The organism is Enterobacter sp. JBIWA005 (genome assembly GCF_019968805.1).
Taxonomy (GTDB): domain Bacteria; phylum Pseudomonadota; class Gammaproteobacteria; order Enterobacterales; family Enterobacteriaceae; genus Enterobacter; species Enterobacter vonholyi.
The window spans coordinates 3511359-4434104 of sequence record NZ_CP074159.1 but is presented as its reverse complement, the minus strand read 5'-3'; the positions used below and the strand labels follow the sequence as shown (position 1 = coordinate 4434104).

The following is a 922746-nucleotide window of genomic DNA, read 5'->3' as shown; positions in this document are numbered from 1 at the left end:
CCTGAGCTGGGCGCGCAAATGAAACCGCTTGGCGACGCGTTCGTTAAGCTCATCAAAATGGTCATCGCTCCGGTGATCTTCTGTACCGTAGTAACGGGCATCGCTGGCATGGAAAGCATGAAGGCGGTCGGTCGTACCGGTGCAGTGGCGCTTCTCTATTTTGAAGTGGTCAGTACACTTGCGCTGATTATCGGTCTGATCATCGTCAACGTGGTGCAGCCAGGCGCGGGGATGAACGTAGACCCGTCAACGCTTGATGCCAAAGCGGTCGCGGTATATGCCGAGCAGGCGAAGGATCAGGGCGTGGTAGCCTTCCTGCTGGACGTGATACCGGGCAGCGTCATTGGCGCGTTCGCCAGCGGAAACATCCTCCAGGTGCTGCTGTTCGCCGTGATGTTTGGCTTTGCCCTGCACCGTCTGGGCAGCAAAGGCCAGCTTATCTTTAACGTAATCGAAAGCTTCTCGCAGGTGATCTTCGGCATCATCAATATGATCATGCGCCTGGCGCCGATCGGTGCTTTTGGTGCGATGGCCTTCACCATCGGTAAGTATGGCGTCGGTACGCTGGTGCAGCTGGGTCAGCTGATTATCTGCTTCTATATTACCTGTATCCTTTTCGTAGTTGTGGTGCTGGGCTCCATCGCCCGCGCGACGGGTTTCAACATCTTCAAATTTATTCGTTACATCCGTGAAGAGCTGCTGATTGTTCTGGGGACTTCCTCTTCAGAATCGGCGCTGCCGCGTATGCTCGACAAGATGGAAAAGCTGGGGTGCCGTAAATCGGTGGTCGGGCTGGTGATCCCGACGGGCTACTCCTTCAACCTGGACGGCACCTCGATATACCTGACGATGGCGGCCGTATTTATCGCTCAGGCGACCAACAGCCATATGGATATTTTCCATCAGATTACCCTGCTGGTGGTGCTCCTGCTCTCCTCTAAAGGCGCGGCAGGCGTGACGGGCAGCGGCTTTATCGTGCTGGCTGCCACCATTTCAGCTGTAGGTCACCTGCCGGTGGCGGGTCTGGCGTTGATTCTGGGTATCGACCGCTTCATGTCAGAAGCCCGTGCGTTAACCAACCTGGTGGGTAACGGCGTGGCAACGGTGGTGGTGGCGAAATGGGTGAAAGAGCTGGATCACAAAAAGCTCGACGATACTCTGAATAATCGTTCAACTGACAGCAAAAATCCTGGCTTAACCTCTTAATCTTGTCACAAATGCCCGTATTCCCTTGTCGGGATGCGGGCTCCTGCGCATAATAACTGTTCGTACCTGTCATAATTCGACAAGATTTTTTTGGGTATATTTCACTTCGGACCGTGACGTTTTGCCGAACGCGCGGTCTAATCGACGTGTTTTCATCGTCATCTTTAAGAGTGAAGCGCGTCGCGAGGCACTCTTTTTTAACCAGGAATGTTGATCAGGGGTTCACATGCAGGGCACAAAAATTCGACTCTTAACCGGCGGTTTGCTGATGATGGCAGCAGCCAGTTATGTGCAGGCAGATGCGCTCCAGCCAGACCCGGCCTGGCAACAAGGGACATTAGCGAACGGTTTTCAGTGGCAGGTGTTAGCCACTCCGCAACGTCCCAGTGACCGTATAGAAATCCGTCTGTCCATTAATACCGGTTCCCTCACGGAAAGCACCCAGCAAACCGGTTTTAGCCATTTTATTCCCCGGCTGGCGCTCACGCAGAGCGGCAGCCTGCAAGCGGTTCAGGTGCGTTCACTTTGGCAGCAGGCCATCGATCCGAAGCGCCCGCTTCCTCCGGCTGTTGTCTCGTATGACTACACCATGTTTAACCTGAGCCTGCCTAATAACCGTAACGACCTGCTGAAAGAAGCGCTTACGTATCTCTCCGATGCCTCTGGCAATCTGGCGATTACGCCGGACACCGTTAACTATGCGTTGAGCAACAGTGACATGGTGGCGACCTGGCCCGGAGATACCAAAGAGGGCTGGTGGCGCTACCGCCTGAAGGGCTCAACGTTACTGGGACATGACCCGGCCGAACCGCTGAAACAGCCGGTCGATGCCGAACAGGTAAAATCGTTCTACCAGAAGTGGTACACCCCGGACGCCATGACGCTGATCGTGGTAGGTAACGTGGACAGCCGCGCGGTGGTGGAGCAGATCAACAAAGCGTTTGGTGATTTGAAAGGTAAGCGTGAAACGCCAGCCCCTGTCCCGACGCTCTCTCCGCTGCGTGCAGAGCCTGTCAGCATTATGACGGACGCCGTGCGTCAGGATCGCCTCTCCGTCATGTGGGATAACGCCTGGCAGCCTATCCGTGAGTCCGCGGCAATGCTGCGCTACTGGCGTGCCGATCTGGCGCGTGAGGCGCTGTTCTGGCACGTTCAGCAGACGCTGAGCAAGAACAACGTCAAGAATATTGGTCTTGGCTTTGACTGCCGCGTGCTGTTCCAGCGCGCGCAGTGTGCCATTAACGTTGAATCGCCGGGCGATAAGCTGAATGCCAATCTGGGCGTGGTCGCGAAAGAGCTGGCAAAAGTGCGTAAAGAGGGGCTTTCCGAAGAGGAATTCAATGCTCTCGTGGCTCAGAAAAAACTCGAGCTGCAGAAGCTGTTTGCGACCTATGCACGTGCCGATACCGACATTCTGATCAGCCAGCGTATTCGCTCCCTGCAGAATCAGGTGGTGGACATTGCGCCGGAACAGTACCAGAAGCTGCGTCAGGACTTCCTGAACGGTCTGACCGTCGAGATGCTCAATCAGGACCTCCGTCAGCAGCTGTCACAGGAGATGGCGTTGATCCTCCTGCAGCCGAAGGGCGAACCGGAATATGACATGAAGGAACTTCAGACGACCTGGGATTCCATTATGGCTACCGCGCCGCAGCCAGCGCAGGCCGCCACGGCGGATGATTTACATCCGGACGCGACGGATATTCCGCAGGGGCAGTAATGCTTAAACATTCCCTCTCCCTGTGGGAGAGGGTTAGGGTGAGGGCATCAGCCCGCACCTTACTTAAACTGGCATCGCCTCGCGCGGAATAATCGCCCCGCGATACTGAATCACCGTGCTGGCCGTCAGGTGCCCACGCCGTGCCGCCGCTTCCGGCGTTCCCCCTGTCAGGCGTACCGCCAGGTAGCCCGCGCTGAAGGAATCCCCCGCCGCGGTGGTATCAATCACTTTCTCTTTGGCAAGCTTCACCGCCGGAACGTCAACCAGCGTTTCACCCGCCACCGCGACCAGGCAAGACTCCGCACCGCGCTTAATCACCACTTCGCTCACGCCAGCCGCTTGCGTGCGTGCAATCACGTCCTCTACCGGTTTCTCACCCCACAGGGCGTCTTCATCGTCGAGCGTGAGGAAGGCGATGTCGGTGCACTGCAGCATCTGTTGATAGACCTGCTGCGTCTCTTCGCGGCTGCCCCACAGGCGCGGGCGGTAGTTGTTATCGAAAATAACCTTGCCGCCGTTTGCACGGCATTCGCGCAGCAGCGAGAGCAGCTTTTCACGGCTGGTGGGGCTTAAAATCGCAAGGCTAATCCCGCTCAGATAGAGATAGTCAAAGGTCGCCAGCTCTTCGCAGATGGCCGCAGCCGCGTCGCTCTCCAGCCAGAATTTGGCCGCGGCTTCGTTACGCCAGTAATAAAACGTGCGTTCGCCGGTGCTGTCGGTCTCGATGTAATAAAGTCCCGGGAGGCGGTTTTCCATACGCTGAATCAGCGACGTTTCAACATGTTCACTCTGCCACGCCTCCAGCATCTGCTGGCTGAAGCTGTCCGTTCCCAGGGCGGTAACGTAATTCACGGTGAGCGCCTCAGGCGCGACCTGGCGGGCAATATAAACGGACGTGTTTAACGTATCGCCACCAAATCCGCGGCTGACTTCAGCGCCTTTTTGTGACAGTTCAATCATGCATTCGCCAATCACGGCAATTTTTTTGGACATAGTCGTGAACCTGAACAGAAGAATTATCAGCAGTGTGCGCTGAGTGAATTAACCGGTCAACTATATTAAAACAACGTTCCATTATTTTATTTGAGCCAGCGCGTGTTCCCGCGCATTTCTGTCATCTTAATTTCATTTTCCCGGTGAATTGAACATAAAGTTCTCAATTGTCGCGCCGATAATCCTGTGACGAGTCCAGAAAGGCTATCCCAACAACAGGACATCTGAAATGAAGTCAGAGCAGGTTATCCAGCGGCTGAGCACTACGCCTGAGGCAAGTATTGAGAACTTGCAGGAGCATCGCTACTGGCTGCAATGTGAGCGTGCATACACCTTTCAGCCGATCTACCGAACAGATGGTCGACTGATGGCAATTGAAATTTTGACCGTCGTTACGCACCCCTCAAGCCCCACTCAGCGCATCGCGCCGGATCGCTATTTTGCCGAAGTTGCCGTTCGCCAGCGTCTGGATGTGCTGGAAGAACAGCTTCGCATGCTGGCGACGAAGCAGTCCTTTTTCGAACAGCACGATATCCTCGCCTCGGTGAACGTCGACGGCCCAACCCTGCTGGCGCTGCGGCAGAACGCAAAATTGCAGGAGCTGATCGCCACCCTGCCGTGGATGCGCTTTGAGCTGGTGGAGCATGTCCGTCTGCCGCAGGATTCCTCGTTTGCTTCGATATGCGAATACGGCCCGCTGTGGCTGGATGACTTTGGCACCGGCATGGCGAATTTCTCCGCCCTGAGTGAGGTGCGCTACGACTATATTAAAGTGGCCCGCGATCTGTTCATTATGCTGCGTCAGACCCCGGAAGGTCGGAATCTGTTTACGCTGTTATTACAGCTGATGAACCGCTATTGCCAGGGCGTGATTGTTGAAGGTGTGGAAACGCTGGAAGAGTGGCGTGATGTGCAAAGCTCGCCTGCCGCGGCGGCGCAAGGCTATTTCCTCTCCCGACCGGTACCCATGGATCGCCTCGATAGCGTGATAACAACCCTCTGATAAGCCCGCTTCCCTTTGTCTGGACTATAGTTTTACAGGACAGGTCATCAGGAAAGGGGATAAAAATGACAAGAACAACCAGGGTGATCTCCTGGACAGCAGGGATTTTCTTGTTGTTGATCGTGGTCGTCGCCATCATTATTGCGACGTTTGACTGGAACCGTCTCAAGCCGACCATCAACCAGAAAGTCTCAACCGAACTGAACCGCCCCTTCGCCATACGCGGTGATTTAGGTGTGGTATGGGAGCGTCAGAAAGAGGAGCCAGGCTGGCGAAGCTGGATCCCCTGGCCCCACGTCCATGCCGACGACATCATTCTCGGCAACCCGCCGGACATCCCGGACGTCACTATGGTCCACCTGCCGCGCGTGGAGGCCACGCTAGCGCCGTTAGCGCTTCTGACCAAAACCGTTTATCTGCCGTGGATCAAACTTCAGCAGCCTGATGCGCGTCTGATCCGACTCTCAGAAAAAACCAACAACTGGACATTTAACCTTGCCAGCGATGGCGACAAGGATCCTAATGCCCAGCCTTCTTCCTGGTCATTCCGTCTCGACAATATTCTTTTCGATCGCGGACGGATCGCCATCGACGATAAGGTCAGCAAGGCGGATATGGAGATCCTGGTCGATCCGTTGGGCAAACCGCTGCCGTTTAGCGAGGTCACGGGCACGAAAGCAAAAGGCGATGCGGCAAGCGTAGGTGACTATGTCTTCGGCCTGACGGCAAAAGGACGCTACAACGATCAGCCTCTCAGCGGTAAAGGGAAAATCGGCGGCATGCTGGCGCTACGGAGCGAGGGCACGCCGTTCCCGGTGCAGGCGGACTTCCGTTCCGGTAACACCCGCGTGGCGTTCGTGGGAACGGTTAACGACCCGATGAACATGGGCGGCGTCGACCTTCAGCTTAAATTTGCCGGTGATTCGCTGGGCGAGCTGTATGAACTGACTGGCGTGCTGCTGCCGGATACCCCGCCATTCGAAACGGACGGGCATCTGGTCGCCAAAATCGATACCGAAAAAGCGTCTGTTTTTGACTACCGTGATTTTAACGGCCGCATCGGCGACAGTGATATCCACGGCTCGCTGACCTACACCACCGGAAAACCGAGGCCGAAGCTGGAAGGGGACGTTGAGTCCCGTCAGCTGCGTCTGGCCGATCTTGGTCCGTTGATTGGCGTGGATTCGGGCAAAGGCACAAAGTCCAAAGAGGTCAAAAAGGACGTTCAGCCTGCGGGTAAAGTATTGCCTTACGATCGTTTCGAAACCGACAAATGGAACGTAATGGATGCGGATGTACGCTTCAAAGGCGGGAAAATTGAACATGGCAGTACGCTGCCGATCAGCAATCTTTCGACCCATATCCTCCTCAAAAACGCCGACCTGCGCCTTCAGCCACTGAAGTTCGGCATGGCGGGTGGGACGATTTCCTCGAACATTCACCTGGAAGGCGATAAGAAGCCGATGCAGGGACGGGCGGAGATCCAGGCGCGTCGATTGAAGCTGAAAGAGCTGATGCCGAACGTAGAGCTGATGCAGAAAACCCTCGGTGAAATGAACGGTGATGCCGACATTCGCGGCGTGGGGAACTCGGTGGCGGCGCTGCTGGGTAGCGGCAACGGAAACCTGAAGCTGCTGATGAACGACGGACTGGTGAGCCGAAACCTGATGGAGATCCTGGGGCTGAACGTCGGTAACTACGTCGTCGGGCAAATCTTCGGCGATGACGAGGTGCGGGTGAACTGCGCGGCGGCCAATCTGGATCTGGTGAACGGCGTGGCGCGCCCGCAGATTTTTGCCTTCGACACGGAAAACGCGGTGATTAACGTGACCGGTACCGCGAGCATGGCTTCGGAGCAGCTTGATCTGACGATTGACCCGGAGAGTAAGGGGATCCGTATTATCACGCTGCGCTCGCCGCTGTACGTGCGCGGGACCTTCAAAAATCCGCAGGCGGGCGTGAAGCCAGGGCCGCTGATTGCGCGCGGTGCCGTGGCTGCGGCTCTTGCGACGCTGGTTACCCCAGCTGCAGCGCTGCTGGCACTGATTTCGCCGTCAGAGGGCGAGGCGAATCAGTGCCGGACCATTTTGTCGCAGATGAAGAAATAGCTCCCTTTCTCCCTCTCCCTGTGGGAGAGGGCCGGGGTGAGGGCATCAGGCCGCAGTGAATTACAGAGCCTGGTGCTTCGTCTCGTGCGTCAGCAGCAGCGCAATCAGCGTCAGCGCCGCCATGGCCGCAAGATAGACGCCCACATAGAACAGACCATAGTTTGCCTGCAGCCAGGTGGCGATATATGGCGCAACGGACGCACCCAGAATAGACGAGACGTTATAGGAGAACGACGCGCCGGTATAACGTACTTCAGTCGGGAACAGCTCGGGCAGCAGCGCGCCCATCGGGCCGAAGGTCAGCCCCATCAGGCTCAGGCCAATCAGCAGATAGGCCATCACCAGCGCCGGGCTACCTGAACCCAGCAGCGGCGGGAAGACGAACAGGGCAAACAAAATGATCAGCGTGGTGATGGTAATCATGCTTGCACGACGACCGAATTTATCCGCCAGCAGGCCGGCAATCGGAACCATCACGCCAAAGCCGATCACCGCCATCATCAGCATCCACAGCACTTCGTTACGCGGCAGCCCCAGCCCAACCGGCGCAGCGGCGGTACTGAACGTCATGGAGTAGACGGTCATGATGTAGAACAGCGTATAGGTGGCGAGCATGATAAACGTGCCCAGCACGGTCACGCGAACGTGTTTGGTCAGAAGCGTACCCAGCGGTACTTTTACCTGCTTGTTCGCCGCGGCCACTTTCGCGAAGACAGGCGTTTCATGCAGAGAAACACGCACATACAGGCCAATCAGCACCAGCACGGCTGAGAAGATAAACGGAATACGCCAGCCCCAACTCATGAACTGTTCATCCGTCAGCAGCCAGGAGAGCAGCAGGAACGTCCCGTTGGCAAAGAAGAAGCCAATCGGAGCGCCAAGCTGCGGGAATGAGCCATACAGCGCGCGCTTGCGCGCCGGGGCGTTCTCGGTGGCCAGCAGCGCCGCGCCGCCCCATTCACCACCCAGCCCCAGACCTTGCCCAAAACGCGCCAGCGCCAGCAGGACCGGCGCCAGAATACCGATGGTTTCGTAGGTCGGCAGCAGGCCGATGGCTACGGTGGAGATCCCCATCGTCAGCAGCGAGGCCACCAGCGTGACTTTGCGGCCAATGCGATCGCCAAAGTGTCCAAACAGCGCAGAGCCAATCGGACGCGCAACAAACGCAATCGCAAAGGTCGCCAGAGACTGCAGCGTGGCCGCCGTCGGATCGCCCTGCGGGAAGAAAATGTGCGGGAATACGATGACCGCGGCGGTGGCATAAATATAGAAGTCGAAGAACTCAATGGCGGTGCCAATCAGCGATGCGACGACGACTTTATTGCGCGAATTTACCGGAACGTTTTCCGTTTCTGAGTCGAGTGTGGTGGCGGTTGCTTGCATAATATTTTCTTATTTTTGTCGAACGAAAGGCCATATTACGCACAGCAAAAGCGACATTTCAATCTGTAACAAAGCCGCGACCCGGTGATAAAAACAGCAAAAAGCGGATAATTTTCAGACCAGCCAAAACACGTCTATGAAATGCTTCACAGATTTTAAATATCAGTCAATTAAACTGGTTTTCGGTTAAATAAAAGTTACGGGCTGGATTTATATGCTGAAATGATGAATCGGGCTGAAATTTCAGCCCGATGGCGGGGCTAGCGGTGCGTTTTGCCGGGCATTCGCGTGTCGCCTTTGTACTCGGCGGTGGCAATCCATGCCGCGCAGAACAGTGTCAGGCGGGCGAAGAAGTAGAAGAAGGCCATCAGTCCCAGCACCGAGCCAAACGCCGCGCCGGAAGGGGATTTAACCAGTGACGGCAGGGTGTAAGTCATCACGATTTTGATCACCTCAAAGCCGATCGCCGCAATCAATGTGCCGCGGAGCAGCGCCTTCTTGCGCGGCCGATGCCGGGGCAAGCGCCAGAAGATCCAGAAGAACAGCAGGTAGTTGGCGAAGATGGAAATAGCCAGCCCAATGCCGCGCCAGGCGGGCTTCAGCCACTCGATGTAATCCAGATAGAGCGCGGAGATGATCATCTGCTGCGCCGAGCCCGCCACGGAGGTAATGGAAAGCGTCACGATGAGCGCGACCAGCAGGCCAATCAGCGAAACAAAGTCGCGGAGATACTTGACCCAGATTTTCTCCTGGTCCTGCGGCTTACGCTCCCAGACGTCGCGCGACTGGGCGCGAATGGCCTCGCGCAGGTTGCCCATCCAGTTAACGCCGGAGTAAAGGGCAATTAGCAAACCGACGATGCCGACGGTAGTACGCTGCTGAACGGCGGTATTGATGGTGCTTTTGAGCGTGCTGGCAAGGGTCGGGTCACTGACGTTATTCAGGATCTTATTGAAGATATCCTGCAGCAGCGTCGGGTGCGAGGCGAGCACAAAACCGGCTGCCGCGAACGACACCATCAGGATCGGTATCATAGACAGGAAGGAAAAATAGGTGATGGCGGCACCAAACTGGTTTCCCATGCGGTCATTAAAGCGTTCGGTCGCGCGTATCAGATGCGCAATCATGGGAAACTGCTGAATTCTCGCGGCGATGCCGGTTACGGTTCCCAGCGCTTTGCTGGCGGTACCTGGCGTTTTGGCCTCTTCGGGCCCGGTTTCCATCTTTTTGACGGGCTCATACTCTAAATGTTGGGTGGGTCGTTGCGGGTTGTTTTCCGGCGTCACGCGTCTTTTCCTTTTCGTTTGGCTGGATGTTATTGAATTATAGCTTGCGACTAGTCCACGTAAGCTTTTGTGAGTTCGGTTAGCCACTCCATGAACAGATGGACCCGGCGGGAGAGGTTGCGCCGGTGGGGATAAATCAGGGAAACAGGCATCGGTTCGGCCCGGTATTGCGGGAGGATCTCAATCAGCTTCTTCGCGCGCAGTAAATCGCGCACCCCAACCCGCGGCACCTGAATAATGCCCAGTCCGGCGAGACAGGCAGCCTGGTATGTTTCCGTGCTGTTGACGGTCAAGACCCCGCCCGTTTTTATCCACTGCGTTGCACTGCCGTTATAAAACTCAAAGCCCTGTGGGCGTGTTCCCAGCGTAGCGGTGTAGTGAATAACGGCGTGCGAGCCTAAATCGTCCAGGGTTTCCGGGTAGCCAAAACGCGCCAGATAGTCCGGGCTGGCGCAGTTAATCACCGACAGCTTGCCCAGTGGACGGGCAATCAGCCCTGAATCCTTCAGCGTGCCGACGCGTACCACGCAATCAAACCCTTCGCGGATCACATCCACCAGACGATCGCTGCTGCTGAGCTCCAGCTCGATGCCCGGATAATGCTGCAGAAAAGCAGGGAGTTTGGGGATGACTAAATTTCGAGCTACGGCGACGGGCATATCCACGCGGAGCCGTCCGCTGATGCTGGAGGGATCGTGCAGAAACATACCGTCGAGTTCATCAAGGTTTGCCAGCAGATCTTTTGCCCGCTCGTAATAGACCATGCCGTCCTGCGTCAGGCTGACGCGGCGCGTGGTGCGGTGCAATAGCTGGGTGCCAAGCCGGTTTTCGAGGGCCTGAATCTGTCGTGACACGCTGCCTTTCGGCAACGTTAATGTTTCTGCCGCGCGGGAAAAACTCTCCAGTTCCGCGACGCGAACAAACAGCTGCATTGCGTGAATTTTATCCATAGATGTAGCTCATTGTTGTTTGTGCTGAAACAGTGAAGCGTTTTAACTCATCTTTATTGATTTTCTATCACCTAATAAGCTCTTACTCAATCTCCATAACAGCCAAAACGAGGTTTATGATGACTGAACGTATCGCATTAGTGACGGGTGGTAGCCGTGGTTTGGGTAAAAACGCTGCCTTAAAGCTGGCGGCAGACGGCACGGGAATTGTGCTGACCTACAACCGCAGCCAGCAGGAAGCGCTGGACGTCGTGCATGAAATTCAGGAAAGAGGCGTCAACGCGGCGGCATTGCAGCTCAACGTCGGGGATATCACGAGTTTTGAGCATTTTGCCCAACAGCTTCAGGAGACCCTTAAGAGCGTCTGGCAGCGTGAAACGTTTGACTATTTATTGAACAATGCCGGGACGGGTTTATATGCGCCTTATACCGACACGACGGAAGCCCAGTTTGACGAGGCGCTGAACATTCATTTCAAAGGACCTTTCTTCCTGACCCAGCGCCTGCTGCCGCTGCTTAGCGACGGGGGACGTATCCTCAACGTCTCCAGCGGGCTGGCCCGTTTTACCCAGCCGGGCTCAGGGACCTACGCGGCCATGAAGGGGGCGATGGAAGTGCTGACGCGCTATCAGGCGAAAGAGCTGGGCGCGCGCGGCATTTCCGTCAATATCATTGCGCCTGGCGCGATAGAAACAGACTTTGGCGGCGGACGGGTGCGCGACAACGCGGAGCTGAATCAGTTGCTGGCCTCGCAGACGGCGCTGGGACGGGTGGGTCTACCGGACGATATCGGTGATGCCATTGCGGCACTGCTCAGCGATAAGCTGGGCTGGATGAATGCGCAACGTATTGAAGTGTCAGGCGGTATGTTCCTGTGATGCCCGGACTTAAGGGGAAGGAACCTCTTAAGGAACCCTTAATATGGATGTGTCTGCCACTGACAGCGATAAAGAACGCAGGCAGCCATAGACGATAACCCATTTTCATCACGATATTTCTCCAGAGAAAGACCCTGATGTTTTTTATTAACGCAATGGCCGCAGAAAATATTTTCAGCGCATGACGTTTGATATTCGTTTCCTCTTAATAGCGACCCTGAAGAGGAAACGACATCCGGAAATATCGGCTAAATTACTATTGGTCAGGAATTATTATTCAGGTATTCCTGCTGTAATAAACCAAATAGCCAGTCATTTTGCCAGCGCCCCGCAAGATAATAGCTCTCACGTAATTCACCTTCCAGGTGAAAGCGGGCTTTTTCCAGCAGGCGTCTTGAAGCAGCGTTTCCCGCTGTTACGGTGGCGGTGAGTCGCCGTATACCGCCCTGAAGAAAAGCGTAATCGCAAAGCGCCTTCAGGGATTCAAAGCCGTAACCTTTCCCCTGCGCCTCGGGGGCGAAAAGGAAGCCCACTTCGGCGCAGTCCTCCTCCCGATGAATATACCCGGTAACGCCCAGCGGGGCCTGGGAGGCGGTGTCACGTACGACGAGACAAAGCCAGTGCGCGCTGCCCGGAGCCCATGGCGTCAGGCGCGAATCAAACGCCTCTCGTATCGCCGCGACGGGGCGGTCTTCCGCCACAAAGCGCATAACGTCCGGGTGCTGCTGTAACGCCAGAAAAAAGGGCCAGTCTTCTTCCTGCAAAGGTGAGCAGTTCAGGCGAGGGGTAATTAAAACGGGCATTCAGATTCTCCTGACACTTTTTAAATGATTTTAGGGTTGTCACTTTATTTCAACAGAAAGTCAGGTATGGTTAACCGCGTATAAATAAAAAGAATAAAGGGTGTCTCGCGCCCATTCCTGATGTCTTCGTTGTCGCTTAAGGAAAACAATGACTCTCAGCACATCACACCATATTCGCGAACAGTTTGAACACTGTCTGGCGGTCATTCGCCATGCGTCGGTGGAAATTTTACTCCTTCTGAATGTACATGCTTCTGAGGGCAAAGACCCACGCTGGTTTCTGGAACAACTCGACAGCGCGCGATTAACTTTGGGCGGCTGGGGAGCCGTTGCGAAAAAACTCAACCTGAATGATGCCGAGATGTCGGAATTTACGCTCCAACTGCGCCTGCTGCAGCAGCGCGTACCGCAGTATGAAAGCGGACAGGATGTGAGTGAAAACCAGCTTATTGCGGCGATGCGGTTTGTGACCGCGCTGGAACATCTTCGTCTTCAGCAGCCGCTGTTGACCTATAGCACGGAGCTGGCACCGGGCAGCGAACTCCAGCAGCAGCAGGCGCACAAGCAGGTACGCGCAATTGAGCTGATGCTTAAAGGGCTTATCCAGCAGGCCTGGCCCGATCAGGTAAAGCTGAACAACCATCTTAAGACCCTGTTTAACGCTGACCGCGTAAGGCGCTGGCTGAAGCTTGGCGAGATCAACGATGTCCTGAGCGGCATGATGTTCAGCGAGCTGGCGCAGATGCTGGTGGATAAAAAAGAATTCAGCCGCTATTACGCTTCGCTTTTCAGCGACCCGTCCATGCTGACTCTGCTGGTTGAACCACGCAAAACGCTGCAAACCTTTCTCGACGATATTCGGCAAATCCGCAACAGCATCACCGTTCAGAAGACGTTAAGCTCGGCGCAAATTCAGCTGCTGGACAACTACTACGCGCAGATCGCGCGGCCCGTTCAACGCGCGTTTGAAGAGGGGAGAACGCGCGTTAATCCGGCAGGATTCATGGCGGTAGATGCCAGTGAATTGCATACCTTCTGGGAAAAGGCGCAGAAAATGGATCGGGTTACCGGTGGGGATCTGTTTGAAGTCCGTGACACCATTGAAAAGCCGACCCAGCGCGCGCCGCGCACCCCCGAACAACGCGAGCAGCTCATTTCCGGTGCGCTATGGGGGGCGGTTGGCGTTATGGTGATTGCCATTGTGGCAGGGGGCTTCTGGCTGGTGACCAGCAGCAAGCCGCAGCCAGCGGCCGTCAGCGCGGCTGAAGCGGCTCCACCGCAGGAAATGCGTGAGACGCCTTCCTCGCGCGAAACGCTCACGCGCATGGGAGTCACCTGGGACGAGAATAATTTCCGCTCGGCCATTAACCGCAACGATACTCGCGTGACCCAGCTCTTTTTGCAGGGCGGTATGGACTGGAAGCTGTCCTGGACCGAAGAGGCGATGTCGGCAGGCCATGACGACGTGCTGGAGCTGATGTTACGCTACCGGCAAAACATGGTGGAAGAGAAGCCGTGTCGCCGCTTCATCAACACGCTCAGCCACGCGATGTCGAACGGCGAGTCTCTGACCTCGGTACGTAAAGAGTATCTCAAAGCGTTCTGCACCGTGCCTGCCGTAGTGAAACGCCAGCAGCACGATCTCGACATGGCCACACGCCGCGCGCAGTCACAGCCGGATGCCACCACCAAAAAATGGCAGTCTATTCAGAGCGCCATTTATGAGGTGATACGCTAACATTATCCCCTCACCCCAGCCCTCTCCCCGGAGGGGCGAGGGGGAAAAGGCCGCAACCTGCTTAAGGCTCCCCATACAACCCAATCAGCCGCCGCACCACGCCGTTTGTCCAGCCGAAACCGTCCTGCAGCGGATACTCACCCCCGCCACCTTCGCGCGGCGTGCTGCTGGCGATGTGGTACTTCTCAATCAGCTTGTGGTGCGTCTTGTAGAAATGGTTCACCGTATGCAGCCAGCTCCAGGCGATCTCATCCCCCAGCGAGTCGTTGCCGTACTGCTTGAATCCCTGAATCGCCATCCACTGCAGCGGCGCCCAGCCGTTGGGTTTATCCCACTGCTCGCTGGTTTCGTACTCGGTCGCCAGAATTCCGCCCGGGGTCAGCAGACGCGCCTTGACCGCATCCGACAGGCGTTCCGTCTGCTCGTGAGTTGCCATGCCAACGTACAGCGGCACGATGCTGGCGGCAGAAAACAGCGCCAGCTCTTCGCGTCGCCAGTCGTAATCTCGGTAACAGCCGCTCTCCTCGTCCCACAGATAGCGGTTCACCGCCGCGCGGCGATCGTTGGCTTTCTGGCGGAATTCCTCTGCCGTCTCTTTATCCCCTTTCGACGCCGAGATGTTGGCGATAGCGCTTTCCAGTTTGAACAGGAAGGCGTTCAGATCGATGGGGATGAACTGCGTCGTGCGGATGCTGGCGAGACGCGACGGATCGCGCAGCCAGCGGGACGAGTAATCCCAGCCGGAAGCCGCACCCGCGCGCAGGTCGCGATACACCTCATTTGGCGGACGGCCCGAGTGGCGCGCGGTTTCCACGTCCTCGATCCACGATTCGTCGCGCGGGGTATCGCGGTCATCCCAGTAGCGGTTGAGCAGTGAACCGTCCGGCATGCGCACAGCGCTGCGGTATGCCTGATTAAGCAGCAGCGACTCCGCACCGTCCATCCAGAAGGCGTACTCCATTTTGAGGTGATCAAGATAGCGTTTCGCACCGCGCACGCCGTCCTCCTCAAACAGCTCCACCATCAGCGCAAAGACCGGCGGCTGTGAGCGGCTGAGATAATAGGTGCGGTTGCCGTTGGGGATATGTCCGTAGCGTTCTATCAGCCAGGCGAAGTTGTCCGCCATACATTTGAGCAGATCGTTACGGCCGCTCTCCGCCAGCCCCAGCATGGAGAAATAAGAATCCCAGTAGTAGGTCTCGCTGAAGCGCCCGCCGGGGACGATATAGGCCTGCGGCAGCGCCAGCAGGGAAGACCAGGGAATATGATCCTGCGGCTCGCGCGTCAGCACCGGCCACAGGTTATCAATGTGCTCTTTCAGGGAGAGTCCTGGATCGGAGACATATTCTGTGCCGTACGTTTCCGGCATCCAGAAGTGGTTCTCCACAAACTGGCGCAGGTCGAAATCCCGGTGGCGTCTGACCTTGCGGTAGCGGATCAAGATATCCAGCGGATCCATCTTCGGCGCGCAGTCGGGGAAGGTTTTACTGTCCGCAAACAGCCGCGTCGACTGCACGTGTTCGAACAGTTCAAGGTAGCGGTCTGCGGGCGTCAACGCATCGGAGGCGGGTAGCCCCTCGATCATTTCGGGTTCCGGCTCCGCCTCAATCATTTCATCCAGTTTCAACTCGCAGGGATCGGTCTCGTAGCGCAGCTCTTCTGCAATCTCGAACTCGATGTTCTCGGTAGCCTGTAGTTTCTGGTTGAACATGGTGATAGGGACCTCCGGTTGTGTGTTCAAAAGACAGGTTTATCCGGGCGTCTTATAAGCGTAGACATTCGCTTCGGTAGATGGGGAGGGAAATGTGCGGTAGATCACTATTTTCGGAGCATTCGTTTTGCAACGATTTATGAATGTTAAAAAAATGCCCCTCCGGGGAGGGGCATCATGATTAACGCATGGTCACAAACTCTTCCGCGGCCGTCGGGTGGATTGCCACAGTATTATCGAAGTCTTTCTTGGTTGCGCCCATCTTCAGCGCCACGGCGAAGCCCTGCAGGATCTCATCCATGCCGAAGCCAATGCCGTGGATACCGACAATCTTCTCTTCCGGGCCGACGCAGACCAGCTTCATGCGGCACGGCTGACGGTGCGAGGTGACGGCGGTATACATTGCGGTGAACGCCGATTTATACACTTTCACCTGGTCGTCGCCGTACTGCTCGCGCGCCTGCGGCTCGGTTAAACCGACGGTGCCGATTGGCGGATGGCTGAAGACCACGGTCGGGATGTTGCTGTAGTCCAGATGCTCGTCCGGCTTGTTGTTAAACAGGCGCTCGGAGAGACGACGACCCGCCGCAACGGCGACCGGCGTCAGCTCAACCGCACCGGTATTGTCGCCGACCGCGTAAATGCCCGGTACGCTGGTGTTCTGGAATTTATCGACGACGATATAGCCTTTATCGTCGGTTTTCACGCCAGTCACGCCCAGGTTGAAGTTATCGTTCGCCGGTTCACGGCCAATCGCCCAGATCAGGCAATCAACGGTCTGGCTGCGACCATCTTCCAGCTCAAGCGTCAGGCTTCCGTCCGCGTTTTTCACCACCGCTTTTGGTACGGCGTTGGTGTGCAGGGTTGGGCCTTCGGTGTTCATTACTTCAACCAGCGTATCGACAATCAGCGGGTCGAAGCTGCGCAGCGGCGCGTGTTTACGTACGAACAGGTGCGCTTCTGCGCCCAGGCCGTTAATCACTCCGGCCAGTTCAACCGCGATGTATCCCGCGCCTACCACGGCAACGCGCTCAGGCAGGGCTGGCAGCTCGAAGAAACCGTCGGAGTCGATGCCGTATTCCACGCCCGGGATGTTCGGGTGGCTCGGACGACCGCCGGTGGCGATCAGGATGTGATCGGCGGTGATCGTCTCGCCGTTCACTTCGATCGTTTTCGCATCAACGAAGCGGGCGAAACCGTGGATAACGTCGACGTTATTTTTACCCAGCACGTTGTCGTACGAGGTGTGAATGCGATCGATGTACGCGGTACGGCTGGCGATCAGCTTGTCCCAGTCGAAGCGGTTGATGGTGGTGTCAAAGCCGTAGTCCGGGCCATACATATGGATAGCTTCACGGATCTGCGCCGCATGCCACATCACCTTCTTCGGTACACAACCCACGTTCACGCAGGTGCCGCCCAGCGCTTTGGCTTCAATCAGCGCGCACTTCTGGCCGTACATGGCCGCGCGGTTGATGGAGGCGATGCCGCCGCTGCCGCCGCCGATTGCGATGTAGTCATAATGCTTAGTCATAGCTTTTGTCCTTAATCGTGAATTGCCGCGATTGTATACCTGAAATCAATAGTTTCCACCGATGGCTGCGATTACTCCGGCACGATCCAGTTGACGGTAGCGTGGCCTGTACCCGCCGGCACCAGCGTTTTATGCAGCCACGGCAGCACGTTGTTCATCTGCGCTTCGAGCTTCCACGGCGGGTTGATTACAATCATGCCGGAGGCGGTCATACCGCGCTGATCGCTGTCCGGACGTACCGCCAGCTCGATCTGCAGGATCTTGCGGATGCCGGTCGCTTCCAGGTCTTTGATCATGCGTTTGATCTGCGCGCGCAGCACCACCGGATACCACAGGGCGTATGTCCCGGTGGCGAAGCGCTTGTAGCCTTCGTGGATACCGGTTACCACCGCCTGATAGTCGGTTTTGATTTCGTACGGCGGGTCGATGAGCACCAGGCCGCGACGGGAAACCGGCGGCAGCTTGGCCTTCAGCTGCTGGTAGCCGTCGGCTTTTTCGACGCGGGCGCGGCTGTCTTTCTGGAATTCTGAACGCAGCAGCGGGAAGTCGCTCGGGTGCAGCTCGGTCAACTGGAGGCTGTCCTGCTCGCGCAGCAGCTGGCGGGCAATCAGCGGCGAGCCCGGGTAATAACGCAGCTGGCCGTTGCGGTTGAAGTGGTTCACCACGCCGATGTACGGCTCCAGCTCGGCAGGCAGGTCGTCCTGCTGCCAGATGCGGGCAATCCCTTCCAGATATTCACCGGTACGCTCGGCATGCTCGCCGCTCAGCTGATAACGGCCCGCGCCCGCGTGCGTGTCCAGATAGAGAAATGGCTTCTCTTTCTCTTTGAGCGATTCGATGATCAGGCTCTGAACGGTGTGTTTAAGGACGTCGGCGTGGTTGCCTGCGTGGAAGCTGTGGCGATAACTGAGCATGGGTAATGATATTCCGCTGAATTGACGATTTGCCACAGTTTACAGCAGAACGGCAAAGATTACCCGTAGGCCCGGTAAGCGCAGCACCACCGGGCTCTTTTCGACAACGTCCGGCATTGAAATCCTCTACACTTAACCCCATTCTAGATCCCATATGCACAGCGCCGGATGCGCGCTTCATTCACCTATTTCAACAGGACAGCGTTTATGACCAATCCATTACTGACGCCTTTTTCGTTGCCACCGTTTTCTAAAATCCTCCCCGAGCATGTGGTTCCAGCGGTTACGCAATCGCTGGACAACTGCCGCGCGGCGGTAGAAAGCGTGGTCGCGCAGGGCGGGCCGTACACCTGGGAAAATCTGTGTCAGCCGCTGGCCGAAGTGGACGACGTGCTGGGGCGTATCTTCTCCCCGGTAAGCCACCTGAACTCGGTAAAAAACAGCCCGGAACTGCGCGAAGCCTACGAACAGACCCTGCCGCTGCTCTCTGAATACAGCACCTGGGTCGGCCAGCACGAAGGGCTCTACAAAGCCTACCGCGACCTGCGCGACGGCGACCATTATGCCGAACTGAACACGGCGCAGAAAAAATCGGTCGATAACGCCCTGCGTGATTTCGAGCTGTCCGGGATTGGCCTGCCAAAAGAGAAACAAACCCGCTACGGTGAAATCGCCGCGCGCCTGTCCGAACTGGGCAACCAGTACAGCAACAACGTGCTCGACGCCACCATGGGCTGGACGAAGCTGATTACCGACGAAGCGGAGCTGGCGGGCATGCCGGAAAGCGCGCTGGCGGCGGCAAAAGCCCAGGCCGAGGCGAAAGAGCAGGACGGTTTCCTGCTAACCCTGGATATCCCGAGCTATCTGCCGGTAATGACCTACTGCGACAACCAGGCCCTGCGCGAAGAGATGTACCGCGCCTACAGCACCCGCGCCTCCGATCAGGGGCCGAATGCCGGTAAGTGGGACAACAGCCCGGTCATGGCGGAAATCCTCGCCCTGCGCCACGAGCTGGCCCAGCTGCTGGGCTTCGAAAACTACGCCGATAAATCCCTCGCCACCAAAATGGCGGAGAACCCGCAGCAGGTGCTCGACTTCCTGACCGATCTGGCGAAACGCGCCCGTCCGCAGGGTGAAAAAGAGCTGGCCCAGCTGCGCGCCTTCGCGAAAGCGGAGTTCGGCGTGGACGAGCTGCAGCCATGGGATATCGCGTACTACAGCGAAAAACAGAAGCAGCACCTCTACAGCATCAGCGACGAGCAGCTGCGCCCGTACTTCCCGGAAAACAAAGCCGTTAACGGCCTGTTCGAGGTGGTGAAGCGCATCTATGGCATCACCGCCAAAGAGCGTACCGATATCGACGTCTGGCATCCGGACGTGCGCTTCTTTGAGCTTTATGACGAGAAAAACGAACTGCGCGGCAGCTTCTACCTCGATCTCTACGCGCGTGAAAACAAGCGCGGCGGGGCGTGGATGGACGACTGCGTGGGCCAGATGCGTAAAGCAGACGGTTCTCTGCAGAAGCCGGTCGCCTACCTGACCTGTAACTTCAACCGTCCGGTGAACGGCAAACCTGCGCTCTTTACCCACGATGAAGTGATCACCCTGTTCCACGAGTTCGGTCACGGCCTGCACCATATGCTGACCCGCATCGAAACCGCAGGCGTGGCAGGCATCAGCGGTGTACCGTGGGATGCGGTCGAGCTGCCGAGCCAGTTTATGGAAAACTGGTGCTGGGAGCCGGACGCGCTGGCGTTTATCTCCGGTCACTATGAGACCGGCGAACCGCTGCCGAAAGAATTGCTGGATAAAATGCTGGCGGCGAAGAACTACCAGGCGGCGATGTTTATCCTGCGCCAGCTGGAGTTCGGCCTGTTCGATTTCCGCCTGCACGCCGAGTTCAGCCCGGAGCAGGGCGCGAAAATTCTTGAAACCCTGGCCGAGATTAAAAAGCAGGTTGCCGTGATCCCTGGGCCAACCTGGGGCCGCTTCCCGCACGCGTTCAGCCACATCTTCGCTGGCGGCTACGCGGCGGGTTACTACAGCTACCTGTGGGCCGACGTGCTGGCGGCGGATGCCTTCTCTCGTTTCGAAGAAGAGGGAATTTTCAACCGCGAAACCGGCCAGTCGTTCCTCGACAATATCCTGACCCGCGGCGGTTCCGAAGAGCCAATGGTGCTGTTCAAACGCTTCCGCGGCCGCGAGCCGCAGCTGGATGCGATGCTTGAGCATTACGGGATCAAAGGCTGATTGTTACGTGAAGATCTGCTTAGTGGATGAAACGGGTGCCGGAGACGGCGCCTTATCTGTTCTGGCCGCCCGCTGGGGGCTGGAGCACGATGAAGATAACCTGATGGCGCTGGTGATGACACCAGAACATCTCGAATTACGTAAGCGCGATGAACCGAAGCTCGGCGGGATTTTTGTCGATTTTGTCGGCGGGGCCATGGCGCACCGGCGCAAGTTCGGCGGCGGTCGCGGCGAAGCGGTGGCGAAAGCGGTTGGGATTAAAGGAAGCTATCTCCCGGACGTGGTGGATGCCACGGCGGGGCTGGGGCGCGATGCGTTTGTGCTGGCGTCTGTCGGCTGTCATGTGCGGATGCTGGAGCGTAATCCGGTGGTGGCCGCGTTGCTGGACGATGGTCTGACGCGTGGCTACGCGGACCCGGAAATCGGGCCGTGGTTGCAGGAACGATTGCAGCTGATCCATGCCTCGAGCCTGACGGCGCTGACCGATATCACCCCGCGCCCGCAGGTCGTCTATCTCGACCCGATGTTCCCGCACAAGCAGAAAAGCGCGCTGGTGAAGAAAGAGATGCGGGTGTTTCAGTCTCTGGTGGGGCCTGATTTGGACGCGGATGGCCTGCTGGAGCCGGCTCGCCAGCTTGCGACGAAGCGGGTGGTGGTGAAGCGCCCTGACTATGCGCCGCCGCTGGCGGACGTTGCCACGACCAATGCGGTGACCACCAAAGGGCACCGGTTTGATATTTATCCGGGGACGCCGGAATAGTGCGGGCTGATGCCCTCACCCTAACCCTCTCCCACAGGGAGAGGGAACAAACACTAAAAACGGCAACTATGTTGCCGTTTTGCTTTTACCTTGTAGGCCCGTTAAGCGTAGCGCCACCGGGCTTTTTTGCACTTACTCGTCTTCTTCGTCACGCAGTGGAACAATCAGCATATCCACGTGAACGGTGTTAATCAGCTGGCGCGCGGAAGACATCAGCTTGCTCCAGAAGTCCTGATGGTGACCGCACACCACCAGGTCCATGTCGTATTTCTTGATCGCATCAACCAATACCTGGCCCAGGTCGCCGCTGCCGCTCAGGGTTTCGGTAATCGGATAGCCCGCGTTGGTGGAGAGTTCGCTCAGGGCGTGGTGCGTCTCTTCGGAGATACGCTTCTGCATATCGCCCAGATTGACGTCGATCAGACCGGTGTAGAGGTCGGAGTAATTCACATCAACGTGAATCAGCGAAACTTTCGCGTTGTAGGGACGTGCCATGGATACCGCTTTATCAACCAGCACTTTGCTCTCCGGAGAGAGGTCTACCGCGATGAGAATGTGTTTGTAAGCCATAGTGTTACTCCTTCCTTAAGTTATCGATGACTAAATAGGAAAGCCGTCGTCTGATGCTTTCATTACGGCCCAGTTAAACATATTTTTCAAGCTTTGGTGTTGATAACGATTAACCTTGTGGCAAAAAAATTAACGGATCTCCTACACTATTAAATGAGCCGTTCGGATATTAAAACGCGAACCGAATCGACTTTTGGTCATTCTTTCACTGAACTGTCTGTCAGGGCATTGGGGTGCGGTAGCTCAGAAGCCTTGCTTCGTGGGCGGACGCCGGGGAGGATGTATGATTAGCACCGTCGCATTGTTTTGGGCGTTATGCGTGGTTTGCATAGTGAATATGGCGCGCTACTTCTCATCGTTACGTGCGCTGTTAGTGGTACTTCGTGGTTGCGATCCGTTGCTTTATCAGTATGTGGACGGTGGAGGGTTCTTCACCTCGCATGGACAGCCCAGCAAACAGATGCGTCTGGTGGGATACATCTACTACCAGCGCTACCGCGATCATCACGATGAAGAATTTATTCGTCGCTGCGAGCGCCTGCGTCGTCAGTTCATTTTGACCAGCGCCCTGTGTGGCCTGGTCGTGGTCAGCATGATTGCATTGATGATTTGGCACTGAGCATAAAAAAAGCGGGTCAGGAAACTGACCCGCTTTTTTGTCGCCTTCAACCGATTAAATCAGCTTCAGCGAAATCCAGTACAGCCCGCCAGAGAGCAGGATGGATGCCGGAAGGGTGAACACCCAGGCCATCAGAATGTTGGTCACGGTTTTGCGCTGCAGGCCGCCACCGTCAACAATCATGGTACCTGCTACGGACGAGGAGAGTACGTGGGTGGTGGATACCGGCATACCGGTGTAGCTCGCCAGACCGATAGACACTGCCGCCGTCATCTGCGCGGACATACCCTGCGCATAGGTCATGCCTTTCTTACCGATCTTCTCGCCGATGGTGGTCGCCACACGACGCCAGCCAATCATCGTACCGATACCGAGCGCCAGCGCGACGGCCATGATGATCCAGATTGGCGCGTACTCAATGGTGTTGAGCATATCGCCTTTCAGTTTCTTCAGCAGACGCTGGTCGTCAACATTCACGTCAGGCAGCTTCGCCACTTTATCCGTCACATCAGAGATGCACAGCATAATGCGACGCAGCTGACCACGCTGCTCAACGGTCAGTTTGTCATAACTTTCGATATTGCCCAGCATCCCTTTGGCACGTTCCAGCGCGTTAATCGCGTTTGCCGGATGGCAGTGGAACTCGCCAGGTGCAGTCGTGGCACCGGCTTCCGGAGAAGGGATCAGCTGGTCAACGCCGGTCGCTTTTTTCAGCAGCTCAGGGTGCTGCTGGAAATAGGTTTCAACGTTGTTTACCGCATCACGGGTACGGGTGATTTCGTAGCCGGAGGCATTCATGTTGACCACGAATCCTGCCGGTGCAACGCCAATCAGTACCAGCATCACCAGACCAATGCCTTTCTGACCATCGTTCGCGCCGTGTGAGAAGGCCACGCCGATAGCGGAAATGATCAGGGCAATACGCGTCCAGAATGGCGGCTTTTTCTTGCCGTCTTTCTTTTCACGCTCTGCTGGCGTCAGGTGAATACGGGAGCGTTTTTTGGTATTGCTCCAGTAACGACGCAGGATGAAGATCAGCCCGCCCGCCACCACCAGACCCACGATAGGGGAGACGATGAGAGAGGCAAAGATCCCCAGTACTTTCGGGATATTTAACGCATCAACAACCGAGGTACCGGTCATGAGGGCGTTGGTTAACCCGATACCGATAATCGCGCCGATGAGGGTGTGAGAACTGGATGCAGGCAGGCCGAAATACCAGGTACCGAGGTTCCAGATAATTGCAGCAAGCAGCATTGAGAACACCATAGCGAGGCCATGGCCAGAACTAACGTTAAGCAGCAGATCCGTTGGCAGCATATGCACAATCGCATACGCAACGCTCAGCCCGCCCAGGAGGACACCAAAAAAGTTAAATACTGCCGCCATAACAACCGCAAGCTGCGATCGCATTGCGCGAGTGTAGATAACCGTCGCTACTGCGTTTGCAGTGTCGTGGAAGCCGTTGATCGCTTCGTAAAACAGTACAAAAACCAGAGCAAGCAATAATAAAAGCCCGGTATGTAAATCCAGGCCGGCAAACAAATGTAGCATAGGACGTTACGCCATTTTGAGGACATGAACGCGGCGCATTATCCAGGACAAATGCGCGGCGGGCAAAGTGAAATATAGACTTTTTTTGACATACCACCTGATTTGAGAAAAGGGCCAGAAAGGATATTCTTTAAATTTCAATGAAATGCCTTTGTAATATCTTTTTACGCTGGTGTGACCACATAGGAAACTTTACAATCCGCGGCAGTTAACAAAGAGGGTTTTGACGTGGAAAGGTTTGATGCCGTGGTAATTGGCGCCGGTGCGGCGGGTATGTTTTGTGCGGCAATGGCCGGACAGGCGGGTCGTCGCGTGCTGCTGCTGGATAACGGTAAAAAGCCAGGCCGTAAGATCCTGATGTCCGGCGGCGGGCGCTGCAACTTTACTAATCTATATGTTGAACCCGCGGCCTATTTGAGCCAAAACCGTCATTTTTGTAAATCTGCGCTGGCGCGTTATACCCAGTGGGACTTTATCGACCTGGTCGGTAAGCACGGTATCGCATGGCATGAAAAAACGCTGGGACAGCTGTTCTGCGACGACTCCGCGCAGCAGATTGTCGATATGCTGGTGGCCGAGTGCGAGAAGGGCGGCGTGGTCATGCGCCTGCGCACCGAGGTGCTGGAGGTTTCCCGCGACGACCAGGGCTACATGCTGCAGCTCAACGGCGAAACCGTCAGCGCCGATAATCTGGTGATTGCCAGCGGCGGCCTGTCCATGCCGGGGCTGGGCGCTTCCCCGTTCGGCTATAAGATTGCCGAACAGTTTGGCCTGAAGGTCTTGCCCACGCGCGCCGGGCTGGTGCCGTTCACGCTGCATAAACCGCTTCTCGAGCAGCTTCAGACGCTGTCCGGCGTGTCTGTTCCCTCCGTCATTACCGCCGAAGACGGGACGGTGTTCCGCGAAAACCTGCTCTTTACCCATCGCGGCCTCTCCGGCCCGGCGGTACTGCAAATTTCCAGCTACTGGCAGCCGGGGGAGTTTGTCACGGTTAACCTGCTCCCCGATTGCGATCTAGACGCGTTCCTTAATGAGCAGCGTACCGCACACCCGAACCAGAACCTGAAAAACACGCTGGCAATGCAGCTGCCAAAACGTCTGGTGGAATCTTTGCAGGTGCTGGGGCAGATCCCCGACGTGTCGCTCAAGCAGCTTAACAGCCGCGAGCAGGAGATTCTGGTGGAGACCCTGACAAACTGGCGGGTGCAGCCAAACGGGACTGAGGGCTACCGCACCGCGGAAGTTACGCTGGGCGGGGTCGACACGAATGAGCTCTCTTCCCGCACCATGGAAGCGCGCAACGTGCCGGGGCTCTATTTTATTGGCGAAGTGATGGACGTGACCGGCTGGCTCGGCGGGTACAACTTCCAGTGGGCATGGGCAAGTGCCTGGGCGTGTGCTCAGGCGCTGGCAGAAGACAAGTGACATAAGCGCGCTGCCACTCGTCGCGGTTGGCTTTACGGGCTGACGGTGGTGACGTCCATCACGGCCAGAATATTGCTCGCGGCCACGGTCCCCATCTTGATGTATGACGCTGCGGTAACGCCGCCAATATGCGGTGAAATAACCACGTTTTCTACGGACTGCCAGAGATGTGGCGCGGTCAGCGGCTCGTGGGGAAAGCTGTCCAGCGCTGCGCTGTGCAGCGTGCCATCCCGGAGCGCCGCCAGTAACGATTCACTGTGGATCAGTCCGCCGCGTGCCGTATTGACCAGAATGGCGTTCCGCTTGCAGTGTGCGAGCGTCTCGCTATTGATCATCTCCCGATTCTCATCGGTCAGCGGACAGTGCAAAGAGATGACATCGGAACGGGAAAGAAGTCCGGTCAGCGTCTCTGCGCGTTCGCACAGGGCAGGCATGGACTTAGCATAGGGATCGTAAGCCAGCACCTTCATGCCGAAGGCGTGACCAATAGTCGCCACGCGCGAGCCGATAGCGCCCAACCCGATTAGCCCCAGCGTTAAGCCCTCCAGCTCAATGGATTTATGCGTCGCCTTATCCCAGTGCCCGTCCCGTAACCGCTTGTCCAGAGGCACCACGGACTTTGCGCAGGCGAGGATCAGCGCCCAGGTATGTTCAGCCACTGCCGCCGCGTTTGCGCCTAGGGCCGCGCGGACGGCGATATTGCGTTCGGCCGCTGCCGTCTGGTCTATCACATCGATCCCGCTTCCGTGCTTGGAAATAACCTGCAAAGCCGGGGCGGCATCCATAACCTTCGCGGTGATCCTGCCGTAACGTACCAGGATCGCCACAGGATTGTGTCGTTCACATAGCGCGATCAGGTCATCCTCAGTGGGCTGGCGGCCTGCAAACACCACCTCAAAGCCCTGCAACATCACCATAGCCTGCTCCGCCAGGTCACTTCCGGTAACCAGAACTACGTCTTTGCCTCCCATCACAGCGTCTCCCCGTCGGTCAACATACCAGCCTTACGAAGCGCGTCATCAAGCCAGTGTGGACGTAAATCGCCTTCACGGATGGCAGCAAGACGCCGGGTCTCCATCTCCAGCTTTTCTTTTGCCAGCGCGATTACCTGCTGAACCTCATCGCGCGGGATGACGACCACGCCGTCGATATCCGCCACAACCAGATCCCCGGCCTGAACCGTCGCCCCGGCGACTGAAATGGGATGATTAACCCGGCCAGAAATTAACTTTGTCGGGCCGCAGGGGTTCAGACCGGCAGAAAAGACAGGGTAGTGGCCTTTGCTCAGGGAATCGGCGTCACGCACAGCGCCGTCAATAATGATGCCCGCAATGCCGCTTGCCTGAGCCTGAGTAGCCATGATTTCGCCCAGCAGCGCGCAGCTCAGGTCGCCTTTGCCATCGACGACCAGGACGTCGCCGGGCTGCGCAACCGCCATCGCGGCATGAATCGCCAGATTATCACCCGGACGGACTTCCACGGTGATGGCTGGACCCGCAACGGACATGTGTGGGGCCAGCGGTTTGATGCGGCCGTGAAGCGTACCGCGGCGACCGGCCACGTCGGCCAGAATGGCTGCCTGATACTCGGCAGCCCGACGAACATCCTCGGCAGAAACGCGTTCGAACTGGCGATTAATCGGTTTTTTTTCAGAAACGGACATGAATGCCTCCATATTGTTTTACTGAGTACAATGCAGGTGTACAGAACAAAACAACTATAGCGGTGTTGCTTTCCTTTTAGCCAGACCCGAGGTGGCGTTTGTGATGTAAACACGAAGTGACTCACAAAATTTGAGGTACACTCACTGCCGGGCTAACAAGGAGATAATGATGGGGAATGAAGGCGTTGTAGCGGTTGAAAAAGCGCTGGCTTTACTGGATTGCTTCCGTCCTGGAGATGAGAGCCTGACGCTGACCGCGCTGGCACAGCTGTCGGGTTATCACAAAACCACGGTTTACCGCCTGATGAATTCTCTTGAACGGATGAATTACGTCGTCAGGCATGAAGACGGCAATTATGCGCTTGGCCCACGTCTGCTTTACCTCGGCAAGCTGTATGAACAATCTTTCCATCTTTCTCGGGTGGTTCAGCCAGAGCTTCAGGCGCTCTCCCTGGCGTCTCAGGAGAGTGCCAGCTGGTATGTGCTGGAGGGTGGGCAGCGCCTTTGCCTGTTTCGCGCGGAAGCGTCGCACGGCCTGCGACACAGCAATCTTCCCGGCAGCCAGTTCCCGCTCGATAATTCGGCCATTAGTAAGGTCTTGCGCCATTGGGGGCTCAATGAAAGCCTGCCGGAGGGAGAAGCAGAACTCCCTTTCTATACGTCAGGCGCACGCGATCCCCACACTGCGGCGTTTGCGATGCCCGTCTTCGGCGTTCACGACAAGCTGGTTGCGGCGTTAGCCCTGACCGGCCCCATCTCACGGCTGACGGAAGATCGTCGTGAGAAGGAGATAGGGCCATTGATGAAGGCGGCGGCCAGCCGTCTGTCGCAGAAAATGGGAGCCAGTAAGCCCTTCTGTCAGCAGTTCTTTGGTGAAACGAGCGACGCGGCGGAAGAAAATCTTTAAACGCAGAAGCGGGACATTTGTCCCGCTTCTGTCATCACTAATGTGTGACCTGTTTTTCGTGTAGCTGAGCGTTGCGGGCCTGCCGTCCCATAATGAGCACCGCGATACCCCCGGCCAGGCAAAGCGCGGCTAGCGGAAGCATAGCCAGCGTGTAGCTGCCCGTTCTCTCGCTGATCATGCCGTATGCATTTACCATTACCGCCCCGCCAATCAGGTTCGCGATGGCGCCAATCGCGGCCAGCCCCGCCGCTGCCGAGGAGCTGCTCATCCATCCGGATGCCAGCGCCCAGAAAGGTCCTTTCATAGAATACGCACCCGTCAGGATAATGCTCAGGATCACGATAGTGGCAAAGAGCGAGACGCTTACAAAGGCAGCGAACACGCCCGCAGCAATCATGAACAGCGTCAGCGCGGTATGCCAGCGGCGTTCGTTGGTGCGATCGGAATGTCGTCCCCAGACAATCATCAGAACCGATGCCAGGCCGTAAGGAATGGCGTTAAGCAGACCTGTCTCAAGATTATCGAGATGGAAGGATTTCAGCAGTTGAGGAGACCAGACGCTGATGGTGGTGCCCGCGGACGATGCGCCCGCGTAAATCAGCGCCATCAGCCAGATTTGGCGATGCTTCAGCAACTGCCACGTCGTCTGATGCCCAATGTTCTTTTGCTGGCTCCGCTCGGTTTCCAGCGTGGTTTCCAGCCACTTTTTCTGTTCATTGCTCAGCCATTTCGCCTGATGAGGGCGATCCCGGAGAATAAACCAGGCCGCAATACCCAGCAGCACCGCAGGTAAGCCTTCAATGATGAACAGCAGATGCCAGCCGCGAAGACCCAGCCAGCCATCCAGCGACAGTATCAACCCTGAAAGCGGGGAACCGATGAAGTTAGCGAGCGGGATGGCGACCATAAAGGACGCAATAATGCGCGCGCGGTAGCGGGAAGGGATCCACCAGGTCAGATAAAGCACGACGCCTGGGAAGAAGCCTGCTTCCGCTGCCCCGAGAAGAAAACGGACGATATAGAGCGACGTGGTGTTTTGAACCAGCGCCATGCCCATGGAGACGATGCCCCAGCTGATCATAATGCGCGGGATCCACAGCCGGGCGCCGACTTTCTGCATGGCCAGATTACTGGGTACCTCAAACAAAAAATAGGCCACGAAGTAAAGGCTGCTGGCGAAGCCAAACGCCGCTTTGCTGAGGCCAAGGTCCTCATTCATCTGCAGCGAAGCCATGCCGATATTCCCGCGATCGATAATGGAGACCAGGTAACTGACAATCAGAAACGGGAGAATACGCCAGATCACCTTCCGCATCGTCTCTCTTTCTATGTCCTCGGTGGCGGTCGCGCCGTTACGTAAATGTTCTGTCATTGTATCCTCGCAGGGTGTGTTCTTTGTTTTATTAGGTACAACTTAGTTTTATTAAACAAAACCACTATAGCGACGGCGCGTTATTTTTATCCAGTTAATGGAAGGTTTAAATGATGTAAATAAGAGGTGACTCACAGATAGTGCGCTGCGGATATAGCGTTTTCAGCTGCTAACCAGCCGCAAGCTGGTCGTGTCGCTAGAGAAATAATCACGCAACGCAATTATTGCACCAACTTTTCCTCTCCATTCAACTAAGCTTCGACCAGATGCCTCGCCGCGCTCGCGGGGCCATACTCCCTTTGGTCAGAGCACGCATCATGCAGCTACTCAGTATTATTATTTTGCTTACCCTAACCGTGGTGATTCATTCGCTGTGGATGTTTGGCGTTTTAAAATTCATTAAATTAGACGTCGATTCTGCGGTACGCATTGTTTTACGCAATGTCGGTATCGTGATCTCTATGATCTTCGCCCATCTCCTTGAGGCCGGACTGTTTGCGGCGTTTTATTTTGTCATCGACGCGTTTAATGACTGGAACACCAGCTTCTACTTTTCACTGGTGAGCTATGCGACGGTAGGGTACGGCGACGTCACGTTACCCCAGCACTGGCGGCTCATCGGCGGGGTGGAGGGGCTGGTGGGCGCGTTGATGGTGGGCTGGTCTGTAGCGGTTCTGGTGGCGGTGCTGCAGCGCTTGCGCGGAATGAGCGCCTAAACGGCAGATGCGCGATCCCCGCCTGGTAAGGTAAAGTACACCCCTCTTTACGTAGCCGACAGGGCTGCGGCTTTGAGGGTGAAAAGGCTGATTAACAGCCCACCCTTTTCTGTTCCTGGTTTACGCCAGTTTGCATGGTGTTGTGTTTTGTCTGCCAAAAGGGTTTTGTATGTCTGCTGCTCATCTCGGTTTCCCGACTGAAACCGTTGTTGTCTTTGTGGTGATGGCCGTTGGGGCGATGTTTATCGACCTCTTTATGCACCGTCACGATAAACCGATCTCGCTGAAAAGCGCGGCGATGTGGTCCGTTTTCTGGGTCATGATGGCGATGGCCTTCGCCGGGTTCCTGTACGTTCACCACGGCGCCGAGATGGCGAGCCTGTTCCTCACCGGCTACGCGCTGGAAGAGGTGCTTTCCGTCGATAACCTGTTCGTGATGATGGCGATCTTCGCCTGGTTCGGCGTGCCGGATAAGTACCGTCACCGCGTGCTCTACTGGGGCGTGCTGGGGGCAATTGTCTTCCGCGGCATCTTTGTGGCTATCGGGACCAGCCTGCTAAGCCTTGGGCCGTACGTTGAGGTTATTTTCGCGCTGATCGTCGGCTGGACGGCGGTGATGATGCTCCGACGCAATGAAGAGAGTGACGAAGTGGAAGATTACTCGGGTCATCTCGCCTATCGTCTGGTGAAGCGCTTCTATCCGGTCTGGCCAAAAATCAGCAGCAATGCCTTTATTCTGACGCAGAAAGAGGTGGATGCGGAGCTTGAAAAGCCGGAAAACCAGGACGTGATGGTCGGACGCGTGAAGAAGGCGAAGCGCTATGCGACGCCGCTATTACTTTGCGTGGCCGTCGTCGAACTCTCTGACGTGATGTTCGCGTTTGACTCCGTGCCGGCCATTATTGCCGTGAGCCGCGAACCGCTGATTATCTACAGCGCCATGATGTTCGCCATTCTTGGCCTGCGTACGCTTTACTTCGTGCTGGAAGCGCTGAAGCAGTATCTGGTGCATCTCGAGAAAGCGGTGGTGCTTCTGCTGTTCTTCGTGGCGTTCAAGCTGGGGTTAAATGCCACCGATCACTTCTGGCATCACGGTTACAGCATTGGCGCAACGGCCAGCCTGTTTGTGGTATTGGGCGTGCTGGCGCTGGGAATTATTGCGAGCGTGATGTTCCCGGGAAAACGTGAGGCCTGATGCATCGTTTTTCTCCCTCTCCCTGTGGGAGAGGGCCGGGGTGAGGGCACCAGACCGCACCTAACCCTTAATCGGTGAATTCCGACGCTTGCGCGGGTGATGGAAGTGCCGCCAGTGAGGATCCTGCGCCGCCGCCAGCAGCTCGTGGTCGCCGCGGGTGTCTCCCCAGGCGCGCAGGTGATAGGCGTTGAGATCGCCATACACTTTTTCCAGCCTGGCCACCTTCTGGGCGCAGCGGCAGTTATTGCCCGTGATGCGCCCCGTCAGCTTGCCGTCTTTCACTTCCAGCTGCGTGCCAATCAGCTTAATGCCCAGTTTGTCAGCCCACGGCTGGAGCACCAGCGCCGGGGATGCGGAACAGATGGTCACTTCCGCACCGGAATTCACCTCAGCCGCCACCGCCAGAACCCCTTCGGGACGCATCAGCTTGTTCCAGTATTTTTCGCAAAACGCTTCCGCCTGCTGGCGCAACCAGTGTTCATCCACGCCCGTCAGGAACGTTTTAATCAGCACTTCCTTCAGCTCATCGCGCGTCAGCTTGCGACGCACGCAGTGGAGCGTGGGCAGCGCCATGCGCACCAGGCGGCCCGCGAAGTAACGTTTACCGAAGGCAAAACGCAGGAAAGGAATAAAGCTGTCGTGGTGCGTTAACGTCCCGTCAAAGTCAAAGACAGAGAGCACGTTAGATTTTGCCACCGTCTCGTCGGCAATCATATTGGTCATAAATACGTCTTAGCTGAAATACACATTCTGCGGATCAGTTTACCTGCTTTAGCTGGACAGTCCTTATATCCCCACCATTTTTTTCTCGATCTTGCGATCTCAAAGTCAGTCTATTTTTGGCCTCGATAAGGATTGGCGAAAAAACGACCTGTCTATATTATCGCCACATCGCAAGATATTTAGGGGAACCCATTGAACCCCACAGGTAAGGAAAAATTCACTCACTACTTCTTTCTTGATATGACTCTTAGATCGCTTATTTCAATCCTCACGTTTAGTTTTGCTTCGTTTTCTGCGTTTAGCTTTCAACTTCCCGCGTCGATGGTATCGATGAACAGTGAGCTGGCAGTATCACCGGCGAAATCTGCGCTGGTGCATCAGGAAACAGGCCCGCTGCGCTCGCGTATTCTCGATCAATACCAGAAATGGAAAGGCACCCAGTACCGGTGGGGCGGAACCACGCATCGCGGGGTGGATTGTTCCGCGCTGATGCAGCATCTGTTCAGCGATGCGGCACACCTGAATTTACCCCGCACGACGCACGAGCAAATCCATCGCGGCGTGCAGGTGGCGCAATACCGCCTGAGGCCCGGAGACCTGGTATTCTTCCAGACGGGTCCGAACCGCAAGCACGTTGGTGTTTATATTGGCGACAGCCAGTTTATTCACGCCTCAAGCAGCCAGGGCGTAACGGTTTCAACCCTGACGGATGATTACTGGCAAGCACACTATATTACCGCTCGTCGGGTCGCAGGCAGCGCGGCCTGACAGCATCAGATGATGTCATCCACGACGCCACCGTCGACGCGCAGCGCCGCGCCCGAGGTGGCGGAGGCCTGGGTCGAACAGACATAAATCACCATATTGGCCACCTCTTCAACCGTGGCAGCGCGCTGGATAACCGAGCTGGGGCGGTTGGCCATCACAAACTCTTTCGCCAGCTGCTCCAGCGATTTGCCGGTTTTTTCGATTTCATCTTTCATCATCTCTGCGAAACCGTCCGACATCGTTGGCCCCGGCAAGACGCTGTTGACCGTCACGCCGCTTCCCGCCACGAACTTCGCCAGCCCGCGCGCCAGCGAGAGCTGCGCCGTTTTGGTCACGCCGTAGTGGATCATATCTGCCGGAATATTGCAGGCCGACTCGGACGAGATAAACACCACGCGTCCCCAGCCTTTCTGCACCATGCCCGGCAGCAGGGCGCGGGACAGGCGTACGCCGGACATCACGTTGGTCTGCCAGTAACGCTCCCAGGTCTCATCGTCGGTGGCATAAAAATCCTGAGGGCCGTAAATCCCGGCGTTGTTGACCAGAATATCGACGTTATTCGCCACCTTCAGAAGTGATTCCACCCCTTCCGCCGTGCTGAGATCGGCAATCGCGGCGCGCACCTGTACGCCAGGCACTACCTGCTGCAGCTGCTGAATGCCTCTATTCACCGATTCCGTGCTCCGGCCATTGACGATCACTTCCGCACCGCTTTCTGCCAGACCTCTGGCAATGGCGAATCCGATCCCGCCGGTTGAGGCGGTTACCAGCGCCACTTTCCCCGCAAAGTCGATTTTCATCATCTGCTCCTTATCGTTTTAACGTTCGGACCTTAAAGCGTAGCAGGTGAGGATGGTGGCTCCTGGCTAAAAAGGCGCAATAGCGTCTCAACCTGTTCATCAAGCGGGGCGAGAGAGCGCTTTACAATCAGGTGTAGCGGCGTTGCTCTGCGTGCGCCGTGGCTCAGCGGCAGGCGTTTCAGCACGCCCTGATCCAGCTGGGTCTGGATGCGTTCCTCTGGCAGCCAGCCGTAGCCGACCTGAGAGACCACGGCCTCTATGGCGGCATCGATGGTGGAAAAGGTCCACGACTCGCCGGCCGCGCGCGCGGCGGGCTGGCTGTCCGCAATCTGGATAAGCGGCCACGGGCGTAGCATGTCGTCGTTAAGCGGCGCGTCGAGGTGAAAGAGGGGATGCTGATGATGGGCCACGGCAACAAAGTCGATATTCATCAGCCATTCGCCGAGCCCGGTAATATCCTGGCGGCGGGTTAAGACCAACACATCGGCTTCGTCGTTAATGGCATCGGCGCGGGTATTTTCCAGCACCTCGGTCAGACGGACCTGGGTCTGCGGATACTGCTGCTGGAACTCACGAAGAATAGCGAACAGGCGGCGGCGCGGGAAAATGGAGTCCACCACCAGATCCAGCCGCGTGCGCATTCCGTTGCGAAGGGTCGCTGCGCGCGTCTCAACGTACGAAAAGGCTTTCAGCAGCGGTTTAACCTGGTTGAGCAGCAGTTCTCCTGCCGGCGTTAACACCGCCCGTCGTCCTTCCGGCACCAGGAGCGCCACGCCCAGCCGCTCCTGCAGCAGCGACAGGTTATAGCTCACCGAAGACTGGCTGCGGTGCGTTTCTTCCGCGGCTTTGGCAAAGCTGCCCGCTTCGACCACTTTCGCCAGTAAAGACCATTGTTCAAGCGTCGTCTTATGCATGATTTATCTAAAATTTGGATTAATTTGATTAAAACATAGCGTTATTCATTCATTTTTTGAAGGGGTACGATCGTCTCATCAAAACAAAGGAGACATCTTATGAACACCTTCGACAAACACGACTTAAGCGGCTTTGTTGGTAAACATCTTGTATATACCTACGATAACGGCTGGAACTACGAGATTTACGTCAAAAATGAGACCACGCTTGATTACCGTATTCACAGCGGTCTGGTAGCCAACCGTTGGGTGAAAGATCAGCAGGCTTACATCGTGCGGGTAGGGGAGAGCATCTATAAAATTTCCTGGACCGAGCCAACCGGCACCGACGTCAGCCTGATTGTGAACCTGGGCGACAAACTGTTCCACGGCACCATCTTCTTCCCACGCTGGGTCATGAACAACCCGGAAAAAACCGTCTGCTTCCAGAACGACCATATTCCGCTGATGAATAGCTATCGCGATGCGGGCCCGGCGTATCCAACGGAAGTGATTGATGAGTTTGCCACGATCACCTTTGTGCGCGACTGCGGTGCAAATAATGAAAGCGTTATCGCCTGCGCGGCCAGTGAATTACCGAAAAACTTTCCAGATAACCTGTAATAAGCGCGACAATTAACTAAAAAGAAAAGTTCCCGGCTATTTCATATTATTTTGAAATGGCCGGGATTTTTTTTGTTTGTTGATGTATGGTTTAAATCATCCCATTTCAAAATGTTGCGGAAGATCACATCAAAAATATTTAATATTAAATTAACTTGTTGTTTTTCAATTGGCTGCTAGTTGTCTTATAGCGTTGTAAACGCTGTCTTAATTTTTCCCTAAGGAAAGAGAGATACTTTGATATAAGTTTATGGTTCGTTGAAATAAACGGGCCAGCATTTGGTTAATATCAAAAACGTGCCATTTTGATTGCAAGGAAATTAATAATGAGTGATTTTCTGCCTTTTTCGCGACCGTCGATGGGCGCTGAGGAAATTGCGGCGCTTCAGGACGTTTTGATGTCGGGCTGGATCACCACTGGGCCTAAGAATCAGGAACTCGAAGAGGCATTCTGTCAGCTTACCGGGAATCAACACGCAATTGCCGTCTGTTCCGCCACCGCGGGAATGCACGTCACGCTGATGGCGCTGGATATTGGCCCGGGCGATGAAGTCATTACCCCCTCCCAGACCTGGGTCTCCACGCTGAATATGATCGTATTGCTGGGCGCCACGCCGGTCATGATTGATGTGGATAAAGACACATTAATGGTGACGCCAGAAGCCGTGGAAGCCGCTATTACTTCGCGTACCAAAGCCATTATTCCCGTTCACTATGCCGGCGCGCCGTGTGAAATCGACGCCATTCACGCCATTGGTGAACGTCACGGTATTCCGGTGATTGAAGATGCGGCCCATGCCGCCGGAACGTACTACAAAAACCGTCACGTTGGCTGGAAGGGAACGGCAATTTTCTCCTTCCACGCCATTAAAAACATGACCTGCGCGGAAGGCGGCCTGGTGGTCACCGATAATGCCCAGCTGGCACAGCGGATCCGCAGTCTGAAATTCCATGGCCTCGGCGTAGACGCCTATGATCGTCAGACGCACGGCCGCGCGCCGCAGGCGGAAGTGATCGCACCGGGCTATAAATACAACCTGGCGGACATCAACGCCGCGCTGGCGCTGGTGCAGTTAGGCAAACTGAAAGAGGCCAACAGGCGCCGCCAGGAAATCGCTGAACGCTACCTGCGGGAGCTTGCCGATACGCCGTTCCAGCCGCTCACCATCCCGTCATGGCCGCACGTGCACGCCTGGCACCTGTTTATTATTCGCGTTGATGAAGCGCGCTGCGGGATCTCACGCGACAACCTGATGTCGGCGCTGAAAGAGAAAGGGATCGGTACCGGTCTCCACTTCCGCGCGGCGCACACCCAAAAATACTACCGCGAGCGTTTTCCTGATGTATCGCTCCCGAATTCTGAATGGAATAGCGCGCGTATTTGTTCTCTCCCTCTTTTCCCGGACATGACTCATGACGACACAACCCGCGTCATTACCGCACTCCATCAGCTTGCAGGACATTGATATGTTCAGTGCACCGCCTGTACAAAAAGTTTCCGTGGTAATCCCGGTTTACAACGAGCAGGAGAGCCTGCCCGAACTGATCCGCCGTACAACGGCCGCCTGCGACACGATGGGCAAAGCCTACGAAATTCTGCTCGTGGATGATGGCAGTAGCGACAATTCCGCGCTGATGCTGACCGAAGCCGCACAGGCTGAAGGCAGCCACATTGTGGCCGTGCTGCTCAACCGCAACTACGGCCAGCACTCGGCGATTATGGCGGGGTTTAGCCACGTCACGGGCGATCTAATCATCACCCTGGACGCGGACCTGCAGAACCCGCCGGAAGAGATCCCGCGCCTGGTTGCCAAAGCCGACGAAGGCTATGACGTGGTCGGCACGGTACGTCAGAACCGCCAGGACAGCCTGTTCCGTAAGCTCGCCTCGCGTACCATCAACCGTCTGATCCAGCGCACGACCGGTAAAGCGATGGGCGATTACGGCTGCATGCTGCGCGCCTACCGCCGCCATATTGTCGACGCCATGCTGCATTGCCATGAGCGCAGCACCTTCATTCCGATTCTGGCGAATACCTTTGCCCGTAAGGCAACTGAAATCCCGGTCCTGCACGCCGAGCGCGAGCACGGGGAATCGAAGTACAGCTTTATGCGTCTCATCAACCTGATGTACGACCTCATCACCTGCCTGACCACCACGCCGCTGCGTCTGCTGAGCGTTTTCGGCAGCATCATCGCCGTTGCCGGTTTTGGGCTGTCCGTTCTGCTGGTGGTACTGCGACTGGTCTTTGGTCCGCAGTGGGCGGCGGAAGGGGTCTTCATGCTCTTTGCCGTGCTGTTTATGTTCATCGGCGCCCAGTTTGTCGGGATGGGTCTCCTCGGTGAATACATTGGCCGTATCTATAACGACGTTCGCGCGCGTCCGCGCTACTTTATTCAACGTGTTGTCCGTCAGGAAAACAAAGCATCTCAAGAGGAAATTCACCCATGAAAGCTGTTGTATTTGCCTATCACGATATGGGGTGCACGGGCACGCTGGCCCTGCTGGAAGCGGGCTATGACATTGCGGCAATCTTTACCCATCCGGACACGGCTGGAGAGAACAACTTTTTCGGCTCCGTGGCGCGTATCGCCGCCGAGCGTGGAATTCCGGTTTATGCGCCGGACGACGTCAACCACCCGCTGTGGGTGGAGCGCATTCGCGCCCTCGCGCCTGACGTCATCTTCTCGTTCTACTATCGCAACCTGATCTGCGACGAGATCTTAGGCCTGGCCGCAAAAGGCGCCTTTAATCTTCATGGTTCTCTGCTGCCCGCCTACCGTGGCCGCGCCCCGCTGAACTGGGTGCTGGTGAACGGTGAAACGGAAACGGGCGTGACGCTGCACCGCATGGTACGCCGTGCGGATGCGGGCGCTATCGTGGCACAGCAGAAGGTCGCTATTGATGCGAACGATACCGCGCTGCAGCTGCATCAAAAGCTGAACGCGACGGCACAGACGCTGCTGCGTGATGCGCTGCCGGGCATCCTTAACGGTAACTTCAGCGAAACCGCACAGGACGAGAGCAAGGCAAGCTGCTTTGGCCGCCGCGCGCCGGAAGATGGTCGTCTGGACTGGAATAAACCGGCCCGCCAGCTGCACAACCTGGTACGCGCCGTAACCGATCCGTGGCCGGGCGCCTACAGCTTTGCGGGCGTAAGCAAATTCATCGTCTGGAAATCCCGCGTGCGTGACGACATCCCGGCCGCTAAACCGGGCACCGTCGTCTCCGTCTCCCCGCTGATTGTGAGCTGCGGCGAGCAGGCGCTGGAGATCGTCACAGGACAAACCGACAACGGCCTGTACGTTCAGGGCACCCAGCTGGCGCAGTCTCTGGGCCTGGTGGCCGGGGCGCTGATCACCAGCGCCCCGGTTGTTGCCATCAAACGCCGCACCCGCGTGCTGATCCTCGGCGTGAACGGCTTTATCGGTAACCACCTGACCGAACGTCTGCTCAAGGACGATAACTACGAAATCTACGGCCTGGATATTGGCGCGGATGCAATCAGCCGTTTCCTCGACAACCCGCGCTTCCACTTCGTGGAAGGGGACATCAGCATCCATTCCGAGTGGATTGAATACCATATTAAAAAATGCGACGTGGTGCTGCCGCTGGTCGCCATTGCCACCCCGATTGAGTACACCCGTAACCCGCTGCGCGTGTTCGAACTGGACTTCGAAGAGAACCTGAAGATCATCCGCGACTGCGTGAAATACGACAAGCGCATCATCTTCCCGTCCACCTCTGAAGTGTACGGCATGTGTACCGATAAGAACTTCGATGAAGACACCTCTAACCTGGTGGTCGGGCCGATCAACAAACAGCGCTGGATTTACTCCGTCTCCAAACAGCTGCTGGACCGCGTGATTTGGGCCTACGGTGAGAAAGAGGGCCTGCGCTTTACCCTGTTCCGTCCGTTCAACTGGATGGGGCCACGTCTGGATAACCTGAACGCGGCGCGTATCGGCAGCTCCCGTGCAATCACCCAGCTGATCCTGAACCTGGTGGAAGGCTCGCCAATCAAGCTTATCGAAGGCGGGAAACAGAAACGCTGCTTTACGGATATCAGCGACGGTATCGAAGCGCTGTTCCGCATCATCGAAAACAAAGATAACCGCTGCAACGGTGAAATCATTAACATCGGTAACCCGGACAACGAAGCGAGCATTCGCGAGCTGGCCGAGATGCTGCTGGCCAGCTTTGAGCGCCATCCGCTGCGCGATAAATTCCCGCCGTTTGCCGGTTTCCGCGAAGTGGAAAGCAGCAGCTACTATGGTAAGGGCTACCAGGACGTTGAGCACCGTAAGCCAAGCATTCGCAACGCGAAGCGCTGCCTGAACTGGACGCCGACGGTGAAGATGGAGCAGACCATTGATGAAACGCTCGATTTCTTCCTGCGCACCGTGGAGCTGTCGGAACAGGTCTCATGAAAAAAGTCGGTTTACGCATTGATGTCGACACCTTCAGGGGAACGCGTGACGGCGTACCCAAACTGCTGGAACTGCTGAGCAAGCACGGCGTGCGCTCCAGCATTTTCTTCAGCGTGGGGCCTGACAACATGGGGCGCCATTTATGGCGTCTGATTAAACCGGCATTTCTGTTCAAAATGCTGCGCTCGCGCGCAGCATCCCTCTACGGCTGGGATATTTTGCTGGCAGGCACCGCCTGGCCCGGCAGACGCATCGGCGCGGGTAATGAAGCGGTTATCCGTGAGGCGGCGCAGCATCATGAGGTGGGGCTGCACGCCTGGGATCACCATGCCTGGCAAGCCTGGGCGGGCGTTTGGGATATCCCGCGCCTGTCCCGTGAGGTCGAGCGTGGAATGCTGGAGCTGGAGGCCATTATCGGTCAGCCCGTGCGCTGCTCCGCCGTGGCGGGATGGCGTGCGGATCAGCGCGTGGTGAAAGCTAAAGAGGCCTTCGCGTTTCGCTACAACAGCGATTGCCGCGGAACCGGGCCCTTTTTACCGCTGTTAGGCGAAAATCGCTACGGAACGGTGCAAATTCCGGTCACGCTTCCTACCTGGGATGAAGTGGTCGGGCGCGAGGTGAAAGCGAATGAGTTCAATCGCTACATTCTGGACCGCATTCATCGTGACGCCGGCACGCCGGTGTATACCATCCATGCCGAAGTGGAAGGGATTGCGTATCAGCATGATTTCGACGAACTGCTGACCATGGCCGCTCAGGAGGGCATCGAATTCTGCCCGTTGAGCGAGCTGCTGCCAGACGACCTCAGCACCCTGCCAGTAGGCAAAGTTGTCCGTAATGAAATGGCTGGCCGGGAAGGCTGGCTTGGCTATCAACAAATCGTGAGTCCGGCCCCATGAAAACAGCCCGTTATGGCTTAGCGCTTCTCGCACTGTTTATCGTTTACTACCTCATTCCGGTCGATATCCGCCTGCTCTGGCAGCCTGATGAAACGCGCTATGCGGAAATCAGCCGCGAAATGCTGGCCTCCGGAGACTGGGTAGTCCCGCATTTTCTGGGGCTGCGTTACTTTGAAAAGCCGATTGCCGGCTACTGGATCAACAGCATCGGACAGATGCTGTTCGGGCACACGAACCTCGCCGTGCGCGCCGGGTCTATCTTCTCTACCGGCTTAGCCGCGCTGCTGGTCATCTGGATGGCCTGGCGTCTCTGGCGGGATAAGCGGACCGCCATTTTCTCCGGGCTGATCTTCCTGACCCTGTTCCTGGTGTATGGCATCGGCACGTATGCGGTACTGGATCCTATCATCACCCTGTGGCTGGTGGCGGCGATGTGCAGCTTCTGGCTCGCATCACAGGCCCAAACCGTTGCCGGAAAAGCGGGCGGCTATGTGCTGCTTGGGCTGGCCTGCGGGATGGGGGTGATGACCAAAGGCTTCCTGGCGCTGGCGGTACCGGTGATTGGCGTGCTGCCGTGGGCGATCGCCCAGAAGCGCTGGAAAGAGGTGCTGATTTTTGGCTGGCTCGCGATCCTGAGCTGCGTGCTGATTGTTCTGCCATGGGGGCTGGCCATTGCGCAGCGCGAGCCTGACTTCTGGCGTTACTTCTTCTGGGTGGAACATATTCAGCGTTTTGCCCAGAGCGACGCGCAGCATAAAGCCCCGTTCTGGTACTACATACCGTTCCTGATTGCGGGCAGCCTGCCGTGGCTGGCGCTGCTGCCCGGCGCGTTTCGTCTCGGCTGGAATGACAGACAAAACGCGGGCGGTGGGTTCTATCTGCTGGGTTGGGTGGTGATGCCGCTGCTGTTCTTCAGCATCGCCAAAGGCAAGCTGCCGACCTATATCCTGCCCTGCTTTGCCCCTCTTGCTATCCTGATGGCGCGCTATGCCTGCCTCGCGGCGGAGAAAGGCGCCAGAGCGTTACGCATTAACGGCGGAATTAACCTGGCGTTTGGCGTTATCGGCGTGGTGGCCGCGCTGGTGGTCTCGCCGTGGGGGCTTTCTAAGCATCCGGTCTGGACCTCGGTCGAACTGTATAAAGTGTTCTGCGCGGTGGTCGCGTTCCTCATCTGGGCCGCGGTAGGCTGGTTTACGTTCCGGCAGAGCCAGCAGCGATGGTGGCTGGCGGCTCTGTGTCCAGCAGGCCTGGCGCTGCTGATTGGTTTTGCTATTCCTAACCTGGTGGTGGATTCCAAACAGCCGCAGTCGCTGGTCGATACCGTGCGCGAGCCGCTGCAGGAGAGCCGATTCGTACTCGCCAATAACGTAGGCGTGGCCGCGGGCCTGGCGTGGGAGCTGAAGCGCAATGACATCACGCTGTTTGGTCAGAGCGGCGAACTGCGCTACGGGCTGGATTATCCCGATGTGAAAGATCGTTTTGTCAGTGAGGACGACTTCGCGCAGTGGCTGGCAGCGCATCGTCAGCAGGGGCGCGTGTCGCTGGTCATGCTGCTCTCAAAACGCGACGATATTTCACGGGCGAATTTACCGCAGCCGGACAATCTCTATATCCAGGGGCGTCTGGCCTTGCTGGAGTACCTGCCGAAGTGATGACCTGGATCTGGCTGATACTGGCAAGCCTGCTCAGCTGCGCTGGGCAGCTGTGCCAGAAACAGGCCACCCGTCCGGCGAAAGCCGGGCGGCGCGGGACGCACATCGCGCTGTGGCTTGGTCTGGCACTGCTGGCGCTGGGCAGCGGGATGCTGGTCTGGCTGGTGGTGCTGCAACGCCTGCCTGTCGGCATCGCGTACCCTATGCTGAGCCTCAATTTTGTCTGGGTGACGCTCGCGGCCAGGATATTCTGGCGTGAAAACGTCGCGTCGCATCACTGGCTGGGGGTGGGGTTCATCATCATGGGGATTGTTATCCTGGGAGGGAGCCTGTGAAAGGGACTTTCTGGGCCTTATGCAGCGTGCTGTTAGTCAGCGCGGCGCAGCTGTTGCTGCGCGAGGCCATGCAGGCACTGCCGCCGGTCAGCGATGTTCTGGCGCTTATTTCCGCGCTGTGGCACTTCTCATCCGGCACGGGGGCGCTGCTGCTGGGGTTGATGGGGTATGTGGCCTCCATGGGCTGCTGGTATCTGGCGCTGCATCGTATGGCGCTCAGCAAAGCGTATGCCTTGCTGAGTCTTAGCTACATCCTGGTGTGGGCCGCGGCGATCCTGCTGCCCGGCTGGGGAGAACGCTTCTCCTGGCACGGGTTGGTGGGGGTCGGGTTTATTATTCTGGGTGTGTTAGTGATTTTTCTGCCCCGAACGTCCCGACGTGAATAATCGATTCGTGGGTCAGGGTGTAAGGGGTCGATGTACAGACGGCAAGGCTCAGCGAACCGACCTGTAGCTGGCTGACCGCGTGCGTCTGCGCCGTGCTGTCGATGCTGACAATCTGCCAGGCGCTGCCGCCGCGCTGCTTTATGATCGCCTCTTTTCGCGTCCAGATGCGCCAGAAGGCGGCAAGCCGTTCCTCTGGCGCTTCGCGCTCAAGCTCATCATGCTCCGTCATGCTGAAGACCGCATTCGCCAGCGCCTGCCAGTTTTTCCTGGGGCGAATCACTTCGATATCACAGCCGACTTCGCCTTCATCGCTCATCAGCAGGGCGATATCGTCACCGCTGTGGCTCAGGTTAAACCACAGCGGATGACCCTCCGCAAAGGCCGGTTTCCCCTGCTCGCCGTAAATAATGTCGGGGAGTGGGTGAGGGGATAACGTTCTCGCGAGCAGCGTCCTCCCGGCCAGCCAGGAGGCTTGTTGGGCACCCTGAGGCGCCCTGTCTGCGAGCGTTGACGCCAGCGGGTCCGCGCAAAGGGTGGAGATTTTTCCCAGTACAAACTGGTACATAGTTACGCCCAGCGTTTAATGATAATCGAGGTATTGATGCCGCCAAACGCGAAGTTATTGCTCTGCAAATACTCGCAGTCAATCTGACGGGCTTCTCCCATAATATAATCTAAAGCACCGCATTGCTCATCCGGCTGCGTTAAATTGAGCGTCGGGGCAAACCAGCCTTCACGCATCATCTGCAGGCTCATCCACGCTTCCAGCGCGCCACAGGCCCCAAGCGTATGGCCAAAATAGCTCTTCAGCGAGGAAACCGGCACGTTATCACCGTAGATAGCGGCAGTGGCCTGGCTTTCGGCGATATCGCCGCGATCGGTGGCGGTACCGTGCGCGGAAATATACCCTATATCCCGGGCGCTTAATCCCGCCATGGCCAGCGACTGCTCCATGCAAATCTGCATGGTGTCACGCTGAGGCTGGGTGATATGGGCCGCGTCACAGTTGGTGGCAAAGCCCACGATCTCGCCATAGATTGTGGCCCCGCGCGCTCTGGCGTGCTCCAGCTCTTCCAGAATCAGGGTGCCAGCGCCTTCCCCAATGACCAGACCATCGCGCTGCGTATCGAACGGTGAAGGGGTGGTTTTGGGTTCGTCGTTACGCTGGCTGGTGGCAAACAGCGTGTCAAACACCGCTGCTTCAGACGGACACAGCTCCTCAGCGCCACCCGCGACCATCACGGTTTGATACCCGTGGCGAATCGCCTCCCAGGCATAGCCAATCGCCTGGCTGCCGGAGGTACACGCGCTCGACGTCGGGATCACGCGGCCGCGCAATCCAAAGAACAGGCCGGTATTCACCGCGGTCGTGTGCGGCATCATCTGGACGTAGGTTGTCCCGGTGATGTTATTGGTGTGCTTTTCGGTAAGCATGGTGGCGAATTCGCTGACCGGGCCGGTGCTGCCTGTCGAAGAACCGTAGGCGATACCCGTTTGACCATTGGTGAGCACCGCTTCGCCAATCAGCCCCGCCTGCTCCAGCGCCAGCTCGGTGGCGCGTGTCGACATCAGCGACACCCGGCCCATGGCGCGAATACGCTTGCGGGTATAGTGTTCCGGCAGCGTGAAATCATCGATCGGCGCGCCGAGCAGGGTATGCAGGCCATCATAGACCTGCCATTCCGGCATTTTACGCACCGCGTTTTCATACGCCAGCAGCCTGCTGGACACGGATTGCCAGTTTTCGCCAAAGGCGGTCACGCCGCCCATGCCCGTAATCACCACGCGACGCGTCATAGCATTCCTCCGTTAATGGAAATGACCTGGCGGGTAACGTAGCCCGCAATATCCGACATCAGATAGCTTGCCAGCCCGGCGACTTCTTCAGCCTGGCCCATACGTTTCATTGGAATGATGGACATCGCTTCCTTCAGCGCGGCTTCTTCCATCTCAATCATGCCGGTATCAATCAGCCCCGGTGCAATGCAGTTCACGGTGATTTTGCGTTTTGCCAGCTCAATCGCCAGCGCTTTGGTGGCGCCGATAATGCCCGCTTTTGCCGCGCTGTAGTTCACCTGCCCGCGGTTACCCATCACGCCGGACACGGACGATAAGGTGATAATGCGTCCTCCTTTACGGGTGCCAATCATCGGCATAATGCAGGGGTGAATGACGTTATAAAAACTGTCGAGATTGGTGTGGATCACGCTGTCCCAGTCGTCTTCGCTCAGCGCCGGAAAGGCGCCGTCGCGGGTAATTCCGGCGTTGCTGACAACGCCATACCATGCGCCATGGGTTTCAATCTCCTGCTCCAGCACCTCGCGGCACTGTTCGCGGTTGCCCACATCAAAGGCGAGTAGACGACCGTTACCACCCGCCTGCGTGATGGCGTCCAGCGTCTCCTGCGCGCCTGCGGCATCACGATGGTAATGCACGCCTACGGTAAACCCGTCGGCGGCAAGCTGGCGGGCAATGGCGCGCCCTATGCCTTTGCTGGCCCCTGTGACCAGTACGGAACGACTCATGCGTTAGATCCCTGATTAAATAGCGATGTTAATTCTTCTGCGCTCGGCTGGAAGGTATTGACCCGGCCCGTGGCCAGCGTCTCTTCATTAGCGGAAATTGCGCATTCAAAACTGCCGAAGCGTTCGTCCTGCATCAGCAGCTTAACGGTAATGTCCAGCGTCAGGCCTGCGGCGAAATGCCCGCTGGCGCAGACCAGCTCGCGCGCGCCGAGCACCATGCCCAGCGCGATATGTTCCTGCCCCTGCTGCTGACGATGCCAGCCTGACCAGACGCCAACGGTCTGCGCCATTAGCTCAAGCGCGTACCAGCCCGGCAGGTCGCCATCGGCATTGAGAAACGGCGCCAGCACGCTTTGCCCGTTGACTGCCACGCGGCAGACCGCCATCTCGTCCGTAACTTTCTCTACGGACCCCAGCAGCATCATCGGCGCCTCGTGCGGCAGATAGGCTTCGGGTGATAAGTAGCTCATGAGGCTCTCCCCAGCAGAATGCTGGCGTTGTTGCCGCCAAACGCGAACGAGTTAGACAGAATAACCGGCTTTTTCAGCGCGATGTGCCGGTGCAGCAGGCCGCACGGCGCCAGCGTGTCGTCGGGCGCGTAGCGGGCGAAGTCCTGCGGCGGCAACGGTAGATCGCGCGAAAGAATCAGCCAGCTCAGGGCCGCTTCGGTAATACCGGCAGCGCCCAGCGTATGGCCGGTAAGGTGTTTGGTTGAGCTGCACGGCACGCTTTCCCCGAAGAGATCGTGTACCACCTGCGATTCAATCTGATCGTTAAGCGGCGTGGCCGTGCCGTGCAGGTTGATGTAGCCGATATCCTCCGGCTGCATGCCCGCTTCGTTAAGCGCCTGAGTAATCGCCCTTATCGCCCCTTCGCCCTGCGGATGCGGGGCGGAAATATGGTACGCATCGCTGGATTCACCCGTCCCGAGCAGCGCCACGTCGGCGGGCTCGCGGCTCAATACCATCAGCGCGGCGGCTTCTCCGATGGTGATCCCCTTGCGGTCGCGACCAAACGGTTCGCAGAGCGTAGGGGAGAAGGATTCAAGGCTGTTAAAGCCGTTGACGGGCATCCGGCTCAGGGTATCTGCTCCGCCGACGATGGCGATGTCAACCAGCCCGGCTTCGATCAGACGTTTGCCGCCGATCATCGCCCGCGCGCTGGAAGAGCAGGCTGTTGAAATCGTATAGGCTGGGCCTTCGAGCTGAAGCCAGTTGGCGAAGAAGCGGGACGGATCGCCAAGCTCCTGCTGCGGGTACTGCCAGCGCGTGCTCGCTTCGCCATGGGTCATGCGCTGTACGTGCTCATCGCCTTCATCCAGCCCGGAGGTGCTGGTCCCCAGCACCACGGCCACGCGATCGCGACCGACGCGGGCGATAGCCTCGTCGACGGCTGGCTGAATCTGCGCCAGCGCGGCCAGCAGCAGCTGGTTATTGCGGGTGCGGTGTGCGGAGAAGGTGTCCGGGATGGGCGGCAATTCGCCTTCAACGCCGCCCAGAACGGCTCCGGGTGAGTCCTGCAACCAGCCGGTCCGGGCGTGCATACCCGGCGCCACGCCTGCCACCAGGTTCGCGGCAATCATATCAGGCGAGTTGCCCAGCGCGTTGACCATGCCAACAGCGGAAATATAAATCATCTCAGTCACCCAGATATTGAATGGTGATGTGGTATTTGAATACGTGTTGCTCAATGCTGATCGGCTCGCGCTTGCCTTTACGCTGCAGGTAGACAATCTCCGTCACCAGCTTGCCGCTGGCGTTACGCAGCTCGCGTCGATCGCCATTGTCCGTTAGCGTCCAACCCTTCGGCAACTGCGGCTGCCAGGCGCTAATCGGCCAGTGGCTTAGCATCACGTCCGCCAGCACCTGGCTTGCGGGCGGCAGCTGCGGCACAACGATCGACTGTTCGGTATGAATACCGGTCTCATCGTACGTCGCCAGGAACAGACGGATCCCCACGGAAGAGAGCCCGGCCAGCGTCACCTTATGCGCATCCGCGTTGAGCATCACCAGCAGGGACTGCGTTTGTCCGTTAAAGCTGCCGGTCAGCAGCTGCTGGGAGCTTACCGCCGGGCTAATGCCGGGCGGCGGGAGCGTCACTCTGGTTCCCGGCTGGAGCCAGGCCTGAGGCCGTGTCTCTTTGGTATCGGTCGAATGGCTGCAGCCCGCCAGCAGCAGCGCTGCGGTTAGCGCGACGGCGCGGTAAAAAGCGTTCATTTACGTTTTCTCTCTTTCTTATCCGGCATCGCCAGCGGCGCCAGCAGGAAGGCGGTAAAAATACCGCTCACCAGCACGATACCAAAGCTGCTGATGGCCTGGGTGGCGCTGAAGACGAGCATGCCCAGCGTCAGCAGCGTGGTCATCATGGCCAGCGTAATCGCCAGCATTGAGGTGAGCGGCGTACCGCGCGGATTGCTGAAAAACAGCGTGTAGTTAATGCCAATGCCGAGCACCAGTACCAGCGCCAGAAGTGAAAACAGATTCACCGGGTGGCCCGTTGCGGCCAGGACCGACAGCCCGCAGGTCAGCGACAGCAGGGACGGCACCAGGCTTATCAGCCCTTTACGCCAGCCGAGGCGCAGCATCGCCCCGCAGGCAATCACCGCCAGCGCCGCAAACAGTAGCCCCGTCAGCAGCGTGCGATAGAGGGCAAACAGGCTGTCAAAGCTGGCTTTGCGATCGACCCAGACGACGCCGTCATGGCGCGCGGCTAGCTCACCGAGGTAAGCGCTGTTTTTCGCACCGTCCACCGGCACGAGCACGCCGCTTTCCCCATCGGGCAGGGTCAGCCAGAGCAGACGCCAGCCTTCGCTCGCCGGGCTTTTAAGCCACGCGTCCACGCTGACCGGCATGGCGTCGAGATTCGGGGAGACGGCGTTGAGCCCGGCGCTTTTCAGCACGTTCGTTACCGCAGGTGCGGCGTTCTGTAGAAGCGTAAGATCGCTTTTCTGGCGGGCCAGCGAGTTCAGCGGCAGGGTGCGCCAGCGGACAATCTCTCCCGCTTTTTGCGCCTCCGCCAGCGCCGGGGTAAAGGCTTCCAGCCGCTCCAGCGTTTGCTGAGGCGAGGCGCCGTGAACCACAAACCATTTCTGATCGACGCTCTGTCCGGTCAGGGCGGTAATGGCCTTCTCCTGCGCCAGAATATTTTTCGGCAGCGCCTGCAGCTGGGCGATGTCGTCGTCCACCCTCAGCGCACTCATCCCCACGGCGGAGAGCAGCGCCAGCGCGACGGGCAAACCAACGGACAATTTTTTACTGCGCCGCCAGGCGGCCAGCCAGCGCAGCATCAGGACCATAAATGGAACCGGGCGCACCGGTAACCCACGGCACAGCCACGGATGCCAGAAAATCACCGTCAGGCAGGAGGCGCTCAGCCCCACGGCGGCGAACACCGCCATCTGGCGGATCCCGGGGAAGGGGGCCAGCATCATAATCAGGTAGGCGGCGACCGTCGTCAGCAGCGCCATCAGCAGCGCATTGCGAACTTTGTCCAGGCTTTGCCAGGGGGAAAGCTCCGCGCCGTGCACCATCCGTTCGGTCAGGTAGTAGAGCGTGTAGTCGGCTGAAATACCGATGATGCTCATGCTCATTACCAGCGTCATCAGATGCAGCTCGCCAAAGAGCAGCAGCGTCACCACCGTGCCCGCCAGCGCGCCGATGGCAATCGAGAGCACGCTCAGCAGCAGCGGACGCAAAGAGCGGAACACCGCCACGATGAGCAGGAACACGCCAAGCAGGGTGGCGATGCCCAGCGTTGAGACGTCGCGTTTGGCCTGCTGGCTGGCGTAATCGCTGTAAAACACGGTTCCGCGGGAAAGCAGCTGTGCCTGCGGGTAACGGGCTTTGAGCGTCTCCTGCAGCGCGTTAAGCGTCGTCACGAGCCGGTGGGTCTGCTGCATATCAAACGACGAGCCCGCCAGTTCACCGTGAAGCAGATACCAGTAGTTTCCCGCCTCATCTTTTGTGACCAGCCAGCCGTCCATCAGCCGCAGCTTCTGGCCGTTTTGCGCCAGAGCGAGCTGGGAGCCGCGCATCAGCATCAGGGGATCGTTTTGCAGCTCTTTGCCGCTGACGCCGGAAAAGGCCGAATAGAGCTGAGATAAAATCCACCGCGCCTGTGCTTCTCCGCCGTTTTGCAGGCGGGCGCGGGTGGCGGGATCGATAAGGCCATTTCGGTGCTGCCAGAAGAACTCTCCCCAGGCCTTTTGCCCGGCGGCGTCCATCTGGCCTTTGACCTCGCTGAGCGCGTCGCTGCTTTGAAGCAGCGCCAGCCACTGCTGCGCCACGCGCGGATCGGGCTCTTTGCCGGGGCTGACCAGCCATACCAGCTGGCGGTCGAGACGCTGCATAAACCCGTCGTTGAGCGCCGGCGGGATCGCCCCCAGCGTCTGCTTCGGCAGCATGGCCAGCACGCTGCTGTTCAGACGCGCGCCGGGCAGCAGCGACAGCAGCACGCCCAGCAGAATCAGGCATAGCGTGGCCCACAGCAGCGCCGGGCGCAGGGATTTACGGTGCGGCAAAGCGTTGGCGTTCGTCATCGGTCAGGCTGGCGGGCGTCAGTTGGTGGCGTGAAAGGGCGATATCGGTACGGTCGCCCTGTTTGTCGTTGAGGCGAATCGTCTCCAGATAGGTCGCTCCGCCCAGATCGAGGGTGGCGAAAATCTTGTCCAGCGGCGTCGTTTTTGGCGTAAGCACCAGCGACCAGCGGCCCGCTCCCAGGTCTTTAAAATCAATACGGAAGTTCTCTTCCAGCACCTTGCGGTCGGCCTGGAACAGGGCGCGCAGAAGATGATTGAACTGGAACATCTGCGGATTATTGTCGGCAGTGATGGTCTGCGGCGGCTGGCCGTTGATTGCCTGAACCATCCGCTTGTCGTCCAGCAGCAGCGTCATCGGAAACGGCGCTTTTTGATCCCACAGCAGGCCGCTGTCGCGGGCGATCAGCATTTCGCCCTGCGAGCGCAGCGGCTGCGGCATATCTTTTATCGTGCGAACCTGTTCGAAGTGCGCGCGCACCACGGGCTGCTCGGTGAAGCGCTGCTGCAGCTCATCCAGCGTCACGGCGCTGACCAGCGGGCTGAGGATTAGCGCCAGTAAAGGCAACCATTTCATGGCGTTACTCCCATACGTTCAAACAGTATTGCCGGGCTCACAAAGCACATTTCGCGGGTGGCTTCTTCCACCGCCACCTGGATGGTGTACCCGGTGGTCGTGCGTTTGCCGGTCTGCGCATCGAAAATTTGATAGGCAATGCGCAGGCGGTTTTCATACTCTTCAACGTGCGCGCGGACGCGAATACGCTGCTCAAAGGTCACCGCATCGCGGTATTTCACCCGCGTGTCGACGACGGGCCAGACGTAGCCGGAGGCCTTCATCTGGCGATAGCCATAGTCAAACTGATTGAGCAGCGCCTCGCGGGCGATCTCAAAGTAGCGGAAATAGTTACCGTGCCAGACCACGCCCATCATATCGACGTCGTGGAACGGAACGGTGATCTCGACTTCAGTCGTAAAGCGGGGATCGGTCAGCACCCTTTACTCCTTTTCACTGGACTCTGGCAGATGCCAGAAATCGAAAAAATTAAACCAGTCGAGCGGCGACATGAGGGCGTAATGCTCCAGCCGCTGCGCGTAGCGATCGACGGTATTCTGCAGCGCCTGCTGGCGTTCACCGCGCGGCAGGCGCAGCGGATCTGCAAACGGTTCACAGTGCAGGACGAGCTTACCCTGCTGGCGCAGGGCAAAAATCAGCACCACCGGGCAGCGCAGGATGGAGGCCAGGATAAATGGCCCCTGTGGGAACGGCGCTGGCTGGCCCATAAACGTACTCCAGATCACCCGCCACTCGCCGCCACGCTGCGGATTCACCGCGATGCGATCGCCCACAATCGCGACCCACTCTCCCCGCTCAAGCTTCTCTTTGATGGCAATCGCGGTGTCCGGGCCGATGTCGGTGACCGACATCAAATTCACGCTGGCCTCGGGCGCCATTTCGCTCATGATCTGCTTAAAGCGCTGGGCGTTCTCGCTGAAGACCAGGGCGGTGATAATTTTGCTGCCGTCCAGCTGGGCCAGAGCCCGGCAGGCTTCTACGTCGCCAAGATGCGAGGCCAGCAGCAGCTTGCCCTGCGGCGCCGCGATATTAAGCGTTTCGCTCGCGCCGGCGGCAAAGACCACGTCGCGATCAAACTTCAGCTCGCCGCGCCAGCTGGCGACCTTATCCAGCATCGCGTTGCCGAAGCGCATAAAATGGAAAAAGCTGTTGAGCCGTGAGGGAACGGGCATGTTCCGCTTATGCAGTTCTTGCTTGACCCTTCCAATCCACTGCCGCGAGGCCTGCCGTGCGGGACGTGCGATAAGCCAGTACACGCCGATCACCGGCCACAGCAGCACGGTAAAGGCCCGCCGACCCAGCAGTTTCCAGACGCGCAGCATCAGGCGCATCCCCCACAGACCCTTGACCTCGTCCTGCTGCGCCCAGTGCTGGCGGCGTCGACGGAAAAGCAGGCCGGGCATGCGGGGCAGCATGCCGAAGAAGAGTCGGGTATGCATCAGGGAGATCCGCACGTTATCTTTTAACGCATCGAAGTGGGACAAGCCGTCCTGTGGGTAAGTGACGCGGGTGGGCAAAAAGACGCTGGTGTTGCCCTGCCAGTAAAGACGGACCATCACTTCGGTGTCAAAGTCCATCCGTTTACCGAGCGTTTCACGCGCTGCCAGCCGCAGCGTGGGCGAGACCGGGTAGACCCGAAAGCCGCACATGCTGTCTTTAAGCTGCAGGGATAAGGTCTCAATCCAGACCCAGACGTGTGTTATCCAGCGCCCGTAGAGTCGCGAGCGCGGAATGGAATCATCGTAAATGGGCTGGCCGGAAATCAGCGCGTCCGGCTGGCGCTCCGCCAGCGCCAGCAGTTTGGGGATATCTTCGATGGCGTGTTGGCCGTCCGCGTCCACCTGCACGGCGTGGGTATAGCCCGCGCGCGCGCACTCTTCCAGCCCCCTGATGACCGCGGAGCCTTTTCCGGCGTTTTGCGCCAGACGGACCAGCATCATCTGCGGCTGCTCAGCCGCCAGGCGCTCAAGCTCCTGACGGGTGACTGCGTCGCTGCCGTCATCCACCACCAGGCACGGCAGGCCGAACGGCGCGAGACGTGACAGCACGCTGGCGATCATGGCGCCGTGGTTGTAGCACGGGATCAGCACGCAGGGGCGGAAGGTTACTGACATAGCCGAATTTTCCCGCTGCTGGCGGTATGGCGCTCAGCCCCTGCGTGACGCTGGTAGCTGAAGGTCAGCATCTGACGTTCAGCATGCCACTCAAGCATCAGCGTCACCGTGGTTTCCGGCAGCAGAGGTGCCTGGAACTTCACGTTTTGAATGCTGTGAAAGCGGTAGCCCGGTGCCAGTAACGTCGTGGCGTAGTGCATTACCCAGTCAAGCTGCGCAACGCCGGGCAGCAGCGGCTGTACGGCAAAATGGCCCTGAAACCAGAACAGCGCCGCGTCGAGATGCAAAACGATCTCCAGCTTCTCCGGCTGTGTCTGGTGGCGCTCAATTTCATGAATTTTCATGAAATAACTCCTCTAACTGCGCATAGACACGCTTGTTCATACTGTTTACCGGCATTTCATCGACAATACGCCAGTAGCGTGGAACGGCGACCGGCTCAAGCCACGGCAGCAGGGCGCGACGCCAGGCGAACTCCTGCGCTTTTTTATCCTGCATATACCCGCGCTGGCGAACCGCTTCGTCCAGAACCAGCAGGGCGCCAATCCCCTGACGGCCCCCGCGCGTGACCGGCAGCGCCGCCGCTTCGCAAATGCCGTCGAGCTCCAGCAGGCGACGTTCGATCTCGTTAAGCGAGATGCGCTTTTCTTCAATTTTGACCACCCGCCCGCGACGCCCGGCGATGCTGAAAAGCCCCTCGCTGTCGAAGTGGAGGATATCGTCCAGCTGGAGTCCTTCAGCCTCGTGGATCAGTGGCGACGTGACGCGACAGGCTTCATCTTCCTGATGGAAGATAACGCCGGGGAACGCGAGCCACGGCACGTTATCCTGCTGGCGATGGCGCCAGGCGAGGATCCCGGTTTCGGTACTGCCATAAATTTCATACGGCCAGATGTTAAGCCAGCCAGCGGTGGTGGATACGTCGCACCAGGGCAGCATTCCGCCTGCTGAAATCAGCATTCTGACGGGCGGCGCGGGCAGCTCCGTATCCAGGCGCTTCAGGAACGCCGGGCTGCTGATGAACAGGTAATGCCTGTCATGAGGAAGGGCGGCCAGCTGCTCTGCATAGTAGAGCATCGCAGCATGCAGCGGCAGGCCCAGCGCCATCGGCAAGACGATACGGAAGGTCAGGCCGTACAGATGTTGCGGTACGACCGAGGCGACAACGCTACAGCCAGTCAGACGCTCGCCGAAGCGGTCAGCCAGCAGACGGGCTTCGCGATCCAGACTGACGATGTGCTTAATCACCCGACGCGGCGTCCCCGTGGAGCCGGAGGTGAACAGTTCAACAAAGCGGCTTTCGTCAATGTCCGGCAGGGGCGTCCAGTGGCGAGCAGTCTGATGGCTGGAGGCCACCACAATCAGCTTGCCATGGAAATCGAGAGTCCTGTCGCTCAGGACGCCGCTAAACAACGACTGCTGTTCTTCAAGCTGCGAGACGCGGCTATGGCCGGGAATGACTGGCGTTTTACCGGCATGCAGCGAGGCCAGCAGCGCAACGATAAACAGATAGCTGTTTTCAAAGCACAGCGCCCAGCGCTCGCCTTCCTGCTGACGCAGGATGTCAACCAGCAAGGTCACGTCGTGGCGCAGCTGGCCCAGCGTCCAGGTACGATCGTCAAGCCAGGCAACGGGCATGTCGTCAGGGCGCGGGGCGTTTAACCACTGGCCCAGCGGAAGGGGGTTAGTCATTGTGCATCTCTTTTTTTATCACCCGCTGGCGGACCAGCCACTCGGTCACCATCAGCGTTCCCATCAGGATATAAGCCACCATACCGTTCCACAGCGTCCACAGATGCAGGTCGCCGTGGAGAACGGTGAACAGCGCCATTGCGCCGTTTCCGATGAAAAAGCCGCACCAGACGAGGGTCACCCTGCGGGTATAGCGCACGCCCTCCGGGGGCAAATCTGGCTCGCGCAAGCGCGCCAGCCGTTCGACCAGCGGCATCGCGGTCCACAGCGAACCGCCAAACACGGCCAGCATCACAAGGTTGACGACCACCGGGTAGAACAGCAGCCACTGGTGGGTTTTCAGCAGGTAGCTTGCCGCGCAGAGCGCAATGCCCGCGAGCGCCACGCACTGCACCACATACCGCATCGGGCCACGGTTCCGCTGTGCCTGACGCAGCCGCAGCAGCAACATCAGCGCCATCACCGGCAACAGCCACTGCAGGCTGTTGTGCGTCAGCCCAAATCCAATCAGGAAGGGCCACGCCAGCAGCATCAGACCCGTCAGCAGTGGGATGAGCGGGAACGTCCGTCCACCACGCACGACGTCTTACTCTTCGCGCAGAAGCTGTTCGACGGCGTCTACCACATCCTGAACGGTACGAACCGATTTGAAGGTTTCCGGCTTGATTTTCTTACCGGTTTTTTTCTGCAGGTGAACGATCATGTCCACCGCGTCAATGCTGTCCAGCTCCAGGTCTTCATAAAGACGGGCTTCGGGCGTAATGTCCTGCGGGTCGATTTCAAAGAGCTTGGTCAGAAGGCCGCAGACTTCCTGATAAATGGTTTCTTGTTCAGTCATCGTTCACATCTCAGGCGCGTTGAGCGTTGATAAAGGACGCCAGCGTGGCGACGGAAAAGAAGTGCTGGCGCATCTCTTCGCTTTCGGCAGAAAGCACCACGCCATACTGGTTTTTCACGGCCAGACCCAGTTCCAGCGCGTCAATGGAGTCCAGACCCAGCCCATCGCCAAACAGCGCGGCATCGGTATCAATATCCTCTGCGGTAAGCTCGTCCAGATTCAGCGTGGTGATAATGAGATTCTTAATTTCAAGATAAAGCGCTTGCATCATTAATTCCTGACAAAGATTGAAGGCCTGATGTTAATCGATGCTCCAGATGCCGGTTTAACTGCCTTGCCGCCAGCGCCGGTTCTTGTTCATTTGCATCGTAAAATTCGTCGATGTTCACGCGGTCGCGGACATCCACGGTGAAAACAGGTTTTTCTGGCGGTACATCATACCAGTGACTTTTTTTATCCAGCAGATGTTCGCTACAGTGGATCAGCACCACCCGCAGATCGCTGTTACAGCGCACGGCGATATTAGCCGCGCCGCGCTGGAGGGAGATAGCCTCGCCAAACCGGGTTCGCGTGCCTTCCGGGAAGATCAAAAGCGTGTCGCCCTGAGCCAGACGCTGCTGGCTGGCCGCGAGCAGGGGCTCGGCTTCGCTGTTAATCAGGTAATCCGCCGCGCGGATGACGCCGCTGACAAAGGGATTACGCAGCAGCGCGCTCTTCACCAGACAGTCGGTTTCTGGCATCACCGACGCCAGGATCACGTAGTCAATTAACGTGGGGTGGTTAGCTACCACCAGACAACCCCGATCGCTGCGCAGCGCGTCAAGATTGTGAATGCGATAGTCCAGTACCCCGAGGCCGCGCGCAACGGTCAGGAAGAAACGGAAGCTGGCCGCAATGCTGCGACGCGCTAGACGGCGACGGTTGGCGCGGTCGCGCTGGACGATCAGCAGCAGGTTGAACCAGACCAGCGACAGCAGCAGTCCGCCCACGCCAAACAGCGCGAAGCAGAATCCGGTCATCACCAGACGCCATAACCAGTTGATACGGGCAGCCAGGTGGTTCATGCGCGCGTCCATTGCCACAGCAAACGTTCGCCGGGCACTACAAACTGACGTTCCTCGCTGAGATAGCGCTGCAGGAACATCAGGCTTTGCGGCAGGGCGGGTTCTTCACCCGTGCTGCCGCTGTGGGTTTCACACTGCAATTCCTGGCCGGATTCAATGACCAGCGCCAGCGCGTAGGGCCAGGTGGGCATCTGCTGCGGTAACGCCGGATGGTAAAATTCCGGCAGCGCGCCGTCAAAATCGACCAGCAAGACGCGGGAGTAGCCGGCATGCAGCAGGCTTAGCACTTCACATAAAGCCTGCTGGAAGGTGTCCAGCCCGGCAGAAATGGATGACGAGACGATGGGCTGGCGTGCGGTAATCGTGAGATTGCCCACCGCCGAGTTGTGCACGGACATGGCGAAGTCGGTGGGCGATACGGACTGGCCGGTTGCCAGAGCATGCAGAATACGGTAGTTGCGCTCCAGCTCGCCGTGGCGGCTGGAATAGACGACGGCATCAATGGCGTGGTTTTGCAGCATGGCAAGACCAATATCCACCGCCAGCTTACTGCCTGAATTGAGGCGGCGCGCGGTCATCATAGGTAAAGCGGTCAACCGGGGAAGCGGGGCAGCTGGATCGACGGCCAGCTGCAGGCGAGACCACGCCTGCCACTCTGTGGCATCGCTGAGTCCTGGGGCTCTGGCCTGCCAGTCGATAATGTTCAGTGAAAATTTCATCTACGCGCGTCCGCGAAAAAAACCGTATTCAAAAGGCAGACTGGGCCACCCGGGCAGCTAAGCTGCTCTATTGTTCACGTTTGGTGCATATCAGCAGGGTATGACCGACCCCAAGGTTGTCCAGCCGCTGTTCAACGCTGAAACCTGCGCTCTCCAGGTAGTGATAAAACTTTTCTACGCTGTAAAACCGGCTATTGCCATTCGCCATACAGGTGAAATAGAGCGAGGTGGCATTCAGGCTGAAAGAGGCTGCTTCAAATTTCTGAGCATCCCAGAAAAGCTCCATGATGCACAAACGTGCGCCTGGCTTCATGGCCTGTGCGACGCGCGTCAGCATGGCGACAATCTGATCCGGAGAGAAACAATCCAGGAACTGGCTCATCCACCAGACGTCGGCGTCACCCGGCAATGTTGCTGGGCTAAGCATATCGACAGCATGGAATGCAATACGATGAGAAAAACCTGCTTTTGCGATGTTTTCCTGCGCCAGCGCTATCTGCTGCGGCAGATCGAGGATCGTCACGGCAACATTTTCGTCATAGCGGCAGCAGCGTAACGACCATTTACCCGTATTTCCGCCCACATCGTACAATTTTGTCGGCGAGCTTGCGAATATATATGGCAAAGCCGCGTCAAAAGCGGCGTCAGAATAGTAATGATCAAAGGCGAACCAGCTATCCTTCGCCGGAGCAGGTAATTGGGATAAAGCCGGGTAGATGGTTGGCCAGTTGCCAAACACGGCTAATCCGGCAGGTTTTTCTTCCTGCAGGGCGTCCGCCAGGTGAAATAGCCCCTGGTAACAAACGTCCTGGGTGAAATCCATATTTACGCGGGTCATTTCGTCGTGCAGTAAAAAATGGCCCACTTTCGCCAGGAAATAACGTCCATGCTGTTGGGTTACGATTCGACCGCTTAATCCCATATCCAGCAGTACGCTGACACCATAGCTACCTAGCGTGCTGTGTTCTGTTATTTCCTCAAGGCTGGCACCTTCTTTCCCTTGTTTATCGAGCCAGGCGAGAACGCCTGAGTTACGCAGACAAAGCGCAGTCTGGAATAACATCGGGGCAAAAGCGATGCGTTGCGCTTCGGTAATGGCATCCAGTGCGCTGAGTGGGTCCTTTTCGTACATTACTACGTAACCTTTGAGGATAATAAAGAGAGGTTATCGGGCCATACGCGGCCCGACTTTAGAAAAATATTACAGCGTGGCGCCTGCGGAGAGGTTCAGCTGAATATCGTGGTCGAGGTTATTCACCCAGCGGTTATAATTTTTGTGAATTTTACCGTCTGCCGCTTTCAGATTAAGGCTGTTTTCATAGTTGATTGAATAGCTTGTTGCCGTATACGGAATACTCACCTGGACCGAGTGATCGCGCGACTGCAGACGCCCCTTAATCATTCCCGGGCCCGCTTCCGTCATGATCCAGTCACGTTTTTGGCCTGCTTTCAAAATTGCCGTTTTTACCTGATCGGCAGTATGACCCGCGCTTACAATAGAGTGAACCTGAGCGATTGGGGCGGTACGCGCACAGCCAGCCAGTGCGCCAACGAATACGGCAGCAGCACACCATTTAACGATCTTTTTCATCAACAACTCCATATCAATATTAACAATTAAAGGTAGTGGTTTTTACAAATAATATTCATCCGGCTATCCGTTGGCGCCAGGCGTATTTTTAATCAATATTAATGTTTGCATTACGATGAAGCGAAGACGGAAATAATAACATGGAAAATAAGTAACTATTTCATTTTTTATAATTTGCGTTAAATCATAAATTGCGTTTGAGCGTAATGCGCACGACGTAAATAAAACAGGGTGAATATCGCCTTAACGCAAATAAAATACCGCGACGGATTAAGGACGCGGTAATTTACGGTGTATTACTGATGGTTTAAACCTACCTGTACAGGTAGGTCGGTTATCCGGGTAATCGGCTTTTCGGCCTCCCCGGACCGAGCAGGATCGCCAGCTTGCTGCCGCCTTTGGTGGTTTCCATCCAGATTTTACATACACTGGTCAGGGGGACCGACAGCAGCATACCGACCGGGCCCAGCAGCCATCCCCAAATCAGTAAGGATAAAAATACCACCAGCGTCGACATGCCCAGACGGTGTCCCATCATGCGCGGTTCAAGAATATTGCCCAGCACCATATGCACGACGAGGAACAGCGCGCCGACCAGCATGCATTCGTAGAAACCGTTGAACAGAAACGCCTGAATCATCGGCGGCACGGCGGAAAGCACCGCGCCAATATTCGGCACGTAGTTCAGCAGAAATGCCAGCACGCCCCACATCAGCGCGAACTGCACGTCCATCAGCATCAGCCCCAGCCAGACAATGACCCCGGTCCAGACGCTCAGAAGCGTTTTCAGCGCCAGATATTTTGAGACGCCCTTCAGTGCCCGGTGTAATCCGGCAATGTGAATTTGTGGGTTGTTCAGTGCAAAGCGCAGCTTATAGGGAACGTGGCGGACTTCGAACAGCATAAACACTACCGTCATGACCAGCAGCAGAATGCTGGCCATCGCGCCGGAAAGCCCCGTCATCAACGTGGTGGCGTAGGTCATGACCTTCTCGGAGTCCATTCTGCGCAGCATCCGTTCGGGTGAAATATGCAGATTAAGAAAGGGTACCATCTCCTGCAGCGCGACAATCTTACGCGTCAGCTCTTTGTTGTACTGTGGCAGCATGGTGGAGAATTCGCTCAGCGATGCCGCCAGTACGCCGAAGAGCGCCGTCAGGCCAATCAGCATAACAATAACCACAATGGTGATGGCTACCGGGCGGCTGACGCCCCGACGTAAAAACCAGGTGACCAGAGGATTAAGCACAATGGCAAAAAAGAGCGCCAGCAGGAGCTGAACAATAATGTCGGCGGCAGCATGAATACCCGCAAGGATAACCACCAGACAGGCGAGTTTTAATAAGATGTGAAGTCCTGCTTTGTCGGACGGGTTAGCGATCATGCGTGTTCCTTAATATGATGACCCGGTAAGTGTAGTGCCCGGGCTTCGCTTCGTCTGGAGCCGTTAATCTGAAAGTCGGTGCTGATTTTCTTATTGCGCCGTGGTAATAGTGAAACACGGTTGTAAAAAATCCAGGTAAAACCCCATGCCCGAACCTGCCGCTGAACCGGCACTGAGCGGATTGCGCCTCAATCTGCGCATCGTTTCCGTTGTGATTTTCAACTTTGCCAGCTATCTGACCATTGGCCTGCCGCTGGCGGTCCTGCCGGGCTATGTCCATGACGTGATGGGCTTCAGCGCCTTCTGGGCGGGGCTGGTCATCAGCCTGCAGTATTTCGCCACGCTTCTGAGTCGCCCCCATGCCGGGCGCTACGCGGACCTGTTCGGTCCAAAAAGCATTGTGGTGGTGGGTTTATGCGGCTGTTTCCTCAGTGGTCTGAGCTACCTGCTGGCTGCCGCAACCAGCCACTGGCCGCTGGTCAGCCTGGCGCTGCTCTGCCTGGGCCGCGTCATTCTTGGCATCGGGCAAAGCCTGGCGGGAACCGGCTCGACGCTCTGGGGCGTGGGGGTGGTAGGTGCGCCGCACATTGGCCGGGTGATCTCCTGGAACGGGATTGTCACCTACGGGGCAATGGCGCTCGGGGCGCCGCTCGGCGTGGCCTGCTATGCGCTTGGCGGGCTGTATGGGCTGTCTATCACCATTATGGCGGTCGCGCTGCTGGCAATTCTCTTTGCGCTGCCGCGTCCGAAAGTAAAGGCCAGCAAAGGCAAGCCGCTGCCGTTTCGGGCGGTGCTGGGGCGCGTCTGGCCGTACGGCATGGCCCTGGCGCTGGCAACCACCGGCTTTGGCGTAATTGCGACCTTCATCACCCTGTTTTACGACGCCAAAGGCTGGGACGGCGCGGCCTTTGCGTTAACCCTGTTTAGCTGTGCGTTTGTAGGTGCCCGCCTGCTTTTCCCTAACGGCATCAACCGTCTCGGCGGGCTGAATGTGGCGATGATCTGCTTTGCGATAGAGATTGTCGGGCTGCTGCTGACCGGAATTGCGATGGTGCCGTGGGTCGCCAAAGTGGGCGTGTTCCTCGCGGGGGCTGGCTTTTCCCTGGTCTTCCCGGCGCTGGGCGTGGTGGCGGTAAAAGCCGTGCCGCAGCAGAATCAGGGGGCGGCGCTGGCGACCTATACGGTATTCATGGATATGTCTTTAGGCATTACCGGCCCGCTGGCGGGGCTGGTGATGGCCTGGGCAGGCGTGCCGGTGATCTATCTTGCCGCGGCGGGTCTGGTTGTTATTGCGCTTCTGCTGACGTGGCGACTAAAAAAATGGCCCCCGGTGCAGGCACCGGAGGCCACGTCATCGTCGTGAGGCGTTACTGGATCACGATGGTGTTAATGATGTTTTCAGCGGCTGTCTGCGCTTTCTGCTGATCTTCCGCTGGCAGGGTGATCTGCAGGGTCAGCAGTTTGTTATCGACCTTGCCCAGCACGACAGAGGAGTAAGCGGTCTGGCCTTTTGCGGAGATGATGCTATCGAGCTGCTGCAGCTTATGGCCTTTCAGCTCGATGGATTTATTGGTCACGACCTGAAGCTGTGGGTCGCGTCCGCGCTGCTGATCTTCAAGACGTTTGGACAGGACGGCCAGGTCTTCGCTGGTGTCGTCGCCCACAATCACAATGACCGCTTTCTGCCCGGTTGCGTCGGAGTAAACGTGCATGTTGTTCGCCTGGGTGCCCAGCTTGCCGCTCTGGTCAGTCATATCGGCTGGCAGAGAGAAACTGAGTTTGCCATCCATCAGATTCACCGGCTGGCCGGTCGCATTGCTTTCTGCGGATGTGCCCTGAGCAGGCGTTTTCGTGTCGCTGTTATCACAGGCTGCAAGACCCACAACCAGCAGGCCAATCCCGACATATTTAACCAGATTGCGCATTGACTTCTTCCTTTCGATAAACGGCCATAACGGCTCATTCGCTCATCTTATCACAACTGATAAAGCGAACCCTTAACCAGCCTGCAATGCTGTGATTTCAGATTTATCTGCCAGCCTTTTCAGCAGCATATTGAGCAGCACGCCGTACATCGGCAGGAAGAAAACAATGCTGATGAGGACCTTGAAGCAGTAGTCCACCAGCGCGATTTCCATCCAGTGCTCGGCCATGAACGCATCCGGGCTGCGCCAGAAGGCGATGAAGAAGAAGGCCAGCGTATCGCTCACGTTACCGAACAGCGTGGAGGCGGTTGGCGCCATCCACCAGCGATGATTCTGACGCAGGCGGTTAAACACATGCACGTCGAGGATCTGCCCCAGCGCGTAGGCCATAAAGCTTGCCGCGGCGATACGGGCAACGAACAGGTTGAAGTGGGTTAACGCCTCAAAGCCCTGCCAGCTTCCCATATAAAACAGAGACGAAATCACGTACGAGATGAACAGCGCCGGGAGCATGACCGAAAAAATAATACGGCGAGCCAGCGGTGCGCCAAAAATACGCACGGTCAAATCCGTCGCGAGGAAAATAAACGGGAAACTAAACGCGCCCCAGGTGGTATGGAAACCAAAGATGGAGATCGGGAGCTGCACCAGATAGTTGCTGGAGGTGATCACCAGCAAATGGAAAAGCGAAAGCCAGAACAACGCTTTTACGCGCTGAGATTCAGAAAACTGCGTCATAATGTGACCTTTTTATACGTTGGGGTGAGGGAACCCAATAAAAACCGCAGCATGATACTGCTTTGTCAGGACATTGCAATGGTTAGTTTTTACGCAATCGTTAACCTGGTTTGCATTGATCGCAACCGGGCGTAAACTACAGCCGTTTTTATCAGACCGAGAAGATCATGACCGACCTGTTTTCCAGCCCAGACCACACTCTTGATGCCCAGGGCCTTCGCTGCCCGGAACCGGTAATGATGGTACGTAAAACCGTGCGCAACATGCAGACCGGTGAAACGCTGCTGATCGTTGCCGACGACCCGGCCACCACGCGCGATATTCCCGGTTTTTGTACCTTTATGGAGCATGAGCTGGTGGCACAGCAGACGGAAACGCTGCCGTACCGGTATTTGATTCGTAAGGGTTGAGTGGGCGCCTCTGCGGCCTGATACCCTCACCCCGGCCCTCTCCCACAGGGAGAGGGAGAAAGTCATCCCTTCATCCACGCCCGAATGCCGTCCAGGAACATCTGCGTTGCCATCATTACCAGAATCAGCCCCATCAGGCGCTCCAGCGCGTTTACCCCTTTTTCGCCCAGCAGGCGCAGGAACAGGGATGACTGCAGTAGGATAATAAACGTTCCGCCCCAGGCAATCAGCAGGGCAATGACCAGATGGCTCATCTGGTTCGGATACTGGTGCGACAGCAGCATCAGCGTGGCCAGAATGGTCGGCCCGGCAACGAGGGGAATCGCCAGCGGCACAATAAACGGCTCTTCACCCGCAGGCAGGCCGCTGCTGCTGCCTTCCGCGCTTGGGAAAATCATCTTAATCGCAATCAGGAAAAGAATAATCCCGCCGGAAATTGACACGGTTTCGGCGCGCAGGTTCAGGAATGCGAGGATTTTTTCACCCGCAAACAGGAAGATAAACATCACCAGCAGGGCGATGAGCAGCTCGCGGATCATGATCGCACGGCGGCGCTTCGGTTCGGTGTGCTTCAGCACCGACATGAAGATCGGCAGGTTACCCAGTGGATCCATAATCAGGATCAATAAAACCGCCGCGGAAATGATTTCACTCATCTTTAAATTATCCCTGATACTTAGTAGTGTTATTTCGATGATTAGCGCTTTTTCTGATTGCCGGGCAATCATCGATTAATTTCGCTTGCGACTTTGGTAGCATTTTGTAATGTGAAGCATATCCCAGTTCAATACTGGCTTGCACAATCAGCACACACCCTCAGCAGGAAAAAAATGCTATGAAAAACGTTGGTTTTATCGGCTGGCGCGGTATGGTCGGCTCTGTACTCATGCAACGCATGGTTGAAGAGCGCGATTTCGACGCTATCCGCCCGGTCTTCTTCTCCACTTCCCAGCTCGGCCAGGCTGCTCCGTCCTTTGGTGGTACCACAGGCACGTTGCAGGATGCTTACGATCTGGAAGCGCTGAAGGCACTCGACATTATTGTGACGTGCCAGGGCGGCGATTATACCAACGAAATCTATCCAAAGCTGCGTGAAAGCGGTTGGCAGGGCTACTGGATTGACGCGGCTTCTTCGCTGCGCATGAAAGATGATGCCATCATTATTCTCGACCCGGTGAACCAGGGCGTGATCACCGATGGCCTGAACAACGGCGTAAAAACTTTTGTTGGCGGCAACTGCACCGTCAGCCTGATGCTGATGTCCCTCGGCGGCCTGTTCGCTCAGGATCTGGTGGAGTGGGTCTCCGTGGCGACCTACCAGGCCGCGTCCGGCGGCGGCGCGCGCCATATGCGCGAGCTGCTGACCCAGATGGGCCAGCTGCACCAGAGCGTTGCGACCGAGCTGGCAAACCCGGCATCCGCTATTCTGGATATCGAGCGTAAGGTCACCCAGCTGACCCGCAGCGGCGAGCTGCCGGTGGATAACTTTGGCGTACCGCTGGCCGGCGGTCTGATCCCGTGGATCGACAAACAGCTGGATAACGGCCAGACCCGCGAAGAGTGGAAGGGCCAGGCTGAGACCAACAAAATCCTCGCGACCGCGAACACCATTCCGGTTGACGGTCTGTGCGTGCGTATCGGCGCGCTGCGCTGCCACAGCCAGGCCTTCACCATTAAACTGAAAAAAGATGTGTCTATTCCGACCGTGGAAGAGCTGCTGGCCGCGCATAACCCGTGGGCGAAAGTGGTGCCAAACGATCGTGATATCACCATGCGCGAGCTGACCCCGGCTGCCGTTACCGGCACGCTGACCACGCCGGTTGGCCGTCTGCGCAAGCTGAACATGGGGCCGGAGTATCTCTCTGCGTTCACCGTCGGCGACCAGCTCCTGTGGGGCGCCGCCGAGCCGCTGCGCCGCATGCTGCGCCAGCTGGCGTAATAATTTGTTAACTACCGGGGGTGATTTTCACCCCTTTTTTTTGCGTACTACATGGAGTAACACGCGTATGTCTTATTTTTTATCAGGAGTCATCTAGAGCGTTGGCTATGCTTTAAGGAAGAGTCATTTCTTACCTGAGGTTCGAACGGAGCAGAATGGATGCACATTTTTGTGCTGTCCCGTTCAGGTCACATTAAAAGTCGTCCCGGAGCGCTTAAAAAGGACGACATAAAAAACAGGATGAATACCATGTCCGATCGTGTGGATAGAGACGTGATTAATGCGCTTATTGCGGGTCATTTCGCTGACCCCTTTTCTGTGCTTGGGATGCATCGTACTGAGGCGGGTCTGGAAGTTCGGGCGCTATTACCGGATGCCACAGAAGTCTGGGTGATTGAACCCAAAACTGGCCGCAAGGTCGGTAATCTTGAATGCCTCGATTCGCGTGGCTTCTTCTCGGGCGTAATGCCCCGTCGTAAAAACCCTTTTCGCTATCAGCTCGCCGTTCTCTGGCACGGTCAGCAAAACCTGATTGACGATCCTTACAGCTTTGGCCCTCTGCTTAAAGAGATGGACGCCTGGCTGCTCTCCGAAGGAACGCATCTTCGCCCTTATGAAACGCTGGGTGCCCATGCCGATACCATGGATGGCATTACCGGCACGCGGTTCGCCGTGTGGGCGCCTAACGCCCAGCGCGTCTCCGTTGTCGGCCAGTTCAACTACTGGGACGGTCGCCGACACCCGATGCGCCTGCGCCGGGAAACCGGCATCTGGGAGCTGTTTATCCCCGGGGCGCACCCCGGGCAGCTTTATAAATTCGAGATGATCGACGCCAACGGCAAGCTACGCATTAAAGCCGACCCGTATGCCTTCGAAGCGCAGATGCGCCCGGATACCGCGTCGCTGATTTGCGGCCTGCCGGAAAAGGTTATCCAGACGGAGGAGCGTAAACAGGCCAACCGCTTTGATGCGCCGATCTCCGTCTATGAAGTTCATCTCGGCTCCTGGCGCCGCCACACCGATAACAACTTCTGGCTGAGCTACCGGGAGCTTGCCGACCAGCTGGTGCCGTACGCCAAATGGATGGGCTTTACTCACCTTGAGCTGCTGCCGGTCAATGAACACCCGTTCGACGGCAGCTGGGGCTATCAGCCCACCGGGCTGTATGCGCCAACGCGCCGCTTTGGCACGCGCGACGACTTCCGCTATTTCATTGATGCCGCGCACGCCGCCGGGCTGAACGTCATCCTCGACTGGGTGCCGGGCCATTTCCCTGCGGATGATTTCGCGCTGGCAGAGTTTGACGGTACGAAGCTTTACGAGCACAGCGATCCGCGCGAAGGCTATCACCAGGACTGGAACACGCTGATCTACAACTACGGTCGTCGTGAGGTCGCCAACTATCTGGTCGGGAATGCCCTGTACTGGATCGAGCGGTTTGGTATTGATGCCCTGCGCGTCGATGCGGTGGCGTCGATGATCTACCGAGACTACAGCCGCAAAGAGGGGGAGTGGATCCCGAACGAGTTTGGCGGTCGTGAAAACCTGGAAGCCATTGAGTTCCTGCGCAATACCAACCGCATTATCGGCGAGCAGGTGGACGGTGCCGTGACCATGGCGGAAGAATCCACCGACTTTGCGGGCGTCTCCCGTCCGCCGTCATTGGGCGGCCTGGGGTTCTGGTATAAGTGGAACCTGGGCTGGATGCACGACACGCTCGACTACATGAAGCTGGACCCGGTTCACCGTAAGTATCATCACGATAAGCTGACGTTCGGGATGCTCTACAACTACACCGAAAACTTCATGCTGCCGCTGTCGCACGATGAGGTGGTACACGGTAAAAAATCGATTCTCGACCGCATGCCTGGCGACGCGTGGCAGAAGTTTGCCAACCTGCGCGCCTATTACGGCTGGATGTTTGCCTTCCCGGGTAAGAAACTGCTGTTCATGGGCAATGAGTTCGCCCAGGGACGCGAGTGGAACCACGACGCCAGCCTCGACTGGCATCTGCTGGAAGGCGGCGACAACTGGCACCACGGGGTGCAGCGTCTGGTGCGCGATCTGAACCTGACCTATCGCCACCACAAAGCGCTGCACGAGCTCGACTTCGATCCGTACGGCTTTGAATGGCTGGTGGTGGACGACCATGAGCGCTCGGTGTTTGTCTTTGTGCGTCGTGACAAGGCCGGTAACGAGATCATCGTCGCCAGCAACTTCACCCCGGTGCCGCGCGAACACTACCGCTTCGGCATTAACCAGCCGGGCAAATGGCGTGAAATTCTGAATACCGATTCGATGCACTACCACGGCAGCAACGCCGGTAACGGCGGGCTGGTACAGAGTGACGCCATAGAAAGCCACGGGCGACCCAACTCCCTGAGCCTGACGCTGCCGCCGCTTGGCACCATCTGGCTGATGCGGGAGGGCGAATGACGCAGCTTACGGCAGGTAAACCCGAACCGCTCGGGGCGCGTTTTGACGGAAAGGGTGTCAATTTCACCCTCTTTTCCGCTCACGCCGAGCGGGTAGAACTGTGCGTGTTTGACGGGGAAGGTAACGAGCACCGTTACGATTTACCCGCGCGCACGGGGGATACCTGGCACGGCTACCTGGCCGGAGGACGGCCAGGCATGCACTATGGCTTTCGCGTACACGGTCCGTGGGATCCGGCGCAGGGTCACTGGTTTAACCCGGCGAAGCTGCTGATTGATCCGTGCGCGCACCGCGTGGACGGCGAATTTAAAGATGACCCGCTCTTCCACGTGGGCTACCGCGAGCCCGACCACCGCGACAGCGCGCCCGTCGCGCCAAAAAGCGTGGTGGTGAACGATCTTTATGACTGGGAAGACGATGCCCCGCCGCACACGCCGTGGGGCAATACCGTCATTTATGAAGCCCACGTTAAAGGGCTGACGTACCTGCACCCGTCGATCCCCAAAGAGATGCGCGGCACCTATAAGGCACTCGGGCATCCCACCATGATCGCCTACCTGAAACATCTCGGTATCACCGCCCTGGAACTGCTTCCCGTTGCCCATTTTGCCAGCGAGCCGCGTCTGCAGCGGCTGGGGCTCAGCAACTACTGGGGCTACAACCCGCTGGCGATGTTCGCGCTCGAACCGCGCTATGCCGTCCTTCCGGAAAAAGCGCGGGACGAGTTCCGCGATGCGGTGAAGGCTCTCCACGCGGCGGGCATTGAGGTCATTCTGGACGTGGTGCTCAACCACAGTGCAGAAAGCGATCTCGACGGTCCAACGCTCTCCATGCGCGGAATTGATAACCGTAGCTATTATTGGATCAGGCAGGATTGCGATTATGAGAACTGGACCGGCTGCGGTAACACGCTCAACCTCAGCCATCCGGCGGTCACGCATTTTGCGTATGAATGCCTGAAATTCTGGGTGGAGACGTTCCACGTCGACGGTTTTCGTTTCGACCTGGCGCCCGTGATGGGGCGCACGCCGGCGTTCAGCCGGCAGGCGCCGCTGTTCGAGGCGATAAAAAACTGTCCGGTGCTCTCGCAGGTGAAGCTCATTGCCGAGCCGTGGGACATTGGCGAAGGCGGTTATCAGGTCGGGAATTTCCCGCCGCTGTTTGCCGAGTGGAACGATCACTACCGCGACGCCGTGCGCCGCTTCTGGCTGGAACGCAATCTGTCGCTGGGGGAATTTGCCGGGCGCTTTGCCGCGTCGAGCGATCTTTTTAAGCGCGACGGCAAACGCCCGTCGGCCACCGTCAACCTGTTGACGGCGCACGACGGTTTTACGCTCAGGGACTGCGTTTGTTTCAATCAGAAACACAATGAGGCGAACGGCGAAGAGAATCGCGATGGCACTAACAATAACCATAGCTTTAATCATGGTATAGAAGGGTTAGGCGGAAGTCTGGATGTGATAGAGCGGCGACGCGCCAGCGTTCATGCGCTGCTGACAACGCTTTTACTGTCGCAGGGCACGCCGATGCTGCTGGCAGGCGATGAGCATGGTCACAGCCAGCACGGTAATAACAATGCGTATTGCCAGGACAACACCTTAACCTGGCTCGACTGGGGGGAAGCCAACAGCGGGCTGATTCATTTCACCGCTGCGCTGATCCATCTTCGCCAGCAGATCCCCGCGCTGACCGCCAACAGCTGGTGGGAAGAGGGTGACGGCAACGTTCGCTGGCTGAATAAAGACGCGCAACCTTTAAGCGCGCAAGAGTGGCAACACGGCGTACCACGCCTGCAAATCCTGCTGTCGGATAAATGGCTGGTCACGCTGAACGCGACGGATGACGTCGCAGAGATTGTTTTACCTGACGGGGAGTGGCGCGCCGTTCCCCCCTTTGCCGGAGCGGATAATCCGGTAGTAATGGCTGTCTGGCACGGGCCTGCGCACGGAGTGTGCGTATTCCAAAGATGATAAAAAAGGAGTTAGTCATGGTTAGATTAGAGAAGAACGATCCCTTAATGTTGGCACGCCAGCTACCATTAAAAACGGTTGCCCTGATCCTTGCGGGTGGGCGTGGTACCCGTCTGAAAGATTTGACCATCAAGCGCGCCAAACCGGCTGTTCACTTTGGTGGTAAGTTCCGCATCATCGACTTTGCGCTCTCCAACTGTCTGAACTCGGGCATTCGCCGCATCGGCGTCATTACGCAGTATCAGTCGCACACGCTGGTTCAGCATATCCAGCGCGGCTGGTCATTCTTCAGCGAAGAGATGAACGAGTTTGTCGATCTCCTTCCTGCTCAGCAGCGCGTTCACGGCGAGAACTGGTACCGCGGTACGGCGGATGCGGTGACCCAGAACCTCGACATCATTCGTCGCTATAACGCGGAATACATCGTGATCCTCGCCGGGGACCACATCTACAAGCAAGATTACTCCCACATGCTGATCGACCACGTCGAAAAAGGGGCGCGCTGCACCGTGGCGTGTCTGCCTGTGCCCGTTGCCGAAGCGACGGCGTTTGGCGTCATGCACGTGGATGCCGACGACAAAATTATCGACTTCGTTGAAAAACCGGCGAATCCGCCAACCATGCCGGGCGATGACACCAAATCGCTCGCCAGCATGGGGATCTATGTCTTTGACGCAGATTATCTTTATGAGCTGCTGGAAGAAGACGACAAAGACGAAAACTCCAGCCACGACTTCGGTAAAGACATCATTCCGAAAATCACGAAAGCTGGCATGGCGTATGCACATCCATTCCCGCTGTCCTGCGTACAGTCCGATCCGAATGCGGAACCCTACTGGCGCGATGTGGGTACGCTGGAAGCCTACTGGAAAGCGAACCTCGATCTGGCATCGGTCACGCCTGAACTGGATATGTATGACCAGAACTGGCCGATTCGTACCCATATGGAGTCGCTACCGCCGGCCAAATTCGTGCAGGACCGCTCCGGCAGCCACGGTATGACGCTGAACTCGCTGGTGTCCGGCGGGTGCATTATCTCCGGTTCGGTCGTGGTGCAGTCGGTGTTGTTCCCGCGCGTGCGGATAAATTCATTCTGTAATATCGATTCGGCAGTCTTGTTGCCGGATGTCTGGGTAGGGCGCTCGTGTCGTCTGCGTCGTTGCGTGATCGACCGTGCCTGCGTCATCCCTGAAGGGATGGTTATTGGGGAGAATGCGGAAGAAGACGCGCGTCGTTTCTACCGTTCGGAAGAGGGGATCGTGTTAGTCACACGGGAAATGTTGCGGAAGCTGCAGATCAAACAGGAGCGATGATGCAGGTTTTACACGTATGTTCTGAGATGTTCCCGTTATTAAAAACGGGCGGACTGGCAGATGTGCTTGGCGCATTACCGGCGGCGCAAATCGCCGGAGGCGTGGATACCCGAGTCCTGCTGCCCGCCTTTCCGGATATCCGGCGCGGTATACCCGATGCAAAAGTGGTGACCCGCCGTGAAACGTTTGCCGGACGCATTACCCTGCTGTTTGGACATTACAATGGCGTAGGGATTTACCTGATCGACGCGCCGCACTTATACGATCGCCCGGGCAGCCCGTATCACGATACGAACCTGTTCGCCTACACCGACAACGTGCTGCGCTTTGCGCTGCTCGGCTGGGTCGGCGCCGAAATGGCGACGGGGCTGGATCCGTTCTGGCGTCCGGATGTGGTGCACGCGCACGACTGGCACGCCGGGCTTGCCCCGGCGTATCTCGCCGCGCGCGGCCACCCGGCGAAATCGGTCTTAACCGTGCATAACCTGGCGTATCAGGGGATGTACTACGCCCATCACATGAATGACATCGATCTGCCATGGTCGTTCTTTAACATGCACGGTCTGGAGTTTAACGGGCAGATCTCGTTCCTGAAGGCGGGTCTGTATTACGCCGATCACATCACGGCGGTGAGCCCAACCTACGCGCGTGAGATCACCCAGCCGGCGTTTGGCTATGGCATGGAAGGGTTGCTGCAGCAGCGCCATCGCGAAGGCCGCCTGTCGGGCATTCTGAACGGCGTGGATGAACAGATCTGGAGCCCGGAAACCGATCTCCTGCTGGCGGCGCGCTATGGCCGTGATTCCGTGGAAGACAAAGCGGAAAACAAACGCCAGCTGCAGATTGCGATGGGCCTGAAGGTGAACGACAAAGTGCCGCTGTTCGCCGTCGTGAGCCGCCTGACCAGCCAGAAAGGGCTGGATCTGGTGCTTGAGGCGCTGCCCGGTTTACTGGAGCAGGGCGGACAGCTGGCGCTGCTCGGCGCGGGCGACCCGGTGCTGCAGGAAGGTTTCCTTGCCGCCGCTGCGGAACACCCGGGGCAGGTGGGCGTGCAGATTGGCTACCACGAGGCGTTCTCTCACCGAATTATGGGCGGCGCGGACGTCATTCTGGTGCCAAGCCGTTTCGAACCCTGCGGCCTGACGCAGCTTTATGGTCTGAAATACGGCACGCTGCCGCTGGTGCGCCGCACGGGCGGACTGGCGGATACCGTATCCGACAGCTCTCTGGAAAATCTGGCGGACGGTATCGCCAGCGGATTTGTCTTTGAGGACAGTAATGCCTGGTCGCTGCTTCGGGCGATTCGGCGTGCTTTCGTCTTGTGGTCCCGTCCATCACTCTGGCGTTACGTTCAGCGTCAGGCGATGTCCATGGACTTTAGCTGGCACGTCGCGGCGCAGTCATACCGCGATCTCTATCAACGCTTGATGTAACGAGGCGAAGTTACTGATATGAACGCTCCATTTAGCTACTCTTCACCCACGCTCAGCGTTGAGGCGTTAAAGCACTCCATCGCCTACAAGCTGATGTTCACCATCGGGAAAGATCCGGTTATTGCCAACAAGCACGAGTGGCTGAACGCCACCCTGTTTGCCGTGCGTGACCGCTTAGTTGAACGCTGGCTGCGCTCAAACCGCGCCCAGCTCTCGCAGGAGACGCGTCAGGTTTACTACCTGTCGATGGAATTTTTGATTGGCCGCACGCTGTCCAACGCGCTGCTGTCGCTCGGTATTTATGACGATGTCAAAACCGCACTCGAAGAGATGGGGTTAGATTTAGAAGAGCTGATCGACGAAGAGAACGACCCGGGCCTCGGCAACGGCGGTCTGGGGCGTCTCGCCGCCTGCTTCCTCGACTCGCTGGCGACGCTGGCGCTGCCGGGCCGCGGCTACGGTATTCGCTACGACTACGGTATGTTCAAACAGAACATCGTCGACGGGCGTCAGAAAGAGTCGCCGGACTACTGGCTGGAGTACGGCAACCCGTGGGAATTCAAGCGCCACAACACGCGCTACAAGGTGCGCTTTGGCGGGCGTATCCAGCAGGAAGGGAAAAAATCCCGCTGGGTAGAAACGGAAGAGATCCTGGCCGTGGCCTACGACCAGATTATCCCCGGCTACGATACCGACGCCACCAACACGCTGCGCCTGTGGAGTGCCCAGGCCAGTAGCGAAATTAACCTCGGTAAATTTAACCAGGGTGACTACTTCGCGGCGGTGGAGGATAAAAACCACTCCGAGAACGTGTCCCGCGTGCTGTACCCGGATGACTCGACCTACTCGGGTCGCGAGCTGCGCCTGCGTCAGGAGTATTTCCTCGTTTCGGCGACCATTCAGGACATCCTCAGCCGCCACCATCAGCTGCACAAAACCTACGCCAACCTGGCGGAGAAAACCGCGATCCACCTTAACGACACCCACCCGGTGCTCTCTATTCCGGAGCTGATGCGCCTGCTGATCGACGAGCATAAGTTCAGCTGGGATGACGCCTTTGAGGTGACCTGCCAGGTGTTCTCCTACACCAACCACACGCTGATGAGCGAAGCGCTGGAGACGTGGCCGGTGGACATGCTCGGCAAAATCCTGCCGCGCCATCTGCAGATTATCTTTGAGATTAACGACTACTTCCTTAAGACGCTGCAGGAGCAGTATCCGAACGATACCGGCCTGCTGAGCCGCGCGTCCATCATTGATGAGTCGAACGGTCGTCGCGTGCGCATGGCCTGGCTGGCGGTTGTCATCAGCCACAAGGTCAACGGCGTGTCCGAGCTCCACTCGAACCTGATGGTGCAGTCGCTGTTTGCGGACTTCGCGAAGATCTTCCCGACGCGGTTCTGCAACGTGACCAACGGCGTCACGCCGCGCCGCTGGCTGGCGCTGGCCAACCAGCCGCTCTCTGAGGTGCTGGACGAGAATATCGGCCGCACCTGGCGTACCGATTTGAGCCAGCTGAGCGAGCTGGAACAGCATATTGATTTCCCGACGGTGAACAAAGCCGTACGGGAAGCAAAGCTGCTGAACAAAAAGCGTCTGGCGGTCTGGCTGGCGATGCACCTCAACGTGGTCGCTAACCCGAAAGCGCTGTTCGACGTGCAGATCAAACGCATCCACGAATACAAGCGTCAGCTGATGAACGTGCTGCACGTGATCACCCATTACAACCGCATCAAGGCCGATCCGACGGCTGAATGGGTGCCGCGCGTGAAGATCTTCGCCGGTAAGGCGGCTTCCGCCTACTACATGGCGAAGCACATTATTCATCTCATCAACGACGTGGCGAAGGTGGTTAACCAGGATCCGGACATTGGCGACAAGCTGAAGGTGGTGTTCATTCCGAACTACAGCGTCAGCCTGGCGCAGCTGATCATCCCGGCGGCGGATCTCTCTGAACAGATTTCCACGGCGGGAACGGAGGCATCCGGTACCAGTAACATGAAGTTTGCCCTCAACGGCGCGCTGACCATCGGCACGCTGGACGGGGCGAACGTCGAGATGCTGGAGCACGTGGGCGATGAGAATATCTTTATCTTCGGTAATACGACGGAAGAGGTGGAGGCGCTGCGCAGGAAAGGCTACTCGCCGCGTCAGTATTACGAAGAGGATGAAGAGTTGCGTCAGGTGCTAACGCAGATCGCGACCGGCGTGTTTAGCCCTGATGAACCGAGCCGCTACCGCGATCTGGTGGATTCGCTGATTAACTTTGGCGATCACTACCAGGTGCTGGCGGATTATCGCAGCTACGTGGACTGTCAGGATAAGGTGGATGAACTTTATCGCCAGCCGGAGAAATGGACCAGCGCCGCGATGTACAACATCGCCAATATGGGCTATTTCTCGTCAGACCGGACCATCAAGGAGTATGCCGAGACGATCTGGCATATTGATCCGGTGAGGCTATAAAAGCAAAACGGCAACCTCGGTTGCCGTTTTTAGTGTTTGTTCCCTCTCCCTGTGGGAGAGGGGCAGGGTGAGGGCATCAGTCCGCACCAGTCGTATTACGATGCCAGCGACAGCTCACGCTTCCCCACATTTTGCAGTAACCACTGCGCCACGCGAGACTGCTGCTCGGCGTTGAGCCACATCCCTTCTTTGGTACGACGCCAGATAGCATCGTCCAGACGACGCACCCACTCGTGCTCAACCAGGTAACGCAGTTCGGCTTCGTACAGCTCGTGGCCGAAATGCTCGCCCAGATCCGCAATGTCCTTCGCATCGCCCAGAATCAGCTCGGTATTACTGCCGTAGGTGCGGGCATAGTGGCGCGCCATTCCTTCGGTGATGAACGGGAACCGACGGCGCAGCTTCGCGGCGTAATCATCGCGGTTATCGCCGATATCACCGCCGGGCAATACCGCGCCCTTGGTCCATGCCGGGCCAATGCCTTTATAGTACGGCGCCAGTTTTTCCAGCGCGTGCTCGGCCAGCTTGCGGTAGGTGGTGAGCTTACCGCCAAACACGGAAAGCAGCGGCGCCTGACCGTCAACGTCGTGAATATCGAGCGTATAGTCGCGGGTAATGGCCTGCGGTGAGTCAGACTCGTCATCGCACAGCGGACGCACGCCGGAGTAGGTCCATACAACGTCGTCGCGCGACAGCTGTTTCTTAAAGTGCGCGTTATACACTTTGAGCAGGTAGTTCACTTCGCTCTCGTCGATCTCGACGTTCTTCGGATCGCCTTTGTACTCCACGTCGGTGGTACCGATGATCGAAAACTCGTCCATCCACGGGATCACAAACACGATGCGCTTGTCTTCGTTCTGCAGGATGTAAGCCTGCTTCTGGGTATGCACGCGCGGCACCACAATGTGGCTGCCCTTGATCAGGCGAATGCCGTATGGAGAAGGCAGATGCATGCCGTCGTCGAAGAACTGCTTCACCCACGGGCCGGTAGCGTTCACCAGGCCGCGCGCTTTCCAGCTGAATTTCTCGCCGGTATCAATGTCTTCCGCTTCCACAATCCACAGGCCATTTTCACGACGGGCAGCGGTTGCGCGGGTGCGGGTTTTCACCTCGCCACCTTTCTTCTCAACCATCTGCGCATTCGCCAGTACCAGGCGGGCATCATCCACCCAGCAGTCGGAATATTCGAATCCGCGCACGATTTCCGGCTTAAGGACCGATTCTGAGCCAAAACGCAACCCTTTCGAACCCGGGAGGCTGGTGCGTTTACCCAGATGATCGTACATAAACAGACCGATTCGGATCATCCACGCCGGACGCAGATGCGGGCGATGGGGCAGCCGGAAGCGCATCGGAATCGCCAGATGCGGGGCCATTTTCAGCAGCACTTCACGTTCGGCCAGTGCTTCACTGACCAGGCGGAATTCGTAGTGTTCCAGGTAGCGCAGGCCACCGTGAATCAGTTTGGAGCTGGCGGACGACGTCGCGCAGGCGAGATCGTTAGCTTCCAGCATCAGTACGGACAAACCGCGTCCTGCGGCATCGACCGCAATACCGGCACCGTTGATGCCACCGCCTATCACAATCAGATCTTTGGTTTCCATAACACCCTCATGCACTTTCGTTAAAGCTCAGAAATGTTCGATATCGCTCATAATAGCAAAGGAACGCGCTTTTGGTAACATCAAAAAAACAATTTAGAGTGATATGGATAACATAATGGCGTTTACCCGCCGCCAGGACGTACACTACGGGGTAAAATCTTGTCGTTGACCACTGTAAAGAGAACACCATGGATCAGTTTGAATGTATTAACGTAGAAGAAGCCCACCAGAAGATGCACCAAGGAAAAGCAGTGCTGGTGGACATCCGCGATCCGCAGAGTTTTGCGATGGGCCATACGCCGGGCGCGTTCCATCTCACCAACGACACGCTGGGCGCGTTTATGCGCGATAACGACTTCGACACGCCGGTGATAGTCATGTGCTACCACGGCAACAGCAGCAAAGGCGCGGCGCAGTATCTGCTTCAGCAGGGTTACGACGCGGTTTACAGCGTCGACGGTGGTTTCGATGCCTGGCATCGCCATTTCCCGGCGGAAGTGGAATACGCTTTTGAGCGCTGATCCCGCTATACTGTCCTCTTTTGTGTGGAAATAAGCGACCGCTGCCCATGTTGATGATCACCTCTTTTACTAACCCGCGTGTCGCCCAGGCGTTTGTCGACTATATGGCGACGCAGGGCGTTATTCTGACTATTCAACAACATACGCAGACCGACGTCTGGCTGGCCGATGAGAGCCAGGCCGGACGGGTAAACGAGGAGCTGGCGCGTTTTCTTGAGAACCCTGGCGACCCGCGCTATCTTGCGGCCAGCTGGCAGTCCGGCCAGACCGGCAGCGGATTGCACTACAGCCGCTTTCCTTTCCTCGCCACTATTCGCGAGCGCGCGGGCCCGTTTACGCTGCTGCTGATGGCGGCCTGTATCATCGTCTTCATTATCATGAACGTGGTCGGCGACCAGAGCGTAATGATTGCCCTGGCGTGGCCCTATGACTCGTCTCTTGAGTTTGACGTCTGGCGCTACTTTAGCCACGTGCTGATGCACTTCTCGGTGATGCATATCCTCTTTAACCTGCTCTGGTGGTGGTATCTCGGCGGTGCCGTTGAAAAGCGTCTGGGCAGCGGCAAGCTGATCGTTATCACTATTATCAGCGCCCTGTTAAGCGGCTACGTGCAGCACAAGTTCAGCGGGCCGTGGTTCGGTGGGCTGTCGGGTGTCGTATATGCCCTGATGGGCTACGTCTGGCTTCGCGGGGAGCGCGATCCGGAAAGCGGCATCTATCTGCAACGCGGATTAATAACCTTTGCGTTAATATGGCTAATTGCCGGGTGGTTTGATCTGTTTGGTATGTCTATCGCCAACGGAGCGCACGTCGCCGGGCTGGCCGTGGGGCTGGCGATGGCCTTTGTCGACACGCTCCATGCGCGAAAACGAACATAATTCTCAGGGATAATTGATGAAACAAACACAACGTCATGACGCCATTATCGAACTGGTAAAAAAACAGGGATACGTCAGCACCGAAGAGCTGGTGGAGCAGTTTGCCGTCAGCCCACAAACCATCCGTCGTGACCTGAACGACCTGGCCGATCAGAACCGTATTCTTCGCCACCACGGCGGCGCGGCGCTGCCGTCCAGCTCGGTCAACACCTCCTGGCACGACCGTAAGGCGACGCAGACGGCAGAGAAAGAGCGCATTGCCCGCAAGGTCGCCAGCCAGATCCCGAACGGCGCGACGCTGTTCATTGATATCGGCACCACGCCGGAAGCGGTTGCCCATGCGCTGCTGGATCACGAGAACCTGCGCGTGGTCACCAACAACCTGAACGTGGCCAATACCCTGATGCAGAAAGAAGACTTCCGCATCATCCTCGCGGGCGGCGAACTGCGCAGCCGCGACGGCGGAATTATTGGCGAAGCCACCCTCGATTTTATCTCTCAGTTCCGCCTCGACTTCGGCATTCTGGGGATCAGCGGTATCGACAGCGACGGCTCGCTGCTGGAGTTTGATTACCACGAGGTGCGCACCAAGCGCGCGATTATTGAAAATTCACGCCACGTGATGCTGGTGGTGGATCATTCCAAGTTTGGCCGTAACGCGATGGTGAACATGGGCAGCATCAGCATGGTGGATGCGGTCTATACCGACGTGATGCCGCCGGCGGGCGTGATGCAGGTAATTAAAGATAATAATTTGCAGTTAGAGTTGTGTTGAAAAGCCGTGCGCCCTCTCCCTGTGGGTGAGGGCATCAGGCCGCACAAACCTAAACGCCGTATCCCATCATCTTCAACAGCTGCTGCGCATGCTGCACCGCATCCTGACGATGCGCCACGCCCAGCTTCTGATACAGATTGCGGATATGCGTTTTGATGGTGGTCGCCGCCACCGCAAGCTCACCGGCAATCTGCTCGTTGCTGTAGCCTGAATAAATCAGCCCCAGAACCTGCCATTCGCGCTGGGTGAGCGGGCTGGTGCGGATAAGTTCCGGCACTTCCGGGTGGTTCAGCAGACGTTCAACAAAGTTCTCATCGAAATGCGCGAACTTGTGCCGATGATGCTGGTTAATCTCGCGCAGAATGCGCTGGGCGCGATGCTGATCCAGTTCCGGCAGCGTGTTGAGCTGAATCAGCTGGCGCAGCTGCTGCGCCATCACTTCCCCTTCAATTACAAAGTGGCTGATAAACCCGGTGCGGTTAGCCAGCTGCAGCGCTTCCAGAAGCACACGCTGGGCATCATTTTTACGACCCGCCTGCCAGTAAAGCTGGTTTTGCAGCAGCAGGTTGCGGTTCAGGTCGCTCATCAGGCGCAGGCTGCGCGCGTTCTCGTTCAGCTCCTCCAGCACAATCTCAGCGGGCTCTAATTCACCGAGCAGGATCTGCGCGCGGGCAATATTGCGCCACTGGCTCTGCAGGAAGTGGTTGTTGGCAAATTCCGGTTTTGGCGTCTGGCGCAGCCAGTTGGCGGCGGATTTTTTATCGCCGGTCATCTGCCAGTAAATCACCCGGACCTTGTCGGCGTTTGACACCCAGTCGCTATGATACTGGCCGTTGCCGAGCAGGTTTTCCAGGCGGTTAAGATGGTTGCGGGCGTTGTCGAGATCGCCGCGCGCCAGCGAGCACTGCACCAGCAGCGCCAGGCACTGCAGCTGCTGTTGAGGCTGGAAGCTGGAAAGAACATCCACACCCTGACGGGCGCAGCTTTCCGCTTCATCCAGACGCGACCATGCCCACAGCAGCTGAGCGCGAATACGCAACAGGAACTCGTGCATCGGCAGCTGTTCCAGATGTTGTTCACGAATCAGCTGGAACGCTTTTTCCTGGTTTTCCCAGGCGGCCTGCAGGAACCCCTGCGCGAATAAAATCTCGCTCTGTTGGATCAGGCTCCACAGGGCGTAATGCCAGACATCATGACGACGCGCCATCTGTTCGGTTTGCTGCATCAGTGAAAGCGATCGCGTGAGATCGCCTTTGCAGTGCAGCACTTCGCCGTGCACGGAGGTCGCCACGATACGGCTGTAGAAGTTGGCAAGCGGCAGTTCATCCAGCGCGACCATCGCCAGCCGTTCAGCTTCGTCCGGGTCGCCATCGTTAATCGCCACCTGAGCGCGCAGCGCGTTGAACTCTCCGTGCAGGGTGGTATCCATTTCGCTTTCCATCTCCTGCTCGGCGCGCGCCAGCAGGGTGTTCACTTCGCTGTAGCGATGCTGGCTCTGCATCAGCCAGGCCTGCAGCAGCACCAGACGCGGGTTCTCCAGCAGGCTTTCCCACGGCAGGGCTTTGAGGGATTCTTCCAGCAGCGTCAGCTCGCTGTGGTTAAACAGGCCCCACGCATGATTGAGGAGAATATCGCGCAGCATGCTGGCATCACCGGCGGCCAGCGCGTGGTGGATGGCTTCGCTCGGGAAGCCTTGCGCCATCCAGCTTTCGGCAGCGGCGCGGTGGATCTCCGGCAGTTCAACCGCCAGCTCCCACTGACAGCGCTGGCGCAGGAAGCTGCCGAACAGCGGATGATAGCTAAACCACTCGCCCGGATCGTCCATGCGCGTCAGGAAAAGGCCTTGACGTTCAATCTCTTCGAGCTGCAGCTGGCCGTTTTCACAGCCCGTCACCCGCACGATGAGCGCATCGTTCATGGAGCGCAGCAGAGAGCTTTTCAGCAGGAAATTACGCGTTGAGGGATCGACGCTGTCCAGCACCTCATCCACGAGATAGTCAGAAAGGTGGCTGGCGTTGATGCCCGCCAGGCGCCGCGCAGACTGATGTGCCGGACTGTTGTTTTGCCGGGCAGAGAGCGCTATGAGCTGCAGCGCCGTGGCCCAGCCGGCAACGTCATCACACAGGCGGCTGCTTTCGGCGGCCTCAATCGGTGAGTTCAGGCGGCAGTCAAAGAACTGTTTCGCTTCCTGGTGGGTAAAGGCCAGCTGCTGGCTGCCCACTTCCAGGAGCTGATCGCGCACGCGCAGGTTGGCAATACCCAGCTGCGGCAGGTTGCGTGACAACACGACTAAGGTCAGGTTTTCCGGCTGATGGCGCAGGAAGAAACGCATCGATTCATGAATTACCGGGTTAGTGATGAGATGGTAATCATCTATCACCACGTAAAGCGGGCGATGCCATTCGGCCAGTTCGATAAACAGCTGAGAGAAAAGGGAGGACAGGCTTGCGTACTGGCGCTTTTGCACCATCACCTCACTGGCGACGCAGTGTCCATGGGTTGCTTGCTGTATGGCGGCAATCAGATAGCTGGCAAAACGCTCTTGCTGGTTATCGCCCTCGTCGAGGGAATACCAGCCAAGATCGCTCTTACCCGCGGCCCATTGCGAAATGAGCGTTGTTTTTCCATAACCTGCAGGGCTCGTAACCAGCGCCAGTCGGAAATTATGCGCGCCGGAAAGTTTAGCCAACAGACGCTCGCGGACCACTGTATGGTCAAGGCGAACCGGGCGACTTAATTTAGACGGAATCAACATAGGTTTCACTTCACTGTGGGGAACGAGAGATTTTATTTTTTTTGCGCTTCGTAATTAATAGGATATAAGGTCGAACAGAAAGAGAACTATTGCAAGTTATGTCTGGGTTTTGTGGCTCTGAATTTGCACTCTGTCACAAAACATTCAGGCAAATGTTGGAACTTTCTCAGAAGGGGTTTAACGCCGCGTCACAGCTGGTTTGTCTGGATACATTGCCGCTGCGCTGAAACTGGTTTCAGAAAGGTATAGTGACGTCAAATTTAATAAAGTGCGGGTAAAGTTGAGTGAGAGTAATAGTCTCCTGAGGTGCACCCCGATGGCTAAATTATTATTCTACGTAAGTAATCATTTCAGAACGTTTTAATTTCACCCAAAACTGCATTTCATTTCTTTGACATTCTCCCGGGTTACTTTTTTATCTTACGGGCACACTCGAACTATGCTCTGAGAGTGGCCTCGATCACACTTTTATGCTCATCCCCGCTACTCCTCCCTGTCTAATCCCCCTCGGGAGGAGGAAGAGGGGAAATGAGCCAGGCACACTAGCGCCAACTTGTGTTTTCTTTCTAAAGGATGCCGATCCCCTATGTCACAGCCTACCTTCAACAAAGCTCAATTCCAGGCTGCCCTGACGCGTCAGTGGCAGCGTTTTGGCCTTCATGCTGCAAACGAAATGACGCCTCACCAGTGGTGGCAGGCAGTGAGCGGTGCGCTCGCAGAGCAGCTGGATGCTCAGCCCCTGGCAAAACCGGTAAAAGGCCAGCGCCATGTAAACTACATTTCAATGGAATTCCTGATTGGCCGTCTGACGGGCAACAACCTGTTGAACCTCGGCTGGTATCAGGAGGTCGGTGACGTTCTTAAAGAACACGACATTAACCTGACCGACCTGCTGGAAGAAGAGATTGACCCGGCGCTGGGCAACGGCGGCCTGGGACGCCTGGCGGCCTGCTTCCTGGACTCCATGGCGACCGTCGGCCAGTCGGCGATTGGCTATGGTCTGAACTATCAGTACGGCCTGTTCCGTCAGTCGTTTGCCGACGGGCATCAGATGGAAGCGCCGGACGACTGGCATCGCAATACCTATCCGTGGTTCCGCCACAACGCGCAGCTGGACGTACAGGTTGGCATTGGCGGGAAAGTGACAAAGCAGGGCCTCTGGGAACCGGCGTTCACCATCACCGGCGAAGCCTGGGATCTGCCGGTGCTTGGCTACCGTAACGGCGTGGCGCAGCCGCTGCGTCTGTGGCAGGCGAAGCACGCGCATCCGTTTAACCTGACCAAATTCAACGACGGCGATTTCCTGCGCGCCGAGCAGCAGGGCATCGACGCCGAGAAGCTGACCAAAGTCCTCTATCCGAACGACAACCACCTGGCCGGTAAAAAGCTTCGCCTGATGCAGCAGTACTTCCAGTGCGCCTGCTCCGTGGCGGACATTCTGCGTCGCCATCACCTGGCGGGCCGCAAGCTGGCGCAGCTGCCGGACTTTGAAGTGATTCAGCTCAACGACACGCACCCGACCATTGCCATCCCGGAGCTGCTGCGCGTGCTGATCGACGAGCACCAGCTGAGCTGGGATGACGCCTGGGCCATCACCAGCCGTACCTTTGCCTACACCAACCACACCCTGATGCCAGAAGCGCTTGAATGCTGGGATGAGAAGCTGGTGAAAACGCTGCTGCCGCGCCACATGCAGATCATCAACAAGATTAACGACCAGTTTAAACAGCTCGTGGATAAAACCTGGCCGGGCAACAAGGCGGTCTGGGCGAAGCTGGCGGTGGTTCATGATAAGCAGGTGCGCATGGCGAATATGTGCGTGGTCAGCGGCTTTGCGGTGAACGGCGTGGCGGCGCTGCACTCGGATCTGGTGGTCAAAGATCTCTTCCCGGAATACCACCAGCTGTGGCCAACCAAATTCCACAACGTGACCAACGGCATCACGCCGCGTCGCTGGATCAAGCAGTGCAACCCGCTGCTGGCCGACCTGCTGGATAAGACCCTGAAGAAAGAGTGGGCCAACGATCTGGACCAGCTCATCAACCTGGAAAAATACGCTGACGACGCGAAATTCCGCGAGCAGTACCGGGCGATCAAGCTGGAGAACAAGGTTCGCCTGGCGGAGTTTGTGAAAGTGCGTACCGGGATTGAGATCAACCCGAACGCCATATTCGATATCCAGATCAAACGTCTGCACGAGTACAAACGCCAGCATCTGAACCTGCTGCACATTCTGGCGCTGTACAAAGAGATCCGCGAGAACCCGCAGGCCGACCGCGTGCCGCGCGTGTTCCTGTTCGGTGCGAAAGCGGCGCCGGGCTACTACCTGGCGAAAAACATTATCCTCGCCATCAATAAAGTGGCGGCGGCGATCAACAGCGATCCGAAAGTGGGCGACAAGCTGAAGGTAGTGTTCCTGCCGGACTACTGCGTCTCGGCGGCGGAAATGCTGATCCCGGCGGCGGATATCTCGGAGCAGATCTCAACCGCAGGGAAAGAAGCCTCCGGTACCGGCAACATGAAGCTGGCGCTGAACGGCGCGCTGACCGTCGGCACGCTCGACGGGGCGAACGTCGAAATCGCCGAGAAGGTGGGCGAAGAGAACATCTTTATCTTCGGCCATACCGTGGAAGAGGTGAAAGCCATCAAGGCCAAAGGCTATGACCCGGTGAAATGGCGTAAGAAAGACAAAGTCCTCGATGCGGTGCTGAAGGAGCTGGAGAGCGGTAAATACAGCGACGGCGATAAGCACGCGTTTGACCAGATGCTGCACAGCATGGACAAACACGGCGGTGACCCGTATCTGGTAATGGCGGACTTCACGGCCTACGTTGAAGCGCAAAAGCAGGTCGACGTGCTGTATCGCGACCAGGAAGCGTGGACCCGCGCGTGCATCCTGAATACCGCCCGCTGCGGTATGTTCAGCTCTGACCGCTCAATCCGTGATTATCAGGCCCGTATCTGGCAGGCAAAACGCTAAGGAAGCGCGATGGAGAGTAAACGTCTGGACAGTGCCGCGCAGGCGGCGGGAATTAGCCTCAGTTACATCAATGCGCACGGCAAACCGCAGTCTATTGGTGCGGACACCAAAAGACGTTTGCTGGATGCCATGCACAAAACCGACGCGAAAGCGTCGGCTGCTCCGGTGCCGAACGTGAAGGTATTCACCGCAGGCAAAAAGATGCCGCTGGCGGTGGAGGGGCGCGGCGAGTTTAGCTGGCTTCTTACCACCGAAGAGGGGCATCAGCATAAAGGCCACGCCACCGGCGGCAAAACGTTAAACCTTCCGGCAAAGCTGCCGGAGGGGTATCACACCTTAACGCTCACCCAGGACGATCTGCGTTTCCACTGCCGGGTGATCGTCGCGCCAAAACGCTGCTACGAGCCGCAGGCGCTGCTTGAAGGCAAAAAGCTGTGGGGCGCCTGCGTGCAGCTCTACACTCTGCGTTCCGACAGCAACTGGGGCATCGGTGATTTTGGCGATCTGAAAAAGATGCTGGCATCCGTGGGCGAGCGCGGCGGCGCGTTTATCGGTCTCAACCCGATCCACGCGCTCTATCCGGCCAACCCGGAGAGCGCCAGCCCGTATAGTCCGTCGTCCCGTCGCTGGCTGAACGTTATTTATATCGACGTTAACGCCTTAGATGATTTCAAAAACAGCAAAGAGGCGCAGGCGTGGTGGAAACTCAGCACCACACAGCAGGCGCTGAAGCAGGCGCGCGAAGCCGACTGGGTGGACTATTCCACCGTCACGGCGCTGAAAATGGCCGCGCTGCGTCTGGCGTGGAAAGGCTTTTCGCAGCGCGATGACGAGCAGATGGCGGCGTTCCGCCAGTTCGTGACGCAGGAGGGCGAGAGCCTGTACTGGCAGGCGGCGTTCGATGCGCTGCACGCATATCAGGTAAAAGAGGACGAAATGCGCTGGGGCTGGCCGGTCTGGCCCGAAGCGTATCAGAGCGTCGACACGCCTGAAGTGAAAGCGTTCTGTAAAAAAAATGCCGATGAAGTGGACTTCTACCTGTGGCTGCAGTGGCTGGCTTACAGCCAGTTTGCCGCCTGCTGGCAGGTGAGCCAGGGCTATAAAATGCCGATTGGCCTGTACCGCGATCTGGCCGTGGGCGTGGCGGAAGGCGGCGCGGAGACCTGGTGTGACCGTGAGCTTTACTGTCTGAAAGCCTCTGTCGGCGCGCCGCCGGATATCCTTGGCCCGCTGGGCCAGAACTGGGGATTGCCGCCGATGGATCCGCACGTCATGGCGGAGCGCGCTTACGAGCCGTTTATCGACCTGCTGCGCGCTAACATGCAGAACTGCGGCGCGCTGCGTATTGACCACGTAATGTCCGTGCTGCGTCTGTGGTGGATCCCGTACGGTGAAACAGCCGATCACGGGGCGTACGTGCAGTATCCGGTTGACGATCTGCTGTCGATCCTGGCCCTGGAAAGCAAGCGCCATCAGTGCATGGTGATCGGTGAAGATCTCGGTACCGTGCCGGTGGAAATTGTCAGCAAGCTCCGCGACAGCGGCGTCTACTCCTATAAAGTGCTCTATTTTGAAAACGACCATGAGAAAACCTTCCGCGCGCCGCAAGCGTACCCTGAACAGTCAATGGCAGTCGCGACGACGCATGACCTTCCTACGCTTCGTGGCTATTGGGAAAGCGGCGATCTGACGCTCGGCAAAACGCTGGGCCTGTATCCTGATGAGGAGGTGTTACGCGGCCTGTATCAGGATCGCGAGCTTTCCAAACAGGGGCTACTGGATGCTCTGCACAAGCAGGGCTGTCTGCCGAAACGTGCGGGACATAAAGCGTCATTGATGTCGATGACCGCGACCCTCAATCGTGGTTTGCAGCGCTATATTGCCGACAGCAACAGCGCGCTGCTGGGGCTGCAGCCGGAAGACTGGATTGATATGGCGGAGCCGGTGAACATCCCAGGCACCAGCTATCAGTACAAGAACTGGCGTCGAAAGCTGTCCACCACGCTTGAGGCGATGTTTGCCGATGATGGGGTGAACAGGCTGATCAAGGATTTGGATAAGCGGCGAAAAGCTGCTGGTAAGAAGTAATAAAAAACCCGCCAGTGGCGGGTTTTTTATTATCAGGCAGTGCTCATGTAGGTCGGGTAAGGCGTAGCCGCCACCCGACTTAGGGCATCAGACCACCATGTTGAGCAGCAGCACCCCGACCAGACCGCACACCGAAATAATGGTTTCCAGCGCGGACCAGGACTTGATGGTTTCACCGATCGTCAGGTTGAAGTACTCCTTGAACAGCCAGAAGCCAGGGTCGTTAACGTGAGAGAAAATCACGCTACCGGAACCGACGGCGATAACCATCAGCTCAGGGCTTACGCCCGTGGTCGCAATCAGCGGGGCAACGATACCGCCTGCGGTGATCGCCGCAACGGTCGCTGAACCCAGCGCAATACGCAGAACCGCGGCAATAGACCAGGCCATCAGGAGCGGCGATACGTTGGTTTCATGCATCATGGCGGCGATGTATTTGTCCACGCCGCTGTCGACCAGAACCTGCTTGAATGCACCGCCACCGCCGATGATCAGGAGCATCATGGCAATGATTTTGATTGAAGAGGTCAGCGTGTCGTTGATCTGATCCATGGAGCGGCCACGGTTCAAACCGAAGGTGAACATCGCGATCAGCACGGCAATCAGCGTTGCCATCACCGGGTCACCCAGGAATTCCGCCACGGACAGGAACGCATGACCTTTAGGCAGGATCATCTCCGCCACGGCGCGCATCGCCATCAGGATCACCGGTACCAGGGAGGTCCAGACGCTGACGCCAAAGCCCGGCATCTCTTCTTCGGTGAAGGTTTTGGCGCTGTACAGACCTTCCGGAATCGGCTTATCAATGCCTTTCAGGAAGCGGGCATAAACCGGGCCGGCCAGAATCACCGTCGGGATCGCCAGAATCGTACCGAACAGCAGAGTTTTACCCATATCCGCGTGGAAGATGGTCGCGATAGCGGTTGGACCCGGGTGCGGCGGCAGGAAGCCGTGGGTCACGGACAGCGCCGCAGCCATTGGCACGCCGACATACAGCAGCGGGATGCTCGCGGCAGCCGCAATGGTGAACACCAGCGGCAGCATCAATACGAAGCCCACTTCATAGAACAGCGCGAAACCAACGGTAAAGCCGGTTAACACTACTGCCCACTGAATGTTCTTCTTACCGAATTTGTCGATAAGCGTGGTGGCAATACGCTGTGCGCCCCCGCAGTCCGCCAGCATTTTACCGAGCATGGCGCCGAAGCCCATGATCAATGCCAGGCTGCCGAGCGTGCCGCCGACACCGGCTTTAATCGAGCTGATAACTTTCACCAGCGGCATCCCTTGCATCAGACCGACTGCAAGTGCCACCAGAACCAGAGCGATAAATCCGTTCATTTTGAAACGGATCATCAAGAGCAGTAATAACACAACACCGATAGCAACGATGACTAATGGCATGATTTACCTGGCCTTTGAATTGTTATGGGTAACGTCATTGTTTCAACGACAAATTCCGATTGTCCCAACTGGGAACAGAGAAGTAACGGCACTAATACTGATGCCTTTTAAACGATTAAGTTTAGTCGGCTGTTATGGGTGTGCTTAGTGCCCATGAGAATGATACGGGTAACATGACGTGATTGAGAATCACCCTGGCAGGCAAAATGTGAATTATGAGACGCAGGTCAACATATAGAGGGAGAGGTAAACGCAAAACGGTAACCACGAGGTTACCGTTTTTAATGTTTCACCCTCGCACGAGGAAGAGGGCGTCAGACCGCACTGTTTCTGTAGGCCCAGTAAGCGCAGCGCCACCGGGCAATACAAATCGGCACTGAATTAGTAGTAGGAGTGCTCGCCGCGCTGGTGTTCGGTCAGGTCACGCACGCCTTTCAGTTCCGGGAACTCGTTCAGCAGCTGCTTCTCGATCCCTTCTTTCAGGGTGACATCGACCATTGAACAACCGTTACAACCGCCGCCAAACTGCAGGATGGCAAAACCTTCGTCGGTGATTTCCATCAGGGAAACACGGCCGCCGTGGCCCGCCAGCTGTGGGTTGATCTGGGATTGCAGCAGATACTCAACGCGCTCCATCAGAGGGGCATCGTCAGACACTTTACGCATTTTCGCGTTCGGCGCTTTCAGGGTCAGCTGAGAACCCAGCTGATCGGTGACGAAGTCGATCTCCGCATCTTCAAGATACGGTGCGCTCAGCTCATCAACATAGGCGGTGAGCTGTTCAAACTTAAGGGCAGTGTCAGTAGCTTCCACAGCGTCCGGAGGACAATAAGAAACACCACATTCTGCATTCGGCGTGCCTGGATTGATCACAAACACACGGATCTGCGTCCCTTCTTCCTGATTTGCCAGCAGTTTGGCAAAGTGCGCTTGTGCAGAATCGGAAATACGGATCATAGCTTTGGCCTAATAGTTGACTAAATTACCTGGGTATAATCATACGCCCATTGAAGAAGGGCTACAAGGTACGGCACAGACACCATACCTGAACCGACGCGGCGCCGCTTTGCAAAAGCAGTCGGGAAAGTTCAGCAACGGTACTGCCTGTGGTGACAACATCATCCACAATCGCGATATGGAGCCCGTCGACCGGCAATTCAAGGCGAAAGGCATTTTTGAGGTTTCTTTTGCGAAGCCGGGCGCTGAGCTGATGCTGGATGGCGGTGGCATGAACACGTGTCAGCGCGCGGGCATCATACCGACAGCCGAGCCACCGTGCGAGGGGACGGCAGAGCAGGTCACTCTGGTTATAGCCGCGCCGCCAGTGACGACGCCGGTATAGGGGGACACTCACCACCATGTCGATTTTTGGCAGAGCCCGCTGACGTCGCGCCTGCAAAACCGCCAGCAACAGCAGGCGAGCAAGGGGCTGTGCCAGCGAGCTCTGCCCGGAAAACTTCAGCGCGTGGATCAGCCTGTTCAGCGGCGGAACATAATCATCCACCGCCACCATCGCGCTCCACGGCGGGGACTTTTTCAGGCAACGGCCACAGGGCAAAGCGGGATTCGTGGCCGGTAAACCACATTGTGGGCAGATCCCGATACGCCATTGCAGCGATCGCGTACAGACGGAGCAGATGCCCCACCCGCCTAGTGCCAGCGGCATTCGGCATAGCCAGCACAACCCAGGTACTGTTAGCATGTGCAACCTCCATGTGAAAAAAGAGAACAGTAACTGATGAAGACGCTGTGGTGGCAGACCGTCGGGACAGGAAATTGCCATCTTGTGCTGCTGCACGGATGGGGACTGAATGCTGAAGTATGGCGTTGCGTAAGCGAGGAACTCGCCTCGCATTTCACGCTGCATCTGGTGGATTTGCCGGGGTATGGCCGCAGCCGCGGTTTTGGGGCCATGTCGCTTGATGAGATGGCGGAGCAGGTTCTGAACGCTGCTCCGCAAAATGCCATCTGGCTGGGCTGGAGCCTGGGCGGGCTGGTGGCGAGCCAGATTGCGCTGTCGAGACCTGACCGCGTAAAAGCGCTGGTGACGGTGGCGTCGTCGCCCTGTTTTAGCGCGCGGGACGCGTGGCCCGGTATCAAGCCAGAGGTGCTGGCGGGGTTCCAGCAGCAGCTGAGCGACGATTTCCAGCGGACAGTAGAGCGGTTCCTCGCGCTGCAGACGATGGGTACTGAAACCGCGCGTCAGGATGCCCGTACGCTGAAGCAGACCGTGCTGTCGCTGCCGATGCCGGAGGTTGAGGTGCTAAACGGCGGACTGGAACTCCTGAAAACGGTTGACCTGCGCGAGCCGCTGGCCGCCCTGACGATGCCGCACCTGCGTATCTATGGCTACCTCGACGGAATTGTGCCGCGCAAAGTGGTTCCGCTGCTGGATTCGCTTTGGCCGGACAGCGAATCGCAGATCGTTGCCAAAGCTGCACATGCCCCGTTTATCTCTCATCCGACGGAATTTTGTTCAGCGCTGATTGCGTTAAGTCAACGTTTCGACTGATTATTTTCTATCCTGCCTGGAAAAAGTAACACACCGCAACCATACTCCAGATGTCGTTGCGGTTGTTCTGCCTACGATAATCAAAACAACAATCCTATGGAGAGTCAGGCTATGAAACTTGTTACAGGTATTGTCACTTCTCTGGTTATTGGGTCACTGTCATTTGGCGTCTTTGCGGCAAAAGAGCTGGAAAAAGATAAAGTTGCCAGCATGAATCTGACGAAAATTGGTGAAATTTCTACGTCTGACACCACCGCGCCGATGGATGCTCGCAGAGAGCTCTCGAAGAAAGCGGATGAGCTGGGCGGAACGTACTACGTCGTCACCAGCGCAGAAAAACAGACCAAAAACGTACGCGCAACGGCGGACGTCTACAAGTAATACGACAAAGCCAGGCAGCAATGCCTGGCTTTATTAACGCAGTGCCCACCACTCCCTGAGGCAGGCCTTTCCTTCCGGACAGCTTTTACAACTGCCGGAGAGACAGCCTTCCGCGTCTTCCTGAATCCGCACGGCTTTCCCCATGGCTTCCAGTCTTTCCAGCATGGCATCGATCATCGGCTGCGGCGTATGCAGGCTGAGGCTCAGCTGTTTCGCCTCCATTCGCCCCTGCAGAGCAAGCAGGTCACGAACCTGAATCAACGATGCCATGCGGTGTACTCCTTAGTGACAGTCGCCCGCCGGGCTGCTGCAGCAGGTCGCGGCGGTTTTACGGTTTGCCAGCAGGTCGATGTCGACGCGGCTGCGCGCCCGCCGCAGCAGACCGAGCACGACCACGTTAAACAGCACAACCGCAAGAATGCAGACCAGGCTGTAGCGCGGATGCTGGTTGAAGTTAACGGTTTGATAAAACAGCGTCGCCAGCGAGTAAGCGATATTCAGCCCCCACAGGATGGAGAAGCCCATCCAGCCGCGGCTGGACTCGCGAGCAATCGCCCCCATCACGGAGATGCACGGAATGTAGAGCAGAACAAAAATGAGGTAGCTGTAGGCCGCAGACGCGCTGCCAAATTTCTCGCTCATCACCCCCATGGCACCCGTCGCCATTTCGCCGTCGCCTTTACTCGCTTCAATCGGGTTCGCCAGCACGCTCAGGCTGAAGGTGTCCTTCAGGCTCTGCCAGGTTTCCTCTACGGCACCCAGCAGTTCATCACCGAGATGAAACTCAGCCGGATTAAATTCCTGCTCCTGAATGTTCTCGGCGGTGTAGAGCGTGTTCAGGGTACCGACAACCACCTCTTTTGCCATTGCGCCGGTAAACAGGCCGACGGTTGCCTGCCAGTTATCCTCATGCACGCCAATCGGTTTGAAGACCGGCGTGATGACGCGGCTGACGGAGGCGAGGGCAGAGTCATTAATGTTATCCGCCGCCTGTCCGCTGAGGGTGAAGCTGTTCAGCGCGCTCAGGAAAATACTGACGATGACAATCACCTTACCGGCGCGCAGGACGAAGCCTTTCAGGCGCTGCCAGGTCTGGATCGCCAGGCTTTTCAGATGGGGGACGTGGTACACCGGCAGCTCCATCACGAACGGTGACGCTTCACCGCGCATGATGGTGTGCTTCAGCATTAAACCGGTCAGGATCGCCATCACGATGCCCAGCACGTAGAGCGAGAAGACCGCCAGCGCGCCCTGCTGGCCAAAGAAGGCTGCCGCAAAGACCGCAAAGATCGCCAGTCGGGCACCGCAGGACATAAACGGCGCCATCATAATGGTCATCAGACGTTCACGCGGCGCATCCAGGGTGCGTGCGCCCATCACCGACGGCACGTTACAGCCGAAGCCGACGATCAGCGGGACGAAGGATTTACCCGGCAGGCCCAGCGCCTGCATCAGACGGTCCATCACGAACGCCGCGCGCGCCATGTAGCCGGAATCTTCCAGAAACGAGAGGAACAGGTACATCATACCGATCTGCGGCACCAGCGGCAGAACGGTATTGATACCGCCGCCGATCCCCTGCGCGAGGAAGATGGTGAGCCATTCCGGGAAGTGCAGGGTGTAACCTACCCACTGGATCCCGTGGACGAAGACCGCGACGGAACCGGCGTCAAAAATCGGCTGCAGTGCGCCACCGATGTTAATGGCAAGCAGGAACATCACGTACATCACCAGCAGAAAGATCGGCAAACCCAGGAAGCGGTTAAGCACGACCTTATCCACCGCCGCCGTAAAGCGGCTGGGTTCCGCCGTCAGCGCGTTACTCACCACGTCGCAAATCGAGGCGATGGCCTGGTAACGGGCATCGGCTATGTGCAGCGCCGGGTCGTCCAGCTCGTCGCTAAGACGAGCCATCGTCGCGTCCAGCTTCTCTGCTGCATGCCCGGCGTAAGCGCGGCTGTAGATATCCCCTTCCAGCATCTGCAGGCCAAGCCACAGGCGCTGTTTTGCTGGCATACCGGTGTCCATCTCCTGCGCCAGCACGTTGGCTTCACGCAGGAGGGGCTTCGCGTAATGCACCAGCTCAACGTCGCGATTTCCCGCGTGACGGTCAATGGCCAGCTTCAGCGCATCAATACCGCGAGCCCGCGTCGAAACCAGCGGAACTACCGGGCATCCCAGGCGCGCGGAGAGGGCATCGACGTCGATGCGCAGCTTTTGTTTCTCTGCGATGTCGAGCATGTTGAGCGCCACGATGCAGGGGATACCCAGCTCCAGCAGCTGCAGCGTCAGATAGAGGTTACGCTCGAGGTTTGAGGCATCGACCACGTTGATCAGCAGATCCGCGTCGCCGCCAAGAATATAGTGACAGGCGATTTGCTCATCGAGCGAGGTTTGTGACGAAATGGTGGTTAAGGAATAGGTGCCGGGAAGGTCAACCAGCGTCACCTGGTTGTCTGTCGTCGTGAACTGGCCCTCTTTACGCTCAACCGTCACGCCCGCCCAGTTGCCTACGCGCTGGCGTGCCCCGGTCAGCTGGTTAAAAAGCGTGGTCTTGCCGGAATTAGGATTGCCAATTAAGCCAATAGTTAACTTTTTCATTTTTTTAGACTCACTGAAACCGCTGGCTTGTTATCGGGATAAGGCTTCGACTTCTATTAATGCGAGGTCTTTCTTACGCAGGACCAGATTCACGCGGCGGGTTTCGATATGAACCGGGTCCCCTAGCGGCGCCACGCGCACGACCTGAAATGACGAGCCGGGCAGCATGCCAAGCGACAGCAGCTTTTGCCGATAGGCTGGGCTAATTTCGCGTGTAAAACCGGTAATCTTCCATGCACTGTCTGGAGTGAATTGCATAACGCCTGATTCCACGAAAGGTTAAATTATCTACTATGGGATGATAATGAGAATAGTTTTTATCAGCAATATTAAAACTGTGACGGAATGTTGTTTGCGGTATTAATTTACGGCCTGTTTGACCTTGCTCAATATTTGCTGAATTGCCTGGAAAACGAAAAGGGGAGTATTTGTTAACGGGGTGATAATTAGTGGTTTAAATATGGCTATGCAATCGGTTTCATATATTTCGATATGAATTTATTCCCCCACCCATGAGGACGAGGGGAAAAGACCGCACCGTGCGATCCCCTCTCCCCTTTGGGGAGAGGGTTAGGGTGAGGGGCATTTACAACCTTAGCGTTTTTTACCCATCGCTGCCGCCAGCGCATCCATCATCGCGCTGTTGCCTGCAGGCTGAGCATCACGTCCGCGCGGTTTTGCCGCTTTCGCGGCGGGACGCTGCGGTTCGCGGCCCCCGCCGTTGCCGCCGCGGCGCGCGTTGGTGTCGCCCGGCTGCTCGTCCAGACGCATGGTCAGCGCGATACGCTTGCGCTGCAGATCCACTTCCAGCACTTTGACCTTCACGATGTCGCCCGCTTTAACCACGGTGTGCGGGTCTTCAACAAACTTGTCGGCAAGGGATGAGATATGCACCAGACCATCCTGATGCACGCCGATATCCACAAATGCGCCAAAGTTGGTCACGTTGGTCACCGCGCCTTCCAGCACCATGCCCGGCAGCAGGTCGTTCATGGTCTCGATACCGTCAGCAAAGGTCGCCGTTTTGAACTCAGGACGCGGATCGCGGCCCGGCTTTTCCAGCTCTTTGATAATATCGGTGACGGTTGGCACACCAAATTTGTCGTCAGTGAAATCAACGGCTTTCAGGTTGCGCAGGGCGCTGCTGTCGCCCATGAGATCTTTCAGCGCCTGCTGGGTGGCGGCCAGGATGCGTTCCACCACAGGGTACGCTTCCGGGTGAACGGTGGAGGCATCCAGCGGGTTATCGCCGTGGTTGATGCGCAGGAAGCCCGCACACTGCTCAAATGCTTTTGGACCCAGACGGCTCACCTTCAGCAGCTGCTGACGGTTCTGGAACTGACCGTTCTCATCACGCCAGGCGACGATGTTCTGCGCCATCATGCGGGTTAAGCCCGCCACGCGGGTCAGCAGGGGAACGGAGGCGGTATTCAGATCAACACCGACGGCGTTTACGCAGTCTTCCACCACCGCATCCAGCTTGCGCGCCAGCTGAGTCTGGCTCACGTCATGCTGATACTGGCCCACGCCGATGGATTTCGGATCGATCTTCACCAGCTCCGCCAGCGGATCCTGCAGGCGGCGAGCGATAGAAACTGCCCCGCGCAGGGAAACGTCCAGGTCCGGGAATTCCTGGGCCGCCAGCTCGGACGCGGAATAGACGGATGCCCCGGCCTCGCTGACGATCACTTTCTGTGCCGTCACTTTCGGGAACTGCTTCTGCACGTCGAGGTAGAAACGCTCGGTTTCACGAGAGGCCGTACCGTTGCCGATGGCAACCAGCTCGACGTTGTATTTTTCGCACAGCGCCGCCACCACGACGGCCGCTTTCGCTGCCTGGCCGGTGTGCGGATAAATGGTATCGGTCGCCACCAGCTTGCCGGTGCCGTCAACCACAGCGACCTTCACGCCGGTACGCAGACCCGGGTCGAGACCCATGGTCGCGCGCAGGCCGGCAGGGGCGGCCATCAGCAGGTCGTGCAGGTTACGGGCGAAGACGTTAATCGCTTCATCTTCGGCGCGTTCGCGCACGGTGCCCATCAGCTCGGTTTCGAGGTGCATCAGCACCTTGATGCGCCAGGTCCAGCTTACTACGCCTTTACGCCAGCTGTCCGCCGGGGCGTTGTTCAGACGCAGGCCGAGATGGTCGATAATGATCTGCTCGCAGTGGCTCTCTTTCGGCGGCTCGTCAAACTGCGGGTCGGCGTTCAGGGAGAGCTGGAGCACGCCTTCGTTGCGGCCGCGGAACATTGCCAGCGCGCGGTGGGAAGGGGTAGTAGAAATCGGTTCGTGGTGATCGAAATAGTCGCGGAATTTCGCGCCTTCTTCCTCTTTACCCGCGACGACGGTAGAGACGATGTGGGCATTCTTCCACAGGTAATCACGCACTTTAGCGAGCAGCGCGGCGTCTTCGGCGAAGCGCTCCATCAGAATGTAGCGTGCGCCGTCGAGGGCGGCCTTGGTGTCCGCCACGCCTTTGTCAGCGTCGATAAATTTCGCCGCTTCGGTTTCCGGATCGTGCGACGGCTCGTTCCACAGCAGGTCGGCCAGCGGCTCAAGGCCCGCTTCAATCGCAATCTGCCCGCGCGTGCGGCGCTTCGGTTTGTACGGCAGATAGAGATCTTCTAATTCGGTTTTGCTCAGGGTGCCGTTAATGGCGCTTTCCAGATCGCTGGTCAGTTTGCCCTGTTCGCCGATGGATTTGAGGATCGCCTGACGACGTTCTTCCAGTTCGCGCAGATAACCGAGACGGGTCTCCAGGTTACGCAGCTGCGTGTCATCCAGACCGCCGGTGACTTCCTTACGATAGCGTGCAATAAACGGCACGGTGTTCCCTTCATCAAGCAGGCGAACGGCAGCTTCTACCTGTTCGGCTCTGGCCTGAATATCACCCGCAATAATGCGGCAGAGCGAATCATTCATCATGGCTTTATCATCTGTTGAGTCGAAAAAATCAGGGGATAGTTATACGGGCTGACACGGCAAAATGCCAGCCGGGGAGGGCGCTCTCGGACTATTTTACGTAGACGATCTCATTGACGTACCAGCTGGCTTCACCAACTGGAGTCTGAACGATGGCCAGATCGCCCACTTCCTTTTTCAGCAGCGCGCGGGCCATCGGGGAGTCGATGGAGATGTAATCCTTACGACCAAAAATTTCATCGTAGCCGACAATGCGAAAACGCAGGGTGTCACCATCGTCGTTTTCAATTTCCACCCACGCGCCGAAGAACACTTTGCCCTCCTGCTGCGGAGAGTAATCGACAATTTTAAGATTCTCGAGGCACTTCGTCAGATAGCGAACCCGGCGGTCAATTTCGCGTAGCCGCTTTTTGTTGTACTGGTAGTCAGCGTTTTCGCTGCGATCGCCCAGGCTTGCCGCCCAGGTCACCTTTTTGGTTACTTCAGGACGCTCTTCGCGCCAGAGGTAATCCATCTCTTTTTTGAGCTTTTCGTACCCTTCGCGGGTGATCAGGGGCGTTTTCATGGTAAAGCCTTTGCTGCCTGCCGGTTAACTGTCTTGCGCACAATACGTACCACACAGTGTAACAGACAGGATTAATAATGATTTATGTGATGAAATGAGCAGATAAGCTGCTGTTAAATATGCTTTGTAACAATTTCGACTAGAATTTATACCAGAATTAACTGGTCGAATACGTGCACTTTTTTAGAATACGCTGTTACAAAGACTATCCGAACCTTTGGGAGTACACACAATGCAAGAGAACTACAAAATTCTGGTCGTGGATGACGACATGCGCCTGCGTGCGCTGCTGGAACGTTATCTGACCGAGCAGGGCTTCCAGGTTCGTAGCGTCGCGAACGCTGAGCAGATGGACCGTCTGCTGACCCGTGAATCTTTCCACCTGATGGTTCTCGACCTGATGCTGCCTGGCGAAGACGGGCTTTCTATTTGCCGCCGTCTGCGCAGCCAGAGCAACCCGATGCCGATTATCATGGTGACGGCGAAGGGCGAGGAAGTTGACCGTATCGTGGGCCTCGAAATCGGCGCGGACGACTACATTCCAAAACCGTTTAACCCGCGTGAACTGCTGGCACGTATTCGCGCCGTGCTGCGCCGTCAGGCGAACGAGCTGCCGGGCGCGCCGTCGCAGGAAGAAGCCGTTATTGCCTTCGGCAAGTTCAAGCTGAACCTCGGCACGCGCGAAATGTTCCGTGAAGACGAGCCGATGCCGCTCACCAGCGGCGAGTTTGCGGTCCTGAAAGCGCTGGTCAGCCACCCGCGTGAACCGCTTTCCCGTGACAAGCTGATGAACCTGGCGCGCGGTCGCGAATACTCCGCAATGGAACGCTCTATCGACGTGCAGATCTCCCGTCTGCGCCGCATGGTGGAAGAAGATCCGGCGCATCCTCGTTATATTCAGACCGTATGGGGTCTGGGCTACGTGTTTGTCCCGGACGGCTCTAAAGCATGAGGCGAATGCGCTTCTCGCCGCGAAGCTCGTTTGCCCGCACCCTGTTACTGATCGTCACCCTGCTGTTCGTCAGCCTGGTGACGACCTACCTGGTGGTGTTGAACTTTGCGATCCTGCCGAGCCTCCAGCAGTTTAATAAGGTCCTTGCCTACGAAGTCCGTATGCTGATGACCGATAAACTGCAGCTGGAGGACGGCACGCAGCTCGTCGTTCCCCCGGCGTTTCGCCGTGAAATCTATCGTGAACTGGGCATTTCGCTCTATTCCAACGAAGCGGCGGAAGACGCTGGCCTGCGCTGGGCGCAGCACTACGAATTCCTCAGCCAGCAGATGGCGCAGCAGCTGGGCGGTCCAACGGAAGTGCGCGTTGAGGTCAACAAAAGCTCGCCCGTCGTCTGGCTGAAAACCTGGCTGTCACCCAATATTTGGGTTCGCGTTCCGCTGACCGAAATCCATCAGGGCGATTTCTCGCCGCTGTTCCGCTATACCCTGGCGATTATGCTGCTGGCGATAGGCGGCGCGTGGCTATTTATCCGTATACAGAACCGACCGCTGGTCGACCTGGAGCACGCTGCGCTGCAGGTCGGTAAAGGGATTATTCCTCCTCCGCTGCGCGAGTATGGCGCCTCGGAAGTCCGTTCAGTGACGCGTGCCTTTAACCATATGGCGGCAGGCGTGAAGCAGCTGGCGGATGACCGTACGCTGCTGATGGCGGGCGTCAGCCACGACCTGCGCACGCCGCTAACGCGTATTCGTCTGGCGACGGAGATGATGGGAGAAGAGGACGGTTACCTTGCCGAGTCCATCAATAAGGACATTGAAGAGTGTAACGCCATCATTGAGCAGTTCATCGACTACCTGCGCACCGGGCAGGAGATGCCAATGGAGATGGCGGATCTGAACGCGGTGCTGGGAGAAGTGGTGGCGGCGGAAAGCGGCTATGAGCGCGAGATTGATACCGACCTTCAGGCCGGTGAAATTCAGGTTCGTATGCACCCGCTCTCCATTAAACGTGCGGTCGCCAACATGGTGGTCAACGCGGCGCGCTACGGCAACGGCTGGATTAAGGTCAGCAGCGGGTCTGAGCTCAACCGCGCCTGGTTCCAGGTGGAAGACGACGGTCCGGGCATCAAGCCCGAGCAGCGTAAGCATCTGTTCCAGCCGTTTGTGCGCGGCGACAGCGCGCGCAGCACCAGCGGTACGGGCTTAGGCCTGGCGATAGTGCAGCGTATTATTGATAACCACAACGGACTGCTGGAGATTGGCACCAGCGAGCGGGGTGGGTTGAGCATTCGCGCCTGGCTGCCGGTACCGGTGACGCGGGGACAGGTGAAAGAGAGTTGAAAAAAGGGTGGCACGAGCCACCCTTTTTTACAGGTCGGGTAAGGCGAAGCCGCCACCCGACATGGACTACAGTTTTGGACCCGCGCTCACCAGCGCAGCACCCGCCGGGGTATCGGTATACTTCTCGAAGTTCTCGATAAACAGCTTCGCCAGCGATTCCGCCTTCTCACGCCACTGCTCCGGAGAACCGTACGTATTGCGCGGGTCGAGGATATGCGTATCTACACCCGGCAGCGACGTTGGGATCGCCAGGTCAAACATCGGCAGCGTGAAGGTTTCGGCGTCGTCCAGAGAACCATCCAGAATGGCGTCGATAATCGCGCGGGTATCTTTGATAGAGATACGTTTGCCGGTACCGTTCCAGCCGGTGTTCACCAGGTATGCCTGCGCGCCGGATGCCTGCATGCGTTTCACCAGCACTTCAGCGTACTGCGTCGGGTGCAGCGACAGGAAGGCCGCGCCGAAGCAAGCGGAGAAGGTTGGGGTTGGCTCCGTCACGCCGCGCTCGGTACCCGCCAGCTTGGCGGTAAAACCGGAGAGGAAGTGGTACTGCGTCTGGCTGGCGGTCAGGCGAGACACCGGAGGCAGCACGCCGAACGCATCCGCCGTCAGGAAAATGACCTTCGTGGCATGACCCGCTTTTGACACCGGCTTCACGATATTGTCGATGTGGTAGATCGGGTAAGAGACGCGGGTGTTTTCCGTTTTCGACGCATCGTCGAAGTCGATGGAGCCGTCGGCACGCACGGTGACGTTTTCCAGCAGCGCATCGCGACGGATAGCGTGGAAGATATCCGGCTCGGCCTCTTCAGACAGGCGAATAGTCTTCGCGTAGCAGCCGCCTTCAAAGTTGAATACGCCGTCGTCATCCCAGCCGTGTTCGTCATCGCCAATCAGGCGACGTTTAGGATCGGTGGACAGGGTGGTTTTCCCGGTGCCGGACAGGCCGAAGAAGACCGCCACGTCGCCTTTTTCACCGACGTTAGCCGAGCAGTGCATGGAGGCGATGCCCCGCAGCGGCAGCAGGTAGTTCATGACCGAGAACATCCCTTTCTTCATTTCGCCGCCGTACCAGGTACCGCCGATCAGCTGGATACGCTCGGTCAGGTTGAAGGCCACAAAGTTTTCGGAGTTCAGACCCTGCTCTTTCCACTGTGGGTTGGTGCATTTCGCACCGTTCATCACGATGAAATCAGGGGTGAAGTCCTGCAGCTCTTCGTCGGTTGGACGAATAAACATGTTTTTCACGAAATGCGCCTGCCAGGCCACTTCGGTGATGAAACGCACGGAGAGACGGGTATCGGCGTTAGCGCCGCAGAAAGCGTCGACAATGAACAGACGCTTGCCGGAAAGTTGATGGGTGACGAGCCCTTTCAGGTGCTGCCAGGTTTCCGGGGAGAGCGGTTTGTTGTCGTTCTTCCCTTTGCCCTTGTCAGCCCACCACAGCGTATCGCGGGTGGTTTCGTCTCGGACGATATACTTATCTTTCGGCGAACGACCGGTAAAAATACCGGTATCGACGGCGATAGCACCAAGATTCGTCAACACACCACGCTCGTATCCTTCCAGTGCTGGATTGAGCTCTTCCTGATACAGCGTATCGTAGTCGGGGTTGTAGACGATTTCCTGGACGTCGTGAATACCATAAGCCTTGAGATCTTGCGGGGTTAAACCAGTAACACGCATATCACTGCTCCTTAGCCAATATGTACTGCCTGAAATTGTAGGGTTTTTCTGAGGTTGTTTACCGCGACGGGGCTCATAGATTCACGCATCTGGACAAAACCCTTACTAACGGAAAACGCTGCGACTCCAGTCACGGCGCAGGCGGATTATCGCAGGAATCGCTTTTTGGGTGGGGAAAATGTTCCGAAAAGGTTAAAGGCTGGTGATTTTATCGGAAAGAATGTGAATGTAATCGCATACACGTAAGAAAATTACGTAAGAGTTACATTAGGAAAACGATTCAGCTTGGGTGGAGTTTTTTACCCCTCAACCCAGCCCTCACCCCAAAGGGGTGAGGGTTAGGGTGAGGGGAAAAGAGGTTTAGTGAACCTGCGGATCCGCCGGGGAGGCGTTATTGCGGATCTCAGCGATATCCATCGAATTGAATACATAGTGCGTACCGCAGTAGTCACAGTGCATATCAATTTCGCCGTCTTCCGCCATGATGCTGTCGATCTCTTCATCCGGCAGGGTTTTCAGTGCGCCAGCGCAACGCTCGCGGGAGCACGTGCACTTGAACTCCACGGACTGCGGGTCGTAGACGGTCACTTCTTCTTCGTGGTACAGACGCCACAGCACGTCGGTCGCCGACAGGTTGAACAGCTCTTCCGCTTTGATGGTTTCGGTCAGCGTCGCCAGGTGCTCAAAATCATTGGTCTGAGCGTCCTGGGCAGGCAGAACCTGCAACAGCATACCGCCCGCAGCAGGCTGGCCGTCCACTTCACCGGTGCGGATGAACAGACGCGTCGGCAGCTGCTCAGAACGCATGAAGTAATCTTCCAGGCAGGCTGCCAGGGTATCGCCTTCCAGACCGACCACGCCCTGATAGCGCTCACCTTCCTCTGGGGAGATGGTGATCACCAGGTAGCCATTACCTACCAGCGTTTTGAGGTCAGCATTTTCAGGCACATCGCCCTGAACGCGCGCCACGCCGCGCATCTGCTGCTGGTTATTGCCGTTGATGACCGCCAGCGTCATCGGGCCGTCGCCCTGCAGCTGCACGGTGATATCCCCGGCAAACTTCAGCGTTGCGGTAAGCAGGCTGGTGGCAACCAGCAGTTCGCCCAACAGGGTCTTCACCGGCAGCGGGTAATTGTGGTTTTCCAGAATCTGTTTCCAGGTTTCGGATACGGTGACCAGCTCGCCGCGCACGGCGAATTGTTCAAACAGATAGCGGTGTAATTGGTCGTGTTGGGCCATTTTCATCTCTCGTGCGGGTGAGGTTAATCAGTCTCACCGTGTTTAAATTTCATCAGGTCGCGGCGCTCTTTTTTGTCCGGCCGCCGGTCCGGGTGAGGCATCGTCAGCGCGTTCATTTTGCGCGCCAGCGCGGTCTTCTCGCGCTTTTCAATGCTTTCCGCCGTCTCTTCATAAAGCATTACGGCTTCCGCTGCGGGTCGACGTTGTTCGGTAACGGCTTTAACCACCACCGTACGTTCATCGTTGCCCTGACGCAGCGTTAAGGTGGCATTCAGCTCAACCGTCTTGCTCGGTTTGCTGCGCTGGCCGTTGTAATGCACTTTTCCGCCGTCAACCATCTCGCGGGCAAGGGCGCGCGTTTTATAAAAACGCGCTGCCCACAGCCATTTATCCAGTCTTACCCCGTCTGAGGGTTTTTCTTTCATGGCGTCTCCTTCACGGTCAGTGAGGGGATCATCTGGCGATAGTCGTTCAGTCCCGGGTGGCGCAGATAGCTTTTTTCAGCCAGGCCAGAGTCAGGATTGGTGACGCCCAGACAGTAGCGAATGCCAAACCTTGCGGCAGAATCCAGAATGGGCTCGCTGTCATCAATGAACAACGTACGTTCCGGCTGCAAACCCGTCTCTTCCTTAACCGCATGCCACAACCGCTGATCCTCTTTCGGATAACCAAATGTGTGGGTGGAAAGTAATAAATCAAGGTGCGACGCCAGACCCGTATGTTCCAGCTTCACCGCCAGATTATGTGGATGAGCGTTGGTCAGCAAGATACGGCGCTTGCCGCTTGCTTTCAGCGCATCCAGAAAGGGCACAGTATCTTCGCGCAGAACGGCGCGCGGGCCCTGGGCGGTAGTCATGGCACAAATATCCAGACCGAGGCGCTCGCTCCAGTAGTCAAGACAGTACCAGTTTAGCGTATGTTGCACGGCGCTATATTGCGAACGAATGAATGCCTGCGCTTCTGCCGGGGAGATCCCCTGCTGCTCGCCATAGGTTTCTGGAACCAGCGTTTGCCAGAAATAGTTATCAAAGGCGAGATCGAGCAGCGTGCCGTCCATATCCAGCAGAACGGTATCAACCTCCTGCCAGGCGATATCAAGATGCATTAGGGGAACTCCAGCCAGAAGAAACGTGCGCGACAGGGTAGCACATCTTGTCGCGCAACGACGTTATCAGATCAGGCTCTCAGACGAGGGGATCAGCTTAGGATTGAGGCAGTTTTCGTAATACTGCTGGATGTCGGCAAGCCGCGTGCGCGAGCGCTGGTAGCGGCGCAGGGCCATAAAACCGTTCCAGAAAATGGCGATCAGCATCGCGGTCATCAGCAGCGAGGTGCCGATGTAGCGCCATAGCCCAGCGCTATCCGGCATCCGGTGCAGGCCGATATGGCGAGTGCCGTTGGCGTCGGTATAAATACTCGTGACAATCCCTTCTGCGCTGAACGGCGTTTGCATCAGCATCTGCGCCAGGCGCTGGAATTGGCTCCACTGCTCCTGCGCCGGATAATCATAAAGCGCCACCTGCGGATAAGGCTGATCGACCAGGTCGCTGCCCTCATCGCTTGCAATTACAAAGCCGCCCGGTGCCGGGCTGTTCAGCGCCTGAGCCGCACGGGTGGTCTCGCGCATCATGAACGGTGACGTCGAGGTAGCGACTAGGTTATCCAGAGATTCAGCGCTAACCGGCCGCAGCAGCACGTTGACGCCATCCAGTCGTCCCGCTTCGGCGCGTTTCACCAGCGAGTCCCAGTCTTTACTGTTCCCGAGGTTTACCAGGGCATTTTTAAGACGTATGCACTCATCCTGAGAGGAACAAAGATCCTGCGTTTTCAGGACGATGTCACCAAAATCATCCAGCAGAACCATGCCCGATTTTTGAATGGCCGAACGCAGTGCGGGACTAACGCGTGAATCATCGTCCGGTTTCGGGTGCAGCTGGCGGTTAACCGTCTGGGTAAGAGCCGTGGCTTTATTCACGACTTCGGATTCCGGCAGCGGCAGCGGCGGTGCGTCGTTCCAGATAATTTGTGAGCAATCGAACGGCATAAACGGTGAGTTCTGGCGCGTGTTCCACGCCCCCGGGGTGTGAATATTACACATCCCGGTTCCCTTCAGGCGCAGCGTGTCCCCCACGCGCACACCGGCTTCATCCAGTTTGTTGACGCTGGTCGCTTCAATGGTTTGCGCCCCTTTGATCCACGACAGGGTGAATTTGATGGGCATATCCAGCGGCACGAAAAGCAGCAGCATGACTAAGACCAGCGCCGCGCCGCCGGCAATGACCGTGCTGCGAAGCCAGTGCTGAAGCGGGAAATTTTTCACTTCATCATGCAGGGATAAGAAGCGCCCCTGACGCACAACGTGGCGGTCAAGGTAGATATCAATATCGGTTTTCTGCCCCAGGTCCTGCGCGATCCACGGTTGCCAGTGGCGCGGGTAGATCAGGTCGATAATACCGAGCGAGATATTGTTGAGATGTTCCTGATCGTTTTCACCGAAGAGGCCCCAGCGCTTTGGCGTTCCGCGCAGGCAGTGGATTTCGCGCAACGAGGTTCTGGCCGGTGGGGCAAAGAGCCCCCAAAGCCCGCCCGCCAGCAGCAGAACCGCACCGCCAGCCAGCCAGGGGACAAACACATCCGGCGTGAGGAGGCAGATAAAAAAGAGCAGGAAGGCAGCAACGATCAGAATGGCTTCGCGGATGCCGTCCGGGCGGCTCAAAGCGTACTCTTCATGGGTTTCCTGGCGAATATTCAGCAGTTCAATCTGCTCAGTCTCTTCGCCACGAATGGAGGCCTGCGTTGAACTGGCGCGTTCCAGCGCAAAACGAGGGGCTTCCTGAAGGTATTCATTCAGCGTATGGCCGTTAAGCGAGATAACCAGGGGCAACGAGTCGGTGTGAATCAGCTCAACGCTGTTTTCGTCGTTAATGTATTGCTCCCAGGACGGGGGCAGATGCACTTCGACGGAATCAAGGTAATAGCGCCATTTGTTAGGGTCATCAGTAGTGATGCCATAGCGCGTGATGGAGCGCGTCACGCAGAGCACGGTATCACTTTGTGCATTAAGATTTAGCGCGACGGGCGCAGCGGTGGCTCCCGTTGGCCCAGGCGTTAACTGAGTACGGTTCAGGATTTCGAGATAGTTTTCAACCGCATCGCGCTCGTCTTGCGTAAGTTTACGCGTGCTCGCACCCGCAAATGCATTTAAAAAGGGCAGGCGATAACGGCGCTGTACGCGGCGCCTGTACAACCACCCTGCAACCAACGCACCGGCCAGCATAGCAGCGAGAACAATCAAAATGGTGCTCATGCTTTCCCCATCTTACTTATCTTCTTACAGGTGTAGTCAGTAGCACCTTTACATTGAATGAGAGTCTGTGGTTGGCTATCGGCAAGTATGGAGTCGAACTTGAGCATTCTGAAGCGCATCCCAGTGACCGGTGATGATAGCAAAGCCTGTTATGGCGCGATATCAGCAAATTCCTGGAAACATTTCAACCTCTTGACATTTGTTTTGAATTGAGGATTGATCCCAAATACGTTGCATAAATGTAAATAAAGAACAATTGACATTGCCGAAACCGTGCAGCGTATCGCACAATAACGCCAGTTCTCACTGCTAAGACCCATCAAGATGAGCAAACCACTACAAAAACCCACCATTCTGAATGTTGAAACTGTCGCCAAATCGCGCCTGTTTAATGTCGAAAGTGTGGATCTGGAGTTCAGCAACGGTGTGCGTCGCGTTTATGAACGTATGCGCCCTTCTTCGCGCGAAGCGGTGATGATTGTTCCCATTGTCGACGATCATCTGATTTTGATCCGCGAATACGCTGTGGGAACGGAATCTTACGAGCTCGGGTTCTCGAAAGGGCTTATCGACCCGGGTGAAACCGTCTTTGAAGCGGCGAACCGCGAGCTGAAAGAAGAGGTGGGGTTCGGGGCTAATGAGCTTTCATTCCTGAAAAAGCTGAGCATGGCACCGTCCTATTTTTCCAGCAAAATGAATATCGTGGTAGCTGAAGATCTCTATCCTGAATCGCTGGAAGGGGATGAGCCGGAGCCGTTGCCGCAGGTTCGCTGGCCGCTAGCGCACCTGATGGATCTGCTGGAAGACCCTGACTTTAATGAGGCCCGCAACGTGAGCGCGCTGTTCCTGGTCCGGGAATGGTTAAAGGGGCAGGGGCGACTGTAATGGCCTGATGCCCTCGCCCCAACCCTCTCCCACGGGAGAGGGAGCAAACACAAAAACGGCAACCAGAGGTTGCCGTTTTGCTTTGTGGTTAGAACAGCTCGTGCGTTTCGCCGTTATCGATGATCTCTGTACCCACCTCGTGCACCGCCTGTGTGGTTGGCTGGGTGCCTTCAATGAAATACTCTTCGCGACTATTACCGCCATTGGCAAGCTGACCGGTGCTGCGGTCGATATTGACCGTCACCACGCCTGGCGGCGGCGTTAACGGCTGCTCCGGCACACCTTCAAGAACGGACTTCATATAGGCATCCCAGGCCGGCTGCGCGCTCTTCGCTCCGCCTTCGTAGCCGGAAATCTGATCCTTAATCGCGCCGGATGCCGTGGTACGACCTAAATCACGGCGGTGATCGTCGAAGCCGATCCAGACTGATGTCACCACGCCCGGGCCGTAGCCGGAGAACCACGCATCTTTCGAGCTGTTGGTTGTCCCCGTTTTACCGCCGATATCATGGCGCTGCAAATCACGACCTGCGCGCCAGCCGGTACCCTGCCAGCCCGGTTCACCGAAGATGTTGGTGTTCAGCGCGCTCTTAATCAGGAACGACAGCGGCGTGTTGATCACATGCGGTGCGTACTCCTGCGCGCCGGTCTGCGCCACCAGCGCCTGGTTCGCCTGCTCGAGCTGCGGCTGTGGCACAACGCCGTTCTGCTGCTCCTGCGACACGGCAGGGTCTTCCATGTCCTTATTCTCAAGCACCTCGGATTTCGGCGTATTGCCATAAATGACCGGAATATCGCAGTCAGGGCAGGCAATTTTCGGCTTCGCTTCGAACAGCACGCCGCCCTGATCGTTTTCGATCTTGCTGATGAAGTACGGGTCAATCAGGAAGCCGCCATTAGCCATCACCGAGTACCCGCGGGCGACCTGAAGCGGCGTAAAGGAGGCTGAGCCTAACGCCAGCGACTCGGTGCGAACGATGTTCTGTGCCGGGAAACCGAAGCGCTGCAGATACTCTGCGGCATAGTCGACGCCCATCGCGCGCATGGCGCGCACCATCACCACGTTTTTCGACTGCCCCAGACCCTGACGGAGACGAATAGGACCGGCATACTCCGCAGGGGAGTTCTTCGGCTGCCAGTCGGAACCCGCACCGGCATCCCAGCGGGAGATTGGCACGTCGTTGAGGATGCTGGCGAGGGTCAGTCCCTTATCCATCGCGGCCGTGTAGAGGAACGGTTTGATATTGGAACCGACCTGACGCAGCGCCTGCGTGGCGCGGTTAAATTTGCTCTGGTTGAAATCAAACCCGCCGACCAGGGCCAGGATCGCACCGTTCTGTGGATTGATAGAGACCAGGGCCGAGTTGACGTCCGGCACCTGTGCCAGCCACCAGGCTTCGCCTACTTTGCGCACCCAGATTTGCTGCCCGGTCTGAACTGCATCGGTCACTTTACGCGGCGTTGCGCCCTGTAGGGTATCCGAGCGGTACGGACGCGCCCAGCGGACACCGTCCATGCGCAGAGAGACGGAGGTGCCGTCCGCGAGCGTCGCAACGGCTTCCTGAGGATCGGCCTGCGTCACCACGGCAGGCAGGAGCGGACCATAGGTTGGCAGCGCCTTCAGCGTACTGGTGATTTTTTTGCTGTCCCACGCGCTTTCGCCCACTTTCCAGAGCACGTTTGACGGGCCGCGATAGCCGTGACGCATATCGTAGTCCATCACGTTGTTCCGTACCGCTTCCTGAGCCGCCTGTTGGACTTTGCGGGTGACGGTGGTGTACACGCGATAGCCATCTTCATAGGCCTTGTCACCATAGCGATTCACCATCTCCTGGCGAACCATTTCGGTCAGATAAGGAGATGCAAAGGCGATCTCAGGGGCGTGGTAGTTAGCGTCAATGACATCGTTACGCGCCTGGTCGTATTCGCTCTGGCTGATGTAGCCTTCGCTCAGCATACGTGACAGGACGACGTTGCGACGCGCGGTGGCGCGATCGAGCGAGTAGAGCGGGTTAAACGTGGATGGCGCTTTTGGCAGACCTGCTATGGTGGCCATTTCGCTTAAGGTGAGTTGCTCAACAGGCTTGCCGAAGTACACCTGTGCGGCAGCCCCCACGCCATAGGCGCGGTAGCCTAGGTAGATTTTGTTGAGGTACAGCTCAAGGATTTCGTCTTTGCTCAGCAGCTGCTCAATACGGATCGCAAGGAATACCTCTTTGATCTTACGTATCAGCGTCTTTTCAGGGCTGAGGAAGAAGTTACGCGCCAGCTGCTGCGTAATGGTGCTCGCTCCCTGAGAGGCGTGACCAGAGAACAACGCAATGCTCGCGGCACGGAAAATTCCCACCGGATCGACACCGTGGTGCTCGTAAAAACGGCTGTCCTCCGTGGCGATAAAGGCTTTCACCATCACGGGTGGAATTTGGTTTAAGGTCAGCGGAATACGGCGCTTCTCGCCATACTGCGCCATCAGCTCGCCATCGGCGCTATAGACTTGCATCGGGATCTGGAGGCGCACATCGCGAAGCGTGGCGACATCAGGCAGCTGTGGCTCAATATATTTGTACAAACCGTAAATCGAGCCTGCTCCCAGCAGAATGCAACAGACTGCAAGGATGAATAAATACTTTACGAACTTCACCGGAGATTTCCCATTTGGTTTCACTTGGGCAGTTTCTAAACAATCGCGCGGTAGTATAAAGGCAAGCCTGATTCATTGATATAGCCGTCAAGACGACGGGCGATAAGGAGATCGTGAAGCATGGCTTTCAAAATATGGCAAACGGGCGTTCATATTCAACAGGATAGGGTGCGAATCGTCTCGTTGGCCCGGGAGAGGTCTGGCTGGTGCTTACGCCGCTGGTGGGCGATACCTCTGGCCGAAGGTATCATTCGTGACGGCAAAATTTGTCAGCCAGAACAGATGGTTGATGCGTTACGCGACTGGCGAAAAACGCTGCCCCACTACCACCGCGTGTTCCTCTCTTTCCCGGCAGCACGCACCCTGCAGCGGTCGCTTCCCCTTCCGGCCGCTGCGCTGCGCGACAGCGAGCAGCTAACATGGCTCGGTGCGGCGCTCGCGCGAGAACTGGAGATGTCTGCCGAAACGCTCTGTTTCGATTACGCGCAGGATACCTTCAGCAATACCTTTCACGTGACTGCCGCGCAAAATAACGAGGTCGACACCCTACTGGCGCTGGCGAAAACGCTGCGTTTGCGGCTGGTAACCATTACTCCGGATGCCAGCGCGCTGGCGAATCTTCTTCCTGCGGTGGCACCAGCGAAATGCATCGCCTGGCGGGACGATCGGCAGTGGCTCTGGGCTATGCGCCACCAGTGGGGACGCCGCTTAACTACCGAAGCAGAAAGCGTGGCTGAGCTGGCGGCGCTGCTGGCTTTTGGGCCGGATGACATCGCGCTGTTTGATAGCCGACGTGACCCGTGGGAAATCCTGGAACGTTACCATGCTCCATTACCGGACTGCGGCGCTGATTATACCGTTGCGCTGGCTTTGGCCATGAGTGAGGTACCCGCATGAGCATCATGAACTTTCTGCCGTGGCGACAGCAGCGGCGCTCGCGATGCCTGCGCTTCTGGGGCGCAATGTGTGTCGGCACAGTGCTGTTGCTGTTCGTGACCATTTTCTGTCTGCGGATGAACCATCTCGTGAGGCTGCGCGCGCTGCAAACGGATCTGACGGGAATGCAGTCCGTGCAGCACGCGCTTGTCGCCCGGCAAAGACTGACCGCACAGGCGCAGATGCCCGTGCAGACCGTGCAACAACGGGCATGGCAACCGGTGCTGGAATCCCTTTCCCGCGCCGTTCCGGCACAGGTCTGGCTGACGGAGTTGCGCTATCAGCCCCCTGCTCTGATGCTGAGCGGGTATGCCATAACCCTGCCGGCCCTGTCTGCTCTGCGCGATGCGCTTGGCCTAATAGCGGATTTTACGCCCGGGACGACGGGTGAGCTTCGGCAGGACAGCCAGGGGCGATGGATGTTCACCCTTCATCTTAAAAGCGAGGGGTAACGCGTGGATACCCTGTTAGAACGCTGGTGCGAAAGCCGTCCCTGGAATCGGGTGCTCTTCTGGTTTCTGGCGAGCCTCCTGGCTGGACTGGCAGCGTGGGGCACCATGCTCAGACCGGTAGACGGGCAGAGTGCCGAACGACAACGCCAGCGGATTCAGGACGTGAGGACGAATGCAGCGTTATGGTCTGCCGTCAGAAAGACGCCGTTTCGTCCGAAAATAACGGAAGCACTGGAGAAGACGCCGTTCTCCCCGCTCGATTTTCAGGGCGATGACGAGAAGCTCGTTCACTGGAAGCCGCTACAGAACGGAGGAGAACTGATGCTGGAGGTAGAGTGGCAGGCTATCCCGGCGCTTTTTTCCCGGCTGGCGCAGCGGGATGTGCAGATCGCCGCTTTCGCGATTACACCACATGGCACAGCGTTGCGCCTGCGGCTGGAGCTAGAACATGCGAAATAGCACGCGATGTTTGCTGGTTTGCTCTGCGCTGCTACTGACCGGTATGCGCGATCCCTTTCACCCGCCGGACGATCCCTGCGCCATTGCCGAGCTGGCGCAGTGGCACTATCGCGGCATGGTGGGTGGACAGCAGGCTATCGGCATTTTACAGGATGGGCAAAAGCGCTGGTATCGGCTGAAAACGCATGAGCACTTTCCGGCAGGCTGGACGATAACAACCATCAATGAAACGGATCTGGTTGTTGATGTGGGTGATACATGTCAACCGGGAAAATGGACGTGGCAACGAGAAGGAAAGGATAAGAATGAATTTACGGATAATGCTGTGGCTGCTGGCGTTCAGCCATCCGCTGTGGGCCGCCGCTCCAAAACCGGTCACGCTGGTGGTGGATGACGTTCCTGTAGCCCAGGTACTACAGAGTCTGGTTGCCCAGGAGAATAGAAATCTGGTGATATCGCCTGATGTCGGCGGCACGCTTTCGCTCAATCTGAAGCGCGTCCCCTGGCGACAGGCATTACAGACGGTTGTCGCCAGCGCTGGCCTCGTTTTGCGAGAGGAGGGCGGCATTTTTTATGTGTATACCGCGGCCTGGCAGCGTGAACAGCAGGAACGCTCGGAACAGGAGCGGGCCCGAAGACAGCTTGATGCGCCGCTGGTGTCTCACAGCATCGCTTTTTCCTATGCCGATGCCGGAGAGCTGCAGAAAGCCGCGGAAAAACTCCTGAGTCCAAAGGGGAGTTTATCCGTCGACACGCGTACCAACCGGCTGCTGATTCGGGATAACCAGACGGTGGTGGAGACTCTACAGCGCTGGGCCGCCCAGATGGATATTCCCGTCGAACAGGTCGAGCTGGCGGCGCACATTGTGACCATTAATGAAAAAAGCCTGCGCGAGCTAGGGGTGAAGTGGAATCTCGCCGACGCCACCGATGCGGGCAAAGTTGGACAGCTCACCACGCTTGGCAGCGATCTTTCCGTTGCCAGCGCCACCAGCCACGTGGGTTTTAACATCGGACGGATCAATGGTCGGCTGCTTGATCTGGAACTCTCTGCGCTGGAGCAAAAACAGCAGGTCGATATTATCGCCAGCCCGAGGCTTCTGGCCTCGCATATGCAACCAGCCAGCATCAAGCAGGGGAGTGAGATCCCGTATCAGGTCTCAAGCGGTGAAAGCGGGGCGACCTCAGTTGAGTTTAAGGAGGCGGTATTAGGCATGGAGGTCACGCCGGTGGTATTGCCGGGGGGGCGCGTGCGCCTGAAATTGCATATTAGTGAAAATATGCCGGGACAGGTTCTGCAGCAGGCTGACGGCGAAACGCTGGCGATCGACAAACAGGAGATTGAAACCCAGGTGGAGGTAAAAAGTGGAGAAACGCTGGCGTTGGGCGGAATTTTTTCGCAGAAAAACAAAACCGGCAGTGACAGCGTGCCCGGGCTCGGGAAAATCCCCTGGCTTGGGCAGCTTTTTCGTCACGATGGTAAGGATAATGAACGGCGCGAGTTAGTGGTGTTTATTACGCCACGTCTGGTCGGTATTCACTGACGGGTAACGATCCCCGCAATGATTTTGCATTCAGTTTGTTGCAGATGTTTGACGTGGGGCATGAATTAGCATACAAGGAGTACCGATTTGAGTTGGACTTACGTCTTATTACCTTATGCGCCCGACGCGGTGATTTAATCAGTTGCCAAACAAGCCGGAGTATTGAGATAATTTTTAGTCTGACTCTCGCTCTATTGCATATGAGGTTTCAGTTCATGTCCTGCTACGCTGGGTGTCTGCGAAGCGGGGATTACCATTAACGAATAGTCTTAGTAGTACCGATAAAATGGCAGAGAAACGCAATATCTTTCTGGTTGGGCCTATGGGTGCCGGCAAAAGCACTATTGGGCGTCAGTTAGCTCAACAACTCAATATGGAATTTTACGATTCTGATCAAGAGATTGAGAAACGAACCGGAGCTGATGTGGGCTGGGTTTTCGATGTAGAAGGCGAAGAAGGTTTCCGTGACCGAGAAGAAAAAGTGATCAACGAACTCACGGAAAAACAGGGCATCGTTCTGGCAACAGGCGGCGGTTCTGTGAAATCTCGCGAAACCCGTAACCGTCTCTCCGCCCGTGGCGTAGTGGTCTATCTTGAGACGACTATCGAGAAACAGCTGGCACGTACGCAGCGCGATAAAAAGCGCCCGCTGCTGCAGGTTGAAACGCCACCACGCGAAGTTCTGGAAGCATTGGCCGATGAACGCAATCCGCTGTATGAAGAGATTGCCGATGTGACCATTCGTACTGACGACCAGAGCGCTAAAGTGGTTGCAAACCAGATTATTCATATGCTGGAAAGCAACTGATTCTGGCTTTATATACACTCGCCTGCGGGTAAAAGCATTAAAGGTGGATGTCGCGTCATGGAGAGGATTACAGTTACTCTCGGGGAACGTAGTTACCCTATCACCATCGCGGCTGGTTTGTTTAACGACCCAGCTTCCTTTTTACCACTGAAAGCGGGTGATCAGGCGATGCTGGTCACCAATGAGACGCTGGCTCCGCTTTATCTCGACCGCGTACGCCATCTGCTTGAGCAGGCGGGCGTAAAAGTCGACAGTGTGATTCTCCCCGATGGCGAGCAGTATAAAAGCCTGACGGTACTGGATACCGTCTTTACCGCATTGCTGCAAAAACCGCACGGTCGCGATACAACACTGCTTGCCCTGGGCGGCGGTGTTGTGGGCGATCTGACCGGCTTTGCGGCCGCAAGCTATCAGCGCGGCGTCCGTTTTATTCAAATCCCAACCACGTTGCTGTCCCAGGTCGACTCCTCTGTGGGTGGCAAAACGGCAGTCAACCATCCGCTCGGCAAAAACATGATTGGCGCGTTCTACCAGCCTGCATCGGTGGTGGTGGATCTCGACTGTCTGAAAACCCTGCCGAAGCGCGAACTGGCTTCGGGTCTGGCGGAAGTGATCAAATACGGCATTATTCTGGATGGCGAGTTCTTTGTCTGGCTTGAAGAGAATATGGATGCGTTGCTGGGCCTGGATGAGGCTAAACTGGCATACTGCATTCGTCGTTGCTGTGAGCTGAAAGCAGAAGTTGTCGCAGCCGACGAGCGTGAAACGGGCTTACGTGCTTTACTGAATCTTGGGCATACGTTTGGTCACGCGATAGAAGCCGAAATGGGTTACGGCAACTGGCTGCACGGTGAAGCCGTCGCGGCCGGAATGGTCATGGCAGCCCGCACCTCTGAACGCCTCGGACAGTTCAAACCGGAAGAGACGGCACGTATCATTGCGCTGCTTGAACGTGCAGGTTTGCCGGTGACCGGGCCGCAGGAGATGTCGGCGCAAGCGTATTTACCCCACATGATGCGCGATAAAAAAGTATTGGCAGGTGAGATGCGTCTTGTACTCCCGCTTGCAATAGGGAAGAGTGAAGTGCGCGGCGGAGTGCCGCACGATGTCGTTCTTGGCGCTATCGCTGATTGTCAGCAGGCGTAACAACTAGAAAGGTCAGGCCACTGTCGCAGGTGGTCGTTTAGCTTCAGGTGAAATGCAAAGTCGTTGGCATAAGCCTTTGAGTGGGGTGTTAAATGGATGAATTCAAACCAGAAGACGAGCTGAAACCCGATCCCAGCGATCGTCGTACTGGTCGTTCTCGTCAATCTTCAGAACGTGATAACGAGCCGCAGATCAACTTTGACGATGTTGATCTGGATGCAGACGATCGTCGCCCTTCGCGCAGCCGCAACGCGCACGAAGAGCGAGCAGAAGAGGATTATGAGTCCGAAGAAGATTCAATGGACGAACAGCCTGTAGAGCGTCGCCCGCGTAAACGTAAAAAAGCCGCTGCGCCGAAACCGGCTTCCCGCCAGTACATCATGATGGGCCTTGGCGTTCTGGTGCTTGTGCTGCTGATTGTCGGCATTGGCTCCGCGCTTAAAGCGCCGTCAACGAACTCAACCGAGCAAACGGCTTCCGCTGAGAAGAGCATCAACCTGTCCGGTAACGATGCGACCAATCAGGCGAATGGTGCTCAGCCTGCACCGGGTGCGACTTCTGCAGAGCAGACCGCAGGCAACACCACAGCGCCGCAGGATGTTTCTCTGCCGCCCGTTTCTTCAACCCCTGCTCAGGGCCAGGCACCTGCTACGCCTGAAGGTCAGCAGCGCGTAGAAGTTCAGGGAGACCTGAACAATGCGCTGACGCAGCCGCAGAACCAGCAGCAGGTTGATAACGTCGTGGTTAACTCCACGCTGCCAACCGAGCCGGCAACCGTTGCCCCGATTCGCGGTGGTAACGCCCAGCCACAAACGGCTGCGACGGAAAACAAACCGCGCCAGACGCAAACTGCGACACGTCCTGAACGTAAGCAGGCGGTGATTGAGCCTAAGCGTGAAACCAAACCTCAGTCAGTAGTCAAAGCGCCTGAAGTGAAAGCCGTACCGGCACAGCCGAAACATACTGAAACGGCGGCGGTGAGCGAGCCTGCGAAAGCGCCAGTCACGCAGACGGCGCCGAAAGCAACGGCGACCACAACAGCACCGGCTGCCACAGCTGCGCCTGCAGCAACGACTCCAGCAGCCACGGCAACAGCCTCCAGCAGCGCCGCAGGCAAAACTGCAGGTAACGTTGGTTCGCTGAAGTCTGCGCCATCCAGCAACTACACGCTGCAGCTGAGCAGTTCGTCTAACTATGACAACCTCAACAGCTGGGCGAAGAAATCAAATCTGAAAAACTATGTTGTTTATCAGACGACCCGTAACGGTCAGCCCTGGTACGTGCTGGTCAGCGGCGTGTATTCGTCCAAAGATGAAGCGAAACGTGCCGTTGCGGCACTGCCAGCGGATGTTCAGGCGAAAAACCCCTGGGCGAAGCCGATTCATCAGGTTCAGGCCGATCTGAAGTAATGTTTAAAGCGCAGGATGCTGTCGGAGCTTTCTCCACAGCCGGAGAAGGTGTAATCAGTTAGTCAGCATGAAAAAAAATCGCGCTTTTCTGAAATGGGCAGGGGGGAAATACCCCCTGCTCGATGATATTAAAAAGCACCTGCCTGAAGGCGAGTGTCTAATCGAGCCTTTCGTGGGTGCAGGATCGGTGTTCCTCAACACCGATTTTTCTCGTTATATCCTGGCGGATATCAACAACGATCTTATCAGCCTCTATAACATCGTTAAGCTGCGCACCGAAGAGTATGTCGCAGAGGCGCGCAAACTGTTTACGCCAGAGAACAACACCCCTGACGTCTACTATCAGTTCCGCGCGGAGTTTAATCAGAGCCAGGATCCATTCCGTAGAGCGCTGCTATTCCTCTATCTCAACCGTCATGGTTACAACGGCCTGTGCCGGTATAATCTTCGTGGGGAATTTAACGTGCCGTTTGGTCGCTATAAGCGCCCGTATTTCCCGCAGGACGAGCTGTATCACTTTGCCGAAAAAGCGCAGAACGCTGAGTTTCATTGCCTCTCCTATGAAGAGTGTATGGAGCTGGCAGGCGTAAACTCGGTGGTTTACTGTGATCCGCCTTACGCACCATTGTCTGCAACGGCGAATTTCACCGCTTATCACACCAACAGCTTCAGCCCGGCCGAACAGGCTCGTCTGGCTGAGATGGCGGAAAAGCTGGTCAGCAAAAGAATTCCGGTGTTAATTTCAAATCACGACACGCCTGATACGCGCGAATGGTACAAAGCCGCGAAGCATTTTCAGGTTAAGGTGCGGCGTAGCATTAGCAGCAACGGCGGCACGCGTAAAAAGGTGGACGAACTTCTGGCTCTTTATCGCCCCTGAGCCGTTTTGCCCGCCGGTAAACACATTTCAAGGAGAAGCGGATGAAACAGTTTTTGATTGCTCCCTCAATTCTGTCGGCCGATTTTGCCCGCCTGGGTGAAGACACTGCCAAAGCTCTCGCGGCTGGTGCAGATGTTGTCCATTTCGACGTTATGGACAACCACTACGTCCCTAATCTGACCATTGGCCCAATGGTGCTCAAAGCATTACGTAACTACGGCATTACCGCCCCGATCGACGTTCATCTTATGGTGAAGCCTGTTGATCGCATCGTGCCTGACTTCGCCGCAGCGGGTGCCAGCATCATCACTTTCCATCCGGAAGCCTCTGAACACGTAGATCGCACGCTGCAGCTGATCAAAGAGAACGGTTGTAAAGCGGGCCTGGTGTTTAACCCGGCCACGCCGCTGAGCTATCTCGATTATGTCATGGATAAACTGGACGTGATTTTGCTGATGTCCGTTAACCCGGGCTTTGGCGGTCAGTCGTTTATCCCCCACACGCTGGATAAGCTGCGTGAAGTACGCCGTCGCATTGATGAGTCAGGTTACGATATTCGTCTGGAAGTGGACGGCGGTGTGAAAGTGAATAACATTGGTGAAATTGCGGCGGCAGGTGCGGATATGTTCGTTGCCGGTTCAGCCATTTTCGACCAACCGGATTACAAAAAAGTCATTGATGAAATGCGCCGCGAGCTGGCGAAGGTAAGTCATGGATAAATTGCAGGCAATTCGGGGTATCGCATTTGACCTCGACGGCACGCTGGTCGACAGCGCGCCGGGCTTAACGAGCGCCGTAGACCAGGCGCTGTACGCGCTTGAACTCCCCGTTGCGGGTGAAGAGCGTGTCGTCACGTGGATTGGCAACGGGGCCGATGTTCTGATGGAGCGCGCGTTGACGTGGGCGCGTCAGGAGCGTGCGTCACAGCGTTCCGCCCAGGGTAAACCGAGCGTCGATCACGCGGATATCCCGCAGGAAGAGCAGCTGCGTATTCTGCGCAAACTGTTCGATCGTTTCTATGAAGAGACGGTCGAAGAGGGCAGCTTCCTGTTCCCGGACGTTCAGGAAACGCTGAGCGCGCTGTCCGCGAAGGGCATTCCGCTGGGACTGGTGACCAACAAACCGACACCTTTTGTCGCACCTCTGCTGGAAGCGCTCGATATCGCGAAGTATTTCTCCGTGATTGTGGGCGGCGACGACGTGCAAAATAAAAAGCCCCATCCGGAACCGCTGCTGCTGGTGGCAGGAAAATTATCCTTAACGCCTGCGGAGCTGCTCTTTGTCGGCGATTCACGCAATGATATTCTGGCTGCCCGCGCGGCTGGATGTCCTTCCGTGGGGTTAACCTATGGCTACAACTACGGTGAAGCCATCACGCTGAGTGAGCCGGACGTTGTTTTCGACCACTTCAAAGATTTGTTGCCCGCTCTCGGGCTTTCGCACAGTGAAAATCAGGAATTGAACAATGACTAAGCCCATCGTTTTTAGTGGCGCACAGCCTTCAGGTGAATTGACCATTGGTAACTACATGGGTGCGCTACGTCAGTGGGTCAGCATGCAGGATGAGTACCATTGCATTTACTGCATCGTCGATCTCCATGCGATTACCGCGCGTCAGGATCCTGAGAAGCTGCGCAAAGCCACGCTGGACACCCTGGCGCTGTACCTGGCCTGCGGTATTGATCCAGAGAAGAGCACCATCTTCGTTCAGTCTCACGTGCCGGAGCACGCGCAGCTGGGCTGGGCGCTGAACTGCTACACCTATTTCGGCGAGCTGAGCCGCATGACCCAGTTCAAGGATAAATCTGCCCGCTACTCTGAAAACATCAACGCCGGACTGTTCGACTATCCGGTGCTGATGGCGGCAGACATCCTGCTGTATCAAACCAACCAGGTGCCGGTGGGTGAAGACCAGAAGCAGCACCTGGAGCTGAGCCGCGATATCGCCCAGCGCTTTAACGCGATCTATGGCGATGTGTTTAAAGTACCTGAGCCATTCATTCCGAAGTCCGGCGCGCGCGTCATGTCGCTGCTTGAGCCGACCAAGAAGATGTCCAAGTCTGACGATAACCGCAATAACGTTATCGGCCTGCTGGAAGATCCAAAATCGGTGGTGAAAAAACTCAAGCGCGCGGTCACGGACTCCGACGAACCGCCTGTTGTGCGCTACGACGTGCAGAACAAAGCGGGCGTCTCCAACCTGCTCGATATCCTCTCCGGTGTGACCGGTCAGAGCATCCCTGAGCTGGAAAAACACTTCGAAGGCAAGATGTACGGCCACCTGAAAGGCGAAGTGGCAGATGCCGTTTCCGGCATGCTTACTGAGCTGCAGGAGCGTTATCACCGCTACCGTAACGACGAAGCTTTCCTGCAGAAAGTGATGAAAGAGGGCGCGGAAAAAGCCAGCGCGCGCGCGTCCGAAACCCTGAAAGCGGTGTACAACGCGATTGGGTTTGTTGCGAAGCCTTGAGTCTGCTTGCCGGGTGTCGCTAACGCTTACCCGGCCTACAGGATCGTGTAGGTCGGGTAAGGCAAAGCCGCCACCCGACAAAAAACACACTCTCCAAAACTAAAAAACCGGGACATCCCGGTTTTTTTACGCCTGTAAAACGCTTACTGCTGTGCCGCCGGACCGCAACCACCGATGATCTTCGAAATGGAGATCGCCGGGTGCAGCAGGTAATCGTAGCTGCAGTTATTTTTGGTGTTCTGTACATGACCGGTACAGGCAGTCAGAGTCGATAACAGGCCAACCAAAACGGCGGCCTCTGCCAGTTTGAACATACGCATTCCTTGTCTTAAAAACGAAAGTTAGATGTAAATCAAGGGAATAAAGGGGAAAGTTCCACTTCGGGGCAGTATGTTATCGACAGCGGTAAGAGGGGAGTAGTCCGTATAGGGACTACTCCGGAAAGGAAGAATATGCGTTAGTGATTCGAGAACCAGTTCAGCTTATCGCGCAGCTCAACCACGCGGCCCACCACGATCAGCGCCGGGCTTTCGACCTGCTGCGCCAGCTCGCCCAGCTGCGTCAGCACGCCATCCACTACGCGCTGCGTAATGGCGGTGCCGTTTTCGACCAGCGCGACGGGCATATCCGCATTCATACCGTGTTCCAGCAGCTTCGCCTGAATCGTGGCGGCCTGGTTTAGCCCCATGTAGAACACCAGCGTCTGCTTTTCAGCGGCCAGGTTATGCCAGTCCAGCTCGCTGCCGGTTTTAAGATGCCCCGTCACCAGACGCACGCTTTGGGCGTAGTCGCGGTGGGTCAGCGGAATGCCAGAGTACGCTGAACAGCCGGATGCCGCCGTAATGCCCGGCACGACGGAGAAGGGAATACCCGCGTCACAGAGAGTTTCCAGCTCCTCGCCGCCGCGACCAAAGATAAACGGATCGCCACCCTTAAGGCGCACCACGCGTTTACCTTTCTGCGCCTCGCGCAGAAGGATCTGGTTAATCTCCTCCTGCGGCACGCAGTGGTAGCCCGCCCGTTTGCCCACGAAGACGCGGTCGGCATCGCGGCGCACCAGGTTCATAATGTCATCGGAGACCAGGCGATCGTAAACCACGGTATCGGCCTGCTGGATCTGCTGTAGCCCTTTTAGCGTCAGCAAGCCCGCATCGCCGGGGCCTGCGCCCACCAGCACCACTTCACCGCGGTGCTCCAACGGCTCGCTCAGCAGCTGTTCGGTGGTCTCTTCAACGGCTTTGGTGTCCTGATTCGCCAGCGACTGCGCCAGCCTGTCGTTCACAAAGAATTTTTCCCAGAAGCGACGACGCTCGCCCACGGTCAAAAAGGTTTGCTTCACGCGGGAGCGGAGCTGCCCGGCGTAATGCGCAATCTGACCAAGATGCTGCGGCAGCAGGGCTTCCAGCTTTTCCCGCAGCAGGCGGGCGAGAACCGGGGAGCGTCCGCCGGACGATACGGCTATCATCAGCGGCGAGCGGTCGATAATCGACGGCATGATGAAGCTGGCCTCTTTCGGCGCATCCACCACGTTGCAGAAAATTCTGCGCGCTTCGCAGGCATCGCTCACGCGCTGGTTCACTTCATCGTCATCCGTCGCTGCAATGGTCAGCCAGCAGGTATCCAGCAGGGACTCATCAAACTCTCCCTGTTCCAGCGTGAGCATCCCTTCCTGAGCCCAGACCTCAAACTGTGGGGCGAAGGCAATGGCGTTAACGGTCAGTCGGGCGCCAGCCTCTAACAGCAGGCGCGCTTTGCGTTCAGCTACGTCGCCGCCGCCCACGAGCAGGCAGTCGCGGTTGCGTAATTGACAAAAAATCGGCAGGTGATCCACGACGTTACCTCGCAGCATTCATGGAGGGGGTAAGAATTGACGTCAGGATAACAGCAGGAATCGTACAAAACATACGGTTTTTCCTGCCGTTACCCATAAGGGGTCATAAGCCTTTCCTATTGAAAAGGCGAGGGGTTACGCTTTCAGCTGCACCTCGCCGTCCTTCACGCGGACGTCGTAGTGTTTGACCGAGAAGCTTTCATCTTCCATGCAGAGTCCGTCGGTTAAGCGGAAACGTTGCTTTTTCAGCGGGCTGGCGACCCACAGTTCACCCTGATGCTCGGCAATCAGTCCGCGGGAGAGCACGCTGGCCTCGAAGAACGGGTCGATATTGCTGATGGCGAAAACCTGTTCATCGTGGCGAGGGCGAAAAATCGCCACCTGCTCGTTGCCCAGCAGCGCACAGACGCCGGTGGCGGGGAGAATGTCGTTAATATCGCAAATGTTTATCCACTGGCTCATGCGTTTTCCTCCACCAGCGTAACCGGAATGCGTTCATACGGTGTCGCCGGACGATGCTGTTCACGCTCCGGCACTACCTGCACGTTCGGGTCGCGCTGGGTGCTATTTATGAAGTGTTTGAAGCGCATCTGCGCCGCCGGGGTGTTGACGGTTTCCGTCCATTCGCAGATCACCGCCTCGCGCAGGCGGGCCATCTCGGCTTCCAGATGCTCGTTCAGGCCCAGCTTGTCGTCGATAATGACTGATTTAAGGTAGTCGATGCCGCCTTCCAGGTTATCGAGCCAGGAAGCGGTACGGGTCAGCTTATCGGCGGTGCGGATATAGAACATCATGAATCGGTCGAGATACTGAATCAGCGTGTCGCGATCGAGATCCGCCGCCAGCAGGTCCGCATGGCGCGGTTTCATCCCGCCGTTGCCGCACACATAGAGGTTCCAGCCTTTCTCGGTGGCAATAATACCCACGTCTTTACCCTGCGCTTCCGCACATTCGCGGGTGCAGCCGGAGACGCCAAACTTCATTTTGTGCGGGGTACGGATGCCTTTGTAGCGGTTTTCCAGCTCAACGCCGAAGCCCACGCTATCCCCGACGCCGTAGCGACACCAGGTGCTGCCCACGCAGGTTTTCGCCATGCGCAGCGCTTTGGCGTACGCGTGGCCGGTTTCGAAGCCTGCTTCAATCAGCTGACGCCAGATTTCCGGCAGGTCGTCCTTCTGCGCGCCAAACAGGCCGATACGCTGGGAGCCGGTGATTTTGGTGTACAGGTTAAATTCCCGTGCGATACGGCCCACCGCGACCAGCCCTTCCGGCGTGATTTCGCCGCCGGCGGAACGTGGAATCACGGAGTAGGTGCCGTCTTTCTGGATGTTGGCCAGGAAATTGTCGTTGGTGTCCTGCAGCGGCGTATGCTCGGGCTTGAGCACGTACTCGTTCCAGCAGGAGGCCAGCAGGGAGCCGACGGTCGGTTTACAGACTTCGCAGCCGTAGCCCTGGCCGTGCTTCGCCAGCAGTTCGTCGAAGGATTTGATGCCCTCCACGCGGATCAGGTGATACAGCTCTTGGCGAGAATACGCGAAGTGCTCGCACAGGTTGTTGTTCACCTCGATGCCCTGTTTCGCCAGTTCGGCGTTCAGCACCTGAGTGACCAGCGGAATACAGCCGCCGCAGCCGGTACCGGCTTTGGTTTCGGCTTTCAGGGCCGCAACGGTGTGGCAGCCTTTGTTGATGGCGGAGATCAGCATGCCTTTGGTAACGTCGAAGCAGGAGCAAATCTGCGCGCTGTCCGGCAGTTTATCCACGCCGATTGACGGCTTGCCGCTGGAGGCATGAGCCGGAAGGATCAGCGCGTCCGGGTTTTCCGGCAGTTCGATGGCGTTGAGCACCAGCTGGAGCAGATTGCCGAAGTCGCTGGTGTCGCCCACCAGCACCGCGCCGAGCAGGGTTTTGTTGTCCTGGCTGACGATGAGTCGTTTGTAGACCTCTTTGCTTTCGTCGAGATAGACATAGCTGCGGGAATTCGGGGTGCGGCCATGCGCATCGCCAATACCGCCGACATCAACGCCCAGCAGCTTCAGCTTGGCGCTCAAGTCTGCGCCGGTAAAGGCGTTTGCGCTGCCGAGGATATGGTCCACTGCGACCTGTGCCATTTTGTAGCCGGGCGCCACCAGACCGTATACGCGGTTGTTCCAGCTGGCGCATTCGCCAATCGCGTAGATATCCGGATCGGAGGTCTGGCAGGTGTCGTTAATTATGATCCCGCCGCGCTGCGCCACGGCAAGACCGCACTGGGTCGCCAGCTTGTCGCGCGGACGAATACCGGTGGAGAAGACGATGAAGTCCACTTCCAGCTCGCTGCCGTCGGCAAAGCGCATGGTTTTTCGCGCTTCAGTCCCTTCCTGAACGATCTCTTTGGTGTTCTTGCTGGTGTGAACCTTCACGCCCATGCTTTCGATTTTACGACGCAGCTGGTCACCGCCCATGTGGTCGAGCTGTTCTGCCATCAGCATCGGGGCAAATTCGATGACGTGGGTTTCAACGCCGAGGTTTTTCAGCGCGCCTGCCGCTTCCAGGCCCAGCAGGCCGCCGCCCACCACCGCGCCGCGTTTGCTTCGACGCGCGCAGGATTCGATGGCGTTAAGGTCTTCAATGGTACGGTAGACGAAGCAATCCTGAGTTTCCGAGCCTTTAATTGGCGGGATCCACGGATAGGAGCCCGTCGCCATGATCAGCTTATCGTAAAAAACCGTACGCCCGGCGCTGGAGTGGATCACTTTTTCCTGACGGTTGATGGTGATAGCGCGTTCGCCCACCAGCACTTTTACGCCATGCTTCTCGTAGAAACCTTCACGCACCAGAGAGAGCTCTTCGGCGGTATGATGGGAGAAGTAGGAAGACAGGTGCACACGGTCGTACGCCTTACGGGGTTCTTCACAGAACACGGTAATATCGAACTGCTCAGCATCGGCCTTATCGAGAAGATCCTCAATAAAGCGGTGGCCGACCATGCCGTTACCGATGATAGCGAGTCTGAGTTTGCTCATTATTGCCTCGATTTCTTTTCTATTATTGCCTACCTTAACGATTCAGCAGGGGCGCTTATTGATGCAAATCAAATACGTCTTAGCCTACTCCTTAGGTGGTATGCGACTGATTTGTCAGGATTTTTATAAGTGGCGGAAATCGCAGGCTTTTCGTGCTCGTTGAATTTGTGTACAAATCAGGAGATGGTTTTGCCAAAATCGATACGCCTGAAAATCAGCGGCGTTTTTTAGGGGAAGGGTATGTCTACAACACCGTTATGGCTTGTTCAGAATGTTCGTTTACCGGGTCGGGAAGGGCTGTGGCAGCTCGCCATTGAGAACGGGCGATTTGGTGACATCACCCCGATGGACGACACCCACGCCGAAAGTTATGAAGTATTGAATGCGCGCGGTGGGCTGGCTATCCCGCCGTTCATTGAGCCGCATATCCATCTTGATACGACCCAGACGGCGGGCGAGCCGAACTGGAACCAGTCCGGCACGCTGTTTGAGGGCATTGAGCGCTGGGCGGAGCGCAAGGCGTTGCTCAGCCATGACGACGTGAAAGCGCGCGCCTGGAAAACGCTGAAGTGGCAAATCGCTAACGGCATCCAGTTTGTCCGCACCCATGTGGATGTCTCCGACCCGACGCTTACCGCCCTGAAGGCGATGCTGGAGGTGAAGCAGGAGGTGGCCCCGTGGGTAACGCTGCAAATCGTTGCGTTTCCGCAGGAAGGGATTCTCTCTTACCCGAACGGCGCGGCGCTGCTGGAAGAGGCGTTAAAGCTGGGCGCCGACGTGGTGGGGGCGATCCCACACTTCGAGTTCACCCGCGAGTATGGCGTGCAGTCGCTGCATATCGCTTTTGAACTGGCGAAGAAGTATGACCGTCCGCTGGATATCCACTGCGATGAAATCGACGACGAGCAGTCGCGGTTTGTCGAGACGGTGGCAGCGCTGGCGTATGAGGCCGGCATCGGCCCGCGCGTGACGGCCAGCCATACCACCGCCATGCACTCCTACAACGGCGCTTACACCTCGCGGCTCTTCCGTCTGCTGAAGATGTCGGGGATTAACTTCGTCGCTAACCCGCTGGTCAATATCCACCTGCAGGGGCGCTTTGATGACTATCCGAAGCGTCGCGGCATCACCCGCGTGAAAGAACTGCAGGAAGCAGGTATTAACGTCTGCTTTGGTCATGACGATGTCTTCGACCCGTGGTACCCGCTCGGCACCGGCAACATGCTGCAGGTGCTGCATATGGGGCTGCACGTCTGCCAGATGATGGGCTATCCGCAAATCGACAGCGGCCTGAACCTGATTACCCATAACAGCGCCCGCACCTTTGGCCTGAGCGATTACGGTATTGCTACGGGAAACCCGGCAAACCTGATTATTTTGCCTGCGGAGAGTGGGTTTGAAGCGGTGCGCTGTCAGGTGCCGGTGCGCTGGTCGATTCGTCAGGGGCGAATTATTGCCACCACGCAGCTGGCGCAGACCTGGATCCAGATGGATAACGGAGGAGAAGAGGTGAGCTTCGCCAGAAATAGCCCCTCTGCGTAATGCAAAGGGGCGCAGGGTTTAGTGCGATGCCGCTGCCGCGTTGTGCTGGCGGTGGCGGGTCACGAAGCCCAGAACGAAGCACATGATGAACACCACGGCGTACAGACCGTTCGCGGTGTGCAGCGCGGCCAGCGGGCCGCTGTGGGCAACGATCGGGCCCGTCACCACGAAGGTCAGCATGGTGCCGATGGTGCCGCAGGTCAGAACGAAGTTAACCAGCTTCGGCGAAGCCACTTTGGTCTGCAGGGAGCCCAGGGTGATGATCGAGGTGTAAATCGCGCTGGAGAAGAAGCCCAGGGTCAGAATGAACCACGGCATATGTTCCGGGGAGCCGTTAATGAACAGATACATCAGCACGGTCGCCAGGCCCGCCAGCACGGTCAGAATGCGCTGCAGGTCGAAGAAGCGCAGGATGAAGCTAAACGCCCACATGCCGAACATGTAAGACATCCAGAAATCGCTCACCAGTTTACCCGCATCGTTCAGGCTCATACCCAGACCTTTGGCGTATTCCGGTACCCAGGAGATAAAGCCCAGCTGGCCCAGGATGTAGCACAGGGCGGCGATGGAGAGGAACAGTACGCCGATACCCCATTTCTCTTTCGCGACGGGTTCTGCAGTGGTTTGCGCTTTTTTGCCCAGCACCGGGAACTCGCAGCCGAAGGTCAGAATAAAGATCGCCACGTAGACCAGACCAATGCAGGCATAGACCCAGTACCACTCAATGCTGCGGGCCAGCAGAACGGCCGCGACCATTGGGAAAATCATCCCGGCCATGCTGAAGAAGGAGTCGGTAAACAGCAGACGCGCGCCGCGCTGGCGGCCTTCATACATATGGGTAATCAGGAACGTACCAATCGACATAGTGATCCCGCTGACCAGACCGAGAACGAACATGGCGGCGGAGAACAGGGCGATGCTGTGGCTTAGCATCAGACCCGCCACGGCGGCGACCATCAGTACAAAGCCAAAGCGTAACTGGGTTTTCAGCGGGACGATTTCCATCAGCCAGGCATTCAGGAAGATAGAGATCAGGATCCCCGCGTTGAGGAAAGTGAAGGTGTTACTCATGCTGGAAACGGGCAGATGGAAGTAGTCTGCGATATTCCCCATCACCATCCCGGTGACGATCACCAACGCGCCGGTCAGGGCGTAGGAGAAGAAGCTGATCCATGTGAGCTTGATGCGATTGCTGTTAGTCATGTCTGGCCTGTTCAGAAAAAGAAAAGCGCCCAGGGGGCGCTGAGAGCGGGCAGATTTTAGTCGTTAAAGTGATCTATTCCTATCTTTTAAGGGCAATGAATGTGTCATTGCAGGTTTTGGTGTGATCTAAATCACATTAATTGGCGGCATAACCAATCGTTTGCGTAGTAATAATTGTTTCAACTTCGTAAAATTAGGTAAAAGGCTGGTCTCCGTTCATACTGCTCTTTAGAATCAAGCCATTCGCTTTTTATACTGCGCTTTGTTAAGGAATTCTCATGCTCAAATCAACACTGGCGGCTGTCGCAGCTGTGTTTGCTCTTTCTGCCGTTTCCCCTGCTGCGCTGGCAGCAAAAGGGGACCCTCACGTTCTGCTGACCACCTCCGCCGGGAATATTGAGCTGGAACTGAATAGCCAGAAAGCCCCTGTTTCCGTGAAAAACTTCCTCGACTATGTGAACAGCGGTTTCTACAACAACACCACATTCCACCGCGTGATCCCAGGCTTCATGATTCAGGGTGGCGGCTTCAACGAGCAAATGCAGCAGAAACAGCCAAACCCGCCTATTAAAAACGAAGCGGACAACGGCCTGCTGAACAAGCGCGGCACCATCTCAATGGCGCGTACCGCGGACAAAGACAGCGCGACCAGCCAGTTCTTCCTCAACGTAGCGGATAACGCCTTCCTCGACCACGGTCAGCGCGACTTTGGCTATGCGGTCTTTGGTAAAATCGTGAAAGGGATGGACGTGGCTGACAAGATTTCTCAGGTGCCTACTCACGACGTCGGTCCGTATCAGAATGTCCCGTCAAAACCAGTGGTTATCCTCTCCGCCAAAGTTCTGCCGTAACTCTTCTGAGCGCGGGCTTCTCCGGCCCGCGTTATGTAGCCCTCCCTGCGAAAGCGCGTTTTGCTGCTTATACTTGTGGCAAACGGACTATTCAGGGAGGCGTTAAGTGAAAAAACTCACCGACAAGCAAAAATCCCGTCTCTGGGAACAGCAGCGTAACGTCAATTTACAGGCCAGTTGTCTCCTTGAAAAAGGTAATGGTCCCTCAGAACCCCATATTGAGACGCTGGAGCTTGGGCCTTCCGCGCCCGGGCTACCCCATCTGTGCCTTATTCATCGTCATCTGTACCGCAGTGAGATGAAGCGGGCAGGTGAGCTCCGTACCGAGGATATTTTTAAAGGTGACATTCCCTTCTGCCATTTTGAGTACATCGAAAAGATGGGGAACGAGCTGATGGCGGCGCTGGAAAGCGAAAAGTATCTTGTGGGTCTTGAGAAAGCTGCGTTTGTTGACAGAGTTAGCCACTACTACTGCGAAATCAACATGGTGCATCCGTTTATGCGTGGCAACGGTATTGCCCAACGCGTTTTCTTTGAGCAGCTGTCGCTCCACGCGGGCTACTCGCTGGACTGGCGTGATATCGACCCCGAGCAGTGGGTTGCGGCTAACCGAAGTGGCGCAACGGGAGATTTAACCGCGTTAAACGCTATCTTTGCCAAAGTAGTGAGCGAAGCGCGGGAATCTGAGTAGAATAGGGCGGCATTTTTTTCGGGAGCCGCCATGATTCTGCTGATTGATAACTACGATTCCTTCACCTGGAACCTTTACCAGTATTTTTGTGAACTGGGTGCAGAGGTGGTTGTCCGCCGTAACGACGAGATTGGCCTGGCCGATATCGAGACGCTGGCGCCGCAGAAAATCGTGATTTCACCCGGCCCCTGCACGCCGTCGGAATCAGGTATTTCGCTGGAGGTTATCCAGCACTATGCCGGCAAGCTGCCGATCCTCGGCGTTTGTCTGGGCCATCAGGCGATTGCCCAGGCCTTTGGTGCCACCATCGTGCGCGCCGGCAAAGTCATGCACGGTAAAACCTCGCCGGTCACCCACACGGGCACCGGAGTGTTCACGGGGCTCAGTAATCCGTTAACCGTGACGCGCTACCATTCGCTGGTGATTGACCCGTCAACGCTGCCCGACTGCTTTGAGGTGACCGCCCGGAGCGATACGCAGGAGATCATGGGGATTCGCCACCGCGAATGGGATCTCGAAGGCGTGCAGTTCCACCCGGAAAGTATCCTCAGCGAGCAGGGGCACGCGCTGCTGGCAAATTTCCTCAATCGCTGAAAATCTGTTGCCTTGTTGTGATTTTTTATGCATATTTTGTGATTATATTTTCACATTCACTGTGACATAAAATGGATGGTCATGACATGGCAACTGAACAACCAGCAATTACCCGCGCGACATTTGATGAAGTGATCCTGCCGATTTATGCACCGGCTGAATTTATCCCGGTTAAGGGAAAAGGCAGCCGCGTCTGGGATCAGCAGGGTAAAGAGTATGTAGATTTCGCGGGTGGTATTGCGGTCACGGCGCTGGGTCATTGCCATCCCGCGCTGGTGGAGGCGCTGAAAACCCAGGGCGAAACCCTGTGGCACACCAGCAACGTGTTCACCAACGAACCGGCGCTGCGCCTGGGCCGCAAGATCATTGATGCGACCTTTGCCGAGCGCGTGCTGTTTATGAACTCCGGCACAGAAGCCAACGAAACTGCCTTTAAGCTGGCGCGCTACTATGCGACAACGCGCCACAGCCCGTACAAAACCAAAATCATCGCCTTCCACAACGCCTTCCACGGACGCTCCTTCTTTACCGTCTCTGTTGGCGGCCAGCCGAAGTATTCCGACGGGTTTGGCCCAAAACCGGCCGACATCGTCCACGTGCCGTTTAACGATCTGCACGCGGTGAAAGCGGTAATGGACGACCACACTTGCGCAGTTGTTGTCGAGCCGATCCAGGGTGAAGGCGGCGTGACTGCGGCAACCCCGGAATTCCTGAAAGGGCTGCGCGCGCTGTGCGACGAGCATCAGGCGCTGCTGGTCTTTGATGAAGTGCAGTGCGGGATGGGGCGTACCGGCGATCTGTTCGCTTATATGCACTACGGCGTGACGCCGGATATTCTGACCAGTGCCAAAGCGCTTGGCGGTGGTTTCCCGGTGAGTGCGGTACTGACGACACAGGAGATCGCCTCTGCGTTCCACGTCGGTTCTCACGGCTCCACCTACGGCGGTAACCCGCTGGCCAGCGCCGTGGCGGGTGCCGCATTCGACATCATCTACACGCCAGAGGTGTTGAACGGCGTTAGCGCGAAGCGCGAGCTGTTTGTGAAACACCTGAAAAAGATTGATGAGCAGTACGACGTGTTCAGCGAGATCCGCGGGATGGGGCTGCTGATTGGCGCCGAGCTTAAGCCGCAGTACAAGGGCCGCGCGCGCGACTTTCTGCACGCCGCCGCTCGCGAAGGGGTGATGGTGCTCAACGCCGGGCCGGACGTGATGCGCTTTGCGCCGTCGCTGGTGGTGGAGGATAAGGATATTGTAGACGGGTTAACCCGCTTTGCCGCGGCGGTTGCGAAGATCGTTAAAGGCTAATATTCGGTTCGTTTCAACCGGCGCGTTAACCAAATGCCGTGATGCGGACGCTGACGCCATGCCACCGACGAAATGGTGTGCATGGTGTTCAGATGCCCCAGAACGCGCTGCAAGTGCTGCTCCAGCGTGCTCATTGGCCCGTGAGTCAACGTCTCCGGCGCTTCCAGAATGTTTGAGTCTCCCGACTCGCCCGGCGCGTCATACTCCAGACGCTGCTGACACCTCTGCAACGCAATTTCACATGACTGCAGATAGCGCTGCGCCAGGTCCGGCGTCAGCATCGTGTGCTCGCGCGCCAGCGTGGTCATGGCGTTAATGTGCTCGACGATAAACTGGCTATGCGTCACCCAGAGCTTCATATCGGCCAGATAGTGCGAATTAAAGCCCGGCTCCTGCATCGCCTGGTTAAGCGAGTTGAACAGGGCGTTGTGCGCCTGGTTGACCTTCATGCGCTGATACGCCAGCGGGGACGGCTGCGGGTCGTCGCTCAGGATCAGGCGAATGGCCTGCTGGTCGGCCTCCAGCGCGTCGTGGGCGTTCTGTCTCAGCAGCCCGCTCTGCCATTGCGGCCAGAGCCAGACCATGCCCCCAAAGGCAATCAGGCAGCCGATCAGAGTATCAATCAGCCTGGCGACAATAAACTGTTCGCCATTGAGCGTAAGCAGCTGCAGGGTATATACCGCCGTCACCGTAAAGCCCACCATCGCCCAGCCGTAGTTTTTGCGGATAATTAGATAGCTCACCAGCGTGATCGCCAGCATCCCTGCAAGGGTATAGCCTTCCGGCACGTGGAAGTGCAGCGTTACTCCCGCAATGATCAGCCCGGCCATCGTTCCGCCCGCCCGGTGCAGAATACGCACCCGCGTGGCACCGTAGCCGTTCTGGGTGACAAACAGCACGGTCATTAAGATCCAGTAGGGCTTCGGCAGATGCAGCGCCATGCCCATCAGGCTGGCGGTACTGAGCATCACGCTAATCCTTGCGGCGTTGCGCAGGGCGGAAGATTTAAAAGAAAGATAGCTTTTGAGCGCGGGCAATAACGGCAGCCGTTTTTGCTTATCCGCCATCAGGTCTCGTGGATAAAGCGGACGCTGGGTGCGCAACACCCGGGCGATGCGGCTGAAGTGCCAGGCGGCAAACTGTCCGACCGGGTTATCCGGATGCTGGCGGGCGATTTTCTCCAGCGCGCCGAGCTGTTTATCCATGTTAAAGCGCGTCGGGTAGCGGTGGTAGAGAATATCATCGGCCAGCACCCGCAGGCGTGCGGAGACGGTCTGCGCGTTCCAGCGGATCACCGCTTCGGCGTGGCTGCGCTCGACCAGCTTTTGCACCTCCTGCGGGTGGTGCAGGCTAACGGAAATATGTTCCTGCAGATCGAGCCCGACCTGGAAGGTGCGCAGCAGCCGTTTGTACTCGTGGTTCTTGTTGGCGGCGAGCATATGCAGCTGCTGATAGCACTGGCTTATGAGATCCACCACCTTCTGCTGGCGCGTAAGCAGCGGCGGTAAGGATTTTTCCGGGTCGGTGTGCTGGGTGAGCAGGGTATATTTGGCCTCGCAGTAATCCGCAAGCTGTACATAGAGCAGGCTCAGGGATTCGCGCAGCGGCTGTTCCCGCCACAGCCAGAACCAAAACCAGTTAAACAGCCCGTACCACAGCGTCCCCAGGGCGTAGATCAGCAGCGGCTCCCACACCGGCATATTCCCGGCGAGACTCAGCGTGAAGATGGCCGCAATCAGCGACGCGGGAAGCAGGCGGGCGTGCAGCGAACTTATTTCTGCCGTGACGCCGAGGGTCATCGCCAGCACGGTCAGGATCAGCGGCAGCGGGATATCACGAGCCAGTAAAAGCTGTACGGCGAGGCTACAGCCCGCAAACAGGCAGCCGCCAACGATCAGGCGTTTGAAAAAGCGCTTATGCGGCGTGTCCAGACCGGCGATGTTGCAGCAGGCGGGCACGAGGGAAAACAGCAGGCCTTGTTGAAGATGTCCGAGGATCAGGCCTATGGCCACAGGAAGACACAACACCAGCGTTTGTCGCAGTGCGTAGTTAACTTCCGGGTGATAGATCAGCCTGCGCCACATGGGGAATAGAGACAAAAACGGCGTGACACCTTGCGATGGCACGCCGTTTAAGCGGAATTAACGCGTTCCGTAGACCACGATGGTTTTACCGTGGGCGGAGATCAGGTTTTGATCTTCCAGCATTTTCAGGATACGGCCTACTGTTTCACGGGAGCAACCGACGATCTGACCAATTTCCTGACGGGTAATTTTAATTTGCATGCCGTCCGGGTGGGTCATGGCGTCTGGCTGTTTCGCCAGGTTCAACAGGGTCTGCGCGATACGACCGGTAACGTCCAGGAAGGCGAGGTTACCCACTTTCTCTGAGGTGACCTGCAGACGGCGCGCCATCTGGGAAGAAAGACGCATCAGGATGTCAGGGTTAACCTGAATCAGCTGACGGAACTTCTTGTAAGAAATTTCAGCCACTTCACATGCTGTCTTTGCACGAACCCAGGCGCTACGTTCCTGGCCCTCTTCAAACAGGCCCAGTTCACCGATGAAATCGCCCTGGTTCAGATAAGAAAGGATCATCTCTTTCCCTTCTTCATCTTTGATCAGCACTGCCACCGAGCCTTTAACGATGTAATACAACGTTTCCGCTTTTTCACCCTGGTGAATCAGCGTGCTCTTAGATGGGTACTTATGAATGTGGCAATGAGACAAGAACCATTCGAGAGTAGGGTCTGTTTGCGGTTTGCCAAGCACCATGCGCTGTTATCCTCTGTTATAAGCTGTCACCAGAGTCATCAGATGCATCCGGACTCTGGGGTTGCAATCGAATTCTTACCCATACCCTGGGAAGTCGGCTACCGTAACGTTTCGCAGCCAGTAAAGTTTGATGTCCTCTGCATACATGTGTAACGTCAATGTATTACTGTAGCATCCAGAGTGTTTTAGCATAGCTTTCGCCGCGTGTCTCCTGGTGTCTCGCTTCAGCATGATGCAGGTCGCCTTCCATTGCGAGAAATGTAACGCACGCGTAATCTGTCACCAAAAATGCAACGTTGGAGTTTAAGAATATGCAAGCGCGCGTGAAATGGGTTGAAGGTTTAACGTTCCTGGGCGAGTCCGCGTCAGGGTACCAGATTTTAATGGACGGTAACTCCGGCGATAAAGCGCCAAGCCCAATGGAAATGGTGCTGATGGCGGCAGGCGGATGCAGCGCCATTGACGTGGTGTCGATTCTGCAAAAAGGTCGTCATGACGTGACGGATTGTGAGGTTAAACTCACCTCAGAACGTCGTGAAGAGGCACCACGTCTGTTCACCCATATTAACCTGCACTTTGTGGTCACCGGTAAAGAACTGAAAGACGCGGCGGTTTCACGTGCGGTGGACCTGTCTGCGGAGAAGTACTGCTCTGTGGCGTTAATGCTGGAGAAAGCGGTAAAAATCACGCATTCGTATGAAGTGATCGAGGCGTGATTCATGGGGCATCGTGCGTGTTGATGCCCTCACCCTAACCCTCTCCCACAGGGAGAGGGAACATGCTCATGCGATCTGTTTCCCTTCCATCAACCGCTCCACCAGCGGCGTCATGATGAGCTCCATCGCCAGCCCCATTTTTCCGCCCGGTACGACCAATGTATTCATGTGAGAAATAAACGAGCCCTGCAGCATCGCCAGCAGCCATGGGTAATCTATGCCTTCGAGATTGCGGAAATGGATCACCACAAAGCTCTCATCCAGGGATGGGATACTTTTGGCGGCAAACGGGTTGGAGGTATCTACCGTCGGCACGCGCTGGAAGTTGATATGGGTGCGGGAGAACTGCGGCGTCAGAAAGTTGATGTAATCTTCCATGGAGCGCACCACCGAGTCCATTACCGCCTCTCGCGAATGGCCACGTTCGCTCATGTCGCGCGTCAGCTTCTGGATCCACTCCAGGTTCACGATAGGGACCACACCGACCAGCAGGTCCACGTGGCGCGCCACGTCGTGTTGCGGGGTGACCACGCCGCCGTGCAATCCTTCGTAAAACAGGACGTCAGTGGGTTCCGGCAGCGGTTGCCATGGGGTAAAGGTTCCCGGCACCTGATTCCAGGGAACGGCTTCATCATAGGTATGCAGATACTTGCGGGACTGCCCTTTGCCGCTCTGACCATACTCGATAAAGGTTTGTTCCAGCAGGCCGAAGTCGTTAGCCTCCGGGCCGAAGTAGCTAATGTGTTTACCCAGATCGCGCGCCTTACGGATGGCCATGTCCATCTCCGGACGCGTGTAGCGGTGAAAGCTGTCGCCCTCGACCTCCGCCGCACGGAGATTTAGCTGGGCGAAAATCTTGCGAAATGCGAGGCTGGTGGTGGTGGTTCCCGCACCACTCGACCCCGTAACGGCTATAACCGGATGTCTGGCAGACATAGCAACTCCCTGACTGAAAAGGGTGGAAGATCAGCCGTGAAACGCGTTGCGGGGCATGATATTGACCGTCTCATGCAGTTCTGACCACACCAGCACCACGTCGCCGCTTTTCAGCTGGCGCTTTACATCGTTGACCTTTTGCTCAAGCGAGCGTTCCTGTTCACCATAATCGGTGCCTTCGCGTAATACAAAGCTTTCAATCAGATTATCGAGCGTTTCGGGAGCCAGATCCTGCCAGGGAATAATCATTTTGCACCGTCCAGATAAGGGGTTAGCCAGTCAGGAATACGCGCCTCAAGCCACATTTTCGGGCGGCGCAGCGTGCCGCCGATAAACCCGACGTGGCCGCCGTGCTCGGTCAACTGATAGTGAACGTTGTCGGGCAGGAATTCCTGCGCGGGGATCGAGTGATGATCCATAAACGGGTCATCTTTGGCATGAATAATCAGCGTTGGCTGCGTGATCTTGCTGAGCAGCGGCATGGCGCTGCACTGACGATAATAGTCAATCGCATCGGCGAAGCCGTGAATTTTCGCGGTGATCAGGTCGTCGAACTCGCGAATGCGGCGTACCTTTTTCAGCTGGCGCAGGCTGACCGGCAGTGTATCCGGGTAGGCCTTCAGTTTACGTGCCGCGTTGGCCTTCAGGAGGTTGAGCAGGTAGCGCTGGTAGACGCGGGAGAAGCCTTTATCCATATGGTAGCTGCACTGCTCGAGCATAAACGGCGCGGAGACAATGACGGCGGCCTCCAGCGGCACGCTTTCGCCCTCTTTGGCCAGCAGACAGGCCAGCATATTGCCGCCCAGCGAGTAGCCCACGGCGGCCGTTGGCGCGGTGCCATAATTTTCCCGCAGCCAGTGTAAAAACCACGTCCCGTCTTCTGTTTCACCCGAGTGATAAATGCGTTTCTGACGATTCGGTTCGCCGCTACAGCCGCGAAAATGCATCACCACGCCGAGCCAGCCGCGCGCTTTTGCCGCTTCAATTAGCCCATGGGCATACGGGCTGTGCAGGCTGCCTTCCAGGCCGTGAAAGACCACCAGACGCGGCTTATGGCGAGCCTGTTCCGGCGCTTCGCTCCAGGCGAGATCCAGAAAATCACCGTCTGGCAGGTCAAGCCGTTGCCAGTGCGGGGTGAACTGAACCTTGCGGCGGATCAGTCGCGGCAGCATGGTCTGCAAATGGGGATTGGCCACGCCGCGCATAGGCACGAACTCAGTGCTGTCTTCGGCCGCAATGTCGAAGTCTGATGGAATGATTTGGGTCATAAGCGCGATGCTGATTCTTGTCGGAAATTTACGATACTTTCCGAATTGTACCCCGTTTAAGCTGGATTTCCGAACCCGGTACGGATTCTGTTCTTAAAACGGGGTAAACAGGTCAGTCAGCCTGCAGCATCGCTTCCAGCTGTTCCTGCGCGTCGAGCCACGCCATCTCACACTCTTCAAGGCTGGATTTGGTCTTCGCCTGGGTTTGCAGGCAGTCCGTCAGTTCAGCTTTACGGCTCTGGTCATACAGGCCGCTGTCGCCGAGCTTCTCTTCAACATCGGCAAGCGTGGCGTTGAGCTTTTCCATCTCTTTTTCGAGACGGGCAATCTCTTTACGCAGCGGCTGCGTCTGGGTGCGCAGCTCCGCTTCACGGCGCTTCTGGTCTTTACGTGCCTGCGCGCTGTTGGCGTTGTCTTTCGCTGACTCTTCCGGCTGGTTCTCCTGCTTCTGCACGTCCGTCAGCCACTGCTGGTAGTCTTCCAGATCGCCATCGAACGGTTCCACTTTGCCATCGTGCACTAAGTAGAGATCGTCCGTGGTGGAGCGGATCAGGTGACGGTCGTGCGAAACCACAACCAGCGCGCCTTCGAACTCAATCAGCGCTTCGGTCAGCGCCTGACGCATATCGAGATCCAGGTGGTTGGTCGGTTCATCGAGTAGCAGCAGGTTCGGACGCTGCCAGACGATCAGCGCCAGCACCAGACGGGCTTTTTCGCCCCCGGAGAAGCGCTCGGTGTTTTCAGTGACCTTATCGCCCTGGAAGCCGAAGCCGCCGAGGTAGTCGCGCAGCTTCTGCTCCATCTCCTGCGGCGCCAGACGCGCGAGGTGCTGAATCGGGGATTCATCCGCGCGTAAAAATTCCAGCTGATGCTGGGCGAAGTAACCCAGCTTGATGCCCTTCGCCAGGCCAATTTCACCCTTGACCGGGTTAAGCTCGCCCGCCAGCAGTTTGATCAGCGTCGATTTACCGGCACCGTTGCGTCCCAGCAGACCAATACGTGAACCCGGCACCAGGTTGAGCTTGATGGAGTCGAGAATAATGCGGTCGGCATAGCCCGCGCTGACTTTTTCCATCTTCAGCAGCGGGTTCGGCAGGCTTTCCGGGGCGCGGAAGCTGAAATGGAACGGGTTGTCGACGTGCGCCGGGGCGATCATCTCCATGCGTTCCAGCATCTTGATGCGGCTCTGGGCCTGCTTCGCTTTTGAGGCTTTGGCCTTGAAGCGATCCACGAAGCTCTGCAGGTGCGCCATGCGCTGCTGCTGGCTTTCGTACATGGACTGCTGCTGGGCAAGGCGCGTCGCGCGCTGGCGCTCGAAGGAGCTGTAGTTGCCGGTGTACTCGAACATCGTTTGCTGTTCGATATGAATGATTTTATCCACCACCGGGTCGAGGAAGTCTCGGTCGTGGGAGATCAGAATCAGAGTGCCCTGATAGCTCTTGAGCCACTTCTCCAGCCAAATAACCGCATCGAGATCGAGGTGGTTAGTCGGTTCATCAAGCAGCAGTAGGTCAGAGCGGCAGATCAGCGCCTGCGCCAGGTTGAGGCGCATACGCCAGCCGCCGGAGAAGTCGCTGACCGGGCGTTCGAGCTGTTCGTTGCTGAAGCCCAGGCCGTGCAGCAGGCTGGAGGCGCGGGAGCGAATGGTCCACGCGTCAATGGCGTCCAGCTTACCGTGAACCGTGGCAATGGCGTGGCCGTCGTTGCGCTCGTTAGCGGCGTTAAGTTCCGCCTCGAGCTTACGGTACTCACGGTCACCGTCGATAACATAGTCGAGTGCCGGTTCGCTCAGCGCCGGGGTCTCCTGGTTTACCCAGGCGAGCTGCCAGTTTCCCGGGAAGGTAAAGTTACCGCCATCCGCGCTAATCTCGTTTTTCAGCAGCGCCAGCAGGGTGGATTTACCACAGCCGTTTTTGCCGACCAGACCCACTTTTTGGCCTGGGTTGATGGTAGCAGTGGCGTTATCCAGCAGGACGCGCACGCCGCGACGAATTTGTAACGAGGAGAAAACAATCATAGAAGCGCCGTATGTTCCGACTATGTTAATTTGTCATTATGATAATGTAAGGTGTGGGCCATTTTCCGCACCGGGCCGCCATGGTAGCCCAAAACAACAACGATACACAAAAACAGAAACAAGACCGGGAGGGGAATGATGTCTCAGACAGCAAAAGTGCTGCTGCTGTATGCCCATCCGGAATCTCAGGACTCGGTGGCAAACCGGGTGCTGCTTAAGCCGGCCACACAGCTCAGTAACGTGACGGTGCACGATCTCTACGCGCACTATCCTGATTTCTTTATTGATATCCCTTACGAGCAGGAACTGCTGCGTCAGCATGACGTGATTGTGTTCCAGCATCCGCTTTATACCTACAGCTGTCCGGCGCTGCTCAAAGAGTGGCTGGACCGCGTGCTGAGCCGGGGCTTCTCCAGCGGGGTGGGGGGCAACCAGCTGGCGGGAAAGTACTGGCGTAGCGTGATTACGACCGGTGAACCCGAAAGCGCTTACCGCCACGACGGGTTGAACCGTTATCCGATGAGCGACATTCTGCGGCCTTTTGAGCTGACGGCGGCCATGTGCCGTATGCACTGGATGAGCCCGATTATTGTCTACTGGGCCCGTCGTCAGGATCCGAAAGAACTGGCCAGCCACGCCAGAGCCTACGGCGAATGGCTGGCGTCACCGATTCCGGCAGGAGGTCGTTAATGGAAGGATCGAATTTGCTCCTCGCCGGGGTGCTGTTTTTGTTTGCGGCCGTCGTCGCGGTGCCGCTTGCTGCACGTATTGGGATAGGTGCGGTGCTGGGGTATCTGCTGGCGGGGATCGCGATTGGCCCCTGGGGACTGGGATTCATCAGCGATGTAGATGAAATTCTCCATTTCTCCGAGCTGGGCGTGGTGTTCCTGATGTTCATCATCGGCCTTGAGCTGAACCCTTCTAAATTGTGGCAGCTCCGACGCTCCATCTTTGGCGTGGGTGCCGCGCAGGTGGTGTTCAGCGCCGCGATTCTGGGGGGCCTGTTAATGCTGACGAATTTCTCCTGGCAGGCGGCGGTGATAGGCGGGATAGGCCTTGCGATGTCGTCAACGGCGATGGCCCTGCAGCTGATGCGCGACAAAGGGATGAATCGCAACGAAGCCGGTCAGCTGGGTTTTTCGGTACTGCTGTTTCAGGATTTAGCGGTGATCCCGGCGCTGGCGCTGGTGCCGCTGCTGGCGGGCTCCGGCGACGATCACTTTGACTGGGCGAAAATTGCCATGAAGGTGCTGGCCTTCGCGGGGATGCTGATTGGCGGACGTTTTCTTTTACGTCCTGTGTTCCGCTTTATTGCCGCGTCGGGCGTGCGCGAGGTCTTTACGGCCGCGACGCTGCTGCTGGTGCTGGGGTCGGCATTGTTTATGGATGCGCTGGGGCTGTCGATGGCGCTCGGGACCTTTATCGCCGGGGTGCTGCTGGCGGAGAGCGAGTATCGGCACGAGCTGGAAATTGCCATCGATCCCTTTAAAGGGCTGCTGTTAGGCCTGTTCTTTATTTCGGTGGGGATGGCGCTCAACCTTGGTGTACTCTATACCCATCTGCTGTGGGTGATAGTGAGCGTAGCCATCCTGGTAGCGGTGAAAACGCTGGTACTGTACGTCTTGGCACGCATTTACGGCTTGCGCAGTTCGGAACGCATGCAGTTTGCCAGCGTGTTAAGCCAGGGCGGTGAGTTTGCGTTTGTGCTGTTCTCCACCGCATCTTCCCAGAAGCTGTTTAAAGACGATCAGATGGCGCTTTTGCTGGTGACGGTCACGCTGTCAATGATGAACACGCCGCTGCTGATGAAGCTGGTGGATAAACTCCTGTCGCGCCGCCTGAACCCGTCAGACGATGAAGACGAAGCGCCGTGGGTAGAAGATGATAAGCCCCAGGTTATCGTGGTGGGCTTTGGCCGCTTTGGACAGGTGATCGGACGTTTGCTGATGGCGAACAAAATGCGCATTACGGTGCTGGAGCGTGATATCAGCGCGGTCAACCTGATGCGCAAATACGGATATAAGGTTTACTACGGCGATGCGACCCAGCTCGAGCTACTGCGCTCGGCGGGGGCAGAAGCGGCAGAGTCCATCGTGATTACCTGTAACGACCCGGAAGACACGATGAAGCTGGTGGATCTGTGCCAACAGCATTTCCCGCATCTGCATATTCTGGCGCGTGCGCGGGGACGTGTTGAAGCTCACGAATTATTGCAGGCGGGGGTGAAACACTTCTCCCGTGAGACGTTCTCCAGTGCGCTGGAGCTGGGGCGCAAGGCGCTGATCTCGCTTGGCATGCATCCGCATCAGGCGCAGCGAGCCCAGATGCACTTCCGCCGGCTGGATATGCGGATGCTGCGCGAGCTGATGCCGGTACATACCGATACGGCGCAGATCTCCCGCGTGCGGGAAGCGCGTCGCGAGCTGGAGGAGATCTTCCAGCGCGAGATGCAGCAGGAAAGACGCCAGCTCGATGGCTGGGATGAATTTGAATAAAGGGTAACGAAAGATGGCTGTACGTAAACGCTTTATCGCGGGTGCAAAATGCCCGACCTGCCAGGCGCAAGATACCCTGGCGATGTGGCGGGAAAATAATATTGATGTTGTTGAGTGTGTTAAGTGCGGTCACCAGATGCGTGAGGCCGACAAAGAGGCCCGCGATCACGTTCGCAAAGAAGAGCAAGTGATCGGCATTTTTCATCCAGACTAGCGATATGCTCTGAGTTTTTTTAAGCTTAAGGGTACACGGGTGCAGATTTCCGCTACAATCTGCGCCAGCAATTTTCCCACGCTCAGGAGATATCATGAAAGTAGCAAAAGACCTGGTGGTCAGCCTGGCCTATCAGGTACGTACAGAAGACGGTGTGTTGGTTGATGAGTCTCCGGTGAGTGCGCCGCTTGACTACCTGCATGGTCACGGTTCCCTGATTTCCGGCCTGGAAAACGCGCTGGAAGGTCATGAAGTTGGCGACAAATTTGACGTTGCTGTAGGCGCGAATGACGCTTACGGCCAGTATGACGACAACCTTGTTCAGCGCGTTCCTAAAGACGTGTTCATGGGCGTTGACGAACTGCAGGTTGGCATGCGCTTCCTGGCTGAAACTGACCAGGGTCCAGTTCCTGTTGAAATCACCGAAGTGGAAGATGACCACGTCGTGGTTGACGGTAACCACATGCTGGCTGGCCAGAACCTGAAGTTTAATGTCGAAGTTGTTGCGATCCGTGAAGCAACCGAAGAAGAGCTGGCTCATGGCCACGTTCACGGTGCGCACGGTCACGACCATGACCACGATCACGGCCACGACGGCTGCTGCGGTGGTCACGGCCACGACCATGGTCATGATCACGGCCACGGTAAAGGTGGTTGCGGTAACGGCGGCTGCGGCTGTCACTAATTCCGCCATGCGGAAAATAAAAAAGCGGGATAATCCCGCTTTTTTTACGCCTCAATAATGAGGAGGTGGCGTCTCTTCTGACTGAGAGGCAATGTTCGACGGCTGCGTAGCCTTCAGCTTTTCCGTCAGCAGGCGCATATGATCCCGCAGTTTTGCCATTTCGAGTTCATGTGCGGTCACGGTCTGGTTTAGCTCTTCGATGGTGATGTCCTGAAAAGCCAGGCGGCTTTCCAGCTCAGCCATTCTCGCTTCTATCGTTGTATCCTTCATCATTCACCTCGTTTGTTTCAGATTCACCATAATGGCACTGCGGCGGCGCAGTTTAACTGAGTTTATCCTTAAGTACAGTCTGCATCCCCTTGGCAGGAAACTTATTTAAACAAAAATAGTCTGAAAAGTGGCGAGAATTGGAAGTGTCTGTCTGTAGATTTCTTCCGCAACGTTTTATAGTACGTAACTCATTTACGTTTAACGCTGGGGTGAGAGTCCCCAGGCCCTGGAGATATGGATGAAATCACTGTTTAAAGTAACGCTGCTGGCGACGACGATGGCTGTTGCGCTGAACGCGCCGCTGTCATTCGCTGCTGATACTGCTGCGAAGCCTGCTGCCACTGCAGACAGCAAAGCGGCGTTCAAAAATGACGACCAGAAATCCGCCTACGCACTTGGCGCATCTCTGGGTCGTTACATGGAAAACTCTCTGAAAGAACAAGAGAAGCTGGGCATCAAACTGGATAAAGCTCAGCTGATAGCGGGCGTTCAGGACGCATTTGCAGATAAGAGCAAGCTGTCTGATCAGGAAATTGAGCAGACTCTGCAGGCGTTCGAAGCGCGTGTGAAGGGCGCCGCGCAGACTAAGATGGACGCGGACGCTAAAGACAACGAAGCGAAAGGCAAAGCCTACCGCGATACCTTCGCTAAAGAGAAGGGTGTGAAAACCTCTTCTACTGGCCTGGTGTACAAAGTTGAGAAAGAAGGCACCGGCGATGCGCCTAAAGACAGCGACACCGTTGTTGTGAACTACAAAGGTACGCTGATCGACGGTAAAGAGTTCGATAACTCTTACACCCGTGGTGAGCCGCTCTCCTTCCGTCTGGATGGTGTGATCCCTGGCTGGACTGAAGGCCTGAAAAACATCAAGAAAGGCGGCAAGATCAAGATGGTCATCCCACCGGATCTGGCCTATGGCAAAACCGGCGTTCCGGGAATCCCAGCTAACTCGACGCTGGTCTTTGACGTAGAGCTGCTGGACATCAAACCGGCACCGAAAGCGGATGCTAAAGCGGACGCACCTGCTGAAGAAAAAGCAGCGACAGACGCTAAGAAGTAATGTGATAAAAACCGCCGCCTTTCAGGCGGCGGTTTTTTTATTGTGGGGCAGATATAATTAACACTGGAAAGCGCTATACACGCTGTATTAATTTAGTTGTCCGTGTAGATAATGAGCCTGCCCTGAAAACCTAACGACAGGCTCCTGAAAAGGAGTGTTTTTTTCATGTCCAGGTCGCTTTTAACCAACGAAACCAGTGAACTTGATTTGCTGGATCAACGTCCTTTCGATCAGACCGACTTCGATATTCTGAAATCCTATGAAGCGGTAGTGGACGGGTTAGCGATGCTCATTGGCTCCCACTGCGAAATCGTATTGCACTCCCTGCAAGATCTGAAGTGTTCCGCCATCCGCATTGCGAATGGTGAGCATACTGGCCGTAAAATTGGTTCGCCAATCACCGACCTTGCATTGCGTATGTTGCATGACATGACCGGCGCGGACAGCAGCGTCTCCAAATGCTATTTCACCCGTGCCAAAAGCGGCGTGCTGATGAAATCAGAAACTATCGCGATTCGAAACCGCGAGCATCGTGTGATTGGGCTGCTGTGCATCAACATGAACCTTGATGTGCCTTTCTCGCAGATCATGAGCACCTTTATTCCACCAGAAACGCCGGATGTTGGCTCTTCTGTTAACTTTGCCTCTTCCGTCGAAGATCTCGTCACACAGACGCTTGAGTTCACCATTGAAGAAGTGAATGCCGATCGCAACGTCTCGAACAACGCCAAGAATCGCCAGATCGTGCTCAATCTCTATGAGAAAGGGATTTTTGATATTAAAGACGCCATCAACCAGGTGGCCGATCGTCTGAACATCTCCAAGCACACGGTCTACCTCTATATTCGCCAGTTCAAAAGCGGTGATTTCCTGGGACAAGACAAGTAATGCGTTTTGCGTTAATGGTGACAGGACCTGCGTACGGGACTCAGCAGGCCAGCAGCGCGCTGCAGTTTGCGCATGCGCTGCTGGCGGCCGGACATGAGCTGGCGAGCGTCTTCTTCTATCGGGAAGGGGTGTACAATGCGAACCAGTTTACGTCGCCGGCGAGCGATGAGTTCGATCTGGTGCGCGGCTGGCAGGCATTAAACGAAAAGCAGGGCGTAGAACTGCACATCTGCGTGGCGGCGGCACTGCGCCGCGGCGTAACCGATACAACCGAAGCTGCGCGTCTTGGTTTATCGGGTTCTAACCTGCAGCCCGGTTTTTCGTTAAGTGGTCTGGGCGCGCTGGCACAGGCGGCGTTAACCTGCGACAGAGTGGTGCAATTCTGATGAAGCGCGTGGCATTTGTTTTTAAGTCTGCGCCGCACGGCAGCGCTTCTGGCCGAGAAGGGCTGGATGCGTTACTTGCAACGTCCGCGCTGACCGAAGATATCGGCGTCTTCTTTTTGGGGGACGGGGTGTTTCAGCTTCTGGCTGGGCAACAGCCTCAGGCCATTCTGGCGCGGGATTACATCGCTACCTTTAAAGTGCTGCCGCTGTACGACATCAAAACCCTTTATGTCTGCGCCGATTCGCTGGCCGCTCGCGGTTTGGATGATAAGACGCCTTTCGTGCTGGATGTGACAGTCCTGTCTTCTGCTGCATTGCGCGAACACCTTTCCCACTACGACACCGTTCTGACTTTCTGAGGCTAACATGCTCCATACTCTGAGCCATTCACCGTGGCAATGTGATATCGACGCGTTACTGAGTATGCTGCGCGACGGTGATGACCTGCTGCTGATTCAGGATGGCGTACTTGCTGCACTGGAAGGCAGTCGTTTCGTTGAAATTCTCACGAATGCCCCCATAACAGTCTCTGCGCTGAAGGAGGATCTGGATGCGCGGGGTCTTTCTGGTCAAATTTCAGCCAAAATTGACGTGGTTGGCTATACTGATTTCGTCAATCTTACTGTGACGCACGCCAGTCAAATGAACTGGTGATTTGAGATCGCTGTATATTTCTTGACACCTTTTCGACGTAGCCCTAAAATTTCGCGTCCTCATATTGTATGAGGTCGTTTTATTACGTGTTTACGAAGCAAAAGCTAAAACCAGGAGCTATTTAATGGCAACAGTTAACCAGCTGGTACGCAAACCACGTGCACGCAAAGTTGCGAAAAGCAACGTGCCTGCGCTGGAAGCCTGCCCGCAGAAACGTGGCGTATGTACTCGTGTATATACCACCACTCCTAAAAAACCAAACTCCGCACTGCGTAAAGTATGCCGTGTGCGTTTGACTAACGGTTTCGAAGTGACTTCCTACATCGGTGGTGAAGGTCACAACCTGCAGGAGCACTCCGTGATCCTGATCCGTGGCGGTCGTGTTAAAGACCTTCCGGGTGTTCGTTACCACACCGTTCGTGGTGCGCTGGACTGCTCAGGTGTTAAAGACCGTAAGCAGGCTCGCTCCAAGTACGGCGTGAAGCGTCCTAAGGCTTAATGGTTCTCCGTTAAGTAAGGCCAAACTGATTTATCTTAATGTCACACTAAACTCTTTGAGTTTTGGACAATCCTGAATTAACAACGGAGTATTCCCATGCCACGTCGTCGCGTCATTGGTCAGCGTAAAATTCTTCCAGATCCGAAATTCGGATCAGAACTGCTGGCAAAATTTGTAAATATCCTGATGGTAGATGGTAAAAAATCTACTGCAGAAGCAATCGTATACAGCGCGCTTGAGACCCTGGCTCAGCGTTCTGGTAAAAATGAACTGGAAGCTTTCGAAGTCGCTCTCGACAACGTTCGCCCAACTGTAGAAGTTAAGTCCCGCCGCGTTGGTGGTTCTACTTATCAGGTTCCAGTTGAAGTTCGTCCGGTTCGTCGTAATGCCCTGGCAATGCGTTGGATCGTTGAAGCTGCTCGTAAACGCGGTGATAAATCCATGGCTCTGCGTCTGGCGAACGAACTTTCTGATGCTGCAGACAACAAAGGTACTGCAGTTAAGAAACGTGAAGACGTTCACCGTATGGCAGAAGCCAACAAGGCGTTCGCACACTACCGTTGGTAATCCCTTCGGAGTCTTAGTCACCAGGCGGGCGCTTCAGAGAAGCCGCCCGCTCTGGGTAACTTAACTGAACGCCTAAAGATATAAACGAGGAATCAAATGGCTCGTACAACACCCATCGCACGCTACCGTAACATCGGTATCAGTGCGCACATCGACGCCGGTAAAACCACTACTACCGAACGTATTCTGTTCTACACCGGTGTAAACCACAAAATCGGTGAAGTTCATGACGGCGCAGCCACCATGGACTGGATGGAACAGGAGCAGGAGCGTGGTATCACTATCACCTCCGCAGCGACTACTGCATTCTGGTCAGGTATGGCTAAGCAGTACGAACCGCATCGCGTAAACATCATCGACACCCCAGGGCACGTTGACTTCACCATCGAAGTAGAACGTTCCATGCGTGTTCTTGACGGCGCGGTAATGGTTTATTGCGCAGTTGGTGGTGTTCAGCCACAGTCTGAAACCGTATGGCGTCAGGCGAACAAATATAAAGTTCCACGCATCGCGTTCGTTAACAAAATGGACCGTATGGGTGCTAACTTCCTGAAAGTTGTTGGCCAGATCAAAACCCGTCTGGGCGCGAACCCTGTTCCGCTGCAGCTGGCAATTGGTGCTGAAGAAGGCTTCACCGGTGTTATCGACCTGGTGAAAATGAAAGCCATCAACTGGAACGATGCAGACCAGGGCGTTACCTTCGAATACGAAGATATCCCAGCTGCAATGCAGGACCTGGCTAACGAATGGCACCAGAACCTGATCGAATCCGCTGCTGAAGCTTCTGAAGAGCTGATGGAGAAATACCTGGGTGGTGAAGAACTGACTGAAGAAGAGATCAAAAAAGCTCTGCGTCAGCGCGTTCTGAACAACGAAATCATCCTGGTAACCTGTGGTTCTGCGTTCAAGAACAAAGGTGTTCAGGCGATGCTGGATGCGGTAGTTGACTACCTGCCATCCCCGGTTGACGTTCCTGCGATCAACGGCATCCTGGACGACGGTAAAGATACTCCGGCTGAGCGTCACGCAAGCGACGAAGAGCCATTCTCTGCACTGGCGTTCAAAATTGCTACCGACCCATTCGTGGGTAACCTGACCTTCTTCCGCGTTTACTCTGGTGTGGTTAACTCCGGTGACACCATCCTGAACTCCGTGAAAGCGGCGCGTGAGCGTTTTGGCCGTATCGTACAGATGCACGCTAACAAACGTGAAGAGATCAAAGAAGTTCGTGCGGGCGACATCGCTGCAGCTATCGGTCTGAAAGACGTGACCACTGGTGACACTCTGTGTGACCCTGATCACCCGATCATTCTGGAGCGTATGGAATTCCCAGAGCCGGTAATCTCCATCGCAGTTGAACCAAAAACCAAAGCTGACCAGGAAAAAATGGGTCTGGCTCTGGGCCGTCTGGCGAAAGAAGACCCATCATTCCGCGTATGGACTGATGAAGAATCTAACCAGACCATCATCGCTGGTATGGGTGAACTGCACCTGGACATCATCGTTGACCGTATGAAGCGTGAATTCAACGTTGAAGCGAACGTGGGTAAACCTCAGGTTGCTTACCGCGAAGCGATTCGCGCGAAAGTTACCGACATTGAAGGTAAACACGCTAAGCAGTCTGGTGGTCGCGGTCAGTACGGTCACGTTGTGATCGACATGTACCCACTGGAGCCGGGCTCTAACCCGAAAGGTTACGAGTTCATCAACGACATCAAAGGTGGTGTAATTCCTGGCGAATACATCCCTGCCGTTGATAAAGGCATCCAGGAACAGCTGAAAGCGGGCCCTCTGGCTGGCTATCCGGTTGTTGACATGGGTGTTCGTCTGCACTTCGGTTCTTACCACGACGTTGACTCCTCTGAACTGGCGTTTAAACTGGCTGCGTCTATTGCCTTTAAAGAAGGCTTTAAGAAAGCAAAACCAGTTCTGCTTGAGCCAATCATGAAGGTTGAAGTAGAAACTCCTGAAGAGAACACCGGTGACGTTATCGGTGACTTGAGCCGTCGTCGCGGTATGCTGCGTGGTCAGGAATCCGAAGTAACTGGCGTTAAGATCCACGCTGAAGTTCCGCTGTCTGAAATGTTCGGATATGCGACTCAGCTGCGTTCTCTGACCAAAGGTCGTGCATCATACACCATGGAATTCCTGAAGTATGATGATGCGCCTAACAACGTTGCTCAGGCCGTTATTGAAGCCCGTGGTAAGTAATCCACAGGATTAAAACCTAAGTCCCGTGCTCTCTCCAGAGGGGAGAGCACTATAGTAAGGAATATAGCCGTGTCTAAAGAAAAATTTGAACGTACAAAACCGCACGTCAACGTTGGTACTATCGGCCACGTTGACCATGGTAAAACTACCCTGACTGCTGCAATCACTACCGTTCTGGCTAAAACCTACGGTGGTTCTGCTCGTGCATTCGACCAGATCGATAACGCACCAGAAGAAAAAGCTCGTGGTATCACCATCAACACCTCTCACGTTGAGTACGACACCCCGACTCGCCACTACGCACACGTAGACTGCCCAGGCCACGCCGACTATGTTAAAAACATGATCACCGGTGCTGCGCAGATGGACGGCGCGATCCTGGTTGTTGCTGCGACTGACGGCCCAATGCCTCAGACTCGTGAGCACATCCTGCTGGGTCGTCAGGTAGGCGTTCCTTTCATCATCGTGTTCCTGAACAAGTGCGACATGGTTGATGACGAAGAGCTGCTGGAACTGGTAGAGATGGAAGTTCGTGAACTGCTGTCTCAGTACGATTTCCCAGGCGACGATACTCCAATCGTTCGTGGTTCTGCTCTGAAAGCGCTGGAAGGCGAAGCTGAGTGGGAAGCGAAAATCATCGAACTGGCTGGCTTCCTGGATTCTTACATCCCAGAACCAGAGCGTGCGATTGACAAGCCATTCCTGCTGCCAATCGAAGACGTATTCTCCATCTCCGGTCGTGGTACCGTTGTTACCGGTCGTGTAGAGCGCGGTATCATCAAAGTTGGTGAAGAAGTTGAAATCGTTGGTATCAAAGAGACTGCGAAGTCTACCTGTACTGGCGTTGAAATGTTCCGCAAACTGCTGGACGAAGGCCGTGCTGGTGAGAACGTTGGTGTTCTGCTGCGTGGTATCAAACGTGAAGAAATCGAACGTGGTCAGGTTCTGGCGAAGCCAGGCTCAATCAAGCCACACACCAAGTTCGAATCTGAAGTGTACATTCTGTCCAAAGACGAAGGCGGCCGTCATACTCCGTTCTTCAAAGGCTACCGTCCACAGTTCTACTTCCGTACAACTGACGTGACCGGTACCATCGAACTGCCAGAAGGCGTTGAGATGGTAATGCCAGGCGACAACATCAAGATGGTTGTGACTCTGATCCACCCAATCGCGATGGACGACGGTCTGCGTTTCGCAATCCGTGAAGGCGGCCGTACCGTTGGCGCGGGCGTTGTTGCTAAAGTTCTGGGCTAATTAATTATCCCCGAATAAAAAAGGACGCTTCGGCGTCCTTTTTTGTTTTCTGCCGCTCAGGTATTGTCACAAAATTTCGCATTTTTTGCCTGCTCCCGCCCCGCATTCTGGCGTTTGTGCTATTGTAATCATAACCATTCTCACTTACACTTTGCGCATAATTTGAACGGGAGTTTATATGTACGTTTGTTTATGTAATGGTGTAAGCGACAAAAAAATACGTCAGGCCGTTCGCCAGTTCCAGCCCCAGTCATTCCAGCAGCTTCGCAAATTTGTTCCGGTGGGAAATCAATGCGGTAAATGTGTACGTGCTGCGCGAGAGATCATGCAGGACGAACTGATGCAGATCCCGGAATACAAAGAGATCGCGTAAGCGCCCATCTTTTTTTTGACATCCCTGTAGCCCGATCTACGCTTCAATGAGTGGAAGCGGAGGGACTATATAATGAAAGGTGATGTTAAAATCATAAGTTATCTCAATAAATTATTGGGAAATGAGCTTGTCGCAATCAACCAGTACTTTCTTCACGCGAGAATGTTCAAAAACTGGGGACTCAAACGTTTAAACGACGTTGAGTACCATGAATCTATAGATGAGATGAAACACGCTGATAAATATATCGAGCGTATTTTATTCCTTGAAGGCATTCCAAATCTGCAGGATCTCGGCAAGCTGGGCATCGGAGAAGATGTCGAAGAGATGCTGCGTTCCGACCTCAGGCTGGAGCTTGAAGGCGCCAAAGATCTCCGTGAAGCCATTGCCTATGCTGACAGCGTACATGACTACGTCAGTCGCGATATGATGATCCAGATCCTGGCCGATGAAGAAGGCCATATTGACTGGCTGGAAACGGAGCTGGATCTAATTGCTAAAATTGGCCTGCAAAACTATCTTCAGTCACAGATTAAAGTGGAAGAATAAGCAACGTCTTCCAGCCAACGCATAAACCCGCTGCTGCCAGAAATGGCCCAAAAGGCAGCGGGTTTTTTATTGCCTTCTTATCAGGGCGGATTAACGAAAAAACAAGAATGCAAAGAAGCGCCATCAGCGCCGCGAGTAGCGCCAGCGTAGGCAGTACGCACCAGCCGTGCCATGCGCCAAGCGCCGCCAGGTATTTCACATCGCCATATCCCATACCTTCACGTCGGCGGATAAACCAGTAGCCCCAGTAAATAACGGCAAAACCGATATATCCAGCCATCGCACCCACCACCGCGCTCTGCAGAAAATCAGGATGGATACAGAGCTGAAAGAGCAATCCAGACCATAACAGCGGGCAGAGAAATTTATCGGGAAGCAGACCGTAGCGAATATCGGCATGTACCAGTAAGGCAGTCAGCGAAAGATAGATCAGCAGAAAGGGGAGGGTGGTTAGCATGAAAAAGGCCTCAAGCGGGTTTGAGGGCATACTCGTTATAATCGGCCTTGCCGGCAATGCACAAAAAACGGAGATGCGTAGCGGCTCGAAACAAAGCATCGACGCAGATTACATTGCATAAAATGTTGCGCGCTCTTACGAATACTGCGCCTCTGGCGCTTAATTTCTAAACGGCACTTGCGTCTTGCCCAGATTTACGTATAATGCGCGGGCTTGTCGTAATTGACGGCGGGTTCAATCAGAACCAGAGTAGCTCATTTTGTTACTCAACAATGCTCCCAATTGGGGAGCTACGTAAGAACGGTTACACTCTCCCATCAATCGTAATGGGTTTGAGGAGTAATCATTTTCGTTTATAAAATAATTGGAGCTCTGGTCTCATGCAGAACCAAAGAATCCGTATCCGCCTTAAAGCGTTTGATCATCGTCTGATCGATCAATCAACCGCGGAAATCGTCGAGACTGCTAAGCGCACTGGTGCGCAAGTCCGTGGTCCGATCCCGCTGCCGACCCGCAAAGAGCGCTTCACCGTTCTGATCTCCCCGCACGTCAACAAAGACGCGCGCGATCAGTACGAAATCCGCACTCACAAGCGTCTGGTTGACATCGTTGAGCCAACTGAGAAAACCGTTGATGCTCTGATGCGTCTGGATCTGGCTGCCGGTGTAGACGTGCAGATCAGCCTGGGTTAATCAGGTCATCGAGCGATTGAGAGGTTGAAACAATGATTGGTTTAGTCGGTAAAAAAGTGGGTATGACCCGCATCTTCACTGAAGATGGCGTTTCTATCCCAGTAACCGTAATCGAAGTTGAAGCAAACCGCGTTACTCAGGTTAAAGATCTGGCTAACGATGGCTACCGCGCTATTCAGGTTACCACTGGTGCTAAAAAAGCTAACCGTGTAACCAAACCAGAAGCGGGTCACTTCGCTAAAGCTGGCGTAGAAGCTGGCCGTGGTCTGTGGGAATTCCGTCTTGCTGAAGGCGAAGAGTTCACCGTAGGTCAGGACATTAGCGTTGAGCTGTTTGCTGACGTTAAAAAAGTTGACGTAACCGGTACCTCTAAAGGTAAAGGTTTTGCTGGTACCGTTAAGCGCTGGAACTTCCGTACCCAGGACGCTACTCACGGTAACTCCTTGTCTCACCGCGTTCCGGGTTCTATCGGTCAGAACCAGACTCCGGGCAAAGTGTTCAAAGGCAAGAAAATGGCAGGTCAGCTGGGTAACGAACGTGTAACCGTTCAGAGCCTGGACGTAGTACGTGTTGACGCTGAGCGCAACCTGCTGCTGGTTAAAGGTGCAGTTCCGGGTGCAACCGGTAGCGACCTGATCGTTAAACCAGCTGTGAAGGCGTAAGGGGATAGCAATGGAATTAGTATTGAAAGACGCGCAGAGCGCGCTGACTGTTTCCGAAACTACCTTCGGTCGTGATTTCAACGAAGCGCTGGTTCACCAGGTTGTTGTTGCTTATGCAGCTGGTGCTCGTCAGGGTACTCGTGCTCAGAAGACTCGTGCTGAAGTAACTGGTTCTGGCAAAAAGCCATGGCGCCAGAAAGGTACCGGCCGTGCGCGTTCAGGTTCTATCAAGAGCCCGATCTGGCGTTCAGGTGGCGTGACCTTCGCTGCGCGTCCACAGGACCACAGTCAAAAAGTTAACAAAAAGATGTACCGCGGCGCGCTGAAAAGCATCCTGTCCGAACTGGTACGTCAGGATCGTCTGATCGTTGTCGAGAAGTTCTCTGTTGAAGCGCCTAAAACTAAGCTGCTGGCACAGAAACTGAAAGACATGGCTCTGGAAGATGTGCTGATCATCACCGGTGAGCTGGACGAGAACCTGTTCCTGGCCGCACGTAACCTGCACAAGGTTGACGTACGCGATGCGACTGGTATCGACCCGGTTAGCCTGATCGCCTTCGACAAAGTCGTAATGACTGCTGATGCTGTTAAGCAAGTTGAGGAGATGCTGGCATGATTCGTGAAGAACGTCTGCTGAAGGTGCTTCGCGCACCGCACGTTTCTGAAAAAGCGTCTACTGCGATGGAAAAAACAAACACCATCGTTCTCAAAGTTGCTAAAGACGCGACCAAAGCAGAGATCAAAGCTGCTGTGCAGAAACTGTTTGAAGTCGAAGTCGAAGTCGTTAACACCCTGGTAGTTAAAGGGAAAGTTAAACGTCACGGACAGCGTATCGGTCGTCGTAGCGACTGGAAAAAAGCTTACGTCACCCTGAAAGAAGGCCAGAATCTGGACTTCGTTGGCGGCGCTGAGTAAGTCGGAGGAGTAATACAATGGCAGTTGTTAAATGTAAACCGACATCTCCGGGTCGTCGCCACGTAGTTAAAGTGGTTAACCCTGAGCTGCACAAGGGCAAACCTTTTGCTCCGTTGCTGGAAAAAAACAGCAAATCCGGTGGTCGTAACAACAATGGCCGTATCACCACTCGTCACATCGGTGGTGGCCACAAGCAGGCTTATCGTATTGTTGACTTCAAACGCAACAAAGACGGTATCCCAGCAGTTGTTGAACGTCTTGAGTACGATCCGAACCGTTCCGCGAACATCGCGCTGGTTCTGTACAAAGACGGCGAACGCCGTTACATCCTGGCCCCTAAAGGCCTGAAAGCTGGCGACCAGATTCAGTCTGGCGTTGATGCTGCAATCAAAGCAGGCAACACCCTGCCGATGCGCAATATCCCGGTTGGTTCTACCGTTCATAACGTAGAAATGAAACCAGGTAAAGGCGGTCAGCTGGCACGTTCCGCTGGTACTTACGTTCAGATCGTTGCTCGTGATGGTGCTTATGTCACCCTGCGTCTGCGTTCTGGTGAAATGCGTAAAGTCGAAGCAGACTGCCGCGCTACTCTGGGCGAAGTTGGCAATGCTGAGCATATGCTGCGCGTTCTGGGTAAAGCAGGTGCTGCACGCTGGCGTGGTGTTCGTCCTACCGTTCGCGGTACTGCGATGAACCCAGTCGATCACCCACATGGTGGTGGTGAAGGTCGTAACTTTGGTAAGCACCCGGTATCTCCGTGGGGCGTTCAGACCAAAGGTAAGAAGACCCGCAGCAACAAGCGTACTGATAAATTTATCGTACGTCGCCGTAGCAAATAATTTTAGAGGATAAGCCATGCCACGTTCTCTCAAGAAAGGTCCTTTTATTGACCTGCACTTGCTGAAGAAGGTAGAGAAAGCGGTGGAAAGCGGAGACAAGAAGCCCCTGCGCACTTGGTCCCGTCGTTCAACGATCTTTCCTAACATGATCGGTTTGACCATCGCTGTCCATAATGGTCGTCAGCACGTTCCAGTCTTTGTTACCGACGAAATGGTTGGTCACAAACTGGGTGAATTCGCACCGACTCGTACTTATCGCGGCCACGCTGCTGATAAAAAAGCGAAGAAGAAATAAGGTAGGAGGAAGAGATGGAAACTTTAGCTCAACATCGCCATGCTCGTTCTTCTGCTCAGAAGGTTCGCCTTGTTGCTGACCTGATTCGCGGTAAGAAAGTGTCGCAGGCCCTGGACATCCTGACCTATACCAACAAGAAAGCTGCGGTATTGGTCAAGAAAGTACTGGAATCTGCCATTGCTAACGCTGAACACAACGATGGCGCTGACATCGACGATCTGAAAGTTGCGAAAATTTTCGTAGATGAAGGCCCAAGCATGAAGCGCATTATGCCGCGTGCGAAAGGTCGTGCAGATCGCATCCTGAAGCGCACCAGCCACATTACTGTGGTTGTGTCCGATCGCTGAGACTCTGGAGACTAGCAATGGGTCAGAAAGTACATCCTAATGGTATTCGCCTGGGTATTGTAAAACCATGGAACTCTACCTGGTTTGCGAACACCAAAGAATTCGCTGACAACCTGGACAGCGATTTTAAAGTACGTCAGTACCTGACTAAGGAACTGGCTAAAGCGTCTGTATCTCGTATCGTTATCGAGCGTCCAGCGAAGAGCATCCGTGTGACTATTCACACTGCTCGTCCTGGCATCGTTATCGGTAAGAAAGGCGAAGACGTAGAAAAACTGCGCAAGGTCGTAGCGGATATCGCTGGCGTTCCTGCACAGATCAATATCGCTGAAGTTCGTAAGCCTGAACTGGACGCTAAATTGGTTGCTGACAGCATCACTTCACAGCTGGAACGTCGTGTTATGTTCCGTCGTGCTATGAAGCGTGCTGTACAGAACGCAATGCGTCTGGGCGCTAAAGGTATCAAAGTTGAAGTTAGCGGCCGTCTGGGCGGCGCGGAAATCGCACGTACCGAATGGTACCGTGAAGGTCGCGTACCGCTGCACACTCTGCGTGCTGACATCGACTACAACACCTCTGAAGCGCACACCACTTACGGTGTAATCGGCGTTAAGGTATGGATCTTCAAAGGTGAGATCCTGGGTGGTATGGCTGCTGTTGAACAACCGGAAAAACCGGCTGCTCAACCTAAAAAGCAGCAGCGTAAAGGCCGTAAATAAGGAGCGTCGCTGATGTTACAACCAAAGCGTACAAAATTCCGTAAAGTGCACAAAGGCCGCAACCGTGGTCTGGCGCAGGGTACGGATGTTAGCTTCGGCACTTTCGGTCTGAAAGCTGTTGGCCGTGGTCGTCTGACTGCACGTCAGATCGAAGCAGCACGTCGTGCAATGACCCGTGCAGTTAAGCGTCAAGGTAAGATCTGGATCCGTGTATTCCCGGACAAACCGATCACCGAGAAGCCGCTGGAAGTTCGTATGGGTAAAGGTAAAGGTAACGTGGAGTACTGGGTTGCCTTGATCCAACCGGGCAAAGTCCTTTATGAAATGGACGGTGTTCCGGAAGAGCTGGCCCGTGAAGCCTTCGGCCTGGCAGCAGCGAAACTGCCTATCAAAACCACCTTTGTAACTAAGACGGTGATGTAATGAAAGCAAAAGAGCTGCGTGAAAAAAGCGTTGAAGAGCTGAACGCTGAGCTGCTGAACCTGCTGCGTGAGCAGTTCAACCTGCGTATGCAGGCTGCAAGTGGCCAGCTGCAACAGACTCACCTGCTGAAGCAAGTGCGTCGCAATGTTGCACGCGTTAAGACTTTACTGACTCAGAAGGCGGGTGCGTAATGACCGATAAAATCCGTACTCTGCAAGGTCGTGTTGTTAGCGACAAAATGGAGAAATCCATTGTTGTAGCTATCGAACGTATTGTGAAACACCCGATCTACGGTAAATTCATCAAGCGTACGACCAAACTGCACGTACATGACGAGAACAACGAATGTGGTATCGGCGACAAGGTTGAAATCCGTGAATGCCGTCCACTGTCCAAGACTAAGTCCTGGACGCTGGTTCGCGTTGTAGAGAAAGCGGTTCTGTAATACAGTACGCCTTCTCAATACGAATAAACGGCTCAGCGATGAGCCGTTTATTTTTTCTACCCATATTGCAGAAGCGGTGTTATAATGCCGCGCCCTCGATATGGGGCTTTTTAACGGCTCTGATTTTAGAGTCTCAGGTAGTAGTTGACATTAGCGGAGCACTAAAATGATCCAAGAACAGACTATGCTGAACGTCGCCGACAACTCCGGTGCACGTCGCGTAATGTGTATCAAGGTTCTGGGTGGCTCGCACCGTCGCTACGCAGGCGTAGGCGACATCATCAAGATCACCATCAAGGAAGCAATTCCACGTGGTAAGGTCAAAAAAGGTGATGTGCTGAAGGCGGTAGTGGTGCGCACCAAGAAGGGTGTTCGTCGCCCTGACGGTTCTGTCATTCGCTTCGATGGTAATGCATGCGTTATTTTAAACAATAACAGCGAGCAGCCTATCGGCACGCGTATCTTTGGGCCGGTAACTCGTGAACTTCGTACTGAGAAGTTCATGAAAATTATCTCTCTGGCACCAGAAGTACTCTAAGGAGCGAATCATGGCAGCGAAAATCCGTCGTGATGACGAAGTTATCGTGTTAACCGGTAAAGATAAAGGTAAACGCGGTAAAGTAAAAAATGTTCTGTCTTCCGGCAAACTTGTCGTTGAAGGTATCAACCTGGTCAAGAAACATCAGAAGCCGGTTCCGGCCCTGAACCAACCAGGTGGCATCGTTGAAAAAGAAGCTGCTATTCAGGTTTCTAACGTTGCAATCTTCAATGCGGCTACCGGCAAGGCTGACCGTGTAGGCTTTAGATTCGAAGACGGCAAAAAAGTCCGTTTCTTCAAGTCTAACAGCGAAACTATCAAGTAATTTGGAGTAGTACGATGGCGAAACTGCATGATTACTACAAAGACGAAGTAGTTAAAAAACTCATGACCGAGTTTAACTACAATTCTGTCATGCAAGTCCCTCGGGTCGAGAAGATCACCCTGAACATGGGTGTTGGTGAAGCGATCGCTGACAAGAAACTGCTGGATAACGCAGCAGCTGACCTGACAGCAATCTCCGGTCAAAAACCGCTGATCACCAAAGCACGCAAATCTGTTGCAGGCTTCAAAATCCGTCAGGGCTATCCGATCGGCTGTAAAGTAACTCTGCGTGGCGAACGCATGTGGGAGTTCTTTGAGCGCCTGATCACTATTGCTGTTCCACGTATCCGTGACTTCCGTGGCTTGTCCGCTAAGTCTTTCGACGGTCGTGGTAACTACAGCATGGGTGTCCGTGAGCAGATCATCTTCCCAGAAATCGACTACGATAAAGTCGACCGCGTGCGTGGTTTGGATATTACCATTACCACTACTGCGAAATCTGACGAAGAAGGCCGTGCTCTGCTGGCTGCCTTTGACTTCCCGTTCCGCAAGTAAGGTAGGGTTACTGAATGGCTAAGCAATCAATGAAAGCACGCGAAGTAAAGCGCGTAGCTTTAGCTGATAAATTCTTCGCTAAACGCGCTGAACTGAAAGCGATCATTTCTGATGTGAACGCTTCCGACGAAGATCGTTGGAATGCGGTTCTCAAGCTGCAGTCTCTGCCGCGTGATTCCAGCCCGTCTCGTCAGCGTAACCGCTGTCGTCAAACAGGTCGTCCACATGGTTATGTGGGCAAGTTTGGGTTGAGCCGTATCAAACTGCGTGAAGCCGCCATGCGCGGTGAAGTGCCAGGCTTGAAAAAGGCTAGCTGGTAATTACCAATTGAATCACGGGAGTAAAGACAGATGAGCATGCAAGATCCGATCGCGGATATGCTGACCCGTATCCGTAACGGTCAGGCCGCGAACAAAGTTGCGGTCACCATGCCTTCCGCCAAGCTGAAAGTGGCAATTGCCAACGTGCTGAAGGAAGAAGGTTTTATCGAAGATTTTAAAGTTGAAGGCGACACCAAGCCGGAACTGGAACTTACTCTCAAGTATTTCCAGGGTAAAGCTGTTGTAGAAAGCATTCAGCGTGTCAGCCGCCCAGGCCTGCGCATCTATAAGAAAAAAGATGAGCTGCCAAAAGTTATGGCTGGTCTTGGTATCGCAGTTGTTTCTACCTCTAAAGGTGTTATGACTGATCGTGCAGCGCGCCAGGCTGGTCTTGGTGGCGAAATTATCTGCTACGTAGCCTAATCGGAGGAAAGAATGTCTCGTGTTGCTAAAGCACCGGTCGTTATTCCTGCCGGCGTTGATGTAAAAATCGACGGTCAGGTTATTACGATCAAAGGTAAAAACGGCGAGCTGACTCGTACCCTCAACAAAGCTGTTGAAGTTAAACATGCAGATAACGCTCTGACCTTCGGTCCACGTGATGGTTTCGTGGATGGATGGGCTCAGGCTGGTACCGCGCGTGCCCTGCTGAACTCAATGGTTGTTGGTGTTACCGAAGGCTTCACTAAAAAGCTTCAGCTGGTTGGTGTAGGTTATCGTGCAGCTATCAAAGGGAATGCAGTAGGCCTGTCTCTGGGCTTCTCACACCCTGTTGAGCATCCGCTGCCGGCCGGTATCACTGCAGAATGCCCGACTCAGACTGAAATCGTGCTGAAAGGCGCTGATAAACAGCTGATCGGTCAGGTTGCAGCAGATCTGCGCGCCTACCGTCGTCCTGAGCCTTACAAAGGCAAGGGTGTTCGTTACGCCGACGAAGTCGTGCGTACCAAAGAGGCTAAGAAGAAGTAAGGTAACACTATGGATAAGAAATCTGCTCGTATCCGTCGTGCGACCCGCGCACGCCGCAAGCTCAAAGAGCTGGGTGCAACTCGCCTGGTGGTACATCGTACCCCGCGTCATATTTACGCACAGGTAATTGCACCGAACGGTTCTGAAGTTCTGGTAGCTGCTTCTACTGTAGAAAAAGCTATCTCAGAACAATTGAAGTACACCGGTAACAAAGACGCCGCTGCAGCTGTAGGTAAAGCTGTTGCTGAACGCGCTCTGGAAAAAGGCATCAGCAATGTTTCCTTTGACCGTTCCGGGTTCCAATATCATGGTCGTGTCCAGGCACTGGCAGATGCTGCCCGTGAAGCTGGCCTTCAGTTCTAAGGTAGAGGTGTAAGATGGCTCACATCGAAAAACAGGCTGGCGAACTGCAGGAAAAGCTGATCGCGGTAAACCGCGTATCTAAAACCGTTAAAGGTGGTCGTATTTTCTCCTTCACAGCTCTGACTGTAGTAGGCGATGGTAACGGTCGCGTTGGTTTTGGTTACGGTAAAGCGCGTGAAGTTCCAGCAGCGATCCAGAAAGCGATGGAAAAAGCCCGTCGCAACATGATTAACGTCGCGCTGAACAACGGCACCCTGCAGCACCCAGTTAAAGGTGTTCACACGGGTTCTCGTGTATTCATGCAGCCAGCTTCAGAAGGTACCGGTATCATCGCCGGTGGTGCAATGCGCGCCGTTCTGGAAGTTGCTGGGGTTCATAACGTTCTGGCTAAAGCATATGGTTCCACCAACCCGATCAACGTGGTTCGTGCAACTATTGATGGCCTGGAAAATATGAATTCTCCAGAAATGGTCGCTGCCAAGCGTGGTAAATCCGTTGAAGAAATTCTGGGGTAATTGACCATGGCAAAGACTATTAAAATCACTCAAACCCGCAGTGCAATCGGTCGTCTGCCGAAACACAAGGCAACGCTGCTTGGCCTGGGTCTGCGTCGTATTGGTCATACCGTTGAGCGCGAGGATACTCCTGCTGTTCGTGGTATGGTCAACGCGGTTTACTTCATGGTTAAAGTTGAGGAGTAAGAGATGCGTTTAAATACTCTGTCTCCGGCCGAAGGCTCTAAAAAGGCGGGTAAACGCCTGGGTCGTGGTATCGGTTCTGGCCTCGGTAAAACCGGTGGTCGTGGTCACAAAGGTCAGAACTCTCGTTCTGGCGGTGGCGTACGTCGCGGTTTCGAGGGTGGCCAGATGCCACTGTACCGTCGTCTGCCGAAGTTCGGCTTCACCTCTCGCAAAGCAGCGATCACAGCGGAAATCCGTCTGTCTGACCTGGCGAAAGTTGAAGGCGGCGTTGTAGACCTGAACACGCTGAAAGCAGCAAACATTATCGGTATCCAGATCGAGTTCGCGAAAGTGATCCTGGCTGGTGAAGTTTCTACTCCGGTAACTGTTCGTGGCCTGCGTGTTACTAAAGGTGCTCGTGCTGCTATCGAAGCTGCTGGCGGTAAAATTGAGGAATAAGTAGCAGATGGCTAAGCAACCGGGATTAGATTTTCAAAGTGCCAAAGGTGGATTTGGCGAGCTGAAACGCAGACTGCTGTTTGTTATCGGCGCGCTGATTGTGTTCCGTATTGGCTCTTTTATTCCGATCCCTGGTATCGATGCCGCTGTACTTGCCAAACTGCTTGAGCAACAGCGAGGCACCATCATTGAAATGTTCAACATGTTCTCTGGTGGTGCTCTCAGCCGTGCTTCTATCTTTGCATTGGGTATTATGCCGTACATTTCGGCATCTATTATTATCCAGCTGCTGACGGTCGTTCATCCGGCCCTGGCAGAGTTGAAGAAAGAAGGGGAGTCTGGACGTCGTAAGATTAGTCAGTACACCCGTTACGGTACTCTGGTGCTGGCAATATTCCAGTCGATCGGTATTGCTACCGGTCTGCCGAATATGCCTGGTATGCAGGGCTTGGTGTTAAACCCGGGCTTTGCATTCTACTTCACCGCTGTTGTAAGTCTGGTCACAGGGACAATGTTCCTGATGTGGCTCGGCGAACAGATTACTGAGCGTGGTATCGGTAACGGTATCTCAATCATCATCTTCGCCGGTATTGTTGCGGGCCTCCCGCCAGCCATCGCCCATACTATCGAGCAAGCGCGTCAAGGCGACCTGCACTTCCTCCTGTTGCTGTTGGTTGCAGTATTAGTATTTGCAGTGACGTTCTTTGTTGTCTTCGTTGAACGTGGTCAACGCCGCATTGTGGTGAACTACGCTAAACGTCAGCAAGGTCGTCGTGTCTATGCTGCACAGAGCACACATTTACCGCTGAAAGTGAACATGGCGGGGGTTATCCCGGCTATCTTCGCTTCCAGTATTATTCTGTTCCCGGCTACCATCGCGTCATGGTTCGGGGGCGGTACTGGTTGGAACTGGCTGACAACAATTTCGCTGTATTTGCAGCCTGGGCAACCACTTTATGTGTTACTCTATGCGTCTGCGATCATCTTCTTCTGTTTCTTCTACACGGCGTTGGTCTTCAACCCGCGTGAAACAGCAGATAACCTGAAGAAGTCCGGTGCATTTGTACCAGGAATTCGTCCGGGAGAGCAAACGGCGAAGTATATCGATAAAGTAATGACCCGCCTGACTTTGGTTGGTGCGCTCTATATTACTTTTATCTGCCTGATCCCGGAGTTCATGCGTGATGCAATGAAAGTACCGTTCTACTTCGGTGGGACCTCACTGCTTATCGTTGTTGTCGTGATTATGGACTTTATGGCTCAAGTGCAAACTCTGATGATGTCCAGTCAGTATGAGTCTGCATTGAAGAAGGCGAACCTGAAAGGCTACGGCCGCTAATTGGTCGCCTGAGAAGTTACGGAGAGTAAAAATGAAAGTTCGTGCTTCCGTCAAGAAATTATGCCGTAACTGCAAAATCGTTAAGCGTGATGGTGTCATCCGTGTGATTTGCAGTGCCGAGCCGAAGCATAAACAGCGCCAAGGCTGATTATTTCGCATATTTTTCTTGCAAAGTTGGGTTGAGCTGGCTAGATTAGCCAGCCAATCTTTTGTATGTCTGTACGTTTCCATTTGAGTATCCTGAAAACGGGCTTTTCAGCATGGTGCGTACATATTAAATAGTAGGAGTGCATAGTGGCCCGTATAGCAGGCATTAACATTCCTGATCAGAAACATGCTGTGATCGCATTAACTTCGATCTACGGCGTCGGCAAGACCCGTTCTAAAGCCATTCTGGCTGCAGCGGGTATCGCTGAAGATGTTAAGATCAGTGAGCTGTCTGAAGAACAAATCGACACGCTGCGTGACGAAGTTGCCAAATTTGTCGTTGAAGGTGATCTGCGCCGTGAAATCAGCATGAGCATCAAGCGCCTGATGGATCTTGGTTGCTATCGCGGTTTGCGTCATCGTCGTGGTCTGCCAGTGCGCGGTCAGCGTACTAAGACCAACGCACGTACCCGTAAGGGTCCGCGCAAACCGATCAAGAAATAATCGGGGTGATTGAATAATGGCAAAGGCACCAGTTCGTGCACGTAAACGTGTAAGAAAACAAGTCTCTGACGGCGTGGCTCATATCCATGCTTCTTTCAACAACACCATCGTTACTATTACTGATCGTCAGGGTAACGCATTGGGTTGGGCAACAGCCGGTGGTTCCGGTTTCCGTGGTTCTCGCAAATCCACTCCGTTCGCAGCTCAGGTTGCAGCAGAGCGTTGCGCTGAAGCCGTAAAAGAATACGGCATCAAGAATCTGGAAGTTATGGTTAAAGGTCCGGGTCCGGGTCGTGAATCTACTGTTCGCGCTCTGAACGCCGCTGGTTTCCGCATCACGAATATTACTGATGTGACTCCGATCCCTCATAACGGTTGTCGTCCGCCGAAAAAACGTCGCGTATAACGCTCCGTTTTTTAGGTTAGTTGGAGATAGAAAATGGCAAGATATTTGGGTCCTAAGCTCAAGCTGAGCCGTCGTGAGGGCACCGACTTATTCCTTAAGTCTGGCGTTCGCGCGATCGATACCAAGTGTAAAATTGAACAAGCTCCTGGCCAGCACGGTGCGCGTAAACCGCGTCTGTCTGACTATGGTGTGCAGTTGCGTGAAAAGCAAAAAGTTCGCCGTATGTACGGTGTGCTGGAGCGTCAGTTCCGTAACTACTATAAAGAAGCAGCACGTCTGAAAGGCAACACAGGTGAAAACCTGCTGGCTCTGCTGGAAGGTCGTCTGGACAACGTTGTATACCGTATGGGCTTCGGCGCTACTCGTGCTGAATCACGTCAGCTGGTTAGCCACAAAGCAATCATGGTAAACGGTCGTGTTGTTAACATCGCTTCTTATCAGGTTAAAGCGAATGACGTTGTTAGCATTCGTGAGAAAGCGAAAAAGCAATCTCGCGTGAAGGCCGCTCTGGAGCTGGCTGAGCAGCGTGAAAAGCCAACCTGGCTGGAAGTTGATGCTGGCAAGATGGAAGGTACGTTCAAGCGTCAGCCAGAACGTTCTGATCTGTCTGCGGACATTAACGAACACCTGATCGTCGAGCTTTACTCCAAGTAAAGCTTAGTACCAAAGAGAGGACACAATGCAGGGTTCTGTGACAGAGTTTCTAAAACCGCGCCTGGTAGATATCGAGCAAGTGAGTTCGACGCACGCCAAGGTGACCCTTGAGCCTTTAGAGCGTGGCTTTGGCCATACTCTGGGTAACGCACTGCGCCGTATTCTGCTCTCATCGATGCCGGGTTGCGCGGTGACCGAGGTTGAGATTGATGGTGTACTTCATGAGTACAGCACCAAAGAAGGCGTTCAGGAAGATATCCTTGAAATCCTGCTCAACCTGAAAGGGCTGGCGGTGAGAGTTCAGGGTAAAGATGAAGTTATTCTTACTCTGAATAAATCTGGCATTGGCCCTGTGACTGCAGCCGACATCACCCACGACGGTGATGTTGAAATCGTCAAGCCGCAGCACGTGATCTGCCACCTGACCGATGAGAACGCAGCGATTAGCATGCGTATCAAAGTTCAGCGCGGTCGTGGTTATGTGCCGGCTTCTGCCCGAATTCATTCGGAAGAAGATGAGCGCCCAATCGGCCGTCTGCTGGTCGACGCATGCTACAGCCCTGTAGAGCGTATTGCCTACAATGTTGAAGCAGCGCGTGTAGAACAGCGTACCGACCTGGACAAGCTGGTCATCGAAATGGAAACCAACGGCACAATCGATCCTGAAGAGGCGATTCGTCGTGCGGCAACCATCCTGGCAGAACAACTGGAAGCTTTCGTTGACTTACGTGATGTACGTCAGCCGGAAGTGAAAGAAGAGAAACCAGAATTCGATCCGATCCTGCTGCGCCCTGTTGACGATCTCGAGTTGACTGTCCGCTCTGCTAACTGCCTCAAGGCAGAAGCTATCCACTATATCGGTGATCTGGTACAGCGTACCGAGGTTGAGTTGCTGAAAACGCCGAACCTGGGTAAAAAATCTCTTACTGAGATTAAAGACGTGCTGGCTTCTCGTGGTCTGTCTCTGGGCATGCGCCTGGAAAACTGGCCACCGGCAAGCATTGCTGACGAGTAACCGGATCACAGGTTAAGGTTTTACTGAGAAGGATAAGGTCATGCGCCATCGTAAGAGTGGTCGTCAACTGAACCGCAACAGCAGCCATCGCCAGGCTATGTTCCGCAACATGGCAGGTTCACTGGTTCGTCATGAGATCATCAAGACGACCCTGCCTAAAGCGAAAGAGCTGCGTCGCGTAGTTGAGCCGCTGATTACTCTTGCCAAGACTGACAGCGTTGCTAATCGTCGTCTGGCATTCGCCCGTACTCGTGATAACGAGATCGTGGCAAAACTGTTTAACGAACTGGGCCCGCGTTTCGCGAGCCGTGCCGGTGGTTACACTCGCATTCTGAAGTGTGGTTTCCGTGCAGGCGACAACGCGCCGATGGCTTACATCGAGCTGGTTGATCGTTCAGAGAAAGCAGAAGCTGCTGCAGAGTAATCTGCAGTAACGTAAAAAAACCCGCTCCGGCGGGTTTTTTTATATCCGTGAAATCCCCACTTCTCTACAATGTCTGTATCAATTCTGTTCATCCCTGGAGCTGGTAATGTGGTTGCTCGACCAGTGGGCAGAACGCCATATTTGTGATGCCCAAAAAAAAGGCGAATTCGACGATCTTCCAGGAAGCGGCGAACCTCTTGTGCTTGAAGACGATTCCCACATCTCGCCTGAATTACGGGCTGGATACCGTTTACTGAAAAATGCAGGCTGTCTCCCTTTGGAGCTTGAACAGCGCAGAGAGGCTGTTGAACTGGCCGATCTGCTTAAAGGCATCCGTCAGGACGATCCGCGACATTCTGAACTTAGCAGTCGTCTCGCCCTGCTTGAACTCAAGCTTCGCCAGGCAGGAATGAACACTGACTTTCTGCACGGTGAATACGGTGAAAGATTGATGCAGAAATTAAATGAGGAGTAGCTATGTACCGTATCGGTGAACTTGCGAAGCTCGCTAACGTCACGCCGGATACCATCCGATATTACGAAAAGCAGCAGATGATTGATCATGAAGTTCGTACTGAAGGTGGCTTTCGACTTTATACCGATAACGATCTGCAGCGCCTGCGGTTTATTCGTTATGCGCGCCAGCTCGGTTTCACATTAGACTCGATCCGCGAACTTTTATCGATCCGCATCGATCCGGCACATCACACCTGCCAGGAGTCTAAAAGCATTGTGCAGGCCCGTCTGGATGAAGTGGAAGCACGCATTCAGGAGCTGCAGACCATGCAGCGCTCCCTGCAAAGGCTGAATGATGCCTGCTGCGGTACGGCCCACAGCAGTATTTATTGTTCCATTCTGGAAGCCCTTGAACAGGGAGCCAGTGGAGAAACGCAGGGCTGTTGATTTTTAGTTCATCCGGGTCTAGACTCCCGTCGTCATAAACCAAGCTCAGGAGAATTTATGAGCCGCTATCAGCATACGAAAGGTCAGATCAAAGACAATGCCATTGAGGCACTACTTCACGACCCGCTATTCAGACAGCGCGTTGAGAAGAATAAAAAAGGGAAAGGAAGTTATCTGCGTAAAGACAAGCATGAAAAACGGGGTAACTGGGAGGCCAGTGGCAAGCAAGCGAATCGCTTATTTACCACTGGCCTTCCTGCTTTAAGCTTTTGATTAAACGCGGTTGTTCTGCTCTTTTAACAGATCGCGGATCTCACTCAGCAGCACTTCTTCTTTCGTTGGTGCAGGTGCTGCAGCTGGCTCTTCTTTCTTACGATTGAGCCTGTTGATCAGCTTGATAGCCATAAAAATGGCAAACGCGACAATCACAAAATCAAATACGTTCTGAATGAATACGCCGTAGTGCATCACGACCGCCGGCACATCACCCTGTGCTTCACGCAGCGTGAAAGCGAACTGTTTGAAATCTATGCCCCCGATTAACAACCCTAAAGGTGGCATGATAATGTCGGCCACTAATGATGAAACAATCTTGCCGAATGCCGCACCAATAATGACACCCACAGCTAAATCCACCACGTTCCCGCGCATCGCAAATTCGCGAAATTCTTTAATAAAACTCATTGTTCTCTCCTTGTGCCAGCTGACGAGTTTAAGTTTAACAAATGATTAGCCAATTGCCATTCGGGATAATTAAACATTATAAAAAATAAAAGGCACAAAAATGAAAAGGATAAAGTAAGGGTGCTCTTTCTGGAGCACCCAATTCTTTAAAGGAAGAATGGACTTGGCTGGAATAAACGTTCGACGTCGGTAATAAACTTTTTATCGGTAAGGAACATAATAACGTGATCGCCTTGCTCAATTCGTAAATTATCATTGGCAATCATGACATCATCCCCGCGCACAACGGCGCCGATGATCGTGCCTGGTGGAAGCTTAATTTCATCGATTGACCGGCCCACGACGCGTGACGTGGTTTCATCTCCGTGAGCAACAGCTTCAATGGCTTCCGCCACGCCACGGCGGAGCGATGACACACCGACAATATCCGCTTTACGAACATGGCTCAGAAGCGCTGAAATTGTTGCCTGCTGAGGCGAAATGGCAATATCAATAACGCTGCCCTGAACCAGATCGACATACGCCTTGCGCTGGATAAGCACCATGACTTTTTTTGCCCCCATGCGCTTCGCGAGCATGGCGGACATTATATTTGCCTCGTCATCGTTGGTGACGGCAATAAAGAGATCGACTTGATCAATATGCTCTTCAGCCAGTAGCTCCTGATCGGACGCATCACCATAAAATACGATCGTATTTTGAAGTTTTTCCGCCAGTTCAGCAGCACGCTGTTGATCGCGCTCGATCAACTTCACGCTGTAATCTTTTTCTAACCGATGTGCCAGACCTGCACCGATATTGCCGCCGCCGACCAGCATAATGCGTTTATAGGGTTTTTCGAGACGCTGTAATTCACTCATCACCGCACGAATATGCTGTGAGGCCGCAATAAAGAAGACCTCATCACCGGCTTCGACAATCGTGGAGCCCTGCGGGCGAATGGGTCTGTCGTGACGGAAAATGGCTGCGACGCGCGTATCGATATGCGGCATGTGCTCGCGCATGGTGGAAAGCGCATTGCCGATCAATGGCCCGCCGTAATAGGCCTTAACCACTGCCAGACTCACTTTGCCCTCGGCAAAGTTTACCACCTGCAGGGCACCCGGATATTCGATCAGGCGGTAGATATTGTCGATAACCAGCTGTTCTGGCGCGATAAGGTGGTCGATGGGGACCGCTTCGGAATTAAACAGTTTTTCAGCATCGCGAACATAGTCCGGAGAGCGAATACGCGCAATTCGGTTTGGCGTGTTGAAAAGCGAGTAGGCCACCTGACAGGCCACCATATTAGTTTCATCAGAACTGGTTACCGCAACCAGCATGTCGGCATCGTCGGCGCCTGCCTCACGAAGAACACGTGGGTGCGAACCATGACCCTGCACCACCCGCAGGTCAAATTTGTCCTGTAAAACACGCAGGCGATCGCCGTTGGTATCAACTATGGTGATGTCGTTGTTTTCCCCAACCAGGTTTTCCGCCAGCGTTCCGCCAACCTGTCCTGCGCCCAGAATGATAATCTTCATATCTCGTGACCTGTTCTCAACATCACTCTTTGATTAGCTTAGCGTAAAAGAAGCCATCACCCTCTTCTGCACCCGGCAGATTCTGCTGACCCGGGCATTCAGGCGTTCCCGTATCGCGCAGCGCTGCATCCGGGGTACGTTTAAGGAAGGCCGCGATTTGCTGACTGTTTTCTTCCGGCAGCACTGAGCAGGTCGCATAGACCAGCGTGCCGCCGGGTTTAAGATGTGGCCAGATGGCGTCGAGAATGTCGGATTGCAGTTGGGCAAGCTCGTTAATATCACGATCGCGACGCAGCCACTTGATATCAGGATGACGACGAATCACGCCGGTGGCAGAGCAGGGGGCATCCAGCAAAATGCGATCGAATTGTGTTTCGCCACACCATTCTGCTGGTTTGCGTCCATCGCCTTGCTTAACCTGTGCCTTCATGCCCAGGCGCTTGAGGTTGTCGTAGACGCGTGAAAGACGCTGCTCATCAACGTCCACTGCCATCACGCTGGCCTGCGGAGCCACTTCAAGAATATGCGTCGTTTTGCCCCCTGGTGCGGCGCAGAGATCGAGGATCTGCTCACCGTTTTGGGGTTCAAGCCAGGTCATGCAACCCTGAGCCGAGGCATCCTGTACAGTTACCCAACCGTCTTCAAAGCCGGGCAGTGCATGTACCAGTGCAGGCGATGCTAAGCGCACGGCATCAGGGTATGCGTCATGGGTGAAGCCGCTCATTCCAGCTTCTTCAAGTAATGCCAGCCATGCGTCACGGGTGTGGTGATTACGATTCACGCGTAACCACATTGGTGGACGCTGGTTGTTAGCATCGGCAATGTCCTGCCATTGCTGCGGATAAGCTTTTTTCAGGCGCTTCAACAGCCAGTCCGGATGCAGGAAGCGCGCTTCGCTTTGGGCAAATTCAGCCAGAAGCTCTTCCTGCTGTCTCTGGAACTGACGCAGTACGCCGTTGATCAGCCCTTTCAGCTGAGGACGTTTAATCGCAACGGCACCTTCCACCGTCTCTGCCAGCGCGGCATGGGGTGGGATGCGGGTATGAAGAAGCTGATAAAAACCCACCATAATCAAATAGTGTACGGTGCGCTGTTTGCCTGTCATTGGGCGTGACATCAGCTTATTAATCAACCACTCAAGTTGAGAAAGCGTGCGCAGGACGCCAAAGCAAAGCTCCTGAAGCAGGGCTTTATCCTTATCAGAGACTTTTTGCTGCAGGGGAGGCAGGACATTGCTCAATGACTGGCCCTGCTCAATAACCTGCTCGACGGCCTGAGCCGCCATACTGCGTAGATTTTGTTTTTTCATAACCGTAAAAATAAAAATGCCCGGAAACACCGGGCCTTAAGAATAAATTTGCTCAGGCAAGACGGTTGCCCGGGATAAACCATTCGCGACGGGAATTTAACAGATCCTGAGCGCTCATGGCTTTCTTACCGGCCGGTTGGAGCGATTCAAGATTCAATATCCCTTGCCCAGTCGCCACCTGGATGCCGTTCTTGTTGGCGTCAACAATCGTACCGGGTTCAGCCGTAGTAGTACCGCTAATGACGGAGGCTTTCCACACTTTCACCGGCTGCTCATCAATCTCTATCCAGCTCATCGGCCACGGATTGAAAGCGCGAATGCAGCGTTCAAGCTGAGCGGCCGACAGGGACCAGTCGATCCGCGCTTCTTCTTTGCTCAGCTTTTCGGCATAAGTCACCAGCGCGTCATCCTGAACTTCCGGTTTCGCCGTATTGTCAGCAAGCTGCTGGAGCGTCTCGATAAGCCCTTGTGGACCGAGGTCTGCCAGTTTGTCATACAGCGTGGCGCTGGTATCGTCTGACGTAATGGGGCAGGCCAGTTTATACAGCATATCGCCGGTGTCTAAACCTACGTCCATCTTCATAATGGTAACGCCCGTTTCGGCATCACCTGCCCACAGCGAGCGCTGAATAGGTGCAGCACCACGCCAGCGCGGGAGCAAAGACCCATGCACGTTGATGCAACCCAGGCGAGGCATATCGAGCACAGCTTTTGGCAGGATTAAACCGTAAGCCACCACCACCATTACGTCGGCTTTCAGGTCAGCGACCAGCTGCTGATTTTCCTGGGGGCGTAACGATACGGGCTGGAAAACGGGTAGCCCATGCTCTTCTGCCAGCACTTTTACCGGGCTGGGCATCATTTTTTTGCCGCGACCAGCAGGACGGTCCGGCTGGGTAAAGACGCCAACAACCTTGTGACCGGAAGATAACAGCGCGTCAAGATGACGCGCTGCAAAATCAGGGGTTCCCGCGAAGATAATTCGTAGTGTTTTAGACACGATGATCCTTGTATCCGGGGGGCGTTATGCGCGAGAACGCAAACGATCCAGTTTTTCTACTTTCTGACGAATACGCTGCTGTTTCAGCGGTGAGAGGTAATCGATAAACAGTTTACCGACAAGGTGATCCATCTCATGCTGAATACAAATCGCCAGCAGGTCATCTGCTTCCAGTTCGAACGGATTACCGTCACGATCCAGGGCGCGAATTTTCACCTTTTCAGCTCGCGGCACTAACGCACGCTGTTCAGGAATAGACAGACAGCCTTCCTCAATACCGGTTTCGCCACTCTTTTCGAGCAGCTCAGGGTTGATCAGCACCAGGCGGCCATCGCGATTTTCAGAAACATCAATCACGATAATACGCTTATGAATGTCTACCTGCGTCGCCGCCAGACCAATGCCTTCTTCGGCGTACATGGTATCGAACATATCATCAACGATACGCTGGATTTCTGCATTCACTTCTTTGACCGGTTCAGCGACGATGCGAAGGCGCTCGTCCGGAATATGTAACACTTGCAAAACTGCCATAAATTTCCAGAGTCGTGTTCAGGAGTTGATAAGAATACTACCTCTATTCTAGACAAATCCCCCATCGATTGACAGCATCAGTGACCAATCGCAATGATTGCGGAGGCCGCTTATGGCAGGGGAAAGGATGACGTTGACCGAGATATGGCTACGGCTAATACACACAGGGTCTCTGTGTGGTGATGTAATGCTGGAAGCGGCTGCACGACTGCAGAAGCAGGAAGGCATCGACACGCTTGTCTTAAGAAATGCTGGACTGACAGCAAAGCAGGCTGAACGATTCTTTGCGTTCAATGAGAGTGAGCTGGAACGTAGCCTGCTATGGCTTGAGCAGCCGGGGCATCATTTATTAACGGCCAACCATCCCCTTTATCCCCCTTTGCTTCGCACGATCCCTGATTATCCCGGTGCATTATTCATAAAAGGTAACCCAGAGACGCTTAATACCGTTCAGCTGGCGGTGGTAGGCAGTCGTGCGCCGTCATGGTACGGCGAGCGATGGGGGAAAATCCTGTGCGAACAGCTTACACAAAGTGGTTTCACGATTACCAGCGGGCTGGCCTGTGGTATTGACGGCGTTGCCCACAGCGCGGCGCTGTCAGCTAAAGGACAAAGTGTCGCGGTGCTGGGGAACGGTCTTTTTAGCATTTATCCACGCCGACATCAGGCATTGGCGATGCGGCTTATTGAATCTGACGGCGCGATAGTCTCTGAGTTTCCGCTTTCCGCGCAGCCCAGGCCGGCAAACTTTCCGCGTCGTAATCGAATTATCAGCGGGCTTAGCAAAGGCGTGCTGGTAGTTGAAGCTGCGCGGCGAAGCGGTTCGCTGGTCACGGCACGATGCGCGCTTGAACAGGGGAGAGAGGTCTTTGCCTTGCCCGGCCCGATAGGTAACCCCGGATGCGAGGGGCCCCACTGGCTGATTAAGCAAGGGGCCACACCGGTAACGGAAGTAGGGGATATTCTTGAAAATTTGCAATATGGATTGCAATGGCTACAGGAAGATCCCGAAAAGCGACAATATTCATCAGATCAGGGAAAGGTGGCATTGCCATTTCCCAAGCTCCTGGCTAACGTAGGAGATGAGGTAACACCTGTTGACGTTGTCGCTGAACGTGCCGGCCAACCTGTGCCAGTAACGGTAGCACAGCTACTCGAACTGGAGTTAGCAGGGTGGATCGCAGCTGTACCCGGCGGCTATGTCCGATTAAGGAGGGCATGCCATGTTCGACGTACTGATGTATTTGTTTGAGACTTACATCCATAACGAAGCAGAAATGCGAGTGGATCAGGACAAATTGACACAGGATCTTACCGATGCGGGGTTTGAGCGGGAAGACATCTATAATGCGTTGATGTGGCTGGAAAAACTGGCTGATTATCAGGAAGGCCTGGCCGAACCGATGCAGCTTGCTTCTGATCCATTGTCAGTACGCATTTATACCGCAGAAGAGTGTGAAAGGCTGGACGCCAGCTGCCGGGGATTCATCTTATTCCTTGAGCAGATTCAGGTGCTGAACCTCGAAACGAGAGAAATGGTGATAGAGCGCGTCATGGCGCTGGATACAGCAGAATTCGAACTGGAAGATCTCAAATGGGTGATCCTGATGGTTCTGTTTAATATCCCGGGCTGTGAAAATGCCTATCAGCAAATGGAAGAATTACTCTTTGAAGTGAATGAAGGTATGCTGCACTAATTCAATGTGCAGCACCAAGAGTTGTTATGGCCAAATCAGCACTATTCACGGTGCATAAAAACGAGCCCTGCCCGCAGTGCGGGGCTGAACTTGTTATTCGGTCCGGGAAACACGGCCCGTTTCTCGGTTGTTCACACTATCCGGAATGTGATTATGTTCGTCCTCTGAAAAGCCAGGCGGATGGACATATCGTTAAAATTCTGGAGGGTCAGTATTGTCCCGTGTGCGGTGGTGAATTAGCCCTGCGGCAGGGGCGTTTCGGCATGTTTATTGGATGTAGCCGCTATCCAGAATGTGAGCATACGGAACAAATTGATAAGCCTGATGAAACGGCAATTGCGTGTCCTCAGTGTCAGCGCGGTCAGCTGGTACAGCGCCGTTCCCGTTATGGTAAGACCTTCCATTCGTGCGATCGCTACCCTGAATGCCAGTTCGTCATCAATTTTAAACCAGTAGCGGGAACCTGCCCTCATTGCAATTATCCGCTACTGATAGAGAAGAAAACCGCGCAAGGCATGAAACGCTTCTGCGCCAGTAAACAATGTGGAAAGCCGGTTACGGCGGATCAAAATAGTGAATAATAACCTGCCATCAGGCTCCATTGCGCATGCTGTGGACGTACTGAAAAATGAAGAAGTCATCGCCTATCCAACTGAAGCTGTTTTTGGGGTCGGTTGCGATCCTGACAGCGAGACGGCTGTGAGCCGTCTGCTTGCCCTGAAACAAAGACCCGTCGAGAAAGGACTGATTTTGATCGCTGCGAATTACGAGCAGCTTAAACCTTATATCGACGACTCCATGCTTACGCCGGCGCAGCGCGAGACTATCTTCTCCGCGTGGCCGGGACCGGTGACCTTCGTCTTCCCGGCGCAGCCGACAACCCCGCGTTGGTTAACCGGACGCTTTGATTCCCTCGCCGTTCGCGTAACTGACCATCCGCTGGTGGTTGAGCTTTGTCTGGCATTTGGTAAACCGCTAGTCTCAACAAGTGCTAACCTTACCGGATTGCCGCCTTGTCGGACAACCGAAGAAGTGCTGGCGCAGTTCGGGAATGACTTCCCTGTTGCTGTCGGTGAAACGGGAGGGCGCCTGAATCCGTCTGAAATTCGCGACGCTTTGACCGGCGAACGTTTTCGCCAGGGGTAATCTCATGGAAACCTATGCTGTTTTTGGCAATCCCATTGCACACAGCAAATCACCGTTGATCCATCAGCAATTCGCGGAGCAGCTGGAGATTGATCATCCCTACGGCCGCATACTGGCGCCAGTGGATGCTTTTATCCCAACGCTGGAGGCCTTTTTCGCCGCGGGGGGCAAAGGCGCGAATGTGACGGTGCCTTTTAAAGAGGAAGCCTTCGAACGTGCGGATGAGCTAACCGAACGAGCTTTTCTGGCTGGTGCAGTCAATACTCTAAAACGGCTTGAGGATGGACGCCTTTTGGGTGACAACACCGACGGAATTGGTTTACTCAGCGATCTGGAAAGACTCTCCTTTATCAAGCCCGGATTCCGGATCCTGCTGATTGGCGCGGGTGGCGCATCGCGGGGCGTTCTGTTGCCTCTGCTTTCACTGGACTGTTCGGTGACCGTTACTAACAGAACCTTTTCCCGGGCAGAAGCGCTGGCGGCGTTGTTTGCGCATACCGGCAGCGTGAGCGCGGCAGCTCTTGACGATCTTGCCGATCGTGAGTTCGATCTTGTCATTAATGCCACATCCAGCGGCATTAGTGGTGAGATCCCGGCGATCCCCGCTTCGCTGGTCAGTGCGCATATGTATTTCTATGACATGTTTTATCAGAAAGGGAAGACGCCTTTCCTTTATTGGTGTGAACAACACGGTGCGAAAAAGTTAGCCGATGGACTCGGCATGCTGGTGGGGCAGGCTGCGCATGCGGTGCTTCTCTGGCACGGGGTGTTGCCTGCAGTCGAGCCGGTCATTGAAAAGTTAAAGCAGGAGCTTTCGGCGTGAATCAGGCTATTCATTTTCCGGACAGAGAGAGCTGGGATGAAAGTAAGCAAGCGGTCTGTTTCCCGGTTCTGGTACACGGCATGCAACTGACCTGTGCCATTCATGGGGAAACGCTGTTGCGTCGTTTTGGCGGTTCAGATCCGATAGCGGTATTTTGCGAAAATCGCTGGGATCTGGAAGAGGAAGCCAGCGATTTAATCCGCGAAGAGCAGGAAGACGATCAGGGTTGGATTTGGCTATCCTGATCCAAATAATCATTTTTCCATTTTACGTAGTTGTTCGCCGAGTATTTTAATCCTTCGATCTCTGCCTCCTTAAGGGGGCGGATCTGTTTTACCGGACTTCCCAGATAGAGATAGCCGCTCTCCAGCCGTTTGTTCGGCGGGACCAGGCTACCGGCTCCAATCATCACGTCATCTTCTACTATGACACCATCCAGCAAAATCGACCCCATGCCAACAAGTACGCGATTTCCGATAGTGCAGCCGTGAAGCATCACTTTATGGCCGACGGTAACCTCTTCTCCAATGATGAGGGGATTACCTTCCGGGTTATAGGAGGATTTGTGCGTGACGTGCAGGACGCTACCGTCCTGAATATTGGTACGTGCACCAATCGACACATAGTTAACATCACCCCTGATGGCGACGAGTGGCCAGATACTGACATCGTCGGCCATTCGGACATCACCAATCACCACGCTGCTGGCATCGATCATCACGCGATCGCCTTTTTGGGGGAACAGATCTTTATAAGGACGTAATACTGCGGGCATATCTACCTCTAACAATGAGCGCTATACAGAAGACTTTGATCGTATTAATGGATCGAGGCAAGGCAAAATACGTCAATATTTAAGCAGATCGGGCGGGATTTCAGCGAAAAGCGCGGAAAATCAGCAGTCGGAAAAAAAGATCTAAAAAATACTTGTGCTAAAAAATGGGATCCCTATAATGCGCCTCCATCGACACGGCGGATGTGAATCACTTCACAAACAACCCGGTCGGTTGAAGAGAAAAAATCCTGAAATAACGGGTTGACTCTGAAAGAGGAAAGCGTAATATACGCCACCTCGCAACGGTGAGCGAAAGCCGCGTTGCACTGCTCTTTAACAATTTATCAGACAATCTGTGTGGGCACTCAAAGTGACATGGATTCTTAATGTCTTCGGACAATAAATGAATACCAAGTCTCTGAGTGAACATACGTAATTCATTACGAAGTTTAATTCACGAGCATCAAACTTAAATTGAAGAGTTTGATCATGGCTCAGATTGAACGCTGGCGGCAGGCCTAACACATGCAAGTCGAGCGGCAGCGGAAAGTAGCTTGCTACTTTGCCGGCGAGCGGCGGACGGGTGAGTAATGTCTGGGAAACTGCCTGATGGAGGGGGATAACTACTGGAAACGGTAGCTAATACCGCATAACGTCGCAAGACCAAAGAGGGGGACCTTCGGGCCTCTTGCCATCAGATGTGCCCAGATGGGATTAGCTAGTAGGTGGGGTAACGGCTCACCTAGGCGACGATCCCTAGCTGGTCTGAGAGGATGACCAGCCACACTGGAACTGAGACACGGTCCAGACTCCTACGGGAGGCAGCAGTGGGGAATATTGCACAATGGGCGCAAGCCTGATGCAGCCATGCCGCGTGTATGAAGAAGGCCTTCGGGTTGTAAAGTACTTTCAGCGGGGAGGAAGGCGTTGTGGTTAATAACCACAGCGATTGACGTTACCCGCAGAAGAAGCACCGGCTAACTCCGTGCCAGCAGCCGCGGTAATACGGAGGGTGCAAGCGTTAATCGGAATTACTGGGCGTAAAGCGCACGCAGGCGGTCTGTCAAGTCGGATGTGAAATCCCCGGGCTCAACCTGGGAACTGCATTCGAAACTGGCAGGCTAGAGTCTTGTAGAGGGGGGTAGAATTCCAGGTGTAGCGGTGAAATGCGTAGAGATCTGGAGGAATACCGGTGGCGAAGGCGGCCCCCTGGACAAAGACTGACGCTCAGGTGCGAAAGCGTGGGGAGCAAACAGGATTAGATACCCTGGTAGTCCACGCCGTAAACGATGTCGACTTGGAGGTTGTGCCCTTGAGGCGTGGCTTCCGGAGCTAACGCGTTAAGTCGACCGCCTGGGGAGTACGGCCGCAAGGTTAAAACTCAAATGAATTGACGGGGGCCCGCACAAGCGGTGGAGCATGTGGTTTAATTCGATGCAACGCGAAGAACCTTACCTACTCTTGACATCCAGAGAACTTTCCAGAGATGGATTGGTGCCTTCGGGAACTCTGAGACAGGTGCTGCATGGCTGTCGTCAGCTCGTGTTGTGAAATGTTGGGTTAAGTCCCGCAACGAGCGCAACCCTTATCCTTTGTTGCCAGCGGTTAGGCCGGGAACTCAAAGGAGACTGCCAGTGATAAACTGGAGGAAGGTGGGGATGACGTCAAGTCATCATGGCCCTTACGAGTAGGGCTACACACGTGCTACAATGGCGCATACAAAGAGAAGCGACCTCGCGAGAGCAAGCGGACCTCATAAAGTGCGTCGTAGTCCGGATTGGAGTCTGCAACTCGACTCCATGAAGTCGGAATCGCTAGTAATCGTAGATCAGAATGCTACGGTGAATACGTTCCCGGGCCTTGTACACACCGCCCGTCACACCATGGGAGTGGGTTGCAAAAGAAGTAGGTAGCTTAACCTTCGGGAGGGCGCTTACCACTTTGTGATTCATGACTGGGGTGAAGTCGTAACAAGGTAACCGTAGGGGAACCTGCGGTTGGATCACCTCCTTACCTTAAAGAACCTGCCTTTGCAGTGCTCACACAGATTGTCTGATGAAAAGTAAATAGCAAGGCGTCTTGCGATTGAGACTTCAGTGTCCCCTTCGTCTAGAGGCCCAGGACACCGCCCTTTCACGGCGGTAACAGGGGTTCGAATCCCCTAGGGGACGCCACTTGCTGGTTCGTGAGTGAAAGTCACCTGCCGTCATATCTCAAAACTGACTTGCGAGTCACGTTTGAGATATTTGCTCTTTAAAAATCTGGATCAAGCTGAAAATTGAAACGACACATCTTAATGGTGTGTTCGAGTCTCTCAAATTTTCGCAATCAGAAGTGAAACATCTTCGGGTTGTGAGGTTAAGCGACTAAGCGTACACGGTGGATGCCCTGGCAGTCAGAGGCGATGAAGGACGTGCTAATCTGCGAAAAGCGCCGGCGAGGTGATATGAACCTTTGACCCGGCGATGTCCGAATGGGGAAACCCAGTGCAATTCGTTGCACTATCGTTAACTGAATACATAGGTTAACGAGGCGAACCGGGGGAACTGAAACATCTAAGTACCCCGAGGAAAAGAAATCAACCGAGATTCCCCCAGTAGCGGCGAGCGAACGGGGAGCAGCCCAGAGTCTGAATCAGCTTGTGTGTTAGTGGAAGCGTCTGGAAAGTCGCACGGTACAGGGTGACAGTCCCGTACACGAAAGCACACAGGCTGTGAACTCGAAGAGTAGGGCGGGACACGTGGTATCCTGTCTGAATATGGGGGGACCATCCTCCAAGGCTAAATACTCCTGACTGACCGATAGTGAACCAGTACCGTGAGGGAAAGGCGAAAAGAACCCCGGCGAGGGGAGTGAAAAAGAACCTGAAACCGTGTACGTACAAGCAGTGGGAGCACCTTCGTGGTGTGACTGCGTACCTTTTGTATAATGGGTCAGCGACTTATATTCTGTAGCAAGGTTAACCGTATAGGGGAGCCGAAGGGAAACCGAGTCTTAACTGGGCGTTAAGTTGCAGGGTATAGACCCGAAACCCGGTGATCTAGCCATGGGCAGGTTGAAGGTTGGGTAACACTAACTGGAGGACCGAACCGACTAATGTTGAAAAATTAGCGGATGACTTGTGGCTGGGGGTGAAAGGCCAATCAAACCGGGAGATAGCTGGTTCTCCCCGAAAGCTATTTAGGTAGCGCCTCGTGAACTCATCTTCGGGGGTAGAGCACTGTTTCGGCTAGGGGGCCATCCCGGCTTACCAACCCGATGCAAACTACGAATACCGAAGAATGTTATCACGGGAGACACACGGCGGGTGCTAACGTCCGTCGTGAAGAGGGAAACAACCCAGACCGCCAGCTAAGGTCCCAAAGTCATGGTTAAGTGGGAAACGATGTGGGAAGGCACAGACAGCCAGGATGTTGGCTTAGAAGCAGCCATCATTTAAAGAAAGCGTAATAGCTCACTGGTCGAGTCGGCCTGCGCGGAAGATGTAACGGGGCTAAACCATGCACCGAAGCTGCGGCAGCGACGCTTATGCGTTGTTGGGTAGGGGAGCGTTCTGTAAGCCGTTGAAGGTGTGCTGTGAGGCATGCTGGAGGTATCAGAAGTGCGAATGCTGACATAAGTAACGATAAAGCGGGTGAAAAGCCCGCTCGCCGGAAGACCAAGGGTTCCTGTCCAACGTTAATCGGGGCAGGGTGAGTCGACCCCTAAGGCGAGGCCGAAAGGCGTAGTCGATGGGAAACAGGTTAATATTCCTGTACTTGGTGTTACTGCGAAGGGGGGACGGAGAAGGCTATGTTAGCCGGGCGACGGTTGTCCCGGTTTAAGCATGTAGGCGGAACGATTAGGTAAATCCGGTCGTTTTTTAACGCTGAGGTGTGATGACGAGGCACTACGGTGCTGAAGTAACAAATGCCCTGCTTCCAGGAAAAGCCTCTAAGCATCAGGTAACATCAAATCGTACCCCAAACCGACACAGGTGGTCAGGTAGAGAATACCAAGGCGCTTGAGAGAACTCGGGTGAAGGAACTAGGCAAAATGGTGCCGTAACTTCGGGAGAAGGCACGCTGATATGTAGGTGAAGCCCCTGCGGGTGGAGCTGAAATCAGTCGAAGATACCAGCTGGCTGCAACTGTTTATTAAAAACACAGCACTGTGCAAACACGAAAGTGGACGTATACGGTGTGACGCCTGCCCGGTGCCGGAAGGTTAATTGATGGGGTTAGCGGTAACGCGAAGCTCTTGATCGAAGCCCCGGTAAACGGCGGCCGTAACTATAACGGTCCTAAGGTAGCGAAATTCCTTGTCGGGTAAGTTCCGACCTGCACGAATGGCGTAATGATGGCCAGGCTGTCTCCACCCGAGACTCAGTGAAATTGAACTCGCTGTGAAGATGCAGTGTACCCGCGGCAAGACGGAAAGACCCCGTGAACCTTTACTATAGCTTGACACTGAACACTGGTCCTTGATGTGTAGGATAGGTGGGAGGCTTTGAAGCGTGGACGCCAGTCTGCGTGGAGCCGTCCTTGAAATACCACCCTTTAATGGCTGGTGTTCTAACGTAGACCCGTGATCCGGGTTGCGGACAGTGTCTGGTGGGTAGTTTGACTGGGGCGGTCTCCTCCCAAAGAGTAACGGAGGAGCACGAAGGTTAGCTAATCCTGGTCGGACATCAGGAGGTTAGTGCAATGGCATAAGCTAGCTTGACTGCGAGAGTGACGGCTCGAGCAGGTGCGAAAGCAGGTCATAGTGATCCGGTGGTTCTGAATGGAAGGGCCATCGCTCAACGGATAAAAGGTACTCCGGGGATAACAGGCTGATACCGCCCAAGAGTTCATATCGACGGCGGTGTTTGGCACCTCGATGTCGGCTCATCACATCCTGGGGCTGAAGTAGGTCCCAAGGGTATGGCTGTTCGCCATTTAAAGTGGTACGCGAGCTGGGTTTAGAACGTCGTGAGACAGTTCGGTCCCTATCTGCCGTGGGCGCTGGAGAATTGAGGGGGGCTGCTCCTAGTACGAGAGGACCGGAGTGGACGCATCACTGGTGTTCGGGTTGTCATGCCAATGGCACTGCCCGGTAGCTAAATGCGGAAAAGATAAGTGCTGAAAGCATCTAAGCACGAAACTTGCCCCGAGATGAGTTCTCCCTGACCCTTTAAGGGTCCTGAAGGAACGTTGAAGACGACGACGTTGATAGGTCGGGTGTGTAAGCGCAGCGATGCGTTGAGCTAACCGATACTAATGAACCGTGAGGCTTAACCTTACAACGCCGAAGGTGTTTTGGCGAAGAGACAGAACAATCAATTTCAGCCTGATACAGATTAACAGAATTTGCCTGGCGGCTTTAGCGCGGTGGTCCCACCTGACCCCATGCCGAACTCAGAAGTGAAACGCCGTAGCGCCGATGGTAGTGTGGGGTCTCCCCATGTGAGAGTAGGGAACTGCCAGGCATCAAATTTAGCGTGCTGATATGGCTCAGTTGGTAGAGCGCACCCTTGGTAAGGGTGAGGTCCCCAGTTCGACTCTGGGTATCAGCACCACTTTATACTTAGGTTAAAGTTCGGCAAGAAGTAAAAGAATTTGTCTGGCGGCTTTAGCGCGGTGGTCCCACCTGACCCCATGCCGAACTCAGAAGTGAAACGCCGTAGCGCCGATGGTAGTGTGGGGTCTCCCCATGTGAGAGTAGGGAACTGCCAGACATCAAATAAGTGAGAAGGCCATCCGAAAGGATGGCCTTTTTGCGTTATGATTCTCGTGAAAACCGTAAGCCCGGTAAGCGCAGCGCTACCGGGCAGAAACTGCTGATTAGTGAATCACCTGCGACAGGAATGCTCGCGTACGCTCTGACTTCGGATGCGCAAAGAACTCATCCGGTGGCGCCTGCTCAACAATCTCCCCGCGGTCCATAAAGATCACCCGATCGGCTACGGTTCGCGCAAATCCCATCTCGTGAGTCACGCACAGCATGGTCATGCCGGATTGTGCCAGCCCAATCATGGTGTCCAGAACCTCTTTCACCATTTCCGGATCGAGGGCAGATGTCGGTTCATCAAACAGCATAATTTTCGGTTTCATACACAGTGAACGGGCGATAGCCACACGCTGCTGCTGGCCACCCGATATCTGGCCAGGGAACTTATTGGCATGCTCTGCGATGCGCACTCGCTCCAGATAGTGCATTGCCAACGCCTCGGCTTCCTTTTTCGGCATCTTCCGTACCCAAATCGGTGCAAGCGTACAGTTCTGCAGAACGGTCAGGTGCGGAAACAGATTAAAGTGCTGAAAGACCATACCCACTTCCTGACGCACGCGTTCGATATTGCGGATATCTTCATTCAGCTCGATACCATCAACCACAATGCGTCCTTGCTGATGTTCTTCAAGATGATTAATACAGCGAATGGTTGTGGATTTCCCGGAGCCAGAAGGGCCGCAAAGGACGATGCGTTCTCCCTGCTTTACCTTAAGATTAATGTCCTTCAGGACATGAAACTGTCCGTACCATTTATTCACACTTTCCAGCGTAATCATCGCGTCGGCGGGTGTCATAGTTATTTGGCTCATAATTTCCTCAGTGCGGTGTACGCCCGGTGTTAAAGCGCTTTTCCAGATGCTGGCTGTAGCGCGACATGCTAAAACAAAAGATCCAGTAGATCAGGGCAGCAAAGACATATCCTTCGGTGGACATACCCAGCCAGACTGGGTCAACGGTCGCCTGTTGCACGCTGCTAAAGAGATCGAACAATCCAATGATGATCACCAGGCTGGTATCCTTGAAGAGGGCAATGATCGTGTTGACCAGACCCGGGATGACCAGCTTGAGTGCCTGGGGAAGAATGACCAGCCCCTGAGTTTTCCAGTAGCCGAGCGCCAGTGATTCCGCCGCTTCGTACTGGCCTTTAGGCAACGCCTGCAGACCACCGCGCACAACTTCTGCAACATAGGCGGACTGGAAGAGAATTACCCCGACCAGGGCACGGATCAGTTTGTCGATCGTTGTACCTTCTGCCATAAATAGCGGCAGCATGACCGACGACATGAACAGGACGGTGATAAGCGGGACGCCACGCCAGAACTCAATGAAGATAACGGAGAGCACGCGTACAATCGGCATTTTTGAACGCCGTCCCAGGGCCAGTAAAATCCCCCACGGTAGCGCACCGGCTATCCCCACAGAAGCGATAATCAGCGTCAGCGTCAGCCCGCCCCACTGGCGTGTTTCAACGCGTTCCAGCCCAAGGAAACCGCCATACAACAGCACCCAGACAATAATCGGATAAACCACCGCCCAGACGGCAATATAGCGTCCACGGTGAGGCAGCTTGTTCCAGAACATGACTGCGACAGAGAGCAGGCCGATAACCAGCGCCAGATTAATCCGCCAGCGCTGTTCATGCGGATACAACCCATACATGAACTGACCGAAGCGTTCATGGATAAACACCCAGCAGGCACCGGCTTTTGTACAGTCTGCCCGAGTTGAACCGACCCAGTTGGCCTGTAAAAACGCCCAGTTCAGCAGAGGAGGAATCAATTCCCACATGAGCCACAGGCAGACAATCGTCAGCAGGCTGTTACTCCAGCTGGAGAACAGGTTCTTGCGCGCCCAGAGAATGAAACGTCCACCTGTCGAGTTGGCAGGGCGCGAGGAGTGCGACAGTATCGCTTTTGTCATCATAAATCCTTAGCGCTCGACCAGTGCTATACGACGGTTATAGAGGTTCATCAGCAATGAAATCACCAGGCTGATGATGAGATAGACAGACATCGTGATGGCGATGGTTTCAATGGCTTGTCCGGTCTGGTTAAGCACGGTTCCGGCGAAGAGTGACACCATATCCGGATAACCAATAGCGGCGGCCAGCGACGAGTTTTTAACGATGTTGAGATACTGGCTGGTCAGAGGCGGAATGATGACCCGTAAAGCCTGCGGGATAATGACCTGGCGAAGCGTCACGGTATGGGGTAATCCCAGCGAGCGTGCCGCCTCGTGCTGTCCGTAAGGTACGGCCTGGATCCCGGCACGAATAATCTCGGCAATAAACGCGGACGTATAAATCGACAGCGCCAATGTTAGAGCTGCCAGCTCGGGAATTAACACCATTCCACCCTGGAAGTTAAAGCCTCGTAGGTGTGGAACATCCCAGTGCAACGCGGCCCCAAACAGCCAGTGTGCCACCAGCGGCAGGCTAACGAGCAGGATAACTGCCGTGGGCCAGGTTCTGCGAAGCTGACCGGTTTTGATCTGATGCTTGCGGTTAAAACGGAATACCCCGGCAGACAGAGCAAACGCTATCACAATCGCGCCGATAAAAGCGTACAGACCTTCACCCGGCAGAGGAGAAGGGATAGACAACCCACGGTTGCTCAGGAAAAAAAGCTCAAACGCGTCGACGGCCTGACGGGGGCCGGGTAGGTTACGCAATACGGCAAAATACCAAAAGAAGATCTGCAGGAGCGGGGGGATATTGCGGAACGTTTCAATATAAACAGTCGACAGCTTCCGCAGGAGCCAGTTTTCAGAAAGACGCGCCAGGCCAATAAAGAAGCCCAGTATCGAGGCGAAGACGATACAAAGCGCCGATACCAGCAGCGTATTCAGTAAACCGACCACGAACACGCGTCCATACGTGTCACCTTCCTGGTAATCAATAAGATGCTGAACAATACCAAACCCCGCGCTGCGGTCTAAAAACGCGAAACCGGAGGTAATGCCGCGATTATTCAGGTTGGTGATGGTGTTATGGATGAGATACACGGCGATGAGAACAACCGCAACAATAGCAATAATCTGGAATAGCCAGGCGCGGACCGCGGGATGAGAAAAGGATAGCGATCCTTTTACGGCTGAGCGGCGATGGGACATAAGAAACCTCAGTAACCATGACTCTGGAGTGGGCACTGCCGCAGCAGTGCCCGTTACAGCTATGACTTAACGTACTGGTGGTGCGTACTGAATACCGCCGTTGTTCCAGAGATTGTTCTGGCCGCGTTTGATCTTCAGCGGGCTTTCCGATCCCACGTTGCGTTCAAAGATCTCAGAGTAGTTGCCCACCTGTTTGATGATGTTGTAAGCCCACTTGTTATCCAGCTTCAGATCCTTGCCGAAATCACCTTCTTTACCGAGCAGGTGCGCCATATCCGGGTTGGATGGTTTAGCAGCTTTCTCGTCCACGTTTTTCGAGTTGATGCCCATCTCTTCTGCGTTCAGCATGGCGAACAGCGTCCAGCGAACAATGGAGAACCAGTCTTCATCGCCACGACGAACGACAGGGCCGAGAGGTTCTTTGGAGATCACTTCAGGCAGAACAATCCATTCTGCCGGGTTGCTCAGCTTAATGCGTAAGGCATACAGCTGTGACTGGTCAGAGGCCAGCGTGTCGCAACGGCCGGATTCCAGCGCTTTAGCCGATTCATCCGAGCGGTCGAATGTCACTGGCGTATATTTCATGTTATTTGCTTTGAAATAATCGGCGACGTTCAGCTCGGTATCGGTGCCCGCCTGGATACAAACGGTGGCCCCATCCAGCTCCTTAGCGCTTTTCAGGCCGGCTTTGTTGTGGGTCAGGAAGCCGATGCCGTCATAATAGGTCACGCCCGTAAATGACATCCCCATGCCTGCATCACGGGATGACGTCCAGGTGGTATTACGGGAGAGCATGTCGACCTCGCCGGACTGCAGTGCCGTAAAGCGTTCTTTCGCCGTCAGCGGGGTGTATTTTACTTTGCTGTCATCACCAAAAACGGCGGCTGCAACGCCACGGCAGACATCCACATCAATACCGGTAAATTTGCCGTTCGCATCGGCATAAGAGAAGCCAGGCAAACCGTCACTGATACCGCATTGAACAAAACCTTTCTTTTTAACGGCATCCAGTGTCGTTCCCGCATGGGCTTGACCAGCTACGGCAAACAACATGCCTGCAGCGGCCAGGCTGGCTATCATCGTCTTTTTCATAATGCATCCTGTGTGGCGAAATTTATCGTTATAGAGGCGTTTTTAAACGCTTTACCTGTCTGTGGCTTTGGCCAACGTTTATAAAGCAAACGTAATGCCAGTTTTGCGTCCGACAAAATTAGAGATGAGTGAACGCTTAATGCTGAGTGTAGACAGGCTTAAATAAAACGAGCGCCCTGAAACGGTGCGAAATTACAACCTGTGCCACAAATTGGAGCAAAAGTTTTGAGTCGAGTCAGGAAAAAGAAGAGATAGTTTTCAGCGTGAATATTGGCAGGGTATTCAATAATATTAATGTGTGAAAATCATCACGATAGGCCAGGTAATTTGAGTGACTATACGAAAAAGTTGTGACTGGCGTCAGGCTTAAATTAATTACGCGAATAAATGCGGGGCTATTTTTTTACTTATTTGAAAATGCTGCACTCATTAAAAGCAAAAGCGCGGACAGAGCCGCGCTTTCTCAACAGATGTTACTTCGTCAGGGCAACAATACCCAGCGTCAAACCCGCCACTGCGGCAGCACCGCCGGCGATAGCACCTGCAGTTTCCCAGTTATCCTGGGTGGTGCCTTTCATACAGGTATTGGTATGAACCAGTCGGCCCTGGTCGTCGTAAACCGGTACACATGGAGAGTCGTGCGCGCAACCAGCAAGCAGCGCAGCGAGGAGTGCAACGGAAATGAATCTTTTCATGATGTTACCTCAGTATTATTTCTCGTCCGCTATAAAGCCAGGAGGGCAATTAACGAACTGGAGGTTATTTTACCACCGGGGTAAGTCCACGTTACACGAGGAATAATCTCAAATTATGTAGTTTGTAAAAATCGTGGAGAAAAGCCGGTTTCAGGACGAATTAATGGAGACATTATGAAGGGGTAATAGAGTGTTTTTACTTAATACAAACCATCGTATTTTTAACATGACTTTTGCTTAATGCCTAATTCATTGTTTATCTTAAAAATAAAAAAGGCACCTGAGGTGCCTTTTTAGGGAAATGTTAATCTTTATGACGGGTAAAGCGTCGACGGACAACCACAAAGAAGACGGGCACGAAGAAAATCGCCAGAAGCGTTGCAGAAAGCATTCCCCCCATCACACCCGTACCGACGGCGTTTTGTGCGCCGCTCCCGGCCCCGGCGCTGATTACCAGCGGCATGACACCAAGGATAAAGGCCAGGGAAGTCATCAGGATCGGTCGAAGGCGCATCCTTGACGCTTCCAGTGTGGCTTCAATGATGCCTGAACCTTCTTTCTCCATCAGGTCCTTAGCAAATTCGACGATCAAAATGGCGTTTTTCGCCGATAAACCAATCGTCGTCAGCAGGCCGACCTGGAAATAGACGTCATTGTTTAATCCACGCAGTGACGCTGCGAGAAGCGCCCCAATGACCCCCAGCGGCACAACCAGCATAACGGAGAACGGAATGGACCAGCTTTCATACAGCGCTGCCAGACACAGGAACACCACGATCAGTGAAATGGCGTACAGGGCAGGTGCCTGGTTACCCGAAAGCCGCTCCTGATAAGACATCCCCGTCCAGTCATATCCGATACCGGAAGGCAGTTTTGCCGCGAGACTTTCCATCATAACCATAGCCTCACCGGTACTTTTACCCGGGGCTGACTCACCGAGGATCTCCATAGAGGGCATCCCGTTATAGCGCTCCAGTCGGGGTGAACCATAGACCCAGCGAGCGTTGCTAAAAGCTGAGAAAGGGACCATTTCTCCATTCGCGCTGCGCACGTAAAGGTTGTTAATATCTCCTGGCAACATACGGAATTTTGCGTCGGCCTGTACGTAGACTTTTTTCACGCGCCCATGATCGATAAAGTCGTTCACATAGGTGCCACCTAAGGCCGTCGAAATCGTCTGGTTGACGTCAGAAAGACTGACGCCCAGCGCCTGCGCTTTCTCCTGGTCGACATCAAGCTTGAATTGAGGCGTATCTTCAAGACCGTTAGGACGCACGCTAACCAGCAGGTCAGGGTGCTCTTTTACCATGCTAAGCAGTTGGTCACGCGCCTGCGTTAGCTGGGTATGCCCCAGGTTAGCCTGATCGATTAATTCAAAATCGAAGCCCGTGGCGGTACCCAGTTCGATAATTGCAGGCAGGTTAAACGGGAACACGAGTCCATCTTTAATCTGACTGAAGGCTTTGGTCGCGCGACCGACAATCGCCTCAACGCCGTTTTTCTGTCCCGGGCGTTCCTCCCAGGGCTTCAGGCTGACGAAGGCAATGCCGGCGTTCTGACCCTGGCCGCTAAAGCTAAAGCCATTTACGGTAAAGACGGATTCGACGTTCGCCTTCTCTTTGTTCAGGTAATAGTCCTGTACCTGGTCGAGCACCTGTTGAGTACGCGTCTGAGTTGCACCTGCCGGGAGTTGAACCATCGTCATGAACACCCCCTGATCCTCTTCGGGCAGAAAGGAGGTAGGTAAGCGCAGGAAGAGCACCGCCATCCCACCGACGATGATGACGTACACCACCAGATAGCGCCCTGTCTTGCGCAAAATACCGCTCACGCTGTTGCTGTAGTGCTCCACGCTTTTATCAAAGAGCGCATTAAACCAGCTGAAAAAGCCACCTTTTTTCTGACGATGGTCGTCGGATACGGGCTTAAGCAACGTTGCGCAGAGTGCGGGCGTCAGGATTAGCGCAACCAGTACCGACAGCGCCATAGCGGACACGATAGTCAGTGAGAACTGGCGATATATTGCTCCAGTCGAGCCGCCAAAAAAGGCCATTGGAATAAAGACCGCCGAGAGCACCATGGCGATCCCTACCAGCGCACCCTGGATCTGCTCCATCGACTTCTGCGTGGCCTCTTTGGGCGGCAGGTTATCCTCGACCATGACGCGTTCAACGTTCTCAACGACCACGATAGCGTCATCGACCAGCAGACCTATCGCCAGCACCATGCCGAACATCGTCAGGGTATTGATGGAGAAACCAAATGCCGCCAGAACCGCGAAGGTACCCAGCAGAACGACCGGCACCGCGATAGTCGGGATGAGCGTTGCCCGCAGGTTTTGCAGGAAGAGGTACATGACCAGGAAGACGAGAATGATTGCTTCAAACAGGGTCTTCACCACTTCGTGGATAGAGATTTTTACAAAAGGCGTGGTGTCATAGGGATAGACAACTTTCAGACCCTGTGGGAAGAACTGCTGCAGTTGCGTCAGCTTGCTCTTAATGGCAGCCGCAGTGTCCAGCGCATTTGCTCCGGTTGCCAGCTTGATCCCGAGACCGGTTGCCGCCTGCCCGTTGATTTTAGTGACCATGTTGTAGTTTTCGCCACCGAGCTCAATGCGAGCCACATCCTTCAGATGAACCATCGAGCCGTCCTGATTCACCTTGAGCGTCACGCGGCCAAATTCCCCCGGTGATTTCAGGCGAGTTTGCGCGATGATCGAGGCATTCAGCTGCTGACCGGGAATGGACGGCGTTCCGCCCAGCTGGCCTGCCGCTATCTGGTCGTTCTGCGTTTTCAGCTGGCTGATAATATCCAGCGGCGTCAACTGGTATTTGTTCATCGCGTTGCTGTCGAGCCAGATGCGCATCGCATACTGAGCACCAAACAGCTGCACGTCGCCAACGCCAGACGTTCGGCTGATGGCATCTTTGACGTTTGAGGCGACGTAATCAGAGATGTCGTTCTGCGTGAGATTTTTGTTGTCAGAAACAAAACCGGCGACCAGCAGGAAGCTGCTGCTGGATTTCTCCACGCCGATCCCTTGCTGCTGCACCTCTTGCGGCAGCAGCGGCATGGCGAGCTGCAGCTTGTTTTGCACTTGTACCTGAGCGATATCCGGATCGGTTCCTGACTCGAAGGTCAGAGTGATGGTGACGTTGCCCGCTGAATCGCTGGTGGATGACATATACATCAGGTTATCGATACCGTTCATGTTCTGTTCGATAACCTGAGTCACGGTATCCTGTACCGTTTGAGCGTCAGCTCCAGGGTAAGTCGCGGATATCGCCACGGCGGGAGGTGCAATGGTTGGGTACTGTGCGACGGGGAGTTTAAGAATGGCCAGCCCGCCTGCAATCATCAAAATGATGGCAAGTACCCAGGCGAAAACCGGTCTCTGAATAAAGAAATTAGCCATGTCGTCGTCCCTTAACCGGCTGGAGTCGTTGTGGTATCCGGCGTGGCGACGACGGTTACCCCCGGTCTGACTTTCTGTAGCCCGCTGACGATCACGCGGTCACCGTTTTTCAGCCCTTCTGTTACCAGCCAGCGGTCCCCAATCGCCTGAGGCGCAACGACGGTACGCGACTCAACCTGGTTTTTATCGTTCACCACCATCACGGTGGCTTCGCCTCGCGGTGTGCGGGTCACGCCTTGCTGGGGAACCAGAATCGCATCCGGCTGCGTACCTTCATCAATGCGGGCGCGAACGAACATGCCGGGTAACAGCAGATGTTGAGGATTCGGGAAAATGGCGCGCAGTGTAATCGAGCCGGTACTTTCGTCCACCGTGACGTCAGAGAACTGCAATCTGCCTTTCAGCGGATAGGGCTGTCCGTTCTCCATCAGTAGCTCAACGCTGCTGACGTTATCGCCTTTTTGCAGGCTCGTTTGTTTAAGGCGCATAAAATCATTGCTAGACTGGGTGACATCGACATAAATAGGATCGAGCTGCTGGACCGTTGCCAGCGCAGCGGTTTGTCCGTTCGTCACCAGCGCCCCTTCCGTCACGCTGGATTTGCCGATGCGACCATCGACGGGAGACGTCACCTTGGTATAAGCAAGATTGATTCGTGCACTTTCAACGCCCGCTTTGGCGGCGACGACGCTGGCATCTGCCTGCTGGGCCGTGGCGACGGCCTGGTCATACTCTTGCTTGCTGACATACTGTGTGCCGACCAGCGGGAGATAACGTTTCACCGTCAGGTGCGCAATATTGGCCGCCGCCTGGGCCTTCGCCAGCTCGCCTTTCGCGTTATCGTATGCCGCCTGATAGGTTGCAGGATCAATCTGATAAAGCGAATCCCCGGCTTTTACATCGCTACCTTCCGTGAAGTTGCGGCGCAGGATGATACCGCTAACCTGCGGACGAACCTCTGCAACGCGGAACGCATCTGTTCTTCCCGGGAGTTCAGTGGTGACAGCCAGAGGCGCGCTTTGCACAATATGCACGCTGACCTGAGGTGCCTGCAGGTGTTGTTGATTTTCCTGACCATCGCATCCAGTGAGCAGTACCGCGCAGACAATGAAACCGGAAAAGGGCAAGCGTCTGAAATGATTCGTCATTACTGTTCCTTTAAATACCCATAAACCGATATATGCCGCGAATCGGTAGCGGGGCAGAGGGATAAAAAATAAAATGTAGCTGCGTATAATAATGAGGGTATTTAATCTTTTTTAATTTATAAGTGCGAATGACCATGCTTGCAGAAAAAATCAGAATCAGACCATGTCCATTCAGGGGTATACTTCATGTATATTAATCAGGTAAGTGAGTTTAATGCTTCTTGTTATTCATGCCGCCAATTTAATTGATTTAATGTATTTGTATTAATTATAAATTAATAGAGGTGACTTTTTTTGTGCAAAATTAAAACGGATTTTAGTGAATACTTACATTTGCATGAACGCAATATTACCTTTAAACCTTCTGAGTCACGAGTAGTTGCCTATGGCGCGTAAAAAGAAAGAAGAAGCTCAACAAACCCGGCAGAAACTGATTGAGGCGGCTATCGGACAGTTTGCGATGCGTGGCGTAGCCAGCACGACGCTGACGGATATCGCTGATGCTGCTAAGGTGACGCGCGGCGCTATCTACTGGCACTTCACCAGTAAATCTGAAATATTTAATGCCATCTGGGAACAGCAATTACCCCTTCGCGACATTATCCGCGACAGGCTTTCCCTTTCCGATAGTGACGATCCCTTGTTAAAACTTCGTGAGCAATTTATTACTGCGCTGCAGTATATTGCCCATGAACCCCGGCAATGTGCGCTTTTACAAATTCTGTATCATAAGTGTGAATTTAGCGGTGATATGATTTCAGAGCATGAAATCAGAAAACGTATTGGATTTAATGATGACACGCTCCGTGCCACGCTAGAGACCTGTATTTCGCGGAATATCATTTCTCCAAAGGTGAATGTTGATCTCACCTTGATTGTATTCCACGGGTTTTTTAGCGGAATAATTAAAAACTGGCTAATGAATACCGACAGTTTTAATCTTTATCAGCAGGCCCCCGCCCTGGTTGATAGCATTCTGGCGACACTTCCTGTCATTCGCGTGTCGCCTGATGATGCTTACTACTCAGCGGCAGGTAACATTTCCCCTCGGGCACAAAGTGCTTCGATGGTTTCCGCGCTGACGGGTTTACCTAACAGATAACCCTGAAGGGTGTTACAGCCTAGCTCGGTCAAAAAGGCCTGCTGCGCTTCGGTTTCTACACCTTCAGCCACGACTTTCAGGTTAAGTGTTTTTGCAAGGGCTACAATCGCTGAGACAATAGTCGCATCCTCACTCTCCCCGCTAAGCTCTTGTACAAACGCCCTGTCGATTTTTAGTTCGCAGGCCGGTAAGCGTTTGAGGTACAGCAGGCTTGAATATCCGGTGCCAAAATCATCAATGGAGGCTTTCACCCCCGCATCCGTCAGCTCTGTCAGCACTCGTACGCTCTCATCCGGGTTGCTCATCGCCGTGGTTTCCGTCACTTCGAGGATCAACAATTCCGGTGGCACCTGGTGAAGTGCCAGGCAGTCGAGAACCGTTTTAACCAGCGAAGGTTGTTCAAACTGCAGTGTCGACAGGTTTACCGCCATTGACCAGCTTTGATGCCCCTGCAGATGCCATTCCCGCAGCTGGCGACAGGCTTCATTAATCACCCAGTTGCCTATGGGGATGATCAGCCCCGTTTTTTCCGCCAGCGGCAGGAAAAGGTCAGGGGTCAGTAACCCCTGCTTAGGATGCTGCCAGCGTAATAACGCCTCGAATCCGAGGACAGGACCCGCGGGGGCGTTGAATTTTGGCTGATAGAGCAGGCGCAGCTCATTGCGCTCGATTGCCATCCACAAATCGTTCATTAACTGGAGATGGGTCTGCGCCAGGGTGTTCATGGAGGGCTGGAAAAAATGGTAACCGTTACGGCCCATATGCTTCGTGTGATACATCGCCGCGTCGGCGTTAAACATCAGCTCACGCTCGGTTTTGCCGTCGTGAGGGTACAGCGCAATACCAATGCTGAGGGTAACCACCAGTTCATAGGGACTGAGATTGAATGGACTATCGATCGCGCGTACCAGCGAATTCGCCAGCGACGCCGCGTCGTCCGGACCTTCTCCCTCTGCCAGCAGAACAAACTCATCACCGCCAATACGTGCAAGGGTGAACTGGCCTTTCAGGAGAAGCAGCAGACGCTGTGTAACGGCGACCAGCAGCCTGTCACCGACATCATGGCCGTAGGCATCATTGATGGCTTTAAAACCGTCAAGATCCATGAACATCAGGGCAAAATGGGTTCTTTCACGATCGGCTTTGCTGATGGCCTGATCGAGTCTGTCTTCCAGCAGGATACGGTTGGGCAGACGCGTGAGGGTATCGTGTAGAGCCAGTTGAGCGAGTTCCCGGTTAGCTTCTGCAAGCGACGAGGCCAAAAGGGCGGTACGAGCCTGAAGGCGGGCATCCAGCATCGAGACCAGCAGGGTGATCCCAAGAATAGAGAGCGCGACGACGCTGACCAGCACCGCCAGCCAGCTCCCGTTGATACCCTCATGATGAACCATTGTGGACATCGGAAACTGCGCCGCTTTCATCCCGGCATAGTGCATACCGGCAATGGCAATTCCCATCGTGATGGCGGCACCCATGCGCATCAGCACGACCTGCGCGGCTTCGTGGCGCAGGCGGAAGGTCAGCCATAACGCCGCGAGTGAAGCGGCAAGCGCAATCGCGACCGAAATGGCCACCCAGACCTTGTCCCAGATAATCCCGGGCATCACTTCCAGCGCCGCCATACCGGTGTAATGCATTGCAACTATACCGCTTCCCATCACCAACGCTCCGGGCAGCAGTCGGCGCAGGCGTAATTGCTCGCAGCTAACGAGCCATAGCGCAAATAGCGACGACCCCACGGCGATGATCATAGATAACACCGTCAGGGTGGCGTTGTAGCTCATGCTCATGGAGAGGTCCATCGCCAGCATGCCGATAAAATGCATGGCCCACACGCCAATACCCATAGCAATACCGCCGCCAGCCAGCCAGACGCGGGCAGCGACGCCCTCGCTTCCGGCAACGCGTGCAGCCATATTCAATGCGGTATACGCAGCAAGGATGGCAACAACAAAGGAGAGGACGACAAGGATATGGTTGTATTGGCTGACCAGCATGGACGGTTCTACTCGAGTGTGGGGTTACGCTAGAGCGGTTGAGAAGGGCGAGACATTATCACCGTCAGGTAATGGCTCAAAGGGATTTAAATCCCCGTTTTTAGTGGGTAATAACAGGTGATTTGCGCAATCGAGCGCTTAGTCGAGCTCTGAGCAGTTCACGAGTTTAAGGGGATTCACGGAGTTCATATTGCGACACTTATCGGTTTCGGTGCTCATCAGTTCAATCCACTGCATCAGGAGTGCATCGAAAATGAGAACGGAGATTGCAAAGACAACCAGCCACCAGTATTTACGAATCATTGTGTCATTCCGCGAGAAGAGCGCCAGTAAGGTGGGGGAAATATACACCAAAATCTTCGGTTTTAAAGCGGGATAAGTGAAGGTTTACAAAGCGTTGACGGACTGAAGCAGGGGAATAAAAAAGGCGCTTCCCCATGCCGAAGAGCGCCTTTTTACACAAGCATTTAACTGATTAGTATCAGTTCATGCCGTATTTTTTCAGTTTCTTACGCAGAGTACCACGGTTGATACCCATCATCAGTGCAGCGCGGGTTTGGTTACCGCGGGTGTATTGCATCACCATGTCCAACAGTGGCTGTTCAACTTCAGCCAGTACCAGCTCATACAGGTCATTAACATCCTGACCATTCAGTTGAGCAAAATAGTTCTTCAGTGCCTGTTTAACCGAGTCACGCAGGGGTTTTTGAGTTACCTGGTCCTGAGAGTTAACGGTAGAAACGGTCAGTACGTCAGAATTTACGCGTTGTTCGAACATAGTTCTGTCAGCTCTTTATTTCATTACGCAAGATTTTCGAAGTATGCCTCCAACGCCTCCAGCTGTACGCTGGCATCCTCTATGGCGTTGAATGTGCGCCGAAACTGGTCATCTGGAGCGTGCTCCTGGAGATACCAGGAGACGTGTTTACGCGCAATTCGGTACCCTTTTGCCTGACCGTAGTGGTCATGCAGTTCCCGAACATGCGAACAAAGCAAGCGCTTAACCTCTGCCAGAGGCAGCGGGGCAAGCAGCTCCCCAGTGTCCAGATAATGCTGGATTTCCCGGAAGATCCAGGGTCTTCCCTGAGCTGCACGTCCTATCATCAGAGCATCAGCTCCCGTATAGTCGAGTACAGCCCTGGCTTTAAGCGGGTCAGTTATGTCGCCATTCGCGATAATCGGAATGGAAACTTTCTGCTTAACTGCCCGAATGCTGTCGTATTCAGCTTCGCCGTTGAACAAACAGGCGCGAGTGCGTCCATGAATGGTCAGGGCCTGAATGCCACAGTCTTCGGCCAGTTGGGCAATCTCTACACAGTTACGGTGTTCCGGCGACCAACCCGTGCGAATCTTCAACGTAACAGGAACGTCCACCGCGCTGACAACCGCCGTCAGGATAGCTTTCACCTGGTCGGGGTATTGCAGAAGGGCTGAACCTGCAAGCTTGCGATTCACCTTTTTGGCCGGGCACCCCATATTGATATCAATAATCTGGGCACCACTTTCCACGTTAATTCGCGCGGCATCTGCCATCTCTTCAGGCACGCTTCCGGCAATTTGCACGGTGCGAATACCTGGTTCATCAACGTGCACCATCCGAAGGCGGGATTTATCGCTTTCCCAAACCTGCGGGTTAGACGACATCATCTCGGATACGGTTAAACCGGCTCCCATCTCATAGCACAGCGTCCTGAACGGCCGGTCTGTAATACCTGCCATAGGGGCTGCGATCAGGCGATTTCTAAGCTGGTGGTGTCCGATGCGCATGAGTTAAGAAATGACCATACTGTGACTGCAAGGCGGCGTATATTACGCATTTTTTGCACGAGATGAAAGGCCAAACTTTGAACAATCCACTGTTGTAGATCAAGGAATCGCCGCTCAATCTTTCCGTTAAGAATTATTCACTATTTAAATCATTGTGTTATGCGAGAATGGCTATTTTATGGGCGCTTACAATTTCCCGTAACTTCTCATCATTTCTGAATAAAGGGCTTACCTGAGCGGGATAATCTGCTGTTTTTAGCAGCAGATTTCCCGTCTTCTTTGCGATCTGCGTCGCATTTTAGAACATGATCTTTAGCCTCTGGATGGGCGTTATTCGACCACAACACGCCCATGCAGAGACTGTACCGGACGGTTATTATCGTGATGCATTGTCCCAGTGAATCTGGCAAGTTGTTCAGCAGAAACCGTCAAGGGTTGCTTAAGCACAATCCAGGTGACGCCTTCTGAACACGGCGGGGTGGTCAGTGAACCGCTAAAGCGCCAGTACGTTTTATTTTTCGGCAGCAGTTTGTTCAGGTTGAGATCCTGTTTGATGGAGACGTTCTGCTCGGCCTGCTGAGGCATAACGCGCCACAGTTTTTCAAGCTCCGGGTTTGCGGCCCCTTTATCAAACATGACCGCCACCACAGTCAGTTCCCCGCCGGCATTTTTATGAACCAGATGCATTTCCATCGCGTACCTTTTTCCATGCACGGTATTTTCGCTCGGCGCGTGAAAATGGAACTGTTGTAACGTCCAGGTTTGCTTATCAAGAGTAAGGGTATCGCGGGTGTCAGCCTGTTCACCAGCCTGAATGGTATGGCCATTGTTTGTCAGTGTAACAGGGCCATCAATGTAGTGGGTTTGCAGCGGGGAAAGATGGGCGTTAGCGGTCGAATCAATATTAATCGGAGACTGGTTCATTCCGCTTTGACAGGTCTTGTAGGCCTCGTCCAGCTCGCCCCAGTGTTCCGGTGAACCTTCCCCTTCGTAGTTCCAGTGTGATGCAAATGCTGAAGCCGAGATCATGCTCAGCGCCAGCAGCGCTGCCTTGCCTGTAATGTGTTTCATCATATTCTTCCGGTGAACTTTTGTAATACAAACCAACGTGATTTGTGTGGTTATTTTACCGAAGAATGACCGGGGGAGAGAGGATTATCAAAGGGAGAAAGGCGTGGTCAGATGACCACGCCAGATTCTTATTTTTTACGGCCGGTGATGCGGCACCACTCTTCTTTTTCCACGACCGGATCGAGGGCAAAGAGATCGGCGTAGGCTTCACATACGCTGTCGGCCTGGCTTGCCAGGATACCGGAAAGCCCCAGCAGACCGCCCTCAACGGGCAGCACGCTGATTAGCGGGGCCAGCTCGCGCAGTGGGCCCGCCAGAATGTTTGCGACCACCACGTCGGCTTTCATCGCTTCTGGCTGCGCATCCGGCAAATACAGTTCCAGTCGATCGGAAACGCCATTACGCTCGGCGTTATCGCGGCTGGCCTGAATGGCCTGCGGATCGATATCGATCCCGATGGCTTTTGCCGCGCCCAGCTTCAGGGCGGCAATCGCGAGGATCCCGGAGCCACAGCCGAAGTCGATCACTGTCTTACCGTCCAGATCCAGACCATCCAGCCACTGCAGGCAAAGGGACGTGGTTGGGTGAGTGCCGGTACCAAACGCCAGACCCGGATCGAGCATGACGTTAACCGCGTTTTCATCAGGAACCTCGCGCCAGCTCGGGCAGATCCACAGGCGTTTGCCGAACTGCATCGGGTGGAAGTTATCCATCCACTCGCGTTCCCAGTCTTTATCTTCCAGCTGTTCGATTTTGTGGGCAAAACCCGCACCCAGCAGAGGATGATTCTCCAGAATCGCGACAACCTCTTTCATGTCGGTTTCGGCATCAAACAGGCCAATAACGTCGGTATCACCCCACAGGCGGGTTTCGCCCGGCAACGGCTCAAAGACCGGCGTGTCATGCGTGTCCTGGAAGGTGATAGAGACCGAACCGGCCTCCATCAGCGCATCGCTCAGTTCCTCGGCGTTAGCGCCGGTTGTGTTCAGTTTTAGTTGGATCCACGGCATGGCAAAACTCTTTATTTATCAGTAGAAATCACAGCGGGCTGTGGGACGGGCTGACCGAAACGGTTTCCCACCACAAACGCCAGTAAACTCAGCAGTAACGAAGGCACAATCGGATGGAAGCCCAGGTACTGAATCTTAAACGTTGCAAGGACGGCGTACAGCACACCGCCGACAATCATGCCGCTCAGCGCGCCCGCAGCGTTTGCACGCTCCCAGTAGAGCCCTAACACCAGCGGCCACAGGAATACCGCTTCAAGCCCACCAAACGCCAGCAGGTTCAGCCAGATGATCATCTCAGGCGGGCGCCATGCGGCTAACAGCAGCAATGCCCCTAACGCCAGAGTAATAACGGCCGACATGCGCTTCAGGCGCCGTTCATTCTCTGCCTGCTCAGGACGCAGGTTCAGATAGAGATCTTTAATGATCGTAGCGGAACTTTGCAGCAGCTGAGCGTTGATTGTCGACATAATGGCGGCCATAGGGGCGGCGAGGAAGATCCCGGCGGCAAATGGCGGCAGCACTTTAACCATCAGGGTTGGGATAACCAGATCGGGTACGGTAAGGTCAGGAATAACTGCCCGACCTAACGCGCCCGCCAGGTGCATACCAAACATCAGGATCGCAACCACGATAGTGCCGATAATGATACCTCTGTGCACGGCTTTGCTGTCTTTGTAAGAGATACAGCGCACGGCGGTATGCGGCAGGCCAATCACTCCAAAGCACACCAACACCCAGAACGAGGTCATAAAGGTTGGCGAAAGGATGTCATCTGCGCCCTGCGGAGAGACCAGTTTCGGGTCGATGGTTTCCAGCGTTTCGACTGCGTGGCTCAGGCCACCAGCAGCATGCACAATGCCCACCAGCAGAACAATGGTGCCAACAAGCATCACCAATCCCTGCATCGTATCGTTCAGCACGCTGGCGCGGAATCCGCCAAACGCGGTATACAGCGCAATGCTGACTCCGAAGATGATCAAGCCTGTCTCGTAGGGGATCCCGGTCGCCGTTTCCAGCAGACGTGCCCCGCCGATAAACTGCACCGTCATTGCGCCAATAAAGGCCACCAGCAGGCTTATGCTGGCCAGCCATACCAGTAAACGGCTCTGATAGCGGGCAAAAAGCATATCGTTGAGCGTCACGGCATTATAACGGCGCGCCAGAATGGCAAATTTTTTGCCCAGTATGCCCAGTGAGAGCCAGACGGCTGGAAGCTGGATCATCGCCAGAAGCACCCAGCCTAACCCGTATTTATAGGCTGCTCCGGGTCCGCCGATAAACGAACTGGCACTGATGTAGGTCGCGGTCAGCGTCATGGCCAGCACGACGCCGCCCATCGAGCGGCTACCAAGAAAATACTCGTTCAGGAAGGTGCCCGTCGTTCTTTTACGCATGGCGTAAACGGATAAACCAAACACCACTAACAAGTAAGCGATAAGCGGCAGAATGACTTCAAGCTGCATCATCGTCCTCCAGCGGGATATCGCGATAGATGAATTTCACCATTGCCCAGCACAGCAGGATGAAGACCAGCGGTACCAGCAGGCACGCCATTTCGAACCAGTGCGGCAGGCCGGTGAAGCCAATAGCGGAGTCAGGTAAGTAAGCAGTTACCAACCATGCTGCGAGATAGAGAAGGGTCAGCCACAGCGCCCAGCGCGCTTCTTTATGGGCCTGAACAAAACGTTTGTCCATTTATTGTCCCTTGTGGATGAAGAAAGCGGGGATTGTACATGATGAGCCTTTCCTGGCCCCAGAAATAAAAAAGGCCGGATAATCCGGCCTTTTAGCAACACAGGTCTCTTACTTCTCGTTCAGACCGAGTTTTTTCTCCAGATAGTGGATGTTAGTTCCACCATTCTGGAAGTGCTCGTCGCTCATGATGCGCATCTGCAGATCAACGTTGGTTTTGATACCGTCGATGATCAGCTCCTGCAGGGCATTCTTCATGCGGGCAATCGCCACGTCACGATTTTCGCCGTAGCAGATGAGCTTGCCGATCATTGAGTCATAGTACGGCGGTACGGTGTAACCGGCGTAGATATGAGACTCCCAGCGCACGCCAAAGCCACCCGGCGCGTGGAAACGCGTGATTTTGCCCGGGCTTGGCAGGAAGGTGTTCGGGTCTTCGGCGTTGATACGGCATTCTACCGCATGGCCTTTCACCACAACTTCTTCCTGCTTGATGGAAAGCGGCTGGCCTGCAGCGATACGCAGCTGCTCTTTGATCAGGTCAACGCCGGTGATCATTTCGGTAACCGGATGCTCAACCTGAATACGGGTGTTCATTTCGATGAAATAGAACTCGCCGTTCTCGAACAGGAACTCAAAGGTACCCGCTCCACGATAGCCGATATCGACACACGCTTTAGCGCAACGCTCGCCGATGTAGCGACGCAGTTCCGGGGTAATGCCCGGCGCTGGTGCTTCTTCGACCACTTTCTGGTGACGACGCTGCATGGAGCAGTCACGTTCTGCCAGATAGATTGCGTTGCCCTGACCGTCAGCCAGCACCTGAATTTCGATGTGGCGTGGGTTTTCCAGGTATTTTTCCATGTACACCATGTCATTGCTGAAAGCGGCTTTCGCTTCTGCTTTGGTCATGGAGATGGACTGCGCCAGTTCAGCATCGCTACGCACAACGCGCATACCGCGACCACCGCCGCCGCCGGACGCCTTGATGATAACCGGGTAGCCAATGCGTTTAGCATGAGCACGGTTAGCATCCATGTCGTCGGTCAGAGGGCCGTCAGAGCCTGGTACGGTTGGAACACCGGCTTTTTTCATGGCGGTGATTGCAGACACTTTGTCGCCCATCAGGCGGATGGTGTCGGCTTTCGGGCCGATGAAGATGAAGCCAGAGCGTTCAACCTGCTCAGCAAAGTTGGCGTTCTCAGAGAGGAAGCCATAACCCGGATGAATTGCCACCGCGCCGGTGATTTCAGCGGCGCTGATGATAGCCGGGATGTTCAGATAGCTTTTTACGGACGGAGCCGGGCCAATACAGACCGTCTCATCCGCCAGCAATACGTGTTTTAAATCGCGATCCGCGCTTGAGTGCACAGCGACGGTCTTGATGCCCAGTTCTTTACAGGCACGAAGAATACGCAGTGCGATCTCGCCGCGGTTGGCGATAACAATTTTATCCAGCATGTACGCCTCGTTACTCGATGACGACCAGCGGCTCGTCAAATTCAACCGGCTGACCACTTTCGACCAGAATCGCTTTCACAGTACCTGATTTGTCTGCTTCGATCTGGTTCATCATTTTCATCGCTTCAACGATGCACAGGGTATCGCCGACGTTGACTTTCTGACCCACTTCGATGAACGCCTTCGCGTCAGGGCTCGGGGTGCGGTAGAAAGTACCAACCATTGGGGAACGTACGATGTGACCACTGATTTCTGCTGCAGCGGCAGGTGCGGCTTCAGCTGCTGGTGCAACGGCTGCGGAGAGCGCAGGCTGCTGCACTGGCGCAGCATAAGCCTGCTGCATTACCGGGAAGCTAGCGGCTGGGGCTGCACGGCTGATGCGTACAGACTCTTCGCCTTCAGAAATTTCCAGTTCGGAGATGCCTGATTCTTCAACCAGCTCGATCAGTTTTTTAATCTTACGAATATCCATGAGTGGGTTCCGTACTCTTGTTTAGTGTGATTGTGACAAGCGTTTTACCGCTGTCTGTAAAGCGTATGAATAGCCGTCAGCGCCCAGTCCACAGATAACGCCAGCAGCGATATCTGACAGATACGAATGGTGGCGGAACGGCTCTCGGGCGTGCACGTTACTCAGGTGGATCTCGATAAACGGGATACTCACCGCGAGCAGTGCGTCGCGGATAGCAACACTGGTGTGCGTAAACGCGGCCGGATTGATCAGGATATAGTCCACATTGTCTTTAGCCTGATGAATACGGTCGATGATTGCGTACTCCGCATTCGACTGAAAATGATCCAAATCCACATTCAGCGACGCTGCTTCCGTTCCAAGACGGTTAACAATTTCACTCAATGTCAGCGTGCCGTACTTCTCTGGCTCACGGGTGCCGAGCATGTTCAGGTTCGGTCCGTTCAAAACTAAGATATGGAACTTATCAGTCATTATGCCGCTATCTCCTGCGATTTTCGGGTAAAAAACAAAATATACCTTCGAAACGCAAATGTCACCTTTTCAGAGGCTTAAAACCGCTGTCGGGCGAACCAAGGTCGCACATTATAACGATTTCGTAGCATTTAGCAGCTAAATACTGGTCTTATCAGGGAAGATTATCAACCGCTATCCGAAAAAGATTTGCGGTTGACCGGTAATCTGCGGGAAAACGCACAGTTTCGCGAACTATCGCAACCACTGACGGAACTTCTTGTAACGCCATGCTAAAAGCGCCACGGCGGCCAGTGCGTACAGGACCGGCTGCGGGGAGAGGATCTTCACTGACCACAGGTAATGAATGGGAGCGAGGATCGCGACAAGATAGACGAAGTTGTGCAGCAGCTGCCAGCGCCTGCCCAGTTTTCGCTGTGCATATTGCGTGGAGGTTAGCGCTAACGCCAGTAAAACCACCCAGCTCACGATGCCCAGCGTCAGATAAGGGCGTGTCACCAGTTCGCGGCCAAGCAGCGCCAGATTGTTAATTCCCAGTTCCAGCAGGGCATAGCTGGTAAGGTGCAGCGTTGCCCAGGCAAAACACCATAGCCCTAACAGCCGACGGGTGCGTATCAATAAGGGCTGTTTAGCGTAGCGCGCCAGCGGCGAGACGAGCAAGGTGGCCAGCAAAAATTTCAGAGCCATCCGACCGGTAAAATGCTGGATATCCTTGGCCGGGTCTGCGCTAAAGAGCCCCTGACTGGCGGCCCAGAACAGCCAAATAAAAGGAAGTACCCCGGCCAGGTGCAGAAGCACTTTCAGCCAGGTAATCTGTTTTGCCGTTAGACGCACTCAGAAGTTCTCCCGTAAGTTGAGACCACGATAAAGCGAGGCCACTTCATCCGCATAACCGTTAAACAGCAGCGTCGGCTGGCGCTTCACGTCCAGCGCACCGCCGGAACCAATAAACCGCTCGGTCGCTTGCGACCAGCGCGGATGATCCACATGCGGGTTCACGTTGGCGAAGAAACCGTATTCGTCCGGGGCCGCCAGATTCCAGGTGGTTGGCGGCCGCTCACGGGTAAGCTTAATGCTGACGATAGATTTAATCCCTTTGAAGCCATATTTCCACGGTACGGTTAAACGGATGGGGGCACCGTTCTGCGGCGGAAGCGCCTTGCCGTAAACGCCGACGGTCAGCAGGGTGAGGGGGTGCATAGCTTCGTCGAGACGTAACCCTTCTACATACGGATAATCAAGCCCGCCGCCGATAAACCGATCTTTCTGCCCGGGCATTTCGTCCGGCGCATAGCGCGTCTGGAAGGCGACATATTTTGCATTGCTGGTGGGCTCAACCATCGCCAGCAATTTATGCAGCGGGAAGCCGACCCAGGGCACAACCATCGACCAGGCTTCCACGCAGCGCATGCGATATATACGCTCTTCTAGCGGGAAACGGGTGGTGAGATCGTGGTGGTCCAGCGTCAGGGGTTTCGCCACTTCGCCATCAATCTTCAGCGTCCACGGATCGGTTTTGAGGCTTCCCGCGTTGGCGGCAGGATCGGCCTTGTCGAGACCAAATTCGTAGAAGTTGTTGTAGCCGGTGACTTTATCTTCCGGCGTAAGCGTCAGTTTGTTTTGCCATTCAGCCGGTTTCGTAAAGGTGAGCGGGGCGCCGGAAGGAGCCTTTGGCCGATCGTTGCCTTTAAACCAGTCGAGCAGGTCGGCGTGAGCCGAAGGCGAGAGCGAGAGCGCGGTGGCGCTGATGCCAAGCATTTTCAGGATCTGGCGGCGCTGTAGCATAAAGACAGACTCAGACGTTACGTCGGCTTCCGTCAGTTTTCGGTTTTTCATGGCATCCTCCGTCATGCGTTTTCCTAAGCATGACGGAGGAGAGGGATTCGCGCGAATATGTCACGAAAATTTGAAGATTAGGCGATTTTCACCAGCGCGCGGCCGTGGAACTGGTTGTCCATGATCTTAGAGGCGTATTCCGGCGCCTGGCTCAGGTTTATCTCCGTCGCGCTCTGGGTATAGAAAGATTCCGGCAGATCGCGCACCAGCCGTTCCCAGGCTTCATGGCGACGAGCCGCAGGGGTCATCACGGAATCCACGCCCTGCAGGCGGACGTTACGCAGAATAAACGGCATCACGGTGGTTGGCAGGGCAAATCCGCCCGCCAGACCGCAGGCTGCCACGCAGCCGCCGTAGTTCATCTGCGCCAGGACTTTTGCCAGCACCTTATCACCTACGGTATCCACAGCCCCTGCCCAGACCTGTTTTTCCAGCGGACGGGTTTCAGCGAATTCGTCACGGCTGAGAATGCGGTTTGCACCGAGCTGGCGCAGATAGTCATGGGTGCTTTCACGGCCGGAAACCGCAGCGACCTGATAGCCCAGCTTGTGGAGCAGCGTGACAGCCGTGCTGCCCACGCCGCCGCTGGCGCCGGTGACGACAATGTCACCCGACTCAGGGCGGATACCCGCATCTTCCAGCGCCATCACGCACAGCATGGCGGTAAAGCCTGCTGTACCGACGATCATCGCCTTGCGGCCATCCATGCCTTTCGGCATCGGCACCAGCCAGTCGCCCTTCACGCGCGCCTGCGTGGCCAGCCCACCCCAGTGATTTTCACCCACACCCCAGCCGGTGAGCAGCACCTGCTGGCCCGGATGGAAGCGCGGATCCTCGCTGGTATGAACCCGGCCCGCGAAATCAATACCAGGCACCATAGGGAAATTTCGGATGATTTTACCCTTACCTGTAATAGCCAGCGCATCTTTATAATTTAAACTGGACCAGTCGATGTCGACGGTTACTTCGCCTTCCGGCAGGCGGCTCTCTTCTACCGGCTGCACTGAGGCGAGCGTTTTGCCGTCCTGCTGTTCTAAGATCAAAGCCTGCATACGGGGTCCTCTCGACTCATATGATTGGAAAATAATTTCTGAAGACTATACTCGCTCAGGGAAACGCAGTGCCGATTTAACGCAATAAATTGCCAGATACACCCGATTTGGTAGTATGCCGCATTTGAAATGCAAGTTAGCGCTTACTCGCTACCCCCATCAACCCACGGAGTAATCTCAAGGATGCGATTAACGACGAAGTTCTCAGCTTTTATCACGTTGCTGACGGGTCTTACCATTTTTGTCACCCTTCTGGGCTGCTCTCTCAGCTTTTACAACGCCATTCAGGACAAACTGGTCAATCGGGTACAGTCTGTCGCGTCGGTGATTGATACGCGTCTGCTAACGACGCCGCTACCAACGCTTACCAGTGAGCTTGATGAGTTGATGGTACCTGTTGATATTGTTCAGATCGACATTCAGCAGGGAAAGCATCGTGTTTTAAGCCATGAACGGCCGGGGAGCTATCGACCTGCGGGCGTGGTGAGCCAGTATCGGGAAGTAACGGTGCATTCCCTCAAAAATCCAGGGATGACCATACGCATGGTCTATCTCGATCCGATGGCCAGCTATTTCCGATCCATGATGACCACCGCGCCGCTCACCGCCGCGGTGGCGTTTATCGTCCTGCTGATCTTTCTCGCGGTCCGCTGGCTGCGCCGCCAGCTCTCCGGCCAGGAGCTGCTGGAGATGCGCTCCGTACGTATCCTGAACGGTGAACGCGGCCCGCAGGTTCGTGGCTCGGTTCATGAATGGCCTTCACGCGCCAGCAGCGCGCTGGATACCTTGCTCTCCGAAGTCCAGTTTGCCAGCGACCAGCGCAGCCGTATGGATACGCTGATCCGTTCTTATGCAGCGCAGGATAATAAAACTGGCCTTAACAACCGTCTTTTCTTTGATAATCAGCTGGCCACGCTGCTCGACGATTCAGAAAAAGTGGGGACACATGGGGTAGTGATGATGATTCGCCTGCCCGATTTCGATCTCCTGCGCGACACCTGGGGACAGCGGGCCGCGGAAGAAAATCTCTTTACGCTAATCAACCTGCTCTCCACCTTTATTATGCGCTACCCGGGGGCATTACTGGCCCGCTATCACCGCAGTGACTTTGCCGTGTTACTGCCGCACCGTACGCTGAAGGAGTCGGAAAGCATAGCCAGCCAACTGCTGAAGGCGGTCGATGCGCTGCCGCAGAGCAAAATGCTCGACAGGGACGATATGGTCCATATGGGGATCTGCGCCTGGCGTGGCGGACAATCGACAGAACAGGTAATGGAACATGCGGAAGCCGCTACCCGCAACGCCGTCTTACAGGGGGCGAACGGATGGGCAGTGTATGATGACTCGCTGCCGGAAAAAGGACGCGGCAACGTGCGCTGGCGAACGCTGATTGAGCAAATGCTTAGCCGCGGCGGACCGCGTATTTATCAAAAACCCGCGGTGATGAAAAACGGCAATGTTCATCACCGTGAACTGATGTGTCGTATTTTTGACGGTACCGAAGAGGTCATCTCTGCGGAATATCTGCCGATGGTGCTGCAATTTGGGCTGTCCGAAGAGTATGACCGCCAGCAAATTACCCGGCTGATTCCGTTTTTATCCTTCTGGCCTGAAGAAAACCTGGCGTTACAGGTCACCGTTGAGTCGTTAATACGCCCACGTTTTCAGCGCTGGCTACGTGATACATTAATGCAATGCGAAAAATCACAGCGCAAACACATTATTTTTGAACTTGCTGAGGCCGATGTAGGTCAACACATCAGCCGGTTACGTCCGGTGGTACGTTTGATCAATGCGCTCGGTGCGCGTGTAGCGGTGACGCAGGCTGGTTTAACGCTGGTCAGTACCAACTGGATCAAGGAACTGGATGTGGAGTTATTAAAGCTACATCCGGGGCTGGTAAGAAATATTGAGAAGCGTACGGAAAACCAGCTTCTGGTACAGAGTCTGGTAGAAGCATGCAAGGGAACGCGAACACAAGTGTTTGCCACGGGCGTGCGCTCCAGAAGCGAATGGCAGATGTTAACAGCGCGCGGCGTGATGGGTGGTCAGGGGGATTTTTTTGCTGCCTCTCAACCGCTTGACACCAACGTGAAAAAATATTTGCAAAGATACTCTGTTTGACCTGCCGTTTACGCTGTTTTCACGTAGAATATCGCGCCTGTAGCTTTGAGTATGTCGAGCAAAAAGCCAGTGAACGACCTTTAATGGGTTACAAACGTCAGTGGGGAACGCAACTGTTTACTCAGCCCTGAAGGAGTCAGGGGATGATTTTGTAACATCAGGAAACGTACTGCATAAATTTTCACCGTTGCAGATGATTTTTGCGCCTTGTCGCTGCTGCGTGTGGTTGGTAAAGTAAGCGGATTTTGTTTTCCGCCCCAGCTTTCAGGATTATCCCTTAGTATGTTGAAAAAATTTCGTGGCATGTTTTCCAATGACCTGTCCATTGACCTGGGTACCGCGAATACCCTTATTTATGTAAAAGGACAAGGCATCGTATTGAATGAGCCTTCCGTTGTGGCCATTCGTCAGGATCGTGCTGGCTCGCCAAAAAGCGTGGCCGCAGTGGGTCATGACGCGAAGCAGATGCTGGGTCGTACCCCTGGCAACATCGCCGCTATCCGCCCAATGAAAGACGGCGTTATCGCCGACTTCTTCGTGACTGAAAAAATGCTTCAGCACTTCATCAAACAGGTTCACAGCAACAGCTTCATGCGTCCAAGCCCGCGTGTTCTGGTGTGTGTACCGGTTGGCGCAACCCAGGTAGAACGTCGCGCAATCCGTGAATCTGCCCAGGGTGCAGGTGCGCGTGAAGTGTTCCTGATTGAAGAGCCAATGGCGGCGGCAATCGGTGCAGGTCTGCCTGTGTCTGAAGCGACCGGTTCCATGGTGGTGGATATCGGTGGTGGTACCACTGAAGTGGCCGTTATCTCTCTGAACGGCGTGGTGTACTCCTCTTCCGTACGTATCGGTGGTGACCGCTTCGACGAAGCCATCATTAATTATGTGCGCCGTAACTACGGCTCTCTGATCGGTGAAGCCACCGCAGAGCGTATCAAACATGAAATCGGCTCTGCGTATCCGGGCGATGAAGTGCGTGAGATCGAAGTACGTGGCCGTAACCTGGCTGAGGGTGTTCCACGCGGTTTCACCCTGAACTCCAACGAAATTCTGGAAGCACTGCAGGAACCACTGACGGGCATCGTGAGCGCGGTAATGGTCGCGCTGGAACAGTGTCCACCAGAGCTGGCGTCCGATATCTCCGAGCGCGGTATGGTTCTGACCGGTGGTGGTGCGCTGCTGCGTAACCTCGACCGCCTGTTAATGGAAGAGACAGGTATTCCTGTCGTAGTTGCAGAAGATCCACTGACTTGCGTCGCCCGTGGTGGTGGCAAGGCGCTGGAAATGATCGACATGCACGGCGGCGATTTGTTCAGCGAAGAGTAGTCGAGTTTGAGAGGGTAGCAATTTGCTACCCTTTCTCTCTGACGCGAGAATACGCATAGCCTATGAAGCCAATTTTTAGCCGTGGCCCATCGCTACAGTTTCGCCTTATTCTGGCGGTTCTGGTTGCGCTTGGGGTCATTATTGCCGATAGCCGCCTCGGTACGTTCAGCCAGATCAGAACGTACATGGATACCGCCGTCAGTCCTTTCTACTTTGTTTCAAATGGTCCCCGTGAACTGCTCGACTCCGTTTCTCAAACGCTGTCTTCACGCGACCAACTCGAACTCGAAAACCGGGCATTACGTCAGGAACTGTTGCTGAAAAACAGCGAACTGCTGATGCTGGGGCAATACAAGCAGGAAAACGCGCGACTGCGTGAACTGCTCGGCTCGCCGCTGCGTCAGGATGAGCAGAAGATGGTTACCCAGGTGATCTCCACCGTGAACGACCCTTACAGCGATCAGGTTGTGATCGACAAAGGGAGCGTCAACGGGGTGTATGAAGGCCAGCCAGTTATCAGTGATAAAGGCGTAGTTGGCCAGGTTGTTGCCGTCGCCAAACTGACCAGCCGCGTGCTGCTGATTTGCGACGCCACGCATGCGCTGCCGATCCAGGTCCTGCGCAACGACATCCGCGTGATCGCGGCCGGTAACGGCTGTACGGACGACCTGCAGCTGGAACACCTGCCGGCTAACACGGATATCCGCGTAGGCGACGTGCTGGTGACGTCTGGTCTGGGTGGACGCTTCCCTGAAGGTTATCCGGTTGCGGTGGTCTCTTCGGTCAAGCTGGATACCCAGCGTGCCTATACCGTGATTCAGGCGCGTCCAACTGCTGGTCTGCAGCGTCTGCGCTATCTGCTGCTGCTGTGGGGTGCCGATCGTAACGGGGCTAACCCGATGACGCCTGAAGAGGTCCATCGAGTGGCAAATGAGCGCCTGATGCAGATGATGCCGCAGGTTCTTCCGCCTGCGGATTCCATGGGGCCGCCTGCGCCAGTACCGGCACCGGCAACCGGATTAACGCAGCCGCTGCCGGATGCGCCGCCACCGCCTAAACTCTCTTCGGGAGGGCAGTAGTGGCAAGCTATCGTAGCCAGGGACGCTGGGTCATCTGGCTCTCGTTTCTCATTGCACTGTTACTGCAAGTGATGCCCTGGCCGGACGACATTCTCGTTTTCCGGCCAAACTGGGTATTGCTCATTTTACTCTACTGGATCCTTGCCCTGCCGCATCGCGTAAATGTCGGCACAGGTTTCGTGATGGGTGCCATACTGGATCTCATTAGCGGCTCTACGCTTGGCGTGCGCGCCTTGTCCATGAGCATTATTGCGTACCTCGTCGCACTCAAATTCCAGCTCTTTCGTAACCTTGCGCTCTGGCAACAGGCCCTGGTAGTGATGCTATTGTCGCTCGCTGCGGATATCGTTGTTTTCTGGGCAGAGTTTTTAGTGATCAACGTCTCTTTCCGACCGGAAGTGTTCTGGAGTAGTGTAGTAAACGGTGTGCTCTGGCCATGGTTATTCCTGCTGATGCGTAAGGTTCGCCAGCAGTTTGCTGTGCAATAAAAGGTTTCTATGACGTCTTTGTATCTCGCTTCTGGCTCCCCGCGCCGTCAGGAACTCCTGACGCAGCTAGGGGTCTCTTTTGAACGCATCGTGACCGGCATTGAAGAAAAACGTGCTGAGGGCGAAAGTGCTCAACAGTACGTGTCTCGCCTGGCGCGCGAGAAAGCGCAGGCGGGCGTGGCCAGTGTGCCACGCGATCTTCCCGTGCTGGGGGCAGATACCATCGTTATCCTGAACGGTGAAGTGCTGGAGAAACCGCACGACGCCGATCATGCAGCGCGCATGCTGCGCAAGCTGTCCGGACAAACGCATCAGGTGATGACGGCCGTCGCGCTGGCTGACAGCCAGCATGTGCTGGACTGCCTGGTGGTGACGGAAGTGACCTTCAGAGTACTTACCGACGACGACATCGCCGCTTATATTGCCAGCGGTGAACCGATGGATAAAGCAGGTGCATACGGTATTCAGGGGCTGGGTGGCTGTTTTGTCAGGAAGATTCATGGCAGCTATCACGCCGTAGTCGGCTTACCGCTGGTGGAAACGTATGAGTTGCTGAGCAATTTTAACTCACTGCGTGAGGGAAGGGATAATTATGACGGCTGAATTGTTGGTAAACGTAACGCCCTCGGAAACCCGTGTGGCCTATATTGATGGTGGCATTCTTCAGGAAATTCATATTGAGCGTGAAGCGCGGCGCGGAATAGTAGGCAATATCTACAAAGGTCGTGTCAGTCGTGTACTACCGGGTATGCAGGCGGCTTTTGTAGATATTGGACTCGATAAGGCGGCATTTTTACATGCCTCCGATATCATGCCGCACACCGAGTGCGTCGCGGGCGAAGAGCAAAAGCAGTTTGCCGTACGCGACATTTCTGAACTGGTGCGTCAGGGACAGGATCTGATGGTGCAGGTGGTGAAAGATCCCCTCGGTACCAAAGGCGCTCGTCTGACCACCGACATCACCTTACCTTCCCGCTATCTGGTCTTTATGCCCGGCGCGTCGCACGTGGGCGTTTCGCAGCGTATTGAGAGTGAAACCGAGCGCGAGCGTCTGAAGAAAGTGGTCAGCGCCTACTGCGATGAACAGGGCGGATTTATCATCCGTACCGCCGCGGAAGGGATCAGCGAGGAAGACCTGGCGTCGGATGCGGCTTACCTGAAGCGCGTCTGGACAAAAGTGATGGAGCGTAAAAAACGTAACCAGACCCGCTATCAGCTCTATGGTGAGCTGGCGCTGGCGCAGCGCGTTCTGCGTGACTTTGCCGACGCGCAGCTCGACCGCATTCGCGTGGACTCTCGTCTGACGTACGAGGCCCTGCTCGAGTTTACCGCCGAATATATCCCCGAGATGCCTGGCCTGCTGGAGCACTACACCGGGCGTCAGCCGATCTTCGATCTCTATGATGTCGAAAACGAGATCCAGCGTGCCCTGGAGCGTAAGGTCGAGCTGAAGTCAGGCGGCTATCTGATCATCGATCAGACCGAAGCGATGACTACCGTCGATATCAACACCGGCGCTTTTGTCGGTCATCGCAACCTGGATGACACCATCTTCAACACCAACATCGAAGCCACTCAGGCAATTGCGCGCCAGCTTCGTCTGCGCAATCTGGGCGGCATTATCATTATCGACTTCATCGATATGAGTAATGAAGACCACCGTCGCCGCGTGCTGCACTCGCTTGAGCAGGCGCTGAGCAAAGACCGCGTGAAAACCAGCATTAACGGCTTCTCACAGCTGGGGCTGGTGGAAATGACGCGTAAGCGTACCCGCGAGAGCGTGGAGCATGTGCTGTGCAATGAATGCCCAACCTGCCATGGACGCGGAACGGTAAAGACGGTTGAGACCGTCTGCTACGAAATTATGCGTGAAATTGTCCGTGTTCATCATGCCTACGACTCCGATCGTTTTCTGGTCTATGCTTCCCCTGCGGTGGCTGAAGCGCTGAAAGGCGAAGAGTCACACGCGCTGGCGGAAGTGGAAATCTTTGTCGGCAAACAGGTAAAAGTACAAATTGAACCGCTCTATAACCAGGAGCAGTTTGACGTCGTGATGATGTAAGCGCAGTACGCTGCGTGACGAAGCTGACAAGGAGAGATGCGTGAGGCGATTGCCGGGGATTTTATTGCTTACAGGGGCAACGCTGGTCGTGATTGTCGCGTTGCTCGTGAGCGGGCTACGCCTCGTTTTACCGCATCTGGACAGCTGGCGTCCGCAGCTGCTGGCGAAAATCGAATCCACCACCGGCGTGCCGGTGAACGTAAGCCAGGTCAGCGCTAACTGGCAGAATTTTGGCCCGACGCTCGATGTCCGGGATATCAACGCCAGCCTGAAAGATGGCGGCTACCTGAAAATCAAACGCGTGACCCTGGCGCTGGACGTCTGGCAAAGCCTGCTGCATCTGCGCTGGCAGTTTCGCGATCTCACCTTTTATCAGCTCCAGTTTCTGACCAATACGCCGCTGTCTGGCGGCGATAGCGGTCAGGGCCTTGAAGCTAACCGCTTCAGCGATCTTTTCCTCCGCCAGTTCGATCATTTCGATCTGCGCGACAGCGAAGTGAGCTTTATTACCCTTTCCGGGCAGCGCGCCGAGCTGGCGATCCCGCAGCTTACCTGGCTTAACGGTAAGGATCGGCACCGCGCCGAGGGGCAGGTCAATCTCTCAAGCCTGAACGGCCAGCACGGCGTGATGCAGGTGCGCATGGATCTGCGCGACGATGACGGCCTGTTAAATAACGGCAAAGTCTGGCTGCAGGCCGACGATGTGGACGTCAAGCCGTGGCTTGGCGACTGGCTCCAGCAAAACATGCAGCTGGAAACGGCCCGCTTCAGCCTTGAGGGCTGGTTGACCCTGACGAAAGGCGAATTTGCCAGCGGTGATATCTGGCTCAAGCAGGGGGGCGCGAGCTGGGAAGGCGAAAAACAACAGCATCAGCTTTCCGTCGATAACCTCACCGCGCACGTGACGCAGGAGAAAGAGGGCTGGCAGTTTGCCATTCCCGATACGCGCATCACGATGGATGGCAAGCCGTGGCCGCGCGGTGCGCTGACGCTGGCCTGGATGCCGGAGCAGGACGTTGGCGGCACGGCCAGTAAACGCAGCGACGAGCTGCGCATCCGTGCCAGTAACCTGGATTTGGCCGCCATTGAAGGGCTACGCTCGATGGCGGCAAAGCTCTCTCCTGACCTGGGCGAGATCTGGCTGGCTACGCAGCCGAGCGGAAAGATAGATTCTCTGGCGCTGGATATCCCACTTCAGGCGACCGAAAAAAACCGTTTCCAGGCGACATGGAAAGATCTTGCCTGGAAGCAGTGGAAGCTGCTGCCGGGGGCGGAGCACTTTAGCGGCAAGCTGGAAGGCAGCGTGGAGAACGGCAGGCTGACGGTTGATATGCACGACGCCAAAATGCCTTACGAGACGGTCTTCCGTGCGCCGCTGGAAATCGAACAGGGCAACGCAGTGCTTAACTGGCTCCGTAACGATAAGGGTTTCCAGCTCGATGGCCGGCATATCGACGTCAAAGCGAAAGCGGTGCACGCGCGCGGCGATTTTCGCTATCTGCAGCCTGAAGGCGATGAGCCATGGCTGGGGATTCTGGCCGGGATCAGTACCGATGATGGCTCCCAGGCCTGGCGCTATTTCCCTGAAAACCTGATGGGGAAAGCGCTGGTAGACTATCTCAGCGGCGCGATTCAGGGCGGTCAGGCGGATAATGCCACGCTGGTCTACGGCGGTAATCCCCATCTGTTCCCGTACAAACACAATGAAGGTCAGTTCCAGGTTCTGGTCCCGCTGCATGACGCTACCTTCGCGTTCCAGCCGGGCTGGCCCGCGCTGAAAAACCTGGATATCGAACTTAATTTCCTCAATGACGGACTCTGGATGAAGTCCGACAGCGTGGCGCTGGGCGGCGTGACGGCCAGCAATCTGACGGCCAACATCCCGGATTACTCCAAAGAGAAGCTGCTGATTGATGCCGAGATCAACGGTCCCGGCAAGGCGGTAGGACCGTACTTTGAGGAGACGCCGCTGAAAGAGTCACTGGCGGCGACGCTTCAGCAGCTGCAGCTTGATGGCGATGTGAATGCTCGCTTACATCTTGATATCCCGCTGGACGGAGAGATGACCACCGCCAAAGGTGATGTCCGCCTGAAGAACAACAGCCTGTTCATCAAACCCCTTGAGAGCACGCTGAAAAATCTCAGCGGGCAGTTCAGCTTTGAAAACGGTAACCTGAAGAGCGAGCCGCTTACTGCCAGTTGGTTTAATCAGCCCGTGAATATCGACTTCACGACCACAGAGGGTGAAAAGGCGTATCAGGTGGCCGTCAATCTGGACGGTAACTGGCAGCCAGCGCGTATGGACGTCCTGCCGAAGCCCATTGAGGCGTCGGTGGATGGCGCGGTCGCCTGGCAGGGTAAAGTGGCAATCGACCTGCCTTATCACGCGGGAGCCCAGTATAAGGTCGACATCACGGGTGACCTGAAGAATATTCGAAGCCAGCTGCCAGCGCCGCTGGATAAACAGGCCGGACAGCCGCTGCCGGTAAAGCTGAACGTCGATGGCAACCTGAACAGCTTCGCACTGACCGGCAGCGCGGGCGGGACAAACCACTTCAACAGCCGCTGGTTGCTTAACCGCAAGCTCACCCTCGACAAAGCCATCTGGACAACGGATAGCCGCTCCACGCCGCCGCTGCCGGAGCAGACGGGCGTTGAGCTGAATCTCCCACCGATGGACGGTGCAGAGTGGCTAGCGCTGTTCCAGAAAGGCGTTGGGCAAAACGTTGATGAAACCGCCCAGTTCCCGCAAACCATTACCGTACGTACGCCTTCGCTGATGCTGGGCGGGCAGCAGTGGAACAATCTGAGCATCGTCTCGCAGCCTGGCGCTAACGGCACGAAGGTAGAGGCCCAGGGCAGAGAGATCAACGGTACTTTGACCATGCGCAATCACGCGCCATGGCAGGCGGCGATTCGCTATCTCTACTACAACCCGGCAAGCGCCACGAGCGGGAAAGATAAACCGGCGGAAGCGTCTCCGCTGAGTAATGCCTCCCGCGTCGATTTTAGCGGCTGGCCCGATCTCCAGCTGCGCTGCGCTGAGTGCTGGCTGTGGGGGCAGAAATATGGCCGTATTGACGGTGATTTCACTATTCAGGCCAACACGCTTACGCTCTCCGGTGGCCTGGTTGATACCGGCTTTGGCCGCATGACGGCCGCAGGGGAGTGGGTGAATAACCCGGGCGAGCAGCGAACGTCCCTCAAGGGCGACATTAAAGGCAACAAGCTGGATGCGGCAGCCAATTTCTTTGGTATCAGCACGCCGCTGCGCGGTTCGTCATTTGATGTTAATTACGATCTTCACTGGCGCGACGCTCCGTGGAAGCCGGATGAGGCCTCGCTGAACGGCATTCTGAAAACCCACTTTGGTAAAGGTGAGATCGCCGACGTGAGCACGGGGCGCGCCGGGCAGATCCTGCGCCTGCTGAGTTTTGATGCGCTGCTGCGCAAGCTGCGCTTCGATTTCAGCGATACGTTCAGCGAAGGTTTCTACTACGATTCCATCCGCAGTACGGCATGGATTAAGGACGGCGTTCTGCATACGGACGATACGCTGGTGGATGGCCTGGAAGCGGATATCGCCATGAAAGGCTCGGTCAACCTCGTGCGCCGCGAACTGGATATGGAAGCCGTGGTGGCACCGGAAATTTCCGCGAGCGTGGGCGTTGCGGCGGCCTTTGTGGTGAACCCGATTGTCGGTGCGGCGGTGTTTGCCGCCAGCAAAGTGCTGGGGCCGCTGTGGAGCAAGGTCTCCATTCTGCGCTACCGCATTACCGGTCCGGTCGATAAACCGCAGATTAACGAGGTGCTGCGCCAGCCGCGCAAAGATGCACAGCAATGATTTGACGTGGGCAGGTAATTGCCTCACTCTCAATAAATACGATCTTTATACCGCCACGGGCGGCAACGAACGAGTAGCAATACGATGAGTCTGAACCTGGTAAGTGAACATTTGCTCGCAGCGAACGGCCTGAATCATCAGGACCTGTTCTCCATTCTTGGTCAACTGACCGAACGCCGTCTCGACTACGGCGACCTTTATTTCCAGTCGAGCTATCACGAATCCTGGGTTTTAGAAGACAGCATCATTAAAGATGGCTCTTACAACATCGACCAGGGCGTCGGCGTCCGCGCCGTCAGCGGCGAGAAAACCGGTTTTGCCTATGCCGATCAGATTAGCCTGGCTGCACTTGAGCAGAGCGCGCAGGCCGCGCGTACCATTGTGCGTGATACTGGCGATGGTCGCGTGAAAACCCTTGGAGAAGTGCAGCACTCTGCGCTCTATACCAGCATCGATCCTCTGCAAAGCATGAGCCGTGAAGAGAAGCTGGATATCCTGCGTCGCGTGGACAAAGTCGCCCGTGCGGCGGATAAACGCGTGCAGGAAGTTTCAGCCAGCCTGAGCGGTGTGTATGAACTGATTCTGGTGGCGGCAACGGACGGCACTCTGGCGGCAGACGTTCGCCCGCTGGTACGTCTCTCCATCAGCGTGCAGGTCGACGATGATGGCAAACGCGAGCGCGGCTCAAGCGGTGGCGGCGGTCGTTTCGGCTATGACTGGTTCCTGGGCGACGTTGACGGTGAAGCGCGCGCTGACGCGTGGGCAAAAGAAGCCGTGCGCATGGCGCTGGTGAATCTGAATGCCGTCGCGGCGCCGGCGGGCTCATTCCCGGTGGTGCTGGGTGCTGGCTGGCCGGGCGTGCTGCTGCACGAGGCGGTGGGCCACGGTCTGGAAGGCGACTTTAATCGTCGCGGGACGTCGGTCTTCAGCGGTCAGATCGGGCAGCTTGTCTCCTCTGAACTGTGCACCGTGGTGGATGACGGCACGATGCGCGATCGTCGCGGCTCGGTGGCTATCGACGATGAAGGTACGCCCGGCCAGTACAACGTGCTGATCGAAAATGGCGTGCTGAAAGGCTACATGCAGGACAAACTCAACGCGCGCCTGATGGGCGTCGCGCCGACGGGCAACGGACGTCGCGAATCTTACGCGCACCTGCCGATGCCGCGCATGACCAACACGTATATGCTGCCGGGTAAATCCACGCCGCAGGAGATTATCGAATCCGTAGATTACGGTATCTTTGCGCCTAACTTTGGCGGCGGCCAGGTGGACATTACCTCCGGTAAGTTTGTCTTCTCTACTTCAGAAGCGTACCTGATCGAGAAGGGCAAAGTGACCAAAGCGGTGAAAGGTGCGACGCTGATTGGCTCCGGTATTGAAGCCATGCAGCAGATCTCGATGGTCGGTAACGATCTGAAACTGGATAACGGCGTGGGCGTCTGCGGTAAAGAGGGCCAGAGCCTGCCGGTTGGCGTGGGCCAGCCAACGCTGAAAGTGGACAACCTGACGGTGGGCGGCACGGCGTAAGTTTTCCCGTCACTCTAACCCTCTCCCAAACCGGGAGAGGTGTCTCGAATTACAAAACCTATTCTTTCCTTCTTCCCCGCATCCCCTGAAACAGCTCTGCTACGTCCACAAAATACTCGGTCAGATAGTTAATACACACCTGCACCTTTAGCGGGAGTTTGTCTTTTTCGGTATACAGGGCGTACACCGGACGCGGATCGGACTGGTAGCGCGGGAAGAGGATCTCCAGCACGCCGCTGTTGATCTCGTTGATCACCCACATTAACGGCACGTAGGCAATCCCGGCGCCGGCCACCAGCCAGCGCGAAATGGTCATCGGATCGTTAGTGACAAATCGCCCTTCCGGCAGCAGTTTGGTGGAGATCCCTTCCGGGGCAATCAGCTCAAATTCATTGTCGGGTCGCACGCTGTATTCCAGCCACGAGTGGTTGGTGAGATCGGCGGGTTTCTCCGGAACACCGTACTGGGCCAGATAGCTCTTCGAAGCGCAGACGACCATCGGCATGCTGCCCAGCCGACGCGAGAACAGGCTGGAATCCTGCAGCGCGCCGACGCGGATCACCACGTCCAGACCGTCGGCAATCAGGTCCGGCGCCGGGATACCCGTCACCAGATTAACGGTAAGCCCGGGATACTCTTTCAGCATATCCGCCGTCATGGCAGCGAGAACATTTTGTGCCATAGTTGAAGAACACCCGATGCGCAGCGTGCCGATGGGGGTGTTGTTGAAGGCGTAGAGCTGTTCGTGAACATCCTGCACTTCCAGCAGCATACGGCGACAGCCCTGATAGTAAATTTTGCCCGCTTCCGTCAGGCCAATGCTGCGGGTGCTACGGTTGAGTAGCTTGACCTGAAGCTCATCTTCCAGTTTGGACACCGTCTGGCTGATGGATGAGACGCTCATCTGAAGCTGGCGTGCAGCGGCGGTAAAGGAGCCCAGTTCAACCACTTTGGCGAAGACCGACATGCGTTTTAAACGTTCCATTGTTCACTCTGGCTTAAAAGTGATTTAGATCACATATTATAGATAACAGCATAACAGTTACGTTAATATATTATTTATTACATAACGGCTGCGCCATTCTCGCCCGGCGTTTCTTGCTCTCCTGCGATGGCGTGCGCTAAAAAAATTCTGAAGCCTGCACTCTCTCTAATCAAGGTCAACATGAGTCTGTTTCCCGTTATCGTGGTGTTCGGTCTGTCCTTCCCACCGATATTTTTCGAGCTTCTTTTATCACTGGCGATCTTCTGGCTGGTGCGCAAGGTGCTGGTCCCTACCGGGATCTACGATTTCGTCTGGCACCCTGCATTGTTCAATACCGCGCTGTATTGCTGCCTGTTTTACCTGATATCGCGCATGTTTGTCTGAGGTTGATGTGAAAACGCTAACAAGAAAAATCTCCCGCACTGCCATCACCATGGCGCTGGTTATCCTCGCCTTCATCGCTATTTTCCGCGCCTGGGTCTATTACACTGAATCACCGTGGACGCGTGATGCACGCTTCAGCGCCGATGTGGTGGCAATCGCTCCTGACGTGGCCGGTCTTATTACGGCGGTCAACGTTCACGATAACCAACTGGTGAAAAAAGATCAGGTCCTGTTCACCATCGACCAGCCTCGTTACCAGAAAGCGCTGGAAGAGGCGGAAGCGGACGTGGCCTATTACGAGGCGCTGGCTGCGGAGAAACGCCGCGAGGCTGGCCGCCGTAACCAGCTTGGCGTTCAGGCAATGTCCCGTGAAGAGATTGACCAGTCCAACAACGTGCTGCAAACCGTGCTGCACCAGCTGGCGAAAGCGCAGGCAACGCGCGATCTGGCGAAGCTCGATCTCGAGCGTACCGTGATCCGCGCGCCGTCCGATGGCTGGGTGACCAACCTTAACGTCTATGCCGGGGAATTCATTACCCGTGGCTCAACAGCCGTGGCGCTGGTGAAACAGAACTCCTTCTACGTACTCGCCTATATGGAAGAGACCAAGCTGGAAGGCGTACGCCCGGGCTACCGGGCAGAAATTACGCCGCTGGGCAGCAATCGCGTCTTTAAAGGTACTGTCGACAGCGTCGCCGCAGGGGTGACTAACTCCAGCAGTTCGAACGATGCCAAAGGGATGGCAACGGTGGATTCCAACCTCGAGTGGGTGCGTCTGGCCCAGCGCGTGCCGGTCCGTATCCATCTGGACGAACAGCAGGGCAACCTGTGGCCTGCGGGTACCACGGCGACGGTGGTGATTACCGGTGAAAAAGATCGGGATGCCAGCCAGGACTCGTTCTTCCGTAAAATCGCCCACCGTCTGCGCGAGTTTGGTTAATCGCTATGGGCATCTTTTCCATCGCCAGCCAGCACATTCGCTTCGCCGTGAAGCTGGCGTGTGCCATTGTGCTGGCGCTGTTTGTTGGCTTCCACTTCCAGCTTGAAACCCCTCGCTGGGCAGTGCTGACGGCTGCTATTGTCGCGGCGGGTCCAGCCTTTGCCGCGGGTGGGGAACCCTATTCAGGCGCGATCCGCTATCGCGGGATGCTGCGTATCATCGGGACGTTTATCGGCTGTTTCGCGGCGCTCACCATTATTATTCTGATGATCCGCACGCCATTGCTGATGCTGATGGTGTGCTGCATCTGGGCGGGTTTTTGCACCTGGATCTCATCTCTGGTGAAAGTGGAGAACTCCTACGCCTGGGGGCTGGCGGGCTATACCGCGCTGATTATTGTCATCACCATTCAGTCCGAGCCGCTGCTCGCCCCGCAGTTTGCAGTTGAGCGCTGCAGCGAGATTGTCATTGGTATCGTGAGTGCGATTGTCGCGGATCTGCTGTTCTCTCCGCGCTCCATCAAGCAGGAAGTCGACCGTGAGCTTGACGCGCTGATCGTTGCTCAATACCAGCTGATGCAGCTGTGTATTAAACACGGCGACAGCGAAGAGGTCGATAAAGCCTGGAGCGGGCTTGTTCGTCGCACGCAGGCGCTGGAAGGGATGCGTAGCAACCTTAACATGGAGTCCTCGCGCTGGGCCCGCGCAAATCGTCGCCTTAAAGCCCTCAATACTGTCTCTCTGACGCTGATTACCCAGGCATGTGAAACCTATCTGATTCAGAACACCCGGCCGGAAGCGGTCACTGACACGTTCCGCGAACTGTTCGCCGAGCCGGTGGAAACCGTGCAGGACGTGCATAAGCAGCTTAAGCGTATGCGCCGGGTGATTGCCTGGACTGGGGAGCGCGACACGCCGGTAACGATCTACACCTGGGTCGGCGCTGCGACGCGCTACCTGCTGCTGAAACGCGGCGTGATTGGTAACACCAAAATCAGCGCGGCAGAAGAAGAGGTACTGCAGGGCGAAGTGGTGATCAAGGCGGAATCCGCTGAGCGCCATCACGCGATGGTCAACTTCTGGCGTACGACGCTTGCCTGTATGCTCGGCACGCTGTTCTGGCTGTGGACGGGCTGGACGTCCGGCAACGGCGCGATGGTGATGATTGCCGTCGTTACCGCACTGGCGATGCGTCTGCCTAATCCGCGTATGGTCGCCATCGATTTCCTGTACGGCGCCATTGCCGCCCTGCCGATAGGCGCGCTCTACTTTCTGGTCATCATCCCGTCGACGCAACAGAGCATGCTGCTGCTCTGTATTAGCCTGGCGGTAATGGCGTTCTTTATCGGCATTGAAGTGCAAAAGCGGCGCCTGGGATCGCTGGGTGCGCTGGCGAGTACGATTAACATCATCGTGCTCGATAACCCGATGACCTTCCATTTCAGCCAGTTCCTCGACAGCGCGTTAGGTCAGCTGGTGGGCTGTTTCCTGGCAATGATGGTGATACTGCTGGTGCGGGATAACTCGCAGGCAAGAACGGGCCGCGTGCTGTTGAACCAGTTCGTGTCGGCTGCCGTGTCGTCTTTGACAACCAATACCGCGCGCCGTAAAGAGAACCACCTTCCCGCGCTCTACCAGCAGCTGTTTTTACTGCTGAACAAGTTCCCGGGCGACATCGCGAAATTCCGCCTGGCGTTAACCCTGATCATCGCGCACCAGCGTTTGCGTAACGCGCCCGTGCCGATCAACGACGATCTGTCGGCCTTCCACCGCCAGTTACGTCGTACCGCCGATCATGTGCTTTCCGCCGGCAGCGATGACAAACGGCGTCGTTACTTTACGCAGCTGCTTGAAGAGCTCGATGTCTATCAGGAAAAGCTCAAGCACTGGGAAGCGCCGCCTCAGGTGACCGAGCCGGTAGGAAGGCTAGTGTTTATGCTGCATCGCTACCAGAATGCCCTCACGGATAACTGACTGAAGTAAAAAAACCGACGCCAAAAGCGTCGGTTTTTTTGTGGCTATACTTATTCCAGCACGTTCTTACATTTCAGAAAGGGAGGACACATGACGACCCAGGCGCTTCAGGACCACATCCTTTTTCAGACCGGCTATCTGGTCAACGGCATTTGGAAAACGCTGGACACGACGTTTGATGTGCTGAATCCCGCGACCGGTGAGGTCATTGCTAAAGTCGCAAAAGCGGGTAAAGCGCAAACCGAAGACGCCATCGCAGCGGCCACCAAAGCCTTCCCGGCATGGCGTGCCAAAACCGCGAAAGAACGCTCGGCGATTCTCTACCGCTGGTATGAATTGATTATTGAGAATAAAAGCTGGCTCGGGCGGTTAATGACCACCGAACAGGGCAAACCCCTGAAAGAAGCGGAGGGCGAAGTGGAGTACGCCGCCAGCTTTATCCAGTGGTTTGCCGAAGAGGCTAAACGCGCGAATGGTGAAATTATTCCACCGATCAAACCTGGCTCACGCATTCTGGCGACCCGTGAACCCATTGGTGTGGTCGCTGCGATTACGCCGTGGAACTTCCCAATGGCCATGCTCACCCGCAAGTTAGGCCCGGCGCTGGCGGCCGGGTGTACCGGGGTTATTAAACCGGCCAACAACACGCCGCTCAGCGCCTTTGCGCTGCTTACTCTGGCGAAACAGGCCGGTGTGCCCGATGGCGTTCTCAACGCCGTTGCCGGGAATACGCATGAAATCAGCGATGCGATTATGGCAAGCCGCGACGTGCGTAAAATCTCCTTTACCGGCTCAACCTCCGTCGGCAAAACGCTGGTGCGTAACGCCGCCGAAACCATGAAGAAAGTCTCGATGGAGCTGGGGGGAAATGCCCCGTATATCGTTTTTGAGGATGCGGACATCGACGCAGCGGTTAAGGGCGCGATCGCCAACAAGTTCCGCAATGCCGGGCAGGTCTGCGTCAGCGTGAACCGTTTTTATATTCAGGAAACCGTCTACGACAAATTTGTGAATAAACTCGCCGATGCGGTGAATGCGCTGAAGGTGGGTAATGGTCTTGAGGAGGGGGTGGTCGTCGGGCCGCTGATTGAACCTACTGCGGTGAACAAAGTGCGTGAGCATGTCGACGACGCCGTTGCCCGGGGCGCAACCGTACTGGCAGGAGGTAAGCCTCATCCGCTTGGCGGGAATTTCTGGATGCCTACCGTATTGGGCGACTGCCATGAAGGCATGAAGCTGGCAGAAGAAGAGACGTTTGGCCCGGTGGCGGCGTGCTTCCGTTTCACCTCGGAAGATGAAGTCATCCAGCGCGCCAACAACACGCCCTATGGGCTGGCGGCTTACTTCTATACCCAGAATCTCTCACGGGTCTTCCGCGTTTCACAGGCTATCGAGAGCGGGATGATTGGCATTAACGAGTGCGCCGTCTCCACTGAGCTCGGGCCTTTTGGCGGCGTAAAAGAGTCAGGTCTTGGACGAGAAGGCTCCGTGCTGGGACTGGAAGAGTATCTGGAAGTTAAAACCCTGCATATTGGGGGATTATAATAGACAGGGCGGCAGCTGCCGCTCGCCTGGACTGGGTGGCTGGCAATGAAAACCTATACGTTTGATTTTGACGAGATCGACAGTCAGGAAGACTTCTACCGGGAATTTATCCGGGTGTTTGATCTTGAAAGGGAAAGCGTGACGAATCTGGATACGCTTTGGGACGTGGTCACCGGCAGTCTGTTGCCGCTACCGCTGGAGATTGAGTTTATCCATTTGCCCGATAAGCTGCGAAGACGTTTTGGCGCGCTGATATTGCTGTTCGATGAAGCGGAAGAAGAGCTTGAAGGGCAGTTGCGCTTTAACGCGCGGCATTGAATGAAAAAAGCCCCTGACCATGAGGCCAGGGGCAAGTCGTATGATGAGATACGACGAGGGTTTATTTATACAGTTCTGCAGTTGCGTGCCAGTGGTCACCCTGATTCAGTTCGGTGACGCGATAGCTGCTGGCACCTGCTTTTTCAGCTTTGGCGGCCAGTTCGTGACGGATATCCATCGGTGAGCCAGTGACAGACGTCACGGAGACGCTGCCCATACTCTGTAGATTTTGTGCCTGGTCGGCATTCACCTGCTGTACGGCTGCACTTGCGCCGAAAGAGAGAACGGATGCCAGACCAAGGGTTGCGATGATCAATTTGGTTTTCATAGTCTATACTCCTGAATAGGGTTTTTACTCAACGGCGAGAAGGGTTGAACTGCTATTTTTATGCCTGGTGCCGTTGAGTGGAGATTTACGTTTTCAGCTATTACTAAAACTTATTTGTACAGCTCAGCGGTGGCGTGCCAGTGGTCACCAGAACGCGCTTCGATGATGCGATAGGATGATGCACCCTGTTCTTCCGCTTTTTTGTTCAGCATCTCATGCATGTCCATTGGCGATGTGCCGACCGCGCCGACAGAAACCGTACCGATGGCCTGGCGGGATTGCGCCTGGTCAGCATTAATAGAGTCAGCCGCGAAAGCACCAAATGACAGGACAGACAGGACGCTCAGAGCCGCTACAGTTGATTTGATTTTCATGATTCTTACCTCGTCGAATTTTTTAGTGGGGTCTTGTTTCGTGACCCTCATCACAAAATCAAGTATACACTAATAACGGTAAAAATTAATACCAGACTAATGGTTTCTATTGTTATTACGTGTTAACCAGTACTTTTTTTATAACCAAATTGCATAATATTGGGTGTTTTTTGCACGTTTTTGTTGGTGATAGCTAATGAAATCATATGGATATCAACTTTTGATTTTTTGTGCGATTCTTTGATTTAGCATTCACCATGTGAATGTTAATGGGTGTTAAAAAGCACTATTTGTCAAAGTGAAGGGCAGTAGAAAAGAGGGGAGAACGCAGCGGAAGCAGAACGATCCCCGCAGCGGCGCTACGGGGAGAGGGGATTAGAGTTCCTGTTCGAACAGAACCAGAATCGCTTCGTGGAGATCTTTCACGGAAAAACCGCTAGCCGGTGTGGTAAAGATGGTGTCATCGCCGGCGATAGTCCCGAGGATACCCTCCGTTTTACCCAGCGAGTCCAGCATGCGGGCAATCAGCTGTGCGGCGCCGGGGCTTGTGTGGATCACCACTACGGCGTCGTTATGATCGATATCCAGAACCAGATTTTTGAGCGGGCTGGAGGTGGTCGGCACGCCAAGTTCTGCTGGCAGGCAATAGACCATCTCCATCTTGGCGTTACGGGTACGCACTGCGCCAAATTTCGTTAACATGCGGGAGACTTTCGACTGATTGATGTTATCGAAGCCTTGTTCCTGCAGCGCCTGAACAATTTCTCCCTGAGAACTGAATTTCTCTTCTTTAAGTAGCGCTTTAAACGCCTTTACTAATTCTTCTTGCTTAGACGAGCTTCGCATAAGTCACCCGGAATATGACGATAGAAACAACATTATTATGCATGTGGATGAATTTTTATGCAAATTATCTACTCAGCGCCAGGCTGAAATAATGTTATGAAAGGGAGTGATTTTATCAGATTTCGTTATCAGAAAACATGCCTGGGTCACGCCGCGCAAATAAGCTTAAAAGTAAATTAAATGTTATCAAAATGATGTTGTTTTGGTGGCGGGGCAGGGTGTATTGTAACCACCTCTTAATGCGTTGCTCTCTGTCGTCAGATAGTTTTCTGGTGAGAGATAAAGTCGCGTGACCTCAAATTCTTTAGCTACGAAAATTGTAATTATTTACTTGCTGAATTATGGTCGCCGCAACGGATTTACAGATACTTAAGTTAACCATAATAAGGAGTTTAGGATGAAAGTCGCAGTCCTCGGCGCTGCTGGTGGTATCGGCCAGGCGCTTGCCCTACTACTGAAAACCCAACTGCCTTCAGGCTCAGAACTCTCCCTGTACGATATTGCTCCGGTAACCCCAGGCGTGGCGGTTGACCTGAGCCACATCCCAACTGCTGTAAAAATCAAAGGCTTCTCCGGTGAAGATGCACGTCCTGCACTGCAGGGTGCCGACGTGGTGCTGATTTCTGCAGGCGTAGCGCGTAAGCCGGGCATGGATCGTTCAGACCTGTTCAATGTCAACGCGGGCATCGTGAAAAACCTGGTGCAGCAGATTGCTGAAGTGTGCCCGAAAGCGTGCATCGGTATCATCACTAACCCGGTGAACACCACCGTTGCTATCGCGGCAGAAGTGCTGAAGAAAGCAGGTGTTTACGACAAAAACAAACTGTTCGGCGTAACCACGCTGGATATCATCCGTTCCAACACCTTTGTTGCTGAGCTGAAAGGCAAACAGCCAACAGAAGTGGAAGTTCCGGTCATCGGCGGTCACTCTGGCGTCACCATCCTGCCTCTGCTGTCGCAGATCCCTGGCGTGAGCTTCACCGAGCAGGAAGTGGCTGACCTGACTAAACGCATCCAGAACGCGGGCACCGAAGTGGTGGAAGCGAAGGCGGGTGGCGGTTCTGCAACCCTGTCTATGGGCCAGGCGGCTGCACGTTTCGGTCTGTCACTGGTTCGCGCTCTGCAGGGCGAGAAAGGCGTTGTTGAATGCGCTTACGTTGAAGGCGATGGCGAACACGCTCGCTTCTTCTCTCAGCCGCTGCTGCTGGGTAAAAACGGTATCGAAGAGCGTAAATCCATTGGTACCCTGAGCGCGTTTGAACAACACGCGATGGAAGGCATGCTGGATACGCTGAAGAAAGATATCACCCTGGGCGAAGAGTTCGTTAACAAGTAATACGAACCGTCTCCCGGCAAAAAACGGAGCTTATCGCTCCGTTTTTTTATGCCTGTCAGTTTGTTGCCGGGTATTCCTGAATCGTTACGTGCAGCGTCAGTTTCTTATCGTTGCGCATGACCTCAACAGGGATGATAGAACCCGGGCGAATTTCCGCCACCTGATCCATCGTCTCCAGCGCAGAGACCGCCGGCGTGCCGTTGACCGACACAATCACATCGTTTACCTGAATTCCCGCGTTGGCAGCCGGACCCCCTGGCGCCACCTCGTTAACCACGATGCCCTGGATCTGATCGATTCCGCCGCCCTGGGTATGCATCGGCGCAATTTCGCGCCCGCCGATACCGATATAGCCGCGGATCACGCGTCCGTCGCGGATCAATTTATCCATAATTTTGGTCGCCAGCTGGAACGGAATGGCAAAGCCGATCCCTTCCGGCGTCTCACCGTCGTTGCTCTTGTCGAACGAGAGGGTGTTGATGCCCATCAGTTCGCCCAGCGAGTTGACCAGCGCACCGCCGGAGTTACCGTGGTTGATGGAGGCATCGGTTTGCAGGAAATTCTGCCGTCCGGATGGGTTGAGGCCGATACGACCGGTCGCGCTGATAATCCCCTGGGTGATGGTCTGGCCCAGGTTGTAAGGGTTACCAATCGCCAGGACGACATCACCAATATGCGGGGTACGTTTACGGTTGATCGGGATGACCGGCAAACCGCCCGTGGCGTTAATCTTCAGGACGGCCAGATCGGTCAGGCTGTCAGACCCAACGAGTAATGCCTCAAACACGCGGCCATCCTGCAGGGCGACGATGATCTGGTCGGCGTCATTTATCACGTGCTTGTTAGTAATAATGTAGCCGCGCTCGTCCATGATCACGCCGGAGCCGAGGGTGCGGATCTCCAGCTGGTTGTGGGCTGAGCTATTCAGGCCACGGTTATAGACGTTAACTACGGCGGGGGCGGCTCGGCGGACGGCCTGGTTATAGGTGGCCGGCGTTTCATCCGTGCTATCAAACTGGGGAGCAGACAGTTTATTGAACTGACGTAAAGACGGCAGCGCCAGCAGCAGCAGGCCAGCGACAATCAAACCGATGACAATAGAACGTAAGAGCTTTGAAAGCATGATGCGCGTTTCGTTAAAAAAGGAACGATTTGCAGCATAACATGAGTTATCCGGACATCACATGCAGCGGTGATGTCCGGATCGCAAATGCTTAGCGCAACAGAATATAGATAGACTCATTGCCGCGCATGACCTGCAGGGCAACAACCGCCGGTTTGCTTTCCAGCACCTTGCGCAGTTCGGCAATAGACTGCACGCGATTGCGGTTTACACCGATGATCACGTCATCCTGATGCAATCCGGCCTGCGCGGCAGGGCTGCTCTTCTCGACGGTGTCGATGCTAATGCCTTTCGTACCGTCTTTCAGCTGCCCGTCGCTCAACGTAGCCCCTTGCAGCGCCGGGGCAATAAGCTCCGCGCTGGCCGAGGAAGAGGTGCTCTTATCCAGCGTCACTTCAACGTCAAACGGCTTACCGTCACGTATCAGGCCCAGCTTCACTTTGGCGCCAGGTTCGGTTGTGGCAATCCGCGAACGCAGTTCTGCAAAGCTGTTCAGCGGTTTGTCGTTCAGGCTGACGATCACATCCCCCGATTTCACGCCCGCTTTTGCGGAACCGGAGTTTGGCAGCACTTCACTGACAAACGCCCCGCGCTGTACATTGATGTTGAACGCTTTTGCGATATCAGCGCTCATCTCCATACCTTTAATGCCCAGCAGCCCGCGTTTGATTTCACCGAACTGGATCAGCTGCTGCGCCAGGGTTTTGGCCATATTGCTGGGGATAGCAAAACCGATCCCGATGCTGCCGCCGCCCGGTGCCAGAATCGCCGTGTTAATCCCAATCAGCTCGCCGTTAAGGTTGAGCAATGCCCCGCCGGAGTTTCCACGGTTGATTGAGGCATCGGTCTGGATAAAGTTTTCCAACCCCTCCAGATTCAGGCCGCTACGCCCCAGCGCGGAGACGATCCCGGAGGTGGCGGTTTGCCCTAAGCCAAAGGGGTTGCCCACGGCGACGGCAAAGTCGCCGACGCGCAGTTTGTCAGAATCCGCGATGGCAATCTGGGTCAGATTGCTCGGGTTTTGCACCTGCAGCAGCGCGATGTCGCTCTGGTCATCGCCGCCAATCAGTTTGGCATCAAATTCGCGGCCATCGTTTAGCTGGACGCTTATTTTATCGGCCTGGCTGATGACATGGTTGTTAGTCAGAATATAGCCTTTAGCTGCATCAATAATGACGCCAGAGCCCAGGCCTTCAAAAGGCTGCGCCTGCTGGTCGGGAGACTCATCGCCAAAATATTTTTTCAGTTCTTCAGGGACGCGTTGGCTTTGTACCGCCGTGCCTTCAACCTGAACGCTGACGACCGCAGGCAACACTTTTTCCAGCATGGGCGCGAGGCTGGGAATGGCCGCCTGGCCAGGCACCTGGGAGGGGAGAGCAGCGAATACAGGGACGGACGCCGAGAGAGATAACCCGACACTTAACGCGATAGCGCTCAACAGCTGGTTTTTTTTCTTCATCGATGTTGACTCTCGTAACCTGGAATAAAGGAAAAACGGCCCCAAAAACACGTTGATGTTATTGAATTTTAAACCGCTGAACAATGAGGTGTTTAACTAAATGATAGCTGGGGTCATGAAGAAAGGACGGGCGCAATCGCTGCGCCCGTAAAATAAATTCAGGTTGTGCGATTAATCGCGTTTTACACCGCCGCGCAGCAGGCCGGACGCGCCATCGGAGTAGTCGCGAGGCATCTGAACGGGCGCCTGATCGTTACCGGCCTCAGAGTCAGCCAGACGGTTGCGGAATGGGTTAGTTTCAGCGGTCATTTCCGGCAGCAGGCTGCTGGAGCTTTTTGCCATATGTTGATACAGCTGACGATAGTCGGTCGCCATGTTGTCCAGCAGCTCGGCGCTGCGGGCAAAATGGCTGACCAGCTCTTCACGATACTCTTCCAGCTCGGCTTTGTTCTTTTCCAGTTCGTACTGCAGTGACTGCTGCTGACGCAATTTGCGATTACCGAAACGCATGGCCACAGCACCGATGACGATGCCGACGACTAAACCGATTAGCGCATATTCCCAGGTCATGAACTTCTCCCGTTGTCTTGTTGTTCCGTAGGGTGTTGGCTCGGCTCCTGCCTGTGCCTGATAATGCCACTATAACCGCTATTTCTGCAGAAGTGGAATCCTGACGTATCATCGCGTAGTGTAGAACGGCCTTTTTTTCATCAGTCACGTCTGCTGGTGAGCGTTAATTGAAGGAATAATAATAAGATTATGCAAAACCTGTCCCCTGCATCGCGATATCAACTGGCCCTTAGCGAGGGCACTCATCAGCCTGATGACGTTCAACGTGAGGCGGTAAACCGTCTGGAGATGATTTACCAGGAGCTCACGGCAAAACCCGCTGAAACCGAACAGAATGGCGGGCTAAAGGCGGCGTTTGGGCGGTTGCTCGGTAAAAAAGCGCCACAGGCTCACGCGCCGGCGCGCGGTTTATACATGTGGGGCGGGGTCGGTCGCGGAAAAACCTGGCTGATGGACATGTTCTACCAGAGCCTGCCAGGTACACGTAAACAGCGTCTGCACTTCCATCGTTTTATGCTGCGGGTGCATGAAGAGCTGACTGCGCTGCAGGGTAAAAGCGATCCGCTGGAGATTGTGGCCGACCGGTTCAAGGCGGAAACGGACGTACTCTGCTTCGATGAGTTTTTTGTGTCTGACATCACCGATGCCATGCTGTTAGGCGGCCTGATGAAGGCGTTATTTGCCCGCGGAATTACGCTGGTGGCCACCTCGAATATCCCGCCGGACGATCTGTACCGCAACGGCCTGCAGCGGGCACGCTTCCTGCCCGCCATTGACGCTATCAAACAGCATTGTGACATTATGAACGTCGATGCCGGTGTCGATTATCGTCTGCGCACGCTGACCCAGGCGCACCTGTGGCTTTCGCCGCTAAATGCCGATACCACCCGCGAGATGGATAAACTTTGGCTGGCGCTGGCGGGAGCAAAACGCGAGCACGCCCCGGAGCTCGAGATTAACCATCGCCCGCTCCTCACCCTTGGCGTCGAAAACCAAACGCTGGCGGTCTCCTTTAGGACGCTTTGCGTGGATGCCCGCAGCCAGCACGACTACATTGCGCTTTCACGTCTGTTCCACACCGTGATGGTGCTGGATGTGCCGGTGATGACGCGGCTGATGGAGAGCGAAGCACGACGCTTCATTGCGCTGGTGGACGAGTTTTATGAGCGCCACGTCAAGCTGGTGGTCAGCGCCGAGGTACCTTTATATGAGATTTACCAGGGAGAGCGGCTGAAGTTTGAGTTCCAGCGCTGCCTGTCTCGCCTGCAGGAGATGCAGAGTGAGGAATACCTGAAGCTGGAGCATATGCCGTAATAAATACCATCCTCTCCCTGAGAAGGGAGCCTTGTAGGCCGGGTAAGGCGCAGCCGCCACCCGGCATTTTCCGTGGCCCCGAAAAACCCATTCCAAATCACATTTAAGGGTCGATCTTTGACCTCAACTTCTCTATAATCTTGCGACCCCACGTTACGAGAAGGTTTTTTTCCCGAAACTTTCTATGTGTCGGCATGTGCTATTCGAAGGGGTAGGTTTGCCGGACTTTGTCGTGTGAACCTCAACTGACTAAACGTTTGGGTGTTCACCAACGTGTAACTTATTATTTGGGTAAGCTTTTAATGAAAACTTTTACAGCTAAACCAGAAACCGTACAGCGCGACTGGTATGTTGTTGACGCGACCGGTAAAACTCTGGGCCGTCTGGCTACTGAACTGGCTCGTCGCCTGCGCGGTAAGCATAAAGCGGAATACACTCCGCACGTTGATACCGGTGATTACATCATCGTTCTGAACGCTGATAAAGTTGCTGTAACCGGCAACAAGCGTACTGACAAAATGTACTACCACCACACCGGCCACATCGGTGGTATCAAAGAAGCGACCTTTGAAGAGATGATTGCCCGCCGTCCTGAGCGTGTGATTGAAATCGCGGTTAAAGGCATGCTGCCAAAAGGCCCGCTGGGTCGTGCTATGTTCCGTAAACTGAAAGTTTACGCAGGCAACGAGCACAATCACGCGGCACAGCAACCGCAAGTTCTTGACATCTAATCGGGATTATAGGCAATGGCTGAAAATCAATACTACGGCACTGGTCGCCGCAAAAGTTCCGCAGCTCGCGTTTTCATCAAACCGGGCAGTGGTAAAATCGTAATCAACCAGCGTTCTCTGGAACAATACTTCGGTCGCGAAACTGCCCGCATGGTAGTTCGCCAGCCGCTGGAACTGGTTGACATGGTAGAAAAACTGGATCTGTACATCACCGTTAAAGGTGGTGGTATCTCCGGTCAGGCAGGTGCGATCCGTCACGGTATCACCCGCGCTCTGATGGAGTACGACGAATCCCTGCGTTCTGAACTGCGTAAAGCTGGCTTCGTTACTCGTGACGCGCGTCAGGTTGAACGTAAGAAAGTGGGTCTGCGTAAAGCACGTCGTCGTCCACAGTTCTCCAAACGTTAATCCATTCTGCTTACGCAGAACGATTGGCGAAAAACCCGCTTCGGCGGGTTTTTTTATGGATAATGCGCAGGTTATCCACAATATCCATGCATATATCTTCTCTTTTTCCACATTTCCAGAATCCCCTCACCACAAAGCCATCAAAATCTGGTAAACTATCATCCAATTTTCTGCCCAAATATCGGTGAATACTCGATTTTTGTTCGATTCTTGAACAATGTGTTTTCTCTGGGATGGGCGATACAACATCTGGCTGGCCCCTGTTGGGCTGGTAGCAGTAAAAATTCTGAATATACCTGGAGGTTTTCATGGCTGTCGCTGCCAACAAACGTTCGGTAATGACGCTGTTTTCTGGTCCTACTGACATTTATAGCCATCAGGTTCGTATCGTGCTGGCCGAGAAGGGTGTCAGTTTTGAGATCGAGCATGTGGAAAAGGATAACCCGCCTCAGGATCTGATCGATCTCAACCCGAGCCAAAGCGTACCGACGCTGGTGGATCGCGAGCTGACCCTGTGGGAATCCCGTATCATTATGGAATATCTGGATGAGCGTTTCCCGCATCCGCCGCTGATGCCTGTTTACCCTGTCGCGCGTGGTGAAAGCCGCCTGTACATGCAGCGTATCGAAAAAGACTGGTACTCGCTGATGAACGTGATTACCAGCGGTTCCGCTTCTGAAGCTGACGCTGCGCGTAAGCAACTGCGTGAAGAGCTGCTGGCAATCGCCCCGGTGTTTGGTCAGAAACCGTTCTTCCTGAGCGATGAGTTCAGCCTGGTGGATTGCTACCTGGCACCGCTGTTGTGGCGTCTGCCGACCCTGGGCGTAGAGTTCAGCGGTCCTGGCGCGAAAGAGCTGAAGGGCTACATGACTCGCGTCTTTGAGCGCGACTCTTTCCTGGCATCCTTAACTGAACCGGAACGTGAAATGCGTCTCGGCCGAGGCTAATGACTGTGGAAATGTCACAACTTACCCCACGCCGTCCTTATCTGCTGCGCGCCTTCTATGAATGGCTGCTGGATAACCAGCTCACGCCGCACTTGGTTGTGGATGTGACGTTGCCGGGCGTGCTGGTTCCAATGGAATACGCACGTGACGGGCAGATCGTACTGAACATCGCCCCGCGCGCGGTGGGTAACCTGGAGCTGGCGAACGATGAAGTGCGCTTCAACGCGCGTTTTGGCGGCGTGCCGCGTCAGGTTTCCGTTCCGCTGGCCGCTGTGCTGGCCATCTACGCCCGTGAAAACGGTGCGGGAACTATGTTCGAGCCGGAAGCGGCGTATGATGAAGAGGTTGCCAGCCTGAATGATGAGAATGCATCTGATGAGCGCGAAAGCGACACGGTGATGTCACTTATCGATGGCGATAAACCCGATCATCACGATGACAATGACCCTGATGACGATCCGCCTCCGCGCGGTGGTCGTCCGGCTCTTCGCGTCGTGAAATAAAAAACAGGCCCAATCGGGCCTGTTTTTTTTACACTTCCAGGTAATTCAGGATCCCGTCAGCCGCCTTGCGGCCTTCGGCAATCGCCGTCACCACCAGGTCTGAACCGCGAACGATATCGCCACCGGCGAAGATTTTCGGGTTGCTGGTCTGGAACGCATTATCGCTGCCTTCTGGCGCGATTACGCGGCCCTGCGAATCCAGCTCAACGCTGTGCTTCGCCAGCCACTCCATGCTGTGAGGGCGGAAACCGAACGCCATCACCACGGCATCGGCCGGGATCACGTGTTCAGAACCGGCAACGATCTCGGCGCGACGACGGCCTTTCGCATCCGGTGCGCCCATCTCGGTACGCGCCATCTTCACGCCGCTCACTTTACCGTTGGCGTTCACTTCAATACCCAGAGGCTGGATGTTGAACTGGAACTCCACGCCCTCTTCACGCGCGTTTTTCACTTCGCGCTTAGAGCCCGGCATGTTCTCTTCGTCACGACGATAGGCGCAGATCACGTGTGCCGCATTCTGACGAATGGAGGTACGCACGCAGTCCATCGCGGTATCACCGCCGCCCAGCACCACCACGCGTTTGCCTTCCATGCTGACGAACGGCTCATCGGCGGTTTCGCCGTAGCCCATGATCTGCTTGGTATTGGCAATCAGGAACGGCAGGGCATCATAAACGCCCGGCGCGTCTTCGTTCTCCAGACCACCGCGCATGGACTGATAGGTGCCCACGCCGAGGAACACGGCGTCGTAATCCTTCAGCAGGTCGTCGAGCTGCACGTCGCGGCCTACTTCCACGTTCAGCTTGAACTCAATGCCCATGCCGGTGAAAATTTCACGGCGACGGGTCATGACCTCTTTTTCCAGCTTGAAGGCCGGGATACCGAAGGTCAGCAGACCGCCGATTTCCGGATGACGGTCAAAGACCACCGCCTTCACGCCGTTGCGGGTCAGCACGTCCGCACAGGCCAGGCCCGCTGGGCCCGCGCCGATGATCGCCACGCGCTTGTCGGTTTGCTTCACGCCGGTCATGTCCGGACGCCAGCCCATCTCGAACGCTTTATCGTTGATATAGCGCTCGATGTTGCCGATGGTCACCGCACCGAACTCGTCGTTCAGCGTACAGGAGCCTTCGCACAGACGGTCCTGAGGACATACGCGGCCGCACACTTCCGGCAGGGTGTTGGTCTGGTGAGACAGCTCGGCGGCTTCAAAAATACGCCCTTCATTGGCCAGCTTCAGCCAGTTCGGGATGTAGTTGTGTACCGGACATTTCCATTCGCAGTAAGGGTTACCGCAGGACAGGCAGCGGTCCGCCTGTGCTTTGGCCTGGCCTTCTGAAAACGGCTCGTAGATTTCAACAAATTCAATTTTGCGGATCTTCAGCGGTTTCTTTGGGGGATCAACACGCTGCAGGTCGATAAACTGGTATACGTTCTGGCTCATCTGAATTCCTTACTGCGCCTGCACGCGCAGCTCTGCTGCGCTACGACTACGGTGACCCAACAGGGCTTTAACATCGCTGGACTTCGGCTTAACCAGCGCGAATTTCGCAGAGAACGCCGGCCAGTTCGCCAGGATCTCTTCGCCGCGCGAAGAACCGGTATGCTGCACGTGTTCGGTAATTAAACCGCGCAGGTGTTCTTCGTGAATGGCCAGCGTGTCAACGTCCAGCACTTCCACCAGCTCCGGGTTCACGCGTTTGCGGAACTCACCGTCTTCATCCAGGACGTAGGCAAAACCGCCCGTCATGCCTGCGCCGAAGTTCACGCCGGTTTTACCCAGAACGCAAACAATCCCGCCCGTCATGTATTCACAACCGTTATCGCCAATGCCTTCCACCACGGTGATGGCACCGGAGTTACGCACCGCAAAACGCTCGCCCGCACGGCCTGCTGCAAACAGACGACCGCCGGTCGCGCCGTACAGGCAGGTGTTACCGATGATGCTGGCTTCATGGCTGCGGAAGGCTGAGCCGACCGGAGGACGCACCGCCAGCAGACCGCCCGCCATGCCTTTACCGACGTAGTCGTTGGCATCGCCGGTCAGGTACAGCTCAACACCACCTGCGTTCCACACGCCGAAGCTCTGACCCGCGGTACCGCTGAAATGCGCGGTAATCGGATCCGACGCCAGCCCCTGGTCACCGTGCGTCTGCGCGATGTAGCCGGAGAGCGATGCACCCACGGAACGGTCGGTGTTACGGATATCAAACCAGAACGTTTTGCTCTGCTTGTCGTCCACGTACGGCTTCGCCTGCTGCAGCAACTGTGCGTTCAGCACGCCGTTATCAAACGGCGGGTTGTTCTCGGTGCAGTAGACCGCTTTGCCAGGATGCGGCTGCGCGGTTTCCAGCAGCTTGCTCAACTCCAGCTTCTGCTGCTTGGCGGTGAAGCCTTCCAGCTCTTTCAGCAGGTCGGTACGGCCAATCAGGTCCACCAGACGTTTAACGCCCAGCTGCGCCATCAGCTCGCGAGTTTCGCGGGCGATGAACTCAAAGTAATTAGTCACTTTGAACGGCAGGCCGTGATAGTGGTTCTTACGCAGCTTCTCGTCCTGGGTTGCAACGCCGGTTGCGCAGTTGTTCAGGTGGCAAATACGCAGGTATTTACAGCCCAACGCGACCATTGGACCCGTACCGAAGCCGAAGCTTTCCGCACCGAGGATCGCCGCCTTGATGATGTCGAGGCCAGTTTTCAGACCGCCATCCACCTGCAGACGGATCTTATGACGCAGACCGTTAGCCACCAGCGCCTGCTGGGTTTCCACCAGGCCAAGCTCCCACGGACAACCCGCATATTTCACGGAGGAGAGCGGGCTTGCGCCGGTACCGCCGTCATAACCGGCAATGGTGATGAGATCCGCATAGGCCTTCGCCACGCCGGTCGCGATGGTGCCAACGCCCGGTTCGGAAACCAGCTTCACGGAGATCATCGCCTTCGGGTTGACCTGTTTCAGGTCGAAAATGAGCTGCGCCAGATCCTCGATAGAGTAGATATCGTGGTGCGGCGGCGGGGAGATCAGCGTCACGCCCGGCACGGAATAGCGCAGTTTGGCGATGTACGGGGTGACTTTATCACCCGGCAGCTGACCGCCTTCGCCCGGTTTAGCACCCTGAGCAACTTTAATCTGAATCACGTCGGCGTTGACCAGGTACGCAGGCGTCACGCCAAAGCGACCGGATGCTACCTGCTTGATACGGGACACTTTATTCGTGCCGTAACGGGCCGGATCTTCACCGCCTTCGCCGGAGTTAGAGTTACCGCCGATGCTGTTCATGGCTTCCGCCAGCGCTTCGTGAGCTTCCGGGCTCAGCGCGCCGATGGACATCGCCGCGGTATCGAAGCGTTTGAACAGTTCCGATGCCGGCTCAACTTCGTCAATGCTGACCGCTTCATCGCCCGGATTGAGGGCAATAAGGTCGCGCAGCGTCGCCGCCGGACGGTTATTCACCAGCTCAGCGTACTGCTGATAATCGCTGTATTCACCGCTCTGAACCGCCTGCTGCAGCGTGCGCACCACGTCCGGGTTATAGGCGTGGTATTCGCCACCGTGAACGTATTTCAGCAGACCGCCCTGATCCAGCGGCTTACGTGCCAGCCAGGCGCGCTTGGACAGGTTCACCAGATCCTGCTGGAAGTCCGCAAAACCGGCGCCGCCGATGCGGCTGACCACGCCCTGGAAGCAGAGGTTGGCAACCTCGTCATGCAGGCCGACCGCTTCAAACAGCTTAGAACAGCGGTAGGAGGCAATGGTTGAGATGCCCATTTTGGACATGATCTTGTACAGACCTTTGTTGATGCCGTTACGGTAGTTCAGCATCACCGCGCGGTAATCTTTGTCGATCGCGCGGGTATCCACCAGACGGGCCAGCGTTTCGTAGGCCAGGTACGGGTAGATCGCCGTCGCGCCGAAGCCCAACAGCACGGCAAAGTGATGCGGGTCGCGGGCGCTTGCGGTTTCAACAATGATGTTCGCGTCGCAGCGCAGGCTCTTATCGACCAAACGCGTCTGGATAGCGCCGACCGCCATCGGGGCAGGTACAGGCAGACGGTTTTTCGCGATATTACGGTCGGACAACACCAGCAGCACGGTGCCGTTACGCACCATCTGTTCGGCTTTGTCACACAGCGCATTCACCGTGTCTTCAAGGCTCGCTTCGTTCACGTCGAAGGTAATGTCGAGCGTGTCGGCGCGGTAGTGCTCCTCTTTCATGGTGGTGAGCTGTTTGAAATCTGAATACAGCAGGATCGGCGATTTAAAGGTCAGACGATGCGCCTGGCCTTCGGCCTCGCAAAAGACGTTCATCTCACGACCGATGCTGGTGGCCAACGACATCACGTGCGCTTCACGCAGCGGATCGATTGGCGGGTTGGTCACCTGCGCGAACTGCTGGCGGAAGTAGTCGTAAATGATGCGCGGCTGGCTGGAGAGCACGGCAAACGGGGTATCGTCACCCATCGAGCCGACCGCTTCCTGGCCGTTTTCACCGAGCACGCGGATGACAGAGTCCAGCTCTTCCGCGCTGTAGTTAAACTGCTTCTGGTAGCTCGCGAGAGTATCGTCGTCCAGCTCCCGGCTGCCCACTTCTTCGTCCGTAAGATCTTCGAACGGCACCAGGCGACGCACGTTCTTTTCCATCCACTCTTTGTACGGGTGGCGGCTCTTCAGATCGTTGTCGGTTTCGGCGGAGTGCAGGATGCGCCCGCCGCGGGTGTCGATAACCATCAGCTCGCCCGGACCGACGCGGCCTTTCTCGACCACTTCGTCAGGCTGGTAATCCCAGATGCCGACTTCAGAGGCGCAGGTGATGAGCTTGTCTTTGGTGATAACGTAGCGCGCCGGACGCAGACCGTTACGGTCCAGGTTACAGGCGGCAAAACGTCCGTCGGACATAACGATGCCCGCCGGGCCGTCCCACGGCTCCATGTGCATGGAGTTAAAGTCGAAGAACGCGCGCAGCTCAGGATCCATATCCGGGTTGTTCTGCCAGGCTGGCGGCACGAGCAGACGCATGGCGCGCACGATATCCATCCCGCCCGCCAGCAGCAGTTCCAGCATGTTATCCATCGAACTGGAGTCCGAGCCGGTTTCGTTCACGAACGGCGCGGCATCGTGCAGGTCAGGGATCAGTGGCGTCTGGAACTTATAGGTACGGGCGCGGGCCCACTGGCGGTTACCTGTGATGGTGTTGATCTCGCCGTTGTGCGCCAGGTAGCGGAACGGCTGAGCCAGCGGCCAGCGTGGTACGGTGTTGGTGGAGAAGCGCTGGTGGAACAGGCAAATGGCCGATTCCAGACGCAGGTCCGCCAGGTCCAGGTAGAAGCGCGGCAGGTCAGCCGGCATACACAGACCTTTATAGATGTTCACCAGGTTAGAGAGGCTACAGACGTAGAACTCTTTATCGTCCTGGAGACGTTTTTCAATGCGGCGGCGGGCGATAAACAGACGGCGTTCCATATCACGTGGACGCCAGCCCGCAGGCGCGTTGACGAAAATCTGTTCAATACGAGGCAGCGAGGAGAGGGCGATTTCACCGAGCACCCCTTCGTTGGTTGGCACATCGCGCCAGCCGACAATTGACAGGGTTTCACGCTGAAGTTCTTCTTCGACGATGCGGCGTGAGGCGGCAGCCTTTTCAGGATCCTGATTCAGGAACAGCATGCCGACAGCGTAGTTTTTGGCTAAACGCCAGCCGCGCTCTTCCGCCACGATGCGGAAGAAACGATCCGGTTTTTGCAGCAGCAGGCCGCAACCGTCGCCGGTTTTACCATCGGCAAGGATGGCGCCACGGTGCTGCATACGGGCCAGTGCGTGAATAGCAGTACGCACTACCTTGTGGCTAGGTTCGCCTTCTATGTGGGCGATCAGGCCGAAACCACAGTTATCCTTCTCAAGGGATTTATCGTACAACATATCAGTGAACCTCCCCAGGCTCGTCGGGCTTCCCACTGAACTTTACCGTGGCGCACAGGCACAGAAAGAGCATGGCGACGGGGTTTGCGTTTCATACGCGGACCTCGCATTCGCCCTCTTTTTCATCCTTTCGCGCAGGTAAACAAGTTTGAGGACTTGCTTCAGAGGGAATCTCAATTACTGCATAAATATGATGAGCAGGCCGCTCATCCAGAAAGCTTCCAGCGGATTTCCAACTTATCGGGAATTGGTACACAGGTCAAATGGCAATCTTATTTATACAAAAATGTGCTAAAGAGAGTCTATGTCATTGTATTTTAAGTGTATTTAACTATTTTTACATAGATTGAATGACCTGAGAGCGAGCAGCGGAGTGTGATCTGACTCACTATATGAAAGCGGTATTATCAATGTAGCGTGCTGAATAGCGGTTTTATAGCAGAACAATAATCTGGCAATGGATGCAAACCCGCATAAACCCACTGTTTTTCAGTGGTAGCGCTATAAATGAAAAAAACAATCAGAACATAAGGAAAAGTAATCACAGGAGGCGTGAATGAAATTGCAGTAATCGTGAGTATTTATTCACATGGATAAAGGCCGTCCAGGGCGATTGATCCAGGTCATCGCCGACAGAGGCTAAAAGTGGCAGGCTTGTCCCCTTTCTCCGGGACGGTCTATCAGATTATGCAGTTACAGAAATTAGTCAATATGTTTGGTGGGGATCTTTTGCAGCGGTACGGGCAAAAGGTTCATAAGCTGACGCTGCACGGCGGGTTTAGCTGCCCGAATCGCGATGGCACCATCGGGCGCGGCGGCTGCACCTTCTGTAACGTCGCGTCGTTTGCCGATGAGGCGCAGCAGCACCATTCTATCGCTGAGCAGCTTGCCCACCAGGCCAGCCTGGTGAACCGCGCGAAGCAATATCTGGCCTATTTCCAGGCCTACACCAGCACGTGGGCGGAGGTGCAGGTATTGCGTTCGATGTATCAGCAGGCCGTCAGCCAGGCCAATATTGTTGGGCTTTGCGTGGGCACACGCCCGGACTGCGTACCGGACGCGGTGCTGGACCTGCTCAGCGAGTACAAAGAACAAGGCTACGAGATCTGGCTGGAGCTGGGCTTGCAGACCGCGCACGACAAAACGCTGCACCGTGTTAACCGTGGCCATGATTTCGCCTGCTACCAGCGCACCGCGCGCCTGGCCCGCGAGCGCGGGCTGAAGGTCTGCTCGCATCTGATTGTTGGGTTACCCGGCGAGGGTCAACAGCATGGTCTTGAAACGCTCGAAAAGGTGGTTGAAACCGGCGTGGACGGCATTAAGCTGCACCCGCTGCATATCGTGAAGGGCAGTATTATGGCGAAAGCCTGGGAGGCTGGGCGGTTAAGCGATATTGAGCTTGAAGACTATACGGTGACAGCGGGGGAGATGATTCGCCATACGCCGCCGGATATTGTCTACCATCGCATCTCGGCCAGTGTCCGCCGTCCAACGCTTCTGGCACCGCTATGGTGTGAAAACCGCTGGACGGGGATGGTGGAAATTGACCGCTATCTGCAGGAGAACGGCGTACAGGGTTCGGCGCTGGGCCGCCCCTGGATTCCTCGTCTAGCGGCGACGGCCGCCTAGCAAACTCCCCAGCATGCCGCGCACGATTTGATTGGTGACCTGTCGGGCTGCGCTTTTCGCCATGGTCTGCACCACGCCATCGCGCTTGCCGCCGCGCGGCCCGGTGCTGCCGAACAGAATGTCTTTGAGCCCACCGAGAATGCCGTCATCGACGGCGACAGATTGCCCTTTAGCGGCAGGCGCATCCTGCGATTCTGTTGTCGCCTGGACCCCTTTTTGCAGCATCTCGAACGCGGACTCGCGATCCACCTCGTCTTCGTATTTCCCGTAAACCGGAGAGTGGTTAATCAGGCCGTTGCGCTCATCGTCGGTCACCGGCCCCATGCGCGAGCAAGGCGCGATCACCATGGCGCGTTCTACCACAGACGGGCTGCCCTTCGCATCCAGGAACGAGATCAGCGCTTCACCGGTGCCTAGCGCCTGAATCGCCGCTTCGGTATCAAAGGCAGGATTGGCGCGCATGGTTTGCGCGGCGGCTTTCACCGCTTTCTGATCTTTTGGCGTAAAGGCGCGCAGGGCATGCTGCACGCGGTTGCCGAGCTGCCCGAGCACGTTGTCGGGGATATCGGACGGGTTTTGCGAGACAAACCAGACGCCGACGCCTTTGGAGCGGATCAGGCGAATGACCTGTTCAATTTTATCCAGCAATACCTGCGGCGCGTCGTTAAACAGCAGATGCGCTTCGTCAAAGAAGAACACCAGCTTCGGTTTTTCCAGATCGCCCGCTTCCGGTAATTGTTCATAGAGCTCGGAGAGCATCCACAGCAGGCTGGCGGCGTAGAGTTTCGGCATCTGGTAGAGCTTCTCTGAGCTCAGGATGTTAATAATGCCTTTGCCGCTGCTGTCGGTGCGCATCCAGTCCTTGATATCCAGCATCGGCTCGCCGAAGAAGTGTTCGGCCCCCTGCTGCTCAAGCGTCAGTAGACCGCGCTGAATAGCGCCCACCGAGGCGCTGCTGATATTGCCGTACTGGTTCTGGAAGGATTTGGCGTTATCGCCGATGTATTGCGTAATGGCGCGTAGATCTTTGAAATCAAGCAGCAGCAGTCCCTGATCGTCGGCAATGCGGAAGATAATATTCAGCACGCCGGACTGCACGTCGTTGAGGTTAAGCAGACGGGCCAGCAGCAGCGGGCCAAGATCGGAGACGGTGGCGCGCACCGGGTGGCCTTTCTCACCAAAGATATCCCACACCACCACCGGGTTACCGTGCGGGGTCCAGTCCGTGATGCCAATATTTTTCAGCCGCTCGAGCAGTTTTTCAGATGCCGTCCCATCCTGAGCCACACCGGTTAAATCGCCTTTCACGTCAGCCATAAAGACCGGTACGCCAATCTCTGAAAGCGACTCCGCCAGCTTTTGCAGGGTGACGGTTTTCCCCGTCCCGGTCGCTCCGGTGATCAGACCGTGGCGGTTCGCCATCGCGGGCAGTAAATACAGCTCTTTTTCCAGCGTCCTGGCAATTAACAATGGTGTACTCATGATGCGCTTCCTCTCTTAGTCCTGGGTGGAGTATAGGCAACCTGGCCGCAATTTGGTTGAGTAAATTCCTGACTTTGCGGCGCATTATCCAGCGCGGACTATGCTTTTGCATACGGTTCACAAAATAGTGGGAAACTATGTCCAGATTCTTCTTTAACGGTCGTAAACAGCTGGTCAACGATGCCATTGAAGGCATACTGCTTTCTGCGCCACACGCCAATCTCGTCAAGCTTGATATCGATCCGGCCATCAGGATCGTCGCACGCGGCGACTGGGACAAAAGCCGCGTGGCGGTGATCTCCGGCGGCGGCTCAGGCCACGAACCCGCGCACGCCGGGTTTGTCGGCAAAGGGATGCTGACGGCGGCAGTGTGTGGCGATCTTTTTGCTTCGCCGAGCGTGGATGCTGTGCTGAATGCCATTGTGGCGGTCACGGGCGACCGGGGCTGTCTGCTGATCGTAAAAAACTACACCGGCGATCGCCTGAACTTTGGTCTGGCGGCGGAAAAGGCTAAACGTTACGGTCTTAAGGTGGAGATGGTGATCGTGGCGGACGATATCGCGCTGCCGGATAACAAGCAGCCGCGCGGTATTGCCGGAACGGCACTGGTGCACAAGATTGCGGGCTATGCGGCGGAGCAGGGGAAATCGCTGAGCGAGGTGCGGGATATTGCGCAACAGGCCTGCGATAACCTCTGGAGCCTGGGCGTGGCGATGCAAACGTGCAACCTGCCGGGCAGCGACGATGAAGAGGGGCGGATTAAACAAGGCCATGTCGAGCTGGGCCTGGGCATTCACGGCGAGCCCGGGGCTTCCGTGGTGGATACGCAAAACAGCAAAGCCATTATCGACACCCTAGTGACGCCGTTACGCGCGCAGGCGGGCGAAGGGCGTTTTGCGGTATTGATTAACAATCTTGGCGGCGTATCGGCGCTGGAGATGGCGCTGCTGACCAAAGAGCTGGCGCACTCGGCGCTGAAAGAGAACATCGCGTACCTGATTGGCCCTGCGCCGCTGGTCAGCGCGCTGGATATGAAAGGCTTTTCTCTGACGCTGCTGAAGCTCAATGATTTCTTCGAAAAGGCGATTCACGCCGATGTCGAGACGCTGGGCTGGCAGAAGCCCGTGGCGTTTGCGCCACTGCGTACCGTGACGCATAGCGCCATTCATGACCGTGTGGAATATACCCCGTCTGACAATCCGCAGGTGCGTGCGTTTGTCTCCGCAGTGTCGACAACGCTGATCCAGCTGGAAAACCGCCTGAACGCGCTGGATGCCAAAGTGGGGGATGGCGATACCGGCTCCACCTTTGCGCAAGGGGCGCGGGATATTGCGCAGCGCCTGGAGGAGAACACGCTCCCGCTTAATGATGTGTCTAAGCTGCTGCTGCTGGTTGGCGAGCGGCTGGCGACGGTGATGGGCGGGTCGAGCGGGGTGCTGATGTCGATCTTCTTCACTGCGGCAGGGCAAAAGCTTCACGATGGTCAGCCTCTCCCTGAGGCCTTGCTCAGCGGACTGGCGCAGATGAAGCAGTACGGTGGGGCAGATCTCGGCGATCGCACGCTGATCGACGCGCTGCAACCGGCGCTGGAGGCGTTGCTGAAAGGAGATATCGAGGCAGCGGCGAAGGCAGCACAGCAAGGTGCCGAAGCAACGGCGAAAATGGCGAAAGCCGGCGCGGGACGCTCGTCGTATGTCAATAAAGAGAACCTGGATGGAGTAATGGATCCTGGAGCGGTCGCGATAGCGGAAGTATTTAACGTATTGGCGCAGCAGTGAAAGTAGGCCGGGTAAGGCGAAGCCGCCACCCGGCAAACTCACATCAGAAATCCGCTTTCAGCACCACGCGGTAGCGGGCTTTACCGTCGCGCACGTGCTGGATCGCTTCGTTGATTTTCGACATTGGATACAGTTCGGTGGTCGGTGCCACTTTGGTGCGTCCGGCGAATTTCATCAGTTTGCGCAGCTCGTACGGCGTACCGGTAGCAGAACCGGATATGCTGCGATCCCCACCGATCAGGGTAAACGCCGGAACCGGCAGCGGCTTCATCACCGCACCCACGGTGTGGAAGTTACCGCCGTAGGCCAGCGCTTCAAAGTACGGCTGCCAGTCGAGATCCACGTTAACGGTGTTGATGATCAGATCAAACTGGCCCGCCAGCGCGTTCAGCGCCTGCGGATCGCGGCTGTTCACCACTTTATCCGCCCCCATCGCCAGCACTTCTTTCTCTTTCGCCGGGTTCGAGCTGAACGCCGTGACTTCGCAGCCCATCGCGTGCAGCAGCTTAATGGCGATATGGCCCAGTCCGCCGATACCGATGACGCCGACGCGGCTGGTGGCTGTTATATGGTGCATCAGCAGGGGCTTGAAGACGGTGATACCGCCGCACAGCAGCGGGCCGGCGGATTCGATATCAATGCTCTCCGGCAGCGGGATCACCCATTGCCAGTCGGCGCGCAGCTTATCGGCAAAACCGCCTTTGTTCAGGATGGTAGGAACGGCGCCTTCGAGGCAGTTGATCTGATTTCCACTGATACAGGCGTCGCAGTGACCACAGCTGCGTGCCGTCCAGCCAATTCCCACGCGCTGGCCCACTTTCAGCCCTTTGTCCTGCGCGGCGCTACCGAGCGCCACGACGCGGCCAATGACTTCGTGTCCGGCAACCAGCGGATAGCTGGAGAAGCCCCATTCGTTGTCGATCATCGAGAGATCCGAGTGGCAGATCCCGCAGTAATCAACCTGTACTTCGACGTCTTCTGCTTTTAGTTCGCCCGCATCGTACTCGTACAGCTCAAGTTCTGCACCCGCCTGCGGTGCGGCGTAGCTTTTTATCTTCGACATCGTGTTTCCCCCGTTGTGGTGTGAACTGAGAGTGTAGAGCATTCAGTTTACAGCCGCTTAACAGAAGAGGGCAGGAACGAAAGTTACAGACTTTTCAGCATTCTGACTTCGCAATCAACGTGGCCGGTACAGCCCAGCGGCGCATCGATATGCTCAAAGCCCAGATGTTCATACAGGCCGATGGCCTCTTTGAGGAACGCGGTCGTTTCAAGGTAGCAGCGGGTGAAGCCCTGCTTGCGCGCGTGGTCCAGAGCAATCAGCGCCAGCTTTTTCGCCAGTCCTTGCCCGCGCGCCGTTGGCAGAAAATACATTTTCTGCAGTTCGCAGATATCCGGCTCGCTGCAGCTGAGGGGCGCCACGCCGCCGCCTCCGACAACCTGGCCGTTCTGCTCGATTACCCAGTAGGCGTGCCCTGGCTGGCTGTAGAGCTGGTAAAGCGCGTCCAGGTTCGGGTCGGCAACCGTGTAGCCTTTGTCAGCCGTCAGGCCATATTCGGCAGAAACGGTGCGGATAACGGCGGCGATAGCCGGGTTATCCTGCTCAGCGATCCGGCGCATCGTCGTCGCGACGGGGGTAATCACGCTCATAGCATTACTCATTACAAAAATTGACACATAACTGCTGTTAATAGCACCGCAGAAAGGGGAGTGCAAGCGAGGAGTTTTCAGGAAGGATACCCCTTACGCCCTGAAGCGTAAGGGGTAAAAGCATTACAGGGCAGCGATAACCGCCTGCTGCTCGATCAGCTTGGTCTTCGCATCGGCGAAGGCAACCAGACGCTCACGCTCTTTCGCGATGACCGCTTCCGGCGCGCGGGCGACAAAGCCTTCGTTCGCCAGCTTGCTTTCGATTTTGCCAATTTCCACGTCGACTTTCGCCACTTCTTTCGCCAGACGAGCCAGCTCGGCGTCTTTGTCGATCAGACCCGCCATCGGGATCAGCAGCTCGGCGCCGTCGATGATTTTGGTCACGGAAACCGGACCTTTGTCATCCGCAGGCAGCACGGTGATGCTTTCCAGACGCGCCATGGTTTTCAGGAAGGTGTTGTTCTCTGTGACGCGACGAACGGCAGCTTCGCTGCAGCCACGAAGCAGCAGCTCCAGCGGTTTGCCAGGGGCAATGTTCATTTCAGCACGGATGTTACGTACCGCAACGATCGCCTGCTTCAGCCACTCGGTATCCGCTGATGCCGCTTCATCCACTTTCGCCGCATCGAATTCCGGGAACGGCTGCAGCATGATGGTATCTGCGTTGATGCCAGCAATCACCTTCACGCGCTGCCAGATGGTCTCGGTGATGAATGGAATAACCGGGTGCGCCAGGCGCAGCAGGCCTTCCAGAACGGTAATCAGCGTGTTGCGCGTGCCGCGCAGTTCCGCTTCAGTGCCGCCGTTCATGACCGGCTTCGCCAGCTCCAGATACCAGTCGCAGAACTGGTTCCAGGTGAATTCATACAGGATGCCCGCCGCGATGTCGAAGCGGTAGCTGTCCAGCGCCTCGCGGAACGCTTTCACCGTCTGGTTGAATTCCGCCAGGATCCAGCGGTCAGCCAGAGACAGCGTCATTTCGCCGCCGTTGAAGCCACAATCCTGATCTTCGGTGTTCATCAGCACGAAGCGGCTGGCGTTCCACAGCTTGTTACAGAAGTTACGGTAACCTTCCAGACGCTTCATGTCCCAGTTGATGTCACGGCCGGTAGAGGCCAGTGCCGCCAGGGTGAAGCGCAGGGCGTCGGTACCGTGGGACTCGATCCCGTTCGGGAACTGCTTCTCGGTGCGCCTGCGGATTTTCTCAGCCAGCTGCGGCTGCATCATGTTGCCGGTGCGTTTTTCCAGCAGATCTTCCAGAGAGATACCGTCAACCATGTCCAGCGGGTCAATAACGTTCCCCTTGGACTTGGACATCTTCTGGCCTTCGTCGTCGCGGATCAGACCGGTCATATAGACGGTATGGAACGGAACCTGCGGCTTGCCGTCTTCGTCTTTGATGAAGTGCATGGTCATCATGATCATGCGGGCAATCCAGAAGAAGATGATGTCGAAACCGGACACCATCACGCTGGTTGGGTGGAACTGACGCAGCGCGTCAGTGTTTTCTGGCCAGCCAAGGGTGGAGAAGGTCCACAGCGCGGAGGAGAACCAGGTGTCCAGCACGTCTTCGTCCTGACGCAGGGCAACGTCCGCGCTCAGGTTGTTTTCCTGACGCACTTCATCTTCGCTGCGGCCAACGTAGACGTTGCCTTCATTGTCGTACCATGCCGGGATACGGTGACCCCACCACAGCTGACGAGAGATACACCAGTCCTGAATATCGCGCATCCAGGAGAAGTACATGTTTTCGTACTGCTTCGGCACGAACTGAATGCTGCCGTTCTCAACCGCTTCCACAGCCGGTTTCGCCAGCACGTCGGCACGCACGTACCACTGGTCGGTCAGCATTGGCTCGATTACCACGCCACCACGGTCGCCGTACGGCACGGTCAGGTCGTGAGGCTTGATCTCTTCCAGCAGGCCCAGTGCGTCAACGGCAGCCACGATCGCTTTACGCGCGGCAAAACGTTCCAGCTTCTGGAACTCCGCCGGGATATCGCTGGAATAAACGTCGGATTCGTTGCCTTTGGTGTCGTACACTTCTGCGTTTTCGCGGATATCGCCGTCGAAGGTCAGGATGTTGATCATCGGCAGGGCGTGACGACGACCCACTTCATAGTCGTTGAAGTCGTGCGCCGGGGTGATTTTCACGCAGCCGGTGCCTTTTTCCATGTCGGCGTGTTCGTCGCCCACAATCGGAATACGGCGGTTTACCAGCGGCAGCACCACGAATTTGCCGATCAAATCTTTATAACGCGGATCTTCCGGGTTAACGGCCACGCCGGTATCGCCCAGCAGGGTTTCCGGACGGGTGGTCGCGACCACCAGGTAATCTTTGCCGTCGGCGGTTTTTGCACCGTCGGCCAGCGGATAGCGGATGTGCCACATGGAGCCTTTAGACTCGCGGTTTTCCACTTCCAGGTCAGAGATGGCGGTGCGAAGTTTCGGATCCCAGTTTACCAGGCGTTTGCCGCGGTAAATCAGGTCTTCTTTATACAGGCGAACGAAGACTTCTTTAACGGCATTGGACAGGCCTTCATCCATGGTAAAGCGCTCGCGCTCCCAGTCCACGGAGTTGCCAAGACGACGCATCTGACGGGTAATGGTGCCGCCAGATTCCGCTTTCCACTGCCAGATTTTGTCGATAAAAGCGTCGCGACCGTAGTCGTGGCGGGTTTTTCCTTCTTCAGCGGCAATTTTACGCTCAACCACCATCTGGGTCGCGATACCCGCGTGGTCAGTCCCCGCTTGCCACAGGGTGTTTTTGCCCTGCATGCGCTGGTAGCGGATCATGGTGTCCATGATGGTCTGCTGGAAAGCATGACCCATATGCAAACTGCCGGTGACGTTCGGCGGCGGGATCATGATGCAGAAGGACTCTTTGCTTTCGTCGCCGTTAGGCTTGAAATAGCCCTGCTGTTCCCAGTGCTCGTAAAGCGGCTGTTCGATATCGCGTGGGTTATATGTCTTTTCCATTATTTCCAGGTTGCCGTATTCAGGTTAAAACCAGCCAGGCGGTACGCTTTGTAGCGTTCGCGCGCCAGTTGTTTCAAAGATTCTTCGTAAGGGACAAAGTCTACCACTTCTGTGAAAGCGGTGGCAAAATCTGCAAAATCTATCCGCAGGCTAATCAGAATGTCGCGCGCGCTGCTGTTGCGCTTTTGCGGCCAGGCAATTTCAACCGGCGCCCCGCCGCGCGGACCTTCGCCTGACAGGTTATGCGGAACAAAACTCTCCGGCGGGCGAGCCCACAGCGCTTCATCGAGACGAATCGCCTGCTGCTCATCTTCACAGGCTATCAACACGCGTTTGCCTGCGCGCCAACGTTCTGCGGCAATTTCACACACCAGCTGTTCGACGGCGCTGAGGCCATCCTGATGGGTGTCGTTGTCCAGAAGGTAGAACGTTGCATTCTTCATATATGGGGCTTCTTGTGCTCACTTTAAATGCTTAAGCCGGGCGGCGGCTTCGCCTTACCCGGCCTACGGTTTACTGCCGTTTTGACTTACTCGTCGCCGTTAAAACCCGCACGATTGAGCAGGAACTGCGACAACAGCGCTACCGGGCGACCGGTTGCGCCTTTGGCCTTGCCGGAGCGCCACGCGGTGCCCGCGATATCCAGGTGCGCCCAGTTGTACTTGCGGGTGAAGCGCGCCAGGAAGCAGCCCGCGGTGATCGCCCCGCCAGGACGTCCGCCAATGTTCGCCATATCCGCAAAGTTAGACTCAAGCTGATCCTGATATTCGTCACCCAGCGGCAGACGCCATGCGCGGTCCCCGGCCTGCTCTGACGCACCAATCAGCTCGTGCGCCAGCGGATTGTGGTTCGACATCAGGCCGGTAATGTGATGGCCCAGCGCAATCACACAGGCTCCGGTGAGCGTGGCGACGTCAATCACCGCTTCAGGCTCGAAGCGCTCAACGTAGGTCAACACGTCACAGAGTACCAGACGGCCTTCGGCGTCGGTATTCAGCACTTCAACGGTCTGGCCGGACATGGTGGTCAGAACGTCCCCCGGACGATAGGCGCGGCCGCCAGGCATATTTTCGCAGCCCGCCAGAACGCCGATCACGTTGATAGGCAACTGAAGTTCCGCAACCATCCGCATCACGCCGTAAACCGCCGCCGCACCGCACATGTCGTACTTCATCTCATCCATGCCTTCGGCAGGCTTGATGGAGATACCGCCGGAGTCGAAGGTCAGGCCTTTACCGACGAGCACAATCGGGCGTGCGTCTTCGGACGGGTTGCCTTTGTACTCAATGACCGACATCAGGGATTCGTTTTGCGAGCCGTTACCGACCGCCAGATAAGAGTGCATCCCCAGCTCTTTCATCTGCTGTTCGCCGATGACGCGGGTAATGACGTTTTTGCTGTAGGCGTCGGCCAGCTGACGCGCCTGAGAAGCCAGGTACGCCGCGTTACAGATGTTCGGCGGCATGTTGCCGAGATCTTTAGCCGCTTTAATGCCGGCTGCAATGGCCAGACCGTGTTGAATGGCGCGTTCACCGCTGGTCAGTTCACGACGGGTTGGCACGTTAAAGACCATTTTACGCAGCGGACGACGCGGCTCGCTTTTATTGGTTTTCAACTGATCGAAGCTGTACAGGCTCTCTTTTGCCGTTTCAACCGCCTGACGCACTTTCCAGTAGGTGTTACGCCCTTTGACGTGCAGCTCGGTCAGGAAGCAGACGGCTTCCATTGAGCCAGTATCATTCAGCGTATTGATTGTTTTCTGAATCACCTGCTTATACTGACGTTCATCCAGCTCGCGTTCTTTGCCGCAGCCAATCAGCAGAATACGCTCTGACAGTACGTTCGGAACATGGTGCAGTAACAGCGTCTGCCCAGGTTTGCCTTCCAGTTCGCCACGACGCAGCAGGGCGCTAATATAGCCGTCACTGATTTTATCGAGTTGCTCGGCGATCGGGGAGAGTCGGCGTGGTTCAAAGACGCCCACAACGATGCAGGCACTCCGCTGTTTCTCCGGGCTACCGCTTTTTACACTGAACTCCATGCACTACGCTCCTGAATCTTAAAGACAACGGCGGCAGCTACGGATAGAATTGAAACCTTTCGTAACTCATGTCCGCTGTTGTGGTGACTTCGTGTTAATCTTACGTTACTACGGTTTCGACACGTCAGAAACAATCCTGAAGCGTGAATCCGCCGGATGTTTTAATCTTAGCGATGATTTCGACGACTCAAGAGAATAAATGACGTTTAAGCCATGAAACAAGCGATTTTCCAGCAAAGAGACGGGTTTTTACGGGCGTATTTAAAGTGATAATCATAAGATATCTGGTGCGGGAGACGCTCAAAAGCCAACTGGCGATCCTTTTCATCCTGCTGCTGATTTTTTTCTGTCAGAAGTTGGTTAAGATCCTCGGTGCGGCCGTTGACGGCGAAATTCCAACAAATCTGGTACTTTCCCTGCTTGGTTTAGGGATCCCGGAAATGGCGCAGCTTATCCTGCCGCTAAGTCTTTTCCTTGGCCTGCTCATGACGCTTGGGAAACTCTACACCGAGAGTGAAATCACGGTGATGCACGCCTGCGGCCTGAGCAAAGCGGTGCTGGTGAAAGCCGCCATGATACTGGCGCTGTTCACGGGTATCGTTGCGGCGGTGAATGTGATGTGGGCGGGGCCCATGTCTTCCCGCCATCAGGACGAAGTGCTGGCCGAAGCGAAAGCCAACCCCGGCATGGCGGCGTTAGCCCAGGGGCAGTTCCAGCAGGCAACCGACGGAAACTCCGTGCTGTTTATTGAGAGCGTTGACGGCAGTAAATTCAACGACGTCTTCCTTGCGCAGCTGCGTCCCAAAGGAAACGCGCGTCCTTCAGTGGTGGTTGCAGACTCCGGTCAGCTTGCTCAGCGCAAAGATGGTTCACAGGTCGTGACGCTGAACAAAGGTACCCGTTTCGAAGGCACCGCGATGCTGCGCGACTTCCGTATTACGGATTTCCAGAACTATCAGGCCATTATCGGCCATCAGACCGTGGCGCTCGATCCAACGGATACCGAGCAAATGGACATGCGTACCCTCTGGAATACCGATACTGACCGGGCGCGTGCTGAGTTCCACTGGCGTATCACGCTCGTCTTCACCGTGTTTATGATGGCGCTGATTGTCGTTCCGCTGAGCGTGGTGAACCCGCGTCAGGGACGCGTGCTATCTATGCTGCCGGCGATGCTGCTTTACCTGATCTATTTCCTGCTGCAAACCTCGATTCGTTCCAACGGCGCGAAGGGTAAGCTGGACCCTATGGTCTGGACATGGTTCGTCAACAGCCTGTATATCTTACTGGCGCTGGGGTTAAACCTGTGGGATACGGTGCCTGTGCGCCGTATACGTGCCCGATTCTCGCGTAAAGGAGCCATCTAATGCAGGCGTTTGGCGTTCTTGATCGCTATATCGGTAAAACCATTTTTACCACCATCATGATGACGTTGTTCATGCTGGTGTCGCTCTCCGGCATTATCAAATTTGTCGATCAGCTGAAAAAAGCCGGGCAGGGGAGCTATGACGCGCTGGGCGCGGGGATGTATACCCTGCTCAGCGTGCCGAAAGATGTGCAGATCTTCTTCCCGATGGCGGCCCTGCTGGGTGCGCTGCTGGGGCTGGGAATGCTGGCGCAGCGCAGCGAGCTGGTCGTAATGCAGGCCTCGGGTTTTACCCGTATGCAGGTTGCGCTGTCGGTGATGAAAACCGCAATCCCACTGGTGCTGTTGACCATGGCGATTGGCGAATGGGTTGCGCCTCAGGGTGAACAGATGGCGCGTAACTACCGTGCTCAGGCCATGTACGGTGGTTCGCTGCTCTCGACTCAGCAAGGTTTATGGGCTAAAGACGGTAAAAACTTCGTCTACATCGAACGGGTGAAGGGGAATGATGAACTGGGCGGGGTGAGCATCTACGCTTTCGATGACCAGCGCCGTCTGCAGTCCGTTCGCCACGCCTCTTCGGCGAAATTTGACGCCGAACATAAGCAGTGGCGGTTATCCCAGGTTGATGAATCCGACCTGACCGATCCGAAACAGATTACGGGTTCTCAGACGGTAACCGGCACGTGGAAGACCAACCTGACGCCTGACAAGCTCGGTGTTGTTGCCTTGGATCCTGACGCGCTCTCCATCAGCGGTCTGCACAACTATGTGAAATATCTGAAGTCGAGCGGACAGGATGCGGGACGTTATCAGCTCAACATGTGGAGCAAAATCTTCCAGCCAATGTCCGTGGCGGTAATGATGCTGATGGCGCTGTCGTTTATCTTCGGTCCGTTGCGCAGCGTGCCGATGGGGGTTCGCGTCGTGACCGGCATCAGCTTCGGCTTTGTGTTCTACGTGCTCGATCAGATCTTCGGTCCGCTGACGCTGGTTTATGGCATTCCGCCGATAATTGGTGCGCTGCTGCCAAGCGCCAGCTTCCTCCTGATCAGCCTGTGGCTGATGTTGAAACGCTCCTGATTGACCTCTCCTCGCTTCCGGTTAACCGGAAGCGAGGCTAATCACCTGTTTCACCCCGCACTTTTTCTCATAACCTTCAACGCCTCGCCCTGAATTTGAGTATTATTGAGCGATAACGTCGTGAAGGGATCCTCTATGAAGCAAATTCGAATGCTCGCCCAGTATTACGTCGACCTGATGATGAAGCTTGGGCTGGTGCGTTTCTCCATGCTGCTTGCGCTGGCGCTGGTCGTTCTGGCCATTGTTGTGCAAATGGCCGTTACTATGGTTCTGCATGGTCAGGTCGAGAGTATCGACGTCATCCGCTCCATCTTCTTTGGGTTGCTCATTACCCCCTGGGCGGTCTATTTCCTTTCCGTGGTGGTTGAACAGCTGGAAGAATCCCGTCAGCGTTTGTCTAAGCTGGTCGATAAACTGGAAGAGATGCGCGAGCGCGATCTGAAGCTTAACGTCCAGCTTAAAGACAACATTGCGCAACTGAATCAGGAGATCTCCGATCGTGAGAAGGCGGAAGCCGAACGTCAGGCCACGCTGGAGCAGCTGAAAATCGAAATGAAAGAGCGCGAGGTCACGCAGATCCAGCTTGAGCAGCAATCCTCTTTCCTGCGGTCGTTCCTCGATGCGTCGCCGGACCTGGTGTTTTACCGCAATGAAGATAAAGAGTTTTCCGGCTGTAACCGGGCGATGGAGTTGCTCACCGGGAAAAGCGAGAAGCAGCTGATTCACCTGAAGCCGCAGGACGTTTACTCTGAAGAGGCGGCGGCCAAGGTCATGGAGACCGACGAAAAAGTCTTCCGTCATAACGTCTCGCTGACCTATGAACAGTGGCTGGATTACCCGGACGGACGCAAAGCCTGTTTTGAGATCCGTAAGGTTCCGTACTATGACCGCGTGGGGAAACGCCACGGCCTGATGGGCTTTGGCCGCGATATCACCGAGCGTAAGCGCTATCAGGATGCCCTGGAGCGCGCCAGTCGCGACAAGACCACCTTTATCTCCACCATTAGCCACGAGCTGCGCACGCCGCTTAACGGCATTGTCGGGCTGAGCCGTATTCTGCTGGATACCGACCTGACCGCAGAGCAGGAAAAATACCTCAAGACTATCCATGTCTCAGCGGTCACGCTGGGTAATATCTTCAACGATATTATTGATATGGATAAGATGGAGCGCCGTAAAGTTCAGCTTGATAATCAGCCTGTTGATTTCACCAGCTTCCTTGCCGATCTCGAAAACCTGTCCGGCCTGCAGGCCCAGCAGAAGGGACTGAGTTTTGTCATGGAGCCAACCCTGCCGCTGCCGCATAAAGTGGTGACTGACGGCACGCGTCTGCGCCAGATCCTGTGGAACCTTATCAGCAACGCGGTGAAATTCACCCAGAAGGGGCAGGTGGCGGTGCGTATCCGCTATGACGAAGGAGATATGCTGCACTTCGAGGTGGAGGACTCCGGGATTGGTATTCCGCAGGAGGAGCAGGACAAAATCTTTGCCATGTACTACCAGGTGAAGGACAGCAACGGCGGAAAACCGGCGACCGGAACAGGCATTGGCCTGGCGGTCTCTAAACGTCTGGCGAAGAGCATGGGTGGCGATATCACCGTTGCCAGCCAGCCGGGCAAAGGGTCAACCTTCACGCTAACGGTCCATGCGCCGGCGGTGGCGGAAGAGGTAGAAGATACCTTCGAAAATGACGATATGCCGCTGCCTGCCCTGCACGTTCTGCTGGTGGAGGATATTGAGCTGAACGTGATTGTGGCTCGCTCGGTATTGGAAAAACTGGGCAACAGCGTGGATGTCGCGATGACCGGTAAGGCCGCACTGGAGATGTTTAAACCGGGCGAATACGACCTTGTGCTGCTTGATATCCAGCTGCCGGATATGACCGGGCTGGATATCTCGCGTGAGCTGACGCGTCAGTACGCGGCCGACGAACTGCCGCCGCTGGTGGCGCTGACGGCGAACGTGCTGAAAGATAAAAAAGAGTATCTCGATGCCGGTATGGACGATGTACTCAGCAAGCCGCTGGCGGTGCCTGCTCTGACCGCCATGATTAAGAAGTTCTGGGATACCCGTGATGAAGAGGAGAGCACCATGACGTCTGTTGATAGCGCAAAAGCCCAAACGATACTCGATACCGCGATGCTGGAGCAGTATATCGATCTGGTAGGCCCGAAACTTATTACCGATGGTCTGGCGGTCTTCGAAAAAATGATGCCGGGCTATCTGAGCGTTCTGGAATCAAACCTGACGGCCCGGGACCAGAAAGGCATCGTCGAAGAAGGACATAAAATCAAAGGTGCCGCCGGCTCGGTCGGTTTGCGCCATCTTCAGCAGCTGGGTCAACAGATTCAGTCGCCTGATTTACCTGCATGGGAAGATAACGTGGGTGATTGGGTTGAAGAGATGAAACAAGAGTGGCAAAACGATGTTGCGGTGCTTAAAGCCTGGGTCGACGCCAGAAAAAAATGACCCCGGCTTAACCGGGGTGCGCGAATACTGCGCCAACACCAGGGAAATCGTGGCTGCGCCTATTTTTTTAAAGTTATTTTCGAAAGGGCGCTGCCTGAAAAATTTAGGCCGCACGCAGATAAGATAGCAAATCTTAAATGATTTGTTACATGAATCAGTGAAATGTGTGAAGCATAGCGTTTTAATCAAAATTATTAATGTGCTTCAGCAAGTTGCAGAAAAGGATTGTCATGATGAAAAAGATTGGTGTCGTGCTGAGCGGATGCGGTGTTTACGATGGTTCTGAGATACATGAAGCCGTAATCACGCTGCTGGCCCTGGCTAAGCAGGGAGCGGAGGTTATTTGTTTTGCACCAGACAAAAATCAGTCGGATGTGATTAACCATCTGACCGGTGAACCAATGGCGGAAACCCGTAACGTGCTGATTGAAGCCGCGCGTATTGCGCGAGGTGATATCCATCCTCTTATTCAGGCAGACGCCGCAGAGCTTGATGCGCTCATTGTGCCGGGTGGGTTTGGCGCGGCCAAAAATCTCAGTACCTTTGCCGAGCAGGGCGCGGAGTGTCAGATCGATCCTCATCTCAAAGCGCTGTCGCAGGCCATGCATGCGGCAGGGAAACCGCTGGGCTTTATCTGTATCGCACCGGCGATGTTGCCCAGGATTTTTGATTTCCCGCTGCGCCTGACCATCGGGACGGATATTGATACCGCGGAAATCGTAGAGGAAATGGGGGGCGAACACGTTCCGTGCCCGGTGGATGACATTGTGGTTGATGAAGATAACAAAATAGTCACCACGCCTGCGTATATGCTGGCGCAGAATATTGCAGAAGCGGCTATGGGGATCGAAAAGCTGGTCGCCCGAGTGCTGGTGCTGGCTGAATGAGTCGTCAATCTGGTGCTGGCGCGTGGGTAAAACGTATCCTGTTGCGCATCGTTCTGGTGCTGGCGGTATTTTGGGGCGGTGGACTCGCCCTGTTCAGCATTATGCCGGTCCCGTTCTCTGCCGTGATGGTTGAGCGTCAGCTCGGCGCGTGGCTCAGCGGTGATTTCGGCTATGTTGCCCATTCTGACTGGGTGAGCATGGACGAGATCTCACCGCTCATGGGGCTGGCGGTCATCGCGGCGGAGGATCAGAAATTCCCGGAGCACTGGGGATTCGACGTTGCGGCCATTGAGAAGGCGCTAGCCCATAATGAACGCCATGAAAACCGCGTGCGCGGTGCGTCAACCTTGTCGCAGCAGACGGCCAAAAATCTGTTTCTGTGGGACGGCCGCAGCTGGGTGCGAAAGGGGCTGGAAGCGGGGTTGACCCTGGGGATGGAAACGGTCTGGAGCAAAAAACGCATTCTGACCGTCTATCTCAACGTCGCTGAGTTTGGTGACGGCGTTTTTGGCGTGGAAGCTGCCGCGCAGCGTTATTTCAATAAGCCAGCCAGCCGTCTGAGCATGTCAGAAGCAGCGTTATTGGCCGCCGTTTTACCGAACCCTATCCGCTTTAAAGCCAGTGCCCCATCAGGGTACGTGCGAAGCCGTCAGGCGTGGATCATGCGCCAGATGCGTCAGTTGGGAGGGGAAGGGTTTATGGAGAGCAATAAATTAATGTAGGGCGGGTAAGCGCAGCGCTACCCGCCTGAATAGCAGACCTTAATCTTCGTCAAACCCTGCATTAAACAGCGCAATCACAGCTGCCAACGCTTCCTCTTCCTGAGGTCCGGTGGCTTCGACTTCAATCTGGCGCCCTTTGGCGGAATCCAGCATCAGCAGCGCGATCACGCTGTTCGCTTCCGCTTCGGTGCCTTCGTCATTTCGCAGCAGAACCTCTGCATCGAAACCCTGCATCAGCTCAAACAGCTTCATCGCCGGGCGTGCATGCATGCCCAGCTTATTGGTGATCTCAACGGTCTGTTTTACGGTCATGTTTTACGTTTTTCCAGCGTGCGATGACGGGACTGAACGTTCTTACCGCGCGAGCGGAAATAGTCGGCCAGCTGTTCGGCGATATAAACCGAACGATGTTTACCACCGGTACAGCCAATCGCTACCGTCAGGTAGCTACGATTGTTTGTCTCCAGCATAGGTAACCATAGCTCAAGGTAGCTTCGCGTCTGGTAGATAAAATTGTGTACTTCTGTGTGCCTGTCGAGGAAGGCCGCGACGGGTTTGTCCAGGCCGGTCATGGGACGCAGCTTCGGATCCCAGTGCGGGTTCGGCAGGAAGCGCACGTCGAAAACATAATCCGCATCAATCGGGATACCGTGCTTGAAGCCAAAGGATTCGAACACCATCGTCAGTTCACGCTCGCGTTTACCCAATAACCGGGTGCGCAGCATTTCTGCCAGCTCGTGAACGGACATCTCAGAGGTGTCGACAATCAGGTCGGCACGAGAACGCAGTGGCTCCAGCAGGTCGCTCTCTTCATCGATAGCACTCTCCAGAGAGAGGTTCTTACTGGAAAGCGGGTGCAAGCGACGGGTATCGCTGTAGCGACGGATTAGCGTATTGCGGTCTGCATCAAGGAACAGCAGCTGAGGCGAGAACGTGTCAGGCAGGTTGCTCATGGCCTGTTCGAAGATCTCTGGCGATTCAGGCATGTTACGGACGTCGATACTGACGGCTGCAGAGGTTTGTCTCTCCGCAAGCGTGCGGGCCAGATCGGGCAACAACACGACCGGCAGGTTATCAACGCAGTAAAAACCCATGTCTTCCAGCGCGCGCAGAGCAACGGATTTCCCCGACCCTGAACGGCCACTGACAATCATCAGCACCATGTTCCGTTTCTCCTCAGGACAACAGATGTGAAGGCCATCTCCTGGTTATGCATCATCCTGATTGCCTTCTGCTTCAGTGATAATTTGGTAGAGCTCTTCATCACTTTGGGCCGAGCGCAGTCGACGGCAAATAGTTTTATCGGCCAGACGTTTTGCGACCAGCGACAGCGTATGCAGGTGGGTTTTCGTCTGATCGGCAGGCACCAGCAGCGCGAAAAGGAGATCGACGGGCTGGTTATCAATGGCATCAAAGGCGATGGGTGTTTCAAGCTGCACAAACACACCAACGGCACGCAGGGTATCCTCTTCCAGTTTGCCGTGCGGGATCGCGATGCCGTTGCCGATACCGGTACTGCCCATTTTTTCACGGGTCAGAATCGCTTCGAACACCACCTGCGGCGGCAGGCCCAGCTGTTTAGCAGCCAGTTCACTGATGATCTCCAGCGCACGTTTTTTGCTCTGGCAGTGAACCGCACTGCGGGTACATTCCTGGTTAAGGACATTGCTCAGTTGAAGAGCGGAATCGTTGTTCATCATAATTTCACCTAAGCGCTAACTGTACAAATGGCCTGTTGTGTTTCACAACAGGCCGTCCTGCACCCGTTAACTGCCCGGACAATTAGTGTTGTTTCAGTTTATCTTTATGTTTATTGAGCTGTCGCGCAAGCTTATCAATCAAGCCGTCGATAGCAGCGTACATGTCTTGCCCTTCCGCACTGGCATGCAGTTCACCCCCGTTAACATGCAGGGTGGCATCCGAGATATGAGTCACTTTCTCCACTTTCAACACAATATAGACCTGATTGATCCTTTCGAAATACTGCTCGAGTTTTGCAAACTTCGCGTTCACGAATTCGCGTAAAGCCTCAGTAATTTCGACGTTTTGTCCAGTGATGTTGAGCTGCATAGTGTCTTCCTTATCGGTTGTGTCAGACCAGCTGTTTACGCTGGTTGGACGGCGGAATGGATAAAGACTCTCGATACTTCGCAACAGTACGACGTGCCACCATAATACCCTGATCGGACAGCATGGTGGTTAACTTACTGTCGCTTAGCGGCTTCGCGGGGTTCTCCGCGGCGATCAACTTCTTCACCAGGGCACGAATGGCCGTTGACGACGCTTCACCGCCGCCCTCGGTATTCACATGGCTGGAGAAGAAATACTTAAGCTCAAAAATACCGCGTGGACTGTGCAGATACTTCTGCGTGGTGACACGGGAAATGGTTGATTCATGCATCTCGACGGCCTGGGCGATATCCGCCAGCACCATCGGTTTCATATACTCTTCGCCCTGCTCAAAGAAAGCCTGCTGCTGTTCGACAATACAGCGGCTGACGCGTAGCAGCGTATCATTTCGGCTCTCAAGACTTTTGATCAGCCATCGCGCTTCCTGAAGATTGCTACGAATATATTGATTGTCGGAGTCGTTACGCACGCTGGTGCACATGGAGGCATACTGCTGGTTGATTTGCAGGCGAGGGATGCTGTCTGAATTCAGCTCAACGACCCAGCGGCCATTGTGTTTTCTGACCAGCACGTCCGGAATAACGTACTCAGGCTCGCTGGTCTGGATTGACTGTCCCGGGCGTGGATCGAGTGACTGGATCAGATTCACCGCTTCTTTCAGCACATCTTCTTTCAGGCGCGTGACGCGCATCAGGGTGCGGAAATCGTGGTTCGCCAGCAGATCCAGGTGATCGCTGATGATCACGCGCGCCTCGTCGAGCCATGGCGTCTCTTTGCTGAACTGAGAAAGCTGGATCAGCAGGCAGTCGCGCAGATCTTTTGCGGCTACGCCTACCGGATCGAAACGCTGGATGCGCTTCAGAACGGCTTCAACTTCCTCAAGCTCTATCTCTTCGTCGCCCATGCTTTCCAGAATATCGTCAAGCGTGACGGTCAAATAGCCGGTGTCGTCAACGGCATCGACAATTGAGGTGGCAATCGCGCGGTCGGTATCGGAGAAGGGAGTGAGTTCCACCTGCCACATCAGGTAATCCTGCAGCGACTGGGTGGTTTCTCCCTGATAGACCGGTAGCTCATCATCCTGGTAGTCAGCACGCGTACCGGAAGGCGTTCCGGCGGTGTAGATTTCATCCCAGCTGGCATCCAGCGGAAGCTCGTCGGGCATCTCTTTTTGTTCGAGTGCGTCGGCGGTATCGAGCGCTTCTGTATCCTGCGATTGCTGGGTATCTACCTCGTCATGAAGATCGGTTTGTTCCAGCAGGGGGTTGCTGTCCAGCGCCTGCTGGAGCTCCTGCTGAAGTTCTAACGTGGACAGTTGCAACAGGCGAATTGCCTGCTGTAGCTGCGGCGTCATCGCCAGTTGTTGGCTGAGCCTTAATTGCAAACCTTGCTTCATGTTCAGAGCATTTTTCTCCGGTTCGGCGTTACGTTACCTCTACCCTATCAGAGTCTGAAGTCTTCCCCAAGATAGACGCGCTTAACATGATCGTCTTCGAGGATCTGCTGCGGCGTACCGTGGGCGATCAGATTGCCCTGGCTCACAATATACGCGCGTTCACATACGGCCAGCGTTTCACGGACGTTGTGGTCGGTGATCAGTACGCCAAGCCCGCTGTCGCGCAGGTGTTCAATGATACGTTTAATGTCGATAACCGAGATCGGGTCAACACCCGCAAACGGTTCATCCAGAAGGATAAATTTAGGGTTTGCGGCCAGCGCACGCGCGATCTCAACGCGACGGCGTTCGCCCCCGGAGAGTGCCTGACCGAGGCTGTCGCGCAGATGCTCAATGTGGAACTCTTCCATCAGCTCGTTGGCACGATCCTGACGCTGTTCGCTGGTCAGATCGTTACGAATTTGCAGGACCGCCATCAGGTTGTCGTAAACGCTAAGTCGACGGAAAATGGAGGCTTCCTGCGGCAGATAGCCGATCCCGCGACGCGCGCGCGCGTGAAGCGGCAGAAGACTGATGTCTTCATCGTCAATGATTATGTTGCCGGCATCGCGCGGCACAATGCCAACGACCATGTAGAAGGTTGTCGTTTTACCCGCACCGTTAGGGCCAAGCAGCCCCACGATTTCGCCAGAGTTGACGGTCAAACTGACATCTTCTACGACACGGCGGCCCTTATAGGCCTTCGCGAGGTTTTTTGCAGTTAATGTTGCCATAACGGATTAGTTACTCTTCTTCTGTGCCGGGGCCTGGCCCTTGCCTTTGTCCTGCAGCTGCGACGGAACCAGTACGGTCGTGACGCGTTTACCTTTCTCGCTGGAGGCCTGCATTTTTTGCTCTTTCACCAGATAGGTGATTTGGTCGCCGGTAATGTTGCTGTCCAGCTGTTCCAGATACGCGTTTCCGGTCAGGATAACCAGGTCCTTCGCCAGCTCGTAGTGCATATGTGAGGCGCGGCCTTTCACCGGCTTGCCGTTGTCCTGCATCTGGTAGAAGGTTGCCGGGTTGCCGTAACCATCAATGATCTCTTTGCCCTGCTCGCCACCCGGACGGGTAACGACCACTTTGTCAGCGTTAATTTTGATGGTGCCTTGGGTCATGACGACGTTACCCGTGAAGGTGACGACGTTACCCTGCATATCGAGAGACTGGGTGTCGGACTCGATATGAATCGGCTGGTCGGTATCGCCCGTTACAGCAAGCGCGGGGAGACTGGTCGCCAGCATCGCGCTGGCGATAATTACTTTAAGGCTGAGTTTGTTTGTTTTGAATTTCATAGGAGGTTCTAACCTTTTCAATCAGCTCGGCGTTCTTGCTGCGTAAGTTCCCGCGCATTCTCAAACCGCTGGAATTAAATGTTGTGCCATACAGTGTGACCAGATCCTGCGACGTCACGTCCTGAGTAACCAGGTTGATCTGGGCATTATCCGTCGTAATTTTTCGCAGTTGCGAGTCAGCGGTCAGGGCGTTGACTTCAACGTGGCCGTACAGATAAAGCATACGGTCATTTGTCAGTTTGGCCCGATCTGACTTAATTGACCACGTCGGCACTTTGTCTTTATCGAATGTGGTCATCACAGGTTGGGTAAACCACGAAATACCGTCATCTGAAAAATATTCAACATGCTGGGCAATCAGGCGATAGTTCAGCGCGCCTTCCGGGCTGTAGACCACTGTTTCGCTGTGATCGCTTTTATAGGTTGGATCGGTATTGTCAACCACTTCCGTTTGCGTATCGTCGCGATCGGCAAGGTTCACGCCAATCAATACCAGTGCGACTAGCGAAAGCAAAATGATAATCCAGCGTCTGGTTTTACTCATATCGATTGCCCTTTGGCCTCATCAAGCTTGCCCTGCGCCAGCAAAAGCAGATCGCAGACTTCACGGACGGCACCACGGCCCCCGTTGATGTGGGTAACGTAGTCAGCGCGCGGGATCAGCAGCGGATGCGCATCGGCAACGGCGATGCTCAGCCCGATTTCAGCCATCACGGGCCAGTCAATCAGATCGTCCCCAACGTAGGCCACGTTTTCCGGTGCGATAGCCAGTTTACCCAGTAAATCCTTAAACGCCGCCATCTTATCGGACTGCCCCTGATACAGATGGGTAATTCCTAAGGTTTCACAGCGGTCTTCTACCAGTTTAGCTTTTCGCCCGGTGATGATAGCCACCTCAATACCCGAGGTGAGCGCACAGCGGATACCATAGCCGTCGCGGACGTTAAATGCTTTCAGCTCTTCACCATTATTGCCCATGTAAATCAGGCCATCGGAGAGTACGCCATCCACATCCAGGATGAGCAGACGAATGTTTTTCGCCTTTGCCATCATCTGGGTACTGACCGGGCCATAACAGGTTGCAAGGGATGCACCCGCATTACTCATTGTCTTATCCTTCATTACACTACGCCTGCGCGCAGCAGATCATGCATATGTACCACACCCAGCAACTGGTCGCCATCGGCAACCATAACGGAGGTGATATGGCGGGACTGCATCAGGTTCAGCACATCAACGGCCAGCGTACCCGGACGCACGCGGATACCGCCCGGCGTCATCACGTCGGCAATGCCCAGGGTACGGACATCAACACCCATGTCGAACACGCGGCGCAGGTCGCCATCGGTGAAGATCCCCTGAATTTTCATCAGATCGTCGCACACGACCGTCATACCCAGATTCTTACGGGTGATTTCCAGCAGCGCATCACGTAGGGAGGCCTCTTTGCTGACGTGAGGGATCTCATCCCCGGTGTGCATAATATCGTTTACCCGAAGCAGCAGCTTGCGCCCCAGCGCGCCGCCCGGATGGGAAAGCGCGAAATCTTCCGGCGTAAAACCGCGGGCTTCAAGCAGTGCGACGGCAAGCGCATCACCCATGACCAGCGCTGCGGTGGTGCTGGACGTTGGCGCCAGGCCGAGCGGACAGGCCTCCTTGGGAACCTTCACGCACAGGTGAATATCGGCCGCACGCGCCATGCTACTTTCCGGACGGCTGGTCATGCAAATAAGCGGCACCTGCAATCGTTTCAGTACCGGGATCAGCGCCAGAATTTCATTGGACTCACCGGAGTTAGACAGTGCGATGACGATATCCTGCGGCGTGACCATACCCAGGTCGCCGTGCGCGGCTTCCCCCGGGTGTACAAAGAAGGAAGAGGTTCCGGTGCTGGCAAATGTTGCCGCCATTTTACGTCCAATGTGGCCGGACTTACCCATCCCCATCACCACGACTTTGCCAGCACAGTAGAACATCTTCTCACATGCCAGACTAAAATCCTGATTAATGTACTGATCTAACTGCGCCAGACCTTCACGTTCAATCTCCAGAACCTCTTTGCCTGCTTTCTGAAAGTCAAAACCCGGCTGCAATTCTATTTGCGACATAATGCGTTTCCGTTTACCCAGAGAGAAGAGGCGAGAGCCAGTACAGCATCGCCATCCATACGATAAATCCACCCGTCAGCAGCGCGCCTGCGCCTTTGCCGATCTGTCGTTGCCGCCGCCAGCAGAGCAGGGCAAATATCACGCTGACCAATAACATCACGCCGTAGTCACGCGAGAACGCCAGGGGATTAAAGGGCCCTGGCGTAATGAGGGCCGGAAGGCCCATCACAATGGCGATATTAAATATGTTGGAACCGATGATATTACCAATGGCAATGTCATCTTCACCTTTACGTGCCCCCGCAATGGCCGTGGCCAGTTCCGGCAGGCTGGTACCGATGGCAATCACCGTCAGACCAATGGTAAGTTCACTGATGGCGAAATAGTTCGCCAGTACCGTCGCGTTATCCACGACCATACGCGTTGCCATCGGCATGATGATCAGCGCAACGCCAAGCCAGAGCAGGGCAACAGGCAGTGTGCCTTCTCGCGGAAGTTCGGCGACCTGCTCACGCGTGAGGCTATCCTGACCCTGTTTTTCCGCCTGACGGGCGATTTTAACACTATACAGCAACCAAATGACGGCCAGCGCCAGCAGGAAAATGCCGTCGCTATAGCTCAGTACGCCATCGTAAAATACGCAGCCTGCCAACAGGCTTACGATTAACATTAGCGGCAATTCACGGCGCAGAACATCAGAATGCACGCGAAATGGATGGAGCAGTGCGGCCAGGCCTAAAATCAAGAGTATATTGACGATGTTAGAGCCAATCGCGGTGCCTACTGCAAGGTCTAACTGACCATGCAGCGATGCCGAGACAGAGACGATGATTTCAGGAAGTGACGTTCCGACACTGACCACGGTCATCCCGATGACGACAGGCGGTACGCCCGTCAGGCGACACAGGATAGATGCAGCAAATACTAAACGGTCAGCACTGTAGACGACCAAAAGTAAACCAATTATTAACAGTGCTGTTGCTAAAAGCATCAAAAGTCCTTTCTTCAGGTATACTCGTCGGTCCATCGCGCGTGAACGGCTGGACTGCATACAGTCTGAGGCGTAACGAATTCCTAATTTTGACTTTATGCGCCGGAAAAGTAAAACAAATGCCAGCTTTCGCTAACCTCTACGGTTATTATTCTGTAAAAATGCTGAGTTTAGGGCTGATTCAGGCTACATGCCTTAACGTGAGCAGGATAAGAAAGGAACTATAAATGAGCCAAACCATGGCGAATTTAGTCGATGTCCGCGGGTTGAGTTTTTCTCGCGCCAACAGATTGATATTTGATGATATTTCGTTGACCGTTCCGCGTGGCAAGATCACTGCCATTATGGGGCCGTCCGGGATCGGTAAAACGACCCTGCTTCGCCTTATTGGTGGGCAGATCCCACCGGATAGCGGTGAAATCCTCTTTGATGGCGAAAACATCCCGGAGATGTCGCGCTCGCGCCTGTATACTGTCCGCAAACGCATGAGCATGCTCTTTCAGTCGGGCGCCTTGTTCACCGACATGAACGTCTTTGATAACGTGGCTTATCCGCTGCGCGAGCATACCAGTCTGCCACCTGAACTGCTGAAAAGCACGGTGATGATGAAGCTCGAAGCCGTTGGCTTGCGGGGTGCTGCGAAGCTGATGCCTTCGGAGCTGTCCGGCGGCATGGCGCGCCGCGCCGCGCTGGCGAGAGCCATTGCATTAGAGCCTGATTTAATCATGTTCGACGAACCGTTTGTTGGACAGGATCCCATTACGATGGGCGTGCTGGTGAAGCTCATCTCTGAACTGAACAGCGCGCTTGGTGTCACCTGCATTGTGGTGTCTCACGATGTACCGGAAGTATTGAGCATCGCCGATTACGCCTATATCGTGGCGGACAAAAAGATCGTCGCACACGGTAGCGCTCAGGCGCTGCAGGAAAATTGCGATCCGCGTGTTAGACAGTTCCTCGACGGTATTGCCGATGGCCCTGTGCCGTTCCGCTACCCGGCAGGCGACTATCGTGACGATTTACTGGGAATAGGGAGTTAAGCCACTCATGCTGTTAAATGCGTTGGCCGCTCTCGGACACCGTGGCATAAAAACCATCAGGACGTTCGGGCGTGCCGGATTGATGTTATTCAACGCCCTGGTTGGCAAGCCGGAATTCCGTAAGCACGCGCCGCTATTGGTGCGCCAGCTTTATAATGTCGGCGTGCTGTCGATGCTCATCATCATTGTCTCCGGTCTGTTTATCGGTATGGTGCTTGGGCTGCAGGGCTATCTTGTTCTGACAACCTACAGTGCGGAAACTAGCCTCGGGATGCTGGTGGCGCTCTCGCTGCTGCGCGAACTGGGGCCCGTCGTGGCGGCGCTGTTGTTCGCCGGGCGCGCGGGGTCGGCATTAACAGCTGAAATTGGCCTGATGCGTGCGACCGAGCAGCTTTCCAGCATGGAGATGATGGCGGTCGATCCGCTGCGTCGCGTGATCTCGCCGCGTTTCTGGGCGGGGGTCATCTCTTTACCGCTGCTGACGATACTGTTTGTCGCCGTGGGTATCTGGGGCGGTTCGCTGGTTGGCGTGCACTGGAAAGGCATTGACGCCGGTTTCTTCTGGTCTGCCATGCAGGACGCCATTGACCTGCGAATGGATCTGGTTAACTGCCTGATTAAGAGCGTGGTATTTGCCATTACGGTCACCTGGATTGCATTGTTCAATGGTTACGATGCCATCCCGACGTCGGCGGGCATTAGCCGCGCAACTACACGTACAGTCGTTCATTCGTCGCTGGCCGTACTGGGTCTGGATTTTGTGCTCACCGCACTGATGTTTGGGAATTGAGTTCATGCAAACGAGAAAAAATGAAATTTGGGTCGGTGTATTCCTGCTGCTGGCGCTGCTGGCCGCACTGTTTATCTGCCTGAGAGCGGCGGATATCACGTCTGTGCGCACCGAGCCGACGTATCGCATCTATGCCACCTTCGATAACATCGGCGGACTGAAGGCGCGTTCACCGGTCCGTATCGGCGGCGTGGTGATCGGGCGCGTATCCGACATTACGCTTGATGAGAAAACCTATCTGCCGCGCGTCGCGATGGATATCGAAGAGCGTTACAACCACATTCCGGACACCAGCTCCCTGTCTATCCGGACTTCCGGTCTGCTGGGCGAACAATATCTGGCGCTTAACGTTGGCTTTGAAGATCCCGAGCTGGGAACGACTATCCTTAAAGACGGTAGCGTCATTCAGGATACGAAATCCGCGATGGTGCTGGAGGATATGATTGGTCAGTTCCTTTACAACAGTAAAGGAGATGAGAAAAAATCTGACGCTGCTCCTGCGCAGAGCGAAGACCATACCAATGCCGCGCCGACCCCAGGTGCTGCGAATTAATATCAGGAGAAGTCATTCATGTTTAAACGACTGTTAATGGTTGCCATGCTGGTCATCGCCCCTCTTACCGCCGCCCACGCTGCGGATCAGAGTAACCCGTACAAACTGATGGACGAAGCGGCGAAGAAGACATTCGACCGTCTTAAAAACGAACAGCCTAAGATTCGTTCTAATCCTGATTACCTGCGTGACGTGGTTGACCAGGAGCTGCTGCCGTACGTGCAGATCAAATATGCGGGTGCGCTGGTGCTGGGCCGCTATTACAAAGACGCGACTCCTGCGCAGCGTGAGGCCTACTTTGCCGCGTTCCGTGAATACCTGAAACAGGCTTATGGCCAGGCGCTGGCGATGTACCACGGTCAGACCTATCAGATTGCGCCCGAGCAGCCGCTGGGCGATGCGACCATCGTCCCTATCCGTGTGACGATCAACGATCCTAACGGCCGTCCGCCGGTTCGTCTGGATTTCCAGTGGCGTAAAAACAGCCAGACCGGTCACTGGCAGGCGTATGACATGATCGCCGAAGGCGTAAGCATGATCACCACCAAACAGAACGAATGGAGCGATCTGCTGCGCACCAAAGGCATTGATGGCCTGACCGCTCAGCTGCAGTCCATTGCTCGTCAGAAAATCACGCTGGACGAGAAGAAGTAATGTCACAGCAACTCAGCTGGTCGCGTGAAGGCGAGACGTTAAAGCTGTCCGGTGAACTGGATCAGGATCTGCTGAACCCACTGTGGGACAAACGCCATGAAGTGATGCAGGGCGTGACGCTTATCGACTTAACCGAGGTCACGCGGGTGGATACGGCCGGGGTTGCGCTGCTTGCCCATCTGATTGCTGTAGGGAAAAAGCTGGGGGCTAGCGTCACGCTTCGCGGCGCGAGCGAGAATGTCGTGACCCTTGCTCAGCTCTACAATCTTCCTCAGGACGTATTGCCTCGTTAATATTTTCAGTGCGTTACTTCCGAAAGCCCTGACAGTTTCATCGTCAGGGCTTTTTGCTTGTTTAAGACAACGCCACTTTGCTCTAAGATGTTGGGCTTGTTTTCACTATCAGATGATTAAGAACCCATGGAAAATCATGAAATCCAGACAGTGCTGATGAATGCACTCTCCCTTCAGGAAGCCCACGTCACTGGCGATGGCAGTCACTTCCAGGTTATTGCTGTGGGTGAGATGTTCGACGGTATGAGCCGCGTGAAGAAACAGCAGGCTGTGTACGCGCCGCTGATGGAATATATTGCGGATAACCGCATCCACGCCCTGTCGATTAAAGCGTTCACCCCGCAAGAGTGGGCACGCGATCGCAAACTAAACGGTTTTTGAGCTGAGGGCGACAGGCCCGCAGCACGGTTGAATTTATAAGAGAGCACACAATGGATAAATTTCGTGTACAGGGGCCAACGCGTCTCCAGGGCGAAGTCACAATTTCTGGCGCGAAAAACGCCGCGCTGCCAATCCTCTTTGCTGCGCTGCTGGCTGAAGAGCCGGTAGAAATTCAGAACGTACCGAAGCTGAAAGATATCGACACCACCATGAAGCTGCTCACCCAGCTGGGCACGAAAGTTGAGCGTAACGGTTCCGTCTGGATCGACGCCAGCAAGGTGAACAACTTCTCAGCACCTTACGATCTGGTGAAAACTATGCGTGCATCCATCTGGGCGCTTGGCCCGCTGGTGGCGCGTTTTGGTCAGGGTCAGGTTTCTCTGCCGGGCGGTTGCGCCATCGGTGCGCGTCCGGTTGACCTGCACATCTTTGGTCTGGAAAAACTAGGCGCAGAGATCAAGCTGGAAGAAGGTTACGTTAAAGCGTCCGTTAATGGTCGTCTGAAAGGCGCGCACATTGTCATGGACAAAGTGAGCGTGGGCGCAACGGTCACCATTATGTCTGCGGCGACGCTGGCAGAAGGCACCACCATCATCGAAAACGCCGCGCGTGAACCGGAGATTGTGGATACCGCCAACTTCCTCGTGGCGCTGGGGGCGAAGATCTCCGGCCAGGGTACCGACCGTATCACCATCGAAGGCGTTGAGCGTCTGGGCGGTGGTGTCTATCGCGTTCTGCCGGACCGTATCGAAACCGGTACATTCCTGGTCGCAGCGGCGATTTCTGGCGGTAAGATTGTTTGTCGCAACGCGCAGCCAGATACCCTGGATGCGGTGCTGGCGAAATTGCGCGATGCGGGTGCGGATATTGAAGTCGGTGAAGACTGGATCAGCCTCGATATGCATGGCCAGCGTCCAAAAGCAGTCAATGTGCGTACGGCGCCACACCCGGCGTTCCCAACTGACATGCAGGCGCAGTTCACCCTGCTGAACCTGGTCGCCGAGGGTACTGGCTTCATCACAGAAACCATTTTCGAGAACCGCTTTATGCACGTACCGGAGCTGATCCGTATGGGTGCACGTGCTGAGATCGAAAGTAATACCGTGATTTGCCATGGCGTTGAGACGCTGTCCGGCGCTCAGGTGATGGCAACCGATCTGCGTGCGTCTGCAAGCCTGGTGCTGGCGGGTTGTATCGCGGAAGGTACAACGATTGTGGATCGTATCTATCACATCGATCGTGGCTATGAGCGTATCGAAGATAAACTGCGCGCGTTGGGTGCCAACATCGAGCGTGTGAAGGGCGAGTAATCGTTCCGGCAGCCCCCTGCCAGAAATGACCGGGGGGTTGCTGTTCCTGTCAAAAAACGCGTTATTCCTGCGGTTCTCTTTTTACTCTTCTCTGGCGAATCATGCGCGATCTGTCGATAAATTCATGGGTAATGGGATCGTGGTAGCGTGAAGGCCAAATCACCCACGGATGCGTATCCAGCGCCGTTGCGATAATTAATTCTCCTTTGGGCCAGGGGCGGGTGAGGGCGTTTGCCAGAGTTGAAGAACTCAGTCCATGGCGGCGGGACTCTGCTGCCAGTGAAGTGCCTTTTTTGCGCAGTGCGGCAATAATATCAGCCGTGTGCCAGTCGATAAATTTCGTATCCATAACGCTGTCCTTAAGTTCGGATTCACCTACGCCGTTTCTTCTGAAACGACGGGGTTTACTATACCCATTTCAACTTCTTGTTCTAAAAAGTTCGCGTTACTTGATGGGATATTCAGAATAAGACACGGCTTTATTCATGCGGTCTCTAAACCGATGGATTTACATGAACACGGAATTTACAGGCGTGTACTGGAACTCCCCGCTATCGCTGCGGGGAGAAACAAGGGGATTAACGGTCGCGCTGGACGGCGATGTGGGCAAGACCAATCAGTGCCTCGCGCCACGGACTGTCTGGAATAACCTGAAGCGCTTCGATGGCTTTGTCGGCTTCTTCTTCCGCACGCTGACGCGTCCATTCCAGCGATCCGCAGATAGCCATGGTTTCCAGTACAGGTTCCAGAAGATGGCGACCATTTCCCTGCTCAATCGCTTCGCGGATCATTTTCGCCTGGTCGGCTGTTCCGTTCCGCATTGCATGCAGCAGCGGCAGGGTCGGTTTGCCTTCGTTCAGGTCATCGCCCACGTTTTTGCCGAGCGTCTCGCCGTCTGCACTGTAGTCCAGTAAATCATCGATCAGCTGGAATGCCGTACCCAGATAGCGGCCATAGTCCTGCAGGCCCTTTTCCTGTGCTTCGGTACAGTCAGCCAGAATACCGGAACACTGGGCCGTCGCTTCAAACAGGCGCGCGGTTTTGCTGTAGATGACGCGCATGTAGTTTTCTTCGGTGATGTCAGGGTCGTTCACGTTCATAAGCTGCAGCACTTCACCTTCAGCAATGACGTTTACGGCTTCGGACATTACTTCCAGCACTTTAAGGGAGCCCAGACTGGTCATCATCTGGAAGGCGCGGGTATAAATAAAATCCCCCACCAGGACGCTGGCTGCGTTCCCGAAAGCGGCGTTTGCCGTGGCTTTGCCACGACGCATATCCGATTCATCCACCACATCGTCATGCAGAAGCGTCGCCGTGTGGATAAATTCGATGAGCGCTGCGATAGTGATGTGGGCATTTCCCTGATAGCCAACGGCTCTGGCAGCCAGAATGGCAATCATCGGACGAATGCGTTTACCGCCGCCGCTGACGATGTAATAACCCAACTGATTGATCAGTTGAACGTCAGAGTTGAGTTGCTCCAGGATTGCTGCATTCACACCCGCCATATCTTGCGCGGTTAACTCGTTGATTTTTTCTAAATTCATCGCAAAAGCCGGGCTTTTTATCCTGTTGATCCCATCTTCAATGGGGTAACGAAGGGTTTCGGTTTATCAATAGTAGTGCTGATTGTACTGAAAAAACGGCTCAGATAAACGTTACCGTACGTGTTGTGTTTTTTTTCTTCATGTATTGACGGTAGCACTTGTCAAAGGCTCGCGTTTTGCGTAATATTCGCGCCCTATTGTGAATATTTATAGCGCACTCTGATTCATACGAGGACGTGCGCGGAAGCGGAGTTTATATGTACGCGGTTTTCCAAAGTGGTGGTAAACAACACCGAGTAAGCGAAGGTCAGACCGTTCGCCTGGAAAAGCTGGACATCGCAACTGGCGAATCTGTTGAGTTCGCTGAAGTTCTGATGATCGCAAACGGTGAAGAAGTCAAAATCGGCGTTCCTTTCGTTGATGGCGGCGTTATCAAAGCTGAAGTTGTTGCACACGGTCGTGGCGAGAAAGTTAAAATCGTTAAGTTTCGTCGTCGTAAGCACTACCGTAAGCAGCAGGGCCACCGTCAGTGGTTCACTGATGTGAAAATTACTGGCATCAGCGCCTAAGACCTGAGGAGAGATTTAAATGGCACATAAAAAGGCTGGCGGCTCCACACGTAACGGTCGCGATTCAGAAGCTAAACGCCTGGGCGTTAAGCGTTTCGGTGGCGAATCCGTTCTGGCGGGTAGCATCATCGTTCGTCAACGTGGTACCAAATTCCACGCTGGCAACAACGTAGGTTGCGGTCGTGACCACACTCTGTTTGCTAAGGCAGACGGTAAAGTGAAATTTGAAGTTAAAGGCCCGAACAACCGTAAATATATCAGCATCGTTGCTGAGTAAGGTTTTCTCGGTCCGGTAACGGATTAAAGCCCCGCAACCTGTTGCGGGGCTTTTTACATTGGAAACCCGGTAATTTTTTCTGTAGGGAAAACGGGCATGAAGCAGCAGGCCGGCATTGGTATTCTTTTGGCGCTCACTACCGCAATGTGCTGGGGTGCGCTGCCAATTGCAATGAAGCAGGTACTGGAAGTGATGGAGCCGCCTACGGTGGTTTTTTATCGCTTTCTGATGGCAAGCATCGGCCTCGGGGCCATTCTGGCAATCAAAGGTAAGCTTCCACCCTTGCGGCTCTTCCGTAAACCGCGCTGGCTGGTATTGCTGGCTATCGCGACGGGCGGTCTGTTCGGTAACTTCATCCTGTTCAGCTCTTCCCTGCAATATCTCAGCCCCACGGCGTCGCAGGTGATAGGTCAGCTTTCACCGGTTGGCATGATGATCGCCAGCGTCTTTATCCTCAAGGAAAAGATGCGTGGTACGCAGATTATCGGGGCGAGCATGCTGCTGTGCGGTCTGGTGATGTTCTTCAACACCAGTCTGATTGAGATTTTCACTCGCCTGACGGATTACACATGGGGTGTAATTTTCGGTGTGGGGGCAGCAACGGTCTGGGTGAGCTATGGCGTCGCACAAAAGGTGTTATTGCGTCGTCTTGCCTCACAGCAGATCCTCTTTTTGCTGTACACTTTGTGTACAATAGCATTGCTGCCATTAGCAAAGCCGGGAGTGATTTCCCAGCTTAGCGACTGGCAACTGGCGTGCCTCATTTTTTGTGGGCTGAACACGCTGGTCGGTTATGGCGCGCTGGCCGAAGCGATGGCGCGCTGGCAAGCAGCACAGGTGAGCGCGTTAATTACGCTTACTCCGCTGTTTACGCTGTTATTTTCAGATTTGTTATCAATGGCCTGGCCCGATGTCTTCGTCAGACCGATGCTCAACCTGTTGGGTTATCTCGGTGCGTTTGTCGTGGTTGCGGGCGCGATGTATTCCGCCATTGGTCATCGTCTTTGGGGACGTTGGCGCAAAAATGAAGCGGTTGTAGTAGTCCCCCGCTCAGGCGAATGAGTTACGGAGAGTAAAATGAAGTTTGTTGATGAAGCGACGATCCTGGTCGTGGCTGGTGATGGCGGCAACGGTTGCGTGAGCTTCCGCCGTGAAAAGTATATCCCACGTGGCGGTCCTGATGGCGGCGACGGCGGGGATGGTGGTGACGTGTGGCTGGAGGCGGATGAGAACCTCAACACGCTGATCGACTACCGTTTCGAAAAATCCTTCCGCGCTGAACGTGGCCAAAACGGCCAGAGCCGTGACTGTACCGGGAAACGCGGTAAAGACGTCACCATTAAAGTTCCGGTCGGTACGCGCGTGATTGACCAGGGGACCGGTGAAACTATGGGTGACATGACCAAACACGGTCAGCGCCTGATGGTGGCGAAAGGCGGCTGGCACGGTCTGGGTAACAGCCGTTTCAAATCTTCCGTTAACCGTACGCCGCGTCAGAAAACGATGGGTACGCCGGGCGATAAGCGCGACCTGCAGCTGGAGCTGATGCTTCTGGCAGACGTGGGCATGCTGGGTATGCCAAACGCCGGTAAATCGACGTTCATTCGCGCCGTCTCTGCGGCCAAGCCAAAAGTAGCAGACTATCCGTTTACCACGCTGGTACCAAGCCTGGGTGTTGTCCGTATGGATAACGAGAAGAGCTTCGTGGTTGCCGATATCCCGGGTCTGATTGAAGGCGCCGCGGAAGGGGCCGGTCTGGGGATTCGCTTCCTGAAGCACCTTGAGCGCTGCCGCGTACTGCTGCACCTTATCGATATCGATCCTATCGACGGTTCCGATCCGGTTGAAAACGCCCGTATCATCGTGGGCGAGCTGGAAAAATACAGCGAAAAACTGGCGAATAAACCACGCTGGCTGGTCTTCAACAAGATCGACCTGATGGACAAGACCGAAGCGGAAGCAAAAGCGAAAGCCATTGCTGAAGCGATGGGTTGGGAAGACAAGTACTACCTGATCTCTGCGGCAAGCCAGGTTGGCGTGAAGGATCTGTGCTGGGATGTGATGACCTTCATCATTGAGAACCCAATTGTTCAGGCGGAAGAAGTCAAACAGCCTGAAAAAGTCGAATTCATGTGGGATGACTACCACCGCCAGCAGCTCGAAGAGCTGGAAGCGGAAGAAGACGATGAAGACTGGGACGATGACTGGGATGAAGACGACGAAGAAGGCGTCGAGTTCATCTACAAGCACTAATATCTGTTCAAAGCCCCCAATATGGGGGCTTTTTTATTGAAGCGTTGTGGGCAGCCAGCAGCTGGCGATTAAACCGCCTTCAGCGCCATTTTCAAGGGTCAGCCTGCCGTGGTGTAGCTGGACGATGCGCTGCACGATACTCAGGCCCAGACCGCTTCCTCCGTAGCGCTGGTCAAGACGGCGGAATGGCTCGGTGATTGACACTCGGTGCGCTTCATCAATCCCTGGCCCCTGATCGATAACGCTGATCTGCGTCCCCCCGTCGACCTCGGTTAATGTCACTGTAATCATTGTCGCCGGCGGGCTGTAGCGCCCTGCGTTTTCCAGCAGGTTGCGCAGCATCAGGCGCAGGAGCACGGCGTCTCCCTGAACCGTGAGCGCGCTTTTAGCGGGCCAAATCACCGTATGCTCTTTGGCTTCATGGCCCAGGCCGAGAGGTTCAATGATATTTTCCGTCCAGTTCACGGTTTCGTAGTGCCCGCTCGCCATTGCCTGTCCGGCACGGGCCAGCATTAGTAGCTGTTCGACGGTATGCATGAGCTGATCGATACGGCTAATTAACGTCGCGGCCTGAGGCGCGCCTGACTGCGCCATGAGCTCAAGATGAAGCCGGATGCCGGCCAGAGGCGTTCTCAGCTCGTGTGCGGCGTCTGCGGTGAAGAGACGCTCCTGCTGAATGGTGCTATCCAGTCGTGCCAGCAGCTGGTTCAGGGAGGTCGTCACCGCGCCAATTTCTTCCATGTCGGAATACATAGGAAGCGGGGTTAAGTTATCGGCCGAACGGTTAGCGAGACTGTCGCGGAGTTTATTCAGCGGTCGGGTTATCCAGGTGACCGCCCAGAAGGAGAAGAGCAGGGTAAAGCCGACCATCACCAGGGAAGGAACCAGCAGCGAGGCAATCGCTTCACGGATCTCTTTCTCAACGTGATTATTGCGCGCTTTTGCTGACAGCGTTTCGTTGACCAGAAAACCAATCTGTTCACGGCTTTCATGCCATAGCCAGATAACGCTTATCAGCTGGAAAAACAGGAGAATCACCGCCAGCAGCACCATCAAACGCCGACGCATGCTGTTCATTTCTGGCTCTCCAGACGATAGCCGACGCCGCGAACGGTTTTGATCCTGTCTTTGCCGAGTTTACGCCGCAGGTTATGGATGTGGACCTCAAGGGTATTTGAGCCGGGATCGTCCTGCCAGGAATAAATATCCTGCTGGAGCGTTTCTCTGTGTACCGTTTGCCCGCTCCGCATGATCAGACGCGTAAGCAAGGCGAACTCTTTTGGCGTCACCTCTACGGCCTGATCCTGGCGCAGTACCTGCTGGGTTTGCAAATTCAGCGTAATATCGCCGTCGGTCAATAAGTTATCACTATGGCCCTGATAGCGGCGAATTAACGCTCGCACCCGAGCCTGCAGCTCCGCGAGCGCAAAAGGCTTCACCAGGTAATCATCAGCGCCTGCATCGAGGCCAGTGATACGGTCTTCAATGGCATCTCGTGCCGTCAGGATCAATACCGGGTTGGCGATGCCGCGACGTCGCCACTGGCCGAGCAGCGTGGCGCCATCTTTATCAGGCAAGCCCAAATCGAGGATCACCAGGCTGTATTCGCCGCTCTGAATCAGAGAGTCCGCCTCCGCTGCGGTGCCAGCACAGTCGAGGGCGTACCCTTCATTGGCTAGACCTAGCGCCAGCCCTTCCTGCAATAACAGATCGTCTTCAACTATGAGTAGTTTCATCGCTAGTTATTCTGATAGATGTCCTTATAAAGCCTGCTTTCGAAGCGAACAAGCGGAATACGACGATTGCGCTGGTCGGTCGGTTCGACGGCATAGCCGGAAAGATACTGCACGAATGCCATGCGTTGTCCGCTGGCGGTAGTGATGAAGCCTGCAAGGTTGTAAACCCCCTGCAGTGAGCCTGTTTTCGCGGAGACTTTGCCATCCACACCGGCAGCGTGAAGCCCGGCACGGTACTGCAGAGAACCGTCATGCCCGGCCAGCGGCAGCATTGAAATAAAGTTTAGCTCAGTGTCGTGCTGTGCAATGTACTGAAGCACCTGCATCATCGTGGCCGGAGAGATCAAATTATGACGAGATAGTCCGGAGCCATCGACGGCGATGGTATTACCCAGATCGATCCCGGCCTGCTGGCGCAGGATCTGCCGAACCGCGTCTGAACCCGCGCGCCAGGTTCCCGGCACGCCGAAACGCGCGTGACCAATCATGCGAAACACCGTATCGGCAATCATGTTGTCCGACTTTTTCAGCATGATTCGCAGTAAATCGTGCAGCGGAGGAGACTGTTTGCTGGCAATGACTGTGCCGGGCTGGTTGACCTGCGTCTGACGAAGCAGTGTGCCGGTATAAGTTATGCCCGCTTGCTTCAGTTCATCTTTCAGAATGGCACCCGCATAGCTTGCCCCATCCTGTATCGCAAAGGCCAGGGGCAGTGGATCGGCGCGCTGCGTCAGGCAGCCGGTAAGGGTGAAGCGGTTAAGATCGCCGGGCACGACGTCCAGCTCACAATATTGCGCATCCGGGGAGCCTTTCGCCAGCGTGCGAACCTGGCTAAACATGGTGACCGGGTAGTAGGATGCTATGCGGATAAATGCTAAATCATCTGGCTTTGGCGCGCTGTAAAGTGAAACCGAGAAGCAGTTACGGTCAACAATCGCGGCGGCGGGTGGGGCGCTAAAGCACTGGGTCATGTCGTTCCACGGCCAGCCAGGAGCTTTATCGTGGCTGGCAAAGATGGACGTGTCAATCAGTACATTGCCATCAATTTTCTGCACGCCAGATTTTTTCAGTACCGCAACCATATTGCGGATATCCTGGCGCTTAAAGGTCGGATCGCCGCCAAAACGGGCGATAAGATCGCCTTTCAGTTCGCCACCCTCGACGTTACCTTTGGTCTCGAGTGTGGTAGTAAAACGGAAGTCAGGACCGAGCTGGAGCAAGGCGGCGAGGGCAGTGATCACCTTTTGGGTACTGGCAGGCAGCGCCATCTGTTGACTGTGATAGTCAATCTCGGGAGCCTGTGCGCCAACCTTCTGCACCATCAGGGCAAGGTTCGCGCCTGCGGGGAGCTGATTAATGTACTCATCAACATTCGCGGCCTGGGCAGTGAACGTTAAACTGGTAGTCAATCCGATGATAAATCTGGAAAATCGCATAATCTCGCGCTAACAACCCGAAAACAAACCGTCATACTACGGTGCATAGCACTGCAAAGTAAACGATGACCCATAGTGAACTTCGCGGTAAAATGCATATCAAATTGAAAAATTGCTGCTGACCTGGGGCATTGCTCCCGGGTCGGTTTTCTTTTTGCTTCTTGCCCGCTTAGGTGGGCAGGAGCAGGGAACACTGCTCCCAACAGGAATGTTTAAGAGGTATAACAAATGCAAGCTATTCCGATGACCTTACGTGGTGCCGAAAAACTGCGCGAAGAGCTGGATTTCCTGAAATCCGTGCGTCGTCCTGAAATCATCGCCGCTATCGCGGATGCGCGCGAGCATGGCGACCTGAAAGAGAACGCTGAATACCACGCCGCGCGTGAGCAGCAGGGTTTCTGTGAAGGGCGTATTAAAGATATCGAGGCAAAACTGTCCAATGCACAGGTCATCGATATCACCAAAATGCCTAACAATGGGCGTGTGATCTTTGGTTCCACTGTGACCGTTCTGAACCTGGACAACGACGAAGAGCAGACCTATCGCATCGTCGGTGATGATGAAGCAGACTTTAAACAGAACCTGATTTCAGTAAACTCTCCGATTGCTCGCGGCCTGATTGGCAAAGAGCAGGACGATGTTGTCACCATCCGCACCCCTGGCGGTGAAGTGGAATACGAAATTATTAAGGTTGAATACCTGTAATTCGCTTCTCTAGTAAGATGTTGATACATTGTAAAGAAAAGAAAAAGGCCGCATAGCGGCCTTTTATCAACTCAAGGAGCATGGCATTTTGCTCGCCTGCTGACAGAAATCCCTCGTTTCACACAGAAAATGTGTTTAATTCAGGATATCCTTAGCGTGGCAGCGAGATTTTACGCTCTTTAGATGGGCGGTAGAGCACCAGCGTTTTACCGATGACCTGTACATTACAGGCGCCGGTTTCGCGCACGATGGCTTCCACGATCAGGTTTTTAGTGTCTCTGTCTTCAGAGGCGATTTTCACCTTGATCAGCTCGTGGTGTTCCAGCGCTTGTTCAATCTCGGCAAGCACCCCTTCGGTCAAACCATTGTTGCCAAGCATCACTACAGGCTTGAGCGGATGTGCCAGACCTTTAAGGTGCTGTTTTTGTTTAGTACTAAGATTCATCGTATATTTTTGCTTACGTTGGGATTGAAAACGGTTCATTCTACCGCCATCTCCCTTATATCGCCAAATAGCTGCGTAGAAATTTACGTCACAGGCAGGTAACGATGAACCAGGACGGAAATGTTAAATGACAGGTAAAAAGCGTTCTGCCAGCTCCAGTCGCTGGCTTCAGGAACACTTTAGCGATAAATATGTTCAACAGGCACAGAAAAAGGGGTTGCGTTCCCGTGCCTGGTTTAAACTTGATGAAATACAGCAAAGTGACAAACTTTTTAAGCCGGGGATGACGGTTGTAGACCTCGGTGCGGCACCTGGCGGATGGTCCCAGTATGCGGTAACGCAGATCGGCGGAACGGGCCGAATCATCGCGTGCGATCTTTTACCAATGGATCCCATCGTCGGTGTCGACTTCCTTCAGGGCGACTTTCGTGATGAATTAGTGCTGAAAGCGTTACTTGAGCGTGTAGGTGACAGTAAGGTCCAGGTTGTCATGTCAGATATGGCACCAAATATGTGCGGAACACCGGCGGTGGATATCCCCCGCGCCATGTATCTGGTGGAGCTAGCGTTAGAAATGTGTCGTGATGTACTAGCGCCTGGTGGTAGTTTTGTTGTGAAGGTGTTTCAGGGCGAAGGTTTCGAGGAGTATCTTAAGGAAATTCGCTCCCTGTTTGCGAAGGTTAAAGTTCGTAAGCCGGACTCTTCCCGGGCCCGTTCCCGAGAAGTGTATATTGTAGCGACCGGGCGAAAATGATAACCGGTAGATTTCAGGCGAAAGTTTGAATGAAACTGGATATAGAGTATCCTGACGCTGTTTTTAACACAGTTGTAATATGAGGTTAATCCCTTGAGTGACATGGCGAAAAACCTAATACTCTGGCTGGTCATTGCCGTTGTGCTGATGTCAGTATTCCAGAGCTTTGGGCCCAGCGAGTCGAATGGACGCAAGGTGGATTATTCTACCTTCCTGCAGGAGGTCAATCAGGACCAGGTTCGCGAAGCGCGTATCAACGGACGTGAGATCAACGTTACCAAGAAAGATAGTAACCGTTACACGACTTACATCCCGGTGAACGATCCTAAGCTGCTTGATAACCTTCTGACTAAAAACGTCAAGGTGGTAGGTGAGCCGCCAGAAGAACCAAGCCTGCTGGCTTCTATCTTCATTTCCTGGTTCCCGATGCTGCTTCTTATCGGCGTCTGGATCTTCTTTATGCGCCAGATGCAGGGCGGCGGTGGCAAAGGTGCCATGTCGTTCGGTAAGAGCAAGGCGCGTATGCTAACGGAAGACCAGATCAAGACCACGTTCGCTGACGTCGCCGGTTGTGACGAAGCGAAAGAAGAGGTCGGCGAACTGGTTGAATACCTGCGTGAACCGAGCCGTTTCCAGAAGCTGGGCGGTAAGATCCCGAAAGGGGTGCTGATGGTTGGCCCTCCGGGTACCGGTAAAACCCTGCTGGCGAAAGCCATCGCGGGCGAAGCGAAGGTGCCGTTCTTTACTATTTCAGGTTCTGACTTCGTTGAAATGTTCGTGGGTGTCGGTGCATCTCGTGTGCGTGACATGTTCGAGCAGGCCAAGAAGGCAGCACCGTGCATTATCTTCATCGATGAAATCGACGCCGTAGGCCGCCAGCGTGGCGCAGGTCTGGGCGGTGGCCACGATGAACGTGAACAGACGCTGAACCAGATGCTGGTTGAGATGGACGGCTTCGAAGGTAACGAAGGTATCATCGTTATTGCGGCGACTAACCGTCCGGACGTACTTGACCCTGCGCTGCTGCGTCCAGGCCGTTTCGACCGTCAGGTTGTTGTGGGTCTGCCGGACGTTCGCGGTCGTGAACAGATTCTGAAAGTTCACATGCGTCGCGTACCGCTGGCGCCAGATATCGATGCGGCAATCATTGCGCGCGGTACCCCAGGCTTCTCCGGTGCGGACCTGGCTAACTTGGTCAACGAAGCTGCTCTGTTTGCCGCTCGCGGTAACAAGCGCGTCGTATCGATGGTGGAGTTTGAGAAAGCGAAAGACAAAATCATGATGGGTGCGGAACGTCGCTCCATGGTGATGACGGAAGCGCAGAAAGAGTCCACGGCATACCACGAAGCGGGTCACGCGATTATCGGTCGCCTCGTGCCGGAACACGATCCGGTGCATAAAGTGACGATTATTCCGCGCGGTCGTGCGCTGGGTGTGACCTTCTTCCTGCCTGAAGGCGACGCGATCAGCGCCAGCCGTCAGAAGCTGGAAAGCCAGATTTCTACCCTCTACGGTGGTCGTCTGGCAGAAGAGATTATCTACGGTGTGGAACATGTTTCTACTGGTGCGTCCAACGACATTAAAGTGGCGACAAACCTGGCGCGTAACATGGTGACTCAGTGGGGCTTCTCCGACAAACTCGGTCCGCTGCTGTATGCAGAAGAAGAGGGTGAAGTATTCCTGGGCCGTTCTGTGGCTAAAGCGAAACATATGTCCGATGAGACGGCACGTATCATCGACCAGGAAGTTAAATCTCTGGTAGAGCGTAACTATGCGCGTGCGCGCCAGATCCTGAACGACAATATGGACATCCTGCATTCGATGAAAGATGCGCTCATGAAATATGAGACCATCGATGCACCGCAGATTGACGACCTGATGGCGCGCCGCGAAGTACGTCCGCCAGCAGGCTGGGAAGACCCAGGCACTTCCAATAATTCTGACAACAATGGCACCCCGCGTGCGCCGCGTCCGGTTGATGAACCGCGTACGCCAAATCCGGGCAACACCATGTCAGAACAGTTGGGCGATAAGTAAGCCACTGCTGTTGAAGCGTTTGTCTGTACCTCAAACCCTGGAGCTTGCTCCGGGGTTTTTCATCTCTGTTTAACGATATAGATACCAGGGATTTCGCCATGAAATTATTCGCTCAGGACTCGCATCTCGATCTTTCACATCCCCACGTGATGGGGATCCTGAATGTTACCCCTGACTCCTTCTCTGACGGCGGTGCGCATAACACGCTTATCGAGGCGGTTAAGCACGCGAATTTAATGATTAATGCGGGTGCCACCATCATTGACGTTGGCGGCGAATCGACGCGTCCAGGCGCGGCGGACGTGTCTGTGGAAGAAGAGCTGGCGCGCGTGGTGCCGGTCGTTGAAGCTATCGCGCAGCGGTTTGAAGTGTGGATCTCCGTTGATACTTCCAAACCGGAGGTGATCCGTGAAGTGGCGAGAGTAGGCGCTCACATCATCAATGATATCCGTTCACTTACCGAACCTGGAGCGATTGAGGCGGCTGCGGAAACGGGGCTGCCGGTTTGCCTGATGCATATGCAGGGCCAACCGAAAACTATGCAGGACGCGCCGAAGTATGACGATGTCTTTGCCGACGTAAATCGCTTCTTTATTGAGCATATCGAACGCTGTGGACGTGCAGGTATCCCAAAAGAGAAATTGCTGCTCGACCCGGGGTTCGGTTTCGGTAAAAATCTCTCACACAATTATGCGTTGCTTGCGCGCTTATCGGAATTCCATCATTTTGACCTGCCGTTACTGGTAGGGATGTCAAGAAAGTCGATGATTGGGCAGTTGCTGAACGTGGGGCCGAGCGAACGCCTGAGCGGCAGCCTGGCCTGCGCGGTCATTGCGGCGATGCAGGGCGCGCACATTATTCGTGTCCATGACGTTAAAGAAACAGTAGAAGCCATGCGTGTGGTGGAAGCCACACTGGCAGCGAAGGAAAACAAACGCTATGAGTAATCGTAAATATTTTGGTACCGACGGTATCCGTGGGCGCGTAGGCGATGCTCCCATCACCCCTGATTTTGTCCTGAAGCTCGGCTGGGCTGCTGGTAAAGTGCTTGCGCGTCATGGCTCACGTAAAATTATCATCGGTAAAGACACCCGTATTTCGGGCTATATGCTGGAATCCGCGCTGGAAGCGGGGCTGGCGGCTGCGGGACTGTCCGCCTCCTTTACGGGCCCAATGCCAACGCCTGCGGTCGCGTATCTGACGCGCACCTTCCGTGCGGAAGCGGGAATTGTCATTTCAGCTTCTCACAACCCGTTCTACGACAACGGCATTAAATTCTTCTCCATTGATGGCACCAAGCTGCCGGATGACGTGGAAGAAGCTATTGAAGCTGAGATGGAAAAAGAGATTACCTGTGTTGATTCCGCAGAGCTGGGTAAAGCGAACCGCATCGTTGATGCGGCGGGTCGCTATATCGAATTCTGTAAAGGTACCTTCCCGAATGAGCTGAGCCTGGCCCACCTCAAAATTGTGGTGGACTGTGCGAATGGCGCGACCTATCACATCGCCCCGAATGTCTTCCGCGAACTGGGTGCGAAAGTAATCACCATTGGCTGCGAGCCGGATGGTCTGAACATTAATGAGCAGGTGGGGGCAACTGACGTTCGTGCCCTGCAGGCGCGTGTTCTGGCAGAAAAAGCCGATCTGGGTATTGCGCTGGACGGCGACGGTGACCGCGTGATCATGGTTGACCACGAAGGTAATAAGGTCGACGGCGATCAGATCCTCTACATCATTGCCCGTGAAGGCCTGCGTCAGGGCCAGCTGCGCGGCGGTGCGGTGGGCACGCTGATGAGTAACATGGGCCTGGAACTGGCCCTGAAACAGCTCGGTATTCCGTTTGTCCGCGCGAAGGTGGGTGACCGCTATGTGCTGGAAAAACTGCAGGAGAAGGGCTGGCGTATCGGTGCAGAAAACTCGGGTCACGTGATCCTGCTCGACAAAACCACCACCGGTGACGGTATCGTGGCCGCGCTGCAGGTGGTTGCCGCTATGGCGCGCAACCATATGAGCCTGCACGATCTGTGCAGCGGCATGAAAATGTTCCCACAGATCCTGGTAAACGTACGTTTCACTGCCGGCAAAGGCGATCCGCTGGAAAATGAGAACGTCAAAGCGGTGATGGCTGACGTTGAAGCGGCCCTCGGCAATCGTGGACGCGTGCTGTTGCGTAAGTCCGGTACTGAACCGCTGATCCGCGTGATGGTGGAAGGTGAAGACGAAGCGCAGGTAACCGAATTCGCGCACCGTATTGCGGAAGCTGTAAAAGCTGCATAATCTTGCACGCTAAATGTTTAAAAAGGCGGCGTTTGCCGCCTTTGTTTTAAGCAATTAATGGCTTTTTGCTGTTTTTTTCCGCAGTTGATACAATGCGTCGAAAATGCCCTTGCGAAGGTGATTCGCTTTGGTTAGTATTCACACCCGCTTCAGTGGGAAACAGAAATCCTGCTAATTGGTCGAAGCATTGGTATGCGGCAAATCCGCAAGGAACAGGTTGATTATGTACGAAGCTCTTTTAGTTGTTTTCCTTATTGTAGCCATCGCTCTCGTAGCGCTGATTATGCTGCAGCAAGGTAAAGGCGCTGATATGGGAGCCTCCTTCGGAGCAGGCGCTTCCGGTACGCTGTTCGGTTCAAGTGGTTCTGCGAACTTCATGACCCGCACTACGGCGATTCTGGCTACGCTGTTCTTCATCATCAGCCTGGCGCTTGGCAATATCAACAGCAACAAGACCAGCAAAGGAAGCGAGTGGGAAAATCTGAGCGCGCCAGCGAAAACTGAGCAGACTCAGCCAGCTGCACCGGCTAAGCCAACCAGCGATATCCCGCACTAAGTATTCTGTACCGAGGTGGTGGAATTGGTAGACACGCTACCTTGAGGTGGTAGTGCCCTAACGGGCTTGTGGGTTCGAGTCCCATCCTCGGTACCAATATTCCAGAAAAAAGACGTCGAAAGACGTCTTTTTTTTCGTCTGTATATTATGTGGTGATTTTGTAGGGCGGGTAGGGTAAGCGCAGCGCCACCCGCTGTTTTGCCCGGTGGCGCTGCGCTTACCGGGCCTACGAAGACCATAAAAAAGGCACCCTTAGGGTGCCTTCTACATTTCTGAATAGCGATTACTTCTTATCGCTATGCTCCAGGTTTTCAACCTGAGGCAGGCCGTTACCGGAATTCGCGGAGAGCAGGCCATTCTCAACATAGTTGAACAGCTTCTCGCGGGTATCGGTAATGTCCAGATTACGCATGGTCAGCTGTCCAATACGATCGTCCGGTGAGAACACGGATTCACCTTTCTCCATGGTCAGACGCTCTGCTTTATAGGTCAGGTTGTCAGACACCGTATTCAGAATGGAGTAGTCGTTACCGCGACGCAGTTCCAGGGTCACCTCACCGGTTATCGCGCTTGCCACCCAACGCTGCAGGGCATCACGCAGCATCAGTGCCTGTGGATCGAACCAGCGACCCTGATACAGCAGTTTACCCAGCTGACGGCCATGAGAGTGATACTGCTCAATGGTATCTTCGTTGTGGATACCGGTCAGCAGGCGCTCGTAAGCGATGTGCAGCAGTGCCATACCCGGGGCTTCATAGATGCCACGGCTTTTCGCTTCGATGATACGGTTTTCAATCTGATCGCTCATGCCCAGACCGTGACGACCGCCAATCCGGTTAGCTTCCAGCATCAGCTCAACATCGTCTGAGAAGGTTTTACCGTTCAGCGCAACCGGATGGCCGCGTTCGAAACGTACGGTAACTTCTTCAGCCTGGATTTTGACGTTCTCGTCCCAGAACTTCACGCCCATGATCGGGTTAACGATCTTCACGCTGGAGTTCAGGAATTCCAGGTCTTTCGCTTCGTGCGTCGCTCCCAGCATGTTGGAGTCGGTGGAGTAGGCTTTCTCGACTGACATCTTATAGTCAAAGCCGCAGGCAATCATAAACTCGGACATCTCATGACGACCACCCAGCTCGTCGATGAAGTCGGTATCCAGCCACGGTTTGTAAATCTGCAGTTCGGCGTTGGTCAGCAGGCCATAACGATAGAAACGTTCGATATCGTTTCCTTTATAGGTGCTGCCGTCACCCCAGATGTTGACGCCGTCTTCTTTCATCGCCGCAACTAGCATGGTGCCGGTAACCGCGCGGCCCAGCGGAGTGGTGTTGAAATAGGTCAGACCGCCGGTTGTGTTATGGAATGCACCACACTGAATAGCTGCGATACCTTCCGCGACCAGTTGCTTACGGCAGTCAATCAGGCGCGCGTTCTCTGCACCATACTCTTTAGCGCGACGAGGAATAGCATCATAGTCGTCCTCATCCGGCTGACCCAGGTTCGCAGTATAAGCATACGGAACCGCTCCCTTCTGGCGCATCCACAGCAGTGCAGCGCTGGTATCCAGGCCGCCTGAGAAAGCGATGCCAATACGTTGTCCTACCGGAAGATGCTTGAGAATCGTCGTCATAGAATAAAACCCTGCTTGATTGACTGATTAGAGACCGCTTTCGCTCTCTTGTGCATTTTTATGCAAAATAAGTGAGTATTCATTTAATCATCTTTTGGCGAAGACCGGAAGAGACTCGTGCGTTTTTTGTAAAAATTTTGGTCCGATCGATCTGGCGGAAGTCGCCTTGACAGGTGGGGTCAACTATCAATATACTAAACGCCGATTTTACGTCCCGTCTTCGGTACCAAATCCCAGCATTATTTGCAAATTCTGTCCAAAACGCGTAGAATTTGCCACGTTTCAGGCGCGGGGTGGAGCAGCCTGGTAGCTCGTCGGGCTCATAACCCGAAGGTCGTCGGTTCAAATCCGGCCCCCGCAACCACTTTCCCATAAAGTTCTTTTTCAAATATACTGTGAAGACTTAGAGCCTTCGTAGCTGGATTTGAAAAAATTCTTTAGGAAAGTGCTCCAGGCCACAGTTGTGGCTATAGGGTTCAGTTATCTAAAGCCCCGATTTATCGGGGTTTTTTGTTATCTGACTACAGAATAACTGGGCTTTACGCCCTTTTTTTATGTCTTGGGGGTGGGCTTGTCCACATTAGAGCAAAAATTAACAGAGATGATTACTGCACCGGTCGAAGCACTGGGCTACGAACTGGTCGGCATCGAATTCGTTCGCGGCCGTACATCGACGCTGCGCATCTATATTGATAGTGAAGATGGCATCAATGTTGATGATTGTGCTGATGTCAGCCACCAGGTGAGTGCGGTTCTTGATGTTGAAGACCCAATTACCGTTGCGTACAACCTGGAAGTTTCCTCACCTGGCCTCGATCGCCCGATGTTCACGGCCGAGCACTATGTGCGCTTTACCGGTGAAGAAGTGGCTCTCGTTCTGCGTATGGCCGTACAGAACCGCCGTAAATGGCAGGGAATTATCAAAGCCGTTGATGGTGAAATGATCACGGTGACAGTCGAAGGCAAAGATGAAGTGTTCGCGCTGAGTAATATCCAGAAGGCGAACCTGGTTCCCCACTTTTAACAGTCTGGATTGAGGTGAAAAGCCCGCGATGAACAAAGAAATTTTGGCTGTTGTTGAAGCCGTCTCCAATGAGAAATCACTGCCGCGTGAGAAGATTTTCGAAGCGCTGGAAAGTGCACTGGCTACAGCAACCAAGAAAAAATACGAACAAGAGATCGATGTTCGCGTAGAAATCGATCGTAAAAGCGGTGACTTCGATACATTCCGTCGTTGGGTAATCGTTGAAGAAGTGACCCAGCCGACCAAAGAGATCACGCTGGAAGCCGCCCGTTTTGAAGACGAAAGTCTGAACGTGGGTGACTACGTTGAAGATCAGATTGAATCTGTGACCTTCGACCGTATCACCACCCAGACCGCTAAACAGGTTATCGTGCAGAAAGTGCGCGAAGCCGAGCGCGCGCTGGTTGTCGATCAGTTCCGCGATCAGGAAGGCGAGATCATCACCGGTGTGGTGAAGAAAGTGAACCGCGACAACATCTCTCTGGAGATCAAATCCGAAGGGTTGCCGGGTAACGCTGAAGCCGTGATCCTGCGTGAAGATATGCTGCCACGTGAAAACTTCCGTCCAGGCGACCGTATTCGCGGTGTTCTGTACGCCGTTCGCCCTGAAGCGCGTGGTGCACAGCTCTTCGTGACCCGTTCTAAACCAGAAATGCTGGTAGAACTGTTCCGGATTGAAGTACCGGAAATCGGTGAAGAAGTTATTGAGATTAAAGCGGCGGCTCGCGATCCGGGCTCCCGTGCGAAAATTGCGGTGAAAACCAACGACAAGCGTATCGACCCGGTCGGTGCTTGCGTCGGTATGCGCGGTGCGCGTGTCCAGGCAGTTTCTACTGAGCTGGGCGGTGAACGAATTGATATCGTTCTGTGGGATGACAACCCGGCGCAGTTCGTGATCAACGCAATGGCTCCAGCTGATGTGGCGTCTATCGTTGTTGACGAAGACAAACACACCATGGATATCGCTGTTGAAGCGGGCAACCTGGCGCAGGCAATCGGCCGTAACGGTCAGAACGTACGCCTGGCGTCACAGCTGAGCGGCTGGGAACTCAACGTCATGACCGTTGATGAGCTGCAGGCTAAGCATCAGGCTGAAGCCCATGCGGCGATCGATACCTTCACCAAGTACCTGGATATTGACGAAGATTTCGCCACTGTTCTGGTAGAAGAAGGTTTCTCTACGCTGGAAGAACTGGCCTATGTGCCAATGAAAGAGCTGCTGGAAATTGACGGTCTGGATGAACCAACCGTTGAAGCCCTGCGTGAACGCGCTAAAAACGCACTGACCACCCTGGCACTGGCTCAGGAAGAAAGCCTTGGCGATAAGAAGCCGGCTGATGACCTGCTGAATCTGGAAGGTCTTGATCGTGCGATTGCGTTCAAGCTGGCTGCCCGTGGTGTTTGTACGCTGGAAGATCTCGCTGAGCAAGGCGTTGATGACCTGGCTGATATCGAAGGTTTAACCGACGAGAAAGCCGGCGAGCTCATCATGGCCGCACGTAATATTTGCTGGTTCGGCGACGAAGCGTAATAAACTGTAGCAGGAAGGAACAGCATGACTGATGTAACTGTAAAATCGCTGGCTGCTGAGATTCAGACCTCCGTGGACCGCCTGGTACAGCAATTTGCTGATGCAGGGATCCCGAAGTCCGCTGATGACTCGGTGACCGCGCAAGAAAAACAAACCTTGTTAACGCACCTGAACCGTGAACACGGTTCTACGCCTGACAAGTTAACGCTGCAGCGCAAAACGCGTAGCACGTTAAACATCCCTGGTACCGGTGGTAAAAGCAAATCGGTACAAATTGAAGTCCGCAAGACGCGCACCTTTGTAAAACGTGATCCGCAAGAGGCAGAACGCCTTGCCGCGGAAGAGCAGGCACAGCGTGAAGCGGAAGAACAAGCTCAGCGTGAGGCGGAAGCAGCCGCCAAACGTGAAGCAGAATTAAAAGCTGAACGTGAGGCCGCAGAAAAAGCGAAACGCGACGCAAGTGATAAAGTGAAGCGTGACGCTGCGGAAAAAGACAAAGTGAGCAATCAACAGACAGACGAAATGACCAAAACCGCCCAGGCTGAAAAAGCCCGCCGTGAAAATGAAGCTGCCGAGCTGAAGCGTAAAGCGGAAGAAGAAGCCCGCCGTAAGCTGGAAGAAGAAGCTCGCCGCGTCGCCGAAGAAGCGCGTCGTATGGCTGAAGAAAATGAGAAGAACGGTGTTGATACCGTTGAGCAGTCTGAAGACACCAGCGACTATCACGTGACCACTTCTCAGCACGCGCGTCAGGCTGAAGATGATAATGACCGTGAAGTTGAAGGCGGTCGTGGCCGTGGTCGTAATGCAAAAGCAGCGCGTCCGGCGAAAAAAGGCAACAAGCACGCTGAATCTAAAGCTGACCGTGAAGAAGCACGCGCGGCTGTTCGCGGCGGTAAAGGCGGCAAGCGTAAAGGTTCCGCTCTGCAGCAGGGCTTCCAGAAGCCAGCTCAGGCCGTTAACCGTGACGTTGTGATCGGCGAAACCATTACCGTTGGCGAACTGGCGAACAAGATGGCGGTTAAAGGCTCTCAGGTCATCAAAGCGATGATGAAGCTGGGCGCTATGGCAACCATCAACCAGGTGATCGATCAGGAAACTGCACAGCTGGTTGCGGAAGAAATGGGTCACAAAGTTATCCTGCGTCGTGAAAACGAGCTGGAAGAAGCGGTAATGAGTGACCGTGACACAGGTGCTGCGGCAGAACCGCGCGCACCGGTAGTGACCATCATGGGTCACGTTGACCACGGTAAAACCTCTCTGCTTGACTACATTCGCTCTACCAAGGTTGCCTCTGGCGAAGCGGGTGGTATTACCCAGCACATCGGTGCATACCACGTAGAAACTGACAACGGTATGATCACCTTCCTGGATACCCCAGGTCACGCCGCGTTTACCTCAATGCGTGCTCGTGGTGCTCAGGCGACGGATATCGTTGTTCTGGTTGTTGCTGCAGACGACGGCGTCATGCCGCAGACCATCGAAGCTATCCAGCACGCGAAAGCAGCGGGTGTGCCGGTTGTGGTTGCAGTGAACAAGATCGATAAGCCAGAAGCGGATCCCGATCGTGTTAAAAACGAACTTTCCCAGTACGGTATTCTGCCGGAAGAGTGGGGCGGCGAAAGCCAGTTCGTACACGTGTCTGCGAAAGCGGGTACCGGTATCGACGAACTGCTGGACGCGATCCTGCTGCAGGCCGAAGTTCTGGAGCTGAAAGCCATCCGTAACGGTATGGCGAGCGGTGCGGTTATCGAATCCTTCCTGGATAAAGGACGTGGCCCGGTTGCTACCGTTCTGGTTCGCGAAGGTATGCTGCATAAAGGCGATATCGTTCTGTGCGGTTTCGAATACGGTCGCGTTCGTGCGATGCGTAACGAACTGGGTCAGGAAGTGCTGGAAGCAGGTCCGTCCATTCCAGTTGAAATCCTGGGTCTGTCCGGTGTTCCGGCTGCTGGTGACGAAGTGACCGTGGTGCGTGACGAGAAGAAAGCGCGTGAAGTGGCACTGTATCGTCAGGGTAAATTCCGTGAAGTTAAACTGGCTCGTCAGCAGAAATCTAAACTCGAGAACATGTTTGCCAACATGACCGATGGCGAAGTTCACGAAGTGAACATCGTTCTGAAAGCCGACGTTCAGGGTTCTGTGGAAGCGATCTCCGACTCCTTGCTGAAACTGTCTACCGACGAAGTGAAAGTGAAGATCATCGGTTCTGGCGTAGGTGGTATCACCGAAACCGACGCGACTTTGGCTGCTGCGTCCAACGCTATCCTGGTTGGCTTCAACGTTCGTGCGGATGCGTCTGCGCGTAAAGTGATTGAAGCCGAAAGCCTGGATCTGCGTTACTACTCCGTCATCTATAACCTGATCGACGAAGTGAAAGCAGCGATGAGCGGCATGCTGTCTCCTGAGCTGAAACAGCAGATCATCGGTCTGGCTGAAGTACGTGACGTGTTCAAATCACCGAAATTCGGTGCGATCGCGGGCTGTATGGTTACCGAAGGTAACATCAAGCGTCACAACCCAATCCGCGTCCTGCGTGACAACGTGGTTATCTACGAAGGCGAGTTGGAATCTCTGCGCCGCTTCAAAGATGACGTTAACGAAGTCCGTAACGGCATGGAATGTGGTATCGGCGTGAAGAACTACAACGACGTTCGCGTTGGCGATATGATCGAAGTGTTCGAGATCATCGAAATTCAGCGTACCATCGCTTAATTACCGATTGTAAGCCGGGATCGCCTCGCGCCACCCGGCAATAATTTCAAAAAGGGGCTTTAGCCCCTTTTTTGTCTGGAGAATTTATTATGGCGAAAGAATTTGGTCGCCCTCAGCGCGTAGCGCAGGAAATGCAGAAAGAGATCGCGCTCATTCTGCAACGTGAAATCAAAGACCCGCGCGTCGGCATGATGACCACCGTTTCCGGTGTCGAAATGTCCCGCGATTTGGCCTATGCAAAAGTGTTCGTTACTTTCCTGAACGATCAGGACGAAGCGGCAGTGAAAAACGGCATTAAAGCGCTGCAGGAAGCGTCTGGTTTCATCCGCTCTCTGCTCGGCAAGGCGATGCGCCTGCGTATCGTGCCTGAACTGACCTTCTTCTACGACAACTCGCTGGTTGAAGGTATGCGTATGTCCAACCTGGTGACCAGCGTGGTTAAACATGACGATGAGCGTCGTGTTAACCCGGCGGACGACAGCAAGGAGGACTGATGAGTCGTCCTCGTCGTCGTGGTCGCGACGTGCATGGTGTGCTGCTGCTGGATAAACCCCAGGGCGCTTCCAGCAACGACGTGCTGCAAAAAGTTAAGCGTATTTATAACGCCAACCGTGCGGGCCACACCGGCGCGCTCGATCCGCTGGCAACTGGCATGCTGCCGGTCTGCCTGGGAGAGGCGACAAAGTTTTCCCAGTACCTGCTCGACTCCGATAAGCGTTACCGCGTTATCGCTAAGCTGGGCCAGCGCACGGATACCTCCGACGCGGATGGTCAGGTAGTTGAAGAGCGACCGGTGACGTTCAGCGCGGAACAGCTTGATGCTGCGCTGGAGAGTTTCCGTGGTGACACGATGCAGGTGCCGTCGATGTATTCGGCGCTGAAGTATCAGGGAAAAAAACTCTACGAATATGCGCGCCAGGGCATTGAAGTCCCGCGTGAAGCCCGTCCGATTACCGTGTATGAGCTGCTGTTTATTCGCCACGAAGGTGATGAGCTGGAGCTTGAAGTACACTGTTCGAAAGGGACCTATATTCGCACCATCATTGACGACCTCGGTGAAAAGCTGGGCTGCGGCGCGCATGTGATTTACCTGCGCCGTCTGGCGGTGAGCAAGTATCCGGTGGAGCGGATGGTGACCCTGGAACATCTGCGCGAGCTGTTAGAACAGGCGGAAGCGCAGGGGATCGCGCCGGCAGATTTGCTGGATCCACTGCTAATGCCGATGGACAGTCCGGCAGCGGACTTCCCGGTCGTTAATCTTCCTTTAACATCGTCCGTTTACTTTAAGAACGGCAACCCGGTTCGTACGGCGGAAGCGCCGCTGGAAGGCCTGGTACGTGTGACCGAAGGTGACGAAGGGAAATTCATCGGTATGGGCGAAATGGATGGCGAAGGGCGCGTTGCGCCGCGTCGTCTGGTCGTCGAATATCCGGTCGACGCTTGACGGTGATAACGGCTCACCTTGCGATAAGCAGGGGAGACGAGTAGAATATCGCCGCTTAACGCCTGGTAAATTGTTTAACAATCTGCGGGGCGTACATGGGATCGCTGAATTAGAGATCGGCATCCTTACATTCTTTATACTTTGGAGTTTGAAAATGTCTCTAAGCGTTGAAGCTAAAGCTAAAATCGTTTCTGAGTTTGGTCGTGGTACTAACGACAGCGGTTCTACCGAAGTTCAGGTTGCACTGCTGACTGCACAGATTAACCACCTGCAGGGTCACTTTGCAGAGCACAAAAAAGATCACCACAGCCGTCGTGGTCTGCTGCGTATGGTTTCTCAGCGTCGTAAACTGCTCGACTACCTGAAACGTAAAGATGTTGCACGCTACACCGCGCTGATCGAGCGTCTGGGTCTGCGTCGCTAATTCTTGCGAGTTTCAGAAAAGGGGGCCTGATGGCCCCTTTTTTCAACCAGACGGCAGCAATTCACTGGAAACTATTGTATTGTTGCTATAAATGATCTTCATTGCAGAGGTTCGCGCGGCTAATGAGAGGCTTCACCCATGGGGGTGTTGGTTGTCATTAGTCGCGAGGATGCGAAGAAGGTCGGGTTAAATCGACAGCACACCGGTGGTGTGCTTTCAAACATTTAAGAAAGGACAGAACTTTGCTGAATCCGATCGTTCGTAAATTCCAGTATGGTCAACATACCGTCACGCTGGAAACCGGCATGATGGCTCGTCAGGCTACTGCTGCCGTTATGGTAAGCATGGATGACACTGCGGTATTCGTTACCGTGGTTGGCCAGAAAAAAGCTAAACCAGGTCAGGACTTCTTCCCCCTGACCGTTAACTACCAGGAGCGTACCTACGCTGCCGGTAAAATCCCGGGTGGCTTCTTCCGTCGTGAAGGCCGTCCAAGCGAAGGCGAAACCCTGATCGCGCGTCTGATTGACCGCCCGGTTCGTCCGCTGTTCCCGGAAGGCTTCGTTAACGAAGTACAGGTTATCGCGACCGTTGTTTCCGTTAACCCACAGGTTAACCCAGACATCGTTGCCATGATTGGCGCATCCGCTGCCCTGTCACTGTCTGGTATTCCGTTCAATGGCCCAATCGGTGCCGCGCGCGTTGGCTACATCAACGACCAGTACGTGTTGAACCCAACTCAGGAAGAGCTGAAAGAAAGTAAGCTGGACCTGGTTGTTGCGGGTACTGAAGCAGCTGTGCTGATGGTTGAATCCGAAGCTGAACTGCTGAGCGAAGACCAGATGCTGGGTGCTGTGGTCTTCGGCCATGACCAGCAGCAGATCGTTATCCAGAACATCAACGATCTGGTGAAAGAAGCCGGTAAACCACGTTGGGACTGGCAGCCAGAAGCGGCAAACGACGCGCTGAACGCACGCGTTGCAGCTCTGGCAGAATCTCGTCTGAGCGATGCGTACCGCATCACTGACAAGCAGGAGCGTTACGCTCAGGTTGACGTGATCAAATCTGAAGTAACCGCGACCCTGGTTGCCGAAGACGAAACGCTGGACGCTAACGAAATTGGCGAAATCCTGCACGCAATCGAGAAAAACGTTGTTCGTAGCCGCGTTCTGGCAGGCGAGCCGCGTATCGATGGCCGTGAAAAAGACATGATCCGCGGCCTGGACGTGCGTACTGGCGTTCTGCCTCGTACTCACGGTTCCGCGCTGTTTACCCGTGGCGAAACGCAGGCACTGGTTACTGCGACCCTGGGTACTGCACGTGACGCACAGATCATCGACGAACTGATGGGCGAGCGCACTGACAGCTTCCTGTTCCACTACAACTTCCCTCCGTACTCCGTAGGCGAAACCGGTATGGTTGGCTCGCCGAAGCGTCGTGAAATTGGTCACGGTCGTCTGGCGAAGCGCGGCGTGCTGGCAGTAATGCCAGAAGCTGACAAATTCCCGTACACCGTACGTGTGGTGTCTGAAATCACCGAATCCAACGGTTCCTCTTCCATGGCTTCCGTATGTGGTGCTTCTCTGGCGCTGATGGATGCAGGCGTGCCAATCAAAGCCGCCGTTGCGGGTATCGCAATGGGCCTGGTGAAAGAAGGCGACAACTTCGTTGTTCTGTCTGACATTCTGGGTGACGAAGACCACCTGGGCGACATGGACTTCAAAGTGGCGGGTTCCCGCGACGGTATCTCTGCGCTGCAGATGGATATCAAAATTGAAGGTATCACCAAAGAGATCATGCAGGTTGCTCTGAACCAGGCTAAAGGTGCGCGTCTGCACATCCTGGGCGTGATGGAACAGGCGATTAACGCGCCGCGTGGCGACATTTCTCAGTTCGCTCCACGTATCCACACCATCAAGATCAATCCAGACAAGATCAAAGATGTTATCGGTAAGGGCGGTTCCGTAATCCGTGCGCTGACCGAAGAGACTGGCACCACCATCGAAATCGAAGATGACGGTACTGTGAAGATCGCAGCAACCGACGGCGAGAAAGCGAAATTCGCGATCCGTCGCATCGAAGAAATCACTGCAGAGATCGAAGTGGGCCGCGTCTACGCAGGTAAAGTGACCCGTATCGTTGACTTTGGCGCGTTCGTTGCCATCGGTGGCGGTAAAGAAGGTCTGGTTCACATTTCTCAGATCGCTGACAAGCGCGTTGAGAAAGTGACCGATTACCTGCAGATGGGCCAGGAAGTACCGGTGAAAGTTCTGGAAGTTGATCGCCAGGGCCGTATCCGTCTGAGCATTAAAGAAGCAACCGAGCAGTCTCAGCCAGCTGCTGCGCCAGAAGCACAGGCAGCAGAACAGCAAGGCGAGTAAGTTGCCATTTGCCCTCCGCTTTGCGGAGGGCCTATTATCAGGCAGGACGCCTTGTTAAGCCGCCGGGGGACAGGACGTTCATCCAATAGTTGTCTTCGGGAGTGGGAAATGAAGCCTTTTTTGCGCTGGTGTTTCGTTGCGACAGCTTTAACGCTGGCAGGATGCAGCAACTCTGCCTGGCGTAAGAGCGAAGTCCTCGCAGTGCCATTGCAACCGACTTTGCAGCAGGAAGTGATTCTGGCACGCATGGAACAAATACTTGCCAGTCGGGCTTTAACCGATGAAGAACGCGCACAGCTTTTATATGAGCGCGGAGTGTTGTATGATAGTCTTGGTCTGAGGGCACTGGCGCGAAATGATTTTTCACAAGCGCTGGCTATCCGACCTGATATGCCTGAAGTATTCAATTACTTAGGCATTTATTTAACGCAGGCAGGCAATTTTGATGCTGCCTATGAAGCGTTTGATTCTGTACTTGAGCTTGATCCAACTTACAACTACGCGCACTTGAATCGCGGTATCGCATTGTATTACGGCGGTCGTGATAAGTTAGCGCAAGATGATCTGCTGGCGTTTTATCAAGACGATCCTAATGATCCTTTCCGTAGCCTGTGGCTTTACATCGTTGAGCGGAAGCTCGATGAGAAGCAGGCAAAAGAGGCACTGAAACAGCGCTTCGATAAATCGGACAAGGAACAGTGGGGATGGAACATTGTCGAGTTCTACCTGGGCAACATTAGCGAAGCAACGCTGATGGAACGCCTCAAGGCGGACGCAACGGATAACACCTCGCTCGCTGAGCATCTCAGTGAAACCAACTTCTATTTAGGTAAGTACTACCTAAGTCTGGGGGATATGGACAGCGCTACGGCACTGTTCAAATTAGCGGTTGCTAACAACGTACACAACTTCGTTGAGCACCGTTATGCATTGTTGGAATTATCGCTCTTGGGCCAGGAGCATGACGACCTGGCAGAATCGGACCAGCAATAGCTGACGACATAAACATCAGCCCGTAATCTTTTGATTGCCATCACCTTAACTGGTGAGGGCGTTGTTGTTCGTCAATACACCTACTTTGAGCCGGTTCACACTTTTCAATGAAAATTGCTAATCATTTTCACGATGAGCTAAGTAGACTGGCCGCCATTGACATTGAGGCACTCGTACTACATGGCTGAATTCGAAACCACTTTTGCAGATCTGGGCCTGAAGGCTCCTATCCTTGAAGCCCTTAACGATCTGGGTTACGAAAAACCATCTCCGATCCAGGCTGAGTGTATCCCACACCTGCTTTCTGGTCGTGACGTGCTGGGCATGGCCCAGACTGGTAGCGGTAAAACTGCAGCATTCTCGCTGCCGCTGCTGAACAACATTGATCCGGACCTGCGTGCACCGCAGATCCTCGTCCTGGCTCCAACCCGTGAACTGGCTGTTCAGGTTGCAGAAGCAATGACGGAATTCTCTAAACATATGCGCGGCGTAAACGTGGTAGCCCTGTACGGCGGCCAGCGTTATGACGTGCAGTTACGCGCCCTGCGCCAGGGTCCACAGATTGTTGTCGGTACGCCGGGCCGTCTGCTGGATCACCTGAAGCGCGGTACTCTGGACCTCTCTAAACTGAGCGGCCTGGTGCTGGATGAAGCAGATGAAATGCTGCGTATGGGCTTCATCGAAGACGTCGAAACCATCATGGCGCAGATCCCGGACGGTCATCAGACCGCGCTGTTCTCTGCCACCATGCCAGAAGCGATTCGTCGTATCACCAAACGCTTCATGAAAGATCCGCAGGAAGTGCGTATTCAGTCCAGCGTAACCACTCGCCCGGACATCAGCCAGAGCTACTGGTCTGTGTACGGCATGCGTAAAAACGAAGCGCTGGTACGTTTCCTGGAAGCGGAAGATTTTGATGCGGCGATTATTTTCGTTCGCACCAAAAACGCGACCCTGGAAGTGGCTGAAGCCCTGGAGCGTAGCGGCTATAACAGCGCAGCGCTGAACGGCGACATGAACCAGGCTCTGCGTGAGCAGACTCTGGAGCGTCTGAAAGACGGTCGTCTGGATATCCTGATTGCAACCGACGTGGCAGCACGTGGTCTGGACGTTGAGCGTATCAGCCTGGTTGTTAACTATGACATCCCGATGGATTCCGAGTCTTACGTTCACCGTATCGGCCGTACCGGTCGTGCGGGTCGTGCTGGCCGTGCGCTGCTGTTCGTTGAGAACCGCGAGCGTCGTCTGCTGCGTAACATCGAACGCACCATGAAGCTGACCATTCCAGAAGCGGACCTGCCAAACGCAGAGCTGCTGGGCAAACGCCGTCTGGAAAAATTCGCCGCTAAAGTACAGCAGCAGCTGGAAAGCAGCGATCTGGATCAGTACCGTGCGCTGCTGTCGCAGATTCAGCCTGTTGCTGAAGGCGAAGAGCTGGACATGGAAACCCTGGCTGCAGCACTGCTGAAAATGGCTCAGGGCGAACGTAGCCTCATTGTGCCACCAGATGCACCGATGCGTCCTAAGCGTGAATTCCGTGACCGTGACGATCGCTTCGAACGTCGTGGCGACCGTAACGATCGTGGCCCACGTGGTGACCGTCCAGAGCGCGGTGGTGAAGACCGTCCACGTCGTGAACGTCGCGACGCAGGTGACATGGAACTGTACCGCATTGAAGTGGGCCGTGATGATGGCGTTGAAGTTCGTCACATCGTTGGCGCGATCGCTAACGAAGGCGACATCAGCAGCCGTTACATTGGTAACATTAAGCTGTTCGCATCCCACTCTACTATCGAGCTGCCAAAAGGCATGCCGGGCGAAGTGCTGCAGCACTTTACGCGTACCCGCATCCTGAACAAGCCGATGAACATGCAGCTGCTGGGTGATGCGCAGCCACGTCCTGACCGTGGCGGCGAACGTCGTGGCGGTGGTCGCGGTTTCGGCGGTGAGCGTCGTGAAGGCGGTCGCAGCGAAGGTCGCGGTGGTGAAGGTCGTCGTTTCTCCGGCGAGCGCCGCGAAAGCCGTGGCCCGCGTCGTGAAGAAGGCACCAGCCGTCGTCGTTTCGGTGACGCGTAAGCCTTACGCTTCTGACGTAAAGTAAAATATACAGCCCCGATTCATGCGATCGGGGCTTTTTTTATTCCTTTTGTACTCTTGTACTGGTACAGTGCGTCACATTAAAATGCAGAACCGTATGATTGACTGGAGAAAAGGCTGTATGGCGACACTAACCACCACCCAAACGTCACCTTCGCTGCTTGGCGGCGTGGTGATCATCGGCGGAACCATTATAGGTGCCGGGATGTTCTCCCTGCCCGTGGTCATGTCCGGTGCGTGGTTCTTCTGGTCGCTGGCCGCGCTGGTCTTTACCTGGTTCTGTATGCTCCATTCCGGGCTGATGATCCTCGAGGCGAACCTGAACTACAGGATTGGCTCCAGTTTCGACACCATCACCAAAGATCTGCTGGGCAAAGGCTGGAATCTGGTGAACGGGCTGTCCATCGCGTTTGTGCTGTATATCCTCACCTACGCGTATATTTCAGCGAGCGGCTCGATTCTGCATCACACCTTCTCGGAGATGTCGCTGAACGTTCCGGCGCGTCTGGCGGGGCTATGTTTCGCGCTGGCTGTGGCGTTTATCGTCTGGATGAGTACCAAAGCGGTGAGCCGCATGACGGCAATCGTACTGGGCGCGAAGGTCATCACCTTCTTCCTGACCTTCGGCAGTCTGTTGGGGCACGTGACGCCCGCCACGCTGTTTAACGTCGCCGAAGTGAACACCTCCTACACGCCTTACCTGCTGATGACCCTGCCGTTCTGTCTGGCGTCGTTCGGCTACCACGGTAACGTGCCGAGCCTGATGAAGTACTACGGCAAAGATCCGCGCACCATTGTGAAGTGTCTGGTCTACGGCACGCTGCTGGCGCTGGGGCTGTATGTGATTTGGCTGCTGGGGACGATGGGCAACATCCCGCGTCCGGAATTTATCGGCATCGCCCAGAAGGGCGGTAACATTGACGTGCTGGTGCAGGCGCTGAGCGGCGTGCTGAACAGCCGCAGCCTGGATCTGCTGTTGGTTATCTTCTCTAACTTTGCGGTGGCGAGCTCTTTCCTCGGCGTAACCCTGGGCCTGTTTGACTACCTGGCGGATCTGTTCGGCTTTGATGATTCTGCGATGGGGCGCTTTAAAACCGCGCTGCTGACCTTCCTGCCGCCGATTGTGGGTGGCCTGCTGTGGCCGAACGGTTTCCTGTACGCCATCGGCTATGCAGGGCTGGCGGCAACCATCTGGGCGGCAATTGTGCCCGCGCTGCTGGCACGTAAATCACGTAAACGCTTCGGCAGCCCGAAATTTCGCGTCTGGGGCGGCAAGCCGATGATTGCACTGATTCTGGTATTCGGCGTTGGTAACGCTCTGGTACACGTGCTGTCGAGTTTTAATCTGTTGCCCGTTTACCAGTAAAACGTGCTGTTTGAACCCCTCACCCCGGCCCTCTCCCATAGGGAGAGGGTGAAAAGCAAAACCTACCCCACCAATTCCTCTTTCACCTGCATCGCCAGCTCAAACGAGTGCAAACGCGCCTGGTGATCGAAAATCTGGCCGTTAACCATAATTTCATCCGCCTGCGTTTCGCGCAGCACCGCCTCCAGCCCGTGACGCACTTTCGCTCTATCGCCTACCAGCGACATGCTCAGCGCCTGCTGCACGCCATACTGTTCGGAGGCTGACCACAGCTGATGCATATTCTCCACCGGTGGCGGAAGCTGGCCCGTTTCACCGCGACGCAGCTTCACAAACGCCTGCTGCATGGAGGTAAACAGGAATTCCGCGTCGCGATTGCTGTCGGCGGCAACGATGTTGATACACACCATCGCGTACGGCTTCTCCAGACGCTCGGACGGTTTGAAGTTCGTGCGGTAGAAATGCAGCGCCTGATGCAGCATATCCGGCGCGAAGTGCGAGGCAAATGCAAACGGTAGCCCCAGTTGGGCGGCAAGCTGCGCGCTGTAGAGGCTCGAGCCCAGCAGCCACACCGGGATCTTCTCGCCGTAGCCCGGTACCGGACGCACGTGCGGGTTCGGATCGCGTGCGTCGAACCAGTCCACCAGTTCGGCCACGTCGCGCGGGAAGTTGTCGATATCGCCGCTCATATGGCGACGCAGGGCACGCATAGTCGGCTGGTCGCTGCCCGGCGCACGGCCAAGCCCTAAATCGATACGGCCCGGATAGAGGGTATTCAGGGTGCCAAACTGCTCGGCGATCACCAGAGGAGCGTGGTTTGGCAGCATCACGCCGCCGGATCCCAGGTGCAGTGTGGTGGTGTTTGCCGCCAGATAACCAATCAGTACCGAGGTGGCGGCGCTGGCGATGCCCACCATGTTGTGGTGTTCGGCCAGCCAGTAGCGGTGATAGCCACGCTTTTCGGCCAGCTGAGCCAGATCCAGAGAGTGCGAAAAGGCTTCTCTTGCCGAGGAGCCTTGTGGGATCGGCGCCAGATCCAGCACCGAAAACGGAATGGTTTTGTCAGTCATAACAGCTCACTTTGTCGACGGTGAATCTTTAATACTGCATTAAAAAATGATAACCGTTGTTAACAAAGTGAGCCTTTTTTAGGCCTGAAGTTCCAGTCCAGCGAGCCGTCGCCAGTAGCCGTTACAGTCGCTGTTTGCCGTAAGCGGCAGCGGAGCAGCACCGTTTTCGTTGGCGCGGAAGGCATCCAGCATCGCAAACACGCCGTTATCGAGCGGTGACAGGCGCACCATATCCACCAGCCCGTCCATCGACGCCAGCTCGTTGCCAAGGTTATAGACATAGCCGCTCATGGTCTGAATGCCGTTGAGAACAAACACCTGCTGGTTCTCCTGGGACAGCATGCTGCGTCCGTTCGGGTACTTAATACAGCAGGTTTCGCACTCGTCTTTTGGACGGTCTTCCGAGCGTGCGGTAAAGCAGCGGGCGGAATAGGCCAGCGGCAGATGCCCGTAGCTCAGCACTTCCACTTCAAACTTGTTACGAATGCCCAACTCTTCGCACTGGGTCAGCAGGTTTGCCAGCCAGTCGCGGGAGAGCTCAACAGGCATACACCAGCGCGTCATCCCCTGTTTAAGCAGCAGGCGCAGGGTCACGGCGTTATAGCAGTTCAGGGCATGGCCCGCGACAAACGGCAGCCTGCGTTCGGCGCACATGTTCACCACGCCGAGATCGCTCGCCTCCAGCAGGAACTCGCCGTTCTCTACGTAGCGTTTCAGCTCGCCCAGTTCAGAAGAGGCCTGCACCAGCGCGAGCGTGGAGAGCACGACCTGTTTGCCGCTGCCGGCCAGGTTTTTCGCCATATCAAGCCAGTCGCCCACTTTGGTGGCGCGGCGTTTGCTACACACCGCTTCGCCGAGGTAAATCACATCGGCGCTGCTGGAGGCAGCCTGTTGGTAAAAATCTTCCAGCGTCTCTTTTGGCCAGTAGTAAAGCACCGGCCCTAATGAATATTTCATGATTTTCTCACTGCCATTTACGGTGATACGCGCCCAGCGTGGTTTGCGTGCCTTCGGACATCGATCCGAGCGTTTCCATCCAGGCCTGCTGCGGGGCGTAGTTCTGCGGGTCCGCCATGCAGCGGTCTATGGCCTGACGCCACACTTTCGCCACCTGGCTCACGTAGGCCGGGCTGCGCTGGCGACCTTCGATTTTCACCGAGGCAATATTGGCCGCCAGCAGTTCAGGCAGCAGCTCGAGCGTATTAAGGCTGGTAGGCTCTTCGAGCGCGTGGTAGCGCTCGCCGTCGACCAGATAGCGGCCTTTACACAGCGTCGGATAACCGGCGTTTTCACCATCCTGATAGCGGTCAATCAGCACCTCATTCAGACGAGATTCCAGCCCCTGCGGCGTTTGCTGCCAGCGAACGAAGCGGGCAGGGGAGCAGGCCCCGACGGTATTCGGTGACTCTCCGGTCAAATACGAGGAAAGATAGCAACGGCCTTCGGCCATAATGCACAGGCTGCCAAAGGCAAAAACTTCCAGCGGCACTGGCGTGACGCGCGCGAGTTGCTTAACCTGATGAATAGAGAGCACGCGCGGCAGCACCACGCGGGCCACGTCAAAGTTTCGGTGATAAAAACGCACGGCCTCTTCGTTGGTGGCAGATGCCTGAACAGAGACGTGGCGCTCAATATGGGGATAGCGTTCTGCCGCATACTCAAGCATAGCGAGGTCGGCCAGAATCAGCGCATCGGCACCCAGCTGTGCCGCCATATCCACCGCGCGCTGCCAGCGGGCGTACCCGTCAGGATGAGCAAAGGTATTGATGGCGATATGCAGCTTGCGGCGGTGCTGGTGAACGAAGTTAACGGCTTCCTGAAGCTTTTTCTCCGTAAAGTTGAGGCCGGCAAAATGGCGGGCGTTGGTGTCATCTTTCAGCCCGATATAGACCGCATCGGCACCATTTTCGATGGCCGCCTTAAGCGCCGGAAGATTTCCGGCTGGGCAGAGCAGCTCCATAATTTATCCTGATGTTGTCGATCGCAAAAATGTTAACGAGCTGGGATTTTAATTAACCCATACGCGACAATTTTTGATTTAAGGCAGCTAATGGCGTATTGATGGCACCAATAATGAGGTACGACGGACGATGGTTTGTTGATTTACGCCGCTATGTTGCGCTTCGGATATGGCAAAATAGCAGGACTATAGATATCAGGGAGTAAAGCTCGTGCTGGATAAACTGCGTTCACGTCTCGTACAATTTGGTCCATCAATGCTGAGCGTGCCGGTCAAGCTGGCGCCGTTCGCGCTTAAACGCCAGGTGCTGGAGCAGGTCCTGAGCTGGCAGTTCCGCCAGGCGCTGCAGGATGGCGAGCTGGAGTTCCTGGAAGGCCGCTGGTTAAGCATTGAGGTGCGTGACATCGGGCTGCGCTGGTTTACCTCCGTTGAGAATGACCAGCTCATCGTCCGCGAAACCGCCGAGGCGGACGTGAGCTTTAGCGCCAACGCCAGCGATCTGCTGATGATCGCCGCGCGCAAGCAGGATCCGGACACGCTCTTCTTCCAGCGCCGTCTGGTGATTGAAGGCGACACGGAGCTGGGCCTGTACGTGAAGAATTTAATGGATGCCATTGAGCTGGAGCAGATGCCGAAAGCGCTGCGCGTGATGCTAATGCAAATGGCAGATTTCGTTGAGGCCGGGCTGAAAACCCCGCCGGACGGTAAACACACTTCAGTAGGTGAGCCATGCTGATTCGAGTCGAAATTGGGATTGATGCGCCGGGGATCGATGCGTTGTTGCGCCGAGCCTTTACGAGCGATGCCGAAGCCCAACTGGTCCACGATCTTCGCGAAGACGGCCTGATTACGCTGGGGCTGGTTGCCACCGATGATGAAGGTCAGGTGGTGGGCTATGTAGCCTTCAGTCCGGTAACCGTTCAGGGCGAAGAGCTGCAGTGGGTCGGTATGGCGCCGCTGGCGGTGGATGAAAACTATCGCGGGCAAGGGCTGGCGCGTCAGCTGGTCTATGAAGGGCTGGATTCGCTCAATGAGTTCGGCTATGCGGCCGTTGTAACGCTGGGCGATCCGGCGTTCTATGGCCGTTTAGGCTTCGAGCAGGCCGCGCGTTACGATCTGCGCTGCCGCTGGCCGGGTACGGAATCCGCTTTCCAGGTACACCGTCTGGCGGACGACGCGCTTAACGGCGTCAATGGGCTTGTCGAGTACCACGACCATTTCAACCGCTTTTAATCAGGCTCTCGCGTAGCGCCTCAAAGGAGCCGTCTCCGGTCACGAGGCGCTCTTTCTGGCGCTTCGTCAGCTGCTTGATGCGGTATTCCAGCCTGAGTGCCAGCGATCGGTCGCCGACCGCTGCTGAGAAGGCGAGCTGTAATTCTCCTTTCCCCCGCAGCGCTTTTGCCCCTTTCCCCGTTTGATGTTGTAAAAAACGCCGCCCCACATCGGTGGTGATCCCGGTGTAGAGTGCGTTATCAGCGGTTCGGACAAGATAGAGAAACCAGCACACGGTAAACAGATTCAGTATGTTAAGGTGAACGCACCATAGCATGAGAGAGAACGAAAATGGAAACACTGGCCGCCATTAACCGCTGGCTGGCGAAGCAGCACGTCGTCACCTGGTGCGTCTACAGCGAGGGTGAGATGTGGTGCGCAAACGCGTTTTACTACTACGATCCTGAGCGCGTCGCGTTTTATGTTATGAGCGAAGACAAAACGCGCCATGCGCAGATGACCGGCCAGCAGGCTAAGGTCGCGGGCACGGTGAACGGCCAGCCGAAAACGGTCGCGCTGATCCGCGGCGTGCAGTTTAAAGGGGAGATCCGTCGTCTGGACGGAGAAGAGAGCGACGCGCGTCGTAAGCATTACACGCGCCGCTTTCCGGTTGCCGCTGCGCTAAAAGCCCCGGTGTGGGAAATCCGCCTCGATGAGCTGAAATTTACCGACAACACCCTGGGCTTTGGCAAGAAGCTGCACTGGTTACGCGCCGAGCAGGCGTAGCGCTTCGCGGTTAAACGCCGGGAGATCGTCCGGGGTCCGGCTGGTGATCAGCTGGTCTTTGTCGTTGACCACCTCCTGATCGTAAAACTCAGCACCCGCGTTTTTGAGATCGATAACGATCGGTTTCACCGCCGTAAGCTTACGCCCTCGGACCACTTCTGCGCTGATGAGCAACTGCGGGCCGTGGCAGATGGCAAAGACCGGTTTGCCGGTAGAGACAAAGTCCCGGGTAAAGGTCACGAAACGCTCGTCTCCGCGCAGGGAATCCGGTGAGTGGCCGCCGGGTAACAGCAGGGCGTCGAAATCTGAGGGGCTAACGTTGTCGATGGTCTCGTCGATGGTCACGCTGGCCTCGCCCTTATGGCCTGTCACCGTTTTGCCCGCCTCTCTTTCAATGGTGATGACCTCATGTCCCGCCTTGCGGAACGCCTCTGCAGGAGAGGTGAATTCTGAATCTTCAAACTCGTCGGTAATCAAGACTGCGATTTTCTTGCCCATGCTTCCTCCGTCGTTTTGGCTTCAGACTGATTTTTCTCCGCTTGTGGTAAATACTTACCTGTAACAGACTTCTAAGTGTGGTCGACGACGCTGAGTTCGCAAACGGACAATTCTGTAAAGGGGATAAGATGAGTCAGGTATTTATTACGGGTGCTACCGGGTTAGTGGGCGATCACCTGCTGCGGCTGCTGATTCAGGATCGCCGCGTGAACTACATCGCCGCCCCGACGCGTCGACCGCTGGCGGACATTTCCGGCGTCTTTAACCCGCACGATCCTCAGCTGACGGATGCGCTGGCGCAGGTGCAGGACCCGATTGATATCGCCTTTTGCTGTCTGGGCACCACGCGGCGGGAGGCGGGGAGCAAAGAGGCATTTATCCACGCCGACTACACGCTGGTGGTAGACACCGCGCTCACGGCGAAAAAGCTGGGGGCCAGACATTTTCTGGTGGTCAGCGCGCTGGGCGCCAGTGCCGGATCGCCTTTCTTCTACAACAAGGTGAAGGGTAAGATGGAGGACGCGCTGATTGCGCAGAAATGGGAGCAGCTGACGATTGTGCGCCCCTCGATGCTGATCGGCCACCGGGACGAGCGCCGCTTTAACGAGTCGATCATGGCCCCGCTGTTTCGCATCCTTCCCGGCAACTGGAAAGCCATCGAGGCGCGGGACGTCGCGCGTGCGCTGTTAAAAGAGGGACTGGCCCCGTCGAAAGCGGGCGTAAACATTATCCCTTCGGCAAAACTGCGTGAAATCGCGCAGGGCGAGGCGTAAACTCCTCCCGGCTAATAACTCATACTCTCCGGGGAATGCTATGACTGGTCAGTCTTCATCTCAGGCGGCTACACCTGTTCAATGGTGGAAGCCCGCACTCTTTTTTCTCGTGGTCATTGTTGGCCTCTGGTACGTGAAATGGCAGCCGTACTACGGTAAAGCCTTCACCGCCGCCGAAACGCACAGCATCGGTAAATCTATTCTCGCTCAGGCTGATGCCAGCCCGCTTCAGGCGGCGTGGGACTATGCCATGGTCTACTTTCTTGCCGTCTGGAAGGCCGCCGTCTTAGGCGTGATCCTGGGCTCACTGATTCAGGTGCTGATCCCGCGCAACTGGCTGGTGAAAACCCTTGGACAGCCGCGCTTTCAGGGTACGCTGCTGGGAACGATCTTCTCCCTGCCGGGGATGATGTGCTCCTGTTGCGCCGCGCCTGTGGCTGCCGGGATGCGTCGCCAGCGTGTGTCGATGGGCGGCGCGCTGGCGTTCTGGATGGGCAACCCGCTGCTCAACCCGGCAACGCTGGTGTTTATGGGCTTTGTACTGGGCTGGTATTTTGCGTTCATTCGTCTGGTGGCCGGACTGCTGACCGTGCTGGTGGTGGCGACGCTGGTGCAGAATCTGGTGAAGGATAAGGCGCCAGAGTCCGCGTCTGTTGAGCTGGACGTTAGCGAGCCGCAGGGCGGTTTCTTCGCACGCTGGGGCAAGGCGCTATGGCAGCTTTTCTGGAGCACCATCCCGGTCTATATCCTGGCGGTACTGGTTCTCGGGGCGGCGCGCGTCTGGCTCTTCCCGCATGCGGATGGCGCTATCGATAACACGCTGTTGTGGGTCATTGCGATGGCCGTTGCAGGCTGCCTGTTTGTGATCCCTACAGCCGCAGAAATTCCCATTGTTCAGACCATGATGCTGGCCGGTATGGGCACCGCGCCGGCGCTGGCATTGCTCATCACGCTGCCTGCCATCAGCCTGCCGTCGCTGATTATGCTGCGTAAGTCATTCCCGGCGAAAGCGCTGTGGCTGACCGCAGGGCTGGTGACGTTGAGCGGGGTGATAGTGGGGAGTATTGCGTTGATGTGAAAAAAAGCCCGGTGGCGCGAGCGCTCACCGGGCTTACAGTCGGTTGTAGCTTACTTGATGTAAGTAAACGCAGTAGTGACGTGCTTCACGCCGCTCACCCGGCTGGCGATATCGGCCGCCGCTTTCCCTTCACGTTCGGTCACCAGACCTAGCAGGAACACTTCACCGTTTTCTGTCGTCACCTTCACGTTGGAGGATTTCACCTGGTCCGAGCCCAGCAGCTGGGAGCGTACTTTGGTGGTGATCCAGGTATCGGAAGAGGCATCACCCAGGCCAATTGGCTTGCCCTGACGCACTTCGTTAAACACCTCAGTGGTCCCTTCTACGCCCATCGCAATCTGTTTCGCACGAGAGGCGAGCTCCAGATTCGGTGCCTGACCTGCCAGCAGCACTTTGCCCTGATAAGCCGTCACGTTGATACGCGCTTCTTTCTTGATTTGTTCGTCTTTCGACAGCGCACTGTTGACGCGCAGCTCCAGCGTACCGTCATCCACCTGCGTTCCGACGGTGCGCGGATCGGTTGCCGCTTTGGTGCCTACCGCGGCGGTACCCACAACGGCCGCAGCGATACATCCCTGAAGCAGTAATGCAGACATAAGGACTGCGAGGGTCGATAAAGCCTTCATAAGAACTCCTTAATCATCCTGGTGAGGGAAAAGCGTGTTATCGATCAAGTCACATAAGCAGTTCACCGTGAGCATATGCATCTCCTGAATACGTGCGCTCCGGTGAGAAGGAATGCGGATTTCCACATCCTGCGGCCCAAGCAGACCCGCCAGCTCACCCCCGTCATAGCCGGTTAAGGCCACGATTGTCATGTCGCGGGTGACGGCAGCTTCAACGGCTTTGACAATATCCCGGCTATTGCCGCGCGTGGAGATGGCCAGCAGCACATCTCCGGCGTGACCCAGGGCTCGCACCTGCTTTGCGTAAATTTCGTCATGCAGACGATCGTTAGCAATCGCCGTTAAGACCACATTATCGGTATTAAGTGCAATGGCGGGTAAACTCGGGCGTTCTGTTTCAAAGCGATTGATCATGCTGGCAGCAAAATGCTGTGCGTTGGCGGCTGACGTGCCGTTGCCACAACAGAGGATTTTGTTGCCGTTAAGCAGGGATTGCACCAGCGTCATTGCGGCACGCGAGATAGCATCCGGAAGGGCTTCCGCCGCGGCAATCTGAGTCTGGATGCTTTCTGTGAAGCACACTTTAATTCTTTCGAGCACGTTATCCCTTTTAAATCTTAATTATGCGTCTTCGCCAAAAGCGTTTTTAAGCCATTCGATCTCATTTCCGGTGAAGGCTATCACATCGAACCGGCAATCCACAGTATCAAAACTCCCATTATGGCGGGCAAGCCACAAGTGGGCAGTCTGTAATAATTTATGTTGTTTGGCGAGCGTCACGCTGGCGGCAGCACCGCCAAAACGAGAGGACTGTCGAAAGCGGACTTCTACAAACACGGTGACCTGACCGTCTTTCATGATCAGGTCGATTTCGCCGCCGCGCCCGCGGACGTTGGCGGCGATAAAACGCAGTCCTTTGCCTTCAAGCCAGCGACGCGCCTTTAATTCCCACGCATCGCCGGTCTCTTTTCGGCTTAACTGGCCGGGACGATCTGCCCCTGCTGGTATTTGAGCCATGATAACTTCCTGTTGATCACGCAGTCCTGGGTGGCGGTCAGATCGCCGGTATTGCCGTTAAGCTCAAAGCCCGGCACCTGGCGCATCTGGGTAAAGTGGTTCGCCAGCGCCCATGCATCGACACCCATCGCATACAGACGCGCCAGAGAATAATCGTTACGTACGGCACTCAGCGCCTGCTGCATCAGCGCCGGATTGCTGCCAGCCAGCATCGGGATTTCGCTGTACTGCAGACCGTCCATTTCCAGACGGAAATCCGGGCCGGCGGTGCCCTGCGCGCTGCGTGAGCTGGCGTAGAGCGTTGCGCCGCTCTGGCTGCCGTTACGCATCGCGATCATCGGTTTGATAAAGGCGATCTCCTGCGGCGTGGCAACGATATAGGCCGCATCCACTTTACCGCCACCGCTAATCTGTGCGTCGGTAGGCGGGGCCGGGATCGTCAGGCCGCCAATCGTCACGCCCTGCTGCTGCGGCAGGCTCGCGGTGACAGGACTGCCGTTAAGCGCGATACCCGCTCCACCGTTTACGCCCGCACGTAGTTCAGAGACGGAGCCGAATTTCTGCTGCAGCACGACGCCGCCGCCCAACTTCTGCCACTCATCGGCAAAGGCATTCGCCACGCGATCGCCCAGCGCGCTGCGTGGGATGAGCAGCAGCGGAGCCTGCTTACCTTGCTCGTGAATATGACGCGCCGCATCGCGGGCTTCATCTTCAGGGGAAAGCGCGAAGTAGCAGATATTGGCCCGGTTCTGAACCTGCTCAGGCTGGTTGAGCGCCAGCACGTTCAGCGTGGTATTGCTCTTCATCAGCTCTTCCACGTTGTTTTTCAGCAGCGGACCGACAACGATGCTCGCCCCGTCCTGTTGAACCTGAGCCAGAACCTGGTCAAGCGGCTGCGAGCTGGTGTCGTAAATTTTCACCTCAGCGCCCGGGTTGGCGCTGGTGGTTGCTACGGCCTGCGGCTGATCGGCAGGCTGGGCCGCGGGTTGTGCAGTCTGCTGCTGAGGCTGTTCTGCCGTTGCGTCAGGTGCTGGTGCCGCTTGGGTCTCGGCCGGAGCCTGGGGCGCAGGTGCTGCCGTAGCTGGTGTTGTTGTAGCCGGTGCAGCTGTAGCCTGAGGCGTCGTCGGGGCCGTCACCGGGTTTTGCATCGTGCCCTGCGCCGGAGCTTGCGCCGTGGTCAGGTCGCTGGTCTCGGCGGCGGATGGGCTGACAACATCACTCACGTTAGCCGCCTGGGCCGCCTGAGCGGGAACTGCGCTGCCGGTTACCGACGTAGTACCGTTTTTCGCTGCTTCAAAGCCCTGCTGAATGGTACGGCCAAACACCGCCGCCTGGCCGTTGAGCGGCAGAAGCAGGGCGATTTTGCTGGTGGACGCTGGCTTAAAGTTCTGTACGTTCACCAACTGGGTTGGCAGCATTTTCGCACCCGGGTTTTGCGGGTAGCGTGTCTGCCAGTCCGTAATACCGGCTTTCAGCATCTTTGGATCGCTGCGGTTGTTAAACCACATCTGCTGCAGATCCAGCCAGCCCTGAAGAACGTTTTCATCGGCGTTGATGACCAGAGCCTGCGCCTGTTCCTGCGTCATCGAAGCCAGCGCTTGCCAGGTGGCATCAATATTTTTCTGCTTTTCGGCACCGCCGAGCAGCGGCTCTTGCGCGATGAGGGCGCGGAGCAGCGTCAGGGAAGGGCGCCCCTGCTCAGCGGTAATGCCCGCCTGCCAGAAGCGAGCCTGCTGGTTTTTATCCAGCGCGCTCACGTCAATGTCCCCGAGGATCTTCTTCGCGGCGGCGTAATCTTTCAGCGCGACCTTCAGCTCGGCAGAGAGCAGGCTCTGCTCGCGACGCTGGGCGTCGTTAAGATCTTTCGGCAACTGGTTAAACAGTTCGGCAGCCTGCTGGGTTTTACCCTCTTTCAGCAGTGCACGAATGGCGAGTAATTGCCAGTTGGTCTTGGTATCATTTGAACTCTGCGACATTTGCTGCAGATAAAATCCAGAATCAGCCTGAGCAGAACCCTGAAGATGGGCGGTGCTCTGGTCAGGTGCCTGGGTGCCACAGCCTGCAAAGATCAGGGCTGCCAGCAGAAGCGGCACGCTGCGCGTGGCTTTTTTTCGAAGAAACGTTAACGGTACCATACTGTATCCAGTGATTTTTTTTACGCAATGCTCAATATTAAATCGGCAATACGGACGAGACAATGAAACAACACGAAACGGCAGATAATTCTCAAGGCCAGCTTTATATTGTACCTACTCCTATCGGGAATTTGTCTGATATTACCCAACGTGCGCTCACCGTACTGCAAGCTGTTGATTTAATTGCTGCTGAAGATACCCGCCACACCGGCCTGCTGCTGCAACATTTCGCGATTAACGCCCGTTTGTTTGCTCTGCACGATCACAATGAGCAACAAAAAGCCGAAACGCTGGTGGCGAAGCTGAAAGAGGGGCAGAACATTGCTCTGGTCTCCGACGCCGGTACGCCGCTGATCAACGATCCCGGCTATCACCTGGTGCGTACCTGTCGCGAAGCCGGTATTCGCGTTGTGCCGCTGCCCGGGCCGTGCGCCGCGATTGCTGCATTAAGCGCTGCAGGTCTGCCGTCTGACCGTTTCTGCTATGAAGGCTTCCTGCCTGCCAAATCCAAAGGCCGCCGCGACGTCTTAAAAGACCTGGAAGCGGAACCGCGCACCCTGATTTTCTACGAATCCACGCATCGCCTGCTGGAGAGCCTGGAAGATATGGTGACCGTCTGGGGAGAAGGCCGTTACGTGGTGCTGGCGCGCGAGCTGACTAAAACCTGGGAAACCATCCACGGCGCACCGGTGGGCGAACTGCTGGCGTGGGTGAAGGAAGACGAAAACCGCCGCAAGGGTGAAATGGTGCTGATTGTCGAAGGGCACAAGGCGGAAGAAGACGCGCTTCCTGCCGACGCGCTGCGCACGCTGACGCTGCTGCAGGCGGAACTGCCGCTGAAGAAAGCCGCTGCGCTGGCGGCAGAAATTCACGGCGTGAAGAAAAATGCGCTGTATAAGTATGCGCTGGAGCAGCAGGGGGAGTAAGGCATCCCCTGCCGGTTTTTGCCGGGTGGCGGCTACGCCTTACCCGGCCTACGGATCGTTATGTGTCTTTTAGCTAGCAGATATCGCCTCAAACTGGAAGGTTTGCGGCGTGTCCGGCGGGTTACCTCAATGCGGGATAGATGTGGGACGGAAAATCACGTCACCGGTGCCGGGTTGAACACCGCCAGCTGGTTATGTAATCCCCATTGATCGGAGAAGGTTTTCTTCCGCCCGCTGGCGACATCCAGAATGAAGTGGAACAGCTTCCAGCCCACGTCCTCAATACTCTCTTCTCCGGTCGCGATAGTACCCGCGTTGATGTCCATTAAGTCATACCAGCGCTTTGCCAGCTCGGTGCGGGTCGCCATCTTGATCACCGGTACCGCCATCAGGCCGTACGGCGTGCCGCGCCCGGTGGTAAAGACCTGCACCGTAATGCCGGACGCGACCTGCTGCGTGCCGCAAACGAAATCGCTGGCCGGCGTTGCCGCGTAAATCAGGCCGCGTTTCGTCGGGCGCTGGCCCGGAGAGAGCACTTCCACAATCGCGCTCTGCCCGGATTTGGCAATCGAACCAAGGGCTTTTTCCACCACGTTTGCCAGGCCGCCTTTCTTGTTGCCTGGAGACGGGTTGGCGCTGCGGTCGGTTTTGCCCATATCGAGATAGCTATCGTACCAGGCCATTTCCTCAAGCAGACGCTTGCCGACCTCTTCATTAACGGCGCGCGGCGTCAGCAGATGGATGGCGTCACGCACTTCGGTCACCTCGGAGAACATCACCGTGGCGCCGCAGCGAACAAGCAGATCGGACGCATAGCCCACCGCCGGGTTGGCCGTCACGCCGGAGAAGGCATCGCTGCCGCCGCACTGGGTTCCGACCACCAGCTCCGACGCCGGACACGTTTCGCGCTGGCGGCGGTTGAGCTTGTCCAGATGGCGTTCTGCAACTTGCAAAATATCGTCGACCATTGAGCGGAAACCAACGTGACGTTCGTCCTGCAGGCGCACGATGCTGGCCTCGTCTGCCGGGATGGCTTTGACATCCTCGGTGCCCTGAAGCAACCGTTCTGGCTGCAATTTTTCACACCCCAGACCGATGACCATCACCTCGCCGCCAAAGTTCGGGTTCAGGGCGATATTGTGGATAGTCCGGATAGGCACCACGGCAGCAGGGGCGTTAATCGCCACGCCGCAGCCGTAGAGGTGGTTCAGGCCCACCACGCCGTCGACGTTCGGGTATTTCGGCAGCAGATCGCGTTCGATGATTTTCACCACGTAGTCCACTACGCCCGCCACGCAGTGTACGCTGGTGGTAATGCCGAGCAGATTTTTAGTGCCGACGCTGCCGTCCGCGTTGCGGTAGCCTTCAAAGGTATAGCCTTCCAGCGGAGGAAGCGGTTCCGGCACGCGGGTTGCCAGCGGAAGCGTATTCAGCGGCGGCGCTTCTGGCAGCGCCACCAGCGACTCCTCCACCCAGCTTCCCTGAGGTATCGAACGAACGGCATAGCCGATGACTTCACCGTAACGTACGATTTCGCTGTTAGCAGGGATATCCACCAGGGCGACTTTATGTCCCTGTGGAATATGCTCAATCAGTTCCAGCCCGTCCGGGAAGCGGGTGCCCGCTTTTAAGCCATTGTCGTTGACAATAATCGCCACGTTATCGGTGTCGTGTACTTTGATATAAAACGCCGTCGGCGATGCCTGTCGAATTTCAATGTCGGCCATTGTTCACTATTCTCCAGCAAAGTGTCTGATAATAAATTCAGCCATTTTTCTAATGGTAGAAATAAATACGCGGCTTTCAGAAATAAAGCATGTCAGTAGAATGAATAGCAAAATGTGATCCCGATCGCTTCAGAACCCGTAATCCTTGATTCTGTGCATTAGCGCCCAGTGCTTTGTGCATATGCAAAAATTTTTATCAAAATATACCGTAATACCTGAGCATTAAAACAATGTGCGGTCGCGGATTGCGCCTTATACTGAATGACGTTTTTATCACGCCAGAATACGGCAGAATAATAAATATCATGCTGGCGCGGTGTCTGAATAAATAAAATGATACTGAAAAAGGCTGCGGAATTAAAAAGGTAAATACGATGAATAACGATATCTTCCCGAATAAATTTAAAGCGGCTCTTGCGACGCACCAGATTCAGATTGGCTGCTGGTCCGCGCTGGCAAATCCTATCAGCACCGAAGTGCTGGGCCTGGCCGGTTTCGACTGGCTGGTGCTGGACGGCGAACATGCGCCGAACGATATCAGCACCTTTATTCCGCAGCTGATGGCGCTTAAAGGCAGCCACAGCGCCCCGGTAGTGCGTGTCCCCACCAACGAGCCGGTGATTATCAAGCGCCTGCTGGATATCGGCTTCTATAACTTCCTGATCCCGTTTGTGGAGACAGAAGAACAAGCGGCACTGGCCGTAGCCTCTACGCGCTATCCGCCAGAAGGGATTCGCGGCGTTTCCGTTTCGCATCGCGCCAATATGTTTGGCACCGTGCCGGACTACTTCGCGCAGTCCAACAGCAACATCACCATTCTGGTTCAGATTGAGAGCCAGCAGGGCGTTGATAACGTCGATGCGATTGCAGCCACCAACGGCGTGGACGGTATCTTCGTTGGCCCAAGCGATCTGGCTGCCGCCTTTGGCCATCTGGGTAATGCCAGCCACCCTGACGTGCAGCGCGCGATCCAGCACATTTTTGCCCGTGCTAAAGCACACTGCAAACCGTGCGGCATTCTGGCACCGGTTGAGGCTGACGCCCGTCGCTATCTGGAGTGGGGAGCCACGTTTGTTGCCGTCGGCAGCGACCTCGGCGTATTCCGCTCGGCCACGCAGAAATTAGCGGACGCTTTTAAAAAATAACCATCATTGAGGAAACAGATTATGACGCTGAAAGTGGGTTTTATTGGCCTGGGGATCATGGGTAAACCAATGAGTAAGAACCTCATCAAAACAGGTTACTCGCTGGTGGTCTCCGATCATAATCCACAGGCCGTGGCTGAGGTGATAGCGGCTGGCGCAGAAGCCGCCACCACCGCGAAAGCCATTGCCGAGCAGTGCGATGTCATCATCACCATGCTGCCTAACTCCCCGCATGTCAAAGAGGTTGCGCTGGGTGAAAACGGCATTATCGAGGGCGCGAAGCCTGGCCTGGTGCTGATCGATATGAGCTCTATCGCACCGCTTGCAAGCCGTGAAATCAGCGAGGCGCTAAAGGCAAAGGGCGTCGATATGCTGGATGCGCCGGTCAGCGGCGGAGAGCCGAAAGCGATCGACGGCACGCTGTCGGTGATGGTCGGCGGTGATAAAGCCGTTTTCGATAGATACTACGACCTGATGAAAGCGATGGCGGGCTCCGTGGTGCACACCGGAGAGATTGGGGCGGGTAACGTGACCAAGCTGGCAAACCAGGTGATTGTGGCACTCAACATTGCCGCCATGTCTGAAGCGCTGACGCTGGCAACCAAAGCAGGCGTCAATCCGGACCTGGTCTACCAGGCTATTCGCGGTGGTCTGGCGGGCAGCACCGTGCTGGATGCCAAAGCGCCAATGGTCATGGATCGCAATTTCAAACCCGGTTTCCGCATTGACCTGCATATCAAAGATCTGGCGAACGCGCTGGATACGTCACACGGCGTGGGCGCACAGCTGCCGCTGACCGCAGCAGTTATGGAGATGATGCAGGCGCTGCGTGCCGATGGCCTGGGCACGGCAGATCACAGCGCGATTGCATGCTATTACGAAAAACTGGCGAAGGTGGAAGTGGCGCGTTAATCACGGCTTTCCCATACCTGAGGGTGACAGCGGCGTGCAAACCCTCTATACTGCGCGCCGAAGCTGACCAGACAGTCGCCGCTTCGTCGTCGTCCCTTTCGGGGGAGACGGGCGGAGGGGAGGAAAGTCCGGGCTCCATAGGGCAGGGTGCCAGGTAACGCCTGGGGGGGAAACCCACGACCAGTGCAACAGAGAGCAAACCGCCGATGGCCCGCGCAAGCGGGATCAGGTAAGGGTGAAAGGGTGCGGTAAGAGCGCACCGCGCGGCTGGTAACAGTCCGTGGCACGGTAAACTCCACCCGGAGCAAGGCCAAATAGGGGTTCACATGGTACGGCCCGTACTGAACCCGGGTAGGCTGCTTGAGCCAGTGAGCGATTGCTGGCCTAGATGAATGACTGTCCACGACAGAACCCGGCTTATCGGTCAGTTTCACTTCTTAAAAAACCCCGCTTCGGCGGGGTTTTTGCTTTCTGAATGTTGCTGGTCGGGTAAGCGCTGCGCCGCCCGGCAACCGAACAAACGACATCAATTCTCATATTTGCGACATTAAGCACATTTCACTGTTTTTATCCCCACAGTATCGCTCCTGCGTCTATAGACGATCGCCATCACAAAATTTCACGCTAAAGAATGCACGATTTTCAGTATTGAAAATTTGTTATGATTGTTATCTTAATGATCGCGAAACTTTTCTCGTTTGATATGCATATATTTAAATCAAATACATTTCTCCCGTGAATATGTGACGTATTCCACTCTTTTCCTCAAGCCTGAAAATTCGCGTTAGAAAAACTTGATAAATTGAAAGAATGTTTCAAACAAATAGCGGTTATTTATTGGCCTTTAATTGCCTGAAATATCGTCTTTATTGATTTTTTCCGGACGGTAAAATTTATCCGGGTTATCGCCATAAAATTAATTTATTACCGCTATTTTTGTTGATCAATATCAGCGTAGTAGCATATTTATATCGTTGTATGCTAATGAAATATAACGATTTTATTTTGTTTTTGGTGTGTGAGTTAAAGGGTCGGGAAAGCAAATTGTGAGTAACAGCACATACCCCTTTAAAGATTATTGAGTAGAATTCACCCCGTCATAGGGAAATAAGCGCAGAATATTATGAACACTATTATTCTACCGAAAACACAGCACCTCGTGGTATTTCAGGAAGTCATTAAAAGTGGCTCCATAGGTTCTGCAGCAAGACAGCTGGGCCTGACGCAACCTGCCGTCAGCAAAATCATCAGCGATATTGAGACCTACTTCGGCGTGGAAGTGATGGTGCGTAAAAACACCGGCGTAAAACTCACTGCCGCGGGCCAGGTTCTGCTCTCGTACTCAGAGTCGATCACCCGCGAAATGAAAAACATGGTGAGTGAAATTAACAGCCTGAGCTTCAGCACCGTTATGGACGTCTCCTTTGGTTACCCGTCGCTAATCGGCTTTACCTTCCTGTCTGAGATGATCAAAAAATTCAAGGAAGTGTTCCCGAAAGCACGCGTCTCGATGTATGAAGCCCAGCTCTCATCTTTCCTTCCGGCCATTCGTGACGGTCGTCTGGATTTCGCTATTGGCACCCTGAGCGATGAAATGTTGCTTCAGGATTTGCACGTCGAACCGCTGTTTGAGTCCGAATTTGTGCTGGTCGCCAGTAAAACGCGAACGTGCACCGGCCCGACGACACTGGCATCGCTCACGCATGAGCAGTGGGTGATGCCGCAAACCGATATGGGCTACTACAAAGAACTTCTGACCACCCTGCAAGACAACCACATCAGCATCGAAAGCATCGTCCAGACCGATTCGGTCGTCACCATTTATAACCTTGTCCTGAATGCCGATTATCTGACGGTGATTCCCCGCGACATGATTGCGCCATTCGGGTCCGATCAATTTATTGTGCTGCCTGTGGAAGATGAATTACCCGTGGCGCGTTATGCCGCCGTGTGGTCAAAAAATTACAGGATTAAAAAATCGGCGTCAGTATTAGTTGAGCTTGCAAAACAGTATTCGTCGATGAATATCGAAAGACGACGATGAATAATTAGTATCTATTTTAAAACACCCAGCGCGTTAACGTGTTAACGCGCTGACACCCTTGCTTTGCCTGAAAAAGAATGAATTATTATAACGAGGATGTTATGCATATTACCTACGATCTCCCTGTAACCATTGAAGATATTCAGGACGCCAGAAAACGACTGGCAGGAAAAATATATAAAACCGGTATGCCGCGCTCGAATTATCTCAGCGAACGCTGTAAGGGCGAAATATTCCTGAAGTTCGAGAACATGCAGCGTACCGGCTCGTTTAAGATCCGCGGCGCGTTTAACAAATTAAGCTCGCTGACCGACGCTGAAAAACGTAAAGGCGTTGTCGCCTGCTCCGCGGGGAACCACGCGCAGGGGGTGTCTCTCTCCTGCGCTATGCTTGGCATCGACGGCAAAGTGGTGATGCCGATGGGGGCGCCGAAGTCTAAAGTGGCCGCGACGCGCGACTACTCGGCGGAAGTCGTGCTGCACGGCGAGAACTTCAACGACACCATCGCCAAAGTCAGCGAAATCGTCGAGATGGAAGGGCGTATTTTTATTCCCCCTTACGACGATGCCAAAGTCATCGCCGGGCAGGGCACCATCGGTCTGGAAATTCTTGAAGATTTATATGACGTAGATAACGTCATTGTGCCTATCGGCGGCGGTGGACTAATTGCCGGGATTGCAACGGCAATTAAATCCATCAATCCCACCATTAATATCATCGGCGTACAGTCTGAAAACGTGCACGGAATGGCTGCCTCCTGGCATGCCGGAGAAATAACCAACCATCGCGTTACCGGCACGTTAGCCGACGGCTGCGATGTCTCTCGTCCGGGGAAATTAACCTTTGAGATCGTTCGTGAACTGGTCGATGACATTGTGCTGGTGAGCGAAGACAACATTCGCGACAGCATGATCGCGCTTATTCAGCGAAATAAAGTGGTGACGGAAGGTGCCGGCGCGCTGGCCTGTGCCGCGTTATTAAGCGGCAAGCTTGATCACTATATTCAGGGTCGTAAAACCGTCTGCATTATTTCCGGCGGCAATATCGATCTCTCCCGTGTTTCCCAAATTACCGGCTTCGTTGACGCATAAAGGTGACCTATGAGCAACACAGAAAGCATTATCGTTGGCCAGACAAAAACGTCCTCCTGGCGTAAGTCTGATACCACCTGGACGCTTGGCCTGTTTGGTACCGCCATTGGCGCAGGCGTGCTGTTCTTCCCCATCCGCGCGGGCTTTGGCGGATTAATCCCCATCCTGCTGATGCTGGTTCTCGCGTTCCCCATTGCGTTTTACTGCCACCGCGCGCTGGCGCGTTTGTGTCTTTCCGGCAGCAACGTCTCAGGCAACATCACCGAAACTGTGGAAGAGCACTTTGGTAAGACGGGTGGGGTGGTCATTACGTTCCTCTACTTCTTCGCCATTTGCCCGCTACTGTGGATTTACGGCGTCACCATTACCAACACCTTTATGACCTTCTGGGAAAACCAGCTCCAGCTGCCTGCGCTGAACCGCGGCGTGGTGGCGCTGTTCCTGCTGCTGCTGATGGCCTTTGTTATCTGGTTTGGTAAAGACCTGATGGTGAAGGTCATGAGCTTCCTGGTATTCCCGTTTATTGCCAGCCTGGTGCTGATTTCCCTGTCGCTGATCCCTTACTGGAACTCGGCGGTGATTGACCAGGTCAACCTGAGTGATATCGCCTTCACCGGCCATGACGGCATTCTGGTCACCGTGTGGCTGGGTATCTCCATCATGGTCTTCTCCTTCAACTTCTCGCCTATCGTCTCCTCTTTCGTGGTCTCCAAGCGCGAAGAATACGAGCCGGAGTTCGGTAAAGAGTTCACCGAGCAGAAATGTTCCAAAATCATCGGCCGCGCCAGCCTGCTGATGGTGGCCGTGGTGATGTTCTTCGCCTTTAGCTGCCTGTTTACGCTCTCTCCGCAGAACATGGCGGACGCCAAGGCGCAGAACATTCCGGTGCTCTCTTACCTGGCGAACCACTTTGCGTCAATGTCCGGGACAAAATCGACGTTCGCGACGGTGCTGGAATACGGTGCCTCCATCATCGCGCTGGTTGCTATCTTCAAATCTTTCTTCGGTCATTACCTGGGCACGCTGGAAGGGCTGAATGGCCTGATCCTCAAGTTCGGCTACAAGGGCGACAAGAAGAAAGTCTCTGTTGGCAAACTGAACACCATCAGCATGGTGTTCATCATGGGCTCCACCTGGGTTGTGGCCTACGCCAACCCGAACATTCTCGACCTTATTGAAGCCATGGGGGCACCAATCATCGCCTCTCTGCTGTGCCTGCTGCCGATGTATGCCATCCGCAAAGCACCGGCGCTGGCAAAATACAAAGGGCGTACCGAGAACGTCTTCGTTACCGCGGTCGGCCTGCTGACCATTCTGAATATCGTTTACAAACTGTTCTAAACCATTGCTCAGGAAGAGCGGAGTCACATGATGATTGAGTTTCCGGTTGTACTGGTTATTAACTGCGGATCGTCCTCTGTTAAGTTTTCGGTGCTCGACGCCAACAGCTGCGATGCCCTGATGACGGGCATTGCAGAGGGGATCAACACCGAGAAGGCCTTTATTTCCGTGAACGGGGGTGAGCCGGTCAGGCTGGCTCACCAGGACTACGAAGGGGCGCTGGCTGCCATCGCCCTTGAGCTGGAGAAGCGTAACCTGATGAGCAGCGTGGCCTTAATTGGCCACCGTATTGCGCACGGGGGAAATCTCTTTAGCGAGTCGACCCTGATCACGGAAGAGGTGATTGAGCAGATCCGCCAGGTCTCACCGCTGGCGCCGCTGCATAACTACGCCAACCTGAGCGGCGTGGAAGCTGCACAACATCTGTTCCCGGGCGTGCAGCAGGTAGCGGTATTTGATACCAGCTTCCACCAGACGCTGCCGCCTCAGGCGTATCTGTACGGATTGCCGTATCGTTATTTCGAGGTGCTGGGCGTGCGCCGCTACGGCTTCCACGGCACCTCTCACCGCTACGTGGCCGCGCAGGCGCATACGCTTCTCGGGCTGTCCCCCGATGACAGCGGCCTGGTGATTGCCCATCTCGGCAACGGGGCATCCATCTGCGCGGTGCGCAACGGTGAAAGCGTCGACACCTCGATGGGGATGACGCCGCTGGAAGGGCTGGTAATGGGGACGCGCTGCGGCGACGTGGACTTCGGCGCGATGGCGTGGATTGCCCAGCAGACCGGCCAGTCGTTAGAGGATCTGGAGCGCGTGGTCAATAAAGAGTCGGGATTGCTTGGGATCTCCGGCATCTCCTCCGATTTACGCGCGCTGGAGAAAGCCTGGCACGAAGGCAATGAGCGGGCGCAGCTGGCTATCCATACCTTCGTTCACCGCATTGCGCGACATATCGCCGGGCACGCGGCGTCGCTGCACCGCCTGGATGGGGTGGTCTTTACCGGCGGCATTGGCGAAAACTCGAAGCTTGTCCGCGCGCTGGTGGCGGAACATCTGAAAGTCTTCGGCATCATCCTCGACGACGCTAAAAATGCCCTGCCGGGCAGCGCGGGTGAGCGCGTGATCTCGACCGAATCGTCCCGCGTGGCCTGCGTGGTGGTCCCTACCAACGAAGAAAAAATGATCGCGCTGGACGCCCTCCGTCTTGGGAAGGTTACCCCGGCTGCGGCTTACGCCTGATAAAGCGAGAATCACATGAAAGTAACAATCGATACGGGCGTCGCACCCTACAGCGACGCATGGGCCGGGTTTCGCGGTGAAGAATGGAAAAACGCCGTCAACGTCCGCGATTTTATTCAGCATAACTACACCCCTTATGAAGGCGATGAAGCTTTCCTCGCGCAGGCGACGCCTGCAACGACGGCGCTGTGGCAGAAGGTAATGGTCGGCATTCGCCAGGAGAATGCCACCCACGCCCCGGTGGATTTCGACACTAACATTGCCACCACCATTACGGCTCATGGGCCTGGCTACATCGACCAGGATCTGGAGACGATCGTCGGCCTGCAAACCGATAAGCCTCTCAAGCGTGCGCTGCACCCGTACGGTGGGATCAACATGATCCGCAGCTCGTTCGAAGCCTATGGCCGGGAGATGGATCCGCACTTCGAATACCTGTTCACCGACCTGCGCAAAACCCATAACCAGGGCGTGTTTGACGTCTACTCCCCGGAGATGATGCGCTGTCGTAAATCCGGCGTGCTGACCGGTTTGCCGGACGGCTACGGGCGCGGACGCATCATCGGTGATTACCGCCGCGTGGCGCTCTACGGCATCAGCTATCTGGTACGCGAACGTGAACTTCAGTTTGCCGATCTGCAGGGCAGGCTGGAGCGCGGCGAAGATCTGGAGGCAACGATCAGCCTGCGCGAAGAGCTGGCGGAGCACAAGCGCGCGCTGCTGCAGATCCAGCAGATGGCGGCGAACTACGGGTTTGATATCTCTCGTCCGGCTATGGGCGCTCAGGAAGCGGTGCAGTGGGTCTATTTTGCCTACCTGGCAGCGGTGAAATCCCAGAACGGTGGGGCGATGTCGCTGGGGCGCACGGCCTCGTTCCTCGATATCTACATCGAACGCGACATGCAGGCGGGGCGGCTGAGCGAGGTGCAGGCGCAGGAGCTGATCGACCACTTCATCATGAAGATCCGCATGGTGCGCTTCCTGCGCACGCCGGAGTTCGACACGCTCTTCTCCGGCGATCCGATCTGGGCGACGGAAGTGATCGGCGGCATGGGGCTGGATGGACGCACGCTGGTGACCAAAAACAGCTTCCGCTATTTGCATACCCTGCACACCATGGGACCCGCGCCGGAGCCGAACCTGACGATCCTCTGGTCAGAACAGCTGCCGATCGCGTTCAAGAAATACGCCGCGCAGGTATCGATCGTCACCTCTTCTCTGCAGTATGAGAACGACGATCTGATGCGTGCGGACTTCAACAGCGACGATTATGCCATTGCCTGCTGCGTCAGCCCGATGGTGATCGGCAAGCAGATGCAGTTCTTTGGCGCGCGCGCCAACCTTGCCAAAACGCTGCTGTACGCAATCAACGGTGGGGTGGACGAAAAGCTGAAGATCCAGGTCGGGCCAAAAACCGAGCCGCTGCTGGACGACGTGCTGGATTACGACACCGTGATGGCGAGTCTCGATCACTTTATGGACTGGCTGGCGGTGCAGTACATCAGCGCCCTGAATCTCATTCACTACATGCATGATAAGTACAGCTACGAAGCCTCGCTGATGGCGCTGCACGACCGGGATGTCTATCGCACCATGGCCTGCGGCATTGCCGGGCTGTCGGTGGCGGCGGACTCCCTGTCGGCGATTAAATACGCTACGGTGAAGCCGGTGCGCGACCATACCGGCCTGGCGGTCGATTTCGTGATTGAAGGGGACTATCCGCAGTACGGCAACAACGACGACCGTGTGGACAGCATTGCCTGCGACCTGGTGGAGCGCTTTATGAAGAAAATTCAGGCGCTGCCAACTTATCGCAACGCGGTGCCGACCCAGTCGATCCTGACCATCACCTCCAACGTGGTTTACGGCCAGAAGACCGGGAACACGCCGGACGGACGCCGCGGCGGCACGCCGTTTGCGCCAGGCGCAAACCCGATGCATGGCCGCGACAGAAAAGGGGCGGTGGCCTCGTTAACGTCGGTCGCCAAGCTGCCGTTCACGTATGCCAAAGACGGGATCTCCTACACCTTCTCTATCGTGCCGCAGGCGCTGGGCAAGGACGAGCTGGTTCGCAAAACCAACCTGGTGGGGCTGCTGGACGGGTACTTCCATCACGAAGCATCTATCGAGGGCGGGCAGCACCTGAACGTTAACGTGATGAACCGGGAGATGCTGCTGGATGCCATTGCGCATCCCGAGAATTACCCGAATCTGACCATCCGCGTTTCAGGCTATGCGGTGCGGTTTAATGCGCTGACGCGGGAACAGCAGCAGGACGTGATTTCTCGAACGTTTACCCAGTCAATCTAAATCTAAGTGCTCATGCCCCCTCAACCCAGGGGGCATGTTTTTGCCCGCGAAACATACAAAATTGTTTATATAATTACTCACACATATTCATCCGCTCTTGAAAAACAATGCCCGCTTTTCCTATCACAGCATGTAAGGACAGTAAGATGATGAAAATGACCCGTATTGCGCTGGTCGCCGCCTCGCTGGCAGTGTGCAGTTTTACGGCACAGGCCGCGAACGTTGAGGCTGCTCCGTCTCCATCGCAGGATCCGCTGGTACAGCACCTGAAGCTCAGCAATGAGCAGGTTAAGAAGATTGAAGAGCTGCATAAGCAGCTGGAACAAAATGTCAGCAAGATCCCGATGACGGGCGTGAAGGACGGCGCGCTGGTCGACATGTTCCAGGCGGGTAAATGGGACGAAAGCACGGTCAAAAGCCAGCTTGCCGCCTTTAGCAAAATTGAAGAGCAGACCCGTTATTACCGCGTGAAATATTACTTCGACGTCAGCCAGGTATTAACGCCGGAACAGCGTAAACAGATTAGAACTGATATGGCTAACGCGCTGGCAGAGTGATTTCGTCGTCGCGTACGGCGCCGGATAATTCTGCCGGGGCTCGATCGGTTCCCTCTCCCGTTGGGAGAGGGTTAAGGTGAGGGCATTCTCTAAACCGGCAAATCAATTAGCAGCGCGCGCAGCGGCGTATCTGCCACCAGCGTGATATTCGCTTCATCACGAATAAACGCCCCGTCGCCGCAGGTGAGGGCTTCTTTTTCTTCCGTGTGCGTCACCGCATGCACCGTACCGTGAATAGACTGCAGATAGGCGCGCGGACCGTGAAGCTGGAAGCTCGCCTGTTCACCTTTCTTCAGTTCGATATGATGCAGCCACACCTGCTGGCGCAGCTGCAGGCTACCTGTACTGCCGTCCGGCGATGCAATCAGCTGTTGCTTATCGCCCGTTAAATCTAACTTCTGGACCAGCGGATTTTCCCGCTCAGGGCAGGCGTCCAGCCATAGCTGCATGCGGGTCAGCGTTTTGTCTTTGCTGAGGTTATGTTCGCTGTAGCTGATGCCCGGCTGTGTGGAAATTAACAACGCTTCGCCAGCCTTTGCCTGGACATGATTGCCCTCGCTATCGCGGTATTCTGCCTCGCCTTCCAGGATCAGGTTCAGGATATCGACTTTCGGGTACGTACGCGGCTGGAAAGATGCGCCCGGGGCGAGCACTTCCTGGTTCAGCACGCGCAGTGAAGCGTAACCGAGGAGTTTAGGGTCAAAGTAGTGTCCAAAGGAAAAGGTGTAGCGGGCCTGCAGCCAACCGAAATCGGCTTGTCCGCACTGTTTAGCTGTTCTTGTCGTAATCATAAACTTGACCTCTCTTTACACTAAAACAATGGTAAAGGTATGGACGCTTCATTGTTAGCCAGATATTCTGCCCGGTATGTTCAAATTTCCTGAATGAGAACGAGATGGCTAAAGAGAGAGCATTGACGCTTGAGGCGCTTCGCGTCATGGACGCGATTGACCGGCGCGGCAGTTTTGCGGCGGCGGCCGATGAACTGGGGCGCGTTCCGTCTGCGCTGAGCTACACCATGCAAAAGCTGGAAGAAGAGCTGGACGTGGTGCTTTTTGACCGCTCCGGACATCGAACAAAATTCACCAACGTGGGTCGAATGCTGCTGGAGCGCGGCCGCGTACTGCTGGAAGCGGCGGACAAGCTGACGACAGACGCCGAAGCGCTGGCGCGCGGCTGGGAAACCCATCTCACGCTCGTGACCGAAGCGCTGGTGCCGACCGAAGCGCTGTTCCCGCTGGTGGATCGACTGGCGGCGAAGGCCAATACGCAGCTGTCCATCATCACCGAGGTGCTGGCAGGGGCGTGGGAACGTCTGGAGACGGGCAGGGCAGATATCGTTATTGCGCCGGACATGCACTTCCGCTCATCGTCGGAAATCAACTCGCGCAAGCTCTACAGCGTGATGAACGTTTACGTTGCCGCCCCCAACCACCCGATTCATCAGGAGCCCGAGCCGCTCTCTGAAGTGACGCGCGTGAAGTATCGCGGCGTGGCGGTAGCGGATACCGCGCGCGAGCGTCCGGTGCTGACGGTGCAGCTGCTGGATAAACAGCCTCGTCTGACGGTGACCTCGCTGGAGGACAAACGGCAGGCGCTGCTGGCCGGTCTGGGCGTGGCGACGATGCCGTACCCGTTTGTGGAAAAAGATATTGCGGAAGGACGACTGCGGGTTGTGAGCCCGGAGTACACCAGCGAAGTGGATATCATTATGGCGTGGCGTCGCGACAGCATGGGCGAAGCCAAATCGTGGTGCCTGCGAGAAATTCCAAAGCTCTTTGCGCACCACAACAAATAAGCGTACAGGCCCGGTAAGCGTAAGCGCCACCGGGCAGTAATTTACGCGCCGATCTTAGGATCGGGACCAAAACGGTTTTCGCCCGGCGTTCCGCTCTGACAGTTGAAAATCAAAATCACGATCCAGCCCACAATCGGGATCAGCAGCAGCAGCAACCACCACGCCGAACGATCGGTATCGTGCAGCCGACGGAACAGTACCGCCCACGATGGCAGCAGGACTAAAAGGCCATAAATGGTGGTCAGCACGCCTTCACCGCCAGCCCGCTCCCAGCCAAGAATTTTATCCACAATACCCAGCACCATGACGAGGATGAAGTTCACCAGAACGAACATCCAGTACTCTTTGCGGCGGGCGCGGCCACCAAATCCAATGTAGTTGCGCAGTACTTTTAAATACCAGTCCATTTTCCTTGCCTCAATAATCGGTCAATCACTTGTTTTCTAAGCAATCAAAGTAAGGATAGATGGAGATTGTGAATTAAAAAAGGGCATCTATTGATGCCCTTAATATTTATCCAAATCGGACGTCGCGCCCGTGCGGTTCATCCAGGTTCTGCCACGGACCGATGGAGATAATACCCGTCGGGTTGATGGTCTTGTGGCTGCGGAAATAGTGGGTGCGAATATGGTCGAAGTCGACCGTTTCCGCGATGCCCGGCATCTGGTAGATGTCGCGCAGGAAACCATACAGGTTCAGGTAGTCGCTGATGCGGTGTTTATCGCACTTAAAGTGGGTGACATAGACCGGATCAAAGCGAACCAGCGTGGTCCACAGGCGAATGTCCGCTTCCGTCAGGCGATCGCCCGTCAGGTAGCGATTCTGGCCCAGGATCTGCTCCAGGCGTTCCAGTGATTCAAACACCTTCCCGACCGCTTCGTCATACGCTTCCTGGCTGGTGGCGAAACCGGCCTTGTAGACACCGTTGTTGACGTTGTCGTAAATCCAGCCGTTCAGCTCGTCAATCTTATCGCGCAGTTCAACCGGGTAATAATCTCCGGCGCGGGCGCCGTGCGCATCAAATGCGGTATTGAACATGCGGATGATCTCCGCAGACTCATTGCTGACAATCGTCTGGTTTTTCTTGTCCCACAGCACAGGCACGGTCACGCGCCCGGTGTAGTGCGGATCGGCGCGCAGATAGAGCTGGTACAGGAAATCGTGGTGATACAGTTCGTCGCCGGTTGCCGCAGGGAAATCACTGTCGAACGTCCAGCCGTTTTCCAGCATCAACGGGTTGACGACTGAAACTGGAATTAAGGATTCGAGACCTTTGAGCTTGCGCACAATTAGCGTGCGGTGCGCCCACGGGCAGGCAAGGGAAACATAAAGATGATAACGGTCTTTCTCAGCCGCGAAGCCGCCTTCGCCGCTCGGGCCGGGGGCACCGTCGGCGGTCAGCCAGTTACGGAAGGCCGAAACTGAGCGCTTGAAGCGACCTCCGGTGGATTTGGTGTCATACCAGACATCCTGCCATACGCCGTCTACGAGTTGTCCCATTTTTTCTCCTCCGTCAGATAGCAAAAGCGAGGAGATGTCTCCTCGCTTTGAGTTCATTCAGTATAGCGTGCTTACCATTTCTTATTCAGAACGCGGTCGATGCTGTATGCGCCCGGGCCAGTGACGGCCAGCAGCAGGAAGCCACCCGCGATGGTCAAGTTTTTCATGAACATCAGAGAGTTCACGCCTTCCGCAAAGTTGCTGTGGAAGATGAACGCCGTCAGTACGGTGAAGCCTGCAGTAAACAGTGCAGTAGTGCGGGTCAGGAAGCCGAACAGGACTGCCAGGCCGCCGCCGAACTCAAGAAGAATAGTCAGTGGCAACAAGAATCCCGGAACGCCCATGGCTTCCATATACTGCTGGGTACCCGCATAACCGGTGATTTTTCCCCAACCAGCTACGATGAACAGAATTGGCATCAGAATACGCGCTACCAGTACACCAACATCTTCTAATTTTTTCATTTTACTCTCCAGGAAACCACATCAGCGGCTGAACGTTATTTGTCTGCAATTCCGGGTAGATACCGCGTCGTTGCTGTCGATGGAGAGGATAATAAACGGGGCGGGTGGCAATTGTTAGCAAGGAAAACTGTCAATCTTCTTCAAAGATATTGAGTAAGGGAGCGTGCGCGCTGGTGCGTTCACCTGAAGCCTTTCCCACAGGGAGAGGGCGCAAAAACAAAAAACGGTAACCAGGGTTACCGTTTTGCTTTTATCACCGCAGCTGCTGCTGCCGCAACGTTGCTTTCACCAGACGCCAGGCGCTCCAGGCACCAAACCCACGGCGCGCCCAGCGGATGAGCATATTTGGATGACGAACCGTCCAGATAGCCATCACGCTGCTGCCGACCAGCGCCCATGAACGCAGGCTCAGGAAGGTGTTCCAGCCTCGGTCAAACCGTCGCGTCGCGTCAATCCAGTCGCGACGGCTGGCCGACAGATCCAGCCGTTGCTGCTGAATCTGGCTTAGCAGGTACGCTTTTCGCTTTTGACGTTCGGCTTTACCGCTCACGGCTTGTCATCCTCCAGCAGGGCGCGATCGTTAGCCAGCTCCTGACGCGTATGGCGCAGGAACGTGGACTTACGCGCTTTACGCAGCGTCCAGATACCGCCAATCAACGCTGCTACCAGCAGAACGACGGTGGTGGCAATCATGGCGTTAAGACGATACTGCGGGTCAATGGCCCAGATGATTAACACCATCAGGCTCATCAGACCAAACGCGGCGAAGAGCATGGTCAGTCCGAGCATCAGCAGCATCTGGAAGAGGTTGGCTTTCTCCTCTTCCAGCTCAACCACTGCCAGCCGGACGCGCGTTTCGGCAATCCCGACCAGCGTTGTTAAAATACGCTGGCCGATGCCGAGGACGTTGTTAGCAGGCCCTTGTGCGTGACGAGGATCTTCCATATCAACGACGCGTCAGAAGGACACCCAGTACCACACCCACTGCGGCACCAATTCCTACACCCGTCCATGGATTATCACGCACGTATTCGTCCGCGCGGGCAGCCGCTTCGCGGGTCTGTTTCGCCAGTGCATCACCGGTTTCACCCAGGCGATAGCGGCTCTCTTTCAGCGCCTGCTCCGCCTTGCTGCGCAGCTTGCTGACCTCTTCTTTTGACTTATCAGCAGAGGAGTTCAGCACCTCTTCAAGGGTATCGGCCAGGGATTTCAGTTCAGCGCGCAGATGTTCAGACGTCGTATCTTTTGACATGATTCTCTCTCCTGTTGAGATTTCCGTTAACTCAATAATCGCGAGCTTCCAGCGCTTTCAGGTCGTCCTGCGCTTCTTTCAACTTCTTCTCGCGCTTAGCAATTTTATCCGCATCTCCTTTCTCTTTCGCTTCCTGCAGGTCGCGACGGCGCTCGGCTATCTCGTCCTTCTGTTCAGCGATTTTCTTCTTGTGGTCGGCACGAAGCTTGCTGTCTGAACAGTTCGCTTTCACTTCGCTCAGCGCTTTTTTAAGACCGTCAACACGGTGCTGATTGTTATGCTTTTCGGCATAACCGATCTCACGCTGAATATCCTGTTCTTTCTCCTGACAAAGAGAGTTTGCGAAGGATGCTGTGCTTAAAGAAAAAAGGGCCAGAGCCAGAGTCATGCGGAATTTCATTATCGAAACCTTCCATTGTGTTGCGGCGTAAGCCGCTATCCAAAGTTATGCGGAGTACAGTCGAGGGGTGCTCCGCGTACTTAAGCATAGTAAGTAAACGGGGGATTCACCAAAGTGAGTGAAAAGATTCGGAATCCTGGAAGTTATCCAAACCGATGCGACGTATCGCGAATCAAAGAGAGCCAGGCTGCAGGCTGGCTCTCATCTTCCTGCTGGGCAATGATATACCCGTGCGGCAGCGTACGGTCGAGAACCACTTTCGCGGCGGCACTTTGCGCACGGGAATCAAACTTGATCAGTAAAACGTCGTCCTGCGGAGTGATGCTTTTAAAGCGGATCCCGTTCGCATCCAGATGATGCCAGACAGAAAAACCGTCAGGCACGCTGGCACCCTGGTTCACCGGGCGAATGGCAAGCGTGGATTCCTGGTGCGAAAGCGCGCTCCATGCCAGCAGCATGGCGCTGAGCACCACCAGTGTCATCACGGCACAGGCAAAACGGCACAGGGCGAGCGGTGAGATAGCCATCGTTAGCCTCTGGCTCCGTATTTCTTTTTCCACAGCACGACCAGAGAGCCGATAAGGCCTAAGACCAGCAGAACCACAGGCAGCAGCATCAGGCAGGACATCAGCTGGTCTTCATATTTCATAAACACCGGCGTTTTACCCAACGCATAGCCGAGCGTCGTCAGAATAAGCACCCATAACAGACCGCTCATCCAGTTAAAGAACTGGAAGCGGGCGCTGCTCAGCCCCGACAGACCGGCAATGGTCGGCAACAGCGTACGTACAAACGCGATAAAGCGGCCAATCAGCAGCGCGGAAAGCCCGTGCTTATGGAAAAGGTGGTGCGCCCGCTGGTGATAATGTGCAGGCAGGTGCGAGAGCCAGTTCTGGACGATCCGGGTATTGCCCAGCCATCTACCCTGGATGTAGCTCACCCAGCAGCCGAGGCTGGCCGCGACGGTCAGTAATAAAATGGTTTGCGGAAACGCCATCGCCCCTTTGGCACACAGCACGCCAACGAGCACCAGCAAACTGTCACCAGGCAGGAAGGCAGCAGGCAGCAAACCGTTCTCAAGGAACAGGATCATAAACAAGACGAAATAGAGCATGCCAATCATGGAAGGGTTGGCCAGCGTTTCAAAATCCTGCGCCCAAAGGGCATGCAGTAGTTGGGTCAAAAGTTCCATTCAGTGTTCCTGGAAATCGGTTAACGTCACGCCTGTTATCCGGGGCAAACAGCACGGCGACATTGTTGTGATTTCATTATGGTCGCTCGCGGACACATTGCGGTGTGGCCAACACGTTTCCCTGTTAATTGGCTGGTTAGCAAGCACTAACTTACAAAATAACGAAGTGAATCCAATTGTAACAAAGCCCAACGTTCTGCGTCACAGAATTTGCAGGCGTGAGTTGATTTTGGCGTAAGCCCAGGAAGTGAGCGAGGGGATTTACAAAGGCTGACACTATATATGTTTTGCTTACCCACTGAAGCCAGAAGGCGCAGCGAGGCGCCTGCAAGCGGGAAGGTCATCTATTTTGCGGCACTTGGGGCCGTATCGAGATGAACAACGGGATTATCGGCGAAAAGATAGCGGTCAGCGTTAAATTCGAAGTCGTCGCTGGTTTCATTGAACAGCATCTGCTTGGTGTTTTCCAGATGCTGCCACATCGCCAGCTTAGCGGCATGGGGATCTTTACGAATCAGCGCCTTAAGGATTTGATCGTGATCGTCACACCAGTTGTCGACGGTACGGGAATCGATATGGTCGTGCAGTTTCTTCCAGTACGGGTTATGAACGCGCTGAGTCCACATTTTCTCAACGATTGCCGCCAGCGCCGTATTTTGGGTTGCCAGGGCGACCTGGACGTGAAACTGCAGATCCCACTCTGAATCGCGGAAACATTTTTCCTTACGGGCATTCTCCTGGATTTCCATCAGCTTCATGATGTCCTGCTTGGTCACCTGCGTCGCCGCAAACTCAGCAATATTGCTTTCGATCAGTTGGCGAGCCTGGAGCAGCTCAAACGGACCGTAGCTGGCGAATTCCAGACTTTCGTCCGCGACGGGAGAGTGTTTCGGCAGATTAGAAATCACGTGAATGCCGGAGCCTTTGCGTACCTCAACGTAGCCTTCCACTTCCAGCATGATGATGGCTTCGCGCACCACGGTGCGACTGACGCTTTTTTCATCCGCAATGAAGCGCTCGGCGGGAAGTTTATCACCGACAAGATAGACTCCTTGCTCGATGCGATCTTTCAGCTCGGCAGCAAGTTGTTGATATAAACGACGTGGTTCGGTGATTTCCATATGCGCTCCAGGCAGGGTACGGCAGATGATTTGTTATACCACTTTTGCGTGCCACTCTCCAGATTTTGCCATTAAAAAAGCCGCCTGGAGGCGGCTTAGGGGAAACGCATTTTCGCTAACTTTGCGTAGCCGGTTTCCCAAGGGACTCTTTTGCCAGCTCCTCTGCCGATTTGCTTTTCAGCACCGTCCAGATCACCACCGCGCCCAGCAGGTCGAAGATCGCCAGCACGGCGAACAGCGGGCTGAAGCCGATGGTATCCGCCAGTGCGCCGACCACCAGCGCAAACATCGTACTCGCGGTCCAGGCTGCCATCCCGGTCAGGCCGTTGGCGGTGGCCACTTCGTTACGGCCAAAGACGTCAGAGGAGAGCGTAATCAGCGCGCCGGACAGGGACTGGTGAGCAAATCCGCCGATGCACAGCAGGGCGATAGCCACATACGGGCTGGTGAACAGGCCGATCATGCCCGGGCCAATCATCAGCAGTGCGCCCATGGTCACCACCATCTTACGGGAAACAATCAGGTTCACCCCAAACCAGCGCTGGAACAGCGGTGGCAGGTATCCGCCCACGATACAGCCCAGGTCAGCGAACAGCATCGGCATCCAGGCGAACATCGCGATCTCTTTCAGGTTAAAGCCGTAGACTTTAAACATGAACAGGGGGATCCACGCGTTGAAGGTACCCCATGCCGGCTCGGCCAGGAAACGCGGCAGGGCGATACCCCAGAACTGACGGGTGCCCAGGATCTGCCAGACGGTCATTTTTTTGCCGTTGTTGGTCTGATGCTGCGCTTCCTGACCACCAATGATGTACTCGCGTTCTTCTTCAGAAAGTTTTTTCTGATCGCGCGGATGTTTATAGAAAATCAGCCACGCCATGGCCCACGCAAAGCTCAGCACGCCAGATATGATGAACGCCATCTGCCAGCTGTGCATCACGATAGCCCACACCACCAGCGGTGGTGCAATCATCGCCCCGATGGACGAGCCGACGTTGAAGTAACCGACCGCAATGGAACGCTCTTTTGCCGGGAACCACTCGGAGCTGGCTTTCAGCCCTGCGGGGATCATGGCGGCTTCAGCTGCACCTACCGCGCCGCGCGCCAGCGCCAGGCCGCCCCAGCTTCCCGCCAGCGCGGTGGCTCCGCAGAACACCGCCCAGGCGATGGCGAAGAAGGCATAACCGATTTTGGTACCGAGAATGTCCAGCACATAGCCAGCAACAGGCTGCATGATGGTATAAGCCGCGGAATAGGCGGCAATGATGTAGGAGTATTGCTGCGTGGAGATATGCAGCTCTTCCATCAACGTTGGCGCTGCTGCTGCCACGGTGTTACGCGTCAGGTAGCCCAGCACGGTGCCTAACGTCACCAGTGCGATCATATACCAACGTAACCCTTTAATTTTACGCATCTAAAACCTCATCGTTATGTTATTTCCGCGCCAGAACGCGGCAACCTCTCGACCGTTTCCGGGAGCAGTTGTGTAACGGGAGGGGCGCGGCCGGGAGCATGTCCCGAAACGGCCCGAACCTTGCCATAAGTAAGCGTGCATAAGTCGGTATCCGTACCGTTAAATCTGGTGTATCTGACACCAGTAATGCATTCCGTCGGCTTATAGTTTGCGACGGCGAAAAGATAACTTGTCATACAACTTTAAAAGGTGAGTGACATCACAAATGTATGATTCTTTGTGGGGACATTAATTGCTGAGCGCAAAGCCAGTAATGATGCGGCTTGTAGAAGGGTTTACTCCATTGAGGGTAATTTATTTGTTGACGTTTATTGATCTCACTCACGAAAAAAGCTTCGGTGGGTGGAAATTGGTGTGATAACTTTGCAGCATATGAACATACGCTTTCTGACGCTCCCGTAATGAGGAAGACGATAATGACGCCGTTTATGACCGACGATTTTCTGTTAGATACCGAATTTGCTCGCCGCCTGTACCACGACTACGCAAAAGACCAGCCGATTTTCGATTACCACTGCCACCTGCCGCCGCAGCAGGTTGCCGAAAATTACCGTTTCAAAAACCTGTATGACATCTGGCTGAAGGGTGACCACTATAAATGGCGCGCCATGCGCACCAACGGCGTCGCTGAGCGCCTGTGTACCGGTGACGCCAGCGACCGCGAGAAGTTTGACGCCTGGGCTTCGACCGTTCCGCACACCATCGGCAACCCGCTCTACCACTGGACGCATCTTGAGCTTCGCCGCCCGTTTGGTATTACCGGAACGCTGCTCTCCCCAGCGACCGCCGATGAAATCTGGGAGCGCTGCAATGCGCTGCTGGCGCAGGATAACTTCTCCGCGCGCGGCATCATGAAGCAGATGAACGTGAAGATGGTGGGCACCACCGACGATCCGATTGACTCTCTGGAACACCATGCGGCGATCGCCAAAGACACCTCTTTTGATATCAAAGTGCTGCCAAGCTGGCGCCCGGATAAAGCCTTCAACATTGAGCAGGCTACCTTCGCCGACTACATGGCGAAGCTGGCGGAAGTGTCCGATACCGACATCCGTCGTTTCACCGACCTGCAAACCGCGCTGACCAAACGTCTGGATCACTTCGCGGCGCACGGCTGTAAAGTCTCTGACCACGCGCTGGACGTGGTGCTGTTTGCGGAATCAAACGAGGCCGAGCTGGACAGTATTCTGGCGCGTCGTCTCTCCGGTGAATCGCTTAGCGAGCACGAAGTAGCGCAGTTCAAAACGGCGGTACTGGTGTTCCTCGGTGCGGAATATGCCCGTCGCGGCTGGGTACAGCAGTACCATATTGGTGCGCTGCGCAATAACAACCAGCGCCAGTTTAAGCTGCTTGGTGCGGATGTAGGCTTCGACTCCATCAACGACCGTCCGCTGGCAGAAGAGCTGTCCAAACTTTTGAGCAAACAGAATGAACAAAATCTGCTGCCTAAAACCATCCTGTACTGCCTGAATCCGCGCGATAACGAAGTGCTGGGTACCATGGTCGGCAACTTCCAGGGCGAAGGGATGCCGGGCAAGATGCAGTTCGGCTCCGGCTGGTGGTTCAACGATCAGAAAGACGGTATGGAACGTCAGATGACGCAGCTGGCGCAGCTTGGCCTGCTAGGCCGCTTTGTCGGCATGCTGACCGACAGCCGCAGCTTCCTGTCCTATACCCGTCATGAATATTTCCGCCGCATTCTGTGCCAGATGATTGGCCGCTGGGTGCACGCAGGCGAAGCGCCAGCGGATATCCAGCTGCTGGGCGAAATGGTGAAAAACATCTGCTTTAACAATGCGCGTGACTACTTCGCCATTGAACTGAACTAGGGCCGTTTGAGGTTGATATGCAATACATCAAAATCCATTCGCTGGATAATGTGGCCGTCGCACTGACGGACCTCGCTGAAGGCGACGTGGTGACCGTTGATAACCAGAGCGTCACCCTGCGTCAGGCGATTGCTCGCGGACACAAGTTTGCCGTGAAGCCTCTCGCTAAAGGGGACAACGTCATTAAGTACGGTCTTCCGATCGGGCATGCGTTAGCGGATATCGAGCCGGGTAAACATATTCATTCTCACAATACCCGCACCAATCTGAGCGATCTGGACGAGTACAGCTATCAACCTGATTTACCCGCGGAAGAGCGCCAGGCTGCAGATCGTGAAGTACAGATCTACCGTCGCGCTAACGGTGAGGTGGGGATCCGCAACGAGCTGTGGATCCTCCCGACCGTCGGCTGCGTCAACGGCATCGCGCGGCAGATCCAGACGCGCTTCCTGAAAGAGACCAACAGTGCCGAAGGCACTGACGGGGTATATCTGTTCAGCCACACCTACGGCTGCTCCCAGCTGGGTGACGACCACATCAATACCCGCACCATGCTGCAAAACATGGTGCGCCACCCGAACGCGGGTGCGGTGCTGGTGATCGGCCTGGGCTGCGAGAACAATCAGGTGGACGCCTTCCGCGAGACGCTGGGCGAATTCGATCCTGCGCGCGTGCATTTTATGGTGTGTCAGCATCAGGACGACGAAGTGGAAGCGGGCGTTGAGCAGCTTCATCAGCTGTATGACGTGATGCGCCACGACAAGCGCGAGCCGGGCAAGCTGAGCGAGCTGAAGTTTGGTCTGGAGTGCGGCGGGTCTGACGGCCTGTCCGGCATCACCGCCAACCCGATGCTGGGTCGCTTCTCTGATTACGTCATTGCCAACGGCGGCACCACGGTGCTGACTGAAGTGCCGGAGATGTTCGGCGCAGAGCGTATTCTGATGAGCCACTGCCGCGACGAAGAGACGTTTGAGAAGACCGTCACCATGGTGAACGACTTCAAACAGTACTTCATTGCCCACAATCAGCCCATTTACGAGAACCCGTCGCCGGGTAACAAAGCGGGCGGGATCACCACGCTGGAAGAGAAATCCCTCGGCTGCACCCAGAAAGCGGGCGCCAGCCAGGTGGTTGACGTGCTGCGCTACGGCGAGCGCCTGAAAACACACGGTCTGAACCTGCTGAGCGCACCGGGTAACGATGCGGTCGCCACCAGCGCGCTGGCGGGCGCCGGGTGCCATATGGTGCTGTTCAGCACCGGTCGCGGCACGCCGTACGGCGGTTTTGTGCCGACGGTGAAAATTGCCACCAACAGCGAGCTGGCGGCGAAGAAAAAGCACTGGATTGACTTTGACGCGGGCCAGCTGATCCACGGCAAGGCGATGCCGCAGCTGCTCGATGAATTTGTTGATGTCATCGTGGAAATTGCCAGCGGCAAGCAAACCTGTAACGAGAAGAACGACTTCCGCGAGCTGGCGCTCTTTAAGAGTGGCGTGACGCTTTAAATAGGGAGCTGGCTGGTGCCCTCACCCTGACCCTCTCCCACAGGGAGAGGGTACAAACACTAAAAACGGCAACCTCAGGGTTGCCGTTTTGCTGTTAACCTCGCAGGGCGTTCTTCGCTAAACGCGCGTCTTCCGCCTGACAGGCCGCTGCGGTAAACAGCACGTCGGTAGAGGAGTTCAGCGCGGTTTCGCAGGAGTCCTGCAGCACGCCGATGATAAAGCCGACGGCTACCACCTGCATGGCGATTTCGTTCGGGATACCGAACATATTACACGCCAGCGGGATCAGCAGCAGGGAACCGCCCGCCACGCCCGATGCGCCACAGGCACACAGCGACGCCACGACGCTCAACAGCAGCGCGGTTGGCAGATCCACCGGAATGCCCAGCGTATGCACCGCCGCCAGGGTCAGCACAGTAATGGTGATTGCAGCACCCGCCATATTCACGGTTGCACCCAGCGGGATCGAAACGGAATAGGTGTCGCGGTCCAGGTTCAGCTTCTCCGCCAGCGCCATGTTAACCGGAATGTTCGCCGCCGAGCTGCGGGTGAAGAATGCGGTTACGCCGCTTTCGCGCAGGCAGGTCAGCACGAGCGGATACGGGTTGCGGCGGATCTGCCAGAACACCAGCAGCGGGTTGATCACCAGCGCCACCAGCAGCATACAGCCGACCAGCACAACCAGCAGCTGCGCGTAACCCCACAGTGCGTCAAAACCGGTAGTTGCCAGCGTGGAGGAGACCAGCCCGAAAATACCGACTGGCGCAAAGCGAATCACCAGCTTCACCATAAAGGTCACGGCGTTGGACAAATCGTTGACCAGGTTTTTCGTGGTCTCGTTGCCGTGGCGCAGCGCGAAGCCCAGACCAATCGCCCAGACCAGGATGCCAATGTAGTTTCCGCTCATCAGCGCGGTGATGGGGTTAGAGACCATGCTCATCAGCAGGCCCCGCAGGACTTCGACAATCCCGGACGGCGGCGTGATATCACCGGCCGCGCTGGTCAGGTGCAGCGTGGACGGGAACAGGAAGCTAAACACCACGGCCGTTAAGGCAGCCGAGAAGGTTCCCAGCAGATAAAGGAACAGAATGGGGCGAATGTTGGTTTTTTGTCCGTGCTGGTGGTTGGCAATTGACGCCATGACCAGCATCAGAACCAGTACCGGCGCGACGGCTTTCAGTGCACCTACGAACAGCGTCCCGAGCAGCCCCGTGGCTTCCGCGGCAGGTTTTGACACCATCGCCAGCAGAATACCCAGCACCAGCCCGACCAGAATTTGTTTAACGAGGCTGCCCTGCGCCAGGCGCGCGAACAGACCGCTTGATTGTGTGCTCATACATATTTCCTGAGTGAAATTGCGTTCCATCCCGGATGTGCTCTTAGTCACATTTATGTCCGGATGTAAGTAAATGTTTGCCTGGTCGAGTATAGGGAATGTGCCAAAGGAGGGAAGCGTAAAATGCTGGATTTTACGTGTTGCATCATATTTTTTAACTACTGCGTTACAAAAGTGTGTTCACCCTCTCCCTGTGGGAGAGGGCTGGGGTGATGAGATTACTCCACCTGCTGCTTCTTATCGTGCTGGCGGTTAACCCAGGTATTGATAATCAGCGTCACGATCAGAATGCCAAATACCACGCCGAGCGAAATAGCGATCGGGATATGGTAGAAATCGACGATTAGCATTTTGATACCGATAAACACCAGAATCACCGACAGGCCGTACTTCAGCATGGAGAAACGCTCCGCCGCGCCTGCCAGCAGGAAATACATGGCACGCAGGCCGAGAATGGCGAAAAGGTTAGAGGTCAGGACGATGAACGGGTCGGTGGTTACCGCGAAGATCGCCGGAATGCTGTCCACAGCAAAAATCACGTCGCTCAGCTCAACCAGAATCAGCACCAGCAGCAGCGGGGTGGCAAACAGCAGGCCGTTCTTGCGCACGAAGAAGTGCTCGCTCTCGATCTTGTCGGTCATGCGCAGATGGCCGCGGATCCACTTCACCAGCGGGCGATCGCCAATCGCTGAGCCGTCCTCTTTCGCCAGCGCCATTTTGACCCCGGTGAAGAGCAGGAACGCGCCGAAGACGTACAGCAGCCATTCGAACTGGGTAATCAGCCAGCTGCCAGCGAAGATCATGATGGTACGCAGGATAATCGCGCCCAGCACGCCGTACACCAGCACGCGACGCTGTAGGGCAGCAGGTACGGCAAAGTAGCTGAACAGCATCAGCCAGACGAAGACGTTATCGACCGCCAGGGCTTTTTCAATCAGATAACCGGTGAGGAAGGCGAGCGCCTGAGGGTCGGCAACTGCGCGGCCTTCAGTCGAGGCCAGGTACCACCAGAAGGCAGCGCAGAAGAGCAGAGAGAGGGTGACCCACACCAGCGACCAGGCGGCGGCCTGTTTCATGGTCATGCCGTGCGCGCCGCGACGTCCCTGCAAAAAGAGGTCGATCGCCAGCATGATGAGCACGACAACCGCGAATCCGCCCCACAACATTGGAGTGCCGACAGAATGCATACTATTTTCCTTACACATAAAAAACAAAAACGGCCATGGTCAGAAGACGATAGCCGTTAGCTTTTTATGCATAGACCTCGCCTTCCGGCAAGGTCTCACTTACAACCACGAAGGTTGCCCGGCGACCGGATGCGGTATTGTACGCATCGTAATGACGATCCACCGACGAAGAAGTTACTCCCCTTTGCAGGTAACAAAATATGTCAGACCATTGGTTTCGTCAATGGCCTGCGCCGTTTCATTACACAGCTTTACGCGATAACTTCCGCGCCTACGCCGTCTGCAGGGAATACCACGCCGGTCTGGCGGCGGATCTCCGTTTGCAGCTTCGCCGTGGTGCGGCTCACCGCAAGGCCTGGGTGATTCACTTCGTTGTCTTCCACCAGACGGGCGAAGACCTCTGCCTCATAGAGCATAGTGTTAATATGCTGAGGCTGCGTCAGCTCCTGGGCTTTGCCACCTCGCGGGACAAAGCTCACCTTCTGGCACTCGGAGATCTTCTCGATGACCAGCGAGCCCGCTTCGCCCTGAATTTCGCTCGGCAGCACGGAATCGCTCACCTTGGAGTGCTGCAGCGTCACGCTGAAATCACCGTAATCCAGCACCGCGACACCGTGCGCATCCACGCCGCTCTCCAGCAGGCTGGCGGTAGCCGTGACGCCGTGCGGTTCGCCCCACAGGGCCACGGCAGAGGCCAGGCAGTAGAATCCGATATCCATTATCGAGCCGTTCGAGAACGCCGGGTTAAAGGTGTTCGGGTTCTCGCCGTCCAGATAGCGCTGGTAGCGCGACGAGTACTGGCAGTAGTTAATAAAGGCTTTGCGTATCTTGCCGATTTTCGGCAGGGACTGCTGCAGCAGCAGGAAATTCGGCAGGCTGGCGGTTTTGAACGCTTCGAAAAGAACCACCTGGTTTTCGCGGGCAAGCGCAATGGCCGCCTCCACTTCCTCAATATTTGATGCCAGCGGCTTCTCGCAAATCACATGCTTTTTATGGCTGAGGAACAGCTTCGTTTGCGGGAAGTGCAGGGAGTTCGGGCTGGCGATATAGACCGCGTCAATGGCGTCGCTTTGCGCCATCTCATCAAGCGAGGTGAAGAGATGCTCAACGAGATAATCGTTGGCAAAACTCTGCGCCTGCTCAAGGCTGCGGGAATAGACTGCGGTAAGTTTCAGTTTGCCGGTTTCGTGGGCGGCGTCGACGAACTGGCGCGTGATCCAGTTCGTTCCAATGACTGCGAAACGTATCATAAACGTTTACGTACTCCGTAGCGGGGAACCTTTAGCCACTGTAGCACGTCATCATGACAATTCGCGTGCGCTATTCCGCATTACCATTTAACGATAAATGCGTAAGCCACAGGCGGGTATCAAACTCCAGCTGGTGGTACTGCGGCTCCATGTGGCAGCACAGGGAGTAGAACGCTTTGTCGTGCTCTTTCTCCTTCAGGTGCGCCAGCTCGTGGACGACGATCATCCGCAGAAACGCCTCCGGCGCGTTACGGAAAACCGTCGCGACGCGGATCTCCGCCTTGGCCTTCAGCTTGCCGCCCTGAACGCGTGAGACGGCGGTGTGCAGGCCGAGCGCGTTTTTCAGCACGTGGATCTTGTTGTCGTACATCACCTTGTTGATCGGCGGCGCGCTCTTCAGATACCGGCTTTTCAGATCCTGCGTATACTGCCAGAGGGCCTTATCGGTCGCGAAATCGTGCGTGCCGGGATAGCGTTTTTCCAGCACCGCGCCGAGCTTCTGCTCGGCAATCAGGCTGCGAACCTGAGTCAGTAAATGCTCCGGATAGCCCTGGAGATAAGTAAGTTGGTTCATCAAAAGCCCAAATTAATGCGAAAACGGGTATACTCACGCACCCTTTTCAGGGATACGCCAAATTTTACCATTCAGGAGGGCCGATGAGCCACTTAGACAACGGTTTCCGTTCACTCAACCTTAAACGTTTCCCGGAAACGGACGACGTTAACCCGCTTCAGGCGTGGGAAGCGGCGGATGAATATCTGCTGCAACAGTTGGATGAGACTGAAATCCGCGGCCCGGTTTTGATCCTGAATGACGCCTTCGGCGCGCTGGGCTGTGCCCTGGCGGAGCACACGCCGTACAGCATCGGCGATTCCTACTTAAGCGAGCTGGCGACGCGTGAAAACCTGCGCCATAACGACATCGAAGAGTCCAGCGTGAAGTTCCTCGACAGCACCGCGGATTACCCGCAGGCGCCGGGCGTGGTGCTGATCAAAGTGCCAAAAACCATGGCGCTGCTGGAGCAGCAGCTGCGCGCGCTGCGTAAGGTCGTGACGCCTGAAACCCGTATCATCGCGGGTGCCAAAGCGCGCGATATTCACACCTCGACGCTGGAGCTGTTCGAGAAGGTTCTCGGCCCGACCACCACCACGCTGGCGTGGAAAAAAGCGCGCCTGATCAACTGTACGTTCACCGCTCCCGAGCTGGCCGACGCGCCAGAGACCCTGAGCTGGAAGCTGGAAGGGACCGACTGGACCATCCACAACCACGCGAACGTCTTCTCCCGCACCGGCCTGGATATCGGCGCGCGCTTCTTTATGGAACACCTGCCGGAAAATCTGGAAGGAGAGATTGTCGACCTGGGCTGCGGCAACGGCGTGATTGGCCTGACGCTGCTGGCGAAGAGCCCGGAGGCCAGCGTGGTGTTCAGCGACGAATCGCCGATGGCGGTGGCCTCCAGCCGTCTGAACGTTGAAACCAATATGCCGGACGCGCTGGACCGCTGCGAGTTTATGATCAACAACGCGCTGTCGGGCGTAGAGCCTTTCCGCTTCAACGCCGTGTTCTGCAACCCGCCGTTCCACCAGAAGCACGCCCTGACGGATAACGTCGCGTGGGAGATGTTCCACCACGCGCGCCGCTGCCTGAAGATCAACGGCGAGCTGTACATCGTGGCCAACCGCCACCTGGACTACTTCCATAAGCTGAAGAAGATTTTCGGTAACTGCGTCACCGTTGCGACGAACAATAAGTTCGTTGTGCTGAAGTCGGTGAAGCTGGGGCGTCGTCGGTAAGTTTGAGAGCGTCGCGGCTTGATGCCCTCACCCCAACCCTCTCCCACAGGGAGAGGGAGCAAACGCTAAAAACGGCAACTGGGTTGCCGTTTTGCTTTTACCCTGGCCACCGGGCAATGCTCTAGATCTCCAGAGCTAATTTCGTCCCCTGCGCAATCGCCCGGCGCGCATCCAGCTCCATTGCCACGTCGCACCCGCCGATCAAATGCACCGTTTTACCGGCCTCGCGCAGCGGATCGGCCAGATCGCGCTTTGGCTCCTGTCCGGCGCACAAAATCACATGATCCACGCGCAAGAGCTGCGGCTCGCCGCCGATCGTGACGTGCAGCCCCTCGTCGTCGATCTTGTGGTAGCTGACAGCCGGGATCATCTTCACCCCGCGTGAGAGCAGGGTGGCGCGGTGGATCCAGCCGGTCGTTTTGCCCAGCCCTTCACCCGGCTTGCTGGCCTTACGCTGCAGCATCACGATCTGGCGCGGGCTTTTCGGCAGTTGCGGCCCTTCCGGGCGTAATCCGCCGGACTGGCTGAGGCTGGTATCAATACCCCATTCGACGCAAAACTCGGCAATGTTCTGGCTGGTCGCCTCGCCCGGCTGGCTCAAATACATGGCGGTATCAAAGCCGATCCCGCCGCAGCCGATAATCGCCACCTTCTCGCCAACCGGTACTTTGTCACGCAGCACGTCGAGATAGCTCAGCACTTTTGGATGATCGATTCCCTCGATCGCAGGCGTGCGCGGTACGATCCCGCTCGCCAGAATCACCTCATCGAAATCAGACAGATCCGCCGCGCTGACAAACTGGTTAAGCCGCAGCTCGACGCCCGTCAGTTCGATCATCCGGCGGTAGTAGCGCAGCGTTTCATAAAACTCCTCTTTGCCCGGGATCTGTTTGGCGATATTAAACTGCCCGCCGATCTCCCCGGCTGCATCAAACAGCGTCACGCTGTGCCCGCGCGAAGCGGCATTCACCGCAAACGCCAGGCCCGCCGGGCCAGCGCCCACGACGGCCAGGCGTTTTTTATTGACCGCCGGAACGATCGGCATTTTGGTTTCATGGCAGGCGCGCGGGTTGACGAGGCAGGAGGTGACCTTGCCGACGAAAATCTGATCCAGACAGGCCTGGTTACAGCCGATGCAGGTGTTGATCTCATCCGCGCGGCCGCTTTGCGCTTTGGACAGCAGTTCGGCATCGGCGAGGAACGGCCGCGCCATCGAGACCATGTCGGCATCGCCGCGCGAAATCACATCGTCCGCCACCTGCGGATCGTTAATGCGGTTGGTGGTGACCAGCGGAACGGACACTTTGCCCTTCAGCCTGCGCGTTACCCAGCTGAAAGCCGCGCGCGGCACCGGCGTGGCGATGGTCGGAATGCGCGCCTCGTGCCAGCCAATCCCTGTGTTGATAATCGTGGCACCTGCGGCTTCAATCGCCTGCGCCAGCTGCACGGTTTCGTCAAACGTGCAGCCGCCCTCCACCAGGTCGAGCATCGACAGGCGGAAGATGATGATAAAGTCCGTGCCCGCACGTTCGCGCACGGCGCGCACGACTTCTACAGCAAAGCGCATCCGGCGGGAATAGTCGCCGCCCCATTCGTCGTCGCGCTGGTTGGTGCGGGCCGCGAGGAACTCGTTAATCAGATAGCCTTCTGAGCCCATTACCTCCACGCCGTCGTAGCCCGCCTCACGCGCCAGCGCCGCACAGCGGGCGAAGTCGTCAATCAGCGCCAGGATCTCGTCGTGGCTCAGAGCATGCGGAGTGAAGCGGTTAATCGGTGCCTGAATGGCCGATGGCGCAACCAGATTCGGCTGGTAGCTGTAGCGTCCGGTGTGCAGAATTTGCAGGGCGATTTTACCGCCCTCGTTGTGTACCGCGTCGGTCACAATGCGGTGATGCGGCAGCTGTGCTGCATCGTTCAGGACCGCACCGCCCTCCATGCCGACGCCGGAAGGGGAAGGGGCCACACCGCCGGTGACAATCAGCGCCACCCCGTGGCGGGCGCGTTCGGCATAGAAGGCCGCCAGACGCTCGGCCCCGTCCGGATGCTCCTCCAGCCCGGTGTGCATCGAGCCCATCAACACGCGGTTTTTAAGGGTGGTAAACCCCAGATCGAGGGGGGCGAATAACGACGGGTAGCGGCTCATAGTCTCTTCCAGTGTAAAATTATTGTTATGTGGTCGGATGAGTTACTAATTTAGCCAGCGGCAGCGGAAAGGTAAAAGCGGGATCGAATGATTGTGATAGATCTCAAAGAACTTCCCCGGTGGCGCTGCGCTTACCGGGGCTACAAAACCCCAGAACAGATAAGCGTAGCGCCATCCGGCGTTATTTACGGCGCCGCTGCCCGCACCAGCCCCGGAGCCTGCCACATCGAGGTCGTCAGCCCGCTGTCCACCAGCCCGAGCTGGTCGGCGTACACTGCCTGCCATTTCTGCATCATGCCGTCGTACAGCTCCCGGTGTTGCGGGTTCGGCGTGAACTCGCGGCTCCACTTCACCAGCCGTTCGCCCGTTGAGGCCATATCGGCAAACAGCCCCGCGCCAGCACCTGCCGCAATCGCGCAGCCGAGCGCCGTCGCCTCTTTCACTTCCGGCACGCGCACCGGCAGGCCGGTTACGTCGCTTAAGATCTGGCTCCACAGAGCGCCTTTGGAACCGCCGCCCGCAAACACCAGGCTTTCAAACGTTACGCCGGAGAAGCGCGAAATCTGCGCCAGGTTGCAGGCCGAGACGATCGCCGCATTCTCCTCCAGGGCGCGGAACAGCGTCGCTTTGTTGCATTTTTCCGGGTCGATGGAGAGGTTAATAAACGACGGCGCGGCGTGGTACCACTGCTTAAAATGCATCGCGTCGGAGAAGATCGGCATCACCCCGTGGGAACCCGCCGGCACGCGGCTCGCCATCTCTTCCAGCAGGGAGTAGGTGTCCATCCCCATACGATCGGCAATCAGCTTTTCCTCCGCGCAGAAGGCGTCGCGGAACCAGCGCATGGTCAGCCCGGTAAAGAAGCTGATCGACTCCGCCTGCGCCATGCCGGGAATGACGTGCGGGTTCACGCGGATGTTCATCTCAGGATCGGTGCGCACCTGCGGCAGGTTGACCACCTGCTGCCAGAAGGTACCGCCCAGTACCGCCGTTTGTCCGGCGCGGACCACGCCCAGCCCCAGGCAGCCCAGCTGCACGTCGCCGCCGCCCATCACCACCGGCGTGCCTTCGCGCAGGCCGCTCTGCAGCGCGGCCTCCCGGTTTATAGCACCCAGTACGGTGCCGGTCTCTTTCACCGGGGAGAGGATATCGGCGCGCAGCCCGGCCATGTCGAGCAGCGCCGGACGCCAGTTGCGGGAAAACAGATCCAGCATGCCGGTGGTGCCCGCGTTAGACGGGTCGACCGCCAGCTCGCCGGAGAGCTTCGCCGCCAGCCAGTCGCTGATCATGGTGATGGTCGCGGCGTTGCGGTAAATATCCGGACGATGGTGCGCCAGCCACAGCAGGCGCGGCATGGCGCTCAGCGCCAGCGTCTGGCCGGAGACGTCATATACTTCGGATTCAAAACGGTCATCGTGGATCTCTTTGAGTTCGGCCACTTCGCGGCTGGCGCGGGCGTCGACGTTAGCGCAGGCCCAGATGGCCTCGCCGTTGCGGTCATACAGCACGATCCCTTCGCGCATTGAACAGCAGGCAACGGACTGAATATCTGCCGCGGTCAGATTCGCGCGCGACAGCGCCTGATGAATGCACCGGCAGGCCAGCTGCCAGTTGGTCTCGAGGTCGAACTCCATCGACCCCGGCACGTTCTCAACGCTCAGGTGCTTCCACTCGGCCTGACCGACGGCAATCTGGTTGCCCTGTAAATCGAAAATAACGGCGCGAACGCTGCCTGTCCCTGCATCTAACGCTAAAAGGTAACTCATGAGCTTGCCTCGCTGTTAGCGCAGGGCGAGCTCTCATTTGGCCAGAGCCAGCACCGCGCGGGCTGTCGTCTCCTCCGTCACCAGGCCATTGATACGTCGACCCTTCAGTGCGGCATAAATCGCATCGGCTTTCTCTTCCCCTCCGGCTACGCCAACGATGGTGGGCAGCTGCGCCAGCTCATCAAGCGAGACGCCGAGTAATTCTTTATGGATCTCCAGCTCCTCAACGCATTCACCTTCGGCATTGAGGAAATAGCCGAGAATGTCGCCGACCGCGCCTTTGCGGGCATACATCAGCTGTTCACCTTCGCTGATATAGCCGGATCGCAGTATCGTAGCGTCGCGGCGCTGGTTCACCGAACCAATGCCAACCACCGCGACGTCGGCGGCGGTGGCGGCGAGGATCACGTCCCGCACGCTGGTTTCGCGTTTTAAGATCCCGGCGACTTCAGCGGATGACACGCGAAGCGGGGCGGGGATCATGCTGACGCTGCAGGCCGCGTCCAGCTGGCCGATACCGGTCATATATGGCCCGACGCCGCCGGAGAGCGTCACGAGGCGGATCTGCTGCGAGCTGATAAAGCCGCTCAGGTGCTGCAGGCTGCTCATGGTGGTTTCACCGAACCCCACCGCCAGCAGCTGGCCGGGTTCCAGCACGCCCATCAGCGACTGCGCCGCGCCAATGCCTAACCGCACGTTCATCGGCGGCGTATTTAAGGCGGGCATCACGCGTACCAGCTTCAGGCCAAAGCGCTGCTGTAGCTCGGTTTCCAGCGACAGGCAGCCCTCGTAGCGGGAGTTAATCTGCACGCGGATCACCCCTGACTGACGGCCTTTTTCCAGCAGGCGAGAAATCTTCAAACGCGGCAGCCCGAGCCGCTCGCCGATATCGTTCTGGGTCAGCCCGTCGTGGTAGTAGCACCAGGCTACGCGCGCCACCAGCTCTTCTTCCGCCAGCGCCAGCCCGGCAAACCGTCCTTCTTCCGCAGTGCGTTTATCGCTCATAGTTGAACTCTTATAAAAATTTAGATCATATGTTCGTGATGACGCGGAGGGAAAGTGTGAGCCACGCGACAAAACGGATCATTTCGATCGTTTCTGGTTTATCTGAATCTCAATCGATAAAACTGTGATCCCTGCACGGTTGTAAATATAGTTCACCGTCTACGCTTTTGAACATTATTAAATCTAAAAATCATTTGTTCAATAGCGGAGCGATGATGACACCACTTCTCGACGCGCGGAATATCAGCAAGCAGTTCTCAGGCGTGCCGGTTCTGAAAGGCATTGATTTCACGCTGCTTGCGGGCCAGGTGCACGCGCTGATGGGCGGAAACGGCGCGGGAAAATCGACGCTGATGAAGATCATCGCCGGAGTCGAGACGCCGGACAGCGGTGAACTTTCCGTCGAGGGGCAGTCATATGCGCGGCTGACGCCCGTGCAGGCGCACAGGCTCGGCATTTACCTGGTGCCGCAGGAGCCGCTGCTGTTCCCCAACCTTACGGTGCGGGAAAACATCCTGTTCCGCCTGCCGCGCGAACGCGATCGGGAAAAACGGCTGGAGGAGAAGCTTGAGCAACTGCATTGCCAGCTCAACCTCGACGCCGCCGCCAGCACCCTGGAAGTGGCGGATCAGCAGATGGTGGAGATCCTGCGCGGATTAATGCGCAACGCCAGGATCCTGATCCTCGACGAGCCCACGGCCTCCCTCACGCCGGGCGAAACCGAACGGCTGTTCCGCCAGATCCGCGCCCTGCAGGCACTCGGCGTCGGGATCGTGTTTATCTCCCATAAGCTGCCGGAAATTCGCATGCTGTCGAGCCACGTCTCGGTGATGCGCGACGGCGCGGTGGTGCTGAGCGGCGAAACCGCGCAGTTTGACGATAGCGCACTGATCGCCGCCATGACGCCGGTGAGCCGCGAGAAATCCCTGAGCGATACGCAAAAGCTGTGGCTGGCACTGCCGGGCAACCGCCGCACCCAGCCGCAGGATTTTTCGGTGCTGCGGGTAGAGGACCTGACCGGAGAAGGGTTTATCGATCTGAGCCTTGAGATCTACGCCGGGGAGATCGTCGGCCTGGCCGGGCTGGTCGGATCCGGACGTACCGAGTTTGCCGAAACCCTTTACGGCCTCCGGCCGGTACGCGGGGGCCGCATCTGGCTGGAAAATCAGGAGATCACCGGCGAGCCGGTGCGTTTGCGACTGGAAAAAGGCCTGGTTTACCTGCCGGAAGACAGGCAGGTATCCGGCCTGTTCCTCGACGCGCCGATCCGCTGGAACACCGTGGCGCTGAACGAGCCGTCGCTCTGGCAGCAGCGGAAAAGAGAGTCCGCGGTGGTGGAGCGCTATCACCGGGCGCTGGGGATCAAGTTCAACCATGCGGATCAAACCGTGCGCACGCTCTCCGGCGGCAATCAGCAGAAGGTGCTGCTTGCACGCTGTCTGGAGGCCAACCCGTTATTGCTGATCGTCGACGAGCCGACGCGCGGCGTGGACGTCTCGGCGCGCGCCGATATCTACCAGCTTATCAAAAGCGTGGCGGCGCAGAACGTGGCGGTGCTGATGATCTCAAGCGATCTCGATGAGTTTCCGGGCCTCGCGGACCGGGTGCTGGTGATGCACCAGGGCGTGCTCAGCGGCGAACTACCGCGCCATGCCGTCAGCCTCGATCGCATGATGGCGCTGGCGTTCGGGGGACAATCATGAAGACCTTACTGAAAAACCGCGAGCTAAGCGCGTTTCTCGCCATTCTGGCGCTGTTCGCCGTGCTGGTGGCGCTTAATCCCTCTTACTTCAGCCTGCAGACGCTGGGGATGATTTTCGCCAGCTCGCAGATCCTGATCCTGCTGGCTATCGGCGCGGCGCTGGTGATGCTGACCCGCAATATCGACGTTTCCGTGGGTTCAACCGTCGGGCTGTCCGCCATCGCCGTCGGCGTGGCGCTGAACGGCGGCTACAGCCTGCCCGTTTCCATTCTCTTCGCACTGTCGATCGGGGCGCTGGCCGGGGCGTTCAACGGTTTTCTGGTGGTGGGGCTGCGCATTCCGGCGATTGTCGCGACCCTCGGCACGCTGGGGCTGTACCGCGGGGCGATGCTGCTCTGGACGGGAGGAAAGTGGATTGAAGGGCTGCCGCCGGGGTTGAAATCCCTCTCTGAGCCTGCCGCCGTCGGCGTGTCGCCCCTTGGCATGGTGGTGTTGACCATCGCGGCCACAGGCGCGTGGACGCTGTCGCGCACCGCGTTCGGGCGTGATTTCTACGCGGTGGGGGATAACCTTGCCGCCGCACGCCAGCTGGGCGTGGCGGTGAACCGGACCCGCATGATCGCCTTCACCCTCAACGGCATGCTGGCGGCCTGCGCCGGGATCGTCTTTGCCGCGCAGATTGGCTTTGTGCCCAACCAGACCGGCAGCGGGCTGGAGATGAAGGCCATCGCCGCCTGCGTGCTCGGTGGCATTTCGCTGCTGGGCGGCACGGGCACGCTGATCGGCGCGTTGCTCGGTGCGTTCTTCCTGACGCAAATCGACACCGTGCTGGTGCTGTTCAGGCTTCCTGCCTGGTGGAACGACTTTATCGCCGGGCTGGTGCTGCTGGGCGTGCTGGTGCTCGACGGGCGTCTGCGCCAGGCGCTGGCGCGGCATCAGCGGGCGCTGAAGTACGGTCGTTTCCAGCCGGGTAACAGAGGGGGAAAGCACGTCACCCCCTTTCCCAAACGTAAAAAAGAGGTGGCGTAAATGAGGCTTAACTGGGAAAGCGCGCTGCTCATTTTGCTGGTGCTGGAGATCCTGCTTTTCGGGGCCATCAACCCGCGCATGCTCGATATCAACATGCTGCTTTTCAGCACCAGCGACTTCATCTGCATCGGCATTGTGGCGCTGCCGCTCACGCTGGTGATTATCAGCGGCGGGATCGACATCTCCCTCGGCTCGACCATCGGCCTGTGCGCCATCGCGTTGGGGGTGATGATGCAGGCGGGCTGGCCGATGGCGGTCACCATTCCGCTGACGCTGCTGCTCGGCCTGCTGTGCGGGCTGGTGAATGCGGCGCTGATCCACTACACCGGCATCAGCCCTTTGGTTATCACCCTCGGCACGCTCTACCTCTACGGCGGCGGGGCGCTGCTGCTCTCCGGCATGGCGGGGGCCACGGGCTACGAGGGAATCAGCGGTTTCCCGGACGGCTTCACGGCGTTCGCTAACCTCACGGTGTTGGGCCTGCCGATCCCATTGGTCTTGTTCGCGGTAATCACCGTCTTCTTCTGGCTCATTACCCACCGGGGGCGCTTTGGCCGTCATCTGTTCCTGATTGGCCAAAATCCGCGTGCGGCACGCTATGCGGCGCTGTCGGTGAACGGCATGCCCTACGCGCTGTACGGCCTGGTGGGCGTTGCCTCCGCGATTGCCGCGCTGGTCATGGTCTCCTATTTCGGCTCCGCACGTTCGGATCTTGGGCGCGATTTACTGATGCCCGCGCTCACCGCCGCCGTGCTCGGCGGAGCCAATATCTACGGCGGTTCAGGTTCGGTTGTCGGTACGGCGCTGGCGGCGCTGCTGGTGGGCTATCTGCAGCAGGGTTTACAGATGGTCGGTATCCCCAACCAGGTGTCGAGCGCGCTGTCAGGGGCGCTGCTGGTTGTGGTGGTGATGGGACGTTCGCTGAGTCTGCACCGCGAGTGGGTGCGTTCTCTCTTTAGAAAACTATCCGGAGCGTAAGATGAAAACAAAACTGCTCGTCCTGGCAATGGCCCTCAGCTTCGCTTCGGCGCAGGCGGCGGACCGCATTGCCTTTATCCCGAAGCTGGTGGGCGTGGGCTTCTTCACCAGCGGCGGCAACGGCGCGAAAGAGGCGGGGAAAGATCTTGGCGTGGATGTGACCTACGACGGCCCGACCGAGCCGAGCGTTTCCGGCCAGGTGCAGCTCATCAATAACTTCGTCAACCAGGGCTATAACGCCATTATTGTCTCCGCCGTGTCGCCGGACGGGCTGTGTCCGGCGCTTAAGCGCGCGATGCAGCGCGGCGTCAAGGTTCTAACCTGGGATTCCGACACCAAGCCGGAGTGCCGCAGCATCTACATCAACCAGGGGACGCCGGAACAGCTGGGCGGCCTGCTGGTGGAGATGGCGGGCAAGCAGGTCACCAAACCGAATGCCAAAGTGGCGTTCTTCTACTCAAGCCCCACCGTCACCGACCAGAACCAGTGGGTGAAAGAGGCGAAGGCCAAAATCGAGAAAGATCATCCCCAGTGGCAGATCGTAACGACCCAGTTTGGCTATAACGACGCCACCAAATCGTTGCAAACCGCCGAAGGGATCTTAAAAGCCTACCCGGATCTGGATGCGATTATCGCCCCGGACGCCAACGCGCTGCCGGCGGCGGCGCAGGCGGCGGAAAACCTGAAGCGGGAAGGGGTGGCGATTGTCGGGTTTAGCACGCCAAACGTGATGCGCCCGTACGTTGAGCGCGGCACGGTGAAGGCCTTCGGCCTGTGGGACGTGGTGCAACAGGGCAAAATTGCGGTCAATGTCGCCGATCGTTTGCTTAAAAAAGGCGATCTTAACGTCGGCGACAGCGTGGACGTAAAAAACATCGGGGCGCTGAAGGTCGAGCCGAACAGCGTGCAGGGCTACCAGTATGAGGCGAAGGGCAACGGCATCGTGCTGCTGCCGGAACGCGTGGTGTTCACCAAAGAGAACATCAGCAAATACGATTTCTGACGGGGGAGCAAATGGCTGATTTAGACGACATCAAAGACGGCAAGGATTTTGGCATCGGCACGCCGCAGCAAAATGTGCCGTTCACCCTGAAGGGCTGCGGCTCGCTGGACTGGGGTATGCAGTCGCGGCTGGCGCGCATCTTCAATCCGCAGAGCAACCGTACGGTGATGCTGGCCTTTGACCACGGCTACTTTCAGGGGCCGACTACCGGTCTTGAGCGTATCGATCTCTCCATCGCGCCGCTGTTTGGTGAAACCGACGTGCTGATGTGCACCCGCGGCATCCTCAGGAGCCAGGTACCCGCCGCGACGAACAAACCGGTGGTTCTGCGCGCCTCCGGCGGTAACTCGATTCTGGGCGAACTCTCCAACGAGTGCGTGGCGGTGGCGATGGAAGACGCGTTGCGCCTGAACGTCTGCGCGGTGGCAGCGCAGGTCTATATCGGAAGCCCGTTTGAGCATCAGTCGATTAATAACATCATCAAGCTGGTGGACGCTGGCGCGCGCTACGGCATGCCGACGCTGGCGGTGACGGGCGTCGGCAAAGAGATGGCGCGCGACGCGCGCTATTTCTCGCTGGCCAGCCGCATTGCCGCCGAAATGGGGGCGCAGTTCGTTAAAACCTATTACGTGGACGAGGGCTTTGAAAAAGTGACCGCCAGCTGCCCGGTGCCGATCGTCATCGCCGGGGGCAAAAAGCTTCCTGAGCACGAGGCGCTGGAGATGTGCTGGCGCGCGATCGACCAGGGGGCATCCGGCGTGGACATGGGGCGCAACATCTTCCAGTCCAGTGCGCCGCTCGCCATGCTCAAGGCGGTGAAAAAAGTGGTTCACGAGAGCTGGAATGCCCGCGATGCGTTCCAGTTCTGGCAGGAAGAGAAACAGGGAGAAGCAAAATGAACGTGACGCTGGTAGAGATCAACATTAAGCCAGAGCGGGTGGACGAGTTTCTGGAAGTGTTTCGCGCCAACCACGAGGGCGCAATCCAGGAGCCGGGGAACCTGCGTTTTGACGTATTGCAGGACCCTAGGGTAAAAACCCGGTTCTTTATCTACGAAGCCTATAAAGACGAAGAGGCGGTGCTGGCTCACAAGCAAACCCCGCACTATCTGGCGTGCGTGGAGAAGCTTGAGGAGCTGATGTCGGAGCCGCGTAAAAAGCGCAGCTTTGTTGGGTTGTTGCCGGAGTAACAGGCGTTATAAAAGTGTTGTAGGCCGGGTAAGCGCAGCGCCACCCGGCATTTTTCAAACCAGCTCCAGATGGGCAAGTAATCTCGCGAGCGCTTCACGCGGCTCACCCTGAACCGCCTGCAAGGGGAACGGCAACGCGGGTGCAGCCACTTTTCCCATCATCTCTGCCGCCGCCGCGATAACCCGTAAGCTGCCATAGCGACGGAACAATTCCCACAGTGGCTCTAACCGCTCGGATTGGGCAGTCTCTTTCGAACGCGCAATCGCCAGCGCTGTTTGCGGGAACAATCCGCCGAGCACCGAGTACCAGACGTCAAACCCTGCCTGCAGGGCAGAGGCCGCTCGCCAGTCGCCGGCGATGCCCAGCGTGACTGTCTCAGGAAGACGGTCGCGTACCTGCGACAGGTCTTCCGGCACGCGACCAAGCTTAATGGATCCTACATTCGGCAGGCCCGCGACGGCAAATAACAATTCATCGCTAAACGCAAACCCGGTGGTGGCCGGATTATCGTAAATGCACAACGGTATGGAGAGCTGGCGGGTCACCGTTTCATAGAGATTAAACACTTCGTCTTCCGTTAATCGCTGGTAGGACACGGGGGCCATCAGCACGCCGGAGACACCTGCCGCCTGCGCGTCGTCAGCCAGACGCAGTATATCGTCCAGCCGGAGTGCGCCAATGCTGACGATGACCGGAATATCATCAGCATGCGCCACCGCGCAGCGTGCGATCCGACCGCGCTCTTCTACGGTCAGATAGGCATAGCTTCCCGTTGAGCCGAGAATGCCCAGAGAATCCACGCCAGCGTCGACCACGGGGCGCAGAAGATTGATGAAGGATTGCTCGTCAAACGTCCCCTCTTTCAGGGGCGTTAACGGAAAAGCGCTTAACCCGTAAAACATCGTGTTGTCCTCTTACAGCGTCAGCATCTGAACCTGAGCCGTGGCCCCCGGCATCAGCCGCTGCAGGTTGTTGACCAGCTCATCTCCCGCCTCATCCAGCGCCGCAAGCGGCATCGACGGCAGGCTTTCAAGAATAAACCACATGGATTGCGCCTGGCTATCGAGGCGCGTCCGTATCCCCTGGCGCCAGTTCCAGCGGCGGCAGGTGACGCCAGTATCGTCGCGCCAGATAACCTCGCCCGGTTCCGGATGTTCCACCACCGGTTGTCCCTCTTTGAAGGTATCAAATGGCTCGCTGCCGTCGGCAAGCGTCAGACGCGGCGTGCCCGAATAAGCCGCGAGATTTTCTCCGCCGACCGGAATGGCGTAGCGAATACTCACCGCGTTATAGATATCCACCACCGGATCCAGCGGCGGCAGCGAGCCATCTTTCAGGACCCGCTTACGCAGGGCGGATGCCGAGCAGGGCGTGCGTTTCGGTTTCGCGCCGAAGGCTTTAAACACTTCATCCCAGCCTGAAAGGTGCGCATCAGCCCAGGGCACATCATCATTAATCATCTGCTGGCAGGCCTGCGCCAGCGCGGCAGCCGCCACCTCCGGGTGGGTAATTGGCGCAGCTTCAACCAGAATGCTCAGCGCCCGAAAGCCTGGGGCAATCCCGGCAAGACGCGAGTCTATTGACGGCGTAACGAGAGACATAAATAATCCTGTATTGACTGTTTTATACCATGGTAGTGACCAATGACTGATAAAGTCAATATAATGACTGCGCACGGGGCCGATGTTGCCCAGGTAAGCCTGGCCGTGGCGAACCGCATACGCAACTGGCGCAAAGAGAAAAAGCTATCTCTGGACGAGCTGTCCCGCCGCGCAAGCGTCAGCAAAGGCATGCTGGTAGAGATCGAAAAGGGCGCAGCCAACCCCAGTATCGCCATCTTGTGCAAACTGGCTGCCGCGCTCGGTATCTCAGTGGCGGATATCGTTAACGTCTCCAGCGAGCCGCTGGTGCATGTTATCGAAGAAGAGACTATTCCGGTGCTGTGGCAGGGCGAACAGGGTGGACGCGCCAGACTGCTGGCGGGAACGGCAGGCCCGGATATGATTGAGTTATGGCAATGGGAGATGCAGCCGGGGGAGCGTTTTACCTCTCCGGGGCACCCGGCGGGAACCTTTGAGCTGTTGCACGTGAACGAAGGCGTTTTAACGCTGACGGTGGATGAGACGGTAACCCAGGTTAACGCTGGCGCATCGGCTGTGGCGAAAACGGAAGCGGCGCACGGCTACGCCAATGAGGGCGATACCGTGCTTCGCTTCACCATGACGGTGGCGGAATTTCACCGCTAAAAAACCGGGCCTACAAACGCCTGTAGGCCCGGTGATTTTTTACGCCTCTTCCACGCTCACCCGCAGCGCTGCCAGCGCTTTACGCGCCGCTTTCAGCACCTGCTCGCACTGCTCAATCGTCAGAGTCAGCGGCGGTTCAATGCGGATGGTTTTCGAGTTGTTGAGCGTTCCGGCCACCAGCACCCGCTGGCGGAACATCTCGCTCGCAAAGCTATAGCCGATTTCGTTGTCGACAAACTCAATTGCCATCAGCATCCCTTTACCACGCGCATCCTGCACCAGATCCGGATACTCCCGGCCTAGCTGACGGAAGCCGTCCAGCAGCATGTCGCCTTTCTGCTCCGCCTGCGCGGGCAGGTTTTGCTCCAGCAGCACGTTGATGGTCGCAAGAGCCGCCGCGCAGGCCAGCGGGTTACCGCCAAAGGTGGTGGTATGCAGGAACGGGTTGTCGAACAGCACCGAGAACACCTCTTCAGTAGCAACCGTCGCGCCAATCGGCATCACGCCGCCGCCAAGCGCCTTCGCCAGGCACAGTATGTCCGGCTGCACGTTCTCGTGCTCGCAGGCAAACATCTTGCCGGTGCGCCCCATCCCGGTCTGAACTTCGTCGAGGATCAGCAAAGCGCCAAACTCATCGCACAGCTGACGCACGGCAGGCAGATAGCCCTGAGGAGGGAGGATCACGCCGCCTTCACCCTGAATCGGCTCCAGGATCACCGCCGCCACGTCATCGCCGGTTTTACGGCATTCACTGAGCACGGTGCGCATGGCGTTAATGTCGCCGAACGGCACGTGGCGGAAGCCCGGCAGCAGCGGCATAAACGGTTTGCGGAAGGTGGATTTGGCGGTAGCGGACAGTGCGCCCAGGGATTTACCGTGGAACGCGCCGCTGGTAGCGATAAAGGTGAATTTCCCGCGCGGCGACTGGTACGCTTTGGCGAGCTTTATCGCCGCTTCGACCGATTCCGTGCCGCTGTTGCTAAAGAAGCTGTATTTCAGTTTGCCGGGCGTTAAGGCCGCCAGCGTTTTCGCGAGCATGGCGCGAAGCGGGTCGAGCAGTTCCTGGCTATGGAGAGGTTGTTTCGCAAGTTGATTCTGTACGGCGGAAACCACAACTGGATTACGGTGCCCCACGTTGAAGATACCAAAACCACCAAGGCAATCGATAAACTCCTGTCCCTGGGTGTCGACAAGCGTGTTAAGACTCCCCGCTTGCCACTCTACGGCTCCGTAATCCCCGCCGGCGGTAACAGATTTGCGATACTCCAGAAACCCTGGATTGACGTGTTCTTTAAAGTAATCGATGACCTCTCGGTTAAGTTGTTTCATCTCCTCATGATCAAGCGTTCGCTTCTCAATGAGATTCAGTGCGTGCGCGGTACAGGCAAGAGCCGAGGCGCTGGAAGGTAACCTGTTCAAAATGTGCTCCCGGGGATCGCGTATCACATGATACTGGTTTAAGTATTGCAGGGATTACGCCACTTCAGATGCCTTAACGAAAATCGGGATAAACGCCAGGTTAAAATAATGTTGCACAATATTTAATCATGCCGAAGCAACCGAAACGGGATTTAGCGGTACAGGACAGATAAAGATAATTGGGGGCGAAAAAGCGCAACTGCACTAAAGAAGTGCATTCGGTGCAACTTAAGTGGGCGTTAACTGGTCATGCTTTATAGGTAATTTCTTTGCGAAAGTATTTGAAATCAATGAATTATAAAATCGTACAAAAAGTATGGTTTAAGTGAAATCTGCGATCTTCATCAAGTTTAACAACTAAAGATAAATTGTTTACCGCCGAAAAAACATTGACCCACAAAATTAACATTCAAATAACCTGCAAGGGATGCCCACGATGTCCTCTCCAACCTATGTCACCCAGAATGAATATTCACTGGACGATGACACCACCTTAATGTCTACCACAGACGTCCACAGCTACATCACGCACGCCAACGACACTTTTGTGCAGGTGAGCGGCTACCAGCTTGATGAGCTGACGGGCCAGCCGCACAATCTGGTACGCCACCCCGACATGCCAAAAGCCGCGTTTGCCGATATGTGGTACACGCTGCAGCAGGGCGAACCGTGGAGTGGGATTGTCAAAAACCGGCGCAAAAACGGCGATCACTACTGGGTGCGTGCTAACGCAGTGCCGATGGTGCGCCACGGGCAGGTCACGGGCTATATGTCCATCCGCACCAAAGCCACGGCGGAAGAGATTGCCACCGTGGAACCGCTCTACCGGGCGCTCAACGACGGGAGCTGTAAGAAACGTGTGTACAAGGGGCTGGTGGTTGGAAAAGGCTGGCTGGGCAAACTGCCTGCTATGCCGCTGCGCTGGCGCGTGCGCAGCGTGATGGCGGTGCTCTTTGCCCTACTCGCCTCCACCCTGGCGGTGACCTCCGCCGGGTGGATGCCGCTCGTTGCTGCTGCGGTGGTGATGCTGCTGGGGACGCTGCTCTTTGAGCAACAAATTGTCCGCCCGGTAGAGAATGTGGCGCGACAGGCGCTGAAGGTCGCAACCGGTGAGCGCAACAGCGTGCAGCATCTGAACCGCAGCGACGAGCTGGGGCTGACGCTGCGCGCGGTAGGGCAGCTTGGCCTGATGTGCCGCTGGTTGATTAATGACGTGTCGAGCCAGGTGGTTAGCGTCCGCGACGGCAGCGACAGGCTGGCGCAGGGAAATGAAGATCTGAACGATCGGACGCGTCAGACCGTAGCGAACGTGCAGCAGACCGTCGCGACAATGAACCAGATGGCCGCATCCGTTCAGAGTAACTCCGAAACCGCCGCCGAGGTGGACAAACTCTCCGTGGCCGCGAGCAGCGCGGCGACAAAAGGAGGCAATGCGATGCAGACCGTCGTTAAAACGATGGATGATATTGCCGACAGCACGCAGCGAATTGGCTCAATTACCTCCCTGATTAACGACATCGCTTTCCAGACCAATATTCTGGCGCTGAACGCGGCGGTTGAAGCGGCTAGGGCAGGCGAGCAGGGCAAAGGTTTTGCCGTGGTCGCGGGCGAAGTCCGCCATCTCGCCAGCCGCAGCGCCAGTGCCGCGAATGATATTCGTAAACTCATTGATGCCAGCGCCAGCAAGGTGCAGTCCGGCTCTGAGCAGGTGCATGCCGCAGGCCGTACGATGGATGATATTGTGGTACAGGTGAAAAACGTGACGCAGCTTATCGCCCAGATCAGCCACGCGACCTCCGAGCAGGCAACCGGACTCTCTGAGCTGACCCGCGCGGTGGCTGAACTCGACAGCATTACGCAGAAAAACGCCGACCTGGTCGAGGAGAGCGCACACATTTCTGCGATGGTGAAGCATCGCGCCGGACGTCTCAAGGATGCGGTGACTGTGCTTCATTGAGCCAGTAATGTTCCAAAAAAAGCCGTTTATTTCGTAAGGAATAAACGGCTTTTTATTTTCTGCTTGTGACTATTAATGTATTTTATTGTTAATCTAATATTAAATAACTAAAGAAAGTACCTCAGTTATTTATCCCTGCCTAAGTCAATTATCCAGAAGGCTATTTTGAAAAATGCCTCTCTGGTGGTCTGGTAACGATCAATGGGGCAATATTAATAGTCTCTACCTATCCATTGTGTGGGTTATGAAATAAAAAAACGATCAAACTCATAAAGTTAGCGAAATCGTTACCGATAACAGCGATCGTCTGAGAAATAATCACATCGATGGAGAAAATATGTTCTTACATGACGTAAAGATCGGCACGAAATTATTTCTGGCGTTTGGGTTCTTTATTGTCCTGATGGCGATCAGCGCGAGCCTGTCTCTGCTGAGTCTGAACCGGGCTAATAACGGGATGCAATCCATTATTACCAGTGATTATCCGACCACGGTAAAAGCGAACCAGTTAATTGATAACTTCCAGGAATTTATTAGCACTCAACAGCTGATGCTGCTGGACGAGCAGGGCACCTACACTGGGCAATCTCAGCAGCGCCTGAAAGAGATCAGCGAGCATATCACGGTGATCCTGGGAGAGCTGAACACCGCGTTGCAGGATCAAAAGTCTCAGCAGGTGCTGGCGGAGATCCGCAGCGTGCGTCAGCAGTATCTGGACTCGCGCTACCGCATTTTGCAGGCGGTGCAGAACAACAATCGTGCGGGCGCCATTCAGGAGATGATGACCACCACCCTCGCCGTGCAGCAGGCTTATAAAGCGAAGGTGAAGGAGCTGATTACCATTCAAAACAGCGAGATGCAGAGCGCTGGCGCGCAGGTGGAAGGGGATTTCCGGTCTAACCGCCTGCTGCTGATACTGATCACCCTCTTTAGCGTCGCGGTCGGCAGCCTGATTGGCTGGTTCATCGTGCGTGCTATCACCCGCCCGCTCGGCGAGGCGGTGCATTTTGCTAAAGCGATTTCAGAGGGCGACCTGACCGGCAGCATCACGCCGCACGGCAAAGACGAAACGGGTCTGCTGCTGCACGCGCTAATGGAGATGAAAACGCGACTGCTGGACATCGTGCAGCAGGTGCAAACCGGCTCGGAGAATATCTCCAGCGCCGCCGCGCAGATTGTCGCCGGGAATCAGGATCTGGCTGCGCGCACGGAAGAGCAGGCAAGTTCCGTTGAACAGACCGCCGCCTCGATGGAGCAGATTACCGCGACGGTGAAAAATACCGCCTCGCATACCGGGGAAGCGACCAACCTCTCGGCTGATGCCGCCACGGTGGTCAAAAACAACGGTGAGATGATGAAGCAGGTGACCAGCAAAATGCGCCTGATTAACGAGACGTCCAACCGGATGTCCGACATTATCGACCTGATCGACGCCATTGCTTTCCAGACCAACATTCTGGCGCTCAACGCGGCGGTGGAAGCGGCGCGCGCCGGTGAGCACGGTCGCGGTTTTGCGGTGGTGGCCGGTGAAGTGCGTCAGCTTGCCCAGAAGAGCGCGTCGTCTGCCAGCGAAATCCGCGAGCTGATTGAGAGCTCTACCAGCCAGACCCAGGACGGGATGAACCTGGTTGAAAAAGCGAGTGCGTTGATCAACGGGATGGTCGGCAACGTAGAAGAGATGGACGTGATTCTGAGGGAAATCCGCCAGGCTAGCCACGAGCAGACGGAAGGTATCTCGCAGATTAACAGCGCGATTGGCCTGATTGATGCCACCACCCAGCAGAACTCCGCGCTGGTGGAGGAGTCCGTCGCGGCGGCGGCATCGCTTAATGAACAGGCGATGCACCTGAAAGAGCTGGTACGCGTCTTCCGCGTGAGCGAGCACGCTCCGGCTTAATCCAGCTGGGAGATCTCCAGCGCCGCGCGGTCAATCACGCCGATAATCTGCTTGAGCTGCGCGTCGCTGAGCTCTCCCTGATTCACCTTCAGGTCTAACACCGCTTTGAAGTTATCCAGCGCCCGCTTCATCTGCGGGTTTTTGCGTAGCTGAAAACCGACAGAACGCGCTTTGATACGCACCTGGATCTGTTCCAGCTGTTCCCGGTTTTCGTCCAGCCAGCGTTGTCCTTCAGCGGTAATCGCAATCTTCTTACGACCGTTCTCTTCTTCCGTAATGGTGATAAACGTCTGATCCTGAAGATAATCCAGGGTTGGATAGATGACCCCTGGGCTCGGGGTGTAATTCCCTTGGGTCAGGTTCTCAATCTCTTTGATCAGCTCGTAGCCGTGGCTCGCGTTGCGGGTCAGGATATCCAGAATCACCAGCCGCAGATCGCCGTGGCCGAAAAAGCGCGGCCGCCGCCCGCCGCCCTCATGTTCGTGTCGCATAGTATGCCCTTCATTTTGATATATCTAAAGTGTATCTAAGATATATTCAGATGCAATCTAAAAGATCTTGCATTTTTACTTATTAGTAATCATTATCATTTGAAAATTGATTTAGATATATCGTATTCACCAGAGAAGGGGCTAAAAATGGCAACTACCCGTTACCCACAGCGCGTTCGTAATGACCTGCGTTTTCGCGAGCTGACGGTACTCCGCGTTGAGCGCGCCAGCGCGGGTTTCCAGCGCATTGTTTTAGGCGGCGAGGCGCTGGAGGGCTTTAGCTCCCGCGGTTTCGACGACCATACCAAAGTCTTTTTCCCGGCACCCGGGGCGACGTTCGTGCCGCCGGTGGTTACCGAAGAAGGCATCGACTGGGGCGACGGCGTGCGTCCGCAGGCGCGCGACTATACGCCGCTCTACGACGAGGCAAATCATGAGCTGGTTCTCGATTTCTTCATTCATGACGGCGGCATTGCCAGCAGCTGGGCGATTGAGGCGAAAGCGGGAGACAAGCTGACCATCGGCGGCCCGCGCGGCTCGCTGGTGGTGCCGGAGGATTACGCCTGGCAGCTGTACGTGTGCGATGAGTCCGGTATGCCCGCGCTGCGTCGACGCTTAGAGAGCATTGCGCAACTGCCGGTTCGCCCGGACGTTCACGCGGTCGTGACGGTTGGGGATGAATCCTATAAGGACTATCTGGCGCACCTGAGCGAGTTCAACATCACCTGGGTGGTGGGCCACAGCGAGCAGGCAGTCGCAGATCATCTGGCTGCGCTGACCGTTCCGGGGGACGATTACTTTATCTGGCTGACCGGGGAAGGAAAGGTGGTGAAAAGCCTGAGCCGTCAGTTTGAAACCGACGGCATTGACCCACAGCTGGTGCGTGCCAGCGCATACTGGCACGCCAAATAGTCACGCGGCGGAATCCAGCTGCGCTTCGCTCACCTGATGTTCGAGCGAGGCGCGGACCTCGTGCAGCGCTTTCTCCTGCTGAGCGAAGTACGCTTCCATATTGCTCAGCGACGAGACCAGAAGCCAGGACTCCTCTTTCTCCAGCTCCGCCAGCTCATTTACTAAAATGTCGATCTGCTCGCGGACCTGCGCCATTTTTTTGCGGATACGTTCCAGATCGTTCAGCCTGTCGCTTGCCATCAATGGCTCGAAGCCCTGCTGCAGGCGGGCCACCAGCGAACGAATGGCTTTCACATCGCCGCGCTGCTTCGCCTGGTTAAGCTGTACCATCATGTTGTTGGCTTCTTCTTTCAGATCGTCTGCCACCAGATCCGGGTGGCAGAGCTTGCTCGCCTGCCGCCAGAGACGCTTGAGTTCGTTCTGATCTTCTTCCGAAAGATGCTTTCCTTTACGCAGCCGCACTTCGGCATCGTGATGCTGTTCGCGATACTTCTCGTACTCTTCGTTGGCCTCGTCGCGAGCCTGACGCGCAGGCTCTTCTTCACGCGTTAAGCCGCTCTCCAGCTCCAGCGCTTCGGCCAGCAGGTTGGCGATGAGATTACTTTGCTGCTCCAGATGTTTACGCGCCTCGGCTGCCTGCACGGAGTCGGCCGGGAGATCGCGCCAGCGCTGGGTAAGCGTCGCCAGTACTTCTACCGCCTGCGCCATATAGCGCTGGCAGCGACGGTAATCTTCCTCGCGACGACGCGCTTCCGCCTGCTGACGACGCAGGTTAAGCTCGGCCAGGGTTTTACGCAGGGCGAGGATCTGCTGCATCAACGGCCCGAGGCGGGAGAAATAGAGATCGTTGAATTCATCAAGCTGCTGCACGCGGGCGTTGCGGCGGTCAATCAGATCGCGCAGGCGCTCTTCCAGCGCCTTCAGCTCGAGCTTGCTGGCCGCCACCTGCGGATCGCGCCACTGGGTCACGGCGCGCTGGCCCTGCAGCCAGGCGGTAATGGCCGCCATAGCCTCGGTGTAGTTTTTTCCCTCAAGCGCCACGACGATTGCCTGTAGCTCATCGTCAAACGCTTCATTTTTCAGGCGTGTCAGCTGGCTCTGGATGATGTCGTCATCTTCCAGCTCAATGGCATTTTTAATGATTTCTAGCCGTTTGATCGGTGTGCTCATGATGCCTTTCGCTTTCGCGCTTAAGTATTTGAGTTAAGGTTAGTTGTTGTAAAAGCTACAGGAAATAATACACACGGATGATGATCGGCGCGATGGGGGATTTCTTTAGAATTTACAGAGTGTGAAGATGGGTGCTTAACAGGAGAATAAGAGAGTTGCTTTTTAAGGTTAAATATAAGCAATTGAAATATAAGGTGATAATCTCTAAAGCAAGGCGGATCCCTACGCAAAATACGCAAGTAAAGGCATTACGGTTCGGTAAAATATCTGCAGATTAGGCAGTAGGCCAAAGAGATGGGTACCAGATGGATACCAGTTCCCGTCTTGGGGGGCGGGCAGTGTTGGGGTAAGAGAAGGAATACTCAGGCAGCAGGCAGGACAATCCTGGCCGTGAATACGGCTTGCGTAAAATTATCTGATTTCACGTTAGATCCAGGCATAGCTACACGCCAGTTGAGCATCTGTATATCGATTGAAGGCACATATCGTTTCTAACGAATCTATGCTGGACATGCGTGAGTGTTTTAACATGGTGAGATTGTCGCAGCTTTAAGATAGGGCCAACCCCTGAAGATTACGGGGTTGGCTTTTTTTTGCGCGCGTGAGGGCTGTTGATTTCCCTGCTCCCATCAGAACCAACGATTATGTTTTACATAAAAATAGGTAACAATGATGATCCATGCAAAGGTAAGAATGCCAAAATAGTCAGGCAGGAAACGTGCGAATATATAAGCACCAGCAACGATGAGTGCTATAGGGATGTAATAGATATAGGACTGCAGAAACCATAATATTGCTCGTTTCATCTTTTTAATAACTCATATAAAGCATCCCCAATTATTTCCTCATTGTTTCCACCTGATTCAACTTGATAAATTATTTTTGTCATTTCTGGTTCAATAAGAAAGTAAAGCATCTCAAGATTCTGTTGGTACAAGGCCTGATAATATGCTGAATCCTGGAATTTTAGCTTATTAGCCGCTAATGCAGCTACCTGCGCTTTCGAATAGATTATGGCGCCGTTAACATACATTGATGATAATGAATTGACCATTCTGATATGCGACTCATGAAAATCACCACTACTGATTATCAGTTTTGCAATAGTTAAGGACAGAGCTAGTTTGCTGGATTTTTCGGCGTACTCATAAGCCTTATCGCCTAATTCCCTTTTAAGAAAGACAGCGAGATTGCTACTTTTTTTCTCTCCAAGTATTTTAAGAGTTTTCCGAAAGTAAATCTCAACCATATCAAGAGCAACATCGTTTCGATTATAGATTTCAGCAAGTGCTAATGTTAGACGGCGGTCCTCATTTATTAGCTCGCGACAGGCATTGCGGTAGTAATCGTCTGGTATCAAGCACGAGCCATAGTTGATTAAACGCTGTGTACCAAGCTTCAGATTTTCGATAGTGCTCATATTGGTGGCTTGTATTTCTCGCAATGCTTTGGTTAGCGCCAGAGCTAAATTCCTTTATGATTGCAGCTTCATTTTTGCATAGCCGTCTGCCATTGTAATTTCCCTTGTTGTAACATGACCCTGTCAATAATTGATCATCATTGTCATAGGGGGCAAGGAAGATAATGAAAAAAAGCGGTAGGGTGGCAATTTATGTTCTGGTAGTAATTATTTTCTTTCTAACTATTCCAGAGATCGTCGTTCGTGTACTCACTCCGGAGCAGTTTGCACGATTGAGTGATTTCACAAGCTTTGGCGGCTTGTTCAGTCATCTCCTTTCTTTACTAATTTTCCTTGGCTTAGCTTCAATTCTCCTGGGCGTACTCGCCATTTTGGCAACGAAAAAAATTTACCGGCATTTCACTCGCTACAAAAGCTAATCATAAAACTGACCCACAAGGTGGTCGTCGAGGTGAAGTTAAGCCTGTTGTGCTCTGCATCATACAGTGGGGTCTGGATTGGGAACGGGCTCAGTTAAGAAGGAGGGGACGATAAAGGGCAGCTGTCAGTAACATAGAAAAAAGCCACTCGCTGGAGTGGCTTAATCATATGATTCTACAGCTTAAATTTGGTGGCCCCTGCTGGACTTGAACCAGCGACCAAGCGATTATGAGTCGCCTGCTCTAACCACTGAGCTAAGGGGCCGTGGCGGTGAATTATAAAGTAACTCCCCGCAGCAATCCAGCCATTCGCACCTGCCTGCTGTTTTTATAAACAACGCATAATCAATCCTTTATACTTCCATAACGATGTATCAGCGGGAGTAAAGATGATCAACGATATTCTGGCCCCTGGCCTGCGGGTGGTGTTCTGCGGAATTAACCCGGGCAAGTCCTCGGCGCACACCGGTTTTCACTTCGCCCATCCGGGGAATCGCTTCTGGAAGGTGATTTACCAGGCCGGGTTTACCGACAGGTTACTCAAGCCCGAAGAGGAACAGCACCTGCTGGATACGCGCTGCGGAATTACCATGCTGGTCGAACGTCCGACTGTACAGGCAAGTGAGGTCAACCTCCATGAGCTGCGAAGCGGCGGGCGTGAGCTGGTGAAGAAAATAGAAGACTATCAGCCGGCCGCGCTGGCGATCCTCGGTAAGCAGGCCTACGAGCAGGCTTTCAGCCAGCGCGGTGCTAAGTGGGGTAAGCAGAACATTACTATCGGTGTAACGCAGGTCTGGGTGCTGCCGAATCCGAGCGGGCTCAACAGGGCGACGCTGGATAAGCTGGTGGAGGCGTACAGGGAGCTTGATGAGGCGCTGATGGTGCGGGGGCTTTAATCCTCTGCTGCCTGATGCTCTCACCCCTGACTTTCTTCCACAGGGAGAGGGAATAAACAAAAAAAAAGCTCCCCGAAGGGAGCTTTTTTACGGTCAGGACAGGTTAGTCGTCCAGGAAGCTACGCAGCACTTCAGAGCGGCTTGGATGACGCAGCTTACGCAGCGCCTTCGCTTCGATCTGACGGATACGTTCGCGGGTAACGTCGAACTGTTTACCCACTTCTTCCAGCGTGTGGTCGGTGTTCATATCGATACCGAAACGCATACGTAGGACTTTCGCTTCACGAGCGGTCAGGCCAGCCAGAACGTCGTGTGTCGCAGCACGCAGGCTCTCGGTGGTGGCAGAGTCCAGCGGCAGCTCGAGGGTGGTATCCTCGATGAAATCACCCAGATGCGAATCTTCATCATCACCGATTGGTGTTTCCATGGAGATTGGCTCTTTGGCGATCTTCAGAACTTTACGGATCTTGTCTTCCGGCATCAGCATGCGCTCGGCCAGCTCTTCCGGCGTCGGCTCGCGGCCCATCTCCTGCAGCATCTGGCGGGAAATACGGTTGAGCTTGTTGATGGTCTCAATCATATGCACCGGAATACGGATGGTGCGCGCCTGATCCGCGATAGAGCGGGTGATCGCCTGACGGATCCACCAGGTTGCATAGGTGGAGAACTTGTAACCACGACGGTATTCAAACTTATCTACCGCTTTCATCAGACCGATGTTGCCTTCCTGAATCAGATCCAGGAACTGCAGGCCACGGTTGGTGTATTTCTTGGCGATAGAGATAACCAGACGCAAGTTCGCTTCAACCATCTCTTTCTTCGCACGGCGAGCTTTCGCTTCACCGATGGACATACGACGGTTGATGTCTTTAACCTGCTCGATGGTCAGGCCGGTCTCTTCTTCAATCTGATGCAGTTTCTGCAGGCCGCGATGCACATCGTCCTTCACGTCGTGCAGTTTTTCAGACCACGGCTTGTTCATCGCGATAGCCGCGTTGAACCAGGTTTCGCTGGTTTCGTTACCGGTGAAGAGGGTGATGAAGTTCTTCTTCGGCATTTTGCACTGCTCAACGCACAGCTTCATGATGATGCGTTCCTGGGTGCGTACGCGATCCATCATCACGCGCATGCTGTTTACCAGGTAGTCGAACTGTTTTGGCACCAGGCGGAACTGTTTGAATACTTCAGACAGCTTCAGGATCTCTTCCTGAGCGGCAGCGTGGCTGCGGCCTTTCGCTTTGATGGTGTCACGCGTCACTTCGTACTGGGTACGCAGCTCGGCAAACTTCTCACGTGCCAGCTCCGGGTCGATGCTGTTGTCATCGTCCGCGGTGTCGTCGTCGCTCTCTTCCTCATCTTCGTCTTCGTCATCATCCATCTCTTCCTGAGACAGTTCAGAACCGACGTGAGTGGCGGTAGGCGCCATATCTTCTTCAGCGTTCGGGTCGACAAAACCGGTGATCAGGTCAGACAGGCGCGCTTCTTCCGCTTCAACGCGATCGTACTGCTCCAGCAGATAGGTGATCGCTTCCGGGTACTCGGCGACAGAGCACTGAACCTGGTTGATCCCGTCTTCGATGCGTTTTGCGATGTCAATTTCGCCTTCGCGGGTCAACAGTTCAACGGTACCCATTTCGCGCATGTACATGCGGACCGGGTCAGTGGTACGCCCGATTTCAGATTCCACGCTGGACAGTACCTGTGCAGCAGCTTCTTCCGCATCTTCGTCAGTGTTGTTGGAGGTTTCAGCCAGCAACAGATCATCGGCATCCGGTGCTTCTTCCATCACCTGAATGCCCATGTCATTGATCATTTGGATGATGTCTTCGATTTGATCTGAATCGACGATATCTTCCGGCAGATGGTCATTGACCTCGGCATAGGTCAGATAGCCTTGCTCCTTACCACGTTGGACAAGAAGTTTCAGCTGTGACTGCGGGTTTTGCTCCATAAGACGGTATCCACACTTAATTCGTTTGATTGGTGTCGGCGATGGGGCTGCCAACCTTTAAAGCGAGGGCGTACTTATATTTTTGCCGCTGCCTCTCAGTGCGGCTGCCGGGGGCTTCCCGATCGATATTCGGCACTTAAGCCGTTAAATACTTTTGCTTTTGACTTATTTCTTCGCCAGTTCCTGGTTAATCATCCAGAGCTCCCGGCGTTCTTCGCTGCTCAAACCGTGTGTGCGCTCGCGAGCTATCAACTCTTCCTGGCGCAGCTCAAGCATCGAATCAAACATATGGTTGAGTGAGTCGGTGAACGTTTTTTCTGCAATGTCCTTATCTGCTATATCGTCCCACATCGACAATTTTTCAAGGGTAGCGGCCTCTTTTGTGCCGCGATAATGCTCTAAAAGTTGTCCGGTGGTCAGACCTGGCTGTGACAAACACGTGTTGACCAGTTCTGAAAATAAGCCAAGTCCGGGCAATTTTTCGTGGTTCAAACCCGCCAGCGACGGCACCTGCGGCGCAAGCTCGGGGTTTTGGACCAGTAACCCTATCAGTATACGCATGGTTGTGCGTTTTAGCTGAGGCGCGGGGCGAACCGTGCCGTTTTCAGCCTGTTTAGGCATTAAACGTTCAAGCTGGCTGTCATCCAGAATGCCGAGCTTGTTGCCTAACTCCTGACGCAGGTAGATGCGCAGCGTTTCGCCGGGCACCTGACTGATTAACGGCAGCGCCAGCGTGCTGAGCTGCGCGCGCCCGTCAGGGGTACTCAAATCGACCTGCGGCATCAGGCTGTTAAACAAAAACGTGGAGAGCGGCTGAGCCTGCTCCATCCGCGCTTCAAACGCCGCTTTGCCCTCTTTACGCACCAGCGTATCCGGGTCTTCACCGTCGGGCAGGAACATAAAGCGTAGCTGACGCCCATCGGTCATATAGGGTAGCGCGGTTTCCAGCGCACGCCAGGCGGCGTCGCGTCCTGCACGGTCACCGTCGTAACAGCAGATGACGTTATTGGTCACCCTGAACAGCAGTTGAATATGATCGGCGGTGGTGGACGTGCCTAACGACGCAACCGCGTAGTTAATGTCGTACTGCGCCAGCGCAACGACGTCCATATAGCCTTCGACGACCAGAAGACGCGGAGGTTCCGCGTTATCCTGCTGCGCCTCATAAAGACCGTAAAGCTGGCGGCCCTTATGGAAAATATCGGTTTCCGGGGAGTTAAGGTATTTCGGCAGGGCATCACCCAGCACGCGACCACCAAAACCAATTACCCGGCCTCGCTTGTCGCGGATCGGAAACATCACCCGTTCGCGGAAGCGGTCATAGCTTCGTCCCTGGTCGTTGGTGACCAGCATACCTGCATCGATGAGAGATTTACGATCTTCGCTATTGCCGCCAAAACGCTTTAACACGTTGTCCCAGCCGGGCGGGGCGTAACCAATAGCGAAACGCGCAATGACATCGTCGCTCAGTCCGCGCTTGTTCAGATACTGACGCGCAGGCTCAGCCGCAGAGTGCTTAAGAGACTGTTGGTAAAACGAATTCAGGCCATCCATCAGTTGATACAGCGTTTGCCGTTGATGGCGCTCGATCTGACTTGGCCCACTGCCTGCTTCATACGGCACTTCAAGGTTATGCATCGCCGCCAGCTCTTCGACGGTTTCAACGAACTCGAGCTTGTCGTAGTTCATTAAAAAATCAACGGCATTACCGTGAGCACCACAGCCGAAGCAATGGTAAAACTGCTTTTCACCGTTTACGGTGAAGGAGGGGGTTTTTTCGTTATGGAACGGACAGCACGCATGGTAATTCTTGCCCTGTTTTTTCAGCTTTACCCGCGCGTCGATGAGATCGACGATGTCGGTTCTGGCAAGCAGGTCATTGATGAAAACGCGTGGGATTCTTCCGGCCATATGCCCCAAAAATTTAAGCGACTTATAAACGAAAACAAGCCGCGCATTCCTTCCGGAAGCACGGCCTTACGACTATTACTCTGTCTGTCAATTGAGGGCTGAGGCCCTCAACCAATTAGTACAGACGAGTACGGCGTGCGTTTTCGCGAGCCAGTTTCTTCGCGTGACGTTTCACAGCGGAAGCTTTAGCGCGCTTACGTTCGGTCGTTGGTTTTTCATAAAACTCACGACGACGAACTTCAGCCAGAACACCTGCTTTCTCGCATGAACGTTTGAAGCGACGCAGTGCTACGTCGAACGGCTCGTTTTCACGTACTTTAATTACCGGCATGTAACTCTCACCTTTAATAAATTCGGTTTGCCGCTGGCATCAACGCCAGCTTATTTCAAAATGGTGCGGAATTTTACTGCAAATGCTGCTGCTTTGTAAAGCACCGATGCGATTTTGAAAGGGACTTTAATAAGGGTGAGGAGTATACACGAGCCTTCTTCCAGGGGCGAACAAAGTTTTACATCAACCCGCCCAGGCTCTACACTGCGCGGTATTGAAACGAGGTAAAACAAGTCATGCGTGTACTGGGTATTGAAACATCCTGCGATGAAACCGGCATCGCCATTTACGACGACGAAAAAGGACTTCTGGCCAACCAGCTGTATAGTCAGGTGAAATTGCACGCTGACTACGGCGGCGTCGTACCTGAACTGGCCTCTCGTGACCACGTGCGTAAAACGGTTCCCCTGATTCAGGCGGCGCTGAAAGAGGCCGGGTTGAGCTCAACCGATATTGATGCCGTGGCCTATACCGCAGGCCCGGGCCTGGTCGGTGCGCTGCTGGTTGGCGCAACCGTTGGTCGTTCGCTGGCCTTCGCGTGGGACGTGCCGGCCATCCCGGTTCACCATATGGAAGGGCATCTTCTGGCGCCGATGCTGGAAGAGAATCCGCCTGAATTCCCGTTTGTTGCGCTGCTGGTTTCCGGCGGCCATACGCAGCTGATTAGCGTAACGGGCATTGGCAAGTACGAGCTGCTGGGCGAGTCGATCGACGACGCCGCCGGTGAAGCGTTCGATAAAACCGCCAAGCTGCTGGGTCTGGATTACCCGGGCGGCCCGATGCTGTCAAAAATGGCGTCGCAGGGAACGGAAGGGCGCTTTGTCTTCCCGCGTCCGATGACCGACCGTCCGGGGCTGGACTTCAGCTTCTCCGGGCTGAAAACCTTCGCGGCGAATACGATCCGTAATAACGATGACAGCGAGCAAACCCGCGCCGATATCGCCCGCGCGTTCGAAGATGCGGTAGTGGACACGCTGATGATCAAGTGCAAGCGCGCGCTGGATCAGACCGGGTTTAAGCGTCTGGTGATGGCGGGCGGCGTGAGCGCTAACCGCACGCTTCGCGCGAAGCTCGCCGAGATGATGCAAAAGCGTCGCGGGGAAGTGTTCTATGCCCGTCCGGAATTCTGTACCGATAACGGGGCGATGATCGCCTACGCCGGGATGGTGCGCCTTAATGCGGGGGCAACGTCCGACCTGAGCGTGTCCGTGCGTCCGCGCTGGCCGCTGGCGGAACTGCCGGAGGCGTAATCCCTCACCCTAACCCTCTCCCAAAGGGAGAGGGGATCGTTTGACTACACCCGCAACATCCCTTTCTCTTCCAGAAACGCAATAATCGTCGCAAGACCGTCACCCGCCTTCAGGTTGGTAAAGGTCCATGGGCGCTCGCCGCGCATGCGGTTGGTATCGCGCTCCATCACCTCCAGCGACGCCCCCACGTACGGCGCGAGATCGGTTTTGTTGATGACCAGAAAATCGGATTTGGTGATCCCCGGCCCGCCCTTGCGCGGGATTTTTTCCCCTTCGGCCACGTCAATCACGTAAATGGTCAGATCCGCCAGCTCAGGACTGAACGTCGCGCTGAGGTTGTCACCGCCGCTTTCAACGAAGATCAGGTCCAGATTGCCGAACTTCTCGCTCAACGCTTCCACCGCCGCCAGGTTCATCGAAGCATCTTCCCGGATAGCGGTATGCGGGCAGCCGCCCGTCTCCACGCCCACGATGCGCTCTGGCTCCAGCGCGCCCGCTTCGGTCAGGATGCGCTGATCCTCTTTGGTGTAGATATCGTTGGTGACCACCGCAAGATGATAGGTATCGCGCATCGCCTTGCAGAGCGCTTCCAGCAGCGCGGTTTTGCCCGACCCTACCGGGCCGCCCACGCCCACGCGCAGGGGATGTTTGTAATCAGCCATGTTGACTCCTCAGGAACGGAATAGTCGTGAATATTGGGTTTCGTGGCGCGCCGAGGCGATGGCGGACAGCGGCGTTGCTGCCCCCAGCGCGTCGTCGCTACGTAAAAATGCCTGTTCAAACCCGGCGGCGTAGTGGTCGCTCAGTTCGATAATCAGCTGCTGCGCGGCCTGTTGCCCAAACGGCACCAGCTTGACGCCCGCCATGACCGCGCTCTCCATCCAGCTGTAGCCCAGACTCAGCGCCAGTTCGTGCGCGCTAATGCCCCAGCGAACGCCGAGCCACGCCATGCCGCAGAGCTGGCTTTGCATAAACAGCGGCAGCCATTCGGGCGGACAGTCAGGTTCCCAGCTCTTAATCAGCCGCGTAAAGGCCGCCCCGCGGTTGCGCTCTTCTTCTCGTAGCTCGCGCGTTTCCCGACAGGCGAGCAGGTATGCCGTCCAGCGTTTTGCATTTGTAAGCGAGCGTTGCTCACAGGCCTGATAAATACGGATAAACAGCGGCAGGTCGACGCAGAAAAAGCTCTGCTCCATCTGCTGGATTTGCCAGCGTTTAAAGGCGTTGGCGTCCGTGACCCAGCCCGCCTCAACGGCCCACTCCAGCCCCTGTGACCAGGTAAACGACCCGACCGGCAGGCTGCTGCTGGAGAGCTGCATCAGGCGCAGCAACTGGCGGGAATGATCCATCAGCTCATCAGTGCCAGCAGGGCGGAGACGATCAGCCCGCCGCCGAAGGTTTTACGCAGGCCGTCGTGACGGCGCAGCAGCAGCCCTGCGGCAAAGCTGGCGCACAGCACCGTGGCGCTGGCGAGCATAAAGCCGCTGGTGAAGAGCCAGAAGCTGTGGCCGAACATCTCCACGCCGTGCGCCCAGCCGTGGAACATCGCCAGGGCAGGCACTGCCAGCAGCAAGCGATTTTCAGTTTTAAACATCATCACGCCGCAGACCGCCAGCGAGGCGATAATCAGCATCTCCATGCCGCTGAAGCCGCCGAGCAGGCTGCCCGCAATAGCGCCAACGAGCATCATGCCGAGGGTGGCAAACGGCAGCAGGAGCTTGCGGCCGCTCAGTGCCGAGAGCACGCCTGCACCCGCCAGCATCAGCAGGTGATCGAGTCCGGTCAGCGGATGGAGAAAACCGGCCTGGAAGCTGTCGGCGCCGTGGCCGGGATGCGCGAGCGCGGGAACGGAAAAAGCCAGCAGTAACAGAGGGAGTAACTTGCGCATGATTAATCCTTAATGTGAATGAGCGTGAGAATGGCCGTGGCTGTGGGCACCGCTGGTGTAAGCGCCCGCTTCCGGTTCAAACGGCAGGCTGGCGTAGGTCACGTCCAGCCCGAACTGGCGCAGCATGTCGTCGAGAACGTGATCGTGGTGATAGCGCAGCTCGCCGGGCATAACCTGCAGCGGCACGTGGCGGTTGCCCAGGTGGTAGCAGGCGCGGGCGAGCAGGAACGGATCGGCACAGCGCACCACGGAGACCGACTCCGGAGCGGCGATCACTTCGATGACTTCGCTACCGTCGTCGGTGGTCAGCAGGTCGCCCCCGCGCAGCAGCAGGCCGCGCGGCAGCATCAACCCGGCTTCACGACCGTCGTTAAGCGCCACGCGGGCGCGGCTTTTCACCCGCACGTCAATCGGCAGCGTGACGCTGGCGGTAGTCGGGTGCGCGTGGTCCAGACGTTGGGTCAAATAAATCATCATCACTCCTTAAAACAGGAAATAGCGTTGCGCCATCGGCAGAACGTCAGCCGGTTCGCTGGTAATCAGTTCGCCGTCGACGCGCACCTCGTAGGTTTGCGAGTCGACAGTGATATTGGGCTGCAGGCCGTTGTGGATCATGTCGGCCTTTTTCACCGTCCGGCAGCCTTTTACCACCGCCGTGGCGCTCTGCAGGCTGAGCTGCTGCGGGATGCCGTTCTCACTGGCGGCCTGCGAGATAAACGTCAGCCGGGTGGCGTGGCGCGCGGCGCCCAACGCGCCAAACATCGGGCGGTAATGCACCGGCTGCGGCGTGGGGATCGAGGCGTTGATATCGCCCATCGGCGCGCAGGCGATCATCCCGCCCTTGACGATGGCGGCGGGTTTGACGCCGAAGAACGCCGGGGACCAGACCACCAGATCCGCCAGCTTGCCCGCCTCAATCGAACCGACCTCATGGGCGATACCGTGGGTCAGCGCCGGGTTTATGGTGTATTTGGCGACGTAGCGCTTCACGCGGAAGTTGTCGTTATCTCCAGTCTCTTCCGGCAGCGCGCCGCGCTGGACCTTCATGCGGTGCGCGACCTGCCAGGTGCGGATAATCACTTCCCCGACGCGGCCCATGGCCTGCGAGTCTGACGAGGTTAGCGAGAACGCGCCGATATCGTGCAGGACATCTTCGGCTGCGATGGTCTCCCGGCGAATGCGGGATTCGGCAAACGCTACGTCCTCGGCGATATCCGGATCGAGGTGATGGCAAACCATCAGCATGTCGAGATGCTCGTCGATGGTATTCACCGTGTAGGGCAGGGTCGGGTTGGTGGAGGAGGGCAGAATATTCGGGTGCGCGCAGGCGGTGATGATATCCGGTGCGTGGCCGCCGCCTGCGCCTTCGGTATGGAAAGTGTGGATGGTGCGCCCTGCGATGGCTGCCAGCGTGTCTTCGACAAACCCGGACTCGTTCAGCGTGTCGCTGTGCAGCGCCACCTGAATATCCATCTCTTCGGCCACCTCCAGCGAGCAGTTGATCGCCGCAGGCGTCGCGCCCCAGTCTTCGTGGATCTTCAGCCCGATAGCGCCGGCGGCAATCTGCTCGCGCAGGGCGTCCGGGTTGGAGCCGTTACCTTTACCGAGCAGGCCGATATTCACCGGCAGCGTATCGGCTGCCTGCAGCATGCGGGCGATATACCACGGCCCCGGCGTGCAGGTGGTGGCGTTGGTTCCCGCCGCGGGGCCGGTGCCGCCGCCGATCATGGTCGTGACGCCGGAGACCAGCGCCTCTTCCGCCTGCTGCGGGCAGATCCAGTGGATGTGGGTGTCGATTCCGCCCGCGGTGACGATCTTCCCCTCGGCGGCAATCACTTCCGTTGCCGCGCCAATCGGGATCGTCACGCCGGGCTGAATGTCCGGATTACCGGCTTTGCCGACGGCGAAGATCCGCCCGTTCTTTACGCCGATATCGGCTTTTACGATCCCCCAGTGATCGACGATCAGCGCGTTGGTGAGAACCAGATCCACGCAGTCGTCTACGGTCATCTGCCCCTGACCCATGCCGTCGCGGATCACCTTTCCGCCGCCGAATTTGACCTCTTCGCCGTAGACCGTGAGATCGTCTTCCACTTCGATCCACAGCTCGCTGTCGGCCAGCCGCACTTTATCGCCGGTGGTGGGGCCGAACATATCGGCATAGGCCCGGCGTGAAATCTCAGCCATGTTTCACCTCGCCCATCACCTCGCCGCGAAAGCCGAAAATGCGCTGCGCGCCCGTGACCTGAACCAGCGTCACCTCCCGCTTCTGGCCGGGCTCGAAGCGCACGGCGGTGCCCGCCGGGATATTCAGCCGGTAGCCTTTGGTGGCTTCCCGCTCGAACTTCAGGGCCGGGTTGACCTCGTAAAAGTGGTAATGCGATCCGACCTGGATCGGCCTGTCGCCGTGATTTTCGACAACCACGATTTGGGTTTCACGCCCGACGTTGATCGCAATCGTTCCGGGCTGGATCTGGTATTCACCTGGGATCATCGCGCGCTCCTTAGACGATCGGGTTATGGACGGTGACGAGCTTCGATCCGTCCGGGAAGGTGGCTTCGACCTGAATATCCGGGATCATTTCCGGCACGCCTTCCATTACCTGATCGCGCGTCAGGACGTGGCGGCCCGCCTCCATCAGCGAGGCGACGGTTTCGCCATCGCGCGCGCCCTCCATGATGAAGGCACTGATCAGCGCGACCGATTCCGGGTAATTAAGCTTTACCCCGCGCGCAAGGCGGCGTTCGGCAACCAGCGCGGCGGTGAACAGCAACAGCTTGTCTTTTTCTCTGGGGGTCAGTTCCATAACGTTTCTCTTATGTCTGCCAGATACGCGGCGAACAGGCGGTTTTGGTGGTGAGAAGCGGGCGAAGCGACTGCCAGACGTCGCGCATCACCCGCTGGCAAATCAGGTTGTCATCGGAGAGAAAACGCACCGAAAGCAGATCGTCGGTGAGCGTTGCCCCCGCAAAGTGTTCCAGCGGCGCGAGCCGTTCGCGTACCGTGTCGAGATGTTCTTCATTGGCCGGATAGAACAGCAGCGTGCCGAGCCATGGATATCCGGCGACGGGCGTGAGATTGCCGTCGGCAAGGTGCTGACGCTCAATCAGGCGCGGTTCATCCTCAACCCAGACTTCAAGGCGGCTCTCCAGCGTGCCGTGGCTGAAGGTCTCATTGATCACCGGGCGCCCCAGACAATAAAGCTCCCACGCCAGCAGCGTGCTGGAGGTCTTCAGGTGGAAGACGGAGCGCAGCGCGGCGTTCGCACCCGGGAAGATAATAGTGTCCTGCGGTAGCCACTCCAGCGTGGATTCATCATCGAGATAAAAGTGCTGATTCAGGCGAGCCTGCGGGCCGCTGCTGCGATAGAACTTGCTGGCGCCGGGCATCGTGATAAGCACATGGCTTTTGGCGTCCAGCCGAACGGAAATGTCCAGCGTATCGCCGCCCACAATTCCGCCGGGCGGGTGCAGCAGATAAAGGTGGCAGGTTTCCCCTTCGGGATAAAATGGACGCTGAACGGTAAGCGGCCCGACGTGATGAGCGGAGTGCAGGAGGGTTTTCTCAGGGGTGTGACAAAACTGCAGGGCAAGCGACGCCTGCCAGCCTTTGTACGAATTATCAGTGACCTGAGCTGCTAACATGCTGCATCCATCTGCTCATCATCGGGGTCGTTTCAGTATGCCCTGGCAGAAATGAAGACTGTCATATGAGTCGCTTATGGATGGCGGTTAAGACGAAACAAAAAAGCACGCCCCGGGGGACGTGCTGTCTGACAAACATCGCGATGCCGTTATTTCAGGTGCTCATGCAGCGCTGCGCCTGCCTGCTCCAGGGCAACTTTAACCGTTGGCTCCTGGCTCAGCGGGTTAAGCAGGCCGTAATCGTGGATCATGCCGTTATAGCGCGTGACGGTCACCGGGACGCCAGCCGCATCCAGCTTACGCCCGAATGCTTCACCTTCATCCCGCAGAACGTCCAGCTCAGCTGTCTGAATCAGCGTCTCCGGGAAACCTTTCAACTGCGCGGCGCTGGCGCGAAGCGGAGAGGCCAGGATATTGTTGCGGTCGGCAGCGCTGGTGGTGTAGTTATCCCAGAACCATTTCATCATGTTTTTCGACAGGAAATAGCCGTTCTCAAACTGGTTATACGAGGCAGTATCAAAATTCGCATCGGTCACAGGCCAGAGCATCACGTTGTAGCGAATTTTGGGCCCATTGAACTGTTTTGCCTGCAGCGCAACGGAAGCCACCATATTGCCGCCCACGCTGTTACCGACCAGACCCAGACGGCTACCGTCCACGCCAATTTCCTGACCGTGTTCGGCTACCCATTTTGTCGCTTCATAGGCCTGATTGATGGCCACCGGGAAATGGGCCTCAGGTGACGGCGTGTAATCAACGTAAACCGCTGCGGCGCCTGATGCGCGAACCAGATCGCGGATTAAGCGTTCATGGGTCGGGTAATCGCCCAGCACCCAACCGCCGCCGTGGAAGAACATAAATGCCGGGAGCGTGCCGGTCGCGTTTTCAGGTTTCACTATTTTCAGTTTGATCGCCTGACCATTTACCTGGATCGTTTTTTCTGAAACCTGAGCGGGCGGCAGTTTTGCGCCTTGCTGCGCGCCGATCAGTACCTGCCGGGCCTCCTGCGGGGTCATCTGTTCCATTGGCTTACCCTTGCCGGAATTCAGAATATTAAGAAATGCCTGTACGCCTGCGGTCGGAGCTGGGGTATTGGTGGTTTGAGCGGATGCCGCAGCTGACGCGAAGACGGAAGAAACCAGGATGGCGGTTAGTGTTTTCATGGTGGTACCTCTTTAAGCGCATTTGATCGGATGAGATAACTAAATAGCGTGCTACTTAGTTGCTGGTATAATACTTGCGTGCAAGATACTTTTAGTCAAACATTATTTATAATTTTTTTAGGCAACAGATTCGGAGTTGATAGAAGAATGAAAGAAAACAAAACGCTAGATGATTTACTTTGCTTCTCGCTGTACTCGGTCACCAATGCGTTTGTTCGCCAGTATCGTCCCCTACTGCAAGAGATGGATTTGACCTACCCGCAATTCGTTGTTTTGATGGCGCTTTATGAGAAAGACAACATTCCACTTCGCGATCTCAGCGATAAGACGTTTTTTGATTCGGGCACATTGACGCCGCTTGTACAAAAGCTTGAGGCAAAAGGATTCCTCAACCGTATCGCGGTTGTGGGGGATGAAAGGATGAAAAATGTCGTGCTGACCGATAAGGCGAAAGAACTGAAAAAACGGGTGATGGCATTGCCGGACCAGATTCGCTGCAGCATGCGGATGAACGATGATGAGCTTGATATGCTAAAAAAACTTTCCCGAACGCTGCTGGATGATTTGTAAGAACCCTTCGGTGGGGGGGAACCCACCGAAGCGATGTGTCGTTACCGATAGTCCTCCGCATCCACATCATACCCGGACGGCTCCCAGCGGATCGCCAGCAGCGATGCCAGGCCGATAAACGGCGCCAGCGCAATCACCCAGAACACGGCGGTGTCGAGCGACGCCACCAGCAGCGGGAACAGGAACAGCGACAGCGTAGAACTACTGCGCATCAGCGTCTGGTTGAGACCCACGCCCACGCCGCGCAGCGAGGTCGGGTAGCTCAGCGAGGCGAACGTCATGGTATGCGCGCCCGGGCCAAAGCCCTGACCGAAAAGGAATAGCGCCAGCATCGCCACGGCAAGTACGCCTTCAGAGGCACCTTCCGGTCGGCCAATCAGCGCCAGGCCAAGCAATGCGACAAGCTGGCAGGCATAACCCGCAAGCGACATCCGCCAGGCGCCGAAGCGCGGCACATAGCGTACCGCCAGCAGTCCGCCGACGAAGGCAAACAGCAGGTTAAGCGCCAGAGAAATGAGAATGGTGGCGAGCATCGACTGGACAAAGAAGCTGGAGATGATCACCGGCAGACCAAACGCCACGGCGTTGTAGGCGAACGAGGAGACGACGGACAGCAGCGTGGCGAGCGTCGTGCGGCGTAAGTAGACGCCGCGAAACAGGTTCAGATAGTTTGACCATTTCGCTTTATTCACGACGGGTGCAGGCTGGCCGAGCGCATCCTGCGGGACGTGGGCGTTAATATTGTACGACTGCCGCAAAATCGACGCCGCCTCCTTCAGATTGCCCTGATTCGCCGCCCATACCGGCGATTCGCTCATATAGCGGCTGCGGATGGCGATAATCACCAGCGCTGGCACTGCACCAAAGCCGAGAATTAAACGCCACAGCCAGTCGCTGTGGCTTTCCGGCAGCACGGCGTAGAAGAACAGCACCAGCAGGTAGGAGACGCTGATGGCGGCATACCAGGTGGGGCACCACATCGCGACGCTGGAGGCTTTGTTTCCCGGACCTTTCAGCCTGGCGAACTCGCTTAAAAACGCCATCGCCACGGGAAGGTCGATCCCGACCCCAAGCCCCATCACAAAGCGGGCACCCGCCAGCACATATTCGTTCGGGGCCAGCGCACAGGCGATGGCGGCCACCACGAAGAACACCATATCAGCCATAAAAACGCGGTAGCGCCCGATTTTATCCGTGAGGTAGCCGCCGAGCAGCGCCCCGACAATCGCGCCAAAGGTAATTGCCGAGGCCACCATACCGGTCCCGGCGGGCGTCAGGTTAAATTCGCGGGTGATATCTTTTATGCCGAAGGCCAGCGCGCCCAGATCGTAAGCATCGAGGAAAATCCCGCCCAGCGCGATACCGACCACGATGCGGGCATTGGCCCGGCCCTGTGAGCCGTCATTAACGAGGCGTGATACATCCGAAGCGCTGCTCACCCACTGGATGTCGCCATCGGGGTGTTTTTCTGCCGTTGAAAGGGGAGTTGTTTCTGTGATTTCAGCCATTTTCTTCTAATGTGGTTGTGTTGTGTCATTAACAGTTACCACAGGCAGAAGGTGACCAAAATCACATTTGGCTATAAGGCATAACTAACCCTTACGGCGCGTCTTTTTTCTTCCTCTTGAGCTTCGTCCAGATTTTGGTCTCCTGACGACGCCACAGGCGCTGAATATTATCGTGATGACGCAGCAGGATAAGGCAGGAGAGCATCGACACCGGGAAGGTGAACTGAGGTTTAAACCACCATACGTAGAACGGGGCGATCAGCGCGCTGACGATGGCGCCCAGCGAGGAATAGCCGCTCAGCAGAATGGTCAGTAGCCAGGTCCCGGCCATCACGCCGGTTAGGTCCCAGCCGATAGGCGCAATGGCACCAAAGGCGGTCGCCACGCCTTTGCCACCTTTAAAACCGAAGAATACGGGCCAGATGTGGCCGACACAGGCCGCAATAGCAATAAGCCCCAGCCAGAACGGCGTGACGCCCAGCGCATACGCGCCCCAGACGGGCAGCATCCCTTTCAGAACATCAAAAATCAAAACCGCTACGGCTGCTCCCTTGCCACCAATTCGTAGTACGTTGGTCGCCCCCGGATTCCCGGAACCATTTTCACGCGGGTCGGGTAACCCGGCGATGCGGCAGACCAGAATGGCGCTGGAGATTGAGCCGCAAAGATAGGCGAGGAGGATCATTCCAGGCGCGATTGCACTCATAACGCTGTTCCGTTTTGAAAATGTATCTGTATTCTCAGCATCTGTGGATAATACGCATAATTCGCCGGAAGTGGTATCCGGTTTAGCCAAAAAGCAGGCAGGTCGTGATGGATATTGTATTTATAGAGCAACTTTCGGTAATCACCACAATTGGTGTTTACGACTGGGAACAGACCATCGAGCAGAAGCTGGTGTTCGATATCGAAATGGGATGGGATAATCGCAAATCGGCAAAAAGCGATGACGTGAACGACTGTCTCAGCTATGCCGACATCAGTGAAACGGTCATCGCCCACGTTGAAGGGCAGCGTTTTGCGCTGGTCGAACGGGTGGCGGAAGAAGTCGCAGAATTGCTGCTGAAAAAATTCAACTCACCGTGGGTACGCATCAAGCTGAGCAAGCCGGGCGCGGTGGCGCGAGCCGCCAACGTTGGCGTCATCATTGAGCGTGGCACAAATCTGAAAGGCAAGAATTAACGTCATAATTGCTAAACCAATTTAGGTTATACCGGTCTTAAAGCTGTATCTTTCACGGTAGCCGTTGGGGCGACCGTTTTTTTATATCTTTTTAGGGGTTTATAGATGAGCGATATGCACTCGCTGCTGGTGGCGGCAATACTGGGTGTGGTCGAAGGATTGACGGAGTTTTTACCGGTTTCCAGTACCGGCCATATGATTATCGTTGGCCATCTGCTGGGCTTTGAAGGCGATACCGCCAAAACGTTTGAAGTGGTTATCCAGCTGGGTTCGATTCTGGCGGTGGTGGTGATGTTCTGGCGCCGTCTGTTTGGCCTGATCGGTATCCATTTTGGCCGTCCGCCGCAGCACGAAGGGATGAGTAAAGGTCGCCTGTCGCTGATCCATATTTTGCTCGGGATGATCCCGGCGGTGGTGCTGGGTCTGGTTTTCCACGACGCCATCAAATCGCTGTTTAACCCGATTAACGTGATGTACGCGCTGGTGGTGGGCGGCTTCCTGCTGATCGCCGCGGAAGTGCTGAAGCCAAAAACGCCGCGCGCGGAAGGGCTGGACGATATGACGTATCGTCAGGCGTTTATCATTGGCTGCTTCCAGTGTCTGGCGCTGTGGCCGGGCTTCTCGCGTTCAGGCGCAACCATCTCCGGCGGGATGCTGATGGGCGTAAGCCGTTACGCCGCGTCAGAGTTCTCGTTCCTGCTGGCGGTGCCGATGATGATGGGTGCCACCGCGCTTGACCTCTATAAAAGCATCGGTTTCCTCACTACGGGCGACATTCCGATGTTTGCCGTTGGCTTCATCACCGCGTTTATCGTGGCGCTGATTGCCATCAAAACCTTCCTGCAGCTGATTAAGCGTATCTCGTTCATTCCGTTCGCGATCTATCGCTTTATCGTTGCCGCTGCGGTGTACGTGGTCTTCTTCTGACCGATAGCCCTCAGTCTTTTGGCTGAGGGCAGTGTTTTTCCTTCCAGTCAGACACCGCCTGAATTCGCCGTTTCGTGAGTTCTTCGCGAATTTCCGGACCTTTGAATCCCGCCTCGACAACGTCCTTCGTCGGCACCGCTTTTGCTACCTCCCAGGCTTTACGCAGTAAACGCCCCTGCGGATAATCGCACGCTTCAAACCCGGTACGCCCGCGTACGTCAGCCTCGCTGGTGAGCGCGATCTGCTCCACGCGCTGCGGTTTGCGCCAGGCGTCGATGTTATCGAAAAGCTTAACGATGGTGGCCGGTTTGAGGATGGGGAAGGTGTGGATCAAATCGTGAAATTCAGCGACCAGTTTCGCCAGATCGCGGATTTCGTTCGGCACGCGCAGGCGCTGGCACAGCCCTTCGACAAGCTTCACCCCTGCCGGGCCGTGCCCGTGATGCCGAGGCCAAAGCTCTTTTGGCGTTAGGCCTTTGCCGAGATCGTGGCACAGGGTGGAAAAGCGCACGTCCACGTCAGGGCTGAGCATGGCCGCCATGCTCAGGGTCATCAGCGTGTGTACGCCGGTATCAATTTCCGGGTGCCATTTCGCCGGAGCAGGCACGCCAAACAGCGCGTCTATTTCCGGGAACAGCACCTTCAGCGCGCCGCAGTCGCGAAGGACCTGGAAAAAGACCTGCGGGTTGCGCGTTGTGAGAGCATTTTCCGTTTCTTTCCAGACGCGCTCTGGCGTCAGGTGTTCAAGCTCGCCCGCCTCGGTCATGGCGGTCATCAGCGCCATGGTTTCATCGGCAATACGGAAGCTGAGATGGGCGTAGCGTGCGGCAAAGCGCGCCACGCGCAGGACGCGGAGCGGATCTTCAGAAAACGCCGGGGAGACGTGACGTAAAAGACGGTTGCGCAGATCGTCCTGGCCGCCATAAGCGTCAACGATCTGGCCGTTCTCGTCCTGCGCCAGCGCGTTGATGGTGAGATCGCGGCGCAGAAGATCTTCCTCCAGCGTGACGTCCGGCGCGGCATAGCAGGTAAAGCCCGTGTAGCCCGAACCCGATTTCCGCTCGGTACGCGCCAGTGCATATTCTTCACGACTTTTCGGGTGGAGGAATACGGGAAAATCGCGGCCTACCTGCTGGTAGCCCGCGTCGAGCATCTCTTCCGGGGTGGCGCCAACCACCACCCAGTCTTTATCTTTGACCGGCAGACCTAACAACGCATCACGTACCGCACCACCGACCAGATAACTTTTCACGCCCAACTCTCCCGTTTTCTCTTTTCCAGAATGATACGTAAGTCTGGCAGAGAAGACGAATTAGTTCATCCAGCGGTCTTTACGCTTACGGCTTGGGATCAGGTGCGGCAGAACCAGGCCCAGCACCAGACCGACGCCCAGCACGCCGCCGCCATACATAAACCACTGCATGATGATGGTGCGCTGTTTATCGTCGAGCTGCAGATTGGCGGCATTCACTTTCTTCTGCGCGACAATCAGCTCGTTTTTCAGTTTCTGGTTCTCTTCTTTCAGACCGTTAATCACACCGTCGCTTTGCGCTACTTTCTGCTGCATTTCAGCGGTGCGCTGGTTCCAGGTGCCGTCGATGTTGTTCAGCTTGTCGGTCAGGGTCTTTACCTGGTTTTCCAGATCGGGAACGCGCGTGCGCAGGCTTGGCACGGTGCTGAGCTCTTTCAGCGGGATCCAAGAAGTACGACCGGTACTGTCGCGAACCTGACCGTAATTGGTGTCCGCGTTGGTCTGTAACAGGGTGACTTCCTCGCCGGCATTCACCGTGCCCACGAGGCGGTAATTATCTCCGGGGCCACTGCGTACCCAGGTGTTCAGTTCGTCAGAAACGTAACGCTTTTCTTCAGCGTGCACTGCGGTTGCGGCGCTAAAAGCGAGTAAAGTAAGTCCAATCAGGCGTAATTTAAGCATCATTAGTCGTTATTTTCATAAATAGTGGAACGATAGTAGTGGCAACAGTGTCTCTACGCAAAGCATTCGTCAGCAATCAGAATCATCTGTGTCACGACTCTACACATTTACGCCCGACAAATTGCTCATTGCATGGCAATTTGACGCAAAATACTATGTACTGACAAACAAATGGCGAGGAAGTTCGCCCTCATTGACGCGTCTGTGACGCCCGCAAAAGTACAAGGCTATGGCTCAGGAAATCGAATTAAAATTTATCGTCGAAAAAGGCAGCGTTGACGCACTCCGCCAGCATCTGCATACGCTTTCCGGCGAACACCATGCACCGGTACAACTACTTAATATCTATTACGAAACGCCAGACAACTGGCTGCGCCGCCACGATATGGGGCTGCGCATCCGTGGCGCGAGCGGGCGCTACGAGATGACGATGAAAATTGCCGGCCGCGTGGTCGGCGGTTTACATCAGCGCCCGGAATACAATATCGACATCAGTAAGCCAGAACTTGAGCTGGAACGTTTCCCGGCGGAAGTCTGGCCGGAAGGCGAGCTGCCTTCCGCGCTGGCGGAACAGGTACAGCCGCTGTTCAGCACAGATTTCTGGCGCGAGAAATGGCTGGTGACGGAAGGCAACAGCCGCATCGAAATCGCCCTCGATCTGGGTGAGGTGAAGGCAGGGGAATTCCAGGAACCGATTTGCGAACTGGAGCTTGAGCTGCTGGAAGGGGACGCAAATGACGTTCTGAAGCTGGCGCGCAGGCTGGTGAACCATTCCGGATTACGCCAGGGGAGCCTGAGCAAAGCCGCGCGGGGTTACCATCTGGCCGCCGGAAATGCGCCGCGCGTGCTGAAAGAGACGACCATTTTGCACGTTGCGCCGAAAGCCAGCGTTGAACAGGGTCTGGAAGCCGCGCTGGAGCTGGCGCTTTCTCAGTGGCAGTACCACGAAGAGCTGTGGGCGCGAAACGTGAAAAACGCGAAATCCCACGTGCTGGCGGCCATTGCCCTGGTGCGCCACACCCTGACGCTATTCGGCGGCATCGTTCCTCGCAAAGCGAGCGCTCACTTACGTGATCTGCTGACGCAAACCGAAACGCTGATGCTCTCCGACGTCTCAGCGCAAACGGCGATTTACAGCCCGCAAGCCGCTTCGGCAAAACTGGCGCTGACCGAGTTTCTGGTGACGCGCGGCTGGCGCGCCTTCCTGGATGCGAAAGCCGAGGCCAAAATTGCGGAAAACTTTAAGCGTTTCGCAGATATTCATCTTTCCCGTCATGCCGCCGAACTGAAGAGCACCTTTGCGTATCCGCTCGGCGATAAGTATGGCGATCAGCTTCCCCGTCTTTCGCGCAACATCGACAGCATGCTGCTCCTTTCCGGTGCCTACGATGGTCCAAAGGCGCAGGCGTGGCTGGAAAACTGGCAGGGGCTGAAGCATGCCATCGAAACCCGTCAGCATATCGAGATAGAGCATTTCCGTAACGAGGCCATTTCGCAGGATCCGTACTGGCTGCACAGCGGAAAACGTTAACTCTGGCAAGGAACCCCTATAATGCCGCTTTCTTCAGCGTTACAGCAGCAGTGGCAGAACGTTTGCGAACGTCTGCCTGAGTCATTACCGGCGTCATCGTTAAGCGAGCAGGCGAAGAGCGTGCTCGCCTTCAGTGATTTTGTGCAGGAAAGCATCGCCGTCTACCCGGACTGGCTGGCGGAGCTTGAAAACGCACCGCCGCAGGCGGACGAGTGTCGGCACTATGCCGGCTGGCTGCAGGCCGCACTCAAAGACGTAGCGGATGAAGCGACGCTGATGCGCGTCCTTCGTCAGTTCCGCCGTCGGGTGATGGTGCGCATTGCCTGGGCTCAGGCGCTGGAGCTGGTGAGCGAAGAGAGCACGCTGCAGCAGTTAAGCGAGCTGGCGCAAACGCTGATTGTCGCCGCGCGCGACTGGCTCTATGCCGCCTGCTGTAAAGAGTGGGGCACGCCGTGCAGCGAGGAAGGGGTTCCTCAGCCGCTGCTGATTCTGGGGATGGGCAAGCTGGGCGGCTGCGAACTGAACTTCTCCTCCGATATCGACCTGATTTTCGCGTGGCCCGAGAACGGCTCCACGCGCGGCGGTCGTCGCGAGCTGGACAACGCCCAGTTCTTTACCCGCCTCGGTCAGCGTCTGATTAAGGCGCTGGATCAGCCGACGCAGGACGGCTTTGTTTACCGCGTGGACATGCGCCTGCGTCCGTTTGGCGACAGTGGACCGCTGGTGCTGAGCTTTGCCGCGCTGGAGGATTACTACCAGGAGCAGGGGCGCGACTGGGAGCGCTATGCGATGGTTAAAGCGCGGATCATGGGCGACAGCGACGACGCTTACGCTAACGAACTGCGCGCCATGCTGCGCCCGTTCGTGTTCCGTCGCTATATCGACTTCAGCGTCATCCAGTCCCTGCGTAATATGAAAGGGATGATCGCCCGTGAGGTTCGCCGTCGCGGGCTTAAGGACAACATCAAGCTCGGCGCGGGCGGTATTCGCGAAATCGAATTTATCGTTCAGGTCTTCCAGCTTATTCGCGGCGGGCGTGAGCCGTCGTTACAGTCCCGTTCACTGCTGCCGACGCTGAGCGCCATCGAGCAGCTTCATCTGCTGCCGGACGGCGACGCGCAAACCCTGCGCGAGGCCTATCTTTTCCTGCGACGTCTGGAAAACCTGCTGCAAAGCATCAACGACGAACAGACCCAGACCCTGCCGGGGGATGACCTTAATCGGGCGCGCCTGGCCTGGGGGATGCGCGTGGATGACTGGTCTACGCTGACCGAACGGCTGGACGCTCACATGGCGGGCGTGCGCCGCATCTTTAACGAGCTGATTGGTGATGACGAAAGTGAATCGCAGGACGATGCGCTTTCCGAGCACTGGCGCGAGCTGTGGCAGGATGCGCTTCAGGAAGATGACACCACGCCGGTACTGACGCATTTAACCGACGACGCCCGCCATCGCGTGGTGGCGCTGATCGCGGATTTCCGTCTCGAACTGAACAAACGGGCAATCGGCCCGCGCGGTCGTCAGGTGCTGGATCACCTGATGCCGCATCTGCTGAACGAGGTCTGCTCGCGGGCGGACGCGCCGGTGCCGCTGTCGCGCATGATGCCGCTGCTGAGCGGGATTATTACGCGCACCACGTATCTGGAGCTTCTGAGCGAGTTCCCGGGGGCGCTGAAGCATCTGATTACGCTCTGCGCCGCCTCGCCGATGGTGGCCAACAAGCTGGCGCGCTATCCGCTGCTGTTGGATGAACTGCTCGACCCGAATACGCTGTATCAACCCACGGCGACGGATGCCTACCGGGACGAGCTGCGTCAGTATCTGCTGCGCGTGCCGGAAGAAGACGAAGAGCAGCAGCTGGAGGCGCTGCGCCAGTTTAAGCAGGCTCAGATGCTGCGCGTGGCGGCGGCGGACATCGCCGGAACGCTGCCGGTGATGAAAGTGAGCGATCACTTAACCTGGCTCGCGGAGGCGATCATCGACGCGGTAGTGCAGCAGGCGTGGGTGCAGATGGTGGCCCGCTACGGCCAGCCGAAGCACCTTGCTGATCGTGAGGGGCGAGGGTTTGCCGTGGTGGGTTACGGCAAGCTCGGCGGCTGGGAGCTGGGATACAGCTCCGATCTGGATTTAATCTTCCTGCACGACTGCCCGGTTGACGTGATGACCGACGGCGAGCGCGAGATTGACGGTCGCCAGTTCTACCTGCGCCTGGCGCAGCGCATCATGCACCTGTTCAGCACCCGCACCTCGTCGGGCATTTTGTATGAAGTTGATGCGCGCCTGCGTCCGTCCGGCGCGGCGGGCATGCTGGTGACCTCAACGGAATCCTTCGCCGATTACCAGAAGAACGAAGCCTGGACGTGGGAGCATCAGGCGCTGGTGCGCGCTCGCGTGGTGTATGGCGATCCTCAGCTCAAAACGCAGTTTGACGTCATCCGCAAGGAGGTTATGACTACCGTGCGTGATGGCAGCACGCTGCAAACGGAAGTGCGCGAGATGCGCGAAAAAATGCGCGCGCATTTGGGCAATAAACACCGTGATCGCTTTGATATTAAAGCCGACGAGGGCGGGATTACCGATATTGAGTTCATTACCCAGTATCTGGTGCTGCTTCACGCCCACGACAAGCCGAAGCTGACGCGTTGGTCGGATAACGTGCGCATTCTGGAACTGCTGGCGCAAAACGACATCATGGACGAGCAGGAGGCGCAGGCTTTAACCCGCGCCTACACGACGCTGCGCGACGAGCTTCATCACCTGGCGTTGCAGGAGCAGCCGGGGCACGTGGCGCTGGACTGTTTTGTCGCAGAACGCGCTCAGGTAACGGCCAGCTGGCAGAAGTGGCTGGTGGAACCGTGCGTAACAAATCAAGTGTGATATTATCGCGCGCAAATTGTGAATCTTTCTGGAGTCAGGAATGAAAGTAACACTGCCAGAGTTTGAACGTGCTGGAGTTATGGTTGTTGGGGATGTGATGCTGGATCGCTACTGGTATGGACCGACCAGCCGCATCTCTCCGGAAGCACCGGTACCGGTGGTTAAGGTCGACACCATTGAAGAGCGTCCCGGCGGCGCGGCAAACGTGGCGATGAACATTGCCTCTCTGGGCGCGCAGTCGCGTCTGGTAGGCTTGACCGGCATCGACGATGCGGCGCGCGCGCTGAGCAAGTCGCTGGCGGACGTGAACGTGAAGTGCGACTTCGTTTCTGTTCCGACCCACCCAACGATTACGAAACTGCGCGTGCTGTCGCGCAACCAGCAGCTGATCCGCCTCGACTTTGAAGAAGGATTCGAAGGCGTTGATCCCGAGCCGCTGCACGAGCGTATCAACCAGGCGCTGGGCAATATCGGCGCGCTGGTGCTGTCCGACTACGCCAAAGGCGCGCTGGCGAGCGTGCAGACGATGATTCAGCTGGCGCGTAAAGCCAACGTACCGGTGCTGATCGACCCGAAAGGGACCGATTTTGAGCGCTATCGCGGCGCAACCCTGCTGACGCCAAACCTCTCCGAATTTGAAGCGGTGGCGGGCAAATGCAAAACCGAGGAAGAGCTGGTTGAGCGCGGCATGAAGATCATTGCTGACTTCGAATTATCTGCGCTTCTGGTGACCCGCTCCGAGCAGGGGATGACGCTGCTGCAGCCGGGCAAAGCGCCGCTGCATATGCCAACCCAGGCGCAGGAAGTGTACGACGTGACCGGTGCCGGTGACACGGTGATCGGCGTGCTGGCGGCGACGCTGGCAGCGGGTAATTCTCTGGAAGAGGCGTGCTACTTCGCTAACGCCGCGGCGGGCGTGGTCGTGGGTAAACTCGGGACCTCAACCGTTTCGCCAATCGAGCTGGAAAACGCGGTGCGTGGTCGCGCGGAGACTGGTTTTGGCGTCATGACCGAAGACGAGCTGAAGGTAGCCGTCGCCGCCGCGCGCAAGCGTGGTGAAAAAGTGGTGATGACCAACGGCGTGTTCGACATTCTGCACGCTGGCCACGTTTCGTATCTGGCGAATGCGCGCAAGCTGGGCGATCGCCTGATTGTGGCGGTCAACAGCGATGCCTCGACGAAACGCCTGAAGGGTGAAACGCGTCCGGTGAACCCGCTCGAGCAGCGTATGATTGTGCTCGGTGCGCTGGAAGCGGTGGACTGGGTGGTGTCGTTTGAAGAAGATACCCCGCAGCGCCTGATTGCCGGCATTCTGCCGGACCTGCTGGTGAAAGGCGGCGATTATAAGCCGGAGCAAATCGCGGGCAGCGAAGAGGTCTGGGCCAACGGCGGCGAGGTGATGGTGCTCAACTTTGAGGACGGGTGCTCAACCACCAACATCATCAAGAAGATCCAGAAAGACAGTAAGTAAAAAAACGGGCCGTTTGGCCCGTTTTTTTCACCCTCTACCACAGGGAGAGGGATGGGGTGAGGGCATCAGGCCGCACTTACTCCTGGCCATCTACCGGCGGAATGGCCGGTGCTGGCTTCACTTCTTCCGGCGCATTGCGGCTTTCCAGCTCGGTCAGACGTTGTTCCAGCAGCGCCAGCTTCTCGCGGGTGCGCAGCAGAACCTGGGTCTGCACGTCGAACTCTTCGCGGCTGACTAAATCAAGGCGAACCAACTGCGCCTGCAGCGTCTGGCGGATTTTCTTTTCTACGTCATCACCAAATTCTCGAATGCCTTTTGGCATAGATTCATGAACCTGACGCGCGATCTGCTCAATTTTTTTCGGGTCAATCATTGTCGTTTCCCTTGATGGAAAGGTGTTAGTGTCCATTGTAGCGCGTCATGCCCGGGGTAAACAAAATTGTTTGATGCTTATGCATTGCCCAGGATAATCAATAGCGTTATAGTTATCTCGCTTATTCTCAGGGCGGGGCGAAATTCCCCACCGGCGGTAAATCAGCGTGACGCTGAAAGCCCGCGAGCGCTTTGGGTGAAAACTCAAAGGTCAGCAGATCCGGTGTAATTCCGGGGCCGACGGTTAGAGTCCGGATGGGAGAGAGTAACGATCAAGTCGGGCATGGGCCCGCTCACGTTATCTTTTTGCCGCTTATACGGCGCTCCTAAGACTGCCCTGATTCTGGTAACCATAATGTTAATGAGGTTTTTTTACCATGAATCAGACGCTACTTTCCTCTTTTGGCACTTCAACTCAACGTGTTGAACATGCACTGGATGCACTGCGCGAAGGCCGCGGTGTGATGGTGCTTGACGATGAAAACCGTGAAAACGAAGGCGATATGATTTTCGCCGCCGAAAACATGACCGTTGAACAGATGGCGCTGACCATCCGCCACGGCAGCGGCATCGTATGCCTGTGTATTACTGAAGATCGTCGTAAGCAGCTCGAACTGCCGATGATGGTCGAAAACAACACCAGCGCTTTTGGTACCGGTTTTACCGTGACCATTGAAGCGGCGCATGGCGTGACCACCGGTGTGTCTGCGGCTGACCGTCTGACTACCGTACGTGCCGCCATTGCTGATGATGCGAAGCCATCCGATCTGCATCGTCCAGGCCACGTCTTCCCGCTGCGCGCGCAGGCGGGCGGCGTGTTGACCCGCGGCGGTCACACCGAAGCGACGATCGACCTGGTGACGCTGGCCGGCTTCAAACCTGCCGGTGTGCTGTGTGAACTGACCAACGATGACGGCACCATGGCGCGCGCGCCGGAGTGCATCACCTTTGCCCGTCTGCACAACATGCCGGTGGTAACGATTGAAGATCTGGTCGAGTATCGCCAGGCGCACGAGCGCAAAGCCAGCTGATAATAAAAACGCCGGGATGTCCCGGCGTTTTTTTACCCGATTCCTGCGGTCTGCAGCAGAACCAGACTTAATCCCATCACCGACATTCCGCACAGCACGCCATAGCTGGGGTTGTTGTTAGGATCGATCTCCTTCGCCAGCGGCATCAGTTCATCCACCGAAAGCGCAACCATGATCCCGGCTACCGCTGCCATAATCGCTGCCATCACTACCGGAGAGACCAGGCTACCAAGGATCAGCCAGGCCAGTACGCCGCCAAGGATTTCGGCCATCCCGGAAATACCCGCCCAGAACACAGCGGTGCGTTTCGATCCCGTTGCGGCATACACGGGCCCAGCGACGGCCAGTCCTTCAGGAATATTGTGTAAGGCGACCGCCAGCGCGATGCCAAAGCCCATCTCAAGATTGCTGCTGGCCGTCACGTAGGTGGCGACCCCTTCCGGGAAGTTATGCAGACTGATGCCAAGCGTTAACAGCACGGCGGTACGCTTGATATTGCGCGGCATGGGCGTCACGTTTTTTTGCATTAAATCCTGCGGATGGGCGTGCGGCAGCATTCGATCGAGGGCAAAGTATCCCAGTAGGCCAAAGACAAACATGCCGTAGCCCAGCAGCGGAGACATGCCTTCCGTGCCCAGCGCGGCAGGGAGCATTTCCATCAGGGAGATGAGCAACATGATCCCGGCAGCAAAGCCCAGTGAGAAGGCCAGCACGCGGTTAGAGGGCTTTTGGCCGAGCACGCCGAGAAGCGCACCGATGAAGGTCGCGGCGCCCGCCAGTATGGTCAGGATCAGAGGGACTGACATGCATTGCTCCTTATGATAATGATTCTCATTAATATAGATGATTCATTTCTGGCAAAGCGAGGGGGAAAACCCGGCTTTACACATTCCTTACATTCAAATTTCCTGATGATGATCTTCACGCTTATCTGCGTTCATCTTTGCCGGATTGCGCGTAATGTAGCACCATTTAATTGACACCTTTCGTAAGGATATCACCATGACTTCTTCACGTATGCCAGCCCTGTTTTTAGGCCACGGTAGTCCTATGAACGTTCTGGAAGACAACGTCTATACCCGCGCCTGGCGTCATCTGGGCGAGACGCTACCGCGTCCGAAAGCGATCGTGGTGGTATCTGCGCACTGGTTTACCCGTGGGACGGGCGTGACCGCCATGGAAGCGCCAAAAACCATTCATGATTTTGGCGGCTTCCCGCAGGCGCTTTACGACACGCATTATCCGGCCCCCGGCTCGCCCGAGCTGGCACAAAGGCTGGTGGATTTGCTGGCGCCTGTCCCTGTGACGCTGGATAAAGAGGCCTGGGGCTTTGACCACGGCTCCTGGGGCGTGCTTATTAAAATGTATCCTGATGCGGATATTCCGATGGTGCAGTTGAGCATCGACAGCACCAAACCGGCCGCCTGGCATCTGGAGATGGGCCGCAAGCTGGCGACCCTGCGTGATGAAGGCATCATGCTGGTGGCGAGCGGCAACGTGGTGCATAACCTGCGTACCGCACGCTGGCACGGTGAGAATACGCCCTACCCGTGGGCGACCGCCTTTAACGACTATGTTAAAGCGAACCTGACCTGGCAGGGGCCGGCTGAGGCGCATCCGCTGGTGAACTATCTGGATCATGAGGGCGGTTCGCTTTCTAACCCGACCCCGGAGCACTTCCTGCCGCTGCTGTACGTACTTGGCGCGTGGGATGGTCAGGAGCCGGTTACGATCCCGGTCGACGGTATTGAGATGGGCAGTTTGAGTATGCTATCGGTGCAGGTGGGATAATAAAAGCAAAACGGCAACGTCAGGTTGCCGTTTTTAGTCTTTCCACCCTCTCCCTGTAGGAGAGGGCATCAGGCCGCAGTCTTACTCCACGAAAATGTGCGGATAGAACCGCGACAGATCCTGCGTGATCAGCGCGCGATCTTCGCGAATGCCAATTCCGGCAGGTTGATCGTTGATGAGCCAGCTGCCAATCAGCGTATAGCTGTCGCCAAATTTTGGAAGTTGATAGAACTCCTGGACGATCATCCCTTCTTCGCCGTACGGGCCTTCAACCGCTTCCAGCGTCTTGCCGTTTTCGATAATCGACACGTTCGCGCCTTCGCGGGAGAAGATCGGCTTAACGACGTACTTCTCCATTTGCGGGTAATCATCTTCTGCAAAGTACGCCGGCAGCAGGTTCGGATGATTCGGGAACATATCCCAGAGCATCGGCAGCAGGGCTTTGTTGGAGATAATGCTCTTCCATGCCGGCTCAAGCCAGCGCACGCCAGCATCTTCCAGCTTGGTGGAGAACATCTCGCGCAGCATGTATTCCCACGGGTAGAGCTTGAACAGGTTGCTGATCACCTGGTCCTGCATGTCCGTGAACTGACCTTTTTCACCCAGGCCAATATCCTCAATATAGAGGAACTCGGTCGCCACCTCCGCTTCAGCGGCGCAATCCTGCAGATACTGAACCGTGCCACGGTCTTCTTCCGTGTCGCGGCAGCAGGCGAGATGCAGCAGGTTGAAGCCAAACTGCTCGCGCAGCTCGGCGAAGCGCTCGATCAGCTTTTCCTGCAGGCTGTTGAACTGGTCGCTGCCTTCCGGCAGGTTTCCGGCATTGGCCTGGTCTTCCAGCCAAATCCACTGAAAGAACGCCGCTTCGTACAGGGACGTTGGGGTATCGGCGTTGTTTTCCAGCAGCTTCGGTTCACCTTTGCCGTCCCACGCCAGATCCAGGCGAGAGTAAAGCGAAGGCTGATTCGTTTTCCACGACTGGCGGACAAAGCTCCAGGTGTGCTTTGGAATGCGGAACTTTGCCATCAGCTCGTCGCTGTCGATGACTTTTTCAACCACCTTCAGGCACATCTGATGCAGCTCGGCCGTTACCTCTTCCAGCTTCTCAACCTGGGCCAGCGTGAGCTTGTAATAGGCGTCTTCACACCAGTACGGCTCGCCGTACATGGTGTGGAAGTTAAAACCGTACTCGGTGGCTTTTTCGCGCCAGTCCGGGCGCTCGGTGATACTGACTCGTTCCATGATCAGCCGCCCATAGAGCGAGTAGATGAGGTGCCTGTCGCGCTGCGCTGCATGCTGGTCTGCTTCGCCACAGACTCACCGAACCCGCCACGGGTGATGGTGCTGGTGGTCGCAGGCTTCGGCGCCATCGCCGTTTTCGGTACGGTCACGGTGCGGCCAGGGGTCGCTGCGCCGTAGCCTTTGCCGCTGGCATCGGTATATTGACCGTAAGCCGGGCTGGCCGGGTTTTTCGAGCTAAACAGCGGCTGCTGCTGGTAGCCTGCACCACCGCCCATAAGGCGGCCCATCATGTAGCCTGCCATCAGTGGCATCCAGAAGCTGCCGCTGGACTGCGCCTGCGCCTGATTTTCAGGTGCGGTGCTTGCCTGAGCCGGTGCCTGCTGGCACTGACCTTCACCAAACTCCGCCACGCAGTCTTCGCGTGAGGCATATTTCGGCGCGGTACGTTCCGCTTCTTTCAGCGCGCTGGTGTAAGCCGTTTTACATTCGGCGGCTTTGCCGGTTGCGGCAGAGCAGTCGTCCGCGTTTTGATACAGCGAAACCGTTTCGTCATTTTTCTCACAGCCTGCCAGCATAAAGACAGCCGTGACCGCCAGCGCAACAGGGGTGAGGTGACGTGCGTTCCAGCTCTTGCGGAACGACGCGTGATTGATCGTTTTTGTCCGTTTCATCTTTGTCTTCCAGGACCCAGTGGTAATAACGCTCAGGATAGAGTATGAGTGGTTGAAAATGAAGCGAAGAGGGGCGGAATCAGGGGGATCTTTACGTTGGCTTACGTTCGGATGTGATTCAGATGCGCCCTCTCCCTGTGGAAGAGGGCTGGAGTGAAGGCATCAGGCCGCAGTGGGCCTGATGACACTCTTAGTTACGGAACGGATTATTGCTCTTGCTGGCAGGCGCTGTGGTTCGCGCGGCAGCAGGCTGTGCAGCAGGGGTAGTGCCGTTAGCGTTGAAGTTATCAACCGCGGCAACCTGCTCCGGGTTCTCCGGTGCAACGCTGTCCGGAGAGGTGGAGACTGGTTTGCCCAACGCGCTGTTCAGCATCTGCAGGTCTTGCTCGTTCAGCGTACCCAGAGCCTGTTTGATGTTCAGCTGGTTAATCAGGTACTGGTAACGCGCGCTGGAGAGCTGCTGTTTCGCGTTGTACAGCGTGGTGGTCGCATCGAGCACGTCCACAATAGTACGTGTACCGACCGAGTAACCTGCTTCCATCGCGTCCAGGGAGCTCTGTGCAGACACAACGGCCTGTTTATAGGCGTTGATGCTGCTGATTGAGGCGTTCACGTTGTTGAAGGAGGAGCGCACGGTCTGCACCACGTTGCGGTGGGCGCTTTCCAACTGCTCGCTCGCGCCAACAAAGTTGTACTGCGCCTGTTTCACCTGGGAGTTGACCTGACCGCCCTGATACAGCGGCAGGGAGAAGCTCAGGCCCACCTTGTTCTGGCCCATATTGCTGTCGTCATACTGGGACGTATTGGTTTTAGAGCCGCTGTAGGTTGTATCAGAGACACCGGTAGACGCGCTCAGGCTCAGGGTTGGCAGATGGCCGTCCTGCGCCTGACGAATTTGCTCGCGGGCCAGGTCCTGGCTCAGACGCGCCTGCAGCAGCGTCAGGTTGCGGTTTTCCGCCTCTTTCAGCAGGGCGTTAACAGCCTGCGGCTTATCCGTTTTGAAGCTGTCGACGTTCAGGGAGGCCAGCTCAGGATAGTAATTGCCGGTGACCTGACGCAGGGATTCCAGCGCGTTGTCGAGGTTGTTACGCGCGGTCACTTCGTTAGCCAGCACGGTGTCGTACTGTGAACGGGCGTTCTGCACGTCGGTGATCGCGACCAGACCCACGTTGAAGCGCTGGGTGGTTTGATCTAACTGACGGTAAATGGCCTGTTTCTGCGCTTCGGTGTAGGAGAGTGCGTCAATCGCGCTCAGCACGTTGAAGTACGCCGTGGCAGTATTCAGGATCAGCGTCTGCTGGTCGGTCTGATAGGTCACATCCTGGATGCCTGCGCTCTTTTCCTGCAGGGTCAGGGCACGCCATTTGGACATATCAAACAGCGTCTGTGTTAATTGCAGTGAGGCGCTGGTAGCATTGGAGTTTACGCCGTTAGCGTCGCGGAAACCGTTGCTGTAGGTATAATCTGCACCTAAACCTAACTGTGGCAGCAAGGGGCTACGAGCTTCGTTAATCTTTTCAAACGCAGCATCACGATCGGCCGCTGATTTACGTAAATCAGGGTTGCCCAGACGTGCCTGCTGGTAGACCTGTAACAGGTTTTCCGCCTGGCTCATTGCACTGAAGCCCGTCAGGCTCAGGCCGATAAGGATGGGGAGCAATTTCTTCATTTGCATTCCTTGTTGTGAAGCAGTATTAGCGCTGATCTAATTAAAAAATAATTGCCGATTCTAACAGAATCATCCACACCAAAAGGTTGGCGTTACGTGCCATCTGGCGGTAATTTGCACCAATCTACCATATAGCCTTACAAACGGCAGCCAAACAGCCTTGAAATTCACAATTTCATCACCATTGCTACCAGGACTCGACTCATGCAAAAACCAGAAAAGTTGCCCGTGACATTCGCCAAAAACGATGTAGAAATTATTGCACGAGAAACGCTTTATAGCGGTTTTTTTTCAATGGATCTTTACCGTTTCAGGCATCGTCTGTTTAACGGGGAAATGAGCGGCGAAATCAGACGCGAAATTTTTGAGCGCGGGCATGCGGCAGTCTTGCTACCCTTTGACCCAGTGCGTGACGAAGTTGTGCTGGTGGAGCAGATCCGCATCGCCGCTTATGACGTCAGTGAGAGCCCGTGGCTGCTGGAAATGGTGGCCGGGATGATCGAAGAAGGTGAGACGGTTGAAGACGTCGCCCGACGCGAGGCGCTGGAAGAGGCCGGGCTGGTGGTGGGCCGCACAAAACCGGTGCTGAGCTATCTGGCAAGCCCGGGAGGTACCAGCGAGCGCTTGTCCATTATGGTGGGCGAAGTGGACGCCACGACGGCGGAAGGGATCCACGGTCTGGCAGATGAAAACGAAGATATTCGGGTTCATGTGGTGAGCCGGGAACAGGCTTATCAGTGGGTAGAAGAGGGGAAAATCGACAACGCAGCGTCTGTCATCGCCCTGCAATGGCTGCAGCTGCATTATCAGACATTACGAAACGAGTGGAAAAAATGAAGCGCTATACGCCTGACTTCCCAGAAATGATGCGCCTGTGCGAAACCAATTTCGCACAATTGCGCCGCCTGCTGCCGAAAAACGACGCACCCGGCGAAACGGTAAGCTATCAGGTGAGCAACGCGCAGTATCGTTTAACGATAACAGAATCAACGCGCTACACTACGCTGGTGGAAATTGAGCAAACGGCACCCAGCATTAGCTACTGGAGCCTGCCGTCAATGACGGTACGCCTCTATCACGACGCGATGGTCGCTGAAGTGTGTTCAAGCCAGCAGATCTTTCGCTTCAAGGCGCGGTATGATTACCCGAATAAAAAGTTGCATCAACGCGACGAAAAGCATCAAATTAACCAGTTTTTAGCCGACTGGCTAAGATATTGTTTAGCACATGGAGCAATGGCGATTCCGGTTTGTTAGCGTCATAAACCTACCTAAGGACACCATTTGGAAAGCCTGTTGAACCTGACTGTTGCTGGTGGGGCGCCAGTCAGGATATTACAAATCACCGATACCCACCTTTTTGCCGAAAAGCATGAAACGCTGCTGGGGGTGAATACCTGGGAGAGTTATCAGGCGGTACTTAGCGCCATTCACGCCGAAAACCGTGCATGCGATCTGATTGTCGCAACGGGCGATCTGGCGCAGGACCAATCTTCCGCGGCCTACCAGCATTTTGCTGAAGGCATCGCGAGCTTTAGCGTGCCTTGCGTCTGGCTGCCAGGAAATCATGACTTCCAGCCCGCTATGTACAGTTCTCTCCAGGATGCGGGTATTTCTCCGGCGAAATGTGTTTTTGCGGGTGACCAGTGGCAGATCCTGCTGCTGGACAGCCAGGTGTTTGGCGTCCCGCACGGTGAGTTAAGCGAGTTTCAGCTCGACTGGCTGGAGACCAAACTGGCTGCTGAACCTGAACGTCACACGCTGCTGTTGCTTCATCATCACCCTCTGCCGGCGGGCTGTAGCTGGCTCGATCAGCACAGTCTGCGCAACTCCGCAGCGTTGGATCGCGTGCTGGCGAAGTTCCCGCGAGTGAAAAACCTGCTGTGTGGACATATTCACCAGGAACAGGATCTCGACTGGAACGGGCGCCGCATGCTGGCGACGCCGTCGACCTGCGTTCAGTTTAAGCCGCACTGCGCCAACTTTACGCTGGATACCATTGCGCCAGGCTGGCGCTGGCTGGAACTGCATGCCGACGGCACGCTGACCACGGAAGTCTGCCGTTTGACCGGTGCAAAATTCCGCCCGGATACCGCTTCAGAAGGCTATTGATGTCTACGCTCCTTTATCTGCACGGATTCAACAGCTCGCCGCGCTCCGCAAAAGCGACACTGTTTCGCCAGTGGCTGAGCGAGCATCACCCCGACGTTGAGATGATTATCCCGCAGCTGCCGCCTTACCCGGCAGAGGCCGCGGAGATGCTGGAATCCATTGTGCTTGCGCACGGCGGCGAAACCTTCGGTGTGGTCGGTTCCTCGCTGGGCGGGTATTACGCCACCTGGCTCTCACAATGCTTCATGCTACCTGCCGTTGTCGTTAATCCGGCGGTTCGGCCATTTGAGTTGCTGAGGGACTTTCTTGGCGAAAACGAGAACCCCTACACCGGGCAGCAATATGTGCTAGAGTCACGCCATATTTACGATCTCAAAGTTATGCAGGTCGACCCGCTTGAGGCGCCGGATCTCATCTGGCTGTTGCAGCAGACGGGTGATGAAGTGCTGGATTACCGCCAGGCAGTGGCGTATTACGCCTCCTGCCGCCAGACTATAGAAGAGGGCGGAAACCATGCTTTCACGGGCTTTGAGAATCATTTCACCCAGATTGTCGATTTTCTTGGACTGCACAGCCACTGACAATCAATGCGAATTGCTAGTTTAAATCATGACGCAAACCTATAACGCTGATGCCATTGAGGTCCTCACCGGGCTTGAGCCGGTTCGCCGCCGCCCGGGGATGTACACCGATACAACGCGCCCAAACCATCTGGGCCAGGAAGTTATTGATAACAGTGTGGACGAAGCGCTGGCGGGCCATGCCAAACGCGTTGACGTTATCCTGCATGCCGATCAGTCGCTGGAAGTCATCGACGACGGGCGCGGCATGCCGGTGGATATCCATCCGGAAGAGGGCGTGCCTGCCGTTGAGCTGATCCTCTGTCGTCTGCATGCGGGCGGTAAGTTCTCCAACAAGAACTACCAGTTCTCCGGCGGCCTGCACGGCGTGGGGATTTCCGTCGTGAACGCCCTGTCCAAACGCGTGGAAGTGAACGTCCGTCGCGACGGCCAGATTTATAACATCGCGTTTGAAAACGGCGAGAAAGTGCAGGATCTGCAGGTTGTCGGCACGTGCGGCAAACGCAACACCGGCACCAGCGTCCACTTCTGGCCTGACGAAAGCTTCTTCGACAGCCCGCGCTTTTCCGTATCCCGCCTGACGCACCTGCTGAAAGCCAAAGCGGTGCTGTGTCCGGGTGTGGAAATTACCTTTAAGGATAACGTCAACAATACCGAGCAGACCTGGTGCTACGCCGATGGCCTGAACGACTACCTGTGCGAAGCGGTAAACGGCCTGCCGACGCTGCCGGAAAAACCGTTCGTCGGTAACTTTAGCGGCGATACCGAAGCGGTCGACTGGGCGCTGCTGTGGCTGCCGGAAGGCGGCGAACTGCTGACCGAAAGCTACGTCAACCTGATCCCAACCATGCTCGGCGGTACCCACGTCAACGGGTTGCGTCAGGGGCTGCTGGACGCGATGCGCGAATTTTGCGAATACCGCAATATCCTGCCGCGCGGCGTGAAGCTGTCGGCGGAAGATATCTGGGACCGCTGCGCCTACGTGCTCTCCGTGAAGATGCAGGATCCGCAGTTTGCCGGTCAGACCAAAGAGCGTCTGTCGTCACGCCAGTGCGCGGCGTTCGTTTCCGGCGTGGTGAAAGATGCGTTTACCCTGTGGCTGAACCAGAACGTTCAGGCAGCAGAGATGCTGGCTGAAATGGCGATTTCCAGCGCCCAGCGTCGTCTGCGTGCCGCGAAGAAAGTGGTGCGTAAAAAGCTGACCAGCGGCCCTGCGCTGCCGGGCAAGCTGGCGGACTGTACCGCGCAGGATCTCAACCGTACCGAGCTATTCCTCGTGGAAGGGGACTCGGCGGGCGGGTCGGCCAAGCAGGCTCGCGACCGTGAATATCAGGCGATCATGCCGCTCAAGGGGAAAATCCTGAACACCTGGGAGGTCTCTTCAGATGAAGTGCTGGCCTCGCAGGAAGTCCACGATATCTCGGTGGCGATCGGTATCGATCCGGACAGCGACGATTTGAGCCAGCTGCGCTACGGCAAGATCTGTATCCTCGCGGATGCGGATTCCGATGGTCTGCACATCGCCACGCTGCTGTGCGCGCTGTTTGTGAAGCACTTCCGCACGCTGGTTAAAAATGGTCACGTCCACGTGGCGCTGCCGCCGCTTTATCGTATCGACCTCGGCAAAGAGGTTTACTACGCGCTGACGGAAGAAGAAAAAGCGGGCGTGCTGGAACAGCTGAAGCGCAAGAAGGGCAAACCTAACGTTCAGCGCTTTAAAGGGCTGGGCGAGATGAACCCGATGCAGCTGCGCGAAACGACGCTGGATCCGAACACGCGCCGTCTGGTGCAGCTTACGATCAGCGACGAAGACGAACAGCAGACCAACGCCATGATGGATATGCTCCTTGCCAAGAAACGTTCGGAAGACCGTCGTAACTGGCTGCAGGAGAAAGGCGATATGGCGGATATTGAGGCCTGATGCCCTCACCCTAACCCTCTCCCACAGCGAGAGGGAATGGATCGTAGGCCCGGTAAGCGTTAGCGCCACCGGGCTTTTTACATCAAAACTCCATCTTCACCGTAAACTGCACTTCGCGCGGGTCGCCAATCTGATTACCCAGATTGTTGGTGGCGATAGATGAGGTGTAGTAGGTTTTATCAAACAGGTTCTTCACGTTCACCTGCAGCGTCACCGGATACTGTAGCTTCATCTTGTACGCCGCAAACGCATCCGCCACGAAATAGCCCGGCAGATAATAATCCGCACCGTTGGTTGCGGAACGACGGCTTACGCCGTGCCCGCCGCCGCCCAGCGTCAGGGTATTACCGGCAAACGCATTGTGAATATCGTAGGTCAGGAACAGGGAGCCGGTATGGCGCGGCACGTTCGGCAGCGGTTTGCCCGCGTAGTCCGGATCTTCCAGCACCTTCGCGTCGGTATAGCCATAGCTGGCGATAATATTGGTGTTCTCGGTCAGTGAACCGGCCAGATCCACCTCCACGCCCTGGGAGCGCACGCGGCCCGCCGTTTTGGCGATGGTTTCCCCTCCCACGCTTTCGTTGTACAACACGTTGCGTTTGTGAATATCAAACAGCGCGATATTGGCGGTAACCCCGTCGAACAGGTCGAACTTTGCGCCCACCTCGTAAGCATTCGACGTTTCCGGCGGCAGATCGCCGATGTAGCTCGCAATGGACGACTGCGGCATAAACGTTTGCGAGTAGTTGGCAAACAGCGAGACCGCTGGCGTGAGCTTATAAACCAGCCCCAGCTTCGGCGTCCACTGTTCGTCGCGGCTGTCGGTGTTGACGTTGAACGGGCGGCCTTTGCCCGCGTACTGGGTGTAATACTGATAGCGCATCCCGGCGACGGCGATCCACTTATCGGTCAGGTACAGCGCGTCCTGCGCATAGGCGGAGTAGCTCTCCTGCTTCAGCGTCTGGTCGCTGTCGGACGCCGACACGGTGGTGCATTTGCCGAGTTTGCCATACGTCGGATGATAGATATTGAAATCCTTAACGTTCTTACAGCGGATCATGTCCGTACGCAGCAGATCGTAATTCTCATACGACACGCCGGTCAGGATCTCATTGTAAAAGCCCGCGATGTCCACGTTCCCCTGCAGATCCGCGCGCGTCGTGTGCATACGCTGTGTCGAGCCTTGGGTCGCATCCACGCGGCGGGTCAGGTTGCCGGTTTTTGAATCGTAGGCCATCACGCGCGCCTGGTTATCGCTGTATTTATCCTGGCTGTAGCTATAGTCAAACTTCGCGGTCCACTGGCTGTTGAGGCGATATTCCGCATTGAGCTGAGCGAGATCGGACTGCCCGTCGGTCACGTTAAACGGTTCATCAAAGCGGGTTTTGCGATCGACGTCGACGGCTTTTTTAGTGTTGAGATCGAAGATCGTTCCGCGATCGAACGGCGTTTTATAGTCGCGATGCGAATAGAGCGCGGTCACGGTGGCGTCGTCGCCGAACCAGGTGAGCGACGGGGCGATAAAGGTGCTGCGTTCGTTGCCAAAATTACGCCAGTAATCCTCGTCCTGATATTCGCCCGTCAGGCGATACGCCAGGCGCGTGCCGTCAATCGGGCCGGTAACATCGATCTGTCCGGTGCCGCCGCCAAAGCTGGAAGAGGTGGCGGAAAGGGAGCCGCCGAAGGTCTTCTCCGGGCGTTTGGTGACAACGTTGATCAGGCCACCCGGATCGAGAATACCGTAGAGCGTCGAGGCCGGGCCTTTCAACACCTCCACGCGCTCGGTTGCGGCATTAAAGCTGCGCGGCAGGACGGTGCGCAGGCCGTTAGTCATGATCGATCCGTCGCGGTTTGCGCCAAACCCGCGGCGCACGAAGGCATCCTGCGTACCGCCCAGGGTGTTGGTCTGTACCACGTTGCTGACGTTGTACAGCGCTTCATCCAGCGTAGTGGCGTGCTGATCCTCCAGCACTTTATCGCTGACGGTATTGACCACCTGCGGTATATCCAGCATCGGCATGTTGGTTAACGTCGCGGTGGAGGTGTTCAGCGGCTGATAGCCGTTGGTGGCCTCCGCCGTCGTATTTGGATCGGCGGTGACGGTAAGCGTTTCGCCGTCTTTAGCCGCGGTGTTGTCTGCTGCCTGAACCAGCGGCGCCATAAACAGCAGTGAAAAGAGCGCGCGCCCTTTTACCCTAGAGAGTGAAGGTGTGAACGTAGCCATTACATCTGTTATCCCGAAATATCCCGCGAATGACGTTTCGCGGCAAACTGTGTGAGTCATTGCCCTTTACGGTCTGTCCGTTAGCCGGAAGTGGCATCGGACATGTAATTGAGAATCATTCAATCATGCGTAAATGTAGTAGTAAATGGAAAAAAGAAAAAATCGACTACAGCGTTTAACCGTGCGTACAAGCGCAGCGGGATAATAATTAAGTCATTGAAATAGATGTTTTTACAAGCCGTCCATTTTTCACTTTTACTCAGGCTTACCCCTGGTTTTTCCAGGGTGTTTCTTCGCTTGACTACTACATGGCGCGGCGTCAAACTCTCAAAAGAGAATGAGTTTTATTTTTATTTATTGGTTTTTCATTACGTTGGCGTTCACGTGGCTCACAACACACACAAACCGGGTCTGGTTCTGGAGAACCTCTCAGCGGGCTATCAGAAAAAAATCATCGTTGATGATATCTCCCTTGCGATCCCACAGCAGAAAATGACCGTGCTGGTAGGGGCGAACGGCTGTGGGAAATCCACGCTGCTGAGCACCATTGCGCGTTTGCTCCAGCCGCTTGGCGGCGCGGCAGTTCTCGACGGCAAGGCGATCCACGAGCAGCCCACCAAAGCGGTCGCCCGTCAGCTTGGCATTCTGCCGCAGTCGCCGCTGCTTCCGGAAGGGTTAACCGTTTTTGAACTGGTTTCGCGCGGGCGTTTTCCCTGGCAGAACTTTATGCGTCAGTGGAGCGACGAGGACGAGCTGGCGGTAGAAGAGGCCCTGCGCCTGACCGGCACTGCAGAGTTTGCCCATATGCCGGTGGAAAGCTTATCCGGCGGCCAGCGTCAGCGCTGCTGGATCGCCATGGCGCTGGCGCAGCAAACGCCGTATATCCTGCTTGACGAGCCGACAACATATCTCGATCTCCGCTACCAGGTGGAGATCCTGGAACTGCTGCATGCCCTGACCCGCCAGCACGGGCGTACCGTGGTGGTAGTGCTGCACGATCTCAACTTTGCCGTAAACTACGGCGATTCGCTGGTTTTTTTACGCCAGGGGAAAGTTGAGGGGGTGTTACATGAGGGCGACGTCTGCACGCCGGAACTGATCAAAGCGGTGTTTGACGTGGACGTGCATATGTCCATTAACCCCTTGACCGGAAAGCCGTTCTTTATGCCGTTTCGCCAGAGCCTTGAACAGCCATGATACGCGCTTCTCTGGCCTTCCTGATTTTTATATTGCTGCTGGCACTGGGTGCGATTACGCATCTTGGCATCGGCGCACGCTTTATCGCCCCGCAGACGGTAGTGGAGGCATTCATCCACTTCGACCCGCGCAATTTCGACCATAACGTCATTATCAAATTACGACTGCTGCGCCTCTGCGCCGCGATGGTGACGGGCGCCGCGCTCGGCGTGGCGGGCGTGCTGCTGCAGTCTGTGATCCGCAACCCGCTAGGCGAGCCGCATATTCTGGGGCTCAACGCCGGGGCTGCGCTGGCAGTGGTGAGCGTCAACGCGCTTGGCCTGTCGCTGCCGTTTGGTCGCCCGCTGATCGCCGCCGCCGGTGCCGCCGCGCTGTTTCTGCTGGTGCTGATGTTCTCCTCGTCCGGTCGCACCGGGCTCACGCCGATGAAGGTCACCCTGTGCGGCGTGGCGATGTCGGCGTTTGCCTCGTCGATTACCGCCGCGGTGTTAATCCTGGATGAACAGACGCTGCTCGACCTGCGTACCTGGCTGGCGGGTGATATCGCCGGGGTTAACGCGCAGATGCTCCAGAGCGCCCTGTGGGCTGCAGCCGCTGGTTTTGTTCTTGCTATCGGGCTGTCGCCCTCGCTCAACATGCTGGCGCTGGGCGACAGAATGGCGCAGGGGCTTGGCGTGTCCCTGCTGAAAACCCGCCTGCTCGCCCTGCTGGCCATCGCGCTACTCTGCGGCGCGGCCGTCTCTATCGCCGGGCCGATTGGTTTTATTGGCCTGGTCGTGCCGCAGCTCATTCGCCGTCTGGTGTCAGTCGATTTACGCGTGATGGTGCCGCTGTCGGCCCTGTGCGGCGCGCTGGTTCTGCTGCTGGCGGATATCGCCGCCCGCACGCTGTTTACCCCCTGGGAGCTGGCAACCGGCATCATGACGGCCCTGGTCGGCGCGCCCGTATTCATCTTTATGGCGTCGAGGATGTTCAAATGAACCGGGCCGGATTCCGCGCGATCCGAATTGGCCGTATATCGGCGCTGGTTCGCCCGAAAGTGCTGGCGTACCTGTCGCTTATTGCGCTGGCGGCGTTAAGCCTGCTGGGCTTTGGCCTGACGCACGGTTCTCTGCCTATTCCCACCTCCGCCATCGGGCGCGCGCTGTTTTCTCCTGAGAGCCTGACGGCGGAGACGCGCTACATCGTGATGGATATCCGCCTGCCGCGCCTGCTGATGGCGGTGCTGTGCGGCGCGATGCTCGGCATGGCGGGGGCGGCAATGCAGTCCATCACCCGCAACGGCCTGGCTGACCCCGGGCTTATCGGCGTGAAGGAGGGCTGTAGCGCGGCTGTACTGCTGCTGATTTTTCAATTCCCGGGGCTGGGCTTGGCCTGGCGTCCGCTGGTCGGCATGGCCGGTGGGCTGCTCACCGCGCTGGTAGTTATCGCCCTGGCGCGCGATATCTCGCGCCCGCGGTTCATCCTGATCGGCATCGGCGTGTCATGGACCTTTGCCGCTGCAATGGGCGTCTTTATCACTACTGCCGACGTGCGCGACGTGCAGACGGCGATGCTGTGGCTGGCGGGAAGCCTGCATGCGGCAAACTGGACGCTGGTGGGCCTGGCCGCGCTCTGGGCCGCTCCCGCTTTTGCGCTGCTGCTCTTTACCGCGCGGGCAGCGGACGTGGCGTTGCTCGGCAATCAGGCCGCCGCGGGTCTCGGCGTGCGCATAACGCGGCTGGCGCTGTTGAGGGTTCTCGCCCCGGTGGTGCTGACGGCAGCCAGCGTCTCGTGCGTGGGCAGTATAGGCTTCGTGGGGCTGATTGCTCCGCATATGGCGCGCCTGCTGCTGCGTGGTGGGCAAACGGCGCTCCTGACGGGAAGCGCCGTGCTGGGCGCGCTGCTGGTGCTGCTGGCGGATAACGTCGGACGTCTTGCATTCCTCCCGCTGCAGCTGCCGGCGGGAATTGTCATTTCATTGATTGGCGGACCGTTTTTCCTGCTGCTGCTCTGGCAGCGTCGGGACAGATTTTAGGGGACTATAATGCGCGTACTATTTTCGATGCTGTTACTGGTGGGGTTCGCGGTAAGCGCGGCGGAGCCAACGCAGGTATTTACCGACGATTTGGGACGCAAGGTCGTTGTGCCGGTTCATCCGAAGCGGATTGTTTCATTACACGATCTGGATATCACCATTCCGCTGATTGAGCTTGGCGTGCCGCCGGTGGCGAGCCATGGCCGCACGCGGCCGGACGGTAGCCACTTTCTGCGCTCCAGCGGCATGTTGACCGGCGTCGACTTCGATAATTCCGACATTAAATTTATCGGCACGGCCGATATCGACATTGAAGCCATCGCCGCCGCAAAGCCTGACCTCATTATTACCGAGCCGACCCGCAACACCCCGGTGGAACAGCTGGCGAAAATTGCCCCGACGGTGAGCATCGATCATCTCGACGGCGGCGCGCCGGAGATCTACCGCAAGCTGGCTCAGCTGACGGGAACGCAGGCGCGACTCAAGGTTCTGGAGCGGCGCTATCAGGAGCAGATTAAGGCGCTGAAGTCGACTATTGATACCAGCAAGGTGACCGTGTCTGTGATTCAGGCGAATCAGGGGAAGATTAACGCCATGCACAGCTACCACTCGCTGGGCCGCGTGCTGCGCGACGCAGGATTCAAGTTCCCGCCGCTGATTGAGTCCATCCCGGAAGGGGGACGGATTGACGTCAGCGCCGAGCGCCTGCCGGAGCTGGATGCCGATTTCGTCTTCGCCACCTGGCGCGGGGATACGGGCGGTAAACCGCAGGACGAGCTGGCGGCGATGGATGCGGTCATGCCGGGCTGGTGTCAGTTCCTCAATGCCTGCCGAACCGGGCATTACGTGCTGATCTCGCGTGAAGAGGCGATCTCGAATTCGTTCGCGTCTTTAGGGCTGATGGTCGCGCAGGTACAGTCTCAGATTGCCGGGCGTCCGCTGCCGGAGGCATCACGGTGATCCGCAAAGAGAAAGGGCGCGTGGATGTCTATGGCGACCGTTTTCGCGCGCGGGCGCATCAGCTGACGCCGCGTCTGCTGCAGGTTGCACGCTATATTCATGACAATCGCGAAGCGGTGATGGAACAGACCGCCATGGAGATTGCTGCGGAACTGAAAACCTCGGATGCCACGGTGGTCCGCGCCATCCAGGCGCTGGGTTTCGCCGGGCTGCGCGATCTCAAGCAAACGCTTGAGCAGTGGTTTGGTCCGGTGGTCACCTCCAGCGAAAAGATGTCCACTACGGTGAACACGCTTGCCAGCGACGTCAACGCGAGCATTGATTTCGTTCTGGAGGGGCATCAACACACCTGCGAGGTGTTGTCCGAGCCGCACAACCGCTACGCGATGGCCCAGGCGGTCTCTCTGCTGGCGCAGGCGAGGCAGGTCGCCATATTTGGCATTGGCGCCTCCGGCATTCTGGCCGAGTATACCGCCAGGCTGTTCAGCCGCATGGGGTTACCCGCCACGCCGCTTAACCGTACCGGAATAGGGCTTGCCGAGCAGCTGATTGCGCTTCAGCGCGGCGACGTGCTTGTGATGATGGCGCAGAAGTCCGCGCACCGGGAGGGGCAAACCACCCTGCGTGAAGCAAAACGTCTGGGCATTCCAACGATACTGCTGACCAACGCCCTTGATTCGCGCTTCAGCAAGGAGGCCAGCGTGGTGATCCACGTTCCGCGCGGCGGCGAAAAGGGCAAAATCCCGCTCCACGGCACGGTGCTGCTGTGTCTGGAGATGATTATTTTATCCGTAGCCTCCACCGAGCCGCAGCGCACTATCAAGTCGATGAAGCGCATCAACGAGCTACATCGCGGGTTAAAACCGGGGAAGAAAAGCAGCTAAAAACAACAAAGCCCGGTTGCGCTGACGCTCACCGGGCCTGGACCTGTTCTCCCTCTCCCGTCAGGAGAGGGCTGGGGTGAGGGAAAACTTAAACCCCTTGCTCCAGAATGCGGATGTGGGTTTCCAGCACGTCACCCTTCACCGCGTCACTCCACGCTTTCATGTGCGTGGTCTGCAGGTGTGCTTCGAGGTGCGCGACGGTTTCCCACTGCTCAACCATGATGATCGAGTCCGGTGCGGTCGCCTGGAAGCTGGCGTCAGTGGCGGCATCCACCATCGGCGCGTAGCCGTGGCAGCCTTCTTCTTTCAGTACGGTCGGGATAATTTTCGCGAACTGATCCAGCACCGCCTGACGGTGATGTTGACCTGGACGAGTACGGATTTCTGCGATAACGGTAAGCATGTTTACTACTCCTTTAATTCCAGGCTACCAGTTAAGCAAAAATTTCCGCGAGATGCTTGCGATATTCTGCGATATAGCTCGGGACATCAGGCATTTTAATCACGTCGTTGACGATAAACGTCGGCAGAGGATCCATGCCCAGGAACTGGTTAGCCTTGTGGAACGGCAGGTACGCGCCGTCAACGCCCACGCCTTCGAAGAACTGATCTTTCTCGGTGAAGGCTTCCAGCGGGGCGTTCCAGGTCAGAGAGAGCATATATTTTTTGCCCTGAATCATACCGCCTGACCCGTATTTTTTGGACGCGTCAGAGCGGGTGCGGCCATCGCTGGCATACAGTGAGCCATGACCTTCGGTGAACACATCGTCCATGTATTTTTTTACGGTCCACGGCGCGCCCATCCACCAGCCTGGCATCTGCCAGATCACCACGTCAGCCCACAGGAAGTTCTGTACTTCGGCCTTCACGTCGTAGTTGCTGTCCGCGCGTACGACCTTAACATCATGCCCGGCGTCGCGCAGGAAACCGTCCGCGACCTCGGTCAGGGTGTCATTCAGCTGGCCTTTAGAGTGCGCAAATTCTTTTGCACCGTTGATAATCAGGATGTTGCTCATTATTTGTCCTCGACGATGAAAGTATGGCGAGTATTCTACGCGCGAGGACGGAGCGGAAAAATGAGCAAAATGTGCAAAGTCTTTTGCATTAAACGCAATAATTTCTACCAGCTGACCTTCACTTCAAAACCGCCTTCAGGCGCATTGCTCAACGAGACGCGCATACCGTGCAGCGCGGCGATGCGTTTTACGATGGATAACCCCAGCCCGCTGCCCGTGGCATCCTGACCCGGCGGACGATAAAAGCGCTCGCCGATGCGCGCCAGCGCGTCAGGTGAAATGCCTGGGCCGTTGTCGCGCACGGTAAAACTACGCGCGTCCAGGGTGACATCCACCACGCTGCCGCGCGGGCTGTAGCGGATGGCGTTGTCCAGCAGGTTGCGCACCAGCAGGCTTAGCAGCAGTGGCTGTCCCTGACGTTTGATCTGCGGGGCGCGGTTGTTGAGGCGAATATCAATCCCTGCCTGCTGCGCCGGATGCCAGATATCCAGCACCGCCGACTGAAGTAAATCGGCAAGCGTTATCGGTTCGACGTCGTCAAGATTATCCAGCGAGTCCAGACGCGACAGCGTGAGGAGCTGGTCCACCAGCCGGGAAGCGCGGTCGATGCCCGCATGCAGCTGCACCAGCGCTTTTTCCCTCGCCTGCGGATCGTCCTGCGAGAGCTGCGCCACGTCAGTTTGCACCTTCAGGGCCGCCAGCGGGCTGCGCAGCTCGTGGGCGGCGTCGGACGTAAAGCGGCGCTCGCGGGTCATCATTTCCTGGGTACGCGCGAAGAGATGATTCAGCGAATCAAGCAGGGGGCGCACTTCCGTAGGGACGCCCTCCGTCGGCAGTTTATCGGTAGCATCCGGCGAGCGGGAGCGCAGGGTCTGCGCCAGCTTTTTCAGCGGCTTTAGCTCCCGGCTCAGGAGCAGAACCAGCAACAGCAACATCACGGGCAGCGCCACCAGCCAGGGCGTGAGCTGCGAGCTGACCACGTCCAGCGCCATCTCCTGGCGGTACTCCCACTCCTGGCCGACCACCACGCGGTATTTCCCGTCGGGTGAGGTCAGCCACAGGAAACGCCATTCGTCGTTGTCGTCCTGGAGCTGCCCGTTAGCAAACCCGTCGCGGCGATAGTGGTACGGAATATCGCGCCCGTTCTCGCCATCGTTCAGCAGCATTTTGCCGTCGACGGCGTAAATGGCGAAAGCCAGCGCGTCGTCATCGAGACGGCCATGCTTCACTTTTTTCGGGATCTCGCGCATCCGTTCGGGGGCGCGGATCTCGTCAAGATCCATCGTCAGCAGCCGTTTGGCAAACAGCATCTGCTGCGTGTCGAAGAGCTTATCCAGCTTGTGGGTGGTCTGCTGCCAGGCCACCAGGCTGGCGGCAAACCATGCCGTCAGGGAGAGCGCTAAAAAGAGGAGCGTCAGGCGCAGCTTCAGGCTCAGGCGTTGCGTCAGCTTCATGCGTCACCCAGGGTATAGCCGATGCCGTGCACGGTGCGGATAAACTCGCTGCCAAGCTTGCGGCGCAGGTGATGAACGTGGACTTCTACCGCGTTGCTGGAGACGTCGTCATCCCAGGTATACAGTTTTTCCTCAATCGTCTTACGAGGGAGCACGCGGCCTGCATTGCGCATCAGCAGTTCCAGCAGCGCAAACTCTTTCGGCTTCAGCGTCAGCGGTTCACCGTCCAGCGTGGCGACGAGACGGGTCGGATCGAGCGTGACCTTGCCGTGGCGTAGCTCGCTATGCGTCTGGCCGTGACTGCGGCGGACCAGCGCCTCGAGGCGGGCGCCGACTTCAATCAGCGCGAACGGCTTGCAGAGATAATCATCCGCGCCAAGACGCAGCCCTTCCACGCGCTGGTTGAGCGCATCCCGCGCGGTCAGGATCAATACCGGCTCGCTGCGCCCGCTTTCGCGCCACGCGCGCAGGATGTCCAGACCGTCGATTTCCGGCAGCGTCAGATCCAGCACCACGGCATCATAGGGCGCAGAAGCAAGCGCGGCCTGACCGGTTTTACCGTCGGTAAACCAGTCCACGCTAAAGCCCATTTTGCTTAAACCCGCCCTGATACCGTCGCCGATTAACGTGTCGTCTTCTACCAGTAAAATGCGCATGTTCCCTCCTTGATGCCGTCAGTAAACCCTCTGTAAGCGCCTGCTGTACAGCAATAATAAATAAATTTTTCCCTTAAGAAGTTGTTAAGGATTACCCTGTTTAATGGACTGCGAAACCAGATTAAAGGGAGAGTTAATATGAAAAAATTCGCTGCTATTGCCGCCATCATGATGATGACCACTGCCCCCGTTTTTGCCGCGCAGGGCGGATTTAACGGCCCGTCGGCCACGCAAACCCAGACCCAGACGGGAGGTTTTGTTGATAACGACGCTAACCTCACCACTGCGGTGAAGGTAAAAGAGATGAAGGACGATAGCTGGGTGAAGCTGCGCGGGAACATTACCCAGCGCCTGTCCGATGACCGCTACACCTTCCGCGATGAGACCGGCACGCTCAATGTGGAGATTGACCACAAGCGCTGGAACGGCGTGACCGTCACCCCTCAGGATAAAGTGGAAATCCAGGGCAAGGTCGATAAAGAGTGGAACGATTTTGAAATCGACGTGAAGCAGGTCATTAAGCTGAACAAATAACCCGGAAAGGGCCGCATAAGCGGCCCTTTTTCTTTGTGACTCAACTCGTCAGATAGGGTAGTATCTGCGACAATATTGCCTGAAACCCTTCGGTTTCTGAGTTGAGGAATCACACGTAATGAGCGATATGGCAGAGCGCCTCGCGCTACATGAATTCACGGAAAACGCCTATCTGAACTATTCCATGTACGTCATCATGGACAGGGCGTTGCCGTTTATCGGGGATGGCCTGAAGCCCGTTCAGCGCCGCATCGTGTATGCGATGTCCGAACTGGGGCTGAACGCCACCGCCAAGTTCAAGAAATCCGCCCGTACCGTCGGTGACGTGCTGGGTAAATACCATCCGCACGGCGACAGCGCCTGCTATGAAGCGATGGTGCTGATGGCTCAGCCGTTCTCTTACCGCTACCCGCTGGTGGATGGTCAGGGGAACTGGGGGGCGCCGGACGATCCAAAATCCTTCGCGGCAATGCGTTATACCGAATCCCGTCTCTCTAAATATGCCGAAGTGCTGCTGGGCGAGCTGGGTCAGGGAACCGTCGACTGGGTGCCAAATTTCGACGGTACGATGCAGGAGCCTAAGATGCTGCCTGCGCGTCTGCCGAACATCCTGCTGAACGGTACCACCGGTATTGCGGTCGGTATGGCGACGGATATTCCGCCGCACAACCTGCGTGAAGTGGCGAAAGCCGCCATCACCCTGATCGAGCAGCCGAAAGCCTCGCTCGACGATCTGCTGGATATCGTGCAGGGGCCAGATTTCCCAACCGAAGCCGAAATCATCACCTCGCGCGCGGAAATCCGCAAAATCTACCAGAACGGGCGCGGCTCTGTGCGCATGCGCGCGGTGTGGAATAAAGAGGACGGCGCCGTGGTGATCACCGCGCTGCCGCATCAGGTTTCCGGCGCCAAAGTGCTGGAGCAGATCGCCTCCCAGATGCGCAATAAAAAGCTGCCGATGGTCGACGACCTGCGCGATGAATCGGACCACGAGAACCCGACCCGTCTGGTGATCGTGCCGCGCTCCAACCGCGTGGACATGGAGCAGGTGATGAACCACCTGTTTGCCACCACCGATCTGGAAAAAAGCTACCGCATCAACCTGAACATGATCGGCCTCGACGGACGCCCGGCGGTGAAAAACCTGCTGGAGATCCTCACCGAATGGCTGACGTTCCGCCGCGATACGGTACGCCGTCGTCTGAACCATCGTCTGGAGAAAGTGCTTAAGCGCCTGCATATCCTTGAAGGTTTGCTGGTGGCGTTCCTCAATATCGACGAGGTGATTGAGATCATCCGCACCGAGGACGAGCCGAAGCCCGCCCTGATGTCGCGCTTTGGCATCAGCGAAACCCAGGCCGAAGCGATCCTCGAGCTGAAGCTGCGCCATCTCGCCAAACTGGAAGAGATGAAGATCCGCGGCGAGCAGAACGAGCTGGAAAAAGAGCGCGATCAGCTGCAGGCGATCCTCGCGTCCGAACGCAAGATGAATAACCTGCTGAAAAAAGAGCTGCAGGCCGATGCCGATGCCTTCGGTGACGACCGTCGTTCTCCGCTGCACGAGCGCGAAGAAGCGAAGGCGATGAACGAGCACGACATGCAGCCGTCCGAGCCTGTGACCATTGTCCTGTCGCAGAGCGGCTGGGTACGCAGCGCCAAAGGCCACGATATCGACGCGCCGGGGCTCAGCTATAAAGCGGGCGACAGCTTCAAAGCGGCGGTGAAAGGCAAGAGCAACCAGCCGGTGGCGTTTATCGACTCCACCGGTCGCAGCTACGCCATTGACCCGATCACGCTGCCTTCCGCGCGCGGGCAGGGCGAGCCGCTCACCGGCAAGCTGACGCTGCCGCCGGGCGCGACGGTTGACCATATGCTGATGGAAGCCGATGACCAGAAGCTGCTGCTGGCGTCCGATGCGGGCTACGGCTTTATCTGTACCTTCAACGATCTGGTCTCCCGCAATCGTGCCGGTAAGGCGCTGATTAGCCTGCCGGACAACGCTCACGTGATGGCACCGCTGGTGATTGAGAACGAAAGCGACATGCTGCTGGCGATCACTACCGCCGGACGTATGCTGATGTTCCCGGTCAGCGATCTGCCGGAGCTGTCAAAAGGCAAGGGCAACAAGATCATCAACATCCCGTCGGCGGAGGCCGCGAAAGGCGAAGATGGCCTGGCGCACCTCTTCCTTCTGCCGCCGCAGAGCACGCTGACCATTCACGTCGGCAAGCGCAAAATCAAGCTTCGTCCGGAAGAGCTGCAGAAGGTGGTGGGTGAGCGCGGTCGCCGCGGCTCGCTGATGCGCGGTCTGCAGCGTATCGATCGCGTGGAGATTGACTCTCCTGCACGCAGCGCTGCGGGCGACAGCGAAGAGTAATGTCGTGATATCCCCCCTCTGTCCGGAGGGGGAATTTCAATAAAATTTCCCGTAAAATCGTTGTTAATTCGTGCGTTGCGATTAACAATACGCGCTCGTAATAAAGTCCTTACCTGGCCACAGGTGAAGTATAATTGTCAGCTGTTGGGGCTTCAGAGGTCGCTATGCTATATATTGTTCGTCTTATTCTTACCGTCATCTACTGTATTCTGGTCTGTATTTTCGGCTCTATTTATTGCCTGTTCAGCCCGCGTAATCCGAAGCATGTCGCCACCTTTGGCCATATGTTCGGGCGCCTTGCTCCGCTGTTTGGCCTGAAGGTTGAAAAACGTCTGCCGGAAGGGGCGGAGAATTTCGGTAACGCCATCTATATTGCCAACCATCAGAACAACTACGATATGGTGACGGCCTCTAATATCGTGCTTCCACCGACCGTGACGGTGGGCAAAAAAAGCCTGCTGTGGATCCCGTTTTTTGGTCAGCTGTACTGGCTTACCGGTAACCTGCTGATTGACCGTAATAACCGTGCAAAAGCGCACAGCACCATTGCGGAAGTAGTGAATCATTTTAAAAAGCGCAAAATCTCAATCTGGATGTTCCCGGAAGGAACGCGCAGCCGCGGTCGCGGCCTGCTGCCGTTTAAAACCGGTGCGTTTCATGCTGCAATTGCGGCAGGTGTTCCAATTATTCCCGTGTGCGTTTCCAATACTTCGAATAAGATTAATCTTAACCGCCTGAATAATGGGCTGGTGATTGTCGAAATGCTGCCACCTGTCGATACCAGCAAATACGGTAAAGATCAGGTGCGTGAATTGGCAGCACACTGCCGTGAGCTAATGGCTCAGCATATTGCGCAGCTCGACAAAGAAGTCGCAGAGAGAGAAGCCGCCGGTAAGATTTAACCCGGCGTTGAAGGGAAAACGAATTCCCGCGTTGTTAGTCGTTTCAGATGGAGCTTATATGTCACTCAGTCGGCGTCAGTTTATTCAGGCTTCAGGGATCGCCCTTTGTGCGGGTGCGATGCCGCTGACAGCCAGCGCCGCCGGGCAGCAACAGCCGCTGCCTATACCGCCATTAATTGAATCCCGTCGCGGTCAGCCGCTTTTCCTGACGCTGCAGCGTAGCCACTGGTCCTTTACCCAGGGGACGCGTGCGCCCGTCTGGGGCATTAACGGACGTTACCTCGGGCCGACCATACGCGTGTGGAATGGCGATGACGTAAAGCTCATCTACAGTAACCGCACCCCTGAAAATGTCGCTATGACCATCAGCGGTCTGCAGGTGCCTGGCCCGCTGATTGGCGGCGCGGCGCGAATGATGTCACCCAGCGCCGACTGGGCGCCCGTTCTGCCGATTCGCCAGAGCGCGGCAACCCTGTGGTATCACGCCAACACGCCTAACCGCACGGCGCAGCAGGTCTATAACGGCCTGGCCGGCATGTGGCTTGTGGAAGATGAAGTCAGCAAATCTCTGCCGATCCCGAATCACTACGGCGTGGATGACTTCCCGATTATCATCCAGGACAAACGTCTGGATAACTTCGGCACGCCTGAATACAGCGAGCCGGGCAGCGGTGGCTTCGTCGGTGATACGCTGCTGGTCAACGGTGCGCAAAGCCCGTATGTCGAAGTTTCTCGCGGCTGGGTGCGCCTGCGCCTGCTCAACGCGTCCAACTCGCGCCGCTATCAGCTGCAAATGAGCGATGGTCGTCCGCTGCACGTGATCTCCGGCGATCAGGGCTTTTTACCGGCGCCGGTGTCCGTCAAACAGCTTGCGCTCTCGCCGGGCGAACGTCGCGAAGTTCTCATTGATATGACCAATGGGGATGAAGTGTCTGTCACCTGCGGTGAAGCGGCCAGCATTGTCGACCGTATTCGCGGGTTCTTTGAACCGTCGAGCATTCTGGTCTCGACCCTGGTGCTGACCCTGCGTCCAACCGGTCTGCTGCCGCTGGTGACCGATAGCCTGCCCATGCGCCTGCTGCCGCAGGAGATCATGAGCGGCTCGCCGGTGCGCAGCCGTGATATCAGCCTCGGCGACGACCCGGGCATCAACGGCGCGCTATGGGACGTCAACCGCATCGACATTACCGCGCAGCAGGGTACCTGGGAGCGCTGGACGGTGCGTTCAGATATGCCGCAGTCGTTCCATATTGAAGGGGTGGCATTCCTGATCCGCAACGTCAACGGCGCCATGCCGTTCCCGGAAGACCGCGGCTGGAAAGATACCGTCTGGGTGGACGGCCAGGTTGAGCTGCTTGTCTACTACGGTCAGCCTTCGTGGCCGCATTTCCCGTTCCTGTTCCACAGCCAGACGCTGGAGATGATGGACAGGGGCTCCGTAGGGCAGATGCTGATCAATCCTGCCCCATAATCCTGACATTCCCGGTTCGCCGGGAATGTTTTATGCCCGCCAGAAAAAGCGCGAGAACAGTATCAGCACCGGATAAATTTCCAGACGCCCTAAGATCATCGCCGCGCACATCAGCAGTTTTGCCCCCTCTGTTAACGTGCCGAACGTCGACGCCGTCTCGCCAAACCCCAGCCCCATGTTGTTGATGCAGGCGGCAACCGTTGCGAATGACGTAAACAGGTCGTAGCCCATCAGATTGAGCGACCAGACAAAAAAGCCCGTAATCATCACGTAGAGAAAAAAGAAGCTCCAGACCGAGCGCAGGACGCGTTCATTCACCACGCTTTTGCCCACCTTAATGCTCAGCAGCGCTCTCGGATGCGCCAGCTGGTTCATCTCCTGAATACTCTGCTTGAACATAATGAGAAAACGCAGCGCTTTGATCCCGCCGCAGGTCGAGCCTACGCAGCCGCCAAAAAAGCTGGCGCTCAACAGCAGGAAGATGGTATGTGCTGGCCACTGGGCATAGTCGGCTGTCGAAAGGCCGTTATCGGTCATCATCGAACTGGCAAGGAAGAAGGCATGCACCAGGCTATCAGTGGCGTTGTACATCCCGGCATGCCAGACCTGCCAGGCGGTGATGACGATAATCACCGCGGCGGCGCTCAGAAAGAATTTAACCTCCGGGCTGCGGCGAATCGGTTTCAGGGTGCGTCTGACAATGGCGACGTACCAGAGGGTGAAGTTAAACGCGGAGAGCAGTGAAAACGCCCCGGCGACCAGCTCAATCGCGTGGCTGTCATAAAACCCAATGCTCTCGCTGCGGGTGGAGAAACCGCCCAGTGACACGGTCGACAGCCCGTGACAGAGGGCGTCAAAAAAAGACATTCCCGCCAGCCAGTAGGCCAGGGTGCAGGCCACCCCCAGCGCGAAGTAGGTCACCCACAGCGTGCGCGCGGTATCGGCAAGGCGGGGCGTCAGGCGCTCCTCCTTGAACGGTCCCGGCATCTCTGACTGATAGAGCTTCATGCCACCGATGCCCAGCAGCGGCAGGACCGCGACGGCCAGCACGATGACGCCTAACCCGCCAATGAAATTCAGCTGAGCGCGGTAATAAAGGTACGATTTAGGCAGGGCGCTGACGTCCCCGATCACCGTTGCCCCGGTGGTGGTGATCCCGGAAACTCCTTCAAAGAGCGAGTCGGCAAAAGAGAGCTGTAGCCCGTCATCCATCCAGAGCGGCATGGCGCTAATCAATGAAAACAGCAGCCAGAACAGCACGATGATCACGAAACCGTCGCGGGTGCGCAGCTGTATGCCCGCGTGACGGGTTGCCCGCCAGGTTAGCCCTCCGAGAGTAAAAAAGGTTAAAAAGGTGGTCAGAAAGGCAAAGTAGGTCCGCTCTTTATTCAGCAGGGCGATAACCATCGGCGGCAGCATAGAAAGGCTGTACAGCAGAACCAGAAAACCGCAGAGGTGAAGGACAACCCGCAGTTGGGAGACATGTAACGAATCGTTGGGCTTCACAACTGAGCTCCGCATAAACACGCATTACCGGGGCAAATCACCGGAAAATATAGTGAATATTATGATCCAAAATTATCAGGGTGCTGTATTTTAACGAGTTGCGTGAATATCTGCCTGCTTCCTGCATCCTTTTCTTCAAATCCGGCGGATGAACAGCGTATAATCCCGCTCCTTTTGTTTATTTTTTCTTCGGAAGCATTATGAGCGCAATTTCCCTGATCCAGCCGGATCGTGACCTCTTCTCCTGGCCCCAGTACTGGGCGGCCTGCTTTGGACCGGCGCCATTCCTGCCGATGTCCCGGGAAGAGATGGACCAACTGGGCTGGGACAGCTGCGACATCATTCTGGTCACGGGCGATGCCTACGTTGACCACCCGAGCTTCGGCATGGCCATCTGTGGACGTATGCTTGAGGCGCAGGGCTTCCGCGTGGGGATCATCTCCCAGCCTGACTGGAACAGCAAAGACGACTTTATGCGTCTGGGTAAACCGAACCTGTTCTTCGGCGTGACTGCAGGCAACATGGACTCGATGATCAACCGCTATACCGCCGACCGTAAGCTTCGTCATGACGACGCCTACACGCCGGATAACGTGGCGGGTAAACGCCCGGACCGCGCAACCCTCGTCTATACCCAGCGCTGCAAAGAAGCCTGGAAAGACGTGCCGGTGATCCTGGGCGGCATCGAGGCGAGCCTGCGCCGTACCGCGCACTACGATTACTGGTCTGATACCGTGCGCCGCTCGGTGCTGGTGGATTCCAAAGCCGACATGCTGATTTACGGAAACGGCGAGCGTCCGCTGGTGGAAGTGGCGCACCGTCTGTCGCAGGGCGAGCCGGTGAGCAGCATCCGCGACGTGCGCAATACCGCCATCATGGTGAAAGAGGCGCTGCCGGGCTGGCGCGGAGTGGATTCCCGCATCATTGATATGCCGGGTAAAATCGACCCGATCCCACATCCGTACGGCGACGATCTGCCGTGTGCCGATAACAAGCCGGTTGAGCCGAAAAAAGCGGAAGCGAAGGCTATCGTCGTGCAGCCTCCGCGCCCGAAGCCGTGGGAAAAGACCTACGTGCTGCTGCCCTCCTATGAGAAGGTGAAAGCCGACAAGGTGCTCTACGCGCACGCGTCCCGTATTTTGCACCATGAGACCAACCCTGGCTGCGCCCGCGCGTTGATGCAGAAGCACGGCGAGCGCTTTATCTGGATCAACCCGCCGGCGATCCCGCTTTCCACCGAAGAGATGGACAGCGTCTTTGCGCTGCCGTACAAGCGCGTGCCGCACCCTGCTTACGGCAACGCCCGTATCCCGGCGTATGAGATGATTCGCTTCTCGATCAACATCATGCGCGGCTGCTTCGGCGGCTGTTCTTTCTGCTCGATTACCGAGCACGAAGGGCGCATTATTCAGAGCCGCTCTGAAGATTCGATCATCAATGAGATCGAAGCGATTCGCGACTCGGTACCTGGATTTACCGGCGTGATTTCCGACCTCGGCGGTCCAACCGCGAACATGTACATGCTGCGCTGCAAGTCGCCGCGCGCAGAGCAAACCTGTCGTCGCCTCTCCTGCGTCTATCCAAGCATTTGCGAGCACATGGACACTAACCATGAGCCGACGATCAACCTCTACCGCCGCGCGCGTGACCTGAAAGGCATCAAGAAGATCCTGATAGCCTCCGGGGTACGTTACGACATCGCCGTGGAAGATCCGCGCTACATCAAAGAGCTGGCGACGCACCACGTCGGTGGCTATCTGAAGATTGCGCCGGAGCACACCGAAGAAGGCCCGCTGTCGAAGATGATGAAGCCGGGCATGGGTAGCTACGATCGCTTTAAAGAGCTGTTCGACACCTACTCGAAGCAGGCGGGTAAAGAGCAGTATCTGATCCCGTACTTCATCTCTGCGCACCCGGGCACGCGTGATGAGGACATGGTGAACCTGGCGTTGTGGCTGAAGCAGCGCCGCTTCCGCCTGGATCAGGTGCAGAACTTCTATCCGTCACCGCTCGCCAACTCGACGACCATGTATTACACCGGCAAGAACCCGCTGAGTAAGATTGGCTACAAGAGTGAAGAGGTGGTGGTGCCTAAAGGGGATAAACAGCGTCGTCTGCACAAGGCACTGCTGCGTTACCACGATCCGAAAAACTGGCCGCTGATCCGCCAGGCGCTGGAAGAGATGGGTAAAAAACACCTGATCGGCTCGCGCCGCGACTGTCTGGTACCGGCCCCGACGCTGGATGAGATGCGCGAAGCGCGTCGCCAGAACCGCAATACGCGCCCGGCGCTGACCAAGCACACGCCGATTGTGCATCAGCGTTCGAATGGTAATTCGAGTGTGAAGAAGCCCGTGAAGCGCAAAGCGTAAATAAAAAACCCCGGCAAGCCGGGGTTTTTATATCGACACGTAGGCCGGGTAAGGCGAAGCCGCCACCCGGCTTTTTTACGCAATTACCCGCCAAACTGATCCGGGTCCGGCCCAAGCCGCTTGCCCTTATCCAGCTTCGCAATTTCCCCCAGCTCATCTTTGTCGAGACGGAAATCCCAGACGTCGAAGTTCTCGGCGATGCGCGATGGCGTGACCGATTTCGGGATCACCACCAGGCCGTTGTCCAGATGCCAGCGAATGACGATCTGCGCCGGGGTTTTGCCGTATTTATCCGCCAGGTCGCGGATAATTTTCTGGTCGAACACGCCTTCGCCACCCTGTGCCAGCGGGCTCCATGACTCGGTCTGGATTTTATGCGTGGCGTTCCAGGCGTGAAGCTGACGCTGCTGCAGCAGCGGGTGCAGTTCGATCTGGTTAATGACAGGCGCGACGCCCGTCTCGTCAATCAGCCGCTGCAGGTGATGAACCTGGAAGTTGCAGACGCCGATACTTTTCACCAGCCCCTCTTTCTGCAGTTCAATCATCCCTTTCCAGGCATCAACATAATGGTCGATAGCCGGAACCGGCCAGTGCATCAGATAAAGGTCGACGAAGTCGAGCTGGAGCTTCTCCAGGCTCTCCTGCAGGGCCTCGCGGGGACGTTTTTGATCGTCATTCCACAGTTTCGTGGTGATGAATAACTCATCGCGGGGGACACCGGCGCTGGCCAGTGCGGTCCCCACGCCGTCCTCGTTTTTGTACGCGGCGGCGGTGTCAATCGACCGATAGCCGACTTCCAGGGCTTTATGAATGGCGGAGACGACCTCGTCGTTACCGGCTTTCCATACACCTAGCCCCAGCTGGGGCATCACGTTGCCGTCCTGCAGCTTGATTACGGTTTGGTTTGCCATTTTTCCTCCTTCAGGTGCGCATCGTCGGAGGGAGACTCCGGCGATGGGGTGTGCATTAAGTCTGGACGAAATGTCAAAAAACGAAAGTCGGGGCGACAAAAACGCTTAGCGTGCCGCCTCGTAAATACGACGGCTGACGTCCAGCGTGATGTCGCCGTGCTCGCCCAGATGGGTCATGCCGTGCTCTTCGAGTTTCGCCAGCAGGGCAGGGATGGAGCTGCCGTCCAGCCCGTAGCCGGACAGACGCGTTGGCACGCCCAGACCTTCAAAGAAGCTGCGGGTCGCTTCGATGGCGGCATCAATGCGCGCGTCGTCAGAACCCTCGGTGATGTTCCACACGCGCTCAGCGTACTGCAGCAGTTTGGCGCGTTTGGTATCACGTTTTTCATTCCACAGGGCAGGCAGCACAACGGCCAGCGTCTGAGCATGATCCAGACCGTGCATCGCCGTCAGCTCGTGGCCCAGCATGTGGGTCGCCCAGTCCTGCGGCACGCCAGCGCCGATCAGGCCATTCAGCGCCTGTGTGGCGGCCCACATCACGTTGGCACGAACGTCGTAGTTTTCAGGCTCTTTCAGCGCTTTCGGACCTTCTTCAATCAGCGTCAGCAGAATGCCTTCCGCGAAGCGATCCTGAATTTTGGCATTCACCGGGTACGTGACGTACTGCTCAACGGTATGAACAAAGGCATCGACCACGCCGTTCGCCACCTGACGCGCAGGCAGGGTGTAGGTGTAAACCGGGTCCAGGATAGCGAACACAGGCTGGACGTGTTCGTTCATGAAGGCCTGTTTGTCGCCGGTAGTTTTACGGGAGATCACCGCGCCCTTGTTGGATTCAGAACCGGTGGCTGGCAGGGTCAACACGGAGCCCATCGGGATGGCGCTTTTAATGTCGCTGCCGCGGGTTTCCAGAATGTGCCACGGATCGATGCCTTCAGCGTAGTGCGCTGCCGCTGCGATGAATTTGGTGCCGTCCAGTACGGAGCCGCCGCCGACGGCCAGCAGGAAGGTGACGTTTTCTTCGCGGGCAATTTTCACCGCGTTCATCAGCGTTTCGTAAGACGGGTTTGGTTCGATACCGCAGAACTCACGCACGTCCAGACCGTCCAGCGCGCTATAAACCTGATCCAGTACGCCGGTTTTTTTCACGCTGCCGCCACCGTAGGTGATCAGTACGCGGGCGTCAGCAGGGATCTGCGCGCGCAGATCAGCGATAGCGTCTTTACCAAACAGAATGCGGGTTGGGGTGTGAAGATTAAAGTTGTTCATTGCTCGTTCCCTTTAGTGGGTGAAAAACCGTGGTACGCAGAGGGCGACCTGATGCTGCACATTGTGGCCGTCCGGGGCTATCCCCTCAATGCACATTCCTGCCGATGTCTTGCCCATTTCTACAGAGCGCTGGAGAAAGCGCGGAAAACGACGCACACTGTTAGCGTCAAAAACCGTACCCGGAGTAACGCAAGATGAACCGTGAGGCTATCTGCCAGCAGCTCACTGTGCAGATTAAGAGGTTGATAGATAATGATAATCGTGCCAGCGATCTGCTGCCGGATATTCGCCTGCTCTATGGCACGCAGCCGGGGACGCGCACGCCGGTCATGTACCAGCCGGGCATCGTTTTTCTCTTTTCAGGCCATAAAATTGGCTATATCAACGAGCGCGTGTTCCGCTACGACACCAATGAATATCTTCTCCTGACGGTACCTTTACCCTTTGAATGTGAAACCTTCGCGACAGAGGCGGTTCCGCTGGCGGGTATTCGCGTCAATGTCGACATCCTCCAGCTGCAGGAGCTGCTGATGGAGATTGGCGAAGATGAACTCTTCCGGCCTTCGATGGCCTCGAGCGGGATTAATTCGGCGACGCTGTCGGAGGAGATCCTCTGCGCCATTGAGCGTCTGCTGGACGTGATGGAGAGGCCGCTGGACGCGCGTATTCTGGGCAAGCAGATCGTCCGCGAAATTCTGTACCACGTGCTGCTGGGCCCGGGCGGCGGCGCGTTACTCGCTCTGGTGAGCCGACAGACCCACTTCAGCCTGATAAGCCGCGTGCTCAAGCGTATCGAAAGCCAGTACACGGAAAACCTCAGCGTCGACCAGCTGGCGGCGGAAGCCAATATGAGCGTCTCGGCGTTTCACCATAACTTTAAGTCGGTGACCAGCACCTCTCCGCTGCAGTACCTCAAAACCTACCGGCTGCATAAGGCGCGGATGCTGATGATCCACGACGGCATGAAGGCCAGCGCGGCGGCGATGCGGGTGGGCTATGAAAGTGCGTCGCAGTTCAGCCGGGAGTTTAAGCGCTATTTCGGCGTTACGCCGGGAGAAGATGCGTCACGTATCAGAACGATGCAGGGAGCCTGAGGGGAAACACAGGCCGGGTAAGCGACAGCGCCACCCGGCTTTGTTGAATTATGCGCTGCAGTACTTCTTCTTAATCACCACCGCGATGGTTCCCACCAGACCCGCCACCAGCAGGAACATCGGCAGCACCATCAGGAAGGTCATCACCTGATCTTCGTGGTGTTTCACGAAGGGGATCATATTCAGCGCATAGCCAAGCGTGGTGACTACACCCACCCACAGCAGGGCGCTCAGCCAGTTGAAGAACTGGAAGCGGCGGTTCGACAGACCGGAAATGCCCGCCATCGTCGGCAGAAGGGTGCGAACAAACGCCAGGAAACGCCCCGCCAGCAATGCCAGCAGGCCGTGACGATCGAACATGCAGGTCGCACGCTGATGATATTTATGCGGTAACTGCGCCAGCCAGCCTTTTACGACGCGGGTATTCCCGAGCCAGCGGCCCTGAAGATAGCTCAACCAGCAGCCCAGGCTGGCTGCGGAGGTGAGAATAACCATCGTTGGCGTGAAGTCCATGACGCCTTTCCCGATTAACGCCCCGGCAAGTAAAAGCAGGCTATCACCGGGTAAAAACGAGGCTGGCAGTAATCCATTTTCCAGAAACAGAGTTGCGAACATCACGAGGTAAACGATACCGACGACGTGAGGATCCGCCAGCGCGGCAAAGTCGTGTTGCCAGAGCGCCGCGATAATATCTTGAATAACAGCCATGGACTTTCCTGTGGAACAGCAGATATAGCGCTATTGTACTCCCTTATTCGCCCGTCGGGTTTGATCCCGGGCGCAACTCATGCAGACTTTTCTGCTTGCGGTGTCCACAAAAGCGTCCAGAGAGTACATTTTCAGCCAGCACTCTACACGATACGCTCGAACCCTGCTGCTAAATCGGCAATCAGATCGTCAACATTTTCTAAACCGATATGCAGTCGTATCAGGGTACCGCTGAAGTCTACTTCACCCCCGGGGCGAAGGGCCGCGATCTGTTCCGGCTGGTTAGCCAGGATCAGGGATTCAAAACCGCCCCAGGAGTAGGCCATGCTGAAAAGGGTAAAATTATCCAGATAGCTCGCCAGCTCGTCGTTATTCAGCCGCTTTTTCAGTACGAATGAGAACAACCCGCTGCTGCCCGTAAAGTCACGTTGCCAGAACTCATGGCCTTTACTGCCTGGTAACGCGGGATGATTTACGCGCTCAACCAGCGGATGCTGCGCCAGCCATTCTGCCACCTTCAGGCTGCTTTCATGGTGCTGACGCAGACGAACGCCCAGCGTGCGGATACCGCGGCTGGTCATGTAGGCCGTGTCGGCATCTACCATCTGGCCCATCAGGTACGCATTTTCACGCAGCTGATCCCAGCAGCGCGCGTTGGAGACCGCAGTACCAATCATGCCGTCAGAGTGGCCTATCAGGTATTTCGTTGCCGCCTGAATCGAAATATCAATGTCGAATTCCAGCGCTTTGAACAGCACGCCTGCCGCCCAGGTGTTGTCGATCATAACGATCGCCTCTGGCGCTTTGCTGCGTACGGCCTTCACGATAGCCGGCACGTCGTGAACTTCCATGGTGAGCGACCCCGGAGATTCCAGGAACACAATGCGCGTGTTTGGTTGAATAAGTTCGGCAATGCCTTCACCAATCAGCGGGTCGAACCAGCCGGTCGTTACCCCGAGCTTGCTGAGGATTTTGGTGCAGAAGTCCTGGCTGGGTTCATAGGCGGTGTTGGTCATCAGGATATGGTCGCCCTGTTCCACAAACGCCAGAATGGTGTTGGCGACCGCCGCCGCCCCGCACGGGAAGAGCGCACAGCCCGCGCCGCCTTCCAGCTCGCACATCGCTTCCTGCAGAGAAAAATGGGTTAGCGTGCCGCGACGGCCATAAAACAGCCCGCCTTTCGCGCGGTTACGCGTGGCGTTTTTTTTCTCCTCAACGGTGTCAAACACCAGCGAGGAGGCTCGTTGAATCACGCTGTTGACCGATCCCTGAGTATATTTTTTGCTGCGTCCTGCCTGTACCAGCGTGGTATCAAGATGCTTCTTTGTCATGTTCGCTAACCCTGTTTTTATGCGTCTGGACGTCCAGACTACCACGATTGGAAAAAACTGCACCCCGAGGCTTATCGAATAAGCAGAAAATATTAGCAAAAAACCGCATAAGAAATTTTTACTGCGTAAGCGCAAGGAAAGTGAGCGAAAATTACGGCACCATGCAAATACTAATGAGAACTACTATCAATTCGACGACGTTTTGATATTATTACGCTCAGATTTTGTGATTTGCGTCCTGGAGATACAGAGTGGGTAATAATTTGATGCAGACGGATCTCTCCGTATGGGGCATGTATCAGCATGCTGACATCGTGGTTAAGATTGTGATGATCGGCCTGATTCTGGCGTCCGTTGTCACCTGGGCTATCTTCTTCAGCAAAAGTGCCGAGTTGCTTTCGCAGAAGCGTCGCCTGAAGCGGGAACAGCAGCAGCTGGCTGAAGCCCGCTCTCTGGATCAGGCTTCAGATATGACCTCATCTTTCCACGCGAAAAGCCTGACTACCCTGCTCGTGAATGAAGCGCAGAACGAGCTGGAACTCTCCGCAGGCAGTGAAGATAACGAAGGCATCAAAGAGCGTACCGGTTTCCGCCTGGAGCGCCGCGTTGCGGCCGTTGGCCGACACATGGGGCGCGGCAATGGTTATCTGGCTACCATCGGCGCGATCTCACCGTTCATCGGTCTTTTCGGCACGGTCTGGGGCATCATGAATAGCTTTATCGGTATCGCGCAGACCCAAACTACCAACCTGGCGGTCGTGGCGCCGGGTATCGCAGAAGCGCTGCTGGCGACAGCAATCGGTCTGGTTGCCGCTATCCCGGCGGTGGTCATCTATAATATCTTCGCGCGTATGATTGGCAGCTATAAAGCGACTCTTGGAGACGTTGCCGCGCAGGTTCTGCTGCTGCAAAGTCGCGATCTCGATCTGAATGCCAGCTCGGTTAAGCCGGTGCATGCGGCGTCTAAACTGCGCGCAGGTTAATAGTATGGCGATGCGTCTAAACGAAAATCTGGACGATAACGGCGAAATGCATGAAATCAACGTGACGCCGTTTATCGACGTCATGCTGGTTCTGCTGATTATCTTCATGGTAGCTGCACCGCTGGCGACGGTGGATGTGAAGGTGAATCTGCCGGCATCTTCCAGCCAGCCCCAGCCGCGCCCGGAGAAGCCTATTTACCTGTCGGTGAAAGCGGATAAATCCATGTTCCTCGGGAACGACCCGGTGACGGCCGACTCAGTCATCCCGGCGCTGGAGCAGCTTACGGGCGGAAAGAAAGACACTACGGTCTTCTTCCGTGCGGATAAAACCGTTGATTATGAAACCATGATGAAGGTAATGGACACGCTGCATCAGGCGGGTTACCTGAAGATTGGACTGGTCGGCGAAGAAAAGGCGGCCTCGAAGTGATAAAGAAGCTGGCGAAAGCCGGCTTTTTTTATGCCTGTCGGTTTATGCGCTTTTGTTATTCGTTGGTGCGGCAGAAGGGGTTGCCAGCGCGTCCTCATCAAGCGCAACGCAGGTGACGTTTGAGGTACGGTACTCACCGTCTGAAAGCTTGCGCGTCAGGCGCAGGGTGGCGATTTCTCTGGCGAGCAGATACTGATAATTGGCCTCGAGGCGCCCCAGAAGCTTCTCTTTCAGCTCTGGCCGCTGTTCAATGATGGCATTCATCACGGCACCGTAAATTTCTTCTTTGACCTGCAGCGGATAAATTTCACGGCGATTCTGCCATTTAAGCCGAACCAGCGTCGCCGGGATCGATACCAGGTCTTGTGTAATGCGCGTCATCTCGTCATTTTTTGTGTTTCGTAGCGCGTCGAGATTTTGCTTTAAGATAAATTCATCACTTTTTTTATCATCTAAAGTCAAATAAACGTCGTTATTTTTAACTTCTTTCACGTTAATCTTCCCCCAGGCTATAAAAAATTGGGTTGTTTTTTTCGCGCGTAATTAAATTAAGCCAAATTTCATTGCCCGCTTCATTAATTTCTTCGGTTTTCTCGGCTATTATTTGACTTAGTTTCTGGGCATCTATTTCTCCCTCGGCCTGCAGGTCATTCAGCAGGTGGACAAAGGCTTCAATTTTTATAGCGCGAAATAAGCGGTCTTTTATATGACGATCGTGCTCTTCCAGCAACATATTTCGCGATTTGCCAGTTCGGGAAACACCAATTAATATATCGGGCTCGAAATCAGAGAGCTTTCTTTTCCCCTGAGTGAAACTGGCCTCTTTTTCTGCTTCCGTCGGTTGCTGTTCCACAGGCGTAATGTGGTACTTAGCCGGGACGAGATAGTCGGGCAGCATTTTTAATTTCCTTTAATTTCAACAGGGTGGGGTTGGTAAAGGCGTGAGATTCGTTGACAATATCATGAGGCAAATTTAAAATCAAAAAAAATGGAGCCTACCCATGAACAGCATCTTTTTTACGGTCATCACATTACTATTATTGACCGCTGGTGTGCTTTTATTGATGCAAGAGTTCAATAAAACGAAAGTGTCGAAAGACGCCAGTGAGCCCCCACAACCTGAACTGATGACAAAAGAGGAAGGTGAAGACCATTTCTCTGTATTGATGAACTCCGTTACGCCTGTCTGGTACTGGCGGGTGAACCACGAATATATCGACTTTTTACATGCGACAATTAAGCGCATGAAAATGTCGGAAATTAATGACACGCCCGGACTGTTTGAGGCGCAGCGTCGCTGTAGCGATCTGAATTCAGCAGTCTATAAATATTATGACAATATCAAAAAGCGCTGTCTTAACGGAGAAAAGGTATCTTATTCCGATCTGGACGTATTGAATTTGCGGCAGTGTTTTCGCGAGTTTAGTCTGGAAGCCTATCCTGAACTGGTGGCGCTTGTCTGGCCGGAGTACGCACGTCCGGAGGTTAATCCAGACAACGTCTGAGTGACGTACCGTTGAGTTATTGCAAACAGTCAGCGCCGTTGAGATATACTGGGCGCTGGTTTCTTTTGCAAACAGGACTCTATGGAACGCTTTTTTGAAAATGCCATGTACGCCTCTCGCTGGATACTGGCCCCCGTCTATTTTGGCCTTTCGCTGGCACTTATCGCGCTGACGATTAAGTTCTTTCAGGAAATCCTGCACGTTCTGCCGAATATCTTTTCCATTGCCGAAGCGGATTTGATTCTGGTTCTGCTCTCGCTGGTGGATATGACCCTGGTGGGTGGGCTGCTGGTGATGGTGATGTTCTCCGGCTACGAGAATTTCGTCTCCCAGCTTGATATCGACGAGCGTAAAGAGAAGCTCAGCTGGTTGGGCAAAATGGATGCCTCGTCGCTGAAGAATAAAGTGGCCGCGTCGATTGTGGCGATCTCTTCTATCCACCTGCTACGCGTATTTATGGACGCGAAGAACGTGCCGGATAACAAACTGATGTGGTACGTCATTATCCATCTGACGTTTGTGCTGTCCGCGTTTGTGATGGGGTATCTGGATAAGATCAGTAAGAAGTAAAGTACGCCTTACCCCCCACCCTACCCCTCTCCCCAAAGGGGAGAGGGGACTGCTCGGTGCGGCATTATTTATCAGACGACGCCTGCCACAGATTCAACTCCCCATCCGCAACATGCTGGTCAATCCGCTTGAGTTCGTCCTCCGTAAAGCGCAGGTTTTCCAGCGCCTGTACATTCTCTTCCAGCTGTTCCGGGCGGCTTGCGCCAATCAGCACGGACGTCACGCGCGCATCTTTCAGCAGCCAGCTTAGTGCCATCTGCGCCATGGTTTGTCCGCGCGCCTGCGCCATCTCATTCAGCAGGCGAAGGCTGCTCAGGTTGGCGTCGGTGAGCATCTTTTGCGTCAGGCCGCGCACTTTATTCCCTTCGCGCTGCATGCGTGATCCTTCAGGGATACCGTTCAGGTATTTCCCTGTCAGCAACCCCTGCGCCAGCGGGGTGAAGGCAATACAGCCCGTACCGTTTGCTTCCAGCGCATCCAGCAAGCCGGTCTTATCGACCCAGCGGTTAAGCAGGTTATAGGACGGCTGATGGATCAGCAGGGGGATCTTCCACTCGCGCAGCAGCTCGGCCATTTTTTGTGTGCGATCTGTCGAGTAGGAGGAAATCCCCACATACAGCGCTTTTCCGCTCTGCACGGCATGGGCCAGCGCGGATGCCGTCTCTTCCATCGGGGTGTTTTCATCCACGCGGTGGGAGTAGAAAATATCGACGTACTCGACGCCCAGACGCTTCAGGCTCTGGTCGAGGCTGGCGAGCAGATATTTGCGTGAACCGCCGGAACCGTACGGCCCAGGCCACATGTCATAACCCGCCTTGGTGGAGATAACCAGTTCGTCGCGGTATGCGGCAAAATCTTCCCGCAGCAGGCGGCCGAAATTCTCTTCCGCGCTACCCGGCGGTGGTCCGTAGTTATTGGCAAGATCGAAATGAGTGATGCCGAGGTCGAAGGCTTTTCGCAGCAGCGCGCGTTGGGCATCAAGAGGCTGGACGTGGCCGAAGCTATGCCACAGTCCCAGCGACAGCGCGGGCAGGCGCAGGCCACTTTTGCCGCAATAACGGTATTGCATATTCTCATAGCGGCCGGGGTAAGGGTGCCAGGACATGATGTCTCCTTTCTTATTGATGAAATTTTCGAAACAACGTTTTCATTCTGAACTTACCACATCACAAATTACATCACTAAGCTCGGGCCTGATGGTTAACAACTGCTGTGTGACCAGTGAAGCCACGCTAATTAAAAATGATCACAAAACGTTATAATTTCCCTCTTTCCTGCCGATAACGAGAGTAGTACTCGCCTCTGGGCGAACTCACCCTCACGGCAAGGAAGACTTATGAATATGCTCCGTAATTTCACGATCCGCTTCGTCATGCTGACGATTCTCGGGATCTTTTGTTTAATGTGGGCGGGTGTTGGCTTGTACAGCACCTGGTCCCTTTCTCGCGTTTCAGACGGCAACGAAGTCGATCGCCAGCTGGTTAAACAGATGACGGTACTCAGCCAGGGTAACGATCAATATTTCCGCTTTGTGACCCGTCTGAGCCGCGCAATGGAAGTCAAAGCCGCAGGCGGCACGCCGGATCTGTCCTCTGCCCAACAGGCGCTGGATAACATGGGCAAGAAACTGGCCGAGATGAAGGCGATCTCCCCAGGCCCGATGGATGAGCAGATCTCTTCCAGGGTGATTGGCACCTGGCAGGCGCTGCTTGAACAGGGCGTAACGCCGCAAATGCAGCAGGCGAAGCAGGGGGCTCTGGAGGGGTATCGCCAGCAGGCCAACAACGTCACGCCGCCGCTGAGCCGCGCGTTTGGTGCGGCCGCTGAGGAGTTCAACAATGCCGCCGCGAAGTCGCTCGACAGCACCCGCGTGGTGGTGGACGGCCTGACAAGCATGACCCGCACGGTGATAATCGTTGCCACGATTATCGGCCTGCTGATCCTGCTCTTCACCGACCGTTACCTGGTGGCGATGCTGGTCAAACCGCTGGATCGCATTCGCCAGCAGTTCCGCCAGATTGCCCAGGGCGATCTCAGCCAGCCCATTGAGCCGTTTGGCCGCAACTGCGTGGGCCAGCTGGTGCCGCTGCTGAGCGCCATGCAGGACAGCCTGCGCGAAGCGGTCAGCACGATCCGCTCCGGCAGTGAAAATATCTGGCGCGGCGCGACGGAAATCTCCAGCGGTAACAACGATCTCTCTTCCCGTACCGAAGAGCAGGCGGCTGCGCTGGAAGAGACGGCAGCCAGCATGGAACAGCTGACCGCCACGGTGAAACTGAATGCGGAAAGCGCGCGTCAGGCCAGCCAGCTGGCCGATGTGGCCTCAACTACCGCCAGCCGCGGCGGCTCGCTGGTGGAAGAGGTGGTGACCACCATGAGCGGTATTTCGGAAAGCTCGAAGAAAATCGCTGAAATCACTAACGTTATCAACAGCATTGCCTTCCAGACCAATATTCTGGCGCTCAATGCGGCGGTTGAAGCGGCGCGCGCGGGTGAACAGGGGCGTGGTTTCGCGGTAGTGGCAGGTGAAGTTCGCAACCTGGCAAGCCGCAGCGCCAACGCGGCAAAAGAGATTGAAGGGCTGATTACCGACTCCGTTTCCCGCGTAGAGCAGGGGGCGCAGCTGGTGAGCGACACCGGCACCACCATGGATGCGATTCTGCGGGACGTGACGGAAGTGACGACCATTATGAAGCAAATCGCTTCCGCCTCTGAGGAGCAAAGCAAGGGCATTTCGCAGGTCGGGATTGCCATTACCCAGATGGACGGCGTTACCCAGCAAAACGCCTCGCTGGTTGAAGAAGTTTCCGCGGCGGCGGCGGCGCTGGAGCGTCAGACCGAAGAGCTTCAGCGCTCGGTGCAAAAGTTCCGCCTGACGGCATAACGCAACGTTTCAAGGCCGCCGGATGCGGCCTTGTATTATTAACGCCTTCCCCATTCAGCTCGCGTTGAAACTGCTACTCTTTTGCTAACCCCCCTGACGTTCTGGGCTCTCTTCTGTGAGGTGTTGCTATGAACAGATCGTTATCTCTCATCCCTGTTCTCTCTTTCATTTTTCTGATGCTGTTCTCGGTTTTTGCCGATGCGACCCAACAGGCGCAGGAACGGCGCGTGGCGCGTGATGTAAGGCAGGAAACCCGCGACGCGTCACGGCAGGTGAAGCAGACCTGCGTGGCGAACAATAACCAGAGTAATCACGACTGCCGCCAGGATAAACGTCAGATGAAACAGGCCGGACGGCAAAAAGCGCGGGATATTAAGTATTAACATAACAGGTGAGGCGTCATGCAAGCGTATTTCTTGTCGCCTTTTGAAAAACGTAACTCAATGTTTTTTAAATATTAAGTTATTCGCTTGTAACAATATAATGAATTATTTTCTTGATAACGGAAAAAATTCAATTTATTAAAAACCGTATTATTTTATTTGCTGCCCTGGCAGGTTTTGCCGGGGTCAATACAGCGATGGCCCAGAGCGTCACGGTCGATGTCCCTGCCGGGTATAAGGTCGTGATTGTTCCGCAGTCAGCCACGGTTCCTGAGATGGTAAGCGTTGCGCCTGCACAAACAGCATATGCAGCCCCTGCACCGGTCTATCATCCGCGTGCACGCCATGTTGCGAGCGTGGCGGAAGGTATGGTGATTGAGTATCAGTATGACGATCGCCATTGATGCGATTTTGCGTGACGTCTCAGTATCCGCCTTCCGGCAGAACGCGCTAAGGCCACGCTGCGCGGCCTTAGCGCGTCGCACTCAGGAATGCGGCAGCAGGTTAAGCGCCTGCTTAACCGCCGCCTGCAAACGTGATTCCGAAACACCGTCCCGGGCCTGTACCGACAAACCGTGTAAAAAGACGGCGAAATAGTCTCCCAGACTCTCTGCATCGGTCGTATCCGGCAGTTCACCGTTTTGCACTGCCTGATGGAGACGGTCGATGATCTGCTGTGTACGCTGCAGGCGATGCTGCGCCAGCCAGTTTTTGATCGTCTCATTTTCTGCGCTGACGCTGGCTGCAGAGGCCACCACCATACATCCTTGCGGCAAATCCGGATGGCAGTACAGGTGAACCGCATCCATTAACAGCGTCTGGAGGGTATCCCGCACTGTGCCCCCAGCGGCTAAGGCCCGATCCGCAAAACTGCCTTCCTGATTTTCGTAATCAGCGATAGCTTCCCGAAAGAGTTGTTCTTTTGAACCAAACGCCTTGTAAATCCGTGCCGACGCGATCCCCAGCTCTGCCACCAGATCTGACATCGACGTTCCTTCATAACCCTGTCGCCAGAACAGGTTGCGCGCTTTGATAAGCGCCTGGTCACGATCGAACTGGCGCGGTCTGCCTGCCATTTTGTTGCTCCGGTTGGTCCTGAATTCTGTGCCACAGGATCGCCTAAATCATCTGGATTACCAACGAATTTATAATTTTCGCTTGCGGTTATCCGGCTTTACTCCTATTGTTTGTCAATCGACAAACAATAGGAGTATACGATGAAAACCCTTAAAGGTCCCTCTCTCCATCTTGCTCAGTTCAGCGACGATGCGGCCCCCTTTAATCATTTGCCTGCGATCGCCCGGTGGGCGGCGGAAATGGGTTTTAGCGCTCTGCAAATTCCGGCATGGGATCGCCGTCTTTTCGACGTGGCAACGGCGGCAGAAAGCCAGACCTACTGTGATGATTTGACCGGTATGCTGGCGGAGCATGGCCTGGTGGTAAGTGAACTGACCAGCCATATCTTCGGCCAACTGATGGCGGTACATCCTGCTTACGACAGCTTATGCGACAGCTTTGCACCGCCGGAAGTCCATGGCAACCCACAAGCCCGTAGCGAATGGGCACGCCAGCAGCTGCTGATGGCGGTCAAGGCCTCCGCCCGGCTTGGCCTCAGCGATCTGGGTACCTTTTCTGGCTCGCTGGCGTGGCCCTATCTTTTCCCGTTTCCGCAGCGTCCGGAAGGGTTAATTGAAACTGCTTTTGACGAGCTGGCCAGACGCTGGATGCCGGTACTCAACGCCTGTGAAGAGCAGGGCATTAACCTCTGCTATGAGATCCACCCGAGTGAAGATTTGCATGATGGGATAACGTTTGAAATGTTCTATCAGCGGGTGAAAGAACATCCCCGCTGCCGGATACTTTTCGACCCCAGCCACATGGTGCTCCAGCAGCTTAACTACTTGGAATTTATTGATATCTATAAGGACATGATCAACATGTTCCACGTCAAAGACGCTGAATTTAATCCGACCGGTCGTCAGGGTATTTATGGCGGCTATCAGTCATGGGTTGATCGTGCAGGACGTTTTCGCTCATTGGGTGACGGTCAGGTGGATTTCAGGGCCATTTTCTCGAAGCTGACCCAATACGATTATGCTGGCTGGGCAACGCTGGAGTGGGAGTGCTGTCTGAAAAACCCGCTGGACGGCGCCAGAGAAGGGGCTGCGTTCATCCGCAACCATATTATTCACATTACAGATAAAGTCTTCGATGATTTCGCCGGTGCGCCGGTTAACCTCCAGCAAATCAACGCATTACTCGGCATTCGCTAAGTCACGACATTACAGGGAGTCCCCATGGAACACCAATTTAGTGAGATCCTGCCTGCGGATCTCAGGGCAGAACACGTCTATACGAAAGTAAACGGACAGCGCATCCATTGCGTCGTGGCGGGAATAGGTCAACCAGTATTACTGATACCGGGCTGGCCGCAGACCTGGTATACCTGGCGCTATGTCATGCGCGCGCTGGCTGCGGCCGGCTTTAAGGCGATAGCGGTCGATCCTCCAGGCATGGGTGAATCAGACAAACCACGTGATGGCTATGACACCGGACGTGTCGGTGCCACGCTGCATACGTTGATGGCGCAACTGGGGCATTCACATTACAGCATAGTGGGCCATGATATCGGCATGTGGGTGGGTTATGCCATGGCGAGCGATTTTCCACAGGCGATAGAACGGCTTGTGCTGACAGAAGCGGTGATCCCTGGACTGGCACCGCCGCCACCGATTTTCGTTGCACCGGAAGAGAACATCTTTCTCTGGCACTTCATGTTCAATCAACTGGCGGATTTACCCGAGACCCTGACCAGCGGGCGCGAATCACAGTATCTCAGCTATATTTTCGATCGCTGGTCGCATCGCCGTGAACAGGTCGCTGCAGAGGTGTATATCGCCGCCTATTCGACACCCGGCGGGCTGCGCGCGGGTTTCGACTATTATCGCGCTATCCCGGAAACCATCCGGCAGAACCAGCGCCGCGCGCAAACGCCTTTAACCATGCCGGTATTAACGGTGGGGGCCGAACATGCCACGCGCGATGCACCGCTGATAACCCTGCAGGGCAATGCCCTTGATCTGCGTGGCGAGACGGTGGCTGATTGCGGGCATTTTGTTACCGAAGAGTGTCATGAGGCGTTTATCGGGCTGATCGTGCCATTTCTTTCAGAGGTTGTGCATCATGCCGCTTGATAAACATATTGCTGACTTGTTGGCTGCGTCATCGGGGGCGCCGCAGCCGACATCGTTGGCCGAACTGCGTGCCGCCACCGAAGCGGATTTGATGCGGCTACAGGGCGAGGCGGAAACCGGTGTCGCCATTCAACATTACGTTGTTATCGCAGATGATGGCTATGCTATTGGCCTTCGCCTCTATACCCCTGCAGCCTCAAACGCTGAAAGTGCGCAGCCTGCAATGCTATTTGCTCACGGCGGTGGATGGTGTCTGGGGTCGCTGTCGCTCTACGATCGACCCTGTCAGGCATTGGCTAATGCCACTGGCCGGAAAATACTCTCCGTGGATTACCGTCTGGCGCCGGAGTTCCCCTTCCCAAGGCCGTTAGAAGATGTTTATCAGGCACTGTGCTGGGTCAGTGAACAGGCCGCGCTTCTGGGCATTAATGCCACCCGTCTGGCGGTGGGCGGCGACAGTGCTGGCGGAAATCTCGCAGCAGCGACAGCGCTGCTGGCCCGGGATCGCGGCGGACCCCATATAGAGCATCAGTTGCTGCTCTACCCGGCGTTAAGTCGCGATATGTCGACCAAAAGTTATTGTGAATTTGCTGAAGGTTATTTTTTAACGCGTGATGCTATGGCGTTTTGCTGGGAAAACTATCTGGGAGACCGTCGTCATCCCTATGCCGAGCCGCTGCATATGGCCTCGCTGAGGGGGTTACCGCCAGCAACCATCCTGAGTTGTGAATATGATCCCCTGCGCGATGAGGCTGAAGCGTATGCGCGACGGCTTGAGGAGGCGGGGGTGCCTGTGCGCTGTGAACGGTTGCCGGGAATGGTGCATGCCTGCATCCATATGTCAGAGTTAACGCCAGCCGCGCGTCGGTTGTTCGAACGTGCGCGTATTTGATTCAGACTACACAAAAACCCAGCGCGATCGCTGGGTTTATTATTCATATCGGTTCACAAGGTGGCACACTGTATCAGTGCGTCGCTTCACCAATCAGCGCACCCGTGCCCGCACCAACGGCTGCACCTTTCAGCACGCTCTTGCCGGTCACCGCCGCGGCACCTGCGCCCACGGCAGCACCTACCGCACCGCCTTTACGCGCGGCTTTACCTTTGCCGCCGTTTTTGAACATAGCACCTGTGCCTGCGCCAACAACGGCGCCGCCAACGGTCGATTTCAGATCTTTGCCAGTGGCCGCGCCAATCGCCGCGCCTGCTACCGCGCCAGCTGCAGTTTTGTCGATGGCCATTCCCGAGGCGGAGAAAATGAGGGCGCTGATAACCAGCGTTGTTTTAATAAGTTTCATAACAGATCCTTTGTGACTGCTGTCGGTTGATACGTCATTTCTCACTCTCTGACGCGAGAAAAACGTCCAGATAGTGCCAGCAATACCGGTTCAACCTTTAAGCTAATCATGCCCTGGTCAAGGATCTCAGCTGCCGGGCGGGGATCCGCCCGGCAGAACATTACGCCTGACGCTTATCTTCCGTATTGGTCTCGAAGTCGCTCGCCGCATGGCGCTCGTGGAGCTGCTCGTTCAGCTCGCCGCTGGTGCGGTTAACGATACGTCCGCGCTTAACGGCATGGCGATTCGCCACGTCTTTCGCCCAGCGCTGGACGTTGGTGTACTTCTCTGCATCCAGGAACTCGGCGGCGTTGTACACGCTGCCCAGCGCCACGCAGCCGAACCACGGCCAGATTGCCATATCCGCGATGGTGTACTCCTCACCCGCCACGTAGCGACCGCGCGCCAGCTGTTTATCCAGCACGTCGAACAGGCGTTTGGCTTCCATGGTAAAGCGGTCAATGGCGTACTCAATTTTTACCGGCGCGTAGTTGTAGAAGTGACCAAAACCGCCGCCGAGGAACGGCGCCGCGCCCTGCAGCCAGAACAACCAGTTCAGGGTCTCGGTGCGTCCTGCCGGATCTTTAGGCAGGAAGTGGCCGAATTTTTCTGCCAGGTAGAGCAGGATATTGCCGGATTCAAATACGCGGGTTGGCGGGTTCGTGGAGTGGTCACGAAGCGCAGGTATTTTCGAGTTCGGGTTCACCTCAACGAAGCCGCTGGAGAACTGATCGCCCTCGCCGATGCGGATCAACCATGCGTCGTATTCCGCGCCCGTCACGCCAAGCGCCAGCAGCTCTTCGAGCATGATCGTCACTTTCTGGCCGTTCGGTGTCCCGAGAGAGTAAAGCTGCAGCGGATGGGAGCCCACGGGCAGTTCTTTCTCATGCGTTGCGCCGGAAATCGGGCGGTTAATGTTGGCGAACGCGCCGCCGCCGTTCTTTTTCCATTCCCACACTTTGGGTGGCTGATACGTGTTGTCTGACATGTTGGCCTGCCTTTTGAGTGATGTGTTGAGGCAGTGTAGCAGGAGATTTGTGAACCGTTTAACGTTGCGAGCGCAATCAATTAACCGCTATTCCTTCCGGCGCTTATATATAACAAATCCGGCATAAGCTTAATCGAAAATCGCATTTTCATAATTAATGCGTAAAACGATAAAGCTGAATATGATGCTTCAACATAAATAAAAGATGCAGTAATAAACACTTTATAAGGCAAGGAGTTAGTGAGATGCGCAAGCTTCTGTTATCGGCCGTGGTCGTTTCGCTCGCGTTAGGCCTGGCGGGCTGTGATGATGCGAAAAATAAAGAGACAAATACGGCCGCGGCGGCAAAAAGCGACGCGCCAAAAGAGGGCGGTTCGCTAATTATTGGAATTACCTCCGGCGACCCGTTAGCCGTTAATCCGCTTTATGCCAGCGACCGCACAACGTTAACCATTATGCAGGCGTTGTATGCCCCGCTGTACAGCTTTAATAACGGCAAGATTGAGTGGGGCCTGGCGGAAAGCCTCACGCCCTCCGCCGACAACCTGAGCTACACCCTGACGTTAAAACCCAACCTGAAATGGCAGGACGGACAGCCGCTGACGGCGGACGACGTGGTCTTCACCTTCAATAAGCTGCTGGATGCCAAACAGCACAGCTTCTTCCGCAGCATGTTTACCTGGGGCGGCAAGCCTGTTGAGGTAAGCAAGGTTGACGACCGCACCGTTAAGTTCACCTTACCGCAGGTCAGCGCCGCCTTTACCGGCACCCTGGTACAGATCTACCCGATCCCGCAGCACGTGTTCGCCGGCGAAGGCGACCTGGAAAAGAGCAGCAAAAACGATGCGCCGGTCGGCTCCGGGCCGTTCAAGTTTAAAGAGTACCGCGCCGGGCAGTATTACGCCCTGACCCGTTTTGACGATTACTGGAACGGCAAAGCGAAGCTTGATTCGGTGACCTACCGTTTCGCCAAAGACAGTAACGCCGCCAACCTGGCGCTGCAAAACGGTGAAATCAACCTCAAGATGGTTGACCCGCAGGACGTGAACCGCCTGAAAAATACCGGTAAGTTTGACTTCGTGGTCTATCCGGAAGGCCGCCTGGCCTATATGACGTTCAACCAGAACGTGCCGGTAATGAAGAGCAAAGAATTGCGTCAGGCCATTGCTTACGCCATCAACAAAGACGAGCTGACCCAAACCGCCTTTACCTCGCTGGACTACGCCAAACCGGCGACGTCCTTCCTGACGCCCGATACGCTTTACAAGACGGATGACGTCGAGCAATACAAATTCGACCTGCAAAAAGCCAAAGAGCTGCTTAAAGCGTCCGGCGCGCCGGACAACCTCAAGCTGCGCCTGGCGTATGTGAACACCAATAAAACCCAGGAGAGCATGGCGCTCTACATTCAGCAGGCGCTGAAGGGTATTGGGGTGAACGTGGAGCTGATGCCGCTGGACTCCAACGCCATGTCCCAGCGCAGCCTCGATATGAACAACACCGCGTGGGAGCTGAACCTGGGCGGCTACATCATGGGCTCAGAGCCGGACGGCTACAAATCGCTGTTCATGAGCAACGAGGCCTATAACTACGCGCACTACAAAAATCTGCAGTTTGATGCCCTGTGGGATAAAGGCGCCGTGGAAACCGACGCCGCAAAACGTGCCGATATCTACAAGCAAATTCAGCAGACCGTGGCGAACGACATGACGTACTACCCAATCGCCTATACCAATGCGACCGTCGCGGTGGACAAGCGTTTTGGCGGTACCGAGGAAGCGGAGCCGAAACCGGTCTATCTGTTCCAGGATCTGTCAAAAATCTATCAGAAATAAGTGATTGCCCCGGCCGTCGGGTCGGGGCCTTGGTAAGGGCACGTCGTGAACACACTTCTCACGCGTCGGCTGCTGCAGCTGCTGCCGATGCTGTTCTTTATTTCGCTGGTGGCGTTTTTGCTGGTCAAACTCGCGCCCGGCGATCCGGTGGCGGCGTACATTACGCCGCGTATGGCTCCGGAAGATATCGAACGTATTCGCCAGAGCCTGGGGCTGGATAAGCCGCTGGTCACGCAGTACGTCCTGTGGCTGAAAAATGTCCTGCAGGGCGATCTCGGCTATTCGCTGATCTACCACCGCCCGGTGCTGGAGATGATCGGCGAACGCATTCCGGCCACGCTGGGGCTGATGGGCGCGTCGCTGCTGCTGGCGATCGTGCTGGCGATCCCGCTGGGCCTGCTGGCGGGGGCATTCAAGCATCGCTGGCTGGATCACCTGCTTAACCTGTTCGCCTATATCGGCATCTCGGTGCCGATTTTCTGGTTCGGCATCTTGCTCATTACGGTCTTTGCCGTGCAGCTTAGCTGGTTCCCCAGCATGGGGATGCGCACCATCGGCATGGAGGATAACGCGCTGGACGTGCTGCGTCACGGCGTACTGCCGTGTATTGCCCTCACGTTCTACAACCTCTCCAGCTATGTGCGCTACATCCGTTCCAACACCATCTCGCAGCTCTCGGCCGACTACGTGCAAACCCAGCTTGCCTACGGCGCTACGCGTTCCAGCATTCTGTTTAGACACGTGCTGAAAAACGTGCTGCTGCCGGTGATCACCCTGTTCGGACTGTCGTTCGGTGAGCTGATTGTGGGGGCCTACGTGACGGAAAGCGTCTTCTCCTGGCCGGGGATGGGGCTGCTCGGGATCCAGTCGATCGCCTCGCTGGACTACCCGCTGATCATGGCGATCATCATGCTCTCGTCGATGATGCTGATCGTCGGTAACCTGATCGCCGATCTGCTTTATCGCTTCGCCGATCCACGCATTCGTACGCTGAGGTAACCCGGATGAGCAGACGCTGGCAGCAGGTTCGTCACCAGCTGCGCCGCAACCGTCCGGCGCAGTTCTCCCTGTTTGTGCTTTTTATTTTTATTGTCGCCGCGCTCTGTGCGGGGTTAAGTCCGTACGATCCGGATCGGATGGCGCTCGGCGCACGCACGTTACCGCCGGATGCCGCACACTGGTTCGGCACCGACGAGTACGGACGTGACTACTTCACCCGCGCGCTGTATGGCGGCCAGATCTCCCTGATGGTTGGTTTTCTCGCCATGCTCTTTTCCACGCTTATCGGCACGGTGGTGGGCACGGTGAGCGGCTATTTTGGCGGCTGGCTGGATAACCTGATGATGCGCACCGTGGATATCCTGATGGCCATTCCGGCCTTCTTCCTGCTGCTGGTGGTGAATGCTTACCTCAAGCCGGGCGTGGATAACATCATTCTGATCATCAGCCTGCTGACGTGGATGAACATGTCGCGGCTGGTGCGTGCCGAAACCCTATCGGTGAAAGAGCGCGAGTACGTGCTTTATGCCCGCGCGTCGGGGGAAAACCCGCTGCGTATTATCGTGCGCCACATTATTCCCGGCGTGCTGCCGACCATTATCGTTGCCGCCACGCTCAATATCGCCTCGGCCATTCTGATGGAGTCGACGCTCAGCTTCTTAGGGCTGGGCGTACAGGCACCGGCGGCGTCGTGGGGAAGCATGCTCAATAACGCCCAGTCTTATATTGGCGAAGCGTCGTGGCTGGCGATCTTCCCCGGCATCCTGATCCTGCTGACGGTGTTCAGCTTTAACGTGCTCGGCGATGTCTTCCGTACCGCCTTTGAGCCGGGAGCGAATCGCGATGAGTAGCTTATTAGCGCTTGAGAACCTGCAAACTACCTTCCGCACCCGCGAGGGCGAGGTTCACGCGGTGCGCGGCGTAAGCTTTCAGGTGCAGCCGGGAGAACTTGTCGGCATTGTTGGCGAGTCGGGCTGCGGAAAAAGCGTCACCTGTAAGTCGATTATCCAGCTTCTGGGGAGCAACGGACGGATAACCGGCGGCAGCATTCGCTTCCAGAATGACGATCTGGCGCAGAAAACCCCTGCGCAGATGCGCGCCATTCGCGGCAATGAGATCGCGATGATTTTCCAGGATCCGATGACCGCCCTGAACCCGGTGCTGACCATCGGCAAGCAGATGTCTGAGATCCTGATGCGCAATAAAGGACTCACCAAAAGAGCGGCCAAAGCGGCGGCGATCGCCATGCTGGAACAGGTGGGGATTGCCGAGGCGGAACGCCGATACGACCAGTATCCTCACGAGTTCAGCGGCGGGATGCGCCAGCGGGTGATGATCGCCATTGCGCTCTCCTGTAACCCGAAGCTGCTTATTGCCGATGAGCCGACCACCGCGCTGGACGTCACCATTCAGGCGCAGATCCTGCGTTTGCTGAAAAGCCTGCAGCAGCAGACCCAAACCGCGATTCTGCTGATCACCCACGATCTCGGCGTGGTGGCGCAGGTCTGCAGCCGCGTAGTGGTGATGTACGGCGGGCTGGTGATGGAGGAGGGCAGCGTAGAGGACATTTTTTATCGCCCCGCGCATCCTTACACCCAGGGGCTGCTGACCTCGCTGCCGCGCCCGGATGAGGTGAATCAACGTCTATCGCCTATTGAAGGTTCGCCGCCCGGCCTGCTTAACCCGCCGCCGGGCTGCCCGTTCGCCGAACGCTGCCCAAAACGCATGCCCCAGTGTGAACGGCAGCCCGCGTTTTACACCGCCGGAGAGGGCCATCGCGCCGCCTGCTGGCTATGGGCCGATAAGGAGACTCATGCATGAGTGAACAACAGGCACCATTAGTGAGCGTGCGCGATCTGCGCAAGCACTATCAGCTTAACGGCGGTCTGCTGCGTAAAGGCGCGGCCGTGAAGGCGGTTGATGGCGTGAGCTTTGATATCCAGCCCGGCGAGACGTTTGGCCTGGTGGGAGAGTCCGGCTGTGGGAAATCGACGCTCGGACGCGCCATTCTGCGCCTTTTCGATATTACCGCGGGCGAGATCCACTTCGCCGGGCAGGCGATTGCCCACGCCCGCGAAAAAGAACTCAAGCCGCTGCGCAAGCGGATGCAGGCGATTTTTCAGGATCCTTACTCCTCGCTCAACCCAGGCATGACGGTGCGACAGCTGGTGGCCGAGCCGATGCAGATCCACGGCTACAGCCGTGAAGAACAGCGGGAACGGACGGAAACGCTGCTCTACAAAGTGGGGCTGAAGCAGGAACACCTTGAACGGTTCCCGCATGAGTTCAGCGGCGGGCAGCGTCAGCGCATCAGTATTGCCCGCGCGTTGTCCGTGCGTCCTGAATTTGTGCTGTGCGATGAGCCGCTCTCGGCGCTGGACGTTTCGGTGCAGGCGCAGGTGGTGAATATTCTGCAGGATCTGCAGCAGGAGCTGGGGCTAACCTATCTGTTTATCGCCCACGATCTCTCCATGGTGCGCCATATCTCCAGCCGCATTGGGGTGATGTATCTCGGTAAGCTGGTGGAGGTGGCCCCGGCGAATGAGCTGTATCAGCGTCCGGCGCACCCTTATACCCGCGCGCTGCTGGCGGCGGTTCCCCAGCCCGATCCGCGGATTCGCAACCTTGAAGACGCGACCCTGCGCGGTGAAATGCCCGGCCCTACGTCCGCGCTGCCGGGCTGTAAGTTTTGCAGCCGATGCCCGCACGCCATGCCGGTTTGCCAGACGCAGGAGCCTGCGATGCAGGAGATCGCGCCAGGGCATTTCGCGGCGTGCTGGCTGTTTAACATGTAGTTAATGCACCGCGCAGGTGTATGATAAATGTCCCTCTGTCAGGTTAATTACAACGTGCAGACGACGACAAACCTTAAAAAATTGCCGCCTGCCTGTTTTAGGTTGGATACATGCGTAAAGGAAATTTAAGCAGTGATGCGCCATTCGGGACATTGTTAGGCTATGCGCCCGGTGGCGTGGCGATTTACTCTTCAAATTACGGCAGTCTGGACCCGCGAAAATACCCGGAAGACGCGGATTTTCGCAGCTACATCGGCAACGAATACATGGGCCACAAGTGGCAGTGCGTTGAGTTTGCCCGCCGTTTCCTGTTCCTCAACTATGGCTTCGTGTTTACCGACGTCGGCATGGCGTGGGAAATATTCTCCCTGCGCTTTTTGCGGCAGGTGGTAAACGATAACATTCTGCCCCTTCAGGCCTTTGCCAACGGTTCAAAACGCGCGCCGCGCGCCGGAGCGCTGCTGATCTGGCAAAAGGGCGGCGAGTTTCACGAGACCGGCCACGTGGCGGTGATCACCCAGCTTCTGGACGATAGGGTGCGTATTGCGGAGCAGAACGTGATTCACTCCCCGCTGCCGCTCGGGCAGCAGTGGACGCGCGAGCTGCGCCTGAGCGTGGAGAACGGGTGTTACACCCTCCACGACACCTTCAGCGACACGGAAATTCTCGGCTGGATGATCCAGACCGAGGATACGGAACACAGTATTCCCCAGCCGGAAATCGACGGCGAACTGCTGAAAATCAGCGGCGCGCGGCTGAAAAACAAACGTCAGTTCGACGGCAAGTGGCTTAACGAAAATGACGCGCTGCAGCAGGCGTATGTTCGCGCCAACGGCCACGTGATCAACAAAGATCCCTGCCAGTACTTCACCATTACCGAAAGCGCCGAGCAGGAGCTGATCAAGGCTACCAACGAACTGCACCTGATGTACCTGCACGCCACGGACAAGGTGCTGAAAGACGACAGCCTGCTGGCGCTTTTCGACATCCCGAAAATCCTCTGGCCGCGCCTGCGCCTCTCCTGGCAGTGGCGTCGTCACCATATGATCACCGGTCGTATGGATTTCTGCATGGATGAGCGCGGCATCAAGGTCTACGAGTACAACGCCGACTCCGCCTCCTGCCATACCGAGGGTGGGTTGATTCTCGAAGAGTGGGTGAAAAACGGCTATCGCGGCAACGGGCATAACCCGGCGGAAGGCCTGCTGGAAGAGCTGACCGGCGCCTGGAAGCACAGCCACGCGCGGCCGTTCGTCCACATCATGCAGGACAACGATGTCGAAGAGGACTATCACGCGCTCTTTATTCAGCGTTCGCTGATGCAGGCCGGGTTTGAGACCAAAATCCTCCACGGGCTGGGGGCGCTCAGCTGGGATGCCGCCGGGCAGCTGATCGACGACGAAGGTCGCCACGTCAACTGCGTGTGGAAAACCTGGGCGTGGGAAACGGCGATAGAGCAGATCCGCGAGGTCAGCGAAACCGAATATGCCGCCGTGCCGATCCGCACCGGGCATCCTGAAGGCGAAGTGCGCCTGATTGACGTTCTGCTGCGCCCGGAGGTGCTGGTCTTTGAACCGCTGTGGACCGTTATTCCAGGCAACAAGGCGATTCTTCCGGTGCTGTGGCAACTGTTCCCCAATCACCGTTACCTGCTCGACACCGATTTTGAGGTCAACGATCTGCTGAAGCAGACCGGATATGCCGTTAAGCCGATTGCCGGACGCTGCGGCAGCAATATCGATCTGATCAGCGCCCAGGACGAACTGCTGGATAAATCCAGCGGCAAGTTTGTCGACCGTAAAAACATCTACCAGCAGCTGTGGTGCCTGCCGAAGGTCGACGGCAAGTACATACAGGTCTGTACCTTTACCGTGGGCGGGAACTACGGTGGGACCTGTCTGCGCGGCGATGACTCGCTGGTGGTGAAGAAAGAGAGCGATATTGAGCCGCTGATCGTGGTTAAAGATAAGTAGCTCTTACCCGCAATAAAAACGCCCCCGCAGGGTATCCTGCGGGGGCTTTTCGTTACTGTTCTTCCTCTTCCTGCCCGTTGATCTTCAGATCGATGATGCGGCCAATCTGATCGTGGTACACCGTCAGCAGGTTGTACTGGCTCATCTCGGAGATGATCTGCGGTGAGACATTAAAGCTGCGGGCCAGCTCCTCCTCCTGCAAATAACCCGGCTGGCGCCGCCTGACGTGGGCACGGCGGCGATTGTACTGATACCACAAAATCAGCAGCCAGCCGTTGAGTGCGGCGAACAGCAGGTAGAGCAATACCGTATTAAAGGACGCAATAATCACGCCCCAGCTGTGGTCGCTCTCCTCGGTTAGCTGCATCCAGAGCCGGGCATACAGGAAAAACAGAAAGCCTCCCCACGCCACCAGCGTTAACGCGGCATCGAAAAGACGTGGCAACAGCCGATGTTCGGTCAGTATTAAGGTATTTTCGTTCATTGAAGGCTTCCTTTTCCCCGGTCCGGACTGATCCAGCGCGCGCGGGCGCGCTGGCGTTTAAGCATGACTTTTGGAAAGGCGACGAGGGTGGTGAACAGGCCGATCATCCAGTACACCATCGGGAACCAGATCACCCAGAAAAGCGAGCTGGCAACCTTCCGTTCATAGCGCCGCTCAATGTACAAACTGACGAGGAACTGCAGGAGGCACATCACGCCCAGCAGTAGCCCGGTAAACTCCGGTGGAAAGAGGCTCTCCACGGTCAGCCTGGCAGGAACAGGGGCGATATGGCTGAGAATAAATAACAGCACCGTCATGGCGTACGCGAAGGCCCACAGCGTTGACAGGGCGTACTCGATAAAAAGGGGCCACATGCGGTGATGCTCCCAGCGCACAATCCTGCGAAGGTTGACCAGAAACACCTCCGCGCCGCCCTGAGCCCAGCGCAAACGCTGTTTCCACAGGCCCTTGAGCGTCTCCGGCATCAGGATCCAGCACAACGCCCGCGGCTCGAAAAAGATATCCCAGTGGCGCAGCTGGAGCTTCCAGCTGATGTCGATGTCTTCGGTGATCATGTCCGGGCTCCAGTACCCGACGTCCGCCAGCGCCTGTCGGCGAAAGGCGGCGATGACGCCCGAGACGGTAAAGACCCGGCCATAGATCCGCTGCGTCCGCTTGATGAGCCCGATAATCGATGAGAACTCGCCCACCTGAATGCGGCCGATCAGCGTGGAGCGCGTGCGAATACGCGGGTTCCCGGTGACCGCCCCGACGTGGGGATACTGAATCAGCGGTGCTACCAGATACGCTGCCGTATCGCGATCGAGCAGGGCGTCACCGTCAATGCAGACCAGCAGATCTCCCCGTGCCGCCGCTGCCCCGGCTTTGAGCGCCAGCGCTTTCCCCTGATTTTCCGCGAGATTAATCACCCGCAGGCGCGGCTGTTCCAGCGCCAGCGCCTGCAGCACCTGCGCCGTGTTGTCAGACGAGCCGTCGTTGATGGCGATAACCTCGATATTTTCATACCGCTGCTCCAGCGCGGCGCTAATCGTCTCCCGGGCATTTCGTTCCTCGTTGAAGCAGGGGATCAGAATGGAAATGAGCGGCTCACCGGCGAGCGTCGGGGCGGGCGTGTCTTTATCCCACGACCAGTGGCGTTCAAGCTGAAACCAGAAATAGAGCCCGCCGGTTATCCAGAGTACGGACATGAACAGCGGCCAGAAGAACACAAAATCCAGAATCAGCTCGCCGGTAAAGAGGGCGGCCACGCCTAATGGCAACCCGAATACCAGACATAAAATAGAAAAGGCGATAATGCGATCAGTCATTGTCAGGGTACCAGTACGAAGAAAATACAGGCCTGATGCGTGAGATATCAGGTTGGTTGTTGATGAAATCATCGGGGTAGTAACCGTAGTTTTTGACGCCGTTCAGCTGGAGCACGCGCATCCACTGCGCAAGCTGGCTATCAGAAACGGCGCGCTGCGGTTTCTTATCCCAGTCCCTGGCCTGCAGCTCAAAAATGGTTTTATCGAGCGCGCCGGGACGTGTGGCGACCGCTTTAACCAGACGCGCCAGCCAGGCATCGCTCTCGTCTGCCGGAATTGACTCCATCAGCGGCATGGCCATCGGCACCGTCCAGTCATACTCCGCCAGAAAATCGTCAAGATTCTGCGCGAACCACGCCTCGCTTTCGGGCTGCAGAATGGGTAGGGCGAACATGTTGCGCGCGGTTTTTATCTGCGGGCCACGGATATGCTTCACCGCCAGGCTCAGGGCATGGGTAAACCCGATAAGCGTCTGGCTTTTCTGACGTGTTGTGCTCTGAGCGCCATCGTCCACGTCCGTCAGCACCGCATCGTCATGGAACAAAATCCCGTTGAAGCTGGCATAGCGGGCCAGATCTTCGTAGATGTCCGTTACCTGCTGGCGCACCTGCGGGTCCCACGGGGAGAGCCGGATATAGGGCTCGGTGGCTTCGCGCAGCTGGCCGGTTTGACGATCCCGGCGCTGCACGCGCGGCAGGGCAGGATCGAGAGCGAACGAGAGCACCGGCATCCACGCGAAGACTTTCACCCCCGCGCGAGTTTGCAGCTGCCAGGAGACAAAATTAAAGAGATCGGCCCGGACCGGCAGACGACGGTTGGGGAAATAGAGCGCCTTAATCCTGCCGTCGCCCTGCGGGTCGGCAAACGCCTGCAGAAAAACATGGCTGATTTTCATGTCGTAGACCCGCTGGATCAGCCTGTTGATGTTTTGGGTCTGCTGGGCCGGATCGGGATCGTAAACGTAGTCGAGATCGACGTGCATGACGCGAACGGGATCGTGCTCCTGAACCTGGCTTACCGTACTGGCAAACGCCTTGAGCGAGGGATTGCCAGCGATCAGCAGACGAGGGATGTTCCCCAGCTCCTGCACGTTCCCCAGCCCGTCTTCAAGGGTAAAGGCCAGCTGATAACCCTGCTGTCTGGCGATCGCGAGCGACGTGCCGTTGGCGGCACCATAGGGCCAGACCCAGGCGCGCGGCGCTTTGCCCGTCACCTGCGTTATTTTTTCAGTCACTTTGCGAACGTCATCGCCGATCCGCTGGCTGAACTGCTGGTCGGTTTCATAGCGGCCCGTGGCTTTATCATAAAAGCGGTTGGCGATGGCAGGTTCGCGGCTGCCCTGCGGGTTGGCCGGAATGCCGTAATGCGAGGCCCAGGTGTGCGATCCGATCTCAATCAGCGGGGACCGACTGAGCTCGCGCACCATGTCCCACGTCGCGAAGCGATCGCGGGGCGTCATCAGACCGCCGAAGTTAACTTTTTGATTTGCCGGCGTATCCACCCAGCTGCCCACCGGCGCCCAGAGCGCAGGGACGTTCCACGCCTGAAGCAGCGGCCAGACGCGGGTGTAAAAGCTGCTGTAGCCGTCGTCAAAGCTGAGCAGAACGGCTTTCGGCGGCAGCGTTTTTTTCCCGTTATGGGCATCCAGAATGTCCTGCACGCTGATGATGTGATAACCGTTGTGCAGCAGCCAGCTTATCTGCTCGTTTAGCGCGCTGGTACGCACGGAGAGGTAGCGCTGATCGGCGGCATCGTCTTCTACATCGTGGTAGGCCAGCACCAGAAACTGGTTCTGCGGCCAGGGTTTGCTCGCCTCCAGCTGTGGCCGCGCTTTGGGGGCAATAAACGAAAATGCCTGCGCGCAGACGCTCGCGCTGAGGCAGAGCCAGCCGAGGAGTATCAGGCTCGCGGAAAAACGTGTGTTAAGCATAATCATCCTTAAAAGCGTAAAGTCGCGTCTAACGTGACGGAGAGGTTGCTCTCGCGTTTGCCGTCGTAAGGGCGTTTATCCCAGTTCAGCATCACGCCGGTATCAATAACGTTGTTCCACTGAACGCGCTGTCCGTAACCCAGCAGGGCGATGGCGCCAGCGGACTGATTTTTCTGCCAGTAGCTGCCGCCTCCCGCCACGAACTGCTGGCTCCAGAGGGTGTCGTAATGGCGGTACATCTCATGGTCAACGGCCAGGGCCGCCGTCACGGAGAGATCCCGCGCCGGGTTGTAGTAGAGCGTGTCCCGCAGGCTATTTTTACTGGCGGCGATCCCCGGTTCGAGATCCAGCGTCAGTGACGGGGTCTGCCAGAGACGCTCCTTGCCCGTGAGGGTGTATTCCTGGCGGCGGTTATGATCCGAGAAGCGGCTGAGGGCGGCGCTGAACTGGTACTCACGACGCTCGTTTTGATACCAGCGCACGCCGCCTTCCCCCCGGTTGGCGTTGATCCCGTTGCGTAACGCCCGCAGGGGCGTGGTGTGCGACAGGCGCTCAAGGCTGCCGCTGACCTGCCAGCTATCGGTGACAAAGTACGTTGTTGAGAGGCGAGCGCCCGGCTTGTTCGCCCCGTGATAGCGGTTGCTGGAGAGTTCGGCTTCGAGCTGGAGGTTGCGTGGCCGCCATTTGACGCCGCCCAACAGGTGACGGCTGGAGCCTTTGCCTTCATCGAAATTACCTTCGGCATAGCGGGTGCCGGCAAACAGCCGCCAGCTATCCGCCACGGGTGGGCCATAGAGCGTGGCGTCCCAGTTGAGGTCGTGCGTCCCGCTGACGGGGTTATCGGAGTGCAAACCCTTGCTCGCGTTGAGGCGCAGCTCGGACATATGGTGGACGGTGCGGAGCCTGTCCAGACGCCTTGCGCTGCGATCGCGCGGCGCGCGGGCGACTACGTCGTCGGCCAGTAAATCCATCTGCCGCCATTCCTGCAGATCCATGGCGACGTAAGCCTGCTGCTGCTCAAGTTCGAGATTCGAGGGCTCCAGCGCCTCCGCCATTTTCAGCGTTTGCTCGGCCGCGCGCGGCAGGCCTCGCGTCTGAAGCAGCGTGGCGTAGTCAATCTGCAATCCCTGATTGCCCGGCGCGGTTGTCGCCAGACGTCGCGCCAGCTTTTCGGCTTCCGGCAGGGCATTAGTCGCCAGCAAATAGTTAAAACGGAGCGACTGCCCGGTAAGCCACCGATCGTTCGGCTGAGGGGTAGGGGAACCGAAATCGTAACGGGTCCAGGGAACGTTGCGGGTCTGGCGCTCTGCATACCGGCGGGCGGACGGATACTCTCCCGTATCCAGCCAGGCGTAGAAAAGCGCGTGCTCTTCGTCCTGCGGATCGGAAGCGTATTGCGGATAGCGCTGCAGAAGCGCGAAGGCGGCCGCGGTATTTTTCTCCTGGAGGTAGGACGAGATCACCCAGCCGATTGCCCAGCCCGGCACCGGATGCCGGGCTGCCGTCAGATCCTGATATTCGCTGATGACCCGCGGGTAATCGGCATGAGCGTAGAGCGCGCCGAGCCGGTCGATACGCGCAAGGACGACGTCTTCCGCCGCCTGCGGCTCGCTTTGCCAGCGAGACAGCAGTGCGTCGTAACGATTCAGTGCGGATTGCGCAAGCTGCAGGCGCTCCTTTTCTGTTCTGCCAGGCACATCTGCAAGGCGAACGCTTTCGGCTGCGGCATTCAGCTCTAGACGACGACGCTCCGCTGGGGACAGCGCCACCTTTTTTGAAAGCTGGAGAGCGGGAGTATTGACCCGGTTATCCGTTAGCGCGTCGATCAGCTCGCGAAGAAGCGCGTGATTTTCTGGCGCGATATTCAGCGCGCGCGTGTCTGCTAAAAGCCGATCCCAGCTTTTTCCCTGGCGTAACCAGACATACCCCAGCGTCTGAAGATGCGCCTGAGAGGGATCCTCCGCCACCAGCTGTCGGGCTTCCTTGAGGGCAAGCGTATCTTTACGGGCATCGGCCAGGGTTTTGATATAGCCGATACGATAATCGTCGTTATCCGGCGCAAGGCTCAGCGCTTCTTTCCAGAGCGCCAGAGCTGGCTGCCACGCTTTCTGATTTCTCCTGGCCTGTGCGACAGCCGCAACGCCACGGGCGGGCAGCGGCATATAAATGCTGTAGCGCTGCCAGACCTGAATAACCTCGTCATCATGACCTGCCCAGGCCGCTACCTGTAACCAGTCCGCAACGTGTTCAGGCGTCAGGGCATGCTGCTGCTGATAACGCTGAAGATAATCGAGAAACGACGTGTAATTACCGTTACGCGCCTGTTGAATCTGTTGCTCATAAACGGATTCCGAACCCTGAACCAGAACAGGAAAGAGTAATAACAGAAACAATAATGTTGGGGTGCGATAAAAGAATAATGTACTTAAGCGAAGCGATCTTTCCATATCTATTTGCCATTTGTTTATCATGAATCCATTACATAACACGGCCGCCTTTTAACTCTGCGTTAAAGGCCATAAATGGGAACATTAAATCTGAATGCAGTAACGTTATGGGGTACTTACTTAAAGGTAATTATGTAACCTCATCTCAGTGGTCTGGATGGGAGGTAATGTACACCTGATATGTTGCCGGATAAATATGCTGAAAAGCTGCTGTGTAGTTTTGAGATAATTCTGTAATAGGCGTGTTTTTGTGTTTATTTTGAATTGACTAATTAATTATAACTAATTGAAATAATTGCATTTTATTTTTATTGTGACAGTTTTGTATATATTTTTTATGACGCTAATCTGTCTCAATTAAAGTACTTTCTGGTGCATGTTTGGGACGTTTCATGACAAAAATTCTTAATGTTTAGAGAAGTGACTTTTCTGGGATTGTTTTTTATTTATAATTAAAGACAGACATTGAATGATAGTCTATAGGAAGTCTTACTCATCAATGTGTGTATTGAGGGATGTCCAAAGCCAGAATACATTTATCGTTAATATAACAGCGCTATAAAACGAAGGCGGTCTTCTTTTCGCAGGATCGTTCTTGCTTTAATCTAAAAGGGATGGTTAGTGGCAACTTCAATAGTGTTAGTGACTCAGGATCGCTACCTTGTCAGGGGCATGCGGATATTTTTTCCGGATATTATCCTGCTCGATTCGATTGACAGAAACATATTTGATAACGGTGCAGATGAATATTCTGTATTGATTGATAGTCGTGCGCCGCTTCGTTTATATGATTACCTGATACGCCATCCGGCCAGAACGAGAAAAACGATTTGCTGCGTTATGCTTGATATGCGCCATCGCGAGGAGAATCTGCTCAGTATGAAGCTGTTTATGAATACGTCGCTGACGGAGCCGGACATGGCCTCGCTGTTTAATCTGGTGCTCAATATGAAGGGCAGGCGCCTGACCACGAAGTGGCTGCTGAATTTACGGCTGAGCACGCATGAAACGATCATGTTGCGGTTGCTGAGGGCAGGCATGTCAATGGAGGAGGTTGCTGACGAGCTGAATACGTCGGTGAAAAGTCTCTACCGCAAACGTACGGCGCTCTCGGAACGGCTGGGGGCGGAGAACTTCAATGAGGCGTGTCTGTTTATCTTCAAAAACAAACTGCTGGGCGCAGGTGGGAACGATCCCTAAAGTTGTCAGGAATTCAAAAGCAAAAAACCGCCACGAGGGCGGGTTCGTTAATAAGGTGCGTGGTAACGCGCTTTTCTCGATGCCGGCGGATGTAAGGTGGCAAAAATGAGCGGGTGGCGGTTGGATTTTGGGGGAGAGGAAACGCGTATTATAATGAAAAACGAAAAGTATCTTCTGCTCTTTAACCCCGTTTATGAAATGCCAGAGGCTAAGCCAAGTGTTTTATCCTGAGCGGGTGATACCAGAAGGAGACTCCTGGAAGTGATTGAAAAATTAAAAAGGACGTTAGAAATGAATAAATATCTATCTGATTTGTGTGTTGTTTCTTTTTTTTGTTTTTCTTCAATAGGTTACGTGCACTCTGCGGGTCTAAATAAAGTTCAGGTTAGTATCGAACCCAGCAACTTTAATAGTGGATATATCCCGGTAATTTATGGTGCAGATGAAATCGAGCCTTCTGATTTCAGGGAGTCGGATCTACAGGAGATGCAGGATAGCCTGAGGAATATGAAGTCCGACAACCGCAAAGTCGATGAGCTAACTCAGAAGGTTTTACAGCTTGAGAGAAAGAATTCTGAGCAGGAGAGTAAGATCGAGCGATTGCAAAGAAGCCTTGATGACATGAAGCGGAGCAACGACAACCTTTCAAATCAGGTCAGCAATTTATCCGGCAAAATTAAGTGATAAAAAAGAGCCACCGCCTGTATTAACTTACCGGGCTATTAGCGTAAGCGTGCCTGCATTAAAGCCACGCTTATCAGCGCCCAGAAATCGGCCGTAGCCATATAGCAAAAACCCGCCTTTTGGGCGGGTTCTTTAAATAGTGGTGCCCGGACTCGGAATCGATTTTTATTTTTAACTTTTTGAATTATAAGGTTTATTTTTAATTCGCTTATTTTTGTACCCTCATTTGTACCCTCGGTCCGTTTGCATTGATTCTGGTGACTCGAATTTGGGTTCAGGTACGAGGTGGTAGGGTTGCAGGAAAATAGCTGGTAACTATTTCGTTCATCTTATCAATCAAATCAGAGCGTTTAAAGATGATATGCCCAGTGCCTTTCTGGAAGTAAAGTATCTCAACATACTCGTCTTCGTAAACGGAAACGTGCTGTTTGCGGATATGAGCATCCAGCCTGACGGAAAGATCGTTGCGATTCTCCGGAACAGGTTTACCATCCAGAAGATGCAGCATACGATCTAAATCCGCTAACTGCTCACGTCTGCGCCCATGACGAAAGTGAAATCCCCAACGATCATATTGTACCAGACCATCAACGATGATCTTCTTCCCGAACTTGCAGGGGCTGTTGCTCTTGTAATCCCAGCTTAGTCCTTTAAACACGTTAATGATTCCCCGCTGGAACACCTCCGCTTTACTCTGATGTGGCTGCTCAAAGGTACTGAGAATATTCTCTTCACTGACAGCGGGAATATCGTCCTTTTCTAGGCTGTTGTACCACTCGTCGCGTGCCTGTGCGTCCATGAGCGCCAGCATTCCCGACTTATTCATCAGGTCTTTCCAGATGCTGCGATCGATATTTTGGGTGATGGCTTTTATCGCTGTTTCTGGTTTATCCATCAACCAGCAGTCGTAACGGTATTGTCGTACTCCCCATTCATTCGATTTACCTCCGCCGACACTGCTTGTCAGGGCAGAGATATTGTCAAGCTGCTGTATCAACGTTTCAATCTCCGCCAGTGCGGCATTATGTCCGGTAACAATGCGCTCAATACTGGTGGAGCAAATCACGTCGGTATGGTCGGTTAGTACTTCGGGGTCGGTGAGAGTCAGTTGTGACATCATTTCTGTCCTCTATATAAAAGCAAAGCGCCAGTCGGTGAGGACTGGCGCTTATCTGCGTGTGATAAGTCTGGCTCGGGGCTAATCTGTTCTGGCCTGTTGCAGAAGCTGCAGATGGCGGAGATCGCGAACGTCCTGTAATGCCTGTTCAATCCAGGGCAACAGGGCTGCTGAGTCAATGTTGTCTTTGTCGTTATCGAAGATAATCTCGCTGCCACAATCAATATTGTCCTGCAGCCAGCCAGTCAGAATGTTGAGAGCGACCTCAGTGGTTAATTCTGGCATTAGAACTCCTTGTTGTGATTGATGTTGAGTTACCAGTCAAAGGTGGGAAAGCCTGGCAGCACTTCGCCTCAGGCATCAAAATGAACAATGCCAATGGCGTAACGACGCATAAGAGTTACCACCAGACGACGACAGGATTTAGACAAACCCAGGCGTTTTAGCCGCAACACCGGAAATGACCACGCCCCCTGGTGGAGCAGATAGCCCGACCCGGTGTACAGGATCCACTCGCTGTCGCCAAAGTCTCCGTTCTGGTGTGAAAGGGTAAACAGCAGAGTGTTATCGGCTACGGTGATATGCGCGGTACTGCACTGGATACCGTTAACGCGGGCTATGGTCGGAAGCGGATCTTCCACGACCAGCTTTCCGGGGGGATCAGCAATACGAAGCGAGTAACCGTTATCACAGACCACATCTATTAGACTGGCCAGTTCAATACCGTCGATATCAATGGCGATCCGGCCCATGTTGAGGGCCAGTACATTGATGCTATCGGCTTCTACTGTGAGGGACAGTTTCATTTCAGCCCTCCGGAAGAGCGTCCACTGATGGCGCAAGTCACCGCTTTATAACCGGTACGTTGCATCAGGCCGATGGCCTTTCTGGCCCGGAGTATATCAATAGCGCTGATGAACGGAGACTGATGCTGAATGGAGAAACCGGGGCGATCAATTCGTACCAGTTCAGATTTTTCAACGAGAAAATTGAGTGCATCTGCCAGTGAAAGCCCGGCGTCAATATGCTGCTGAATGACACCGTCGTTGCCAAACTGTGTGTCGTTAAGCGAAAGGCCGTAATGCCTTTCCAGCAGATACGTAAGAAGTCGCTGCCAGATTTCAACGGGCGTTGGGTGTGATGGTGCCTTCCGAGCCGGAATGGCGGATAAGGTTTGCATAATAAAATGCTCCTGAATAAAGTCGGGTTGAAAAGGGGATGGATTAGAGGGGGAAGTTAGCGGGGGATGCTGTTGCCTGACGTCGGATAAATCGCGATATAAAGGTAACCACAACTGCCCAGTGTATCTGCGTCGAGGGTCAGACCTTTTGCATACAACGTGACGCAATGCTGATTGCGGGGATTGAGTTCACCGGAAACCAGCATTAACTCAAGCTGCTTCATTAGTACCGGAAAGGCCTGGTCGAGATGACGTAAATCCGCGTCGCTGAATGTTCCTTCGATAGTGCTGCGGTCAGCCAGATAATGCAGGTGGTTGCCTTCCTGTACCAGTCGTGCGCCAAAGCATGGCGTGACGGTGGGTTTAAGTCCCCACCAGGGCTCAGAAATATCATGGTTTGCTACAGGTGTTGTGTTCGGCATTTAAGTAATCCTTAACAGTGCGTTAATTCAGGGTAACGCTGCGCAATACGACATACGGGCCATTGCGGTCCTGGCGACGCTCAGCGAATACGGCCAGCACGCCGGCGATGTCCTGTACCTCCCGACCGGCATAGTGGCAGATACTGCCGGACCACTGATACTTCCCGGTACAGAAGCGAAACAGCCGGGACTGCGGATGCTGACGGTATATCGTCATTGCCTGACGTTTACTGATGATTTTCATCGTTATATCTTCCTTACAACCAGCCACGTTAGGCAAAAGACACAATATCCATCCCGCCAACCACCAGGTGGTCCAGCAGGCGAATATCAACCAGCTCCAGTGCTTGTTTCAGGCGCATAGTAATTAACCTGTCGGCCTTACTGGGTTCAGCTTCCCCAGACGGGTGGTTATGGGCCAGCACGGCAGCGGCGGCATTATTTTTCAGTCCGGATTTAACGACCTCACGCGGATGGACGGTGATGCTGTTAATCGCCCCGAGGAACAGCGTGTCGTGGGCCAGCAGGCGATGCTGATTGTCGAGCCAGAGAACCGAGAGTGCTTCTCTTTCCAGTGCCGCGAGCTGCAGGCGCAGCCAGTCGCGGACAGCATGGCTGGAAGTAAATGACGTGCCGGGCTCACGTAGCTGACCCTCCAGCAGGGTTAAGGCTTCCCTGACCGCCTGCTGGTCGGTAGGGGCTAATTCACGGGCAAACAGCGGTAACTGTTGTTCCATAGCATCTGACCTCAGTCGATGATGTGCATGATGGCGCTGCATTCCGCGTGGTTAAACGCGTAGTCCCGCAGGCGATAGTAGTGCTCCGCCATGGCGTCGCATTCGGTGCGCATAGCGTGATGGCTGTAAGTCATCAGACAGACGGCAATTCCGGCGGCTTCGGCACTGAATTCGCCGCCGTTGCCGTTCATGGTGTTAAATAGCGACCACTTCTCATCGGTATCTCCATTTGTTTCCGGGGCCATAAATGCACCGCCGTTACTTAGTATGTAAAAATTCCAGATCCCCCCGCTGTAGTCTGTGCAGAAGCGGTCCATCCAGGCGAAGACAGTTGGCTCAATGATTATCCACTGCGGGATGCAGCCGAAGTGCTACGGCCAGAAGCTGCTCCGCTGCTCATCCTGTACGAGGGTGGCGGTCAGCGCTGGCGAAGAACTGGCAGGTTGTGGCGGTAACGGGAGGGTATCGTTAAAAGGTTAATAATGTCGTTCATGCTGGTTTTTCCTTGTTTATTTATCGGGTTGGGGATGCTGGTTAAGCCGGAGTGACGGGCAGGCCTGCGCATAGCCATCCTCATCACAGCGTGACGGCCAGTGCCCCTCCGGGAGGCTTAAGCTGCACAGGCTGCGTTCACCGGGGCGATAAAGAAGGTGAGAGCACCAGGCGCAGAGATCGTCGTCAGAGATGGAGCGGCTGCAGGGATTGTTCTCCGGAGCGGTCGGATAAAGGGTGGCCTGGCGGGCGTTATCAGGCCGCGGTGGCATCAGCTCAGCGCCTGCTGCAGTTCTTCTGCCATTACCCAGAGCGCCCGGTTGAGCTTCACATCGCCGTCGATACCTTTAACCGCGCGGGTATGGCTGCGTTTGCCTCTGGCAGTTCGTCCTGGCAGACCCCCTTTCAGCAGGTTCTCCTGGCAACGATTGAAAACTGACCACAGGTCTTCCTGACGGTCTTCATAGCGTCGGGGCGTCAGTATCTGGGATGCCGTCACCGGCTGATGCTCTTCACCAAAGCGGTACGTCAGCGCGGCTCTGGCAAACGCCTGTTGTGCAGGGGGCGGGAGTAAAAGCGACTCCATAACGCCACGTTTTTCTTCCACCTTGTCAAATATCCCCAGGACTTCATAAGCGCCTTCAATGACTTTCTCCACCACGTTACCCCGGTGCGGAACTCTGATTTCGCCAAACGACTGTCCGCAGACGAGCGAATTCGTGCAGACGCTTCGGAATATTCCCGGAAGTAACTGAAAACTGGATTCGCCACCGTGCGAATTTAGGATGATGATTTCCGGCACCTGCTGACCGTTTATCTGACCGGCGCGACGCAGGCGGAGCATATGCTTTGTGTGCTCCCGACGGTCCGGATCCCGAACGCGTGACTGGCAGGCAAAGAACGGCTTGAATCCTTCGCGCTGCAGGTTCTCCAGCAGGGTGATGGTGGGAATAAACGTGTACTTTTCACTCCTGGAAGCATGTTTGTCCTCTCCGAAGACGCTGGGGACATGCTGCATCAGTTCTTCACGGGTTAATGGACGGTCACGGCGTATCTGGTTTATCCGCCCGAAGCGGCTTGCTAAGCGCATGGTGAGTACCTCTGTAGTTAATGAAATGGCATAAACAAAAAAAACCATGCTCCCCGGAGGGAACATGGCCTGTTGGTATGGCAGCTGTTTGGATTGTGGTGAATCAGTTCTTGGGTATACCGTGGCTGACCAGGTAACGGTTAAGCCATCCCCCGGCGTTGGCTTCAAAATTCCACGCCCGCCAGATCAACAGGTTTTCACTGTCGCGAATAACCAGCCGGAAATGTGTCCCCTGGTCGTCTTCGATAGCAACATTGCGGTAAACCGCCACCACAGCCTCCGCCTGTTCACGGGTGAACGGACCGGGAGGTAACGGTGAGTCGTAAATGTTTTGCATGGTGAGTTCCTTAGCAGGCACAAAAACAAACGCCCTGCTCATTCGAGCGGGGCGTTTGCGGGTTTAATGAGAGTATCAGGAGCAGTACGTGAATCAGTGATTTTCGAGAGCGAGGGTTTTCGCCTTACCACTGATATAGCGGATATTCAGCGTTGTGACGCCCGCCTTGATGGAGGGTTTCAGGTCTGCAATTTCATCGCATCCCATCCCGGTGATTTCCCGGATTTCTGGATTTTCACGGGTTTTGCTGACGACATACCAGTTCCCGGCAGGGCAGGCAATACCGCCGTCCTGCTTCAGCAGGGTGAGGAACGGTGAATCAATAAGCTGAGTATATAATCCGGCCTCGTCAGCACCGTTAATCAGCGTATCTTTCTCTTTACCGCCGCAGTTACGGCAAAAGAGCCTGTCGTCCTGTGAACGCAGAATCTGGGCTGTATAAGCCGGTGCTTCATTATCCAGCGAGAAGGTATTACGTTCTCCGTTCTTCCAGATAACGCTGAGCAGCGTGACGCCATTTTTCTCTGTTACCGATACACTTCTGGCGCTGCTCAGGTTTGAGCGGTCATTATCGAACTGAATGCTGCTGATGGCAGGCGTTGCCGCGAGTTTATCAATGTAGAAAAAATCAGGCGTCTGATTCGCCGCCGCTCCCGGGGCACTGTCAGACATCAGAATGGCATAGCGGCTCGTATCCTGGATTTTGCTGTAGCTGGCGGTCTTTACTTTATATCCCTGGGGGTAATCCGCCAGAAAATAACTGTCCTTTTTCTCCGGCCCGCAAAGGTGGCAGACCATATGCCCTTCGCTGTCGGTTGTCAGACGGGGAAGATTGTCAGCCGGAGCGGCGGCAGCCGGTTGGGTAAACATCAGGTACAGGGACGCTATCACCAGTCCGGTGACGCGGATGATTTTTTGTCTGTTAATCATAAAGTTGTCCGTAAATGTTTATAAAGAATAGCGTTGTCTGGCGGAAAGAGAACCTTCTCATTCCGCCATGCATTCAGCAGCAGCCTGACCGGTGTAAGCAATAAAATCAGGCGAGGTAAAAATTTGGGGGGGATTCCCCCAGTCCTGACCGTAACGCTGAACGAGTTTCTCCCGGGCACAGTCACACAGGGCGGTATCACCCTGTGCGGTGCATTCGCGCATAAAGGCACGTTTTCCCCTGGGCTCATCACAGGCGGTTAACAGCAGGAGGAAGGCAAGAAAAAGCCCTTTGTGTTTCATCATCACGATTTACGCATAAACAAACCGAGGATGAGCAGGAACACGATGATGATTATCCAGATGAGCCCGCCGATAATGCTGCCGAGTGAAGGGAACCAGACTGCGGGCCATACCAGCCCCTGTCCGATGGCATAAGCCAGGCCACGCCATGCCTGAGTCCCCCATACAACCTGATAAATGGCCGTGATAAGAGTCAGCACACAATAAATACTGATAATAAAGCGTTTCATTCATGACTCCATTTGAACAATAAAAAGCGCTGGTGGCGGGAGAGGAAACGGATGTTGATAAGGGGGCTGATTTAGTCACTGACGGTGAAGGTGCCCTGGTCGGTGAATATCCGGGCCTCCAGGAAATTACACGAGATACCGGTCTGCCAGAGTGGATTTCCGAAACGCCAGGTCAGACTCTCGGCAAACTGCATTTTGCGGGGGGTAAACGTACCTTTATTGGGCCACCATCCTTCCGGGGTGGTCTTCCCGTTATACGTTGTCTTTCCCTGCTTCAGTTGCGGGCATCGCCCCCGGTTAACATCAATTTTGTCTATCTGAATGTTGTCTGTTCTGGCGGTCACGGTGACGTAAACGCAGTCATGGCATTCGTAGCCACTTTTCTCGATATTAACTTTTATAGCGTCCTCATCAGCCGCCTGAGCGGGCATCGCGGCCAGTACAGCAAGGGTGGCGAACGCGATAAGAACAGTTTTCATGACACTTTCTCCGTATGTGACAAATCCTGCGATATATCACATTGATTTTTAATGGATAAATAACATAACCCTATGATTCCCGGTTGATTATGTAATCACGGGATTCATCAGGTACAGCGATGAATTTCGATCGGCTCGATCGACAAAATCGATCGTCATTGAGCACAAAAACTTATCGATACACGTCTTCAGGTTTATCGAAAATGAAGAGGTTAACCGAAGAAAAATCCCCAGAGGGAGCCTGCTGTACGGGCGACGGTGTGGGTCACCGCATGCAGTGCTGTGCGGGCCACCTGCGGCAGCGGTGCGAGGTCAATGATGTTATCAATCACCTCTACCACGGCATCGCCAAAGCTGCTGCTGGCGGTATTGATAACGGTATCAGTGCGATACCGGTTCTGCAGATGAGGCACAAGTGGACTGCGGGCTTGCTTTGGGAGGCGGGTAATCATGGCCTCCACCAGGCGCGACAGCCGGTAACGCCCCCGGACAGAGACTGGCAGAATATCTATTTCTGCTATCTGCAACTGACGTGCCACAGCCTGCTGTTTCTGCGCAATATGCTCCGCCTGTAACGCCGAGGGTTGAGCCGACAACCATCGCCACTGCTCGGCGGGTTCGGTTTTGTCCACCTGGTTGAGTATCCACAGCACTGGCGGTATCGGTCCTCTGAACTGTGCGAACACGTCCTGATAAAATTGCTCTTCCACCGCAAATGCGCGGTCATCGGCCTTGAGTACCCATAGCACCAGATCCATCTCCGACAGCATCCGCTGGTACAGCTCACGGTATTCGCCATCGCGGGTAACACTCTCACCCACACCGGGTAAATCCACGAGCGTCAGGTAATGCTGACCGAAGCGTAGCCTGACACGCTGTGGCTGACGGGTGCAGGCTTCCACCGCATTGACGGCGCAGATTTCGCTGCGGAACAACGCATTGCACAGCGAGGATTTACCGACGCCGGTTTTCCCCATAATGCCAATCACCGGCTCATAGGTGACCAGCCGGTTAAGCTCCTGCAGCAGATGCTGGCGCAGTGCATGTGGGTAACGTCGCAGATGGCGGCGGATAAGGGCGTAGCCCGAGGGATGTTTGTAAGCGTACAGCGTGAACCGTCTGGTCATAATCTGAAGCATCCGACAAAGTGGTGTCCACCAAATAAGTAGTGGGAACCAAAGTGTCAGATATGCAGAAAAATATGACTCCCGGCAGGCGTAAAGGCTGCCCTAATTATTCTCCTGAGTTTAAACAGCAGCTCGTTGCTGCCTCCTGCGAACCCGGGATATCCATCTCAAAGCTGGCGCTTCAAAATGGCATTAACGCCAATCTGTTGTTCAAATGGCGTCAACAATGGCGTGAGGGAAAGCTGCTATTACCTTCTTCAGAGAGTCCTCAGCTACTTCCTGTGACTCTCGATGCAGCTGCCGTACAGTCAGAGCCACTCGCAGAGGACCCGGAAACCCTCAGTATCAGCTGTGAGGTAACGTTCCGGCACGGAACGCTCCGCCTCAACGGTACTGTCAGCGAAAAGCTCCTGACCGTGCTGATACAGGAGCTCAAACGGTGATCCCGTTACCAACAGGCACCAAAATCTGGCTGGTTGCCGGTATCACCGACATGCGTAACGGCTTCAATGGCCTCGCCGCAAAGGTGCAGATGACGCTGAAAGACGATCCGATGTCCGGGCATGTCTTCATCTTCCGGGGCCGAAGCGGCAGTCAGATCAAACTGCTGTGGTCTACCGGTGACGGGCTGTGCCTGCTGACCAAACGGCTGGAGCGCGGGCGCTTCGCCTGGCCGTCAGCTCGCGATGGCAAAGTGTTCCTGACACCGGCGCAGCTGGCAATGCTGATGGAAGGTATCGACTGGAGACAGCCAAAGCGGCTGCTGACATCCCTGACCATGCTGTAGGCCTCTTTATCCTGGTTGTCGCAGAATAAGCCTGGTAAAATACGGGCCTATGAATGACACCTCTTCTGACGATATCCTTCTGCTAAAACAGCGCCTGGCCGAACAGGAAGCGTTGATCCACGCCCTTCAGGAAAAGCTGAGCAACCGGGAGCGTGAAATAGACCATCTGCAGGCGCAGCTGGATAAACTCCGCCGAATGAACTTCGGCAGTCGTTCCGAAAAGGTATCCCGCCGTATCGCACAGATGGAAGCTGACTTGAACCGGCTTCAGAAAGAAAGCGATACGCTGACGGGGCGGGTGGATGATCCGGCCGTGCAGCGCCCGCTGCGTCAGACCCGCACCCGCAGACCGTTCCCCGAATCACTTCCCCGCGATGAAAAACGGCTATTACCCGCAGAACCCTGCTGCCCGGAGTGTGGTGGCTTGCTGAGTTATCTGGGTGAGGATGCCGCCGAACAGCTGGAGATGATGCGCAGTGCCTTCCGGGTTATCCGGACTGTACGCGAAAAACACGCCTGTACTCAGTGCGATGCCATTGTGCAGGCCCCCGCGCCTTCGCGGCCCATCGAACGGGGTATAGCAGGACCGGGGTTGCTGGCCCGCGTACTAACCTCTAAGTATGCAGAGCACACCCCGCTGTATCGCCAGTCTGAAATATACGGCCGCCAGGGTGTGGAGCTGAGTCGCTCACTGCTGTCGGGCTGGGTGGATGCATGTTGCCGGCTGCTGTCACCGCTGGAAGAGGCACTTCGGAACTATGTGCTGACTGACGGCAAGCTCCACGCCGATGACACGCCCGTCCCGGTGCTGTTGCCGGGCAATAAGAAGACGAAGACCGGGCGGTTGTGGACGTATGTTCGTGATGACCGCAATGCCGGGTCAGAGCTGGCACCTGCCGCGTGGTTCGCTTACAGCCCGGACAGAAAAGGCATCCATCCGCAGACCCATCTTGCCGGCTTCAGCGGTGTGTTGCAGGCAGATGCGTACGCCGGGTTCAACGAGCTGTACCGCAATGGCCGGATAACGGAAGCCGCCTGCTGGGCTCATGCCCGCCGAAAGATCCACGATGTGCACATCCGCACCCCGTCAGCCCTGACGGAAGAAGCCCTGAGGCAGATCGGTCAGTTGTACGCCATAGAGGCGGATATAAGGGGAATGCCGTCAGAGCAGCGGCTTGCTGAACGTCAGCGAAAAACGAAACCGCTGTTGAGATCCCTGGAAAGCTGGTTGCGTGAAAAGATGAAGACTCTGTCGCGACACTCAGAACTGACAAAAGCGTTCGCGTACGCACTTAACCAGTGGCCGGCACTGACGTACTATGCGGACGATGGCTGGGCCGAAGCAGACAACAACATCGCTGAAAATGCCCTGCGGACGGTCAGTCTGGGTCGTAAAAACTTCCTGTTCTTCGGCTCTGACCATGGTGGTGAGCGGGGAGCGCTGCTGTACAGCCTGATCGGAACGTGCAAACTGAACGGCGTGGAGCCAGAAAGCTACCTCCGTTATGTCCTTGACGTCATTGCTGACTGGCCGATAAACCGGGTCAGCGAACTACTCCCCTGGCGCGTCGCACTGCCAACTGAATAACACATCCCCGTCAATACGGTTCTCGCTGGACGCTTACGGATGTTTCATATCGGCCTCTGAATGAAAAAAGACCATCCGGAGGGGATGGCCTGTTAGATAAAAACGGGAGGGAATTCAGTAATGTGATATATAACTGAGAAAAATTAAAATATCAGGATTTATTATACTGCTCGTAAAAACGCTCAATCAATTCATTGACCACATCTTTCCTTGAGGGGAGTCTGAAAATTTTCTGAAGTTCCTTAAGTTTTGGGATGTTTTCATCCCTGATGTCAAAGTGCAGGTCAGAATATCCATCTTTATTTTTCCTGCTTCGCCATGAGGATAACCCACTAGACATTTTTCTCATGAGATTTTCTGTTACAAGATGGCCATTCCTTGCAGCACCATGTAAATAGTCAAAAAATGCCATTATAATATCTTTATATTCAAAGCCTGAAGCCTCACAGAATTCAAGAATGAATGCAGCTTTTCTTTCTGACATTGAGGGGGTTATATCACCCATTCCTTTATCCTTGAGGTAGGTATAACAATATGTTATATCGCTCGGTTCTTTTTTAGCGAGCCAGGGATACGCTTTGTTTGATTTTATCCCCATCCACTTGTCTTCATAATTCCTCATTTCATTCAAAACATCCCTATGCTCCCATGAATACATTTCCTTATCAAGCCATGCAACCGCTGAATAATATGCAGACTTTGAGTGCGTGTTTAATTTGTTATTGTTGATAATGCTATCAATTAAACTGTAGGGAGTATCGCGAATGAGTACATTAAACAAAAACCAGAAGCATGCCCTACGCTCCCCCTTTAACCAGCTGATTTCTTCTTCAGGCATGGCTTTTTCTCGATAGCTATTGATCATTTCGTCAATAGTGTAATCAATATCCCTCCCCCGTAACTCAGATTTATAAAGTGCATTTTGTATGAGGGCTTTGATCTGGTTAATGTCAGCATAATCCATCCCAGAGATATAACGACGAGTCTTATCGTTGCACTGTAAAAAATGGACGTAATACATCAACTCCCGTTCACTGCTCTTCAGGAGTGCTTCAAGTTTAGTCGCTCCGGGAACGGCAACCCGCTTACCATTATCATTAAATGCCATTATATTTGCCTCTCAAAGTGGTGGTCATGGCGTGATTTTGTCGTGATATTACCACAAAAGCTCCCATTTTAGCCCATGATTTAGACGTTTTTTATCCGTGTATTAGCCGTCTGTTTTCCGAAAGATTTTACTGTTTACAGGGTCCTAAACCGCTTTTGGGCGGCCCTTGCTGCTCTGTTGAGCACAATTGTCAACAGGTACCCTCGCCTGGGTTTATGGTGAAATTCCCAATAAACCGGTCTTCTGCAACTGGTTGTGCTTACAGTTAAAGAACAACACAGTGAAGTGAAAATGTTAAAATGAAGGATAAAACGCTTACATCAGTCTGGCGAAGATATTATTCTCACCATGTTCCATCGCGTGTATGTTCATTCCTGAGTGCTTTCATTTTTTACATTCCCCTGTAATTATACGAAGCTTTACCCTTACAGGTTCCGGCACTGGCGTAGCCGTTGTGCCAATATAACTGACCAGAGGTAGAACACCCATCACTCTGCTATCAGAGTGGCGAAAATAAGCTACCCTGAGATACAGATGAGTGAAGGCAGTGAACGACATCCTCGCATAACGCCTGTACGGCAACTTACGTGAATGCACGGTGAAGTTAATCAGGTAAAACCGGATTAACAGTGTTCCCCCAGACGATGTGTATCTGCAGAAATACATCACGACAGCAGACGAGTAACTGGATACTGACTAAACCTCAAAATAAATTCATTTAGGTTATTAGTGTTATTTTATAAAGAAGCGTACTGATACTCCCCATCGGCAACCACATCAACGGGACATCCATCCGCAGAGTTTAGCCGTATACACTCAGTGTGATTAATCTCATCTCCAGTCTGAACCTTATGCACTCATGCTAAACACAGGTCCCGAATAATACCGTGAGGATGACATGAACAAATATCCCCTCACGCTGATAATACGCTGCTGACGGTCCCAGTAACTTTGTTCAGCATGAGCCTGCTCATCCATCCGGTTAAATCCACGCAGTAAAAAATAACACGCTGCTGTAATCCCATGACCACTATTCATCACGGGATAACATCATGCTTCACAATACCAACAGAAATCACCAACCCGATAGTTCTCTACAGAACGTGTTATTCCACCATCAGAGCCAGCTCTTCAACTGCTACTCGAAACTGTTAATGCTGCGGGTGGATTTTGCCTATCGCCAGAATAGTGATTCATTTAACGCCGCTGACTTAAATCAACTGGTCGCCGATATGACCTGGCTGACGGAACAGAGTTCGGCATCATCAGGGCTGGTGGGGTATGCCTGGGTACTGGAATACACAGCAGATCACCGTTACCACGTCCATGCTGCATTTTATCTCAATGGTCAGCGTCACAGGAAGGTCTGGTGCTTCTGGGAAGCCATTCAGTCGCTGTGGGAGGACATCACGGATGGAGAAGGCTATGCGCACCGCTGTGAGCCAAAGGGACATTACCGTGTAAGAGGCGAACGCGTGGTGAGTTTTTCCGACAGCAGAGGGCGGGAGGGTATGGCTTTTATCCTGAGCTACCTCGGTAAGCAGTCCCAGCGTACAAAGCGGCGGATTTACAGAGTCAGCGCTGTCCCGGCCCCGGCAGTCAGCGGCAGGCGGCGTAAGTACAGCTAACCCGCCGATAAAAAAATACGCCATTACCTCATCGTTTGAAGAAGTCTGCACCATTCGCATCCCTGACTTCTTCTCCCTTATCACCAACGGAGAAAAAACGATGACCACAGATTACAGCGTTCTTAAAGACCAACTGGTAACGATGGCGTTTATCACCCAGCTTACTGGCTTAACCGACAAATGGTTTTATAAGCTCATACAGGACGGTGAGTTCCCGAAGCCCATTAAGCTGGGCAGAAGCTCCCGCTGGCTTGAAAGCGAAGTGGAAGCCTGGCTACAGCAACGCATCGCGCAGTCCCGTCAGTAATCTATCGAACGCAATCACATCTCACACCTGATTTAGAGCCACCGGTCGTATGACCTGCACTGATGCCCTCTCCGGGACGGAACACTGCTGCCTGTCGTATGGCAAAGGACCCATTAATATGACGATTGACGCCAAATCTTTTATCGCGCTTGACGGCATTCAGCGCCTCACGGGCGCGGTCACTGCACAGCTTCACCCTTACGACCGCTACACCTGCCACCTCTGCGGCAGCGCTCTGGTATTCCACCCTGGATGGGGTACTAACCGCCCGTGGTTTGAACACACATGGGAAAACCTGACCGAGAACGGTCGTCACCATTGCCCGTACGTACACCCTGAGCCGATAGAAGCGCGGCGCATACGCATGCTGCGCCGTTACGTCCCAGATGTCCTACCGATAGTGAGGAAGGCCGACTGGCACTGTTCGGAGTGCCAAAGTGATTACCACGGCGAACGGTACTGCCTGAATTGCCGTACCGGTGAGCACAGTACCGAAGTTATCCGCAGCGAGGTGGCATGATATGCGTACCACAGCGAGCCGCGTTTCTCCACGCGGAATGGTTTTCGTGCACCAGTGTATCTGCACTGGAGTACGGTCATGATGCAGTTCAAACCAGTTGAACACGCCATCACTGACGACGGAGAATGGGTAACCGTTCAGGACGTCCCATACAGCTACGTCGGGCGCCTGCTGTGTGATTCCTGCCATACTGAGGTGATTATTCAGGAGGTTGCTCCGGGTAAGGAGATATTTGTTCATGCACGCCGCAACCGTATAGAGAGGCTTAAAAATCAGGGCTGCCAGTACGCGATAAGACCACCACGGCGAGCTACACCGGTAAGGCCTGCTGGCAGACGAGAGCGGAATACGGCTTTCCAGGGGCCGCTGCACACACGAACCCGAAACTGGCGATGTACCCGATGTGAATATACTTACTTTGGCAGCAAGAAATGCTCACGCTGTAACGACTGGATCTATACGGTGGCGCGATAAAGGTGGTGCCGGGGCTTGAGAATACAGGCGCCCGCAACACTGGATGCCTCCTCACGTGTTCTGGTCGAGTTACCCGACGATAACCATAGGTGGGCAGATCGCCGATAACGGTATGGATACGGGCCAGCGCGTCAGTATCATCAGGTTTGCGCTTGCACTGACGATCCTGCCAGTCCTTCGACCGACGGGCCATGGCATGCAGTTGCGAACGTGAGACCCGGAGGCAACGACTGACAAGGCTTATTCGCCATCCTCCGGCAACAAGGGCACGTGCGCTATCCACTTTTTTGTCGGCCATATTCAACGGCTTCTCTTAGCAGCTCGTTTTCCATGGTTTTCTTGCCCAACAGGCGCTGCAGCTCTTTAATTTGCTTCATCGCAGATGCCAGCTCCGACGCGGGCACAACCTGTTCTCCTGCGGCAACGGCTTTGAGGCTGCCTTCCTGATAGTGCTTACGCCACAGGAACAGCTGACAGGCAGCAACGCCATGCTGACGGGCGACCAGCGACACGGTCATTCCGGGCTCAAAACTCTGCTGAACAATGGCGATTTTCCTGAACACTTCGCCGTCTGCGCTTCTCTGGACCTAAAGCATCAATCATCCGGACTCCAACGACTAGTCTAAAAACTAGTATTAAGACTATCACTAACTTAAGTGATTCCCACTGTCTGGAGATTCATGGGGCCAGTCTATGGCGCGATGCCGGAGTCTTCGAGCGCTTCTGGCAGAACGGTTTGCTTGCCTGCGGGCATCTGGACAGCATTGACTGGTCCTGGCTGTCAATGGACGGCTGTATGACCAAATCGCCGCTGTCAGGAACAAAAAACATGCCGCAACCCCACTGAGAGAGGGAAACAAGGCGTAAAGCGCGGGCTTCTGACGGACGCCAGCGGGTTTCCTCTGTCTCTGGTTGTCGCAGCAGCGAACACGCACGACATGAACCTGGTTGCGGATACGCTCGATGCGCTTCAGGCGGGTCGTCCGGGGCAAAAACTCAGACTCTGCCTGGACAAAGGTTACGATGCTGGCTGGCTGAAAACATATCTACAGGGCCGCCGCTACGAACCGCATATCCAGTACCGTAAAGAAGAGTCATATGCCAGTAAAAACAAGGACTTCAAAGCCCATCGCTGGGTTGTCGAAAGAACTTATAGCTGGATGAATCGTTTTCGCCGTGTCCTGACCCGATGGGAAAAGAAGACAGAAAATTACGAGGCCATGTTGCATTTTGCCTGTGGTCTTATCGTCTGGAATAAAGTCCTATTGAGAGAGGCTTTAAGCGTAAGTGAGCTGAAACACGTGGTGGGAGTCACGGTAGCGAAATTTGCCATGGCCTTTAAGTTTTGACCATGGCTGTAAACCTGAGCGGACTGACAACGGGGACAATGAACGTTAACGCTGGCCATGAGAGAACCTTAAAAGCCCACATTATAAATCAGATTAAACCAATTAGAGGCATCACCACTTTTAATTTGTATTTTTATATGCATGCATTTATGTATTTGTGTATTTATATGCTTGGTGGTGTTGATTATCATCAAAGCTAAATAATATTTAGGAATGAGTTCGTTATGAAAAAAACGCACCTAGTAATTATCTCTGTTGTTTCTTCACTCCTGATTGGCTGTAATTCGGTCGGAAAGACCCGGCCTTCTTCAGTTTCTCTTGTTTCATCTCAGGGCCAGAAAAGCAGCATCAGCGCAAAATCAGATGGTCGCCAGTGTGTTGATAACTTCGACCTCCTGAAGCAACTTAATATGTCTGCGTATTCCGGATATAAAGCCCAGTTTGACAGCGTTAACCGACAGTACGCGTACTATAAAGCTAATGAAGAATTAATGGAAAAGGACCCTAAAGAAGTTATGGTCATCACTCTGAATGATAAGCTGAATATGATTTGTGACAGGGTTAAAAGTCAGACGTTTGTTGAAATACGAAACCGCATGTTACAGGTTTCTAAGATTTAATTATTGATATATTCGGGGTGCTGTTTGTGTTTGCTGACATCAGGTTTTTTGAAAAAATGCGGCTGTTTGTTTTATTTTACTGGGTCATAAGTAGTTTTCTTTTCCCTCTTGCCCCGCTTGCATTTGCTTCCCAGCCTGATGGGATGGAAAGGCTCGGGGAGATGAGTCATCTGATGGAGGCTGGTCACGGGAAGACGGAGGCATTGCTCTCTGAACCTTACGGAAAGGCATCGTCACTCCCGGCGCCTGAGGTGTCTGTTGTTAAGCCATCCTCAGAGCCTTTGCGGGGCGCAGCGTTTCCCGGCAAAAACAACAACCACAGCAACCCTGATATTTCAGTTCATTCAGCCGGAACGGACTCTTCAGAGCCTGCGAGTCCACCACTAATGCCGGGCAGTATACATAATGAAACTTCCCCCCAAAAAACCGAACCCCCTCAGGCCCTGCTGAGCGGGGTTCAGTCCGTCTGGGGAGTTATGGGGGCGGAGGACCGCGCCGGGGCTGCGCGCTCAGCAGCGCTTGGACGTATCAACGGAATGGCCAATGGGGTGATGAATAATGCCATACGTGACTGGCTTGGGCAAAAAGGCAATGCACGTGTTCAGATAGATACGGAAAAACGCGGGAGCGCTGATTTACTGGTTCCTCTGGTGGATGCTCAGGAGCATCTTATTTATGGTCAGGCCGGCGTGCGGCGTGACAGAGACAGAACAATCTGGAATGGCGGTCTGGGCGTGCGGTATTACCCGGCAGAGGAATTCATGCTGGGAGTTAACAGTTTTTATGATTATGACCAGACGGGCAATAATGCCCGTTATGGTGTAGGGCTCGAGGCCAGAACTGACTATATCAGTCTTTCAGCGAACCGTTATTTCCGAATTACTGACTGGCATCAGTCGGTGCTTGATTCCATGCGTGATTATGATGAGCGCCCTGCTAACGGTTATGACCTGAGGGCCAGGTACTGGCTGCCGGCATATCCGCAGGTTGGTGGGGAATTTACCTACGAAAAATATTTCGGAAAAGGAATAGCTTCCGGGACAGGCTCTGCCTCTCCTGATTCCCTCCGGGATGCTCCGCAGACGTTTACGACTGCCGTAAATTATACGCCTTTCCCGTTAATGACAGTCACTGCCGGTCACCGCTCAGGTGACTCATCTGACCTGTTTGCCAGGATTGATTTTAACTGGCGGTTTGGATTGTCGCTTTCTGAGCAGTTAAGTGCTGACAATGTCAGCATTATGCGTAGTCTTAAGGGCGGCCGTTATGACCTTGTTGACCGTAACTATAATATTGTCATGCAGTACCGCAAGCAGGAGCTTGTTTCATTGTCATTACCTCCGTCATTTGAGGGGGAGGCGCTGACGAGTATTCCGGTTACCGCAAAGGCGAAGGCAAAGTACGGAGTTTCCCGCGTTGAGTGGGAGGCCGGCGCCTTTATTGCAGCCGGAGGGCAGATTGTCACAGGGGCAAATCCTCTTGAGGTCAGCCTGGTGTTGCCTGCCTGGAATTCGCCTGAAACGGGAAAAGAAAATACCTACACTCTTACTGCAGTAATGACCGACAGGGAAGGCAACAAAGCGGAAGCCCGGACGGTTATAACCGTGAAGGCGTCTTCCGTTCAGGCCACTCTCAGCGTTGTGTCAGATAATGCGCTTGCGGACGGGCGGTCTGCCAATCAGGTGGTGGTTAAGGTGACGGACGCCAGCGGGAAGCCAGTGTCCGGAATGGCGCTGAAGGTGATTATATCCCCTTCGACAGGAAAGAATGAATGTACCATCAATGGCTCGTCTGACTGCGGAGGGTTTGCGGCAACAACGGATGCTTCAGGCCAGGTTGCTCTCAATATAACTCACTTAAGGGCGGGGCAGTACGCGCTCAGTACAACGCTCATCAACGGCAACAGTTTTGTAACCGGTGTGACTTTTGTTCCGGTGAATGCCTCCGTTACCGGTATGACCCTGCTGGCAACTTCTCCTGTAACGGTCGGGCAGAGCAGTATGCTGACGTTAAAGGTTGTCAACCGCGATTCAGTTCCTGTAACAGGCCTGCAATCCTCTGATATCGTGCTGAGTAACACCCTGACGGGACAGGATTACAGTGGAATTGTCTGGACAGACAACGGAGACGGAAGTTATTCCGCGAGCGTTGTGATGACGTCTGCCGGCATAAACACTCTTAAAGCGAATATACCAGCCAGTAACATCGTGGCAGATGCCAGCGTGAGCGTGACGGCGGGCGCGCCGGATGCGGCCCGTTCATCGCTGGCCGCGGCGCCGGCGACCATAGCGGCTGACGGGGTGGCGGCGAGCACGCTGACCCTGACGCTGCGCGACGCGCTGAACAACCCGGTGAGCGGGCAGGCGGTTGCCTTTGCCTCGACCCTCGGGGGGGTGACCTTCAGCACGGTGACGGACAACGGAGACGGCAGCTACACGGCGACCCTGACCGGAACGACGGCGGGCGCTGCGGCGGTGAGCGCCACGCTGGGCGGTGCGGCCTTCGGGGTGGCCCCGGCCGGTGTCACCCTGACGGCGGGCGCGCCGGATGCGGCCCGTTCATCGCTGGCCGCGGCGCCGGCGACCATAGCGGCTGACGGGGTGGCGGCGAGCACGCTGACCCTGACGCTGCGCGACGCGCTGAACAACCCGGTGAGCGGGCAGGCGGTTGCCTTTGCCTCGACCCTCGGGGGGGTGACCTTCAGCACGGTGACGGACAACGGAGACGGCAGCTACACGGCGACCCTGACCGGAACGACGGCGGGCGCTGCGGCGGTGAGCGCCACGCTGGGCGGTGCGGCCTTCGGGGTGGCCCCGGCCGGTGTCACCCTGACGGCGGGCGCGCCGGATGCGGCCCGTTCATCGCTGGCCGCGGCGCCGGCGACCATAGCGGCTGACGGGGTGGCGGCGAGCACGCTGACCCTGACGCTGCGCGACGCGCTGAACAACCCGGTGAGCGGGCAGGCGGTTGCCTTTGCCTCGACCCTCGGGGGGGTGACCTTCAGCACGGTGACGGACAACGGAGACGGCAGCTACACGGCGACCCTGACCGGAACGACGGCGGGCGCTGCGGCGGTGAGCGCCACGCTGGGCGGTGCGGCCTTCGGGGTGGCCCCGGCCGGTGTCACCCTGACGGCGGGCGCGCCGGATGCGGCCCGTTCATCGCTGGCCGCGGCGCCGGCGACCATAGCGGCTGACGGGGTGGCGGCGAGCACGCTGACCCTGACGCTGCGCGACGCGCTGAACAACCCGGTGAGCGGGCAGGCGGTTGCCTTTGCCTCGACCCTCGGGGGGGTGACCTTCAGCACGGTGACGGACAACGGAGACGGCAGCTACACGGCGACCCTGACCGGAACGACGGCGGGCGCTGCGGCGGTGAGCGCCACGCTGGGCGGTGCGGCCTTCGGGGTGGCCCCGGCCGGTGTCACCCTGACGGCGGGCGCGCCGGATGCGGCCCGTTCATCGCTGGCCGCGGCGCCGGCGACCATAGCGGCTGACGGGGTGGCGGCGAGCACGCTGACCCTGACGCTGCGCGACGCGCTGAACAACCCGGTGAGCGGGCAGGCGGTTGCCTTTGCCTCGACCCTCGGGGGGGTGACCTTCAGCACGGTGACGGACAACGGAGACGGCAGCTACACGGCGACCCTGACCGGAACGACGGCGGGCGCTGCGGCGGTGAGCGCCACGCTGGGCGGTGCGGCCTTCGGGGTGGCCCCGGCCGGTGTCACCCTGACGGCGGGCGCGCCGGATGCGGCCCGTTCATCGCTGGCCGCGGCGCCGGCGACCATAGCGGCTGACGGGGTGGCGGCGAGCACGCTGACCCTGACGCTGCGCGACGCGCTGAACAACCCGGTGAGCGGGCAGGCGGTTGCCTTTGCCTCGACCCTCGGGGGGGTGACCTTCAGCACGGTGACGGACAACGGAGACGGCAGCTACACGGCGACCCTGACCGGAACGACGGCGGGCGCTGCGGCGGTGAGCGCCACGCTGGGCGGTGCGGCCTTCGGGGTGGCCCCGGCCGGTGTCACCCTGACGGCGGGCGCGCCGGATGCGGCCCGTTCATCGCTGGCCGCGGCGCCGGCGACCATAGCGGCTGACGGGGTGGCGGCGAGCACGCTGACCCTGACGCTGCGCGACGCGCTGAACAACCCGGTGAGCGGGCAGGCGGTTGCCTTTGCCTCGACCCTCGGGGGGGTGACCTTCAGCACGGTGACGGACAACGGAGACGGCAGCTACACGGCGACCCTGACCGGAACGACGGCGGGCGCTGCGGCGGTGAGCGCCACGCTGGGCGGTGCGGCCTTCGGGGTGGCCCCGGCCGGTGTCACCCTGACGGCGGGCGCGCCGGATGCGGCCCGTTCATCGCTGGCCGCGGCGCCGGCGACCATAGCGGCTGACGGGGTGGCGGCGAGCACGCTGACCCTGACGCTGCGCGACGCGCTGAACAACCCGGTGAGCGGGCAGGCGGTTGCCTTTGCCTCGACCCTCGGGGGGGTGACCTTCAGCACGGTGACGGACAACGGAGACGGCAGCTACACGGCGACCCTGACCGGAACGACGGCGGGCGCTGCGGCGGTGAGCGCCACGCTGGGCGGTGCGGCCTTCGGGGTGGCCCCGGCCGGTGTCACCCTGACGGCGGGCGCGCCGGATGCGGCCCGTTCATCGCTGGCCGCGGCGCCGGCGACCATAGCGGCTGACGGGGTGGCGGCGAGCACGCTGACCCTGACGCTGCGCGACGCGCTGAACAACCCGGTGAGCGGGCAGGCGGTTGCCTTTGCCTCGACCCTCGGGGGGGTGACCTTCAGCACGGTGACGGACAACGGAGACGGCAGCTACACGGCGACCCTGACCGGAACGACGGCGGGCGCTGCGGCGGTGAGCGCCACGCTGGGCGGTGCGGCCTTCGGGGTGGCCCCGGCCGGTGTCACCCTGACGGCGGGCGCGCCGGATGCGGCCCGTTCATCGCTGGCCGCGGCGCCGGCGACCATAGCGGCTGACGGGGTGGCGGCGAGCACGCTGACCCTGACGCTGCGCGACGCGCTGAACAACCCGGTGAGCGGGCAGGCGGTTGCCTTTGCCTCGACCCTCGGGGGGGTGACCTTCAGCACGGTGACGGACAACGGAGACGGCAGCTACACGGCGACCCTGACCGGAACGACGGCGGGCGCTGCGGCGGTGAGCGCCACGCTGGGCGGTGCGGCCTTCGGGGTGGCCCCGGCCGGTGTCACCCTGACTGGAGAGATAACAGGTGTCACCGCAGGTGGATTTACCTTTGCTACTACGGCAGGTTTCCCGACAACTGGTTTTAATAATGCCTCATTTACCATTAATACAGTGGGGGCTGCAGCAGGATATAACTGGACAAGTAGTGATACGTCGTGGGTTTCGGTATCTTCTACTGGTAGAGTGACGTTTACTGCAGAGGGTACCACATCGCCTGTAACCATTACGGCAACACCAATTGCCGGGGGGGATGCATTGACTTATACATTTACAGTTAATAAATGGTTTATTAATAATGGTGCAACTCGGTTAACGGGAAATAATGCCAGAGATTGGTGCATTGGTAGGGCTCTAAATTTGCCTGTTCTCAGTGATATGACGGTTAACAACAGTAATATTGCTACAGGAGTCCGTGGTATAGGTGCTCTTTGGAATGAGTGGGGGGCTTTAGCGGTGTATCCGGGTTCAGGCTTTACTAATGGATCGTATTGGTCTGCACAAGCTTTAAATGTTTCCACTTGGTATGAGGCAAGCATGGAATCAGGTATAGTGTATACTGGTTCTATAGTTGCGGTAGATTATGTTATGTGTAGTAAATATTTATAATATTTACCTGCATATTTTGGGCCTGCACCCGAAAAATTGGACTTCCAACAAAGTAAGGTGCAGTTCGGTTCATAGTTGATGAACAGATTCCAATTGTTGATTGAAATTTGATGTCAATCCGTGTTCGAATGAAGTTAAACAAGTCTCAGCATCGGCAGAATGAGTATATACCTGCGTAAAGCCTTTTCCAGTAGTGGTACCAAACGTTTAACCCAACTGTGCAGCGTGGAATGGTCAATGACATGCAATGCTCATCCATAATATCTTCGAGAACATTCAGACTCAGTGAGTCATTTAGATACTAGCGTATGCTTTGAGTAATAATATCTACTGGATTGTACAGGCGTTTGAAGGTATTTCGATTAAAATATATTAACAGGCAACATAAAAAACAGTTTGTTACTTGATGAAGGATTAACCGATAGAGCATTTAGTCGAGTATCCACTATTCGTAGATAGGATATAAAGACTGAAAGGACGTGAAAGAAATACATGCTCCCCTGAATGGGCTTACTGCCAAATTTGTATGATGTATCCATAGTTACTAATTTCTAATTATTCCTTTTGGAGTTTGTATGTTTAAGTTTTTTACAATGTTTTTTTTCATGCAAATGAGTATATCTGCTCTGGCTCAAGATAAATTTCAGGATTTTTTTGAAACAAGCTTTGATTGTACTAAAGCGCATTCTAAAAATGAAGTATTGATTTGTTCAGATAAACGACTAGCTGAGCTGGATTATAATTTATCTGAAACATTCTGGTTGGCAAAAAAAGCTGCAAAAGATAAAATAGTGTTTTTAAAATATAGTCAAGAAAGCTGGCGTGCAAGAGAAAAAAGTTGTAATGATAAAGAATGTCTATTAAGATGGTATTATTCTAGGAAAAAAGAGCTTGAAAATACTATTCAAACCGGGAGTGTATTTTTACAAGTCAATGCTGATAAATAATCTGTGGAGTGCCGCCATTTTTTCAACGTAATGTGGGGAATAAAATATGCAGAGTTGGAAATCCGTTAATCCAGCGACTAACGGATGAACGTCCATTATGAACTGCTTGCTGCATCAGGCGTAGTTCGACATGGGGTATCGGTGCTGATCGGCATCGCTCAGTCCAGTTGCTGATTTTGGTTGGTTTGCCGATTGATCAGAATGCATAATCCGAGCTTAGTTTCTTTTAAATTATGTACTATTCTGCGCAGTTGTTTAAGTTAACTACCAATAAATTATACCTTACTCCTGTTATAGATAATAGAATAATATTATGCATTGTTGTTTTGAATATGCACGGTATCAGGTTGCCCTTTTATTTAATTAATAGATTGCCTCAAAGAGAAAATTAAGGGCGTTAGTCTCTGCAAGTGCATGTTGTTATTTATGGTAAGTCAGGATAGGACGGCATGTATAATACCACGGTAAAGCAAGTTAGCAATCACATAATCTAAATTTTTATTATCTTAAGGGTTGGAAATATATAAAGGCAGGAAAAGCCTGCAATAAAGGCTAGCGCTGGCTATGCGTACATGAAACTATCCCGTTTATAGTAATCAATGTATAATTTTTATTATCTCTAAGTATGGCATTTCCGCACTAAAGAAAAAAGCCCACCAGCGTGGGCCAAAACCTCAAGGGAATAGCAAAAAGTAACACCACAAAACCATCTTATAAATTATAATGGCTTCTCAGAATTGTTGATTTGTTTATTTACACATCTATTTAATTAATTTTGGTGAACAAGAACTGTGACTAAGTTGTCATGATAATATCGTAGTTTCGTGGGCTTGTGCTAATTTATAGATTCCTGTAAGGTAATATAGTCCATATTGAACGATCGGTGAAGTCCATCAGGGGGCGACTTCAGATGAAGTCTCCTCCGCCATGCAGTGTTACGGCAAATACAACTTCTTTACCACTGCGTCTGCACGCCGTTTCACTTCTTTGTTTAATTGCTCCAGCGTGTCGGTCGAGAGGATTTTCACCCGGTGCGCTTTCAGGAACCCGAGGTATTCCAAAACGTCCCGCTCAGCTTCGTCGATCATCACCGTGACCGCCGGTTTGATTTTTTCCATCTGACCGGAAACTTCGAGCCAAGTTGCATGTGCACTTTTCACATGAGTATTTTCACGAACGGACATCACCCACTAACGGCGTTTTACAAGGGAGTTGTCGCCTGATGTATTAAAATTACGTTATGCCGCCTCTTTATCCTGGTTAAGGTAAGCCTCCGAAATATGGTCGCAGTTGCATAGTAGTTTACTCCAGCGTTCTGGATGGTGTTGTAGGCTAACCTGTAAACAGATTTTCTGGCAACCAGTATTTTCTTATCCAGGCTCCGATGCAGCTCATCTGGCGTGACGTATTTTATCTCCCTGTGTTTATGTTCAACGTTGTACCAGTTTGCGAAATGGCTGATCCATGCCCGTGCATCCACTATTGTGTGAAAGCCGTTCTCTGGTACCAGGAGCAATATTTTAGTGTGCGGAACAAAGATTCTGAATACGGATTGTCATTGTTGATCCGAGGACGAGAGTAAGAACTCAGTACGCCGAGAGCATATATTTTTGCCAACAACATATAGCTGCGCATTGGGCTTTCGTTATCGGAATGAAGTACCAGATTACTGGGTGAACGTTTTTTATTCCATACCGCTCGTTGTAGCAGTTCTGCTGCAGGCTGCCCGGTCTCACTGGTGAATACTTCTGCGGCGATAACATTACGGCTATAAATATCCATGATCATATATAGGTATAAATGCTGGCCTTTTACCCAGGACAGTAAACAACTGATGTCCCAACTTCAGATCTAGTTTAGTGCCACAGCCTTAAGCACATCAGGCCGCTTGTACTGACATTCGCGGTCAACTGACAGGCTGATTGTAATACACGATAAAATGTTGATTCGGAGTCAATATAAACACCTTTATCTGCCTGCATCGGTACGATCACATTTGGAGGCAAAGATGCAAACTCTGGAGAGTTGTGTAGTTCCATGATCTGCTGCCTTTCTGCTTTTGATAATTTATTTCTGGGGGCCCGATCTTTCTTATCGGGCCTGCTGTCTGCACTGATCACTTCACCATCAATCCAGCGTTGAAGCGTTCGGATCGAAAACCCTATACACTGGCAGGCCTGGATTTTACGGGCCCTGTGAGCGACAGCGTCACGGACAAGAGAAATAATCTTCTGCCGCTCCGGAAGTGGGGTTAGCCTTCATCGCTGTTGTCCCAGAGGGCATTGAACTTTTCCTGCAGCATCCGGAGCGCAGCAGCTTCTGCCAGAGCTTTATCTTTGCGGGTCAGCTCTTTTCCCAGTTCACGTAATCGGCTTCTGATATCACGCAACTCTTTATCTGCACGACGATTTTCCGTAAGCTTCATTTTATAAGCTTTAATCGAAATAATCTGCCACTCTCTAACCTGCTCAACGAAAAGTCCCTGACGGGGACAATAATCAGTAAGTTCCATTTCATACAATGACGCTGTTTAAAGAACAACCGAAAAGCGACGCTCTGGGGTGCATCCATCACCATCCACAGAGGAAATGCTTTCATATTTTTGCAATAAGCCTTGTGCCACCAGTTCAAGTCTCAATTTTGCAACGACGGAAGAACTCAGAGCCAGTTTTTGTGCAATGTGTCTGACAGACCAGCTATAGAGGAGTAAAAGCCACATCACTCCCTTTTCTTTCACATCAATCGGTACAGCATGTGCAGGCATAGTCATTTTCCTTCAAAAAGTAAGCGACAACCATGCTGACACAGGGGGGTACTCACCGATCTCCTTCATGGTAATACGCACGCCTCCAGTGCGCACTATTTAAGGTTCAGCAGGAAGGAAAGCCAGAACGCTTTGGCTTCTGACTCACCGATGCCCATTCCGATAATTTCCCGTCTTCCGTCCGGGTTAACCGCGCAGGCGATTATGACCACGACGCTTACCATCCGATCATTGTTACATACATTCACATAAGCCGCGAAAAGCTACATTTAGGGCCATTCTCATTCCAGCGGACGGTGCTGAAACACCAGTACGCACTCATGGATAACGCGGCAGATGGACGACACCTGGTTGCGGGGGATACCGGTTATTCTCATCGAATGGACCTTGCGTCAACCTTGCGGATTTAAATTAGCTGTCCACTTTTAAATCTTAATTTGTATTTATTTGCATATCCATATCCCCTTCTGTAAGCTAATCTTGCACTGTGTGGTAAATTAATGCTGAGCGGTGGGGCGAACTACAGGTATATTTGTGATTCGTAATTGTGGTAAATAATCGCCGTGAAGCAGTTGTTGCCACTCGCGCCAGTATCTTACTTATATGTACATTGTGTTTTCAGATGCAATGATGTGAAATCCTATATTGCCCATGAGCATCATATTTGTCTGATGGCCCCGCCTAGGGGCTTTTTTTGTCCTAGTATTTGCTTGGTTTTTATTTGCGCCGGAAGTAACACGTTACCTGCCCCCCAATAATAGATACAACTGTCAGTTAGTAATGTCGGTTTGTTTACCTTCACATTTTCCATTTCGCACCGTGCTGCAAACTCTGATGGCGCCTGATAATTCAGTGCCGAATGTGGCGGACACTCGTTATAATCCTGCCGCCAGTCGTTAATGATTTTCCTGACGTGAACGATATAGCGGAATCAGTGCTCATTCAGACATTCATCGTGAAATCGTCCGTTAAAACTCTCAATAAATCCGTTCTGCGTTGGTTTACCCGGCTGGATTAACCGTAACTCAAAACCATTTTCAGAGGCCCATTGATCCAGTGCGCGGCGAGTGCACTCCGGTCCCTGGTCCGTTCTTATCGTCGCCGGATAGCCCCGAAATAGTATAATGCTGTCCAGAATACGCGTGACCTTAGCGCCTGAAATCCCGAATGCGGTAATAATTGTCAGACACCCCTTCGTGAAGTCGTCCACACAGGTCAGGCACTTGATCCTGCTACCGGTGGCCAGCGCGTCCATGACGAAATCCATCGACCAGGTCAGGTTGGGCGCCGCCTGGCGGAGCAGCGGCAGACGTTCCGTTGCCAGTACTTTACGAAGTCGTCTGCGTTTTACACCCAGCCCGCAGAGATGATAAAGGCGGTACACGCGCTGAAGGCCTTCACGGCGCAGTAACTGCCAGATACGGCGATAGCCAAAACGCCTGCGCTCCAGTGCCAGCTCAGTGATGCACCATGATAAATTCGCATCAGCCGCGGACGCTGAGCCTAGTAGCGGCAGGTTGACAGAGACAAACCTGTAAGTCTGCAGGCACGACGTTGCGACAGACCGGTCGCATCACACATCAACTCCACGGCTTCTCGATTCTGGTCTGTCGTCAGTACTTTCGTCCCAGAGCCACCTGAATTGCCTCCTTACCCAGCATTGCTTCGGCAAGCAGCTTCTTGAGTCTGGCGTTCTCTTCCTCAAGCGATTTCAGGCGCTTAACCTCGGGCACCTCCATAACGCCATACTTCTTACGCCAGGTGTACAAAGTGGCGTCGGAAATGGCGTGCTTGCGGCAGAGCTCACGGGCAGAAACCCCGGCTTAAGCCTCGCGGAGAATACTGATGATCTGTTCGTCGGAAAACGCTTCTTCATGGGGATGTCCTCATGTTGCTTATGAAGACATTACTAATATCGCGGTGTGTTAATCAACGGGGAGCAGGCCAGAATATCTGCGCCCAAAAATCAAGATAAGTCCCGAAAAATGAGAATAATGGAGCAAAAAAAGATTTTGAGCAAATACTTCAGACTTTTAAAGTAATATATTTTTAATGCGGGCGATGATCAATGTGCGTTCCACTTTTCGCACCTTCCCTTACAGGAGCACAGCCCTGAAATCAAAGCGTTTTACAGAACATATAGAGTTGTTGTTTATTTTTTAAATTTAATTTTGAAAGTATATTCCGCCTGTGACAACTCAGTGTTGTTTTTGTTATATTTAAACTTTGTGCGATTTTATTATCAGTATAATTCATCTTAAAATAAGTACAAATCCTATGTTCTTTTGGTGATAATGTAGAGAGTCGATTGTTAGTCTGGCTATATTCATCAATAAGCAGTTCCCTACATAACTCATCAACTGATTTCGACATTTCAATAATTTTAAATTTCGACGTGCTAATATCACCCTTTAAAATCTTAGAGGTGATATTTTCACAAAAAATAAAGTGCCTAAAAAAAAACGTTGGCAAAGAACTTTCATCATGGAGACATTGGTGATAGTTTTGGAAGTTAGTTCTGGTTATTTTAATGAAATCTTTATTGAAAACTTTATGTAAACACTCAATCAAACCCAAAACAAAATACTGATTTTCAGTAATGATAATGATATTAATCAAAATAAATACCCCACGCCAATATAAGAGAATGAACAGCATTACCACCTACACTACTGCTTTAATATGATAAATCAATCCTGAATGAAAATTTGATTGAGACACACTATGCCTATTCCAGACACTGTGCCCTACTTTCATCAACCCAATGAAAAACATGCTGCTCAGTAATTACCTGTGAAGAAATAAAAATATCGCGGCATATAAAAAAACAACAATTTTCTCATGGGCTTAATTTAAATGATTGAATCTATTGTAAATTCAATTTCCTGAGATTCTTTTAGGGGAGGCTCCCGTTGTTGGTCTACTCAGTTTTGCCGCTACGCACTGAACCTTAAAAACCATTTAAGATTTCGCTACCGTAATTACCAATACATTTTTTAACTCACTTACGTTTTGATGCCCCTAAGCCGGGAGTTAAATAAATACACTTGCAATTTTCATTAATATCGTCCTCAAGGCTTCAAAACTCGCACCAAACCAAATAACGCATTGACGCGCAGAACATCCTGATATGCCGCTTATTTGCAAACTCGTCGATAAATAGATACTCGTTGGCAGCATCATCAAACACTACTGGCTCTGCAGGACTGCAACCTAAAAAGATACAGTGCACCGCTCTTTAACACTCTGCTAAATGAAACCAAGCGGTAGATAATGGCGAACAAAAAGTTCTATGTCTTATACTCAGTTGAGAATCACACAAAAGCATTCTAAATGATTATTAGAAATCCTATGCTGCCAATTAGGATTATCTCCTTATTTTGTTAAGGCAGAATAGCATCCTTTAAAACCGAAAATAACTTTACAACCCCATCATGTCTAATCTCGCCAATATATCGTTTTCTTTTTGTATTCATATGTTTTTTAAAACAAAAGAAAGCCGCAGCAAACAGCAGAACGCTTAATATGCAACTCAAAAAATCATACATAACGTTAGGGTCCATGCCATTTATATGTTGTTAGGTATATTATAATTAAGTTATGTGTATATGTAGTGTAAAATTATACAAATATAAAAACAAAAAAGAATGGATATTATAGGTGAATAACAACCCAATGGCAGAAAACATAAACGGCCTGTATAAGGCGGAGGTGATACATAAAAAAGATGGAAAACCAAGCAGGAAGTGGAGCTGGCTATGCTGACAGGGAGGGACTGGTACAACAATCGCTGGCTGAGAACACCTGCTGTATCGCCGCCTTCAGGCCGCTGTGCGAGTTGGAGATAACCAGCTTCACGCCCTCCAGTCCATGCTCTTTAAGGTTGAGCAGGAAAGCCAGCCAGAACACTTTGGCTTCTGTCTCACCGATGCCCATTCCGATAATATCCCGACGTCCGTCTAGGTTAACCGCGCAGGCGATTATTGACGCGACGCTAACCACCCGCCCGTTCTTGCGCACCTACACTTAGGTTGCATCCAGCCACAGGTAGGGCCGCTCCTCTTCCAGCGGCCACTGCAGAAAGGCCTGCATAAGTTCATCGATACTGCGGAAGATGGATGACACCTGGCTTCTGGAGATATCGGTCATCCCCATCGACTGGACCAGCGCGTCAACCTTACGGGTCGAGACGCCGTTATCCACACTTCCCAGATAACCGCGTTGAGCGCGTTCTCCTACAGCCTTCAAGCTTCGAGGAAGGATGAGAAGTAGGTGCCTTCACGCAACTTCGGGATTCGCAGGTCGAGCATACCGAGACGGGTTTTCTAATGGGGATCACGGTAGCCGTTGCGGTAGTTCTCTCGTTCATCGCTGCGCTCATGCAGCTCTGCGTTTATAAGCTGTGTGACCTCGGCCTCCATTATACGGTTGAGCATAAATTTAGTGAGTTCACGGAGAAATTCCTCGCCGCTGTGTTGCATCATGGTCTTGCTGAATGTCATGTTGTTGTCACCATCGGTTGACTCCTTTTAAAGATAATGTCTTTGCAACCATTATCCTACCGGATAAGCCGATGGCTCTTACCATACTTCCAAATTTACACCATGCCCTAAGACGGGCAACGACGCCTCGTGAGGGGCTGAGTCGGTCGTTGTAGATGACGTGCCTATTCAGGCGAAGATGAACCATGGTTCCGGAGGAACGTGAACGCGTTATTTCCTAACCTTCACAGGGTGATCAATACAGCGGAGCCGAAACCGGCAGGCACGCCCCATGTTGGTATCGATTAATGGGCATGGCATCGGGGTTACCGTTACGGCACGTTAATAGTCAATCTTGATACTCACCGTCCCCTCGTCCTGCATCCCGGCCGCGATCTGCCTGGTTCAGGAAATATCCGGAAACACAGGTGGTCTCTCGCGATCGCGGCGGTATCTATGCTATAGCAGCACGTGAAGTTGCTCTTCAGGCTAGGCAGGTGGCCGATCGCTGGCACTTGTTGGAAAATATTGGTGATGCACTCGAACTGATGATGTACAGACATATGCCTCTGATACATCTTGTTGCCGGTGAGTTATCACCAAAGAATCACTTGAACTAGAACGGGTACAGCCAGCTCCATATATCCGTCGCCCGGAGCGACTTACACAGCAGACTCGTAATAAACGTCACCAACGCTTGGTGGAGGTAACCCTCCGTCGCTGGTTGCCCATCGCTGGGATAGTATGGCGCAGGGCGGCTCCGACGCTGTGTATCCGTGATCCACATAAAGATGAAAAGATGGCCGCCATCCATAAAGCGCTGGACGAATGCAGCACAGAGCACCCGGTCTTTTATGAGGATGAAGTGGATAACCAACTCAATCCCAAAATCGGAGCGGACTGGCAGCTGCGCGGGCATCAAAAATGTGTGGTCACACCGGGGCAGAATGGAAAATATTATCTGGCCGGGGCGTTACACAGCGGCACAGGAAAAGTCAGTTACGTGGGAGGCTGCAGCAAAAGTTCGGTACTGTTTATCCGCCTGCTGAAACACCTTAAAGCCACGTATCACCGGGCAAAACCATCACGCTTATCGTGGATAACTACATCATTCATAAAAGCCGTGAAACGCAGCGCTGGCTGAAGGAAAAACCGAAGTTCAGAGTGATTTTCCAGCCGGTTTACTCGCCGTGGGTGAACCACGTTGAGCGACTCTGGCAGGCCCTGCACGATACGATAACCCGGAACCATCAGTGCCGGACAATGTGGCAGTTGTTGAGAAAGGTTCACCATTTAATGGAAACCGTCAGCCCGTTCCCCGGAGGAAAACATGGGCAGGAAAAGTGGAGCGGTATTAGATGCAGCTATTTAGTAAGTGATCCGCTTAAGTTCTTAACTCTTCGATTTCACGAAGTAATTTCTAAATTTCAGCCCGTTTATCATCACTCCGGCCACGTGAATTCTGGTTACGTAACTTACGTACCCATACCGGCAGCGTTTTGTCACTTATACACAGCGATGATGCGGCTTTCCCGAGCGAATAACCCTGCTCAATCACCAGCTCGACCGCTTCCTCCTTAAACACGTCTGCATATTTGGTTTTCTGGTTCATTAAATACCTCCATTATGGATGTAAGTTTAGTGTCCGGTTTATTCAACAACATCATACAGCTTCTGTACGGTGTTTCATGGTGCTACATCGCGTGGGAGCCGTGAAGGTTGCCCTGAAAAGACGATGCTGCCCATTCATGTTATGTGTATAAAGGTGTTTATAAATATGTACAAATATGTATTTGAGGTCTTGTTGAGATATGTAAGTGAATGTAAAATTGAAATTGAAATTGAAATTGAAATTGAAATTGAAATTGAACAAGATAATAATCTTGTGCGGTAGCTATATTAAAGCAGTTTCAGTACGAAGTATTTAATTAAAATTTTGAATAGATATCAATATGATTATGTAATAAGATTGCACTAGAAGATGAATTAATTACAAAGGCAGTCTAGTGCACGAAAAGTGCAAAAGAATAGCATATAAATTGTGTATTTGATAGTTTTGGGTGCTAGCAAAGATTAAACTTATAAGTAAAATAGCATAGAATGCTGGGTTAATACTTGGTGAGTGAGGTTTCTGAATTTATGGCTGAAACCTTTGTGTTTGGTTTAATGTTATTAAAAATACTGAGGAACAATTGAAAAACGATGATATCGTTTGGCTCAATCATAAAGTTTTTGATTTATGACTCTAATTGGTTGAATTTCATTTATAATTCGAGTTGAACAAATCAATTAAGAGTTAGTGTTAATGTTTTCCTCCGGTTGCTCCTTTGCTAAGGTGCATTTCAATACCCAGAAGCCAAAATTCGTGATAGTGACTTGTACCGTATGTTAATGCCCACTAACTTATATTCCGCCTTAAAATCTGGCTTTAAGCGAAGTAGAGAAACCACCAGGATAGTTTCAAATGGGCTTGGAGTTCGATATGCCTACAGATCATTAAAGTCGACATCAACACTGTTATCCAACCTTTATAGACTCTCACCACAATTTTTAATAGTAAAAACCAATAATACTTAAATATTGATGTGCATTATTCAAGATGAAGTTAATGGATTAGGGGGGGGCAGTAATTTACTTCGAATTATGAATGTTTTTTATATTGAGTTTTTGAATGGTCACAGCAACAGGGTATTGTATGAAAATAGGAACTTCCGAGTTTGTATACAACCTTACTTTTCGTCTTGAACCTATTGTCAGTAGAGAAAATTATATTTATGGGTATGAGTTGCTGACTGAGATTTATAGTGAGTATGAAGGGGGGATAATTAACCCTGGTGTTTTTTTTAATACACTCAGTTTGGAAATGTGTGCAAAAGTACTTAATGTGCAAATAGGGAAGGTCAATATACTTAAAAAAAATATAAACAAACCTATTTCTTTGAATCTGAATGAGAGACTGTTGATATTGTTAGTGGAAGACCATGAGTTACTTTCATCTATTCATATGTTACGTAATATCCTTCGGGTTGAAATAAGTGAGGAAATAGATCTTAAAAAAAATTTGAAGTTTTTGATGAAATTACGAAGGTTTGCTCCACTATGGTTAGATGATTTTGGGGGAGGCGATATAACGATTCAAAAAAAATACTTAAAATTATTTGAAGTTGTAAAAATAGACAGGGTTTTCTTAAAGAATATACTGGAGTTTAAATATGGAGTAAAATTAATTGATGAGATTATATGCAATCTCCATATGGAAAATATTGATGTTATATGTGAGGGGGTTGAAAACATTACCGAACTGAAAGCTTATTATAAACATGACTTTGAAGCGTATCAGGGCTGGTTTTGGAAGTCTAGAGTAATATGAGGGGCGGGTTGACTGTGTTAATATTCACTATTTGCCTTCTATTGTGTCTTTATATTTATTCTTTTATGTTTAAAATGTGCGTTTCACCTGAATCAATAATTACGGACATGAGATATTATAAAGTAGTAGATGATATTGATTATGAATTGTCTTGGGTTAAATATCTTTTGAGAAAGTTAAGGTATTCTATACTTTTGCTACGTTAATTAGTAGAGTATAGTGGTGAGGGATGTACATTTCTAGGTATGAATAGATTGTATTTCCATAGAGTTCGATAGAAGGTTTTGATTTTATGGAGAATATATTTTTATCAAAACAAGTTTTTGCCAAGCTCAGACTGATACGGACGCTTCATGTGGCCGCAAACGTTACGACGCCTGGAAAATCTATCTTAAATACCATTCATTCGTTCAACAGATTTTTAGATAGTACAATCAGATCTACATGGAAATTTCCCTTGCCAGCCAAGCCTTACTTTCAGCGGACTTTATTTAGTGATGCAGTTTACCCCACAGGACATAGACCTGGGTTGCGTAAAGGTTAAGTTCATGGGCGCAATAACTCCGAATTTTTCCACAAGTCTTAATGCTTCGTTACTTTATTCAGGAAGGTATTTGCCACGAAGTTTATTGCTGATTGTGGTTGGTCTCATTATGAGTCAATAATGGTTGATAGTTTACTCACTAAGTAAGTATTCCTGAATCGCATAATTTTCTGTAAAATAGTCTGATGCAACCTAGTATCTCCATAGCCAGATAATTTCTTGCCTTTTGTCGTATCATGTGGCGATAATCTTTCAGGAGAATAATTCTACATTCATAAACATTGCGATTGCGGTATGCTTCACGCTCTAATTGTGAACGAATATATGATGCCATTTTCTCATTTTATTTTCGAGGGATAATAGCTTTATCCCTATGCTTATAAGAACCTATCCCAGAAGAGATTGTCAGATGTCGTAACTGATAATTTCTGAAGGCGAAAATATGACGGGCGGCAAATGGCAGATCAGCGATGAGCTCGGGAAAATAATGGCACCGCTTATCCCTGAGCACAAAACCTGCCATCCACTCGGTACGCACCGTAAACGCGTTGATAACCGTGCTGCCATGGACGCCATATTCTTCGTTCTCAGGACCGGTTGCCAGTGGAACGCCCTGAACGCCACCGGGATATGTTCATCGAGTTCTGCACGCCGGCGCTTTAAGTGATGGCGCGATGCCGGAGTCTTCGAGCGCTTCTGGCAGAACGGTTTGCTTGCCTGCGGGCATCTGGACAGCATTGACTGGTCCTGGCTGTCAATGGACGGCTGTATGACCAAATCGCCGCTGTCAGGAACAAAAAACATGCCGCAACCCCACTGAGAGAGGGAAACAAGGCGTAAAGCGCGGGCTTCTGACGGACGCCAGCGGGTTTCCTCTGTCTCTGGTTGTCGCAGCAGCGAACACGCACGACATGAACCTGGTTGCGGATACGCTCGATGCGCTTCAGGCGGGTCGTCCGGGGCAAAAACTCAGACTCTGCCTGGACAAAGGTTACGATGCTGGCTGGCTGAAAACATATCTACAGGGCCGCCGCTACGAACCGCATATCCAGTCCCGTAAAGAAGAGTCATATGCCAGTAAAAACAAGGACTTCAAAGCCCATCGCTGGGTTGTCGAAAGAACTTATAGCTGGATGAATCGTTTTGGCCGTGTCCTGACCCGATGGGAAAAGAAGACAGAAAATTACGAGGCCATGTTGCATTTTGCCTGTGGTCTTATCGTCTGGAATAAAGTCCTATTGAGAGAGGCTCTAAGTATCTTCCGTAACATATACCCGGAGTAAGCTTTATCCGGCAGAAATGCATTAGTACATCGCTTCATATTGCTGTTCTGATACTGCATATCAATACCGTCCAGAAGTCGTTGTGCTCACTCCGTGTCCACTATTCGCGGTTATGGCATGCAAGGAAAATGAACCGTAACTTTAACCACAGGAAATCTCACATACACATAGAATGATAGGAAGATATGCCTATTGATAATTATAACCCGTAAATTTAATTTACTTTTGTAAGTTTCTTAATGTAATTATTAGTTTAAGCATGGAGTTATATGGAAATTAAAACAGAGGAAAGAGCAGTACGCGATGAAGGCTCAATTTTGGATTTACCATCATCAGCCATATCAATGTTATTTGATGGGTATAGTGATTTGTTTAAAATGAGACATGCTAAAGGGAGGAGTTACTTTCTGATAAAAGATGTTGTATTCATTCATTCAGGTAGTGTTTCTATCGCCAGAACTGACGGTTTGATTATTTTAAAATACAAATCTCCATTTGTTATTGGTTTGGCTGAGCTTTTTTCAAATGAAGAATATACTATATATTTTAATGTGGATAGCATATATTCCCTCATTCCTAACAGCAGTTTTATAAAAGTGGCTGACCGACTTGGGTTATGGAAGCATATCTGTGAAATACTTTCTTACTCAAATCAGCTTTTAACTTTTAGAGAAAATTCAGTTAACAGGAGAACAAAGTACGAAATTGTTAAAGCTCAACTTGAGATCCTATGGGGATTACCACCTAATGAAAGGGAGGGAATATCATTGTTTGATTTTGTACTTTCACAAGTTAATATTTCAAGGAGCTCTTTGAGTAAGATTATTGCTGCGCTTAATGAAGGCGGATATATTAAAACAAAAAGGGGTAAGCTCATTCATTTGTCTAAGCTTCCTGAAAGATATTAAAGAGGTATATATGTTCGATGACATTAAGTTAAAGATAAAATCGTGCGATGATTTATTAAAGCTTGAGCGATTGCATGACTATATTATAAAGGTTGTACCAGCAACTGAAAGAAATTGTTACATTAATCTTTTGCACGACAGAGAAGAAGAACTTCTTATTGATGCAGATAAGAACCTCTATTACATAAAATAACCTATAACATATCCGCTTATATCTATATGAATATAATATGTTCGTGTATTTTTCTTCGTTCTGCACTAATTGATTTAGGTTTGGTAGAAAATAAAAGTACTTTACATGTTTGCATCATGGATTTTTCTGATGTAAATGGTATTTACAAAGAGGTAAATAGGAAGCAGAGTAAATTAGATATAATACTATATTTATCGAAACGACTTTATAAATATAAGCGTTTCTTTTGTATGATATTTCCAAATGTCATTGTGGTTAAAAACATATATAATCTACACAATGCAATATCTGTTAAATCATGTGCATTAAATAATCGTGGGATATTGCTCAATCTTACAAAAATGAATATAATGTATGTCTTGTATCTTTCAGGAGTAAAACAATCATTCTTTCGAGGGAAAAGTGTTAAAGATATTTCTAATTTTAGAACGTCTCTTCTTTCTAAGTTAGGGTTAGGGAATTTTCATCAGTTGATTATAATATTGCCAACATTAAATCATTTCATTTTAAATAAAAGGTGAGTTGTGATGGTTTCTTGCATAGTTGTGTGTTGTTGAACTTAATTAACGTATTGTATATCACCTGGTGTTTTCTTATACGCGTTTTGATGACTTGTCGTGTTTCTCAACTGATTTTTTGAAGCAGATTGCTAAATATGTTCGCGGGGTGTAGGTTATTATGCATGATGTTTGTGTGGGTGATTCCTATAATTAGTTTAATGTCTTATATAATGATCGCTTTGAGGTTTACTCATCGTCAGCCTTAATGTCTTTGTCCCCGTTGTAAAACCTCTGTGATTTATCTACATTGGCAGAACCCAAAAAGAAACGACTGTTTTCGCTGCCGTAACTGTCATCGCGTATTTTAACTCATTTACTCCTACAAAGCTCAAAGGCCGGGGGAAAGAGCAGTACACTGAAATAACCTTCAACGGTTCTGGGGATCGCGATACCGCTAAGATACTGAAAGTCGACATCACCACCGTAATCTGCAATGCCCATACTGATCTCGCACTTATCTGCTAACCCTATGAGAAATTGAGATTTTTTAGTGGAAAATCCCTACCGCACAGGTTTGGGACGCGTACGACATGGAAAATAGTTGCATTCTGGCCTGCATATTTTGCTTATGAAATTATGTAACCTTTCGTTAACTATTGGCCTTGGGTAATCTTTTAAGGGGGGCATCATAACCAGCGATGACTCGAGGTGTTATACCAGAGAAGTACCGAAGTATAAGCATCTAGTCGGAGAAATTACAGCGCAGCGTATTCAGCAAAACAGCATGATGCTGCAAACCAGAACAATCGACTGCTCCTAAAAATCAATAGTTTTTCCGCTCTATTAAGTTAAATGAATAAGTCATCGGAGCATACATAGGAAAATACATTTTCTACTAATTGAGTAAGCGCACCATCTACGACGTCTTGTGAAAACTGTCCTGTCTGGCAACAATCGCGTCCATCTATATTGTAGTGCGCCCCAAAAGTTAGACACCAGATCAAAAACTGAGGGCGCATGGCAAAATTTTCATTGGAATTCAAAAAGGAAGTGTCAGAGAAGTATCTGGAAGATGAGTTGAGTCTGAAATCTGTAGCCAGGATGTACGACATAAGCCCTTGCACGGTAAGAAAATGGGCTTATGCCTACCGGGAGCATGGGATCGGTGTGCTTACGGGTAAAAAGGGACGCTACTCTGCTGATTTCAAACTTATGGTAGTAAAAGAAGTTGTGGATGATGGCTTCTCTGTTCGTGAAACTGCGGTAAAACATGGGATACCAGCCTTTGGTACTGTATGTACCTGGCTTGAAAAATATAGAAAACATGGCGAGGATGCTTTCACCCGAAAAAATCAAAAGATCATCCCAGTGCCAGATAAAAGCATCACGCCAGTCCCACCACAGCCAGCATTAACCGATGTTGAGCGAGAGGAACTTGAACAACTCAGGGTCGAGAATGCCTACTTAAAAAAGCTGAAGGCCTTGGTTCAGCAGAAAACATGCTCAGCGCCCAGGAAAAAGTGAGCATTGTAAGTGAACTAAGGCAGGAATGGCCATTGTCCCGATTGTTAATCGTTGCTGGGCTGCCCCGGAGTACATTTTACTATCATGTAAAACGTCTTGCGGCTCCGGACCGATACCAGTCTGCCAGAGCGCTTGTGCTGAAAATTTATCACCAGCACAAAGGTCGCTATGGTTACAGACGCATCAGGCTGGCATGTCGTAACGAGGGGGTTTTACTTAATGGCAAAACCGTTAGAAAACTCATGAAGGAACTGGGTATTAGCAGCCTGATTCGCGTCAAAAAGTACCGTTCATATAAAGGAGAACAAGGACGAATTTGCGATAATCTCCTGAAACGCCAGTTTGACGCAGAACGCCCCAACGAGAAGTGGGTCACAGATGTCACTGAGTTTAAAGTGAATGGCAAAAAGCTGTATTTGTCGCCCATCATGGATCTTTATAATGGCGAAATCATTGCTTATAACCTCGCTAACCGCCCTCTACCTTCAATGGTGCAGACTATGCTCGCGGATGCGCTGAAACAGTTGCCGAAAGACGAACACCCAATATTGCACAGCGATCAAGGCTGGCAATATCAGATGTCACGCTGGCAACGATGGTTAAAAGATAGTGGCATCGCCCAGAGTATGTCTCGTCGGGGAAATTGCCTTGATAATGCAGTGATAGAGAGTTTTTTTGGAACATTGAAATCAGAATGTTATTACCTCAATGAATATAAAAATGTGGATGACTTAAAGCGAGACATTATCGATTACATTGATTATTATAACCAATTGAGGATAAAGGAAAAACTTGGCGGTCTTAGTCCGGTACAATATCGATTGAGTCAGGCTGCATAAGTTGTCCAAGATCTGGGGCGCAGATCAATATTGATGGACACGAACGATGAATTCCCGGACAACAAAAGATATTCCCTGCTTCCGTTCTTATCTACCCGATGCTCTGCGATTAAGATTTGAAGACAAGTTAAGCATCAGGATCATCGCCCAGCGTCTTGGCCTCAGTCACTCGACAATACATACGCTTTTTCAGACATTTATTGCATCCGGTTTCGCATGGCCGTTTCCTGACTCAATTTCATTCTCTCAGCTTGATGCCATCCTTTATGCCAACCGAAAAATGAATCCACTCGTCCTGAAATTAACGAAGGAAAATGGCGCAAAGACAGGCGTGCCAGTTACAGCCGTGAATTTAAAGTCAGCCTGGTGAAGCAGGCATTACGACCAGGTGCTGTCGTTGCCCGGATCGCCAGAGAGCACGATATAAATGATAACCTGCTGTTTAAATGGAAAAACCAGTACGAGGACGGCTTACTGAGCGATGATGACATACAGGAATGCCAGCCTGTGCCGGTGGCGCTGACTGATACGCCAGAGCCGATCAGGGCAGTGACGAATCCCTTCTGGCGAAACAAACCTGATGATTCTCCTGGAGATGAGCCCGGAAACGCGCCACGGTGCGAGCTGCATCTTAAATCAGGCGTTGTAAAGTTGTTTGACCCGGTGACCCCGGAGCTTCTTCGGGCGCTAATCCGCGAAATGAAAGGTGGTGTCCGATGATAACGTTGCCGACTGGCACCAGAATCTGGATCATCGCGGGCGTCACAGATATGCGTTGCGGCTTCAACGGTCTGGCCTCGAAGGTGCAGAACACGCTGAAAGATGATCCGTTCTCCGGGCATATCTTCGTGTTCCGTGGTCGCAGCGGCAAAATGGTGAAAATCCTGTGGGCCGATCGTGACGTGCTATGCCTGTTCACCAAACGCCTCGAGCGGGACCGCTTCGTGTGGCCGGTGACTCGTGAAGGGAAAGTGCATCTGACGCCCGCCCAGTTGTCCATGCTGCTGGAGGGGATCGCGTGGCAGCATCCAAAACGAACGGAACGGCCTGGCATACGGATATAACCCATGATAAAACAGGGGCATGAACAGTTCACTCCCCGATGACATCGAGCAACTGAAGGCCCTGCTGGTCGCACAACAGGCGGTTATCGTTCGCTTGTCCGATGAAATAACTGGCTATGCCCGCGAGATCGACTCACTCAGAGCGCTGGTCGCTAAACTGCAGAGAATGCTGTTCGGCCGCAGTAGCGAGAAAAACCGCGAGAAGATAGAAAAGAAGATCGTGCAGGCTGAAAAGCGCATAACCGAACTCCAGAACAGGCTTGGCGAAGCGCAGTCGCAGCTCACCTCAATGGCCGGAGATAATACGCCGAAAGCATCAGACTCATCTGCCCGTAATTCGCTTCCGGCAGCACTCCCCCGCGACAGGCAGTTTATCTACCCACCAGAAAACGGATGCCCCGTCTGCAGTGGTAAACTGAAACCTTTGGGCGAAAGTATCTCCGAACAGCTGGATATCATCAACACAGCCTTCAGGGTTATCGAAACGGTGCGGCCAAAACTGGCCTGCAGCCGGTGCGACTGTATCGTGCAGGCACCGCTGCCGCCGAAACCCATCGAGCGTAGTTACGCCAGCCCGGGCCTGCTGGCCCGCATCATCATGGCAAAGTTCGCTGAACATCTTCCCCTGTATCGTCAGGCTGAAATCTACAGCCGCCAGGGCGTGGAGCTGAGCCGCAATACGATGGGACGCTGGGTTGATGTTATAGGAGAGCAGCTTCGTCCGTTGTATGAAGAACATAACCACTATGTGCTGATGCCGGGTAAAGTACATGCCGACGACAGTGTGACACGAAGGACGGAACCGGGAAGGCTCCGTCCATGCTGTGTCTGAGATGGAAGATGGCCTTCCGTATTCGCCTTACAGGAGGAGGATACAAACCACCTCAGACTGTTGTGGTAAAGAGCCACAGCAGGAAGCGCTGGGGAAAAGGCGGCAAGAAGCCGTCAGGTAGGAGCAGAGAAGATGAACGCGAGTGAACCACTGGACAAGTGTCGTTACGTGTAAGCGTTGTCAAAACCGGGTTCTTGTCGTTACCCCGGGATAAGGATGGTGGAAACCTGTTTACTGACCATCCGGCAACCGGCATTGAGGTGGCATGATCTCTTCTCAGGCTCAGATACGGAACGTGTGAACCTGACACGCCGATGCTAAGGGAGAAACTGTGGCAAAACACCGCGCAGAAAGAGTACCGATGTGGCGTACAGGGACGGAGTTCCCCGTAGTAGTGACGAAGGCGCTGTAACGGTGCTGGAGCGAAGGGGGAACGTTATTCAGCTTTGTTTAAAGCAACAACTGCTGACAGGATGATTAATTTGAACAAAGCAAAACCTTATCTGATCGATAAAACCATTATCTGGAGAGCCTGGCTGGCTGTCAAAGCCAACAAAGGATCAGCTGGTGTGGATGGAATGACAATTGAAGCGTTTGAGCATAATCTGTCCCGGAATCTTTACAAGATCTGGAATCGGTTAAGCTCTGGCTGTTATATGCCGCCGCCGGTGAAGCGTGTGGAAATTCCTAAGTCAGACGGGAAAACTCGTCCATTGGGGATCCCCACTGTCAGCGATCGTGTAGCACAGATGGCCGTCAAGATGATACTGGAACCGCAGTGGGACCTGTTGTTCAGCGATTCTTCATTTGGCTATTGACCGGGAAAATCTGCGCATGATGCCGTTGCACAGGCAAAAGTGAACTGCTGGAAATACGAATGGGTGATTGATCTGGATATCAAAGGTTTCTTTGATAATCTTGATCATGCTCTGCTGTTGAAGGCTGTGGATCATTTGCATCCTGCCCCATGGGTCAGACTCTGCATTGTGCGATGGCTGAAAGCTGAGATCATTTTCCCGGACGGGCATCGTCATTCACCAGAAAAGGGTACCCCGCAGGGTGGCGTAATCAGTCCACTGCTGGCAAATCTTTTTCTGCATTACACCCAGGATAAATGGCTGGAGAAACACTACCCAAATAATGCATGGGAAAGGTATGCCGATGACAGCGTCATTCACTGTCGGAGCCGATGGGAAGCGCGTTTGCTTCTCAGCCAGCTCAGGGAACGAATGAAAGACTGCGGGTTAGAGCTACATCCGGAGAAAACCCGGATCGTGAACTGTCACCCACTGGCCAGACGCAAAAGCGATGGTCACTATTCATTCGATTTTCTTGGGTTTACCTTCCGCCGCCGTGCAGCAAGGAAGATTGCAGGTGGTCTGTTCACCGGATTTCTACCGGCAATAAGCAATAAGGCCCAGAAAGCCATCGTCCGGACATTCCGTAAATGGAATATTCAGCGGCTGACAAGCCTGTCGGCAGAAGAAATTGCGGAAAGAATCAACTCGCAGCTGCGTGGATGGATCAATTATTATGGGAAGTTTTATCCAAGTGAAATGAACAGGTTATGGCGAATACTGGACTGGCGGTTGGTAAAGTGGGTCCGGTGCCGTTATAAGCAATATCGGTGGCATCAAAGTCGCGCCAGTGAAGTACTGGAGCGGATCAGACAGCGTAATAAGACACTGTTTGTACACTGGAAGTTCATGATCAGATAGAGTTGAATAACAGGAGCCGTATGAGCTGAGAGCTTCACGTACGGTTCTGTGAGCGGCCAGAGGGGGAGGATCCCTCTGGTCTACTCGACCGCCGGTGAATGTACTGGAGCCCGGTAATGGTAAAACCCGTACCGGTCGGCTGTGGGTCTATGTTCGTGACGATCGCAACGCTGGTTCGACCATGCCGGCAGCCGTGTGGTTCGCCTATAGCCCGGACAGAAAAGGACTCCACCCGCAGAGCCATCTTGCTGGCTTCAGCGGCGTGCTGCAGGCAGATGCGTATGCCGGGTTCAACGAACTGTACCGCAATGGACAGATAACAGAAGCTGCCTGCTGGGCTCACGCCCGCCGCAAGATCCATGATGTGCACGTTCGCACGCCATCAGAGCTGACGGAGGAAGCCCTGAAACGTATAGGCGAACTGTATGCCATCGAGGCTGAAATACGGGGAATGCCAGCAGAGCAGCGCCTTGGCGAACGTCAGCAGAAAGCGAAACCGCGACTGAAATCACTGGAAAGCTAGCTGCGTGAAAAGATGAAAACGTTGTCGAGGCACTCAGAGCTGGCGAAGGCGTTCACGTACGCTCTGGACCAGTGGCCGGCACTGAAGTACTATGCGGAAGACGGCTGCGTCGAAGCTGATAACAACATCGCTGAAAATGCGCTGCGGATGGTCAGCCTGGGTCGCAAAAACTCTTATGACCTTTGTCAAGAATTTCGGCCGTACTTGTCCTGCACAGCCTTATTTTTCTGTGCTTTAAAACAGTCGCAGGCGTCAGAGAACCTGAAGTGACCGAGCTGTATCCTGAATTGAACAGACTCTTATTCGGGGATTAGTTGCCCCACGAAGGTTTTCGTAGTGAGCTTGCCTCTTTCTACCTGCTGGTATCGGATTGTTGCCTTCCGACCTACGTTCTTGACGAGGATCACTCATTCCGTGCCCGGCACTTCAGGGTTTAACGCTGTACTGTTACCCTGATTGTCGAGCCGCCAGGGCAATATACCACATGAATCCTGTCAGTTCCCTGGCGACCGCTGTAACAGCAATTTGTGACCGTTTACCTCTCTGTAAGAGCGCTTTGTAGCGGGCACATAACCGCTGTTGAGCTTTCCAGGCAATGTCTTTTGATTCCTGTGTGGTTTCAGTTGGTCGGTAGGTAATGAGCCAGCTTCCAACTTTTGCCGGAGAACGATATGCCCACGCAGCTTCGTACAATAGCCTTCGTAGTTCACTGTTACCGGTTTTTGTTATGCCCCGGGAACGAGTTTTGTTACCACTGGAATATTCCCCCGGAATTAACCCTATATAGGCCATGATTTGTTTTGGATTAGGGAAACGAGAGAAATCGCCAAGTTCTGACACAAGTGAGATTGCAATCGTTTTACCCACGCCTTTTAGCGCCTGAAGCTGGCAGACCAGATTGTATAACGACCATTCGGGTAACAGCCGATCAATCTTTTGATCCAGTTGTATTATTCGGCTTTCTATTTGTTCGAGGCTCTGACAATAGTGCTGAAATGCAATCTGTTGCGATGGTAGAGGAAAAGTCTGGTTGGCCAGCCAGATCCGATGTTTGTAACTCCACGGCTTCTTGTCATATCTCCGGTCATTACGCAGCAATATGCTCTGTATTCGCTGCCTGGCAATGCGGCTATCTTGCTTTGAAGCAGCCCTGGCCCGAACCAGATCACGCATTGCTTCGTGCGTCAGGTCAGGGATCCAGACTGGGGTTAATTCACCGGCACGTAATAATCTTGCCAGACCAACTACGTCACGGTGATCGTTTTTGATGCGGTCTGTGGGTGATTTTGGGATCCGTGATGGCGCTACAACAATACACTCAACGTCCATAGCTGTTAGCTGGTGATAAATATTGTATCCACAGGGACCCGCTTCATAACAAGCCATAATGTATGAGTATTGCTTTTTTATCTTTAAAAATAAGTGATTAATGCTTTGCTGTTGATTTGGGATGTTACCATAAAAGCGGATTTCTCCACCGCGCTCAGGACTGGCTATCGCGATAGCCAGTGATTCTTTATGCACATCCAGACCAACATAAATCGAAGGGGAATTTTGTAACATGATGACCTCCAATAATGCACCGATGCTAAAGTGATTATATAAAGGTCATACCATCTTCCTGTTCTTCGGCTCTGACCACGGTGGTGAGCGCGGAGCGCTACTGTACAGCCTGATCGGTACATGCAAGCTGAACGGCGTGGATCCAGAGAGCTATCTCCGTCATGTGCTCAACATCATATCTGACTGGTCGGTCAACCGGGTCAGCGAGCTGCTACCGTGGCGCGTCACGCTGCCAGCGGAATAACCCTCTTCGTTAATACGGCTCCTGCTGTACGCTTACATTTAATGAGAGCAAACAGTTTTTCATCGTTGAGGGTGTGAAGCTCAAAAAAGAAAGAATACCCCATACTGGCATTTTTTGTATGGTGCTGAGACTGAAAATCGTTTGCCAGAAAGGTGGACTGTTAGGTGAAACTACCGGCGTCGGTATCGGCATGGTTCCTGATGAGGCGTAGAATACGCTCGGTATTGGAGAATTCAGTAAACCGGAACATGTTTCGCTTAATGCAGATTTCATTCGTTCCAGAAAAATCGACGTGTTCAGGTGGTGAGATTTCACTCAGCAGCACGGGGATCTCCAGCTCTCCGCCAACGATATGGAAATCATTCGTTTTATTGCTAGTGCATTAATTTCTTCATCCGTTAAAAAATGATAGTGATATCCCGTTATTTTGTGTCTATTTTATTGTTAATCGCTGTGACAGGTTTCAACCTGGGTAGTATAGGTAGTCCATTTTCCCTGCGTAAAATATTTCAGCACAGGAGCAGGTGTTAATGATTCCCCAGCCCTCGGTGAAGAAAGGTATAAAGAGAAAAAAATAAGGAAATATTCTCCCGGCATTTTTGTCGGGAGAATAGATTATAATTGTTGTCTGGCGTAATCGAAAGGTGAGACCGGTTTTTCACTGTTTGCATCCAGAAAATCCCCCCACCACTGCAGCATCAACCTGCGCTCATCCAGAAACTCCGCTTTATGGATATAAGCTGCACGCACGCCATTACGTTCCTGATGACTCATCTGGCGTTCAACAGCATCCCTGGACCATAACCCTGACTCAATCAACGAACTACAGGCCATTGCCCGGAAACCGTGACCACAGACCTCGACCTTTGTATCGTAGCCCATCAGTCGCAGTGCGTTATTCACCGTGTTCTCACTCATGGGTTTCCATGGATTGTGATTGCCGGTGAAAATCAGTTCATGATCTCCACTGATGGTGTGGATCTGCTGCAGTATATTCAACGCCTGAGTAGAGAGTGGCACAAGATGTTCTGTTTGCATTTTTGAGCCACGATAGGAATACTTGACCCCTTCAATAGGTTTCCGCTCAGGAGGAATTTCCCACATGGCTTTCCTGAAGTCGATCTCGGACCACCTGGCAAAGCGTAGTTCACTGGAACGGATGAAGATAAGCAGGGTGAGTTTAGTTGTTAGCCGGGTGAGAGGTTGTCCTCTGTATGCATCCAGTCGTTCAAGAAGCTCTGAAATGCGATTTAAGGCGAGGGCAGGGCGGTGCTGGCGTTTCACCGTCGTTAAAGCACCAGCCATATCCACGGCAGGGTTATAGGTGATAATACCTGACTGGGCAGCATAACGCATGATTGCAGTGATACGCTGCTGAAGGCGCGCTGCAATCTCATAGATCTCTTTGGCTTCGGCAGCCTTTACTGGAACAAGTAAATCGGGAGTTCTGAGGGTGGTAATGTCACGTGAGCCAATAAAGGGAAATACATGATTTTCTAGGCTTTTCAGTATTTTCTCACTATGTGAAGCTGACCATTTTTTGTTGCTCTTATGCCACTGTCTTGCGATTCCTTCGAATGTCAGAGCTGTTTCAGGTACAGACTTTTTGATCCGTTTCTGTTCGCACGGGTCGGTTCCTTCTGCTATCAGCTTCCTCGCTACATTGCGTTTTTCCCTTGCTTCTGATAACGAGACTTCAGGATAGACACCCAGAGCGAGTGTTTTTTCTTTGCCCAGATACCGATAGCGGAGCCGCCAGTAGCGCGAGCCGTTAGGGTGAACGAGCAAAAACATGTTGCCGCTGTCGGCAAGTTTATAAGGTTTTCCATCCGGTTTAGCTGCACGGATCTTAGCGTCAGTTAGCGCCATTGGGGGTATCTCCTGATAGTAAAAGGGGTATAAATCTTATCGAATCAGACTATACCCTCAGTTGTACCCTCGCAAGGGACTTGATGCGGGTTGAAGTTGATTGAGTTGTGGAGTTAAGGGATTGAAGAGGAGTTGGTTTTGGCGGGCTTAGAATGCAAAAACGGACCTCCGTGGAGGTCCGTTGATATGAATTTGGTGCCCGGACTCGGAATCGAACCAAGGACACGGGGATTTTCAATCCCCTGCTCTACCGACTGAGCTATCCGGGCAACGGGGCGCATTAAACCCGATCTGCCCGGTGGCGTCAACGAAAAATGTTGTTTTCGTTACAGACTGCGCAATCTCTCACCATTTCGCCGCATCCTTAAGCGAAAAAGTGCGTCCATAGCGCGGAGAGCGGCATGGCGAGCAGCAGCGCGGGCAGCATGTTCACCACGGCAAACATCTTAATCCCACAGATGCGCAGCCCGGTAGCCAGCAGCAGCAGGCCGCCGACGGCGGTAAAGTCTGCCATCATCGCTGGCGTAGTGAGCGGGAGAATTAACGTGGCGCAGGTGGCAAGCGCCAGCTGAATAAGCAGCATCGGCACGGAAATCGCCGCCACGGCAATGCCGAGCGTGGTGGCAAAAATAGTGGCGGTGAAGAAATCAAGAAACGCTTTTGCAATCAAAATGCTCGGGTCGCCCGTCATCCCTTCCTGCATCGAACCGAAAATCCCGGTGCCGCTGGCGCAAAACAGAATAATGATGGCGACATAGTTCTGAATAAACGTCTCGTGCGTGCCGTGTTTCGCCTTGCCCGGTCGGGCAATCAGGTTTTTGGCTTTACTCACCGCGCTGTTAATGCCTTTTTCCAGATAGCAAAATTCGCCAATCAGCGCGCCGAGCAGGGTGGCCAACACCATCACCGGCAGGTTGGCGCATTTGATCACCAGCAGAATACCAATCCCTAACGATGCCAGGCCGAATATTGAGGGCATGGAGGTGCGAATCCGCTCCGGCAGCCGCTGGCTCAGCACGGCGCCGAGTACGCCGCCCAGCAATACGGCTCCTGCGTTAATAAATGGCCCGATAACCAAAGTTAACTCCTGTTATTTAATCATTGATATTGCATTATTATGGCACGGCAGGGCTTCGCGGGCCTTAGCTTTGGCTGATTTCGTGCATACTGATTCCTTCTTGCACCTCAAAATAAAAGGTGACATTATTGCGCGAATTTTCTCCTCCCTGTCTCACCGCCCGGTGAGGGTAACTGCGCCTATGAAAACCATGAAAATTGCCGTCAGCCGCGAGCTGCTCTCCACTGTGTCTACGCACCGCGAAAAGGTGACGCTGGACAGCACTGATTTTACCGATGTGGCGGCCGTCGTCATCACAACGGCTGAAAGCCGCAGCGGTATCCTTGCACTGCTGAAACGCACGGGCTTTCAGCTGCCGGTGTTTATTTTCTCTCCGGAGCCAACGGAGGTGCCCGACGGCGCCACCGCGGTCATCTCGGGCAAAGCTCAGGAGTTTCTGGAACTGGAGAGCGCTGCCAGCCGTTATGAAGAGAATCTGCTGCCGCCTTTTTTCGACACCCTGAGCCAGTATGTGGAGATGGGCAACAGCACTTTCGCCTGTCCCGGACACCAGCACGGCGCCTTTTTCAAAAAGCACCCGGCAGGGCGGCAGTTCTATGATTTCTTCGGTGAGAACGTGTTTCGCGCCGATATGTGCAATGCCGACGTGAAGCTGGGCGATCTGCTGATCCACGAAGGCTCCGCCAAGCACGCGCAAAAGTTCGCGGCGAAAGTGTTTAACGCGGATAAAACCTACTTCGTGCTGAACGGCACGTCAGCGGCCAACAAGGTAGTGACCAACGCGCTGCTGACCCGCGGCGACCTGGTGCTGTTCGACCGCAATAACCATAAGTCTAACCACCACGGGGCGCTGATCCAGGCGGGTGCCACGCCGGTTTACCTTGAGGCCGCGCGTAACCCGTTTGGCTTTATTGGCGGGATTGACGACCATTGCTTTGACGATGCGTATCTGCGGAACCTGAGCCGCGAGGCGGCGCCGGAGAAAGCCGACGAGCCGCGTCCGTTCCGCCTGGCGATCATTCAGCTTGGCACCTACGACGGGACGATCTACAACGCCCGTCAGGTGATCGACAAGATCGGCCATCTGTGCGACTACATTCTCTTTGACTCCGCCTGGGTGGGCTACGAGCAATTTATTCCGATGATGGCAGAAACTTCCCCGCTGTTGCTGGAGCTGAACGAGAACGATCCGGGGATTTTCGTAACCCAGTCTGTGCACAAACAGCAGGCCGGGTTTTCGCAAACCTCGCAGATCCATAAAAAGGATAACCACATTCGCGGTCAGGCGCGTTTCTGCCCGCACAAGCGGCTGAATAACGCGTTTATGCTGCATGCCTCCACCAGCCCGTTTTATCCGCTGTTTGCAGCGCTGGATGTGAATGCCAAGATCCACGAAGGGGAAAGCGGACGCAGGCTGTGGGCGGAGTGCGTCGAGCTGGGGATTGAAGCGCGCAAGGCAATCATTGCCAACTGTCATATGATCAAACCGTTTATCCCACCGGTGGTAGCGGGGCGGCCGTGGCAGGATCATCCGACGCACGCCATTGCCAGCGAGCTGCGCTTCTTCAGCTTCGAGCCGGGGGCCAAATGGCACGGCTTTGAGGGCTATGCAAGCGAGCAGTACTTTGTCGACCCGTGCAAGCTCCTGCTGACCACGCCGGGCATCAATGCCGAAACCGGCGAGTACACGGATTTCGGGATCCCGGCGACGATTCTGGCGCACTATCTGCGTGAAAACGGCATTGTGCCGGAGAAATGCGACCTTAACTCGATCCTGTTCCTGCTGACCCCTGCCGAAAGCAGCGAGAAGCTGGCGCAGCTAGTGGCGATGCTGGGACAGTTTGAACAGCATATTGAAGACGACACGCCGCTGGCGGACGTGCTGCCGACGATCTTCCAGAAATACCCGGTGCGCTACCGGGATTACACCCTTCGCCAGCTGTGTCAGGAGATGCACGATCTCTACGTCAGCTTCGACGTGAAGGATTTGCAGAAAGCGATGTTCCGCAAGGAGAGCCTGCCTGAGGTGGTGATGAATCCGCAGGATGCCAATCAGGCGTATATTCGCGGAGACGTGGATCTGGTTCGCATACGGGATGCCGAAGGACGGATTGCTGCCGAAGGGGCGCTGCCCTATCCGCCAGGCGTGCTGTGCGTGGTGCCGGGTGAAGTCTGGGGCGGGGCGGTACAGCGTTACTTCCTGGCGCTGGAGGAGGGCATCAACCTGCTGCCGGGCTTCTCGCCGGAACTGCAGGGCGTTTACAGCGAGAAGGATGCCGACGGGATTAAGCGGCTGTATGGGTATGTGCTGAGATAGTGCGGGCTGCTGCCCTCACCCTAACCCTCTCCCCCTGGGAGAGGGAACGTCTCATCAAACCGCACTACGCTTGTACATCCTCCTCGGATGCCCGATCTTGCCGTACAGCATCTCCACCGTCAGAAAACCCGACTCGACGCAGTGTTCCAGATAGCGACGGGTGGTGGTTTTACTCAACCCCGTCTCGCTCACCACCTCATCCACGGTAAAGCAGTGCGTTGCCTTGTCGTTAAACAGCGACTGCACCCGCGCCAGCGTATTTTCCTCAATGCCTTTGCTGCCGTTGTCCAGGCGGTAGTTTTTCGCCTGCAGCTGATACAGAGAATCGACGTTTTGCTGGTCGACAATCTTCCAGACCCGCTGCTGTTCGGCAAACTGTACAAACCGCTCCAGCGACTGGCTGAGCCGCTTCCAGGAGACGGGTTTGAGGATGTAGTCGAACGCGCCGTTGCGGATGGCCTGGCTGCAGGTGTCCATATCGCTGGCGGCAGTAATAAAAATCACCGAGCAGTTGGCGCGGGCCAGCATGGGGTTATTGATAAGCGAGATCCCTTTGCCGTCCGGCAGGTAGTTATCCAGCAGCACCAGCTGCGGCTGTTTATTTGCAAGCTCTGCCTGGGCCGCAGCCAGCGACGAGGCAATGCCCACCAGCCTCAGACGCGGATGTTTGCTTATCAGCTCCGCGTGCAGTTGCGCCAGTTCGTTCTCGTCTTCAACAATCAGTACGTCGATAAGTTCATGTTGCATAGTCGGTGTCTTCCAGTTGCCGGGCGGTTCCCGTGGCCGGGATAAACAAGGAGAAAATGGCGCCGCGCGGGGTATTATCGGCAACTTCTATTGCGCCGCCAGCCTGTGTGACATAGCTTTCGATCAGATACAGACCAATCCCATGATCGCCGCGCGTCTTGGTGGTGATGCCGCGTTCAAAGATCCGCTCACGGATCTCCGGTGTAATGCCAACGCCCTGGTCGGCGACTTCAATAATCAGCTCCTGGTCGCTGAGCTTTATCAGCACCTCCACCGGCGCGTGGGGAAGCGGCGACCGCTGTGTCGCTTCGATGGCGTTATCCAGCAGGTTACCAATAATCGAAATCAGTTCCTGCTCCCCGAGGGGAAGGAATGATTTATCCAGCCGACAGGCCGGATCGAAGCACAATTCAACGCCTTTCTCCCGCGCGCGGGCGGCTTTCCCCAGCAGCAGACCGCACAGGGTCGGTGAGTTGAAGCGCGAAGAGATAAAGTCCAGCAGCTCCTGGGCGTGTTCAGACTGCGCCTGAATGTAGCCAATCGCCTCCTCATAGCGGCCCATATGCAGCAGACCGGAGAGGGTGGTCATCCGGTTTAACTGCTCGTGGCGCATAATGCGGAGGTTATCGACATAGCGTTTGACCTGGCTGAGCTGGGCGCTCAGCGAGTCGATCTCGTTGCGATCGCGGAAGGTGATCACCCAGCCCTGTAGCGACCCCTCAAGCATGATGTGTACCCGGCTGGCAATCACCGTGAGATCGTTAAAACGGCAAATCTCGTCATGGGTATCTTTCGCCAGCATCGTCTGCGTGTCGAAGAACGGGACCGGATCGATCACCTGGCTTATCAGCTGTCCGCGCAGTTCACGGGCCGGCTGGCTCAGGCCCAGCAGCTTGCGCGCCGCCTGGTTGATGACTTCAATCCGCCTTTGATCGTCAATGGCAATCACCCCTTCATAAATAGACTCCATCATGGCCTTCTGCTGACGCACCAGCAGGCCGATCTCGCGCGGCTCAAGGGAGAAGATCTGCTTCTTAATACTGCGGGTAAAGAACCAGGAGAAGATAAAGAGAGCAATCAGCAGCAGCACGGCGGCAATCAGGATGTTGACCACTTTACTGACGGTAATGGTGTCCAGGTAGCTGGTGAGATAGCCGACCGAAACGATGCCGACCACCTGTCCTGCAGCGTTGAAGATGGGGGCTTTACTGCGCAGCGAAATGCCCAGCCCCCCTTTGCGGATGGTGGTGATGCTTTTACCCTGCAATACGGCTTCGTTGTCACCGCCTACCAGCGTGGTGCCCACTCTGTCGGCAAAGACGGAGTGAAAAAGATGCTGGCCTTTATTATCACCAATCACAATAAAGCTGGCGTCGCTATGCGCAGAAATCTTCTGCATAAAATCATGGATGGCGTTGATATTCTTTTGTTCAACTTCATCACGCAATGTCGGAATAAGTGCAATCTCTTCAGCCTGTATTTTGGCTCGCGTACTCATTTCCTGATAAAGCTGTTTCCCTACGTCTGCATAATAATATCCGCCCAGTAACGCAAAAAGCACTGAGAAAAAGGCAACCAGCGAAATAAACAGCTTGATCTGGAAAGAGACTTTCATAACTATCACGCAAGGTAGCGACAAAGATCGCCAATATATCATCTTTTTTTGCGCGTACGCCCGCTTTGCCGAAAACTTGTGATCCCTTGCACAGCGGGCGCTGTAAAAGCGTTATCCAAAAGGCTAACGTGCTTTGGGCTGCATGAACAAATGTTATTTGTTTGTTCAATTTAGAAAAGAAACCATAAAAACCACGGCAATAAATAAGGTATAAATCACATTAAATAAAAGAAACCATTAAAACCATAGCTGCCATTAAAACTTCGCTTTTAATATGCCATCCCTCACATAAAGTAAGCCTTTGTGACTCTAAGCTGAACGCACAAAATAACCAAGGGGCTTATTATGAGCACAACTGACGATTCTTTCTCTGTTACCCACGACCCGATTGAAATTCAGCGACCTTCGCTCAAAGAGCGCTGGTGGCATATTATGGATACCTGGAAAATCGGGATTATTCCTCTGCCGCTGTTCGTTCTGGCGGGCGTACTGATTGCGATTGATTGCCTGGGCGGAAAACTGCCGAGCGATATCGTGGTGATGGTCGCCACGCTGGCCTTCTTTGGCTTTGCCTGCGGCGAGTTTGGCAAACGCCTGCCGATTGTCGGCAAGCTCGGCGCGGCGGCGATTTGCGCCACCTTTATCCCTTCCGCGCTGGTCTATTACGGCCTGCTGCCGGACGTGGTGGTCGAGTCCACCACCAAGTTCTACAAATCCACCAACATTCTCTATCTCTACATCTGCTGCATTATCGTCGGCAGCATCATGAGCATGAACCGCACGGTGCTGATCCAGGGCTTCTTGCGCATCTTCTTCCCGATGCTGTGCGGTGAAATCGTCGGCATGCTGGTAGGGATGGGCGTCGGCCTGGCGCTGGGTCTTGAGCCGTTCCAGATCTTCTTCTTTATCATTCTGCCGATTATGGCGGGCGGCGTGGGCGAAGGTGCAATCCCGCTCTCCATCGGCTATGCCACCCTGCTGCATATGGATCAGGGCGTGGCGCTCGGCCGCGTGCTGCCGATGGTCATGCTCGGCGGGCTGACGGCAATCATCATCTCCGGCTGCCTGAACCAGCTCGGTAAACGCTACCCGCACCTGACCGGTGAAGGCCAGCTGATGCCTAACCGCGCCAATGCCGATGCCACCGTCTCTCAGCCTGCATTCTCCGGCAAGGCGGACGTGACCACTATCGCCTCCGGCGCGCTGCTGGCGGTGCTGCTCTACATGCTGGGCATGCTCGGCCACAAGCTGATTGGCCTGCCTGCTCCGGTCGGCATGCTGTTTATGGCGGTTCTGGTGAAGCTCTGTAACGGTGCCTCTCCACGCCTGCTGGAAGGCTCTCAGGTGGTGTACAAATTCTTCCAGACCTCTGTGACCTATCCGATTCTCTTTGCCGTTGGCGTGGCTATCACCCCGTGGCATGAACTGGTGGCCGCCTTCACGCTGACCAACCTGCTGGTGATTATCAGCACCGTCTCCGCGCTCGTGGCGACCGGGTTCTTCGTAGGCAAAAAGATTGGTATGCACCCGATTGATGTCGCCATCGTCTCCTGCTGCCAGAGCGGCCAGGGCGGTACCGGCGACGTGGCGATCCTGACCGCAGGCAACCGCATGAGCCTGATGCCATTCGCCCAGATTGCTACCCGTATCGGCGGGGCGATTAACGTCTCTGTCTCACTGCTGATTCTGGGCAACTTCCTCGTTTAAGTTTTCAGGAAAGAACAATGAAACTCGCAAGCTTTTTATACCAGGGAAAACGCAGCTACGGCATCGTCCAGGCCGACGGCGTGATTGATTTAGGCCGCCGTCTTGGCGACCGCTACAGCGACCTTAAAGCGCTGCTGCAGGGTAACGGGCTGGCACAGGCCACCCGCTACCTGAACGATGCCGTGGACGTGCCGATGAGCGCCATCACCTTCTTACCGGTGATTGAGCAGCCGGAAAAAATCCTCTGCGTGGGCATGAACTACGCCGACAAGCGCAAGGAGTTTGACCAGCACAACCCGGCCCCAACGCTGTTTGTCCGTTTTCCAGATTCACAGACCGGCCACAACGAACCGGTGCTGAAGCCGCGCCACTCCAGCGAATTCGACTACGAAGGCGAGCTGGCGGTGATCATCGGTAAAGGCGGGGAAAACATCAGCCGTGACGACGCCCTGCGTCACGTGGCGGGCTACAGCTGCTACATGGACGGCTCCGCCCGCGACTGGCAGCACACCTGGTTTACCGCCGGTAAAAACTGGCGCAAAACCGGCGCGTTTGGCCCGTGGATGGCCACGGCAGATGAGATCCCCGATCCGCACAGGCTTGCAATCCGCACCTGGCTGAACGGCCGCATGGTGCAGGAAGACAACACCAGCAGCATGATCCACAAGGTTGCGGAGCTGATCGAGTACATCAGCACCTTCACCCGCTTAAGTCCTGGCGATGTGATCATCACCGGATCCCCGGGCGGGGTGGGTAAAAAGCGCAATCCGCCGCTGTTTATGAAAGAGGGCGATCGCATTGAGGTGGAGATCGAGCATATCGGTCATCTCAGCAACGTGATCGTGGAAGCGCCAGCCGTCGGGCTTGCGGCAGCACATTAAGTAAGGCGGCAGCATGCAATCGCAACCCATCGATTTTCGCCACACCCTCGTGGCGAAACACCCGGAACGCTTAAGCCAGATCCGCTACCTGCTGGCAGACAGCGGCCTTGGCCTGGACAACGACATCACGCTGTTCGTCGAAGCCTGGTCCGGCTCGCAGCTGGTGGGTTGCGCTGGGCTTGCTGCCAACGTCATCAAATGCGTGGCGGTCAACGAGCAGCTTCGCGGCGAGAACCTCAGCGCGCGGCTGCTGGCAGAGGTGGAAAATGCGGCGCTGGAGTGCGGCCATTTTCACCTCTTCCTCTGCACCCGTCCGTGCAACCGGGAGCGCTTTGCCCGCAGCGGCTTCTGGCCGATTGCCCAGAGCGGGAACAACGCGGTGCTGATGGAGAACACCCCGCAGGGGATCGAGCGCTACTGCCGTTCCCTGAGCGCGAAGCGCAAGTGCGGGAAGAACATTGGCGCCATCGTGATGAACGCCAATCCGTTCACCCTCGGCCACCGCCATCTGGTGGAGCAGGCGGCGCAGCGGTGCGATGCCCTGCATCTTTTTGTGGTGCGTGAAGACGCCTCGTTCTTCCCGTTCAGCGCGCGTCTGGAGATGGTGCGCGCGGGCGTGGCGCATCTGCCGAACGTCGTGGTGCATGAAGGCTCGCAGTACATCATCTCTCGCGCCACCTTTCCGGCCTACTTCCTGAAGGAGACCGGCAAAGTGCAGCAGGCGTGGAGCGAGATCGACGTGCTGATCTTCCGGGACTTCATTGCCCCGGCGCTGGGCATCACGCACCGCTTCATCGGCTCGGAGCCGTTCTGCGATATCACCCGCCAGTACAACCAGACGCTGCACGACCTGCTGGCCTCGCATATTGAGGTGGTGGAAATGCCGCGCATCAAGGCCACCGGTAACGCCATATCGGCGTCCGAAGTGCGCCGCTTACTGAAGACACAGCAGTTTTCCCGGATCCGGGAGATTGTCCCGGACTCCACCTTCGCGCATCTCGAAACGCATTACCGTGCGAGTGCGGAAGTCGCTTAACTACCAGGAATTTATCATGAAAATTGTAAGGGAGGCGCTGGCCGGAACGCAGGAGTCCAGCGACCTGATGGTGAAAATCGCTCCCGCTCAAGGCGAGCTGGAGATAGTCATCCACAGTGAAGTGATTAAGCAGTTTGGCGAACAAATTCGCCAGGTGGTCAACGACACATTGCGCGCCATGAACGTGCACCAGGGATTAATTATTATTGAAGACAAAGGGGCGCTGGACTGTGTGATCCGCGCCCGCCTGCAAAGCGCGCTTATGCGTGCCGCCGATGAACAGGCCATCAACTGGGGGGCGCTGAAATGAGCAAACTCCGCCGCAGTATGCTGTTCCTGCCGGGTGCCAACGCCGCCATGCTCTCCACCGCCTTTATCTACCGTCCCGACTCCATCATGTTTGATCTTGAGGACGCCGTTGCCCTGCGCGAGAAGGATACCGCGCGCATGCTGGTGTTCCATGCCCTGCAGCACCCGATGTATCAGGATATCGAAACCGTGGTGCGCATTAACCCGCTGAGCACGCCGTTTGGCCTGCTGGATTTGGAAGCCGCCGTGCGGGCAGGCGTGGACGTGATCCGACTGCCGAAAACCGACACGCCGGACGACATCTACGAGCTGGAAGGCCACCTTGAGCGCATCGAGCAGGAGTGTGGCCGCGAGGTCGGCTCCACCCGCGTAATGGCGGCGATTGAGTCGGCCATTGGCGTCATCAACGCCGTGGCGATTGCCCGCAGCTCTCCGCGCCTCATCGGCATTGCGCTGGCCGCCTTTGACTACGTGATGGACATGCAGACCGAGCGCGGCGACGGCACCGAGCTGTTCTACGCCCGCTGCGCCGTGCTGCACGCCGCCCGCGCGGCGGGTATCGACGCCTTCGACGTGGTGTGGTCAGACGTTAACGACGAGGCCGGGTTCCTGCGCGAGGTCGATCTGATCCGCAAGATGGGCTTTAACGGCAAATCGCTGATTAACCCGCGCCAGATTGACCTGCTGCACAACGCCTACGCCCCGACGCAGGAAGAGGTGGATCACGCCAAAAGGGTGATTGAGGCTGCAGAAGAGGGCGAGCGTAACGGCCTGGGCGTGGTGTCGCTTAACGGCAAAATGGTGGATGCACCGATTATTAACCACGCGCAGGTGGTGCTGGAGCGCGCGGCGGCCTCCGGCGTGCGTCGGTAAGGATGAAATAATGAATCAGACAGAACTTCTTCACGTGAATTTTCCCCATCTGCGGGACCTAAAACCGTTTGATACCGCCCACAGCGCCACGCCGTGGCTGGCGGACAGCGACGCGAAACACAGCCGCAAGCTGTGCGCCTCTATTGAAGAGGCGGTTAAGCGCTGCGGCCTGCAGGACGGCATGACCATCTCCTTCCACCACGCGTTTCGCGAAGGCGATCGGGTGATCAACACCGTTGTGGCGCTGCTGGCGCGCATGGGCTTTAAAAACCTGACCCTGGCCTCCAGCTCGCTGATGACCTGCAACGACGCGCTGATCGAGCATATTGAAAGTGGCGTCATCACCCGGATTTACACCTCGGGCATGCGCGGCAGGCTGGCGGATGCCATCTCCCACGGCCTGATGGACGAGCCGGTGCAAATCCACTCCCACGGCGGTCGCGTGAAGCTGCTCCAGGACGGCGAGCTGAATATCGACGTGGCGTTTCTCGGCGTGCCGTGTAGCGATGAGTTTGGCAACGCCAACGGGACGCACGGAAAATCGTGCTGCGGCTCGCTGGGCTACGCCATGGTGGACGCGCACTTTGCCTGCAAGGTAGTGCTGCTGACCGAAGAACTGGTGCCGTTTCCTAATATGCCTGCCAGCCTGGTGCAGGACCAGGTGGACTACATCGTGCAGGTTGAAAGCGTAGGCGACCCGGCGAAAATCAGCGTCGGCGCGGCGCGCGTCACCAGCAACCCGCGCGAGCTGATGATCGCCCGCTATGCGGCGGACGTGATTGAGCATTCCGGCTACTTCAAACCGGGCTTCTCGATGCAGACCGGCTCCGGCGCGGCGGCCACGGCCTGCACCCGCTTTATGGAAGAGAAGATGGAGCGCAGCGGCGTGAAGGCACGCTTTGCGCTCGGCGGCATCACCGGCAGCCTGGTGGATCTGCACGAGAAGGGGCTGATCGAAAAGCTGCTCGATACCCAGTGCTTTGACGGCCAGGCGGCGGCCTCGCTGGCGCGCAACCCGAACCACGTGGAGATCTCCACTAACGTCTACGCCAACCCCGGCAGCAAGGCGGCAAGCTGTGACCAGCTCGACGTGGTGATCCTCAGCGCGCTGGAAATCGACGTTGATTTCAACGTCAACGTCATCACCGGCTCCGACGGGGTGATGCGAGGCGCGTCCGGCGGGCACTGCGACGTGGCCGCCGCGGCGAATCTGACCATCGTCGTCGCGCCGCTGCTGCGCAGCCGCATTCCCACGGTCGTGAAGCGGGTTACCACGCGCCTCACGCCGGGCGAAAGCATCGACGTGCTGGTCACCGACCACGGCATCGCGGTTAACCCGGCGCGTCCGGAAATCCGCGAGCGGCTGCTGGAAGCCGGGCTGAAGGTTGTGGATATCAACGCGCTGTACGAGCGGGCGATCTCCCTGACCGGCATCCCTAAACCGATAGAGTTTACCGACAAAATCGTCGGGGTGATCCGCTACCGCGACGGCAGCGTGATCGACACCGTGCGACAGGTGAAGGAGTAAGTATGATTTCAGCGACACCCGTGCGGACGGGTGTCAGCCTGGACGAACTGCTGGCGGCGAAAGAGCGCCGCGCAGCGCGCCAGGCTGACATGCTCGAGCACTATCAACAACCGGTGATTTCCCTCACGCTGGTCACGCCAGGGGAAATCAAGGACAGCCTTCGCTATCGCAACACCATGGGCGTGGCGCTGCAGATGTGCGACCAGCTGCTGTGGGAAAACCGCTGGCAGGTGCTGGACCGCCAGGTTCTATGGCTCCCGACCGGGCCAGAAGCCCTGTGGTGCGTGGCCCACCCGGCGGCGGAAATCAAAGCGCACTGTGCGGATCTGGAGCAGACGCACCCGCTCGGCAGGCTGTGGGATCTGGACGTGATCTGCCCTCAGCACGGCCACGTCGGGCGTCAGTCGCTGGGCGCAAATCTAAGGCGTTGTCTGATCTGCGACGAGCCCGCTCATGCCTGTTCCCGTTCGCGCGCTCATCCTGTGGAGCAGGTGGTTTCCCGCGTGGAGAAAATGATCGATGACTGGTTTGCTCGCGACTAAACCGCGCCCGGTTGACGTGCCTGCGCTTGCCGAAGCGGCGCTGTGGCAGGAGCTGGAACTGACGCCCAAGCCGGGGCTGGTGGACAAGCTCAATAACGGTTCCCATCGCGATATGGACCATGCGCTGTTCATTCGCAGCATTATGGCGATTACGCCGTGGTTTACGCGCTTTGCCGAGTTGGGCAGCGCGCATGCGGATAAACCCGCTGGCGAACAGCTACGCCTTCTCCGCCCGATGGGGATGGCCTGCGAGCAGGCGATGTACGCCGCGACGAACGGAGTGAATACCCACAAGGGCGGGATTTTTGCCCTGGGTTTACTGTGCTTCGCCGCCGGTCGTGTGAAAAATATCTCCGCAGATAGCCTCTGCTGTGAGGTGAGTAACATCTGCCGCGGGCTGGTGTCGCGGGAGCTGGCCGCACGCAGCGGGCAGGCGACGGCGGGCGAGCGGCAGTTTCAGCAGTACGGCTTAACCGGGGCGCGTGGCGAGGCTGAGAGCGGCTTTGCGACGGTCCGTAAGGCGCTGGCGCAGTGGAACGGACATTCACTTCACGGCCTGCTGTTACGCCTGATGGCGGTTAATCAGGACAGTAATCTGGTTTCACGCGGCGGCATGGAAGGGCTGCGCTACGTTCAGGGCTACGCGCGGGAACTGCTGGCTAACGGCTGGGACCGCGAGGCGTTGCTTAAGATGGATAACGCACTGATTGAACGGAACCTGAGCCCGGGCGGCAGCGCGGATTTGCTGTCGGTGGGGGGGGTGCTCTCTGCAATAAAATAGCCGGGTGGCGCTAACGCTTACCCGGCCTGTGAACGCTGTTTTTGTAGGCCCGGTAAGGCGAAGCCACCACCGGGCACAACAATCAATGCGCGATCGGCTGCGCACCGTGCGGTTCACGCACGTGCTTGTACTTGAACAGCGCGATGAACGCGAAGAACAGCACCAGCGAGTACGCCGCGAAGATCAGCCACACCGGCTGCCAGTTGGTGATGCCGTTAGTGGTGTACATCTCAACCACTTTACCGCTCACCACGCCGCCCAGAATACAGCCGAAGCCGTTGGTCATCATCAGGAACATACCCTGCGCGCTGGCGCGGATTTCAGGCTTCACTTCTTTTTCCACAAACACCGAACCGGAGATGTTGAAGAAGTCGAAGGCGCAGCCGTAAACAATCATCGACAGCACCAGCAGCACGGTGCCGAACGGGCTTGGATCGCCGTAGGCGAACAGGCCGAAGCGCAACATCCACGCCGCGATACTGATCAGCATGACGTTCTTGATGCCGTAGCGGCTCAGGAAGAACGGGATGGTCAGGATGAACAGCGTCTCAGAGATCTGAGAGATGGACATCATCACCGACGCATGTTCAACGATAAAACTGCCGGAGAACAGCGGGTTGTTATCGAAGCTGTGCAGGAAGGTGTTGCCGAACATGTTGGTGATCTGCAGCTCCGCGCCCAGCAGCATGGAGAAGATAAAGAAGATCGCCATGCGTTTGTTTTTGAACAGCGCGAAGGCGTCCAGGCCGAGCATGGTGCTCCAGCTCTGGTTTTTCTGCTGGTTAGAAACCGGAATGGTCGGCAACGTCAGGGTGAAGATCGCCAACACCACGGAGAGCGCCGCACCGATATAGAGCTGCATATGGCTCAGTTCGAAGCCCGCGAAGCTCACGCCCCACATCGCCATGATAAAGCCGATGGTGCCCCAGATACGGATTGGCGGGAAATCGGTCACGATATCCATATCCGCAGACTTCAGGCGGTAGTAGGAGATGGTGTTGATCAGCCCAAGCGTTGGCATATAGGCCAGCGAGTTAAGCAGGATCACCATGAACATCGCCCCCGGCGTGGTCACCTGGGCTGCCATAAACAGCGTCCCCGCCCCCACCAGATGGCAAAGCATGTACAGCCATTTTGCGCTTAGCCATTTATCCGCCACGATGCCCAGCAGCGTTGGCATGAAGACAGCCGCAATACCGAGCGAGCTGTAGACGGCACCGATTGACGCACCATCGAACTTGAGCGTCACAAACATATAGGAGCCGAGTGTAGTCAGCCAGCTACCCCACAGGCAGAACTGCAGAAACGACAATATTTTAAGCTGCAGCTTAAGGTTCATGTTACTTTCCTCACAAGTGAGCGGGAGATATGTTGTTTTGGGAACATTCAGGGTTGTTATTTGATGCAATTCTATCAGTTGGCAACGATATGTTTTGTTACCTCCCGCAAAAAAATGCAATCCACATTAATTTGCAGTTTGGATTGTGATGCAAATAACATTTTCGTATGGGTGGGAGATGGGGGCGGCCTGATGCCCTCACCCCAAAGGGGAGAGGGCAGGGTGAGTGGCTGTTTTTTAGCGACGACGGTAGTTCTTCTGCGCCGTATTCACCTTATACAGATAGCGACGGGATTCCGCAGACGGGTGGCGGGTGGTGAGGGTAGAGTAGACATCCCCCGGCGCCATGCTGTTGATGATGTTCGCGGCCTGCACTTTGTCATTTGAGAAGACGCGCAGCACGCTGCCCGCGCCGCCGTTATAGGCGGTGATCACCGCATAGCGGCGTGACGTCGGGTTGTCTATGCCGCCGAGGTAGACATTGTTCAGCATCGCCAGATAGGCCGTGCCGGTATCAATGTTGCTCTGCGGGTCGAACAGATAGCTGCGGCTCGGCGTGCCGGATTTACCCTGCGCGCGGAAGACGTCTTTACCGGCGCTGTGCTGCACAACCTGCATCAGCCCCAGGGCATCGGAACGGCTTACCGCATACGGGTTAAACGAGGATTCGGTCTGCATAATCGCCAGGATCAGCGACTCATCCACGCCGTATTTACGCGAGGCCTGACGAACCATGCCCAGATACTTATGCGCACGCTTGTCGAGGTGGTTCGGGACGAGGTTGATGGTGACGCTATAGATGATCTTCAGACCGTTAGAGCGGCTCTTCAGGCGCGTCTGCAGCAGGTAGTCGGCAAATTTCGTGGCGCGGCCTTCCCAGCGGATCGGCTGGCCGGTCTGATCGACGACCTGGCCGTACAGGAACGGCTCTTTCGAGATGGTGATATCGTCGGCATCGGAGTAGAGATCGATAGAGCCAGGATCGTCACCCATCAGCAGGGTTTTGATTATCGCCTGACGGAGTCGTGCCGCAGGGTCCGTGCCTGCGATGGTCTCAATCGTGATCGTCCCCTCATCAAAGTTGATGTGGCTACGGGTCAGATAGGCGTCGGTGTACTTAACGTAGTCCTTAGGTCCGGCAATAAGAACTTCGTTAAATCCCCATATGTTCTCGATGTTGTGGGCAAACTGCCCCATCAAAATGTCAAAACCGTTGGTGTCCTTGATCCAGGCTTCGTTGTAATCTTCGCCTTTTTTTGACGAACACGAGACAAGCAACGGCGCAACAAGGGCTAGCGCTAAAAGTTTTTTCATCATTCCGGGAGTGCGTGTTGTGTTTGCTTTAACGGCGGGGTTTCCCCCGCACGCTGTTATTTTTCCGGTGGCGTATAGCCTTCGATGTGCACGTCTTTTCCTTCGAACAGGAAGCTCACCATCTCCTGCTCAAGCAGCTTGCGGTGTTCCGGGTTCATCATGCTGAGTTTCTTCTCATTGATCAGCATGGTCTGCTTTTTCTGCCACTGTCCCCAGGCTTCTTTGGAGATTTCATTGTAGATGCGTTTACCCAGGTCGCCCGGATAAAGCTGGAAATCCTGGCCTTCAGCGTCACGCTGCAGGAAAGTACAAAAAATCGTTCTGGCCATACTCATTCCTCTTTTTCTTGTCGATGCTAAACCATTGCACCGGCACGTAATTGCTGTAACAGGCGCTCCACGGGAGCCGCCAGTCCGACTGATGGCGGTTGCGCTAAGTTATACCAGAGAGCGGTGCCTTCATCCATGCACGAGGCGAAGGAGGACACGGGAAGCCACATCGGCACAATATCCAGATGGAAATGGCTGAAGGTGTGGCGAAACGCGGTCAACTGCGTCAGGTTATCGGCAGCAATCCCGCGCTTTTTAAGCCATTCACGCAGCAAGTCTTCATCTTCAAACTGTGGGAAGCAGTATAGACCACCCCACAGACCGCTCGGCGGACGCTGGGTGAGGAAGACCTCGTCACCGTGCTGCATCAGCAGCATATAGCCGGTGCGCTCCGGCAGCGTCTGCTTGGGTTTCTTACCCGGATACTGCGCCCATGAGTGGTTGGCATACGCCACGCAGAGATTATTCACCGGGCAGAGTTCGCATTTTGGTTTTGAGCGCGTGCAGACCATTGCGCCGAGATCCATCATCGCCTGGTTGAAACGCTCGACGCCGTTAGCCGGAGTAACCGCTTCACTTATTTCCCAAAGACGCTTTTCAACGTCCTTCTTCCCCGGCCAGCCGTCGACGGCATAGCAGCGCGCCAGCACGCGCTTCACGTTGCCGTCGAGGATCGGGAAATGCTTGCCTAAAGACAGGGAGAGAATAGCGCCTGCGGTTGAACGTCCGACGCCGGGGAGATCGGCCACCTCATCGAAGGTTTCCGGGAACTTCCCGTTGTGGCGCGTGGCAACCTGCTGTGCAGCCTTGTGAAGGTTACGCGCGCGGGCGTAATAGCCAAGACCGGTCCACAGGTGCAGCACCTCGTCCAGCGGGGCGTTGGCCAGATCGGTCACCGTCGGGAAGCGCGCCATAAAACGCTCGAAGTAAGGGATCACCGTGGCGACCTGCGTTTGTTGCAACATCACCTCGGAGAGCCATACTTTGTAAGGCGTTTTTTCAATTTGCCAGGGAAGGGTTTTACGCCCGTATTTGTCGTACCAGTCCAGCACCTGGGCTGAAAATTGAGAGGCTTGCATGGTCATCGATTCGCATAATCAGGGACGCAGATTGCAGCACAGCGTCAATCTGCTGTAAACCGGATCTTTCCCATGCTTGCATAGAAGCCTTAACTTTGGATAATGCCCGTTTCCCGAACATTCTCACAAGCAGACAACTCTTTTATGAAAAACGACGTCATTTCACCGGAATTTGATGAAAACGGTCGCCCGCTGCGCCGTATTCGCAGCTTTGTCCGTCGTCAGGGCCGCCTGACAAAAGGTCAGCAACACGCGCTGGACAACTACTGGCCGGTGATGGGCGTTGAGTTCAGCGAGCAGCCTCTGGATTTTGCCGAGCTGTTTGGCCGCGACGCGCCGGTCACGCTGGAAATTGGCTTCGGTATGGGCGCCTCGCTGGTGACCATGGCGAAAGCTCGCCCGGAGCAGAACTTCCTCGGTATCGAAGTGCATTCGCCGGGCGTGGGCGCGTGTCTGGCAACGGCCCACGAAGAGGGCGTTGAGAACCTGCGCGTGATGTGTCACGACGCGGTGGAAGTGCTGCACAAAATGATTCCTGACAATTCTTTAACCATGGTTCAGCTCTTTTTCCCTGACCCGTGGCACAAAGCGCGTCATAATAAACGCCGTATCGTTCAGGCGCCGTTTGCCGAGCTGGTTAAAAGCAAGCTGAAGCTGGGCGGTGTCTTCCATATGGCGACCGACTGGGAACCGTATGCGGAACATATGCTGGAAGTGATGTCGTCGCTGGACGGTTACAAAAACCAGTCTGCGAGCAACGACTATGTACCGCGTCCGGAATCGCGTCCGGTAACGAAATTTGAACAGCGTGGCCATCGTCTTGGTCACGGTGTATGGGACTTAATGTTCGAGAGGGTGAAATAATGGCAAAGAATCGTAGCCGTCGTCTGCGTAAAAAGATGCACATCGAAGAATTCCAGGAAGTGGGCTTCTCCGTTGCGTGGCGTTTCCCGGAAGGCACCAGCGTTGAGCAGATCGATCAGGACGTGGATGCGTTCATCAACGAGGTGATCGAGCCAAACAAACTGGCCTTCGACGGTAGCGGCTATCTGGCCTGGGAAGGTCTGATCTGCACCCAGGAAGTGGGTAAATGCACCGAAGAACATCAGGCTCTGGTACGTAAGTGGCTTGAAGACCACAAGCTCGAAGATGTCCGCGTCAGCGAACTTTTCGACGTTTGGTGGGACTAATTAAGCAGTAAGGGGCCAGCATTAGCTGGCCCGTTTTGTCTGAGGGAGTGTTTAAGATGCGCAAAACGTTGCTGGCCGTTGCTTTGATGGCAACCGGATTCACCGCCCATGCGGATTATCAATGTAGCGTCACCCCGCGTGATGACGTGGTGTTAAGCCCGCAAACCGTGCAGGTCAAAGGCGAGAACGGCAATCTGGTGATTACGCCAGAAGGGAACGTCACTTATAACGGCAAGCAGTATAACCTGACTGCCGCACAGCGCGAGCAGGCGAAAGACTACCAGTCCGAATTGCGTACCGCGCTGCCGTGGATTAATGAAGGTGCCCTGACGCGCGTCGAAAAGAGCCGCGTGGCGCTGGATAAGATCATCACCAAAGAGGTGGGGGAGAGCAGCAACATGCGCACCCGCCTGACGAAGCTGGACAAGCAGCTTAAAGAGCAGATGAACCGTATTATCGAGACGCGCTCCGATGGCCTGACGTTCCACTATAAGGCGATCGATCAGGTCCGTGCTGACGGGCAGCAGCTGGTGAACCAGGCGATGGGCGGCATCCTGCAGGACAGCATCAACGAGATGGGCGCCAAAGCAGTGCTGAAAGGCGGCGGTAACCCGCTGCAGGGCGTGCTGGGCAGTCTGGGCGGCCTGCAGACCTCCATTCAGAACGAGTGGAAAAACCAGGAAGATGATTTCCAGCAGTTCGGCAAAGACGTTTGTAAACGCGTGGTGTCGCTGGAAGACAGCCGTAAGGCGCTGGTGGGGACGCTGAAGTAAGGTCCCCTAACCCTAACCTCTCCCTTTCAGGGTGTACGGTCCGGGGACATGGTGAACACTTTTTAACATCCTTTACCCATGGTGATCGACTGTTTCTTCAGGTCGATCATCCCCACGCTCTGCCAACCTTTCCCTCAGCCGGCAGAACGGGATGTAAAATTCTGAATCAGCCTTCAGGATTCTTCGGCGAGGAACAGCTCGAGAAGGGAGTTTAAGAACAGTTTGCCGTGCTCGGTGATCTGCCAGTATTCCGCACATTCCGTGAGATACCCCTGCGCCAGCGCTTCGTCGATCTGCGGGCGAATCACCGATTCCGGCAGCCCGGTGTACAGCGCAAACTCCGCGCGCGGCGCGGCTTCGAGCAGGCGGAAGCGGTTCATAAAGAACTCAAACGGCTTATCCGCCGCCTCGACGTCGTGCTGACGCTCCAGGTAGCGGCCTTCCATATACCCGCGCGGGTGGCGGGTTTTGGCTGTACGCAGAATACGCCCGTCCGGGAAGGTCACCTTGCCGTGCGCGCCGCAGCCAATCCCGAGATAGTCGCCAAAACGCCAGTAGTTCAGGTTGTGCTGACACTGATAGCCCGGCTTCGCATACGCCGACGTTTCGTATTGCTGATAGCCCGCAGCGGTTAAAAGCCTGTGACCCTGCTCGAAGATATCCCACAGCGCGTCGTCATCCGGCAGCACCGGCGGACGCGAGCCAAACAGGGTGTTGGGCTCGATGGTGAGCTGGTACCACGACAGGTGCGGCGGGTTCAGTTCGATCGCCTGGCGCAGGTCGTCCAGCGCCTCTTCCAGCGACTGATCCGGCAGGCCGTGCATCAAATCCAGGTTAAAGCTGCGCAGGCCCAGACCGGTCGCCAGGTTTGCCGCGCGCTTCGCCTCTTCCGGGCCGTGAATGCGCCCCAGACGTTTTAGCTTCGGCTCGCTAAAGCTCTGCACACCGATGGAGATGCGGTTAACGCCAGCGCGCTGATAGTCGACAAAACGGTCGGCCTCAACGGTACCGGGGTTGGCTTCCATCGTGATTTCAGCATCCGCTGCCAGGTTCAGGCGCGCACGTACGCCGTCCAGCAGCGTTTGCATCGCCGGGCCTGACAGCAGGCTCGGCGTACCGCCACCTATGAAAATGGTCTTAACTTCACGTCCCTGTGCGTAAGGTACATCGGCGTCCAGGTCGGCCAGCAGATGCGCAACGTAGTCATCGTGCGGCACTTCGCCCTTCAGCGCGTGCGAGTTGAAATCGCAGTACGGGCATTTCTGCACGCACCACGGGATGTGAATATAAAGACTCAGAGGCGGCAAATTAGCCATTACGCAGTGCTTCCAGTAACAGTTTCAGCGCGCGTCCACGGTGGGATATCGCGCTTTTCTCTTCGCGGGTCAGTTCCGCAGCGGTTTTGCCCTCGGTCGGGACAAAGAAAATCGGATCGTAACCAAAGCCGCCGTTGCCAGCCGCTTCACGAGTAATCACGCCCGGCCAGCTGCCGTGGCAGACGATCGGAGTAGGGTCTTCCGCGTGACGCATATAGACCAGCACGCAGTGGAACTGCGCGGAGCGCTGTTCGTCCGGTACGTCTTTAAGGGCGACAAGCAGCTTTTCCAGATTCTGCTGGTCGGTAGCGTCAACGCCAGAATAGCGCGCAGAGTAGATCCCCGGCGCGCCGCCAAGGGCGTCTACGGCCAGGCCGGAGTCGTCGGCAATCGCGGGCAGGCCCGTAATCTGCGCGGCATGGCGTGCTTTGAGGATCGCGTTTTCGATAAACGTCAGCCCCGTCTCTTCGGCGGAATCCACGCCAAGATCGGTCTGGGCGACCACGTCCAGACCAAAATCATTTAATAGCGAGGCCAGCTCGCGCACTTTACCGGCGTTGCCGGTCGCGAGAACAACTTTCTGCATGGTTTAGTCCTGTTCTTTCAGTGCCGCGACTTCCGTCGGGATAGATTGCGGATTAAGGATTTTTACCTGTTTATGTCGCCCAAGTTCACCTTTTTCAATGATGACCTGACTTTTGGCGACGCGAAATTGTTTTGCCAGATATTTGGTCAGATGCGCGTTCGCCTGGCCGTCAACCGGCGGGGCGGTGATGGCGACTTTTAACTCGTCGCCATGCAGCCCAACAATACCGTCACGGCTGGCTTTGGGCTGAATATACAGCCGCAAAACCAGCCCGTCAGCGCAGGTGCTTACTGCACTCATAGCGCCATCCACAGCCCCGGCAGCAGCATATTGCCCGTGGACTGCAGCAGCTCAGCGATCCCCATGTTGACCACATAGAGCAGCAGTACCAAGATCATCGGCGAGAAATCAATACCGCCCATCGAAGGCAGCAGGTTGCGAATCGGGCGCAGCAGCGGTTCGGCCAGTTGGATCAGCGCATATTCTACCGGACTACGGCCCTGGCTTACCCAACTCATGATGGCCATGACCAGCAGCACCCAAAAAATCAGCAGACCGACGGTTTTGATTAAAATCAGGACCGCAGCAATCCAGATAATCGGCTGGAAGGTGATGACCATAAACAGCACAATCGCTTTGATAACGCTCAGAATAAACGCCACCAGCAGAGACGAACTGTCGATGGGACCCATCGCTGGGATAATACGACGCAGCGGTCCGACAACAGGCTGCGTGATTTTCACGACAAACTGCGAGAACGGATTGTAAAAATCACAGCGGGCCCACTGCATCCAGACGCGCAGCAAAAGCGCCATCGTATACAGCTCAAGCACAGTTGAGAGCAGGAAAGTCAACGTCTTCATGGCGTTCCTCAGGTTTCCTTATTATTTTGAGTAGTCGCGCGCACCGAAAATTGCCGTGCCGATGCGCACCATAGTGCTGCCTGCCGCGATGGCGGCTTCCATATCATCCGACATGCCCAGAGAAAGCGTGTCTACCGTGTTATAGCGCGCTTTAAGCGCCTCAAATGCTACAGCCATTTGCTGTGCCACGGCAAACTGCCTTTCATAACTTGACTCAGGCGCCGGGATTGCCATCAAACCACGCAGGGTTAAACGCGGCAGGGCGTCCACTTCGGCTGCCAGCGCATCCAGCTCGCTCAGCGCAATGCCGGACTTGCTGTTTTCGTCGCTGATGTTGATTTGAATCAGCACGTTAAGCGCTGGCATCTCTGACGGACGCTGGTCGTTCAGGCGTGTCGCAATGCGCAGACGGTCAACGGTATGGCACCAGTCAAAGTGCTCCGCCACCAGACGGCTTTTGTTCGACTGCAGTGGACCAATAAAGTGCCACTGCAGATCCGTATTCCCCTGTTCCTGGAAGTAGCGAATTTTATCCACGCCTTCCTGGACGTAGTTTTCACCAAACGCGCGTTGGCCTGCGTCAATAGCTTCTGCGATGGCGCTCGCAGGCTTGGTTTTGCTGACTGCAAGCAACGTAATTTCTTCTGAAGCCCGGCCGCAACGCGTTGCGGCGGCTGAGATTTTGTCCCGGACCTGTGCCAGGTTATGCGCAATGTCGTTCATTTTCCGAGGAGTAGTCTATGGATGTGGAAGAAATTGTGGCCCTTAGTGTAAAGCATAACGTCTCCGATCTACACCTGTGCAGTGATTCGCCACCCCGCTGGCGCAGAACGGGCCGCCTTGAACCGGCACCGTTTCCTCCTCCTGACGTCAGGGCGTTGTTAAAAGCGTGGCTCAACGATGAGCAGCAGGGAACATGGTGGGCAAATGGACAGGTGGATTTTGCCGCGACGGTAACGGGAGGCCAGCGTCTGCGCGGGAGTGCCTTTAAGCAGATGCGCGGTGTCTCTGTGACGCTGCGTCTGTTGCCGCGTACCTGTCCACAACTCGCTACGCTGGGCGCGCCGCGGGCAATCCCGGAACTGTTATCCAATGACGCCGGGCTGATTCTGGTCACCGGGGCGACCGGCAGCGGCAAATCCACTACGCTGGCGGCGATGGTTGATTTTCTCAACCACCATACTGACGGCCATATCCTCACGCTTGAAGATCCGGTGGAGTTTATCTACCAGAGCGAGCGTTGCCTGATCCAGCAGCGGGAGATTGGCCAGCACAGTCCGTCATTTGCCGACGCGCTGCGCAGTGCCTTACGCCAGGATCCGGACGTTATTTTGCTGGGGGAGCTGCGCGACAGCGAAACGATCCGCCTGGCGCTAACCGCGGCGGAAACCGGGCATCTGGTGCTGGCGACGCTGCATACGCGCGGGGCATCGCAGGCGATTGAACGGCTGGTCGATACGTTCCCGGCGCAGGAGAAAGATCCGGTGCGTAACCAGCTGGCCGGCAGCCTCCGGGCAGTGCTGGCGCAGAAGCTGCTTCCCGATCTGCAGGACGGGCGCGTCGCGCTGTATGAACTGCTGGTGAACACCGCTGCGGCGGCAAATCTTATTCGTGAAGGGAAAACGTGGCAACTGCCCGGCATCATCCAAACCGGTCTGCAGGCAGGAATGCAGAACTTTGACCAGAGCCTGGCGGAGAGACGGGCGCAGGGGCGGCTGTAGGCCCCCGTGCTTAAAAGCCCTGTTCGAAATAGCTTTCGAGGATAATCACGGCAGAAGCGGAGTCCACGCTGCCTTTGTTGAGCGCCCGGAAGCCGCCGTGCTCAAACAGACCCGCACGCGCTTCGACGGTGCTAAGACGCTCGTCGTGAAGCTTAACGGAGACGCCAAAGCGGCCATGAATTTTATTGGCGAACTTTCGCGCCCGGGCGGTAAGCGGCTGTTCGGTACCGTCCATGTTCAGCGGCAGCCCAACAATCACGTCATCCGGCTGCCACTCCTTGAGCAGGCGCTGAATGAGATTCCAGTCCGGCGTACCGTCGTTGGCCTTCAGGGCAGTAAGCGGACGCGCGGTACCGGTGATGCGCTGCCCCACGGCGACGCCAATGCTTTTGGTGCCAAAATCGAAGGCCAGAAGTGTTCCGCTCATCAGGCGTGCCCCGCTACGCCAGGCATGGTCAGGATATCAATACCAATCAGCTTCGCCGCGTCACGCCAGCGATCGGCGATGGGGGTTTTAAACAGGATATTCATGTCCGCAGGCGCGGTAAGCCAGGCGTTATCGAGGATCTCCTGCTCAAGCTGGCCTTTCTCCCAGGACGAATAGCCCAACGCCACCAGCACTTCAGAAGGCTGCTCTGCGGTACCCAGCGTTTCGAGCACGTCACGCGAGGTGGTGATGACGGTGTTATCCGAAATTCGAATACTGGAAGAGAACACCGGCGGCGTATGCAGGATAAAACCGCGATCTTCTGCAAGAGGTCCGCCCAGCATCACAGGTTTATCAAGCCGTATTTCCGGCAGGCGCTCTTCAGCCGAGATTTTCAGCTTGTCCAGAATTCCTTCAACCTGAAGATTTTCCAGCGGTTTATTAATGATAATACCCATCGCGCCGTCTTCATTGTATTCACAAATATAAACCACGGCGCGGCGAAAAATCGGGTCCTGGAGAGCAGGCATGGCAATAAGAAAGTGATGCTGTAAATTCATTGTCAGAGGTACTGTTTCCTGGTTTAAAAAGCGACAGCGCCCAGTATGGGGACAAACACAGGCGCTGTCACTAATAGTATTGTTAGGTTATTTCTGTAAACGTTTTTCGATAGCGTCCATCAGCATTCCGGTGATCGAAATCGGGAATTCAGCCTCAATTTCACGAATGCAGGTCGGGCTGGTGACGTTCACTTCGGTCAGACGATCGCCGATGATATCCAGGCCAACGAAGATCAGGCCTTTGGCTTTCAGCGTCGGGCCAACGCGACGGGCAATTTCCCAGTCGCTTTCGGTCAACGGGCGTGGCTCACCTCGGCCACCGGCTGCCAGGTTACCACGGGTTTCGCCACCCTGCGGGATACGTGCCAGGCAGTAAGGAACCGGTTCGCCATCCACGACCAGAACACGTTTGTCGCCGTCTTTGATCGCCGGAATATAGTTCTGCGCCATGCAGTAACGCGTGCCCAGCTCTGTCAGGGTCTCGGCAATCACGCCAATGTTCGGGTCGCTCTCTTTCACGCGGAAAATCGACGCACCGCCCATGCCGTCCAGCGGCTTCATGATGATGTCGCCGTGCTTCTGCCAGAATTCCTTCAGCTGAGCTTTGCTGCGGGTCACCAGCGTTTCCGGCGTCAGGTCAGAGAACCAGGCGGTGTAGAGCTTCTCGTTACAGTCGCGCAGGCTCTGCGGCTTGTTGACGATCAGCGTTCCTTTCTCTTCTGCGCGTTCGAGAATATAGGTGCAGTAGATGTATTCAGTGTCGAATGGCGGATCTTTACGCATCAGGATGACGTTGAGATCGGCAAGCGCAATGTCCTGCTCGGTGCCGAATTCGTACCATTTGTCGTAGTTCTGCTCGACGTTAACGATGCGGGTGCGGGCGCGGGCTTCACCGTTGATCAGGTAAAGATCGTTCATCTCCATATAGTGGAGTTCATAGTCGCGACGCTGCGCTTCCAGCAGCATGGCGAAGCTGGAATCTTTCTTGATGTTAATGTTTGCGATGGGGTCCATCACGATGCCGAGCTTGATCATGTTCTTCTCCGTTAATGCTTCAACCCAGATCGCCAAACCGTACCTGTAGCGCGGTAATGGCCGTGAGTGCCGTTGTCTCAGTGCGCAGAACGCGAGGTCCCAACAGAATATCAGTAAACTGGTAACGTGCCGTCATCGCAATTTCGTCCGCCGACAGGCCGCCTTCGGGGCCAATCAGCAGACGAACGCGCTCAACGGGCAGCGGTAGCGTATTGATGCTGGCGCTGGCGCGCGGATGAAGATTGAGCTTCAGCCCACTGTCCTCTTCTGCACACCATTCCTCCAGATCCATCGCCGGGCGGATCTCCGGAATACGGTTCCGGCCACTCTGTTCGCAAGCCGCAATGGCAATTTTCTGCCACTGCTGGATCTTTTTGTTCAGACGTTCCGCGTCCAGTTTAACGCCACAGCGCTCAGAAAAAAGTGGCGTAATGAGGCTTACACCCAGTTCAATGGATTTCTGAATGGTGAACTCCATTTTCTCACCGCGCGACATGACCTGGCCCAGATGAATGTGCAGCGGTGATTCCCGGTCATCCACTTCAGCGCGCAGGACGTTCACGTGTACGCTTTTTTTATCTGCCCGCGTAATTTCGGCGTCGAACACCTGGTTCGAGCCGTCGAACAGCTGGATTGCCTGACCGGCGCCCATGCGCAGCACGCGGCCAACGTGGTTGGCGGCGTCATCAGACAGGGCGATTTCGCGGCCTGTGGTAATCAGTTCAGGGTGGTAAATGCGGGGAATGCGCATAGTCAGAAATTCCATGTGTCATGCGATATAAGCGAATTGCCGTAGTGTAGGTTAGCTCTTTTGCGCCTGGCAAGCCCGCTGGACGTAAGGGTTGTGATTCCCCTGGACTCTGGCGATACGGTCGTCGCGCTGGCATTCCCACTCCGTCACCGGATACTGCTTGTCCCAGGCGTTGAACAGCTGCGTCTGCTGGCGGGAGAGGTTGAGATCGTAACGGTCGCGCATATAGAAGTAGGTACGGGCAATGCTGCCGCGCGCGCGGGCAGGGGGCTCGGCGACTTTCTCTTTAAAATCAATCTTCATACCGCACTGGCCGTACTGGCCTTCGCCACCGTTCCACTGGCTGTACATGAAGTTACCCCGGTCGCCGTTCACTTCGCCCACCGCGGGCTGCAGGTTATGCATGTCGCTTTCCATCTGGCGGTAAACCGGGTCTTTGGCGCAGTTTTTACGTCCGCCATCCTGCCAGCACTGGCGCTGGTGGCCAAACTGCCAGGCCGGAACGACATGCTCCCATTCAATACGGCTGGCGCGGTTTTCGTTTTTACGCACCTTGTAGCCGCAGGACTCAAGGTCAACGACCCCTTTTTTACCCTGCCAGTTAATTTTACAGCCGCAGTAGAAATCGCCCGGCACATCGGCGTTCACCTTCACGCCTGCGGCCTTGGCCTGGGAAAAACTGTTGATACCGTCGGCCAGAGCATGGCCTGAGAGCGCCGTCGTCAGAAAGGCGACCGCGAGAGAAAAATTACGGGACATCTTACACTCCGTGTCAAAACGAGCCCGCAACGTAACGAATGTTGTTCCTGTATGCAATCAGTCAGATCAGGAAAGTTCCTGAAAGTTCAGATGATTATTCCGCAACCAGCGGCTCGCCGCATTTGACGCAGCGGTAGGTCGCCTCGCCGCGCACCACGCGATTATGGCGACGGACGGTAAGCTGGTGCTGCTGGCACTGACAGCGGTAGGGGAAGGTATTGCGGCGCACCGACTCCAGCTCGAACTGGTGGGTACGACGCGCCGGAACGCCGAGCACCGCCTCCATCATCCACTTCCACTCTTTTCCGTGGGGGGCGACGCGCCCGAAGTGCTTCCACACCAGCAGATGCGCCAGCTCGTGCGGTACCACTTCGTCGATAAACGCCTGCTGGTTTTCCATCATCAGCACCGGGTTAAGGCGGATCTCATACGACTCGAGCCAGGCGGTACCGGCGGCGGTGCCACGCTGCTGATAAACGATTTTGGGTTCAGGGTAGTTGCGACCGAGCTTCAGGTTCGCCTGGGCGAGCTTTTCCCGCAGGCTGCGCATAACGGCCTGCTGAATGGCGATGGGGAGACGGGGTGCTTTCATAGGGGCGCAGCATAAAGCGCGAAGCGGGGAGGTGCAAGAGGCACCTCCCGAGTGAGGATTAGTCGTGGGCGCCGATTTCGCGCAGAGGACGACCTTTCATCAGGTTACGTTCAATATGCTCCAGGGACACATGTTTGGTTTCTGGAACCAGCCAGATGGTCAGCACAATAAAGAAGATGTTCAGACCGGCGTAGACCCAGAAGGTGTTGGCGTTGCCCAGGGTATTGAGCATGGTCAGGAACGTTGCGCCGACGATCATGTTGGCAATCCAGTTGGTTGCGGTAGAGCAGGTGATGCCAAAATCACGTCCTTTCAGCGGCTGGATCTCAGAGCACAGCACCCAGATCAGCGGACCGGCGCTCATCGCAAACCCGACGATAAACATCAGCAGCATGCCTACCGCAAAGTACTGGGCGGTTGGGGAGTGAATGCCCACATGCATCATGGTACCGAGGACGCCCATACCGGCTGCCATCACCAGGAAGCCCAGCGTCAGGGTTGGCTTACGTCCCCAGCGGTCCACCAGACCAATTGCGATAAAGGTCGCCAGCACGTTGGTCAGACCCACGATGACGGTCCCCCACATCTGCTCGGTGGTGTTGGTGTAACCCGCCAGTTCAAAGATTTTTGGCGCATAGTACATGATGACGTTCATTCCGGTGAACTGCTGCATGACCTGCAGCAGTACGCCGAGGAAAACCGCGCGGCGGAAGTTGCTGTTCTCTTTAAATAGCGCCCAGCCGGACTGTTTAACCTTCAGGCTTTCGCGGATCTCTTCCAGCTCGTTTTTCGCTTCCGCACTGGTATCGCGCAGGCGCATCAGCACGCGTTCGGCATCGTGGAATCGACGTTTCGCAGCAAACCAGCGAGGGCTGTCCGGCAGGAAGAAGACGCCAATCAACAGCAGAACTGCAGGGATGATGATCACGCCGAGCATCCAGCGCCATGCGCCGCTGTAGCTAAACGCGGTATCGGAAAGGTATGCACCGAGGATACCAATGGTGATCATCAGCTGGTACATCGAAATCATACTGCCGCGGATTTTCTCCGGCGCAATTTCAGACAGATAGAGCGGGGCGGTGTAGGACGCCACGCCCACGGCCAGACCAAGCAGCACGCGGGAAACCAGCAGGACCTCAACGTTAGGCGCTGCGGCAGAGAAGAGTGAGCCGGCAACGAACAGGATCGCGCCGATCATCAGGCTCTTTTTACGTCCGAGCTTAAAGGAGAGCCAGCCGCTGCCGACGGCCCCGACGGCCGCGCCAAACATCATTGAGCTAACCACCCACTCCTGGGTGTGAGCGCTGATCTGGAACTCTTCTGTAATGAAAGGTAATGCACCGGCAATCACGCCGATATCCAGGCCAAAAAGTAATCCTGCCAGGGCGGCGAGGAAACAGACGAAGAATGTCATCGCCTTGTTGGACGTACGCCCCTGTTTTTTATTGTCAGGCATTATGCCCTCCAGTTGGGTTATCAGTTTTATTGATGTTAAGGGTAGGTGAGCGACCCACAAAAATATGTGAGATTAATCACATAGGTGTAATCGGTTACACAGCTTTGCAACCGTAAATAAAATTAAAGCTTTGAAAATATAGAGGTAAATGAGGTGATATGCATCGCGAAAGGACACATTTCAGACTTAACTGAAAGGGAATGTAACAGCAGAAGAAAGTCGATCGTGCAAAGAGAATATTCTGAAAGCGGGGGATGTCCGGTGCGGTGTAATCGGTTCCAAATATTGCCACCCAACAAAAAAAGGCCAGCCCGAAGGCTGGCCTTTTAAAAGCGATATCAGTCGATTACTTCAGACCGGCAGCTTCACGCAGCAGAGCGGCTTTGTCGGTTTTTTCCCATGGGAAATGTTCACGACCAAAGTGACCGTATGCAGCAGTTTCTTTGTAGATTGGGTGCAGCAGATCCAGCATCTGAATCAGGCCGTATGGACGCAGGTCGAAGAACTCGCGCACCAGCAGCGTCAGCTGTTCTGAAGGCACTTTCTCGGTACCAAAGGTTTCAACCATGATGGAGGTGGGTTCAGCCACGCCGATTGCGTAGGAGACCTGAATCTCACAGCGGTCAGCCAGGCCTGCAGCAACGATGTTTTTCGCCACATAACGTGCCGCGTACGCCGCAGAACGGTCAACTTTAGACGGATCTTTACCGGAGAACGCACCGCCACCGTGACGCGCCATGCCGCCGTAGGTATCAACGATGATTTTACGACCTGTCAGACCGCAGTCACCCATTGGGCCGCCGATAACAAAGCGTCCTGTTGGGTTGATGAAGAATTTGGTCGCAGAGCTCAGCCATTCGGTAGGCAGAACCGGCTTGATGATCTCTTCCATCACTGCTTCCTGCAGGGATTTCTGATCGATTTCTTCGGAGTGTTGAGTAGACAGAACCACCGCGTCAATCCCGACGATTTTGCCGTCGTCATACTGGAAGGTGACCTGGCTTTTCGCATCCGGGCGCAGCCACGGCAGGGTGCCGTTTTTACGTACTTCAGCCTGACGCTGCACCAGACGGTGTGCGTAGGTGACCGGTGCTGGCATCAGCACGTCGGTTTCGTTGGTTGCATAGCCGAACATCAGACCCTGGTCGCCCGCGCCCTGTTCCAGCGGATCGGCACGGTCAACGCCCTGGTTGATATCCGGAGACTGTTTGCCAATTGCGCTCAGTACCGCGCAGGAGTTGGCATCAAAACCCATATCAGAATGCACATAGCCGATCTCACGCACCGTGTTACGGGTGATCTCTTCGATATCAACCCATGCGCTGGTGGTGATCTCACCGCCAACCAGAACCATGCCGGTTTTGACATAGGTTTCGCACGCTACGCGCGCTTTAGGATCCTGCGCCAGGATCGCATCCAGCACCGCATCGGAGATTTGGTCAGCAATTTTATCAGGATGTCCTTCTGATACGGACTCGGACGTAAACAGGTGTTTTGCCATGTTTTATTTCACCTAAGAGGAATTTGGTTAGCTCAAGCTGCTGTGTGGAATAGCCAAAGGAGATAATTCTACCAAGGCCTGCAGGTTTTTGACACTGGCAGTATGAGTGTTAATCAGTATAGATGGATTAACATCTGGATGGCTATTTTAGGTCACTTCTTCGCCCGATTTCCAGTTTTTTTTGACTAACCTCTCACTCAGTTGAAATTGCTGCTGGCAATAATTCCTGACGGCTCCGGCAACACGCGCATTTTTGTTTTGCTTTTTAGCCCCCTTATCGGTATAAAACGCGGCGCGCGGCTCATATAAAATAAGCGCTCGATGAACTCATCGTGTCGCCACTTCCAGCCGGGTTAAGCAGTGAACTTTTAGCTTTGGCTTGGGGTCCGTTTCAGCAGAAGCGGCCGTGGAGGTGATACGAGATAATGAACCATCGTTTTCCGCTAATTCAGCGCAGCCGTTCTGGCGCGCATTTGATTCCCGCAACCCGCATTTTTAGTCTGCAAACCTGCCGATGTTATACCCATCTCGGCGCTTCTCAGGATTCCAGGGCCGGTCACGCTTTGTGAAAACTGAACAAGGGCGCTCTTGTTAATACAAGAGTTTTCTCGTGGTTTCGCCGAACCTTGTCATACAGAGTTCGGATACGTGTTTTACAATGATATGAATAAGAAACCGGTCGCACGGTCTGGATTTCAGCATACTCTGCTGGGAAACGGAGCCGTTTATGGGTTGTTATCGCCGTATAACGCTGCGATAGTAGTCAACTGTTTTACACTTAATACAAAAAGTTGAGGTTCGCTATGTCTGACGACATGTCTTCTTTTTCGCCTTCGTCAGCGGGCGAACAGGGTGTACTACGTTCTATGCAGGAGGTTGCGATGAGCTCCGAGGAAGCCAGCAAGATGCTGCGCACTTACAATATTGCCTGGTGGGGCAATAACTATTACGACGTCAACGAACTGGGCCACATCAGCGTCTGCCCGGATCCGGACGTCCCTGAAGCGCGCGTGGATCTCGCGAAGCTGGTTAAAGCCCGTGAAGCTCAGGGCCAGCGTTTGCCTGCACTGTTCTGCTTCCCGCAGATCCTGCAACATCGCCTGCGTTCGATTAACGCCGCGTTTAAGCGCGCGCGTGAATCCTACGGTTATAAAGGTGACTACTTCCTGGTTTACCCGATCAAGGTGAACCAGCACCGCCGCGTAATTGAATCTCTGATCCACTCCGGCGAGCCGCTGGGTCTGGAAGCGGGTTCCAAAGCGGAACTGATGGCAGTTCTGGCGCATGCGGGCATGACCCGTTCAGTGATCGTCTGTAACGGCTATAAAGACCGTGAATACATTCGTCTGGCGCTGATTGGTGAGAAGATGGGCCACAAGGTCTATCTGGTTATCGAAAAGATGACCGAAATCGCCATCGTGCTGGAAGAAGCCGAGCGTTTGAACGTGGTGCCACGCCTTGGCGTGCGTGCGCGTCTGGCGTCGCAGGGTTCCGGCAAATGGCAGTCCTCCGGCGGCGAAAAATCCAAGTTCGGCCTGGCGGCAAACCAGGTGCTGCAGCTGGTGGAAATCCTGCGCGAGCGCGGTCGTCTGGACAGCATTCAGCTGCTGCACTTCCACCTCGGCTCGCAGATGGCCAACATTCGCGATATTGCGACCGGCGTGCGTGAGTCAGCGCGTTTCTACGTTGAGCTGCATAAGCTTGGCGTAAATATTCAGTGCTTCGACGTGGGCGGCGGCCTGGGCGTGGACTACGAAGGGACCCGCTCGCAGTCTGACTGCTCCGTGAACTACGGCCTGAACGAATACGCGAATAACATCATCTGGGCGATCGGCGATGCCTGTGAAGAGAACGGCCTGCCGCACCCGACGGTGATTACCGAATCCGGTCGCGCGGTCACCGCGCACCATACGGTGCTGGTCTCGAACATCATCGGCGTTGAGCGCAGCGAAACCACCGAAGCGACGCCGCCGGCAGACGATGCGCCGCGTTCCCTGCAGAGCATGTGGGAAACCTGGCAGGAGATGCACGAGCCGGGCACGCGTCGTTCCCTGCGCGAATGGCTGCACGACAGCCAGATGGACCTGCACGACATCCACGTCGGCTACTCTTCAGGCACCTTTAGCCTGCAGGAGCGCGCGTGGGCCGAGCAGCTCTATCTGAACATGTGCCATGAAGTGCAGAAGCAGCTCGACCCGAGCAACCGCGCGCACCGTCCGATTATCGACGAGCTGCAGGAGCGTATGGCGGATAAGATTTACGTCAACTTCTCGCTGTTCCAGTCGATGCCGGATGCCTGGGGTATCGATCAGCTGTTCCCGGTTCTGCCGCTGGAAGGGCTGAACCACGCCCCGGAACGTCGCGCGGTGCTGCTGGACATTACCTGCGATTCCGACGGTGCTATCGACCACTACGTTGACGGCGACGGTATCGCAACGACAATGCCAATGCCGGAATACGACCCGGAGAACCCGCCGATGCTGGGCTTCTTTATGGTCGGCGCGTATCAGGAGATCCTCGGCAACATGCATAACCTGTTCGGTGATACCGAAGCGGTGGACGTGTTCGTGTTCCCTGACGGCAGCGTGGAAGTTGAGCTGTCCGATGAAGGGGACACCGTGGCGGACATGCTGGAATACGTTCAGCTGGATCCGAAAACCCTGCTGACACAGTTCCGCGATCAGGTGAAAAACACCGGTCTGGACGACGCGCTCCAGCAGCAGTTCCTGGAAGAGTTTGAAGCGGGTCTGTACGGATATACGTATCTGGAAGACGAGTAGTCGCTGATGCCCGGTGGCGCTGCGCTTACCGGGCCTACGAATGTAGGCCGGATAAGGCGAAGCCGCCATCCGGCAGAATGCTATACTCACTTGAACCCGTATGCATTACCGGCGATAATTCGCCCTAATAAGCGATTTACGAATCAATCCCTTCCTCGTCGGGTTTAACGACGCGGAGGGGATTTTTTTTCATCTGTTTTTAATGTATCGACTTTAAAAGAGGTCAGGACATGAGCACTTTAGGTCATCAGTACGATAACTCTCTGGTATCTAACGCGTTTGGTTTTTTACGCCTTCCGATGAACTTCCAGCCGTACGACAGCGACGCTGACTGGGTGATCACCGGCGTGCCGTTCGATATGGCGACATCTGGCCGCGCGGGTGGTCGTCACGGCCCGGCGGCGATCCGTCAGGTTTCCACTAACCTGGCCTGGGAGCACAACCGCTTCCCGTGGAACTTCGACATGCGCGAGCGCCTGAACGTGGTGGACTGCGGTGACCTGGTGTATGCCTTCGGCGACGCGCGTGAGATGAGCGAAAAGCTGCAGGCCCACGCCGAGAAGCTGCTGGCTGCCGGTAAGCGCATGCTCTCCTTCGGCGGCGACCACTTCGTGACCCTGCCGCTGCTGCGCGCCCACGCGAAGCACTTCGGTAAAATGGCGCTGGTACACTTTGATGCGCATACCGACACCTACGCGAACGGCTGTGAGTTTGACCACGGCACCATGTTCTTTACCGCGCCGAACGAAGGTCTGATCGACCCGAACCACTCCGTGCAGATCGGTATTCGCACCGAGTTCGACAAAGATAACGGCTTCACCGTGCTGGATGCGGGCCAGGTTAACGACCGCGGCGTGGATGACATCCTCGCTCAGGTGAAGCAGATTGTGGGTGATATGCCCGTGTATCTGACCTTCGACATCGACTGCCTGGATCCGGCTTTTGCACCGGGTACCGGTACGCCGGTTATCGGCGGCCTGACCTCAGACCGCGCCATCAAGCTGGTGCGCGGCCTGAAGGATCTGAACATTGTCGGGATGGACGTGGTGGAAGTGGCGCCTGCCTATGACCAGTCCGAGATCACTGCGCTGGCCGCAGCGACCCTGGCACTGGAAATGCTCTACATTCAGGCTGCTAAAAAAGGCGAATAAGCCTCGCCTGGCGTGAAAAAAAACCTCTCTATTGAGAGGTTTTTTATTGCCTTTAGAACACGTTAAACGGGTATTCCACGTAAGCGCGGATCTCGTCCCCGCCCACGTTGTACTCGCTGGCGTTGCTGGAGACGCGCAGCACGGAATAGCGCAGTTTCAGTTTCAGATCCTTCGCCGGGCCATCCTGCACCTGGTACTGGATCTGGTTAAACCACTCGTGCTCTTTGCCGTTGCTGGTTTCAGAGGTTTTGATGTTATCGCCACGCACGTAGGCGGTGGTCCAGCTCAGGCCCGGTAAGCCAAGGCCGCTAAAGTCCAGACCGTAGGAAGCCTGCCATGAACGTTCATCTTCGCCGTTAAAATCTGACCAGTAGGAGTTCGCTAGCCAGATGGTGTTACCGCCGTCACCCACGCCGCCCTTGTCACGATAGCCGCCGTAGTTGTAGCCGGTACTGCCGCTGCTCTGCTGGTACGCTACTTTGAACGTGTGAATATCCCAGATGTAGCTCGCCGCCAGGCTCCAGATAGCGTTGCTGCGGCCCGTATCGAGGCTGTCCGCGTAACCTTGGTCGAGACGGGAGTTATAGCCGTTGAAGTCGAGCACCAGCTGCTGTCCGGTGCTGAACGGCTGCTTGAAGTTCAGGCCCAGGTACTGCTTGTTCATCACCTCTTCATTATGAGAGGCGTAAAGCGCGCCGCTGAACTGGTCGTTAAACTGGTAGCTCGCGCCGCCGAAGGAGAGGCTCTTCAGCCCGCTGTCGTGGCGGTCATCGCTTTTGCGCTGCTCGTCGGTGAAGTAGCCGGCGTTAACTTCCAGGCCGTCGATCTCTTTCGAGGTCAGCATGGCGCCGGTGTAGCTTTCAAACAGCAGGCGAGAGCTGTCGGCATTGACGATAGGCAATTCAGGACGCTGATTCCCGTAGCTCAGTACGGTATTCGAGATGCGCATTTTGGCGGTTGCGCCAAACTTTGCCAGATCGGATTTTGCCCGGCCGTCGTCTTCCTGCTTAAAGAAGTCGATGCCGCCTGCGCCGCTCTTACCGCGACCGCCGTCCAGGCGCACGCCGTATTGAGCAATACCGTCCACACCAAAGCCCACCAGCCCTTCGGTATAGCCGGATGCAAACGTGGCGATGATCCCCTGACCCCATTCGGCTTTGTCCTGCTGGCCCTGATGGTAGTCGCGGCTGATATACGCATTGCGGAAAAACAGGTCCAGACGGCTGTCGTCAATAAAACCCTGGCTGTCGGATTGCTGGCTTGCAGCGGCAGGTAATGCGGCAAATAAGCTTAAAGCAACTAATGATAATTCTTTTTTCACGGAGGGAACGTCTCTGTCTGGATATATTAATTTGAATAACTGCGGAGGTGATAATTACCGGAAAAAGTGACCTTTGCAATAATTATGTGACCAGACATTTCAATGCCATAGGGCAGATTTGGCGGGGCTTTCAGGGGTGTTATCGATACGTGCTGTTAAGTTAACAATTCATGCGAAATAAAAAGGAGGCAAAACTGCCTCCTCCTGAAATTATTTAATTCCGTCTGCGGCCATACGGTCGCGAATATGCTGCGCGCGTTCTTCTGAGGCCGGGTGATCGTCAAACATTGAGCTTTGGCGCCCCGCTTCCAGCTTGGCCAGTTTTTCGAAGCTGGTGGCTAAGCCTGATGGATTAATGCCGCGTTTGCGCAACAGATCGTAGGAGTAGTCATCCGCCTCGGACTCCTGACGCTGTGAGAACTGAGAGTTAACCAGCTTTTCACCCACGTCGCCAAGCTGTGACTGTGACAGGCTGCCAACGATCCCGCCCGCAGAGGCCGCCGCTGCGCGGATGGCATTGGTGCCCAGGGCAACCTGCATCCCTTTCTTCACGTGGCCCAGGGCAACGTGGCCCATTTCATGGCCGATGACCGCTTCCACTTCATTGTCGGTCATCATGTCCATCAGTCCGCTGTAGACGCGGATACAGCCGTTCGCCATCGCGAAGGCGTTGACGTCTTTCGCCATGTACACCTTGTAGTTCACCGGCTGGCCGTTGATGTTATCGCCCAGCGCGGAAGCAATCTTATTCAGACGCTGCGTGTAGGTACTGTTGGCCGGCGCAAGCGTGGCTTTTCCGTCCATATCTTTACAGGCCTGGTCGCTCAGCGCTTTCACCTGCGCATCGCTCAGGGAATAGGCCTGAAAGGCCTCTGCCCCTGACGTCATCAGACCGTTAGAATCCATATTCTGACAGCCGCTCAGCAGGAGCGTTGTACCCAGGGCCAGCACTATTGCACGCATTTTCATGAGGTTGCTTCCGTACTCGTTAATCTGAATTAAATCCGAAAAGGTCACCGTTAGCGAAGCCGGTGTCGGGCTAAGTATAAGGAATATCTACAGGGCCGGGCGAGTAGATTGCGCAACATGCGAGCATGATCCAGAGATTTCTTAAGCTGCAAAAGAATGGTCCATGTACATGGCATGCCGCTTGGGTTACATTGTTGGCACTTTTTTCCGGCGTAGCCCAAAACGCGCTGTCGTCAAGGGCATGGCCTTTAACAGTCCGATCTGGAGTTAAAATGTCCTCACGTAAAGAGCTTGCTAATGCTATTCGTGCGCTGAGCATGGACGCAGTTCAGAAAGCCAAATCCGGCCACCCAGGGGCCCCTATGGGTATGGCTGATATCGCCGAAGTCCTGTGGCGTGATTTCCTGAACCACAACCCGCAGAACCCGTCATGGGCTGACCGCGACCGCTTCGTGCTGTCCAACGGCCACGGCTCTATGCTGATCTATAGCCTGCTGCACCTCACCGGCTACGATCTGCCAATTGAAGAGCTGAAAAACTTCCGTCAGCTGCATTCCAAAACTCCAGGTCACCCGGAAGTGGGCTACACCGCTGGCGTAGAAACCACCACCGGCCCGCTGGGTCAGGGTATTGCTAACGCCGTGGGTATGGCGATTGCAGAGAAGACCCTGGCGGCGCAGTTCAACCGTCCTGGTCACGACATCGTTGACCACTTCACCTACGCGTTCATGGGTGACGGCTGCATGATGGAAGGCATTTCTCACGAAGTGTGCTCCCTGGCAGGTACCCTGAAGCTGGGTAAACTGGTTGCGTTCTATGACGACAACGGTATCTCCATCGACGGTCATGTTGAAGGCTGGTTCACCGACGACACCGCAGCACGTTTCGAAGCCTACGGCTGGCACGTTGTGCGTGGCGTTGATGGTCACGATGCTGACTCGATTAAACGTGCAGTGGAAGAAGCGCGCGCTGTGACGGACAAACCGTCCCTGCTGATGTGCAAAACCATCATCGGCTTCGGTTCACCGAACAAAGCGGGTACGCACGACTCCCACGGCGCGCCGCTGGGCGATGCAGAAATCGCACTGACCCGCGAAGCGCTGGGCTGGAAACACCCTGCATTCGAAATCCCATCAGAGATTTACGCTCAGTGGGATGCAAAAGAAGTAGGCCAGGCGAAAGAAGCGGCCTGGAACGAGAAGTTCGCTGCTTACGCGAAAGCCTTCCCACAGGAAGCGGCTGAATTCACCCGTCGTATGAAAGGTGACATGCCGTCTGACTTCGACGCGAAAGCGAACGAGTTTATCGCTAAGCTGCAGGCGAACCCGTCTAAAATCGCGAGCCGTAAAGCGTCTCAGAATGCGATTGAAGCGTTCGGCCCATGGCTGCCAGAATTCCTGGGTGGCTCCGCTGACCTGGCGCCATCTAACCTGACTCTGTGGTCTGGTTCTAAGCCAATCAACGAAGATACTGCCGGTAACTACATCCATTACGGTGTACGTGAATTCGGTATGACCGCGATTGCCAACGGTATCTCCCTGCACGGCGGTTTCCTGCCGTACACCTCTACCTTCCTGATGTTTGTTGAATATGCCCGTAACGCCGTGCGTATGGCGGCGCTGATGAAACAGCGTCAGGTAATGGTCTACACCCACGACTCCATCGGTCTTGGCGAAGACGGCCCAACTCACCAGCCGGTAGAGCAGGTGGCTTCCCTGCGCGTGACCCCGAACATGAGCACATGGCGTCCATGTGACCAGGTTGAATCCGCGGTGGCGTGGAAATACGGCGTTGAGCGTAAGGACGGTCCAACCGCGCTGATCCTCTCCCGTCAGAACCTGGCGCAGCAGGAGCGTACCCCTGAGCAGCTGGCGAACATCGCTCGCGGTGGTTACGTGCTGAAAGATTGCGCGGGCCAGCCTGAGCTGATCTTCATCGCTACCGGTTCTGAAGTTGAGCTGGCTGTTGCCGCATGGGAAAAACTGACTGCCGAAGGCGTGAAGGCGCGCGTGGTCTCCATGCCGTCTACCGATGCGTTCGACAAGCAGGATGCCGCTTACCGTGAATCCGTTCTGCCTAAAGCGGTTTCCGCACGTGTGGCAGTGGAAGCGGGTATCGCTGACTACTGGTTCAAATACGTGGGCCTGAACGGTGCCATCGTCGGTATGACCACCTTCGGTGAGTCTGCTCCGGCAGAGCAGCTGTTCGAAGAGTTCGGCTTCACCGTTGAGAACGTTGTCGCGAAAGCGAAAGAACTGCTGTAATCGCCGTTTTGCCCGGTGGCGCTACGCTTACCGGGTCTACAAATGGCTCGAAAGTAGGCCGGGTAAGCGCTAGCGCGCCACCCGGCTTTTTTTGCGTCATTATTCCACCTAAAATGTGACGCAAGTCATATAGCTCGCTTATTCATCTGGACAGACATTCCTTTTATTCCCCGATTCGCTTATTCTTGCTGAAGCGTTTCAGTCGATTAAATGTTCGACAATTGACCAATCAATCGCAGTTTGTGACAGCAAGGATTCCCCTTCGGGCGTAGCTGGATTACTCTTTCAGCCACCTCAAACTCAGGGATTGCTTTGCAGGAGATCTATGACCGTACGCGTAGCGATTAATGGCTTCGGTCGCATCGGGCGTAACGTGGTTCGTGCTTTGTATGAATCCGGACGTCGGGCGGAAATAACCGTGGTGGCAATCAATGAACTGGCGGATGCTGCGGGCATGGCGCATTTATTGAAGTATGACACCAGCCACGGACGTTTCGCCTGGGATGTGCGCCAGGAAAGAGATCTGCTTTTTGTGGGTGACGACGCTATTCGTGTTCTGCATGAGAACAGCATTTCCGGGCTACCCTGGCGTGAACTGAGTGTGGATGTCGTGCTTGACTGTACCGGTGTTTATGGCAACCGCGAACACGGCGAAGCGCATCTGACTGCAGGCGCGAAAAAAGTCCTGTTTTCTCATCCCGGCAGTAATGACCTCGACGCGACAGTCGTGTTTGGCGTCAACCAGCATGAGCTGCTGGCCGAACACCGCATTGTTTCCAACGCCTCCTGTACCACCAACTGCATTATTCCGGTCATCAAACTGTTAGACGATGCGTATGGCATTGAATCCGGCACCGTGACCACGATTCATTCCGCCATGCACGATCAGCAGGTTATCGACGCCTACCATCCGGATTTACGACGCACTCGCGCGGCGAGCCAGTCAATCATTCCGGTGGATACAAAACTGGCGGCAGGGATCACCCGAATTTTTCCGCAGTTTAATGACAGGTTTGAAGCGATTGCCGTGCGTGTTCCAACGATTAACGTCACTGCAATCGACCTTAGCGTGACGGTGAAAAAACCTGTAAAAGCCTGTGAAGTCAACCTGTTGCTGCAAAAAGCGGCACAGGGGGCATTTCATGGTATAGTTGACTATACGGAATTACCGTTGGTCTCAGTAGATTTTAACCACGACCCGCACAGCGCCATCGTCGATGGCACGCAAACGAGGGTCAGTGGGGCACACCTTATCAAGACGCTGGTCTGGTGTGATAACGAATGGGGCTTTGCTAACCGAATGCTCGACACCACGTTAGCAATGGCCGCTCAAGGTTTCAGGTAAGGCGCATCGTGCGTCTGCAAAACTTTAAGAATCAACGAGAGGATTCACCATGTCTGTAATTAAGATGACCGATCTGGATCTGGCTGGTAAACGCGTTTTCATCCGTGCCGATCTGAACGTACCGGTTAAAGATGGCAAAGTGACCAGCGACGCGCGTATCCGTGCATCTCTGCCAACCATCGAACTGGCTCTGAAGCAGGGCGCGAAAGTGATGGTCACCTCCCACCTGGGGCGTCCAACTGAAGGCGAGTACAACGAAGAGTTCTCTCTGCTGCCAGTGGTTAATTACCTGAAAGACAAACTGTCCAACCCGGTTCGCCTGGTGAAAGATTACCTGGACGGCGTTGAAGTGGCTGCCGGTGAACTGGTTGTTCTGGAAAACGTTCGCTTCAACAAAGGCGAGAAGAAAGACGACGAAACCCTGTCCAAAAAATACGCTGCACTGTGCGACGTATTCGTGATGGATGCCTTCGGTACTGCTCACCGTGCACAGGCGTCAACCCACGGTATCGGTAAATTCGCAGACGTAGCGTGTGCCGGTCCTCTGCTGGCTGACGAACTGGAAGCGCTGGGTAAAGCACTGAAAGAACCAGCTCGTCCGATGGTGGCTATCGTTGGTGGTTCTAAAGTTTCTACCAAACTGACCGTTCTGGATTCCCTGTCTAAAATCGCTGACCAGCTGATCGTTGGCGGTGGTATCGCGAACACCTTCGTTGCCGCTCAGGGCCACAACGTGGGCAAATCTCTGTACGAAGCAGACCTGGTTGACGAAGCCAAACGCCTGCTGGGCACCTGCGATATCCCGGTTCCAACTGACGTTCGCGTCGCGACCGAGTTCTCCGAAACCGCAACCGCGACCCTGAAATCTGTAAACGACATCAAAGATGAAGAGCAGATTCTGGACCTGGGCGACGTTTCTGCACAGAAATTGGCTGAAATCCTCAAAAACGCAAAAACTATCCTGTGGAACGGTCCTGTTGGCGTGTTCGAATTCCCGAACTTCCGCAAAGGTACTGAAATCGTTGCTAACGCTATCGCAGACAGCGAAGCGTTCTCTATCGCAGGCGGTGGTGACACCCTGGCAGCAATCGACCTGTTCGGTATCGCTGACAAGATCTCCTACATCTCCACTGGTGGCGGTGCATTCCTGGAATTCGTGGAAGGCAAAGTACTGCCAGCAGTAGCAATGCTCGAAGAGCGCGCTAAGAAGTAAGCCATTCAAGGGCAGGGAAACCTGCCCAATTTTCAGCGCGCTTTTAAGAGCTCGCACCTTTTCTAACGGCCGAAGATACAGGACTAAGCAACATGTCTAAAATTTTTGATTTCGTAAAACCTGGCGTTATCACTGGTGATGACGTACAGAAAGTGTTCCAGGTAGCTAAAGAAAACAACTTCGCTTTGCCAGCAGTTAACTGCGTGGGTACCGACTCCATCAACGCCGTACTGGAAACTGCAGCTAAAGTTAAAGCTCCAGTTATCGTTCAGTTCTCTAACGGCGGCGCTGCGTTCATCGCAGGTAAAGGCGTGAAAACTGACATTCCTCAGGGTGCTGCAATCCTGGGCGCTATCTCTGGTGCGCACCACGTTCACCAGATGGCTGAACACTACGGTGTTCCAGTTATCCTGCACACTGACCACTGCGCGAAGAAACTGCTGCCGTGGATCGACGGTCTGCTGGACGCGGGTGAAAAACACTTCGCGGCAACCGGTAAGCCACTGTTCTCTTCTCACATGATCGACCTGTCTGAAGAGTCACTGCACGAAAACATTGAAATCTGCTCTAAGTACCTGGCGCGCATGGCCAAAATGGACATGACCCTGGAAATCGAACTGGGCTGCACCGGCGGTGAAGAAGACGGCGTGGACAACAGCCACATGGACGCTTCTGCCCTGTACACCCAGCCAGAAGACGTTGATTACGCTTACACCGAGCTGAGCAAAATCAGCCCACGCTTCACCATCGCAGCGTCCTTCGGTAACGTACACGGCGTTTACAAACCAGGTAACGTGGTTCTGACCCCGACCATCCTGCGTGATTCTCAGGAATACGTGTCTAAGAAACACAACCTGCCGCACAACAGCCTGAACTTCGTCTTCCACGGCGGTTCCGGTTCTTCTGCTCAGGAAATCAAAGACTCCGTAAGCTACGGCGTAGTGAAAATGAACATCGATACCGATACCCAGTGGGCAACCTGGGACGGTATCCTGCAGTACTACAAAGCGAACGAAGCTTACCTGCAGGGCCAGCTGGGCAACCCGAAAGGCGAAGACCAGCCGAACAAGAAATACTACGATCCACGCGTATGGCTGCGCGCTGCTCAGACGTCCATGGTGACCCGTCTGGAGCAGGCTTTCAAAGAACTGAACGCGATCGACGTTCTGTAATTTGAGCTGCTAACAGCATCAGAAGGCCCGCAAATGCGGGCCTTTTTTATGCTTTTTCAATACCCTGCCAGACCTGTTTTTGTGATCTGTTTGGCAAACCCGGCACTTTTTGTTTACCCTTTACGAACCTGCCTGTCTCCATGGGGGATGGATTTTGTGTTTTGGTTTAACAAAAGGAAGAATAAATGGAACAACTCGATGTTGTAGACAGCATCAATAACGCCGGTAACTGGCTGGTACGCAACCAGGCGCTATTGCTGAGCTATGCCGTGAACATTGTCGCGGCGATTGCCATCATCATCGTCGGGATGATCGTGGCGCGTATCGTATCGAACGCGGTTAACCGCGTGATGCTGGCCCGTCACATTGACGCCACGGTGGCTGACTTCCTCTCCGCACTGGTGCGCTACGGCGTTATCGCCTTTACGCTGATTGCGGCGCTGGGCCGTGTGGGCGTGCAGACCGCCTCCGTCATCGCCGTTCTCGGTGCCGCCGGCCTGGCCATTGGTCTGGCGCTGCAGGGCTCGCTTTCAAACCTGGCGGCAGGCGTGCTGCTGGTAACCTTCCGTCCGTTCCGCTCCGGCGAATACGTTGACCTGGGCGGCATTGCCGGAACCGTGCTGCAGGTGCAGATTTTCTCTACGACCATGCGTACCGTGGATGGCCGCATCGTGGTCGTGCCGAACGGAAAAATCATTGCAGGCAACATTATTAACTTCTCCCGTGAACCGGTGCGTCGTAACGAACTGATTATCAGCGTGGCATACGACTCCGACATCGATCAGGTGAAGTCGCTGATTACTAATATCATTGCTTCAGACGATCGCATTCTGAAAGACAAAGAGCAGACGGTTCGCCTGAACGAACTCGGTGCTTCCTCCATTAACTTTGTGGTGCGCATCTGGAGCAAAAGCAGCGATCTGCAAAACGTGTACTGGGACGTGCTGGAACGCATTAAGCGCGACTTCGACGCCAACGGCATCAGCTTCCCGTATCCGCAGATGGACGTAAACGTCAAAAAAGTCAAAGAAGCAGAATAACGTCACCCGTAGGCCCGGTAGGCGCTCGCGCCACCGGGCTTTGCTTTCATAAGCTCCGCTAATACCCAATTAATATTATCCATTTCCTCTAATGTGATTCGCGCAGTATAGTCAGCCTCCAGAACAACACTGCGAGAAAATCGTCATGCTATCTTATTATTTTCAAGGGCTTGCCTTAGGCGCGGCCATGATCCTTCCGCTCGGACCGCAAAATGCGTTCGTGATGAATCAGGGCATCCGCCGCCAGTACCATCTGATGATTGCCCTGCTGTGCGCGGTAAGCGATTTGCTACTGATCTGCGCCGGGATTTTTGGCGGCAGCGCGCTGCTGATGCAGTCTCCGTGGCTGCTGGCGCTGGTTACCTGGGGCGGCGTGGCGTTTCTGCTCTGGTACGGTTTTGGTGCCCTGAAAACGGCGATGAGCAGCAACCTCGAGCTGGCGAGCGCGGAGGTCATGAAGCAGGGCCGCTGGAAGATTATCGTCACCATGCTGGCGGTCACCTGGCTTAATCCGCATGTTTATCTCGACACCTTTGTGGTGCTGGGCAGCCTGGGCGGACAGCTGGACGTTGAGCCGAAACGGTGGTTTGCGCTCGGTACGGTCAGCGCCTCGTTCCTCTGGTTCTTCGGTCTCGCCATTCTGGCGGCATGGCTGGCGCCCCGCCTTCGTACGGCCAAAGCCCAGCGCATCATTAATACCCTGGTCGGCCTGGTGATGTGGTTTATCGCTTTCCAGCTGGCGAAAGAGGGGATTCATCACGTTCAGGAATTGTTCAACTAATCCTTGTCTTATGGACAACTGAATAAGACCCGCTAAGCTTGCTGGCATGCGCCCTGTTAATGGGCACTCTTCGCAACATGGAGGAATAACAGTGAAGTTTAAGGTGATGGCCCTGGCGGCATTAGTAAGTTTTGGGGCGGTGTCGGTGCAGGCAAGTGAACTGCCGGATGGCCCGCACATCGTCACTTCAGGCACCGCAAGCGTGGACGCGGTACCCGATGTTGCAACCCTGGCAATTGAGGTGAATGTGGCGGCGAAAGATGCGGCGACGGCTAAGAAGCAGGCTGACGATCGCGTTGCGCAATATCTCTCTTTCCTCGAGCAGAACGGTGTCGGTAAAAAAGATATCAACTCCGCTAACCTGCGTACTCAACCCGATTACGACTACCAGAATGGTAAAAGCATCCTGAAGGGCTACCGCGCCGTGCGTACCGTTGAAGTGACCGTGCGTCAGCTGGATAAGCTTAACTCGCTGCTGGACGGTGCGCTGAAGGCGGGTCTCAACGAAATTCGTTCCGTGTCGCTGGGCGTTGCGCAACCGGAGAAATACAAAGACGAAGCGCGTAAAGCGGCTATTGATGATGCCATTCACCAGGCGGAACAGCTGGCTTCTGGCTTTAAGAGCAAGCTCGGCCCGGTTTATAGCGTGCGTTACCACGTCTCTAACTACCAGCCAAGCCCGATGGTTCGTATGATGAAGGCTGATGCAGCCCCGGTGTCCGCTCAGGAAACTTACGAGCAGCCAACTATTCAGTTCGACGATCAGGTCGATGTGGTCTTCCAGCTGGAACCAGTTCCAGCACAGCCGAAACCTGCTCAGTAATCTGTAGGCCGGGTAAGGCGTAGCTGCCACCCGGCTTTTCTTTTTAATCCTGTCTCAACACCTTATGCCCGTATGCCAGCAGCGCGTCGGTGACGTTGCGCATCATACGGCTTTCCGGCGCAAAACGGTGCCAGTAGAGCATCCGGCGCTGATACAGCCCCGGCGTCAGGTCAATCAGCTCACCGCTTTTCAACTCTTTCTCAATCTGCAGGTGCGGGATCATGCAGCAGGTGGTGCCCTGGCGCGCAAGCTGCACGAAGGCTTCAGACGAGTTGACGATATGGCACGGCACGCTGCCAGGCGGCAGATCGAAGTTTTGCTGCAGGAACGCCTGATGCATATCGTCCAGATGGTCGAACGCCACGGCAGGGGCTTTCAGCAGCGCGGCGCGGGTGACGCCGTTGGGGAAGTAGCGCTCGGCAAAGGCTTTTGACCCCACAAACAGGTAGTCCAGTGCGCCCAGCTGATCGACAAGACAGCTTGGCAGCGCCTGAGGCTGAATACTGACGGCCCCAACCACTTCACCGCGACGCAGGCGCTCCTGGGTTCGGGTTTCATCTTCAACCTGTAAGTTCAGGCGGATAGGGGAATCTGCTAATACCGGCGCAAGAGCCGGCAGCAGCCAGGTTGCCAGACTGTCGGCGTTGACCGCCAGAGAGAGCAGCAGCGGCGTAGAGCCCGTTTGTTCGTCACCCAGCCACTCGTCTTCCAGCAATTCAACCTGGCGCAGCAGGGCGAGGAGTTTTTGCCCTTGCTCGGTTGGACGTGGCGGCACGGTACGCACCAGCAGCGGCTGGCCGAACATGTTTTCAAGCTGTTTTATACGCTGTGATACGGCGGACTGGGTGATGCAAAGCTTTTGCGCCGCGCGCTCAAAACCTCGTTCACGAATAACTGCATCAAGTGCCTGTAGTGTTCTGTAGTCCGGACGTTTCATTGCTCTGGCTGACTCCTTAATTTTGCTTATTCTGCACTATGACACAATTTTCCCTTTGTGGCAGACGAATTCCATTCGACGTGTTCTATAATGCGCCCTGAGTTTTCACACCACAGGCAAAACGATCATGACGCAGGATGAACTGAAAAAAGCAGTAGGATGGGCCGCTCTCCAGTACGTACAGCCGGGTACCATTGTCGGTGTCGGTACGGGATCAACCGCGGCACACTTTATCGATGCGCTGGGCACGATGAAGGGGCAAATCGAGGGCGCGGTTTCCAGCTCTGATGCTTCCACGGAAAAGCTGAAAAGCCTCGGCATTACCGTTTTCGATCTCAATGAAGTGGATCGTCTGGGGATTTACGTTGACGGCGCGGATGAAATCAACGGCCACATGCAGATGATCAAAGGCGGCGGCGCGGCGCTAACACGCGAAAAAATCATCGCCTCCGTTGCGGACAAGTTTATCTGCATCGCGGACGCCTCCAAGCAGGTCGACATTCTGGGTAATTTCCCGCTGCCGGTCGAAGTGATCCCAATGGCCCGTAGCGCGGTTGCCCGTCAGCTGGTGAAGCTTGGCGGTCGTCCGGAATACCGTCAGGGTGTAGTCACCGACAATGGTAACGTGATCCTCGACGTTCACGGTCTGGAAATTCTTGACGCGATTGCGCTGGAAAATGCCATCAACGGCATTCCGGGCGTAGTGACCGTAGGGCTATTCGCCAACCGTGGCGCGGATGTGGCGCTGATCGGCACCGCTGACGGCGTGAAAACCATCGTAAAATGATCTGATGGGGGGAGTCCTCCCCCCGCTAAAAAATTTTTGAAAAGCTAAATTCGGTGACTTGTGTCACGTTTTTACGCCTCTTTTGCCGATCCTGCCGCGTTTGTAAATTTCCATAGCATTTTCCTCTGACATTTTGCTCTGTATGACTTTTCTTCAGAGTGCCGACGCAAACGTTCATATTGCTGCAATAGTTTTTTTTGATATGTTGGCTACGGCGGATTCATATCCAGCACAACATCAGTTCAGACAAAAACAGGGTCGGGTAAATGGCAAAGGTATCACTGGAGAAAGACAAGATTAAATTCCTGCTGGTCGAGGGCGTACATCAAAAAGCAATCGATAGCCTTCGTGCGGCAGGTTACACCAACATCGAATTTCACAAAGGCGCGCTCGATACCGAAGAGCTGAAAGCGTCCATCCGTGATGCCCACTTCATTGGCCTGCGATCCCGTACTCACCTGACTGAAGAGGTTATTGCCGCGGCGGAAAAGCTGGTGGCTATCGGCTGCTTCTGCATTGGTACCAACCAGGTTGACCTGAATGCTGCCGCGAAACGCGGTATTCCCGTCTTCAATGCCCCGTTCTCTAACACCCGTTCCGTGGCGGAGCTGGTGATTGGCGAACTGCTGCTTCTGCTGCGCGGCATTCCTGAAGCTAACGCCAAGGCGCACCGCGGCGTGTGGAACAAACTGGCGTCTGGCTCATATGAAGCGCGTGGTAAAAAGCTGGGGATTATCGGCTACGGCCACATCGGTACCCAACTGGGGATTCTGGCGGAATCTCTCGGTATGCATGTCTTTTTTTACGATATCGAAAGCAAGCTGCCGCTGGGCAATGCCACCCAGGTTCAACACCTGTCTGACCTGCTGAACATGAGTGACGTGGTGAGCCTGCACGTGCCGGAAAATGCGTCCACCAAAAACATGATGGGCGCGGAAGAGCTGGCGCTGATGAAGCCGGGCTCACTGCTGATTAACGCCGCGCGCGGCACGGTTGTCGATATCCCTGCGCTGTGCGATGCGCTGAAGCGTAAGCATCTGGCGGGCGCCGCCATCGACGTCTTCCCGACGGAGCCTGCGACCAACAGCGATCCGTTTACCTCTCCGCTGTGCGAGTTCGACAACGTGATCCTGACGCCTCACATTGGCGGTTCCACCCAGGAAGCGCAGGAGAACATCGGTCTGGAAGTGGCGGGTAAACTGAGCAAATACTCCGACAACGGTTCTACGCTCTCTGCCGTGAACTTCCCGGAAGTGTCTCTGCCGCTGCACGGTGGTCGTCGTCTGCTGCACATCCACGAAAACCGTCCAGGCGTGCTGACCGCGATCAACCAGATCTTTGCCGAGCAGGGCGTCAACATTGCCGCGCAGTATCTGCAGACGAACTCGCAGATGGGCTACGTGGTTATTGATATCGAAGCGGATGATGATGTGGCCGAGAAAGCGCTGCTGAGCATGAAGGCCATTCCGGGGACGATTCGCGCGCGTCTGCTGTACTGATAGTGCGGTTTGTGGTGTCGGGTGGCGGCTGCGCCTTACCCGACCTACTCTGAGCATTTGTAGGCCGGGTAAGCGTAAGCGCCACCCGGCTTTATTCTACCAGACCCAGATTTTGCTGGGCGTCACCACCGCCGGCAACGGCACATCCCATTTCTCCACCGGTAACGCCTCCACGCCCTGACAATCATGCGCATAGCCCACCGGCTGCAACCCGTACTGCTGCCAGTTTTGCAGCGTCCGGTCATAAAAACCGCCGCCCATCCCTAAACGCTGGCCCTGTTCATCAAACGCCACCAGCGGCGTGATCAGTACATCCAGCTGTGACAGCGGCAGCACGTCGCGCACGTCGAGTTTCGGTTCGGTGATTTTCAGGCGATTCACTACCAGCTCGCTGTGCGGATGGTAGTGCAGAAACAGCAGATTCCCCTCGCTAAACGGGTGCAGTACCGGCAGATAGACCTTCTTCCCGGCGCGCCAGAGTTGCTCTATCAGCGGTTGGGTGTCCAGCTCGCCGTCAAACGACAAAAACAGCGCAACGGTATGCGCCATCAAGACAGGGGGATACGCCATCATACGGGCGGCGGCCTGCTGGGCAAAATGCGCTTGCTGATCGGAGGTTAACGCACGGCGGCGCTGACGAATTAGCTGACGGATGTCCTGGCGTGAAGCAGAAACTTCAGGGAATTGAGTCATGGTAGTCGGTAGAAGAAAAGAGAGGGAATCTCCGAGATGCCGCCGCAGGCTGTAACCCTTGAACCCTTGGTTCAAGGTGAATGTGTCGTCATAGTTTTAAGGCTTCTCGGACGGACCGAGCATGCTCACCAACCATGGAGCGCCACATTCTTGTGGTATGAAATATCGGCTCAGGGGACTGGCCCGCTTGCGAACATCTCAGAGAAATTTTGTCTTCACAGTTACTCTACCATAGTCAACTGAGAAGTGTTATTCAAACTTGGGTCCCGGTCTTTCGGGATTGCGACCTTGATCAAGCAATGCCTGTTCTATGGTCTGCTGGAGCATTTTAATGCGCTGCTCCATGCTTGCCGCGTAGTCGCGGGTCTTCGCTTTTTCCTGAGTCAGTTCATAGCTGATGTTCAACGCGGCGATGAAAACCAGCTGCTCAGTATTTGTGACTCTAGTGCGTTCTTTTAGATCTTGCAACCGCTGATTCAAATCGTCCGCAGCCTGATTCAAAGCATCCCTTTGTTCAGGCGGACAATTCACTCGCAGTGAACGGCCAAAAATCTGGAGATCGACGGGTTGTGCAGACATGCCACCTTCCTGCTGATTGACTGCGCTGCCTTCGCTTACGGCCCCGGGGGCTGCGAAGGGGCGACACTATAGCTACCCTGATGTGAAGATACAAGCCCTTTTCTGGTATCACCAGGGTCCAAAGTGGTAGCATATCATGAAACTTCCCCCCTTTGACGACGAATGCTCATGTCTATACAGAACGAAATGCCTGGTTACAAGGATTTAAACCAGTTACTGAACCAGCAGGGAGTCGGTTTAACCCCTGCCGAAATGCACGGTCTGATCAGTGGCATGCTGTGCGGCGGAAACAGCGACAGCTCATGGCAGCCGCTGATCCACGACCTCACGAATGAAGGACTGGCGTTTGGTCACGAGCTGGCGGAAGCGCTGCGTAAAATGCACGCCGCCACCAGCGATTCTCTGGAAGACGATGGCTTCCTTTTTCAGCTTTATCTGCCTGAAGGCGACGACGTTAGCGTGTTCGATCGCGCCGATGCGCTGGCTGGCTGGGTAAACCACTATCTGCTGGGGCTGGGCGTGACGCAGCCTAAACTTGATAAAGTGACCGGCGAAGCGGGTGAGGCGATCGACGATCTGCGTAATATCGCTCAGCTCGGCTACGATGAAGACGAAGATCAGGAAGAGCTGGAAATGTCTCTCGAAGAGATCATCGAGTACGTGCGCGTGGCGGCACTGCTGTGCCACGACAACTTTACGCGCTCACAGCCGACCGCGCCGGAAGTCCGCAAGCCAACCTTACATTAAGAAAAATAACGCACAGGAGGGTGTCATGGTTATCTCGAGTCAAGAGTATTCGCGCCGCCGTCAGGCGCTGCTGGCGAAAATGCAGCCGGGCAGCGCCGCGCTAATTTTTGCTGCGCCCGAAGTGACGCGCAGCGCCGACAGCGAATATCCCTATCGCCAGAGCAGCGATTTCTGGTACTTCACCGGCTTTAACGAGCCGGAAGCGGTGCTGGTGCTGATTAAGAGCAATGACACCCACAACCACAGCGTGATTTTCAACCGCGTACGAGACTTAACTGCTGAAATCTGGTTTGGCCGCCGCCTGGGGCAAGAGGCCGCACCGGCGAAGCTGGGCGTTGACCGCGCGCTGGCGTTTAGCGAAATCAACCAGCAGCTCTATCAGCTGCTTAACGGCCTCGACGTGCTCTATCACGCGCAGGGCGAATATGCGTACGCCGATGAGATTGTTTTCACCGCGCTGGATAAGCTGCGCAAAGGCTCGCGCCAGAACCTGTCCGCACCGGCCACGCTGACGGACTGGCGTCCGGTGGTGCATGAGATGCGCCTGTTCAAGTCTGAAGAGGAGCTTAACGTGATGCGCCGTGCGGGCGAAATCAGCGCCCTGGCGCACACCCGCGCGATGGAGAAATGCCGTCCCGGGATGTTCGAATACCAGCTGGAAGGCGAAATTCACCACGAATTTAACCGCCACGGCGCGCGCTATCCCTCTTACAACACCATTGTCGGCGGCGGGGAAAACGGCTGCATTCTGCACTACACCGAGAACGAAAGCGCGCTGCGCGACGGCGATCTGGTGCTGATTGACGCCGGTTGCGAATATCAGGGCTATGCGGGGGACATCACCCGTACCTTCCCTGTGAACGGTAAGTTCTCACCGGCACAGCGCGCCATTTACGACATTGTTCTCGAATCCCTTGATACGGCGCTCAGGCTGTATCGTCCCGGTACCTCCATGCAGGAAGTGACCGGCGAAGTGGTGCGCATCATGATTACCGGTCTGGTCAGGCTTGGGATCCTGAAAGGGGATGTAGACACCCTGATTGCTGAAAACGCGCATCGACCGTATTTCATGCACGGCCTGAGCCACTGGCTGGGGCTGGACGTGCATGACGTTGGCGCGTACGGCACCGACCGTTCGCGCGTGCTGGAGCCGGGCATGGTGTTAACCGTGGAGCCGGGCCTGTATATCGCGCCGGATGCCGACGTGCCAGAAGAATACCGCGGGATTGGCATTCGTATTGAAGACGATATCGTGATTACCGAAACCGGTAACGAAAACCTGACCGCCAGCGTCGTGAAAAACGCTGACGATATCGAGGCGCTGATGGCAGCGGCACGCGCATGAGCGTGATTATCGTGGGCGGCGGCATGACCGGGGCCACGCTGGCGCTGGCCATTTCGCATATGACGCAGGGCCAGCTTCCGGTGCACCTGGTGGAAGCCGTTGCGCCAGAGGCGTCAAACCACCCCGGTTTTGATGCGCGCGCCATTGCGCTGGCGCAGGGCACCTGCCAGCAGCTTTCCCGCATTGGGATCTGGCAGGTGATTGCCGACCGTGCTACGGCGATCGGGACCGTTCACGTCAGCGATCGCGGACATGCAGGCTTTGTCACGCTGGACGCGCAGGATTACCGGATTGATGCCCTGGGTCAGGTCGTTGAGCTGCACGACGTCGGATTGCGACTGTTCCGCCTGCTCCAGGACGCGCCGGGCGTCACGCTGCATTGTCCGGCGCGCGTGGCCAGCGTGAGCCGTAGTGAGGCGTCGGTTAGCGTGACGCTGGAAAACGGCACCGTTCTTGAAGGCCAGCTTCTGGTCGCCGCGGACGGTTCGCGCTCGTCGCTCGGCAGCCAGTGTGGCGTGGAGTGGCGCCAGCAGCCTTACGGGCAGGTGGCGGTCATTGCGAACGTCTCTACCGCAGCTGAACACCACGGCAGGGCGTTTGAACGCTTTACGCAGCATGGTCCGCTGGCGATGCTGCCGATGTCGGACGGGCGCTGTTCCCTGGTGTGGTGTCATCCTCAGGATAAGGCGGAAGAGGTTAAGGGCTGGTCCGACGAACGTTTTTGTACCGAGCTGCAGAAAGCCTTTGGCTGGCGGCTGGGGCGTATTACCCATGCAGGCAAGCGGACGGTCTACCCGCTTTCGCTGACCACGGCGTCTCAGTCTGTCTCCCATCGTCTGGCGCTTGTCGGTAATGCCGCACAGACGCTTCACCCCATCGCGGGGCAAGGCTTTAACCTGGGCTTACGCGACGTCATGAGCCTGGCCGAATCACTGGCGCAGGCGTGGGGCGAGCAAAAAGACTGCGGGGCGTATTCGGTGCTGAGTCATTACCAGAAGCGCCGCCAGGCGGATAAAGAGGCCACCATCGGTGTGACCGATGGCCTGGTCCATCTTTTTGCCAATCGCTGGGCACCGCTGGTTGCGGGCCGCAACCTCGGGCTGATGGCGATGGAACTATTCATTCCGGCACGTGACGTGCTGGCGCAGCGGACCCTGGGTTGGGTCGCGCGTTAAGGAGTTATCATCGTGCAAAATGTTGATGTCGCCATCGTTGGCGGCGGAATGGTCGGACTGGCATTGGCCTGTGGATTACAGGGCAGCGGCCTGCGCGTGGCGGTGCTGGAGCAAAATCAGCCCCAGCCCGTTGCGCCGGATGCGCCGCCGGAACTCCGCGTCTCGGCGATCAATGCGGCCAGCGAAAAGCTGCTGACGCACCTTGGCGTCTGGGCAGATATTGTGGCGCACCGTGCCAGCTGCTATCACGGCATGGAAGTGTGGGATAAGGACAGCTTTGGTCATATTGCTTTTGATGATGAAAGCATGGGCTATAGCCATCTGGGGCACATCGTTGAAAACGCGGTGATCCACCACGCGCTGTGGCAGAAAGCACAGCAGTGCAGCGACGTGACGCTGATTGCGCCTGCGCAGATCCAGCAGGTGGCATGGGGCGAAAACGAGGCATTTATCACCCTGCAGAGCGGCGACATGCTGACCGCGCGTCTGGTGGTCGGTGCTGACGGTGCGAACTCCTGGCTGCGGAATAAAGCCGACATCCCGCTGACCTTCTGGGACTATCGTCATCACGCGCTGGTCGCGACGATCCGTACCGAAGAGCCGCACGGCGGCGTGGCGCGCCAGATTTTCCACAACGACGGCATTCTGGCGTTCCTGCCGCTTAGCGACCCGCACCTGTGCTCGATTGTCTGGTCCCTGGTGCCGGAAAAAGCCCAGCAGATGCATGAGGCGACGCCGGAGGCCTTCAACCAGGCGCTGTGCGTGGCCTTTGATAACCGCCTTGGCCTGTGCACGCTTGAAAGCGAGCGTCAGGTATTCCCGTTAACCGGCCGCTACGCGCGTCAGTTTGCGGCGCACCGTCTGGCGCTGGTGGGGGATGCGGCGCATACCATTCATCCCCTGGCCGGACAGGGCGTTAACCTCGGCTTTATGGACGCGGCGGAGCTGGTTGAGGAGCTGCGTCGCCTGCATCGCGAAGGCAAAGATATCGGCCAGCATCTCTACCTGCGCCGCTACGAGCGCAGCCGCAAGCACAGCGCGGCGATGATGCTGGCTGGCATGCAGGGCTTCCGCGAGCTGTTTGCCGGAGCGAATCCGGCGAAAAAACTGCTGCGCGATATTGGCCTCAAGCTTGCTGACACCCTTCCGGGCGTTAAGCCCCAACTCCTCCGTCAGGCGATGGGTCTTAACGACCTGCCGGACTGGCTGCGTTAATTTAGACCCCTGTCACACTTTCTTTTCCCGGCCTCTGCGCCGGGGAAATCCCTCGTTTGAAATATTCTAATTTCACGTCATTTTTCGCATTAGATAATCTAATGTCGCATTTTTCTCGTTACGGAAATTCGGCCCGATTTTCCGCACGAAATATCACCATGTGCTAAATCCTGTTAGAGCATTGTTAATTTTGTGCGGGGTTAATCGCATTTTTCCAGTGAATAACTCTGTAGGCTTTTTAGCGTTTTTTGGTCATAAGCTAATGTGATGACCCATTTTGCCTTATGGTTAACCGCCGGTTTCGGTGGTAAGTTCAGGTAAAAGAGAACGTTTGCGTCGGTGCCCGAACGCGGGGCCGATACCGGGTTTCACGGTGAATTTTTCAACGAGGACAAGATGGCTCAACAGACTCCTTTGTACGAACAACACGTGTTATGCGGCGCCCGCATGGTGGACTTCCATGGCTGGATGATGCCGCTGCACTACGGCTCTCAGATTGATGAGCACCACGCGGTGCGCACCGATGCCGGTATGTTCGACGTGTCCCATATGACGATTGTCGATCTGCGCGGTAGCCGCACCCGGGAGTTTTTGCGTTATCTGCTGGCAAACGACGTCGCCAAACTGAAGACGCCGGGCAAAGCGCTCTATACCGGCATGCTGAATGCCTCGGGCGGCGTGATTGATGACCTTATCGTTTATTACTTCACTGAAGATTTCTTCCGCCTCGTTGTAAACTCCGCCACCCGCGAAAAAGACCTCTCCTGGATCACCCAACACGCCGAACCTTATGCCATCGACATCACCGTCCGTGACGATCTGTCGCTGATCGCCGTGCAGGGGCCGAACGCGCAGGCGAAAGCCGCCTCTCTGTTTAACGACGAGCAGCGCAAAGCCACCGCTGGCATGAAGCCGTTCTTCGGCGTGCAGGCGGGCGATCTGTTTATCGCCACCACCGGCTACACCGGTGAAGCGGGCTATGAAATTGCGATGCCAAACGAGAAGGCCGCTGATTTCTGGCGTGCGCTGGTGGAAGCGGGTGTGAAGCCTGCGGGTCTGGGCGCGCGCGATACGCTGCGTCTGGAAGCGGGAATGAACCTCTACGGTCAGGAGATGGATGAAGGCGTCTCTCCGCTGGCCGCCAACATGGGCTGGACCATCGCCTGGGAACCGGCTGACCGTGACTTTATTGGCCGTGAAGCGCTGGAGATGCAGCGCGAGAAGGGTACTGAACAGCTGGTGGGTCTGGTGATGACCGAGAAGGGCGTGCTGCGCGGTGAACTGCCGGTGCGCTTTACCGATGCTGACGGCAATCCTCGCGAAGGCGTGATCACCAGCGGTACCTTCTCCCCGACGCTGGGCTACAGTATTGCACTGGCACGCGTGCCGGCGGGCATTGGCGAAACGGCTGTGGTGCAAATCCGCAACCGCGAAATGCCGGTCAACGTGACCAAACCGATTTTTGTTCGCGCCGGTAAGCCGGTCGCCTAACTATTTTTATCAGGAGAACTTCAATGAGCAATGTGCCAGCAGAACTGAAATACAGTAAAGAACACGAGTGGCTGCGCAAAGAGGCGGACGGCACTTACACCGTAGGGATCACCGAGCACGCGCAAGAGCTGCTGGGCGACATGGTGTTTGTTGACCTGCCTGACGTGGGCACGACCGTTAGCGCGGGCGACGACTGCGCCGTGGCGGAGTCCGTAAAAGCAGCATCTGACATCTATGCCCCTGTAAGCGGTGAGATTGTCGCCGTCAACGATGCGCTGAGCGATTCGCCGGAACTGGTCAACAGCGAGCCTTATGAAGGCGGCTGGATCTTCAAGATCAAAGCCAGCGACGAATCCCAGGTTGCCGCGCTGCTGGATGCGACCGCGTACGAAGCACTGTTAGAAGACGAGTAAGCCATTATCCCTCTCCCCTTTGCGGAGAGGGTAGGGTGAGGGGAACAGACGACACCCTCACCCCAGCCCTCTCCCTCAGGGAGAGGGAGAAAACACATTCACTGCACGTTTCAGGAACCATCGCTCATGACACAGACTTTAAGCCAGCTTGAAAACCGTGGCGCCTTCATCGAACGTCACATTGGGCCGGATGCTCAGCAACAGCAGGAGATGCTGAAGACGGTTGGCGCGGATTCATTAAACGCACTGATCGGCCAGATTGTGCCAAAAGACATCCAGCTTGCCACGCCGCCTCAGGTGGGGGAAGCCACCACGGAATTCGCCGCGCTGGCGGAGCTGAAGGCCATCGCCGGCCTGAACAAGCGCTATAAGTCTTACATTGGCATGGGCTATACCAACGTGCAGTTACCGCCGGTTATCCTGCGCAACATGCTGGAAAACCCGGGCTGGTACACCGCTTACACCCCCTATCAGCCAGAAGTCTCCCAGGGCCGCCTGGAAGCACTGCTGAACTTCCAGCAGGTGACGCTGGACTTGACCGGCATGGATATCGCCTCCGCTTCTCTGCTGGATGAAGCGACCGCCGCCGCCGAAGCGATGGCGATGGCTAAGCGAGTGAGTAAGCTGAAAAATGCCAACCGCTTCTTCGTCGCGGCGGACGTGCATCCTCAGACGCTGGACGTGGTGCGCACCCGTGCGGAAACCTTCGGCTTTGACGTAATCGTCGATGACGCTAACAAAGTGCTGGATCATCAGGACGTTTTCGGCGTTCTGCTGCAGCAGGTGGGCACCACCGGCGAAGTTCACGACTACGGCGCGCTGATTGCCGAGCTGAAATCCCGCAAGGTGGTTGTTAGCGTTGCCGCCGATTTTATGGCGCTGGTGCTGCTGACGGCACCGGGCAAACAGGGCGCGGATATCGTATTCGGCTCTGCGCAACGCTTCGGCGTACCGATGGGCTACGGCGGCCCGCACGCGGCGTTCTTCGGCGCGAAAGATGAATTCAAACGTTCCATGCCTGGCCGTATTATCGGCGTCTCCAAAGACGCTGCCGGTAACACCGCGCTGCGCATGGCGATGCAGACCCGCGAGCAGCATATCCGCCGCGAAAAAGCGAACTCCAACATCTGTACCTCACAGGTGCTGCTGGCTAACATCGCCAGCCTGTACGCCGTGTTCCACGGCCCGGCTGGCCTGAAACGCATTGCCAGCCGCATTCACCGCCTGGCCGATATCCTGGCCTGCGGCCTGCAGCAAAAAGGTCTTAAGCTGCGCCATACCCACTACTTCGACACCCTGTGCGTGGACGTGGCGGACAAAGCGGCCGTGCTGGCCCGCGCGGACGCGGCAAAGATCAACCTGCGCAGCGACATCCACAACGCCGTCGGCATTACGCTTGATGAAAGCACCACCCGCGACGATATCCTGAACCTGTTCAGCGTGCTGCTGGGTGACGCGCACGGTCTGGACATTGACGCGCTCGACAAAGAGGTCGCGCTCGACAGCCGCTCCATTCAGGACAGCATGCTGCGTAATGATGCGATCCTGACGCATCCGGTCTTCAATCGCTACCACAGCGAAACCGAGATGATGCGTTACATGCACTCTCTGGAGCGCAAGGATCTGGCGCTGAACCAGGCGATGATCCCGCTGGGATCCTGCACCATGAAGCTGAATGCTGCAGCAGAGATGATCCCGATCACCTGGCCTGAATTCTCCGAGCTGCACCCGTTCTGCCCGCCGGAGCAGGCAGAAGGTTATCATATGATGATCAACCAGCTTTCCGACTGGCTGGTGAAGCTGACCGGTTATGACGCGCTCTGCATGCAGCCGAACTCCGGCGCGCAGGGTGAATATGCGGGCCTGCTGGCAATCCGTCACTATCACGAAAGCCGCAACGAAGGCCACCGCGATATCTGCCTGATCCCAAGCTCCGCCCACGGTACCAACCCGGCCTCTGCCCAGATGGCGGGTATGGAAGTGGTTGTGGTGGCGTGCGATAAGAACGGCAACATCGATCTGGTCGACCTGCGCGCGAAAGCCGAGCAGGCGGGCGACAAGCTCTCCTGCATCATGGTGACCTATCCGTCCACCCACGGCGTGTACGAAGAGACTATCCGTGAAGTGTGCGAAGTGGTGCACCAGTTCGGCGGTCAGGTTTATCTCGACGGCGCAAACATGAACGCTCAGGTGGGCATTACCTCTCCGGGCTTTATCGGCGCGGACGTGTCGCACCTGAACCTGCACAAAACCTTCTGCATCCCGCACGGCGGTGGCGGCCCAGGCATGGGTCCTATCGGCGTGAAAGCGCACCTGGCGCCGTTTGTACCGGGCCACAGCGTGGTGCAGATTGAAGGCATGCTGACCCGTCAGGGCGCGGTCTCTGCGGCACCGTTCGGTAGCGCCTCTATCCTGCCAATCAGTTGGATGTACATTCGCATGATGGGCGCGGAAGGGCTGAAGCAGGCGAGCCAGGTGGCAATTCTGAACGCTAACTATATTGCGACTCGCCTGAAGTCCGCCTTCCCCGTGCTCTATACCGGCCGCGACGGCCGCGTGGCGCACGAGTGCATCCTCGATATTCGTCCGCTGAAAGAGCAGACCGGCATTAGCGAGCTGGATATCGCCAAGCGTCTGATCGACTACGGCTTCCACGCGCCAACCATGTCGTTCCCGGTTGCGGGTACGCTGATGGTTGAGCCAACGGAGTCTGAAAGCAAAGCAGAGCTGGACCGCTTTATCGACGCGATGCTGGCCATCCGCATGGAGATCGACCGCGTGCAGGACGGCGAGTGGACGCTGGAAGATAACCCGCTGGTCAACGCTCCGCACACCCAGCACGAGATGGTGGCTGAGTGGAACCACGGTTATTCCCGCGAGCTGGCGGTCTTCCCGGCAGGCGTGGCGAACAAATACTGGCCTACCGTGAAGCGTCTCGATGACGTTTACGGCGACCGTAACCTGTTCTGCTCCTGCGTGCCGATGAGCGAATACCAGTAATCGCGCAGGTGCAGTAATCCAGGCCGGGTAAGGCGAAGCCGCCACCCGGCTTTTTTATTGGGAGAAGAAAATGGGCATTGCACTTGTGACCGGCGGCAGCCGGGGCATTGGGAAAGCCACCGCACTCCAGCTGGCACGCGAAGGCTACACCGTGGCGGTGAACTATCATCACAATATTAAAGCCGCGACGGACGTGATAAACCAGATCGTTGAAGCTGGCGGTAAAGCCTTTGCCGTCCGCGCAGATATCAGTGATGAAGCTCAGGTGCTGGCGATGTTTGACAGCATCGATCGTGAAGGCGAGCCGCTTACCGCGCTGGTCAATAATGCGGGAATTCTGTTTGAGCAATCCACCATCGAAAATCTCTCCGCCGAGCGCATTAACCGCGTCCTGGCGACCAACGTCACGGGCTACTTCCTCTGCTGCCGGGAAGCGGTAAAACGAATGTCCTTCAGGCATGGCGGCAAGGGTGGGGCGATAGTGAATGTCTCTTCTGCAGCGTCGCGTCTGGGCGCGCCGGGTGAATATGTGGATTATGCCGCGTCCAAGGGGGCGGTGGATTCGCTGACAACGGGTTTATCGCTGGAGGTAGCGGCGCAGGGCATTCGCGTCAACTGCGTCCGTCCGGGTCTGATCTATACCGATATCCATGCTTCCGGCGGAGAGCCGGGGCGAGTGGATCGCGTGAAATCGTTGCTGCCGATGCAGCGCGGCGGCCAGCCGGAAGAGGTCGCCCAGGCGATTGTCTGGCTGCTGAGCGAGAAGGCGTCTTACGTGACGGGGAGCTTTATTGAGCTGGCGGGTGGGAAGTAAATCCCTAACCTAACCCTCTCCCCAAAGGGGAGAGGGGATCAAGCGTAACGGCGCCCGGCGTTAAAGTTTCTCGCCGTTGCTGGCAATCACGCCTTTATACCACTCGAAGCTCTTCTTGCGGGAACGCGACATGTCGCCCGTGCCGTCGTCGTGCTTGTTAACGTAGATAAAGCCGTAGCGTTTGCTGTACTGGCCGGTGGTGAACGACACGCAGTCGATACAGCCCCATGGCGTATAGCCCATCAGATCCACGCCATCGTGGGTAACGGCTTTGATCATCTCTTCCACGTGGGCACGCAGATAGTCGATACGATAGTCATCGTTGATGCTGCCGTCTTCTTCAACCTTGTCGTAGGCGCCGAACCCGTTTTCAACGATAAACAGCGGTTTCTGGTAACGCTCGTACAGTTCGCACAGGGAATAGCGTAACCCTACAGGGTCAATCTGCCAGCCCCAGTCGGAAGCCTTAACGTGCGGGTTCGGCACGCTGCCTTCGAAACCCGAAATGGCATCGCCGGTACCGCCTTCCGCCTTCACCGCGTTGGTCATGTAGTAGCTGAAGCCCAGGTAGTCGCAGGTGCCTTCGCGCAGGATCTGCTCGTCGCCTGCCTCCATTTTGATGGAGAACCCGCGGCGCTCCCACTCGTTCAGCACGTAGGACGGGTAGTAGCCGCGCAGCTGGACGTCGGTAAAGACGTAGCGCTCGCGCATGGACTCCTGGGCGAACATCACGTCTTCCGGTTTGCAGGAGAATGGATAGAGCGCCACCATCGCCAGCATGCAGCCGACTTTCATCTCCGGATTGATGCGGCGCGCGGCTTTCACCGCCAGGGCGCTGGCCACAAACTGGTGGTGAAGCACCTGATACATGGTCTCTTCGGGATTTTCGTGTTCGGTGTAGACCACACCGGAGCAGCAGTAGCCGAACAGCGGTGCGCGCCAGTTGCGCTGGTTATTGATTTCGTTGAAGGTCATCCAGTATTTGACCTTGTTTTTGTAGCGCTCAAAAACCACTTCCGCGAAGCGCACAAAGAAATCGACCACTTTACGGTTGGTCCAGCTACCATACTCCTGCACCAGATGCAGCGGCATTTCAAAGTGGGAGAGGGTGATCACCGGTTCGATGTTATATTTAAGCAGCTCATCGAACATGTCGTCGTAGAACTTAAGCCCTTCTTCGTTTGGCTGCGTTTCGTCACCGTTCGGGAAGATACGCGTCCAGGCAATGGAGGTACGGAAGCACTTGAAGCCCATCTCGGCAAATAGCTTGATGTCTTCTTTGTAGTGGCCGTGGAAGTCGATGGCCTCGTGGTTTGGGTAGTATTTACCCGGCACCACCTCCTGCGTGATTTCGCGCGGCACGCCGTGTGCGCCGCCGGTCAATACGTCGCAAATGCTTGGCCCTTTGCCGCCTTTGTTCCAGCCGCCTTCAACCTGATGAGCTGCAACCGCGCCACCCCATAAAAAATCTTTTGGTAAGGTCAATTTTTTCATCGCTGCTATTCTCAATAAATGACTTATTGGCATCGAGTCTAGCAAAGCGAAATTAAATGTCACGATATAACAATTTACGGTAAATGTGATTTGTCACATCAAAAAAACAGGGTGTTTTATTCTGTAAGTTTCTTCGCCAGCTTACGGCCGAGAGATTCCAGAATATAGATGACGGGAATTTGCGTGGTTATATCGTAGACGCCCGCAATTCGCGTCTGAGGAACATGCCAGGAGAGATTAAAGTCCGCCAGTTTTGCCAGGCGCGAGTGCTCGTGGCTGGTAATGGAGAGCACCTTACAGTGATGCAGGCTGAACTGGCTGGCGAAGCGCAGGATCTCCTCGGTCTCGCCCGAGACGGAGAGCACAATCGCAAGCGCATTTTTTGCCATGTCATTCGTGACCGGGAAATAAGGGTCATCAATATGGTTACTGAATTTCCCAATATTAGAAAAGAAACGTGCGCCATATTTTGCCAGCGAGCCTGATGTCCCGGCACCGACAAATATAATTCGCTCGGAAGACAAAATAATATCGACCGCCTTATCCAATAACGCGTCGAACTCTTCATTATTCACGCTTTTAAAAAAGCTGATTATTTCGCTGGCGCCGAAGTTCGCCTGCTGGGGCTCGTTCTGCTCAAGGTGCAGCTTAAAGCGCACGCGGAATTCAGAATACCCTTCGCAGTTAAGCTTGCGGCAAAAGCGCAGGATAGTGGTGGTTGAGACGTCTGCCGCATCCGCCAGCTCGCGGATGGTCATGTACATCACTTTGTCACGATTTTTTATGACATAGTTGTAGACCATCATCTCCAGGTTATTGAGACTGGCAATGGCGGAATGGGAGAACATGCTCACAATGACTACACTCACTCATCAGACTTTTCTTCAGGGAATAATAACATGCAGCCAAACGACATCACTTTTTTTCAGCGCTTTCAGGACGACATTCTGGCCGGGCGTAAAACCATCACTATCCGGGATCAAAGTGAATCCCATTTCAAAACCGGCGATATCCTGCGGGTGGGGCGTTATGAGGATGATGGTTATTTTTGCACCATCGAAGTAACAGGGACGTCAATCGTTACGTTCGACACATTGACGCAAAAACATGCTGAACAGGAGAACATGACCCTGGATGAATTGAAAAGCGTGATCGCAGAGATCTACCCCAGGCAGAACCAGTTTTATGTGATTGATTTTAAATGTTTATAATTAAAATCGAAACGTGCGTTCGCTGAAATTAAAGTGTAACTGTCTGATTGTAATTTAGAAACGTTATGTTTAACTTTATTTTAGCTAACATGTGTTCACTGGAATCATTCTCAGTTAGCATAGTGATGCGATGAATAATCATCTTTTGTTTTCCCGGAGTTTTGTATGGTGAGTAGACCATTAATCGCACAGGGATATTCGCTGGCTGAGGAAGTAGCCAACAGCATCAGCCACGGCATTGGCCTGGTGTTTGGGATTGTCGGTTTAGTGTTATTGCTGGTGCAGGCGGTGGACGCTAATGCCAGCGCGATGGCCATTACCAGCTACAGCCTGTATGGCGGGAGTATGATCCTGCTGTTTCTGGCGTCGACGCTGTATCACGCGATCCCGCATCAGCGGGCCAAAATATGGCTCAAGAAATTTGACCACTGCGCTATCTATCTTCTTATTGCAGGCACCTACACGCCGTTTTTGCTGGTGGGGCTCAACTCGCCGCTGTCGCGTGGCCTGATGATTGTTATCTGGAGCCTGGCACTGCTGGGGATCCTGTTTAAGCTGACCATCGCGCACCGCTTTAAGGTGCTGTCGCTGGTAACCTATCTGACCATGGGCTGGCTGTCGCTAATTGTGGTGTATCAACTGGCAATCAAACTGTCGATAGGGGGCGTGACGCTTCTGGCCTTAGGCGGCGTGGTATACTCGCTCGGCGTGATTTTCTACGTCTGCAAGCGCATTCCTTACAACCATGCCATCTGGCACGGCTTTGTGCTGGGCGGCAGCGTATGCCACTTTTTGGCGATCTATTTGTACGTAGGGCAGGCCTAGTTTTTTACGCCGTGCGGGCGGTTGCCCTCACCCCGGCCCCCTCCCACAGGGGGAGGGAGGACACCAAAACCCTAGGCCCGGTAGGCGCAGCGCCACCGGGCGATACAGCATCACTCTTCCAGAGAATACGGCAGCGGCTCAATACTCAGCGTATTCGCATCGTCACGCACGCGGAACACGCTGTCGGCTTCCATGTCATTATTCATAACGGCCTGCACCAGAAGACGTCCATCATCCAGCTGTACGGCGGCTAATACGGTGCCGGTACGGCGCCAGTTTTCACCCATCTTCAGCTCTAAATCTTCACCCGCTTCAGGGACGCGGCTGGCATGTCCCGCGAGTGTCCACAGCGCACGTTTGTTTGCCCCGCGGAATTTTGCACGCGCGACCATCTCCTGGCCGGTGTAACAGCCTTTTTTAAAGCTTATGCCGCCCAGTGCCTGCAGGTTGGTTGCCTGAGGAATAAACTGCGCGCTGTTTGCTGCGTCAATTACCGGCAGACCCGCTTCGATGTTCAGCGCCAGCCACTGCTGACTGTTGTTAAGCTGCGCTTCGCCGCGCAGCGCCTCGGTGATGCGCTCGGCGGTTTCGGCATCCGTGACTAACAGAAAACGCTCTGCCGGGTGTTCAAACCACAGGATGGAGGTGGCGCCTTCGCTGACGAGCTGCTTTTCGGCATCCGGCAGTTCGCTAAAGAGATTTTTCAGCGCCGCACGTGCCTGGAAGCCGGCCACACCCAGCAGGACATGTTCGTTGTCCGGGGCGATAGTGACTTTGGAAAAGACTGCGTACTTTTTCAACTCTTTGAGCTGGGCCTCCTGCAGGCTGCGGCGCTCAATAAAGGCAAAACCATCCTGACGGCGGAACAGACGCAGGTTGCTCCACATTTTGCCTTTTGGGTCGCAATGGGCGGCCAGCAGGTGCTGGTGTTCGGTCATCTGGCTGACGTCGGCGGTCACCTGGCCCTGCAGATATTTTTCGGCGTCGGCACCGGTGAGCGTCGCCAGCGCCCAGTCATCAAGAGAAATAAGCGTCAGCGGCAGACGCGCAGAGGCGGCGGGCTGGCGAGGAGAAAATGGTGTAAATGCCATAACGAGATCCTGAATTGCTTAACGCTTTGATAATGCCTAATGGTAAAAGAGCCTGCAGGCAATGCAAGCGCTTTCAACGGGCCATTTGTGCCCTAAACCGGTTATGCGTAACGCTACGCAAAATAATGTAATCCGCTGTCTTTGTAGGGGTTATTCGGGAAGCCTGCTCGGCGATCGCAATATTCCAGTAATGAAACGGTCAAAAACACGTTACACTAGCTGGTGTCCCCGTAGAGAAATAAAGAACACTGAACGGGGGATCGACTGTGCCAAACGTAATGCAGGAAACTGAACATGGATATTAACAACAAGGCCCGTATTCACTGGGCGTGCCGTCGCGGAATGCGTGAACTTGATATTTCCATCATGCCTTTCTTCGAATATGAGTATGACACCTTAAGCGACGATGATAAGCGTCTGTTTGTTCGCCTGCTTGAGTCTGACGATCCAGATTTATTCAACTGGCTGATGAACCACGGCAAACCCGCCGATACCGAGTTGCAACGGATGGTGCAATTAATTCAAACACGGAATCGGGAACGTGGTCCTGTGGCAATCTGATCTTCGCGTCTCGTGGCGCTCGCAGTGGATGTCTTTATTGCTCCACGGCCTGGTTGCGGCCTTTGTGTTACTGATGCCGTGGCCGTTAAGCTATACGCCGCTGTGGCTGCTGTTACTCTCGTTTGTCGTTTTTGACAGCGTACGCAGCCAGCGTCGAATTAATGCCCGTCAGGGAGAGATCAAATTACTGATGGATTCCCGCCTGCGCTGGCAGGGTAAAGAGTGGGATATCCTCGGTATGCCCTGGATGCTCAACTGCGGCATGATGTTACGGTTACGCAAGGTGGACGGCGGGCGTTGCCAGCATCTTTGGCTGGCGGCTGACAGTATGGATGCTGCCGAGTGGCGAGACCTGCGCCGGATGCTATTGCAACAGACGACGCAGGGATAATACGCGTTAGCTAAACTTTTCAGCCATTTCGCCCAAAATCTGCTCGCACCAGGTTTGCAGGCGCTCATCGCTGAGATCGTACTGGTTGGTTTCATCCAGCGCGAGTCCAACAAACAGCTCGCCGTCGGCAATAATCGGCTTTTTACTGGTGAACTCGTAACCTTCGGTTGGCCAGTAGCCGATGAACGACACCCCTTTCGGCGCCAGTTTGTCGTGCAGCATGCCAAGCGCGTCCAGGAACCACTCCCCGTAACCCAGCTGATCTCCCATGCCGTACATGGCAATGATTTTGCCGTCGAGATTGACTGAATCAAGTTGATCCCAGATGGCTTCCCAGTCTTCCTGTATCTCACCAAAATCCCAGGTTGGGATGCCGAGGATCAGTACATCGTACTGTTCCATCAGCGCGACCGCGTCATCTTTCAGGTTATGCAACGTCACCAGTTCCGGGCCAATGATGTCGCGAATTTTCTCTGCCGCCATTTCGGTGTAGCAGGTGCTGGAACCATAGAACAGACCAATATTCATCGCGTAACTATCTCATTTCTTGCGTTGACTTTGCGCGTAGTGTACCAGAAACCGGTCACAATCAGGCATAATGGCCTGACTGCAGAATCAAAGGGGCTGATGTGGAAAAGGATCTCGCACTCGTTGAACAGTTTCTCGACGCGCTGTGGCTGGAAAAAAACCTGGCCGAGAATACGCTCAGCGCCTACCGGCGCGATCTTACCATGCTGGTGGAGTGGCTGGCCCGTCGGCAGCTCTCGCTGGCGAGCGCGCAAAGCGACGACCTGCAGGCGCTGCTCGGTGAACGTGTAGAAGGGGGGTACAAAGCCACCAGTTCCGCGCGTTTGCTCAGCGCCATGCGTCGGCTTTTCCAGCATCTCTACCGTGAGAAGATTCGCCAGGACGATCCCAGCGCGCTGCTGGCATCCCCTAAGCTCCCGCAGCGGCTGCCGAAAGATCTCAGCGAAGCGCAAGTTGAGAGATTATTACAGTCACCGGCAGTTGACCTGCCGCTGGAGTTACGCGATAAAGCCATGCTTGAGCTATTGTATGCTACCGGCCTGCGCGTTTCGGAACTGGTTGGCCTGACGATGAGCGACATCAGCCTGCGTCAGGGCGTGGTGCGCGTCATCGGTAAAGGCAATAAGGAAAGGCTGGTTCCGCTGGGCGAAGAGGCGGTTTACTGGCTGGAAACGTATCTGGAGCATGGCCGTCCGTGGTTGCTCAACGGCGTGTCTATCGATGTCCTGTTTCCTAGCCAGCGCGCACAGCAGATGACGCGACAAACGTTCTGGCATCGCATCAAGCATTACGCCACACTGGCGGGTATCGACAGTGAAAAGCTTTCGCCGCACGTATTGCGTCACGCCTTCGCGACGCATCTGCTCAACCACGGCGCTGATTTACGCGTGGTGCAGATGCTGCTGGGACACAGCGATCTTTCCACGACGCAAATTTACACCCATGTCGCGACGGAACGCCTGCGGCAGCTACACCAACAGCACCACCCTCGAGCGTGAGTGCCGACGAATTGTAACAGGATCACATATGAAAAAGTCTTTCGCGCTGTTCACCCTGCTGGCAGCCTCCTTTACTGGTTTCGCCCATGCGGACGACGCCGCCATCAAACAGTCGCTGGCTAAGCTCGGCGTCACCGGAAGCGATATTCAGCCTGCGCCGGTCGCTGGCATGAAAACAGTACTGACCAACAGCGGCGTGCTGTACGTCACTGAAGACGGCAAACACATTATTCAGGGGCCAATGTACGACGTGAGCGGCGCGCAGCCGGTCAACGTGACCAACCAGCTGCTGATGAAAAACCTGAACGCGCTCGAAAAAGAGATGATCGTCTATAAGGCGGCGCAGGAAAAACACGTCATTACCGTCTTCACCGACATCACCTGCGGCTACTGCCACAAGCTGCATGAAGAGATGAAAGACTACAACGCGCTGGGCATTACCGTGCGCTATCTTGCCTTCCCTCGCGCGGGTGTGCAGAGCCAGCCAGAGCAGGACATGAAGGCCATCTGGTGTGCGAAAGACCGCAACAAAGCCTTTGATGATGCGATGAGCGGAAAAGAGGTTAAGCCAGCCTCCTGCGATATCGACATTGCTAACCACTACGCGCTGGGCGTGCAGTTTGGCGTGAGCGGGACGCCAGCGATTGTCCTGAGCAATGGCTATGTCGTTCCGGGCTATCAGGGACCGAAAGAGATGAAAGAGTTCCTTGACGCGCACCAGAAACAGTTTGGTGGTAAATAATCCGCGTGAAAGCCCCGATAAAATTGCGCCGCCGCGAGGCGGTTGAACCGGTTGATTTGCCAGACGATCTCCCGGCGCTGCTTAAGCGCCTCTACGCCAGTCGCGGCGTGCGTAGCGCTGAAGATCTTGAACGCAGCGTGAAAGGGATGCTGCCCTGGCAGCAGCTGAGCGGTATCGAAAAAGCCACTGAGATGCTCTACAACGCCCTTCGTGAAGGAACGCGGATTGTGGTGGTAGGGGATTTCGACGCCGACGGCGCAACCAGCACCGCGCTGAGCGTGCTCAGCCTGCGCGCGCTGGGCTGCGATAACGTCACGTATCTGGTGCCGAACCGTTTTGAAGACGGCTACGGACTCAGCCCGGAAGTGGTCGATCAGGCCCATGCCCGCGGTGCGCAGATGATCATGACCGTCGATAACGGGATCTCTTCCCATGCGGGAGTCGATCATGCCCACGCGTTAGGGATCCCGGTGCTGGTTACCGATCACCACCTGCCGGGAGAAACGCTGCCCGCAGCGGAAGCGATTATTAACCCCAATCTGCGCGACTGCGATTTCCCATCGAAATCCCTCGCAGGCGTGGGCGTGGCGTTTTATCTGATGCTGGCGTTACGGACCCTGCTGCGCGATAAGGGCTGGTTCGAATCCCGCGGTATTGCCGTGCCAAACCTGGCCGAATATCTCGATCTGGTGGCGCTGGGTACCGTCGCCGACGTGGTCCCGCTCGATACCAATAACCGTATCCTGACCTGGCAGGGCCTAAGCCGCATCCGGGCAGGCAAGTGCCGTCCGGGGATCAAGGCGCTGCTGGGAATTGCCAACCGCGACCCGCTCAAGCTGGCGGCAAGCGATTTGGGCTTTGCGCTCGGGCCGCGCCTGAACGCGGCCGGAAGACTGGACGATATGTCCGTCGGCGTGGCGCTGCTGCTGTGCGACAACATCGGTGAAGCGCGCGTGCTGGCCAACGAGCTGGACGCCCTGAACCAGACACGTAAAGAGATTGAGCAGGGGATGCAGGCCGAAGCGCTGACCCTGTGTGAAAAACTGGAGCGCAGCGGCGATACGCTGCCGGGCGGCCTGGCGATGTACCATCCCGAGTGGCATCAGGGCGTGGTCGGCATTCTGGCGTCGCGCATCAAAGAGCGCTTCCACCGCCCGGTGATCGCGTTCGCACCCGCGGGCGACGGCACGCTGAAAGGCTCTGGCCGCTCAATTCAGGGGTTGCACATGCGTGATGCTCTGGAGCGTCTCGATACGCTGTACCCGGGTCTGATGATCAAGTTCGGCGGCCATGCGATGGCGGCTGGCCTGTCGCTGGAAGAGGCGAAATTCGACGAATTCCAGCGCCTGTTCGGCGAGCTGGTCACCGACTGGATTGACCCGGCCCTGCTGCAGGGGGAAGTGGTGTCCGATGGCGAGCTTTCACCGCTTGAGATGACGATGGACGTGGCGCAAATGCTGCGCGATGCCGGCCCGTGGGGGCAGATGTTCCCGGAACCGCTGTTTGACGGGCGATTCCGCCTGCTGCAGCAGCGCATTGTCGGCGAACGTCATCTGAAAGTAATGGTCGAGCCCGTGGGCGGTGGACCGCTTCTGGACGGCATTGCTTTTAACGTCGATACCTCCATCTGGCCGGACAACGGCGTGCGCGAGGTCGAGCTGGCGTACAAACTGGACATCAACGAGTTTCGCGGTAACCGCACCCTCCAGATCATCATCGACAATATCTGGCCAATTTAGCGGCAGTAATCTCTGTAAAAAAGGGCGTGGATTCGGTACAATCCCGCTCTTATCACCGCATTTTGACAAGTCCATAAAAGAAAACAGACCATGTTTGAAATTAATCCGGTAAAAAACCGTATTCAGGACCTCACGGAGCGCTCTGACGTTCTTAGGGGGTATCTTTGACTACGATGCCAAGAAAGAGCGTCTTGAAGAAGTAAACGCCGAGCTGGAACAGCCGGACGTCTGGAACGAACCTGAACGCGCACAGGCGCTGGGTAAAGAGCGTTCCTCTCTCGAAGCTATCGTAGATACGCTGGATCAAATGGCCCAGGGGCTGGAAGATGTTTCCGGTTTGCTGGAGCTGGCCGTCGAAGCTGACGACGAAGAAACCTTTAACGAAGCCGTGGCAGAACTCGACGTGCTGGAAGAGAAGCTGGCGCAGCTTGAATTCCGTCGCATGTTCTCCGGCGAATACGACAGCGCTGACTGCTATCTCGATATTCAGGCAGGTTCTGGCGGCACCGAAGCGCAGGACTGGGCCAGCATGCTGACGCGTATGTACCTGCGTTGGGCAGAAGCGCGCGGTTTCAAAACCGAAATTATCGAAGAGTCTGAAGGTGAAGTTGCGGGTCTGAAATCCGTCACCATCAAGATCATTGGCGATTACGCCTACGGCTGGCTGCGTACCGAAACCGGCGTTCACCGCCTGGTGCGTAAGAGCCCGTTCGACTCCGGCGGCCGCCGTCATACCTCCTTCAGCTCCGCGTTCGTTTACCCGGAAGTTGACGAAGATATCGATATCGAAATTAACCCGGCGGACCTGCGTATCGACGTTTACCGCGCATCCGGCGCGGGTGGTCAGCACGTTAACCGTACGGAATCGGCGGTGCGTATTACCCACATTCCAACCGGGCTGGTAACACAGTGCCAGAACGACCGTTCCCAGCATAAGAACAAAGACCAGGCCATGAAGCAGATGAAAGCGAAGCTTTATGAGCTGGAGATGCAGAAGAAAAATGCTGAGAAACAGGCGATGGAAGACAACAAGTCTGACATCGGCTGGGGCAGCCAGATCCGTTCTTACGTCCTTGATGACTCCCGCATCAAAGACCTGCGTACCGGGGTTGAAACCCGTAACACGCAGGCGGTGCTGGACGGCAGCCTGGACCAATTTATCGAAGCAAGTTTGAAAGCAGGGTTATGAGGAACCAACATGTCTGAACAACAAGCACAGGGCGCTGACGCGGTAGTCGATCTTAACAACGAACTGAAAACCCGCCGCGAGAAGCTGGCAGCGCTGCGCGAGCAGGGCGTGCCGTTCCCGAACGATTTTCGTCGTGACCACACCTCAGACCAACTGCACGCTGACTTCGACGCGAAAGAGAACGAAGAGCTGGAAGCGCTGAACGTTGAAGTGGCCGTTGCAGGCCGCATGATGACCCGTCGTATCATGGGTAAAGCCTCCTTCGTGACCCTGCAGGACGTTGGCGGCCGCATTCAGCTGTACGTTTCCCGTGACGATCTTCCGGAAGGCATCTACAACGAGCAGTTCAAGAAGTGGGACCTGGGCGATATCCTGGGCGCGAAAGGTAAACTGTTCAAAACCAAGACCGGTGAACTTTCTATCCACTGCACCGAGCTGCGTCTGCTGACCAAAGCCCTGCGCCCGCTGCCGGACAAATTCCACGGCCTGCAGGATCAGGAAGCGCGCTATCGTCAGCGCTACCTGGATCTCATCTCTAACGATGAATCCCGCAAGACCTTTAAAATTCGCTCCCAGATCATGGCCGGTATCCGCCAGTTCATGGTCAACCGCGACTTTATGGAAGTGGAAACCCCGATGATGCAGGTGATCCCTGGCGGCGCGTCTGCGCGTCCGTTCATCACCCATCACAACGCCCTGGACCTGGACATGTACCTGCGTATCGCGCCGGAACTGTACCTGAAGCGTCTGGTGGTTGGTGGTTTTGATCGCGTGTTCGAGATCAACCGTAACTTCCGTAACGAAGGTATCTCCGTTCGTCATAACCCAGAGTTCACCATGATGGAACTCTACATGGCGTATGCGGATTACAAAGATCTGATTGAGCTGACCGAATCTCTGTTCCGTACCCTGGCTCAGGATATTCTGGGCACCACGCAGGTCCCTTACGGTGAAGAAGTCTTCGACTTCGGCAAGCCGTTCGAAAAACTGACCATGCGCGAAGCGATCAAGAAATACCGTCCGGAAACCAACATGGCGGATCTGGATAACTTCGACTCTGCGAAAGCGATCGCCGAAAGCATCGGTATCAAGGTTGAGAAGAGCTGGGGTCTGGGCCGTATCGTGACCGAGATCTTCGAAGAAGTGGCCGAAGCGCACCTGATTCAGCCGACCTTCATCACCGAATACCCGGCGGAAGTCTCTCCTCTGGCGCGTCGTAATGACCAGAACCCGGAAATCACTGACCGCTTCGAATTCTTCATCGGCGGCCGTGAAATCGGTAACGGCTTCAGCGAGCTGAACGATGCGGAAGACCAGGCTCAGCGTTTCCAGGACCAGGTTGACGCGAAAGCGGCAGGCGACGACGAAGCGATGTTCTTCGACGAAGACTACGTGACCGCGCTGGAACACGGTCTGCCACCAACGGCGGGTCTGGGCATTGGTATCGACCGTATGGTTATGCTGTTCACCAACAGCCACACCATCCGTGACGTGATCCTGTTCCCGGCGATGCGCCCGGTGAAGTAAGACGTTAAGATGTAAAAAAAGCCCCGAAAGGGGCTTTTTTATTGCGCCGCGAAGGCTTTAAGTTCTTCGCGGGCGGCCGTCGCTTCCATGACCATCCACGGGCTAAAAGCCCAGGGCGTCGCGTCCAGCGCGCGGAATAACGCCTCCAGCTCAACCCACTGATAGTCCATCACTTCATCTTCGTTTATCGTCACGTCATTGGTGATGCGGGCGGCGAATACCGGGCAAATTTCATTTTCCACGATCCCGGACGGGTCGGTTTCCCGATAGCGAAATTCAGGGGCGACGGCGGTGATATCGGTCAGTTCAGCGCCCACTTCAAAGCGGCAGCGGCGGATTATCGCCTGGACTGTCTCTTCGCCGGACTGCGGGTGGCCGCAAACGGAGTTGGTCCAGACGCCGGGCCAGGCTTTTTTGCTTAAGGCGCGCCGGGTGATCAGACATTCGCCTTTTGCGTTAAAAAGCCAGGAAGAGAACGCCAGATGCAGCGGGGTATGTAACGTGTGCGCGGCATATTTTTCCTGAGTGCCAATCACCATTCCCTGGTCGTTTACCAAAATAACGTGTTCTTGAATACTCATTGATGCTCCAGTGCCAAAATGCCGAGTGGTTCAGCACCATCAGCCGAAGCATTATACTGCATTCTTATACGAACGGTTTGGCTCGTAGAGCGGAAAAGGGCATGACCCTTATTCGTTTTGGCTGTTATCATAGTGCGCCATTCACGCTGACCGAGGATCTGTTTTGTTTGCAGGAAGCCTGACGAGAAACCCCATTACCGCCATTTTTTGCCTGACGCTGACGCTATTACTGGTGGGCTGTTCAGGGAGCACATCTTCGGATACGGGAAGCTATTCCGGTTCGGTCTACACCGTTAAGCGCGGGGACACCCTGTACCGGATTTCGCGCGCAACGGGGACCAGCGTGAAGGATCTGGCGCGACTGAATAATCTCTCTCCGCCCTACACCATCGAGGTGGGGCAGCAGCTAAAGGTTAGCGGCGGATCGTCCGCGGGCAAAAAATCCTCTTCGAAAGGCAAAACCGCCAAAGTGACGCCGTCCTATCAGGTGCCGCAATCGTCATGGCCGCCGGTTGGACAGCGCTGCTGGATTTGGCCTGCCAGCGGTAAAGTGGTCTCCCCTTACTCACTCTCTGAAGGTGGCAACAAGGGTATTGATATCGCCGCTGCGCGCGGTACGCCGGTTTATGCCTCCGGGGCCGGGAAGGTGGTTTACGTCGGTAACCAGCTGCGCGGCTACGGTAACCTGATCATGATTAAGCATGGCGAAGACTACATCACGGCCTATGCGCACAACGACACGATGCTGGTCAACAACGGGCAGAACGTCAAAGCCGGGCAGAAGATTGCCACCATGGGCAGCACCGGTACGGATTCAGTGAAGCTGCATTTCCAGATCCGCTATAAGGCGACGGCCATCGATCCGCAGCGCTATCTTCCTGCGCCCGGCAGCAAACCGAAGTGCTAAGTGATTATTTAATCGCCGGTTAGTTGTGAAGAGGCTTGTATGAAGGTGTGTAAGGTCTATAATGCCTTACGCACCTCAAAGCGGGCGTAGTTCAATGGTAGAACGAGAGCTTCCCAAGCTCTATACGAGGGTTCGATTCCCTTCGCCCGCTCCAGCTTTTCATGATGTTATTTTCATTTGCCTGCTTTTTACCCTGTCTACGCTTTTCCATACAGGTATCGTCATGCTGTTTTTTTGATAGCTTCAACGAAGTTATCACGCATCCCTCCATATTTAGCACTGAGCTATCAGGCGCCGTAAGAATTTGCAGTACGATGAATACAACGGATAATTTTATCTGCACTGCTAGCTGATCTTTATATTTAACTATTGAGATGATTGGTTAATATTTTATCAAAGGATAAATAATAAAAATTACAGTTATGACGCTCTTCGTCATAACGGAGTTTATTTTTTTACTTAACGCAAATATTACTACCAATTATAGTAGCCTTCTTTTTGAGACTATTCCCTATTGCGCCAGAGTTGGCATACTGAAGAAAATCAAAAAATTATTCTTTTATATGTGCTATTACAGCAAAGCCGCCTTTTTTTGCTCGTTATTTTTTTGCTCTCTGAGCCATGCAGCCCCCCTTACTCCTGCTGACCGGGACACAGTGCGTCAGCAGCAGGAGGAACTGTTATTAAAGAACCAGCAACAGCGTGAGGAGCTGGAGCGGAGTATTCCTCGCCCCGCGCCCGCCAGACCGCTGCCGGTTACCGGCTCCGGACCCTGTTTCACCATTCATACCATTACCCTTTCCGGTGCGACCTTAATCTCCCCGAAAACCCGGCAGGCCCTTGTCGCGCCGTGGCAGGGCCGGTGTCTGGATATGGCAAAAATAACGGAGCTTCTCGCCCATATTTCTGACTGGTATATCAGCCGGGGATATATCACCAGCCGCGCTTTTCTTACCGAGCAGGATCTCTCCGGCGGTCAGCTGAATATTGTTGTGCTGGAAGGACGGCTGGAAGCGATCCGCCTGGAAGGCGAAACGCCGCACATGCTGAAAATGGCGTTTCCGGGACGGGTCGGCGGCATCCTTAATTTACGCGACATCGAACAGGGCATGGAGCAAATTAACCGTTTGCGTGCCGAACCGGTTCAGATTGAAATTCTTCCGGGAACGCAGGCCGGATATTCCATCGTTAACCTCACGGCAAAACCGGAATTTCCCTTAAGTGCATCGGTAAGCCTGGATAATAGCGGGCAGAAGAGCACCGGTGAAAATCAGCTGAATGGCGTGCTCACCGCGAATAATATGCTGGGGCTGGCGGATAAATGGTTTGTCAGCGGCGGGCGCAGCAGCGATTTTGCCAGCGCGTACGATGCGCAGAACTTCCAGGCGGGCGTCAGCGTGCCGTTTGGCTACGGCCTGCTGGACTACAGCTACGCTTGGAGTAACTACCGGACCACCATCAGTAACCAGGGGTTTAACTGGCTCTCCACGGGCGATACGAAAACCCACCGCGTTAACGCGTCCTGGGTGGTCTTCCGCAACGGGGAGGTGAAAACCGGCATTGCGGCTGGCGTGGTTCAGCGCTCCAGCCGCAACTGGCTCAACGACGCGCCGCTTCAGAGCAGCACGCGCAACCTCTCCAGCCTGGTTCTGGGCATTACGCACACGCAAAAAATGCTGGGCGGCGTGGCGACCTTCAACCCGACCTGGAGCCACGGCATGCCGTGGTTCAGTGCCGAAACCGACGAAGATAAGTCCGGGGATATGCCGCGCGCGGAATTCCGTAAATGGAGCCTGAACGCCAGCTTCCAGCGTCCTGTCGCCCGTAACGCCTGGTGGCTGACCAGCGCCTACGGCCAGTGGTCGCCCGACCGGCTGTACGGCTCTGAGCGCCTGACGCTCGGCGGCGAAAGCTCCGTGCGCGGTTTTAAGGAGCAGTACCTGTCCGGGGACAACGGCGGCTACTGGCGCAACGAGCTGGGGTATTCCCTCTTCACCCTTCCGGTGATTGGCGCGGTGAGCGCAACGGTCGCCGTTGACGGCGGCTGGCTGGAAAAAGACCGTCAGGACCGCTTTGCCTCCGGCACGCTGTGGGGAGGCTCGGTGGGGCTGAGCAGCGCAGGGCGCTGGTACAGCAGCCAGATTTCGGTCGGTACGCCCCTGCACTACCCCGACTGGCTCGGCCCGGATCATGTGAGCGTTAACTGGCGCATTGCCTTCATGCTTTAAGAGACTCTACGACTATGGATACCCGTCACCCACCCGTTCGTTTCTCGCAGCGTCTGATCAGCTGGATTGTCTGCGGCCTGATGGTCTGGCAGCCGATGGCGCCTGCCGTCGCGGCGGCGCTCACGCCGGCCGGGCAGACCACGGTCGATCGGGCGGGGAACGGGGTGCCGGTCGTCAACATCGCCACGCCCAACGGGGCGGGTATCTCGCATAACCAGTTCGGTGAGTATAACGTCGGCAACGAGGGGCTTATCCTCAACAACGGTACGGACCGTTTAACCCGGACCCAGCTGGGCGGGCTTATCCAGAACAACCCCAACCTGCAGGCCGGGCGGGAAGCGAAAGGCATTATCAACGAAGTCACGGGCGCCAGCCGCTCGCAGCTGCAGGGCTACACGGAAGTTGCCGGCAGGGCGGCAAACGTCATGGTGGCCAACCCGTACGGCATTACCTGTAACGGGTGCGGATTTATCAACACCCCGAACGTCACCCTGACCACGGGGAAACCGCAGTTCGACGCCAGCGGTAACCTGCAGGCGCTGGAGGTGACGAAAGGGGCCATCACGGTTGAAGGGCAGGGGCTGGATGCCAGTAAAAGCGACGCGCTGTCGATTATTGCGCGCGCGACGGAAGTGAACGCCGCGATACACGCGAACGACCTGACGGTGACGGCAGGGGCGAACCGCGTGGGCGCAGACGGCAGCGTCAGGCCGGTTGCCGGTGAGGGCGCCGCGCCCGTGGTGGCCGTGGATACCGGCGCGCTCGGCGGGATGTATGCGAACCGTATCCGCCTGGTCTCCAGCGAGACGGGCGTGGGGGTGAACCTCGGCAACCTCACCGCGCGCCAGGGCGACATTCAGCTGGACGCGGGCGGGAAACTGACGGTCACGAACAGCCTGGCCAGCGGCTCTATAACCGCGAACGGCGCGGGGGTGGCCCTCAGCGGCAGCCATCAGGCCGGGGGGGCGCTGAGCGTGGCCAGCTCGCGGGATGTGGAGCTGAATAACAGCACGCTCGCCAGTCAGGCCGACACCACGCTGTCCACCGACGGCAGCCTGACGCAGCGCGGCGGCAGCGTCACCAGCAAAGGCGCGCTCAGCGTGGCGGCCGGGAAGGATATCACCCTGACGAATACCCGCAGCGGAAGCAATACCCGCGCGACGCTCAGCAGCGGCGGCACGCTGTCTTCCACGGCCAGCGCGGTCTCGGCAGGAGAAAATCTGGCCCTGAGCGGCGGGCAAATAGTCCTGGACGGCCAGAGCCGGGCCGATGCCGCGGGCGACGTCCGCCTGACGGGCAGCGCCGTCAGTAACCAGGGGCAGGTGAATGCGGGGCGCGACATTGCGCTCTCCGGCGACAGGGTGTCCAGCAGCGGCCAGCTGGCGGCGAAAGGCCGCCTTGACGTGAACGCGGGAGAGCTGACGAACGGCGGCACGGCGCAGGGTAACGACGTCACCCTGAAGGGGCAGACGGTCACTAACAGCGGTACCCTGCAGAGCGCCGGCAACCTGGCGCTGAGCGCCGGTACCCTGGAGCAGCGGGGCACGCTCAGCGCGAAAGGCAACGCGAACGTCACGGCGCAGCAGACCCTGCGTAACAGCGGCAGCCTGCTGGCTGACGGGGCGATGCGCGTGACGGCAGACGCGCTTGAGCAGAACGGCACCCTGTCCGGCGCGACGGCGCTGACGGCGCAGGCCGGCACCCTGACCAGCGGTCAGGCGTCCCGCACCACCAGCCAGGGTAACGTACAGATTACCGCGACCCGCAGCGCCAGCCTGAACGGGCAGACGGACGCGGCGGGGGCATTAACCGTCAGCACCGGCGACCTGACCACCGGCCAGGATGCGCACCTGCAGAGCGGGCAGGGGCTTACCCTGCAGGCGAAGAATGCCTCGCTGAACGGCACGCAGGCGGCGAAAGGGGCTCTGTCGGTGACGGCGGGCACCCTTGCGCACGCCGGGAAATCCACCGGTAACGCGCTGAGTTTTAACGCGACCGGCGACCTGACCAGCGGCGGCGAGCTCACCGCCAGCGCCATCGCGCTCAGTGGACAGAACATCCTCCAGTCCGGCGTCGCAAAAGCGGACCGCATGACCCTGACGGCCCCCGGGCGCATCACCAGCAGCGGTACGCTGGTTGCCGGTACGCTGGCGCTGGACGGTGCCTCGGTGGAGAACGGCGGGCTGCTGCAGGGGACCACCCTGCTCGACCTGAAGACCGGGTCGCTCACGAACCTCGCCGGCGGGTCGGTCTACAGCGCGCAGGATTTAACGCTGAACGTTCCGGCGCTGGCCAACAGCGGGCTTATCACCACCGACGGCACGCTGCGCATTAAAGGCGACACGCTGACAAACCAGGGTGAAATCAACGGCGTCAGCCTGAGCAGCGACTACCTCAGCCTGACCAACAGCGGGCGCCTGCTGGCGGACGACCGGCTCACCCTGAACGGCACTGCATTTACTAACGCGGGCAATATTGCGGCCGGCGACCTGCACATCACGGCGGACAGCCTGCAGAACCAGGGCACCGTCGGGGGGGACGCGGCCCTGACGCTCGGCGTGGCAGACCTCACTAACCGGGGTGCGCTGCGCAGCGGCGGAACGCTCACGCTTAACGGTGAAACGCTGGCCAACAGCGGCGAGCTCAGCGCCACCGCGCTGCTGCTGAGCCTGACCCGCCAGGCCAGCAACGATGCCGACGGGCGGGTGATTGCCCGGGACGGCCTGACGCTGACTACCGCCAGCCTGACGAACGGCGGCCTGATGGCCGGTACCGACGCGCAGTTTAACAGCGCGTCGGTGACCAACGGCGGCACGCTGCAGGGGACCCGTTCCCTGACGGCGACCGGGGCACAGCTCAGCAACCTGCAGGCGGGCATGCTGCTCTCCGGCGGCGCGCTCGGCCTGCGCCACACCACCCTGACCAACGCCGGGCTGCTGCAGGGCAACACCCTGAACCTGGCCACCGGCGAGTGGATGAATACCGGCAACGCGCTGGGGGAAGCGGGCGTGACGGCGGCGGTGACCGGCACGCTGACCAACAGCGGCAAGGTGCTCAGCCAGCAGGCGCTGGACGTCCAGGCCGGCAGCACCGGTAACCGGGGCCAGCTGCTGGCGAAAGTGCTGACCCTGCGGGGCGACCTGCAGAACAGCGGCCTGCTTCAGGGCAGCAGCACGCTGGCCTGGTCCGGCAACACCTTCACGAACCAGCCTCAGGGCCAGGTGACGGGCGGCGAGACCCTGACGCTCAGCGGACAAACGCTGAGCAACGCGGGCAGCCTGCAGGGGCGCAGCGCGACGCTTGACGCCGGGAGCCTGAATAACCAGGGCAGCGTTCAGACGCTGGACGCCCTGACCCTTTCCACGACCGGCAGGCTGGATAACACGGGCGCCCTGCTCAGCCAGAACCTGTTCACGCTGACGGCGGCGCAGCTGTTCAACGACGGCCAGCTGGCCGGGAAGGCGCTGACGGTGAAGGCTGCGCAGCTGAACAACACCGGGATTCTTCAGGGCAACGACACGCTGGCGCTGACCACCCGCGCGCTGAGCAACGGCGCCACCGGGCAGCTGATTAGCGGCAGTTCGCTGGACCTGTCCCTCGACACGCTCGATAACGCCGGCCTGCTGCTGGTGAACGGCGGGTTTACCCTGCGGGGCAGCGACCTGACCAACCGGGGCGATATTCAGGCGCAGGACCTGGATTTGGGCCTGAGCAGTGCCCTGACCAGCACGGGGAACATCGTTGCCACCGGAGATGCCGCGCTTCACGCGACGACGCTGACCAGCAGCGGCACGGTGGCGGGCAAAACGCTGACAGCTGGCGCGACGGAGCTGCGCAACAGTGGCCTGATGCAGGGCAGCAGCGCGGTTAACGCCGCCGCTGACCGCTTTATCAACGAGCAGAACGGCAAATGGCTCTCCGGCGGCGGCTTCACGCTGACGGGCGGAGAGCTGACGAACGCCGGTACGCTGCAGGGCGCGACGCTGGGCATGACCGGCACCACCCTCACCAACAGCGGCACGGTGAACGGGCAGACGGGACTCAGCGGCACGCTCGGCGGGGCGTTAACGAATACCGGGCTGCTGCAGAGCGGCGGCACGACCGCCTTCACCGCGGACACCCTGGCGAACCCGGGGCGCATCACTGGCGGTACGCTGTCCCTCACCGCCCGCGAGATGAACAACGGCGGGCTGATGCAGGGAACGAACGGCCTGGCGCTCACCGGCACCGCGCTGACCACGGGCGCGGCCTCGCGCACCCTCTCCGGCGGCATGCTGACGCTGGATGCAGGCCAGCTGACCACCCAGGGCACGCTGCAGGGGAACGGCGCGGACATCCGCGCCAGCGACTGGACGCACGGCGGGTCCCTGCTCAGCCAGGGAGCGCTGACGGCCACGACCGGCGGCACGCTGACCTCAGCCGGCTCGCTGATGAGCCAGGGGCGGGCGGATATCACCGCACAGACGCTGGATAACCGCGGGCAGCTCCTCAGCGAGGGCGATGTGACGCTCGGCGGCAGCACCCTTAAAAACAGCGGCACCGTGCAGGGGAACACCCTCGCGCTGCATCAGAACAGCATTAACAACCAGGGCACGCTGACCGGCCTGCAGAGCCTGACCGTTCAGGGGGAGCAGCGGCTGATGGCGCGCATGGCGATGGCCGTGCCGCAGCAGGCGCTGATTAACGGCGCAGGCGGCAGGCTTCTCACTCAGGGCGCGCTGACCATTGCATCCGGCGCGGTGACCAACGCCGGCAGCTGGCAGGCGCAGAACATCCTGCTTAACGCGCAGTCGCTCAGCAACAGCGGCACGGTGCAGAGCGCCGACGGGCTGCAGATGACGCTGGCCGACACGCTCACCGGAACCGCGGGCAGTAAGATCACCGCGCTGGGTGCGGCCACGCTGCAGGCCGCCACGCTGGCGAACCAGGGGCAGTGGGCGGCGAAAAACCTGACGCTGACGGGCGGCACGCTCAGCAACAGCGGCGCCATCAGCGGCGTGAATGGCCTGACCCTCAGCCAGACCGGCGCGGTCAGCCAGCAGTCGACCGGCACCCTGCTCTCCGGCGGGGCGCTGAACGTCACGGCGGCCTCCGTCACCAGCGAGGGCAAAATGCAGGGGAGCACGCTCGGCATCACCACCGGGGCGCTCACCAACAACGGACGTCTGCAGGGCGATAACGGCGCGACGCTGGCCCTCAGCGGGACGCTGACCAACAGCAGCGGAGGCGAAATCGTCAGCCGCGATGCGCTGACGCTGACCACGCCCGCGCTGTTTAATTACGGCCTTATCCAGGGCGGCGGCGAGACGCGCGTGACCGCCTCCTCGCAGGCGCGTAACGACGGCAGGCTTCTTTCCGGCGCGCGCCTGACGCTCGGCACGCCGCAGTTCACCGGCACCGGCTGGCTGCAGGCCACCGACCTGATCCTGAATGCGGCAAACGCTACCAACGGCGGCACGTGGGTGGCCGACCGGGCCACCCTGACCGGCACCGCGTTTGCCAGCCAGGGCACCACCCAGGCGGGACAGCTGACGGTTAACTACGGCCAGCTGAACAACAGTGGCACGCTGCTCGGCAACGCGCAGCTGAACATTAATGCCGACCAGGTAACCCAGAGCGCGGGCGGCAGGCTGCTGAGCGGCGGCAACCTGTGGCTGCAGAGCCGGGGGCTGGACCTGACCGGCCAGCTGGTCTCCCTGGGGGACTTAACGCTGCAGCTGACGAACGCGTTTACCAGCCGGACCGCCGTGGCGGCAGGCAGAACCCTGACCATCAGCAGCGGCGGCGACATCGATAACCGCAGCGTGCTGCAGGGGCAGGCGGTTAACCTCAGCGCGGGCGGGCAGCTCAGCAACAACGGACAAATCACCACCGGCGGCGGCGCGAGCACGCTCTCCGGCAGCAGCGTGGCGCTGAACGCCGCGGGCTCGGTGCAGGGCGGAGGCGACATCACCGTTGCCAGCCGGAGCAATATTACCGTGGACGGCTTCACCGGCACGCGCGGCTCGCTGACCCTGAGCGCGCCGGGGTCCATCGTCAACACCGCGCTGCTGTACGCGGCGAATAACCTGGCGCTGTTTGCCGACAGCATCACCAACCAGCGCGGCGACATCATGGCGGGGAATAACCTGTGGATGCAGCGGGATGCAGCGGGGAATGCGAACAGCCAGGTGGTGAACACGTCGGGGAATATTGAGACGCAGAATGGGGATATTACAATTAAAACTAATCGTTTTTTTAATCATTACGAAATTTTTGATGTAAAAACAGAAAGCAGTAGTCCGACTAATTCAGGGGACTTAAATAAACAATTACCTTCCAATGCCCATTTTGGGGAGGACAGTAAAGGTCCTTACATTGAAGTTAAGATGCATATTGATCTTATACCCGATGAAGTTGTACTCAGTAACGGACCGGAAGAAAATGTAACTATACACACGCAAGGTACCGCAGGGAGACTTTCTGCAGGAAAAGATTTGAATATTTCCAGCAATGAGCTTATTAATCAGGCCAGTAATATGCTGGCAACTGGCAATATCAATATTTCCGGAAATCAGTTAAATAATCAAAGTTACCAGTCTGGTAAAAGCTCCAGTGAAATTGTTTCCCAATTATCCACTATGTCAGGCTCCGATGGTGATTTCCCTACGGTTGTTTACAGGCCTAAGAGTTCTTCAGGTTCTGTTCCTGATGGCCCCGTTTACCGCGCTGTTATTCAAGCCGGCGGTAACGTTAATGCAAACTTTACCAGCAATATCAGCAACACTAATACCACCGCCAATGCAGGTGGCGTCAGCAACGTCATCTCCACGCCGTCGCTGAACACCCTCAGCAACCAGAGTGTCGGCAGCGGCGTGCAAAAACAGGGGCTGAACGCTACCGGCACCGTGGCGGTGAACTCGCCGCAGTGGAACGATCGGCTCCAGGGTGCGCTGCAGCAGCTTAACGGCGGCGGCGCGCTGGAAAACGGCGGCGCGTCCGGCACGCCTCTCAGCAACATTGCCACCACACAAAAAGGCAACGCGAACCTCGGCCAGCTGGGCGCACTGGCGAACGCCGGGGTCACCACCGCCGATCTCCGAACCGCTCAGGGCGGAGCCGTCGGGCATTATCAGGGCCAGCGCGTCGATACCAGCGCTTACCCGCTGCCGTCGGGCAACAACGGCTATTTTGTCTTCTCCGACAACCCGAAAAGCCCGTACCTGATCGGCATCAACCCGAAACTGAACGGTCTCGGACAGCTTGATCCCGCCCTGTTTGCCGACCTGAACGCGATGCTCGGGATCAAACCGTCGTCCACGGCGCCGCAGGAGACGCGGCTGGCGTTTACGGACGAGAAGCAGTTCCTCGGCTCGTCTTACATGCTGGGCCGCCTCAACCTGAACCCGGACTACGATTACCGCTTCCTCGGCGATGCGGCGTTCGATACCCGCTACGTTTCCAACGTGGTGCTCAACCAGACCGGTAACCGTTACCTGAACGGCATCGGCTCCGATCTGGATCAGATGCGCTATCTGATGGACAACGCCGCGGCGGCGCAGCAGTCGCTGGGCCTGCAGTTTGGCGTCTCGCTGACCGCCGATCAGATTGCCGCGCTCGACCACAGCCTGCTGTGGTGGGAGAAAGCCACCGTCAACGGCGAAACGGTGATGGTACCGAAACTCTACCTGTCGCCGAAGGACGTCACCGTCAACAACGGCAGCGTGATCGCGGGCAACAACGTCACCCTGAAGGGCGGCAGCATCACCAACGGCGGCAGCACGCTGCTGGCGCAAAACAGCCTGACGCTCGACAGCCAGAACAGCATCAGCAACCTCAGCAACGGCCTGATGAAAGCGGGCGGCGACCTGAACCTGAGCGCCATCGGCGATATCAATAACATCAGCTCCACCATCAGCGGCAAAACGGTCGCGCTGGAAAGCCTGGACGGCAGCATCAATAACCTGACCCAGGTTGAGCAGATTGATATCAACGCCGGCGGGAAGTACGGCAACATCGGCCTGAAGGACACCCTGCTGGGCAATACGGCGTCCATTACCGCGCAGGATGGTCTGTCCCTTGAGGCGGGTAAAAACATCACCGTCACCGGCGCGAACCTGGCCTCCGGCGGCGATATGCTGCTGAACGCGTGGGGCGATATTGCCGTCAACGCGAATCAGATCAACGACGCATTCAGCTCCAGCCGGGCGAAAACCAGCCGTTCGTCCGTCACGTATCAGGGCAGTAACGTCACCGCGGGCGGTAACCTGCTGGTGAATGCCGGGCACAACCTTGACGTGACCGCCAGCGACCTGAAGGCGGGCGGCAGCGCGGGGCTGAGCGCGGGCAACGACCTGAACCTGAACGCAGAGCAAACCAGCGAAAGCAGCCGGAAAGGGAAAAGCGAGTCCCACAGCACCGGGCTTGACCGCACCACGATTTCCGCAGGCGATAACCTGGTCCTGAAGGCCGGACAGGATATCAACGCCCAGGCCGCCGCGCTGGCGGCGGAGAAAAGCGTCGGACTGCAGGCGGGTCGCGACGTGAATCTGGCTGCAGAAGAGACCACGCAGGGCGACAGCTATAGGTCGGGCAATAAAAAAGTGATTAACGAGTCGGTTCGCCAGTCGGGAACCGACATCACTGCGGGCGGGAATGTGACCGTTGTCGCCGGACGGGATGTGACGGCACAGGCAGCAGATGTCTATGCCGCAGGCGATACAGCCGTGGCCGCCGGGCGGGATATCACCCTTTCCACTGCGACGGAAAGTGACTATGCGTACCGGGAGAAGAAAAAGACATCCGGTGGGTTCCTCAGCAAGAAAACCACTCACACCATCCACGAAGAAACGCATACGCGTGAGAAAGGTACGCAGCTTTCCGGTGACAACGTTGCTCTCCGGGCTGGTAACAACCTGACGGTGCAGGGCTCGTCAGTTGCCGCTGAGCGTGATGTGGCTCTGAAGGCTGGAAATAATCTGACCGTGGAGGCAGCAACCAACACCGACACGTTCTACGACATGAAGAAGACGAAGAAATCCGGCGTTTTCTCCAGCGGGTCAGGATTGGGTATCACCATCGGGTCACAGTCTTCAAAAAGCACCCGACAGGGGGCAAATACGACGCAGAGCGATGCCCGCAGCACGGTGGGCACTGCTGGCGGTAATGTCATTATCAGCGCCGGAAATGACGTCCAGTTGAGCGCGGCAGACGTGGTTGCCGGAAGAGCGAAGGATGATTCCTCCCGCAAAACCGGCCATATCGATATCACTGGCGACAGCATCGCCATCCTTCCTGGACGGGATACGGCCACTGAGTCCATGAAGCAGGAGTCCAAATCGTCTGGCGTCACCGTCAGTGTGAAAGCGCCATTTGAAGACACTGTGCGTAACGTGCGCGATATCGTGCGCGGTAAGGGCAATAGTGGCAACAGCACCGTCGATAAAGTGAAGGGGCTGGGGGCCGAAGGCGGTGCGCTCGCGCTTGACGGACCAGGGCAGATGATGGCCATTTCCGCAGGACGCACCCGGTCTTCCTCTGAGTCGCACTACGAGGGCGAGTTTAACAGCGGCAGCCATCTTGCCGCCGCAGGCAATATCCAGATGACTGCCACCGGTAAACAGGGAGGCAGCAACAGCGGCAATATACTGATTGCCGGGAGCCAGGCTAAGGCCGGTGAAACGGTGATCCTCGATGCGAAACGTGACGTTGATATCACCACATCCACAGACAGCGAAAAATACAGCAACAGCACTAAAAATAGCGGCTGGAATCTCTCGAGCGCCCTGAGCGCCGGAAGTGCTGTTCGCGCCATCTTGGGTGGGGGTTCCCACGGCAATCAGCTTCTCCCGGGCGGGATGAGCAAGGCGGAGAGCAACAGTAGCGGCACCCGGACCACACAAAACGCGTCGGTTATTCAGGGCTCAGATATTTACGTTAACAGTCGTGACGGCAGCGTGAATATCAGCGGCAGCCTGATGAACGCCACGGACGATCTTCTGCTGTCAGCCACAAATGGGGATATCTCCGTTTCTGCCGGACGCGATACATCGCGCAGTGAGAGCAACGGCAGCAGCAAATTGCTGGGAACGCTGGGAGGCGATGGTTACAGCGCCACGGCAGGCTACCGCCATGAAAAAAACAGCAGTCGGGAAGATAGCAGCCTCGAAAACGGATTGCGCAGCCAGCTAAGCAGCAAAAACGGTAACGTTGTCGCGCAGGCCGGTAACGATCTCTCCCTGTCAGGTACGGATATCCGTGCCGGTAAATCGGTCTCACTCAGTGGCGAAAATATCCTCATGGGGGTGAGCCGGGATACCCGTGACGGTGAAAACCACAGCAGCAGCGCCCAGTATGGTGTGACGGCATCTGCTGGCGGCTGGGCAGTTGAGGCTGCAAAAGCCGCTGAGACGGCAGCCCGCAGCGCAGAAAACGGCGATGATCCACGGCTGACCGCCATCAGAACAGGTCAGTCGGCGGCAACCGCGGCGCAGGGCGCTATGTCGGACTCGTCGCTCATCAAGGCTAAAGTGTCTTTAACGGCGGGGACGTCATCTCAGGACAGTCATTACCACAGTACCGACACGCAGGGCACCACCATTAATGCCGGCGAGAATGTCTCTGTTCGTGCCGGAAATGACATTGCCGGTATGGGGGTACAGATCGCGGGTAAACACGTGGCGCTGGATGCGGGGCGGGATATTCTGCTGTCTTCCTCCCAGAACACAACCCACTCTGAGAGTAAAAACAGCGGCAGCCAGTTCAGCGTCGGTGTCGGTGTGAGCCTGATTGGTGCGCAAAACGGTATCTCGGTGGAGCTGGGAGCGTCACAGCATAAGGGTAAGGAAAACAGCCAGTCGCAGCGCAATACGAACAGCGTTGTCCATGCTGATGAACAGCTTACGGTGAACAGCGGACGCGACACCATCCTGAAAGGTGCGGAGCTGGAAGGTAACCGTGTAGTGGTCAACACCGGACGCGATCTCACCATCAGCAGCGTGCAGGATACGGCCAGTTATGACAGCAAGCAGTCTTCGTCAGGCGCGTCCCTTAGTCTGTGCATACCGCCACTGTGTTATGGTGCCTCTTCCGGTAGCGTCAGTGCATCGGGTGAGAATATCACCCAAAATGGTAAGAGCGTTGCTGAACAGAGCGGGATATTCGCAGGCAAGGGCGGCTTTGCCGTCACCACAGGAAATCATACCCAGCTTGACGGCGCGGTGATTGCATCCACGGCGTCTGCAGATAAAAATAGCCTCGACACGGGTACGCTGGGTTTCAGTAATCTCCACAACGAGAGCCAGACCAGCGGCAACGGCTACACGGTGGCGCTTTCCGGCAGCGCGGGCGGCAGCGGAAACGGTGAAAACCGCAACCTGGCACCAGCCATCGGTACGGGCCAGGCAGAAGAGAGCCACACAGGCACGACCTCATCAGCGGTGAGTGGCGGTAGCATTGTCATTCGCAACCCGGCGGGACAGAAACAGGATATTGCTGACCTGAGCCGTGATACGGCTGATGCCCACCACGGCGTGGACGTGAGCGGTGATGTGCAAAAGGTCAGGGATAACCTGGCGGTCCAGAGCGAAGGCGCGGCGCTGGCCACCTCTGCGCTGGATGCTTACGGCAAGTATGCGGAGCAGAAAGCGCGGGAATCCAATGCGGCGCTGGGCGCGAAGCTGGCGTCAGAAGGAAAACTGCAGGGCGATACCCCGCAGGAGCAGGAAGCGTTCCTGAAGACGCAGCCCGGATATCAGAATACCGAGTACGGTCCGGGGAGTGCCTTCTGGACGAAGGGTAGCGCAGCGGCGGGATTACTGGCAGGTGCGCTTGGCGGTAACCTGAAGGCAGGTGCGGCAGCGGGGGCGGCCCCTCTGCTGGCGTCCCTGGTCAAGGAGCAGAAAGACCCGACAGCCCGTGCCGCGCTGCACGGTATTGTAGCTGCAGCGCTGACGCAGCTGAGTGGCGGGAGCAGTGCTGATGGCCTGAAGGCCGGCGCCATAGGAGCCATTACGGCCTCGGCGATGACCGACCATCTGGTCAGTGCGCTGTATGGAGATAAAAAATCCAGTGACCTGACGCCAGAGGAAAAACGGCTGGTCAGTAGCCTCGTGAGTATCGCGGGTGGTCTGGCGGGCGCTGCGGTGACGGATGGCAGCGTCTCCATGGCGGCGACGGCGTCAGAAACGGCGAAGGTGGAGGTTGAGAATAACTCGCTGGGTGTCGTTATACAGGGCGGTAAACTGGCTGCACAGGGATGTCTGAAAATTTCTGCTTGCCGTGATCGCCTGGTTGCCAGTGGTCTGGGTGCTTTACTTGGGATTGGTGCATCCACATCAGCAATGGATACATTGTCACAAGATGAGCAGTTGCATCTGATCTATGTGGCCTCGCTCAATGATCCTTCCCAGCTCAGTCAGTTAAATGATGCTCAGAAAGCGGCCTATGAGTCCCTGACAGGTAAGACAATCACCAGTACTGGTGGTACGCAGGTCATCAACCCGGGACCATCAAATACTGGTGGAGACCAGACTGTAACCGGAAATACGCCCTCCAACACAGGGAATAATAGTGTAGCAACCGGAGGGATAAATCATACTGGTAATACCAACGGTGATGGAGCGTCAAACAATAATGGCTGGACGACAACTACGCCTGTTCCGGATTCTCCTTCACTGGATGATCTTTTCTATCAGAACGAGAAGATCCCCGGCCTTGAAAATGTTCGCCCTGAAAATCCCGGTTATCCAGCCAATCAGAGTGTTATTGAAAAAATGAACGAACCTAAGTTTATTGCCTGGATAGGCAATACAGATTGTACGGATTGCTCAGATATCGCACCTAAGCTTCTCGATGCAGCTGGCGGGCACGGAAAAATTATTGAAGCAAGGCCGACGACTCCGTACAACTTAAATGTGTATGAAAATGGAAAAATTGTACATGAACAAGCTTTCCATCAGGTTTATACCGATGGTCAGTATGTTTACGATCCAAGAGTGTCCTTAAAACCGATTCCTAAGGGAGATTGGGAAAAACATATCAAATCTATAAATCAGGGAAGTGTTACGATCTCTGATAAATTACAGGGGTTAAAATAATGTTTCCGATAGGTAAGAAAGAAACAATCTTGTTGGACTTCATTGGTTCTCTTGGAAAACTGGAGTGGTTACATTATCAGAGCCGTATTGAAGATGAATGGATAAATGACCATTTTGAAAAAATTGATCGCTCTAAGTACCCTCCTTATACCAGTTTTCGTTTTGAAAAAGAGGTTCCAGAAGTTATCACCTTACTGGAAGATGCGATTCAATCGTATAAAGGTAAAGTTGAGTGGTGTATGACCCATCATCCGAAAGAGTATGGTACTGGTGTTAATCATCGTATTTTGCCTACATTTGTTAAAAATCTCAGAGCGAGTGAAGGTATGGAAGATGTTAACGAGTATATTGAAAACCATTATCCTGATTTTGGCCCAATCGCCTATGAAGATCTTGTTGGACTGACGGAGCATGTTCAATTAGTTTTCAAAAATGCTGGATATGGCGCATAAATTTTCTTTATATGCTCTGTAATAACATTTTGATATGGAGTCTTAAACCGTTATAAGTACGGACGGAAAAAAGTGTCAGGTGGCTATTTTAGTCCGAATGCCTTAACAATAATGGCTAGCGCCATCTATCCTGGCATCTGCGCATTTCTTTGTTTTGTAGACCCGGTAAGCGAATCGCTACCGGGCCATGGCAGATTAATTATTGACTCATCACCCTTTCGGGAACACCCAAACATGCTTCTCCGGCAGCGAAAGATGGCAGTGCTGCGGATCCCGAACCTCATGCCCATACGCACGAATGACAAAATCATCTCCCACCGTGCGGAACAGGTATTCCCAGCGGTCGCCGAGATACATGCTGGTAAGCAGCGGCAGCTCAAGCTGATTTTCCCCTGGCCCCTCGACTACCGCCACGCGCTCGACGCGGATCACCGCCGTGGCTTCATCACCGCTCTGCACCCCTTCACCGGCCTGACCCCACAGCACCCAGCCTTTGCCTTCGATACGCGCTCTGCCGTCGCGCACTTCGGTGACCTTGCCGTGCAGGCGGTTGTTGCTGCCCATAAACTCGGCGGTAAACAGCGTTTTCGGCGAGCCGTACATCTCCTGCGGCGTGCCCTGTTGCTCAATTTTGCCGTTGTTGAGCAGCAGGATGCGGTCGGATATGGACATAGCTTCGTTCTGGTCGTGCGTCACCATCAGCGCGGATAACCCGAGCTTGATAATCAGCTCGCGCAGGAACACGCGGGCCTCTTCGCGCAGCTTGGCGTCGAGGTTGGAAAGCGGTTCGTCCAGCAAAATCACCGGCGGGTTGTACACCAGCGCACGGCCGATCGCCACGCGCTGCTGCTGGCCACCGGAGAGCTGGTGCGGGTGCCGTTTGCCAAGATGGCCCAGACCAAGCTGGTCCAGCACGTCCTGCACGCGCTGCTGGATCTCTTTGGCCGGGACTTTGCGCAGCTTGAGCGGATAGGCCACGTTCTCAAACACGGTTTTGTGCGGCCACAGGGCATAGGACTGGAACACCAGCCCCAGGTTACGCTCTTCCGCCGGGACCTCGCTGCGCGGCGTGCCGTCGTAAACTTTATTGTTGCCAATCACAATCGACCCCTGGGTCGGTTTTTCCAGACCCGCGACTGCGCGGAGCAGGGTGGTTTTGCCGCTGCCGGAGGGGCCTAACAGGGAGACCACTTCGCCGCGCTTCAGGTTCATGGAGACACCTTTTAAAACAGGATTGTCGCCGTAGGTTAAGTGCAGATCGTCAACCGCTAATTCAATCATGTATTTTCACTCCGAAACGAAGGGCAATGCCCAGACCTACCACGACCAGCAGGATGTTAATGAAAGAGAGCGCCGCCACGATATCAATGGCACCCGCGGCCCAGAGGGAAACCAGCATCGAGCCGATGGTCTCCGTGCCGGGTGAAAGCAGGTACACACCCGTTGAGTATTCGCGCTCAAAGATCAGGAACATCAGCAGCCACGAACCGATAAGACCGTAGCGGGAGAGCGGGATGGTGACGTGGCGGGTGATCTGCCCGCGCGTCGCCCCGGTACTGCGCGCCGCCTCTTCAAGCTCCGGCCCTACCTGCAGCAGCGTGGAAGAGATAAGCCTCAGCCCGTAAGCCATCCACACCACGGTATAGGCCAGCCAGACGCTGAAAATGGTGCTGCGCAGCGAACGCAGCCAGACGATGACGTTTTCACGCATCCAGTCGGTCCAGGCGAACCCGGAAAGCCAGCCGGATTTCAGCGAGTTATCCAGCCACATCGGCAGGAACAGGAACACCCACAGGAACGCCAGACCCGCCAGCAGGCCAGGCACGGCGCGCGGCACCAGCACGCTGTAGTCCAGGAAACGCGTGGTGTTGTCCGGCTTGCGGTGCATGGCAATGCCGACAAACAGGTAGCACGCCACGGCCAGCGCGCCGCCAATCACGCCAATCGCCATGGAGTTAACGATGGCGCGCAGCAGGTTGGGCTGCGCCCAGATGGTGCGGAAGGTGTTCAGAGAAAGCTCGTCCCACAGCGAAACGCCCACGCCCCAGTTGGAGATAAACGCGCGCAGCACCACGCCGAGCAGCGGAACGCCGATAGTGACGGTGAGCCAGAAGGCAATCACCGCGCCAGCCACCCAGCGCCATTTACCCAGCGGTAGCGCGCGGGCCTGCGAGGCCTTGCCCTTCATGGTGACGAAGCGGTTGGCGGTGCGCATCAGGCGACGCTGGAGCATCACCAGCGGGATGGTGATGCAGATCAGCACCACGGCAACCGCCGCCATCAGGTTATAGGATGGGGTGCCCATCTTGTTCGTCAGCTTATAGAGATAGGTCGCCAGCACCATGTTGCCTTCCGGGTCGCCGAGGACCAGCATCAGGCCAAACACTTCCAGCCCCAGGAAGAACAGCAGCACGGTGGCGTACAGAATGGACGGGCGCACCATCGGCAGGCTGACGGAGGTCATCACCTGCCAGGGCGACGCGCCCGCGGTGCGCGCGGCTTCTTCCACGTCGGAGCCCACGCTGCGCAGCGCTGACGAGATATACAGATAGGCGTGCGGGACGTGCGTCAGGCCGGCGATGACCACAATGCTCGACATGTCGTAGATGTTCCACGGCACAAAGCCAATCAGCGCCTGAGCCCACTGGGAGAGAAAGCCCACCGGACCGGCGGCCACCACGTAGCCGAAGCCCAGCACCATCGGTGAAACGAAGATCGGGACCAGGATCAGCGGCTCAATCAACCGGCGACCGGGCAGGTCGGTACGCACCATCAGAAACGCCAGCACGCCGCCCAGCGGAATGGAGATAAAGACCAGCCCGAAAGCAAGAATAAAGCCGCTTTTCAGGGCCTTATAAAAATCAGGGTCGGTGAAAATAAATTCAAATGATTCAAAGCTCCACTCTTTTGACGGCGAAAAGAACGGGGCGGACAGGAAGCTCTGTATCACGATAAACGACAGCGGGGTGTAGATAACCAGGGCGGTTATCAGCACGACGATGCCTCGCGGCAGGCTTTGCCACTTTCTGCGTAATGTATTCATGGGGTATCCCTGGTGTTGCGGCCCAGAAAAACGAACTCAGTCGATAAGGGAGCGCGGCGGCCTGCGCCGCGCTCAGACGCTTATTTACCGGCGGCGGTACGCCACTCTTTGATGTACTCCAGGCGTTTTTTCGGCTGCAGGTATTCCAGCAGCGTTTCATCAACCGGAATTGGCTTCAGCGCGTTGCCGAGGATTTTGGTCAGGCCGTCGATATCATTTTTCCCTTCGATATCGTTACGAATGGAGGGGATGTCCGCCTGATTGGCCAGAATGTTTTGCCCTTGTTCAGACAGCACGTAGTCCAGCCACAGCTTCGCGGCATTGCTGTTTTGCGATTGCTGGCTGATGAACGATACGCGCGACAGCACCAGGGTGTAATCTTTTGGATAGGCAATGCCGAGCGAAGGATCGTTCTTCGCACGCGCTTCCGCGTAGGAACCGAGGATGTTGAAGCCGATCAGGTTTTCACCGGAGGAGACGCGCTCCATCATGGTGCCGGTAGACGACTGCACCGATAAGCCACCTTTGGCGACGTCGGCCAGGGTTTTGAAGTAATTAGGATCGGCGTTGTGATCCTGCACCGAAAGCATAAAGCCCAAACCCGATTTTTCGATGTCGTAGGTGGTGACTTTGCCCTTGAATTTGTCCGTCTGGCTGGCAATCAGCTTCGCCAGCGCGGCGTGAGAATCCGGCACGTCGCCGGCTGGGATCAGGCGCTTGTTGTAGATAAAGACCACCGGCTCATAGGTAGTGCCATAAGCCTTATCCTTCCAGACCGCCCATTTCGGCAGCTGGCTTTGCTCCGGCGATTTATACTCCATGGCGTAGTCTGTGGCGAGCTTCAGGCCGGTGTCCATAGAGGAGCTCCAGACCACGTCGCCGCTCACGCCGCCGGAAGCCTGTTCGCTGATGAAACGGTTGTACAGCTCGGTGCTGTTCATGTCGTTGTATTCGACTTTAATGCCCGGATAGGTTTTTTCGAAGCCCTGGATCAGCGGTCCGGCAGCTTTGATGTCGGTGGTGGAGTAAATAACAACCTTGCCCTCTTTCGTTGCGGCATCAACAACTTTTTGATACTCAGCAGGATAGCCCTGCGGCAGGGCAGATAGTGCAGAAGCAGAGAACAGTACGGTAGCGGTAAGCAGAGAAATTCGGAACGTGTTCGACATTATAGTTAACCTTTTAGTTACATTTGAGGAACTAATTGTCAACATAGCGTATCGGGCTCCACCCACAAGAGGGTGAAGCGGGCAATGATTCCGAAGTGTGATTGTCGCCGTCGTTTCAGCAATTAACACCATAAAATCCACGAACGTTAGCCTGTGAACAGTTCTGGATTACGGTTTATCGGGCGCTTTGCGGTATAACCTTCGCGGATGACCAATATTGCCATACAGCATTTCGACGCTGATTAACCCGCTCTCCACGCAGTATTCAAGGTAGCGACGCCCCGTGGTTTTACTGATCCCCACCTTTTCCACCACCTCTTCAACCGACATCGCGGTATCGGGATGCTCGGCGAACAGGTTTTTAATCCGTTCCAGCGTCTGGGGTTCAATGCCCTTCGTCGACGGCGTAATGGAGGCTTCCGCTGCGGGAAGATTAAACAGGCGATCCAGCGCATGCTGGTCGACCACCTTCACCTGCTGCACGGTGTGGATGAAACGCATAAACCGTTCCAGAGAGGCGTGCAGGCGCTGGAAAAAGACGGGCTTAATCAGGTAGTCAAACGCGCCGCTGCGCATGGCGTGGCTGCAGGTCTGCATATCGCTGGCGGCGGTGATGAAGATCACCGAACACTCATAGCTTTTCAGTAGCGGATTATCAATTAACTCCACGCCTTTACCGTCCGGGAGATAGTTGTCCAGCAGGATAAGCCGCGGCTGATGCTGACGAATCAGGCGGCATGCCTGCTCAATCGACGCGGCGATGCCCACCACGCGCAAATGAAAATTCTGCTCGATATACTCGCGATGCAGCTCCGCCAGGTGCGGCTCATCTTCAACGATCACAACGTCAATTGCTCGGGTCATGCTTTTGCCCATTCGGAATAAACACAGAAAAAATAGTCCCTTGTGGCGTGTTGTCGGCAATCTCAATAGTGCCGCCAGCCTTGTCGATATATCCTGCCACCAGATACAGGCCAATACCGTGCTCGGTGCCCACAATGTCGTTTTCGCTGTCCGGCTTGCTGCTGAATCCCTGGCGGAAAATGTGCGGCTTCAACGCATCGTCCACCCCGCAGCCCCGGTCAGCCACCTCGATCAGCAGCTCCTGGTTGCGGTCTGAAATGTAAAGCTCTACCGGCGCGGGGACCGGTGCTTTAAGGGTTGCGTCCACCGCGTTATCCAGCAGATTTCCAATAACCGACATCAGCTCCGTTTCGTTGAGCGTGGCGGGCATGCGGGTGAGCTGGCAGGCGGGATCAAACAGCAGCTCGATGCCTTTTTCGCGCGCGCTAACGTATTTGCCTAACAGCAGCCCACACAGCGCGGGAGAGGAAAAACGGGCGGAGACAAAGTCCAGCACCCGCTGCGCGCCTTCGGACTGCACCTGAATGTAACGGATCGCCTCGTCATAGTGTTTCATCTGCAGCAAGCCCACCAGCGTGGCGGTCCAGTTCAGCTGCTCGTGGCGCATAATGCGCAGGTTATCCGCATAGCGCTTGATCTGACTGAGCTGGCTGCTGAGGGTGTTGATGTCGTTTTTGTCGCGAAAGCTGTAGACCCAGCCGCTTTCAACGCCCGGTTCGACCTCAATCGCCACGCGGTTGACGATCACCTCGCGCTGGTTCAGCACCGCAATCTGGTCGTGGCTGCCAGCGCTGACCGAGGCGTAGCGCTGGGATAAAAAGCCCGGCGACGTCTGCAGAACGTCTTCCAGCGGTTTACCGATAAGTTCTTTCTCACTTTGCCGAATATCCAGCATTTCTCGTGCGGCGCGGTTAATTAAAATCAGCTGCTTCTCTTCATTGACGGCAAATACCCCCTCATACATGGCTTCTAATAGCGCGCGCTGCTGCAAAACCAGCTGAGCGATATCTTTCGGCTCCAGTCGGAACATCTGTTTTTTGAGATTGCGGGTAAACAGCCAGGAGAACATAAACAGCAGCAGCAGAAGAGCCGCGCCGTACAGCCCGGACTGCCAGAGAATACGGGCGTTAATATTGGCAATATAGGAGGTCAGATAGCCGACCGAGACAATACCAATCACCTGATGCTGCGCGTTGAAGATGGGCGCTTTGCTGCGTAGCGACACGCCAATCCCGCCCTGACGCACGGAAATAATAGTTTTGCCCTTTAATACCTCCGCGTTATCCCCGCCGATCATCGGTAAATTTATACGCTCCGGGGATTCAGAATGATAAAGGTGCTGTTCCTCGGTATCGCCAATCACAATATAGCTGGCATCGCTTTCGGCGCGCAGCGGCTGAATTAACCGGGCGATGCCGGGGATATCCCGGGCCGCAACCATTGCCGCCAGACCCGGCATCAGCGCGATCTGGCTGGCCTGAACCCGGGCGCGCTGACCGAGATCGTGATGGAGCTGCCGGTCAATAAAATGAAACAGGATCGTTCCCAGCAGAACTAACAGCAGGCAGGAGAAGCACACCAGCGCTAAAAATAGCTTTACCTGAAAAGAGAGTCTGCGTTTCATTCAACCTGCGCAAGTTATGCAAAAGTGACATTTTCCGAGCCTGACATGCGCCACTAGCGGACGCAATCTAACAAGAAAAGAGTTGTGACCTGGCTTTTCGTTTTCAACGATATAGCCAGCAGGATCCCGTCAGGCTATTCTTCATTCAGCACGATAATAATTACAGAGGCAATGTCATGGATAAAGAGCTACTGGATGCGGGTTACCGGGCCTATACCGGCGAGAAAATTGACGTTTACTTCAACACCGGGATTTGCAAACACTCTGGTAACTGCGTGCGTGGCAGCGCAAAGCTGTTTAATCTCAAACGTAAACCGTGGATCATTCCCGATGAAGTGGACGTTGAAACGGTTGTCCGCGTGATTGATACCTGCCCGAGCGGTGCGCTGAAGTATCGCCAAAAATAAGCGAGGAACCATGGATATTCTGGAAGGCCATAACAAGTTTTACGTCAATGATGCGAACGGCAACCAGGTCGCGGAGATTGTCTTCGTACCGACCGGCGAGCACCTGAGCATTATCGAGCACACCGACGTGGATGAGAGCCTGAAAGGGCAGGGCGTCGGTAAACAGCTGGTAGCGAAAGTGGTGGAGAAGATGCGCGGTGAGAACCGTAAAATTATCCCGCTGTGCCCGTTCGCGAAACATGAGTTTGATAAAACGCGGGAATATGACGATATTCGGGCGTAAATAACACCGGCGATGGCCGGTGTTTTTTTATCTCACCTGCTCAAAAAGCAATACCATCGCGATCAGCACCATTATCCCTCCCGATGCCATGCTTACCAGACGCGCCGCCTGTGGTCGGGTCGCCAGCACCGCTTTCGAACCATACCCCACCAGCAGATAGACCAGCGTACAGGTGATAAGGTGCATCATACCAAGCGCGGACATCTGCATCGCTATCGACCAGCTTCCGGTCGGGTCCGTAAACTGAGGAAGCAGCGCCAGGAACAGTAAAAACACTTTTGGGTTTAGGCCGCTAATGCAGAGTCCTTTCACCGCCCACTGCCTCCAGTTTCCCGCATGGTGGGTGGCCTTTTCCGGTGCGGCAGGGTGACGCAGCAACATTATGCCAAGCCACATGAGATACAGAGCGCCAGCCACGGTCAGCCCGGTCAACGCCAGCGGATGTTGAGCAATCACGACCCCCACGCCAGCCACCACAACCAGCGTGGCTAACAGATGCCCGGACATTAACCCCATCACCGCCGGTACCACGCGTCGCCCGTTAATCCCGGCGCTAATGGCGTAGGCCCAGTCGGCACCCGGCGTCATGATAAGCAGAAAAGAAACCACCCAAAAGCCGGCCACAATACTCATTTCCATCGTCCTGAAGACTCCCGCAGTGCGTCAAACGTTGAGAAAAAGAATATCGCTAACTCTGCGAAATAGGCTTTCAATGTTATGCTCACAAAACGGTGAAATTGAGAAAATCTTCCACATGGATAGCATCGATCGAAAAATTCTTGCTGAGCTACAGTCTGATGGCCGCTTATCCCTGACCGAGCTGGCGGAAAGAGTGAATCTGAGCCTCTCGCCGTGCCATCGTTGCGTGCGGGCGCTGGAGCAAAGCGGGGCGATAACGGGATACCGTGCCAGCCTCGACCCCGCCAAAATGGGATTCAACTTCCTGGCGATAGTGTTTGCGACGCTGAAGGAGGGTGACAGAAAGGCGGTTAGCGCGTTTGAAGCGGCGGTGGAGGAGATCCCGCAGATCGTGCTGGCGCAGCGCCTGTTTGGCGATCCCGATTATCTAATGCACGTCGTGACCCGCGACCTGTCCGCTTTCCAGAAACTCTACGACGAGAAGCTCTCCGCCATGCCCGGCGTGCAGCACCTTCGATCTACGCTTGTCATGAAAACGGTGGTGCAGGACAGGCCTTTTCCGCTGGAATCAGCTGGGCGAGACTGAGAGACATGCCCGGCAGAACGCCGGGCATGCAGGGCGTTAGCCGACAAACATCACCGACACGCACAGCACCCCGACGATCAGCGTCAGCAGGTTGCCAATGGAGCGGTACTGTTTCAGGGAGGGGATCAGATACGTCGACAGCGTCGGCATGATAAACAGGATCATGGCGATAAGCGGGCCGCTGATGGCGTAAATCATCGAAATGGCGTTCGGGTTAATGCAGCAGACGGCAAAGGTGATTAACGACACCCCCATAATGGAAATCGCGCGGTTAAAGGCGCGGCTCTTTTTCACCCCCACCTGACTGAGCGACGACTTCACGATCTCCGTCGCCCCTTCAATCACCCCAAAATAGGTGCCGAGGAACGATTTCGACATCGCAATTATCGCCACGACAATCCCGGAAATGCCCAGCCACGCCGGTGAAGAAGGCATCATCGACAGCGCGGACAGGATAGTCACCCCTTGCTCTTTGGCGGCCACAATGTACGACGGCGGAATTGAGAGCAGGCAGCTGAAGACAAAGAACAGCACGCTCAGGCAAATGATCAGGTACGCCACCTTCATGATCTTTTTACATTTATCCATGGCGCCATCGGCAAACTTCTCGCGACGGTCAACGGCAAACGTGGAGATAATCGGGGTATGGCTGAACGCAAACACCATCACCGGGATCGAAATCCAGACCTGGTGCAGCGTGTGGCGATCGACGGCCATCTGGCTGGTCAGCAGCGAGGGCTGCCAGCTGCCTATCAGATAGAGCGAGACAAACAGGAAATAGGCAATCAGCGGAAACACCAGGAAGCCCATCACTTTTATCGTGATATGCCGTCCCATCAGGAAGATCAGATTCAGGACCAGCACCACGCCCAGGCTGACCAGCACGCGAACGGCGGTATCAACCGTCAGGTGTTTCGCCAGCTGCTCCGTGAGCGAGTTGGTGATGGCCACCGCATAAATCTGCACCACCACAAAGAAGGCGATGAAATAGAGCGTGGTGATCAGGTTGCCGATCTTCCGGCCGTAATAGTGCGAAACGGCGCCGGTGATCCCCTCGTTGCCTTTCGTTTTCGACGACAGAATAAATTGCGCCAGCGCTCTGTGCGGCCAGTAGGTTAAGGGGTAGGCCACGAGGGCGGTAATAAACAGGACAATTGCGCCTGCGGAGCCCAGCTGAATGGGCAGGAACAGCGTTCCTGCGCCCACGGCCGTGCCGTAGAGAGCGAAACTCCAGAGAGTCTCATCTTTTGACCAAATTTTCGACATTAGAGCAACGTTTCAACTATCAAACCATCGGAATGGAGTGCAATTTACCATAGTTATGCACCGAGAGCGCAGTTGCTTCGAAGGTGAATGGCCGGAGCGGGCGTCCGGCCAGAAGGTGTTTAGCCTGCCAGGGCGCGCCGTTGCTGGCGACGCTTAAGAAATTTCTCGCGAAGGCAATCGTACGCCCAGTTATAGAACATGGTGTACGGCAGGAAGAACAGGAAGAAACCTATTTCCAGTGTGAATGCCTGCAGCAGGGTAACGCCCAGCACGGCGGCGACAATCGACACGCCAATCACAATAAACCCGCATTCAAACCCAAGCGCATGCAGCGCACGCACTTTTGCCGTACGTTTGACGTGCTGAACGGGCCAGAAGCGGTCGAAGCCGAAGTTATAAATAATGTTCCACAGCATGGCGGTGGTCGCCAGAACAATGGTCAACCCGCCCATTTCCACCACGGAACGCTGCATAAGCCACGCCGCGGTAGGGGCGAGGATCGCCGTCGCAATCCCTTCAAAACAGACAGCATGAAAGATCCGCTCCGGCAGTTTACGTTGGAGTGCATCCTGATGTTGCATAGCGATAGACCTCGTTAATTCGCCGGTATGGGCGTTGATGTGGCCTATTTTCATCGCTAAAGCTGATATATTAAAGATAGTATCCATCGCTAAAGTAGATAGGTTATGCGCTATTCACCCGAAGCTCTTAACGCGTTTGTCGAGACCGTTGCGGCAGGCTCTTTCTCTGCAGCCGCACGCCGGCTGCGCAAAAGCCAGTCGACGATCAGCACGTCCATTGCCAATCTTGAAGCCGATCTGGGCTTCGAGCTGTTTGACCGCTCTGCGCGCCAGCCGGTATTGACGGCCCAGGGGGAACAGGTGCTGGGCTATGTGCAGGCTATTCTCGCCGCCAGCACGCGGCTGGATGAGCTGGCGGTGTCGCTATCGGCGCAAACGGAGGCGCGTCTGACGTTTGTCCTTTCCGATACCCTTAACCCGGACGTGCTGGAAGAGATGATGAAACAGTTTGACGCGCGCTTTCCCCATACGGAATTCGAATGTCTGATTGGCGAGGAAGAGGACGTGATCGATCTGCTGCAAAAGGAGCGCGCGCAGGTTGGCCTCACCGAAGCGCGAGACGGTTACCCTACGGATATCGGCGCCATCCGGCTGCCGATGCAGACCCGCATGGCGATCTATGTCGCGACCACGCATCCGCTCGCCGGACAACATGACGTTCAGCGTGACGAGCTGCACGGCTGGAGGGAGCTGCGGCTGAGCACCTATCTTGAGCGCGAGGCGGAGATCGCGCGCGGGCCCGTCTGGTCAGCCCCGAATTACCTGTTACTCTTGAGTATGGCGGTACAGGGATTTGGCTGGTGCGTGTTGCCGTGCGCGCTGGTGGATGAATTTGCCGCCGCGAAATCCCTGGTACAGCTCAATGTTCCCGGCTGGCCGCGGGCGATCGGCATCGATCTGCTGTGGAATAAACGATCCCCTCCCGGCATTGCCGGAAGCTGGCTGCGGCAGTATCTGCAGGATGCGCGCTGATCCTTGTGATTAATCTCACTATTTTTAAACAATTAAGATAATTGCCAGTAACAATCCTCTACTATCGTCATGTCATTTAACACAGAGGTCGTGATGAAAGATGTCGTTATAGTGGGTGCGTTGCGTACAGCTATCGGCTGTTTTCAGGGATCGCTCGCGCGTCACTCCGCGGTTGACCTGGGCAGCGTGGTGGTGAAAGCGCTGGTGGAACGTAGCGGGATCGCAGCACATGAAGTTGATGAGGTGATCCTGGGACAGGTTCTCACGGCCGGTGCCGGGCAAAACCCTGCGCGTCAGGCGGCGCTGAAGGGCGGGCTGCCCAATACCGTCTCCGCCATCACCATCAACGACGTCTGTGGTTCAGGATTGAAAGCGCTGCATCTCGCGACGCAGGCCATTCAGTGTGGTGAGGCGGACGTGATCATTGCGGGCGGACAAGAGAATATGAGCCGCGCGCCGCACGTGTTGACCGACAGCCGGACCGGCGCACAGCTGGGCAACAGTCAGCTGCTCGACAGCCTGGTGCATGACGGGCTGTGGGACGCATTCAACGATTATCACATGGGCGTGACGGCTGAAAACCTGGCGCGCGAGTATGGCATCAGCCGTGAGGTGCAGGATGCCTATGCGCTAAGCTCGCAGCAAAAAGCGCGTGCGGCGATCGATTCCGGTCGTTTTCGCGACGAAATTGTCCCGGTCAGCACGCAGCGTCAGAGCGGCGAGCATGTCGTCGTAGATACCGATGAACAGCCGCGCACTGACGCCAGTGCTGAAGGCCTGGCCAGGCTAAACCCCGCGTTTGAAATGCAGGGCTCAGTGACGGCAGGAAATGCCTCTTCCATTAACGACGGCGCTGCCGCCGTTATGATGATGAGCGAAAGCAAAGCTCTTGAGCTCGATCTCCCCGTCCTGGCCCGCATTAAGGCGTTTGCGAGCGTGGGGGTTGATCCTGCGTTAATGGGGATCGCACCGGTCTACGCGACCCGCCGCTGCCTGGAGCGTGCGGGGTGGCAGCTTTCGGATGTGGATCTGATTGAAGTGAACGAAGCCTATGCCGCTCAGGCGATCTCCGTCGGAAAAATGCTGGAGTGGGATCCGCTGCGAGTCAACGTTAACGGTGGGGCGATCGCGCTGGGTCATCCTATCGGGGCGTCCGGCTGCCGGATCCTGGTTTCTCTGGTCCACGAAATGAAAAAGCGCAATGCCCGCAAAGGAATTGCCACGCTTTGTATAGGCGGCGGGCAAGGGGTGGCGCTGGCCATCGAACGCTAACCTCTTCTCATTAAAAAAACCTCCTCCGGGAGGTTTTTTTTCGCGCCCTTTTTCTCCTGGCGGCTTAATTGTGATCCGAACACCATTTCCGTTATAAACAAAAATAAAAATGAAACGTTGTTTTAAATTTCATTGAAAAGCCCACTTTATGCCGATAGTATGTGCTCATTATGAAAAACGGAACGCTGTTTCGTTTATTTCCGCCTTCGGGCATGACCACATCTGGAGGTTACCGTGGACGTCAGAGAAAGCAGCCACAGTGCGCACGCCAAAACGCTGGATACTCAGGGGCTGCGCAATGCGTTTTTAGTCGAGCAGGTATTCGAGGCCGACAGGTACACTATGGTTTACAGCCATATCGACCGCATTATTGTGGGCGGAATTATGCCCGTCACGAAAACCGTCTCCGTTGGCGGCGAGGTCGGTAAACAGCTGGGCGTAAATTATTTCCTCGAACGTCGCGAGCTGGGTGTGATTAACATCGGCGGGCCGGGCACCATCACCGTAGACGGACAGTGCTATGAGATTGGCCATCGCGAGGCGCTGTACGTGGGTAAAGGGGCGAAAGACGTGGTTTTTGCCAGCATCGACGCCAGCAGGCCTGCGAAGTTTTACTACAACTGCGCGCCGGCTCACGCCACCTGTCCAACCAAAAAAGTGACCCCGGCAGACGTCGCGCCCGTGACGCTGGGCGACAACCTCACCAGCAACCGCCGCACCATCAATAAGTACTTCGTGCCGGACGTGCTGGAGACGTGCCAGCTGAGTATGGGATTGACCGAGCTGGCGCCTGGCAACCTGTGGAACACCATGCCGTGCCATACCCACGAGCGCCGCATGGAAGTCTACTTCTACTTCAATATGGATGAGGACGCCTGCGTGTTCCACATGATGGGACAGCCGCAGGAAACGCGCCATATCGTGATGCACAACGAGCAGGCGGTGATTTCACCGAGCTGGTCTATTCACTCCGGCGTTGGGACAAAAGCCTACACCTTTATCTGGGGAATGGTGGGCGAAAACCAGGTCTTTGATGATATGGACCATGTTGCGGTCAGCGATCTGCGGTAGTCGCAGGCAGTGAAGCATAAACCTGCCTGTGAGTGACAGGCTCTGAAAGAGTAAGGAATAAACATGATTCTGGATGCATTCTCCCTGCAGGGGAAAGTGGCGGTGGTTTCCGGATGTGATACCGGGCTGGGTCAGGGGATGGCGTTAGGCCTGGCGGAAGCGGGCTGCGATATCGTCGGGATTAATATCGTTGAGCCTACAGAAACCATCGAGCGCGTGACGGCTCTGGGACGCCGTTTCCTGAGCCTGACCGCCGACCTGCGTAAAATCGATACCATTCCTGAACTGCTGGATCGCGCGGTAGCGGAATTCGGCCATATCGACATTCTGGTCAACAACGCCGGGCTGATTCGCCGTGAAGATGCGATCAACTTCAGCGAACGCGACTGGGACGACGTGATGGACCTTAACATCAAGAGCGTATTTTTCATGTCCCAGGCGGCGGCGAAGCATTTTATTGCGCAGGGGAACGGCGGCAAGATCGTGAATATTGCCTCTATGCTCTCGTTCCAGGGGGGAATCCGCGTGCCGTCTTACACCGCGTCCAAAAGCGCCGTGATGGGCGTGACCCGCCTGCTGGCAAACGAGTGGGCGAAACATAATATCAATGTGAATGCCATTGCGCCGGGTTACATGGCGACCAACAACACGCAGCAGCTGCGCGCAGACGAGCAGCGCAGCGCGGAAATACTTGCCCGTATTCCGGCGGGGCGCTGGGGGCTGCCGGGCGATCTGATGGGGCCGGTAGTGTTTCTGGCCTCGTCGGCATCGGACTATATCAACGGCTACACCGTGGCGGTTGATGGCGGCTGGCTGGCGCGATAACCCGCATCGGGTCTGGACCTCTGCTTTCGGGCGGAGGTTTTTTTGCTCAAAAATTGTCAAAGTCCATATGGGTAAACACGAAAAATCCATACTAAAAAATCATGAACGACATCCGTCACACTTTTAATTCTGAAAAATTAATGCATTAGTAAAATAACGTGATTATTAAGCGTTAGTTGAAATTGTAATGTCCATCACAGATCGCTATGTCGCAGCGAAATAATCCATATCTTCACCTTTTCCCGCCTGACACTTTTTCTCGCTATCTCGTAATTTCATTTAACGAATTTTGCTGTTGAGGCAGGAAAAATATGACATCTATAAATGACTCTACCCTAATGCCCGCTGCGCTGCGTGATACTCGCCGCATGAACCAGTTTGTCTCCATTGCCGCCGCCGTGGCTGGCCTGTTATTTGGACTGGATATTGGCGTTATTGCCGGCGCATTACCGTTTATTAGCGATCACTTTACCCTCAGCAGTCGCCTGCAGGAGTGGGTGGTGAGCAGCATGATGCTCGGTGCGGCCATCGGCGCGCTGTTCAACGGCTGGCTGTCGTTCCGTCTGGGGCGCAAATACAGCCTGATGGTCGGGGCAATTCTGTTCGTTGCCGGCTCCATTGGCTCGGCGTTTGCCGCTAACGTTGAAATCCTGCTGCTTTCCCGCGTGCTGCTGGGCGTGGCGGTGGGGATTGCGTCCTACACCGCGCCGCTTTATCTCTCCGAAATGGCGAGCGAAAACGTGCGCGGCAAGATGATCAGCATGTATCAGCTGATGGTCACGCTGGGTATTGTGCTGGCGTTTCTGTCTGACACCTACTTCAGCTACAGCGGCAACTGGCGCGCGATGCTGGGCGTGCTGGCCTTACCGGCGCTGGTGCTGATCGTCCTGGTGATTTTCCTGCCAAACAGCCCGCGCTGGTTGGCGCAAAAAGGGCGCCACGTGGAGGCGGAAGAGGTGCTGCGCATGCTGCGCGATACCTCAGAAAAAGCCCGCGAAGAGCTGAACGAGATCCGCGAAAGCCTGAAGCTGAAGCAGGGAGGCTGGGCGCTGTTTAAAATCAATCGCAACGTACGCCGGGCGGTATTCCTCGGCATGCTTCTGCAGGCGATGCAGCAGTTCACCGGCATGAATATCATCATGTACTACGCGCCGCGGATTTTCAAAATGGCCGGGTTTACCACCACGGAACAGCAGATGATCGCGACCCTGGTGGTCGGGCTGACCTTCATGTTCGCCACCTTTATTGCCGTTTTCACCGTTGACAAGGCGGGCCGTAAACCTGCGCTGAAAATTGGCTTCAGCGTGATGGCGCTCGGCACGCTGATCCTGGGCTACTGCCTGATGCAGTTTGATAACGGTACGGCCTCAAGCGGACTTTCCTGGCTTTCTGTCGGGATGACCATGATGTGTATCGCAGGCTACGCGATGAGCGCCGCGCCGGTGGTCTGGATCCTGTGCTCCGAAATTCAGCCGCTCAAATGCCGTGACTTTGGCATCACCTGTTCCACGACCACCAACTGGGTATCGAACATGATCATCGGCGCGACGTTCCTGACGCTGCTGGACGCGATTGGCGCAGCGGGAACGTTCTGGCTCTATACCGTGCTGAACGTGGCGTTTATTGGCGTCACGTTCTGGCTGATCCCGGAAACCAAAGGCGTGACGCTGGAACACATCGAGCGCAAGCTGATGGCCGGAGAGAAACTTCGAAACATCGGCGTGTGATCGTATTGCCCGTTTACCTGTCCCAACGTATGCAGGGGATAACCAATGTTTGTTTAAAAGGCGCTGAATGCAGCGCCTTTTTTTATTCGCATCGGATGTGTTAAAAAAAGAAACCAACGAAAAGGAGGGATGATGAAAACGATCGGCCTGTTAGGTGGAATGAGCTGGGAATCGACAATCCCTTATTATCGCCTGATTAACGAAGGGGTGAAACTGCGTCTGGGTGGTTTGCACTCCGCAAGCCTGCTGCTGCACAGCGTTGACTTTCATGAAATCGAAGCCTGCCAGTCGAGCGGCGAGTGGGATAAAGCCGGGGAGATCCTGGCCCAGGCGGCGCTTGGGCTGGAGCGTGCTGGCGCCGAGGGTATAGTGCTTTGTACCAATACCATGCACAAAGTGGCGTCGCATATTGAAGACCGCTGCTCGCTGCCGTTTCTGCATATCGCGGACGCGACCGGGCGTGTGATTGCGGCATCCGGGATGCGCCGCGTAGCGCTTTTGGGTACACGCTACACTATGGAGCAGGATTTTTATCGCGGACGTTTGCACAGTGAATTTGGGATCGAGAGCCTGATCCCGGATGAAGACGATCGGGCGCGCATCAATCAGATTATCTTTGACGAGCTCTGCCTCGGTACCTTCAGCGAATCTTCCCGCGCGTATTACGTCAGCGTTATCGATAAACTCGCGCAGCAGGGGGCCGAAGGGGTGATCTTCGGCTGCACGGAGATCGGTTTGCTGGTACCGGTTGAGCGAAGCCCTCTTCCGGTATTTGATACCACCGCTATCCATGCTGCGGATGCCGTGGCGTTTATGTTGTCCTGAGCACCCGTTCTGGTTTACGTGTTGGCGGCGTCATAGGCGGATTGCGCCGCCACAATGGCATCAATATTATTTTCCACCCAGTGCGCAAGCACCGTCACCGTTTCAGTTAATGTCTGGCCAAGCGGTGTCAGGCTGTACTCGACTGTTACAGGTACCGTGGCGAATATCTTTCGCGACACCAGCCCATCACGTTCCAGCTTGCGTAAAGACTGGGTCAGCACCTTTTTGGTGATTCGCTGAATATCGCGTTGAAGATGACTAAAGCGCATCGGTCCCTTCTCCAGACGCGCAAGGATTAACAGTGCCCACTTATCGGCGATACGCGTCAGCACGCCGCGGGTCGGGCAGCGCTCATCGAACACGTTGTAAGGAGGCATCTCCTTTTTCAGAACTGCTGTATGGGTCATGGTGGTTCCCTCGAGGTAACCTGGTGAGGTAAAGGTGCCTTCTTACGCCCGTGAATGTTTGCGTGTATAAAACGACGTAAGGTTTCTATTTGATACCAGGGAACCGAAAATGGCAACGGGCTCGCAGAGCAATTTTAAAGTCGTCTTAATCGTTTGACTCACAAGGCAATATTGCATCAGGAGATCTATCATGAGCGTTGTAGTTATCTATTATTCTGGCTACGGCCATACCAAACGCGTTGCTGAAACTGTCGCCGAGGGCGCGCAGGCTGAGCTTATCGCCATTGACAGTAATGGCGATATTCAGGAAAGCGACTGGCAAAAACTCAACGATGCCAAAGCGATTATTTTTGGCGCGCCAACCTACATGGGAAGCGTACCGTGGCAGTTTAAGAAATTCGCTGACGCGACCTCTAAAGCCTGGTTCGTACGTAGCTGGCAGGACAAAGTGTTCGCGGGATTCAGCAACAGCGCCAGCCTGAACGGTGATAAGCAGGTATCGTTGCAATATCTGCAAACGCTAGCCTCTCAGCACGGTGGGATCTGGGTGAGCCTGGGGCTGCCGCCGTCAAATACTCTCGCGGCAACCCGTCAGGACATTAATAATCTGGGCGGTTCAGTAGGTTTGCTGGTGCAGTCTCCATCGGATGCTGATGCTGGCGCCATTGCCAGCGGCGATCTGCAAACCGCGGTTAAATTCGGCGAGCGTGTTGCGGCCATTGCGAAACGTTTTAACTGAGTTTTCAGACGCCCGCAGTTCAGCGGGGCGTCTGATTCAACATCTTATTTAGCTGGCCCGCCAACATACTTAGCCCTCCCTGTAGATGTTCGCTAAACGCCTCCACGAGCGCCGATGCGGGACGATGCAATGGACGGATTAGGCTAACGGTAAAAGGAACTGAGACGCTAAACCGACGCACAACAATTCCACTTTCCGCATAATCCAGCGCCGTAAGCGGATTCACCACCGCGACGCCGATGCCCGCTCGCACCATCGCGCAAATTGAAGCCGCGCTGTGCGTTTCCACCACCATTCGCCGTTTGACCTGATGCTCGGCAAACAGGGTATCCAGCAGCTGTCTGTAACTGTCGGTCTGCGACAGGCTAATGTAGTTTTCCCCGTGGAAGTCCTCAGGCGTGAGCACCGCCTTACCGGCAAGCCGATGCCCGGCGGGCAGAACGCATACTTCATCTAACGAAAGTAACTCCGTGCGCGCCGTGCCTGCTGGCGTTGAGAGGTTTTCGGTTAGGCCTAAATCATGGCGCTGAGCCGAAAGCCACTCTTCAAGCAGGGGAGATTCCTGAGGCACGATGGTGAGGCTGACCTCCGGGTATCGCGCCAGAAAGGGCTGCAGCAGCATCGGTAAAAAAGATTGCGAGAAGACGGGCAGGCAGACGATCGATAGCTCGCCCTGGCGAAACTCGCGCAGGCTTTCGGCTGCACTCACTATTCTGTCCAGCCCGTACCAGGAGCGCTGAACTTCCTCGAACAGGCGTAGTCCCTGCACCGTAGGGTGAAGCCTGCCCCGGGTGCGTTCGAACAGCTTCAGCCCCAGCACTTTCTCGAAGCGGGCCAGCTCGCGGCTCACCGTCGGCTGCGAGGTATGCAGCATCTGTGCGGCTTCGGTGAGATTGCCGGTGGTCATCACGGCGTGAAAAATCTCGATGTGGCGTAAATTGACGGCGGGCATAGGGCACCTGAAAGCAGAGAACTGTCCATATCATTTTTGCATAGACTCGCGATAAAACGATATTTTTTATTCTCTTTGCGCTGTGGCGTAATCATCAAAACGCATTTATCCGGAGAAGACCATGCCACGCCCGCTGAACCAGACTGATACCGATTTGAACGCCGACAACCTGCTGCGCCTGCCTGCCGAATTTGGCTGTCCGGTGTGGGTCTACGACGCGCAGATTGTCCGCGAGAAGATCGCCGCCCTGCATCAGTTTGACGTGGTGCGTTTTGCCCAGAAGGCCTGCTCCAATATTCATATTCTGCGCCTGATGCGTGAGCAGGGCGTGAAGGTCGACTCCGTCTCGCTTGGCGAAATCGAACGCGCGCTGGCGGCCGGATACGATCCGAAAGCTGACGGCGACGCGATCGTCTTTACCGCCGATGTGATCGACGACGCGACGCTGGCGCGCGTTCACGAGCTGCAGATCCCGGTGAATGCCGGTTCTGTGGATATGCTGGAGCAGCTGGGTCAGGTATCTCCCGGCCATCGCGTCTGGCTGCGGGTGAATCCGGGCTTTGGTCACGGCCACAGCCAAAAAACCAATACCGGCGGCGAAAATAGCAAGCACGGGATCTGGTATGCCGATATGCCTGCCGCGCTGGAGGTATTACAGCGCTACGGCCTGAAGCTGGTGGGTATTCATATGCATATTGGCTCTGGCGTGGATTACGGCCACCTGGAACAGGTGTGCGGCGCGATGGTGCGCCAGGTTGTCGACTTCGGTCAGGATCTGGAGGCGATCTCTGCGGGCGGCGGTCTCTCTATTCCTTATCGCGAAGGTGAAGAGGCGATCGATACCGATCACTATTACGGTCTGTGGAGCGCCGCACGTGACCAAATTGCCGCGCATCTGGGTCATGCCGTAAAGCTGGAAATTGAGCCGGGTCGTTTCCTGGTGGCGGAAGCCGGCGTGCTGGTTTCGCAGGTACGCAGCGTGAAAGAGATGGGCTCTCGCCACTTCGTCTTGATTGACGCAGGCTTTAACGATTTGATGCGTCCGTCCATGTACGGCAGCTATCACCACATTACCGCCCTGGCTGCTGACGGCCGTGATTTAACGCAGGCGCCGCGCATTGAGACGGTCGTTGCGGGGCCGCTGTGCGAATCGGGCGACGTGTTTACCCAGCAGGAAGGCGGCAAAGTGGAAACCCGCGCGCTGCCAGAGGTCAAACCGGGCGATTATCTTGTGCTGCATGACACCGGTGCCTACGGGGCATCTATGTCATCTAACTACAACAGCCGCCCGCTGCTGCCGGAAGTGCTGTTTGATAACGGTAAAGCGCGGCTGATCCGCCGTCGCCAGACCATTCAGGAACTGCTGGCTTTAGAACTCATCTGATTAAAGTACGGCCCCGTTGTGACCGAATCGCGTAAGACCAGCGTGCCGGTAAACGGCGGGATGGCATCGACCGGCTGGTTTTTTGCCAGCCGGATCGCCTGATCGATGGCCGTGACAATCATATTGTCGATGGGCAGATAAACCGATGAGAGCGCAGGCTCCAGCCATTTCGCGCTTGGGGCATCGTCAAAGCCGAACAGTGAAATATCCTGCGGGATTTTAAGCCCCGCCTGGTGCAACGCTTTAGACGCACCCAGCGCCATATCGTCGTTACAGGCAAACAGGGCGCTAAACGGTACTCCGTCGGCAATCAATTCCTTGCAAAGCTCGTATCCCCGCGTCATTCCCGCATCGCCGTACTTTATCCGACGCTCGTCCAGACGAATACCATGCTTTTCCAGCGCCTTGCGATAGCCCATCAGCCGCGCTTTACCCGTGGGAGTGTGGATCGGGACGGTGATACAGGCGATCTCCCGATGGCCCTGGCCGATCAGGTAATCCACGGCCTTGAATGCGGCATCCTGCTGTTCGAAGAACACGCAGCGATCCGGCGCCTGGCTCACTTCACGGTTAATGACCACCAGCGGCGTTTTCACGGTGTTCATCAGTTTGACGATCGCTTTTTCGCTCATGTAGCGCGTGTAAAGCACGATGGCATCGCACTGGCGATCGGCCAGCATCTGCACCGCCTGTTCTTCCTGTTCCGGCGCGTCGTGACCGTCGGTGACGATCAGCTGTTTGCCGTGAGTTTCGGTCTGCCGCGACGCCTGCTGGAGAAGGCGGCCAAAATAAAAGCCGTCAAAGGTCGAGACGACCAGACCAATGCTGTTGCTGGTCTGGTTAGCCAGCGAGCGCGCGAGAAAGTTCGGGCGATAGCCCAGCTCTTCCATCGCAGCAAACACCTGCTGACGCGTACTCTCTTTTACCTGACCTGTGCCGTTCAGCACGCGCGATACCGTGGCCTTCGACACGCCCGCGCGCAGTGATACATCCAGCATTGTTGCCATTCTACATTCCTGCTTCCACGTAACGATCTGCAGTTTACCACAGAGCTTATGCCGTATAAGCGATGCGGGAAGCGCAAAAACTCTGCCACGATCACGCTTTTTGGTAACGATTCGTCCGGCCAGCCTGAAGTCAAACTCAATAGCCTGACTCTGGTAAGATAATCACCGAACCGGGCTGGAGCTTCAGGCCAGTAAATACATGAGAAAATGCAGGTGAAACGTGAAAAAGATAGCCATCCTCCCGCTTTACCAGGCTCCACACTTCGCAGAGCAGGTTACCGACTGGATCTGGCAGGCCTTTGGCGAAGGGCTTCCTCGGGAATTTTTCCACAGCATCGTTGAGCATAGCCAGACCCCGGGGGCACTACCGTTAACGTTTATTGCCCTTGAAGGCGAACAGCTTCTTGGCACGGTAGGGCTCTGGCGCTGCGATTTGATCACCCGACAGGATCTCTTTCCATGGCTGGCGGCGCTGTACGTTGATGAGGCGGCGCGAGGTAAGGGGCTGGCGGGACAACTTCAGCAGCATGTTATCGCTTACGCAGCGCAGTCCGGGTATGAGGAGCTCCATCTCTGGTCTGCCTGCCGCGACTTCTACGAACGTTACGGCTGGCAGTACATCGGTGATGGTCTGGAATACCCGAACACGCGGGTTCACCTCTACCGTTATTCGCTCTGCGCTTCCGCAGGCGATGCAACGGAGTGACGACGAACCAGCGTCGGGCTAAACAGATGCGTAATTTCCGGCGGCTGGCGCTGTTCAGCCAGCGCTAGCGCCAGCTCGGCGGCCTGCGTTGCCATGGTGATGATTGGGTAGCGCACGGTGGTCAGACGCGGGCGAACGTAGCGGGAGACCAGCACGTCGTCGAAGCCAATCAGCGAAATTTCTGCCGGTACCTCAATTCCGTTGTCATTCAACACCCCCATCGCCCCTGCTGCCATTGAGTCGTTATAGCTGGCAACCGCCGTGAAATTCCGTCCGCGACCCAGCAGCTCGGTCATTGCCTGTTCACCGCCGCTCTCATCCGGTTCACCGTAGGCCACCAGGCGGTCATTACACGGCAGCCCGTTTTCACGAAGGGCATCGTAGTAGCCCTGCAGGCGGTCCTCTGCATCAGAAATCGGATGATTTGAACAGAGATAGCCAATTCGGGTATGGCCCTGCTGAATAAGGTGCCGCGTTGCAAGCCAGGCACCGTAGCGGTCATCGAGGGCCACGCAGCGTTTTTCAAATCCGGGAATAATGCGGTTGATGATCACCATTCCGGGCATCTGCTTCATCAGGTGAATCAGCTCGGCGTCCGGGATCATTTTGGCGTGAACCACCAGCGCCGCGCAGCGGTGGCGGATCAGCTGTTCAATGGCCTGGCGTTCTTTTTGTTCATTATGATAGCCATTGCCGATCAGCAAAAAATTACCTGTCTGATAAGAAACCTGTTCAACCGCTTTAACCATGGCGCCGAAAAAGGGATCGGAAACATCACCCACCACCAGCCCAATGGTTTCGGTGGACTGCTGGGCGAGCGCGCGGGCATTGGCATTGGGATGATAGTTCAGGGATTCCATGGCATTTTGTACCGCCTGGCGCGATGCGTCACTGGCTTTTGGGGAGTCGTTAATCACGCGGGAGACGGTTGCCACCGACACGCCTGCCAGACGGGCCACATCCTTTATTGTCGCCATTCATTACCTTCTTATTGGGGGTAAGCGTTTACACACCAAATAGTGTTGCGGAAAAGCGGCGCGCATTCAAGGGGAGCGGATTTCCGCACTCCACAAACGTGACGCAGGACAACCCTGGTGGTGTAATCGTTACACGCACAGTCATGTCTGAAGAATGTCAATCTGAACCTTTGATTACACTTTGCCTCAGGCTGTTGCGATTGTCCGATGGCGAGGATGTTAATGAGATTGATACAGTTGAGATCCCAGAGGTATTGATTGGTGAGAATTCTTAGTACGATTTCGTACTCATCTCTTGCACCAACCTGCGCGGATGCGCAGGTTTTTTTTCGCCTCCACTTTTGCTGTCGCTCCCGTATCACTTATCGTGTAATCTGCCACCATTTACTATCAACCCTCCACACTGGCTGGCAAAGGGAGTTGAGATGCTATTTGGGTTCTTCCGTACACTGTTCCGTATTCTTTTTCGCCTCCACGTCACTGGCGATGCCCAGGCGCTTCGCGGCGAACGCGTTCTTATCACACCAAATCATGTTTCCTTTATAGATGGCATCCTGCTGGCGCTGTTTTTACCCGTGCGCCCGGTGTTTGCGGTCTATACCTCTATCAGCCAGCAGTGGTACATGCGCTGGCTCACGCCGCTGATTGATTTTGTGCCGCTCGACCCGACCAAGCCGATGATGATTAAGCATCTGGTGCGTCTGGTTGAGCAGGGGCGTCCGGTGGTTATTTTCCCTGAAGGGCGTATTTCAGTGACCGGTTCGCTGATGAAAATCTACGACGGCGCGGGGTTTGTTGCAGCGAAGTCAAAAGCGACCGTGGTGCCGCTGCGCATTGAAGGCGCGGAGCTAACCCATTTCAGCCGCCTGAAGGGGCTGGTGAAGCAGCGTCTGTTCCCTAAAATAACCCTGCATATTCTGCCGCCAACGTCGTTACCGATGCCAGAAGCGCCGCGTGCCCGCGATCGCCGTAAAATCGCCGGGGAAATGCTGCACCAGATTATGATGGAAGCGCGCATGGCCGTGCGCCCGCGCGAAACGCTGTACGAATCTCTGCTATCCGCGCAGTACCGCTATGGCGCGAAGAAAAACTGCATCGAAGACATCAACTTTACCCCGGACACCTATCGCAAACTGCTGACCAAAACCCTGTTTGTGGGCCGTATTCTGGAGAAGTACAGCAAAAAAGGCGAAAAGATTGGCCTGATGCTGCCTAATGCGGGCATTAGCGCGGCGGTGATTTTCGGTGCGGTTTCCCGGGGCCGTATCCCGGCAATGATGAACTACACGGCGGGCGTAAAAGGGTTGACCAGCGCCATCACCGCAGCCCAGATTAATACCGTCTTTACCTCCCGACAGTTCCTGGACAAAGGCAAGCTCTGGCATCTTCCCGAGCAGCTCACCCAGGTGCGCTGGGTCTTCCTGGAGGATCTGAAAGCGGACGTGACCACCGGCGACAAGCTATGGATTTTTGCGCATCTTCTGATGCCGCGTCTGGCGCAGGTCAAACAGCAGCCGGAAGATGACGCGATTATCCTCTTCACGTCGGGATCGGAGGGCAACCCGAAAGGCGTCGTCCACAGCCACAAGAGCATTCTGGCGAACGTTGAGCAGATCAAAAGCATTGCCGACTTTACCGCGAATGACCGCTTTATGTCGGCGCTGCCGCTTTTCCACTCTTTTGGCCTGACGGTGGGGCTGTTCACGCCGCTCCTGACCGGCGCAGAAGTGTTCCTCTACCCGAGCCCGCTGCATTACCGCATTGTGCCGGAGCTGGTCTATGACCGTAACTGCACCGTCCTGTTCGGAACCTCAACCTTCCTGGGCAACTATGCGCGTTTCGCCAATCCGTATGACTTCTATCGCGTGCGGTATGTGGTGGCCGGTGCGGAAAAACTTCAGGAGAGCACGCGCCAGATCTGGCAGGACAAGTTTGGCCTGCGCATTCTTGAAGGCTATGGCGTTACCGAGTGTGCGCCCGTGGTCTCGATTAACGTGCCGATGGCGGCGAAACCGGGTACGGTTGGCCGAATCCTGCCGGGAATGGATGCGCGTCTGCTGGCGGTGCCGGGCATTGAGGACGGTGGCCGTCTGCAGCTGAAAGGGCCAAACGTGATGAACGGTTATCTGCGCGTGGAAAACCCGGGCGTGCTGGAAGCGCCGACGGCGGAAAACGTCAACGGCGAGGTTGAAACCGGCTGGTACGACACCGGGGATATCGTCCGTTTCGATGAGCAGGGCTTTGTACAGATTCAGGGACGCGCGAAACGCTTTGCCAAAATCGCCGGTGAAATGGTCTCTCTGGAAATGGTCGAACAGCTGGCAACGGCCGTGTCTGTGGATAAGATGCATGCTACGGTGGTGAAGAGTGATGCCAGCAAAGGCGAGGCGCTGGTGCTGTTTACGACCGACGCTGAACTTAAGCGCGACAGGTTACTGAGCTATGCGCGTGAACACGGTATCCCTGAACTGGCCGTGCCGCGCGACATTCGCTACCTGAAGCAGCTCCCGGTGCTGGGTAGCGGGAAGCCCGATTTCGTGACCCTGAAAGGCATGGTTGAAGAGGCGGAACAGCAAAATGCGTGAGTCAGTACACACTAACACCTCACTGCGTTCAAAAGGCATGATGGCGGTCATTGCCGCGCAGTTCCTCTCTGCGTTCGGTGATAATGCGCTGTTGTTCGCCACGCTGGCGCTGCTGAAAGCCGAGTTTTACCCCGACTGGAGCCAGCCGATCCTGCAGATGGTGTTTGTGGGCGCTTACATTATCTTTGCTCCGTTCGTCGGGCAGGTAGCGGACAGCTTCCCGAAAGGCCGGGTGATGATGTTTGCCAACGGTCTCAAGCTGCTGGGTGCCGCCAGCATTTGCTTTGGCTTCAATCCGTTTATTGGCTACACGCTGGTGGGCATTGGCGCTGCCGCCTACTCCCCGGCAAAGTATGGAATCCTCGGCGAGCTGACCACGGGCGATAAGCTGGTGAAAGCCAACGGCCTGATGGAGTCGTCAACCATTGCCGCTATTCTGCTCGGATCCGTCGCGGGCGGCGTACTGGCCGACTGGCATGTCCTGGCGGCACTGGGCATCTGCGCGGTGGTGTATGGCGGGGCAGTTGTGGCAAACCTCTTTATTCCGAAGCTGCCAGTGGCTCGCCCGGGGCAATCCTGGCGCTTCAAACCGATGACCGGCAGTTTCTTCAACGCGTGCCGTGTGCTGTGGTGTAACGGGGAAACGCGTTTCTCCCTGATGGGGACCAGTATGTTCTGGGGGGCGGGCGTCACGCTGCGCTTCCTGCTGGTCCTGTGGGTGCCGGTGGCGCTGGGCATTACGGACAATGCGACGCCGACCTATCTTAATGCGATGGTGGCCATCGGCATTGTGGTTGGGGCGGGTGCGGCGGCGAAGCTGGTGACGCTCGAGACGGTAGCGCGCTGCATGCCCGCAGGGATCCTGATTGGCGTCGTGGTGCTTATCTTCTCGCTGCAGCATGCGTTATTGCCCGCGTATGTCCTCCTCATCCTGATTGGTATTCTGGGGGGCTTCTTCGTGGTGCCGCTGAACGCGTTGCTGCAGGAACGGGGTAAGCAGACCGTCGGGGCGGGAAATGCTATCGCGGTACAAAACCTGGGTGAAAACCTGGCAATGCTGTTAATGCTGGGGCTCTACTCGCTGGCGGTAAAAGTGGGTGTGCCGGTGGTGGGGATCGGCGTCGGGTTTGGCGGGCTGTTTGCGATTGCGATCGCGGGCTTGTGGATTTGGCAGCGTCGCCGTTGATAAGTGAGGCCTGATGTCCTCACCCCGACCTCTCCCGCAGGGAGAGGGGGCAACCTCTAAAACGGCAACCTGCGTTGCCGTTTTGCTTTTATTAAGGTGCCGGGTAAGTGTATACCTGATGCACCGCTTCAATCTCTGCTAACACGTCTTCACTCAGGTTCAGGTGGAAACTCTCAATATTGGTTTTCAGCTGTTCCATCGTGGTCGCGCCCAGCAGGGTGCTGGCAACAAACGGCTGACGACGCACGAAGGCCAGCGCCATCTGTGCAGGGTCAAGACCGTGACGCTTTGCGATATCCACATAGGCAGCAACGGCTTTCTGCGTCTGCTCTCCGCTGTAGCGGGTGAAGCGGCTAAAGAGGGTATTTCGCGCCCCCGCCGGCTTCGCGCCGTTCAGGTATTTCCCCGTCAGCGTGCCGAAGCCGAGACAGGAATAGGCGAGCAGCTCTACCTCTTCATACTGTGTCACTTCAGCCAGACCCACCTCATAGCTGCGGTTAAGCAAGCTGTACGGGTTCTGGATAGTCACAATACGCGGCAGATCGTGCTTATCCGCCAGGTGCAGATAGCGCATGACCCCAAAGGCCGTTTCGTTAGATACGCCAATGTAGCGGATTTTTCCCGCGCGCTGGCACTCGGTCAGCGCTTCCAGCGTTTCCAGCAGCGTCACGGTGGGGGCGCTCTCATTCCAGCTGTATCCGAGCTTGCCAAAGCAGTTGGTTGGTCGCTGCGGCCAGTGCACCTGGTAGAGGTCGAGATAGTCGGTTTGCAGGCGCTTCAGGCTGGCATCCAGAGCGGCGCGGATATTCTTGCGATCGAGGATCTGGTTCGGACGGATCCCGGTATCGTTATTGCGCGCGGGGCCACTGACTTTTGAGGCAATCACCAGCTTTTCACGGTTGCCGCGCTTTGCCAGCCAGTTACCGACGTAAGTTTCGGTAAGTCCCTGCGTTTCAGGGCGTGGCGGAACTGGGTACATTTCTGCAACATCAATCAGGTTAATGCCCTGGCTGACGGCGTAATCGAGTTGTGCATGGGCATCGGCTTCGCTGTTTTGTTCACCAAATGTCATCGTGCCCAACCCCAGTTGGCTTATTTCCAGAGCGCTGTGGGGGATACGGTGATAATGCATAGCCGGCTTCCTCAGTAGACTTATAGACCGCGTCAGGGCGTGCCCGACAAAGGAATATAAACATGGCAGAGGGGAAGCAAAAGGGGAAGAAAAAAATCAAAAAGGCCAGCAAGCGACTGACCTCTCTCTGATTATCGCTCGATAATTTGCGATACTTCGTCGCGATTGATCTGCATTTTATTGCCTTCCTGGTCGCGGTAGCTGACCAGACCGGTATCATCGTCGACTTCGGGTTTGCCATCGGTCAGGATCATTCGACCATCTTTTGTCGCCATGACGTAATCGCTGCTACAGCCCGATACGGCAAACGCTAAACCGACTGCTGACACTAATACTGCCCATTTTTTCATCGTTATCGTCCTCATCTGGCTTGTATCAAATCATAATCTAGTATTAACCCGATATGGCGACTTGAGGAAGCGGTAAAATCTTAAAAAGCAGTCGATTATGTTTGAGAGCTCGCAAAATAAGTAAAAAACTATGTTTTTAACAGGAAATGACGTGCCAGGAGCGCGCCGGTGAAATTCTTTTTGAGATAAAAACCGCGCGGCAACGTCAGTATCGGTTCACCCTGCGCGCCGATTGCCTCGGTAAGTGCTTTACTGTTGGCCGCTTTCGGACGCAGCTGTAACACTTCTCCATGTCGGGCGGTGATGCGCTCTACCTGCCCAAGCACAATCATGTCCATCAGCTCCTCCCAGTCCAGGCGCAGCTGATGCTCTTCATCCTCGTCCGGGCTCCAGAGCAGCGGTGCGCCAACGCGACGGTCAGCCAGGGGGATCTGACGCTCACCTTCAACCGGTACCCACAACACGCGCTTCAGCTTGTGGCGAACGTGACTGGTTTCCCACGTCACGCCGGTATTGCCGGTTAATGGCGCAACGCAGACAAATGTGGTCTCAAGCGGCTTGCCCTGGCTGTCTATAGGGATAGTTTTTAACTCCACGCCAAGTGCAGCAAAATCCTGCTCAGGTTTGCTCCCTGCGCTGGCACCCAGCCATAGTTCAAGCAGCATACCGATCCAGCCTTTATCCCGCTTAAGATCCTTCGGGATCTGAAGCCCTGCCATTGCCGCCAGCTCGCCAAGCGAAAAGCCTGCAAGACGCTGTGCCTGCTGTAGCAACTGGCCCTCGCTGGACGGCGGTAAAAACAAGGGTGTAAGCGGATGCATGATGGTAACCTTTTGATTAAAAAATAAACGAAGAAATTGTCCCCTGTGGATAGAGTTTAACTATTTCTGTACGAATATTCCATGTACATGATTTATATGTTTTTTTACTGGTTTGAAATCGTTTCACCAGAGTCGGAAAACGGGTTGTTCAAATCTGGTCACTGACAATGAACAGGATCTTACACCATGTTATCCACAGAAAAATGGGATAACTGGGCATAACCCTGACTACTGTTTCAATTTACAGCCTTGACGTGCGAGGAAAATCGAAATTTCAAACAAATTGTGACTAACTTATTGGCACAATCTGTGGATAAAACCGACGCTGTTCGATCTTTCATCAGCACGACGATCCCTGATGTGACGATCGTCACGCTATTCTGTTTTGTGTTCATGAAAATGCATTTAACTATATGAAAATAATTGTATTATTGAATTAAGCTAAAAAGGGTGGGACGGCATTGTTTGAGGTTGTTCATCGGTAATTAGACACTTCTTCACAACTATATCCACAGAAAAGGTGAATAAAATTCCTTTTAATGGCTCTCATCTGTTTATAACTCAGCACTTATTTGTGAGTTATTCAAATGTTATTAGGTTGCAGCCCTGTAAGAGAGTGGTTTACCGCCTCCCTGTAGTGTGAAACAATCATTCATATATAAGGTTTAGTTTGGGGTAGTCCGGTGATTGATGACGATGGCTACCGCCCGAACGTAGGAATAGTAATTTGTAATCGTCAGGGCCAGGTAATGTGGGCCCGGCGATATGGTCAGCACTCCTGGCAGTTCCCGCAAGGCGGGATCAATCCGGGAGAGTCCCCAGAACAAGCGATGTACCGGGAGCTTTTTGAAGAGGTCGGTTTGAGCCGGAAAGATGTTCGCATCCTGGCTTCGACCCGCAACTGGTTGCGTTACAAGTTACCGAAACGTTTGGTGCGTTGGGACACAAAGCCGGTTTGTATCGGCCAGAAACAGAAGTGGTTTCTGTTGCAGTTGGTGGGCAACGATTCAGACATCAATATGCAAACCAGCAGTACGCCGGAGTTCGATGGCTGGCGCTGGGTGAGCTATTGGTATCCTGTTCGTCAGGTCGTGTCATTTAAACGCGATGTTTACCGTAGGGTGATGAAAGAGTTTGCAAGTGTGGTAATGCAGCTTCAGGAGATCCCGCCTAAGCCGCAGAGCGCACCTGCCTGGCGACGTAAAAGAGGTTAAGCTACGCAAATCATGCTCACCCGCTTGCGAGAAATAGTCGAGAAGGTGGCCAGCGCTCCGCGTCTGAACGAGGCGCTGAATATTCTGGTCACCGACATCTGTCTTGCGATGGAGACCGAGGTCTGTTCGGTGTATCTGGCCGACCACGATCGGCGCTGCTATTACCTGATGGCGACCCGTGGTTTGAAGAAGCCACGTGGACGCACCGTAACGCTCGCATTTGATGAGGGTATCGTCGGTCTTGTTGGGCGGCTGGCTGAACCCATCAACCTTGCTGACGCGCAAAAACACCCCAGCTTTAAATACATCCCTTCCGTAAAAGAAGAGCGCTTCCGCGCTTTCCTTGGCGTACCGATTATCCAGCGTCGCCAGCTGCTCGGCGTGCTGGTCGTCCAGCAGCGTGAGCTACGTCAGTATGACGAAAGCGAGGAGTCTTTCCTCGTCACGCTGGCCACGCAGATGGCGGCGATCCTCTCCCAGTCTCAGCTTGCCGCGCTCTTTGGCCAGTATCGCCATACGCGCATTCGTGCCCTTCCGGCATCGCCAGGCGTAGCGATTGCTGAAGGCTGGATGGATGCCACGCTGCCGTTAATGGAGCAGGTTTACGAAGCCTCAACGCTTGATGAAGCGCTTGAGCGCGAGCGTCTTACCGCCGCGCTGGAAGAGGCGGCGAATGAATTTCGTCGTTACAGCAAACGTTTTGCCGCAGGTGCGCAAAAAGAGACAGCGGCCATTTTCGACCTCTATTCGCACCTGCTTTCCGATGCGCGTCTGCGTCGTGAGCTTTTTGCTGAAGTGGATAAAGGCTCGGTCGCGGAGTGGGCCGTTAAGAAGGTTATCGAGAAATTTGCCGACCAATTTGCGGCATTGACCGACGGTTACCTGAAAGAGCGGGCTGGAGATCTCCGGGCCCTGGGGCAACGTCTGCTGTTCCATCTTGATGACACCATTCAGGGGCCGAATGCCTGGCCTCAACGGTTTGTTCTGGTCGCCGATGAACTGTCGGCAACCACGCTGGCTGAACTGCCGCAGGACAGGCTGGCCGGTGTCGTGGTGCGCGATGGTGCCGCCAACTCACACGCCGCCATTATGGTGCGCGCGCTGGGTATCCCTACCGTTATGGGGGCGGACATTCAGCCGTCGGTACTGCACCGACGTACGCTGGTGGTCGACGGCTATCGCGGTGAGCTGCTGGTCGATCCTGAGCCGGTTCTTCTCCAGGAATACCAGCGACTTATCAGCGAAGAGAATGAATTAAGCAAGCTGGCGGAAGATGACGTTAACCTGCCCGCACAGCTTAAGAGCGGCGAGCGTATCAAAGTCATGCTCAACGCCGGTTTAAGCCCTGAGCATGAAGAAAAGCTTGGCAGCCGCATCGACGGCATTGGCTTATACCGTACTGAAATCCCGTTCATGCTGCAGAGCGGTTTCCCCTCCGAAGAGGAGCAGGTGGCGCAGTATCAGGGGATGCTGCAGATGTTTAACGACAAACCTGTCACCCTGCGAACCCTGGATGTCGGGGCGGATAAACAGCTGCCCTATATGCCGATCAGCGAAGAAAACCCGTGCCTGGGCTGGCGTGGGATCCGCATTACGCTCGATCAGCCGGAGATCTTCCTGATCCAGGTGCGCGCGATGCTGCGCGCCAACGCGGCGACGGGCAATCTCAGCATCCTGCTGCCGATGGTCACCAGCATTGATGAGATAGACGAGTCGCGGCGGCTGATCGAACGTGCCGGGCGTGAAGTGGAAGAGATGATCGGCTATGCGATCCCGAAACCGCGGATCGGCGTGATGCTTGAAGTGCCGTCTATGGTCTTTATGCTGCCGCAGCTGGCAAGCCGTGTTGATTTTATCTCTGTCGGCACGAACGACCTGACGCAATATATTCTGGCCGTCGACCGCAACAATACCCGCGTCGCCAGTATCTACGACAGCCTGCATCCGGCGATCATTCGCGCGTTAGCGATGATTGCCCGTGAAGCGGAGCAGTACGGCATTGATTTACGCCTGTGCGGTGAAATGGCCGGGGATTCCATGTGCGTTGCGATCCTGATTGGTCTGGGATACCGCCATCTGTCGATGAACGGTCGCGCTGTCGCCCGCGTGAAATACCTGCTGCGACATATCGACATCAATGATGCTCGCGAACTCGCAGAACGCAGCCTTGAGGCGCAGCTGGCTGCTGAGGTCCGTCACCAGGTCGCGGCGTTTATGGAACGACGCGGTATGGGCGGCCTAATCCGCGGCGGCCGCTAATCGTCTTTCTCCCTCTCCCGGTGGGAGAGGGCACCAGCGGGCATAACAACCTATACACATCTTTTACATCTCGGGCGCATCCTCCGCGCCCGCCTTATGCTATGATTCGCAACTTTGGAGCCTCTGCTTACGGCAGAATCGCATTTCTACCGCTGTCCACTTTCAGCGGAATAACAACATCTTGTGGTGACAGATGAACAGTGGTTATCTGCATTTTCCGGAATTTGATCCGGTCATTTTCTCAGTAGGACCTGTTTCGCTTCACTGGTACGGTCTGATGTACCTGGTGGGCTTCATTTTTGCCATGTGGCTCGCTGGCCGTCGCGCCAGTCGTCCCGGCAGCGGCTGGACGAAAAACGAAGTCGAAAACCTGCTCTATGCGGGCTTCCTCGGCGTGTTCCTCGGTGGCCGTATTGGGTACGTGCTGTTCTATAACTTCCCTGTATTCCTGAACGATCCCCTCTATCTGTTCCGTGTCTGGGACGGCGGCATGTCCTTCCACGGCGGCCTGATTGGGGTGATCCTGGTGATGGTGATTTTTGCCAAACGCACCAAACGCAACTTCTTCCAGGTTTCAGATTTTATCGCGCCGCTGATCCCGTTTGGTCTGGGCGCCGGTCGTCTGGGTAACTTTATCAACGGTGAGCTGTGGGGCCGCGTCGACCCGAGCGTGCCTTATACGATGCTGTTCCCGGGCTCCCGCGCGGAAGATATCGCGCTGCTGCCATCACATCCGGAGTGGCAGTCCATTTTCGATACCTACGGCGTTCTGCCGCGCCATATGTCTCAGCTGTACGAGCTGGCGCTGGAAGGCGTGGTGCTGTTTATCATTCTCAACCTGTTTATCCGCAAACCGCGTCCGATGGGCGCTGTCTCCGGCCTGTTCCTTATTGGCTACGGCGCATTCCGTATTATCGTCGAGTTCTTCCGTCAGCCAGACGCACAGTTTACCGGCGAATGGGTACAGTACATCAGCATGGGGCAGATCCTCTCCATACCGATGATTGTCGCGGGTGCCATTATGATGATTTGGGCGTATCGTCGTCGTCCACAGCAACAAATTTCCTGAGGAACCATGAAACAGTATCTTGAATTGATGAAAAAAGTGCTCGACGAGGGCACGCCGAAAAACGACCGCACCGGCACCGGTACGCTCTCCATTTTTGGCCACCAGATGCGCTTCAACCTGCAGGAAGGCTTCCCTCTGGTGACGACAAAGCGCTGCCACCTGCGCTCGATCATTCATGAACTGCTCTGGTTCCTGCAAGGCGATACCAACATAGCGTATCTGCACGAAAATAACGTCTCAATCTGGGACGAATGGGCAGATGAAAATGGCAACCTGGGCCCGGTTTACGGCAAGCAGTGGCGCGCATGGCCAACGCCTGATGGCCGCCATATTGACCAGATCACCACCGTGATGAACCAGCTGAAAAACGATCCGGACTCGCGCCGCATCATCGTTTCCGCCTGGAACGTCGGCGAGCTGGATAAAATGGCGCTGGCACCGTGCCATGCGTTCTTCCAGTTCTATGTGGCGGATGGGAAGCTCTCCTGCCAGCTCTACCAGCGCTCCTGTGACGTGTTCCTCGGCCTGCCGTTTAACATTGCCAGCTATGCGCTGTTGGTCCACATGATGGCGCAGCAGTGCGATCTGGAAGTGGGTGATTTTGTCTGGACCGGAGGGGATACCCATCTTTACAGCAACCATATGGAACAGACGCATCTCCAGCTGACGCGCGAACCGCGTGCGCTGCCGAAGCTGGTTATCAAGCGTAAACCGGCATCAATCTTCGATTACCGCTTTGATGATTTCGAAATTGAGGGCTACGACCCACATCCGGGCATCAAAGCGCCCGTCGCTATCTGATGCGATAAAGCGTGACACAACCGGTGCTGTTTAGCGCCGGTTTTTTTTCGCCTATATCCCGTTTCCCGAAGCGCTATCCAGAAAGCGTGCAACACGCTGCAACCCTCCCAATTCTGCGGATAACGCCTCGTAAAACGATATTTCGATGCTCGTCATGTTCACGGCGCTTCGCCACACTTCCGGTATGAAAAAAGAGAACGGTTTTACGCTTATCGAAACGCTGGTCGCCATATCGCTTGTCGTTATTCTTAGCGCCTCAGGGCTGTACGGATGGGACAGCTGGCAGCGGCAGCAGCGGCTGTGGCAAACCGCCAGTCAGGTGCGAGATTACCTGCTTTTTCTACGCAATCATGCCAACCGCTACAACCGCGACCATCAAATTACCCATCAGCGGGTGGGAGGCCGGGACTGTCTGGTGAGCTCTGCCGCCCAAGGCTGTGAGAAGGGCAGCCCCTTTGTGCTGATACCACTCTGGCCTGAAGTCGCGATCGGCGAGGTAACGCCGTCGCTCGCGTTCTATGGATTAAGGGATACGGCGTGGGCAGGGCGGATACGCGTTCAAAGCCGTGCAGGAGAGTGGTTGATTATTGTCTCAAATGGAGGACGCATCAGGATGTGTAAGGTCATTGGGGGAGGTTCATGTCGATGAGGCAGCATGGTTTCTCGCTGACTGAAGTTCTGATTGCTACGGCGATTAGCAGCCTTTTGCTGATAAGCGCATCGCGATTTTTACCCGGCTTGCAGCGAGCGGTCTTAGTGCAATCCGGCCAGAGAGAACTAGAGGAAGAGGTCTGGCATCATCTGTTTTCCGTGGGCAAACAGCTTCAGCGTGCGGGGTACTGCGCGGGAAACTGTCAGGGGCAGGCGCTGGTGACCGCGAGGCTTGGAAGTTGCGTCATTGTGCGGTCGGACGCCAACAGTAACGGCAACTGGGATAACAGCGCATCAGAAAATGACAGCACCGGTTTTCGTCTGGAGTCGGGGGCGCTGGAAACCCTGCGTGGAGCGACTTCATGTGAAGGAAAAGGATGGGAAAAGCTTACTGACCCGAGCAGGCTTACGATCGCGCATTTTGTAGTAAGAACAGTGGAGCATGCCGGTTTTGCGCCAGAGGTGAATATCGAAATGGCGGCGATTCGCAAAGGCGAGAAGGGGGAGCCCTGGCAGGCGTTGTATACGGTCACGGGATACAACCTGTGAATCGTCAACGCGGCATATCTTCGCTGGCGCTGGTTCTGCTTTTACTGGTGCTAGGGACACTGATCCTCACGGGTCTCAATCAGCAGCTCATAACGTTTAGCGCGCTCGTTGGCGGCGAGAGCCGCTCACTTCAGCAGCAGGCGACGGTACAGTCAGCGCTTGAGTGGGGACGGGTTCAGAGCTGGTCGTCAGAGCCCCAGATTCAGTGCAAAAAGACACCTGCGTGGCGAGTGTGTTTGCGCCTGCTGAGTGAGGGGCGCGCGTTACTGGTTGCCGGAGATAGTGGCCTGTTGCTCTGGCGCGCAGCAGAGATTGTCGACGGGGAAGTTCGCTTTTTGCCTCACGGCTGGAGTGATTTTTGTCCCCTTAAGGAGAGCGCGTTATGCCAGCTGCCGTGAGCAAAGAAAAAGGGTTTAGCATGGTGGAAGTCCTGCTGGCGATGATGCTGCTGGTGATCGTCGTGACGGCTTTGTCGGGTTATCACCGGGCGCTGGCGGCGCGGTTTACCCTGTTTAACCAGTATCGCCAGCTCTGGCACCATGCCTGGAATCAGTCTCAGCTCTCAACAAATGTTCTCCCTGCAGGCTGGCAGGCCAGTCGGGGGCAGACAACGCACGCAGGATGTGTCAGCATCACGGTTACACTTATTTCTCCTCTGGGGCGGCGCGGTGAGTTAACGCGTCTGCATTGCCCGGTTAGCCAGTAGTCGGGAGCGTCTATGTTAAGGGTCTACCACTCAAATCGTCTGGATGTGCTGGAAGCGCTGATGGAGTTTATCGTAGAGCGCGAGCGGCTTGACGATCCTTTTGAGCCTGAAATGGTGCTGGTGCAGAGCACCGGTATGGCACAGTGGCTGCAAATGTCGCTTTCCCGTAAATTTGGCATAGCCGCAAATATTGATTTCCCGCTGCCCGCGAGCTTTATCTGGGAGATGTTTGTGCGCGTGTTGCCGGACATCCCGGAGCAGAGCGCCTTCAACAAGCAGGCCATGAGCTGGAAGCTCATGGCGCTGCTGCCGGAAATGCTGCAGCATGATGAATTCGCCATGCTGCGCCACTACCTCAATGACGATACCGACAAGCGCAAGCTATTCCAGCTGGCGTCGCGTACTGCCGATCTCTACGACCAATACCTTGTTTACCGTTCTGACTGGTTAATTCGTTGGGAATCGGGCGAGCTGGTTGAAGGTCTGCCGGAGGCGCAAATATGGCAGGCACCGCTGTGGAAAGCGCTGGTAGAGCATACGGAGAAACTTGGGCAGCCTAAGTGGCACCGTGCCAACCTGTACGATCGGTTTATTTCAATACTCGAAAATGCGACAGAGCGTCCAGCAAGACTACCGTCACGCGTTTTTATCTGCGGAATATCCGCATTACCCCCTGTCTATCTAAAGGCGTTGAATGCGCTGGGTAGACATATTGATATTCATATTTTGTTCACCAACCCTTGCCGACAGTATTGGGGGGATATCCTCGATGAACGCTGGCTTGCGCGTCTGGTAACTCGCCAACGAAAGCGCCTTTTTGAAGAACGGTCCGTCCCGCTGTTTAAGGACGGCTCGACTGCCGGGCAGCTTTTTGACGAAGATGGTATCCAGAACCTGCCCAATCCGCTGCTTGCCTCATGGGGGAAGCTGGGGCGTGACTACATTCACATGCTTTCAGACATCACTTCCTCAGGCGAAGGTGACGTGGATGCCTTTGTCGAGATCGCTCCGGACAGCCTGCTGCATAATATTCAGTTAGATATTCTGGATCTGGAAAACCGTGCCGTCATGGGCGTGACGGCGAACGAGTTCGAACGCAGCGACAGCAAGCGTAAGCTGGACGCTGACGATCGCAGCATCACGATCCATGTTTGCCATAGCCCTCAGCGTGAGGTCGAAGTGCTTCACGACCAGCTGCTGGCGATGCTGCAGGACGATCCCGAACTGACGCCACGTGATATCGTGGTAATGGTGGCGGATATCGACAGCTACAGTCCCTTTATTCAGGCCGTCTTTGGCAGCGCGACGGGCGAGCGATATCTTCCTTATGCTATTTCTGACCGTCGTGCCCGTCAGTCGCATCCGGCATTGCAGGCGTTTATCACTTTACTCTCACTGCCGGATAGCCGCTTTATCTCCGAAGATGTCCTGGCGTTACTGGATGTTCCCGTTCTGTCTGCACGCTTCAACATCAATGAAGAGGGGCTTCGCTACCTTCGCCAGTGGGTGAATGAGTCTGGCGTTCGCTGGGGGATCGATGACGATAACGTTCAGGAGTTCGAACTTCCTCCAACCGGGCAGCACACCTGGCGATTTGGCCTGACGCGTATGCTGCTGGGCTACGCCATGGAGAGCAGTCAGGGCGAGTGGAATGAGGTGCTGCCTTACGATGAGTCCAGCGGGTTAATTGCTGAACTGGTGGGGCATTTAGCATCGCTCCTGATGCAGCTTAACCGCTGGCGACACGAGCTGCTACAGCCGCGTCGACTTGAAGAATGGCTCCCGGTTTGCAGAGCGTTGCTTAATGATTTCTTCCTGCCGGACAATGACACCGAAGCGGCGATGGCGCTCATTGAAACGCAGTGGCAGGCTATCATCGACGAAGGCGTCAATTCCCACTATCAGGAGGCCATTCCGCTGTCGCTGTTGAGGGATGAGTTGACGCAGCGGCTTGACCAGGAGCGAATCAGCCAGCGTTTCCTGGCAGGCCCCATCAATATTTGCACCCTGATGCCAATGCGTTCTATCCCGTTTAAAGTGGTCTGTTTACTTGGCATGAACGACGGCGTTTATCCTCGCGCGCTCGCGCCGTTGGGGTTCGATTTGATGAGCGCAAATCCAAAACGGGGCGACCGTAGCCGCCGTGATGATGACCGATATCTCTTCCTTGAGGCGCTTATTTCCGCCCAGAGTAAGCTCTATATCAGCTATATCGGCCGTTCGATTCAGGACAACAGCGAGCGTTTCCCCTCCGCTCTGGTGCAGGAACTGGTGGATTATATCGGTCAGAGCCACTACCTGCCGGGGGATGAAGAGCGCAACTGCGATGAAAGCGAGAAGAGGGTGAAAGACCATATCACCTGTTTCCACAGCCGCATGCCGTTTGACCCGGTGAACTATACGGCCAGCGAGCGCCAGAGCTATGCGCAGGAGTGGCTGCCAGCGGCGAAAAAAGAGGGGAATGCGCATACCGATTTTATTCAGGAACTCGACCCTCGCCCTGTCGACACCCTGACCTTCGAGCAGCTTCAGCGGTTTTGGGCGCATCCGGTGCGCGCTTTCTTCCAGCAGCGACTACAGGTCAATTTCCGTTCTGAAGAGAGTGAAATTCCTGATGCAGAGCCGTTTACGCTGGAAGGTCTGGAGCGCTACCAGTTAAACCTGCAGCTGTTGAATGCGCTGGTTGAAGAGGAAGATGCTGAAAAACTTTACCGCCGCTACCGCGCTGCGGGACAGTTGCCTTATGGGGCGTTCGGGGAGATCGTCTGGGAGGCGCAGTGTCAGGAGATGACCGCTCTGGCAGAGCGCGTAAGAGCGTGCCGACAGCCAGGGAATAGTATTGAAATCGATCTCAACTGCAACGGGGTACAGCTCACAGGCTGGTTAACCCAGGTTCAGCAGGATGGGCTGCTTCGCTGGCGGCCTTCAATGCTTAGCGTTTCACAGGGTTTGCAACTCTGGCTGGAACATCTTGTCTACAGTGCGGGTGGGCATAAAGGCGAAAGCCGCATTTTCGTGCGCAAAGAGGGCGAATGGCGCTTCCCGCCGATGGAGTCTGATCAGGCGTTACGGTATCTGTCTTTGTACATTGATGGCTACCGCCAGGGAATGAACAAACCCCTCCTGCTACTGCCGGAAAGTGGCGGCGCCTGGATAAAAGCCTGTTATGACGCGCAGAATGATGCGATGTTAACGGATGAGGCTTCGCTGCAGAAAGCCCGCAGTAAGTTTATGCAGGCCTACGAAGGTAACATGATGGTGCGTGGCGAAGGTGAAGATGTCTGGTATCAGCGCTTATGGCGAACGCTTGAGCCAGAGTACCTGGAGGCTATCACGGAAGAGGCGCAGCGCTACCTGCTGCCGTTGTTTAAATTTAATCAGTCCTGAGCGCTGTATAAAAATTGCGCAGCTAAGGGTGTTCATTTATGATGCACTTCTTATCACGGACTGATGTACCCAAAGAAAGAGATGTTGGCGTGTCCAGCACGCAGTTTGTTAATGATGTAGCCGTGATAAAGAGGTCGTAATGCCAGGCAGCACCTTGATTAAAGCGTTTGTTTTGTTTATTGCCCTTTGGGCGCCCGTCACTCACGCAGACTCCGGTTGGCAACCCGTTCAGGAAACTATCCGTAAGAGCGAAAAAGATACCCGTCAATATCAGGCTATTCGTCTTGATAACGGCATGACCGTGCTGCTGGTTTCCGACCCGCAGGCGGTGAAATCCCTGTCGGCATTAGTGGTGCCGGTTGGGTCGCTGGAAGATCCTGACGCTCATCCTGGACTTGCACACTATCTGGAACATATGACGCTGATGGGGTCAAAAAAATATCCACAGCCAGATAGCCTGTCCGAATTTCTCAAGATGCATGGCGGTAGCCACAATGCCAGTACGGCACCGTACCGCACGGCCTTTTATCTCGAAGTCGAAAATGATGCGCTGGAAGGGGCAGTCGATCGTCTTGCTGATTCCATCGCCGCGCCGTTGCTGGATAAAAAATACGCCGATCGTGAACGCAATGCGGTGAATGCCGAGCTGACCATGGCCCGCACGCGAGACGGTATGCGCATGGCGCAGGTCAGCGCCGAAACCATCAACCCTGCACACCCGGGTTCGCGCTTCTCCGGCGGTAACCTCGAAACCTTGAGCGACAAACCGAATAGCCCGGTGCTGGATGCCCTGCACGCGTTTCGCGATAAATACTACTCCGCCAACCTGATGAAAGCGGTCATCTACAGCAATAAACCGTTGCCTGAGCTGGCAGACATGGCGGCCAAAACGTTTGGCCGGGTGCCGAATAAAAATATCGACCTGCCGCAAATAACCGTTCCGGTGGTCACGGACGCGCAAAAAGGTATTGTGATCCACTACGTTCCTGCCATGCCGCGCAAAGTGCTGCGCGTCGAATTCCGCATTGATAACAACACGGCGCAGTTTCGCAGTAAAACCGATGAGCTGGTGACCTACCTGATAGGTAACCGTAGCCCGGGTACGCTGTCTGACTGGCTGCAAAAGCAGGGGCTGGCGGAAGGTATTCGCGCCGATTCCGATCCGGTAGTGAACGGTAATAGCGGCGTACTGGCGATCTCCGCCACCCTGACCGACAAAGGGCTGGCCAACCGCGATGAAGTCGTGGCGGCTATCTTTAGCTACCTCGCTTTGCTGCGCGAGAAAGGCGTCGATAAGCGCTATTTTGATGAACTCGCGCACGTGCTGGATCTCGATTTCCGCTACCCATCCATAACCCGAGACATGGATTACGTGGAGTGGCTGGCGGATACCATGATCCGCGTGCCGGTGGAACATACCCTCGACGCGGTAAATATTGCCGACCGGTATGATGCCGGGGCGGTAAAAGCTCGCCTGGCGATGATGACGCCGGAAAATGCCCGCATCTGGTACATCAGCCCGAACGAACCGCATAACAAGACGGCGTACTTTGTCGATGCCCCTTATCAGGTGGATAAAATCAGCGCCCAGACCTTCGCCGACTGGCAGAAGAAGGCCGGGGAGATTGCGTTGAAGCTGCCGGAGCTGAACCCCTATATTCCGGATGATTTCTCGCTGATCAAAACGACGAAAGATTACCCGCATCCAGAACTCATCATTGATGAGCCAACGCTGCGCGTCGTGTATACCCCAAGCCGCTATTTTGCCAGTGAGCCAAAAGCCGATGTCAGCGTGGTGCTGCGTAACCCGAAAGCAATGAACAGCGCCAAAAATCAGGTGATGTTCGCACTCAATGACTATCTCGCCGGTATCGCTCTCGATCAGCTTAGCAACCAGGCCGCCGTGGGCGGGATCAGCTTCTCCACCAACGCCAATAACGGTTTGATGCTTAATGCGAACGGCTATACTCAGCGCTTGCCTCAGCTGTTCCAGGCCTTGCTGGAGGGCTACTTCAGCTACACGCCGACGGAAGAGCAGCTTGAGCAGGCTAAATCCTGGTATGCCCAGATGATGGATTCTGCCGAGAAGGGCAAGGCCTACGATCTTGCGCTTATGCCGGCGCAAATGCTGTCGCAGGTTCCTTATTTCCAACGAGAGGAGCGCCGCGCGCTGCTGCCTTCAATCTCCTTAAAAGACGTGCTGGCGTACCGCGACGCGCTGAAAACCAACACGCGTCCGGAGTTCCTGATTGTCGGCAACATGAGTGAGGAGCAGGCCAAAACTCTGGCGCAGAATGTTCGCACTCAGCTCGGCTCTAAAGGCGACGAGTGGTGCCGCAACCAGGACGTGCTGGTTGAGAAAAAGCAAAATGTGATTTTTGAAAAGGCGGGTAACAGCACGGATTCCGCGCTGGCCGCGGTATTTGTGCCAACGGGCTATGATGAATTCGCCAGCTCGGCGCAGAGTGCCGTGCTGGGACAGATTATTCAGCCGTGGTTCTATAACCAGTTACGCACAGAGGAGCAGCTTGGCTACGCGGTATTTGCCTTCTCCATGAACGTCGGTCGTCAGTGGGGGCTGGGTTTCCTGCTGCAAAGCAGCGATAAACAACCGGCGTATCTCTGGCAGCGTTACCAGGCCTTCTTCCCGCAGGTGGAAGCAAAACTGCGTGCCATGAAGCCGGAGGAATTTGCTCAGATCCAGCAGGCCGTCATCGCGCAGGTGATGCAGCCGCCGCAGACGCTGGGTGAAGAAGCCTCGCAGCTGAGCAAAGATTTCGATCGCGGTAATCTGAAATTTGATTCGCGTGATAAAGTAGTGGCCGAGATAAAACAGCTGACGCCGCAGAAGGTTGCCGACTTCTTCCATCAGGCGGTCATTAAGCCGCAGGGAATAACCATCCTGTCTCAGGTTTCCGGTAGCCAGAACGGGAAAACGGAGTACGTAAACCCGAAAGGCTGGAAAGTCTGGAAGAGCGTCAGCGCGCTGCAGCAATCTATGCCCTGGAGTAAGAAAGAATGACCGATACCGCTGAGCCCCTTGATCCCTTACGTTTACCTCTGCAGGGTGAACGATTGATTGAAGCCTCAGCGGGAACGGGAAAAACCTTCACCATTGCCGCCCTCTATCTGCGCCTGCTGTTAGGGCTTGGCGGCAACGCTGCTTTTCCACGCCCTTTGAGCGTGGAAGAGCTGCTGGTGGTCACCTTCACCGAGGCCGCTACCGCGGAGCTGCGGGGCCGTATTCGTACCAATATCCACGAGCTGCGCATCGCCTGTCTGCGTCAGAGCACGGATAACCCCCTCTACGCCAGCCTTCTGGAAGAGATTGCCGATAAGCAGCAGGCAGCCCAGTGGCTGCTGCTCGCTGAACGGCAGATGGACGAAGCGTCCGTCTTTACCATTCACGGTTTTTGCCAGCGTATGCTGAGCCTGAATGCGTTCGAGTCCGGAATGCTGTTCGAACAGCAGCTCATTGAAGATGAATCCGTGCTTCGCTATCAGGCCTGCGCGGATTTCTGGCGTCGCCACTGCTATCCCTTACAGCGTGATATTGCCGAAGCGGTACACGCGCTCTGGAAAGGCCCGGAGGCGCTGCTGCGCGCGATCGATCGTTATCTGCAGGGCGAAGCGCCGGTAATCAAATCCCCGCCGCCAGCAGATGAAACTCTGGCCTCACGGCATGAAAAAATCATCGCGAAAATTGCGGACATCAAGCAAAAATGGATGGAGTCAGTCGGTGAGATTGACGCCATCATCGAAAATTCCGGCATCGATCGTCGCAAGTTCAACCGCGGCAATCAGGGGAAATGGATCGACAAGATCAGCGCCTGGGCGCAGGAAGAGACGCGGGGCTACCAGCTCCCGGACGCGCTGGAGAAATTCTCCCAGTGTTTCCTGGCTGAGCGGACCAAAGCCGACGGCATTGTGCCTGAGCATCCCCTGTTTGTGGCAATAGAAACCCTGCTGGCGGATAACCTTACGCTCAACGATCTGATGATCGCTCGCGCCATGACCGAAATTCGCGAAGCCGTGGCGCGCGAGAAACGCCGCCGGGGTGAACTGGGTTTCGACGATATGCTGAGCCGCCTTGATGCGGCGCTGTGCAGTGAAAACGGCGAAGCGCTTGCCGCCGCGATTCGCACCCGCTTCCCGGTTGCGATGATAGACGAATTTCAGGACACCGACCCTCAGCAGTACCGCATTTTCCGCCGTATCTGGCGCCAGCAGCCCGACACTGCGCTTCTGTTAATCGGCGATCCGAAACAGGCCATCTACGCCTTCCGCGGGGCGGATATTTTCACCTATATGAAAGCCCGCAGCGAGGTTGACGCACACTACACGCTCGATACCAACTGGCGCTCCTCTCCCGGCATGGTGGAAAGCGTCAACGCGCTCTTTAGCCGCATGGATACGGCGTTTATGTTTCGGGAGATCCCGTTTCAGCCGGTAAAATTTGCCCCGAAAAATGCCTCGCTGCGCTTCGAGTTTAACGGCGTGACGCAGCCTGCCATGAAGTTCTGGCTGCTGGATGGGGAAGGCTGCGGCGTTGCCGACTATCAAAATGCCATGGCCCAACACTGTGCTGCGCAAATCCGTGACTGGCTCAGTGCCGGGGCGCGGGGCGAGGCGCTGCTGTGGAAGGGGGATAACCCCACCCCGGTAAAGGCATCGGATATTACGGTGCTGGTGCGCAGCCGTCAGGAGGCCGCATTAATCCGAGACGCCCTGACGTTGCTGAATATCCCCTCCGTCTATCTCTCGAACCGTGACAGCGTCTTTGAAACGCTTGAGGCGCAGGAGATGTTATGGCTGCTCCAGGCCGTGCTGGCCCCGGAGCGGGAAAGTACATTGCGTAGCGCATTAGCCAGCGCGATGCTCGGACTGAACGCGCGCGATATAGATGCGCTCAACAATGACGAAGCCGCGTGGGATGCTGTGGTAGAGGAGTTTGTGCGCTACCGCGAAAAATGGCAGAAGCGTGGAGTTATGGCGATGGTGCGCGAGCTCATGGCACAGCGCCACATTGCCGAGAATATGCTGGCTACCGCAGGCGGCGAGCGTCGTTTGACCGATATTTTGCACATCAGCGAACTCTTGCAGGAAGCGGGTACGCAGCTGGAGAGCGAGCACGCTCTGGTGCGCTGGCTGGCGCAGCAGATTGCCGATCCGAACAGCAATTCATCCAGCCAGCAGATGCGCCTCGAGAGTGATAAACATCTGGTGCAGATCGTCACCATTCACAAGTCGAAAGGCCTGGAATATCCGCTGGTCTGGCTGCCGTTTATCGCCAATTACCGCGTGCAGGATCAGGCTTTTTACCACGATCGCGAGTCGTTCGAGGCGGTGCTCGATCTCAGCAACGCGGAGTCCAGCGTTGAGCTGGCCGAAGCCGAGCGTCTGGCGGAAGACCTGCGCCTGCTTTACGTGGCGCTGACCCGTTCGGTATGGCACTGCAGCCTGGGCGTTGCGCCGCTGTTCCGTCGCCGTGGCGAAAAGACCGGGGAGAGCGATTTTCATCTGAGCGCGCTGGGGCGGCTTATTCAACAGGGGGAGCCCAAAGACGCGGCGGGCCTGCGCCAGTGCATCGAATCGCTTTGCACTGAGCATGTTGCCCTGCATATTCCATCGCTGCCCGATAACAGCCGCTGGCACATGCCGGATCTGCACGAGTCAGATCTCCATGCCCGTCAGGTGGTACGTACCATTGCCGACGACTGGCGCGTTACCAGCTACTCCGGCTTACAGCAGCACGGGCAGAGTATTGCGCAGGATCTGATGCCAAAACTGGACGTGGATGCCGCAGGAGCCGGTAGCGTACCCGTTGAGCCTGTGCTGACGCCACACCAGTTCCCGCGCGGCGCTTCGCCGGGCACGTTTTTGCACAGCCTGTTTGAAGAGCTGGATTTCACCCAGCCGGTTTCCGAAGAGTGGGTGCTGAAGATGTTACAGAGCGGTGGTTACGACGCACAGTGGCAGCCGGTTCTCACCGACTGGATCCGCGCGGTTCTGCACGCGCCGCTCACTACGCAGGGGATTTCGCTGAATCAGTTGACCGCCAAAGATAAGCAGGTGGAGATGGAGTTTTATCTCCCCATCGCCAGCCCGCTCAGGGCTGAGGCGCTTGATGCGCTGATCCGCGAGTACGATCCGCTATCTGCCGGATGCCCGCCGCTGAATTTCCGCCAGGTGCAGGGGATGCTCAAAGGCTTTATCGATCTGGTTTTCCGCCACGAAGGACGCTACTACCTGCTGGATTACAAATCGAACTGGCTCGGTGACAGCAGCGAAGCCTATACCCAACAGGCGATGGCGTCGGCAATGCAACTGCATCGCTACGATCTGCAGTACCAGCTTTACACTCTGGCGCTACACCGTTACCTGCGCCATCGCATGGCCAATTACCGTTACGAAGCGCATTTTGGCGGCGTGATTTACCTGTTCCTGCGCGGCGTGGATGCTAACGACCCGCGTTCCGGCATCTTTAGCACGCGTCCGGCTGAGGAACTGATTGAAAAAATGGATAACCTGTTTGCAGCGAACACGGAGGAGGTGGTATGACGATGCAGGCGCTACTGCTGGACGCGGTTGAACAACGATTACTGCGCCACCTGGACGTGCAGTTTGCCATGATGGTGGCAGGTGAGGAGCCTGCCGTCATGCTTGCCGCAGCCATTCTTAGCAAAGACGCGGGAGAGGGGCACGTGTGCCTGCCGCTGTCGCGTCTGGCGGTGGATGAGAAAATGCCGCCGGCTTTACAGGCGTGTTTCGCGCAGCTCGGTGACGCTGTGGACTGGCAGGAGATATTACTCGGCTCGCCTGCCGTAAGCGGAGCCGATACCGGGACGCCGATGATCCTTGTCGGCGAACGTTTGTATCTTAACCGGCTGTGGCGTAACGAGCTGACGGTGGCGCGCTTCTTCAGCGAGAGCAACGCGCCGCTTCCCTGCGATGAAACGCAGCTCCGGCAAACGCTGGATGCGCTGTTTACCGCTGACGATGCGACAGACTGGCAGAAAGTGGCAGCTGCCGTGGCGTTAACGCGTCGGATCTCGGTCATTTCTGGCGGTCCGGGCACCGGGAAAACGACCACCGTGGCAAAACTGCTCGCCGCGCTGATTCAGTTATCGGGGGAGCAAAAGTGCCGTATTCGCCTGGCGGCCCCCACCGGTAAAGCCGCTGCGCGTCTGACGGAGTCGTTAGGCGGCGCGCTGCAAAAGCTGCCGCTTACCGGGGAGCAGCTTGCGCTTTTTCCCAATGAAGCCAGCACGCTGCACCGTTTGCTTGGCGCACAGCCTGGCAGCCAGCGTCTGCGCTACCATGCCGGTAACCCGCTGCACCTGGATGTGCTGGTGGTGGATGAAGCCTCAATGATTGATCTGACGATGATGTCGCGTTTGATTGATGCGCTACCGCCGCACGCGCGCGTCATTTTCCTCGGCGATCGTGACCAGCTTGCCTCCGTAGAGGCGGGGGCAGTGCTGGGCGATATTTGCACCTATGCCAGCCTGGGATATACCGCTGAACGCGCTCAGGAGTTAGCCCGTCTTACCGGATGTACGCTCACCTCTGAAAGCCACTCTCTTGCAGGGGCGCTGCGCGACAGCCTGTGTCTGCTGCAGAAAAGCTACCGTTTCGGCAGCGATTCCGGAATCGGCCAGCTTGCGGCGGCCGTAAACCGGGGAGACAGACACGCTACCTCAGCGGTGTTTGCCGGAACCTTTACGGATATTGAGAAAAAATCGCTGCAAAACGGGGAAGAGTATCAGGCGATGCTGGACGACGCCCTGCAGGGGTACCAGCACTTTCTGACAAGCGTACAACAGCAAAGTGCGCCGGAGCAGGTCATTGCCGCGTTTGGCGAATACCAGCTGCTCTGTGCGCTGAGGGAAGGCCCCTTTGGCGTCAGGGGTCTCAACGACAGGCTGGAACAGCTGCTGGCGCAAAAACGCAAAATTAACCGTACCCCGCATTCGCGCTGGTATGAAGGGCGACCGGTGATGATTTCCCGCAACGACAGCGCGCTGGGGTTGTTTAACGGTGATATCGGGATTGCGCTAGACTGCGGTCAGGGCCTGCGCGTCTGGTTCCAGATGCCGGACGGGAGCGTGAAGTCCTTCCAGCCGAGCCGTTTGCCCGAGCATGAAACCGCCTGGGCGATGACGGTGCATAAATCCCAGGGCTCCGAATTTAACCATGCTGCGCTGATCCTGCCTACGCAGCTTTCACCCGTTATTACCCGCGAGCTGATCTATACCGCCATTACGCGCGCGCGTCAGCGCCTGTCGCTTTATGCCGATGAACGGGTGCTGGTGCAGGCGATCGCCACCCGTACGGAACGCCGAAGCGGGCTGAGCGCGATATTTGAGTCCCTCTGAACGAAAGCCCTCGCTGGACGGTGAGGGCGTCGTATTATCCCAGATCGGCCATCAGCACCTTTGAACGACGCTGATAGTTGTACATCTCTTTCTTTGTTTCCGGCAGAGAATCGATATCCACCGGCGTGAACCCGCGCTCCTGGAACCAGTGAATGCTGCGCGTCGTCAGGACGAACAGCTTGCTCAGCCCCATCTGGCGCGCCTGCGCCGCCACGCGCTCAAGCAGCATTTCACCGCGTGAAGAGCTACGGTAATCAGGATGCACCGCCACGCAGGCCATTTCACCGATCTTCTCTTCCGGGAACGGATAGAGCGCGGCGCAGGCGATGGTCAGGTTATCGCGCTGAATAATGGTGAATTTGTCGATCTCCATCTCCAGCTGCTCGCGTGAACGACGCACCAGGATACCCTGCTGTTCCAGCGGGCGGATCAGTTCCAGAATACCGCCGATATCGTTGATGGTGGCGCGGCGGATCTGCTCCGCGCTCTCCATGACAATCTGCGTACCAATACCGTCGCGGGAGAACAACTCCTGCAGCAGGGCGCCATCTTCCTGATAGCTGATCAGGTGGCTGCGGCGCACGCCGCTGCGGCAGGCCTTCACGGCGCCACGCAGGAAGCGGACGGTGCCGGAGTGGTAATCGCCTTCGGCTTCCAGCGCTTCCACGCGGGCCTGGGCTTCGTTCGGGAAGAGTTCCGGTACGATTGTTCCTTCATCGTTCACGACGCCCTGGGAGGAGCAGAACCCAATCATTTTTTCAGCCTTCAGCTTGATTGCCAGCTGCGTGGCAATCTCCTCGGACGTCAGGTTAAAGCTTTCGCCAGTCACGGAAACGGCGACCGGGCCCATCAGCACGATGGCACCGCTGTCCAGCTGGCGGTGAATAGCTTCTTCATCAATACGACGAATGCGACCGCTGTGGCAGTAATCCACGCCATCGTCCACGCCGAGCGGCTGGGCAATGATAAAGTTGCCGCTCACGACGTTGATATGCGCGCCCTGCAGCGGCGTGTTGTTCAGGCTCATGGACAGGCGAGCGGTAATATCCAGCTGCAGCAGACCTGCCGCCTGTTTCACTAGCTCAAGGGTTTTAGCATCCGTGACGCGGGTATGTTTGTGGTAAATCGGCTCGTGGTGATGAGCGGCCAGGTTGGCGTCGATCTGCGGACGGGCGCCATAAACCACCACCAGGCGGATCCCGAGGCTGTGCAGCAGGCCAATGTCATTGACGATGCTGGAAAAATTTTCATGCTCAATGGCTTCGCCGCCAAGCATGATGACAAACGTTTTTCCCCGATGGGCGTTGATATAGGGAACAGAATGGCGGAATCCCTGGACCAGTTCGGTTCTACGTTCCTTCACCATGGCACAACCCTTAATGAATGTTTATTCGTAATTTATGTATTTTTATTCGATTGTGACCGCGTGTGCAAGCGCAAATTTTCCACGACCCACAGAATTTGGTAAGTAATCCGTGCGTTAGCGTATGATTGTTTACCCTTTTATAGATGACAGTTTATGCGTCATTCGTTAAAGTTTTCGGTCAATCTGGACATTTTGTATATCAGTCAGTGTTCTTGCTCGGGAGAAGCATGTCGGGATCCAATTCAGCAATAAGCCGCCGCCGTTTGTTAAAAGGGGCCGGGGCAATGTGGTTGCTTAGCGTCAGTCAGGTCGGTCTTGCCGCAACCAGTCAGGTGGTAGCGGTGCGCGTCTGGCCATCGTCGACCTATACGCGCGTGACGGTCGAATCCAATCGCGTGCTGAAATATAAGCAATTTGCCCTCAGCAACCCGGAACGCGTGGTGGTGGATCTCGAAGGCGTTAACCTCAACTCCGTGCTGAAAGGGATGGCGGCGCAGATCCGCGGCGACGATCCGTTTATTAAATCGGCGCGCGTCGGGCAGTTCGACCCGCAAACCGTGCGCATGGTGTTTGAGCTTAAGCAGAACGTGAAGCCGCAGCTGTTCGCCCTGGCGCCCGTCGCGACGTTTAAAGAGCGTTTGGTGATGGATCTTTACCCGGCGAATGCGACGGATATTCAGGATCCGCTTCTCGCCCTGCTGGAGGATTACAACAAAGGCGATCTTCAGCGTCAGGTGCCGCCCGCGCAAAGTGGTCCGCAGCCGGGGAAAGCAGGGCGCGATCGTCCGATTGTGATCATGCTCGATCCTGGCCATGGCGGCGAAGACTCCGGCGCGGTGGGAAAATACCGTACGCGTGAAAAAGACGTGGTGCTGCAAATTGCCCGTCGCCTGAAGGCGTTGATTGATAAAGAAGGCAATATGCGCGCCTATATGACGCGCAATGAAGATATCTTTATTCCGCTTAAGGTCCGGGTGGCGAAAGCGCAGAAGCAGCGCGCAGATTTGTTCGTCTCAATTCATGCGGATGCGTTTACCAGCCGTCAGCCAAGCGGCTCGTCGGTGTTTGCGCTCTCAACCAAAGGCGCGACCAGTACCGCCGCGAGATACCTTGCGGACACCCAGAACGCCTCGGACCTGATTGGTGGCGTAAGCAAAAGCGGCGATCGCTACGTCGACCACACCATGTTCGATATGGTGCAGTCGCTGACCATTAACGACAGCCTGAAGTTTGGTAAAGCGGTGCTGGGCAAGCTGGGGAACATCAATAAGCTGCATAAGAACAGCGTTGAACAGGCCGGATTTGCGGTACTCAAGGCGCCGGATATTCCGTCCATCCTGGTTGAAACCGCGTTTATCAGTAACGTGGAAGAGGAGCGTAAGCTCAAGACCGCAAAATTCCAGCAGGAGGTTGCGGAGTCGATTCTGGCAGGGATTCGTGCGTATTTCTCTGACGGGGCGACGCTGGCGCGGCGCGGATAACGCTCTCAGCCGGGTAGACGCCCGGCAAATTCACAAACGACAGATACAAAAAAACACCCTTCAGGGTGTTTATTGTTTTAGAAGTGTTGGTTGCGGGGGCCGGATTTGAACCGACGACCTTCGGGTTATGAGCCCGACGAGCTACCAGGCTGCTCCACCCCGCGTCCGTCTTTCTACTCTTGTAGAAACTTACTTCTTCAAATTTGATTGGTTGCGGGGGCCGGATTTGAACCGACGACCTTCGGGTTATGAGCCCGACGAGCTACCAGGCTGCTCCACCCCGCGTCCGTCTTTCTACTGGTCGTAGAAGATACTTCATCAAATTTTAATTGGTTGCGGGGGCCGGATTTGAACCGACGACCTTCGGGTTATGAGCCCGACGAGCTACCAGGCTGCTCCACCCCGCGTCCGTGGATGCGCACTATACTCGGATAGACTTGTGATGCAACCCCTTTTTCACATTTATCATGATTTTGTATGTAAATTGAACGACATGGCGTTGTTTGGACTATTTTTTGCGCAAAATTTGCCAAAGGGCATGCGATCGCATTTCATTAGCCCTGGCGGTTTGTTATCTTCATCACGCGGAAATGGGCAACTTAAAGACGAGATATAATGAAAGGACGTTGGGCGAAGTATCTGATGACGGGCGCAATGGTAGCGATTCTTGCGGCCTGTTCTTCCAAACCGACCGATCGCGGTCAACAGTATAAAGACGGGAAGTTATCCCAGCCTTTCTCTTTAGTTAATCAGCCTGATGCTGTCGGCGCACCGATTAATGCCGGTGATTTCTCCGAGCAGGTCTACCAGATCCGCAACGCGTCGCCGCGTCTGTATGGCGCCCAGAGTAGCGTGTATAACGCGGTCCAGGACTGGCTTAAAGCAGGCGGCGATACGCGCAATATGCGCCAGTTTGGTATCGACGCCTGGCAGATGGAAGGGGCCGATAACTACGGCAACGTCCAGTTTACCGGCTATTACACCCCAGTTATCCAGGCACGACACTCGCGTCAGGGCGAGTTCCAGTATCCTATCTACCGTATGCCGCCAAAACGCGGTCGCCTCCCGTCGCGCGCCGAGATCTACGCCGGTGCGCTGAGCGAAAACTACGTTCTGGCCTACAGCAACTCCCTGATGGATAACTTCATCATGGACGTTCAGGGCAGCGGCTACATCGATTTTGGCGACGGTTCGCCACTTAACTTCTTCAGCTATTCCGGTAAAAACGGCCATGCCTATCGCAGTATCGGCAAGGTGCTGATCGACCGCGGCGAAGTGAAGAAAGAAGATATGTCGATGCAGGCGATCCGCGAATGGGGCGAGAAGCACAGCGAGGCCGAGGTGCGCGAGCTGCTGGAGCAGAACCCGTCGTTCGTCTTCTTCAAACCGCAAAACTTCGCGCCGGTGAAAGGGGCGAGCGCAGTTCCGCTGATTGGCCGCGCGTCGGTAGCATCCGATCGTTCGATTATTCCTGCAGGCACCACGCTGCTTGCTGAGGTCCCGCTGCTGGACAACAACGGCAAGTTCAACGGCCAGTATGAGCTGCGTCTGATGGTGGCGCTGGACGTCGGCGGGGCGATTAAAGGCCAGCACTTCGACATCTATCAGGGCATTGGCCCTGACGCAGGCCATCGCGCGGGCTGGTATAATCACTACGGACGCGTGTGGGTACTGAAGGCGGCACCAGGTGCCGGAAACGTATTCAGCGGCTGATCGTGGTATTCTGAGCGCAATACGGATTACTGTTCAGGGTGAGGATAACCTCACCCTTTTTACATCTGAGGTTTTATGTCTGTGGTAATCAGCGACGCCTGGCGCCAGCGTTTTGGCGGGACGGCACGTTTATATGGTGAAAAAGCCCTGCAGCTGTTTGCGGATGCGCATGTCTGCGTCGTGGGCATTGGTGGTGTGGGGTCGTGGGCGGCAGAAGCGCTGGCGAGAACCGGTATTGGCGCAATCACGCTGATAGACATGGATGACGTTTGCGTCACCAACACCAACCGTCAAATCCACGCCCTGCGTGATAACGTTGGTCTGGCGAAGTCTGAGGTCATGGCGGAGCGTATCCGCCTGATCAACCCGGAATGTCAGGTCACGGTGATCGACGACTTTGTGACGGCAGATAACGTCGCGGAGTATATGAGCAAAGGCTACAGCTATGTGATTGACGCCATCGACAGCGTGCGGCCAAAAGCGGCGCTGATCGCCTACTGTCGTCGTTACAAGGTTCCCCTGGTGACGACGGGCGGCGCGGGTGGGCAAATCGACCCTACGCAGATCCAGGTAGCCGATCTGGCGAAAACCATTCAGGATCCGCTGGCGGCTAAGCTGCGTGAGCGCCTGAAGAGCGACTTTAACGTGGTGAAGAACAGCAAAGGCAAGCTGGGCGTTGACTGCGTGTTCTCGACCGAAGCGCTGGTTTACCCGCAGGCGGACGGCTCCGTGTGCGCGATGAAAAGCACGGCGGAAGGACCAAAGAGGATGGATTGTGCCTCAGGCTTTGGCGCGGCCACGATGGTGACCGCTTCCTTTGGCTTTGTGGCGGTGTCACACGCCCTGAAGAAGATGATGGCGAAAGCGGAGCGTCAGGCCTGAGCCTGGCGTGCGGCGTCGTGCACGGCTTCGCTTAGCGCGATCAGCCCCTGACCGCGCGAGGCGCTGAGCTGCGCGCGCAGCCCAAGCTCATCAAATAACGCCAGCGGCGAATGCGCCAGCAGTTCCGCCGCGCTTTTCCCTTCCACAGCGGTCAACAATACGGCCAGCAGGCCCCGGACTATGCGGCCTTCGCTGTCGCCGAAGAAGTGCAGCTTTTCGCCGGAGACGCTCACGCCCAGCCAGACTCGATTCTCACAGCCCGCAATCTCTTTCGCCTGCGCTTTGAGATCGTCTGAAAGGGCAGGGAGCTGTTTACCCAGCAGGATCAGCTGTCGATATTTATCTTCCCACTGCTGGAGCGGGGCGAAGGTCTGTTTCAAGGTCTCTTCTGTGATGACGGTGCCAAACGGGTGTCCGGCTAAAGCAGCGCTAGTCATTAATCCACCAGTATTTCAAGGGCGCGGTCAACGGCGGCAACCAGCGCGTCGACATCGCTTTGGGTATTATACGGCGCAAACGAGGCGCGCAGCGTACCGTTAACGCCAAGCGCCGCAAGCAGCGGCTGGGCGCAGTGCTGTCCGGCACGCAGGGCAATGCCGTATCCGGCCAGCAGCGTCACCATGTCGCTGTGATGTACGCCCGCAAAATCAAAGGCGAGCAGGCTTGAGTCCTGAACGCGGAACGAGCGGAAGCCCGGGCGCTTTTTGAGTTCTTCCTCTGCCAGCGTCGCTAGACCCCGGCTCCAGCTTTCAGCCTGGACAATGTCGGTTTCAACCAGCCACTCCAGCGCCGCGCTTAAGCCAATCACCCCCGCCACGTTCGGCGTACCGGCTTCCAGACGATAGGGAACATCCTGAGTTTTGAAGCCATCGAACGACACTTCGGTAATCATTTTGCCGCCACCAAGCCACGGCGTCATTTTTGCCAGCAGTTCTTGCTTGCCGTACAGTGCCCCTATACCGGTTGGACCGTATAGCTTATGTCCCGAGAAGGCATAGAAGTCGATATCAAGCGCCTGCACATCAGCGGGGAAGTGCACCACGCCCTGAGCGCCGTCAACCATCACCACCATCCCGCTGGCATGGGCTATGCGAATGGCCTGAGCCAGATCCGGGCAACCTCCCGTGACGTTCGACATCTGTCCGAGCGCCAGAATGCGGCTGCGGGAGGTAATCAGCTCGGGGAGACGGGCTACATCGGGCAGAAGGTCTGCACCCAGCGGAAGCTTCACCACGCGTGCGCCCGTCTGCTCGGCCACCATCAGCCACGGCACCAGGTTGGCGTGATGTTCCGCCTCGCTGACGACGATCTCATCGCCCGGCTGAAGCAGCGGGCGCGCGTAGCACTGGGCCACCATGTTGATGGCCTCGGTCGTGCCGCGCGTCCAGACGATGTTTTTCCCGCTTTCGGCATTGATCAGGCGAGCGACCTGATCGCGTGCCGCTTCATAGCGCGCGGTTAACCGCTGCGCTTCGGCAAACTGGCTGCGATGCACGTTCCCGGCGCTCAGGCTGTAGAACTGCTGAGTGGCCTCAATCACAGCCTGGGGCTTAAGGGCGGTGGCGGCGCTATCCAGATAAATACCGGCATCGGCCAGGGCCGGAAACTGTGCGCGGAACTGCGCAGGGCTGAAAGCGTTCATGGGATTCCTCATTTCAATATAGCGATCGTCGCGCAATTTCAGCTGCAGGGCAAGGAGGTTGATATCTATCAGAATTGTCTGCTTATCCTGATGACCTCAAAAAAGCAGGTTATGCTAAATAGTGTTAGGCGGATGTTTTAGCCTGTTATAAATCGAGGTTTGAATAGCATTAATTGCTAAAGGAGAATAATCATGAATAAGACAGCTGCAATCATTTCTGCCTGTGCGTTTACTTTTGCCCTGAGCGCCTGTTCTGGTAATAACTACGTGATGCACACCAACGATGGTCGTTCTATCGTTTCGGAAGGGAAACCGACTACCGATAATGATACCGGGATGATTTCGTACAAAGATGCTAACGGGAACAAGCAGCAGATCAACCGCACGGACGTGAAAGAGATGAAAGAGATCGAGCATTAACAGATCGCAAGCGAAAAAAAAGCACCGCAAATTGGCGGTGCTACATTAATCACTATGGACAGACAGGGTAAATGTACAGGAAGTGAAAAATTGGTAGCGTTGCTACCGTGGTCTGAATCGCAGACCAATTGCAAACACAACAACACAACATCACAACCGTAAGCCAAAAGCCCTTCAGAACACGCATTCCGAAAAAAGCTCTTCGTTCCGGCTCAGGAAGTGCCGCCACTATAGGTATTTGCTGGTAGTTCCTCAACGGACAAATTATAATGGCTCAGATAAAAAAAACTAATAGGTTAAACGTTGTTTCCTGTTTGTTAAAATCCGTTAACATCTAAGCCAGATAACCATGTCAAAGCGATTGCCACCTCTTAATGCATTACGTGTTTTTGATGCAGCAGCACGTCACCTGAGCTTTACCCGCGCAGCAGATGAGCTTTTTGTGACACAGGCCGCAGTAAGTCACCAAATCAAGTCTCTGGAGGATTTTCTGGGCCTTAAGCTGTTTCGTCGACGCAACCGTTCGTTGCTGTTGACCGAAGAGGGGCAGAGCTATTTTCAGGATATTAAAGAGATTTTTTCCCAGCTTACGGAAGCCACGCGTAAGCTACAGGCTCGCAGTGCAAAAGGGGCCCTGACTGTCAGTTTATTGCCCAGTTTTGCGATTCAATGGCTGGTGCCCAGACTCTCAAGCTTTAACTCAGCTTATCCGGGAATCGACGTTCGAATCCAGGCGGTAGATCGTCAGGAGGACAAGCTGGCCGATGACGTGGATGTCGCCATTTTTTATGGTCGCGGTAACTGGCCGGGCTTGCGTGTTGAGAAATTATACGCAGAATATCTCCTGCCGGTCTGTTCTCCCCTGCTGTTAACGGGCGACAAGGCGCTGAAGTCTCCCGCTGATCTGGCGCAGCATACGCTTTTGCATGATGCCTCTCGCCGCGACTGGCAAACTTATACCCGTCAATTAGGTCTTACTCATATAAACGTGCAGCAGGGACCCATCTTTAGCCACAGTGCGATGGTGTTACAGGCTGCCATTCACGGACAGGGCGTGGCGTTGGCGAACAACGTCATGGCGCAGTCTGAAATTGAGGCAGGCCGCCTGGTCTGCCCTTTTAATGATGTACTGGTCAGCAAGAATGCGTTTTATCTGGTTTGTCATGACAGTCAGGCAGAACTGGGTAAAATAGCCGCCTTCCGGCAGTGGATACTGGCGAAAGCGGCAACCGAGCAAGAAAAATTCCGCTTCAGGTATGAACAATAACGTTTGTGTGCCGGGCACGCATCAACTCAGGACTTAAACATGACCAGCCGATTCATGCTGATTTTTGCCGCGGTGAGTGGCTTTATTTTTGTTGCACTGGGCGCCTTTGGCGCACATGTATTAAGCAAGTCTTTGGGCGCTGTAGAGATGGGCTGGATCCAGACCGGCCTTGAATATCAGGCATTCCACACGCTGGCTATTTTTGGGCTGGCGGTGGCGATGCAGCGTCGTATCAGTATCTGGTTTTACTGGAGCAGCGTGTTTATGGCGCTGGGTACCGTGTTATTCAGCGGTAGCCTGTACTGCCTTGCGCTCTCACATCTGCGCCTGTGGGCGTTCGTTACACCCGTCGGTGGCTTCAGCTTCCTGGCGGGTTGGGTATTAATGTTTATCGGAGCTATCCGTCTGAAACGCAAGGGCGTTGTTCATGAATAAGGTTGTTTTATATTGTCGCCCGGGGTTTGAGAAAGAGTGCGCCGCGGAAATTACCGATAAAGCGGCGAAGCGCGAAGTCTTCGGCTTTGCCCGCGTAAAAGAGAACGCGGGCTATGTGGTATTCGAGTGCTACCAGCCCGAAGACGCAGACAAGCTGGCACGCGAGCTGCCGTTCAGCTCGCTGATCTTTGCTCGCCAGATGTTTGTTGCGGGTGAGCTGCTGAAGGATCTTCCGCCGGAAGACCGCATCACGCCAATTGTCGGCATGCTGCAGGGCGTGGTGGAAAAGGGCGGCGATCTGCGCGTTGAAGTGGCGGATACCAACGAAAGTAAAGAGCTGATGAAGTTCTGCCGTAAGTTCACCGTGCCGCTGCGTGCGGCGCTGCGTGATGCGGGCGTGCTGACGAACTACGAAACGCCGAAGCGTCCGGTGGTGCATATCTTCTTTATCGCACCGGGCTGCTGCTATGCAGGCTATTCGTACACCACCAACAACTCTCCCTTCTTTATGGGAATCCCGCGTTTGCGCTTCCCGGCCGATGCGCCAAGCCGTTCCACGCTCAAGCTGGAAGAGGCGTTCCACGTCTTTATCCCGGCGGATGAGTGGGATGAGCGTCTGGCAAACGGTATGTACGCCGTCGACCTTGGCGCATGCCCGGGCGGCTGGACCTATCAGCTGGTGAAACGCAACATGTGGGTATCGTCCGTTGATAACGGCCCAATGGCGCAAAGCCTGATGGACACCGGGCAGGTCACCTGGCTGCGTGAAGACGGTTTCCGCTATCGCCCGAACCGTAACAACATCTCGTGGATGGTGTGCGATATGGTTGAGAAGCCGGCAAAAGTCGCCGCGCTGATGGCCTCCTGGCTTGTCAACGGCTGGTGTCGTGAGACCATTTTCAACCTCAAGCTGCCCATGAAAAAGCGCTATGAGGAAGTGTCGCAGAACCTGGCCTACATTCAGGAGCAGATGGATGAACACGGTATTAACGTGGAGATCCAGGCGCGTCAGCTGTATCACGACCGCGAAGAGGTGACGGTGCACATTCGTCGCTGGTGGGCTGCGGTCGGCGGACGTCGCGACGAGCGATAGTACGTGCTTTGTTTTGCCCGGTGGCGCTGCGCTTACCGGGCAAAAAAACTGTGTAGTGGTTTTAACGTTCTAAACGCAGCTGCTGTAAATTCCCGTCGAGCTGTAAATCCGTCTGTAGCGTTGCGATTTCCCGGCAGATAAACGCCATCTCTTTATGCGCCTCCAGCTTCTTGCGCCACTTTTCCGGCACCTCATCCAGACGGGCGTAAATCCCTTCCAGACTCTGAAAATCGGCCAGCAGCTGCGCGGCGCTTTTCGGCCCAATACCGGCGACACCCGGAACCTTAGAGCTGCTGATGCCTGCCAGCCCCCAGTAATCCGGCAGTTGTCCGGGCGAGACGCCGAACTCGCCGGCAATAAACGGCGCGTCCAGCCAGCGTTTTTGAAAATAGTCGCGAATGCGGATAGTTGGGGAGAGCAGCTGACAGTAGCCTTTGTCAGTTGAAACGATAGTGGCCTGATGCCCGGCGCTGGCTACCTTTACGGCCAGAGTGGCCGCGAGATCGTCGGCTTCATTGCCCTGTGCGCCCCAGCAGGGGACGCCCCGCTGTTCAAATGCAGCGCGCAGCATGGGCAATTCAGCGTGAAGATCGTCCGGCATCGGTGCGCGTCCGGCTTTGTAGTCGGGCAAACGCTGGTGTCGCCAGCCCGTGTTGCGGTCTTCGTCATCAAAAACCGCGACCGCATGGGTGGGCTCGCTGTGGCGGATAAGCTGTTCCAGCGCGTGCAGGCAGGTGTCTTTACAAGGCGTCCCCTGTACCGCATGGATACGGCGAATCAGGTTTAGTGCATCGACGATAAGTAAATGAACGGCCACAGATAATCTCCCTTCTATCTCATACGTGAAGGGTAACACTGTCAGCAGCGTGAAACTATGAATGGTGGGGAAAACAGGAAGAAGCCTCGCAAAACGAGGCTTCCTGAGAGGCTTAATCGCAGGTTACGATCTTCATCGCCAGGCCGCCGCGAGAGGTTTCGCGGTATTTGGCGTTCATATCTTTACCGGTTTCGTACATGGTTTCGATAACCTTATCGAGACAGACGCGAGGCTCGCTGGTGCGGCGCAGCGCCATTCGCGCCGCGTTAACCGCCTTCACGGAGGCAATCGCGTTACGCTCGATGCACGGCACCTGTACCTGGCCGGCAACCGGGTCACAGGTCAGCCCCAGGTTGTGTTCCATACCGATTTCCGCAGCGATGCACACCTGCGCCGGGCTTGCGCCCAAGAGTTCCGCCAGACCCGCCGCCGCCATAGAGCACGCCACGCCGACTTCACCCTGACAGCCCACTTCCGCACCGGAAATAGACGCGTTCATCTTATACAGAGAACCAATCGCACTGGCCACCAGCAGGTAGCGCGCCAGTGAGTTCGCGTTCACTTCACGGATAAACTTGTCGTAGTACGCCAGCACCGCCGGAACGATACCGCAGGCGCCGTTAGTCGGCGCGGTGACCACGCGGCCTCCTGCGGCGTTCTCTTCGTTTACCGCCAGGGCGAACATGTTGATCCAGTCCACCACGGCCATCGGGTCCGTTGTCGTTTTGTCGGTGCTCACCAGCATACGGCGCAGCGCAGCAGCACGACGCGGCACGCGAAGCTTGCCCGGCAGAACGCCTTCGGTGGTGATCCCGCGCTCAATACCGCCGCGCATCACTTCCCAAACGTTTGTGAAGTGCTGTTCGAGCTCCTCTTTGCTGTGAAGTGCCAGCTCGTTTTTCATCATCAGGCCGGAGAGGGAAAGGCCCGTCTCCTGGCAGTGGCGCTGGAGGTCTGCCGCCGTTTTGTACGGATACGGCACCTCGACAGAGGAAGTACTGGTTTGACCAAAGTGGTCTTCGTCGACGATAAAGCCGCCGCCGATAGAGTAATAAGTCTGGCTGTATACCGCTTTTTCGCCGGCCAGCGCGGTAATGCGCATGCCGTTTTCGTGCAGCGACAGGTTGTCCGCATGGAAATTCATGCAATGGTCAACCGGGAATTCAACCTCGTGCTCGCCGTTCGCCAGCAGCAGGCGCCCGTGGGTATTAACGTCCTGGATGAAACCAGGGATCGCATCAATATCAACGGTATCCGGCAGGTTTCCCGCCAGGCCCATGATAATGGCGATATCGGTATGGTGGCCTTTCCCGGTCAGGGAAAGCGATCCGTACACATCTACAACCACGCGCGTAATGTCGTGCAAGATGCCGCGTGCAATCAAGTCATCCGTGAACTGCTTACCGGCTTTCATCGGTCCGACGGTATGAGAGCTGGAAGGACCAATACCGATTTTGAAGATATCGAATACGCTAATCATGATGCGTCCATTGCTTTCAGTCAGAGAGGGAGGAGTGCGCCGTCCGAAAACGGCGCGGGTGGTAATCAGAACATGGTATACAGGGAGTAGAAGATCGCAGAGATTGCGATAAGACCCATGATAACCACAAACACGTTGCTCACATGACCGCTGTACTTACGCATAGCAGGGACTTTCTGAATCGCGTACATCGGCATCAGGAACAGAATCATCGCGATGACCGGGCCGCCCAGGGTTTCAATCATGCCCAGGATGCTTGGGTTCAGGGTCGCTACTGCCCAGGTGGTGAGCAGCATGAACAGCGCGGTGATTTTGTTCAGCTTGTTGATTTCAATGCTCTTGCCTTTACCGCGCAGAGATTTAATCACCATACCGTTGAAGCCTTCACGTGCGCCGAGGTAGTGGCCCAGGAAGGATTTGGTGATGGCGATAATCGCGATGATCGGTGCCATCCACGCAATCAGCGGTGCGTTAAAGTGGTTCGCCAGGTAAGACAGGATAGAGATGTTCTGCTCTTTCGCTGCAGCCAGGTCTGCCGGGGAGAGGCTCAGTACGCAGCTGAAGACGAAGAACATAACGGTCAGAACCATCATGATGTGAGCGCGTGCCAGGATGCTGGAGCACTTCTTCTCTGCGCCGTTACCGTACTCTTCACGTTTCGCAACGGCGAAGGAAGAGATGATTGGAGAGTGGTTGAAGGAGAAGACCATTACCGGAATCGCCAGCCAGAGGGTCATCAGCAGGCCGTTACCGGTCGCCGATGCGCTGCTCAGGGACAGGGTTTCCAGCGCTGCACCGTTCCACTGTGGGATCAGGTAGCAGGCCAGCAGCATCAGTGCAGCCACAAACGGGAACACCAGCACGCTCATCGCCTTCACAATCATCTGCTCACCGAAGCGCACGATGGTCATCATGCCGACAATCAGGATTAGAGACAGGATGGCACGTGGAGGCGGTGTCATGTGCAGCTGGTGCAGCATGAAGCTTTCAACGGTGTTGGTAATCGCCACGCTGTAAACCAGCAGGATAGGGTAAATCGCGAAGAAGTAGAGCAGGGTAATCAGCTTACCTGCACCCACTCCGAAATGCTCTTCAACCACTTCAGTGATGTCTTCGCCCGGGTTTTTACCGGACAGCACGAAGCGGGTCAAACCGCGGTGTGCAAAGAAGGTCATCGGGAAAGCAATGATAGCCATAATGATCAGCGGAATCAGACCGCCGACGCCTGCGTTGATAGGAAGGAACAGTACACCAGCGCCGATTGCCGTGCCGTAAAGGCCAAGCATCCACATGGTATCCGTTTTGCGCCAACCACTTCGGGATTCAATCGAAGCAACGGTGCTGGTTTGAGTGGTTTCCATCTATATCTCCTGGAGGAAGCGAATTGTCAGGTTTTTAGTCAAATCCGATGAAAAAGTGCCTGACGGTAATATGAAATTCGTTCAGTGACGGTTTTTTAATAATTTTTGCCCGTAACTATTGGCGGGCGGAAAGATACATTCTAGTTATGAATCTATCAGTGATCCTGATCCCAAATGCAATAATCCACTTATGATGTGGGCATCTTTAGACCATTTATCTGTTAAAAAAACACCAAAGAGAATTTACGGGCGCGAAGGCTACCACCAACGACATGTGAGCTGAAAGACTGACCCGTGATATAGGTGTCTTTAGCTGTAAAGAAAGGGGTTTTTAGTATTTTCTGACGGGTAATTTAGATTAAGGCTGATAATTTACGGTTGAGAAAACAAGGTAATCGTTTGCGTTTGTGCATAGTTTGTTAAAGACATAAGTGATTCGTATGAATTACATCGGGAATAAAAAAAAGCCGGGACGCGCAACAGGGCGACCCGGCTTTGATGAGATATCGCTAAGCGTTATGTGCAGATTTCGTAGCAAGGAATATAGGCTGAGCCTGGCAGCTTCATGCGGTGCTGGGCGACAAAGCCCTGCAGCATGTCGTCCATGCGGCGCATCATCTCCGGGTCACCGTGGATCTTGTACGGACCGTACTGTTCAATGGCGCGGATGCCCATCTCTTTCACGTTGCCCGCGACAATACCGGAGAAGGCGCGACGCAGATCGGCAGCCAGGACTTCCACCGGCTGGTCCGGGTAGAGTTTCAGGTTCGCCATATTTTCGTGAGTTGGCTCGAACGGGATCTGCAGGTCTGGCGCAATACGGATTGACCAGTTAAAGCTGTACGCATCGCCGGTATCGCGACGGTTCTCCTTCACCAGCGGCATCGCTTTTTTCATCTGGCGCGCCACTTCCGCGGCATCGTCAATGATGATGCGATAGTGACGACGTGCGGCTTCACCCAGCGTGTGCACGATAAACTCGTCCAGCACGCGGAAGTAGTCGGCGCTCTCTTTTGGCCCGGTCAGGATCAGCGGCAGAACCTGATCCTTGTTGGCGGGGTTCATCAGAATACCCAGCAGATAGAGCAGCTCTTCCGCTGTCCCCACGCCGCCCGGGAAGATGATAATGCCGTGGGCGATACGGACAAACGCTTCAAGACGCTTCTCAATATCCGGCATGATAATCAGCTCATTAACCAGCGGGTTAGGTGGCTCAGCGGCGATGATGGACGGTTCGGTCATGCCGATAAAGCGTCCCTCTTTATAACGCTGTTGCGCATGCCCAACCGCCGCTCCTTTCATTGGTGCTTCCATCGCACCCGGACCGCAGCCGGTACAGATATTCAGCTCACGCAGGCCGAGTTGCGTTCCAACCCGACGGGCATAAAGGTATTCGGTTTCGTTAATGGAGTGGCCGCCCCAGCAGACAACCATGTTCGGCGCTTCGCCAACGTGCAGGGCACGGGCGTTACGCAAAATGGAGAACACCAGGTTGGTGATATGGACCGAGCTTTCCAGATCGAGATGCTGGAAACGACCTGCGTTGTGGATCTGCCCGTTAACAAACAGGATGTCACGCAGCACGGCAAACAGGTTAGCCTGAAGTGAACGAATGATACGCCCGTCAACAAAGGCCTCTTCCGGCGGGTTGATGACTTCAAGCTTCACGCCACGCTCGCGGCGAAGCACGTTGATATCAAAGCTTTCGAAGCGGGACAGCAGTTCTTTACTGTTATCTGTCAGGCTTCCGGAGTTCAGTACGGCAAGTGAACAGTTACGAAACAGTTGATAAAGATCGCTGCTGGCCGTGCGCTTAAGCATGTCCACTTCCAGCTGCGACAACATATCCATTGAGCCAAGCGGGCTAATATGTGTAATCAAGTGAGCTCCTTACGGGACGATTATCGTCTTTCCCTGTTGATTACAATAGCCCTGGCGCGTGACGTTTCACAACCTAAAGCGCGGAAGATACCGCGCATATTGTGAAAATATTTATATTATTGACGCACCAGCCGTCCGGTCGCCGGCACAAAATCGGTGTTGGTGCGCCACGGGTTGATGTCCAGACCGCCGCGGCGGGTATAGCGCGCATAAACGCTCAGTTTTTCTGGCTGGCAGAAGCGCTGAATATCGCTAAAGATGCGCTCCACGCACTGCTCGTGGAATTCGTTGTGATGTCGGAATGACACTAGGTAGCGCAGCAATTTTTCCCGGTCAATTTTCGGGCCGCGGTACTGGATCTGCACCGAGCCCCAGTCCGGCTGGTGGGTGATCAGGCAGTTGGATTTCAGCAGATGGCTGACCAGCGTCTCTTCGACCACCTTGCCACTCGCCGCGTTTTCGAGGTAATCGGCGCTAAATTCATAATTCTCCACCTCAATATCCTGATCGTCGATGCAGGTTCCGTTGAAGTGGGCGACTGGCTGCCCTTCCAGCTCGTGCAGGCGATACAATGAAACGCTCACCTTTCCCTGCGCGCAGGCGCTTAAATCACGTTCCAGCGTGTGCTGAACGTCGTCCCAGCTGTTAAATTTTGTCTGGTTAAAGCTGTTGAGATAGAGCTTAAAGCTTTTAGACTCGACGAGATTAACGCTGGCATAGTCCAGCTCAACGTGACCCACCGCCACCTGCGGCAGGCCGCGTGAGTTGAGCCACGAGAGTTCGTACAGCGTCCAGATATCGCCACCCACGAACGGCAGCGCGTCTGCGTGCAGACCCAGAGGATCGCGGTTCAGGCTGCGCGGAACGCCCTGCAGCAGGCTTGCATCGTAGGTATCGCGGTAATCGGTCGATTTACCCAGCGTTAAGCCGGTTAACGCCTGATGATTTTCGTAAGACATGTTTCATAGCCACTTTACAGGTACACTTATGGCCTGAGTTTATCCTGTCTGACAAGAAGAGAGAAATCGGTGGACATCGAAACTGTAAATGCCCTCACTACCTTTACGACCCGCTACTGCGACGCATGGCATGAAAAGCAGGGCACGTGGCCGCAAAGTTCTGATTTATATGGCGTACCTTCACCGTGTATTATCTCTTCGCTCGACGATTACGTTATCTGGCAACCAAAACCTTTTGACGGCGAGCAAAATGTAAATGCGGTTGAGCGGGCAATGGACATTGTGGTACAACCAGCGGTTCACGCATTTTATACCGCGCAGTTCGCAGGGGATATGCCCGCGCGCTTTGCCGATATGACGCTGACGCTGTTGCAGACCTGGAGCGAAGACGATCTGCAGCGTGTTCAGGAAAACCTGATTGGTCATCTTGTCACGCAAAAACGCCTTAAGCTTTCTCCGACGCTCTTTATTGCCACGCTGGACAGCGAGCTCGACGTTATCTCCGTCTGTAACCTGTCAGGTGAAGTGATTAAAGAGACTATCGGTACCCGCAATCGCGAGACTCTCGCCCCCTCTCTTGCGGATTTCCTCACCCGCCTTGAGCCACTTCTGTAATCCCTGATGCTATAACGCGTGTGAGAGATCTCTTACAACGTTTGTGAGAGATCGCTGGAACATTCAGTATTACCTCATTAAATTCAGATTAATATCACTCTATTTTTCAATGAATTAGTTGTTCTGCCTATTATTTTTAGGGAGTCCTCGCGTCTTACAACGCTGGCTGAGTGGGTTGTAAGACGAAGCGGAATAGCGGATTCTATCTCCGTCGACAGGAAGCCGACACGAGAAACGAACATCAGGATGATGGCGTTTCTCACTCAGGACTCGTCAGGATGGCGCTGCAGGAAGGCTTCAGGATGAAGCGAAGCGGATAACGCAAGATGCGTAAGGGACACCTCCAGGAAGGAGAACGAGAACCGGTCAGGATGGTCGGTGGGTCAGGAAGGCCAGGACGTTTCAGGATGAAACAAACACGTCAGGAAGATGTGTGCACGATGCGAAGGTAGACGGATGACCAGGCCTTCGGGCTTCAGGAAAAGTTGTCACGGATGAGCAGGGAGCACGAATTGTAGCTGGAATGCTGCGGAACGAACCGGGAGCACTGTTTTTACAGTGCTCCCTTTTTTTATTTCTGCCTTCCGCAATGCTATGCTGCGCGCCGTTCACTTTTTCAGTTGAGGTTACTATGACGCAACACGATAGCGTTCGTGCTCAGTTGCACGCCATCGAAGCCCTTTTGCGCCAACATCAGCTGTGGCAGGAGACTGCGCCGCAGCCAGAAGCGTTCGCGAGCACCCAGCCTTTCTGCCTGGATACGCTGGCCCCGTTTGAGTGGCTGCAGTGGGTGTTAATTCCGCGGATGCACGCCCTGCTTGAGGGCGGTCACCCGCTGCCGCAGGCGTTTGCTGTCTCTCCCTATTATGAAATGGCGCTCGAAGCGACGCACCCTGCGCGCGACGTCATGCTGGTGGAACTGGAAAAACTGGATTCCCTGTTTGCCGGTGAAGATGCATGACGCTTGAGATCCTCTATCAGGATGAGTGGCTGGTGGCGGTGAATAAACCGTCTGGCTGGCTGGTGCACCGCAGCTGGCTCGATCGTGATGAGAAAGTGGTGGTGATGCAGACCGTTCGCGATCAGATTGGTCAGCATGTTTTTACCGCCCATCGTCTCGACAGGCCAACTTCCGGCGTGCTGCTGATGGGGCTTTCCAGCGAGGCGGGGCGTCTGCTGGCGCAGCAGTTTGAACAACATCAGATCCAGAAGCGCTACCACGCGATCGTGCGGGGCTGGCTGACCGAGTCCGCCACGCTGGACTACCCGCTTGTGGAGGAGCTGGACAAAATCGCCGATAAATTTGCCCGCGATGACAAAGGCCCGCAGCCCGCCGTGACGGATTATCGCGCCATGGCGACGACCGAAATGCCGGTGGCCACCAGCAAATTTCCGACCACACGCTACAGCCTGGTTGAGCTTCTGCCCAAAACCGGGCGTAAGCACCAGCTGCGACGCCATCTTGCGCATCTGCGCCACCCGATTATTGGCGACAGCAAACACGGTGATTTACGCCAGAACCGCAGCGCGGCCGAACACTTTGGCTGCCATCGTCTGATGCTGCACGCAAGTGAGCTCAGCCTGACGCACCCGTTTACCGGCGAGCCGCTGACTATCCGCGCGGGGCTGGACGACGTCTGGATGCAGGCGCTGTCACAGTTTGGCTGGCTGGGACAACTCCCCGAAAATGAAAGGGTTGAGTTTGTATCGGGCAACGTTCAGGATGAACAGTAAACGCATTCAATATGGGAAAATAGCATGGCTGAAGTAGGCATTTTTGTCGGCACAATGTACGGCAACTCGCTGCTGGTAGCGGAAGAGGCTGAGGCAATACTCGCCAGCCAGGGCCATAAAGCCACGGTCTATGAAGATCCGGAGCTGGCGGACTGGGAAAAGTATAAAGATAAATACATTCTGGTGGTGACCTCCACTACCGGGCAGGGCGACCTGCCGGACAGCATCGTGCCGCTGTTCCAGGGCATTAAAGACCAGCTTGGCTATCAGCCAGATGTTCACTACGGCATCATCGCCCTCGGCGACAGCTCTTACGCTAACTTCTGCGGCGGCGGCAAGCAGTTCGATGCGCTCCTTCAGGAACAGAGCGCCCAGCGCGTCGGCGAGATGCTGCTGATTGACGCGGGTGAGCACCCGGAGCCAGAAAGCGAATCAAACCCGTGGGTCGAACACTGGGCAACGCTGCTTAAATAGTTCTCCAGGCCGGGTAAGGCTTAACCGCCACCCGGCAACGAAGCCGCACCAAATCCTCAATTCCGTGAAGCATCTTCCACTGCTTTGGGCTTATGCCATAAACAACCTCTCATAGATCCTTTAATACTGTGTTTCTGCACGGTGAGGTGATGAGGCACTCCTTCATATACTTTTCCGGTCACTATAAAACGGCGTCAGGCCGTACCAAAACGACAAAAACCAATCTCATTCTGATTACCCTACCGGTGCTGTACAGAATGAACCAGGCGAAAGCTATGTTTCAGGAGTGCAACAATGAGTACATTAAGCCACGCAGCGAGCAGCGCTGAAAAGCGTACCAATGCCCGCTACTGGATAGTGGTGATGCTGTTTATCGTCACGTCCTTTAACTATGGTGACCGCGCCACGCTGTCGATTGCCGGTTCGGAAATGGCAAAAGATATCGGCCTTGATCCGGTGGGGATGGGTTACGTTTTCTCCGCATTCTCATGGGCCTACGTCATCGGGCAAATTCCTGGCGGCTGGCTGCTGGACCGTTTTGGCTCGAAACGCGTCTATTTCTGGTCCATCTTCATCTGGTCTGCCTTTACCCTGCTGCAGGGCTTCGTCGATATCTTCAGCGGCTTCGGTATTATCGTGGCGCTCTTCACGCTGCGCTTCCTGGTGGGGCTAGCGGAAGCACCTTCCTTCCCGGGCAACAGCCGCATTGTGGCGGCCTGGTTCCCGGCGCAGGAGAGGGGAACGGCGGTGGCGATTTTCAACTCCGCACAGTACTTCGCGACGGTGATCTTTGCGCCCATTATGGGCTGGCTGACCCATGAGGTGGGCTGGTCACACGTCTTCTTCTTCATGGGCGGGCTTGGGATCGTCATCAGCTTTATCTGGCTGAAAGTGATCCACGAACCCAACCAGCATCCTGGTGTAAACAAAAAAGAGCTGGAGTACATCGCAGAAGGCGGCGCGCTGATCAACATGGATCAGAAATCCTCGACGGCGAAAGTGCCGTTAAGCCAGAAATGGGCGCAGATCAGGCAGCTCGTCGGTTCGCGCATGATGATCGGGATCTATCTGGGCCAGTACTGTATTAACGCCTTAACCTACTTTTTCATTACATGGTTCCCGGTGTACCTAGTGCAGGCACGCGGCATGTCGATTCTGAAAGCGGGGTTTGTCGCCTCGGTCCCGGCAATCTGCGGCTTCGTGGGGGGCGTGCTCGGCGGGGTGATTTCCGACTGGCTGATGCGCCGCACCGGTTCCCTGAACATCGCACGTAAAACGCCTATCGTGCTCGGCATGCTGCTCTCCATGACAATGGTGTTTTGTAACTACGTCAATGCCGAGTGGATGATTATCGGCTTTATGGCGATGGCCTTCTTCGGCAAAGGCATTGGCGCGCTGGGCTGGGCGGTGATGGCGGATACGGCACCGAAAGAGATCAGCGGCCTGAGCGGCGGTCTGTTCAACATGTTCGGCAACATCTCCGGGATTGTTACGCCCATCGCTATCGGCTACATCGTCGGCACCACCGGCTCTTTCAACGGTGCGCTGATTTACGTGGGTGTGCATGCGCTGGTGGCGGTACTGAGTTACCTGGTGCTGGTGGGGGATATCAAACGCGTCGAACTTAAACCTGTAGCGGAGCGTGGATGATGACAACGCAATCGAGTCCAACCGTCACGGAGATGAAGGTCATCCCGGTGGCCGGACAGGACAGCATGCTGCTCAATATTGGCGGTGCGCATAACGCCTGGTTTACCCGTAATATCGTCGTGCTGAAAGACAGCGCAGGGAACACCGGCGTGGGCGAGGCTCCTGGTGGAGAGGTGATTTACCAGACGCTGGTTGATGCCATTCCGCAGGTCGTGGGTCAGGAGGTCGCCCGTCTGAACAAGGTGGTTCAGCGGGTGCATAAGGGCAATCAGTCGGCAGATTTTGATACGTTCGGTAAAGGTGCCTGGACGTTCGAGTTGCGCGTCAACGCGGTTGCCGCCCTGGAGGCCGCCCTGCTCGATTTACTGGGCAAGGCGCTCAGTGTTCCGGTCTGCGAGCTGCTGGGTCCCGGCAAACAGCGCGATGCGGTCACCGTGCTGGGCTATCTGTTTTACGTTGGCGATCGCAATAAAACCGATCTCCCCTATCTGGCCCGAACCGCGGGCGATCACGACTGGTATCAGCTGCGCCATCAGGAAGCGCTCTCCAGCGACGCGGTGGTGCGGCTGGCCGAGGCGGCGCAGGATCGCTACGGCTTTAAGGATTTCAAGCTGAAGGGCGGCGTGCTGCCCGGCGAGCGGGAGATTGAAACGGCCCGGGCGCTGAAAAAACGCTTCCCTGATGCACGGATCACCGTCGATCCCAACGGCGCATGGCTGCTGGATGAAGCCATTAGCCTGTGCAAAGGGCTGGGCGATGTCCTGACCTATGCAGAAGACCCCTGTGGCGCGGAGCAAGGATTCTCGGGTCGAGAAGTCATGGCTGAGTTCCGTCGCGCCACCGGGCTACCTGTCGCGACCAATATGATCGCCACCAACTGGCGCGAAATGGGTCACGCGGTGATGCTTAACGCCGTCGACATACCGCTGGCGGACCCGCACTTCTGGACGCTCTCAGGCGCAGTCCGCGTGGCCCAGCTGTGCGATGAGTGGGGGCTCACCTGGGGCTGTCACTCGAACAATCACTTTGATATTTCGCTGGCGATGTTTACCCACGTTGGCGCGGCGGCGCCGGGTAACCCGACCGCAATCGATACCCACTGGATTTGGCAGGAAGGTGAAGCCCGACTGACGAAAAATCCGCTGGAAATCATAGATGGCAAAATTGCCGTACCGGATGTGCCAGGTCTGGGCGTGGAGCTGGACTGGGATCGGATCCATAAAGCCCATGAGGCGTATAAAAAGCTACCGGGCGGCGCGCGTAACGACGCGGGCCCGATGCAGTACCTTATCCCCGGCTGGACATTTGACCGTAAGCGCCCTGTTTTTGGACGTCACTGATAAAAGGATTACACGATGAGTACCTTTACGACCCCTGTCGTCACTTCCATGCAAATCATTCCAGTTGCGGGCCATGACAGCATGCTGATGAACCTGAGCGGCGCTCATGCGCCATTCTTTACCCGCAATATTGTCATTATCAAAGACAATTCCGGCCATACCGGCGTGGGCGAAATTCCTGGCGGGGAGAAGATCCGCCAGACGCTGGAAGATGCCATTTCGCTGGTCGTGGGCAAAACGCTGGGTGAGTACAAAAATGTCCTGAACACCGTGCGCAACACCTTTGCCGATCGCGATGCCGGGGGACGTGGCCTGCAGACCTTCGATCTGCGTACCACCATTCACGTGGTGACCGGGATTGAATCCGCGATGCTGGATCTGTTGGGTCAGCATCTGGGCGTCAACGTCGCGTCGCTGTTGGGTGAAGGACAGCAGCGCAGCGAAGTGGAAATGCTGGGCTATCTCTTCTTTGTCGGCGACCGCAGGCTGACACCGCTGCCGTATCAGAGCCAGCCTGATGAACAATGCGACTGGTACCGACTCCGCCACGACGAGGCGATGACCCCGGATGCGGTGGTGCGCCTGGCGGAAGCCGCGTACGAAAAATATGGCTTTAATGATTTCAAACTGAAGGGCGGCGTGCTGGCCGGGGAACAAGAGGCGGAAGCCGTCACCGCACTGGCAAAACGTTTTCCACAGGCGCGCGTGACGCTGGATCCTAACGGAGCATGGTCGCTTGATGAAGCGATCAAAATTGGTAAACAGCTGAAAGGCGTGCTGGCGTATGCGGAAGATCCGTGCGGGGCTGAACAAGGCTTCTCGGGCCGTGAAGTGATGGCGGAATTCCGCCGCGCAACGGGGCTGCCAACCGCGACCAATATGATTGCCACAGACTGGCGTCAGATGGGACACACGCTGTCATTGCAGTCTGTCGACATTCCGCTGGCGGACCCGCACTTCTGGACGATGCAGGGCTCGGTGCGCGTGGCGCAGATGTGTCATGAGTTTGGCCTGACCTGGGGTTCGCACTCTAACAACCACTTCGACGTGTCGCTGGCAATGTTCACGCACGTTGCCGCTGCCGCTCCGGGGACGATTACCGCTATCGACACGCACTGGATCTGGCAGGAGGGTAATCAGCGTCTTACTAAACAGCCGTTTGAAATCAAAGGTGGCATGGTTCAGGTGCCTTCCACTCCGGGGCTGGGGGTTGAGCTGGATATGGACCAGGTGATGAAGGCCCATGAGCTGTACCAGAAACACGGTTTGGGCGCGCGCGATGACGCGATGGCGATGCAGTATCTGATCCCCGACTGGACATTCGACAATAAACGCCCGTGCATGGTACGATAAACGCATTGGGACCGCTCCCATGAGCGGTCTTTTACGTGGTGTATGCTTAACGTAACGACTATGCGTAAGGATGGCTTATGAAAATTGTTATCGCACCGGACTCGTATAAGGAAAGTTTGAGTGCGCTTGAGGTTGCGACAGCGATAGAGCGTGGTTTTCGCGAGATTTTTCCCGAGGCGGTTTACGTCAAAATCCCGGTCGCGGACGGTGGCGAAGGGACGGTTGAGGCGATGATCGCGGCAACGCATGGACGCATTGTGCATGTTCCGGTGGCCGGCCCGCTGGGTGAGCGCGTGGACGGGTTTTATGGCTTATCCGGTGACGAGCAGAGTGCCTTTATTGAAATGGCGGCGGCAAGCGGCCTGGAGCTGGTCGTCCCTTCACAGCGTAATCCCCTGAAAACCACCTCCTGGGGCACGGGCGAACTGATTCGGCATGCGCTGGATGCGGGCGTTAAGCATATCATCATTGGCATTGGCGGCAGCGCCACCAATGACGGCGGAGCAGGGATGGTGCAGGCGCTGGGCGCTAAATTGCTCGACGCGAGCGAACAACCTCTTGGGCAGGGCGGAGGCGAACTGGGAAAACTCGCGCGTATCGACCTGAGCGGGCTGGACAGACGTCTGGCGGAGTGTCGGATAGAAGTTGCATGTGATGTCACGAATCCGCTTACCGGAAAGGACGGTGCGTCAGCCGTATTTGGCCCGCAAAAGGGTGCCACACCTGAGATGATCGTCACCCTGGACAACGCGCTGGCGCAGTATGCGAGAGTCATTGCCCGGGATCTGGATATCGACGTGCTAAACCTTGCTGGCGGCGGAGCGGCAGGTGGCATGGGGGCGGCGCTGTACGCCTTTTGCGGCGCGCAGCTGCGCCAGGGCATTGAGATCGTGACCGATGCGCTACACCTGGCCGACCAGGTGGCCGATGCGGATTTGGTGATCACCGGGGAAGGCCGCATTGACAGCCAGACGATCCACGGCAAAGTCCCGGTGGGGGTGGCGAAGGTGGCGAAACGCTTTAACAAACCCGTTATCGGCATTGCAGGCAGCCTGACGGCGGACGTTGGCGTAGTACACGATCACGGCATTGATGCAGTGTTTAGCGTGATCTACACCATCTGCTCCCTGGAAGACGCGCTGGAAAATGCCAGCGAGAACGTCAGGATGACCGCAAGGAATATCGCGGCGGTGCTGAAAATGGGGCAGGGAATGTAGTTCTCCCTCTCCCTGTGGGAGAGGGGCGGGGTGAGGGCATCAGGCCGCACCCGCAATTGTAGGCCCGGTAAGCGTAGCGCCACCGGGCATTTACCTCAGCTCCCCAACACCTTCATCGCTTCCCGCGTCACATTATCCATTTCATCCAGCAGCTCCAGGAACTCCGGTTCAAGCTCCGATTCCGGCGTACCGGCACGCAGCTGCTGCTCCAGCAGCTGGCAGAGGTTTTTCAGCCGCGGCACGCCGCTGTACCCGCAGCTGCCGTGCAGCTTGTGGATCGCGTCCAGCAGATCTTCCGGATTTTCACCCACCAGCTGCTCTTCCACCTTATTGCGAATTTCAGGCAAAAACGCGACCAGCATTTGCAGCATGTCGCGGGCGAGATCGGGTTTACCTGCCGCCTGGCGCAGCGCAAGCTGCCAGTCAAAGGTGGCGTTCTGATTAACGCTTACCTCAGCCTGCTCGCTGGAAACCGTGTACGTCCCGCCGATATGACCCGGCTTATATCGCAGCAGCAGGCTATGAAGTTTCTCTTCATCGATGGGCTTTGCCAGGTAATCGTTCATCCCGGCGCTCAGCAGCTTCTCCTTCTGGCCCGCCATCGCATGTGCGGTGACCGCAATGACCGGCGTTTGCTGCTGATGCGGCAGCTGGTGGATCAGCTCGCAGGCCCGGATGCCGTCCATGCCCGGCATCTGAATATCCATCAGGATTAAATCGAACTGCATCTGCTTAGCCTGTTCAACCGCCTGCGCGCCGCTGGTGCACAGCTCAACATGCTGAACCTGGTCCTCAAGCAATGCGCCTATCAGCTTCAGGTTGGCCGGATTATCATCCACCGCCATCACGCTCATCGGCAATTTTTGCTCATCGTTAATCAGCGGGAGGGCATGCTGGCTAAGACGGCAATATTCCGTGAGCGCGGGCAGGAGACGGGTCGCGGTGAGCGGTTTCAGCAGACACGCGGCGGCTCCGTCATTTTTTAACTCTTCTGCATTCAGCTGAGCGTGGCAAGGCAGCGCCAGCAGCAGATAGTCCGTCATCGACGCGGCTTTCGCCAGCCGCTCCTGCTGCATGGTCAGCTCGCCGGTAAAGGTGACCGGGATCCCCATCAGCAGGATGTCGTAATGCTCAACGGCCAGGGCGGAGAAGGTTGGGCTGTAGACCACCTCCAGCGGCGTGGTGCTTAATATGTCGAGCGTACACTGCGCCGCTGCGGCGTTAGGCTCAACATAGGCCAGTCGCTTGCCCTTCAGGCAGTCCGTCATCGGACCGTCGGTCAGCACGTTCGGATTAAGGTCCAGATTAATGTGGAACCAGAAGGTTGAACCGCGGTTTGGCTGGCTGTGGAAAGAGATATCGCCGCCCATCTCGTTCACCAGACGCTGGGTGATCACCAGCCCCAGACCGGTGCCGCCATGACGGCGGGAGATACTGGCGTCCGCCTGACGGAACGCCTGGAACAGACGCGACTGGTCGCGCTCCGGAATACCGATGCCGGTATCGCGGATCTGGACTTCAATCTGAACCTTATTGCTGCTGATAGAGCGTTTCTCTACCAGGACGTCGATATTACCGCTTTCGGTGAATTTAATGGCATTCCCGACAAGGTTGGTAATGACCTGCTGCAGGCGCAGCGGATCGCCAATAACGTTATCCGGCACGTCGTTTTTAATATTAAGCGTCAGCTCCAGGCCTTTATCGTGCGATGAGTGCGCGAGCAGCGTCACAACCTCATCGAGCGTGCTGCGCAGCGGGAAGGGAATGCTTTCCAGGATCAGCTTGCCCGCTTCCAGCTTGGAGAAGTCCAGCACGTCGTTGATGATCGCCAGCAGGTTGTTGGCCGAGCGTTCAATGGTGTGCAGGTGATCGCGCTGAGTGGGGTTGAGCTCGCTTTTGAGCGTCAGGCGGGTAAAGCCGATCACGCCATTGAGCGGCGTGCGCAGCTCATGCGACATATTGGCAAGGAATTCCGATTTAATACGCGCCGCTTCCTGGGCGCGCTTTTTCGCCAGATCCAGCTCAACGTTCTGGATCTCCATCTGCTCCAGCGTTTCGCGCAGGTCGGACGTCGCCTGGTCAACGTTGTGCTGCATCTCTTCGTGATACGCCGCCAGCGACATCGCCATCGAGTTGATGCCGTTTTTCAGCATATCCAGCTCGCCCAGCATAAAGCCTTCCACACGGCTGTCGAGCTGTCCCCGGCGGATGCGGTCAACCGTGTTAACCATGTTGCGGATGGGGCCCGTCACGTCGCGCATCAGGCGCCAGCCGAAGATCAGCGCAATGCCAATGCAGAACAGCATCATCACGCCAGAGATAAAGATTTCTTTGTACTGCTGTAGCCGGACCGACTTGAGATCCAGCTCCAGCGCCACATATCCCAGCATATTATTGCTGGATTTGGCGTCGGATTGCGCGGACTCATCGGGGGAATAGCTTTCCGACACGATCGGCGTGCGCAGGATCATGATATCGCCGCGCCGCAATACGGTGAGGTGGCGCGGGAACGGCGTACCGTCCGGGATCTTCAGGGCCGCTGGATCGAGATGAAAGTTCGAGGTGACAAACAGCCGGTTATGTTCGTCGTAAACGGAAATGGCGCGTACGATGTCCGAGTGGCGGCGGTGGAGTACGCTGATTAACTGCCCAATGGATTCGCGGTTTTGCAGGTTCATGCCGTACTCGCTGGATACGGCAAGCGGTTCGATGATGCTGGCACCTGCATCCTCAAGCTGCCGCTGCAAATCGTTATAGCGGTGCACCACAAAGAAGATACTCAGCAGCAAACCGATGAGAACGGTGGGGGCGAGGATCAAAATCATCATGCGCGCGCGCAGGCTGTAGTTGGTCATGGCGTTCCGTTATGGGACAATTAAGATAATTATGTTTATGTGAGAAAAATCTCGGCGATGGCGCAATTCTACTCTGCAAAGCGACGCGTGACGACGCGTGAAATCATTACTGTTGAAGCCACGGACCTCGATCCGTTTGGTCAGGGAGTAGCACGTCACAATGGTAAGGCTCTGTTTATAACAGGTTTACTGCCAGCAGAACGAGCAGAAATTACGCTGACGGAAGATAAACGTCAGTTCGCGCGCGGACAGGTTAAGCGTCGTCTCAACGATAGCCCGGAGCGCGTGAAGCCCCGCTGCCCGCATTTTGGCGTTTGTGGGGGCTGCCAGCAACAGCATGCGAGCACAGAATTACAGCAAAAAAGTAAAAGCCGCGCGCTGGCGCGTCTGCTCAAACATGACGTTAACGAAATTCTTGCCGATGAGCCCTGGGGCTATCGTCGTCGCGCGCGCCTGAGCCTTAGCTATCAGCCAAAAACGGATCGTCTGGAGATGGGGTTTCGCAAGGCCGGCTCCAGCGACATCGTTGACGTGAAGCAATGCCCCATTTTGGTGCCCCATCTTGAGGCATTGCTTCCGGAAGTGCGCATCTGCCTCTCCGGGCTGGACGGCGTACGCCATCTCGGGCACGTCGAACTGGTCATGGCAAACAATGGCCCGCTGATGGTGCTGCGCCACACCGCGCCGCTGTCGAAAAAAGATCGCGAAAAACTGGAACGCTTTTCGCATTCCCACGACCTGGCGCTTTTCCTGGCACCACAAAGCGAGATACTTGAGCAGGTTACCGGTGAGGCGCCCTGGTATGCGTCAAACGGGCTACGCTTAACGTTTAGCCCGCGGGATTTCATTCAGGTCAATGATGGCGTTAACCAGCAGATGGTGACGAAAGCGCTGGCGTGGCTGGATGTCCAGAAAAGCGATCGGGTGCTCGATCTGTTCTGCGGAATGGGCAACTTCACGCTGCCGCTGGCGCGAGAAGCGGCCAGCGTCGTCGGCGTGGAAGGCGTTGAGGCGCTGGTGGCGAAAGGGCAGGAGAACGCGCGGCAGAACGGCTTGCAAAATGTGACATTCTTTCATCAAAATCTTGAGGACGATGTTACCCAACAGCCGTGGGCAAAGCAGGGCTTTGATAAAATTTTGCTCGACCCGGCACGTGCCGGTGCCCCGGGCGTGATGGCACATATTATTAAACTCGCGCCGAAGCGTGTGGTCTATGTTTCCTGTAACCCGGCAACGCTTGCCCGGGACAGCGAGGCATTACTCAGCGCGGGTTACCAGATTCAGCGTCTGGCAATGCTGGACATGTTCCCGCACACTGGGCATCTGGAATCGATGGTGTTGTTCGAGCACATCTAATTTGTTTGGCTTGTCGACTTCGACAGGCCCTGGTCCCTAAAGGAGAGGACAATGGTTGCGGTAAGAAGTGCACATCTCAATAAAGCTGGGGAGTTTGACCCACAAAAATGGATCGCAAGTCTGGGAATTTCCAGCCAGCAGTCGTGTGAACGCTTAACCGAAACCTGGGCCTATTGTCTGCGCACCACGCAGGGGCATCCCGACGCCGATCTTCTCCTGTGGCGCGGCGTTGAGATGGTTGAAATCCTGTCCATGCTGAACATGGACATCGAAACGCTGCAGGCAGCGCTGCTCTTCCCCCTCGCGGATGCGGACGTGGTCAGCGAAGACGTGCTGCGCGACAGCGTCGGCAAATCCGTCGTCGCGCTGATCCACGGCGTGCGCGATATGGCGGCCATTCGTCAGCTTAAAGCCGCGCATACCGATTCCGTCTCCTCAGAGCAGGTCGATAACGTTCGGCGGATGCTGCTGGCCATGGTGGATGATTTCCGCTGCGTGGTCATCAAGCTGGCCGAGCGTATTGCCCACCTGCGAGAGGTAAAGGATGCGCCGGAAGACGAGCGCGTGCTGGCCGCCAAAGAGTGTACGAACATCTATGCGCCGCTGGCAAACCGCTTAGGGATTGGTCAGCTGAAGTGGGAACTGGAAGATTACTGCTTCCGCTATCTGCACCCGGCGGAATACAAACGGATTGCCAAACTTCTGCACGAGCGCCGTATCGACCGCGAGCACTATATCGAGGAGTTTGTCGGCGGCCTGCGCCAGGCGATGAAAGAAGAGAACGTGCGCGCCGAAGTCTACGGTCGGCCTAAGCATATCTACAGCATCTGGCGCAAAATGCAGAAGAAACACCTCGCCTTTGACGAGCTGTTTGACGTGCGCGCCGTGCGCATCGTGGCGGAGCGTCTGCAGGACTGCTACGCCGCGCTGGGGATAGTACACACTCACTTCCGTCATCTGCCCGATGAGTTCGACGACTATGTCGCCAACCCAAAACCGAACGGCTACCAGTCTATCCATACCGTGGTGCTTGGCCCTGGCGGTAAAACGGTTGAGATTCAGATCCGCACCAAACAGATGCATGAAGACGCCGAGCTGGGCGTTGCCGCGCACTGGAAATACAAAGAAGGCACCTCCGGCGGTGCGCGTTCTGGCCACGAAGACCGCATTGCCTGGCTGCGCAAGCTGATTGCGTGGCAGGAAGAGATGGCCGATTCCGGCGAGATGCTTGACGAGGTGCGCAGCCAGGTCTTTGACGATCGGGTGTATGTCTTTACGCCGAAAGGGGACGTTGTCGACCTGCCGGCCGGCTCTACGCCGCTTGATTTTGCCTACCATATCCACAGCGATGTGGGACACCGATGCATCGGGGCGAAAATCGGCGGGCGTATTGTACCGTTCACCTATCAGCTGCAGATGGGTGACCAGATTGAAATCATTACCCAGAAGCAGCCCAACCCGAGCCGGGACTGGCTTAACCCTAACCTGGGCTACGTCACCACCAGCCGCGGGCGCTCGAAAATTCACGCCTGGTTCCGTAAGCAGGATCGTGACAAGAACATCCTTGCCGGTCGTCAGATCCTCGATGACGAGCTGGAGCATATCGGAATCAGCCTGAAAGAGGCGGAAAAATTCCTGCTGCCGCGCTACAACTTCAACGAGCTTGACGAGCTGTTAGCGGCCATTGGCGGCGGTGATATTCGTCTGAATCAGATGGTGAATTTCCTGCAGGCGCAGTTCAATAAGCCAAGCGCGGAAGAGCAGGATGCGGCGGCGCTGAAGCAGCTGCAGCAGAAAACCTACGCGCCGCAGCAGCGCAGTAAAGACAATGGCCGCGTGGTGGTTGAGGGTGTAGGTAACCTGATGCACCACATTGCCCGCTGCTGTCAGCCAATTCCAGGGGACGATATCGTCGGCTTTATCACCCAGGGGCGAGGGATTTCAATTCACCGTTCCGACTGCGACCAGCTTGCCGAGCTTCAGTCCCATGCGCCTGAGCGCATCGTGGAAGCGGTCTGGGGGGAAAGCTATTCCGCTGGCTACTCGCTGGTGGTGCGCGTTACCGCCAACGACCGCAGCGGCCTGCTGCGCGACATCACGACCATTCTTGCCAACGAGAAGGTCAACGTGCTGGGCGTCGCCAGCCGCAGCGATACCCGCGAGCAGCTTGCCACCATCGATATGACCATCGAAATCTATAACCTGCAGGTGCTGGGCCGCGTGCTTGGCAAGCTGAACCAGGTGCCGGATGTGATTGACGCGCGTCGTCTGCACGGCGGCTAAACATCCTCTTCCGTAGGCCGGGTTAGGCAACGCCGCCACCCGGCATTTTTTTATCAGGACAGAATTATGACTCAAATCGACCGCCTGCTCGGCATCATGAAACGCCTGCGCGACCCGGAAAACGGCTGCCCGTGGGACAAAGAGCAGACTTTCGCTACCATCGCCCCGTACACCCTTGAAGAGACCTATGAGGTGCTGGACGCCATTTCCCGCGAAGACTTTGACGACCTGCGCGGCGAGCTGGGCGATCTGCTGTTCCAGGTGGTGTTCTATGCACAAATGGCGCAGGAAGAAGGGCGCTTTAACTTTGACGATATCTGCGCAGCAATCAGCGACAAGCTTGAGCGCCGTCATCCCCATATTTTCGGTGACGCTACCGCAGGAAACAGCACCGAAGTGCTGGCCCGCTGGGAGCAGATCAAAAGCGCCGAGCGGGCAGAAAAATCCCAGCACTCCGCGCTGGACGACATTCCGCTGAGCCTGCCCGCACTGATGCGTGCGCACAAAATTCAGAAACGCTGCTCCGCGGTGGGGTTTGACTGGACCTCTCTCGGCCCGGTGCTGGATAAAGTGCACGAAGAGATTGACGAGGTCATGCATGAAGCGCAGCAGGCGGTGGTGGATGAAGCAAAGCTTGAGGAAGAGATGGGCGACCTGCTGTTTGCGACCGTCAACCTTTCTCGCCACCTGGGTGTAAAAGCGGAAACGGCGCTGCAAAAAGCCAACCTTAAGTTCGAACGCCGCTTTCGCGAAGTGGAGCGGATTGTCGCCTCGCGAGGCCTGGAAATGAGCGGTATTGACCTCGACGCGATGGAAGAAGTCTGGCAGGAAGTAAAGCGCCAGGAATCTGATCTTTAACGAAATTTTGCGATCAAGCGCAATTTGTGTGATTTTTTAAATGACAAGCGCTTGATTTGCGTCAAAAACATTTACCCAAAAGGGGCTATTTTCTCACTCCTTATGTTTGTCATGGCCTGGAATGGAGACGGAGAATGAAAGTTTGTGGCGCTCGCCGTGTTCGGGTATACTACTTTCCCGTCCTGGTTATTCCATCGTTTCACCCTAACTTCTCAGGTTCAGCATGACAACGAACTATATTTTTGTGACCGGCGGGGTCGTATCCTCTCTGGGTAAAGGCATTGCCGCAGCCTCCCTCGCAGCCATTCTTGAAGCCCGTGGCCTTAATGTGACCATGATGAAACTGGATCCGTACATCAACGTCGATCCGGGCACCATGAGCCCAATCCAACACGGGGAAGTGTTCGTTACTGAAGACGGCGCTGAAACCGATCTGGATCTTGGCCACTACGAGCGTTTCATCCGCACCAAAATGACCCGTCGTAACAACTTCACGACCGGCCGCATCTACTCCGACGTTCTGCGTAAAGAGCGCCGTGGTGACTACCTGGGTGCAACCGTTCAGGTTATCCCGCACATTACTAACGCCATCAAAGAACGCATTGTTGCGGGTGGCGAAGGCCACGACGTGGTGCTGGTTGAAATCGGCGGTACCGTGGGTGATATCGAATCCCTGCCATTCCTGGAAGCGATTCGTCAGCTGGCGGTAGACATTGGCCGTGAACACGCGCTGTTCATGCACCTGACGCTGGTGCCGTACATGGCCGCTGCAGGTGAAGTGAAAACCAAACCGACTCAGCACTCTGTTAAAGAGCTGCTTTCTATTGGTATTCAGCCAGACATCCTGGTTTGCCGCTCCGATCGCGCGGTTCCGGCGAACGAACGTGCGAAAATTGCATTGTTCTGTAACGTGCCTGAAAAAGCCGTTATTTCAATGAAAGATGTCGATTCCATTTATAAAATCCCGGGCCTGTTGAAATCTCAGGGCCTGGACGATTATATTTGTAAACGATTCAGCTTGAACTGTCCGGAAGCTAACCTGTCTGAATGGGAACAGGTTATTTACGAAGAAGCCAATCCGGCAGGCGAAGTGACTATCGGTATGGTCGGCAAGTACATCGAGCTGCCGGATGCCTATAAGTCAGTGATCGAAGCGCTGAAACACGGTGGTCTGAAGAACCGTGTCTCCGTGAACATCAAGCTGATTGATTCGCAGGATGTTGAAACGCGTGGCGTTGAAATCCTGAAAGATCTGGATGCTATCCTTATCCCTGGCGGCTTCGGCTACCGTGGTGTAGAAGGCAAGATCGCCACCGCGCGCTATGCGCGTGAAAACAATATTCCATACCTCGGCATCTGTCTGGGTATGCAGGTTGCGCTGATCGAATTTGCGCGCAACGTAGCGGGAATGGAAAACGCGAACTCTACGGAATTTGTGCCAGACTGTAAGTACCCTGTTGTGGCGCTTATCACCGAATGGCGTGACGAAGAAGGTAACGTCGAAGTCCGTACCGAGAAGAGCGATCTGGGTGGCACCATGCGTCTTGGCGCACAGGCCTGCCAGCTGACTGACGATAGCGTGGTTCGCAAGCTGTATGGCGAGCCGGTCATCACCGAGCGCCATCGTCACCGCTATGAAGTCAACAACATGTTGTTGAAACCTATTGAAGCCGCGGGCCTGCGTGTTGCGGGACGCTCCGGGGATGATCAGTTAGTCGAGATCATTGAAGTGCCAAACCATCCGTGGTTTGTCGCCTGCCAGTTCCACCCGGAATTTACTTCAACGCCACGTGATGGGCATCCGCTGTTTGCAGGCTTCGTTAAAGCCGCCAGCGACTACCAGAAGCGTCAGGCGAAGTAAAAAAAGTTAGAACGGCAACGCGTACCTTTGGTACGCGTTGTTTGTCTGGAGTTTTAGTTTAACTTGTACTGAGGAAAATCTAATGTCCAAAATCGTTAAAGTCATCGGTCGTGAAATCATCGACTCCCGTGGTAACCCGACCGTTGAAGCCGAAGTTCACCTGGAAGGTGGTTTCGTTGGTATGGCTGCTGCTCCATCAGGTGCTTCTACCGGTTCTCGCGAAGCGCTGGAACTGCGCGATGGCGACAAATCTCGCTTCCTGGGTAAAGGCGTACTGAAAGCGGTTGGCGCTGTAAACGGTCCTATTGCTCAGGCAATCATTGGCAAAGACGCCAAAGACCAGGCTGGCATCGACAAGATCATGATCGATCTGGACGGTACTGAAAACAAATCTAACTTCGGTGCGAACGCAATCCTCGCTGTTTCCCTGGCGAACGCCAAAGCGGCTGCGGCTGCTAAAGGTATGCCACTGTTCGAGCACATCGCTGAACTGAACGGCACCCCAGGCAAATACTCCATGCCTGTACCAATGATGAACATCATCAACGGTGGTGAGCACGCAGACAACAACGTTGATATTCAGGAATTCATGATTCAGCCAGTTGGCGCGAAATCCCTGAAAGAAGCCGTACGTATGGGTTCTGAAGTGTTCCACAACCTGGCTAAAGTTCTGAAAGCTAAAGGCATGAACACTGCTGTTGGTGACGAAGGTGGTTATGCGCCAAACCTGGGTTCTAACGCAGAAGCACTGGCTGTTATCGCAGAAGCAGTTAAAGCTGCTGGTTACGAGCTGGGCAAAGACATCACCCTGGCGATGGACTGTGCAGCATCTGAATTCTACAAAGACGGTAAATACGTTCTGGCTGGCGAAGGCAACAAAGCGTTCACCTCCGAAGAGTTCACTCACTTCCTGGAAGACCTGACCAAACAGTACCCAATCGTGTCTATCGAAGACGGTCTGGACGAGTCTGACTGGGCTGGCTTCGCATACCAGACTAAAGTACTGGGCGACAAAATCCAGCTGGTTGGTGACGACCTGTTCGTAACCAACACCAAGATCCTGAAAGAAGGCATCGAGAAAGGCATCGTTAACTCCATCCTGATCAAATTCAACCAGATCGGTTCTCTGACCGAAACTCTGGCTGCGATCAAAATGGCGAAAGACGCTGGCTACACCGCGGTTATCTCTCACCGTTCTGGCGAAACTGAAGATGCTACCATTGCCGACCTGGCTGTTGGTACCGCTGCAGGCCAGATCAAAACCGGTTCTATGAGCCGTTCTGACCGTGTTGCTAAATACAACCAGCTGATTCGTATCGAAGAAGCGCTGGGCGAAAAAGCACCATACAACGGTCGTAAAGAGATCAAAGGCCAGGCATAATTGCTTAAGCCTTAAAATGAAAATGCCAGTCGAATGACTGGCATTTTTTTGGCTATTTAAAATCGACCGCCATTTGCTCCGGAATGGTCAGCCCCTGGGTAGTTTGCACGCAGCGGGCGATATAATCCGTAAACCGGGGTGGCTTCGGCATCCCCATGCTCAGCAGCTTATCGTTGCTGAAGCGCACGTTAAGCGTGGCAAACGCACCGTATAACCGCATGGCTTTCAGCATCAGACGTTCGTTGCACGGGCCAAAAATATGTTTCAGCTCGCGGCGCATTCGGACCAGCGTTTCGTAGCTGACCTGGGCATATTTATCCCCGACGGGGGCTTTCTCCAGCGCCTGCGCCATCGCCTGATCGATATCCGCAAAGCGAACGCTGTTCTCTTCACCCGCAGAAATGTGCACCACTTCCCCCGGACGCGCGTTGCTGTTAAGCAGCATTAACAGCGCGTCGGCGCAGTAATCCACCGGCACAACGTCGATCCGGTCTTCCATTGAGCACATGAACTTCTGCAGCATCAGGCCCATGCTAAAGACCCAGAAAATGCTGCTCGACGGCGTGCAGCCGTGACGGGTATGGCCAACGACGATGGACGGACGGGCGATGAGCAGGGGAAGGTTAGGGCACTCCTGGCGCATCAGCTGTTCGATGGTTGACTTCGAAAACGTGTATTCCACCAGGTGTTCAGCATTCTCCCTGAATTCGGCGCTTTCGGCGACCAGGGAATCCTGCTCCGGCGTGCATGACATCGCGGTGCCGACGTGGAGGAAACGCTGCAGTCCTGTGACCTGCTCCATACGACGCGCCAGCGCCAGCGTACCTTCAACGTTGACCTTCCAGATCAGCGGGTTGTTACCAAATGAGGCGACGGCCGCACAGTTCACGACATGCGTGACCCGATCCAGACGGGGATCGTTCAGGAAGGCTTCTGGCTGGCTGAGGTCGCCAATCAGGATATTGTCCACATTCAGGGAGGCCAGTTTGTCCTCAGGAACGTTGAACTTGCGCATATTCTCCAGCACGCGCTCCAGCCCGCTCTGCGGATCGCTGGCGCGCGCAAGCAAAAGGAGTTCTATGGATTGATCGTTGGTCAGGATTTTTTCAAGAACTGCACCGCCCAGAAATCCGGTCACGCCTGTAATCAATAACATCTTCATTAATACCGTCTCATTATGATTGATGAGGCGGATTGTAGGCGGGCAAAAGTAAACGGCATTTAAATAATAAAACGCCGAAATCAGTGGCGTCTTAAGCTTATTTTAAGGAAAGGAAATCAGGTGAAGATATTGGACATTATCGCAATGGTAAAAATTCAATCCATTAAAATTTAAATTTTAACTCGTTGAATTTAATTGGTTTTATATGGTCTATGCCGAATGGTGGACTTAATTCAAAATGTAATAAATATAATACTTTGTTACACCAAACATTTACCGGACAAATGATTAAAACCCCACTTAACGAAAATCAGACAATATAAGTCGCAGGCCGATTTATTTAGCCTGCGAATGATTTTCAGAGCAAAAGGGGAAGCGTGGCGCTGGCTGTTTGCTGGCTAACGTCGCCATAATGAGCATCCAGCGCAATCATGGACGTGGTCAGCAGCTCGACCAGCAGCATCACCCCAACCTTAGCATTGAGTGCGCCAGCGCTTAGGGGACCCTCTGGTTTGGCCGCAACCAGCAGCATGTCGCTCAGGGATGCCAGCGGGCTGCGGGGCGTATTGCTGAGTGCCAGAACCTTAACGCCGCGCTTGCGGGCAAGCTTCACCACGTGGAGTAAATCCCGCGTTGAACCCGAACTGGAGATAGCCACGACCAGGGTCTCTTTTGAAAGCGTTGTCGCATTCATGGCCGCGCGGTGCATATCGCTGAACAGCTGCGCGGGTTTGCCCAACCGCAACAGCTTGTAGTGCAGATACTCCCCGAGGATCGCGCTGGCCGCAACGCCATAAATCTGCACGGACTGCGCCTGGTGCAGCGCCAGTGCGGCCTTTTCAAGCAGCGTGCGGTCAAGGAGCCGGGCGGTATCCTGCAAAGCCTGCACCGACTCATCCACGACGTTATCAATCTCATCGCCCGCCTGACGCGCGGGCTGGCCCTGCTGAATATCCAGAGCAAGCGCCATTTTAAATTCGTTATAGCCCTTGCAGCCCAGCGTCCGGCAAAGACGAGTGACGCTGGCCTCGCTGGTGTGGCTCTCGCGCGCCAGCTCGGTGATCGTCAGGTAGAGCACCCGGGCAGGATCGCTGAGGACAAACTCGCCGAGTTTTTGTTGTGTTGGGCTGTACCCGGAAGCCTCCTGGCGTAGCTTCAGCAGCAGGTTTTCATGGTCTGACATGCTCGATCCTTAATGCGTTTCTCTGCGACTAGTGTGGCGGAAAGCGGGGGAAAGATGCCAGTCATTTTGAAAAAGTATGATCGTCGTCCTAGTTTATGATGATAATTTTCACTATTAAATATTTATGTGGTAAAAATTTTCATCGTTCAATGAGGGGATGAAAAAATGATGCAAATATTCAGTGGGGCTTCTTCAGGGGGATGGTTTGAAAAAGCGCAGCGCTTTGGCAAATCCTTTATGTTGCCGATTGCCGTGTTGCCTGCGGCGGGTCTGCTGCTGGGGATAGGCGGCGCGCTATCCAATCCCAACACGCTTACAGCCTATCCGTTTTTAGACGTGAGCTGGCTGCAGGCCATTTTCACCATCATGAGCAGCGCAGGATCCATCGTGTTTGCGAACCTCTCGGTGCTGTTTGCCGTTGGGGTGGCCGTCGGGCTGGCAAAAAGCGATAAGGGCACGGCCGGGCTGGCGGCATTACTCGCGTTTCTGGTGATGAATGCCACCATCAACGCGCTGCTGATCCTCACCGGCAAACTGGCGCAGGAGAATCCGGGGGCCGTGGGGCAGGGCATGACGCTGGGTATTCAGACGCTGGAAACCGGCGTGTTTGGCGGCGTGGTGATTGGACTGGTGACCTGCGCACTCCATCATCGGTTTAATAAAATTGCGCTTCCACAGTTCCTCGGGTTCTTTGGCGGCTCGCGCTTTGTCCCCATTATCAGCTCCCTGGCGGCGATACTCGTCGGTGCGCTCATGACCGTGGTCTGGCCGCATTTCCAGAAGCTGATTTTTGGTCTGGGCGGGCTGGTGGATGCTACGGGTTATCTGGGCACCCTGCTGTACGGCTTTATTCTCCGCATGCTGGGCCCGTTTGGTTTGCACCACATCTTCTATCTGCCTTTCTGGACTACCGCGCTTGGCGGGAGTGAAATCGTCAACGGACACCTCGTGGAAGGCACGCAGCGGATCTTCTTCGCCCAGCTGGCCGACCCGAACACGCAGCATTTCTATGAGGGCACGTCACGCTTCATGTCCGGGCGCTTTATTACGATGATGTTTGGCCTGCTCGGGGCGTGCCTGGCGATGTACCACACGGCAAAACCCGAGAACAAAAAGCGCGTTGCCGGGCTGCTGCTTTCTGCGGCGTTAACCTCGTTCCTGACGGGGATTACCGAGCCTATTGAGTTCTCCTTCCTGTTTATTGCGCCGGTGCTTTACGTCATTCATGCGCTGTTTGACGGGCTGGCATTCATGCTCGCGCACATGCTGCATATCACCATCGGGCAAACCTTCTCCGGCGGCTTCATCGACTTCGTGCTGTTCGGCATTTTACAGGGAGAGGCCAAAACCAACTGGATGTTCGTACCGCTGGTCGGCGTACCGTGGTTCTTCCTTTACTACTTTACCTTCCGCTATCTGATTAACCGTTTTGATTTCGCCACGCCGGGTCGGGAAAAGGAGGCGATGGCTGACGAGGTCAGCCTGACGCAAAACGAACGCGCCGCTGCGGTGATCGCTGGATTAGGCGGAAAAGACAATCTGGAAGAGGTGGACTGCTGCGCCACGCGTCTTCGCGTTACGGTCAAGGACGGCAGCAAAGTGAATGACTCGGCGCTGAAAGCCACCGGGGCGCGCGGCGTTATCGTGCGCGGTAACGGTGTTCAGGTCATCTATGGCCCGCACGTCACGATTATCAAAAACGAAGTGGAAGAGATCTTATCGTAATGAAAACTGTACTGGATACCCTGAAGGGAAAACTGGTCGTCTCCTGTCAGGCGCTGGAAAATGAACCGCTGCATAGCCCGTTTATTATGTCGCGAATGGCGCTGGCAGCGGCACAGGGCGGGGCCGCCGCAATTCGTGCCAACAGCGTGGTGGATATCGAGGCCATTAAGCAGCAGGTCTCTTTGCCTGTTATCGGCATCATCAAACGGGATTACCCGGAAAGCGAGGTATTTATCACCGCGACAATGAAAGAGGTGGATGAGCTCATGGCCGTCTCTCCGGAAATCATTGCGCTTGATGCGACGGCGCGGGAGCGTCCCGGTGGGGAATTACTGGAAACGCTGGTCACGCGCATCCGCTCACGCTATCCCGCGGTGCTGCTGATGGCGGATATTTCAACGGTCGAAGAGGCCGTGACGGCGCAGGCGCTGGGCTTCGACTGCGTCGGCACCACGCTTTACGGCTACACGGCGGAAACGGTGGGCCATTCGCTTCCGGAGAACGACTGCGCGTTCCTGAAGGCCGTGTTGGCCGCCGTGACGGTGCCCGTAATTGCCGAAGGCAACGTGGATACGCCTGAACGCGCGGCCAGATGCCTGGCGCTAGGGGCGCATACGGTCGTTGTCGGCGGTGCGATCACCCGCCCACAGCAAATTACCGAGCGCTTTATGGCGGCGATTGGCGCGCAAAGCACCGATGGAGCATGACCATCCGGCGGGGATCTGCGATACTTATCGTTTATCCCCTTTACTGAGATGACTATGCAGTACCCGATTAACGAGATGTTCCAGACCCTGCAAGGCGAGGGTTACTTTACCGGCGTTCCCGCTATTTTCATTCGTTTACAGGGATGCCCGGTTGGCTGTGCCTGGTGTGATACCAAACATACGTGGGATAAGCTCGCAGATCGGGAAGTGTCGCTGTTTAGCATTCTGGCGAAAACCAAAGAGAGCGATAAATGGGGCGCGGGCAGTTCAGAAGATCTGCTGGCCATTATTGGTCGTCAGGGCTGGACGGCGCGCCATGTGGTGATCACTGGCGGTGAGCCCTGCATCCACGATCTGACGCCGCTGACCGAGCTGCTCGAAAAGAACGGCTATAGCTGTCAGATTGAAACCAGCGGCACCCATGAAGTGCGCTGTTCACACACCACCTGGGTGACGGTATCGCCAAAAGTGAATATGCGCGGCGGGTATGACGTGCTGTCTCAGGCGCTGGAACGCGCGGATGAGATTAAGCACCCAGTTGGGCGCGTGCGTGATATCGAAGCGCTGGATGAACTGCTGGCAACGCTGACGGATGAAAAGCAGCGCGTCATTGCGCTACAGCCGATCAGCCAGAAAGACGACGCGACGCGCCTGTGCATTGAAACCTGTATTGCGCGCAACTGGCGCCTGTCGATGCAGACGCACAAGTACCTGAATATTGCCTGACCCTTTCGTGGCCCCGCCTATCGCGGGGCCCGACCTGAAGGGAGTAACGCCCAGGTCACTCCCACCGAAGCGAGACACATCGCGCTGTTGAAAAGGAGGGCATACTGTGCGGCGATGGCCATGCCCAGCGGCAGCAGCAGCGCATAGAGCGACGCGGTAACCGCGATCCCCATCGCTCCCCCCAGCGAGCTGCCCATTTTGTACACCCCCGAGGCCACCCCGACTTTGTTTTCTGGCGCGTTCATCACCGCCGTATCCGTTGACGGCGTGGCGTAACATCCCAGCCCCAGACCAAATAAAATGTTACTGAGAAAGACGGTGACGATGTAGATCTCCTTGCTTAAAAACGTGCAGGAGATGAGCGTGATGCCCGTTGCGGTCAGCAGCGGCCCGGTCATCATCGGCAGGCGCGCGCCGTAGCGCTGAAGCAGCTTTTCCCCTACCCGGATCATCGCCAGCACGGTAATCAGATATCCCAGCGTCATCATGCCGGTTTGCAGCGGCGACAGACCTTGGCCCTGCTGCAGCCAGATGCTGGCGATCATCATGGTGCCAATGCAGCCGTTGAGCAAAAAGTTAGAGAATACCGAGGCGCTGTAGGCCCGGTTTTTAAACAGGGCAAAATCAATCAGCGCCGCGTCACCCTTGCGTCGCCCGGTGAGCACAAAGCAGGCCGCTGCCAGCGCGGAGCCCCCCAGCACCAGCAGCGACAGGCCGCTGCTCCAGCCCCAGCTGTGGCCTTTGCTGATAAACAGGTTCAGCAGCACCAGCATAAGGACAAAACTCACCAGGCCGCCAATATCCAGCTTATGGCGACGTGCGCCGTCGCTTCGGCTTTCCGGCGTGCCGCGGATCAGCAGGAGTGCCATCGCCGCCACCAGCATGGAAAAAATAAAGATCCATCGCCAGCCGAGCGTGGTGGCGATGGCGCCGCCGACAAACGAGCTCAGCCCGCTGCCGCCCCATGAGCCGATGACCCAAAAGCTGATTGCCCGCTGGCGAGCGTTGCCTTGATACCAGGTTTTAATCAGCGCCAGAGTTGCGGGCATGATGCAGGCCGCTGACAGCCCCTGTATCGCTCTCCCCAGCAGAAACAGAACCGGCTCCCACGAGAAAAAAAGCAGGGCGCTGCCGATGATGCTCAGCGCGAGGCCAATGTAGGTCATACGCACGCGGCCAAACTTATCGGCAAAGCCGCCGCAGGCAACGACAAAACAGCCGCTGAATAGCGCACTGAGGCTGACCGCCAGCGTGAGGGTTTCAAGGGAGATAGTGAGGCTGTTTTTCATTGCCGGGACAACGTTTATCACCGACTGTGCAAATAACCAGAAGGTCAGAACGCTCATCACAATACCGGCCAGCAGCCGATCGTTACCGGCGTAGGTCGGTGTGCCAGTCAGGGGTACGGTACTCATCGTGCGGCCCTCCGGGGTTGGTGCGTATCAGCGCAGATAGTGCTCGGTCAACGCACTCCAGAGTGCCGCGCCGGTAAGCAGAAGCTTGTCGTTAAAGTCGTAGCCTGGGTTATGCACCATGCAGCGCTCCGGCTCATCGCCCGCGCCGAGGGTGAAGTAACAGCCGTTGGGGTTTTTCTCGAGCATGAACGCAAAATCTTCGCTTCCCATAAAGGCATTCACCGACGTGACGACATCCTGACCGAACAGGTCGGTCGCCACCGTGCGCACCATGTCATTGGCCTGCGGGCTATTGCGCAGCACCGGGCTGCCGTTCACATGACGAATCGTGGCCGTGGCGTTGAAGCTTTCAGCCTGTGCCACGGCAATGTCGTGGATTCGCTGCAGGACGGTTTGACGCACCGCTTCGTCCAGCGTGCGCACGGTCAGCTTCATTAATACCTTATCGTTGATAATATTCGGGGCATGTCCCGCCTGGATGCTGCCCACGGTTACGACGACCGGCTGGAATGGGGTGATATTCCTCGACACAATCGACTGCAGGGCGAGGGTGATATGGCAGGCAACCAGCGTGGCATCAACTGTGTGTTCCGGAACGGCGCCGTGACCCCCTACGCCGTTCACTTCAATATGAACGGTGTCAGAGGAGGCCATCATGGCGCCATCGCGCAGGCCAATTTTCCCAAGCGGCTGGGAGGGCATGTTGTGCAGGCCAAAAATATGGTCGCAGGGGAATTGTTCAAACAGGCCATCTTCAACCATGACGCGCCCGCCATACAGCAGCTCTTCGGCTGGCTGAAAAATCAGATGCAGCGTGCCGCTAAAGTTGCGGGTTCGGGCCAGATACTCTGCTGCATAAAGCAGGGTAGTGGTGTGGCCATCGTGCCCGCAGCCGTGAAATTTACCTTCAACCGTGCTGCTCCACGCTTTGCCGCTATTTTCCTGCATCGGCAGCGCATCCATATCGGCGCGCAGGCCCAGACGTTTGCTGCCGTTTCCTACCTTAAGGGTGCCGACCACCCCGGTTTTGGCCATTCCCCGGTGGACCTCATAGCCCCACTGCTCCAGGAGTGACGCGACGCGGTCGCTGGTTTTGTGCTCCTCGAAGCCTGTTTCGGGATGTCGGTGAAACTCGCGGCGTAATTCAGTGAACTGAGCCTCGGAGCCTCGCAGCGCGTCAACAATTGGATGTGTCATTTTTGTTATCCTTTTCCTGCCAAATGGTGTTAGTTTCGAGTTTATGTCGATCGCATTGCCGGAAAATGTCCTTTTTTGTTGTAAATCGACGCCTTTTTTCTGATTGTTTTTCATACGATTCGGTTATGACAAAAAAGAGTGCGTCATTTTTTGTCTTCGTGGAGGGGCGAATGGAACATCGTGGAAATGAGTTTGCGATAGCCGTTGAGGACATTCGCCTGTTCGCGCAGGATGAAGGCGATTTGCTGACGATACTGTGGGTGCTGGAAGGGCAAGCTGAACTGCAAACCGAGGCGGGACAAGAAAGGGTCCCGACAAATGGCCTTGTAGTGATAAACCGCCATCAGCGATGGAGGCTTATCAGCCAGAACGCGAATGTGACTCTGCGTGTCGTTCTATCCGGACGCTGGGTAATCCAGCTGTACAATGATTTTTTTGCCCATGATTATGCGGTTCCGGAGGAGTCAGGCGGGCGCTGGCCGCAGTGTGACGAGCTTCGGCACCTGCTGCGCCAGCTGCTGGTGGTGACGCTGGTCAACGATCCGCATCGCTACCGGCTGGAGGCGAATCGCTGGCTGAGCGAGATCCTGCTGCTGCTGATTGGTCGCTTTCAGCAGCCCGTCCGCCAGAAACCCCGGAACCAGCACGCCAACGTAAGCAAGCGCATCGCCCGTGTACTGGAGCGGATCGACGCCAGCTACACCCGCCGCATTACGTTGGCCGAAATCGCAGAGAGTGAGTTCGTCTCAGAAGCGTGGCTCTCTCGTCTCTTTCGAAAAGAGACGGGAGCCAGTTTTATGCAGTACATCACTGCCCTGCGGCTGGAAAAAGCGGCTGACGCCCTGTGTCTCACCAGCCGCCCTCTGCATCAGATTGCGCTGGAGAACGGATTTGCCAGCACACGTATGATGACCGATAGTTTCCAGCGCTATCACAATATGTCTCCGGGTGAGTTTCGTAAGGCCGGGCGTCATCGTCCCCTTGCGTTCCGCCCGCGCACGTCTGTGGATGAACAGCGTTTCCCTGTTGCGGTGGATACGTTATTTAGCCTGCTTAACGACGCGGAGACCCGCGGTTGGGAACCCTCGCCGCTAACCTACTCCCCCTGTCAGGAGCGGATACTGGATGTGCAGCAGCTTTATCCGCTCTCTTCCGCGCTGCGCCGCACGCGGCTGGTCATCACCCTGCGCGAGCTAGACGATTTGCTGCGGGAGGATGTTCGTCGGCATCTGGAGGCGCTACACGAGGCGATCCCGATTGAGGGTATTGATATCACCGAACCTTTTCTCAGCAGCCGTCTGTTCGCTACGGGGTGGGACGATCCCCAAATGGCGGGCTACGCCTGTTGGTATCATCTGCAGCAATTGTTTACCTGGGTGGCGAAAAAAGGCTGGACGGTCCTGCTGCACACGGGGGTCACTACCCGATGCGATCTCCTGACGCGCTTTTTGCAGCTTTCGGTTAACCGATTTTTGTCCGACATTACCGCTGGCTGGCACGTCGTCATGCACTGGTCTCCCCAGGCAAACGCGGAAACCCAGGAGCACGCCTGGCGGGCGCAGCGGGCGGCGCTGAGGGCCTACCTTCCGCAGGCAAAATTTGGGGTGTGGCATCGCTTCTCCCCCGATGGTAGCGAGCTGAGCGGTGACGCGCTGTTCCGTTCTGACATTCTGGACGAGGCTGATTTCCTCGCATGTCCGGCAGATGCCAACGAGCTGCTCGATCTGGCGCAGCTGGATCCCGCGCATCTTTCCTCTTCTGAAAATTACCCGGTGCTAAAGGTCCGCCAGATCCTCGCCGCCCTTCGCCAGCGGCAGCGGACGCTGCCGGTATGGTTACTCTCATGGAACACTCTTACTGGGAATACGCGGGCGACCAACGGCTGGTTTTTTCGCGGTGCGCTGTTGATGCAGAATCTGCTCGGGCTTTCAGAACAGGTATGGCTGGCGGGATTCTGGCTTAATTCTGGTTTACAGGGGGAAGCGAGGGCGAACAACACCCTCGATACATCAAGCCTTGCGCTTCAATATAATCACGGCCTTCCACGGCCCATCTATTGGGTACTCTGGCTGTGGCAGCGTCTGCGGGGAGAGGTGCTCGTTAACGACAAGAGCGTGCTGCTGCTCCGCCATCAGGGGCGATATCAGCTGCTGTTGCGTAACGTGGTGGTCTTCAATCCTCTGCTCTCCAGCGAGGAGGCCTTTATTCAGCGTTTTCGCCAGCAGTATCATCTTGAGCTGCGAGGAATGCGCGGTCACTGGCGCATAAAGAGACATTTGTTCGATCGGCACAACGGTGCGCTTTATCCGTTGCTTGAAGAAGTACACAGCGACAGCGGGCCTGATGAGGAGATGTGGCGCTGGATTGCGCACAAAGCGCGCCCAACGCTTTCCTTACGCGATGAACGGCTTTATGACGGCTGGCAAATTACAGAATCGCTGGAAAGTAACGCGCTTGTGCTCTATGAGTTCACGCCGCTAAACGTGCTTGGGGAAGAGGAGAATCACTCCCCGCGATAGATGCAGCCCGCGGTGCAGGTCTCTTTGATCATCACCGCGCTCAGCAGCGGTACCAGCGGCTTCATCTGATCCCAAATCCATTTTGCCAGCACTTCGCTGGTCGGGTTTTCAAGGCCCGGGATCTCATTCAGGTAGTAGTGATCCAGACGATCGTAGGTCGGCTTAAACGCCGCCTTCAGCTCGGCAAAATCCATGATCCAACCGGTATGCGGATCAACTTCACCGGTGATCTCAAGACGCACCATGAACGAATGCCCGTGCAGACGGCCACATTTATGTCCTTCAGGGACATGCGGAAGGTGGTGGGCGGCTTCGAAGGTGAAATCTTTAAACAGTGTGGTGGACATGATCGCTCTCAGTAATGCGGAAAAAACCGCCGCATAGTACCGGAAAGCACAATTTTTAGCATTAACTAAAACGGCTCAATAGGTACTGAGCCGCTAAATGTCCAGTTTTTGTTAATTTTATTATTATATTTCAATAGGTTAATTAATCGCTTTTACTGTTAAGAACGATAAGTAAAACAGGTTAGTCCATTTGGTTATTTATTATTTCCATCCCTTCTTTAATTGTTATTATCCTCGCCGTTAACCTTATCTTCAGTTTGGATTTATTCGCTTAAAGTCCGCTTGGCTACTGGAACATAACGACGCATGACAACACAGGCCCCACCTTCAAATTTGCTTCCCCTGAACCCGGAGCAACTGGCGCGCCTTCAGGCTGCCACCTCTGATTTTTCTCCCACTCAGCTTGCCTGGGTCTCCGGTTATTTCTGGGGAATGCTCAATCAGCAGCCTGGCGCTGTGGCGGGTGCACCGGCTACGGCCGTTGAGATTCCGGCCATTACCCTGATTTCCGCCTCGCAGACGGGCAACGCCCGCCGCGTGGCCGAAGCGCTGCGCGACGACCTGCTGGCCGCTAAACTGAACGTGAACCTGGTCAACGCCGGGGATTATAAATTCAAGCAAATCGCGTCGGAAAAACTGCTGGTGGTGGTCGCCTCTACGCAGGGTGAAGGTGAACCAGCTGAAGAAGCGGTGGCGCTGCATAAGTTCCTGTTCTCGAAAAAAGCGCCGAAGCTGGATGGGACGGCGTTTGCCGTCTTTGGCCTGGGCGATACCTCCTATGAATTCTTCTGCCAGTCCGGCAAAGACTTCGACAGCAAGCTGGCGGAGCTGGGCGCGGAGCGTCTGCTGGACCGCGTTGATGCGGATGTCGAATACCAGACCGCCGCCGCTGAATGGCGTGCCCGCATCGTTGAAGTGCTAAAAGCGCGCGTGCCGAAAGAGACCTCGACGCAGGCCGCGTTCACCGCGACGGGTGCTGTTAACGACATCCACACCAGCCCGTACACCAAAGAGGCGCCGCTGACGGCGAGCCTGTCGGTGAACCAGAAAATTACCGGCCGCGACTCGGAAAAAGACGTGCGTCATATCGAAATCGATTTAGGCGACTCGGGGCTGCGCTATCAGCCTGGCGATGCGCTGGGCGTCTGGTATCAGAACGATCCGGCGCTGGTGAAAGAGCTGGTTGAGCTGCTGTGGCTGAAAGGCGACGAGCCTGTCACCGTTGACGGCAAATCGCTGCCGTTATCCGAGGCGCTGCAGTGGCATTTCGAACTGACGGTGAACACCCCGAATATCGTCGAAAATTATGCCACCTTAACGCGCAGCGAATCCCTGCTGCCGCTGGTGGGCGACAAGGCGCAGCTGCAGCATTACGCCGCGACGACGCCGATTGTCGATATGGTGCGTTTCTCTCCGGCTCAGCTGGATGCCGATGCGCTGATCGGCCTGCTGCGTCCGCTAACCCCGCGCCTGTACTCCATCGCCTCTTCGCAGGCCGAAGTGGAGAGTGAAGTGCATGTTACCGTCGGCGTGGTGCGCTACGACATCGAAGGCCGCGCGCGCGCGGGTGGGGCGTCGAGCTTCCTGGCCGATCGCGTGGAAGAAGAGGGCGAAGTGCGCGTCTTTATCGAGCACAACGACAACTTCCGCCTGCCGGCAAACCCGGAAACACCGGTCATCATGATTGGCCCGGGCACCGGCATTGCGCCGTTCCGCGCCTTCATGCAGCAGCGCGCGGCAGACGGCGCGTCTGGTAAGAACTGGCTGTTCTTCGGCAATCCGCACTTTACCGAAGATTTCCTCTACCAGGTTGAGTGGCAGCGCTATGTGAAAGAAGGCGTACTGACCCGCATCGATCTGGCCTGGTCCCGCGACCAGAAAGAAAAAGTATACGTACAAGACAAACTGCGCGAACAGGGCGCAGAGCTGTGGCGCTGGATCAATGACGGTGCCCACATTTATGTCTGCGGCGACGCCAATCGCATGGCGAAAGACGTTGAGCAGGCACTGCTGGAAGTGATTGCCGAATTCGGCGGTATGGATGCCGAAACGGCGGATGAATTTTTAAGTGAGCTGCGCGTTGAGCGCCGTTATCAGCGAGATGTCTACTAATGAGCGAAAAACATCCAGGGCCACTGGTGGTCGAAGGTAAACTGACAGACGCCGAGCGCATGAAGCTGGAAAGCAACTATCTGCGCGGCACCATTGCTGAAGATCTGAATGACGGTCTCACCGGCGGTTTTAAAGGCGACAACTTCCTGCTGATCCGCTTCCACGGCATGTACCAGCAGGACGACCGCGACATCCGCGCCGAGCGTGCCGAGCAGAAGCTGGAGCCGCGTCACGCGATGCTGCTGCGCTGCCGTCTGCCGGGCGGGGTGATCACCACCAAGCAGTGGCAGGCGATCGACAAGTTTGCCGGTGAAAACACGATCTACGGCAGCATTCGTCTAACCAACCGTCAGACCTTCCAGTTCCACGGCATTCTGAAGAAGAACGTTAAGCCGGTGCACCAGATGCTGCACTCGGTCGGGCTGGACGCGCTGGCGACCGCCAACGACATGAACCGTAACGTGCTCTGCACCTCGAACCCGTATGAGTCCGAGCTGCACGCCGAAGCCTACGAGTGGGCGAAGAAGATCTCTGAGCACCTGCTGCCGCGTACGCGCGCCTATGCCGAGATTTGGCTCGATCAGGAAAAAGTCGCGACCACCGACGAAGAACCGATCCTTGGCCAGACCTACCTGCCGCGCAAGTTTAAAACCACGGTAGTGATCCCGCCGCAGAACGATATCGACCTGCACGCCAACGACATGAACTTCGTGGCGATAGCCGAAAACGGCAAGCTGGTGGGCTTTAACCTGCTGGTGGGCGGCGGCCTGTCCATCGAACATGGTAACAAGAAAACCTACGCCCGTACCGCGAGCGAGTTCGGCTTCCTGCCGCTCGAGCATACGCTGGCCGTGGCGGAAGCGGTGGTGACGACCCAGCGCGACTGGGGTAACCGTACCGATCGTAAAAACGCGAAAACCAAATACACCCTGGAGCGCGTGGGCGTGGAGACGTTCAAAGCGGAAGTGGAGCGTCGTGCGGGCATCAAATTTGAGCCGATCCGCCCTTACGAATTCACCGGTCGCGGCGATCGCATTGGCTGGGTAAAAGGCATCGACAATAAATGGCACCTGACGCTGTTTATTGAAAACGGCCGTATTCTGGATTATCCGGGACGTCCGCTGAAAACCGGTCTGCTGGAAATTGCGAAGATCCACAAAGGTGAGTTCCGCATTACCGCTAACCAGAACCTGATTATTGCCGGCGTGCCGGAAAGCCAGAAGGCGAAGATCGAGAAGCTGGCGCGCGAACACGGGTTAATGGATGCGGTTAAGCCGCAGCGTGAAAACTCGATGGCCTGCGTATCGTTCCCGACCTGCCCGCTGGCTATGGCCGAAGCGGAACGTTTCCTGCCGTCGTTTACCGACAAAGTGGAAGCGATTCTGGAAAAACACGGCATTCCGGACGAGCATATTGTTATGCGCGTCACCGGTTGTCCGAACGGCTGTGGTCGCGCGATGCTGGCCGAGCTTGGTCTGGTGGGGAAAGCGCCGGGGCGCTATAACCTGCATCTGGGCGGTAACCGTATCGGCACGCGCATTCCGCGCATGTTCCGCGAGAACATCACCGAGCCGGAAATTCTTGATTCCATCGACGAGCTTGTCGGGCGCTGGGCGAAAGAGCGCGAAGCGGGTGAAGGCTTCGGCGACTTTACGGTGCGTGCGGGCATCATTCGCCCGGTGCTCGATCCCGCAAGGGATTTCTGGGAGTAACCACGAGAGGTAACTATGTCCGAACTCGATCTAAACGCCCTTAATGACCTGCCAAAAGTCGAACGTATTCTGGCGCTGGCAGAAACCAATGCTCACCTTGAAAAGCTGGACGCCGAAGGGCGCGTGGCGTGGGCGCTGGAAAACCTGCCGGGAGAATATGTGCTCTCGTCGAGCTTTGGTATTCAGGCGGCGGTCAGCCTGCATCTGGTGAATCAGATCCGTCCGGACATTCCGGTGATCCTCACCGATACCGGCTACCTGTTCCCGGAAACCTACCAGTTTATTGACGAGCTGACGGACAAGCTCAAGCTGAACCTTAAGGTCTACCGCGCGACGGAAAGCGCGGCCTGGCAGGAGGCGCGCTACGGTAAGCTGTGGGAACAGGGCGTTGAGGGCATTGAGAAATACAATGAGATCAACAAGGTCGAGCCGATGAACCGGGCGCTGAAAGAGCTTAATGCTCAGACGTGGTTTGCGGGCCTGCGCCGCGAGCAGTCCGGCAGCCGGGCAACCTTACCGGTGCTGGCGGTGCAGCGCGGCGTGTTTAAAGTGCTGCCGATTATCGACTGGGATAACCGGACGGTGTACCAGTATCTGCAAAAACACGGGCTGAAGTACCATCCGCTGTGGGATCAGGGCTATCTGTCAGTGGGGGATACCCACACCACGCGTAAGTGGGAACCGGGAATGGCGGAAGAAGAGACGCGATTCTTCGGGCTGAAGCGCGAGTGCGGGCTGCACGAAGGGTGATCCTTTATCCACCCTCTCCCTGTGGGAGAGGGTTGGGGTGAGGGCATCAGGCCCCGCTATACTTAAAAACCTCAGGCTTTCCCCGCTTTCGCCAGCTCCTTCACCAGCGGCAACATCACCTTCACTATATCACGGCTGCGGTGTTCAATCCGCTGCGGCAGCGCGCGATCGATGTGCTGCTGATTATCCAGCATCACGTTGTGCCAGCTTGTCCCGTCCGGGAAGGCTTTCGATTTAGCCCGCTGCTGGTAGCCATCTTTTTTGCCCAGCGCCCAGTTTGTCGCTTCCACATACAGCACAGGAATGCCCGCCTTATCGAACACTTCCCCGTCGTTGCAGCAGCCTGTTCCTCGCGGATAATCCGGGTTACCGCCGGGATTGCTGGTGGCATAAACGCCATGGCTGCGGGCAATCGCCAGCGCACGGTCGCGCGTCAGTTTTCGCACGGTACCCGGTGTACTCTGCCCGCTGTTGAAATAGAGCTTGTCGCCGACGATCAGGTTGTCGAGGTTGATCACCAGCAGCGTATTTTTCTTCTCCTCGGCGCTCATGCGTTTAAGGAGATTCTCAGCGCCGAGTTTGCCCTCTTCTTCACCGCTGGTGGCAACAAAACGAATGCCATATTGGGTGGGAATATCTTTCATCCGCTCGGCCAGTTCGAGCATCACGCCCAGGCCTGCAGCGTTGTCGTCCATGCCCTGCAGCGTCAGCCCGCCGAGGTTGTTATCCGTGTCGGCATCGCTCATCGGAGCGTAGGTATCAAGGTGCGCCATAATAATAATTTGCTCTTTTGCGCTGCCTTCGTGGGCCGCAATTACCGTACTGCCGGTCACGTTATGCCAGTTTTTCGTTTTATTTCGCGAGGTATAGACGTAGCGGCTGTGAAACGACCGGATGTCGCTCTGGTAACCCATCTCAGCAAACTGCTGGCGAAGATAGTCCGCGGAGAGCATTTCCGCAGGCGAACCGGTCATGCGGCCAGGGAAAACGGTGGCAATATGCCGCGCCTGCATATTGGCGATTTCACCATAAGGTTGGTTTTTTGCCTGAGCAGGAAGAATAAAGCAAACGCCGAGCGCCAGGGCAGCAATACGGTGGCGCGTTGCGGAAAACATAGTGAGTCCTTAAAAACAGAGCAAAATAATAACCCGCCTAGTATGAAACTGTGATCGTCCATACACAATTTGAATTGCTCTTAAATGCCCGAAATTTCGCGCGTTAAGCACTTTTTGGTATTAGCATTTTCACGGCGTTATTCCATTGAGTAACTACTCATTCCAATTCGTAATTTCATTCGGTCTAAGCCGCCCCCTATAGTCCCTCTATTCCTCGTTGTTAGTGAGTTGTTGCCTGTGGACTATCTGCCCTTATTTGCTGCGATTAAAGAGAAACCGGTGCTGGTTGTTGGCACGGGTGAAATCGCCGATCGCAAAATCGCGTTTCTGCAGCGCGCAGGGGCCCAGGTGCAGGTCGTTGCAGAGGCAGATTTTCACGAGTCACAAATCGACAGCGTGGTGCTGGTTATTGCGGCGACCGAAGATCGTGAACTGAACCGGCGGATCTCCGACGCCGCGCAGGCCCGTTATCGCCTTGTGAACGTGGTGGACGACCAGCCGTTGTGCTCGTTTATCTTTCCGTCGATCGTTGACCGTTCGCCGCTGCTGGTGGCGATCTCCTCCGGCGGTACCGCACCGGTGCTGGCGCGCGTGCTGCGTGAAAAAATCGAAGCGCTGCTGCCGACCAGCCTCGGGCGCATGGCGGAGAAAGCCAGCTACTGGCGTAACCACCTGAAAACCCGCCTGACCAGCGTGACTGAACGCCGTCGCTTCTGGGAACGCGTGTTTCGCGGCCGCTTCGCCAGCCTGATGCATGCCGGCAATGAAACGGCTGCGCAGAAAATCCTCGAGGATGAACTGGATAACCCCGGCAGCACGGGCGGGGAGATCATCCTGGTAGGCGCGGGGCCTGGCGATGCCGGGCTCCTGACGCTGCGCGGCCTGCAGGTGCTGCAGGACGCGGACGTCGTGTTCTACGACCATCTGGTCACCGACGGCGTGCGCGAGCTGATCCGTCGCGACGCGGAGCAAATCTGCGTGGGCAAACGGGCAGGCGAGCACTCGGTGCCGCAGCACGACACCAACCAGATGCTGGTTGACGCTGCCAAAGCGGGCAAAACCGTGGTGCGCCTGAAGGGGGGCGACCCGTTCATTTTCGGACGCGGCGGCGAAGAGCTGCAGGCGGCAGCCGAAGCGGGCGTACCGTTCCAGGTGGTGCCCGGCATCACGGCGGCCTCTGCGGTGACGGCCTACGCCGGTATTCCGCTGACCCATCGCGATTACGCCCAGAGCGTCACCTTTGTGACCGGCCACTACAAGGCCGACAGTACGCCGTTTGACTGGTCGCATCTCGCCCAGAGCCGCCAGACGCTGGCGATATACATGGGCACGATGAAGGCGGCGGATATCAGCGAACAGCTTATTCAGCACGGTCGCGAGGCGACGACGCCCGTTGCCGTCATTTCTCGCGGCACGCGCGTCGATCAGCACGTTGCGACGGGCACGCTGGAATATCTTGCAACCCTGGCGAAAGACGCCCCTATGCCCGCCCTGATAGTGGTGGGTGAAGTGGTGCAGCTGCACAGCACGCTCGCCTGGTTCCAACACACAACCGATACAGAAGGCTTTGGCTCTTCTGTTGTAAATTTGGCTTAAGGAACGGTTATGGACCAAAAACGTCTTACACACCTGCGGCAGCTTGAAGCGGAGAGTATCCATATCATCCGCGAAGTGGCCGCCGAGTTTTCTAACCCGGTGATGATGTACTCCATCGGTAAAGATTCCAGCGTCATGCTGCATCTGGCGCGTAAAGCGTTTTATCCGGGTACGCTGCCGTTCCCGCTGCTGCACGTGGATACCGGCTGGAAATTCCGCGAAATGTACGAGTTCCGCGATCGTACCGCGAAAGCCTACGGCTGCGAGCTGCTGGTGCACAAAAACCCGGAAGGGGTGGCGATGGGCATTAACCCGTTCGTGCACGGCAGCGCCAAACATACCGATATCATGAAGACCGAAGGGCTGAAGCAGGCGCTGAATAAATACGGTTTTGACGCGGCCTTCGGCGGCGCGCGCCGTGACGAAGAGAAATCCCGCGCCAAAGAGCGTATCTACTCCTTCCGCGACCGCTTCCACCGCTGGGACCCAAAAAACCAGCGCCCGGAGCTGTGGCACAACTACAACGGCCAGATCAACAAGGGCGAAAGCATCCGCGTCTTCCCGCTCTCCAACTGGACCGAGCTGGATATCTGGCAGTATATCTATCTGGAAAACATCGAGATCGTTCCGCTGTACCTGGCCGCCGAGCGCCCTGTGCTGGAGCGTGACGGCATGCTGATGATGATCGACGACGATCGCATCGACCTGCAGCCGGGTGAAGTGATCAAAAAACAGATGGTGCGTTTCCGCACCCTCGGCTGCTGGCCGCTGACCGGCGCGGTGGAATCCAACGCCCAGACGCTGCCGGAGATCATCGAAGAGATGCTGGTGTCGACCACCAGCGAGCGACAGGGGCGCGTGATTGACCGCGACCAGGCAGGCTCCATGGAGCTGAAGAAACGTCAGGGTTATTTCTAAGGAGCCGCCATGAATACCACTATTGCTCAACAAATTGCCAACGAAGGCGGCGTGGAAGCGTATCTGCACGCGCAACAACACAAAAGCCTGCTGCGTTTTCTGACCTGCGGCAGCGTGGATGACGGGAAAAGTACCCTGATTGGCCGCCTGCTGCACGATACGCGCCAGATTTACGAAGATCAGCTCTCTTCCCTGCATAACGACAGTAAACGTCACGGTACCCAGGGCGAAAAGCTGGATCTGGCGCTGCTGGTTGACGGCCTGCAGGCGGAGCGCGAGCAGGGCATCACCATCGATGTGGCCTACCGCTATTTCTCTACCGAGAAGCGCAAATTTATTATCGCCGACACCCCGGGGCACGAACAGTACACCCGCAATATGGCGACCGGCGCGTCGACCTGCGACCTGGCGATCCTGCTGATGGACGCGCGTAAAGGCGTGCTGGATCAGACCCGTCGCCACAGCTTTATCTCGACGCTGCTGGGGATCAAACACCTGGTGGTGGCGGTCAACAAGATGGATCTGGTGAACTTCAGCGAAGAAAAATTCGAGGAGATCCGCCAGAGCTATCTGACCTTTGCTGAACAGCTGCCGGGCAACCTGGATATCCGCTTTGTGCCGCTCTCGGCGCTGGAAGGGGATAACGTCGCGTCCCAAAGCGCGAACATGCCGTGGTACAGCGGCCCGACGCTGCTGGAAGTGCTGGAAACGGTTGAAATTCAGCGCGTGGTCGACACCCAGCCGATGCGCTTCCCGGTGCAGTACGTGAACCGTCCAAATCTCGATTTCCGCGGTTTCTCCGGCACCCTAGCGTCAGGCTCTGTACAGGTTGGCCAGCGCGTCAAGGTGCTGCCATCCGGCGTGGAGTCCACCATCGCCCGTATCGTCACCTTTGACGGTGACCTGCAGGAAGCGGGGGCCGGTGAAGCCGTAACGCTGGTGCTGAAAGACGAAATTGATATCAGCCGGGGCGATCTTCTGGTAGACGCGCAGGAAACGCTGGCGGCGGTACAGGGCGCGTCCGTTGATGTGGTGTGGATGGCCGAACAGCCGCTGACCGCTGGCCAGAGCTATGACATCAAAATTGCCGGCAAGAAAACCCGCGCCCGCGTGGACGGCATTCAGTTCCAGGTGGATATCAACAACCTGACCCAGCGTGACGTCACCGAGCTGCCACTGAACGGCATTGGTCTGGTCGATCTGACCTTCGACGAACCGCTGGTTTTGGATCCGTATCAGCAAAATCCGGTGACGGGCGGGCTTATCTTTATTGACCGCCTGACGAACGTCACCGTCGGCGCGGGGATGGTCCGTGAGCCAAACGAACAGGCGTCCGCGGCTTCAGAATTCAGCGCCTTTGAGCTGGAACTGAACGCGCTGGTGCGTAAACACTTCCCGCACTGGGGCGCGCGCGATCTGCTGGGAGGCAAGTAATGGCTGCCCATGATGAGAACGTCGTCTGGCATCCTCATCCGGTCACCGTTGCCCAGCGCGAACAGCTCCACGGTCACCGTGGGGTTGTGCTGTGGTTTACCGGGCTGTCCGGCTCGGGTAAATCGACGGTGGCGGGCGCGCTGGAAGAGGCATTGCATCAGCATGGCGTAAGCACGTACCTGCTGGATGGCGACAACGTGCGCCATGGCCTATGTAGCGATTTAGGGTTCAGCGACGACGACCGCAAAGAGAACATCCGCCGGGTGGGCGAAGTGGCCAGCCTGATGGCCGACGCCGGGCTGGTGGTGCTGACCGCGTTTATCTCTCCGCACCGCGCCGAGCGCCAGATGGTGCGCGAACGCGTCGGTCAGGATCGCTTTATCGAGGTGTTTGTCGATACGCCGCTGGAGATTTGCGAAGCGCGCGACCCGAAAGGGCTATACAAAAAAGCGCGTGCCGGAGAATTGCGCAACTTCACCGGAATTGACGCGGTATACGAAGCGCCTGAATCGCCTGAAATTCACCTGGAAGGTCAACAATTGGTAACAAATTTAGTAAGCCAATTATTAGACCTGCTCAGACGGGACGATATTATCAGATCCTGAGACGGTATCGTTCGGGAGCTGTCTTCCCGAACGATGAGTCACGGTCACAGGACTAGCTATGCGCAACAGTGAACATTACATCACCACAACCGGGTCGGAGCCGCTTGCGACCGACGACGAAACGACCTGGTCATTTCCTGGGGCCATCATTGGCTTCGTCTCATGGCTGCTGGCGCTGGGTATTCCGTTTCTCATCTACGGCGGCAACACGCTGTTCTTCTTTCTCTACACCTGGCCTTTCTTTCTGGCGCTGATGCCCGTGGCGGTTGTCGTCGGCATTGCGCTGCACTCGCTGCTCAACGGTAAGCTCCTCTACAGCACCGTGGTCACGATTGTGACGGTGGTTCTGATGTTTGGTCTGTTATTTTTGTGGCTCATGGGCTAACTTCAGCCATAATTCAAACCGTAACCAACTGTGTAACGATATTGTGCAGGACGATTCTGCGGAAAAAATGTGGTACATTTGCCCGCGATGTTGCGGCATCTCTGTTACCCCGGCGTAGTGCTCTGGGGAAGTCTTGGGATGATGATGCCGTTTTTCAGGGGGCAGGATGGGTAAACTAACGCTGCTGTTGCTGGCTTTGCTAATCTGGCTGCAATATTCGCTGTGGTTCGGTAAGAACGGACTGCACGACTATAGCCGGGTGAGCGATGACGTCGCGGCTCAGCAGGCAACAAACGCCAAACTTAAGGCGCGAAACGATCAACTCTTCGCTGAAATTGATGACCTCAATGGCGGGCAAGAGGCGATTGAGGAACGCGCACGCAATGAACTCAGTATGACTAAGCCGGGCGAAACCTTTTATCGTCTGGTTCCGGATGCGTCTAAACGCAATCAGGGCTCAGCACAAAACAATCGATAATCAGGCCCAGGATTACGACATGGCAGTAACTTTTTCGGACGTATGCGCCGTGGTGCCGGCCGCAGGTTTTGGCCGGCGCATGCAGACAGAATGTCCCAAGCAGTACCTCTCTATTGGCGATAAAACGATCCTCGAGCACGCCGTGGCGGCGCTGCTGGCGCACCCGCGGGTGACGCGGGTGATCATCGCTATCAGCCCGGGCGATGCGCGCTTCGCGCAGCTCCCGCTGGCAAATCATCCACAGATTACCGTTGTCGATGGCGGTGCCGAGCGCGCCGATTCCGTGCTGGCAGGCATTCAGGCTGCCGGAAACGCCCCGTGGGTACTGGTCCATGACGCGGCGCGTCCGTGCCTGCACCAGGACGACCTTGCGCGCCTGCTGTCGCTGAGCGAAACCAGCAAAGTGGGTGGCATTCTGGCCGCCCCCGTGCGCGACACCATGAAGCGCGCCGAGCCGGGCAAACGGGCTATCGCCCACACCGTCGATCGCGTCGATCTATGGCACGCGCTGACGCCGCAATTTTTCCCCCGCGAATTACTCCACGACTGCTTAACGCGTGCGCTTAACGAAGGTGCGACCATTACGGACGAAGCCTCTGCGCTGGAGTACTGCGGTTTCCATCCTGAGCTTGTTGAAGGACGTGCTGATAATATTAAAGTGACGCGTCCGGAAGATTTACAGCTCGCGGAATTTTATCTTACCCGTTCGACCCATCAGGAGAAGGCATAATGCGAATTGGACACGGTTTTGATGTACACGCCTTTGGCGGCGAAGGCCCAATTATCATTGGCGGCGTACGCATTCCTTATGAAAAAGGGCTGCTGGCGCATTCTGATGGCGACGTGGCGCTGCATGCGCTGACCGACGCGCTGTTGGGCGCGGCCGCACTGGGTGATATCGGCAAGCTGTTCCCGGACACCGACCCGGCGTTTAAAGGGGCAGACAGCCGTGAACTGCTGCGCGAAGCGTGGCGCCGCATCCAGGCGAAAGGCTACACCCTTGGCAACGTCGACGTGACGATTATCGCCCAGGCCCCGAAAATGCTGCCGCACATTCCGCAGATGCGCGTGTTTATCGCAGAAGATCTGGGCTGCCATATGGACGACGTGAACGTCAAAGCGACGACGACCGAGAAGCTGGGCTTCACAGGTCGTGGCGAAGGGATTGCCTGTGAAGCCGTGGCGCTGCTGGTGAAGGCGAGCAAATGACAGACTTCGACAACCTGACATATCTGCATGGCAAACCGCAGGGGAACGGGGTGCTGAAAGCCAGCCCGGAAGATTTCCTCGTGGTCGAGGATCTGGGCTTTGAGCCGGATGGCGAAGGCGAACATATCCTGGTGCGTATTCTGAAAAATGGCTGCAATACCCGCTTTGTGGCCGACGCGCTGGCAAAATTCCTCAAAATTCATGCCCGCGAAGTGAGCTTTGCCGGGCAGAAAGATAAACACGCCGTCACGGAACAGTGGCTCTGCGCGCGCGTTCCCGGCAATGCGATGCCTGATTTAAGCAAATTTGAGCTTGAGGGCTGTAAGGTACTGGAATATGCCCGCCACAAGCGCAAACTGCGTCTGGGGGCGTTGAAAGGCAACGCGTTTACGCTGGTGCTGCGCGAAGTGACTGACCGAGAAGACGTTGAAAAACGCCTGAACGCCATCAGCGACCGCGGCGTACCGAACTACTTTGGCGCGCAGCGCTTTGGCATCGGCGGCAGCAACCTGCAGGGCGCGCTGCGCTGGGCGCAAAGCGATGCGCCGGTGCGTGACAGGAATAAACGCAGTTTTTGGTTGTCGGCGGCCCGCAGTGCGTTGTTTAATCAGATTGTGAGCGAAAGGCTGAAAAAACCGGACGCGAATCAAGTTGTTGTTGGCGATGCGCTACAATTAGCGGGACGCGGAAGCTGGTTTGTGGCAACGGCCGAAGAGATGGCTGATGTCCAGTCGCGCGTGGACGCAAAAGCGCTGATGATTACCGCCGCGTTGCCCGGTACGGGCGACTGGGGAACACAGGGCGACGCGCTGGCCGCCGAGCAGTCAGCCGTGGCGGACGCGCCAGAATTGCAATCCTTGCTGGTGCGGGAAAAAGTTGAAGCGGCACGCCGCGCGATGCTGCTCTATCCGCAGCAGTTAAGCTGGAACTGGTGGGATGACGTGACCGTCGAGTTACGCTTCTGGCTGCCGGCAGGCAGCTTTGCCACCAGTGTTGTCAGGGAACTTATCAACACCTCGGGTGATTATGCGAATATTGCTGAGTAACGATGACGGGATCCACGCGCCAGGCATTCAGACCCTGGCGAAACACCTCCGTGAATTTGCGGATGTGCAGGTCGTGGCGCCCGATCGTAACCGCAGTGGAGCGTCTAACTCTCTGACGCTGGAGTCGTCGCTTCGCACCTTTACCTTTGAAAATGGCGATATTGCCGTACAGATGGGCACGCCAACCGACTGCGTTTTTCTGGGCGTGAACGCGCTGATGCGGCCGCGTCCGGATATCGTCGTCTCCGGCATCAACGCCGGGCCTAACCTCGGCGATGACGTGATTTACTCCGGCACCGTGGCGGCCGCAATGGAAGGCCGCCATCTGGGGTTCCCGGCGCTGGCGGTCTCGTTAAATGGCCACACGCACTACAACACCGCTGCCGTGGTAACCTGTTCGATCCTGCGGGCGCTCGGTCGCGAGCCGCTGCGTACCGGGCGCATCCTCAACATTAACGTGCCGGATCTTCCTCTTGATGAAATTAAAGGCATCCGCGTCACCCGTTGCGGGAGCCGACATCCTGCCGATCAGGTGATCCCGCAGCAGGATCCTCGCGGTAACACGCTTTACTGGATTGGCCCTCCCGGCGACAAGTGCGATGCGGGTCCGGATACCGACTTTGCCGCCGTAGAGGAAGGCTATGTTTCGGTTACTCCGCTGCACGTAGATTTAACCGCGTATAGCGCGCATGATGTGGTGTCGGGCTGGCTGGATCGCGCAGGAGTGAACGCGCAATGGTAAACAAACGTGTACAAACTCTTCTGGAACAACTCCGCGCGCAGGGGATCAGCGACGAGCACGTGCTCGAAGCGCTCGCCCTGGTTCCGCGTGAAAAATTTGTAGACGAGGCGTTTGAACACAAAGCGTGGGAAAACGTGGCGCTGCCCATCGGACAGGGCCAGACGATTTCGCAGCCTTACATGGTGGCACGCATGACGGAGCTACTGGAGCTGACGCCCGACTCCCGCGTGCTGGAGATTGGCACCGGGTCGGGGTATCAGACCGCGATCCTGGCGCATCTGGTTCATCACGTATGCTCCGTTGAGCGGATCAAAGGTTTACAGTGGCAGGCGCGTCGTCGCCTGAAACAACTTGATTTACATAATGTTTCGACACGACACGGTGATGGATGGCAGGGTTGGAAGGCGCGCGCCCCGTTTGACGCGATCATCGTGACGGCGGCCCCGCCTGAAATTCCAGCAGCCCTGTTGTCGCAGCTGGATGAGGGGGGCATTCTTGTTCTGCCTGTCGGGGACGAGCAGCAGCTGTTGAAGCGCGTTCGTCGGCGCGGCGGCGAGTTTATTATCGACACCGTGGAAGCCGTGCGCTTTGTGCCTCTGGTGAAGGGGGAGTTGGCCTGAGACTCGGAATTATCCAGGGTTATTAAGGCAAATTCAGCGTATGGTGTGGCGCGAAAGATTCGTGCCATCACGGTAAATTTTAAGTCACTGGTAGTTAACACATTCCTGGGGGATAAATGAGCGCGGGAAGCCCTAAATTCACCATCAGCCGTGTTGCGGCATTATCACTGGTTTCGCTCTGGCTGGCAGGCTGTACAAGTTCAAACAACGCGCCTGCGCCCGTGAGTTCCGTCGGAGGAAACAGCGGCTCCGGTAACACGTCCAGCGGAATGTTAATCACGCCGCCACCTAAAATGGGGACGGCTGCACCGCAGCAAACACCACAAATTCAGCCTGTGCAACATCCTGTTACACAGCCAGTGCAGGTTCAGCCAGTTGAACAACCTGTTCAGACCCAAAATGGCCGCATAGTCTATAACCGCCAGTATGGGAACATTCCGAAAGGCAGCTACACCGGTGGCAGCACCTATACCGTGAAACGCGGCGATACGCTGTTCTACATTGCGTGGATCACCGGGAACGATTTCCGTGACCTCGCGCAGCGCAATAACGTCCAGGCCCCATATGCTCTGGAAGTCGGGCAAACGCTCCAGGTGGGCAACGCGACGGGGACGCCGCTTACGCCTGGCAACACCGTTTCAGCGGCCGATGTAACAGCTCAAAATAACAGCGTTAAGCCTGCACAAAAATCCACCACGGTGGTTGCTTCACAACCTGTAATTACGTATTCTGAGGATTCAGGTGATCAGACTGCTAACAAAATGTTGCCGAATAATAAAGGGACTGCGACTGTTGTCACAGCACCGGTAACGGCACCTGTGGTTAGCTCTACTGAACCGACTGCCAGCAGTATGACCTCCAGTTCGCCAATCTCTGCATGGCGCTGGCCAACTGACGGCAAGGTTATCGAAAACTTCTCTTCCTCTGAAGGGGGAAATAAAGGGATCGATATCGCAGGGAGTAAAGGACAGGCTATCATCGCGACCGCAGATGGGCGCGTTGTGTATGCCGGTAACGCTCTGCGCGGTTACGGTAATCTTATTATCATCAAACATAACGATGATTACCTGAGTGCCTACGCCCATAACGACACAATGCTGGTCCGGGAACAACAAGAAGTTAAGGCGGGGCAAAAAATCGCTACCATGGGTAGCACCGGAACCAGTTCTACACGCTTGCATTTTGAAATTCGTTACAAGGGGAAATCCGTAAACCCGCTGCAGTATTTGCCGCAGCGATAATTTGACGGGGCATGCCAGCCAGGGTGTCTCGTTCAGGGATCACGGGTAGGAGCCACCTTATGAGTCAGAATACGCTGAAAGTTCATGATTTAAATGAAGACGCGGAATTTGATGAGAACGGAGTAGAGGCTTTTGACGAAAAAGCCTTAGTAGAAGAGGAACCCAGTGATAACGATTTGGCTGAAGAAGAGCTGTTATCGCAGGGTGCCACACAGCGTGTACTGGACGCGACTCAGCTTTACCTTGGGGAGATTGGTTACTCCCCACTGCTAACGGCCGAAGAAGAAGTCTATTTCGCACGTCGTGCTTTGCGTGGTGATGTTGCCTCGCGTCGTCGCATGATTGAAAGTAACCTGCGACTGGTCGTGAAAATTGCCCGCCGTTACGGCAATCGTGGTCTGGCTCTGCTGGATCTGATTGAAGAGGGCAACTTAGGTCTCATCCGCGCAGTTGAGAAATTTGACCCGGAACGCGGGTTCCGTTTCTCAACCTACGCGACCTGGTGGATTCGTCAGACCATCGAACGGGCTATTATGAACCAGACCCGTACGATCCGCCTGCCGATACACATCGTCAAAGAGTTGAACGTTTATCTGCGCACCGCGCGCGAGTTGTCCCATAAACTGGACCACGAGCCAAGCGCAGAAGAAATTGCCGAGCAACTCGATAAACCGGTTGATGACGTAAGCCGTATGCTGCGTCTCAACGAGCGCATTACCTCTGTTGACACCCCGCTGGGTGGCGACTCCGAAAAAGCGCTGCTGGACATCCTGGCCGATGAAAAAGATAACGGTCCGGAAGACACCACGCAGGACGATGACATGAAACAGAGCATCGTCAAATGGCTGTTCGAACTGAACGCCAAACAGCGTGAAGTGCTGGCACGTCGTTTCGGTTTACTGGGGTATGAAGCTGCGACACTGGAAGACGTCGGCCGCGAAATTGGCCTGACCCGTGAACGTGTTCGTCAGATTCAGGTTGAAGGTCTGCGCCGCCTGCGTGAAATCCTGCAGGGGCAAGGTCTGAATATCGAAGCGCTGTTCCGCGAATAAGCAACCTTTCGTCAAAAAAGGCCCGTCGTGAGACGGGCCTTTTTCTTTTGTGTTACGGCTGTGCCGCCGTTTCGTGCAGCAGACGCCACGTTATTTTGTCGCCTTCCTGACTGAGCACCGCGGTCGACCAGCGCACGTTGACGGGCAGGTCTGGCCGGGTTTGCGTCTCCCGGTAGTGGAGCACCGCGCCACGATCCCAACGCTGGATCGTGGATAATTCGTCAATGACGATCTTCAGTCCGGGACGGCTTCCACGCTGTTTTTCCAGAAAACTGGCCAGGCCGTTATAGTCGATCTGCACACCACCCGGCGGGATCATCAGAAAATCTGGGCTGAAGCGGGCGAGCAGGGCGTCGGGATCGCCTTCACCTTTGCCTAACCAGTCTTCAAGCGCAATGTGGAGGTCGATAATGTCGTGTTCGAAAGGCGTCATGAATTCTCCTGTCGCAGCTGATTTAGCACCTGCGTATTGTTAAGACGAAAAACGTACGGTACAGGCAGCAAGGTCATGCCTGCAGCAAAAATAAACATCCCGTGCCAGGCGGCGAGTGGTGGCAGCCAGGCCTGCGCCAGGTTCAGCACCTGCGCAAGCAGCAGGGCACCGGCAAAAAAACTCAGCTGACGATTGAGATTCCACAGCGCGCTGGCATCCGGCATCTCGTCCCGGCGCGTTGCCAGAAACGCGCTGCTCTGAGCTGTACTGCTGCACAGGCTTCCTCCCGCGCCCATCAGGGTAAACGCGACGGCAGGCAACAGCATTGACGAGCTGACGTCAATCAAAAGCAGAATACCCGCCGCCTGCAAAAGGCAGCCGATGACTATCAGCGGTCGGGGGCCGATACGGTTAAAATAACGTCCCGTCGTCGTGATGGCGATAAACGATGCTACAGACCACGGCAGCATGAGCATTCCCGTTGCGGCTGGGCTCATGTTCGCCTCGTGCTGAAGATAAAACATGCCCGTGACGTTCACCCCAATAAATATGCCGGGGACGCAAAAATAGACAAGCATTGAAAAACGCAAAAGCGGGTCCGCGAGCAAGGGCAGGTTTAGCAATCTGGCCGCGTTCATCGTGGGTTTTTCATGTTTAAGCCACAGACAGGCCAGAACAAAGGTCACGATAGCCACCGGGAGCGTGGCGAAAAAGATCCATCGCCAGCCCAGCGTCTGCACCAGCACGCCGCCGATAGCCGGGGAGCAGGCCGGGGCAAGCAACGCAACCAGCATCACTACCGAGGAGAGTCGGGCCCGCTCGTGAGGCCTGAACTGTTGCCAGGTCAGCGCCTGTCCGACGGGGATCAGTAAGCCCCCTCCCACGCCCTGAAGCACTCGCCAGGCAATCAGAGTTTCCAGCGTTGCAGACAGGCCCGCTGCAGCTGAGGCTGCGCTGAACAGAAAAAGCGAAAGCAGGATGACGCGCTTTGGCCCGATGCGGCGAGTGAGCACGCTGCTGAACGGGATCGCCAGCGTCAGACCGGCAATATACCCGTTACTGACCCAGGCAAGCGCTGATGGCGTGGCAGTAAAGGCGTGAGCCATTGCCGGAAAGGCGACGCTGGCAATGAACATGTTGATCAAATCAAGAAAAAAGCCCAGCAGATAGACAACGGCAACTTTGCTGCGATACGTCATGGTGGATCCTCCGGTGAGGTGGCGTATCGTATCGGCTCGGGAATCACGGATAAACCTGACAAAGCGCGATATACTGTCAAAATTATTTTGACAATATAAGGCGTAATGATGATTAACCTACAGCGAACGCAGATGTTTATCGCAGTGGCCGACACCGGCAGTTTTACGGCGGCCGCAGAGGCGATGGGGCTGACAAAAGCGGTGGTTAGCTTCAATATCCGCCAGCTTGAAGATGAGCTGGGCGTTACGCTGCTGCTGCGCTCCACCCGCCGCTTGACGCTAACCGAGGCGGGCGCGCTTTTTCATCAGCGCAGCGTGGCGCTTCTGAAGGAAGCCGAACGGCTGCAGGATGATGTCCGCGCGAATCATGCGGGACTTACCGGTGAACTGCGGATCACGACCACGCCTGAATATGGCTCCCGGGTCGTGGTGCCGCTGCTGGCCAGGTTTAGCCAGCAGCACCCCGATCTTCGCGTCCGACACGTTTCGTCGTCACTGCATGCTGACCTTATCTCGGAGCGCTTTGACGTGGCCATCCGGCTGGGGACGCTTGCCGATTCGCGCAACCACGCCGCACTGATTTCTCACTTTTCTATTCTCCCCGTCGCGACGCCCGAGTGGCTTGTGAGAAACCCGATCGAATCTCTTGCGCAGCTGGCGCAAGCCGACTGGATCATTCATGAGCGCCTGGCCTCACCGCTGCGCTGGCAGGTGAAAAATGCCAGCGGCGCGCCTGAAACGCTCGAGATAAAAAAAGCGCCACGTTTGTTTGCCGACAGCGCTCAGGCCCTTATGGCTTTTGCGCTCGCAGGCGGTGGGGTGGCGTTACTGCCGGAATGGCTGGTGCGCGATTCACTTGATACGGGAGAACTGGTCCAGGTGTTACCGGAATATACCTTTGCGCGGCAGGGCATCTATGCGGTCTATCCTGATGCCCGGCATGTGCCAGCGAAAGTGCGCACCTTTATCGATTTTATGCGCACCAGCGTGAATTAATCGTGCATCATCTTTTTGATGAGAGCCGAGAACTGCTCCCGCTCGGCCTTGTTAAGACGGCCTAAAAAGGCCTCATCAACCTCATTGCCTACCGGCTTACACTCTGCAAGCAGGGCCTCACCTTCTGGCGTGAGGAAGACAAAGCGACGGCGCTTATCCGCAGGGTCGTGCTCGCGTTTGACCAGCCCGCGCGCCTCCATGCGGCTGAGCATTTCCGCCAGGGTCGCTTTGGTGCTGACCGCGACCTCAGTCAATGCCACCTGTTCGATGCCCGGATGCTCGGCAATAGAGCGCATCACCGCATACTGCGGTTTGGTCAGCTCCGGCAATGCATGTTGCCACCGTGCAGTATGCTGTTGAAAAAGCTGACGTAACAGGTGGAACGCCTCTTGTCTTAGTTCCATGAACACTCCGACAGAAAAAATCACCCCCTATGATAGCTGCTAAAGCCCGGGATGATAATGCGGCATTTTTTAGCATTTAGTGTGATCGTATGCGAACGATATTGTCAGAAAAAGAATTCGGGAGTAATTTACCTATAATGTTCGTATACGAACAAAATGATTGAGGTGATGAATGAGATTGATCGTGGGAATGACGGGGGCAACGGGTGCTCCGCTTGGCGTGGCGCTGCTGCAGGCGCTACGGGAAATGCCGGAGGTGGAGACCCATCTGGTGATGTCGAAGTGGGCAAAAACCACCATTGAGCTGGAAACGCCTTACACCGCCCAGGACGTTGCTGCGCTGGCTGACGTTGTCCATAGCCCGGCTGACCAGGCCGCCACCATTTCCTCCGGTTCGTTTCGTACCGACGGCATGGTCGTCATTCCCTGCAGCATGAAAACGCTGGCCGGGATCCGCGCGGGCTATGCCGAAGGGCTGGTGGGCCGTGCGGCGGATGTGGTGCTGAAAGAGGGGCGTAAGCTGGTGCTGGTGCCCCGTGAAACGCCGCTCAGCACCATTCATCTGGAGAATATGCTTGCGCTCTCCCGCATGGGCGTGGCGATGGTGCCGCCTATGCCTGCGTATTACAACCATCCGCAAACCGCCGATGACATCACCCAGCATATTGTGACCCGCGTGCTTGACCAGTTTGGCCTGGAGCATAAAAAGGCGCGCCGCTGGAACGGGTTGCGGGAGGCGAAACATTTTTCACAGGAGAATAAAGATGGCATTTGATGATTTGAGAAGCTTCCTGCAGGCGCTCGATGAGCAAGGGCAACTGCTGAAAATTGAGGAAGAGGTAAACGCCGAGCCCGATCTGGCGGCGGCGGCCAACGCGACCGGCCGTATTGGCGACGGCGCGCCCGCGCTGTGGTTCGACAACATTCGCGGATTTACCGATGCCCGCGTGGTGATGAACACCATCGGCTCCTGGCAGAACCATGCCATTTCGATGGGGCTGCCGGCGAACACGCCGGTGAAAAAGCAGATCGACGAGTTTATTCGCCGCTGGGATAAATTCCCGATTGCGCCAGAGCGCCGCGCCAATCCGGCCTGGGCGCAGAATACGGTGGACGGCGAAGACATTAACCTGTTCGATATTCTGCCGCTGTTCCGTCTGAACGACGGAGACGGGGGTTTTTATCTCGATAAAGCGTGCGTCGTCTCGCGCGATCCACTTGACCCTGATAACTTCGGCAAGCAGAACGTTGGCATCTACCGCATGGAAGTGAAGGGCAAGCGCAAGCTCGGCCTGCAGCCGGTACCGATGCACGATATTGCTCTGCATCTGCACAAAGCCGAAGAGCGCGGCGAAGACCTGCCGATTGCCATTACCCTCGGCAACGATCCGATCATTACGCTGATGGGCGCGACGCCGCTGAAATACGATCAGTCAGAGTATGAAATGGCCGGTGCGCTGCGTGAAAGCCCGTATCCGATTGCCACCGCGCCGCTGACCGGCTTCGATGTGCCGTGGGGTTCTGAAGTGATCCTGGAAGGGGTGATTGAAGGCCGTAAACGCGAAATTGAAGGGCCGTTCGGCGAGTTTACTGGGCACTACTCCGGTGGTCGTAACATGACGGTTGTGCGTATCGACAAAGTTTCTTACCGCACCAAACCGATTTTCGAATCCCTTTATCTCGGCATGCCGTGGACCGAGATTGATTATCTGATGGGGCCAGCCACCTGCGTGCCGCTCTACCAGCAGCTGAAAGCGGAATTCCCGGAAGTGCAGGCGGTGAACGCGATGTACACCCACGGTCTGCTGGCGATTATCTCCACCAAAAAACGCTACGGCGGGTTTGCCCGCGCGGTCGGCTTGCGCGCCATGACCACGCCGCACGGCCTGGGCTACGTAAAGATGGTGATCATGGTGGATGAGGATGTCGACCCGTTCAACCTCCCGCAGGTGATGTGGGCGCTGTCATCGAAGGTCAACCCGGCAGGCGATCTGGTGCAGCTGCCGAACATGTCGGTGCTGGAACTCGATCCTGGATCCAGTCCGGCGGGCATTACCGACAAACTGATTATCGATGCGACCACGCCTGTCGCACCGGACACCCGTGGCCACTATAGCCAGCCGGTACAGGATCTGCCTGAAACCAAAGCCTGAGCTGAAAAACTGACCGCGATGCTGGCTTCACGTCAATAAGGAGGAAAAGATGATTTGTCCACGTTGTGCCGATGAGCATATTGAAGTGATGGCGACGTCGCCGGTGAAAGGGGTCTGGACCGTTTACCAGTGCCAGCATTGTCTGTATACCTGGCGAGATACCGAACCGTTGCGTCGTACCAGCCGCGAGCATTACCCTGAAGCGTTCCGCATGACGCAGAAGGATATTGACGAGGCGCCGCAGGTGCCAACGATCCCGCCGCTGCTGTAAAGACAGCCCGGTGGCGCTGCGCCACCGGGCAAAGACCGCAGAAAACTAAACCAGACTCTTCAGGCGATAAATCCACTCCAGCGCCTGACGCGGCGTCAGTGAATCCGGATCGAGGTTTTCCAGCGCTTCCACAGCAGGCGATGTCTCTTCCACCGGTACCAGCAGCGACATCTGCGTACCATCAATCTGCGTCGCCGCCGCATTCGGTGACAGGCTTTCCAGCTCACGCAGTTTCTGACGCGCGCGCTTGATCACCTCTTTCGGTACACCGGCCAGCGCCGCAACGGCCAGACCATAGCTCTTGCTTGCCGCGCCATCCTGCACCGTGTGCATAAAGGCGATGGTGTCGCCGTGCTCCAGCGCATCAAGGTGGACGTTAGCCACGCCTTCCATTTTCTCCGGCAGCTGCGTCAGTTCGAAGTAGTGGGTGGCGAAGAGCGTCATGGCCTTGATTTTATTCGCGAGGCTTTCCGCACAGGCCCAGGCCAGCGACAGACCATCGTAGGTTGACGTTCCGCGTCCGACTTCGTCCATCAGCACCAGGCTGTGCTCCGTCGCGTTATGCAGAATGTTTGCCGTTTCAGTCATTTCGACCATGAAGGTTGAGCGACCGCTCGCCAGATCGTCCGCAGCTCCAACACGGGTGAAGATACGGTCGATGGGGCCAATCTCCACGTTTTGCGCTGGAACGTAGCTGCCGATATAGGCAAGCAGGGCAATCAGCGCCGTCTGACGCATATAGGTACTCTTACCGCCCATGTTCGGACCGGTAATGATCAGCATTCTTCGCTGCGGCGACAGGCTCAGCGGGTTGGCGATGAACGGTTCGTTCAGCACCCGCTCGACCACCGGGTGACGGCCTTCAGTGATACGAATGCCTGGCTTATCGGTAAAGGTCGGGCAGGTGTAGTTCAGCGTTTCCGCACGCTCTGCGAGGTTCACCAGCACGTCCAGTTCCGCCAGCGCGCTGGCGCTCAGCTGCAGGTCGGCCAGGTGCGGCATCAGCATATCAAACAGCTCTTCATACAGCTGTTTTTCCAGCGCCAGGGCTTTCCCTTTCGAGGTGAGGACTTTGTCTTCGTACTCTTTCAGCTCGGGAATGATATAGCGTTCAGCGTTTTTCAACGTCTGGCGGCGCACGTAGTGAATCGGCGCCAGGTGGCTCTGCCCGCGGCTGATTTGAATGTAATAACCGTGAACCGCGTTATAACCCACCTTCAGAGTGTCGAGCCCAAGACGCTCGCGCTCGCGGATCTCCAGCTTATCGAGGTAGTCCGTCGCGCCGTCGGCCAGCGCGCGCCATTCGTCCAGCTCCTCGTTGTAGCCCGGAGCAATCACGCCGCCATCACGCACGAGAACCGGAGGCGCATCAATAATGGCGCGTTCAAGCAGCTCGCGGAGTTCGGTAAATTCACCCATGGTTTCGCGGAGTTTCTGTACCGGCGCGCTGTCAACGTCGCTCAGCTGCGCACGAAGTTCCGGCAGCTGCTGGAAAGCATGACGCATCCGTGCGAGATCGCGCGGTCGTGCCGTGCGCAGCGCCAGACGGGCCAGGATACGTTCCAGATCCCCCACCTGGCGCAGGACAGGCTGCAGCTCGGTATAGCGATCCTGCAGCGCGGCAATCGTCTGCTGACGACAAACCAGCGTAGCGGTATCGCGAATCGGCATATGCAGCCAGCGTTTCAGCATACGGCTGCCCATTGGCGTTACCGTATTGTCGAGGACCGACGCCAGCGTATTTTCTACGCCGCCCGCGAGGTTCTGCGTGATCTCCAGGTTACGGCGAGTGGCGGCATCCATGATGATGCTGTCCTGCTGGCGCTCCATGGTGATAGAGCGGATATGCGGCAGGGCGGTGCGCTGGGTATCTTTTACGTACTGCAGGAGGCAACCTGCCGCACACAGCCCGCGCGGGGCATTTTCAACGCCAAAGCCAATCAGATCGCGGGTGCCAAACTGCAGATTCAGCTGCTGGCGCGCGGTATCAATTTCGAATTCCCACAGCGGACGGCGGCGCAACCCGCGACGACCTTCAATCAGCGCCATTTCGGCGAAATCTTCGGCGTAGAGCAATTCTGCCGGGTTGGTGCGCTGCAGTTCGGCAGCCATCGTTTCACGATCGGCCGGTTCACTCAGACGAAAACGCCCGGAGCTGATGTCCAGCGTCGCGTAGCCAAACCCTTTGCCGTCCTGCCACAGCGCGGCCAGCAGGTTGTCCTGGCGCTCCTGAAGCAGGGCTTCATCACTGATGGTGCCAGGCGTGACGATGCGCACGACCTTGCGTTCCACCGGGCCTTTTGAGGTCGCGGGGTCGCCGATCTGTTCGCAGATGGCGACAGACTCACCCTGATTCACCAGTTTCGCCAGGTAATTTTCTACCGCGTGGTGCGGAATACCTGCCATCGGGATGGGTTCACCTGCCGATGCGCCACGTTTGGTCAGCGAGATGTCGAGCAGCTGCGATGCACGCTTAGCATCGTCATAAAACAGCTCGTAAAAATCGCCCATACGGTAAAACAGCAGGATTTCCGGATGCTGTGCCTTCAGCTTCAGATACTGCTGCATCATCGGCGTATGTGCGTCGAAATTGTCGAGTGTGCTCATGGAGTTATGATGTCCATTTCTTTGAATATAAACCGTTTTGAGCGGCTCAGAGGCCGTTTGTTCCTTCTATTGTCGCATGAAAAAAAGGTACGGCGCAGAAAAATGTCGTCGCTTTACGAGGCATCTTCCGACATTAACTCAATGACTATTTTTCCATGCTCTACGCCCACTCGAACCCTGGAGTGGGTGGTAAACCCAGCCTGTTCAAGCCAGTCACCTTTTAAGCTCAGCGCCGCATGCACGCTGTAGCGCTTCGGTATCTTGGTATTGCGGTCTTCATGGCGCTTTCTGAAATATCCTACTGTTAAATGGCGATAGGGTTTGTTGATAGCGAATTCTTGCATAGGGTCTCCTGACAACACGGATAAAAGTCATCACTAATTACTGTATAAAATACCAGTATTTTTCGGGCGGTGCAGGGATAAAACTGGAATCAGGTTTCAGAAAACCGCATGCAACAACTGAAATCCCGCATTGAAAGGTGTATTATTTTTGCACTTTATTGTTTGGTAAGTCGCTATGTCCGGTAAACGAATTTCTCGCGAAAAAGAGACCATCGCGAAAATGATCGCGCTGTATCAGAAGCAGTGTCCTCAGGCCTCTGTGGAAGACGGGCACTACCAGGCGCTGAATGCCTATGCCGATAAGCGCCTGGATAAGTGCGTTTTTGGTGAGGAAAAGCCTGCCTGTAAGCAGTGTCCGGTCCACTGCTATCAGCCTGCAAAACGCGAAGAGATGAAGCTGATTATGCGCTGGGCAGGCCCGCGTATGTTATGGCGTCACCCCATTCTGACCGTCCGCCATCTGATTGATGACCGTCGCCCCGTGCCGGAGCTGCCGGAAAAGTATCGTCCGAAAAAGTGACCGGTTCAGCTTCTGAGCGGGCGGCAAATAACGTTCAGGGCCAGCGCGCTGCAGAGCGGGAAGAGGGCGAGCAGCAGCCAGGGATAAATCGCCTGCGTTGAGGGCACCAGCGCGCGATCCAGCAGGCTACCAAACAACAAGTTTCCTGCCAGTACCGCGATGCCGCCAGCGGTGGCGAGTGCGCCATAGTGCGCCCCCAGCGTGGACTCCTCGGCAAACCTCGGGATCAGATCCTTTGCCGAGGGTACCAGCAGCATCTGCCCCAGCGTCAGCAGCGTCACGAAACAGACCGACGGCAGCAGGCGCAGCCAGCCCTCAGGCGGTGCCGTCGGCGCAAACATTGCCACGCTTGCAAAGGCGGCGGAGAGGAATAAAAAGCCCACCGGCAGGATCCTCACCGCACCCACGCGCCGGGCGAATCGCGCCAGCGGCAGCTGTAAGGTGATGATCAGAACGGAGGCAAGCATAAAAAGCGGGCCGAGATCTTTCTCGTTACCGCCAGAGCGCTGGATCTCTACCGGCAGCGCCAGATAGAGCTGGTTATAGCTTAAAAGCCACGAGCTGTAGGCAATGATAAAGGCGACAAAGCGGGGTTGATGAAACGTCGTCCACCAGGGCACAATTTTTAGCGTCTGTGAACGGCGGCCAGAAGCAGGCAGGCAGAAGTAGAGCACCACTAATGCAATGACAAAGACGCCTGCTCCCGCGAGAGCCACCTGACGAAAACCCAGGCCGGTTAGCAGGGCGCCGGCGACCGGGCCCAGTACCGCACCGAGTTCCCCGCAGACCGCAAACAGCGCGAACCACTCCGCCCGGCTTCGTTTACCTTTCGCCTCGCTGTGCGTGCCCGCTTTCGCCAGCAATGCCTCAATAGACGGAGAAAACAGCGCGCCGCCCACGCCTGTCAGACACGCGCCCAGTATAATCGGCCACAGCGATTCCCCGAAGGCCAGCAGCAGATAGCCTGAAACACGGACAATACAGCCGCTCAGGATAATCACTTTCGCGCCAAACCGGTCCGAGAGGGCACCACCGACGATAAACATCCCCTGCTGAGAGAATGTGCGCAGGCCGAGGATCAGCCCGATCAGCCCGCCGGAGAGCAGCATATCGTCGCGCAGGAATATCGCCAGGAAGGGGACAACGGCGTAAAAGCCGATGTTAAAAACAAACTGGCTACCCAGTAAAACGGGGGGCCAGAGCGTGGTGGCAGGGCGAAGGGGCATCGTTGGTCATTCGCCCCTAAACGATAAAGTGAATGTGTTTTTTGCCATGGAACGGCGAGATCTCGATTTTGGTTTTGACCCGGAAGACGTCCCAGAGCAACGACTCGGACAGGATGTCCTGCGGCGTCCCCGTCGCCACAATTTGCCCTTTCTGCATCACAATCAGCGAGTCGCAGAACATCGAGGCGTGGTTGAGATCGTGGATAGCGACAATGCTGGTGACCGGTAATTCGCTGATCAACTGCATCAGCTGCATCTGATGATGAATGTCCAGGTGGTTTGTTGGTTCGTCCAGCAGGATTTCCGTCGGGGTCTGGGCCAGCGCGCGGGCAATGTGGACGCGCTGGCGCTCACCGCCGGAGAGGCTCAGCCACCCCTGGTCGCTTTTATCCAGCATATCCACGCGCTGCAGAGCGGCGGTGACGGTTTCGTCATCGTGCGTGCTCCAGTTGGAAAAGGCGGAGTGGTGCGGAATCCGCCCGAGTTTGACCACGTCGCGCACGCGCATGTTGGCGTCAGTCATGCCGTGCTGCTCCACGAAGGCGACCCGGCGGGCCAGCTGCTTTTTGGCAATACGAGAGATGTCCTGGCCGTCCAGGGTAACGCGGCCAGCATCCGGGCGACGCAGACCCGCGAGGATACGTAAAAGAGACGATTTACCGCAGCCGTTAGGGCCAAGCAGCCCTACCGTTTCGCCCCGTGACACCTTCAGCGAGACGTCATTAACGATGACTTTTTTGCCGACCTTCCAGGTAATATTTTCCGCGCAGATGCTCATCACTTATTCCTTGAACGGTAGATAATCACGGCAAAGAAGGGGACGCCAACCAGCGCGGTGACCACGCCGACGGGCAGGCTTTGCGGCGCAATCAGCATGCGTGAGGCAATGTCTGCCAGCACCATCAGGATCGCGCCTGCCAGCGCGCTGGCAATCAGCAGCGTGCGGTGCAGCGGCCCGAACAGGAAGCGCATGACGTGCGGCACCACCAGCCCGACAAAGCCGATTGACCCCGCCATGCTGACGATGGTCGCGGTGATAAGTGCGGTAGTGGTAAAGAGCGCCAGGCGCACCCAGGGAACAGCAATGCCAAGCGACGCCGCGGCGTCGTCACCGAACGTAAAGGCATCCAGCGCACGGGAGTAGTAGAGGCAAATGGCTAATCCAATCAGCACCACGACAAGTGCCAGCTGGAACTCGGGCCAGCGTACGCCGCTGAAGCTGCCCAGCAGCCAGAACATCACGTCGCGCGCCTGCTGGGCGCTGGCGGCGGTGCTGATGGTATAGGCGGTAATGGCGTTGAAAAGCTGCGAGGCGGCAACGCCTGCCAGAATAGTACGTTCATTCCCGCCGCGCGCGCCGTTCGTCAGAAATGCGACAAACGCAAACGCGGCGAACGCCCCGGCAAAGGCCCCGGCAGAGAGCGACACCGCACCGGTGCCGATCCCCAATACGACAACAGAAACCGCCCCGGTCGACGCGCCCGCGGACACGCCGAGCACGTAGGGTTCCGCCAGCGCGTTCTTCAGCAGGCTCTGCAATACGGCACCGCAGATGGCCAGCCCCGCGCCGCAGCAGGCCGCAACCAGCGCGCGGCTCAGGCGAAAGTCCCAGATCACGCTCTCATAGATACGAGTGAGCGGAATATCGGTGAGCCCCATTTTATTGCTGATAGCGTAAAACACGTTATCCAGCGGGATGGACAGCTCGCCGACGCTGACGCTCAGCGCGATAACCAGAAATAGCAGGACGAAGGCGAGCAAACACGAGGTCGTCAGAACCAGGCTCTGCCAGGCCTGAAGAACGGCGGTGGTCATCAGTTCAGCCCCAATTTTCTGAGCTGTTCGCCAACCTGCTCAGCCCCGTAAATCGTGCGAATTGTCGGGTTCATGGCCTGACCGTCCATCACCACGATATGGCCTTTTTTCACCGCGTCCAGCTGGCTGACGGCCGGATCGCTTTTCAGGAATTTGATTTTCTCTTCCGCGTTATCCAGCGCCCAGCGGTTGCGATCCAGGCTGGAGACCACAATCACATCCGGATTGGCGGCAATAATGCTTTCCCAGCCCACGGTTGGCCATTCGGTCTCGGAGGTGATGGCGTTATGTCCGCCCATCAGGCTGGCGATAAACCCGGAGGGGCTATTTTTACCACCTACATAGGCGTCAGCGGAAGGGGATGAACTGGAGAACCAGAAGACAAACGAGAGGTCTTTTTTGTTCTTGCCGAATTCCTTACGCAAGTCGGCCTCGCGTTTTTTGAAATCGGCAATCACGGCCTGACCGCGGTCTTCAACGTTAAAGATTTTGGCGAAGTCCTCAATCTCCTGATAGAGATACGTCATATCCCACAGCTTCTGGCGGCTGCCGTACATATCGCCGGTGGCTTTTTTGGTCGCACACATGCCCGGGGACACGTAGCTGTTCACGCCCAGGGTCATCAGATCGTCTCGTTTTGCGACCTTGCTTTCCGGTCCCAGCAACAGTGGCGTCTGGGCGGGGACAAAGTCGGGATTTTGCGCAAGCACGGATTCAAGGGTAGGGATTTCGACCGTCAGGGTTTTGATTTTTGCGTTCTGTTCAGCGAGCTGCGGCAACACTTTCGTCGGCCAGAAGGCGCTGGCCTTCACCTTATCTTCCAGCCCCAGCAGGAGCAGAATTTCGACGGTATTCTGACCCAGAGCCACGACGCGTTCCGGCGCTTTGGTGAATGTCTCTTTGTAGCCACAATTTTCAATCGTCAGAGGATATGTGGTTGCCAGAGCAGAACTGACCGACGCAAGCGCCAGTCCTAACGCGCAGATGACCTTCTTCATGAAACGCTACCCTTCATTAAAATTATTTTTGATGCAAATGAAACTCATTATTAAGGCGGAATTTTATACAGAGGAAACGATTTTGTGTCAATGAGGGACAATCGTGCAGGGTAACAAAAGGCGGTGTCAGAAAAACACCGCCGGAATAAGGTCTTAAATGAGGCTCTCTTTATCAATACCGAGACGCTTCATGCGTGACAGCAGGGTGGTGCGTTTTAACCCCAGGCGCTGGGCGGCACCTTTCGGCCCGGCGACCACGCCGTTGGTCTCTTTCAGCACGCGCATAATGAGCTGATATTCATCTTCTCCCTCTTTCGCCGTCTCGGTGGCGGGCGCGATCGCGTCAGGCAGCGTCACTTCAGGCAGGGAGAGCTGCAGCACATTGCCGCGCGTCAGCAGCACCGCGCGTTCAATGACGTTTTCCAGTTCGCGCACGTTGCCGGGCCATTCCATCGATGAAAGGGTACGCAACGTCTCGGCAGGAATGCTGTCGATGTTTCGCCCCATCCGGCGCGCGATCTTCGCGGTAAAGGCTTTGACCAGCAGGGGGATATCTTCCGGGCGCTCGCGCAGCGGCGGCAGGAAGATCGGGAAGACGTTCAGGCGATAGTAGAGATCGCTGCGAAACTCGCGGTCGGCGACCATTTTTTTCAGGTCGCGGTTAGTCGCGGCAATCAGCCGCACGTCGGTCTGGATAAGCTTGTTGCTGCCCAGGCGCTCAAACTCCTGCTCCTGCAGGACGCGCAGCAGTTTCGGCTGTAGCTCCAGCGGCATATCGCCCACTTCGTCAAGGAACAGCGAGCTTTTGTCTGCCAGCTCAAAACGGCCCAGCCGCTGGCTGCTGGCCCCGGTGAAGGCACCCCGTTCGTGGCCGAACAGGTCGCTTTCCAGCAGCCCTGCGGGCATCGCGGCGCAGTTCATCTTCACCATCCGACGGCTGTTGCGGTTGCTCAGGTTGTGGATAGCGCGGGCAATCAGCTCTTTACCCGTACCGGTTTCGCCAAGGATCAGCACCGTGCTGTCGCTTTGCGCCACCATCTCAACCTGCTTGAGCACGCTGTACATGGCGTCGCTGCGCCCGATGATTTCACCAAACTCGCTGTCCACGTTGTTGAGCTGTTCGGTCAGGGCCAGGTTTTCATCCACCAGCCGCTCTTTCAGACGGTGGATCTCCTGATAGGCAAGCGCGTTATCGAGCGCGATGGAGATACGCTCGGCGATCTGACGCAGCAGCTTCAGGTTGGCGGTGGTGAACACGCCTTCCTCGCACTGTGCCAGCTTCAGCACGCCCAGCATGGTGTTGCCGGACATCAGGGGCAGCAGGCACAGGGTCTGGATTTTGTTGCCCCAGGTGTTGAACAGCATCCGCTCGTACGGCGCGACCGGATCCTGCTCGTTGAGGTTGATCAGGAGGATCTCTTTGCTTTTGAAGACCCGTTCAGAAAGAGTGCCCGCTTCATCCACCTCGCTCTGCTCGTGCGCCGGGTTGGCTTCATCAAGATAATGCGTGGAGTAGATGTTCAGCTTGCCCTTGCGATGCCCGCGAAGCGCAATGCTTATGGCGTCGATTTTGAAATAGTGGTGGATCTCTTTCGAGACTTCGCTGACCAGCTCATCCATGTCCAGACGGGAGAGTACGGCGTTGGTGATGGCGACCAGAATGCGGAAGTTGTCGCGTTCGCGGCTGAGCAGGTCGTAATCCACATTATTGGTCACTCGGCTTTGGATCTGCTCCGCGACGACGGCCACTATCTGGGTAAAGGTGTGCAGGCGCTCGTATTCCGCCTCGCTCCAGGGCTGGTCGGTCGTGCGGATAAACTCGCAGCCGCCAAAAATCTGACCCTCTGCTGCCAGCGGCAGCATGCAGTAATGCCCGAACGGCTGATAGAGGTTGCTCTCCGCGAGCCGCGGCCACGCCTGTTGAAATTCCGCAAAGTTGCAGTGCAGCACTTCAGGTCTGGAGAGAATGCGGCGCACCGGGCCATGCGCGAGATACGTTTCGTCTTCGTATTCAAACGTTTTGCCATTATCACGCGTTGAGAAGTAGCTCGCGCGCTGCGTTCCGCTATGCCAGAGCACAATCGCGGCGCTGTCCGCCAGCGCCGATTGCCTGACCAGCCGCGTCAGGGCATCGCTCAGCGCGCCGAGATCGGGTTGCTGTAAAAGTGTGCGCGTAATGTCAAACAGACCCTGCTGTCCAAGATCGCTCATCGGTGTATACGGCATAGTACTTTCCAGTAGAAACGAGCAAAAAAAGTCCATGCTGGCCGCTTGTGGCGCGGCCTAGCAAATACGGGGTAAGGGTTCAGCGTGCGGCAGATCCAGCGTGCGCTTCACGCCATAAAGTCCGGTCAGGCGCACCCCTTTGCGCTCAACCACTTCACCAATCATCGCCGCCTCTTTTCCTGACGGGTGAGCCTGCAGCTGTTCAAGAACGGCTTGTGCCGCGGCCCGTTCAACGCCAATCACCAGCTTGCCTTCGTTTGCAAAGTTGAGCGGGTCCAGCCCCAGCAGTTCGCAAAGCCCGCGAACGGCGGGCTTAACGGGCAGACTGCGCTCGGTAAGTTCAATCCCGTACCCGCAGCTTGCCGCAAACTCGTGAACCACGGCATTCACGCCGCCTCGCGTGGCATCCCGCAGGGCCTTCACGCCGGGAATACCGCGCAGCGTCTGAATCAGCGGGGTGAGTACCGCGCAGTCGCTGCGCAGTTCGCCGTCCAGCCCCAGGCCTTCGCGCAGGTTCAGGATGGTCGCCCCGTGGCAGCCCAGCGTGCCGGTCACGATCAGCACGTCGCCCACGCTGAGGCGCTGCGCGCCCCAGTGAATATCGGGGGGGATCGCGCCCATTCCGGCGGTGTTGATAAACAGCTTGTCGGCCGCGCCGCGCTGCACCACTTTGGTGTCGCCGGTGACGATAGCTATCCCCGCCTCGCGCGCGGTCTGCGCCATGCTGTTGACCACGGCCGCGAGCGTCTCCATCGGTAATCCCTCTTCAAGGATAAACCCGCAGGAGAGGTAGCGCGGAATGGCGCCGCTGACGGCGACGTCGTTCGCCGTGCCGCAGACGGCGAGCTTGCCGATATCGCCGCCCGGGAAGAACAGCGGATCAATGACGTAGCTGTCGGTGGAGAAGGCCAGCCTGTCGCCCTGGGCGGTGAGGGTGGCGAGGTCAATGCGCGCCTGGTCTTCCTGTTCGGCGAGCCAGGGGTTGTTAAAAGCTTCCATAAACAGCCGGTTAATCAGCTGCTGCATCGCCTGTCCGCCGCTACCGTGCGCCATTTCAACCGTATTCATGCTTCGCTCTCCTGGTTGCGATACTGATACCACGCGGCACATGCCCCTTCGGAGGAGACCATCAGCGCGCCAAACGCCGTTTGCGGGTTACAGGTATTGCCAAATAACGGGCACTGATGAGGTTTGCATTTGCCGGTGAGCACCTCGCCGCAGCGGGCCCGGGGATCGTCGCAAACCTGCTGCGGCTGCGGGCGGAAATGCGCTTCGGCGTCGAACGCGCGATAGGCTGGCGTCAGGCGCACGCCGGATTCAGCAATCAGCCCCAGGCCGCGCCATTCGCTGTCGCCCTCAACGCTAAACACGTCGGTTATCGCCTGCTGCGCTCGTTCATTTCCCGCATCCGGCACCACGCGGCTGTACTGGTTTTCGACCGCGCTCAGGGCCGCTATTTTCTGCTCAACCAGCATGGTGACACCTTGCAGTAGATCAAGTGGTTCGAAACCAGCTACTACTAACGGACGATTGTACTGTTCAGCGACAAAACCGTAGGCGTCTGTGCCAATCACCACGCTGACGTGCCCCGGTGCCAGAAAGGCGTCAATGCCGTTTCCCGGCTCTTCCAGCAGGCTGCGCAGCGTGGGAATGAGCGTAATGTGCTGGCAGAAGAAGAAAAAATTCTCGACGCCGCGCGCTTTCGCCTGCTGCAGCGTGATGGCGGTGGCGGGCATGGTGGTTTCAAACCCCAGACCAAAAAATACCACCTCACGGGTGGGGTTACGCTCTGCCAGCGTCAGGGCATCCATCGGCGAATAGACGATCCGGATGTCTGCGCCGCGCGCTTTCGCCTGCAGCAGCGAGCCATTTTTCCCCGGCACGCGCATCGCGTCGCCAAAGGTGCAGAAAATGACGTCGGGCTGGCTGGCGATTTCAATACAGCTGTCGATGCGCCCCATCGGCAGCACGCAGACCGGGCAGCCGGGGCCGTGGATAAACTCAATGTTTTCCGGCAACAGTTGGTCGAGGCCAAATTTGAAGATCGCATGCGTGTGCCCCCCGCATACCTCCATGATCCGCAGCGGTTTTTCCGCCGTGTAGTCCAGCCGCGCTGCGCGCGTTTTCAGGTGGCCGATAAGCTGCAGCACCTGCTCCGGCGCGCGGTATTCATCAACGTAACGCATGATTATCGCTCCTCGCCGTACAGCAGCGCACCCACGTCAGGCTCCACGTCGAACATATTTTGCAGGGCGTCGAGCGTGTCGCGGGCTTCCGCTTCGTTAATCACGCTCATGGCAAACCCCACGTGGACCAGCACCCACTGGCCGAGACGCGATGCGCCCGTTTCATCGATGCTGCCCACCAGGGTCAGATCGACATCGCGTAGGATGCCGCAGACCTCGACTTTGGCCTGATTACCGTCGATGGCGTGAATTTGTCCCGGTACGCCTATGCACATCGTTCGCTCTCCAGCCAGCGTAACCAGCCGTCCATGCCGTCGCCGCGCGTGGCGGAGACCAGCAGGATCTCAATCTCCGGATTCACGTCGCGGGCATACGCCACGCACTTATCCACGTCGAAATTCAGGTACGGCAGCAGGTCGACCTTGTTCAGCAGCATGATGGAGGCGGCGGCAAACATGTGCGGGTACTTCAGCGGTTTGTCTTCGCCTTCGGTCACTGAAAGCACCGCCACCTTGTGTCGTTCACCGAGGTCGAAGCTCGCCGGGCAGACGAGGTTGCCAACGTTTTCAATAAACAGGATGCCGTTATCTGCCAGCGGCAGGCGCGGGGCAGCGTCGGCAATCATCTGCGCATCGAGGTGGCAGCCTTTACCGGTGTTGACCTGAATCGCCGGGGTGCCGGTTTCACGAATGCGAGCCGCATCGTTAACGGTTTGCTGGTCGCCTTCGATCACCGCGCAGGAGACAAGCCCGTTCAGGCGCTTGAGCGTTTCGGTCAGTAGCGTGGTTTTGCCGGATCCGGGGCTGGAGACAAGGTTCAGCGCCAGCTGTTTGCGGGTGGCAAAGCGGGCGCGGTTGCGGGTGGCGATCTGGTTATTCTTGTCCAGCACGTTGATTTCCACCTCCAGCATCTGGCGCTGGCTCATGCCCGGCGCGTGGGTGCCCGCTTCGCCGTGGCCGTAATGCAGGTCGCCCGCATCGGAGCGTTGCGGCGCAATGGTAATGCCGGTCAGGGCTGCCGCAGGGCGCGGTGCGGGGGAAAAGGGCGCGGAGCGAAACGCGGAGTGGGGGCGGTGTTCATCCCCTTCTATATACAGGTTGCCTTCGGCGCAACCGCAGGTACTACACATACTTTACTCCTTCTCGATTTCGAGGCGTTGGATCTGCATGCCGTCATCCGCCACGATGCGCAGACCGGTGCTCTGACACTGCGGGCAGCGCTGTACCTTTGATGACACCAGGGTGACGTACTGCTGGCACTGCTCGCACCAGCACTCCGCCTGCTGTTCTTCAATATGCAGTTCGCAGCCTTCCGCCAGCGTGCCGCGGCAGACCAGCTCAAAACAGAAGGTCAGGGCGCTGGTCTCGACGCAGGAAAACGCTCCGACCTTCAGCCAGACGCCGGTGACGCGTTTCGCGTGGTTTTGCACTGCCTGCTGTTCGATAAGTTCCAGAGCCCGCTGGCAGAGGGTGATTTCGTGCATGACGCCTCCTCAATGAATTGCCCCGGTAATGCAATAACGGTGCCAGCTTGATTTTTGTTAAGGCGTGACGATGTCAACGCTGTCGAAATGACACGTCGACACCGCGGTGTTGACAGCATTTTTTAAGGTAAATGTATTGAAAATCATAAAGATAAAAACTGGCATGGAATCTGCTTAATAGCCGCTATCTCCATTAAACGGATACCTTCTATGACTATTTGGGAAATCAGCGAAAAAGCGGATTACATCGCGCAGCGTCATCAACAGTTACAGGACCAGTGGCACCTTTACTGCAACTCTCTGGTCCAGGGCATTACCTTGTCGAAAGCGCGTCTTCACCACGCGATGAGCTGCGCGGCGCAGGGCGACATGCGCTTCGTTCTGTTCGGCCATTTCACCATCAACGTGACCCTGGCGGACAACTTCAACAGCCACACCATTGAGTACTACCTCGAGACAAAAGACGGCGAAAAACAGTGTATTGCGAAGGCGCAGCTGATGGCGGATGGCATGGTGGACGGCCACGTCAGCAACCGCGATCGCCAGCAGGTGCTGGAACACTATCTGGAAAAAATCGCGCCGGTTTATAACGGCCTGTACGCCGCCGTTGAGCACGATCTTCCTGTCAACCTGAAGCAGCTGATGGACGGAAATGCCTCAGCGAACGTGGCCTGACCCATGCGTGTCGAGAAGTGTCGACAAGACAGCTTTTCGACAAAAATGACTATCACCAGAGGATAACCCGGTGAACCGTTTTGTAATTGCTGACTCGACGGTCTGCATTGGCTGTCGAACCTGTGAGGCGGCGTGTTCGGAAACGCATCGCCTGCATGGGCTGCAGTCCATGCCGCGCCTGCACGTCATGCGCAATGAAAAAGAGTCTGCCCCGCAGCTCTGCCATCACTGTGAGGATGCCCCGTGCGCGGGTGTCTGTCCTGTAAATGCTATCACTCGCGTGGATGGCGCTGTCCAGCTGAACGAAAGCCTGTGCGTAAGCTGCAAGCTGTGCGGCATTGCCTGCCCGTTCGGTGCGATTGAATTCTCCGGCAGCCGCCCGCTGCATATTCCGGCCAATGCCAACTCGCCTAAAGCCCCGCCCGCGCCTCCGGCGCCTGAGCGCGTAAGCTCGCTTTTGGACTGGGTGCCCGGCATCCGTGCCGTTGCGGTGAAATGCGACCTGTGCAGCTTCGATGAACAGGGCCCGGCCTGCGTGCGCACATGTCCAACCAAAGCGCTGATTCTGGTGAACATTCGCGACATCGCCCGTACCAGCAAGCGCAAACGCGAGCTGACCATCAACAGTGATTTTGGCGACCTTTCTCTGCTACAGGCGCTTAACGAGGGGGTGAAATGAACGCGGTGATGATGATTACCAGCGCGGTAGCCTGTTTTGCGGCCGCCGCCGTTCTGGCGCCGATCTTCTCATTCCATAAAACCCTGAGCGGCGCGATCGCCGGGCTCGGCGGGGCGGTCGCTAGCCTGATGACGCTGGCGGCAGGCGGCGTTGTTCTGCTCGGCGGCCATTCGGCAGAGACCGTGATGCCGCTGATTCGCCACACCGTTGAGATCACGCCGCTGAACGCCATCTGGCTGGTGACGTTTGGCCTGTGCGGGGTGTTTATCAGCCTGTTTAATATCGACTGGCACCGCCATCCGCACGCCAGGGCCAACGGCCTGCTGGTTAACCTGCTGATGGCGACGGCGATCTGTACCGTGACCGCCAGCAATCTCGGCGCGCTGGTGGTGATGGCGGAGATCATGGCGCTGTGCGGCGTGTTCCTGACGGGCTGCAGCGCCTCCGGCAAGCTGTGGTTTGCGCTGGGACGCCTCGGAACGCTGCTGCTGGCGCTGGCCTGCTGGCTGGTGTGGCAGCGCTTCGGCACGCTGGATTTCTCTGTGCTCAACGGGCATCCGCTGGGCAATGACGTCTGGCTGCTGGGCGTGATCGGCTTTGGCCTGCTCGCCGGAATCATTCCGCTGCATGGCTGGGTGCCGAAGGCGCATGCGGATGCCTCCGCGCCCGCCGCCGCGCTGTTTTCTGTGGTGGTGATGAAAGTGGGTCTGTTCGGGATTCTGGCGATTACGCTGACCGGCGGACAACCGCCGCTGTGGTGGGGCGTTGTTCTGCTGGTCGCCGGCATGATTACGGCGTTCGTCGGCGGCCTGTACGCGCTGATGGAGCACAATATCCAGCGTCTTCTGGCGTACCACACGCTGGAGAATATCGGCATCATCCTTCTCGGCATTGGCGCGGGCGTGACCGGGCTGGCGCTCAACCAGCCGGCGCTGATTGCGGCCGGTTTTATCGGCGGTCTTTATCACCTCGTCAACCACAGCCTGTTTAAAAGCACGCTGTTCCTCGGCGCGGGAAGCGTCTGGTTCCGCACCGGCCATCGGGATATCGAAAAGCTCGGTGGGATTGGCAAAAAGATGCCGGTGATTTCACTGGCGATGCTGGTCGGGCTGATGGCGATGGCCGCGCTGCCGCCGCTGAACGGCTTTGCCGGGGAGTGGGTGATCTATCAGTCCTTCTTCGCCCTCGGTCAGAGCGATGCGTTTATCGCTCGTCTGCTGGGGCCGCTGCTGGCGGTCGGGCTGGCGATTACCGGGGCGCTGGCGGTGATGTGCATGGCGAAAGTCTACGGCGTCACCTTCCTCGGTGCGCCGCGCACCCGCGAAGCGGAAAACGCCTGCTGCGCACCGTTGTTGATGGGCGTGAGCGTGGTCGCGCTGGCGCTGTGCTGCATTGCGGGCGGCGTCGCTGCGCCGTGGCTGCTACCGCTGCTGGGCAACGCCATTCCGCTGCCGCTGACCGTGGCGAATACCACCGTCTCTCAGCCAATGATTGCGCTGCTGCTGATTGGCGCACCGCTGCTACCGCTCATCCTGATGATGTTCTTCAAACGCGACCGGCTCGCCTCCCGCTCGCGCGGTGCGGCGTGGGCCTGTGGCTACGAACACGAACAGTCGATGGTCATTACCGCCCACGGTTTCGCCATGCCGGTAAAAGAAAACTTTGCCGCCGTGCTGAAGCTGCGCCACTGGCTGAACCCGGTCGGCTGGGTACCCGGCTGGCAGAGCGCTGCCGCACCCGCGCTGTTCCGCCGTCTGGCGCTGATCGAACTGGCGGTGCTGGTGGTCATTGTGATTTCACAAGGAGCCTGACATGAGTCTGTTACTGGCAATTCTTCAGGCGCTGGTGTTGTTCGCCGTGGCGCCGCTGCTGTCGGGCATCACGCGCGTGGCGCGCGCCCGGATGCACAACCGTCGCGGCCCTGGTGTGCTCCAGGAGTATCGCGATCTCTTCAAGCTGTTTTCTCGCCAGAGCGTGGCGCCGGATGCCGCAGGCTGGGTCTTCCGTCTGACGCCGTTTGTGATGGTGGGCGTGATGCTGACCATCGCCACCGCGCTGCCGGTGGTGACGGTGGCGTCGCCGCTGCCGGCGCTCGGCGATCTGATCACGCTTATCTACCTCTTCGCTATCGCCCGCTTCTTCTTTGCCATCGCGGGCCTGGACACCGGGAGCCCGTTTACCGGCATCGGTGCCAGCCGCGAGGCGATGCTCGGCGTGCTGGTTGAGCCGATCCTGCTGCTGGGGCTGTGGGTTGCCGCGCAGGTTGCGGGCTCCACCCACATCAGCTTTATCACCCACGCCGTCTACCACTGGCCGGTTGCCCGCTCCATTCCGCTGGTGCTGGCGCTGTGCGCCTGCGCGTTCGCCACCTTTATCGAGATGGGCAAACTGCCGTTCGATCTGGCGGAAGCCGAGCAGGAACTGCAGGAAGGGCCGCTCACCGAGTACAGCGGCTACGGCTTTGCGGTGCTGAAGTGGGGCATTAGCCTCAAACAGCTGGTGGTGCTGCAGATGTTTGTCGGTGTCTTCTTCCCGTGGGGGCAGATGACGCACTTCTCCGCGGGCGGTCTGCTGCTGGCCGTCGTGTTTGCCGCCCTCAAGCTGCTGGTCGGCGTGCTGGTAATTGCCCTGTTCGAAAACAGCATGGCGCGTCTGCGTTTTTTGGAAACGTCCCGCATCACCTGGGCCGGGTTTGGTTTTGCATTTTTAGCGTTCGTCTCCTTGCTGGTGGCGTGATTAAAGAGAGTATTTATGTCTGAAGAAAAGAAAGGTCAGCAGTATCTCGCCGCATTGCATCAGGCTTTCCCCGGCGTGGTGCTGGAGGAGTCCTGGCAAACCAAAGACCAGATAACCGTCACCATTAAGGTGAACTATCTGCCGGAAGTGGTGGAGTTTCTCTACTACCAGCAGGGCGGCTGGCTGTCGGTGCTGTTCGGTAACGACGAGCGCCAGCTGTGCGGCAACTACGCGGTGTACTACGTGATGTCTATGGAGCAGGGCGAGAAGTGCTGGATCACCGTGCGCGTCGAGGTCGACCCGAATAAGCCAGAATACCCGTCCGTCACGCCGCGCGTGCCCGCGGCCGTCTGGGGCGAGCGCGAAGTGCGCGACATGTACGGTCTGGTGCCGGTCGGCCTGCCGGACGAGCGCCGCCTGGTGCTGCCTGACGACTGGCCGGACGAGCTCTATCCGCTGCGCAAAGACAGCATGGACTACCGCCAGCGTCCGGCCCCAACTACCGACAGCGAAACCTACGAGTTCATCAACGAGCTGGGCAGCAAGAAGAACAACGTGGTGCCGATCGGCCCGCTGCACGTCACCTCTGACGAGCCGGGCCACTTCCGCCTGTTCGTCGACGGCGAAAACATTATCGACGCCGACTACCGTCTGTTCTACGTCCACCGCGGCATGGAAAAGCTGGCGGAAACCCGCATGGGCTACAATGAAGTCACGTTTCTTTCCGACCGCGTGTGCGGCATCTGCGGCTTCGCCCACAGCACCGCCTACACCACCTCGGTGGAAAACGGCATGGGGATCGTGGTGCCGGAACGCGCTCAGATGATCCGCGCCATTCTGCTCGAGGTGGAGCGCCTGCACTCGCACCTGCTGAACCTCGGCCTGGCCTGTCACTTCGTCGGCTTTGACTCCGGGTTTATGCAGTTCTTCCGCGTGCGCGAAGCGTCGATGAAGATGGCGGAGATCCTCACCGGGGCGCGCAAAACCTACGGTCTGAACCTGATCGGTGGGATCCGTCGCGACCTGCTGAAAAACGATATGATCCAGACCCGCCAGCTGGCGCAGCAGATGCGCCGCGACGTGCAGGAGCTGGTGGATATGCTGCTCAGCACGCCAAACATCGAGCAGCGCACCGTCGGCATCGGCCGTCTTGACCCGGAAATTGCCCGCGACTTCAGCAACGTCGGCCCGATGGTGCGCGCCAGCGGCCACGCCCGCGACACCCGTGCCGATCACCCGTTCGTTGGCTACGGCCTGCTGCCGATGACCGTGCACAGCGAGCAGGGCTGCGATGTCATCTCTCGCCTCAAGGTGCGCATCAACGAGGTGTTCACGGCGCTCAACATGATCGACTACGGCCTTGATAACCTGCCTGGCGGCCCGCTGATGGTGGAGGGCTTCACCTACATTCCGAACCGCTTTGCCCTCGGCTTTGCCGAAGCGCCGCGCGGGGACGACATTCACTGGAGCATGACCGGCGACAACCAGAAGCTTTACCGCTGGCGCTGCCGCGCGGCCACCTACGCCAACTGGCCAACCCTGCGCTACATGCTGCGCGGCAACACGGTTTCCGATGCGCCGCTGATCATCGGCAGCCTCGACCCGTGCTACTCCTGCACCGACCGCATGACCGTGGTCGACGTGCGCAAGAAGAAAAGCCAGGTGGTGCCGTACAAAGAGCTTGAGCGCTACAGCATCGAGCGTAAGAACTCGCCGCTGAAATAAGGATTAGTCATGTTTACCTTTATCAAAAAAGCGATCAAAACCGGCACGCAAACCAGCAGCTATCCGCTGGAGCCGATGCCGGTGGATAAAAACTTTCGCGGCAAGCCGGAGCACAATCCACAACAGTGCATCGGCTGCGCGGCCTGCGTCAACGCCTGTCCGTCGAACGCCTTAACGGTGGAAACGGATCTCAAAACCGGCGAGCTGGCCTGGCAGTTTAACCTCGGGCGCTGCATCTTCTGCGGCCGCTGCGAGGAGGTCTGCCCGACGGTCGCCATTCGCCTGTCGCAGGAGTACGAGCTGGCGGTGTGGAAGAAAGAGGATTTTCTGCAGCAGTCGCGCTTTGACCTGTGCAGCTGCCGCGTCTGCAGACGTCCGTTCGCCGTGCAGAAAGAGATCGACTACGCCATCGCGCTGCTGCAGCACAATGGCGACGCCCGCGCGGAGCATCACCGCGAAAGCTTTGAAACCTGCCCGGCGTGCAAGCGTCAGAAGTGCCTGCTGCCGTCCGACCGCATTGATATCACCCGCCACATGAGAGAGGCCAGCTGATGGAAAACCTACTGGGCCCGCGCGACGCTAACGGCATTCCGGTGCCGATGACGGTGGACGAATCCATCGCCAGCATGAAGGCGTCGCTGCTGAAAAAAATCAAACGCTCGGCCTACGTCTACCGCGTGGACTGCGGCGGCTGCAACGGCTGCGAGATCGAGATCTTCGCTACGCTGTCGCCGCTGTTTGACGCCGAGCGCTTCGGCATCAAGGTGGTACCGTCCCCGCGTCATGCGGACATACTGCTGTTCACCGGGGCTGTCACCCGCGCCATGCGCTCGCCCGCGCTGCGCGCCTGGCAGTCCGCGCCGGACCCGAAAATCTGCATCTCGTACGGCGCCTGCGGCAACAGCGGCGGCATCTTCCACGACCTCTACTGTGTCTGGGGCGGCACCGACAAAATCGTGCCGGTGGACGTCTACATTCCGGGCTGTCCGCCGACGCCCGCCGCCACGCTTTACGGCTTTGCCATGGCGCTCGGCCTGCTGGAGCAGAAAATCCACGCCCGCGAGCCGGGCGAGCTGGACAACCAGCCTGCCGCCATTCTGCACCCGGACATGGTGCAACCGTTGCGGGTGAAGGTCGACCGCACGGCGCGCAGGCTGGCGGGCTATCGCTACGGGCGTCAGATTGCCGATGACTATCTGCGCCTGCTGAGCCAGGGCGACCATCAGGTGGCGCGCTGGCTGGAGGCGGAAAACGATCCGCGCCTCAATGAGATCGTGGCGAACCTGAACAGCATCGTCGATGAGGCGCGAATCCGATGAGTGAAACGGTGGTGTTCAGCCAGCTGAGCCGTAAGTTTATTGATGAGAACGATGCCACGCCGGATGCGGCGCAGCAGGTGGTCTATTACAGCCTGGCGATTGGGCATCACCTCGGGGTGATTGACTGCCTGGAGGCCGCGCTGAGCTGCCCGTGGCCGGAATACCTGGCGTGGATTGCCACGCTGGAGGAGGGCAGTACGGCGCGGCGCAAAATGGAAGGCGTGCCGAAGTACGGCGAGATCGTGATCGATGTGAACCACATTGCGATGCTCGCCAACGCCTTTGACGCGGCGCTCGGCAGGCAAACCCCGGCGCAGCAAGCGTGGAGCAAAACGCTGCTCGGCATGCTGCATGATATTCATCAGGAGAGCGCCATCTACCTGATGGTGAGGAGATTACGTGACTGACGTTTTACTGTGTGTCGGCAACAGCATGATGGGCGACGACGGCGCGGGTCCGCTGCTCGCAGAGATGTGTGCCGCCAACCCGCAGGGCAGTTGGCTGGTGATTGACGGCGGCAGCGCGCCGGAAAACGACGTGGTCGCCATTCGCGAACTGCGTCCGGACAGGCTGTTAATCGTCGATGCCACCGATATGGGGCTCAACCCCGGCGAGATCCGCCTGATTGACCCGGACGACATCGCCGAGATGTTTATGATGACCACCCACAATATGCCGCTGAACTACCTTGTGGATCAGATCAAAGGTGACGTGGGCGAGGTGCTGTTTTTAGGGATCCAGCCGGACATTGTCGGGTTTTATTACCCGATGACGCCGCCAGTGAAGGCGGCGGTGGAGGAGGTGTATTCGCGGCTGGCGGGGTGGGTTGGAAAGGGTGGATTTGAACCCCTCACCCCGGCCCTCTCCCCATAGGGGAGAGGGTGTGTTTTGTCCCCTCTCCCCTTAGGGGAGAGGGTTAGGGTGAGGGGTAAGCACAGGCTACTCGAGATCCGCCCCGTTACTCGCAATCACCTTCTTATACCATCCGAACGATTTCTTACGTTTCCGCTCCAGCGTGCCGTTTCCGGCGTCGTCGCGGTCAACGTACACAAACCCGTAGCGCTTGCTCATCTCGCCTGTTGAGGCCGAAACCAGGTCAATGCAGCCCCAGGTGGTGTAGCCCATCAGCGGCACGCCGTCCTCAATCGCGTCGCCCATCGCGCGGATGTGCTCGCGCAGATAGCTGATGCGGTAGTCGTCGTTAATCTCGCCGTTTTCATCAACGACATCTTTCGCCCCGAGGCCGTTTTCTACCAGGAACAGCGGCTTCTGGTAGCGGTCGTACATCATGTTCATGGTGATGCGCAGGCCGAGCGGGTCGATGCCCCAGCCCCATTCGCTCACCTGAATGTGCGGGTTGCGCAGGGATTTGACGATGTTCGCCGCACTGGTATTGTTCGTGTTCATGTCCGCCGACGCGCAGCGCGAGGCGTAATAGCTGAACGAGACAAAGTCGACGGTGTTTTTAAGCAGTTCGTCGTCGCCGGGATCTTTCACAATCACCACGCCTTTCTCGCGGAACACGCGGGCGGAGTAAGCCGGATAGCTGCCGCGCGCCTGCACGTCGATAAAGAACAGATTCTCGCGGTCTTTCTCCAGCGCCATCCACACGTCTTCCGGCTTGCAGGAGTACGGATAGAAATTCCCGCCCGCCAGCATGCAGCCGACCTGGTTTTCCGGGTTCACCTCGTGGGCAATTTTGGTCGCCAGCGCGCTCGCCACCAGCTCGTGGTGCGCGGCCTGGTATTTCACCTGGTCTTCGTTTTCGCCTTCCTCAAACACCAGTCCCGCCCCGGAGAACGGGCTGTGCAGCATGATGTTGATTTCGTTGAAGGTCAGCCAGTATTTCACCAGCCCGTTAAATTCCTCAAAGCAGGTGCGGGCGTAGCGGGCGAAGAAATCCACCATCTTGCGGTTGCGCCAGGATCCGTATTCCGTCACCAGGTGCATCGGCACGTCGAAGTGGCAGAGCGTCACCAGCGGCTCGATGTTGTATTTTTTGCACTCTTCGAATACCGCGCGGTAGAAGGCAATCCCTTCTTTGTTCGGCAGCGGCTCATCGCCGTTCGGATAGAGGCGGCTCCAGGCGATCGAGGTGCGGAACACCGTAAAGCCCATCTCCGCCATCAGGGCGATGTCCTCTTTATAGCGATGGTAAAAATCAATCGCCTCGTGGCTCGGGTAGAATTCGTCGTCACGCAGCGAAAAACGCTTTTCCTTACCGAGCTTCACCGCCAGGCGGTTCGCGCCGTGGGGGATCATATCGACCGTCGTAAGCCCTTTGCCGCCTTCACGGTACGCACCTTCGCTCTGGTTGGCGGCAAGCGCGCCGCCCCATAAAAATCCTTGTGGAAAAACAGACATTCTTACCTCGCTTTCAATTTATGCTTTTGCTGCGTTGTTCTGTACCGGTGCGGTCTGTAGGGCGCGCGCTTTTTCGGCGTCGTCTTCGACAGGGATATCCTCAAACCCTAAAAGCAGGGTCAGAACAAATGACAGAACCACTGCCAGACCCATCACGCCAAACACCCAGACGATGGTCATCGGGTTCGCCGGGTCGAAGAACTGCACGCTGGTGAACAGCCCCGGCGCCGCCATCGAGTGGCTGGCAAGACCGGCCATGCCGGCGACCGCTCCGCAGATAAAGCCGCTGATCAGGCTCGCAATCAGCGGACGTTTCAGACGCACCGCCACGCCGTACAGTGCCGGTTCAGAAATCCCCGCCATAATGGCGGAGGCTGCCGCCGCCAGCGCCGTCTGGCGCAGCTCCGGGTTTTTGGTTTTCCACGCCACCGCCAGCGAAGAGCCGCCGAGCGACAGGTTGGCGCCAATTTCCGACGGCATCACCATCCCTTCTTTGCCCGTCTCGGCAATGGTCTGAATGATGGTCGGCGTAAACACGCGATGCATCCCGGTCATCACCAGCAGCGGCCAGAGCGCGCCCATAATGGCGACGGAGAGCCAGCCCAGGTAGCCGTGAATGGTGTAGACCAGCGCGGAGATGGCGCTACCGATCCAGATCCCCAGCGGGCCAATCAGCACGATGGCGAGCGGGGCGGCAATCAGCACGATCAGCATCGGCTTGAGGAAGTTTTTCGTCACCGCCGGGGTAATACGATCCACCCAGCGTTCGATGTATGACAGGCACCAGGTCATGACCAGCGCCGGGATGACGGTGTAGGTGTATTTCACCGCCGTCACCGGGATAAAGGCGAACTCAACGTGCTCACCCTGCGCGGCTTTTGCCATCAGCTCGATAAAGCTCGGGTGCACCAGCACGCCCGCGATGGCGATGGCCAGCGACATGTTGGTTTTGAATTTCACCGCCGCCGAGGCTGCCACCATCAGCGGCAGGAAGAAGAACGCGCCGTCGCCGATGACGGTCAGAATAGTCAGCGTCGGCGCGCCTTTTGGCAGCACGCCGGTCATCTCAAGGATCATCGCCAGCAGCTTGACCATCGAGCCGCCGATGATCGCCGGGATCAGCGGGGACATGGTGCCGATCAGCGCGTCGAGGATCCCGGCGCCAATGCGGCGCAGCGTCAGTTTCTGCGGTCCTTCCGGCACTGCGGGCTGCAGTTCCGTGGGCAGCAGGCTTACTACTTCGCGGTACGCCTGTGACACCGTGTTGCCAATAATCACCTGGCACTGGTTGTCGTTGCGCACTACGCCAAGGACGCCGCTGATGCTTTTCAGGCGTGCGGCATCGGTGAGGGTTTCATCTTTCAGAACGAAACGCAGTCGCGTCATGCAGTGGGTGACGGCGACGATGTTCTCTTTACCGCCCAGCGCGCTGATGACGTCGTTCGCCAGCGCAGCGTAATTTTTGGCCATCGGATGTGATCCTGTTATTGTTGTGAGAAATGTAGGAAACCGGTTCCACATAATCATCATGAGTTTCTATGAATGAAACAAGATCGCTTTTTGACCATTTTTTCGTTTCGTGATGCAGATCGCAATGGAGTATCGAAAGCGTGATTTCATCGCTGCGACAATTTTTTTGCAGTGCAGTACACTGCGCTCCATCAGATTCAGACGGAATAACAACATGACCACGATGCTGGAAGTGGCGAAGCGGGCAGGCGTTTCGAAAGCCACGGTATCCCGGGTGCTGTCGGGCAATGGCTACGTTAGCCAGGAAACCAAAGATCGGGTGTTTCAGGCCATTGAAGAAAGCGGCTATCGCCCGAATTTGCTGGCGCGAAACCTGGCGACCAAACGCACCCAGACGCTGGGCCTGGTGGTGACGAACACCCTTTATCACGGCGTCTACTTTAGCGAACTGCTGTTTCACGCCGCGCGCATGACGGAAGAAAAGGGGCGGCAGCTGATCCTCGCGGACGGCAAGCATAGCGCGGATGAAGAGCGCGAGGCGATCCAGTACCTGCTCGATATGCGCTGCGACGCGGTGATCATCTATCCGCGTTTTCTGAGCGTGGATGAAATGGATGAGATCGTCGAGAAGTGCGAGCAGCCCATAATGGTGCTCAACCGTCGCCTGCGGAAAAACAGCAGCCACAGCGTCTGGTCAGATCATAAAGCCTCCAGCCAGGATGCGGTGTCGCAGCTGATTGCGAAAGGGCACAGGGAGATCGCGTTTATCACCGGCTCGCTGGATTCTCCCACCGGGGTTGAGCGTCTCTCCGGCTACAAGGACGCGCTGGCGCAGCACGGTATTCCGCTGCGCGAGGGGCTGATTGCGCAGGGGAAGTGGAACCCCGCCAGCGGCGCGGCGGCGGTTGCCGAACTGCTTGCACGCGGCGAGCGCTTTACGGCGCTGGTGGCGAGTAATGACGATATGGCAATCGGCGCCATGAAGCAGCTGCACGACAGCGGCGTGGCCGCACCGGACGCGGTGTCGGTGATCGGTTTCGACGACGTGGCCATCGCGCCCTACATCGTGCCGTCGCTTTCCAGCGTGCGTATTCCGGTGACGGAGATGATTAAAGAGACCATCAGCCGCCTGATCTTCATGCTCGACGGCGGCGAGTTTAAGTATCAACAAACCTTCTCCGGCGAGCTTGTCCTGCGCGACTCCGTTATTGACGGCCCGCACCGCTGATGTCGACAGCTGTCATCGTCATAAGTGACGATGACAGCGCCGCTGCGATTTTTAAAGTGCTATAAAATCAATGCGTTAATTATTGGCACGGTTTATGAATATCTCCGCGCATAACTGTAATGCTGGAGAAGCAGATGAACCGTTTTATTATGGCCGATGCCAGTAAGTGTATTGGTTGCCGTACCTGTGAAGTGGCGTGCGTGGTTTCCCATCAGGCGGAGCAGGACTGCGCGTCGCTTACCCCTGATACCTTCCTTCCGCGCATCCACGTCATCAAAGGCGTGAATATTTCCACCGCCGCCATCTGTCGCCAGTGCGAAGACGCACCGTGCGCGAACGTCTGCCCGAACGGGGCGATTAAACGCGAGAAAGGCTTTGTGCACGTGATGCAGGAGCGCTGCATTGGCTGCAAAACCTGCGTGGTGGCCTGTCCGTATGGCGCGATGGAGGTGGTGGTCCGTCCGGTGGTGCGCAACAGCGGTATGGGGCTGAGCGTGCGGGCCGAGAAAGCCGAAGCCAACAAGTGCGACCTGTGCTACCACCGCGACGCCGGTCCGGCCTGCATGGAAGCCTGCCCGACGCACGCGCTGGTCTGCGTGGATCGCGACAAGCTTGAGCAGATGAGCGCCGAAAAGCGCCGTCGCGCGGCGTTCGACACCTCGTCATCACTGCTGTTCTGAACCGTATGAGCAGCAACGGCGTTCAGCTGCGCGTGCGCGGCAAAGTGCAGGGCGTAGGGTTTCGTCCCTTCATCTGGCAGCTGGCGCAGGCGCTTCAGTTGACCGGTGACGTCTGCAATGACGGAGAGGGCGTGCTGGTGCGCCTCGCGGGTAATGGGGGGGCCTTTACCGCGAGGCTGCATCAGGACTGCCCGCCGCTGGCACGCATTGACCACGTGGAAACGCAGCCGTTTACCTGGGCGCACGTGCCGGAGGACTTCAGCATCCGCCACAGCGCGGGCGGGGCGATGGACACGCAGATCGTCCCCGACGCCGCGACCTGTCCGGCGTGCCTGGCTGAAATGCGCGACCCCGGCGAGCGCCGCTATCGCTATCCGTTCATCAACTGCACGCACTGCGGGCCGCGGTTTACCATTATCCGCGCGATGCCCTACGACCGCCCGGCCACGGCAATGGCGCCATTCCCGCTCTGTGTGCCGTGTGAAGCAGAGTACCGCAATCCTGCCGACCGCCGTTTTCACGCTCAGCCGGTAGCCTGCCCGGACTGCGGGCCCGCGCTTATGTGGCGTGCGGGCGACATAACTGCTGAGCGCGAGGCTGCGCTGCGCGCGGCGGTGGCGATGCTGAAAAGCGGCGGTATTGTCGCCGTCAAAGGGCTGGGCGGCTTTCACCTCGTCTGCGATGCGCAAAACCCACAGGCGATAGTGAAATTGCGGTCACGCAAACAGCGCCCGTCGAAGCCGCTGGCGGTGATGATCCCGCATGCGGATGACCTGCCGGAGACGGTTCAGGCGCTGCTACGATCACCCGCCGCACCCATTGTGCTCACGCCAAAAGCCTGGCTGCCCGCGTTCCCGGAAGGTATCGCGCCCGGTCTGGATTCCGTGGGCATCATGCTTCCTGCGAACCCGCTGCAGCATCTTTTGATGATGGACTGCCAGCGCCCGCTGGTGATGACTTCAGGTAACCTCAGCGGCAGACCGCCAGCCATCACCAGCCGGCAGGCGCTGGAGGAGCTCAGCGGCATCGCGGACGGTTTCCTGCTGCATAACCGCGATATCCTGCAGCGGATGGATGATTCGGTGATGGATCGAGACGGGGCGATGCTGCGCCGGGCGCGCGGTTTTGTGCCCGATGCCATCACGTTGCCTGCGGGTTTCGAGAATATTCCCGCCATGCTATGCACCGGCGCGGAGATGAAAAACACCTTCTGCCTGGCGCGTGGGAACCAGGCGGTGCTGAGCCAGCATTTTGGCGATCTCGGTGACGAGGGTGTCGAAGCGCAGTGGCGCAGCGCGCTCTCGACGATGCAGGAAATTTACAGCTTTCAGCCGGAACGCATTGTATGCGATGCCCATCCGGGGTACCGCGTGCGTCAGTGGGCGCAGGTGCAAGGGCTGCCCGTTGAAACTGTCCTGCATCATCACGCCCACGCGGCTGCGTGCCTGGCGGAGAACGGCTGGCCACTCGACGGCGAAGACGCAATTGCCCTGACGCTGGACGGGATCGGCATGGGTGAGAACGGCGCGCTGTGGGGCGGGGAGTGCCTGCGGGTGAACTATCTCGCGTGTGAGCGTCTGGGCGGGCTGCCTGCCGTTGCGCTTCCGGGGGGCGATCTGGCGGCGCGGCAGCCGTGGCGCAATTTACTCGCCCACTGCCTGGCGTTTGTGCCTGACTGGCAGCAGTACCCTGAAACGCGTGCGGTACAGCGCCAGAACTGGCCGCTGCTGGCGACGGCGATCCGGCGTGGCATCAACGCGCCGCGAGCTTCTTCCTGTGGTCGCCTGTTTGACGCGGTTGCCTGTGCGCTCGGCATCGACACGCAGCGTTACGAAGGGGAAGCGGCCTGCCGGCTGGAAGCCCTGGCCTCGCAGTGCTCGGGTGTCGACCATCCGGTAACGCTGGACGCGGATAACCTCGCGCAATTCTGGCAGCAGTGGCTGAGCTGGCAGGCGGAGCCCTGCGAGCGCGCGTGGGCATTTCACGACGCGCTGGCAAAAGGGCTGGCGGAACTCGCCGCGCTCCATGCCCGACGCCTGTCGCTGTCGACAATCTGTCTCAGCGGCGGCGTGCTGCACAACCGTCTGCTGCGCGCGCGCCTACGTCATTATCTTTCTGACTTTACGCTTCTTTTTCCTTCGCGCCTGCCCGCAGGTGACGGAGCGATCTCCTTCGGGCAGGCGGTGGTCGCCGCTGCCCGGTCATGTTTACAAAGGACTAAAAATGTTACGACTGTTACGCAATGAACCTCGCGCCGCGCTTCTGCTGCTGGCTCTGGTAATGGCAAACCTGCTGGCATGGGGATGGGCATGGCAGACCTTTAGCGGCAGCACGGCGCTGATGGCCGCTAGCCTGCTGGCGTGGTGCTACGGGCTGCGTCACGCGGTGGACGCCGACCACATTGCCGCCATTGATACCGTGACGCGTAAGATGATGCAGCAGGGCAAACGTCCGTCCGGCGTGGGGGCGTGGTTCTCGCTGGGGCACTCCACCATCGTGGTGCTGGCCTCCATTGCTATCGCCGCGACCGCGACGGCGTTTCAGAAAAACATGGAATGGTTCCACGAAACCGGCAGCCTGATTGGCACCGCCGTTTCCGCCTCCTTCCTGCTGGCGATGGCGCTGGTGAACATGGTGATCCTGCGCGGAGTCTGGCGCAGTTTTCAGGCGCTGAAAAAAGGCCAGCCGGTGCAGGGCGACATCACGCTGCCTGCCCAGGGCGGCGTCATGAACTGGCTGTTTGGCAAAACCTTCCGCCTTGTCAATAAAAGCTGGCAGATGTATCTGGTGGGTTTCCTGTTTGGCCTCGGTTTTGACACGGCCACCGAGATTGGCGTGCTGGGGATCTCTGCCGCCAGCGCCTCCAGCGGGATGTCGGTGTGGTCAATCATGATCTTCCCGGCACTCTTCGCCAGCGGCATGGCGCTGGTGGATACCCTCGATAATCTGCTGATGGTCGGCGCCTACGGCTGGGCCTTTAACAAGCCGCAGCGCAAGCTCTACTACAACATGACTATCACCAGCACCTCCGTGGTGGTGGCGCTGTTTATCGGCGGGCTGGAAGCGCTGGGTCTGCTGATGGACAAATTTGCCCTCAGCGGCGGCGTGTGGGATCTGATTGGCACGGTAAACGACAACCTGGGCAACGCCGGATTTGTGGTGGTCGGGCTGTTCGTTTCCTGCTGGCTGATCTCCATGGTCAACTACCGCTGGCGCGGCTACGACGCGCTGGTGGTGCGTTCCTGATCCGGCTCCTGCACAGCGTAACCTCCGCGACTTCCTCAATGGCTGGCGCAAAGCGGCATACCGATAAAAAATGCTGAAAATATAGGACTTTTGCGGAATAAAATATATTCCGCATTCTTCGCTTGTGTGAAATAGCGAGAAAGATAATTGAGTTATTTATAAAAATTCGCCATGATTTACCTCCGGCTGCTCATATCTTTTCAGGCTGGGGCTGGCGTCAATAATAAATCGAGATGATGTTTTTAAGCTTTTCCATATTAAAGTATTTACGAAAATAATAAATAAGGGATTGATAGCGATGATATATCTGCTTTGCATTTATTTTATGAATAGGATTCGTAAAAAAAAGCTCCGGGATATCGGGGCGGTGAATAATAATATCCAAAGGTTAAGTAAGCATGACCCTTTTGCAGGCCGGGTAGGCGAAGCGCCACCCGGCAAAAAGAGGGTTAAGCAGGTAGCAATTTCAGCAGAGCGAAAGCCTCCTTCATCCGATCTTCACTGACCACAAAAGCGCGTAGTTGATCCTCGTTGTCTACGCCATGCGCGACCATTCCCTGCTGTTCGAGGGTTATTTTCCAGCTCAGATCCTGACGCTGCGTTTCACCTGCGAGATGCAGCGGTAATTCCGGAGTTTTTACTTTAATTAGCATGGCGGGTAATTTCAGCGGCGCGCTGCCGCCGAGCAGGTTTTTAGCAAGATACATCGCGCTTAATTGGATTGGCTGTAAAAAGGGAAGTGCCTGACCATTAATTTCAGCGCAGTCTCCTAACGCGTAAATATCAGGTTGCGTGGTTTGCAGATAGCTATTTACCTTCACGCCACGCTGTATTTCGGCGCCTGCGCGATGCGCCAGCGCGGTTTCCGGGCGCAGGCCCGTCGCCGCGATAACCGCATCGACCTCAACGCTGCGGTTGCGGTCGAGCATGGCACGAATGCCGCCTTCGGTTTTACTCAGGCTTTGCAGCTGCGATTTCAACAGCAGATGTACCCCCATGTCGGTCAGGCGATGCTGTAAGCGACTGCTTACTTCTGCGGGCATCAGCGACGACAGAATGCTCGCCGCATGGTCGACCAGAGTCACGGATTTTCCCGCCCGGCAGAAATCCATCGCCAGCTCGGTGCCTATCAGCCCGCCGCCGACAATCATCACGCGCTGCGCGTCGCGAAGCCCCGTTTCGCTGGCCTGATACTCCTGCTGGCTGTTGAGGGTGATTATCAGCTCGCGGCCCTCAATCGGCGGCACAAACGCAGAGGCACCCGTGGCAAGCACCAGCCTGTCGTACTGCCAGGTTTTCTCTGTCGCTTTCACAACGTGAGCGGCGGCGTCGATGTCGGTGACCCAGGTGTACGGGAACAGGCGCAGGTTAAACAGCTCGGCGAACTCCCCCGCCGTCTGGCGGGTGAGATCTTCGGCGCGCTGATTCTGACTAATCACGTGGCTTAAGTCAGGCTTGTTGTACTCGTCCATGCTGTCGGCGGCAATCAACGTCAGCGGCACGCTGGCGTCCTGTTTGCGGATGTTTTTCACCAGCTGACGGGCGGCAAAGCCCGAGCCGATGATGACGATGCCGTGGCTCATTTTGCCTCCGTTGCCAGTTCATCAAAAACGTCTTTCCCGAGGGAACATTCCGGGCAGAGGAAGTTGTCCGGCACGTCACTCCACGGCGTACCCGGCGCGACATCCTGCAGCGGCTCGCCCAGCTCAGGGTCGTAGATCCACTGGCAGACGCTGCACTGCATGCAAGGACCGAGGTCCGCAGCGGCAGCTTCAGCTACGGCTTCCGGCGCAACCGCCGCAGCGGGGGCGGTTTCCGGCAGAGGTGCAAGCGCCCACTGCCGCGCAATGTCGCGGCCGTGCTGGCGGCAGATCTCCAGGGCGTCGATATCCGGTCGCCATTTGGCTTTAAGGCTGAGGGACATCTCAAAACCGGCATCCTGTAAACGGGTGGAAAGGCGGTCTACCGCGCCGCCGCTCCAGCCATGGGAGCCAAAGGCGCTGGCGCGCTTGTTACGGAAGCGCAGGCCGGTCATCTCTTCCACCAGACCGGCAATTTTCGGCATCATTACGTTGTTCATGGTGGAGGTGCCCACCAGCACGCCCTTAGAGCGGAACACGTTGGTCAATACCTCGTTCTTATCGCTGCGCGCCACGTTGAAGATTTTCACCGCCACGTTCGGGCCCACTTCGTTGATGCCCTGGGCAATGGCGTCCGCCATCATGCGGGTGTTGTTGGACATGGTGTCGTAGAAAATCGTAATGCGGTCTTCCTGATAGTCCGCCGCCCATTTCAGGTACAGCTCCACAATCTGGGTGGGATTTTCACGCCACACCACGCCGTGAGAGGTAGCAATCATCTCCACCGGCAGATTAAAGCCGAGGATCTCGGTGATTTTAGGCGTCACCAGGCGGCTGAACGGGGTAAGGATGTTGGCGTAGTACCGCTGGCACTGTTCGAACAGTTCGGTCTGATCCACTTCGTCATTAAACAGGCGTTCGTCGCAGTAGTGCTGGCCGAAGGCATCGTTGCTGAACAGCACCGCGTCGCCGGTCATGTAGGTCATCATGCTGTCCGGCCAGTGCAGCATCGGCGTTTCCACGAAGATCAGCTGCTTGCCGTTGCCGATATCCAGCGCGTCGCCGGTTTTCACGGTGTGGAAATTCCACTCCGGATGGTGGTGGTGGCCGTTGATCGAGTCGATGGCGTTGGTGGTGCAGTAGATCGGCGTGTTCGGGATGTAAGACATCAGCTCGGTCAGCGCGCCGGCGTGATCTTCTTCCGCGTGGTTGATGATGATGTAGTCGATGGCGTCCAGGTCGATTTCGCTGCGCAGGTTCTGCACGAACTCGCGGCTGAACTTGTGATCGACGGTATCGATCAGCACGTTTTTTTCTTCGCGGATGAGATAGCTATTGTAGCTGCTGCCGCGCAGCGTTTTGTATTCCGTCCCGTGGAAATCGCGCACTTCCCAGTCACGTTGACCCACCCAATGAATGTTATTTTTAACCAGAATAGACATAGCAACCTCTACGTAATACAGCATTTTCAAATAAGATGATTTGCTTATATCAAGTTGCGTGCCAGTTTTTAATCATTTGATTTTAATGAATTAATGTTGCCGTGCCTCGTAGTGGGTAGTCATTATGACTATCAAAAGAAGTGTCAATATGACAACATGCATTGTCAAAATGACAGCGAGGTCACTATGAGCTTTTCCGTAGACGTGCTGGCGAAGATCGCCATTGAGCTGCAGACCGGTATCGGCCATCAGGACCGCTTTCAGCGGCTGATCTCCACGCTGCGCCACGTGCTTGAGTGCGATGCGTCCGCACTGCTGCGCTACGAGGGGCGGCAGTTTATTCCGCTGGCTATCGACGGGCTGGCGAAGGACGTGCTCGGACGGCGTTTTACCCTTGAGGGCCATCCGCGTCTGGAAACTATCGCCCGCGCGGGTGACGTGGTGCGCTTTCCGGCGGACAGCGATCTGCCCGACCCGTACGATGGGCTTATTCCCGGCCAGGAGAGCCTGAAGGTGCATGCCTGTATCGGCCTGCCTTTATTTGCCGGACAAAATCTGATTGGCGCGTTGACCCTCGACGGCCTTTCGCCGGACCAGTTCGATGCCTTTAGCGACGAAGAGCTGCGCCTGATTGCCGCCCTGGCCGCCGGGGCGCTTAACAACGCGCTGCTGATTGAACAGCTTGAGAGCCAGAATATCCTTCCCGGCAGCCCGGCGGCGTTTGAGCAGGTCACGCATACGGAGATGATTGGCCTCTCTCCGGGCATGGCGCAGCTCAAAAAAGAGATTGAGATCGTTGCCGCTTCCGATTTGAACGTGCTGATCTTCGGGGAGACCGGCACTGGCAAGGAGCTGGTGGCGAAGTCCATTCACGAAGCGTCGCCGCGCGCGGTGAACCCGCTGGTGTACCTCAACTGCGCCGCGCTGCCGGAAAGCGTGGCGGAAAGCGAGCTGTTTGGTCACCTTAAAGGGGCGTTTACCGGGGCCATCAGCAACCGCAGCGGCAAGTTCGAAATGGCCGATAACGGCACGCTGTTTCTGGACGAAATCGGCGAGCTCTCCCTGTCGCTGCAGGCCAAGCTGCTGCGCGTGCTGCAGTACGGCGACATCCAGCGCGTGGGGGATGACCGCAGCCACAGAGTGGACGTTCGCGTGCTGGCGGCCACCAACCGTGACCTGCGTGAAGCGGTGCTGGCAGGGCAGTTCCGCGCCGACCTGTTCCATCGCCTGAGCGTGTTCCCGCTTACCGTGCCGCCGCTGCGCGAGCGCGGGGACGACGTGGTGCTGCTGGCGGGCTTTTTCTGCGAGCAGTGCCGTCTCAGGATGGGGCTTTCCCGCGTGGTGCTGAGCCCGGGTGCGAGGTCGCATCTGCTAAGCTACGGCTGGCCGGGCAACGTGCGCGAGCTGGAGCATGCGATCCACCGCGCGGTGGTGCTGGCGCGGGCGACGCGTTCGGGAGATGAGGTGGTAATTCATGCGCGGCATTTTGCACTGCATGAGGAAACTGCCCCGACCGTGAAGGCTGCTGCGCCTGAGAGCGCAAACGAGAATCTGCGCGAGGCGACGGAAGAATTCCAGCGTCGGATGATTACCCGCGCGCTGGAGCAGAATAACCGCAGCTGGGCGGCGTGCGCGCGGGCGCTGGAGATGGACGTCGCCAACCTGCACCGGCTGGCGAAGCGTCTGGGACTGAAGGGTTAGATAATGCCGGCCTGATAGAAATCCTGAAGGTTGATGGCGCCGCACAGCCTGCCGGTGTCATCCACCACCGGTGCGGCGGTGATTTTGCGCTTCATCAGCACCTCTTTGGCTTCAATGGCGCGGCTCTCGGCGTTCAGCGTCAGCCCCCCTTTGGTCATGGCGTCCGACACTTGGGTTTCCAGCCTGCCGCCGCCCACCAGCCAGCGGCGCAGGTCGCCGTCGGTGAACACGCCTTTGACGTACCCGTCGTCATCGCACACCGCCACCAGCCCCAGACCGGTGCGGCTGAGCTCCAGCATCGCGTCCATGACGCTGGTATTGAGTTTGACCTGCGGAATCGCATCGTCGGTGCGCATCAGGTGGTGAACCTTGTTGAGCAGGCGTGCCCCGAGCGCCCCCGCCGGATGCGAGCGGGCGAAATCTTCTTCGTTAAACCCGCGCGCCTGCATCACCGCCATCGCCAGCGCGTCGCCCATCATCAGGGTGTTAACGGTGCTAGAGGTCGGGGCGAGGTGCATCGGACAGGCTTCACGCTCAACGGAAATATCCAGCGTCGCTTTGGCGGCCAGCGCCAGCGGCGAGCGGGATTTCCCGGTCATCGCCAGCAGGGCAACCGATTTTTCCTGCAGGCGCGGAATAATGAGATCCAGCTCTTTGGCCGAACCGGAGTAGGAGATAAACAGCATCACGTCGCGGCTTTCTATCATCCCCAGATCGCCGTGCAGCGCCTCTGCCGGATGCACGAAGAAGGCCGGGGTGCCGGTGCTGGCGAGCGTCGCAGCAATCTTTTTGCCGATATGGCCGGATTTACCGATGCCCGCCACGATCACTTTGCCTTCGCAGTGGATAATGGTGTTGGCAGCGCGGACAAAATCCTCGCCCAGACGTTCCGGCAGGCGGCTGGCTTCCTGCAGCTCCAGCATCAGCGTCTGGCGGCCCGTTTCTAACAGAAAATCACTCATCTCTCTCTCCGGTTACGATCACGTCGATTCCTTTCTCTTCCAGCGCTTTTTTGAACGCCGGGTCGATACCCGCGTCGGTAATCAGCTTATCGACGCTTTCAAGGCTACAGACAATGTTGGGGCTTTTGCGGCCAAACTTCGACGAGTCGGCCATCAAAATCACTTCCCGTGCAGCGTTACACATGGCTTTACTGACGCTGAACACCTCGTTGAACGTCGTAACGCCGGCGTTCAGGTCGATGCCGTCGGTGCCCATAAACAGCTTATCAAAGCTGAAGTGGTCGAAGGCATTTTCCGCCAGCTGACCGTGAAACGACGCCGATTTTTTGCGGAAGGTGCCGCCGGGCATCAGGATGGTCTGCTCGCTGTCGAACTCCGACAGGGCGTTGACGATGTGCAGGCTGTTGGTCATCACCGTGATGTTATTAAAGCGGCTGAGCAGCGGGATCATCTGCAGAACGGTACTGCCTGCATCCAGAATGATGGAGTCGCCATCGTGGATAAATTTTACGGCGGCTTCGGCTATCAGCGCTTTCTGGTGGGTATTGATCAGCGTTTTGTGGTCGATAGGCGGGTCGGCTTCGTCCTTATTGAGCACCACGCCGCCGTAGGTTCGAATGACGGCGCCAGAGTTTTCAAGCAATACGAGGTCCTTGCGTATCGTCGTGCCGGTGGTGTCAAAGTAGTGGGCCAGATCCTCTACCGAACATTTTCCCTGTTTTTGCAGATGCTCGAGAATGGCCGCCTGCCGCTGACGAGGTTTCATAGGCGCTTCGTTCCTTAGGTTGCGAAACGATAATTTCGCAAGACTATATCTTTCACAACGAAATTATCCATGTTTCAGATTAAGCGCTAATGATAGTGCATTCTGACAGAGCGGATCATGGGGAAAGATCACATCAGGCTGCAATTCCTGCAGCGAAATGCCATTGATTGCCTGGATTTTCACCGGGCGGGCAAAGACGGTCATGCCGCGCATGATGAGTGAATCGCAGACGTTATTGTTTTCATCCAGCGCAATAGCCACGACGACTCGCGGTTTAAAGCGTCCGCCGGAACGCCCGACGCCCACGCGGCCTTTCTGGCACAGGGCATCAAATGCGCGGTTAAACTGGTGAATTTGCCAGCCGCCGAACGCCATCTGGCAGAGCCGGGCGAGGGCGGCGACGGTGATGAGTGCGGTGACCATATCGGCTCCTTATTGTGTACCCTCTCCCGGCGGGAGAGGGTTAGGGTGAGGGCATCAGGCCGCTCGATCAGAACATTACCTGCCCGCCGGTGACGTTAATCGACTGCCCGGTGCAGTACGAGGCTTTCGGGCTGGCGTAAAACAGCAGCATGTTCAGCACGTCCTGATAATCGCACCCGCGCTTCAGCGGCACTTTATCGATGTAGTACTGCTCCACTTCCTCAGCCTTGATGCCGAGCTTGGTGGCATACTGCGGCAGCAGGGACTGGAACATCGGCGATTTAAGCAGGTTGCCCAGCATCAGCGAGTGCACGGTAATGCCGTACTCGGCCAGATCCAGCGCCAGAGACTGCGTTAGCCCCACGCCGCCAAACTTCGCCGCGCTGTAGCCGGAGTTATGCTTGCTGCCCACTTTCCCTGATTTGGAGTTGATCTGAATGATGCGCCCCTGAATGCCGTCGCGGATCATCAGACGGGAAAACTCGCGGGCGCAGAGGAAATAGCCCACCAGATTCACCTGCAGCGAACGGTCAAAGTCCCCCAGTTCGAAATCGCTGATAAAGGCCGCTTTCGCAATTCCCGCGCTGTAGACCAGCAGATCGGTACGCCCAAAAATCTCGTCCACGCCGCGGGCCAGCGCCATCACGCTCTGTTCGCTAGTGGCGTCGGCGCCAAACCCGTACGCCATCCCTTCACCAAACTCGGTGTTAATGGTGTCCGCCACGCGGGCGGCTTTTTCACTCTGAATGTCCACTACCGCCACGCGGTAGCCCTCTGCGGCAAGCCCACGGCAGAGGAACTCACCTAAGGTTTGTCCTCCACCAATGACAACGGCAACCTGACTCATGTCTATCTCCTTAATTACGCAACAAATTTTAACGTGCAGCCTGGGGTGACAGCCTGCGGAACCGGGCCCGCCACGTGAACCGTACCGGGATATTCGGCCTGCGGCTGGCCGTCGAAACGCAGGGTGATGTGGCCCAGCTCGCGCAGGTTTTGCTCGGCCACGTCGCCGACGGCGGTCACGGCATAGCGCGCCTCGCCCAGCTCCAGCTGGCTACCGGCCTTCAGCTCACCGTTCAGCTCGCCGTGGCAGTGGATAAAACAAAACTCTTCGATATCCGCAGGCGCCCCTTCGCGGAAGGTGATCAGCATCTGGTCGCTCAGCGCGTCGGCGGCGCTCTGGCCAATGCGGGTAATGGTGGTCTGGTAAATCACGGTCATTGCAGGAACCTCTTATTGATAAATAAAGCCGGAAACAAACCAGGCAATCAGCACCGTCGGGGCGCCCGTCAGGAAGCGGCTCACCAGCACGGACGGCACGCCCACGCGCACGGTGTCCTGGCGCGCTTCGGCCAGCGACAGCCCAACGGGGATGAAGTCGCACGCCGCCTGGGCGTTAATGGCAAACAGGGCAGGCAGGGCGAGGTGCGGGGGAATGTTCCCCAGACCAATCTGCACGCCAATCAGCACGCCGATGACCTGAGCGATCACCGCGCCCGGGCCGAGGAACGGCGACAGCAGCGGGAAGGAGCAGATCAGCGCCAGCGTCACCAGCCCGAGCGGGTGGCTGGCGAGCGGGGCGAGGCCGTGGGCAATCCAGTCGCCCAGGCCGGAGGCCATGATGATGCCGATCAGCGCCGAGACGAACGCCATAAACGGCAGAATGGTTTTCAGCACCGTGTCGATGGTGTCGCGCCCGGACTGGAAAAGCACCGCCACGGCGGAACCCATGCCCATCCCGACCTTCGCCAGCAGGCCGTCGCTCTGCTCGGTGATCTTCTTGCTGGTGTCGTACTCGCGCGGGGCCGCTTTTTGCGGCGCGGCAGTGCCATTCACCAGAGTAATGTTGTCCTCCTTTACGCCCGAGACATAAATGTCTTCAAGGATGTACTGCGCCAGCGGGCCGGATTTACCGGTGGAGTGAATATTTACCGTCGGAATACGGCGCTTCGGATAGATACCGCAGCGCAGCGTGCCGCCGCAGTCGATCACCGCCACGCCGATTTCCGCTTCCGGCGGCTCGCCTTCCTTGAAGCCGTCGACCGCTTCCCAGCCGGTCAGCTCGCGCAGCCTGTCGACGATCGCCGGGCGGGTACCCGCGGTGATGTAGACGATCTTTTTACCTTTGGTGGCGTCGAACTCCAGCGGGCCGCCCCAGCCGCCCGTGCCTTTGTCAATGCGGATCCGGTTCATGCTGTGGCTCCTGAAAGATGGACCTTCTGTTCAAGCTGGATGCCCATTTTTTTCTCGAAAATAGCGGTGGTGAGGTCGGTCACCCAGCCGCGGAAGAAGTTGGTCACCAGACCGACCAGCAGGTAGCTCACCGCCAGCGGGCCGAGCGGCAGGCCAAGCGTAGTAAGGCCGCTGGCGATCCCGAGATAAACGAACAGCTCGCCGGGGTTGATGTGCGGGAACAGGCCGTTCATGGAATGGCAGCTGTAGGAAGCGGCGGCGTAGTAGCTCGGCTTGTACTTTTCCGGCATAAAGCGGCCGAGGCTTAAGGTCATCGGGTTGCAGAACACGAAGGTGCCGATAAAGGGCAGTATCAGGTAGCGGGACAGTGGGTTTCCGGCGCAGCGCTGGGCGAAGCGTTCAATGCGCTGCTGGCCGATAAAGTTGATCAGCGCGTTCATGATCACCAGCAGGCTGATCAGCAGGGGCAGGATCCCGGTCACCATGCCGGTGAACACTTCTCCGCCTTTTTGAAATAGCCCGATGAACCACTCGGCGCCGTGGGTGATGGTTTCTATCATTCTTCTCTCCTGTGAGGCTTTTTGTTTTTGTCTGGCTGGGCTAATAATAATCACTTTGAAAGGTTTTAAAGTGTTAGTTAGATCTCACAATGAAAGAAAAATGGATTATTTTGAAAGTTTATTGGTGGAGCTAATGATTTTCGATGGAAAAAAGCGCGGATTTGCGTAGGGAAGGTGCGTACCGCTTCCTTGAGGTGTTGCGGATGCTTTACCATACTGGGTTCTTATCGAACCCGTTAAATGGATGTCTCATGTTCAAGCGTCGTTATGCAGCGCTGTTGCCTGCGCTTATTCTGCTGTCTGCCTGTAGTAGCAAACCTAAGACCGAAGCCGTTCAGCAAACGGCGGGCGCGCCTTCCGGAGGATTCCTGCTGGAGCCGCAGCACAATATGATGCAGATGGGCGGCGACTTCGCGAATAACCCGGCGGCCGAGCAGTTCATCGATAAAATGGTGAGCAAGCACGGCTTTGACAGACAGCAGCTGCACGAAATTTTGTCTCAGGCCAAGCGTCTGGACTACGTGCTGCGCCTGATGGACAGACAGGCGCCGACGGCCCAGGTGCCGAGCGGGCCAAACGGGGCGTGGCTGCGCTATCGCAAACAGTTCATTACCCCGGACAACGTGCAAAACGGCGTGGCGTTCTGGAATCAGTATGAAGATGCGCTTAACCGCGCGTGGCAGGTGTACGGCGTGCCGCCTGAAATCATCGTCGGGATTATCGGCGTGGAAACCCGCTGGGGCCGCGTGATGGGGAAAACCCGCATTCTGGATGCGCTGGCGACGCTCTCCTTTAACTATCCGCGCCGCGCGGAGTATTTCTCTTCCGAGCTGGAAACCTTCCTGCTGATGGCGCGCAACGAGCAGGACGATCCGCTCGATCTGAAAGGGTCGTTTGCCGGCGCGATGGGCTACGGCCAGTTTATGCCGTCGTCCTATAAACAGTATGCCGTCGACTTTAACGGAGATGGCCATATCAACCTGTGGGATCCGGTGGATGCCATCGGCAGCGTGGCGAACTACTTTAAAGCGCACGGCTGGGTGCCGGGCGGGCAAGTTGCGGTGCAGGCGAACGGCGAGGCGTTTGGGCTGGAAAACGGCTTTAAAACCAAATACAGCGTTGCACAGCTGACGGCGGCAGGCTTAACGCCAACCCAGCCGCTGGGCAATGTCGATCAGGTGAGTCTGCTGCGTCTGGATGTCGGGACGGGCTATCAGTACTGGTACGGTCTGCCGAATTTCTACACCATTACCCGCTATAACCACAGCACCCACTATGCGATGGCCGTATGGCAGCTGGGGCTGGCGGTATCGCAGGCCCGCGTGCCGGCGGCGTCACCGTTTAGTCAGTAAGTCACCTTATTCCCCCTCTCCCTGTGGGAGAGGGCTGGGGTGAGGGCATCCGCGCGCATCTATTTCCCGCAGAAACATTTCGCCACACTCCCTCTGCAAACCTGCCATTTACATCTTAACCACCTTTTATTATTGTTATGTTATAACATATAAATTGGTGTCGAGATGTCAACGTCCCTTTTCTCTCTGTCTGCTCCGGTTCGGCTTTTGCTGGCGCTGGTGTTGGTTGTCTTTATTGGGCTGGCCGTGCGCTGGGCGGTGGCATTGCCATGATTGTGATGAATGAACTGGTCGCGGGTTATGAACGCCAGCCCATTACGCGGCCCCTTTCGGGCACGATTGAGCGCGGAAGCATTACCGCCATTATCGGCGCTAACGGCTGCGGGAAATCCACGCTGCTGAAAACGCTGGCGGGGTTTATTCCTCCCGTCAGCGGCGGCTTTCGCTGGCAGGGGAAGCGCCCGGTAATCGGATGGCTGGCACAGCGTCACGCGCTGGAGGCGCAGTTTCCGCTGACCGTGCGCGATGTCGTCAGCATGGGCTGCTGGCCGGGCATTTCGCTGCTTTCCGGGTTTCGTCGCGAAACGCGGTTGCGTATTGCCAGCGCGCTTGAGCGCGTCGGACTGGAAACCATGGCCTTATCCACCATCGATGAGCTCTCCGGCGGGCAGTTCCAGCGCATGCTGTTTGCCCGCGTCCTGGTACAGCAGGCGCCGCTGGTGATGCTGGATGAGCCCTTTACCGGCGTCGATGAAGCCACCTGCAACGTGCTGATGGACGTGATGCTGGAGATGTATATGCAGGGGCAAACGCTGCTCGCGGTACTGCACGACAGCGAGCGCGTGTCGCGCCATTTCCCGCAAACGCTGCGGCTGGATGCTGACGTGCCCCAGTGGAAAACCGAGCGGGTGAGGGTGGCATGATCTGGCATCTCTTTTTTCAGCCGTTTATTGAGTACGGCTTTATGCGTCGCGCGCTGGTGGTTTGCCTTGCGCTCTCGGTCAGCACTACCGCGCTCGGCGTGTTTCTTCAGCTGCGTCGGATGAGCCTGATGGGCGACGCTCTTTCTCACGCCATTTTGCCGGGCGTTGCCGTGGGGTATTTACTCAGCGGCATGTCGCTGCTGGCGATGAGTATTGGCGGTTTTATCGCGGGCATTACCGTGGCGCTGCTGGCCGGTCTGGTCAGCCGACGCACGCCGCTTAAGGAAGATGCCAGCTTCGCGGGGTTTTACCTTGGCTCACTGGCGCTGGGCGTCACGCTGGTGTCGCTGCGCGGGTCGAATGTCGATCTGCTGCATCTGCTGTTTGGCTCCATCCTCGCCGTGGACAACGACGCCGCGCTGTTTGTTACGGGCGTGTGTATGTTCACCCTTATCACGCTGGCGCTGTTCTATCGCGGGCTGGTCACAGAAGCGTTTGATACCGCCTGGCTACAGGTGAACGCCCGCTGGCTGCCCGGCCTGCTGCACGGACTGTTTCTGGCGCTGCTGGTTCTTAACCTGGTGGCTGGTTTTCAGGTGCTCGGCACGCTGATGGCCGTCGGGCTGATGATGCTGCCAGCCGTGGCGGCCCGCTGCTGGGTGCGCACGCTGCCTGCGTTACTCCTGATGGCGGGCATCAGCGGTATTTTCTGCGCATGGCTGGGGCTGAGCCTCTCCTGGGCAATGAGTTTGCCTGCCGGGCCATCCATCGTGCTCACCGCCAGCGCGCTGTTCTTTATTTCCATTTTACTGGGCACGCGAAGCAGGCTCGCTGGCAGCCTGCGCGCGCTTTTTTAACGCAAGGGGAAACGATGAAACGAACAGGATTAGTAGTGGCGCTCGCGCTGGGGATGATGTCGCACGGCGTGATGGCGAAAACGCTGAATGTGGTCACCAGCTTTTCGATACTGGGGGATATCACGCAGGAGGTGGGCGGTGACCATGTGAACGTGACGACGCTGGTGGGGCCGGACGGCGATCCGCATACCTTTGAACCGTCGCCGAAAGACAGCGCGGCGCTGAGCAAGGCCGATGTGGTGGTGGTGAACGGCCTGGGGCTGGAGGGCTGGCTCGATCGGCTGGTGAAGGCCTCCGGGTTCAAAGGACAGCTGGTCGTCGCCTCAGCCGGGGTGAAAACTCACACGCTTGAGGAAGATGGAAAGACCGTGACCGATCCGCACGCGTGGAACAGCGCGGCGAACGGGGCGCTGTATGCACAAAATATTCTGAACGGGCTGGTGAAAGCCGATCCGCAGGACAAAGCCGCGCTGGAAGCCTCCGGTAAACCGTATATCGCGCAGCTTAACCAGCTGGATAGCTGGGCCAAAACGCGCTTTAGCCAGATCCCGCAGGCGAAGCGTAACGTGTTGACCAGCCATGACGCGTTTGGCTATTTCAGCCGCGCCTACGGCGTGACGTTTATGGCGCCGCAGGGACTGTCGTCCGAGAGCGAGGCCAGCGCGTCGCAGGTTGCTGAGATTATCAATCAGATCAAAGCCGACGGCGTCAAAACCTGGTTTATGGAAAATCAGCTCGATCCGCGTCTGGTGAAGCAGATAGCGTCGGCAACGGGCGCACAGCCGGGGGGCGAGCTTTACCCCGAAGCGCTGTCGGCAAAAGGCGGGGTGGCAGACACCTACGTTAAGGCATTTCGCCACAACGTGAACACCCTCGCCGATAGCATGAAATAACATTTCCACAGCCGGTGCGTCTGCACCGGCTTTTTTCTGAAGCTCCCTCGTAAAACCTGAAGTGCATCCCCACATCTGACGAGAAAGTGCTATCTTGTGCAGCACGTTTTTCTGATGCCTGGAGCGAGAATGACTGACCATGAATTGATGCAGCTTAGCGAGATCGTTGGCCTTGCGCTGAAGCAGCGTGGCGCGACAATCACCACCGCGGAATCCTGCACCGGCGGCTGGGTGGCGAAAGCGATTACCGATATTGCCGGCAGTTCCGCCTGGTTTGAACGCGGTTTTGTGACCTACAGTAACGAAGCTAAAGCACAGATGATTGGCGTGCGTGAATCCACACTTGAACAGCATGGCGCGGTCAGCGAACCGGTGGTGATCGAGATGGCCATTGGTGCGCTCAAAGAGGCGCGGGCAGATTACGCAATTTCCATTAGCGGCATTGCGGGCCCGGACGGCGGCAGCGACGTGAAGCCTGTCGGCACAGTCTGGTTTGGGTTTGCTACTTCTAAAGGCGAAGGCATCACCCGCCGGGAGTGCTTCAGCGGCGATCGCGAAAGCGTGCGTCGTCAGGCAACGGAATATGCGCTAAAAACGCTCTGGCAACAATTTCTACAAAACACTTGATACTGTATGACCATACAGTATAATTGCACCAACAGAACAGAAATCCACGGTGAAGCACAGTCGCTTCTCCCGGCATGACAGGAGTAATAATGGCTATCGACGAAAACAAACAGAAAGCGTTGGCGGCAGCACTGGGCCAGATCGAAAAGCAATTCGGTAAAGGCTCCATCATGCGCCTGGGTGAAGACCGTTCCATGGATGTGGAAACCATCTCCACCGGTTCGCTTTCTCTGGATATCGCGCTGGGCGCTGGCGGCCTGCCTATGGGCCGTATCGTAGAAATCTACGGGCCAGAGTCCTCTGGTAAAACCACCCTGACGCTGCAGGTCATTGCCGCGGCACAGCGCGAAGGTAAAACCTGTGCGTTTATCGATGCCGAGCACGCGCTGGACCCTGTGTATGCCCGCAAGCTGGGCGTCGATATCGACAACCTGCTGTGTTCTCAGCCGGACACCGGTGAGCAGGCACTGGAAATTTGTGACGCGCTGGCGCGTTCTGGTGCTGTTGACGTTATCGTGGTCGACTCCGTTGCCGCATTGACGCCAAAAGCTGAAATCGAAGGCGAAATCGGCGACTCTCACATGGGCCTTGCGGCTCGTATGATGAGCCAGGCGATGCGTAAGCTGGCGGGTAACCTGAAGCAGTCCAACACGCTGCTGATCTTCATCAACCAGATCCGTATGAAAATCGGCGTGATGTTCGGTAACCCGGAAACCACTACCGGTGGTAACGCACTGAAATTCTATGCTTCTGTCCGTCTGGATATTCGCCGTATTGGCGCGGTGAAAGAGGGCGAAAACGTGGTCGGTAGCGAAACCCGCGTCAAGGTTGTGAAGAACAAAATCGCTGCGCCGTTCAAGCAGGCGGAGTTCCAGATCCTCTACGGTGAAGGTATTAACTTCTTCGGTGAGCTGGTTGACCTGGGCGTGAAAGAGAAGCTGATTGAAAAAGCGGGCGCCTGGTACAGCTACAACGGTGACAAGATTGGTCAGGGTAAAGCGAATGCCATCTCCTGGCTGAAAGAGAACCCGGCTGCGGCGAAAGAGATCGAGAAGAAAGTGCGTGAGCTTCTGCTGAACAACCAGGACTCCACACCTGATTTCGCGGTTGATAGCGCGGATGCTGAAGAAACTAACGAAGACTTTTAATTCTTTCGTTTAACAATGAAGGGCTGCTGATGCGGCCCTTTTTGCATTTCTGAACCAGCAGGTTTTTTATGAGTGAACCGACAACACGTCGACCCGCGTATGCACGCCTACTGGATCGCGCGGTGCGCATCCTGGCTGTCCGTGACCACAGTGAACAAGAGCTGCGGCGAAAACTGTCGGCGCCGGTGATGAGTAAAAACGGCCCGGAAGAGATTGATGCCACCGCGGAAGATTATGACCGCGTAATCGCCTGGTGCTATGAGCATCGCTATCTTGATGACGAGCGTTTTGCCTCGCGGTTTCTCGCCAGCCGTGGCCGTAAAGGATACGGGCCCGCGCGTATCCGGCAGGAGCTAAACCAGAAAGGGGTAGCCCGGGAGTCCATCGAAAAAGCGATGCGCGAATGCGATATTGACTGGTGCGAACAGGCAAGAGAACAGGCGATTCGCAAGTACGGCGAGCCGCTGCCGCGTGAATTTTCAGAAAAAGTTAAAATCCAGCGCTTTTTGCTCTACCGCGGCTTTCTGATGGAAGATATTCAGGATATCTGGCGTAATTTTGCCGATTGAACGCATGCGGGATTTTACTTCCCACTAAAGAAAACTTATCTTATTCCCACTTTTTCCAGTAGCTGGTCTGTCCAACGGTTTACCGATACAGGCTGGCTACGACATTTCGTTAGCTTGATTTCAGGATAATTATGAGCAAGAGCACCGCTGAGATCCGTCAGGCGTTTCTCGATTTTTTCCATAGTAAGGGACACCAGGTTGTTGCCAGCAGCTCCCTGGTACCGAACAACGATCCGACTCTGCTGTTTACCAACGCCGGGATGAACCAGTTCAAGGATGTGTTCCTTGGTCTCGACAAGCGTAATTATTCCCGCGCCACAACCTCACAGCGTTGCGTGCGTGCGGGCGGTAAACACAACGACCTGGAAAACGTCGGTTACACCGCGCGTCACCACACCTTCTTCGAAATGCTGGGTAACTTCAGCTTCGGCGACTACTTCAAACACGATGCCATTCAGTATGCGTGGGAACTGCTGACCGGTGAAAACTGGTTCAACCTGCCGAAAGAGCGTCTGTGGGTTACCGTCTATGAAACCGATGACGAAGCCTACGAAATCTGGGAAAAAGAAGTCGGGATCCCGCGCGAGCGTATTATTCGCATCGGCGATAACAAAGGTGCGCCTTACGCGTCCGACAACTTCTGGCAGATGGGTGACACCGGTCCTTGCGGTCCGTGCACCGAGATCTTCTACGATCACGGCGACCACATCTGGGGCGGCCCTCCGGGAAGCCCGGAAGAAGACGGCGATCGCTACATTGAGATCTGGAACATCGTCTTCATGCAGTTCAACCGTCAGGCCGACGGTACGATGGAGCCGCTGCCGAAGCCTTCCGTTGATACCGGTATGGGCCTGGAGCGTATTGCCGCGGTTCTGCAGCACGTTAACTCCAACTATGAGATTGACCTGTTCAGCACCCTGATCAAAGCCGTTGCCGAAGTCACCGGCGCGACCGATCTGAACAACAAATCGCTGCGCGTTATCGCGGACCACATTCGTTCCTGCGCGTTCCTGATTGCAGACGGCGTTATCCCGTCGAATGAAAACCGTGGCTACGTGCTGCGTCGTATCATTCGTCGTGCTATTCGTCACGGCAACATGCTGGGCGCGAAGGACACCTTCTTCTACAAACTCGTTGGGCCACTGATCGGCGTGATGGGTTCTGCCGGTGACGAGCTGAAACGCCAGCAGGCGCAGGTTGAGCAGGTTCTGAAAACCGAAGAAGAGCAGTTTGCCCGTACTCTGGAGCGCGGTCTGGCGCTGCTGGACGAAGAGCTGGCGAAGCTCAAGGGCGACACGCTGGATGGCGAAACCGCTTTCCGCCTGTACGACACCTACGGCTTCCCGGTTGACCTGACAGCGGACGTTTGCCGCGAGCGCAACATCAAAGTTGACGAAGCGGGCTTCGAAGCCGCGATGGAAGAGCAGCGCCGTCGTGCGCGTGAGTCCAGCGGTTTCGGTGCAGACTACAACGCGATGATCCGCGTTGATAGCGCGTCTGAATTCAAAGGTTATGAGGCGCTGGAACTGACCGGCAAAGTGACCGCCCTGTTTGTTGACGGCAAAGCCGTGGACAGCATCAGCGCGGGCCAGGATGCTGTTGTCATTCTGGACAAAACGCCATTCTACGCCGAATCCGGCGGTCAGGTTGGCGATAAGGGCGAACTGAAAGGCAACGGTTTCAGCTTCAGCGTCAGCGACACCCAGAAATACGGTCAGGCGATTGGTCACCAGGGCAAGCTGGTTTCCGGTTCTCTGAAAGTGGGCGAGGGCGTCCAGGCTAACGTTGATGAAGCTCGCCGCGCGCGCATTCGTCTGAACCACTCGGCAACCCACCTGATGCACGCGGCCCTGCGCGATGTGCTCGGTACCCACGTTGCACAGAAAGGTTCTCTGGTTAACGACAAAGTGCTGCGCTTCGACTTCTCGCATTTTGAAGCGATGAAGCCATCTGAAATCCGTGCGGTGGAAGATCTGGTAAACGCGCAGATCCGTCGTAACCTGCCAATCGAGACTCATATCATGGATCTTGAGGACGCGAAGAAAAAAGGTGCGATGGCGCTGTTTGGTGAGAAATACGACGAACGTGTTCGCGTGCTGAGCATGGGCGACTTCTCTACCGAGCTGTGCGGTGGTACACACGCCTCGCGCACCGGTGACATCGGCCTGTTCCGTATTGTTTCCGAGTCGGGTACGGCGGCAGGTGTGCGTCGTATTGAAGCGGTGACCGGTGAAGGTGCGATTGCCAGCCTGCATGCGCAGAGCGATCAGCTGCACGATATCGCGCAGCTGCTGAAAGGCGATAGCCAGAACCTGGGCGAGAAAGTGCGCGTTGCGCTGGATCGCACGCGTCAGCTGGAAAAAGAGCTGCAGCAGCTGAAAGAGCAGGCTGCGGCGCAGGAGAGTGCAAACCTCTCCAGCAAGGCTGTAGACATTAAGGGCGTCAAACTGCTGGTCAGCGATCTGGCGGGCGTTGAGCCTAAGATGCTGCGTACTATGGTCGACGATCTCAAGAACCAGCTTGGTTCTACCGTTATCGTGCTGGCGACAGTGGCAGAAGGTAAGGTTTCTCTGATTGCGGGCGTATCTAAGGATGTGACCGACCGCGTAAAAGCAGGGGAACTGATTGGTATGGTCGCTCAGCAGGTGGGCGGCAAGGGTGGCGGTCGTCCGGACATGGCGCAAGCCGGTGGTACGGATGCGGCGGCACTCCCTGCAGCATTGGCCAGCGTTGAAAGCTGGGTAAGCGCGAAACTGTAATAACTACAAAGCACAAGCAGACGCCATAGCGGTAACGTTATGGCGTCTTGTTCACTGTGCTATCGATAACGATAAAGTCAGGTTGAGTTTGTGTATATCGGCTAAACTTACGTTTAACAGAATGTGATGCCGTGACTGCTTACACTTTACGTGTTTGTCATCGCTTACTTTTTGGCGTTATATGATGGATAATGCCGGGATACAAGAGACCCGACTCTTTTAATCTTTCAAGGAGCAAAGAATGCTGATTCTGACTCGTCGAGTTGGTGAGACCCTCATGATTGGGGATGAGGTCACCGTGACAGTTTTAGGGGTAAAGGGTAACCAGGTACGTATTGGTGTTAACGCTCCTAAAGAAGTATCTGTCCACCGTGAAGAGATCTACCAGCGTATCCAGGCTGAAAAATCCCAGCAGTCCAGTTACTGATATTGTCGCGTCTCGCTGTCGGGCGAGACGCAACCCTCCTGTCATTTTTCCTGCTCAAAGTTACCGTTTAATTTCAATCGCTCTCTTTTTAACCGCTCCATAACCCTTAACTCGTCCTATCTCCGCCTTTTCTGCATAGGTTTTCTGTGAAGAAGCCTGCAAAATCCGCTTATAAAACACCCTCTTTGCGGCTTTTACATGCGAATTGCGTGTGATTTGTGCAAACGATAAAAGCTTTTGGAAAATTGTTTGACTTATAAGTCCCAGAAAGTAATATATGCGCCACGCAGCGACGAGAAGCTCTTAACGAGTTGCTCGAAGCACTCGAAAGAGGCGTTGTGTGGTGAGGTGGCCGAGAGGCTGAAGGCGCTCCCCTGCTAAGGGAGTATGCGGTCAAAAGCTGCATCCGGGGTTCGAATCCCCGCCTCACCGCCATTTTGCATCCGTAGCTCAGCTGGATAGAGTACTCGGCTACGAACCGAGCGGTCGGAGGTTCGAATCCTCCCGGATGCACCATCTATTACTTCATATTGCTTTAGAAGTGATATGAATATCGAGCAGTACAGTAGTAAATCCCGATGCATCCGTAGCTCAGCTGGATAGAGTACTCGGCTACGAACCGAGCGGTCGGAGGTTCGAATCCTCCCGGATGCACCATTTACTATTTCTGAAAGCAGTACCCTGATGCATCCGTAGCTCAGCTGGATAGAGTACTCGGCTACGAACCGAGCGGTCGGAGGTTCGAATCCTCCCGGATGCACCATATTCTCCGAGATAATAGCCACGCTGTTGTTTCAAGTTCTGCGGGTTAATCGCAAGCACCAGGGAGGATAACGTTGCTTTAGCAACGGCCCAAAGGGCGAGGCGCAGCCGAGTAATCCTCCCGGATGCACCATTTACTGTTTCTGAAAGCATTTCCCGATGCATCCGTAGCTCAGCTGGATAGAGTACTCGGCTACGAACCGAGCGGTCGGAGGTTCGAATCCTCCCGGATGCACCATCTTCTCCTTCTTTGTTTATTCCTTCGACGTTCCGTCAGCAATCACACTCTCAGTCAGCGACAAAAACCACCATTTACGATAAAGTAATGCTTTGTTAATCGTTTAGCGAGAGCACGATGTACGCACAGTATGACGGTTTGATCTTCGATATGGATGGCACTCTCCTGGATACCGAACCCACGCATCGTCAAGCCTGGACAGACGTCCTGGGCCGCTACGGTATGCGTTTCGATCTTCAGGCGATGATTGCCCTCAACGGATCTCCCACCTGGCGTATTGCACAGGCCGTGATTGAACTGAATCAGGCCGATCTCGACCCGCACCTGCTCGCGCGCGAAAAAACCGATGCAGTAAAAGCCATGCTTTTAGATACCGTACGCCCTCTGCCGCTGATTGATGTGGTAAAAGAGTGGCACGGGCGTCGCCCGATGTCGGTAGGAACAGGCAGCGAAAGTGCGATTGCAGAAGCTTTGCTCAATCATCTTGGCCTGCGCCACTATTTTTCTGCCGTGGTCGCCGCCGATCATGTTAAACATCACAAGCCCGCACCGGACACCTTCCTGCTTTGCGCAGAATTAATGGGCGTCCCGGCGGCAAAATGCGTCGTGTTTGAAGATGCCGATTTCGGCATCCAGGCCGCGCGTGATGCCGGAATGGATGCGGTGGATGTACGCTTACTGTGAGTGACGCGCTGTCACTTGCCTCATTATTCGCCAGCAGTTTTTTAAGCGCCACGCTGTTACCGGGAAATTCGGAAGTGGTGCTGGTGGCGATGCTGTTGTCCGGCGTGAGTCAGCCCTGGCTGCTTGTATTAATAGCAACAATGGGTAATAGCCTTGGAGGGCTGACTAACGTTATTCTTGGGCGTTTCTTTCCGCTGCGTGAAAAATCGCGCTGGCAGGAAAAGGCAGTCGGCTGGCTAAAACGCTATGGCGCTGCCACGCTGTTATTAAGCTGGATGCCTGTAATAGGCGATTTACTGTGTCTGCTGGCGGGATGGATGCGCATCTCCTGGGGACCGGTGCTCTTTTTTTTGTGCCTTGGCAAGGCGTTGCGCTATGTTCTCGTGGCGTGGGCAACACTACAGGGTATGACGTGGTGGCACTAATTGGTGGAATGAATACGCGACCTTCAATCGTCAACCATTACAATTATGCTGAGTAACATTACTTTGACAGGCGGGAGGTCAATTTGATCCCGGACGTATCTCAGGCGCTGGCCTGGCTGGAAAACCACCCTCAGGCATTGAAGGGTATTCAGCGTGGTCTTGAGCGTGAAACGCTGCGCGTTAACGCAGACGGCAGTTTAGCGACGACGGGTCACCCGAAGGCGTTAGGCTCGGCGCTGACACATAAATGGATCACAACCGATTTCGCTGAAGCGCTGCTGGAGTTCATCACCCCAGTAGAGGGTGATATTGATCATATGCTGACGATCATGCGCGATATCCATCGTTATACCGCGCGCAACCTGGGCGACGAACGTATGTGGCCCCTCAGCATGCCGTGCTATATCGAGCAGGGCCAGGAGATTGAGCTGGCGCAGTACGGCACGTCAAATATCGGCCGGCTGAAAACGCTCTATCGTGAAGGGCTGAAAAACCGCTACGGCGCGTTGATGCAGACGATCTCGGGTGTGCATTACAACTTCTCGCTGCCAATGGCATTCTGGCAGGCGAAATGCGGTGAAACGGATAAAGACGCGATCTCGGAGGGCTATTTCCGCCTCATCCGCAACTATTACCGTTTCGGCTGGGTGATCCCGTATCTGTTTGGTGCCTCCCCGGCGATCTGTTCTTCGTTCCTGCAGGGGAAACCGACCACGCTGCCGTTCGAGAAGACCGAGTGCGGAATGTACTATCTTCCGTACGCCACCTCTCTGCGGCTGAGCGATCTCGGTTATACCAATAAATCGCAAAGCAATCTCGGTATTACGTTTAACGAATTGCACGAATATGTGGCAGGATTGAAGCGGGCGATCAAAACCCCGTCGGAAGAGTACGAGAAAATCGGCCTCGAAAAAGACGGCAAGCGTCTGCAAATCAACAGCAATGTGCTGCAGATTGAGAACGAGCTGTATGCGCCTATTCGTCCTAAGCGCGTAACGCGCAGCGGCGAAACCCCGTCGGATGCGCTGCAGCGCGGTGGGATCGAATACATTGAAGTGCGCTCGCTGGATATCAACCCGTTCTCACCGATTGGCGTTGATGAACAGCAGATTCGCTTCCTGGATCTGTTTATGGTCTGGTGCGTGCTGGCGGATGCGCCGGAAATGAGTTCAGACGAACTGCTCTGTACCCGAACAAACTGGAACCGCGTGATTCTGGAAGGGCGTAAGCCGGGTCTGACGCTGGGTATCGGCTGCGAAACGGCACAGTTCCCGCTGACGAAAGTCGGCAAAGATCTGTTCCGCGATCTGAAGCGTGTTGCACGCACAATGGACAGCATCGACGGTGGCGACGCATATCAACAGATTTGCGACCAGCTGGTAGCGTGCTTTGATAACCCGGAACTGACATTTTCAGCGCGTATTCTGCGTTCTATGATTGATCAGGGCATTGGTGGTACGGGTCGCTCACTTTCGGCGGAGTACCGTGAAATGCTGATACAGGAGCCGTTAGAAATCCTGAGCGAATCAGATTTTGTCGCGGAACGCGAAGCGTCCGTGGTGCGTCAGAAAGAGGTTGAAGCGGCGGATACCGAGTCGTTTGAGGCGTTTCTGGCGAAGCAGGCTTAAGCAGAAAAGAAAAAGGCCACATCGCTGTGGCCAAAATATACATCTCTGAATTCAGGGATGATGATAACAAATGCGCGTCTTTCATATACTCAGACGCGCATTCTGTAGAAGAGTTCAGTTTATTTTAAAAAAAATCACTGTCGGAGGTGACGTATGCCGTTATTAGATAGCTTTACTGTCGACCATACCCGTATGGAAGCACCTGCAGTCCGCGTGGCGAAGACCATGCACACCCCGCACGGCGACACGATCACCGTTTTCGATCTGCGTTTCTGCGTGCCAAATAAAGAAGTGATGCCGGAGAAAGGTATTCACACTCTGGAGCACTTATTCGCCGGTTTTATGCGTGACCACCTGAACGGCAACGGCGTTGAGATCATCGATATCTCTCCGATGGGCTGCCGTACCGGTTTCTACATGAGCCTGATTGGTCAGCCTGAAGAGAAACGTGTGGCAGATGCCTGGAAAGCGGCGATGGAAGACGTGCTGAAGGTGAAAGAGCAAAACCAGATCCCTGAGCTGAACGTTTACCAGTGCGGTACTTACCAGATGCACTCTCTGGAAGAAGCGCAGGAAATCGCGCGCCACATCATCGAGCGTGATGTTCGCGTGAACAGTAACGAAGAGCTGGCCCTGCCAAAAGAAAAGCTGCAGGAACTGCACATCTAGTGCACCTTTTCCCTCTCCCTCAGGGAGAGGGTAGGGTGAGGGTTGTTTAACCCATGACCACAACTTCGACTTTTTCCTTTATCCATCGTCCCCTCGTTCCGTTTGCACATGATTACATTCATGGTGACAGCGAGCCGTGGCATGAGCACGACTGCGCGCAGCTGTTGCATACCCTTAGCGGCGTGGTTCGGGTGGATACCGCATCTGGCTGTTGGGTTGTGCCTCCCGGTCGCGGCGTCTGGCTGCCGGCGGGGACCCGCCACTCGCTCCGCATAACCGGTAACGTGGCGGCGCGAACGCTGTTTGTCGATCCGCTGGCGCGGGCCGATCTTCCGGCCACCTGCCAGATCGTGCAGATCACATCGCTGCTGCGCGAACTGATCCTCGTCTGCCTTGCTTTACCTGAATCGTACTCACCCGGAAGCCGGGATGAGCGCGTCTATGAGCTGATTCTCGATGAAATCCGCACTATGCCGGTGCTGCCGTTTCACCTGCCGGAGCCGGAAAGCGAGGCGCTACGTCGCCTGTGTCTGCAAATCCGGCAAAACCCGGGGGAAAGCTGGAGCAGCGCGCAGGCCGCGAGCATGATGAACGTGAGTGAGCGCACCCTGAACCGCCATTTTCAGCAGCAGACGGGATTGAGCTACGGCGAGTGGCTGAGAAGGGCGCGCCTGCTGGAAGCCTTAGTGCGGCTGGCGCAGGGCCAGCCGGTATTGCGCGTGGCGCTGGATCTAGGTTACGGCAGCCACAGCGCCTTTACGGCGATGTTTCGCCGGGTGATGGGCGTCTCCCCCAGCGATTACTTTAAGAACGATTGACGGCATTAAACAGCGCCTGAAGCGACGCGCGCGCCACGTCGCTGTCAATGCCTACGCCCCAGCGGCTGCTGCCGTCCTGGAACAGGCAGCGGATGTAGGCCACCGACCGGCTGTCGCTACGTTCGCCTAACGTATGCTCGTGATAATCCTTAATCACGAACGGGGCGTTGACCCAGCGGCTCAGGCCGTGAGCAGCGGCGGAGAGCAGACCGTTACCGTGACCCTCCAGCTGGCGCGTTCCTCCCTGTGTGGCGACGCTGGCCGTCAGACGCAGCTGGCCGTCCTGCTGGCTGTCGCTGCGGTAGGATTGCAGCGCATAATTCGGCGATGCTACCAGGCCGTAGCGGGCGCGGAACAGCTGCCAAAGTGCATTATGCGTCATCTCTTGTCCGTGGCGATCGGTTTCCTGCTGCACGTGCTGGCTGAAATCATGCTGCAGGGCGCGAGGTAATTTCAGGCCATGATTCTGTTCGATGAGCCATGCGCTGCCGCTTTTTCCTGACTGGCTGTTTACGCGGATCACCGCTTCGTAGGTGCAGCCGATATCCTGGGGATCGACAGGCAGGTAAGGCATCTCCCAGCGATCGCCTTGCTTGCGGGCATCAAAGCCTTTTTTAATCGCGTCCTGATGCGAGCCGGAGAAGGCGGTATAGGCCAGCCGTCCTGCCCACGGATGGCGCGGGTGCACCGGCAGCTGATTGCAGGTTTCCACCACTTCCACCACCCGATTCATATCGCTAAAGTCCAGATTCGGGCTAACCCCCTGGCTGTAGAGGTTCATCGCCAGCGTTACCAGGCAGACGTTGCCCGTACGTTCCCCGTTACCAAACAGACAGCCCTCTACGCGGTCAGCCCCCGCCATTACGGCCAGCTCCGCGCAGGCGACGCCGGTACCGCGGTCGTTATGCGGATGCACGCTGATGCAGACGTCGCGGCGGCGGCTAAAGTGGCGACAGAAATACTCGATCTGGTCGGCATAGACGTTCGGCGTGCTCACTTCGACGGTGGCGGGTAAGTTGATCACCATAGGCCGTTCGTCGCACGGCTGCCAGATCTCCGCCACCGCTTCACAAATCTCCAGCGCAAACTCCGGCTCGGTAAAGCAGAAGGTTTCCGGAGAGTATTCATACTGCCAGCGGGTGTCGGGATTTTCCTCACACAGCTGGCGAATAAGCCGCGTCGCGCGCGTCGCCAGCTCAACGATTTGCGCTTTCTCCATGCCGAAGACCAGGCGGCGGAACAGCGGAGCGGTGGCGTTATACAGATGCACGGTGGCCTGCTTTGCACCGCGCAGGGATTCAAAAGTGCGATGGATGAGATCTTCCCGCGCCTGGGTTAATACCTGAATCGTCACGTCATCCGGGATGCGGTTCTCTTCAATCAGCTGGCGAACGAAGTTGAAATCCGTCTGCGAGGCGGAAGGAAAAGCCACCTCAATTTCTTTGAATCCGCAGCCCAGCAGCAAATCCCAGAACTGCAGCTTACGGGTGCTGTCCATCGGCTCGGCAAGGGCCTGGTTGCCGTCGCGGAGGTCGGTGGAAAGCCAGCGCGGCGCGCGGGTGATGCGTTGCTCCGGCCAGCGGCGGTCGGGCAGGGAAAGGGTCGGATAGGGTTGGTACTTGTCGGCGGGTGTGTTCAGCATGATGCGCTCCTGTTGTCTTTTCACTATCGTGAATTGATTACAGGAGCGCTGCTTTATCGAAACTGACAATCGCTGTCGCGTTCTGGACAACCGGGGCGGTTGCCCGTTGGCGGCTACCAGCGCAGAGGATTAATGCGCGCCGCCGCCGCCGCCGCCGGCACCAAACGGCGGTCTGGCAAACCACACCAGCCCCAGCAGGATGATAAAGATCCCTGCCGATATCCAGAAAATCTCGTTGGCCGAGATAATTAGCCCCTGGTTGGTTATCTGCTGGGCAATCCAGCCGGACGCCTGCTGCTCCGTCATTCCCATCCCCTGAAGCTGGCTATACATCTGCTGAGCATTCGGGTTGTACGGGTTCACCGCTTCGGTCAGCTGGGCGTGGTGCATAGATTCACGGTTCGTCCACAGGGTGGTGGTGATCGACGTACCGATGGAGCCCGCTAGCGTACGGGTGAAGTTCGACAGGCTCGACGCGGCCGCCAGACGCTCGGGCGGTAAGCCAGAGAGCGTGATGGTAGTCAGCGGCATAAAGAAGCACGCGACCGCGAAGCCCTGAATGAACTGCGGCCACGCAGAGGCGCCAAAGTCCATTCCCGGCTCAAAGGTATACGCACGCCAGTAGAAGCACACCGCATACATGATGAAGCTGAACGTCACCAGACGGCGCATGTCGAGCTTATGGGCGAAGCGGCCAATTATCGGTGACAGCAGGACCGGGATCACCCCGACCGGCGCTGAGGCCAGACCCGCCCAGGTTGCGGTATAGCCATACACCTCCTGCAATAGCTGCGGCAGCAGAACAATCGCGCCGAAGTAAAGCATATAGGCGAGGCTGATACACAGACAGCCAATGGTAAAGTTTCGCGACTTAAACAGCGAGAGATCGACTATCGGGTTGTCGTCCGTCAGCTCCCAGACGATCAGGAAGCTTATCGACACCACCGCGACAATGGTCAGGATGATAATTTCCTGCGAGTTGAACCAGTCGAGCTCTTTACCGCGGTCGAGCATGATCTGCAGACTGCCGATACCCAGGATCAGCAGCGCCAGCCCGATGCTGTCGATTCGCCGCTGTTCGGTGCGGGTCTCACGTCCCCGCAGCGACTGCAGCGTCATTAATACCACGACGGCGCCAATCGGTACGTTGATGAAGAAGATCCAGCCCCAGTGGTAGTTATCGCTGATGTACCCGCCCAGAATCGGTCCGCAGATGGGCGCGACGATAACGGTCATCGACCAGAGCGCCAGCGCGACGGAACGTTTTGCGGGAGGGTAGTTGCTCAGCAGCAAACTCTGAGAAAGCGGGATCAGCGGCCCGGCGACAATCCCCTGAATGACGCGGAAGAAAATCAGCATCGTCAGGCTGCTGGACATGCCGCACGCCCACGAGGCCAGTACAAACGCCACCGTGGACCAGAGGAACAGCTTCACCTCACCGACGCGCTTTGCCAGCCAGCCGGTAATCGGAATGGAGATGGCGTTTGCCACCCCAAACGAGGTAATGACCCAGGTCCCCTGGCTCAGCGACGAGCCAAGGTTACCGGCAATGGTCGGGATCGCCACGTTTGCGATGGTGGAGTCCAGCACCTGCATGAATGTAGCCAGCGACAGCGCGATGGTCATAATGACCAGCTGCGCCCCTTCCAGCGGTTTTTGAGGCTTTTGCTGTTGCATAACGCTCACCTTCGGATTAACCGGCGTTTGCCTTCACGATGTCATCGATCAGCTTGTTGACCGGATCGAGGCTAATTTCACGGGCGTTACTTTCATAAGCCGGGCTGCTGCGCACCTGGCTTGCCAGGATCTGACCGTCGCGGTTGGCAGTGTCAACGGTCACCAGCGTAGAGAGGCCGATACGCAGCGGGTGATCCGCCAGCTGTTTGGCATCAAGTTCGATACGCACGGGCAGACGCTGAACCACTTTGATCCAGTTACCGGTGGCGTTCTGCGCAGGCAGCAGGGAGAAGGCGCTGCCGGTCCCCATATCCAGACCCACCACTTTGCCGGTGTACTTCACGTCATCGCCGTAAATGTCGCTGACAACCGTCGCGGTCTGGCCGATACGCATATGGGCAAGCTGCGTCTCTTTAAAGTTGGCGTCGACCCAAAGATTGTCTGCCGGTACGACCGCCATCAGCGGCGTGGTCGGGCTAATCTGTGCCCCTGGCTGGACGGAACGACGGGAGACATAGCCGGTCATCGGGCTGACGATTTTGGTACGCTGCAGGGCAAGCCACGCGTTACGCACTTCGGTCGCCGCCTGCTGAACGGCGGGCTGGTTTTCCAGGCTGGTGCCCAGCACCATCGCCTGGTTGGCGTTGTACTGTTGAATGGCCACATCCAGCTGTGCCTGAGCGCTGGCAACGGCATCGCGGGCGTGCTGCAGCTCTTCACGGCCAATCAGGTTAGCCGTCCCGAGCGGTACGCGGCGGTTCAGGTCGCTCTGCGCCTGTGCGAGTGCGGTTTTCTGCACGTCGATGTTGGCCTGCAGCTGTTTGCTGTTGATCATCAGCTGTCGGGTCTGACGGACGCTCGAGGCGAGCGCGGTCTGTGCTTTTTCAAACGCCTGCTGGGCGTCGGTTGGATCGAGGGTCACCAACACATCGCCTTTTTGCACAAAGTCGGTATTGTCAGCCCAGACTTTCGTCACGCTGCCCGACACCTGCGCCATAATTTGTACCTGGTTCCCTGCCACGTACGCGTCGTCAGTCTCTTCAGCATGACGCAGTACTAAAAACCAATAGATCCCATATGCCACGGCAATAATGATAAAGAGCAAGGTCAACAGAAGAAGGGCGCTCTTACGTTTGCCTTTCTTGTTGGCCGGTTGCTGCGGGGTAGTGCTCTCCGCATTTGCGCTCATTGTTGTTCTCCACGATCTTCTTATTTTCACATCGGCTGAGCCGACCTGTTGTCAGAAAGGCCAGCAGTGTGACGTGCTGGCCTGTCGGTTTTCTTATGAATCAGGAATGGTGAGCGTGTCGTCGCGTTAGCGCAGCGCCTCAAGAACGGCGCCGTCTTCATCCATCTGGTCCAGACGGGTGAGCAGCTTGCGAGTGATGTGCTCAAGCTGGTCGCGCTCGGCGGTGCTGAGGACAGACCAGAGTTTGTGCAGGCAATTGTGCTGCGGTGGCAGCACCTCGCGCAGGAACTGGTGACCTTTATCGGTCAGTTGCAGATGCAGGCAGCGGCGATCGTTGTCGCTTTCGCGGCGCTCAATCCAGCCACGCTTTTCGAGTTCATCGGCAATACGGGTCGCATTGGTACGGGAGGAGCCCAGCGCGCAGCTCAGTTCGGAAGGCTGAATGCTGTGATTTTCCTGAGACTCCAGCGTGATCAACGCCATAAACAATGTCTCGTTAATCCCTTGAGCTTTCAGCATTTTATTACGGTTTTCCAGCAGCTTACCCTGCATGTGCATGCACAGGCGAGTCAGCAGGATTTCCTGGTACGGAAAGTCCTCATGGCGACTGGCGCGGAATTTAAGCATTTGTTCAATGGGCGTAAACGAACTATCCATTTGGGCATAACCTCATTAATTACAGCCGATATAGTAACGACAGTGACAAATAATGTAAATGAATTATTTGTGCGGTTATATCCGCCAAACTTATGTCACCATCAGAAAGCGCCGGGTAAGTCCGTGACCCGGTGAGCACAGAAAGCGTAGGGTATGAACCCGCTGAGGAAAGGATGTGAGGACGGGGGTCTGAACTATTCATGCCAATTGTAAATATGTCACCCACATTAAAATTTCTGGGATAAATGATTACGTTTACATTAACAGAGTGAAGGGCCTCTTAACACCCTAAGAGGCCAACTCAATGTAAATGTTAGTTAATTGCATCCTGACGGTGGTAACCGCGCCACCATACTAGCAGGTTGAGGGTAGCGACGATGGCCCCAATCGCACACACCCCCGACCAGCCCGCATGCTGCCACGCCGACGCTGAAATTAGCGAACCCGCAGCGCCGCCGATAAAGTAGCTGGTCATGTAGCCGGCCGTCAGGCGGTTACGCGCCTCTGGCTTCACGCGATAGATAACGGTCTGATTGGTAATGTGAACGCCCTGTACGGTGAGATCGAGTACCAGGATACCGACGATCAGCGCCAGCACCGAGATGTGTCCGTACCAGATCGCCGCCCAGGAGAGCAGAAGTAAAATCAGTCCTGCGGAGGTGGTCAGGTGGGATTTGCCCTTGTCGGCCAGCCCGCCTGCGGGACGCGCGCCCAGCGCGCCTGCGGCGCCGGCCAGGCCGAACAGGCCAATCACCCCTTCGGAATAATTGAACGGCGGTGCGGCCAGCAGAAACGCCATCGACGTCCACAGAATGCTGAAGTTAGCGAAGGTGAAGCAGCCCAGCAGGGCGCGAGTGCGCAGAAGCTTATCCTGGGTGAACAGGCTGAAAACGGAGGCCAGCAGCTGCGGGTAGTTCAGGTGGTTTTCCTGCTTCACTTTTGGCAGCCCGCGCCACAGCGCCAGCGCCATAACGACCATCAGCACGCTCGCCACCCAATATACGGTGCGCCAGCCGCCGAGGCTTGCCAGCAGCCCTGCAACGGTACGAGCCAGCAAAATCCCCAGCAGCAGGCCGCTCATGATGGTACCCACCACCTTGCCGCGTTTTTCCGGAGAGGCGAGAGTCGCGGCGAGCGGGACCAGAATTTGCGCCACCACGGAGAACAGTCCCGTTAGCGCGGTTCCGACGATCATCATCGTCAGCGACTGGCTGCTGGCGGTGATCAGCATCCCACCGGCGGCCAGCAGGGTCATGGAGACGATCAGCATTCGGCGTTCAAACATATCGCCCAGCGGCACCAGAAACAGCAGCCCGGCGGCATAGCCTAGCTGTGCTGCGGTGACGATAAAGCCTGCGGAGCTGGCGGAGAGATTGAACGCGCGGGCGATGGTGTCGAGAAGAGGCTGCGCGTAATAGTTGCTGGCGACGGCCAGACCCGTTGCCACGGACATTAAAAGGATGAGTGCGGGGCTAAGCCCTTGAGTTGTTTTTGTCATTAGTTTCAGGAATCGTTAGTTGAGTGATTATTTTTCCGGAAACCATAATAGCTAATGATTGTGAAAGTTGGGGGATTGTTGGGTGATGGATTGTGCGGTTTAGGTTGGGTGCGGTTTGATCCCCTCACCCCGGCCCTCTCCCTTTGGGAGAGGGTTAGGGTGAGGAAAAATGTTTTACTTCTGCGCCTCAAGCGCCTCTTTCACCCAGCCGTCAAACTGCTGCTGGTGGGCTTTGATCCAGCCGTCGACGTGGCCTTTGACATCCGCTTCAGACGATTTGCCCGCGTGCATCATCGCGTTCTGGGCGTTGATGTCAGCCAGCGGCAGCTTCATTACCGAAAACAGCTTCGCCGCCGCCGGGTTTTTCTCCGCCCAGGCTTTGTTCGCCACGATATGCATGGTGTTCACCGGGAAGCCGTAGTTCATGCCGTTCGGCAGTTTGGTGTCGATATCTTTCTGCTCGCCCGGCAGGGAAGAGAACGGCACCTGCAGCCACACCACGTCTTTACCCGGCTTCAGCACATCGCTCACCCAGTACGGCGTCCAGGTGTAGTAGATCACCGGTTTACCCTCTTTGAAGCGGGCAATGGTGTCGGCCATCATCGCTGAATAGTTGCCGTGGCTCACGTCGACCGTTTTCGCCAGATCGAAAGCTTGGTTCTGGTGGTTAATCACCGCTTCACAGCCCCAGCCAGGCGAGCAGCCCATCATGTCGGCCTTGCCGTCACCGTTGGTGTCAAACAGTTTGGCGATCTTCGGATCTTTCAGCTGTTCAATATTGGTGATGTGGTACTTATCGGCGGTTTTCTTGTCGATCAGATAACCCTGCGCCGCGCCCGTCACGAAGGTACCCTCGCGATAGAATTTCTTGTCGCCACCGGCGGCGGCATACATGTCGTCGTGCAGCGGCTGCCAGTTGACGGCGGTAAAGGTGGCGTCACCGGAGGCAATCGAGGTGTAGCCCACGTTGTAATCCACTTCGCTTGGCGTGTTAACCGTGTAGCCCAATTTTTCCAGCGCGCGGCTGACGATCAGGGTCTGGAAGCTCTCTTCCGAAATGGTGCTCTGTACCGGCTGCACGGTAATGCCTTTGCCCGGCAGGTCTGCCGCAAACGTGCTGGTGGAGACAAGGGTGGCAAACGCTGTGGCAAAAAGTACGTTATGTCGCATCGTTGTTCCTTATTTTATAAATGGGCGGGTGAGTAACCCGACAGGGCCGGTGGAATACCAGCGACGGTTGCCGCGACTGCGTGAATCGCGACCGACGGCCTGGGTCAGGCGGTCAAGAATAATGGCGAGGATCACAATCCCGACGCCGCCAACGGTAGCCAGCCCCATGTCGAGACGGCCAATGCCGCGCAGCACCATCTGACCCAGACCGCCAACGGCAATCATCGAGGCAATCACCACCATCGAAAGGGCCAGCATCAGCGTCTGGTTAACGCCCGCCATGATGGTTGGCATGGCCAGCGGGAGCTGAACCTTAAACAGCATCTGGCGCGGGCTGGCGCCGAACGAGCGTGACGCTTCGATCAGGTCCGCAGGCACCTGGTTGATCCCGAGAATGGTCAGACGAATAATCGGCGGCAGGGCGAAGATAATGGTGACCACCACGCCCGGCACGTTGCCGATGCCGAACAGCATCACAATCGGCACCAGATAGACGAATGCCGGGGTGGTCTGCATCGCATCCAGCAGCGGGCGAATAATCTTCGCCGCCCGCGGGCTGCGCGCCAGCCAGATCCCCATCGGCAGGCCGATGACGATGCAGAAGAGCAGGGCAGTCAGCACCAGCGCCAGGGTGATCATCGCCTGCGACCAGGCCCCAATCGCGCCGATGGCAATCAGCGAAATCAGCGTGGCGATCCCCATCCCGGCGCTGCCAAACTGCCAGGCAATCAGAGAGAACAGAATAATCGCCACCGGCGCCGGCATGCCCAGCATCAGCTGCTGGAAGCCGTTCAGGATGTAATCCACCGGAATGCGGATCCCCTGGAAAACCGGGCGGAAGTGCGTCACCACCCAGTCGATCCCCTCCGTGACCCAGCTGTCCAGCGGGATCAGCGTTTTATGGAACGGATCCATGATGTTGAAGTGCTCTGGCGCAGGCGCGGGTGCGCTATTGAGCCAGTCTGCCGCGCCGCCGCCATCGGCAGGAGCTGGCGTGGAACCCCACGCATCGGCGGATTGAGTAGCGCTGTCCGCTGCATCAGCGGTGCCCCACGGGTTTGATTGGTCAGCCATTGTTTGCCCCCTCGCGATCTAAAGCCTGCAGCAGCATGCGTTTTGAGATGATGCCGACGTACTGTTGTTCTTCACCCACGACCGGCACGGCACACGGTGCCTGTCCCACGTGAGAAAGCAACTCGCTGAGCGGCGTTTCGGCGTCCACGGCAAGCGGAGCGTCAATTAACGCCGCATCGATGCCCCTGTTTTCGCCAAGCGCGGTTTTCAGGGAGTCGATGGAGACAACGCCGACAAATTTATTGCCGCGTTCAACCAGATAACCGTATTCACGGTCTTCGTCCTGCAGCAGCTTAAGCGCCGAGCGTGGGCCGAAACCTGGGGTTTTACGAATAATGCCGTTTGGCGTTCGACGGGCAATATCTTTGGCGCTAAAGACCTGGCTAATATCCACGCCGCGGAAGAAGGTGCGTACATAATCATTCGCCGGATTATTGAGAATTTCATCCGGCGTGCCGACCTGCACCACTTCACCGTTTTGCATAATGGCAATACGGTCGCCAATACGCATGGCTTCATCCAGATCGTGGGAAATAAACACAATGGTTCGCTGATGTTTAGCCTGTAATTTTACCAGCTCGTCCTGCATCTCGGTACGAATTAACGGATCGAGGGCGGAGAAGGCTTCGTCCATTAATAATATGTCTGGATTAATGGCTAATGCGCGGGCTAATCCCACGCGCTGACGCATACCGCCGGAAAGTTCATCCGGGTACGCATGCGCATAATTTTCCAGCCCAACCTGACGCAGTGCATCCAGAGCTTTTTCCTGACGTTCCTGAGCCGGCGTGCCGGCTAATTCCATGCCGAAGGCGGTATTATCCAGTACCGTCATGTGCGGCATTAGTGCGAATGACTGAAACACCATTGCGATCTTCTTTCTGCGCACCTCGCGAAGCTCGGCGTCTGATATTCTGGCGATATCCACGCCGTCAATCAGCACCTGTCCGCGGGTGGGTTCAATCAGGCGATTGAGAAGGCGAACCATAGTGGATTTACCCGAACCGGATAATCCCATGATGACAAAAATCTCGCCTTCTTCAATGGCCAGACTGGCGTCTTTAACGCCAAGCGATAGCCCGGTTTTTTCCAGAATTTGCTCTTTTGTGAGGCCTTTCTCAATATATTTGAATGCGCGCTGCGGGTGCTCGCCAAATACTTTATAAAGATTTTTCACTTCTAATTTAATTGCCATACAATAGAGAGTGTCCCGTTATTTGTTTATGCCGATATGATTACCATGGTAAATTGTTAACGGGCATAACCCTAACATACTGAGAATCTGAGACAACCCTGGGTTTGCTTATGGCATGAATTTTCAGGGAAGCGAAACGGCTGAATTTCCCATGAATAAAGGGCCGAGCGTGATTTGAATTTTTCTCAATTTTTTGCTCTGGAGTCGGGGAATTTCGCCTGAATCGGACGATTCAGGCGAATATGGCGTGGAAATGACAGTGTAGTTGCTTTGTAAATATTAGAGAGGAAATTGTTGGGTTTATATTAAATTAACGAACGTTAACGTTCATTAAAAATCCCAGTCTTCATCTTCGGTTTCCACCGCTTTGCCCATCACATACGATGAGCCCGATCCCGAGAAGAAATCGTGGTTTTCGTCGGCGTTGGGCGACAGCGCAGCCAGAATGGCCGGGTTCACTTCCGCCATCTCCGGTGGGAAAAGCGCCTCGTAGCCCAGGTTCATCAGCGCCTTGTTGGCGTTGTAGCAGAGGAAGGCCTTCACGTCTTCCTCCCAGCCGGTGCCGGCGTAGAGTTCCTCGGTATAGCTCAACTCGTTGTCGTACAGATCCATCAGCAAATCGAGCGCAAAGCCTTTAAGCTCATCGCGCTTTGCCTCGCTGATTTTCTCCAGCCCTTTCTGATACTTATAGCCGATATAATACCCATGTACCGCTTCATCACGAATGATAAGGCGAATCAAATCGGCGGTGTTGGTGAGCTTGCCCCGGCTCGACCAGTACATGGGCAGCCAGAAGCCGGAATAGAAGAGGAACGATTCCAGGAATACGCTGGCGATTTTCTTTTTCAGCGGCTCCTCGGCCCGATAATACGTCAGTACCAGCTCCGCCTTTCTCTGTAATGACTCACTCTCCTCGCTCCAGGCATAGGCTGCGTCCACGTCTTTGGTCTGGCACAGCGTGGAGAAAATCGAGCTGTAAGAGCGGGCGTGCACCGCCTCCATAAAGCTGATGTTCGACATCACCGCCTCTTCGTGCGGCGTCAGCGCGTCGCTCATCAGAGCAGGTGCGCCAACGGTATTCTGAATGGTGTCCAGCAACGTCAGGCCGGTAAAGACGCGGATCGTCAGCTGCTGCTCGGCGTGGCCGAGCGTTTGCCAGGCCGGAATATCGTTGGAGAGCGGGACCTTTTCCGGCAGCCAGAAGTTGCTGGTCAGGCGGTTCCACACCTCCAGGTCTTTGTCGTCCTGGATTTTGTTCCAGTTAACGGCATGTACTCGTGACAGTTTCATCCTTTCTCCTTACAGCGCGCAGGACACGCAGCCTTCGATTTCGGTGCCTTCCAGCGCAAGCTGGCGCAGGCGAATGTAGTACAGCGTTTTGATGCCTTTCTTCCAGGCGTAGATCTGCGCCCTGTTGATATCCCTCGTGGTGGCGGTATCCGGGAAGAACAGCGTCAGCGAGAGCCCCTGATCCACGTGTTTCGTCGCCTCGGCGTAGGTGTCGATGATTTTTTCCGGGCCGATCTCATACGCGTCCTGATAGAGCGCCAGGTTCTCATTGGTCATAAACGGGGCAGGGTAGTAAACGCGCCCGGTTTTGCCTTCTTTGCGAATCTCGATTTTCGACACGATCGGGTGGATGCTCGACGTGGCGTGATTGATATAGGAGATCGAACCGGTTGGCGGCACCGCCTGCAGGTTCTGGTTATAAATGCCGTAGCGAATCACGTCGTCACGCAGCTGGTGCCACATCTCGCGCGTCGGCAGAGTAATCCCCGCGCGGGCAAACAGTTCGCGCACTTTTTCGGTTTTCGGCTACCAGTCGCCTTCCAGATACTGGCTGAAGTATTCCCCGCTGGCGTAGCGGGACTGCTCAAAGCCCGCGAACCGCTGGTTGCGCTCGCGCGCCAGCATCATCGAAGTGTGCAGCGCGTGCCAGGTAATGGTGTAGAAATAGAGGTTGGTGAAGTCCAGCCCTTCCGGACTGCCATAGGCGATGCCCTCCCGCGCCAGATAGCCGTGCAGGTTCATTTGCCCCAGCCCGATGGCGTGCGACGCGGCGTTACCCGCTTCAATAGACGGCACGCTGCGGATATGGCTCATGTCCGACACCGCCGTTAGCCCGCGAATGGCGGTCTCCACCGTGCGGCCAAAGTCGGGGGAGTCCATGGTGTGGGCAATATTCAGCGACCCGAGGTTGCAGGAGATATCCTTGCCGATGTCCGCGTAGTCGAGGTTTTCGTCGTAGGCCGATGCGCTGTTGACCTGCAAAATCTCCGAGCACAGGTTGCTCATGTTGATGCGCCCGGCAATCGGGTTCGCGCGGTTCACCGTATCTTCATACATGATGTACGGATAGCCGGACTCAAACTGGATCTCCGCAAGCGTCTGGAAGAAATCGCGGGCGTTGATATATTTTTTGCGAATGCGCTTGTCGGCTACCAGCTCGTCATACAGCTCGCTTATCGCCACGTCACCAAACGCTTTGCCGTAAATACGCTCAACGTCATACGGCGAGAAGAGCGCCATCCCGGCATTCTCTTTGGCCAGTTTAAAGGTGATATCCGGGATCACCACGCCCAGCGACAGGGTTTTGATGCGGATTTTTTCGTCGGCGTTTTCGCGTTTGGTATCGAGAAAACGCAGAATGTCCGGATGATGCGCGTGCAGGTAAACCGCTCCCGCACCCTGGCGCGCGCCAAGCTGGTTAGCATAAGAGAACGCATCCTCCAGCATCTTCATCACCGGGATCACGCCGGAAGACTGGTTTTCGATGCGCTTGATCGGCGCGCCCGCTTCACGCAGGTTAGAAAGCAGAAACGCCACGCCACCGCCGCGTTTGGAAAGCTGCAGCGCCGAGTTCACCGCGCGGCCAATCGACTCCATGTTATCTTCGATACGCAGCAGGAAGCAGGAAACCAGCTCGCCGCGCTGGGCTTTACCGCAGTTGAGGAAGGTCGGCGTGGCGGGCTGGAAGCGGCCGGAGAGGATCTCGTCGGTGAGCTGTTGCGCCAGCGCTTCATCGCCCTGCGCCAGGGTCAGTGCGACCATCACCACGCGATCTTCAAAGCTCTCTAAGTAGCGTTTGCCGTCGAAAGTCTTCAGCGTATAGCTGGTGTAGTACTTCCATGCGCCGAGGAAAGTCTGGAAACGAAAACCGCTGGCGTGGGCGCGTTCAAACAGCTTCACCACAAAGGCACGGTCGTAGCGGGTGAGTACGCGCGCGTCGTAGTAACCCTCGTTAACCAGATGGTCAAGACGTTCATCCTGGGTGGCAAAGGTCACGCTGTTGGGCCGCACGTGGGCGGCAAAAAAGGCGTCCACCGCCTCACGGTCTTTATCAAACTGAATGCGTCCCTCCCGGTCATAGAGGTTAAGCATCGCGTTTAATGCGTGGTAATCCGGCGTCGCCTGGATCACCCGTTCTGCGGTTGTCGTTGCCAAAATTCGTTCACTCCTTTACGCACGTTTTCGACGTCCTGCTGCGTCCCCATCAGCTCAAAGCGATAGAGATACGGCACGCCGCATTTTTGAGAGATGACATCCCCGGCGCGGCAAAAGGCATCGCCGAAATTGCGATTCCCCGCCGCGATCACGCCGCGGATTAGCCCGCGATTATGAGGATCGTTCAGAAAGCGGATCACCTGGCGAGGTACCGCGCCCGCCGTACCGCCTCCGCCATAGCTGGGCACCACCAGAATGTACGGTTCCTCTACACGGATCCGCTCCCGCTCGTTGAGCGGAATGCGCACCGCAGGCAGCCCGACGCGCTCAATAAAACGGAGCGTGTTTTCCGAGCTGCTGGAGAAGAACACCAGTCTGCTCATGCCCGTGCGGCCTGCGAGGCGAGGCGGTTGATCATGTCCGGGCGAAAGCCTGACCAGCTGGTCTCCCCGGCTACTACCACCGGAAGCTGACGGAAACCCTGCGCGCGAAGGGTGTCTGCGGCCTCGGGCTGCTGGTCAATATTCACCATCTCAAACGCCACGCCGCGGCTTTCCATCGCCCGTTTGGTCGCGTGGCACTGAACACAATCGTTACGAGTGTAAATAATAATGCTCATGATTCGTATTTCCATTTAAAATGAGAGAACGGCGCGAATCATCGCGTCAGGTTGTGTGTGTCTTGCTAAAAGGAATACTAGATGTAGTTGTCTTAAGTTTCAACCATACAAGATATGGGAAATTTAGATTGATGATGTCCCGATGATGAGCCCAGCGGGGCAGGGCAGGCTATACGGGTTTTACAGGCGAGAAGATAAAGAAAAGCCCCGGCAGCTACTGACCACCGGGGCAGATAACGGTGCGCGTTCGGGTTATTTACGCAGGCTAAGCAGAGCGCCCACGAAGATACCGACTGCCGCTACCGTGCCGAGCGTACAGAGCGGTTTCTCGCGTACGAAGGTCGTTGCGCAGCTGACCGCATCGCAGGCAGCCTGTGTCGTACGCGTGCGGCCGTTTAGACGTGCGCGGGTTTCACGGAGCAGAGACTGAGCCTTACGCTTCGCGGCATCCGCTTCGTCCTTCGCGTCACTTCCCCAGGACTTCAGCACCTCTTCCAGCGTGTCCGCTAATTGGCTGACATCATTACGAATATCCTGAGCGTCGTCGTTAATATCGTTTCGGTTCGGTCTGTTAAACATACGATCCTCCGTAATTTTGTGTTCCCGTTCAGTTTAGTTCAGAAATTTAATATCTGAAGGGCATCACGCGTTATCCGGCAGTTTATGGACTATTCTGAAAGCCCTGCTATTGCTGAATACTGTAAGGTTGCCGGGCAGGAAAAGATAACGAGGAAAAGATATGTATTTACGACCTGACGAGGTGGCACGCGTTCTTGAAAAAGAGGGATTCACCATGGATGAGGTGACGCCAAAAGCGTATGGATATCGCCGCGGCGAGAATTATGTTTATGTTAACCGCGAAGCAAGAATGGGACGTACCGCTCTCATTATTCATCCGACGCTGAAAGACAGAAGCCTGTCATTTGCTGAGCCTGCCTCGGATATTAAAACCTGCGATCATTATCAGCAATTTCCGCTCTATTTAGGCGGTGAACGGCATGAGCATTATGGTATTCCGCACGGTTTCAGTTCGCGTATGGCGCTGGAGCGATTTTTGAAGGGACTGTTTGGCGACGTACAGTAAATCCGCGACTGGCGTGCGCCAGTCGCTTCACATCACGCTTTTGCCTGGCTGTACTGGCTGACCTTAAACAGGCGGCGGCAGTAGTCGAGGAAATAGCCGTAAACGGCTCCCATCAGCATCGAAATGACAATATTCGAACTCACTGCCGCAGCGATCTGGTGCCAGTCTGCACCGACTGTCAGGAGAATGGCCACGTAAACCGGCGACTGGAACGTTACATACGCCAGGACGTCTGCCAGGTTTTTCACCCAGCCTGCAGGACTAATTCGACGCGCGAAACGCATTACCGCATCGCGGTATAAACCGTAAGGCCATGCAATAATAATATTGACCGGGATCGCCACCAGACGAGAAGAAAATGACTGCTCGAAGGACATTCCGGAGAGGAATATTTCGATCAGCATGTTCACGACGGAACAGTAAACAACCATCGCGAAGGTATCCGCCACCGCGTGGCGCAGGCGAGATTGCGGCGAGAACATGTCTGAACTCCTTGAGAAGAACATAAAAGAAACGATTTTCCTTCGTCGCATAGTGCTTTAGGTTGGTTTGTTTGACATGTATAGCGTATATCTCTGAGTTTGAACTAACAACTAGTGATTAATTTTTATTTAATCGCCTTTTGTCCACAAAATTCTCTAAAGTTGTTCGTTTTTTGCTTCGATCGTTATAATCTCTCTTGTTTGGCTTTTTTTATATCAAAATCAATAGTTTGGTTTTATTGATGGCGCAGGCGACGAATCCGCCTTCTGACAGTGGCGAAGTATGCTGCGATTTGGAGTAAAGTTAACCATTTATATTAATGCGGTGATTAGATTCCCCTGTTTCCTGGCAGCCCCGTGCGCTATTATTCGCAATGAGATTTTAATATATTTACACTGATGCCCATACGGACCCTTGGGTAGATATTTCAACTCAAATGAATTATTCTGTCGGCGATTTATCTATTTACCCCAAAGAAAAGGTTTTCAAATAATATGTCTTTGACGTTACAGAATCTTAATAATATCCGAACCCTGCGCGCCATGGCGCGTGAATTATCCCTGGACGTTCTTGAGGAAATGCTGGAAAAGGTCAGGGTCGTTACTGAAGAGAAACGGAGTGAACTGACGGAATTAGAGCAGCAGCGCGCCGAGCAGCAGGAAAAAATTAATGCCCTGCTGGAACTGATGAAAGCCGATGGTATTTCACCGACCGATCTGCTGGGCTCTGAACTGGCGCTGGCGGGTAAGCAAACGAAAAAGCGTAAGCCGCGTGAAGCAAAATATCGCTTTATTGACCAGAACGGTGAAGAGAAAACGTGGACCGGCCAGGGCCGCACGCCTAAGCCCATTGCCAGCGCGCTGGAAAACGGTAAATCACTGGATGATTTTCTAATCTAATGCGTTGACCGGGCGGAACATGCCGCCCGGTTATCTGTTCAGCAGACGCCGAAATCACCTTCTTCGCTATACGGCGCAACATCGACGGCTTTCAGCGTATATTTCTCGCCTTGCTCATTGCTGGCCTGGACTGCCACAATGTTGTCACCGTTCACTTCGAGCACTTTCAGTTTCGGGCCGCCTTTACGCGGTTGCACATAATCACCGACAGAAAACATATTACCTCCTCATCGTTTTAGCGGTCTTCACATTATCCCACGCATGACGCCGGGTACAGCGTATTTCACCGATTACTGCTTATGAGGTACGTCGGTTCCATGGCATTACCTTAAGCAGCCGCGCCATGCCGCAAAAGCCCGTCACACCCGCAAACAGCAGCCCGGCACCGACAAAGCCGCTGAGCAGGAAAAAGCCGCTGGAGACGCTATAGCCCAGAACCACGCCACAGAGTATCAGCAGCCCGGCGGCAATTTGCACCTGACGCATCAGCGGCAGCGGCTGGGATTTGTCTTCGAAAGTCGGCAGCCCGGCCTGCTTCCAGCCCTGAATGCCACCCTCGACCACAAATGCCTGAGCGGGAACGGCAGCCTGCGCCAGGCGATCGGCATTGCCTGAGGTACGGGCGCCGGACTGGCAGTGAAAAATCACCGTTTCGTCCGCCTGCGTTTTAAGTCCACCGGGTAAGGTACCCAGCGGCACGGACCGCGCGGCGGGAATATGCTCGCGGGCGTACTCATCGGCATCACGAATATCAATCAGTTTTGCGCCTTCAGCGATGCGGGCACTGGCCTCGCGCGGCGAAATAAGGGGAAGTGACATAGCGGCTCCTTACGGGCAATAAAGCTTTTTCAGGGTGCTGATGAGCTGATGCACCGCATCGTTTTTAATGAAATAGAGAATGCGCTGCGCGTCGCGGGTGCTGTCGATCAGACCTTCCTCACGCATGCGCGCCAGATGCTGCGATGTGGCGGAAGGACTAAGCCCCGTGGCTCGCGCCAGTTCTCCCGCGCTGGTGCCGGGCGCTCCGCACAGGGTGCAGAGGATCAGCAGCCGACGCGGGTTGCTCATCGCTTTTAAGAGTGTGGCGGCCTGCTCGGCGCTGGCCTGAAGCTGTTCGAGTTCAGTCATGGTACTTTAGTGTTTTCTTAATTAAGGTAATGCTAAAGTAATTGTGCGCATTAAGCCAGCGTCAAAAGCGTAAACGAGGGTAAACGAGGGGTCGGGAACTGGCGCAGCCGGGTAAACTGGCTATGCTTAGAAATGGTTCACTCTATTATTTTCAATGGATTAGCTTGCACGGAGTTTTAATATGGGTTTTTGGCGTATTGTTTTTACCATCCTGTTGCCGCCGCTGGGCGTGCTGTTAGGCAAAGGGTTTGGCTGGGCGTTTATTATCAACATTCTTCTCACGCTGCTGGGTTACTTCCCCGGCCTCATTCACGCCTTTTGGGTACAGAGCAAAAGCTAAGCGCGCCACAGTAAATCGCTATAAATATCGGTCAGCACCCCCGCAGGGCCAAACTCCTTCTTGATCCAGCGCGTGACCTGGCCGGTTGCGGCATGCTGCGTGGCGAGCAGCATGCGCGAGTCCTGACGTGGGTTATTGATATGCCGCGTCACCAGCAGGTCATCTTCAACCGCCTCCCGCGCCATATATTCCGGCAAAAAGCCTATCCCTTCGCCCAGGATCTGACACTGACACTTGGTGTTAAAGTCCGGCACCAGAATCGCCTCCTGCCCGTGCAGCAGCCAGCCGACCTTTTTGTTAATGGTATGCGCGGTATCTTCCACCATGATGTTGGGATACAGGCGCAGCTGGCTTTCCGCGATCGGTTCCGGAACGAACGCCAGCGGGTGCTCCGGCGCGATGGCAAACACCCAGCGAATGGCGCCGATTTCGGTGTAGTCAATTCCGCCGCCGTCGAGCAGCGTGTCCGGCGCGCCAATGGCGATATTGGCCTGGTTGTTGATGATGGAGTCCCACACGCCGTTATAGACCTCGGTGGTGACGGTGATCTGACAGGTGGGGAACTGCTTTTTCAGCACCTGCAGCAGCCGCGCGGTATGGCGCGGCGTATACAACAGCTGGTTGATACAGATGCGTACACGCGCCTCGATGCCCTGTGAAATGGTATCAATCCCGCGCTTGATGGCGTGAAAGTCGTTAAGCAGGTCGGTGGCTTTGCGGTAAAAGTAAAAGCCGGACTCGGTTAGCTCAATGCTGCGCGTGCTGCGGACGAACAGCACCACGTCCAGCCCGGTCTCCATGCGCTTAATGGTGTAACTGATGGCGGAGGTCGTTACACCCAGTTCGGCGGCGGCTTTGCTGAAGCTGCCGAAGCGTGCGGCGGTGGTAAAGGCCAGCAGGTTCTCCTCGGTAAAGATGGAATTCATATCTCACTCCCTTCAGCCATCAGTTTTGAACATATTTTAACAGCGTCGTTACAACGCATTTGAAGCCGATCACAGTTCTGGCTATTTCATTAATGCCGCGCCATACAAGGCTTTTTCAGATATAAGCATAATGTGGCCAGAAACGATAAAAAGCGGAGAAACATAAGAAAAAGGTTGCACAGACGCACGTTTTGACCGGTTTGTTGAATTTACCTCAACAATGAATTGTCTGTCGATGAATCATTTTTAAGCGGATTCTTTTATGACCAGGCTGTTGCTATTCTCAGGTCAACAGAAATAAAAACATCGGGAGTCTGAATATGTCTGCAACTGAACTGGTTACGGAATTTTTGCTGGCGGCAGAAGAGGGCAATAGCGATGCGCTAAAAGCCTGTCTGGAGAAGGGCGTGGATATTAACGCCACGAACCGCCAGAAAAGAACCGCCGTTATTATTGCCAGCCTGAAAAAACATTATGCCTGCGTGGAGTTCTTAATTGCCGCCGGGGCGGATATTGATAAACAGGATCAGACCTGCTTTAACCCCTTCCTGATTAGCTGCCTGACGAACGATTTAACTCTCCTGCGGCTGGTATTACCCGCGAACCCGGATCTCGACCGCCTGACGCGCTTCGGCGGCGTAGGCATTACGCCAGCCAGTGAAAAAGGGCACGTGGAGATCGTCCGCGAGCTGCTGGAAAAAACCGATATCAACGTTAACCACACCAATTTTGTCGGCTGGACGCCGCTGCTGGAAGCAATCGTACTCAACGACGGCGGCACAAAGCAGCAGGAGATCGTGAAGCTGCTGCTGGAGCACGGCGCGAACCCGCATATGACCGACAAATACGGCAAAACCCCGCTCGAACTGGCGCGGGAGAAAGGCTTCACCGAGATTGCAGACCTGCTGCTGGCGGCGGGCGCATAAGACGGTCGGTCAGCCCGTTCCGGCTGGCCGCTAATTAAATAAAGCATTTTTACCGACGTGCATTTTGCACGACGGCGGCCCCCTTTTATCCGCGAACAGGTGCAAATAATGCCAACGAAAATCGTGATTAAAAAGAACACCTATTTTGACTCCGTATCATTAATGTCCGTTTCCACTAAAGCCAATAAATTGCCGGGCGTCGAACAGGCCTTTGTCGCCATGGCAACGGAAATGAATAAGGGCGTTTTAAAAAACCTCGGGCTGTTAACGCCGGAATTAAATGAGGCGAAAAACGGCGACCTGATGATTGTCATTAAAGGCGACGCGGCGAATGAAGAAACGCTGGCCGCTATTGAAGCGCTGTTCACGCGTAAAGAGAGCGCGGGCTCCCATGAAGCGCGCTATGCGACGATTGCCAGCGCCAAAACCCATCGCCCGGACAGCAACCTCGCGGTAATTTCCGTCAACGGTACCTTCGCCGCCCGCGAAGCGCGTCAGGCGCTGGAAAACGATCTCAACGTGATGCTGTTTTCCGATAACGTGTCGCTTGACGACGAGCTGGCGCTGAAGCAGCTCGCGCACCGGAAAGCGCTGCTGATGATGGGGCCGGACTGCGGCACCGCCATCATCAACGGCGCGGGACTGTGCTTCGCCAACGCGGTACGTCGTGGACCGATTGGTATCATCGGCGCATCCGGCACCGGCAGCCAGGAGCTGAGCGTGCGCATCCATGAATTCGGCGGCGGCGTGTCGCAGCTGATCGGCACCGGCGGACGCGATCTCAGCGAGAAGATCGGCGGCCTGATGATGCTTGACGCCATTGAAATGCTGGAAGCCGACGAGGGTACAGAAGTGATTGCGCTGATCTCCAAGCCGCCCGCGCCAGCGGTGGCGGAGAAAGTGCTGGCCCGCGCGCGCGCCTGTCGTAAGCCCGTGATCGCGTGCTTCCTCGGTCGCAATGAACCGCCCGCCGATGAGGACGGACTGCAGTTCGCGCGCGGCACCAAAGAGGCGGCGCTGAAGGCCGTCCTGCTCACCGGCATCAAAAAAGAGTCCCTCGATCTGCACCCGCTCAACTGGCCATTAATTGAAGAGGTGCGCGCTCGCCTGACCCCGCAGCAGAAGTACATTCGCGGCCTGTTCTGCGGCGGCACCCTGTGCGACGAGGCGATGTTTGCCGCGCTTGCGAAATTCGACGACGTTTACAGCAACATCCAGCCGGATCCAGCTAAGCGCCTGAGCGACATCAGCGTCAGTAAAGCCCACACCTTCCTCGACTTTGGCGATGACGATTTCACCAACGGCAAGCCGCACCCGATGATTGACCCGACCAACCGCATCAGCCGCCTGCTGCAGGAGGCTCGCGACCCGGAAGTCGGGGTGATTGTGATGGACTTTGTGCTCGGCTTCGGCGCCCACGAGGATCCGGTCGGCGTGATGATCGACGCCATTAAAGAAGCACAGGCGATCGCGAAGGCCGATAACCGTCCGCTGGAGATCCTCGGCTACGTGCTCGGCACCGACCAGGATCCGCAGTCGCTGGCGCAGCAGTGTCAGCTGCTGACCGACGCAGGCGTCATCTGGGCCAGCAGCAGCACCAATACCGGATTACTGGCACGCGAATTTGTCTGCAAAGGGGAGAACGCATAATGACTACCTTATTTAACCAGCCGCTGAACGTCATTAACGTGGGTCTCGCGATGTTCAGCGACGATCTCAAAAAACAGCACATTCCCGTGACCCAGCTCGACTGGACGCCGCCGGGGCAGGGCAATATGCAGGTCGTTGAAGCGCTCGACCAGCTGGCGGAAAAACCGCTGGCGGAGAAAATCGCCGCCGCCAACCAAATCGCCCTTGAGCGCATTATTCAGTCTCATCCGGTGCTGGTGGGCTATGACCAGGCGATTAACGTTGTGCCGGGGATGACCCGCACCACCATTCTGCACGCCGGTCCCCCTGTCTCCTGGGAAAACATGTGCGGCGCGATGAAGGGCGCGGTCACCGGGGCGCTGGTGTTTGAAGGGCTGGCGAAAGATCTGGACGACGCGGCGCGACTTGCCGCCTCCGGGAAGATCGCCTTCTCGCCATGCCACGAGCACGACTGCGTGGGCTCCATGGCGGGCGTCACCTCCGCGTCGATGTTTATGCACATCGTTGAAAACAAAACCTACGGCAACCGCGCGTTCACCAACCTTAGCGAGCAGATGGCGAAGATCCTGCGCATGGGGGCCAACGACCAGAGCGTCATCGACCGCCTGAACTGGATGCGCGACGTGCTCGGCCCGATGCTGCGCGACGCGATGAAGATTATCGGCGAAATCGACCTGCGCCTGATGCTGGCCCAGGCGCTGCACATGGGCGACGAGTGCCACAACCGCAATAACGCGGGCACCACGCTGCTGATCCAGGCGCTGACGCCGGGGCTAATTCAGGCGGGCTATCCGGTGGAGCAGCAGCGCGAGGTGTTCGAGTTTGTTGCCAGCAGCGACTACTTCTCCGGCCCGACGTGGATGGCGATGTGTAAAGCCGCGCTGGACGCCGCCCACGGCATTGAATACAGCACCGTGGTTACCACCATGGCGCGCAACGGCTACGAATTCGGCCTGCGCGTTTCGGGGCTTCCGGGGCAGTGGTTCACCGGCCCGGCGCAGCAGGTGATCGGCCCGATGTTCGCGGGCTATAAGCCGGAAGATTCCGGGCTGGATATCGGCGACAGCGCGATCACCGAAACCTACGGCATCGGCGGCTTTGCGATGGCGACGGCCCCGGCGATTGTCGCCCTGGTGGGCGGGACGGTGGAGGAAGCCATCGACTTCTCCCGCCAGATGCGCGAAATCACCCTCGGCGAAAATCCGAACGTCACCATTCCGCTGCTCTCGTTTATGGGCATTCCAACCGCCATCGACATCACGAAGGTCGCTGGCAGCGGCATTCTGCCGGTCATCAATACCGCCATTGCACACAAAGACGCGGGCATCGGCATGATTGGGGCGGGCATCGTTCACCCGCCGTTTAGCTGTTTTGAAAAGGCGCTGTTGACCTTCCGCGATCGCTACTTTTTATAAGGCATGCATCCATGAAAAACATGAAACTGGAGTGGAAAAGAGGTGACTGGGCGGCTTATTTCGGGTTGATGACCAACAACCTGACCAATTTGCTGACCATGATGGGGTTGCTCATTTTTGTCGTCGGCATCCCGAAGGAGATTGTTTATGGACGCATCGCGCCGGCCTTCGGGCTGGCGGTGCTGGCCGCGAGTATCTGCTACGCGTGGTTCGGCATGCAGATGGCGCGCCAGACCGGGCGCACGGACGTCACCGCGCTGCCGTCCGGCCCCAGCGCGCCGTCAATTTTTACCGTGACCTTCCTGGTGCTGATGCCGGTGTATCAGCATACGGGCGATGCGGAGTTCGCTATTCAGATTGGCCTGGTCTGGTGCTTCGTTGAGGCGATGATTCTTGCGGGCGGTTCATTCCTGGGCGAAACCATCCGCAAGATGATCCCGCGCACCGTGCTGCTGTCGTGCCTGTCCGGTTTAGGCCTGCTGCTGCTGGCGATGAACCCGATGCTGCAGGCGTTTGAAGCGCCGACCGTATCGTTCATCGTCCTGCTGCTGATCTTCATCAACTGGTTCGGCAAAAAGCCGATTTTCGCCAGAATCCCTACCGGCCTGCTGTTGCTGATAGCCGGTACCGCACTGGCGTGGATCTCCGGCCTGCAAAGCCCGGAAGCGATTAAAGCGTCCATGTCATCCTTCGGCTTTAACCCGCCGCAGGTGCATGTGGAAGGCTTCCTGCAGGGCCTGCCGCACGCGCTGCCGTATCTTGCCTCTGCCGTACCGCTGGGGCTGGCGAACTACATCTTTGACCTGGAGAACATCGAAAGCGCCCACGCGGCGGGGGATGAATACCCGACGCGTAAAGTCATGCTGGCGAACGGTCTGGCCTCCATGCTCGGCTGCCTGATGGGGAACCCGTTCCCGGTGACGGTTTACGTCGGCCATCCCGGCTGGAAAGCGATGGGGGCCAGCATCGGCTACACGCTGGCCTCCGGCGTGACCATGTTCATCGTGCCGCTGTTCGGGCTGGGGGCGTTTATGCTCGCCATCATTCCGATGACCGCCATCGTGCCGATTCTGGTGTTTATCGGCGTGGTCACCGCCAACCAGGTGGTGAGGGAAACGCCGAAGGTGGAAGTGCCCGTGATCTTCATCTGCCTGTTCCCGTGGATCGCCAACTGGGCGCTGACCATGATGAACAGCGTGATGGGAGCGGCGGGCACGAATGCCGCCAAAATCGGTACCGACGTGCTGCACAGCAAAGGGATCTACTACGAAGGATTAGTCCATCTGGGGAACGGGGCACCGCTCGCCAGCATGCTGTGGGGCTGTATCGCCATTTTCGCCATTATCAACAAACCGCTGCGCGGAGCCGTGGCCGCGGCGGGCGGGGCACTGCTGGCGCTGTTCGGGGTGATCCACGCCCCGGTGGTGGGTTTTGCCGAAGGCAGTTCGCTGATGTTCGTCACCGCGTATCTGATGATGGGCGGCATGTTTGTGGTGAAGCATTTTCTCGACAGCCGGGAAGTTGCGAGCGCTGCGTCGGGTAATGTTGCGAAGGAACACGTATGAAAGAGCTTATGGTCGTTGCCATCGGCGGCAACAGCATTATCAAAGACAACGCCAGCCAGTCGGTTGAACATCAGGCGCAGGCGGTCAAAGCGGTGGCAGAGTCGGTGCTCGAAATGCTGGCCTCCGACTATGACATCGTGCTTACCCACGGCAACGGTCCGCAGGTGGGGCTGGATCTGCGCCGCGCTGAAATCGCCCACGAGCGGGAAGGGCTCCCTCTGACGCCGCTGGCAAACTGCGTGGCGGACACCCAGGGCGGCATTGGCTACCTAATCCAGCAGGCGCTGAACAACCGCCTTGCCGCGTGCGGCGAGCAAAAGGCGGTCACGGTCGTCACGCAGGTGGAAGTGGATAAAAACGATCCCGGCTTTGCGCACCCCACGAAGCCGATCGGCGCGTTCTTCAGCGAGGCGCAGCGCGACGAACTGCAGCTCGCGCACCCGGACTGGCACTTTGTTGAAGATTCGGGCCGGGGATATCGTCGCGTGGTGGCCTCCCCGCAGCCGCTGCGCATTGTCGAGGCCGACGCGATCAAGACACTGACGCAAAAAGGCTTCGTGGTGATCGGCGCGGGCGGCGGCGGTATTCCCGTGGTGCGCTCGGCGCAGGGCGATTACCAGAGCGTCGACGCGGTGATTGATAAAGATCTCTCCACCGCGCTGCTGGCGCGCGAGATCGGCGCCGACGTGCTGGTGATTACCACCGGCGTGGAAAAGGTGTGTGTCAACTTCGGTAAGCCAAATCAACAGGCGCTGGAGACCGTCGACGTAGCGGAGATGACGCACTACATGGAGGAAGGCCATTTCCCGGCGGGCAGCATGCTGCCCAAAATCGTCGCCTCGCTGGCGTTTTTACATCACGGCGGCAAGCGCGTGATCATCACCTCGCCGGACTGCCTGCCCGCCGCGCTGCGCGGAGAAACCGGTACCCATATTGTGAATGAAGGAAGATTAGATGAGTGAAAATAAAAGCCGCCGTGAATTCATCAGCCAGAGCGGCAAAATGGTGACCGCCTGCGCGCTGTTTGGCGCGACCGGATCCGTCGCGTATGCTGCTGACTCCGCAAAGCCACTCTGCGAGACCGGTAAGCCTGTGAATATCACCGCGAAACATTACTATCTGGACAACGTGTTGCTCGAAGCCGGGTTTAATTTTGACGGCAACGTGGCGACGAGCACCCGCACCGAGCTGAAGACGCTGGAGATTCAAGACGGGAAGATCGTCGCCCTGCGCGATAACAAGCGCCACGCCGACGCCACGCTGCCGCACTACGACGCGGGCAACAAGCTGATGCTTCCGGCGATGCGCGACATGCACATTCACCTGGATAAAACCTTTTACGGCGGCCCGTGGCGTTCCCTCAACCGCCCGGCAGGTACCACCATTCAGGATATGATCCGCCTGGAACAGAAGCTGCTGCCGGAGCTTCAGCCCTACACCCAGGAGCGTGCGGAAAAGCTGATCGATCTGATCCAGTCGAAAGGCTCCACCATAGCCCGCAGCCACTGCAATATCGAGCCGACCTCCGGCCTGAAGAATCTTGAAAACCTGCAGGCGGTTTTATCGCGCCGTAAGCCCGGCTTTGACTGTGAAATCGTCGCCTTCCCACAGCACGGGCTGCTGCTGTCCCATTCCGAAAAGCTGATGCGTGAGGCTATGCAGGCCGGGGCGCACTACGTGGGCGGCCTGGACCCGACCAACGTCGACGGCGCGATGGAGAAATCTCTCGACCTGATGTTCCAGATTGCGCTGGACTACGACAAAGGAGTGGATATTCACCTGCACGAGACCAGCCCGGCGGGTGTGGCGGCGGTGAACTACATGGTCGAAACCGTGGAGAAAACGCCGGAGCTGAAGGGGAAGCTGACCATCAGCCACGCCTTTGCGCTGGCGACGCTTAACGAAAAGCAGGTGGATGAGATCGCCACCCGCATGGCGGCGCAGCAGGTGACCATCGCCTCCACCGTGCCGATTGGCACCCTGCATATGCCGCTGAAGCAGCTGCGGGACAAGGGCGTGTTTGTGATGACGGGAACCGACAGCGTGATCGACCACTGGTCGCCGTACGGTCTGGGGGACATGCTGGAAAAAGCGAATCTCTACGCCCAGCTCTACATCCGCCCGAACGAGCAGACGCTCTCCCGCGCATTAGGTATCGCGACCGGCGACGTGCTGCCGCTGAACGACAAAGGCGAGCGCGTGTGGCCGAAAGCGCAGGATGACGCCAGCTTTGTGCTGGTGGACGCCTCCTGTTCCGCCGAAGCCGTGGCGCGCATCTCTCCGCGTACCGCAACGTTCCACAAGGGCAACCTCGTCTGGGGCGTTGTGGGTTGATGTGCATTTCTCCCTCTCCCTGTGGGAGAGGGGGGATGGCATCAGGCCGCACTTCTGAAGGCCGGGTAAGCGCAGCTTCCACGCCCGATGCTGGTGCCGATCGCCGCGCGCACGGCTCAGTAGCCGACCTTGTATACCCGCCCGCTCTGCACGCCTTCCACGCTGCGGCGGTAGGCCTGGGCCACCGTCGCGGCAGGCACGCTTTCGAAGCCCGGGAAGAAGCCATCGTACGTTTCGACGGATTCGGTGAGCACCGTTGGGCTAATCAGATTGATGCGGATCCCGCGCGGCAATTCGCAGGCTGCGGCGCGAACAAACCCTTCCAGCGCCGCATTCACCGTGGTGGCATTTACGCCCTGCGCAATCGGCTCGTGTGCGACGATCCCGCTTATCAACGTAATCGAGCCCCCTTCGTTCAGGTAGTGCTGGCCGGTCAGCGCCAGGCGCACCTGTCCTAGCAGCTTATCCTGTAGCCCCTGGTTAAAGTCGCTATCTTTCATGGTCGCGAGCGGGCCAAAGTAGAGGCCACCGCTGGCGGACACAATGGCGTCCACCGGACCGATTTTCTCGAACAGCGCCTGAACGCTCGCCTGAGAGGTGATATCTACCTGCTCGTCGCCCTGCGTGCGGCCGACGCGGATGACCTGGTGGCGACGACTCAGCTCTTCCGTTACCGCATGACCAACCGTACCGCTGGCACCAATAATGACGATTTTCATAGCCGACTCCTTCTGTTGTGAGCCTTCATTCTTTAATAAATTAAAATACGGATAAACTGGGCTAAAGTTAGAATATTGCTAACCAGAGGTTTGGAATATGGATAAGCTTCGCAGCATGGAGACCTTTATTGCGGTGGTTGAAAGCGGCAGCTTCACCGGCGCGGCGGCGCGGCTCGAGATGTCGGCGGTGATGGTGGGGAAGTACGTTGCGCTGCTGGAATCCCAGCTCGGCACCCGCCTGCTGGAGCGTAACACGCGCCGTCAGAGCCTGACGGATGCCGGACGCGTCTATTTCGACGAGGCGAAGCGGGTGCTGGAGCAGGTCGCGATCGCCGAAAGCGCCGTGGAACGCCTGCGCGCCGCACCGTCCGGGACCCTGCGCGTGACGGCGCCCACCTCGTTTGGCGGCAGCGCGATCGCGCCGCTTACGGCCTCTTTTTTACAACGCTACCCGGAAGTGCGCATCGAGCTGGATCTCACCAACCGGATGGTGGATCTGGTGGAGGAGGGTATCGATCTGGCCATTCGTATTGGCGACATTCACAACGACGATCTGGTGGCGAAATACCTCTGCCCTTACCGGATGGTGATCTGCGCCGCGCCGGACTACCTGGCACGCTACGGTACGCCGCAAACCCCTGCCGATCTGGTGGATCATCTTTGTCTGTCCCACAGCGTGTGGACCGCGCGCAACGAGTGGCGGCTGCCGGGCGTCGAGGGCGAGGTGCGCTGGAAGCGGGATGCGGTCTTAAAATGTAATGACGGCTACGGGCTCCGGATGGCCGCGAGAGCCGGAGCGGGACTGCTGCTGCAGCCGGAGGTGCTGGTGGCGGAAGATCTGGAAAGCGGCAGGCTGGTGCGGGTGCTGGAAGAGTATATTCCGGCGCCGAGACCCGTGCATTTATTGTGGCGTCAGGATTTACGTCAACTGCCTAAGCTGACGGAATTTATCGCCCATATTCTGCTAAGATTGGGCACACTATAAAAACAGAAGGTAAGCAAAGAATGTCCGTGAGTAAACTCGCTAGCAGCGCGCAGGGCCTGCAATCATCTGCCATCCGTGAATTATTAAAACACAGCAAAATGGCGGGCGTGATCTCGCTGGGGGGCGGTATTCCAAACCCAGACCTGTTCGATCGCGAAGGGCTGAAAATTGCCGCTGATGCCGTATTATCTCAGCATTTTGGCGAGGCGTTCCAGTACGGCCTGACCGAAGGCGTGCCGGGACTGCGGGAAGAGATTCAGCGCATTTGCGAGGGGCGAGGCATTCGCTGTAAGGCGGATGACGTGGTCGTGACCTCTGGTTCACAGCAGTCCCTCGACGTGCTGGCGCGTGCTTTGATTAACCCGGGCGATATTGTCGTCGTCGAGCGTCCAACCTATCTTGCTGCGCTGCAGGTATTCGGCCTGGCGCAGGCGAATTTTGAATCCGTCGGCACCGACGGTGACGGCATGAAGGTCGACGAGCTCGAAGTGCTGGTGGCAAATAAAACTATCAAAGCGGTCTATATTGTCCCGACGTTTGGCAACCCGGGCGGCGTGACGCTTTCTGAGGCGCGTCGTAAACAGCTGGTGGAACTCTCGAAGCGCTATGACTTCGTGATCATCGAAGACGATCCGTATAGCGAAATTAACTATACCGATGAAGTCTTCCGCCCGTTAATTGCTCATGCCAAAGATATCGGCAACGAAGAGAACGTGGTGTATACCTCTACCTTCTCTAAAATCCTCGCGCCGGGCACTCGCGTGGGCTGGGTGGTGGTACCGGAATGGCTGAAGCGCGCGGTGGTGAACCTGAAGCAAACCACCGATCTGCACACCAGCACGCTGTCGCAGCTGATGACGTATGAGTACCTGAAAACCGGTCGTCTGCCCGCTCAGATTAAAACGATCCGCGAAGCCTATCGCCAGAAATACCAGACGTTCGCAACCGAGCTGGAGGCCGAGCTTGGCGACGTGATGTCTTTCCACAAGCCGAAGGGCGGCATGTTCCTGTGGGCGAATATGAAAAATGGTAGTAATACCACCCGCTGGCTGGAAAAAACGTTAAGTAACGGCGTAGTATTTGTGCCGGGCGAATTTTTCTACTGCAATGAGCCAGACCATTCAACGCTGCGTATGTCATTTGTCACGCCAACGGATGAAGAGCTGAAGGAAGCGGTTCAACGCCTGAAAAAATCGCTGTAAAAGACCTGCGCATAATGGCGTTCCTGCCGTTATGCGCAATATGCGTTCAGGGCGGCAGGGGCCGCGATCGTTCATGGTGATCTCCATGTTTGAATTTCTGTTCGGTGTCGTTACGCACACGCCCGTCTGGGTGTGGGTGCTTTTTATCTTCCTCATCTCTCGCGGTATTAAAGCCCGCAGGCCTGCCACCGTTTCGCTGGAGCGGCTTGCCATTATTCCGGCAATATTTCTAATCTGGGATATCTACGATCTGGTGGTTTACCGCACGTTAACCCCCGGAACTGTCGCATTATGGACGGCGGGGATCCTCGCCGGGGCCGCGCTGGGGTATGTCCTGATTAAGCAGGCTGTTATCACCCGCGCAGAGGCGCCGAGAAGCATTTACCGCCAGGCCGACTACACCGCGCTGCCGTTTATGATGCTGGCGTTCGGGGTGAAGTATGTGCTGGGCGTGATGAGCGCGGTCTCTCCCCAGACGATGCAGCAGCCCGCCATGAGCGCGCTGGCGATCGTCTCCGGCGGCGTGTTTGCCGGTGTGTTTATTGGGAAATTTGCGCGTTATATTGGCGTGTATAACAGCGCCGCACCTCGTCCGGCGGAGTAAGATCTCCGCGCCTGTTCGGGTCAGGCTACATCCGGTTGGCCAGATTTTCGCTTAGCCATGACGTCCGCAACGGTCTTTATACGGCTTAGTTCCTCCTGCGTCCTGGCGTTAGATTGCGCTTCCCAGATATCGACGTTCAGCTGTAAGTTCAGCCAAAATTCAATCGTGGTATCAAAGGCTTTTGCCAGCTTGATCGCCATATCGGCAGTAAGCTTGCGATTGTTATTGACCAGCGCGCTGATGGTGTTGCGGTGAACATTGAGCATCTCCGCCAGATCGCTGATTTTCAGATTGAGCGGTTCAAGATACTCATACTGCAACACGTCGCCCGGCGTGGTGGGTTTGCGGAGTGCCTGTTGAAGTGTCATAGATGATGCCTCACTTGTGTTGCGTGTACTTGTGTGGAGAGAGGTAGAGATCTTCTGCTTTACCCTCTGTCCAGCAAAATACGAGCCTGTATTGCCTGTTTACCCGGATGGAGGAATAGCCCTTCAGCGGAGGATTCAATGCTTCATACATATTGCCCGGTGGCGATCGCAAATCCCTGTGCGAGGTTGCTGCCCTGATGATATCGAGCTTTCTCGCAAGCGCTGTTTCCAGATTTGAAGGGATAACATTGCTCGATCTGCCGTAAAGAAAAAAATCCTCAAGCCATTGATCCCGAAAATAACTAATCATAATGCTGGCGAGCTCCAGTCCGTGAAGCTGAATGAATAGTAATGCACTCCTGCACTGTGCGCAAGTGCGTTTTGTCTGCGGTTAATATTACCTGGGCGATGGCTGAAGGGAAGTGGGATGCATGACTAAAGATTAATCCTCCGAGGCAGGTTCCAGTTCTGGCGTGCGGTTTAATGCCCGGCGGCGCTGCGCTTGCATGGGCCTGGGGGGATGTAGGCCGGGTAAGGCGCAGCCACCACCCGGCTATTGGCTATCGCTCCCTTAGCGCCTCTTTCGCCCGGTTGAACGGTTTAATCAGATAATCCAGCACCGTTTTCTCTCCGGTCTTAATGTCCACCGTCGCAATCATCCCCGGTACAATCGAGAAGTGCCTGCCCGCCTTATTGACCAGGTAATCCTGACTGGTGCGGATAAACACCCTGTAATAGAACACCTCCGGCTTGGCCTCATCCTGAATGGTATCCGGGGAAATCGTCTCAACGACCCCGTGCAGGCCGCCGTAAATGGCGTAATCGTAGGCGGTGATTTTGACCAGCGCCTCCTGGTTCGGGTGGATAAAGGCGATATCGCGCGGCGACAGGCGAGTTTCGATCAGCAGGTGATCGTCCACCGGCACAATCTCCATCAGCTCGCCGTTGGGCGGGATCACCCCGCCGATGGTGGTCACCTTGATATTTTTCACGATCCCGCGCACCGGGGATTTTACCGTCAGACGGGTGACGGAATCCTGGCGGCCCTTGAGGATGGCTGAAACCATATCCACCTCAGCGTTGGCTTTGGATAACGCCTCGCGCGCCTGGACGTAATACTGCGAACGCACGTCGGTGAGCTTCAGCTCCAGATCGCTTTTCTGCCGCTGCAGGCGCAGCACCTCCACGTGGCTGGCGGCCCCGGTTTTCACCAGCCGCTGGGTAATGGCCAGCTCTTTATTGGCGAGATCTAACGCGGCGCGAAGCTCCCGCTGGGTATCCTCCAGCTGCGCGCGGCGCGAGTTGTACAGCCGCGTTTCGTCGGCAATCAGATCCGGCCATTTCGCCAGCGAAGGCGGGAATTTCAGCGGCAGATCGTTCACCTCGGCGTACAGGCGGGCGCTGGAGGCCAGTGAGGCCCGGTAGCGCGCCGCGCTTTCGCCGACGTTCGACTCAGAACGCGTCGGGTCAAGCCGCGCCAGCACCTGTCCGGCCTGCACCTGATCGCCTTCGTGGACGTTCAGCTCGGTGAGGATCCCGCCGTCGAGAGACTGTAAGACCTGCTCGCGCGAGCTAGGGATTACTTTACCCGAACCGGTTGACACCTCATCCAGCACGCCAAACCACGCCCAGACGCCCAGCACCACAAACATCAGCAGCGAGAAGATCACGATCCGGCGCGCGCCGGTGTAGCAGCTTTCGGAGTCGAGGGCGTTATCCAGATCGTCCATTGCCGCCACGTCACGCTGACTGATTTTCATTTTTCCACTCCCGTCCGGTTGCTGCCTGCTGCTGTTGCTGCTGCATACGGCTGTTGCTCAGCGCCTGGGCTTTTGGTGCGTCCATCACCAGCATGCCTTCTTTTAACACCACGACGCGCTCCACCAGTTCCAGAACCGGTACGCGGTGCGTGGCGACGATCAGGGTGCGATGCCCGAGCCAGTCGCCCAGGCGCTGGATGAATTCCCGCTCGGTGTGCTCATCCAGCGACGCGGTGGGTTCATCCATCAGCACAATATTCGGATCGCGCAGGAGCATTCGCGCCAGCAGAATCGACTGGCGCTGCCCGCCGGAGAGCCCTACGCCGTTTTCCATGATCGGATAGTCCAGCCCCTTGGGCAGCTTCTGGACGAAGCCCGCCGCGCCGGTCAGCTCCAGCGCCTCGAAAATTTCTTCGTCGGTGGCGCGCGGCATGCCGAGGGTGATGTTTTCGCGCAGGGTGCCGTAAAACAGCCGCGCGTTCTGAGTCATAAAGCCGACGTTGCGGCGCACGTCCGCCACGTCGAGATGCGGCAGGCTGAAGCCGTCGAGCCGCAGTTCGCCCGCCGCCAGGTCCATCCCGCCCGCCATCGCCTGCAGCAGGGTTGATTTGCCCGCGCCGTTGCGCCCGAGGATCGCCACTTTTTCTCCCGGCCTTATCTCCAGGCGATTAATGCGCAGCGCCATGCGCGGATCGTCCGGCTGATAGCGGAACTGCGCCTGCTCGAAAAGATAGTGTCCGCGCAGGACGTCCTGGCGGATCGGCGTCTCCTCGCGCTGGTTTTCGGTGGGAAGCTGCATGATGCTGTCCAGCCCCTCTTTTGCGGCTTTGACCTGCTGCCAGCGCGCCAGCACGCCGCACAGCGTCGCCATTGGGGCGATCATGCGGGAAGCCAGCATCGACGCGGCGACCACCGAGCCGGTGGTCAGGGTACCGTCGATCACCATCGGCGCGCCGACCACAATCACCCCGGCGTAGACCAGGCTCTGAATGGTCATCCCCCAGCTGATCAGGTTCTGCGTCAGCTCGCGAGTGCGCAGGCCGGATTCCGCGGTGATCTGGATATAGCTGTTCCACTGCTGCAAAAAGCGGTTTTCCGCCTGCATCAGCTTGATGTCCTCCAGGCCCTGCACGCTCTCCACCAGCACCGCGTTGCGCAGGGTTGATTCATGCGCCGACTGCTTTGCCAGCTCCGCCAGCTTCTTCTGCAGCAGCAGGCCGGGCAGGACCATGATCACCGCCGCGACCGGGGCGATCCACGCCAGCTGCGGGGCGATGATTGCCAGCACCACCACGAACAGTAAAAAGAAGGGCAGGTCGACAATCGTCGAGATGGTGGACGAGGTCACCATCTCACGGATCTGCTCCAGCTCGCGCAGCTGTGAGATAAAGCTGCCGGTGGAGCGGGGGATCGCGCTGTTACGCAGCCGCAGAGCGTGGCCGAATACGCGATCCGAAACGCGCATATCCGAGCGCTTGCCCAGCAGATCCATAATGTGCCCGCGCGCCACGCGCAGCACAAAACCAAACAGGGTGGCAATCAGCACCCCTATGGTCAGGACGTACAGCGTCGGGTAGGACTGGGCGGGGATCACCCGGTCATAGACCTGCATGGAAAAGACGATCCCGGAGAGCGACAGCACGTTGATAAACAGCGCGGCGAGCATCACCCAGCTGTAGGGGTGGAGATCGCGCATCACCAGCCGGTAGAGCCAGTCCGGACGATATTTGGAGATATAGGCATCCACGCGGCTGTCCTTTAGCGCGGCGAGTGGACGCAGGGCAATAACGTGGCGTATAGCGGGCAGCATCGCCGTCATCGACAGCCGGTTGGTGTAGGTCTCGTCGTCGAAAAAGCTGACTTCCAGCGTATCGTCCCCGTCGAAATGCTCGATCACGCCGATCCTGCCGTCATTCATCGCTACGACAACCGGCAGACGCCAGCTGTTGATCGCCTGTCGATCGTCGGTAAGGAGCTGAAACGACAGCCCTGCTTCGCGGGCCAGCTGGGTGAGGGCGGGCACCATCGGTTTGCCTTTCAGCCAGGGTGCGCCTGCAATCAGCGCGCCGGGCGAGCAGGCGACGCGATAGCGCGTGGCAACAAAACCAAAGGCCTGTGCCCACTGCGCCAGCGCCTCATCCGTCATGTTTTCACCTTGCGGTATATCACGCTGCTTCATGGCTGGATCTCCACGGTCTGGATGGTGCGGTTATCAAGATCGAACGCGTGACGCAGCTGTCCGGTGTTATACAGGCAGTTGAGCTGCAGCTGGTGCAGCTGACCGAGGGTCTGCTGCTGGGTGAAGCGCGCCTGATAAACCTCCTGTTCGGCGTTGAGTACGTCGAGCAGCGGGCGCGAGCCGAGGTCAAGATACTGCTGCTGGTACAGTTCGCGGGTGCGTGCGCTGAGCGCCTCCTGACGGCCCTGAATTTGCAGCGTGCTTTGCAGGCTCATCACCTGGCTGCGGGCTTCCAGCAGTTTCTGGCGGACATCAAGACGCGTGCGCTGAATGGTGGACTGCGCCGCCTCCACCGCGTGTCCGGCAGCGTTACGCCGTGCGGTGAGGCCGCCGCCCTGATAAAGCGGCATCTGAACTTTCACCCATGCGGAATACTGGGTGCGATCCCGCGTGTCGCTGCCCGCGTAGCGATCGTTCATGTAGTGGCGCACCTCCGGCTCCAGCGAGACGGTTGGCGTCATCTGCGCGTCGGCATAGTCCAGGTTAGCCTGGGCGACGTTAGCCTGCGCCCAGGCGGCAAGTACCGCGGGAACCAGGCGGTCGTCCGGCTCGGCGATGTCGCAGCTCCGGCCCAGCTTTTGCGGAAAGTCATTGCTTATCGCGTTCAGGCTGTTCCAGCCGAGAAAGCTCATCAGCGTGGCGCGGGCGCTGTCCAGGCTGGCCTGGTACTGCATCAGCTGTGCTCGCGCGCCTTCGATTCGGGCATCGGTCTGCACCACGTCAGAGAGCGATGTGGCCCCTTCGTCGTTACGCTGGCGCGTCAGCGTGCCGATAGAGGAGAGGGCGTCGAGCTGCTCTTTAGCGGTCTCAACCATCTGCTGCCAGGTTTGCACCTGCACCATGGCGACGGCGGTATCGTGGGCGATAGTGTCGATACTCACCAGCACGTTGGCCTGCTGCTGGGCAACGCCGGCGCTCTCGGCGCGTACCTGGCTTGCCACTTTGCCAAAGTCGTAGAGCATCTGTGAGAGAGAAAGCACCAGCGACGGCGTAAAGCCGTTCTGGTCGCCGTCGTGGGAATAACCGTTGTCCACGCCGGCATTAATCTGCGGATAGTATTTTGACTTAGCGACGTCTACTTCTTCGCTCTGCTGGTAGAGTTTCCCCACGGCTTCGCTGATGGCCGGGTGCCAGGTGACGGCGCGGTTAACGGCATCGCCAAGCTGCAATGAACCGGGTGCGGCTTTGCCAGCCGCAGGTGCGACGCGGCCGTTGAGCGAGGGGAGTTCCTGCGTTTCGCGAAGCTGTCCGGTATTGATGGTGGCCGCCGGATTTGCGCAGAAAGCGGGCACAGATATCAGGCAGCACGAGAGCCACCAGTAAGGCATCTTCATTCCCATGTCATGTCCCTATAAAAAAATACGGCTTTATTATTTATGCCCGGGCGCTGCGCGCCCGGGTCATCTCTTGCAGGTGGTATCAGGTAATGATGTGTTGCTGGTTAACAAGCTCGTCGTAGGTGGTCTGAACGCCATCAAGCGTAACGAGCGTGGTATTAGTGTAGGTGCCCCCTGCACCATCACGGTCGATGGAGATCACGGTATTGCCATTACTATTAGTGACATGGAGATAATTCCCGAGCGTCGCGGCGCTACCGTTCCAGCCCACCAGCAGATCGCCGATGTCGATCTTGTCGCCCTGCGCCAGCGAGAAGCCGGTCCAGTGATCGCCCGCGGCACTGCTGGTGTTACCCCCCGTACCGTTGCCCACAGTGCTGTTCAGCACCTGGTAAATCAGCGTATCGCCGTAGGCCGTACCGGTGATGGCGTCGTTATGCTCAGAGCTGATGAACTGCGGCGCCATATTGATGGTCAGCGTGGCGCTGTCCGTTCTTCCTGCAGAGTCGGTCAGGGTGTAGTTGAAGGTCTCCTTCGAGGTCATGGTTGAGAGCGATACCCCGCTGTTGAGGGTATAGGTGTAATGGCCGTCAGCGCCGATCGCCAGCGTGCCGTAGTGGCCGACAATATTCACCGTTGCGCTGCCGGTATACGGATCCAGCGTGGTGGTCACGCCGTTGTAGCCGGTCACGCTCAGACGGGTATCCACCGAGTGGAGCTGATCCAGCACGCCGCCGGAGTCGGTGCCGTCAAAGATATTGCCGTTGACGGTGTGGCTGCCGGTGACGTCGAAATTACTCAGCGAGTAGGTGGTGCCGTTCACGCTTGGGGTAATGGTGATGTTTCCGACGCTCAGCCCCGGGACGCTACCGGTAAAGTTCAGCGTATAGGTCCCGGCGTTGAGATCCAGCCCGGTCAGCGCGACGTCGATACTGCCGCCCAGCAGCGAGGCCCCGCTGAAGGAGCCGCTGCGGATCACGCCAGAGCCGTCGCTGATGGACCAGTTCACCGTCAACCCGGTCAGCGACAGCAGCGATGCCACGTTAAAATGCAGCGATGCGTTGTGCAGCGCGGTATTCGCGTCGACCACGAAGGTTCCGCTGCCGCTGCCCTGGGTTGACGAGAGAAGGGCCGTCGTCCAGCTGGCGGTGCCCACGGTCGTATCCGAATAGACCGACGTGTGATGTACCGAGGTAAGGTCCATCGTGGCGCTGACATCGTTCACCGCATTCATCGCCTGCGCGGTTGGGGTGATGTTGAGCGATGCCGTATCCTTCGAGCCGTCAGGCGCGGTAACGGTGTAGACGAAGGTATCCGGCGTGCTGATATGGTCCGCCCCTACGCCGCTTCTCAGGGTGTAGGTGTACTGACCGGACGAATTGATGGTCAGCGTGCCGTATTCTCCCTGAATGGTGGTGGTTCCGCTGCTGTTGACCGCCACGCCGTTCACTTCGGTAACCAGCGTGCCCGCTGGAACCGGATCATTCGCCAGCACGTCGCCCGTGGTGGTTTCGCTGATGCTCGCCACGCTGTAGACATGGTCCTGCAGGACGTTCAGCGTGTAGGCCGTCAGTACGGCGATCCCGGATGCGGTATTCAGCAGGAACAGATACTCCCCGGCAGGCAGGTTCAGCGTCAGCTGCGGTGACGTACCCCCCAGCACTGGAGCGCGCAGCCAGCCCGACTCGACGCGAACCTGCTCGAAGGTCTGGGTCGCATTGTTGAACTTATAGACGTACAGGTCGAACACCGACGCCAGCGCCACGCCGCCCACGGAGGCCTGGATGGTCATGGTGCGGGTCGTCCCTTCCTCCACGTTGTAGATGATCGGGTTGGTCATGTCGTCCAGCAGGTTAAGCCCCAGCGTGCTGCCGAGATTAATGCCCACCAGGGTAAAACCGTTCTGAGACGAGGCGCCGTTATTCACCTCACTCACGGTGGTGTCAAAGGTCAGCGAGGCCGTGTCGTCCACTGCCACAATGCCGTTGATTACCGTACCGGCACCCAGAGACAGCACCAGGTTCGCCGACGCGCTGACGCCGTTATGGGTGATGGTGTAGGTGAAGCTCTCCGTCCGGCCAACGACCGCAGCGCTGGTGTCGGTCAGGTTATAGGTATAGCTGCCGTCTCGGTTGATGGTCAGCGTACCGTATTTGCCCTGGATCACCGTGCCGTCGGCGTTCACGCTGGTGGTGACGCCCTGCGCGTTAGTAACCGTGGAGATAGTGGTTCCGGCCGGCGCGTTGTCGCTGCCGGCGGTCGGATCCGTATCAAGGATCACGTTGCCGTTGAGACTGGTATCTCCGGTAACCGTACCCGGACCGGTCTCTTTCACCGCCACGTCGAGGCTGGTGTAGGAGCCGGTTGCCAGCAGGTTGGTGTTATAGCTAAGCACGCGGTAGTTACCGTCGGCCAGCCCGGTCAGGTTCAGTGAGACGCCGGTAGCGCCGAGGGTCAGGAGATCGGCAAACTGCGGTTGGCCGGTATCCACCACGGTAGTCCAGACGCCGTTGACGTAGTGCTGAACTACCAGCTCAAGAGTGTTGAGCAGAGAGAGCACCGCCCCCGTAGCGTTAGCATTCACCACGATATCCGCGCTGCCGCCGTTGCCCACCGTGAAGTTCACCTGCGCCGTGTCATTGCCCAGCAGCGTCAGGACGTTGCCCACGGCGCCGACCAGCAGGAAGCCGTAGTCGCTGTACTGGCTGTTGGTCACGGTCGCCGTGGTGCTGAGGTTCAGCTCTTCAACGTTATTGCTGGCGGAGAGCGGCAACACCGGTGCAAGGGCGGAGCCCGGCAGGGAGGTGTTGCCCGCGGCGTCGGTAGCGGTGATCTGCAGCGTCTGGCCTTCGATCTGTTTGTTAATGAAGGTGTAGCTGTAGGTGCCGTTGCTGCCCGCAATGGCGGTCACCGTCGAGCCGTCCGCAAGGCGGATTGTGACGGTACTGCCCGCCTCCGCGCTCCCGGTCAGGACGCTACCGTCGGCGTTGAGAGTCCCGGTCGGCGCCGTTGGGGCGGTCGTATCGACGATAATCGTCGTCACGCCTGACGCCGCGCTGGTATTGCCTGCCGCATCGGTGGCCGTGGCGGTGAAGTTATGCGTGCCCTGCGTCAGCGTGGTGGTTTGCGGCAGGGTCCAGTTGCCGTTGCCATCGGCGGTCACCGTGCCGACCAGCGTAATACCATCGTAGATCCTGACCGTGGCATTCGCTTCGGCTGTCCCGCTTAGCGTTGGGCGCGTATCGTTGGTCGGATTCGTACCAGTCACCGGACCGATAACGCTGCCGACATCATCAATCACCGAACTGATGACCGGCGCGCCCGGCGCGAGGGTATCGACGTTAATCACATACCCGGCGGTAGGTGCGCTGGCGTTGCCCACCGCATCGGTGGCGGTAAAGGTCAACGTGTGCGCGCCGTTGCTCAGCGCCGGAGATGGCGTAAAGCTCCACGCGCCGCCGGTCGCCGTCACGCTGCCGATCTGTACGCCGTTATCAAAGATTTTCACCGTCGACCCGGCTTCCGCCGTGCCGCTGAGGGTTGGCTGCGCGTCGTTGGTGAACCCGCCGTTTGCAACCGGCGTCGCCGCATTGCCCACGTCATCCAGAATGCTGGTCAGCACCGGCAGCGCAGGCGGCGTGGTGTCAACGGTGAGGCTGAAGCTGGTGGACGACAGGCTGGTATTGCCCGCCGCATCCGTCGCCTGCGCGGTGAAGCTGTGCGCGCCCGCGGTCAGCGTGGTGTTGAGCAAGATACTCCAGCTCCCGTTGCTATCCGCAGTGCCTGTTCCGACAAGCGTAGCTCCCTCATATATTTTCACGGTGGCAAACGGTTCGCTGGTCCCGACAAGGCGCGGAACGGTATCGTCGGTTGTTTGCCCGGACGTTAGCGGGCCGGTGATGCTGCCCACGTCGTCTACCGCCTGGCTGATAACCGGCGCGTTTGGTGCAGCGGTATCAACAATCAGGGTAAAGCCCGGCGAGGTCGGGCTGACGTTGCCCGCTGCATCGGTGACCGTGGCGGTCCAGGTATGGCTGCCGTTGCCCAGCGGTGCTGATGGCGTAAAGCTCCATGCTCCGGTACCGTCCGCCTGAACGGTGCCGACCGGCTGCCCGTTCTCATAAACGGTGACCGTGGCGTTGGCGGTCGCGGTGCCGTTCAGCGTTGGCGTGGTGTCGTCGGTGCTCTGCCCCGAAGAGAGCGGGGTTTGAATGCTGCCCACGTTGTCACCCGCGGTTGAAATGATCGGCGCCGACGGCACGCCCGTATCCACCGTCAGGGTAAACGGCGTCGTTGTGCCGCCGGTATTGCCCGCCGCATCGGTGGCGTTGAAGGTGATGGCGTGTGGCCCTTCGCCCAGATCGGTACCCGGTGTAAAGGTCCAGCTGCCCTGGGCATTGACCACCGCTGTGCCAATTTCGTTGCCATCAACGATCACGTGCACGGTAGAACCCACTTCGCCCGTGCCGTTGAAGGTTGGACGCGCGTCGTTGGTGCTGTTACCCGACGTGAGCGTCCCGGTGACCGGACCGACATCGTCAATCACGCTGGTCACCACCGGTACGCCGGGGGCTGCGGTATCAATGGTAAAAGCGAAGACCGATGAGTTCGCCGAGGCGTTGCCTGCGGTATCTGTTGCATACGCGCGCAGGGAGTAGCTGCCGTCGCTCAGCGGCGCGGTCGGCGTAAAGGACCAGTTCCCGCTTCCGTCAACGGTCGTTGTACCAATCTGCGTGCCGTTATTCATGATGTGGATAGTGCTGCCCGCCAGCCCGGTGCCGCTGATGGTTGGGGTGCTGTCGTTGGTTACCTGGCCGCTGGTGAGGTTACCCTGGACGCCGCCAGGGACGTCGTCGTTCCCATTATCCAGCGTCGGAACCGTCGGAGCGGTCAGGTCAACCACCACGCTCCAGGGAGCAGAGACCGCGCTGACGTTGCCCAGCGGGTCGGTCGCCCGGACGGTGAAGCTGTGCGAGCCTTCGCCGAGCGCGGTGTCAGGGGTAAACGTCCATGCGCCGGTGCCGTCAGCCGTTACCACGGCAATCTGGGTGCCGCCGTCGAAAATGGTCACCACGCTGTTTGCGTCCGCTGTCCCCGAAAGGGTTGGCGTGGCGTCGTTCGTTTCGCTGCCGCTGACCACCGTGGTGGCGGCGTTGCCGACATTATCCGTGACGTTAGTGATGACCGGCGTGGCGGAAACGGAGTCCACCACGACGGTGAAGCCCGCCGAAGGGCCGCTCTGATTCCCCGCAGGATCGGTCTCGCGGATGGTCAGGACATGGTTGCCCTCTGCCAGGGCGGGCGTGGTGTAGCTCCAGGTGCCGGTGTTGCCTACCAGCACGCTGCCCAGCAGCGTCCCGTTGTTGTAGATGGAGATGGTATCGCCCACCGCGCCGGTGCCGGTGAGGGTCGGCTGGTTGTCGTTGGTGGTCTGGCCGCTGGTCAGCGGGCCGGTGCCCGGACCGACGTCGTCAATCACCGCGCCGATAGTTGGCGTGCCCGGTGCGGTGAGGTCGACGGTGACGCTGGCCGCCGGAGAGCGGCCGCTGGTCTGGCCGTTGAGGGTCGCAGTCACTTCAAAGGTGTGCAGCCCCTCGCCAAGCGCCGCCGGCGTATAGCTCCAGTTACCGCTGCCGTCGGCGGTCACCGTCGTCAATGGCGTCGTGCTACCGTCCTGATAGATGGTAATCAGGCTGCCCGCTTCGGCCGTGCCGGTAAGCGTTGGCGTGGTGTCGTTGGTCGTTTTGCCTTTCACATCGCCAGTTACCGGATCCGCATCATCGACGATCGCCGTGATGACGGGCACCTGCGGCAGCTCAAGCGACGAGTCGGTGACGACAAAAGGCACGCCCGCGCTGGCATTCCCTGCGGCGTCCGTAGCGTTCACGGTCAGCGTGGTCGGATCCAGCTGCGCCGGACTCAGCGCAATCGAGAAGCTGCCGTCGCTGCCGACAACGCCTGTACCAATGACCGTGCCACCGCTATCTTTCACGGTAATAGTACTTCCTATTTCACCTGTACCGGTTAGCGGCGTTCCTTCCTGAGCCAGAGCCATGTTGATCGGGTCGGCAGGCGCGGCAGTATCCACCGTCACGCTCAGCGGTACTGAATCACCGGAGGAATTACCTGCTGGATCGCTGGAAGAGACGGTGAACGTATGAGGACCATCCGGCAGCGTCGTGTCGGCGGTCCAGCTCCAGGTGCCGCCCGGCTGGACCGTCACAAGCACTGTAGACGGTGTGCCGTCTACGGAAACGATAACGGTGGTGCCGGGTTCACCGGTCCCGGTAAGAGTTGGCGTGCCGTCCTTCGTGTAGAGCACGTTACTGGAAAGCTGGCTGTCGGCTACCGCACTAATGACGGGGATCTCAGGCGCAACGGTATCGAGCGTGACGGTAAAGACTGTACTCGGCGCGCTGAGGTTACCCGCTGCGTCCACTCCCACTACGGTAATGTTGAGCGGGCCGTCCGTTTGCGTGGGGAGCGTCAGGCTCCATTCTCCATTAGCCACCACGACACGACCCAGTTCGATGCCATTGTTGTAGACGATCACCGTCTCACCGTTAACGCCGGTTCCTCCCACTGTCGGCGTGGTATCCGTAATGTAGCCTCCGTTCGGTTCACCGCCCACGGCGCTGATCGCTGGCGTAGCCGGTGCCAGGGTATCCACGACGATCGTAATCGCTGACGACGGGTCAGAGATGTTGCCCGCTTCATCGGTGGCGGTGGCGGTCCAGGCGTGGCTGCCCTCGGCAATGTCGCTGCCAGGACGCCAGCTCCAGTTGCCGCTGCTGTCTACCGTGACGGTGCCCACGACGGTCGATATGCCGTTGACGGTGTCAGTGATGTTGATGATATCGTTCGGCGTCCCGGTGCCGCTCAGGACCGGGCGCGGATCGTTGGTGGTTCCGCCATCGGGTACGGGGCCGGTGATCTGGGTGACGCTGTCGGTGACGGTCGGTGCCGCAGGCGTAGCCGGCGCCTCGGTATCAATGGTGATGGTAACCGGCTGCGACGGGGCGCTTTCGTTGCCCGTGCCGTCCATGTTGGTGACGGTCAGGGTGATGTCATAGGTACCGCCGGGCAGCGGGGTTGATGGTGTCCACGACCAGCTGCCGGTATTGTCCACGACAGCATCGCCGATTTTGACGCCGTTGTTGTAGATCGTCACGGTATCGCCGGCCGTGCCGGTACCGCTCAGGGTTGGCGTGGTGTCGCGGGTGGTTTCGCCCGGGTTCAGCGTTGTTTCTGTTCCGTCAGGATTGACGGTGATGGCCGGCACGTCCGGCGTGACAGGCGCGACGGTATCTACCGTCAACACAAACGGGCTGGAGATGGTGGTATTGCCCGCGGCATCGGTGGCGTGAACCGTCAGCGAATGCGGGCCGTCGGTGAGCGGGGTAACGGGCGTAAAGCTCCAGCCGCCGTTGCCGTCGAGGGTGGCGGTGCCGAGCAGGGTGGTGCCGTCATAAACGGTGATCGCCGCATCAGCCGGAGCGGTGCCCTGCAGCTGCGGTTTGGTGTCATCCGTGGTATCGCCGCTGCTGAGCGGACCCTGAACGCCGCCGACGTCATCGGTCACGGTGCCGATGGTTGCCGCCACTGGTGGCGTGGTATCGACGGTCAGGGTGAAGCCGCCTGACGGCTGGCTGGTGTTACCCGCCGTATCGGTGGCGACAACGGTAAAGGTATGAGGCCCGCTGATAAGAGGCGTCGTGAGGGTATAGGTCCACGCGCCATTGTTGTCGACCGGAACCGTGACAAGATCGGTGCCATCGAGGCGGATGGTGACGGTTGAGCCGGGTTCAGCCGTGCCGTTGAGCGTCGGCGTGGTGTCGTTAGTGCTGTCGTTAGGGTTGAGCGCGCCGAGGCGTTCCGGCACATCATCCACCACCTGGGTGATGATTGGGGCATCAGGCGCCACGCTGTCAACCGTCAGAGTCCAGGTGTTGGAGACGCCGCTGGTGTTGCCTGCCGCATCGGTCGAGACGGCGGTAAGATCATGGGGGCCTTCACCGATCGGGGTGGAAGGGGTAAAGATCCATACGCCAAGGCCATTGGCGACGGTCGTACCAACAGCAACACCGTCCACGCGCACGGTGACAGTCGCGTTTGCTTCGGCGGTACCGCTGAGCGTCGGGGTGGTGTCGTTAGTGGTCCCATTCAGGTCGATCGCGCCGGTGCGCCCGGGGACATCGTCCACGACTTGTGAAATCACCGGGGCGCCAGGTGCCGTCCCGTCGACGTCAATTGTCCAGGAGTCTGATAACCCGCTCGGGTTACCGGCGGGGTCCGTCGCCTTCGCCGTCAGCACGTACGTGCCATCGGTTAGCGGTGCGGGCGGCGTAAAGCTCCACAGGCCGGAAGAGGGAACAACCACCGTACCGAGGACATCGCTGCCGTTATAAATCGTGATGGTCGAGCCCGCTTCGCCCGTCCCGTTCACGGTCGGCGCCCGGTCGTTGGTGATCCCGTTCGGGCCCACGGGGCCGGTGGAGGCCTGTACGTCATCAACCACCGACACGATAACTGGCGTCTGCGGTGGAGTAATATCCGGTGCCGCCGCGGAGGTGGTAGGACTCGTGTTGCCAGCCGTGTCGGTGGCGTCAGCGGTCAGGATTTCGCCGTTGAGCTTCGGCGGGGTCAGCGTCAGGCTGAAGTTACCCTGACTATCGGCAACAACTGGAGTGCCAACGAGTGCGCCGCCTTCAAGGATGGTCACCGTGCTGCCCGGCTCTGCGGTACCGCTGATGGTGCCGCCATCATTTGAAACCACGAGGTTTCCAGGGGCTAACGGCGGCGTGGTGTCCACGGTGAAGATGACAGGTTCTGAGGTCGCGCTCAGGTTTCCGGCGGCATCGGTTTCAGTGACGGTTATGGAGTGTGTCCCGTCCGGAAGCGGACCGTTCGGCGTTACGCTCCAGGTGCCGTTGGGCAGCACCGTCGTTGTGCCAACCACTACGCCGTTATCGTAAATAGTGATGGTTCCGCCGGACTCGCCCGTTCCCGCCAGGATCGGCAGTGAAGCATCGGTAGGCGCGCCCGACGTGATGGTTCCCTTGATAACGCCCGTATCGTCGGTCAGCACAATCGCGGTCGGGGCGTCCGGCGGAGTAAGATCCACCGTCAGGGTAAACACCGGCGAGGCAGGCCCGGTGTTGCCGGCAGCGTCGGTTGCCCGCACGGTAATCTGGTGAGTGCTTTCGCCCAGATCAACTGAAGGAGTAAAGGTCCAGGTGCCGTTGCTGGCGACGACCGCCGTACCAATGGCGATCCCGCCGTTATAAATCGTCACGGTCGAGCCCGCTTCACCGGTGCCGGTAAGCTGCGGGCGCTGATCGTTGGTGCTGCCACCGTTGCTGACTGCCCCCGTCTGTGGAGCCGTATCGTCAGTTACGCTGGTGATGGCTGGCGCATCGGGCGCAGTGGTGTCCGGGGCGGTAAGATTCGTGCCCGGGCTGGTATTCCCGGCGTTATCCGTCGCGGTGGCGGTCACCTGCTCGCCGTTGGTCAACGGCGTGTCGAGAGATACGGTAAAATTGCCATCGCTGCCCGTTTTTCCTGTGCCAATGACGTTACCGTTCGCATCTTTCAGCGTGATGGTACTGCCGGGTTCTGCGGTACCGGTGACCGTTTTGCCATCTGAAGAAAACTTAAGGCCGGAAGGCGCGTTCGGCGCTGTCGTATCCGGATCGGCCGAATTGTTACTGCTGCCATTATCACCACCACCGCCGCCGGTGCTTGCCGCCGCCGCGATGCCGCCCGCAGCGGCAATCCCGCCCAGGGCCCATGGCCAGATGGCGGCACCACCGGCGTCGCTCCCGGAGGCCGCAAGCAGCATGTCCGTAGACGCGATGGATTCGTACGTGGCGGCTCCGGTTGGATCTTCAATCCACCACAAAGCGCCCTGGCTGTCCTGCAGCACCAGCTGGCTCACGCCCTGCGCGTCCGCGACGTAGAAATTTTTAAGGGTGATCACCTCGCCGGAGTGGAGCGTAACCAGCAGATCGTTACCATTTCGCGCGAAGTGGGAGACGCTCGCTCGCTCGACATGGAGCTCGACGACAGAGGAATGGCTCAGTGTAACCTGGGTGCCTTCCGTGGTCGTTTCCACGTCAGTAAGTTTTGAAATAACAGAGATTTGGCTCATTTAGGTATTACTCCAGCAGATGTGTCATGAACGGCGAGCAAGACGAGCCATCTCTGCAGAAGGTAAAGGGCGCCCCCGGCGCAGTCGCTGTTATAACGCAGCACTCACCGTCGTTTTTAGCGCGCACGATGCCCGCCAGAATTCAGAGTGGCAACATCAGAGCGAATCTAATGACTTATAAAAGAGAACAGTTTTTATGGGTGTTTTGTGTCTTATAAAACCCTGTATTTAATAGAGGAATTATTTTTCGGAATATAAAAATGATATAGACAGAAAACGATAGTTGTGCAACTTAAGCTTTCGTAAATAAGTGCCAAAACAATGAAGAGGGCATTAATATACGGGGGGTGTTAATAATTTAAATTGCATAAGATATTGTTTTATATGCTTTTGTTTTTTCATTGTGATGCTGATTATAAATATGATTAACGCAGTATGATAATTGGTAGGGGACATTTTCAATATAATGATTAACGTTGTTGTTTAAGTGCGCTTAATATGCATTTAAGTTAGGGTAACATTTTTGATATAAAATATATTATATCACTCGCACAATGAAATATATTCTTATGCGGGGTTAAAGTTCTGCTATCACGCGAAATGAATAGCGTTAAGGAAAGGGTAAAATAACCTGATATATTTCCATTGCGGCTACGATGTCGGCATGAATTTGCGACAACAAAAAAAATACGGGGAGAATGAATAAAAATCGTCAGTCGGGCGTTAACTGACGTCACTTCCTTCTTACCCTGGAGCTTTGTATGAACACGACCTCGTTTCGTTTGATCCCGGTGCTGATTTTTTCCCTGCTGTCCCCACTGGCGCTGGCCATGGGCAATAATAGTACCGAGAGCAAAACGCCCGATTGTCCTTCCGGACAGGTGTATGACAGCGCCACACAGAAATGCGTGCCGGACAAGAGCAGCAGCCTCAGCGATCAGGACAAAACCAACTATGCGTACCATCTTGCGAAGAAAGGAGAATACCAGGCGGCGCTGAACCTGCTTGATTCGCTGAAAAATGGCAATACGGCTGAAGCGTGGAACTACCGCGGGTTCGCCACGCGCAAACTGGGCCGCACGGACGAAGGGATTGGTTACTACCAGCGCGCGCTGGCTATCGCCCCGGATTATGCCAAAGCCCGGGAATATCTCGGTGAAGCGTGGATGGTAAAAGGACGCCCGGACCTCGCGAAAGAACAGCTGAAGGTGATTGCCGGTATTTGTGGCCAGTCCTGTGAGGAGTATCGCGACCTGCAGGCCGCTATCAACGGACATCCGGAATCCTGATTTTCTCGTGGAGGGAAAACACATCGCTACCCGTGAGGTTCGTCAACAGTTAGCCGCACACCTGCCGCGTCTCTGGCGGTATGGGCTGGTGCTGTCGCGAAACAGGGATATCGCCGAAGAGCTGGTTCAGTCCACCTGCGTGCGTGCGCTTGAAAGAAGCAGCCAATATACGCCGGGCACACGCATAGACAGGTGGCTGTTCGCGATCCTTCACTCCATCTGGATCTCTGAACTTCGGGCACGACACGTGCGTCAGGGGCAGGGATTTGTGGCCAGCGACGAGCTTATGGCACTGGACACCCGTGAACAGGATGAGACACGCCTGCATTACCTTAAGGTGATGCAGCGCGTCAACGCGCTGCCTGAAGCCCAGCGCAACGCGGTATTTTTGGTTTATGTCGAAGGCTTTACCTACCAGGAGGCGGCAGACACTCTGGCGGTGCCGATCGGAACCGTTATGAGCCGGCTGGCGACGGCACGGGCTCGGCTTGCCAGATCCGCTGACGCACTGCCTCCGGTAAAGGAGAAACGCTCTTGAACGCGCACCGTTTTGTACCGCCCTATAACGACGACGCTATCGTGGCCTGGATAGATGGCGAGATGTGCCGCGCCGACGCGCAGCAGTTTGAAGAACAACTGAAAAAAGACGAACGCCTCGCCGGGCGAACCGATGAACTGATGAAAAGCAGCCAGGATTACGCCGGAGCGTTTGCCTCCCTGCTGGATGACGCGCCTCTTGAGACAATGCAGGCGCGTCTGGCAGCTCTTCCCGATCCACAATCCTCCTCGCCGGTCGGCGTCAGCAGGCGGGCGCTGATTGCCGCATCGGTCAGCTTTTTGATGGTTGGCTCCGGGCTGGGCTACCTGCTGCGTCCCGCAGCTGTGCCTGCGGATGAGAATGCCCATATCCGCGACCTCGAAGCGCAATATATGTCCCTGTACAGCGTCGAGACGCTGCTGGATATGGACAGCGCGACGCCGGTCCTGCAGCGCGGGCTGGAACGGGCTGCGCAGGACATCGGCCTGAAGCTGAACATGTTGCAGCTTGTCCTTCAGGGAGCAGAGCTGAAAATGGTGCGAATGCTGCGCTATGAAACCACCTCGATCGCGCAGATTGCCTGGATCAACGCCGACTACGGCCCGATGGCGCTTTGTATCTCTCCGGTTGATGAAAAGGCGACGGCCTCTCTCCGCCAGGAGAAGCGGCACAGCATGAACCTGGCGTGGTGGCAGGATGCGGGCTACCAGTTTGTCCTGATTGGCCGCAACCCGCCGTCACATCTGCGGGGAAACGCGGAGCAGCTACAGCGCCTGATCTCAGGATGACGGCACTTTATTCGTCTGAATCGCAATGGCAATGGCAATTCGATCGTCCACGACCAGGGCAAACTTATCCATTCCGTAGGACGCGCGCGAGATCGCCGTGGTGGCGTCCAGCGTGAGGGCTTGCGCATGCGGGTTTTTCACGATGGCCTCCAGGATCACCGGACGGGCAATGTTTCGCACGGTCAGCGTGCCGAACACCCTGAACCGCCCGTCGCCCTGGGCGACCACGCGAGAGCTGATGAACTCGATAGTCGGGTAACGCTCGGATTCAAAAAACATGTCGCTTTTGAGCTGCCAGGTGAGCAGCTTGTTTGAGGCTACGAGAGTCGCTACGGGAATGGTGACGTGAATATGATCGTCGACGTCGTTTTCCGGGTTGAGCGTTACGGCTCCCGTCACGCCGCTGAATGTCGCCCAGGAGAGGATGCCGCCGAAGGCATGCCACGACAGCCGAATGGCGGTGTTATCGGTGTCGATAATGTAGCTTTTCGGGGCAGCATGCAGGGAAGGGCATAACAGCAGAACGGCCAGAAAGGCCAAAAGGCGATACATAGTGGTTTCTCCGATAAATGCGCACTGCGTAAACGCCCGAGGTGCTAATTATATTCGAAGAAATAAAAAAGGCCGCAAGCGCGACCTTTTTGCGAGCATAAATATTTACTCAGTGACTTTCTTTTCCAGCTCGCTGGCACCTTCTTTGGTTTTGTTCCAGCCTTTCTCAGCGCCTTCTTTGGTGGCATCCCACCCTTTCTCGGTGCCTTCTTTGGTTTTATGCCAGGCTTTCTGGGAATCTTCGCTGACCTTGCTGCCAAAGCTTTCGCTTTTACCTTCCGCAGCATGCTTCTGTTTCAGCTTCAGCTCTTCACCTTTGTTCTGCTCTTCGTGCAGTTTTTGCTTCGCCTCGTTGGCGTTTGCGTTCGCCGCCGCGACGGTATCGTCAGTTGCATGTGTGGTCGCAGCAAATACTGGGGAAGCCAGCAGAACGGCAGATAATGCGATAATTGTTTTTTTCATAATATCCTCATTTAACGTTATCGGTTATGAGCGTGATTCAGCATGGCACAGGCGAAACGGGATGGCTTTAGGAAAAAACTGTAATGAGATCAACATGCCCCGATGAGGGGTATTTCGCCTGAGGATTATCCAAAGGATAAAACGCCTATTTCCGCGAGGGCGGCGAGGGTCAGGAGAATGAATATTATGACGGTTATGGGTCTGTACATGGTGGGGCTCCTTCCGGGGTGAGCGGCTATTCCGTAGCGCTGGGTGGGGGTGTTTTTTTATTCTCCATAGGGGGTGGGGCGGTGTCGTTGATGTTGGTCAAAGGGAGAGGGTAGCTTCTCAAGCGAGAAGATGAATGAGCTCTGTCAGGGCTGGACGTAGTGATTGTGGTGGAATGATCGCAGATTCACTCCCTTCTCGCTGGCGGCTCGCTTGTTCATGGCGGGTTTGATAAATACTCCGATCTCGATTTTGTTGTTGTGGTAGACCCTCTCTACTATGACGAAATCATGGCTCAGCGTATTGTGCTCGCCGGAACACTGGGTCACCTGCTCCATGCTTTCACCGGGGAACATGTGGGAGAGCCTCGTCTGCTTAGCCATGCTGAAAGCCGGAGCCCGGGCCTGAAAGGTTTTGGTCTGTTCCGCCCCCCATGTTCAGACGACGTTTGCTAAAAAATGGTCGTCTGAATTTCGGTTGTGAGGTTCTTCCTGAGTGCTTAGATTCATTTTCAATCTATCGAGAGGATATGAATATGAACTTTGCAGAACGCCACTATCAGCATGAGCCTCTTCTTATCGCCAACGTCTGGGATGCCGCCAGTGCTGTCGCAGCGCAAAAAGCAGGCTACCAGGTTCTGGGAACGTCCAGTGCAGCTATAGCGTCCACACTGGGATATGACGACGGGCAGCGAGTGCCGTTTGATGAGTTATTTTATATGGTCACCCGGATCCGGGCTGCCAGCAGCCTGCCATTGAGCGTTGACATGGAAGCAGGGTATGGTGATTCAGCCGAAGAGATAGCAGACAATCTGCGGCGCCTTGCTCAGACAGGCGTCTCAGGCGTTAACCTCGAAGACAGCCGAGTCATAAACGGGGTTCGTCAGCTTGACGATGCCTCTGATTTTTCCCGTAACCTGAGAACAGTATGCGATACGCTGAGAAGCGAAAATTACAGCTTGTTTCTGAACATCCGGACTGACACTTACCTGCTCGGGCATGAAGACGCGTTGCAGGAGACGATATTACGGGGTCAACGCTATACAGCTGCAGGTGCTGACGGCCTTTTTGTTCCCTGCCTGACGTCAGAGAAAGACATCAGCCTCATTGCAGAGGCAACGGGATTGCCTCTGAATGTCATGTGTATGCCCGATCTTCCGCCATTCGACAGGCTGAAACGGGCCGGGGTAAGCCGCATTTCAATGGGCAATTTTGTTCATTCAGCGATGCAGTCAACGCTGACTGATGTCATGCATGCGATCCGATCTCGTCAGACGTTTGAAGGACTTTTTGGTGATGAAAATAACCGATAAAAATCTGTGTGATATCTGGTATCAGGCATTACTTGAACGTGCTTCAGACTACACTGGCGTGTTTTTTGTTGGCGTCAAAACCACTGGCGTATTCTGCATTTCGGTATGTCGGGCGCGAAAGCCCAAGCGCGAAAATGTCGAATTTTATAAAGATGCCAAATCTGCCCTGGCGGACGGCTTTCGTCCCTGTAAGGTCTGCAGACCTGCGGAAAATGCGCACAGCGCGCCATTATTCGTTGAGCAGGCGCTTGCGCTTGTCAGGCGCGATATCAAATCCCGTGTAGCAGACGCGGAGCTTCGTCAGCATGGCATCAGCCCGGAGCGGTTAAGGCGCTGGTTCCTGCAACATCACGGCATCACTTTTCAGGCTTTCCAGCGAATGCAGCGGGTGAACGTTGCCCTGCAGGAGCTAAAAAGTGGACGAGCGGCGACTGATGTTGCGCTGGACAATAGCTATGAATCGCTTAGCGGCTTTGGTTATACCTACAAGCGGCTTACTGGCGCAGCGCCGACTCAGGCAACCCAGGTGATAGTCATTCACCGGTTTACCACGACGCTTGGACCGATGTTTGTCTGCGCGACAGAGCGGGGAGTCTGTCTGCTGGAGTTTACCGATCGCCGGATGTTAGAAACAGAATTCCGCGATATTCAGCGTTTATTTAACGCCAGAATCGTCACCGGCGAAAACAGCCATACCCGGCAGACAGTAAAAGAGATCGGCGAGTATCTTGCCGGAACGCGCCGACAGTTTGATCTGGCTTTAGATGCTCCGGGCAGTGATTTTCAACAATCCGTCTGGCATGCGTTGCGTGCTGTTCCCTATGGACAGACCTCACACTATCAGGCCATTTCACTACGGCTTAATAAGCCCAATGCTGTGCGCGCCGTCGCTGCCGCTAACGGTGCCAACCGGATTGCGATTGTGATCCCCTGTCACAGGATAATTGGAAAAGATGGCGCGATGACAGGTTACGGAGGGGGGATTTCACGCAAAGAATGGCTCATTGAGCATGAGAGAAATAATGTTTAATGGCGTGATGTTTCTGTGTCGCCGGGAAATTTTACGGACTTCGCGGGACATGTTGAGGGTACAAAAAAGCCCGCAGGGCTTGCGCCGTGCGGGCTCTTAGGACTTCATCGGATGACTCTGGTAATCACCGATGGAGAATTTTGGGCTGGCGTCCCTGTAATTAACCATTCATTCCATTGATTTTAAATATTATTTAAACTTTGAATTTTATGTGTGGTTCTAAAAAGGAACCATAAATCTTAATGGTATGTGTTCTCACGATTAGCGGATTGGAGAATTGTATCAAAAGGAAACAAATTCTTCAGTTCAACTCCCTGCTGGTAGCTGAACTGCGCAAGCAGGATCTGCTTTTCACCGATTAGTGAATGCGGTAGTTTTTCTGCAAAACTGAATTCTATCCGTAGGGCAGTACCAGCATAGGTGGAGAATGGATTTTGAACAACTGGTCACCAGAGCATACAAAAGACATCAAGAGTTGGTTTAAGATTGATACATATCGCAAATTTGAAGACCTCTCATTGCTCCAGTTCTACCATGAGATATGGGCTCGGAACTTGTTCTTTAAGGAGTATCGAGAAGAGTTTGAGAGCAGAACTCTTATGGGTTACTTCTCAAAAATTTTCAGTGGCAATCCTTTTTTAATTGAAGAAGGGCAACTGGGATACATGACTCCTGCCAACAAACTTTTTCAGCCTCCCCATTTTTTTCTAACAACTCTTGATCGCCTTGCTGAAACGAGCATCATTGCTATGCAACGCGGAGGTTTTGTTTGGGATGGTGATGACAATTATTCAATAAATAGAGATCTTCGGGAAGAATCACTTTCAGATATTATGCCAGATCAGTTTTCACGAACAGTCATGTTCGAGATTGATTTGGCAAGTGGCACAGACGAAGAGATTGCAGAGTCGCTTAAAGCTGCATTACCGCAGTGGCGTAAAATCAAAGGTATCGAACCAGATCCTTTAGAATCAGTTCGCTTTGGGTATGGAACTATCAAGAAACTCATCAGTTATCGTGTGATACCTATGCTGGATATCTTGGTGTGGGCAGCCGTTAAAAAAATCCGTGTCTCTGACGACAGGTTATCCAGACTGCTATATACGGACGATGACGAAGAAAGCGAAATGAGGCAGTTTAGCCAAATCAAAGATACCGACAGGCCTTTGGCTCTTAAATCCTGCACAATTGACTTTATCCGACAATTTCATTACTTCATGAACAAAAATAGCCATTTGAAGCAAATGAAAGTCTCTGATGTAATGAAACTATCGGATTAGAATTACATCTATAACTATTTGTTTTAATAGTGAAAATTAACTAAAGGCATCATTGTGAATGGTGCTTTTTTTTGCGATTTTTACTTTAAACCGGCCATTTTGACACTTGCTATAAAACGGGGGAATTTCAGCTTCTCTCAAGTTCCCCTGTTCTGTACGGCACCAACTTCGAGAAAACCATCTTGCATAGCTGCGAAGAACCTCCGCTTCAGGAGCTTCGCTCTTTTCTTTTCCCAACTGTTCGTATAGTGACTTCACTGCAACGACAAGGGATAACGAAATGAAAAATCAAGCAACCCGCCTCATACGATTACCAGAAGTTCTCGAACGAACTGGCTACGGAAAAGCCTGGATATATCGTCTGATCAACGATGGCAAGTTTCCTGCTCCTGTCAAAATTGGAAGTCGTGCAGTAGCTTTCGTTGAAAGTGAGATTGATACCTGGATTCAGTCTGTTATCGAAACAAGTCGAAATAATGTTGCTTAATTGAACATAGGAGCGGTTTTATGAATATCGAAGAATTTGTAAGCGAAGAAAACCATATGTGCAATTTATGCGGAGATCTTTTTTACAAGATCTTTGACCAAGAAGTGATTTATGACTTACCCAATAACGAGTTTAATAAAGAAATCATTTACTGGCTCAGTCAGTACCTTGTAGGAAATTTGAAAGAACCTTTAAACTCGATCTCTGAGCTTAATGTTTGCAAACAAATATATGTTTACGAGACCTGGTTCTCTCTAATTAAATGTCCTGATGAAATGAAACTTCTAGCGAAGCGGATAATTTTATATCTAATGGACTAAGAGCTTTTTATGAAAATGTAAAGTTTGACTGGATAATTTATCTTAAAACTTTACAGAATAATTTACATTATTGTGGTTGCCGTTTATTAGCAAGGCAGTGAGATAGTTTTACAAGTATTAGGTGTACATAATAATAACTAGATCTACCAGATGATAATTTGACAGGAATAATCGTCTATCTCACTGTTTTAATTTAACTAAATGACTTAATCGATTCAAATAAATTTGTAAATCTACGAAATGCTTATTATTAATATATTGGAATTATACTTTTTGTAAAGTTTAGGAGGAAAATATGCGTAGTATTTGTGTGGATTCTTTTATGTTCGAAAATGGTGAGAGATATTGTCATATTGTAAATAAAAATACTGGTGAACCATTGTATTATCCTAACTTGTATATAACAACACAGGTCAGGAATCGGTCAGAGTCTATATCAACAATGAAGGTAATTGCCGGTAGCATTTCATTGTTATATCGATTCTTTATGAGGAAAGAGATCAATATTGATGAAAGAATTCAGAAAAAGATATTTCTGGCTCCTCATGAAATTGAAAATTTGATTGAATTCACTTCATTCAATTTCCGAGATGGCGAGGATGATAATTTTAGGAGTTCAAATGTCAAAAAACCAACTAAGTACTTTCGGATTACAACCATAGCTAACTATCTGGAATGGCTGTGCAAAATACATCTTTCTCATACAGGACAGAAGGATACTCTCGAATATATTTTAGATTTCATTAACAACATAAAACGAAAGAAACCGAGAAACAATGATAAATATAATATGGATATAGAAAAAAGCTTAGATAAAGAACAATTGGATTCTTTGTTTAGCACTCTTGCACCGGGTAGTAAATTAAATCCTTTTTCAGAAAAAGTGCAAAAAAGAAACAATCTAATATTCCTGCTATTATACTGTTTTGGCCTGAGAGCAGGTGAACTTTTGAATCTGCGAATTGGTGATATAGATTTTGCAGAATCGACAATTGCAATAAGAAGAAGAGCAAATGATAAAACAGATCCGCGAGTGTATCAGCCATTAGTTAAAACTTGTGAGAGGAAATTAATTGCTGATACAAAGCTCATGTTTGAAATTTCAGATTATATTATGAATGAACGAAGAAAGATAAAAAATTCTAATAAACATGACTTCCTGTTTATTACTTATAAGGAAGGAAAAACTCAAGGGCAACCTATTTCATTTTCTTCATATCACAAAGTGGTGAGTGTTGTTCGTCAATCCTCCTCACTTCTAGGGGGATTGACAGGTCACAAACTCAGACATACATGGAATTATGAGTTTTCGAAAGCAATAGACAAGAATCAGGACATATCCGATGAAAAAGAGCAACAAATCCGTTCTTATCTCATGGGATGGCGACCGGGTTCAGAAACTTCAATGATTTATAATCGCAGGCATATTTTTGAGCTATCGAAAAAAACTGCACTTCAACAACAAGAGCAACTATTCAAAGGAGAATTTGATGAATAATTTAATTAAATATAACTCTGATAAAATGTCTTTGCATGAGCATAAAATCGTCAGTGCGATTGAAAACAATGGAATCAATCTTACAAACTTAATATATGCTATGAACGAAAATTTGGTTTGTGGATTTGTATATACAGTACAATATTATTTCAATAGCAACAGCTATTTGTATGTGAAGAATATTGTTAGAAATATGGAGAGTCTTATCCGTAAAGTATCTCCTACTCATATTGATGATAAGGTTCTAATTGGATATCAAAATAAGAAATTATCAAAAGCCCCAGCATCACTTCGCGTTTTACGACCATTTTTGATTAAATGGTTTGAGTTAGGATATCCAGGAATAGATGAAAGTGCGGTAGAACTGTTAAAGCATTTGGACCTAAAGATAAAAAAATCTGGTCAGTCTGTGCTTCAAGATGATCCAACAGAGGGACCATTAACTAAAGAAGAATATACTTCTTTGATTAAGGCTATGAATCATGCATATAGAAAAGGTGAACTGTCACTGCCACATTATGCAATATCACTATTGATCAGCCTTACAGGTAGAAGACCTCAGCAGTTAGTTATGTTGAAATATAAAGACCTTCTTCAAAAGAACTTAGATAATGGCAAAGTAGAATATGTAATTTCAGTGCCACGAGTTAAACAACGGGGTAAAGAACTACGATATCGAGAACTTGCAATAATATCAGAGGTTGCATCAATTGTTCAATTGCAAGCTAATCAATCAGTAAAACTCGTTGAGCAAGCTCTTGGAAAAACTCTTGATGATTATTCTAAACGAGAAGTTCCTATTTTCTTAAATGAGGAAAAACTCTCAGATTTATCCATAACAGGTTCAATTCTTCTGGAATATAATAAATTATATGCGAAGCCTATAATTGCTAATGTAGCATTGAAAGGTATTGTTAATATTGGGAATATAATATCCAACCGTACCGGTTCGATACTAAATATTACTCCTCGTAGGCTTCGTTATACAATAGCAACTATGCTGGCTAAGGATGGGCATAATGTTAATACTATAGCTGAGTTATTGGATCATTCCTCTACTTCAAGTGCGGGTATTTATATTAAAAATCATGCTGACAGTGTTGAAAGGATTGATTCCGCTGTTTCAGAACAATTGTCATTTGTCGCTGATATTTTTATGAACGGAATCAAATCTAAAAAGAGTAGTCATTTCAGATTTTTTTCTTCAAGTAGATGCCAAAGTCAGAATTCAGGATTTCCTTGCAATAAATGTATGTTTTTTATTCCGATTGAGCGCAGTGAGGTGAATCAACTATGAATAATATTATTTTGTTCAAATCAAAAAAACATATTCTTGTAGAAGAAAATTATAATGAGTTCATAAAATTTTGTCGCTATCAACTGCCCGGACTAACCCAAACTCAGGATTGGGAGCAGTATGCATGGAAAGGATATGTCACATTTAGAAAAATAGGGGTTGGAAATAAAGTCTTTGATTCCATTGATGCAATGCACGAAGATTATATCAATTTTGCGAAAGCATATATCAGATATCAACACTCATTGAAACCATTAAAAAATTATGGGGTTATTATGATGGCTTTGCGATGCCTCGAACAGGCCCTTTTGCAGGTTCAGAACACTGGTCTCATTTATAATGTTACAGCCGTTGTTTTTGATGAGGCAATGCAGATCGGGAGTAAATATTTTGAAGGTAACGTTTTGGCTAAATGTGGAATACAGCTTGAAAAAATATCAAAGTTTCTATATGAACATAATCTTGTGAAGTCAGGATATATCTCATGGAAAAACTATGTAAAACAGAAAGTCAAAAACAATTATCTTCCTGAGATTGAGGATTATCACCGAAGCGATAAGTTACCAGATGAAGAGGCATTGCTCGCTATTGCTGATATTTTTTCTCAAAATGATGAGTTACTGAGTCCAAGGGATAAGTTCACAAGTTCAGTATTTGCACTTCTACTTTGTTGTCCGAGCAGAATCTCTGAGATTTTAGCCTTACCTGCTGATTGTGAGATTACACAAATAGATGGCAAGGGTATCGAAAGATATGGATTGAGATTTTATTCGGTAAAAGGGTATGGTCCTAATATCAAATGGATTCCACGGGTTATGATACCAGTTGCAAAGAAAGCAATTAGAAGATTACTTTCCTTATCACAAAATGCAAGAGCACTTGCTTACTGGTGCGAAAAGTACCCGGATAAATTTTACCGACATGAGCTTTGCCCAACAGTCGATGAAAAAGCTAAATTGACCGTTGTACAAGTTTGCCATGCACTGGGGTATAATTTATTTGATCATAAATCATGTGTTTTAAAAATTAAAAGAACGAGTTTGGATGGTGGGAAAAGTTTCTTAAACCACAATGATTACAACTATTCATTGAGTAATTTGTGGGAAATTATTAGGTCTAATTTTAGCAGAGACTTTCCATGGTATGATAAAGAAAAATCCATAAAATTTAGTAATGCTTTATGCTTGCTCAATACTGATCAATTTTCTTTATCAAGAATGACTTCAATTTTCACATTTTACAAACCTACTAAAAGTTTCTTTTTCAGTGATATACAAAGAAAAAAAAGCTATGAGATGAATTATAAAAATATATTTTCCCGATATGGGTATTATGATGATGAAGGTAAACCACTACTTATTCGCTCACACCAGCCACGGCACCTTTTAAACACAATAGCCCATTATGGTGAAATGTCTGAACTGGATATAGCTAAATGGTCTGGTCGTATCAATGCGAATCAGAACAGAGTTTATAACCATGTGTCAGAAGAAGATATGTTAGATAAAATCAAAGCTATTAAATTGAATAGGAGTAATTACTGTCAAAGGGAGTCAATACCCACAAATGAATTGACAATTGATTTTGATAACCTTAATCAAGGTGCAATACACTTAACTGAATTTGGTTACTGTGTACATAACTATTTAATCAAGCCTTGTGCAAAAATTAATCATCTTATTGAATGTGATAATGAAACACCGGACATTAACTCAGTAGATAGAATTAGACTGCAATCTGTCCGAGAGAAAGTAATGCAATTAAAGAGAATAACTCAGATCGCTTATGAAAATGGTGATTATGGTGCAGACAAATGGTTGCAACACCATGAAAAAAATTTGGAAAGAATTAATAAGCTTTTGAATAATTAAAACAGGAGATACTTATGGCAAAACATTTGAACAGGAGTGAAATAAAGGTAATCACACAGATTATATTGACTTGGGACGGCAAAATCACATGGAGTGATTTATGTGAATCAGTTTATAAGAATTTAAACAGAACTATCACAAGGCAATCTTTAAGTGCTCATGATGAAGTTGTTGAAGCATATAGATCAAAGAAAAATTTGTCTAATTTGAAAAAATCTGGCCTTAAAAAGCCAGCTAACTTAACGATTGCGGCACAACAAATAATAAATCTTAAAGCCGAAAATGAAATGTTAAAAAAACAGAACAATAGATACAAAGAGCAGTTTAGCTATTGGCAGTATAATGCTTATAGGCATGGTCTCACTATGGAACAATTGAATAGACCATTTAATAAAAAATAATATTTGATAGGTTACACCTATTGACAAGTTAAATAAATACGATAAATATAAATATATGGTCAGGAAGACTATTTCAATTATGCAAGGATGCATTTTATGGACAAAAACATCATCAATTCAGAGTTTACTCTGGAAGAGCAACTTATCATTATTGTCGATAAGTATATCTCAAAAAGATACCATCCCGGAGATAAAAGTTTTTCATATCAACTTTACCTATTTTTTGTGGGATACCATTTAAAATATTTCTACCCTAAAAGGATTTATTCCAAATCCAATCGTAATATTGATAACATAATGACTATGTTTAGCTCGGTATACAAAAGTCTGACAAGCAATCTTCTACAACGATTAAATAACAAGGAAGGAGTTATTAGGGAACTAAACTCGCTTGTTAATTACATAGATAACAATCAAGAAAAAGCAGAAGAAATCTATGCTACTGTCAGAGCACAATATGAAATGAAAGTAATTGAGAAAGAGTTAACCCGTGAAGTTCGCGTAAGAACCGTCAGGTTATAGGCAATAAAAAGCCCCTGAGCAGGGGCTAAAAAAGACTTATTGATACAGGCTACTACTGAACTTCTTTCCAGATACCATCTGCTTTCACAAGCTTAACAGGCCTTGTCTGTTTCATATTACTAATAGAGGCATCGACAATGCAGTTATAAACATTGTTTGCTTCTTCTGTGCAGCTTACTTTCTTCACATAATCGATTCTTAAAAGATCCTTTTCTGAAATGCTTGAATCAAAAGCTTTCATACTGGCATTTGATTTATCTACAACACTTTTGAAAGCATTGTATATATCGTCTTGCGATGGTTCACTGTTACATGCTGTTAGAAGAAATGAGGTAAGGATAACTGTGAGGATTGAATATGTTTTCATTTTCTTATCCAAAAATTGTTAATTAAGAATACCAGTTTTGGTGTTGTTGTTATCAGAGGAGAAAGTCCATTTACTTACAGTCTCTCCCTTGAAGTCGATCTCAAGAGTTTTAGACTGAATCTGAGAACCGCCAGTAAACAGACCCACAACTGGAATGAAAGTCGTTGCACTGAACTGATTGTTAGACATGAAATATTTCCACTGCTCATTTCCGTCATTGAGTGTGGTTCTTGTATCAGGCTCACCTAACTTAGTGAGTAATTCCGTCTTAGTTGTTTTGTTTTTAATGATCTTTGACTGAAGGCTTTGTGGTGTTTCGTTTTTAAGGTTCTGGTTCCCTGATGTTGAACAGCCAGAAAGCAGGAAGACAATAATAAAAAAAGAGGACGTTATAAATAGGTTCATTTACTTTCTCATTTTAGGTTTGCGGTTGTGTGAAATTAATTTCACCGTAAAAAAACAACTCTGTCTGCATACGTTTTTTTAATTTTATAGATAAGAATAATGATGCTTACGAAAAACGTAATGACTGATACAAGAGTGCTGCCAGTCCACGAAAATGCTAACCACGCGAGACCAAATGCAACGAATTGAAACAGGAATGCCACACTGAGCGGGCTTTCACCGTAAGCGATCTTTGCATGGCAGCCTTTGCAAATCCGCACACCATGAGGGCTTTGTGTAAAGCAGAACGGGCACTTTATTGTTTCGTTTTCCATAGCTATCCCTATCTGGAAGATTAAATGGTGCGTTTACAGAGATTCTCGATGACCGACTCGCTTTAGTAAAATTGCTTGTACCGATCGATGGTTGCCGCTTGATAGGTATTATCTATCATAACTAGTTTATCGATCTGTAATAACGATCAATATTTTCTTGACTAAACACAAATCTATTACTAGAGAATAGAGTGTGGTTACGAAAGGTGTTTACAACTAGCTGTCTATAAACGAATTTTTCTTGCGGGTTTCAGATGATGTGTTGAATAGACTTCTGAGAAGTTTGTAGGAACCTTGTGGAGGATGCTCCTTCCATATTTTCTGAGAAGCTCTATGAGCCGTTGTAAAAAGGGAATCCAGCCGGTGAGCCTGAGATGCTTTTGCTGTTTGACTGCATTCTTTTGAAGAATCTTTTCTACGATTTCGTTCCGTTTGTCTTCTCTGAGCCGTAGTTCCAGTTCTGCAATTTTTTTACCGATACTTTCCTTTCTCTCAGCGGTTTTCAAAACTGTTGCAGGAGCAGGAGCAGGAGCAGGAGCAGGGATAGGGATAGGGATAGGGATAGGGATAGGGATAGGGATAGCTTCCTTTGTCGCTCGAAGAACTTCTAAGTGGCTTTGTTTGTAGTTAAGCTGCTTTTGAAGATTTACCCATGAGTATGCCTTTCCAAGTTGAGATGCCTTGAAAGCTATATTGCGGTATTCGAAAGAGAAGCCGTTCATCTTACCGGTAGAAGCAATGTTGGCCTTACAGCCGACTTCTGAATCTTCGAGTCGCTTAATAAAAGTAAGAAGGTCAGGCTTATCAGCCAAACTTTTATCAATGATCTGTTGAAGGGATTTCTTGGGACAGGGAACACCAGTCCGTTCTGATAGCTTCTGTTCGTTTCGAGAGATTCTCTTCCGCTTCGGTTGTGTATTTGAGAGGGATGGTGCTGTCTTGGTCACTGTCAGACCATGAGCGATTTCGAGTTCACTAATGATCCGTGTGCTTATAAGGTTTTCGTTCCTACCCAAGTAGAGCTTCCCACCGGCTATGTCGATTCTGCTGGCGATAATGTGTATGTGCTGGCCTTCGTCGTCATGTAAGACATAGCAACGGAGGTGAGTATCACTGAACCCCATCCTCTTCATGTAGTCATCTGCTATGTTTACCCATTGGTCATTTGATAATGTTTCGCCGTCAGGCAATCGTAGCGAGTTGTGCCAAACTGGTTTCTGAACATCGGGCCGAAGCTGTTTAGTGCCATCAAATTCAGTGATCAGTTTAGAGGCTGAATCACCTAACATGTTCCCGCCAATGACGACTGGATCGCTTTTATGATGTGCTCCCGGCTTCAATGCATATTGAACAACACCTGCGAAGCTTTTACCCCTCTTGATCTTCCGCATACCCTTCACGAGGGATACTCCAAAAATCTGTTCTTAACAAGTTATGACGAAGCTCTTCAAGTTGTCGCTTCACAGCGAAAAGCTCTGTATGAGTAAGCTGGCTATCTTTGCTCTTACCATCGATATGGGTCGCAATTCGATTTAACTTTTGCGATATATCAGTTAAAGCTTTCCAGGCTTTGGTATTAATCGTTGGTATAACAGGAGGCAGCTTTTGAAGGGAAGCCATACGAAGCCACTCTCCTTTTTTATAAGAGCCTCGCTTTATATTCAGGAGTTGCAGTTCTTCAACATTCAATCGGACACTGACACAATAGCTTCTTACTGCTTCTGAAGGAATTTTACTTTTATTAAAACCACCACGGCGGGAAGTTTTGGATAGATCTATATTATCTGTATAAATACTCTCTTTCATATAAACTCCATTTTATATGTTACTGATTGATAAGCATAATCCGTATGCTTCATATATCATTTATACAATTAATTAGTAGTTTGTCAATCAGCAACCTTGATTGTGTAGGTGTTCTTTTATTGTCTGACTGAAAGGAAGCAAGAAAAGCAAGGGCTTTATAGAACGGTGCAACCGCTTCTATAAATTAGCTCTTGCTGGTATGTCCTAATGTTAGTGGGCGGTGCTGTATGTGATTGAATTTATTATGCTAAAATTGGCTATAGGATTTGACTCATAAACGTGTTGAATTTTTGTTTCATTTGATGTATTTTCTTGCAATTCATTGACTATACTAAGAAATTTTAAAATGCTTGATTCACTGCATGAACATTACAAGCTTAACATTGATAGGCTCAAGTCTGCTAACAATCAAAGAGATTTGATGTTTTTACTCTTGATTCTTTCTGTAATGTTAATCATTGTTCAAAGTGTAAATATTGATTTTCTCAACTCTATAATTATTAATTATGTAAAGGTTGATAAGAACTCATTGCCGGGTAATGCCTTGTTACTTTCAACATTTTGGCTAACCTCATTAGTTCTTTTTATAAGGTATTCACAGTGTTGCATATTTATTGATATGCAATATAAGTATATTGCTATGCTCGAAGCTGAAATTAACAAAAATTATCCTAATACGAAAATATTCCTTTTCGAAAGTGAATTTTATAAATCTCATAACAATCGTTTCAGAAAAATGATTGGTTTTTTTTATAAAAGAGCATTTCCAGTATCATTAATTTTGATAATCTCATTTAAAATAGTGACTGATTTTAGATTGCATAATCTTCCCGATGCTTACTTATATCTCAATATTGCTTTTGCCGCAATATATGTTATTTACCTTATAGCTTACATCTTGAGAAAATAGAATATGGAAATTGAAGATAAAATTAAAGTTTTTATTAGCTACTCTCATGCGAATAAAGCTGAGAAGGATCGCATACTGAAATATCTTGAACCTAACACGGATATGTTAGTTTGGTATGACAAAGAATTACTGGCCGGAGATCAGTTTGATGATGTCATCTCAGCGAAAATAGATGAAAGCGATATTTTTATTTTTCTGATAACTCAGGATTTTTTGACATCTAAATATTGTACTGAAATAGAAGTTAGCAAGGCTCTGGCAAGAAAGGGAGAAGATGATGAACTTAGAATCATTCCTGTAATTCTAGACTATTGTACTTTCAAAAAGTCAAAGTTATCCAAGTACAATGCTGTTCCTGATGATGCACACCCGGTTTTTTCTTATGATAATCATAATAAAGCTTATCTAGAAATTGCCAATGCAATTGAAGAAGTGGTTGCATATATTAAAGATAAGAAGAAAATTACAACAAGTTGTCTCCATTCAAAGTGAAAACAAAAATTCATTAAACCAAGCTTTCGCTTTATATCTTTCTGATTTGGGTTTCACCATACAACATCGAAAAAAAGAAGTACTATATTTAGATGATCTGTTTATATATCCGGACCTAAAAAGAAATAAGCATGATTTCGATGATTATGATGTTTTTGTAAATGCTAAAAATGCTCTTAATATAAATAAAGTTTTGAATAATAAAAATTTAATCATTGGTAGTGAGCAATCTGGTAAATCTACTTTAGCGAAAACATTATTCAAAGATTATCATAGCTTAGGTTACTTTCCGATTTTGGTGAAGGGGGAGTTGTTTAAGAAAGTTGCAGACTTTGAAACTGTAATCAGCAATGCTTTTCTGGAACAATATTCCAGCGGGAAACTCCCTCAGGCCGATAAAATTATCATAATTATTGATGATATTACTGAGTCGCCTATGAATGAGAAATTCCAGCGACATTTGATAAGTAACATTACTCAAACTTATGGAAGTATAGTTGCAATTTCAGACTCAAAACTTAGATTTAGAGAGCAACTCCTAAAAGATTTCGATCAATTTATAACGTATGAAATAACTGAGTTTAGTCATTTACAGAAAGCTGAGTTAGTTGAGAAATGGAATACAATAGGCATTGATGAAACATCTTTTATAGAAGATTTTCAGAGTAATGTTGATAATATGATTCGTAATATTGATTCAATATTAATGAAAAATATCGTGCCAAGCAAGCCTATATTTATCCTTATGATTTTGCAAATCCTTGAGTCTAATACTCAAAGCAATTTTGCATTAACATCATATGGCCACTGTTATCATTCTTTAATTATTCAGGCATTTAATAAAGTAAATGTTAAAGCCGATGCACTTAATGATTATTTCAACTACCTGAGCGAGTTAGCATATTTTATTTTTAGAAAGGGAAATCATTCTATAATAAAAGAAGAGTTTGAAGAGTTTAAGGTTTATTACTCAAATAACTATTATTTAGCCTCACATGATGAAGTTTCAGATAAACTAACTAAATCTAAAATTATCCAGGTATGGAATGAGCGAGTTAGATTCCAATATAAGTATATATATTATTTCTTTGTTGCAAAAAAAATAACAGAGTTAACAATAGAGCAATCATTACTCGTGATTGACGAATTATGTAGTAAAATCCATACTGAAAAATGCGCTAACATCCTTATTTTTATAACGCATCACACTCGTGATAGCGTCATTATTGATAGAATAAGCGACACTTTAAGCAATATATTCAAAGATCATAAAGAAGCTACTTTAGGGAAAAAAGATGTAGATTTTCTGAACGAAATGGCTTTTGAAATTCCTAAAATTGTCATGGATAAAAGCAAAGATGTCGAGGAAGAGCGAAAAAACTATTTGATCGAGAAAGATAAAATAGATAGGGCGAGTACTTCAAGTAATGGTGATTATAATTTTAATGATGATGAAGACGATAATGAAGATATCGAAGCCGTAAATAAAGATTTATTAGATGTTAATCGCTCCTATAAAGCATTAGAAGTTTTGGGACAAATTATAAGGAATCGAAAAGGTTCAATTCCTATACCACAGCTTGAAAAACTTGGTGCGCAAACCTATTCTATTGGGTTTAGATACTTAGATTTCTATTACTCTATAACGAGAGAATTGAAAGATGAGATCATAGCTGAAGTTCACAGATTAATTTCAGAAAAAAAGAGTTGGACAACTGAGAAGATTGCTAAAGAAGCAAGTCTGTTTTATTGGACATATAGCTATATTATGTCTTTGAATGTTATAAAAAAAATTGCACACTCAGTCGGGCACAAAGAGTTGACAGCTTATTATTCAAGTCTTTCTAAAAAATTTGGTTCTGAAATAAGCAAGCTAGTGGAAATAACTATCCAACTCGAATTTACAAAACAAATTAATCGAGAAGACATTGAGAGTGTGTGGTTAAAAGTTAAAGATAACTTAATGACCAGAAGATTATTGCAAGAGATTTTGATTACTCACTTGCATATGCATTATACCAAACATGAAGATAAAGCTTGGATAGCGGAGAAATTGTCAATTCCGGTTAAGGATCAAGTTTCACTTCAAAAAAGAAATGCAATGAAAATCCCTCAAATTAAGTTAGATAAATAGCTGAACAATAAAAAGTTAAGGCTTGCTTGTTATGGAGCCTAACATAAATAAAAATGATAATGATTTTAGAGTCACTTTAGGAATAAACATAATTATAGTGTTGTTTTTATCGCCTTTTAAATAATTCATTAAGTTAATTCATGCATTTGCTATAAATTTATTTATCCTCTTTAATTCAACAAGATTGACATTTGCTTTTTATGTGATATTTGTGAAATAAAAATGAGGATATATATGAAATATAAAATTGAAGTATTATACAAGTGGCCAAATGATCTGAAGAAAATTACGAGTACCCAACATGCTATGGATATTAATGATTTCATAACACCAATGCAAAGAAGATTATTCGTTTTTGAAAGGAATGAAATATATGAGCATACTATTCTTTGCCCATTTCTTTCAGATTTAAAAAATAACACATTGATTACAGTGAAGGCCACAGACCAAAGTAATTTTATCATTGAAACCTTAGACAAGTGGCCTGAGGGGAAAAGTCCATTAAAAGGATTTATTCCACAACAGAAATATAATCGTCTAGAATTCGGGTATTTCTGTATGTATGGTCAATCCTCTTTGATTCCATCGCATTTAGAGTTCAATGCTCTGATTGAACATTACCATGTTCATAAGAATAACAATAAAACCAGACCTTTAATTAAAATTGTTAAATTAACGGATTAGTTGATAGGGCATTACAGGCTTCTAAAGCTTCATCGTAATGCTCAAAACTTTTTTCAGGTTGTATCTTTGTTTGGGTTCCTTTTATGCAGATATAATATAAAGTTTTTCCATTTTCCTTAAATTCAACCACTTCATAGTATTGCTTTGGATGTCTGTTACCAAAATTGCCCATTATCTTTCCTCAATTATAACAAGTGAAAACCGTTATAAGTTATCTTTCTATCTTAGCCTTGTCTACAAAAATTAGCAGTAAACATTGGTTCTATAATTTATAGATATCCGTTGTAAAACACTTTTTGATTATGCAGCAATGGATTTGTATTTTTGCGACGAAACATAGTCACTCCACCATTGCATGAGAACCACCCGTTCTGTGAGATAATCTGCACGATTGTAGGCTGCAATTATTTCATCTTTCTTCGAGTGGGCAAGAGCCGCTTCTAAGACATCTGTTCTGAACTTACCAGACTCCTCTGCGGCCGTTCGTGCAATTGATCTCATTCCATGGGCTACAAGCTCTCCCCCAAAGCCCATGCGGATTATGGCCGCATTCGCTGTTTGTTCATGCATATGGTTAAGAGGAGCCTTTATGCTTGGAAACACCCATTCACGATGCCCACTTATCGCTTTCATTGACTCTAGGACTCTCAAAGCTTCTTTGCTTAGTGGAACTTTGTGAGGCTTCTTCATTTTCATAAACTCAGCCGGGATGTTCCACATTGAGTTATCGATATCTATATCAGCCCATCTTGTGCGAACAGCTTCACCAGGACGAACCCAGGTCAGTAACTGCCATTCAATCAGCAATCGTGTCTCCAAACGAACAGAGGCATTGTTTAACACCAATAGGAAGCGGGGTAACTCGGAAGGGGGTAATGCAGGCATATTCTGCTTTTTAGGCTTACTGAACCGTTGCCCAAGGTTGTCAGCCGGATTGAATTCGATAAGTTCCTCAGTTGCTGCGTAACGGAAAATTTCATTTAATCGGGAAATGATTCGCCGTAAAGTTTCGAGGACTCCTCGTTGCTCAATTGGGTCAAGATGTTGCTTTAAGAGTTTAGGCCGGATCTCATTGATAGGAACATTACCCAATCCGGGAAAGATATTTCTCTCCAGGCTTCGCCAGATGTCTTCTGCATGGTCTTGTGAGATACCTGAGGTCTTTACCTTCTCGTCCAACCATTTCCTTGCTACGGCTTGAAGAGTGTGTTCAGTAGCACTCTTTAATGCCTTCGCCTTATTGTTGTTATGGACTTGGGGATCAACACCATTTGCAAGTAAGGAGAGATTTTCATCTCGTAAGGCTCTGGCTTTTGCAAGGGTAAGGTGAGGATAGGTCCCAAGGCTCATTTTTGTTCTTTTCTTGCTTACTGGTACTGCATACCTGAAATACCAATTTTTCTTGCCACCTTTCGCCAAAGGAGCGATTCGTAGAATCAAACCATCCCCGTCGAACAAGTTGATTTCTTTGGCGGCTGGCTTGGTGCTTTTGATTTCAGTGTCAGTGAGCTTCTTAGCGATTTTTGCCATTTTGGGACCCTCGATTTTAGGACCCTTCGTTGTGGGTCCCATTCAGGGTGCCATAAGTGATAGTTCTCAGCAATTCTCACTAGACTACAATAGACGTAAAAAAGCCCGCAAGGCTGGTTCCATGCGGGCTTAGTAGACTTTACTGAACTTCAGTACATCATTATTTGGTGGAGCTGGCGGGAGTTGAACCCGCGTCCGAAATTTCTACATCCTCGGTACTACATGCTTAGTTTGTCTTTACATTCGCACGCCAGCTGCGGACAGACACGCCACTAACGAACTAGCCTGATTAGTTTTAACGCTTCAACCCCAGGCAGGGCTTCCACGCGATCTCTTTTGGGTTTGACCTCTCTTTGATCCCCGTCTTAAGAGCGGAAGCTAGGGAGAGAGGGCTCAGAGCAGGTTATTAAGCTGCTAAAGCGTAGTTTTCGTCGTTTGCGACTATTTTTTTGCGGCTTTTAACGAGGCAAACCGCCCCTCGGCATGCACCTTGGGTTTCGCAAATCCCGTCGAATCCAGAATCAGCCCCAATAGTGTTGAACTGAGTATACCAGATTTCACTTCCTGGATACCAGCCCGGAACGCTAACTTATTGAATAGTACAATAAGTGTGCAGAATCAACGTCCTGCGTTTTTCATAATGCGCGCTTTGTCCAACTGCCATTCGCGCTCTTTCAGGTCAGTGCGTTTATCGTGCTGTTTTTTACCCTTCGCGACGCCAACTTTCACTTTGCACCAGGCGTTTTTCCAGTACAGAGACAGGGCGACCACGGTGAAACCTTCACGGTTGATGCGTCCGTAGAGGGATTCCAGTTCACGCTTGTTCAGCAGCAATTTACGCGTGCGCGTTGGGTCACACACGTAGTGTGAGGAGGCGACGGTCAGCGGCGTAAAGTTTGCGCCGAACAGGAAGGCTTCGCCATCTTTCAGGATCACGTAGCTATCGCCGATGTTGGCTTTCCCGGCGCGCAGCGATTTTACTTCCCAGCCCTGCAACGCAAGGCCAGCTTCGAATTCTTCTTCAATGAAATACTCGTGGCGAGCACGCTTGTTGAGCGCAATGGTCGCCGAGCCTGGTTTATGTGCTTTTTTCTTCGTCATAAGTGTCGTAAAGCCGTCGGTAATCTGATTTCAAAAAGTCACCTCATTGCGTCCTGTGAGGTCTAACGCGCTATCTTAGCACGAGATGAGGCTTAGCGTTTTTTTAACAGGTGATAAATGTTATTATTTGTCCGTTGTGTGACCATGGGAAATGCTATGCCTCAGATTAGCCGTACTGCGCTTGTGCCTTACAGCGCGGAACAAATGTATCAGTTAGTGAACGATGTTCAGTCTTATCCAGAATTTATTCCGGGATGCACCGGGAGCCGCGTTCTGGAGTCCGGGCCGACGCAGATGACCGCGGCGGTGGATGTCTCTAAAGCGGGGATCAGCAAGACGTTCACCACCCGCAATACGCTGACCAGCAATCAGAGTATTTTGATGCATCTGGTGGATGGTCCGTTTAAGACCCTGATGGGGGGCTGGAAGTTTACGCCGCTGAGCGCTGACGCCTGCCGCATTGAGTTCCATCTGGACTTCGAGTTCACCAATAAGCTGATTGAGCTGGCGTTTGGCCGCATCTTTAAAGAGCTGGCATCGAATATGGTTCAGGCGTTCACCACCCGCGCCAAAGAGGTTTACAGTGTCGCATAAGATTGCTGTAGAAGTGGTGTACGCGTTGCCGGAAAAGCAGTATCTGCAGCGAGTGACGCTGGAAGAGGGTGCAACCGTAGAAGAGGCGATCCGCGCTTCCGGCATACTTGAGCTTCGCAGCGATATCGACCTGGCGAAGAACAAGGTCGGGATTTATAGCCGTCCGGTGAAGCTGGGCGATGTGCTGAAAGAGGGCGACCGGGTGGAGATTTATCGTCCGCTGATTGCCGACCCGAAAGAGCTGCGTCGTCAGCGCGCGGAGAAGGCCAGTAAGTAGCGCTTTCTTCCCCTTACCCTCTCCCCAAAGCGGCGAGGGGATCAACACAAAACAAAAAAGGGGCTCAATGAGCACCTTTTTGCATTTCTGACACCGGATTATTTGGTCAGGGCAGGCTTGTTGTCGATGTTGGTCAACACACCGGCGCTGCTGAAGGTCAGCGTAAGGGTCTGCTGGGTCGCATCTTCGTGGCCCGGCTTCTGACGGAATACATAGAACCAGGTGTTAGTGCCGAACGGATCGGACATCATCGGGGTTCCCAGTGCATAAGCGACCTGCTGTTGTGTCATCCCTACGCGGATTTTGGACACATCGTTAGGGGTAAGGTAGTTCCCCTGGTTGATGTCAGGACGGTAAACCACTTTCTCCAGAGTGGAACAGCCTGCGGTCAACATCAGAAGAACCGCTGCGGCAGCGGTCAGCATTTTACAACGCATAGTGATTTGATTCCTTTTCGGGCCCGAGCAGAACGCGGCTCATATGTAATATGCCGATGATAATAGACCTTGCCCAACTTTGAAACCGGTCTGGCGGTGTTTTTGTTGTTCTGTATGACCCTGAGATCCCGAAAAAGTTTATGCCGCCAGCAGTTCTTTCGCGTTCGCAAGCGTATTACGCGTGACTTCGCTGCCGCCGAGCAGGCGTGCCAGCTCCTGCAGACGCGCACGTTTATCCAGCGGCTTCATGTGCGTTTCGGTCATTTCACCGTCGGTTTCTTTGCTGACGATAAAGTGATGATGGCCACAGCCCGCGACCTGCGGCAGGTGGGTGACACACATCACCTGCGTGGATTCGCCGAGCTGGCGTAGCAGTTTACCCACCACCGCCGCCGTCGGGCCGCTGATGCCGACATCCACTTCATCGAAAATCAGCGCCGGGGTGTCCATTTTACGCGCGGTGATCACCTGAATCGCCAGCGCAATACGCGACAGTTCACCGCCGGAGGCCACTTTGGAGATGGCCTGTAAGGGCTGCCCCGGGTTGGTGGTGACGCGGAATTCGATGCGATCCGCACCTTCCGCCGTCAGGTGATTCTCTTCAAAGCGAACGTCAATGGTGAAGACGCCGTGCGGCATCGCCAGCGTGTGCATGCTATCGGTAATATGCTGGCTTAACTCCTGAGCATAGTGCTGACGGATTTCATGCAGCTTTTGCGCTGTGGCCAGCGCCTGTTCATGGTGCAGGCTCACCGCCAGGGAGAGGGTTTCCAGCGAGTCTGCCTGATCGTCAAGCTGCTGCTGTTCTTCCAGCAGAGACTGATAGTAACCCGGCAGTTCTTCCGGCGTAACGTGGTGCTTGCGCGCCAGCGAGATCTGACGGGAGATACGCTGTTCCAGCTCAAACAGACGGTTCGGGTCGAGATCCAGACGCTCACAGTAGTGACGCAGTTCGTCACCGGCTTCAGAGATCTGAATGGCCGCCTCTTCCAGCATGTCCAGGACGCCAGAAAGTTTGCTGTCCATGCCGACCAGTTCGGTAAGCAGCTGGCGGACGTTATACAGCTGGCTCTGCAGGTTCACGTCTTCGCCATCCGCCAGCAGGTTGAGCGCATTCTGACTGGTTGAGAGCAGATGCCCGCTGTTCGCCAGGCGCTTGTACTCTTCGTCGATTTGCTCAAACTCACCCGTCTGCGGGTTAAATTCATTCAGCTCTTTGAGCTGGTATTCCAGCAGCTCCGCGCGGGCGGCACGCTCCTGGCTTTGCTGCTGGTGCTGAGCGAGCTCGCGGCAGCTCTGATGCCACTGGCGATAGTGCTCGGCCATAAGCTGAGTAAGCGCGTACTCACCCGCATAGCCATCCAGCAGCGCTTTCTGCTGTTCGGGTTTGACGAGTTGCTGATGCGCGTGCTGACCGTGGATCTGAATAAGCAGCTGGCCGAGTTCACGAAGCTGGGAGAGCGGGACCGCCGTGCCGTTGATAAAGCCGCGGGAGCGACCGTCGCTGCTGATCACGCGGCGAAGTAAACACTCACGTCCATCTTCAAGCTGGTTCTGTTCCAGCCAGCGCTGGGCGGCAGGGGTGTCTTTCAGGGAGAAGCGGGCACACAGGTCGGCACGGTTTGCGCCCATGCGCACCATGTCGCCCTCGGCGCGGCCGCCAAGGCACAAGCCGAGGGCATCAATGGCAATGGATTTACCTGCACCGGTTTCCCCGGTGATCGCCGTCATGCCGCTGTGGAAATCGATCTCAAGCTCACGAACAATGGCAAAGTTGCTGATGGTCAGTTGTGCCAGCATAATTGTTTTCCTGTATGAAAAACCATAACTGTGTTTTCATACAGTATAAACTGGTTTTATATACAGTAAAGTCCTGGGTGCAAAATCAGAACAATTTTTTTGACCAGCCTAGCTTTGAGCTTAATGTGTTGAAATAGCTGTAATCTTTCGGATGAATCAAGTTCAGGTGGTAATCACACCTGCGAATAAGCACATCTTCACCTTCCTGAATTGGCAGCGCTATCTGGCTGTCGCAGCTGATCTCCAGGTCGTTACGGCGGTGCGAGAAGCGCAGACGGATCGTGCTGTCGCCGTTGATGACCAGCGGGCGGGCGGAGAGCGTGTGCGGGAACATCGGCACCAGGGTAATGGCGTCCAGAGAGGGGGTCAGGATCGGGCCGCCGGCAGACAGCGAGTAGGCGGTTGAGCCGGTCGGGGTGGAGATAATCAGCCCGTCAGAACGCTGGGAGAAGGCAAAGATCTCGTCGATATAGACTTCAAACTCGATCATGTGCGCCACTTTTCCGGGATGAAGAACCACCTCGTTAATCGCGGTGCTGATGCGCTTCTGACAGTCCTGCTGGCACACCTGCGCCTCCAGTAAAAAGCGTTTTTCACTGATATAGTGGCCTTCCAGCACGTCGGCCAGCTGCTGCTGGGCATTGTCCGGGTCGAGATCGGTTAAAAAACCGAGATTGCCACGGTTGATGCCTATGACCTTGATGTCATAACGCGCCAGCGTGCGTGCCGCGCCTAGCATGTTGCCGTCGCCGCCCACCACCACGGCGAGATCGGCCTGTTGGCCAATTTCCGCCAGCGTGCCGGTTTTGACGCTCTTCAGCTGCAGCTCCTGAGCAATCTGCTGCTCGACCATCACTTCATAGCCTTTGCTACACAACCAGCGATACAACATTTCATGTGTCGTTAGTGCGGTAGGGTGACGCGGATGCCCGACGATCCCAATACACCTGAAATGATTATTCATTTTCTGGAGGTCCTTGTGCCTGATGAATGATGACAATCTGTCTTGTTCCCTTGAATCCCGGAAACTGATCCCCATAATAAGCGAAGTTAGCGAGATGAATGCAGAAAAACGCGGAGAAATTCATGAGTAGTAAAGAACAGAAAACGCCTGAGGGGCAAGCCCCTGAAGAAATTATCACGGAACAGCACGATGAAGTTGAGGCTGTAGAGCCAGACGCATCTGCTGAGCAGGTGGACCCGCGCGATGAAAAAATTGCGAATCTGGAAGCCCAACTGGTAGAAGCACAGAATCGCGAACGCGAGAGTGTTCTGCGCATCAAGGCGGAAATGGAAAACCTGCGTCGTCGTACCGAGCAGGACGTTGAGAAGGCGCACAAGTTCGCGCTGGAGAAATTCGTCAACGAACTGCTGCCGGTGATCGATAGCCTCGATCGCGCACTGGAAGTGGCTGACAAAGCGAATCCGGACAACGCGGCGATGATCGAAGGCATCGAACTGACGCTGAAATCCATGCTCGACGTGGTGCGTAAGTTTGGCGTGGAAGTGATTGCCGATACAGACGTTCCGCTGGATCCAAACGTTCACCAGGCGATTGCGATGGTTGAATCTGAAGAGATTGAAGCCGGTAAAGTGCTGGGCGTAATGCAGAAAGGTTACACCCTGAACGGCCGTACCATTCGCGCGGCGATGGTGACCGTGGCGAAAGCGAAAGCGTAATTCGCTATCCGTAGTGCCGGGTAGCGGCGTTCGCCTTACCCGGCCTACAACCTTACTCCGCGATACTTTCGCGCAGGGGTTTTACGGGCAGGACTTTCACCTGCTTAATCATATTGTCCTGCACGTCCAGGATATCAATATCATACTGCTCAATGCGCACCCGCGTGCCCGCTGCCGGGATCTCTTCCAGCGCTTCCAGAATCATCCCGTTAATGGTGCGAGCCTCATCTTCCGGTAAATGCCAGTTAAAGGCTTTGTTGAGTTCACGAATGTTTGCGCTGCCGTCAATCAGCACCGAGCCATCGTTTTGCGGGGTGACCTCTTCCGCGAGGGAAGGCGACATTGAGGTAGTAAAGTCCCCGACAATCTCTTCCAGAATATCTTCGACCGTCACCAGCCCCTGGATATCGCCGTACTCGTTGACCACCAGGCCGACCTTCTTCTTGTTTCGCTGGAATTTTACCAGCTGCGTGCTGAGCGGCGTTCCTTCCGGCACGTAGTAAATTTCGTCGGCGGCGCGCAGCATCACCTCTTTGGTGAACTCTTTTTTCTCGGTCATCAGACGGTAGGCTTCGCGCACGCGGAGCATGCTGATGGCGTCATCCAGTGAATCACGATAGAGCACAATGCGCCCGTGCGGGGAGTGCGTCAGCTGGCGAACGATGGCTTTCCAGTCGTCATTAATGTCGATACCGACGATTTCGTTACGCGGCACCATGATGTCGTTCACGCTCACCTTTTCCAGATCCAGCACCGACAGGAGCATGTCCTGATTGCGTCGGGAGATCTGCGAGCGGGATTCATTCACAATGGTGCGCAGCTCCTCTTTGCTGAGTGCGCTGCTGATGGTGACATCGGCTTTAATTCCCACCATCCGCATCAGGACGCGCGTCACCATGTTCAGCAGCCAGACCAGCGGCATCATCAGGATCAACAGCGGCGCCAGCAGGAAGCTGCTCGGGTAGGCGACTTTCTCAGGGTAAAGCGCGGCGATGGTTTTCGGCAGCACTTCGGCAAACACCAGCACCACGAACGTCAGCACGCCGGTGGCAATCGCCACCCCGGCATTGCCGTAGAGGCGCATCCCGACGATGGTGCCGAGGGCAGAGGCCAGAATGTTGACGAGGTTGTTGCCGATGAGCACCAGGCTTATAAGGCGATCCGGCTTGCGGAGCAGCTTTTCAACGCGACGTGCGGCACGGTTACCCTGTTTAGCACGATGACGTAACCGGTAGCGGTTTAAGGTCATCATGCCGGTTTCCGAGCCGGAGAAATAGGCGGAGATGACCACCATGACGATCAGGATAACGATCAGCGTGGTGGTAGAGATGTGTTCCAGGGGGAACTCCTTTGTTTCTTAGCCAGCAAATTGCTGTATGAAGCGGCTGCCAAAATAGGCAAGGGTGAGAATGCCCGCACCCGCGACGTTGAACCAGACCACGCGACGACCGCGCCAGCCTTCATGATAATGGCCCCATAACAGGACAATATAGACAAACCACGCGATGATGGAGAGCACCGCTTTATCGATATTCTCCACGCTGAACAGGTTCTTCATGTAAAACAGCCCCGTGCAGAGCGTGAGCGTCAGCAGCACCACCCCCACCTGGGTGATGTGGAACATCTTACGCTCAATGACCATCAGCGGCGGCATTTCATGGTTAAAGGCCAGCTTTTTGTTTTTCAGCTGGTAGTCAATCCAGGCGAGCTGCATGGCGTAAAGCGCGGCGATAATCAGCGTCGCGTAGGCAAAGAGCGACAGGCCGATATGCACCAGCATCCCCGGCGTCGCCTCCAGATGCGTAATGAACTCATTAGGCATAAAGGTGGCGAGGGCCAGATTGATCAGCGCGAAGGTGTAGACAATTGGCAGCAGCAGCCAGCCGCGATTTTTAGACGCGACGATGGTCATTACCGTACAGATCATCAGGCTGACCAGCGAGCCGACGTTGAGGACGCTCAGGTTTTGCACGCTGCCGTCACCGGGGATGATGCGTGATTCCAGCGCAAAGGCGTGGCTAATCAGTGCGATCACCGCCGAAAGAATAGCCATGCGCCGCCAGCCGCTGTTTTTTTGCAGCAGTCCGGGAATAATCAGCGCTAGGCTGACAGAGTAGGCAACAAGGGCGATCAGTGCGAAAACAGGCATATAGGCATCGACAGTTGTCTTAATAAGAAAGAGAAGCAGTATAACGTTACGTGACGCCTGCTCCAACCGTTGCATAACAACAAAGGCGCCTTCATGTTATACTCCGGCAAAATTCTGTGTATGTGTCGCTCAATGCGACCCAACGTTTCTACTCAGGCGAGAGACAATGTTTGATAATTTAACCGATCGTTTGTCGCGCACGCTGCGCAACATCAGCGGCCGCGGACGCCTTACTGAAGAGAACATCAAGGAAACGCTGCGCGAAGTGCGCATGGCGCTGCTGGAAGCAGACGTCGCGTTGCCGGTTGTTCGTGATTTTATCAACCGCGTAAAAGAGAAGGCGGTTGGTCATGAAGTTAACAAGAGCCTGACCCCGGGTCAGGAGTTCGTCAAAATCGTTCGTAATGAACTGGTTTCGGCGATGGGCGAAGAGAACCAGGTGCTTAACCTGGCCGCTCAGCCACCGGCCGTGGTGCTGATGGCGGGCCTGCAGGGGGCGGGTAAAACCACCAGCGTCGGTAAGCTGGGTAAATTCCTGCGCGAAAAGCACAAGAAGAAAGTGCTGGTGGTCTCTGCGGACGTCTATCGCCCGGCGGCGATCAAGCAGCTGGAAACTCTGGCTGAGCAGGTTGGCGTGGATTTCTTCCCGTCCGACGTGGCGCAGAAGCCTGTCGACATCGTTAACGCCGCGCTGAAAGAGGCGAAGCTCAAATTCTACGACGTGCTGCTGGTGGATACCGCCGGTCGTCTGCACGTTGACGAAGCGATGATGGACGAGATCAAGCAGGTGCACGCCTCTATCAACCCGGTAGAGACCCTGTTTGTTGTCGACGCCATGACCGGTCAGGATGCGGCGAATACCGCGAAAGCATTTAACGAAGCGCTGCCGTTAACCGGCGTCGTGCTGACCAAAGTGGACGGTGACGCCCGCGGCGGTGCGGCCCTCTCGATTCGCCACATCACCGGCAAGCCGATCAAATTCCTAGGCGTGGGCGAGAAAACCGAAGCGCTGGAGCCGTTCCACCCGGACCGTATTGCCTCCCGTATCCTCGGCATGGGCGACGTGCTGTCTCTGATCGAAGATATCGAGAGCAAGGTTGACCGCGCGCAGGCTGAGAAACTCGCCAGCAAGCTGAAAAAAGGAGACGGGTTCGATCTCACCGACTTCCTTGAGCAGCTGCGTCAGATGAAAAACATGGGCGGCATGGCCAGCCTGATGGGCAAACTGCCGGGCATGGGCCAGATCCCTGACAACGTGAAAGCGCAGATGGATGACAAGGTGCTGGTGCGTATGGAGGCGATCATCAACTCGATGACGCTGAAAGAGCGCGCTAACCCGGACATCATCAAAGGTTCCCGTAAACGCCGTATCGCAGCCGGTTGCGGCATGCAGGTGCAGGACGTTAACCGCCTTCTGAAACAGTTCGACGACATGCAGCGCATGATGAAGAAAATGAAGAAAGGCGGCATGGCGAAGATGATGCGTGGGATGAAAGGGATGATGCCTCCCGGTTTTCCAGGGCGTTAATCGCTTTTGAGATTGCTTTTTGCCCGAAAATGAGTAAAATTTTCGGGCTTTTAATATGACACCCGGGCTCCGTTCCTCGATGGGGCCCGGTTGTTTTATTCACACAAGAGGATGTTATGGTAACTATTCGTTTAGCACGTCACGGCGCTAAAAAGCGTCCGTTCTACCAGGTTGTTGTGACTGACAGCCGTAATGCACGCAACGGTCGCTTCATCGAGCGCGTTGGTTTCTTCAACCCACTGGCCGCTGGCGCAGAAGAAGAAACTCGTCTGGATCTGGATCGTATCGCTCACTGGGTTGGCCAGGGCGCTACTGTTTCCGATCGCGTTGCTACGCTGATCAAAGCAGCAAACAAAGCAGCTTAATCTGTCACGGTGGTCATGATGAGCAGTAAAGCACCTGTTGAACCGATCGTATTGGGAAAAATGGGTTCTTGCTACGGTATCCGTGGTTGGCTCAGAGTGTTTTCCTCCACTGAAGACGCTGATAGCATTTTTGATTACCAGCCCTGGTTTATCCAGAAAGGCGGTAAGTGGGAAGAGGTCGAGCTGGAAAGCTGGCGTCACCACAATCAGGACATCATCATCAAGCTGAAAGGCGTTGACGATCGTGATGCCGCGAATGCGCTGACTAATTGTGAAATCGTCGTGGATTCGTCGCAGTTGCCAAAGCTGGAAGAGGGCGACTACTACTGGAAAGACCTTATGGGTTGCCAGGTGGTCACTACCGAAGGCTACAGCCTGGGGAAAGTCATCGATATGATGGAAACCGGGTCAAATGACGTTCTCGTCATTAAGGCAAACCTGAAAGATGCATTTGGCATCAAGGAGCGGTTGGTCCCGTTCCTCGATGGACAGGTTATCAAGAAAGTCGATCTCACTACTCAAACCATTGAAGTAGATTGGGATCCTGGTTTTTAAATTCTCCGGATAAACGGTAAAAGACGGCGCTATGTGGATTGGCATAATTAGCCTGTTTCCTGAAATGTTCCGCGCGATTACCGATTACGGGGTAACTGGCCGGGCAGTAAAGAATGGCCTGCTGAGCATCCAGAGCTGGAGTCCTCGTGACTTTACTCATGACCGGCACCGTACCGTGGACGATCGTCCTTACGGCGGTGGACCGGGGATGCTAATGATGGTGCAACCCTTACGGGACGCCATTCACACAGCAAAAGCCGCGGCAGGTGAAGGCGCAAAGGTGATTTATCTGTCACCTCAGGGACGCAAGCTTGATCAAGCGGGCGTGAGCGAACTGGCGACGAATCAAAAGCTGATTCTGGTCTGTGGGCGCTACGAAGGGATAGATGAGCGCGTAATTCAAACCGAGATTGACGAAGAATGGTCTATCGGCGATTACGTTCTCAGCGGTGGTGAGTTACCGGCAATGACGCTGATTGACTCCGTCGCCCGGTTTATTCCGGGTGTTCTGGGCCATGAAGCTTCGGCAACGGAAGATTCCTTTGCCGACGGGTTGCTGGACTGTCCACACTATACTCGTCCTGAAGTGTTAGAAGGGATGGAAGTTCCGGCAGTGTTACTGTCTGGAAACCATGCCGAGATACGTCGCTGGCGTTTGAAACAGTCGCTGGGCCGAACCTGGCTTAGAAGACCTGAACTTCTGGAAAACCTGGCTCTGACTGAAGAGCAAGCAAAGTTGCTGGCCGAGTTCAAAACTGAACACGCGCACCAGCAGCATGAACATGATGGGAATGCGTAATACGCTCCCGAATATCAGTTTACCCAGGATAAGAGATTAAATTATGAGCAACATTATTAAGCAACTTGAACAAGAGCAGATGAAGCAGGACGTACCTTCCTTCCGTCCAGGTGACACCGTGGAAGTGAAAGTATGGGTTGTTGAAGGTTCCAAAAAACGTCTGCAGGCATTCGAGGGCGTGGTTATCGCTATTCGTAACCGCGGTCTGCACTCTGCATTCACTGTTCGTAAAATTTCCAACGGCGAAGGCGTTGAGCGTGTCTTCCAGACTCACTCTCCGGTAGTTGACAGCATTGCTGTTAAACGTCGTGGTGCTGTACGTAAAGCTAAACTGTACTACCTGCGTGAGCGTACTGGTAAGTCTGCTCGTATTAAAGAGCGTCTGAACTAAGATTCGCTTAAGCGACATCCTGTTAGAAAGGGCTGGCCGAAAGGCTGGCCCTTTTTTTATCCCATCGCACCTCTCGAGTTAACCCTTTCGTCATAAATCCTTTACAATGCTTGCCTCTTGAGTGGAGGGGAAGTGGATAACGTACTGCATCAGCCTGACCGGAAACGCGCAGCGGCATTGATCGCGCTGTTTGCGATCCTGCTGATCGTGGTGGCGCCGCTGATCTCCGTCTCGTTGCAGAAAGATCCCATGAGCGCCATGCCGGGCATGCATCATGACATGAGCATGATGTCGATGGACGAGCATCACGGCGATATGCCGCACTCGATGCCTGTCGACCATGCGGAAGCCTGTGGCTACTGCGTGCTGTTAGCGCATGTCCCTGGCGTGATGCTGGCGCTGATCGTCTTGCTCAGCGTGGTGCTGCAGAGGCTTCGCGTTAAGCCGCCGCGTCAGGCGGTCAACCACTGGCACTTCTTCCCCTGGCTTTACCCGGATACCCGCGCGCCGCCGCGGCAGTCTGCTTTTTCCCTTTAAAAACAAAATCGATAACTTTTTGCCTTAAAAAGGAAAAGTATGACTACCTGCACCTCGCGCGCGGCATGGGGAAACCTGCTGCGTCGCCTTCATTTCTACGTTGGGCTGTTTGTCGGCCCGTTTATCTTCTTCGCCGCGCTGACCGGGACGCTGTATGTGGCGACCCCGCAGCTGGAGAATGCGCTCTACCGGCATGCGCTCCACGCGGATTCCGTGGGCGAGCCGCAGCCTCTGGCCGAACAAATCGCCGTGGCGGAAAAAACCGTTGGATCAGATTTACGTTTGCACGCCGTTCGTCCGGGGCTGGCTGAAGGCGAAACCACCCGCGTGATGTTCGCTGACCCGAAACTTGGGTCATCGGAGAACCGCGCTATCTTCGTGGATCCGGTAAGCCTGACGGTACTGGGAGATATGACGGTATACGGCACCAGCGGGATTTTACCGCTGCGTCAGACCATTGATTACCTCCACACCTCTCTGATGTTGGGCGACGTGGGGAGGCTCTACAGCGAGCTTGCAGCCTCCTGGATGTGGGTTGCCGCGCTGGGCGGTATTGCCCTGTGGTTTTATACCCGACCCAAACGGCGGATCAACAATCGCTTCCAGAACCGGCGTCGGGTGCACGTGACGCTGGGCTGGGTTCTGCTGGGTGGAATGCTGCTGTTCTCCGCAACCGGCCTGACCTGGTCCCAGTGGGCTGGCGGGAACGTGGATAAGCTGCGTGCAGAGATGAACTGGCTCACCCCGCAGGTGAACACGACGCTATCCGGCCAACATGAGGTTATGGATGAACATGCCGAACATCGCGGTCATCACGGTGGGATGATGATGCCGGAAATGGCGATGGATTTGACGCAGTTTGACGGGGTATTAAGCGCGGCGCGTAACGCGGGGATTGATGCCAGCAAGCTGGAGATCCGCCCGGCGAAAACAATGGATCGTGCCTGGACCGTAACGGAAATCGATCGCAGCTGGCCGACTCAGGTGGACGCCGTTGCGGTAGATCCCCATACGATGCAGGTCCTGGACAGAACCCGATTCGAGGATTTCCCGTTAATGGCAAAACTGACCCGCTGGGGCGTGGATTTCCATATGGGGATCTTATTCGGCCTGGTGAATCAGCTGCTGCTCGTGGCATTCGGCCTCGCCCTGTGCGTGCTCATTATCTGGGGATACCGGATGTGGTGGATGCGTCGTCCTGCGCAATCGGCAGTGAGTCCGGTACAGACGCTTTGTCAGAGCTGGCTGGCGCTGTCAGGATGGGGAAGAGGGGTTACGCTGATAATCAGCGTACTGCTGGGGCTGGCCCTGCCGGTGATGGGCGTGAGTCTGGCGCTGTTTATTCTGGTGGACTGGCTGCGCTGGCGAGCGGCAACCAGGGTGACGCTCGCCGAATCATCCGCTAAATAACCCTATGGCGTGCTGATCACCACTGCGACGCGGCGGTTTTCAGCGCGCCCTTGCGGGGTACTGTTGCTCGCCACCGGGTATTTTTGACCTAATCCTCGCGTGGTGAGATTGCTGCGCGGGATATTTGCACCCTTCGCCCAGGCATCGGCCACGGCGTTGGCGCGTTTTAACGACAGCGCTTCGTTGTAGCTTTCTTCCCCGTAGTTATCCGTGTGACCGTCCATTCGCGCATGGGTCAGGCCGGTTTCCGCCAGGCGAGAGGCCATGGACTGGATCTGCGTTTCACTCTCAGAACGCAGTCTGGCGTCATTTTTATCAAACAGGATGGTGTCCGACATGCCAAGCGACCAGTCACCGTTCAGTTCGTTAAAACCGTAAGACTTCATCGCCGCAATTTGCTCAGGAGTGAATTTGCCTTCCGGCGGCGACTGACAGCCTGCCAGAACCAGTGAGGCCAGTACTAACGGCGCGAAGTAACGTTTTAACATAGTGTATCCTTTCTAACTTATTGTTTTCGTACGCTGGTTTTTAACCTGGTACATATTGCGGTCAGCCCTCTCCAGTAATGCTTCCACGGAAGCATTTTCCCACGCCAGAGCAAAGCCAATGCTGAGTGACATCGATGCTTTTTGCCCGTTATGAAGATCAAACGGACGAATAAACTGCTGCGAAAGCGCAGCACAAATGTGTTGAACCTCAAGCTCAGAGTGAACGCCGTACAGCACCATGGCAAATTCGTCACCGCCAAGACGGTAAGACTGATGACGTTTGTCGCCAAACTCCATCATCCTGCTGGCGACTTCGATCAGCACGCAGTCTCCTGCCGCGTGGCCCCAGGTGTCGTTAATAAACTTAAAGTTATCACCGTCGAGGAAGAGCAGGGCCGAGTTTGTTCTGGCTGAAGGGTCGTTCATTAAGGCCGCAATGCTGTTACGAAACGCTGCGCGGTTGGCAAGACCGGTGAGCGGGTCGTGCATGGCGGTCCGCAACAGCTGGGCGTTTTTCGCCTGGAGCTTCAGCTGCCACTCTTCCATTTCATCCAGAAGACTGTTGAAGTCTTCGCCAAACTGGTGAAACTCTTCGATACGCCCGTCTTTCACCCGGCGGGAGAAGTTGCGGTTTGTGCGTACGTCATGCACGACGTCGGTAATGTTCTGCAGGGCCATAACCATCCCACGATGCAAAGACTGGGTAATGATAAGCGCGACGACGGCGGCAAAGAGAATGCAGCCGGTAAGTACGGCAAACGACGTCCAGATGAAGTGGCTGATCAAACTGTCACGCGCGGTAAGGCGGATTTCGCCGATCCTTAAGCCGTTATGCATGATGGGCTGCGCAACCGGTACGGGGAAAAGCCAGCGGCTGACCAGTGCGCCCAGCGTGTCGTTGTTATCTTCCGGGTTCCAGGACCAGTAGGCAAACCGCTTTTTATGCGCGTTAATCACCTCCGCCGCGGCAAACTGCCCCTGTTTGCCCAGGGCTGCAAGCGTTTCGTTGGCCGCCAGCGAGTCGTTGAAAACCAGCGAAGCTTCCAGGCTGTGGCTCATTGTGGCGCCGGTTAATTCGAGGTTCTTTTGCGCATATTGTTTTAACGTCACGACGGAAGCAAAACAGAGCAACAGCCATATTAACGTCATTGTGATAATGACGCTTATCATGCTGTTTCGCCTCAACGTTCTTTTAAACGTCGGACGTGGCGTTGAAGTGAAATCTTTATCCATGCTGCTTATTCCGTGCCAGCATTAATACATCCGGATTGACTCTTACGCCACTGCGCGTCAACGCATCCAGGTTGACGGAAAACCGTACCTGGCCGCGATCGATCATCAGGCAAAAGGCACTGCCAATTACACATTCCGGATTTTGCTCTGAGATTAATAGCAACGCTCTGCCCTGATATTGACTTATTAATTCAAGTTGTTTTGCCGGTGATTCAGACCCGAAATAAATCGCATCACACGTCGCGGCCAGAGCTTCCTGATCGTTACGTACAATAACGGGAGTATAGGGTAACTCGTTGTGCCCTTCGTCGCCGCTGAGCGCGTGCGTATAGTGAGAAGTGGCATAGACGCAAAGTTTAGGCTGCCCGGAAAGTGACGGCCATCGCGTATAGCTCACAATGCCTGAGACAATCGAGCGTACCGATTTATCCGTTTCCGTAAGCGTGCCTGCCGCCGCAGGGCCCACCATAAGGAACAGCATTAACACCAGAGTGAGTCGGAAAAAAGAGATCAAGAATAAATTTCTCACCAGAATCCGCCACATCGCTCCGGAAATAGATGTCCTTGAGAGTTGCGGGCAGAATACCATTGTTTATCAGAGCCGTCATTATGTCAGAAATAGCATCAGGCCAATCTAAGCTAAATCCTACAGTTGTTTATTTTTCGGTGGATAAAAATAGACTTAATTAAGTCTGCTGGAACGCATACTTTCATCCATCCCTTCCTGCCATGACGCACGCAGTTTTGCCGCGTTTTCGGCAGTATCGCAACTGGCAGGGAAAGATTTGCCCGCTAATCCCCAGGCGTGAATAAACCCTTCTTCGCAGACTTTCTTTTGGCCGTCAGCGTAGCCGCGAAGATATTCACTACGATCAACGTGGGTGTCGTTAAAACTATCGGCCAGGGTCTGGTTATCTTTAACCGGCAGGCCATTCATGGCGTCTTCTTTACCTGCATCAAACCAGGAGGGACTGGTCCAGTCGGGCTGAAAGGTATAAGGATTGATCTGGCAGCCCGTTAAAAACAGCGACAACAGCATGAGAGCAATTGAACGCATAGCCATTCTCCTTTTTTCTTCAGCATAGCCTGGCTTAAGAATATATGTCTGTAATTTAAAGTTTACGTTTTTTGGCGGCTGTTTTTTGCAATAAATTGGCTTATGTAAAGTAATGTGTACGTATTTTGGATTGAAATGTTTACTTTTTATGGTATCGTGGTTTCACCTCATTGAGGAAAACAACTATCGCAAACGAGCTTTACAGGATCGCCATCATGCAAAAAGACGCGCTGAACAACGTACATATCACTGACGAACAGGTTTTAATTACCCCGGATCAACTGAAAGCAGAATTTCCGCTGAGCGTCGCGCAGGAGGCTCAGATTGAGCACTCGCGTCAGACCATCTCAAATATCATCGCCGGCCGCGATCCGCGCCTGCTGGTGGTGTGTGGTCCTTGCTCCATTCACGATCCTGAAACCGCCATTGAGTACGCTCGTCGATTTAAAGCATTAGCGGAGGAGGTCAGCGATAGCCTCTATCTGGTGATGCGCGTCTATTTTGAGAAGCCACGTACTACCGTCGGCTGGAAAGGGTTGATTAACGATCCGCACATGGATGGCTCGTTTGATGTGGAAGCAGGCCTGAAGATTGCGCGTCGCCTGCTGGTGGAGCTGGTCAGCATGGGGCTGCCGCTGGCAACCGAAGCGCTGGATCCGAACAGCCCGCAGTACCTGGGCGATCTGTTCAGCTGGTCCGCGATTGGCGCGCGTACCACGGAATCGCAAACCCACCGCGAGATGGCGTCTGGCCTGTCGATGCCGGTTGGCTTTAAAAACGGTACCGATGGCAGCCTGGCGACGGCGATTAATGCCATGCGCGCTGCCGCCATGCCGCACCGTTTCGTCGGTATCAACCAGGCAGGCCAGGTATGCCTCCTGCAAACGCAGGGTAACCCGGACGGCCACGTGATCCTGCGCGGCGGTAAAGCCCCTAACTACAGCCCGGCGGACGTGGCCCAGTGTGAAAAAGAGATGGAGCAGGCGGGACTGCGCCCGGCACTGATGGTAGATTGCAGTCATGGTAACTCGAATAAAGATTACCGTCGCCAGCCTGCGGTTGCGGAATCCGTGGTCGCACAGATCAAAGATGGCAATCGTTCGATTATCGGTCTGATGATTGAAAGCAATATTCATGAAGGCAATCAATCATCTGAACAACCGCGCAGCGCCATGAAGCACGGCGTCTCCGTGACGGATGCCTGCATCAGCTGGGAGACGACCGATGCACTGCTGCGTGAGATCCATAAAGATTTAAACGGCCAGCTGGCGACGCGTCTGGCTTAAGAGGGTAGTTATGGTTGCTGAATTGACCGCACTGCGCGATCAAATTGATGAAGTGGATAAGGCGCTGCTGGATCTGCTGGCGCGCCGCATGGCGCTGGTTGCCGAAGTCGGTGAGGTGAAAAGCAAATACGGCCTGCCGATTTACGTCCCGGAGCGCGAAGCCTCTATGCTCGCCTCCCGCCGTAAAGAGGCGCAGGCGCTGGGCGTTTCGCCGGATTTGATTGAGGATGTTCTGCGTCGCGTGATGCGGGAGTCCTATTCCAGCGAAAACGACAAGGGCTTTAAAACTCTCTGTCCTTCCCTGCGTCCGGTCGTGATTGTCGGCGGTGCTGGGCAGATGGGGCGCCTGTTTGAAAAGATGCTTACGCTTTCTGGCTATCAGGTGCGCATTCTGGAAAAAGAGGACTGGGCGCATGCTCCGGAACTCATGAAAGATGCAGGGATGGTTATCGTCAGCGTGCCGATCCACGTGACGGAGCAAATCATCGGGAAGCTGCCTCCTTTACCGAAAGATTGCATCCTGGTGGATCTGGCCTCCGTCAAAAATGGTCCGCTGCAGGCAATGCTGGCTGCTCATACGGGTCCGGTGCTGGGTCTGCACCCGATGTTTGGCCCGGACAGCGGCAGCCTGGCTAAGCAGGTGGTGGTTTACTGCGACGGTCGTCAGCCGGAAGCCTATCAGTGGTTCCTGGAACAGATTCAGGTATGGGGGGCACGACTGCACCGCATCAGCGCGGTTGAGCACGACCAGAACATGGCGTTCATTCAGGCGCTGCGCCACTTTGCCACGTTTGCCTACGGTCTGCATCTGGCGGAAGAGAACGTACAGCTTGAACAGCTTCTGGCGCTCTCTTCACCTATCTATCGTCTGGAGCTGGCGATGGTCGGGCGTCTCTTTGCGCAGGATCCGCAGCTTTACGCGGACATTATTATGTCCTCCGAGAACAACCTGGCGCTGATCAAGCGCTACTATCAGCGCTTTGGTGAAGCCATTACGCTGCTGGAGCACGGAGACAAGCAGGCGTTTATCGATAGCTTCCGCAAGGTCGAGCACTGGTTTGGCGATTACGCGCAGCGTTTCCAGAATGAGAGTCGGACTTTATTGCGCCAGGCAAATGACAGTCGCCAGTAATGCGATGATGTATATACTGAAAGCCAGCAATGCTGGCTTTTTTCATTTTGGGGAACTGTCATGGCCGAACCGCAGCTGCTGTTGAATTACACCGGGCATTTGCCTGAATGCCCGACTTGGAGCGCCGAAGAGCAGGCACTCTACTGGGCCGATATTCTGGAAGGAGAGATCCACCGCTACCATCTGCCGACGGCGGAACACACCGTACTCTCTTTCCACGAGGAGGTGGGCTGTTTCGCGTTGCGCGAGCAGGGTGGTTTTATCGTTGCGATGAGAACGGGTATCTGGCTGACCGATAAACACGGCCTGCTGCGCCGCAAGGTGTGTGATAACCCCTCTAACCCGCAGCTGGCGCGTTTTAACGATGGAGGTACCGATCACCAGGGCCGCTTCTATGCGGGCACGTTCTGGGGGCCGGGAGATTACAACGGCGCCCTGCTGATGCGCATCGACAACGACCTGACGCCGAAGGTGATCCAGTGCGATATCCACGGGCATAACGGCTTAGCGTTTAGCCCGGATAAGCAGTGGATGTTTTCCTCAGACACGCCCAACGGTGTTATTTACCGTACCCCGCTTGATGAGCAGGGCGAGCCGGGTAAGCGAGAGGTGTTTCGTCAGTTTAAAGAGGGCGAGGGGATACCGGACGGCGCGGCGATGGATGTGGAAGGCTGTTACTGGAGCGCGCTGTTTGACGGCTGGCGCATCGCGCGTTTTTCACCGCAAGGGGAGCAGCTGGAAGAGTATCGCATGCCGGTGCGTTGCCCGACGATGGTCTGCTTTGGCGGCGATGACATGAAAACGCTGTTTATTACCACCACGCGGGAGAATATGGAGGCGGAGGAGGTGGCGAAATATCCGCTTTCCGGGGCCATCTTCACCCTGCCGGTGGGCGTGGCAGGGATGAAGAAAAGCCGCTTTATCGAACGTTAGATTGGATCGACCGGCACGACGTTTTCGCTCGGGTAGCAGCCCAGCACCTTCATGGAACGCGTGATCTCGCCCAGCTCGCGGAGAGCTTTCTGCATGGAAGCGGACTCCAGGTTGGCCTGGATGTCGAGGTAAAACATCTCTTCCCACGGGTTACCGTGGATTGGGCGTGATTCCAGCCTGGTCATGATCAGGTTGTGATTACGCAGCACCAGCAGGGCTTCAACCAGCGCACCGGCCTGTTGGCCGGTTGCCATCAGCAGCGTGGTTTTGGCCGGTACCTGGTCAGACACATTGATTGCCTTGCGGGCCAGCACCACGAAGCGGGTAATGTTTTGCGTCTGGTTTGCCAGGTTGCGTTCCAGCACCTGCAGGCCATACAGCGCGCCGCCCGCTTCGCTGCCGAGCGCCGCGACGGTGGGGGAATTAGCCTGCGCCACTTTTTCCATCGCCGCCGAGGTGCTTTCGGTGTACTCAATTTTCCAGTTCGGATAGCGGTTCAGGAACTGGCTGCACTGCTGGAACGGCTGCGGATGACTGTAAACCGTTTCGATCGTGTTCAGGTCCGTTGAGCCGGATACCAGCACGCAGTGATCGATAGGGATCGTCAGCTCGCCGACCAGCGACAGGCTGGTGTGCTGCAGCAAATCGTAGACGTCGTTGATGGCGCCGGAACTGGTATTTTCAATCGGCACCACGGCGTAATCCGCCTGGCCGGTCTCGACCTGGTTAAAAATGTCGGCAAACTTCGCGCAGCCGCTCTCAATAAATTCTTCGAAATGGCGTGCAGCGTACTGACGTGCGGCCAGGTGAGAATAAGAGCCCTTCGGTCCCAGGAAGGCGATACGCGCAGAGTGTGGATTGGTTTTATTGAGGTGCTGCTGGAGTAACGCTTGCTGGGTCAGAACGGAGTCTTCAATGATGAGCTGGAACAACCGGGTTATGTAGTGGGCATTGAGGTGATGCGCTTTGCCGAGCTGAATGAGACGTTCCAGAAGATCCCGCTCGCGGTCGATATCACGGACCGGACGATGGGAGTCCAGCTTGGCTTTGCCTACTTCAACGGCAAGGGCGCGGCGTTCGGCCAGCAGCGCCAGCAGTTTCTCATCCAGCGCGCTGATTTTTACGCGCAGATCCAGTAACGGGTTTTCCGGTGTCATAGTGTTGCCTGTCTCATTTTATCGTTATCAATAAAAAAGGCCCCCCGGTGTGGGAGGCCTTGTTGTTCGTCTTCGCATTCTTTATCACACGACGAAACGCCTCCCGTTCAGGGGAAGGTAAAAAAGAATGCGAAGAAGAACGGCGTAAGTTTCATAAAGTCATCCTGCGATTGATACCGTTAAAGTACCCGTACTGTTTTCACCCTGTCAATAAAAAACAAAAAACGCGCCCGAAGGCGCGTTGGCGGTACACTCAATTTAAAGAATTACTCTTCTTCAACTTCTTCCGCGAAGCTGGCGTCTTTCACCGACGTTGCGGCGCGACGGGCTTCACCTTTGTGTTGCACTTTATTGAGCTGCCGTTCCAGCTTGTTGATCAAATCGTTAATAGCTGTGTACATATCCTCGTGTTTTGCGCTGGCGACCAGATGGCCGTTTGGAGTATTGATAGTTGCGTCAGCGATGAAACCCTGCGGCTCCTTGGACAGGATGATATGTGGATTAATCAAATGAGTTTGCCATTTATCCAGTTTGGCGAGACGGTCTGCGACGTGCTGGCGAATTGCCGGAGTAATTTCCATTTGTTTACTGGTAATGTTCATTGTCATAAATTTTACCTCTTGTCTTTCCGTCTTGGTGATTCCAGCATACCCGACCCAATGTCAAAATGTGTGATTTAGATCACGTTATTTTGTCGGTTTTTGTCAGGGAATCTTTTTTGTGAGGCAGGGCAGGAAGAGGTGAGATTTACCTTGTAGAAGGCATAAATTGGGGCCATAGTTGACAGGATGTGTTGAGGCTAAGGCGCTTCAGCGATGCTCAGAAACGAATAAAAAAACGGCAGCCAGCGGGCTGCCGTTTTGCATTGAGGCAAAATCAGGTGTTGCTGCTGTTCGCGGCGATGATTTTCGCCACTTTTTCAGCCTGAGCGGTCATCTGCATCTGACGGTAAGCATTTTCCATCAGCTTCAGGCCGTCGCGCGTTGCCTGAGTATCCGGGTAATCGCGCAGCATACCTTCTACGCGGTTAACCACGGCAACCCATGCGCCACGGCGGGTATAATATTCCGCCACTGAGTATTCATATTTTGCCAGACGATCTTTCAGGAACACCAGACGTTTGGTGGCGTCGGTCACGTACTGGCTGTTTGGATAGCCGCGCACCAGCTTGGAGAAATCATTGAAGGCATCACGCGCATGCTGCGGGTCACGGTCGGAACGATCCACGCCGAAGAAGCCCTGCAGCGCACTGTCGTCCAGCGCCATGTTGGTGAGGCCGCGCATGTACATGACGTAGTCGATGTTAGGATGAGTCGGGTTCAGACGCATGAAACGATCGATGGTTGCCTGAGCCAGCGGCAGATCGGCATTTTTATAGTATGCGTAGATGAGATCTAACTGTACCTGCTGCGAATACGGACCAAATGGATAGCGATTATCCAACGCTTCCAGTTGCGTTATCGCCTGTTTCCAGTTACCGTCCTGCAACTTTTGTTGTGCAGTCGCATAGATTTCATTCGGCGGATTGTCAGGGACCTGTTCATTTGAACCGGAGCAGCCCACCAAAGCCAGGCTCAACGTGGCCGCTGCCACCAGATATTTCATGCGCGTCATGACGTTTTGACTTTCCTCAAATGTTTGTCCGGGAGAAACTCTGTTCCTGCTCCCGATTAAGACCAGCTACAATAGCACACTATATTAAACGGCAAAGCCGTAAAACCCAACGTTAAACGAAGAAGCAGTTTATGGCACAACGAGTAGAACTCACCGCAACAGTCTCCGAAAATCAGCTCGGTCAACGCTTAGATCAGGCTTTGGCCGAATTGTTCCCTGATTATTCGCGTTCACGCATAAAAGAATGGATCCTTGACCAGCGCGTGATGGTAAACGGCAAGATCTGGGACAAACCAAAAGAGAAAGTGTTAGGTGGGGAAGCTGTCGCCATCAATGCTGAAATCGAAGAGGAAATCCGCTTCGAGCCGCAGGATATCCCACTGGACATCGTCTATGAAGATGATGACATTCTGGTAATCAACAAGCCGCGCGACCTGGTTGTTCATCCGGGCGCGGGGAATCCTGACGGTACGGTACTTAACGCGCTTCTCCATTACTATCCGCCGATCGCGGATGTTCCGCGCGCGGGCATCGTGCACCGTCTGGATAAAGACACTACCGGTTTGATGGTGGTGGCGAAGACCGTTCCTGCTCAGACACGTCTGGTGGAGTCGCTACAGCTGCGCGAAATCACCCGTGAGTATGAGGCGGTAGCCATTGGGCATATGACCTCTGGCGGGACGGTAGAAGAGCCTATCAGCCGTCACCCGACCAAGCGAACCCATATGTCGGTGCATCCGATGGGTAAACCCGCCGTGACGCACTATCGCATTATGGAACATTTCCGCATTCATACGCGTCTGCGTCTGCGTCTGGAGACCGGGCGTACTCACCAGATCCGCGTGCACATGGCCCACATTACCCATCCGCTGGTGGGGGATCAGGTCTACGGTGGTCGTCCACGTCCGCCTAAGGGCGCGTCGGATGAGTTCATCAGCGTATTGCGTAAATTCGATCGTCAGGCGCTGCACGCGACCATGCTGCGCCTTTACCATCCGATCACCGGTATTCAGATGGAGTGGCATGCGCCTATCCCGCAGGATATGGTGGACCTTATTGACGCGATGCGTACTGATTTCGAAGAACATAAGGATCAAGTGGACTGGTTATGACCAAACTGATTGTCCCGGAGTGGCCATTGCCTGCCGGCGTGGTCGCCTGCAGTTCAACACGTATTGGCGGTGTTAGCCAGGGCGCGTGGGAGTCGTTGAACCTCGGCGCGCACTGTGGCGATAACCTGGAACATGTTGAAGAGAACCGCAGACGTCTGTTTGCTGCGGGGAACCTGCCGTCGAAACCGGTCTGGCTGGAACAGGTTCATGGCAAGGCGGTGCTGAAGTTGACGGGGGAACCCTTTGCTTCTAAACGCGCTGATGCCTCTTACAGCAATACTCCGGGAACCGTTTGTGCCGTGATGACCGCCGATTGTCTGCCGGTACTTTTCTGTAACCGTTCAGGCACCGAGGTGGCTGCAGCACACGCGGGCTGGCGTGGACTGTGTGAAGGCGTGCTGGAAGAGACAGTTGCCTGCTTTAAGGATGAGCCCGCCAATATTATGGCCTGGCTTGGCCCGGCCATTGGTCCTCGCGCTTTTGAAGTGGGGCCGGAGGTTCGCGAAGCCTTTATGGATAAAGATCCGCAAGCGGTGGACGCCTTCCTGCCTTCTGGAGATAAATATCTGGCCGATATTTACCAGCTTGCTTGTCAGCGCCTGAACAGCGTCGGCATAACGCAGATCTTCGGCGGCGATCGCTGTACATTCACCGAAAAGGGTGATTTTTTCTCTTATCGCCGCGACAAGACGACGGGGCGTATGGCAAGTTTCATTTGGCTGATATAACCTAAAGAATCAAGACGATCCGGCACGTGCCGTTTTCTTTTCACATAATTCAGGTCATTAACCTTGAATAATTGAGGGATGATCTCATTTAATCTCCAGTAGCAAATTTGACCTGTTATGGGAGGAGTTATGCGTCTGGATCGTCTTACTAATAAATTCCAGCTTGCTCTCGCCGATGCCCAGTCCCTCGCACTGGGGCACGACAACCAATTTATCGAACCTCTTCATTTAATGAGCGCCTTGCTGAATCAGGAAGGGGGATCGGTACGTCCTTTATTAACGTCCGCTGGCATTAATGCTGGCCAGTTACGCACCGCTATCGATCAGGCGCTGAGCCGTTTACCGCAGGTCGAAGGGACCGGCGGCGACGTTCAGCCGTCGCAGGATCTGGTGCGCGTCCTGAACCTTTGCGACAAGCTGGCGCAAAAACGTGGGGACAACTTTATTTCGTCAGAGCTGTTTGTTCTGGCGGCGCTTGAATCACGCGGTACCTTGACCGACCTGCTGAAATCCGCCGGTGCGACCACCGCCAATGTGACTCAGGCGATTGAGAACATGCGCGGAGGTGAAAGCGTGAACGATCAGGGAGCCGAAGACCAACGTCAGGCTTTGAAGAAATTTACGGTCGATCTGACCGAGCGTGCTGAACAGGGCAAACTTGACCCGGTGATCGGCCGTGACGAAGAAATTCGTCGTACCATTCAGGTACTGCAACGTCGTACCAAGAACAACCCGGTGCTGATTGGTGAACCGGGTGTCGGTAAAACCGCCATCGTTGAAGGGCTGGCGCAGCGTATTGTGAACGGTGAAGTGCCAGAAGGGCTGAAAGGCCGTCGCGTACTGGCGCTGGATATGGGCGCGCTGGTGGCCGGTGCGAAATACCGCGGCGAGTTCGAAGAGCGCCTTAAAGGCGTGCTTAACGACCTGGCGAAGCAGGAAGGCAACGTCATTCTGTTTATCGATGAACTGCACACCATGGTCGGCGCGGGTAAAGCGGACGGCGCGATGGATGCCGGGAACATGCTGAAACCTGCGCTGGCGCGCGGTGAACTTCACTGCGTCGGTGCCACTACGCTGGATGAGTACCGTCAGTACATTGAGAAAGATGCTGCGCTGGAACGTCGTTTCCAGAAAGTGTTTGTTGCCGAGCCAAGCGTTGAAGATACCATCGCGATCCTGCGTGGTCTGAAAGAGCGCTATGAACTGCACCACCATGTACAGATCACTGACCCGGCCATCGTTGCGGCGGCGACGCTTTCGCATCGTTATATTGCTGACCGTCAGCTGCCGGATAAAGCGATCGACCTGATTGATGAAGCGGCGTCGAGCATTCGTATGCAGATTGACTCGAAGCCGGAAGAGCTGGACCGACTCGACCGACGCATCATTCAGCTCAAGCTGGAACAGCAGGCGCTGAAGAAAGAGTCTGATGAAGCCAGTAAGAAACGCCTCGATATGCTCAATGAAGAGCTGGACGATAAAGAGCGCCAGTATTCTGAGCTGGAAGAAGAGTGGAAAGCCGAGAAAGCCTCCCTTTCCGGTACGCAGACCATTAAAGCTGAACTCGAACAGGCAAAAATTGCCATTGAGCAGGCGCGACGCGTGGGCGATCTGGCTCGGATGTCAGAACTGCAGTACGGCAAAATTCCTGAGCTGGAAAAACAGCTTGAGATAGCGACGCAGTCAGAAGGTAAAACGATGCGTCTGTTGCGTAATAAAGTGACGGATGCCGAGATTGCGGAAGTGCTTGCCCGCTGGACCGGTATTCCGGTGGCGCGCATGCTGGAAGGCGAGCGTGAAAAACTGCTGCGCATGGAGAACGATCTCCACAATCGTGTGATTGGTCAAAACGAAGCGGTTGAGGCGGTATCGAACGCTATTCGTCGTAGCCGTGCAGGGCTGTCCGATCCAAACCGCCCGATTGGTTCGTTCCTGTTCCTGGGGCCGACCGGTGTCGGTAAAACCGAGCTGTGCAAAGCGCTGGCTAACTTTATGTTCGACAGCGACGATGCGATGGTGCGTATCGACATGTCCGAGTTTATGGAGAAACACTCCGTCTCGCGTCTGGTCGGGGCGCCTCCGGGATATGTGGGTTATGAAGAAGGTGGGTACCTGACGGAAGCGGTGCGCCGTCGTCCTTATTCCGTCATCCTGCTGGATGAGGTGGAAAAAGCGCATCCGGATGTGTTCAACATCCTGCTTCAGGTGCTGGATGATGGTCGTCTGACCGACGGGCAGGGGAGAACGGTCGACTTCCGTAATACGGTTGTCATCATGACCTCGAACCTGGGTTCCGATTTGATTCAGGAACGTTTCGGTGAACTGGACTACAGCCACATGAAGGATCTGGTGCTGGGTGTGGTAAGCCATAACTTCCGTCCGGAGTTCATCAACCGTATTGATGAAGTGGTGGTATTCCATCCTCTGGGTGAGAAACACATTGCGTCGATTGCGCAGATCCAGCTGCAGCGTCTGTACAAACGTCTGGAAGAACGTGGATATGAAATTCACATCTCCGACGATGCGCTGAAGCTGCTGAGTAAGAATGGTTACGATCCGGTGTACGGTGCGCGTCCATTGAAACGCGCTATCCAGCAGCAGATCGAAAACCCGCTGGCGCAACAGATCCTCTCCGGGGAGCTGGTTCCTGGCAAAGTTATCCGTCTGGAAGCCAACGACGATCGCATTGTGGCAGTGCAGTAAGTCACAAAACGCAAAAACGAGCCGCTTGCGGCTCGTTTTTGTTTAAAAACCAGGCGAAAATTGAGGTCTGGAGTTGGTTTTGCCTGGAAAGTGAGCAGTCAGTAAATAAATTTCACTTTATCCTTGCAGGTTCAGAATTACTCCCTATAATGCGCCTCCACTGACACGGAACAACGGCACACACGCCGCCAGGTCAGCAGAGAATAGCGTAAATAAACGCTTGACTCTGAAGCGGGAAGGCGTAATATGCACACCCCGCGCCGCTGCGAAAAGCGAAGCGGCACTGCTCTTTAACAATTTATCAGACAATCTGTGTGGGCACTCAAAGTGACATGGATTCTTAATGTCTTCGGACAATAAATGAATACCAAGTCTCTGAGTGAACATACGTAATTCATTACGAAGTTTAATTCACGAGCATCAAACTTAAATTGAAGAGTTTGATCATGGCTCAGATTGAACGCTGGCGGCAGGCCTAACACATGCAAGTCGAGCGGCAGCGGAAAGTAGCTTGCTACTTTGCCGGCGAGCGGCGGACGGGTGAGTAATGTCTGGGAAACTGCCTGATGGAGGGGGATAACTACTGGAAACGGTAGCTAATACCGCATAACGTCGCAAGACCAAAGAGGGGGACCTTCGGGCCTCTTGCCATCAGATGTGCCCAGATGGGATTAGCTAGTAGGTGGGGTAACGGCTCACCTAGGCGACGATCCCTAGCTGGTCTGAGAGGATGACCAGCCACACTGGAACTGAGACACGGTCCAGACTCCTACGGGAGGCAGCAGTGGGGAATATTGCACAATGGGCGCAAGCCTGATGCAGCCATGCCGCGTGTATGAAGAAGGCCTTCGGGTTGTAAAGTACTTTCAGCGGGGAGGAAGGCGTTGTGGTTAATAACCACAGCGATTGACGTTACCCGCAGAAGAAGCACCGGCTAACTCCGTGCCAGCAGCCGCGGTAATACGGAGGGTGCAAGCGTTAATCGGAATTACTGGGCGTAAAGCGCACGCAGGCGGTCTGTCAAGTCGGATGTGAAATCCCCGGGCTCAACCTGGGAACTGCATTCGAAACTGGCAGGCTAGAGTCTTGTAGAGGGGGGTAGAATTCCAGGTGTAGCGGTGAAATGCGTAGAGATCTGGAGGAATACCGGTGGCGAAGGCGGCCCCCTGGACAAAGACTGACGCTCAGGTGCGAAAGCGTGGGGAGCAAACAGGATTAGATACCCTGGTAGTCCACGCCGTAAACGATGTCGACTTGGAGGTTGTGCCCTTGAGGCGTGGCTTCCGGAGCTAACGCGTTAAGTCGACCGCCTGGGGAGTACGGCCGCAAGGTTAAAACTCAAATGAATTGACGGGGGCCCGCACAAGCGGTGGAGCATGTGGTTTAATTCGATGCAACGCGAAGAACCTTACCTACTCTTGACATCCAGAGAACTTTCCAGAGATGGATTGGTGCCTTCGGGAACTCTGAGACAGGTGCTGCATGGCTGTCGTCAGCTCGTGTTGTGAAATGTTGGGTTAAGTCCCGCAACGAGCGCAACCCTTATCCTTTGTTGCCAGCGGTTAGGCCGGGAACTCAAAGGAGACTGCCAGTGATAAACTGGAGGAAGGTGGGGATGACGTCAAGTCATCATGGCCCTTACGAGTAGGGCTACACACGTGCTACAATGGCGCATACAAAGAGAAGCGACCTCGCGAGAGCAAGCGGACCTCATAAAGTGCGTCGTAGTCCGGATTGGAGTCTGCAACTCGACTCCATGAAGTCGGAATCGCTAGTAATCGTAGATCAGAATGCTACGGTGAATACGTTCCCGGGCCTTGTACACACCGCCCGTCACACCATGGGAGTGGGTTGCAAAAGAAGTAGGTAGCTTAACCTTCGGGAGGGCGCTTACCACTTTGTGATTCATGACTGGGGTGAAGTCGTAACAAGGTAACCGTAGGGGAACCTGCGGTTGGATCACCTCCTTACCTTAAAGAACCTGCCTTTGCAGTGCTCACACAGATTGTCTGATGAAAAGTAAATAGCAAGGCGTCTTGCGATTGAGACTTCAGTGTCCCCTTCGTCTAGAGGCCCAGGACACCGCCCTTTCACGGCGGTAACAGGGGTTCGAATCCCCTAGGGGACGCCACTTGCTGGTTCGTGAGTGAAAGTCACCTGCCGTCATATCTCAAAACTGACTTGCGAGTCACGTTTGAGATATTTGCTCTTTAAAAATCTGGATCAAGCTGAAAATTGAAACGACACATCTTAATGGTGTGTTCGAGTCTCTCAAATTTTCGCAATCAGAAGTGAAACATCTTCGGGTTGTGAGGTTAAGCGACTAAGCGTACACGGTGGATGCCCTGGCAGTCAGAGGCGATGAAGGACGTGCTAATCTGCGAAAAGCGCCGGCGAGGTGATATGAACCTTTGACCCGGCGATGTCCGAATGGGGAAACCCAGTGCAATTCGTTGCACTATCGTTAACTGAATACATAGGTTAACGAGGCGAACCGGGGGAACTGAAACATCTAAGTACCCCGAGGAAAAGAAATCAACCGAGATTCCCCCAGTAGCGGCGAGCGAACGGGGAGCAGCCCAGAGTCTGAATCAGCTTGTGTGTTAGTGGAAGCGTCTGGAAAGTCGCACGGTACAGGGTGACAGTCCCGTACACGAAAGCACACAGGCTGTGAACTCGAAGAGTAGGGCGGGACACGTGGTATCCTGTCTGAATATGGGGGGACCATCCTCCAAGGCTAAATACTCCTGACTGACCGATAGTGAACCAGTACCGTGAGGGAAAGGCGAAAAGAACCCCGGCGAGGGGAGTGAAAAAGAACCTGAAACCGTGTACGTACAAGCAGTGGGAGCACCTTCGTGGTGTGACTGCGTACCTTTTGTATAATGGGTCAGCGACTTATATTCTGTAGCAAGGTTAACCGTATAGGGGAGCCGAAGGGAAACCGAGTCTTAACTGGGCGTTAAGTTGCAGGGTATAGACCCGAAACCCGGTGATCTAGCCATGGGCAGGTTGAAGGTTGGGTAACACTAACTGGAGGACCGAACCGACTAATGTTGAAAAATTAGCGGATGACTTGTGGCTGGGGGTGAAAGGCCAATCAAACCGGGAGATAGCTGGTTCTCCCCGAAAGCTATTTAGGTAGCGCCTCGTGAACTCATCTTCGGGGGTAGAGCACTGTTTCGGCTAGGGGGCCATCCCGGCTTACCAACCCGATGCAAACTACGAATACCGAAGAATGTTATCACGGGAGACACACGGCGGGTGCTAACGTCCGTCGTGAAGAGGGAAACAACCCAGACCGCCAGCTAAGGTCCCAAAGTCATGGTTAAGTGGGAAACGATGTGGGAAGGCACAGACAGCCAGGATGTTGGCTTAGAAGCAGCCATCATTTAAAGAAAGCGTAATAGCTCACTGGTCGAGTCGGCCTGCGCGGAAGATGTAACGGGGCTAAACCATGCACCGAAGCTGCGGCAGCGACGCTTATGCGTTGTTGGGTAGGGGAGCGTTCTGTAAGCCGTTGAAGGTGTGCTGTGAGGCATGCTGGAGGTATCAGAAGTGCGAATGCTGACATAAGTAACGATAAAGCGGGTGAAAAGCCCGCTCGCCGGAAGACCAAGGGTTCCTGTCCAACGTTAATCGGGGCAGGGTGAGTCGACCCCTAAGGCGAGGCCGAAAGGCGTAGTCGATGGGAAACAGGTTAATATTCCTGTACTTGGTGTTACTGCGAAGGGGGGACGGAGAAGGCTATGTTAGCCGGGCGACGGTTGTCCCGGTTTAAGCATGTAGGCGGAACGATTAGGTAAATCCGGTCGTTTTTTAACGCTGAGGTGTGATGACGAGGCACTACGGTGCTGAAGTAACAAATGCCCTGCTTCCAGGAAAAGCCTCTAAGCATCAGGTAACATCAAATCGTACCCCAAACCGACACAGGTGGTCAGGTAGAGAATACCAAGGCGCTTGAGAGAACTCGGGTGAAGGAACTAGGCAAAATGGTGCCGTAACTTCGGGAGAAGGCACGCTGATATGTAGGTGAAGCCCCTGCGGGTGGAGCTGAAATCAGTCGAAGATACCAGCTGGCTGCAACTGTTTATTAAAAACACAGCACTGTGCAAACACGAAAGTGGACGTATACGGTGTGACGCCTGCCCGGTGCCGGAAGGTTAATTGATGGGGTTAGCGGTAACGCGAAGCTCTTGATCGAAGCCCCGGTAAACGGCGGCCGTAACTATAACGGTCCTAAGGTAGCGAAATTCCTTGTCGGGTAAGTTCCGACCTGCACGAATGGCGTAATGATGGCCAGGCTGTCTCCACCCGAGACTCAGTGAAATTGAACTCGCTGTGAAGATGCAGTGTACCCGCGGCAAGACGGAAAGACCCCGTGAACCTTTACTATAGCTTGACACTGAACACTGGTCCTTGATGTGTAGGATAGGTGGGAGGCTTTGAAGCGTGGACGCCAGTCTGCGTGGAGCCGTCCTTGAAATACCACCCTTTAATGGCTGGTGTTCTAACGTAGACCCGTGATCCGGGTTGCGGACAGTGTCTGGTGGGTAGTTTGACTGGGGCGGTCTCCTCCCAAAGAGTAACGGAGGAGCACGAAGGTTAGCTAATCCTGGTCGGACATCAGGAGGTTAGTGCAATGGCATAAGCTAGCTTGACTGCGAGAGTGACGGCTCGAGCAGGTGCGAAAGCAGGTCATAGTGATCCGGTGGTTCTGAATGGAAGGGCCATCGCTCAACGGATAAAAGGTACTCCGGGGATAACAGGCTGATACCGCCCAAGAGTTCATATCGACGGCGGTGTTTGGCACCTCGATGTCGGCTCATCACATCCTGGGGCTGAAGTAGGTCCCAAGGGTATGGCTGTTCGCCATTTAAAGTGGTACGCGAGCTGGGTTTAGAACGTCGTGAGACAGTTCGGTCCCTATCTGCCGTGGGCGCTGGAGAATTGAGGGGGGCTGCTCCTAGTACGAGAGGACCGGAGTGGACGCATCACTGGTGTTCGGGTTGTCATGCCAATGGCACTGCCCGGTAGCTAAATGCGGAAAAGATAAGTGCTGAAAGCATCTAAGCACGAAACTTGCCCCGAGATGAGTTCTCCCTGACCCTTTAAGGGTCCTGAAGGAACGTTGAAGACGACGACGTTGATAGGTCGGGTGTGTAAGCGCAGCGATGCGTTGAGCTAACCGATACTAATGAACCGTGAGGCTTAACCTTACAACGCCGAAGATGTTTTGGCGAAGAGACAGAACAATCAATTTCAGCCTGATACAGATTAACAGAATTTGCCTGGCGGCTTTAGCGCGGTGGTCCCACCTGACCCCATGCCGAACTCAGAAGTGAAACGCCGTAGCGCCGATGGTAGTGTGGGGTCTCCCCATGTGAGAGTAGGGAACTGCCAGGCATCAAACATAAGAACCCCGTACCGAAAGGTGCGGGGTTTTTTGCTTTTGTTTTCCCACTCTGGCCTTTCTCTTAATCCCTTATCCTGCTAATGGAATGTGTGATCTCTGTCTCAATGTGATTTATAACAAAATTATAACATTTCATTTACGAGGTTATTGAGTCTCCTGGCTCAATACGCCGCAGTTTATGGCAGGAGCATAATCACAATGACAGAAAGCATGACATCAAACGGGACGCTGGGTCACAGTGATACCCGAAGAAGGGTATGGGCAATCGTCAGCGCCTCTTCAGGGAATCTGGTTGAATGGTTCGACTTTTACGTCTACTCATTCTGTTCACTCTACTTCGCACATATCTTCTTCCCCTCCGGCAACACCACAACGCAGCTGCTTCAAACGGCAGGGGTGTTTGCCGCAGGATTCTTGATGCGACCCATCGGGGGCTGGCTGTTTGGCCGCATTGCGGATCGTCGCGGGCGTAAGGCCTCTATGCTGATCTCGGTGTGCATGATGTGCTTTGGCTCGCTGGTGATCGCCTGCTTACCGGGATATGAATCGATTGGCACCTGGGCACCGGCGCTACTTTTGCTGGCCCGCTTATTCCAGGGATTATCGGTAGGCGGTGAATACGGTACCAGTGCGACCTACATGAGTGAGATTGCACTGGAAGGCCGTAAAGGTTTTTACGCCTCATTCCAGTACGTCACGCTGATTGGCGGTCAGCTGCTGGCCATCCTTGTGGTGGTGATCCTGCAGCAAATTCTGACGGACGAACAGCTTCATGCCTGGGGATGGCGGATCCCTTTCGCAATGGGCGCAGTACTGGCGGTCGTTGCACTTTGGCTACGCCGTCAGTTAGATGAAACCTCTCAGAAAGAGGTCCGGATGCTGAAGGAGGCGGGAACATTCAAAGGGTTGTGGCGTAACCGCAAAGCTTTCCTGATGGTGCTGGGCTTCACCGCGGGCGGCTCTCTTAGTTTCTACACGTTCACCACCTATATGCAAAAGTACCTGGTGAACACAACCGGTATGCACGCCAACGTCGCCAGCGTGGTCATGACCGTGGCGCTGTTTGTCTTTATGCTCATACAGCCGATCGTCGGTGCGCTCTCGGATAAAATTGGTCGACGTACGTCGATGCTGATTTTTGGCGGGCTGTCGGCGTTATGTACCGTTCCTATTCTGACTGCGCTTCAGCATGTCTCTTCACCGTATGCCGCCTTTGCGCTGGTGATGGTGGCGATGGTGATTGTCAGTTTCTATACCTCAATCAGCGGGATACTGAAAGCCGAGATGTTCCCGGCGCAGGTTCGTGCGTTAGGAGTAGGGCTTTCTTATGCGGTAGCCAACGCGGTGTTTGGCGGATCGGCGGAGTACGTTGCGTTGTCGCTTAAGTCATGGGGAAGCGAAACGACATTCTTCTGGTACGTAACGGGTATGGGGGCTCTGGCTTTTATTGTTTCCCTGATGCTGCATCGCAAAGGGAAAGGTATCCGACTTTAATAGCGCGCCATCTGCCACACGGCGTAGCCGGTCGTTGCGCCGGCAACATCCCAGGCGAAATCTTTCCAGCTCCAGCCGCTCCCTGCGGGGCGGCTATCCCACAGTTCTTTTGATGCCCCAAGACCTACTGAGAACATCAGCCCGATCGCCGCGCTATGGTCCCGGCTGTATCCCTGATGCTGGGCATATTCATTACCGGCTGCGGACAACATCGCGGAAGCGAGGAAATGCTGTGCTTTATCCTGTCCGGACCAGCTATCGTTGGCCATATGGCTACAGCCACTCAGGAAAAGGACACTCAGTAACAGAGGAATACGCATCAACGGGCTCCATAAAAAAGCCCTGCGGGTGACAGGGCCTGGATATTACAGAATACGGCTGATAAGTCGGTCGATACGGATACGACGTAAGCGGCGAATAAGCTTGCGAACTTTTACCGGATAATCGGCAATGCTCTGCAGTTCGCGGTAGTGATTCACCAAGGTCGTATGGGTGCGAATCAGCTCCAGCTCGCGTTCACGTTGGGCGGCTAATTCATGCTGCGGGTCATGGATCAGGATAGCGTTTTCCAGATCCAGTCGCCATGCGCGCGGGTTCAGGTTGTTACCGGTCAGCAACATCCACTCATCGTCGACCCACATGCCTTTCAGATGGTAACTATTGTCTTCATCTTTCCAGAGACGCACAACCAGTTGGTCAGTGTTGACGTAATACTGTAAGCGGCTCAGGAAACGACGCAGGTTAATCTCATAGAGATAAGGCAGCGCACCGATGATTTTGAACGGCTGATCTTCAGGAATGAAGAAGTCGTTTGCCGTTTTATCACCAACGATAATTTCCACTTTTTTACCGTCGCGCAGCAGCTGAATGATATTACGCACCAGCACGGCAGGAAGGTTAAAGTACGGCGTACAGATGGTGAGTTTCTGCTCCGCACACGGCATCAGATGGAAGATCGTTTTGTTCAGCTGGCTTGATTTGCCGAGTCCTACCAGCGGGGTAACGGATAACTCTTCGTTGTTCGCATCGCCCTGGAAATGATAGACCGCATCACGCAGCTCCTGGCGGAAGGCGCGAACATCGTTTTTAATTTCCGGGCTTTTAGGGCGCTCGGGATCGTCAAGACGGTTAACACCACGGCCATGGACCAGATTTTTATCAACCCAGTTAAACATGATATCGGCCATCTGCGGATTACGGATCAGATGATAGCGGTCGTAGCGATATTTATCGAGTTGATGAAGGTAGACATCATTGAGGCTGGCGCCGCTGTACAGCACGCTGTCATCAATGATGAATCCCTTGAAATGAAGGACGCCGAGCGCTTCACGGGTATTAACCGGGACGCCATAAACAGGCACATCGACGCCAGGATTTTCCTGCGCCGTACGGCAATACCAGTCAGCATTGGTGTTTGACGCGGCAGCGCCAATACGGCCACGCTGAGCTCGATGCCAGTCTACCAGCACGCGAACATCAAGTTCCGGGCGCTGACGTTTGGCGTCATAGAGCGCGTTCAGGATCGCGCGCCCGCCTTCATCCTGTTCAAGATACAGTGCCACAATGCAAATGCGTCGTGTGGCGCTGGCAATCTTTTCCAGAAGCGTCTCCCGAAAATGAGCGGGAGCGTAAAAGAACTCTACATCATCAACTGACTGAGAAATCTTCGGTAGTTGAGCAAGGTGTTGTTGATGTTTATTACGCTTAAATTTTGACAACATCACAGTGCGTATCTTCTCTGTTCATTGAAGGGTTGTCTGTACTATGCAAACAACATAAGCGGACAATGATACCACCAGTCCCGTCCAAAGTGGGTAACATTTCCAGTAGCTTACTCGCGTTTGCTTGCTGATGTCAGACTAAGGGACAAGGCAACAATACCTTCGTCAAGCTGAATATCAACGTCAAACCCAAGTTTTCGCGCCAGGGTCACCATACCGCGATTGTTAGGCATAGTAATGCCATTAAGGCGTAACAATCCGTGATCTCGCGTATAACTGATGAGTTTTTCCAGCAACCGTCTTCCCAGACCCAGGCCTTTAAGATCGGAGCGCACCAGCACCGCAAACTCCGCATCGACGTTATCCGGGTCAGAAATCGCACGCGTAACGCCGAGGATCTCATCACCCTTATCGGAGCGACGAACGGCAACAAACGCCATTTCTCGATCGTAGTCGATCTGGGTCATATTGGCTAAATCATCGTGGGTAAATTCGTTGATTTCGCTAAAATAGCGATAATAAAGATCCTCTTTCGTGACCTGAGAGATAAAGGCTCGCAGCTGGGGCTCATCTTCCGGCAGAATAGGGCGGAACAAGGCGCGTTCACCATTTTTCATCTCAACCCACTCCTCCAGCTGCAGGGGATACGGGCGGATTGCCAGGCGACTCTCTCTGTCTCCTTCGAATGGTGCGATATCCAGAGTCACGTCCAGCGCCGTAAACTCATTGCCGGAGGCGAGCAGCGGATGAATGTCCAGCCGCTGGATCTCGGCACAATCCACAATCAGGTTAGAGACCTGCACCAGGAACTGGCTTAGCCCGGCAATATCGAGCGGACGCAGCGCACTCCGGCCGCGGATCTTTTTACTTTTAATCGCCTGAATGATCAGATAACGCGCCAGATTCATGTTAAGAGGCGGCAACGCCACCACGGCCTGCTCTTCCGGGCGCCACTCAACGCCGCCTTCTCCCAGCATGATGAGCGGACCGAAGACGGGATCGTGTTCAACCACCACCCGTAATTCCTGAGCACCAGCGCGGTTGGCCATGCTTTGCACCAGCAATCCGTGGATTCTTGCCTGCGGCCAGGCCATTTTGACCCGATCGAAAATGGCATCAGCTGCCTGCTGCACCTCCGTTGCCGTGCGCAGGTACAACATGACCCCCTGCACATCCGACTTATGCGGGATATCCGGGGAACGTAGCTTCAGGGCAACCGGATAGCCAATCTGCTCGGCAATATGCACGGCCTCAGCGCTGTCGCTGGCGATCCAGGTCGGCAGGGTTTGCATCCCGTAGCTGCCCAGAATCGGCTGGACCTCATGTGTATCCAGCGACGTTGCGCCTTCTTCAATGGCCTGCTGCAACAGCCGGTGAACGTCAACGGTGTTGGCCGTCAAATTCCCGGGCAAGGCCGGCGTCTCGCGGAGCTGTTTCTGGTTACGGCGATATTCCACCATATGCATAAACGCGGTGATGGTGCCTTCCGGCGTGCGGTAGGTTGGCAGCCCGGCCTCGCTGAACAGGCGCCGCGCCTCCTGAGAAGAAAACTCACCGCACCAATTGGTGAGCAGGGTGACATATTTGCCTCGCGGATGGCTGCGCACGGCGTCAATGAGCGCGCGCGCGCTTTCACTGCCCGGCGCGACCGCGCTGGGTGAATGGATAATCATCAGCGCATCGAAATCCTGGCTATCCAGCAAAATGGAGATCGCCCTGATATAGCGGTCGCTGCTGGCGTCATCGCGCAAATCAAGCGGGTTGCCGGGCGTCACGCTGGTCGGAAGCGCTTCTTTCAGGCGCTGCAGCGTCTCTTCACTTAGCGTTGCCAGCTTGCCGAAGCGCCGCCATAGCTCATCCAGAGCGAGCGCGGCAGGGGCGGCACCGTTACTAACGATCATTAGCTTCTCGCCGCGCAACGGGCGCATATGGCTTAACGTCTCAACGGCGGAAAAAAGTTCGTGTGTATCCTGCACCCGCAGCAACCCCGCGCGCTGGATGGCGGCGTCCCAGGCGGGATCCATGCCGGAATGCGAATGCAGCAGGCGCTGTGCCGCAGGGCTTCGCCCGCTTTTGATCACCAGGATCGGCTTATTGCGCGAAGCGCTTCGAGAAGCCGAGACAAAACGACGCGCGTCGCTGAGGTGCTCAAGATAAAGCAGGATTGCACTGGTTTTGCCGTCACGTGCCAGAAAATCAAGTAGCTCATCAACGTCGATATCCAGGCTGTCGCCCAGGGCAATGAAGTAGGAGAATCCCATTTCACGCTGCTGCGCCCAGTCGAGGATAGTGTTCGATACCGCAGCCGACTGCGAGATAAACGCGAGTTTACCTTTGCGGATCGGAACCGGAGAGAAACTGGCATTTAAGCCCTGCCAGGGAGCGAGCAGACCCAGGCTGTTTGGTCCAAGAATACGCATTTGATAGCGGCTGGCGCAGGCCAGAAGCTCGGCTTTTTGTTCAGGCGGAGACGAGAGAATAATGCAGGTTTTACATCCCTTCTTGCCGAGTGATTCCAGCAGTTCCGGGTTACGCTTCGCGTTTGTACAAAGTACGGCAAGATCCGGTACGAAAGGCAGGCTCTGTACATCAGGCCATGCAAGGACTCCCTGAACGGCCTTATACGCCGGTGTGACGGGCATGACTGGGCCATTAAATCCCCCGGCCAGCAGGTTGCGCATCATCAGATAGCCAGCACGATCCGGTTTCATTGATGCGCCGATGACGGCAATGGATTTAGGACGAAGTAGCGCTTCTAACCCTCGCTGGCTCATGCAGGCCTCCTGTGAATGCAAGCGACCTGATGATTTTAAACGCTTTCCGCCTCGGCTGCTGTGACGCTGCCCTTATGAACGGTTTTTCCCGCCAGATAGCGTTCCCGGAAACAGGAGAAATGGTTGCCCAGGGCGCCAGCCGCAGCGGTATCACCCGCCAGATCCAGAAGCGCAATGGCCACTTCGGCGGTGCAGTATTGTCCGTCAGCATGCGCTTCACGCAGGCGGTAGGCGGAGACGCGGGAAAGATCGACAGAAATCACCGGAAGTGCGTCGAGATACGGGCTTTTGCGAAACATTTTTCGCGCTTCGGTCCAGGTGCCGTCCAGCATAATAAATAGCGGCGGTTTACCGGATGGCGGCGTCGAAAGCACCTGGCGATCCACGCCTGCATAAGAGGCGGGGAAAACGACCATCGGCTGATAGTCCGGGCTAGCCACTAAGTCGAGCAGGGCCTCAGGTGGCTCCGTTCGGGACCACTGAAAAGCCGCAGTATCCGGGAGAATATCGGCGATAAGGCGTCCCGTATTGCTGGGTTTCATCGGCTCGGTATCGAACATGACCAGACAAAAACGGCTCTGTGCCGTACTCGGAGTCAGCGTCTCGCACAGGCAAACCTTCAGCGGCAGCAGGCAGCGCTGGCAGCGGCGAATACGGTTGCCTCGGGCGAGGAACGGTCGAGTGGCGCGCGCAAGGCGTTCGGCGCGTAGTTGAAGAACAGCGTTATCAGTCATGGGCGAAATGCAGGAAAAACCCTATTTTCGCAGAGGCGGCAGCGGGGCACAAGATGTGCCCCGTGAATGTTACAGCGACTCGTTTAACCAGCTTTCAAAAGGTGCTTTTGGAACTGCACCGTTGAGCATATCGATCACCTCACCATTTTTAAAAATCATAATGGTCGGGATGCTGCGGATGCGAAAACGGGCGCTCAGTTCGGGCTCAGCTTCAGTGTTGACCTTAACGAACCGCATTTTTCCGTTTCGCTCTTCGGCCACATCTTCGAAGATTGGCGCGAAGCTACGGCAAGGGCCGCACCATGGCGCCCAGAAATCGACCACGACAGGAAGATCGTCCTTGAGGAGTTTGTCCAGCGTAGCACCCGTTGCGTTAATGACGTCGCCATCAAACAATTCATGGCCGCAACGTCCGCATTTCGCACCATCTTCCATCCGATCGTCCGGAATGCGGTTAAGAGCCTGACAGTTGGCACATACGGTATTCATAACTAACCTCTGATAGAGCCGTGGGACAGCGGCGGAACGCCGATAATGTTTCTAATATGTTACATATTATCAATGAGCCTGTTTGAAACAACAATGCGTTTTATTCAATGAGAACAATAGTCACAGGCTTTTGTACGAAATTATGGCTATGCGCTGGCACATCGGGTAATCTGCGCGCTTCGCGCAGCGCTGGTGGAGAAAAGCATGAACGACGAAATGAAAAACAAAAGCGGCAAGGTCAAAGTGATGTATGTCCGCAGTGATGATGACTCTGATAAACGCACCCAAAATCCGCGTACCGGAAAAGGTGGCGGGCGTCCGGCGTCTTCTTCTCGTGCTGACGGTGGCCGTCGCCCCGCCCGCGATGACAGAAATAACCGCGGTGATGACCGCAAACGTGACGATCGCAAACGCGATGACCGTCCGCGTTCCGACCGCCCGCGTAGTGACCGTCCACGCGATGACCGGCCGCGGGAAGACTTCTCACGTGATAATGCCTCCCCGTGGCGTACCGTTTCTCGCGCCCCTGGCGATGAGACGCCGGAAAAAGCCGATCACGGCGGTATCAGCGGTAAAAGCTTTATCGACCCGGAAGTGCTGCGCCGCCAGCGTGCGGAAGAGACCCGCGTGTATGGTGAGAACGCCTGCCAGGCGCTATTCCAGAGCCGTCCTGAGTGTATCGTCCGCGCCTGGTTTATCCAGAGCGTAACCCCGCGCTTCAAAGAAGCCCTGCGCTGGATGGCCGCGAATCGTAAAGCCTACCACGTGGTTGATGACGCTGAGCTGACCAAAGCCTCCGGTACTGAACACCACGGCGGCGTCTGCTTCCTGATCAAAAAACGTAACGGCACCACCGTTCAGCAGTGGGTCAGTCAGGCGGATGCCGATGACTGCGTGCTGGCGCTGGAAGATGTGGGCAACCCGCATAACCTGGGCGCAATGATGCGTAGCTGCGCGCACTTTGGCGTGAAAGGCGTGCTGTTGCAGGATGCTGCACTGCTGGAATCCGGTGCCGCGATCCGTACTGCGGAAGGCGGAGCCGAGCACGTGCAGCCGATCACCGGCGACAGCGTGCTAGATGCTCTTGAGCAGTTCCGTAAAGCGGGCTATTCCATCGTAACTACTTCAAGCCATGCCGGTACGCCGCTGTTTAAAGCGACGCTGCCGCGTAAAATGGTGCTGGTATTAGGTCAGGAACGTGATGGTCTGTCTGACGCGGCGCTCTCCAGTGCGGATCTGAGCGTCTCTATTGATGGGACAGGCAATGTGGAAAGTCTGAACGTATCCGTTGCGACCGGCGTACTGCTGGCCGAGTGGTGGCGTCAGAATAAGGCATAAGCCTCTTCATGTGTCGGGTCATACCCGGCACATTCAATTATTACTCGCTCTCAGCCGGTAGCACGGGCATCCAGTCAATTGGCGTTTCGCCACGTTTTTCCAGCCATTCGTTCGCCAGAACAAAATGATTACAGCCAAAGAAACCGCGATGCGCAGACAGCGGTGACGGGTGCGGTGCTTTCAACACGTGATGACGCTGACGATCGATAATCGCCCCTTTCTTCTGCGCGTGAGAACCCCACAGTAAAAACACGACCCCTTCACGATGCTCGTTGATAAGGCTGATGACTTTATCGGTAAAGGTCTCCCACCCAAGGCTGGCGTGCGAGTGCGCCTGGCCCGCCCGTACGGTAAGCACCGTATTCAGTAACAGTACGCCCTGGCGCGCCCAGCTTTCCAGATAGCCGTGGTTTGGCCGGGTAAAACCGGGCACAGTTCCCTCAAGCTCTTTATACATGTTGAGCAGAGAAGGGGGGATCGCCACGCCGGGACGTACGGAAAACGCCAGCCCATGCGCCTGGCCCGGGCCGTGATAGGGATCCTGGCCCAGAATGACCACTTTCACATCGCTCAGTTCGGTGTAGCGAAAGGCGTTGAAAACATCTTTCTGCGGCGGGTAAATCGTCTGTCCGGACTGACGCTCAGCGGCAACGGTGCTGAGCGTATTGATAAAATATGGCTGCTGCTTTTCTTCTGCCAGCACGTCATGCCAGGTTAAAGGTGTCGTCATCTCGCTCTCCTGCGAATCTCAATCTCTTACTAGCTTACCTTCTAAAGCCCGGTGAGCAAAATTACACGCTGAAATGCGCGCTAAGTGGCTAAATTTATGTTGAAAATGTGCAGGTAAAATTGAATTGGTAAGGTCGTGAAATTGATCTAAAGCAATAAATTCAAACCACACTCTTTATGTGGTTGGTGTTTTTGTTGATTTAAATCAATAAATCACCGTGGTGTGAATGATATATATACACACAAGAAACAATGGTTTTACCAATTGGCCGCGAGAGGCCGACATCAGCTAATGTAGCCTAAGGGAGGCAACACATGATTACAGGTATCCAGATTACTAAAGCTGCAAATGACGATCTGCTCAACTCTTTCTGGCTGCTGGACAGCGAGAAAAACGAAGCGCGCTGTGTCGTTGCGAAAGCGGGTTTTGCTGAAGATGAAATCGTGCCGGTGAGCAAACTGGGCGAAATCGAATACCGTGAAATTCCAATGGAAGTAAAACCGGAAGTGCGTGTGGAAGGTGGTCAGCACCTGAACGTAAACGTACTGCGTCGCGAAACGCTGATGGACGCGGTTGAGCACCCAGAAAAATATCCACAGCTGACCATTCGCGTGTCCGGCTATGCGGTCCGCTTTAACTCACTGACTCCAGAACAGCAGCGCGACGTCATCGCCCGTACCTTTACTGAAAGCCTGTAACGGCTTCAGCAGGGGGGAATAAAAAAGCCGGGGATTTCCCCGGCTTTTTTATTACTCTTCAGTTTTCGTCTCTGGTGCGGCAGAGCTTGGCTTACGTCGCTTACCAATATTCTTGGTATCGCGGTGGCGCTGCTTCACGCGCGGTTTCTCTTTTTCTTTCTCTTTTCTCTCAGCACGTTTCGCGAGCGCTTTCTTGGACGGTTTACCCGTCATTTTTTCACTCGGCGCACGTGTGGTTGGGCGCAAGCCGTCAATAACGCGCGCTTTCAGCGGCTCGTCAACATAGCGGCCAATTTTCTGCAACAGCAGGTAGTCATGCGCTTCGACCAGTGAGATAGCAATCCCTTTGCGGCCCGCGCGGCCGGTACGGCCAATACGGTGCAGATAGGTATCGCCGCTGCGCGGCATATCGAAGTTAATGACGTGGCTGACGTCAGGGATGTCGATCCCGCGAGCGGCAACGTCTGTGGCAACCAGCACGTTAACGCGGCCATCGGTCAGGCGCTTAATGCCTTCGGTACGCTTGATCTGCGCCATCTCGCCTTCAAGATAGCAGTTGTTGATCCCGGCGTTACGCAGCATTTCTGCCAGCTCGTGCACGCGCTCGCGCTTACGCACAAACACGATTGTGCGCAGCGCATCTTCCTGCTTCAGCAGGTGTTTGAGCAATTCGACCTTGTGCTCAAGGTTGTCCGCGCGGTAGTACCACTGGTGGATCTTCTTACGCTCACGGGTGGACGGCGTCGCCGACACTTCTACCGGATCTTCCAGCAGACGCTCTGCGAAGTCTTTAATCGCTTCCCCTTCGAGGGTGGCAGAGAACAGCATCGTCTGGTTACGCCAGCGTGTTTCCCCTGCAATGTGCTCGATATCCTGTGCAAAACCCATGTCCAGCATGCGGTCGGCTTCGTCGAGGATCAGCGTTTCAACCGCGCGGCAGTCGAAGTTCTCTTCTTTAATGTACTGCAGCAGGCGGCCCGTCGTCGCAACGACGATGTCCTGGTTTTCGCTGAACACTTCGGCGTGGTTCATATACGCAACGCCGCCGGTGATGGTAGCGATATCCAGATGGGTATTTGCCGCGAGTTCACGCGCGTGATCGGCCACCTGCATGGCCAGTTCGCGCGTCGGCGTCAGGATCAAAATACGCGGCGGGCCAGATTTTTTACGCGGAAAGTCGAGCAGATGCTGCAACACAGGCAGCAAATAGGCTGCTGTCTTCCCCGTGCCGGTTGGCGCAGAACCGAGCACATCGCGGCCCTCAAGCGCAGGCGGAATGGCCGCTGCCTGAATGGCGGTCGGGCGTGTAAAGCCTTTGCTCTCAAGTGCATTGAGCAGGCTTTCATCGAGTTCAAGTTCGGAAAAAGTCGTTACAGTCATGTTCTACCTCTGTGTGGGGCGCTGATTATAGACGTTACGGCTGTAATCTTCATCTGTTTGTATGGATATCGCTTTTCGGCCACTTCGCTTTCCCCTATGCTACTCCAGTTTCACTTAGAAGGTTGCCCCGACATGTCTCAACTCAAAGCGCAGCTGCGCCGCGATGGTTTTACGTTTAAACAATTTTTTGTCGCTCACGATCGCTGTGCCATGAAGGTCGGTACAGACGGCATTTTACTGGGCGCGTGGGCGCCTGTCGCAGGTGTTAAGCGTATTCTTGATATCGGTACCGGCAGCGGGCTGGTGGCGTTAATGCTGGCGCAGCGCACGGAAGAGCATGTCACCATTGATGCCGTCGAGCTGGATGCGCGAGCGGCAGAGCAGGCGAATGAAAATGTAGCCGAATCCCCCTGGGCTGCCCGCATGAAAGTGGAATGCGCAGATGTGCTCGCCTGGGCGCCTGAACAAACCGCGCGTTACGATCTGATCGTCAGCAACCCTCCTTACTACGAGCCCGGCGTTGAGTGCGGTACCCCCGAGCGTGAGCAGGCGCGTTATACCGGTTCCCTCGATCACAAGGCCCTGCTCACCAGTGCGGCCGAGCTTATCTCCGAAGAAGGCTTTTTCTGCGTGGTCCTGCCTGAGAGTACCGGCAACACGTTCATTGGTATCGCGCAGGAGATCGGCTGGACGTTACGCCTGCGTACCGATATTTCGGATACGGAAGGCCGACTGCCACACCGCGTGCTGCTGGCGCTCTCGCCGAAAGAGGGGGAATGCTTTAACGATCGAATGGTGATCCGTGGGCCAGACCAGCGTTATTCCGAAGATTACACTGCCCTGACCCAGGCGTTTTATCTGTTTATGTAAACCTGCGGGGCGAGTATCGACGGGCCGGAATCAGCAAGCTGATTCGGGTAGTCCAGGGTGTAGTGCAGCCCGCGGCTCTCTTTACGCATCATCGCGCAGCGAACAATCAGCTCGGCAACCTGCACCAGATTGCGCAGCTCCAGCAGATTATTGGATACGCGGAAATTGGCATAATACTCATCAATTTCCTGCTGCAGCATGGTGATGCGGCGCAATGCGCGTTCAAGACGTTTCGTGGTGCGCACAATTCCGACGTAGTCCCACATAAACAGCCGCAGCTCATGCCAGTTATGCTGGATCACGACCAGCTCGTCCGGGTTATCCACGCGGCTTTCATCCCAGGCTGGCAGGTGCTCAGTCTCACGGGCGTAGGGCATGCGCTTCGTGATGTCTTCTGCGGCCGACCAGCCGTACACCAGACATTCAAGCAGCGAGTTAGAAGCCATACGGTTCGCGCCGTGAAGCCCGGTATAGCTGACCTCACCGATAGCATAAAGTCCGTCCACATCGGTACGCCCATGATCGTCAACCATTACGCCACCGCAGGTATAGTGGGCGGCTGGCACAATCGGCACCGGATCGCGCGTTAAATCAATGCCAAGATTGAGCAGCTTTTCATAAATCATTGGAAAATGCTGGCGAATAAACGCTGCTGGCTTATGGCTGATATCAAGATACATGCAGTCCACGCCAAGGCGCTTCATTTCATGATCGATGGCGCGAGCAACGATATCGCGGGGGGCCAGTTCGCCACGGGCGTCAAAGTCCGGCATAAAGCGGGTGCCGTCAGGGCGTTTCAGATAGGCCCCTTCGCCGCGCAGGGCTTCCGTCAACAGGAAGTTGCGCGCCTGAGGGTGGAACAGGGCGGTTGGGTGAAACTGATTGAACTCAAGATTCGCCACCCGGCAGCCGGCGCGCCAGGCCATAGCGATACCGTCTCCGGAGGCAATGTCCGGGTTCGTGGTGTACTGATACACTTTTGAGGCGCCGCCCGTAGCCAGTACTACAGCCTTTGCCTGACAGGTTTCCACCTTCTCTTTATTACGGTTCCAGACCCAGGCGCCCACCACGCGACGCGTGCCGGGCAGGCCAATCTTGTCAGAGATAATCAGGTCAACGGCATTACTCCGCTCAAGAACCCGAATATTAGGATGCTTCAGCGCTTTGCCGACCAGCGTGGTTTCCACTTCTTTTCCGGTAGCATCTGCTGCGTGCAGGATGCGGCGGTGGCTATGGCCGCCTTCGCGCGTCAGGTGGTAGCTCTCTTCACCGTTGGGTTGAACCTGCGTATCGAACAAGACGCCCTGGTCGATGAGCCACTGCACGCAATGACGGGCATTGCTGGCGACAAACTCTGCGGCGTGTGCATCCACGATCCCGGCCCCGGCAATCAGCGTATCTTCAACGTGGGATGCAATGCTGTCTGTCTCATCAAACACCGCGGCAATGCCACCCTGGGCATAAAACGTGGAACCCTCGCTTATCGGCCCTTTACTCAGAACGATAACGTTTTGATGCTCGGCCAGGCGCAGCGCCAGAGAGAGACCGGCAGCACCGCTGCCGATGATCAGTACATCACAATGGAGTTCAGGTGTTGTGTTCATGATTGTTGTTTAATTTACTAAACAGTTTTGAGTCAGAATAGCACTCGAATGCGATATATCGCACGTATTTTTTTAGTGACTGTTGCAATGGCTAAACGCTTAAGTTGAGGTAAACGGAGGGTAAATGAGTGAAATTATTTTGCGAAGCAGATCGTTAGCGTCAGATTTTGTGGTGAAATAAAGCCTGTGTTGCGTTACTCTTCTGGCGGGAAAAAGATGTTTCTTGTCAGAAACTGGTGCGTATCGTGAACAGACTTATAATGAGAGAAAATGAACAGTCTGCGGCGCGATGAACAAAAACAAAGGCGTTACGGAACTTATTGAAGATCAGACACTCTAATCCGGTGCTTGCTCAAAGTGCGGTATTTTTAGAGTGGCGTTTCGATAACGCGTGGAATTTAGGTTTGGGGAGACATTACCTCGGATGAGCGAGCAGTTAACGGACCAGGTCCTGGTTGAACGGGTCCAGAAGGGAGATCAGAAAGCCTTTAACTTACTGGTGGTGCGCTACCAGCATAAGGTGGCGAGCCTGGTTTCCCGCTATGTACCGTCAGGCGATGTGCCTGATGTGGTGCAAGAGTCTTTTATTAAGGCCTATCGCGCGCTGGATTCTTTCCGGGGAGATAGTGCTTTTTATACCTGGCTGTACCGTATTGCGGTCAATACGGCAAAGAATTATCTGGTCGCTCAGGGTCGTCGTCCGCCTTCAAGTGATGTGGACGCAATTGACGCCGAAAACTTCGAAAGTGGCGGCGCATTGAAAGAAATTTCGAACCCTGAGAACTTAATGTTGTCAGAAGAACTGAGACAAATCGTTTTTCGCACGATCGAGTCGCTCCCGGAAGATTTACGCATGGCAATTACGTTACGGGAGCTTGATGGTCTGAGCTATGAAGAGATAGCCGCTATCATGGATTGTCCGGTCGGCACGGTACGTTCACGAATTTTCCGTGCGCGAGAAGCTATTGATAATAAAGTTCAACCGCTTATCAGGCGTTGACGATAGCGGGATACTGGAAAAGGTATTAGGCATGCAGAAAGAAAAACTTTCCGCTTTAATGGATGGTGAAACGGTAGATAGTGAGCTGCTCAACGAGCTGTCTCATTCTCCCGAAATGCAAGAGACCTGGGAGAGTTACCATCTCATCCGTGACACCCTTCGCGGTGACACCGGCGAGGTTCTCCATTTCGATATCTCAGCCCGCGTCATGGCGGCGATTGAGAATGAGCCTGTTCATCAGACCACTCCGCTGATTCCTGAAGCTCAACCCGCACCTCACCAGTGGCAGAAAATGCCATTCTGGCAAAAGGTGCGCCCGTGGGCCAGCCAGCTTACCCAAATGGGTGTGGCTGCATGCGTATCGCTTGCAGTTATTGTTGGCGTCCAGCACTATAATACTCAGTCTGAAACTAATCAGCAGCCAGAAGCGCCAGTGTTTAACACACTGCCGATGATGGGCAAAGCCAGCCCGGTAAGCCTGGGCGTACCGGCTGATGCTTCCGCCAGCGGCGGCCAGCAACAGCAGGTTCAGGAGCAGCGCCGTCGCATTAATGCGATGTTGCAGGATTATGAGTTGCAGCGTCGTCTGCACTCTGAACAGCTTCAGTTTGAGCAGGCGCAGACACAGCAAGCTGCTGTGCAGGTGCCCGGAAACCAAACTTTAGGAACGCAATCGCAGTAATGAAGCAACTTTGGTTCGCCATGTCTCTGATGGCGGGTAGCCTGTTCTTCTCTGCCAACGCCTCGGCTGATGTATCATCCGGGGCGTTGTTGCAGCAAATGAATCTGGCCAGCCAGTCACTCAATTACGAGTTGGCATTTATCAGCATCAACAAGCAGGGCGTCGAGTCGTTACGCTATCGCCATGCCCGTCTTGATAACCAGCCGCTCGCCCAGCTTTTACAGATGGATGGTCCGCGTCGGGAAGTTGTCCAGCGTGGTAACGAAATCAGCTATTTCGAGCCCGGCCTGGAACCTTTCACGCTGAATGGCGACTATATCGTTGATTCCCTGCCGTCACTCATTTACACCGACTTCAAACGGCTTGCCCCTTACTACGATTTTATTTCGGTAGGGCGTACGCGTATTGCGGACAGACTGTGCGAGGTGATCCGCGTTGTCGCCCGGGATGGAACGCGTTACAGCTATATTGTCTGGATCGACGCTGAAACTAAACTCCCGATGCGTGTAGACCTGCTTGACCGTGACGGTGAAACGCTGGAACAGTTCCGCGTTATTTCGTTCAGCGTGAACAATCAGGTTGGCAACAGCATGCAGAATCTGGCTAAGGCCAGCCTGCCGCCGCTGCTTTCTGTTCCTGCCGGGGATTCCGTTAATTTCAACTGGGTACCTGCCTGGATCCCACAAGGGTTTAGCGAAGTGTCCAGCAGCCGTCGTCAGCTGCCAACGATTGAAACGCCGGTGGAATCGCGTCTCTATTCGGATGGTCTGTTCAGCTTCTCGGTGAATATCAATCGCGCAACGGCAAACAGCGCTGAACAAATGCTGCGTACCGGGCGCCGTACGGTGAGTACAACGGTACGCGATAATGCAGAAATCACCATTGTGGGAGAACTCCCTCCGCAAACGGCGAAACGTATTTCCGACAGCATTAAATTCAGGGCTGCACAATGATTAAAGAGTGGGCGACGGTTGTCTCATGGCAGAACGGCATTGCGCTGGTGAGCTGCGATGTTAAAGCCTCATGTAATAGCTGCGCATCCCGCGCTGGCTGTGGCAGCCGCGTGCTGAACAAGCTCGGGCCACAAACATCGCACACGATTTCAGTGCCAAGCGAACAGCCGCTGATGGCCGGGCAGAAGGTGGAACTGGGCATCGCGGAAGGCAGCCTGCTCAGCTCCGCTATGCTGGTGTATCTCTCTCCGCTGGTCGGCCTGTTTATCATGGGTGGTCTGTTTCAGATGCTGTTTGGTACCGATATGGCCGCTATGTGCGGTGCCGCATTGGGTGGCGTGGGGGGATTCTGGCTTGCCAAAGGTCTCTCCCCAACGCTTGCCGCGCGCGAGGAGTGGCAGCCTGTCATTCTCAGCGTTGGGCTGGCGCCAGACCAGCTTCGTGTTGAAACGCTCTCTTCTGAGGCCCGGTGATCCATCGGGCTTTATCTTTTTTTACACCCTAAAACAGAAAACGTCCTTTCTTCACGCTATACCAGTCTCTAAGTGCATTTCCAGGTAGCGAGGATGTAGTGTAGAATGCTGCGTTTTCGCACTGAAAAACGTCAGGCTAAGAACAGCGGCCTCCAGGAATTCGTAAGGCATAATTATTTAACTATATGAAGAACATACGTAACTTTTCGATCATTGCTCACATTGACCACGGTAAGTCGACGCTGTCTGACCGTATTATCCAGATTTGCGGTGGCCTGTCTGATCGTGAAATGGAAGCCCAGGTTCTGGACTCCATGGACCTGGAACGCGAACGCGGTATCACCATTAAAGCGCAGAGCGTTACGCTTGATTACAAAGCGGCTGATGGTGAAACCTATCAACTGAACTTTATCGACACCCCAGGCCACGTTGACTTCTCCTATGAAGTATCACGCTCGCTCGCGGCCTGTGAAGGCGCGCTGCTGGTGGTGGATGCCGGGCAGGGCGTTGAAGCCCAGACCCTGGCAAACTGCTACACCGCGATGGAAATGGATCTCGAAGTTGTGCCGGTTCTGAACAAGATCGACCTGCCAGCCGCCGATCCTGAGCGCGTAGCGGAAGAGATTGAAGATATTGTCGGCATTGACGCGACCGATGCCGTGCGCTGCTCCGCGAAAACCGGTGTCGGCGTCACCGACGTGCTGGAACGTCTGGTGCGTGATATTCCGGCCCCGGAAGGCGATCCGGATGCCCCGCTGCAGGCGCTGATTATCGACTCCTGGTTCGATAACTATCTGGGCGTTGTCTCCCTGGTGCGTATTAAAAACGGCACCATGCGCAAAGGCGACAAAATCAAGGTTATGAGTACCGGACAGGTCTATAACGCCGACCGTCTGGGTATCTTCACGCCAAAACAGGTTGATCGCACCGAGCTGACATGCGGCGAGGTAGGCTGGCTGGTCTGCGCCATCAAAGACATCCTCGGCGCGCCGGTGGGTGATACCCTGACGGGTGCGCGTAACCCGGCAGATAAAGCGCTGCCAGGCTTTAAAAAGGTGAAGCCGCAGGTTTACGCGGGCCTGTTCCCGGTCAGCTCTGACGACTACGAAAACTTCCGTGATGCGCTTGGCAAGCTGAGCCTGAACGATGCCTCCCTGTTCTATGAGCCAGAAAGCTCAACGGCGCTGGGCTTCGGCTTCCGCTGCGGCTTCCTTGGTCTGCTGCACATGGAGATCATTCAGGAGCGTCTGGAGCGTGAATACGATCTGGACCTGATCACCACCGCGCCGACGGTAGTATATGAAGTTGAAACCACCTCGAAAGAAGTGATCTACGTCGACAGCCCATCCAAGCTGCCGCCGTTGAACAATATTCACGAGCTGCGTGAGCCGATTGCCGAATGTCACATGCTGCTGCCGCAGGAGTTCCTGGGCAACGTCATTACGCTGTGTATTGAGAAGCGCGGCGTGCAGACCAACATGGTTTACCACGGTAACCAGGTGGCGCTGACCTACGAAATCCCGATGGCGGAAGTGGTACTCGACTTCTTCGACCGTCTGAAGTCGACCTCCCGTGGCTATGCGTCACTGGATTACAACTTCAAACGCTTCCAGGCCTCCAACATGGTGCGTGTGGACGTGCTGATCAACGGCGAGCGTGTGGATGCGCTGGCGCTGATCACCCACAACGACAATGCGCCATACCGTGGCCGCGAGCTGGTTGAGAAGATGAAAGATCTGATCCCGCGTCAGCAGTTCGATATCGCGATTCAGGCGGCCATTGGCAACCATATTATCGCGCGTTCCACCGTGAAACAGCTGCGTAAAAACGTTCTGGCGAAGTGCTATGGCGGTGACGTCAGCCGTAAGAAAAAGCTGCTGCAGAAGCAGAAAGAAGGTAAGAAGCGTATGAAGCAGGTCGGTAACGTCGAGCTGCCGCAGGAAGCATTCCTTGCCATCCTTCATGTTGGTAAAGACGGCAAATAACCCTAAGGAGTTGGCATGGCGAACATGTTTGCCCTGATCCTGGTCATTGCTACCCTGGTGACAGGTCTGCTGTGGTGTCTGGATAAGTTTATCTTCGCCCCAAAACGTCGCGAACGTCAGGCTGCCGCACAGGCAGCCACTGGCGATGGGATTGACGCGAAAACCCTGAAGAAAGTCGGCCCGAAACCGGGCTGGCTGGAAACGGGCGCCTCGGTATTTCCGGTGCTGGCGATTGTGCTGGTGGTACGTTCGTTTATTTACGAGCCGTTCCAAATCCCATCAGGTTCAATGATGCCAACGCTGCTGATCGGTGATTTTATTCTGGTAGAGAAGTTTGCCTACGGCATTAAAGATCCTATCTACCAGAAAACGCTGATCGAAACCGGTCATCCGAAACGCGGCGACATCGTGGTGTTCAAATATCCGGAAGATCCGCGCCTGGACTACATCAAGCGCGCGGTAGGTCTTCCGGGTGATAAAGTGACTTACGATCCGGTTGCGAAAGAAGTCACCGTTCAGCCGGGCTGCAGCTCCGGTACCGCATGCGAAAACGCGCTGCCAATCACCTACTCAAACGTTGAGCCAAGTGATTTTGTGCAGACCTTTGCTCGTCGTAACGGCGGCGAAGCGACCAGCGGATTCTTCCAGGTACCGAAAGGTGAAACCAAAGAGGACGGCATTCGTCTGGTTGAGCGTAAAGAGACGCTGGGCGATGTGACGCACCGAATCCTCACCGTGCCAATCGCGCAGGATCAGCTGGGTATGTACTATCGCCAGCCGGGCCAGCAGCTCGCGAGCTGGATTGTACCGCCAGGGCATTACTTCATGATGGGTGACAACCGCGATAATTCAGCTGACAGCCGTTACTGGGGCTTCGTGCCGGAAGCGAATCTGGTCGGTAAAGCTACCGCCATCTGGATGAGTTTTGAGAAACAGGAAGGCGAGTGGCCGACCGGTGTTCGACTGAGTCGTATCGGCGGAATCCATTAATTCTCAATAAATGAACGCGTAGCCGCTTTAATTAGCGGCTACTTGAATTATTTCCACGATAAATCTCTTCGAACTAACGACATCCCCTGTCGTTGTGTATAGAATATTCCCCCGAAGTTTAAGGTTGGCCCTGCAAGGGTGCCACGGCACACGAAACCGCGTTGGTTTTCTCAGGTCGGTTTCGTGTGCTGCATTTTTGACGCATTCATTTATTGGTATCGCATGAACCCCATCGTAATTAATCGGCTTCAACGGAAGCTGGGCTACACTTTTCATCATCAGGAGTTGTTGCAACAGGCATTAACCCACCGCAGTGCCAGCAGCAAACATAATGAGCGTCTCGAGTTTTTAGGCGACTCTATTTTAAGTTTCGTGATTGCGAATGCGCTTTATCATCGTTTCCCGCGTGTGGATGAAGGGGATATGAGCCGCATGCGCGCCACGCTGGTTCGGGGTAATACCCTTGCGGAAATCGCGCGCGAATTTGAACTGGGCGAATGTCTGCGTCTTGGGCCGGGTGAACTGAAAAGCGGCGGCTTCCGTCGTGAATCTATTCTTGCCGATACGGTCGAAGCATTAATTGGTGGTGTGTTCCTGGACAGCGATATCCAGACCGTAGAAAAGCTGATCCTGAACTGGTATCAGACCCGTCTGGACGAAATCAGCCCGGGCGATAAACAAAAAGATCCAAAAACGCGTCTGCAGGAGTATTTGCAGGGACGTCATCTGCCGCTGCCGTCTTATCTGGTGGTGCAGGTTCGTGGCGAAGCGCACGATCAGGAATTTACCATCCATTGCCAGGTCAGTGGCCTGAGTGAACCGGTGGTGGGCACAGGTTCAAGCCGCCGTAAGGCTGAACAGGCTGCCGCCGAACAGGCGTTAAAAATGCTGGAGCTGGAATGAGCGAAGAAAAGACCTATTGCGGATTTATTGCCATCGTCGGACGTCCGAACGTTGGCAAATCCACTCTGCTGAATAATCTGCTTGGGCAGAAGATTTCTATCACCTCGCGTAAGGCGCAGACCACGCGTCACCGCATCGTCGGTATCCATACTGAAGGCGCGTATCAGGCGATCTACGTCGATACCCCGGGCCTGCACATGGAAGAGAAGCGTGCCATCAACCGTCTGATGAACAAGGCAGCGAGCAGCTCGATTGGCGACGTGGAGCTGGTGATCTTCGTTGTGGAAGGCACCCGCTGGACGCCGGACGACGAGATGGTGCTGAACAAGCTGCGTGACGGCAAAACGCCGGTCATCCTCGCGGTCAACAAAGTGGACAACGTGCAGGAAAAAGCCGATCTGCTGCCGCATCTGCAGTGGCTCGGTAGCCAGATGAACTTCCTCGACATCGTTCCGCTGTCTGCAGAGACGGGTCTGAACGTGGACACCATCGCGGGCATCGTGCGTAAACATCTGCCGGAAGCGATTCATCACTTCCCGGAAGACTACATCACCGATCGCTCTCAGCGCTTTATAGCGTCTGAAATCATTCGTGAAAAGCTAATGCGTTTCCTGGGCGCTGAACTGCCGTATTCTGTGACGGTGGAGATCGAGCGTTTCCAGAGCAACGAGCGTGGCGGCTACGACATCAATGGCCTGATCCTCGTTGAGCGTGAAGGGCAGAAGAAGATGGTGATCGGCAATAAAGGCGCCAAGATCAAAACCATCGGCATTGAAGCCCGTAAGGACATGATGGAGATGTTCGAAGCGCCGGTTCACCTCGAACTGTGGGTGAAAGTGAAATCTGGCTGGGCCGATGATGAGCGTGCTCTGCGCAGCCTCGGTTACGGCGAAGACCAGTAACTCAAGACGACGAGTATGATGGAAGGATGGCAGCGCGCCTTCGTTCTGCATAGTCGTCCCTGGAGCGAAACCAGCCTGATGCTGGACGTCTTCACGGAAGAGTCGGGCCGCGTGCGCCTTGTTGCCAAAGGCGCACGTTCCAAACGTTCTAACCTGAAAGGCGCCCTACAGCCTTTCACGCCGCTGCTGGTTCGCTTTGGTGGGCGAGGGGAAGTTAAAACCCTGCGCAGCGCCGAAGCCGTCTCCCTGGCGCTTCCTCTCTCCGGCATCACGCTCTACAGCGGTCTGTATGTCAATGAACTCATTTCACGCGTTCTTGAACATGAGACTCGCTTTTCTGAACTTTTCTTTGATTATCTGCACTGTATCCAGGCGCTGGCTGGCGCAACCGGCACGCCCGAGCCTGCGCTGCGGCGTTTTGAACTGGCGCTGCTGGGCCATCTTGGGTACGGGGTCGATTTTCTGCACTGTGCGGGCAGCGGTGACGAAGTGGAAGACACCATGACCTACCGCTACCGCGAAGAAAAAGGCTTTATTGCCAGCGTCGTGATCGACAACAGCACCTTTACCGGGCGCCAGCTCCGGGCGCTGTATGAGCGCGAGTTTCCCGATCAGGAGACCCTGCGCGCAGCAAAACGCTTTACCCGGATTGCCCTCAAGCCGTATCTTGGCGGCAAGCCCTTAAAGAGCCGCGAATTATTCAGGCAGTTTGTGCCGAAACGTTAGACCACAGAATCGAAAAGAAAACCGAGGATTGTCATGGCTGAATTACTGTTAGGCGTCAACATCGATCATATCGCCACGCTGCGTAATGCGCGCGGCACGGCGTATCCCGATCCGGTTCAGGCGGCGTTTATCGCTGAACAGGCTGGCGCCGACGGCATTACCGTTCACCTGCGCGAAGACCGCCGCCATATCACTGACCGCGACGTTCGCATTCTGCGCCAGACGCTGGACACCCGTATGAATCTGGAGATGGCGGTCACCGAAGAGATGCTCGCCATTGCCTGCGAGACCCAGCCGCACTTCTGCTGCCTGGTGCCGGAAAAACGCCAGGAAGTCACGACCGAAGGCGGTCTGGACGTGGCCGGCCAGCTCGACAAAATGCGCGATGCTTGCAAGCGCCTGGCGGATGCCGGTATCCTGGTTTCGCTGTTTATTGACGCCGATTTCACCCAGATTAAAGCGGCAGCCGACGTGGGCGCGCCGTATATCGAAATTCACACCGGCTGCTATGCCGATGCCAAAAACGATGCCGAGCAGGCAAAAGAGCTGGAGCGTATTGCTAAGGCGGCCACCTACGCGGCGAGCCTGGGCCTGAAGGTCAATGCCGGTCACGGCCTGACCTACCATAACGTGAAGGCCATTGCCGCCATCCCGGAAATGCACGAGCTGAACATCGGTCACGCGATCATTGGCCGCGCGGTAATGAGCGGCCTGAAAGAGGCGGTCGCCGAGATGAAACGCCTGATGCTGGAAGCGCGTCAGTAATGGCCATTCTGGGCTTAGGCACCGATATCGTGGAAATAGCCCGCATTGAAGCGGTGATCGCCCGCAGCGGCGATCGCCTCGCAAGGCGCGTGCTGAGCGATAACGAATGGGCCATCTGGGAAGCGCATCAGCAGCCGGTGCGTTTTCTGGCAAAGCGCTTTGCGGTAAAAGAGGCGGCGGCCAAAGCCTTCGGGACCGGCATTCGTAACGGTCTGGCGTTCAACCAGTTTGAAGTGTTTAACGATGAGCTGGGTAAGCCAAGCCTGCGTTTATGGGGCGAGGCGCAAAAGCTTGCAGAGAAGCTGGGCGTGAATCACATGCACGTGACGATCGCGGATGAACGCCACTATGCCAGCGCTACGGTGATCATCGAAAGTTAAAGTTTGTCCGCGTGGTGCATCAGGACAAACTTATCCCACAGCTGCTCTTCGCTCTCGACGTGCGCCGGATCCTTCAGAATGGTATTCGGGATCGGGCACACTTTCTGACAGGTCGGCGTTTCATAGTGGCCGATGCATTCGGTGCAGCGGTCGCTGTTAATCTCATAAATGCTGTCGCCCATCGAAATGGCCTGGTTCGGGCATTCGGGCTCGCACATATCGCAATTAATGCATTTTTTGGTAATTAACAGCGCCATCAGGAAATTCTCAGAAACAACACAAACTGGGCGGGCATTATACGCGTCAAACCAGTTTCTTTACCAGTTCTTCGCTGTGGCGAATGCGCTCTGGCGCTCGCTCCAGATCCTGCTGCACCAGCGCCATAAACAGCAGGTCCGTCAGCATCATTTGTGCGCTGGTGGACGAGATAGCCGCGCTGCGCGTGGCCTGCTCCTCGGCAATGGTATATAAACAGCGCGTGGCCCGCTGCTGCAGGGCATTTGGCGTAAAACCGGTGATTGCCAGAATTTTACCGCCGACGCGCAGCGCTTCATCAGTTGCCATGTTGATTTCACGACGCTCGCCGGAGTAAGAGATGGCCAGCAGCAGATCGTCAGGATCCATCGCCTGTACGGTCGCCAGCAGGGCGTGCATATCCTGTTCGACGATGGCGTTAAGGCCAATTTTCGTCAGCTTCCAGCCAAAGTTACGCGCCACAAGTCCGGACGCGCCGATGCCGGTCAGAACGATCCGCCGCGCGCTACGCAGCATCGCCACGCTCTCCAGCAGCTTCTCTTCCGTATTCACATCGAGCGTCGCATGCATGGCGGCCACGTTCTCTTTGATCAGCTTTTCGCCGACCAGCCGCATCGGGTCATCGCCGCGGATCTGATTATGCACCGGCATGGACTGCGGATTGGGGTTGCTGACCAGCGCTTCGCTGATCGCCAGCTTGAGGGCAGGGAATCCCTTAAAGCCAATCTTCTGGGCAAATTTCACCACGCTGGACTGGCTCACGCCGGCTTCACTCGCCAGCTGCTGCGAGCTGAGATGGCGCGCGCGATCGGGTTGAGAAAGCAAAAAATCCGCCAGCTTCTTGTCGCTTTGGGCAAAGCCTGCGTAGCGCTGGCGAATGCGAATTAAACAGTTCATACGGTCTCCTGGCGAAAATGTGATTATCTGCGCAAATACGAATTTTGCTCGCCTGAATGAATTTTATATTCCATTATAGTGTGATTATTATGAATTAAAAATTCTTGAGGTACAAAAATGAATCTTGGCTCACTTGTTTCTGAAACGCGTAACCCGCAAACCATGGATCTGGATGCGCTCTCCACCCTGGAGCTGGTTAACCGCTTTAATCAACAGGATACGCTGGTCGCGCAGGCAGTGAAAGAGACATTACCCGAGGTGGCGAAAGCGGTCGATGCGGCGGCGGAAGCCCTCAAGGCCGGTGGACGCATTATTTACATGGGCGCGGGGACCAGCGGGCGTCTTGGGGTTCTGGACGCGTCAGAATGTCCGCCCACATTTGGGGTGCCGCATGGTCTGGTCGTTGGGTTAATTGCCGGTGGACCCGGTGCGCTGCTGAAAGCCGTTGAAGGGGCGGAAGATAACAAACAGCTGGGCGAGGATGACCTGAAGGCGCTGAATCTGACGGAGAAGGATCTGGTGATCGGTCTGGCGGCATCCGGGCGCACGCCCTACGTCATTGGCGGCCTGGAATACGCCAACCAGACCGGCTGCACGACGGTGGCCATCTCCTGTAATCCGGGCTCCCCGATTGCGCAGGTGGCCGCTATCGCTATCTCTCCGGTGGTCGGGCCGGAAGCGCTCACCGGCTCCACGCGCCTCAAGTCAGGGACCGCGCAAAAGCTGGTGCTCAATATGATTTCCACCGGCGCGATGGTTAAGTTCGGCAAGGTGTATCAGAACCTGATGGTGGATATGCAGGCCACCAACGTCAAGCTGGTGGACAGAGCCTGCCGCATGGTGATGGAGGCTACGGGCGCAGGCCGTGAAGAGGCCGAAGCGGTACTCAAACAAACCGATCATGATGTTAAACCTGCCATTCTGATGATTTTAAGCGGGCTGGATGCGGCGACCGCGAGAGCAAAACTCGATGCGCATAACGGCTTCTTACGGGCGGCATTAGAAAACTAACAGAGGCGTCTATGGACAAAACAGCAGCGCTCGCCAGCGATATCCTGCGGGGGATCGGCGGGGAAAAAAATATTCAGCGTCTCGAAAACTGCATGACGCGCGTGCGCGTCGAGGTGCATGACGACGACCAGCTTGACGTGTCGCGTCTGAAGCAACTGTCCGGGGTCAGCGGCTACGTGAAACAGGGCCAGCAGCATCAGCTGATCGTCGGGCCGGGGAAAGCGGCGCAGGTTGTTGACGCCATGCGCGCGCTGATGGGCGTTAGCGCGAGCGTGTCGATTGACGATACTGAGCGCACCAAAGCGCAGGCGAAAGCCAAATATAAAGCCCCGATGAGCGATGCGCTGCGACAGCTGGCAAACGTCTTTATTCCGCTAATCCCGGCGTTTATTGCCTCGGGCCTGATCACCGGGATCATCAATATCCTCAAGCGACCGGATATTGTGGGGGATTTCGCCACGCAGTATCCGAACCTGCTGGGGATTCTCGGGATCTTCGGCAGCGCGGTGTTCGCCATCATGAACATTATTGTCGGGGTCAATACCGCGAAGGTGTTTGGCGGATCGCTGGCGATGGGCGGGGTGATGGCGGGCATTTTGTCCAGCCCGCAGTTGGCGCAGATTACGCTGTTTGGTGAGGCGCTTCAGCCGGGCCGTGGCGGGGTGATTGCGGTGCTGCTGGTGGTCATCCTGATGTGCTGGATCGAGAAACGGCTGCGCGCGATTTTGCCCGGTTCGATTGAGCTTATCCTCAACCCGCTGCTGACCACGCTGATTACCGGTAGCGTAGCGATTGTGGCCCTCCAGCCGTTAGGCGGGTGGATCTCTGAAGCCATCGCTCACGGTGCGTCTCTGGCGATTGACCGCGGCGGGCTGCTGGTTGGCGCTGTGCTTTCCGGTACCTTCCTGCCGCTGGTGCTGACCGGCCTGCACCAGGGGCTGGTGCCGATCCACGTCGAGCTGGTGCAGGCGCACGGCTATAACGCGCTGCTGCCTATCCTGTCGATGGCGGGCGTGGGGCAGGTCGGCGCGGCGATTGCCGTACTGATGAAAACCCGCAACGCGCGTCTGAAGAAAATGATTAAAGGCGCACTCCCGGTCGGACTGCTCGGCATCGGCGAGCCGCTGATTTTCGGCGTTACGCTGCCGCTGGGTAAACCTTTCCTCGCGGCCTGTCTGGGCGGAGCGGTAGGCGGGGCGCTGATCAGCTACTGGAAAGTCGCCACCGTGATCACCTTTGGGCTTTCCGGTTTACCGCTGGCATTAACCATCGTGACCGGAAAAGTGATGCTCTATCTGTTAGGCTATTTAGTAGCGGTGATCGCCGGGTTCCTTTTTACCTGGCTATTAGGATTCAACGACCCAGAGGAGTAAGGTTTGGCAAATCACGCGCGTCGCGTTGTCTTTTTCGATCTGGATGGAACGCTGCATCAGCAGGATATGTTTGGTACGTTTATGCGTTACCTGCTGCGGCGTCAGCCTTTGAATGCGCTGCTCGTGCTACCGCTCTTACCCGTTATCGGTATCGCGCTGCTGGTGAAAGGCCGTGCGGCGCGATGGCCGATGAGTCTGCTGCTGTGGGGATGTACCTTTGGGCACAGCGAAGCGCGGCTCAAACAGCTCGAAAAGGATTTTGCGCACTGGTTTCGCGGTCACGTTGCGGCCTTTCCTGTTGTACAGGCGCGCCTGACCAGCTACCTCGACGCGAACGATGCCGACATCTGGCTGATTACAGGCTCCCCGCAGACGCTTGTGGAGCAGGTCTACTTTGATACCCCCTGGCTTCCGCGCGTGAATCTTATCGCCACGCAAATTGCCCGCGGTTACGGCGGCTGGGTGCTAACCCTGCGCTGTCTGGGGCATGAAAAAGTGGTCCAGCTGGAGAAACGCATCGGTACGCCGCTGCGCCTGTACAGCGGCTACAGCGACAGCAAACAGGACAACCCGCTGCTCTATTTTTGCCAGCATCGCTGGCGCGTCACGCCGTCAGGTGAACTCCAGCAACTCGAATAGTCTTATCCATAAGGGGTGTGTATAATGCCGCCGCTTTTCGACTGGAGAATCAACCGTTGTCCATCCCTGAATACAATCATGAATACTGGATGCGCCACGCGCTAACGCTCGCTCAGCGTGCCTGGGACGAGGGCGAAGTGCCCGTAGGCGCCGTGCTGGTCCACAATAACCAGGTGATTGGCGAAGGGTGGAACCGTCCGATTGGCCGCCACGACCCTACCGCGCACGCCGAAATTATGGCGCTTCGTCAGGGCGGTCTGGTGCTGCAAAACTATCGCCTGCTTGATACCACGCTGTATGTGACGCTGGAGCCGTGCGTGATGTGTTCCGGGGCGATGGTGCACAGCCGGATCGGGACTCTGGTTTTCGGGGCGCGGGATGAAAAAACCGGCGCGGCCGGCTCACTGATGGACGTGTTGGGGCACCCCGGAATGAACCACCAGGTGAAGACTATCGGCGGGGTGCTCGCACCAGAGTGTTCGGGGCTATTAAGTGATTTCTTTCGAATGCGCCGTCAGCAGAAAAAGCAGCAAAAGGCAGAATTGAAGCTGTTGGGCGATTAAGTTCGTCCAGCGCCACGACAGGGTAGCTTTGAGCCAGCCGTTTGGCCTCTGTCGCCTCTTTCTCTTTCTCCAGCAGATACCCGACCAGGCTAATCTGATATTTACGGATATTTTCCACGTAGGCGTAGGCTTCATGCCCGCGCGCGTAGCCGTATGTCAGTTTGTTATACCATGGCTTCTGGCTCAGCAGCGGCAGGCGCTGCTTTACGTCTGACCAGCTGTCCGGGTTGCCTTTCGTTTTGGCCGTTAATGCTCGCGCATCCAGCATATGCGCATAGCCCATATTGTAGGCCGCCAGCGCGAACCAGATCCGCTCCTCTTCCGGCACCGTTTCCGGGACTTTGGCCATCATATCCTGCAGGTAGCGCGCGCCGCCGCTGATGCTTTGTTCGGCATCGGTACGGTCATTCACGCCCAGGCTCAGCGCGGTATTTTTGGTTAACATCATCAAACCACGTACCCCAGTCGGGGACGTGGCCTGGGTATCCCAGTGGGATTCCTGATACGAAATAGCCGCCAGCAGTTTCCAGTCAATTTCCTGGGCGTATTTTTCGAACAGCGGCTGCAGGTCCGGCAGGACGCTGTCTACCGCGCGCAGGAAGCTGCGGGTGTCAACGTAGTCAAAGTCATCACCGTGCCCGAGGTACTTCTCCTCCAGACGCGCCAGCGTACCGTCTTCATTGATGGTGTTGAAAAAATCAAGCATCGCGGCAGAGAAGGTCTGATCGTCATCAAGCTGGCTAAACCAGGTCACGGGCTGCTCGTCGGTAACGTCCAGCGCCACGGCGATTTCAGGATGCACGCGCTGGAACAGGCTGATTGCGACCGAATCGGCAATGGTGTAGGGCACTTTCTGGTCTTTTACCTGCTCAAGCAGCTCCGTCGTGCCGAGTTTCGGATCCACCGTCCAGCTCAGGTCGGGATATTTTTTCTCCTTGAGCTCACGCAGGTCGTCAATCACCACGTGGCCGGGCGCAATCGTCAGCTGCCGATCGTTAATCGAAGCCAGCGAGCGCGGGCGCAGGCTCCCGACGCGGTAAACCAGCTGCTGCGAAACGGAGTAGTAGGTCGGGCCCGGCTGGTAGTTCTTGCTGCGCTCGCTGTTATACACCAGCCCGGCGGCAAGCATGTCGGCATCGTCGTTATCGAGGTCGTCAAAAAGCTGATTGATATTCTGGCGGACGGTGATTTTAAGCTTCACGCCAAGATAATCGGCGAACTGTTGTGCCAGCTCATAATCCAGACCAATGATTTTGCCGTTGATGTCGCTGTAAATGAGCGGGGAGTTGAGGGTACTGACGCGCAATTCCCCCCGCTCCTGAATGGCGGCGATACGGTTTTCGGCTTTGCCGAACCAGGGGATAGAAGGCCAGAGGGCCACTGCCAACAGCAACGTTACAATGCCGATGAGCAGATAATTAATCTTTAATTTTTTCAATTAGTTAATTCTCTGCGACGCCGGTTGCCTCAGTTTGCTGTAGCCATGTTAATAATAAGGTTTGCCATTGAATGAGCGGCATTTTGCGTAAACTTGCGCCACTTGGCAACCAATTAGAGAGACAGGTCACATCTATTGTTAAACCTCTGGGCAAATTTTATTTCGACGCAAACGGTTTCGTCGGCGCTCAGGATTCTCTATAATGACGCCCGTTTTCCCCCCTTGCGCACACTGTAAGCGCCCCGGCGCTTCGAAGACGAGAGACTTATGATGGAAATTCTGCGTGGTTCGCCTGCACTGTCTGCCTTCCGTATCACTAAACTGCTGGCACGTTTTCAGGCGGCCGACCTTCCGGTAAGCAATATTTACGCTGAGTATGTCCATTTTGCTGACCTGAATGCCCCCCTGAATGCAGAGGAGCGCGTACAGCTGGAACGCCTGCTCAAGTATGGCCCAAGCCTCAGCAGCCATACGCCAACCGGCAAACTGATCCTTGCGACGCCGCGTCCGGGCACCATCTCCCCCTGGTCTTCCAAAGCCACCGACATCGCCCACAACTGTGGCCTGAGCCAGATTAACCGTCTGGAGCGCGGCGTGGCGTACTACGTGGAAGCCTCAACCCTGAGCGACGCGCAGTGGCAGGCGGTTGCGGCTGAGCTGCACGACCGCATGATGGAGAGCGTATTTGCCTCTCTCAATGACGCACAGAAGCTTTTCTCCCACCATCAGCCTGCGCCAGTACAGAGCGTGGACCTGCTAGGGCAGGGCCGTCAGGCGCTGATCGACGCCAACCTGCGTCTCGGCCTGGCGCTGGCAGAAGACGAAATCGACTACCTGCAGGATGCGTTCGTTAAGCTCAACCGTAACCCGAACGACATCGAACTTTACATGTTCGCGCAGGCTAACTCTGAGCACTGCCGCCATAAGATTTTCAACGCCGACTGGATTATTGACGGCGAACAGCAGCCGAAGTCGCTGTTCAAAATGATCAAAAACACCATGGAGCAAACCCCTGACCACGTGCTGTCTGCCTATAAAGACAATGCCGCGGTGATGGAAGGCTCCGAGGTGGGCCGCTTCTTCGCCGATCGCGAAGCAGGGCGCTATGACTTCCATCAGGAGCCCGCGCATATCCTGATGAAGGTTGAAACCCACAACCACCCGACGGCGATCTCCCCGTGGCCGGGTGCGGCTACCGGCTCCGGCGGTGAAATCCGTGACGAAGGGGCGACTGGTCGTGGTGCAAAACCAAAAGCGGGTCTGGTCGGTTTCTCCGTCTCCAACCTGCGTATCCCGGGCTTTGAACAGCCGTGGGAAGAAGATTTCGGCAAGCCAGAGCGCATTGTAACCGCCCTGGATATCATGACCGAAGGTCCGCTGGGCGGCGCGGCGTTTAACAACGAGTTTGGCCGTCCGGCGCTGAACGGTTACTTCCGTACCTATGAAGAGAAAGTGGACAGCCACAACGGCGAAGAGCTGCGCGGCTACCACAAACCGATCATGCTGGCAGGCGGGATCGGCAACATCCGTGCCGATCACGTGCAGAAAGGCGAGATCGTCGTCGGCGCGAAGCTGATCGTACTCGGCGGCCCGGCGATGAACATCGGTCTGGGCGGCGGTGCGGCCTCTTCGATGGCCTCCGGCCAGTCTGATGCGGATCTCGACTTCGCGTCCGTGCAGCGTGACAACCCTGAGATGGAGCGCCGCTGCCAGGAAGTGATCGACCGCTGCTGGCAGCTGGGTGATGCCAACCCAATCCTCTTCATCCACGACGTGGGCGCGGGCGGCTTGTCCAACGCCATGCCGGAGCTGGTGAGCGACGGCGGCCGCGGCGGTCGCTTCAACCTGCGCGACATCCTGAGCGATGAACCGGGCATGAGCCCGCTGGAAATTTGGTGTAACGAATCCCAGGAGCGCTACGTGCTGGCCGTTGCGGCGGACCAGCTGCCGCTGTTTGACGAGCTGTGCCGCCGCGAGCGCGCGCCGTATGCCGTCATCGGTGAAGCGACCGAAGAGCAGCATCTCTCCTTGAGCGATACACATTTCGACAACCAGCCGATCGATCTGCCGCTCGACGTCCTGCTCGGTAAAACGCCGAAGATGACCCGCGACGTGCAGACCCGCAAGGCTGCGGGAAAAGCGCTGGATCGCCAGGGCATCACCGTGGCAGAAGCGGTTAACCGCGTGCTGCACCTGCCTGCTGTGGCAGAGAAAACCTTCCTGGTGACCATCGGCGACCGTACCGTGACCGGTATGGTATCCCGCGACCAGATGGTCGGCCCTTGGCAGATCCCGGTGGCGAACTGCGCCGTGACCACTGCGAGCCTCGACAGCTACTACGGCGAAGCGATGGCGCTGGGCGAACGCACCCCGGTGGCGCTGCTGGACTTCGCCGCCTCTGCCCGTCTGGCGGTCGGTGAAGCGCTGACCAACATCGCCGCGACGCAGATTGGCGATATCAAACGTATCAAGCTCTCCGCAAACTGGATGGCCGCAGCCGGCCACCCGGGCGAAGATGCTGGCCTGTATGAAGCCGTGAAGGCGGTGGGTGAGGAACTGTGTCCAGCACTCGGCCTGACCATTCCGGTGGGTAAAGACTCCATGTCGATGAAAACCCGCTGGCAGGAAGGTAACGAGCAGCGCGAGATGACCTCTCCACTGTCGCTAGTGATCACCGCGTTTGCACGCGTGGAAGACGTGCGTCACACCGTTACGCCGCAGCTGGCGACCGAAGATAACGCCCTGCTGCTGATTGACCTGGGTAAAGGCCACAACGCGCTGGGCGCCACCGCGCTGGCGCAGGTTTACCGTCAGCTTGGCGATAAGCCAGCCGACGTGCGCGACGTGGCGCAGCTGAAAGGCTTCTACGACGCGATTCAGGCGCTGGTGGCGCAGCGTAAGCTGCTGGCCTACCATGACCGTTCCGACGGCGGCCTGCTGGTGACCCTGGCAGAGATGGCCTTCACCGGCCACTGTGGCGTGGAAGCCAACATCGCTACGCTTGGCGAAGACCGTCTGGCTGCGCTGTTCAACGAAGAGCTGGGCGCCGTGATTCAGGTGCGTGCGGCGGATCGCGATGCGGTTGAAGCGATTCTGGCGAGGCACGGTCTGGCAGACTGCGTCCACTATCTGGGTAAAGCCGTTCAGGGCGACCGCTTCGTCATTGAAGCAGACGGTCATACGGTGTTCAGCGAAAGCCGAACCACGCTGCGCATGTGGTGGGCGGAAACCACCTGGCAGATGCAGCGCCTGCGTGATAACCCTGAATGTGCCGATCAGGAGCACAACGCGAAGGCCAATGACCAGGATCCTGGCCTGAACGTGAAGCTCTCCTTCGATATTAACGAAGACATCGCTGCGCCGTACATTGCGACCGGCGCGCGTCCAAAAGTGGCGGTGCTGCGCGAGCAGGGCGTTAATTCCCACGTTGAGATGGCTGCGGCCTTCCACCGCGCGGGCTTTGACGCTATCGACGTCCACATGAGCGACCTGCTGGCCGGACGTACCGGTCTGGCAGATTTCCAGGCGCTGGTGGCGTGCGGCGGCTTCTCCTACGGCGACGTGCTGGGCGCAGGCGAAGGCTGGGCGAAGTCCATCCTGTTCAACAGCCGCGTGCGCGACGAGTTCGAAACCTTCTTCCACCGTCCGCAGACCCTGGCGCTGGGCGTGTGTAACGGCTGCCAGATGATGTCTAACCTGCGCGAGCTGATCCCGGGCAGTGAAGCCTGGCCGCGCTTTGTGCGTAACCAGTCTGACCGCTTCGAAGCGCGCTTTAGCCTGGTGGAAGTGACCCAGAGCCCGTCTCTGCTGCTGCAGGGAATGGTCGGTTCACAGATGCCAATCGCCGTTTCCCATGGCGAAGGTCAGGTAGAAGTGCGTGATGCTGCGCATCTGGCTCAGCTGGAGAGCAAAGGCCTGGTGGCACTGCGCTTTGTCGATAACTTCGGCAAAGTCACGGAAAGCTACCCGGCTAACCCGAACGGCTCCGCCAACGGTATTACGGCGGTAACCAGCGAAAGCGGTCGCGCGACCATCATGATGCCGCACCCGGAACGCGTGTTCCGCACCGTGAGCAACTCCTGGCACCCGGAAAACTGGGGCGAGGACAGCCCATGGATGCGTATCTTCCGCAATGCGCGTAAGCAATTGGGTTAAGTTTTAGTCCCACATCCTTCCAGGCCCGGTAAGCGAAAGCTCAACCGGGCTTTTTTTTATTTGTGTCGCATAATTGCGACAGACCGGCAACTTAAGTGTCTCCAAAAAGAGACATTTAAGTTATTGATTTATATATGTCAGGAAAGGTTTCCGTTAAGGTGTTGCTTAATAGCGACACTTAGCCTGAAAATCATTCAATCGATAATTAACAAGCTCAACGAGTAAAAATCATATATTTCAATATGTTAATATTTTGTTTTTCATTCTGGCACGGGTGTTGCATAATATTAGCCAGTGGCTCATTCACCTTCTTATGTCAGCCCCTTCGGGAAGCGCTACATAAACTTCGAATGACGCACAAAAAGGTGCCTGCCGTCCAACTACTGATCATAGCGATGCTTTATCAGGCCAGGGCGAAACGTCGAGTTAGGCACCGCCTCATTCCATGACAAAGCCGGGTTTTTACCCGGCTTTGTTGTATCTGAAGGGCAGACTCAGTTACGCTCTGCGTAAACCCCTATTAAGAGAGTAATGCGTTGAAACGCTGGCCCGTTTTCCCCCGCTCCCTGCGGCAGCTCGTCATGATGGCCTTCCTGCTGATTCTGCTGCCGCTGCTGATCCTTGCCTGGCAGGCGTGGCAAAGTCTGAACGCGCTGAGCGCGCAGGCGGCATTGACCAACCGCACGACGCTCATCGACGCCAGACGCAGTGAAGCGATGACCAACGCCGCACTGGAGATGGAGCGTAGCTATCGTCAGTATTGCGTGCTTGACGATCGAACGCTGGAAAAGGTTTATCAGAGTCAGCGCAAACGCTACAGCGAAATGCTGGACGCTCATGCGGGGGTTTTGCCTGACGACAGGCTGTATCAGGCGTTACGTCAGGATTTGAACGATCTCGCGCAGCTGCAATGCAGTAACAGCGGCCCGGATGCGGCGGCCGCCGCACGCCTCGAAGCTTTTGCCAGTGCCAACACCGAGATGGTGCAGTCAACGCGTACGGTGATCTTCTCCCGCGGTCAGCAGCTTCAGCAGGAGATTGCCGAGCGCGGCCAGTTCTTCGGCTGGCAGGCGCTGGTGCTGTTCCTGGTGAGCCTCGGGCTGGTTCTGCTCTTTACCCGCATGATCATCGGCCCGGTGAAGGGTATCCAGCGGATGATCAACCGCCTGGGGGAGGGGAAATCGCTCGGGGATACGGTCGCCTTTAAAGGTCCCCGCGAGTTGCGATCCGTCGGCCAGCGCATTATCTGGCTGTCCGAGCGCCTGGCGTGGCTCGAATCACAGCGCCATCAGTTCCTGCGCCATATCTCCCATGAGCTTAAAACGCCCCTGGCCAGCATGCGCGAAGGGACGGAACTGCTGGCGGATGAAGTGGCAGGGCCACTTACGCCCGAACAGAAAGAAATTGTCGAGATCCTGGATAACAGCAGCCGGAATCTACAGAAGCTGATAGAGCAACTGCTGGATTACAACCGCAAGCTGGCAGATGGGGCGGTCGTACTGGAAAACGTCGAGATTGAACCGCTGGTGGATATGGTGATATCCGCCCATAGCTTGCCAGCAAGAGCTAAAATGATGCATACCGGTGTAGAGCTGAATGCGCCGACCTGTCTCGCTGAACCCATGCTGCTAATGAGCGTGCTGGATAATCTTTATTCCAATGCGGTGCACTATGGTACTGAATCCGGTAACATTTATATCCGAAGCTATACGAAGGGTTCCCGGGTGTTTATCGACGTCGCTAACACCGGCACCCCGATCCCCGATGACGAAAAAGCCATGATCTTCGAGCCCTTTTTCCAGGGGAGTCATCAGCGGAAAGGTGCGGTGAAAGGAAGCGGTCTGGGCTTGAGCATAGCCCGGGACTGCATACGACGCATGCAGGGTGAGCTAAACATTGCCACGGACGAACGTTCGGATGTTTGCTTCCGTATTGAACTGCCCCTGAGCCGGAAAAATCAATAAAATGAATCTATGTCTGGTGAGTATGTCACACGTTTTTTCCCGCGCCGTACGCGCGGTGTTTTCCCCCCGCACGCTTCGCCTGAGCCTGCCCTGTTTATTTCTGGCAGGGTGTGTTTCCCATGTGCCGCAAAGTGCCATTAGCGATAAACAAGAAGATAAATGGCCCGATAACCAGCTGGCCGATTTCCTCTCGACCCGCTGCGAAGACATCTGGAACCTGTCAGGGCATGACGTCGAAAGCAACCCGCTGTTCTGGCTGCGTGGAATAGATTGCGCCCAGCGTCTGGCGCCGGTAGACGCCCGCTCGAAGGCGGCGATGCTGGATGACGACACCTGGCAGGACGCTTTCAAGCGCGGCATTTTGCTGGCTGATGCCAAAATCACCCCCGTCGAACGCCGCGTCAATGTAACCCGACTGGACACGTTTGTGGTCAATCTACCCGTACAGGTACGCCCGGTATACCAGCTCTGGCGCGATGGCCAGACGCTACAGCTTCAGCTTTCTGAAGAGCGCTCCCGCTACAGCAAGCTGCAACAGTCAACCGACAGCGAGCTTGATACGCTGCGTCAGCAGCAGCAACATTTACGAACCCAGCTGGATACCACGACGCGTAAGCTGGAGAACCTGACCGATATCGAAAGACAGCTCTCTTCGCGTAAATATCAGCCGGGGAGTTCATCCGCTGCGCCGGACAGCGATACGCCGAAACAAGAGGACGTGAAGCATGACGAGCCGTAAACCAGCCCATCTCTTACTGGTGGATGACGATCCCGGGCTATTAAAGCTGCTGGGGATGCGTCTGGTGAGTGAGGGCTACAGCGTCGTGACCGCGGAAAGCGGGCTGGAGGGGCTGAAAATTCTCAGCCGCGAGAAAGTCGATCTGGTGATAAGCGACCTGCGGATGGATGAAATGGATGGCCTGCAGCTGTTCGCGGAGATCCAGAAGCAGCAGCCGGGTATGCCCGTAATTATCCTTACCGCGCACGGGTCTATCCCGGATGCGGTTGCCGCGACGCAGCAGGGAGTATTCAGCTTCCTGACCAAGCCGGTGGACAAAGACGCGCTTTATAAGGCTATCGACAGCGCGCTGGAACATGCCGCCCCGGCGGGGGATGAAGCGTGGCGGGAGTCTATCGTCACCCGCAGCCCCGTGATGCTGCGCCTGCTAGAGCAGGCGAGGATGGTGGCGCAGTCTGACGTCAGCGTGCTCATCAACGGCCAGAGCGGAACCGGGAAAGAGATCCTGGCGCAGGCGATCCATAACGCCAGCCCGCGCAGCAAGAACGCTTTTATTGCGATTAACTGTGGCGCGCTCCCGGAGCAGCTGCTTGAATCCGAACTGTTTGGTCACGCCCGCGGCGCATTCACCGGGGCGGTAAGCAGCCGGGAAGGGCTATTCCAGGCCGCGGAAGGTGGCACGCTGTTCCTGGACGAGATTGGAGATATGCCCGCGCCGCTGCAGGTCAAGCTGCTGCGCGTGCTGCAGGAGCGCAAAGTGCGCCCGCTGGGCAGCAACCGCGATATCGATATTAACGTGCGAATTATTTCGGCGACCCACCGCGATCTGCCAAAAGTGATGGCCCGCAACGAGTTTCGCGAAGATCTCTACTACCGTCTGAACGTGGTTAACCTGAAGATCCCTGCGCTTGCGGAACGTGCGGAAGACATTCCGCTGCTGGCGAACCATCTTTTGCGCCAGGCGGCCGAACGCCATAAACCGTTCGTGCGCGCGTTTTCCACCGATGCGATGAAGCGGCTGATGGCCGCAAGCTGGCCGGGTAACGTGCGTCAGCTGGTGAACGTGATTGAGCAGTGCGTGGCGCTGACCTCGTCGCCGGTGATCAGCGACGCGCTGGTGGAGCAGGCGCTGGAAGGGGAAAACACGGCTCTGCCGACGTTTGCAGAAGCGCGCAATCAGTTCGAACTGAACTATCTGCGCAAGCTATTGCAGATTACTAAAGGCAACGTGACCCACGCGGCGCGCATGGCCGGACGCAACCGTACCGAATTCTACAAGCTGCTGTCACGTCATGAGCTTGAAGCGAACGATTTTAAAGAGTAGTACCGCAAAATTCGCTTGAATATGATACTGTGAGCAATCGATTACGAGGCAGCTTACAGGCAAGAGTTTAAGGACCCACCATGAAAAAGATTGATGCGATTATTAAACCTTTCAAACTGGATGATGTGCGTGAAGCGCTGGCGGAAGTCGGCATCACCGGGATGACCGTGACGGAAGTGAAAGGTTTTGGTCGTCAGAAGGGCCACACCGAGCTTTACCGTGGCGCAGAGTACATGGTCGACTTTCTGCCGAAAGTAAAAATTGAAATCGTGGTCAGCGACGATATCGTCGATACCTGTGTGGACACCATTATCCGCACGGCGCAGACCGGCAAGATTGGCGACGGTAAAATCTTCGTCTTCGACGTGGCGCGCGTGATCCGTATCCGTACCGGCGAAGAAGACGACGCGGCGATTTAAATATTTTCCAGGCCGGGTAAGGCGCCGCCGCCATCCGACGAAAAAAAGCCCCTCAAACGAGGGGCTTTTTGCTTTACAGCACCTTATGCGGCCCGAAGCATTCGTAATGAATGTTGTCCTTGTTCACGCCCAGCTCAACCAGCTGCTTCGCGGCATACTGCATAAACGCCACCGGTCCACAGACGTAGAACTGCATCTCCGGTGCGCTGAATAGGCCTTCGTGCTGGCTAAGATTCATCAGACCTTCGCTGTCAAAGCGGGCAGCTGCGCGGTCAGCTTCCGTCGGCAGGCGATACCAGGTGTGCGCGGTGAAGCGCGGCAGGGAGGCCCCGAGCGTTTTCACTTCATCTGCAAAAGCGTGCACGTCGCCGTTCTCGGCCGCATGGAACCAGTTAACCTGCGCCCCGTGGTGTGATCTTGCCAGCGTATCAAGCATCGCCAGCATCGGCGTTTGGCCGACGCCCGCAGAGATCAGCGTGACCGGCGTATTGGTGTCAACGGCCATAAAGAAATCGCCCGCCGGCGCGGCCAGATGCACCACGTCGCCCACGTTAGCTTCGTTGTGCAGCCAGCTGGAAACCTGACCGCCGTCCTCACGCTTCACCGCAATGCGGTAGCCTTTGCCGTTTGGCTTGCGGGTAAGGGAATACTGGCGGATCTCCTGATGCGGGAATCCTTCAGGCTTCAGCCACACGCCCAGATACTGCCCTGGCTGGTAATCGGCCACCGGTTGACCGTCCACCGGCTCAAACTCGAAGCTGGTGATTAAAGCGCTGCGCGGCGTTTTCTCAACGATGCGGAACGCTCGCGTGCCTTTCCAGCCGCCGTTCTTGCTGGCGTTTTCGCTGTAGATCTGCGCTTCACGGTTGATAAACACGTTTGCCAGTACCCCGTAGGCTTTACCCCACGCGTCCAGCACCTCCTGACCCGGGCTGAACATCTCGTCCAGGGTTGCCAGCAGGTGTCCGCCCACGATGTTGTACTGTTCAGGTTGGATCTGGAAGCTGGTATGTTTCTGCGCGATTTTTTCCACCGCAGGCAGCAATGCTGGCAGGTTTTCAATATTGCTGGCGTAGGCCGCGATGGCGTTGAACAGCGCTTCACGCTGATCGCCGTTACGCTGGTTGCTCATGTTGAAAATTTCTTTGAGCTCCGGGTTGTGCGTGAACATGCGATCGTAGAAATGGGCGGTGAGTTTAGGGCCAGTTTCCACCAGCAGGGGAATGGTGGCCTTTACGGTAGCGATGGTTTGAGCGTCGAGCATAGCTGCTTCCTTCCGATGTGACTTTAATGATGTATTTTAAATGCATCTTATAAAAATACCCCTGCGTTGTAAATGGTTCTTTGCAAGATGAAAAATATGCATCACAAACCTGAAAAGAAATCCGCTGGAAAGGGCGAGAGCTTTATTGCTCAAACCCTTGCGTGGCGGGTAGGAAAACGTTTGCGTAAAATCGTTTGTCAAGACCTGTTATCACAGAACTAATCAGTTATACTGTTGCCCGTCGTCCAACAGGACTGCCTTTTCAGGCCAAAATTTACTTGTTAGCTGAGTCAGGAGATGCGGATGTTAAAGCGTGAAATGAACATTGCCGATTATGATGCCGAACTGTGGCAGGCTATGGAGCAGGAAAAAGTACGTCAGGAAGAGCACATCGAACTGATCGCCTCCGAAAACTACACCAGCCCGCGCGTTATGCAGGCGCAGGGTTCTCAGCTGACCAATAAATACGCTGAAGGTTACCCGGGCAAACGCTATTACGGCGGTTGCGAGTACGTTGATATCGTTGAGCAGCTGGCTATCGACCGTGCGAAAGAACTTTTTGGCGCTGACTACGCAAACGTGCAGCCGCACTCTGGCTCTCAGGCTAACTTCGCGGTCTACACCGCGCTGCTGCAGCCGGGCGATACCGTTCTGGGTATGAACCTGGCGCAGGGCGGCCACCTGACTCACGGCTCCCCGGTTAACTTCTCCGGCAAACTTTACAACATCATCCCTTACGGTATTGATGAGTCCGGTAAAATTGACTACGAAGACATGGCGAAGCAGGCTAAAGAGCACAAGCCGAAGATGATCATCGGTGGCTTCTCTGCATACTCCGGTATCGTTGACTGGGCAAAAATGCGTGAAATCGCAGACAGCATCGGTGCTTACCTGTTCGTTGACATGGCGCACGTTGCGGGCCTGATCGCCGCAGGCGTTTACCCGAACCCGGTTCCACACGCTCACGTTGTGACCACCACCACCCACAAAACCCTGGCGGGTCCACGCGGTGGCCTGATCCTGGCGAAAGGCGGTGACGAAGAGCTGTATAAAAAACTGAACTCCGCGGTGTTCCCAAGCGCGCAGGGCGGCCCGCTGATGCACGTTATCGCAGCAAAAGCGGTAGCGCTGAAAGAAGCGATGGAGCCAGAGTTCAAGGTTTACCAGCAGCAGGTTGCTAAGAACGCCAAAGCGATGGTGGAAGTGTTCCTGAACCGCGGCTTCAAAGTGGTATCCGGCGGGACTGAAAACCACCTGTTCCTGCTGGATCTGGTTGATAAGAACCTGACCGGTAAAGAAGCTGACGCTGCCCTGGGCCGCGCCAACATCACCGTGAACAAAAACAGCGTGCCAAACGATCCGAAGAGCCCGTTCGTGACCTCCGGTATCCGTATCGGTTCTCCGGCCGTGACTCGCCGCGGCTTCAAAGAAGCGGAAGTGAAAGAGCTGGCTGGCTGGATGTGTGACGTTCTGGACAACATCAATGACGAAGCGGTTATCGAGCGCGTCAAAGGTAAAGTTCTGGATATCTGCGCACGCTTCCCGGTCTACGCATAATTCCTCTGCCCTGCAGAAATAAAAAAGGCCGCGCTTGCGGCCTTTTTTTATGGCTTAGCGCCGGTCCAGGGAAATAGCTCCTGGACCGACAATGGCGAGCAAAATAAAAGCACCAGCAATGCTGACGTTCTTGTAGAAGTTAATCATATTCGGTACGACCGCATCACCGGTCATATCCCAGTAATGGTGACCGATAATCGCCGTGCCCAGGGTATAGAACACAAACAGTACCGCGAGAGGACGGGTGAAAAACCCCAGTACGATCAGAATGGCGGCAGGCACTTCCATCACCACCGCAATAATGGCCGCCAGCATGGGCATCGGCGTCCCCAGCGAGGTCATGTATTGTACGGTGCCGCTAAACCCCGTCAGTTTGGGATAACCAAAGATAATAAACAGCACGACAAGGGCTATGCGGCCAATGAGCAGCAGCAGGTGACGTGACTGGCCGAAATCGAGATAACGTAGTGAGTTCATGGCAGAAAAACCTCTGCAAGTGGAGTAATTTAAACGTAATACATATTTTCATTCCCTGCCATAAGCCAGACGATTGCACAAGATGTTAGATTTTTGTTAATTTATAGCAGGCTATCTACTTGCTTAATTTTTATATTCTCGCCAGACTATGGCCTCGATTTCGGGAGGGATTCATGGTCTTGCATTCCACGCGCTGGCTGGCGCTCAGTTATTTCACCTATTTCTTTAGCTACGGCATTTTTCTGCCTTTCTGGAGCGTCTGGCTTAAGGGTATCGGCCTGACGCCCGAGACCATCGGCGTCCTGCTCGGGGCCGGGCTGGTGGCGCGTTTCCTCGGCAGCCTGCTGATTGCCCCGCGCGTCAGCGATCCCTCCTTACTGATCAAGGCCGTGCGCATTCTTGCTCTGCTGACCCTGGTCTTTGTGGCCTGCTTCTGGGTCAGCCACCAGTTTGCCTGGCTGATGGTGGTGATGGTCGGCTTTAACCTGTTCTTCTCACCCCTGGTACCGCTGACGGATGCCCTGGCGAACACCTGGCAAAAGCAGATCACCATGGACTATGGACGCGTGCGCCTGTGGGGCTCTATCGCCTTTGTGATTGGCTCTGCGCTGGTGGGGAAACTGGTCAGCCTTTACGATTACCGCGCCATTCTTGCCCTGCTGAGTATCGGTATTGCCTCGATGCTGCTGGGCATGCTGCTGCGACCGTCGGTGATGCCGCAAGGGGAAAGTCGCCATCAGGAGAGCGCGGGCTGGCCCGCGTGGCGGAGCCTGGTTGCACAGAGCTGGCGTTTTCTGGCGTGTGTCTGTCTGCTGCAGGGGGCACATGCGGCGTACTATGGCTTCAGCGCCATCTACTGGCAGGGAGCGGGATATTCTGCTTCTGCAGTGGGCTATCTTTGGTCGCTGGGCGTGGTGGCCGAAGTCATTATTTTCGCCCTGAGCAAGAAGCTGTTTCGACGCTTTGGCGCACGTGACCTGCTGCTGCTTTCCGCCGTGTGCGGCGTGGCGCGCTGGGGGATTATGGGCTGGACAACCGATCTGCCGTGGCTGATTGTGGCGCAAATTCTTCACTGCGGTACCTTTACCGTGTGCCATCTGGCGGCCATGCGCTATATCGCAGCGCGCGAGGGCGGAGACGTTATTCGTCTGCAGGCCGTCTATTCTACGGTAGCCATGGGGGGCAGTATCGCGATCATGACGGTCTTTGCGGGGTTCCTTTACCAGCACCTGGGGCATGGCGTGTTCTGGGTAATGGCGCTGGTGGCGCTACCGGCAATGTTTGTTCGACCGAAAGTGGCCGCACGCGCGTAACTACGATTCCAGCATGGCGCGAATATGTTCTTGCTGCTGCGCGTTCAGTGTCTCAACGGCATGGATCAGCGGTGGCGAGAACAGCGGCAGGGCCGTGGGGTAGGGGGTGATAACCAGCGCGGCTTCACGCGGCGCCCCCTCTTTCTGAAAGGCCTGCAGCGTCAGATAGCGAATGTTGAGCGGCAGCAGCGTCAGCTCGCGAAGCTGCTGTTCAATCAGGTCCTCACTGGCTTTATCGTCTCCCGTCAGCAGGATCACCTGTTTTTCGTGCAGATCGGTCTCCTGCATCAGCCAGGCACCGAAAATCACAGCCACCAGACTCATCTCTTCATCGGAAAAACGCAGCCCAAACTCCGCTTCCAGCTCAAACAGCGCTTCCTTCGTGGTGCGTAACAGCCGGGGATAGAGACGGTGGATCTCCTCCGGCAGGCTATTGTCGATGCCGATCTCAAACAGCGAGCGGTCCAGCGCCTGAGCAAGGTGGATATACAGCTGATCGGTGAGCCCTTGCTCATCGCTGAAGTTCATCCCGGTCTGCGAGCGAAAGCGGGCGACCATGCGTACGATGGCCCGGCGCAAACGCTGATCCTGCTGGTGTTTATCGAGCACCGGGTCGGGCGTGCGGAGCATCATAAACAGCAGCGCCAGAAACAGCTGTTCATCCCCGTGGGCACCCTGCGGGACGCGCCGTCTCCAGTGGCGCACGATCTCCTGCGCTGTAAAATACTCCCCTCTTGACTGGGTCCAGCTGCGCTGAACGTGAGAAAACTGCGGCGTATTCCCGAGCTGGTGCTGAATAAGGCAGTATTGCAGATAGAGCTGTAAAAACTGGACGTCGCGGCATTCAAACTGGCGCTGCAGCTTGCGAGAGCAGAAGCCGATCAGCGCCCGCAGGTTCGCATCGTCGTAAAGCGGACGCGCGATGCCGTGTTGTTTAAGCGCGGTTTTTAATGCGGGGGTAAACTGGTGCGAGACAAACTGCGGGCAAAGCCGCAGCGCCCGGCGCAGCCAGTGCAGCAGGCATAAACGCTGATTCAGGGCTGTGCCTTCAATCCGGTAGCTGCCGTCGTGGTGCGTGACGATATCCAGCCGGTGATAGCGCTGGATTTCATCGCGCGTCTCGGCTATATCTTGCCGTGCCATCGCGTCGTCCACGCCGTTGGCAGCAATTATGCTCTGTGCGGTGACGGCAGCATCGGGCAGGTAAAGCATCAAAAGCACCTGGCAGCGGCGCTGCGAACTGGAAAGCACAGATGGAATTTCAAGCGTCGTCATCATCTGTCGGGTATCCAGTGTGAATGTTTGATAAGAATAGCTAAAGGATGAACGCTGAAAAGCGCGCCGGCAGGCCTTTCATTCAGGATTGCTGGGGAACATCACAGAATTTTTGACGTGAGGAATTGATGCAAATAGTTAAACAAAGTGCGATGGCGTTATTTTTGGCGGTTATCAGCTTCACCGCCAGCGCACATCCTCACAGTTTTATTGACCTCCAGACCGAGCTGGTCACCGACGGCACGCAGCTCAGCGGCCTGAAAATGCGCTGGACGATGGATGAAATCACCTCGGCCGATCTGCTCTATGATGCGGGAAACGCGAAGCCCGGTGACGATATCTGGAAAATGCTGGCGGCAGAAGTGATGGCTAACGTGCTCGGCCAGCACTATTTCACCGAGTTCTGGCATAACGGGCAAAAGGTCAAATTTCTGAACCGACCCACGGAATACGGGATGACGCGCGACGGGCACCGGGCGGTGCTGACGTTCGTGCTCCCGCTGGCGCACCCTCAGCCGCTGGCGGGGCAAACGTATCGCTTTTCCACCTTTGACCCTACCTATTATGTCGACATGCGCTATGACAAAGACAGCGACGTGCGGCTGCCGGACGCGCTGCAAAAAAGCTGCAAAATCGGCGTTCATACCCCTAAGCCCAGCGAAGAGACGCTGAACTTTGCGGTCTCCCTCGACAAGGAAGATGCCCCGCCTGAGGACATGGAATTGGGTAAACAGTTCGCGCAGGAGGTGACGTTACAATGTCAGTGATCTCTTCTCCGGTTCGAAAACAGCGCCGCTGGCTGCACCTCTGGCCGCTGGCGATCTTTTTGCTGTTCGCCGTTTGCGGCGCGATGTGGCTGTGGCAGGCCTGGCCGCAGGTCATGATGAAAAGCATTATCTGGCAGCGTGAGGTCAACCAGCAGATGAGTGGTCTGCTGAAGGCGGTGGCGGAGAATCCGACAAAGGCGGGCGGTTCCCTGCTTGCGTTCAGCTTTATCTATGGCGTGCTGCACGCGCTGGGGCCGGGGCACGGCAAAATTGTCATCACAACCTGGCTCGCCACGCATCCGTCAAAGCTGAAATCAAGTATCGGCCTGACGCTGGCCTCCTCGCTGCTTCAGGGCGGCGTGGCGATTGCGCTGGTCGTGGTCGTCCTTTCGCTGTTACAGCTTCCCGCGCGCCAGCTGCACATGAGCAGCTTCTGGCTGGAGAAGGGGAGCTACGCGCTGGTGGGCGTGCTGGGGCTGATCCTGTGCTGGCGGGCGCTGAAAAAGCTGCGCGCGCTGCTGCGAAAGCCAACGTTCAAATCCTTTACGCCGCACCACGTTCATGATGAACACTGCGGCTGCGGGCATCAGCATTTGCCCACGCAAGAACAGTTGCAGAACGGCGACGACTGGCGTGCGCGGCTGATGATTGTTCTCTCGATGGGTATGCGCCCGTGCTCGGGTGCCATCATGGTGCTGCTTTTCAGTAAGGTGATTGGCGTGTTCGGCTGGGGCATGCTGTCCGCGCTGGCGATGGCGGCAGGAACCTCTCTCACTATTTCGTCTTTAGCGCTGTTGGTACACAGCTTCCGTCAGCTGGCGGTCAAACTCAGCGGCAATAAAACGCCGGTGCTGTGGCGACAGGTAGGGTGGACCACGCTTGCGCTGGCGGGCGGGGTCATTTTGCTGGTGGCTGCGGTAACAATGTGGATGAGTGCGGTGCCGGTGGGAAGGGGATTACGGCCGTTTTAGTTGGGATCCCCTCTCCCACAGGGAGAGGGGATTACCGGGATTAACGCTTCAGCGCATCGCTCAGTTCATCACGCATGTTGGCCAGCATGGCTTTAACAACGCGTGGGTTACCCGCAACGATGTTGCCGGTAGACATATAGTTATGGCCGCCGGTGAAGTCGCACACAATGGCGCCTGCTTCACGCGCGATCAGCTCGCCCGCAGCAAAATCCCATGGCTTCAGTGAGAGTTCGAAGTAACCGTCAACGCGGCCGGTTGCCACGTAGGCCAGATCCAGCGCAGCAGAACCGGTGCGACGGAAGTCCGCGCATTCGGTGAACAGTTTGCCCAGGATATTCATGTAGGTGGTCGCGTGCTGTTTCGCCTTGAACGGGAAACCGGTCGCCAGAATGGTGCCGTCCAGATCGCGTGCGTTGCTGCAGCGCAGACGGTAGCCGTTCAGCTGTGCGCCCTGACCGCGGGTCGCGGTGAACAGTTCGTTACGCATTGGATCATACACAACGGCGACTTCAGTACGGCCTTTAATGCGTACTGCGATAGACACAGAGAAGTGTGGCAGGCGTTTAACGAAGTTGGTGGTGCCATCCAGTGGATCGATAACCCATTGAACATCCTGATCGGTACCTTCATGTTCACCGCTTTCTTCGGTGATGATGGTGTGCTGTGGGTAAGATTTGCGGATCGTTTCGATAATAATCGCTTCTGCGGCTTTATCGACGTTAGTCACGAAATCATTGCTGCCTTTCTGGCTGGTTTCTACGGAGTCTGGCGTTTCGTAGTGTTTGGCAATTACATTACCCGCCTTGCGCGCTGCGCGCACGGCGATGGTCAGCATCGGATGCATCGGTCTCTCTCACTGGATGTTAAAGAACAGGAAAATCGGCGCAGAGTATAGCAGCGGGATCGGATTATGTCTCCCGTTTATGATAATATGCCCGAATATTCTTCAGACACTGAATTCAGACATTAAAAATTATGCTGCAAAACATTCGAATTGTGCTGGTCGAAACATCGCATACCGGCAACATGGGCTCCGTTGCCCGCGCTATGAAAACCATGGGCTTAACGAACCTGTGGCTGGTTAACCCGCTGGTGAAGCCTGACTCTCAGGCGATTGCTCTGGCGGCCGGTGCCAGCGACGTAATCGGCAATGCCCAGATCGTCGATACCCTTGACGAAGCGCTGGCCGGCTGCAGCCTCGTTGTCGGTACCAGCGCGCGTTCACGCACGCTGCCGTGGCCAATGCTCGATCCGCGTGAATGCGGCCTGAAAAGTGTCTCGGAAGCAGCACAGGCACCGGTTGCGCTGGTGTTTGGCCGCGAGCGCGTAGGCTTGACTAACGACGAGCTGCAGAAGTGTCATTATCACGTCGCGATTGCGGCAAACCCGGAGTACAGCTCGCTAAACCTGGCGATGGCGGTGCAGGTTATCGCTTACGAAGTACGAATGGCGTGGCTGGCGACGCAGGAGAAAGAGGTCGAGCCAAAAGAAGAGACGGCTTACCCGCTGGTGGATGACCTTGAGCGCTTCTACGGTCATCTGGAGCAGACGCTGCTCTCAACCGGCTTTATTCGCGAAGGCCACCCGGGGCAGGTGATGAACAAGCTGCGCCGTCTGTTTACCCGCGCGCGTCCGGAAAGTCAGGAGCTGAACATCCTGCGCGGGATTCTTGCGTCGATTGAGCAGAAGAATAAAGAGTAGTGTCGATTTCCTCCTCTCCCTGTGGGAGAAGGGCGGGGTGAGGGCATCAGCCCGCACCTGGGTTATGAAGGCACAGAAGGTTAAATACCTGACTAAAACAGTCAAGTAAATAGTTGACCATTTTAGTCAGGAATGTCAGACTTGGCCCTGCTATGCAATACCCCCATTTTACAATAAAAAACCCCGGGCAGGGGCGAGTTTGAGGTTAAGTAAGACATGAGACTGACATCTAAAGGGCGTTATGCCGTGACCGCGATGCTGGACGTTGCGCTCAACTCCGAAGCGGGCCCGGTTCCGTTGGCTGATATTTCTGAACGACAAGGGATCTCCCTCTCTTACCTGGAACAGCTGTTCTCCAGACTGCGTAAAAATGGACTGGTTTCCAGCGTTCGTGGCCCAGGCGGCGGTTATCTGCTGGGTAAAGACGCGGGCAGTATTGCAGTTGGCGAAGTGATCAGCGCAGTTGACGAATCCGTTGACGCGACCCGTTGCCAGGGTAAAGGCGGCTGCCAGGGCGGCGATAAGTGCCTGACCCACGCGCTGTGGCGCGATCTGAGCGACCGTTTGACCGGCTTCCTCAACAACATCACCCTCGGTGAGCTGGTGAATAACCAGGAAGTTCTGGACGTATCGGGCCGTCAGCACGGCCATGATTCCCAACGCAGCACCCGCGCGCAGGACGCTATCGACGTCAAACTGCGCGCGTAATAAAACGATAAGTATTTCAGAATCAGGCCGGGGCGAAGACTCGCCCCGTGTACTCGGTCGTACATCCAGCCGGTTGCCTGATTCCTTGCATTGAAGCGATGTACGGAGTTTATAGAGCAATGAAATTACCGATTTATCTCGACTACTCCGCAACCACGCCGGTGGACCCGCGTGTTGCCGAGAAAATGATGCAGTGTCTGACCCTGGACGGAAACTTTGGTAACCCAGCTTCCCGTTCACACCGTTTTGGCTGGCATGCTGAAGAGGCGGTTGATATCGCCCGTAATCAGATTGCTGACCTGGTCGGTGCCGACCCGCGTGAAATTGTTTTCACCTCCGGCGCGACCGAATCCGACAACCTGGCGATCAAAGGTGCAGCCAACTTTTATCAGAAAAAAGGCAAGCACATCATCACCAGCAAAACCGAACACAAAGCCGTGCTGGACACCTGCCGTCAGCTGGAGCGTGAAGGGTACGAAGTCACCTATCTGGCGCCACAGAGCAACGGCATTATCGATCTGAAAGAGCTCGAAGCGGCCATGCGTGATGACACCATTCTGGTCTCCATCATGCACGTTAACAACGAAATCGGCGTCGTGCAGGACATCGCGACCATCGGCGAAATGTGCCGCGCGCGCGGTATCATCTATCATGTGGACGCGACTCAGAGCGTGGGCAAACTGCCTATCGACCTGAGCCAGCTGAAAGTGGACCTGATGTCCTTCTCCGGCCACAAAATCTATGGTCCGAAAGGGATCGGCGCGCTGTACGTTCGTCGTAAACCACGTATCCGCATCGAAGCACAGATGCACGGCGGCGGTCACGAGCGCGGCATGCGTTCCGGTACGCTGCCTGTTCATCAGATCGTGGGCATGGGCGAAGCCTACCGCATTGCAAAAGAAGAGATGGAAACCGAGATGGCACGCCTGCGCACGCTGCGTAACCGTCTGTGGGATGGCGTGAAAGATATGGAAGAAGTGTATCTGAACGGCGATCTCGAGCAGGGCGCACCGAACATCCTCAACGTCAGCTTCAACTATGTTGAAGGCGAATCGCTGATCATGGCGCTTAAAGACCTGGCGGTTTCTTCCGGTTCTGCCTGTACCTCTGCAAGCCTTGAGCCATCCTACGTGCTGCGTGCGCTGGGTATGACTGACGAGCTGGCACACAGTTCTATCCGTTTCTCTTTAGGTCGTTTCACTACCGAAGAAGAGATTGACTACACCATCAAGCTGGTTCGCAACTCCATTGGCCGTCTGCGCGACCTTTCTCCACTGTGGGAAATGTTCAAGCAGGGCGTGGATCTGAACAGCATTGAATGGTCACATCACTAATCGGTACATAAGGAGAATTCAATCATGGCATACAGCGAAAAAGTCATCGATCATTACGAAAACCCACGCAACGTTGGCTCTTTTGACAACAGCGACGAATCTGTTGGAAGCGGCATGGTCGGTGCGCCAGCGTGTGGCGACGTGATGAAGTTGCAGATTAAAGTCAACAATGAAGGTATCATTGAAGACGCGCGCTTCAAGACCTACGGCTGCGGTTCTGCAATTGCGTCCAGCTCCCTGGTTACCGAATGGGTTAAGGGCAAGTCTCTGGACGAAGCACAGGCAATTAAGAACACGGATATTGCTGAAGAACTCGAACTGCCACCGGTGAAAATTCACTGTTCAATTCTGGCAGAAGACGCGATCAAAGCCGCCATTGCGGATTACAAAAGCAAACGTGAAGCAAAATAATTGAGGTTTGAGTATGTCGATTACCCTTAGCGACAGCGCTGCCGCGCGAGTAAGCTCTTTTCTGGCGAACCGTGGTAAAGGCTTTGGCCTGCGACTGGGCGTACGTACCTCCGGCTGTTCTGGTATGGCTTACGTACTGGAGTTTGTTGACGAACCGGCGTCTGACGACACCGTGTTTGAAGACAAGGGCGTGAAGGTGGTGGTCGATGGCAAAAGCCTGCAATTCCTCAACGGCACTCAGCTGGACTTCGTTAAAGAAGGCCTGAACGAAGGGTTTAAATTCACGAACCCGAACGTCAAAGACGAGTGTGGTTGCGGCGAAAGCTTCCACGTTTAACCGCGCGTCATCCGAAACCCCACCGTGGCGTACCCGCTGCGCGTGGGGTTTGTTCTAACAGGCTACCCCTGAGATTGTTATGGATTACTTCACTCTCTTCGGACTACCCGCTCAATACCCGATCGATCTCCAGGCGTTGACGATCCGCTTTCAGGATCTGCAGCGTCAGTACCATCCGGACAAATTCGCGAGCGGTACTCAGGCAGAGCAGCTGGCTGCGGTTTCCCACTCTGCCACCATCAACCAGGCCTGGCAGACGCTGCGTCACCCGCTGGCGCGCGCTGAATATCTGCTCTCGCTCAACGGTTTTGATCTGGCGAGCGAACAGCACACCGTGCGCGACACGGCGTTTCTGATGGAGCAGCTGGAGCTTCGCGAAGAGCTCGATGAGATTGAACAGGCCAAAGACGAAGCGCGTCTGGAAAGCTTTATCACGCGCGTGAAGGGCATGTTCGATACCCGCCATCAGCAGATGGTGGAGCAACTGAACAACGAGACCTGGGACGTGGCGGCAGACACTGTGCGCAAACTCCGTTTTCTCGATAAACTGCGAAGCAGTGCTGAACAACTCGAAGAAAAGCTGCTCGATTTTTAATTTCGGAAGCAATTATGGCCTTATTACAAATTAGTGAGCCTGGCTTAAGTGCCGCACCGCACCAGCGTCGTCTGGCGGTGGGTATCGATCTGGGCACCACCAATTCCCTCGTGGCGACCGTGCGCAGCGGCCAGGCGGAAACGCTGGCTGACGAGCAGGGCCGCCATCTGCTGCCTTCCGTGGTCCACTACCAGCAGCAGGGTCACGCGGTAGGCTATGACGCCCGCGCTAACGCCGCGCGCGATCCGGCCAACACCATCAGCTCCGTCAAGCGCATGATGGGCCGCTCGCTGGCCGATATTCAGACCCGCTACCCGCATCTGCCGTATCAGCTGCAGGCCAGTGAAAACGGCCTGCCGATGATTGCGACCGCGGCCGGTCTGCTGAACCCGATTCGCGTTTCCTCCGACATCCTCAAAGCGCTGGCTGAGCGCGCTACGGCGACGCTCGGCGGCGATCTGGACGGCGTAGTCATTACCGTTCCGGCCTATTTTGACGATGCACAGCGCCAGGGCACCAAAGACGCCGCGCGTCTGGCGGGCCTGCACGTGCTGCGTTTGCTGAACGAACCGACGGCGGCTGCGATTGCCTACGGCCTCGATTCCGGTCAGGAAGGGGTGATCGCGGTTTACGATCTCGGCGGCGGGACGTTTGATATCTCTATCCTGCGCCTGAGCCGCGGGGTGTTTGAAGTGCTGGCGACCGGCGGGGATTCCGCGCTGGGCGGTGATGACTTCGACCACCTGCTGGCGGACTACATCCGCGAGCAGGCGGGCATCAGCGATCGCAGCGATGCGCGCGTACAGCGTGAACTGCTTGATGCGGCCATTGACGCCAAAATCGCCCTGAGCGATGCGCAGTCCGTAAGTGTGAACGTTGCGGGCTGGCAGGGAGAGATCACCCGCGACCAGTTCAACGAACTGATTGCGCCTTTAGTTAAACGCACCCTGCTGGCCTGCCGTCGCGCATTGAAAGATGCGGGCGTTGAGGCGAACGAGGTGCTGGAAGTGGTCATGGTGGGCGGTTCGACCCGCGTGCCGCTGGTGCGCGAGCGCGTGGGCGAATTCTTTGGCCGCACGCCGCTGACCTCCATCGACCCGGACAAAGTGGTTGCCGTGGGCGCCGCGATCCAGGCCGATATTCTGGTTGGCAACAAGCCGGACAGCGAAATGCTGCTGCTGGACGTCATCCCGCTGTCGCTGGGCTTAGAAACCATGGGCGGCCTGGTGGAGAAAGTGATCCCGCGTAACACCACCATTCCGGTGGCGCGCGCGCAGGAGTTCACCACCTTTAAAGACGGCCAGACCGCGATGTCCATCCACGTGATGCAGGGTGAGCGCGAGCTGGTGCAGGACTGCCGCTCTCTGGCGCGCTTTGCGCTGCGCGGAATTCCAGCGCTGCCTGCGGGCGGGGCGCACATTCGCGTCACCTTCCAGGTGGACGCCGACGGCCTGCTGAGCGTCACGGCGATGGAAAAATCCACCGGCGTGGAATCGTCTATTCAGGTTAAGCCGTCCTACGGCCTGACCGATGGCGAAATCGCCTCCATGATTCAGGACTCAATGAGCTACGCCGAGCAGGATGTGAAGGCGCGTATGCTGGCGGAACAAAAAGTGGAAGCCGCACGCGTGCTGGAAAGCCTGACCGGCGCGCTCGCTGCCGACGCCGCGCTGCTCAGCGCCGCTGAGCGCCAGGTGATTGACGACGCTGCCGCGCGCTTAAGCGCCGTGGCCGAAGGCAATGACGCTGACGCAATAGAAGAAGCCATTAAAAACGTTGATAAACAAACCCAGGACTTCGCTGCTCGCCGCATGGACAAATCTGTCCGCGTCGCGCTGAAAGGCCAGTCCGTGGACGAGGTTTAATATGCCAAAGATTGTTATTTTGCCTCATGCGGACCTCTGTCCGGATGGCGCTGTTCTGGAAGCGAAGACCGGTGAAACCATTCTCGATGTAGCCCTGCGTGCAGGTATCGAAGTGGAACACGCCTGTGAAAAATCCTGTGCCTGCACCACCTGCCACTGCATCGTGCGTGAAGGTTTTGACTCTCTCGCCGAGAGCACCGAAGATGAAGACGACATGCTGGATAAAGCATGGGGTCTGGAGCCAGACAGCCGCTTGAGCTGCCAGGCCGCGGTGACCGATGAAGATCTGGTCGTGGAATTCCCACGCTACACCATCAACCACGCACGCGAGCATTAATATGGGACTGAAGTGGACAGACAGCCGTGAAATCGGCGAAGCGCTCTACGACGCGAACCCGGATCTCGATCCGAAGACCGTACGATTCACCGATATGCATCAGTGGATCTGCGATTTAGAGGATTTCGACGACGATCCAAACGCATCCAATGAAAAAATTCTGGAGGCGATTCTGTTAGTCTGGTTAGATGAAGCAGAATAAATAACAAAACGGGCTGCCTTCAGGCGGCCCGTTTGCTAGTTGCTAATAAGGAAAAATAAAATGACCGAAGCGATGAAGATTACGCTCTCCACACAGCCTGCTGACGCACGCTGGGGCGAAAAAGCCACCTACAGCATCAACAACGACGGCATTACCCTGCACCTGACGGGCAACGACGATTTGGGTCTGATCCAGCGTGCTGCCCGCAAAATCGACGGTCTGGGCATTAAGCATGTTTCTCTGGAAGGCGAAGGCTGGGACACCGACCGCAGCTGGGCATTCTGGGCGGGTTACAAAGGGCCGAAAGGCAGCCGCAAAATTGAGTGGGCGAACCTCGACGAAGCCGGTCAGAAAGAGCTGGAAAGCCGCCTGCAAATCATCGACTGGGTACGCGACACCATTAACGCTCCGGCGGAAGAGTTAGGCCCTGAGCAGCTGGCGCAACGCGCGGTTGACCTGCTGTGCGGCGTGGCGGGCGACAAAATGTCTTACCGCATCACCAAGGGGGAAGACCTGCGCGAGCAGAACTACATGGGTATCCACACCGTGGGCCGCGGCTCCGAGCGTCCTCCGGTCCTGCTGGCGCTGGACTACAACCCAACCGGCGATAAAGCAGCGCCGGTCTTTGCCTGCCTGGTAGGTAAAGGCATCACCTTCGACACCGGCGGCTACAGCCTGAAGCAGAGCGCGTTCATGGACTCCATGAAGTCCGACATGGGCGGCGCGGCAACCATCACCGGTGCGCTGGCGTTTGCGATTACCCGCGGTCTGAACAAGCGCGTGAAGCTGTATCTGTGCTGCGCGGACAACATGGTGAGCGGTAACGCCTTCAAGCTGGGCGACATTATTCGCTACCGCAACGGTAAAAACGTTGAGGTGATGAACACCGACGCCGAAGGCCGTCTGGTGCTGGCCGATGGCCTGATCGACGCGTCTGCCCAGAAGCCTGAGCTGATCATCGACATGGCGACCCTGACCGGCGCGGCGAAAACCGCCCTGGGCAACGATTACCATGCGCTGTTCAGCTTCGACGACAAGCTGGCCGCTCGCCTGCTGGCAAGCGCCGCTGCGGAAAACGAACCGTTCTGGCGTCTGCCGCTGGCCGAGTTCCACCGCAGCCAGCTGCCGTCCAACTTTGCCGAGCTGAACAACACCGCGAGCGCGGCGTACCCGGCGGGTGCAAGTACGGCGGCAGGGTTCCTGTCCCACTTCGTTGAGAATTATCACGAAGGCTGGCTGCACATTGACTGCTCCGCGACGTATCGTAAAGCGGCGGTAGAGCAGTGGTCCGCGGGCGCGACCGGTCTGGGCGTGCGTACCGTGGCGAACCTGCTGACGGCTGAGTAATCTTCATTGCCCTCACCCCAACCCTCTCCCACGGGGAGAGGGTTGGGTGGGGAAATGCATCATCTGGAATTGCTATGTCCGAAACCAAAAACGAATTAGAAACCCTGCTGGAGCAGGCGGCGACCGAGCCCGCCCACCGTCCGGCATTTTTCCGTACCCTGCTGGAATCCACCGTCTGGGTGCCGGGTACCGCCGCGGAAGGTGAGCAGGTCGTAGAAGACAGCGCGCTGGATCTGCTGCACTGGGAGAAAGATGACGGCACGTCGGTGATCCCGTTCTTCACCTCGCTGGAAGCGCTTCAGAAAGCGGTAGAAGATGAACAGGCGTTCGTGGTGATGCCGGTGCGTACTCTGTTTGAAATGACGCTCGGCCAGACGCTATTCCTCAACGCGAAGCTGCCGACCGGGAAAGAGTTTACGCCGCGTGAAATCAGCCACCTGATTGGCGAAGAGGGCAACCCGCTCAGCACGCAGGAAGTGCTGGAAGGGGGCGAAACGCTGCTGCTCTCTGAGGTGGCCGAGCCACCCGCGCAGATGATTGATTCCCTGACGACGCTGTTCAAAACGCTCAAGCCCGTCCGGCGCGCGTTTCTCTGCTCCATTAAAGAGCGTGCGGACGAACAGCCGGTGCTGTTGATCGGTATTGAAGCCGATGGCGATATCGACGAAATCATTCAGGCGACGGGCAGCGTGGCAACCGACACGCTGCCAGGCGATGAGCCGATTGATATCTGCCAGGTGAAAAACGGTGAGAAGGGTATCAGCCACTTTATAACCGAGCACATCACCCCGTTCTACGAGCGTCGCTGGGGCGGTTTCCTGCGCGATCTCAAAACTAACCGCATCATCTGATTACGGCGGGGTGAATATCACCCCGTTGCTTCCAGCAGCAGTAAATCCATCAGCAGCACCAGATTCGACTCAAACGACGTCACCCCTGCCGCTTCGGCGGCGAAGTGTACCGCTTCGTCATAGAGAGCAAAATGCACGTCCGCCATTCCCGCCAGCGTATTGGCGGAGGCGCGGGTAAACGCGACGATCGTCATACCGACGTTTTTGGCTATCCGCGCTTTATCCAGCACCTGTTCCGTTTCGCCGCTGCGCGAGACGGCAATAAACACCTGATAGCGGGCGGCGTTGCTGAGGAAAATATTCCGGCTGTCTCCCGGCCCGGAAATAAACGCCGTTTTGCCCAGTACCTGCAGCTTCTTGGTCAGGTACTCCGCAAACAGATAAGAAAACCCGGCGCCGTAGAGAAAGAAACTCTCTTTCTGGCGCAGCAGGTTAGCAAACTGCTGGCGTTTCTCCTGAGTAACCCACTGAAAGGTATGCTGATAGTTGGCTATAAACTGATTAAACAGCACCGGGAGTTCAGGACGCGACTGCGCCTGAGCGGCAATATGCGGCGTGTCGGATAGCAGCTGCTTGCAGTGCCAGATAAACTCGCTAAAGCCGCTGAACCCCAGCTTCTGGCACAGCCGCATAATGGTGGCGGTAGAAACGAACGTCGCCTGCGCCAGCTCGCGAACCGTGATGTTGCCTACCAGCAGCGGATGCTCCGTGAGGTGGGCGAGGACGCGATACTCCGCGCGGGTCAGAGACGTCCCGCGCGTTAACAGCGTGGCTAGGCGGTTATCCATTATTTCGCGGGTTCGACAGGCAGATCGTCTCGCGCACCCCATTCGCTCCAGGCGCCGTCGTAGAGCGTGACGTCGCTTACGCCGAGCGTGGCGAGCGCCAGAATCACTACGCAGGCCGTTACGCCGGAACCGCAGCTGGCAATAATCGGACGATGTAAATCAACCCCTGCCTGGTCAAAAATAGCGCGCAGCTCGTCGGTGGTTTTCAGCTCGCCCTCAAACACCAGATCGCCCCACGGCACGTTCAGCGCGCCCGGAATATGTCCGCGCTTCAGCCCCGGACGCGGTTCATCCGCTTGGGCATTGAAGCGCGGAGCAGGGCGGGCATCAACGATTTGCGCCGTTTTTTCATGGCTCACGACCAGCACGTCGGTCAGGCGTTTCACCACGTGGGTGTCAAAGGTCGCGTCGAATTCGCCTTCCGGCAGCGTTACGCCACCCTGCTGAAGGGGCAATTCGTCGCGCTTCCAGCCCGCCAGCCCGCCCGCCAGAATCGAGACTTTTTCCACGCCGAAGTTTTTCAGCATCCACCACGCGCGCGGTGCGGAGAAGAGGTTACCTTCATCATACACAACGAGGTGCTTATCTTTGCTGATGCCCAGCTCGCGCATCGCCACGGAAAACGCTTCCGGGCGCGGCAGCATGTGCGGCAGGGGAGAGTTGTGATCTGAAAGGGCTTCGATATCAAAAAATACCGCGCCAGGCAGATGCCCGGCACGGTATTCACCGGGCACGTCACGATGCTCTTGTCCCGGAGGGGCCATACGCGCGTCAATAATCTGAACTTCCGGATCGTCGCCGTGCTCAATCAGCCAGTCGGCAGCGACAAAATATGAGGTGGACATGGGTTGCCTCCATTCTTTTCCGTAAAAAAGGATTGTCGGTGTTTTTTCTGACACCGACAAGCAAACCACGTTCAACTCGCGAGCAAGCCCCTATTTTTTCATCGGTTCGCCGTCCTGCCAGGCTTTTTGCAGCGCAGGCCAGTAGTCGCGGTTGGCCTCGATCATCTCGTCAAGAATCGCTTTCGCATGTTCCATGGTCGGCATGGTGCGGTTGAGGGTGAACGCCTGCAGGGCTTTCTCATAGCTGCCCTCGATGGTCGCCTCCACCAGAAGCTGTTCCGAGGCGAGCTGCTGTTGCAGCAGGGTCTGATGGAACAGCGGCACCTGACCGAGGCGAATCGGTTCCGGGCCTTCGGCGGTGATATAAGCGGGCACTTCGACCACGGCATCATACGGCAGGTTGGCGATCGCCCCACGGTTTTCCACCATTACCAGATGTCGGCTGCGCAGGTTAAAGGCCAGCGAGCAGGCGACATCAACAATAAACTCGCCGTGGACGCCCACGTGGAAGGCATCCGGTAGGATCCCGGTTCGCTTATATTCTTCGGCAGCGGCGAACAGCTTTTTCTCACGCCCGTCCATCACTTCATTGGCGCGGGTATAGTCCGGGTTCTGATGCTCCACAATCTGGTTCGGCATCAGGTAGTACTGCAGATACGGGTTCGGCAGATACTCCGGGAAGTTGTCCATGATCGGCTTGATATTGCGCCAGGTCTTCACCCATGAAGGATCGGAATGCTGCGGATCGGTTTTAGCCGCGTCTTCCGTCAGCAGGCCAAACTTTGCGATATGCTTACGCAGCTCGGGCAGCTTGTCTTCGCCGTCCACCAGCACGCGGGTAAACCAGCCGAAGTGGTTCAGGCCGAAGTAGTCGACCTCCAGCTTGTGGCGATCGACACCCAGAATTGCCCCCATATTGCGCATCGCGGCCACCGGCATATCGCAGATATTCAGCACCCTCGCGTTC

Annotated in this window: 854 protein-coding genes, 16 tRNA genes, 7 rRNA genes, 3 other RNA genes, 23 pseudogenes, 1 riboswitch and 1 other annotated feature (2 of these 905 running past the window's edge); of the genes and pseudogenes, 512 read left to right on the top strand and 391 right to left on the bottom strand. The window is 55.6% G+C overall.

From position 1 onward, the window contains the following. Positions 1 to 1206, top strand: the 3' portion of a protein-coding gene (locus KGP22_RS21145) for a dicarboxylate/amino acid:cation symporter (RefSeq protein ID WP_023309587.1). It extends 81 nt beyond the left edge of the window; the window shows 1206 of its 1287 coding nt (coding positions 82–1287); its start codon lies off the left edge, out of view; the stop codon is at positions 1204 to 1206. Positions 1207 to 1432: 226 nt separating this feature from the next. After that, complete coding sequence (locus KGP22_RS21140; RefSeq protein WP_047646783.1) at positions 1433 to 2926, top strand: pitrilysin family protein; 1494 nt, start codon at positions 1433 to 1435, stop codon at positions 2924 to 2926. A gap of 63 nt (positions 2927 to 2989) precedes the next feature. Here the strand turns inward: KGP22_RS21140 and KGP22_RS21135 are convergent, their stop codons facing one another. After that, positions 2990 to 3919, bottom strand: coding sequence for a sugar kinase (locus tag KGP22_RS21135; RefSeq protein WP_223580700.1), 930 nt, complete (start codon positions 3917 to 3919; stop codon positions 2990 to 2992). Between the two features lie 229 nt (positions 3920 to 4148). Here KGP22_RS21135 and pdeH point away from each other — a divergent pair, with 229 nt between their 5' ends. Both pdeH and KGP22_RS21125 read left to right on the top strand, forming a co-directional pair. Continuing rightward, positions 4149 to 4922: a cyclic-guanylate-specific phosphodiesterase gene (gene pdeH / locus KGP22_RS21130; RefSeq protein ID WP_223580699.1), complete on the top strand. Its 774-nt coding sequence runs from the start codon at positions 4149 to 4151 to the stop codon at positions 4920 to 4922. 65 nt (positions 4923 to 4987) lie between these two features. After that, positions 4988 to 7030 carry an AsmA family protein gene (locus KGP22_RS21125; protein ID WP_223580698.1) on the top strand — a complete coding sequence of 681 codons (2043 nt, stop codon included), beginning with the start codon at positions 4988 to 4990 and terminating at the stop codon, positions 7028 to 7030. A 60-nt stretch (positions 7031 to 7090) separates the two neighbouring features. Here the strand turns inward: KGP22_RS21125 and KGP22_RS21120 are convergent, their stop codons facing one another. The 3 genes from KGP22_RS21120 to KGP22_RS21110 all read right to left on the bottom strand — a co-directional run bounded on the left by KGP22_RS21120 (position 7091) and on the right by KGP22_RS21110 (position 10649). Then, positions 7091 to 8413: an MFS transporter gene (locus tag KGP22_RS21120; RefSeq protein WP_104949925.1), complete on the bottom strand. Its 1323-nt coding sequence runs from the start codon at positions 8411 to 8413 to the stop codon at positions 7091 to 7093. Positions 8414 to 8673: 260 nt separating this feature from the next. Further along, positions 8674 to 9699, bottom strand: coding sequence for an inner membrane protein YhjD (gene yhjD, locus KGP22_RS21115; protein ID WP_115876806.1), 1026 nt, complete (start codon positions 9697 to 9699; stop codon positions 8674 to 8676). 50 nt (positions 9700 to 9749) lie between these two features. Then, on the bottom strand, positions 9750 to 10649 hold the full coding sequence (locus KGP22_RS21110) for a LysR family transcriptional regulator (protein WP_149367185.1): 900 nt from the start codon (positions 10647 to 10649) through the stop codon (positions 9750 to 9752). A gap of 119 nt (positions 10650 to 10768) precedes the next feature. Between KGP22_RS21110 and KGP22_RS21105 the strand changes: the two genes are divergently transcribed. After that, a complete protein-coding gene (locus KGP22_RS21105) occupies positions 10769 to 11527 on the top strand; it encodes an SDR family oxidoreductase (protein ID WP_149367194.1) in 759 nt (252 codons plus the stop codon). A 263-nt stretch (positions 11528 to 11790) separates the two neighbouring features. Here KGP22_RS21105 and KGP22_RS21100 read toward each other — a convergent pair whose 3' ends face one another. Then, a complete protein-coding gene (locus KGP22_RS21100; protein WP_223580696.1) occupies positions 11791 to 12330 on the bottom strand; it encodes a GNAT family protein in 540 nt (179 codons plus the stop codon). Positions 12331 to 12478: 148 nt separating this feature from the next. On the opposite strand from KGP22_RS21100, the gene KGP22_RS21095 reads away from it, so the two are divergent. Next, a complete protein-coding gene (locus KGP22_RS21095) occupies positions 12479 to 14068 on the top strand; it encodes an STY4199 family HEPN domain-containing protein (RefSeq protein ID WP_223580695.1) in 1590 nt (529 codons plus the stop codon). Positions 14069 to 14129: 61 nt separating this feature from the next. On the opposite strand, the gene KGP22_RS21090 is transcribed toward KGP22_RS21095, so the two are convergent. From KGP22_RS21090 to KGP22_RS21080, 3 genes are all read right to left on the bottom strand, one after another. Then, complete coding sequence (locus KGP22_RS21090) at positions 14130 to 15779, bottom strand: alpha,alpha-trehalase (protein WP_223580694.1); 1650 nt, start codon at positions 15777 to 15779, stop codon at positions 14130 to 14132. A gap of 181 nt (positions 15780 to 15960) precedes the next feature. Then, positions 15961 to 17313, bottom strand: coding sequence for a glutathione-disulfide reductase (gene gorA, locus KGP22_RS21085; protein ID WP_111963712.1), 1353 nt, complete (start codon positions 17311 to 17313; stop codon positions 15961 to 15963). Between the two features lie 71 nt (positions 17314 to 17384). Next, on the bottom strand, positions 17385 to 18227 hold the full coding sequence (locus tag KGP22_RS21080) for a 23S rRNA (adenine(2030)-N(6))-methyltransferase RlmJ (protein WP_223580693.1): 843 nt from the start codon (positions 18225 to 18227) through the stop codon (positions 17385 to 17387). 207 nt (positions 18228 to 18434) lie between these two features. Here KGP22_RS21080 and prlC point away from each other — a divergent pair, with 207 nt between their 5' ends. After that, positions 18435 to 20477 (top strand): oligopeptidase A, encoded by a 2043-nt coding sequence (prlC, locus tag KGP22_RS21075; protein WP_059363924.1) that lies wholly within the window; start codon positions 18435 to 18437, stop codon positions 20475 to 20477. A gap of 7 nt (positions 20478 to 20484) precedes the next feature. After that, a complete protein-coding gene (rsmJ, locus tag KGP22_RS21070; protein WP_181574016.1) occupies positions 20485 to 21237 on the top strand; it encodes a 16S rRNA (guanine(1516)-N(2))-methyltransferase RsmJ in 753 nt (250 codons plus the stop codon). Positions 21238 to 21369: 132 nt separating this feature from the next. Here rsmJ and uspA read toward each other — a convergent pair whose 3' ends face one another. Continuing rightward, positions 21370 to 21807, bottom strand: a complete 438-nt coding sequence (gene uspA / locus KGP22_RS21065; RefSeq protein WP_003861223.1) for a universal stress protein UspA — start codon at positions 21805 to 21807, stop codon at positions 21370 to 21372. A gap of 283 nt (positions 21808 to 22090) precedes the next feature. On the opposite strand from uspA, the gene uspB reads away from it, so the two are divergent. Then, the gene (gene uspB / locus KGP22_RS21060; protein WP_003861224.1) at positions 22091 to 22426 is read left to right on the top strand and encodes a universal stress protein UspB; all 336 of its coding nucleotides are present in this window, start codon (positions 22091 to 22093) and stop codon (positions 22424 to 22426) included. A 54-nt stretch (positions 22427 to 22480) separates the two neighbouring features. Here uspB and pitA read toward each other — a convergent pair whose 3' ends face one another. Further along, a complete protein-coding gene (pitA, locus tag KGP22_RS21055; RefSeq protein ID WP_127732547.1) occupies positions 22481 to 23980 on the bottom strand; it encodes an inorganic phosphate transporter PitA in 1500 nt (499 codons plus the stop codon). A gap of 228 nt (positions 23981 to 24208) precedes the next feature. Here pitA and KGP22_RS21050 point away from each other — a divergent pair, with 228 nt between their 5' ends. After that, a complete protein-coding gene (locus tag KGP22_RS21050) occupies positions 24209 to 25405 on the top strand; it encodes an NAD(P)/FAD-dependent oxidoreductase (RefSeq protein ID WP_111963715.1) in 1197 nt (398 codons plus the stop codon). Positions 25406 to 25437: 32 nt separating this feature from the next. Here KGP22_RS21050 and KGP22_RS21045 read toward each other — a convergent pair whose 3' ends face one another. Together KGP22_RS21045 and KGP22_RS21040 are read right to left on the bottom strand one after the other, a co-directional pair. Then, entirely contained in the window at positions 25438 to 26376 is a 939-nt protein-coding gene (locus KGP22_RS21045) for an NAD(P)-dependent oxidoreductase (RefSeq protein WP_223582498.1), read from the bottom strand. Beyond that, positions 26376 to 27068: an RraA family protein gene (locus tag KGP22_RS21040; RefSeq protein ID WP_115876815.1), complete on the bottom strand. Its 693-nt coding sequence runs from the start codon at positions 27066 to 27068 to the stop codon at positions 26376 to 26378. The genes KGP22_RS21045 and KGP22_RS21040 overlap by 1 nt, the downstream gene beginning before the upstream one ends. A gap of 169 nt (positions 27069 to 27237) precedes the next feature. Between KGP22_RS21040 and KGP22_RS21035 the strand changes: the two genes are divergently transcribed. Further along, positions 27238 to 27975, top strand: coding sequence for an IclR family transcriptional regulator (locus KGP22_RS21035; RefSeq protein WP_111963718.1), 738 nt, complete (start codon positions 27238 to 27240; stop codon positions 27973 to 27975). A gap of 37 nt (positions 27976 to 28012) precedes the next feature. Here KGP22_RS21035 and KGP22_RS21030 read toward each other — a convergent pair whose 3' ends face one another. Then, positions 28013 to 29347 carry an MFS transporter gene (locus KGP22_RS21030; RefSeq protein ID WP_149367181.1) on the bottom strand — a complete coding sequence of 445 codons (1335 nt, stop codon included), beginning with the start codon at positions 29345 to 29347 and terminating at the stop codon, positions 28013 to 28015. A gap of 317 nt (positions 29348 to 29664) precedes the next feature. On the opposite strand from KGP22_RS21030, the gene KGP22_RS21025 reads away from it, so the two are divergent. Further along, the gene (locus KGP22_RS21025) at positions 29665 to 30063 is read left to right on the top strand and encodes a potassium channel family protein (protein ID WP_115876818.1); all 399 of its coding nucleotides are present in this window, start codon (positions 29665 to 29667) and stop codon (positions 30061 to 30063) included. A gap of 169 nt (positions 30064 to 30232) precedes the next feature. Continuing rightward, entirely contained in the window at positions 30233 to 31258 is a 1026-nt protein-coding gene (locus KGP22_RS21020; RefSeq protein ID WP_223580690.1) for a TerC/Alx family metal homeostasis membrane protein, read from the top strand. Between the two features lie 60 nt (positions 31259 to 31318). Here the strand turns inward: KGP22_RS21020 and KGP22_RS21015 are convergent, their stop codons facing one another. Further along, positions 31319 to 31981, bottom strand: coding sequence for an HAD family hydrolase (locus KGP22_RS21015; protein WP_111963721.1), 663 nt, complete (start codon positions 31979 to 31981; stop codon positions 31319 to 31321). Between the two features lie 321 nt (positions 31982 to 32302). On the opposite strand from KGP22_RS21015, the gene KGP22_RS21010 reads away from it, so the two are divergent. After that, positions 32303 to 32749, top strand: coding sequence for an NlpC/P60 family protein (locus KGP22_RS21010; RefSeq protein WP_223580688.1), 447 nt, complete (start codon positions 32303 to 32305; stop codon positions 32747 to 32749). Positions 32750 to 32754: 5 nt separating this feature from the next. Here the strand turns inward: KGP22_RS21010 and KGP22_RS21005 are convergent, their stop codons facing one another. After that, entirely contained in the window at positions 32755 to 33549 is a 795-nt protein-coding gene (locus KGP22_RS21005; protein WP_115876820.1) for an SDR family NAD(P)-dependent oxidoreductase, read from the bottom strand. Positions 33550 to 33581: 32 nt separating this feature from the next. Next, complete coding sequence (locus tag KGP22_RS21000; RefSeq protein WP_223580686.1) at positions 33582 to 34463, bottom strand: LysR family transcriptional regulator; 882 nt, start codon at positions 34461 to 34463, stop codon at positions 33582 to 33584. Between the two features lie 99 nt (positions 34464 to 34562). Here KGP22_RS21000 and KGP22_RS20995 point away from each other — a divergent pair, with 99 nt between their 5' ends. The 8 genes from KGP22_RS20995 to arnF all read left to right on the top strand — a co-directional run bounded on the left by KGP22_RS20995 (position 34563) and on the right by arnF (position 42768). Beyond that, positions 34563 to 35066, top strand: a complete 504-nt coding sequence (locus KGP22_RS20995; protein ID WP_008503103.1) for a phenolic acid decarboxylase — start codon at positions 34563 to 34565, stop codon at positions 35064 to 35066. Between the two features lie 326 nt (positions 35067 to 35392). After that, complete coding sequence (arnB, locus tag KGP22_RS20990; RefSeq protein ID WP_223580684.1) at positions 35393 to 36532, top strand: UDP-4-amino-4-deoxy-L-arabinose aminotransferase; 1140 nt, start codon at positions 35393 to 35395, stop codon at positions 36530 to 36532. A gap of 1 nt (position 36533) precedes the next feature. Further along, entirely contained in the window at positions 36534 to 37517 is a 984-nt protein-coding gene (gene arnC, locus KGP22_RS20985) for an undecaprenyl-phosphate 4-deoxy-4-formamido-L-arabinose transferase (protein ID WP_149367193.1), read from the top strand. After that, a complete protein-coding gene (arnA, locus tag KGP22_RS20980; RefSeq protein ID WP_223580682.1) occupies positions 37514 to 39496 on the top strand; it encodes a bifunctional UDP-4-amino-4-deoxy-L-arabinose formyltransferase/UDP-glucuronic acid oxidase ArnA in 1983 nt (660 codons plus the stop codon). The genes arnC and arnA overlap by 4 nt, the downstream gene beginning before the upstream one ends. Continuing rightward, entirely contained in the window at positions 39493 to 40395 is a 903-nt protein-coding gene (gene arnD / locus KGP22_RS20975; protein ID WP_223580680.1) for a 4-deoxy-4-formamido-L-arabinose-phosphoundecaprenol deformylase, read from the top strand. Before arnA ends, arnD begins: the two co-directional genes overlap by 4 nt. After that, positions 40392 to 42047, top strand: a complete 1656-nt coding sequence (arnT, locus tag KGP22_RS20970) for a lipid IV(A) 4-amino-4-deoxy-L-arabinosyltransferase (RefSeq protein ID WP_223580678.1) — start codon at positions 40392 to 40394, stop codon at positions 42045 to 42047. Before arnD ends, arnT begins: the two co-directional genes overlap by 4 nt. Continuing rightward, positions 42047 to 42382 (top strand): 4-amino-4-deoxy-L-arabinose-phosphoundecaprenol flippase subunit ArnE, encoded by a 336-nt coding sequence (arnE, locus tag KGP22_RS20965; protein ID WP_223582496.1) that lies wholly within the window; start codon positions 42047 to 42049, stop codon positions 42380 to 42382. Before arnT ends, arnE begins: the two co-directional genes overlap by 1 nt. Continuing rightward, positions 42379 to 42768, top strand: coding sequence for a 4-amino-4-deoxy-L-arabinose-phosphoundecaprenol flippase subunit ArnF (gene arnF / locus KGP22_RS20960; RefSeq protein ID WP_127732535.1), 390 nt, complete (start codon positions 42379 to 42381; stop codon positions 42766 to 42768). Before arnE ends, arnF begins: the two co-directional genes overlap by 4 nt. Here the strand turns inward: arnF and acpT are convergent. The 20 genes from acpT to KGP22_RS20860 form a co-directional block, all read right to left on the bottom strand. Beyond that, complete coding sequence (gene acpT / locus KGP22_RS20955) at positions 42716 to 43333, bottom strand: 4'-phosphopantetheinyl transferase AcpT (protein WP_149367173.1); 618 nt, start codon at positions 43331 to 43333, stop codon at positions 42716 to 42718. The genes arnF and acpT overlap by 53 nt on opposite strands. A gap of 2 nt (positions 43334 to 43335) precedes the next feature. Next, positions 43336 to 44565, bottom strand: coding sequence for a beta-ketoacyl-ACP synthase (locus tag KGP22_RS20950; protein ID WP_136195958.1), 1230 nt, complete (start codon positions 44563 to 44565; stop codon positions 43336 to 43338). Then, entirely contained in the window at positions 44562 to 45293 is a 732-nt protein-coding gene (locus tag KGP22_RS20945) for a 3-ketoacyl-ACP reductase FabG2 (RefSeq protein WP_111963734.1), read from the bottom strand. The genes KGP22_RS20950 and KGP22_RS20945 overlap by 4 nt, the downstream gene beginning before the upstream one ends. After that, positions 45290 to 45763 carry a 3-hydroxy-fatty acyl-ACP dehydratase gene (locus KGP22_RS20940; protein ID WP_115876830.1) on the bottom strand — a complete coding sequence of 158 codons (474 nt, stop codon included), beginning with the start codon at positions 45761 to 45763 and terminating at the stop codon, positions 45290 to 45292. Before KGP22_RS20940 ends, KGP22_RS20945 begins: the two co-directional genes overlap by 4 nt. Next, entirely contained in the window at positions 45760 to 46929 is a 1170-nt protein-coding gene (locus KGP22_RS20935) for a beta-ketoacyl-[acyl-carrier-protein] synthase family protein (protein ID WP_223580675.1), read from the bottom strand. Before KGP22_RS20935 ends, KGP22_RS20940 begins: the two co-directional genes overlap by 4 nt. A 1-nt stretch (position 46930) precedes the next feature. Then, on the bottom strand, positions 46931 to 47509 hold the full coding sequence (locus tag KGP22_RS20930) for a DUF3261 domain-containing protein (RefSeq protein ID WP_115876832.1): 579 nt from the start codon (positions 47507 to 47509) through the stop codon (positions 46931 to 46933). After that, positions 47506 to 49830, bottom strand: coding sequence for an MMPL family transporter (locus KGP22_RS20925; protein WP_223580673.1), 2325 nt, complete (start codon positions 49828 to 49830; stop codon positions 47506 to 47508). The genes KGP22_RS20930 and KGP22_RS20925 overlap by 4 nt, the downstream gene beginning before the upstream one ends. Then, the gene (locus tag KGP22_RS20920) at positions 49799 to 50404 is read right to left on the bottom strand and encodes an outer membrane lipoprotein carrier protein LolA (protein WP_115876834.1); all 606 of its coding nucleotides are present in this window, start codon (positions 50402 to 50404) and stop codon (positions 49799 to 49801) included. The genes KGP22_RS20925 and KGP22_RS20920 overlap by 32 nt, the downstream gene beginning before the upstream one ends. Further along, positions 50401 to 50823, bottom strand: a complete 423-nt coding sequence (locus KGP22_RS20915; RefSeq protein WP_023309526.1) for a thioesterase family protein — start codon at positions 50821 to 50823, stop codon at positions 50401 to 50403. Before KGP22_RS20915 ends, KGP22_RS20920 begins: the two co-directional genes overlap by 4 nt. 3 nt (positions 50824 to 50826) lie before the next feature. Next, positions 50827 to 52518, bottom strand: coding sequence for a glycosyltransferase family 2 protein (locus KGP22_RS20910; protein ID WP_223580671.1), 1692 nt, complete (start codon positions 52516 to 52518; stop codon positions 50827 to 50829). Further along, the gene (locus tag KGP22_RS20905) at positions 52509 to 52862 is read right to left on the bottom strand and encodes a hydroxymyristoyl-ACP dehydratase (RefSeq protein WP_111963741.1); all 354 of its coding nucleotides are present in this window, start codon (positions 52860 to 52862) and stop codon (positions 52509 to 52511) included. The genes KGP22_RS20910 and KGP22_RS20905 overlap by 10 nt, the downstream gene beginning before the upstream one ends. Continuing rightward, a complete protein-coding gene (locus KGP22_RS20900) occupies positions 52849 to 54210 on the bottom strand; it encodes an AMP-binding protein (RefSeq protein ID WP_223580669.1) in 1362 nt (453 codons plus the stop codon). Before KGP22_RS20900 ends, KGP22_RS20905 begins: the two co-directional genes overlap by 14 nt. Beyond that, on the bottom strand, positions 54203 to 54790 hold the full coding sequence (locus KGP22_RS20895; protein ID WP_223580667.1) for a hypothetical protein: 588 nt from the start codon (positions 54788 to 54790) through the stop codon (positions 54203 to 54205). Before KGP22_RS20895 ends, KGP22_RS20900 begins: the two co-directional genes overlap by 8 nt. Before the next feature lie 6 nt (positions 54791 to 54796). Continuing rightward, the gene (locus tag KGP22_RS20890) at positions 54797 to 55048 is read right to left on the bottom strand and encodes an acyl carrier protein (protein WP_024908875.1); all 252 of its coding nucleotides are present in this window, start codon (positions 55046 to 55048) and stop codon (positions 54797 to 54799) included. A 10-nt stretch (positions 55049 to 55058) separates the two neighbouring features. Next, a complete protein-coding gene (locus tag KGP22_RS20885) occupies positions 55059 to 55316 on the bottom strand; it encodes a phosphopantetheine-binding protein (protein WP_008503081.1) in 258 nt (85 codons plus the stop codon). After that, positions 55297 to 56112, bottom strand: a complete 816-nt coding sequence (locus KGP22_RS20880; RefSeq protein WP_133295272.1) for a lysophospholipid acyltransferase family protein — start codon at positions 56110 to 56112, stop codon at positions 55297 to 55299. Before KGP22_RS20880 ends, KGP22_RS20885 begins: the two co-directional genes overlap by 20 nt. Next, positions 56109 to 56831 carry a beta-ketoacyl synthase chain length factor gene (locus KGP22_RS20875; RefSeq protein WP_149367163.1) on the bottom strand — a complete coding sequence of 241 codons (723 nt, stop codon included), beginning with the start codon at positions 56829 to 56831 and terminating at the stop codon, positions 56109 to 56111. Before KGP22_RS20875 ends, KGP22_RS20880 begins: the two co-directional genes overlap by 4 nt. Before the next feature lie 67 nt (positions 56832 to 56898). Next, complete coding sequence (locus KGP22_RS20870; RefSeq protein ID WP_223580665.1) at positions 56899 to 57963, bottom strand: class I SAM-dependent methyltransferase; 1065 nt, start codon at positions 57961 to 57963, stop codon at positions 56899 to 56901. A gap of 69 nt (positions 57964 to 58032) precedes the next feature. Continuing rightward, positions 58033 to 58422, bottom strand: coding sequence for a hypothetical protein (locus KGP22_RS20865; protein WP_111963747.1), 390 nt, complete (start codon positions 58420 to 58422; stop codon positions 58033 to 58035). Between the two features lie 334 nt (positions 58423 to 58756). Continuing rightward, the gene (locus KGP22_RS20860) at positions 58757 to 59806 is read right to left on the bottom strand and encodes an AI-2E family transporter (RefSeq protein WP_023309517.1); all 1050 of its coding nucleotides are present in this window, start codon (positions 59804 to 59806) and stop codon (positions 58757 to 58759) included. A gap of 145 nt (positions 59807 to 59951) precedes the next feature. Between KGP22_RS20860 and KGP22_RS20855 the strand changes: the two genes are divergently transcribed. Further along, entirely contained in the window at positions 59952 to 61169 is a 1218-nt protein-coding gene (locus tag KGP22_RS20855; RefSeq protein ID WP_111963748.1) for an MFS transporter, read from the top strand. 4 nt (positions 61170 to 61173) lie between these two features. On the opposite strand, the gene KGP22_RS20850 is transcribed toward KGP22_RS20855, so the two are convergent. After that, positions 61174 to 61731, bottom strand: coding sequence for a DcrB family lipoprotein (locus KGP22_RS20850; protein WP_111963749.1), 558 nt, complete (start codon positions 61729 to 61731; stop codon positions 61174 to 61176). A 72-nt stretch (positions 61732 to 61803) separates the two neighbouring features. Further along, complete coding sequence (locus tag KGP22_RS20845; protein ID WP_111963750.1) at positions 61804 to 62469, bottom strand: 7-cyano-7-deazaguanine/7-aminomethyl-7-deazaguanine transporter; 666 nt, start codon at positions 62467 to 62469, stop codon at positions 61804 to 61806. 167 nt (positions 62470 to 62636) lie between these two features. Between KGP22_RS20845 and tusA the strand changes: the two genes are divergently transcribed. Next, positions 62637 to 62879, top strand: a complete 243-nt coding sequence (gene tusA / locus KGP22_RS20840; RefSeq protein WP_017693840.1) for a sulfurtransferase TusA — start codon at positions 62637 to 62639, stop codon at positions 62877 to 62879. A gap of 62 nt (positions 62880 to 62941) precedes the next feature. Here the strand turns inward: tusA and yhgN are convergent, their stop codons facing one another. Beyond that, positions 62942 to 63535 carry an NAAT family transporter YhgN gene (yhgN, locus tag KGP22_RS20835; protein WP_003861574.1) on the bottom strand — a complete coding sequence of 198 codons (594 nt, stop codon included), beginning with the start codon at positions 63533 to 63535 and terminating at the stop codon, positions 62942 to 62944. 179 nt (positions 63536 to 63714) lie between these two features. Here yhgN and asd point away from each other — a divergent pair, with 179 nt between their 5' ends. The 6 genes from asd to glgP all read left to right on the top strand — a co-directional run bounded on the left by asd (position 63715) and on the right by glgP (position 74436). Beyond that, a complete protein-coding gene (asd, locus tag KGP22_RS20830) occupies positions 63715 to 64818 on the top strand; it encodes an aspartate-semialdehyde dehydrogenase (protein ID WP_033146834.1) in 1104 nt (367 codons plus the stop codon). A 249-nt stretch (positions 64819 to 65067) separates the two neighbouring features. Next, positions 65068 to 67254, top strand: a complete 2187-nt coding sequence (gene glgB / locus KGP22_RS20825; protein WP_223580664.1) for a 1,4-alpha-glucan branching enzyme — start codon at positions 65068 to 65070, stop codon at positions 67252 to 67254. Further along, positions 67251 to 69224 carry a glycogen debranching protein GlgX gene (gene glgX, locus KGP22_RS20820; protein WP_223580663.1) on the top strand — a complete coding sequence of 658 codons (1974 nt, stop codon included), beginning with the start codon at positions 67251 to 67253 and terminating at the stop codon, positions 69222 to 69224. Before glgB ends, glgX begins: the two co-directional genes overlap by 4 nt. Before the next feature lie 17 nt (positions 69225 to 69241). Next, positions 69242 to 70537, top strand: coding sequence for a glucose-1-phosphate adenylyltransferase (gene glgC, locus KGP22_RS20815; protein WP_008503066.1), 1296 nt, complete (start codon positions 69242 to 69244; stop codon positions 70535 to 70537). Further along, complete coding sequence (gene glgA / locus KGP22_RS20810) at positions 70537 to 71970, top strand: glycogen synthase GlgA (RefSeq protein WP_223582494.1); 1434 nt, start codon at positions 70537 to 70539, stop codon at positions 71968 to 71970. Before glgC ends, glgA begins: the two co-directional genes overlap by 1 nt. Positions 71971 to 71988: 18 nt before the next feature. Then, positions 71989 to 74436 carry a glycogen phosphorylase gene (gene glgP, locus KGP22_RS20805; protein ID WP_111963752.1) on the top strand — a complete coding sequence of 816 codons (2448 nt, stop codon included), beginning with the start codon at positions 71989 to 71991 and terminating at the stop codon, positions 74434 to 74436. A 95-nt stretch (positions 74437 to 74531) separates the two neighbouring features. Here the strand turns inward: glgP and glpD are convergent, their stop codons facing one another. Next, positions 74532 to 76040 (bottom strand): glycerol-3-phosphate dehydrogenase, encoded by a 1509-nt coding sequence (gene glpD / locus KGP22_RS20800; RefSeq protein ID WP_111963753.1) that lies wholly within the window; start codon positions 76038 to 76040, stop codon positions 74532 to 74534. A gap of 188 nt (positions 76041 to 76228) precedes the next feature. Between glpD and glpE the strand changes: the two genes are divergently transcribed. From glpE to KGP22_RS20785, 3 genes are read left to right on the top strand one after another with little or no spacing between them, the layout of a single operon-like run. Beyond that, positions 76229 to 76561, top strand: a complete 333-nt coding sequence (gene glpE / locus KGP22_RS20795) for a thiosulfate sulfurtransferase GlpE (protein ID WP_223580659.1) — start codon at positions 76229 to 76231, stop codon at positions 76559 to 76561. Between the two features lie 47 nt (positions 76562 to 76608). Next, on the top strand, positions 76609 to 77439 hold the full coding sequence (gene glpG, locus KGP22_RS20790; RefSeq protein ID WP_223580657.1) for a rhomboid family intramembrane serine protease GlpG: 831 nt from the start codon (positions 76609 to 76611) through the stop codon (positions 77437 to 77439). Positions 77440 to 77455: 16 nt separating this feature from the next. Further along, complete coding sequence (locus KGP22_RS20785) at positions 77456 to 78214, top strand: DeoR/GlpR family transcriptional regulator (RefSeq protein WP_223580655.1); 759 nt, start codon at positions 77456 to 77458, stop codon at positions 78212 to 78214. Positions 78215 to 78263: 49 nt separating this feature from the next. Here the strand turns inward: KGP22_RS20785 and malT are convergent, their stop codons facing one another. Further along, entirely contained in the window at positions 78264 to 80969 is a 2706-nt protein-coding gene (gene malT / locus KGP22_RS20780; protein ID WP_008503059.1) for an HTH-type transcriptional regulator MalT, read from the bottom strand. Positions 80970 to 81555: 586 nt separating this feature from the next. Here malT and malP point away from each other — a divergent pair. Next, on the top strand, positions 81556 to 83949 hold the full coding sequence (gene malP / locus KGP22_RS20775) for a maltodextrin phosphorylase (protein ID WP_223580653.1): 2394 nt from the start codon (positions 81556 to 81558) through the stop codon (positions 83947 to 83949). 9 nt (positions 83950 to 83958) lie between these two features. Next, a complete protein-coding gene (gene malQ, locus KGP22_RS20770) occupies positions 83959 to 86037 on the top strand; it encodes a 4-alpha-glucanotransferase (RefSeq protein WP_223580651.1) in 2079 nt (692 codons plus the stop codon). Positions 86038 to 86124: 87 nt separating this feature from the next. On the opposite strand, the gene gntT is transcribed toward malQ, so the two are convergent. From gntT to gntX, 3 genes are all read right to left on the bottom strand, one after another. Further along, entirely contained in the window at positions 86125 to 87441 is a 1317-nt protein-coding gene (gntT, locus tag KGP22_RS20765) for a gluconate transporter (protein ID WP_024907902.1), read from the bottom strand. 381 nt (positions 87442 to 87822) lie between these two features. Then, entirely contained in the window at positions 87823 to 88398 is a 576-nt protein-coding gene (gene nfuA / locus KGP22_RS20760; RefSeq protein WP_008503055.1) for a Fe-S biogenesis protein NfuA, read from the bottom strand. Positions 88399 to 88459: 61 nt separating this feature from the next. Further along, entirely contained in the window at positions 88460 to 89143 is a 684-nt protein-coding gene (gntX, locus tag KGP22_RS20755; protein ID WP_127732505.1) for a DNA utilization protein GntX, read from the bottom strand. Between the two features lie 36 nt (positions 89144 to 89179). On the opposite strand from gntX, the gene bioH reads away from it, so the two are divergent. Both bioH and KGP22_RS20745 read left to right on the top strand, forming a co-directional pair. Next, complete coding sequence (gene bioH / locus KGP22_RS20750) at positions 89180 to 89953, top strand: pimeloyl-ACP methyl ester esterase BioH (RefSeq protein ID WP_223580648.1); 774 nt, start codon at positions 89180 to 89182, stop codon at positions 89951 to 89953. 111 nt (positions 89954 to 90064) lie between these two features. Continuing rightward, positions 90065 to 90334, top strand: a complete 270-nt coding sequence (locus KGP22_RS20745) for a YdgH/BhsA/McbA-like domain containing protein (RefSeq protein WP_048976276.1) — start codon at positions 90065 to 90067, stop codon at positions 90332 to 90334. A gap of 33 nt (positions 90335 to 90367) precedes the next feature. On the opposite strand, the gene feoC is transcribed toward KGP22_RS20745, so the two are convergent. From feoC to greB, 5 genes are all read right to left on the bottom strand, one after another. Further along, complete coding sequence (gene feoC / locus KGP22_RS20740) at positions 90368 to 90604, bottom strand: [Fe-S]-dependent transcriptional repressor FeoC (RefSeq protein WP_047743474.1); 237 nt, start codon at positions 90602 to 90604, stop codon at positions 90368 to 90370. Positions 90605 to 90616: 12 nt separating this feature from the next. Then, positions 90617 to 92935, bottom strand: a complete 2319-nt coding sequence (gene feoB / locus KGP22_RS20735) for a Fe(2+) transporter permease subunit FeoB (RefSeq protein WP_149367153.1) — start codon at positions 92933 to 92935, stop codon at positions 90617 to 90619. A 30-nt stretch (positions 92936 to 92965) separates the two neighbouring features. Continuing rightward, a complete protein-coding gene (gene feoA, locus KGP22_RS20730; protein WP_008503050.1) occupies positions 92966 to 93193 on the bottom strand; it encodes a ferrous iron transporter A in 228 nt (75 codons plus the stop codon). 336 nt (positions 93194 to 93529) lie between these two features. Then, positions 93530 to 95860, bottom strand: coding sequence for a Tex family protein (locus tag KGP22_RS20725; protein WP_149367152.1), 2331 nt, complete (start codon positions 95858 to 95860; stop codon positions 93530 to 93532). Between the two features lie 88 nt (positions 95861 to 95948). Continuing rightward, positions 95949 to 96422 carry a transcription elongation factor GreB gene (greB, locus tag KGP22_RS20720; RefSeq protein WP_223580646.1) on the bottom strand — a complete coding sequence of 158 codons (474 nt, stop codon included), beginning with the start codon at positions 96420 to 96422 and terminating at the stop codon, positions 95949 to 95951. A 232-nt stretch (positions 96423 to 96654) separates the two neighbouring features. On the opposite strand from greB, the gene ompR reads away from it, so the two are divergent. Next, on the top strand, positions 96655 to 97374 hold the full coding sequence (ompR, locus tag KGP22_RS20715) for a two-component system response regulator OmpR (protein WP_001157751.1): 720 nt from the start codon (positions 96655 to 96657) through the stop codon (positions 97372 to 97374). Continuing rightward, entirely contained in the window at positions 97371 to 98717 is a 1347-nt protein-coding gene (envZ, locus tag KGP22_RS20710; protein ID WP_023309494.1) for a two-component system sensor histidine kinase EnvZ, read from the top strand. Before ompR ends, envZ begins: the two co-directional genes overlap by 4 nt. A 66-nt stretch (positions 98718 to 98783) precedes the next feature. Here envZ and pckA read toward each other — a convergent pair whose 3' ends face one another. The 5 genes from pckA to KGP22_RS20685 all read right to left on the bottom strand — a co-directional run bounded on the left by pckA (position 98784) and on the right by KGP22_RS20685 (position 104949). Then, positions 98784 to 100403, bottom strand: coding sequence for a phosphoenolpyruvate carboxykinase (ATP) (pckA, locus tag KGP22_RS20705; protein WP_023309493.1), 1620 nt, complete (start codon positions 100401 to 100403; stop codon positions 98784 to 98786). A gap of 360 nt (positions 100404 to 100763) precedes the next feature. Beyond that, positions 100764 to 101648, bottom strand: a complete 885-nt coding sequence (hslO, locus tag KGP22_RS20700) for an Hsp33 family molecular chaperone HslO (protein ID WP_161495995.1) — start codon at positions 101646 to 101648, stop codon at positions 100764 to 100766. Between the two features lie 17 nt (positions 101649 to 101665). Next, positions 101666 to 102067 carry a ribosome-associated heat shock protein Hsp15 gene (gene hslR, locus KGP22_RS20695; protein ID WP_149367150.1) on the bottom strand — a complete coding sequence of 134 codons (402 nt, stop codon included), beginning with the start codon at positions 102065 to 102067 and terminating at the stop codon, positions 101666 to 101668. Next, a complete protein-coding gene (yrfG, locus tag KGP22_RS20690; RefSeq protein ID WP_032641117.1) occupies positions 102064 to 102747 on the bottom strand; it encodes a GMP/IMP nucleotidase in 684 nt (227 codons plus the stop codon). The genes hslR and yrfG overlap by 4 nt, the downstream gene beginning before the upstream one ends. Positions 102748 to 102813: 66 nt before the next feature. After that, complete coding sequence (locus KGP22_RS20685) at positions 102814 to 104949, bottom strand: intracellular growth attenuator family protein (RefSeq protein WP_223580644.1); 2136 nt, start codon at positions 104947 to 104949, stop codon at positions 102814 to 102816. 324 nt (positions 104950 to 105273) lie between these two features. On the opposite strand from KGP22_RS20685, the gene nudE reads away from it, so the two are divergent. Then, positions 105274 to 105834: an ADP compounds hydrolase NudE gene (gene nudE / locus KGP22_RS20680; protein ID WP_008503041.1), complete on the top strand. Its 561-nt coding sequence runs from the start codon at positions 105274 to 105276 to the stop codon at positions 105832 to 105834. Between the two features lie 88 nt (positions 105835 to 105922). Here the strand turns inward: nudE and mrcA are convergent, their stop codons facing one another. Next, entirely contained in the window at positions 105923 to 108475 is a 2553-nt protein-coding gene (mrcA, locus tag KGP22_RS20675) for a peptidoglycan glycosyltransferase/peptidoglycan DD-transpeptidase MrcA (RefSeq protein ID WP_223580642.1), read from the bottom strand. 120 nt (positions 108476 to 108595) lie between these two features. On the opposite strand from mrcA, the gene pilM reads away from it, so the two are divergent. From pilM to trpS, 12 genes are all read left to right on the top strand, one after another. Beyond that, the gene (gene pilM / locus KGP22_RS20670) at positions 108596 to 109372 is read left to right on the top strand and encodes a pilus assembly protein PilM (RefSeq protein ID WP_223580640.1); all 777 of its coding nucleotides are present in this window, start codon (positions 108596 to 108598) and stop codon (positions 109370 to 109372) included. Next, on the top strand, positions 109369 to 109863 hold the full coding sequence (locus KGP22_RS20665; protein ID WP_111963768.1) for a PilN domain-containing protein: 495 nt from the start codon (positions 109369 to 109371) through the stop codon (positions 109861 to 109863). The genes pilM and KGP22_RS20665 overlap by 4 nt, the downstream gene beginning before the upstream one ends. Positions 109864 to 109866: 3 nt before the next feature. Beyond that, entirely contained in the window at positions 109867 to 110322 is a 456-nt protein-coding gene (locus KGP22_RS20660; protein WP_223580638.1) for a HofO, read from the top strand. Then, the gene (locus tag KGP22_RS20655) at positions 110312 to 110716 is read left to right on the top strand and encodes a HofP DNA utilization family protein (RefSeq protein ID WP_223580636.1); all 405 of its coding nucleotides are present in this window, start codon (positions 110312 to 110314) and stop codon (positions 110714 to 110716) included. The genes KGP22_RS20660 and KGP22_RS20655 overlap by 11 nt, the downstream gene beginning before the upstream one ends. Further along, positions 110628 to 111866 carry a DNA uptake porin HofQ gene (hofQ, locus tag KGP22_RS20650; RefSeq protein WP_223580634.1) on the top strand — a complete coding sequence of 413 codons (1239 nt, stop codon included), beginning with the start codon at positions 110628 to 110630 and terminating at the stop codon, positions 111864 to 111866. Before KGP22_RS20655 ends, hofQ begins: the two co-directional genes overlap by 89 nt. Positions 111867 to 112152: 286 nt before the next feature. Continuing rightward, a complete protein-coding gene (aroK, locus tag KGP22_RS20645; protein WP_003861630.1) occupies positions 112153 to 112674 on the top strand; it encodes a shikimate kinase AroK in 522 nt (173 codons plus the stop codon). 57 nt (positions 112675 to 112731) lie between these two features. Beyond that, entirely contained in the window at positions 112732 to 113820 is a 1089-nt protein-coding gene (gene aroB / locus KGP22_RS20640) for a 3-dehydroquinate synthase (protein WP_111963772.1), read from the top strand. A gap of 92 nt (positions 113821 to 113912) precedes the next feature. Beyond that, the gene (damX, locus tag KGP22_RS20635; RefSeq protein WP_111963773.1) at positions 113913 to 115229 is read left to right on the top strand and encodes a cell division protein DamX; all 1317 of its coding nucleotides are present in this window, start codon (positions 113913 to 113915) and stop codon (positions 115227 to 115229) included. A gap of 67 nt (positions 115230 to 115296) precedes the next feature. Beyond that, on the top strand, positions 115297 to 116109 hold the full coding sequence (dam, locus tag KGP22_RS20630) for an adenine-specific DNA-methyltransferase (protein ID WP_111963774.1): 813 nt from the start codon (positions 115297 to 115299) through the stop codon (positions 116107 to 116109). 41 nt (positions 116110 to 116150) lie between these two features. After that, positions 116151 to 116828 carry a ribulose-phosphate 3-epimerase gene (gene rpe / locus KGP22_RS20625; RefSeq protein WP_024907923.1) on the top strand — a complete coding sequence of 226 codons (678 nt, stop codon included), beginning with the start codon at positions 116151 to 116153 and terminating at the stop codon, positions 116826 to 116828. After that, positions 116821 to 117582 carry a phosphoglycolate phosphatase gene (gph, locus tag KGP22_RS20620; protein ID WP_111963775.1) on the top strand — a complete coding sequence of 254 codons (762 nt, stop codon included), beginning with the start codon at positions 116821 to 116823 and terminating at the stop codon, positions 117580 to 117582. Before rpe ends, gph begins: the two co-directional genes overlap by 8 nt. Beyond that, a complete protein-coding gene (trpS, locus tag KGP22_RS20615) occupies positions 117575 to 118579 on the top strand; it encodes a tryptophan--tRNA ligase (RefSeq protein WP_115876864.1) in 1005 nt (334 codons plus the stop codon). Before gph ends, trpS begins: the two co-directional genes overlap by 8 nt. A gap of 143 nt (positions 118580 to 118722) precedes the next feature. Here the strand turns inward: trpS and KGP22_RS20610 are convergent, their stop codons facing one another. The 4 genes from KGP22_RS20610 to nirB form a co-directional block, all read right to left on the bottom strand. Continuing rightward, positions 118723 to 118893, bottom strand: a complete 171-nt coding sequence (locus tag KGP22_RS20610; RefSeq protein WP_223580632.1) for a YhfL family protein — start codon at positions 118891 to 118893, stop codon at positions 118723 to 118725. A gap of 143 nt (positions 118894 to 119036) precedes the next feature. Next, positions 119037 to 120410 carry a siroheme synthase CysG gene (gene cysG / locus KGP22_RS20605; protein WP_149367142.1) on the bottom strand — a complete coding sequence of 458 codons (1374 nt, stop codon included), beginning with the start codon at positions 120408 to 120410 and terminating at the stop codon, positions 119037 to 119039. A gap of 135 nt (positions 120411 to 120545) precedes the next feature. Then, positions 120546 to 120872, bottom strand: a complete 327-nt coding sequence (gene nirD / locus KGP22_RS20600) for a nitrite reductase small subunit NirD (RefSeq protein ID WP_223580629.1) — start codon at positions 120870 to 120872, stop codon at positions 120546 to 120548. Further along, entirely contained in the window at positions 120869 to 123412 is a 2544-nt protein-coding gene (gene nirB, locus KGP22_RS20595; RefSeq protein WP_223580627.1) for a nitrite reductase large subunit NirB, read from the bottom strand. The genes nirD and nirB overlap by 4 nt, the downstream gene beginning before the upstream one ends. 240 nt (positions 123413 to 123652) lie before the next feature. On the opposite strand from nirB, the gene KGP22_RS20590 reads away from it, so the two are divergent. After that, the gene (locus tag KGP22_RS20590; protein ID WP_149367140.1) at positions 123653 to 124954 is read left to right on the top strand and encodes a cytosine deaminase; all 1302 of its coding nucleotides are present in this window, start codon (positions 123653 to 123655) and stop codon (positions 124952 to 124954) included. Positions 124955 to 124972: 18 nt separating this feature from the next. Here the strand turns inward: KGP22_RS20590 and tsgA are convergent, their stop codons facing one another. Further along, positions 124973 to 126157, bottom strand: coding sequence for an MFS transporter TsgA (gene tsgA / locus KGP22_RS20585; RefSeq protein WP_115876870.1), 1185 nt, complete (start codon positions 126155 to 126157; stop codon positions 124973 to 124975). A gap of 278 nt (positions 126158 to 126435) precedes the next feature. On the opposite strand from tsgA, the gene ppiA reads away from it, so the two are divergent. The 4 genes from ppiA (at position 126436) to KGP22_RS20565 (ending at position 129600) form a co-directional block, all read left to right on the top strand. Then, positions 126436 to 127008, top strand: a complete 573-nt coding sequence (ppiA, locus tag KGP22_RS20580; protein ID WP_014885514.1) for a peptidylprolyl isomerase A — start codon at positions 126436 to 126438, stop codon at positions 127006 to 127008. A 106-nt stretch (positions 127009 to 127114) separates the two neighbouring features. After that, positions 127115 to 127699: a putative adenosine monophosphate-protein transferase Fic gene (locus KGP22_RS20575; protein WP_136195932.1), complete on the top strand. Its 585-nt coding sequence runs from the start codon at positions 127115 to 127117 to the stop codon at positions 127697 to 127699. A gap of 30 nt (positions 127700 to 127729) precedes the next feature. Next, complete coding sequence (gene pabA, locus KGP22_RS20570) at positions 127730 to 128293, top strand: aminodeoxychorismate synthase component 2 (protein ID WP_223580624.1); 564 nt, start codon at positions 127730 to 127732, stop codon at positions 128291 to 128293. Between the two features lie 86 nt (positions 128294 to 128379). After that, complete coding sequence (locus KGP22_RS20565) at positions 128380 to 129600, top strand: aspartate aminotransferase family protein (RefSeq protein ID WP_223580622.1); 1221 nt, start codon at positions 128380 to 128382, stop codon at positions 129598 to 129600. Here the strand turns inward: KGP22_RS20565 and KGP22_RS20560 are convergent. Then, positions 129597 to 131684: a YccS/YhfK family putative transporter gene (locus tag KGP22_RS20560; protein WP_127732848.1), complete on the bottom strand. Its 2088-nt coding sequence runs from the start codon at positions 131682 to 131684 to the stop codon at positions 129597 to 129599. The genes KGP22_RS20565 and KGP22_RS20560 overlap by 4 nt on opposite strands. Before the next feature lie 57 nt (positions 131685 to 131741). Beyond that, the gene (gene crp, locus KGP22_RS20555) at positions 131742 to 132374 is read right to left on the bottom strand and encodes a cAMP-activated global transcriptional regulator CRP (protein ID WP_000242758.1); all 633 of its coding nucleotides are present in this window, start codon (positions 132372 to 132374) and stop codon (positions 131742 to 131744) included. Between the two features lie 311 nt (positions 132375 to 132685). Here crp and KGP22_RS20550 point away from each other — a divergent pair, with 311 nt between their 5' ends. Continuing rightward, positions 132686 to 133090 carry an OsmC family protein gene (locus KGP22_RS20550; protein ID WP_223580620.1) on the top strand — a complete coding sequence of 135 codons (405 nt, stop codon included), beginning with the start codon at positions 132686 to 132688 and terminating at the stop codon, positions 133088 to 133090. A gap of 66 nt (positions 133091 to 133156) precedes the next feature. Here KGP22_RS20550 and KGP22_RS20545 read toward each other — a convergent pair whose 3' ends face one another. The 4 genes from KGP22_RS20545 to KGP22_RS20530 form a co-directional block, all read right to left on the bottom strand. Continuing rightward, on the bottom strand, positions 133157 to 134026 hold the full coding sequence (locus KGP22_RS20545) for a phosphoribulokinase (protein WP_008503017.1): 870 nt from the start codon (positions 134024 to 134026) through the stop codon (positions 133157 to 133159). Between the two features lie 30 nt (positions 134027 to 134056). Next, positions 134057 to 134275 carry a YheU family protein gene (locus KGP22_RS20540; protein ID WP_008503016.1) on the bottom strand — a complete coding sequence of 73 codons (219 nt, stop codon included), beginning with the start codon at positions 134273 to 134275 and terminating at the stop codon, positions 134057 to 134059. After that, the gene (locus tag KGP22_RS20535) at positions 134272 to 135294 is read right to left on the bottom strand and encodes a hydrolase (protein WP_223580618.1); all 1023 of its coding nucleotides are present in this window, start codon (positions 135292 to 135294) and stop codon (positions 134272 to 134274) included. The genes KGP22_RS20540 and KGP22_RS20535 overlap by 4 nt, the downstream gene beginning before the upstream one ends. A gap of 112 nt (positions 135295 to 135406) precedes the next feature. Continuing rightward, positions 135407 to 137311: an ABC transporter ATP-binding protein gene (locus KGP22_RS20530; RefSeq protein ID WP_223580616.1), complete on the bottom strand. Its 1905-nt coding sequence runs from the start codon at positions 137309 to 137311 to the stop codon at positions 135407 to 135409. Between the two features lie 135 nt (positions 137312 to 137446). On the opposite strand from KGP22_RS20530, the gene kefG reads away from it, so the two are divergent. From kefG to slyD, 4 genes are all read left to right on the top strand, one after another. Continuing rightward, the gene (kefG, locus tag KGP22_RS20525; protein WP_021242220.1) at positions 137447 to 138001 is read left to right on the top strand and encodes a glutathione-regulated potassium-efflux system ancillary protein KefG; all 555 of its coding nucleotides are present in this window, start codon (positions 137447 to 137449) and stop codon (positions 137999 to 138001) included. Next, positions 138001 to 139806, top strand: a complete 1806-nt coding sequence (gene kefB / locus KGP22_RS20520) for a glutathione-regulated potassium-efflux system protein KefB (RefSeq protein ID WP_223580614.1) — start codon at positions 138001 to 138003, stop codon at positions 139804 to 139806. The genes kefG and kefB overlap by 1 nt, the downstream gene beginning before the upstream one ends. A 13-nt stretch (positions 139807 to 139819) precedes the next feature. Continuing rightward, entirely contained in the window at positions 139820 to 140020 is a 201-nt protein-coding gene (locus KGP22_RS20515) for a YheV family putative zinc ribbon protein (protein WP_010436300.1), read from the top strand. A 94-nt stretch (positions 140021 to 140114) separates the two neighbouring features. After that, on the top strand, positions 140115 to 140705 hold the full coding sequence (gene slyD, locus KGP22_RS20510) for a peptidylprolyl isomerase (RefSeq protein WP_008503010.1): 591 nt from the start codon (positions 140115 to 140117) through the stop codon (positions 140703 to 140705). Positions 140706 to 140756: 51 nt separating this feature from the next. On the opposite strand, the gene KGP22_RS20505 is transcribed toward slyD, so the two are convergent. Further along, positions 140757 to 140975 (bottom strand): protein SlyX, encoded by a 219-nt coding sequence (locus tag KGP22_RS20505; protein WP_008503009.1) that lies wholly within the window; start codon positions 140973 to 140975, stop codon positions 140757 to 140759. A 238-nt stretch (positions 140976 to 141213) separates the two neighbouring features. Here KGP22_RS20505 and fkpA point away from each other — a divergent pair, with 238 nt between their 5' ends. The 11 genes from fkpA to bfr all read left to right on the top strand — a co-directional run bounded on the left by fkpA (position 141214) and on the right by bfr (position 149416). Next, positions 141214 to 142035 carry an FKBP-type peptidyl-prolyl cis-trans isomerase gene (gene fkpA, locus KGP22_RS20500; RefSeq protein WP_111963789.1) on the top strand — a complete coding sequence of 274 codons (822 nt, stop codon included), beginning with the start codon at positions 141214 to 141216 and terminating at the stop codon, positions 142033 to 142035. A 165-nt stretch (positions 142036 to 142200) separates the two neighbouring features. Then, the gene (locus KGP22_RS20495; RefSeq protein ID WP_003861697.1) at positions 142201 to 142923 is read left to right on the top strand and encodes a transcriptional regulator; all 723 of its coding nucleotides are present in this window, start codon (positions 142201 to 142203) and stop codon (positions 142921 to 142923) included. Continuing rightward, positions 142923 to 143309 carry a sulfurtransferase complex subunit TusD gene (gene tusD / locus KGP22_RS20490; RefSeq protein WP_111963790.1) on the top strand — a complete coding sequence of 129 codons (387 nt, stop codon included), beginning with the start codon at positions 142923 to 142925 and terminating at the stop codon, positions 143307 to 143309. The genes KGP22_RS20495 and tusD overlap by 1 nt, the downstream gene beginning before the upstream one ends. Beyond that, a complete protein-coding gene (gene tusC, locus KGP22_RS20485; RefSeq protein WP_223580612.1) occupies positions 143309 to 143668 on the top strand; it encodes a sulfurtransferase complex subunit TusC in 360 nt (119 codons plus the stop codon). The genes tusD and tusC overlap by 1 nt, the downstream gene beginning before the upstream one ends. 7 nt (positions 143669 to 143675) lie before the next feature. Continuing rightward, entirely contained in the window at positions 143676 to 143963 is a 288-nt protein-coding gene (tusB, locus tag KGP22_RS20480; protein ID WP_223580610.1) for a sulfurtransferase complex subunit TusB, read from the top strand. 124 nt (positions 143964 to 144087) lie between these two features. Continuing rightward, complete coding sequence (rpsL, locus tag KGP22_RS20475; protein ID WP_000246815.1) at positions 144088 to 144462, top strand: 30S ribosomal protein S12; 375 nt, start codon at positions 144088 to 144090, stop codon at positions 144460 to 144462. Between the two features lie 96 nt (positions 144463 to 144558). Beyond that, entirely contained in the window at positions 144559 to 145029 is a 471-nt protein-coding gene (gene rpsG, locus KGP22_RS20470) for a 30S ribosomal protein S7 (RefSeq protein ID WP_004106370.1), read from the top strand. Between the two features lie 96 nt (positions 145030 to 145125). Continuing rightward, positions 145126 to 147240, top strand: a complete 2115-nt coding sequence (fusA, locus tag KGP22_RS20465) for an elongation factor G (RefSeq protein ID WP_223580608.1) — start codon at positions 145126 to 145128, stop codon at positions 147238 to 147240. A 69-nt stretch (positions 147241 to 147309) separates the two neighbouring features. Then, a complete protein-coding gene (tuf, locus tag KGP22_RS20460) occupies positions 147310 to 148494 on the top strand; it encodes an elongation factor Tu (RefSeq protein WP_014068448.1) in 1185 nt (394 codons plus the stop codon). A gap of 178 nt (positions 148495 to 148672) precedes the next feature. Next, the gene (gene bfd / locus KGP22_RS20455) at positions 148673 to 148867 is read left to right on the top strand and encodes a bacterioferritin-associated ferredoxin (RefSeq protein WP_008503493.1); all 195 of its coding nucleotides are present in this window, start codon (positions 148673 to 148675) and stop codon (positions 148865 to 148867) included. Between the two features lie 72 nt (positions 148868 to 148939). Continuing rightward, entirely contained in the window at positions 148940 to 149416 is a 477-nt protein-coding gene (gene bfr / locus KGP22_RS20450; RefSeq protein WP_008503492.1) for a bacterioferritin, read from the top strand. Here bfr and KGP22_RS20445 read toward each other — a convergent pair. Then, positions 149400 to 149873, bottom strand: a complete 474-nt coding sequence (locus KGP22_RS20445; RefSeq protein ID WP_149367527.1) for an A24 family peptidase — start codon at positions 149871 to 149873, stop codon at positions 149400 to 149402. The genes bfr and KGP22_RS20445 overlap by 17 nt on opposite strands. Positions 149874 to 150253: 380 nt before the next feature. On the opposite strand from KGP22_RS20445, the gene rpsJ reads away from it, so the two are divergent. The 31 genes from rpsJ to KGP22_RS20290 all read left to right on the top strand — a co-directional run bounded on the left by rpsJ (position 150254) and on the right by KGP22_RS20290 (position 165083). After that, entirely contained in the window at positions 150254 to 150565 is a 312-nt protein-coding gene (gene rpsJ / locus KGP22_RS20440) for a 30S ribosomal protein S10 (RefSeq protein WP_001181005.1), read from the top strand. A 32-nt stretch (positions 150566 to 150597) separates the two neighbouring features. Continuing rightward, positions 150598 to 151227 carry a 50S ribosomal protein L3 gene (gene rplC / locus KGP22_RS20435; RefSeq protein ID WP_003863274.1) on the top strand — a complete coding sequence of 210 codons (630 nt, stop codon included), beginning with the start codon at positions 150598 to 150600 and terminating at the stop codon, positions 151225 to 151227. Between the two features lie 10 nt (positions 151228 to 151237). Next, positions 151238 to 151843: a 50S ribosomal protein L4 gene (gene rplD, locus KGP22_RS20430; protein ID WP_000424395.1), complete on the top strand. Its 606-nt coding sequence runs from the start codon at positions 151238 to 151240 to the stop codon at positions 151841 to 151843. Beyond that, positions 151840 to 152142, top strand: a complete 303-nt coding sequence (gene rplW / locus KGP22_RS20425; protein WP_000617546.1) for a 50S ribosomal protein L23 — start codon at positions 151840 to 151842, stop codon at positions 152140 to 152142. Before rplD ends, rplW begins: the two co-directional genes overlap by 4 nt. Positions 152143 to 152159: 17 nt before the next feature. After that, positions 152160 to 152981, top strand: coding sequence for a 50S ribosomal protein L2 (gene rplB / locus KGP22_RS20420; RefSeq protein WP_008457150.1), 822 nt, complete (start codon positions 152160 to 152162; stop codon positions 152979 to 152981). A 16-nt stretch (positions 152982 to 152997) separates the two neighbouring features. Continuing rightward, the gene (gene rpsS / locus KGP22_RS20415) at positions 152998 to 153276 is read left to right on the top strand and encodes a 30S ribosomal protein S19 (RefSeq protein ID WP_001138117.1); all 279 of its coding nucleotides are present in this window, start codon (positions 152998 to 153000) and stop codon (positions 153274 to 153276) included. A 14-nt stretch (positions 153277 to 153290) separates the two neighbouring features. Beyond that, positions 153291 to 153623: a 50S ribosomal protein L22 gene (rplV, locus tag KGP22_RS20410; RefSeq protein WP_002919773.1), complete on the top strand. Its 333-nt coding sequence runs from the start codon at positions 153291 to 153293 to the stop codon at positions 153621 to 153623. 17 nt (positions 153624 to 153640) lie between these two features. Continuing rightward, positions 153641 to 154342: a 30S ribosomal protein S3 gene (gene rpsC, locus KGP22_RS20405; RefSeq protein ID WP_000529945.1), complete on the top strand. Its 702-nt coding sequence runs from the start codon at positions 153641 to 153643 to the stop codon at positions 154340 to 154342. 12 nt (positions 154343 to 154354) lie between these two features. Beyond that, positions 154355 to 154765, top strand: coding sequence for a 50S ribosomal protein L16 (gene rplP / locus KGP22_RS20400; protein WP_002919759.1), 411 nt, complete (start codon positions 154355 to 154357; stop codon positions 154763 to 154765). Continuing rightward, positions 154765 to 154956: a 50S ribosomal protein L29 gene (gene rpmC / locus KGP22_RS20395; RefSeq protein WP_003863282.1), complete on the top strand. Its 192-nt coding sequence runs from the start codon at positions 154765 to 154767 to the stop codon at positions 154954 to 154956. Before rplP ends, rpmC begins: the two co-directional genes overlap by 1 nt. Continuing rightward, on the top strand, positions 154956 to 155210 hold the full coding sequence (rpsQ, locus tag KGP22_RS20390; RefSeq protein WP_008503489.1) for a 30S ribosomal protein S17: 255 nt from the start codon (positions 154956 to 154958) through the stop codon (positions 155208 to 155210). The genes rpmC and rpsQ overlap by 1 nt, the downstream gene beginning before the upstream one ends. A gap of 166 nt (positions 155211 to 155376) precedes the next feature. Then, positions 155377 to 155748, top strand: a complete 372-nt coding sequence (gene rplN / locus KGP22_RS20385) for a 50S ribosomal protein L14 (RefSeq protein WP_002919748.1) — start codon at positions 155377 to 155379, stop codon at positions 155746 to 155748. A 10-nt stretch (positions 155749 to 155758) separates the two neighbouring features. Next, positions 155759 to 156073 (top strand): 50S ribosomal protein L24, encoded by a 315-nt coding sequence (rplX, locus tag KGP22_RS20380; protein ID WP_003863287.1) that lies wholly within the window; start codon positions 155759 to 155761, stop codon positions 156071 to 156073. A 14-nt stretch (positions 156074 to 156087) separates the two neighbouring features. After that, on the top strand, positions 156088 to 156627 hold the full coding sequence (gene rplE / locus KGP22_RS20375) for a 50S ribosomal protein L5 (protein WP_001096202.1): 540 nt from the start codon (positions 156088 to 156090) through the stop codon (positions 156625 to 156627). A 14-nt stretch (positions 156628 to 156641) separates the two neighbouring features. Beyond that, on the top strand, positions 156642 to 156947 hold the full coding sequence (gene rpsN, locus KGP22_RS20370) for a 30S ribosomal protein S14 (protein WP_003863291.1): 306 nt from the start codon (positions 156642 to 156644) through the stop codon (positions 156945 to 156947). Positions 156948 to 156977: 30 nt separating this feature from the next. Beyond that, a complete protein-coding gene (rpsH, locus tag KGP22_RS20365; RefSeq protein ID WP_006178918.1) occupies positions 156978 to 157370 on the top strand; it encodes a 30S ribosomal protein S8 in 393 nt (130 codons plus the stop codon). Between the two features lie 12 nt (positions 157371 to 157382). Further along, a complete protein-coding gene (rplF, locus tag KGP22_RS20360) occupies positions 157383 to 157916 on the top strand; it encodes a 50S ribosomal protein L6 (RefSeq protein ID WP_003863296.1) in 534 nt (177 codons plus the stop codon). A 9-nt stretch (positions 157917 to 157925) separates the two neighbouring features. Next, positions 157926 to 158279 carry a 50S ribosomal protein L18 gene (rplR, locus tag KGP22_RS20355; protein ID WP_003863297.1) on the top strand — a complete coding sequence of 118 codons (354 nt, stop codon included), beginning with the start codon at positions 157926 to 157928 and terminating at the stop codon, positions 158277 to 158279. 14 nt (positions 158280 to 158293) lie between these two features. Further along, on the top strand, positions 158294 to 158794 hold the full coding sequence (gene rpsE, locus KGP22_RS20350; RefSeq protein ID WP_003863299.1) for a 30S ribosomal protein S5: 501 nt from the start codon (positions 158294 to 158296) through the stop codon (positions 158792 to 158794). Positions 158795 to 158800: 6 nt separating this feature from the next. After that, positions 158801 to 158980 (top strand): 50S ribosomal protein L30, encoded by a 180-nt coding sequence (gene rpmD / locus KGP22_RS20345; protein ID WP_003863301.1) that lies wholly within the window; start codon positions 158801 to 158803, stop codon positions 158978 to 158980. Positions 158981 to 158983: 3 nt separating this feature from the next. After that, positions 158984 to 159418: a 50S ribosomal protein L15 gene (gene rplO, locus KGP22_RS20340; RefSeq protein WP_003863304.1), complete on the top strand. Its 435-nt coding sequence runs from the start codon at positions 158984 to 158986 to the stop codon at positions 159416 to 159418. A 7-nt stretch (positions 159419 to 159425) separates the two neighbouring features. Beyond that, positions 159426 to 160757: a preprotein translocase subunit SecY gene (gene secY / locus KGP22_RS20335; RefSeq protein WP_003863305.1), complete on the top strand. Its 1332-nt coding sequence runs from the start codon at positions 159426 to 159428 to the stop codon at positions 160755 to 160757. A 31-nt stretch (positions 160758 to 160788) separates the two neighbouring features. Continuing rightward, positions 160789 to 160905, top strand: coding sequence for a 50S ribosomal protein L36 (rpmJ, locus tag KGP22_RS20330; RefSeq protein WP_000868187.1), 117 nt, complete (start codon positions 160789 to 160791; stop codon positions 160903 to 160905). Between the two features lie 146 nt (positions 160906 to 161051). Continuing rightward, positions 161052 to 161408: a 30S ribosomal protein S13 gene (gene rpsM / locus KGP22_RS20325; protein WP_003863308.1), complete on the top strand. Its 357-nt coding sequence runs from the start codon at positions 161052 to 161054 to the stop codon at positions 161406 to 161408. Positions 161409 to 161424: 16 nt separating this feature from the next. Next, positions 161425 to 161814 carry a 30S ribosomal protein S11 gene (rpsK, locus tag KGP22_RS20320; RefSeq protein ID WP_003863312.1) on the top strand — a complete coding sequence of 130 codons (390 nt, stop codon included), beginning with the start codon at positions 161425 to 161427 and terminating at the stop codon, positions 161812 to 161814. 33 nt (positions 161815 to 161847) lie between these two features. After that, positions 161848 to 162468, top strand: coding sequence for a 30S ribosomal protein S4 (gene rpsD / locus KGP22_RS20315; RefSeq protein WP_004868345.1), 621 nt, complete (start codon positions 161848 to 161850; stop codon positions 162466 to 162468). 25 nt (positions 162469 to 162493) lie between these two features. After that, positions 162494 to 163483 (top strand): DNA-directed RNA polymerase subunit alpha, encoded by a 990-nt coding sequence (gene rpoA / locus KGP22_RS20310; protein WP_002919219.1) that lies wholly within the window; start codon positions 162494 to 162496, stop codon positions 163481 to 163483. 40 nt (positions 163484 to 163523) lie between these two features. Continuing rightward, positions 163524 to 163907: a 50S ribosomal protein L17 gene (rplQ, locus tag KGP22_RS20305; protein WP_001216368.1), complete on the top strand. Its 384-nt coding sequence runs from the start codon at positions 163524 to 163526 to the stop codon at positions 163905 to 163907. Between the two features lie 106 nt (positions 163908 to 164013). Then, on the top strand, positions 164014 to 164382 hold the full coding sequence (locus KGP22_RS20300; protein ID WP_149367526.1) for a DUF1992 domain-containing protein: 369 nt from the start codon (positions 164014 to 164016) through the stop codon (positions 164380 to 164382). 2 nt (positions 164383 to 164384) lie between these two features. After that, positions 164385 to 164810 carry a Zn(2+)-responsive transcriptional regulator gene (gene zntR, locus KGP22_RS20295; protein ID WP_014833516.1) on the top strand — a complete coding sequence of 142 codons (426 nt, stop codon included), beginning with the start codon at positions 164385 to 164387 and terminating at the stop codon, positions 164808 to 164810. Positions 164811 to 164867: 57 nt separating this feature from the next. Then, a complete protein-coding gene (locus tag KGP22_RS20290; protein ID WP_111966064.1) occupies positions 164868 to 165083 on the top strand; it encodes an alternative ribosome-rescue factor A in 216 nt (71 codons plus the stop codon). On the opposite strand, the gene mscL is transcribed toward KGP22_RS20290, so the two are convergent. The 5 genes from mscL to def form a co-directional block, all read right to left on the bottom strand. Further along, positions 165084 to 165494 carry a large-conductance mechanosensitive channel protein MscL gene (mscL, locus tag KGP22_RS20285; RefSeq protein ID WP_023309449.1) on the bottom strand — a complete coding sequence of 137 codons (411 nt, stop codon included), beginning with the start codon at positions 165492 to 165494 and terminating at the stop codon, positions 165084 to 165086. Positions 165495 to 165640: 146 nt separating this feature from the next. Beyond that, a complete protein-coding gene (gene trkA / locus KGP22_RS20280) occupies positions 165641 to 167017 on the bottom strand; it encodes a Trk system potassium transporter TrkA (protein ID WP_149367525.1) in 1377 nt (458 codons plus the stop codon). 22 nt (positions 167018 to 167039) lie between these two features. Further along, entirely contained in the window at positions 167040 to 168326 is a 1287-nt protein-coding gene (rsmB, locus tag KGP22_RS20275) for a 16S rRNA (cytosine(967)-C(5))-methyltransferase RsmB (protein WP_149367524.1), read from the bottom strand. 52 nt (positions 168327 to 168378) lie between these two features. Then, positions 168379 to 169326 (bottom strand): methionyl-tRNA formyltransferase, encoded by a 948-nt coding sequence (gene fmt / locus KGP22_RS20270; protein ID WP_223580605.1) that lies wholly within the window; start codon positions 169324 to 169326, stop codon positions 168379 to 168381. Positions 169327 to 169350: 24 nt separating this feature from the next. Then, positions 169351 to 169860, bottom strand: a complete 510-nt coding sequence (gene def, locus KGP22_RS20265; RefSeq protein ID WP_008503479.1) for a peptide deformylase — start codon at positions 169858 to 169860, stop codon at positions 169351 to 169353. A 127-nt stretch (positions 169861 to 169987) separates the two neighbouring features. Here def and dprA point away from each other — a divergent pair, with 127 nt between their 5' ends. Genes dprA through KGP22_RS20235 form a run of 6 tightly spaced genes read left to right on the top strand, consistent with a single transcriptional unit; the run spans position 169988 to position 173771 of the window. Continuing rightward, entirely contained in the window at positions 169988 to 171112 is a 1125-nt protein-coding gene (gene dprA, locus KGP22_RS20260; protein ID WP_111966072.1) for a DNA-protecting protein DprA, read from the top strand. Next, positions 171084 to 171557: a DUF494 family protein Smg gene (smg, locus tag KGP22_RS20255; RefSeq protein WP_008503477.1), complete on the top strand. Its 474-nt coding sequence runs from the start codon at positions 171084 to 171086 to the stop codon at positions 171555 to 171557. The genes dprA and smg overlap by 29 nt, the downstream gene beginning before the upstream one ends. 26 nt (positions 171558 to 171583) lie before the next feature. Next, positions 171584 to 172138, top strand: a complete 555-nt coding sequence (locus KGP22_RS20250) for a topoisomerase DNA-binding C4 zinc finger domain-containing protein (protein ID WP_047652855.1) — start codon at positions 171584 to 171586, stop codon at positions 172136 to 172138. Beyond that, a complete protein-coding gene (gene tsaC / locus KGP22_RS20245) occupies positions 172131 to 172703 on the top strand; it encodes an L-threonylcarbamoyladenylate synthase type 1 TsaC (RefSeq protein ID WP_023309444.1) in 573 nt (190 codons plus the stop codon). The genes KGP22_RS20250 and tsaC overlap by 8 nt, the downstream gene beginning before the upstream one ends. A gap of 4 nt (positions 172704 to 172707) precedes the next feature. Next, positions 172708 to 173526, top strand: a complete 819-nt coding sequence (gene aroE / locus KGP22_RS20240; protein WP_149367520.1) for a shikimate dehydrogenase — start codon at positions 172708 to 172710, stop codon at positions 173524 to 173526. Continuing rightward, positions 173523 to 173771, top strand: coding sequence for a DUF1488 domain-containing protein (locus tag KGP22_RS20235; protein WP_223580603.1), 249 nt, complete (start codon positions 173523 to 173525; stop codon positions 173769 to 173771). Before aroE ends, KGP22_RS20235 begins: the two co-directional genes overlap by 4 nt. Here KGP22_RS20235 and KGP22_RS20230 read toward each other — a convergent pair. Then, positions 173747 to 174301, bottom strand: coding sequence for a gamma carbonic anhydrase family protein (locus KGP22_RS20230; protein ID WP_223580600.1), 555 nt, complete (start codon positions 174299 to 174301; stop codon positions 173747 to 173749). The genes KGP22_RS20235 and KGP22_RS20230 overlap by 25 nt on opposite strands. Positions 174302 to 174772: 471 nt before the next feature. Between KGP22_RS20230 and KGP22_RS20225 the strand changes: the two genes are divergently transcribed. From KGP22_RS20225 to rrf (KGP22_RS20200), 6 genes are all read left to right on the top strand, one after another. Continuing rightward, positions 174773 to 176314: ribosomal RNA gene (locus KGP22_RS20225) — 16S ribosomal RNA — on the top strand. Positions 176315 to 176399: 85 nt separating this feature from the next. Then, a tRNA-Glu gene (locus tag KGP22_RS20220) sits at positions 176400 to 176475 on the top strand. Between the two features lie 182 nt (positions 176476 to 176657). After that, a 23S ribosomal RNA gene (locus KGP22_RS20215) occupies positions 176658 to 179563 on the top strand. Between the two features lie 71 nt (positions 179564 to 179634). After that, positions 179635 to 179750: ribosomal RNA gene (gene rrf / locus KGP22_RS20210) — 5S ribosomal RNA — on the top strand. Positions 179751 to 179764: 14 nt separating this feature from the next. Further along, positions 179765 to 179840, top strand: a tRNA-Thr gene (locus KGP22_RS20205). A gap of 43 nt (positions 179841 to 179883) precedes the next feature. Beyond that, positions 179884 to 179999 (top strand): 5S ribosomal RNA (gene rrf / locus KGP22_RS20200). The 16S, 23S and 5S rRNA genes sit together here with 2 tRNA genes alongside, the layout of an rRNA operon. A gap of 106 nt (positions 180000 to 180105) precedes the next feature. Here the strand turns inward: rrf (KGP22_RS20200) and KGP22_RS20195 are convergent. The 7 genes from KGP22_RS20195 to KGP22_RS20165 all read right to left on the bottom strand — a co-directional run bounded on the left by KGP22_RS20195 (position 180106) and on the right by KGP22_RS20165 (position 189519). Continuing rightward, on the bottom strand, positions 180106 to 180864 hold the full coding sequence (locus KGP22_RS20195) for an amino acid ABC transporter ATP-binding protein (RefSeq protein ID WP_111965009.1): 759 nt from the start codon (positions 180862 to 180864) through the stop codon (positions 180106 to 180108). 7 nt (positions 180865 to 180871) lie between these two features. Then, positions 180872 to 181975, bottom strand: coding sequence for an amino acid ABC transporter permease (locus tag KGP22_RS20190; RefSeq protein ID WP_111965008.1), 1104 nt, complete (start codon positions 181973 to 181975; stop codon positions 180872 to 180874). A 9-nt stretch (positions 181976 to 181984) separates the two neighbouring features. Next, positions 181985 to 183166: an amino acid ABC transporter permease gene (locus tag KGP22_RS20185; protein ID WP_111965007.1), complete on the bottom strand. Its 1182-nt coding sequence runs from the start codon at positions 183164 to 183166 to the stop codon at positions 181985 to 181987. Between the two features lie 66 nt (positions 183167 to 183232). Continuing rightward, on the bottom strand, positions 183233 to 184258 hold the full coding sequence (locus tag KGP22_RS20180) for an amino acid ABC transporter substrate-binding protein (protein WP_023333654.1): 1026 nt from the start codon (positions 184256 to 184258) through the stop codon (positions 183233 to 183235). 473 nt (positions 184259 to 184731) lie between these two features. Further along, positions 184732 to 184953, bottom strand: a complete 222-nt coding sequence (locus tag KGP22_RS20175) for a lipoprotein (protein WP_008502867.1) — start codon at positions 184951 to 184953, stop codon at positions 184732 to 184734. Positions 184954 to 185257: 304 nt separating this feature from the next. Further along, complete coding sequence (locus KGP22_RS20170) at positions 185258 to 188371, bottom strand: efflux RND transporter permease subunit (protein WP_111965006.1); 3114 nt, start codon at positions 188369 to 188371, stop codon at positions 185258 to 185260. Between the two features lie 11 nt (positions 188372 to 188382). Further along, positions 188383 to 189519: an efflux RND transporter periplasmic adaptor subunit gene (locus KGP22_RS20165; protein ID WP_245405362.1), complete on the bottom strand. Its 1137-nt coding sequence runs from the start codon at positions 189517 to 189519 to the stop codon at positions 188383 to 188385. 385 nt (positions 189520 to 189904) lie between these two features. On the opposite strand from KGP22_RS20165, the gene envR reads away from it, so the two are divergent. Beyond that, entirely contained in the window at positions 189905 to 190621 is a 717-nt protein-coding gene (gene envR / locus KGP22_RS20160; protein ID WP_149367554.1) for an acrEF/envCD operon transcriptional regulator, read from the top strand. Here the strand turns inward: envR and KGP22_RS20155 are convergent. From KGP22_RS20155 to KGP22_RS20090, 14 genes are all read right to left on the bottom strand, one after another. Beyond that, on the bottom strand, positions 190540 to 192618 hold the full coding sequence (locus KGP22_RS20155; protein ID WP_133295228.1) for a bifunctional diguanylate cyclase/phosphodiesterase: 2079 nt from the start codon (positions 192616 to 192618) through the stop codon (positions 190540 to 190542). The two genes, envR and KGP22_RS20155, sit on opposite strands and share 82 nt — an antisense overlap. A gap of 138 nt (positions 192619 to 192756) precedes the next feature. Then, positions 192757 to 192921 carry a DUF2556 family protein gene (locus KGP22_RS20150; protein WP_008502862.1) on the bottom strand — a complete coding sequence of 55 codons (165 nt, stop codon included), beginning with the start codon at positions 192919 to 192921 and terminating at the stop codon, positions 192757 to 192759. Between the two features lie 178 nt (positions 192922 to 193099). Beyond that, a complete protein-coding gene (gene fis / locus KGP22_RS20145) occupies positions 193100 to 193396 on the bottom strand; it encodes a DNA-binding transcriptional regulator Fis (RefSeq protein ID WP_000462905.1) in 297 nt (98 codons plus the stop codon). A 23-nt stretch (positions 193397 to 193419) separates the two neighbouring features. Further along, positions 193420 to 194385 (bottom strand): tRNA dihydrouridine synthase DusB, encoded by a 966-nt coding sequence (gene dusB / locus KGP22_RS20140; RefSeq protein WP_023309409.1) that lies wholly within the window; start codon positions 194383 to 194385, stop codon positions 193420 to 193422. A gap of 330 nt (positions 194386 to 194715) precedes the next feature. Then, positions 194716 to 195456 carry a carbonic anhydrase family protein gene (locus tag KGP22_RS20135; RefSeq protein ID WP_223582490.1) on the bottom strand — a complete coding sequence of 247 codons (741 nt, stop codon included), beginning with the start codon at positions 195454 to 195456 and terminating at the stop codon, positions 194716 to 194718. Positions 195457 to 195584: 128 nt separating this feature from the next. Beyond that, positions 195585 to 196466 carry a 50S ribosomal protein L11 methyltransferase gene (gene prmA / locus KGP22_RS20130; RefSeq protein WP_008502859.1) on the bottom strand — a complete coding sequence of 294 codons (882 nt, stop codon included), beginning with the start codon at positions 196464 to 196466 and terminating at the stop codon, positions 195585 to 195587. Positions 196467 to 196477: 11 nt separating this feature from the next. Then, the gene (panF, locus tag KGP22_RS20125) at positions 196478 to 197929 is read right to left on the bottom strand and encodes a sodium/pantothenate symporter (protein WP_223582488.1); all 1452 of its coding nucleotides are present in this window, start codon (positions 197927 to 197929) and stop codon (positions 196478 to 196480) included. Then, positions 197919 to 198161 carry a YhdT family protein gene (locus KGP22_RS20120; RefSeq protein ID WP_111964999.1) on the bottom strand — a complete coding sequence of 81 codons (243 nt, stop codon included), beginning with the start codon at positions 198159 to 198161 and terminating at the stop codon, positions 197919 to 197921. The genes panF and KGP22_RS20120 overlap by 11 nt, the downstream gene beginning before the upstream one ends. A 108-nt stretch (positions 198162 to 198269) precedes the next feature. Beyond that, on the bottom strand, positions 198270 to 199619 hold the full coding sequence (gene accC / locus KGP22_RS20115; RefSeq protein ID WP_003860388.1) for an acetyl-CoA carboxylase biotin carboxylase subunit: 1350 nt from the start codon (positions 199617 to 199619) through the stop codon (positions 198270 to 198272). A gap of 10 nt (positions 199620 to 199629) precedes the next feature. Beyond that, on the bottom strand, positions 199630 to 200091 hold the full coding sequence (gene accB / locus KGP22_RS20110; protein WP_010436174.1) for an acetyl-CoA carboxylase biotin carboxyl carrier protein: 462 nt from the start codon (positions 200089 to 200091) through the stop codon (positions 199630 to 199632). Between the two features lie 21 nt (positions 200092 to 200112). Beyond that, positions 200113 to 200565, bottom strand: a complete 453-nt coding sequence (gene aroQ, locus KGP22_RS20105) for a type II 3-dehydroquinate dehydratase (protein WP_024906320.1) — start codon at positions 200563 to 200565, stop codon at positions 200113 to 200115. Positions 200566 to 200799: 234 nt separating this feature from the next. Beyond that, positions 200800 to 201399, bottom strand: coding sequence for a protein-methionine-sulfoxide reductase heme-binding subunit MsrQ (gene msrQ / locus KGP22_RS20100; RefSeq protein ID WP_111964998.1), 600 nt, complete (start codon positions 201397 to 201399; stop codon positions 200800 to 200802). Next, positions 201400 to 202401 carry a protein-methionine-sulfoxide reductase catalytic subunit MsrP gene (msrP, locus tag KGP22_RS20095; protein ID WP_111964997.1) on the bottom strand — a complete coding sequence of 334 codons (1002 nt, stop codon included), beginning with the start codon at positions 202399 to 202401 and terminating at the stop codon, positions 201400 to 201402. It lies immediately after the preceding gene. Between the two features lie 77 nt (positions 202402 to 202478). Then, positions 202479 to 203453, bottom strand: coding sequence for an MDR family oxidoreductase (locus tag KGP22_RS20090; protein WP_149367556.1), 975 nt, complete (start codon positions 203451 to 203453; stop codon positions 202479 to 202481). A 183-nt stretch (positions 203454 to 203636) separates the two neighbouring features. Here KGP22_RS20090 and csrD point away from each other — a divergent pair, with 183 nt between their 5' ends. The 8 genes from csrD to tldD all read left to right on the top strand — a co-directional run bounded on the left by csrD (position 203637) and on the right by tldD (position 215906). Then, positions 203637 to 205577 (top strand): RNase E specificity factor CsrD, encoded by a 1941-nt coding sequence (csrD, locus tag KGP22_RS20085; protein ID WP_149367557.1) that lies wholly within the window; start codon positions 203637 to 203639, stop codon positions 205575 to 205577. A gap of 282 nt (positions 205578 to 205859) precedes the next feature. Next, entirely contained in the window at positions 205860 to 206903 is a 1044-nt protein-coding gene (mreB, locus tag KGP22_RS20080) for a rod shape-determining protein MreB (RefSeq protein WP_000913396.1), read from the top strand. Between the two features lie 62 nt (positions 206904 to 206965). After that, positions 206966 to 207982 (top strand): rod shape-determining protein MreC, encoded by a 1017-nt coding sequence (gene mreC, locus KGP22_RS20075; protein ID WP_023309400.1) that lies wholly within the window; start codon positions 206966 to 206968, stop codon positions 207980 to 207982. Then, a complete protein-coding gene (gene mreD / locus KGP22_RS20070) occupies positions 207982 to 208470 on the top strand; it encodes a rod shape-determining protein MreD (protein ID WP_023309399.1) in 489 nt (162 codons plus the stop codon). The genes mreC and mreD overlap by 1 nt, the downstream gene beginning before the upstream one ends. 9 nt (positions 208471 to 208479) lie before the next feature. After that, on the top strand, positions 208480 to 209073 hold the full coding sequence (locus KGP22_RS20065; RefSeq protein ID WP_111964994.1) for a nucleoside triphosphate pyrophosphatase: 594 nt from the start codon (positions 208480 to 208482) through the stop codon (positions 209071 to 209073). Next, entirely contained in the window at positions 209063 to 210532 is a 1470-nt protein-coding gene (gene rng, locus KGP22_RS20060) for a ribonuclease G (protein WP_111964993.1), read from the top strand. Before KGP22_RS20065 ends, rng begins: the two co-directional genes overlap by 11 nt. A 40-nt stretch (positions 210533 to 210572) precedes the next feature. Beyond that, positions 210573 to 214376: an AsmA2 domain-containing protein YhdP gene (yhdP, locus tag KGP22_RS20055; RefSeq protein WP_223580598.1), complete on the top strand. Its 3804-nt coding sequence runs from the start codon at positions 210573 to 210575 to the stop codon at positions 214374 to 214376. 84 nt (positions 214377 to 214460) lie between these two features. Beyond that, positions 214461 to 215906 carry a metalloprotease TldD gene (tldD, locus tag KGP22_RS20050; RefSeq protein WP_023309396.1) on the top strand — a complete coding sequence of 482 codons (1446 nt, stop codon included), beginning with the start codon at positions 214461 to 214463 and terminating at the stop codon, positions 215904 to 215906. Between the two features lie 58 nt (positions 215907 to 215964). On the opposite strand, the gene aaeR is transcribed toward tldD, so the two are convergent. Beyond that, positions 215965 to 216891, bottom strand: a complete 927-nt coding sequence (aaeR, locus tag KGP22_RS20045) for an HTH-type transcriptional activator AaeR (RefSeq protein WP_023616809.1) — start codon at positions 216889 to 216891, stop codon at positions 215965 to 215967. A gap of 180 nt (positions 216892 to 217071) precedes the next feature. Between aaeR and aaeX the strand changes: the two genes are divergently transcribed. From aaeX to KGP22_RS20020, 5 genes are all read left to right on the top strand, one after another. Beyond that, positions 217072 to 217275 (top strand): p-hydroxybenzoic acid efflux pump operon protein AaeX, encoded by a 204-nt coding sequence (gene aaeX / locus KGP22_RS20040; RefSeq protein WP_003860416.1) that lies wholly within the window; start codon positions 217072 to 217074, stop codon positions 217273 to 217275. A 7-nt stretch (positions 217276 to 217282) separates the two neighbouring features. Further along, positions 217283 to 218215, top strand: a complete 933-nt coding sequence (aaeA, locus tag KGP22_RS20035) for a p-hydroxybenzoic acid efflux pump subunit AaeA (RefSeq protein ID WP_111964991.1) — start codon at positions 217283 to 217285, stop codon at positions 218213 to 218215. Between the two features lie 5 nt (positions 218216 to 218220). Next, positions 218221 to 220188 carry a p-hydroxybenzoic acid efflux pump subunit AaeB gene (gene aaeB, locus KGP22_RS20030; RefSeq protein WP_223580596.1) on the top strand — a complete coding sequence of 656 codons (1968 nt, stop codon included), beginning with the start codon at positions 218221 to 218223 and terminating at the stop codon, positions 220186 to 220188. 90 nt (positions 220189 to 220278) lie between these two features. Continuing rightward, on the top strand, positions 220279 to 221733 hold the full coding sequence (locus KGP22_RS20025; RefSeq protein WP_149367561.1) for an NAD-dependent succinate-semialdehyde dehydrogenase: 1455 nt from the start codon (positions 220279 to 220281) through the stop codon (positions 221731 to 221733). Positions 221734 to 221778: 45 nt separating this feature from the next. Continuing rightward, positions 221779 to 222051, top strand: a complete 273-nt coding sequence (locus KGP22_RS20020; protein WP_008502839.1) for a barstar family protein — start codon at positions 221779 to 221781, stop codon at positions 222049 to 222051. 61 nt (positions 222052 to 222112) lie between these two features. Here KGP22_RS20020 and yhcN (KGP22_RS20015) read toward each other — a convergent pair whose 3' ends face one another. The 3 genes from yhcN (KGP22_RS20015) to argR all read right to left on the bottom strand — a co-directional run bounded on the left by yhcN (KGP22_RS20015) (position 222113) and on the right by argR (position 223599). Continuing rightward, positions 222113 to 222379, bottom strand: a complete 267-nt coding sequence (yhcN, locus tag KGP22_RS20015) for a peroxide/acid stress response protein YhcN (protein WP_111964988.1) — start codon at positions 222377 to 222379, stop codon at positions 222113 to 222115. A gap of 110 nt (positions 222380 to 222489) precedes the next feature. Then, complete coding sequence (gene yhcN, locus KGP22_RS20010) at positions 222490 to 222753, bottom strand: peroxide/acid stress response protein YhcN (RefSeq protein ID WP_023309389.1); 264 nt, start codon at positions 222751 to 222753, stop codon at positions 222490 to 222492. A 375-nt stretch (positions 222754 to 223128) separates the two neighbouring features. Continuing rightward, a complete protein-coding gene (gene argR / locus KGP22_RS20005) occupies positions 223129 to 223599 on the bottom strand; it encodes a transcriptional regulator ArgR (protein WP_023309388.1) in 471 nt (156 codons plus the stop codon). 397 nt (positions 223600 to 223996) lie between these two features. On the opposite strand from argR, the gene mdh reads away from it, so the two are divergent. Then, positions 223997 to 224935, top strand: a complete 939-nt coding sequence (gene mdh / locus KGP22_RS20000; protein ID WP_008502835.1) for a malate dehydrogenase — start codon at positions 223997 to 223999, stop codon at positions 224933 to 224935. Between the two features lie 55 nt (positions 224936 to 224990). On the opposite strand, the gene degS is transcribed toward mdh, so the two are convergent. The 3 genes from degS to zapG all read right to left on the bottom strand — a co-directional run bounded on the left by degS (position 224991) and on the right by zapG (position 228087). After that, positions 224991 to 226058 (bottom strand): outer membrane-stress sensor serine endopeptidase DegS, encoded by a 1068-nt coding sequence (gene degS, locus KGP22_RS19995; RefSeq protein ID WP_111964987.1) that lies wholly within the window; start codon positions 226056 to 226058, stop codon positions 224991 to 224993. Positions 226059 to 226149: 91 nt separating this feature from the next. After that, positions 226150 to 227517 (bottom strand): serine endoprotease DegQ, encoded by a 1368-nt coding sequence (degQ, locus tag KGP22_RS19990; protein ID WP_111964986.1) that lies wholly within the window; start codon positions 227515 to 227517, stop codon positions 226150 to 226152. 171 nt (positions 227518 to 227688) lie between these two features. After that, positions 227689 to 228087, bottom strand: coding sequence for a Z-ring associated protein ZapG (zapG, locus tag KGP22_RS19985; protein WP_008502832.1), 399 nt, complete (start codon positions 228085 to 228087; stop codon positions 227689 to 227691). A gap of 189 nt (positions 228088 to 228276) precedes the next feature. On the opposite strand from zapG, the gene zapE reads away from it, so the two are divergent. The 5 genes from zapE to sspB all read left to right on the top strand — a co-directional run bounded on the left by zapE (position 228277) and on the right by sspB (position 231990). Next, on the top strand, positions 228277 to 229401 hold the full coding sequence (gene zapE / locus KGP22_RS19980; protein WP_223580594.1) for a cell division protein ZapE: 1125 nt from the start codon (positions 228277 to 228279) through the stop codon (positions 229399 to 229401). Between the two features lie 302 nt (positions 229402 to 229703). Beyond that, positions 229704 to 230132 (top strand): 50S ribosomal protein L13, encoded by a 429-nt coding sequence (gene rplM, locus KGP22_RS19975; RefSeq protein WP_003860434.1) that lies wholly within the window; start codon positions 229704 to 229706, stop codon positions 230130 to 230132. Between the two features lie 15 nt (positions 230133 to 230147). Further along, positions 230148 to 230540 (top strand): 30S ribosomal protein S9, encoded by a 393-nt coding sequence (gene rpsI, locus KGP22_RS19970; RefSeq protein ID WP_003860436.1) that lies wholly within the window; start codon positions 230148 to 230150, stop codon positions 230538 to 230540. 308 nt (positions 230541 to 230848) lie between these two features. Continuing rightward, positions 230849 to 231487: a stringent starvation protein SspA gene (gene sspA / locus KGP22_RS19965; RefSeq protein WP_014885418.1), complete on the top strand. Its 639-nt coding sequence runs from the start codon at positions 230849 to 230851 to the stop codon at positions 231485 to 231487. A gap of 5 nt (positions 231488 to 231492) precedes the next feature. Further along, a complete protein-coding gene (gene sspB / locus KGP22_RS19960; protein ID WP_115876392.1) occupies positions 231493 to 231990 on the top strand; it encodes a ClpXP protease specificity-enhancing factor in 498 nt (165 codons plus the stop codon). A gap of 28 nt (positions 231991 to 232018) precedes the next feature. Here the strand turns inward: sspB and gltD are convergent, their stop codons facing one another. Together gltD and gltB are read right to left on the bottom strand one after the other, a co-directional pair. Further along, positions 232019 to 233437: a glutamate synthase subunit GltD gene (gene gltD, locus KGP22_RS19955; RefSeq protein WP_023309377.1), complete on the bottom strand. Its 1419-nt coding sequence runs from the start codon at positions 233435 to 233437 to the stop codon at positions 232019 to 232021. Positions 233438 to 233446: 9 nt separating this feature from the next. Next, positions 233447 to 237907, bottom strand: coding sequence for a glutamate synthase large subunit (gene gltB / locus KGP22_RS19950; RefSeq protein ID WP_223580592.1), 4461 nt, complete (start codon positions 237905 to 237907; stop codon positions 233447 to 233449). A 687-nt stretch (positions 237908 to 238594) separates the two neighbouring features. Between gltB and KGP22_RS19945 the strand changes: the two genes are divergently transcribed. Further along, positions 238595 to 239536, top strand: coding sequence for a TIGR01212 family radical SAM protein (locus tag KGP22_RS19945; protein ID WP_223582486.1), 942 nt, complete (start codon positions 238595 to 238597; stop codon positions 239534 to 239536). Here KGP22_RS19945 and KGP22_RS19940 read toward each other — a convergent pair. Further along, positions 239516 to 241018, bottom strand: a complete 1503-nt coding sequence (locus tag KGP22_RS19940; RefSeq protein ID WP_115876361.1) for a helicase HerA-like C-terminal domain-containing protein — start codon at positions 241016 to 241018, stop codon at positions 239516 to 239518. The two genes, KGP22_RS19945 and KGP22_RS19940, sit on opposite strands and share 21 nt — an antisense overlap. Positions 241019 to 241155: 137 nt before the next feature. Between KGP22_RS19940 and KGP22_RS19935 the strand changes: the two genes are divergently transcribed. Beyond that, positions 241156 to 242796, top strand: a complete 1641-nt coding sequence (locus KGP22_RS19935; protein WP_223580590.1) for a dihydroxyacetone kinase subunit DhaK — start codon at positions 241156 to 241158, stop codon at positions 242794 to 242796. A gap of 43 nt (positions 242797 to 242839) precedes the next feature. Here the strand turns inward: KGP22_RS19935 and KGP22_RS19930 are convergent, their stop codons facing one another. From KGP22_RS19930 to pepA, 5 genes are all read right to left on the bottom strand, one after another. Continuing rightward, a complete protein-coding gene (locus KGP22_RS19930) occupies positions 242840 to 243859 on the bottom strand; it encodes an NAD(P)-dependent alcohol dehydrogenase (RefSeq protein ID WP_045403564.1) in 1020 nt (339 codons plus the stop codon). Between the two features lie 83 nt (positions 243860 to 243942). Next, positions 243943 to 244446 (bottom strand): GNAT family N-acetyltransferase, encoded by a 504-nt coding sequence (locus tag KGP22_RS19925; protein WP_045403561.1) that lies wholly within the window; start codon positions 244444 to 244446, stop codon positions 243943 to 243945. A 123-nt stretch (positions 244447 to 244569) separates the two neighbouring features. Further along, a complete protein-coding gene (locus tag KGP22_RS19920) occupies positions 244570 to 247425 on the bottom strand; it encodes a valine--tRNA ligase (RefSeq protein ID WP_223580588.1) in 2856 nt (951 codons plus the stop codon). Beyond that, positions 247425 to 247868 (bottom strand): DNA polymerase III subunit chi, encoded by a 444-nt coding sequence (gene holC, locus KGP22_RS19915; protein WP_008502815.1) that lies wholly within the window; start codon positions 247866 to 247868, stop codon positions 247425 to 247427. The genes KGP22_RS19920 and holC overlap by 1 nt, the downstream gene beginning before the upstream one ends. An 86-nt stretch (positions 247869 to 247954) precedes the next feature. Then, positions 247955 to 249466, bottom strand: a complete 1512-nt coding sequence (gene pepA / locus KGP22_RS19910; protein ID WP_023309366.1) for a leucyl aminopeptidase — start codon at positions 249464 to 249466, stop codon at positions 247955 to 247957. A gap of 266 nt (positions 249467 to 249732) precedes the next feature. On the opposite strand from pepA, the gene lptF reads away from it, so the two are divergent. From lptF to mtgA, 5 genes are all read left to right on the top strand, one after another. After that, positions 249733 to 250833 (top strand): LPS export ABC transporter permease LptF, encoded by a 1101-nt coding sequence (lptF, locus tag KGP22_RS19905; RefSeq protein ID WP_047650945.1) that lies wholly within the window; start codon positions 249733 to 249735, stop codon positions 250831 to 250833. Then, positions 250833 to 251915, top strand: coding sequence for an LPS export ABC transporter permease LptG (gene lptG, locus KGP22_RS19900; protein ID WP_115876359.1), 1083 nt, complete (start codon positions 250833 to 250835; stop codon positions 251913 to 251915). The genes lptF and lptG overlap by 1 nt, the downstream gene beginning before the upstream one ends. A 135-nt stretch (positions 251916 to 252050) precedes the next feature. Continuing rightward, positions 252051 to 254384 (top strand): aerobic respiration two-component sensor histidine kinase ArcB, encoded by a 2334-nt coding sequence (arcB, locus tag KGP22_RS19895; RefSeq protein WP_111964978.1) that lies wholly within the window; start codon positions 252051 to 252053, stop codon positions 254382 to 254384. Positions 254385 to 254617: 233 nt separating this feature from the next. After that, positions 254618 to 255271 carry an isoprenoid biosynthesis glyoxalase ElbB gene (gene elbB, locus KGP22_RS19890; protein ID WP_136195211.1) on the top strand — a complete coding sequence of 218 codons (654 nt, stop codon included), beginning with the start codon at positions 254618 to 254620 and terminating at the stop codon, positions 255269 to 255271. Then, positions 255268 to 255993 carry a monofunctional biosynthetic peptidoglycan transglycosylase gene (mtgA, locus tag KGP22_RS19885; protein ID WP_149367568.1) on the top strand — a complete coding sequence of 242 codons (726 nt, stop codon included), beginning with the start codon at positions 255268 to 255270 and terminating at the stop codon, positions 255991 to 255993. Before elbB ends, mtgA begins: the two co-directional genes overlap by 4 nt. 39 nt (positions 255994 to 256032) lie before the next feature. Here mtgA and npr read toward each other — a convergent pair whose 3' ends face one another. The 11 genes from npr to KGP22_RS19830 all read right to left on the bottom strand — a co-directional run bounded on the left by npr (position 256033) and on the right by KGP22_RS19830 (position 263952). Then, entirely contained in the window at positions 256033 to 256305 is a 273-nt protein-coding gene (npr, locus tag KGP22_RS19880; protein ID WP_003861872.1) for a PTS phosphocarrier protein NPr, read from the bottom strand. Then, entirely contained in the window at positions 256302 to 257156 is an 855-nt protein-coding gene (gene rapZ / locus KGP22_RS19875) for an RNase adapter RapZ (protein ID WP_008501442.1), read from the bottom strand. Before rapZ ends, npr begins: the two co-directional genes overlap by 4 nt. 45 nt (positions 257157 to 257201) lie before the next feature. Then, positions 257202 to 257693 carry a PTS IIA-like nitrogen regulatory protein PtsN gene (gene ptsN, locus KGP22_RS19870; protein ID WP_008501443.1) on the bottom strand — a complete coding sequence of 164 codons (492 nt, stop codon included), beginning with the start codon at positions 257691 to 257693 and terminating at the stop codon, positions 257202 to 257204. A gap of 82 nt (positions 257694 to 257775) precedes the next feature. Next, positions 257776 to 258063, bottom strand: coding sequence for a ribosome hibernation promoting factor (gene hpf / locus KGP22_RS19865; protein WP_111964975.1), 288 nt, complete (start codon positions 258061 to 258063; stop codon positions 257776 to 257778). A 22-nt stretch (positions 258064 to 258085) separates the two neighbouring features. Next, positions 258086 to 259519, bottom strand: coding sequence for an RNA polymerase factor sigma-54 (gene rpoN, locus KGP22_RS19860; RefSeq protein ID WP_111964974.1), 1434 nt, complete (start codon positions 259517 to 259519; stop codon positions 258086 to 258088). A gap of 47 nt (positions 259520 to 259566) precedes the next feature. Further along, on the bottom strand, positions 259567 to 260292 hold the full coding sequence (gene lptB, locus KGP22_RS19855; RefSeq protein WP_023309359.1) for an LPS export ABC transporter ATP-binding protein: 726 nt from the start codon (positions 260290 to 260292) through the stop codon (positions 259567 to 259569). Between the two features lie 6 nt (positions 260293 to 260298). Beyond that, positions 260299 to 260853 carry a lipopolysaccharide ABC transporter substrate-binding protein LptA gene (gene lptA / locus KGP22_RS19850; protein WP_033146750.1) on the bottom strand — a complete coding sequence of 185 codons (555 nt, stop codon included), beginning with the start codon at positions 260851 to 260853 and terminating at the stop codon, positions 260299 to 260301. Beyond that, complete coding sequence (lptC, locus tag KGP22_RS19845; RefSeq protein ID WP_223580585.1) at positions 260822 to 261397, bottom strand: LPS export ABC transporter periplasmic protein LptC; 576 nt, start codon at positions 261395 to 261397, stop codon at positions 260822 to 260824. Before lptC ends, lptA begins: the two co-directional genes overlap by 32 nt. After that, on the bottom strand, positions 261394 to 261960 hold the full coding sequence (kdsC, locus tag KGP22_RS19840; protein WP_111964972.1) for a 3-deoxy-manno-octulosonate-8-phosphatase KdsC: 567 nt from the start codon (positions 261958 to 261960) through the stop codon (positions 261394 to 261396). The genes lptC and kdsC overlap by 4 nt, the downstream gene beginning before the upstream one ends. A gap of 14 nt (positions 261961 to 261974) precedes the next feature. Beyond that, a complete protein-coding gene (gene kdsD / locus KGP22_RS19835) occupies positions 261975 to 262961 on the bottom strand; it encodes an arabinose-5-phosphate isomerase KdsD (protein ID WP_023333606.1) in 987 nt (328 codons plus the stop codon). Between the two features lie 13 nt (positions 262962 to 262974). Beyond that, entirely contained in the window at positions 262975 to 263952 is a 978-nt protein-coding gene (locus KGP22_RS19830) for a calcium/sodium antiporter (protein ID WP_039260412.1), read from the bottom strand. A gap of 227 nt (positions 263953 to 264179) precedes the next feature. Here KGP22_RS19830 and mlaF point away from each other — a divergent pair, with 227 nt between their 5' ends. The 7 genes from mlaF (at position 264180) to murA (ending at position 268973) form a co-directional block, all read left to right on the top strand. Next, entirely contained in the window at positions 264180 to 264992 is an 813-nt protein-coding gene (gene mlaF / locus KGP22_RS19825) for a phospholipid ABC transporter ATP-binding protein MlaF (RefSeq protein WP_111964971.1), read from the top strand. A 7-nt stretch (positions 264993 to 264999) separates the two neighbouring features. After that, positions 265000 to 265782 (top strand): lipid asymmetry maintenance ABC transporter permease subunit MlaE, encoded by a 783-nt coding sequence (gene mlaE / locus KGP22_RS19820; RefSeq protein WP_010436044.1) that lies wholly within the window; start codon positions 265000 to 265002, stop codon positions 265780 to 265782. A gap of 4 nt (positions 265783 to 265786) precedes the next feature. Further along, entirely contained in the window at positions 265787 to 266335 is a 549-nt protein-coding gene (gene mlaD / locus KGP22_RS19815) for an outer membrane lipid asymmetry maintenance protein MlaD (protein ID WP_111965012.1), read from the top strand. Between the two features lie 18 nt (positions 266336 to 266353). Next, on the top strand, positions 266354 to 266989 hold the full coding sequence (gene mlaC / locus KGP22_RS19810) for a phospholipid-binding protein MlaC (protein WP_045403542.1): 636 nt from the start codon (positions 266354 to 266356) through the stop codon (positions 266987 to 266989). Further along, entirely contained in the window at positions 266989 to 267282 is a 294-nt protein-coding gene (mlaB, locus tag KGP22_RS19805) for a lipid asymmetry maintenance protein MlaB (protein ID WP_111964970.1), read from the top strand. The genes mlaC and mlaB overlap by 1 nt, the downstream gene beginning before the upstream one ends. A gap of 126 nt (positions 267283 to 267408) precedes the next feature. Continuing rightward, complete coding sequence (gene ibaG, locus KGP22_RS19800; protein WP_008501458.1) at positions 267409 to 267663, top strand: BolA family iron metabolism protein IbaG; 255 nt, start codon at positions 267409 to 267411, stop codon at positions 267661 to 267663. A gap of 50 nt (positions 267664 to 267713) precedes the next feature. Then, on the top strand, positions 267714 to 268973 hold the full coding sequence (gene murA / locus KGP22_RS19795) for a UDP-N-acetylglucosamine 1-carboxyvinyltransferase (RefSeq protein ID WP_115876352.1): 1260 nt from the start codon (positions 267714 to 267716) through the stop codon (positions 268971 to 268973). 61 nt (positions 268974 to 269034) lie between these two features. On the opposite strand, the gene sfsB is transcribed toward murA, so the two are convergent. Together sfsB and ispB are read right to left on the bottom strand one after the other, a co-directional pair. Then, a complete protein-coding gene (sfsB, locus tag KGP22_RS19790; protein ID WP_111964968.1) occupies positions 269035 to 269322 on the bottom strand; it encodes a DNA-binding transcriptional regulator SfsB in 288 nt (95 codons plus the stop codon). Between the two features lie 229 nt (positions 269323 to 269551). Then, positions 269552 to 270523, bottom strand: a complete 972-nt coding sequence (gene ispB, locus KGP22_RS19785) for an octaprenyl diphosphate synthase (RefSeq protein WP_223580583.1) — start codon at positions 270521 to 270523, stop codon at positions 269552 to 269554. A 257-nt stretch (positions 270524 to 270780) separates the two neighbouring features. Between ispB and rplU the strand changes: the two genes are divergently transcribed. The 4 genes from rplU (at position 270781) to cgtA (ending at position 273622) form a co-directional block, all read left to right on the top strand. Then, positions 270781 to 271092, top strand: a complete 312-nt coding sequence (gene rplU / locus KGP22_RS19780) for a 50S ribosomal protein L21 (RefSeq protein WP_003025032.1) — start codon at positions 270781 to 270783, stop codon at positions 271090 to 271092. 19 nt (positions 271093 to 271111) lie between these two features. Further along, positions 271112 to 271369 (top strand): 50S ribosomal protein L27, encoded by a 258-nt coding sequence (gene rpmA, locus KGP22_RS19775; RefSeq protein ID WP_004385076.1) that lies wholly within the window; start codon positions 271112 to 271114, stop codon positions 271367 to 271369. A 96-nt stretch (positions 271370 to 271465) separates the two neighbouring features. Continuing rightward, positions 271466 to 272431, top strand: coding sequence for a DMT family transporter (locus KGP22_RS19770; RefSeq protein ID WP_111964967.1), 966 nt, complete (start codon positions 271466 to 271468; stop codon positions 272429 to 272431). 15 nt (positions 272432 to 272446) lie between these two features. Beyond that, positions 272447 to 273622 (top strand): Obg family GTPase CgtA, encoded by a 1176-nt coding sequence (gene cgtA, locus KGP22_RS19765; protein ID WP_115876351.1) that lies wholly within the window; start codon positions 272447 to 272449, stop codon positions 273620 to 273622. Positions 273623 to 273655: 33 nt separating this feature from the next. Here cgtA and pmrB read toward each other — a convergent pair whose 3' ends face one another. The 3 genes from pmrB to dacB are packed head-to-tail and all read right to left on the bottom strand — an operon-like array spanning position 273656 to position 276794. Continuing rightward, the gene (gene pmrB, locus KGP22_RS19760) at positions 273656 to 274699 is read right to left on the bottom strand and encodes a two-component system sensor histidine kinase PmrB (protein ID WP_115876350.1); all 1044 of its coding nucleotides are present in this window, start codon (positions 274697 to 274699) and stop codon (positions 273656 to 273658) included. After that, complete coding sequence (gene pmrA / locus KGP22_RS19755) at positions 274696 to 275358, bottom strand: two-component system response regulator PmrA (protein ID WP_111964965.1); 663 nt, start codon at positions 275356 to 275358, stop codon at positions 274696 to 274698. The genes pmrB and pmrA overlap by 4 nt, the downstream gene beginning before the upstream one ends. 2 nt (positions 275359 to 275360) lie before the next feature. Continuing rightward, positions 275361 to 276794, bottom strand: a complete 1434-nt coding sequence (gene dacB / locus KGP22_RS19750) for a serine-type D-Ala-D-Ala carboxypeptidase (RefSeq protein WP_115876348.1) — start codon at positions 276792 to 276794, stop codon at positions 275361 to 275363. A gap of 228 nt (positions 276795 to 277022) precedes the next feature. On the opposite strand from dacB, the gene greA reads away from it, so the two are divergent. Continuing rightward, a complete protein-coding gene (gene greA / locus KGP22_RS19745; protein ID WP_014171793.1) occupies positions 277023 to 277499 on the top strand; it encodes a transcription elongation factor GreA in 477 nt (158 codons plus the stop codon). Between the two features lie 151 nt (positions 277500 to 277650). Here the strand turns inward: greA and yhbY are convergent, their stop codons facing one another. Further along, on the bottom strand, positions 277651 to 277944 hold the full coding sequence (gene yhbY, locus KGP22_RS19740; RefSeq protein ID WP_003861814.1) for a ribosome assembly RNA-binding protein YhbY: 294 nt from the start codon (positions 277942 to 277944) through the stop codon (positions 277651 to 277653). 127 nt (positions 277945 to 278071) lie between these two features. Here yhbY and rlmE point away from each other — a divergent pair, with 127 nt between their 5' ends. The 6 genes from rlmE to KGP22_RS19710 all read left to right on the top strand — a co-directional run bounded on the left by rlmE (position 278072) and on the right by KGP22_RS19710 (position 283664). Further along, positions 278072 to 278698 (top strand): 23S rRNA (uridine(2552)-2'-O)-methyltransferase RlmE, encoded by a 627-nt coding sequence (gene rlmE, locus KGP22_RS19735; protein ID WP_014171792.1) that lies wholly within the window; start codon positions 278072 to 278074, stop codon positions 278696 to 278698. 102 nt (positions 278699 to 278800) lie between these two features. After that, positions 278801 to 280735 carry an ATP-dependent zinc metalloprotease FtsH gene (ftsH, locus tag KGP22_RS19730; RefSeq protein ID WP_111964963.1) on the top strand — a complete coding sequence of 645 codons (1935 nt, stop codon included), beginning with the start codon at positions 278801 to 278803 and terminating at the stop codon, positions 280733 to 280735. A 98-nt stretch (positions 280736 to 280833) separates the two neighbouring features. Next, complete coding sequence (gene folP / locus KGP22_RS19725; RefSeq protein WP_223580581.1) at positions 280834 to 281682, top strand: dihydropteroate synthase; 849 nt, start codon at positions 280834 to 280836, stop codon at positions 281680 to 281682. Further along, on the top strand, positions 281675 to 283012 hold the full coding sequence (gene glmM, locus KGP22_RS19720; RefSeq protein WP_223580579.1) for a phosphoglucosamine mutase: 1338 nt from the start codon (positions 281675 to 281677) through the stop codon (positions 283010 to 283012). The genes folP and glmM overlap by 8 nt, the downstream gene beginning before the upstream one ends. Positions 283013 to 283235: 223 nt before the next feature. Further along, positions 283236 to 283568, top strand: a complete 333-nt coding sequence (gene secG / locus KGP22_RS19715) for a preprotein translocase subunit SecG (RefSeq protein ID WP_223580577.1) — start codon at positions 283236 to 283238, stop codon at positions 283566 to 283568. A 9-nt stretch (positions 283569 to 283577) separates the two neighbouring features. After that, a tRNA-Leu gene (locus KGP22_RS19710) sits at positions 283578 to 283664 on the top strand. Positions 283665 to 283851: 187 nt separating this feature from the next. On the opposite strand, the gene argG is transcribed toward KGP22_RS19710, so the two are convergent. Beyond that, the gene (gene argG, locus KGP22_RS19705) at positions 283852 to 285198 is read right to left on the bottom strand and encodes an argininosuccinate synthase (RefSeq protein WP_023309336.1); all 1347 of its coding nucleotides are present in this window, start codon (positions 285196 to 285198) and stop codon (positions 283852 to 283854) included. Between the two features lie 287 nt (positions 285199 to 285485). On the opposite strand from argG, the gene KGP22_RS19700 reads away from it, so the two are divergent. The 11 genes and pseudogenes from KGP22_RS19700 to mtr all read left to right on the top strand — a co-directional run bounded on the left by KGP22_RS19700 (position 285486) and on the right by mtr (position 299170). Then, positions 285486 to 285562: transfer RNA gene (locus KGP22_RS19700), tRNA-Met, on the top strand. Between the two features lie 207 nt (positions 285563 to 285769). Continuing rightward, positions 285770 to 286222 (top strand): ribosome maturation factor RimP, encoded by a 453-nt coding sequence (gene rimP, locus KGP22_RS19695; protein WP_014833432.1) that lies wholly within the window; start codon positions 285770 to 285772, stop codon positions 286220 to 286222. A 28-nt stretch (positions 286223 to 286250) separates the two neighbouring features. Next, positions 286251 to 287753, top strand: coding sequence for a transcription termination factor NusA (gene nusA, locus KGP22_RS19690; RefSeq protein WP_223580575.1), 1503 nt, complete (start codon positions 286251 to 286253; stop codon positions 287751 to 287753). Between the two features lie 24 nt (positions 287754 to 287777). Further along, on the top strand, positions 287778 to 290465 hold the full coding sequence (gene infB / locus KGP22_RS19685) for a translation initiation factor IF-2 (RefSeq protein WP_223580573.1): 2688 nt from the start codon (positions 287778 to 287780) through the stop codon (positions 290463 to 290465). Between the two features lie 89 nt (positions 290466 to 290554). Then, positions 290555 to 290959 (top strand): 30S ribosome-binding factor RbfA, encoded by a 405-nt coding sequence (gene rbfA / locus KGP22_RS19680; RefSeq protein ID WP_003024988.1) that lies wholly within the window; start codon positions 290555 to 290557, stop codon positions 290957 to 290959. Then, positions 290959 to 291909, top strand: a complete 951-nt coding sequence (truB, locus tag KGP22_RS19675; RefSeq protein WP_115876345.1) for a tRNA pseudouridine(55) synthase TruB — start codon at positions 290959 to 290961, stop codon at positions 291907 to 291909. Before rbfA ends, truB begins: the two co-directional genes overlap by 1 nt. Before the next feature lie 154 nt (positions 291910 to 292063). Then, complete coding sequence (gene rpsO / locus KGP22_RS19670; RefSeq protein ID WP_003861789.1) at positions 292064 to 292333, top strand: 30S ribosomal protein S15; 270 nt, start codon at positions 292064 to 292066, stop codon at positions 292331 to 292333. Between the two features lie 242 nt (positions 292334 to 292575). Next, positions 292576 to 294772 (top strand): annotated as a pseudogene (gene pnp, locus KGP22_RS19665) (polyribonucleotide nucleotidyltransferase). A 50-nt stretch (positions 294773 to 294822) separates the two neighbouring features. Beyond that, on the top strand, positions 294823 to 295707 hold the full coding sequence (gene nlpI / locus KGP22_RS19660) for a lipoprotein NlpI (RefSeq protein ID WP_023309331.1): 885 nt from the start codon (positions 294823 to 294825) through the stop codon (positions 295705 to 295707). Positions 295708 to 295887: 180 nt separating this feature from the next. Continuing rightward, positions 295888 to 297783: a DEAD/DEAH family ATP-dependent RNA helicase gene (locus KGP22_RS19650; RefSeq protein ID WP_111964959.1), complete on the top strand. Its 1896-nt coding sequence runs from the start codon at positions 295888 to 295890 to the stop codon at positions 297781 to 297783. Positions 297784 to 297925: 142 nt separating this feature from the next. Next, positions 297926 to 299170, top strand: coding sequence for a tryptophan permease (mtr, locus tag KGP22_RS19645; RefSeq protein ID WP_047646463.1), 1245 nt, complete (start codon positions 297926 to 297928; stop codon positions 299168 to 299170). A 62-nt stretch (positions 299171 to 299232) separates the two neighbouring features. Here mtr and KGP22_RS19640 read toward each other — a convergent pair whose 3' ends face one another. The 3 genes from KGP22_RS19640 to KGP22_RS19630 form a co-directional block, all read right to left on the bottom strand. Further along, a complete protein-coding gene (locus KGP22_RS19640; protein WP_223580571.1) occupies positions 299233 to 300240 on the bottom strand; it encodes a luciferase-like monooxygenase in 1008 nt (335 codons plus the stop codon). A 78-nt stretch (positions 300241 to 300318) separates the two neighbouring features. Further along, a complete protein-coding gene (locus KGP22_RS19635) occupies positions 300319 to 301197 on the bottom strand; it encodes a U32 family peptidase (RefSeq protein WP_111964957.1) in 879 nt (292 codons plus the stop codon). A gap of 7 nt (positions 301198 to 301204) precedes the next feature. Further along, positions 301205 to 302200, bottom strand: a complete 996-nt coding sequence (locus KGP22_RS19630; protein WP_021242249.1) for a peptidase U32 family protein — start codon at positions 302198 to 302200, stop codon at positions 301205 to 301207. Between the two features lie 211 nt (positions 302201 to 302411). Between KGP22_RS19630 and KGP22_RS19625 the strand changes: the two genes are divergently transcribed. Together KGP22_RS19625 and KGP22_RS19620 are read left to right on the top strand one after the other, a co-directional pair. Further along, positions 302412 to 302936 (top strand): SCP2 domain-containing protein, encoded by a 525-nt coding sequence (locus tag KGP22_RS19625; RefSeq protein ID WP_024906374.1) that lies wholly within the window; start codon positions 302412 to 302414, stop codon positions 302934 to 302936. After that, on the top strand, positions 302930 to 303433 hold the full coding sequence (locus tag KGP22_RS19620) for an N-acetyltransferase (protein WP_111964955.1): 504 nt from the start codon (positions 302930 to 302932) through the stop codon (positions 303431 to 303433). The genes KGP22_RS19625 and KGP22_RS19620 overlap by 7 nt, the downstream gene beginning before the upstream one ends. Here the strand turns inward: KGP22_RS19620 and KGP22_RS19615 are convergent. Then, positions 303420 to 303749, bottom strand: coding sequence for a GIY-YIG nuclease family protein (locus KGP22_RS19615; RefSeq protein ID WP_111964954.1), 330 nt, complete (start codon positions 303747 to 303749; stop codon positions 303420 to 303422). The two genes, KGP22_RS19620 and KGP22_RS19615, sit on opposite strands and share 14 nt — an antisense overlap. 14 nt (positions 303750 to 303763) lie before the next feature. On the opposite strand from KGP22_RS19615, the gene KGP22_RS19610 reads away from it, so the two are divergent. After that, positions 303764 to 304198, top strand: coding sequence for a YhbP family protein (locus KGP22_RS19610; RefSeq protein WP_008501485.1), 435 nt, complete (start codon positions 303764 to 303766; stop codon positions 304196 to 304198). Here KGP22_RS19610 and KGP22_RS19605 read toward each other — a convergent pair. Beyond that, complete coding sequence (locus KGP22_RS19605; RefSeq protein WP_111964953.1) at positions 304178 to 304696, bottom strand: type 1 glutamine amidotransferase domain-containing protein; 519 nt, start codon at positions 304694 to 304696, stop codon at positions 304178 to 304180. The genes KGP22_RS19610 and KGP22_RS19605 overlap by 21 nt on opposite strands. 128 nt (positions 304697 to 304824) lie before the next feature. On the opposite strand from KGP22_RS19605, the gene KGP22_RS19600 reads away from it, so the two are divergent. Both KGP22_RS19600 and KGP22_RS19595 read left to right on the top strand, forming a co-directional pair. Continuing rightward, positions 304825 to 305469 carry an NAD(P)H-binding protein gene (locus KGP22_RS19600; RefSeq protein WP_223580569.1) on the top strand — a complete coding sequence of 215 codons (645 nt, stop codon included), beginning with the start codon at positions 304825 to 304827 and terminating at the stop codon, positions 305467 to 305469. A 40-nt stretch (positions 305470 to 305509) separates the two neighbouring features. Continuing rightward, positions 305510 to 306547, top strand: a complete 1038-nt coding sequence (locus tag KGP22_RS19595; protein WP_223580567.1) for a permease — start codon at positions 305510 to 305512, stop codon at positions 306545 to 306547. Positions 306548 to 306597: 50 nt separating this feature from the next. On the opposite strand, the gene dolP is transcribed toward KGP22_RS19595, so the two are convergent. From dolP to KGP22_RS19575, 4 genes are read right to left on the bottom strand one after another with little or no spacing between them, the layout of a single operon-like run. After that, positions 306598 to 307173, bottom strand: a complete 576-nt coding sequence (dolP, locus tag KGP22_RS19590; RefSeq protein WP_111964950.1) for a division/outer membrane stress-associated lipid-binding lipoprotein — start codon at positions 307171 to 307173, stop codon at positions 306598 to 306600. Positions 307174 to 307182: 9 nt separating this feature from the next. Continuing rightward, complete coding sequence (gene diaA / locus KGP22_RS19585) at positions 307183 to 307773, bottom strand: DnaA initiator-associating protein DiaA (protein ID WP_003861754.1); 591 nt, start codon at positions 307771 to 307773, stop codon at positions 307183 to 307185. Positions 307774 to 307794: 21 nt separating this feature from the next. Then, positions 307795 to 308190 carry a YraN family protein gene (locus KGP22_RS19580; RefSeq protein ID WP_111964949.1) on the bottom strand — a complete coding sequence of 132 codons (396 nt, stop codon included), beginning with the start codon at positions 308188 to 308190 and terminating at the stop codon, positions 307795 to 307797. Continuing rightward, positions 308148 to 310325 carry a penicillin-binding protein activator gene (locus KGP22_RS19575; RefSeq protein WP_111964948.1) on the bottom strand — a complete coding sequence of 726 codons (2178 nt, stop codon included), beginning with the start codon at positions 310323 to 310325 and terminating at the stop codon, positions 308148 to 308150. The genes KGP22_RS19580 and KGP22_RS19575 overlap by 43 nt, the downstream gene beginning before the upstream one ends. A 62-nt stretch (positions 310326 to 310387) precedes the next feature. On the opposite strand from KGP22_RS19575, the gene rsmI reads away from it, so the two are divergent. Then, the gene (gene rsmI, locus KGP22_RS19570; protein ID WP_111964947.1) at positions 310388 to 311251 is read left to right on the top strand and encodes a 16S rRNA (cytidine(1402)-2'-O)-methyltransferase; all 864 of its coding nucleotides are present in this window, start codon (positions 310388 to 310390) and stop codon (positions 311249 to 311251) included. Positions 311252 to 311406: 155 nt separating this feature from the next. Here rsmI and garD read toward each other — a convergent pair whose 3' ends face one another. Continuing rightward, complete coding sequence (garD, locus tag KGP22_RS19565; protein WP_223580565.1) at positions 311407 to 312978, bottom strand: galactarate dehydratase; 1572 nt, start codon at positions 312976 to 312978, stop codon at positions 311407 to 311409. 374 nt (positions 312979 to 313352) lie between these two features. Here garD and garL point away from each other — a divergent pair, with 374 nt between their 5' ends. The 9 genes from garL (at position 313353) to KGP22_RS19520 (ending at position 323617) form a co-directional block, all read left to right on the top strand. Beyond that, positions 313353 to 314123: a 2-dehydro-3-deoxyglucarate aldolase gene (gene garL, locus KGP22_RS19560; RefSeq protein ID WP_223580563.1), complete on the top strand. Its 771-nt coding sequence runs from the start codon at positions 313353 to 313355 to the stop codon at positions 314121 to 314123. Between the two features lie 21 nt (positions 314124 to 314144). Then, on the top strand, positions 314145 to 315035 hold the full coding sequence (gene garR / locus KGP22_RS19555; protein ID WP_223580561.1) for a 2-hydroxy-3-oxopropionate reductase: 891 nt from the start codon (positions 314145 to 314147) through the stop codon (positions 315033 to 315035). A 59-nt stretch (positions 315036 to 315094) separates the two neighbouring features. After that, positions 315095 to 315471, top strand: an RNA gene (gene rnpB, locus KGP22_RS19550) — RNase P RNA component class A. Between the two features lie 687 nt (positions 315472 to 316158). Continuing rightward, positions 316159 to 317079 carry a transcriptional regulator TdcA gene (gene tdcA, locus KGP22_RS19545; RefSeq protein WP_111964943.1) on the top strand — a complete coding sequence of 307 codons (921 nt, stop codon included), beginning with the start codon at positions 316159 to 316161 and terminating at the stop codon, positions 317077 to 317079. Between the two features lie 101 nt (positions 317080 to 317180). Then, positions 317181 to 318170: a bifunctional threonine ammonia-lyase/L-serine ammonia-lyase TdcB gene (tdcB, locus tag KGP22_RS19540; RefSeq protein ID WP_133295183.1), complete on the top strand. Its 990-nt coding sequence runs from the start codon at positions 317181 to 317183 to the stop codon at positions 318168 to 318170. 9 nt (positions 318171 to 318179) lie between these two features. Beyond that, positions 318180 to 319511 carry a threonine/serine transporter TdcC gene (tdcC, locus tag KGP22_RS19535; RefSeq protein WP_127732383.1) on the top strand — a complete coding sequence of 444 codons (1332 nt, stop codon included), beginning with the start codon at positions 318180 to 318182 and terminating at the stop codon, positions 319509 to 319511. A gap of 30 nt (positions 319512 to 319541) precedes the next feature. After that, positions 319542 to 320750 (top strand): propionate kinase, encoded by a 1209-nt coding sequence (gene tdcD / locus KGP22_RS19530; protein ID WP_223582483.1) that lies wholly within the window; start codon positions 319542 to 319544, stop codon positions 320748 to 320750. Between the two features lie 15 nt (positions 320751 to 320765). After that, positions 320766 to 323060 (top strand): formate C-acetyltransferase, encoded by a 2295-nt coding sequence (pflB, locus tag KGP22_RS19525; protein WP_223580559.1) that lies wholly within the window; start codon positions 320766 to 320768, stop codon positions 323058 to 323060. Positions 323061 to 323206: 146 nt separating this feature from the next. Continuing rightward, positions 323207 to 323617, top strand: coding sequence for a Spy/CpxP family protein refolding chaperone (locus KGP22_RS19520; protein WP_111964939.1), 411 nt, complete (start codon positions 323207 to 323209; stop codon positions 323615 to 323617). 89 nt (positions 323618 to 323706) lie between these two features. On the opposite strand, the gene KGP22_RS19515 is transcribed toward KGP22_RS19520, so the two are convergent. Continuing rightward, the gene (locus tag KGP22_RS19515) at positions 323707 to 324408 is read right to left on the bottom strand and encodes a pirin family protein (protein ID WP_115876325.1); all 702 of its coding nucleotides are present in this window, start codon (positions 324406 to 324408) and stop codon (positions 323707 to 323709) included. Positions 324409 to 324512: 104 nt separating this feature from the next. On the opposite strand from KGP22_RS19515, the gene yhaJ reads away from it, so the two are divergent. Then, positions 324513 to 325415, top strand: a complete 903-nt coding sequence (gene yhaJ / locus KGP22_RS19510; RefSeq protein ID WP_008503135.1) for a DNA-binding transcriptional regulator YhaJ — start codon at positions 324513 to 324515, stop codon at positions 325413 to 325415. 41 nt (positions 325416 to 325456) lie between these two features. Here yhaJ and KGP22_RS19505 read toward each other — a convergent pair whose 3' ends face one another. From KGP22_RS19505 to KGP22_RS19455, 11 genes are all read right to left on the bottom strand, one after another. Then, on the bottom strand, positions 325457 to 325822 hold the full coding sequence (locus tag KGP22_RS19505) for a DUF805 domain-containing protein (protein WP_223580557.1): 366 nt from the start codon (positions 325820 to 325822) through the stop codon (positions 325457 to 325459). 106 nt (positions 325823 to 325928) lie between these two features. Beyond that, positions 325929 to 326915, bottom strand: coding sequence for a glutathione S-transferase family protein (locus KGP22_RS19500; protein WP_223580555.1), 987 nt, complete (start codon positions 326913 to 326915; stop codon positions 325929 to 325931). Positions 326916 to 326986: 71 nt separating this feature from the next. Continuing rightward, positions 326987 to 327379 (bottom strand): DoxX family protein, encoded by a 393-nt coding sequence (locus tag KGP22_RS19495; protein ID WP_023309292.1) that lies wholly within the window; start codon positions 327377 to 327379, stop codon positions 326987 to 326989. Positions 327380 to 327632: 253 nt separating this feature from the next. Then, positions 327633 to 327929 (bottom strand): YqjK-like family protein, encoded by a 297-nt coding sequence (locus tag KGP22_RS19490; RefSeq protein ID WP_111964937.1) that lies wholly within the window; start codon positions 327927 to 327929, stop codon positions 327633 to 327635. Continuing rightward, positions 327926 to 328324 carry a phage holin family protein gene (locus KGP22_RS19485; RefSeq protein ID WP_014885329.1) on the bottom strand — a complete coding sequence of 133 codons (399 nt, stop codon included), beginning with the start codon at positions 328322 to 328324 and terminating at the stop codon, positions 327926 to 327928. Before KGP22_RS19485 ends, KGP22_RS19490 begins: the two co-directional genes overlap by 4 nt. Before the next feature lies 1 nt (position 328325). After that, positions 328326 to 328631: a YqjD family protein gene (locus KGP22_RS19480; RefSeq protein ID WP_008503141.1), complete on the bottom strand. Its 306-nt coding sequence runs from the start codon at positions 328629 to 328631 to the stop codon at positions 328326 to 328328. A 31-nt stretch (positions 328632 to 328662) separates the two neighbouring features. After that, complete coding sequence (locus tag KGP22_RS19475) at positions 328663 to 329031, bottom strand: DUF1090 domain-containing protein (RefSeq protein WP_149367590.1); 369 nt, start codon at positions 329029 to 329031, stop codon at positions 328663 to 328665. Positions 329032 to 329174: 143 nt separating this feature from the next. Next, positions 329175 to 329558 (bottom strand): EnvZ/OmpR regulon moderator MzrA, encoded by a 384-nt coding sequence (gene mzrA / locus KGP22_RS19470; protein WP_223580553.1) that lies wholly within the window; start codon positions 329556 to 329558, stop codon positions 329175 to 329177. A gap of 2 nt (positions 329559 to 329560) precedes the next feature. Further along, positions 329561 to 330223: a DedA family general envelope maintenance protein YqjA gene (gene yqjA / locus KGP22_RS19465; protein WP_149367591.1), complete on the bottom strand. Its 663-nt coding sequence runs from the start codon at positions 330221 to 330223 to the stop codon at positions 329561 to 329563. A gap of 344 nt (positions 330224 to 330567) precedes the next feature. Further along, the gene (exuR, locus tag KGP22_RS19460) at positions 330568 to 331344 is read right to left on the bottom strand and encodes a transcriptional regulator ExuR (RefSeq protein WP_023615584.1); all 777 of its coding nucleotides are present in this window, start codon (positions 331342 to 331344) and stop codon (positions 330568 to 330570) included. A gap of 115 nt (positions 331345 to 331459) precedes the next feature. Further along, complete coding sequence (locus KGP22_RS19455; protein WP_024906406.1) at positions 331460 to 332758, bottom strand: MFS transporter; 1299 nt, start codon at positions 332756 to 332758, stop codon at positions 331460 to 331462. 476 nt (positions 332759 to 333234) lie between these two features. Here KGP22_RS19455 and uxaC point away from each other — a divergent pair, with 476 nt between their 5' ends. Together uxaC and KGP22_RS19445 are read left to right on the top strand one after the other, a co-directional pair. Continuing rightward, complete coding sequence (gene uxaC / locus KGP22_RS19450) at positions 333235 to 334647, top strand: glucuronate isomerase (protein ID WP_223580551.1); 1413 nt, start codon at positions 333235 to 333237, stop codon at positions 334645 to 334647. A gap of 17 nt (positions 334648 to 334664) precedes the next feature. Beyond that, the gene (locus tag KGP22_RS19445; protein WP_223580549.1) at positions 334665 to 336152 is read left to right on the top strand and encodes an altronate dehydratase family protein; all 1488 of its coding nucleotides are present in this window, start codon (positions 334665 to 334667) and stop codon (positions 336150 to 336152) included. Positions 336153 to 336246: 94 nt separating this feature from the next. Here KGP22_RS19445 and sstT read toward each other — a convergent pair whose 3' ends face one another. The 4 genes from sstT to KGP22_RS19425 form a co-directional block, all read right to left on the bottom strand. Beyond that, positions 336247 to 337488 carry a serine/threonine transporter SstT gene (sstT, locus tag KGP22_RS19440; RefSeq protein WP_223580547.1) on the bottom strand — a complete coding sequence of 414 codons (1242 nt, stop codon included), beginning with the start codon at positions 337486 to 337488 and terminating at the stop codon, positions 336247 to 336249. Positions 337489 to 337706: 218 nt separating this feature from the next. Then, positions 337707 to 338675: a TerC family protein gene (locus KGP22_RS19435; RefSeq protein WP_023309283.1), complete on the bottom strand. Its 969-nt coding sequence runs from the start codon at positions 338673 to 338675 to the stop codon at positions 337707 to 337709. A 251-nt stretch (positions 338676 to 338926) separates the two neighbouring features. Next, the gene (locus KGP22_RS19430) at positions 338927 to 339925 is read right to left on the bottom strand and encodes a Gfo/Idh/MocA family oxidoreductase (RefSeq protein ID WP_223580545.1); all 999 of its coding nucleotides are present in this window, start codon (positions 339923 to 339925) and stop codon (positions 338927 to 338929) included. A 70-nt stretch (positions 339926 to 339995) separates the two neighbouring features. Beyond that, a complete protein-coding gene (locus KGP22_RS19425) occupies positions 339996 to 340499 on the bottom strand; it encodes a M48 family metallopeptidase (protein WP_023309281.1) in 504 nt (167 codons plus the stop codon). A gap of 83 nt (positions 340500 to 340582) precedes the next feature. On the opposite strand from KGP22_RS19425, the gene rlmG reads away from it, so the two are divergent. Then, positions 340583 to 341719: a 23S rRNA (guanine(1835)-N(2))-methyltransferase RlmG gene (rlmG, locus tag KGP22_RS19420; RefSeq protein WP_149367595.1), complete on the top strand. Its 1137-nt coding sequence runs from the start codon at positions 340583 to 340585 to the stop codon at positions 341717 to 341719. Positions 341720 to 341840: 121 nt separating this feature from the next. On the opposite strand, the gene KGP22_RS19415 is transcribed toward rlmG, so the two are convergent. The 3 genes from KGP22_RS19415 to lsrR all read right to left on the bottom strand — a co-directional run bounded on the left by KGP22_RS19415 (position 341841) and on the right by lsrR (position 346633). Next, positions 341841 to 343862 carry an NADPH-dependent 2,4-dienoyl-CoA reductase gene (locus KGP22_RS19415; protein WP_223580543.1) on the bottom strand — a complete coding sequence of 674 codons (2022 nt, stop codon included), beginning with the start codon at positions 343860 to 343862 and terminating at the stop codon, positions 341841 to 341843. 185 nt (positions 343863 to 344047) lie between these two features. Further along, positions 344048 to 345628: an autoinducer-2 kinase gene (lsrK, locus tag KGP22_RS19410; protein WP_111964930.1), complete on the bottom strand. Its 1581-nt coding sequence runs from the start codon at positions 345626 to 345628 to the stop codon at positions 344048 to 344050. Between the two features lie 33 nt (positions 345629 to 345661). Beyond that, complete coding sequence (gene lsrR, locus KGP22_RS19405) at positions 345662 to 346633, bottom strand: transcriptional regulator LsrR (protein WP_008503156.1); 972 nt, start codon at positions 346631 to 346633, stop codon at positions 345662 to 345664. Between the two features lie 215 nt (positions 346634 to 346848). On the opposite strand from lsrR, the gene lsrA reads away from it, so the two are divergent. The 6 genes from lsrA to lsrG are packed head-to-tail and all read left to right on the top strand — an operon-like array spanning position 346849 to position 352534. Continuing rightward, positions 346849 to 348336, top strand: coding sequence for an autoinducer 2 ABC transporter ATP-binding protein LsrA (lsrA, locus tag KGP22_RS19400; RefSeq protein WP_223582481.1), 1488 nt, complete (start codon positions 346849 to 346851; stop codon positions 348334 to 348336). Continuing rightward, the gene (gene lsrC / locus KGP22_RS19395; RefSeq protein ID WP_111964928.1) at positions 348333 to 349364 is read left to right on the top strand and encodes an autoinducer 2 ABC transporter permease LsrC; all 1032 of its coding nucleotides are present in this window, start codon (positions 348333 to 348335) and stop codon (positions 349362 to 349364) included. Before lsrA ends, lsrC begins: the two co-directional genes overlap by 4 nt. After that, the gene (gene lsrD / locus KGP22_RS19390) at positions 349365 to 350342 is read left to right on the top strand and encodes an autoinducer 2 ABC transporter permease LsrD (protein WP_111964927.1); all 978 of its coding nucleotides are present in this window, start codon (positions 349365 to 349367) and stop codon (positions 350340 to 350342) included. A gap of 1 nt (position 350343) precedes the next feature. Then, complete coding sequence (gene lsrB / locus KGP22_RS19385) at positions 350344 to 351345, top strand: autoinducer 2 ABC transporter substrate-binding protein LsrB (RefSeq protein WP_111964926.1); 1002 nt, start codon at positions 350344 to 350346, stop codon at positions 351343 to 351345. Positions 351346 to 351356: 11 nt separating this feature from the next. Further along, positions 351357 to 352244 carry a 3-hydroxy-5-phosphonooxypentane-2,4-dione thiolase gene (gene lsrF, locus KGP22_RS19380; RefSeq protein WP_111964925.1) on the top strand — a complete coding sequence of 296 codons (888 nt, stop codon included), beginning with the start codon at positions 351357 to 351359 and terminating at the stop codon, positions 352242 to 352244. Next, positions 352241 to 352534 (top strand): (4S)-4-hydroxy-5-phosphonooxypentane-2,3-dione isomerase, encoded by a 294-nt coding sequence (gene lsrG, locus KGP22_RS19375; protein WP_111964924.1) that lies wholly within the window; start codon positions 352241 to 352243, stop codon positions 352532 to 352534. Before lsrF ends, lsrG begins: the two co-directional genes overlap by 4 nt. Before the next feature lie 54 nt (positions 352535 to 352588). Here lsrG and KGP22_RS19370 read toward each other — a convergent pair whose 3' ends face one another. After that, positions 352589 to 353437, bottom strand: coding sequence for a dihydrodipicolinate synthase family protein (locus KGP22_RS19370; protein WP_111964923.1), 849 nt, complete (start codon positions 353435 to 353437; stop codon positions 352589 to 352591). Positions 353438 to 353449: 12 nt separating this feature from the next. Then, positions 353450 to 354136: a B3/4 domain-containing protein gene (locus KGP22_RS19365; RefSeq protein ID WP_111964922.1), complete on the bottom strand. Its 687-nt coding sequence runs from the start codon at positions 354134 to 354136 to the stop codon at positions 353450 to 353452. 42 nt (positions 354137 to 354178) lie between these two features. On the opposite strand from KGP22_RS19365, the gene KGP22_RS19360 reads away from it, so the two are divergent. Then, positions 354179 to 354781, top strand: a complete 603-nt coding sequence (locus KGP22_RS19360; protein ID WP_115876309.1) for a helix-turn-helix domain-containing protein — start codon at positions 354179 to 354181, stop codon at positions 354779 to 354781. Positions 354782 to 354820: 39 nt separating this feature from the next. On the opposite strand, the gene ygjG is transcribed toward KGP22_RS19360, so the two are convergent. Continuing rightward, positions 354821 to 356200: a putrescine aminotransferase gene (gene ygjG, locus KGP22_RS19355; protein ID WP_168708009.1), complete on the bottom strand. Its 1380-nt coding sequence runs from the start codon at positions 356198 to 356200 to the stop codon at positions 354821 to 354823. Between the two features lie 436 nt (positions 356201 to 356636). Between ygjG and KGP22_RS19350 the strand changes: the two genes are divergently transcribed. Both KGP22_RS19350 and KGP22_RS19345 read left to right on the top strand, forming a co-directional pair. Beyond that, the gene (locus tag KGP22_RS19350) at positions 356637 to 358157 is read left to right on the top strand and encodes a PAS domain-containing methyl-accepting chemotaxis protein (protein ID WP_111964920.1); all 1521 of its coding nucleotides are present in this window, start codon (positions 356637 to 356639) and stop codon (positions 358155 to 358157) included. A 337-nt stretch (positions 358158 to 358494) separates the two neighbouring features. Further along, the gene (locus tag KGP22_RS19345) at positions 358495 to 360054 is read left to right on the top strand and encodes a methyl-accepting chemotaxis protein (protein WP_111964919.1); all 1560 of its coding nucleotides are present in this window, start codon (positions 358495 to 358497) and stop codon (positions 360052 to 360054) included. Here the strand turns inward: KGP22_RS19345 and KGP22_RS19340 are convergent. After that, complete coding sequence (locus KGP22_RS19340) at positions 360051 to 360545, bottom strand: PadR family transcriptional regulator (protein WP_111964918.1); 495 nt, start codon at positions 360543 to 360545, stop codon at positions 360051 to 360053. The genes KGP22_RS19345 and KGP22_RS19340 overlap by 4 nt on opposite strands. Positions 360546 to 360692: 147 nt before the next feature. On the opposite strand from KGP22_RS19340, the gene KGP22_RS19335 reads away from it, so the two are divergent. Next, entirely contained in the window at positions 360693 to 361457 is a 765-nt protein-coding gene (locus KGP22_RS19335) for a siderophore-interacting protein (protein WP_111964917.1), read from the top strand. Here the strand turns inward: KGP22_RS19335 and KGP22_RS19330 are convergent, their stop codons facing one another. Then, complete coding sequence (locus KGP22_RS19330; RefSeq protein WP_111964916.1) at positions 361458 to 362627, bottom strand: DNA repair protein; 1170 nt, start codon at positions 362625 to 362627, stop codon at positions 361458 to 361460. It abuts the gene before it with no gap. Positions 362628 to 363429: 802 nt separating this feature from the next. Then, positions 363430 to 364047: a hypothetical protein gene (locus KGP22_RS19325; RefSeq protein ID WP_223580540.1), complete on the bottom strand. Its 618-nt coding sequence runs from the start codon at positions 364045 to 364047 to the stop codon at positions 363430 to 363432. Between the two features lie 164 nt (positions 364048 to 364211). On the opposite strand from KGP22_RS19325, the gene KGP22_RS19320 reads away from it, so the two are divergent. Further along, positions 364212 to 364466: a hypothetical protein gene (locus KGP22_RS19320; RefSeq protein ID WP_223580538.1), complete on the top strand. Its 255-nt coding sequence runs from the start codon at positions 364212 to 364214 to the stop codon at positions 364464 to 364466. Positions 364467 to 364655: 189 nt separating this feature from the next. Here the strand turns inward: KGP22_RS19320 and KGP22_RS19315 are convergent. Continuing rightward, a tRNA-Ile gene (locus KGP22_RS19315) sits at positions 364656 to 364731 on the bottom strand. A 124-nt stretch (positions 364732 to 364855) separates the two neighbouring features. On the opposite strand from KGP22_RS19315, the gene mug reads away from it, so the two are divergent. Beyond that, positions 364856 to 365362, top strand: coding sequence for a G/U mismatch-specific DNA glycosylase (mug, locus tag KGP22_RS19310; RefSeq protein WP_006812011.1), 507 nt, complete (start codon positions 364856 to 364858; stop codon positions 365360 to 365362). A 103-nt stretch (positions 365363 to 365465) separates the two neighbouring features. Here mug and rpoD read toward each other — a convergent pair whose 3' ends face one another. The 3 genes from rpoD to rpsU all read right to left on the bottom strand — a co-directional run bounded on the left by rpoD (position 365466) and on the right by rpsU (position 369555). Further along, positions 365466 to 367313 carry an RNA polymerase sigma factor RpoD gene (gene rpoD, locus KGP22_RS19305; RefSeq protein WP_023309228.1) on the bottom strand — a complete coding sequence of 616 codons (1848 nt, stop codon included), beginning with the start codon at positions 367311 to 367313 and terminating at the stop codon, positions 365466 to 365468. A gap of 165 nt (positions 367314 to 367478) precedes the next feature. Next, the gene (dnaG, locus tag KGP22_RS19300) at positions 367479 to 369224 is read right to left on the bottom strand and encodes a DNA primase (protein WP_003862574.1); all 1746 of its coding nucleotides are present in this window, start codon (positions 369222 to 369224) and stop codon (positions 367479 to 367481) included. 115 nt (positions 369225 to 369339) lie between these two features. Beyond that, entirely contained in the window at positions 369340 to 369555 is a 216-nt protein-coding gene (gene rpsU, locus KGP22_RS19295) for a 30S ribosomal protein S21 (protein ID WP_001144069.1), read from the bottom strand. A gap of 236 nt (positions 369556 to 369791) precedes the next feature. On the opposite strand from rpsU, the gene tsaD reads away from it, so the two are divergent. Continuing rightward, a complete protein-coding gene (tsaD, locus tag KGP22_RS19290) occupies positions 369792 to 370805 on the top strand; it encodes a tRNA (adenosine(37)-N6)-threonylcarbamoyltransferase complex transferase subunit TsaD (protein WP_024906472.1) in 1014 nt (337 codons plus the stop codon). A gap of 44 nt (positions 370806 to 370849) precedes the next feature. Here tsaD and ureG read toward each other — a convergent pair whose 3' ends face one another. The 9 genes from ureG to KGP22_RS19245 form a co-directional block, all read right to left on the bottom strand. Beyond that, entirely contained in the window at positions 370850 to 371467 is a 618-nt protein-coding gene (gene ureG / locus KGP22_RS19285; protein ID WP_014071813.1) for an urease accessory protein UreG, read from the bottom strand. A gap of 9 nt (positions 371468 to 371476) precedes the next feature. Further along, positions 371477 to 372151 (bottom strand): urease accessory protein UreF, encoded by a 675-nt coding sequence (locus tag KGP22_RS19280; RefSeq protein ID WP_149367605.1) that lies wholly within the window; start codon positions 372149 to 372151, stop codon positions 371477 to 371479. Further along, positions 372151 to 372690 (bottom strand): HupE/UreJ family protein, encoded by a 540-nt coding sequence (locus tag KGP22_RS19275; RefSeq protein WP_223580536.1) that lies wholly within the window; start codon positions 372688 to 372690, stop codon positions 372151 to 372153. The genes KGP22_RS19280 and KGP22_RS19275 overlap by 1 nt, the downstream gene beginning before the upstream one ends. Before the next feature lie 9 nt (positions 372691 to 372699). Beyond that, complete coding sequence (gene ureE, locus KGP22_RS19270) at positions 372700 to 373164, bottom strand: urease accessory protein UreE (RefSeq protein WP_111963302.1); 465 nt, start codon at positions 373162 to 373164, stop codon at positions 372700 to 372702. 9 nt (positions 373165 to 373173) lie between these two features. Beyond that, positions 373174 to 374877, bottom strand: coding sequence for an urease subunit alpha (gene ureC, locus KGP22_RS19265; protein WP_149367606.1), 1704 nt, complete (start codon positions 374875 to 374877; stop codon positions 373174 to 373176). Then, positions 374870 to 375184 carry an urease subunit beta gene (locus tag KGP22_RS19260; RefSeq protein WP_223580534.1) on the bottom strand — a complete coding sequence of 105 codons (315 nt, stop codon included), beginning with the start codon at positions 375182 to 375184 and terminating at the stop codon, positions 374870 to 374872. The genes ureC and KGP22_RS19260 overlap by 8 nt, the downstream gene beginning before the upstream one ends. A gap of 10 nt (positions 375185 to 375194) precedes the next feature. Continuing rightward, a complete protein-coding gene (locus KGP22_RS19255) occupies positions 375195 to 375497 on the bottom strand; it encodes an urease subunit gamma (RefSeq protein ID WP_003862556.1) in 303 nt (100 codons plus the stop codon). 10 nt (positions 375498 to 375507) lie between these two features. Beyond that, complete coding sequence (locus KGP22_RS19250) at positions 375508 to 376335, bottom strand: urease accessory protein UreD (RefSeq protein WP_223580532.1); 828 nt, start codon at positions 376333 to 376335, stop codon at positions 375508 to 375510. Positions 376336 to 376484: 149 nt separating this feature from the next. Beyond that, entirely contained in the window at positions 376485 to 377498 is a 1014-nt protein-coding gene (locus KGP22_RS19245) for an alpha/beta hydrolase (RefSeq protein WP_111963298.1), read from the bottom strand. 147 nt (positions 377499 to 377645) lie between these two features. Between KGP22_RS19245 and KGP22_RS19240 the strand changes: the two genes are divergently transcribed. After that, a complete protein-coding gene (locus KGP22_RS19240) occupies positions 377646 to 378068 on the top strand; it encodes a MarR family transcriptional regulator (RefSeq protein WP_111963297.1) in 423 nt (140 codons plus the stop codon). Between the two features lie 41 nt (positions 378069 to 378109). Here KGP22_RS19240 and KGP22_RS19235 read toward each other — a convergent pair whose 3' ends face one another. Both KGP22_RS19235 and plsY read right to left on the bottom strand, forming a co-directional pair. Continuing rightward, the gene (locus KGP22_RS19235) at positions 378110 to 379576 is read right to left on the bottom strand and encodes an MFS transporter (protein WP_223580530.1); all 1467 of its coding nucleotides are present in this window, start codon (positions 379574 to 379576) and stop codon (positions 378110 to 378112) included. Positions 379577 to 379667: 91 nt separating this feature from the next. Continuing rightward, the gene (gene plsY, locus KGP22_RS19230; RefSeq protein ID WP_111963295.1) at positions 379668 to 380282 is read right to left on the bottom strand and encodes a glycerol-3-phosphate 1-O-acyltransferase PlsY; all 615 of its coding nucleotides are present in this window, start codon (positions 380280 to 380282) and stop codon (positions 379668 to 379670) included. Between the two features lie 107 nt (positions 380283 to 380389). Between plsY and folB the strand changes: the two genes are divergently transcribed. Further along, entirely contained in the window at positions 380390 to 380758 is a 369-nt protein-coding gene (gene folB / locus KGP22_RS19225) for a bifunctional dihydroneopterin aldolase/7,8-dihydroneopterin epimerase (RefSeq protein ID WP_023333447.1), read from the top strand. A 105-nt stretch (positions 380759 to 380863) separates the two neighbouring features. Then, positions 380864 to 381685, top strand: a complete 822-nt coding sequence (gene bacA / locus KGP22_RS19220; RefSeq protein ID WP_008502957.1) for an undecaprenyl-diphosphate phosphatase — start codon at positions 380864 to 380866, stop codon at positions 381683 to 381685. A gap of 10 nt (positions 381686 to 381695) precedes the next feature. Here the strand turns inward: bacA and KGP22_RS19215 are convergent, their stop codons facing one another. Next, complete coding sequence (locus KGP22_RS19215; RefSeq protein ID WP_149367612.1) at positions 381696 to 382937, bottom strand: multifunctional CCA addition/repair protein; 1242 nt, start codon at positions 382935 to 382937, stop codon at positions 381696 to 381698. 60 nt (positions 382938 to 382997) lie between these two features. Beyond that, positions 382998 to 383618 (bottom strand): TIGR04211 family SH3 domain-containing protein, encoded by a 621-nt coding sequence (locus KGP22_RS19210; RefSeq protein ID WP_024906484.1) that lies wholly within the window; start codon positions 383616 to 383618, stop codon positions 382998 to 383000. Between the two features lie 229 nt (positions 383619 to 383847). On the opposite strand from KGP22_RS19210, the gene KGP22_RS19205 reads away from it, so the two are divergent. The 3 genes from KGP22_RS19205 to hldE are packed head-to-tail and all read left to right on the top strand — an operon-like array spanning position 383848 to position 389497. Continuing rightward, positions 383848 to 385149, top strand: coding sequence for an inorganic triphosphatase (locus tag KGP22_RS19205; protein ID WP_223580528.1), 1302 nt, complete (start codon positions 383848 to 383850; stop codon positions 385147 to 385149). A 21-nt stretch (positions 385150 to 385170) separates the two neighbouring features. Then, positions 385171 to 388026, top strand: coding sequence for a bifunctional [glutamate--ammonia ligase]-adenylyl-L-tyrosine phosphorylase/[glutamate--ammonia-ligase] adenylyltransferase (glnE, locus tag KGP22_RS19200; protein ID WP_223580526.1), 2856 nt, complete (start codon positions 385171 to 385173; stop codon positions 388024 to 388026). 40 nt (positions 388027 to 388066) lie between these two features. After that, the gene (gene hldE, locus KGP22_RS19195; protein ID WP_223580524.1) at positions 388067 to 389497 is read left to right on the top strand and encodes a bifunctional D-glycero-beta-D-manno-heptose-7-phosphate kinase/D-glycero-beta-D-manno-heptose 1-phosphate adenylyltransferase HldE; all 1431 of its coding nucleotides are present in this window, start codon (positions 388067 to 388069) and stop codon (positions 389495 to 389497) included. A gap of 76 nt (positions 389498 to 389573) precedes the next feature. Here hldE and ubiK read toward each other — a convergent pair whose 3' ends face one another. Beyond that, a complete protein-coding gene (gene ubiK, locus KGP22_RS19190) occupies positions 389574 to 389870 on the bottom strand; it encodes a ubiquinone biosynthesis accessory factor UbiK (RefSeq protein WP_223580522.1) in 297 nt (98 codons plus the stop codon). Between the two features lie 119 nt (positions 389871 to 389989). Next, positions 389990 to 390140: riboswitch (FMN riboswitch) on the top strand. Positions 390141 to 390246: 106 nt separating this feature from the next. On the opposite strand from ubiK, the gene ribB reads away from it, so the two are divergent. Next, positions 390247 to 390900, top strand: a complete 654-nt coding sequence (gene ribB, locus KGP22_RS19185) for a 3,4-dihydroxy-2-butanone-4-phosphate synthase (RefSeq protein ID WP_028017147.1) — start codon at positions 390247 to 390249, stop codon at positions 390898 to 390900. Between the two features lie 32 nt (positions 390901 to 390932). Here the strand turns inward: ribB and zupT are convergent, their stop codons facing one another. Next, complete coding sequence (zupT, locus tag KGP22_RS19180; protein WP_033146665.1) at positions 390933 to 391706, bottom strand: zinc transporter ZupT; 774 nt, start codon at positions 391704 to 391706, stop codon at positions 390933 to 390935. A 196-nt stretch (positions 391707 to 391902) separates the two neighbouring features. Between zupT and ygiD the strand changes: the two genes are divergently transcribed. Beyond that, positions 391903 to 392691 carry a 4,5-DOPA dioxygenase extradiol gene (ygiD, locus tag KGP22_RS19175; protein WP_115876291.1) on the top strand — a complete coding sequence of 263 codons (789 nt, stop codon included), beginning with the start codon at positions 391903 to 391905 and terminating at the stop codon, positions 392689 to 392691. Between the two features lie 81 nt (positions 392692 to 392772). On the opposite strand, the gene KGP22_RS19170 is transcribed toward ygiD, so the two are convergent. The 3 genes from KGP22_RS19170 to tolC all read right to left on the bottom strand — a co-directional run bounded on the left by KGP22_RS19170 (position 392773) and on the right by tolC (position 396273). Next, positions 392773 to 393933 (bottom strand): glutathionylspermidine synthase family protein, encoded by a 1161-nt coding sequence (locus KGP22_RS19170; RefSeq protein ID WP_223580520.1) that lies wholly within the window; start codon positions 393931 to 393933, stop codon positions 392773 to 392775. Positions 393934 to 393935: 2 nt separating this feature from the next. Then, entirely contained in the window at positions 393936 to 394604 is a 669-nt protein-coding gene (locus KGP22_RS19165; RefSeq protein WP_223580518.1) for a DUF1190 family protein, read from the bottom strand. A 190-nt stretch (positions 394605 to 394794) separates the two neighbouring features. Continuing rightward, a complete protein-coding gene (tolC, locus tag KGP22_RS19160) occupies positions 394795 to 396273 on the bottom strand; it encodes an outer membrane channel protein TolC (RefSeq protein ID WP_111963287.1) in 1479 nt (492 codons plus the stop codon). Between the two features lie 204 nt (positions 396274 to 396477). Between tolC and nudF the strand changes: the two genes are divergently transcribed. Genes nudF through parE form a run of 5 tightly spaced genes read left to right on the top strand, consistent with a single transcriptional unit; the run spans position 396478 to position 400886 of the window. Then, positions 396478 to 397110: an ADP-ribose diphosphatase gene (nudF, locus tag KGP22_RS19155; RefSeq protein ID WP_008502974.1), complete on the top strand. Its 633-nt coding sequence runs from the start codon at positions 396478 to 396480 to the stop codon at positions 397108 to 397110. Further along, the gene (locus KGP22_RS19150; RefSeq protein WP_014833293.1) at positions 397107 to 397529 is read left to right on the top strand and encodes a DUF1249 family protein; all 423 of its coding nucleotides are present in this window, start codon (positions 397107 to 397109) and stop codon (positions 397527 to 397529) included. Before nudF ends, KGP22_RS19150 begins: the two co-directional genes overlap by 4 nt. A gap of 27 nt (positions 397530 to 397556) precedes the next feature. Next, positions 397557 to 398384, top strand: a complete 828-nt coding sequence (gene cpdA / locus KGP22_RS19145; RefSeq protein WP_111963286.1) for a 3',5'-cyclic-AMP phosphodiesterase — start codon at positions 397557 to 397559, stop codon at positions 398382 to 398384. Beyond that, positions 398384 to 398965, top strand: a complete 582-nt coding sequence (yqiA, locus tag KGP22_RS19140; RefSeq protein WP_047173609.1) for an esterase YqiA — start codon at positions 398384 to 398386, stop codon at positions 398963 to 398965. The genes cpdA and yqiA overlap by 1 nt, the downstream gene beginning before the upstream one ends. A 28-nt stretch (positions 398966 to 398993) precedes the next feature. Next, positions 398994 to 400886, top strand: a complete 1893-nt coding sequence (parE, locus tag KGP22_RS19135) for a DNA topoisomerase IV subunit B (protein WP_111963285.1) — start codon at positions 398994 to 398996, stop codon at positions 400884 to 400886. 82 nt (positions 400887 to 400968) lie between these two features. On the opposite strand, the gene KGP22_RS19130 is transcribed toward parE, so the two are convergent. Further along, the gene (locus KGP22_RS19130; RefSeq protein WP_223580516.1) at positions 400969 to 403110 is read right to left on the bottom strand and encodes a TonB-dependent siderophore receptor; all 2142 of its coding nucleotides are present in this window, start codon (positions 403108 to 403110) and stop codon (positions 400969 to 400971) included. A 384-nt stretch (positions 403111 to 403494) separates the two neighbouring features. Here KGP22_RS19130 and KGP22_RS19125 point away from each other — a divergent pair, with 384 nt between their 5' ends. Genes KGP22_RS19125 through KGP22_RS19105 form a run of 5 tightly spaced genes read left to right on the top strand, consistent with a single transcriptional unit; the run spans position 403495 to position 408168 of the window. After that, positions 403495 to 404307 (top strand): ABC transporter ATP-binding protein, encoded by an 813-nt coding sequence (locus KGP22_RS19125; RefSeq protein ID WP_111963345.1) that lies wholly within the window; start codon positions 403495 to 403497, stop codon positions 404305 to 404307. Then, the gene (locus KGP22_RS19120; RefSeq protein WP_223580515.1) at positions 404304 to 405287 is read left to right on the top strand and encodes an iron ABC transporter permease; all 984 of its coding nucleotides are present in this window, start codon (positions 404304 to 404306) and stop codon (positions 405285 to 405287) included. Before KGP22_RS19125 ends, KGP22_RS19120 begins: the two co-directional genes overlap by 4 nt. Next, entirely contained in the window at positions 405284 to 406324 is a 1041-nt protein-coding gene (locus KGP22_RS19115) for an iron ABC transporter permease (protein ID WP_223580514.1), read from the top strand. The genes KGP22_RS19120 and KGP22_RS19115 overlap by 4 nt, the downstream gene beginning before the upstream one ends. Before the next feature lie 9 nt (positions 406325 to 406333). Next, positions 406334 to 407284 (top strand): iron-siderophore ABC transporter substrate-binding protein, encoded by a 951-nt coding sequence (locus KGP22_RS19110; protein WP_111963281.1) that lies wholly within the window; start codon positions 406334 to 406336, stop codon positions 407282 to 407284. Then, positions 407281 to 408168 carry a MurR/RpiR family transcriptional regulator gene (locus KGP22_RS19105; protein WP_111963280.1) on the top strand — a complete coding sequence of 296 codons (888 nt, stop codon included), beginning with the start codon at positions 407281 to 407283 and terminating at the stop codon, positions 408166 to 408168. Before KGP22_RS19110 ends, KGP22_RS19105 begins: the two co-directional genes overlap by 4 nt. Positions 408169 to 408256: 88 nt before the next feature. Here KGP22_RS19105 and KGP22_RS19100 read toward each other — a convergent pair whose 3' ends face one another. From KGP22_RS19100 to qseB, 4 genes are all read right to left on the bottom strand, one after another. After that, positions 408257 to 408571, bottom strand: coding sequence for a putative quinol monooxygenase (locus KGP22_RS19100; RefSeq protein ID WP_032664433.1), 315 nt, complete (start codon positions 408569 to 408571; stop codon positions 408257 to 408259). A 31-nt stretch (positions 408572 to 408602) separates the two neighbouring features. Next, on the bottom strand, positions 408603 to 409184 hold the full coding sequence (locus tag KGP22_RS19095) for an NAD(P)H-dependent oxidoreductase (RefSeq protein ID WP_111963279.1): 582 nt from the start codon (positions 409182 to 409184) through the stop codon (positions 408603 to 408605). A 104-nt stretch (positions 409185 to 409288) separates the two neighbouring features. Continuing rightward, positions 409289 to 410638 carry a quorum sensing histidine kinase QseC gene (gene qseC / locus KGP22_RS19090; RefSeq protein WP_223580513.1) on the bottom strand — a complete coding sequence of 450 codons (1350 nt, stop codon included), beginning with the start codon at positions 410636 to 410638 and terminating at the stop codon, positions 409289 to 409291. Further along, on the bottom strand, positions 410635 to 411294 hold the full coding sequence (gene qseB / locus KGP22_RS19085) for a quorum sensing response regulator transcription factor QseB (RefSeq protein WP_023326078.1): 660 nt from the start codon (positions 411292 to 411294) through the stop codon (positions 410635 to 410637). Before qseB ends, qseC begins: the two co-directional genes overlap by 4 nt. Positions 411295 to 411432: 138 nt before the next feature. On the opposite strand from qseB, the gene KGP22_RS19080 reads away from it, so the two are divergent. The 4 genes from KGP22_RS19080 (at position 411433) to ftsP (ending at position 416578) form a co-directional block, all read left to right on the top strand. Beyond that, positions 411433 to 411828 (top strand): YgiW/YdeI family stress tolerance OB fold protein, encoded by a 396-nt coding sequence (locus tag KGP22_RS19080; RefSeq protein ID WP_149367625.1) that lies wholly within the window; start codon positions 411433 to 411435, stop codon positions 411826 to 411828. A gap of 118 nt (positions 411829 to 411946) precedes the next feature. Beyond that, entirely contained in the window at positions 411947 to 414205 is a 2259-nt protein-coding gene (gene parC / locus KGP22_RS19075) for a DNA topoisomerase IV subunit A (protein WP_111963276.1), read from the top strand. A gap of 164 nt (positions 414206 to 414369) precedes the next feature. Beyond that, positions 414370 to 415107 (top strand): 1-acylglycerol-3-phosphate O-acyltransferase, encoded by a 738-nt coding sequence (gene plsC, locus KGP22_RS19070; RefSeq protein WP_045404006.1) that lies wholly within the window; start codon positions 414370 to 414372, stop codon positions 415105 to 415107. 58 nt (positions 415108 to 415165) lie between these two features. Further along, positions 415166 to 416578: a cell division protein FtsP gene (gene ftsP / locus KGP22_RS19065; RefSeq protein WP_023309186.1), complete on the top strand. Its 1413-nt coding sequence runs from the start codon at positions 415166 to 415168 to the stop codon at positions 416576 to 416578. A 30-nt stretch (positions 416579 to 416608) separates the two neighbouring features. On the opposite strand, the gene KGP22_RS19060 is transcribed toward ftsP, so the two are convergent. Then, a complete protein-coding gene (locus tag KGP22_RS19060; protein WP_111963275.1) occupies positions 416609 to 418084 on the bottom strand; it encodes a TrkH family potassium uptake protein in 1476 nt (491 codons plus the stop codon). 200 nt (positions 418085 to 418284) lie between these two features. Between KGP22_RS19060 and KGP22_RS19055 the strand changes: the two genes are divergently transcribed. Then, entirely contained in the window at positions 418285 to 420456 is a 2172-nt protein-coding gene (locus tag KGP22_RS19055) for a YgiQ family radical SAM protein (protein ID WP_111963274.1), read from the top strand. 83 nt (positions 420457 to 420539) lie between these two features. Here the strand turns inward: KGP22_RS19055 and dkgA are convergent, their stop codons facing one another. Continuing rightward, on the bottom strand, positions 420540 to 421367 hold the full coding sequence (gene dkgA / locus KGP22_RS19050; protein WP_021242117.1) for a 2,5-didehydrogluconate reductase DkgA: 828 nt from the start codon (positions 421365 to 421367) through the stop codon (positions 420540 to 420542). Positions 421368 to 421472: 105 nt separating this feature from the next. Beyond that, positions 421473 to 422636 (bottom strand): alcohol dehydrogenase, encoded by a 1164-nt coding sequence (yqhD, locus tag KGP22_RS19045; protein ID WP_223580507.1) that lies wholly within the window; start codon positions 422634 to 422636, stop codon positions 421473 to 421475. Between the two features lie 194 nt (positions 422637 to 422830). Here yqhD and KGP22_RS19040 point away from each other — a divergent pair, with 194 nt between their 5' ends. Further along, the gene (locus KGP22_RS19040) at positions 422831 to 423730 is read left to right on the top strand and encodes an AraC family transcriptional regulator (RefSeq protein WP_223580505.1); all 900 of its coding nucleotides are present in this window, start codon (positions 422831 to 422833) and stop codon (positions 423728 to 423730) included. 48 nt (positions 423731 to 423778) lie between these two features. Here the strand turns inward: KGP22_RS19040 and yghB are convergent, their stop codons facing one another. Further along, positions 423779 to 424438, bottom strand: coding sequence for a DedA family general envelope maintenance protein YghB (yghB, locus tag KGP22_RS19035; protein WP_023309176.1), 660 nt, complete (start codon positions 424436 to 424438; stop codon positions 423779 to 423781). A 143-nt stretch (positions 424439 to 424581) separates the two neighbouring features. Further along, positions 424582 to 425769 (bottom strand): cystathionine beta-lyase, encoded by a 1188-nt coding sequence (metC, locus tag KGP22_RS19030; protein WP_111963270.1) that lies wholly within the window; start codon positions 425767 to 425769, stop codon positions 424582 to 424584. A 251-nt stretch (positions 425770 to 426020) separates the two neighbouring features. Between metC and exbB the strand changes: the two genes are divergently transcribed. Both exbB and exbD read left to right on the top strand, forming a co-directional pair. After that, positions 426021 to 426752 carry a tol-pal system-associated acyl-CoA thioesterase gene (exbB, locus tag KGP22_RS19025; RefSeq protein ID WP_023333405.1) on the top strand — a complete coding sequence of 244 codons (732 nt, stop codon included), beginning with the start codon at positions 426021 to 426023 and terminating at the stop codon, positions 426750 to 426752. A gap of 4 nt (positions 426753 to 426756) precedes the next feature. Next, the gene (gene exbD, locus KGP22_RS19020) at positions 426757 to 427182 is read left to right on the top strand and encodes a TonB system transport protein ExbD (protein WP_023309173.1); all 426 of its coding nucleotides are present in this window, start codon (positions 426757 to 426759) and stop codon (positions 427180 to 427182) included. A 42-nt stretch (positions 427183 to 427224) separates the two neighbouring features. Here exbD and KGP22_RS19015 read toward each other — a convergent pair whose 3' ends face one another. Further along, entirely contained in the window at positions 427225 to 427674 is a 450-nt protein-coding gene (locus KGP22_RS19015; protein WP_115876276.1) for a cytoplasmic protein, read from the bottom strand. Position 427675: 1 nt separating this feature from the next. Next, on the bottom strand, positions 427676 to 428080 hold the full coding sequence (locus KGP22_RS19010) for a hypothetical protein (protein WP_032659974.1): 405 nt from the start codon (positions 428078 to 428080) through the stop codon (positions 427676 to 427678). A gap of 103 nt (positions 428081 to 428183) precedes the next feature. Here KGP22_RS19010 and KGP22_RS19005 point away from each other — a divergent pair, with 103 nt between their 5' ends. Then, the gene (locus KGP22_RS19005; protein ID WP_111963268.1) at positions 428184 to 428687 is read left to right on the top strand and encodes an RNA helicase; all 504 of its coding nucleotides are present in this window, start codon (positions 428184 to 428186) and stop codon (positions 428685 to 428687) included. An 81-nt stretch (positions 428688 to 428768) separates the two neighbouring features. Then, complete coding sequence (locus KGP22_RS19000; protein ID WP_008499805.1) at positions 428769 to 429257, top strand: TIGR00645 family protein; 489 nt, start codon at positions 428769 to 428771, stop codon at positions 429255 to 429257. Between the two features lie 64 nt (positions 429258 to 429321). On the opposite strand, the gene KGP22_RS18995 is transcribed toward KGP22_RS19000, so the two are convergent. Continuing rightward, positions 429322 to 430362 (bottom strand): aldo/keto reductase, encoded by a 1041-nt coding sequence (locus KGP22_RS18995; protein ID WP_111963267.1) that lies wholly within the window; start codon positions 430360 to 430362, stop codon positions 429322 to 429324. 231 nt (positions 430363 to 430593) lie between these two features. Between KGP22_RS18995 and KGP22_RS18990 the strand changes: the two genes are divergently transcribed. The 3 genes from KGP22_RS18990 to KGP22_RS18980 all read left to right on the top strand — a co-directional run bounded on the left by KGP22_RS18990 (position 430594) and on the right by KGP22_RS18980 (position 432928). Then, positions 430594 to 432141: a methyl-accepting chemotaxis protein gene (locus tag KGP22_RS18990; protein ID WP_045403971.1), complete on the top strand. Its 1548-nt coding sequence runs from the start codon at positions 430594 to 430596 to the stop codon at positions 432139 to 432141. 128 nt (positions 432142 to 432269) lie between these two features. After that, the gene (locus tag KGP22_RS18985) at positions 432270 to 432524 is read left to right on the top strand and encodes a hypothetical protein (RefSeq protein ID WP_111963266.1); all 255 of its coding nucleotides are present in this window, start codon (positions 432270 to 432272) and stop codon (positions 432522 to 432524) included. 137 nt (positions 432525 to 432661) lie between these two features. Next, positions 432662 to 432928 (top strand): hypothetical protein, encoded by a 267-nt coding sequence (locus tag KGP22_RS18980; RefSeq protein WP_111963344.1) that lies wholly within the window; start codon positions 432662 to 432664, stop codon positions 432926 to 432928. Positions 432929 to 433009: 81 nt separating this feature from the next. Here the strand turns inward: KGP22_RS18980 and KGP22_RS18975 are convergent, their stop codons facing one another. Beyond that, a complete protein-coding gene (locus KGP22_RS18975) occupies positions 433010 to 433600 on the bottom strand; it encodes a TetR/AcrR family transcriptional regulator (protein WP_111963265.1) in 591 nt (196 codons plus the stop codon). Positions 433601 to 433741: 141 nt separating this feature from the next. Here KGP22_RS18975 and KGP22_RS18970 point away from each other — a divergent pair, with 141 nt between their 5' ends. The 3 genes from KGP22_RS18970 to KGP22_RS18960 are packed head-to-tail and all read left to right on the top strand — an operon-like array spanning position 433742 to position 436610. Next, the gene (locus tag KGP22_RS18970; RefSeq protein WP_111963264.1) at positions 433742 to 434797 is read left to right on the top strand and encodes a sugar phosphate isomerase/epimerase family protein; all 1056 of its coding nucleotides are present in this window, start codon (positions 433742 to 433744) and stop codon (positions 434795 to 434797) included. Between the two features lie 24 nt (positions 434798 to 434821). Continuing rightward, entirely contained in the window at positions 434822 to 435718 is an 897-nt protein-coding gene (locus KGP22_RS18965) for an alpha/beta hydrolase (RefSeq protein ID WP_223580503.1), read from the top strand. Then, on the top strand, positions 435708 to 436610 hold the full coding sequence (locus tag KGP22_RS18960; protein ID WP_223580501.1) for an alpha/beta hydrolase: 903 nt from the start codon (positions 435708 to 435710) through the stop codon (positions 436608 to 436610). The genes KGP22_RS18965 and KGP22_RS18960 overlap by 11 nt, the downstream gene beginning before the upstream one ends. A 73-nt stretch (positions 436611 to 436683) precedes the next feature. On the opposite strand, the gene KGP22_RS18955 is transcribed toward KGP22_RS18960, so the two are convergent. Next, on the bottom strand, positions 436684 to 437016 hold the full coding sequence (locus tag KGP22_RS18955; protein ID WP_133295139.1) for a glycine zipper family protein: 333 nt from the start codon (positions 437014 to 437016) through the stop codon (positions 436684 to 436686). A 160-nt stretch (positions 437017 to 437176) separates the two neighbouring features. Continuing rightward, positions 437177 to 438043, bottom strand: a complete 867-nt coding sequence (yghU, locus tag KGP22_RS18950; protein ID WP_111963261.1) for a glutathione-dependent disulfide-bond oxidoreductase — start codon at positions 438041 to 438043, stop codon at positions 437177 to 437179. Positions 438044 to 438288: 245 nt separating this feature from the next. Here yghU and KGP22_RS18945 point away from each other — a divergent pair, with 245 nt between their 5' ends. The 6 genes from KGP22_RS18945 (at position 438289) to gss (ending at position 445645) form a co-directional block, all read left to right on the top strand. Further along, complete coding sequence (locus tag KGP22_RS18945; protein ID WP_223580498.1) at positions 438289 to 439878, top strand: ABC transporter substrate-binding protein; 1590 nt, start codon at positions 438289 to 438291, stop codon at positions 439876 to 439878. 45 nt (positions 439879 to 439923) lie between these two features. Next, positions 439924 to 440877: an ABC transporter permease gene (locus KGP22_RS18940; protein WP_149367632.1), complete on the top strand. Its 954-nt coding sequence runs from the start codon at positions 439924 to 439926 to the stop codon at positions 440875 to 440877. A gap of 5 nt (positions 440878 to 440882) precedes the next feature. Then, positions 440883 to 441728 (top strand): ABC transporter permease, encoded by an 846-nt coding sequence (locus KGP22_RS18935; RefSeq protein WP_223580496.1) that lies wholly within the window; start codon positions 440883 to 440885, stop codon positions 441726 to 441728. Further along, entirely contained in the window at positions 441721 to 442698 is a 978-nt protein-coding gene (locus KGP22_RS18930) for an ABC transporter ATP-binding protein (RefSeq protein ID WP_223580494.1), read from the top strand. Before KGP22_RS18935 ends, KGP22_RS18930 begins: the two co-directional genes overlap by 8 nt. Further along, positions 442695 to 443672 (top strand): ABC transporter ATP-binding protein, encoded by a 978-nt coding sequence (locus KGP22_RS18925; RefSeq protein WP_223580492.1) that lies wholly within the window; start codon positions 442695 to 442697, stop codon positions 443670 to 443672. The genes KGP22_RS18930 and KGP22_RS18925 overlap by 4 nt, the downstream gene beginning before the upstream one ends. A 110-nt stretch (positions 443673 to 443782) precedes the next feature. Next, on the top strand, positions 443783 to 445645 hold the full coding sequence (gene gss / locus KGP22_RS18920) for a bifunctional glutathionylspermidine amidase/synthase (protein WP_111963255.1): 1863 nt from the start codon (positions 443783 to 443785) through the stop codon (positions 445643 to 445645). Positions 445646 to 445697: 52 nt separating this feature from the next. On the opposite strand, the gene pgaD is transcribed toward gss, so the two are convergent. Genes pgaD through pgaA form a run of 4 tightly spaced genes read right to left on the bottom strand, consistent with a single transcriptional unit; the run spans position 445698 to position 451834 of the window. Continuing rightward, a complete protein-coding gene (pgaD, locus tag KGP22_RS18915) occupies positions 445698 to 446129 on the bottom strand; it encodes a poly-beta-1,6-N-acetyl-D-glucosamine biosynthesis protein PgaD (protein ID WP_111963254.1) in 432 nt (143 codons plus the stop codon). Beyond that, positions 446126 to 447457 carry a poly-beta-1,6-N-acetyl-D-glucosamine synthase gene (gene pgaC / locus KGP22_RS18910; RefSeq protein ID WP_223580490.1) on the bottom strand — a complete coding sequence of 444 codons (1332 nt, stop codon included), beginning with the start codon at positions 447455 to 447457 and terminating at the stop codon, positions 446126 to 446128. The genes pgaD and pgaC overlap by 4 nt, the downstream gene beginning before the upstream one ends. Next, on the bottom strand, positions 447450 to 449387 hold the full coding sequence (pgaB, locus tag KGP22_RS18905) for a poly-beta-1,6-N-acetyl-D-glucosamine N-deacetylase PgaB (protein WP_223580488.1): 1938 nt from the start codon (positions 449385 to 449387) through the stop codon (positions 447450 to 447452). The genes pgaC and pgaB overlap by 8 nt, the downstream gene beginning before the upstream one ends. An 8-nt stretch (positions 449388 to 449395) precedes the next feature. Continuing rightward, the gene (gene pgaA / locus KGP22_RS18900; protein ID WP_149367637.1) at positions 449396 to 451834 is read right to left on the bottom strand and encodes a poly-beta-1,6 N-acetyl-D-glucosamine export porin PgaA; all 2439 of its coding nucleotides are present in this window, start codon (positions 451832 to 451834) and stop codon (positions 449396 to 449398) included. Between the two features lie 672 nt (positions 451835 to 452506). On the opposite strand from pgaA, the gene KGP22_RS18895 reads away from it, so the two are divergent. Continuing rightward, positions 452507 to 453034, top strand: a complete 528-nt coding sequence (locus KGP22_RS18895; protein ID WP_149367683.1) for a LuxR C-terminal-related transcriptional regulator — start codon at positions 452507 to 452509, stop codon at positions 453032 to 453034. A 261-nt stretch (positions 453035 to 453295) separates the two neighbouring features. Beyond that, positions 453296 to 453718: a hypothetical protein gene (locus KGP22_RS18890; RefSeq protein ID WP_223580486.1), complete on the top strand. Its 423-nt coding sequence runs from the start codon at positions 453296 to 453298 to the stop codon at positions 453716 to 453718. 274 nt (positions 453719 to 453992) lie between these two features. Here KGP22_RS18890 and KGP22_RS18885 read toward each other — a convergent pair whose 3' ends face one another. From KGP22_RS18885 to KGP22_RS18815, 15 genes and pseudogenes are all read right to left on the bottom strand, one after another. Then, positions 453993 to 454835: a DUF4942 domain-containing protein gene (locus tag KGP22_RS18885; RefSeq protein WP_123060714.1), complete on the bottom strand. Its 843-nt coding sequence runs from the start codon at positions 454833 to 454835 to the stop codon at positions 453993 to 453995. Positions 454836 to 454916: 81 nt separating this feature from the next. Continuing rightward, on the bottom strand, positions 454917 to 455120 hold the full coding sequence (locus tag KGP22_RS18880) for a DUF957 domain-containing protein (RefSeq protein ID WP_123060713.1): 204 nt from the start codon (positions 455118 to 455120) through the stop codon (positions 454917 to 454919). A gap of 68 nt (positions 455121 to 455188) precedes the next feature. Continuing rightward, a complete protein-coding gene (locus tag KGP22_RS18875; RefSeq protein WP_143345536.1) occupies positions 455189 to 455641 on the bottom strand; it encodes a DUF5983 family protein in 453 nt (150 codons plus the stop codon). Continuing rightward, entirely contained in the window at positions 455638 to 456015 is a 378-nt protein-coding gene (locus tag KGP22_RS18870; RefSeq protein WP_123060711.1) for a TA system toxin CbtA family protein, read from the bottom strand. Before KGP22_RS18870 ends, KGP22_RS18875 begins: the two co-directional genes overlap by 4 nt. 56 nt (positions 456016 to 456071) lie before the next feature. Next, positions 456072 to 456437: a type IV toxin-antitoxin system YeeU family antitoxin gene (locus KGP22_RS18865; protein ID WP_123060710.1), complete on the bottom strand. Its 366-nt coding sequence runs from the start codon at positions 456435 to 456437 to the stop codon at positions 456072 to 456074. Positions 456438 to 456459: 22 nt separating this feature from the next. Beyond that, positions 456460 to 456681 carry a DUF987 domain-containing protein gene (locus KGP22_RS18860; RefSeq protein ID WP_123060709.1) on the bottom strand — a complete coding sequence of 74 codons (222 nt, stop codon included), beginning with the start codon at positions 456679 to 456681 and terminating at the stop codon, positions 456460 to 456462. Positions 456682 to 456709: 28 nt separating this feature from the next. Further along, positions 456710 to 457174: a DNA repair protein RadC gene (radC, locus tag KGP22_RS18855; protein WP_123060708.1), complete on the bottom strand. Its 465-nt coding sequence runs from the start codon at positions 457172 to 457174 to the stop codon at positions 456710 to 456712. A gap of 11 nt (positions 457175 to 457185) precedes the next feature. Then, positions 457186 to 457667: pseudogene (locus KGP22_RS18850) on the bottom strand (antirestriction protein). 16 nt (positions 457668 to 457683) lie between these two features. Continuing rightward, positions 457684 to 457938, bottom strand: a complete 255-nt coding sequence (locus KGP22_RS18845) for a hypothetical protein (protein WP_123060707.1) — start codon at positions 457936 to 457938, stop codon at positions 457684 to 457686. After that, a complete protein-coding gene (locus KGP22_RS18840; RefSeq protein WP_143345534.1) occupies positions 457938 to 458756 on the bottom strand; it encodes a DUF932 domain-containing protein in 819 nt (272 codons plus the stop codon). Before KGP22_RS18840 ends, KGP22_RS18845 begins: the two co-directional genes overlap by 1 nt. A gap of 103 nt (positions 458757 to 458859) precedes the next feature. Then, entirely contained in the window at positions 458860 to 459093 is a 234-nt protein-coding gene (locus tag KGP22_RS18835; RefSeq protein WP_123060706.1) for a DUF905 domain-containing protein, read from the bottom strand. Between the two features lie 93 nt (positions 459094 to 459186). Continuing rightward, on the bottom strand, positions 459187 to 460023 hold the full coding sequence (locus KGP22_RS18830; RefSeq protein ID WP_123060705.1) for a hypothetical protein: 837 nt from the start codon (positions 460021 to 460023) through the stop codon (positions 459187 to 459189). A 302-nt stretch (positions 460024 to 460325) separates the two neighbouring features. Continuing rightward, a complete protein-coding gene (locus tag KGP22_RS18825; RefSeq protein ID WP_123060703.1) occupies positions 460326 to 460553 on the bottom strand; it encodes a hypothetical protein in 228 nt (75 codons plus the stop codon). Between the two features lie 71 nt (positions 460554 to 460624). Next, the gene (locus KGP22_RS18820) at positions 460625 to 461032 is read right to left on the bottom strand and encodes a hypothetical protein (protein WP_032233521.1); all 408 of its coding nucleotides are present in this window, start codon (positions 461030 to 461032) and stop codon (positions 460625 to 460627) included. Between the two features lie 212 nt (positions 461033 to 461244). Beyond that, entirely contained in the window at positions 461245 to 462159 is a 915-nt protein-coding gene (locus tag KGP22_RS18815; RefSeq protein ID WP_223580485.1) for a GTPase, read from the bottom strand. Between the two features lie 62 nt (positions 462160 to 462221). Here KGP22_RS18815 and KGP22_RS18810 point away from each other — a divergent pair, with 62 nt between their 5' ends. Genes KGP22_RS18810 through KGP22_RS18800 form a run of 3 tightly spaced genes read left to right on the top strand, consistent with a single transcriptional unit; the run spans position 462222 to position 464534 of the window. Next, a complete protein-coding gene (locus tag KGP22_RS18810) occupies positions 462222 to 462602 on the top strand; it encodes a transposase (protein ID WP_073001090.1) in 381 nt (126 codons plus the stop codon). Beyond that, on the top strand, positions 462599 to 462946 hold the full coding sequence (gene tnpB / locus KGP22_RS18805; RefSeq protein ID WP_073001021.1) for an IS66 family insertion sequence element accessory protein TnpB: 348 nt from the start codon (positions 462599 to 462601) through the stop codon (positions 462944 to 462946). The genes KGP22_RS18810 and tnpB (KGP22_RS18805) overlap by 4 nt, the downstream gene beginning before the upstream one ends. A gap of 49 nt (positions 462947 to 462995) precedes the next feature. Beyond that, the gene (locus KGP22_RS18800; RefSeq protein WP_223579781.1) at positions 462996 to 464534 is read left to right on the top strand and encodes an IS66 family transposase; all 1539 of its coding nucleotides are present in this window, start codon (positions 462996 to 462998) and stop codon (positions 464532 to 464534) included. 151 nt (positions 464535 to 464685) lie between these two features. Here KGP22_RS18800 and KGP22_RS18795 read toward each other — a convergent pair whose 3' ends face one another. Beyond that, positions 464686 to 465642, bottom strand: a complete 957-nt coding sequence (locus KGP22_RS18795; protein ID WP_123060701.1) for a hypothetical protein — start codon at positions 465640 to 465642, stop codon at positions 464686 to 464688. A gap of 1052 nt (positions 465643 to 466694) precedes the next feature. On the opposite strand from KGP22_RS18795, the gene KGP22_RS18790 reads away from it, so the two are divergent. The 3 genes from KGP22_RS18790 to KGP22_RS18780 all read left to right on the top strand — a co-directional run bounded on the left by KGP22_RS18790 (position 466695) and on the right by KGP22_RS18780 (position 468097). Beyond that, complete coding sequence (locus KGP22_RS18790) at positions 466695 to 467270, top strand: inovirus-type Gp2 protein (RefSeq protein ID WP_123060700.1); 576 nt, start codon at positions 466695 to 466697, stop codon at positions 467268 to 467270. A 100-nt stretch (positions 467271 to 467370) separates the two neighbouring features. After that, complete coding sequence (locus tag KGP22_RS18785) at positions 467371 to 467577, top strand: AlpA family transcriptional regulator (protein WP_057055960.1); 207 nt, start codon at positions 467371 to 467373, stop codon at positions 467575 to 467577. 118 nt (positions 467578 to 467695) lie between these two features. Beyond that, positions 467696 to 468097, top strand: a complete 402-nt coding sequence (locus KGP22_RS18780; RefSeq protein WP_223539554.1) for a zinc-ribbon domain-containing protein — start codon at positions 467696 to 467698, stop codon at positions 468095 to 468097. A gap of 544 nt (positions 468098 to 468641) precedes the next feature. Here the strand turns inward: KGP22_RS18780 and KGP22_RS18770 are convergent. After that, a pseudogene (locus KGP22_RS18770) lies at positions 468642 to 469174 on the bottom strand (transposase); the annotation flags it as partial. Positions 469175 to 469265: 91 nt separating this feature from the next. On the opposite strand from KGP22_RS18770, the pseudogene KGP22_RS18765 reads away from it, so the two are divergent. After that, positions 469266 to 469839 (top strand): annotated as a pseudogene (locus KGP22_RS18765) (IS5 family transposase); the annotation flags it as partial. Positions 469840 to 469854: 15 nt separating this feature from the next. Here KGP22_RS18765 and KGP22_RS18760 read toward each other — a convergent pair. Continuing rightward, positions 469855 to 469979, bottom strand: a pseudogene (locus KGP22_RS18760) (IS1 family transposase); the annotation flags it as partial. Positions 469980 to 470144: 165 nt separating this feature from the next. Here KGP22_RS18760 and KGP22_RS18755 point away from each other — a divergent pair. Continuing rightward, positions 470145 to 470540, top strand: coding sequence for a hypothetical protein (locus KGP22_RS18755; protein WP_223580484.1), 396 nt, complete (start codon positions 470145 to 470147; stop codon positions 470538 to 470540). A 476-nt stretch (positions 470541 to 471016) separates the two neighbouring features. After that, a complete protein-coding gene (locus KGP22_RS18750) occupies positions 471017 to 476368 on the top strand; it encodes an invasin domain 3-containing protein (protein WP_223580483.1) in 5352 nt (1783 codons plus the stop codon). 170 nt (positions 476369 to 476538) lie between these two features. Here KGP22_RS18750 and KGP22_RS18745 read toward each other — a convergent pair. Next, a pseudogene (locus tag KGP22_RS18745) lies at positions 476539 to 476741 on the bottom strand (IS6 family transposase); the annotation flags it as partial. A 202-nt stretch (positions 476742 to 476943) separates the two neighbouring features. Between KGP22_RS18745 and KGP22_RS18740 the strand changes: the two are divergent. Continuing rightward, a complete protein-coding gene (locus tag KGP22_RS18740; protein WP_143345528.1) occupies positions 476944 to 477315 on the top strand; it encodes a hypothetical protein in 372 nt (123 codons plus the stop codon). A 938-nt stretch (positions 477316 to 478253) separates the two neighbouring features. On the opposite strand, the pseudogene KGP22_RS18735 reads toward KGP22_RS18740, so the two are convergent. From KGP22_RS18735 to KGP22_RS18710, 5 genes and pseudogenes are all read right to left on the bottom strand, one after another. Next, a pseudogene (locus tag KGP22_RS18735) lies at positions 478254 to 478472 on the bottom strand (transposase); the annotation flags it as partial. A gap of 1094 nt (positions 478473 to 479566) precedes the next feature. Beyond that, positions 479567 to 479827, bottom strand: coding sequence for a transposase (locus KGP22_RS18725; protein ID WP_123060788.1), 261 nt, complete (start codon positions 479825 to 479827; stop codon positions 479567 to 479569). Between the two features lie 18 nt (positions 479828 to 479845). Next, the gene (locus tag KGP22_RS18720) at positions 479846 to 480079 is read right to left on the bottom strand and encodes a helix-turn-helix domain-containing protein (RefSeq protein ID WP_123060787.1); all 234 of its coding nucleotides are present in this window, start codon (positions 480077 to 480079) and stop codon (positions 479846 to 479848) included. A 98-nt stretch (positions 480080 to 480177) separates the two neighbouring features. Continuing rightward, a pseudogene (locus KGP22_RS18715) lies at positions 480178 to 480465 on the bottom strand (transposase); the annotation flags it as partial. Between the two features lie 384 nt (positions 480466 to 480849). Next, positions 480850 to 481929 (bottom strand): annotated as a pseudogene (locus KGP22_RS18710) (IS3 family transposase). 1816 nt (positions 481930 to 483745) lie between these two features. Between KGP22_RS18710 and KGP22_RS18700 the strand changes: the two are divergent. Further along, a pseudogene (locus KGP22_RS18700) lies at positions 483746 to 483927 on the top strand (hypothetical protein); the annotation flags it as partial. Here KGP22_RS18700 and KGP22_RS18695 read toward each other — a convergent pair. Then, positions 483869 to 484581 (bottom strand): annotated as a pseudogene (locus tag KGP22_RS18695) (IS256 family transposase); the annotation flags it as partial. The pseudogenes KGP22_RS18700 and KGP22_RS18695 overlap by 59 nt on opposite strands. Positions 484582 to 484803: 222 nt before the next feature. On the opposite strand from KGP22_RS18695, the pseudogene KGP22_RS18690 reads away from it, so the two are divergent. Continuing rightward, a pseudogene (locus tag KGP22_RS18690) lies at positions 484804 to 485269 on the top strand (transposase); the annotation flags it as partial. After that, positions 485270 to 485895 (top strand): annotated as a pseudogene (locus KGP22_RS18685) (IS630 family transposase); the annotation flags it as partial. 85 nt (positions 485896 to 485980) lie between these two features. Here the strand turns inward: KGP22_RS18685 and KGP22_RS18680 are convergent. Further along, positions 485981 to 486172 (bottom strand): transposase, encoded by a 192-nt coding sequence (locus KGP22_RS18680; protein WP_223580482.1) that lies wholly within the window; start codon positions 486170 to 486172, stop codon positions 485981 to 485983. A 1083-nt stretch (positions 486173 to 487255) separates the two neighbouring features. Here KGP22_RS18680 and KGP22_RS18675 point away from each other — a divergent pair. The 11 genes and pseudogenes from KGP22_RS18675 to KGP22_RS18620 all read left to right on the top strand — a co-directional run. Continuing rightward, positions 487256 to 487930 carry an EAL domain-containing protein gene (locus tag KGP22_RS18675; RefSeq protein ID WP_172621922.1) on the top strand — a complete coding sequence of 225 codons (675 nt, stop codon included), beginning with the start codon at positions 487256 to 487258 and terminating at the stop codon, positions 487928 to 487930. Positions 487931 to 488916: 986 nt separating this feature from the next. Then, a pseudogene (locus KGP22_RS18670) lies at positions 488917 to 489757 on the top strand (IS5 family transposase). A 269-nt stretch (positions 489758 to 490026) separates the two neighbouring features. Next, entirely contained in the window at positions 490027 to 490665 is a 639-nt protein-coding gene (locus KGP22_RS18665) for a helix-turn-helix domain-containing protein (protein ID WP_143345522.1), read from the top strand. A 986-nt stretch (positions 490666 to 491651) separates the two neighbouring features. Then, positions 491652 to 491847 (top strand): annotated as a pseudogene (locus tag KGP22_RS18660) (IS1-like element transposase); the annotation flags it as partial. Positions 491848 to 492375: 528 nt separating this feature from the next. Further along, a protein-coding gene (locus tag KGP22_RS18650; RefSeq protein ID WP_223580481.1) for an IS3 family transposase occupies positions 492376 to 493721 on the top strand; the annotation gives its coding sequence in 2 pieces (ribosomal slippage) (positions 492376 to 492858 and positions 492861 to 493721; 1344 coding nt in all). Positions 493722 to 493767: 46 nt separating this feature from the next. After that, positions 493768 to 494441: pseudogene (gene tnpA / locus KGP22_RS18645) on the top strand (IS66-like element accessory protein TnpA). After that, the gene (tnpB, locus tag KGP22_RS18640) at positions 494438 to 494785 is read left to right on the top strand and encodes an IS66 family insertion sequence element accessory protein TnpB (RefSeq protein WP_123060778.1); all 348 of its coding nucleotides are present in this window, start codon (positions 494438 to 494440) and stop codon (positions 494783 to 494785) included. The pseudogene tnpA and the gene tnpB (KGP22_RS18640) overlap by 4 nt, the downstream one beginning before the upstream one ends. A gap of 19 nt (positions 494786 to 494804) precedes the next feature. Then, positions 494805 to 495569 (top strand): annotated as a pseudogene (locus KGP22_RS18635) (transposase); the annotation flags it as partial. Between the two features lie 530 nt (positions 495570 to 496099). Next, a complete protein-coding gene (locus KGP22_RS18630) occupies positions 496100 to 496435 on the top strand; it encodes a hypothetical protein (protein ID WP_223539550.1) in 336 nt (111 codons plus the stop codon). A 39-nt stretch (positions 496436 to 496474) separates the two neighbouring features. After that, positions 496475 to 497335, top strand: a complete 861-nt coding sequence (locus KGP22_RS18625) for a reverse transcriptase domain-containing protein (RefSeq protein ID WP_223539549.1) — start codon at positions 496475 to 496477, stop codon at positions 497333 to 497335. 91 nt (positions 497336 to 497426) lie between these two features. Next, positions 497427 to 498029 (top strand): annotated as a pseudogene (locus tag KGP22_RS18620) (IS66 family transposase); the annotation flags it as partial. A 276-nt stretch (positions 498030 to 498305) separates the two neighbouring features. Here the strand turns inward: KGP22_RS18620 and KGP22_RS18615 are convergent. Beyond that, complete coding sequence (locus KGP22_RS18615) at positions 498306 to 499421, bottom strand: IS110 family transposase (protein WP_223580480.1); 1116 nt, start codon at positions 499419 to 499421, stop codon at positions 498306 to 498308. Between the two features lie 55 nt (positions 499422 to 499476). Here KGP22_RS18615 and KGP22_RS18610 point away from each other — a divergent pair. Further along, positions 499477 to 499665, top strand: a pseudogene (locus tag KGP22_RS18610) (transposase domain-containing protein); the annotation flags it as partial. A 615-nt stretch (positions 499666 to 500280) separates the two neighbouring features. Here the strand turns inward: KGP22_RS18610 and KGP22_RS18605 are convergent. The 3 genes from KGP22_RS18605 to KGP22_RS18595 form a co-directional block, all read right to left on the bottom strand. Next, positions 500281 to 501534: an integrase arm-type DNA-binding domain-containing protein gene (locus tag KGP22_RS18605; RefSeq protein WP_223580479.1), complete on the bottom strand. Its 1254-nt coding sequence runs from the start codon at positions 501532 to 501534 to the stop codon at positions 500281 to 500283. Between the two features lie 193 nt (positions 501535 to 501727). Next, positions 501728 to 501803 (bottom strand) — tRNA-Phe (locus tag KGP22_RS18600). A 95-nt stretch (positions 501804 to 501898) separates the two neighbouring features. Next, complete coding sequence (locus KGP22_RS18595; protein ID WP_223580477.1) at positions 501899 to 502612, bottom strand: DUF554 domain-containing protein; 714 nt, start codon at positions 502610 to 502612, stop codon at positions 501899 to 501901. 181 nt (positions 502613 to 502793) lie between these two features. On the opposite strand from KGP22_RS18595, the gene KGP22_RS18590 reads away from it, so the two are divergent. Beyond that, positions 502794 to 504929, top strand: coding sequence for an ornithine decarboxylase (locus tag KGP22_RS18590; protein ID WP_223580475.1), 2136 nt, complete (start codon positions 502794 to 502796; stop codon positions 504927 to 504929). A gap of 54 nt (positions 504930 to 504983) precedes the next feature. Here KGP22_RS18590 and KGP22_RS18585 read toward each other — a convergent pair whose 3' ends face one another. Together KGP22_RS18585 and KGP22_RS18580 are read right to left on the bottom strand one after the other, a co-directional pair. Beyond that, a complete protein-coding gene (locus KGP22_RS18585; RefSeq protein WP_111963239.1) occupies positions 504984 to 505676 on the bottom strand; it encodes a response regulator in 693 nt (230 codons plus the stop codon). Then, the gene (locus KGP22_RS18580) at positions 505666 to 507291 is read right to left on the bottom strand and encodes a sensor histidine kinase (protein ID WP_223580473.1); all 1626 of its coding nucleotides are present in this window, start codon (positions 507289 to 507291) and stop codon (positions 505666 to 505668) included. Before KGP22_RS18580 ends, KGP22_RS18585 begins: the two co-directional genes overlap by 11 nt. 345 nt (positions 507292 to 507636) lie before the next feature. Between KGP22_RS18580 and KGP22_RS18575 the strand changes: the two genes are divergently transcribed. The 8 genes from KGP22_RS18575 to citG are packed head-to-tail and all read left to right on the top strand — an operon-like array spanning position 507637 to position 514948. Continuing rightward, positions 507637 to 508998 carry a 2-hydroxycarboxylate transporter family protein gene (locus KGP22_RS18575; protein WP_047173580.1) on the top strand — a complete coding sequence of 454 codons (1362 nt, stop codon included), beginning with the start codon at positions 507637 to 507639 and terminating at the stop codon, positions 508996 to 508998. 17 nt (positions 508999 to 509015) lie between these two features. After that, positions 509016 to 509879: a fumarylacetoacetate hydrolase family protein gene (locus tag KGP22_RS18570; RefSeq protein ID WP_047173579.1), complete on the top strand. Its 864-nt coding sequence runs from the start codon at positions 509016 to 509018 to the stop codon at positions 509877 to 509879. Positions 509880 to 509892: 13 nt separating this feature from the next. Beyond that, the gene (gene citC, locus KGP22_RS18565; RefSeq protein WP_047173623.1) at positions 509893 to 510915 is read left to right on the top strand and encodes a [citrate (pro-3S)-lyase] ligase; all 1023 of its coding nucleotides are present in this window, start codon (positions 509893 to 509895) and stop codon (positions 510913 to 510915) included. A gap of 16 nt (positions 510916 to 510931) precedes the next feature. Next, on the top strand, positions 510932 to 511225 hold the full coding sequence (gene citD, locus KGP22_RS18560) for a citrate lyase acyl carrier protein (protein ID WP_047173578.1): 294 nt from the start codon (positions 510932 to 510934) through the stop codon (positions 511223 to 511225). Further along, positions 511222 to 512097, top strand: coding sequence for a citrate (pro-3S)-lyase subunit beta (gene citE / locus KGP22_RS18555; protein ID WP_023306921.1), 876 nt, complete (start codon positions 511222 to 511224; stop codon positions 512095 to 512097). Before citD ends, citE begins: the two co-directional genes overlap by 4 nt. 10 nt (positions 512098 to 512107) lie before the next feature. After that, positions 512108 to 513625, top strand: a complete 1518-nt coding sequence (gene citF / locus KGP22_RS18550) for a citrate lyase subunit alpha (protein WP_223580471.1) — start codon at positions 512108 to 512110, stop codon at positions 513623 to 513625. Positions 513626 to 513627: 2 nt separating this feature from the next. Next, a complete protein-coding gene (gene citX / locus KGP22_RS18545; RefSeq protein ID WP_133295125.1) occupies positions 513628 to 514167 on the top strand; it encodes a citrate lyase holo-[acyl-carrier protein] synthase in 540 nt (179 codons plus the stop codon). After that, positions 514145 to 514948, top strand: coding sequence for a triphosphoribosyl-dephospho-CoA synthase CitG (citG, locus tag KGP22_RS18540; RefSeq protein WP_223580470.1), 804 nt, complete (start codon positions 514145 to 514147; stop codon positions 514946 to 514948). The genes citX and citG overlap by 23 nt, the downstream gene beginning before the upstream one ends. A gap of 82 nt (positions 514949 to 515030) precedes the next feature. On the opposite strand, the gene KGP22_RS18535 is transcribed toward citG, so the two are convergent. The 4 genes from KGP22_RS18535 to mutY all read right to left on the bottom strand — a co-directional run bounded on the left by KGP22_RS18535 (position 515031) and on the right by mutY (position 519009). After that, positions 515031 to 516287, bottom strand: a complete 1257-nt coding sequence (locus tag KGP22_RS18535) for a nucleoside permease (RefSeq protein WP_115876247.1) — start codon at positions 516285 to 516287, stop codon at positions 515031 to 515033. A 237-nt stretch (positions 516288 to 516524) separates the two neighbouring features. Continuing rightward, positions 516525 to 517601 (bottom strand): membrane-bound lytic murein transglycosylase MltC, encoded by a 1077-nt coding sequence (gene mltC / locus KGP22_RS18530; protein ID WP_111963230.1) that lies wholly within the window; start codon positions 517599 to 517601, stop codon positions 516525 to 516527. A 56-nt stretch (positions 517602 to 517657) separates the two neighbouring features. Continuing rightward, positions 517658 to 517930: an oxidative damage protection protein gene (locus KGP22_RS18525; protein WP_023309138.1), complete on the bottom strand. Its 273-nt coding sequence runs from the start codon at positions 517928 to 517930 to the stop codon at positions 517658 to 517660. A gap of 26 nt (positions 517931 to 517956) precedes the next feature. After that, on the bottom strand, positions 517957 to 519009 hold the full coding sequence (gene mutY, locus KGP22_RS18520; RefSeq protein ID WP_223580469.1) for an A/G-specific adenine glycosylase: 1053 nt from the start codon (positions 519007 to 519009) through the stop codon (positions 517957 to 517959). A gap of 144 nt (positions 519010 to 519153) precedes the next feature. On the opposite strand from mutY, the gene trmB reads away from it, so the two are divergent. From trmB to KGP22_RS18505, 3 genes are read left to right on the top strand one after another with little or no spacing between them, the layout of a single operon-like run. Continuing rightward, positions 519154 to 519873, top strand: coding sequence for a tRNA (guanosine(46)-N7)-methyltransferase TrmB (gene trmB, locus KGP22_RS18515; RefSeq protein ID WP_025912470.1), 720 nt, complete (start codon positions 519154 to 519156; stop codon positions 519871 to 519873). Next, positions 519873 to 520199: a YggL family protein gene (locus KGP22_RS18510; protein ID WP_003862421.1), complete on the top strand. Its 327-nt coding sequence runs from the start codon at positions 519873 to 519875 to the stop codon at positions 520197 to 520199. The genes trmB and KGP22_RS18510 overlap by 1 nt, the downstream gene beginning before the upstream one ends. Before the next feature lie 56 nt (positions 520200 to 520255). Continuing rightward, positions 520256 to 520972 (top strand): DUF2884 domain-containing protein, encoded by a 717-nt coding sequence (locus KGP22_RS18505; RefSeq protein ID WP_008499762.1) that lies wholly within the window; start codon positions 520256 to 520258, stop codon positions 520970 to 520972. A 173-nt stretch (positions 520973 to 521145) separates the two neighbouring features. Here KGP22_RS18505 and hemW read toward each other — a convergent pair whose 3' ends face one another. From hemW to KGP22_RS18480, 5 genes are read right to left on the bottom strand one after another with little or no spacing between them, the layout of a single operon-like run. Beyond that, entirely contained in the window at positions 521146 to 522288 is a 1143-nt protein-coding gene (gene hemW, locus KGP22_RS18500; protein WP_223580468.1) for a radical SAM family heme chaperone HemW, read from the bottom strand. Then, positions 522281 to 522874 carry an XTP/dITP diphosphatase gene (locus tag KGP22_RS18495; RefSeq protein ID WP_149367655.1) on the bottom strand — a complete coding sequence of 198 codons (594 nt, stop codon included), beginning with the start codon at positions 522872 to 522874 and terminating at the stop codon, positions 522281 to 522283. Before KGP22_RS18495 ends, hemW begins: the two co-directional genes overlap by 8 nt. A gap of 3 nt (positions 522875 to 522877) precedes the next feature. Next, positions 522878 to 523174, bottom strand: coding sequence for a DUF167 family protein YggU (gene yggU / locus KGP22_RS18490; RefSeq protein ID WP_023309131.1), 297 nt, complete (start codon positions 523172 to 523174; stop codon positions 522878 to 522880). Continuing rightward, positions 523171 to 523737 (bottom strand): YggT family protein, encoded by a 567-nt coding sequence (locus KGP22_RS18485; RefSeq protein ID WP_111963226.1) that lies wholly within the window; start codon positions 523735 to 523737, stop codon positions 523171 to 523173. Before KGP22_RS18485 ends, yggU begins: the two co-directional genes overlap by 4 nt. Positions 523738 to 523758: 21 nt before the next feature. Continuing rightward, the gene (locus tag KGP22_RS18480) at positions 523759 to 524460 is read right to left on the bottom strand and encodes a YggS family pyridoxal phosphate-dependent enzyme (RefSeq protein ID WP_111963225.1); all 702 of its coding nucleotides are present in this window, start codon (positions 524458 to 524460) and stop codon (positions 523759 to 523761) included. 17 nt (positions 524461 to 524477) lie between these two features. On the opposite strand from KGP22_RS18480, the gene KGP22_RS18475 reads away from it, so the two are divergent. Beyond that, positions 524478 to 525458, top strand: a complete 981-nt coding sequence (locus KGP22_RS18475; RefSeq protein ID WP_149367656.1) for a type IV pilus twitching motility protein PilT — start codon at positions 524478 to 524480, stop codon at positions 525456 to 525458. A 10-nt stretch (positions 525459 to 525468) separates the two neighbouring features. Here KGP22_RS18475 and ruvX read toward each other — a convergent pair whose 3' ends face one another. From ruvX to metK, 8 genes are all read right to left on the bottom strand, one after another. Further along, on the bottom strand, positions 525469 to 525885 hold the full coding sequence (gene ruvX / locus KGP22_RS18470; protein ID WP_149367657.1) for a Holliday junction resolvase RuvX: 417 nt from the start codon (positions 525883 to 525885) through the stop codon (positions 525469 to 525471). Beyond that, on the bottom strand, positions 525885 to 526445 hold the full coding sequence (locus tag KGP22_RS18465; protein ID WP_020883695.1) for a YqgE/AlgH family protein: 561 nt from the start codon (positions 526443 to 526445) through the stop codon (positions 525885 to 525887). The genes ruvX and KGP22_RS18465 overlap by 1 nt, the downstream gene beginning before the upstream one ends. Before the next feature lie 87 nt (positions 526446 to 526532). Continuing rightward, positions 526533 to 527480: a glutathione synthase gene (gene gshB, locus KGP22_RS18460; protein WP_149367658.1), complete on the bottom strand. Its 948-nt coding sequence runs from the start codon at positions 527478 to 527480 to the stop codon at positions 526533 to 526535. A 19-nt stretch (positions 527481 to 527499) separates the two neighbouring features. Continuing rightward, positions 527500 to 528231: a 16S rRNA (uracil(1498)-N(3))-methyltransferase gene (gene rsmE / locus KGP22_RS18455; RefSeq protein ID WP_149367659.1), complete on the bottom strand. Its 732-nt coding sequence runs from the start codon at positions 528229 to 528231 to the stop codon at positions 527500 to 527502. A gap of 51 nt (positions 528232 to 528282) precedes the next feature. Continuing rightward, entirely contained in the window at positions 528283 to 528990 is a 708-nt protein-coding gene (gene endA / locus KGP22_RS18450) for a deoxyribonuclease I (protein WP_115876242.1), read from the bottom strand. Positions 528991 to 529084: 94 nt separating this feature from the next. Then, positions 529085 to 529582: a SprT family zinc-dependent metalloprotease gene (locus KGP22_RS18445; RefSeq protein ID WP_025757721.1), complete on the bottom strand. Its 498-nt coding sequence runs from the start codon at positions 529580 to 529582 to the stop codon at positions 529085 to 529087. A gap of 58 nt (positions 529583 to 529640) precedes the next feature. Beyond that, a complete protein-coding gene (gene galP / locus KGP22_RS18440; RefSeq protein WP_111963220.1) occupies positions 529641 to 531038 on the bottom strand; it encodes a galactose/proton symporter in 1398 nt (465 codons plus the stop codon). A 346-nt stretch (positions 531039 to 531384) separates the two neighbouring features. Continuing rightward, the gene (metK, locus tag KGP22_RS18435; protein ID WP_014885184.1) at positions 531385 to 532539 is read right to left on the bottom strand and encodes a methionine adenosyltransferase; all 1155 of its coding nucleotides are present in this window, start codon (positions 532537 to 532539) and stop codon (positions 531385 to 531387) included. A 479-nt stretch (positions 532540 to 533018) separates the two neighbouring features. On the opposite strand from metK, the pseudogene KGP22_RS24240 reads away from it, so the two are divergent. The 4 genes and pseudogenes from KGP22_RS24240 to speB all read left to right on the top strand — a co-directional run. Then, positions 533019 to 533108 (top strand): annotated as a pseudogene (locus KGP22_RS24240) (hypothetical protein); the annotation flags it as partial. 94 nt (positions 533109 to 533202) lie between these two features. Then, positions 533203 to 533334, top strand: coding sequence for an acid stress response protein YqgB (gene yqgB / locus KGP22_RS18425; protein WP_127312443.1), 132 nt, complete (start codon positions 533203 to 533205; stop codon positions 533332 to 533334). A gap of 8 nt (positions 533335 to 533342) precedes the next feature. Continuing rightward, entirely contained in the window at positions 533343 to 535319 is a 1977-nt protein-coding gene (speA, locus tag KGP22_RS18420; RefSeq protein ID WP_008499744.1) for a biosynthetic arginine decarboxylase, read from the top strand. Between the two features lie 230 nt (positions 535320 to 535549). After that, a complete protein-coding gene (gene speB / locus KGP22_RS18415) occupies positions 535550 to 536470 on the top strand; it encodes an agmatinase (RefSeq protein WP_008499737.1) in 921 nt (306 codons plus the stop codon). 52 nt (positions 536471 to 536522) lie between these two features. Here speB and KGP22_RS18410 read toward each other — a convergent pair whose 3' ends face one another. Both KGP22_RS18410 and KGP22_RS18405 read right to left on the bottom strand, forming a co-directional pair. Further along, on the bottom strand, positions 536523 to 537791 hold the full coding sequence (locus tag KGP22_RS18410) for an OprD family outer membrane porin (protein ID WP_223580467.1): 1269 nt from the start codon (positions 537789 to 537791) through the stop codon (positions 536523 to 536525). Positions 537792 to 538001: 210 nt separating this feature from the next. Further along, positions 538002 to 538760: a M48 family metallopeptidase gene (locus KGP22_RS18405; RefSeq protein ID WP_021242066.1), complete on the bottom strand. Its 759-nt coding sequence runs from the start codon at positions 538758 to 538760 to the stop codon at positions 538002 to 538004. A 272-nt stretch (positions 538761 to 539032) separates the two neighbouring features. Between KGP22_RS18405 and tkt the strand changes: the two genes are divergently transcribed. From tkt to KGP22_RS18370, 7 genes are all read left to right on the top strand, one after another. Continuing rightward, positions 539033 to 541024 carry a transketolase gene (gene tkt, locus KGP22_RS18400; RefSeq protein WP_111963218.1) on the top strand — a complete coding sequence of 664 codons (1992 nt, stop codon included), beginning with the start codon at positions 539033 to 539035 and terminating at the stop codon, positions 541022 to 541024. A 325-nt stretch (positions 541025 to 541349) separates the two neighbouring features. Further along, positions 541350 to 542369: an erythrose-4-phosphate dehydrogenase gene (gene epd, locus KGP22_RS18395; protein WP_149367662.1), complete on the top strand. Its 1020-nt coding sequence runs from the start codon at positions 541350 to 541352 to the stop codon at positions 542367 to 542369. A 49-nt stretch (positions 542370 to 542418) separates the two neighbouring features. Beyond that, on the top strand, positions 542419 to 543582 hold the full coding sequence (gene pgk, locus KGP22_RS18390) for a phosphoglycerate kinase (RefSeq protein WP_023309116.1): 1164 nt from the start codon (positions 542419 to 542421) through the stop codon (positions 543580 to 543582). A gap of 92 nt (positions 543583 to 543674) precedes the next feature. Next, positions 543675 to 544754 (top strand): class II fructose-bisphosphate aldolase, encoded by a 1080-nt coding sequence (gene fbaA / locus KGP22_RS18385; protein ID WP_008499731.1) that lies wholly within the window; start codon positions 543675 to 543677, stop codon positions 544752 to 544754. Positions 544755 to 544939: 185 nt separating this feature from the next. Further along, positions 544940 to 545794: a small-conductance mechanosensitive channel MscS gene (locus KGP22_RS18380; protein ID WP_111963216.1), complete on the top strand. Its 855-nt coding sequence runs from the start codon at positions 544940 to 544942 to the stop codon at positions 545792 to 545794. 145 nt (positions 545795 to 545939) lie between these two features. Next, the gene (argO, locus tag KGP22_RS18375; RefSeq protein ID WP_021242063.1) at positions 545940 to 546575 is read left to right on the top strand and encodes an arginine exporter ArgO; all 636 of its coding nucleotides are present in this window, start codon (positions 545940 to 545942) and stop codon (positions 546573 to 546575) included. A 91-nt stretch (positions 546576 to 546666) separates the two neighbouring features. Next, on the top strand, positions 546667 to 547398 hold the full coding sequence (locus tag KGP22_RS18370) for an oxidative stress defense protein (RefSeq protein ID WP_149367663.1): 732 nt from the start codon (positions 546667 to 546669) through the stop codon (positions 547396 to 547398). A gap of 43 nt (positions 547399 to 547441) precedes the next feature. On the opposite strand, the gene argP is transcribed toward KGP22_RS18370, so the two are convergent. Further along, positions 547442 to 548335 (bottom strand): DNA-binding transcriptional regulator ArgP, encoded by an 894-nt coding sequence (gene argP / locus KGP22_RS18365; RefSeq protein WP_008499727.1) that lies wholly within the window; start codon positions 548333 to 548335, stop codon positions 547442 to 547444. 127 nt (positions 548336 to 548462) lie between these two features. On the opposite strand from argP, the gene rpiA reads away from it, so the two are divergent. Continuing rightward, positions 548463 to 549122 (top strand): ribose-5-phosphate isomerase RpiA, encoded by a 660-nt coding sequence (gene rpiA, locus KGP22_RS18360; RefSeq protein WP_003860091.1) that lies wholly within the window; start codon positions 548463 to 548465, stop codon positions 549120 to 549122. A gap of 266 nt (positions 549123 to 549388) precedes the next feature. Continuing rightward, positions 549389 to 550621, top strand: a complete 1233-nt coding sequence (gene serA, locus KGP22_RS18355; RefSeq protein WP_149367664.1) for a phosphoglycerate dehydrogenase — start codon at positions 549389 to 549391, stop codon at positions 550619 to 550621. Between the two features lie 96 nt (positions 550622 to 550717). Here the strand turns inward: serA and KGP22_RS18350 are convergent, their stop codons facing one another. The 3 genes from KGP22_RS18350 to zapA form a co-directional block, all read right to left on the bottom strand. Beyond that, the gene (locus KGP22_RS18350) at positions 550718 to 551314 is read right to left on the bottom strand and encodes a 5-formyltetrahydrofolate cyclo-ligase (protein WP_111963212.1); all 597 of its coding nucleotides are present in this window, start codon (positions 551312 to 551314) and stop codon (positions 550718 to 550720) included. A gap of 24 nt (positions 551315 to 551338) precedes the next feature. After that, positions 551339 to 551522, bottom strand: a non-coding RNA gene (gene ssrS / locus KGP22_RS18345) — 6S RNA. A 41-nt stretch (positions 551523 to 551563) separates the two neighbouring features. Continuing rightward, complete coding sequence (zapA, locus tag KGP22_RS18340; RefSeq protein WP_006811891.1) at positions 551564 to 551893, bottom strand: cell division protein ZapA; 330 nt, start codon at positions 551891 to 551893, stop codon at positions 551564 to 551566. Between the two features lie 168 nt (positions 551894 to 552061). Between zapA and KGP22_RS18335 the strand changes: the two genes are divergently transcribed. From KGP22_RS18335 to KGP22_RS18300, 8 genes are all read left to right on the top strand, one after another. After that, positions 552062 to 552640: a YecA family protein gene (locus KGP22_RS18335; RefSeq protein ID WP_029739212.1), complete on the top strand. Its 579-nt coding sequence runs from the start codon at positions 552062 to 552064 to the stop codon at positions 552638 to 552640. A gap of 31 nt (positions 552641 to 552671) precedes the next feature. Further along, complete coding sequence (gene pepP, locus KGP22_RS18330; RefSeq protein ID WP_111963342.1) at positions 552672 to 553985, top strand: Xaa-Pro aminopeptidase; 1314 nt, start codon at positions 552672 to 552674, stop codon at positions 553983 to 553985. After that, a complete protein-coding gene (gene ubiH / locus KGP22_RS18325) occupies positions 553982 to 555160 on the top strand; it encodes a 2-octaprenyl-6-methoxyphenyl hydroxylase (protein WP_223580466.1) in 1179 nt (392 codons plus the stop codon). The genes pepP and ubiH overlap by 4 nt, the downstream gene beginning before the upstream one ends. Positions 555161 to 555172: 12 nt before the next feature. Beyond that, a complete protein-coding gene (gene ubiI, locus KGP22_RS18320) occupies positions 555173 to 556375 on the top strand; it encodes an FAD-dependent 2-octaprenylphenol hydroxylase (protein WP_223580465.1) in 1203 nt (400 codons plus the stop codon). Positions 556376 to 556771: 396 nt separating this feature from the next. Beyond that, positions 556772 to 557866, top strand: coding sequence for a glycine cleavage system aminomethyltransferase GcvT (gcvT, locus tag KGP22_RS18315; RefSeq protein ID WP_048991676.1), 1095 nt, complete (start codon positions 556772 to 556774; stop codon positions 557864 to 557866). A gap of 23 nt (positions 557867 to 557889) precedes the next feature. Further along, a complete protein-coding gene (gene gcvH / locus KGP22_RS18310; protein WP_008499718.1) occupies positions 557890 to 558279 on the top strand; it encodes a glycine cleavage system protein GcvH in 390 nt (129 codons plus the stop codon). Positions 558280 to 558405: 126 nt separating this feature from the next. Next, positions 558406 to 561279, top strand: coding sequence for an aminomethyl-transferring glycine dehydrogenase (gcvP, locus tag KGP22_RS18305; RefSeq protein ID WP_223580464.1), 2874 nt, complete (start codon positions 558406 to 558408; stop codon positions 561277 to 561279). 70 nt (positions 561280 to 561349) lie between these two features. Continuing rightward, a complete protein-coding gene (locus KGP22_RS18300; protein WP_111963207.1) occupies positions 561350 to 562093 on the top strand; it encodes an SDR family oxidoreductase in 744 nt (247 codons plus the stop codon). 60 nt (positions 562094 to 562153) lie between these two features. Here KGP22_RS18300 and bglA read toward each other — a convergent pair whose 3' ends face one another. After that, complete coding sequence (bglA, locus tag KGP22_RS18295; protein ID WP_223580463.1) at positions 562154 to 563587, bottom strand: 6-phospho-beta-glucosidase BglA; 1434 nt, start codon at positions 563585 to 563587, stop codon at positions 562154 to 562156. 116 nt (positions 563588 to 563703) lie between these two features. Continuing rightward, the gene (locus KGP22_RS18290; RefSeq protein WP_223582479.1) at positions 563704 to 564435 is read right to left on the bottom strand and encodes a MurR/RpiR family transcriptional regulator; all 732 of its coding nucleotides are present in this window, start codon (positions 564433 to 564435) and stop codon (positions 563704 to 563706) included. A gap of 51 nt (positions 564436 to 564486) precedes the next feature. Between KGP22_RS18290 and yqfB the strand changes: the two genes are divergently transcribed. After that, entirely contained in the window at positions 564487 to 564798 is a 312-nt protein-coding gene (yqfB, locus tag KGP22_RS18285) for a N(4)-acetylcytidine aminohydrolase (RefSeq protein ID WP_223582476.1), read from the top strand. Between the two features lie 165 nt (positions 564799 to 564963). Beyond that, positions 564964 to 565623: a hemolysin III family protein gene (locus tag KGP22_RS18280; RefSeq protein WP_127732244.1), complete on the top strand. Its 660-nt coding sequence runs from the start codon at positions 564964 to 564966 to the stop codon at positions 565621 to 565623. 110 nt (positions 565624 to 565733) lie between these two features. Here the strand turns inward: KGP22_RS18280 and ygfZ are convergent, their stop codons facing one another. Then, positions 565734 to 566714 carry a tRNA-modifying protein YgfZ gene (gene ygfZ / locus KGP22_RS18275; RefSeq protein ID WP_223580462.1) on the bottom strand — a complete coding sequence of 327 codons (981 nt, stop codon included), beginning with the start codon at positions 566712 to 566714 and terminating at the stop codon, positions 565734 to 565736. 294 nt (positions 566715 to 567008) lie between these two features. Here ygfZ and sdhE point away from each other — a divergent pair, with 294 nt between their 5' ends. Together sdhE and KGP22_RS18265 are read left to right on the top strand one after the other, a co-directional pair. After that, on the top strand, positions 567009 to 567275 hold the full coding sequence (gene sdhE, locus KGP22_RS18270; RefSeq protein WP_006178375.1) for an FAD assembly factor SdhE: 267 nt from the start codon (positions 567009 to 567011) through the stop codon (positions 567273 to 567275). Further along, positions 567256 to 567666 carry a protein YgfX gene (locus KGP22_RS18265; RefSeq protein ID WP_021242050.1) on the top strand — a complete coding sequence of 137 codons (411 nt, stop codon included), beginning with the start codon at positions 567256 to 567258 and terminating at the stop codon, positions 567664 to 567666. The genes sdhE and KGP22_RS18265 overlap by 20 nt, the downstream gene beginning before the upstream one ends. Positions 567667 to 567672: 6 nt before the next feature. Here the strand turns inward: KGP22_RS18265 and fldB are convergent, their stop codons facing one another. Continuing rightward, on the bottom strand, positions 567673 to 568194 hold the full coding sequence (fldB, locus tag KGP22_RS18260; RefSeq protein WP_008499710.1) for a flavodoxin FldB: 522 nt from the start codon (positions 568192 to 568194) through the stop codon (positions 567673 to 567675). Positions 568195 to 568295: 101 nt separating this feature from the next. On the opposite strand from fldB, the gene xerD reads away from it, so the two are divergent. The 5 genes from xerD to lysS all read left to right on the top strand — a co-directional run bounded on the left by xerD (position 568296) and on the right by lysS (position 574389). Beyond that, positions 568296 to 569192, top strand: a complete 897-nt coding sequence (gene xerD / locus KGP22_RS18255) for a site-specific tyrosine recombinase XerD (RefSeq protein ID WP_111963202.1) — start codon at positions 568296 to 568298, stop codon at positions 569190 to 569192. 28 nt (positions 569193 to 569220) lie between these two features. Continuing rightward, positions 569221 to 569934, top strand: a complete 714-nt coding sequence (gene dsbC / locus KGP22_RS18250) for a bifunctional protein-disulfide isomerase/oxidoreductase DsbC (RefSeq protein WP_149367671.1) — start codon at positions 569221 to 569223, stop codon at positions 569932 to 569934. A gap of 5 nt (positions 569935 to 569939) precedes the next feature. Then, positions 569940 to 571673 carry a single-stranded-DNA-specific exonuclease RecJ gene (recJ, locus tag KGP22_RS18245; RefSeq protein WP_223580461.1) on the top strand — a complete coding sequence of 578 codons (1734 nt, stop codon included), beginning with the start codon at positions 569940 to 569942 and terminating at the stop codon, positions 571671 to 571673. 90 nt (positions 571674 to 571763) lie between these two features. Next, positions 571764 to 572862 (top strand): peptide chain release factor 2 gene (gene prfB, locus KGP22_RS18240; RefSeq protein ID WP_096151315.1). Its coding sequence is split into 2 segments (ribosomal slippage): positions 571764 to 571838 and positions 571840 to 572862, totalling 1098 coding nucleotides; the frame shifts between segments, so codons are not numbered across the junction. 9 nt (positions 572863 to 572871) lie between these two features. After that, complete coding sequence (gene lysS / locus KGP22_RS18235) at positions 572872 to 574389, top strand: lysine--tRNA ligase (RefSeq protein WP_021242046.1); 1518 nt, start codon at positions 572872 to 572874, stop codon at positions 574387 to 574389. A gap of 38 nt (positions 574390 to 574427) precedes the next feature. Here the strand turns inward: lysS and idi are convergent, their stop codons facing one another. Further along, positions 574428 to 574970 (bottom strand): isopentenyl-diphosphate Delta-isomerase, encoded by a 543-nt coding sequence (gene idi, locus KGP22_RS18230; protein ID WP_111963199.1) that lies wholly within the window; start codon positions 574968 to 574970, stop codon positions 574428 to 574430. A 163-nt stretch (positions 574971 to 575133) separates the two neighbouring features. On the opposite strand from idi, the gene actS reads away from it, so the two are divergent. The 5 genes and pseudogenes from actS to KGP22_RS18205 all read left to right on the top strand — a co-directional run bounded on the left by actS (position 575134) and on the right by KGP22_RS18205 (position 591633). Beyond that, the gene (gene actS, locus KGP22_RS18225) at positions 575134 to 575877 is read left to right on the top strand and encodes an amidase activator ActS (RefSeq protein WP_223580458.1); all 744 of its coding nucleotides are present in this window, start codon (positions 575134 to 575136) and stop codon (positions 575875 to 575877) included. Positions 575878 to 575957: 80 nt separating this feature from the next. Next, positions 575958 to 576031: transfer RNA gene (locus tag KGP22_RS18220), tRNA-Gly, on the top strand. Between the two features lie 409 nt (positions 576032 to 576440). Beyond that, complete coding sequence (locus KGP22_RS18215; protein ID WP_223580457.1) at positions 576441 to 578105, top strand: ShlB/FhaC/HecB family hemolysin secretion/activation protein; 1665 nt, start codon at positions 576441 to 576443, stop codon at positions 578103 to 578105. A 14-nt stretch (positions 578106 to 578119) separates the two neighbouring features. Then, a pseudogene (locus KGP22_RS18210) lies at positions 578120 to 590245 on the top strand (hemagglutinin repeat-containing protein); the annotation flags it as partial. Between the two features lie 935 nt (positions 590246 to 591180). Further along, positions 591181 to 591633: a hypothetical protein gene (locus KGP22_RS18205; protein ID WP_136195108.1), complete on the top strand. Its 453-nt coding sequence runs from the start codon at positions 591181 to 591183 to the stop codon at positions 591631 to 591633. Positions 591634 to 591843: 210 nt separating this feature from the next. On the opposite strand, the gene KGP22_RS18200 is transcribed toward KGP22_RS18205, so the two are convergent. From KGP22_RS18200 to KGP22_RS18180, 5 genes are all read right to left on the bottom strand, one after another. Then, on the bottom strand, positions 591844 to 592914 hold the full coding sequence (locus KGP22_RS18200) for an ABC transporter ATP-binding protein (RefSeq protein ID WP_023326018.1): 1071 nt from the start codon (positions 592912 to 592914) through the stop codon (positions 591844 to 591846). Continuing rightward, a complete protein-coding gene (locus KGP22_RS18195; protein ID WP_149367474.1) occupies positions 592907 to 594676 on the bottom strand; it encodes an iron ABC transporter permease in 1770 nt (589 codons plus the stop codon). The genes KGP22_RS18200 and KGP22_RS18195 overlap by 8 nt, the downstream gene beginning before the upstream one ends. A gap of 80 nt (positions 594677 to 594756) precedes the next feature. Further along, positions 594757 to 595845, bottom strand: a complete 1089-nt coding sequence (locus KGP22_RS18190; RefSeq protein ID WP_127732238.1) for an ABC transporter substrate-binding protein — start codon at positions 595843 to 595845, stop codon at positions 594757 to 594759. Between the two features lie 168 nt (positions 595846 to 596013). Continuing rightward, positions 596014 to 596709 (bottom strand): response regulator, encoded by a 696-nt coding sequence (locus tag KGP22_RS18185; protein WP_111966105.1) that lies wholly within the window; start codon positions 596707 to 596709, stop codon positions 596014 to 596016. Next, a complete protein-coding gene (locus KGP22_RS18180) occupies positions 596693 to 598333 on the bottom strand; it encodes a sensor histidine kinase (protein ID WP_111966102.1) in 1641 nt (546 codons plus the stop codon). Before KGP22_RS18180 ends, KGP22_RS18185 begins: the two co-directional genes overlap by 17 nt. Positions 598334 to 598509: 176 nt before the next feature. Between KGP22_RS18180 and yjdI the strand changes: the two genes are divergently transcribed. Together yjdI and KGP22_RS18170 are read left to right on the top strand one after the other, a co-directional pair. Next, on the top strand, positions 598510 to 598740 hold the full coding sequence (gene yjdI / locus KGP22_RS18175) for a 4Fe-4S mono-cluster protein YjdI (protein ID WP_008499689.1): 231 nt from the start codon (positions 598510 to 598512) through the stop codon (positions 598738 to 598740). 10 nt (positions 598741 to 598750) lie between these two features. Next, the gene (locus tag KGP22_RS18170) at positions 598751 to 599023 is read left to right on the top strand and encodes a GNAT family N-acetyltransferase (protein ID WP_008499687.1); all 273 of its coding nucleotides are present in this window, start codon (positions 598751 to 598753) and stop codon (positions 599021 to 599023) included. Positions 599024 to 599050: 27 nt separating this feature from the next. Here KGP22_RS18170 and KGP22_RS18165 read toward each other — a convergent pair whose 3' ends face one another. Then, the gene (locus tag KGP22_RS18165) at positions 599051 to 599662 is read right to left on the bottom strand and encodes a LysE family translocator (RefSeq protein WP_223580456.1); all 612 of its coding nucleotides are present in this window, start codon (positions 599660 to 599662) and stop codon (positions 599051 to 599053) included. 115 nt (positions 599663 to 599777) lie between these two features. Between KGP22_RS18165 and KGP22_RS18160 the strand changes: the two genes are divergently transcribed. Beyond that, complete coding sequence (locus KGP22_RS18160) at positions 599778 to 600248, top strand: Lrp/AsnC family transcriptional regulator (RefSeq protein WP_223580455.1); 471 nt, start codon at positions 599778 to 599780, stop codon at positions 600246 to 600248. A 36-nt stretch (positions 600249 to 600284) separates the two neighbouring features. Here the strand turns inward: KGP22_RS18160 and KGP22_RS18155 are convergent, their stop codons facing one another. Together KGP22_RS18155 and KGP22_RS18150 are read right to left on the bottom strand one after the other, a co-directional pair. Next, on the bottom strand, positions 600285 to 601514 hold the full coding sequence (locus KGP22_RS18155; RefSeq protein WP_111966099.1) for an amino acid permease: 1230 nt from the start codon (positions 601512 to 601514) through the stop codon (positions 600285 to 600287). Positions 601515 to 601633: 119 nt separating this feature from the next. After that, entirely contained in the window at positions 601634 to 602095 is a 462-nt protein-coding gene (locus tag KGP22_RS18150; RefSeq protein ID WP_149367471.1) for a multidrug/biocide efflux PACE transporter, read from the bottom strand. A 105-nt stretch (positions 602096 to 602200) separates the two neighbouring features. Between KGP22_RS18150 and KGP22_RS18145 the strand changes: the two genes are divergently transcribed. The 6 genes from KGP22_RS18145 (at position 602201) to KGP22_RS18120 (ending at position 608787) form a co-directional block, all read left to right on the top strand. Continuing rightward, on the top strand, positions 602201 to 603067 hold the full coding sequence (locus tag KGP22_RS18145) for a LysR family transcriptional regulator (RefSeq protein ID WP_111966097.1): 867 nt from the start codon (positions 602201 to 602203) through the stop codon (positions 603065 to 603067). Between the two features lie 93 nt (positions 603068 to 603160). Further along, entirely contained in the window at positions 603161 to 604339 is a 1179-nt protein-coding gene (locus KGP22_RS18140) for an acetyl-CoA C-acetyltransferase (RefSeq protein WP_111966096.1), read from the top strand. A gap of 234 nt (positions 604340 to 604573) precedes the next feature. Continuing rightward, on the top strand, positions 604574 to 605410 hold the full coding sequence (gene kduI / locus KGP22_RS18135; RefSeq protein ID WP_223580454.1) for a 5-dehydro-4-deoxy-D-glucuronate isomerase: 837 nt from the start codon (positions 604574 to 604576) through the stop codon (positions 605408 to 605410). Positions 605411 to 605473: 63 nt separating this feature from the next. Continuing rightward, positions 605474 to 606235: a 2-dehydro-3-deoxy-D-gluconate 5-dehydrogenase KduD gene (kduD, locus tag KGP22_RS18130; RefSeq protein ID WP_223580453.1), complete on the top strand. Its 762-nt coding sequence runs from the start codon at positions 605474 to 605476 to the stop codon at positions 606233 to 606235. A 311-nt stretch (positions 606236 to 606546) separates the two neighbouring features. Next, a complete protein-coding gene (locus KGP22_RS18125) occupies positions 606547 to 607962 on the top strand; it encodes a sugar porter family MFS transporter (protein WP_149367469.1) in 1416 nt (471 codons plus the stop codon). A 132-nt stretch (positions 607963 to 608094) separates the two neighbouring features. Beyond that, positions 608095 to 608787 (top strand): aspartate/glutamate racemase, encoded by a 693-nt coding sequence (locus KGP22_RS18120; protein WP_223582473.1) that lies wholly within the window; start codon positions 608095 to 608097, stop codon positions 608785 to 608787. 14 nt (positions 608788 to 608801) lie between these two features. On the opposite strand, the gene KGP22_RS18115 is transcribed toward KGP22_RS18120, so the two are convergent. Further along, complete coding sequence (locus tag KGP22_RS18115; RefSeq protein WP_111966092.1) at positions 608802 to 609194, bottom strand: helix-turn-helix domain-containing protein; 393 nt, start codon at positions 609192 to 609194, stop codon at positions 608802 to 608804. A 187-nt stretch (positions 609195 to 609381) separates the two neighbouring features. Here KGP22_RS18115 and KGP22_RS18110 point away from each other — a divergent pair, with 187 nt between their 5' ends. Next, on the top strand, positions 609382 to 609933 hold the full coding sequence (locus KGP22_RS18110) for a flavodoxin family protein (RefSeq protein ID WP_173647440.1): 552 nt from the start codon (positions 609382 to 609384) through the stop codon (positions 609931 to 609933). A gap of 19 nt (positions 609934 to 609952) precedes the next feature. Here KGP22_RS18110 and KGP22_RS18105 read toward each other — a convergent pair whose 3' ends face one another. Then, positions 609953 to 610885, bottom strand: coding sequence for a LysR family transcriptional regulator (locus tag KGP22_RS18105; protein WP_111966091.1), 933 nt, complete (start codon positions 610883 to 610885; stop codon positions 609953 to 609955). Positions 610886 to 611006: 121 nt separating this feature from the next. Here KGP22_RS18105 and lysA point away from each other — a divergent pair, with 121 nt between their 5' ends. After that, positions 611007 to 612269 carry a diaminopimelate decarboxylase gene (gene lysA / locus KGP22_RS18100; protein ID WP_223580452.1) on the top strand — a complete coding sequence of 421 codons (1263 nt, stop codon included), beginning with the start codon at positions 611007 to 611009 and terminating at the stop codon, positions 612267 to 612269. Here the strand turns inward: lysA and KGP22_RS18095 are convergent. After that, entirely contained in the window at positions 612239 to 613276 is a 1038-nt protein-coding gene (locus tag KGP22_RS18095) for a LacI family DNA-binding transcriptional regulator (RefSeq protein ID WP_111966089.1), read from the bottom strand. The two genes, lysA and KGP22_RS18095, sit on opposite strands and share 31 nt — an antisense overlap. Positions 613277 to 613505: 229 nt before the next feature. On the opposite strand from KGP22_RS18095, the gene KGP22_RS18090 reads away from it, so the two are divergent. Further along, positions 613506 to 613982, top strand: a complete 477-nt coding sequence (locus KGP22_RS18090) for a GNAT family N-acetyltransferase (RefSeq protein WP_223582471.1) — start codon at positions 613506 to 613508, stop codon at positions 613980 to 613982. On the opposite strand, the gene galR is transcribed toward KGP22_RS18090, so the two are convergent. Continuing rightward, positions 613943 to 614959 (bottom strand): HTH-type transcriptional regulator GalR, encoded by a 1017-nt coding sequence (galR, locus tag KGP22_RS18085; protein ID WP_127732218.1) that lies wholly within the window; start codon positions 614957 to 614959, stop codon positions 613943 to 613945. The two genes, KGP22_RS18090 and galR, sit on opposite strands and share 40 nt — an antisense overlap. A gap of 425 nt (positions 614960 to 615384) precedes the next feature. On the opposite strand from galR, the gene aas reads away from it, so the two are divergent. Beyond that, entirely contained in the window at positions 615385 to 617544 is a 2160-nt protein-coding gene (aas, locus tag KGP22_RS18080; protein WP_223580450.1) for a bifunctional acyl-ACP--phospholipid O-acyltransferase/long-chain-fatty-acid--ACP ligase, read from the top strand. Then, a complete protein-coding gene (gene lplT, locus KGP22_RS18075) occupies positions 617537 to 618730 on the top strand; it encodes a lysophospholipid transporter LplT (RefSeq protein WP_223580447.1) in 1194 nt (397 codons plus the stop codon). Before aas ends, lplT begins: the two co-directional genes overlap by 8 nt. Positions 618731 to 618821: 91 nt before the next feature. On the opposite strand, the gene KGP22_RS18070 is transcribed toward lplT, so the two are convergent. The 3 genes from KGP22_RS18070 to mutH form a co-directional block, all read right to left on the bottom strand. Then, positions 618822 to 619862, bottom strand: a complete 1041-nt coding sequence (locus tag KGP22_RS18070) for an NADP(H)-dependent aldo-keto reductase (RefSeq protein WP_111966084.1) — start codon at positions 619860 to 619862, stop codon at positions 618822 to 618824. Positions 619863 to 619993: 131 nt separating this feature from the next. After that, positions 619994 to 620212, bottom strand: coding sequence for a YgdI/YgdR family lipoprotein (locus KGP22_RS18065; protein WP_008499668.1), 219 nt, complete (start codon positions 620210 to 620212; stop codon positions 619994 to 619996). Between the two features lie 128 nt (positions 620213 to 620340). Continuing rightward, entirely contained in the window at positions 620341 to 621033 is a 693-nt protein-coding gene (gene mutH / locus KGP22_RS18060; protein ID WP_223580445.1) for a DNA mismatch repair endonuclease MutH, read from the bottom strand. 683 nt (positions 621034 to 621716) lie between these two features. On the opposite strand from mutH, the gene rppH reads away from it, so the two are divergent. The 12 genes from rppH (at position 621717) to recD (ending at position 640047) form a co-directional block, all read left to right on the top strand. Then, positions 621717 to 622247 (top strand): RNA pyrophosphohydrolase, encoded by a 531-nt coding sequence (gene rppH / locus KGP22_RS18055; RefSeq protein WP_013098553.1) that lies wholly within the window; start codon positions 621717 to 621719, stop codon positions 622245 to 622247. Between the two features lie 12 nt (positions 622248 to 622259). Next, positions 622260 to 624506, top strand: a complete 2247-nt coding sequence (gene ptsP, locus KGP22_RS18050) for a phosphoenolpyruvate--protein phosphotransferase (RefSeq protein ID WP_111966082.1) — start codon at positions 622260 to 622262, stop codon at positions 624504 to 624506. Between the two features lie 193 nt (positions 624507 to 624699). Continuing rightward, positions 624700 to 625575 carry a prolipoprotein diacylglyceryl transferase gene (gene lgt, locus KGP22_RS18045; RefSeq protein ID WP_023309046.1) on the top strand — a complete coding sequence of 292 codons (876 nt, stop codon included), beginning with the start codon at positions 624700 to 624702 and terminating at the stop codon, positions 625573 to 625575. Between the two features lie 6 nt (positions 625576 to 625581). Continuing rightward, positions 625582 to 626376 (top strand): thymidylate synthase, encoded by a 795-nt coding sequence (gene thyA / locus KGP22_RS18040; RefSeq protein WP_111966081.1) that lies wholly within the window; start codon positions 625582 to 625584, stop codon positions 626374 to 626376. A 184-nt stretch (positions 626377 to 626560) separates the two neighbouring features. Beyond that, positions 626561 to 627025 (top strand): prepilin peptidase-dependent protein, encoded by a 465-nt coding sequence (locus KGP22_RS18035; protein WP_111966104.1) that lies wholly within the window; start codon positions 626561 to 626563, stop codon positions 627023 to 627025. Continuing rightward, positions 627016 to 627576 carry a prepilin peptidase-dependent protein gene (locus KGP22_RS18030; RefSeq protein WP_223580443.1) on the top strand — a complete coding sequence of 187 codons (561 nt, stop codon included), beginning with the start codon at positions 627016 to 627018 and terminating at the stop codon, positions 627574 to 627576. The genes KGP22_RS18035 and KGP22_RS18030 overlap by 10 nt, the downstream gene beginning before the upstream one ends. Beyond that, positions 627573 to 627974, top strand: coding sequence for a DUF2509 family protein (locus KGP22_RS18025; protein WP_223580442.1), 402 nt, complete (start codon positions 627573 to 627575; stop codon positions 627972 to 627974). The genes KGP22_RS18030 and KGP22_RS18025 overlap by 4 nt, the downstream gene beginning before the upstream one ends. Next, positions 627959 to 628282, top strand: a complete 324-nt coding sequence (locus KGP22_RS18020) for a prepilin-type N-terminal cleavage/methylation domain-containing protein (protein ID WP_133295081.1) — start codon at positions 627959 to 627961, stop codon at positions 628280 to 628282. The genes KGP22_RS18025 and KGP22_RS18020 overlap by 16 nt, the downstream gene beginning before the upstream one ends. A gap of 12 nt (positions 628283 to 628294) precedes the next feature. Next, positions 628295 to 631669 carry an exodeoxyribonuclease V subunit gamma gene (recC, locus tag KGP22_RS18015; RefSeq protein ID WP_223580441.1) on the top strand — a complete coding sequence of 1125 codons (3375 nt, stop codon included), beginning with the start codon at positions 628295 to 628297 and terminating at the stop codon, positions 631667 to 631669. 139 nt (positions 631670 to 631808) lie between these two features. Beyond that, on the top strand, positions 631809 to 634691 hold the full coding sequence (gene ptrA / locus KGP22_RS18010) for a pitrilysin (protein WP_223580440.1): 2883 nt from the start codon (positions 631809 to 631811) through the stop codon (positions 634689 to 634691). Continuing rightward, positions 634688 to 638230 (top strand): exodeoxyribonuclease V subunit beta, encoded by a 3543-nt coding sequence (recB, locus tag KGP22_RS18005; protein ID WP_223580439.1) that lies wholly within the window; start codon positions 634688 to 634690, stop codon positions 638228 to 638230. Before ptrA ends, recB begins: the two co-directional genes overlap by 4 nt. After that, on the top strand, positions 638227 to 640047 hold the full coding sequence (gene recD, locus KGP22_RS18000; protein WP_223580438.1) for an exodeoxyribonuclease V subunit alpha: 1821 nt from the start codon (positions 638227 to 638229) through the stop codon (positions 640045 to 640047). Before recB ends, recD begins: the two co-directional genes overlap by 4 nt. Positions 640048 to 640081: 34 nt before the next feature. Here the strand turns inward: recD and argA are convergent, their stop codons facing one another. Beyond that, positions 640082 to 641413, bottom strand: coding sequence for an amino-acid N-acetyltransferase (argA, locus tag KGP22_RS17995; RefSeq protein ID WP_008499655.1), 1332 nt, complete (start codon positions 641411 to 641413; stop codon positions 640082 to 640084). A gap of 227 nt (positions 641414 to 641640) precedes the next feature. Here argA and amiC point away from each other — a divergent pair, with 227 nt between their 5' ends. Beyond that, on the top strand, positions 641641 to 642894 hold the full coding sequence (gene amiC, locus KGP22_RS17990; RefSeq protein ID WP_023309036.1) for an N-acetylmuramoyl-L-alanine amidase AmiC: 1254 nt from the start codon (positions 641641 to 641643) through the stop codon (positions 642892 to 642894). 87 nt (positions 642895 to 642981) lie between these two features. On the opposite strand, the gene KGP22_RS17985 is transcribed toward amiC, so the two are convergent. The 3 genes from KGP22_RS17985 to KGP22_RS17975 form a co-directional block, all read right to left on the bottom strand. Beyond that, positions 642982 to 643058: transfer RNA gene (locus tag KGP22_RS17985), tRNA-Met, on the bottom strand. Between the two features lie 44 nt (positions 643059 to 643102). Then, a tRNA-Met gene (locus KGP22_RS17980) sits at positions 643103 to 643179 on the bottom strand. Positions 643180 to 643224: 45 nt separating this feature from the next. After that, positions 643225 to 643301, bottom strand: a tRNA-Met gene (locus KGP22_RS17975). Positions 643302 to 643509: 208 nt separating this feature from the next. Between KGP22_RS17975 and mltA the strand changes: the two genes are divergently transcribed. Together mltA and tcdA are read left to right on the top strand one after the other, a co-directional pair. Next, on the top strand, positions 643510 to 644607 hold the full coding sequence (mltA, locus tag KGP22_RS17970) for a murein transglycosylase A (protein ID WP_111965423.1): 1098 nt from the start codon (positions 643510 to 643512) through the stop codon (positions 644605 to 644607). A 75-nt stretch (positions 644608 to 644682) separates the two neighbouring features. After that, entirely contained in the window at positions 644683 to 645489 is an 807-nt protein-coding gene (gene tcdA / locus KGP22_RS17965; RefSeq protein ID WP_003862764.1) for a tRNA cyclic N6-threonylcarbamoyladenosine(37) synthase TcdA, read from the top strand. On the opposite strand, the gene csdE is transcribed toward tcdA, so the two are convergent. Together csdE and csdA are read right to left on the bottom strand one after the other, a co-directional pair. Continuing rightward, entirely contained in the window at positions 645480 to 645926 is a 447-nt protein-coding gene (gene csdE / locus KGP22_RS17960) for a cysteine desulfurase sulfur acceptor subunit CsdE (protein WP_223580437.1), read from the bottom strand. The genes tcdA and csdE overlap by 10 nt on opposite strands. Next, positions 645926 to 647131, bottom strand: a complete 1206-nt coding sequence (csdA, locus tag KGP22_RS17955; protein ID WP_223580435.1) for a cysteine desulfurase CsdA — start codon at positions 647129 to 647131, stop codon at positions 645926 to 645928. Before csdA ends, csdE begins: the two co-directional genes overlap by 1 nt. 192 nt (positions 647132 to 647323) lie before the next feature. Here csdA and KGP22_RS17950 point away from each other — a divergent pair, with 192 nt between their 5' ends. From KGP22_RS17950 to rlmM, 4 genes are all read left to right on the top strand, one after another. After that, the gene (locus tag KGP22_RS17950) at positions 647324 to 647551 is read left to right on the top strand and encodes a YgdI/YgdR family lipoprotein (RefSeq protein ID WP_008499648.1); all 228 of its coding nucleotides are present in this window, start codon (positions 647324 to 647326) and stop codon (positions 647549 to 647551) included. Between the two features lie 349 nt (positions 647552 to 647900). Then, positions 647901 to 648818, top strand: coding sequence for a glycine cleavage system transcriptional regulator GcvA (gene gcvA / locus KGP22_RS17945; protein WP_032643156.1), 918 nt, complete (start codon positions 647901 to 647903; stop codon positions 648816 to 648818). A gap of 39 nt (positions 648819 to 648857) precedes the next feature. Continuing rightward, the gene (locus KGP22_RS17940) at positions 648858 to 649253 is read left to right on the top strand and encodes a DUF423 domain-containing protein (RefSeq protein WP_023309031.1); all 396 of its coding nucleotides are present in this window, start codon (positions 648858 to 648860) and stop codon (positions 649251 to 649253) included. Further along, positions 649246 to 650346 carry a 23S rRNA (cytidine(2498)-2'-O)-methyltransferase RlmM gene (gene rlmM / locus KGP22_RS17935; RefSeq protein WP_111965427.1) on the top strand — a complete coding sequence of 367 codons (1101 nt, stop codon included), beginning with the start codon at positions 649246 to 649248 and terminating at the stop codon, positions 650344 to 650346. The genes KGP22_RS17940 and rlmM overlap by 8 nt, the downstream gene beginning before the upstream one ends. Positions 650347 to 650407: 61 nt before the next feature. Here rlmM and xni read toward each other — a convergent pair whose 3' ends face one another. The 5 genes from xni to queF all read right to left on the bottom strand — a co-directional run bounded on the left by xni (position 650408) and on the right by queF (position 656844). Next, a complete protein-coding gene (gene xni / locus KGP22_RS17930) occupies positions 650408 to 651163 on the bottom strand; it encodes a flap endonuclease Xni (protein ID WP_149366623.1) in 756 nt (251 codons plus the stop codon). 112 nt (positions 651164 to 651275) lie between these two features. Continuing rightward, on the bottom strand, positions 651276 to 652643 hold the full coding sequence (locus KGP22_RS17925; RefSeq protein WP_111965429.1) for an L-serine ammonia-lyase: 1368 nt from the start codon (positions 652641 to 652643) through the stop codon (positions 651276 to 651278). Between the two features lie 65 nt (positions 652644 to 652708). Continuing rightward, positions 652709 to 654004, bottom strand: a complete 1296-nt coding sequence (locus KGP22_RS17920) for an HAAAP family serine/threonine permease (protein WP_111965430.1) — start codon at positions 654002 to 654004, stop codon at positions 652709 to 652711. Positions 654005 to 654520: 516 nt separating this feature from the next. Then, positions 654521 to 655885, bottom strand: a complete 1365-nt coding sequence (gene ppnN / locus KGP22_RS17915) for a nucleotide 5'-monophosphate nucleosidase PpnN (RefSeq protein WP_023309027.1) — start codon at positions 655883 to 655885, stop codon at positions 654521 to 654523. 116 nt (positions 655886 to 656001) lie between these two features. Beyond that, positions 656002 to 656844 (bottom strand): NADPH-dependent 7-cyano-7-deazaguanine reductase QueF, encoded by an 843-nt coding sequence (queF, locus tag KGP22_RS17910; protein WP_149366625.1) that lies wholly within the window; start codon positions 656842 to 656844, stop codon positions 656002 to 656004. Positions 656845 to 656913: 69 nt separating this feature from the next. Between queF and syd the strand changes: the two genes are divergently transcribed. The 8 genes from syd (at position 656914) to KGP22_RS17870 (ending at position 665227) form a co-directional block, all read left to right on the top strand. Further along, on the top strand, positions 656914 to 657459 hold the full coding sequence (gene syd / locus KGP22_RS17905; RefSeq protein WP_149366626.1) for a SecY-interacting protein: 546 nt from the start codon (positions 656914 to 656916) through the stop codon (positions 657457 to 657459). Positions 657460 to 658090: 631 nt separating this feature from the next. Further along, positions 658091 to 658420 (top strand): YqcC family protein, encoded by a 330-nt coding sequence (locus KGP22_RS17900; protein ID WP_047173524.1) that lies wholly within the window; start codon positions 658091 to 658093, stop codon positions 658418 to 658420. Continuing rightward, positions 658417 to 659193, top strand: coding sequence for a tRNA pseudouridine(65) synthase TruC (gene truC, locus KGP22_RS17895; protein WP_111965433.1), 777 nt, complete (start codon positions 658417 to 658419; stop codon positions 659191 to 659193). Before KGP22_RS17900 ends, truC begins: the two co-directional genes overlap by 4 nt. 24 nt (positions 659194 to 659217) lie before the next feature. Further along, a complete protein-coding gene (locus KGP22_RS17890) occupies positions 659218 to 659667 on the top strand; it encodes a flavodoxin (protein ID WP_029741558.1) in 450 nt (149 codons plus the stop codon). A gap of 294 nt (positions 659668 to 659961) precedes the next feature. Then, positions 659962 to 661317 (top strand): MFS transporter, encoded by a 1356-nt coding sequence (locus KGP22_RS17885; RefSeq protein WP_223580433.1) that lies wholly within the window; start codon positions 659962 to 659964, stop codon positions 661315 to 661317. After that, positions 661317 to 662657, top strand: coding sequence for an enolase C-terminal domain-like protein (locus KGP22_RS17880; RefSeq protein ID WP_149366688.1), 1341 nt, complete (start codon positions 661317 to 661319; stop codon positions 662655 to 662657). Before KGP22_RS17885 ends, KGP22_RS17880 begins: the two co-directional genes overlap by 1 nt. 15 nt (positions 662658 to 662672) lie before the next feature. Continuing rightward, complete coding sequence (gene gudD / locus KGP22_RS17875; protein WP_149366629.1) at positions 662673 to 664010, top strand: glucarate dehydratase; 1338 nt, start codon at positions 662673 to 662675, stop codon at positions 664008 to 664010. Between the two features lie 77 nt (positions 664011 to 664087). After that, positions 664088 to 665227 carry a glycerate kinase gene (locus tag KGP22_RS17870; protein ID WP_223580431.1) on the top strand — a complete coding sequence of 380 codons (1140 nt, stop codon included), beginning with the start codon at positions 664088 to 664090 and terminating at the stop codon, positions 665225 to 665227. A 95-nt stretch (positions 665228 to 665322) separates the two neighbouring features. Here KGP22_RS17870 and barA read toward each other — a convergent pair whose 3' ends face one another. Next, a complete protein-coding gene (gene barA, locus KGP22_RS17865; protein ID WP_111965439.1) occupies positions 665323 to 668082 on the bottom strand; it encodes a two-component sensor histidine kinase BarA in 2760 nt (919 codons plus the stop codon). A gap of 57 nt (positions 668083 to 668139) precedes the next feature. Here barA and rlmD point away from each other — a divergent pair, with 57 nt between their 5' ends. The 5 genes from rlmD (at position 668140) to eno (ending at position 675821) form a co-directional block, all read left to right on the top strand. Continuing rightward, entirely contained in the window at positions 668140 to 669438 is a 1299-nt protein-coding gene (gene rlmD, locus KGP22_RS17860; RefSeq protein ID WP_223580429.1) for a 23S rRNA (uracil(1939)-C(5))-methyltransferase RlmD, read from the top strand. Between the two features lie 51 nt (positions 669439 to 669489). Continuing rightward, positions 669490 to 671721: a GTP diphosphokinase gene (gene relA, locus KGP22_RS17855; RefSeq protein WP_008499628.1), complete on the top strand. Its 2232-nt coding sequence runs from the start codon at positions 669490 to 669492 to the stop codon at positions 671719 to 671721. Between the two features lie 66 nt (positions 671722 to 671787). Further along, entirely contained in the window at positions 671788 to 672579 is a 792-nt protein-coding gene (gene mazG / locus KGP22_RS17850) for a nucleoside triphosphate pyrophosphohydrolase (protein ID WP_115876181.1), read from the top strand. A gap of 223 nt (positions 672580 to 672802) precedes the next feature. Continuing rightward, the gene (pyrG, locus tag KGP22_RS17845) at positions 672803 to 674440 is read left to right on the top strand and encodes a glutamine hydrolyzing CTP synthase (RefSeq protein ID WP_032648095.1); all 1638 of its coding nucleotides are present in this window, start codon (positions 672803 to 672805) and stop codon (positions 674438 to 674440) included. Between the two features lie 82 nt (positions 674441 to 674522). Further along, positions 674523 to 675821 (top strand): phosphopyruvate hydratase, encoded by a 1299-nt coding sequence (gene eno, locus KGP22_RS17840; protein WP_024909267.1) that lies wholly within the window; start codon positions 674523 to 674525, stop codon positions 675819 to 675821. Positions 675822 to 675873: 52 nt separating this feature from the next. Here the strand turns inward: eno and KGP22_RS17835 are convergent, their stop codons facing one another. Together KGP22_RS17835 and KGP22_RS17830 are read right to left on the bottom strand one after the other, a co-directional pair. Continuing rightward, complete coding sequence (locus tag KGP22_RS17835) at positions 675874 to 676983, bottom strand: SDR family oxidoreductase (RefSeq protein WP_115876180.1); 1110 nt, start codon at positions 676981 to 676983, stop codon at positions 675874 to 675876. Positions 676984 to 677341: 358 nt separating this feature from the next. Then, on the bottom strand, positions 677342 to 678166 hold the full coding sequence (locus tag KGP22_RS17830; RefSeq protein WP_223580419.1) for a MurR/RpiR family transcriptional regulator: 825 nt from the start codon (positions 678164 to 678166) through the stop codon (positions 677342 to 677344). A 165-nt stretch (positions 678167 to 678331) separates the two neighbouring features. On the opposite strand from KGP22_RS17830, the gene KGP22_RS17825 reads away from it, so the two are divergent. From KGP22_RS17825 to queE, 3 genes are read left to right on the top strand one after another with little or no spacing between them, the layout of a single operon-like run. Further along, positions 678332 to 679891: a PTS transporter subunit EIIC gene (locus tag KGP22_RS17825; RefSeq protein WP_223580417.1), complete on the top strand. Its 1560-nt coding sequence runs from the start codon at positions 678332 to 678334 to the stop codon at positions 679889 to 679891. Then, positions 679891 to 680598 carry an N-acetylmannosamine-6-phosphate 2-epimerase gene (locus tag KGP22_RS17820; protein ID WP_223580414.1) on the top strand — a complete coding sequence of 236 codons (708 nt, stop codon included), beginning with the start codon at positions 679891 to 679893 and terminating at the stop codon, positions 680596 to 680598. Before KGP22_RS17825 ends, KGP22_RS17820 begins: the two co-directional genes overlap by 1 nt. Before the next feature lie 54 nt (positions 680599 to 680652). Further along, entirely contained in the window at positions 680653 to 681324 is a 672-nt protein-coding gene (gene queE / locus KGP22_RS17815) for a 7-carboxy-7-deazaguanine synthase QueE (protein ID WP_023333236.1), read from the top strand. A gap of 17 nt (positions 681325 to 681341) precedes the next feature. Here the strand turns inward: queE and KGP22_RS17810 are convergent, their stop codons facing one another. Beyond that, positions 681342 to 682739: an MFS transporter gene (locus tag KGP22_RS17810; RefSeq protein ID WP_223580412.1), complete on the bottom strand. Its 1398-nt coding sequence runs from the start codon at positions 682737 to 682739 to the stop codon at positions 681342 to 681344. A 27-nt stretch (positions 682740 to 682766) separates the two neighbouring features. Further along, a complete protein-coding gene (locus tag KGP22_RS17805; RefSeq protein WP_223580410.1) occupies positions 682767 to 683936 on the bottom strand; it encodes a M20 aminoacylase family protein in 1170 nt (389 codons plus the stop codon). Positions 683937 to 684106: 170 nt separating this feature from the next. Between KGP22_RS17805 and KGP22_RS17800 the strand changes: the two genes are divergently transcribed. After that, positions 684107 to 686455 carry a helix-turn-helix domain-containing protein gene (locus KGP22_RS17800; protein WP_223580408.1) on the top strand — a complete coding sequence of 783 codons (2349 nt, stop codon included), beginning with the start codon at positions 684107 to 684109 and terminating at the stop codon, positions 686453 to 686455. On the opposite strand, the gene queD is transcribed toward KGP22_RS17800, so the two are convergent. Further along, positions 686440 to 686802, bottom strand: a complete 363-nt coding sequence (gene queD, locus KGP22_RS17795) for a 6-carboxytetrahydropterin synthase QueD (protein WP_111965448.1) — start codon at positions 686800 to 686802, stop codon at positions 686440 to 686442. The genes KGP22_RS17800 and queD overlap by 16 nt on opposite strands. Positions 686803 to 687108: 306 nt before the next feature. On the opposite strand from queD, the gene cysJ reads away from it, so the two are divergent. From cysJ to cysH, 3 genes are read left to right on the top strand one after another with little or no spacing between them, the layout of a single operon-like run. After that, the gene (gene cysJ / locus KGP22_RS17790) at positions 687109 to 688914 is read left to right on the top strand and encodes an NADPH-dependent assimilatory sulfite reductase flavoprotein subunit (protein WP_149366639.1); all 1806 of its coding nucleotides are present in this window, start codon (positions 687109 to 687111) and stop codon (positions 688912 to 688914) included. Further along, positions 688914 to 690626, top strand: a complete 1713-nt coding sequence (cysI, locus tag KGP22_RS17785) for an assimilatory sulfite reductase (NADPH) hemoprotein subunit (RefSeq protein ID WP_008499617.1) — start codon at positions 688914 to 688916, stop codon at positions 690624 to 690626. Before cysJ ends, cysI begins: the two co-directional genes overlap by 1 nt. A gap of 15 nt (positions 690627 to 690641) precedes the next feature. Further along, on the top strand, positions 690642 to 691376 hold the full coding sequence (gene cysH / locus KGP22_RS17780) for a phosphoadenosine phosphosulfate reductase (protein WP_111965450.1): 735 nt from the start codon (positions 690642 to 690644) through the stop codon (positions 691374 to 691376). 71 nt (positions 691377 to 691447) lie between these two features. On the opposite strand, the gene KGP22_RS17775 is transcribed toward cysH, so the two are convergent. Further along, the gene (locus KGP22_RS17775; protein ID WP_111965451.1) at positions 691448 to 692491 is read right to left on the bottom strand and encodes an aminopeptidase; all 1044 of its coding nucleotides are present in this window, start codon (positions 692489 to 692491) and stop codon (positions 691448 to 691450) included. Between the two features lie 246 nt (positions 692492 to 692737). On the opposite strand from KGP22_RS17775, the gene cysG (KGP22_RS17770) reads away from it, so the two are divergent. From cysG (KGP22_RS17770) to rpoS, 13 genes are all read left to right on the top strand, one after another. Further along, positions 692738 to 694087, top strand: coding sequence for a siroheme synthase CysG (gene cysG / locus KGP22_RS17770; RefSeq protein WP_223582469.1), 1350 nt, complete (start codon positions 692738 to 692740; stop codon positions 694085 to 694087). Positions 694088 to 694096: 9 nt separating this feature from the next. Beyond that, positions 694097 to 695005 (top strand): sulfate adenylyltransferase subunit CysD, encoded by a 909-nt coding sequence (gene cysD, locus KGP22_RS17765; RefSeq protein WP_008499613.1) that lies wholly within the window; start codon positions 694097 to 694099, stop codon positions 695003 to 695005. 9 nt (positions 695006 to 695014) lie between these two features. Continuing rightward, on the top strand, positions 695015 to 696439 hold the full coding sequence (gene cysN, locus KGP22_RS17760) for a sulfate adenylyltransferase subunit CysN (RefSeq protein WP_223580406.1): 1425 nt from the start codon (positions 695015 to 695017) through the stop codon (positions 696437 to 696439). Continuing rightward, complete coding sequence (cysC, locus tag KGP22_RS17755; protein WP_111965454.1) at positions 696439 to 697044, top strand: adenylyl-sulfate kinase; 606 nt, start codon at positions 696439 to 696441, stop codon at positions 697042 to 697044. The genes cysN and cysC overlap by 1 nt, the downstream gene beginning before the upstream one ends. Before the next feature lie 58 nt (positions 697045 to 697102). Continuing rightward, positions 697103 to 697429: a DUF3561 family protein gene (locus KGP22_RS17750; protein WP_008499610.1), complete on the top strand. Its 327-nt coding sequence runs from the start codon at positions 697103 to 697105 to the stop codon at positions 697427 to 697429. A gap of 166 nt (positions 697430 to 697595) precedes the next feature. Beyond that, positions 697596 to 697907: a cell division protein FtsB gene (gene ftsB, locus KGP22_RS17745; RefSeq protein ID WP_008499609.1), complete on the top strand. Its 312-nt coding sequence runs from the start codon at positions 697596 to 697598 to the stop codon at positions 697905 to 697907. Between the two features lie 19 nt (positions 697908 to 697926). Continuing rightward, positions 697927 to 698637 carry a 2-C-methyl-D-erythritol 4-phosphate cytidylyltransferase gene (ispD, locus tag KGP22_RS17740; protein ID WP_045404179.1) on the top strand — a complete coding sequence of 237 codons (711 nt, stop codon included), beginning with the start codon at positions 697927 to 697929 and terminating at the stop codon, positions 698635 to 698637. After that, a complete protein-coding gene (ispF, locus tag KGP22_RS17735) occupies positions 698637 to 699116 on the top strand; it encodes a 2-C-methyl-D-erythritol 2,4-cyclodiphosphate synthase (protein WP_008499607.1) in 480 nt (159 codons plus the stop codon). The genes ispD and ispF overlap by 1 nt, the downstream gene beginning before the upstream one ends. Then, complete coding sequence (gene truD, locus KGP22_RS17730; RefSeq protein WP_223580404.1) at positions 699113 to 700162, top strand: tRNA pseudouridine(13) synthase TruD; 1050 nt, start codon at positions 699113 to 699115, stop codon at positions 700160 to 700162. Before ispF ends, truD begins: the two co-directional genes overlap by 4 nt. Then, positions 700143 to 700904, top strand: a complete 762-nt coding sequence (gene surE, locus KGP22_RS17725) for a 5'/3'-nucleotidase SurE (RefSeq protein WP_149366642.1) — start codon at positions 700143 to 700145, stop codon at positions 700902 to 700904. The genes truD and surE overlap by 20 nt, the downstream gene beginning before the upstream one ends. Continuing rightward, entirely contained in the window at positions 700898 to 701524 is a 627-nt protein-coding gene (locus tag KGP22_RS17720; RefSeq protein ID WP_111965459.1) for a protein-L-isoaspartate(D-aspartate) O-methyltransferase, read from the top strand. The genes surE and KGP22_RS17720 overlap by 7 nt, the downstream gene beginning before the upstream one ends. Before the next feature lie 116 nt (positions 701525 to 701640). Next, complete coding sequence (gene nlpD / locus KGP22_RS17715) at positions 701641 to 702765, top strand: murein hydrolase activator NlpD (RefSeq protein WP_149366643.1); 1125 nt, start codon at positions 701641 to 701643, stop codon at positions 702763 to 702765. Positions 702766 to 702824: 59 nt separating this feature from the next. After that, positions 702825 to 703817, top strand: coding sequence for an RNA polymerase sigma factor RpoS (gene rpoS / locus KGP22_RS17710; RefSeq protein WP_008499600.1), 993 nt, complete (start codon positions 702825 to 702827; stop codon positions 703815 to 703817). 52 nt (positions 703818 to 703869) lie between these two features. On the opposite strand, the gene KGP22_RS17705 is transcribed toward rpoS, so the two are convergent. Together KGP22_RS17705 and KGP22_RS17700 are read right to left on the bottom strand one after the other, a co-directional pair. Then, positions 703870 to 704250: a DUF4440 domain-containing protein gene (locus tag KGP22_RS17705; RefSeq protein WP_149366644.1), complete on the bottom strand. Its 381-nt coding sequence runs from the start codon at positions 704248 to 704250 to the stop codon at positions 703870 to 703872. Next, on the bottom strand, positions 704247 to 705449 hold the full coding sequence (locus tag KGP22_RS17700) for an MFS transporter (protein WP_149366645.1): 1203 nt from the start codon (positions 705447 to 705449) through the stop codon (positions 704247 to 704249). Before KGP22_RS17700 ends, KGP22_RS17705 begins: the two co-directional genes overlap by 4 nt. 108 nt (positions 705450 to 705557) lie before the next feature. Here KGP22_RS17700 and KGP22_RS17695 point away from each other — a divergent pair, with 108 nt between their 5' ends. Continuing rightward, positions 705558 to 706445, top strand: a complete 888-nt coding sequence (locus tag KGP22_RS17695) for a LysR family transcriptional regulator (protein ID WP_223582466.1) — start codon at positions 705558 to 705560, stop codon at positions 706443 to 706445. Here the strand turns inward: KGP22_RS17695 and KGP22_RS17690 are convergent. Continuing rightward, complete coding sequence (locus KGP22_RS17690) at positions 706442 to 706849, bottom strand: MarR family transcriptional regulator (RefSeq protein ID WP_133295053.1); 408 nt, start codon at positions 706847 to 706849, stop codon at positions 706442 to 706444. The genes KGP22_RS17695 and KGP22_RS17690 overlap by 4 nt on opposite strands. Positions 706850 to 707021: 172 nt before the next feature. On the opposite strand from KGP22_RS17690, the gene KGP22_RS17685 reads away from it, so the two are divergent. From KGP22_RS17685 to KGP22_RS17675, 3 genes are read left to right on the top strand one after another with little or no spacing between them, the layout of a single operon-like run. After that, positions 707022 to 707624, top strand: a complete 603-nt coding sequence (locus tag KGP22_RS17685) for a non-oxidative hydroxyarylic acid decarboxylases subunit B (protein ID WP_149366647.1) — start codon at positions 707022 to 707024, stop codon at positions 707622 to 707624. Next, a complete protein-coding gene (locus KGP22_RS17680) occupies positions 707614 to 709002 on the top strand; it encodes a non-oxidative hydroxyarylic acid decarboxylases subunit C (RefSeq protein WP_223580402.1) in 1389 nt (462 codons plus the stop codon). Before KGP22_RS17685 ends, KGP22_RS17680 begins: the two co-directional genes overlap by 11 nt. 49 nt (positions 709003 to 709051) lie before the next feature. Then, on the top strand, positions 709052 to 709273 hold the full coding sequence (locus tag KGP22_RS17675) for a non-oxidative hydroxyarylic acid decarboxylases subunit D (protein WP_003862116.1): 222 nt from the start codon (positions 709052 to 709054) through the stop codon (positions 709271 to 709273). A 45-nt stretch (positions 709274 to 709318) separates the two neighbouring features. On the opposite strand, the gene mutS is transcribed toward KGP22_RS17675, so the two are convergent. Continuing rightward, entirely contained in the window at positions 709319 to 711880 is a 2562-nt protein-coding gene (gene mutS / locus KGP22_RS17670) for a DNA mismatch repair protein MutS (RefSeq protein ID WP_223580400.1), read from the bottom strand. Between the two features lie 113 nt (positions 711881 to 711993). After that, a complete protein-coding gene (locus KGP22_RS17665; RefSeq protein WP_223580398.1) occupies positions 711994 to 712224 on the bottom strand; it encodes a SymE family type I addiction module toxin in 231 nt (76 codons plus the stop codon). Positions 712225 to 712399: 175 nt separating this feature from the next. On the opposite strand from KGP22_RS17665, the gene KGP22_RS17660 reads away from it, so the two are divergent. Continuing rightward, positions 712400 to 712744 carry a nitrous oxide-stimulated promoter family protein gene (locus KGP22_RS17660; protein ID WP_111965467.1) on the top strand — a complete coding sequence of 115 codons (345 nt, stop codon included), beginning with the start codon at positions 712400 to 712402 and terminating at the stop codon, positions 712742 to 712744. Positions 712745 to 712749: 5 nt separating this feature from the next. Here KGP22_RS17660 and KGP22_RS17655 read toward each other — a convergent pair whose 3' ends face one another. The 10 genes from KGP22_RS17655 to hypA all read right to left on the bottom strand — a co-directional run bounded on the left by KGP22_RS17655 (position 712750) and on the right by hypA (position 722678). Then, positions 712750 to 713970 carry an MFS transporter gene (locus tag KGP22_RS17655; RefSeq protein WP_111965468.1) on the bottom strand — a complete coding sequence of 407 codons (1221 nt, stop codon included), beginning with the start codon at positions 713968 to 713970 and terminating at the stop codon, positions 712750 to 712752. A 16-nt stretch (positions 713971 to 713986) separates the two neighbouring features. Beyond that, complete coding sequence (locus KGP22_RS17650; RefSeq protein WP_223580396.1) at positions 713987 to 714748, bottom strand: ABC transporter ATP-binding protein; 762 nt, start codon at positions 714746 to 714748, stop codon at positions 713987 to 713989. Further along, on the bottom strand, positions 714748 to 715785 hold the full coding sequence (locus tag KGP22_RS17645) for an iron ABC transporter permease (RefSeq protein WP_223580394.1): 1038 nt from the start codon (positions 715783 to 715785) through the stop codon (positions 714748 to 714750). Before KGP22_RS17645 ends, KGP22_RS17650 begins: the two co-directional genes overlap by 1 nt. Then, entirely contained in the window at positions 715785 to 716783 is a 999-nt protein-coding gene (locus KGP22_RS17640; RefSeq protein WP_149366651.1) for an ABC transporter substrate-binding protein, read from the bottom strand. The genes KGP22_RS17645 and KGP22_RS17640 overlap by 1 nt, the downstream gene beginning before the upstream one ends. A 153-nt stretch (positions 716784 to 716936) precedes the next feature. Further along, on the bottom strand, positions 716937 to 719009 hold the full coding sequence (flhA, locus tag KGP22_RS17635) for a formate hydrogenlyase transcriptional activator FlhA (protein ID WP_223580392.1): 2073 nt from the start codon (positions 719007 to 719009) through the stop codon (positions 716937 to 716939). 57 nt (positions 719010 to 719066) lie between these two features. Beyond that, on the bottom strand, positions 719067 to 720077 hold the full coding sequence (gene hypE, locus KGP22_RS17630; RefSeq protein WP_133295048.1) for a hydrogenase expression/formation protein HypE: 1011 nt from the start codon (positions 720075 to 720077) through the stop codon (positions 719067 to 719069). Further along, positions 720074 to 721195 (bottom strand): hydrogenase formation protein HypD, encoded by a 1122-nt coding sequence (gene hypD / locus KGP22_RS17625; protein WP_223580390.1) that lies wholly within the window; start codon positions 721193 to 721195, stop codon positions 720074 to 720076. Before hypD ends, hypE begins: the two co-directional genes overlap by 4 nt. Positions 721196 to 721197: 2 nt before the next feature. After that, entirely contained in the window at positions 721198 to 721470 is a 273-nt protein-coding gene (locus KGP22_RS17620; protein ID WP_223580388.1) for a HypC/HybG/HupF family hydrogenase formation chaperone, read from the bottom strand. Continuing rightward, on the bottom strand, positions 721461 to 722324 hold the full coding sequence (hypB, locus tag KGP22_RS17615) for a hydrogenase nickel incorporation protein HypB (RefSeq protein ID WP_223580386.1): 864 nt from the start codon (positions 722322 to 722324) through the stop codon (positions 721461 to 721463). Before hypB ends, KGP22_RS17620 begins: the two co-directional genes overlap by 10 nt. Before the next feature lie 3 nt (positions 722325 to 722327). Next, complete coding sequence (gene hypA / locus KGP22_RS17610; RefSeq protein WP_047173498.1) at positions 722328 to 722678, bottom strand: hydrogenase maturation nickel metallochaperone HypA; 351 nt, start codon at positions 722676 to 722678, stop codon at positions 722328 to 722330. 210 nt (positions 722679 to 722888) lie between these two features. On the opposite strand from hypA, the gene hycA reads away from it, so the two are divergent. The 9 genes from hycA (at position 722889) to hycI (ending at position 730685) form a co-directional block, all read left to right on the top strand. Beyond that, complete coding sequence (gene hycA / locus KGP22_RS17605; RefSeq protein ID WP_032653166.1) at positions 722889 to 723353, top strand: formate hydrogenlyase regulator HycA; 465 nt, start codon at positions 722889 to 722891, stop codon at positions 723351 to 723353. A 70-nt stretch (positions 723354 to 723423) separates the two neighbouring features. Further along, positions 723424 to 724032 carry a 4Fe-4S dicluster domain-containing protein gene (locus KGP22_RS17600; RefSeq protein ID WP_223580384.1) on the top strand — a complete coding sequence of 203 codons (609 nt, stop codon included), beginning with the start codon at positions 723424 to 723426 and terminating at the stop codon, positions 724030 to 724032. Continuing rightward, positions 724029 to 725843 carry a formate hydrogenlyase subunit 3 gene (hycC, locus tag KGP22_RS17595; RefSeq protein ID WP_223580382.1) on the top strand — a complete coding sequence of 605 codons (1815 nt, stop codon included), beginning with the start codon at positions 724029 to 724031 and terminating at the stop codon, positions 725841 to 725843. Before KGP22_RS17600 ends, hycC begins: the two co-directional genes overlap by 4 nt. Position 725844: 1 nt before the next feature. Further along, complete coding sequence (locus KGP22_RS17590; RefSeq protein WP_223580380.1) at positions 725845 to 726768, top strand: respiratory chain complex I subunit 1 family protein; 924 nt, start codon at positions 725845 to 725847, stop codon at positions 726766 to 726768. A 15-nt stretch (positions 726769 to 726783) separates the two neighbouring features. Then, complete coding sequence (gene hycE, locus KGP22_RS17585; protein ID WP_223580378.1) at positions 726784 to 728493, top strand: formate hydrogenlyase subunit HycE; 1710 nt, start codon at positions 726784 to 726786, stop codon at positions 728491 to 728493. A gap of 9 nt (positions 728494 to 728502) precedes the next feature. Next, complete coding sequence (locus tag KGP22_RS17580; protein WP_115876150.1) at positions 728503 to 729045, top strand: formate hydrogenlyase complex iron-sulfur subunit; 543 nt, start codon at positions 728503 to 728505, stop codon at positions 729043 to 729045. Further along, on the top strand, positions 729045 to 729812 hold the full coding sequence (locus tag KGP22_RS17575) for an NADH-quinone oxidoreductase subunit B family protein (protein ID WP_021241938.1): 768 nt from the start codon (positions 729045 to 729047) through the stop codon (positions 729810 to 729812). Before KGP22_RS17580 ends, KGP22_RS17575 begins: the two co-directional genes overlap by 1 nt. Beyond that, positions 729809 to 730219: a formate hydrogenlyase maturation HycH family protein gene (locus KGP22_RS17570; protein WP_111965483.1), complete on the top strand. Its 411-nt coding sequence runs from the start codon at positions 729809 to 729811 to the stop codon at positions 730217 to 730219. Before KGP22_RS17575 ends, KGP22_RS17570 begins: the two co-directional genes overlap by 4 nt. Beyond that, positions 730212 to 730685 (top strand): hydrogenase maturation peptidase HycI, encoded by a 474-nt coding sequence (gene hycI / locus KGP22_RS17565; RefSeq protein ID WP_223580376.1) that lies wholly within the window; start codon positions 730212 to 730214, stop codon positions 730683 to 730685. Before KGP22_RS17570 ends, hycI begins: the two co-directional genes overlap by 8 nt. A 66-nt stretch (positions 730686 to 730751) precedes the next feature. On the opposite strand, the gene KGP22_RS17560 is transcribed toward hycI, so the two are convergent. Continuing rightward, complete coding sequence (locus KGP22_RS17560; protein WP_223580374.1) at positions 730752 to 732176, bottom strand: 6-phospho-beta-glucosidase; 1425 nt, start codon at positions 732174 to 732176, stop codon at positions 730752 to 730754. Between the two features lie 18 nt (positions 732177 to 732194). Beyond that, a complete protein-coding gene (gene ascF, locus KGP22_RS17555) occupies positions 732195 to 733646 on the bottom strand; it encodes a PTS cellobiose/arbutin/salicin transporter subunit IIBC (RefSeq protein ID WP_136195143.1) in 1452 nt (483 codons plus the stop codon). A gap of 214 nt (positions 733647 to 733860) precedes the next feature. On the opposite strand from ascF, the gene KGP22_RS17550 reads away from it, so the two are divergent. From KGP22_RS17550 to KGP22_RS17535, 4 genes are all read left to right on the top strand, one after another. Continuing rightward, positions 733861 to 734874, top strand: a complete 1014-nt coding sequence (locus tag KGP22_RS17550) for a LacI family DNA-binding transcriptional regulator (protein ID WP_223580372.1) — start codon at positions 733861 to 733863, stop codon at positions 734872 to 734874. 134 nt (positions 734875 to 735008) lie between these two features. Further along, positions 735009 to 735554 carry an electron transport protein HydN gene (gene hydN / locus KGP22_RS17545; RefSeq protein WP_023308960.1) on the top strand — a complete coding sequence of 182 codons (546 nt, stop codon included), beginning with the start codon at positions 735009 to 735011 and terminating at the stop codon, positions 735552 to 735554. A 5-nt stretch (positions 735555 to 735559) separates the two neighbouring features. Continuing rightward, complete coding sequence (gene hypF / locus KGP22_RS17540; protein WP_223580370.1) at positions 735560 to 737800, top strand: carbamoyltransferase HypF; 2241 nt, start codon at positions 735560 to 735562, stop codon at positions 737798 to 737800. Next, entirely contained in the window at positions 737778 to 738800 is a 1023-nt protein-coding gene (locus tag KGP22_RS17535; protein ID WP_149366666.1) for a HoxN/HupN/NixA family nickel/cobalt transporter, read from the top strand. The genes hypF and KGP22_RS17535 overlap by 23 nt, the downstream gene beginning before the upstream one ends. A 449-nt stretch (positions 738801 to 739249) precedes the next feature. Here the strand turns inward: KGP22_RS17535 and norW are convergent, their stop codons facing one another. Then, positions 739250 to 740383, bottom strand: coding sequence for an NADH:flavorubredoxin reductase NorW (gene norW / locus KGP22_RS17530; RefSeq protein WP_111965489.1), 1134 nt, complete (start codon positions 740381 to 740383; stop codon positions 739250 to 739252). Next, positions 740380 to 741822: an anaerobic nitric oxide reductase flavorubredoxin gene (gene norV / locus KGP22_RS17525; protein ID WP_223580369.1), complete on the bottom strand. Its 1443-nt coding sequence runs from the start codon at positions 741820 to 741822 to the stop codon at positions 740380 to 740382. Before norV ends, norW begins: the two co-directional genes overlap by 4 nt. Before the next feature lie 186 nt (positions 741823 to 742008). On the opposite strand from norV, the gene norR reads away from it, so the two are divergent. Then, positions 742009 to 743523: a nitric oxide reductase transcriptional regulator NorR gene (norR, locus tag KGP22_RS17520; RefSeq protein ID WP_223580368.1), complete on the top strand. Its 1515-nt coding sequence runs from the start codon at positions 742009 to 742011 to the stop codon at positions 743521 to 743523. On the opposite strand, the gene gutQ is transcribed toward norR, so the two are convergent. From gutQ to srlA, 7 genes are all read right to left on the bottom strand, one after another. Continuing rightward, a complete protein-coding gene (gutQ, locus tag KGP22_RS17515) occupies positions 743520 to 744485 on the bottom strand; it encodes an arabinose-5-phosphate isomerase GutQ (protein WP_111965491.1) in 966 nt (321 codons plus the stop codon). The genes norR and gutQ overlap by 4 nt on opposite strands. Then, positions 744478 to 745251 (bottom strand): DNA-binding transcriptional repressor, encoded by a 774-nt coding sequence (locus KGP22_RS17510; protein ID WP_032640855.1) that lies wholly within the window; start codon positions 745249 to 745251, stop codon positions 744478 to 744480. The genes gutQ and KGP22_RS17510 overlap by 8 nt, the downstream gene beginning before the upstream one ends. Before the next feature lie 63 nt (positions 745252 to 745314). Then, complete coding sequence (gene gutM / locus KGP22_RS17505) at positions 745315 to 745674, bottom strand: transcriptional regulator GutM (RefSeq protein ID WP_223580367.1); 360 nt, start codon at positions 745672 to 745674, stop codon at positions 745315 to 745317. Positions 745675 to 745741: 67 nt separating this feature from the next. Beyond that, a complete protein-coding gene (gene srlD, locus KGP22_RS17500) occupies positions 745742 to 746521 on the bottom strand; it encodes a sorbitol-6-phosphate dehydrogenase (protein WP_023294411.1) in 780 nt (259 codons plus the stop codon). Positions 746522 to 746535: 14 nt separating this feature from the next. After that, complete coding sequence (gene srlB, locus KGP22_RS17495) at positions 746536 to 746898, bottom strand: PTS glucitol/sorbitol transporter subunit IIA (RefSeq protein WP_008499554.1); 363 nt, start codon at positions 746896 to 746898, stop codon at positions 746536 to 746538. 12 nt (positions 746899 to 746910) lie between these two features. Continuing rightward, the gene (locus tag KGP22_RS17490; protein ID WP_223580366.1) at positions 746911 to 747870 is read right to left on the bottom strand and encodes a PTS glucitol/sorbitol transporter subunit IIB; all 960 of its coding nucleotides are present in this window, start codon (positions 747868 to 747870) and stop codon (positions 746911 to 746913) included. Continuing rightward, positions 747867 to 748430, bottom strand: coding sequence for a PTS glucitol/sorbitol transporter subunit IIC (gene srlA, locus KGP22_RS17485; RefSeq protein ID WP_003862164.1), 564 nt, complete (start codon positions 748428 to 748430; stop codon positions 747867 to 747869). The genes KGP22_RS17490 and srlA overlap by 4 nt, the downstream gene beginning before the upstream one ends. A 251-nt stretch (positions 748431 to 748681) precedes the next feature. On the opposite strand from srlA, the gene mltB reads away from it, so the two are divergent. The 19 genes from mltB to KGP22_RS17390 all read left to right on the top strand — a co-directional run bounded on the left by mltB (position 748682) and on the right by KGP22_RS17390 (position 763209). Next, a complete protein-coding gene (gene mltB / locus KGP22_RS17480; RefSeq protein WP_223580365.1) occupies positions 748682 to 749782 on the top strand; it encodes a lytic murein transglycosylase B in 1101 nt (366 codons plus the stop codon). Positions 749783 to 750051: 269 nt separating this feature from the next. Then, positions 750052 to 750705 (top strand): ATP-binding cassette domain-containing protein, encoded by a 654-nt coding sequence (locus KGP22_RS17475; RefSeq protein WP_223580364.1) that lies wholly within the window; start codon positions 750052 to 750054, stop codon positions 750703 to 750705. Continuing rightward, positions 750702 to 751562 carry a metal ABC transporter permease gene (locus KGP22_RS17470; protein ID WP_032660373.1) on the top strand — a complete coding sequence of 287 codons (861 nt, stop codon included), beginning with the start codon at positions 750702 to 750704 and terminating at the stop codon, positions 751560 to 751562. Before KGP22_RS17475 ends, KGP22_RS17470 begins: the two co-directional genes overlap by 4 nt. Positions 751563 to 751576: 14 nt before the next feature. Then, positions 751577 to 752455 (top strand): metal ABC transporter substrate-binding protein, encoded by an 879-nt coding sequence (locus KGP22_RS17465; RefSeq protein ID WP_111965497.1) that lies wholly within the window; start codon positions 751577 to 751579, stop codon positions 752453 to 752455. A gap of 129 nt (positions 752456 to 752584) precedes the next feature. Beyond that, positions 752585 to 753082, top strand: a complete 498-nt coding sequence (gene pncC, locus KGP22_RS17460) for a nicotinamide-nucleotide amidase (RefSeq protein ID WP_032643004.1) — start codon at positions 752585 to 752587, stop codon at positions 753080 to 753082. A gap of 89 nt (positions 753083 to 753171) precedes the next feature. After that, positions 753172 to 754230: a recombinase RecA gene (recA, locus tag KGP22_RS17455; protein WP_024907698.1), complete on the top strand. Its 1059-nt coding sequence runs from the start codon at positions 753172 to 753174 to the stop codon at positions 754228 to 754230. A 68-nt stretch (positions 754231 to 754298) separates the two neighbouring features. Next, on the top strand, positions 754299 to 754799 hold the full coding sequence (recX, locus tag KGP22_RS17450; protein ID WP_223580363.1) for a recombination regulator RecX: 501 nt from the start codon (positions 754299 to 754301) through the stop codon (positions 754797 to 754799). A 131-nt stretch (positions 754800 to 754930) separates the two neighbouring features. Next, entirely contained in the window at positions 754931 to 757558 is a 2628-nt protein-coding gene (alaS, locus tag KGP22_RS17445) for an alanine--tRNA ligase (protein WP_223580361.1), read from the top strand. Between the two features lie 241 nt (positions 757559 to 757799). Then, the gene (csrA, locus tag KGP22_RS17440; protein WP_000906486.1) at positions 757800 to 757985 is read left to right on the top strand and encodes a carbon storage regulator CsrA; all 186 of its coding nucleotides are present in this window, start codon (positions 757800 to 757802) and stop codon (positions 757983 to 757985) included. Between the two features lie 342 nt (positions 757986 to 758327). After that, a tRNA-Ser gene (locus KGP22_RS17435) sits at positions 758328 to 758420 on the top strand. Between the two features lie 4 nt (positions 758421 to 758424). Beyond that, a tRNA-Arg gene (locus KGP22_RS17430) sits at positions 758425 to 758501 on the top strand. Positions 758502 to 758565: 64 nt separating this feature from the next. Then, positions 758566 to 758642 (top strand) — tRNA-Arg (locus tag KGP22_RS17425). A gap of 29 nt (positions 758643 to 758671) precedes the next feature. Then, a tRNA-Arg gene (locus KGP22_RS17420) sits at positions 758672 to 758748 on the top strand. A 160-nt stretch (positions 758749 to 758908) separates the two neighbouring features. Further along, positions 758909 to 758985 (top strand) — tRNA-Arg (locus KGP22_RS17415). A gap of 117 nt (positions 758986 to 759102) precedes the next feature. Beyond that, positions 759103 to 759669 carry a fructose-1-phosphate/6-phosphogluconate phosphatase gene (yqaB, locus tag KGP22_RS17410; RefSeq protein ID WP_032648006.1) on the top strand — a complete coding sequence of 189 codons (567 nt, stop codon included), beginning with the start codon at positions 759103 to 759105 and terminating at the stop codon, positions 759667 to 759669. Further along, the gene (locus KGP22_RS17405; RefSeq protein WP_008499541.1) at positions 759666 to 760094 is read left to right on the top strand and encodes a YqaA family protein; all 429 of its coding nucleotides are present in this window, start codon (positions 759666 to 759668) and stop codon (positions 760092 to 760094) included. The genes yqaB and KGP22_RS17405 overlap by 4 nt, the downstream gene beginning before the upstream one ends. A gap of 83 nt (positions 760095 to 760177) precedes the next feature. Further along, on the top strand, positions 760178 to 761722 hold the full coding sequence (gshA, locus tag KGP22_RS17400; protein ID WP_223580359.1) for a glutamate--cysteine ligase: 1545 nt from the start codon (positions 760178 to 760180) through the stop codon (positions 761720 to 761722). 153 nt (positions 761723 to 761875) lie between these two features. Continuing rightward, positions 761876 to 762391, top strand: coding sequence for an S-ribosylhomocysteine lyase (luxS, locus tag KGP22_RS17395; RefSeq protein WP_008499539.1), 516 nt, complete (start codon positions 761876 to 761878; stop codon positions 762389 to 762391). A 53-nt stretch (positions 762392 to 762444) separates the two neighbouring features. Next, positions 762445 to 763209: a helix-turn-helix transcriptional regulator gene (locus KGP22_RS17390; protein WP_223580357.1), complete on the top strand. Its 765-nt coding sequence runs from the start codon at positions 762445 to 762447 to the stop codon at positions 763207 to 763209. Here the strand turns inward: KGP22_RS17390 and leuA are convergent. The 13 genes and pseudogenes from leuA to KGP22_RS17325 all read right to left on the bottom strand — a co-directional run bounded on the left by leuA (position 763196) and on the right by KGP22_RS17325 (position 777953). Further along, the gene (gene leuA, locus KGP22_RS17385) at positions 763196 to 764851 is read right to left on the bottom strand and encodes a 2-isopropylmalate synthase (RefSeq protein WP_223580355.1); all 1656 of its coding nucleotides are present in this window, start codon (positions 764849 to 764851) and stop codon (positions 763196 to 763198) included. The genes KGP22_RS17390 and leuA overlap by 14 nt on opposite strands. Before the next feature lie 129 nt (positions 764852 to 764980). Continuing rightward, entirely contained in the window at positions 764981 to 766528 is a 1548-nt protein-coding gene (gene emrB / locus KGP22_RS17380; protein ID WP_115876129.1) for a multidrug efflux MFS transporter permease subunit EmrB, read from the bottom strand. Positions 766529 to 766544: 16 nt separating this feature from the next. After that, complete coding sequence (gene emrA, locus KGP22_RS17375) at positions 766545 to 767717, bottom strand: multidrug efflux MFS transporter periplasmic adaptor subunit EmrA (RefSeq protein ID WP_045909303.1); 1173 nt, start codon at positions 767715 to 767717, stop codon at positions 766545 to 766547. A gap of 126 nt (positions 767718 to 767843) precedes the next feature. Then, entirely contained in the window at positions 767844 to 768374 is a 531-nt protein-coding gene (gene mprA, locus KGP22_RS17370) for a transcriptional repressor MprA (protein ID WP_023333174.1), read from the bottom strand. A gap of 313 nt (positions 768375 to 768687) precedes the next feature. Continuing rightward, positions 768688 to 769872, bottom strand: a complete 1185-nt coding sequence (locus KGP22_RS17365; protein WP_127732096.1) for an MFS transporter — start codon at positions 769870 to 769872, stop codon at positions 768688 to 768690. 174 nt (positions 769873 to 770046) lie between these two features. After that, positions 770047 to 771042 (bottom strand): glycine betaine/L-proline ABC transporter substrate-binding protein ProX, encoded by a 996-nt coding sequence (proX, locus tag KGP22_RS17360; protein WP_115876127.1) that lies wholly within the window; start codon positions 771040 to 771042, stop codon positions 770047 to 770049. 9 nt (positions 771043 to 771051) lie between these two features. After that, positions 771052 to 772116: a glycine betaine/L-proline ABC transporter permease ProW gene (gene proW / locus KGP22_RS17355; protein ID WP_223580353.1), complete on the bottom strand. Its 1065-nt coding sequence runs from the start codon at positions 772114 to 772116 to the stop codon at positions 771052 to 771054. Beyond that, positions 772109 to 773311: a glycine betaine/L-proline ABC transporter ATP-binding protein ProV gene (gene proV / locus KGP22_RS17350; RefSeq protein ID WP_024907685.1), complete on the bottom strand. Its 1203-nt coding sequence runs from the start codon at positions 773309 to 773311 to the stop codon at positions 772109 to 772111. Before proV ends, proW begins: the two co-directional genes overlap by 8 nt. A gap of 330 nt (positions 773312 to 773641) precedes the next feature. Then, complete coding sequence (gene nrdF, locus KGP22_RS17345; protein WP_223580350.1) at positions 773642 to 774601, bottom strand: class 1b ribonucleoside-diphosphate reductase subunit beta; 960 nt, start codon at positions 774599 to 774601, stop codon at positions 773642 to 773644. Between the two features lie 9 nt (positions 774602 to 774610). Then, a pseudogene (gene nrdE, locus KGP22_RS17340) lies at positions 774611 to 776755 on the bottom strand (class 1b ribonucleoside-diphosphate reductase subunit alpha). Beyond that, positions 776728 to 777138, bottom strand: coding sequence for a class Ib ribonucleoside-diphosphate reductase assembly flavoprotein NrdI (gene nrdI, locus KGP22_RS17335; protein WP_133295016.1), 411 nt, complete (start codon positions 777136 to 777138; stop codon positions 776728 to 776730). The pseudogene nrdE and the gene nrdI overlap by 28 nt, the downstream one beginning before the upstream one ends. Beyond that, entirely contained in the window at positions 777135 to 777374 is a 240-nt protein-coding gene (gene nrdH / locus KGP22_RS17330; protein WP_111965893.1) for a glutaredoxin-like protein NrdH, read from the bottom strand. The genes nrdI and nrdH overlap by 4 nt, the downstream gene beginning before the upstream one ends. A gap of 252 nt (positions 777375 to 777626) precedes the next feature. Beyond that, a complete protein-coding gene (locus KGP22_RS17325; RefSeq protein ID WP_008502569.1) occupies positions 777627 to 777953 on the bottom strand; it encodes a DUF883 domain-containing protein in 327 nt (108 codons plus the stop codon). Positions 777954 to 778113: 160 nt separating this feature from the next. Here KGP22_RS17325 and KGP22_RS17320 point away from each other — a divergent pair, with 160 nt between their 5' ends. Beyond that, the gene (locus tag KGP22_RS17320) at positions 778114 to 778458 is read left to right on the top strand and encodes a DUF2002 family protein (protein ID WP_023308923.1); all 345 of its coding nucleotides are present in this window, start codon (positions 778114 to 778116) and stop codon (positions 778456 to 778458) included. Between the two features lie 32 nt (positions 778459 to 778490). Here the strand turns inward: KGP22_RS17320 and alaE are convergent, their stop codons facing one another. After that, positions 778491 to 778940 carry an L-alanine exporter AlaE gene (alaE, locus tag KGP22_RS17315; RefSeq protein ID WP_045404708.1) on the bottom strand — a complete coding sequence of 150 codons (450 nt, stop codon included), beginning with the start codon at positions 778938 to 778940 and terminating at the stop codon, positions 778491 to 778493. 495 nt (positions 778941 to 779435) lie between these two features. Between alaE and stpA the strand changes: the two genes are divergently transcribed. After that, positions 779436 to 779840 (top strand): DNA-binding protein StpA, encoded by a 405-nt coding sequence (gene stpA / locus KGP22_RS17310; protein WP_111965892.1) that lies wholly within the window; start codon positions 779436 to 779438, stop codon positions 779838 to 779840. Between the two features lie 38 nt (positions 779841 to 779878). Here the strand turns inward: stpA and KGP22_RS17305 are convergent, their stop codons facing one another. The 3 genes from KGP22_RS17305 to KGP22_RS17295 form a co-directional block, all read right to left on the bottom strand. Next, entirely contained in the window at positions 779879 to 780058 is a 180-nt protein-coding gene (locus KGP22_RS17305; RefSeq protein WP_223580349.1) for a hypothetical protein, read from the bottom strand. 79 nt (positions 780059 to 780137) lie between these two features. Then, positions 780138 to 780659 (bottom strand): rhodanese family protein, encoded by a 522-nt coding sequence (locus KGP22_RS17300; RefSeq protein WP_223580347.1) that lies wholly within the window; start codon positions 780657 to 780659, stop codon positions 780138 to 780140. A 9-nt stretch (positions 780660 to 780668) separates the two neighbouring features. Then, positions 780669 to 780968, bottom strand: a complete 300-nt coding sequence (locus tag KGP22_RS17295) for a metalloregulator ArsR/SmtB family transcription factor (RefSeq protein ID WP_115876118.1) — start codon at positions 780966 to 780968, stop codon at positions 780669 to 780671. 181 nt (positions 780969 to 781149) lie between these two features. On the opposite strand from KGP22_RS17295, the gene KGP22_RS17290 reads away from it, so the two are divergent. Next, complete coding sequence (locus tag KGP22_RS17290; RefSeq protein WP_045286357.1) at positions 781150 to 781308, top strand: YqaE/Pmp3 family membrane protein; 159 nt, start codon at positions 781150 to 781152, stop codon at positions 781306 to 781308. Here the strand turns inward: KGP22_RS17290 and KGP22_RS17285 are convergent. After that, a complete protein-coding gene (locus tag KGP22_RS17285) occupies positions 781305 to 782234 on the bottom strand; it encodes a LysR substrate-binding domain-containing protein (protein ID WP_223580345.1) in 930 nt (309 codons plus the stop codon). The two genes, KGP22_RS17290 and KGP22_RS17285, sit on opposite strands and share 4 nt — an antisense overlap. Positions 782235 to 782554: 320 nt before the next feature. On the opposite strand from KGP22_RS17285, the gene KGP22_RS17280 reads away from it, so the two are divergent. The 6 genes from KGP22_RS17280 to KGP22_RS17255 all read left to right on the top strand — a co-directional run bounded on the left by KGP22_RS17280 (position 782555) and on the right by KGP22_RS17255 (position 790124). Then, entirely contained in the window at positions 782555 to 783160 is a 606-nt protein-coding gene (locus KGP22_RS17280) for an ankyrin repeat domain-containing protein (RefSeq protein ID WP_223580343.1), read from the top strand. A gap of 108 nt (positions 783161 to 783268) precedes the next feature. Further along, on the top strand, positions 783269 to 784810 hold the full coding sequence (gene fdrA, locus KGP22_RS17275) for an acyl-CoA synthetase FdrA (RefSeq protein WP_223580341.1): 1542 nt from the start codon (positions 783269 to 783271) through the stop codon (positions 784808 to 784810). Then, the gene (locus tag KGP22_RS17270) at positions 784810 to 786225 is read left to right on the top strand and encodes a DUF1116 domain-containing protein (RefSeq protein WP_223580339.1); all 1416 of its coding nucleotides are present in this window, start codon (positions 784810 to 784812) and stop codon (positions 786223 to 786225) included. The genes fdrA and KGP22_RS17270 overlap by 1 nt, the downstream gene beginning before the upstream one ends. A gap of 11 nt (positions 786226 to 786236) precedes the next feature. Continuing rightward, positions 786237 to 787790, top strand: coding sequence for a xanthine permease (locus tag KGP22_RS17265; protein ID WP_223580337.1), 1554 nt, complete (start codon positions 786237 to 786239; stop codon positions 787788 to 787790). Beyond that, positions 787787 to 788752 (top strand): carbamate kinase family protein, encoded by a 966-nt coding sequence (locus KGP22_RS17260; RefSeq protein WP_223580335.1) that lies wholly within the window; start codon positions 787787 to 787789, stop codon positions 788750 to 788752. The genes KGP22_RS17265 and KGP22_RS17260 overlap by 4 nt, the downstream gene beginning before the upstream one ends. Further along, positions 788745 to 790124: an amidohydrolase family protein gene (locus KGP22_RS17255; protein WP_223580333.1), complete on the top strand. Its 1380-nt coding sequence runs from the start codon at positions 788745 to 788747 to the stop codon at positions 790122 to 790124. Before KGP22_RS17260 ends, KGP22_RS17255 begins: the two co-directional genes overlap by 8 nt. Before the next feature lie 116 nt (positions 790125 to 790240). Here the strand turns inward: KGP22_RS17255 and KGP22_RS17250 are convergent, their stop codons facing one another. Then, positions 790241 to 790843, bottom strand: a complete 603-nt coding sequence (locus tag KGP22_RS17250; RefSeq protein ID WP_223580331.1) for a short chain dehydrogenase — start codon at positions 790841 to 790843, stop codon at positions 790241 to 790243. Between the two features lie 97 nt (positions 790844 to 790940). On the opposite strand from KGP22_RS17250, the gene KGP22_RS17245 reads away from it, so the two are divergent. The 3 genes from KGP22_RS17245 (at position 790941) to KGP22_RS17235 (ending at position 793634) form a co-directional block, all read left to right on the top strand. After that, entirely contained in the window at positions 790941 to 791828 is an 888-nt protein-coding gene (locus KGP22_RS17245) for a LysR family transcriptional regulator (protein WP_115876110.1), read from the top strand. Positions 791829 to 791848: 20 nt separating this feature from the next. Further along, positions 791849 to 793030 (top strand): PLP-dependent aminotransferase family protein, encoded by a 1182-nt coding sequence (locus KGP22_RS17240; protein WP_223580329.1) that lies wholly within the window; start codon positions 791849 to 791851, stop codon positions 793028 to 793030. A gap of 85 nt (positions 793031 to 793115) precedes the next feature. Then, a complete protein-coding gene (locus KGP22_RS17235) occupies positions 793116 to 793634 on the top strand; it encodes a DUF6622 family protein (RefSeq protein ID WP_223580327.1) in 519 nt (172 codons plus the stop codon). A gap of 20 nt (positions 793635 to 793654) precedes the next feature. On the opposite strand, the gene KGP22_RS17230 is transcribed toward KGP22_RS17235, so the two are convergent. The 6 genes from KGP22_RS17230 to KGP22_RS17205 all read right to left on the bottom strand — a co-directional run bounded on the left by KGP22_RS17230 (position 793655) and on the right by KGP22_RS17205 (position 809488). Next, positions 793655 to 794002 carry a HigA family addiction module antitoxin gene (locus tag KGP22_RS17230; RefSeq protein ID WP_063408808.1) on the bottom strand — a complete coding sequence of 116 codons (348 nt, stop codon included), beginning with the start codon at positions 794000 to 794002 and terminating at the stop codon, positions 793655 to 793657. 10 nt (positions 794003 to 794012) lie between these two features. After that, positions 794013 to 794312, bottom strand: a complete 300-nt coding sequence (locus tag KGP22_RS17225) for a type II toxin-antitoxin system RelE/ParE family toxin (protein WP_111965881.1) — start codon at positions 794310 to 794312, stop codon at positions 794013 to 794015. Between the two features lie 250 nt (positions 794313 to 794562). Further along, positions 794563 to 795732, bottom strand: a complete 1170-nt coding sequence (locus KGP22_RS17220) for an HlyD family efflux transporter periplasmic adaptor subunit (RefSeq protein WP_223582464.1) — start codon at positions 795730 to 795732, stop codon at positions 794563 to 794565. Positions 795733 to 795742: 10 nt separating this feature from the next. Next, complete coding sequence (locus tag KGP22_RS17215) at positions 795743 to 797941, bottom strand: type I secretion system permease/ATPase (RefSeq protein ID WP_223580325.1); 2199 nt, start codon at positions 797939 to 797941, stop codon at positions 795743 to 795745. Further along, positions 797938 to 799341, bottom strand: a complete 1404-nt coding sequence (locus KGP22_RS17210) for a TolC family outer membrane protein (RefSeq protein ID WP_111965879.1) — start codon at positions 799339 to 799341, stop codon at positions 797938 to 797940. The genes KGP22_RS17215 and KGP22_RS17210 overlap by 4 nt, the downstream gene beginning before the upstream one ends. 79 nt (positions 799342 to 799420) lie before the next feature. Further along, positions 799421 to 809488 (bottom strand): BapA/Bap/LapF family large adhesin, encoded by a 10068-nt coding sequence (locus KGP22_RS17205; RefSeq protein ID WP_223580323.1) that lies wholly within the window; start codon positions 809486 to 809488, stop codon positions 799421 to 799423. Positions 809489 to 810249: 761 nt separating this feature from the next. Between KGP22_RS17205 and KGP22_RS17200 the strand changes: the two genes are divergently transcribed. From KGP22_RS17200 to KGP22_RS17190, 3 genes are read left to right on the top strand one after another with little or no spacing between them, the layout of a single operon-like run. Then, positions 810250 to 810777: a tetratricopeptide repeat protein gene (locus tag KGP22_RS17200; protein WP_023294382.1), complete on the top strand. Its 528-nt coding sequence runs from the start codon at positions 810250 to 810252 to the stop codon at positions 810775 to 810777. Positions 810778 to 810784: 7 nt separating this feature from the next. Continuing rightward, positions 810785 to 811315 carry a sigma-70 family RNA polymerase sigma factor gene (locus KGP22_RS17195; RefSeq protein ID WP_223580321.1) on the top strand — a complete coding sequence of 177 codons (531 nt, stop codon included), beginning with the start codon at positions 810785 to 810787 and terminating at the stop codon, positions 811313 to 811315. Next, positions 811312 to 812103, top strand: a complete 792-nt coding sequence (locus KGP22_RS17190; RefSeq protein ID WP_223580319.1) for a hypothetical protein — start codon at positions 811312 to 811314, stop codon at positions 812101 to 812103. The genes KGP22_RS17195 and KGP22_RS17190 overlap by 4 nt, the downstream gene beginning before the upstream one ends. On the opposite strand, the gene KGP22_RS17185 is transcribed toward KGP22_RS17190, so the two are convergent. Then, a complete protein-coding gene (locus KGP22_RS17185; protein WP_115876103.1) occupies positions 812095 to 812655 on the bottom strand; it encodes a YceI family protein in 561 nt (186 codons plus the stop codon). The two genes, KGP22_RS17190 and KGP22_RS17185, sit on opposite strands and share 9 nt — an antisense overlap. A gap of 105 nt (positions 812656 to 812760) precedes the next feature. Further along, positions 812761 to 813117, bottom strand: coding sequence for a hypothetical protein (locus KGP22_RS17180; RefSeq protein ID WP_008502540.1), 357 nt, complete (start codon positions 813115 to 813117; stop codon positions 812761 to 812763). A gap of 386 nt (positions 813118 to 813503) precedes the next feature. Here KGP22_RS17180 and KGP22_RS17175 point away from each other — a divergent pair. From KGP22_RS17175 to KGP22_RS17125, 11 genes and pseudogenes are all read left to right on the top strand, one after another. Continuing rightward, positions 813504 to 813701 (top strand): annotated as a pseudogene (locus KGP22_RS17175) (nucleotidyltransferase domain-containing protein); the annotation flags it as partial. A 158-nt stretch (positions 813702 to 813859) separates the two neighbouring features. Next, positions 813860 to 814636: an isocitrate lyase/phosphoenolpyruvate mutase family protein gene (locus KGP22_RS17170; RefSeq protein WP_223580317.1), complete on the top strand. Its 777-nt coding sequence runs from the start codon at positions 813860 to 813862 to the stop codon at positions 814634 to 814636. Then, a complete protein-coding gene (locus KGP22_RS17165; RefSeq protein ID WP_223582462.1) occupies positions 814620 to 815666 on the top strand; it encodes a methylated-DNA--[protein]-cysteine S-methyltransferase in 1047 nt (348 codons plus the stop codon). Before KGP22_RS17170 ends, KGP22_RS17165 begins: the two co-directional genes overlap by 17 nt. A gap of 434 nt (positions 815667 to 816100) precedes the next feature. Further along, positions 816101 to 816946, top strand: a complete 846-nt coding sequence (locus tag KGP22_RS17160; protein ID WP_223580315.1) for a DUF6387 family protein — start codon at positions 816101 to 816103, stop codon at positions 816944 to 816946. A 280-nt stretch (positions 816947 to 817226) separates the two neighbouring features. Then, a complete protein-coding gene (locus KGP22_RS17155; RefSeq protein WP_000795663.1) occupies positions 817227 to 817433 on the top strand; it encodes an AlpA family transcriptional regulator in 207 nt (68 codons plus the stop codon). A gap of 20 nt (positions 817434 to 817453) precedes the next feature. Beyond that, positions 817454 to 817753: a hypothetical protein gene (locus KGP22_RS17150; RefSeq protein ID WP_223580313.1), complete on the top strand. Its 300-nt coding sequence runs from the start codon at positions 817454 to 817456 to the stop codon at positions 817751 to 817753. A 295-nt stretch (positions 817754 to 818048) separates the two neighbouring features. Then, complete coding sequence (locus tag KGP22_RS17145; RefSeq protein WP_223580311.1) at positions 818049 to 819251, top strand: site-specific integrase; 1203 nt, start codon at positions 818049 to 818051, stop codon at positions 819249 to 819251. Beyond that, positions 819244 to 820548: a tyrosine-type recombinase/integrase gene (locus KGP22_RS17140; RefSeq protein ID WP_223580308.1), complete on the top strand. Its 1305-nt coding sequence runs from the start codon at positions 819244 to 819246 to the stop codon at positions 820546 to 820548. Before KGP22_RS17145 ends, KGP22_RS17140 begins: the two co-directional genes overlap by 8 nt. Further along, positions 820545 to 822419, top strand: coding sequence for a DNA-binding protein (locus KGP22_RS17135; protein ID WP_223580306.1), 1875 nt, complete (start codon positions 820545 to 820547; stop codon positions 822417 to 822419). Before KGP22_RS17140 ends, KGP22_RS17135 begins: the two co-directional genes overlap by 4 nt. A gap of 14 nt (positions 822420 to 822433) precedes the next feature. Beyond that, positions 822434 to 822820, top strand: a complete 387-nt coding sequence (locus KGP22_RS17130) for a hypothetical protein (protein WP_210172024.1) — start codon at positions 822434 to 822436, stop codon at positions 822818 to 822820. A 96-nt stretch (positions 822821 to 822916) separates the two neighbouring features. Next, complete coding sequence (locus KGP22_RS17125) at positions 822917 to 823342, top strand: hypothetical protein (RefSeq protein WP_223580304.1); 426 nt, start codon at positions 822917 to 822919, stop codon at positions 823340 to 823342. 52 nt (positions 823343 to 823394) lie between these two features. Here KGP22_RS17125 and KGP22_RS17120 read toward each other — a convergent pair whose 3' ends face one another. The 5 genes from KGP22_RS17120 to KGP22_RS17100 form a co-directional block, all read right to left on the bottom strand. After that, entirely contained in the window at positions 823395 to 823709 is a 315-nt protein-coding gene (locus tag KGP22_RS17120) for a cell wall-binding protein (RefSeq protein ID WP_223580302.1), read from the bottom strand. Positions 823710 to 823727: 18 nt separating this feature from the next. After that, the gene (locus tag KGP22_RS17115; protein WP_223580300.1) at positions 823728 to 824114 is read right to left on the bottom strand and encodes a hypothetical protein; all 387 of its coding nucleotides are present in this window, start codon (positions 824112 to 824114) and stop codon (positions 823728 to 823730) included. 41 nt (positions 824115 to 824155) lie between these two features. Then, positions 824156 to 824428 (bottom strand): hypothetical protein, encoded by a 273-nt coding sequence (locus tag KGP22_RS17110; protein WP_072051073.1) that lies wholly within the window; start codon positions 824426 to 824428, stop codon positions 824156 to 824158. Between the two features lie 224 nt (positions 824429 to 824652). Next, positions 824653 to 825828 carry a relaxase/mobilization nuclease domain-containing protein gene (locus KGP22_RS17105; protein WP_223580298.1) on the bottom strand — a complete coding sequence of 392 codons (1176 nt, stop codon included), beginning with the start codon at positions 825826 to 825828 and terminating at the stop codon, positions 824653 to 824655. Further along, complete coding sequence (locus KGP22_RS17100; protein ID WP_045328355.1) at positions 825797 to 826234, bottom strand: hypothetical protein; 438 nt, start codon at positions 826232 to 826234, stop codon at positions 825797 to 825799. The genes KGP22_RS17105 and KGP22_RS17100 overlap by 32 nt, the downstream gene beginning before the upstream one ends. Before the next feature lie 346 nt (positions 826235 to 826580). Between KGP22_RS17100 and KGP22_RS17095 the strand changes: the two genes are divergently transcribed. From KGP22_RS17095 to KGP22_RS17080, 4 genes are all read left to right on the top strand, one after another. Then, positions 826581 to 827144: a hypothetical protein gene (locus KGP22_RS17095; RefSeq protein ID WP_045328357.1), complete on the top strand. Its 564-nt coding sequence runs from the start codon at positions 826581 to 826583 to the stop codon at positions 827142 to 827144. A gap of 3 nt (positions 827145 to 827147) precedes the next feature. After that, positions 827148 to 827636 (top strand): toll/interleukin-1 receptor domain-containing protein, encoded by a 489-nt coding sequence (locus KGP22_RS17090; RefSeq protein WP_223580296.1) that lies wholly within the window; start codon positions 827148 to 827150, stop codon positions 827634 to 827636. Beyond that, the gene (locus tag KGP22_RS17085; RefSeq protein WP_223580287.1) at positions 827563 to 829770 is read left to right on the top strand and encodes an AAA family ATPase; all 2208 of its coding nucleotides are present in this window, start codon (positions 827563 to 827565) and stop codon (positions 829768 to 829770) included. The genes KGP22_RS17090 and KGP22_RS17085 overlap by 74 nt, the downstream gene beginning before the upstream one ends. A 234-nt stretch (positions 829771 to 830004) precedes the next feature. After that, a complete protein-coding gene (locus tag KGP22_RS17080) occupies positions 830005 to 830454 on the top strand; it encodes a hypothetical protein (RefSeq protein WP_045328360.1) in 450 nt (149 codons plus the stop codon). Here the strand turns inward: KGP22_RS17080 and KGP22_RS17075 are convergent. The 4 genes from KGP22_RS17075 to smpB form a co-directional block, all read right to left on the bottom strand. Further along, a complete protein-coding gene (locus KGP22_RS17075; RefSeq protein WP_131618338.1) occupies positions 830438 to 830626 on the bottom strand; it encodes a hypothetical protein in 189 nt (62 codons plus the stop codon). The two genes, KGP22_RS17080 and KGP22_RS17075, sit on opposite strands and share 17 nt — an antisense overlap. Before the next feature lie 128 nt (positions 830627 to 830754). After that, positions 830755 to 831984 carry an integrase domain-containing protein gene (locus tag KGP22_RS17070; protein ID WP_223580285.1) on the bottom strand — a complete coding sequence of 410 codons (1230 nt, stop codon included), beginning with the start codon at positions 831982 to 831984 and terminating at the stop codon, positions 830755 to 830757. A 165-nt stretch (positions 831985 to 832149) separates the two neighbouring features. Continuing rightward, positions 832150 to 832513: a transfer-messenger RNA gene (ssrA, locus tag KGP22_RS17065) on the bottom strand. 89 nt (positions 832514 to 832602) lie between these two features. Then, entirely contained in the window at positions 832603 to 833085 is a 483-nt protein-coding gene (gene smpB, locus KGP22_RS17060; RefSeq protein WP_008502505.1) for an SsrA-binding protein SmpB, read from the bottom strand. 156 nt (positions 833086 to 833241) lie between these two features. Between smpB and KGP22_RS17055 the strand changes: the two genes are divergently transcribed. Both KGP22_RS17055 and KGP22_RS17050 read left to right on the top strand, forming a co-directional pair. Continuing rightward, positions 833242 to 833679: a type II toxin-antitoxin system RatA family toxin gene (locus KGP22_RS17055; protein WP_014832955.1), complete on the top strand. Its 438-nt coding sequence runs from the start codon at positions 833242 to 833244 to the stop codon at positions 833677 to 833679. Continuing rightward, a complete protein-coding gene (locus KGP22_RS17050) occupies positions 833669 to 833956 on the top strand; it encodes an RnfH family protein (RefSeq protein WP_023325903.1) in 288 nt (95 codons plus the stop codon). Before KGP22_RS17055 ends, KGP22_RS17050 begins: the two co-directional genes overlap by 11 nt. A gap of 98 nt (positions 833957 to 834054) precedes the next feature. Here KGP22_RS17050 and bamE read toward each other — a convergent pair whose 3' ends face one another. From bamE to nadK, 3 genes are all read right to left on the bottom strand, one after another. Then, complete coding sequence (bamE, locus tag KGP22_RS17045; protein WP_008502502.1) at positions 834055 to 834393, bottom strand: outer membrane protein assembly factor BamE; 339 nt, start codon at positions 834391 to 834393, stop codon at positions 834055 to 834057. Positions 834394 to 834531: 138 nt separating this feature from the next. After that, a complete protein-coding gene (recN, locus tag KGP22_RS17040; RefSeq protein WP_223580275.1) occupies positions 834532 to 836193 on the bottom strand; it encodes a DNA repair protein RecN in 1662 nt (553 codons plus the stop codon). 85 nt (positions 836194 to 836278) lie between these two features. Then, positions 836279 to 837157, bottom strand: a complete 879-nt coding sequence (gene nadK / locus KGP22_RS17035) for an NAD(+) kinase (RefSeq protein WP_008502500.1) — start codon at positions 837155 to 837157, stop codon at positions 836279 to 836281. Between the two features lie 122 nt (positions 837158 to 837279). On the opposite strand from nadK, the gene grpE reads away from it, so the two are divergent. Next, the gene (grpE, locus tag KGP22_RS17030) at positions 837280 to 837873 is read left to right on the top strand and encodes a nucleotide exchange factor GrpE (protein WP_136195203.1); all 594 of its coding nucleotides are present in this window, start codon (positions 837280 to 837282) and stop codon (positions 837871 to 837873) included. A 52-nt stretch (positions 837874 to 837925) separates the two neighbouring features. On the opposite strand, the gene KGP22_RS17025 is transcribed toward grpE, so the two are convergent. Both KGP22_RS17025 and KGP22_RS17020 read right to left on the bottom strand, forming a co-directional pair. Continuing rightward, positions 837926 to 839212, bottom strand: a complete 1287-nt coding sequence (locus tag KGP22_RS17025; RefSeq protein WP_039263458.1) for an HlyC/CorC family transporter — start codon at positions 839210 to 839212, stop codon at positions 837926 to 837928. 18 nt (positions 839213 to 839230) lie between these two features. Then, positions 839231 to 840022: an inner membrane protein YpjD gene (locus tag KGP22_RS17020; RefSeq protein WP_032623031.1), complete on the bottom strand. Its 792-nt coding sequence runs from the start codon at positions 840020 to 840022 to the stop codon at positions 839231 to 839233. Positions 840023 to 840188: 166 nt separating this feature from the next. Here KGP22_RS17020 and ffh point away from each other — a divergent pair, with 166 nt between their 5' ends. From ffh to KGP22_RS16985, 7 genes are all read left to right on the top strand, one after another. After that, positions 840189 to 841550, top strand: a complete 1362-nt coding sequence (ffh, locus tag KGP22_RS17015; RefSeq protein WP_014884878.1) for a signal recognition particle protein — start codon at positions 840189 to 840191, stop codon at positions 841548 to 841550. Positions 841551 to 841666: 116 nt separating this feature from the next. Next, complete coding sequence (gene rpsP / locus KGP22_RS17010; RefSeq protein ID WP_003863133.1) at positions 841667 to 841915, top strand: 30S ribosomal protein S16; 249 nt, start codon at positions 841667 to 841669, stop codon at positions 841913 to 841915. 15 nt (positions 841916 to 841930) lie between these two features. Then, on the top strand, positions 841931 to 842470 hold the full coding sequence (gene rimM, locus KGP22_RS17005; protein WP_164850638.1) for a ribosome maturation factor RimM: 540 nt from the start codon (positions 841931 to 841933) through the stop codon (positions 842468 to 842470). Positions 842471 to 842501: 31 nt separating this feature from the next. Further along, the gene (gene trmD, locus KGP22_RS17000; protein WP_014832949.1) at positions 842502 to 843269 is read left to right on the top strand and encodes a tRNA (guanosine(37)-N1)-methyltransferase TrmD; all 768 of its coding nucleotides are present in this window, start codon (positions 842502 to 842504) and stop codon (positions 843267 to 843269) included. Between the two features lie 43 nt (positions 843270 to 843312). After that, a complete protein-coding gene (gene rplS / locus KGP22_RS16995) occupies positions 843313 to 843660 on the top strand; it encodes a 50S ribosomal protein L19 (protein ID WP_002914145.1) in 348 nt (115 codons plus the stop codon). A gap of 132 nt (positions 843661 to 843792) precedes the next feature. Further along, a complete protein-coding gene (locus KGP22_RS16990; RefSeq protein ID WP_111964891.1) occupies positions 843793 to 844197 on the top strand; it encodes a DUF2946 domain-containing protein in 405 nt (134 codons plus the stop codon). Positions 844198 to 844236: 39 nt separating this feature from the next. Further along, positions 844237 to 845607: a PepSY-associated TM helix domain-containing protein gene (locus KGP22_RS16985; RefSeq protein ID WP_127732007.1), complete on the top strand. Its 1371-nt coding sequence runs from the start codon at positions 844237 to 844239 to the stop codon at positions 845605 to 845607. Positions 845608 to 845609: 2 nt separating this feature from the next. Here KGP22_RS16985 and KGP22_RS16980 read toward each other — a convergent pair whose 3' ends face one another. The 4 genes from KGP22_RS16980 to KGP22_RS16965 all read right to left on the bottom strand — a co-directional run bounded on the left by KGP22_RS16980 (position 845610) and on the right by KGP22_RS16965 (position 848385). Beyond that, positions 845610 to 846095 carry an OmpA family protein gene (locus KGP22_RS16980; RefSeq protein WP_115876096.1) on the bottom strand — a complete coding sequence of 162 codons (486 nt, stop codon included), beginning with the start codon at positions 846093 to 846095 and terminating at the stop codon, positions 845610 to 845612. A 12-nt stretch (positions 846096 to 846107) separates the two neighbouring features. Next, complete coding sequence (gene dgcN / locus KGP22_RS16975) at positions 846108 to 847328, bottom strand: diguanylate cyclase DgcN (RefSeq protein ID WP_115876095.1); 1221 nt, start codon at positions 847326 to 847328, stop codon at positions 846108 to 846110. After that, complete coding sequence (locus KGP22_RS16970; RefSeq protein WP_223580273.1) at positions 847321 to 847872, bottom strand: YfiR family protein; 552 nt, start codon at positions 847870 to 847872, stop codon at positions 847321 to 847323. The genes dgcN and KGP22_RS16970 overlap by 8 nt, the downstream gene beginning before the upstream one ends. Positions 847873 to 848010: 138 nt before the next feature. Then, the gene (locus KGP22_RS16965; protein WP_111964896.1) at positions 848011 to 848385 is read right to left on the bottom strand and encodes a DUF2799 domain-containing protein; all 375 of its coding nucleotides are present in this window, start codon (positions 848383 to 848385) and stop codon (positions 848011 to 848013) included. Between the two features lie 215 nt (positions 848386 to 848600). Between KGP22_RS16965 and aroF the strand changes: the two genes are divergently transcribed. The 3 genes from aroF to KGP22_RS16950 are packed head-to-tail and all read left to right on the top strand — an operon-like array spanning position 848601 to position 851736. Further along, the gene (aroF, locus tag KGP22_RS16960) at positions 848601 to 849671 is read left to right on the top strand and encodes a 3-deoxy-7-phosphoheptulonate synthase AroF (protein ID WP_111964897.1); all 1071 of its coding nucleotides are present in this window, start codon (positions 848601 to 848603) and stop codon (positions 849669 to 849671) included. A gap of 10 nt (positions 849672 to 849681) precedes the next feature. Next, positions 849682 to 850803, top strand: coding sequence for a bifunctional chorismate mutase/prephenate dehydrogenase (gene tyrA / locus KGP22_RS16955; protein WP_111964898.1), 1122 nt, complete (start codon positions 849682 to 849684; stop codon positions 850801 to 850803). 60 nt (positions 850804 to 850863) lie between these two features. Then, entirely contained in the window at positions 850864 to 851736 is an 873-nt protein-coding gene (locus tag KGP22_RS16950) for an SMP-30/gluconolactonase/LRE family protein (protein ID WP_149367421.1), read from the top strand. Here the strand turns inward: KGP22_RS16950 and pheA are convergent. From pheA to bamD, 4 genes are all read right to left on the bottom strand, one after another. Then, the gene (gene pheA, locus KGP22_RS16945; RefSeq protein ID WP_149367420.1) at positions 851733 to 852893 is read right to left on the bottom strand and encodes a bifunctional chorismate mutase/prephenate dehydratase; all 1161 of its coding nucleotides are present in this window, start codon (positions 852891 to 852893) and stop codon (positions 851733 to 851735) included. The genes KGP22_RS16950 and pheA overlap by 4 nt on opposite strands. Positions 852894 to 852923: 30 nt before the next feature. Next, positions 852924 to 853049: a sequence feature (Phe leader region), on the bottom strand. Beyond that, positions 853001 to 853048, bottom strand: coding sequence for a pheA operon leader peptide PheL (gene pheL / locus KGP22_RS16940; protein WP_100249759.1), 48 nt, complete (start codon positions 853046 to 853048; stop codon positions 853001 to 853003). (Overlaps the previous feature by 48 nt.) A gap of 110 nt (positions 853050 to 853159) precedes the next feature. Beyond that, positions 853160 to 853501, bottom strand: coding sequence for a ribosome-associated translation inhibitor RaiA (gene raiA / locus KGP22_RS16935; protein ID WP_003863162.1), 342 nt, complete (start codon positions 853499 to 853501; stop codon positions 853160 to 853162). 268 nt (positions 853502 to 853769) lie between these two features. Then, positions 853770 to 854507, bottom strand: coding sequence for an outer membrane protein assembly factor BamD (gene bamD / locus KGP22_RS16930; protein WP_023308867.1), 738 nt, complete (start codon positions 854505 to 854507; stop codon positions 853770 to 853772). A 131-nt stretch (positions 854508 to 854638) separates the two neighbouring features. Between bamD and rluD the strand changes: the two genes are divergently transcribed. The 8 genes from rluD (at position 854639) to KGP22_RS16890 (ending at position 865960) form a co-directional block, all read left to right on the top strand. Then, positions 854639 to 855619, top strand: coding sequence for a 23S rRNA pseudouridine(1911/1915/1917) synthase RluD (gene rluD / locus KGP22_RS16925; RefSeq protein ID WP_149367419.1), 981 nt, complete (start codon positions 854639 to 854641; stop codon positions 855617 to 855619). After that, positions 855616 to 856347 (top strand): purine nucleoside phosphorylase YfiH, encoded by a 732-nt coding sequence (yfiH, locus tag KGP22_RS16920; RefSeq protein ID WP_223580270.1) that lies wholly within the window; start codon positions 855616 to 855618, stop codon positions 856345 to 856347. The genes rluD and yfiH overlap by 4 nt, the downstream gene beginning before the upstream one ends. 129 nt (positions 856348 to 856476) lie before the next feature. Next, positions 856477 to 859050, top strand: a complete 2574-nt coding sequence (gene clpB / locus KGP22_RS16915; protein ID WP_045909253.1) for an ATP-dependent chaperone ClpB — start codon at positions 856477 to 856479, stop codon at positions 859048 to 859050. A 428-nt stretch (positions 859051 to 859478) separates the two neighbouring features. Then, positions 859479 to 861020, top strand: a 16S ribosomal RNA gene (locus tag KGP22_RS16910). Between the two features lie 85 nt (positions 861021 to 861105). Then, positions 861106 to 861181: transfer RNA gene (locus KGP22_RS16905), tRNA-Glu, on the top strand. A gap of 182 nt (positions 861182 to 861363) precedes the next feature. Next, a 23S ribosomal RNA gene (locus tag KGP22_RS16900) occupies positions 861364 to 864269 on the top strand. Positions 864270 to 864340: 71 nt separating this feature from the next. Further along, positions 864341 to 864456: ribosomal RNA gene (rrf, locus tag KGP22_RS16895) — 5S ribosomal RNA — on the top strand. Between the two features lie 208 nt (positions 864457 to 864664). Next, positions 864665 to 865960 (top strand): MFS transporter, encoded by a 1296-nt coding sequence (locus KGP22_RS16890; RefSeq protein WP_149366362.1) that lies wholly within the window; start codon positions 864665 to 864667, stop codon positions 865958 to 865960. Here KGP22_RS16890 and KGP22_RS16885 read toward each other — a convergent pair. The 5 genes from KGP22_RS16885 to trxC form a co-directional block, all read right to left on the bottom strand. Then, positions 865957 to 866280: a YfiM family lipoprotein gene (locus KGP22_RS16885; protein ID WP_149366363.1), complete on the bottom strand. Its 324-nt coding sequence runs from the start codon at positions 866278 to 866280 to the stop codon at positions 865957 to 865959. The two genes, KGP22_RS16890 and KGP22_RS16885, sit on opposite strands and share 4 nt — an antisense overlap. 45 nt (positions 866281 to 866325) lie before the next feature. Further along, positions 866326 to 867681, bottom strand: coding sequence for a CDP-diacylglycerol--serine O-phosphatidyltransferase (pssA, locus tag KGP22_RS16880; RefSeq protein ID WP_223580268.1), 1356 nt, complete (start codon positions 867679 to 867681; stop codon positions 866326 to 866328). Between the two features lie 110 nt (positions 867682 to 867791). After that, positions 867792 to 870455 (bottom strand): protein lysine acetyltransferase, encoded by a 2664-nt coding sequence (gene pat, locus KGP22_RS16870; RefSeq protein ID WP_149366364.1) that lies wholly within the window; start codon positions 870453 to 870455, stop codon positions 867792 to 867794. A gap of 35 nt (positions 870456 to 870490) precedes the next feature. Continuing rightward, positions 870491 to 871189: a tRNA-uridine aminocarboxypropyltransferase gene (tapT, locus tag KGP22_RS16865; RefSeq protein WP_149366365.1), complete on the bottom strand. Its 699-nt coding sequence runs from the start codon at positions 871187 to 871189 to the stop codon at positions 870491 to 870493. Between the two features lie 69 nt (positions 871190 to 871258). Continuing rightward, on the bottom strand, positions 871259 to 871678 hold the full coding sequence (gene trxC / locus KGP22_RS16860) for a thioredoxin TrxC (protein ID WP_111965120.1): 420 nt from the start codon (positions 871676 to 871678) through the stop codon (positions 871259 to 871261). 204 nt (positions 871679 to 871882) lie between these two features. Here trxC and KGP22_RS16855 point away from each other — a divergent pair, with 204 nt between their 5' ends. Beyond that, on the top strand, positions 871883 to 873016 hold the full coding sequence (locus KGP22_RS16855) for a tRNA/rRNA methyltransferase (protein ID WP_127731988.1): 1134 nt from the start codon (positions 871883 to 871885) through the stop codon (positions 873014 to 873016). Positions 873017 to 873056: 40 nt separating this feature from the next. Here KGP22_RS16855 and ung read toward each other — a convergent pair whose 3' ends face one another. Then, positions 873057 to 873746 carry a uracil-DNA glycosylase gene (gene ung / locus KGP22_RS16850; RefSeq protein WP_111965122.1) on the bottom strand — a complete coding sequence of 230 codons (690 nt, stop codon included), beginning with the start codon at positions 873744 to 873746 and terminating at the stop codon, positions 873057 to 873059. 314 nt (positions 873747 to 874060) lie between these two features. Between ung and grcA the strand changes: the two genes are divergently transcribed. Then, entirely contained in the window at positions 874061 to 874444 is a 384-nt protein-coding gene (gene grcA, locus KGP22_RS16845; protein WP_008502190.1) for an autonomous glycyl radical cofactor GrcA, read from the top strand. Between the two features lie 51 nt (positions 874445 to 874495). On the opposite strand, the gene srmB is transcribed toward grcA, so the two are convergent. After that, positions 874496 to 875824, bottom strand: a complete 1329-nt coding sequence (gene srmB, locus KGP22_RS16840) for an ATP-dependent RNA helicase SrmB (RefSeq protein WP_023344704.1) — start codon at positions 875822 to 875824, stop codon at positions 874496 to 874498. 132 nt (positions 875825 to 875956) lie between these two features. On the opposite strand from srmB, the gene KGP22_RS16835 reads away from it, so the two are divergent. Next, a complete protein-coding gene (locus KGP22_RS16835; RefSeq protein ID WP_223580266.1) occupies positions 875957 to 876694 on the top strand; it encodes a tRNA1(Val) (adenine(37)-N6)-methyltransferase in 738 nt (245 codons plus the stop codon). Here the strand turns inward: KGP22_RS16835 and nadB are convergent. After that, positions 876679 to 878298: an L-aspartate oxidase gene (gene nadB, locus KGP22_RS16830; RefSeq protein WP_223580263.1), complete on the bottom strand. Its 1620-nt coding sequence runs from the start codon at positions 878296 to 878298 to the stop codon at positions 876679 to 876681. The two genes, KGP22_RS16835 and nadB, sit on opposite strands and share 16 nt — an antisense overlap. Positions 878299 to 878722: 424 nt before the next feature. On the opposite strand from nadB, the gene rpoE reads away from it, so the two are divergent. The 11 genes from rpoE to acpS all read left to right on the top strand — a co-directional run bounded on the left by rpoE (position 878723) and on the right by acpS (position 888057). Further along, positions 878723 to 879298 carry an RNA polymerase sigma factor RpoE gene (gene rpoE, locus KGP22_RS16820; RefSeq protein ID WP_006176728.1) on the top strand — a complete coding sequence of 192 codons (576 nt, stop codon included), beginning with the start codon at positions 878723 to 878725 and terminating at the stop codon, positions 879296 to 879298. A gap of 31 nt (positions 879299 to 879329) precedes the next feature. Then, entirely contained in the window at positions 879330 to 879980 is a 651-nt protein-coding gene (gene rseA / locus KGP22_RS16815) for an anti-sigma-E factor RseA (RefSeq protein ID WP_008502186.1), read from the top strand. Continuing rightward, complete coding sequence (rseB, locus tag KGP22_RS16810; RefSeq protein WP_023308851.1) at positions 879980 to 880933, top strand: sigma-E factor regulatory protein RseB; 954 nt, start codon at positions 879980 to 879982, stop codon at positions 880931 to 880933. Before rseA ends, rseB begins: the two co-directional genes overlap by 1 nt. After that, complete coding sequence (gene rseC, locus KGP22_RS16805) at positions 880930 to 881406, top strand: SoxR-reducing system protein RseC (protein WP_115876022.1); 477 nt, start codon at positions 880930 to 880932, stop codon at positions 881404 to 881406. Before rseB ends, rseC begins: the two co-directional genes overlap by 4 nt. A gap of 185 nt (positions 881407 to 881591) precedes the next feature. Continuing rightward, positions 881592 to 883391, top strand: coding sequence for a translation elongation factor 4 (gene lepA / locus KGP22_RS16800; protein ID WP_023308849.1), 1800 nt, complete (start codon positions 881592 to 881594; stop codon positions 883389 to 883391). A gap of 15 nt (positions 883392 to 883406) precedes the next feature. Beyond that, on the top strand, positions 883407 to 884381 hold the full coding sequence (gene lepB, locus KGP22_RS16795) for a signal peptidase I (RefSeq protein ID WP_024908620.1): 975 nt from the start codon (positions 883407 to 883409) through the stop codon (positions 884379 to 884381). 222 nt (positions 884382 to 884603) lie between these two features. Next, a complete protein-coding gene (gene rnc / locus KGP22_RS16790; RefSeq protein WP_003860711.1) occupies positions 884604 to 885284 on the top strand; it encodes a ribonuclease III in 681 nt (226 codons plus the stop codon). Next, a complete protein-coding gene (gene era, locus KGP22_RS16785; RefSeq protein WP_223580259.1) occupies positions 885281 to 886186 on the top strand; it encodes a GTPase Era in 906 nt (301 codons plus the stop codon). The genes rnc and era overlap by 4 nt, the downstream gene beginning before the upstream one ends. 18 nt (positions 886187 to 886204) lie before the next feature. Further along, entirely contained in the window at positions 886205 to 886912 is a 708-nt protein-coding gene (recO, locus tag KGP22_RS16780; RefSeq protein WP_111965331.1) for a DNA repair protein RecO, read from the top strand. Between the two features lie 33 nt (positions 886913 to 886945). Continuing rightward, positions 886946 to 887677, top strand: a complete 732-nt coding sequence (gene pdxJ, locus KGP22_RS16775; protein WP_008502179.1) for a pyridoxine 5'-phosphate synthase — start codon at positions 886946 to 886948, stop codon at positions 887675 to 887677. After that, a complete protein-coding gene (acpS, locus tag KGP22_RS16770; protein WP_023294331.1) occupies positions 887677 to 888057 on the top strand; it encodes a holo-ACP synthase in 381 nt (126 codons plus the stop codon). Before pdxJ ends, acpS begins: the two co-directional genes overlap by 1 nt. Here the strand turns inward: acpS and KGP22_RS16765 are convergent. Next, entirely contained in the window at positions 888054 to 888314 is a 261-nt protein-coding gene (locus tag KGP22_RS16765) for a YfhL family 4Fe-4S dicluster ferredoxin (protein ID WP_008502177.1), read from the bottom strand. The genes acpS and KGP22_RS16765 overlap by 4 nt on opposite strands. Positions 888315 to 888360: 46 nt before the next feature. Next, on the bottom strand, positions 888361 to 889209 hold the full coding sequence (locus KGP22_RS16760) for a MurR/RpiR family transcriptional regulator (RefSeq protein WP_111965128.1): 849 nt from the start codon (positions 889207 to 889209) through the stop codon (positions 888361 to 888363). Positions 889210 to 889326: 117 nt separating this feature from the next. On the opposite strand from KGP22_RS16760, the gene murQ reads away from it, so the two are divergent. From murQ to tadA, 4 genes are read left to right on the top strand one after another with little or no spacing between them, the layout of a single operon-like run. After that, on the top strand, positions 889327 to 890220 hold the full coding sequence (gene murQ / locus KGP22_RS16755) for an N-acetylmuramic acid 6-phosphate etherase (RefSeq protein WP_223580257.1): 894 nt from the start codon (positions 889327 to 889329) through the stop codon (positions 890218 to 890220). A gap of 11 nt (positions 890221 to 890231) precedes the next feature. Next, complete coding sequence (locus tag KGP22_RS16750) at positions 890232 to 891593, top strand: PTS transporter subunit EIIC (RefSeq protein WP_223580254.1); 1362 nt, start codon at positions 890232 to 890234, stop codon at positions 891591 to 891593. Between the two features lie 3 nt (positions 891594 to 891596). After that, positions 891597 to 892232 carry a phosphatidylglycerophosphatase C gene (gene yfhb / locus KGP22_RS16745; protein ID WP_039263757.1) on the top strand — a complete coding sequence of 212 codons (636 nt, stop codon included), beginning with the start codon at positions 891597 to 891599 and terminating at the stop codon, positions 892230 to 892232. A 56-nt stretch (positions 892233 to 892288) separates the two neighbouring features. Continuing rightward, a complete protein-coding gene (gene tadA, locus KGP22_RS16740) occupies positions 892289 to 892795 on the top strand; it encodes a tRNA adenosine(34) deaminase TadA (protein ID WP_220123739.1) in 507 nt (168 codons plus the stop codon). Here the strand turns inward: tadA and mltF are convergent. Continuing rightward, entirely contained in the window at positions 892683 to 894233 is a 1551-nt protein-coding gene (gene mltF / locus KGP22_RS16735; RefSeq protein ID WP_223580252.1) for a membrane-bound lytic murein transglycosylase MltF, read from the bottom strand. The two genes, tadA and mltF, sit on opposite strands and share 113 nt — an antisense overlap. 267 nt (positions 894234 to 894500) lie before the next feature. Here mltF and purL point away from each other — a divergent pair, with 267 nt between their 5' ends. The 5 genes from purL to glnB all read left to right on the top strand — a co-directional run bounded on the left by purL (position 894501) and on the right by glnB (position 902834). Further along, positions 894501 to 898388, top strand: a complete 3888-nt coding sequence (purL, locus tag KGP22_RS16730; protein WP_223580250.1) for a phosphoribosylformylglycinamidine synthase — start codon at positions 894501 to 894503, stop codon at positions 898386 to 898388. 536 nt (positions 898389 to 898924) lie between these two features. Next, positions 898925 to 900352, top strand: coding sequence for a two component system sensor histidine kinase QseE/GlrK (gene qseE / locus KGP22_RS16725; protein WP_223580248.1), 1428 nt, complete (start codon positions 898925 to 898927; stop codon positions 900350 to 900352). A 1-nt stretch (position 900353) separates the two neighbouring features. Then, positions 900354 to 901091: a two-component system QseEF-associated lipoprotein QseG gene (qseG, locus tag KGP22_RS16720; RefSeq protein ID WP_223580246.1), complete on the top strand. Its 738-nt coding sequence runs from the start codon at positions 900354 to 900356 to the stop codon at positions 901089 to 901091. Beyond that, positions 901078 to 902415: a two-component system response regulator GlrR gene (gene glrR, locus KGP22_RS16715; RefSeq protein WP_223580244.1), complete on the top strand. Its 1338-nt coding sequence runs from the start codon at positions 901078 to 901080 to the stop codon at positions 902413 to 902415. Before qseG ends, glrR begins: the two co-directional genes overlap by 14 nt. A gap of 80 nt (positions 902416 to 902495) precedes the next feature. After that, complete coding sequence (gene glnB, locus KGP22_RS16710) at positions 902496 to 902834, top strand: nitrogen regulatory protein P-II (protein WP_003860685.1); 339 nt, start codon at positions 902496 to 902498, stop codon at positions 902832 to 902834. Positions 902835 to 902907: 73 nt separating this feature from the next. Here the strand turns inward: glnB and hmpA are convergent, their stop codons facing one another. Continuing rightward, positions 902908 to 904098: an NO-inducible flavohemoprotein gene (gene hmpA / locus KGP22_RS16705; RefSeq protein ID WP_149366371.1), complete on the bottom strand. Its 1191-nt coding sequence runs from the start codon at positions 904096 to 904098 to the stop codon at positions 902908 to 902910. 303 nt (positions 904099 to 904401) lie between these two features. Here hmpA and glyA point away from each other — a divergent pair, with 303 nt between their 5' ends. Beyond that, positions 904402 to 905655 (top strand): serine hydroxymethyltransferase, encoded by a 1254-nt coding sequence (glyA, locus tag KGP22_RS16700; RefSeq protein WP_149366372.1) that lies wholly within the window; start codon positions 904402 to 904404, stop codon positions 905653 to 905655. Between the two features lie 54 nt (positions 905656 to 905709). Here the strand turns inward: glyA and KGP22_RS16695 are convergent, their stop codons facing one another. Next, the gene (locus KGP22_RS16695) at positions 905710 to 906132 is read right to left on the bottom strand and encodes a DoxX family protein (RefSeq protein WP_023615984.1); all 423 of its coding nucleotides are present in this window, start codon (positions 906130 to 906132) and stop codon (positions 905710 to 905712) included. Positions 906133 to 906305: 173 nt separating this feature from the next. On the opposite strand from KGP22_RS16695, the gene KGP22_RS16690 reads away from it, so the two are divergent. Continuing rightward, on the top strand, positions 906306 to 907445 hold the full coding sequence (locus tag KGP22_RS16690; RefSeq protein ID WP_223580239.1) for a 3-phenylpropionate MFS transporter: 1140 nt from the start codon (positions 906306 to 906308) through the stop codon (positions 907443 to 907445). Here the strand turns inward: KGP22_RS16690 and csiE are convergent, their stop codons facing one another. Beyond that, a complete protein-coding gene (csiE, locus tag KGP22_RS16685) occupies positions 907446 to 908723 on the bottom strand; it encodes a stationary phase inducible protein CsiE (RefSeq protein WP_127731966.1) in 1278 nt (425 codons plus the stop codon). A 125-nt stretch (positions 908724 to 908848) separates the two neighbouring features. Here csiE and KGP22_RS16680 point away from each other — a divergent pair, with 125 nt between their 5' ends. After that, entirely contained in the window at positions 908849 to 909487 is a 639-nt protein-coding gene (locus KGP22_RS16680; RefSeq protein WP_149366373.1) for a DUF1007 family protein, read from the top strand. Beyond that, positions 909478 to 910458 carry a nickel/cobalt transporter gene (locus KGP22_RS16675; RefSeq protein WP_136195566.1) on the top strand — a complete coding sequence of 327 codons (981 nt, stop codon included), beginning with the start codon at positions 909478 to 909480 and terminating at the stop codon, positions 910456 to 910458. The genes KGP22_RS16680 and KGP22_RS16675 overlap by 10 nt, the downstream gene beginning before the upstream one ends. Positions 910459 to 910498: 40 nt before the next feature. Here the strand turns inward: KGP22_RS16675 and suhB are convergent, their stop codons facing one another. Continuing rightward, a complete protein-coding gene (gene suhB / locus KGP22_RS16670) occupies positions 910499 to 911302 on the bottom strand; it encodes an inositol-1-monophosphatase (RefSeq protein ID WP_003860668.1) in 804 nt (267 codons plus the stop codon). A 131-nt stretch (positions 911303 to 911433) separates the two neighbouring features. Between suhB and trmJ the strand changes: the two genes are divergently transcribed. The 11 genes from trmJ (at position 911434) to sseB (ending at position 920146) form a co-directional block, all read left to right on the top strand. Next, complete coding sequence (gene trmJ / locus KGP22_RS16665) at positions 911434 to 912159, top strand: tRNA (cytosine(32)/uridine(32)-2'-O)-methyltransferase TrmJ (RefSeq protein ID WP_111965142.1); 726 nt, start codon at positions 911434 to 911436, stop codon at positions 912157 to 912159. 216 nt (positions 912160 to 912375) lie between these two features. Then, complete coding sequence (gene iscR, locus KGP22_RS16660) at positions 912376 to 912867, top strand: Fe-S cluster assembly transcriptional regulator IscR (RefSeq protein WP_045399615.1); 492 nt, start codon at positions 912376 to 912378, stop codon at positions 912865 to 912867. A gap of 119 nt (positions 912868 to 912986) precedes the next feature. Next, the gene (gene iscS / locus KGP22_RS16655; RefSeq protein WP_008502157.1) at positions 912987 to 914201 is read left to right on the top strand and encodes a cysteine desulfurase; all 1215 of its coding nucleotides are present in this window, start codon (positions 912987 to 912989) and stop codon (positions 914199 to 914201) included. Between the two features lie 24 nt (positions 914202 to 914225). Beyond that, positions 914226 to 914612: a Fe-S cluster assembly scaffold IscU gene (gene iscU / locus KGP22_RS16650; RefSeq protein ID WP_003860661.1), complete on the top strand. Its 387-nt coding sequence runs from the start codon at positions 914226 to 914228 to the stop codon at positions 914610 to 914612. Positions 914613 to 914625: 13 nt separating this feature from the next. Beyond that, positions 914626 to 914949: an iron-sulfur cluster assembly protein IscA gene (iscA, locus tag KGP22_RS16645; RefSeq protein WP_003860659.1), complete on the top strand. Its 324-nt coding sequence runs from the start codon at positions 914626 to 914628 to the stop codon at positions 914947 to 914949. Positions 914950 to 915028: 79 nt separating this feature from the next. Further along, on the top strand, positions 915029 to 915544 hold the full coding sequence (hscB, locus tag KGP22_RS16640; RefSeq protein ID WP_111965143.1) for a co-chaperone HscB: 516 nt from the start codon (positions 915029 to 915031) through the stop codon (positions 915542 to 915544). Positions 915545 to 915558: 14 nt separating this feature from the next. After that, on the top strand, positions 915559 to 917409 hold the full coding sequence (gene hscA, locus KGP22_RS16635) for a Fe-S protein assembly chaperone HscA (RefSeq protein ID WP_149366374.1): 1851 nt from the start codon (positions 915559 to 915561) through the stop codon (positions 917407 to 917409). A gap of 1 nt (position 917410) precedes the next feature. Then, positions 917411 to 917746, top strand: a complete 336-nt coding sequence (fdx, locus tag KGP22_RS16630; protein WP_003860652.1) for an ISC system 2Fe-2S type ferredoxin — start codon at positions 917411 to 917413, stop codon at positions 917744 to 917746. Position 917747: 1 nt separating this feature from the next. After that, positions 917748 to 917948 carry a Fe-S cluster assembly protein IscX gene (iscX, locus tag KGP22_RS16625; protein WP_003860650.1) on the top strand — a complete coding sequence of 67 codons (201 nt, stop codon included), beginning with the start codon at positions 917748 to 917750 and terminating at the stop codon, positions 917946 to 917948. A 60-nt stretch (positions 917949 to 918008) separates the two neighbouring features. Continuing rightward, a complete protein-coding gene (gene pepB / locus KGP22_RS16620; RefSeq protein WP_223580236.1) occupies positions 918009 to 919295 on the top strand; it encodes an aminopeptidase PepB in 1287 nt (428 codons plus the stop codon). A 74-nt stretch (positions 919296 to 919369) separates the two neighbouring features. Further along, positions 919370 to 920146 (top strand): enhanced serine sensitivity protein SseB, encoded by a 777-nt coding sequence (gene sseB, locus KGP22_RS16615; RefSeq protein WP_223580231.1) that lies wholly within the window; start codon positions 919370 to 919372, stop codon positions 920144 to 920146. A gap of 17 nt (positions 920147 to 920163) precedes the next feature. Here the strand turns inward: sseB and KGP22_RS16610 are convergent, their stop codons facing one another. From KGP22_RS16610 to KGP22_RS16600, 3 genes are all read right to left on the bottom strand, one after another. Further along, positions 920164 to 920934: a MurR/RpiR family transcriptional regulator gene (locus tag KGP22_RS16610; protein ID WP_149366377.1), complete on the bottom strand. Its 771-nt coding sequence runs from the start codon at positions 920932 to 920934 to the stop codon at positions 920164 to 920166. Continuing rightward, complete coding sequence (sseA, locus tag KGP22_RS16605) at positions 920934 to 921779, bottom strand: 3-mercaptopyruvate sulfurtransferase (RefSeq protein WP_111965146.1); 846 nt, start codon at positions 921777 to 921779, stop codon at positions 920934 to 920936. The genes KGP22_RS16610 and sseA overlap by 1 nt, the downstream gene beginning before the upstream one ends. A 90-nt stretch (positions 921780 to 921869) precedes the next feature. Beyond that, positions 921870 to 922746, bottom strand: partial view of a 6-phospho-alpha-glucosidase gene (locus KGP22_RS16600; RefSeq protein WP_149366378.1) — the 3' portion only. The gene runs 491 nt beyond the window's last position; 877 of the gene's 1368 nt are visible here — the last part of the coding sequence; its start codon lies beyond the right edge, outside the window; the stop codon is at positions 921870 to 921872.

Bases quoted from the DNA above. Each gene is read 5' to 3' on its own strand.
- KGP22_RS21140 (WP_047646783.1), top strand. From the start codon at position 1,433: ATGCAGGGCACAAAAATTCGACTCTTAACCGGCGGTTTGCTGATGATG.
- KGP22_RS21135 (WP_223580700.1), bottom strand. From the start codon at position 3,919: ATGTCCAAAAAAATTGCCGTGATTGGCGAATGCATGATTGAACTGTCA.
- pdeH (WP_223580699.1), top strand. From the start codon at position 4,149: ATGAAGTCAGAGCAGGTTATCCAGCGGCTGAGCACTACGCCTGAGGCA.
- KGP22_RS21125 (WP_223580698.1), top strand. From the start codon at position 4,988: ATGACAAGAACAACCAGGGTGATCTCCTGGACAGCAGGGATTTTCTTG.
- KGP22_RS21120 (WP_104949925.1), bottom strand. From the start codon at position 8,413: ATGCAAGCAACCGCCACCACACTCGACTCAGAAACGGAAAACGTTCCG.
- KGP22_RS21110 (WP_149367185.1), bottom strand. From the start codon at position 10,649: ATGGATAAAATTCACGCAATGCAGCTGTTTGTTCGCGTCGCGGAACTG.
- KGP22_RS21105 (WP_149367194.1), top strand. From the start codon at position 10,769: ATGACTGAACGTATCGCATTAGTGACGGGTGGTAGCCGTGGTTTGGGT.
- KGP22_RS21100 (WP_223580696.1), bottom strand. From the start codon at position 12,330: ATGCCCGTTTTAATTACCCCTCGCCTGAACTGCTCACCTTTGCAGGAA.
- KGP22_RS21095 (WP_223580695.1), top strand. From the start codon at position 12,479: ATGACTCTCAGCACATCACACCATATTCGCGAACAGTTTGAACACTGT.
- KGP22_RS21090 (WP_223580694.1), bottom strand. From the start codon at position 15,779: ATGTTCAACCAGAAACTACAGGCTACCGAGAACATCGAGTTCGAGATT.
- gorA (WP_111963712.1), bottom strand. From the start codon at position 17,313: ATGACTAAGCATTATGACTACATCGCAATCGGCGGCGGCAGCGGCGGC.
- KGP22_RS21080 (WP_223580693.1), bottom strand. From the start codon at position 18,227: ATGCTCAGTTATCGCCACAGCTTCCACGCAGGCAACCACGCCGACGTC.
- prlC (WP_059363924.1), top strand. From the start codon at position 18,435: ATGACCAATCCATTACTGACGCCTTTTTCGTTGCCACCGTTTTCTAAA.
- uspA (WP_003861223.1), bottom strand. From the start codon at position 21,807: ATGGCTTACAAACACATTCTCATCGCGGTAGACCTCTCTCCGGAGAGC.
- uspB (WP_003861224.1), top strand. From the start codon at position 22,091: ATGATTAGCACCGTCGCATTGTTTTGGGCGTTATGCGTGGTTTGCATA.
- pitA (WP_127732547.1), bottom strand. From the start codon at position 23,980: ATGCTACATTTGTTTGCCGGCCTGGATTTACATACCGGGCTTTTATTA.
- KGP22_RS21045 (WP_223582498.1), bottom strand. From the start codon at position 26,376: ATGGGAGGCAAAGACGTAGTTCTGGTTACCGGAAGTGACCTGGCGGAG.
- KGP22_RS21040 (WP_115876815.1), bottom strand. From the start codon at position 27,068: ATGTCCGTTTCTGAAAAAAAACCGATTAATCGCCAGTTCGAACGCGTT.
- KGP22_RS21035 (WP_111963718.1), top strand. From the start codon at position 27,238: ATGGGGAATGAAGGCGTTGTAGCGGTTGAAAAAGCGCTGGCTTTACTG.
- KGP22_RS21030 (WP_149367181.1), bottom strand. From the start codon at position 29,347: ATGACAGAACATTTACGTAACGGCGCGACCGCCACCGAGGACATAGAA.
- KGP22_RS21025 (WP_115876818.1), top strand. From the start codon at position 29,665: ATGCAGCTACTCAGTATTATTATTTTGCTTACCCTAACCGTGGTGATT.
- KGP22_RS21020 (WP_223580690.1), top strand. From the start codon at position 30,233: ATGTCTGCTGCTCATCTCGGTTTCCCGACTGAAACCGTTGTTGTCTTT.
- KGP22_RS21015 (WP_111963721.1), bottom strand. From the start codon at position 31,981: ATGACCAATATGATTGCCGACGAGACGGTGGCAAAATCTAACGTGCTC.
- KGP22_RS21010 (WP_223580688.1), top strand. From the start codon at position 32,303: ATGGTATCGATGAACAGTGAGCTGGCAGTATCACCGGCGAAATCTGCG.
- KGP22_RS21005 (WP_115876820.1), bottom strand. From the start codon at position 33,549: ATGAAAATCGACTTTGCGGGGAAAGTGGCGCTGGTAACCGCCTCAACC.
- KGP22_RS21000 (WP_223580686.1), bottom strand. From the start codon at position 34,463: ATGCATAAGACGACGCTTGAACAATGGTCTTTACTGGCGAAAGTGGTC.
- KGP22_RS20995 (WP_008503103.1), top strand. From the start codon at position 34,563: ATGAACACCTTCGACAAACACGACTTAAGCGGCTTTGTTGGTAAACAT.
- arnB (WP_223580684.1), top strand. From the start codon at position 35,393: ATGAGTGATTTTCTGCCTTTTTCGCGACCGTCGATGGGCGCTGAGGAA.
- arnC (WP_149367193.1), top strand. From the start codon at position 36,534: ATGTTCAGTGCACCGCCTGTACAAAAAGTTTCCGTGGTAATCCCGGTT.
- arnA (WP_223580682.1), top strand. From the start codon at position 37,514: ATGAAAGCTGTTGTATTTGCCTATCACGATATGGGGTGCACGGGCACG.
- arnD (WP_223580680.1), top strand. From the start codon at position 39,493: ATGAAAAAAGTCGGTTTACGCATTGATGTCGACACCTTCAGGGGAACG.
- arnT (WP_223580678.1), top strand. From the start codon at position 40,392: ATGAAAACAGCCCGTTATGGCTTAGCGCTTCTCGCACTGTTTATCGTT.
- arnE (WP_223582496.1), top strand. From the start codon at position 42,047: ATGACCTGGATCTGGCTGATACTGGCAAGCCTGCTCAGCTGCGCTGGG.
- acpT (WP_149367173.1), bottom strand. From the start codon at position 43,333: ATGTACCAGTTTGTACTGGGAAAAATCTCCACCCTTTGCGCGGACCCG.
- KGP22_RS20950 (WP_136195958.1), bottom strand. From the start codon at position 44,565: ATGACGCGTCGCGTGGTGATTACGGGCATGGGCGGCGTGACCGCCTTT.
- KGP22_RS20945 (WP_111963734.1), bottom strand. From the start codon at position 45,293: ATGAGTCGTTCCGTACTGGTCACAGGGGCCAGCAAAGGCATAGGGCGC.
- KGP22_RS20940 (WP_115876830.1), bottom strand. From the start codon at position 45,763: ATGAGCTACTTATCACCCGAAGCCTATCTGCCGCACGAGGCGCCGATG.
- KGP22_RS20935 (WP_223580675.1), bottom strand. From the start codon at position 46,929: ATGATTTATATTTCCGCTGTTGGCATGGTCAACGCGCTGGGCAACTCG.
- KGP22_RS20930 (WP_115876832.1), bottom strand. From the start codon at position 47,509: ATGAACGCTTTTTACCGCGCCGTCGCGCTAACCGCAGCGCTGCTGCTG.
- KGP22_RS20925 (WP_223580673.1), bottom strand. From the start codon at position 49,830: ATGACGAACGCCAACGCTTTGCCGCACCGTAAATCCCTGCGCCCGGCG.
- KGP22_RS20920 (WP_115876834.1), bottom strand. From the start codon at position 50,404: ATGAAATGGTTGCCTTTACTGGCGCTAATCCTCAGCCCGCTGGTCAGC.
- KGP22_RS20910 (WP_223580671.1), bottom strand. From the start codon at position 52,518: ATGTCAGTAACCTTCCGCCCCTGCGTGCTGATCCCGTGCTACAACCAC.
- KGP22_RS20905 (WP_111963741.1), bottom strand. From the start codon at position 52,862: ATGAAAATTCATGAAATTGAGCGCCACCAGACACAGCCGGAGAAGCTG.
- KGP22_RS20900 (WP_223580669.1), bottom strand. From the start codon at position 54,210: ATGACTAACCCCCTTCCGCTGGGCCAGTGGTTAAACGCCCCGCGCCCT.
- KGP22_RS20890 (WP_024908875.1), bottom strand. From the start codon at position 55,048: ATGACTGAACAAGAAACCATTTATCAGGAAGTCTGCGGCCTTCTGACC.
- KGP22_RS20885 (WP_008503081.1), bottom strand. From the start codon at position 55,316: ATGCAAGCGCTTTATCTTGAAATTAAGAATCTCATTATCACCACGCTG.
- KGP22_RS20880 (WP_133295272.1), bottom strand. From the start codon at position 56,112: ATGAACCACCTGGCTGCCCGTATCAACTGGTTATGGCGTCTGGTGATG.
- KGP22_RS20875 (WP_149367163.1), bottom strand. From the start codon at position 56,831: ATGAAATTTTCACTGAACATTATCGACTGGCAGGCCAGAGCCCCAGGA.
- KGP22_RS20870 (WP_223580665.1), bottom strand. From the start codon at position 57,963: ATGTACGAAAAGGACCCACTCAGCGCACTGGATGCCATTACCGAAGCG.
- KGP22_RS20865 (WP_111963747.1), bottom strand. From the start codon at position 58,422: ATGAAAAAGATCGTTAAATGGTGTGCTGCTGCCGTATTCGTTGGCGCA.
- KGP22_RS20860 (WP_023309517.1), bottom strand. From the start codon at position 59,806: ATGATCGCTAACCCGTCCGACAAAGCAGGACTTCACATCTTATTAAAA.
- KGP22_RS20855 (WP_111963748.1), top strand. From the start codon at position 59,952: ATGCCCGAACCTGCCGCTGAACCGGCACTGAGCGGATTGCGCCTCAAT.
- KGP22_RS20850 (WP_111963749.1), bottom strand. From the start codon at position 61,731: ATGCGCAATCTGGTTAAATATGTCGGGATTGGCCTGCTGGTTGTGGGT.
- KGP22_RS20845 (WP_111963750.1), bottom strand. From the start codon at position 62,469: ATGACGCAGTTTTCTGAATCTCAGCGCGTAAAAGCGTTGTTCTGGCTT.
- tusA (WP_017693840.1), top strand. From the start codon at position 62,637: ATGACCGACCTGTTTTCCAGCCCAGACCACACTCTTGATGCCCAGGGC.
- yhgN (WP_003861574.1), bottom strand. From the start codon at position 63,535: ATGAGTGAAATCATTTCCGCGGCGGTTTTATTGATCCTGATTATGGAT.
- asd (WP_033146834.1), top strand. From the start codon at position 63,715: ATGAAAAACGTTGGTTTTATCGGCTGGCGCGGTATGGTCGGCTCTGTA.
- glgB (WP_223580664.1), top strand. From the start codon at position 65,068: ATGTCCGATCGTGTGGATAGAGACGTGATTAATGCGCTTATTGCGGGT.
- glgX (WP_223580663.1), top strand. From the start codon at position 67,251: ATGACGCAGCTTACGGCAGGTAAACCCGAACCGCTCGGGGCGCGTTTT.
- glgC (WP_008503066.1), top strand. From the start codon at position 69,242: ATGGTTAGATTAGAGAAGAACGATCCCTTAATGTTGGCACGCCAGCTA.
- glgA (WP_223582494.1), top strand. From the start codon at position 70,537: ATGCAGGTTTTACACGTATGTTCTGAGATGTTCCCGTTATTAAAAACG.
- glgP (WP_111963752.1), top strand. From the start codon at position 71,989: ATGAACGCTCCATTTAGCTACTCTTCACCCACGCTCAGCGTTGAGGCG.
- glpD (WP_111963753.1), bottom strand. From the start codon at position 76,040: ATGGAAACCAAAGATCTGATTGTGATAGGCGGTGGCATCAACGGTGCC.
- glpE (WP_223580659.1), top strand. From the start codon at position 76,229: ATGGATCAGTTTGAATGTATTAACGTAGAAGAAGCCCACCAGAAGATG.
- glpG (WP_223580657.1), top strand. From the start codon at position 76,609: ATGTTGATGATCACCTCTTTTACTAACCCGCGTGTCGCCCAGGCGTTT.
- KGP22_RS20785 (WP_223580655.1), top strand. From the start codon at position 77,456: ATGAAACAAACACAACGTCATGACGCCATTATCGAACTGGTAAAAAAA.
- malT (WP_008503059.1), bottom strand. From the start codon at position 80,969: ATGTTGATTCCGTCTAAATTAAGTCGCCCGGTTCGCCTTGACCATACA.
- malP (WP_223580653.1), top strand. From the start codon at position 81,556: ATGTCACAGCCTACCTTCAACAAAGCTCAATTCCAGGCTGCCCTGACG.
- malQ (WP_223580651.1), top strand. From the start codon at position 83,959: ATGGAGAGTAAACGTCTGGACAGTGCCGCGCAGGCGGCGGGAATTAGC.
- gntT (WP_024907902.1), bottom strand. From the start codon at position 87,441: ATGCCATTAGTCATCGTTGCTATCGGTGTTGTGTTATTACTGCTCTTG.
- nfuA (WP_008503055.1), bottom strand. From the start codon at position 88,398: ATGATCCGTATTTCCGATTCTGCACAAGCGCACTTTGCCAAACTGCTG.
- gntX (WP_127732505.1), bottom strand. From the start codon at position 89,143: ATGCTAACAGTACCTGGGTTGTGCTGGCTATGCCGAATGCCGCTGGCA.
- bioH (WP_223580648.1), top strand. From the start codon at position 89,180: ATGAAGACGCTGTGGTGGCAGACCGTCGGGACAGGAAATTGCCATCTT.
- KGP22_RS20745 (WP_048976276.1), top strand. From the start codon at position 90,065: ATGAAACTTGTTACAGGTATTGTCACTTCTCTGGTTATTGGGTCACTG.
- feoC (WP_047743474.1), bottom strand. From the start codon at position 90,604: ATGGCATCGTTGATTCAGGTTCGTGACCTGCTTGCTCTGCAGGGGCGA.
- feoB (WP_149367153.1), bottom strand. From the start codon at position 92,935: ATGAAAAAGTTAACTATTGGCTTAATTGGCAATCCTAATTCCGGCAAG.
- feoA (WP_008503050.1), bottom strand. From the start codon at position 93,193: ATGCAATTCACTCCAGACAGTGCATGGAAGATTACCGGTTTTACACGC.
- KGP22_RS20725 (WP_149367152.1), bottom strand. From the start codon at position 95,860: ATGATGAATGATTCGCTCTGCCGCATTATTGCGGGTGATATTCAGGCC.
- greB (WP_223580646.1), bottom strand. From the start codon at position 96,422: ATGAAAACGCCCCTGATCACCCGCGAAGGGTACGAAAAGCTCAAAAAA.
- ompR (WP_001157751.1), top strand. From the start codon at position 96,655: ATGCAAGAGAACTACAAAATTCTGGTCGTGGATGACGACATGCGCCTG.
- envZ (WP_023309494.1), top strand. From the start codon at position 97,371: ATGAGGCGAATGCGCTTCTCGCCGCGAAGCTCGTTTGCCCGCACCCTG.
- pckA (WP_023309493.1), bottom strand. From the start codon at position 100,403: ATGCGTGTTACTGGTTTAACCCCGCAAGATCTCAAGGCTTATGGTATT.
- hslO (WP_161495995.1), bottom strand. From the start codon at position 101,648: ATGAAAATGGCCCAACACGACCAATTACACCGCTATCTGTTTGAACAA.
- hslR (WP_149367150.1), bottom strand. From the start codon at position 102,067: ATGAAAGAAAAACCCTCAGACGGGGTAAGACTGGATAAATGGCTGTGG.
- yrfG (WP_032641117.1), bottom strand. From the start codon at position 102,747: ATGCATCTTGATATCGCCTGGCAGGAGGTTGATACCGTTCTGCTGGAT.
- KGP22_RS20685 (WP_223580644.1), bottom strand. From the start codon at position 104,949: ATGAGCACCATTTTGATTGTTCTCGCTGCTATGCTGGCCGGTGCGTTG.
- nudE (WP_008503041.1), top strand. From the start codon at position 105,274: ATGAGCAAACCACTACAAAAACCCACCATTCTGAATGTTGAAACTGTC.
- pilM (WP_223580640.1), top strand. From the start codon at position 108,596: ATGGCTTTCAAAATATGGCAAACGGGCGTTCATATTCAACAGGATAGG.
- KGP22_RS20665 (WP_111963768.1), top strand. From the start codon at position 109,369: ATGAGCATCATGAACTTTCTGCCGTGGCGACAGCAGCGGCGCTCGCGA.
- KGP22_RS20655 (WP_223580636.1), top strand. From the start codon at position 110,312: ATGCGAAATAGCACGCGATGTTTGCTGGTTTGCTCTGCGCTGCTACTG.
- hofQ (WP_223580634.1), top strand. From the start codon at position 110,628: ATGAATTTACGGATAATGCTGTGGCTGCTGGCGTTCAGCCATCCGCTG.
- aroK (WP_003861630.1), top strand. From the start codon at position 112,153: ATGGCAGAGAAACGCAATATCTTTCTGGTTGGGCCTATGGGTGCCGGC.
- aroB (WP_111963772.1), top strand. From the start codon at position 112,732: ATGGAGAGGATTACAGTTACTCTCGGGGAACGTAGTTACCCTATCACC.
- damX (WP_111963773.1), top strand. From the start codon at position 113,913: ATGGATGAATTCAAACCAGAAGACGAGCTGAAACCCGATCCCAGCGAT.
- dam (WP_111963774.1), top strand. From the start codon at position 115,297: ATGAAAAAAAATCGCGCTTTTCTGAAATGGGCAGGGGGGAAATACCCC.
- rpe (WP_024907923.1), top strand. From the start codon at position 116,151: ATGAAACAGTTTTTGATTGCTCCCTCAATTCTGTCGGCCGATTTTGCC.
- gph (WP_111963775.1), top strand. From the start codon at position 116,821: ATGGATAAATTGCAGGCAATTCGGGGTATCGCATTTGACCTCGACGGC.
- trpS (WP_115876864.1), top strand. From the start codon at position 117,575: ATGACTAAGCCCATCGTTTTTAGTGGCGCACAGCCTTCAGGTGAATTG.
- KGP22_RS20610 (WP_223580632.1), bottom strand. From the start codon at position 118,893: ATGTTCAAACTGGCAGAGGCCGCCGTTTTGGTTGGCCTGTTATCGACT.
- nirD (WP_223580629.1), bottom strand. From the start codon at position 120,872: ATGAGCCAGTGGATAAACATTTGCGATATTAACGACATTCTCCCCGCC.
- nirB (WP_223580627.1), bottom strand. From the start codon at position 123,412: ATGAGCAAACTCAGACTCGCTATCATCGGTAACGGCATGGTCGGCCAC.
- KGP22_RS20590 (WP_149367140.1), top strand. From the start codon at position 123,653: ATGTCTACAACACCGTTATGGCTTGTTCAGAATGTTCGTTTACCGGGT.
- tsgA (WP_115876870.1), bottom strand. From the start codon at position 126,157: ATGACTAACAGCAATCGCATCAAGCTCACATGGATCAGCTTCTTCTCC.
- ppiA (WP_014885514.1), top strand. From the start codon at position 126,436: ATGCTCAAATCAACACTGGCGGCTGTCGCAGCTGTGTTTGCTCTTTCT.
- pabA (WP_223580624.1), top strand. From the start codon at position 127,730: ATGATTCTGCTGATTGATAACTACGATTCCTTCACCTGGAACCTTTAC.
- KGP22_RS20565 (WP_223580622.1), top strand. From the start codon at position 128,380: ATGGCAACTGAACAACCAGCAATTACCCGCGCGACATTTGATGAAGTG.
- KGP22_RS20560 (WP_127732848.1), bottom strand. From the start codon at position 131,684: ATGTGGCGCAGGCTGATCTATCACCCGGAAGTTAACTACGCACTGCGA.
- crp (WP_000242758.1), bottom strand. From the start codon at position 132,374: ATGGTGCTTGGCAAACCGCAAACAGACCCTACTCTCGAATGGTTCTTG.
- KGP22_RS20550 (WP_223580620.1), top strand. From the start codon at position 132,686: ATGCAAGCGCGCGTGAAATGGGTTGAAGGTTTAACGTTCCTGGGCGAG.
- KGP22_RS20545 (WP_008503017.1), bottom strand. From the start codon at position 134,026: ATGTCTGCCAGACATCCGGTTATAGCCGTTACGGGGTCGAGTGGTGCG.
- KGP22_RS20540 (WP_008503016.1), bottom strand. From the start codon at position 134,275: ATGATTATTCCCTGGCAGGATCTGGCTCCCGAAACGCTCGATAATCTG.
- KGP22_RS20535 (WP_223580618.1), bottom strand. From the start codon at position 135,294: ATGACCCAAATCATTCCATCAGACTTCGACATTGCGGCCGAAGACAGC.
- KGP22_RS20530 (WP_223580616.1), bottom strand. From the start codon at position 137,311: ATGATTGTTTTCTCCTCGTTACAAATTCGTCGCGGCGTGCGCGTCCTG.
- kefG (WP_021242220.1), top strand. From the start codon at position 137,447: ATGATGTCTCAGACAGCAAAAGTGCTGCTGCTGTATGCCCATCCGGAA.
- kefB (WP_223580614.1), top strand. From the start codon at position 138,001: ATGGAAGGATCGAATTTGCTCCTCGCCGGGGTGCTGTTTTTGTTTGCG.
- KGP22_RS20515 (WP_010436300.1), top strand. From the start codon at position 139,820: ATGGCTGTACGTAAACGCTTTATCGCGGGTGCAAAATGCCCGACCTGC.
- slyD (WP_008503010.1), top strand. From the start codon at position 140,115: ATGAAAGTAGCAAAAGACCTGGTGGTCAGCCTGGCCTATCAGGTACGT.
- KGP22_RS20505 (WP_008503009.1), bottom strand. From the start codon at position 140,975: ATGAAGGATACAACGATAGAAGCGAGAATGGCTGAGCTGGAAAGCCGC.
- fkpA (WP_111963789.1), top strand. From the start codon at position 141,214: ATGAAATCACTGTTTAAAGTAACGCTGCTGGCGACGACGATGGCTGTT.
- KGP22_RS20495 (WP_003861697.1), top strand. From the start codon at position 142,201: ATGTCCAGGTCGCTTTTAACCAACGAAACCAGTGAACTTGATTTGCTG.
- tusD (WP_111963790.1), top strand. From the start codon at position 142,923: ATGCGTTTTGCGTTAATGGTGACAGGACCTGCGTACGGGACTCAGCAG.
- tusC (WP_223580612.1), top strand. From the start codon at position 143,309: ATGAAGCGCGTGGCATTTGTTTTTAAGTCTGCGCCGCACGGCAGCGCT.
- tusB (WP_223580610.1), top strand. From the start codon at position 143,676: ATGCTCCATACTCTGAGCCATTCACCGTGGCAATGTGATATCGACGCG.
- rpsL (WP_000246815.1), top strand. From the start codon at position 144,088: ATGGCAACAGTTAACCAGCTGGTACGCAAACCACGTGCACGCAAAGTT.
- rpsG (WP_004106370.1), top strand. From the start codon at position 144,559: ATGCCACGTCGTCGCGTCATTGGTCAGCGTAAAATTCTTCCAGATCCG.
- fusA (WP_223580608.1), top strand. From the start codon at position 145,126: ATGGCTCGTACAACACCCATCGCACGCTACCGTAACATCGGTATCAGT.
- bfd (WP_008503493.1), top strand. From the start codon at position 148,673: ATGTACGTTTGTTTATGTAATGGTGTAAGCGACAAAAAAATACGTCAG.
- bfr (WP_008503492.1), top strand. From the start codon at position 148,940: ATGAAAGGTGATGTTAAAATCATAAGTTATCTCAATAAATTATTGGGA.
- KGP22_RS20445 (WP_149367527.1), bottom strand. From the start codon at position 149,873: ATGCTAACCACCCTCCCCTTTCTGCTGATCTATCTTTCGCTGACTGCC.
- rpsJ (WP_001181005.1), top strand. From the start codon at position 150,254: ATGCAGAACCAAAGAATCCGTATCCGCCTTAAAGCGTTTGATCATCGT.
- rplC (WP_003863274.1), top strand. From the start codon at position 150,598: ATGATTGGTTTAGTCGGTAAAAAAGTGGGTATGACCCGCATCTTCACT.
- rplD (WP_000424395.1), top strand. From the start codon at position 151,238: ATGGAATTAGTATTGAAAGACGCGCAGAGCGCGCTGACTGTTTCCGAA.
- rplW (WP_000617546.1), top strand. From the start codon at position 151,840: ATGATTCGTGAAGAACGTCTGCTGAAGGTGCTTCGCGCACCGCACGTT.
- rplB (WP_008457150.1), top strand. From the start codon at position 152,160: ATGGCAGTTGTTAAATGTAAACCGACATCTCCGGGTCGTCGCCACGTA.
- rpsS (WP_001138117.1), top strand. From the start codon at position 152,998: ATGCCACGTTCTCTCAAGAAAGGTCCTTTTATTGACCTGCACTTGCTG.
- rplV (WP_002919773.1), top strand. From the start codon at position 153,291: ATGGAAACTTTAGCTCAACATCGCCATGCTCGTTCTTCTGCTCAGAAG.
- rpsC (WP_000529945.1), top strand. From the start codon at position 153,641: ATGGGTCAGAAAGTACATCCTAATGGTATTCGCCTGGGTATTGTAAAA.
- rplP (WP_002919759.1), top strand. From the start codon at position 154,355: ATGTTACAACCAAAGCGTACAAAATTCCGTAAAGTGCACAAAGGCCGC.
- rpmC (WP_003863282.1), top strand. From the start codon at position 154,765: ATGAAAGCAAAAGAGCTGCGTGAAAAAAGCGTTGAAGAGCTGAACGCT.
- rpsQ (WP_008503489.1), top strand. From the start codon at position 154,956: ATGACCGATAAAATCCGTACTCTGCAAGGTCGTGTTGTTAGCGACAAA.
- rplN (WP_002919748.1), top strand. From the start codon at position 155,377: ATGATCCAAGAACAGACTATGCTGAACGTCGCCGACAACTCCGGTGCA.
- rplX (WP_003863287.1), top strand. From the start codon at position 155,759: ATGGCAGCGAAAATCCGTCGTGATGACGAAGTTATCGTGTTAACCGGT.
- rplE (WP_001096202.1), top strand. From the start codon at position 156,088: ATGGCGAAACTGCATGATTACTACAAAGACGAAGTAGTTAAAAAACTC.
- rpsN (WP_003863291.1), top strand. From the start codon at position 156,642: ATGGCTAAGCAATCAATGAAAGCACGCGAAGTAAAGCGCGTAGCTTTA.
- rpsH (WP_006178918.1), top strand. From the start codon at position 156,978: ATGAGCATGCAAGATCCGATCGCGGATATGCTGACCCGTATCCGTAAC.
- rplF (WP_003863296.1), top strand. From the start codon at position 157,383: ATGTCTCGTGTTGCTAAAGCACCGGTCGTTATTCCTGCCGGCGTTGAT.
- rplR (WP_003863297.1), top strand. From the start codon at position 157,926: ATGGATAAGAAATCTGCTCGTATCCGTCGTGCGACCCGCGCACGCCGC.
- rpsE (WP_003863299.1), top strand. From the start codon at position 158,294: ATGGCTCACATCGAAAAACAGGCTGGCGAACTGCAGGAAAAGCTGATC.
- rpmD (WP_003863301.1), top strand. From the start codon at position 158,801: ATGGCAAAGACTATTAAAATCACTCAAACCCGCAGTGCAATCGGTCGT.
- rplO (WP_003863304.1), top strand. From the start codon at position 158,984: ATGCGTTTAAATACTCTGTCTCCGGCCGAAGGCTCTAAAAAGGCGGGT.
- secY (WP_003863305.1), top strand. From the start codon at position 159,426: ATGGCTAAGCAACCGGGATTAGATTTTCAAAGTGCCAAAGGTGGATTT.
- rpmJ (WP_000868187.1), top strand. From the start codon at position 160,789: ATGAAAGTTCGTGCTTCCGTCAAGAAATTATGCCGTAACTGCAAAATC.
- rpsK (WP_003863312.1), top strand. From the start codon at position 161,425: ATGGCAAAGGCACCAGTTCGTGCACGTAAACGTGTAAGAAAACAAGTC.
- rpsD (WP_004868345.1), top strand. From the start codon at position 161,848: ATGGCAAGATATTTGGGTCCTAAGCTCAAGCTGAGCCGTCGTGAGGGC.
- rpoA (WP_002919219.1), top strand. From the start codon at position 162,494: ATGCAGGGTTCTGTGACAGAGTTTCTAAAACCGCGCCTGGTAGATATC.
- rplQ (WP_001216368.1), top strand. From the start codon at position 163,524: ATGCGCCATCGTAAGAGTGGTCGTCAACTGAACCGCAACAGCAGCCAT.
- KGP22_RS20300 (WP_149367526.1), top strand. From the start codon at position 164,014: ATGTGGTTGCTCGACCAGTGGGCAGAACGCCATATTTGTGATGCCCAA.
- zntR (WP_014833516.1), top strand. From the start codon at position 164,385: ATGTACCGTATCGGTGAACTTGCGAAGCTCGCTAACGTCACGCCGGAT.
- KGP22_RS20290 (WP_111966064.1), top strand. From the start codon at position 164,868: ATGAGCCGCTATCAGCATACGAAAGGTCAGATCAAAGACAATGCCATT.
- mscL (WP_023309449.1), bottom strand. From the start codon at position 165,494: ATGAGTTTTATTAAAGAATTTCGCGAATTTGCGATGCGCGGGAACGTG.
- trkA (WP_149367525.1), bottom strand. From the start codon at position 167,017: ATGAAGATTATCATTCTGGGCGCAGGACAGGTTGGCGGAACGCTGGCG.
- rsmB (WP_149367524.1), bottom strand. From the start codon at position 168,326: ATGAAAAAACAAAATCTACGCAGTATGGCGGCTCAGGCCGTCGAGCAG.
- def (WP_008503479.1), bottom strand. From the start codon at position 169,860: ATGGCAGTTTTGCAAGTGTTACATATTCCGGACGAGCGCCTTCGCATC.
- dprA (WP_111966072.1), top strand. From the start codon at position 169,988: ATGACGTTGACCGAGATATGGCTACGGCTAATACACACAGGGTCTCTG.
- smg (WP_008503477.1), top strand. From the start codon at position 171,084: ATGTTCGACGTACTGATGTATTTGTTTGAGACTTACATCCATAACGAA.
- KGP22_RS20250 (WP_047652855.1), top strand. From the start codon at position 171,584: ATGGCCAAATCAGCACTATTCACGGTGCATAAAAACGAGCCCTGCCCG.
- aroE (WP_149367520.1), top strand. From the start codon at position 172,708: ATGGAAACCTATGCTGTTTTTGGCAATCCCATTGCACACAGCAAATCA.
- KGP22_RS20230 (WP_223580600.1), bottom strand. From the start codon at position 174,301: ATGCCCGCAGTATTACGTCCTTATAAAGATCTGTTCCCCCAAAAAGGC.
- KGP22_RS20195 (WP_111965009.1), bottom strand. From the start codon at position 180,864: ATGAGCCAAATAACTATGACACCCGCCGACGCGATGATTACGCTGGAA.
- KGP22_RS20190 (WP_111965008.1), bottom strand. From the start codon at position 181,975: ATGACAAAAGCGATACTGTCGCACTCCTCGCGCCCTGCCAACTCGACA.
- KGP22_RS20185 (WP_111965007.1), bottom strand. From the start codon at position 183,166: ATGTCCCATCGCCGCTCAGCCGTAAAAGGATCGCTATCCTTTTCTCAT.
- KGP22_RS20180 (WP_023333654.1), bottom strand. From the start codon at position 184,258: ATGAAAAAGACGATGATAGCCAGCCTGGCCGCTGCAGGCATGTTGTTT.
- KGP22_RS20175 (WP_008502867.1), bottom strand. From the start codon at position 184,953: ATGAAAAGATTCATTTCCGTTGCACTCCTCGCTGCGCTGCTTGCTGGT.
- KGP22_RS20170 (WP_111965006.1), bottom strand. From the start codon at position 188,371: ATGGCTAATTTCTTTATTCAGAGACCGGTTTTCGCCTGGGTACTTGCC.
- KGP22_RS20165 (WP_245405362.1), bottom strand. From the start codon at position 189,519: ATGACGAATCATTTCAGACGCTTGCCCTTTTCCGGTTTCATTGTCTGC.
- envR (WP_149367554.1), top strand. From the start codon at position 189,905: ATGGCGCGTAAAAAGAAAGAAGAAGCTCAACAAACCCGGCAGAAACTG.
- KGP22_RS20155 (WP_133295228.1), bottom strand. From the start codon at position 192,618: ATGCTGGTCAGCCAATACAACCATATCCTTGTCGTCCTCTCCTTTGTT.
- KGP22_RS20150 (WP_008502862.1), bottom strand. From the start codon at position 192,921: ATGATTCGTAAATACTGGTGGCTGGTTGTCTTTGCAATCTCCGTTCTC.
- fis (WP_000462905.1), bottom strand. From the start codon at position 193,396: ATGTTCGAACAACGCGTAAATTCTGACGTACTGACCGTTTCTACCGTT.
- dusB (WP_023309409.1), bottom strand. From the start codon at position 194,385: ATGCGCATCGGACACCACCAGCTTAGAAATCGCCTGATCGCAGCCCCT.
- KGP22_RS20135 (WP_223582490.1), bottom strand. From the start codon at position 195,456: ATGAAACACATTACAGGCAAGGCAGCGCTGCTGGCGCTGAGCATGATC.
- prmA (WP_008502859.1), bottom strand. From the start codon at position 196,466: ATGCCGTGGATCCAACTAAAACTGAACACAACCGGCGCTAACGCCGAG.
- panF (WP_223582488.1), bottom strand. From the start codon at position 197,929: ATGCAGCTTGAAGTCATTCTGCCGCTTATCGCTTACTTGTTAGTGGTG.
- KGP22_RS20120 (WP_111964999.1), bottom strand. From the start codon at position 198,161: ATGGACAAACGTTTTGTTCAGGCCCATAAAGAAGCGCGCTGGGCGCTG.
- accC (WP_003860388.1), bottom strand. From the start codon at position 199,619: ATGCTGGATAAAATTGTTATCGCCAACCGCGGCGAGATCGCACTGCGT.
- accB (WP_010436174.1), bottom strand. From the start codon at position 200,091: ATGGATATTCGTAAGATTAAAAAACTGATCGAGCTGGTTGAAGAATCA.
- aroQ (WP_024906320.1), bottom strand. From the start codon at position 200,565: ATGACTGATAAGTTCCATATCTTAGTTTTGAACGGACCGAACCTGAAC.
- msrP (WP_111964997.1), bottom strand. From the start codon at position 202,401: ATGAAAAACCGAAAACTGACGGAAGCCGACGTAACGTCTGAGTCTGTC.
- KGP22_RS20090 (WP_149367556.1), bottom strand. From the start codon at position 203,453: ATGCAGGCTTTGATCTTAGAACAGCAGGACGGCAAAACGCTCGCCTCA.
- csrD (WP_149367557.1), top strand. From the start codon at position 203,637: ATGCGATTAACGACGAAGTTCTCAGCTTTTATCACGTTGCTGACGGGT.
- mreB (WP_000913396.1), top strand. From the start codon at position 205,860: ATGTTGAAAAAATTTCGTGGCATGTTTTCCAATGACCTGTCCATTGAC.
- mreC (WP_023309400.1), top strand. From the start codon at position 206,966: ATGAAGCCAATTTTTAGCCGTGGCCCATCGCTACAGTTTCGCCTTATT.
- KGP22_RS20065 (WP_111964994.1), top strand. From the start codon at position 208,480: ATGACGTCTTTGTATCTCGCTTCTGGCTCCCCGCGCCGTCAGGAACTC.
- rng (WP_111964993.1), top strand. From the start codon at position 209,063: ATGACGGCTGAATTGTTGGTAAACGTAACGCCCTCGGAAACCCGTGTG.
- tldD (WP_023309396.1), top strand. From the start codon at position 214,461: ATGAGTCTGAACCTGGTAAGTGAACATTTGCTCGCAGCGAACGGCCTG.
- aaeR (WP_023616809.1), bottom strand. From the start codon at position 216,891: ATGGAACGTTTAAAACGCATGTCGGTCTTCGCCAAAGTGGTTGAACTG.
- aaeX (WP_003860416.1), top strand. From the start codon at position 217,072: ATGAGTCTGTTTCCCGTTATCGTGGTGTTCGGTCTGTCCTTCCCACCG.
- aaeB (WP_223580596.1), top strand. From the start codon at position 218,221: ATGGGCATCTTTTCCATCGCCAGCCAGCACATTCGCTTCGCCGTGAAG.
- KGP22_RS20025 (WP_149367561.1), top strand. From the start codon at position 220,279: ATGACGACCCAGGCGCTTCAGGACCACATCCTTTTTCAGACCGGCTAT.
- KGP22_RS20020 (WP_008502839.1), top strand. From the start codon at position 221,779: ATGAAAACCTATACGTTTGATTTTGACGAGATCGACAGTCAGGAAGAC.
- yhcN (WP_111964988.1), bottom strand. From the start codon at position 222,379: ATGAAAACCAAATTGATCATCGCAACCCTTGGTCTGGCATCCGTTCTC.
- yhcN (WP_023309389.1), bottom strand. From the start codon at position 222,753: ATGAAAATCAAATCAACTGTAGCGGCTCTGAGCGTCCTGTCTGTCCTG.
- argR (WP_023309388.1), bottom strand. From the start codon at position 223,599: ATGCGAAGCTCGTCTAAGCAAGAAGAATTAGTAAAGGCGTTTAAAGCG.
- mdh (WP_008502835.1), top strand. From the start codon at position 223,997: ATGAAAGTCGCAGTCCTCGGCGCTGCTGGTGGTATCGGCCAGGCGCTT.
- degS (WP_111964987.1), bottom strand. From the start codon at position 226,058: ATGCTTTCAAAGCTCTTACGTTCTATTGTCATCGGTTTGATTGTCGCT.
- degQ (WP_111964986.1), bottom strand. From the start codon at position 227,517: ATGAAGAAAAAAAACCAGCTGTTGAGCGCTATCGCGTTAAGTGTCGGG.
- zapG (WP_008502832.1), bottom strand. From the start codon at position 228,087: ATGACCTGGGAATATGCGCTAATCGGTTTAGTCGTCGGCATCGTCATC.
- zapE (WP_223580594.1), top strand. From the start codon at position 228,277: ATGCAAAACCTGTCCCCTGCATCGCGATATCAACTGGCCCTTAGCGAG.
- rplM (WP_003860434.1), top strand. From the start codon at position 229,704: ATGAAAACTTTTACAGCTAAACCAGAAACCGTACAGCGCGACTGGTAT.
- rpsI (WP_003860436.1), top strand. From the start codon at position 230,148: ATGGCTGAAAATCAATACTACGGCACTGGTCGCCGCAAAAGTTCCGCA.
- sspA (WP_014885418.1), top strand. From the start codon at position 230,849: ATGGCTGTCGCTGCCAACAAACGTTCGGTAATGACGCTGTTTTCTGGT.
- gltD (WP_023309377.1), bottom strand. From the start codon at position 233,437: ATGAGCCAGAACGTATACCAGTTTATCGACCTGCAGCGTGTTGATCCC.
- gltB (WP_223580592.1), bottom strand. From the start codon at position 237,907: ATGTTGTACGATAAATCCCTTGAGAAGGATAACTGTGGTTTCGGCCTG.
- KGP22_RS19945 (WP_223582486.1), top strand. From the start codon at position 238,595: ATGCAGTTACAGAAATTAGTCAATATGTTTGGTGGGGATCTTTTGCAG.
- KGP22_RS19940 (WP_115876361.1), bottom strand. From the start codon at position 241,018: ATGAGTACACCATTGTTAATTGCCAGGACGCTGGAAAAAGAGCTGTAT.
- KGP22_RS19935 (WP_223580590.1), top strand. From the start codon at position 241,156: ATGTCCAGATTCTTCTTTAACGGTCGTAAACAGCTGGTCAACGATGCC.
- KGP22_RS19930 (WP_045403564.1), bottom strand. From the start codon at position 243,859: ATGTCGAAGATAAAAAGCTACGCCGCACCGCAGGCGGGTGCAGAACTT.
- KGP22_RS19925 (WP_045403561.1), bottom strand. From the start codon at position 244,446: ATGAGCGTGATTACCCCCGTCGCGACGACGATGCGCCGGATCGCTGAG.
- KGP22_RS19920 (WP_223580588.1), bottom strand. From the start codon at position 247,425: ATGGAAAAGACATATAACCCACGCGATATCGAACAGCCGCTTTACGAG.
- holC (WP_008502815.1), bottom strand. From the start codon at position 247,868: ATGAAGAATGCAACGTTCTACCTTCTGGACAACGACACCCATCAGGAT.
- pepA (WP_023309366.1), bottom strand. From the start codon at position 249,466: ATGGAGTTCAGTGTAAAAAGCGGTAGCCCGGAGAAACAGCGGAGTGCC.
- lptG (WP_115876359.1), top strand. From the start codon at position 250,833: ATGCAGGCGTTTGGCGTTCTTGATCGCTATATCGGTAAAACCATTTTT.
- arcB (WP_111964978.1), top strand. From the start codon at position 252,051: ATGAAGCAAATTCGAATGCTCGCCCAGTATTACGTCGACCTGATGATG.
- elbB (WP_136195211.1), top strand. From the start codon at position 254,618: ATGAAAAAGATTGGTGTCGTGCTGAGCGGATGCGGTGTTTACGATGGT.
- mtgA (WP_149367568.1), top strand. From the start codon at position 255,268: ATGAGTCGTCAATCTGGTGCTGGCGCGTGGGTAAAACGTATCCTGTTG.
- npr (WP_003861872.1), bottom strand. From the start codon at position 256,305: ATGACCGTAAAACAGACCGTTGAGATCACCAATAAGCTGGGCATGCAT.
- rapZ (WP_008501442.1), bottom strand. From the start codon at position 257,156: ATGGTGCTGATGATTGTCAGTGGCCGTTCAGGGTCGGGGAAATCCGTT.
- ptsN (WP_008501443.1), bottom strand. From the start codon at position 257,693: ATGATGAACAACGATTCCGCTCTTCAACTGAGCAATGTCCTTAACCAG.
- hpf (WP_111964975.1), bottom strand. From the start codon at position 258,063: ATGCAGCTCAACATCACTGGACAAAACGTCGAAATTACTGAGGCTTTA.
- rpoN (WP_111964974.1), bottom strand. From the start codon at position 259,519: ATGAAGCAAGGTTTGCAATTAAGGCTCAGCCAACAACTGGCGATGACG.
- lptB (WP_023309359.1), bottom strand. From the start codon at position 260,292: ATGGCAACATTAACTGCAAAAAACCTCGCGAAGGCCTATAAGGGCCGC.
- lptA (WP_033146750.1), bottom strand. From the start codon at position 260,853: ATGAAATTCAAAACAAACAAACTCAGCCTTAAAGTAATTATCGCCAGC.
- lptC (WP_223580585.1), bottom strand. From the start codon at position 261,397: ATGAGTAAAACCAGACGCTGGATTATCATTTTGCTTTCGCTAGTCGCA.
- kdsC (WP_111964972.1), bottom strand. From the start codon at position 261,960: ATGAGTAATGCGGGTGCATCCCTTGCAACCTGTTATGGCCCGGTCAGT.
- kdsD (WP_023333606.1), bottom strand. From the start codon at position 262,961: ATGTCGCAAATAGAATTGCAGCCGGGTTTTGACTTTCAGAAAGCAGGC.
- KGP22_RS19830 (WP_039260412.1), bottom strand. From the start codon at position 263,952: ATGCTTTTAGCAACAGCACTGTTAATAATTGGTTTACTTTTGGTCGTC.
- mlaF (WP_111964971.1), top strand. From the start codon at position 264,180: ATGAGCCAAACCATGGCGAATTTAGTCGATGTCCGCGGGTTGAGTTTT.
- mlaE (WP_010436044.1), top strand. From the start codon at position 265,000: ATGCTGTTAAATGCGTTGGCCGCTCTCGGACACCGTGGCATAAAAACC.
- mlaD (WP_111965012.1), top strand. From the start codon at position 265,787: ATGCAAACGAGAAAAAATGAAATTTGGGTCGGTGTATTCCTGCTGCTG.
- mlaC (WP_045403542.1), top strand. From the start codon at position 266,354: ATGTTTAAACGACTGTTAATGGTTGCCATGCTGGTCATCGCCCCTCTT.
- mlaB (WP_111964970.1), top strand. From the start codon at position 266,989: ATGTCACAGCAACTCAGCTGGTCGCGTGAAGGCGAGACGTTAAAGCTG.
- ibaG (WP_008501458.1), top strand. From the start codon at position 267,409: ATGGAAAATCATGAAATCCAGACAGTGCTGATGAATGCACTCTCCCTT.
- murA (WP_115876352.1), top strand. From the start codon at position 267,714: ATGGATAAATTTCGTGTACAGGGGCCAACGCGTCTCCAGGGCGAAGTC.
- sfsB (WP_111964968.1), bottom strand. From the start codon at position 269,322: ATGGATACGAAATTTATCGACTGGCACACGGCTGATATTATTGCCGCA.
- ispB (WP_223580583.1), bottom strand. From the start codon at position 270,523: ATGAATTTAGAAAAAATCAACGAGTTAACCGCGCAAGATATGGCGGGT.
- rplU (WP_003025032.1), top strand. From the start codon at position 270,781: ATGTACGCGGTTTTCCAAAGTGGTGGTAAACAACACCGAGTAAGCGAA.
- rpmA (WP_004385076.1), top strand. From the start codon at position 271,112: ATGGCACATAAAAAGGCTGGCGGCTCCACACGTAACGGTCGCGATTCA.
- KGP22_RS19770 (WP_111964967.1), top strand. From the start codon at position 271,466: ATGAAGCAGCAGGCCGGCATTGGTATTCTTTTGGCGCTCACTACCGCA.
- cgtA (WP_115876351.1), top strand. From the start codon at position 272,447: ATGAAGTTTGTTGATGAAGCGACGATCCTGGTCGTGGCTGGTGATGGC.
- pmrB (WP_115876350.1), bottom strand. From the start codon at position 274,699: ATGAACAGCATGCGTCGGCGTTTGATGGTGCTGCTGGCGGTGATTCTC.
- pmrA (WP_111964965.1), bottom strand. From the start codon at position 275,358: ATGAAACTACTCATAGTTGAAGACGATCTGTTATTGCAGGAAGGGCTG.
- dacB (WP_115876348.1), bottom strand. From the start codon at position 276,794: ATGCGATTTTCCAGATTTATCATCGGATTGACTACCAGTTTAACGTTC.
- greA (WP_014171793.1), top strand. From the start codon at position 277,023: ATGCAAGCTATTCCGATGACCTTACGTGGTGCCGAAAAACTGCGCGAA.
- yhbY (WP_003861814.1), bottom strand. From the start codon at position 277,944: ATGAATCTTAGTACTAAACAAAAACAGCACCTTAAAGGTCTGGCACAT.
- rlmE (WP_014171792.1), top strand. From the start codon at position 278,072: ATGACAGGTAAAAAGCGTTCTGCCAGCTCCAGTCGCTGGCTTCAGGAA.
- ftsH (WP_111964963.1), top strand. From the start codon at position 278,801: ATGGCGAAAAACCTAATACTCTGGCTGGTCATTGCCGTTGTGCTGATG.
- folP (WP_223580581.1), top strand. From the start codon at position 280,834: ATGAAATTATTCGCTCAGGACTCGCATCTCGATCTTTCACATCCCCAC.
- glmM (WP_223580579.1), top strand. From the start codon at position 281,675: ATGAGTAATCGTAAATATTTTGGTACCGACGGTATCCGTGGGCGCGTA.
- secG (WP_223580577.1), top strand. From the start codon at position 283,236: ATGTACGAAGCTCTTTTAGTTGTTTTCCTTATTGTAGCCATCGCTCTC.
- argG (WP_023309336.1), bottom strand. From the start codon at position 285,198: ATGACGACGATTCTCAAGCATCTTCCGGTAGGACAACGTATTGGCATC.
- nusA (WP_223580575.1), top strand. From the start codon at position 286,251: ATGAACAAAGAAATTTTGGCTGTTGTTGAAGCCGTCTCCAATGAGAAA.
- infB (WP_223580573.1), top strand. From the start codon at position 287,778: ATGACTGATGTAACTGTAAAATCGCTGGCTGCTGAGATTCAGACCTCC.
- rbfA (WP_003024988.1), top strand. From the start codon at position 290,555: ATGGCGAAAGAATTTGGTCGCCCTCAGCGCGTAGCGCAGGAAATGCAG.
- truB (WP_115876345.1), top strand. From the start codon at position 290,959: ATGAGTCGTCCTCGTCGTCGTGGTCGCGACGTGCATGGTGTGCTGCTG.
- rpsO (WP_003861789.1), top strand. From the start codon at position 292,064: ATGTCTCTAAGCGTTGAAGCTAAAGCTAAAATCGTTTCTGAGTTTGGT.
- nlpI (WP_023309331.1), top strand. From the start codon at position 294,823: ATGAAGCCTTTTTTGCGCTGGTGTTTCGTTGCGACAGCTTTAACGCTG.
- KGP22_RS19650 (WP_111964959.1), top strand. From the start codon at position 295,888: ATGGCTGAATTCGAAACCACTTTTGCAGATCTGGGCCTGAAGGCTCCT.
- mtr (WP_047646463.1), top strand. From the start codon at position 297,926: ATGGCGACACTAACCACCACCCAAACGTCACCTTCGCTGCTTGGCGGC.
- KGP22_RS19640 (WP_223580571.1), bottom strand. From the start codon at position 300,240: ATGACTGACAAAACCATTCCGTTTTCGGTGCTGGATCTGGCGCCGATC.
- KGP22_RS19635 (WP_111964957.1), bottom strand. From the start codon at position 301,197: ATGAAATATTCATTAGGGCCGGTGCTTTACTACTGGCCAAAAGAGACG.
- KGP22_RS19630 (WP_021242249.1), bottom strand. From the start codon at position 302,200: ATGGAGCTGCTCTGCCCAGCCGGAAATCTTCCGGCGCTTAAGGCGGCC.
- KGP22_RS19620 (WP_111964955.1), top strand. From the start codon at position 302,930: ATGCTGATTCGAGTCGAAATTGGGATTGATGCGCCGGGGATCGATGCG.
- KGP22_RS19615 (WP_111964954.1), bottom strand. From the start codon at position 303,749: ATGCTATGGTGCGTTCACCTTAACATACTGAATCTGTTTACCGTGTGC.
- KGP22_RS19610 (WP_008501485.1), top strand. From the start codon at position 303,764: ATGGAAACACTGGCCGCCATTAACCGCTGGCTGGCGAAGCAGCACGTC.
- KGP22_RS19605 (WP_111964953.1), bottom strand. From the start codon at position 304,696: ATGGGCAAGAAAATCGCAGTCTTGATTACCGACGAGTTTGAAGATTCA.
- KGP22_RS19600 (WP_223580569.1), top strand. From the start codon at position 304,825: ATGAGTCAGGTATTTATTACGGGTGCTACCGGGTTAGTGGGCGATCAC.
- KGP22_RS19595 (WP_223580567.1), top strand. From the start codon at position 305,510: ATGACTGGTCAGTCTTCATCTCAGGCGGCTACACCTGTTCAATGGTGG.
- dolP (WP_111964950.1), bottom strand. From the start codon at position 307,173: ATGAAGGCTTTATCGACCCTCGCAGTCCTTATGTCTGCATTACTGCTT.
- KGP22_RS19580 (WP_111964949.1), bottom strand. From the start codon at position 308,190: ATGGCTCAAATACCAGCAGGGGCAGATCGTCCCGGCCAGTTAAGCCGA.
- KGP22_RS19575 (WP_111964948.1), bottom strand. From the start codon at position 310,325: ATGGTACCGTTAACGTTTCTTCGAAAAAAAGCCACGCGCAGCGTGCCG.
- rsmI (WP_111964947.1), top strand. From the start codon at position 310,388: ATGAAACAACACGAAACGGCAGATAATTCTCAAGGCCAGCTTTATATT.
- garD (WP_223580565.1), bottom strand. From the start codon at position 312,978: ATGGCCGACATTGAAATTCGACAGGCATCGCCGACGGCGTTTTATATC.
- garL (WP_223580563.1), top strand. From the start codon at position 313,353: ATGAATAACGATATCTTCCCGAATAAATTTAAAGCGGCTCTTGCGACG.
- garR (WP_223580561.1), top strand. From the start codon at position 314,145: ATGACGCTGAAAGTGGGTTTTATTGGCCTGGGGATCATGGGTAAACCA.
- tdcA (WP_111964943.1), top strand. From the start codon at position 316,159: ATGAACACTATTATTCTACCGAAAACACAGCACCTCGTGGTATTTCAG.
- tdcB (WP_133295183.1), top strand. From the start codon at position 317,181: ATGCATATTACCTACGATCTCCCTGTAACCATTGAAGATATTCAGGAC.
- tdcC (WP_127732383.1), top strand. From the start codon at position 318,180: ATGAGCAACACAGAAAGCATTATCGTTGGCCAGACAAAAACGTCCTCC.
- tdcD (WP_223582483.1), top strand. From the start codon at position 319,542: ATGATTGAGTTTCCGGTTGTACTGGTTATTAACTGCGGATCGTCCTCT.
- pflB (WP_223580559.1), top strand. From the start codon at position 320,766: ATGAAAGTAACAATCGATACGGGCGTCGCACCCTACAGCGACGCATGG.
- KGP22_RS19520 (WP_111964939.1), top strand. From the start codon at position 323,207: ATGATGAAAATGACCCGTATTGCGCTGGTCGCCGCCTCGCTGGCAGTG.
- KGP22_RS19515 (WP_115876325.1), bottom strand. From the start codon at position 324,408: ATGATTACGACAAGAACAGCTAAACAGTGCGGACAAGCCGATTTCGGT.
- yhaJ (WP_008503135.1), top strand. From the start codon at position 324,513: ATGGCTAAAGAGAGAGCATTGACGCTTGAGGCGCTTCGCGTCATGGAC.
- KGP22_RS19505 (WP_223580557.1), bottom strand. From the start codon at position 325,822: ATGGACTGGTATTTAAAAGTACTGCGCAACTACATTGGATTTGGTGGC.
- KGP22_RS19500 (WP_223580555.1), bottom strand. From the start codon at position 326,915: ATGGGACAACTCGTAGACGGCGTATGGCAGGATGTCTGGTATGACACC.
- KGP22_RS19495 (WP_023309292.1), bottom strand. From the start codon at position 327,379: ATGAAAAAATTAGAAGATGTTGGTGTACTGGTAGCGCGTATTCTGATG.
- KGP22_RS19485 (WP_014885329.1), bottom strand. From the start codon at position 328,324: ATGGAAGATCCTCGTCACGCACAAGGGCCTGCTAACAACGTCCTCGGC.
- KGP22_RS19480 (WP_008503141.1), bottom strand. From the start codon at position 328,631: ATGTCAAAAGATACGACGTCTGAACATCTGCGCGCTGAACTGAAATCC.
- KGP22_RS19475 (WP_149367590.1), bottom strand. From the start codon at position 329,031: ATGAAATTCCGCATGACTCTGGCTCTGGCCCTTTTTTCTTTAAGCACA.
- mzrA (WP_223580553.1), bottom strand. From the start codon at position 329,558: ATGGCTATCTCACCGCTCGCCCTGTGCCGTTTTGCCTGTGCCGTGATG.
- yqjA (WP_149367591.1), bottom strand. From the start codon at position 330,223: ATGGAACTTTTGACCCAACTACTGCATGCCCTTTGGGCGCAGGATTTT.
- exuR (WP_023615584.1), bottom strand. From the start codon at position 331,344: ATGGAAATCACCGAACCACGTCGTTTATATCAACAACTTGCTGCCGAG.
- KGP22_RS19455 (WP_024906406.1), bottom strand. From the start codon at position 332,758: ATGCGTAAAATTAAAGGGTTACGTTGGTATATGATCGCACTGGTGACG.
- uxaC (WP_223580551.1), top strand. From the start codon at position 333,235: ATGACGCCGTTTATGACCGACGATTTTCTGTTAGATACCGAATTTGCT.
- KGP22_RS19445 (WP_223580549.1), top strand. From the start codon at position 334,665: ATGCAATACATCAAAATCCATTCGCTGGATAATGTGGCCGTCGCACTG.
- sstT (WP_223580547.1), bottom strand. From the start codon at position 337,488: ATGAGCACACAATCAAGCGGTCTGTTCGCGCGCCTGGCGCAGGGCAGC.
- KGP22_RS19435 (WP_023309283.1), bottom strand. From the start codon at position 338,675: ATGCATTCTGTCGGCACTCCAATGTTGTGGGGCGGATTCGCGGTTGTC.
- KGP22_RS19430 (WP_223580545.1), bottom strand. From the start codon at position 339,925: ATGATACGTTTCGCAGTCATTGGAACGAACTGGATCACGCGCCAGTTC.
- KGP22_RS19425 (WP_023309281.1), bottom strand. From the start codon at position 340,499: ATGAACCAACTTACTTATCTCCAGGGCTATCCGGAGCATTTACTGACT.
- rlmG (WP_149367595.1), top strand. From the start codon at position 340,583: ATGAGCCACTTAGACAACGGTTTCCGTTCACTCAACCTTAAACGTTTC.
- KGP22_RS19415 (WP_223580543.1), bottom strand. From the start codon at position 343,862: ATGAGCCGCTACCCGTCGTTATTCGCCCCCCTCGATCTGGGGTTTACC.
- lsrK (WP_111964930.1), bottom strand. From the start codon at position 345,628: ATGAGTTACCTTTTAGCGTTAGATGCAGGGACAGGCAGCGTTCGCGCC.
- lsrR (WP_008503156.1), bottom strand. From the start codon at position 346,633: ATGAGCGATAAACGCACTGCGGAAGAAGGACGGTTTGCCGGGCTGGCG.
- lsrA (WP_223582481.1), top strand. From the start codon at position 346,849: ATGACACCACTTCTCGACGCGCGGAATATCAGCAAGCAGTTCTCAGGC.
- lsrC (WP_111964928.1), top strand. From the start codon at position 348,333: ATGAAGACCTTACTGAAAAACCGCGAGCTAAGCGCGTTTCTCGCCATT.
- lsrD (WP_111964927.1), top strand. From the start codon at position 349,365: ATGAGGCTTAACTGGGAAAGCGCGCTGCTCATTTTGCTGGTGCTGGAG.
- lsrB (WP_111964926.1), top strand. From the start codon at position 350,344: ATGAAAACAAAACTGCTCGTCCTGGCAATGGCCCTCAGCTTCGCTTCG.
- lsrF (WP_111964925.1), top strand. From the start codon at position 351,357: ATGGCTGATTTAGACGACATCAAAGACGGCAAGGATTTTGGCATCGGC.
- lsrG (WP_111964924.1), top strand. From the start codon at position 352,241: ATGAACGTGACGCTGGTAGAGATCAACATTAAGCCAGAGCGGGTGGAC.
- KGP22_RS19370 (WP_111964923.1), bottom strand. From the start codon at position 353,437: ATGTTTTACGGGTTAAGCGCTTTTCCGTTAACGCCCCTGAAAGAGGGG.
- KGP22_RS19365 (WP_111964922.1), bottom strand. From the start codon at position 354,136: ATGTCTCTCGTTACGCCGTCAATAGACTCGCGTCTTGCCGGGATTGCC.
- KGP22_RS19360 (WP_115876309.1), top strand. From the start codon at position 354,179: ATGACTGATAAAGTCAATATAATGACTGCGCACGGGGCCGATGTTGCC.
- KGP22_RS19350 (WP_111964920.1), top strand. From the start codon at position 356,637: ATGTCCTCTCCAACCTATGTCACCCAGAATGAATATTCACTGGACGAT.
- KGP22_RS19345 (WP_111964919.1), top strand. From the start codon at position 358,495: ATGTTCTTACATGACGTAAAGATCGGCACGAAATTATTTCTGGCGTTT.
- KGP22_RS19340 (WP_111964918.1), bottom strand. From the start codon at position 360,545: ATGCGACACGAACATGAGGGCGGCGGGCGGCGGCCGCGCTTTTTCGGC.
- KGP22_RS19335 (WP_111964917.1), top strand. From the start codon at position 360,693: ATGGCAACTACCCGTTACCCACAGCGCGTTCGTAATGACCTGCGTTTT.
- KGP22_RS19330 (WP_111964916.1), bottom strand. From the start codon at position 362,627: ATGAGCACACCGATCAAACGGCTAGAAATCATTAAAAATGCCATTGAG.
- KGP22_RS19325 (WP_223580540.1), bottom strand. From the start codon at position 364,047: ATGAGCACTATCGAAAATCTGAAGCTTGGTACACAGCGTTTAATCAAC.
- KGP22_RS19320 (WP_223580538.1), top strand. From the start codon at position 364,212: ATGAAAAAAAGCGGTAGGGTGGCAATTTATGTTCTGGTAGTAATTATT.
- mug (WP_006812011.1), top strand. From the start codon at position 364,856: ATGATCAACGATATTCTGGCCCCTGGCCTGCGGGTGGTGTTCTGCGGA.
- rpoD (WP_023309228.1), bottom strand. From the start codon at position 367,313: ATGGAGCAAAACCCGCAGTCACAGCTGAAACTTCTTGTCCAACGTGGT.
- dnaG (WP_003862574.1), bottom strand. From the start codon at position 369,224: ATGGCCGGAAGAATCCCACGCGTTTTCATCAATGACCTGCTTGCCAGA.
- rpsU (WP_001144069.1), bottom strand. From the start codon at position 369,555: ATGCCGGTAATTAAAGTACGTGAAAACGAGCCGTTCGACGTAGCACTG.
- tsaD (WP_024906472.1), top strand. From the start codon at position 369,792: ATGCGTGTACTGGGTATTGAAACATCCTGCGATGAAACCGGCATCGCC.
- ureG (WP_014071813.1), bottom strand. From the start codon at position 371,467: ATGGCTGATTACAAACATCCCCTGCGCGTGGGCGTGGGCGGCCCGGTA.
- KGP22_RS19280 (WP_149367605.1), bottom strand. From the start codon at position 372,151: ATGGATCATTCCCGCCAGTTGCTGCGCCTGATGCAGCTCTCCAGCAGC.
- KGP22_RS19275 (WP_223580536.1), bottom strand. From the start codon at position 372,690: ATGCGCAAGTTACTCCCTCTGTTACTGCTGGCTTTTTCCGTTCCCGCG.
- ureE (WP_111963302.1), bottom strand. From the start codon at position 373,164: ATGATTTATTTGACCCAACGTCTGGACCACGCGCACCCGACTACCGCC.
- ureC (WP_149367606.1), bottom strand. From the start codon at position 374,877: ATGGCTGAGATTTCACGCCGGGCCTATGCCGATATGTTCGGCCCCACC.
- KGP22_RS19260 (WP_223580534.1), bottom strand. From the start codon at position 375,184: ATGATCCCAGGTGAATACCAGATCCAGCCCGGAACGATTGCGATCAAC.
- KGP22_RS19255 (WP_003862556.1), bottom strand. From the start codon at position 375,497: ATGGAACTGACCCCCAGAGAAAAAGACAAGCTGTTGCTGTTCACCGCC.
- KGP22_RS19250 (WP_223580532.1), bottom strand. From the start codon at position 376,335: ATGTTAGCAGCTCAGGTCACTGATAATTCGTACAAAGGCTGGCAGGCG.
- KGP22_RS19245 (WP_111963298.1), bottom strand. From the start codon at position 377,498: ATGAAAACACTAACCGCCATCCTGGTTTCTTCCGTCTTCGCGTCAGCT.
- KGP22_RS19240 (WP_111963297.1), top strand. From the start codon at position 377,646: ATGAAAGAAAACAAAACGCTAGATGATTTACTTTGCTTCTCGCTGTAC.
- KGP22_RS19235 (WP_223580530.1), bottom strand. From the start codon at position 379,576: ATGGCTGAAATCACAGAAACAACTCCCCTTTCAACGGCAGAAAAACAC.
- plsY (WP_111963295.1), bottom strand. From the start codon at position 380,282: ATGAGTGCAATCGCGCCTGGAATGATCCTCCTCGCCTATCTTTGCGGC.
- folB (WP_023333447.1), top strand. From the start codon at position 380,390: ATGGATATTGTATTTATAGAGCAACTTTCGGTAATCACCACAATTGGT.
- bacA (WP_008502957.1), top strand. From the start codon at position 380,864: ATGAGCGATATGCACTCGCTGCTGGTGGCGGCAATACTGGGTGTGGTC.
- KGP22_RS19210 (WP_024906484.1), bottom strand. From the start codon at position 383,618: ATGCTTAAATTACGCCTGATTGGACTTACTTTACTCGCTTTTAGCGCC.
- KGP22_RS19205 (WP_223580528.1), top strand. From the start codon at position 383,848: ATGGCTCAGGAAATCGAATTAAAATTTATCGTCGAAAAAGGCAGCGTT.
- glnE (WP_223580526.1), top strand. From the start codon at position 385,171: ATGCCGCTTTCTTCAGCGTTACAGCAGCAGTGGCAGAACGTTTGCGAA.
- hldE (WP_223580524.1), top strand. From the start codon at position 388,067: ATGAAAGTAACACTGCCAGAGTTTGAACGTGCTGGAGTTATGGTTGTT.
- ubiK (WP_223580522.1), bottom strand. From the start codon at position 389,870: ATGATTGACCCGAAAAAAATTGAGCAGATCGCGCGTCAGGTTCATGAA.
- ribB (WP_028017147.1), top strand. From the start codon at position 390,247: ATGAATCAGACGCTACTTTCCTCTTTTGGCACTTCAACTCAACGTGTT.
- zupT (WP_033146665.1), bottom strand. From the start codon at position 391,706: ATGTCAGTCCCTCTGATCCTGACCATACTGGCGGGCGCCGCGACCTTC.
- ygiD (WP_115876291.1), top strand. From the start codon at position 391,903: ATGACTTCTTCACGTATGCCAGCCCTGTTTTTAGGCCACGGTAGTCCT.
- KGP22_RS19170 (WP_223580520.1), bottom strand. From the start codon at position 393,933: ATGGAACGAGTCAGTATCACCGAGCGCCCGGACTGGCGCGAAAAAGCC.
- KGP22_RS19165 (WP_223580518.1), bottom strand. From the start codon at position 394,604: ATGAAACGGACAAAAACGATCAATCACGCGTCGTTCCGCAAGAGCTGG.
- tolC (WP_111963287.1), bottom strand. From the start codon at position 396,273: ATGAAGAAATTGCTCCCCATCCTTATCGGCCTGAGCCTGACGGGCTTC.
- nudF (WP_008502974.1), top strand. From the start codon at position 396,478: ATGCAAAAACCAGAAAAGTTGCCCGTGACATTCGCCAAAAACGATGTA.
- KGP22_RS19150 (WP_014833293.1), top strand. From the start codon at position 397,107: ATGAAGCGCTATACGCCTGACTTCCCAGAAATGATGCGCCTGTGCGAA.
- yqiA (WP_047173609.1), top strand. From the start codon at position 398,384: ATGTCTACGCTCCTTTATCTGCACGGATTCAACAGCTCGCCGCGCTCC.
- parE (WP_111963285.1), top strand. From the start codon at position 398,994: ATGACGCAAACCTATAACGCTGATGCCATTGAGGTCCTCACCGGGCTT.
- KGP22_RS19130 (WP_223580516.1), bottom strand. From the start codon at position 403,110: ATGGCTACGTTCACACCTTCACTCTCTAGGGTAAAAGGGCGCGCGCTC.
- KGP22_RS19120 (WP_223580515.1), top strand. From the start codon at position 404,304: ATGATACGCGCTTCTCTGGCCTTCCTGATTTTTATATTGCTGCTGGCA.
- KGP22_RS19115 (WP_223580514.1), top strand. From the start codon at position 405,284: ATGAACCGGGCCGGATTCCGCGCGATCCGAATTGGCCGTATATCGGCG.
- KGP22_RS19110 (WP_111963281.1), top strand. From the start codon at position 406,334: ATGCGCGTACTATTTTCGATGCTGTTACTGGTGGGGTTCGCGGTAAGC.
- KGP22_RS19100 (WP_032664433.1), bottom strand. From the start codon at position 408,571: ATGCTTACCGTTATCGCAGAAATCCGTACTCGTCCAGGTCAACATCAC.
- KGP22_RS19095 (WP_111963279.1), bottom strand. From the start codon at position 409,184: ATGAGCAACATCCTGATTATCAACGGTGCAAAAGAATTTGCGCACTCT.
- qseC (WP_223580513.1), bottom strand. From the start codon at position 410,638: ATGAAGCTGACGCAACGCCTGAGCCTGAAGCTGCGCCTGACGCTCCTC.
- qseB (WP_023326078.1), bottom strand. From the start codon at position 411,294: ATGCGCATTTTACTGGTAGAAGACGACACGTTAATCGGCGACGGTATC.
- KGP22_RS19080 (WP_149367625.1), top strand. From the start codon at position 411,433: ATGAAAAAATTCGCTGCTATTGCCGCCATCATGATGATGACCACTGCC.
- parC (WP_111963276.1), top strand. From the start codon at position 411,947: ATGAGCGATATGGCAGAGCGCCTCGCGCTACATGAATTCACGGAAAAC.
- plsC (WP_045404006.1), top strand. From the start codon at position 414,370: ATGCTATATATTGTTCGTCTTATTCTTACCGTCATCTACTGTATTCTG.
- ftsP (WP_023309186.1), top strand. From the start codon at position 415,166: ATGTCACTCAGTCGGCGTCAGTTTATTCAGGCTTCAGGGATCGCCCTT.
- KGP22_RS19055 (WP_111963274.1), top strand. From the start codon at position 418,285: ATGAGCGCAATTTCCCTGATCCAGCCGGATCGTGACCTCTTCTCCTGG.
- dkgA (WP_021242117.1), bottom strand. From the start codon at position 421,367: ATGGCAAACCAAACCGTAATCAAGCTGCAGGACGGCAACGTGATGCCC.
- yqhD (WP_223580507.1), bottom strand. From the start codon at position 422,636: ATGAACAACTTTAATCTTCACACCCCAACCCGCATTCTGTTTGGTAAA.
- KGP22_RS19040 (WP_223580505.1), top strand. From the start codon at position 422,831: ATGAACCGTGAGGCTATCTGCCAGCAGCTCACTGTGCAGATTAAGAGG.
- yghB (WP_023309176.1), bottom strand. From the start codon at position 424,438: ATGGCTGTTATTCAAGATATTATCGCGGCGCTCTGGCAACACGACTTT.
- metC (WP_111963270.1), bottom strand. From the start codon at position 425,769: ATGACAAAGAAGCATCTTGATACCACGCTGGTACAGGCAGGACGCAGC.
- exbD (WP_023309173.1), top strand. From the start codon at position 426,757: ATGGCGATGCGTCTAAACGAAAATCTGGACGATAACGGCGAAATGCAT.
- KGP22_RS19010 (WP_032659974.1), bottom strand. From the start codon at position 428,080: ATGCTGCCCGACTATCTCGTCCCGGCTAAGTACCACATTACGCCTGTG.
- KGP22_RS19005 (WP_111963268.1), top strand. From the start codon at position 428,184: ATGAACAGCATCTTTTTTACGGTCATCACATTACTATTATTGACCGCT.
- KGP22_RS19000 (WP_008499805.1), top strand. From the start codon at position 428,769: ATGGAACGCTTTTTTGAAAATGCCATGTACGCCTCTCGCTGGATACTG.
- KGP22_RS18995 (WP_111963267.1), bottom strand. From the start codon at position 430,362: ATGTCCTGGCACCCTTACCCCGGCCGCTATGAGAATATGCAATACCGT.
- KGP22_RS18990 (WP_045403971.1), top strand. From the start codon at position 430,594: ATGAATATGCTCCGTAATTTCACGATCCGCTTCGTCATGCTGACGATT.
- KGP22_RS18985 (WP_111963266.1), top strand. From the start codon at position 432,270: ATGAACAGATCGTTATCTCTCATCCCTGTTCTCTCTTTCATTTTTCTG.
- KGP22_RS18975 (WP_111963265.1), bottom strand. From the start codon at position 433,600: ATGGCAGGCAGACCGCGCCAGTTCGATCGTGACCAGGCGCTTATCAAA.
- KGP22_RS18970 (WP_111963264.1), top strand. From the start codon at position 433,742: ATGAAAACCCTTAAAGGTCCCTCTCTCCATCTTGCTCAGTTCAGCGAC.
- KGP22_RS18965 (WP_223580503.1), top strand. From the start codon at position 434,822: ATGGAACACCAATTTAGTGAGATCCTGCCTGCGGATCTCAGGGCAGAA.
- KGP22_RS18960 (WP_223580501.1), top strand. From the start codon at position 435,708: ATGCCGCTTGATAAACATATTGCTGACTTGTTGGCTGCGTCATCGGGG.
- KGP22_RS18955 (WP_133295139.1), bottom strand. From the start codon at position 437,016: ATGAAACTTATTAAAACAACGCTGGTTATCAGCGCCCTCATTTTCTCC.
- yghU (WP_111963261.1), bottom strand. From the start codon at position 438,043: ATGTCAGACAACACGTATCAGCCACCCAAAGTGTGGGAATGGAAAAAG.
- KGP22_RS18945 (WP_223580498.1), top strand. From the start codon at position 438,289: ATGCGCAAGCTTCTGTTATCGGCCGTGGTCGTTTCGCTCGCGTTAGGC.
- KGP22_RS18935 (WP_223580496.1), top strand. From the start codon at position 440,883: ATGAGCAGACGCTGGCAGCAGGTTCGTCACCAGCTGCGCCGCAACCGT.
- KGP22_RS18930 (WP_223580494.1), top strand. From the start codon at position 441,721: ATGAGTAGCTTATTAGCGCTTGAGAACCTGCAAACTACCTTCCGCACC.
- KGP22_RS18925 (WP_223580492.1), top strand. From the start codon at position 442,695: ATGAGTGAACAACAGGCACCATTAGTGAGCGTGCGCGATCTGCGCAAG.
- gss (WP_111963255.1), top strand. From the start codon at position 443,783: ATGCGTAAAGGAAATTTAAGCAGTGATGCGCCATTCGGGACATTGTTA.
- pgaD (WP_111963254.1), bottom strand. From the start codon at position 446,129: ATGAACGAAAATACCTTAATACTGACCGAACATCGGCTGTTGCCACGT.
- pgaC (WP_223580490.1), bottom strand. From the start codon at position 447,457: ATGACTGATCGCATTATCGCCTTTTCTATTTTATGTCTGGTATTCGGG.
- pgaB (WP_223580488.1), bottom strand. From the start codon at position 449,387: ATGCTTAACACACGTTTTTCCGCGAGCCTGATACTCCTCGGCTGGCTC.
- pgaA (WP_149367637.1), bottom strand. From the start codon at position 451,834: ATGGAAAGATCGCTTCGCTTAAGTACATTATTCTTTTATCGCACCCCA.
- KGP22_RS18895 (WP_149367683.1), top strand. From the start codon at position 452,507: ATGCGGATATTTTTTCCGGATATTATCCTGCTCGATTCGATTGACAGA.
- KGP22_RS18885 (WP_123060714.1), bottom strand. From the start codon at position 454,835: ATGTCACAACTGACTCTCACCGACCCCGAAGTACTAACCGACCATACC.
- KGP22_RS18880 (WP_123060713.1), bottom strand. From the start codon at position 455,120: ATGCCAGAATTAACCACTGAGGTCGCTCTCAACATTCTGACTGGCTGG.
- KGP22_RS18875 (WP_143345536.1), bottom strand. From the start codon at position 455,641: ATGAAACTGTCCCTCACAGTAGAAGCCGATAGCATCAATGTACTGGCC.
- KGP22_RS18870 (WP_123060711.1), bottom strand. From the start codon at position 456,015: ATGCAAACCTTATCCGCCATTCCGGCTCGGAAGGCACCATCACACCCA.
- KGP22_RS18865 (WP_123060710.1), bottom strand. From the start codon at position 456,437: ATGCCGAACACAACACCTGTAGCAAACCATGATATTTCTGAGCCCTGG.
- KGP22_RS18860 (WP_123060709.1), bottom strand. From the start codon at position 456,681: ATGAAAATCATCAGTAAACGTCAGGCAATGACGATATACCGTCAGCAT.
- radC (WP_123060708.1), bottom strand. From the start codon at position 457,174: ATGGAACAACAGTTACCGCTGTTTGCCCGTGAATTAGCCCCTACCGAC.
- KGP22_RS18845 (WP_123060707.1), bottom strand. From the start codon at position 457,938: ATGCCACCGCGGCCTGATAACGCCCGCCAGGCCACCCTTTATCCGACC.
- KGP22_RS18840 (WP_143345534.1), bottom strand. From the start codon at position 458,756: ATGCGCTTAGCAAGCCGCTTCGGGCGGATAAACCAGATACGCCGTGAC.
- KGP22_RS18835 (WP_123060706.1), bottom strand. From the start codon at position 459,093: ATGCAAAACATTTACGACTCACCGTTACCTCCCGGTCCGTTCACCCGT.
- KGP22_RS18830 (WP_123060705.1), bottom strand. From the start codon at position 460,023: ATGATTAACAGACAAAAAATCATCCGCGTCACCGGACTGGTGATAGCG.
- KGP22_RS18825 (WP_123060703.1), bottom strand. From the start codon at position 460,553: ATGAAACGCTTTATTATCAGTATTTATTGTGTGCTGACTCTTATCACG.
- KGP22_RS18820 (WP_032233521.1), bottom strand. From the start codon at position 461,032: ATGAAAACTGTTCTTATCGCGTTCGCCACCCTTGCTGTACTGGCCGCG.
- KGP22_RS18815 (WP_223580485.1), bottom strand. From the start codon at position 462,159: ATGACCAGACGGTTCACGCTGTACGCTTACAAACATCCCTCGGGCTAC.
- KGP22_RS18810 (WP_073001090.1), top strand. From the start codon at position 462,222: ATGCAGAAAAATATGACTCCCGGCAGGCGTAAAGGCTGCCCTAATTAT.
- KGP22_RS18800 (WP_223579781.1), top strand. From the start codon at position 462,996: ATGAATGACACCTCTTCTGACGATATCCTTCTGCTAAAACAGCGCCTG.
- KGP22_RS18795 (WP_123060701.1), bottom strand. From the start codon at position 465,642: ATGGCATTTAATGATAATGGTAAGCGGGTTGCCGTTCCCGGAGCGACT.
- KGP22_RS18790 (WP_123060700.1), top strand. From the start codon at position 466,695: ATGCTTCACAATACCAACAGAAATCACCAACCCGATAGTTCTCTACAG.
- KGP22_RS18785 (WP_057055960.1), top strand. From the start codon at position 467,371: ATGACCACAGATTACAGCGTTCTTAAAGACCAACTGGTAACGATGGCG.
- KGP22_RS18780 (WP_223539554.1), top strand. From the start codon at position 467,696: ATGACGATTGACGCCAAATCTTTTATCGCGCTTGACGGCATTCAGCGC.
- KGP22_RS18755 (WP_223580484.1), top strand. From the start codon at position 470,145: ATGAAAAAAACGCACCTAGTAATTATCTCTGTTGTTTCTTCACTCCTG.
- KGP22_RS18750 (WP_223580483.1), top strand. From the start codon at position 471,017: ATGGGGGCGGAGGACCGCGCCGGGGCTGCGCGCTCAGCAGCGCTTGGA.
- KGP22_RS18740 (WP_143345528.1), top strand. From the start codon at position 476,944: ATGTTTAAGTTTTTTACAATGTTTTTTTTCATGCAAATGAGTATATCT.
- KGP22_RS18725 (WP_123060788.1), bottom strand. From the start codon at position 479,827: ATGGAACTTACTGATTATTGTCCCCGTCAGGGACTTTTCGTTGAGCAG.
- KGP22_RS18720 (WP_123060787.1), bottom strand. From the start codon at position 480,079: ATGCCTGCACATGCTGTACCGATTGATGTGAAAGAAAAGGGAGTGATG.
- KGP22_RS18680 (WP_223580482.1), bottom strand. From the start codon at position 486,172: ATGAACCAGAAAACCAAATATGCAGACGTGTTTAAGGAGGAAGCGGTC.
- KGP22_RS18675 (WP_172621922.1), top strand. From the start codon at position 487,256: ATGAAAATAGGAACTTCCGAGTTTGTATACAACCTTACTTTTCGTCTT.
- KGP22_RS18665 (WP_143345522.1), top strand. From the start codon at position 490,027: ATGGAAATTAAAACAGAGGAAAGAGCAGTACGCGATGAAGGCTCAATT.
- tnpB (WP_123060778.1), top strand. From the start codon at position 494,438: ATGATAACGTTGCCGACTGGCACCAGAATCTGGATCATCGCGGGCGTC.
- KGP22_RS18615 (WP_223580480.1), bottom strand. From the start codon at position 499,421: ATGTTACAAAATTCCCCTTCGATTTATGTTGGTCTGGATGTGCATAAA.
- KGP22_RS18605 (WP_223580479.1), bottom strand. From the start codon at position 501,534: ATGGCGCTAACTGACGCTAAGATCCGTGCAGCTAAACCGGATGGAAAA.
- KGP22_RS18590 (WP_223580475.1), top strand. From the start codon at position 502,794: ATGAAAACCATGAAAATTGCCGTCAGCCGCGAGCTGCTCTCCACTGTG.
- KGP22_RS18585 (WP_111963239.1), bottom strand. From the start codon at position 505,676: ATGCAACATGAACTTATCGACGTACTGATTGTTGAAGACGAGAACGAA.
- KGP22_RS18580 (WP_223580473.1), bottom strand. From the start codon at position 507,291: ATGAAAGTCTCTTTCCAGATCAAGCTGTTTATTTCGCTGGTTGCCTTT.
- KGP22_RS18575 (WP_047173580.1), top strand. From the start codon at position 507,637: ATGAGCACAACTGACGATTCTTTCTCTGTTACCCACGACCCGATTGAA.
- KGP22_RS18570 (WP_047173579.1), top strand. From the start codon at position 509,016: ATGAAACTCGCAAGCTTTTTATACCAGGGAAAACGCAGCTACGGCATC.
- citC (WP_047173623.1), top strand. From the start codon at position 509,893: ATGCAATCGCAACCCATCGATTTTCGCCACACCCTCGTGGCGAAACAC.
- citD (WP_047173578.1), top strand. From the start codon at position 510,932: ATGAAAATTGTAAGGGAGGCGCTGGCCGGAACGCAGGAGTCCAGCGAC.
- citE (WP_023306921.1), top strand. From the start codon at position 511,222: ATGAGCAAACTCCGCCGCAGTATGCTGTTCCTGCCGGGTGCCAACGCC.
- citF (WP_223580471.1), top strand. From the start codon at position 512,108: ATGAATCAGACAGAACTTCTTCACGTGAATTTTCCCCATCTGCGGGAC.
- citX (WP_133295125.1), top strand. From the start codon at position 513,628: ATGATTTCAGCGACACCCGTGCGGACGGGTGTCAGCCTGGACGAACTG.
- citG (WP_223580470.1), top strand. From the start codon at position 514,145: ATGACTGGTTTGCTCGCGACTAAACCGCGCCCGGTTGACGTGCCTGCG.
- KGP22_RS18535 (WP_115876247.1), bottom strand. From the start codon at position 516,287: ATGAACCTTAAGCTGCAGCTTAAAATATTGTCGTTTCTGCAGTTCTGC.
- mltC (WP_111963230.1), bottom strand. From the start codon at position 517,601: ATGAAAAAACTTTTAGCGCTAGCCCTTGTTGCGCCGTTGCTTGTCTCG.
- KGP22_RS18525 (WP_023309138.1), bottom strand. From the start codon at position 517,930: ATGGCCAGAACGATTTTTTGTACTTTCCTGCAGCGTGACGCTGAAGGC.
- mutY (WP_223580469.1), bottom strand. From the start codon at position 519,009: ATGCAAGCCTCTCAATTTTCAGCCCAGGTGCTGGACTGGTACGACAAA.
- trmB (WP_025912470.1), top strand. From the start codon at position 519,154: ATGAAAAACGACGTCATTTCACCGGAATTTGATGAAAACGGTCGCCCG.
- KGP22_RS18510 (WP_003862421.1), top strand. From the start codon at position 519,873: ATGGCAAAGAATCGTAGCCGTCGTCTGCGTAAAAAGATGCACATCGAA.
- KGP22_RS18505 (WP_008499762.1), top strand. From the start codon at position 520,256: ATGCGCAAAACGTTGCTGGCCGTTGCTTTGATGGCAACCGGATTCACC.
- hemW (WP_223580468.1), bottom strand. From the start codon at position 522,288: ATGGCTAATTTGCCGCCTCTGAGTCTTTATATTCACATCCCGTGGTGC.
- KGP22_RS18495 (WP_149367655.1), bottom strand. From the start codon at position 522,874: ATGCAGAAAGTTGTTCTCGCGACCGGCAACGCCGGTAAAGTGCGCGAG.
- yggU (WP_023309131.1), bottom strand. From the start codon at position 523,174: ATGAGTGCAGTAAGCACCTGCGCTGACGGGCTGGTTTTGCGGCTGTAT.
- KGP22_RS18485 (WP_111963226.1), bottom strand. From the start codon at position 523,737: ATGAAGACGTTGACTTTCCTGCTCTCAACTGTGCTTGAGCTGTATACG.
- KGP22_RS18480 (WP_111963225.1), bottom strand. From the start codon at position 524,460: ATGAACGACATTGCGCATAACCTGGCACAGGTCCGGGACAAAATCTCA.
- KGP22_RS18475 (WP_149367656.1), top strand. From the start codon at position 524,478: ATGGATGTGGAAGAAATTGTGGCCCTTAGTGTAAAGCATAACGTCTCC.
- ruvX (WP_149367657.1), bottom strand. From the start codon at position 525,885: ATGAGCGGAACACTTCTGGCCTTCGATTTTGGCACCAAAAGCATTGGC.
- KGP22_RS18465 (WP_020883695.1), bottom strand. From the start codon at position 526,445: ATGAATTTACAGCATCACTTTCTTATTGCCATGCCTGCTCTCCAGGAC.
- gshB (WP_149367658.1), bottom strand. From the start codon at position 527,480: ATGATCAAGCTCGGCATCGTGATGGACCCCATCGCAAACATTAACATC.
- rsmE (WP_149367659.1), bottom strand. From the start codon at position 528,231: ATGCGCATTCCCCGCATTTACCACCCTGAACTGATTACCACAGGCCGC.
- endA (WP_115876242.1), bottom strand. From the start codon at position 528,990: ATGTCCCGTAATTTTTCTCTCGCGGTCGCCTTTCTGACGACGGCGCTC.
- KGP22_RS18445 (WP_025757721.1), bottom strand. From the start codon at position 529,582: ATGAAAGCACCCCGTCTCCCCATCGCCATTCAGCAGGCCGTTATGCGC.
- galP (WP_111963220.1), bottom strand. From the start codon at position 531,038: ATGCCTGACAATAAAAAACAGGGGCGTACGTCCAACAAGGCGATGACA.
- metK (WP_014885184.1), bottom strand. From the start codon at position 532,539: ATGGCAAAACACCTGTTTACGTCCGAGTCCGTATCAGAAGGACATCCT.
- yqgB (WP_127312443.1), top strand. From the start codon at position 533,203: ATGAATAAGAAACCGGTCGCACGGTCTGGATTTCAGCATACTCTGCTG.
- speA (WP_008499744.1), top strand. From the start codon at position 533,343: ATGTCTGACGACATGTCTTCTTTTTCGCCTTCGTCAGCGGGCGAACAG.
- speB (WP_008499737.1), top strand. From the start codon at position 535,550: ATGAGCACTTTAGGTCATCAGTACGATAACTCTCTGGTATCTAACGCG.
- KGP22_RS18405 (WP_021242066.1), bottom strand. From the start codon at position 538,760: ATGAAAATGCGTGCAATAGTGCTGGCCCTGGGTACAACGCTCCTGCTG.
- tkt (WP_111963218.1), top strand. From the start codon at position 539,033: ATGTCCTCACGTAAAGAGCTTGCTAATGCTATTCGTGCGCTGAGCATG.
- epd (WP_149367662.1), top strand. From the start codon at position 541,350: ATGACCGTACGCGTAGCGATTAATGGCTTCGGTCGCATCGGGCGTAAC.
- pgk (WP_023309116.1), top strand. From the start codon at position 542,419: ATGTCTGTAATTAAGATGACCGATCTGGATCTGGCTGGTAAACGCGTT.
- fbaA (WP_008499731.1), top strand. From the start codon at position 543,675: ATGTCTAAAATTTTTGATTTCGTAAAACCTGGCGTTATCACTGGTGAT.
- KGP22_RS18380 (WP_111963216.1), top strand. From the start codon at position 544,940: ATGGAACAACTCGATGTTGTAGACAGCATCAATAACGCCGGTAACTGG.
- argO (WP_021242063.1), top strand. From the start codon at position 545,940: ATGCTATCTTATTATTTTCAAGGGCTTGCCTTAGGCGCGGCCATGATC.
- argP (WP_008499727.1), bottom strand. From the start codon at position 548,335: ATGAAACGTCCGGACTACAGAACACTACAGGCACTTGATGCAGTTATT.
- rpiA (WP_003860091.1), top strand. From the start codon at position 548,463: ATGACGCAGGATGAACTGAAAAAAGCAGTAGGATGGGCCGCTCTCCAG.
- serA (WP_149367664.1), top strand. From the start codon at position 549,389: ATGGCAAAGGTATCACTGGAGAAAGACAAGATTAAATTCCTGCTGGTC.
- KGP22_RS18350 (WP_111963212.1), bottom strand. From the start codon at position 551,314: ATGACTCAATTCCCTGAAGTTTCTGCTTCACGCCAGGACATCCGTCAG.
- zapA (WP_006811891.1), bottom strand. From the start codon at position 551,893: ATGTCTGCACAACCCGTCGATCTCCAGATTTTTGGCCGTTCACTGCGA.
- KGP22_RS18335 (WP_029739212.1), top strand. From the start codon at position 552,062: ATGTCTATACAGAACGAAATGCCTGGTTACAAGGATTTAAACCAGTTA.
- ubiH (WP_223580466.1), top strand. From the start codon at position 553,982: ATGAGCGTGATTATCGTGGGCGGCGGCATGACCGGGGCCACGCTGGCG.
- gcvT (WP_048991676.1), top strand. From the start codon at position 556,772: ATGGCTCAACAGACTCCTTTGTACGAACAACACGTGTTATGCGGCGCC.
- gcvH (WP_008499718.1), top strand. From the start codon at position 557,890: ATGAGCAATGTGCCAGCAGAACTGAAATACAGTAAAGAACACGAGTGG.
- gcvP (WP_223580464.1), top strand. From the start codon at position 558,406: ATGACACAGACTTTAAGCCAGCTTGAAAACCGTGGCGCCTTCATCGAA.
- KGP22_RS18300 (WP_111963207.1), top strand. From the start codon at position 561,350: ATGGGCATTGCACTTGTGACCGGCGGCAGCCGGGGCATTGGGAAAGCC.
- bglA (WP_223580463.1), bottom strand. From the start codon at position 563,587: ATGAAAAAATTGACCTTACCAAAAGATTTTTTATGGGGTGGCGCGGTT.
- KGP22_RS18290 (WP_223582479.1), bottom strand. From the start codon at position 564,435: ATGTTCTCCCATTCCGCCATTGCCAGTCTCAATAACCTGGAGATGATG.
- yqfB (WP_223582476.1), top strand. From the start codon at position 564,487: ATGCAGCCAAACGACATCACTTTTTTTCAGCGCTTTCAGGACGACATT.
- KGP22_RS18280 (WP_127732244.1), top strand. From the start codon at position 564,964: ATGGTGAGTAGACCATTAATCGCACAGGGATATTCGCTGGCTGAGGAA.
- ygfZ (WP_223580462.1), bottom strand. From the start codon at position 566,714: ATGGCATTTACACCATTTTCTCCTCGCCAGCCCGCCGCCTCTGCGCGT.
- sdhE (WP_006178375.1), top strand. From the start codon at position 567,009: ATGGATATTAACAACAAGGCCCGTATTCACTGGGCGTGCCGTCGCGGA.
- fldB (WP_008499710.1), bottom strand. From the start codon at position 568,194: ATGAATATTGGTCTGTTCTATGGTTCCAGCACCTGCTACACCGAAATG.
- dsbC (WP_149367671.1), top strand. From the start codon at position 569,221: ATGAAAAAGTCTTTCGCGCTGTTCACCCTGCTGGCAGCCTCCTTTACT.
- lysS (WP_021242046.1), top strand. From the start codon at position 572,872: ATGTCTGAACAACAAGCACAGGGCGCTGACGCGGTAGTCGATCTTAAC.
- idi (WP_111963199.1), bottom strand. From the start codon at position 574,970: ATGAGTATTCAAGAACACGTTATTTTGGTAAACGACCAGGGAATGGTG.
- KGP22_RS18215 (WP_223580457.1), top strand. From the start codon at position 576,441: ATGTGCTATTACAGCAAAGCCGCCTTTTTTTGCTCGTTATTTTTTTGC.
- KGP22_RS18205 (WP_136195108.1), top strand. From the start codon at position 591,181: ATGTTTCCGATAGGTAAGAAAGAAACAATCTTGTTGGACTTCATTGGT.
- KGP22_RS18200 (WP_023326018.1), bottom strand. From the start codon at position 592,914: ATGATTGAATTAGCGGTTGACGATCTGCACTTAACCTACGGCGACAAT.
- KGP22_RS18195 (WP_149367474.1), bottom strand. From the start codon at position 594,676: ATGAATACATTACGCAGAAAGTGGCAAAGCCTGCCGCGAGGCATCGTC.
- KGP22_RS18190 (WP_127732238.1), bottom strand. From the start codon at position 595,845: ATGTCGAACACGTTCCGAATTTCTCTGCTTACCGCTACCGTACTGTTC.
- KGP22_RS18185 (WP_111966105.1), bottom strand. From the start codon at position 596,709: ATGACCCGAGCAATTGACGTTGTGATCGTTGAAGATGAGCCGCACCTG.
- KGP22_RS18180 (WP_111966102.1), bottom strand. From the start codon at position 598,333: ATGAAACGCAGACTCTCTTTTCAGGTAAAGCTATTTTTAGCGCTGGTG.
- yjdI (WP_008499689.1), top strand. From the start codon at position 598,510: ATGGATAAAGAGCTACTGGATGCGGGTTACCGGGCCTATACCGGCGAG.
- KGP22_RS18170 (WP_008499687.1), top strand. From the start codon at position 598,751: ATGGATATTCTGGAAGGCCATAACAAGTTTTACGTCAATGATGCGAAC.
- KGP22_RS18165 (WP_223580456.1), bottom strand. From the start codon at position 599,662: ATGGAAATGAGTATTGTGGCCGGCTTTTGGGTGGTTTCTTTTCTGCTT.
- KGP22_RS18160 (WP_223580455.1), top strand. From the start codon at position 599,778: ATGGATAGCATCGATCGAAAAATTCTTGCTGAGCTACAGTCTGATGGC.
- KGP22_RS18155 (WP_111966099.1), bottom strand. From the start codon at position 601,514: ATGTCGAAAATTTGGTCAAAAGATGAGACTCTCTGGAGTTTCGCTCTC.
- KGP22_RS18150 (WP_149367471.1), bottom strand. From the start codon at position 602,095: ATGCAACATCAGGATGCACTCCAACGTAAACTGCCGGAGCGGATCTTT.
- KGP22_RS18145 (WP_111966097.1), top strand. From the start codon at position 602,201: ATGCGCTATTCACCCGAAGCTCTTAACGCGTTTGTCGAGACCGTTGCG.
- KGP22_RS18140 (WP_111966096.1), top strand. From the start codon at position 603,161: ATGAAAGATGTCGTTATAGTGGGTGCGTTGCGTACAGCTATCGGCTGT.
- kduD (WP_223580453.1), top strand. From the start codon at position 605,474: ATGATTCTGGATGCATTCTCCCTGCAGGGGAAAGTGGCGGTGGTTTCC.
- KGP22_RS18125 (WP_149367469.1), top strand. From the start codon at position 606,547: ATGACATCTATAAATGACTCTACCCTAATGCCCGCTGCGCTGCGTGAT.
- KGP22_RS18120 (WP_223582473.1), top strand. From the start codon at position 608,095: ATGAAAACGATCGGCCTGTTAGGTGGAATGAGCTGGGAATCGACAATC.
- KGP22_RS18115 (WP_111966092.1), bottom strand. From the start codon at position 609,194: ATGACCCATACAGCAGTTCTGAAAAAGGAGATGCCTCCTTACAACGTG.
- KGP22_RS18105 (WP_111966091.1), bottom strand. From the start codon at position 610,885: ATGCCCGCCGTCAATTTACGCCACATCGAGATTTTTCACGCCGTGATG.
- lysA (WP_223580452.1), top strand. From the start codon at position 611,007: ATGCCACGCCCGCTGAACCAGACTGATACCGATTTGAACGCCGACAAC.
- KGP22_RS18095 (WP_111966089.1), bottom strand. From the start codon at position 613,276: ATGGCAACAATGCTGGATGTATCACTGCGCGCGGGCGTGTCGAAGGCC.
- galR (WP_127732218.1), bottom strand. From the start codon at position 614,959: ATGGCGACAATAAAGGATGTGGCCCGTCTGGCAGGCGTGTCGGTGGCA.
- aas (WP_223580450.1), top strand. From the start codon at position 615,385: ATGCTATTTGGGTTCTTCCGTACACTGTTCCGTATTCTTTTTCGCCTC.
- lplT (WP_223580447.1), top strand. From the start codon at position 617,537: ATGCGTGAGTCAGTACACACTAACACCTCACTGCGTTCAAAAGGCATG.
- KGP22_RS18070 (WP_111966084.1), bottom strand. From the start codon at position 619,862: ATGCATTATCACCGTATCCCCCACAGCGCTCTGGAAATAAGCCAACTG.
- KGP22_RS18065 (WP_008499668.1), bottom strand. From the start codon at position 620,212: ATGAAAAAATGGGCAGTATTAGTGTCAGCAGTCGGTTTAGCGTTTGCC.
- mutH (WP_223580445.1), bottom strand. From the start codon at position 621,033: ATGCATCCGCTTACACCCTTGTTTTTACCGCCGTCCAGCGAGGGCCAG.
- ptsP (WP_111966082.1), top strand. From the start codon at position 622,260: ATGCTCACCCGCTTGCGAGAAATAGTCGAGAAGGTGGCCAGCGCTCCG.
- lgt (WP_023309046.1), top strand. From the start codon at position 624,700: ATGAACAGTGGTTATCTGCATTTTCCGGAATTTGATCCGGTCATTTTC.
- thyA (WP_111966081.1), top strand. From the start codon at position 625,582: ATGAAACAGTATCTTGAATTGATGAAAAAAGTGCTCGACGAGGGCACG.
- KGP22_RS18035 (WP_111966104.1), top strand. From the start codon at position 626,561: ATGAAAAAAGAGAACGGTTTTACGCTTATCGAAACGCTGGTCGCCATA.
- KGP22_RS18030 (WP_223580443.1), top strand. From the start codon at position 627,016: ATGTCGATGAGGCAGCATGGTTTCTCGCTGACTGAAGTTCTGATTGCT.
- KGP22_RS18020 (WP_133295081.1), top strand. From the start codon at position 627,959: ATGCCAGCTGCCGTGAGCAAAGAAAAAGGGTTTAGCATGGTGGAAGTC.
- recC (WP_223580441.1), top strand. From the start codon at position 628,295: ATGTTAAGGGTCTACCACTCAAATCGTCTGGATGTGCTGGAAGCGCTG.
- ptrA (WP_223580440.1), top strand. From the start codon at position 631,809: ATGCCAGGCAGCACCTTGATTAAAGCGTTTGTTTTGTTTATTGCCCTT.
- recB (WP_223580439.1), top strand. From the start codon at position 634,688: ATGACCGATACCGCTGAGCCCCTTGATCCCTTACGTTTACCTCTGCAG.
- recD (WP_223580438.1), top strand. From the start codon at position 638,227: ATGACGATGCAGGCGCTACTGCTGGACGCGGTTGAACAACGATTACTG.
- argA (WP_008499655.1), bottom strand. From the start codon at position 641,413: ATGGTGAAGGAACGTAGAACCGAACTGGTCCAGGGATTCCGCCATTCT.
- amiC (WP_023309036.1), top strand. From the start codon at position 641,641: ATGTCGGGATCCAATTCAGCAATAAGCCGCCGCCGTTTGTTAAAAGGG.
- mltA (WP_111965423.1), top strand. From the start codon at position 643,510: ATGAAAGGACGTTGGGCGAAGTATCTGATGACGGGCGCAATGGTAGCG.
- tcdA (WP_003862764.1), top strand. From the start codon at position 644,683: ATGTCTGTGGTAATCAGCGACGCCTGGCGCCAGCGTTTTGGCGGGACG.
- csdE (WP_223580437.1), bottom strand. From the start codon at position 645,926: ATGACTAGCGCTGCTTTAGCCGGACACCCGTTTGGCACCGTCATCACA.
- csdA (WP_223580435.1), bottom strand. From the start codon at position 647,131: ATGAACGCTTTCAGCCCTGCGCAGTTCCGCGCACAGTTTCCGGCCCTG.
- KGP22_RS17950 (WP_008499648.1), top strand. From the start codon at position 647,324: ATGAATAAGACAGCTGCAATCATTTCTGCCTGTGCGTTTACTTTTGCC.
- gcvA (WP_032643156.1), top strand. From the start codon at position 647,901: ATGTCAAAGCGATTGCCACCTCTTAATGCATTACGTGTTTTTGATGCA.
- KGP22_RS17940 (WP_023309031.1), top strand. From the start codon at position 648,858: ATGACCAGCCGATTCATGCTGATTTTTGCCGCGGTGAGTGGCTTTATT.
- rlmM (WP_111965427.1), top strand. From the start codon at position 649,246: ATGAATAAGGTTGTTTTATATTGTCGCCCGGGGTTTGAGAAAGAGTGC.
- KGP22_RS17925 (WP_111965429.1), bottom strand. From the start codon at position 652,643: ATGATTAGCGTATTCGATATCTTCAAAATCGGTATTGGTCCTTCCAGC.
- KGP22_RS17920 (WP_111965430.1), bottom strand. From the start codon at position 654,004: ATGGAAACCACTCAAACCAGCACCGTTGCTTCGATTGAATCCCGAAGT.
- queF (WP_149366625.1), bottom strand. From the start codon at position 656,844: ATGTCTTACGAAAATCATCAGGCGTTAACCGGCTTAACGCTGGGTAAA.
- KGP22_RS17900 (WP_047173524.1), top strand. From the start codon at position 658,091: ATGACGCAACACGATAGCGTTCGTGCTCAGTTGCACGCCATCGAAGCC.
- truC (WP_111965433.1), top strand. From the start codon at position 658,417: ATGACGCTTGAGATCCTCTATCAGGATGAGTGGCTGGTGGCGGTGAAT.
- KGP22_RS17890 (WP_029741558.1), top strand. From the start codon at position 659,218: ATGGCTGAAGTAGGCATTTTTGTCGGCACAATGTACGGCAACTCGCTG.
- KGP22_RS17885 (WP_223580433.1), top strand. From the start codon at position 659,962: ATGAGTACATTAAGCCACGCAGCGAGCAGCGCTGAAAAGCGTACCAAT.
- KGP22_RS17880 (WP_149366688.1), top strand. From the start codon at position 661,317: ATGACAACGCAATCGAGTCCAACCGTCACGGAGATGAAGGTCATCCCG.
- gudD (WP_149366629.1), top strand. From the start codon at position 662,673: ATGAGTACCTTTACGACCCCTGTCGTCACTTCCATGCAAATCATTCCA.
- KGP22_RS17870 (WP_223580431.1), top strand. From the start codon at position 664,088: ATGAAAATTGTTATCGCACCGGACTCGTATAAGGAAAGTTTGAGTGCG.
- barA (WP_111965439.1), bottom strand. From the start codon at position 668,082: ATGACCAACTACAGCCTGCGCGCGCGCATGATGATTTTGATCCTCGCC.
- rlmD (WP_223580429.1), top strand. From the start codon at position 668,140: ATGGCGCAATTCTACTCTGCAAAGCGACGCGTGACGACGCGTGAAATC.
- relA (WP_008499628.1), top strand. From the start codon at position 669,490: ATGGTTGCGGTAAGAAGTGCACATCTCAATAAAGCTGGGGAGTTTGAC.
- mazG (WP_115876181.1), top strand. From the start codon at position 671,788: ATGACTCAAATCGACCGCCTGCTCGGCATCATGAAACGCCTGCGCGAC.
- pyrG (WP_032648095.1), top strand. From the start codon at position 672,803: ATGACAACGAACTATATTTTTGTGACCGGCGGGGTCGTATCCTCTCTG.
- eno (WP_024909267.1), top strand. From the start codon at position 674,523: ATGTCCAAAATCGTTAAAGTCATCGGTCGTGAAATCATCGACTCCCGT.
- KGP22_RS17835 (WP_115876180.1), bottom strand. From the start codon at position 676,983: ATGAAGATGTTATTGATTACAGGCGTGACCGGATTTCTGGGCGGTGCA.
- KGP22_RS17830 (WP_223580419.1), bottom strand. From the start codon at position 678,166: ATGTCAGACCATGAAAACCTGCTGCTGAAGCTACGCCAGGAGGCTTCC.
- KGP22_RS17825 (WP_223580417.1), top strand. From the start codon at position 678,332: ATGATGCAAATATTCAGTGGGGCTTCTTCAGGGGGATGGTTTGAAAAA.
- KGP22_RS17820 (WP_223580414.1), top strand. From the start codon at position 679,891: ATGAAAACTGTACTGGATACCCTGAAGGGAAAACTGGTCGTCTCCTGT.
- queE (WP_023333236.1), top strand. From the start codon at position 680,653: ATGCAGTACCCGATTAACGAGATGTTCCAGACCCTGCAAGGCGAGGGT.
- KGP22_RS17810 (WP_223580412.1), bottom strand. From the start codon at position 682,739: ATGAGTACCGTACCCCTGACTGGCACACCGACCTACGCCGGTAACGAT.
- KGP22_RS17805 (WP_223580410.1), bottom strand. From the start codon at position 683,936: ATGACACATCCAATTGTTGACGCGCTGCGAGGCTCCGAGGCTCAGTTC.
- KGP22_RS17800 (WP_223580408.1), top strand. From the start codon at position 684,107: ATGGAACATCGTGGAAATGAGTTTGCGATAGCCGTTGAGGACATTCGC.
- queD (WP_111965448.1), bottom strand. From the start codon at position 686,802: ATGTCCACCACACTGTTTAAAGATTTCACCTTCGAAGCCGCCCACCAC.
- cysJ (WP_149366639.1), top strand. From the start codon at position 687,109: ATGACAACACAGGCCCCACCTTCAAATTTGCTTCCCCTGAACCCGGAG.
- cysI (WP_008499617.1), top strand. From the start codon at position 688,914: ATGAGCGAAAAACATCCAGGGCCACTGGTGGTCGAAGGTAAACTGACA.
- cysH (WP_111965450.1), top strand. From the start codon at position 690,642: ATGTCCGAACTCGATCTAAACGCCCTTAATGACCTGCCAAAAGTCGAA.
- KGP22_RS17775 (WP_111965451.1), bottom strand. From the start codon at position 692,491: ATGTTTTCCGCAACGCGCCACCGTATTGCTGCCCTGGCGCTCGGCGTT.
- cysD (WP_008499613.1), top strand. From the start codon at position 694,097: ATGGACCAAAAACGTCTTACACACCTGCGGCAGCTTGAAGCGGAGAGT.
- cysN (WP_223580406.1), top strand. From the start codon at position 695,015: ATGAATACCACTATTGCTCAACAAATTGCCAACGAAGGCGGCGTGGAA.
- cysC (WP_111965454.1), top strand. From the start codon at position 696,439: ATGGCTGCCCATGATGAGAACGTCGTCTGGCATCCTCATCCGGTCACC.
- KGP22_RS17750 (WP_008499610.1), top strand. From the start codon at position 697,103: ATGCGCAACAGTGAACATTACATCACCACAACCGGGTCGGAGCCGCTT.
- ftsB (WP_008499609.1), top strand. From the start codon at position 697,596: ATGGGTAAACTAACGCTGCTGTTGCTGGCTTTGCTAATCTGGCTGCAA.
- ispD (WP_045404179.1), top strand. From the start codon at position 697,927: ATGGCAGTAACTTTTTCGGACGTATGCGCCGTGGTGCCGGCCGCAGGT.
- ispF (WP_008499607.1), top strand. From the start codon at position 698,637: ATGCGAATTGGACACGGTTTTGATGTACACGCCTTTGGCGGCGAAGGC.
- truD (WP_223580404.1), top strand. From the start codon at position 699,113: ATGACAGACTTCGACAACCTGACATATCTGCATGGCAAACCGCAGGGG.
- surE (WP_149366642.1), top strand. From the start codon at position 700,143: ATGCGAATATTGCTGAGTAACGATGACGGGATCCACGCGCCAGGCATT.
- KGP22_RS17720 (WP_111965459.1), top strand. From the start codon at position 700,898: ATGGTAAACAAACGTGTACAAACTCTTCTGGAACAACTCCGCGCGCAG.
- nlpD (WP_149366643.1), top strand. From the start codon at position 701,641: ATGAGCGCGGGAAGCCCTAAATTCACCATCAGCCGTGTTGCGGCATTA.
- rpoS (WP_008499600.1), top strand. From the start codon at position 702,825: ATGAGTCAGAATACGCTGAAAGTTCATGATTTAAATGAAGACGCGGAA.
- KGP22_RS17705 (WP_149366644.1), bottom strand. From the start codon at position 704,250: ATGACGCCTTTCGAACACGACATTATCGACCTCCACATTGCGCTTGAA.
- KGP22_RS17700 (WP_149366645.1), bottom strand. From the start codon at position 705,449: ATGACGTATCGCAGCAAAGTTGCCGTTGTCTATCTGCTGGGCTTTTTT.
- KGP22_RS17695 (WP_223582466.1), top strand. From the start codon at position 705,558: ATGATTAACCTACAGCGAACGCAGATGTTTATCGCAGTGGCCGACACC.
- KGP22_RS17690 (WP_133295053.1), bottom strand. From the start codon at position 706,849: ATGGAACTAAGACAAGAGGCGTTCCACCTGTTACGTCAGCTTTTTCAA.
- KGP22_RS17685 (WP_149366647.1), top strand. From the start codon at position 707,022: ATGAGATTGATCGTGGGAATGACGGGGGCAACGGGTGCTCCGCTTGGC.
- KGP22_RS17680 (WP_223580402.1), top strand. From the start codon at position 707,614: ATGGCATTTGATGATTTGAGAAGCTTCCTGCAGGCGCTCGATGAGCAA.
- KGP22_RS17675 (WP_003862116.1), top strand. From the start codon at position 709,052: ATGATTTGTCCACGTTGTGCCGATGAGCATATTGAAGTGATGGCGACG.
- mutS (WP_223580400.1), bottom strand. From the start codon at position 711,880: ATGAGCACACTCGACAATTTCGACGCACATACGCCGATGATGCAGCAG.
- KGP22_RS17665 (WP_223580398.1), bottom strand. From the start codon at position 712,224: ATGCAAGAATTCGCTATCAACAAACCCTATCGCCATTTAACAGTAGGA.
- KGP22_RS17660 (WP_111965467.1), top strand. From the start codon at position 712,400: ATGTCCGGTAAACGAATTTCTCGCGAAAAAGAGACCATCGCGAAAATG.
- KGP22_RS17655 (WP_111965468.1), bottom strand. From the start codon at position 713,970: ATGCCCCTTCGCCCTGCCACCACGCTCTGGCCCCCCGTTTTACTGGGT.
- KGP22_RS17650 (WP_223580396.1), bottom strand. From the start codon at position 714,748: ATGAGCATCTGCGCGGAAAATATTACCTGGAAGGTCGGCAAAAAAGTC.
- KGP22_RS17645 (WP_223580394.1), bottom strand. From the start codon at position 715,785: ATGACCACCGCCGTTCTTCAGGCCTGGCAGAGCCTGGTTCTGACGACC.
- KGP22_RS17640 (WP_149366651.1), bottom strand. From the start codon at position 716,783: ATGAAGAAGGTCATCTGCGCGTTAGGACTGGCGCTTGCGTCGGTCAGT.
- flhA (WP_223580392.1), bottom strand. From the start codon at position 719,009: ATGCCGTATACACCGATGAGCGATCTTGGACAGCAGGGTCTGTTTGAC.
- hypE (WP_133295048.1), bottom strand. From the start codon at position 720,077: ATGAATACGGTTGAAATGGCGCACGGTAGCGGCGGACAGGCGATGCAG.
- hypD (WP_223580390.1), bottom strand. From the start codon at position 721,195: ATGCGTTACGTTGATGAATACCGCGCGCCGGAGCAGGTGCTGCAGCTT.
- KGP22_RS17620 (WP_223580388.1), bottom strand. From the start codon at position 721,470: ATGTGCATAGGCGTACCGGGACAAATTCACGCCATCGACGGTAATCAG.
- hypB (WP_223580386.1), bottom strand. From the start codon at position 722,324: ATGTGTAGTACCTGCGGTTGCGCCGAAGGCAACCTGTATATAGAAGGG.
- hypA (WP_047173498.1), bottom strand. From the start codon at position 722,678: ATGCACGAAATCACCCTCTGCCAGCGGGCTCTGGAACTTATCGAACAG.
- hycA (WP_032653166.1), top strand. From the start codon at position 722,889: ATGACTATTTGGGAAATCAGCGAAAAAGCGGATTACATCGCGCAGCGT.
- hycC (WP_223580382.1), top strand. From the start codon at position 724,029: ATGAACGCGGTGATGATGATTACCAGCGCGGTAGCCTGTTTTGCGGCC.
- KGP22_RS17590 (WP_223580380.1), top strand. From the start codon at position 725,845: ATGAGTCTGTTACTGGCAATTCTTCAGGCGCTGGTGTTGTTCGCCGTG.
- hycE (WP_223580378.1), top strand. From the start codon at position 726,784: ATGTCTGAAGAAAAGAAAGGTCAGCAGTATCTCGCCGCATTGCATCAG.
- KGP22_RS17580 (WP_115876150.1), top strand. From the start codon at position 728,503: ATGTTTACCTTTATCAAAAAAGCGATCAAAACCGGCACGCAAACCAGC.
- KGP22_RS17575 (WP_021241938.1), top strand. From the start codon at position 729,045: ATGGAAAACCTACTGGGCCCGCGCGACGCTAACGGCATTCCGGTGCCG.
- KGP22_RS17570 (WP_111965483.1), top strand. From the start codon at position 729,809: ATGAGTGAAACGGTGGTGTTCAGCCAGCTGAGCCGTAAGTTTATTGAT.
- KGP22_RS17560 (WP_223580374.1), bottom strand. From the start codon at position 732,176: ATGTCTGTTTTTCCACAAGGATTTTTATGGGGCGGCGCGCTTGCCGCC.
- ascF (WP_136195143.1), bottom strand. From the start codon at position 733,646: ATGGCCAAAAATTACGCTGCGCTGGCGAACGACGTCATCAGCGCGCTG.
- KGP22_RS17550 (WP_223580372.1), top strand. From the start codon at position 733,861: ATGACCACGATGCTGGAAGTGGCGAAGCGGGCAGGCGTTTCGAAAGCC.
- hydN (WP_023308960.1), top strand. From the start codon at position 735,009: ATGAACCGTTTTATTATGGCCGATGCCAGTAAGTGTATTGGTTGCCGT.
- hypF (WP_223580370.1), top strand. From the start codon at position 735,560: ATGAGCAGCAACGGCGTTCAGCTGCGCGTGCGCGGCAAAGTGCAGGGC.
- KGP22_RS17535 (WP_149366666.1), top strand. From the start codon at position 737,778: ATGTTACGACTGTTACGCAATGAACCTCGCGCCGCGCTTCTGCTGCTG.
- norW (WP_111965489.1), bottom strand. From the start codon at position 740,383: ATGAGCCACGGCATCGTCATCATCGGCTCGGGCTTTGCCGCCCGTCAG.
- norV (WP_223580369.1), bottom strand. From the start codon at position 741,822: ATGTCTATTCTGGTTAAAAATAACATTCATTGGGTGGGTCAACGTGAC.
- norR (WP_223580368.1), top strand. From the start codon at position 742,009: ATGAGCTTTTCCGTAGACGTGCTGGCGAAGATCGCCATTGAGCTGCAG.
- gutQ (WP_111965491.1), bottom strand. From the start codon at position 744,485: ATGAGTGATTTTCTGTTAGAAACGGGCCGCCAGACGCTGATGCTGGAG.
- KGP22_RS17510 (WP_032640855.1), bottom strand. From the start codon at position 745,251: ATGAAACCTCGTCAGCGGCAGGCGGCCATTCTCGAGCATCTGCAAAAA.
- gutM (WP_223580367.1), bottom strand. From the start codon at position 745,674: ATGGTCACCGCACTCATCACCGTCGCCGCCCTCGCCCGGCTCTGCCAG.
- srlD (WP_023294411.1), bottom strand. From the start codon at position 746,521: ATGAGTCAGGTTGCCGTTGTCATTGGTGGAGGACAAACCTTAGGTGAG.
- srlB (WP_008499554.1), bottom strand. From the start codon at position 746,898: ATGACCGTGATTTACCAGACCACCATTACCCGCATTGGCCAGAGCGCC.
- KGP22_RS17490 (WP_223580366.1), bottom strand. From the start codon at position 747,870: ATGAACCGGATCCGCATTGACAAAGGCACGGGCGGCTGGGGCGGCCCG.
- srlA (WP_003862164.1), bottom strand. From the start codon at position 748,430: ATGATAGAAACCATCACCCACGGCGCCGAGTGGTTCATCGGGCTATTT.
- mltB (WP_223580365.1), top strand. From the start codon at position 748,682: ATGTTCAAGCGTCGTTATGCAGCGCTGTTGCCTGCGCTTATTCTGCTG.
- KGP22_RS17475 (WP_223580364.1), top strand. From the start codon at position 750,052: ATGATTGTGATGAATGAACTGGTCGCGGGTTATGAACGCCAGCCCATT.
- KGP22_RS17470 (WP_032660373.1), top strand. From the start codon at position 750,702: ATGATCTGGCATCTCTTTTTTCAGCCGTTTATTGAGTACGGCTTTATG.
- KGP22_RS17465 (WP_111965497.1), top strand. From the start codon at position 751,577: ATGAAACGAACAGGATTAGTAGTGGCGCTCGCGCTGGGGATGATGTCG.
- pncC (WP_032643004.1), top strand. From the start codon at position 752,585: ATGACTGACCATGAATTGATGCAGCTTAGCGAGATCGTTGGCCTTGCG.
- recA (WP_024907698.1), top strand. From the start codon at position 753,172: ATGGCTATCGACGAAAACAAACAGAAAGCGTTGGCGGCAGCACTGGGC.
- recX (WP_223580363.1), top strand. From the start codon at position 754,299: ATGAGTGAACCGACAACACGTCGACCCGCGTATGCACGCCTACTGGAT.
- alaS (WP_223580361.1), top strand. From the start codon at position 754,931: ATGAGCAAGAGCACCGCTGAGATCCGTCAGGCGTTTCTCGATTTTTTC.
- csrA (WP_000906486.1), top strand. From the start codon at position 757,800: ATGCTGATTCTGACTCGTCGAGTTGGTGAGACCCTCATGATTGGGGAT.
- yqaB (WP_032648006.1), top strand. From the start codon at position 759,103: ATGTACGCACAGTATGACGGTTTGATCTTCGATATGGATGGCACTCTC.
- luxS (WP_008499539.1), top strand. From the start codon at position 761,876: ATGCCGTTATTAGATAGCTTTACTGTCGACCATACCCGTATGGAAGCA.
- KGP22_RS17390 (WP_223580357.1), top strand. From the start codon at position 762,445: ATGACCACAACTTCGACTTTTTCCTTTATCCATCGTCCCCTCGTTCCG.
- leuA (WP_223580355.1), bottom strand. From the start codon at position 764,851: ATGCTGAACACACCCGCCGACAAGTACCAACCCTATCCGACCCTTTCC.
- emrB (WP_115876129.1), bottom strand. From the start codon at position 766,528: ATGCAACAGCAAAAGCCTCAAAAACCGCTGGAAGGGGCGCAGCTGGTC.
- emrA (WP_045909303.1), bottom strand. From the start codon at position 767,717: ATGAGCGCAAATGCGGAGAGCACTACCCCGCAGCAACCGGCCAACAAG.
- mprA (WP_023333174.1), bottom strand. From the start codon at position 768,374: ATGGATAGTTCGTTTACGCCCATTGAACAAATGCTTAAATTCCGCGCC.
- KGP22_RS17365 (WP_127732096.1), bottom strand. From the start codon at position 769,872: ATGACAAAAACAACTCAAGGGCTTAGCCCCGCACTCATCCTTTTAATG.
- proX (WP_115876127.1), bottom strand. From the start codon at position 771,042: ATGCGACATAACGTACTTTTTGCCACAGCGTTTGCCACCCTTGTCTCC.
- proW (WP_223580353.1), bottom strand. From the start codon at position 772,116: ATGGCTGACCAATCAAACCCGTGGGGCACCGCTGATGCAGCGGACAGC.
- proV (WP_024907685.1), bottom strand. From the start codon at position 773,311: ATGGCAATTAAATTAGAAGTGAAAAATCTTTATAAAGTATTTGGCGAG.
- nrdF (WP_223580350.1), bottom strand. From the start codon at position 774,601: ATGAAACTGTCACGAGTACATGCCGTTAACTGGAACAAAATCCAGGAC.
- nrdI (WP_133295016.1), bottom strand. From the start codon at position 777,138: ATGAGCAGACTGGTGTTCTTCTCCAGCAGCTCGGAAAACACGCTCCGT.
- nrdH (WP_111965893.1), bottom strand. From the start codon at position 777,374: ATGAGCATTATTATTTACACTCGTAACGATTGTGTTCAGTGCCACGCG.
- KGP22_RS17325 (WP_008502569.1), bottom strand. From the start codon at position 777,953: ATGTTTAACAGACCGAACCGAAACGATATTAACGACGACGCTCAGGAT.
- KGP22_RS17320 (WP_023308923.1), top strand. From the start codon at position 778,114: ATGTATTTACGACCTGACGAGGTGGCACGCGTTCTTGAAAAAGAGGGA.
- alaE (WP_045404708.1), bottom strand. From the start codon at position 778,940: ATGTTCTCGCCGCAATCTCGCCTGCGCCACGCGGTGGCGGATACCTTC.
- stpA (WP_111965892.1), top strand. From the start codon at position 779,436: ATGTCTTTGACGTTACAGAATCTTAATAATATCCGAACCCTGCGCGCC.
- KGP22_RS17305 (WP_223580349.1), bottom strand. From the start codon at position 780,058: ATGTTTTCTGTCGGTGATTATGTGCAACCGCGTAAAGGCGGCCCGAAA.
- KGP22_RS17300 (WP_223580347.1), bottom strand. From the start codon at position 780,659: ATGTCACTTCCCCTTATTTCGCCGCGCGAGGCCAGTGCCCGCATCGCT.
- KGP22_RS17295 (WP_115876118.1), bottom strand. From the start codon at position 780,968: ATGACTGAACTCGAACAGCTTCAGGCCAGCGCCGAGCAGGCCGCCACA.
- KGP22_RS17290 (WP_045286357.1), top strand. From the start codon at position 781,150: ATGGGTTTTTGGCGTATTGTTTTTACCATCCTGTTGCCGCCGCTGGGC.
- KGP22_RS17285 (WP_223580345.1), bottom strand. From the start codon at position 782,234: ATGAATTCCATCTTTACCGAGGAGAACCTGCTGGCCTTTACCACCGCC.
- KGP22_RS17280 (WP_223580343.1), top strand. From the start codon at position 782,555: ATGTCTGCAACTGAACTGGTTACGGAATTTTTGCTGGCGGCAGAAGAG.
- fdrA (WP_223580341.1), top strand. From the start codon at position 783,269: ATGCCAACGAAAATCGTGATTAAAAAGAACACCTATTTTGACTCCGTA.
- KGP22_RS17270 (WP_223580339.1), top strand. From the start codon at position 784,810: ATGACTACCTTATTTAACCAGCCGCTGAACGTCATTAACGTGGGTCTC.
- KGP22_RS17265 (WP_223580337.1), top strand. From the start codon at position 786,237: ATGAAAAACATGAAACTGGAGTGGAAAAGAGGTGACTGGGCGGCTTAT.
- KGP22_RS17260 (WP_223580335.1), top strand. From the start codon at position 787,787: ATGAAAGAGCTTATGGTCGTTGCCATCGGCGGCAACAGCATTATCAAA.
- KGP22_RS17255 (WP_223580333.1), top strand. From the start codon at position 788,745: ATGAGTGAAAATAAAAGCCGCCGTGAATTCATCAGCCAGAGCGGCAAA.
- KGP22_RS17250 (WP_223580331.1), bottom strand. From the start codon at position 790,843: ATGAAAATCGTCATTATTGGTGCCAGCGGTACGGTTGGTCATGCGGTA.
- KGP22_RS17245 (WP_115876110.1), top strand. From the start codon at position 790,941: ATGGATAAGCTTCGCAGCATGGAGACCTTTATTGCGGTGGTTGAAAGC.
- KGP22_RS17240 (WP_223580329.1), top strand. From the start codon at position 791,849: ATGTCCGTGAGTAAACTCGCTAGCAGCGCGCAGGGCCTGCAATCATCT.
- KGP22_RS17235 (WP_223580327.1), top strand. From the start codon at position 793,116: ATGTTTGAATTTCTGTTCGGTGTCGTTACGCACACGCCCGTCTGGGTG.
- KGP22_RS17230 (WP_063408808.1), bottom strand. From the start codon at position 794,002: ATGACACTTCAACAGGCACTCCGCAAACCCACCACGCCGGGCGACGTG.
- KGP22_RS17225 (WP_111965881.1), bottom strand. From the start codon at position 794,312: ATGATTAGTTATTTTCGGGATCAATGGCTTGAGGATTTTTTTCTTTAC.
- KGP22_RS17220 (WP_223582464.1), bottom strand. From the start codon at position 795,732: ATGGACGATCTGGATAACGCCCTCGACTCCGAAAGCTGCTACACCGGC.
- KGP22_RS17215 (WP_223580325.1), bottom strand. From the start codon at position 797,941: ATGAAGCAGCGTGATATACCGCAAGGTGAAAACATGACGGATGAGGCG.
- KGP22_RS17210 (WP_111965879.1), bottom strand. From the start codon at position 799,341: ATGGGAATGAAGATGCCTTACTGGTGGCTCTCGTGCTGCCTGATATCT.
- KGP22_RS17205 (WP_223580323.1), bottom strand. From the start codon at position 809,488: ATGAGCCAAATCTCTGTTATTTCAAAACTTACTGACGTGGAAACGACC.
- KGP22_RS17200 (WP_023294382.1), top strand. From the start codon at position 810,250: ATGAACACGACCTCGTTTCGTTTGATCCCGGTGCTGATTTTTTCCCTG.
- KGP22_RS17185 (WP_115876103.1), bottom strand. From the start codon at position 812,655: ATGTATCGCCTTTTGGCCTTTCTGGCCGTTCTGCTGTTATGCCCTTCC.
- KGP22_RS17180 (WP_008502540.1), bottom strand. From the start codon at position 813,117: ATGAAAAAAACAATTATCGCATTATCTGCCGTTCTGCTGGCTTCCCCA.
- KGP22_RS17170 (WP_223580317.1), top strand. From the start codon at position 813,860: ATGAACTTTGCAGAACGCCACTATCAGCATGAGCCTCTTCTTATCGCC.
- KGP22_RS17165 (WP_223582462.1), top strand. From the start codon at position 814,620: ATGAAAATAACCGATAAAAATCTGTGTGATATCTGGTATCAGGCATTA.
- KGP22_RS17155 (WP_000795663.1), top strand. From the start codon at position 817,227: ATGAAAAATCAAGCAACCCGCCTCATACGATTACCAGAAGTTCTCGAA.
- KGP22_RS17150 (WP_223580313.1), top strand. From the start codon at position 817,454: ATGAATATCGAAGAATTTGTAAGCGAAGAAAACCATATGTGCAATTTA.
- KGP22_RS17145 (WP_223580311.1), top strand. From the start codon at position 818,049: ATGCGTAGTATTTGTGTGGATTCTTTTATGTTCGAAAATGGTGAGAGA.
- KGP22_RS17140 (WP_223580308.1), top strand. From the start codon at position 819,244: ATGAATAATTTAATTAAATATAACTCTGATAAAATGTCTTTGCATGAG.
- KGP22_RS17135 (WP_223580306.1), top strand. From the start codon at position 820,545: ATGAATAATATTATTTTGTTCAAATCAAAAAAACATATTCTTGTAGAA.
- KGP22_RS17130 (WP_210172024.1), top strand. From the start codon at position 822,434: ATGGCAAAACATTTGAACAGGAGTGAAATAAAGGTAATCACACAGATT.
- KGP22_RS17125 (WP_223580304.1), top strand. From the start codon at position 822,917: ATGGACAAAAACATCATCAATTCAGAGTTTACTCTGGAAGAGCAACTT.
- KGP22_RS17120 (WP_223580302.1), bottom strand. From the start codon at position 823,709: ATGAAAACATATTCAATCCTCACAGTTATCCTTACCTCATTTCTTCTA.
- KGP22_RS17115 (WP_223580300.1), bottom strand. From the start codon at position 824,114: ATGAACCTATTTATAACGTCCTCTTTTTTTATTATTGTCTTCCTGCTT.
- KGP22_RS17110 (WP_072051073.1), bottom strand. From the start codon at position 824,428: ATGGAAAACGAAACAATAAAGTGCCCGTTCTGCTTTACACAAAGCCCT.
- KGP22_RS17100 (WP_045328355.1), bottom strand. From the start codon at position 826,234: ATGAAAGAGAGTATTTATACAGATAATATAGATCTATCCAAAACTTCC.
- KGP22_RS17095 (WP_045328357.1), top strand. From the start codon at position 826,581: ATGCTTGATTCACTGCATGAACATTACAAGCTTAACATTGATAGGCTC.
- KGP22_RS17090 (WP_223580296.1), top strand. From the start codon at position 827,148: ATGGAAATTGAAGATAAAATTAAAGTTTTTATTAGCTACTCTCATGCG.
- KGP22_RS17085 (WP_223580287.1), top strand. From the start codon at position 827,563: ATGCAATTGAAGAAGTGGTTGCATATATTAAAGATAAGAAGAAAATTA.
- KGP22_RS17080 (WP_045328360.1), top strand. From the start codon at position 830,005: ATGAAATATAAAATTGAAGTATTATACAAGTGGCCAAATGATCTGAAG.
- KGP22_RS17075 (WP_131618338.1), bottom strand. From the start codon at position 830,626: ATGGGCAATTTTGGTAACAGACATCCAAAGCAATACTATGAAGTGGTT.
- KGP22_RS17070 (WP_223580285.1), bottom strand. From the start codon at position 831,984: ATGGCAAAAATCGCTAAGAAGCTCACTGACACTGAAATCAAAAGCACC.
- smpB (WP_008502505.1), bottom strand. From the start codon at position 833,085: ATGACGAAGAAAAAAGCACATAAACCAGGCTCGGCGACCATTGCGCTC.
- KGP22_RS17055 (WP_014832955.1), top strand. From the start codon at position 833,242: ATGCCTCAGATTAGCCGTACTGCGCTTGTGCCTTACAGCGCGGAACAA.
- bamE (WP_008502502.1), bottom strand. From the start codon at position 834,393: ATGCGTTGTAAAATGCTGACCGCTGCCGCAGCGGTTCTTCTGATGTTG.
- recN (WP_223580275.1), bottom strand. From the start codon at position 836,193: ATGCTGGCACAACTGACCATCAGCAACTTTGCCATTGTTCGTGAGCTT.
- nadK (WP_008502500.1), bottom strand. From the start codon at position 837,157: ATGAATAATCATTTCAGGTGTATTGGGATCGTCGGGCATCCGCGTCAC.
- grpE (WP_136195203.1), top strand. From the start codon at position 837,280: ATGAGTAGTAAAGAACAGAAAACGCCTGAGGGGCAAGCCCCTGAAGAA.
- KGP22_RS17020 (WP_032623031.1), bottom strand. From the start codon at position 840,022: ATGCCTGTTTTCGCACTGATCGCCCTTGTTGCCTACTCTGTCAGCCTA.
- ffh (WP_014884878.1), top strand. From the start codon at position 840,189: ATGTTTGATAATTTAACCGATCGTTTGTCGCGCACGCTGCGCAACATC.
- rpsP (WP_003863133.1), top strand. From the start codon at position 841,667: ATGGTAACTATTCGTTTAGCACGTCACGGCGCTAAAAAGCGTCCGTTC.
- rimM (WP_164850638.1), top strand. From the start codon at position 841,931: ATGATGAGCAGTAAAGCACCTGTTGAACCGATCGTATTGGGAAAAATG.
- trmD (WP_014832949.1), top strand. From the start codon at position 842,502: ATGTGGATTGGCATAATTAGCCTGTTTCCTGAAATGTTCCGCGCGATT.
- rplS (WP_002914145.1), top strand. From the start codon at position 843,313: ATGAGCAACATTATTAAGCAACTTGAACAAGAGCAGATGAAGCAGGAC.
- KGP22_RS16985 (WP_127732007.1), top strand. From the start codon at position 844,237: ATGACTACCTGCACCTCGCGCGCGGCATGGGGAAACCTGCTGCGTCGC.
- KGP22_RS16980 (WP_115876096.1), bottom strand. From the start codon at position 846,095: ATGTTAAAACGTTACTTCGCGCCGTTAGTACTGGCCTCACTGGTTCTG.
- dgcN (WP_115876095.1), bottom strand. From the start codon at position 847,328: ATGGATAAAGATTTCACTTCAACGCCACGTCCGACGTTTAAAAGAACG.
- KGP22_RS16970 (WP_223580273.1), bottom strand. From the start codon at position 847,872: ATGTGGCGGATTCTGGTGAGAAATTTATTCTTGATCTCTTTTTTCCGA.
- KGP22_RS16965 (WP_111964896.1), bottom strand. From the start codon at position 848,385: ATGCGTTCAATTGCTCTCATGCTGTTGTCGCTGTTTTTAACGGGCTGC.
- aroF (WP_111964897.1), top strand. From the start codon at position 848,601: ATGCAAAAAGACGCGCTGAACAACGTACATATCACTGACGAACAGGTT.
- tyrA (WP_111964898.1), top strand. From the start codon at position 849,682: ATGGTTGCTGAATTGACCGCACTGCGCGATCAAATTGATGAAGTGGAT.
- KGP22_RS16950 (WP_149367421.1), top strand. From the start codon at position 850,864: ATGGCCGAACCGCAGCTGCTGTTGAATTACACCGGGCATTTGCCTGAA.
- pheA (WP_149367420.1), bottom strand. From the start codon at position 852,893: ATGACACCGGAAAACCCGTTACTGGATCTGCGCGTAAAAATCAGCGCG.
- raiA (WP_003863162.1), bottom strand. From the start codon at position 853,501: ATGACAATGAACATTACCAGTAAACAAATGGAAATTACTCCGGCAATT.
- bamD (WP_023308867.1), bottom strand. From the start codon at position 854,507: ATGACGCGCATGAAATATCTGGTGGCAGCGGCCACGTTGAGCCTGGCT.
- rluD (WP_149367419.1), top strand. From the start codon at position 854,639: ATGGCACAACGAGTAGAACTCACCGCAACAGTCTCCGAAAATCAGCTC.
- yfiH (WP_223580270.1), top strand. From the start codon at position 855,616: ATGACCAAACTGATTGTCCCGGAGTGGCCATTGCCTGCCGGCGTGGTC.
- clpB (WP_045909253.1), top strand. From the start codon at position 856,477: ATGCGTCTGGATCGTCTTACTAATAAATTCCAGCTTGCTCTCGCCGAT.
- KGP22_RS16890 (WP_149366362.1), top strand. From the start codon at position 864,665: ATGACAGAAAGCATGACATCAAACGGGACGCTGGGTCACAGTGATACC.
- KGP22_RS16885 (WP_149366363.1), bottom strand. From the start codon at position 866,280: ATGCGTATTCCTCTGTTACTGAGTGTCCTTTTCCTGAGTGGCTGTAGC.
- pssA (WP_223580268.1), bottom strand. From the start codon at position 867,681: ATGTTGTCAAAATTTAAGCGTAATAAACATCAACAACACCTTGCTCAA.
- pat (WP_149366364.1), bottom strand. From the start codon at position 870,455: ATGAGCCAGCGAGGGTTAGAAGCGCTACTTCGTCCTAAATCCATTGCC.
- tapT (WP_149366365.1), bottom strand. From the start codon at position 871,189: ATGACTGATAACGCTGTTCTTCAACTACGCGCCGAACGCCTTGCGCGC.
- trxC (WP_111965120.1), bottom strand. From the start codon at position 871,678: ATGAATACCGTATGTGCCAACTGTCAGGCTCTTAACCGCATTCCGGAC.
- KGP22_RS16855 (WP_127731988.1), top strand. From the start codon at position 871,883: ATGAACGACGAAATGAAAAACAAAAGCGGCAAGGTCAAAGTGATGTAT.
- ung (WP_111965122.1), bottom strand. From the start codon at position 873,746: ATGACGACACCTTTAACCTGGCATGACGTGCTGGCAGAAGAAAAGCAG.
- grcA (WP_008502190.1), top strand. From the start codon at position 874,061: ATGATTACAGGTATCCAGATTACTAAAGCTGCAAATGACGATCTGCTC.
- srmB (WP_023344704.1), bottom strand. From the start codon at position 875,824: ATGACTGTAACGACTTTTTCCGAACTTGAACTCGATGAAAGCCTGCTC.
- KGP22_RS16835 (WP_223580266.1), top strand. From the start codon at position 875,957: ATGTCTCAACTCAAAGCGCAGCTGCGCCGCGATGGTTTTACGTTTAAA.
- nadB (WP_223580263.1), bottom strand. From the start codon at position 878,298: ATGAACACAACACCTGAACTCCATTGTGATGTACTGATCATCGGCAGC.
- rpoE (WP_006176728.1), top strand. From the start codon at position 878,723: ATGAGCGAGCAGTTAACGGACCAGGTCCTGGTTGAACGGGTCCAGAAG.
- rseA (WP_008502186.1), top strand. From the start codon at position 879,330: ATGCAGAAAGAAAAACTTTCCGCTTTAATGGATGGTGAAACGGTAGAT.
- rseB (WP_023308851.1), top strand. From the start codon at position 879,980: ATGAAGCAACTTTGGTTCGCCATGTCTCTGATGGCGGGTAGCCTGTTC.
- rseC (WP_115876022.1), top strand. From the start codon at position 880,930: ATGATTAAAGAGTGGGCGACGGTTGTCTCATGGCAGAACGGCATTGCG.
- lepA (WP_023308849.1), top strand. From the start codon at position 881,592: ATGAAGAACATACGTAACTTTTCGATCATTGCTCACATTGACCACGGT.
- lepB (WP_024908620.1), top strand. From the start codon at position 883,407: ATGGCGAACATGTTTGCCCTGATCCTGGTCATTGCTACCCTGGTGACA.
- rnc (WP_003860711.1), top strand. From the start codon at position 884,604: ATGAACCCCATCGTAATTAATCGGCTTCAACGGAAGCTGGGCTACACT.
- era (WP_223580259.1), top strand. From the start codon at position 885,281: ATGAGCGAAGAAAAGACCTATTGCGGATTTATTGCCATCGTCGGACGT.
- recO (WP_111965331.1), top strand. From the start codon at position 886,205: ATGGAAGGATGGCAGCGCGCCTTCGTTCTGCATAGTCGTCCCTGGAGC.
- pdxJ (WP_008502179.1), top strand. From the start codon at position 886,946: ATGGCTGAATTACTGTTAGGCGTCAACATCGATCATATCGCCACGCTG.
- acpS (WP_023294331.1), top strand. From the start codon at position 887,677: ATGGCCATTCTGGGCTTAGGCACCGATATCGTGGAAATAGCCCGCATT.
- KGP22_RS16765 (WP_008502177.1), bottom strand. From the start codon at position 888,314: ATGGCGCTGTTAATTACCAAAAAATGCATTAATTGCGATATGTGCGAG.
- KGP22_RS16760 (WP_111965128.1), bottom strand. From the start codon at position 889,209: ATGAACTGTTTAATTCGCATTCGCCAGCGCTACGCAGGCTTTGCCCAA.
- murQ (WP_223580257.1), top strand. From the start codon at position 889,327: ATGAATCTTGGCTCACTTGTTTCTGAAACGCGTAACCCGCAAACCATG.
- KGP22_RS16750 (WP_223580254.1), top strand. From the start codon at position 890,232: ATGGACAAAACAGCAGCGCTCGCCAGCGATATCCTGCGGGGGATCGGC.
- purL (WP_223580250.1), top strand. From the start codon at position 894,501: ATGATGGAAATTCTGCGTGGTTCGCCTGCACTGTCTGCCTTCCGTATC.
- qseG (WP_223580246.1), top strand. From the start codon at position 900,354: ATGAATCTATGTCTGGTGAGTATGTCACACGTTTTTTCCCGCGCCGTA.
- glrR (WP_223580244.1), top strand. From the start codon at position 901,078: ATGACGAGCCGTAAACCAGCCCATCTCTTACTGGTGGATGACGATCCC.
- glnB (WP_003860685.1), top strand. From the start codon at position 902,496: ATGAAAAAGATTGATGCGATTATTAAACCTTTCAAACTGGATGATGTG.
- hmpA (WP_149366371.1), bottom strand. From the start codon at position 904,098: ATGCTCGACGCTCAAACCATCGCTACCGTAAAGGCCACCATTCCCCTG.
- glyA (WP_149366372.1), top strand. From the start codon at position 904,402: ATGTTAAAGCGTGAAATGAACATTGCCGATTATGATGCCGAACTGTGG.
- KGP22_RS16695 (WP_023615984.1), bottom strand. From the start codon at position 906,132: ATGAACTCACTACGTTATCTCGATTTCGGCCAGTCACGTCACCTGCTG.
- KGP22_RS16690 (WP_223580239.1), top strand. From the start codon at position 906,306: ATGGTCTTGCATTCCACGCGCTGGCTGGCGCTCAGTTATTTCACCTAT.
- csiE (WP_127731966.1), bottom strand. From the start codon at position 908,723: ATGATGACGACGCTTGAAATTCCATCTGTGCTTTCCAGTTCGCAGCGC.
- KGP22_RS16680 (WP_149366373.1), top strand. From the start codon at position 908,849: ATGCAAATAGTTAAACAAAGTGCGATGGCGTTATTTTTGGCGGTTATC.
- KGP22_RS16675 (WP_136195566.1), top strand. From the start codon at position 909,478: ATGTCAGTGATCTCTTCTCCGGTTCGAAAACAGCGCCGCTGGCTGCAC.
- suhB (WP_003860668.1), bottom strand. From the start codon at position 911,302: ATGCATCCGATGCTGACCATCGCCGTGCGCGCAGCGCGCAAGGCGGGT.
- trmJ (WP_111965142.1), top strand. From the start codon at position 911,434: ATGCTGCAAAACATTCGAATTGTGCTGGTCGAAACATCGCATACCGGC.
- iscR (WP_045399615.1), top strand. From the start codon at position 912,376: ATGAGACTGACATCTAAAGGGCGTTATGCCGTGACCGCGATGCTGGAC.
- iscS (WP_008502157.1), top strand. From the start codon at position 912,987: ATGAAATTACCGATTTATCTCGACTACTCCGCAACCACGCCGGTGGAC.
- iscU (WP_003860661.1), top strand. From the start codon at position 914,226: ATGGCATACAGCGAAAAAGTCATCGATCATTACGAAAACCCACGCAAC.
- iscA (WP_003860659.1), top strand. From the start codon at position 914,626: ATGTCGATTACCCTTAGCGACAGCGCTGCCGCGCGAGTAAGCTCTTTT.
- hscB (WP_111965143.1), top strand. From the start codon at position 915,029: ATGGATTACTTCACTCTCTTCGGACTACCCGCTCAATACCCGATCGAT.
- hscA (WP_149366374.1), top strand. From the start codon at position 915,559: ATGGCCTTATTACAAATTAGTGAGCCTGGCTTAAGTGCCGCACCGCAC.
- fdx (WP_003860652.1), top strand. From the start codon at position 917,411: ATGCCAAAGATTGTTATTTTGCCTCATGCGGACCTCTGTCCGGATGGC.
- iscX (WP_003860650.1), top strand. From the start codon at position 917,748: ATGGGACTGAAGTGGACAGACAGCCGTGAAATCGGCGAAGCGCTCTAC.
- pepB (WP_223580236.1), top strand. From the start codon at position 918,009: ATGACCGAAGCGATGAAGATTACGCTCTCCACACAGCCTGCTGACGCA.
- sseB (WP_223580231.1), top strand. From the start codon at position 919,370: ATGTCCGAAACCAAAAACGAATTAGAAACCCTGCTGGAGCAGGCGGCG.
- KGP22_RS16610 (WP_149366377.1), bottom strand. From the start codon at position 920,934: ATGGATAACCGCCTAGCCACGCTGTTAACGCGCGGGACGTCTCTGACC.
- sseA (WP_111965146.1), bottom strand. From the start codon at position 921,779: ATGTCCACCTCATATTTTGTCGCTGCCGACTGGCTGATTGAGCACGGC.